The organism is Geminicoccus roseus DSM 18922 (assembly GCF_000427665.1).
GTDB classification, from domain to species: Bacteria; Pseudomonadota; Alphaproteobacteria; order Geminicoccales; family Geminicoccaceae; genus Geminicoccus; species Geminicoccus roseus.
Window position 1 is genome coordinate 614,397 of record NZ_KE386572.1, and the last position, 912,911, is coordinate 1,527,307.

At 68.3% G+C, this 912,911-nt stretch carries 779 protein-coding genes, 4 tRNA genes, 3 rRNA genes, 18 pseudogenes and 1 riboswitch (2 of these 805 cut by a window edge); of the genes and pseudogenes, 373 read left to right on the forward strand and 431 right to left on the reverse strand.

All coding sequences use genetic code 11. The annotated features are described in order from the left end of the window. The 5 genes in view from GEMRO_RS0104280 to GEMRO_RS27510 are tightly spaced (at most 58 nt apart) and all read left to right on the forward strand, a layout consistent with a single transcriptional unit that may run on beyond the window. A protein-coding gene (locus GEMRO_RS0104280) for a tripartite tricarboxylate transporter TctB family protein (RefSeq protein WP_027133029.1) crosses the window boundary here: on the forward strand, positions 1 to 421 show its 3' portion. The gene continues 53 nt to the left of window position 1, outside the view; the window shows 421 of its 474 coding nt (coding positions 54-474); the start codon falls outside the window, past its left edge; the stop codon is at positions 419 to 421. 9 nt (positions 422 to 430) lie between these two features. Then, positions 431 to 1,948, forward strand: a complete 1,518-nt coding sequence (locus tag GEMRO_RS27500; RefSeq protein ID WP_035484730.1) for a tripartite tricarboxylate transporter permease — start codon at positions 431 to 433, stop codon at positions 1,946 to 1,948. 22 nt (positions 1,949 to 1,970) lie between these two features. Beyond that, on the forward strand, positions 1,971 to 3,449 hold the full coding sequence (locus GEMRO_RS0104290; protein WP_035484732.1) for a sulfatase-like hydrolase/transferase: 1,479 nt from the start codon (positions 1,971 to 1,973) through the stop codon (positions 3,447 to 3,449). A gap of 17 nt (positions 3,450 to 3,466) precedes the next feature. Further along, positions 3,467 to 4,600: a mandelate racemase/muconate lactonizing enzyme family protein gene (locus GEMRO_RS27505; protein WP_051328678.1), complete on the forward strand. Its 1,134-nt coding sequence runs from the start codon at positions 3,467 to 3,469 to the stop codon at positions 4,598 to 4,600. A 58-nt stretch (positions 4,601 to 4,658) separates the two neighbouring features. Further along, on the forward strand, positions 4,659 to 5,147 hold the full coding sequence (locus GEMRO_RS27510; protein WP_276202817.1) for an SDR family NAD(P)-dependent oxidoreductase: 489 nt from the start codon (positions 4,659 to 4,661) through the stop codon (positions 5,145 to 5,147). A gap of 15 nt (positions 5,148 to 5,162) precedes the next feature. Here GEMRO_RS27510 and GEMRO_RS0104305 read toward each other — a convergent pair whose 3' ends face one another. From GEMRO_RS0104305 to GEMRO_RS0104315, 3 genes are read right to left on the reverse strand one after another with little or no spacing between them, the layout of a single operon-like run. Then, on the reverse strand, positions 5,163 to 5,876 hold the full coding sequence (locus tag GEMRO_RS0104305; RefSeq protein WP_407645351.1) for an SDR family oxidoreductase: 714 nt from the start codon (positions 5,874 to 5,876) through the stop codon (positions 5,163 to 5,165). A gap of 6 nt (positions 5,877 to 5,882) precedes the next feature. After that, positions 5,883 to 6,179, reverse strand: coding sequence for a putative quinol monooxygenase (locus tag GEMRO_RS0104310; protein WP_027133032.1), 297 nt, complete (start codon positions 6,177 to 6,179; stop codon positions 5,883 to 5,885). Continuing rightward, a complete protein-coding gene (locus tag GEMRO_RS0104315; protein ID WP_027133033.1) occupies positions 6,179 to 7,192 on the reverse strand; it encodes a zinc-binding alcohol dehydrogenase family protein in 1,014 nt (337 codons plus the stop codon). Before GEMRO_RS0104315 ends, GEMRO_RS0104310 begins: the two co-directional genes overlap by 1 nt. Before the next feature lie 103 nt (positions 7,193 to 7,295). Here GEMRO_RS0104315 and GEMRO_RS0104320 point away from each other — a divergent pair, with 103 nt between their 5' ends. Further along, entirely contained in the window at positions 7,296 to 7,670 is a 375-nt protein-coding gene (locus tag GEMRO_RS0104320; protein ID WP_027133034.1) for a winged helix-turn-helix transcriptional regulator, read from the forward strand. Between the two features lie 3 nt (positions 7,671 to 7,673). On the opposite strand, the gene GEMRO_RS0104325 is transcribed toward GEMRO_RS0104320, so the two are convergent. Continuing rightward, the gene (locus tag GEMRO_RS0104325) at positions 7,674 to 8,165 is read right to left on the reverse strand and encodes an Lrp/AsnC family transcriptional regulator (protein ID WP_027133035.1); all 492 of its coding nucleotides are present in this window, start codon (positions 8,163 to 8,165) and stop codon (positions 7,674 to 7,676) included. 126 nt (positions 8,166 to 8,291) lie between these two features. Between GEMRO_RS0104325 and GEMRO_RS0104330 the strand changes: the two genes are divergently transcribed. Both GEMRO_RS0104330 and GEMRO_RS0104335 read left to right on the forward strand, forming a co-directional pair. Further along, a complete protein-coding gene (locus GEMRO_RS0104330; RefSeq protein ID WP_205624896.1) occupies positions 8,292 to 9,218 on the forward strand; it encodes a DMT family transporter in 927 nt (308 codons plus the stop codon). Positions 9,219 to 9,368: 150 nt separating this feature from the next. Next, positions 9,369 to 11,735 carry a hypothetical protein gene (locus GEMRO_RS0104335; protein WP_027133037.1) on the forward strand — a complete coding sequence of 789 codons (2,367 nt, stop codon included), beginning with the start codon at positions 9,369 to 9,371 and terminating at the stop codon, positions 11,733 to 11,735. Positions 11,736 to 11,838: 103 nt separating this feature from the next. On the opposite strand, the pseudogene GEMRO_RS27515 reads toward GEMRO_RS0104335, so the two are convergent. Further along, positions 11,839 to 12,931 (reverse strand): annotated as a pseudogene (locus GEMRO_RS27515) (IS630 family transposase). A gap of 441 nt (positions 12,932 to 13,372) precedes the next feature. On the opposite strand from GEMRO_RS27515, the gene GEMRO_RS34010 reads away from it, so the two are divergent. Further along, positions 13,373 to 13,519 (forward strand): hypothetical protein, encoded by a 147-nt coding sequence (locus GEMRO_RS34010; protein ID WP_157505451.1) that lies wholly within the window; start codon positions 13,373 to 13,375, stop codon positions 13,517 to 13,519. Between the two features lie 274 nt (positions 13,520 to 13,793). On the opposite strand, the gene GEMRO_RS0104350 is transcribed toward GEMRO_RS34010, so the two are convergent. The 5 genes from GEMRO_RS0104350 to GEMRO_RS0104370 all read right to left on the reverse strand — a co-directional run bounded on the left by GEMRO_RS0104350 (position 13,794) and on the right by GEMRO_RS0104370 (position 19,159). Then, positions 13,794 to 13,870 (reverse strand) — tRNA-Met (locus GEMRO_RS0104350). 46 nt (positions 13,871 to 13,916) lie between these two features. Further along, positions 13,917 to 14,031, reverse strand: a 5S ribosomal RNA gene (gene rrf, locus GEMRO_RS0104355). A gap of 187 nt (positions 14,032 to 14,218) precedes the next feature. Then, positions 14,219 to 16,982: ribosomal RNA gene (locus GEMRO_RS0104360) — 23S ribosomal RNA — on the reverse strand. A 463-nt stretch (positions 16,983 to 17,445) separates the two neighbouring features. Further along, positions 17,446 to 17,522: transfer RNA gene (locus GEMRO_RS0104365), tRNA-Ile, on the reverse strand. Positions 17,523 to 17,674: 152 nt separating this feature from the next. Next, a 16S ribosomal RNA gene (locus GEMRO_RS0104370) occupies positions 17,675 to 19,159 on the reverse strand. Together the 16S, 23S and 5S rRNA genes with 2 tRNA genes alongside form the textbook arrangement of a ribosomal RNA operon. A gap of 721 nt (positions 19,160 to 19,880) precedes the next feature. Between GEMRO_RS0104370 and GEMRO_RS27525 the strand changes: the two genes are divergently transcribed. After that, positions 19,881 to 21,368, forward strand: a complete 1,488-nt coding sequence (locus GEMRO_RS27525; protein ID WP_051328680.1) for a M23 family metallopeptidase — start codon at positions 19,881 to 19,883, stop codon at positions 21,366 to 21,368. Between the two features lie 83 nt (positions 21,369 to 21,451). On the opposite strand, the gene clpB is transcribed toward GEMRO_RS27525, so the two are convergent. The 10 genes from clpB to GEMRO_RS0104425 form a co-directional block, all read right to left on the reverse strand. After that, positions 21,452 to 24,043: an ATP-dependent chaperone ClpB gene (clpB, locus tag GEMRO_RS0104380; protein WP_027133038.1), complete on the reverse strand. Its 2,592-nt coding sequence runs from the start codon at positions 24,041 to 24,043 to the stop codon at positions 21,452 to 21,454. Positions 24,044 to 24,219: 176 nt separating this feature from the next. Further along, positions 24,220 to 25,074 (reverse strand): peptide chain release factor N(5)-glutamine methyltransferase, encoded by an 855-nt coding sequence (prmC, locus tag GEMRO_RS0104385; protein WP_027133039.1) that lies wholly within the window; start codon positions 25,072 to 25,074, stop codon positions 24,220 to 24,222. Then, positions 25,071 to 26,126 carry a peptide chain release factor 1 gene (gene prfA / locus GEMRO_RS0104390; protein ID WP_027133040.1) on the reverse strand — a complete coding sequence of 352 codons (1,056 nt, stop codon included), beginning with the start codon at positions 26,124 to 26,126 and terminating at the stop codon, positions 25,071 to 25,073. The genes prmC and prfA overlap by 4 nt, the downstream gene beginning before the upstream one ends. 55 nt (positions 26,127 to 26,181) lie before the next feature. Next, complete coding sequence (locus GEMRO_RS27530; RefSeq protein ID WP_051328681.1) at positions 26,182 to 27,867, reverse strand: Na/Pi cotransporter family protein; 1,686 nt, start codon at positions 27,865 to 27,867, stop codon at positions 26,182 to 26,184. A 70-nt stretch (positions 27,868 to 27,937) separates the two neighbouring features. Continuing rightward, the gene (gene hisS / locus GEMRO_RS0104400; protein ID WP_027133041.1) at positions 27,938 to 29,182 is read right to left on the reverse strand and encodes a histidine--tRNA ligase; all 1,245 of its coding nucleotides are present in this window, start codon (positions 29,180 to 29,182) and stop codon (positions 27,938 to 27,940) included. Between the two features lie 34 nt (positions 29,183 to 29,216). Next, positions 29,217 to 30,455, reverse strand: a complete 1,239-nt coding sequence (gene ispG / locus GEMRO_RS0104405) for a flavodoxin-dependent (E)-4-hydroxy-3-methylbut-2-enyl-diphosphate synthase (protein WP_027133042.1) — start codon at positions 30,453 to 30,455, stop codon at positions 29,217 to 29,219. Positions 30,456 to 30,564: 109 nt separating this feature from the next. Beyond that, positions 30,565 to 31,593, reverse strand: a complete 1,029-nt coding sequence (locus GEMRO_RS0104410; RefSeq protein ID WP_027133043.1) for a helix-turn-helix domain-containing protein — start codon at positions 31,591 to 31,593, stop codon at positions 30,565 to 30,567. Between the two features lie 114 nt (positions 31,594 to 31,707). Beyond that, complete coding sequence (gene ptsP, locus GEMRO_RS0104415) at positions 31,708 to 34,041, reverse strand: phosphoenolpyruvate--protein phosphotransferase (protein ID WP_051328682.1); 2,334 nt, start codon at positions 34,039 to 34,041, stop codon at positions 31,708 to 31,710. A 5-nt stretch (positions 34,042 to 34,046) separates the two neighbouring features. Further along, positions 34,047 to 35,090: an NAD(P)H-dependent flavin oxidoreductase gene (locus tag GEMRO_RS0104420; RefSeq protein ID WP_035486424.1), complete on the reverse strand. Its 1,044-nt coding sequence runs from the start codon at positions 35,088 to 35,090 to the stop codon at positions 34,047 to 34,049. Between the two features lie 7 nt (positions 35,091 to 35,097). Then, a complete protein-coding gene (locus GEMRO_RS0104425; protein WP_027133046.1) occupies positions 35,098 to 36,321 on the reverse strand; it encodes an aspartate kinase in 1,224 nt (407 codons plus the stop codon). Positions 36,322 to 36,526: 205 nt separating this feature from the next. Here GEMRO_RS0104425 and ubiG point away from each other — a divergent pair, with 205 nt between their 5' ends. From ubiG to GEMRO_RS0104440, 3 genes are all read left to right on the forward strand, one after another. Next, positions 36,527 to 37,303 carry a bifunctional 2-polyprenyl-6-hydroxyphenol methylase/3-demethylubiquinol 3-O-methyltransferase UbiG gene (gene ubiG / locus GEMRO_RS0104430; RefSeq protein WP_051329548.1) on the forward strand — a complete coding sequence of 259 codons (777 nt, stop codon included), beginning with the start codon at positions 36,527 to 36,529 and terminating at the stop codon, positions 37,301 to 37,303. Positions 37,304 to 37,487: 184 nt separating this feature from the next. After that, complete coding sequence (locus tag GEMRO_RS0104435; protein WP_027133048.1) at positions 37,488 to 37,937, forward strand: hypothetical protein; 450 nt, start codon at positions 37,488 to 37,490, stop codon at positions 37,935 to 37,937. Positions 37,938 to 38,031: 94 nt separating this feature from the next. Further along, positions 38,032 to 38,535 carry a hypothetical protein gene (locus GEMRO_RS0104440; RefSeq protein ID WP_027133049.1) on the forward strand — a complete coding sequence of 168 codons (504 nt, stop codon included), beginning with the start codon at positions 38,032 to 38,034 and terminating at the stop codon, positions 38,533 to 38,535. A 137-nt stretch (positions 38,536 to 38,672) separates the two neighbouring features. On the opposite strand, the gene GEMRO_RS0104445 is transcribed toward GEMRO_RS0104440, so the two are convergent. The 3 genes from GEMRO_RS0104445 to GEMRO_RS27540 all read right to left on the reverse strand — a co-directional run bounded on the left by GEMRO_RS0104445 (position 38,673) and on the right by GEMRO_RS27540 (position 40,253). Next, positions 38,673 to 39,098 (reverse strand): DUF1178 family protein, encoded by a 426-nt coding sequence (locus GEMRO_RS0104445; protein ID WP_027133050.1) that lies wholly within the window; start codon positions 39,096 to 39,098, stop codon positions 38,673 to 38,675. A 33-nt stretch (positions 39,099 to 39,131) separates the two neighbouring features. Next, positions 39,132 to 39,416, reverse strand: coding sequence for a glutaredoxin 3 (grxC, locus tag GEMRO_RS27535; protein WP_035484735.1), 285 nt, complete (start codon positions 39,414 to 39,416; stop codon positions 39,132 to 39,134). 63 nt (positions 39,417 to 39,479) lie between these two features. Further along, on the reverse strand, positions 39,480 to 40,253 hold the full coding sequence (locus GEMRO_RS27540; protein ID WP_035484737.1) for a ComF family protein: 774 nt from the start codon (positions 40,251 to 40,253) through the stop codon (positions 39,480 to 39,482). 218 nt (positions 40,254 to 40,471) lie between these two features. Here GEMRO_RS27540 and pyk point away from each other — a divergent pair, with 218 nt between their 5' ends. Beyond that, on the forward strand, positions 40,472 to 41,887 hold the full coding sequence (gene pyk / locus GEMRO_RS0104460; protein WP_027133051.1) for a pyruvate kinase: 1,416 nt from the start codon (positions 40,472 to 40,474) through the stop codon (positions 41,885 to 41,887). On the opposite strand, the gene GEMRO_RS0104465 is transcribed toward pyk, so the two are convergent. The 14 genes from GEMRO_RS0104465 to GEMRO_RS34015 form a co-directional block, all read right to left on the reverse strand. Next, positions 41,880 to 42,320 carry a GFA family protein gene (locus GEMRO_RS0104465; RefSeq protein ID WP_027133052.1) on the reverse strand — a complete coding sequence of 147 codons (441 nt, stop codon included), beginning with the start codon at positions 42,318 to 42,320 and terminating at the stop codon, positions 41,880 to 41,882. The two genes, pyk and GEMRO_RS0104465, sit on opposite strands and share 8 nt — an antisense overlap. Then, positions 42,251 to 42,745 carry a DUF1284 domain-containing protein gene (locus GEMRO_RS27545; protein ID WP_205624897.1) on the reverse strand — a complete coding sequence of 165 codons (495 nt, stop codon included), beginning with the start codon at positions 42,743 to 42,745 and terminating at the stop codon, positions 42,251 to 42,253. Before GEMRO_RS27545 ends, GEMRO_RS0104465 begins: the two co-directional genes overlap by 70 nt. 32 nt (positions 42,746 to 42,777) lie before the next feature. Next, on the reverse strand, positions 42,778 to 43,374 hold the full coding sequence (locus GEMRO_RS0104475; protein ID WP_051328683.1) for a biotin transporter BioY: 597 nt from the start codon (positions 43,372 to 43,374) through the stop codon (positions 42,778 to 42,780). Between the two features lie 34 nt (positions 43,375 to 43,408). Next, the gene (locus GEMRO_RS0104480) at positions 43,409 to 44,596 is read right to left on the reverse strand and encodes a UbiH/UbiF/VisC/COQ6 family ubiquinone biosynthesis hydroxylase (RefSeq protein WP_027133054.1); all 1,188 of its coding nucleotides are present in this window, start codon (positions 44,594 to 44,596) and stop codon (positions 43,409 to 43,411) included. Positions 44,597 to 44,869: 273 nt separating this feature from the next. Then, positions 44,870 to 46,036: an ABC transporter permease gene (locus GEMRO_RS0104485; protein ID WP_027133055.1), complete on the reverse strand. Its 1,167-nt coding sequence runs from the start codon at positions 46,034 to 46,036 to the stop codon at positions 44,870 to 44,872. After that, a complete protein-coding gene (locus tag GEMRO_RS0104490) occupies positions 46,033 to 47,031 on the reverse strand; it encodes an ABC transporter permease (protein ID WP_027133056.1) in 999 nt (332 codons plus the stop codon). Before GEMRO_RS0104490 ends, GEMRO_RS0104485 begins: the two co-directional genes overlap by 4 nt. A gap of 104 nt (positions 47,032 to 47,135) precedes the next feature. Continuing rightward, entirely contained in the window at positions 47,136 to 48,167 is a 1,032-nt protein-coding gene (gene holA / locus GEMRO_RS27550; RefSeq protein ID WP_051328684.1) for a DNA polymerase III subunit delta, read from the reverse strand. Next, positions 48,164 to 48,703: an LPS assembly lipoprotein LptE gene (lptE, locus tag GEMRO_RS32325; RefSeq protein ID WP_051328685.1), complete on the reverse strand. Its 540-nt coding sequence runs from the start codon at positions 48,701 to 48,703 to the stop codon at positions 48,164 to 48,166. The genes holA and lptE overlap by 4 nt, the downstream gene beginning before the upstream one ends. Then, the gene (gene leuS, locus GEMRO_RS0104505) at positions 48,703 to 51,264 is read right to left on the reverse strand and encodes a leucine--tRNA ligase (protein WP_027133057.1); all 2,562 of its coding nucleotides are present in this window, start codon (positions 51,262 to 51,264) and stop codon (positions 48,703 to 48,705) included. The genes lptE and leuS overlap by 1 nt, the downstream gene beginning before the upstream one ends. 53 nt (positions 51,265 to 51,317) lie before the next feature. Continuing rightward, complete coding sequence (locus tag GEMRO_RS0104510; protein WP_240476594.1) at positions 51,318 to 51,833, reverse strand: DUF3576 domain-containing protein; 516 nt, start codon at positions 51,831 to 51,833, stop codon at positions 51,318 to 51,320. Between the two features lie 153 nt (positions 51,834 to 51,986). Next, positions 51,987 to 52,559: a hypothetical protein gene (locus tag GEMRO_RS0104515; protein WP_027133059.1), complete on the reverse strand. Its 573-nt coding sequence runs from the start codon at positions 52,557 to 52,559 to the stop codon at positions 51,987 to 51,989. Positions 52,560 to 52,726: 167 nt separating this feature from the next. Continuing rightward, complete coding sequence (locus tag GEMRO_RS0104520; RefSeq protein WP_027133060.1) at positions 52,727 to 53,782, reverse strand: porin; 1,056 nt, start codon at positions 53,780 to 53,782, stop codon at positions 52,727 to 52,729. 218 nt (positions 53,783 to 54,000) lie between these two features. Further along, positions 54,001 to 55,053 (reverse strand): porin, encoded by a 1,053-nt coding sequence (locus GEMRO_RS0104525; RefSeq protein ID WP_084506535.1) that lies wholly within the window; start codon positions 55,051 to 55,053, stop codon positions 54,001 to 54,003. Continuing rightward, on the reverse strand, positions 55,050 to 55,265 hold the full coding sequence (locus GEMRO_RS34015) for a hypothetical protein (protein ID WP_157505453.1): 216 nt from the start codon (positions 55,263 to 55,265) through the stop codon (positions 55,050 to 55,052). The genes GEMRO_RS0104525 and GEMRO_RS34015 overlap by 4 nt, the downstream gene beginning before the upstream one ends. 42 nt (positions 55,266 to 55,307) lie before the next feature. Between GEMRO_RS34015 and GEMRO_RS0104530 the strand changes: the two genes are divergently transcribed. Beyond that, positions 55,308 to 56,012, forward strand: coding sequence for a YggS family pyridoxal phosphate-dependent enzyme (locus tag GEMRO_RS0104530; protein ID WP_035484742.1), 705 nt, complete (start codon positions 55,308 to 55,310; stop codon positions 56,010 to 56,012). A gap of 70 nt (positions 56,013 to 56,082) precedes the next feature. Here GEMRO_RS0104530 and GEMRO_RS0104535 read toward each other — a convergent pair whose 3' ends face one another. Next, on the reverse strand, positions 56,083 to 56,352 hold the full coding sequence (locus GEMRO_RS0104535) for an RNA-binding S4 domain-containing protein (protein ID WP_027133063.1): 270 nt from the start codon (positions 56,350 to 56,352) through the stop codon (positions 56,083 to 56,085). A gap of 42 nt (positions 56,353 to 56,394) precedes the next feature. Then, positions 56,395 to 58,923 (reverse strand): helicase-related protein, encoded by a 2,529-nt coding sequence (locus tag GEMRO_RS0104540; protein ID WP_035484744.1) that lies wholly within the window; start codon positions 58,921 to 58,923, stop codon positions 56,395 to 56,397. A gap of 77 nt (positions 58,924 to 59,000) precedes the next feature. Between GEMRO_RS0104540 and GEMRO_RS27560 the strand changes: the two genes are divergently transcribed. The 8 genes from GEMRO_RS27560 to GEMRO_RS0104585 all read left to right on the forward strand — a co-directional run bounded on the left by GEMRO_RS27560 (position 59,001) and on the right by GEMRO_RS0104585 (position 69,397). Then, the gene (locus tag GEMRO_RS27560; RefSeq protein WP_035484746.1) at positions 59,001 to 60,806 is read left to right on the forward strand and encodes an adenylate/guanylate cyclase domain-containing protein; all 1,806 of its coding nucleotides are present in this window, start codon (positions 59,001 to 59,003) and stop codon (positions 60,804 to 60,806) included. A gap of 162 nt (positions 60,807 to 60,968) precedes the next feature. Continuing rightward, positions 60,969 to 62,882: a molecular chaperone HtpG gene (gene htpG, locus GEMRO_RS0104555; RefSeq protein ID WP_027133065.1), complete on the forward strand. Its 1,914-nt coding sequence runs from the start codon at positions 60,969 to 60,971 to the stop codon at positions 62,880 to 62,882. 146 nt (positions 62,883 to 63,028) lie between these two features. Then, on the forward strand, positions 63,029 to 63,421 hold the full coding sequence (locus GEMRO_RS0104560) for a Rap1a/Tai family immunity protein (RefSeq protein ID WP_157505454.1): 393 nt from the start codon (positions 63,029 to 63,031) through the stop codon (positions 63,419 to 63,421). Continuing rightward, positions 63,418 to 63,654: a hypothetical protein gene (locus GEMRO_RS0104565; protein ID WP_051328687.1), complete on the forward strand. Its 237-nt coding sequence runs from the start codon at positions 63,418 to 63,420 to the stop codon at positions 63,652 to 63,654. Before GEMRO_RS0104560 ends, GEMRO_RS0104565 begins: the two co-directional genes overlap by 4 nt. Before the next feature lie 151 nt (positions 63,655 to 63,805). After that, the gene (locus GEMRO_RS0104570) at positions 63,806 to 65,296 is read left to right on the forward strand and encodes an NAD-dependent succinate-semialdehyde dehydrogenase (protein ID WP_027133068.1); all 1,491 of its coding nucleotides are present in this window, start codon (positions 63,806 to 63,808) and stop codon (positions 65,294 to 65,296) included. 36 nt (positions 65,297 to 65,332) lie between these two features. Beyond that, positions 65,333 to 66,727, forward strand: coding sequence for a glutathione-disulfide reductase (gene gorA, locus GEMRO_RS0104575; protein WP_027133069.1), 1,395 nt, complete (start codon positions 65,333 to 65,335; stop codon positions 66,725 to 66,727). Positions 66,728 to 66,757: 30 nt separating this feature from the next. Further along, entirely contained in the window at positions 66,758 to 68,128 is a 1,371-nt protein-coding gene (locus GEMRO_RS0104580) for a class II 3-deoxy-7-phosphoheptulonate synthase (protein ID WP_027133070.1), read from the forward strand. Between the two features lie 54 nt (positions 68,129 to 68,182). Beyond that, on the forward strand, positions 68,183 to 69,397 hold the full coding sequence (locus tag GEMRO_RS0104585; protein ID WP_027133071.1) for a nicotinate phosphoribosyltransferase: 1,215 nt from the start codon (positions 68,183 to 68,185) through the stop codon (positions 69,395 to 69,397). An 18-nt stretch (positions 69,398 to 69,415) separates the two neighbouring features. Here the strand turns inward: GEMRO_RS0104585 and GEMRO_RS27565 are convergent, their stop codons facing one another. From GEMRO_RS27565 to GEMRO_RS0104600, 3 genes are all read right to left on the reverse strand, one after another. After that, positions 69,416 to 70,996 (reverse strand): MFS transporter, encoded by a 1,581-nt coding sequence (locus GEMRO_RS27565; RefSeq protein ID WP_084506537.1) that lies wholly within the window; start codon positions 70,994 to 70,996, stop codon positions 69,416 to 69,418. Continuing rightward, on the reverse strand, positions 70,989 to 71,459 hold the full coding sequence (locus GEMRO_RS0104595) for an SRPBCC family protein (protein ID WP_035484748.1): 471 nt from the start codon (positions 71,457 to 71,459) through the stop codon (positions 70,989 to 70,991). Before GEMRO_RS0104595 ends, GEMRO_RS27565 begins: the two co-directional genes overlap by 8 nt. Before the next feature lie 113 nt (positions 71,460 to 71,572). Next, complete coding sequence (locus GEMRO_RS0104600) at positions 71,573 to 72,508, reverse strand: SMP-30/gluconolactonase/LRE family protein (RefSeq protein WP_027133073.1); 936 nt, start codon at positions 72,506 to 72,508, stop codon at positions 71,573 to 71,575. A gap of 173 nt (positions 72,509 to 72,681) precedes the next feature. On the opposite strand from GEMRO_RS0104600, the gene GEMRO_RS0104605 reads away from it, so the two are divergent. Further along, complete coding sequence (locus GEMRO_RS0104605; RefSeq protein ID WP_027133074.1) at positions 72,682 to 73,824, forward strand: sensor histidine kinase; 1,143 nt, start codon at positions 72,682 to 72,684, stop codon at positions 73,822 to 73,824. 10 nt (positions 73,825 to 73,834) lie between these two features. Here GEMRO_RS0104605 and serA read toward each other — a convergent pair whose 3' ends face one another. Both serA and GEMRO_RS0104615 read right to left on the reverse strand, forming a co-directional pair. Further along, entirely contained in the window at positions 73,835 to 75,412 is a 1,578-nt protein-coding gene (serA, locus tag GEMRO_RS0104610) for a phosphoglycerate dehydrogenase (RefSeq protein ID WP_027133075.1), read from the reverse strand. 54 nt (positions 75,413 to 75,466) lie between these two features. Further along, entirely contained in the window at positions 75,467 to 76,633 is a 1,167-nt protein-coding gene (locus tag GEMRO_RS0104615) for a phosphoserine transaminase (protein WP_027133076.1), read from the reverse strand. 257 nt (positions 76,634 to 76,890) lie between these two features. On the opposite strand from GEMRO_RS0104615, the gene GEMRO_RS0104620 reads away from it, so the two are divergent. The 6 genes from GEMRO_RS0104620 (at position 76,891) to GEMRO_RS0104645 (ending at position 83,648) form a co-directional block, all read left to right on the forward strand. Then, positions 76,891 to 77,844 carry a Bug family tripartite tricarboxylate transporter substrate binding protein gene (locus tag GEMRO_RS0104620; RefSeq protein ID WP_407645419.1) on the forward strand — a complete coding sequence of 318 codons (954 nt, stop codon included), beginning with the start codon at positions 76,891 to 76,893 and terminating at the stop codon, positions 77,842 to 77,844. Between the two features lie 17 nt (positions 77,845 to 77,861). Then, a complete protein-coding gene (locus GEMRO_RS27570) occupies positions 77,862 to 78,338 on the forward strand; it encodes a tripartite tricarboxylate transporter TctB family protein (RefSeq protein ID WP_051328688.1) in 477 nt (158 codons plus the stop codon). A gap of 16 nt (positions 78,339 to 78,354) precedes the next feature. Continuing rightward, positions 78,355 to 79,842 (forward strand): tripartite tricarboxylate transporter permease, encoded by a 1,488-nt coding sequence (locus GEMRO_RS0104630; protein WP_027133078.1) that lies wholly within the window; start codon positions 78,355 to 78,357, stop codon positions 79,840 to 79,842. Between the two features lie 587 nt (positions 79,843 to 80,429). Further along, positions 80,430 to 81,812, forward strand: coding sequence for an ABC transporter substrate-binding protein (locus GEMRO_RS0104635; RefSeq protein WP_035484751.1), 1,383 nt, complete (start codon positions 80,430 to 80,432; stop codon positions 81,810 to 81,812). Between the two features lie 145 nt (positions 81,813 to 81,957). Next, on the forward strand, positions 81,958 to 82,794 hold the full coding sequence (locus GEMRO_RS0104640; RefSeq protein WP_322100052.1) for a carbohydrate ABC transporter permease: 837 nt from the start codon (positions 81,958 to 81,960) through the stop codon (positions 82,792 to 82,794). After that, positions 82,791 to 83,648, forward strand: coding sequence for a carbohydrate ABC transporter permease (locus tag GEMRO_RS0104645; protein ID WP_035484753.1), 858 nt, complete (start codon positions 82,791 to 82,793; stop codon positions 83,646 to 83,648). Before GEMRO_RS0104640 ends, GEMRO_RS0104645 begins: the two co-directional genes overlap by 4 nt. A gap of 185 nt (positions 83,649 to 83,833) precedes the next feature. Here the strand turns inward: GEMRO_RS0104645 and hmpA are convergent, their stop codons facing one another. Beyond that, on the reverse strand, positions 83,834 to 85,045 hold the full coding sequence (gene hmpA, locus GEMRO_RS0104650; RefSeq protein ID WP_027133082.1) for an NO-inducible flavohemoprotein: 1,212 nt from the start codon (positions 85,043 to 85,045) through the stop codon (positions 83,834 to 83,836). 152 nt (positions 85,046 to 85,197) lie between these two features. On the opposite strand from hmpA, the gene GEMRO_RS27575 reads away from it, so the two are divergent. After that, positions 85,198 to 85,698: an Rrf2 family transcriptional regulator gene (locus tag GEMRO_RS27575; RefSeq protein WP_051328689.1), complete on the forward strand. Its 501-nt coding sequence runs from the start codon at positions 85,198 to 85,200 to the stop codon at positions 85,696 to 85,698. Here the strand turns inward: GEMRO_RS27575 and GEMRO_RS35795 are convergent. After that, a pseudogene (locus tag GEMRO_RS35795) lies at positions 85,658 to 86,122 on the reverse strand (Lrp/AsnC family transcriptional regulator). The gene GEMRO_RS27575 and the pseudogene GEMRO_RS35795 sit on opposite strands and share 41 nt — an antisense overlap. 183 nt (positions 86,123 to 86,305) lie before the next feature. Here GEMRO_RS35795 and GEMRO_RS0104665 point away from each other — a divergent pair. Next, positions 86,306 to 87,598 carry a cystathionine gamma-synthase family protein gene (locus tag GEMRO_RS0104665; RefSeq protein ID WP_240476597.1) on the forward strand — a complete coding sequence of 431 codons (1,293 nt, stop codon included), beginning with the start codon at positions 86,306 to 86,308 and terminating at the stop codon, positions 87,596 to 87,598. A gap of 260 nt (positions 87,599 to 87,858) precedes the next feature. Further along, positions 87,859 to 89,163 (forward strand): adenylosuccinate synthase, encoded by a 1,305-nt coding sequence (locus GEMRO_RS0104670; protein ID WP_027133084.1) that lies wholly within the window; start codon positions 87,859 to 87,861, stop codon positions 89,161 to 89,163. A 44-nt stretch (positions 89,164 to 89,207) separates the two neighbouring features. Here GEMRO_RS0104670 and GEMRO_RS27585 read toward each other — a convergent pair whose 3' ends face one another. The 14 genes from GEMRO_RS27585 to GEMRO_RS0104740 form a co-directional block, all read right to left on the reverse strand. Beyond that, a complete protein-coding gene (locus tag GEMRO_RS27585) occupies positions 89,208 to 90,425 on the reverse strand; it encodes an MFS transporter (protein ID WP_035486447.1) in 1,218 nt (405 codons plus the stop codon). Positions 90,426 to 90,429: 4 nt separating this feature from the next. After that, on the reverse strand, positions 90,430 to 91,698 hold the full coding sequence (locus GEMRO_RS0104680; protein ID WP_027133085.1) for a M16 family metallopeptidase: 1,269 nt from the start codon (positions 91,696 to 91,698) through the stop codon (positions 90,430 to 90,432). After that, complete coding sequence (gene thrC, locus GEMRO_RS0104685) at positions 91,695 to 93,086, reverse strand: threonine synthase (protein ID WP_035484755.1); 1,392 nt, start codon at positions 93,084 to 93,086, stop codon at positions 91,695 to 91,697. Before thrC ends, GEMRO_RS0104680 begins: the two co-directional genes overlap by 4 nt. Before the next feature lie 23 nt (positions 93,087 to 93,109). Then, a complete protein-coding gene (locus GEMRO_RS0104690) occupies positions 93,110 to 94,597 on the reverse strand; it encodes a carboxypeptidase M32 (RefSeq protein ID WP_035484757.1) in 1,488 nt (495 codons plus the stop codon). Further along, a complete protein-coding gene (locus tag GEMRO_RS0104695) occupies positions 94,578 to 95,543 on the reverse strand; it encodes a COX15/CtaA family protein (RefSeq protein ID WP_027133088.1) in 966 nt (321 codons plus the stop codon). The genes GEMRO_RS0104690 and GEMRO_RS0104695 overlap by 20 nt, the downstream gene beginning before the upstream one ends. Next, positions 95,540 to 96,244 (reverse strand): SURF1 family protein, encoded by a 705-nt coding sequence (locus tag GEMRO_RS0104700; RefSeq protein ID WP_027133089.1) that lies wholly within the window; start codon positions 96,242 to 96,244, stop codon positions 95,540 to 95,542. The genes GEMRO_RS0104695 and GEMRO_RS0104700 overlap by 4 nt, the downstream gene beginning before the upstream one ends. A gap of 12 nt (positions 96,245 to 96,256) precedes the next feature. After that, positions 96,257 to 96,595, reverse strand: coding sequence for a DUF983 domain-containing protein (locus GEMRO_RS0104705; protein ID WP_240476598.1), 339 nt, complete (start codon positions 96,593 to 96,595; stop codon positions 96,257 to 96,259). Positions 96,596 to 96,618: 23 nt separating this feature from the next. After that, on the reverse strand, positions 96,619 to 97,479 hold the full coding sequence (locus GEMRO_RS0104710) for a cytochrome c oxidase subunit 3 (protein ID WP_035484759.1): 861 nt from the start codon (positions 97,477 to 97,479) through the stop codon (positions 96,619 to 96,621). Positions 97,480 to 97,517: 38 nt separating this feature from the next. Continuing rightward, the gene (locus tag GEMRO_RS27590) at positions 97,518 to 98,111 is read right to left on the reverse strand and encodes a cytochrome c oxidase assembly protein (RefSeq protein WP_035484761.1); all 594 of its coding nucleotides are present in this window, start codon (positions 98,109 to 98,111) and stop codon (positions 97,518 to 97,520) included. Further along, positions 98,108 to 98,239: a hypothetical protein gene (locus GEMRO_RS35620; RefSeq protein WP_035484762.1), complete on the reverse strand. Its 132-nt coding sequence runs from the start codon at positions 98,237 to 98,239 to the stop codon at positions 98,108 to 98,110. The genes GEMRO_RS27590 and GEMRO_RS35620 overlap by 4 nt, the downstream gene beginning before the upstream one ends. A gap of 14 nt (positions 98,240 to 98,253) precedes the next feature. Beyond that, positions 98,254 to 99,171, reverse strand: a complete 918-nt coding sequence (locus GEMRO_RS0104725) for a heme o synthase (protein WP_035484763.1) — start codon at positions 99,169 to 99,171, stop codon at positions 98,254 to 98,256. 23 nt (positions 99,172 to 99,194) lie between these two features. After that, complete coding sequence (gene ctaD, locus GEMRO_RS0104730; RefSeq protein ID WP_027133093.1) at positions 99,195 to 100,787, reverse strand: cytochrome c oxidase subunit I; 1,593 nt, start codon at positions 100,785 to 100,787, stop codon at positions 99,195 to 99,197. Between the two features lie 19 nt (positions 100,788 to 100,806). Beyond that, positions 100,807 to 101,781: a cytochrome c oxidase subunit II gene (coxB, locus tag GEMRO_RS0104735; RefSeq protein ID WP_240476599.1), complete on the reverse strand. Its 975-nt coding sequence runs from the start codon at positions 101,779 to 101,781 to the stop codon at positions 100,807 to 100,809. 127 nt (positions 101,782 to 101,908) lie between these two features. Then, positions 101,909 to 102,619, reverse strand: coding sequence for an RsmE family RNA methyltransferase (locus GEMRO_RS0104740; RefSeq protein WP_027133095.1), 711 nt, complete (start codon positions 102,617 to 102,619; stop codon positions 101,909 to 101,911). Between the two features lie 96 nt (positions 102,620 to 102,715). On the opposite strand from GEMRO_RS0104740, the gene ubiA reads away from it, so the two are divergent. From ubiA to GEMRO_RS0104755, 3 genes are read left to right on the forward strand one after another with little or no spacing between them, the layout of a single operon-like run. Continuing rightward, positions 102,716 to 103,630 carry a 4-hydroxybenzoate octaprenyltransferase gene (gene ubiA / locus GEMRO_RS0104745; RefSeq protein WP_027133096.1) on the forward strand — a complete coding sequence of 305 codons (915 nt, stop codon included), beginning with the start codon at positions 102,716 to 102,718 and terminating at the stop codon, positions 103,628 to 103,630. After that, a complete protein-coding gene (locus GEMRO_RS27600; RefSeq protein WP_084506543.1) occupies positions 103,612 to 105,042 on the forward strand; it encodes a YcjX family GTP-binding protein in 1,431 nt (476 codons plus the stop codon). Before ubiA ends, GEMRO_RS27600 begins: the two co-directional genes overlap by 19 nt. Continuing rightward, positions 105,039 to 106,073 (forward strand): TIGR01620 family protein, encoded by a 1,035-nt coding sequence (locus tag GEMRO_RS0104755; protein ID WP_027133097.1) that lies wholly within the window; start codon positions 105,039 to 105,041, stop codon positions 106,071 to 106,073. The genes GEMRO_RS27600 and GEMRO_RS0104755 overlap by 4 nt, the downstream gene beginning before the upstream one ends. On the opposite strand, the gene GEMRO_RS0104760 is transcribed toward GEMRO_RS0104755, so the two are convergent. Beyond that, positions 106,055 to 106,354 (reverse strand): hypothetical protein, encoded by a 300-nt coding sequence (locus GEMRO_RS0104760; RefSeq protein WP_027133098.1) that lies wholly within the window; start codon positions 106,352 to 106,354, stop codon positions 106,055 to 106,057. The two genes, GEMRO_RS0104755 and GEMRO_RS0104760, sit on opposite strands and share 19 nt — an antisense overlap. Before the next feature lie 168 nt (positions 106,355 to 106,522). Between GEMRO_RS0104760 and GEMRO_RS0104765 the strand changes: the two genes are divergently transcribed. From GEMRO_RS0104765 to GEMRO_RS35625, 7 genes are all read left to right on the forward strand, one after another. Next, entirely contained in the window at positions 106,523 to 107,332 is an 810-nt protein-coding gene (locus GEMRO_RS0104765; protein ID WP_027133099.1) for an undecaprenyl-diphosphate phosphatase, read from the forward strand. 247 nt (positions 107,333 to 107,579) lie between these two features. Further along, the gene (locus tag GEMRO_RS0104770) at positions 107,580 to 108,908 is read left to right on the forward strand and encodes an ammonium transporter (RefSeq protein ID WP_027133100.1); all 1,329 of its coding nucleotides are present in this window, start codon (positions 107,580 to 107,582) and stop codon (positions 108,906 to 108,908) included. A 131-nt stretch (positions 108,909 to 109,039) separates the two neighbouring features. Further along, on the forward strand, positions 109,040 to 110,836 hold the full coding sequence (phaC, locus tag GEMRO_RS0104775) for a class I poly(R)-hydroxyalkanoic acid synthase (protein WP_051328692.1): 1,797 nt from the start codon (positions 109,040 to 109,042) through the stop codon (positions 110,834 to 110,836). A gap of 148 nt (positions 110,837 to 110,984) precedes the next feature. Continuing rightward, positions 110,985 to 112,169, forward strand: a complete 1,185-nt coding sequence (locus tag GEMRO_RS0104780; protein WP_027133102.1) for a MotA/TolQ/ExbB proton channel family protein — start codon at positions 110,985 to 110,987, stop codon at positions 112,167 to 112,169. A gap of 6 nt (positions 112,170 to 112,175) precedes the next feature. Then, positions 112,176 to 113,411, forward strand: coding sequence for a peptidoglycan -binding protein (locus GEMRO_RS0104785; RefSeq protein ID WP_027133103.1), 1,236 nt, complete (start codon positions 112,176 to 112,178; stop codon positions 113,409 to 113,411). Between the two features lie 118 nt (positions 113,412 to 113,529). Next, positions 113,530 to 113,895, forward strand: a complete 366-nt coding sequence (locus tag GEMRO_RS0104790) for a hypothetical protein (protein ID WP_157505455.1) — start codon at positions 113,530 to 113,532, stop codon at positions 113,893 to 113,895. A 38-nt stretch (positions 113,896 to 113,933) separates the two neighbouring features. Next, positions 113,934 to 117,143, forward strand: a complete 3,210-nt coding sequence (locus tag GEMRO_RS35625) for an OmpA family protein (protein ID WP_051328693.1) — start codon at positions 113,934 to 113,936, stop codon at positions 117,141 to 117,143. A gap of 54 nt (positions 117,144 to 117,197) precedes the next feature. On the opposite strand, the gene GEMRO_RS27610 is transcribed toward GEMRO_RS35625, so the two are convergent. Further along, the gene (locus GEMRO_RS27610; protein WP_051328694.1) at positions 117,198 to 119,009 is read right to left on the reverse strand and encodes an ABC transporter transmembrane domain-containing protein; all 1,812 of its coding nucleotides are present in this window, start codon (positions 119,007 to 119,009) and stop codon (positions 117,198 to 117,200) included. Positions 119,010 to 119,183: 174 nt separating this feature from the next. Between GEMRO_RS27610 and rpmE the strand changes: the two genes are divergently transcribed. Both rpmE and ykgO read left to right on the forward strand, forming a co-directional pair. Continuing rightward, positions 119,184 to 119,408, forward strand: coding sequence for a 50S ribosomal protein L31 (gene rpmE / locus GEMRO_RS0104805; protein WP_027133105.1), 225 nt, complete (start codon positions 119,184 to 119,186; stop codon positions 119,406 to 119,408). A gap of 28 nt (positions 119,409 to 119,436) precedes the next feature. Continuing rightward, positions 119,437 to 119,562, forward strand: coding sequence for a type B 50S ribosomal protein L36 (ykgO, locus tag GEMRO_RS0104810; RefSeq protein ID WP_027133106.1), 126 nt, complete (start codon positions 119,437 to 119,439; stop codon positions 119,560 to 119,562). 84 nt (positions 119,563 to 119,646) lie between these two features. Here the strand turns inward: ykgO and ade are convergent, their stop codons facing one another. From ade to GEMRO_RS0104850, 7 genes are all read right to left on the reverse strand, one after another. Beyond that, complete coding sequence (gene ade / locus GEMRO_RS0104815; protein ID WP_027133107.1) at positions 119,647 to 121,359, reverse strand: adenine deaminase; 1,713 nt, start codon at positions 121,357 to 121,359, stop codon at positions 119,647 to 119,649. 71 nt (positions 121,360 to 121,430) lie between these two features. Then, positions 121,431 to 123,695, reverse strand: a complete 2,265-nt coding sequence (locus GEMRO_RS0104820; RefSeq protein WP_027133108.1) for a xanthine dehydrogenase family protein molybdopterin-binding subunit — start codon at positions 123,693 to 123,695, stop codon at positions 121,431 to 121,433. Between the two features lie 11 nt (positions 123,696 to 123,706). Then, positions 123,707 to 124,723: an FAD binding domain-containing protein gene (locus GEMRO_RS0104825; protein WP_027133109.1), complete on the reverse strand. Its 1,017-nt coding sequence runs from the start codon at positions 124,721 to 124,723 to the stop codon at positions 123,707 to 123,709. Next, the gene (locus GEMRO_RS27615) at positions 124,720 to 125,262 is read right to left on the reverse strand and encodes a (2Fe-2S)-binding protein (RefSeq protein WP_051328695.1); all 543 of its coding nucleotides are present in this window, start codon (positions 125,260 to 125,262) and stop codon (positions 124,720 to 124,722) included. The genes GEMRO_RS0104825 and GEMRO_RS27615 overlap by 4 nt, the downstream gene beginning before the upstream one ends. A gap of 287 nt (positions 125,263 to 125,549) precedes the next feature. Beyond that, positions 125,550 to 125,942 carry a response regulator gene (locus GEMRO_RS0104835; protein ID WP_027133110.1) on the reverse strand — a complete coding sequence of 131 codons (393 nt, stop codon included), beginning with the start codon at positions 125,940 to 125,942 and terminating at the stop codon, positions 125,550 to 125,552. After that, positions 125,902 to 128,577 (reverse strand): ATP-binding response regulator, encoded by a 2,676-nt coding sequence (locus tag GEMRO_RS27620; protein ID WP_084506545.1) that lies wholly within the window; start codon positions 128,575 to 128,577, stop codon positions 125,902 to 125,904. Before GEMRO_RS27620 ends, GEMRO_RS0104835 begins: the two co-directional genes overlap by 41 nt. A 42-nt stretch (positions 128,578 to 128,619) precedes the next feature. Beyond that, entirely contained in the window at positions 128,620 to 129,066 is a 447-nt protein-coding gene (locus GEMRO_RS0104850) for a response regulator transcription factor (RefSeq protein WP_051328697.1), read from the reverse strand. A gap of 533 nt (positions 129,067 to 129,599) precedes the next feature. On the opposite strand from GEMRO_RS0104850, the gene GEMRO_RS32335 reads away from it, so the two are divergent. After that, positions 129,600 to 131,414 carry a WecB/TagA/CpsF family glycosyltransferase gene (locus GEMRO_RS32335; protein WP_051328698.1) on the forward strand — a complete coding sequence of 605 codons (1,815 nt, stop codon included), beginning with the start codon at positions 129,600 to 129,602 and terminating at the stop codon, positions 131,412 to 131,414. Positions 131,415 to 131,526: 112 nt separating this feature from the next. Further along, positions 131,527 to 132,909 (forward strand): exopolysaccharide biosynthesis polyprenyl glycosylphosphotransferase, encoded by a 1,383-nt coding sequence (locus GEMRO_RS0104860; protein WP_027133113.1) that lies wholly within the window; start codon positions 131,527 to 131,529, stop codon positions 132,907 to 132,909. Between the two features lie 2 nt (positions 132,910 to 132,911). Here GEMRO_RS0104860 and GEMRO_RS33250 read toward each other — a convergent pair whose 3' ends face one another. From GEMRO_RS33250 to GEMRO_RS0104890, 5 genes are all read right to left on the reverse strand, one after another. Further along, complete coding sequence (locus GEMRO_RS33250; RefSeq protein ID WP_084506550.1) at positions 132,912 to 135,191, reverse strand: GumC family protein; 2,280 nt, start codon at positions 135,189 to 135,191, stop codon at positions 132,912 to 132,914. Further along, positions 135,191 to 136,471 carry a lipopolysaccharide biosynthesis protein gene (locus tag GEMRO_RS0104875; RefSeq protein ID WP_027133115.1) on the reverse strand — a complete coding sequence of 427 codons (1,281 nt, stop codon included), beginning with the start codon at positions 136,469 to 136,471 and terminating at the stop codon, positions 135,191 to 135,193. Before GEMRO_RS0104875 ends, GEMRO_RS33250 begins: the two co-directional genes overlap by 1 nt. Next, on the reverse strand, positions 136,468 to 137,631 hold the full coding sequence (locus GEMRO_RS0104880) for a glycosyltransferase (RefSeq protein WP_169728313.1): 1,164 nt from the start codon (positions 137,629 to 137,631) through the stop codon (positions 136,468 to 136,470). Before GEMRO_RS0104880 ends, GEMRO_RS0104875 begins: the two co-directional genes overlap by 4 nt. 318 nt (positions 137,632 to 137,949) lie before the next feature. Beyond that, positions 137,950 to 139,311 carry an O-antigen ligase family protein gene (locus tag GEMRO_RS0104885; RefSeq protein ID WP_084506554.1) on the reverse strand — a complete coding sequence of 454 codons (1,362 nt, stop codon included), beginning with the start codon at positions 139,309 to 139,311 and terminating at the stop codon, positions 137,950 to 137,952. Continuing rightward, on the reverse strand, positions 139,268 to 140,191 hold the full coding sequence (locus GEMRO_RS0104890) for a glycosyltransferase family protein (protein WP_027133118.1): 924 nt from the start codon (positions 140,189 to 140,191) through the stop codon (positions 139,268 to 139,270). Before GEMRO_RS0104890 ends, GEMRO_RS0104885 begins: the two co-directional genes overlap by 44 nt. Before the next feature lie 1,048 nt (positions 140,192 to 141,239). Between GEMRO_RS0104890 and GEMRO_RS27630 the strand changes: the two genes are divergently transcribed. Both GEMRO_RS27630 and GEMRO_RS27635 read left to right on the forward strand, forming a co-directional pair. Beyond that, positions 141,240 to 142,226: an aldo/keto reductase gene (locus GEMRO_RS27630; RefSeq protein WP_084506556.1), complete on the forward strand. Its 987-nt coding sequence runs from the start codon at positions 141,240 to 141,242 to the stop codon at positions 142,224 to 142,226. Beyond that, positions 142,223 to 143,866, forward strand: coding sequence for an FAD-dependent oxidoreductase (locus GEMRO_RS27635; protein ID WP_051328700.1), 1,644 nt, complete (start codon positions 142,223 to 142,225; stop codon positions 143,864 to 143,866). The genes GEMRO_RS27630 and GEMRO_RS27635 overlap by 4 nt, the downstream gene beginning before the upstream one ends. Positions 143,867 to 144,412: 546 nt before the next feature. Here GEMRO_RS27635 and GEMRO_RS0104905 read toward each other — a convergent pair. The 4 genes from GEMRO_RS0104905 to GEMRO_RS0104920 all read right to left on the reverse strand — a co-directional run bounded on the left by GEMRO_RS0104905 (position 144,413) and on the right by GEMRO_RS0104920 (position 148,415). Next, positions 144,413 to 145,177 carry an SDR family NAD(P)-dependent oxidoreductase gene (locus GEMRO_RS0104905; protein WP_027133119.1) on the reverse strand — a complete coding sequence of 255 codons (765 nt, stop codon included), beginning with the start codon at positions 145,175 to 145,177 and terminating at the stop codon, positions 144,413 to 144,415. Then, positions 145,174 to 146,124 (reverse strand): 3-hydroxyacyl-CoA dehydrogenase family protein, encoded by a 951-nt coding sequence (locus tag GEMRO_RS0104910; protein ID WP_027133120.1) that lies wholly within the window; start codon positions 146,122 to 146,124, stop codon positions 145,174 to 145,176. Before GEMRO_RS0104910 ends, GEMRO_RS0104905 begins: the two co-directional genes overlap by 4 nt. Positions 146,125 to 146,474: 350 nt before the next feature. Continuing rightward, positions 146,475 to 147,077, reverse strand: coding sequence for a hypothetical protein (locus tag GEMRO_RS0104915; protein ID WP_027133121.1), 603 nt, complete (start codon positions 147,075 to 147,077; stop codon positions 146,475 to 146,477). Between the two features lie 492 nt (positions 147,078 to 147,569). Continuing rightward, positions 147,570 to 148,415 carry an alpha/beta fold hydrolase gene (locus GEMRO_RS0104920; protein ID WP_027133122.1) on the reverse strand — a complete coding sequence of 282 codons (846 nt, stop codon included), beginning with the start codon at positions 148,413 to 148,415 and terminating at the stop codon, positions 147,570 to 147,572. A gap of 195 nt (positions 148,416 to 148,610) precedes the next feature. Here GEMRO_RS0104920 and GEMRO_RS0104925 point away from each other — a divergent pair, with 195 nt between their 5' ends. Next, entirely contained in the window at positions 148,611 to 149,486 is an 876-nt protein-coding gene (locus GEMRO_RS0104925) for an NAD-dependent epimerase/dehydratase family protein (RefSeq protein WP_027133123.1), read from the forward strand. Between the two features lie 16 nt (positions 149,487 to 149,502). On the opposite strand, the gene GEMRO_RS0104930 is transcribed toward GEMRO_RS0104925, so the two are convergent. Together GEMRO_RS0104930 and GEMRO_RS0104935 are read right to left on the reverse strand one after the other, a co-directional pair. Beyond that, positions 149,503 to 150,411 (reverse strand): LysR family transcriptional regulator, encoded by a 909-nt coding sequence (locus GEMRO_RS0104930; protein ID WP_027133124.1) that lies wholly within the window; start codon positions 150,409 to 150,411, stop codon positions 149,503 to 149,505. Between the two features lie 70 nt (positions 150,412 to 150,481). Then, complete coding sequence (locus tag GEMRO_RS0104935; protein ID WP_035484766.1) at positions 150,482 to 150,919, reverse strand: DoxX family protein; 438 nt, start codon at positions 150,917 to 150,919, stop codon at positions 150,482 to 150,484. A 185-nt stretch (positions 150,920 to 151,104) separates the two neighbouring features. On the opposite strand from GEMRO_RS0104935, the gene GEMRO_RS0104940 reads away from it, so the two are divergent. The 3 genes from GEMRO_RS0104940 to GEMRO_RS32340 all read left to right on the forward strand — a co-directional run bounded on the left by GEMRO_RS0104940 (position 151,105) and on the right by GEMRO_RS32340 (position 155,207). Then, on the forward strand, positions 151,105 to 152,037 hold the full coding sequence (locus GEMRO_RS0104940; RefSeq protein ID WP_027133126.1) for a ring-cleaving dioxygenase: 933 nt from the start codon (positions 151,105 to 151,107) through the stop codon (positions 152,035 to 152,037). Between the two features lie 19 nt (positions 152,038 to 152,056). Further along, positions 152,057 to 152,668 (forward strand): alpha/beta hydrolase, encoded by a 612-nt coding sequence (locus GEMRO_RS0104945; protein ID WP_027133127.1) that lies wholly within the window; start codon positions 152,057 to 152,059, stop codon positions 152,666 to 152,668. Between the two features lie 418 nt (positions 152,669 to 153,086). Next, complete coding sequence (locus tag GEMRO_RS32340) at positions 153,087 to 155,207, forward strand: Ig-like domain-containing protein (protein WP_051328701.1); 2,121 nt, start codon at positions 153,087 to 153,089, stop codon at positions 155,205 to 155,207. Positions 155,208 to 155,339: 132 nt separating this feature from the next. Here the strand turns inward: GEMRO_RS32340 and gloA are convergent, their stop codons facing one another. Genes gloA through GEMRO_RS27650 form a run of 3 tightly spaced genes read right to left on the reverse strand, consistent with a single transcriptional unit; the run spans position 155,340 to position 157,552 of the window. Continuing rightward, on the reverse strand, positions 155,340 to 155,747 hold the full coding sequence (gene gloA, locus GEMRO_RS0104955; protein ID WP_027133128.1) for a lactoylglutathione lyase: 408 nt from the start codon (positions 155,745 to 155,747) through the stop codon (positions 155,340 to 155,342). Then, the gene (locus GEMRO_RS27645; RefSeq protein WP_051328702.1) at positions 155,740 to 156,510 is read right to left on the reverse strand and encodes a metal-sulfur cluster assembly factor; all 771 of its coding nucleotides are present in this window, start codon (positions 156,508 to 156,510) and stop codon (positions 155,740 to 155,742) included. The genes gloA and GEMRO_RS27645 overlap by 8 nt, the downstream gene beginning before the upstream one ends. Next, positions 156,497 to 157,552 carry an amidohydrolase family protein gene (locus GEMRO_RS27650; RefSeq protein ID WP_051328703.1) on the reverse strand — a complete coding sequence of 352 codons (1,056 nt, stop codon included), beginning with the start codon at positions 157,550 to 157,552 and terminating at the stop codon, positions 156,497 to 156,499. Before GEMRO_RS27650 ends, GEMRO_RS27645 begins: the two co-directional genes overlap by 14 nt. A 162-nt stretch (positions 157,553 to 157,714) precedes the next feature. Here GEMRO_RS27650 and GEMRO_RS0104970 point away from each other — a divergent pair, with 162 nt between their 5' ends. The 3 genes from GEMRO_RS0104970 (at position 157,715) to GEMRO_RS0104980 (ending at position 160,697) form a co-directional block, all read left to right on the forward strand. After that, a complete protein-coding gene (locus GEMRO_RS0104970; RefSeq protein ID WP_035484767.1) occupies positions 157,715 to 159,130 on the forward strand; it encodes an FAD-binding oxidoreductase in 1,416 nt (471 codons plus the stop codon). A gap of 25 nt (positions 159,131 to 159,155) precedes the next feature. Next, positions 159,156 to 159,875: a FadR/GntR family transcriptional regulator gene (locus tag GEMRO_RS0104975; RefSeq protein ID WP_027133130.1), complete on the forward strand. Its 720-nt coding sequence runs from the start codon at positions 159,156 to 159,158 to the stop codon at positions 159,873 to 159,875. 120 nt (positions 159,876 to 159,995) lie between these two features. Further along, positions 159,996 to 160,697, forward strand: coding sequence for an SDR family NAD(P)-dependent oxidoreductase (locus tag GEMRO_RS0104980; RefSeq protein ID WP_027133131.1), 702 nt, complete (start codon positions 159,996 to 159,998; stop codon positions 160,695 to 160,697). 79 nt (positions 160,698 to 160,776) lie between these two features. Here GEMRO_RS0104980 and GEMRO_RS27655 read toward each other — a convergent pair whose 3' ends face one another. Then, on the reverse strand, positions 160,777 to 161,565 hold the full coding sequence (locus GEMRO_RS27655; protein WP_084506564.1) for a winged helix-turn-helix transcriptional regulator: 789 nt from the start codon (positions 161,563 to 161,565) through the stop codon (positions 160,777 to 160,779). Between the two features lie 148 nt (positions 161,566 to 161,713). On the opposite strand from GEMRO_RS27655, the gene GEMRO_RS0104990 reads away from it, so the two are divergent. Next, positions 161,714 to 161,929 (forward strand): tautomerase family protein, encoded by a 216-nt coding sequence (locus GEMRO_RS0104990; protein WP_027133132.1) that lies wholly within the window; start codon positions 161,714 to 161,716, stop codon positions 161,927 to 161,929. A gap of 99 nt (positions 161,930 to 162,028) precedes the next feature. On the opposite strand, the gene hemN is transcribed toward GEMRO_RS0104990, so the two are convergent. Genes hemN through GEMRO_RS0105010 form a run of 4 tightly spaced genes read right to left on the reverse strand, consistent with a single transcriptional unit; the run spans position 162,029 to position 166,257 of the window. After that, positions 162,029 to 163,369 (reverse strand): oxygen-independent coproporphyrinogen III oxidase, encoded by a 1,341-nt coding sequence (hemN, locus tag GEMRO_RS0104995; protein WP_027133133.1) that lies wholly within the window; start codon positions 163,367 to 163,369, stop codon positions 162,029 to 162,031. Beyond that, on the reverse strand, positions 163,366 to 163,485 hold the full coding sequence (cydX, locus tag GEMRO_RS33255) for a cytochrome bd-I oxidase subunit CydX (RefSeq protein WP_084506566.1): 120 nt from the start codon (positions 163,483 to 163,485) through the stop codon (positions 163,366 to 163,368). The genes hemN and cydX overlap by 4 nt, the downstream gene beginning before the upstream one ends. 14 nt (positions 163,486 to 163,499) lie before the next feature. Continuing rightward, entirely contained in the window at positions 163,500 to 164,639 is a 1,140-nt protein-coding gene (gene cydB / locus GEMRO_RS0105005; RefSeq protein WP_027133134.1) for a cytochrome d ubiquinol oxidase subunit II, read from the reverse strand. 28 nt (positions 164,640 to 164,667) lie between these two features. Next, positions 164,668 to 166,257, reverse strand: coding sequence for a cytochrome ubiquinol oxidase subunit I (locus GEMRO_RS0105010; protein ID WP_027133135.1), 1,590 nt, complete (start codon positions 166,255 to 166,257; stop codon positions 164,668 to 164,670). 154 nt (positions 166,258 to 166,411) lie between these two features. On the opposite strand from GEMRO_RS0105010, the gene cydD reads away from it, so the two are divergent. Together cydD and cydC are read left to right on the forward strand one after the other, a co-directional pair. Then, positions 166,412 to 168,193 (forward strand): thiol reductant ABC exporter subunit CydD, encoded by a 1,782-nt coding sequence (gene cydD / locus GEMRO_RS27660; RefSeq protein ID WP_205624900.1) that lies wholly within the window; start codon positions 166,412 to 166,414, stop codon positions 168,191 to 168,193. After that, complete coding sequence (gene cydC / locus GEMRO_RS0105020; protein WP_027133136.1) at positions 168,193 to 169,848, forward strand: thiol reductant ABC exporter subunit CydC; 1,656 nt, start codon at positions 168,193 to 168,195, stop codon at positions 169,846 to 169,848. The genes cydD and cydC overlap by 1 nt, the downstream gene beginning before the upstream one ends. A gap of 7 nt (positions 169,849 to 169,855) precedes the next feature. Here the strand turns inward: cydC and GEMRO_RS27665 are convergent, their stop codons facing one another. Continuing rightward, complete coding sequence (locus tag GEMRO_RS27665; RefSeq protein ID WP_035484772.1) at positions 169,856 to 170,524, reverse strand: helix-turn-helix domain-containing protein; 669 nt, start codon at positions 170,522 to 170,524, stop codon at positions 169,856 to 169,858. Between the two features lie 291 nt (positions 170,525 to 170,815). Between GEMRO_RS27665 and GEMRO_RS0105030 the strand changes: the two genes are divergently transcribed. Together GEMRO_RS0105030 and GEMRO_RS27670 are read left to right on the forward strand one after the other, a co-directional pair. Then, positions 170,816 to 171,088, forward strand: a complete 273-nt coding sequence (locus tag GEMRO_RS0105030; protein WP_027133137.1) for a helix-turn-helix domain-containing protein — start codon at positions 170,816 to 170,818, stop codon at positions 171,086 to 171,088. Positions 171,089 to 171,155: 67 nt separating this feature from the next. Continuing rightward, entirely contained in the window at positions 171,156 to 172,889 is a 1,734-nt protein-coding gene (locus tag GEMRO_RS27670; protein WP_051329550.1) for a SulP family inorganic anion transporter, read from the forward strand. 6 nt (positions 172,890 to 172,895) lie between these two features. On the opposite strand, the gene GEMRO_RS0105040 is transcribed toward GEMRO_RS27670, so the two are convergent. The 9 genes from GEMRO_RS0105040 to GEMRO_RS0105080 all read right to left on the reverse strand — a co-directional run bounded on the left by GEMRO_RS0105040 (position 172,896) and on the right by GEMRO_RS0105080 (position 185,969). Then, on the reverse strand, positions 172,896 to 174,707 hold the full coding sequence (locus GEMRO_RS0105040; RefSeq protein ID WP_027133138.1) for a glycoside hydrolase family 15 protein: 1,812 nt from the start codon (positions 174,705 to 174,707) through the stop codon (positions 172,896 to 172,898). Positions 174,708 to 174,898: 191 nt separating this feature from the next. Continuing rightward, positions 174,899 to 177,460 carry a response regulator gene (locus GEMRO_RS32345; protein ID WP_051328705.1) on the reverse strand — a complete coding sequence of 854 codons (2,562 nt, stop codon included), beginning with the start codon at positions 177,458 to 177,460 and terminating at the stop codon, positions 174,899 to 174,901. Further along, positions 177,457 to 178,578, reverse strand: coding sequence for a chemotaxis-specific protein-glutamate methyltransferase CheB (cheB, locus tag GEMRO_RS0105050; RefSeq protein WP_035484774.1), 1,122 nt, complete (start codon positions 178,576 to 178,578; stop codon positions 177,457 to 177,459). The genes GEMRO_RS32345 and cheB overlap by 4 nt, the downstream gene beginning before the upstream one ends. A gap of 10 nt (positions 178,579 to 178,588) precedes the next feature. After that, on the reverse strand, positions 178,589 to 180,835 hold the full coding sequence (locus GEMRO_RS0105055; RefSeq protein ID WP_051328706.1) for a hybrid sensor histidine kinase/response regulator: 2,247 nt from the start codon (positions 180,833 to 180,835) through the stop codon (positions 178,589 to 178,591). Between the two features lie 20 nt (positions 180,836 to 180,855). Then, on the reverse strand, positions 180,856 to 182,532 hold the full coding sequence (locus tag GEMRO_RS0105060; protein WP_027133141.1) for a methyl-accepting chemotaxis protein: 1,677 nt from the start codon (positions 182,530 to 182,532) through the stop codon (positions 180,856 to 180,858). Further along, positions 182,522 to 183,106, reverse strand: coding sequence for a chemotaxis protein CheW (locus GEMRO_RS32350; protein ID WP_051328707.1), 585 nt, complete (start codon positions 183,104 to 183,106; stop codon positions 182,522 to 182,524). The genes GEMRO_RS0105060 and GEMRO_RS32350 overlap by 11 nt, the downstream gene beginning before the upstream one ends. Positions 183,107 to 183,120: 14 nt before the next feature. Next, positions 183,121 to 184,494 (reverse strand): CheR family methyltransferase, encoded by a 1,374-nt coding sequence (locus GEMRO_RS27685; protein ID WP_051328708.1) that lies wholly within the window; start codon positions 184,492 to 184,494, stop codon positions 183,121 to 183,123. After that, positions 184,491 to 184,964, reverse strand: coding sequence for a chemotaxis protein CheW (locus tag GEMRO_RS27690; protein WP_051328709.1), 474 nt, complete (start codon positions 184,962 to 184,964; stop codon positions 184,491 to 184,493). The genes GEMRO_RS27685 and GEMRO_RS27690 overlap by 4 nt, the downstream gene beginning before the upstream one ends. Before the next feature lie 243 nt (positions 184,965 to 185,207). After that, positions 185,208 to 185,969 carry an FCD domain-containing protein gene (locus tag GEMRO_RS0105080; protein WP_084506568.1) on the reverse strand — a complete coding sequence of 254 codons (762 nt, stop codon included), beginning with the start codon at positions 185,967 to 185,969 and terminating at the stop codon, positions 185,208 to 185,210. 687 nt (positions 185,970 to 186,656) lie between these two features. On the opposite strand from GEMRO_RS0105080, the gene GEMRO_RS0105085 reads away from it, so the two are divergent. Continuing rightward, positions 186,657 to 187,745 (forward strand): mandelate racemase/muconate lactonizing enzyme family protein, encoded by a 1,089-nt coding sequence (locus tag GEMRO_RS0105085; protein WP_027133143.1) that lies wholly within the window; start codon positions 186,657 to 186,659, stop codon positions 187,743 to 187,745. A 189-nt stretch (positions 187,746 to 187,934) separates the two neighbouring features. On the opposite strand, the gene GEMRO_RS32355 is transcribed toward GEMRO_RS0105085, so the two are convergent. The 10 genes from GEMRO_RS32355 to GEMRO_RS33260 all read right to left on the reverse strand — a co-directional run bounded on the left by GEMRO_RS32355 (position 187,935) and on the right by GEMRO_RS33260 (position 196,666). Beyond that, on the reverse strand, positions 187,935 to 188,723 hold the full coding sequence (locus GEMRO_RS32355) for a tetratricopeptide repeat protein (protein WP_157505457.1): 789 nt from the start codon (positions 188,721 to 188,723) through the stop codon (positions 187,935 to 187,937). An 8-nt stretch (positions 188,724 to 188,731) separates the two neighbouring features. Further along, a complete protein-coding gene (locus GEMRO_RS27700; RefSeq protein ID WP_051328711.1) occupies positions 188,732 to 189,664 on the reverse strand; it encodes a type II secretion system F family protein in 933 nt (310 codons plus the stop codon). Between the two features lie 2 nt (positions 189,665 to 189,666). Then, a complete protein-coding gene (locus tag GEMRO_RS0105105) occupies positions 189,667 to 190,635 on the reverse strand; it encodes a type II secretion system F family protein (protein WP_027133145.1) in 969 nt (322 codons plus the stop codon). Next, positions 190,628 to 191,971, reverse strand: a complete 1,344-nt coding sequence (locus GEMRO_RS0105110) for a CpaF family protein (protein ID WP_027133146.1) — start codon at positions 191,969 to 191,971, stop codon at positions 190,628 to 190,630. Before GEMRO_RS0105110 ends, GEMRO_RS0105105 begins: the two co-directional genes overlap by 8 nt. After that, positions 191,968 to 193,209: an AAA family ATPase gene (locus tag GEMRO_RS32360; protein ID WP_169728314.1), complete on the reverse strand. Its 1,242-nt coding sequence runs from the start codon at positions 193,207 to 193,209 to the stop codon at positions 191,968 to 191,970. The genes GEMRO_RS0105110 and GEMRO_RS32360 overlap by 4 nt, the downstream gene beginning before the upstream one ends. Before the next feature lie 10 nt (positions 193,210 to 193,219). Further along, positions 193,220 to 193,483: a hypothetical protein gene (locus GEMRO_RS0105120; RefSeq protein ID WP_027133147.1), complete on the reverse strand. Its 264-nt coding sequence runs from the start codon at positions 193,481 to 193,483 to the stop codon at positions 193,220 to 193,222. Positions 193,484 to 193,490: 7 nt separating this feature from the next. Continuing rightward, complete coding sequence (locus tag GEMRO_RS27710) at positions 193,491 to 195,044, reverse strand: type II and III secretion system protein family protein (protein WP_051328713.1); 1,554 nt, start codon at positions 195,042 to 195,044, stop codon at positions 193,491 to 193,493. Continuing rightward, positions 195,041 to 195,889 (reverse strand): Flp pilus assembly protein CpaB, encoded by an 849-nt coding sequence (gene cpaB / locus GEMRO_RS27715; protein ID WP_051328714.1) that lies wholly within the window; start codon positions 195,887 to 195,889, stop codon positions 195,041 to 195,043. The genes GEMRO_RS27710 and cpaB (GEMRO_RS27715) overlap by 4 nt, the downstream gene beginning before the upstream one ends. Before the next feature lie 18 nt (positions 195,890 to 195,907). Beyond that, a complete protein-coding gene (locus tag GEMRO_RS0105135; RefSeq protein WP_051328715.1) occupies positions 195,908 to 196,414 on the reverse strand; it encodes an A24 family peptidase in 507 nt (168 codons plus the stop codon). 78 nt (positions 196,415 to 196,492) lie between these two features. Next, a complete protein-coding gene (locus GEMRO_RS33260; RefSeq protein ID WP_084506574.1) occupies positions 196,493 to 196,666 on the reverse strand; it encodes a Flp family type IVb pilin in 174 nt (57 codons plus the stop codon). Positions 196,667 to 197,080: 414 nt separating this feature from the next. Between GEMRO_RS33260 and GEMRO_RS0105145 the strand changes: the two genes are divergently transcribed. The 5 genes from GEMRO_RS0105145 to GEMRO_RS27735 all read left to right on the forward strand — a co-directional run bounded on the left by GEMRO_RS0105145 (position 197,081) and on the right by GEMRO_RS27735 (position 200,886). Beyond that, a complete protein-coding gene (locus GEMRO_RS0105145) occupies positions 197,081 to 198,466 on the forward strand; it encodes a pilus assembly protein TadG-related protein (protein WP_027133149.1) in 1,386 nt (461 codons plus the stop codon). A 3-nt stretch (positions 198,467 to 198,469) separates the two neighbouring features. Continuing rightward, a complete protein-coding gene (locus GEMRO_RS32365; RefSeq protein WP_051328716.1) occupies positions 198,470 to 198,907 on the forward strand; it encodes a TadE/TadG family type IV pilus assembly protein in 438 nt (145 codons plus the stop codon). Between the two features lie 15 nt (positions 198,908 to 198,922). Further along, complete coding sequence (locus tag GEMRO_RS27725) at positions 198,923 to 199,303, forward strand: TadE/TadG family type IV pilus assembly protein (RefSeq protein ID WP_035484778.1); 381 nt, start codon at positions 198,923 to 198,925, stop codon at positions 199,301 to 199,303. 85 nt (positions 199,304 to 199,388) lie between these two features. Then, on the forward strand, positions 199,389 to 200,489 hold the full coding sequence (locus GEMRO_RS27730) for a sensor histidine kinase (protein WP_051328717.1): 1,101 nt from the start codon (positions 199,389 to 199,391) through the stop codon (positions 200,487 to 200,489). Between the two features lie 37 nt (positions 200,490 to 200,526). Further along, positions 200,527 to 200,886 carry a response regulator gene (locus GEMRO_RS27735; protein ID WP_035484781.1) on the forward strand — a complete coding sequence of 120 codons (360 nt, stop codon included), beginning with the start codon at positions 200,527 to 200,529 and terminating at the stop codon, positions 200,884 to 200,886. Between the two features lie 37 nt (positions 200,887 to 200,923). Here GEMRO_RS27735 and GEMRO_RS0105170 read toward each other — a convergent pair whose 3' ends face one another. After that, complete coding sequence (locus tag GEMRO_RS0105170; RefSeq protein WP_027133150.1) at positions 200,924 to 203,794, reverse strand: M16 family metallopeptidase; 2,871 nt, start codon at positions 203,792 to 203,794, stop codon at positions 200,924 to 200,926. Positions 203,795 to 204,040: 246 nt separating this feature from the next. On the opposite strand from GEMRO_RS0105170, the gene GEMRO_RS0105175 reads away from it, so the two are divergent. Together GEMRO_RS0105175 and GEMRO_RS0105180 are read left to right on the forward strand one after the other, a co-directional pair. Then, complete coding sequence (locus tag GEMRO_RS0105175) at positions 204,041 to 204,994, forward strand: MDR/zinc-dependent alcohol dehydrogenase-like family protein (protein WP_027133151.1); 954 nt, start codon at positions 204,041 to 204,043, stop codon at positions 204,992 to 204,994. Continuing rightward, positions 204,979 to 206,007 carry a Gfo/Idh/MocA family protein gene (locus GEMRO_RS0105180; RefSeq protein ID WP_240476602.1) on the forward strand — a complete coding sequence of 343 codons (1,029 nt, stop codon included), beginning with the start codon at positions 204,979 to 204,981 and terminating at the stop codon, positions 206,005 to 206,007. The genes GEMRO_RS0105175 and GEMRO_RS0105180 overlap by 16 nt, the downstream gene beginning before the upstream one ends. 13 nt (positions 206,008 to 206,020) lie before the next feature. Here the strand turns inward: GEMRO_RS0105180 and GEMRO_RS0105185 are convergent, their stop codons facing one another. Next, positions 206,021 to 206,641, reverse strand: coding sequence for a DNA-3-methyladenine glycosylase (locus GEMRO_RS0105185; protein WP_205624902.1), 621 nt, complete (start codon positions 206,639 to 206,641; stop codon positions 206,021 to 206,023). Positions 206,642 to 206,825: 184 nt separating this feature from the next. Here GEMRO_RS0105185 and GEMRO_RS0105190 point away from each other — a divergent pair, with 184 nt between their 5' ends. Genes GEMRO_RS0105190 through GEMRO_RS0105200 form a run of 3 tightly spaced genes read left to right on the forward strand, consistent with a single transcriptional unit; the run spans position 206,826 to position 208,891 of the window. Next, positions 206,826 to 207,953, forward strand: coding sequence for a hypothetical protein (locus GEMRO_RS0105190; RefSeq protein WP_157505458.1), 1,128 nt, complete (start codon positions 206,826 to 206,828; stop codon positions 207,951 to 207,953). Positions 207,954 to 207,986: 33 nt separating this feature from the next. Next, complete coding sequence (locus GEMRO_RS0105195) at positions 207,987 to 208,406, forward strand: DUF4399 domain-containing protein (protein ID WP_027133155.1); 420 nt, start codon at positions 207,987 to 207,989, stop codon at positions 208,404 to 208,406. 56 nt (positions 208,407 to 208,462) lie between these two features. Continuing rightward, the gene (locus GEMRO_RS0105200) at positions 208,463 to 208,891 is read left to right on the forward strand and encodes a DUF4399 domain-containing protein (protein WP_027133156.1); all 429 of its coding nucleotides are present in this window, start codon (positions 208,463 to 208,465) and stop codon (positions 208,889 to 208,891) included. Positions 208,892 to 208,895: 4 nt separating this feature from the next. On the opposite strand, the gene GEMRO_RS32370 is transcribed toward GEMRO_RS0105200, so the two are convergent. Next, entirely contained in the window at positions 208,896 to 211,682 is a 2,787-nt protein-coding gene (locus GEMRO_RS32370; RefSeq protein ID WP_051328718.1) for an SUMF1/EgtB/PvdO family nonheme iron enzyme, read from the reverse strand. 64 nt (positions 211,683 to 211,746) lie between these two features. After that, positions 211,747 to 213,534: an adenylate/guanylate cyclase domain-containing protein gene (locus GEMRO_RS0105210; protein ID WP_027133157.1), complete on the reverse strand. Its 1,788-nt coding sequence runs from the start codon at positions 213,532 to 213,534 to the stop codon at positions 211,747 to 211,749. Between the two features lie 611 nt (positions 213,535 to 214,145). On the opposite strand from GEMRO_RS0105210, the gene GEMRO_RS0105215 reads away from it, so the two are divergent. The 6 genes from GEMRO_RS0105215 (at position 214,146) to GEMRO_RS0105240 (ending at position 220,194) form a co-directional block, all read left to right on the forward strand. Beyond that, positions 214,146 to 215,402 (forward strand): SAM-dependent methyltransferase, encoded by a 1,257-nt coding sequence (locus GEMRO_RS0105215; protein WP_027133158.1) that lies wholly within the window; start codon positions 214,146 to 214,148, stop codon positions 215,400 to 215,402. 194 nt (positions 215,403 to 215,596) lie between these two features. Then, complete coding sequence (locus GEMRO_RS0105220) at positions 215,597 to 216,838, forward strand: urea ABC transporter substrate-binding protein (RefSeq protein WP_027133159.1); 1,242 nt, start codon at positions 215,597 to 215,599, stop codon at positions 216,836 to 216,838. Between the two features lie 67 nt (positions 216,839 to 216,905). Further along, on the forward strand, positions 216,906 to 217,772 hold the full coding sequence (locus GEMRO_RS0105225) for a branched-chain amino acid ABC transporter permease (protein ID WP_027133160.1): 867 nt from the start codon (positions 216,906 to 216,908) through the stop codon (positions 217,770 to 217,772). Next, on the forward strand, positions 217,769 to 218,758 hold the full coding sequence (locus tag GEMRO_RS27745; RefSeq protein ID WP_051328719.1) for a branched-chain amino acid ABC transporter permease: 990 nt from the start codon (positions 217,769 to 217,771) through the stop codon (positions 218,756 to 218,758). The genes GEMRO_RS0105225 and GEMRO_RS27745 overlap by 4 nt, the downstream gene beginning before the upstream one ends. Next, positions 218,759 to 219,502, forward strand: coding sequence for an ABC transporter ATP-binding protein (locus GEMRO_RS27750; RefSeq protein WP_051328720.1), 744 nt, complete (start codon positions 218,759 to 218,761; stop codon positions 219,500 to 219,502). Continuing rightward, positions 219,499 to 220,194: an ABC transporter ATP-binding protein gene (locus tag GEMRO_RS0105240; RefSeq protein WP_027133161.1), complete on the forward strand. Its 696-nt coding sequence runs from the start codon at positions 219,499 to 219,501 to the stop codon at positions 220,192 to 220,194. The genes GEMRO_RS27750 and GEMRO_RS0105240 overlap by 4 nt, the downstream gene beginning before the upstream one ends. A 13-nt stretch (positions 220,195 to 220,207) precedes the next feature. On the opposite strand, the gene GEMRO_RS0105245 is transcribed toward GEMRO_RS0105240, so the two are convergent. Together GEMRO_RS0105245 and GEMRO_RS0105250 are read right to left on the reverse strand one after the other, a co-directional pair. Further along, a complete protein-coding gene (locus GEMRO_RS0105245) occupies positions 220,208 to 220,504 on the reverse strand; it encodes an AzlD family protein (RefSeq protein WP_027133162.1) in 297 nt (98 codons plus the stop codon). Then, positions 220,501 to 221,157 carry an AzlC family ABC transporter permease gene (locus tag GEMRO_RS0105250; protein ID WP_205624903.1) on the reverse strand — a complete coding sequence of 219 codons (657 nt, stop codon included), beginning with the start codon at positions 221,155 to 221,157 and terminating at the stop codon, positions 220,501 to 220,503. Before GEMRO_RS0105250 ends, GEMRO_RS0105245 begins: the two co-directional genes overlap by 4 nt. 177 nt (positions 221,158 to 221,334) lie before the next feature. Here GEMRO_RS0105250 and GEMRO_RS0105255 point away from each other — a divergent pair, with 177 nt between their 5' ends. The 4 genes from GEMRO_RS0105255 to GEMRO_RS27760 all read left to right on the forward strand — a co-directional run bounded on the left by GEMRO_RS0105255 (position 221,335) and on the right by GEMRO_RS27760 (position 224,443). Continuing rightward, positions 221,335 to 222,867, forward strand: a complete 1,533-nt coding sequence (locus tag GEMRO_RS0105255; RefSeq protein WP_027133164.1) for an amidase — start codon at positions 221,335 to 221,337, stop codon at positions 222,865 to 222,867. After that, positions 222,864 to 223,157, forward strand: coding sequence for a putative quinol monooxygenase (locus tag GEMRO_RS27755; RefSeq protein ID WP_051328721.1), 294 nt, complete (start codon positions 222,864 to 222,866; stop codon positions 223,155 to 223,157). The genes GEMRO_RS0105255 and GEMRO_RS27755 overlap by 4 nt, the downstream gene beginning before the upstream one ends. 78 nt (positions 223,158 to 223,235) lie before the next feature. Further along, positions 223,236 to 223,598, forward strand: a complete 363-nt coding sequence (locus GEMRO_RS0105265; RefSeq protein ID WP_027133165.1) for a nuclear transport factor 2 family protein — start codon at positions 223,236 to 223,238, stop codon at positions 223,596 to 223,598. Next, positions 223,598 to 224,443 (forward strand): alpha/beta fold hydrolase, encoded by an 846-nt coding sequence (locus GEMRO_RS27760; protein WP_051328722.1) that lies wholly within the window; start codon positions 223,598 to 223,600, stop codon positions 224,441 to 224,443. Before GEMRO_RS0105265 ends, GEMRO_RS27760 begins: the two co-directional genes overlap by 1 nt. Here the strand turns inward: GEMRO_RS27760 and GEMRO_RS0105275 are convergent. The 5 genes from GEMRO_RS0105275 to GEMRO_RS27765 all read right to left on the reverse strand — a co-directional run bounded on the left by GEMRO_RS0105275 (position 224,412) and on the right by GEMRO_RS27765 (position 230,470). Then, positions 224,412 to 225,320: a carbohydrate ABC transporter permease gene (locus GEMRO_RS0105275; RefSeq protein WP_027133166.1), complete on the reverse strand. Its 909-nt coding sequence runs from the start codon at positions 225,318 to 225,320 to the stop codon at positions 224,412 to 224,414. The two genes, GEMRO_RS27760 and GEMRO_RS0105275, sit on opposite strands and share 32 nt — an antisense overlap. Positions 225,321 to 225,383: 63 nt before the next feature. Further along, complete coding sequence (locus tag GEMRO_RS0105280; RefSeq protein ID WP_051328723.1) at positions 225,384 to 226,484, reverse strand: carbohydrate ABC transporter permease; 1,101 nt, start codon at positions 226,482 to 226,484, stop codon at positions 225,384 to 225,386. Positions 226,485 to 226,595: 111 nt separating this feature from the next. Beyond that, the gene (locus GEMRO_RS0105285) at positions 226,596 to 228,260 is read right to left on the reverse strand and encodes a type 2 periplasmic-binding domain-containing protein (RefSeq protein ID WP_035484785.1); all 1,665 of its coding nucleotides are present in this window, start codon (positions 228,258 to 228,260) and stop codon (positions 226,596 to 226,598) included. A 177-nt stretch (positions 228,261 to 228,437) separates the two neighbouring features. Further along, entirely contained in the window at positions 228,438 to 229,652 is a 1,215-nt protein-coding gene (locus GEMRO_RS0105290; RefSeq protein WP_027133169.1) for a hypothetical protein, read from the reverse strand. Between the two features lie 194 nt (positions 229,653 to 229,846). Then, positions 229,847 to 230,470 (reverse strand): HD domain-containing protein, encoded by a 624-nt coding sequence (locus GEMRO_RS27765; protein ID WP_035484787.1) that lies wholly within the window; start codon positions 230,468 to 230,470, stop codon positions 229,847 to 229,849. A gap of 41 nt (positions 230,471 to 230,511) precedes the next feature. Between GEMRO_RS27765 and GEMRO_RS0105300 the strand changes: the two genes are divergently transcribed. Then, positions 230,512 to 231,291 carry an alpha/beta fold hydrolase gene (locus GEMRO_RS0105300; protein ID WP_027133170.1) on the forward strand — a complete coding sequence of 260 codons (780 nt, stop codon included), beginning with the start codon at positions 230,512 to 230,514 and terminating at the stop codon, positions 231,289 to 231,291. A gap of 45 nt (positions 231,292 to 231,336) precedes the next feature. On the opposite strand, the gene GEMRO_RS0105305 is transcribed toward GEMRO_RS0105300, so the two are convergent. The 7 genes from GEMRO_RS0105305 to GEMRO_RS27785 all read right to left on the reverse strand — a co-directional run bounded on the left by GEMRO_RS0105305 (position 231,337) and on the right by GEMRO_RS27785 (position 239,759). Further along, positions 231,337 to 232,341 (reverse strand): HupE/UreJ family protein, encoded by a 1,005-nt coding sequence (locus tag GEMRO_RS0105305; RefSeq protein WP_027133171.1) that lies wholly within the window; start codon positions 232,339 to 232,341, stop codon positions 231,337 to 231,339. Beyond that, a complete protein-coding gene (locus GEMRO_RS0105310; RefSeq protein ID WP_027133172.1) occupies positions 232,334 to 233,371 on the reverse strand; it encodes a peptidyl-prolyl cis-trans isomerase in 1,038 nt (345 codons plus the stop codon). Before GEMRO_RS0105310 ends, GEMRO_RS0105305 begins: the two co-directional genes overlap by 8 nt. Beyond that, entirely contained in the window at positions 233,368 to 235,437 is a 2,070-nt protein-coding gene (locus tag GEMRO_RS27770) for a DUF3604 domain-containing protein (protein ID WP_035486515.1), read from the reverse strand. Before GEMRO_RS27770 ends, GEMRO_RS0105310 begins: the two co-directional genes overlap by 4 nt. A gap of 179 nt (positions 235,438 to 235,616) precedes the next feature. After that, positions 235,617 to 236,408, reverse strand: coding sequence for an MlaA family lipoprotein (locus GEMRO_RS0105320; protein WP_035484789.1), 792 nt, complete (start codon positions 236,406 to 236,408; stop codon positions 235,617 to 235,619). Further along, on the reverse strand, positions 236,405 to 237,778 hold the full coding sequence (locus GEMRO_RS27775; protein ID WP_157505460.1) for an alpha/beta hydrolase: 1,374 nt from the start codon (positions 237,776 to 237,778) through the stop codon (positions 236,405 to 236,407). Before GEMRO_RS27775 ends, GEMRO_RS0105320 begins: the two co-directional genes overlap by 4 nt. Before the next feature lie 191 nt (positions 237,779 to 237,969). Next, entirely contained in the window at positions 237,970 to 238,548 is a 579-nt protein-coding gene (gene copM / locus GEMRO_RS32375) for a CopM family metallochaperone (protein WP_169728315.1), read from the reverse strand. A 491-nt stretch (positions 238,549 to 239,039) separates the two neighbouring features. Next, a complete protein-coding gene (locus GEMRO_RS27785) occupies positions 239,040 to 239,759 on the reverse strand; it encodes a FadR/GntR family transcriptional regulator (protein ID WP_205624906.1) in 720 nt (239 codons plus the stop codon). 270 nt (positions 239,760 to 240,029) lie between these two features. Here GEMRO_RS27785 and GEMRO_RS0105345 point away from each other — a divergent pair, with 270 nt between their 5' ends. The 5 genes from GEMRO_RS0105345 (at position 240,030) to GEMRO_RS0105365 (ending at position 245,929) form a co-directional block, all read left to right on the forward strand. Beyond that, on the forward strand, positions 240,030 to 241,016 hold the full coding sequence (locus GEMRO_RS0105345; RefSeq protein ID WP_027133175.1) for an arabinose ABC transporter substrate-binding protein: 987 nt from the start codon (positions 240,030 to 240,032) through the stop codon (positions 241,014 to 241,016). 68 nt (positions 241,017 to 241,084) lie between these two features. Continuing rightward, entirely contained in the window at positions 241,085 to 242,602 is a 1,518-nt protein-coding gene (gene araG, locus GEMRO_RS0105350; protein WP_027133176.1) for an L-arabinose ABC transporter ATP-binding protein AraG, read from the forward strand. Next, positions 242,602 to 243,555, forward strand: a complete 954-nt coding sequence (araH, locus tag GEMRO_RS0105355; RefSeq protein ID WP_027133177.1) for an L-arabinose ABC transporter permease AraH — start codon at positions 242,602 to 242,604, stop codon at positions 243,553 to 243,555. The genes araG and araH overlap by 1 nt, the downstream gene beginning before the upstream one ends. Beyond that, on the forward strand, positions 243,555 to 244,322 hold the full coding sequence (locus GEMRO_RS0105360; protein ID WP_027133178.1) for an SDR family oxidoreductase: 768 nt from the start codon (positions 243,555 to 243,557) through the stop codon (positions 244,320 to 244,322). Before araH ends, GEMRO_RS0105360 begins: the two co-directional genes overlap by 1 nt. A 281-nt stretch (positions 244,323 to 244,603) precedes the next feature. After that, a complete protein-coding gene (locus tag GEMRO_RS0105365; protein ID WP_157505461.1) occupies positions 244,604 to 245,929 on the forward strand; it encodes a hypothetical protein in 1,326 nt (441 codons plus the stop codon). A 48-nt stretch (positions 245,930 to 245,977) separates the two neighbouring features. Here GEMRO_RS0105365 and GEMRO_RS0105370 read toward each other — a convergent pair whose 3' ends face one another. The 4 genes from GEMRO_RS0105370 to GEMRO_RS0105385 form a co-directional block, all read right to left on the reverse strand. Continuing rightward, positions 245,978 to 246,871 (reverse strand): aldose 1-epimerase, encoded by an 894-nt coding sequence (locus tag GEMRO_RS0105370; protein ID WP_205624907.1) that lies wholly within the window; start codon positions 246,869 to 246,871, stop codon positions 245,978 to 245,980. A 10-nt stretch (positions 246,872 to 246,881) separates the two neighbouring features. Then, entirely contained in the window at positions 246,882 to 248,030 is a 1,149-nt protein-coding gene (gene dgoD, locus GEMRO_RS0105375; RefSeq protein ID WP_027133181.1) for a galactonate dehydratase, read from the reverse strand. Positions 248,031 to 248,125: 95 nt separating this feature from the next. Further along, positions 248,126 to 249,961 carry a heavy metal translocating P-type ATPase gene (locus tag GEMRO_RS0105380; RefSeq protein WP_240476603.1) on the reverse strand — a complete coding sequence of 612 codons (1,836 nt, stop codon included), beginning with the start codon at positions 249,959 to 249,961 and terminating at the stop codon, positions 248,126 to 248,128. A gap of 83 nt (positions 249,962 to 250,044) precedes the next feature. Next, entirely contained in the window at positions 250,045 to 250,395 is a 351-nt protein-coding gene (locus tag GEMRO_RS0105385; RefSeq protein WP_027133183.1) for a DUF3140 domain-containing protein, read from the reverse strand. Positions 250,396 to 250,494: 99 nt separating this feature from the next. Here GEMRO_RS0105385 and GEMRO_RS0105390 point away from each other — a divergent pair, with 99 nt between their 5' ends. Then, positions 250,495 to 250,704 (forward strand): hypervirulence associated TUDOR domain-containing protein, encoded by a 210-nt coding sequence (locus tag GEMRO_RS0105390; protein ID WP_027133184.1) that lies wholly within the window; start codon positions 250,495 to 250,497, stop codon positions 250,702 to 250,704. Between the two features lie 13 nt (positions 250,705 to 250,717). Here the strand turns inward: GEMRO_RS0105390 and GEMRO_RS0105395 are convergent, their stop codons facing one another. Then, positions 250,718 to 251,566, reverse strand: coding sequence for an SH3 domain-containing protein (locus GEMRO_RS0105395; protein ID WP_027133185.1), 849 nt, complete (start codon positions 251,564 to 251,566; stop codon positions 250,718 to 250,720). Positions 251,567 to 251,827: 261 nt separating this feature from the next. Then, positions 251,828 to 252,310, reverse strand: a complete 483-nt coding sequence (gene mntR / locus GEMRO_RS0105400; protein WP_240476604.1) for a manganese-binding transcriptional regulator MntR — start codon at positions 252,308 to 252,310, stop codon at positions 251,828 to 251,830. 212 nt (positions 252,311 to 252,522) lie between these two features. On the opposite strand from mntR, the gene GEMRO_RS0105405 reads away from it, so the two are divergent. From GEMRO_RS0105405 to GEMRO_RS0105425, 5 genes are all read left to right on the forward strand, one after another. Next, complete coding sequence (locus tag GEMRO_RS0105405; RefSeq protein WP_051329553.1) at positions 252,523 to 253,395, forward strand: metal ABC transporter substrate-binding protein; 873 nt, start codon at positions 252,523 to 252,525, stop codon at positions 253,393 to 253,395. Next, the gene (locus GEMRO_RS0105410) at positions 253,392 to 254,330 is read left to right on the forward strand and encodes a manganese/iron ABC transporter ATP-binding protein (RefSeq protein WP_084506583.1); all 939 of its coding nucleotides are present in this window, start codon (positions 253,392 to 253,394) and stop codon (positions 254,328 to 254,330) included. Before GEMRO_RS0105405 ends, GEMRO_RS0105410 begins: the two co-directional genes overlap by 4 nt. Before the next feature lie 32 nt (positions 254,331 to 254,362). After that, the gene (locus GEMRO_RS0105415) at positions 254,363 to 255,184 is read left to right on the forward strand and encodes a metal ABC transporter permease (protein ID WP_051329555.1); all 822 of its coding nucleotides are present in this window, start codon (positions 254,363 to 254,365) and stop codon (positions 255,182 to 255,184) included. After that, entirely contained in the window at positions 255,181 to 256,047 is an 867-nt protein-coding gene (locus GEMRO_RS0105420; protein WP_027133190.1) for a metal ABC transporter permease, read from the forward strand. The genes GEMRO_RS0105415 and GEMRO_RS0105420 overlap by 4 nt, the downstream gene beginning before the upstream one ends. A 175-nt stretch (positions 256,048 to 256,222) precedes the next feature. Then, a complete protein-coding gene (locus tag GEMRO_RS0105425; RefSeq protein WP_322100053.1) occupies positions 256,223 to 257,812 on the forward strand; it encodes an alpha-amylase family protein in 1,590 nt (529 codons plus the stop codon). 2 nt (positions 257,813 to 257,814) lie between these two features. Here the strand turns inward: GEMRO_RS0105425 and GEMRO_RS0105430 are convergent, their stop codons facing one another. Beyond that, on the reverse strand, positions 257,815 to 258,231 hold the full coding sequence (locus GEMRO_RS0105430; protein WP_027133192.1) for a response regulator: 417 nt from the start codon (positions 258,229 to 258,231) through the stop codon (positions 257,815 to 257,817). Continuing rightward, positions 258,212 to 261,730: pseudogene (locus tag GEMRO_RS35905) on the reverse strand (CheR family methyltransferase). Before GEMRO_RS35905 ends, GEMRO_RS0105430 begins: the two are co-directional and overlap by 20 nt. A 128-nt stretch (positions 261,731 to 261,858) precedes the next feature. Here GEMRO_RS35905 and GEMRO_RS0105440 point away from each other — a divergent pair. After that, positions 261,859 to 262,104 carry a hypothetical protein gene (locus GEMRO_RS0105440; RefSeq protein WP_027133193.1) on the forward strand — a complete coding sequence of 82 codons (246 nt, stop codon included), beginning with the start codon at positions 261,859 to 261,861 and terminating at the stop codon, positions 262,102 to 262,104. A 10-nt stretch (positions 262,105 to 262,114) separates the two neighbouring features. Here the strand turns inward: GEMRO_RS0105440 and GEMRO_RS0105445 are convergent, their stop codons facing one another. Next, entirely contained in the window at positions 262,115 to 263,119 is a 1,005-nt protein-coding gene (locus tag GEMRO_RS0105445) for a chemotaxis protein CheB (protein WP_027133194.1), read from the reverse strand. A gap of 167 nt (positions 263,120 to 263,286) precedes the next feature. Here GEMRO_RS0105445 and GEMRO_RS0105450 point away from each other — a divergent pair, with 167 nt between their 5' ends. The 6 genes from GEMRO_RS0105450 (at position 263,287) to GEMRO_RS0105475 (ending at position 271,353) form a co-directional block, all read left to right on the forward strand. Next, positions 263,287 to 264,882 (forward strand): catalase, encoded by a 1,596-nt coding sequence (locus tag GEMRO_RS0105450; protein WP_027133195.1) that lies wholly within the window; start codon positions 263,287 to 263,289, stop codon positions 264,880 to 264,882. A gap of 613 nt (positions 264,883 to 265,495) precedes the next feature. Further along, entirely contained in the window at positions 265,496 to 266,332 is an 837-nt protein-coding gene (locus GEMRO_RS27800; protein WP_051328731.1) for a glycosyltransferase family 2 protein, read from the forward strand. 10 nt (positions 266,333 to 266,342) lie between these two features. Continuing rightward, on the forward strand, positions 266,343 to 267,560 hold the full coding sequence (locus GEMRO_RS0105460) for a glycosyltransferase family 4 protein (protein WP_027133196.1): 1,218 nt from the start codon (positions 266,343 to 266,345) through the stop codon (positions 267,558 to 267,560). Positions 267,561 to 267,632: 72 nt separating this feature from the next. Next, complete coding sequence (locus tag GEMRO_RS34580; RefSeq protein WP_169728316.1) at positions 267,633 to 269,087, forward strand: hypothetical protein; 1,455 nt, start codon at positions 267,633 to 267,635, stop codon at positions 269,085 to 269,087. 14 nt (positions 269,088 to 269,101) lie between these two features. Then, on the forward strand, positions 269,102 to 270,181 hold the full coding sequence (locus tag GEMRO_RS34585; protein ID WP_027133198.1) for an alginate lyase family protein: 1,080 nt from the start codon (positions 269,102 to 269,104) through the stop codon (positions 270,179 to 270,181). Beyond that, entirely contained in the window at positions 270,178 to 271,353 is a 1,176-nt protein-coding gene (locus GEMRO_RS0105475; protein WP_027133199.1) for a glycosyltransferase, read from the forward strand. The genes GEMRO_RS34585 and GEMRO_RS0105475 overlap by 4 nt, the downstream gene beginning before the upstream one ends. 8 nt (positions 271,354 to 271,361) lie before the next feature. Here the strand turns inward: GEMRO_RS0105475 and GEMRO_RS27805 are convergent, their stop codons facing one another. Genes GEMRO_RS27805 through GEMRO_RS32385 form a run of 3 tightly spaced genes read right to left on the reverse strand, consistent with a single transcriptional unit; the run spans position 271,362 to position 274,848 of the window. Next, complete coding sequence (locus GEMRO_RS27805) at positions 271,362 to 272,243, reverse strand: glycosyltransferase (protein WP_051328732.1); 882 nt, start codon at positions 272,241 to 272,243, stop codon at positions 271,362 to 271,364. After that, a complete protein-coding gene (locus GEMRO_RS27810; RefSeq protein WP_051328733.1) occupies positions 272,240 to 273,697 on the reverse strand; it encodes a lipopolysaccharide biosynthesis protein in 1,458 nt (485 codons plus the stop codon). Before GEMRO_RS27810 ends, GEMRO_RS27805 begins: the two co-directional genes overlap by 4 nt. 47 nt (positions 273,698 to 273,744) lie before the next feature. Then, positions 273,745 to 274,848, reverse strand: coding sequence for a hypothetical protein (locus GEMRO_RS32385; RefSeq protein ID WP_027133200.1), 1,104 nt, complete (start codon positions 274,846 to 274,848; stop codon positions 273,745 to 273,747). Positions 274,849 to 275,092: 244 nt separating this feature from the next. On the opposite strand from GEMRO_RS32385, the gene GEMRO_RS0105495 reads away from it, so the two are divergent. The 11 genes from GEMRO_RS0105495 to GEMRO_RS0105545 all read left to right on the forward strand — a co-directional run bounded on the left by GEMRO_RS0105495 (position 275,093) and on the right by GEMRO_RS0105545 (position 288,319). Further along, positions 275,093 to 275,911 (forward strand): DeoR/GlpR family DNA-binding transcription regulator, encoded by an 819-nt coding sequence (locus GEMRO_RS0105495; protein WP_027133201.1) that lies wholly within the window; start codon positions 275,093 to 275,095, stop codon positions 275,909 to 275,911. Positions 275,912 to 276,086: 175 nt separating this feature from the next. Then, positions 276,087 to 277,601 carry a glycerol-3-phosphate dehydrogenase gene (gene glpD, locus GEMRO_RS27820; protein WP_035484791.1) on the forward strand — a complete coding sequence of 505 codons (1,515 nt, stop codon included), beginning with the start codon at positions 276,087 to 276,089 and terminating at the stop codon, positions 277,599 to 277,601. Beyond that, positions 277,598 to 278,683, forward strand: coding sequence for an ABC transporter ATP-binding protein (locus GEMRO_RS0105505; RefSeq protein ID WP_027133202.1), 1,086 nt, complete (start codon positions 277,598 to 277,600; stop codon positions 278,681 to 278,683). The genes glpD and GEMRO_RS0105505 overlap by 4 nt, the downstream gene beginning before the upstream one ends. Positions 278,684 to 278,687: 4 nt before the next feature. Beyond that, positions 278,688 to 279,773: an ABC transporter ATP-binding protein gene (locus GEMRO_RS0105510; RefSeq protein ID WP_027133203.1), complete on the forward strand. Its 1,086-nt coding sequence runs from the start codon at positions 278,688 to 278,690 to the stop codon at positions 279,771 to 279,773. A gap of 16 nt (positions 279,774 to 279,789) precedes the next feature. Further along, entirely contained in the window at positions 279,790 to 280,662 is an 873-nt protein-coding gene (locus tag GEMRO_RS0105515; protein WP_027133204.1) for a carbohydrate ABC transporter permease, read from the forward strand. Beyond that, positions 280,659 to 281,456 carry a carbohydrate ABC transporter permease gene (locus tag GEMRO_RS0105520; RefSeq protein ID WP_027133205.1) on the forward strand — a complete coding sequence of 266 codons (798 nt, stop codon included), beginning with the start codon at positions 280,659 to 280,661 and terminating at the stop codon, positions 281,454 to 281,456. Before GEMRO_RS0105515 ends, GEMRO_RS0105520 begins: the two co-directional genes overlap by 4 nt. Positions 281,457 to 281,466: 10 nt before the next feature. Further along, entirely contained in the window at positions 281,467 to 281,760 is a 294-nt protein-coding gene (locus tag GEMRO_RS0105525; protein ID WP_240476605.1) for a DUF2160 domain-containing protein, read from the forward strand. A gap of 89 nt (positions 281,761 to 281,849) precedes the next feature. Next, entirely contained in the window at positions 281,850 to 283,625 is a 1,776-nt protein-coding gene (locus tag GEMRO_RS0105530) for a carbohydrate ABC transporter substrate-binding protein (RefSeq protein ID WP_051328734.1), read from the forward strand. Between the two features lie 162 nt (positions 283,626 to 283,787). Further along, entirely contained in the window at positions 283,788 to 287,105 is a 3,318-nt protein-coding gene (locus tag GEMRO_RS32390) for an EAL domain-containing protein (protein WP_157505464.1), read from the forward strand. An 84-nt stretch (positions 287,106 to 287,189) separates the two neighbouring features. Beyond that, on the forward strand, positions 287,190 to 287,846 hold the full coding sequence (locus GEMRO_RS0105540; RefSeq protein WP_027133208.1) for an ROK family protein: 657 nt from the start codon (positions 287,190 to 287,192) through the stop codon (positions 287,844 to 287,846). Further along, a complete protein-coding gene (locus tag GEMRO_RS0105545) occupies positions 287,843 to 288,319 on the forward strand; it encodes a hypothetical protein (protein WP_027133209.1) in 477 nt (158 codons plus the stop codon). Before GEMRO_RS0105540 ends, GEMRO_RS0105545 begins: the two co-directional genes overlap by 4 nt. A 22-nt stretch (positions 288,320 to 288,341) precedes the next feature. On the opposite strand, the gene GEMRO_RS0105550 is transcribed toward GEMRO_RS0105545, so the two are convergent. Continuing rightward, positions 288,342 to 288,647: a hypothetical protein gene (locus tag GEMRO_RS0105550; RefSeq protein ID WP_027133210.1), complete on the reverse strand. Its 306-nt coding sequence runs from the start codon at positions 288,645 to 288,647 to the stop codon at positions 288,342 to 288,344. Between the two features lie 38 nt (positions 288,648 to 288,685). Next, a riboswitch (cobalamin riboswitch) is annotated at positions 288,686 to 288,876 on the reverse strand. A 75-nt stretch (positions 288,877 to 288,951) separates the two neighbouring features. Between GEMRO_RS0105550 and GEMRO_RS27830 the strand changes: the two genes are divergently transcribed. The 3 genes from GEMRO_RS27830 to GEMRO_RS34840 all read left to right on the forward strand — a co-directional run bounded on the left by GEMRO_RS27830 (position 288,952) and on the right by GEMRO_RS34840 (position 293,172). Next, entirely contained in the window at positions 288,952 to 289,920 is a 969-nt protein-coding gene (locus GEMRO_RS27830; RefSeq protein ID WP_051328736.1) for an SPFH domain-containing protein, read from the forward strand. A gap of 17 nt (positions 289,921 to 289,937) precedes the next feature. Then, positions 289,938 to 290,363 carry an NfeD family protein gene (locus GEMRO_RS0105560; protein ID WP_051328737.1) on the forward strand — a complete coding sequence of 142 codons (426 nt, stop codon included), beginning with the start codon at positions 289,938 to 289,940 and terminating at the stop codon, positions 290,361 to 290,363. 244 nt (positions 290,364 to 290,607) lie between these two features. Further along, positions 290,608 to 293,172, forward strand: a complete 2,565-nt coding sequence (locus GEMRO_RS34840) for an ATP-binding protein (RefSeq protein WP_027133211.1) — start codon at positions 290,608 to 290,610, stop codon at positions 293,170 to 293,172. 13 nt (positions 293,173 to 293,185) lie between these two features. Here the strand turns inward: GEMRO_RS34840 and GEMRO_RS0105570 are convergent, their stop codons facing one another. After that, positions 293,186 to 294,445, reverse strand: coding sequence for a cation:proton antiporter (locus GEMRO_RS0105570; RefSeq protein ID WP_027133212.1), 1,260 nt, complete (start codon positions 294,443 to 294,445; stop codon positions 293,186 to 293,188). Positions 294,446 to 294,603: 158 nt separating this feature from the next. Between GEMRO_RS0105570 and GEMRO_RS0105575 the strand changes: the two genes are divergently transcribed. The 16 genes from GEMRO_RS0105575 to cml all read left to right on the forward strand — a co-directional run bounded on the left by GEMRO_RS0105575 (position 294,604) and on the right by cml (position 308,873). Beyond that, positions 294,604 to 295,272 carry a cytochrome c3 family protein gene (locus tag GEMRO_RS0105575; RefSeq protein ID WP_027133213.1) on the forward strand — a complete coding sequence of 223 codons (669 nt, stop codon included), beginning with the start codon at positions 294,604 to 294,606 and terminating at the stop codon, positions 295,270 to 295,272. Continuing rightward, complete coding sequence (locus GEMRO_RS0105580) at positions 295,269 to 298,247, forward strand: TAT-variant-translocated molybdopterin oxidoreductase (protein ID WP_205624909.1); 2,979 nt, start codon at positions 295,269 to 295,271, stop codon at positions 298,245 to 298,247. The genes GEMRO_RS0105575 and GEMRO_RS0105580 overlap by 4 nt, the downstream gene beginning before the upstream one ends. Beyond that, complete coding sequence (gene nrfD / locus GEMRO_RS0105585; protein ID WP_240476606.1) at positions 298,244 to 299,593, forward strand: NrfD/PsrC family molybdoenzyme membrane anchor subunit; 1,350 nt, start codon at positions 298,244 to 298,246, stop codon at positions 299,591 to 299,593. The genes GEMRO_RS0105580 and nrfD overlap by 4 nt, the downstream gene beginning before the upstream one ends. After that, positions 299,586 to 300,146, forward strand: coding sequence for a DUF3341 domain-containing protein (locus GEMRO_RS0105590; RefSeq protein WP_027133216.1), 561 nt, complete (start codon positions 299,586 to 299,588; stop codon positions 300,144 to 300,146). Before nrfD ends, GEMRO_RS0105590 begins: the two co-directional genes overlap by 8 nt. Then, on the forward strand, positions 300,143 to 300,685 hold the full coding sequence (locus GEMRO_RS0105595) for a c-type cytochrome (RefSeq protein ID WP_027133217.1): 543 nt from the start codon (positions 300,143 to 300,145) through the stop codon (positions 300,683 to 300,685). The genes GEMRO_RS0105590 and GEMRO_RS0105595 overlap by 4 nt, the downstream gene beginning before the upstream one ends. Further along, the gene (locus GEMRO_RS0105600; protein WP_027133218.1) at positions 300,675 to 301,748 is read left to right on the forward strand and encodes a hypothetical protein; all 1,074 of its coding nucleotides are present in this window, start codon (positions 300,675 to 300,677) and stop codon (positions 301,746 to 301,748) included. The genes GEMRO_RS0105595 and GEMRO_RS0105600 overlap by 11 nt, the downstream gene beginning before the upstream one ends. Next, entirely contained in the window at positions 301,745 to 302,152 is a 408-nt protein-coding gene (locus GEMRO_RS0105605; RefSeq protein WP_027133219.1) for a hypothetical protein, read from the forward strand. Before GEMRO_RS0105600 ends, GEMRO_RS0105605 begins: the two co-directional genes overlap by 4 nt. Continuing rightward, on the forward strand, positions 302,149 to 302,949 hold the full coding sequence (locus GEMRO_RS0105610; RefSeq protein WP_027133220.1) for an SCO family protein: 801 nt from the start codon (positions 302,149 to 302,151) through the stop codon (positions 302,947 to 302,949). Before GEMRO_RS0105605 ends, GEMRO_RS0105610 begins: the two co-directional genes overlap by 4 nt. Further along, on the forward strand, positions 302,946 to 303,896 hold the full coding sequence (coxB, locus tag GEMRO_RS0105615) for a cytochrome c oxidase subunit II (protein WP_027133221.1): 951 nt from the start codon (positions 302,946 to 302,948) through the stop codon (positions 303,894 to 303,896). The genes GEMRO_RS0105610 and coxB (GEMRO_RS0105615) overlap by 4 nt, the downstream gene beginning before the upstream one ends. Then, on the forward strand, positions 303,893 to 305,569 hold the full coding sequence (locus GEMRO_RS27835) for a cytochrome c oxidase subunit I (RefSeq protein WP_084506593.1): 1,677 nt from the start codon (positions 303,893 to 303,895) through the stop codon (positions 305,567 to 305,569). Before coxB (GEMRO_RS0105615) ends, GEMRO_RS27835 begins: the two co-directional genes overlap by 4 nt. After that, a complete protein-coding gene (locus tag GEMRO_RS0105625) occupies positions 305,566 to 306,201 on the forward strand; it encodes a cytochrome c oxidase subunit 3 (protein WP_027133222.1) in 636 nt (211 codons plus the stop codon). The genes GEMRO_RS27835 and GEMRO_RS0105625 overlap by 4 nt, the downstream gene beginning before the upstream one ends. 5 nt (positions 306,202 to 306,206) lie before the next feature. Beyond that, positions 306,207 to 306,479: a cytochrome C oxidase subunit IV family protein gene (locus GEMRO_RS0105630; protein ID WP_035484794.1), complete on the forward strand. Its 273-nt coding sequence runs from the start codon at positions 306,207 to 306,209 to the stop codon at positions 306,477 to 306,479. A 108-nt stretch (positions 306,480 to 306,587) separates the two neighbouring features. After that, a tRNA-Leu gene (locus GEMRO_RS0105635) sits at positions 306,588 to 306,672 on the forward strand. Between the two features lie 66 nt (positions 306,673 to 306,738). Then, a complete protein-coding gene (locus GEMRO_RS35805) occupies positions 306,739 to 307,053 on the forward strand; it encodes a type II toxin-antitoxin system RelE/ParE family toxin (protein ID WP_322100054.1) in 315 nt (104 codons plus the stop codon). Positions 307,054 to 307,055: 2 nt separating this feature from the next. Then, entirely contained in the window at positions 307,056 to 307,337 is a 282-nt protein-coding gene (locus GEMRO_RS0105640) for a helix-turn-helix domain-containing protein (RefSeq protein WP_027133224.1), read from the forward strand. A 324-nt stretch (positions 307,338 to 307,661) separates the two neighbouring features. Further along, on the forward strand, positions 307,662 to 308,873 hold the full coding sequence (cml, locus tag GEMRO_RS0105645) for a CmlA/FloR family chloramphenicol efflux MFS transporter (protein ID WP_027133225.1): 1,212 nt from the start codon (positions 307,662 to 307,664) through the stop codon (positions 308,871 to 308,873). A 51-nt stretch (positions 308,874 to 308,924) separates the two neighbouring features. Here cml and GEMRO_RS0105650 read toward each other — a convergent pair whose 3' ends face one another. Further along, complete coding sequence (locus GEMRO_RS0105650) at positions 308,925 to 309,830, reverse strand: LysR family transcriptional regulator (RefSeq protein ID WP_027133226.1); 906 nt, start codon at positions 309,828 to 309,830, stop codon at positions 308,925 to 308,927. A 103-nt stretch (positions 309,831 to 309,933) separates the two neighbouring features. Between GEMRO_RS0105650 and GEMRO_RS27840 the strand changes: the two genes are divergently transcribed. Both GEMRO_RS27840 and GEMRO_RS0105660 read left to right on the forward strand, forming a co-directional pair. Next, positions 309,934 to 311,124 (forward strand): MFS transporter, encoded by a 1,191-nt coding sequence (locus tag GEMRO_RS27840; protein WP_051328740.1) that lies wholly within the window; start codon positions 309,934 to 309,936, stop codon positions 311,122 to 311,124. A 54-nt stretch (positions 311,125 to 311,178) separates the two neighbouring features. Beyond that, positions 311,179 to 312,216: an aldo/keto reductase gene (locus GEMRO_RS0105660; RefSeq protein WP_027133227.1), complete on the forward strand. Its 1,038-nt coding sequence runs from the start codon at positions 311,179 to 311,181 to the stop codon at positions 312,214 to 312,216. Positions 312,217 to 312,272: 56 nt separating this feature from the next. Here the strand turns inward: GEMRO_RS0105660 and GEMRO_RS27845 are convergent, their stop codons facing one another. The 3 genes from GEMRO_RS27845 to GEMRO_RS0105675 form a co-directional block, all read right to left on the reverse strand. Further along, a complete protein-coding gene (locus GEMRO_RS27845) occupies positions 312,273 to 315,650 on the reverse strand; it encodes a PAS domain S-box protein (protein ID WP_084506595.1) in 3,378 nt (1,125 codons plus the stop codon). A gap of 167 nt (positions 315,651 to 315,817) precedes the next feature. Then, positions 315,818 to 317,044 (reverse strand): UxaA family hydrolase, encoded by a 1,227-nt coding sequence (locus GEMRO_RS0105670; protein ID WP_035484796.1) that lies wholly within the window; start codon positions 317,042 to 317,044, stop codon positions 315,818 to 315,820. After that, a complete protein-coding gene (locus GEMRO_RS0105675; protein ID WP_027133229.1) occupies positions 317,044 to 317,358 on the reverse strand; it encodes a UxaA family hydrolase in 315 nt (104 codons plus the stop codon). The genes GEMRO_RS0105670 and GEMRO_RS0105675 overlap by 1 nt, the downstream gene beginning before the upstream one ends. Before the next feature lie 195 nt (positions 317,359 to 317,553). Between GEMRO_RS0105675 and GEMRO_RS0105680 the strand changes: the two genes are divergently transcribed. The 6 genes from GEMRO_RS0105680 to GEMRO_RS0105705 all read left to right on the forward strand — a co-directional run bounded on the left by GEMRO_RS0105680 (position 317,554) and on the right by GEMRO_RS0105705 (position 322,957). Next, positions 317,554 to 318,231: a GntR family transcriptional regulator gene (locus GEMRO_RS0105680; RefSeq protein WP_027133230.1), complete on the forward strand. Its 678-nt coding sequence runs from the start codon at positions 317,554 to 317,556 to the stop codon at positions 318,229 to 318,231. A gap of 73 nt (positions 318,232 to 318,304) precedes the next feature. Further along, the gene (locus GEMRO_RS0105685; RefSeq protein WP_027133231.1) at positions 318,305 to 319,324 is read left to right on the forward strand and encodes a zinc-binding alcohol dehydrogenase family protein; all 1,020 of its coding nucleotides are present in this window, start codon (positions 318,305 to 318,307) and stop codon (positions 319,322 to 319,324) included. After that, on the forward strand, positions 319,321 to 320,094 hold the full coding sequence (locus GEMRO_RS0105690) for an SDR family NAD(P)-dependent oxidoreductase (protein ID WP_027133232.1): 774 nt from the start codon (positions 319,321 to 319,323) through the stop codon (positions 320,092 to 320,094). The genes GEMRO_RS0105685 and GEMRO_RS0105690 overlap by 4 nt, the downstream gene beginning before the upstream one ends. Before the next feature lie 107 nt (positions 320,095 to 320,201). After that, the gene (locus GEMRO_RS0105695; protein WP_157505770.1) at positions 320,202 to 321,140 is read left to right on the forward strand and encodes a C4-dicarboxylate TRAP transporter substrate-binding protein; all 939 of its coding nucleotides are present in this window, start codon (positions 320,202 to 320,204) and stop codon (positions 321,138 to 321,140) included. A gap of 75 nt (positions 321,141 to 321,215) precedes the next feature. Further along, positions 321,216 to 321,686 carry a TRAP transporter small permease gene (locus GEMRO_RS27850; RefSeq protein WP_035484798.1) on the forward strand — a complete coding sequence of 157 codons (471 nt, stop codon included), beginning with the start codon at positions 321,216 to 321,218 and terminating at the stop codon, positions 321,684 to 321,686. After that, positions 321,683 to 322,957, forward strand: a complete 1,275-nt coding sequence (locus tag GEMRO_RS0105705) for a TRAP transporter large permease (RefSeq protein WP_027133234.1) — start codon at positions 321,683 to 321,685, stop codon at positions 322,955 to 322,957. The genes GEMRO_RS27850 and GEMRO_RS0105705 overlap by 4 nt, the downstream gene beginning before the upstream one ends. A 59-nt stretch (positions 322,958 to 323,016) precedes the next feature. On the opposite strand, the gene GEMRO_RS36055 is transcribed toward GEMRO_RS0105705, so the two are convergent. Further along, positions 323,017 to 323,136: a small membrane protein YohP gene (locus tag GEMRO_RS36055; RefSeq protein WP_456071360.1), complete on the reverse strand. Its 120-nt coding sequence runs from the start codon at positions 323,134 to 323,136 to the stop codon at positions 323,017 to 323,019. 247 nt (positions 323,137 to 323,383) lie between these two features. Between GEMRO_RS36055 and GEMRO_RS27855 the strand changes: the two genes are divergently transcribed. The 7 genes from GEMRO_RS27855 (at position 323,384) to GEMRO_RS0105745 (ending at position 329,456) form a co-directional block, all read left to right on the forward strand. Next, the gene (locus GEMRO_RS27855; RefSeq protein ID WP_035484799.1) at positions 323,384 to 323,587 is read left to right on the forward strand and encodes a YdcH family protein; all 204 of its coding nucleotides are present in this window, start codon (positions 323,384 to 323,386) and stop codon (positions 323,585 to 323,587) included. Positions 323,588 to 324,045: 458 nt separating this feature from the next. Then, on the forward strand, positions 324,046 to 325,176 hold the full coding sequence (locus tag GEMRO_RS0105720; RefSeq protein WP_027133235.1) for a sugar ABC transporter substrate-binding protein: 1,131 nt from the start codon (positions 324,046 to 324,048) through the stop codon (positions 325,174 to 325,176). Between the two features lie 79 nt (positions 325,177 to 325,255). Next, positions 325,256 to 326,812, forward strand: a complete 1,557-nt coding sequence (locus GEMRO_RS0105725) for a sugar ABC transporter ATP-binding protein (protein WP_027133236.1) — start codon at positions 325,256 to 325,258, stop codon at positions 326,810 to 326,812. Next, on the forward strand, positions 326,809 to 327,849 hold the full coding sequence (locus tag GEMRO_RS0105730; protein ID WP_027133237.1) for an ABC transporter permease: 1,041 nt from the start codon (positions 326,809 to 326,811) through the stop codon (positions 327,847 to 327,849). The genes GEMRO_RS0105725 and GEMRO_RS0105730 overlap by 4 nt, the downstream gene beginning before the upstream one ends. Positions 327,850 to 327,855: 6 nt before the next feature. Continuing rightward, positions 327,856 to 328,836, forward strand: coding sequence for an ABC transporter permease (locus tag GEMRO_RS0105735; RefSeq protein WP_027133238.1), 981 nt, complete (start codon positions 327,856 to 327,858; stop codon positions 328,834 to 328,836). Between the two features lie 87 nt (positions 328,837 to 328,923). Beyond that, entirely contained in the window at positions 328,924 to 329,166 is a 243-nt protein-coding gene (locus GEMRO_RS0105740) for a type II toxin-antitoxin system ParD family antitoxin (RefSeq protein WP_027133239.1), read from the forward strand. After that, entirely contained in the window at positions 329,163 to 329,456 is a 294-nt protein-coding gene (locus GEMRO_RS0105745) for a type II toxin-antitoxin system RelE/ParE family toxin (RefSeq protein WP_027133240.1), read from the forward strand. Before GEMRO_RS0105740 ends, GEMRO_RS0105745 begins: the two co-directional genes overlap by 4 nt. Before the next feature lie 35 nt (positions 329,457 to 329,491). On the opposite strand, the gene GEMRO_RS0105750 is transcribed toward GEMRO_RS0105745, so the two are convergent. Further along, positions 329,492 to 330,406, reverse strand: coding sequence for a LysR family transcriptional regulator (locus tag GEMRO_RS0105750; RefSeq protein ID WP_051328742.1), 915 nt, complete (start codon positions 330,404 to 330,406; stop codon positions 329,492 to 329,494). A gap of 71 nt (positions 330,407 to 330,477) precedes the next feature. Here GEMRO_RS0105750 and GEMRO_RS0105755 point away from each other — a divergent pair, with 71 nt between their 5' ends. Next, positions 330,478 to 331,287, forward strand: coding sequence for an alpha/beta fold hydrolase (locus GEMRO_RS0105755; protein ID WP_027133242.1), 810 nt, complete (start codon positions 330,478 to 330,480; stop codon positions 331,285 to 331,287). A gap of 70 nt (positions 331,288 to 331,357) precedes the next feature. Here the strand turns inward: GEMRO_RS0105755 and GEMRO_RS0105760 are convergent, their stop codons facing one another. The 4 genes from GEMRO_RS0105760 to GEMRO_RS27860 are packed head-to-tail and all read right to left on the reverse strand — an operon-like array spanning position 331,358 to position 335,030. Continuing rightward, positions 331,358 to 332,110: an SDR family NAD(P)-dependent oxidoreductase gene (locus GEMRO_RS0105760; protein ID WP_027133243.1), complete on the reverse strand. Its 753-nt coding sequence runs from the start codon at positions 332,108 to 332,110 to the stop codon at positions 331,358 to 331,360. 15 nt (positions 332,111 to 332,125) lie between these two features. Next, positions 332,126 to 333,175, reverse strand: a complete 1,050-nt coding sequence (locus GEMRO_RS0105765; RefSeq protein ID WP_051328743.1) for a hydroxyacid dehydrogenase — start codon at positions 333,173 to 333,175, stop codon at positions 332,126 to 332,128. 26 nt (positions 333,176 to 333,201) lie between these two features. Beyond that, positions 333,202 to 333,936 carry an SDR family oxidoreductase gene (locus GEMRO_RS0105770; RefSeq protein ID WP_027133245.1) on the reverse strand — a complete coding sequence of 245 codons (735 nt, stop codon included), beginning with the start codon at positions 333,934 to 333,936 and terminating at the stop codon, positions 333,202 to 333,204. After that, positions 333,933 to 335,030 carry a LacI family DNA-binding transcriptional regulator gene (locus GEMRO_RS27860; protein WP_157505465.1) on the reverse strand — a complete coding sequence of 366 codons (1,098 nt, stop codon included), beginning with the start codon at positions 335,028 to 335,030 and terminating at the stop codon, positions 333,933 to 333,935. Before GEMRO_RS27860 ends, GEMRO_RS0105770 begins: the two co-directional genes overlap by 4 nt. Positions 335,031 to 335,288: 258 nt before the next feature. On the opposite strand from GEMRO_RS27860, the gene GEMRO_RS0105780 reads away from it, so the two are divergent. The 4 genes from GEMRO_RS0105780 to GEMRO_RS27865 are packed head-to-tail and all read left to right on the forward strand — an operon-like array spanning position 335,289 to position 339,348. Further along, on the forward strand, positions 335,289 to 336,581 hold the full coding sequence (locus GEMRO_RS0105780; protein WP_027133246.1) for an ABC transporter substrate-binding protein: 1,293 nt from the start codon (positions 335,289 to 335,291) through the stop codon (positions 336,579 to 336,581). Between the two features lie 41 nt (positions 336,582 to 336,622). Beyond that, positions 336,623 to 337,576: a carbohydrate ABC transporter permease gene (locus tag GEMRO_RS0105785; protein ID WP_027133247.1), complete on the forward strand. Its 954-nt coding sequence runs from the start codon at positions 336,623 to 336,625 to the stop codon at positions 337,574 to 337,576. A gap of 24 nt (positions 337,577 to 337,600) precedes the next feature. Then, positions 337,601 to 338,473, forward strand: a complete 873-nt coding sequence (locus GEMRO_RS0105790; RefSeq protein ID WP_051328745.1) for a carbohydrate ABC transporter permease — start codon at positions 337,601 to 337,603, stop codon at positions 338,471 to 338,473. A 53-nt stretch (positions 338,474 to 338,526) separates the two neighbouring features. Then, complete coding sequence (locus tag GEMRO_RS27865; protein WP_051328746.1) at positions 338,527 to 339,348, forward strand: sugar phosphate isomerase/epimerase family protein; 822 nt, start codon at positions 338,527 to 338,529, stop codon at positions 339,346 to 339,348. Between the two features lie 15 nt (positions 339,349 to 339,363). Here GEMRO_RS27865 and GEMRO_RS0105800 read toward each other — a convergent pair whose 3' ends face one another. The 3 genes from GEMRO_RS0105800 to GEMRO_RS0105810 all read right to left on the reverse strand — a co-directional run bounded on the left by GEMRO_RS0105800 (position 339,364) and on the right by GEMRO_RS0105810 (position 342,299). After that, complete coding sequence (locus GEMRO_RS0105800; protein WP_027133249.1) at positions 339,364 to 340,008, reverse strand: sulfotransferase family protein; 645 nt, start codon at positions 340,006 to 340,008, stop codon at positions 339,364 to 339,366. 842 nt (positions 340,009 to 340,850) lie between these two features. Beyond that, positions 340,851 to 341,894, reverse strand: a complete 1,044-nt coding sequence (locus GEMRO_RS27870) for a hypothetical protein (protein ID WP_051328747.1) — start codon at positions 341,892 to 341,894, stop codon at positions 340,851 to 340,853. Positions 341,895 to 341,918: 24 nt separating this feature from the next. Beyond that, complete coding sequence (locus tag GEMRO_RS0105810; protein WP_035484803.1) at positions 341,919 to 342,299, reverse strand: helix-turn-helix domain-containing protein; 381 nt, start codon at positions 342,297 to 342,299, stop codon at positions 341,919 to 341,921. A gap of 153 nt (positions 342,300 to 342,452) precedes the next feature. Here GEMRO_RS0105810 and GEMRO_RS0105815 point away from each other — a divergent pair, with 153 nt between their 5' ends. From GEMRO_RS0105815 to GEMRO_RS32395, 3 genes are all read left to right on the forward strand, one after another. Next, positions 342,453 to 342,761 carry a hypothetical protein gene (locus GEMRO_RS0105815; RefSeq protein WP_157505466.1) on the forward strand — a complete coding sequence of 103 codons (309 nt, stop codon included), beginning with the start codon at positions 342,453 to 342,455 and terminating at the stop codon, positions 342,759 to 342,761. A 158-nt stretch (positions 342,762 to 342,919) separates the two neighbouring features. Further along, a complete protein-coding gene (locus tag GEMRO_RS0105820; RefSeq protein ID WP_027133252.1) occupies positions 342,920 to 343,591 on the forward strand; it encodes a hypothetical protein in 672 nt (223 codons plus the stop codon). A gap of 186 nt (positions 343,592 to 343,777) precedes the next feature. Then, the gene (locus GEMRO_RS32395; RefSeq protein ID WP_169728317.1) at positions 343,778 to 345,484 is read left to right on the forward strand and encodes a glycoside hydrolase family 88/105 protein; all 1,707 of its coding nucleotides are present in this window, start codon (positions 343,778 to 343,780) and stop codon (positions 345,482 to 345,484) included. An 8-nt stretch (positions 345,485 to 345,492) separates the two neighbouring features. Here the strand turns inward: GEMRO_RS32395 and GEMRO_RS0105830 are convergent, their stop codons facing one another. Next, complete coding sequence (locus GEMRO_RS0105830; protein WP_027133253.1) at positions 345,493 to 346,263, reverse strand: SDR family NAD(P)-dependent oxidoreductase; 771 nt, start codon at positions 346,261 to 346,263, stop codon at positions 345,493 to 345,495. 50 nt (positions 346,264 to 346,313) lie between these two features. On the opposite strand from GEMRO_RS0105830, the gene GEMRO_RS27880 reads away from it, so the two are divergent. Genes GEMRO_RS27880 through GEMRO_RS0105845 form a run of 3 tightly spaced genes read left to right on the forward strand, consistent with a single transcriptional unit; the run spans position 346,314 to position 348,397 of the window. Further along, positions 346,314 to 347,234, forward strand: a complete 921-nt coding sequence (locus tag GEMRO_RS27880) for a DMT family transporter (protein ID WP_084506599.1) — start codon at positions 346,314 to 346,316, stop codon at positions 347,232 to 347,234. A 19-nt stretch (positions 347,235 to 347,253) separates the two neighbouring features. Next, positions 347,254 to 347,880: a LysE/ArgO family amino acid transporter gene (locus tag GEMRO_RS0105840; protein WP_027133254.1), complete on the forward strand. Its 627-nt coding sequence runs from the start codon at positions 347,254 to 347,256 to the stop codon at positions 347,878 to 347,880. A gap of 10 nt (positions 347,881 to 347,890) precedes the next feature. Continuing rightward, a complete protein-coding gene (locus GEMRO_RS0105845; RefSeq protein WP_027133255.1) occupies positions 347,891 to 348,397 on the forward strand; it encodes a GNAT family N-acetyltransferase in 507 nt (168 codons plus the stop codon). A 12-nt stretch (positions 348,398 to 348,409) separates the two neighbouring features. On the opposite strand, the gene GEMRO_RS0105850 is transcribed toward GEMRO_RS0105845, so the two are convergent. Continuing rightward, positions 348,410 to 349,171: a triose-phosphate isomerase gene (locus GEMRO_RS0105850; RefSeq protein WP_027133256.1), complete on the reverse strand. Its 762-nt coding sequence runs from the start codon at positions 349,169 to 349,171 to the stop codon at positions 348,410 to 348,412. 121 nt (positions 349,172 to 349,292) lie between these two features. Between GEMRO_RS0105850 and GEMRO_RS27885 the strand changes: the two genes are divergently transcribed. The 10 genes from GEMRO_RS27885 (at position 349,293) to GEMRO_RS0105900 (ending at position 361,249) form a co-directional block, all read left to right on the forward strand. Then, positions 349,293 to 350,276 (forward strand): sugar-binding transcriptional regulator, encoded by a 984-nt coding sequence (locus GEMRO_RS27885; RefSeq protein ID WP_051328749.1) that lies wholly within the window; start codon positions 349,293 to 349,295, stop codon positions 350,274 to 350,276. 42 nt (positions 350,277 to 350,318) lie between these two features. Next, positions 350,319 to 351,761, forward strand: a complete 1,443-nt coding sequence (locus GEMRO_RS0105860) for an extracellular solute-binding protein (RefSeq protein ID WP_027133257.1) — start codon at positions 350,319 to 350,321, stop codon at positions 351,759 to 351,761. Positions 351,762 to 351,838: 77 nt separating this feature from the next. Continuing rightward, positions 351,839 to 352,768, forward strand: coding sequence for a carbohydrate ABC transporter permease (locus GEMRO_RS0105865; RefSeq protein WP_027133258.1), 930 nt, complete (start codon positions 351,839 to 351,841; stop codon positions 352,766 to 352,768). A gap of 1 nt (position 352,769) precedes the next feature. Further along, positions 352,770 to 353,627: a carbohydrate ABC transporter permease gene (locus GEMRO_RS0105870; protein WP_027133259.1), complete on the forward strand. Its 858-nt coding sequence runs from the start codon at positions 352,770 to 352,772 to the stop codon at positions 353,625 to 353,627. Positions 353,628 to 353,633: 6 nt separating this feature from the next. After that, positions 353,634 to 354,731, forward strand: a complete 1,098-nt coding sequence (locus GEMRO_RS27890) for an ABC transporter ATP-binding protein (protein ID WP_035484808.1) — start codon at positions 353,634 to 353,636, stop codon at positions 354,729 to 354,731. Positions 354,732 to 354,738: 7 nt separating this feature from the next. Next, entirely contained in the window at positions 354,739 to 355,836 is a 1,098-nt protein-coding gene (locus tag GEMRO_RS0105880; protein ID WP_027133260.1) for an ABC transporter ATP-binding protein, read from the forward strand. Further along, positions 355,833 to 357,386, forward strand: a complete 1,554-nt coding sequence (locus GEMRO_RS0105885) for an FGGY-family carbohydrate kinase (RefSeq protein ID WP_027133261.1) — start codon at positions 355,833 to 355,835, stop codon at positions 357,384 to 357,386. Before GEMRO_RS0105880 ends, GEMRO_RS0105885 begins: the two co-directional genes overlap by 4 nt. After that, positions 357,383 to 358,438: a 2-hydroxyacid dehydrogenase gene (locus GEMRO_RS0105890; RefSeq protein ID WP_027133262.1), complete on the forward strand. Its 1,056-nt coding sequence runs from the start codon at positions 357,383 to 357,385 to the stop codon at positions 358,436 to 358,438. The genes GEMRO_RS0105885 and GEMRO_RS0105890 overlap by 4 nt, the downstream gene beginning before the upstream one ends. Before the next feature lie 7 nt (positions 358,439 to 358,445). Next, positions 358,446 to 360,008: a glycerol-3-phosphate dehydrogenase gene (locus tag GEMRO_RS0105895; RefSeq protein ID WP_035484811.1), complete on the forward strand. Its 1,563-nt coding sequence runs from the start codon at positions 358,446 to 358,448 to the stop codon at positions 360,006 to 360,008. Further along, the gene (locus tag GEMRO_RS0105900) at positions 360,005 to 361,249 is read left to right on the forward strand and encodes an FGGY-family carbohydrate kinase (protein ID WP_027133264.1); all 1,245 of its coding nucleotides are present in this window, start codon (positions 360,005 to 360,007) and stop codon (positions 361,247 to 361,249) included. The genes GEMRO_RS0105895 and GEMRO_RS0105900 overlap by 4 nt, the downstream gene beginning before the upstream one ends. Positions 361,250 to 361,259: 10 nt before the next feature. On the opposite strand, the gene GEMRO_RS0105905 is transcribed toward GEMRO_RS0105900, so the two are convergent. From GEMRO_RS0105905 to rpe, 3 genes are all read right to left on the reverse strand, one after another. Beyond that, the gene (locus GEMRO_RS0105905; protein WP_027133265.1) at positions 361,260 to 362,453 is read right to left on the reverse strand and encodes an acetate/propionate family kinase; all 1,194 of its coding nucleotides are present in this window, start codon (positions 362,451 to 362,453) and stop codon (positions 361,260 to 361,262) included. 1 nt (position 362,454) lies between these two features. Further along, a complete protein-coding gene (locus tag GEMRO_RS27895; protein ID WP_084506601.1) occupies positions 362,455 to 364,722 on the reverse strand; it encodes a DUF3141 domain-containing protein in 2,268 nt (755 codons plus the stop codon). Positions 364,723 to 364,810: 88 nt separating this feature from the next. After that, the gene (gene rpe / locus GEMRO_RS0105915) at positions 364,811 to 365,464 is read right to left on the reverse strand and encodes a ribulose-phosphate 3-epimerase (RefSeq protein ID WP_027133266.1); all 654 of its coding nucleotides are present in this window, start codon (positions 365,462 to 365,464) and stop codon (positions 364,811 to 364,813) included. Between the two features lie 425 nt (positions 365,465 to 365,889). Between rpe and zwf the strand changes: the two genes are divergently transcribed. From zwf to GEMRO_RS27905, 10 genes are all read left to right on the forward strand, one after another. Continuing rightward, positions 365,890 to 367,365 carry a glucose-6-phosphate dehydrogenase gene (gene zwf, locus GEMRO_RS0105920; protein WP_027133267.1) on the forward strand — a complete coding sequence of 492 codons (1,476 nt, stop codon included), beginning with the start codon at positions 365,890 to 365,892 and terminating at the stop codon, positions 367,363 to 367,365. Then, complete coding sequence (gene pgl, locus GEMRO_RS0105925; RefSeq protein ID WP_027133268.1) at positions 367,362 to 368,060, forward strand: 6-phosphogluconolactonase; 699 nt, start codon at positions 367,362 to 367,364, stop codon at positions 368,058 to 368,060. Before zwf ends, pgl begins: the two co-directional genes overlap by 4 nt. Before the next feature lie 17 nt (positions 368,061 to 368,077). Then, positions 368,078 to 369,922 carry a phosphogluconate dehydratase gene (gene edd, locus GEMRO_RS0105930; protein ID WP_027133269.1) on the forward strand — a complete coding sequence of 615 codons (1,845 nt, stop codon included), beginning with the start codon at positions 368,078 to 368,080 and terminating at the stop codon, positions 369,920 to 369,922. Continuing rightward, positions 369,919 to 370,872, forward strand: a complete 954-nt coding sequence (glk, locus tag GEMRO_RS0105935; RefSeq protein ID WP_027133270.1) for a glucokinase — start codon at positions 369,919 to 369,921, stop codon at positions 370,870 to 370,872. The genes edd and glk overlap by 4 nt, the downstream gene beginning before the upstream one ends. A 6-nt stretch (positions 370,873 to 370,878) precedes the next feature. Then, positions 370,879 to 371,520, forward strand: a complete 642-nt coding sequence (gene eda / locus GEMRO_RS0105940) for a bifunctional 4-hydroxy-2-oxoglutarate aldolase/2-dehydro-3-deoxy-phosphogluconate aldolase (protein WP_027133271.1) — start codon at positions 370,879 to 370,881, stop codon at positions 371,518 to 371,520. A 138-nt stretch (positions 371,521 to 371,658) separates the two neighbouring features. Further along, the gene (locus GEMRO_RS0105945) at positions 371,659 to 372,993 is read left to right on the forward strand and encodes an extracellular solute-binding protein (protein ID WP_027133272.1); all 1,335 of its coding nucleotides are present in this window, start codon (positions 371,659 to 371,661) and stop codon (positions 372,991 to 372,993) included. A 540-nt stretch (positions 372,994 to 373,533) separates the two neighbouring features. Further along, positions 373,534 to 374,418 carry an ABC transporter permease subunit gene (locus GEMRO_RS0105950; protein ID WP_027133273.1) on the forward strand — a complete coding sequence of 295 codons (885 nt, stop codon included), beginning with the start codon at positions 373,534 to 373,536 and terminating at the stop codon, positions 374,416 to 374,418. Positions 374,419 to 374,427: 9 nt separating this feature from the next. After that, positions 374,428 to 375,345 (forward strand): ABC transporter permease subunit, encoded by a 918-nt coding sequence (locus tag GEMRO_RS0105955; RefSeq protein ID WP_027133274.1) that lies wholly within the window; start codon positions 374,428 to 374,430, stop codon positions 375,343 to 375,345. Positions 375,346 to 375,371: 26 nt separating this feature from the next. After that, positions 375,372 to 376,502 (forward strand): ABC transporter ATP-binding protein, encoded by a 1,131-nt coding sequence (locus GEMRO_RS27900; protein WP_084507720.1) that lies wholly within the window; start codon positions 375,372 to 375,374, stop codon positions 376,500 to 376,502. A 57-nt stretch (positions 376,503 to 376,559) separates the two neighbouring features. Further along, positions 376,560 to 378,032, forward strand: a complete 1,473-nt coding sequence (locus GEMRO_RS27905) for a calcium-binding protein (protein ID WP_051328750.1) — start codon at positions 376,560 to 376,562, stop codon at positions 378,030 to 378,032. 19 nt (positions 378,033 to 378,051) lie between these two features. On the opposite strand, the gene GEMRO_RS0105970 is transcribed toward GEMRO_RS27905, so the two are convergent. From GEMRO_RS0105970 to GEMRO_RS0105980, 3 genes are all read right to left on the reverse strand, one after another. Further along, a complete protein-coding gene (locus GEMRO_RS0105970; RefSeq protein WP_027133275.1) occupies positions 378,052 to 378,864 on the reverse strand; it encodes a glycerophosphoryl diester phosphodiesterase membrane domain-containing protein in 813 nt (270 codons plus the stop codon). 99 nt (positions 378,865 to 378,963) lie between these two features. Next, positions 378,964 to 379,725 carry an SDR family NAD(P)-dependent oxidoreductase gene (locus tag GEMRO_RS0105975; protein WP_027133276.1) on the reverse strand — a complete coding sequence of 254 codons (762 nt, stop codon included), beginning with the start codon at positions 379,723 to 379,725 and terminating at the stop codon, positions 378,964 to 378,966. Between the two features lie 215 nt (positions 379,726 to 379,940). Further along, a complete protein-coding gene (locus GEMRO_RS0105980; protein ID WP_027133277.1) occupies positions 379,941 to 380,582 on the reverse strand; it encodes a TetR family transcriptional regulator C-terminal domain-containing protein in 642 nt (213 codons plus the stop codon). A 126-nt stretch (positions 380,583 to 380,708) separates the two neighbouring features. Here GEMRO_RS0105980 and GEMRO_RS0105985 point away from each other — a divergent pair, with 126 nt between their 5' ends. The 3 genes and pseudogenes from GEMRO_RS0105985 to GEMRO_RS27910 all read left to right on the forward strand — a co-directional run bounded on the left by GEMRO_RS0105985 (position 380,709) and on the right by GEMRO_RS27910 (position 384,653). After that, entirely contained in the window at positions 380,709 to 382,067 is a 1,359-nt protein-coding gene (locus GEMRO_RS0105985) for an NAD(P)-dependent oxidoreductase (protein ID WP_027133278.1), read from the forward strand. A gap of 26 nt (positions 382,068 to 382,093) precedes the next feature. After that, positions 382,094 to 383,368 carry an NAD-dependent dihydropyrimidine dehydrogenase subunit PreA gene (gene preA / locus GEMRO_RS0105990; RefSeq protein ID WP_027133279.1) on the forward strand — a complete coding sequence of 425 codons (1,275 nt, stop codon included), beginning with the start codon at positions 382,094 to 382,096 and terminating at the stop codon, positions 383,366 to 383,368. Between the two features lie 237 nt (positions 383,369 to 383,605). Next, positions 383,606 to 384,653: pseudogene (locus GEMRO_RS27910) on the forward strand (IS110 family RNA-guided transposase). Positions 384,654 to 385,079: 426 nt separating this feature from the next. Here GEMRO_RS27910 and GEMRO_RS35910 read toward each other — a convergent pair. Further along, positions 385,080 to 385,257 (reverse strand): annotated as a pseudogene (locus GEMRO_RS35910) (IS701 family transposase); the annotation flags it as partial. Between the two features lie 547 nt (positions 385,258 to 385,804). Here GEMRO_RS35910 and GEMRO_RS34040 point away from each other — a divergent pair. The 7 genes from GEMRO_RS34040 to GEMRO_RS34060 all read left to right on the forward strand — a co-directional run bounded on the left by GEMRO_RS34040 (position 385,805) and on the right by GEMRO_RS34060 (position 389,689). Continuing rightward, the gene (locus tag GEMRO_RS34040) at positions 385,805 to 385,990 is read left to right on the forward strand and encodes a hypothetical protein (protein ID WP_157505467.1); all 186 of its coding nucleotides are present in this window, start codon (positions 385,805 to 385,807) and stop codon (positions 385,988 to 385,990) included. Beyond that, positions 385,987 to 386,301, forward strand: a complete 315-nt coding sequence (locus GEMRO_RS35915) for a transposase (RefSeq protein ID WP_407645355.1) — start codon at positions 385,987 to 385,989, stop codon at positions 386,299 to 386,301. The genes GEMRO_RS34040 and GEMRO_RS35915 overlap by 4 nt, the downstream gene beginning before the upstream one ends. A 130-nt stretch (positions 386,302 to 386,431) precedes the next feature. After that, positions 386,432 to 386,695 carry a hypothetical protein gene (locus GEMRO_RS0106000; RefSeq protein ID WP_027133280.1) on the forward strand — a complete coding sequence of 88 codons (264 nt, stop codon included), beginning with the start codon at positions 386,432 to 386,434 and terminating at the stop codon, positions 386,693 to 386,695. A gap of 268 nt (positions 386,696 to 386,963) precedes the next feature. Beyond that, positions 386,964 to 387,557: a hypothetical protein gene (locus tag GEMRO_RS34050; protein WP_157505468.1), complete on the forward strand. Its 594-nt coding sequence runs from the start codon at positions 386,964 to 386,966 to the stop codon at positions 387,555 to 387,557. Next, positions 387,554 to 389,053 (forward strand): NUDIX hydrolase, encoded by a 1,500-nt coding sequence (locus GEMRO_RS34055; RefSeq protein ID WP_205624913.1) that lies wholly within the window; start codon positions 387,554 to 387,556, stop codon positions 389,051 to 389,053. The genes GEMRO_RS34050 and GEMRO_RS34055 overlap by 4 nt, the downstream gene beginning before the upstream one ends. Before the next feature lie 131 nt (positions 389,054 to 389,184). After that, positions 389,185 to 389,541 carry a hypothetical protein gene (locus tag GEMRO_RS27920; protein WP_205624914.1) on the forward strand — a complete coding sequence of 119 codons (357 nt, stop codon included), beginning with the start codon at positions 389,185 to 389,187 and terminating at the stop codon, positions 389,539 to 389,541. After that, complete coding sequence (locus tag GEMRO_RS34060) at positions 389,525 to 389,689, forward strand: hypothetical protein (RefSeq protein WP_157505469.1); 165 nt, start codon at positions 389,525 to 389,527, stop codon at positions 389,687 to 389,689. Before GEMRO_RS27920 ends, GEMRO_RS34060 begins: the two co-directional genes overlap by 17 nt. A gap of 461 nt (positions 389,690 to 390,150) precedes the next feature. On the opposite strand, the gene GEMRO_RS0106030 is transcribed toward GEMRO_RS34060, so the two are convergent. The 7 genes from GEMRO_RS0106030 to GEMRO_RS0106060 form a co-directional block, all read right to left on the reverse strand. Continuing rightward, positions 390,151 to 390,393, reverse strand: a complete 243-nt coding sequence (locus GEMRO_RS0106030; protein ID WP_205624915.1) for an FAD-dependent oxidoreductase — start codon at positions 390,391 to 390,393, stop codon at positions 390,151 to 390,153. Between the two features lie 152 nt (positions 390,394 to 390,545). Further along, positions 390,546 to 391,487, reverse strand: coding sequence for a hypothetical protein (locus GEMRO_RS0106035; protein ID WP_157505470.1), 942 nt, complete (start codon positions 391,485 to 391,487; stop codon positions 390,546 to 390,548). A 73-nt stretch (positions 391,488 to 391,560) separates the two neighbouring features. Next, positions 391,561 to 393,321, reverse strand: coding sequence for a multicopper oxidase family protein (locus GEMRO_RS0106040; RefSeq protein WP_157505471.1), 1,761 nt, complete (start codon positions 393,319 to 393,321; stop codon positions 391,561 to 391,563). 34 nt (positions 393,322 to 393,355) lie between these two features. After that, positions 393,356 to 393,955: an SCO family protein gene (locus GEMRO_RS27925; RefSeq protein ID WP_084506607.1), complete on the reverse strand. Its 600-nt coding sequence runs from the start codon at positions 393,953 to 393,955 to the stop codon at positions 393,356 to 393,358. Between the two features lie 335 nt (positions 393,956 to 394,290). Beyond that, positions 394,291 to 395,499: a S8 family peptidase gene (locus tag GEMRO_RS0106050; protein WP_027133285.1), complete on the reverse strand. Its 1,209-nt coding sequence runs from the start codon at positions 395,497 to 395,499 to the stop codon at positions 394,291 to 394,293. 182 nt (positions 395,500 to 395,681) lie between these two features. After that, on the reverse strand, positions 395,682 to 396,539 hold the full coding sequence (locus GEMRO_RS0106055) for a DUF4114 domain-containing protein (RefSeq protein ID WP_027133286.1): 858 nt from the start codon (positions 396,537 to 396,539) through the stop codon (positions 395,682 to 395,684). Then, positions 396,536 to 397,732 carry a S8/S53 family peptidase gene (locus tag GEMRO_RS0106060; protein WP_205624916.1) on the reverse strand — a complete coding sequence of 399 codons (1,197 nt, stop codon included), beginning with the start codon at positions 397,730 to 397,732 and terminating at the stop codon, positions 396,536 to 396,538. Before GEMRO_RS0106060 ends, GEMRO_RS0106055 begins: the two co-directional genes overlap by 4 nt. A gap of 215 nt (positions 397,733 to 397,947) precedes the next feature. On the opposite strand from GEMRO_RS0106060, the gene GEMRO_RS0106065 reads away from it, so the two are divergent. Continuing rightward, complete coding sequence (locus tag GEMRO_RS0106065; RefSeq protein WP_027133288.1) at positions 397,948 to 398,373, forward strand: hypothetical protein; 426 nt, start codon at positions 397,948 to 397,950, stop codon at positions 398,371 to 398,373. A gap of 74 nt (positions 398,374 to 398,447) precedes the next feature. Here the strand turns inward: GEMRO_RS0106065 and GEMRO_RS0106070 are convergent, their stop codons facing one another. From GEMRO_RS0106070 to GEMRO_RS0106095, 6 genes are all read right to left on the reverse strand, one after another. Next, positions 398,448 to 399,905, reverse strand: a complete 1,458-nt coding sequence (locus GEMRO_RS0106070) for a flavin monoamine oxidase family protein (RefSeq protein WP_027133289.1) — start codon at positions 399,903 to 399,905, stop codon at positions 398,448 to 398,450. Positions 399,906 to 400,252: 347 nt separating this feature from the next. Next, the gene (locus GEMRO_RS0106075) at positions 400,253 to 401,416 is read right to left on the reverse strand and encodes a mandelate racemase/muconate lactonizing enzyme family protein (RefSeq protein WP_027133290.1); all 1,164 of its coding nucleotides are present in this window, start codon (positions 401,414 to 401,416) and stop codon (positions 400,253 to 400,255) included. Positions 401,417 to 401,430: 14 nt separating this feature from the next. After that, entirely contained in the window at positions 401,431 to 402,501 is a 1,071-nt protein-coding gene (locus GEMRO_RS0106080) for a tartrate dehydrogenase (protein WP_027133291.1), read from the reverse strand. Positions 402,502 to 402,510: 9 nt separating this feature from the next. Further along, positions 402,511 to 403,587, reverse strand: coding sequence for a tartrate dehydrogenase (locus GEMRO_RS0106085; RefSeq protein ID WP_027133292.1), 1,077 nt, complete (start codon positions 403,585 to 403,587; stop codon positions 402,511 to 402,513). A 14-nt stretch (positions 403,588 to 403,601) separates the two neighbouring features. Next, on the reverse strand, positions 403,602 to 405,647 hold the full coding sequence (locus GEMRO_RS0106090) for a tripartite tricarboxylate transporter permease (protein ID WP_027133293.1): 2,046 nt from the start codon (positions 405,645 to 405,647) through the stop codon (positions 403,602 to 403,604). Positions 405,648 to 405,658: 11 nt separating this feature from the next. Next, positions 405,659 to 406,621 (reverse strand): tripartite tricarboxylate transporter substrate binding protein, encoded by a 963-nt coding sequence (locus tag GEMRO_RS0106095; RefSeq protein WP_157505472.1) that lies wholly within the window; start codon positions 406,619 to 406,621, stop codon positions 405,659 to 405,661. A 232-nt stretch (positions 406,622 to 406,853) separates the two neighbouring features. On the opposite strand from GEMRO_RS0106095, the gene GEMRO_RS0106100 reads away from it, so the two are divergent. Both GEMRO_RS0106100 and GEMRO_RS0106105 read left to right on the forward strand, forming a co-directional pair. Further along, positions 406,854 to 407,774 carry a LysR family transcriptional regulator gene (locus GEMRO_RS0106100; protein WP_027133295.1) on the forward strand — a complete coding sequence of 307 codons (921 nt, stop codon included), beginning with the start codon at positions 406,854 to 406,856 and terminating at the stop codon, positions 407,772 to 407,774. Positions 407,775 to 407,893: 119 nt separating this feature from the next. Beyond that, entirely contained in the window at positions 407,894 to 408,520 is a 627-nt protein-coding gene (locus tag GEMRO_RS0106105) for a glutathione S-transferase family protein (RefSeq protein ID WP_027133296.1), read from the forward strand. A 19-nt stretch (positions 408,521 to 408,539) separates the two neighbouring features. Here GEMRO_RS0106105 and GEMRO_RS0106110 read toward each other — a convergent pair whose 3' ends face one another. From GEMRO_RS0106110 to mepA, 4 genes are all read right to left on the reverse strand, one after another. Beyond that, complete coding sequence (locus GEMRO_RS0106110; protein ID WP_051328753.1) at positions 408,540 to 409,433, reverse strand: crotonase/enoyl-CoA hydratase family protein; 894 nt, start codon at positions 409,431 to 409,433, stop codon at positions 408,540 to 408,542. A gap of 247 nt (positions 409,434 to 409,680) precedes the next feature. Next, on the reverse strand, positions 409,681 to 410,325 hold the full coding sequence (locus GEMRO_RS0106115) for a hypothetical protein (protein ID WP_157505473.1): 645 nt from the start codon (positions 410,323 to 410,325) through the stop codon (positions 409,681 to 409,683). Between the two features lie 575 nt (positions 410,326 to 410,900). Further along, positions 410,901 to 411,293, reverse strand: a complete 393-nt coding sequence (locus GEMRO_RS0106120; protein ID WP_027133299.1) for a surface-adhesin E family protein — start codon at positions 411,291 to 411,293, stop codon at positions 410,901 to 410,903. Between the two features lie 70 nt (positions 411,294 to 411,363). Next, a complete protein-coding gene (gene mepA / locus GEMRO_RS27930) occupies positions 411,364 to 412,209 on the reverse strand; it encodes a penicillin-insensitive murein endopeptidase (protein WP_035484816.1) in 846 nt (281 codons plus the stop codon). An 84-nt stretch (positions 412,210 to 412,293) separates the two neighbouring features. Here mepA and GEMRO_RS0106130 point away from each other — a divergent pair, with 84 nt between their 5' ends. From GEMRO_RS0106130 to GEMRO_RS0106150, 5 genes are all read left to right on the forward strand, one after another. Then, positions 412,294 to 412,986 (forward strand): metal-dependent hydrolase, encoded by a 693-nt coding sequence (locus tag GEMRO_RS0106130; RefSeq protein ID WP_035484819.1) that lies wholly within the window; start codon positions 412,294 to 412,296, stop codon positions 412,984 to 412,986. Between the two features lie 130 nt (positions 412,987 to 413,116). Beyond that, entirely contained in the window at positions 413,117 to 414,292 is a 1,176-nt protein-coding gene (locus tag GEMRO_RS0106135; protein ID WP_027133301.1) for an iron-containing alcohol dehydrogenase, read from the forward strand. Positions 414,293 to 414,328: 36 nt separating this feature from the next. Next, positions 414,329 to 415,375, forward strand: a complete 1,047-nt coding sequence (locus GEMRO_RS27935; RefSeq protein ID WP_035484822.1) for an alpha/beta hydrolase family protein — start codon at positions 414,329 to 414,331, stop codon at positions 415,373 to 415,375. Positions 415,376 to 415,556: 181 nt separating this feature from the next. Then, positions 415,557 to 415,847, forward strand: coding sequence for a Dabb family protein (locus GEMRO_RS0106145; protein WP_027133302.1), 291 nt, complete (start codon positions 415,557 to 415,559; stop codon positions 415,845 to 415,847). Between the two features lie 6 nt (positions 415,848 to 415,853). Beyond that, on the forward strand, positions 415,854 to 416,600 hold the full coding sequence (locus GEMRO_RS0106150; RefSeq protein WP_027133303.1) for a class I SAM-dependent methyltransferase: 747 nt from the start codon (positions 415,854 to 415,856) through the stop codon (positions 416,598 to 416,600). Between the two features lie 21 nt (positions 416,601 to 416,621). On the opposite strand, the gene GEMRO_RS0106155 is transcribed toward GEMRO_RS0106150, so the two are convergent. The 9 genes from GEMRO_RS0106155 to GEMRO_RS27945 form a co-directional block, all read right to left on the reverse strand. Beyond that, entirely contained in the window at positions 416,622 to 417,371 is a 750-nt protein-coding gene (locus tag GEMRO_RS0106155; protein WP_027133304.1) for a DUF899 domain-containing protein, read from the reverse strand. A 105-nt stretch (positions 417,372 to 417,476) separates the two neighbouring features. Continuing rightward, the gene (locus GEMRO_RS32400) at positions 417,477 to 417,911 is read right to left on the reverse strand and encodes an SRPBCC family protein (protein ID WP_027133305.1); all 435 of its coding nucleotides are present in this window, start codon (positions 417,909 to 417,911) and stop codon (positions 417,477 to 417,479) included. After that, the gene (locus GEMRO_RS27940) at positions 417,872 to 418,258 is read right to left on the reverse strand and encodes an ArsR/SmtB family transcription factor (RefSeq protein WP_051328754.1); all 387 of its coding nucleotides are present in this window, start codon (positions 418,256 to 418,258) and stop codon (positions 417,872 to 417,874) included. The genes GEMRO_RS32400 and GEMRO_RS27940 overlap by 40 nt, the downstream gene beginning before the upstream one ends. Positions 418,259 to 418,350: 92 nt before the next feature. Continuing rightward, a complete protein-coding gene (locus GEMRO_RS0106170) occupies positions 418,351 to 419,742 on the reverse strand; it encodes a nucleoside hydrolase-like domain-containing protein (RefSeq protein WP_169728318.1) in 1,392 nt (463 codons plus the stop codon). Positions 419,743 to 420,404: 662 nt separating this feature from the next. After that, positions 420,405 to 421,373 carry a cyclase family protein gene (locus tag GEMRO_RS0106175; protein ID WP_027133307.1) on the reverse strand — a complete coding sequence of 323 codons (969 nt, stop codon included), beginning with the start codon at positions 421,371 to 421,373 and terminating at the stop codon, positions 420,405 to 420,407. Positions 421,374 to 421,444: 71 nt separating this feature from the next. Then, positions 421,445 to 422,137, reverse strand: coding sequence for an ABC transporter permease (locus GEMRO_RS0106180; protein WP_027133308.1), 693 nt, complete (start codon positions 422,135 to 422,137; stop codon positions 421,445 to 421,447). A gap of 15 nt (positions 422,138 to 422,152) precedes the next feature. Further along, positions 422,153 to 422,863, reverse strand: a complete 711-nt coding sequence (locus GEMRO_RS0106185; protein ID WP_027133309.1) for an ABC transporter permease — start codon at positions 422,861 to 422,863, stop codon at positions 422,153 to 422,155. 69 nt (positions 422,864 to 422,932) lie between these two features. Beyond that, on the reverse strand, positions 422,933 to 423,724 hold the full coding sequence (locus GEMRO_RS0106190; protein WP_035484825.1) for an ABC transporter substrate-binding protein: 792 nt from the start codon (positions 423,722 to 423,724) through the stop codon (positions 422,933 to 422,935). A 67-nt stretch (positions 423,725 to 423,791) separates the two neighbouring features. After that, positions 423,792 to 424,421, reverse strand: coding sequence for a TetR/AcrR family transcriptional regulator (locus GEMRO_RS27945; protein ID WP_051328755.1), 630 nt, complete (start codon positions 424,419 to 424,421; stop codon positions 423,792 to 423,794). Between the two features lie 233 nt (positions 424,422 to 424,654). On the opposite strand from GEMRO_RS27945, the gene GEMRO_RS27950 reads away from it, so the two are divergent. Together GEMRO_RS27950 and GEMRO_RS0106205 are read left to right on the forward strand one after the other, a co-directional pair. After that, entirely contained in the window at positions 424,655 to 425,773 is a 1,119-nt protein-coding gene (locus GEMRO_RS27950; protein WP_051328756.1) for an HlyD family secretion protein, read from the forward strand. 3 nt (positions 425,774 to 425,776) lie between these two features. Then, entirely contained in the window at positions 425,777 to 427,372 is a 1,596-nt protein-coding gene (locus GEMRO_RS0106205) for a DHA2 family efflux MFS transporter permease subunit (protein WP_027133311.1), read from the forward strand. Positions 427,373 to 427,482: 110 nt separating this feature from the next. Here GEMRO_RS0106205 and GEMRO_RS33290 read toward each other — a convergent pair whose 3' ends face one another. The 4 genes from GEMRO_RS33290 to GEMRO_RS0106220 all read right to left on the reverse strand — a co-directional run bounded on the left by GEMRO_RS33290 (position 427,483) and on the right by GEMRO_RS0106220 (position 432,777). Then, entirely contained in the window at positions 427,483 to 428,610 is a 1,128-nt protein-coding gene (locus GEMRO_RS33290; protein WP_084506609.1) for a DUF3800 domain-containing protein, read from the reverse strand. 686 nt (positions 428,611 to 429,296) lie between these two features. Continuing rightward, a complete protein-coding gene (locus GEMRO_RS0106210) occupies positions 429,297 to 430,082 on the reverse strand; it encodes a transporter substrate-binding domain-containing protein (protein ID WP_035484826.1) in 786 nt (261 codons plus the stop codon). Positions 430,083 to 430,137: 55 nt separating this feature from the next. Beyond that, positions 430,138 to 430,917 carry an ABC transporter ATP-binding protein gene (locus GEMRO_RS0106215; RefSeq protein ID WP_027133313.1) on the reverse strand — a complete coding sequence of 260 codons (780 nt, stop codon included), beginning with the start codon at positions 430,915 to 430,917 and terminating at the stop codon, positions 430,138 to 430,140. A 186-nt stretch (positions 430,918 to 431,103) separates the two neighbouring features. Further along, complete coding sequence (locus tag GEMRO_RS0106220; RefSeq protein ID WP_027133314.1) at positions 431,104 to 432,777, reverse strand: adenylate/guanylate cyclase domain-containing protein; 1,674 nt, start codon at positions 432,775 to 432,777, stop codon at positions 431,104 to 431,106. A gap of 75 nt (positions 432,778 to 432,852) precedes the next feature. Between GEMRO_RS0106220 and hutI the strand changes: the two genes are divergently transcribed. Next, the gene (gene hutI / locus GEMRO_RS0106225; RefSeq protein WP_027133315.1) at positions 432,853 to 434,091 is read left to right on the forward strand and encodes an imidazolonepropionase; all 1,239 of its coding nucleotides are present in this window, start codon (positions 432,853 to 432,855) and stop codon (positions 434,089 to 434,091) included. Here hutI and GEMRO_RS0106230 read toward each other — a convergent pair. Both GEMRO_RS0106230 and GEMRO_RS34590 read right to left on the reverse strand, forming a co-directional pair. Then, complete coding sequence (locus GEMRO_RS0106230; protein ID WP_027133316.1) at positions 434,062 to 434,661, reverse strand: glutathione peroxidase; 600 nt, start codon at positions 434,659 to 434,661, stop codon at positions 434,062 to 434,064. The two genes, hutI and GEMRO_RS0106230, sit on opposite strands and share 30 nt — an antisense overlap. A gap of 26 nt (positions 434,662 to 434,687) precedes the next feature. Beyond that, positions 434,688 to 434,858 (reverse strand): hypothetical protein, encoded by a 171-nt coding sequence (locus GEMRO_RS34590; protein WP_169728319.1) that lies wholly within the window; start codon positions 434,856 to 434,858, stop codon positions 434,688 to 434,690. Between the two features lie 79 nt (positions 434,859 to 434,937). On the opposite strand from GEMRO_RS34590, the gene GEMRO_RS0106240 reads away from it, so the two are divergent. The 4 genes from GEMRO_RS0106240 to GEMRO_RS0106255 all read left to right on the forward strand — a co-directional run bounded on the left by GEMRO_RS0106240 (position 434,938) and on the right by GEMRO_RS0106255 (position 440,486). After that, complete coding sequence (locus tag GEMRO_RS0106240) at positions 434,938 to 436,041, forward strand: glycosyltransferase family 4 protein (RefSeq protein WP_027133317.1); 1,104 nt, start codon at positions 434,938 to 434,940, stop codon at positions 436,039 to 436,041. A 125-nt stretch (positions 436,042 to 436,166) separates the two neighbouring features. After that, positions 436,167 to 437,642: an undecaprenyl-phosphate galactose phosphotransferase WbaP gene (gene wbaP, locus GEMRO_RS0106245; protein ID WP_169728320.1), complete on the forward strand. Its 1,476-nt coding sequence runs from the start codon at positions 436,167 to 436,169 to the stop codon at positions 437,640 to 437,642. Positions 437,643 to 437,729: 87 nt separating this feature from the next. Continuing rightward, positions 437,730 to 438,962 (forward strand): endonuclease/exonuclease/phosphatase family protein, encoded by a 1,233-nt coding sequence (locus GEMRO_RS0106250; RefSeq protein ID WP_027133319.1) that lies wholly within the window; start codon positions 437,730 to 437,732, stop codon positions 438,960 to 438,962. A 291-nt stretch (positions 438,963 to 439,253) separates the two neighbouring features. Next, positions 439,254 to 440,486 (forward strand): endonuclease/exonuclease/phosphatase family protein, encoded by a 1,233-nt coding sequence (locus GEMRO_RS0106255; protein ID WP_035484828.1) that lies wholly within the window; start codon positions 439,254 to 439,256, stop codon positions 440,484 to 440,486. Between the two features lie 27 nt (positions 440,487 to 440,513). On the opposite strand, the gene GEMRO_RS0106260 is transcribed toward GEMRO_RS0106255, so the two are convergent. The 10 genes from GEMRO_RS0106260 to petA all read right to left on the reverse strand — a co-directional run bounded on the left by GEMRO_RS0106260 (position 440,514) and on the right by petA (position 449,697). Next, positions 440,514 to 440,903 (reverse strand): MAPEG family protein, encoded by a 390-nt coding sequence (locus tag GEMRO_RS0106260; protein WP_027133321.1) that lies wholly within the window; start codon positions 440,901 to 440,903, stop codon positions 440,514 to 440,516. 4 nt (positions 440,904 to 440,907) lie between these two features. Further along, entirely contained in the window at positions 440,908 to 441,549 is a 642-nt protein-coding gene (locus GEMRO_RS27955; RefSeq protein ID WP_051328758.1) for an MT-A70 family methyltransferase, read from the reverse strand. Continuing rightward, complete coding sequence (locus tag GEMRO_RS0106270) at positions 441,546 to 442,688, reverse strand: Gfo/Idh/MocA family protein (RefSeq protein ID WP_027133322.1); 1,143 nt, start codon at positions 442,686 to 442,688, stop codon at positions 441,546 to 441,548. Before GEMRO_RS0106270 ends, GEMRO_RS27955 begins: the two co-directional genes overlap by 4 nt. Beyond that, positions 442,685 to 443,638: a hydroxyacid dehydrogenase gene (locus tag GEMRO_RS0106275; protein ID WP_027133323.1), complete on the reverse strand. Its 954-nt coding sequence runs from the start codon at positions 443,636 to 443,638 to the stop codon at positions 442,685 to 442,687. The genes GEMRO_RS0106270 and GEMRO_RS0106275 overlap by 4 nt, the downstream gene beginning before the upstream one ends. After that, complete coding sequence (locus tag GEMRO_RS0106280; protein ID WP_027133324.1) at positions 443,638 to 444,429, reverse strand: HpcH/HpaI aldolase family protein; 792 nt, start codon at positions 444,427 to 444,429, stop codon at positions 443,638 to 443,640. Before GEMRO_RS0106280 ends, GEMRO_RS0106275 begins: the two co-directional genes overlap by 1 nt. A gap of 2 nt (positions 444,430 to 444,431) precedes the next feature. Further along, positions 444,432 to 445,433 (reverse strand): inositol 2-dehydrogenase, encoded by a 1,002-nt coding sequence (gene iolG / locus GEMRO_RS0106285; RefSeq protein WP_027133325.1) that lies wholly within the window; start codon positions 445,431 to 445,433, stop codon positions 444,432 to 444,434. 53 nt (positions 445,434 to 445,486) lie between these two features. Continuing rightward, on the reverse strand, positions 445,487 to 446,908 hold the full coding sequence (locus GEMRO_RS0106290) for an amidase (RefSeq protein WP_035484830.1): 1,422 nt from the start codon (positions 446,906 to 446,908) through the stop codon (positions 445,487 to 445,489). Positions 446,909 to 447,012: 104 nt separating this feature from the next. Next, positions 447,013 to 447,774 carry a cytochrome c1 gene (locus GEMRO_RS0106295; RefSeq protein WP_027133327.1) on the reverse strand — a complete coding sequence of 254 codons (762 nt, stop codon included), beginning with the start codon at positions 447,772 to 447,774 and terminating at the stop codon, positions 447,013 to 447,015. A 3-nt stretch (positions 447,775 to 447,777) separates the two neighbouring features. Then, the gene (locus tag GEMRO_RS0106300) at positions 447,778 to 449,073 is read right to left on the reverse strand and encodes a cytochrome b (RefSeq protein WP_027133328.1); all 1,296 of its coding nucleotides are present in this window, start codon (positions 449,071 to 449,073) and stop codon (positions 447,778 to 447,780) included. A 69-nt stretch (positions 449,074 to 449,142) separates the two neighbouring features. Next, the gene (gene petA, locus GEMRO_RS0106305; RefSeq protein WP_027133329.1) at positions 449,143 to 449,697 is read right to left on the reverse strand and encodes a ubiquinol-cytochrome c reductase iron-sulfur subunit; all 555 of its coding nucleotides are present in this window, start codon (positions 449,695 to 449,697) and stop codon (positions 449,143 to 449,145) included. A 94-nt stretch (positions 449,698 to 449,791) separates the two neighbouring features. Between petA and GEMRO_RS27960 the strand changes: the two genes are divergently transcribed. From GEMRO_RS27960 to GEMRO_RS0106325, 4 genes are all read left to right on the forward strand, one after another. Next, positions 449,792 to 450,370 (forward strand): tRNA (cytidine(34)-2'-O)-methyltransferase, encoded by a 579-nt coding sequence (locus tag GEMRO_RS27960; protein WP_240476612.1) that lies wholly within the window; start codon positions 449,792 to 449,794, stop codon positions 450,368 to 450,370. Beyond that, positions 450,367 to 451,203: an oxygen-dependent coproporphyrinogen oxidase gene (gene hemF, locus GEMRO_RS0106315; RefSeq protein ID WP_027133330.1), complete on the forward strand. Its 837-nt coding sequence runs from the start codon at positions 450,367 to 450,369 to the stop codon at positions 451,201 to 451,203. The genes GEMRO_RS27960 and hemF overlap by 4 nt, the downstream gene beginning before the upstream one ends. A 37-nt stretch (positions 451,204 to 451,240) precedes the next feature. After that, a complete protein-coding gene (gene ppa / locus GEMRO_RS0106320) occupies positions 451,241 to 451,780 on the forward strand; it encodes an inorganic diphosphatase (protein WP_027133331.1) in 540 nt (179 codons plus the stop codon). Between the two features lie 136 nt (positions 451,781 to 451,916). Beyond that, positions 451,917 to 452,405: a CBS domain-containing protein gene (locus tag GEMRO_RS0106325; RefSeq protein ID WP_240476614.1), complete on the forward strand. Its 489-nt coding sequence runs from the start codon at positions 451,917 to 451,919 to the stop codon at positions 452,403 to 452,405. Between the two features lie 21 nt (positions 452,406 to 452,426). Here GEMRO_RS0106325 and GEMRO_RS0106330 read toward each other — a convergent pair whose 3' ends face one another. The 8 genes from GEMRO_RS0106330 to GEMRO_RS0106365 form a co-directional block, all read right to left on the reverse strand. Next, on the reverse strand, positions 452,427 to 453,869 hold the full coding sequence (locus GEMRO_RS0106330; protein WP_407645420.1) for an ABC transporter substrate-binding protein: 1,443 nt from the start codon (positions 453,867 to 453,869) through the stop codon (positions 452,427 to 452,429). 101 nt (positions 453,870 to 453,970) lie between these two features. Continuing rightward, positions 453,971 to 454,930 (reverse strand): ABC transporter ATP-binding protein, encoded by a 960-nt coding sequence (locus GEMRO_RS0106335; protein ID WP_027133334.1) that lies wholly within the window; start codon positions 454,928 to 454,930, stop codon positions 453,971 to 453,973. Next, positions 454,927 to 455,910: an ABC transporter ATP-binding protein gene (locus GEMRO_RS0106340; RefSeq protein ID WP_027133335.1), complete on the reverse strand. Its 984-nt coding sequence runs from the start codon at positions 455,908 to 455,910 to the stop codon at positions 454,927 to 454,929. Before GEMRO_RS0106340 ends, GEMRO_RS0106335 begins: the two co-directional genes overlap by 4 nt. Continuing rightward, entirely contained in the window at positions 455,907 to 456,704 is a 798-nt protein-coding gene (locus tag GEMRO_RS0106345) for an ABC transporter permease (RefSeq protein ID WP_407645421.1), read from the reverse strand. Before GEMRO_RS0106345 ends, GEMRO_RS0106340 begins: the two co-directional genes overlap by 4 nt. A 41-nt stretch (positions 456,705 to 456,745) precedes the next feature. Next, on the reverse strand, positions 456,746 to 457,684 hold the full coding sequence (locus tag GEMRO_RS0106350) for an ABC transporter permease (protein WP_027133337.1): 939 nt from the start codon (positions 457,682 to 457,684) through the stop codon (positions 456,746 to 456,748). 6 nt (positions 457,685 to 457,690) lie between these two features. Next, on the reverse strand, positions 457,691 to 458,617 hold the full coding sequence (locus tag GEMRO_RS0106355) for a proline iminopeptidase-family hydrolase (RefSeq protein WP_051328759.1): 927 nt from the start codon (positions 458,615 to 458,617) through the stop codon (positions 457,691 to 457,693). After that, entirely contained in the window at positions 458,617 to 459,510 is an 894-nt protein-coding gene (locus GEMRO_RS0106360; protein WP_027133339.1) for a proline iminopeptidase-family hydrolase, read from the reverse strand. The genes GEMRO_RS0106355 and GEMRO_RS0106360 overlap by 1 nt, the downstream gene beginning before the upstream one ends. Before the next feature lie 14 nt (positions 459,511 to 459,524). Then, positions 459,525 to 460,445 (reverse strand): proline iminopeptidase-family hydrolase, encoded by a 921-nt coding sequence (locus GEMRO_RS0106365; RefSeq protein WP_240476616.1) that lies wholly within the window; start codon positions 460,443 to 460,445, stop codon positions 459,525 to 459,527. A 148-nt stretch (positions 460,446 to 460,593) separates the two neighbouring features. Between GEMRO_RS0106365 and GEMRO_RS0106370 the strand changes: the two genes are divergently transcribed. After that, positions 460,594 to 461,100 carry a DUF1993 domain-containing protein gene (locus tag GEMRO_RS0106370; RefSeq protein WP_027133341.1) on the forward strand — a complete coding sequence of 169 codons (507 nt, stop codon included), beginning with the start codon at positions 460,594 to 460,596 and terminating at the stop codon, positions 461,098 to 461,100. Positions 461,101 to 461,159: 59 nt separating this feature from the next. Here the strand turns inward: GEMRO_RS0106370 and GEMRO_RS0106375 are convergent, their stop codons facing one another. From GEMRO_RS0106375 to GEMRO_RS27965, 3 genes are read right to left on the reverse strand one after another with little or no spacing between them, the layout of a single operon-like run. Next, on the reverse strand, positions 461,160 to 462,269 hold the full coding sequence (locus GEMRO_RS0106375) for an ABC transporter substrate-binding protein (protein WP_027133342.1): 1,110 nt from the start codon (positions 462,267 to 462,269) through the stop codon (positions 461,160 to 461,162). Positions 462,270 to 462,298: 29 nt separating this feature from the next. Next, a complete protein-coding gene (locus GEMRO_RS0106380) occupies positions 462,299 to 463,159 on the reverse strand; it encodes an ABC transporter permease (protein WP_035484837.1) in 861 nt (286 codons plus the stop codon). Positions 463,160 to 463,179: 20 nt separating this feature from the next. Further along, entirely contained in the window at positions 463,180 to 463,971 is a 792-nt protein-coding gene (locus GEMRO_RS27965) for an ABC transporter ATP-binding protein (protein ID WP_035484839.1), read from the reverse strand. 306 nt (positions 463,972 to 464,277) lie between these two features. Here GEMRO_RS27965 and GEMRO_RS0106390 point away from each other — a divergent pair, with 306 nt between their 5' ends. The 3 genes from GEMRO_RS0106390 (at position 464,278) to GEMRO_RS0106400 (ending at position 466,465) form a co-directional block, all read left to right on the forward strand. Next, positions 464,278 to 464,733, forward strand: coding sequence for a DUF305 domain-containing protein (locus GEMRO_RS0106390; RefSeq protein WP_027133344.1), 456 nt, complete (start codon positions 464,278 to 464,280; stop codon positions 464,731 to 464,733). Continuing rightward, positions 464,733 to 465,281, forward strand: a complete 549-nt coding sequence (locus GEMRO_RS0106395) for a DUF6692 family protein (RefSeq protein WP_027133345.1) — start codon at positions 464,733 to 464,735, stop codon at positions 465,279 to 465,281. The genes GEMRO_RS0106390 and GEMRO_RS0106395 overlap by 1 nt, the downstream gene beginning before the upstream one ends. Positions 465,282 to 465,373: 92 nt before the next feature. Next, positions 465,374 to 466,465 carry a Gfo/Idh/MocA family protein gene (locus GEMRO_RS0106400; RefSeq protein ID WP_027133346.1) on the forward strand — a complete coding sequence of 364 codons (1,092 nt, stop codon included), beginning with the start codon at positions 465,374 to 465,376 and terminating at the stop codon, positions 466,463 to 466,465. Positions 466,466 to 466,498: 33 nt separating this feature from the next. Here the strand turns inward: GEMRO_RS0106400 and GEMRO_RS27970 are convergent, their stop codons facing one another. The 10 genes from GEMRO_RS27970 to GEMRO_RS0106455 all read right to left on the reverse strand — a co-directional run bounded on the left by GEMRO_RS27970 (position 466,499) and on the right by GEMRO_RS0106455 (position 527,996). Next, positions 466,499 to 476,659 (reverse strand): non-ribosomal peptide synthetase, encoded by a 10,161-nt coding sequence (locus GEMRO_RS27970; protein ID WP_035484842.1) that lies wholly within the window; start codon positions 476,657 to 476,659, stop codon positions 466,499 to 466,501. Continuing rightward, positions 476,649 to 482,642 (reverse strand): beta-ketoacyl synthase N-terminal-like domain-containing protein, encoded by a 5,994-nt coding sequence (locus GEMRO_RS32405; RefSeq protein WP_456071361.1) that lies wholly within the window; start codon positions 482,640 to 482,642, stop codon positions 476,649 to 476,651. Before GEMRO_RS32405 ends, GEMRO_RS27970 begins: the two co-directional genes overlap by 11 nt. 49 nt (positions 482,643 to 482,691) lie before the next feature. After that, positions 482,692 to 491,958, reverse strand: a complete 9,267-nt coding sequence (locus GEMRO_RS0106420; RefSeq protein WP_027133348.1) for an SDR family NAD(P)-dependent oxidoreductase — start codon at positions 491,956 to 491,958, stop codon at positions 482,692 to 482,694. Next, positions 491,955 to 497,453 carry a beta-ketoacyl synthase N-terminal-like domain-containing protein gene (locus GEMRO_RS32410; RefSeq protein ID WP_051328760.1) on the reverse strand — a complete coding sequence of 1,833 codons (5,499 nt, stop codon included), beginning with the start codon at positions 497,451 to 497,453 and terminating at the stop codon, positions 491,955 to 491,957. The genes GEMRO_RS0106420 and GEMRO_RS32410 overlap by 4 nt, the downstream gene beginning before the upstream one ends. Next, entirely contained in the window at positions 497,450 to 501,358 is a 3,909-nt protein-coding gene (locus GEMRO_RS27985) for a non-ribosomal peptide synthetase (RefSeq protein WP_051328761.1), read from the reverse strand. The genes GEMRO_RS32410 and GEMRO_RS27985 overlap by 4 nt, the downstream gene beginning before the upstream one ends. Beyond that, the gene (locus GEMRO_RS32415) at positions 501,355 to 505,209 is read right to left on the reverse strand and encodes a type I polyketide synthase (protein ID WP_051328762.1); all 3,855 of its coding nucleotides are present in this window, start codon (positions 505,207 to 505,209) and stop codon (positions 501,355 to 501,357) included. Before GEMRO_RS32415 ends, GEMRO_RS27985 begins: the two co-directional genes overlap by 4 nt. Beyond that, positions 505,206 to 511,340: a type I polyketide synthase gene (locus GEMRO_RS32420; protein ID WP_051328763.1), complete on the reverse strand. Its 6,135-nt coding sequence runs from the start codon at positions 511,338 to 511,340 to the stop codon at positions 505,206 to 505,208. The genes GEMRO_RS32415 and GEMRO_RS32420 overlap by 4 nt, the downstream gene beginning before the upstream one ends. A gap of 41 nt (positions 511,341 to 511,381) precedes the next feature. Continuing rightward, positions 511,382 to 517,093: an SDR family NAD(P)-dependent oxidoreductase gene (locus GEMRO_RS32425; RefSeq protein ID WP_051328764.1), complete on the reverse strand. Its 5,712-nt coding sequence runs from the start codon at positions 517,091 to 517,093 to the stop codon at positions 511,382 to 511,384. Further along, positions 517,090 to 527,241, reverse strand: a complete 10,152-nt coding sequence (locus GEMRO_RS0106450) for a type I polyketide synthase (RefSeq protein ID WP_027133349.1) — start codon at positions 527,239 to 527,241, stop codon at positions 517,090 to 517,092. Before GEMRO_RS0106450 ends, GEMRO_RS32425 begins: the two co-directional genes overlap by 4 nt. Further along, on the reverse strand, positions 527,238 to 527,996 hold the full coding sequence (locus tag GEMRO_RS0106455) for a thioesterase II family protein (protein WP_027133350.1): 759 nt from the start codon (positions 527,994 to 527,996) through the stop codon (positions 527,238 to 527,240). The genes GEMRO_RS0106450 and GEMRO_RS0106455 overlap by 4 nt, the downstream gene beginning before the upstream one ends. Before the next feature lie 173 nt (positions 527,997 to 528,169). Here GEMRO_RS0106455 and GEMRO_RS0106460 point away from each other — a divergent pair, with 173 nt between their 5' ends. After that, entirely contained in the window at positions 528,170 to 530,026 is a 1,857-nt protein-coding gene (locus GEMRO_RS0106460; protein WP_027133351.1) for an ABC1 kinase family protein, read from the forward strand. Further along, positions 530,023 to 531,153 carry a hypothetical protein gene (locus GEMRO_RS0106465; protein ID WP_027133352.1) on the forward strand — a complete coding sequence of 377 codons (1,131 nt, stop codon included), beginning with the start codon at positions 530,023 to 530,025 and terminating at the stop codon, positions 531,151 to 531,153. The genes GEMRO_RS0106460 and GEMRO_RS0106465 overlap by 4 nt, the downstream gene beginning before the upstream one ends. Here GEMRO_RS0106465 and GEMRO_RS28005 read toward each other — a convergent pair. From GEMRO_RS28005 to GEMRO_RS34600, 4 genes are all read right to left on the reverse strand, one after another. Beyond that, a complete protein-coding gene (locus GEMRO_RS28005) occupies positions 531,145 to 534,225 on the reverse strand; it encodes an efflux RND transporter permease subunit (protein WP_035484845.1) in 3,081 nt (1,026 codons plus the stop codon). The genes GEMRO_RS0106465 and GEMRO_RS28005 overlap by 9 nt on opposite strands. After that, positions 534,222 to 535,334 (reverse strand): efflux RND transporter periplasmic adaptor subunit, encoded by a 1,113-nt coding sequence (locus GEMRO_RS0106475; RefSeq protein ID WP_027133353.1) that lies wholly within the window; start codon positions 535,332 to 535,334, stop codon positions 534,222 to 534,224. The genes GEMRO_RS28005 and GEMRO_RS0106475 overlap by 4 nt, the downstream gene beginning before the upstream one ends. 84 nt (positions 535,335 to 535,418) lie before the next feature. After that, a complete protein-coding gene (locus tag GEMRO_RS34595) occupies positions 535,419 to 535,715 on the reverse strand; it encodes a DUF6200 domain-containing protein (RefSeq protein ID WP_027133354.1) in 297 nt (98 codons plus the stop codon). 46 nt (positions 535,716 to 535,761) lie between these two features. Next, entirely contained in the window at positions 535,762 to 536,166 is a 405-nt protein-coding gene (locus tag GEMRO_RS34600) for a DUF6312 domain-containing protein (RefSeq protein WP_027133355.1), read from the reverse strand. A 57-nt stretch (positions 536,167 to 536,223) separates the two neighbouring features. On the opposite strand from GEMRO_RS34600, the gene GEMRO_RS34605 reads away from it, so the two are divergent. Further along, positions 536,224 to 536,997 carry a 4'-phosphopantetheinyl transferase family protein gene (locus tag GEMRO_RS34605; RefSeq protein WP_407645356.1) on the forward strand — a complete coding sequence of 258 codons (774 nt, stop codon included), beginning with the start codon at positions 536,224 to 536,226 and terminating at the stop codon, positions 536,995 to 536,997. Here the strand turns inward: GEMRO_RS34605 and GEMRO_RS0106495 are convergent. Then, positions 536,954 to 537,790: a metallophosphoesterase family protein gene (locus tag GEMRO_RS0106495; RefSeq protein ID WP_027133356.1), complete on the reverse strand. Its 837-nt coding sequence runs from the start codon at positions 537,788 to 537,790 to the stop codon at positions 536,954 to 536,956. The two genes, GEMRO_RS34605 and GEMRO_RS0106495, sit on opposite strands and share 44 nt — an antisense overlap. Positions 537,791 to 537,839: 49 nt before the next feature. On the opposite strand from GEMRO_RS0106495, the gene GEMRO_RS0106500 reads away from it, so the two are divergent. From GEMRO_RS0106500 to GEMRO_RS0106515, 4 genes are all read left to right on the forward strand, one after another. Continuing rightward, positions 537,840 to 539,054, forward strand: coding sequence for a cytochrome P450 (locus GEMRO_RS0106500; protein ID WP_035484848.1), 1,215 nt, complete (start codon positions 537,840 to 537,842; stop codon positions 539,052 to 539,054). An 80-nt stretch (positions 539,055 to 539,134) separates the two neighbouring features. Next, positions 539,135 to 540,535 carry a TolC family outer membrane protein gene (locus GEMRO_RS0106505; RefSeq protein ID WP_084506613.1) on the forward strand — a complete coding sequence of 467 codons (1,401 nt, stop codon included), beginning with the start codon at positions 539,135 to 539,137 and terminating at the stop codon, positions 540,533 to 540,535. A 346-nt stretch (positions 540,536 to 540,881) separates the two neighbouring features. Beyond that, positions 540,882 to 542,072 carry a Tm-1-like ATP-binding domain-containing protein gene (locus tag GEMRO_RS0106510; RefSeq protein WP_027133359.1) on the forward strand — a complete coding sequence of 397 codons (1,191 nt, stop codon included), beginning with the start codon at positions 540,882 to 540,884 and terminating at the stop codon, positions 542,070 to 542,072. Positions 542,073 to 542,084: 12 nt separating this feature from the next. Continuing rightward, entirely contained in the window at positions 542,085 to 542,921 is an 837-nt protein-coding gene (locus GEMRO_RS0106515; protein ID WP_027133360.1) for a phosphoenolpyruvate hydrolase family protein, read from the forward strand. Positions 542,922 to 542,997: 76 nt separating this feature from the next. Here GEMRO_RS0106515 and GEMRO_RS0106520 read toward each other — a convergent pair whose 3' ends face one another. The 9 genes from GEMRO_RS0106520 to GEMRO_RS0106560 all read right to left on the reverse strand — a co-directional run bounded on the left by GEMRO_RS0106520 (position 542,998) and on the right by GEMRO_RS0106560 (position 549,978). Then, the gene (locus GEMRO_RS0106520) at positions 542,998 to 543,522 is read right to left on the reverse strand and encodes a hypothetical protein (protein ID WP_027133361.1); all 525 of its coding nucleotides are present in this window, start codon (positions 543,520 to 543,522) and stop codon (positions 542,998 to 543,000) included. Beyond that, a complete protein-coding gene (gspM, locus tag GEMRO_RS0106525; protein ID WP_027133362.1) occupies positions 543,519 to 544,088 on the reverse strand; it encodes a type II secretion system protein GspM in 570 nt (189 codons plus the stop codon). Before gspM ends, GEMRO_RS0106520 begins: the two co-directional genes overlap by 4 nt. Beyond that, positions 544,085 to 545,329, reverse strand: coding sequence for a PilN domain-containing protein (locus GEMRO_RS0106530; RefSeq protein WP_027133363.1), 1,245 nt, complete (start codon positions 545,327 to 545,329; stop codon positions 544,085 to 544,087). The genes gspM and GEMRO_RS0106530 overlap by 4 nt, the downstream gene beginning before the upstream one ends. After that, positions 545,326 to 546,636, reverse strand: coding sequence for a type II secretion system protein GspK (locus GEMRO_RS0106535; protein WP_157505474.1), 1,311 nt, complete (start codon positions 546,634 to 546,636; stop codon positions 545,326 to 545,328). Before GEMRO_RS0106535 ends, GEMRO_RS0106530 begins: the two co-directional genes overlap by 4 nt. Before the next feature lie 23 nt (positions 546,637 to 546,659). Continuing rightward, on the reverse strand, positions 546,660 to 547,334 hold the full coding sequence (locus tag GEMRO_RS34850; protein ID WP_027133365.1) for a prepilin-type N-terminal cleavage/methylation domain-containing protein: 675 nt from the start codon (positions 547,332 to 547,334) through the stop codon (positions 546,660 to 546,662). Then, positions 547,321 to 547,908, reverse strand: coding sequence for a type II secretion system protein (locus GEMRO_RS0106545; protein WP_169728323.1), 588 nt, complete (start codon positions 547,906 to 547,908; stop codon positions 547,321 to 547,323). Before GEMRO_RS0106545 ends, GEMRO_RS34850 begins: the two co-directional genes overlap by 14 nt. Then, the gene (locus GEMRO_RS32435; RefSeq protein WP_157505476.1) at positions 547,898 to 548,368 is read right to left on the reverse strand and encodes a prepilin-type N-terminal cleavage/methylation domain-containing protein; all 471 of its coding nucleotides are present in this window, start codon (positions 548,366 to 548,368) and stop codon (positions 547,898 to 547,900) included. The genes GEMRO_RS0106545 and GEMRO_RS32435 overlap by 11 nt, the downstream gene beginning before the upstream one ends. Next, positions 548,337 to 548,777: a type II secretion system major pseudopilin GspG gene (gene gspG / locus GEMRO_RS0106555; protein ID WP_027133368.1), complete on the reverse strand. Its 441-nt coding sequence runs from the start codon at positions 548,775 to 548,777 to the stop codon at positions 548,337 to 548,339. Before gspG ends, GEMRO_RS32435 begins: the two co-directional genes overlap by 32 nt. 88 nt (positions 548,778 to 548,865) lie before the next feature. Beyond that, positions 548,866 to 549,978, reverse strand: a complete 1,113-nt coding sequence (locus GEMRO_RS0106560; protein WP_035484852.1) for an N-acetylglucosamine-6-phosphate deacetylase — start codon at positions 549,976 to 549,978, stop codon at positions 548,866 to 548,868. A gap of 170 nt (positions 549,979 to 550,148) precedes the next feature. On the opposite strand from GEMRO_RS0106560, the gene GEMRO_RS0106565 reads away from it, so the two are divergent. The 3 genes from GEMRO_RS0106565 (at position 550,149) to GEMRO_RS0106575 (ending at position 556,367) form a co-directional block, all read left to right on the forward strand. Continuing rightward, the gene (locus GEMRO_RS0106565; protein ID WP_027133370.1) at positions 550,149 to 553,487 is read left to right on the forward strand and encodes a DEAD/DEAH box helicase; all 3,339 of its coding nucleotides are present in this window, start codon (positions 550,149 to 550,151) and stop codon (positions 553,485 to 553,487) included. Positions 553,488 to 553,673: 186 nt separating this feature from the next. Beyond that, complete coding sequence (locus tag GEMRO_RS35630; RefSeq protein WP_027133371.1) at positions 553,674 to 555,842, forward strand: calcium-binding protein; 2,169 nt, start codon at positions 553,674 to 553,676, stop codon at positions 555,840 to 555,842. A gap of 102 nt (positions 555,843 to 555,944) precedes the next feature. Further along, positions 555,945 to 556,367: an organic hydroperoxide resistance protein gene (locus GEMRO_RS0106575; RefSeq protein ID WP_027133372.1), complete on the forward strand. Its 423-nt coding sequence runs from the start codon at positions 555,945 to 555,947 to the stop codon at positions 556,365 to 556,367. 45 nt (positions 556,368 to 556,412) lie between these two features. Here the strand turns inward: GEMRO_RS0106575 and GEMRO_RS0106580 are convergent, their stop codons facing one another. Next, entirely contained in the window at positions 556,413 to 556,868 is a 456-nt protein-coding gene (locus tag GEMRO_RS0106580) for a YaiI/YqxD family protein (protein WP_027133373.1), read from the reverse strand. Between the two features lie 154 nt (positions 556,869 to 557,022). On the opposite strand from GEMRO_RS0106580, the gene GEMRO_RS0106585 reads away from it, so the two are divergent. The 6 genes from GEMRO_RS0106585 to GEMRO_RS0106610 all read left to right on the forward strand — a co-directional run bounded on the left by GEMRO_RS0106585 (position 557,023) and on the right by GEMRO_RS0106610 (position 562,504). After that, positions 557,023 to 557,958 (forward strand): acetamidase/formamidase family protein, encoded by a 936-nt coding sequence (locus tag GEMRO_RS0106585; protein WP_027133374.1) that lies wholly within the window; start codon positions 557,023 to 557,025, stop codon positions 557,956 to 557,958. 155 nt (positions 557,959 to 558,113) lie between these two features. Continuing rightward, positions 558,114 to 558,584 carry a VOC family protein gene (locus GEMRO_RS0106590; RefSeq protein WP_027133375.1) on the forward strand — a complete coding sequence of 157 codons (471 nt, stop codon included), beginning with the start codon at positions 558,114 to 558,116 and terminating at the stop codon, positions 558,582 to 558,584. Positions 558,585 to 558,643: 59 nt separating this feature from the next. Continuing rightward, on the forward strand, positions 558,644 to 560,284 hold the full coding sequence (locus GEMRO_RS0106595; protein WP_051329559.1) for an FAD-dependent monooxygenase: 1,641 nt from the start codon (positions 558,644 to 558,646) through the stop codon (positions 560,282 to 560,284). 84 nt (positions 560,285 to 560,368) lie between these two features. Further along, complete coding sequence (locus GEMRO_RS28020; protein ID WP_035484855.1) at positions 560,369 to 560,950, forward strand: HPF/RaiA family ribosome-associated protein; 582 nt, start codon at positions 560,369 to 560,371, stop codon at positions 560,948 to 560,950. A gap of 215 nt (positions 560,951 to 561,165) precedes the next feature. Then, positions 561,166 to 561,627 (forward strand): Rrf2 family transcriptional regulator, encoded by a 462-nt coding sequence (locus GEMRO_RS0106605; RefSeq protein ID WP_027133377.1) that lies wholly within the window; start codon positions 561,166 to 561,168, stop codon positions 561,625 to 561,627. Further along, a complete protein-coding gene (locus GEMRO_RS0106610) occupies positions 561,617 to 562,504 on the forward strand; it encodes an NAD(P)/FAD-dependent oxidoreductase (RefSeq protein ID WP_027133378.1) in 888 nt (295 codons plus the stop codon). Before GEMRO_RS0106605 ends, GEMRO_RS0106610 begins: the two co-directional genes overlap by 11 nt. Before the next feature lie 48 nt (positions 562,505 to 562,552). On the opposite strand, the gene GEMRO_RS34610 is transcribed toward GEMRO_RS0106610, so the two are convergent. Beyond that, complete coding sequence (locus GEMRO_RS34610; protein ID WP_169728324.1) at positions 562,553 to 562,927, reverse strand: MliC family protein; 375 nt, start codon at positions 562,925 to 562,927, stop codon at positions 562,553 to 562,555. Positions 562,928 to 563,392: 465 nt separating this feature from the next. On the opposite strand from GEMRO_RS34610, the gene GEMRO_RS0106620 reads away from it, so the two are divergent. From GEMRO_RS0106620 to modC, 5 genes are read left to right on the forward strand one after another with little or no spacing between them, the layout of a single operon-like run. Continuing rightward, positions 563,393 to 563,620, forward strand: coding sequence for a hypothetical protein (locus GEMRO_RS0106620; RefSeq protein ID WP_027133379.1), 228 nt, complete (start codon positions 563,393 to 563,395; stop codon positions 563,618 to 563,620). 36 nt (positions 563,621 to 563,656) lie between these two features. Continuing rightward, complete coding sequence (locus GEMRO_RS0106625) at positions 563,657 to 564,976, forward strand: O-acetylhomoserine aminocarboxypropyltransferase/cysteine synthase family protein (RefSeq protein WP_027133380.1); 1,320 nt, start codon at positions 563,657 to 563,659, stop codon at positions 564,974 to 564,976. Positions 564,977 to 565,034: 58 nt separating this feature from the next. Continuing rightward, positions 565,035 to 565,823: a molybdate ABC transporter substrate-binding protein gene (modA, locus tag GEMRO_RS0106630; RefSeq protein WP_027133381.1), complete on the forward strand. Its 789-nt coding sequence runs from the start codon at positions 565,035 to 565,037 to the stop codon at positions 565,821 to 565,823. 28 nt (positions 565,824 to 565,851) lie between these two features. Next, complete coding sequence (gene modB / locus GEMRO_RS0106635) at positions 565,852 to 566,544, forward strand: molybdate ABC transporter permease subunit (RefSeq protein ID WP_027133382.1); 693 nt, start codon at positions 565,852 to 565,854, stop codon at positions 566,542 to 566,544. Then, positions 566,541 to 567,707, forward strand: coding sequence for a molybdenum ABC transporter ATP-binding protein (gene modC / locus GEMRO_RS28030; protein ID WP_084506616.1), 1,167 nt, complete (start codon positions 566,541 to 566,543; stop codon positions 567,705 to 567,707). Before modB ends, modC begins: the two co-directional genes overlap by 4 nt. Here the strand turns inward: modC and GEMRO_RS0106645 are convergent. Further along, entirely contained in the window at positions 567,671 to 568,537 is an 867-nt protein-coding gene (locus tag GEMRO_RS0106645) for a formate/nitrite transporter family protein (RefSeq protein WP_084506618.1), read from the reverse strand. The genes modC and GEMRO_RS0106645 overlap by 37 nt on opposite strands. A 260-nt stretch (positions 568,538 to 568,797) precedes the next feature. Here GEMRO_RS0106645 and GEMRO_RS0106650 point away from each other — a divergent pair, with 260 nt between their 5' ends. From GEMRO_RS0106650 to GEMRO_RS0106720, 14 genes are all read left to right on the forward strand, one after another. After that, positions 568,798 to 569,856: a S1C family serine protease gene (locus tag GEMRO_RS0106650; protein ID WP_027133384.1), complete on the forward strand. Its 1,059-nt coding sequence runs from the start codon at positions 568,798 to 568,800 to the stop codon at positions 569,854 to 569,856. 902 nt (positions 569,857 to 570,758) lie between these two features. Further along, positions 570,759 to 570,959 carry a Flp family type IVb pilin gene (locus GEMRO_RS34070; RefSeq protein ID WP_051328768.1) on the forward strand — a complete coding sequence of 67 codons (201 nt, stop codon included), beginning with the start codon at positions 570,759 to 570,761 and terminating at the stop codon, positions 570,957 to 570,959. 111 nt (positions 570,960 to 571,070) lie between these two features. Then, positions 571,071 to 571,538 carry an A24 family peptidase gene (locus GEMRO_RS28035; RefSeq protein ID WP_051328769.1) on the forward strand — a complete coding sequence of 156 codons (468 nt, stop codon included), beginning with the start codon at positions 571,071 to 571,073 and terminating at the stop codon, positions 571,536 to 571,538. Between the two features lies 1 nt (position 571,539). Beyond that, positions 571,540 to 572,430: a Flp pilus assembly protein CpaB gene (gene cpaB / locus GEMRO_RS28040; protein ID WP_051328770.1), complete on the forward strand. Its 891-nt coding sequence runs from the start codon at positions 571,540 to 571,542 to the stop codon at positions 572,428 to 572,430. Between the two features lie 13 nt (positions 572,431 to 572,443). After that, the gene (locus GEMRO_RS0106670; protein WP_169728325.1) at positions 572,444 to 573,841 is read left to right on the forward strand and encodes a type II and III secretion system protein family protein; all 1,398 of its coding nucleotides are present in this window, start codon (positions 572,444 to 572,446) and stop codon (positions 573,839 to 573,841) included. Positions 573,842 to 573,862: 21 nt separating this feature from the next. Beyond that, positions 573,863 to 574,267 (forward strand): CpaD family pilus assembly lipoprotein, encoded by a 405-nt coding sequence (locus GEMRO_RS34075; RefSeq protein ID WP_051328772.1) that lies wholly within the window; start codon positions 573,863 to 573,865, stop codon positions 574,265 to 574,267. 5 nt (positions 574,268 to 574,272) lie between these two features. Continuing rightward, positions 574,273 to 575,484: an AAA family ATPase gene (locus tag GEMRO_RS0106685; RefSeq protein WP_027133387.1), complete on the forward strand. Its 1,212-nt coding sequence runs from the start codon at positions 574,273 to 574,275 to the stop codon at positions 575,482 to 575,484. 3 nt (positions 575,485 to 575,487) lie between these two features. After that, the gene (locus GEMRO_RS0106690; protein WP_027133388.1) at positions 575,488 to 576,855 is read left to right on the forward strand and encodes a CpaF family protein; all 1,368 of its coding nucleotides are present in this window, start codon (positions 575,488 to 575,490) and stop codon (positions 576,853 to 576,855) included. Between the two features lie 5 nt (positions 576,856 to 576,860). Continuing rightward, positions 576,861 to 577,817 carry a type II secretion system F family protein gene (locus GEMRO_RS28050; RefSeq protein WP_051328773.1) on the forward strand — a complete coding sequence of 319 codons (957 nt, stop codon included), beginning with the start codon at positions 576,861 to 576,863 and terminating at the stop codon, positions 577,815 to 577,817. Next, positions 577,814 to 578,770, forward strand: coding sequence for a type II secretion system F family protein (locus GEMRO_RS0106700; protein ID WP_027133389.1), 957 nt, complete (start codon positions 577,814 to 577,816; stop codon positions 578,768 to 578,770). Before GEMRO_RS28050 ends, GEMRO_RS0106700 begins: the two co-directional genes overlap by 4 nt. Before the next feature lie 21 nt (positions 578,771 to 578,791). Then, positions 578,792 to 579,586 carry a tetratricopeptide repeat protein gene (locus GEMRO_RS32445; protein WP_051328774.1) on the forward strand — a complete coding sequence of 265 codons (795 nt, stop codon included), beginning with the start codon at positions 578,792 to 578,794 and terminating at the stop codon, positions 579,584 to 579,586. Positions 579,587 to 579,588: 2 nt separating this feature from the next. Further along, positions 579,589 to 580,233, forward strand: coding sequence for a TadE/TadG family type IV pilus assembly protein (locus GEMRO_RS32450; RefSeq protein WP_084506628.1), 645 nt, complete (start codon positions 579,589 to 579,591; stop codon positions 580,231 to 580,233). A gap of 74 nt (positions 580,234 to 580,307) precedes the next feature. Further along, positions 580,308 to 580,835 (forward strand): TadE/TadG family type IV pilus assembly protein, encoded by a 528-nt coding sequence (locus tag GEMRO_RS0106715; RefSeq protein WP_027133390.1) that lies wholly within the window; start codon positions 580,308 to 580,310, stop codon positions 580,833 to 580,835. Between the two features lie 76 nt (positions 580,836 to 580,911). After that, positions 580,912 to 582,321 (forward strand): vWA domain-containing protein, encoded by a 1,410-nt coding sequence (locus tag GEMRO_RS0106720; protein WP_169728326.1) that lies wholly within the window; start codon positions 580,912 to 580,914, stop codon positions 582,319 to 582,321. Positions 582,322 to 582,824: 503 nt separating this feature from the next. On the opposite strand, the pseudogene GEMRO_RS35920 reads toward GEMRO_RS0106720, so the two are convergent. Then, positions 582,825 to 582,995: pseudogene (locus GEMRO_RS35920) on the reverse strand (transposase); the annotation flags it as partial. A gap of 63 nt (positions 582,996 to 583,058) precedes the next feature. On the opposite strand from GEMRO_RS35920, the pseudogene GEMRO_RS28065 reads away from it, so the two are divergent. From GEMRO_RS28065 to GEMRO_RS34615, 3 genes and pseudogenes are all read left to right on the forward strand, one after another. Beyond that, positions 583,059 to 584,133: pseudogene (locus GEMRO_RS28065) on the forward strand (IS3 family transposase); the annotation flags it as partial. A gap of 103 nt (positions 584,134 to 584,236) precedes the next feature. Next, positions 584,237 to 585,439 carry an IS256 family transposase gene (locus GEMRO_RS0106735; RefSeq protein ID WP_027132535.1) on the forward strand — a complete coding sequence of 401 codons (1,203 nt, stop codon included), beginning with the start codon at positions 584,237 to 584,239 and terminating at the stop codon, positions 585,437 to 585,439. A gap of 35 nt (positions 585,440 to 585,474) precedes the next feature. Next, entirely contained in the window at positions 585,475 to 585,609 is a 135-nt protein-coding gene (locus tag GEMRO_RS34615) for an IS3 family transposase (protein WP_169728293.1), read from the forward strand. Between the two features lie 24 nt (positions 585,610 to 585,633). Here GEMRO_RS34615 and GEMRO_RS33315 read toward each other — a convergent pair. The 4 genes and pseudogenes from GEMRO_RS33315 to GEMRO_RS28075 form a co-directional block, all read right to left on the reverse strand. Next, positions 585,634 to 586,229: pseudogene (locus GEMRO_RS33315) on the reverse strand (IS5 family transposase); the annotation flags it as partial. Between the two features lie 81 nt (positions 586,230 to 586,310). Next, positions 586,311 to 587,404 (reverse strand): annotated as a pseudogene (locus GEMRO_RS28070) (IS630 family transposase). A gap of 160 nt (positions 587,405 to 587,564) precedes the next feature. Continuing rightward, complete coding sequence (locus tag GEMRO_RS0106750; RefSeq protein ID WP_027133393.1) at positions 587,565 to 588,788, reverse strand: winged helix-turn-helix domain-containing protein; 1,224 nt, start codon at positions 588,786 to 588,788, stop codon at positions 587,565 to 587,567. 475 nt (positions 588,789 to 589,263) lie between these two features. Then, on the reverse strand, positions 589,264 to 590,796 hold the full coding sequence (locus tag GEMRO_RS28075; RefSeq protein ID WP_169728327.1) for an FGGY-family carbohydrate kinase: 1,533 nt from the start codon (positions 590,794 to 590,796) through the stop codon (positions 589,264 to 589,266). A 183-nt stretch (positions 590,797 to 590,979) separates the two neighbouring features. Between GEMRO_RS28075 and GEMRO_RS0106760 the strand changes: the two genes are divergently transcribed. Continuing rightward, positions 590,980 to 591,423, forward strand: coding sequence for an SRPBCC family protein (locus GEMRO_RS0106760; protein WP_027133394.1), 444 nt, complete (start codon positions 590,980 to 590,982; stop codon positions 591,421 to 591,423). A 7-nt stretch (positions 591,424 to 591,430) separates the two neighbouring features. Here the strand turns inward: GEMRO_RS0106760 and GEMRO_RS0106765 are convergent, their stop codons facing one another. Together GEMRO_RS0106765 and GEMRO_RS0106770 are read right to left on the reverse strand one after the other, a co-directional pair. Then, complete coding sequence (locus GEMRO_RS0106765) at positions 591,431 to 591,856, reverse strand: hypothetical protein (protein ID WP_027133395.1); 426 nt, start codon at positions 591,854 to 591,856, stop codon at positions 591,431 to 591,433. Between the two features lie 61 nt (positions 591,857 to 591,917). Then, the gene (locus tag GEMRO_RS0106770; RefSeq protein WP_035484860.1) at positions 591,918 to 592,886 is read right to left on the reverse strand and encodes an ABC transporter ATP-binding protein; all 969 of its coding nucleotides are present in this window, start codon (positions 592,884 to 592,886) and stop codon (positions 591,918 to 591,920) included. 149 nt (positions 592,887 to 593,035) lie between these two features. Here GEMRO_RS0106770 and GEMRO_RS28080 point away from each other — a divergent pair, with 149 nt between their 5' ends. The 8 genes from GEMRO_RS28080 to GEMRO_RS0106815 all read left to right on the forward strand — a co-directional run bounded on the left by GEMRO_RS28080 (position 593,036) and on the right by GEMRO_RS0106815 (position 601,226). Next, positions 593,036 to 593,263, forward strand: a complete 228-nt coding sequence (locus tag GEMRO_RS28080; RefSeq protein ID WP_035484862.1) for a zinc-finger domain-containing protein — start codon at positions 593,036 to 593,038, stop codon at positions 593,261 to 593,263. A 207-nt stretch (positions 593,264 to 593,470) separates the two neighbouring features. After that, on the forward strand, positions 593,471 to 594,349 hold the full coding sequence (locus GEMRO_RS0106785; RefSeq protein WP_157505482.1) for a hypothetical protein: 879 nt from the start codon (positions 593,471 to 593,473) through the stop codon (positions 594,347 to 594,349). A 39-nt stretch (positions 594,350 to 594,388) separates the two neighbouring features. Further along, positions 594,389 to 595,372: a phenylacetate--CoA ligase family protein gene (locus GEMRO_RS28085; protein ID WP_051328777.1), complete on the forward strand. Its 984-nt coding sequence runs from the start codon at positions 594,389 to 594,391 to the stop codon at positions 595,370 to 595,372. Positions 595,373 to 595,386: 14 nt separating this feature from the next. Beyond that, the gene (ccmA, locus tag GEMRO_RS28090; protein WP_276202847.1) at positions 595,387 to 595,971 is read left to right on the forward strand and encodes a heme ABC exporter ATP-binding protein CcmA; all 585 of its coding nucleotides are present in this window, start codon (positions 595,387 to 595,389) and stop codon (positions 595,969 to 595,971) included. Continuing rightward, complete coding sequence (gene ccmB / locus GEMRO_RS0106800) at positions 595,968 to 596,645, forward strand: heme exporter protein CcmB (protein WP_240476617.1); 678 nt, start codon at positions 595,968 to 595,970, stop codon at positions 596,643 to 596,645. Before ccmA ends, ccmB begins: the two co-directional genes overlap by 4 nt. Positions 596,646 to 596,732: 87 nt before the next feature. Next, positions 596,733 to 597,449: a heme ABC transporter permease gene (locus GEMRO_RS0106805; RefSeq protein ID WP_027133399.1), complete on the forward strand. Its 717-nt coding sequence runs from the start codon at positions 596,733 to 596,735 to the stop codon at positions 597,447 to 597,449. A 144-nt stretch (positions 597,450 to 597,593) separates the two neighbouring features. Next, positions 597,594 to 600,305 carry an aconitate hydratase AcnA gene (gene acnA, locus GEMRO_RS0106810; RefSeq protein ID WP_027133400.1) on the forward strand — a complete coding sequence of 904 codons (2,712 nt, stop codon included), beginning with the start codon at positions 597,594 to 597,596 and terminating at the stop codon, positions 600,303 to 600,305. Between the two features lie 156 nt (positions 600,306 to 600,461). Beyond that, on the forward strand, positions 600,462 to 601,226 hold the full coding sequence (locus GEMRO_RS0106815; protein WP_084506636.1) for a class I SAM-dependent methyltransferase: 765 nt from the start codon (positions 600,462 to 600,464) through the stop codon (positions 601,224 to 601,226). 31 nt (positions 601,227 to 601,257) lie between these two features. On the opposite strand, the gene GEMRO_RS0106820 is transcribed toward GEMRO_RS0106815, so the two are convergent. The 8 genes from GEMRO_RS0106820 to GEMRO_RS0106855 form a co-directional block, all read right to left on the reverse strand. Further along, positions 601,258 to 602,811 (reverse strand): MFS transporter, encoded by a 1,554-nt coding sequence (locus GEMRO_RS0106820; protein ID WP_027133402.1) that lies wholly within the window; start codon positions 602,809 to 602,811, stop codon positions 601,258 to 601,260. 168 nt (positions 602,812 to 602,979) lie between these two features. Then, positions 602,980 to 603,951: a DctP family TRAP transporter solute-binding subunit gene (locus GEMRO_RS0106825; RefSeq protein WP_205624918.1), complete on the reverse strand. Its 972-nt coding sequence runs from the start codon at positions 603,949 to 603,951 to the stop codon at positions 602,980 to 602,982. A gap of 136 nt (positions 603,952 to 604,087) precedes the next feature. After that, positions 604,088 to 605,545 carry a D-glycero-beta-D-manno-heptose 1-phosphate adenylyltransferase gene (gene rfaE2 / locus GEMRO_RS0106830; RefSeq protein ID WP_027133404.1) on the reverse strand — a complete coding sequence of 486 codons (1,458 nt, stop codon included), beginning with the start codon at positions 605,543 to 605,545 and terminating at the stop codon, positions 604,088 to 604,090. Between the two features lie 5 nt (positions 605,546 to 605,550). Next, complete coding sequence (gene rfaD / locus GEMRO_RS0106835) at positions 605,551 to 606,531, reverse strand: ADP-glyceromanno-heptose 6-epimerase (RefSeq protein WP_027133405.1); 981 nt, start codon at positions 606,529 to 606,531, stop codon at positions 605,551 to 605,553. Continuing rightward, positions 606,528 to 607,148 carry a PqiC family protein gene (locus GEMRO_RS28095; RefSeq protein WP_051328780.1) on the reverse strand — a complete coding sequence of 207 codons (621 nt, stop codon included), beginning with the start codon at positions 607,146 to 607,148 and terminating at the stop codon, positions 606,528 to 606,530. Before GEMRO_RS28095 ends, rfaD begins: the two co-directional genes overlap by 4 nt. After that, positions 607,145 to 608,806 (reverse strand): PqiB family protein, encoded by a 1,662-nt coding sequence (locus tag GEMRO_RS28100; protein ID WP_035484870.1) that lies wholly within the window; start codon positions 608,804 to 608,806, stop codon positions 607,145 to 607,147. The genes GEMRO_RS28095 and GEMRO_RS28100 overlap by 4 nt, the downstream gene beginning before the upstream one ends. Then, on the reverse strand, positions 608,803 to 610,044 hold the full coding sequence (locus GEMRO_RS0106850) for a paraquat-inducible protein A (RefSeq protein WP_084506638.1): 1,242 nt from the start codon (positions 610,042 to 610,044) through the stop codon (positions 608,803 to 608,805). The genes GEMRO_RS28100 and GEMRO_RS0106850 overlap by 4 nt, the downstream gene beginning before the upstream one ends. A 91-nt stretch (positions 610,045 to 610,135) precedes the next feature. Continuing rightward, entirely contained in the window at positions 610,136 to 611,038 is a 903-nt protein-coding gene (locus GEMRO_RS0106855; protein ID WP_027133407.1) for a LysR family transcriptional regulator, read from the reverse strand. 202 nt (positions 611,039 to 611,240) lie between these two features. Here GEMRO_RS0106855 and GEMRO_RS0106860 point away from each other — a divergent pair, with 202 nt between their 5' ends. The 4 genes from GEMRO_RS0106860 to GEMRO_RS34620 all read left to right on the forward strand — a co-directional run bounded on the left by GEMRO_RS0106860 (position 611,241) and on the right by GEMRO_RS34620 (position 613,521). Next, positions 611,241 to 611,813 (forward strand): YceI family protein, encoded by a 573-nt coding sequence (locus GEMRO_RS0106860; RefSeq protein WP_035484873.1) that lies wholly within the window; start codon positions 611,241 to 611,243, stop codon positions 611,811 to 611,813. A gap of 37 nt (positions 611,814 to 611,850) precedes the next feature. Beyond that, the gene (locus tag GEMRO_RS0106865) at positions 611,851 to 612,408 is read left to right on the forward strand and encodes a YceI family protein (RefSeq protein WP_027133409.1); all 558 of its coding nucleotides are present in this window, start codon (positions 611,851 to 611,853) and stop codon (positions 612,406 to 612,408) included. 13 nt (positions 612,409 to 612,421) lie between these two features. Beyond that, entirely contained in the window at positions 612,422 to 612,979 is a 558-nt protein-coding gene (locus tag GEMRO_RS0106870) for a cytochrome b (RefSeq protein WP_035484874.1), read from the forward strand. 77 nt (positions 612,980 to 613,056) lie between these two features. Further along, a complete protein-coding gene (locus tag GEMRO_RS34620) occupies positions 613,057 to 613,521 on the forward strand; it encodes a YceI family protein (protein WP_027133411.1) in 465 nt (154 codons plus the stop codon). Here GEMRO_RS34620 and GEMRO_RS34085 read toward each other — a convergent pair. Then, positions 613,494 to 614,246: an RluA family pseudouridine synthase gene (locus tag GEMRO_RS34085; protein WP_240476619.1), complete on the reverse strand. Its 753-nt coding sequence runs from the start codon at positions 614,244 to 614,246 to the stop codon at positions 613,494 to 613,496. The two genes, GEMRO_RS34620 and GEMRO_RS34085, sit on opposite strands and share 28 nt — an antisense overlap. Positions 614,247 to 614,298: 52 nt before the next feature. On the opposite strand from GEMRO_RS34085, the gene GEMRO_RS0106885 reads away from it, so the two are divergent. The 3 genes from GEMRO_RS0106885 (at position 614,299) to GEMRO_RS34095 (ending at position 616,246) form a co-directional block, all read left to right on the forward strand. After that, positions 614,299 to 614,388: transfer RNA gene (locus GEMRO_RS0106885), tRNA-Ser, on the forward strand. Positions 614,389 to 614,664: 276 nt separating this feature from the next. Continuing rightward, positions 614,665 to 615,477, forward strand: a complete 813-nt coding sequence (locus GEMRO_RS34090) for a hypothetical protein (protein ID WP_157505485.1) — start codon at positions 614,665 to 614,667, stop codon at positions 615,475 to 615,477. Further along, positions 615,470 to 616,246, forward strand: coding sequence for a hypothetical protein (locus GEMRO_RS34095; RefSeq protein WP_157505486.1), 777 nt, complete (start codon positions 615,470 to 615,472; stop codon positions 616,244 to 616,246). Before GEMRO_RS34090 ends, GEMRO_RS34095 begins: the two co-directional genes overlap by 8 nt. 548 nt (positions 616,247 to 616,794) lie before the next feature. Here the strand turns inward: GEMRO_RS34095 and GEMRO_RS32455 are convergent. The 4 genes from GEMRO_RS32455 to GEMRO_RS0106910 form a co-directional block, all read right to left on the reverse strand. Then, positions 616,795 to 617,751 carry a DUF1376 domain-containing protein gene (locus GEMRO_RS32455; protein ID WP_169728329.1) on the reverse strand — a complete coding sequence of 319 codons (957 nt, stop codon included), beginning with the start codon at positions 617,749 to 617,751 and terminating at the stop codon, positions 616,795 to 616,797. Between the two features lie 113 nt (positions 617,752 to 617,864). After that, complete coding sequence (locus tag GEMRO_RS0106900; protein ID WP_027133414.1) at positions 617,865 to 618,116, reverse strand: hypothetical protein; 252 nt, start codon at positions 618,114 to 618,116, stop codon at positions 617,865 to 617,867. Beyond that, a complete protein-coding gene (locus GEMRO_RS0106905) occupies positions 618,113 to 618,385 on the reverse strand; it encodes a hypothetical protein (RefSeq protein WP_027133415.1) in 273 nt (90 codons plus the stop codon). The genes GEMRO_RS0106900 and GEMRO_RS0106905 overlap by 4 nt, the downstream gene beginning before the upstream one ends. Continuing rightward, on the reverse strand, positions 618,382 to 618,615 hold the full coding sequence (locus GEMRO_RS0106910) for a hypothetical protein (protein WP_157505487.1): 234 nt from the start codon (positions 618,613 to 618,615) through the stop codon (positions 618,382 to 618,384). The genes GEMRO_RS0106905 and GEMRO_RS0106910 overlap by 4 nt, the downstream gene beginning before the upstream one ends. Before the next feature lie 270 nt (positions 618,616 to 618,885). Between GEMRO_RS0106910 and GEMRO_RS35925 the strand changes: the two genes are divergently transcribed. The 4 genes from GEMRO_RS35925 (at position 618,886) to GEMRO_RS34105 (ending at position 620,137) form a co-directional block, all read left to right on the forward strand. Beyond that, positions 618,886 to 619,095 (forward strand): ribbon-helix-helix protein, CopG family, encoded by a 210-nt coding sequence (locus GEMRO_RS35925; protein WP_169728330.1) that lies wholly within the window; start codon positions 618,886 to 618,888, stop codon positions 619,093 to 619,095. Further along, a complete protein-coding gene (locus GEMRO_RS34855; protein WP_205624919.1) occupies positions 619,092 to 619,472 on the forward strand; it encodes a helix-turn-helix domain-containing protein in 381 nt (126 codons plus the stop codon). The genes GEMRO_RS35925 and GEMRO_RS34855 overlap by 4 nt, the downstream gene beginning before the upstream one ends. 111 nt (positions 619,473 to 619,583) lie before the next feature. Beyond that, on the forward strand, positions 619,584 to 619,853 hold the full coding sequence (locus tag GEMRO_RS0106920) for a hypothetical protein (RefSeq protein ID WP_027133417.1): 270 nt from the start codon (positions 619,584 to 619,586) through the stop codon (positions 619,851 to 619,853). Continuing rightward, entirely contained in the window at positions 619,850 to 620,137 is a 288-nt protein-coding gene (locus GEMRO_RS34105; protein ID WP_157505489.1) for a hypothetical protein, read from the forward strand. Before GEMRO_RS0106920 ends, GEMRO_RS34105 begins: the two co-directional genes overlap by 4 nt. A 222-nt stretch (positions 620,138 to 620,359) precedes the next feature. Here the strand turns inward: GEMRO_RS34105 and GEMRO_RS34110 are convergent, their stop codons facing one another. Continuing rightward, the gene (locus GEMRO_RS34110) at positions 620,360 to 621,214 is read right to left on the reverse strand and encodes a hypothetical protein (protein ID WP_157505490.1); all 855 of its coding nucleotides are present in this window, start codon (positions 621,212 to 621,214) and stop codon (positions 620,360 to 620,362) included. A gap of 31 nt (positions 621,215 to 621,245) precedes the next feature. Further along, complete coding sequence (locus GEMRO_RS0106925; protein WP_027133418.1) at positions 621,246 to 621,449, reverse strand: hypothetical protein; 204 nt, start codon at positions 621,447 to 621,449, stop codon at positions 621,246 to 621,248. Positions 621,450 to 621,621: 172 nt separating this feature from the next. Here GEMRO_RS0106925 and GEMRO_RS35185 point away from each other — a divergent pair, with 172 nt between their 5' ends. Then, positions 621,622 to 623,550, forward strand: coding sequence for a calcium-binding protein (locus GEMRO_RS35185; RefSeq protein ID WP_407645422.1), 1,929 nt, complete (start codon positions 621,622 to 621,624; stop codon positions 623,548 to 623,550). On the opposite strand, the gene GEMRO_RS28130 is transcribed toward GEMRO_RS35185, so the two are convergent. From GEMRO_RS28130 to GEMRO_RS0107025, 16 genes are all read right to left on the reverse strand, one after another. Beyond that, the gene (locus tag GEMRO_RS28130) at positions 623,547 to 626,984 is read right to left on the reverse strand and encodes a LamG-like jellyroll fold domain-containing protein (protein WP_035484880.1); all 3,438 of its coding nucleotides are present in this window, start codon (positions 626,982 to 626,984) and stop codon (positions 623,547 to 623,549) included. The two genes, GEMRO_RS35185 and GEMRO_RS28130, sit on opposite strands and share 4 nt — an antisense overlap. Beyond that, positions 626,981 to 627,181 (reverse strand): hypothetical protein, encoded by a 201-nt coding sequence (locus GEMRO_RS34115; RefSeq protein ID WP_027133421.1) that lies wholly within the window; start codon positions 627,179 to 627,181, stop codon positions 626,981 to 626,983. The genes GEMRO_RS28130 and GEMRO_RS34115 overlap by 4 nt, the downstream gene beginning before the upstream one ends. A 73-nt stretch (positions 627,182 to 627,254) precedes the next feature. After that, positions 627,255 to 627,686, reverse strand: coding sequence for a hypothetical protein (locus tag GEMRO_RS0106955; RefSeq protein WP_027133422.1), 432 nt, complete (start codon positions 627,684 to 627,686; stop codon positions 627,255 to 627,257). Between the two features lie 14 nt (positions 627,687 to 627,700). Beyond that, on the reverse strand, positions 627,701 to 628,027 hold the full coding sequence (locus tag GEMRO_RS0106960; RefSeq protein WP_157505491.1) for a hypothetical protein: 327 nt from the start codon (positions 628,025 to 628,027) through the stop codon (positions 627,701 to 627,703). Between the two features lie 119 nt (positions 628,028 to 628,146). Then, positions 628,147 to 628,596, reverse strand: a complete 450-nt coding sequence (locus GEMRO_RS34625) for a hypothetical protein (RefSeq protein WP_035484883.1) — start codon at positions 628,594 to 628,596, stop codon at positions 628,147 to 628,149. 70 nt (positions 628,597 to 628,666) lie between these two features. Next, positions 628,667 to 629,128 carry a DUF1441 family protein gene (locus GEMRO_RS0106970; protein WP_157505493.1) on the reverse strand — a complete coding sequence of 154 codons (462 nt, stop codon included), beginning with the start codon at positions 629,126 to 629,128 and terminating at the stop codon, positions 628,667 to 628,669. A gap of 162 nt (positions 629,129 to 629,290) precedes the next feature. Further along, on the reverse strand, positions 629,291 to 629,638 hold the full coding sequence (locus GEMRO_RS0106975) for a hypothetical protein (protein WP_027133425.1): 348 nt from the start codon (positions 629,636 to 629,638) through the stop codon (positions 629,291 to 629,293). A gap of 2 nt (positions 629,639 to 629,640) precedes the next feature. Then, positions 629,641 to 630,318 (reverse strand): hypothetical protein, encoded by a 678-nt coding sequence (locus tag GEMRO_RS0106980; RefSeq protein ID WP_027133426.1) that lies wholly within the window; start codon positions 630,316 to 630,318, stop codon positions 629,641 to 629,643. Next, positions 630,315 to 630,548 (reverse strand): hypothetical protein, encoded by a 234-nt coding sequence (locus tag GEMRO_RS0106985; protein WP_027133427.1) that lies wholly within the window; start codon positions 630,546 to 630,548, stop codon positions 630,315 to 630,317. Before GEMRO_RS0106985 ends, GEMRO_RS0106980 begins: the two co-directional genes overlap by 4 nt. Beyond that, positions 630,545 to 630,772, reverse strand: coding sequence for a hypothetical protein (locus GEMRO_RS0106990; protein ID WP_157505494.1), 228 nt, complete (start codon positions 630,770 to 630,772; stop codon positions 630,545 to 630,547). Before GEMRO_RS0106990 ends, GEMRO_RS0106985 begins: the two co-directional genes overlap by 4 nt. A gap of 196 nt (positions 630,773 to 630,968) precedes the next feature. Beyond that, entirely contained in the window at positions 630,969 to 631,352 is a 384-nt protein-coding gene (locus GEMRO_RS0106995; protein WP_027133429.1) for a TubC N-terminal docking domain-related protein, read from the reverse strand. Then, positions 631,352 to 633,985 (reverse strand): hypothetical protein, encoded by a 2,634-nt coding sequence (locus GEMRO_RS0107000; protein WP_027133430.1) that lies wholly within the window; start codon positions 633,983 to 633,985, stop codon positions 631,352 to 631,354. The genes GEMRO_RS0106995 and GEMRO_RS0107000 overlap by 1 nt, the downstream gene beginning before the upstream one ends. Beyond that, positions 633,985 to 634,266 carry a hypothetical protein gene (locus tag GEMRO_RS0107005; protein WP_027133431.1) on the reverse strand — a complete coding sequence of 94 codons (282 nt, stop codon included), beginning with the start codon at positions 634,264 to 634,266 and terminating at the stop codon, positions 633,985 to 633,987. The genes GEMRO_RS0107000 and GEMRO_RS0107005 overlap by 1 nt, the downstream gene beginning before the upstream one ends. 2 nt (positions 634,267 to 634,268) lie before the next feature. Continuing rightward, on the reverse strand, positions 634,269 to 634,511 hold the full coding sequence (locus tag GEMRO_RS0107010) for a hypothetical protein (protein ID WP_051328782.1): 243 nt from the start codon (positions 634,509 to 634,511) through the stop codon (positions 634,269 to 634,271). Positions 634,512 to 634,609: 98 nt separating this feature from the next. Continuing rightward, entirely contained in the window at positions 634,610 to 635,221 is a 612-nt protein-coding gene (locus GEMRO_RS34125) for a hypothetical protein (RefSeq protein WP_157505495.1), read from the reverse strand. Continuing rightward, positions 635,218 to 636,501, reverse strand: a complete 1,284-nt coding sequence (locus GEMRO_RS0107025; protein ID WP_035484886.1) for a tyrosine-type recombinase/integrase — start codon at positions 636,499 to 636,501, stop codon at positions 635,218 to 635,220. The genes GEMRO_RS34125 and GEMRO_RS0107025 overlap by 4 nt, the downstream gene beginning before the upstream one ends. A 343-nt stretch (positions 636,502 to 636,844) precedes the next feature. On the opposite strand from GEMRO_RS0107025, the pseudogene GEMRO_RS35190 reads away from it, so the two are divergent. Then, positions 636,845 to 637,826: pseudogene (locus tag GEMRO_RS35190) on the forward strand (DDE-type integrase/transposase/recombinase). Between the two features lie 164 nt (positions 637,827 to 637,990). On the opposite strand, the gene GEMRO_RS28145 reads toward GEMRO_RS35190, so the two are convergent. Continuing rightward, on the reverse strand, positions 637,991 to 639,010 hold the full coding sequence (locus GEMRO_RS28145; RefSeq protein WP_084506644.1) for an AraC family transcriptional regulator: 1,020 nt from the start codon (positions 639,008 to 639,010) through the stop codon (positions 637,991 to 637,993). 84 nt (positions 639,011 to 639,094) lie between these two features. Between GEMRO_RS28145 and GEMRO_RS0107045 the strand changes: the two genes are divergently transcribed. The 4 genes and pseudogenes from GEMRO_RS0107045 to GEMRO_RS0107060 all read left to right on the forward strand — a co-directional run bounded on the left by GEMRO_RS0107045 (position 639,095) and on the right by GEMRO_RS0107060 (position 642,348). Then, positions 639,095 to 640,066, forward strand: a complete 972-nt coding sequence (locus GEMRO_RS0107045; protein ID WP_035484889.1) for an oxidoreductase — start codon at positions 639,095 to 639,097, stop codon at positions 640,064 to 640,066. 175 nt (positions 640,067 to 640,241) lie between these two features. Continuing rightward, a pseudogene (locus tag GEMRO_RS28150) lies at positions 640,242 to 641,077 on the forward strand (alpha/beta fold hydrolase). A gap of 65 nt (positions 641,078 to 641,142) precedes the next feature. Then, positions 641,143 to 641,898: an SDR family oxidoreductase gene (locus GEMRO_RS0107055; RefSeq protein WP_027133435.1), complete on the forward strand. Its 756-nt coding sequence runs from the start codon at positions 641,143 to 641,145 to the stop codon at positions 641,896 to 641,898. Between the two features lie 21 nt (positions 641,899 to 641,919). Beyond that, positions 641,920 to 642,348 (forward strand): cupin domain-containing protein, encoded by a 429-nt coding sequence (locus GEMRO_RS0107060; RefSeq protein WP_027133436.1) that lies wholly within the window; start codon positions 641,920 to 641,922, stop codon positions 642,346 to 642,348. Positions 642,349 to 642,627: 279 nt separating this feature from the next. Here GEMRO_RS0107060 and GEMRO_RS0107065 read toward each other — a convergent pair whose 3' ends face one another. Continuing rightward, positions 642,628 to 643,083 carry a carboxymuconolactone decarboxylase family protein gene (locus tag GEMRO_RS0107065; RefSeq protein WP_027133437.1) on the reverse strand — a complete coding sequence of 152 codons (456 nt, stop codon included), beginning with the start codon at positions 643,081 to 643,083 and terminating at the stop codon, positions 642,628 to 642,630. Between the two features lie 156 nt (positions 643,084 to 643,239). Between GEMRO_RS0107065 and GEMRO_RS0107070 the strand changes: the two genes are divergently transcribed. After that, entirely contained in the window at positions 643,240 to 644,106 is an 867-nt protein-coding gene (locus tag GEMRO_RS0107070) for a sigma-70 family RNA polymerase sigma factor (RefSeq protein WP_027133438.1), read from the forward strand. A 1,450-nt stretch (positions 644,107 to 645,556) separates the two neighbouring features. Here GEMRO_RS0107070 and GEMRO_RS34875 read toward each other — a convergent pair. Then, positions 645,557 to 645,697 carry a hypothetical protein gene (locus tag GEMRO_RS34875; RefSeq protein ID WP_205624922.1) on the reverse strand — a complete coding sequence of 47 codons (141 nt, stop codon included), beginning with the start codon at positions 645,695 to 645,697 and terminating at the stop codon, positions 645,557 to 645,559. 69 nt (positions 645,698 to 645,766) lie between these two features. Between GEMRO_RS34875 and GEMRO_RS35635 the strand changes: the two genes are divergently transcribed. Beyond that, a complete protein-coding gene (locus tag GEMRO_RS35635; RefSeq protein ID WP_276202819.1) occupies positions 645,767 to 645,889 on the forward strand; it encodes a hypothetical protein in 123 nt (40 codons plus the stop codon). Between the two features lie 113 nt (positions 645,890 to 646,002). On the opposite strand, the gene GEMRO_RS28155 is transcribed toward GEMRO_RS35635, so the two are convergent. The 3 genes and pseudogenes from GEMRO_RS28155 to GEMRO_RS0107100 all read right to left on the reverse strand — a co-directional run bounded on the left by GEMRO_RS28155 (position 646,003) and on the right by GEMRO_RS0107100 (position 649,489). Further along, the gene (locus GEMRO_RS28155) at positions 646,003 to 647,313 is read right to left on the reverse strand and encodes an adenylate/guanylate cyclase domain-containing protein (RefSeq protein WP_157505496.1); all 1,311 of its coding nucleotides are present in this window, start codon (positions 647,311 to 647,313) and stop codon (positions 646,003 to 646,005) included. Positions 647,314 to 647,455: 142 nt separating this feature from the next. Beyond that, a pseudogene (locus tag GEMRO_RS34885) lies at positions 647,456 to 648,207 on the reverse strand (SDR family NAD(P)-dependent oxidoreductase). A gap of 70 nt (positions 648,208 to 648,277) precedes the next feature. Continuing rightward, entirely contained in the window at positions 648,278 to 649,489 is a 1,212-nt protein-coding gene (locus GEMRO_RS0107100) for an NAD(P)/FAD-dependent oxidoreductase (protein ID WP_027133439.1), read from the reverse strand. Between the two features lie 527 nt (positions 649,490 to 650,016). On the opposite strand from GEMRO_RS0107100, the gene GEMRO_RS0107110 reads away from it, so the two are divergent. From GEMRO_RS0107110 to GEMRO_RS0107135, 6 genes are all read left to right on the forward strand, one after another. Continuing rightward, positions 650,017 to 650,934 carry an MBL fold metallo-hydrolase gene (locus GEMRO_RS0107110; protein WP_027133440.1) on the forward strand — a complete coding sequence of 306 codons (918 nt, stop codon included), beginning with the start codon at positions 650,017 to 650,019 and terminating at the stop codon, positions 650,932 to 650,934. 77 nt (positions 650,935 to 651,011) lie between these two features. Then, entirely contained in the window at positions 651,012 to 651,677 is a 666-nt protein-coding gene (locus GEMRO_RS0107115) for a nitroreductase (RefSeq protein WP_027133441.1), read from the forward strand. A gap of 481 nt (positions 651,678 to 652,158) precedes the next feature. Further along, complete coding sequence (locus GEMRO_RS32470) at positions 652,159 to 656,397, forward strand: PAS domain-containing protein (protein WP_051328784.1); 4,239 nt, start codon at positions 652,159 to 652,161, stop codon at positions 656,395 to 656,397. Continuing rightward, on the forward strand, positions 656,397 to 657,041 hold the full coding sequence (locus tag GEMRO_RS0107125; protein ID WP_027133442.1) for a response regulator transcription factor: 645 nt from the start codon (positions 656,397 to 656,399) through the stop codon (positions 657,039 to 657,041). The genes GEMRO_RS32470 and GEMRO_RS0107125 overlap by 1 nt, the downstream gene beginning before the upstream one ends. Continuing rightward, the gene (locus tag GEMRO_RS0107130; protein ID WP_027133443.1) at positions 657,038 to 657,403 is read left to right on the forward strand and encodes a response regulator; all 366 of its coding nucleotides are present in this window, start codon (positions 657,038 to 657,040) and stop codon (positions 657,401 to 657,403) included. The genes GEMRO_RS0107125 and GEMRO_RS0107130 overlap by 4 nt, the downstream gene beginning before the upstream one ends. 17 nt (positions 657,404 to 657,420) lie before the next feature. Further along, positions 657,421 to 658,092, forward strand: a complete 672-nt coding sequence (locus GEMRO_RS0107135; protein WP_051329562.1) for a response regulator transcription factor — start codon at positions 657,421 to 657,423, stop codon at positions 658,090 to 658,092. A gap of 220 nt (positions 658,093 to 658,312) precedes the next feature. Here the strand turns inward: GEMRO_RS0107135 and GEMRO_RS0107140 are convergent, their stop codons facing one another. The 4 genes and pseudogenes from GEMRO_RS0107140 to GEMRO_RS28170 all read right to left on the reverse strand — a co-directional run bounded on the left by GEMRO_RS0107140 (position 658,313) and on the right by GEMRO_RS28170 (position 662,499). Further along, the gene (locus GEMRO_RS0107140) at positions 658,313 to 658,714 is read right to left on the reverse strand and encodes a cupin domain-containing protein (RefSeq protein WP_027133445.1); all 402 of its coding nucleotides are present in this window, start codon (positions 658,712 to 658,714) and stop codon (positions 658,313 to 658,315) included. Between the two features lie 192 nt (positions 658,715 to 658,906). Continuing rightward, positions 658,907 to 659,953 (reverse strand): alpha/beta fold hydrolase, encoded by a 1,047-nt coding sequence (locus GEMRO_RS0107145; RefSeq protein WP_027133446.1) that lies wholly within the window; start codon positions 659,951 to 659,953, stop codon positions 658,907 to 658,909. Between the two features lie 53 nt (positions 659,954 to 660,006). After that, positions 660,007 to 661,746, reverse strand: a complete 1,740-nt coding sequence (locus GEMRO_RS0107150; protein WP_027133447.1) for a cytochrome c biogenesis protein DipZ — start codon at positions 661,744 to 661,746, stop codon at positions 660,007 to 660,009. Between the two features lie 409 nt (positions 661,747 to 662,155). Next, positions 662,156 to 662,499, reverse strand: a pseudogene (locus GEMRO_RS28170) (OsmC family protein). A 137-nt stretch (positions 662,500 to 662,636) separates the two neighbouring features. On the opposite strand from GEMRO_RS28170, the gene GEMRO_RS0107160 reads away from it, so the two are divergent. Continuing rightward, on the forward strand, positions 662,637 to 663,101 hold the full coding sequence (locus GEMRO_RS0107160) for a MarR family winged helix-turn-helix transcriptional regulator (protein ID WP_027133448.1): 465 nt from the start codon (positions 662,637 to 662,639) through the stop codon (positions 663,099 to 663,101). A 448-nt stretch (positions 663,102 to 663,549) separates the two neighbouring features. Here GEMRO_RS0107160 and GEMRO_RS0107170 read toward each other — a convergent pair whose 3' ends face one another. Continuing rightward, on the reverse strand, positions 663,550 to 665,421 hold the full coding sequence (locus GEMRO_RS0107170; RefSeq protein WP_027133450.1) for a hypothetical protein: 1,872 nt from the start codon (positions 665,419 to 665,421) through the stop codon (positions 663,550 to 663,552). A gap of 869 nt (positions 665,422 to 666,290) precedes the next feature. Then, positions 666,291 to 666,522, reverse strand: a pseudogene (locus GEMRO_RS34130) (IS256 family transposase); the annotation flags it as partial. A 689-nt stretch (positions 666,523 to 667,211) separates the two neighbouring features. Between GEMRO_RS34130 and GEMRO_RS0107185 the strand changes: the two are divergent. Then, positions 667,212 to 668,654 carry a hypothetical protein gene (locus GEMRO_RS0107185; RefSeq protein ID WP_157505497.1) on the forward strand — a complete coding sequence of 481 codons (1,443 nt, stop codon included), beginning with the start codon at positions 667,212 to 667,214 and terminating at the stop codon, positions 668,652 to 668,654. Positions 668,655 to 668,802: 148 nt separating this feature from the next. Here GEMRO_RS0107185 and GEMRO_RS33335 read toward each other — a convergent pair whose 3' ends face one another. Genes GEMRO_RS33335 through GEMRO_RS35930 form a run of 3 tightly spaced genes read right to left on the reverse strand, consistent with a single transcriptional unit; the run spans position 668,803 to position 669,569 of the window. Further along, positions 668,803 to 668,988 (reverse strand): transposase, encoded by a 186-nt coding sequence (locus tag GEMRO_RS33335; protein WP_240476624.1) that lies wholly within the window; start codon positions 668,986 to 668,988, stop codon positions 668,803 to 668,805. After that, positions 668,973 to 669,464, reverse strand: a complete 492-nt coding sequence (locus GEMRO_RS32475; protein WP_051328785.1) for a transposase — start codon at positions 669,462 to 669,464, stop codon at positions 668,973 to 668,975. Before GEMRO_RS32475 ends, GEMRO_RS33335 begins: the two co-directional genes overlap by 16 nt. Positions 669,465 to 669,470: 6 nt before the next feature. Beyond that, on the reverse strand, positions 669,471 to 669,569 hold the full coding sequence (locus GEMRO_RS35930) for a transposase (RefSeq protein ID WP_084506647.1): 99 nt from the start codon (positions 669,567 to 669,569) through the stop codon (positions 669,471 to 669,473). 394 nt (positions 669,570 to 669,963) lie between these two features. On the opposite strand from GEMRO_RS35930, the gene GEMRO_RS35935 reads away from it, so the two are divergent. Beyond that, on the forward strand, positions 669,964 to 670,218 hold the full coding sequence (locus tag GEMRO_RS35935; protein ID WP_169728333.1) for a TPR end-of-group domain-containing protein: 255 nt from the start codon (positions 669,964 to 669,966) through the stop codon (positions 670,216 to 670,218). 506 nt (positions 670,219 to 670,724) lie between these two features. Here GEMRO_RS35935 and GEMRO_RS0107200 read toward each other — a convergent pair. From GEMRO_RS0107200 to GEMRO_RS0107215, 4 genes and pseudogenes are all read right to left on the reverse strand, one after another. Further along, positions 670,725 to 671,714, reverse strand: a complete 990-nt coding sequence (locus tag GEMRO_RS0107200) for a HupE/UreJ family protein (protein ID WP_027133454.1) — start codon at positions 671,712 to 671,714, stop codon at positions 670,725 to 670,727. Further along, positions 671,711 to 672,580: a peptidyl-prolyl cis-trans isomerase gene (locus GEMRO_RS0107205; RefSeq protein ID WP_027133455.1), complete on the reverse strand. Its 870-nt coding sequence runs from the start codon at positions 672,578 to 672,580 to the stop codon at positions 671,711 to 671,713. The genes GEMRO_RS0107200 and GEMRO_RS0107205 overlap by 4 nt, the downstream gene beginning before the upstream one ends. 8 nt (positions 672,581 to 672,588) lie before the next feature. Continuing rightward, a pseudogene (locus tag GEMRO_RS28180) lies at positions 672,589 to 674,262 on the reverse strand (DUF3604 domain-containing protein); the annotation flags it as partial. 659 nt (positions 674,263 to 674,921) lie between these two features. After that, a complete protein-coding gene (locus tag GEMRO_RS0107215) occupies positions 674,922 to 675,749 on the reverse strand; it encodes an IS5 family transposase (protein WP_027133456.1) in 828 nt (275 codons plus the stop codon). Positions 675,750 to 675,952: 203 nt separating this feature from the next. On the opposite strand from GEMRO_RS0107215, the gene GEMRO_RS0107220 reads away from it, so the two are divergent. Further along, the gene (locus GEMRO_RS0107220) at positions 675,953 to 676,324 is read left to right on the forward strand and encodes a sugar-binding domain-containing protein (RefSeq protein WP_169728334.1); all 372 of its coding nucleotides are present in this window, start codon (positions 675,953 to 675,955) and stop codon (positions 676,322 to 676,324) included. Positions 676,325 to 676,328: 4 nt separating this feature from the next. Here the strand turns inward: GEMRO_RS0107220 and GEMRO_RS28185 are convergent, their stop codons facing one another. The 7 genes from GEMRO_RS28185 to GEMRO_RS0107255 form a co-directional block, all read right to left on the reverse strand. Beyond that, positions 676,329 to 677,216 (reverse strand): HpcH/HpaI aldolase/citrate lyase family protein, encoded by an 888-nt coding sequence (locus GEMRO_RS28185; RefSeq protein ID WP_051328787.1) that lies wholly within the window; start codon positions 677,214 to 677,216, stop codon positions 676,329 to 676,331. A gap of 4 nt (positions 677,217 to 677,220) precedes the next feature. Beyond that, entirely contained in the window at positions 677,221 to 677,979 is a 759-nt protein-coding gene (locus tag GEMRO_RS0107230) for a GntR family transcriptional regulator (protein WP_027133458.1), read from the reverse strand. 30 nt (positions 677,980 to 678,009) lie between these two features. Next, on the reverse strand, positions 678,010 to 679,245 hold the full coding sequence (locus GEMRO_RS0107235; RefSeq protein ID WP_051328788.1) for a CaiB/BaiF CoA transferase family protein: 1,236 nt from the start codon (positions 679,243 to 679,245) through the stop codon (positions 678,010 to 678,012). Positions 679,246 to 679,263: 18 nt separating this feature from the next. Continuing rightward, complete coding sequence (locus GEMRO_RS0107240; RefSeq protein WP_027133460.1) at positions 679,264 to 680,559, reverse strand: TRAP transporter large permease; 1,296 nt, start codon at positions 680,557 to 680,559, stop codon at positions 679,264 to 679,266. Next, positions 680,549 to 681,058: a TRAP transporter small permease subunit gene (locus tag GEMRO_RS28190; RefSeq protein WP_051328789.1), complete on the reverse strand. Its 510-nt coding sequence runs from the start codon at positions 681,056 to 681,058 to the stop codon at positions 680,549 to 680,551. Before GEMRO_RS28190 ends, GEMRO_RS0107240 begins: the two co-directional genes overlap by 11 nt. An 81-nt stretch (positions 681,059 to 681,139) precedes the next feature. After that, positions 681,140 to 682,153, reverse strand: a complete 1,014-nt coding sequence (locus tag GEMRO_RS0107250; RefSeq protein ID WP_027133461.1) for a TRAP transporter substrate-binding protein — start codon at positions 682,151 to 682,153, stop codon at positions 681,140 to 681,142. 54 nt (positions 682,154 to 682,207) lie between these two features. After that, positions 682,208 to 683,086, reverse strand: coding sequence for a BKACE family enzyme (locus GEMRO_RS0107255; protein ID WP_027133462.1), 879 nt, complete (start codon positions 683,084 to 683,086; stop codon positions 682,208 to 682,210). A gap of 189 nt (positions 683,087 to 683,275) precedes the next feature. On the opposite strand from GEMRO_RS0107255, the pseudogene GEMRO_RS33345 reads away from it, so the two are divergent. Then, a pseudogene (locus GEMRO_RS33345) lies at positions 683,276 to 683,885 on the forward strand (IS110 family transposase); the annotation flags it as partial. 19 nt (positions 683,886 to 683,904) lie between these two features. Here GEMRO_RS33345 and GEMRO_RS28200 read toward each other — a convergent pair. The 14 genes and pseudogenes from GEMRO_RS28200 to GEMRO_RS0107345 form a co-directional block, all read right to left on the reverse strand. Then, a pseudogene (locus tag GEMRO_RS28200) lies at positions 683,905 to 685,077 on the reverse strand (IS3 family transposase). A 468-nt stretch (positions 685,078 to 685,545) separates the two neighbouring features. After that, entirely contained in the window at positions 685,546 to 686,013 is a 468-nt protein-coding gene (locus tag GEMRO_RS28205; RefSeq protein ID WP_157505498.1) for a hypothetical protein, read from the reverse strand. Between the two features lie 605 nt (positions 686,014 to 686,618). After that, positions 686,619 to 687,158, reverse strand: coding sequence for a helix-turn-helix domain-containing protein (locus GEMRO_RS32485; RefSeq protein ID WP_157505499.1), 540 nt, complete (start codon positions 687,156 to 687,158; stop codon positions 686,619 to 686,621). A 259-nt stretch (positions 687,159 to 687,417) separates the two neighbouring features. Beyond that, the gene (locus GEMRO_RS0107290) at positions 687,418 to 687,792 is read right to left on the reverse strand and encodes a hypothetical protein (protein ID WP_157505500.1); all 375 of its coding nucleotides are present in this window, start codon (positions 687,790 to 687,792) and stop codon (positions 687,418 to 687,420) included. Positions 687,793 to 688,145: 353 nt separating this feature from the next. Further along, entirely contained in the window at positions 688,146 to 688,925 is a 780-nt protein-coding gene (fabI, locus tag GEMRO_RS0107300) for an enoyl-ACP reductase FabI (RefSeq protein ID WP_027133467.1), read from the reverse strand. Further along, complete coding sequence (locus GEMRO_RS0107305) at positions 688,925 to 690,121, reverse strand: acetate/propionate family kinase (RefSeq protein WP_027133468.1); 1,197 nt, start codon at positions 690,119 to 690,121, stop codon at positions 688,925 to 688,927. The genes fabI and GEMRO_RS0107305 overlap by 1 nt, the downstream gene beginning before the upstream one ends. Continuing rightward, positions 690,118 to 691,077: a phosphate acetyltransferase gene (locus GEMRO_RS0107310; protein WP_027133469.1), complete on the reverse strand. Its 960-nt coding sequence runs from the start codon at positions 691,075 to 691,077 to the stop codon at positions 690,118 to 690,120. Before GEMRO_RS0107310 ends, GEMRO_RS0107305 begins: the two co-directional genes overlap by 4 nt. A gap of 17 nt (positions 691,078 to 691,094) precedes the next feature. Further along, entirely contained in the window at positions 691,095 to 691,526 is a 432-nt protein-coding gene (locus GEMRO_RS0107315) for a hypothetical protein (protein ID WP_027133470.1), read from the reverse strand. A gap of 33 nt (positions 691,527 to 691,559) precedes the next feature. Continuing rightward, entirely contained in the window at positions 691,560 to 693,839 is a 2,280-nt protein-coding gene (locus tag GEMRO_RS28215; RefSeq protein ID WP_051328794.1) for a DUF3141 domain-containing protein, read from the reverse strand. A 473-nt stretch (positions 693,840 to 694,312) separates the two neighbouring features. Beyond that, positions 694,313 to 695,131, reverse strand: coding sequence for a polyphosphate kinase 2 (gene ppk2 / locus GEMRO_RS0107325; protein WP_051328795.1), 819 nt, complete (start codon positions 695,129 to 695,131; stop codon positions 694,313 to 694,315). A gap of 192 nt (positions 695,132 to 695,323) precedes the next feature. Next, positions 695,324 to 696,427, reverse strand: a complete 1,104-nt coding sequence (locus GEMRO_RS28220) for an FUSC family protein (protein WP_205624925.1) — start codon at positions 696,425 to 696,427, stop codon at positions 695,324 to 695,326. Between the two features lie 67 nt (positions 696,428 to 696,494). After that, positions 696,495 to 697,631, reverse strand: coding sequence for an HlyD family secretion protein (locus GEMRO_RS0107335; RefSeq protein ID WP_322100057.1), 1,137 nt, complete (start codon positions 697,629 to 697,631; stop codon positions 696,495 to 696,497). Positions 697,632 to 697,768: 137 nt separating this feature from the next. After that, entirely contained in the window at positions 697,769 to 698,209 is a 441-nt protein-coding gene (locus tag GEMRO_RS0107340) for a potassium channel family protein (protein WP_027133473.1), read from the reverse strand. Then, positions 698,206 to 699,315 carry an AI-2E family transporter gene (locus GEMRO_RS0107345; protein ID WP_035484896.1) on the reverse strand — a complete coding sequence of 370 codons (1,110 nt, stop codon included), beginning with the start codon at positions 699,313 to 699,315 and terminating at the stop codon, positions 698,206 to 698,208. Before GEMRO_RS0107345 ends, GEMRO_RS0107340 begins: the two co-directional genes overlap by 4 nt. Positions 699,316 to 699,471: 156 nt before the next feature. Here GEMRO_RS0107345 and GEMRO_RS35195 point away from each other — a divergent pair. Both GEMRO_RS35195 and GEMRO_RS0107355 read left to right on the forward strand, forming a co-directional pair. Beyond that, a pseudogene (locus GEMRO_RS35195) lies at positions 699,472 to 699,680 on the forward strand (IS481 family transposase); the annotation flags it as partial. A 164-nt stretch (positions 699,681 to 699,844) separates the two neighbouring features. Further along, complete coding sequence (locus tag GEMRO_RS0107355; protein WP_027133476.1) at positions 699,845 to 701,968, forward strand: two-partner secretion domain-containing protein; 2,124 nt, start codon at positions 699,845 to 699,847, stop codon at positions 701,966 to 701,968. Between the two features lie 741 nt (positions 701,969 to 702,709). Here GEMRO_RS0107355 and cysG read toward each other — a convergent pair. The 15 genes from cysG to GEMRO_RS28230 form a co-directional block, all read right to left on the reverse strand. Further along, entirely contained in the window at positions 702,710 to 704,188 is a 1,479-nt protein-coding gene (cysG, locus tag GEMRO_RS0107360) for a siroheme synthase CysG (protein WP_027133477.1), read from the reverse strand. Further along, the gene (locus GEMRO_RS0107365) at positions 704,160 to 706,817 is read right to left on the reverse strand and encodes a nitrate reductase (protein ID WP_027133478.1); all 2,658 of its coding nucleotides are present in this window, start codon (positions 706,815 to 706,817) and stop codon (positions 704,160 to 704,162) included. The genes cysG and GEMRO_RS0107365 overlap by 29 nt, the downstream gene beginning before the upstream one ends. 1 nt (position 706,818) lies before the next feature. Then, positions 706,819 to 707,151 carry a nitrite reductase small subunit NirD gene (gene nirD / locus GEMRO_RS0107370; protein WP_084507735.1) on the reverse strand — a complete coding sequence of 111 codons (333 nt, stop codon included), beginning with the start codon at positions 707,149 to 707,151 and terminating at the stop codon, positions 706,819 to 706,821. A gap of 5 nt (positions 707,152 to 707,156) precedes the next feature. Next, positions 707,157 to 709,607, reverse strand: a complete 2,451-nt coding sequence (nirB, locus tag GEMRO_RS0107375) for a nitrite reductase large subunit NirB (RefSeq protein ID WP_027133480.1) — start codon at positions 709,605 to 709,607, stop codon at positions 707,157 to 707,159. Positions 709,608 to 709,625: 18 nt separating this feature from the next. Next, entirely contained in the window at positions 709,626 to 710,900 is a 1,275-nt protein-coding gene (locus tag GEMRO_RS0107380) for an MFS transporter (protein WP_027133481.1), read from the reverse strand. Positions 710,901 to 711,212: 312 nt separating this feature from the next. Continuing rightward, positions 711,213 to 712,481, reverse strand: a complete 1,269-nt coding sequence (locus tag GEMRO_RS0107385; protein WP_027133482.1) for a CmpA/NrtA family ABC transporter substrate-binding protein — start codon at positions 712,479 to 712,481, stop codon at positions 711,213 to 711,215. Continuing rightward, positions 712,478 to 713,080 carry an ANTAR domain-containing response regulator gene (locus GEMRO_RS0107390; RefSeq protein WP_027133483.1) on the reverse strand — a complete coding sequence of 201 codons (603 nt, stop codon included), beginning with the start codon at positions 713,078 to 713,080 and terminating at the stop codon, positions 712,478 to 712,480. The genes GEMRO_RS0107385 and GEMRO_RS0107390 overlap by 4 nt, the downstream gene beginning before the upstream one ends. Before the next feature lie 87 nt (positions 713,081 to 713,167). Continuing rightward, positions 713,168 to 714,184: a Gfo/Idh/MocA family protein gene (locus GEMRO_RS0107395; RefSeq protein WP_027133484.1), complete on the reverse strand. Its 1,017-nt coding sequence runs from the start codon at positions 714,182 to 714,184 to the stop codon at positions 713,168 to 713,170. Continuing rightward, positions 714,181 to 715,017, reverse strand: a complete 837-nt coding sequence (locus tag GEMRO_RS0107400; protein WP_051328796.1) for a shikimate dehydrogenase family protein — start codon at positions 715,015 to 715,017, stop codon at positions 714,181 to 714,183. Before GEMRO_RS0107400 ends, GEMRO_RS0107395 begins: the two co-directional genes overlap by 4 nt. After that, entirely contained in the window at positions 715,014 to 715,448 is a 435-nt protein-coding gene (locus tag GEMRO_RS0107405; protein ID WP_035484899.1) for a MaoC family dehydratase, read from the reverse strand. The genes GEMRO_RS0107400 and GEMRO_RS0107405 overlap by 4 nt, the downstream gene beginning before the upstream one ends. Further along, positions 715,445 to 716,209: an enoyl-CoA hydratase/isomerase family protein gene (locus GEMRO_RS0107410; protein WP_027133487.1), complete on the reverse strand. Its 765-nt coding sequence runs from the start codon at positions 716,207 to 716,209 to the stop codon at positions 715,445 to 715,447. The genes GEMRO_RS0107405 and GEMRO_RS0107410 overlap by 4 nt, the downstream gene beginning before the upstream one ends. Continuing rightward, positions 716,206 to 717,732, reverse strand: a complete 1,527-nt coding sequence (locus GEMRO_RS0107415) for an acyl CoA:acetate/3-ketoacid CoA transferase (protein WP_027133488.1) — start codon at positions 717,730 to 717,732, stop codon at positions 716,206 to 716,208. The genes GEMRO_RS0107410 and GEMRO_RS0107415 overlap by 4 nt, the downstream gene beginning before the upstream one ends. Positions 717,733 to 717,736: 4 nt before the next feature. Continuing rightward, complete coding sequence (locus GEMRO_RS0107420; protein ID WP_027133489.1) at positions 717,737 to 719,011, reverse strand: TRAP transporter large permease; 1,275 nt, start codon at positions 719,009 to 719,011, stop codon at positions 717,737 to 717,739. A 4-nt stretch (positions 719,012 to 719,015) separates the two neighbouring features. Continuing rightward, complete coding sequence (locus GEMRO_RS32490) at positions 719,016 to 719,543, reverse strand: TRAP transporter small permease (RefSeq protein WP_027133490.1); 528 nt, start codon at positions 719,541 to 719,543, stop codon at positions 719,016 to 719,018. Between the two features lie 108 nt (positions 719,544 to 719,651). After that, the gene (locus GEMRO_RS28230; protein ID WP_169728335.1) at positions 719,652 to 720,626 is read right to left on the reverse strand and encodes a TRAP transporter substrate-binding protein; all 975 of its coding nucleotides are present in this window, start codon (positions 720,624 to 720,626) and stop codon (positions 719,652 to 719,654) included. 138 nt (positions 720,627 to 720,764) lie between these two features. On the opposite strand from GEMRO_RS28230, the gene GEMRO_RS0107435 reads away from it, so the two are divergent. The 4 genes from GEMRO_RS0107435 to GEMRO_RS28240 are packed head-to-tail and all read left to right on the forward strand — an operon-like array spanning position 720,765 to position 724,335. Continuing rightward, positions 720,765 to 721,922, forward strand: a complete 1,158-nt coding sequence (locus GEMRO_RS0107435; protein ID WP_035484902.1) for an acyl-CoA dehydrogenase family protein — start codon at positions 720,765 to 720,767, stop codon at positions 721,920 to 721,922. Then, a complete protein-coding gene (locus GEMRO_RS0107440; protein ID WP_027133492.1) occupies positions 721,919 to 722,704 on the forward strand; it encodes a 3-ketoacyl-ACP reductase in 786 nt (261 codons plus the stop codon). Before GEMRO_RS0107435 ends, GEMRO_RS0107440 begins: the two co-directional genes overlap by 4 nt. Beyond that, on the forward strand, positions 722,704 to 723,204 hold the full coding sequence (locus GEMRO_RS28235) for a MaoC family dehydratase (protein ID WP_051328798.1): 501 nt from the start codon (positions 722,704 to 722,706) through the stop codon (positions 723,202 to 723,204). The genes GEMRO_RS0107440 and GEMRO_RS28235 overlap by 1 nt, the downstream gene beginning before the upstream one ends. Before the next feature lie 9 nt (positions 723,205 to 723,213). After that, positions 723,214 to 724,335 (forward strand): LacI family DNA-binding transcriptional regulator, encoded by a 1,122-nt coding sequence (locus tag GEMRO_RS28240; RefSeq protein ID WP_051328799.1) that lies wholly within the window; start codon positions 723,214 to 723,216, stop codon positions 724,333 to 724,335. 16 nt (positions 724,336 to 724,351) lie between these two features. Here the strand turns inward: GEMRO_RS28240 and GEMRO_RS0107455 are convergent, their stop codons facing one another. The 3 genes from GEMRO_RS0107455 to GEMRO_RS0107465 form a co-directional block, all read right to left on the reverse strand. Then, complete coding sequence (locus GEMRO_RS0107455; protein ID WP_027133493.1) at positions 724,352 to 724,894, reverse strand: hypothetical protein; 543 nt, start codon at positions 724,892 to 724,894, stop codon at positions 724,352 to 724,354. Beyond that, a complete protein-coding gene (locus GEMRO_RS28245; RefSeq protein WP_051328800.1) occupies positions 724,891 to 725,580 on the reverse strand; it encodes a peptidoglycan-binding protein in 690 nt (229 codons plus the stop codon). The genes GEMRO_RS0107455 and GEMRO_RS28245 overlap by 4 nt, the downstream gene beginning before the upstream one ends. A gap of 196 nt (positions 725,581 to 725,776) precedes the next feature. Beyond that, the gene (locus GEMRO_RS0107465) at positions 725,777 to 727,267 is read right to left on the reverse strand and encodes an aldo/keto reductase (RefSeq protein WP_027133494.1); all 1,491 of its coding nucleotides are present in this window, start codon (positions 727,265 to 727,267) and stop codon (positions 725,777 to 725,779) included. Positions 727,268 to 727,390: 123 nt separating this feature from the next. Between GEMRO_RS0107465 and GEMRO_RS0107470 the strand changes: the two genes are divergently transcribed. Beyond that, entirely contained in the window at positions 727,391 to 728,023 is a 633-nt protein-coding gene (locus GEMRO_RS0107470; protein WP_051328801.1) for an NUDIX domain-containing protein, read from the forward strand. Positions 728,024 to 728,032: 9 nt separating this feature from the next. Continuing rightward, positions 728,033 to 728,914: a LysR family transcriptional regulator gene (locus tag GEMRO_RS0107475; RefSeq protein WP_027133496.1), complete on the forward strand. Its 882-nt coding sequence runs from the start codon at positions 728,033 to 728,035 to the stop codon at positions 728,912 to 728,914. Here GEMRO_RS0107475 and GEMRO_RS0107480 read toward each other — a convergent pair. The 9 genes from GEMRO_RS0107480 to GEMRO_RS0107520 form a co-directional block, all read right to left on the reverse strand. Next, positions 728,892 to 730,163 carry an ABC transporter substrate-binding protein gene (locus GEMRO_RS0107480; RefSeq protein ID WP_027133497.1) on the reverse strand — a complete coding sequence of 424 codons (1,272 nt, stop codon included), beginning with the start codon at positions 730,161 to 730,163 and terminating at the stop codon, positions 728,892 to 728,894. The genes GEMRO_RS0107475 and GEMRO_RS0107480 overlap by 23 nt on opposite strands. A gap of 96 nt (positions 730,164 to 730,259) precedes the next feature. Further along, positions 730,260 to 730,715, reverse strand: a complete 456-nt coding sequence (locus tag GEMRO_RS0107485; RefSeq protein WP_027133498.1) for a VOC family protein — start codon at positions 730,713 to 730,715, stop codon at positions 730,260 to 730,262. Between the two features lie 102 nt (positions 730,716 to 730,817). After that, entirely contained in the window at positions 730,818 to 731,225 is a 408-nt protein-coding gene (locus GEMRO_RS28250) for a DUF4440 domain-containing protein (protein WP_051328803.1), read from the reverse strand. After that, positions 731,222 to 732,262 carry an aldo/keto reductase gene (locus GEMRO_RS0107495; protein WP_027133499.1) on the reverse strand — a complete coding sequence of 347 codons (1,041 nt, stop codon included), beginning with the start codon at positions 732,260 to 732,262 and terminating at the stop codon, positions 731,222 to 731,224. Before GEMRO_RS0107495 ends, GEMRO_RS28250 begins: the two co-directional genes overlap by 4 nt. Next, positions 732,259 to 732,606: a TIGR04076 family protein gene (locus GEMRO_RS0107500; protein WP_027133500.1), complete on the reverse strand. Its 348-nt coding sequence runs from the start codon at positions 732,604 to 732,606 to the stop codon at positions 732,259 to 732,261. Before GEMRO_RS0107500 ends, GEMRO_RS0107495 begins: the two co-directional genes overlap by 4 nt. 17 nt (positions 732,607 to 732,623) lie before the next feature. Continuing rightward, positions 732,624 to 733,472, reverse strand: coding sequence for a class I SAM-dependent methyltransferase (locus GEMRO_RS0107505; RefSeq protein WP_035484908.1), 849 nt, complete (start codon positions 733,470 to 733,472; stop codon positions 732,624 to 732,626). Positions 733,473 to 733,554: 82 nt separating this feature from the next. Then, positions 733,555 to 734,361 carry a methyltransferase domain-containing protein gene (locus GEMRO_RS32495; protein WP_051328804.1) on the reverse strand — a complete coding sequence of 269 codons (807 nt, stop codon included), beginning with the start codon at positions 734,359 to 734,361 and terminating at the stop codon, positions 733,555 to 733,557. Between the two features lie 31 nt (positions 734,362 to 734,392). After that, positions 734,393 to 734,722 carry an L-rhamnose mutarotase gene (locus GEMRO_RS0107515; protein ID WP_027133502.1) on the reverse strand — a complete coding sequence of 110 codons (330 nt, stop codon included), beginning with the start codon at positions 734,720 to 734,722 and terminating at the stop codon, positions 734,393 to 734,395. A 12-nt stretch (positions 734,723 to 734,734) separates the two neighbouring features. After that, positions 734,735 to 735,472, reverse strand: a complete 738-nt coding sequence (locus GEMRO_RS0107520) for a GntR family transcriptional regulator (RefSeq protein ID WP_027133503.1) — start codon at positions 735,470 to 735,472, stop codon at positions 734,735 to 734,737. 114 nt (positions 735,473 to 735,586) lie between these two features. Here GEMRO_RS0107520 and GEMRO_RS0107525 point away from each other — a divergent pair, with 114 nt between their 5' ends. The 8 genes from GEMRO_RS0107525 to GEMRO_RS0107560 all read left to right on the forward strand — a co-directional run bounded on the left by GEMRO_RS0107525 (position 735,587) and on the right by GEMRO_RS0107560 (position 743,069). Beyond that, a complete protein-coding gene (locus GEMRO_RS0107525; RefSeq protein ID WP_205624928.1) occupies positions 735,587 to 736,621 on the forward strand; it encodes a sugar ABC transporter substrate-binding protein in 1,035 nt (344 codons plus the stop codon). A gap of 80 nt (positions 736,622 to 736,701) precedes the next feature. After that, positions 736,702 to 737,736 (forward strand): ABC transporter permease, encoded by a 1,035-nt coding sequence (locus tag GEMRO_RS0107530; RefSeq protein ID WP_084506659.1) that lies wholly within the window; start codon positions 736,702 to 736,704, stop codon positions 737,734 to 737,736. Continuing rightward, positions 737,736 to 738,710, forward strand: coding sequence for an ABC transporter permease (locus GEMRO_RS0107535; RefSeq protein ID WP_027133506.1), 975 nt, complete (start codon positions 737,736 to 737,738; stop codon positions 738,708 to 738,710). The genes GEMRO_RS0107530 and GEMRO_RS0107535 overlap by 1 nt, the downstream gene beginning before the upstream one ends. Beyond that, positions 738,707 to 740,233, forward strand: a complete 1,527-nt coding sequence (locus tag GEMRO_RS0107540; RefSeq protein WP_027133507.1) for a sugar ABC transporter ATP-binding protein — start codon at positions 738,707 to 738,709, stop codon at positions 740,231 to 740,233. Before GEMRO_RS0107535 ends, GEMRO_RS0107540 begins: the two co-directional genes overlap by 4 nt. An 89-nt stretch (positions 740,234 to 740,322) precedes the next feature. Continuing rightward, entirely contained in the window at positions 740,323 to 740,538 is a 216-nt protein-coding gene (locus tag GEMRO_RS0107545) for a dodecin (protein ID WP_027133508.1), read from the forward strand. A gap of 158 nt (positions 740,539 to 740,696) precedes the next feature. After that, positions 740,697 to 741,749, forward strand: a complete 1,053-nt coding sequence (locus GEMRO_RS0107550) for an acyl-CoA dehydrogenase family protein (RefSeq protein ID WP_407645423.1) — start codon at positions 740,697 to 740,699, stop codon at positions 741,747 to 741,749. Beyond that, on the forward strand, positions 741,739 to 742,482 hold the full coding sequence (locus GEMRO_RS0107555) for a PIG-L deacetylase family protein (RefSeq protein ID WP_027133510.1): 744 nt from the start codon (positions 741,739 to 741,741) through the stop codon (positions 742,480 to 742,482). The genes GEMRO_RS0107550 and GEMRO_RS0107555 overlap by 11 nt, the downstream gene beginning before the upstream one ends. After that, positions 742,479 to 743,069 carry a class I SAM-dependent DNA methyltransferase gene (locus GEMRO_RS0107560; RefSeq protein WP_027133511.1) on the forward strand — a complete coding sequence of 197 codons (591 nt, stop codon included), beginning with the start codon at positions 742,479 to 742,481 and terminating at the stop codon, positions 743,067 to 743,069. Before GEMRO_RS0107555 ends, GEMRO_RS0107560 begins: the two co-directional genes overlap by 4 nt. On the opposite strand, the gene GEMRO_RS28260 is transcribed toward GEMRO_RS0107560, so the two are convergent. The 4 genes from GEMRO_RS28260 to GEMRO_RS28275 are packed head-to-tail and all read right to left on the reverse strand — an operon-like array spanning position 743,002 to position 748,671. Further along, on the reverse strand, positions 743,002 to 744,204 hold the full coding sequence (locus GEMRO_RS28260) for a glycosyltransferase (protein ID WP_169728336.1): 1,203 nt from the start codon (positions 744,202 to 744,204) through the stop codon (positions 743,002 to 743,004). The two genes, GEMRO_RS0107560 and GEMRO_RS28260, sit on opposite strands and share 68 nt — an antisense overlap. Positions 744,205 to 744,257: 53 nt before the next feature. Next, positions 744,258 to 745,358 carry a DNA topoisomerase IB gene (locus GEMRO_RS28265; RefSeq protein WP_051328808.1) on the reverse strand — a complete coding sequence of 367 codons (1,101 nt, stop codon included), beginning with the start codon at positions 745,356 to 745,358 and terminating at the stop codon, positions 744,258 to 744,260. 12 nt (positions 745,359 to 745,370) lie between these two features. Then, a complete protein-coding gene (locus tag GEMRO_RS28270) occupies positions 745,371 to 747,542 on the reverse strand; it encodes an amylo-alpha-1,6-glucosidase (RefSeq protein ID WP_051328809.1) in 2,172 nt (723 codons plus the stop codon). A gap of 10 nt (positions 747,543 to 747,552) precedes the next feature. Next, positions 747,553 to 748,671: a glycosyltransferase family 4 protein gene (locus GEMRO_RS28275; protein WP_051328810.1), complete on the reverse strand. Its 1,119-nt coding sequence runs from the start codon at positions 748,669 to 748,671 to the stop codon at positions 747,553 to 747,555. A gap of 273 nt (positions 748,672 to 748,944) precedes the next feature. On the opposite strand from GEMRO_RS28275, the gene GEMRO_RS28280 reads away from it, so the two are divergent. Further along, on the forward strand, positions 748,945 to 749,862 hold the full coding sequence (locus tag GEMRO_RS28280; protein WP_051328811.1) for a PfkB family carbohydrate kinase: 918 nt from the start codon (positions 748,945 to 748,947) through the stop codon (positions 749,860 to 749,862). A 79-nt stretch (positions 749,863 to 749,941) separates the two neighbouring features. On the opposite strand, the gene GEMRO_RS0107590 is transcribed toward GEMRO_RS28280, so the two are convergent. After that, positions 749,942 to 750,970: a hypothetical protein gene (locus GEMRO_RS0107590; RefSeq protein ID WP_035484912.1), complete on the reverse strand. Its 1,029-nt coding sequence runs from the start codon at positions 750,968 to 750,970 to the stop codon at positions 749,942 to 749,944. A gap of 323 nt (positions 750,971 to 751,293) precedes the next feature. On the opposite strand from GEMRO_RS0107590, the gene GEMRO_RS28285 reads away from it, so the two are divergent. Then, positions 751,294 to 752,010, forward strand: coding sequence for a GntR family transcriptional regulator (locus tag GEMRO_RS28285; RefSeq protein WP_084506663.1), 717 nt, complete (start codon positions 751,294 to 751,296; stop codon positions 752,008 to 752,010). Between the two features lie 12 nt (positions 752,011 to 752,022). Here the strand turns inward: GEMRO_RS28285 and GEMRO_RS0107605 are convergent, their stop codons facing one another. The 4 genes from GEMRO_RS0107605 to GEMRO_RS35200 are packed head-to-tail and all read right to left on the reverse strand — an operon-like array spanning position 752,023 to position 754,775. Next, entirely contained in the window at positions 752,023 to 752,919 is an 897-nt protein-coding gene (locus GEMRO_RS0107605; protein WP_027133513.1) for a DMT family transporter, read from the reverse strand. A gap of 53 nt (positions 752,920 to 752,972) precedes the next feature. Further along, complete coding sequence (locus GEMRO_RS28290; protein ID WP_051328813.1) at positions 752,973 to 753,488, reverse strand: hypothetical protein; 516 nt, start codon at positions 753,486 to 753,488, stop codon at positions 752,973 to 752,975. Next, entirely contained in the window at positions 753,485 to 754,099 is a 615-nt protein-coding gene (locus tag GEMRO_RS0107615) for a hypothetical protein (RefSeq protein WP_027133514.1), read from the reverse strand. The genes GEMRO_RS28290 and GEMRO_RS0107615 overlap by 4 nt, the downstream gene beginning before the upstream one ends. Further along, the gene (locus tag GEMRO_RS35200; protein ID WP_027133515.1) at positions 754,086 to 754,775 is read right to left on the reverse strand and encodes a MotA/TolQ/ExbB proton channel family protein; all 690 of its coding nucleotides are present in this window, start codon (positions 754,773 to 754,775) and stop codon (positions 754,086 to 754,088) included. The genes GEMRO_RS0107615 and GEMRO_RS35200 overlap by 14 nt, the downstream gene beginning before the upstream one ends. A gap of 703 nt (positions 754,776 to 755,478) precedes the next feature. Here GEMRO_RS35200 and GEMRO_RS28295 point away from each other — a divergent pair. The 4 genes from GEMRO_RS28295 to GEMRO_RS0107640 all read left to right on the forward strand — a co-directional run bounded on the left by GEMRO_RS28295 (position 755,479) and on the right by GEMRO_RS0107640 (position 760,608). Then, positions 755,479 to 758,349, forward strand: coding sequence for a molybdopterin oxidoreductase family protein (locus tag GEMRO_RS28295; RefSeq protein WP_051328814.1), 2,871 nt, complete (start codon positions 755,479 to 755,481; stop codon positions 758,347 to 758,349). Continuing rightward, on the forward strand, positions 758,346 to 759,077 hold the full coding sequence (locus tag GEMRO_RS0107630) for a 4Fe-4S dicluster domain-containing protein (RefSeq protein ID WP_027133516.1): 732 nt from the start codon (positions 758,346 to 758,348) through the stop codon (positions 759,075 to 759,077). The genes GEMRO_RS28295 and GEMRO_RS0107630 overlap by 4 nt, the downstream gene beginning before the upstream one ends. Positions 759,078 to 759,102: 25 nt before the next feature. After that, a complete protein-coding gene (locus GEMRO_RS0107635; protein WP_027133517.1) occupies positions 759,103 to 760,047 on the forward strand; it encodes a dimethyl sulfoxide reductase anchor subunit family protein in 945 nt (314 codons plus the stop codon). Positions 760,048 to 760,128: 81 nt separating this feature from the next. Next, positions 760,129 to 760,608 carry an AraC family transcriptional regulator gene (locus tag GEMRO_RS0107640; RefSeq protein WP_027133518.1) on the forward strand — a complete coding sequence of 160 codons (480 nt, stop codon included), beginning with the start codon at positions 760,129 to 760,131 and terminating at the stop codon, positions 760,606 to 760,608. A gap of 33 nt (positions 760,609 to 760,641) precedes the next feature. Here GEMRO_RS0107640 and GEMRO_RS28300 read toward each other — a convergent pair whose 3' ends face one another. From GEMRO_RS28300 to GEMRO_RS0107655, 3 genes are all read right to left on the reverse strand, one after another. Continuing rightward, positions 760,642 to 761,943: a calcium-binding protein gene (locus GEMRO_RS28300; RefSeq protein WP_084506665.1), complete on the reverse strand. Its 1,302-nt coding sequence runs from the start codon at positions 761,941 to 761,943 to the stop codon at positions 760,642 to 760,644. Positions 761,944 to 762,269: 326 nt separating this feature from the next. Beyond that, positions 762,270 to 762,917, reverse strand: a complete 648-nt coding sequence (locus tag GEMRO_RS0107650; RefSeq protein ID WP_051328816.1) for a MarC family protein — start codon at positions 762,915 to 762,917, stop codon at positions 762,270 to 762,272. Between the two features lie 27 nt (positions 762,918 to 762,944). Then, complete coding sequence (locus tag GEMRO_RS0107655; protein WP_027133520.1) at positions 762,945 to 763,697, reverse strand: SDR family NAD(P)-dependent oxidoreductase; 753 nt, start codon at positions 763,695 to 763,697, stop codon at positions 762,945 to 762,947. Positions 763,698 to 763,862: 165 nt separating this feature from the next. Here GEMRO_RS0107655 and GEMRO_RS0107660 point away from each other — a divergent pair, with 165 nt between their 5' ends. After that, on the forward strand, positions 763,863 to 764,249 hold the full coding sequence (locus tag GEMRO_RS0107660) for a hypothetical protein (RefSeq protein WP_027133521.1): 387 nt from the start codon (positions 763,863 to 763,865) through the stop codon (positions 764,247 to 764,249). Positions 764,250 to 764,341: 92 nt separating this feature from the next. Then, on the forward strand, positions 764,342 to 765,190 hold the full coding sequence (locus tag GEMRO_RS28305) for a lysophospholipid acyltransferase family protein (protein WP_169728337.1): 849 nt from the start codon (positions 764,342 to 764,344) through the stop codon (positions 765,188 to 765,190). A gap of 7 nt (positions 765,191 to 765,197) precedes the next feature. Here the strand turns inward: GEMRO_RS28305 and GEMRO_RS28310 are convergent, their stop codons facing one another. Together GEMRO_RS28310 and GEMRO_RS0107675 are read right to left on the reverse strand one after the other, a co-directional pair. Further along, a complete protein-coding gene (locus tag GEMRO_RS28310) occupies positions 765,198 to 765,857 on the reverse strand; it encodes a thermonuclease family protein (RefSeq protein WP_051328818.1) in 660 nt (219 codons plus the stop codon). A 97-nt stretch (positions 765,858 to 765,954) separates the two neighbouring features. Then, positions 765,955 to 766,569 carry a pyridoxamine 5'-phosphate oxidase family protein gene (locus tag GEMRO_RS0107675; protein ID WP_027133522.1) on the reverse strand — a complete coding sequence of 205 codons (615 nt, stop codon included), beginning with the start codon at positions 766,567 to 766,569 and terminating at the stop codon, positions 765,955 to 765,957. Between the two features lie 164 nt (positions 766,570 to 766,733). On the opposite strand from GEMRO_RS0107675, the gene GEMRO_RS0107680 reads away from it, so the two are divergent. Further along, on the forward strand, positions 766,734 to 767,111 hold the full coding sequence (locus tag GEMRO_RS0107680; RefSeq protein ID WP_027133523.1) for a PH domain-containing protein: 378 nt from the start codon (positions 766,734 to 766,736) through the stop codon (positions 767,109 to 767,111). 23 nt (positions 767,112 to 767,134) lie between these two features. On the opposite strand, the gene GEMRO_RS0107685 is transcribed toward GEMRO_RS0107680, so the two are convergent. From GEMRO_RS0107685 to GEMRO_RS0107735, 11 genes are all read right to left on the reverse strand, one after another. Beyond that, positions 767,135 to 767,611 (reverse strand): glutathione peroxidase, encoded by a 477-nt coding sequence (locus tag GEMRO_RS0107685; protein WP_027133524.1) that lies wholly within the window; start codon positions 767,609 to 767,611, stop codon positions 767,135 to 767,137. Beyond that, positions 767,608 to 768,954 (reverse strand): aldehyde dehydrogenase family protein, encoded by a 1,347-nt coding sequence (locus GEMRO_RS0107690; protein ID WP_027133525.1) that lies wholly within the window; start codon positions 768,952 to 768,954, stop codon positions 767,608 to 767,610. Before GEMRO_RS0107690 ends, GEMRO_RS0107685 begins: the two co-directional genes overlap by 4 nt. Further along, complete coding sequence (gene ispH, locus GEMRO_RS0107695) at positions 768,935 to 769,897, reverse strand: 4-hydroxy-3-methylbut-2-enyl diphosphate reductase (protein ID WP_035484921.1); 963 nt, start codon at positions 769,895 to 769,897, stop codon at positions 768,935 to 768,937. Before ispH ends, GEMRO_RS0107690 begins: the two co-directional genes overlap by 20 nt. Continuing rightward, a complete protein-coding gene (locus tag GEMRO_RS0107700) occupies positions 769,894 to 771,171 on the reverse strand; it encodes a hydroxysqualene dehydroxylase (protein WP_027133527.1) in 1,278 nt (425 codons plus the stop codon). The genes ispH and GEMRO_RS0107700 overlap by 4 nt, the downstream gene beginning before the upstream one ends. Continuing rightward, entirely contained in the window at positions 771,168 to 772,820 is a 1,653-nt protein-coding gene (locus GEMRO_RS32500; RefSeq protein ID WP_051328819.1) for a squalene/phytoene synthase family protein, read from the reverse strand. Before GEMRO_RS32500 ends, GEMRO_RS0107700 begins: the two co-directional genes overlap by 4 nt. Next, the gene (locus GEMRO_RS0107710) at positions 772,817 to 773,950 is read right to left on the reverse strand and encodes a glycosyltransferase (RefSeq protein WP_027133528.1); all 1,134 of its coding nucleotides are present in this window, start codon (positions 773,948 to 773,950) and stop codon (positions 772,817 to 772,819) included. Before GEMRO_RS0107710 ends, GEMRO_RS32500 begins: the two co-directional genes overlap by 4 nt. Beyond that, positions 773,947 to 774,744 (reverse strand): lysophospholipid acyltransferase family protein, encoded by a 798-nt coding sequence (locus tag GEMRO_RS0107715; protein ID WP_035484924.1) that lies wholly within the window; start codon positions 774,742 to 774,744, stop codon positions 773,947 to 773,949. The genes GEMRO_RS0107710 and GEMRO_RS0107715 overlap by 4 nt, the downstream gene beginning before the upstream one ends. Beyond that, positions 774,741 to 776,258 (reverse strand): phytoene desaturase family protein, encoded by a 1,518-nt coding sequence (locus GEMRO_RS0107720; RefSeq protein WP_027133530.1) that lies wholly within the window; start codon positions 776,256 to 776,258, stop codon positions 774,741 to 774,743. Before GEMRO_RS0107720 ends, GEMRO_RS0107715 begins: the two co-directional genes overlap by 4 nt. A gap of 16 nt (positions 776,259 to 776,274) precedes the next feature. Next, complete coding sequence (locus GEMRO_RS28320) at positions 776,275 to 776,691, reverse strand: DUF2141 domain-containing protein (protein ID WP_035484926.1); 417 nt, start codon at positions 776,689 to 776,691, stop codon at positions 776,275 to 776,277. Further along, positions 776,688 to 778,250 (reverse strand): phytoene desaturase family protein, encoded by a 1,563-nt coding sequence (crtI, locus tag GEMRO_RS0107730; protein ID WP_027133531.1) that lies wholly within the window; start codon positions 778,248 to 778,250, stop codon positions 776,688 to 776,690. Before crtI ends, GEMRO_RS28320 begins: the two co-directional genes overlap by 4 nt. A 227-nt stretch (positions 778,251 to 778,477) precedes the next feature. Beyond that, positions 778,478 to 779,623, reverse strand: coding sequence for a sulfotransferase family protein (locus GEMRO_RS0107735; protein WP_051328820.1), 1,146 nt, complete (start codon positions 779,621 to 779,623; stop codon positions 778,478 to 778,480). Positions 779,624 to 779,826: 203 nt separating this feature from the next. On the opposite strand from GEMRO_RS0107735, the gene GEMRO_RS0107740 reads away from it, so the two are divergent. After that, the gene (locus tag GEMRO_RS0107740; protein WP_027133533.1) at positions 779,827 to 780,264 is read left to right on the forward strand and encodes a CBS domain-containing protein; all 438 of its coding nucleotides are present in this window, start codon (positions 779,827 to 779,829) and stop codon (positions 780,262 to 780,264) included. A gap of 54 nt (positions 780,265 to 780,318) precedes the next feature. On the opposite strand, the gene GEMRO_RS0107745 is transcribed toward GEMRO_RS0107740, so the two are convergent. Then, positions 780,319 to 780,984 (reverse strand): OmpA family protein, encoded by a 666-nt coding sequence (locus tag GEMRO_RS0107745; protein WP_027133534.1) that lies wholly within the window; start codon positions 780,982 to 780,984, stop codon positions 780,319 to 780,321. A gap of 209 nt (positions 780,985 to 781,193) precedes the next feature. Here GEMRO_RS0107745 and GEMRO_RS33355 point away from each other — a divergent pair, with 209 nt between their 5' ends. Continuing rightward, a complete protein-coding gene (locus tag GEMRO_RS33355; protein WP_084506672.1) occupies positions 781,194 to 781,715 on the forward strand; it encodes a cupin domain-containing protein in 522 nt (173 codons plus the stop codon). 64 nt (positions 781,716 to 781,779) lie between these two features. Here GEMRO_RS33355 and GEMRO_RS34140 read toward each other — a convergent pair whose 3' ends face one another. Next, positions 781,780 to 781,932, reverse strand: a complete 153-nt coding sequence (locus tag GEMRO_RS34140; protein WP_157505502.1) for a hypothetical protein — start codon at positions 781,930 to 781,932, stop codon at positions 781,780 to 781,782. A gap of 49 nt (positions 781,933 to 781,981) precedes the next feature. Here GEMRO_RS34140 and GEMRO_RS33360 point away from each other — a divergent pair, with 49 nt between their 5' ends. Then, positions 781,982 to 782,863, forward strand: coding sequence for a GNAT family N-acetyltransferase (locus GEMRO_RS33360; RefSeq protein WP_084506674.1), 882 nt, complete (start codon positions 781,982 to 781,984; stop codon positions 782,861 to 782,863). 92 nt (positions 782,864 to 782,955) lie between these two features. Here the strand turns inward: GEMRO_RS33360 and groL are convergent, their stop codons facing one another. Both groL and groES read right to left on the reverse strand, forming a co-directional pair. Next, the gene (gene groL, locus GEMRO_RS0107765; RefSeq protein ID WP_027133536.1) at positions 782,956 to 784,596 is read right to left on the reverse strand and encodes a chaperonin GroEL; all 1,641 of its coding nucleotides are present in this window, start codon (positions 784,594 to 784,596) and stop codon (positions 782,956 to 782,958) included. Positions 784,597 to 784,642: 46 nt separating this feature from the next. Continuing rightward, on the reverse strand, positions 784,643 to 784,957 hold the full coding sequence (gene groES / locus GEMRO_RS0107770; RefSeq protein WP_027133537.1) for a co-chaperone GroES: 315 nt from the start codon (positions 784,955 to 784,957) through the stop codon (positions 784,643 to 784,645). A 262-nt stretch (positions 784,958 to 785,219) separates the two neighbouring features. Between groES and GEMRO_RS0107775 the strand changes: the two genes are divergently transcribed. The 5 genes from GEMRO_RS0107775 (at position 785,220) to GEMRO_RS0107795 (ending at position 790,506) form a co-directional block, all read left to right on the forward strand. Next, entirely contained in the window at positions 785,220 to 785,495 is a 276-nt protein-coding gene (locus tag GEMRO_RS0107775) for an usg protein (RefSeq protein WP_027133538.1), read from the forward strand. A gap of 205 nt (positions 785,496 to 785,700) precedes the next feature. Beyond that, the gene (locus tag GEMRO_RS0107780) at positions 785,701 to 786,714 is read left to right on the forward strand and encodes an endonuclease/exonuclease/phosphatase family protein (protein WP_027133539.1); all 1,014 of its coding nucleotides are present in this window, start codon (positions 785,701 to 785,703) and stop codon (positions 786,712 to 786,714) included. A 294-nt stretch (positions 786,715 to 787,008) separates the two neighbouring features. Further along, positions 787,009 to 788,241, forward strand: coding sequence for a calcium-binding protein (locus GEMRO_RS28330; RefSeq protein ID WP_084506676.1), 1,233 nt, complete (start codon positions 787,009 to 787,011; stop codon positions 788,239 to 788,241). Between the two features lie 276 nt (positions 788,242 to 788,517). Continuing rightward, entirely contained in the window at positions 788,518 to 789,465 is a 948-nt protein-coding gene (locus tag GEMRO_RS0107790) for a DMT family transporter (protein WP_027133540.1), read from the forward strand. A gap of 171 nt (positions 789,466 to 789,636) precedes the next feature. After that, positions 789,637 to 790,506: an HpcH/HpaI aldolase/citrate lyase family protein gene (locus GEMRO_RS0107795; protein WP_027133541.1), complete on the forward strand. Its 870-nt coding sequence runs from the start codon at positions 789,637 to 789,639 to the stop codon at positions 790,504 to 790,506. A 27-nt stretch (positions 790,507 to 790,533) separates the two neighbouring features. On the opposite strand, the gene GEMRO_RS0107800 is transcribed toward GEMRO_RS0107795, so the two are convergent. Together GEMRO_RS0107800 and GEMRO_RS28335 are read right to left on the reverse strand one after the other, a co-directional pair. Next, a complete protein-coding gene (locus tag GEMRO_RS0107800; RefSeq protein ID WP_027133542.1) occupies positions 790,534 to 791,478 on the reverse strand; it encodes a homocysteine S-methyltransferase family protein in 945 nt (314 codons plus the stop codon). A 110-nt stretch (positions 791,479 to 791,588) separates the two neighbouring features. Beyond that, the gene (locus GEMRO_RS28335) at positions 791,589 to 792,707 is read right to left on the reverse strand and encodes a CobW family GTP-binding protein (protein ID WP_035484932.1); all 1,119 of its coding nucleotides are present in this window, start codon (positions 792,705 to 792,707) and stop codon (positions 791,589 to 791,591) included. 342 nt (positions 792,708 to 793,049) lie between these two features. On the opposite strand from GEMRO_RS28335, the gene sdhC reads away from it, so the two are divergent. The 4 genes from sdhC to GEMRO_RS0107825 all read left to right on the forward strand — a co-directional run bounded on the left by sdhC (position 793,050) and on the right by GEMRO_RS0107825 (position 796,527). Next, positions 793,050 to 793,433 (forward strand): succinate dehydrogenase, cytochrome b556 subunit, encoded by a 384-nt coding sequence (gene sdhC, locus GEMRO_RS0107810; RefSeq protein WP_322100037.1) that lies wholly within the window; start codon positions 793,050 to 793,052, stop codon positions 793,431 to 793,433. Positions 793,434 to 793,445: 12 nt separating this feature from the next. Next, entirely contained in the window at positions 793,446 to 793,832 is a 387-nt protein-coding gene (gene sdhD / locus GEMRO_RS0107815) for a succinate dehydrogenase, hydrophobic membrane anchor protein (RefSeq protein WP_027133544.1), read from the forward strand. Between the two features lie 4 nt (positions 793,833 to 793,836). Then, on the forward strand, positions 793,837 to 795,624 hold the full coding sequence (gene sdhA, locus GEMRO_RS0107820) for a succinate dehydrogenase flavoprotein subunit (protein ID WP_027133545.1): 1,788 nt from the start codon (positions 793,837 to 793,839) through the stop codon (positions 795,622 to 795,624). A gap of 123 nt (positions 795,625 to 795,747) precedes the next feature. Further along, positions 795,748 to 796,527, forward strand: coding sequence for a succinate dehydrogenase iron-sulfur subunit (locus tag GEMRO_RS0107825; protein WP_027133546.1), 780 nt, complete (start codon positions 795,748 to 795,750; stop codon positions 796,525 to 796,527). 104 nt (positions 796,528 to 796,631) lie between these two features. On the opposite strand, the gene GEMRO_RS0107830 is transcribed toward GEMRO_RS0107825, so the two are convergent. Beyond that, complete coding sequence (locus GEMRO_RS0107830; protein ID WP_027133547.1) at positions 796,632 to 797,780, reverse strand: glycosyltransferase family 2 protein; 1,149 nt, start codon at positions 797,778 to 797,780, stop codon at positions 796,632 to 796,634. A 286-nt stretch (positions 797,781 to 798,066) separates the two neighbouring features. On the opposite strand from GEMRO_RS0107830, the gene GEMRO_RS0107835 reads away from it, so the two are divergent. From GEMRO_RS0107835 to GEMRO_RS0107845, 3 genes are all read left to right on the forward strand, one after another. After that, positions 798,067 to 799,644 (forward strand): GMC family oxidoreductase, encoded by a 1,578-nt coding sequence (locus tag GEMRO_RS0107835; protein ID WP_276202849.1) that lies wholly within the window; start codon positions 798,067 to 798,069, stop codon positions 799,642 to 799,644. Between the two features lie 96 nt (positions 799,645 to 799,740). After that, positions 799,741 to 801,087, forward strand: a complete 1,347-nt coding sequence (locus tag GEMRO_RS0107840; RefSeq protein ID WP_027133549.1) for a hypothetical protein — start codon at positions 799,741 to 799,743, stop codon at positions 801,085 to 801,087. Then, complete coding sequence (locus GEMRO_RS0107845) at positions 801,059 to 801,799, forward strand: hypothetical protein (protein WP_027133550.1); 741 nt, start codon at positions 801,059 to 801,061, stop codon at positions 801,797 to 801,799. Before GEMRO_RS0107840 ends, GEMRO_RS0107845 begins: the two co-directional genes overlap by 29 nt. Before the next feature lie 6 nt (positions 801,800 to 801,805). On the opposite strand, the gene GEMRO_RS0107850 is transcribed toward GEMRO_RS0107845, so the two are convergent. Next, positions 801,806 to 803,428, reverse strand: coding sequence for a hypothetical protein (locus tag GEMRO_RS0107850; RefSeq protein WP_027133551.1), 1,623 nt, complete (start codon positions 803,426 to 803,428; stop codon positions 801,806 to 801,808). Further along, positions 803,425 to 804,069 carry a CDP-alcohol phosphatidyltransferase family protein gene (locus tag GEMRO_RS0107855; protein WP_157505503.1) on the reverse strand — a complete coding sequence of 215 codons (645 nt, stop codon included), beginning with the start codon at positions 804,067 to 804,069 and terminating at the stop codon, positions 803,425 to 803,427. The genes GEMRO_RS0107850 and GEMRO_RS0107855 overlap by 4 nt, the downstream gene beginning before the upstream one ends. Positions 804,070 to 804,314: 245 nt before the next feature. Here GEMRO_RS0107855 and ribA point away from each other — a divergent pair, with 245 nt between their 5' ends. The 3 genes from ribA to GEMRO_RS28345 are packed head-to-tail and all read left to right on the forward strand — an operon-like array spanning position 804,315 to position 806,934. Further along, positions 804,315 to 805,436 carry a GTP cyclohydrolase II gene (ribA, locus tag GEMRO_RS35640; protein WP_051328824.1) on the forward strand — a complete coding sequence of 374 codons (1,122 nt, stop codon included), beginning with the start codon at positions 804,315 to 804,317 and terminating at the stop codon, positions 805,434 to 805,436. Next, the gene (locus GEMRO_RS0107865) at positions 805,433 to 806,080 is read left to right on the forward strand and encodes a YceI family protein (protein WP_084506680.1); all 648 of its coding nucleotides are present in this window, start codon (positions 805,433 to 805,435) and stop codon (positions 806,078 to 806,080) included. Before ribA ends, GEMRO_RS0107865 begins: the two co-directional genes overlap by 4 nt. 26 nt (positions 806,081 to 806,106) lie before the next feature. Continuing rightward, positions 806,107 to 806,934 (forward strand): RibD family protein, encoded by an 828-nt coding sequence (locus GEMRO_RS28345; protein WP_051328826.1) that lies wholly within the window; start codon positions 806,107 to 806,109, stop codon positions 806,932 to 806,934. Here GEMRO_RS28345 and GEMRO_RS0107875 read toward each other — a convergent pair. The 12 genes from GEMRO_RS0107875 to GEMRO_RS0107930 all read right to left on the reverse strand — a co-directional run bounded on the left by GEMRO_RS0107875 (position 806,854) and on the right by GEMRO_RS0107930 (position 817,646). Next, a complete protein-coding gene (locus GEMRO_RS0107875) occupies positions 806,854 to 807,615 on the reverse strand; it encodes a class I SAM-dependent methyltransferase (protein ID WP_027133554.1) in 762 nt (253 codons plus the stop codon). The two genes, GEMRO_RS28345 and GEMRO_RS0107875, sit on opposite strands and share 81 nt — an antisense overlap. After that, positions 807,612 to 808,664, reverse strand: coding sequence for a glycosyltransferase family 4 protein (locus GEMRO_RS0107880; protein ID WP_027133555.1), 1,053 nt, complete (start codon positions 808,662 to 808,664; stop codon positions 807,612 to 807,614). Before GEMRO_RS0107880 ends, GEMRO_RS0107875 begins: the two co-directional genes overlap by 4 nt. Further along, positions 808,657 to 809,067, reverse strand: a complete 411-nt coding sequence (locus tag GEMRO_RS0107885) for a 6-pyruvoyl trahydropterin synthase family protein (RefSeq protein WP_027133556.1) — start codon at positions 809,065 to 809,067, stop codon at positions 808,657 to 808,659. Before GEMRO_RS0107885 ends, GEMRO_RS0107880 begins: the two co-directional genes overlap by 8 nt. Beyond that, positions 809,034 to 810,050: a zinc-dependent alcohol dehydrogenase gene (locus tag GEMRO_RS28350; protein ID WP_084506682.1), complete on the reverse strand. Its 1,017-nt coding sequence runs from the start codon at positions 810,048 to 810,050 to the stop codon at positions 809,034 to 809,036. Before GEMRO_RS28350 ends, GEMRO_RS0107885 begins: the two co-directional genes overlap by 34 nt. A gap of 69 nt (positions 810,051 to 810,119) precedes the next feature. Further along, a complete protein-coding gene (locus tag GEMRO_RS0107895; RefSeq protein ID WP_027133557.1) occupies positions 810,120 to 810,893 on the reverse strand; it encodes a glutamine amidotransferase in 774 nt (257 codons plus the stop codon). Positions 810,894 to 810,917: 24 nt separating this feature from the next. Continuing rightward, positions 810,918 to 811,976 (reverse strand): phosphotriesterase family protein, encoded by a 1,059-nt coding sequence (locus GEMRO_RS0107900; RefSeq protein ID WP_027133558.1) that lies wholly within the window; start codon positions 811,974 to 811,976, stop codon positions 810,918 to 810,920. After that, the gene (locus tag GEMRO_RS28355) at positions 811,973 to 812,968 is read right to left on the reverse strand and encodes an ABC transporter permease (protein ID WP_051328828.1); all 996 of its coding nucleotides are present in this window, start codon (positions 812,966 to 812,968) and stop codon (positions 811,973 to 811,975) included. The genes GEMRO_RS0107900 and GEMRO_RS28355 overlap by 4 nt, the downstream gene beginning before the upstream one ends. Then, positions 812,965 to 813,765, reverse strand: a complete 801-nt coding sequence (locus GEMRO_RS0107910) for an ATP-binding cassette domain-containing protein (RefSeq protein ID WP_051328829.1) — start codon at positions 813,763 to 813,765, stop codon at positions 812,965 to 812,967. The genes GEMRO_RS28355 and GEMRO_RS0107910 overlap by 4 nt, the downstream gene beginning before the upstream one ends. Further along, positions 813,762 to 814,709 carry an ABC transporter substrate-binding protein gene (locus GEMRO_RS0107915; RefSeq protein WP_027133560.1) on the reverse strand — a complete coding sequence of 316 codons (948 nt, stop codon included), beginning with the start codon at positions 814,707 to 814,709 and terminating at the stop codon, positions 813,762 to 813,764. The genes GEMRO_RS0107910 and GEMRO_RS0107915 overlap by 4 nt, the downstream gene beginning before the upstream one ends. A gap of 77 nt (positions 814,710 to 814,786) precedes the next feature. Next, a complete protein-coding gene (locus tag GEMRO_RS0107920) occupies positions 814,787 to 815,950 on the reverse strand; it encodes a carbohydrate kinase family protein (RefSeq protein WP_027133561.1) in 1,164 nt (387 codons plus the stop codon). Next, on the reverse strand, positions 815,947 to 816,804 hold the full coding sequence (locus tag GEMRO_RS0107925; RefSeq protein WP_027133562.1) for a PfkB family carbohydrate kinase: 858 nt from the start codon (positions 816,802 to 816,804) through the stop codon (positions 815,947 to 815,949). Before GEMRO_RS0107925 ends, GEMRO_RS0107920 begins: the two co-directional genes overlap by 4 nt. Next, on the reverse strand, positions 816,801 to 817,646 hold the full coding sequence (locus tag GEMRO_RS0107930) for a BtpA/SgcQ family protein (RefSeq protein ID WP_027133563.1): 846 nt from the start codon (positions 817,644 to 817,646) through the stop codon (positions 816,801 to 816,803). The genes GEMRO_RS0107925 and GEMRO_RS0107930 overlap by 4 nt, the downstream gene beginning before the upstream one ends. Positions 817,647 to 817,779: 133 nt before the next feature. Between GEMRO_RS0107930 and GEMRO_RS0107935 the strand changes: the two genes are divergently transcribed. Further along, on the forward strand, positions 817,780 to 819,906 hold the full coding sequence (locus GEMRO_RS0107935; RefSeq protein WP_084506684.1) for a two-partner secretion domain-containing protein: 2,127 nt from the start codon (positions 817,780 to 817,782) through the stop codon (positions 819,904 to 819,906). On the opposite strand, the gene GEMRO_RS0107940 is transcribed toward GEMRO_RS0107935, so the two are convergent. After that, positions 819,903 to 820,508 (reverse strand): DUF928 domain-containing protein, encoded by a 606-nt coding sequence (locus GEMRO_RS0107940; protein ID WP_027133565.1) that lies wholly within the window; start codon positions 820,506 to 820,508, stop codon positions 819,903 to 819,905. The two genes, GEMRO_RS0107935 and GEMRO_RS0107940, sit on opposite strands and share 4 nt — an antisense overlap. 3 nt (positions 820,509 to 820,511) lie before the next feature. Beyond that, positions 820,512 to 822,518 carry a CHASE2 domain-containing protein gene (locus GEMRO_RS34145; RefSeq protein ID WP_027133566.1) on the reverse strand — a complete coding sequence of 669 codons (2,007 nt, stop codon included), beginning with the start codon at positions 822,516 to 822,518 and terminating at the stop codon, positions 820,512 to 820,514. Between the two features lie 255 nt (positions 822,519 to 822,773). Here GEMRO_RS34145 and GEMRO_RS0107950 point away from each other — a divergent pair, with 255 nt between their 5' ends. The 3 genes from GEMRO_RS0107950 to GEMRO_RS0107960 are packed head-to-tail and all read left to right on the forward strand — an operon-like array spanning position 822,774 to position 827,241. Beyond that, entirely contained in the window at positions 822,774 to 824,354 is a 1,581-nt protein-coding gene (locus tag GEMRO_RS0107950; RefSeq protein WP_169728339.1) for a ShlB/FhaC/HecB family hemolysin secretion/activation protein, read from the forward strand. Then, positions 824,354 to 826,462, forward strand: a complete 2,109-nt coding sequence (locus GEMRO_RS0107955; RefSeq protein ID WP_027133568.1) for a CHAT domain-containing protein — start codon at positions 824,354 to 824,356, stop codon at positions 826,460 to 826,462. Before GEMRO_RS0107950 ends, GEMRO_RS0107955 begins: the two co-directional genes overlap by 1 nt. A 44-nt stretch (positions 826,463 to 826,506) precedes the next feature. Further along, positions 826,507 to 827,241 carry a carbonic anhydrase gene (locus GEMRO_RS0107960; protein WP_051328830.1) on the forward strand — a complete coding sequence of 245 codons (735 nt, stop codon included), beginning with the start codon at positions 826,507 to 826,509 and terminating at the stop codon, positions 827,239 to 827,241. Positions 827,242 to 827,339: 98 nt separating this feature from the next. On the opposite strand, the gene GEMRO_RS28360 is transcribed toward GEMRO_RS0107960, so the two are convergent. Together GEMRO_RS28360 and GEMRO_RS0107970 are read right to left on the reverse strand one after the other, a co-directional pair. Continuing rightward, on the reverse strand, positions 827,340 to 827,732 hold the full coding sequence (locus GEMRO_RS28360) for a hypothetical protein (RefSeq protein ID WP_084506691.1): 393 nt from the start codon (positions 827,730 to 827,732) through the stop codon (positions 827,340 to 827,342). Positions 827,733 to 827,805: 73 nt separating this feature from the next. After that, a complete protein-coding gene (locus GEMRO_RS0107970; RefSeq protein ID WP_027133570.1) occupies positions 827,806 to 828,873 on the reverse strand; it encodes an SDR family oxidoreductase in 1,068 nt (355 codons plus the stop codon). 103 nt (positions 828,874 to 828,976) lie between these two features. On the opposite strand from GEMRO_RS0107970, the gene GEMRO_RS28365 reads away from it, so the two are divergent. From GEMRO_RS28365 to GEMRO_RS0107995, 5 genes are all read left to right on the forward strand, one after another. Further along, positions 828,977 to 829,408 (forward strand): winged helix-turn-helix transcriptional regulator, encoded by a 432-nt coding sequence (locus GEMRO_RS28365; protein WP_051328831.1) that lies wholly within the window; start codon positions 828,977 to 828,979, stop codon positions 829,406 to 829,408. A 63-nt stretch (positions 829,409 to 829,471) separates the two neighbouring features. After that, a complete protein-coding gene (locus tag GEMRO_RS0107980; protein ID WP_027133571.1) occupies positions 829,472 to 830,230 on the forward strand; it encodes an acylneuraminate cytidylyltransferase family protein in 759 nt (252 codons plus the stop codon). Positions 830,231 to 830,271: 41 nt separating this feature from the next. Further along, positions 830,272 to 832,164 carry a 1-deoxy-D-xylulose-5-phosphate synthase N-terminal domain-containing protein gene (locus GEMRO_RS0107985; protein ID WP_027133572.1) on the forward strand — a complete coding sequence of 631 codons (1,893 nt, stop codon included), beginning with the start codon at positions 830,272 to 830,274 and terminating at the stop codon, positions 832,162 to 832,164. After that, the gene (locus GEMRO_RS28370) at positions 832,157 to 833,332 is read left to right on the forward strand and encodes a glycosyltransferase (RefSeq protein ID WP_035484938.1); all 1,176 of its coding nucleotides are present in this window, start codon (positions 832,157 to 832,159) and stop codon (positions 833,330 to 833,332) included. Before GEMRO_RS0107985 ends, GEMRO_RS28370 begins: the two co-directional genes overlap by 8 nt. Before the next feature lie 197 nt (positions 833,333 to 833,529). Next, positions 833,530 to 834,393 (forward strand): universal stress protein, encoded by an 864-nt coding sequence (locus GEMRO_RS0107995; RefSeq protein ID WP_169728340.1) that lies wholly within the window; start codon positions 833,530 to 833,532, stop codon positions 834,391 to 834,393. Between the two features lie 74 nt (positions 834,394 to 834,467). On the opposite strand, the gene GEMRO_RS28375 is transcribed toward GEMRO_RS0107995, so the two are convergent. From GEMRO_RS28375 to GEMRO_RS0108010, 3 genes are all read right to left on the reverse strand, one after another. After that, entirely contained in the window at positions 834,468 to 835,529 is a 1,062-nt protein-coding gene (locus tag GEMRO_RS28375) for a 2OG-Fe(II) oxygenase family protein (RefSeq protein ID WP_035486753.1), read from the reverse strand. Between the two features lie 148 nt (positions 835,530 to 835,677). Then, entirely contained in the window at positions 835,678 to 836,391 is a 714-nt protein-coding gene (locus GEMRO_RS28380) for a DUF599 domain-containing protein (RefSeq protein WP_051328832.1), read from the reverse strand. 59 nt (positions 836,392 to 836,450) lie between these two features. Then, positions 836,451 to 836,861 carry a GFA family protein gene (locus GEMRO_RS0108010; protein ID WP_027133574.1) on the reverse strand — a complete coding sequence of 137 codons (411 nt, stop codon included), beginning with the start codon at positions 836,859 to 836,861 and terminating at the stop codon, positions 836,451 to 836,453. A gap of 72 nt (positions 836,862 to 836,933) precedes the next feature. Between GEMRO_RS0108010 and pucL the strand changes: the two genes are divergently transcribed. Together pucL and GEMRO_RS0108020 are read left to right on the forward strand one after the other, a co-directional pair. Continuing rightward, positions 836,934 to 837,788: a factor-independent urate hydroxylase gene (gene pucL / locus GEMRO_RS0108015; protein WP_027133575.1), complete on the forward strand. Its 855-nt coding sequence runs from the start codon at positions 836,934 to 836,936 to the stop codon at positions 837,786 to 837,788. A gap of 90 nt (positions 837,789 to 837,878) precedes the next feature. After that, on the forward strand, positions 837,879 to 838,352 hold the full coding sequence (locus GEMRO_RS0108020) for a GNAT family N-acetyltransferase (protein WP_035484941.1): 474 nt from the start codon (positions 837,879 to 837,881) through the stop codon (positions 838,350 to 838,352). Positions 838,353 to 838,368: 16 nt separating this feature from the next. Here GEMRO_RS0108020 and GEMRO_RS28385 read toward each other — a convergent pair whose 3' ends face one another. Next, positions 838,369 to 838,638 carry a hypothetical protein gene (locus tag GEMRO_RS28385; RefSeq protein WP_051328833.1) on the reverse strand — a complete coding sequence of 90 codons (270 nt, stop codon included), beginning with the start codon at positions 838,636 to 838,638 and terminating at the stop codon, positions 838,369 to 838,371. 164 nt (positions 838,639 to 838,802) lie between these two features. On the opposite strand from GEMRO_RS28385, the gene GEMRO_RS0108030 reads away from it, so the two are divergent. Further along, the gene (locus tag GEMRO_RS0108030; RefSeq protein ID WP_027133577.1) at positions 838,803 to 839,099 is read left to right on the forward strand and encodes a GYD domain-containing protein; all 297 of its coding nucleotides are present in this window, start codon (positions 838,803 to 838,805) and stop codon (positions 839,097 to 839,099) included. Positions 839,100 to 839,134: 35 nt separating this feature from the next. Here GEMRO_RS0108030 and GEMRO_RS0108035 read toward each other — a convergent pair whose 3' ends face one another. From GEMRO_RS0108035 to GEMRO_RS28400, 8 genes are all read right to left on the reverse strand, one after another. Continuing rightward, positions 839,135 to 839,464, reverse strand: a complete 330-nt coding sequence (locus GEMRO_RS0108035; RefSeq protein WP_027133578.1) for an AbrB/MazE/SpoVT family DNA-binding domain-containing protein — start codon at positions 839,462 to 839,464, stop codon at positions 839,135 to 839,137. Positions 839,465 to 839,818: 354 nt separating this feature from the next. Continuing rightward, positions 839,819 to 840,571 carry a DUF427 domain-containing protein gene (locus tag GEMRO_RS0108040; protein ID WP_027133579.1) on the reverse strand — a complete coding sequence of 251 codons (753 nt, stop codon included), beginning with the start codon at positions 840,569 to 840,571 and terminating at the stop codon, positions 839,819 to 839,821. Between the two features lie 11 nt (positions 840,572 to 840,582). Beyond that, entirely contained in the window at positions 840,583 to 841,941 is a 1,359-nt protein-coding gene (locus tag GEMRO_RS0108045) for an LLM class flavin-dependent oxidoreductase (protein WP_205624931.1), read from the reverse strand. A gap of 109 nt (positions 841,942 to 842,050) precedes the next feature. Continuing rightward, positions 842,051 to 842,494 (reverse strand): GNAT family N-acetyltransferase, encoded by a 444-nt coding sequence (locus GEMRO_RS0108050; RefSeq protein ID WP_027133581.1) that lies wholly within the window; start codon positions 842,492 to 842,494, stop codon positions 842,051 to 842,053. After that, the gene (locus GEMRO_RS0108055; protein ID WP_027133582.1) at positions 842,491 to 843,288 is read right to left on the reverse strand and encodes an HAD-IIB family hydrolase; all 798 of its coding nucleotides are present in this window, start codon (positions 843,286 to 843,288) and stop codon (positions 842,491 to 842,493) included. The genes GEMRO_RS0108050 and GEMRO_RS0108055 overlap by 4 nt, the downstream gene beginning before the upstream one ends. An 8-nt stretch (positions 843,289 to 843,296) precedes the next feature. After that, positions 843,297 to 845,165, reverse strand: coding sequence for an NAD-dependent epimerase/dehydratase family protein (locus GEMRO_RS33375; protein ID WP_084506694.1), 1,869 nt, complete (start codon positions 845,163 to 845,165; stop codon positions 843,297 to 843,299). A gap of 3 nt (positions 845,166 to 845,168) precedes the next feature. Next, positions 845,169 to 846,020 (reverse strand): class I SAM-dependent methyltransferase, encoded by an 852-nt coding sequence (locus tag GEMRO_RS28395; RefSeq protein WP_205624932.1) that lies wholly within the window; start codon positions 846,018 to 846,020, stop codon positions 845,169 to 845,171. After that, the gene (locus tag GEMRO_RS28400) at positions 846,017 to 846,685 is read right to left on the reverse strand and encodes an acyltransferase (RefSeq protein WP_051328834.1); all 669 of its coding nucleotides are present in this window, start codon (positions 846,683 to 846,685) and stop codon (positions 846,017 to 846,019) included. The genes GEMRO_RS28395 and GEMRO_RS28400 overlap by 4 nt, the downstream gene beginning before the upstream one ends. 132 nt (positions 846,686 to 846,817) lie before the next feature. Between GEMRO_RS28400 and GEMRO_RS28405 the strand changes: the two genes are divergently transcribed. After that, the gene (locus GEMRO_RS28405; protein ID WP_051328835.1) at positions 846,818 to 847,711 is read left to right on the forward strand and encodes a glycosyltransferase family 2 protein; all 894 of its coding nucleotides are present in this window, start codon (positions 846,818 to 846,820) and stop codon (positions 847,709 to 847,711) included. Continuing rightward, positions 847,708 to 848,979: a glycosyltransferase gene (locus GEMRO_RS32505; RefSeq protein ID WP_051328836.1), complete on the forward strand. Its 1,272-nt coding sequence runs from the start codon at positions 847,708 to 847,710 to the stop codon at positions 848,977 to 848,979. The genes GEMRO_RS28405 and GEMRO_RS32505 overlap by 4 nt, the downstream gene beginning before the upstream one ends. Here GEMRO_RS32505 and GEMRO_RS28415 read toward each other — a convergent pair. Further along, a complete protein-coding gene (locus tag GEMRO_RS28415) occupies positions 848,965 to 850,677 on the reverse strand; it encodes a hypothetical protein (protein WP_035486775.1) in 1,713 nt (570 codons plus the stop codon). The two genes, GEMRO_RS32505 and GEMRO_RS28415, sit on opposite strands and share 15 nt — an antisense overlap. Positions 850,678 to 850,898: 221 nt before the next feature. Here GEMRO_RS28415 and GEMRO_RS0108095 point away from each other — a divergent pair, with 221 nt between their 5' ends. The 9 genes from GEMRO_RS0108095 to GEMRO_RS28435 all read left to right on the forward strand — a co-directional run bounded on the left by GEMRO_RS0108095 (position 850,899) and on the right by GEMRO_RS28435 (position 862,283). After that, positions 850,899 to 851,741, forward strand: a complete 843-nt coding sequence (locus GEMRO_RS0108095; RefSeq protein ID WP_027133583.1) for an ABC transporter permease — start codon at positions 850,899 to 850,901, stop codon at positions 851,739 to 851,741. Next, positions 851,741 to 854,995 carry an ATP-binding cassette domain-containing protein gene (locus GEMRO_RS32510; protein ID WP_051328837.1) on the forward strand — a complete coding sequence of 1,085 codons (3,255 nt, stop codon included), beginning with the start codon at positions 851,741 to 851,743 and terminating at the stop codon, positions 854,993 to 854,995. Before GEMRO_RS0108095 ends, GEMRO_RS32510 begins: the two co-directional genes overlap by 1 nt. A 47-nt stretch (positions 854,996 to 855,042) precedes the next feature. Then, positions 855,043 to 855,798, forward strand: coding sequence for an FkbM family methyltransferase (locus tag GEMRO_RS28425; protein ID WP_051328838.1), 756 nt, complete (start codon positions 855,043 to 855,045; stop codon positions 855,796 to 855,798). A gap of 221 nt (positions 855,799 to 856,019) precedes the next feature. Then, complete coding sequence (locus GEMRO_RS0108110; protein WP_027133584.1) at positions 856,020 to 857,075, forward strand: N-acetylneuraminate synthase family protein; 1,056 nt, start codon at positions 856,020 to 856,022, stop codon at positions 857,073 to 857,075. Then, on the forward strand, positions 857,068 to 857,886 hold the full coding sequence (locus GEMRO_RS0108115; protein ID WP_027133585.1) for an SDR family oxidoreductase: 819 nt from the start codon (positions 857,068 to 857,070) through the stop codon (positions 857,884 to 857,886). Before GEMRO_RS0108110 ends, GEMRO_RS0108115 begins: the two co-directional genes overlap by 8 nt. Positions 857,887 to 857,927: 41 nt before the next feature. Then, on the forward strand, positions 857,928 to 858,179 hold the full coding sequence (locus GEMRO_RS28430) for a FitA-like ribbon-helix-helix domain-containing protein (RefSeq protein WP_205624933.1): 252 nt from the start codon (positions 857,928 to 857,930) through the stop codon (positions 858,177 to 858,179). Continuing rightward, positions 858,176 to 858,610, forward strand: coding sequence for a type II toxin-antitoxin system VapC family toxin (locus tag GEMRO_RS0108125; protein WP_027133586.1), 435 nt, complete (start codon positions 858,176 to 858,178; stop codon positions 858,608 to 858,610). The genes GEMRO_RS28430 and GEMRO_RS0108125 overlap by 4 nt, the downstream gene beginning before the upstream one ends. Next, positions 858,607 to 860,070, forward strand: coding sequence for an aldehyde dehydrogenase family protein (locus tag GEMRO_RS0108130; protein WP_027133587.1), 1,464 nt, complete (start codon positions 858,607 to 858,609; stop codon positions 860,068 to 860,070). The genes GEMRO_RS0108125 and GEMRO_RS0108130 overlap by 4 nt, the downstream gene beginning before the upstream one ends. 248 nt (positions 860,071 to 860,318) lie before the next feature. After that, complete coding sequence (locus GEMRO_RS28435) at positions 860,319 to 862,283, forward strand: putative bifunctional diguanylate cyclase/phosphodiesterase (RefSeq protein WP_051328839.1); 1,965 nt, start codon at positions 860,319 to 860,321, stop codon at positions 862,281 to 862,283. Between the two features lie 3 nt (positions 862,284 to 862,286). Here GEMRO_RS28435 and GEMRO_RS0108140 read toward each other — a convergent pair whose 3' ends face one another. Together GEMRO_RS0108140 and GEMRO_RS0108145 are read right to left on the reverse strand one after the other, a co-directional pair. Then, entirely contained in the window at positions 862,287 to 863,663 is a 1,377-nt protein-coding gene (locus tag GEMRO_RS0108140) for an ABC1 kinase family protein (protein WP_027133588.1), read from the reverse strand. Continuing rightward, a complete protein-coding gene (locus GEMRO_RS0108145; RefSeq protein WP_051328840.1) occupies positions 863,647 to 865,485 on the reverse strand; it encodes a M3 family oligoendopeptidase in 1,839 nt (612 codons plus the stop codon). The genes GEMRO_RS0108140 and GEMRO_RS0108145 overlap by 17 nt, the downstream gene beginning before the upstream one ends. Before the next feature lie 115 nt (positions 865,486 to 865,600). Between GEMRO_RS0108145 and GEMRO_RS0108150 the strand changes: the two genes are divergently transcribed. Next, complete coding sequence (locus tag GEMRO_RS0108150; protein ID WP_027133590.1) at positions 865,601 to 867,376, forward strand: AMP-dependent synthetase/ligase; 1,776 nt, start codon at positions 865,601 to 865,603, stop codon at positions 867,374 to 867,376. On the opposite strand, the gene GEMRO_RS28440 is transcribed toward GEMRO_RS0108150, so the two are convergent. Then, positions 867,370 to 867,801, reverse strand: coding sequence for a hypothetical protein (locus tag GEMRO_RS28440; RefSeq protein WP_051328841.1), 432 nt, complete (start codon positions 867,799 to 867,801; stop codon positions 867,370 to 867,372). The genes GEMRO_RS0108150 and GEMRO_RS28440 overlap by 7 nt on opposite strands. Positions 867,802 to 867,915: 114 nt before the next feature. Between GEMRO_RS28440 and GEMRO_RS0108160 the strand changes: the two genes are divergently transcribed. Further along, positions 867,916 to 868,719, forward strand: coding sequence for a helix-turn-helix transcriptional regulator (locus GEMRO_RS0108160; protein WP_205625121.1), 804 nt, complete (start codon positions 867,916 to 867,918; stop codon positions 868,717 to 868,719). On the opposite strand, the gene GEMRO_RS0108165 is transcribed toward GEMRO_RS0108160, so the two are convergent. From GEMRO_RS0108165 to mnmG, 4 genes are read right to left on the reverse strand one after another with little or no spacing between them, the layout of a single operon-like run. Beyond that, positions 868,716 to 869,624, reverse strand: coding sequence for a ParB/RepB/Spo0J family partition protein (locus tag GEMRO_RS0108165; RefSeq protein ID WP_027133592.1), 909 nt, complete (start codon positions 869,622 to 869,624; stop codon positions 868,716 to 868,718). The two genes, GEMRO_RS0108160 and GEMRO_RS0108165, sit on opposite strands and share 4 nt — an antisense overlap. Beyond that, on the reverse strand, positions 869,621 to 870,439 hold the full coding sequence (locus GEMRO_RS0108170) for a ParA family protein (protein ID WP_035484948.1): 819 nt from the start codon (positions 870,437 to 870,439) through the stop codon (positions 869,621 to 869,623). Before GEMRO_RS0108170 ends, GEMRO_RS0108165 begins: the two co-directional genes overlap by 4 nt. Next, positions 870,405 to 871,052: a 16S rRNA (guanine(527)-N(7))-methyltransferase RsmG gene (gene rsmG, locus GEMRO_RS0108175; RefSeq protein WP_240476629.1), complete on the reverse strand. Its 648-nt coding sequence runs from the start codon at positions 871,050 to 871,052 to the stop codon at positions 870,405 to 870,407. Before rsmG ends, GEMRO_RS0108170 begins: the two co-directional genes overlap by 35 nt. After that, positions 871,049 to 872,920, reverse strand: a complete 1,872-nt coding sequence (gene mnmG / locus GEMRO_RS0108180; protein WP_027133595.1) for a tRNA uridine-5-carboxymethylaminomethyl(34) synthesis enzyme MnmG — start codon at positions 872,918 to 872,920, stop codon at positions 871,049 to 871,051. Before mnmG ends, rsmG begins: the two co-directional genes overlap by 4 nt. Positions 872,921 to 873,024: 104 nt before the next feature. Between mnmG and GEMRO_RS28445 the strand changes: the two genes are divergently transcribed. Beyond that, complete coding sequence (locus tag GEMRO_RS28445) at positions 873,025 to 875,532, forward strand: cation:proton antiporter (RefSeq protein WP_051328842.1); 2,508 nt, start codon at positions 873,025 to 873,027, stop codon at positions 875,530 to 875,532. 21 nt (positions 875,533 to 875,553) lie between these two features. Here GEMRO_RS28445 and mnmE read toward each other — a convergent pair whose 3' ends face one another. Continuing rightward, positions 875,554 to 876,876: a tRNA uridine-5-carboxymethylaminomethyl(34) synthesis GTPase MnmE gene (gene mnmE / locus GEMRO_RS0108190; RefSeq protein ID WP_027133596.1), complete on the reverse strand. Its 1,323-nt coding sequence runs from the start codon at positions 876,874 to 876,876 to the stop codon at positions 875,554 to 875,556. Beyond that, on the reverse strand, positions 876,873 to 877,142 hold the full coding sequence (locus tag GEMRO_RS0108195) for a DUF6489 family protein (protein WP_027133597.1): 270 nt from the start codon (positions 877,140 to 877,142) through the stop codon (positions 876,873 to 876,875). The genes mnmE and GEMRO_RS0108195 overlap by 4 nt, the downstream gene beginning before the upstream one ends. Before the next feature lie 102 nt (positions 877,143 to 877,244). On the opposite strand from GEMRO_RS0108195, the gene GEMRO_RS28450 reads away from it, so the two are divergent. Continuing rightward, a complete protein-coding gene (locus tag GEMRO_RS28450) occupies positions 877,245 to 879,284 on the forward strand; it encodes a thioredoxin domain-containing protein (protein ID WP_035484950.1) in 2,040 nt (679 codons plus the stop codon). Positions 879,285 to 879,319: 35 nt separating this feature from the next. Further along, the gene (locus tag GEMRO_RS0108205) at positions 879,320 to 880,294 is read left to right on the forward strand and encodes a quinone oxidoreductase family protein (protein WP_027133598.1); all 975 of its coding nucleotides are present in this window, start codon (positions 879,320 to 879,322) and stop codon (positions 880,292 to 880,294) included. A 40-nt stretch (positions 880,295 to 880,334) separates the two neighbouring features. On the opposite strand, the gene GEMRO_RS0108210 is transcribed toward GEMRO_RS0108205, so the two are convergent. Continuing rightward, positions 880,335 to 881,084: a sulfite exporter TauE/SafE family protein gene (locus tag GEMRO_RS0108210; protein WP_084506704.1), complete on the reverse strand. Its 750-nt coding sequence runs from the start codon at positions 881,082 to 881,084 to the stop codon at positions 880,335 to 880,337. Positions 881,085 to 881,092: 8 nt separating this feature from the next. Beyond that, the gene (locus tag GEMRO_RS0108215; RefSeq protein WP_027133600.1) at positions 881,093 to 881,698 is read right to left on the reverse strand and encodes a hypothetical protein; all 606 of its coding nucleotides are present in this window, start codon (positions 881,696 to 881,698) and stop codon (positions 881,093 to 881,095) included. A 102-nt stretch (positions 881,699 to 881,800) separates the two neighbouring features. Between GEMRO_RS0108215 and GEMRO_RS28455 the strand changes: the two genes are divergently transcribed. Next, positions 881,801 to 882,967, forward strand: a complete 1,167-nt coding sequence (locus tag GEMRO_RS28455; protein ID WP_051328843.1) for an FAD-dependent monooxygenase — start codon at positions 881,801 to 881,803, stop codon at positions 882,965 to 882,967. A gap of 3 nt (positions 882,968 to 882,970) precedes the next feature. Here GEMRO_RS28455 and GEMRO_RS0108225 read toward each other — a convergent pair whose 3' ends face one another. The 5 genes from GEMRO_RS0108225 to hemE form a co-directional block, all read right to left on the reverse strand. Further along, on the reverse strand, positions 882,971 to 886,060 hold the full coding sequence (locus GEMRO_RS0108225) for an efflux RND transporter permease subunit (RefSeq protein ID WP_027133601.1): 3,090 nt from the start codon (positions 886,058 to 886,060) through the stop codon (positions 882,971 to 882,973). Between the two features lie 10 nt (positions 886,061 to 886,070). After that, positions 886,071 to 887,228 carry an efflux RND transporter periplasmic adaptor subunit gene (locus GEMRO_RS0108230; RefSeq protein ID WP_240476632.1) on the reverse strand — a complete coding sequence of 386 codons (1,158 nt, stop codon included), beginning with the start codon at positions 887,226 to 887,228 and terminating at the stop codon, positions 886,071 to 886,073. 100 nt (positions 887,229 to 887,328) lie between these two features. Next, complete coding sequence (gene rho, locus GEMRO_RS0108235; RefSeq protein WP_027133603.1) at positions 887,329 to 888,576, reverse strand: transcription termination factor Rho; 1,248 nt, start codon at positions 888,574 to 888,576, stop codon at positions 887,329 to 887,331. An 812-nt stretch (positions 888,577 to 889,388) separates the two neighbouring features. Beyond that, entirely contained in the window at positions 889,389 to 889,820 is a 432-nt protein-coding gene (hemJ, locus tag GEMRO_RS0108240) for a protoporphyrinogen oxidase HemJ (protein ID WP_027133604.1), read from the reverse strand. Between the two features lie 159 nt (positions 889,821 to 889,979). Continuing rightward, complete coding sequence (hemE, locus tag GEMRO_RS0108245) at positions 889,980 to 891,041, reverse strand: uroporphyrinogen decarboxylase (protein ID WP_027133605.1); 1,062 nt, start codon at positions 891,039 to 891,041, stop codon at positions 889,980 to 889,982. Between the two features lie 409 nt (positions 891,042 to 891,450). Here hemE and GEMRO_RS28460 point away from each other — a divergent pair, with 409 nt between their 5' ends. Together GEMRO_RS28460 and GEMRO_RS32515 are read left to right on the forward strand one after the other, a co-directional pair. Continuing rightward, positions 891,451 to 892,338, forward strand: coding sequence for a pyruvate, water dikinase regulatory protein (locus tag GEMRO_RS28460; protein ID WP_051328844.1), 888 nt, complete (start codon positions 891,451 to 891,453; stop codon positions 892,336 to 892,338). A gap of 18 nt (positions 892,339 to 892,356) precedes the next feature. After that, positions 892,357 to 893,085 (forward strand): hypothetical protein, encoded by a 729-nt coding sequence (locus tag GEMRO_RS32515; RefSeq protein WP_051328845.1) that lies wholly within the window; start codon positions 892,357 to 892,359, stop codon positions 893,083 to 893,085. Here GEMRO_RS32515 and dinB read toward each other — a convergent pair. Then, positions 893,076 to 894,167, reverse strand: a complete 1,092-nt coding sequence (gene dinB / locus GEMRO_RS0108260; protein ID WP_240476633.1) for a DNA polymerase IV — start codon at positions 894,165 to 894,167, stop codon at positions 893,076 to 893,078. The genes GEMRO_RS32515 and dinB overlap by 10 nt on opposite strands. Before the next feature lie 183 nt (positions 894,168 to 894,350). Here dinB and GEMRO_RS0108265 point away from each other — a divergent pair, with 183 nt between their 5' ends. The 5 genes from GEMRO_RS0108265 (at position 894,351) to GEMRO_RS28465 (ending at position 900,672) form a co-directional block, all read left to right on the forward strand. After that, on the forward strand, positions 894,351 to 895,703 hold the full coding sequence (locus GEMRO_RS0108265) for a TolC family outer membrane protein (RefSeq protein ID WP_035484954.1): 1,353 nt from the start codon (positions 894,351 to 894,353) through the stop codon (positions 895,701 to 895,703). Positions 895,704 to 895,819: 116 nt separating this feature from the next. Continuing rightward, complete coding sequence (locus GEMRO_RS0108270) at positions 895,820 to 896,755, forward strand: acetamidase/formamidase family protein (protein WP_027133608.1); 936 nt, start codon at positions 895,820 to 895,822, stop codon at positions 896,753 to 896,755. A 155-nt stretch (positions 896,756 to 896,910) separates the two neighbouring features. Beyond that, a complete protein-coding gene (locus GEMRO_RS0108275; protein ID WP_051328846.1) occupies positions 896,911 to 899,172 on the forward strand; it encodes a TonB-dependent receptor in 2,262 nt (753 codons plus the stop codon). Between the two features lie 94 nt (positions 899,173 to 899,266). Continuing rightward, positions 899,267 to 899,953, forward strand: coding sequence for a Fe2+-dependent dioxygenase (locus GEMRO_RS0108280; RefSeq protein ID WP_027133610.1), 687 nt, complete (start codon positions 899,267 to 899,269; stop codon positions 899,951 to 899,953). After that, complete coding sequence (locus GEMRO_RS28465; protein ID WP_051328847.1) at positions 899,950 to 900,672, forward strand: tetratricopeptide repeat protein; 723 nt, start codon at positions 899,950 to 899,952, stop codon at positions 900,670 to 900,672. The genes GEMRO_RS0108280 and GEMRO_RS28465 overlap by 4 nt, the downstream gene beginning before the upstream one ends. Here the strand turns inward: GEMRO_RS28465 and GEMRO_RS28470 are convergent. Genes GEMRO_RS28470 through GEMRO_RS28475 form a run of 3 tightly spaced genes read right to left on the reverse strand, consistent with a single transcriptional unit; the run spans position 900,594 to position 905,129 of the window. Beyond that, on the reverse strand, positions 900,594 to 902,006 hold the full coding sequence (locus GEMRO_RS28470) for an efflux transporter outer membrane subunit (protein ID WP_157505506.1): 1,413 nt from the start codon (positions 902,004 to 902,006) through the stop codon (positions 900,594 to 900,596). The two genes, GEMRO_RS28465 and GEMRO_RS28470, sit on opposite strands and share 79 nt — an antisense overlap. Before the next feature lie 4 nt (positions 902,007 to 902,010). Further along, positions 902,011 to 903,996, reverse strand: a complete 1,986-nt coding sequence (locus tag GEMRO_RS0108295; protein WP_035484956.1) for a MacB family efflux pump subunit — start codon at positions 903,994 to 903,996, stop codon at positions 902,011 to 902,013. Beyond that, positions 903,993 to 905,129, reverse strand: a complete 1,137-nt coding sequence (locus tag GEMRO_RS28475) for an efflux RND transporter periplasmic adaptor subunit (protein WP_051328849.1) — start codon at positions 905,127 to 905,129, stop codon at positions 903,993 to 903,995. The genes GEMRO_RS0108295 and GEMRO_RS28475 overlap by 4 nt, the downstream gene beginning before the upstream one ends. 525 nt (positions 905,130 to 905,654) lie before the next feature. Here GEMRO_RS28475 and GEMRO_RS0108305 point away from each other — a divergent pair. From GEMRO_RS0108305 to GEMRO_RS0108315, 3 genes are all read left to right on the forward strand, one after another. After that, the gene (locus GEMRO_RS0108305) at positions 905,655 to 906,128 is read left to right on the forward strand and encodes a phasin family protein (protein ID WP_027133612.1); all 474 of its coding nucleotides are present in this window, start codon (positions 905,655 to 905,657) and stop codon (positions 906,126 to 906,128) included. 16 nt (positions 906,129 to 906,144) lie between these two features. Beyond that, positions 906,145 to 906,966: a class I SAM-dependent methyltransferase gene (locus GEMRO_RS0108310; protein WP_035484958.1), complete on the forward strand. Its 822-nt coding sequence runs from the start codon at positions 906,145 to 906,147 to the stop codon at positions 906,964 to 906,966. Between the two features lie 106 nt (positions 906,967 to 907,072). After that, entirely contained in the window at positions 907,073 to 907,492 is a 420-nt protein-coding gene (locus GEMRO_RS0108315) for a cupin domain-containing protein (RefSeq protein WP_027133614.1), read from the forward strand. 36 nt (positions 907,493 to 907,528) lie between these two features. Here the strand turns inward: GEMRO_RS0108315 and GEMRO_RS0108320 are convergent, their stop codons facing one another. Further along, positions 907,529 to 908,647 carry a linear amide C-N hydrolase gene (locus GEMRO_RS0108320; protein WP_051328850.1) on the reverse strand — a complete coding sequence of 373 codons (1,119 nt, stop codon included), beginning with the start codon at positions 908,645 to 908,647 and terminating at the stop codon, positions 907,529 to 907,531. On the opposite strand from GEMRO_RS0108320, the gene GEMRO_RS34150 reads away from it, so the two are divergent. The 4 genes from GEMRO_RS34150 to GEMRO_RS0108335 all read left to right on the forward strand — a co-directional run. After that, on the forward strand, positions 908,646 to 908,861 hold the full coding sequence (locus GEMRO_RS34150; protein ID WP_157505507.1) for a hypothetical protein: 216 nt from the start codon (positions 908,646 to 908,648) through the stop codon (positions 908,859 to 908,861). The genes GEMRO_RS0108320 and GEMRO_RS34150 overlap by 2 nt on opposite strands. Before the next feature lie 234 nt (positions 908,862 to 909,095). Further along, positions 909,096 to 910,781, forward strand: coding sequence for a formate--tetrahydrofolate ligase (locus tag GEMRO_RS0108325; protein WP_027133616.1), 1,686 nt, complete (start codon positions 909,096 to 909,098; stop codon positions 910,779 to 910,781). Between the two features lie 380 nt (positions 910,782 to 911,161). Next, positions 911,162 to 911,377, forward strand: coding sequence for a hypothetical protein (locus tag GEMRO_RS0108330; protein WP_027133617.1), 216 nt, complete (start codon positions 911,162 to 911,164; stop codon positions 911,375 to 911,377). Positions 911,378 to 911,443: 66 nt separating this feature from the next. Further along, positions 911,444 to 912,911, forward strand: the 5' portion of a protein-coding gene (locus GEMRO_RS0108335) for a M10 family metallopeptidase (protein WP_084506708.1). The gene runs 299 nt beyond the window's last position; only the first 1,468 of its 1,767 coding nucleotides appear in the window; the start codon lies at positions 911,444 to 911,446; its stop codon lies beyond the right edge, outside the window.

Consider the following 912,911-nt stretch of genomic DNA (forward strand, 5'->3'; position numbering starts at 1 on the left):
TGTGACGCTCGTGATCGGCGGTCTGTTCATCGCGGAGGCGCGGGGTCTTCCCCCGCCCTTCTTCGAGCCGATCGGTTCGGCGGCGGTACCGCGGGCCACGGCATGGATCGTCGTGGCCCTTTCCATCGCCATGATGGCGAAAGCCGTCCTGATCGGGACCAGCCGGAAGATCCATTTCGAAACCCGTGCAGACGTCTGGCGGACGATCGCGTTCGCCGCGCTCGTGATCGCCTATGTGGTCGGACTGGCCCTAACCCGGATCGGCTTCGCTTCGCTCACCATCGCCTTTCTGACCATCGCGATCCCGCTGCTGGGCGGTTTCTCGCGGCGGATGTTCCTGCAGGCGCTGGCCCTTGGCGTCGTGCTGGGATTTGCCCTCCAGTATCTCTTCACCCGCGTCCTGGTCACCGACCTGCCCTGAGGGCCCTTCATGACCGAGCTTTTCGGCGCCATCGCGCATGTGCTCACGCCCTGGCCGTTGTTTCTGACCGTGTTCGGAACCGGGCTCGGGATCGTGGTCGGCGCCATCCCAGGGCTGACCGGCTCGATGCTGATCGCGCTGTCCCTGCCGATCACGTTCCACATGCAGCCCACCGATGCCATGGTGCTGCTGATCTCGATGTACACTGGATCCATCAGCGGCGGCCTGGTCTCGGCCACCCTGCTGCGCATGCCGGGCACGCCGGCCAGCGTGATGACGACGTTCGACGGCTTTCCCATGGCCAAGCGCGGCGAGGGCGGCCGCGCCTTGGGCCTCGGCGTCGGATCTTCCGTGATCGGGGGACTGGTCGCCTGGATCGCGCTGATCACGGTGACGCGGCCCCTCTCCGACCTGGCGACCCGCTTCTCGCCGTTCGACTATTTTGCTCTGGTCGTGATGGCGCTCGTCCTGATCTCCGCGGTCAGCGAGGGATCCCTGCTCAAGGGGCTGCTCAGCGGTGCGCTGGGTGCGCTGTTCGCCTTTCCCGGCAGCGACGAGAACACCGGGACGATGCGGTTCACCTTCGACTACTGGCAGCTCCAGGGCGGTCTCGACGCGCTGCCGGTCCTGGTCGGGGTGTTCGCGGTCGGCACGATCCTGGCGGATATCGCTGGCCTGGGGCGCAAAGGAGAGGAAGCGAGGTTCACCTCCAAGGGCATCCTTTCCAGCTTCCGGGAGGTGCTGGGCGACTGGGTGAACGTTCTGCGCTCCTCGGTGATCGGCACCTGGATCGGCATCCTGCCCGGCATCGGCGCCAATATCGGCTCCCTGGTCGCCTATACGGTGGCCAAGAACACCTCGCGGCGGCCTGAACTGTTCGGCAAGGGTTCACCGGAGGGCATCGTCGCCTCGGAATCGGCCAACAACGCCACGGTCGGAGGGGCGCTGATCCCGCTGATCGCCATGGGCATTCCCGGCAGCGTCATCGACGTGTTCCTGATGAGCGCGCTGCTCATCCACGGCATCCAGCCGGGGCCGCTGCTGTTCGTCAACAACGCCGACCTGGTCTACATCATCCTGGCCGCCTGCCTGCTCTCGACCCTGGCGATGGGCGCGCTGATGGTCGGCATGGTCGGCCAGCTGCGCCGGCTGATGGAGGTGCCCAAGGCCATCGTGCTGCCGGTTGTGCTGGTGTTCTGCGTGATCGGGGTGTTCGCTTCCAACAGCCGGATGTTCGAGGTCGTGGTGATGCTGTGCTTCGGCGCGCTCGGCTTCGTCCTGGAGCGGGCCCGCATTCCGCTGGGGCCGTTCGTGATCGGCTTCATCCTGGCCCCGCTCGCCGAAGCGAAGCTGCGCTCTGGCCTGATGATGACCGCGGGCGACATCACCCCGCTGTTCACCCGGCCGCTGTCGGCCTTCTTCCTCCTCTGCGCCGTGGCTCTTCTGGCCTGGCCTGCCATTGCCGAGCGCCGGCGTCGGGCCAAGCGGCTGGGACAGGCCCGGCTGGACGAGCCCGGCAAGCCATGATCCTGACCGAGGCGATCCCATCATGAGCGGCAGGCCCAACATCCTCTTCGTCACCGTGGACCAGTGGCCGGGGCACCTGCTCGGGATCGAGGGACATCCGGTGGTCGAGACGCCCACGCTCGACCAGCTGGCGCGCAACGGCACCCGGTTTACCCGCGCCTACGCGGAATGCCCGATCTGCATTCCGGCCAGGCGCTCGATCATGACCGGCACCGACCCGCGCACCCATGGCGACCGGGTGTTCCAGCCGGACCTGCCGATGCCGGACCTGCCGACCCTGGCCGGGAGCTTCCGGAACGCCGGCTATCAGGCGACGGCGGTGGGCAAGCTCCACGTCTACCCGCCACGCGACCGCATCGGCTTCGACGAGGTGATCCTGTCCGAGGAGGGTCGCCCCCATCTCGGCACGGTCGACGACTATGACCAGTTCCTTGCCGACAAGGGCTATCCCGGCCAGCAGTACCTGCACGGCATGAGCAACAACGGCTATGTCTGGCGCAGCTGGCACCTGCCGGAGGACTGCCACGTCACCAACTGGGCGACGATGGCGATGTGCCGGACGATCAAGCGGCGCGATCCCACCCGTCCGGCGCTTTGGCATCTCTCCTATACTCACCCGCACCCGCCGCTGGTGCCGCTCGCGTCCTATGTGGAGCGCTATGCCAGGCGCGCCATGGACGAGCCGGTGATGGGAGACTGGGCCACCGAGGAAGCCGACCTGCCGGTGGCGCTGCAGATCGTGCGCGGGTTCTGGCCGAACCTCTCTCCGGATGCGCTGGCCGATGTGAAGCGCGCCTTCTATGCGCTGTGCACCCATATCGACCACCAGCTTCGGATCGTGATCGGGACCCTGCGCGAGGAGGGCATCCTCGACGACACGATCATCCTGTTCACCAGCGACCATGGCGACCTGCTGGGCGATCACGGCCTCTATGCCAAGCGCTACCTCTACGAAGGTTCGGCGCGGGTGCCGATGATCCTGATCGACCGGGCGAAACAGCCGCGGCTGGGCCAGGGCATGGTGGACGACCGGCTGGTCGGCCTTCAGGACGTGATGCCGACCCTTCTTGATCTGGCAGGCATCGACATCCCGGCCAGTTGCACCGGCCGCTCGATGCTGGATCCCATCCCTCGCCGCCACCTCTATGCCGAGGCCCTGGAGGGGCAGAAGGCTACCCGGATGGTCACCGATGGCCGCCACAAGCTGATCTGGTACCCGGCCGGCAACCACCTGCAATTGTTCGACCTGGAGTTGGACCCACGCGAACTCCAGGACCGGAAGGACGATCCCGGTTACGCCGCGGTCCGGGACCAGCTGGAACAGGCGTTGGTCGGCGCGCTGCATGGCGGCGACGAGGCCTGGGTGCGGGATGGACGACTAGAGGGCTTTCCCGCGGCCCCCATCGCCGCCGTGACCGATCGCGGTCTGTCGGGGCAGCGCGGCCTGCATTACCCGCAGCCACCCATGACCGATCCCGGGCTGGTGGTCGGAACGCCCTGAGCCGAGGAGAGCCATCCATGACCACCCCACCTCGGATCCGGGACGTCCGGATCCATCTGGTTCGCGCGCCCCTGGATGAGCCCATCATCGCGCCCTTCGGCCGGGTCGAGATGCGCCACAACCTGCTGGTCGCGGTCCATCTGGACGATGGCGCGGTGGGCCTGGGCGAAACGTGGGCGAACTTCCCGCCCTGGGGATGCGAGGAACGGGTGGCGATCCTGCGCCACGTGGTCCGTCCTGCCCTGCTGGGCGAGAGCCTGGACGACCCGGTCCGCCTCTACGACCGCCTGCTGGCCCGGATGCGTCCCCTGGCGAACCAAATGGGTGCGCCGGGCCCCTTCCATCAGGCTCTGGCTGGCGCCGACCTGGCGGTCTGGGACGCCCTTGCCCGCTCGCGCGGCCTGCCGCTGGCGGACCTGATCCGCGGCGGATCATCCCCGCGCCATGCGGAGGTCTATGCCACCAACCTGCCGATCCATCGGCCGGAGATGATCGAGCAGATGGCCAGGCTGGGCCATACCCGCTTCAAGGTGAAGCTGCCCCAGGACATGGAAGTGGCGAAGACAGGCTTCCCCGCCTGCCGGACCGTGGCAGGAAAGCGGGCGCTGATGACCGACGCCAGCCAGGGCTACGATGTCGAGCGTCTGACGGAACTACTTCCGGTGCTCCAGGCTGCGGAGCTGACCTGGCTGGAGGAGCCTTTTCCGGTGGATGACACGGCCGCCTACCGGGCCTGGCGGAATTGCTCCGGCCGGCCGCCGCTGGCGATGGGCGAGAACAGCATCGGCCTCTCGGGCTTCCGGACGCTGATGGCGGAGATCTCTCCGGAGGTCGTGCAGCCCGACATCACCAAGACCGGCGGGATCAGTGGCGGCCGCACGATCTGCGCGGAGGTAGCGGGTCCTGGCCAGATGGTCTGCCTGCACATGTATGGGGGGCCGGTGGGCCTGTATGCGAGCGCCCATCTGGCGGCGGCAATCGGCACGGTCGCGTGGGTGGAGATGGATTCGAAGCGCAACCCGCTGTTCGAGCAGCTGCTGCCCTCGCCCCCGCAGGTGGTCGAGGGGCGCCTTCATCTCGGCGAGGTTGCGGGGCTCGGGTTCGATGTGCCGGAACGTGTCCTGCTCGATTCCGATGTAACCGAGTCCTGAGCAGTCGAACTGCTCTCGGTCGAACGCAGCAAGGCCATGCCGTTTTCCGTCGCGGCCTGTGATTCATTCTCGATCCGCGGGACCGCTCGCACAGTCGGATGTGGATGACATGGAGCGGATGATCGCCGGCAGCGTCACGGCAGTGATAGGCTTGTCCTACGTCGCCGCGCCGGCCTTCGCCGCGCGCGGACGCGGCACGATCATCAACATCGCCTCCATCGCCGCGATCGCGCCGGAGCTTCTGAACGGCGCCTGCGGCGGGACCAAGACCCTCGCGTTGGCTTTCAGTCGGTCGCTGAAGAAGGACCTGGACGGCAACGGCGTCGACGTTCAGGCGGGCCCGCCGCCTTCGAACTTCTTGGCAGATCGGATGATGACGCCCGAGGTGCTGGCCGATCTGGAGGCGGGCAGGTTCGCGTCGATCCCTTCGCTGCAGGACGAAAGCCAGTGGAAGGCTGCATGCAAGGAGATCCTGCCAACCTGTCGTCACGTACGGCGAGGCCCCGCTGCGCGATGGCTTAGAGTCGAGGGCATGGGCGGCGCATGATGCGCCGCCCTCCAATCATGCGATGACACCGCCGCCATCGACCCGGACCACCGATCCGGTCGCGAAACCGGTGGTCATCAGATAGATCGCGGCATTGGCGATGTCGTCGGGCAATCCAACCCGCCCCACCGGAAGGTGCGACCCCACGCGGGCGAACATCTCAAGCCGGGCGTCATCTTCCATTCTGGACCACAACGGTGTGTCGATGAGCCCCGGCGAAATCGTGTTCACCCGAACCGGGGCCAGTTCCAGCGCAAGACCTCGTGCCAACGCTTCCAGGGCAGCGTTGATGGCGCCTTGAAGCACCGATCTGGACGAGGGGCGCTCGGCAAGGAAGCCCGAGACGAAGGTGAGACTGCCGCGCTCGGCAATCCTCGCCAATCGCGCGACCGTGTAGGCACCCCAGAACTTGCTGTCCATCGCCGCTCGGGCGTCCTCGGGCGCCAGCTTGCGAACCGGCCCCGTGGGTGTCTGCGCGGCCGAGATCAGGACATGATCGAACTCCACCTCAGCCTGGAAAATGCTGGCCACCCTGTCAGCATCGGCAGTGTCGACCTGGACTGCACGCACGTTGCCCAGGATGCCTGCGGCCTTTTCCAGCCGCTCAGCGCTGCGACCTGCGATGGTGACCTGTGCCCCCTCGGCCAACGCCGCGGCCGCCACGGCCTGCCCGATGCCCGAGCTTCCGCCCACCACCAGAACACGTTTGCCCGCCAGTTTGATCATCACTACCCCTTAGGCCAGATGTTCCAGCCGCCGCAGATCGGGCGGCGAAGCCAGCAGATCATCGAAGCGCGCGGCAAGCGCGGTGAAAGGCGCGGCGCGGCCATGCGCCTCCAGCGCCGCCGCATCGCTCCACGCTTCCAGCATCACGAAGCGTGCGGGGTCCTCTCGGTCGCGGTGAAGGTCATAGCGCAGGCAGCCGGGCTCGGCGCGGACGTCGCTCAAGATGCCGGTCAGCGCGGCCTCCAAGGCTGTTTCCTGTCCCAGTTTCGCGACCAGCGTCGCGACTAGATGGATGGTGCCCGACATCAGAACCCCTCCAGCACGATCTTGCCTTTGGCGGTATTCGTTTCGATCAGGGCATGAGCCTTTTTCAGGGTTTCCGCGTTGATCGGCGACAGTGTCTCGGTCAGCGTCGTGCGAATGCGCCCGGCCTCGATCAGCGCGGCCACTTCATTCAGAAGTTTGCCCTGTTCGGCGATGTCGGGCGTGCCGAAGATCGCGCGCGTGAACATCAGCTCCCAGTGGATCGAAGCCGCCTTGCGCTTGAAACCGAGCACGTCCAGCGTTTCGGGGTCGTCGATCAACCCGAAGCGACCCTGCGGCGCGATCAGGGCCTGAATGCCCTTTACATGCCGGTCGCTCTGGTTGGTGGAAAAGACGAAACCGGGCGCGCCGATAGCGAGCGCCTCGACCTGAGCGGCCAGATCGCCGTGGTGGTCGATGACGTGATGGGCGCCAAGTTCGCGCACCCAATCCTGCGTTTCCGGGCGCGAGGCGGTCGCGATCACGGTCAGGTCGGTCAGAGCGCGGACAAGCTGGATGGCGATCGACCCGACGCCGCCCGCGCCGCCGATAATGAGAATGGCGTTGGCAGCTCCCGGAACGGCATGGCGGATGTTGAGCCGGTCGAACAGCATTTCCCATGCGGTGATGGCAGTCAGCGGTAGGGCTGCCGCTTCGGCGTTCGACAGTGTCTTTGGCTTGCGACCGACGATCCGGGCATCGACCAGGTGGAACTGGCTGTTGGCACCGGGCCGGGTGATCGAGCCTGCATAGTAGACCTCGTCCCCAGCGGAGTAACCCTTTGCCTCCGGGCCGACTTCGACGACTCGGCCCACGGCGTCCCAGCCGAGCACCTTCCAGTCGCCTTCAGACGGTGAGGCGCTGCGTCGGACCTTGGTGTCGACCGGGTTGACCGAGATCGCCGCGACCTCGACCAGCAAATCATGTCCGGTGGCTGCGGGGCGCGGCAAGTCGATATCCTGCAGCGAGTCCGCGCGATCGATGGGGCCGGGGCTCTTGTAGCCGATGGCTTTCATGGGCTTCCTCCGTTGTTCGATTGCGTCGGAGCGAACCTGGGCCTATGCTCAAATGTCAGCAATACGCACAACGAATGCATATAGTATCTGAAAGGATACTGTGATGGCCAAGGCCCGTCACTCCCGGTTCGACTGTACGCCGGGCTGTTCGGTAGAGGCAGCGATCGGCCTGATCGACGGCAAGTGGAAATCAATCATTCTCTGGCATCTGCTGTCGGGCACGCTGCGCTTCAACCAGATCCGCCAGCATGTCGAAAATTGTACTCCGCGCATGCTGACCAACCAGTTGCGCGAGATGGAGGCAGACGGCCTGATCACGCGCAAGGTCTACGCCCAGGTGCCGCCCAAGGTGGAATATTCACTCTCGGATCTAGGCCGAACGATGGAGCCGATCCTGCGGGCCCTGAAGGAATGGGGAGATGCGAACATTGGGCTTTACGGCAAGCCCAATGGTCACGATCCGAGGGACGCAATCTGATCGTCAGCGTTTGTCCAGGTGTCCGGTCGGCAGGGCCGTCGTGTATTTGACCTGATCCAGCGCAAAGCTGGACCGGATGTTGGCGACGCCCGGAATCTGGGTCAGGACGTTCATGACAAGCTCCTGATATCGCAGAAGGTCTTCGACCACGACGCGCAGCATGAAGTCTTCAGATCCTGTCATCAGATAGCACTCCATGACCTCCGGCCGGTCTTTGATGGCGTCGGTGAACGTACCGAGCGATGCCTTGTCCTGCTTCTCCAGCGTGACATGCACGAAGACGTTGACCAGCAGGCCCAGCATGACCGGATCGACCAATGCGACCGAGCCGCGGATCACGCCGCGGTCGCGCATGTCGGCGACGCGGCGCCAGCAGGGCGACGCCGACAGGTTTACCCGCTCGGCAAGTTCGGCGTTGCTCAGTTCCGCATCCTGTTGGAGCGCATCAAGGATGCGCAGGCTGGCCGTATCCAGGATCGGACGATCTCTGATCATTCATTTCTCCCTTAGCGCATTTACCGGCATGTCTATCCTCCTGCGTCCAATTTGGAGGATAAGAAAGGTCAGCTTCTGCGCTGAATAGGTGTCAGGATCATTGCGTCATACAAGCCGGAAATGACCATGTCCTGCATCACGCATGCTGCCAGTTTCGGAGCCCATCGGACGGCAAACAGCTGGATATGGCTTTCTGTGATGGTGCTGCTTTGGGGGTTGAGCTGGCCTGCGACCCAGATGGCCCTGACGGAGGTGACACCCTTGTGGCTCGCCGCCTTCCGCTTCGGGTCGGCCGCTCTTTGCCTCTTCGCGTTCCTCGTCCTGCGCGGCGAACTGGGCCGGCCGAGCCGTCACGACCTGCCGATTGTCCTCAGCATCGGTCTGCTGCAGATGATGACCTTCACCGGCCTCGGCATGATCGCGATGACCCGGACGGACACCAGTCATTCCGTTCTGATCGCCTACACCACACCCCTTTGGACCGTGGCGCTTTCATGGATCGCGTTCCGCACGCGGCCGAGCCGGGTCCAGATCCTGGCGCTGGTCACCGGGTTGGCCGGCGTCGCGCTGATCGGCTCGCCCCTTGAAACGGACTGGAGCGCCCCAGGGGCCTTCATGGGGGCAGGCTTTCTGGTGGTTGCGGCGATCGCTTGGTCGGCGGTTATCCTCCATGTTCGGCGGCACCGCTGGGTATCCTCCCCATTGGCGCTTGCTCCCTGGCAAATGCTGCTCGCAACGATCCCGCTTGCCATCCTGGCAGCAACGTTCGAGGGACTGCCGCATGATATCGACTGGAACATCCGGCTTGCCGAAATGATGTTCTTCATTGGTCCGATTGCGACTTCGGCGTGCTTTGTCATTTCGGCGGAACATGGACGACGCATCTCGACTTTCGCGATGTCGAACTTCACGCTCGGTGTGCCGCTGATCGGAATTGCCGGCTCTGTCGTGTTTCTGTCGAACCAGTTGTCGGTCGTCTTCCTGATCGGCCTCGCCCTTGTTTTCGCAGGAATGATCTTGGCCACGGCAGCGCAGGACCGCGGGAAGGCGTGACAAGTCGGTGTCTGTATATCCCCGTCGTTCGGCATGGCCCTGATCTGGAGAACTGCACAGGTGATCATCTGGCTGTCCGGTTCACGGCCCTGACGCGCATAGGCAATCAAGGCCAGGTCATCTGTCGACCGCGGTCCGAGGGAGGAAAAAATGCCCGATCACATCCGACATCTGAAAACAGTGGAGCAGCGGCTGCTGTGGCTGTCCCACTGGATGATCCACAACGCGAACCACCTGCGCCCCAAGGTCGACGGCATCAAGATCGGCGGGCATCAGGCATCCTCCGCCTCGATGGTGTCGATCATGACCGCGCTCTATTTCTCGGCGCTGAGACCCGAGGACAGGGTTGCCGTCAAACCTCACGCTTCGCCCGTCTTTCATGCGATGCAATATCTGGTGGGCAACCAGACGCGCGGGAAGATGGAGAATTTCCGCGGCTACGGCGGCGTCCAAAGCTACCCGAGCCGGACCAAGGACACTGACGACGTGGACTTTTCCACCGGGTCTGTCGGTCTTGGGGTGGGGATGACTGCGCTGGCATCCATCGTGCAGGATTTCATCACGGCCAAGGCCTGGGGGCAGGATGTGACCCCGGGCCGGATGGTGGCCTTGGTCGGCGATGCCGAGCTTGATGAGGGCAACATCTACGAGGTGCTGCAGGAGGGCTGGAAAAACGACCTGCGCAATACCTGGTGGATCATCGACTACAACCGGCAGAGCCTCGACGGGATTGTGCGCGAGGGGTTGTTTGGCCGGGTCGAGAAGATCTTCGAGGCCTTTGGCTGGGATGTGGTGCGGGTGAAGTATGGCGCGCTGCAACGGGCGGCCTTTGCTGAGCCGGGCGGGGCCGCGCTGCGCGACTGGATCGATGCCTGTCCCAACGCGGAATATTCCGCGCTTACCTATATGGGCGGAGCCAATTGGCGCAAACGGCTGATGGAGGAACTGGGCGATCAAGGGGAGGTTTCGGCGCTGATCGACCGCCGCAGCGATGCGGAACTAGCGGCGCTGATGGAGAATCTCGGCGGCAACTGCGTTGAGACGATGGCTGAAACCTTTGCCGCCATCGATCACGATCGCCCGACCTGCTTCCTTGCCTACACGATCAAGGGCTGGGGCACGCCGATTGCGGGCCACAAGGACAACCACGGCGGGTTGATGACCAAGGCGCAGATGGCCGAGTGGCAGGTCTCCATGGGCGTCCCTGAGGGGCAGGAGTGGGAGCCCATGGCGACGGTTTCCGACACGGCAGGCTTTCGGTCCTTTCTCGACAAGGTGCCGTTCTTCGCCGGGGGGTCGCGGCGCTACACAGACGCACGGCTCGACGTGCCCGCGGTGGCGGCCGAAACCAGTCGCGAGATTTCGACCCAGATGGCGTTTGGCAAGTTCCTCGACAATCTGGCACGCGCCGACAGCGATCTGGCCTCTCGCATCCTGACCACGTCTCCAGATGTGACCGGCACCACCGGCCTCGGGCCGTGGGTCAACCGGCGCAGGCTTTTTTCGCGCACCGCGCAAAAGGATGCCTTCATCGAGCACCGCATCCCGTCCACCGCGAAGTGGAACTTCGACCCGGAGGGCCAGCATCTGGAACTGGGCATCGCCGAGATGAACCTGTTTCTGCTGCTCGGCGCGGCGGGACTGGCGCACAGCCTCTGGGGCAGGCGGCTGATCCCGATCGGCACGGTCTACGACCCCTTCGTTCACCGTGGCCTCGATGCGCTGAACTACGCGTGCTATCAGGACGCGCGGTTCATGATCGTCGGCACGCCCTCCGGCGTGACGCTGGCACCCGAAGGCGGTGCACATCAGTCCGTCGGTACGCCCTTGACGGGCATGGCGCAGGATGGGCTGGCCTCATTCGAGCCCGCCTTTGCCGATGAACTCGCCGTCATCATGGAATGGGCGTTCGACTACATGCAGCGAGATGGCGGGAAGGACCCGGATGAGCGGACGTGGCTGCGCGATCAGACCGGTGGCTCGGTTTATCTGCGGTTGACCACGAAGCCGCTCGATCAGCCGGGACAGCGCGTCGACGATGCCTTCCGTCAGGGAGCCATCGATGGCGCCTATTGGATGCGACGGCCCGGACCGAACTGCTCGATCGTGATCGCCTATCAGGGCGCGGTTGCGGACGAGGCGATCGCGGCGGCGGGTCTCGTGGGGGAGCACCGCCGCGACGTGGCGGTGCTTTCGGTGACTTCGGCGGATCGTCTGAACGCAGGCTGGACTGCAGCGCAGCGGGAACGCGCCAGAGGCAACTCTAAAGCCCGCGCCCATGTGGAACGGTTGCTGGACGATCTCCCCGTCCATTGCACCCTGATCACCGTGATCGACGGCCACCCCGCAACGCTGTCCTGGCTGGGCTCCGTTGCCGGGCATCGGGTGGTGTCACATGGGGTCGAACATTTCGGCCAGACTGGTAGCATCGGTGAATTGTACCGCCACTTCGGAATTGATCGACATGCGCTTGTCGCGTCCGTCTTGAAGCTCACCGCCGGTTCGCCAGCGTGTTGAAAGCCTCTCCGCACGCTTTGCCGCGCTCTCAGGTTTCACGGGCTAGGTTAGCAGGTCCCCGGAGCTTCGACGCCAGGCTCATCTCCCGGCATATAATTTCAAGCTAGTGGTGTGAGTTAGACGTCCGTTGGCAGAAGCGAGCGATGCTGGCGAGAATGGTATCCGCGCTCTTGGTCCAGACGAATGGTTTGGGGTCGGCGTTGTTGGCAGCGATGTAGGCTCGGATGGCCTCCTCCAACGCCTGCGTGCTGGTGAACACGCCGTGCTCAAGCCGGCGCCGGGCCAGCAGGGCAAACCAACACTCGACCAGGTTGAGCCAGGAAGCACTGGTCGGGGTGAAGTGCAGGTGGAAGCGGGGCCGCTTGACCAGCCAGTCCTGGACGATCCGGGTCTTGTGGGTGGCGGCATTGTCCAGCAAGACGTGAACGTCGGCATCTGCTGGTACGCCTGCCTCGATGGTGTCGAGGAAGGCGCGGAACTCGATGCTGCGATGCCGGCGCTGGCAGCGGCCGATGACGGTGCCGGCCTTGATGTCCAGGGCTGCAAACAGATCGGTCGTGCCGCAGCGCCGGTAGCCGTGCGTATGGCGCTCGAGTTGTCCCGGCCGCATCGGCAGGACCGGCGCGGTCGGCCGCAACGCCTGGATCTGCGGCTTCTCGTCGACGCACAGCACCAGGGCCCGGTCCGGCGGGTTCAAGTACAGGCCGACCACATCATCCACCTTGTCCACGAAGGCCGGATCGGTGGAGAGCTTGAACGTCTCTACCCGATGGGGCCGCAGACCGAACGCACGCCAGATCCGCCTCACCGCCGTTTGGCTCATCCCAGCCCGCATGGCGATCGACCGGGTGCTCCAGTGGGTGGCGTTGGCCGGCATCTCTTCCAGGGTCAACGCGATCAGACGCTCGACCGCTTGGTCATCGATCTGCCTGGAGGCTCCCGCACGCGGCGCATCGACCAGACCCTCCAGCCGATGCAGGGCAAAACGCCGGCGCCACAGGGCCACCGTCGGCCGGCTCACGCCCAGCGCCCTGGCCACCCCGAGATTGGTGGCCTCCGGCTCGGCGCAGGCAAGCACCACCCGGGCACGCTTAAGCCAGCGCCTGTCCCACCTTGTGTCGACGGACCAGGTTCTCCAGCGCCACCCGTTCCGCCGATGTCAGCTCAAGAACAATCGCCTTTGGTCCACGAGCCATGGCAGCCTCCTCCAAACAAAGATGCTACCATCGCCCAACTTGCTCCAACTGCAAGCTGATCTTTAACTCAGACCACTAGATCTATTCTGGCACCCTAGGAGGATGGCCCACGAGCTCGGCTTCCACTCTGGTTTACCCCTATTTTCTATCCGTACCGGTATTTAAAGAAACGCATCCGAGCCTGTTTCTCGGCAAGGAACCGGCCTGCATCGGCTGGAAGTAAGATCGCTACCCAAGAGGCGGTCCCGGGACTTTGGACAGACGGATAAGCTTGGTTCGCCCTGAAATGGACGGATCCGATGACGGGAAAACGGACGGAGTGTTCTGCGGAGAAGGCGAAGGTGGCGCTGGAGGCGCCGCTTGGGGAACGAAACGACCGCGCAGCGGGCGGCCAGGCACCGCATTCATTAGACGATGGTGGGCGAGTGGAAGCACCGGGCCATGGAGGGCATGGCCGGGGCATTTTCGGGTAAGTCGGCAGGCCGGGAGAGCGCCAAGGCGAGCGAGGCGGAGGCGGAGAAGCTGCACGCGAAGATCGGGCAGTTGCTGGTGGAGCCGGATCGTCTGGCCAAAGCGTCCGGACGATAAGACTGGAGCGGCAACGACAGATGATCGCGCCCGATCACCCGCAGCTCCCGGTTATGCGCCCGTGCGTGTTGGTCTCGATCAGCCTGAGACGGGACCACCTCTTGGGTGCTGCTTCGGCCATGGTCGCCCCTCCCAATCCGCAGCCTGGATCAGTTCAGGCCGTAGGACAGGGAGGTTGAGCATTAAATTGGCTGCGCTCCAACGGCGAATGGCCCCCGGAGCCTGTGCTGGCTGGGGGCATCTGTCAGCGCTGGTGATATGTGGTTTGTGGATTTGGATGCGGGGAGAGGATTTGAACCTCTGACCTTCAGGTTATGAGCCTGACGAGCTACCGGGCTGCTCCACCCCGCGTCGAGGGAAGTCTCGCTGGTGTTGTGTTGTTGGCGGCGTCACGCTGACCCGGCGGCGACCGACTTTCCCGTGCCTTAAGACACAGTATCATGGGCGCTGAGGGGTTTCACGGCCGAGTTCGGGATGGGATCGGGTGTGGCACCCTCGCTGTGACCACCGGGTCGGCGTGACGTCGCGATCTTGCCTGGTGGCGCGCCGTTGGCGCGCCGGCTTCCCTGTCTATCGGCCGTTCGGCCTACTTGAGCCAGGGAAGCTTTTCTTGCGGCAAGTACGGTGACTGTGTGATTGGGACGTTTTGGGATGCTGGATCGTCCGGTGTCTTGCACGGGTCGATCGCTGGTGTGGGGGGAGATGAGGCCGATCGGGCGATTAGTATCGGTAAGCTGCATGCATTGCTGCACTTCCACTTCCGACCTATCGACGTGGTGGTCTGCCACGGCCCTGATAGGGAGACGTTGTTTCAAGGTGGGTTTCCCGCTTAGATGCTTTCAGCGGTTATCCCGTCCAGACTTAGCTACCCGGCTGCGCGGCTGGCGCCACGACCGGCCCACCAGAGGTCTGTCCATCCCGGTCCTCTCGTACTAAGGACGGATCCTTTCACGTCTCCAACACCCACGGCAGATAGGGACCGAACTGTCTCACGACGTTCTAAACCCAGCTCACGTACCACTTTAATCGGCGAACAGCCGAACCCTTGGGACCTGCTTCAGCCCCAGGATGTGATGAGCCGACATCGAGGTGCCAAACCACTCCGTCGATGGGGACTCTTGGGAGTGATTAGCCTGTTATCCCCGGCGTACCTTTTATCCGTTGAGCGATGGCCCTTCCACGCGGGACCACCGGATCACTAGGGCCGACTTTCGTCTCTGCTCGAGCCGTCGCTCTCGCAGTCAAGCAGGCTTGTGCCCTTGCACGCAACGGCTGGTTTCCGACCAGCCTGAGCCTACCTTCGCGCGCCTCCGTTACACTTTGGGAGGCGACCGCCCCAGTCAAACTGCCCACCATGCGGTGTCCCCGATCCGGATCACGGACCTGGGTTAGACATCAAGCGAACCAAGGGTGGTATTTCAAGGACGCCTCCATCCCGGCTGGCGCCGGAACTTCAAAGGCTCCCACCTATCCTACACATGTTTCGCCTAATGCCAGCGCAAAGCTGCAGTAAAGGTGCACGGGGTCTTTCCGTCTGACCGCGGGTACCCCGCATCTTCACGGGGAATTCAATTTCGCTGAGCCGGTATCGGAGACAGTGGGGAAGTCGTTACGCCATTCGTGCAGGTCGGAACTTACCCGACAAGGAATTTCGCTACCTTAGGACCGTTATAGTTACGGCCGCCGTTTACCGGGGCTTCGATTCGGAGCTCTCACCCCTCCTCTTAACCTTCCGGCACCGGGCAGGCGTCAGACCCTATACGTCCTCTTTCGAGTTCGCAGAGCCCTGTGTTTTTAGTAAACAGTCGCCACCCCCTGGCTTGTGCCCCCCGCCAACAGTTGCCTGCCAACGGGGCCCTCTTCTCCCGAAGTTACGAGGGCAATTTGCCGAGTTCCTTCGATACCGTTCTCTCAAACGCCTCGGTATGCTCAACCAGTCCACCTGTGTCGGTTTCGGGTACGGTCTATACGTGGGAGCTGTTTCCTGGACGTCCTTCGCGGCACCTCCAATCCGTTAAGGAGGTACAACTTACGGCCGCCGTCACTACCCACAGGCCGGGGAATGTTCACCCCGTTCCCATCGACTACGCCTTTCGGCCTCGCCTTAGGGGCCGGCTCACCCTGCGCGGATTAGCCTTGCGCAGGAACCCTTGGACTTTCGGCGGGAGTGTCTCTCACACTCCTTGTCGCTACTCATGTCAGCATTCGCACTTCCCATACCTCCAGCCGACCTCACGATCGACCTTCACAGGCCTAGGGAACGCTCCGCTACCGCTCGTACAAGTACGAGCCCGCGGCTTCGGTGCGTGGCTTGAGCCCCGTTACATTTTCGGCGCAGGACGGCTATTAGACCAGTGAGCTGTTACGCTTTCTTTAAAGGATGGCTGCTTCTAAGCCAACCTCCTGGTTGTTGTGGCCTTCCCACATCCTTTTCCACTTAGCCACGACTTGGGGACCTTAGCCGGCGATCTGGGCTGTTTCCCTCTTGGCGACGGACCTTAGCACCCGCCGCCTGTCTGCCACGCTGGACACTTCGGTATTCGGAGTTTGGTTAGGTTTGGTAAGGATTGCTCCCCCCTAGCCCATCCAGTGCTCTACCCCCGAAGGCAATCACGTGACGCGCTACCTCAATAGCTTTCGCGGAGAACCAGCTATCTCCGGGTTTGATTGGCCTTTCACCCCTAACCACAGGTCATCTCCGTCTTTTTCAACAGACGTGAGTTCGGTCCTCCAACAGGTGTCACCCTGTCTTCAACCTGCCCATGGCTAGATCACCCCGGTTTCGGGTCTACCGCCGCCAACTAAAGCGCCCTGTTCAGACTCGCTTTCGCTGCGCCTTCGCCTATCGGCTTAAGCTTGCTGGCGACGATAACTCGCTGACCCATTATACAAAAGGTACGCCGTCACCCACCCCATGTCCCGAAGAACATGGTCAGGCTCCGACTGCTTGTAGGCATCCGGTTTCAGGTTCTGTTTCACCCCCCTTGTCGGGGTGCTTTTCACCTTTCCCTCACGGTACTGGTTCACTATCGGTCGTCGAGGAGTACTTAGGCTTGGAGGGTGGTCCCCCCATGTTCGGACAGGGTTTCACGTGCCCCGCCCTACTCGAGGACCTGTTGGAAGCTCTACCCGTACGGGGCTGTCACCCGCTATGGCGCGCCATTCCATGCGCTTCCGGTTCGTTCCAACAGGCCACTGGCCTGATCCGCGTTCGCTCGCCACTACTAACGGAGTCTCGGTTGATGTCCTTTCCTCCGGGTACTTAGATGTTTCAGTTCCCCGGGTTCGCTTCCGCCACCTATGGATTCAGTGACGGATACCGCACACGTGCGGTGGGTTTCCCCATTCGGAGATTCTGGGATCAACGGTTGCTCGCACCTTCCCCAGACTTATCGCAGCGTGCCACGTCCTTCATCGCCTCTCGACGCCAAGGCATCCACCAGATGCCCTTGATTACCTCTTCTCCACCCCACAACAGCGACCGACCCGTGTTGTCTTCTTGCTGGGCTATCGGCCTTCGGCCTGCTTGAGCCCGGTTTGCACCGGATCCAACCAACAGCTTCAGATCCTCGAGCCTGACAAGATCACGTGCCCTTCGCTGCGGCAGAGCCCCACCGGTCGTGAGAGACGACCGGCAAGTTCTTCCACACCCCCCGATCGCTTGCGATCGGGAGTTTGATTGAGCATCCCGTGCGTCCCAAACTCGAACCACCGGAACAGGCTATTCCACCTGCACCGACCGTCCGAGCGGTCACACAGTCATCAAACACAACACCATACGATGATAAACAGAACGTCCGCCGGGCCAACGCCCGGGAACGACCATCAGGACCAGGCCCCAAGGGGCCATGATCCGGTCATGGAGCACTTCATCCGTCGCGCATGAAGACATCCTGTCCATCCACCGCCAGTCGCCTGGCGGGGAATGGTGGGCCCGGGCCGATTCGAACGGCCGACCTCACCCTTATCAGGGGTGCGCTCTAACCGACTGAGCTACGGGCCCGAACTCAGGATTGTCTTCATCTGGAGGGATGTGCGGACGGCGCCCCGCAGAAGCGAACTTCCGCATGGGACTTTGCTTTGCCGACTTGCGCCGGCTGTATCGACCTCAGCGACCCCGGGCAGTCCGTGAGATGCCCGACATCGAGGGTCCAGAAAGGAGGTGATCCAGCCGCAGGTTCCCCTACGGCTACCTTGTTACGACTTCACCCCAGTCGCTGACCCGACCGTGGTCGGCTGCCCCCTCTTGCGAGGTTAGCTCACCGGCTTAAGGTCGAACCAACTCCCATGGTGTGACGGGCGGTGTGTACAAGGCCCGGGAACGTATTCACCGCGGCGTGCTGATCCGCGATTACTAGCGATTCCACCTTCATGCACTCGAGTTGCAGAGTGCAATCCGAACTGAGATGGCTTTTAGGGATTTGCTCGGCCTCGCGACCTGGCTGCCCTCTGTCACCACCATTGTAGCACGTGTGTAGCCCAACTCGTAAGGGCCATGAGGACTTGACGTCATCCCCACCTTCCTCCGGCTTGTCACCGGCAGTCCCCGTAGAGTGCCCAGCCCAACCTGATGGCAACTACGGACAAGGGTTGCGCTCGTTGCGGGACTTAACCCAACATCTCACGACACGAGCTGACGACAGCCATGCAGCACCTGTAACCGCCCCCTTGCGGGACACTGCCTCTCAGCAGCTTTAACGGCCATGTCAAGAGTTGGTAAGGTTCTGCGCGTTGCGTCGAATTAAACCACATGCTCCACCGCTTGTGCGGGCCCCCGTCAATTCCTTTGAGTTTTAACCTTGCGGCCGTACTCCCCAGGCGGTGTGCTTAAAACGTTAACTCCGACACCGAGAGACAAGTCCCCCGACATCTAGCACACATCGTTTAGGGCGTGGACTACCAGGGTATCTAATCCTGTTTGCTCCCCACGCTTTCGCGCCTCAGCGTCAGATCCGAGCCAGTGAGCCGCCTTCGCCACCGGTGTTCCACCCAATATCTACGAATTTCACCTCTACACTGGGTATTCCACCCACCTCTCTCGGTCTCAAGCCCGCCAGTATCGAATGCAGTTCCGGGGTTGAGCCCCGGGATTTCACACCCGACTAAACGAGCCGCCTACGCGCCCTTTACGCCCAGTAATTCCGAACAACGCTAGCACCCTCTGTCTTACCGCGGCTGCTGGCACAGAGTTAGCCGGTGCTTCTTCTCCGGGTACCGTCATCATCTTCCCCGGCAAAAGGGCTTTACGACCCGAAGGCCTTCATCACCCACGCGGCGTCGCTGGATCAGGGTTGCCCCCATTGTCCAAGATTCCCCACTGCTGCCTCCCGTAGGAGTCTGGGCCGTGTCTCAGTCCCAGTGTGACCGATCATCCTCTCAGACCGGTTACGGATCGCAGGCTTGGTAGGCCGTTACCCCACCAACTACCTAATCCGACGCGGGCCCATCCCAGGGCGTGAACTTTCCACTCCCGTGCGTATCCGGTGTTACCTGCAGTTTCCCGCAGCTATCCCAGACCCCAGGGCAGGTTCCCACGTGTTACTCACCCGTCCGCCACTCACTCTTGCGAGTGCGTCCGACTTGCATGTGTTAGGCGCGCCGCCAGCGTTCGTTCTGAGCCAGGATCAAACTCTCAGCTTGATCGCTGACCATCTAGGCATACGCAAGGTACCCATCAGAACCTCCGAAGAAGTTTCCAATGAACACCAAGATGTACCAGACGATCATCCCCACCCAGCCAGCCAACCAAAGTCAGCCAGACCAGAGGACGCCGCCCGCACATCCCTCCAAAACGCTTTTTCTAAAAAGCGCTCCACCAACCAACGATGTCAAACAACAACCCGCCGACCACCGCCCAGCCTCAACCAGACGACCATCGGGCAGCCCTTCCAGGCCGCCACCCAATCCCAACAGACCAGGCCGAAATCTTCACCAAAACCCGGCTAAACCACCAGGCAGCAGGCCATCCCCGCCGCCCAGCACCCCGCCGCGCTTCGTGAGCCGGGTTCTAGGACCAACCAGTGAATGCGTCAACAAGGTTTTTGTGAGAAAGTTCCGACGGAAGTCATTCTACCTTCGGCAACTCCGTCGGAGCCTGTCTGGTTCCCTTGGAGGGGCCGGTGTCGGGCCCATGCCGGGGGCGGCGGATCCTGTTCGGGATCCCGATGATCCGGCACGTCCATGAGCCCGGCTTCGATCGGTTGACAGGGCCCCCTGCCCTCCGCATGGTCCCACTATCATCTTGATACGATGAGGGGTGCAGGTGGCCGGATCGAAGGAGCCGGCCCCGCACGGCTCCAGCCGGTAGCGGACCGGCTTGATCCAACAAAGGGGGATGCCCCGCTATGGGAGGGAAATAGCGTTGCGTTCACCCAAGGCCTCCCGTCCGCGCACCCGCTGGGCGCCCCTCGCCGCCGCGGCCGGTTTGGCCTTCACTGCCGGGTTCGGGGTCGCCGGCGTCACCTTCCATCTGATGGGCAGGAGCGGCGACGACGCCGTCACCCAGATCGTCCCGCCGCCGACACCACCCGCCGTCGTCACGCCGCCCGAGCTGGCCGCCGCTGTCCTGTTCGCCGAGCCGGCCCGAAGCGGCAGCCCGCCCGCCGCCACCCCGGTGGCCGCAGTAGCCCGGCAGGACAGGGAGTGGCCGAGGGACTGGGCTCTCGACCAGATTGACCCGGATGCCGGCGATGCCGCCACGGCGGCCCCAGAGCAGCTTCTGCCGCCGGAAGTCGGCGTGCTGGAGGTCGACGTCGAGAAAGGCGACACCCTGATCGACATCCTGATGCGGGCCGGTGCGGTCGGCGCCGATGCGCATGCCGCCATTGCCGCCCTGAAGGACATGTACGATCCGCGCCAGCTTAGGGTCGGGGACAGGGTGTCTGTCGAGATCGACAGCGACGACGAGACGATGCCCCTGAAAGGGCTGACCATCCCGGTGGCCTTCGCCGAGGAACTCAAGGTCCAGCGCAGCGACGAAGGCAGCTTCGTGGCCGAAACGGTCCAGCTCACCCTGGATCGCGAAGACATTCTCGCCGCCGGCGACATCCGGGGCAGCCTCTACGACAGCGCCCGTGCCGCCGGGATGACGGCAGAAACCATCATGCGCTTCGTGCGCCTCCTGTCCTGGGACGTCGACTTCCAGCGGGACCTGCAGGACGGCGACCGTTTCGAGGTGATCTACGACCGGCTCAGCACCTCCGATGGCCGCGCCAGCCGCTATGACGGGATCAGCTTTGCCCGTCTGGTCACCGGTGGGCGCGACCTCATCCTCTACCGCTTCAAGGGCAAGGACGGAACGGTCGCCTGGTACGACGCCGACGGCAAGTCGGTGCGCAAGTCGCTCCTGCGCACGCCGATCGACGGGGCGCGGCTGAGTTCCGGCTTCGGCATGCGCCGCCACCCGGTGCTGGGCTATTCGCGGATGCACAAGGGGACCGACTTCGCGGCACGACCCGGCACGCCGATCTTCGCTGCCGGTGACGGCGTCATCGAGGTGCGCGGCCGCAATCGCGGCTATGGCAACTACATCCGGATCCAGCACAACGGCGAGTATGCTACCGCCTACGCCCATATGAGCCGCTTCGCCAAGCAGCTGAAGGTCGGCAGCCGGGTCCGGCAGGGCGAGGTGATCGGCTATGTCGGTTCCACCGGCCTCTCCACCGGCCCGCACCTGCACTACGAGGTCCTGAAGAACGGCAAGCAGATCAACCCGATGGAGGTGAAGCAGAACGTGGCCGAGGAACTGGGCGGGGCCGAACTGGCTCGTTTCCAGGCAGAGCGGCAGCGGCTCGACCGCCTGCGCCGGGACCTGGCCGAACCGGCCATGGTGGCCCAGAAGCAGGGATAGGGCGACCTCCCGATCCGAGCACAAAAAAAGGGCCGCCCGGCCTGACCGGGCGGCCCTTTGGCTGTCTGGACGCTCCGCCTTGGTCAGGCGGCCATGGCAAGCCCTTCCGGCGTGATCGACAGGGCGCCCTCGCCCGCGCCGATCCGGACGCGCTCGCCATCCTGGATCCGTCCTTCGAGGACGGCTGTCGCCAGCGGATCCTGCAGGTGGCGCTGGATCGCCCGCTTGAGCGGCCTAGCCCCATAGACCGGATCGTAGCCCGCCTCGGCAAGCCAGGCGATCGCCGCCTCGTCGATGTCCAGCATGATCCGCCGGTCGGCCAAGAGCTTCTCCAGGCGCTGCAGCTGGATCCGGACGATCCCGCCCATCTGGGCGCGGCCCAGCCGGTTGAACAGGATGATCTCGTCCAGGCGGTTCAGGAACTCCGGCCGGAAGCTCGCCTGGACCACCGCCATCACCTGCGCGCGGGCATCCTCGGCCGGCGCGCCGTCCGGCAGTGCCGCCAGGAACTCCGAGCCCAGGTTGCTGGTGAGCACGATGATGGTGTTGCGGAAGTCGACCGTGCGCCCCTGGCCATCGGTCAGCCTGCCGTCGTCCAGGACCTGCAGCAGCACGTTGAACACATCCGGATGCGCCTTCTCGACCTCGTCGAACAGGATCACCTGGTAGGGCCGCCGCCGTACCGCCTCGGTGAGCGCCCCGCCCTCGTCATAGCCGACATAGCCGGGCGGTGCGCCGATCAGCCGGCTGACGCTGTGCTTCTCCATGTATTCGGACATGTCGATCCGGATCATCGCCTGCTCGTCGTCGAACAGGAAAGATGCCAGCGCCTTGCACAGCTCGGTCTTGCCCACCCCGGTCGGCCCGAGGAACAGGAAGCTGCCGATCGGCCGGCTCGGGTCCTGCAGGCCGGCGCGGGCGCGGCGCACCGCCTTGGCGACCGCCTCGACCGCCGGATGCTGGCCCACCACCCGGGTCTCCAGCTTGTCCTCCATCTGCAGCAGCTTTTCCCGCTCGCCCTCCAGCATCTTGTCGACGGGGATGCCGGTCCAACGGGACACCACATGGGCGATGTCGCTCTCCGTCACCTCCTCGGCCACCAGGGGGCGGCTTTCCGCGGCCTGCGCCTCGGCCAGCTTCTTCTCGGCCGCCGGGATGTCGCCATAGGCGAGCTTGCCGGCGCGCTCGAAGTCGCCCTTGCGCTGGGCGATCGCCAGCTCGTTGCGCAGCTGCTCCAGCTGTTCCTTGAGCTTGGTGGCCGAGGCCAGCTTCTCCTTCTCCGACTGCCAGCGCGCGGTGATGTCGGCCGAGGTCTTCTTCAGCCCATCCAGCTCCTTGTCGAGCTTGGCCAGCCGGTCCTTGGACGCCTGATCGCTCTCCTTCTGCAGCGCGGCCTTCTCGATCTCCAACTGCAGGATGCGCCGGTCCAGCTCGTCCAGTTCCTCGGGCTTGCTGTCGATCGCCATGCGCTTGCGCGCCGCCGCCTCGTCGATCAGGTCGATCGCCTTGTCCGGCAGGAAGCGATCGGTGATGTAGCGGTTCGACATGGTCGCGGCCGCCACGATGGCGCCATCGGTAATGCGCACGCCGTGATGGAGCTCGTACTTCTCCTTCAGCCCGCGCAGGATCGATACCGCGTCGGCCACGTCCGGCTCGGCGACCATCACCGGCTGGAAGCGCCTGGCCAGCGCCGCGTCCTTCTCGATGTGCTTGCGGTACTCGTCGAGCGTGGTGGCGCCCACGCAGTGCAGTTCACCGCGCGCCAGGGCCGGCTTCAGCATGTTGGAAGCGTCCATCGACCCTTCCGCCTTGCCGGCACCCACCAGGGTGTGCAGCTCGTCGATGAACAGGATCGCGTCGCCCTCGCCATGGGCCAGCTCGCTGAGCAGGCCCTTCAGCCGCTCCTCGAACTCGCCCCGGTACTTGGCCCCGGCGACCATGGCGCCGAGGTCCAGCGACAGGAGCTTGCGGTCCTTCAGGCTTTCCGGCACGTCGCCGTTCACGATCCGGGTGGCAAGGCCTTCGGCAATGGCGGTCTTGCCCACACCGGGCTCGCCGATCAGCACCGGATTGTTCTTGGTCCGCCGCGAGAGCACCTGCACGACCCGGCGGATCTCCTCGTCCCGCCCGATCACCGGATCCAGCTTGCCCTCGCGGGCGGCCGCGGTCAGATCGCGGGTGTACTTCTCCAGCGCCTGATACTGGTTCTCGGCGGAGGCGCTGTCGGCCTTGCGGCCCATGCGGATCTGCTCGATCGCGCCGTTGAGCGCCTGCGGCGTGACGCCCGCACCCTTCAGGATCTTCGATGCTTCCGGATCGGAAATCGCCAGCGCCAGGAGCAGCCGCTCGGCCGTGACATAGCCGTCGCCCGCCTTCTTCGCGAGAGTCTGGGCCTGGTCGAACAGCTTGGCCAGCTCAGGGGAAAGACCGACCTGTCCCGCGCCGGGCCCCTCCACCTTGGGCAGTCGGCCAAGCGACAGCTCGGTATCGCGCAGGGCGACCTTCGGGTCGCCGCCGGCAGCCCGGATCAGGTTGGCGGCCAGGCCTTCCTCGTCGTCCAGCAGCACCTTGAGCAGGTGAATCGGCAAAAGGCGCTGGTGCCCCTCGCGCAAGGCCAGCGACTGGGAGGACTGCACGAAGCCCTTGGCGCGGTCAGTGTATTTTTCAAAGTCCATCGGACACCTCCATCAAAGGCTCCCCGTATCCCGGGCAAGCCATCGGTCGCGGGCCTTACCTCAGAAGCACCCGCACCGTATTGATGATCGAGGTGGGACGTCGTTGATCCAGCGCAAGATCTTGAAAACGGAGAGAAGCTACCGTTCCAGCTCGACCAGCCTCGCCACGATGCAGGTCAGGACGCGGTTGATGGGCGTGTCAGCACGAGACAGCGGCCAATTCCTGCCAGATCCGGCCGCACCACGACATCGAGATCATGCTGGCCGAACCAGTCGGACAATGGGACGTCCTGGCCCTGGCCGATTTCCAGCAGGACCACCCCGCCAGGTGCCAGCAGGCGCAAGAGGTCAGGGGTCATCGCCCGATAGGACGCTGTCCCATCCGCTCCGGGCGACAATGCCTCTCCCGGTTCCCAGGCCAGTTCCGGCTCCAGCAAGGCGAGGTCGCCGGCATCGACATAGGGCGGGTTGGAAACGATCAGGTCGAAGGCTCCATGGATCGCCCCTCCCCAGTCGCTCTCGAACAGATCAAGCCTTTCTTCGGCTCGCAGGGCTGCGGCGTTCTTCCGGGTATATTCGAGCGCTGTCCTGCTCCGGTCGACGCCGACGCCGCTGGCGGACGGGAACTCCGCCAGGAGGGTGAGGAGAATGCAGCCGGAGCCCACGCCGATATCGAGGATCCGCAGGTGTGCCTCCGGGTCGGGGAACACTTCCCGCGCGGTGTCGATCAGGATCTCGGTCTCCGGGCGCGGCACCAGCACGCCCGGCCCGACCTGGAAGGGACGGCCATAGAACTCCCGCAGACCGGCCAGGTAGGCGAACGGCTCGCGCGCCGTGCGCCGCTCGACCAAGCGGGAAAGCCGGTCCGCCTGGGTCGGGGTCAGGGGAGCCTGCTTGTTCACCAGCTGCTGGGTCCGGCTCCACCCGGTGGCGAGTTCCACCAGCAGCATCGCCTCCCGCCTGGGCGCCTCGATGCCGGCGGCGGCCAGCTGCCCCGCTGCGGCCCGCAGCGCCTGGGCGAGCGTGGTCACTCCAGCTGCGCCAGCTTGCGGGCCTGATCCTCGGCCACCAGCGCCTCGACGAACCGGCCGAGACCGGGGCCGGCGATCACCTCGTCCAGCGCATAGAGGGTCAGGTCGATCCGGTGATCGGTGACCCGGTTCTGGGGGAAATTATAGGTGCGGATCCGTTCAGAGCGGTCGCCGGACCCGATCTGCTCCCTGCGATCGGCCGAGCGCTCCTGGTCGGCCCGGGCGCGTTCCTGGTCGAACAGGCGGGCGCGCAGGATCTTCATCGCCCGGGCCTTGTTGCGGTGCTGCGAGCGTTCGTCCTGCTGGAACACGACGATCCCGCTCGGCAGATGCGTGATCCGCACCGCGCTCTCGGTCCGGTTGACATGCTGCCCGCCGGCGCCGGAGGCACGCAGCACGTCGATGCGCAGGTCCTTGTCGTCGATCTTGACGTCGACCTCCTCCGCTTCCGGCAGAACTGCCACGGTAGCGGCCGAGGTATGGATGCGGCCTCCCCCCTCGGTCACCGGCACCCGCTGAACCCGGTGCACCCCCGATTCGAACTTCAGCCTGGCGAAGACACCCTGGCCCTCCACCGCCACGGAGACTTCCTTCAGTCCGCCAAGATCGGTCTCGCTCTCGCTCAGGACCTCGAACTTCCAGCCCTGCAGCGCCGCGTAGCGCTGGTACATCTTGAACAGGTCGCCGCCGAACAGGGCGGCCTCCTCGCCGCCGGTCCCGGCGCGGATCTCCAGGATCGCGCTGCGGTCGTCCGCGGCATCCTTGGGCAGGAGCGCCAGACGCAGGGCCCGTTCCGTGGCGTCCAGCCGCAAGCGCGCCTCGGGCAGGTCAGCCCAGGCGAGTTCGCGCATCTCCGCATCGTCCAGCATCACCTCCAGGCTCTCGACCTCGGCCTCGGCATGGCGGAAGGCGTCGATCGCCTCCGTCACCGGGCGCAGATCGGACAGTTCCCGGGCAAGCTGGACGATGTCGCTGCGGCCGGGTTCGGCCAGCAGCGCTTCCAGCTCTTGCCGGCGGGCGAGGATCGGGTCGAGGTCGAGCTTGGCTGCCATGTCGATCGCGGGCTGGAGTGACGGGACCCTCCTGTCGACGAGCCAGCCCGGCGGGTCAAGTCGGCAGACGCTCCTGGTCGGGCACCTCGTCGACATCCCGCGCGCGCAGCCGGCTCGCGGCGAGTTCTCCCTGCCGCTCCAGGATAGGATACGCCACGGCGACGACATGGGCATGGATACGCTTGAGGTCGCGCATGACATCCAAATGAAGGCTGGAACTGTCCCGGGTGTCGAGTCGGCCGGTCATCAGCCTGGCCAAGTGACTCTCGGTGTAGCGCCGTTCCAGGTCACGTATTCTCGACTTCGCGGCAAACAACCGGCGCGCGTCACCGATTTCGGAGGTAAGGAACACAGCGAAGGCCAGTTCCATGTCGCGCAGGATCTCGCCGTGGAACGCCTCGATCTCCTTCATGCCGTCCACGGAAAACTGCGTGCGGTTGCGGATTTTCTTGGCCGCAAGGTCCATCAGGTTCTTGTCGATGATGTCGCCGACATGTTCAAGATTGGTGACGAAGGTCAGGATCTCGATGTGCCGCGCCCCTTCCTTGCGATCCAGCTCACGCTGGCCAAGCTCGGTGAGGTAGTTCTTGATCGCCTCATGCAGCCGGTCGACCACATCGTCCTGATCGCGGATCTGCTGGACCAGCCGCGGGTCATCGGTGCGGAGGACCTCCGTGACCCCACGCAGCATCGTCTGGATCACCTCGCCGACGCGCAGCGTCTCGCGCACGGCCGAGGCAAGCGCCACGGAAGGCGTATCCAGCGCGTCGTGCTCAAGGAAGCGCGCGGCGCCAGGATCGGCAGCATTGGGCTGCTCGGGCATCAGCCGGGACATCAGCCGGGCCAGGGGTCCGGTCAGCGGCAGGAACACCAGGGCCAGCAGAAGATTGAAGCCGATATGAGCGGCGATCGTCACCATGCCCGGCGCACCGATGCTTCCGGCGATCGGGGGGATCTGCTCCACGAAGGGCAGCAGCAGGAGCGCCATGCCGGCCCGGCTCGCCAGGTTGCCGATCGGGGCCCGGCGGCCCGCCGGCGGCGCCCGCGAGGTGAGCATGACGGCCACCAGCCCACCCCCTGCATTGGCGCCCAGCACCAGGGCCATGGCCAGGGCCAGCGGCACGACCTCGCTGCTTGCTAGGGAGGCCACCAGCAGCACGACGGCCAGGCTGGAATGCAGCAACCAGGTCAAGAGGGCGGCAAGCAGGAAGCCGACAAGGGGAGTATCCGCCAGGGCTGCCATCACCTCGCCCATGACGGGCGAAGCCGCCAACGGGCCAGCAGCCAGCACGATCTCCTTGAGCGCCAGAAGGATGAGACCCAGCCCGATGCCGACCCTGGCAATGTTGCGCGCACGGACATGCTCGCTGCCGAGAAAGACGGCGACGCCGAGGAACAGGAAAAGATAGGCCAGCCAGGAGATCCGGAACGACAGCAGCAGGCTGATCAGGGCCGTGCCGACATCGGCGCCCAGCATCACCGCCAGGGCCGGGCCGGTCTCCATGATGCCGCGCGCGGCGAACGAGGAGGCCAGCACCGAGGTCGCGGTGGACGACTGCAGCAGCATGGTGACGCCCAGGCCAGCCGCGAATCCGGCGAACCGGTTCTGGACCGATGCGCCCAGGAAGTGGCGCAAGCCTGCCCCGAAGGCCCGCGTCATTCCGGTCCGGACCACGCGCACGCCCCAGAGCAGGAGCGCCACGCCACCCAGCAGGTGCAGAAGTGTTTCGGTGCCGTTCAACGCATTGGTGGCCCTTGTCGGAGGACCACCTACGTCAGCGAAGCGTCAGGGCAATGTCAAACCTCGCGTGTCACGCCGAGTGGTTGAGTTCGCCCAGTAGCAACTCGCGCGACACACTGCGCTCCTGGCCGGTCGTCAGGTCGCGCAGCTTCACCACGCCAGCGGCCAACTCGTCCTCGCCCAGGAACAGGGCCAGCCGCGCCTGCAGGCGGTCGGCGCGCTTCATGCGCTGGGCGGGCTTGCCCTTGTAGGCGAGTTCCACGGAGTGCCCGGCCCGCCGGAGATCCGCAGCAAGCTGCCAGGCAGCTTTCTCCGCCGCCGGCCCGATCGGCACGATCGCCAGGGGCCGGATCTCCGCCGGCGGCGCCTCGATCAGGGCCGCCAGCCGCTCGACACCGGCTGCCCAACCGATGCCGGGCATCTCCGGACCACCCATGCTGCGGATCAGTCCGTCATAGCGGCCGCCACCCAGGACGGTACCCTGCGCTCCCAGGTGGGAGGTGACGAACTCGAACGCCGTGTGGCTGTAGTAGTCCAGGCCACGGACCAGCCGCGGGTCGAGCTGGTAGCCGATCCCAAGAGCCTCCAGGCCGTCCGTCACGGCCTGGAAGAAGTCCCGGGAGGCCTGGTTCAGGCTGTCCGCCATCAGCGGCGCGTTTGCGACGACCGCCCGGTCGCCCTCGTCTTTGCTGTCCAGGATCCGCAGCGGATTCTTATGCAGGCGGGTCCGGCTGTCCTCGGACAGGGTCGCTTCATGGTCGCGCAGATAGGCGACCAGCCGCTCACGGTAGGCCAGCCGGCTCTCCGGGTCGCCCAGGCTGTTCAGGTGCAGCACGGTCTTCGACAGCACGCCCAGCTCGTCCAGCACATGGGCGCCCAGAGCGATCGCCTCGACATCCGCCATCGCCTCGGCGGCACCCAGGATCTCAACGCCGATCTGGTGAAACTGGCGCATGCGTCCCTTCTGGGGCCGCTCGTAGCGGAACATCGGGCCATGATAGAACAGTTTCACCGGCAGGGACTGCTGCAGCCCGTTGGTGATGAACGCCCGGGCTACGCCCGCGGTGTTCTCCGGCCGGAGGGTCAGCTGGTCGCCGCCCCGATCGGTGAAGGTGTACATCTCCTTGGTCACGACGTCGGAGGTATCGCCGAGCGTGCGGGCAAAGATGTCGGTGAACTCGAAGATCGGCGTCTCGATCTCGGAGAACCCGTATCGGGCCGACAGGCTGCGCGCCGTCTCATGGACGTGACGATGGCGCAGCATGTCCTCGCCCAGGAGATCGTGGGTGCCGCGGACGGGGCGCAGGTCGCTCATCGCTGTTCAGAACTCTCGGAAAGACGGGAAGAAATCAGGCGGCGTCGCGCCGCCCGTAGCGGCGCTCGACATAGGCCTGCACGATCGCCTGGAACTCTTCGGCGATCGTCGGGCCGCGCAAGGTATGGCGCTTCTCGCCGTCGATGAACACAGGTGCTGATGGGTTTTCGCCCGAGCCCGGCAGCGAGATGCCGATATCGGCATGCTTGCTTTCGCCGGGGCCGTTCACGATGCAGCCCATCACCGCGACCTTCATGGTCTCGACGCCCGGATGGCTGGCCTTCCAGACGGGCATCTGCTCATCCAGCCAGGTCTGGATCGACAGCGCCAACTCCTGGAACAGCGTCGAGGTCGTCCGGCCGCAGCCAGGACAGGCGGTCACCGCGGGCGCGAACTGGCGCAGGTCGAGCGCCTGCAGCACTTCCTTGCAGGCCTCGACCTCGCGCGCCCGGCTCTCGCCGGGGCGCGGGGTGAGCGAGGCGCGAATCGTGTCCCCGATCCCCTCGGTCAGCAGCAAGGACAGGGCGGAAGCCGAGGCGACGATGCCCTTGGTGCCCATGCCGGCCTCGGTGAGGCCCAGGTGCAGCGCGTAGTTCGAGCGCCGTGCCAGGTCCTTGTAGACCGCCACCAGATCGTGGACGCGGCTGAGCTTGGTGGAAATGATGATGCGATCGGAGGGCAGGCCCAGCGCTTCGGCGCGCTCGGCCGACTGGAGCGCCGAGATCACCATGGCCTCGCGCATCACGTCGTCTGCCGGACGCGGGTCGGACCGGCGGGCATTGGCGTCCATCAGGCCGGTCGCCAGCTCCTGGTCGAGCGAACCCCAGTTGACCCCGATGCGCACCGGCTTCCCATAGCGCAGCGCCGCCTCGATCATCTGCTCGAACTGGATGTCGCGCTTCTTGCCGAACCCGACATTGCCCGGGTTGATCCGGTACTTTGCCAGGGCCATGGCCATCTCGGGATGGTCGGCCAGAAGCTTGTGACCGTTGAAATGGAAGTCGCCCACGATCGGGGTGTCCCATCCCAGGAGCCGCAACCGCTCCACGATCGCTGGCACTGCCTTGGCGGCGGCGTCATCGTTGACGGTGATCCGCACGATCTCCGAGCCGGCCTTCGCCAGTTCGATGATCTGCCGGGTGGTGGAGTCGGCGTCGCCGGTGTCGGTGTTGGTCATCGACTGCACGACGATTGGTGCGCCGCCGCCCACGGCGATTCCGCCCACGTCCACGGCATGAGTGCGATGACGAACGATCTGGCCCAAAGCCACCATGAGCGGAACCGGTCCCGGCTTGCGTTACGTGCGGCGGGGATAGCCCAGACGACCGGCCCGTGTCACGATCCAACGGCTCTCCGGCCGCTGTCGCCCTGTCCTGCCACCATCATCGTGGAACGGAGCGGGCCTTCAGCGCTGCCGGATCGAGGGGAATGTTCTTCAGAACAGCCCCCCGCGCCCCAAGCGGAGCTAGCTCGATCCCGTCCACCATGACCTGCAGCCCGCCGGCATTCCCGGTCCAAAGGGCCAGGTCGGTGCGCTCCGGCAGCAAGAACCGCTCGCCCGCCTCCATCAGCCGGCTGCGGGAGAACTGCCGGTCGGCCGAGCGGATCTGGATCCAGGCTGGTTCGGTCGCGACCAGAACGACCCTGGCCTCGCTGGCGATCGCGGCCCCCACGCCCATGGCCGGGCGTTCGTCCGCCACCGGAGGCGCAGGCGCCTGGGCGACAGCGGCAGGCTGTGCGGGCGATATACCGATCGCGACCTCCGTCGCTCCCCCCGCCTGGAAGGCGCCTCCCTCCACGACGGCCACGGCATCCGCAGGTGGGGACGGTGCATCAACGGCAGCCAGACTGGTTTCGGGCTGCGCGGACGGTTCCGGTGCGACCGGAGCCGGCACGATTGCGAGCTCGGTCGGCTGCGGCGTGGTCACCACGACGGGCGGCGGGGACGGCGGCTCCTCGTCGACGATGTCGACCGGCGTCGAGATCTGGCTGCTCAGGTAGGACCAGCCGCCATAGCCCGAGCCAGCCAGCACCAGAGCCGCCAGCACGGCGACCAGCAACGGACGCCGTTCCTCCCTGGGGACCGGCATCGGGCGCATCCCGGTCGTTCCCTCCATGGAAGCCGGTCGACCCGCCTTCAGCCGCCGGACCAGCCGCTGGCCATCCAGCCCCAGATGATCCGCGTAGCTGCGCAGGAAGCCCGAGAGGTAGGGCAGGCCCGGCATCGTGCCATGGTCCCCCTCCTCGAGCGCGAACAGGTAGGACGGCTTGATCCGCAGGAGCTCGGCGACGTCGTAGAGATCCTCCCCGCGCCGCTGCCTGGCAGCCCGCAGTTCCCGGCCGATCAGTGTGGCGGCATCCTCGCCACCGGGGCCGTTGATCTTGTCGATGGAAACGGATCCTGGAGACATGGGTCGGGATCGACCTCGGTCACGCTGGAGGGGCGGTTCGGAAGAAGAAATAGCAGAAATCGGCAACCAAACCAAAGAAACAGACCAGCCGGAAACCCCGAGGAGACTCACACTTCAGGGGCGATAGACACCCGGCGGCAACACTACCTGGTGATCCTGGGCGTAAGCCTGCAGTCGTCGACGCAGCGAGTGGTCGGAAACTTCCAGCAAACTCGTAAGATAAGTGTGTAATGGCCCGATCTCGACCGATCTGAGCATCGCCTTGACTGGCGCCAGGTCCGCGGTGGTGACCGAAAGGTGCCGCACACCCAGCCCGATCAGCGCCAGCGCCTCCAGCGGCCGGCTCGCCATCTCGCCACACACCGACAGCCGCACGCCGCTCGCCCGGCAGCGCTGCACGAGATCATGCACGAAGTTCAAGAGGCCCGGCGAGAGGACGTCATAGCGGTCGGTGAGCTGCGGGTTGCCCCGGTCGCAGGCGAACATGAACTGGAACAGGTCATTGCTGCCGAGCGAGACGAAGTCGACCCGTCGCAGGATCGCCGGAAGCTGCCAGAACAGGGCGGGCACCTCCAGCATGACCCCGACATCCAGCTTCACGGGCCGCGGCCGTCCCTCCGCATCCAGGCGAGCGAGTTCCCGATCAAGGAGCGCGCGAGCCGCATCGAACTCGGCCACCTCGGTGATCATTGGGAACATGACGCAGAGGGGACGGCCGTCCGCGGCGCGCAGCATGGCGCGGAGCTGCTCGCGCAAGACGACCGGCCGATCCAGCATCATCCGGATCGCCCGCCAGCCCATGGCCGGGTTGTCCTCCGCAGGCGTGCGCCAGTAGGGAAGCTGCTTGTCGCTGCCGACATCGAGGGTGCGGAACAGGATGGGCAGGTCGCCCACCTTTTCCATCACGCTCCGGTAATACTCGGTCTGCGCCTCCAGGTCCGGGTAGCGAGCCCGGTTCATGAAGGTCAGCTCGGTGCGGAACAGGCCGATTCCCTCCGCCCCGCTCTCGTCCAGATGGGCCAGATCGATCAGGAAGGCGGCGTTCAGCGACAGGCCGATCCGGATACCGTCCAGGCTCACCGAGGGAAGGTTGCGCTGCGCCTCCAGGATCCGCCGCCGCTCGACCCGGATCAGGATCGAGTTGGCGAAGGACTGCTCGACGTCTTCTGACGGGCGCAGGAAGACGTGGCCATGGTCCCCGTCGACCGCGATCAGGTCGCCCGGATCGGTCGCCGCCATGACCCCTTCAACGCGACCGAGCATCGGGATGTCCAGGGCCCGCGCCACGATGGTGACGTGCGCGGTCCGGGAGCCCTCCTCCAGCACGATCCCTTTGATCTTCGTGCGGTCGTACTCGATCAGGTCGGCGGCCGAGAGGCTGCGGGCGATCAGGATCGTTTCCGCCGGCAGATCGGAGGGGTCGTGGTGCAGCGTCTGCCCAGTGAGCTGACGGAGCAGCCGGTTGGCCAGATCGTCCAGGTCCTGCAGCCGCTCGCGCAGATAGGGGTCCGCGACATGGCCCAGCTTGAGCCGGGTCTCCTCCTGGACCCGGCGCACCGCCGCCTCGGCGGACAGGCCCGTCTCGATCGTCTCGCGGATCCGGCGGACCCAGCCGGGATCATGCGCGAACATGCGCAGGGCCTCGAACACGTCGCGATGTTCGCCGGTACCAAGGTCCGGGCTCTCGACCAGCGCGTCCATCGAGGCGCGGAACTTGGCCACCGCCACGTCCAGCCGCGCCAGCTCCGAGGCGCTGTTCTCGGCGATCAGCTTGCTGATGACGATCTTGGGCTCGTGCAGCCAGGCCCGGCCGATCGCCACGCCTTCGACCAGCCGCACGCCGTCTAGCCGTGCCGACTCACGGCGCAGCCCAGCGATGTAGCCATAGACCTTGAGGTCGACCAGGCCGCCCGAGGCGAACATCTCGGCCAGGATCGTGCCGATGACCTCGAGCGCCTCGACTTCGTCGTCGGAATAGTTCCGGGGCGCCCGGTTCTGCACCGTGAGCACGCCCGCCACCCGCCCGGAGCGCAGCAGCGGCACGCCCAGGAAGGAGTGGTAGATTTCTTCCCCCGTCTCCGGGAAATACCGGAAGTTCGGGTGCGACTGGGCGTCGGACGTGTTGACCACCTTGCCGGTGGCCGCGATGGAGCCGACCAGCCCCTCCCCGACCCGCATGCGGACCCGGTGCACCGAGTTGGGTGCAAGGCCCTCGGTGGCGAACAGTTCCAGCAGGTCCCCGGAGCGCTGTGCGTAGACCGAGCAGACCTCGGCCACCATGTCGGTCGCGATCATCCGCACGACCCGGTCGAGCCGCTGCTGCGGCTCCAGGGGGATCGCGGCGACCTCGATCAGGCGGCGCAGGAGCCGTCGGGATGCGGCGGACTGATCGTAGCTGCGCGGCTTGTCGCCCGCGGACGGGTCGACCGCCCCGTGCCGCGGGGCCACCGCCGCTACTCCGCTGCTGCGGGCACAGGGCCCGCCTGGAGGCCACGCGCCAGCGCGGCCTCGGTCTGCCCGACCAGTTCGGCCAGAATGTCGGCGACCGGCTCGACCGCCTTGACGAAGCCGACGCTCTGTCCAGCCATCACCGACCCCTGCTCGACATTGCCCTCGACCACGGCCCGACGCAGGGCGCCGGCCCAGAACCGCTCGATCAGCAGGGAGGCTTCCTCGAAGCTGGTCTCGCCCCGGCGGTGGCAGGCGATCACCTCGACCTGGGTCTCGGCGAAGCGCTGCGTCCCCGCATTGGCCAGCCCCCGCACCGGGATGACCTTGAACTGCGGATCGATCTGCACCGAGGTCACCGCATCCCGGGCGCTGGCACGCACGAAGGCCTGCTTGAACGCCGGGTGGGCGATCGATTCGGTGGCGGCGGCGAAGCGGGTTCCCATCTGGACCCCGGCAGCGCCCATGCGCAGGTAGCCGGCGATCATCTCGCCGTGGCCGATTCCCCCTGCCACGAACACCGGCACGTCGGTGACGAAGGGCAGGATCTCCTGGGCCAGCACGGAGGTCGAGACTGGTCCCACATGGCCGCCCGCCTCGCTGCCCTCGATCACCAGCGCATCGGCGCCCGAACGCACCAGCTTCTTGGCAAGCGCCAGGGTCGGCGCGAAGCAGACCAGCTTGGCGCCGCCCTTCTTGATCGCCGTGATCGTGTCCTTCTGCGGCAGCCCGCCGGCCAGCACGATATGGGTGACCCTGCGGTCCAGGCAGACCTGGACCAGCTTCGCCAGGTCCGGATGCATGACGATGAGGTTGACGCCGAACGGCGCCGAGGAGAGCGCCTGGGTCGCCTGGATCTCTTCGTCCAGCCGCTCCGGCGTCATCGCCCCGCAGGCCAGCACCCCGAACGCCCCAGCCTGGCCCAGCGCGGTGACCAGGTTGCGCTCGCTGACCCAGGTCATCGCGCCGGCCATGAACGCCAGTTCGCAGCCCAGGAAGCGACGACCGCTGGCGGAGGCGGCGGCGAGCAGCGGATGGGAGGGCAGCATCGTCACGTTACGTAGCGTCCAGACCATAGGCAGAATGCAGCGAGCGAATGGCAAGTTCCATGTAGTCCGCCGCGATCAGCACGCTGACCTTGATTTCCGAGGTCGAAATGGCCTGGATGTTGATGCCGCGGGCCGCGAGGGTCTGGAACATGGTGTGCGCGACGCCGGCATGGCTGCGCATGCCCACGCCCACCACCGAGATTTTCACGACATTGCCGTCGGCATCGACGCGCTCGATCCCGACCGTGCTCTTCAGCCCGTCCAGCACCGACTTGGCCCGGACCAGGTCCGTCTTGCCCACGGTGAAGGTCATCGAGGTGGTGGCCCCGTCCGAGGACACCGACTGGACGATCATGTCGACATTGATGTTGGCTTCCGAGAGGGGCCCGAAGATCGCCGCGGCGACCCCAGGCTGATCCTTGACCCCGGCGAGCGTGATCTTCGCCTCGTCCTTGCTGTGCGCAATCCCGGTGACGATGTTGCTTTCCATGATCTCGTCCTCGCCGGCCACCAGCGTGCCGGGCTTGTCTTCGAAACTGGAGAGGACCTGGACCCTCACCTGATACTGCATCGCCAGCGCGACCGACCGGGTCTGCAGGACCTTGGCGCCCAGCGAGGCCAGTTCCAGCATCTCCTCATAGGTGATCCGGTCGATCTTGCGGGCCTTGTCGCTGATCCGGGGGTCGGTCGTGTAGACTCCATCGACGTCGGTATAGATGTCGCAGCGCTCCGCGCCGATCGCGGCCGCGATCGCCACGGCGGACGTGTCCGAGCCGCCCCGCCCCAGCGTCGCGATGCGCCCCTCGGGCGAGACCCCCTGGAAGCCGGAGACCACCGCGACATGCCCGAGTTGCAGGGTCCTTTTCAGGCTGTCCGCCGGGATCTCGCCGATTCGGGCCTTGCCATGGCCCCCTTCGGTCACCAACGGGATCTGCCAGCCTTGGAACGAGCGGGCCGGCACGCCAAGCTTGTTGAGCGCGATCGCCACCAGGCCACTGGTGATCTGCTCGCCGGCGGCCACCACGGTATCGTACTCGGCGGGATCGAAATGCCCGTCATCCAGCTCGTCGACCCATTTCACCAGCTGATTGGTGGTGCCTGCCATGGCCGAGACGACCACAGCGACCTGATGGCCCGCGTCGACTGCCCGTTTGACGAGGCGCGCCACGTTCCGGATGCGATCTGGATCGGCGACGGACGTGCCGCCATACTTCTGAACCAGCAGAGCCAAGGATCGACGCTCTCGAGTGGGGTGGGAGCGGCCGACGTCGCATGCGAGCCACGTCATCCCACGATTTGATGGACGCGGTTCTCTTACTGATGCGGCCGGCCTACCACAAGCCCACCCGCCGTCGCTCCACTGGTCGGGAGAACCCGGAACAAACAACTGGTAGAAGCCGGAAGCGGCGGATCTGCTCTTGAAGGAAAGCCAAGACGTGAAGCGCAGGGCAGGACACGAGAACAAGGGCGACACGGAGCGGACCCAACCCGGGATCGACCGGCTCGAGGTCCGCAAGTTCGCGGCGCTGGCGGACGAGTGGTGGGATACCTCCGGCCCCATGGCGCCCCTTCATGCGATCAATCCCTGGCGGATCGGCGCCATCCGCGCTGCGGCCTGCCGGCATTTCGGCGTGGATCCGGAGGCGCGGGCGCCGCTGGAAGGCCGCAGCCTGCTTGATGTCGGCTGCGGCGCCGGGCTCCTCTGCGAGCCGATGGCGCGTCTCGGCGCCAGCGTGACCGGCATCGATCCGGCCAGGGAGGTGATCGAGGTCGCCAGGTTGCATGCGGCGGGGCAGGAACTGCCGATCACCTACCGGGCGGGCACGGTCGAGGAGGTGGTCCGGTCCGGGCAGCGTTTCGACCTGGTCACTGCCCTGGAGGTCGTGGAGCATAGCGAGGACCAGGCGGAGTTCGTCCGTGCCGCGGCCGCCTGCGTCGCGGACGGCGGCCTCCTGGTCCTGTCGACCCTGGCTCGGACCAACCGGGCCTGGCTGGAAGCGATTGTGGCCGCAGAATATCTGCTGCGCTGGCTTCCAGCCGGGACGCACGACTGGAGGCGCTTCGTCAAAGCGTCGGAACTGGCCCGGATGGTGCGGGCAGCGGGGCTGACCGTGCAGGAGGTGCGATCGGTTCGCTATGAAGCAGGCACCGGCCGCTTCGTCGATGCGCCCCGACCGGACGTCAACTACCTGATGGTGGCGGCACGCTGCTGACAGTCAGCCAACACAGGGCTGCCACGACATTTCCAGGAAATTGCACACTAGCACCAGAAAAAATCTGAAACTCTGAATAAGACCCGCCCGTAAATCTTATTTTCGTCTTGCCAAGTATCAGGCAGCGGCAGAATGAGTGGGAAAACAGCGCACCCCGGCGCTGGTGCAGGGTGGAGGATGTCGCATGTCGGGTGGATCGGTATGGGGGCGGCGGCTGCTGGTCGCGCTTGCGGTGGTCGTCGGTGCAGGCCAGGCCGGCTCGGCGCTGGCAGCCTGCGCGCAAGCGGATGTCGCCGGGACGTGGCAGGCCTACAGCCTCATCTCCCCACTGGCTTCCTCACCCCTGGCGCCTGCCAAATCGCTGCCCTACTGGTACCGTTGCACGTTCTCCATCAAGCCCAACGGCCAGATCAACAACCAGAACTCGATTTGTACCGACCAGGCTGGCGCCAACACGCGCGCGTCCGGCACGATCGGCATGATCGGCACGGGCTGCATCCTTCACGGATACTACCAGGTCGGCAACGTGCGCATCGCGGTCAGCCGCGGGGCCATGAACCGCGCGAAGGATCATATCGACGGGGTAGGATCCGCGCCTACGGGGATCGTCATCTTCAATGCGACCAAGCTCTGATCCGTCGGCTCCGGGTCATGCCATCGCAGGCACCTGACCGGGCCTCTCAGAACGCAGCCACGCATGAAGTGACCGCACACGCGGAGAATAGTCTATGTTGCATGTGAACCGCTCCATCCGGCGCCTGGCCGCGATTGGCCTGTCCCTCGGCAGTCTGGCACCAGCCGCTCCGGCCATGGCCGCTTGCAGCCAGAGCGATCTCGTCGGCACCTGGCAGGTCTTCTTCTCCAGCCACTACGGATACTATTCTTCGAGTTCCACGGGTTCTTCGGGGATGGATTTCACCTTCAACTCCTCCAGCAACGAGGGGTTGCTTTCCTGGAACTGCACCATCCAGATCAAGCCCAACGGAGCGTTCACGGCAGACCGCTCCACCTGCCAGGGCGGCCTCCCCATCAAGGTCTTCGGTCTTGTCCGACCGACCAGCGGGCCGAGTTGTACCTATCAGGGCTATCTACAGACCGCTGGCACCGTTAGCGCTCGCATGGACTTGACCCATGGCACGCTCAGCCGGTCCAAGGACCACATCAACGGGGTCGGCGCCTTCAACCTCGGCCTCATCAAAGGCGCCGTGATGTACAGCGCGGTCAAACTCTGACCCGCATCCTGGCGCCCGTGCCGCGGGAGTTGTGATGGCCCACGAACAAGGACCGGCTTCGGCATTGCTGCCGCCGGTCCTGACTTGGTCGCTCGCCCGGCGAAGACATCGAGGTCCTTCCGGGCACCGCTTTCGGGCTACGCATCCGCCTTGGGCAGCGGCGGCAGGAAGCCGAAGCTCACGCCTTCGTCGTGCAGTTCCTTGGCTTCCTGAAGCGTAGTCTGCCCGAAGATATCGCGCTGCTCCTTGTCGCCATAGTGGATCGCGCGGGCCTCCTCGGCAAATCGTTCGCCGACATTCTCGAAGTTCTTCTCGACATGCTCATGGGCGGCCCGAAGCTGCTTCATGACCGCCGCCATCCGCGCGTTCTTCTCGGCCTGGGCTGCCGCGGCATTCTCCGATGTGCGCACAGCCGGCGCCATGATCGACTTGGTGACCCGGCCATCGCCGCAGACAGGGCAGGAAAGCACACCCTTGCCAGCCTGCTCCTCGAACGCGGCGTTATCGCGAAACCATCCCTCGAACTCGTGCTCGGCCTCGCAGCGCAAGGTGAACTTGATCACGTCCCGGCTCCTGGCAGCATCACGGACCGGCGCCTAGGCACGACCGGCGGGTTCGTCCGCACCGGGCTGCAGCAGGCCGTCCAGCCTGCCGGCCGCGTCCAGGGCATGCAGGTCGTCGCTGCCGCCGATGCCGCGGCCGTCGATGAAGATCTGCGGCACGGTGGTCCGGCCATCCGCGCGGCCGAGCATCTCGGTCCGCCGGCCGGGATCGGTCCACAGGTCGATCTCCTCATAGGCCACGCCCTTGCGGTCCAGCAGCCGCTTGGCGCGGATGCAGTAGGGGCAAATGGGCGTGGTGTAGATCTCGACCTTGGGCATCGCTGAACCAGTACTCCGAAGATCACGTTGCCGGATCGAGGGAAGCACCCGGCCCGACAGCGGCTAGTCTATGGACGATATGGTCATCGGATCGCCTCGCACCACCCTTGCCAGGACCAGGACATCCACGTTTGTGGCTCCGGCACGACGCAGAGCCTCGGCACAGGCGGACAGGGTGCTCCCGGTGGTAAGGACGTCGTCCACCAGGACCAACTTCCGTCCCTGCACGAGGCTCCGCCGCCGCTCCGGGACATCGAACACGCCGCGTCCCATGTTGCGCGCCCGCTCCACTCCGCCCAGGCCCTGCTGGCTGGGCGTCGCCCGTACCCGGACCAGTACTTGGTCCAGCACCGGCAGCCCGATCGTCCTGCCGACCATGCGCGCGAGAAGGCATGACTGGTTGAAGCCTCGGTGCAGCATCCTCCACCGGTGCAGAGGCACCGGCACGAGGCCGTCGGCGGACCGGTAATCGGCTGCGGCCCGGGTCATCCAGGCGCCGAACGCCTGGACCGCCTGCAGCTTTGCCCGATGCTTCATCGCCAGGATCATCGGGGCGGACGCAGAATCGTAGCGCAGGGCGGCCCGGGCACGGTCGTAGGCCGGCGGGCTGATGACACAGGCCGGGCACACCACTATACCCGGCGGAGCCTGCAGGATGGGGACAGCGCAGCGCTCGCAGGCAGGCTCCGCGATGAACCGCAGCTTCGCCCAGCAGGCCGGACACAAAGTGCCTTGTTCCCCGACCGTCTCGCCGCAGGACGGGCAGCGGGGCGGCAGGATGGCATCCAGGAGCGAGCGGCCAAGCAAGCTGACGATGCCAAGTTTCAGGAGGGTCATCGGGCACCGCCCATTTCCGGCAGAGAAATCAATCAGGGGTTGCAATCGCGCTAGCAGGATCACCCCTGGGAGACAATACTTGCCGCGGGTGGCGAGCCCGGTCCTCAGCCGTCGGGCGGCGATGGATGCAGGCTTGAACCACAATAGGTTCAGGCGTGTCATGACATCGCAGTCCGGCGAAGCTATAGGGGCCAGACTTTACGGCATGAGGAAGCACCATGCGTCGCGAACGCTGCGCCAAGATCGTGGCCACGCTGGGTCCGTCCAGCAGTACCGAGCAGCGCATCCGCGAGCTGGCCAAGGCCGGCGTGGACGTGTTCCGGTTCAATTTCAGCCATGGCAGCCATGACGACCATGCCGAGCGGTTCCGCATCGTGCGGGCTGTCGAGAAGGACCGCGGCCGGCCGATCAGCTGCCTGATCGACCTGCAGGGCCCGAAGCTTCGGATCGGCACCTTTGCCGAAGGCAAGGTCAACCTGACCGCCGGGCAGCCCTTCCGCCTGGACCTGAACCGCGGCCCGGGTGACGAGCAGGGCGTCCAGCTCCCCCACCCGGAGATCTTCAAGGCGCTCAAGGCCGGCACCGACCTTCTGCTCGACGACGGCAAGATCCGCCTGCGGGTCGAGAAGGTCGGCAGCGACTATGCGGAAACCGTCGCGGTCACCGGCGGCCCCTTGTCCAACCGCAAGGGCGTCAACGTTCCGAACGCGGTGCTGCCGATCTCGGCGCTGACGCCCAAGGACCTGAACGACCTGGCGTTCGGCATGGACATGGGCTTCGACTGGGTGGCGCTGAGCTTCGTGCAGCGCCCCGAGGACGTGGCCGAGGCGCGCAAGCTGGTGGTCGGCCGGGCCGCGATCATGGCCAAGATCGAGAAGCCCCAGGCGATCGACCGGCTCGACGAGATCCTGGAACTGGTCGACGGCATCATGGTCGCCCGTGGCGACCTGGGCGTCGAAATGCCGCCCGAGCTGGTGCCCGGCCTGCAGAAGAAGATCATCCGGGCCTCGCGCGAGCAGGGCAAGCCGGTGATCGTCGCGACCCAGATGCTGGAGAGCATGATCAAGGCGCCGGCACCGACCCGTGCGGAAGCTTCCGACGTCGCCACCGCCGTTTATGACGGCGCCGACGCCATGATGCTGTCCGCCGAAAGCGCGTCCGGCGACTATCCGATCGAGGCGGTCCAGATCATGGACCGGATCATCAAGACCACAGAGCGCGACCCGCTCTACCGGACCTATCTCGACGCGTTCCACGCCGAGGCGCAGCGCACCACCGCCGATGCGATCACCCTGGCGGCGGGCCAGGTCGCCCACACCATGCAGGCGGTGGCGATCGTCACCTATTCCACCAGCGGCGCCACCACCCTGCGGGCAGCGCGCGAGCGGCCCGACCGGCCGATCATCGGCCTGATCACCCGGATGGGAACGGCGCGCAAGCTGGCGCTGGCCTGGGGTGTCCACCCGATCTTCACCGGCGATGCCCATTCGCTCGACGAGATGGTCGACAAGGCGCGCCGCTATGCGGTGGAGGAAGGCTTCGCCCAGGCCGGCAACTGCATCGTGATCACGGCCGGGCTGCCGTTCGGGACGCCCGGCGCCACCAACCTGCTGCGGATCGCCTGGGTCACTTGAGCGAAGGAGCGGGCGGCTCGCCGTCGAAGCAGGCCGCCCGCTCCGGCAGGATCACCCCCGGCAGCTTCTCGGCCGTCCAGATGTGGCTGGCGGTGGTGAGGTCGACCGGCTCGTCCAGCGAGCCGCCCTTCACGCTGAACGTCCCGTCGCGGGCGGAGCGATGCCAAAGCCGGCTGCCGCAGGTCGGGCAGAAGGCGCATTCCAGGGTATCGCCGGTCGAAGTCGGCCTGCTCCAGCTGGCGGGAATCCCCTGGAGCAGGCGCACCCCATCGGCCGGAAGGATCACCGAAATCCCGAACGCGGAAGCCGATTGCCGGCGGCACTGCCGGCAGTGACAGACATAGAGGTCGACGACCGGCGCGGTCAGGGCATATCGGATCTGCCCGCACTGGCAGCCTCCGGTCCGGAGCCCGGTGTGCTTGTCCTGGTCCATGCGTCTTTTCCACCTGTCCCGTGGGCCGGCTCCATCCTGCCGGCGTGAAGGCGGCTTCCCGTGAAACCGCTCTGTGCCACCTCCGTGCAGAGGTCTGACCATTCGCAGTTCTGGCAGGCTGCGCGGATGCTGCCACCGCGAAAGGCGGTCCGCATCCGCTCCAGCCCTGCCGCATCCAGGATCAGGCGCTCTCCAGGCGCGATCGGCCGGCCCAGCAGGTCGGCGACCGCCTGGGCGGCCCGTCGGTCGCGCTCGCCCACGCCGGGACGATGGCAATGACTCTGCTGGTCAGCCAGGAGCGGGGCACAGACGTCGTCCGGGCCGCTGACCAGCAGGATCTCCTCGCCGTTGCCAAGCCGCGCCGCCAGCTCGTTGAACCGCGCCACGAAAGCCGGGCTGTAGCCCTTGCCGACATAGGTCAGCATGCAGAGGAGGTGATGGGCGCGAAGCCGGACAGTCACTGTTCGCTGGACGTCCGGCCCAGCCGCCGCGATGCCTCGACGACGCCCACCGTCAGCCCGGACTTCAGCGCGGCGCCGATCAGGAACGGCATCACGCCCAGGGCAACCGCCTGCTCCCCGCCGATCAGGACCGCCAGCCACGACGCGCCCAGCGCTAGGATCAGGGCATTGCCCAGGAGCATCACGGCGAACGAGCGCACGACGTTGCCGACGGTCCAGCCACGCTCCGCCAGGAAGCCCACCAGCATCGCAGCGATCGGGAAGGCGGCGAGGTAGCCGGCGGTCGGGCCGGCAAAGTGTGCCGGACCAGCAGCGCCACCGGACAGAACCGGCAGGCCGATCATGGCTTCGCCCAGCCAGGCCAGCACGGTGATCGCGCCCAGGCGCCAGCCGTAGAGGGCGCCGACCAGCGTCACCGCGAAGGTCTGCATGTTCATCGGCACCGGCACCATCGGCACCTCGATCCAGGAGGCCGATGCCAGGAACAGCGTGCCGAACAATACGGCCAAGGCCTTGAGGGCGAAGGTGCGGTCGGAGAGCCGCAGGGGCACGAAGGTGTCGGGCAGGACCGCAGCCCCGCTCACGTTGCGCATGGAAGAACTCCTCTGGAAGGTCGATGGCGCCGGCTCACTCCCTGGGCATGCCGAGCGTGCCCATGGCGTGACGCATGAACAGGCGCTTGAGCGGTGGCAGCCGCTCAACCACAGCCAATCCGGTCTCGCGCGCCAGCTTGAGGGGAAACAGGTCGTTGCCGAACAGCCGGTTGATCCCGTCGGTGATCGCCACCATCGAGATGCCGTCGAACCGGCGCCGGGAGGCATAGGCCTCGAGCAGGGCTGCGTCACCCGGATCGAGGCCGGCATGCAGGCGCCCTTCCACCAGTTCCACGATCGCCTCGACATCGCGCAGCGCCAGGTTCCAGCCCTGCCCGGCGATCGGATGGATGCCGCGCAGCGCATCGCCCACCAGCGCCACCCGCTGGTCGGTCGACCGCTCGGCCATCACCATGCGCAGCGGATGGGCAAAACGAGGCCCGATCAGTTCCAGCTGGCCCAGGGCATCGCCGAACCGCTCCGCGACCTCGGCCAGGAACATCGCGTCGTCCAGCCGGCCGACCTCCTCGGCCAGGCGCTCATCCAGCGCCCAGACGATCGAGGAGCGGTCGCCGGTCATCGGCAGCATCGCGAAGGGGCCGTCGGGGAAGAAGCGCTCGACGGCGCGGCCCAGATGCGGCTTCTCGTGACCGAGGGTGCAGACGAAGGCCCGCTGGTGATAGTCCCACTCCTCGACCTCGATCCCGAGCAGGGTGCGGGTCCGGCTGAAACGCCCCTCGGTCACCAGCAGCAGCTTGGCGGTGACGGTGCGCCCGGCGCCGAGCGTCACGGTCACTCGCTCGGGCGTCCGCTCCATGTCGACGAACCGGGTGGATCCCAGCACCTGCACGTCCGGGAGTTCGTCCAGCCGTGCCAGCAGCGCCTGCCGGATCGCGCGATTCTCCACGATCCAGCCGAACGGCTCAACGCCGACATCCTGGTGGCGGTAGTGCACCGTGGCCGGCGAGCCTTTCTCGCCAACCTCGATCTCCAGGATCGGCTCGGCCTGGCCGGCCATGCCCTCCCAGGCGCCATAGCGCGCCAGCTGCCGCTTGGAGCCCAGGGCGATCGCGGTGACCCGGCCGTCGAAGGAAGGCTCCGTCAGCCGGTCGATCCGCTCCTGCTCGACCACCAGGACGCGGCCGCCCGCCTGTCCGAGCCCGGCAGCCACGGCCAGGCCGGTCAAGCCGCCACCCACGATCACCACGTCGAAGTCCGTCACCGATGCTCCTCTTCCGCCGCCACGCGCAGCACCATCCGGCTGCCGCCAGGATAGGCATCTGGCCAACCCTTCACCACGGCCAAGCCGTGCAGAATTGGAAGGCCTGCCCGCAGCCTGGTTTGGCACGCCTCTTGCTGGTGATGTAGCGTGACCATCTTCCTTTTGGCCCGAGCGTCACGAACGGTTTCCCTGGTGCTGCCGTGTCGTGACCATTCCAGCCCGGAGGCTCGCCTCCGGGCCTTTTTTTGCCCATGTCCGGGCAGCCCGGAACCCTCAGTGATATGGGTCGGCCGCGTCGCGCAGACCATCGCCCATGAAGTTGAACGCCAGCACCACCAGGATCACCGGCACCACCGGGAGCAGCAGCCAGGGATAGAGCGCCACCACGTTGACATTCTGGGCATCGTTCAGGAGCACGCCCCAGGAAACGATCGGCGCGCGCACGCCCAGGCCCAGGAACGACAGCGCGGTCTCGCCCAGGATCATGCTCGGGATCGACAAGGTGGCCGAGGCGATCAGGTGGCTGGTGAAGGAGGGGATCAGGTGGCGGCCGATCACCCGTGACGGCCGGGCCCCCATGAAGGTCGCCGCCTGGGCGAAGTCCTCCTCCCGCAGCGACAGGATCTTGGAGCGCACCGCCCGGGCAAGCCCGGTCCAGTCGATCAGGCCGAGGATCAGGGTGATGCCGAAGAATACCCAGATCGGGTCCCAATCCACCGGCATCGCCGCCGAGAGCGCCAGCCAGAGCGGGATGGTCGGAAAACACCGGATGACCTCGATGACCCGTTGCACCGCCGAATCGACCCAGCCCCCGTACCAGCCAGCCATGCCGCCCAGGGAGATCCCGAGCACGAAGCTGACCGCGATGCCGATCAGGCCGATGGTGAGCGAGATCCGGGCGCCATAGAGGATCCGGGAGAACATGTCCCGGCCGAGCCGGTCGGTGCCGAGCAGGTAGAAGCTGCCCCCTTCCGGGGGACACACCAGATGCAGGTCGCCCGGAATGATCCCCCAGAACTGATAGGGATCGCCCGAGCAGAAGAACCGCAGCTTCTGGACCTTGCTGGTGTCGGGAACATAGATCCGCTTGAGCGTCTCCATGTCCAGGGTCTGCTTCCAGCCATAGACGAACGGCCCGACCAGTTCGCCTTCGTGGAACAGGTGCACCATCTGAGGCGGGCTGTTGATGGCGAAGGCGTTGCGTGCATCGCGGCCGTGCGGCGCCAGGAACTCGGTGACGAAGATCGTGGCGTACATGAACGCCAGGAACCACATCGAAACCACGGCCAGCTTGTGGCGCTTGAAGCGCCACCAGAGCAACTGCCACTGCGAGGCCTTTGCCCAGCGTTCCCGCTCGGGATCGACCGGATCCTCCTGGTAGGGGTCGAACGGCGCCCGATCGACCCAGCGCTCGGACAGGGGATGGCGGCGCTCGCTCATCGTTCGGCCCCGGCGCCCAGTCGGATCCTGGGGTCGAGGAAGCCCAGCAGGATGTCGGAGACCAGCGTGCCGATCACGACCAGGGTCGCTTCCAGCATGAGAAAGGAGCCCGCCAGGTACATGTCCTGGGTCTGCAGGGCCCTGACCAGCATCGGGCCGGTGGTCGGCAGGGAAAGCACCACCGACACCAGGGCAGCGCCACTGATGAACTCGGGGAGAAGATTGCCGATATCGGCCACGAACGGGATCAGCGACACCCGCAGGGGGTATTTGATGAGCACCCTTCGGGACGGCAGCCCCTTGGCGTGCGCGGTGGTGACGTAGGGCTTCTTGAGTTCGTCCAGAAGATTGGCGCGCAGCCGACGGATCATGGCTGCCGTGCCGGACGTGCCGATGATCAGCACCGGGATCCACAGATGCTCCAGCACCGAGAGGAACTTGCCCCAGGACATCGGCTGGTCGAGGTAGCGCGGGTCGACCAGGCCCCCGATCGAGGTGCCGAACCAGACGTTGGCGAAATAGAGCATCAGGAGGGCCAGCAGGAAATTCGGCGTCGCCAGGCCCAGGAAGCCCAGCAGGGTCAGGCTGTGGTCGCCCCAGGAATATTTATGGGTCGCCGAGTAAATCCCGATCGGAAAGGCGATGATCCAGGTGAAGATGATCGTCGCGAAACTGACCAGGAAGGTCAGGAGCACACGGTCGCCGATCACGTCTGCGACCGGCAGGTTGTACTCGAACGACCAACCGAGATCGCCTTGCAGGAGGCCTACCACCCAGTACAGGTACTGCTCCCAGAGCGGTCGGTCCAAGCCGTACTGGGCCCGCAGATATTCCAGCTGCGCCTGGGGCATGTTCTCGCCCTGCGACTGCATCTCGGCCATCTGGCTGGTGAGATAGTCGCCCGGCGGCAGCTGAATGATGACGAACACGACGACGCTGATCGCGATCAATGTCGGGATCATCGTGAAAAACCGACGGATCACGTAGCTGAGCAACGAGCGTTCCCCCGACCGGACGTTGCCGATGCTAATGCCTTTTCATGACCATAGAAATCGCCCCTGGATCGGGAAAGACCAGTCAGGGCGATTCGCGCGGCTTCTCACGGACCGGAAACGCCGCGCAGCCTCGGGTCGCACAGCACGAACAGGACCCGCTCCACCAGTTCGCGCCGGGGCGGGCCTCCCTCGCTCTTCAGGCGCAGGTCGAGCTCCAGCAATTCCCGCATGCCGCGCTGGGCCGCGCGGGCCGGCCAGCGGCCGAGGGCGCGCTTCCAGGGGTCGCGGATCTTCCAGAACAGGCTGGCCACTACCTGGTCGGCGGGAGTCCCGGCATCCAGCTGCGCGCGCATCCGGATCAGACGCCCGAATGCCGCGATCAGCCGGTTCACGATCTGGATCTCGTTGCCGCCCTCGGCCAGGAGCCGCTCCAGGCCGCCCGAAAGCGAGGCGGCGTCACCCGTCAGCACATCCAGGATCAGGTCGTCCAGGGTCAGCGTTCCGGAATCGGCGATCACCGCGCGGACGTCCTGGACCGTCACCTTGCCGCCGGAAGCGCCGCCGACATAGAGGGCCAGCTTCTCGATCTCGGCCATGGTGACGGCGCGATCGGCGCCGAGCGACGCAGCCAGGGCCTGCATCGCATCCCGGTCGGCCTGCAGGCCGTGCCGGTGCAGTTCCTGGCGCAGCACGTCGTCCAGGCCCTTTCCCTCGTCGCGATAGCACGGCAGGGCGGCGGCGCCCGGCGCCTTCTCGATCGCCTTGCGCAGGTCCGACGAGCCCGGCAGGTCGCCACCTTCCAGAAGGATGAAGCTTTCCTGGGACGGCAGCTTGAGAAGGTCGCGCAGGGCGACCTTGAGCCGGTCGTCGGCATCCCGCACCCGCACGGCGCGCCGGCCGCCCAGGAGCGACATGCTCTGCGCCTCCTCGACAAGAAGGCGGGGATCGGCCGCGATCTGCTCGGCCGCCAGGTCGCCGACCTTGAACGGGTCCTTCGGATCGCCGACCAGCCGCTCCAGCAGCGCCTCGATCCGCTGCACGACCACGCCGCGGTCGGGGCCATAGACGAGGAAGGTCGAGATCCCCGCATCGGGCTTGGCCAGGAACGCGTCAATGCGCTTGGCCTGGACGATCACGAAACCGTCTCGGCCGGACCCACCTTCTGCTCGCGGAAGAAGACCGCGATCAGGGTCGCGATCTGGCGTGAGGCCTCGACCGCGGCACGCCGCTCGGCATCCTCCTCGGCGACCTGGGTCGAGTAGGGCTCCTGGCTCACATTGTAGCTGGCGATGCGGCGGACCCGGTTGCGATAGACGGGGGCGCCGTCGCTGCGCCGGTTCAGGCTGAACACCGCATCAAGGATCAGGTCATAGCGGGTGATGGTGGTGTCGAGCTGGATCGCCAGCGCCTTGGTGGTCCGGCCGAGCGAGATCAGCAGGTCGTACTCGGTCGGCACCGACAGCATGGAAGGATTGAGGTCGTCGGCCAGCGCCGCCTTGAGCCACTGGCCAAGCCGGCCGTGCGGCACGGTCACCTCCACCGCCGCCGTGTCCGCCAGGACGTCCTCCCCTCCCGCGGCATCACCATAGAGCGGCTGGAACCCGCATCCCGCCAAGGCCAGGACGGGGGGCAAGGCCAGCAGGACGCGCCGCCGGAGGATCGGACCCGCCATCACACCACCACGTTCACGATCTTGTCGGGCACCACCACGATCTTCTTCAAGGGCCGGCCCTCCATGGCCCGGATCGTGCCGGGCTCGGCCAGCGCCGCCGCTTCGACCACGGCACGATCGGCGCCCTTGGCCACGCGAATCTCGCCGCGCCGCCTGCCGTTGACCTGGATCGGCAAGGTGATCTCGTCGCTGCCGGCCAGCGACATGTCCGGCGCCGGCCAGGGCGTCTCCGCCAGGAGCGTGGCATGGCCCAGCGCTTCCCAGGCCTCCTCGGTCACGTGCGGGATCATCGGATTGAGCAGGCGCACCAGGGTCTCGATCGCCTCACGCAGCACCGCCGGGGCGGGATCGCCGCGCTTGATGTGGCTTTCGATCGTGTTGTGCAGCTCGCGCAGCAGGGCGACCGCCTTGTTAAAGTGGAAACGCTCGATCGACTGGGTGACCCCGTCGATCGTCGCGTGCACGGCCCGGCGCAGCTCCAGGTCCGCGCCGGCGGCGGCGGACGGATCCGCTCCGGCCTCGCCCAGCCGCTCCCGGGTCTCCTCGACCAGCCGCCACAGGCGGTTCAGGTAGCGCCACGCCCCGTCGATGCCGCCGTCGGTCCATTCCAGGTCGCGGTCCGGCGGGCTGTCGGACAGCATGAACAGCCGGGCGGTGTCGGCGCCATAGGCCTGGATGATGTCGGTGGGGTCGATGGTGTTGAGCTTGGACTTGCTCATCTTCTCGACCCGGCCGGCCTTGACCGGCCGCTCGCCATCGACCGTCACCCAGTCCCCGGCCTCGTTCTTCCGGACCTTGCCCGGCTCCAGCCAGGCGCCGTTCTCGTCCTGGAAGGTCTGGTGGTTGATCATGCCCTGGGTGAACAGGCCCTGGAACGGCTCCTCCACCGAGAGATAGCCGACCTTCTTCATCGCGCGGGCATAGAAGCGCGAATAGAGCAGGTGCAGCACGGCATGCTCGACGCCGCCGATATACTGGTCGACCGGCAGCCAGTAATCGACCTCCTCCTTGCGGCAGGGGCCGTCGTCGTAGTGGGGCGAGCAGTAGCGTGCGAAATACCAGGACGATTCGACGAAGGTGTCCATCGTGTCGGTTTCGCGGGTGGCAGGCCGGCCGTCCGGCAGGGCCGTGTGCTTCCAGGTCGGGTGCAGGTCGAGCGGATTGCCGGGCCTGGAGAAGTCGACGTCCTCGGGCAGGGTCACCGGCAGCTGATCGCGCGGCACCGGCACCACCGTGCCGTCCTCGGCATAGAGCACCGGGATCGGGCAGCCCCAGTAGCGCTGCCGGGACAGGCCCCAGTCGCGCAGGCGGAACTGGACCTGGCGCTCGCCGACTTCCATCTCCTCCAGCCGGTCGATCACCGTCTTCTTGGCAGTCGGCACGTCCAGGCCGTCCAGGAATCCGGAATGGAACAGCCGTCCGTCGTCGGTGTAGGCCTCGTCGCCGATGGTGAAGCTGGCAGGGTCGGCCCCCTCGGGCAGAACCACCGGCAGGACCGGCCGGCCGTACTTGCGGGCGAACTCCAGGTCGCGCTGGTCATGGGCCGGGCAGCCGAAGATCGCCCCGGTGCCGTAGTCCATCAGCACGAAGTTCGCGACATAGACCGGCAGCAGCACGTCCGGCAGGAACGGGTGCCGGGCCTTCAGGCCGGTGTCGAAGCCCTTCTTCTCGGCCTTCTCCAGCGCCTCTTCGGACGTCCCGAGCAGCTTGCACTCCTCGGCGAACGCCTTCAGGCTCGGGTTCGTTTGTGCAATTTCCTCGGTCAGCGGGTGATCCGGGGCGATCGCCAGGAACGAGGCGCCGAACAGGGTGTCGGGCCTGGTGGTGTAGACCACCAGAGGCTCGTCCCGCCCCTCGATGCTGAAGCGGACCCTGGCGCCCTCGGAGCGGCCGATCCAGTTCTGCTGCATCAGCCGGACCTTGTCCGGCCAGCGGTCCAGCTTCTCCAGGCTGTCCAGCAGGTCCTGGGCGTAGTCGGTGATCTTGAAGAACCACTGGTTCAGCTTGCGCCGCTCGACCGGGGCGCCGGAGCGCCAGCCTTTGCCATCGATGACCTGCTCGTTGGCGAGCACGGTGTGGTCGACCGGGTCCCAGTTGACCCAGCTCTCCTTGCGGTAGACCAGGCCGGCCTCGAGGAAGTCGAGGAACATCGCCTGCTCGTGCTTGTAGTAGTCCGGCGAGCAGGTGGCGATCTCGCGCGACCAGTCGAGCGACAGGCCCATGGTCTTCAGCTGGGCGCGCATCTCGGCGATGTTGTCGTAGGTCCACTTGGCCGGATGGATGCCGCGCTTGATCGCCGCCCCTTCCGCCGGCAGGCCGAACGCGTCCCAACCCATGGGATGCAGGACGTTGAACCCCTGCGCGCGCTTGTAGCGCGCCACCAGGTCGCCCAGCGTGTAGTTGCGGACATGGCCCATATGGATGCGCCCCGAGGGATAGGGAAACATCTCCATGGCGAAGAACTTGGGCTTGGTCTTGTCGACGCGCGCCTCGAACAGGCGGCGGTCTTCCCAGACCTGCTGCCATTTCTGTTCGGCGGCACGCAACGAGTATCGCGACATGGCGGAAGCTTATCCGGTCGAAGGAAGCGGGAGAAACGAGAGGTCCGGCGCGACTACTCGCTGTTGGCGGCGATCCGGAGCTGACGGGCACGGGTAAGGATGCGGTCCTCGAGGGCGGTCGCCGTCTGGGGGTCCACGGCCGCATCGAGCCATTCGCCACCCTCGGAGCGGGCCTGGCGCCAGACCGAGACCTTCACGCCGTCGGCGCGGAGGGTCTTGTCGCGGATCAGCACCTGCAGCTTGAACCGCTCGCTGGGCGCCTCGGCCGGCTGGTACCAGTCGGTGGTGATCAGGCCGCCGAACGGATCGGCGCTGGCGACGGGCATGAAGTCGATCGTGTCGAGCGAGGCGCGCCACAGATAGTTGTTCACCCCGATGCCGCCGGCATCCTCCTGGCGCGCCTTCGCTTCGCGGGAACGGGAGCCGTACAGGGTCAGGCCGTCGCCGCCGAAGATCGTGCCGGTGTCCTCGCGCCGACGCGCCTCATCGGGCTCCCACGGGCCGGCCTCGGATGGCGGCTTGGCCGGAGTCGCATCGGTGCATCCGGCCAGCACAGCCAGGAGAAGCAAGGTCGTCGATGATTTGCGCACGTTGCGAGCCCGAGTCCGCGATGATCCGAGGGGCGCTCTGAGGTCCCCTCTCCCCGGGGCGACCATAGCACGGTGCCGGGGAATCGCCAGTACAGGCAATGTTCCGGGCGCGATCTGCCAGCGCCCGCCGGCTCAGAAGCTCAGGCGGATGCCCAGCCGGCCAGCGGCGTCGCCCTGGGGCTGGCTGTCGGAGCCGCCGGTGAGCGCCAGATCGCCTTCCAGCGTCAGCCAGGACCACGCGGCCAGGTCGGTGCTCAGCAGCATCGTGGACCGGGTATCGCCGACCGGAGTCTCGGTCTCGGCAAGCGCCAGGCGCGCGGTAACCGCACCGTAGCCGATGCCTGCTCCCACCATCTCGGTGTGGAAGCCGCCATCGTTCAGGCGGAGCACGCTGCTGTTGAAGGTCCAGTCGTTCCAGACCAGCGCGCCGCCCAGCACGAAATCTTCCGACATGGCCCTGGAAGGGGCCGCGCCCGTGCGCGGCTGCACGGCAACCTCCAGAGGAGCTGCCGAGAGATCGAAGCGGAGCCGATCGGTGGAACTGCCGCGCGGGGTGAAACCGAAGCTCATCGTGGCCGGACGATCGCCCTCCACGCCCGCATCACCGGCACCGCCCACATAGCCGCCGGGCACCAGGTCCGCCGCAGAAGCAAGCTGCGTCGTCCCGATCAGCACAACCATGCCGGCAACCAGCAGCCGCCACATTCCAGACACTCCGATGACCCAGCCACCCTGGCTGGCCATGATAAGATTTCGCCGTCTCGGTCACTTTGCCAGGGGGCTGGCCACAGTGCGAGGAAGAAACAAAAAAACTGCGGCGGGGTGGTACCCCGCCGCAGCATTCCCAGATGACCGGCCCCGAAGGGCCTGGATCAGAACTGGATGTCGATCGCCACCAGGCCGGCGAAGTTCTCGTCGGCGCCCGGCAGGTCGGTGTCGTACAGGCCGATGTCGGCCAGCAGCGAGACGCCCGGCATGATGCCCATGGTCGCGGAAGCGACGATGGCGGTCGGGTCGGTGTCGTTGGTGACGCCACCCACGGTCGCGTCGCCGCTGGCGGTCGAGTACTCGAGGCTCAGCTGCGCCGGACCGAAGGCGCCACCGACGCCGACGTTCCAGAAGTCGACATCCGGGGTGTCGCCACCGCGGTAGCCGTACGAACCAGCGACGTTGAAGCCGCCGAAGCCGACCGACACACCACCGGCCAGACCGTTGGTGTCCTCGTTGTCCGGACCGACCTTGGCGGTCGCACCGGTGACCGAGGCCAGGATGTCGACGCCGGAGAAGGCACCCTTATAGGTGACCGCACCTTCGACGTGCTGACGACCACCGCCGTCGGAGTCGTCGTTCTGGCTGATCAGGCCGCCGGCATCATCGTCCGGAGCGAACGACACGCCAGCCTGGAAGCCGGCGATCTCGGGGGTGTAGTACACCACCTTGGTCGCCGCGCCGCTCAGCGGAACGACATAGGTGTAGATCGGGTTGTCGAAGGCGGGGTTGAAGTCGCCGTCGACACCGCCGGTACCGGCAGCGATCGTGCTGGAGATGACCTTCGAGTTATCGGCCGGGCCGACCTCGTTACCCACACGGACTTCACCCCAGCCGCCGCGGATGAACAGCCAGCCGCGGTCGACGAACTGGCTACGGCCGTTGTCGAGACGCAGACGGAAGCGTCCGCCGTACTCCATCAGGCTGCCGTCGTCCTTGCCGCGGACGTCCACGAACAGACGGTTGTTCGAGTACATCCCGTAGCCGGGATCGTTGCCGCTGAGGGAGTCGTTCTCGCCGAACACCACGCCAGACCGGAACTGACCCGACAGGGTGATGTCGAGCGCGCCACCCGGCATCACCTCGGCCGCGTTGGCGGCACCCGAAGCCGCGACAACGCCTGAGGCCACGCCGGCCAACAGGAGGGTCTTGATCCTCATATCTATCCTTCCTTCTCGAACTAGCGCGACCTTTTGAACCGGACCGGAGGTCCCGACCAAGGTCCTATCCGATTAACCGGACGACCTGCACGGCCCAGTCGCCGAGGGAGTAGTTGCCCACCGCGACTGCACGCCTCAACTCGTTTCGGAGCCTCGTCCCGGGGTAGCGTCGACCGTGCGACATTAGTGCAACATGCCTGTCCCGCGCCCAGACCCGCCTAGAAGTCGATCCGCATTTGCAAAAGGCCAGCAATGTAGTCGCCTGATGTATCGGGATCTGCGTATTCAACATCATTCCGAAAAGACACACCGGGCATCAGCTTAATTGTTGTGGAGAATATCACAATGTCCGGATCGACATTGCCTTCGGATGATGCTCCATATTCCGTGCTTAGCGAAAGAGGACCATGCTTCCAGCCAATCCCGACGTTCCAGTAGTCTAGATTTTCTCCATCTTCATCACCAGTACCGTACGAGCCAGCCATTCCCCAGTCCGAGTATTCCAGCAGGAAACCGGCGGATATGCCATTCACGTCGTTTCCGCTCGTTTCGTTCTTTCCAGCGGTGGCGACCACCGCCACGCCGAAGCCGAGCGGACCGGTGGTTCCGTCATAGCGCACGCCACCTTCGAGCATGTTCTTGGTGTCGCCGTCCGAATCGTCGATCGACGATATCAGGCCGTTCGCGCCGGTATCGGGGGTGAACGACAGGCCGGCCTGCAGCCCGCCGAAGGTCGGCGTCAGGTAGTTGATCTTGGTGGCCTGTCCGGAAGGGGCGAGTTCGTAGCGGACGATCTGGCCGGGCTGGTCTCCGTCCATGCCGCCGGTGCCGGCGGCGATGCTGAACGAGCCGATCACGAAGGGAAGATCGTCGTCGGTGACACCCTTCTGGTTGCCGAACTGTACCTCGCCATAGCTGCCGCGCAGGTAGAGGTAGCTGCGGTCGACCAGGTTGGTCCGGCCATTGTCGAGACGCAGGCGGAAGCGCCCGCCATATTCGGTCTGGCTGGCGTCGTCCTTGCCGCTGACCAGGATCTCGAAGCGGTGGTCGGTGCTGAAGCCGTAGCCCGGATCCGACCCGGACAGGACCTCGTCACCGCCGAACACGAAGCCGGAACGCAGCGATCCCTTGAGCTTAATGTCGAGGTCACCGCCCGGGCTGATCTCCGCTGCGCTGGCAGATCCCGCCGCGGAAGCAAGGGCTAGGGGGGCCACGCAGAAGATCCACTGGATACGCATTGCAAGTCCTATGCTGTGCATCGGGCTGGTCATCGCCGCTCGGTCGAGATGAGGTTGCCCGGCAGGGATTGGCAGAGCGTGCCGTCGCCCAGCCCGCAAGGGGTGGCCAGATCCAGCACATCAGCGGACGCCAGCCTTGCCGGAGACCGCGAGCCGCCGATGACGTTCCTGTGCGCAATGGTAGAAACCATCACGACGACTGCGGCGGGATTGCGTTTTTTGCCGTGGCACGACATGTCGGCCACCTGGAGGAACCGAGTGCCGCCCGCCTCCGGCCGAGGAGACCCATGAACAACGATCTGTCCGCCACCTCCGCCGTCGAGGCTGCCCTGGCCGACGTCCGCAGCCGCATCGCGGAGGCGGCGACCACGGCCGGCCGCGATCCCGAGGAGGTCACCCTGGTCGCGGTCAGCAAGGTCCAGCCGGCCGAGCGGATCGAGGCGGCGCTGCAGGCGGGGCAGCGGGTGTTCGGCGAGAACTACGTGCAGGAGGCCAAGGGCCGCTGGCCGGCCCTGCGCGAGCGGTTCGGGGGCATCGAGCTGCACCTGATCGGGCCGTTGCAGACCAACAAGGCCGGCGAGGCCGTGGCGCTGTTCGACGTGATCCAGACGCTCGACCGGGACAAGCTGGCCCGCGCCCTGGTCAAGGAACGGGAGAAGCAGGGCAGCCTGCCGCGCCTCTACGTCCAGGTGAACACCGGCGAGGAGCCGCAGAAGGCAGGCATCCTGCCAGGAGATCTCGACCGGTTCCTCGCCCTGTGCCGCGACGAGCTCGGCCTGTCGATCGAGGGACTGATGGCGATCCCGCCGGAGGGAGACGACATCGCCCCGCATGCCGCCCTCCTGGCCAAGTTCGCCAAGCGACACGGCGTCGGCAAGCTCTCGATCGGGATGAGCGCCGACTACGAGACGGCGATCCGCTTTGGCGCCACCCATGTCCGGGTCGGCTCCGCCATCTTCGGCGCCCGTCCTCCCAAGGCGCCGGCCGGATGATCGGGCAGGCTGGTCGCTTCCCGGTTGCGGCTCCGGCCCGACCGGCTGACCGGCCGGGCCGGGCGGCCGATCAGCCGGTCGGAAGTTCCTGGTAGTGTTCGCGCGCCTCGGTGAAGGGCCCGCGGCGCTTGGGCATCGCCAGGACCCGGACCACCTTGATGTCCCGGCCCTGCGGCAGGGTCAGCACCATCCCGGTGCGCACTTGAAGGTGGGACTTGGTGACCACGCGTTCATCGACGCGGACCCGGCCCTTCTGCACCAGCTTCTGGGCGTCGGAGCGGCTCTTGCAGAACCGCGTATGCCAGAGCCACATGTCCAGTCTCAGCGCTTCGTCGTGCAAGTTGCCTCCTCTTCACCGGTCTCCCACCGGTTCTCCTGATCCTCAACTGCTTCCCGCGACCAGAGTTCGCAGCACCGCGAACGGCGAATCGCTGCGTCCCGCCCGGGCGGCGCGCTTGCGTTCGACCGGATCCGGCCGCCGCCGCTTGCGCATGCGCACCAACCTGCGCGCATCTCCCTCCATCACGCAGGCGAAACCCAGCCCCGCGGCCACCGCGACCAGTTCGTCGAGCTTCAGGCCAGCTTCCGCGGCGAGATCGCCCGGCAGGTCGAACAGCCGGCTCTGCCGGGCTCGGCCGCGCAGCTGCGCCGCCAGCCGCTCGGCCACGTCCAGCCGGACCGCCACCTCGCCGAACCGGGCAAAGCCCAGGGCCGCCAGCGTGTCCTGGGAAAGGTCCGGCACGTCGCGCCAGGTGGTGGCCCCCTCCGGCGGCAAGGGGCATGGCCGCCCCGTCCAGACCCTGGCCAGCACGGCGATCACCGCCCGCGCGCGCGGGCGCATCAGGTCCGGCAGGAACAGCCATTCGACGCCCATCCGGACGCCCAGCCGGGCCAGGGCCTTGCGGTCCGCGTCGCTGAGCGGGGCGGAGACGCTCTCGACCCGGTCGATCCGGATCGCTCCCATCCCTTCCACCAGCGCATAGGCGACCCCGCGCACCGCGCCGCTCAGCGCGGGATCGTCGCTGGCGGTCCTCAGACGCTCGATCCTGCCGACGCCGCGGGCGAGCCAGCGGCTCAGCCGGTGGCCGAGTTCCCCTGCCACCCGGTCGCGCAGGTCGCCCCGCAGCTCCGGGCTGAGCTTGGGCCGCACCGACGGGCGCAAGGGCGCCCCGCCCGGCACCAGCGTGCCCACCAGGGCACCCTGCCAGCGCACCGACCCGTCCGCCTCGAAGCGGATGTCCGGCTCCGGCGCCTCGATCATCTGGCCGACGCGCTTCTCCAGGGCCGGCCGCAGCGCCCGGCGCGCGGCGGCGCCCAACGCCTTGCGCGCCAGATCCGCCTCGCCCGGCAGCGGCGTGAAGTCGAGGCCCTCGATGGTCCCGACCGGATGGCCGTCCACCGCCAGGGCGCCGTCCGGATCCACCGTCGCCGGCAGGTCGTCATGCTCGCGCAGGGAGCGCAGCAGGGCGGTGGTGCGCTTGTCGACGAAGCGCTGCATCAGCCGCTCGTGCAGCGCGTCGGACAGGCGGTCCTCCACGGCGCGCGCCCGCTCCTGCCAGTGGGCCGCGTCGCGGAACCATTCCTGGCGATGCGACAGGTAGGTCCAGGTGCGGATGTGCGACAGCCGGCCCATCAGGGTCTCGATGTCGCCGTCCATCCGGTCGATATGGTCGATGGTCCGCGCCACCCAGTCCGCCGGGATGACCCCTTCGGGCCCGGTCAGGTGGCGGTAGATCGTGCTGAGCAGATGGAGATGGCTCTCGGCCAGGATCTTGGAGAAGTCCGGGGTCTGACAGACGCTCCACAGGAGCCTCACCCGATCCGGCCGGTCGGCGATGTGGCGGATCTCGTCGCGCGCCGACAGCATGTGCAGGGAGCGGTCGTCCAGCGCGTCGCGCACCTTCCACAAGGCGCCCCGCATCGCGGGATCGGGCGGTTCGGCGTCCAGGGAACGCAGCAGGCCCTGCAGGGAGCGGAAGTCGAGCGCGGAATTGCGCCAGCGCAGCGCCTTGAGCGGCGGGAAGCTGTGGGTCTCCACCGCCTCGACGATCCGCTCGTCCAGTTCGCCCACGCCGTTGGTGGTGCCGAACGTGCCGTCGGCCATGTGGCGCCCTGCCCGCCCGGCGATCTGCCCGACCTCGGTGGCGGCGAGCTTGCGGCGCTCGCGCCCGTCGAACTTGTGCAGGGCCGCGAAGCCGACATGGGTGAGGTCCATGTTCAGCCCCATACCGATCGCGTCGGTGGCGACCAGGTAGTCGACCTCCCCCGCCTGGTACATCGCGACCTGGGCGTTGCGGGTGCGCGGGCTGAGCGAGCCCATCACGATCGCTGCCCCGCCGCGCTGGCGGCGGATCACCTCGCCCAGCGCGTAGACGTCGGCCGCCGTGAAGGCGACGATCGCCGAGCGGCGCGGCAGCCGGTGCAGCTTGGTCTCGCCGGCATGGATCAGGGTCGACATGCGCGGCCGGGCGATCAGCACCGCGTCGGGGATCAGGCGCTTGATCAGCGGCTTGATCGTGTCGGAACCCAGGAAGATCGTTTCGTCCAGGCCGCGGGCATTGAGCAGGCGGTCGGTGAAGACATGGCCGCGCTCCCAGTCGGCGCAGAGCTGGATCTCGTCCACGGCAAGGCAGCCGACCGGGCGGTCCAGCGGCATGGCCTCGACCGTCGCGACCACGTACGGCGCTTTGTCGCTGCCGATCTTCTCCTCGCCGGTCACCAGCTGTACTGCATCTGGACCGCGCTGTTTCACGATACGGTCGTAAATCTCACGGGCCAGCAGCCGGAGAGGGAGACCGATCATGCCGGAACGGTGCGCGAGAAGACGCTCGATCGCGAAGTGCGTCTTTCCGGTATTGGTCGGCCCGAGGACCGCCAGGATGCGCGAGGATGATTGGCGCATCGAGCTCATGACCAGGAAGATTCCTCTCTCCGCGGCCGATTGCAAGAGGACGCGACAGCAAATGCGCATCGGGGAATGACCGCCGGATGACGATCGCCCACCCTTTCGCTTTCCGCTTCGACGGCCCCCGGGCCAAGGTATGGACGGCGCTGGCCGATACGGCACGCTTCAACGAGGCGTCCGGCCTGCCCGCCCACCCGGTGGTCGACGCCACCGCCGCGGACGGGAGCCGCATCTTTAGGGCCAAGGCCCGGCTCGGGCCTCTGAACCTGTCCTGGACCGACCTGCCCGCCAACTGGGTGAAGGAGCGCTGGTTCGAGCATGACCGGCTGATCGACAACGGCCCGCTCGCCCGGTTCCGGGTCACCCTGACCCTGGAAGAGGACGGCGACGGCTGCTGGGCGCGCTATCTCTACGAGGCGGAGCCGCGCGGCATGGCCGGCCGGATGCTGCTCGCCACCGGCTTCCTGGAGCGCCTGGGACGCCATGCCCTCAAGATGTGCGCGCGGGTCGCCCGGTTCGTGCGCGACGAGGCAGCCGATCCGTTCGACCTGCCTTCGCCCACGCTCGAGCCGCGCGCCCTGGACCAGATCGAGCGCCGCCGGCTGGACCTGCTGGCCGCAGGCCATCCCGCCGAGGTAGTCGACGCCCTGGCGGCCCTGGTCCGGGAGGGAGGCGAGAACGACGTGCGGCGGATCCGTCCCCTGGCCCTCGCCCGCAAGCAGGGCCTGGAGCCGCGCGCCACGGTCACCGCCTGCCTGGACGGCGCCAGGCGCGGCCTGCTCGACCTGTCCTGGGACCTGCTCTGCCCCCGCTGCCGCGCCGCCAAGCTCCAGGCGACCTCGCTCGACCAGTTGGCGGCCGAGGCGCACTGCGACACCTGCGCGATCCGCTACGACCGCGATTTCAGCCGCAACGTGGAGGTGACCTTCCGCCCGGCCGCCGGCCTGCGCACGCTCGTGGGCGGAGAGTTCTGCCTGCTGGGCCCGATGAGCACGCCCCACATCATGGCGCACATCACTCTCCAGCCCGGGCAGGACCGCAGGATCGAGGTCGAGCTGCCGCCGGGCACCTACCGGGCCCGCACGCTGGAACCCGGCCCGGAGATCCTGTTCGACCATGAGGGCGGGCCGCTGCCGGCCATCGAGCTTGCCGAGGGCGCCGTGGCGCTGGGTCCCGCCTCCCCGGATGGCCAGCTCGCCTTGTCCAACCGGGCGGCACGCCCACTGCTGGCGGTGATCGAGCAGCGCGACTGGGTGCGCGACGCGCTCACCGCCGACCGGGTCGCCGCCACCCAGGCGTTCCGGGACCTGTTCTCCGACCAAGTCCTGCGTCCGGGCGACGAGGTCGGCATCGCGCGGGTCGCCGTCCTGTTCAGCGACCTGGCCGGATCGACCGCGCTCTACCAGAAGATCGGCGAGGCGGCGGCGTTCCGCCGGGTCCGGGAGCACTTCGCCTGGCTGCAGCAGATCGTGCGCGAGCATGACGGGGCGATCGTCAAGACGATCGGCGACGCGATCATGGCCGCCTTCGCCGATCCGCTGAACGCGGTACGCGCCGCGGTGGCGATCCAGGCGAGCACCTTGGAGCTGAACCCCGACGGGGTCCCCCCACTGGCGCTGAAGATCGGCGTCCATGCCGGCCCCTCGATCGCGGTCACGCTCAACGAGCGCCTGGACTATTTCGGCTCGACCGCCAATCTTGCCGCGCGCCTGCAGTCGATCGCGGGGCCGGGAGAGGTGGTGGTCTCGGCAGCCCTGGCGGACGATCCCACCATCAGCGAGCTGGTGGCGCCGATCACCATCGAATTCGCCACGGTGCGTTTGCGCGGCTTTGTCGAGCCGGTTCCCTGCCTGCGCCTGATGCCCGTCCCGCTTGCCGGCTCCGGCTGAGACCTCCGGGCGAGGCCCTGGCGGGGGAAGGCCGGCCCTGGCGCTGCGCCCGATCTGCAACCTCCACCCGGCCCGATCGCGCCCCAACCTTGCACAACAGGGGGCGACGCCCCAGATGGCTCGGCAGCCGGGCCCACCCTAACCGACTGAAACAGCAAGGCGATGAGCGACACGATGCAGCCGTTCGAGGCCGATGTCGGCCGTGTTCTCGATCTGGTGATCAACTCCCTCTACAAGGACCGCGAGATCTTCCTGCGGGAACTGATCTCCAACGCCTCGGATGCCTGCGACAAGCTCCGGTACGAAAGCCTGAGCCGGCCGGAGCTGCTCGGCACCGATCCCGATCTCGAGATCACCATCCTGGCCGACGCGAAGAACGGCCTGCTTACCATCGCCGACAACGGCATCGGCATGTCCCGCGAGGAGCTGGCCGAGAACCTGGGCACCATTGCCCGCTCAGGGACCGCCCGGTTCGCGGAGCTGCTCACCGGCGACGCCAAGAAGGACGTCGACCTGATCGGCCGGTTCGGCGTCGGCTTCTACTCGGTGTTCATGGTCGCCGACAAAGCGGTGGTGACCTCCAGGCGGGCTGGCGAGAGCTCCGCCTGGGTCTGGGCCTCCGACGGCCGCAGTGGCTTCGCCATCGAGGAGTCGCCGACCGAGGCGCTCAAGCGGGGCACCGCGATCACCCTGCACCTGAAGGACGACGCCAAGGAGTTCCTGGAGGAATGGACGCTGCGCCGGATCGTGCGCACCCATTCCGACCATGTGGCGATGCCGATCCGCCTGCGGCTGATCAAGGCCGACCAGGAAGGCGACGAGCCCTCGGCCCCTGAGCAGATCAACGAGGGCTCGGCCCTGTGGACCCGGCCGAAGTCGGAAATCACCGACGAGCAGTACAAGGAATTCTACCACCACGTCTCGCACGCCTTCGACGAGCCGTTCGCGCGGGTGCATTTCACCGCCGAGGGCCTGCTCGAGTACACCGGCCTGCTGTTCGTGCCTTCCACCCGGCCGTTCGACCTCTACGACCCGCGCCGCGCCCATGGCGTGAAGCTCTACGTCAAGCGGGTGTTCATCACGAGCAGCATGGAGAACCTGCTGCCGCGCTACCTGCGCTTCGTGTCCGGCGTCATCGACAGCCAGGACCTGCCGCTCAACGTCAGCCGCGAGACCCTGCAGCAGGGCAGCGTGGTACCCAAGATCCGCAAGGCGATCGTCCGCCGGATCCTCGACGAGCTGAAGAACAAGGCCAAGGCCGAGGACAAGGAGGCCCAGGACAGCTACCTGGCGTTCTGGGGCAATTTCGGCGCTGTCCTGAAGGAAGGCCTCTACGAGGACCAGGAGAACCGCGAGCGGCTCCTGGAGCTGGCCCGGTTCCGCTCGACCCATTCCACCGACGGCTGGGTCTCGCTCGACGAGTACGTGGCGCGGATGAAGCCCGGCCAGGAAGCGATCTACGTGATCGCCGGCGAGAGCCAGGCGGCCCTGCGCAACAGCCCGCAGCTGGAGGAGGCCCGCGCCAAGGGCGTCGAGGTCCTGCTCCTGGACGACCAGGTCGACCCGTTCTGGCTGGAGCAGGTCACCAGCCATGGCGGCAAGCCGGTCAAGTCGCTGGCCAAGGGCGACGTGGACCTTTCCGCCGTGGAGAAAGACACGAACGAACCCGAGAAGGCCGAGGAACAGGCCGCGGACCAGGGCGACCTGGGCCGGCTGATCGCCAAGCTGAAGGTCGCCCTGGGCGATCAGGTCTCCGACGTGCGGGAAAGCAAGCGGCTGCGCCAGAGCGCCGTCTGCTTGGTTGCCGGCGACGACGCGATGGACATGCGGCTGGAGCGGTTCCTCAAGAGCCACAACCAGCTGGACAGCCTGACCAAGCGGGTCCTGGAGCTGAACCCCCGCCACGACCTGGTCCGTCGCCTGGCGACCCTGGCCAAGGACGACAATCCCGACTTCAACGACCTGGCGGAGCTGCTGCTCGACCAGGCGCGGATCGTGGAAGGCGAGACCCTGCCCGACCCGGCGGCGTTCGGCCGCCGCATGTCGACCTTCGTGGCGCGCGGTCTGGCCGGCTGATGGTAGTCCCGGCGCCCGGGCACCGGCCTCTGGCCTTCGGGTCGGCCGGGCGGTCCGGGATGGCCGGCTGCCCGGCCACGGCCTATATGCTTGGACGCCGGGCAGCGGGCGAAGACGCCTTTCAGGGCGGAAGGGAGCGACCGGGAATGCGCAGACTATGGGCGGCAGGCATGATCCTGGCGGCAGCTTCCGGCACAGCCGGGGCCGCTCCAGTCGACACCGAAGCCTACCGGATGCGGAGCTTCCAGGACCTGGTGGCGGTGTGCGGCGCCGAGGAAGTCGAGGCCGCGCAGTTCTGCCGGGGCTGGCTGGTCGGCAACGGCAGCCTCTATGCCTCGCTGGTGGAGGCCCAGGCGATCAAGCCCTGGGCCTGCGCCCAGCCGGTGCCCAGCCTCGACGAGATCCGCCGGGCGATCGTCGCCTATGGCCGGAGCAACCCGCAGACGGGCAGCCAGACGGCCGTGGACGGCTTCTGGCGTGCCGCGGCCTCGATCTGGCCGTGTGACCCCCGTCCCCTTCACGAAGGAACAGGACCATGACCAGGCTTCACCGGATCGGCGCGGTCGCGATGCTGCTGGCGGGGCTGGGTGTCGCCGGCTGCGCGGTCGACCAGACCACCGGCAAGCGGACCGCCACCGGTGCTGCTACCGGCGCTGCCGCCGGCGCGGTGGTCGGCCTGTTCGGCGGGAACTGGCTGGGCTCGGTGGGCATCGGCGCCCTTTCCGGCGCCACGTCCGGCTTCGTCTACGACCAGATCCAGAAGGCTGACTGAGCCAGACGCCCCGCGCCGCCTTTACCGGGCGGACAGGCTCCCTATATCCTGAGGACCGCGTCGCTCTCGGGCGACGCATCGCATTTCTGCGCTCCGACGGGCCGGACGCTCGAAGGAAGACGCCAAAGCGGGTTCGGGAGCTCGAGAGACGATGGCAACTGCCCTGAAAGACATCCGCAACCTGTTGCGCGACCCGTCGCTCTTCAAGGAGCAGGCCTATGTCGGCGGCCAGTGGATCGGCGCCGACAGCGGCAAGACGATCGACGTGTCCGATCCCGCCACCGGCGAGCGCCTCGGCAGCATTCCCGACATGGGCGAGGCGGAGACCCGCCGGGCGGTCGAGGCCGCCGATGAGGCCTTCAAGAGCTGGAAGCAGAAGACCGGCAAGGAGCGCAGCCAGATCCTGCGCAAGTGGTACGACCTCCTGATCGAGAACCAGGAGGACCTCGCCATCATCATGACCCGCGAGCAGGGCAAGTCGCTCACCGAGAGCCGCGGCGAGATCGTGTACGGCGCCTCCTTCCTGGAATGGTTCGCCGAGGAGGCCAAGCGCATCTACGGCGACCTCGTCCCGCAGACCATAGCGTCGCGCCGCATCATGGTGATGAAGCAGCCGGTCGGCGTGTGCGGCATGATCACGCCCTGGAACTTCCCGAACGCGATGATCACCCGCAAGTCGGCGCCAGGCCTGGCGGTCGGCTGCACCGTGGTCGTCAAGCCCGCGACCTATACCCCCTTCTCCGCCCTGGCGCTGGCCGAGCTGGCCGAGCGCGCCGGCTTCCCGCCGGGCGTGTTCAACGTGGTGACGGGCTCGGCGCGCAAGATCGCGGGCGAGCTGACCGAGAACAAGAAGGTCCGCAAGATCTCGTTCACCGGCTCCACCGAGGTCGGCAAGATCCTGCTCAAGCAGTGCGCCGATACGGTGAAGAAGGTCAGCATGGAGCTGGGCGGCCACGCGCCGTTCATCGTGTTCGACGACGCGGACATCGACGCCGCGGTGCAGGGCGCGCTCGCCTGCAAGTTCCGCAATGCCGGGCAGACCTGCGTGTGCACCAACCGGATCTACGTCCAGGCCGGCGTGTATGACGAGTTCGCCAAGAAGTTCGCCGAGGCCGCGGGCGCGCTGAAGGTCGGAAACGGCATGGAGAGCGGCACCCAGATGGGCCCGCTGATCGAGCCCGCCGCCCTCGACAAGGCCGAGGAGCACGTCAAGGACGCGGTCGCCAAGGGTGCCGCGGTGCTCACCGGCGGCGAGCGCCACCAGCTGGGTGGGCTGTTCTTCCAGCCGACCGTTCTGTCCGCCTGCAACATGGACATGCAGATCGCGCGCGAGGAGACCTTCGGGCCTGTGGCACCGCTGTTCCGCTTCGAGACGGAAGAGGAGGTGATCGCGCTTGCGAACGACAGCGACTACGGGCTCGCCGGCTACTTCTATGCCCGTGACCTCGGCCGGGTGTTCCGGGTTGCCGAGGCGCTGGAGGTCGGCCTGCTCGGCGTGAACGACGGCGTGATCGCCACCGAGGTCGCTCCGTTCGGCGGGGTGAAGCAGTCCGGGCTTGGCCGGGAAGGCAGCAAGTACGGCGTCGACGACTATCTGGAACTGAAGTACGTCAGCCTCGGTGGGATCGGCGTCACCCCGTAAGCCCACCCAAGATCCCCCAAGCGCGAGGTAGAGGCATTGAGCCAGCTCGACCTGTTCGTGATCGGTGGTGGGTCGGGCGGCGTCGCCTGTGCACGCCGCGCCGCTTCCCATGGCGCCAAGGTCGCGCTGGCCGAGGACTCGCGCCTGGGGGGTACCTGCGTCATCCGCGGCTGCGTGCCCAAGAAGCTGATGCATTACGGGGCGGGCGTGCCGCACGAGCTGGCGATGGCCCGGGACATGGGCTGGTCGTTCGGCGAGGTCCGCCATGATTTTCGCGGCTTCCTGGAGGCGCGCAACCGCGAGATCGCCCGGCTCGAGGCGATCTACCGGGGCATGCTCGACGGCGCCGGGGTCCAGGTGGTCAAGGCGCGCGCCAGGATCGCCTCCCGCCAGGCCGACGGCTTCATCGTCGATGCCGGCGGCGAGATGTTCAATACCCGCCGGGTGCTGGTCGCGACCGGCGCCACCCCGTTCTTCCCGGATGTGCCCGGGATCGAGCACGTGGTCAGTTCCGACCAGGTCCTGGAGAACGTCTACGACCTGCCCGGGCGGGTGGCGGTGATCGGGGCCGGCTATATCGGCGTGGAGCTGGCCTGCATCTTCAACGGGTTCGGCGCGCAGACCAGCCTGATCCTGCGCGGCGACGAGCCTCTGCGCGGCTTCGACGAGGATCTGCGCCGCCATCTCACCGACCAGATGCGCGCCTCCGGCCTGGAGATCCGCTCGCGCAGCGTGGTGGAGCGAATCGAGCGCGCCGGCGACGGCCTGCGCCTGCACGGCATCGAGCCGGCGCTCACCGTGGACATGGTGGTCTACGCCACCGGCCGCCGTCCGCAGCCCAAGACCCGCGGCATCGGCCTGGAAGAGCTCGACGTCCGGATGGACCACGAGGGCGCCATCTGCGTGGACGAGGCCTACCAGAGCAGCGTGCCGGGCGTGCTGGCGGTGGGTGACTGCTCCGACCATGGCGGCAACGGCATCGACAGCGGCCAGCACGACCTGACCCCGGTCGCGATCGCCGAAGGACGGGCGATCGCCGAGCGGCTCTACAACGACCGCATCCAGACCGTCCGCTACGACACCATCCCGACCGCGATCTTCTCGGCCCCCGAGGCATCCTCCTGCGGGATTTCGGAGGTGCGCGCCCATGCCGAGGGCTACGACGTCGAGATCTTCAAGGCCAACTTCAAGCCGATGCGCACCACGCTCGGCCAGCATGCCCACCGGGTGTTCATGAAGCTGGTGGTCGACCGGAAGACCGACCGGGTGCTCGGCTGCCACATGGTCGGGCCGGATGCCGCCGAGATCATCCAGGGCTTCGCCACCGCGATGACGGCCGGTGCGACCAAGGCCGACTTCGACGATACGGTTGCAGTCCATCCGTCCGCGGCAGAAGAATTCGTCACGATGTACCAGCCCTTCAGAGGCTGACTTGTCATTCGAGGGCTAGGAGTAACGAACATGGCCGCGACCTGGACCCCGTCGAGCTGGCGCTCGAAGACCGCCCAGCAGATGCCGACCTTTCCGGACGAGGCCGTCCTTTCCGAGGTCGAGGGCCAGCTTGCGGGCTATCCTCCGCTTGTCTTTGCCGGCGAGGCGCGCGAGCTGACCCAGAAGCTCGGCGACGTCGCCGAGGGCCGGGCCTTCCTGCTGCAGGGCGGCGATTGCGCCGAGGCGTTCGCCGATTTCACCGCCGACAAGATCCGCGACACGCTGCGCGTCATCCTGCAGATGGCGGTGGTGCTGACCTTCGGCTCCGGCCTGCCGGTGGTGAAGCTCGGCCGGATCGCCGGCCAGTTCGCCAAGCCTCGCTCCGCCCCGGACGAGACCATCGATGGCGAGACGCTGCCTGCCTATCGTGGCGACATCGTCAACGGGCTGGCCTTCCAGAAGGACCAGCGGACGCCTGATCCGAGGCGCCAGCTGCAGGCCTATTCCCAGGCCGCCGCCACCCTCAACCTGCTGCGCGCCTTCACCCAGGGCGGCTATGCCTCGCTCGACCGGGTCCAGGCATGGAACCTGGGCTTTGTCGGCAACAGCCCGGAAGGTGCTCGCTACCAGGACATGGCCGATCGGATCACCGAATCGCTGGCGTTCATGCGCGCCTGCGGGATCACCGACGCCAACAATCCCGAGATCCTGCGCACCAGCTTCTACACCAGCCACGAAGCGCTGCTGCTGGGCTACGAGCAGGCGATGACCCGGGTCGATAGCACCAGCGGCCGCTGGTACGACACCTCGGCGCATCTGGTCTGGATCGGCGACCGCACCCGCCAGCTCGACGGCGCCCATGTCGAGTTCTGCCGGGGCATCTCCAACCCGCTCGGCCTTAAATGCGGCCCCACAACCTCGGTCGACGACCTGCTCCGCCTGTGCGACACCCTCAATCCGGACAACAAGCCCGGACGCCTGACCCTGATCGCCCGGATGGGCCACGAGAAGGTCGACCAGCACCTGCCGCCGCTGATCCGGGCGGTCCAGCGCGAGGGCCGCAAGGTGGTCTGGGCGTGCGATCCCATGCACGGCAACACGATCAAGGCCGGCAGCGGCTACAAGACCCGGCCGTTCGACCGGATCCTGAGCGAGGTGCGCAGCTTCTTCGCAATCCACAAGAGCGAGGGCAGCCATGCCGGCGGCGTGCATCTGGAGATGACCGGACAGGACGTCACCGAATGCCTGGGCGGCGCCCAGGCGATCACCGAGGCCGGCCTGTCCGACCGCTACCACACCTATTGCGACCCCCGGCTGAACGCGCAGCAGTCGCTGGAGCTGGCGTTCCTGATGGCGCGGGCCCTGAAGGAAGAGCGCGAGCTGATGCGGGTCGCGAGCTGACCGGCGTCATGCCCTTTCCCGCCTGCCTCGGCCCCGCCGGCTAGGAGACCTGCGATGGCCCCCGACGAACCGGCGCCTCTGGGCGCCGCTCCTTCCACCGACCGCGAGCCAGCGAACGCCATGTCCGGACCAACGAACGGCGACATCGCCCGGTTCACCGACAAGTATTTCCTCCGTACCAAGGCGGTGGTGGACCATTTCGGGGACGTCCCCGTCACCTATGCGGTGTTCATGCGCCGTCCCGTCCTGTTCGCGCCCCGCCTGGCGCTGGACTGGCTGACCCGGGTGCTGGCCGATCGCGGGGTCGAGATCGAGATCGACCAGCGCTTCAAGGAAGGCGACTGGGTCGGGGCGGGCGAGCCGATGATGTACCTGTCCGGCTCCCTGGCAGGCCTGGTGGACCTGGAGACGATCCTCCTGCAGCGCCTGGGGCCCTGCTGCGTGGCAGCGTTCAACGCCTACAACATGTGCACCGACCTGCCGAAGGTCGGCTTCCTCGCCATGGACGCCCGCCACTGCGCCGGCGCCGAGATGGCCGAGATGATGGCGTACGCCGCTTCGGTCGGGTCGGCCGAGGCCAAGCGGCGGGCCGGGGCGGTGGGCTTCATCGGCAACGCGGTGGACGCCACCGCCCATTATTTCGGGCAGCCCCAGGGTACGGGCACCATGCCGCACGCCCTGATCGGCTATGCGGGCAGCACGCTGCGCGCTGCCGAGATGTTCCACGAGACCTTCCCCGACCTGCCGCTCACCGTGCTGGTCGACTATTTCGGCCAGGAGATCACCGACACGCTGGCGGTCTGCGCGCGCTTCCCCGATCTCGCTGCATCCGGCAACCTCGCCGTGCGGCTGGACACCCATGGCGGCCGCTTCATCGAAGGCCTGGACACCGCCGAATCCTATGCGGTCCTGGACCGCCATGTGCCCGAGGCGATTCGAACCTACCGCAATCATGACGAGCTGCGCTGGCTGACCGGCACCGGCGTCAGCGCCGCGGCGATCTGGTACATGCGCGAGCAACTGGACCAGGCCGGCTATCCCCGGGTGCGGATCATCGCCTCGTCCGGGTTCAGCCCGCAGAAATGCAAGCTGATGGCCTCGGTGCGCGCCCCGATCGACGTGGTCGGCACCGGCTCCTACCTGCCCGACCAGTGGACCGACACCTACGCCACCGCCGACGTGATCGCCTATGACGGGGTCAATCGGGTGAAGGTCGGGCGCGAGTTCCTGTTCCCGTCGCAGGGACGGAGCGGCGGCCGGCCCGGCTGAAGCAGCCGCCGCTCGTTCTCAGCCGGGCTCGACCGCCAGCGCCTCGGCCGCAACCTCGCCGGGGTGGCCGGACCCGGGTGGCCGAACCCGGCGGCGGAGCAGGATCGCAGCCAGGACCGCCGCGGCCAGCGCCATCGCCGCGCACAGGATCGAGGTCACGTCGATCGCCTGGGTGAAGGCGATGCGTGCGCTTGCCGCCAGATCGGCGCCCAGGGCCAGGGGCAGTTCCTCGGCCACCACCAGGGCGGCCGCCAGCGTGTCGCGTGCCGCCAGCGCCGCCTCGGGCGGGACGCCGGCCGGCACCGCATCGGCCATCCACCCGCGATAGGCCGCAGCGGCAATGCTGCCGAGCACCGCGATCCCCAGCGCCCCGCCCAGCTCGAAGCTGGTTTCCGAGATGGCCGAGGCGGCCCCTGCCCGCTCCGGGGGAACGGAGCCGATGATCAGATCGGTGGTGAGCGTCCCGACCGGGGCCAGGCCCAGGCAGAACAGCAGGAGGCCGGTCATCAGCACGGCCAGGGCATACGGGCCGCCGATCTGGGTCAGCACGGCGAAGCCCAGGGCGGAGACGAGCAGGCCGCCGCTGATCACCTGGCTCGGCCGGAACCAGCGCACCAGCTGCGGCGCCAGCATCGAACCCGCCACGAAGGCGATACCGGCCGGCGCCGACCATAGCCCTGCCTCCAGCGGGGACATGTCCAGGACCAGTTGCAGGTACTGCGCGGTGAACAGGAAGAAGCCGAACGCCGTGAACAGGGCCAGGAGGTTGATGCCGAGAGCTGCGCTGAAGGCGGCGGTACGGAACAGCGACATGTCGATCAGCGGGTCGGCGAGACGGCGCTGCCGGCGCACGAACAGGAGCCCCATGCCGAGTCCGACCGCCATGACCAGCACCGGCAGCCAGCCGAAGCCTTCTTCGGCAATGCGCTTCACGCCGAAGATCACCGCCAGCACGGCGAGCAGCGACATGCCCGCGCTGGTGATGTCCATCCTGCCGGCATGTTCGTCGCGATACTCGGGCAGCAGCACCGGCCCGACCAGGAGCAGCAGCACCATCACCGGCACCGCGACCAGGAAGACCGACCCCCACCAGAAGAACTCCAGCAGCACCCCGCCCACCACCGGACCGATGGCGCCGCCCGCCGAGAAGCTGGCGATCCACACCCCGATCGCGAAGGTCCGCTCGCGCTCGTCCAGGAACATGTTGCGGAGGAGCGAGAGCGTCGAGGGCGCCAGCGTGGCTCCCGCCAGGCCAAGCACCGCCCGGGCGAAGATCAGCATCTCGGCGCTGCTGGCGAAGGCGGCGAGCACGGAGGCCGCCCCGAACGCGGCCGCGCCGATCAGCAGCACCCGGCGGCGGCCGACCCGGTCGCCGAGCGTGCCCATGGTGATGAGCGAGCCCGCGACCAGGAACCCGTAGATGTCGACGATCCACAGGAGCTGGGCGGCGCTCGGCTGGAGGTCGGCGGTAAGCTTGGGCACCGCCAGGTTCAGGACGGTCAGGTCCATGGAATAGAGCAGGCAGGGCAGCGCCAGGACGGCCAGCCCGATCCATTCCCGCCGCGTTGCCTTGGGCCCGGGGACAGCGATCTCAGCCATGGCGGCAATGGTCCTCCAGCCGGTCGAAGGATTCGGCCCAGCCGTCGCGCTGCGCGTCGCGAAGCTGGATGCTCTCAAACGGTGCCTGGCGGAAGGTCATCCTCGTCCCTTCCTGCCGGTCGTCCAGATCGATCTCGACCAGCGTTTCCGGTCCCGCCTGGCTGTTCTCGATCCAGGACAAGGTGAAGGACAGCCGTCCAGGCGCTGTGATCTCGCAGAAGCGCCCGCGCATCCAGTGGTCGACCCCTTCGGGCGAGCGCAGGCAGGCACGCCAGGTTCCCTGCGGCCGGGGATCCATGCTGCAGACCGTGGCAATGTAGCCGTTCGGCCCCCACCAGCGCATCGCCAGCACCGGCCGCGTCCAGGCTTCAAAGATCCGGGCACGCGCGAAAGGGAAATGCCGGATCAGGCGCAGCCCGCATTCCGGCCGGCCAATGTCCCGGAGGCTTGCTTGCGCCGCCATCTCCCCGCTCCGTCTCCAGTGGTACAGCCCAAGCTCAAAACTAAACTGTCGAGTTTAGTTTTGAGCTTGTCTGGTACCTCTGACCGCCGGGGTTGGCAAGCGGGGACGGTGCCTCAGTTGTAGGCGAGCTTCAGGCCCGGCTCCGCCCAGGCCATGCGGACGAGCTTGCCGGTACCCGACAGGGTGACATGGGCGGTGCGCATGTCCGGGCCGCTGAAACAGATGTTGGTGACCCAGGGGTCGGGGAACTTGATCCGGTCCAGGATCCTTCCGTCCGGCGCGATCGTGGTGATCTCGCCGGTCACCAGCGTCGCCACGCAGATGTTGCCGGCAGCCGTGACCGCCAGGCTGTCGAACCGGGCGTAGCCAGGCATGGTGCAGAGCAGTCGGCCGCCATGCGGGCTCGGCCATTTCTCCTTGCGCAGCAGGCCCGGTCCCTCGATGTCCCAGGCCCACAGGCGCGCGGTCTCGGTCTCCGCGACATAGAGGGTACGCCCGTCGGGGGAGAGCCCGATGCCGTTGGCCCCTCCCGCCACCGGGTGGGCCGCCTCGATGATCCGGCTGCCATCGGCCGCCGCCCAGTAGACCCCGCCATGGTCGCGGTCGCGCGCGCGGCTCTTGCCGAGGTCGCTGAACCAGAAGCCCTGCTCCCAGCCACAGCCGGGCATGTCGAACACGATGTCGTTCGGGCCGCACAGGCGGTGCTCGCCGCAGCGGTCGTAAAGCGTCCGGATGGCGCCGGTCGCGGGGTCGACGGTCTCGATCCGCCCGCCTGCGTAATCAGGTGCCTGGCCGGCCGTGTGCAGGAAGCCGTCGTCTTCCTTCCAGGCGAACCCGCCATTGTTGCAGAGGTAGAGAAGGCCGCCCGGCCCCATCGCCAGCCCGTTCGGCCCGCCGCAGTCCGCCACCAGCACCGACTTGCCGCCATCCGGAGCCACCTTGGTGATCTGGCTGGAGGCGATCTCGACCAGCACGACCGAGCCGTCGGACAGCACCACCGGCCCTTCCGGAAAGCGCAGCCCGTCCGCCAGGATTTGTTGTTCGGTCATGCGTCGATGCTCCCTGCTTGTGGGGACCGCTCTAGCCCGGGGGCGTGGCCCCCGTGAAGGGTGTACACAAAGGAGACCTGCGGGAGCCTCCGTTCCTGCCATGCAACCCGACCCCTGGGGCCGGTGTTGCAAGCCTGGGTCCGGCGGCCTGCCGGCACAGGAGGAGGCGGCGCATGTCCAAGGAAGACGAGGTCCGAAAGCTGCGCCGCCACCAGCAGGTCCTTCTGGAACTCGCCAACCTCGCGACCGGCAAGGTCGGCGCGGGCAGTTTTTTCGACGTGGCGGTCAAGCTCGTCGCACGGGCCGTGGAGATCAACCACGTCAAGCTCATGCGCTACCGGGCGGTGAACGGCGATCTGCTGGTAGAGGCCGGGGTCGGGTGGCGACCGGGGGTAGTCGGCCATGCGACGTTCGATACCGACCTCGCCTCGCCGCCTGGGCGGACCTTCCAGACCGGCCAGCCGGTGGTCATCACCGACCTCGGACAGGACACGGAGTTCCGGATCTCGAATGTCCTGAGGGAACACGGGATCGTCTCGCTCCTGAACGTGCCCGTCCAGATCGATGGCGCCACCTGGGGCGTCGTCGAGGTCGACAGCACGAAGATCCGGGAGTTCAGCCCGGATACCGAGAACTTCCTCCTGGCTGTCGCCTCGATCATCGCGGCGGCGGTACGGCGCGAGAAGGTGGACCAGCAGCATGAGCAGGCTGTCGCGCAGGTTGCGCTCGAGGTGCGCCGTCACGAGGTGCTGCTGCACGAGATGCAGCACCGCATGAAGAACAACTTCCAGACCATCCTGTCGATGGTCGCGTTGCAGATGGCGCGCATGGAAGCAGGAAAGGATGTGCTGGCCAAGATCGCGGACAGCATCCGGGCGATGTCGCTGGCCCATGACCAGCTGGCGCCGACCCAGGGCGGCGAGCTGGTTCACCTGCCCACCTATCTGCGGGCGCTCACGAGGAACATCCAGAAGCCGCTGGATACGGTCACCATCGAGGTGAAGGTCGACGAGCTGAACCTGCCGATCGAGTATGCGGTGCCGGTCGGCCTGATCATCAACGAGCTCGTCACCAACAGCGTCAAGCACGCGTTCGACGAGAACGGCGGCACGGTTCAGGTCGAGCTGTGCGGCTTCGGTCAGGGCATGATCCGGCTGAAGGTCGCCGACAATGGCCGCGGAATCGACCCGAGCCGCCCGGGCGGCTCGGGCCTGAGGCTGATCGACGGGCTGGCCCGGCAGGTCCGCGGCCAGGTCGAGCGCGAGAGCGGCGGGAAGGGTACGACCACCTGCGTGAGCTTCACCCTTCCCCAATGACGCTTCCGGTTCAGAAGCTCAGCTGCTTGGCCTGGATGACGTGCGGGAGCGCGCAGATCTGCTGGAGGACCTCGGCCGGCACCGGCTGGTCGATGGCGACCAGGGCGATGGCGTCGCCGCCGGCACTCTCCCGACCCAGGTGGAAGGTCGCGATGTTGAGCCCGGCATCGCCCAGGAGCTTGCCGAGCGCGCCGATGAAGCCCGGCTTGTCGTGGTTGCGCACATAGAGCACGCAGCCCGCCAGCTCGGCGTCGATCGGAATGCCGCGGATCTCGACCAGGCGCGGCTTCACCCCCTGGAACAGCGTCCCGGAGACCGTGCGCGGCCCCTTCTCGGTCACGACCTCCAGGGTGATCAGCGTCTGGTAGCCGTCGACATGCTCATGGGTGACGGTGGTCAGCTGGATGCCGCGCGACTTCGCCAGCGCCGGGGCGTTCACCATGTTCACCGAATCGGCGAACGGCGTGAGTAGGCCCTTGAGGATCAGCTGGGTGAGCGGCTTGCTGTTGAGCGTCGCCGCATGGCCGGCGAAGGTGACCGTCGCGCCCTTCAGCCCGGTCTCGGTGAGCTGGCCGGCGAAGCTGCCGAGCTGTTCGGCCAGCGTCATGTAGGGCCGCAGGCGGGGGGCGTCCTCGGCCGAGACGCTTGGCATGTTCAGGGCGTTGATGATGGCGCCGTCCAGGAGGTAGTCGGCGATCTGCTCGGCCACCTGCAGCGCCACGTTCTCCTGCGCCTCGGTGGTGCTGGCCCCCAGGTGCGGGGTGACCACCACCTTCTCCAGGCCGAACAGCGGGCTTTCCTTGGCCGGTTCCACCGCGAACACGTCCAGCGCCGCCCCGGCGATGTGACCTTCCACGATCAGGTCGTGCAGCGCCTGCTCGTCGACCAGCCCGCCGCGGGCGCAGTTGACGATCCGGACACCCTTCCGGCACGACGCCAGCCGCTCGCGGGAGAACAGGTTCCTGGTCTGCTCGGTGAGCGGCGTGTGCATGGTGATGACGTCGGCGCGACGGCACAGCTCGTCCAGGTCGACCTTCTCGATACCCAGTTCCTCGGCCCGGGCATCCGACAGGAACGGGTCGAAGCCCACCACCTTCATCTTCAGGCCGCGGGCCCGGTCCGCCACGATCGAGCCGATATTGCCGCAGCCGACCACGCCCAGCGTCTTGCCGGTGAGCTCGACGCCCATGAAGCGGGACTTCTCCCACTTGCCGGCGCGGGTCGAGCGGTCGGCGGCCGGGATGTCGCGGGCCAGCGCCATCATCATCGAGATGGCGTGTTCGGCGGTGGTGGTGGCGTTGCCGAACGGGGTGTTCATCACCACCACGCCCGCGGCGGTCGCCGCGTCCACGTCGACATTGTCGACGCCGATGCCGGCCCGGCCGACCACCTTCAGGTTCGGAGCGGCCTTCAGGACCTCCGCGGTGACCTTGGTGGCGGACCGGATCGCCAGGCCGTCATACTCGCCGATGATCTCGAGGAGCTGGTCCTTGGTGAGGCCGACCTTCACATCGGCTTCCAGGCCGCGGCGATGGAAGATCTCGACGGCGGCGGGGCTGAGTTTGTCGGCGATCAGAACTTTGGGCATGCCGAAGTCTTTCCCGGGACGAGAGGAATCAGGAGTTCGGGATCGGGCGGCGGCTCAGGCCGCCTGGGCGCCCAGGCGGGAGCGGACCTCGGCGAAGGCCCAGTCCAGCCAGGGCAGCAGCGCCTTGGTGTCCTCGGCGTCCACCGTGGCGCCGCCCCAGATCCGCAGGCCGGGAGGGGCATCGCGGTAACCGGCAATGTCGTAGGCGACCTTCTCCTTGGCGAGCAGGCCCGTCAGTTCCTTCACCACCTTGCCCTGCTGCTCCGCCGACAGGGAGGCCACGGCCGGATCGACGATCTTCAGGCAGATCGAGGTGCAGGAGCGGGTCGCGGGGCCTGCGGCCAGGAAGTCGACCCAGGGCGTTTCCGCCACCCAGGCGCTGATCGCGGCGAGATTGGCTTCCGAGCGCCGGATCAGGCCGTGGAGCCCCCCCACCTGCTCCGCCCAGGCCAGGCCATCCAGGGCGTCCTCGACCGCCAGCATGGACGGCGTGTTGATCGTCTCGCCCTTGAAGATGCCCTCGATCAGCTTACCGCCCTTGGTCAGACGGAAGATCTTCGGCAGCGGCCAGGCCGGCTTGTAGGTCTCCAGCCGCTCGACCGCCCGGGGCGACAGCGCCAGCATGCCGTGCTGCGCCTCGCCGCCCAGCACCTTCTGCCAGGACCAGGTCGTCACATCGAGCTTGGACCAGGGCAGGTCCATGGCGAAGGCGGCCGAGGTCGCATCGCAGAAGGTGAGGCCCTGGCGGTCGTCCGCGATCCACCGGCCGTCCGGCACCCGCACGCCCGAGGTCGTGCCGTTCCAGGTGAACACCGCGTCGCGTGCGCCGTCGACCTCCGCCAGGTCGGGCAGCTGGCCATAGTCCGCCGAAAGCGTGCGCACGTCGGCAAGCTTGAGCTGCTTGACCGCGTCGGTCACCCAGCCCTCGCCGAAGCTCTCCCAGGAAAGCAGGTCGACGCCGCGCGCGCCCAGCATGGTCCACATCGCCGCCTCGAAGGCGCCGGTGTCGGAGGCGGGAAGGATGCCCAGCCGGTAGTCGTCCGGCAGGCCCAGCAGCTTGCGCGAGCGCTCGATCACCTCGTTGATCCGCGCCTTGGCAGCCGAATCACGATGAGATCGTCCGAGCATCGCACCTTCCAGGCCGGCCAGGGACCAGCCGGGTCTCTTGGCGGTCGGGCCGGAGCCGAAAAAGGGGCGATTCGGGCGATCGATCGGCTTCATAAGAGAAGCGTCCTCTTCCGTCGGTGGATTCGGCGCGGAACCTAGGCGTCCCATTCCCGCGCCGCAACATATGGCTGGCGGCGTCATGTCCGGCTGCGACAAGAATTTCTTCAAGCTCGCCATCGGTTCTCCTGAGGCCACCGGGAGAGAACGAGCTTGCAGCCCCGACCCAGGGCGAACATGCTCGACTGGCATCACGACAAAGAACAATGCCGAGGAGGCTAGCCATGTTGGTGCGCATGTCGCGTCGGATGACGTTGGCGACGATGTTCCTGGCCGCCACCAGCCTGGGAGCCGGTGGGGCTATCGCCCAGGCGCAAGAGTTCGAGAGCATCACGCTGCTGGCGCCGGCCGGCCCGGGCGGCGGCTGGGACCAGACCGCGCGTGCGCTGCAGGCGGCGATGACGGACACCGGCATGGTCCGGTCGCTCACGGTCGAGAACATTCCGGGCGCCGGCGGCACGATCGGCCTCGCCCAGTTCGTCGAGCGGGAGAAGGGACAGGGCGACGCGATGATCATCGGCGGCCTGGTCATGGTGGGCGCGATCCTGACCAACGATGCGCCGGTCAAGCTCGACCAGGTCACCCCGATCGCCCGGCTAACCGGCGAGTACGAGGTGGTGGTGGTGCCGGCCTCGTCGGAACTCCAGACCATGGACGATCTGGTGGCGGCCCTGAAGGCCGATCCGGGCGCGGTCGCCTGGGGCGGCGGCTCGGCCGGCGGCACCGACCATATCCTGGCGGGACTGATCGCGCAGAAGGTCGGCGTCGATCCCTCCAAGATCAACTACGTGCCGTTCTCCGGCGGCGGCGAGGCGCTGGCCGCGGTGATGGGAGGCCATGTCGCGGCCGGCATCTCCGGCATCAGCGAATGGATCGGGCAGATCCAGGCCGGGACGCTGCGCGCGGTCGCGGTCTCCTCGCCCGAGCCGGTCGAAGGCCTGGATGCACCGACCCTCCGCGAGACCGGCATCGACCTGGAGCTCACCAACTGGCGCGGGATCCTTGCACCCCCGGGCCTCAGCGACGATCAGCGCGAGGGCCTGATCGAGCTGGTCGACGCGGCGGTCCAGAGCGAGTCGTGGCAGGAAACCCTGCAGACCAAGGGATGGGAGAACGCCTACCTGCCGGGCGACGAGTTCGCGGCGTTTCTCGACCAGGAGAATGAACGGGTCACCGAGGTCCTGAAGTCGATCGGCCTGGTCAAGTAGGACGGCAGGCGACCACGATGGATCACGAACACCAGGGTAGCGGCCGCGAGCTGATGGCGCTGGGCCTGGCTACCCTGGCGGGCGGCCTGGCCCTGGCGATCGGCACCGCCAGCCTGCCCGCGCCGGCTTCCTATGCCGGGGTGGGCGCCCGCCTGTTCCCGGGCCTGGCATCGGCCGGCCTGATCCTGGTCGGGCTGTGGCTGGCGGCGCAGGGCTGGCGCGCTCGCCATGTCCAGGGCGACGGCGAGCCGGTGGACCCGATGGCCGCCGCCGCGATCATCGCCGGGCTGGTCGCCCACATGATGCTGATCGAGACCGCCGGCTTCGTGGTGGCGTCGACCGTCCTGTTCTTCGCGGTCACCCTCGCCTTCCGCGACCGCCGCTGGTGGTTCAACCTTGCTGTGGCCGCGGCGCTGGCGATCCTGACCCGCATTGCGCTCGGCTACGGCCTGGGCCTGAACCTGCCGACCCTGCTGCCGGGCGGCCTGATCTGATGGGTGGACTGATCTGATGGGCGGGCTCGACCAGCTCATGGGCGGCTTCGCCCAGGCCTTGACCCTGGCCAATATCGGCTGGTGCTTTGTCGGCACGGTGCTGGGCACCGCGGTCGGCATCCTGCCAGGCATCGGCCCGGCCCTGACCATCGCCCTGCTCCTCCCGGTCACCGCCTACCTGGACGCCACCGGCGCGTTCATCATGTTCGCCGGGCTGTACTACGGGGCGATGTACGGCTCCTCGACCACCTCGATCCTGCTCAACACGCCCGGCGAAAGCGGCTCGATCGTCACCGCCGTCGAGGGCCACAAGATGGCCAAGGCCGGCCGGGGTGCCGCAGCCCTGGCCACCGCCGCGATCGGCAGCTTCGTGGCAGGCACCATGGGCACGGTGCTGCTCACCTTCCTGGCCCCGGTCATCGCCAACATGGCGATCGCGTTCGGTCCTTCCGAATATTTCGCCATCGCGATCTTCGCGTTCGCCGCGGTCTCCTCGATGCTCGGCACCTCGCCGTCGCGCGGGCTGTTCTCGCTGTTCATCGGCATCGCCGCCGGCGTGGTCGGCATCGACAGCCTGACCGGGCAGGCCCGCTTCACCATGGGCTTCCCCACGCTGCTCGACGGCATCTCGATCGTGGTGGTCGCGGTGGGCCTGTTCGCGGTGGGCGAGGCCTTATGGATCGCTTCCCACCCCTCCCTGCGCGTCCTGGAGATCGAGGCCGTGCGGGGCTCGCTCTGGATGACCCGCGACGAGTGGCGCCGTTCCTGGAAGCCCTGGCTGCGCGGCACCTTCATCGGCTTTCCGTTCGGGGCGCTGCCGGCCGGCGGCACCGAGATCCCGACCTTCGTGTCCTACACGCTGGAAAAGAAGCTGAGCAAACGGCCCGAGGAGTTCGGCCAGGGCGCCATCGAGGGCGTGGCCGGGCCGGAGGCCGCCAACAACGCCGCGGTGGCCGGCGTGCTGGTGCCACTGCTCACCCTGGGCCTGCCGACCTCCGCCACCGCCGCGATCCTCCTGGCGGCCTTCCAGGAATACGGCCTGCAGCCGGGCCCGCTCCTGTTCCTGACCAGCGGCGACCTGGTCTGGGGGCTGATCGCCAGCCTCTATGTCGGCAACCTGGCCCTTCTGATCCTCAACCTGCCGCTGGTGGGCCTGTGGGTCCGCCTGCTCACCATCCCCCAGCACCTGCTCTATGCCGGGATCCTCGTGTTCAGCACGCTGGGCGTCTACAGCCTGAACCGCTCGGTGACCGACCTGGTCCTGCTCCTGCTGTTCGGTCTGGTCGGCTGGGTGATGCGCCGGATCGACATCCCGGTGGCCCCCTGCATCATCGGCCTGATCCTGGGACCGATGGCCGAGCAGCAGCTCCGGCGGGCGCTCTCGATCGCGCAGGGCGACCTGCTGGCCGTGCTGACCCGGCCGCTGACCCTGACCATCCTCGTCATGGCAGCGCTCGTCGTGGTGATTCCCGCCGTCCTCGCGCGCCGGAAATCCGCAGCTTAAGCCTCCGCTACAGGCGGCGACAGAACGCTGGCGCCATGATCGGCCATTTGCAGTTAAGCCGCGCAGGCTGAGCCGGCGCTTCGTGGCCCTTGGGCGACTCTCACGGCCACCTCCAACATGACCCTAGCGATCAACGCCCGGGTCGAGAGCACCGCCACCGGTGGCGGCAACGACCTGACGCCCGATCTCCCAGGCGAGCGCCATCGGCAACAACTTCGCGGTCAGGGTCGAGGGTCTGAACACGCTACCTCAGCCCTGAGGATCGAGGTGGGCTGCGCGCGGCCCACCCTTTTTTTCCCTCCCTCCGCACGGGCATCGGCCATGGCCGATGCCCGGCTTCTTTTGTGCTTCCCTCCTCCCGGCGGTCTCCCCGCCTTGTCTTCTCCAGACCATGGATCGATCCACGCTATTGACCATCTGCGATGCACTGATGATTTTGACCGTCGGTCGGACGGGAAGAACGCAGGTTCCGGCGGCCGCGTTGGTGGATGGCGTCGAGGCGGCGCTTGTGCGGCAACGACTGATATATTAGGGCAAGGCAGGGCAGGAATACCTGGTACCCGCTTGCCCCAGGGAGGCATCAGAATATGAGACGAACCGTGCTGAAGCGCGCGCTTCTGCTGGGCGCCACCGCCATCTTCGCCGCATCGAGCATGCCGGCCTGGTCGGCGGAGACGCTCACGGTCTGGTGGGTGAAGGGCTTCTATCGCTCGGAAGACGAGGCCCTCTACAAGGCGATCAAGGCCTTCGAGGAGAAGACCGGCGTCACCATCGAGCTGTCGCAGTACGCCATCCAGGACATGATCCCGAAGACGGTGGCGGCCCTGGACAGCGGCACCCCGCCGGACATCGCCTACGCCGACAGCTACGACTTCCAGGTCGGCGCCAAGTGGGCGTTCGAGAACCGTCTGGAAGACCTGACGGACGTGCTCGAGCCGATGAAGGACCGGTTCGACGAGAACACGCTCTCGACCACCTATCTCTACAACGATACCACCAAGGAGCGCGCCTACTACTCCTTCCCGCTCAAGCGGCAGACCATGCATATCGAGATCTGGTCCGATATGCTGAAGGAGGCGGGCTTCGAGGAATCCGACATCCCGCAGGACTGGGAAGGCTTCTGGAACTTCTGGTGCTCGGATGCCCAGGACGGCTATCGCGGGGCAACCGGCCAGCGCGCCTACGGCATCGGCCAGCCGATGGGCGTCGATTCGACCGATAGCTTCTTCTCCTTCCTGACCTTCGCCGACGCCTACAACGTCAAGATGGTCGACGACGAGGGCAAGCTGCTGGTCGACGATCCGAGCGTGCGCGACGGCCTGATCGGCGCGCTGACCGACTACACGGCGCCCTACACGGAAGGCTGCGTGCCGCCGTCGGCGACGTCCTGGAAGGACCCGGACAACAACGTCGCCTTCCACAACAAGACGACCTTGATGACCCACAACGCCACGATCTCGATCGCCGGCAAGTGGTTCGACGACATGACCAACCCGGCGCTCACCGAAGAGGAGCGCGACACGGCGAAGACCAACTACTACGAGCTGATCCGCACCCGCGGCTTCCCGAACAAGCCGGACGGCTCGCCGATGGTCTACCGCTCCGCGGTCAAGACCGGCGTGATCTTCGAGCAGTCGAAGAACAAGGAACGCGCCAAGGAGTTCCTGGCGTTCCTGCTGCAGCCCGAGAACCTGCAGCCCTATGTCGAGGGCTCGCTCGGCCGGTGGTTCCCGGTGACCAAGGACGGCATGGAGAGCCCGTTCTGGCAGGAGGATCCGCACCGCAAGTCGGTCTATGACCAGTTCAAGGCCGGCACGGTGACCTTCGAGTTCACCAAGAACTGGAAGTTCACCATCCTCAACAACGAGAACGTCTGGGCCAAGGCGATGAATCGCGTGGTCAACGAGAACGTCTCGGTCGAAGACGCGGTCGACGAGATGATCGCGCGCATCAAGACCGTCGCCGGCTGATCCGGTGAGCCGCCGTCATGGCCGCAGACCGGCCATGACGGCGACGCCGCGCAGGCGTAGCATTCCTGGCTAGTTCAAGAGTCCCTCTCAAGATCGGAGGCGAACCATGTCGGCCGCAGCCGTCCACACGGACAGCGCTTCCTCGATGAGCAAGGTCCGACGCCCCTGGACCGCCACCGAAACCTGGGGGATGATCATGCTCGTCCCCTATGTGCTGGTGTTCCTCGCCTTCGTTCTCTACCCGGTGCTCTATGGCTTCTGGCTCGCCCGAGCGCCCAGCAACTACGTGGAACTGTACCACGACCCGATCTTCCTGCGGGCCGTCGCCAACACGCTGATCTTCCTGGTCGTCGCGATCAACGTGAAGATGCTGCTGGCACTGTTCCTGTCCGGCTTCTTTCTGAACGAGCGCTGGTGGGTCCGCTGGCTGTCGGTACTGTTCATCCTGCCCTGGGCGGTGCCGGCGATCCCGACCATCCTGTCGGTCCGCTTCATGCTCAATCCGGAGTGGGGCCTGGTCAACGCGGTCTGGTTCCGCCTCACCTTCGAGGATGGCCCGAACTGGCTGAACGAGCCCTGGCTGGGGCTGACCATGGCCATGCTCGTGCACATCTGGAAGTCCCTGCCGTTCTGGACGCTGATGATGCTGACCGGCCGGCTCGCCATCTCCAAGGACCTCTACGAGGCCGCCTCGGTGGACGGCGCCAATGGCTGGCAGAAGTTCCGCTTCGTCACCTGGCCGTCGATGCAGACGCTGTACTTCACCCTGACCATCCTCTCGATGATCTGGACGCTCGGTGACTTCAACAGCGTGTACCTGCTGACCGGCGGCGGGCCCGCCGACCTCACCCACGTCCTGGCCACGCTGGGCATCCGCTATCTGCGCCTCGACCAGATCGAGCTCTCGCTCGCCACGGTGGTCTGCGCGATGCCGCTGGTGCTGCCGCTGGTCTACATCATGATGAAGCGGTTCTCCAAATGAGCGCGCGCCGTGGCTTCCTGAGCGGCGTGGCGACCGACGCCAAGCTGCTCCTGATCGGCATCCCGGTCTTCCTGTGGACCATCCTGCCGATCTACCACCTGTTCCTGTTCGCGATCTCGCCCAAGGACACGGCGATGTCCGGCAAGCTCTGGCCGGACAACCCGACCCTCAACAACTTCGTGATCGTGTTCAAGGAACAGCACCACTACCTAAACAATTTCTGGCTGCAGTTCTGGAACTCGTTCTTCATCGCGGCGATGGTCGGGATCCTGACCCTCCTGGTCGCGACGTTTGCCGCCTTCTCGATCAGCCGGCTGAAGACCCGGTTCGGCGGCACGGTGATGAACCTGGCGCTGTTCACCTACTTCGTGCCCGCGGCCTTCCTGGCGGTGCCGATGTACCGGACCATGGGCATCTACAACCTGCTCAACACCCAGTGGGCGATGATCCTGGCGATGATGACCCTGGCCTCGCCCTACGCGATCTGGGTGCTCAAGCAGGCGTCGGACAAGCTGCCGCGCGAGCTCGACGAGGCAGCGGTGGTGGACGGCGCCACGCCCATCCAGCTGTTCCGGCTGGTCTACCTGCCCCTGATGGCGCCCTCGCTGGTGGCGGTCGGCATCTATGCCCTCCTGCTCGCCTGGAACGAGTACCTCTACGCGTTCCTGCTGCTCTCCCGCGACAGCAACCAGACGCTTGCGGTGGCGCTGGGCAGCTTCCTGTCCGCCGACGACTCGCCGTGGGAACTGCTGATGACCACCGGCCTGATCTACGCCCTGCCGCCGGCGGTAATCTACTATGTGTTCAAGCGCTACATGGTGGCCGGCCTGACCTCCGGCGCGGTCAAGAGCTGACGCCGGCCGCGCCGGCGGCCCCGCACCGTCCCCTCGCCCGGGATTGGCAGTGGAGGCAGGCACGGTCGTCGGCCCGTCCGGCGTGATGCGGATCGTGGCCGGCCTGCTTCACCTTGCTTCCCAAACCATCTGGCGCGGCCGGCTCAGCGGGCCGGCCGCCGCCTTCCTCCAGAGCCCCTGCTGGTTCAGGCCGCCAGCAGTTCGTCGGCCGGGCCGAAGAACTCGTAGTGGATGCGGGTGCCCGGCACGCCCGCCTGGGTCAGCCCGGTAACGAAGTCGCGCAGGAACGGCCGCGGGCCGCACAGGAAGTAATGCGCCTGGTCGAGCGGCGTGTTCGCCCGCAGCCAGGCGACGTCGATCCGCCCGGCCCGGTCGTAGTCGCGCCCGGCGACATCCTCGGGCCGCGGCTGCTCATAGAAGGTGGTCACCGTGATCCCGGGCCGGCTGGCGGCCAGTTCGCGGACCTGGGCGCCCATGGCATGGGTCGAGCCATCCAGGGTGCCGTGGACATAGTGCACCGGGACGTCCGGATGGCCACCCGCGGCGGCCGCCAGCATGCTCGCCATGGGCGTCAACCCGACCCCGCCGCTCAGGAGCACCACCGGCCGGTCCGGATGCTCGGGCAGGAAGAACTCGCCGGCGGGCGGCGACACCTTCAACAGCGTGCCGGGCCCGGCATGGTCGTGCAGCCAGTTGGAGGCGACTCCCAGGGGCTCGCGCTTGACCGAGATCCGGTAGGCCGCGCCGTCCGGAGCCGAAGAGATGCTGTAGTTGCGCTTGAGCGGCGGCTGGCTGGGGATCTCCAGCCAGAAGGTCAGGTACTGGCCGGGCCGGTGGCGGATCACCGCCCCGCCGTCGGCGGGCTTCAGCACGAACGAGGTGATGATGGCGCTCTCCACGCGGCGCTCGGCCACGGTGAAGTCGCGCCAGCCGCGCCAGCCGCCCTCGGCCGCGGCCAGCTTGTTGTAGAGCATCCCTTCCCGCGCGATCAGGAGATCGGCCAGGAACCAGTAGCCCTCCCCCCAGGCCGCCAGGATCTCGTCGGTGGCGGCGTCGCCCAGAACCTCCTTGATGGCGCCGAGCAGGGCATTCGCCACGTAGGGGTAGTGCTCGGGCAGGATCTGCAGGCCGACATGCTTTTGCGCGATCCGCTCCACCGCCGCCGCCATCGGCACCAGGTCGTCGATGTTGCGGGCATAGGCCAGGATCGCGTTTGCCAGCGCCCTGGGCTGCGAGCCGGCATCGCCGTGATGCGACTGGTTGAACAGGTCGCGGATCGTCTCGTTCTGGAACATCCGCGCATACATGGCGCGGGTAATGGCCAGGCCATGCGCCTCCAAGGCCGGCAGGCTGGCCTTGATGAGAGTCCGGGTCTGCGCGCTGAGTTCAGTCGCCATCGGCGTGTCCAGGATAGCGGGCGACCAGTCCGGCCGCCTCGGTGGTCAATCATGCACTTCCAATGCATGTATGCCCTGGTGATGAAATCATGCAAGCCAGGTACATATTTGATCCTGCGCTGCTGCGACGGTTTGACCAGGGGAAACGGGGAATGCGCCTGACGCGCTACACGGATTTCGCGATGCGCGTGCTGCTCTACCTGGGCGCGCGGCCCGACCGGCTGTGCTCGATCTCGGAGATCGCCCGCGCTTACGGCATCTCCCAGAACCACCTGATGAAGGTGGTCCACGACCTGGGCAAGGCGGGCTACGTGGCGAGCGTGCGCGGCCGCACCGGTGGCATCCGCCTGGCCCGGCCGGCCGAGGCGATCGTGGTCGGCAGCGTGGTGCGCCATACCGAGGAAGGCTTCGACCTGGCCGACTGCGCCAGCTGCGTGATCGCCCCAGCCTGCGGCCTGACCGGCGTGCTGGCCGAGGCGCTCGCCGCCTTCATGGCCGTCCTCGACCGCTACACCCTGGCCGACCTCCTGGCCCGCCGGATTGACATGCTGACCCTGTTTGGCCAGCCCGCGGGCACCGGGGCGCCACCGGCCGCCCCCGGCCCGGCCGCTCCTACGGACCCGGCGCCGCGGGAAAGAGCGTCGACTGCTTGACGTGGCCATAGGCGAAGCTCGTGTCGATCGTGGCGATGCCCTCCACCGCGTGGAGCCGGGTGAGCACGAAGCGTTCGTAGGCGTTCAGGCTCCCCACCAGGACGCGCAGCCGATAGTCGGCGTTGCCGGTGACGACATAGCAGTCCAGCACCGCGTCGAGCCGCCTGATCGCCGTCTCGAACGCTGCGACCGTGGCGGTGTCGTGCCGCTAAAGGCACACGCGGATGAAGGCGGTCACCGGCAGCCCGAAGGCGCGCTCATCCACCAGCGCGGCATATCCCCGGATCACCTGCGCCTCCTCGAGCTGTCGCAGCCGGCGCAGAAAGGGCGAGGGCGACAGGCTGCCCCGCTCCGACAGCTCCTGGTTGCTCATGCGGCCGTTCGCCGGCAGCGCCGCGATGATCCGGCGGTCCCTGCTGTCCATCTCCCCACGCATCCATGGCAGATCCTGCCAGCCAGCCTGTATCTGGAGCCAGAATTAGGCGGGAAAAGGCTGGGACACCCTGGCATGATCGTGGGCGCCCGCTTATCCGGGCTGGCCCGTGGCGCCCCCGGCCTGGAGGCCGGCGCGCAGCCAGGCATGGGCCCGAGCACCAGGAGCAACGTCATGTCCCCGACCATGTCCAAGCACGCCAAGCGGACCCATATCGGCGACCACCCGCTCCACCCCGAAACCCAGATGATGAACTACGGCTTCGACCCAGCTCTGTCCGAGGGCGCGGTCAAGCCGCCGGTCTTCCTGACCTCGACCTTCGTGTTCCGCACGGCCGAGGAGGGCCGCGACTTCTTCGACGTGGTGTCCGGCCGCCGGGAGTTGCCGGCCGGGGAAAGCGCCGGCCTGGTTTATTCGCGCTTCAACCATCCCAACAGCGAGATCGTCGAGGACCGCCTGGCGGTGTTCGAGGGCACGGAAAGCTGCGCGCTGTTCTCCTCGGGCATGTCGGCCATCTCGACCGCCCTGCTCGCCTTCGCGCGCCCGGGCGACGCCATCCTCCATTCCCAGCCCCTGTACGGCGGCACCGAGACGCTGCTCACCCGGACGCTCCTGCCGTTCGGCATCACCGCAGTCGGGATCGAGGACGGCACCGACGAGGCGGTGGTCCGCGCCGCGGCCAAACGGGCCATGGGCAAGGGCCGCGTCGCGATGATCCTGGTGGAGACCCCCGCCAACCCGACCAACGGCGTCGTCGACATCGCCATGGTCCGCCGCGTCGCCGACGAGATCGGCCGCCGGCAGGGGCACACCCCGGTGTTCGCCTGCGACAACACCATGCTGGGCCCGGTGTTCCAGCGCCCCATCCAGCACGGCGCCGACCTGTCGCTCTACAGCCTGACCAAGTATGTGGGCGGCCATTCCGACCTGATCGCCGGCGCCGCCCTCGGCGCCAGCAGCGTCATGAAGCCGGTCAAGGCGCTGCGCGGCGCCATCGGCACGCAGCTGGACCCGCATTCCTGCTGGATGCTCGGGCGCTCGCTGGAAACGCTCAGCATCCGCATGGAGCGCGCCGACCGCAACGCGCGCGCGGTGGCGGAGTTCCTGCGCGACCACCCCAAGGTCGCCAAGGTCCACTACCTCCCGTTCAGTTCGCCGGATTCGGCGGCCGCGCGCATCGCCGCCGCGCAGTCCACCGGGGCAGGCTCTACCTTCTCCTTCGACATTGAAGGCGGCCAGGCCGCGGCGTTCCGCTTCCTCAACGCGCTGCAGGTCTTCAAGCTCGCCGTGAGCCTGGGCGGCACCGAGTCCCTGGCGAGCCTGCCGGCGAGCATGACCCACTCGGGCGTGCCGGTGGAAGTGCGCGAACGGATGGGCGTCCTGGATTCCACCATCCGCCTGTCCATCGGCATCGAGCATCCGGACGACCTGGTCGCGGACCTGGCTCAGGCGCTCGCGGCGGCCTGAGGCGCCGGGCCTCCGCTTCACCAGAAAGGGCCGCATGTGCTATGGGTAGCCGGTTCGGCTGGCGGATGCCGGCGACAGTCGCATGATCGCCCCGCAAGTGCGCTTTTGCGAAACGAACCCGGGAAGCCGGCCAGAATCAACGACTTGAAAAGATTCGACGCTCGGGTTCCCGCCGGCGCGGCCGGTGCCGTGCTCTCCAGGCTGGCACCCGGGCCGCACCTGCGCTACCAGCCTGCCGTCAAGAACGTCGGGATACGCAAATGGCCAACGTCGCCGTGATCGGCGCCCAGTGGGGCGACGAAGGCAAGGGCAAGATCGTCGACTGGCTCTCGGAGCGGGCCGACGTGGTGGTGCGCTTCCAGGGCGGCCACAATGCCGGTCACACCCTGGTGGTGGACGGCCAGACCTACAAGCTGTCGCTGCTGCCCTCGGGCGTGGTGCGGCAGAAGCTGTCGATCATCGGCAACGGCGTGGTGGTCGATCCGTGGGCGCTGCTGGCCGAGATCGACCGGCTGCGCGCGCAGGGGATCAACATCCGCCCGGAGACCCTGCGCCTGGCCGAGAACGCGTCGCTGATCCTGCCGCTCCATGCGGAGCTGGACCAAGCCCGCGAGCAGGCCCGCTCCGCCTCGAACATCGGGGCCGGCAAGATCGGCACCACCGGACGCGGCATCGGCCCGGCCTACGAGGACAAGGTCGCCCGTCGCGCGATCCGGGTCTGCGACCTGACCGACCAGACCCTGCTGGAAGGCAAGATCCACGACCTGCTCCTGCACCACAACGCGCTCCGGCGCGGCTTCGGCATTCCGGAGGTCCAGCCGGCCGAGCTGCTGGCGACGCTGGTGAGCCTGGCGCCCAAGCTCCTGCCCTTCTCCGAGCCGATCTGGCTGCGCCTGGCCGAGCTGAAGCGCAACGGCCGCCGCATCCTGTTCGAGGGCGCCCAGGGCGCCATGCTGGACGTCGACCACGGCACCTATCCGTTCGTCACCTCGTCCAACACCATGGCCGGCATGGCCGCCACCGGCTCGGGCCTCGGCCCGGACGCGGTCGGCTATGTGCTGGGCATCTGCAAGGCCTACACGACCCGGGTCGGCTCCGGCCCCTTCCCCACCGAGCTGTTCGACGAGACCGGCAAGCGCTTGGGCGAGCGCGGCCACGAGTTCGGCACGGTGACCGGCCGGCCGCGCCGCTGCGGCTGGTTCGACGCGGTGATGGTGCGCCAGGCGATCAAGGTCGGCGGCATCCACGGCCTGGCGCTCACCAAGCTCGACGTGCTGGACGGGCTGAAGACCCTGAAGGTCTGCACCGCCTACAGCCTGAACGGCCAGATCCTGCACCACCTGCCGGCCAATCCGGCCGCCCAGGCCGCCATCCAGCCGATCTTCGAGGAAATGGAGGGCTGGGAGGAAAGCACGGCGGGTGCGCGCCGCTTCGCGGACCTGCCGGCTGCCGCGATCAAGTACGTCAAGCGCCTGGAAGAGCTGGTGGAGGCGCCGGCGGCGCTGATCTCGACCAGCCCGGACCGCAACGACACCATCCTGGTGACCGACCCGTTCGCCGACTGAGCGGGCACCGACCGGGCAGACGCCGGACGGACGGGCCGTCGCCTCTAGGAACGCGCCAGGATCCGCACCAGGCGGAAGGCCAGGCCGGTGCCGACCAGGAGCACGATCCCCGACATGGCCATCGAGGTGGTCACGGCGGTCAGGTGGGCGATCTCGCCCCATAGCCAGCTGCCAGCGGCCATCGAGCCGAAGGTGATGGTCTGGTAGAGGGCGAGCTGGCGCGCTTCCAGGCCGCTGGCGGAGGCCTGCTGCACGGCGATGTTGAACGAGGAGAACGACCCGAGCCAGCCGACTCCGGACAGGGCCAGCGCCACCGCCAGCACCACGAGGTCCGAGGAGAAGGCGATCACCAGGGTGCTGCACGCCAGCTGCAGGCCGAGCCAGGTGACGACCGGCCCGGTGCCGAACCGGCGCCGGGCCGGATGGACCAGGAACGCCCCGCCCATCGCGCCGATGCCGAAAGCGCCCAGCAGCAGCCCGAAGGTCACCGCGTCGCCATCCAGACGGTCGCGCGCCACCAGCGGCAGGAGGCCCTGGATGCTCGACGCGCACAGGCTGAACACCGCGCAATAGGCCAGCACCGCCCGGATCTTCACGTTGTCCTTGGCAAAGCGCAGGCCGTCGCCGAGCGCCCGCACCATCTTGCCACGCAGCGCCACCCGCGCTGTCGGCCGCTTCCAGAAGGCCAGCACCAGGAGGAGCGGGAGGTAACACAGGGCGTTGGTCAGGAACGCCGCTTCGGCGCCGACCGAGGCAACCAGGATGCCGCCCAGCGCAGGCCCGACGGAGCGCGCCAGGTTGAAGCTGATGGCGTTCAGCGTCACCGCGGCGGCGATGGCCGGCAGCGGCACCACCTCGCGCACGATCGTCTGGAACGGCGTGTTGGCGAACGCGCTGCCAGCGCCCAGCACGAAGGTGAACGCCAGGAGCAGGATCGGCCCGGTCATATCGAGCCAGGTGCAGATCCCGAGCAGGGCCGCGGCGACGAACATGGTGCCCTGGCCGACCATGCAGACCACCCGCCGGTCGCCCACGTCGGCGAGGACCCCGGCCGGCAGGGCGAACAGCAGCATCGGCAAGAGCAGCGCCGACTGCACCAGCGCCACCCAGTCGGCCGTGCCGACCAGCTCGGTCATCAGCCATGCCGCCGCCACCGACTGGATCAGCCAGCCGAGATTGCTGACGGTGTTGCCGGCCCACAGGCGCCGGAACAGGGGCACGCCCAGCGGTGCCCCCAGTCCTTCGCCCGTGTCCTTGATCATCCGATCAGTGCCGCAGCCGGGCGGCCAGCAGGTCGTGCTCCGGCAGCTTGCGGCAGGGGCCCAGCGCGGTCACGGCGGGCTTCGGGGCCTGGAACATCCGGCGGGCAACCCTGCGGATGTCGTCGTGGGTCACCGCGTCGATCCGGGAAAGGATCTCGTCGCGCGGGATCCGCCGCCCATAGGTGAGCAGATGGCGCGCTGCGTCCTCGCAGACCCCGGCACAGTGCTCCAGACCCATCAGGAGGCCAGCCTTGGCCTGCGCCTTGGCGCGTACCAGTTCGACCTCGCTGATCCGGTCGGCCGAGCCGGCAAGCTCGTCGGTCAGAACCCGCGCCAGTTCGTCCAGGTCGCCCTCGCCGGTCCCGGCATAGACCCCGAACGTGCCGGTGTCCGGGAAGGCGTTGACGAAGCTGAACACCGAATAGGCCAGCCCGCGCTTCTCGCGCACTTCCTGGAACAGGCGGGAGGACATGCCGCCGCCCATGATCGAGGAATAGAGGTTCAGCGCGTAGATGTCCGGATCGTGGCAGGTCAGCGCCTCGACCCCGAGCACCAGATGGACCTGCTCCAGCTCCCGGTCCTCGCGCAGGTCGCCGCCCCGGTACTCGGCCTTGGCGAACGGCTCGGCCGGCGAGCGGGGCAGGTCGCCGAACCAGCGCTGGCCGAGTTCGACCAGCCGGTCGTGCTCAACCTGCCCGGTCGCCACCAGGATCATCTGCTCCGGCGCATAGTTGCGCTGCATGTGCTCGGCCAGCACCTGGCGCGGCATCGCCTCGACGATCTCGGGCGGTCCCAGGATCGAGCGACCGAGCGGCTGGTCCGGGTAGGCGGTCTCCTGCCAGAGGTCGAACACGAGGTCGTCGGGCGTGTCCTCGACCTGGCCGATCTCCTCCAGCACCACCTTGCGCTCGCGCTCCAGTTCCTCCTGGTCGAGCGTCGAGTGCTCGACGATGTCGGCCAGGATCTCGGTCGCCAGCGGCAGGTCGCCGCCCATGATCCGGGCGTGGTAGGCGGTATGCTCGCGCGACGTGTAGGCGTTGAGCGAGCCGCCCACGTCCTCGATCGACTCGGCGATCTGCTTGGCCGAGCGGGTCTCGGTACCCTTGAACGCCATGTGCTCCAGGAGATGGGAGACGCCGTTGACGCTCTCGTGCTCGTGGCGGGTGCCGACATCCACCCATACGCCCACGGCACTGGTGAGGAGGTGCGGCATCGGCTCGCTCGCGATGCGCATCCCGTTCGCGAGCGTGGTGAGGCGGAAAGTTTCGGTCATGCCGTCCTGCGGATATGGTCCTGGATGCTGCGCAGATCGGCTGGCAGCACGGTGAAGCGCTCGTCGCGCCCATAGAGATCGGCCATCCAACCCGGCAGTTCCGGACGGCGGCCGATCGCCGCCTCCACCGCGTCGGGAAACTTGGCCGGATGGGCGGTCGCCAGGGTGACCCGGGTGGCGTCGCCGTCGGGGATCACCGCGCGGGCTGCAGCGACGCCCACGGCGGTATGCGGGTCGATCACCTCGCCGGTCGTGGCGAACACCTCCCTCATGGTCGCCGCCACCGCCGCCTCGTCGACGGCATGGCCAGCCAGGAGCCGCCGGATGCGCTGCACGCGGTCGGCCTCGACCTCCAGGCGGCCTTCCTTAGCGAACCGCTCCATCTGCGCCCGCAGGCGCTCCGGATCACGATCCTCCAGCTCGAACAGCAGGCGCTCGAAATTGCTGGCGACCTGGATGTCCATGGACGGGCTGGTCGTGGGCATCACGTTGCCCTTGGCGTAGCTGCCCGTCTCCAGGAAGCGCGCCACGATGTCGTTGCTGTTGGTGGCCGCCACCAGCCGATGGACCGGCAGGCCCATCGCCCGGGCGATCGTGCCAGCATAGACATCGCCGAAGTTGCCGGTCGGCACGGAAAAGGCCAGCGGGCGCTCCAGCCCGCCCAGCCGCACTGCCGCGTAGGCGTAGTAGACGGCCTGCGCCGCCAGGCGGAACCAGTTGATCGAGTTGATCGCCGCCAGGCGGTGCTCGTCCCGGAAGCCCTTATCGTTGAACATCTGCTTCACGAGCGCCTGGCAGTCGTCGAACGTGCCCTGCACCGCGATGTTGACGACGTTGTCGGCCATGACCGTGGTCATCTGCCGGCGCTGCACCTCGGAGACGCGCCCCTCGGGATGCAGGATGACGATCCGCATGTTGGCGCGGCCGGCACAGGCCGCCAGGGCCGCCGAGCCGGTGTCGCCCGAGGTGGCGCCGACGATGGTAATGGTCTCGCCGCGCCTATCCAGGACATGCTCGAACACCCGCGCCAGCAGCTGCAGCGCGAAGTCCTTGAACGCCAGGGTGGGCCCATGGAACAGCTCGAGCAGCCAGTCGTCCGGACCGATCTGGGTCAGCGGCGCCGTCGCGGCATGGGTGAAGGTCGCATAGGTCTGCGCCACCATCGTCCGGAAGACCCCATGCTCGATGGTGCCCTCCAGGAACGGCCAGAGAACGATCTCGGCGGTTTCGGCGTAGGAACGGCCCTTGAGGGACTGCCAGACGTCCGGCGTCAGCTTCGGCGTCGCGATCGGCAGGAACAGGCCGCCATCCTCGGCGAGGCCGGCCAGCAGCACGTCCTCGAACTGGCGCACGCCGGCGCCACCGCGCGTGCTGATATAGGCGACCATGCTGCTTCGACCCCGTCTGCTTCTCAGTGACCGCTCAAGTAGCGCGCGCGCAGGTGATCCAGGAAGGCGTCCGGCCCCAGCGTCTCCCCGGTGATGCGCGCCAGGAGCTGGTCGTAGGTGAACCGGCAGCCCTGCTCGTGCACGTTGGACCGCAGCCAGGGCAGGATCGCCCGGAACGAGCCTTCCGCCAGCTGCTCGTGGGCATCCGGGATGTCCTTCAGCATCGCCCGGAACAGCTGGGCGGCCATCAGCGCACCCAGCGTGTAGCACGGGAAATAGCCGAACGCACCGACCGGCCAGTGGATGTCCTGCAGGCAGCCGCGCCGGTCGTCCGGCGGGACGATGCCGAGTAGTTCCTCCATGCCCTCGTTCCACGCCCCCGGCAGGTCCGCGACCGCCAGATCGCCGGCGATCATCGCCTTCTCCAGGCGCCAGCGCAGGACGATGTGCAGGGGATAGGTGGTCTCGTCCGCGTCGACCCGGATGAAGCCCTTCTCCACCCGGTTCACCAGCGCGCTCAGATTGCCGGCCGTCAGCGCCGGATCATCCTTGCGCCCGAATACCGCCCGCGCCCGTTCGGCCAGATGGGCGGTGAACGGGCGGGAACGGCTGGCCTGCATCTCCATGAACAGGGACTGGCTCTCGTGCACGATCATACCGCGGGCATCGCCCACCGGCTGGTGGCGCCACGCCTTCGGCTGTCCGGCGGTGTAGAGCGCATGCCCCAGCTCGTGCAGCACGCCCATCATCGCCTGGAGGAAATCATCTTCCTCGTAGCGGGTGGTGATCCGCACGTCGCCGGGAATCCCGCCGGAGAACGGATGCGCGCTCTCGTCGAGCCGGCCCTGGTCGAAGTCGAAGCCGATCGCGCCCATCAGTTCGGTGGCCAGCGCCTTCTGGCGCTCCACAGGGAATGGCCCGCTCAGCCCGATCGCCGCCGGTTGCCGGTCCAGCGCCGATTGCGAGATCGCCGGAAGCTCGTCGCCCAGCCGGGCGAAGATCGGGTCGATCGTCGCGCTGCGCAGTCCCGCCTCGTAGAGATCCAGCAGCGCGTCATAGGGTGTCAGCCCCTGCCGGTCCGCCAGGGCCTGCGCCTGCTCCCGGGTGAGCCGGACCACCTCCTCCAGCGACGGCTGTAGGTCGGCGAACCGGCTGTTCGCCCGCGCCTCCCGCCAGGTCATCTCGCACGCGGTGGTCGCCCGGGCGATCGCTTCCACCAGGGCTGGCGGCGTGGCGGTCGCCTGGACATGCCGCCGGGTCATCTCGGCGAGGTTGGCAGCCTGCCAGTCGTCCAGCTGCTCGTCCGCGGCGCGCCGCAGAAGGTCGACCATCTCGGGAGCGGTCACCAGGTCATGGGCGAACCGCTTGAGCACCGCGGTCTGCTCGCCGCGTCCCTCGGCACCGCCCTTCGGCATGATCACCGCGGCATCCCAGGACAGGACGGCCAGGGCACCCTCGACGTTGGCGATGCGGGCGAAGCGATCCTGCAGCTCAGCGTAGGCTTGCGGCACCGAGGCCTCCGGACAAGTGGTACGAGGCGGCCGCGGCCGTGCTTCGCGCACGCCAGAACAGGTCGGCGACCAGGGCGAAGGTGAGCACGCCGGTCGCCTGATGCAACACCGCTTTCCAGATTGGGACCTCCAGCACGATCACCAGCGCGCCGAACATGATCTGAATGCAGACCAGGATGGCGGTGATCATGCTCTGGCGGCGCACCTCCTGCGGAACCCGGCCATCGCGCAGGCAGCCCACCAAGAGGACCACCAGCGAGACGGCGAAGGCTGCCGCGAGGTAGCGGTGGATCATGTGGATCACCTCGCCGCCATCGCTCCAGTCCGGAACCAGCCCGCCATTGCAGCTGGGCCAGGTGTAGCAGGCGAGCGAAGCGCCGGACTTGGCGGTGATCGCCGCCGACATCATCGCCAGCAGCGCCGTCACCATGGCGGCCAGCGCGGTGGGACGGATCCAGCCCGGTGCCGCGGCCGCGGTCGGGGCCCGCGTCCGGGCAGCGTCATGGATGCCCACGGCGATCACCAGCAGGATCAGCGCGTTGCCCAGATGGATCGCCACCGACCACGGGCTGTTGCGGTCAAGCACGGTCAGGCCGCCGAGCAGCCCCTGCACCAGCAGCAGAAGGACCATCAGGACCACTGACACAGCGAGGCGGGGATGGGCCGCACGGTGCCGCCAGCCCAGGAAGGCCACCACCAGCACCAGCGGACCCAGGACGACGCCGCCGATCAGGCGGTGCACCCATTCCAGCATCACCTGGTAGTACTCGTAGCCCATGTTGGGAACCTGCTCGAGGAGCGAAGGCAGCGGCAGCCAGTAGCCGTAGCAGGTCGGCCAGTCCGGGCAGGACAGGCCGCTATTGGTGGTGCGAACCACGCCGCCCAGCACGATCATCCCGAAGATGAGGATCGCGGTGAGGCCAGCGGTGCGACGCAGCGCGTTCATGATCTTGGATCCGTCCGTTCCGACGAAAAAACGAGGTAGACCAGGAGAAGGGCGAGAGCGAGCCCGTACCAGGTGATCGCATAGCCCAGGTGGTTGTTGGGCAGGTCGAGGCGAGGTGGCTTGGCCTGCACGGTGGCACCCGGCGATCCCGGCAGCAGTTGCAGCGCGACAGGCTCCAGCGGCCGGCCGAAGATCCGGCCAAGCTCCGCAAGGTCGATCCAGAACCAGTGGCCGGTCGCCGGGTCGTTGTCCGGCAGGAACCAGGTCTGCTGGTCTTCGCTGCGGTCACGCAGGATGGCATCGAGTTCCACCTGGCCTCCCGGCGGCGCCGGAGGCACGGAGGCTTCCGGGGTGAAGCCGCGGTCCACCAGCAGGGTCCGGCCGTCCGCGGTCTCGACAGCGCCGAGCAGGCGGCTGCCCAGCTGGCCGCCATGGCTCTCCACCCCGTACAGTTCCGGCGGACCGGGAGACGCCAGGAACCGGCCGACCACCCGGACCCGCCGCCAGGCAACGGCGGCGGGATCGTCCAGCCGGACCTCGTCCAGCAGGACCGGCTCCGCCGTGGTCCGTTCCTCCATCCTCTGCAGCAGGTCGTTCTTCCACTGCAGGCGCTGCACCTGCCAGGTGCCGAGGCTCGCCAGGATCAGAAGAACGACCAGGGTGATGACGGTGGGAAGCGGCCGGGGCCGGAAGCGACGCATCGGATCTGTGTCTCAGGAGCCGCGGTCGAAGTCGTCGCGGCGGTGCCGGTACTGGAGCGCGATCAGCATGGCCTTGGCCGGCCGCATGATCGCCAGCACCAATACGACGGTGAGCGGCAGCCAGACCAGCATGTGCAGCCAGATCGGCCATTCCCAGGCCAGTTCGGCGAACAGGGCGCCGAAGACCACGATGCAGCCGACGATGAGGACGATGAAGGCGACGGGGCCGTCGCCGCTGTCCTGGCCGGACAGATCGGCGCCGCAGACATCGCAGCGGCGCCGGACCGTCAGGAACCCCTCGAACAGCCTGCCCTCGCCGCAGGCCGGACAGCGGCCATACAGGCCAGCCACAAGCGGCGAGGGAGGCTCCCGGCTCACCAACTGGTGGTCGTAGCCCAGGAGATGCTGCCGCCCCACCAGTAGACGCAAACGAACAGGAGGAGCCAGACGACGTCGACGAAGTGCCAGTACCAGGCAGCCGCCTCCAGACCGACATGCTTCTCGGGCAGGAACTGCAGGGTCGTCGCCCGGATGGCGCAGACCAGCAGGAACGACGTGCCGACGAAGACGTGGAAGCCGTGGAAGCCGGTCGCCATATAGAAGCTCGACCCGAAAATGCCGGACTTGATCGTCAGGCCCTCGTGGACGGCGTGGACATATTCGTAGACCTGGAAGCAGGTGAAGATCGCGCCCAGCAGCACGGTCAGCCAGAGAGCCTTGGCCGCGGTCCGGTTGTCACCCTCGCGGATGCAATGATGCGCCCAGGTCACCGTGGTGCCCGACAGCAGCAGGATCAGCGTGTTGAGGAAGGGGATGTCGAACGCCGGGATCGGCTCGATCCCAGCCGGCGGCCAGGTCTGCGGAACCAGCATCGGCGGGTAGATCGCGCCCCAGAAGAACGCCCAGAAAAAGGCGAAGAAGAACAGCACCTCGGAGGTGATGAACAGGGCCATGCCCAGGCGCAGGCCGAAGTTCACCGGCGCCGTGTGGTCGCCGCGCCGCGACTCCTTGATGACGTCGCGCCACCAGCCGAACATCGTGTAGAGCAGCGCCACGACGCCCAGGCCCAGGATCACCGGCCAGCCGGTGACATCGTGCATCCAGGTGGTCAGGCCCACCACGAACAGCAGGCCCGAGAACGCACCCACGAACGGCCACGGGCTCGGATCGACCAGATGATAGGGATGATTGGGTTTCTCGTGGTCGTGATGCGCCACGTCCGTGCTGGCCGCCATGCTCGCCTTCCTCTCAGAACCTACGACCGATCCAGAACTCAGCCCGCCGGTGTCACCGGTGAATTGCCCGTTGCCGGATCGGAAGCCTTGACCGACAGCTTACGTGTCTCTTCAGCGTCCTTGAAGAACGTGTAGGACAAAGTGATCTCGCGAATATCCTGGGCCTCGACGTCGTCCAGGATCGACGGATCGACGTAGAACGACACCGGCATGTCCACCTTCTCGCCCGGCTGCAGAACCTGCTCGGTGAAGCAGAAGCACTCGATCTTCAAGAAATGGGGACCCGCCGCGAACGGCGTCACGTTGAACGTGGCCGTCCCGGCGATCGGCTCCCGGGTGAGGTTCTCGGCCGTGTAGAAGACCAGCTTCTCCTCGCCCAGGCGCATCTTGACCGACCGCTGCGCCGGCTTGAACTCCCAGGGCATGTCCGCCGCCAGGTCGGCGTTGAAGAACACCGTCACCTCGGTGTCGGACACCTCGCGGGGTGCTGCCTCGGCGCGCTGGGTGGTGCCGCCATAGCCGGTCACCTGGCAGAACAGGTTGTAGAGCGGGACGGAGGCGGCCGTCAGCCCGACCATGCCGGCGATGACCGAGGCACACACCAGGCCGACCCGGACGTTCGAGACCGTCATGACGGGACGTTCGCCGACATGCGGACCATCGTCAGGAAGTAGAACAGGACCACGAACGCGAGCAGAAGCCCGCCGATCACGTAGTTCTTGGTCCGCCGCCGACGTTCCTGCTCAGGGGTGAGTTTCATGGCGATTGTTCCGTTCACGGCAGCACCAGCGGCAGGATGCGGTCGACGACCATCGCCAGGAACACGGCGAACAGGTAGATGATCGAGAACCGGAACAGCCGCATGGCCACGACATCGCTGCGGCTGCGCCGCAATTGCACGGCCCGGCGGAGGAACTCCCCGGACAGGGCGAGGGCGAGCACGCCGTAGACCAAACCGAGCTGGCCGGTCAGCGTGGGCAGGAGCGTCACCACGCCCAGCGCCACCGTGTACCAGAGGATCTGGTCCCGGGTGTGCTCCGCACCGGCCACGACCGGCAGCATCGGCACGCCGACCTTGGCGTAGTCGCCGCTCCGATAAAGGGCCAGAGCCCAGAAATGCGGCGGGGTCCAAAGAAACACGATCAGGAACATCAGCACGGGGAGCAGGTCCACCGTGCCGGTGACAGCGGCCCATGCCACCACGGGCGGCAGGGCGCCTGCGGCGCCGCCGATCACGATGTTCTGCGGGGTCCGCCGCTTGAGCCACATCGTGTACACGAAGACGTAGAAGCCGATCGTGAAGGCGAGCAGGCCGGCGGCCAGCCAGTTGGTGGCCAGCCCCAGCACCATCACCGACAGGATCGCCATGACGACGCCGAAGCCAAGAGCGTCCTCGGCGGCGATCCGGCCGGCAGCGGTGGGACGGTTGCGGGTCCGCGCCATCCGCGTGTCGATGTCGACATCGTACCAGTTGTTGATCGCGGCCGAGGCGCCGGCGCCCACAAGGATCGCCAGCAGGGTGACCGCCATCAGCAACGGATGCAGGGTGCCGGGCGCCAGAAACAAGCCGACCGCGCCCGTGAACACCACGAGCTGCATCACGTTCGGCTTCATCAGCGTGATAAAGTCGCGCGCGGAGGAGGCGGGTGCCTCCTCCAGCGTCGTCCCGGTTGCCCGCAGGCTCACCGCCATCGATTACGCTCCTAAAGCGTTGCTCACTTGACCTGGGGCAGGTCGTGGAAGGTGTGGAACGGCGGAGGCGAGCTCAGCGTCCATTCCAGGGTGGTCGCACCCTCGCCCCAGGGATTGTCCGCCACCTTCTCGCCGCTGGTGAAGGTCTTGTAGAGGACGAACAGGAAGTACAGGGCGCTGGCCGCCGAGATGAACGCGCCGACCGACGAGACCATGTTCCAGCCGGAGAACGCATCCGGGTAGTCCGGGATACGGCGCGGCATGCCGGCCAGACCCAGGAAGTGCATCGGGAAGAAGGCCAGGTTCACGCCGACGAAGGTCAGCCAGAAGTGGATCTTGCCCATGTGCTCCGGATACTGGCGGCCCGACATCTTGCCGATCCAGTAGTAGAAGCCGGCGAAGATACCGAACACGGCGCCCAGGCTCAGCACGTAGTGGAAATGGGCCACCACGTAATAGGTGTCGTGCATCGCCACGTCGATGCCGGCATTGGCCAGCACGACGCCGGTCACGCCGCCCACGGTGAACAGGAAGATGAACCCAATCGCCCAGAGCATCGGCGTGGTGAAGCGGATCGAGCCGCCCCACATGGTCGCGATCCAGGAGAAGATCTTGATGCCGGTCGGCACCGCGATGATCATCGTGGCAGCCGTGAAGTAAGCCTTCACGTTCACGCCCAGGCCCACGGTGAACATGTGGTGCGCCCACACCACGAAGCCGATCGCGCCGATCGCGACCATCGCGTAGGCCATGCCCAGATAGCCGAAGATCGGCTTCCTGGAGAAGGTCGACACGATGTGGCTGATGATGCCGAAGGCCGGCAGGATCATGATGTAGACTTCGGGATGCCCGAAGAACCAGAACAAGTGCTGGTACAGGACCGGATCGCCGCCGCCGGCCGGATCGAAGAAGGTCGTGCCGAAGTTGCGGTCGGTCAGCAGCATGGTGATGGCGCCGGCCAAAACCGGGACCGCCAGCAGCAGCAGGAAGGCCGTCACCAGGATCGCCCAGGCGAACAGCGGCATCTTGTGCAGGGTCATGCCCGGCGCGCGCATGTTGAACACGGTGGTGATGAAGTTCACCGCGCCCAGCAGCGACGACACGCCGGCCAGGTGGAGCGAGAAGATGGCGAGGTCGACCGCCATCCCCGGATGCCCGATCATCGACGAGAGCGGCGGGTAGACGGTCCAGCCGGTTCCGGCACCCCCGACGAACATGGTCGACATCAGCAGGAGGAAGGCCGGCACCAGCAGCCAGAAGCTGATGTTGTTCATCCGCGGGAACGCCATGTCCGGCGCCCCGATCATCAGCGGCATCATCCAGTTGCCGAAGCCGCCGATCAACGCCGGCATCACGAAGAAGAACACCATGATGAGGCCGTGGGCCGTCACCATCATGTTGTACATGTGGTGGTTGCCGCCCAGGATCTGGTCACCGGGGGCCATCAGCTCGGCGCGGATGACCATCGAGGCCAGCATGCCGATGATCCCGGCCGCCCCGGCGAACCACAGGTACATCGTGCCGATGTCCTTGTGGTTGGTGGAATAGACCCAGCGCCGCCAGCCTACCGGATGGCTCTCGGGGTGGACATGGGCATGGGTGGCTTCGTGCGCCATCACCTATCTCCGTTGCCGGTCAGCGCGGCGAAGCGAGGGCCGCGGCGGCATCCGCCACCACCACCCCGCCGCCAGCCAGCGCGAATTGCTCCTTGGCCGCCTCGGTCCAGGCGACGAAGTCCTCCTTCGTCACAGCCTTGATCGTGATCGGCATGAAGGCATGCAGGTCGCCACAGAGTTCCCTGCACTGCCCATAATACATCCCAGGCGCGTCGATCCGCAGCCAGCGCTCGTTCAGCCGGCCGGGCACCGCGTCGGTGGTCCAGCCCATGGAGGGCACGCCCCAGCTGTGGAGAACGTCGGCGGCGGTGATCTGCACGCGGATGTTGGTGCCAACCGGCAGCACCACAGCGTTGTCGGTGGTCAGCAGCCGCAGGTCCCCGGGCTTCAGATCCGAATCCTGCACCATGTTGGCATCGAAGCTGATGTTGCCGTGGTCAGGATACTCATAGGACCAGTACCACTGGTGACCCACGACCTTCAGCGTCATCTCCGTCTCCGGGACGACGTCGACATAGTACAGAAGCCGGAACGAGGGGATCGCGATGATCACCAGGATCAGCACGGGAACGGCCGTCCACACGATCTCCAGGATCGTGTGGTGCGAGCGCCGCGAGGGAACCGTGTTCCGCTTCTCGCTGAACCGCCAGCAGGTATAGACGAGCAGGACCAGCACGAAGAGCGAGATCGCGGTGATCACGACCAGCAGCAGGTTGTGGAACGCATGCATGCGGTCGTCGATCGGCGACGCCGCCGGCTGCAGATTCATCTGCCACGGCTCGGGTTGAGCCGCATAGGCGGCGAAAACTCCCCCGGCCAGCAAGATGGCCAGGGCCATCAGCAACACCGGTAGCGCGCGCACTCGCATCGACACCGCTTCCTTCTTTTTCCTCGTTCGTCGCCCCACCCGGACATCTCCGGAGGGGAGACCCGCAACATAGGCGAACGACGTCCTACCCGGGAAGTGCGCAACCTCCCGGCTCGCAGCGACCATATGGAGGAGGCACCACCGGCCGCGAGTGACAGATTGCCGCAAGTTTTTGCATCTCCGCGATTTATCGCGGGTTCTGCATCGATTCGACAGTGCGGGCGGGTCCCTTGGAAGCGTCGCCTTCGCCTCTTCAATGCAGCATCGCGAGCGCAGCAAGTCCGGCCAGCGCCGCGGTCTCGGCACGAAGGATCGTGGGAGCGATCCGGCCCCTCACCACCTGAGGCATCTGGGCCAGTTCCACCTCGTCCTCCGCTGCCAGCCCGCCTTCCGGTCCGACCAGGATATCGAGGTCGCCGCAATGGAGGGCGGCGAGATCCGCCACCCGCGCCTCCGCGGTCGGGTCGAGCACGAGCAGGGATCGGCCGGACCGGCGCAGCGATCCGATATCCGCCAGGATCGTCTCGCCGGCGATCTCCGGCACATCCAGGCGTCCCGACTGCTCGGCCGCTTCCATCGCGATGGTCGCCAGCCGCTCGACCCTCCCGAGCGGAGCGGCAACGCGCCGGGTCCGCACCGGCACGATCGTGCCCACATCCAGTTCGGTGGCCTTTTCCACCAGCCATTCCAGGCGCGGTCGCTTGATCACGGCCTGGAACAGGACCGGCGCGGTATTGCGCTCAGGCAGGTCGCGCAGCTTTGCGATCAGGTCGATGGAGACCCGCCGCCTGGCGATCTCGGCGATGCGACCGGCAAACCCGCCGCTCCTCCCGTCGAACAGCTCGACCGGATCACCTTCGCTGCGGCGCATCACCCGGCCGAGATAATGGGCGCGCGCCTCGTCGAGCTCGATGCTCGTGCCGGCAACGAGAGGCCCCGGCACAAAGAGCCGGATCGTGCTCAATCCCCAACCTCCATCGGCGCGGCCCTTACCTTGCCAGGCGGGCGGTCCTTGCGTGAGCGGCTTCGCGAAGAGGCTCTCTGCCGCTAAAAGGCCGGCATGTCGAACACGCCGTCCCTGTCCGTTGCCGATCGCCAGGTCAACTGGACCGATCGCCTGCCCCCGCGCCTGCGCCCCTACGCGATGCTGGCGCGCTGGGACCGGCCGATCGGGACCTGGCTCCTGCTGCTCCCGTGCTGGGCCGGGCTGGCCCTGGCGCCGGGCCTGCCCGACCCGGTCCTGCTGGTCGCCTTCGCGATCGGCGCGGTGGCGATGCGCGGGGCCGGGTGCACCGTCAACGACATGGCCGACCGCGACTTCGACCGCCGGGTCGAGCGGACCCGGGCGCGGCCGCTGGCCTCAGGCGCGCTCACCCTGACCCAAGCCGGCCTGTTCACCCTTGCCCAGGCGGCCGTAGGCGGGCTGGTTCTCCTGGTCCTGCCATGGCCCGCCGTGCTGATCACCCTCCTGGCCCTGCCGCTGGTCGTGATCTACCCGTTCATGAAGCGGATCACCTGGTGGCCGCAGGCCTTCCTGGGCCTGACCTTCAACTGGGGGATCCTGGTGGGCGGCGTGGCGGCGGGTGCGCCATGGCCGGCCATTCTCCTGCTCTATGCCGGGTCCATCGCCTGGACCATCGGCTACGACACGATCTACGCCCATCAGGACAAGGCCGACGACGCCCTGATCGGGGTGCGCTCCACCGCCCGGCTGTTCGGCGAACGGACCCATGGCTGGCTTTTGCTGCTCTACGCCACCACCATATCAGGCTGGGCAGCGGCGGGCTGGCTGGCGGGCAAGGGGCCTGTCTTCCTGGCCATCCTCCTGCTCATCGCGCTCTACCTGTTCCGCGAGGCCAGAACCGTGCCGATCGACGATCCGGCAGCTTGTCTGAATGCGTTCCGCCGCCACCGGTGGGTGGGGCTGGCCCTGGTTGCCGGGCTGGCGCTGGATGGATGGATGATCGGAACTTGAGGCTGGGCGGCTCCCTGTTCACCGCGATCGGTGACGAGATCGACGGCCTGCGGCGTGGCCTGACCGATCTGGCGACCGGGATGGTGCGCGACCGTACCAGGCTCGCGATCACCGGCCTGCGCCGCAGCGGCAAGACCGTGCTGACCACCTGCCTGGCCCACCACCTGCTGGAGCCGTCCGGCCTGCCGTTCTTGTCGGTGGTGGCAGAGAACCGGCTGGACGCTACCCGGCTGGTGCCGTTGCGCGACCTGCCGCCCTTTCCGGCCGAGGCCGCCATCGCCGGCCTGTCTGCCGCCGAGCCGGTCTGGCCCAAGCCCACCGATCGTCTGAGCGGCCTGAGCATCGAGATCCTCTACCGCACCGGCAACCGGATCGGCCGGCTGATCGATCCGACCCGCCGGCATTTCATCGAGATCGTCGACTATCCGGGCGAGTGGCTGCTGGACCTGCCGCTCCTGGAGCACGATTTCCGGACCTTCTCCGCTCAGGCGATGACGCTGGCCGACCGACCGATCCGCCAGCCCGCCGCTGCCGGCTGGCGCGCTCTTCTTGCGGGCCTGGATCCGACCGCTCCTGGCGACGCCGCGCTGGAGCGCAGGCTGGCCGACGCCTACAGCACCTATCTCCACACCTGCCAGGAGGAGATGGGTCTCTCCTTCATCCAGCCGGGCCGCTTCGTCGACCGCACCCGGGTCCTCGATGAGGAACTGGTGACCTTCTGTCCGCTTCCGCTGGCTTCGGGACCGTTTCCTCCAGGCTCGATCGGCGCCCGCTTCGAAGCGCGGTTCGAACGCTACCGCGACGAGATCGTGAAGGAGTTCTACCGCAGCAACTTCTCGCGCTTCGACCGGCAGATTGTCCTGGTCGATCTGCTCACAGCGCTGAACCGCGGGCCCGACCACTTCATCGACGTGCAGGAATCGATCGCGACGGTGGTTCGCTCGTTCCGCTACGGCAGCGGCAGCATCCTGACCAACTGGCTGACGCCGCGGATCGACCGGCTGGTGTTCGCCGCGACCAAGGCCGATCATATCGCGCCCTCGCAGCATGCGGCGATGAAGCAGCTCCTGGAGATCATGGTGGCTCCCTCCTCCCGCCACACCCGTTTTTCCGGCGCCCCCCACGAGGTCCTGGCCGTCGCGGCACTGCGCTCGACCGATGTGGTTCGCACGGAGCTGCACGGGCAGGTCCTGTCCTGCCTGAAGGGCCGCCTGGTCGAGACCGGCCAGGAGACCGTGCTGTTCCCTGGCGAGTTGCCGCCGGATCTGCCCGAGCCCGACGACTGGAACTCCGGGCGGTTCCGGTTCCGCGACTTTGCTCCAAGGCGCCTGCCGCGCGGCCGCAACGGCGCCTCCAGCCACATCCGGCTCGACCAGCTCCTGGAAGCAGCGATCGGGGATCGCCTGGCATGAAGCAGCAAGGTCCGATCCGGCCGTTCGAGCTGACCCCGGACGATCCGAGGGTGGGCACCGTCGAGGTGCCGCCGGAGCAGGAGCTCGATGAGGAGACTGCGGAGCTGATCCCGGAGCCGCCGGTCGGCCCGTCGCGTCGCGGCGCAGCCTTCTGGTTCAAGGTCTCGCTGGCCCTGCTGCTCGTCACCGTCCTGCTCGGCCAGTTCGTCCTGTGGGTGCGCGATCTGACGGCGGCCTCACCCTGGCTGGCCACGCCCCTGGGCGCTCTTGCGGTGGTGGCGGCGGTGACGGGGACGGCCCTGGCATGGCGGGGGCTGCTCCGCTGGCGGGCCCTGGACGAGCGTGCCGAGATCCGAGGCAGGATCGAGCGCCTTTCCGGCTCGGAACTGCACGGCGAGGCGCCGGAGCGTCTCCAGGAGGTCTCGCAGCTGATCCGGCCGGTACCGGGCATGCCTCAGGCGCTCACCCGGTACGAGCATCAGGCTTCCGACGCCCTGGCGGACGGCGAGCGCATCCAGCTCTACGAACGGGTGGTGCTGTCCGAGCTGGACGAGCGGGCAGTGCGGATCGTCGGCATGGGTGCGCGGGACATCGCGGTTCTCACCGCGGTCACGCCGACCGGCCTGCTGGACGCGCTGGTGGTGCTGACCCGGACCTTCTCGATGCTGCAGCGCCTGGCGGGCCTTTATGGGGTGCCGCCCGACCGGGTGACGGTGCTGCGCCTGATGCGGCTGAGCTTCCGCAACGCCGCGCTGGCCGGGGCCGCCGATGTCCTCACCCATGCCACCACCGAGCATCTGGGCGCCTCGTTCATGAGCATTCTGTCGGCCAAGGCCGGCCAGGGCGCCGGAAATGCGCTGCTCGCCGGCCGGCTTGGCCTGCAGGCCATCCGCCTGCTGCGTCCCCTGCCGTTCGTGACCCGCCGGCCTCCCCGCCTGGTCGACCTGCGCGGCCTGCTGGGCTTCGATCCGGCAGCGCCCTTCGACGCGCCGATGCGGCCTGCGCGGGAGCGTCAGGCAGAGAGGCGCTGAGTGACCCGGCGGGTCAGCCGCCCCAGCGCCATGCCGACCCGCTCGGCGAAGGACGGTTTGGGAGCCTCCGGCTTCGGCTGGATCACCATGCCGGTATCGCCGTCGATCACGGGGTGACCGTTGGCTGTCCCGCCATGGACTTCGCCCGGCGACGGCGTCCGCTCGCCATCGAAGCTGAACCGTTCGCTCAGCCCCTTGAGCATGCCACCCATGCGGATGAAGCGGGGCAGGAACAGCAGCAGCACCACTCCCGCGATCAGAATGACCTTCCAGGCGCTCAAACCCAAGACGCTCTCCTCACCCGATCGTCATGTCGCAGCGACCATAAGCGACCTGCCCTGCTGATAGACAGGGCTTTGCGCCAACTCTAGAGGAAGTTGCCTATCCGGGCGCCGCTGGCACGCCCGACGGCTCCGCCACGCGAGCAAATCCTACGGAACAGGTTGGTGATGGAAAGCGATCTCTCGCTCTTTCAGGCTGCGCTCTTGGGCATCGTCGAAGGCCTGACCGAGTTCCTCCCGGTCTCTTCCACGGGACACTTGCTGCTTTCCGGCTGGCTCCTCGGCGTCGACGAGCGGTTCGTCGACCTGTTCGTGGTGCCGATCCAGTTCGGAGCGATCCTGGCGGTCCTCAGCCTCTACGTGACCCGGCTCTGGGCGGTCGCGCGCAACCTCCCCCATTCCGCCGAAGCCCGGCGCTTCACCCTGGCGATCATCCTGGCCTTCCTGCCGGCCGCGGTGATCGGGCTGGCGCTGCACGGCCTGATCAAGAGCCTGTTCAGCCATGTGATCATCGTGCCGATCATGCTGATCCTTGGCGGAATCCTCATCCTGCTGATCGAGCGGTTCCATCCGCCGAGCGAGATCCATCGCGCCGAGGCGATGACGCCCCTGCGCGCGCTTCTGATCGGCTTCTGCCAGGCCCTGGCGATGGTCCCCGGCGTCTCGCGCTCGGGCGCCACCATCATGGGCGCCCTGGTGATGGGGGTGGATCGGCGCGCCGCTGCGGAGTTCAGCTTCTTCCTGGCGATGCCGACCATGCTGGCGGCAGCTTCCTATGACCTCTGGAAGCAGCGCGACGTCATCACCTTCGACGATGCCGGCATGATCGCGGTGGGGTTCGTCTGCGCCTTCGTGAGCGCGGCCCTGGTGGTCAAAGCGCTGCTGGCCTTCCTGGCACGCAACACGTTCCGCGTGTTCGGCTGGTACCGGATCGTGGTGGGGCTGATCATGCTGGCGGCAATCACCCTGGCCGCATGAACCATTGACTATTTTACAGGCAGCAGGGTCACATACCCCCTGCCTTCCCGACTAAAAATTAGGCAACAAGCGGAAACGCCGCTTCCGGAAGCGACGTCGGCAACTTCGGCACGGTTCTTGAAAGTCCAGTGGTGGCTCGGGTGTCGGTACGGCGATGCGTTCCCGTATCCAGGCCTGAAACACAGAAAAGTGGACGCGCCGCTTGGCCCCTACCCTGGCGACGCGGCGTCGCGATAGAGGATCATCGATGAGCCGCCGATCTGCCTTCCTCACATCCCTGCCGGCCATGTTCCTGGCGAGCCTGCCGGCGCTCGCCCAGGAGACAGCGCCGGCGGCCGACGCCATCACGGAAGCCGCCGAGACGGTCGCCGCGATCGACAGTGGCGATACGGCATGGATGCTGATCTCCACCGCCCTCGTGCTGCTGATGGTCATCCCCGGCCTGGCCCTGTTCTATGGCGGCATGGTCCGCAAGATGAACGTGCTGGCCACGGTGATGCAGACTTTCGCCGCCACCTGCCTGCTCGGCCTCATCTGGATGATCGTGGGCTATTCGATCGCCTTTGGCGAAGGCAATGCCTTCTTTGGTGACTTCTCCCGCGCCTTCCTGGCGGGCGTGGACCTGGAGACCATGTCCGGGACCATCCCGGAATCGGTGTTCGTCGCCTTCCAGATGACCTTCTTCATCATCACGCCGGCCCTGATTGCGGGCGCCTTTGCCGACCGCATGAAGTTCTCGGCCATGCTGTGGTTCTTCGGTCTCTGGTCGGTGATCGTCTACGCGCCGGTCTGCCACATGGTGTGGGCCGCCAACGGCTACATGTTCGGCGATGGGGTGCTGGACTTCGCCGGCGGCACGGTCGTGCACATCAACGCCGGCATCGCCGGGCTGGTGGCGGCGATCGTGCTGGGCAAGCGCATGGGCTATCCGACCACGCCGCTGCCGCCGCACAACCTGGTGCTCAGCGTCATCGGCGCGGGCCTGCTCTGGGTGGGCTGGTTCGGCTTCAACGCCGGCTCGGCGCTGGCCGCCAACGGCCGGGCCGGCATGGCGATGCTGGTCACGCTGATCGCGCCTGCCGCCGCAGGACTGGCGTGGATGTTCGCGGAGTGGGCAGTGAAGGACAAGCCGTCGGTCCTGGGCCTGATCTCCGGCGTCGTCGGCGGCCTGGTCGCCATCACCCCCGCCGCCGGCTTTGTTGGCCCGGCAGGCGCCCTGGTGATCGGCCTGATCTCCGGCCTGGTCTGCTTCTGGGCCTCCACCAGCCTCAAGCATATGCTGGGCTATGACGACAGCCTGGACTGCTTCGGCGTCCATGGCGTCGGCGGCATCGTCGGCGCGATGCTCACGGGCGTGTTCGCCCTGGAAGCCATCGGCGGCACCCCCGGCCTGCTCGAGGGCAACCCGGCACAGCTCTGGATCCAGATCAAGAGCGTGCTGATCACCGTCGTCTACTGCGGGATCCTCTCCTTTGTGATCCTGAAGGTGATCGACCTGGTGATCGGCCTGCGGGTCGACAAGGATGTCGAGCGCGAGGGCCTCGATCTGGCGCTGCACGGCGAAGCGGTGCACTGAGCCCTTCCCCGTTCGCGTCTCGCGAAGAGGCCGCCGGATCTTCCGGCGGCCTCTTTCACGTCCAGCTGCGGCTGGCGATCGGCCGTTGCGGCGCCATCTCTCTTGTATCGTGACCTCGAAGGAGGACCGGGTTGGACCTTGCAGCCGATCGACCTAACGACGTCATCCTGGATCGCCGCGCCCAGCGCGCCACTCTGCTGTCCGAACGGGCAGCCCGGGTCCTCAAGTCGATGCTCGAACGCGACCCCACCGACCGGTTCACGATCCCCGATCCGGAGGTGATGAGCCAGGCATTCGGCGAGCTCGGCAAGGCCCTTCTCAAGGACCCGGAGCGGCTGGCGCAGGCGCAGATGCGGCTGTGGCTGGACCACGGGCGGTTGTGGAACGCCCAGTTCATGAAGCTGTTCGGCGGGCCGACCATCGCCGTGGCCGAGCCCGAACCGCACGATCGCCGCTTCAAGGACGAGGCCTGGACGCAGTCACCTGCCTATGACTGGCTCAAGCAGTCCTATCTCGTGAACGCGCGATGGCTAAAGGAGGTCGTGGCGGACGTCACCGATCTGGATCCGAAGACCCGCGCCAAGGTGGAATTCTATACCCGGCAGATGATCGACGCCTGCGCGCCCACCAATTTCGCGTTGACCAACCCGGTAGCCCTGGCCCTGGCCGCGGAGACGGGTGGGGAAAGCCTGCTCGACGGCCTGGAGCACCTGCTGGACGACATGGAGCGCGGGCGTGGCGAGTTCATGCCGGCCATGACCCCGCACCAGGCCTTCCGGCTGGGCGAGGACATCGCCACCACCCCAGGCTCGGTGGTCTTCCGCAACGACCTGATCGAGCTGATCCAGTACGCGCCTTCGACACCAGAGGTCGCCAGGACGCCGCTCCTGATCGTGCCGCCGTGGATCAACAAGTTCTACATCCTCGACCTGAAGCCCAGGAACAGCTTCATCCGCTGGGCGGTGGAGCAGGGCCAGACCGTGTTCCTGATCTCCTGGGTCAACCCCGACGCCAGCCTGGCGGGTAAGTCCTTCGAGGACTATCTGCGCGAAGGCCCGCTTGCCGCCATGGACGCGATCCGGGAGCAGACCGGCGAGCCTGCGGTCAACATCATCGGCTACTGCCTGGGCGGGACCCTGACCGCCTGCCTGCTCGCCCATCTGGCGGCGGCCGGCCAGACTGAGCGCATCCGCGCCGCCACCCTGTTCACCTGCCTGACCGACTTTGCGGATCCCGGCGAGGTCGGCGTCTTCATCGACGACGATCAGGTCGAGCGCCTCGAGCGGCACATGGAGCGCAAGGGCTACCTGGAAGCCAGCTACATGGCCCGGGTGTTCGCCATGCTGCGGGCGAACGACCTGATCTGGGGGTTCGCGGTCAACAACTACCTGATGGGGCGCGAGCCGGCCGCCTTCGACCTCCTGCACTGGAACGCCGACGGCACGAGGATGCCGATGATGATGCATGCGTTCTACCTGCGCGAGATGTACCTGAAGAACCGTCTGGTCGAGCCTGGCGCACTCACCCTGCTGGGCACGCCGCTCGATCTCGGCAGGATCGAGTTGCCGGTCTTCTTCCTGAGTACCCGCGACGACCATATCGCGCCCTGGAAGAGCACCTATGCCGGCAGCCGCCGCTTCGGCGGGCCGGTCCACTTCGTCCTGGGCGGTTCCGGGCATATCGCCGGGGTGGTCAATCCTGCCGGCTCGGCCAAATACGGCTTCCATACCGGCGAGACCGACACCGACGATCCCGAGGCATGGCTTGCCGCCGCGTCCGGCCATTCCGGCTCCTGGTGGCCGCACTGGCGCGAATGGCTGCGGCCGTTCGAGGATGGCCAGGTCGCCGCGCGCGACCCGGCGGCTGGTCCGCTGGCCGTGCTGGACGCCGCGCCCGGCCGCAATGTCCTGGTTCGTGCGGATTCCTGACGGCACGACCGACGCGTGCCCAATCGTCCACAACCCGTACGCGAAGCTGTATGGTAGGTCGCTCGCCCGGCGATTTCGACGTGTCGCCCGTGCCGCACTCCGCTAGGGTCGTGGCGGTACCGAACGTCGCACGAGCCAGATCCCGCCGATGTCCACCCCGCAGCGCTACCTGACCCGGACGATCCTGTTCCTGATCGTCGTCCTGATCGTTGTCGGCGTGCTGTACCGGGTCGTTCTCGATGCGTTCAGCCACAATCTCGCGATCAACGGCCTGATCCTGCTCGTGGTGCTGACCGGCATCGCCTACACGTTCCGCCGGATCCTGCAGCTCCGCCCCGAGATAGAGTGGCTGGAGGCCTATCGGACCGCCTCGCCCGGCTTCTCGGTCCAGGACCCGCCGACCCTGCTGTCGCCCCTGGCGACGGTGCTGGCCCAGAGCAGCAAGAAGAACCGCTCGTCGCTCTCGGCCGTGTCGATGCGCTATCTCCTGGACAGCATCGACAACCGGCTGGAGGAAAGCCGCGAGATTTCGCGCTATCTTTCCGGCCTGCCGATCTTTTTGGGCCTGCTCGGCACCTTCTGGGGCCTGATCCTGACGATGGGCTCGATCGGCGAGGTCATCAACGGCCTCTCGATCGGCGGCGGCGAGCTCGTCCAGATCTTCGAGGACCTGAAGGCGGGCCTGACCGCCCCCCTGGCCGGCATGGGCACCGCCTTCTCCGCCTCGCTGTTCGGCCTGGCCGGCTCGCTGGTCCTGCGCTTCATCGACCTGCAGGCGACCCGGGCGCAGAACGTCTTCTACAACGAGCTGGAGGAGTGGCTCTCCAGCCAGGCCCAGCTGTTCGGCGCAGATACCGTCCCCGCCCCGGTGAGCGGGTCCTCCCGCCTGTCGGAGCTGGCCACCTCCGCGCCGCTGCCGGCCTATGTCCAGGCGCTGCTCCAGCAGACCGCCGAGAACCTGGAGCAGATGCAGCGGGTTCTCACCCATGGCGAGGAAGACCGCAGCAAGCTGGCGCGCGGGATCAACGACCTGGGCGAGCAGCTGGGCGTGCTGAACGACCATCTGTCCGGCCAGCAGCGCATGCTGGTGAAGCTGTTCGAGGCGCAGGACAGCCTGGTGCAAACCTTCGCACGGGCGAGCGACCCGACCCGCTCGCCGCTCGACGAGCAGACCCGCAGCCATGTCCGCAACCTCGACCTGCAGCTCGCCCGGCTGATCGACGAGCTGCGCCGGGGCCGCGAGGACACCACGCGCGAGCTGCGCAACGAGATCAAGATGGTGAGCCGGGTGATCGCGGTGGCGGCCGGCGAGCCGGACATGGCCAGGGACTGAGCGACCGTGGCACGTTCACGCCGCGAGCGCGGCGAACAGGACGACATCTGGCCGGGCTTCGTGGACGCGCTGTCCACTCTGCTCATGGGCATCACCTTCCTCCTGGTGGTGTTCGTGCTGGGCCAGTTCTTCATGAGCCGCCTCCTGGCCGGCCGGACCGAGCAGATGGACCGGCTGCAGGTCCAGGTCGCGGACATGGCGAGCCAGCTCGAGCTCTCCCAGGACGAGGCCGACGAGCTCCGGCGCAACCTGCGCCGCCTCGATGCCGACCTGCGCGGGCTCACCACCGAGCGCGACGACCTGCAGGCGCAGCTGCAGAGCAGCGAGGAGAGCCGCACCTCCCTCTCGGACCGGCTGGCCAGCGTGCTGGCGCAGACTGCGACCCTCTCCCGCAATCTCGAGGACACCCGCGGCTCCCTGGAGCAGGAGAACCGGACCCGCGCCGAGCTGGAAGAGGCTCTTGCTTTGGCGCGCGAGCAGATCCGTGCCGATCGCGCCACCGTGGAACTGCAGGTGGGGCAGCTTGCCGAGCTGCAGCAGCAGATCGCCGCGCTCGAAGCGACCCGGGACCGGCTGCAGGACGAGAAGGGCGCGGTTTCCACCTCGCGGGACGAGGCGCTGGCACAGGTGGCCCTGCTCAACCAGCAGATCAGCGAGCTTGGCGGCCAGCTCGCCCTGCTCGGCGAGGCCCTGGAGGTCAAGCAGCAGGAGATCGATGACCAGGCCGAGTCGATCGCGGATCTGGGCCGCAAGCTGAACCTGGCGCTGGCCGACAAGGTGCTGGAGCTGTCACAGTTCCGCTCCGACTTCTTCGGCCGGTTGCGCGGGATCCTTGGTGAGCGCCAGGGCGTGCAGATCGTCGGCGACCGGTTCGTCTTCCAGTCGGAAGTGCTGTTCGACAGCGGCAGCGCCACCCTCAAGCCGGAGGGCGAGGATCAGCTGGCCGCCTTCGCCGAGACCCTGGAGGGCATCATCGACGAGATCCCCGAGGACCTGCCCTGGATCCTCCGGGTGGATGGCCACACCGACAAGCGCCCGATCAGCACCCCGACCTTCCCGTCGAACTGGGAGCTTTCCACGGCGCGCGCCATCAACGTCGCCCGCTTCCTCGTGGCGAACGGCCTGCCGGCCGATCGCGTCGCCGCCGCCGGATTCGCCGAGTTCCGTCCGATCGACCCGGGCGAGAGCGAGGAAGCCTACCGCCGCAACCGCCGCATCGAACTCCAGCTTACCAATTTCTGAGCAGGCGTCCGGTCGCAGCTTGCGCGGAGCGTGCGACGCCGCAGAATGGGCGTGCTACTCGTGCCCTGTCCCCGGTTGCTCGAACACCGGGGCGGGCACCCGGGGGGAAATCGGCTGGATGGCAGCTTCTTCGCGAACGGCCTCGAAGGTGGAGCGTGAGCCGGATTTCGTCGGCATGGTCGAGCGCCACCGCGAATCACAAGGCTTTTGGGCCAAATGCGCCTTGGTGCTGGCGCTGCTCGGGCTGCTGGTCGCCGGCTACGGCCTGACCGCTGCGGTCGGCTGGCGCTCGGGCACCTTCTGGCTCGGCCTGTTCATCGCCGCCACGGCCGTCTTCCCGATCAGGGAAATGCTGGATCGCCGCGATCGTGCCGCCGAGCTCGAGAACCTGCGCGGCGTGTGGAGGTCGATGATCAAGGCCCCCGATACCACGCCCGCCGACATCGACCGCCTCTCCGGCATCATTCGCAAGACCCACGGCTGACCGGCGGTCGCCGCGCCAGACAACGAGACCAAGAGCAGATGACCCAGGAACGCCGCCTTGCCGATCTCGAGCGCAATTTCGGAGCGTGGGAGCGCAAGAAGCTCCTGCGCACCTCCGCCCTGGTCGCCGTGCCGGTCCTGGTTGCCCTGGGGTATTGGGGATATGGGCGCGTGGAGGTCGAATCGGCGCGCGAATCCGTTGTCTCGCTCACCCAGGCCCTGAACGCGGAGCAGCAGGCGAAGAGCGGCCTGGAAGCGCAGCTCGCCAAGGCAGGCGTGCGCCTGGCCGAGCTCCAGCAATCCGTCGACCAGGTCGGCACCGAACGGGACGAGGCGCGGGCCGCCATCGAGGCCGCCAACGCATCGGCGGCCGGCAAGCTGGCCGAACTCGCCGCCAAGCTGGATGCGGCCAGCGAGCAGGTCCGCCAGCTGACTGCGGAGCGGGACGAACTCGCGGGCCAGCTGGAGCAGGCGACCGCAGCTGCGGCGGCGACCGAGCAGCGGGTCGCCGGGCTGGACCAGCAGATCGCGGAGCTGACCGCCGAGGGCGAGCGGGCCCGGGAAGAGAACAGCCGCGCCATGGCCTCGGTGGCCGACCTGACCCAGGCGCGGGACCAGGCGATCCGGGAGCGTGACGAAGCGCGCGCCGCCGCGGCCAATGCCGCGGAGCTCAGCCAGCGCCTGAGCCAGACCGAGGAGCGCCTCGCCGCCGCTGCCACCGAAATCGCGGCGCTGCAGAAGATCCGCTCGGACATGCAGGCCAGGCTCGATGAGGCCGACGACAGGAGCTTCGCGCTGGAAGACGCCGCCGAGCGTTCGGCGGCGGAGCGGGAGCAGGCGCTGGCCGACGCGCGTGCCCAGATCGCCACGCTCCAGGGGCAGTCGGCGGATCTGCAGGCGCGGCTGGAGGCCGGCACCGCCCGGGTGCAGGAGCTGGAGACCACGGCAGCCAGGCTCGCCGAGGCCAATGCGGCGCTGGAGGAAGCCAATGCAGAGGCCGATGCCCTTCGGGCGCAGGCGGCCGATCTGCGCGAGCAGGCCGCTGCCAGCGCCCGGCGCCTGAGCGAAACGGAAGCCTCTCTCGCCGCCGCCGAGGACGCCCAGGCAGAGCTTGAACAGGCACGCACCCAGGCCCAGTCCCTGGAGGCGCAGGGCAGGGAGCTCCAGGAGCAGCTGGAGCAGGCCAATGCCCGGCTCGCCGAGCTGGAACCGGCGGCCCAGCCGCCCGCCGTCACCGATTCGCAGGCCCTGGAGGAGGCCCAGGCCAACGCGGCTTCCCTGCAGGAACGCCTCCAGGCGCTGCAGGCGCAGGCCGCCGACGATGCCGCGCGGATCGCCCAGCTGGAGCGGACGGCCGAGCAGGGCGAAGCCGCTTCGACCGCCCTGAAGGAGGCGCAGGACCGGGCGGCGTCGCTGCAGGATCAGCTCAGCTCGGTGCAGGCCAGGGCCGATGCCGATGCTGCGCGCATCAGCGAACTGCAGGAGGCCGCCCGCGTGGCGGAGGAAGCCGACGCCGCGCTGAAGGAAGCGCGGAACGACGTCGTCGCCATGCGCGAGCAGATCGACGGGCTGCAGGCCGAGGCAGCCGATCGCCAGGCCCGGCTCGACGAGCTCGAGCGGGCGGCCCAGGAGGCGCGGCAGACCGAGGCTGCACTGGCCGAAGCGCGCTCCCAGGCCGGCTCGCTCCAGGAGCAGGTTGCCTCGCTGGAAGACCAGGTCGCGAGCGGGCGTACCCGGATCGGCGAACTGGAGCAGGCGGCGGCCCGCCTGACCGAGGCCGAAGCGGCTCTGACGGATGTTCGTGCTCAGGCGACAGCACTCGAAGAGCGCGCCACCGAGACGCAGGAGCGGCTCGATGCCGCCAACCGCCGGGTGGCCGAACTGGAGCAGGGTGCGGTGCAGGCCGCCGAGACGGCGGCAGCCCTGGAGGAGGCCCGGGCCCAGGCGCGCACCCTGCAGCAGCAGAACGCGCAGCTGCAGGACCAGCTCCAGGCGCAGGCCAGTCAGGTGACGGCGCTGGAGCAGGCGTCCCGGGAGTCCACCGAGGCGAAGGCGGCACTCGCAGGCGCGCAGGACGAGGTTGCTGCCCTGCAGAAGATCCGTGCCGACATGCAGCGGCAGCTCGACGAGACGACCGACCAGGTGATGAGGCTGGAGGCAGAGGCTGCCGAGGCCGCGACGGCGTCGGGCCAGCTCGAAACCGAGCTGAGGAGCGCCCAGCAGAAGGCCCAGGAGCTGCAGGCCGGCCTGCAGCAGGCCCAGGAAGCAGGCGCCCAGCTCGACGATGCGCGGGCCGAGCTGGAACAGCTGCGGCAGGCGCGCGACCAGATGCAGACCCGGCTGGATGCGGCCGATGCCCAGGTGGCCAGCCTGGGAGAGGCCGCCACCCGAGTCGCATCGCTGGAAGCGGAGCTGGCCGAGACCCGCACCGAGATCCAGGCCCTGGAAGCCGCCCAGTCGTCGCTGCAGGCGGAGCTGGAACAGCGTACCGCCCGGATCGACGAGCTGGAGAAGCAGGTCCAGGCCGGTGACCGGCGCGATCAGGAGCTGCGCGGCGCCGTCCGCAAGGAGGCGGCCGCGCGCGCCGATCTGGAGGCCGAGCGCGAACGGCTGCAGCAGGAGCGGGATCGGCTGCAGGCCAGGATCGAGGAGCTGTCCACGCAGGTCGAGGCCCTGGGCAACGAAGCGCGCGGCTCGCAGGCGATCGCCCTGGTCCAGGCCCAGCTGGCCGACAGCCTGACCAAAGCGGTTCCCACGCCCAAGGAGCTGGAGGAGGGCATCCGGCAACGCACCGCCGAGGACAACGCCAGCCGTGGCATCGTCCTGTCCAGCATCGACGGGACCGAGAACCAGACCCTGCTCGATGGCGGCCGGATCCGCCTGCCGGCCGGCGTCCTGTTCGATTCCGGCAGTGCCGAACTTACCGACGCCGGCAAGGACGCGCTGACGAGCTTCGCCACCCGGATGGCGCGCGTGATCGACGAGATGCCGCCGATGGCCTCGTGGATGCTGCGGGTCGACGGCCATACCGACGCCATGCCGATGCGGCCCGGCAGCGCCTGGCGCGACAACCTGCAGCTTTCCACGGCCCGCGCCGCGGCGGTGGCAAGGTTCCTGATCGATGCCGGGTTGCCGGCCGAACGGATCGTCCCGGCCGGCTTTGGCGCCTCGCGACCCGCGGTTCAGGGCACCGATGCGGAGGCGAACGCCCAGAACCGCCGGATCGAGATCACCTTGTCGTCCCGCTGACCGATCACGCGCCCGGCGGTCGCCCGGAGCATCCCGGGAAGCCGCCGGCCGGGTTCAGGCGACCGGGAGGGAACTGGCGCCGTCGGTGAACTGCAGGGCGGCCAGGCGGCCGTACAGGCCGCCCTTGCGCAGCAATTCCTCATGCCGCCCCACCTCGACGACGCGGCCGTGGTCCATGACCACGATCCGGTCGGCGGCCAGCACGGTCGCCAGACGATGGGCGATCACCAGCGTGGTGCGCCCTTCCATCAGCCTTTCCAGCGCGGTCTGCACTAGGCGCTCGTTCTCGGCGTCCAGGGCGGACGTGGCCTCGTCCAGCAGCAGGATACGCGGGTCGGCGAGCAGGGCGCGCGCGATGGCGATGCGCTGGCGCTGGCCACCGGACAGCCGGACCCCCTTCTCGCCGAGATAGGTGTCGAAGCCCTGGGGCAGGGCCTCGATGAAGCCCAGCGCCGCTGCCGCCTCGGCTGCCGCACGCACCTCCTCCTCGCTCGCATCCGGCCGGCCATAGCGGATATTGGCCAAGGCCGTGCCGGAGAAGATCATGGGCTCCTGCGGCACCCAGGCCAGCCGGGTGCGATGCGCCACCGGGTCGAGTTCGTAGAGCGGGATCCCGTCGATCAGGATCCGTCCGCTCGTCGGGTCATAGAAGCGCAAGAGGAGTTGCAGCACGCTGGTCTTGCCGGCCCCGGACGGCCCGACCAGCGCCACCCGTTCGCCCGGCGCCACCTCCAGGTCGAAGGCGTTCAGGACGGGCCGGTCGGGGATGGCGGGATAGGCGAAGCCGACATGCTCGAAGCGGACGGCCCCGCGGGTCGTCCCGATCGGGCGCGGCTGCGCTGGCGCCACCACGACCGGACGGGTGTCCAGCAGTTCGAACAGGCGCTGGGTGGCGCCGGCGGCACGCTGCAGATCGCCCATCACATCGGCCAGGCCGCCGACGGCGCTTGCGACAATGGCGGCATAGAACACGAAGGCCGACAGCTCGCCGCCGGAGATCCTGCCCTGCAGCACGTCATAGCCGCCGATCCAGAGCACCACGCCGATCGCGCCGAACACCAGGGCGATCACCACGGCGCTCAGCACCGAGCGGGCCTTGGCATAGCGGACGGCGGTCCGATAGGTGGCCTCGGCATCCTCGGCGAAGCGCTCCGCCTCACGGGCCTCCTGGCCGAAGCCTTGCACCGTCCGGACGCCGTTCAGGGTCTCCTCGACGCGCACGCCCAAATCGGCGACCCGGTCCTGCAGGCTCCGCGACAGGACGCGCACCTTGCGCCCGATCAAGACGATCGGGACGATCACGAGCGGGACGACCAGGAGCACGAACCCGGTCAGCCGCGGGCTGGTGATAAGCAGGATGGTCAGGCCGCCCGCCAGCAGCAGGATGTTGCGCAGCGCCTGGGTCACCGAGGCGCCGATCACCGTCTGGATCACGGCGGTGTCGGTGGTGATCCGCGAGATCACCTCGCCGGTACGGGTCTGCTCGAAGAACCCGGGAGAGAGGCGCACGACATGGCCGAACACGTCCTTGCGCAGATCGGCCACCACCCGCTCGCCCAGCCGGGTGACGAGGTAGGAGCGAAAAAACGTCGCAAGCGCCAGGACGACGACAACGATCGCCACCGCCTCCAGCGCGTGATCCAGGGCATCGGCCTCGCCGGCCACGAAGCCGCCATCGACGATGTGGCGCAGCCCTTCGCCGATCGACAGCACCGCGAGCGCGGCAATGGTCAGGGCCGCAATGGTTCCCGCCACCAGGCCACGATAGGGGCGGAGATACGTCGCCAGTCGGCGGAGCTGTTTCAGGTTGCGCGAGCCGTCGCGCCGTCCCCCCGCGCGCTCCAGCGCACGCTGCGCGCCTTCCATGAATCGTCCTCAACCAATCGCGATGTCGGGCACGCTATGGAGCATGAATCTCGGCCCGAAATCACGAATCATCGCAGGACGTAGCCAAGTGCACGCACGAAAGCATCCCGTGGCCCCTTGAGTCCCCGGACGCCGACGGATATATAGCGGCCGCCCGCATCTGAGGAAAGCGTCGTGAAGAAGGACATCCACCCCGACTATCATCCCATCACCGTAGTGATGACGGATGGGTCGACCTTCGAGACCTCCTCGACCTGGGGCAAGGCTGGCGACAGCATGCAGCTCGACGTCGATCCCAAGTCGCATCCGGCCTGGACGGGCGGCAATGTCCGCGTGATCGAGCGTGGCCAGGTCGAGAAGTTCAACAAGCGTTTCCAGGGCTTCCGCCGCAAGGCCTGAGCCCAGACCACTTGCAGAGATCGGTGTCATGAAGGTCATCAATTCGCTCAAGACGGCCAAGAGCCGCCACAAGGACTGCCGGATCATCCGGCGCAAGGGTCGGGTCTACGTGATCAACAAGACCAACCCGCGTTTCAAGGCCCGTCAGGGCTGACACGATACCACCCGGCTTGTCCGGGCGGCGGGCACGACGCGAGCCGCGGGATGACTTCCGCGGCTTTGTCGCGTTGACCCCGGCTCACTCCAGCAGTCTCAGGCCGTCCGGTCCTGCGGTGACGTAGCCCAGGTCGGTCAGCTTGAGGTGCGGGATGACCGAGAGCGGCAGGAATGCCAGCGGCTGCAGAGGCTCCGGCATCGGGCATCCCAGCGACTGGGCGGCCGTCCGCAGGCTGCCGAACTGCTCGGCCACCTCCTCAAAAGGTCGGTCGGACATCAGGCCCGCCACCGGCAGGGCCAGATCCGCGACCACCTGTCCGTCCCGCACCACCGCGGCCCCACCCTGCATCTCGATGATCCGGTTTACCGCCACCGCCATGTCGGCCGCGCTGGAGCCGACCACGGTCACGTTGTGGCTGTCATGCCCGATCGAGGTGGCGATGGCACCGACCATCGGGCCGAAGCCATGGACGAGGCCCCGCCCGATATTGCCGTTGCGCCCGTGCCGTTCCAGCACGGCGACCAGATGGAGCGACTGCTCCGGATCCGCCGCGACCAGGCCGTCCTCGACCGGCGGCACCATGCGGCGATGCTCGGTGATCACGGAGAGCGGTACCACCCCGATCACGTCCATCTCCCCGTTGGGCGCCGGGATGGCGAAGCTGCCGGCGTCGACCCGGCCCAGCCGCACCGAGCCGTAGCCCACCGGCGCCGGATGGCTGCGTTCCTCGAACAGGTCCGCCTCGACCACCCTGCCCGCGGCCACCACGCCGCTCACCGTGACGCTCGGCAGATCGTCCAGCAGGACGATGTCGGCGCGCCGGCCGGGCGCGATCAGCCCGCGGTCGTGGAGGCGGAATGCCGTGGCGGCCGCGAGACTGGCCGACCGGTAGACCGGCAGCACGGGAGCGCCGGCTTCGATCGCGGCCCGCATCGCATGGTCGATATGGCCTTCTGCGAGGATGTCGACCGGCTTGCGGTCATCCGTGCAGAACGCAATCCGTGGCCAGGTCATCTCGGTCAGGAGGGGCGCCAGGGCCGCTACGTTGCGGGTGACAGATCCCTCCCGCATCAGCACGACCATGCCCTTTTCCAGCTTCTCCCTCGCCTCCTCCAGCAGCGTGCACTCGTGGTCGGTCCGCGGCCCGCCGCACAGATAGGCATCCAGACCCTCGCCCCGCAGCAGGGGCGCATGGCCGTCGACATGACGGTCGGCGAACGCTGCGAGCTTCTTCAGCAGGTCGAGGTCGCCGTCGATCACGCCGGGGAAGTTCATCATCTCGGCCAGGCCGAGGGCGCTTGGATGATCGGCAAGCGGCCAGAGATCGTCGATCTCCAGCACGGCTCCGGAAGTCTCGAGCCTGCTTGCCGGCACACAGGACGGCAGGTTGACCTTCAGGGTCATCACCAAGCTTTGCGCGGCGTCCAGGAACCACTCGATCCCCGGCACCCCGATCACGTTGGCGATCTCGTGAGGGTCGCAGATCGCGGTCGTGGTGCCGCGGGGCAGAACCAGCCGCTCGAACTCCGCCGGCGTGACCAGCGAACTTTCCACATGGAGATGGGTGTCGATGAAGCCCGGCGCCAGGAAGCGTCCGCGTGCCTCGACCACCCTCTTGGCGGGCCGCGGCTCGCCTACCGCGACAACCGTGTCGCCGACGATCCCCACCGAGGCCGGGCGAACGGTGCCGGTGGCGACGTCGACCAGTTCGCCCCCCTCGATCGAAAGGTCGCACGGCTCCAGTCCGCGCGCCGCCAGGATCCGCCTCGCCAGAACCGCCACCCCGACACTCATCTCGTCCCGCTCCTGCTGCCCGACATGGGGAGTCTATGCCCGCGGCGCCGGGCAGGCCAGGGACGCTGCGGCTAGGCGATGAGCTTGTCGATGGTGATCGGCAGGTCGCGCACCCGCTTGCCGGTCGCGTGATAGATGGCGTTGGCGATCGCAGCGGCCGTGCCGACCACGCCGATCTCGCCCAGCCCCTTTACTCCGATCGGGCTGATCTTGTCGTCGTGCTCCTCCACGAAGATCACTTCGAGATCATGGATGTCCGCGTTCACCGGGATATGGTACTCGGCAAAGTTGTGGTTCATGAACCGCCCGAACCGGTGGTCCATCTCGCTCTGTTCCTCGAGCGCCATGCCGTGGCCGAACACCATGCCGCCAATGATCTGGCTGCGCGCGGTCTTCGGATTGAGAATCTTTCCGCCTGCCACGGCATTGACGATGCGGGTCACCCGCATCACGCCCAGTTCCTCGTCCACCCGCACTTCGGCGAAGATCGCCGAGTGCGTGTAGCCCGAGTACTTCTCCTGCGCTTCCTTGTCGGGCGAAGCCGTTTCCTCGGCGGCAAGCTTCTCCAGCCCAAGCGTCTGCATCACCTCGGTGAGCGCCACGCCGCGGCCCGGATCCGCGGCAACCTGGAGGCGACCGGCCGTGAACTCGATCCGGTCCAGGCTCTCGTTGGCAAGCGGTGAGCCCTCCATCGCCCGGGCATGGCGGAACAACTGCTCGCGCAGGCGGTGGCAGGCCGCCTGCACGGCGGAGCCCGCCGAGGCGGCGGTCCACGAGCCGCCTTCCAGCGGCGAGGTCGGCAGGGACGAATCGCCGATCTTCACCTCGACCTGCTCGATCGGCACCCCCAGGGCGTCGGCGCCGATCTGAGCCAGGATCGTGTAGGTGCCGGTCCCTATGTCGGAGGTAGCCGTGGCGACTTCCAGCCGCCCATCCCCGGACAGGATCACCCTGGCGCTGGTCTTCATCATCATGGCTTCCCAGACACCGGTCGCCATGCCCCAGCCCACCAGCTCGCGCCCGTCCCGCATCGAGCGCGGCGCCGCGCTCCGCTTCGACCAGCCGAACCGTTCCGCGCCCTGCTGGTAGCAGGCACGCAGTTCCTTGCTGGAGAAGGGCTTGCCCTCGTTCTCGTCCTGCTCCGCATAGTTGCGCAGGCGCAATTCGAGCGGGTCGATCCCGGCCGCATAGGAGAGTTCATCCATGGCCGCTTCGAGCGCATAGACGCCAAGCGTCGCCCCAGGCGCCCTCATGTCGGCTGGCGTATAGGTGTTCAGCTTGGCCAGGCGGTAGTCGAACGAGGCGTTCGGGCAGCGATAGGCCAGCCCCGACCAGTTGACCACGACCTCCTGGTGATCCTCGAAGGTGGAGGTTCCGGCGATGGCCTCGTGCCGGACCGCCTGGAGCCGGCCCTCCCGGTCTGCACCCAGCGTGACCTTCTGGATCGTCTCAGGCCGGTAGCTGAAGGTGAACATCTGATCGCGGCTGAGGGTGACCCGGACCGCGCGCTTCAGGTCGAGGGCCGCCATCACGGCCAGGAACAGCTGGTACTGCGGCCGCAGCCCGGAGCCGAACGCGCCGCCCACGAACGGGGAGAGGACCCGCACATCCTCGGGCGGAAGGCCGAAGATCTCCGACACATAGGCCTGGGACATCTGTACGCCCTGGGTCTTGTCGTAGACCGTCAGCTTGCCGTCGTTCCACACCACCGTGCTGGCATGCGGTTCCATCGGGTGATGGTGCTCGGCGGCGACATGGTAGGTCGCCTCGATCTTGACCGGCGCCTCGGCCAGTGCCCGGGAGAAATCACCCCGCTCCGGCGGAGGCGGCGCGATGCCCGAGCGCTTCTCGGGCGGCACGTAGGCGTGATCCTGCTCCTGGAACAGGTCGGTCCGGTGGGGCTCGCTCTTGTAGGTCACGTCCAGCAGCGACGCCGCATAGGCGGCGACCTCCAGGCTTTCGGCGACCACCAGCGCGATCGGCTGGCCGCTATAGACGACCCGCCGGTCCTTCAGCGGCCGGAACGGGATCCCGGGCGGGCCGACCTGATCCTGGTAGCGCGATTCGAACCATGGCTGCTGCGGGCGGGTCTCGTGGGTAAAGACCCGGACCACGCCGGGAACGGCTTGTGCGGCGGCCGCATCGATCTGCTGGATCTCGCCATGGGCGATCGCGGCCGAGACGACATGGCCATAGAGAAGACCATCCACCGCGTATTCCGCGGCATAACGGGCGGCACCCGTCACCTTGTATTCGCCATCGACCCGACGCTGGGCAGAGCCGACATAGCGCCCCGGATCAGCGGACCGTCCGGCGGAAGCAGGAACATGCGACATGGCAGGGGCCTTCACTGGATACGCTTGTCGGTCTGGGACTGCGGCCGGCCGGCCGCCGCTTGGCTCAAGGCCCGCACGATCGCCCGGCGGGCGAGGTCGATCTTGAAGTCGTTCTCGCCAAAGCCGCGCGCGCTGTTCAGGAACCGGTCGGCGGCCTGCCCGAACGTAGCGGCATCGGGCTGACGCCCCTTCAGGAAGGCCTCCACCTCCAGGTCGCGCCAGGGCTTGTGCGCGACGCCACCCATGGCAAGACGGGCTTCCGCGATGCTGCCGCCGTCCAGCCGGAGCGCTGCCGCGACCGAGACCAGGGCAAATGCATAGGAAAGGCGGTCCCGCAGCTTCAGGTAGCTGGTGTTGCCCGTGAAGGTCTCGGCCGGGAGATCCACCGACAGGATCAGTTCGTCGGCGGCAAGGTTGTTGTCCCGCTCCGGCGCGTCTCCCGGCAGGCGGTGGAACTCCTCGAACGGGATCGTCCGCTCACCGCCTGTGCCGGCGACGCGAACCGTGGCGCCGAGCGCTGCCAGCGCCACGCACATGTCGGAGGGATGGGTTGCGATGCAGTGCTCGCTGGTGCCCAGGATGGCATGCTGCCGGTTCAACCCCTGCAGGGCAGAACAGCCGGAGCCGGGCTCGCGTTTGTTGCAGGGCGTCGAGGTGTCGTAGAAATAGTGGCACCGCGTGCGCTGCAGGAGATTGCCGCCGGTCGACGCCATGTTGCGCAGCTGCGGCGAGGCACCCGCGAGGATGGCGCTGGCGAGCAGGGGATAGCGCTGCTCGATCTGCGGGTCGTAGGCCAGGTCGCTGTTCGGCACGAGCGCGCCGATCCGAAGGCCGCCATCCGGCGCCGCTTCGATGCCGCGCAGCGGAAGCCGGGTAATGTCGATCAGGCGGGTGGGCGCCTCGACATGATACTTCATCAGGTCGAGAAGATTGGTGCCGCCGGCGATGAACATCGCGGTCGGATCGCTCGCGCGCTCGCGAACCGCCGTGGCCACCTCGTCGGCCCGGACGTAGGAGAACCGCTTCATCGGCCGGCCTCCCCCTGCTTGTCCGCACCGTAGTTCAGGACCTGCTCAACCGCCGCCACAATGTTCACGTACGCGCCGCACCGGCACAGATTGCCACTCATCAGCTCGCGGATCTCGGCGGGCGTGCGAGCCTTGCCTTCCTTCAGCAGCCCGATTCCGGAGCAGATCTGCCCGGAGGTGCAGTAGCCGCACTGGAAGGCATCATGTTCGATGAAAGCATCCTGCAGCGGATCAAGCTGCCCGTCGCTGGCCAGCCCCTCGATGGTCGTGACGTTCGCGCCGTCCTTCATGACCGCCAGGGTCAGGCAGGCGTTCACCCGCCGGTCGTCGACCAGCACGGTGCAGGCGCCGCACTGCCCATGGTCACAGCCCTTCTTGGAGCCGGTGAGGTGCAGCCGCTCGCGGAGCAGGTCCAGCAGGCTGGTCCACGGCTCGACCTCCAGCCGGTGCTGCTTGCCGTTGATCGTGATCGTGACAGGAATGGTGCCGGCGTGGCCTGCTCCTTCGCCCGACCTGTTGCTCGTCTGCGTGGCGTCCATGGCCGCTCCGGTCTGATGGGCCGCTCGCCGCGCATGGCGCAGTGAAGAGCGGCGTCGTCCTGCTCGCTGGCCACTCAACGACCGCAGGTTGGAGGGGTTCCAAAACGGGAAGCGACACAGGAGGTCCGAAGGGAGCTTGAGAATGTCAGGTGGATGAATGGACGGGACGGGCGACAGCTGGTCCAGGGGGGTGATCGAAAGGGATTTCGCCTTGCTGCGGGCTCCGGATCGAGCCGGTCACCGTGGAGGAAGAGGCACGAGCGTGCCCCGGGCCGGAGGCCCTGGCTTCAGGAGGGGACCTTGCCCCAGGCAGAGCGGATCGAATCCGGCAGGGCCATCGGATCGAACGGCTTGGCGATCACTTCCACGGCGCCCAGGGCCAGGAAGCGCTCGATCTCGGTCTGCTGCACCTTCGCGGTCATGAAGATCGCGGGCGTGCCGGCCGTTTCGGGGCGCTGGCGGAATTCCGCCAGCACGGTCGGCCCGTCCATCTCCGGCATCATCACGTCCAGGAGCAGCAGCTGCGGTGAAAAACCTGCAGCGCGCTCCAACGCTTCCTTCCCCGAGGCGCAGGCGGCCACCTCGAAACCGCCGATAACCTCTAGGGCGAAGACCGCCACCGTACGGATATCATCATCGTCATCGACGTACAGAATCCTGGTCAGCGGCTCTGCCGCCATGCTCTTTCTCCGTCGGCATTCGTCTACGCGCTTCGGCCAGAAGCTGGCTTATCGTATTGGCGAGTTGCGCGTTGTCCATCCGTGCCTTGGTGAGCGTCGCCTGGATCATGGCATGCCCCCCCGCCGATACGTCCTCGGCGGACAGGATCAGCAGCGCCGCCTGATGGTTCGTCGTGCGCAGAAGCGGCACCAGGTCGAGGCCATTGCCGTCCGGCAGCCGGACGTCCAGGACGACCAGATCGAAGCGACGCTGCTCCAGCATCTCCCGGGCGGTGGCGATGGTGGAAGCCACCTCGATTTCGGCGGTATCCCCAATGATCTCGCTCAGGATGACGATCAGGTCGGCATCGTCCTCGACGTGCAGGATCCGCAGGCTGGAAAAACGGTTCACCGCGTCGGTAAGGGTACGGCGCAGGTCGATCTCGTCGGTGGGTTTCTTCATCCAGTTCACCACCCGCGCCCGCTCCACGCCCAGACCCGGATCTTCATCCTCGGCAGTGCAGGAGATCACGATGATCGGCATGGTCCGGTGGCGGGGGTCGGCATCCACCGCCTTGATCAGCTCAAGGCCGCTCATCGCGGGCAGCCCCAGATCGACGGTCATCGCGGCAAAGCGTTGGGCCCGGAGCGCTTCCAGGGCGGCTTCGGCCGAGGCGACGATGGTGGCACGCCAGCCGCCTCGGCTGATGGCCGTCTGGAGCAGGCGAGCGGTGACATAATCATCTTCGCAAATGAGCACGGCAGGGCGGTGATCGACAACCACCGGGGGGGCCGCCTCGACAGGCGGTTCCTCGATCAGCCGCGGCAGGGTGAACCAGAACCGGGTGCCGCCATCCGGCAACGGGCTCTCGAAGTCGATCGTGCCGTGATGCCGCTCGACAATCGCCTTGACGATGCTGAGGCCGAGCCCCGTCCCGCTGCTGCGCCGGGCGTCGCCGGAATCAGCCTGGGCGAAACGACGGAACATCTGCGGCCGGAAGTCATCAGGTATCCCTGGCCCGAAGTCCCGCACGGCGACGGTGACCTCTCGCTCCGTGCTGTGCAGCGCCACCTGCACCGGGCGGCCTGCCGGCGAGAATTTGATCGCATTGGAGATGAGGTTGGCCAGGACCTGCTGCAGGCGTCCCGGGTGAGCCATGACCCTGCAGTCGGGATCCAGACGATCCTCGACCGTCAGATCCACCGAGAACTGCCGGGCAAAGCCCTGGTTTGCCTCCACGGTCGCGGCCACCAGCCTGCTGACGTCGGTCCGCTCGAGCTGCATCTCGATGTGACGGGTCTCGATCTTCTCGATATCCAGGAGATCGTTGACCAGCTCGATCAGGCGGATGCTGTTCTTGTGCGCAATGTCCAGGAGGGCCTTGGCCTTGGGAGGAAGCTCGCCTGCGGCATTGCTGACGATTAGGCCAAGCGACCCGCGAATCGAGGTGAGCGGGGTACGCAGCTCGTGGCTGACGGTCGAGACGAAGTCATCCTTGATCCGCTCCAGGCGCTGCCGCTCGGTGATGTCGCGCATGATGCAGACAAAGGCCGCTCCCCGGTCGAGCTGGCACGCCCCGATGGTGACCTCGGCCGGGAACTTGCTGCCATCATGGCGGCGGGCTTCATTGGTCCAGCTGGCGCCGTCCTGGAGTTCCAGGCCGGGAAGGAATGGGAAGACCTTGAGCCCGGCCAGCTGGTCCTGCGGCAGGCCCAGATCCCTGGCGCAGGCGTGGTTGGCCAGGATGACGTCGCCATCGGTCGACACCAGCAGGATACTGTCCTGCCCGTTCTCCAGCACCGCATGGAGGCGGCGCTCGCTGACCTGGGCGACCTCGTTCTGGCGGCGGATCTGCCGGTTCGCCTCGGTCAGATCGACGACCTGCCGGCTGAGCCGGCGCCCGCGTTTCACCAAGACCAGCAGGGTGGCGGACCAGAGCAGGAGGAACAGCCCGGCGGCGGCGATAAGGCCGACCGTCTGCCAGGAAGCCGCTCCGGCATCCCCGGCGCTGGCAGCGTATCGTTCCGCTTCCCGGTGGGCGAAGCTGTCCAGAGCCCGCCTGAGCGGAAGTTCCGCCTCCACAAGCGACCGGACCTCCGCGCCGCCTGCCTGGCCGGCATCGTCAAGGAAGCCGGACAGGGCCTGCTGGTAAGGCCCAAGACCCGCCTCGATGTCGTCCAGTTGTCGGAGCTTCGCTGGGTCGGCCTCGTCTTCCACGAGACGGCGCAACCTGGCTGCCGTGTCCAGTAGCCCTCCTGCTTGCGCGCGGATCGCCTGAGGATCGAGCGAGGCTCCGTCGACCTGGTAGGCCGCATCGAAAGTGGTCCGCAGGAGATTGAGACGCAACTCCTCCAGGAGATCCAGAACCAGACGGGGCTGGGAGGGAATTCCACGCCCCCACTCTGTCAGGCTGGCGCTCCGAAGGCTCAGCAGCGTGGCCACCAGGAGCAAGCCCAGGACGGCGAGCGCTGCAATTGGGACGATCCATCGAGGTCCCGGGAGGAGATGGCTTGAATCCCGGGGCAAAGTCGGTCGGGAAAAGGAAAACAGGCTCACGAATCCGGGTCCTTTGAAAATCCGAGGAAGCCGCCCGAAAAATGACGGGCCATCGCACGGGTCAGGATCCGTATCCGGGTCCCATCGGCACCATCGCACGCCGAGAATTTTGTCCGACCAGATGTCTGCCGGCCAGAGGGATCAACGACCGCCCAGCAGTTTACGCACGCTCACCATGAGTTGTTCGATGGCAATCGGCTTGGTCAGATACTCCTGGGCGCCAAATCGGTATCCGGAGATCATGTCGACCTGATGGGAACGCATCGTCAGCATGATCACCGGAATCTTGTCGGTGTTCTTGCTGGTACGCAGCTTCTTCAAGGCATCGAGGCCGTCCATGACAGGCATGTTCCCGTCGAGGATGATCAGATCAGGAACCTTCTCCTGCGCCATGCGAAGGGCATCCGCACCGGTCCCCCCCACGCGGACCGCATAGCCGTTCTGCTCCAACGAGAAGCGGACCAGTTCGCGCAGATGCGGATCGTCGTCGACGACCAGGATATCGCGCTGGTTGGACCTTGCCACCGGAGCCGGCTCTCGGACCGGTTCCGTCTTGGTGCGGGAGAAGATCCTGGAAAGAAACGACACGCAGCATCCCCCAATGGCTCGCCCTTCGACAGACATGGCCAGGTTTCTGCTCAACCCCCCGCCTGCCGATGATGAGACCGGTTAAGAAGATAAGGCCACGGCTGGGATAGGGTGCACCCTAACTTCCACCACCTGCCCATCTCGGCGAAACATCGCCACTCACCAAGCCACACCAATTTTTCTTTGATCTTAACGGAAACGCAACAGCGCAAATCGAAACACTGGAATAGTTTATGACGAGACTGAAAAATATACATACACTTCCGCGAATAATCGATATCGAAACACGTATCGTTTTGGCCGCACCGAAAGCCGCTTTGCAATGCACCATTTTCCGGTAAATGTCGATGCGACCCGCTGAAAGGTGTGGGCCTTTTCGGAAAATGGCTCACCGCATGCGAGAAATGCACCTGATGCAGACAACCTTGATGTGAATGGGCCGACGCCGCGGCCTTCGGGATGAGGACTTGATGACAGCCGGTGAGTTGACCGCCTCCACGGGCCATGGCCGGGATCCATCGCGGGCACGTCCCTTGAAGCAGAAGTTCTGCGAGATGCCGTTCACCGGCGTCGGGATCCGCGACGTCCTGCGCTATCTCGAGATCCGTACGGTCAACGACCCCTTCACCTACATCGTGACGCCGAATGTCGATCATGTCGTGCGCAACTGGCGTGACAAGGGCGATCTGGTCGAAATCTACGAGGATGCGGAACTTTCGCTCTGCGACAGCCGCATCGTCAGCCTGATCGGCCGCTTCAGCGGCGTTCCGCTGCCGGTCGTCACCGGCTCGGACCTGACTGCCATCCTATTGGAATACACGATCGATCCGCAGGAGCGGATCACGATCATCGGTGGCTCGGAGGAGGTCGTGGCCAAGCTCGCGCGGCGCTACGGTCTCCAGGACATCCGCCACCACAATCCGCCCATGGGGTTCATCCGCGATCCCGCCGCAGTGCTCGAAGCGTGCCAGTTCGTCGAGCGCAATCCCAGCCGCTTCGTGTTCCTGGCGGTCGGTTCGCCGCAGCAGGAGATCCTGGCCCGCTCGATCAAGGAGCGCGGCCGGGCCGTCGGTATCGGCATGTGCGTGGGCGCATCCCTCCTGTTCCTGACGGGCGACCTCCAGCGCGCGCCCGTCTGGATGCAGCGGTCCAAGCTCGAGTGGCTGCACCGGTTGGCCCAGGAGCCCAAGCGGATGTGGCGCCGCTATCTCTACGACGCCCCCAAGATCCTGCGGATCGCGGCGGAGTTCAAACGCGAGCAGCGCGTGCTGGTCAGCGTCATCGTCGCTACCGCCCGGCACGAGGAACTCCTGCCGCGGCTGATCGAGCGCTGCGGCGCCCAGGCCGGGTTCAACGCCGGGGCCATCGAGGTGATCGTGGTCGACCGCTCGGCCGAAGCCTCGGCGCGCGCCATTGTCGAGCGTAGCGTCGATCGCACCCGTGCGATCATCCAGTATATTCATGCGAGCGGCAGCAGCATCGCGAGTGCCCGGGATCTGGGCGTTGCGAAGGCGCAGGGCGAGTTCGTGGCCTTTATCGACCACCAGGCCTGCCCGGTGGAGACATGGCTGGAGGCCATGCTCAAGATCCACCGGATCTATGATGCGGATGTGGTGCTGGGCCCGGTGCAGGCCGTCTTCGATGCACCGCCGGCCCGCCATGCCGAACTGTTCCAGGAAACCTTCAGCTATTCCAACGATGCCGCCACCGGAACGTCCTTCGAGAAGCGGCGGCCGATGCAGTTCACCGGCGGAGGCTCGTTCGTGCCCTTCCGGGTCGAGAACGCGATGATGCTGAAGGCCAACTACGTTCCGAGCCAGGCCCGGGCGGCGGAAGCGGGCAGCGGAGAAGACCGCTGGTTCTTCCAGCGGATGCTGCACGACGGCAAGAGGCTGGTGTGGTGCGCCGAGGCCCCGGTCGAGAAGCAGATCCCGCCGGGGATGCTGCGCAAGCGCAGCCTCCTCTACCGAACCTTCCGCCGCAGCCAGTCCACCGCGGCAACGGCGCTTGGGCCGCCCGCCGTCATCGGCGACCTCCTGGCGTGGCTCGTCATCGGCATGTTGCAGGTGCTGGCCGGAAGCCTCAACGCCTTGTTCTGGCCGATCGCGCGCGATCGCGGCCTGCGGGGGTTGCGCATGGTCGCCTCCGGCCTTGGCAAGTTTGCTTTCTTCGGCGGGCGCGACCGCGCAACCGACCAGCAGGCCGGGCCGGAGATGATGCCGGCCGAGCCGCCGCCGCCGCCGGAGCCCGCTCCGCCGAGACACCAGGCTTCCATCATCCTGGAACCGATCGAGCGCCAGCGGCATCGCCGATGGTGGCGGCGCAGCCGGCCCAGCAAGGCGGCATAGACTCCATCACGGCACGTGCCGGACGTGGAACACGGGCAACCCAGGGGACGCTTTGGTGGCCACCAACATACTTCTCGATGATGGCAAGACGAGCGGACGCTCGAGCCGTCCCATGGCCGTCTCCGAGCGCAGTGCCGGGCTCGGGCTGGTCGTCATCGATCTGAGCCTGATCCTGCTCGTCTTCTGCGTCGCCCTGGCAGCTTCGGGCTGGCGAGGTTTCGGTGCCCAGTTCCTGACCCTGCTGCAGCTCTCGACCTTCATCGGCTGGAAACTGCTGTTCGGCCTCTATCCCGGCCATGGGCTCGCCCGTGCCCAGCGCATGCAAAAGGTGGTCCTTGCCACCGCCGCGGCGGTCGTCACCAGCCTCGGCATCGTCGAGATCGTCCGCTGGATCCTCGATGATCCTGATCTGCGCCTGGTGTTCTGGCCGGTCCTGCTGGCCGGCGTCGTGCTGGGGATCGGAGAGCCCGTCGCTCGCCGGCTGATGATGCGCCTGGGCCGCTGGCAGCAGCCGGTCTTCATCTTCGGCGGCGGCGACGCTGCGGCCAGCGTCGTCCGCCAGCTTGCCTTCTACCCGCATCTGGGGCTGCGGGCCGTCTGCATCGTCGATGAAGGCTCGATCTACATCACCGACGACTACCAGGGCATTCCGGTCATCAGGTTCCGCGAGCTCGGTGAGCACGCGGCGCTCCTGAACATCACCACCACTGCCATCATCGTCGAGCAGTCGGTGGAGCGAAGCTTCATCCTCCGCCTCTACACTACCGGGATCTTCGAGAAGGTCCTGCTGGTGCCCAACTGCCATGACCTGATCAGCCTCGGCTCCATCGTGCGGCCGGTGGGTGGCATGCTGGCGATCCAGGCCGGCAGCGAACGGCCCTCCCCGCTGTCCGCCTGGGTCAAGCGGAGCGTCGACAAGATCGGCAGCGGCGCAGCGCTGGTCATCCTGTCGCCGCTGTTCGCCCTGATCTTGGCCATGGTCCGCGCCGACAGTCCCGGGCCGGCGATCTTCTCGCAGCCGCGCTGGGCCGGGGCCGACCAGCAGTTCACGGCCATGAAGTTCCGGACCATGTACACCGACGGCGAGCGCCGCCTGCGTCGACACTTCCTGAACGATCCGGAGGCCGAGCAGGAATATGCCCGGTTCCGCAAGCTCGACAATGATCCGCGGGTGACCAAGATCGGCCGCTTCCTGCGGGCGACCAGCCTGGACGAGCTGCCACAGCTCATCAATGTCTGGCGCGGAGAGATGAGCCTGGTCGGCCCCCGGCCCTACACGATGGACGAGGTCGGCAAGCTTGGTCCCGCCACCGACATGCTGAGCATCGTGCGCCCGGGCATCACCGGGTTCTGGCAGGTTTCCGGACGCAACCAGCGGACGTTCCGCGAGCGGATCGAGATGGACTGCTACTATGTCCGCAACCACTCGATCTGGTTCGACCTGTGGATCCTTTACCGCACGGTCATCGCGGTGATCGCCCGCGAAGGCAAGTAGCGTCAGCGACGACTGCCGTAGGGATAGGTGCCGTCGCGCGGCGCGAGTTCCCCATAGCTTGGGGCATAGACCTCGTAGGCTGCGCGGTCGATCATGTTGACGACCAGGCCTGCGAGCGGTCCCGGGAACTGGGCCGCCAGCCGCTCGGATGCCTCGCGGACCGCCGATACCTCGGTCACCAGCCATCGGCAGACCATCACGGTCGCATCGGCGTAGCGGGCCAGGAACGGGGCATCGCTGGTGGGCAGCACCGGCGGCGTGTCCAGCAGAATGTAGTCGTAGCGCAGGCGCAGCGCCTTGATCGTGGCCGACAGCTGCCGGCTCTCCAGAAGGGCGAGAACCTCGTCGCCCGCGGCTCTGGCCGGCAGGACCGTGAACGGCCGGGTGAGCATCGCGGCCATCTCCTGCTCCCACTCCTCCACCGAGGCCGTCAGCAGCTCGTTGACCGGTAGGAGCTGGTGGTCCTTCGCGAACAGGCGGAACAGGCGGGGCCGCCGCAGGTCCAGATCGATCACCGCCACCCGCTTGCCCGAGCGCCGCAGCAGCCCGGCCAGGCCCGAGACGGTGGAGGACTTCCCTTCGCCCGGCGCGGTGCTGGTGACCAGCACCACCAGGGAGCCCGGATCGGACCGCACCGCTTCCAGGTCATGGTAGAGATGGCGCAGGCTCTCGGCATAGACGCCATTCGGGTTCGCGTCGACCAGCTGTTCCGGGCGCAGCTTGCGAAACTTGCGTTCTTTGGGAAGCCTGGCCATGACCCGCTGCCCGGTCTGCCGCTCGACCTGCCGGGCGGAGCGCACCCGGGGATCGGCGCGGTCCCGGATCAGGGCCAGGAGCATGCCGAGCGCGCTTGAGCCGACGAGGCCCACCAGGGGAAAGAACAGGAAGGGTGGCGAGGAGGGCTCGATATCGGCCGATGCCTCGGCGATGATCTCGACGTCGGGCTGGACCATGGACTGCTGCTCGGCCAGCAATTTGCGCTGGGTCAGCATCTCCTCGTAGAGCTGGCGGTTGACCTGGGCGTCGCGCTTCAGGTTGGCGATCTGCACCATGGCGCTTTGGTCCTGGCCGATTCTGGCTTCGGTGGCCTCGATCTCCCGCTCGATTTCCTGTGCCTTCACCTTGAGCAGGTCGAGGCTGCGCTGCACCTCGGCAAGGCTGCGCTCGGCCTCCTGCCGGATGGTGCGTCGCAGGGCCGCCTCATCGGCGCGCAGCGCCTGCACCGAGGGGTGCCCTTCGCCATAGGTCAGCAACAGTTCGGCCCGCCGGCGGGCGAGGCTGGCCGCCTCCAGGCTCAGGGTCTCGGCGGTCTGGCTGTCCAGGGCCCGGGCCAGGACGCTCGGGTCGGAGCTTGCCTGCTGCGCCTGGAGGGTTCTCATGCGAGCCTCGGTGACAGCGATCTCGCTGCGAACCTCGATCAGCTCCAAGTTGAGGTCGCTTGCTCTCCGGGAGAGCGCCTCCTGAGTACCATCAACCGGAAGAGAGTTCTTTGCGCGATAGGACTCGAGCTCGCTGTCGGCACTTTCCACTTCCGTGCGCAGTTGCTCCAGGCGCGCCTCCAGATATTCCGCCGCACCTTCCGACGTTCCCAGCTTGCTGGAGATCTGATGTCGAATGTAGCTGCGTGCTGTCTCGTTGACGACCGAGGCTGCCAGAACCGGATCAGTGGCGCGATAGGACAGGGTGATGGCAAAGCTTTGGCCGACCTGCTCGACATTCAGATTATCAGCCAGCCTAGCGATGAGCTCACTACCCGTGGCCTCATCGGCCTCGACGCTGTCCATAGGGACTGGAACCAGCCGCTCCCTGAGATCCGCGAGCAGATTTTCGAGGAACTCGAACTCTGATTGAAATAATTGTGTGATGCGCGACCGGACACTTGGCGGCGACATGAATGCGGGATTTTCGGCGAGGTCCAGCCGCTCGATCACATCCGCCAGCACGATGGGCGAGAGTACGACCTGAAGCTGGGTTTCCAGGGCAGGCATATCCCGTCCAAGTTGCCCCGGCAGCACTCCAAAATTGCGGAGCGGCGCCTCCTTGGGATCGAGCGCCATCATCGCGTGGGCGTCGTAGCGCTTGGGCGCAAGGGCGCCATACCCGGACGCCAGCAAGGTGATTGGAAGAACCACACCAATCATCAACAGCTTGTGCCGCTTGAGGACTCGCAGGATTTCCTTCGGTCCCGGAAACTCGTCGAACGCCCCAGCATAGAACGGCTTGGCAAATGCCGCAGGTCCTGTCTTCCGGATCGACGCGGCTCGCAAATCGGTCGGCGCCATCAACTGCAATTCCAATTGGAAGGAGACGCAGGCTGCTTCAATCGCGCCAGATGCCGCCGGATGATCAAGATCAGCGCGACCGTTGCCGCGCCTTCACCTGCCGCTACGACCAGCACGGTGGAAGCCGCCGATCCGGCGAGCACTGCAACGATCAATCCCAGAAAGATCGTTACCATTGCTATCATGCTGGCAAAGAAGGACTCCCGGAAAAGCGGAACACACTGGGCCTGGAGGCTGTAGACGGTGCGAAGCAGGCCCACGATGATTGCGATACCCCACAGAGGGATCACTTCGCCAAGACCTTTGTAGTCATCTGGAAGGACATGAGCCGACAGCAATGGCCATGCCAGCCATAGAACCAGGAGATAGGCAGCCGTGGCGCCCAGAAAGCCCAAGGCACTCCGGTTTGCGTAGCGGGCCGCCGCCTGGGGCCGGGCGTTGGCGAAATGCTTGGCCATGACCGGCCTCGCCACCTTGCCCCATGCGGCACCGAGCACCCCGACCGGACGAAGCAAGGTGAGCGCCGCCTGGATGATGCCCAGATCGGCAACGCTGAAAAAGAAGCTGACGGCCAGCACATGCCCACGGGTCTGCATTTCGGACGCAGCTGCGCCCATCAGCGCCCAACGTGCATGCTCGTGCCACAGACGTTTCATGCGCCGCCGGACGCGCCGATCATAGCGCATCACGAAGTCGCTCGCCCGACGCAGCAGGGTTGGTGACGTGGCGATCACCGTGGCGAGACAGAGTGTGGCGATGACAACTTCGAGGCTGATATCCAGTTTCGCCTGCGTAGCTATCACCAGAGCAATCAGGACAGCCAGGGCGTAAAGAGCATCATTGATGAGAACCCAACCCGCTTCGAACCGTGCGAAGTGATAGGTGCGAACGTGTTCCCGGCAGACATGAAGGCCGACAAACAGGCCGGCCAAGAATGGAACCGACCTGCTGTGGGCATCGCTGAACCAAATGAAAACCGTGACCGTCAAGATCGCGACGATCAGTGCGATCCCCAAAGCGATGGCCCAGGTCGTAGCCAGGACAAGGTTCGTTTCATCGGGATTACCTGCGCGGATGAGCATCAGGGCCAATTGTGATCCGGCCAGCGCCTGATGAGCCGCCAAGCCGGTCATAGAGACACTCACGAGGATGGCGAACACGCCGAACTCCGCAGGTGTCCACTGATTGATCAACCAGAAGGTCAGCAGCAGGCTGGTCGCACTGACCAGGACTTGGTCCATCAGCGCCAGCGACAGCGGTCCCTTGAGCCACTTGATCAAGTGACCAATCCAAGATCACGATTGTAGCGCTCGATGTACTGGTTGGCGTCGAACCGGGCCGCGATGTCGGCATGTTGCTTAATCAAGGCAGTGTGCATCTGCCCATGGTTGACGTGAATCTCCTCAAGTCCTCGTGCAATATCCGGGATCGACAGCGGATCCACCCCGACAGCTCCTTGAATTCCATCAAGAAAGCCATCGATTCCCGACTGGCGCGAATAGAGAATAGGGACACCGCTCAAGAGCGCTTCCACATAGGCCATTCCGAATGTTTCGTTGTGGCTGGGCAAGCACATGCCACCATACTTCGGAAGTTCTTCAAGAAGCTCGGCATGCGCCATGCCGCCGCGCAAATGCACCTTTCCCTGAAGCCCATGGCGCTCGATCATCTTCTTGACGCGGCAGATACTCTTCTCCGTTCCGGGCCCGACAAGATCAAGGGAGACCTGCGGATGACCCGCCGCGAACTGTGCGAACGCCGGAAGAAGCCTGTCCAAACCCTTCTTCTTGAAGATATCCAGCCGGAGTATGCAGACAAAGCGATCCGGATCGGGCGTCACCGAAAGCGGCGGCAGGGTGCCAGGACAGAAATTCGGCAGCAACGACGCCCGATCCGCAGCCTCCGGGAACAGCCCTTCCATCCGTGGACGGAAGAACGCGGATACGTAATAGAGCCGCTTGCTTCGACGAACGATTTTTCGGAAAAGCGGCCTGTAATGAGGAAGAAACCGAAGAACCTTCGACTCCGCTTCTGCCCGGATCGAGCAGACGAGCGGGACATCAATCCATCTCGAAAGAAGAAACCCGACAATGCCTTCAAAGCAGAATTTGTGCGCGTGGATCAGGTCGACTTCGATGTTCTCGACTTCAAGCAGCCGACGTATGCGCAAAGCAATGATTGCCATGGAAGGAAACAGCAGCACACCGAGCGGAAATCCCCAATAGCGCATTGAGTACACTGAGCGATCGCCAGCGCCGTCACCTGGCACAACCTCCGCACGCCGTGGATCGGCGGTACGAGTGAGCGCGATCACCGTATGGTCAACCCAGGGGTTGGCCTTCACGAAGTTCCGCACCGCGACGGTTCTGGGCATGTGAGCATTGGGATAATCCGCCGCGAGATGGAGGATCCTGCGCTTACCTGCCGGATGAACGCTCATGAGAAGCCCATGATGCGTCGATCGGGGCAGCGAGCTGCCAGCAGCCACAACGGATGCAGTATCATCTAACCTCGATGCATGCCGGAAAGCCACACAGTCTCGATCTGGATGCATTAGATCGCTGTGTCGTTGCTGGATGACACGTAAAGTATCACAGGCGCCGGCTACTCATCTACCATCGCTGGGTTCACCATTCCGCGTCCGCGGATGGAGGAGCGCCCGGAACACATTCCATTTTCACTAATACAAATGTGTAAATCGATGCTATACCGGGAACGCCTATGGCGCAATCAGCAGATCGTCGCTGCTGTCTTGATTTTACCGGTGCCTAGCCTCATGCGCAGCCCTTGCGGCCAGCACCAGAGAAATCAACAAGAAAAGCCAGGCTGGATGATATCCCCGCAACAACGTGCTTTCCATGCTGTTGTGAAGCAGGGCGAAAATTATCAGGAGCCAACATGCGCTGTGAACTAGCGGCTCGGTCGATCGCGCTCGTGAGGCCGTGGCGAAGCCCTGAACCAGTGCGGCAACGGTCAGCACCGAACCGACTAGGCCAAGAGATATGACGACATCGATATACCCGTTATGCGCCTGATTCAGAAGCCGGACGAAGTTGAAGGGAGCCTTCAAGTTCGGGGCATCGGCGCCGATGTTCCAGTAGCTCTGGTATCCATAGCCGAGCATCCAGTGGTCGGTGAGCGTTCCCAGCACGAACTCCCAGATTGTCGTGCGTCCAGTGAACGTCACATCCGAACTGACCAGCCCGACAATGTCGGCCGAACGAATACCGGCGCCCCACACTACAAACAAACTCATGCTCAAAGCGAGCACCAACGCGATAATCAGATAGATCCCAATGCCGATTCTCGTAGATTTTGCTATGAGATCAAAACTGACGTAGATCGCAGGCACTATGATCGCCAGACCCAGAGATGTCTTGGATCCCGAGATCATCACGATGAAAAGCCATCCCATCAAATAGACCGTATTTATATTTTGATGAATTCGCCCTTCTATTCCGCCACGGATTGCAATCCCGAGCAAAATCCCGATGACGCAAATGCTCCCTAGACCGTTCTTGTCGGTATACAGTCCCCGAAAATCGCCTCGCCAGTCATAACTGGCCGGCGACAAAATGGCAGCGCCATGAACAATCAGAGATATCCACATTGCGATATAAAGAGCAGAGATGCAGTGCTTGGTCGAGCGCGCACCGTTGATCCCGACCACGATACAGAATACGAGCATCAATTGCAGCACGGAGCGCCTGAATGATATTCCAGGATCAAGCGCCCATAGGGCACTGAGTATCATCACGAGGATCAACATGAGGAGACTTGGATTTGTCTGAACGAGGGAATGAAAGCGGACGCGCCGGTTGTTCAGCCAGATCAACCCGCCAAACGCAGCACAGCCCACCCAGAACATCTGATTGAAACGGTTGCTCTCGGAAGTCACAGTGATTTGAGCAGCCAGTTCTAGATCAATGAAATCCTCGACTACAAATTCAGGCGCCAGCACCTGTAGTGCGTAAAGCACGATCAGGACCAGCAGGAACTCGGCCGCATGGCCGTTCGCCAAGAAGCTTTTCAGCGGGCTATACGAAGTACTCGCCGCATCCATTTGGATGGGATCGTCAGGCAGACGACGCTGCACGGGATCCGCGTTGCGCAAGGACATTCCGATACTGCTCCAGCGTTGAGGAGGAGATCAGATCAGGATCGAACCTGTCGAGCGGGGCGCGGTCGTTCTCCCCGTCTGACAGCCGGCCTCCATGCATGAAGCTGCGTATGGCATGCTCATCCAGATCACCCTCGAATGTCTGAATCCACGCCGGCCCGATCTCGGCGGCCAGATCACCTACGGACCCCTGCAGCCGCACGAGTACTGGCAGATCGAATGACAGCGCCAGAAGGAGACTGCCCGAATTGAGGATCACGTGGTGATTCAGGACAAAGCCATTTGCGGCAGAAAGAACCTGCGCGACGTCCTCGTTTGAAAGATGTCGGGGCATCAACCGGATTCTCGAATCATCCCCACGCAGGCTCTCCAGTTCGCGGAGAAAGGATGCCTCGCATCCGCCACAAAGCAGCAGGATGTCGTGCTCGGTCGCTCCGAGACGGAAAGCCGAGATGATTTCTCCCAGTCCCTTGTTGCGCCGCATCTCTCCGATGGAGCAGAGGACCTTGGCCTCTGCCGGAAGTCCCAGTGCTTTGCGGGCACTCTCTTTCGTTGAAGCGGGTGGATAGGCGGTGCGGTAGTGCGGGTGCGGGATGATGACATGCGGCCGATCCAGCATTTCCGGATAGGCTGCGCCCATCGCCGCCTGAGCGGAAGCCGTCAGGCTGATGGTAAGATCAACACGGGCGCGAAACGCCTTGAAGAACTGGTCCCATACCTTGGCGATGCGTGCGGTCATCGGGCGGTTGGGGTGCAGGTTATGGACTGTCCACACCAAGATGCCGCCATGCCGCTTCACTTGGTCGATCTTGCGAAGCGTGAGCCAAGCACAGGCCAAAGCTGACAAGGAGCCGGCGCCTGCCAGCCGCCCCCAGAGCATGCTCTCCGGCCAATGGACATGGAGGACATCGCAGTCTGGCGCGCGCCAAGCCCATCGCTTGTACTCGGATACATGGGCGCCATGGTTGTTCATTGGCCCATGGACCAGCCATGTATAGGGGTTGGTGGCGCGATCCTCTAATCCTGGCCATGCACAAACTTGCAACTCCCACTCCCCCCGCATTCGCTGCATCCCGCCGCGTCGCCCGCCGTCCCCCCTCCTCGCACAGATCCGGCAGCAGGCCGCAATGGGTTAGAAGTCGCACGGAAGCGCATTTTTTTCCGGCTCGGTACGACCCGCGCCCCCCTCCTCCGCCTCCCTCAACCAATGGTACAGATGTGACTCTGGAGGCCCTGTCTCGCCTACGGGCTCGATCGCTCCAGGCAGGCGGCGAGCCGTCATGGCTTGAGCAATGTGGGCGGGGTCCAGAACAACCTGCACCACCGCCAGTCTTTGCCCAACACTGCCGGGTGACACCGGCTGGTAGGATACGCCGACCACCATAGGGTTGAGGTACGCCGCCAGGCCAGTGGTGCGCGGCAACTACAGCCTGGCCCCCATGTGCGTGATGTCCTCAAGGACCGGGGTGAAGCTCATGAGAATTCCGGTCCTTTCGGGAGAAATCGCACAAGTTCATGATTCTCGACGGCGCCTGCGGCACGGAGCAGTTTGGTCCTTCGGGGCCGATGTCGTTGGCAAGGACGAGAGAAGGGCAGCTCTTCCTGGATACGAAGTGGCCGGTTCTCCCTGGATCCCGCCGCGTTCGCCGTCTTGATCTGTTTTCCGGAAGATCGCTACCAATTCGTTCGATGGAACCTTCCCCTGAACATAACATGTCGCAGGCGGAGAAGTCGCCGCGTGGGACCAGGCTCTGGAAACCGAGGCGTTTCTGCAATAGCCTCGGACCACGATGAGTTTTAAACATAAGCGGCGTAGCCTGCACGCGCGGCGCTCTCATGCCCTGCCCCAGCCCCGCCGATCTGCAGTTCCAGCCACATCTTGTTCCCGGCTGGCTGTCTCGTGGTGCTCCTGAAAGGACCGATAGCACATGATCCGGCATGTCGCGCTTCCCGGCCTTCAGGGCAGTTACTCGACCATCGGATTTGGATGTGCCTCGCTCGGATCCAGGATCGCACCGAAAGCCGGTCTGAGGGCCCTGTCGGCAGCCTACGACGCTGGCGTGTCATGGTATGATGTCGCCCCTGCGTATGGAGCAGGAGAGGCAGAGGAAATTCTTGGCCATTTCCTGAAGGGCCGGCGCACGTCGGTCGGGCTGTGCTCGAAGGTCGGGTTGAGCCCTCCGGCCAGCAATGCGCTGATGAAGACAGTCTATCGCGTCGCGCGGCCATTCGTCAGCAGGGCCGGCAGCCTGCGGAAGTACTTTCGCAAGATGCCGTCGACCCGCAACCGCAAGGATGTGCTCGAAGCCGGAATGATCAAGGCATCGATAGAACGTAGCCTGCAGCGTTTGCAAACCGACTATCTCGATGTGTTCGCCTTGCACGGCGGAACAGCCGACGACTTGGCACGTGATGACATCCTGCGCGCACTTCAGGATATCGTTCAGACAGGCAAGGCTCGGGCTATCAGTATTGCCGGCGACATGCCTGCGGCGATCACCTGCGTCACGACCTGCCCGACATTCCAGGTCGTGCAACTGGCAGATGACCGCCTTCAAGCCGATCCGGTCTCGGAACTTCGCGCCGTCGCAACCCATCCGGTAGGTTTCATAACTCACTCCATTCTGGGAGTTGCCGGAGCGAAGGAAGAGCTTGCCGCCTGCATCCAGTCAGAGCCCGCTGCCCGCAAGCAACTGGAGGAAGCGGGCTATACAGGCACCGTGGAAGTGATGGTTGCCTCGCTGCTGCTCGATCGAGCACTTGCGGTGAACTCTGAGGGGATTGTGCTGTGCTCGATGTTCTCGTCCCGGCACCAGCAAGCAAACATCGAACGCGCCAGCCGTAAGGTCGATATGTCCACCATCGACCTGGTCCGCAGCCTGTCCATGCGCAATTCTGCACGTCCACGTTCATGATCAGCGACGGACTGGATGGCCTCGACGAGATCCGCCACGACGTATGCATCGTCGGATCGGGACCGGTCGGGCTGTCGCTGGCCATGGAGCTGGCCCGCAAGGGCAAGAGGGTTCTGCTGCTCGAGTCGGGCCACAGGAAGCCTGACGAGGACATCCAGGCCTTGTCGGACGCGACGATCGTTGATCCGGCAGTTCATGACGACGTTCTGATCACCGTGGCGCGCCGTCTCGGGGGTACGTCGAACCTTTGGGGAGCCCGGTGCCAGCCTTATGACCCGATCGATTTCGTACCTCGTCCGCAGGCAGGCGAGGTGGACTGGCCGATCCGGCGCGAAGATCTGCTCTCCTTCTACGATCGAGCCTGCCACTATGCCAATTGCGGGAGTCCGGTTTTTTCTCGATCCCTGGAAGGGATCACCTGCCGCGACAATAGAGTCGATATTCGCCGGGTAGAGCGGTTCAGCAACAAGCCAATCTTCCAGCTGGCCCATGCTGCTGAACTGGATGGGAATGCCCAGATCGACATTCGGCTGAACGCGACGGTAGTCGATATTGCTTTCGAAGGCGAGGAAGCGACCAAGGTCACCGTTTGCCGGCCTGATGGTGCTCGCCAAGCTGTTCCGGTCCGGACTGTTGTCCTCGCCATGGGCGGGCTCGAGTCGACGAGGCTGATGCTCTCGGTGCAGCGCCGGGAAGGGCACCGCTTCGGTGGCTTGGACGGGCCGCTCGGGCGGAACTACATGGGACATCTGATTGGCGAAGTGGCTGACGTCACATTCGCCAATGACGAGATCGATCGGGCTTTCGACTTTCACGTGGATGAACACGGGTCGTACAGCCGGCACCGCATGATCCCCAGTGATGAATGTCAGTTGAACCAGGGACTGCTGAACGTGTCGTTCTGGCCGGTCGTGCCGCCTGTGGACGATCCCACGCACCAAAGTGGGATATTGTCACTGGCGGCGCTCGCCATGTCGATCAAGCCGATCGGCCGCCTTCTGGTGGCAGAAGCGATCCGGCGATATCATGCGCCGGAAAATATGAAGCGGTCGCCACATGTGGTCAATGTGACGAAGGGTCTGCCGTCTGTCCTGAGCTACATCCCGCAATTCTTCTACAAGCGCTATTTCGCTGAGATGCGCCTTCCAGGCTTCTTCCTTCGCAACCCGGGGCGCCGGTACGGCCTCTCCTATCATGCAGAGCAAAGCCCTCACCCCGACAGCAGGGTCACGCTTGGCGACGAAGTCGATCGCCTGGGCCTGCCTAGGCTCGTGGTCGATCTGAGATTTCGACGGGAGGACGGTGAAGCACTGTTCCGTGCGCATCAAGTCATCAGGGACTGGCTGCAAAAGACCGGTCTTGGCTCGCTCGTGTATCGGCAGCCTGAGAACGAGACGGTTGATGCGATCATGTCGATTGCCTCGCACGGAACCCACCAGATCGGCCTCGCGCGTATGGGTTCCGACCCTCGGAAGGCAATCGTCGACGCAGATCTTCGATGCTTTGGAACCTCCAATGTCTACGTCGCCGGCAGCGCTGTGCTACCGACGTCCGGCCAGGCCAATCCGACCCTCACCGCGATCGCCCTGGCCGTCCGCCTTGCGGACCACCTGAGCCAGGCAGACCGCCAGCGCGCCTAGGTTCGCCGGGCGCACCGGACCCTTGGGGGCATCGTTTCCGTCTGAATAGCCTCAGCGTCTGCGAAGGGCTGGATCGCCGGACGTGTTCGCCGGATCCTCCACGGCCTGCCGGCCGCTTTCTCGGCGTAGGACCGCTCGACATCATGAATCGGTCGCCTGCGGTGCCGGGGACCGAAGGTGACCGGCAACCCCTGGCAATGCTTGCCACGCAAGGGAGCGTCCGGCAGCCGCGAGGATCCAGGACAAGAACAAACCGCCAGCACCTGCCCTTGAACCTACCCGGCCTTCATCACCATCCCGGACGCGGAGCCGTGATGGTGATCGCCCCCCGGGATCCGCGCTGCATTGCGCCCTTCCGGTCTGGGCTCAGCTTCCGCCGAGGGCGCCAGGGTTCAGCATGCTGAGCGGGCGGGTGGTACCCGCTCTGCAACAGCAGCCGCCCGCCTGCCAGGTGATCTGCGAGCCTGCGTTCATCCAGGAACCTCATGGGCCCTGCGGCCCATGAGCGTTCTCACTGCGGTTGTCGATCCCGGCTGGTTCCAAAGATCAGGACAGCAGCAGGCCCGCATCGACCGGCACGGTGTGGCCGGTGACCATCTTCGTGCCGAACGCCAGGAACACGATCACGTCCGCCAGGTCGGAGGGCTGGTTGCGGCGCTTGAGCAGGGACTGGTCGATCGAGTTGCGACGCTGCTCGTCGGTCCACTCGACCATCCACGGGCTGTCCACCGCACCCGGGGCGATCGCGTTGACCCTCGCCTCCGGCGCCAGCGCGCGGGCGAGATCCTTGGTCAGGTTGATCAGCGCCGCCTTGCCGGCACTGTAGGCGATCGAGCTGCCGACCTTGCCCAGGCCCGCGATCGAGGCGGTGTTCACCACCGAGCCACCGCGTTCCTTCAGGGAAGAGGCGGCCGCCTTGGTGCAGCGGAAGACGCTGACCAGGTTGACGTTCCAGATCGTCGACCAGATCTCCTCGCTGACCTCGTCCAGGTTGGCCGGCGGGATCAGCTTCTTGGTGGCCGGGGTGCCGGCATTGTTCACCAGGAGGTCCAGCCCGCCCATCTCGCGGATGGCCGTCTCGACCATCGCCTCGGCGGCACCGGCGGTTCCGACATCGCCCGGGGCGGCGATGATCCTGCTGCCCGCCTCCCGCAGACGGGTCATCTCCTGCTCGCCCCGCGGATCGCCCGGCAGGTAGTTCATGGCGACGGTAGCGCCGGAGCGCAGCAGGATCTCGACGGTGGCGAGCCCGATCCCGGACGCGCCTCCGGTGACGAGTGCTGTCTTGCCCTGGAGGTCGTAGCTGATCATTTCGGCACCATCGGCTTGATGTGGCGCAGCGCCTTCTTCAGCGCCAGCAATCGGTTGTCACGATCCTGGAAGAGTTCGCCCGGGGTGCGGTCGCTCCAGTCGTAGAAGCCCTTGCCGGCGCGGACCCCGCCATGGCCGGCGTCTACCACCTGGTCGAGCGTGGCGGAGCGCCCGGTCACCGCCGGCGGCCGGTAGGTGGCATTGGCCATGTTCTGGCGGATCAGTTCCAGCCCGGTGAAATCGGCCTTGCCCATCACGCCCAGGATCGGCATGCGCAGCGCCAGCCCGTGGATCACCGACAGGTCGATTTCTTCCGCCGTCACCACGCCTTCGTCCATCAGGCGGAACGTTTCCAGCGCGATCGCTTCCTGGATTCGGTTGGCGACATAGCCGGTGACGAACTTGCGGAACACGACCGGCACCTTGCCCATCGCCTCCAGCATCGCCTTCACCTCGGCGGTCACCGCCGGATCGGTCTCCGGGGTCGGCACCAGGTCGACCAGGTCGACCAGATAGGGCGGGGTGTACCAGTGCGCGATCAGCGCGCGCTTCCAGCGATGCTTCGGGATCAGCGGGAACACGTCGAGATTGCTGGTGTTGCTGGCGAACACGGCCTCGGCCGGGGCCAGCTCGTCGAGCTGGCGGAACAGGGTCTCCTTGACCTCGGCGATCTCGGCCACGGCCTCGATGACAAGGTCGGCGTCGTGGACGGTGTCGGCCAGCTTCTCGTGGCGGCTGATCACGCCGGCCAGCCGCTCCGGGGTCCAGGAGGGATCCGCCTCGCCGGCGGCGATCAGGGTCGCGGCGGCCTTCTCGATCAACGCCATCGACCCGTCCAGGGTCGCCTGGTTGCTGTCGGTCAGCCGGACACGATGCCCGCCCAGGGCGAAGACCAGGGCCAGCGCATGGCCCATCAGCCCGGCGCCGACGACTGCGATCTGCTTCATGATCGAGGAACTCCGGACTGAAGGTTCGAGGCCTGCGGATCCGCCCGCCCGTCCGGGGCGCACTGCATCCGGGCTGCCGCCGTGCGCGCGCCCGCCCGAAGCAATCCTGTCCAGCCTCCGCCACCGGCTCTTTCGGCCGCCATGGCAGGAGTATTTTTCACGGTCCTTGCCGTCAAGCCACAGCCTTGCGGCCACACGACATGAAACCGGGCCGGAACGAGGTTCCGGCCCGGAGAAAGCGTCGACCGACGCTCCGAAAATCATTCCTGAGCATGCGCGCGTGGCGAAGAATGGCCACCGCGACCGAGACCTGGCAAGCCGGCGCGATCGGTAATCACACCGGCATCAACTCAATACTTCGGCGGCTGCGGAGGCTTCGGCGGCCGCGGGGGCTTGGGCGGGCCGTAGTCCAGCGTGTCCTGGAACACGTCGCAGTCCTTGTCCGCGTACTTCAGCCGGATCAGCGTGACCGGGATGCCGGCCTTGAAGTTGTCGGCCTTCAGCGTGCAGGACCAGGTGTTGGGCGTCGGGCTGGCCTCGGCCGAGGTGCATTCCCAGAACATCGGGTTCTGCTGGCCGTTCGACGGCCCGATCCCGGTGCCGCCGCGCACGAAATAGGAGGTGCCGCCGAGATGGGCGCCCTTGGGCTGGCCGTAGCCATACTTGCCGCCGGCCGAGGTCACGACCGAGCCGTCGAACACCGCCATGACGTTCTTGTAGTTCTCGACATAGGCGTGCTTGCCGTCGGCATCCCAGACCTCCTGCTTACCCGTGTAGCGGGTCGTGGGGAGCTTGGAATGATAGGAAACGTTCAGCACGAGCCGGGTCGGTTCGTATTCCTTGGTCTTGTAGCAGACCGGATAGTCCCTGGCGGCTGCCTGTTCGATGGGAATGGCGGCCAGGGCGACCAGGCCCAGCGCCGCGACACTGCTGCGAAGACTGACTGCATGCACGAGCGTATCCTCCAAAAGAGGCGTTTTCTTGGGCGCAGAGGCGGGTTCTCCCAAGCGCCCTCGGGAGTTACTGAAGAAATTTACGAAGCATAAAGTCGCGTGAATATTTCCGGAGATGGTTCAGGCTTTTTCTGGAATGATTAACCTGTCGTCACAAGATGTTCTTTAACATGAACTCCCCGGGCACTACTTTCTGGATTCATGCGTATCACGGAATCGTTACTGTTTCAGGATATTGGCCGTAAAGTAATATGCAATACAGGTAACAATTAGGATTAAATTCTTGTTCATGCCGCCAATCATGGTTGCGCCGCGCATGCCAGGGACTTCCGTCCGCAACTCATGCGATCAGGTTCCCGGAAGGATCATGGCTGGGCCTGAACCCGCGTTAACACCTCCTCCCTTTCGGGTGCACGAGGGAAGGAAGCCTGGAGCACTGCCGGAGGCGACGTTGGCCGGCAGTGCTGCCGCGCGATGGGCGAGGCTTTGCGCTCAGCCCTGGCTGGCCAGGAACGCGTCGACCTCCCGGTTGAAGCGTTCCGCCGCCTCGTAGAACATGAAGTGTGCGCCACCCTGTCCGGCATCGAAGATCACCGCCCGCGCATCCGGGTTGCAGGACGCGATCCATTCCTGGGAGGCCGGTGAGAAGAAGCTTGCCCGGCCGCCGATCACCAGCGTCGGCAGCCGGATCGTCCGGATCAGGTCGCGCCAGTCGTTCAGGCAGTGGTCGAACAGCAGGTCGGCAGCCGCCCCGCGCGGCATCTTCAGGTTCTGCTCGACGATCCAGTCGAGTTCCTCGTCCGGAAGATCCGCGGTGAACATGCCGCGCAGGATCTCCTTGGTGTCGGACCGGTCCGCGGCACGGACGCGGGCGCACAATGCGCCGAGACTGGCGAGATCGGGCGGGAATGCCCCGTAGCGCTGGCGCTCCTCCTCGCCCCAGCCAGGCAGAGTCGTCGCCATCGGCGCCTGGTCGACCAGGACCAGGCGACGCAGCCGGGACGGCCCGAACAGGTCGAGATAGCTCCAGATCACCGAAGCGCCCATCGAATGGCCCAGCAGGTCGACCCCGCTTTCCAGGCCGAGCCGGTCCAGGACCTGCTCCAGGTCCGCCGCCAGGCGCGCGATCCGGTAGCCGCCTTCCGGCTTGTCGCTCTCGCCATGGCCGCGCATGTCGAGCGCCAGCACCCGCCGCCCCTTGGCCAGCGCCGGGATGTTGCGCCCGAACTCGGCCGCGGTCTGCGACCAGCCCGGGATCATCACCAGCGGCCGCCCCTGGCCTTCATCGATGGCATGCAGCGCGAGATTTGGGGCAATCGCGATACGACGGCTCACCATGCCAAGATCCTCCCAGATCGTTGTCTCCTTCCTATCGGCCCCAGGGGCCCGCCATCCATCCCAAACCGTTCGAGGGTCCATCGTCCTTTCTACGCGGCCACATCCCCTAAGGGAGCCCATGCGCTTGACGCAGGTCCCGCCGCCCCGCAGGTGGCTTCAGGCGCCCGCCACCTTCCAAGGCGCCCGGAGCCAAGCATGACCCAGCCCCTCACCGTCGCGATCACCGGCGGCAACGGCAATCTCGGCCGCAAGCTGATCGCGGCGTTCGCGCCCCAGGACTGGTGCGGCGCGGTCCTGGCGATCGACCGGCAGTTCGAGGGCGATCTCGGCAGCGCCAAGGCCCAGCCGGTCCGGGCGGACCTGACCGATCGCGACGACCGTGCCTGGCAGGATGCGATCGGCAGCGCCGATGCCGTGGTGCACCTGGCCGCCCAGAACCCCTATCCCGACGCGAGTTGGACCGACTCGACCCGGTCGTTCGACATGACGATCAACGTGGTCGCCGCGGCCAGCGCCAGCGGGCGGCCCTGCCGGATGGTGTTCGCCACCTCCAACCACGTGATGGGCCGCTACAAGGACCGGCCGGAGGCGACCATCTCGGCATCGCTGCGTCCGGACACCCAGCCCGGCGTCGGCACGCAGTGGGACAGCGACGGCAAGCTCCTGGACGCCACGCCCTATGCCACCGCCAAGCTGATGGGCGAGCGCCTGTGCGTGATGCAGGCGGAGCATGGCGCGATGACGGCGGTGGCCTTGCGGATCGGCTGGTGCCAGCCGGGCGCCAACCATCCGGGCACAATCAGCGCCTCGGGCACGCCCAAGGAAGGCCGGGCCGCGTTGGACGAGGCGGGACAGCGGGACCTGACCTGGTTTCGCAACATGTGGCTGTCCAACCGCGACTTCACCGGGCTGGTCCAGGCAGCGATCCTGGCCGATGCGTCGGCCTGGCCCGCACCCGGGATCGTGGTGAACGCCATGTCCTCGAACACCGGCGCGCCCTGGGACCTGGAGCCGACCGAGCGCCTCCTGGGCTATCGGCCGGTGGACGATGTCTGGCAGGTTCTGGGCTGAGCGGTCCAGGCCTCGCTCACAGGGCTTCGATCAGGCGGCGGCGCTTGCCGATCTCGGCGGCCATGAAGTCGGAAAACACCCGGATGCGCGGGACCTGGCGCAAATCGGGATGGGTCAACAGCCACAGGTCGGCGGCCAGCGCCGGCTCGGGCGGGGCCAGGCGCACCAGCCCCGGCATGGGGTCGGCAATGAAGCAGGGCAGGTGGCCGATGCCGATCCCGGCCTGCACCGCCTCGGCCAATCCGAGGACGGTGTTGACCTTGTAGGCGATCCGTTCGGCGGGCACCCGCTCACGGACCTGGCGGACCACCTGCAGGGCGGCAAGGTCGTCGCCGAGCGAGACCCAGTGGCGCCGGTACAGCTCGTCCACCCCGCCCTCGGGTGTGGCCAGGAAGTCCTCGCTCCGCCCATAGAGCGCCCAGGCGATCCTGGCCAGCCGGCGGCCGACCAGGTTCTCGGGCGGATGGTCGGTGGCGCGGATCGCCACGTCCGCGTCGCGCTTGGACAGGTTGAGGGCCTGGTTGGTCAGCACGACATCGAGCCGCACGTCCGGACAGGCCTCTCGGAAGCGGGCGAACAGCGCGGTCAGCAGATAAACCAGCAGGCTGTCGTTGGTGGTGACGCGCAACTCTCCAGCCGGGGCGGAACCCCGGCCGGCCAGCCGGCGGGTGACCGTGGTGATCTCCTCGTCCAGCCGGCCGGCCAGCGCCACGATCTCCTCGCCGGCGGAGGTCGGCACGTAGCCGGTCCGGTGCCGCTCGAACAGCGCGATGCCGAGTAACTCCTCGATCTGGCGCAGCCGCCGGAACACGGTCGAGTGATTGACGCCGATCTTGGCCGCGGCAGCCGGCAGGCCCCTGGCTTCCGCCACGGCCTGGATCAGGCGCAGGTCGTCCCATGCCAGTCGGTCAAAGGCCTCGGCCATCCTGTCCCCGCAAGACGCGGCACAGCCGGCGCATGAGGCGCCGGCTGTGCCATGCAACGATCTGGCGCCATTAGGCCGCGGCGATCGCCGACCTGCCAGTGTTGATCACGGAGGCAGGCGTGCTCCTGAGTGCAAAGGCGCCATCGCCGATCAGGGCATGGGCCAGCGCGCCCACCGCCAGGAAGGCCGGAAATTCCCAGCCGCCGTTCGGCGCGCTGAACACCCACCCGTTCGGGAAGTGGACAGCGAGCGCGCCCAGCAGGATCGGCAACAGGGCCAGGGAGAACAGGCGGCTGTGGTAGCCGACCAGGATGGCGATGCCGCCGATGAGCTCGGCCAGGATGATCGGCCAGGCCAGCAGGACCGGCAGGCCGAGCGAGCCCAGATAGCCCTCGAAGCCGGCCACCGTGAAGATCGCGTACTTCAGGTAGGCATGGGCGACGAACATGATGCCCAGGGCAGCACGCAGGGCAAAGACACCGTAGGGAGCAAGACGCTGATCAATCATCACAGGGTTCCTCGGAGGGACAACTCTCGCAGCGAGCATCCTCGTTTCCCTCTGGCAACGCAAAATGCCGATATGCATGAATGACATTGCATCAGCGCAATCAAAGCTCCCTTAGCGACTGCTCCGGGACGGCCTATCTGCTGTGCCAAGCGAAGGCGGTTCGCCGCCAAGGCAAGGAGTCGATCATGAACACCCACGGCATCCATCACGTCACGGCCATTGCCGGCCCCGCCCGGCGCAGCCGCGACTTCTACGTGGGCACGCTCGGGCTGCGCATGGTGAAGCGCACCGTGAACTTCGACGATCCCACCACCTATCACTTCTACTACGGCGACGAGGCGGGCAGCCCCGGCACGATCATCACCCATTTTCCCTGGGAGCATGTCGCTGCCGGACGGCTCGGCACCGGGGAGACCGAGGAGACTGTCCTGCGCGTGCCGGAGGCGTCGATCGGCTACTGGACCCAGCGCCTCCTGGAGAAGGGGGTCCGCCACGAGACGCCCGCCAGGCGCTTCGGCCAGACCGTGCTCTCCTTCAAGGATCCGGACGGGATGCGGCTGGCGCTGGCGGCGGTGCGCGGGATCGAGAACGAGCCCGGCTGGAGCGGCGGCGAGGTTCCCGCCGAACATGCGATCCGCGGCATCCATGGCGTCAGCCTCCTACTGGACGACGACGCGGCCACGGGTGCCGTGCTGACCGACGTGCTGGGATTCGAGCCGGTGGGCCGCGAGGGATCGCTGGTGCGGTTCCAGGTGCCTGGCAACCCGATCGGCGGGATCGTCGACATCCACGTGGCGCCGGGCTTCCTGCCGGCACGCATGGGCGGCGGGTCGGTGCACCACGTGGCGTTCCGGGCGGTCGATGACCAGGCGCAGGCCGAGATGGTCCGCAAGCTGGCGCAGACCCACCGGATCCAGACGACCGAGCAGAAGAACCGCGACTATTTCCGCTCGGTCTATTTCCGTGCGCCGGGCCACACGATCTTCGAGATCGCGACCGACATACCCGGTTTCGCCACCGACGAGCCGGCCGAGGCGCTCGGGAGCTCGCTGCAGCTTCCCTCCTTCATCCGCTCCCGCCGGGCGGAGATCGAGGCGGCGCTGCCGAGCATCGACTGACGGCAAGGAGCAGGATCCTATGACCGAATTGTCCTTCATCCATCGCTTCGTGCCGGGCACCCTGCCCGGCCGGCCGCCGGTCCTGCTCCTGCATGGCACCGGCGGCGACGAGACCGACCTCCTGCCGCTGGGCCAGGCCCTGGCGCCCGGCTCGGCGCTGCTCTCCCCGCGCGGCAAGGTGCTGGAGCACGGCATGCCGCGCTTCTTCCGCCGGCTGGCGGAAGGCGTCTTCGATGAAGCGGACCTCCGGTTCCGGGCAGGCGAACTGGCCGAGTTCGTCACCGAGGCGCGCGACGCCTATGGACTGGAGGCGCCGATCGCGCTGGGCTTCTCCAACGGTGCCAACATCGCGGCGGCCACCCTCCTGCTGCGGCCGGACGCGCTGGCGGGCGCGGTGCTGATCCGGGCCATGGTGCCGTTGGCCGAGCCACCCGCCGCCGACCTCGGCGGCAAGCCGGTCCTGCTGCTTTCCGGGGCCGCCGACCCGATCGTGCCGCAGGAGAATGCGGCGCGGCTGGCCGCCCAGCTCAGCAGCGCCGGCGCCATGGTCGAGCACCGGATCCTGCCGGTCGGCCATGGCATGTCTCAGGCCGACCTGAACATCGCCAGGGAGTGGTTGCAGCATCGGTGACGCTGGGGCTGGAGGAGCCATGCCTTCTCCAGCCCGGGACCGGCGCAGCCGCAGAGGGCGCGCGGATGCAGCCGGATGGGAGGCGGCGGGTCTGTGGATGCGCCGCCTCCTCCCGCCTTTCATCGACCGGGCACAACGTATTATAGTAGTTCTTCCGGCGATCTCGGGTGCAAGCAATGTTGCTCCGGCCTCACCCGGGCGGTATATCGAAATCTCCAAGCATTTCTTACTAATTTCCTAATAATTATCTCGATACCGCCGCAGTCAGATCCGCGGCTGCTTCACCTCGCTCATGGTTAAACCACCGCTTGGCGAGGATGGCGGCTCGATGTTCACGACATGGCCGGCCCTGCGGGATCAACGTCCATTTCATTCAATCTCATTGTCATGATGGCTCTTTCGTACCGGAGCAACATAGATGACTTCGACGGAACCGGCGAACACGCTCGATCAGGCAGGCAATTCCCTGCCGATCGCGCAGGATGACGCCATCACGACGAACCAGAATGCCATCGGCCGCGGCAATGTCATCACGGAGCTGGGCATCGACACTGATCCTGACGGCGACAAGATCAAGGTGGTCGGGGTGGGAACTGCCTCGGGTCAGGTAGGCGCTGCGGTGGCCGGCTCGGACGGAGGCTTGTTCACGATCCAGGCCAATGGCGCCTTGCGGTTCGACCCGGACGGCGCCTTCGACGGGCTGGGCAAGGGCGAAACTGCCCTCACGACCGTCAGCTACACGATCTCGGACGGCAAGGGAGGCACCGCCACCGCCACGGTCACCGCGACCGTCGTCGGCCGGAACGATCCGCCGGAGGCAGCGGCCGCGGCCGAGGCGACGCAGGGCATCGAGGACACCGCCGTGGCTGGCCAGCTCCTGGCCGGCTCCGACCCGGATGGAGACCGGCTCACCTACCACCTGGTGGATGGGTCGGCCACCCATGGCTCCGTGGTGGTGAACGAGGATGGCTCCTACCGCTTCGTGCCCGAGCGGGACTTCAACGGCACGGCGATGTTCCAGTACGTCGTGAGCGACGGCAGGACCTTCAGTGCCGCCAAGACCGTCAGCATCGAGTTCGCTGCCGCCAACGACGCCCCCATGGCGATGGACGATCGCGGCTACCAGGCGACCGTGGACACCCGGATCGTCATCGAGGCGGCGTCTCTTCTGGCCAACGACAATGATCCCGATGCGGGCGACGTGCTGACCCTGGTCTCTGTCTCCGGCCGATCCGCCAAGGGTGCAACGGTGAGCCTGGATCCGGTCACCGGCCAGATCGTCTATGCCGCCGACAGCAGTGCGTTCGATGGCCTTGGCAGCGATGGGAGGACGACCGACACCTTTACCTACACCGTCAAGGACAGCGCCGGCTCGCAGAGCACCGCGACCGTGACGATCGACATCCTGGGCGCCGGCCCCCCCGGCTCGATCCTTGGGACATCGCGCTCGGAGACCATGTTCGGCACCGGCCGCGACGACGCGATCCTCGGCCTGGGCGGCGACGATCATCTGTTCGGCCATGCCGGCAACGATCTCCTTCTGGGCGGCACCGGCAACGACACCCTGCGTGGCGAGGACGGCAACGACACCCTGAGCGGCGGTGACGGCAACGACACGCTGTTCGGCGCGGGCGGGAGCGACCTGCTGTTCGGCGGCAGTGGCAACGACCAGCTTTATGGCGAGGATGGCAACGACACCCTGAGCGGGGGAGACGGCAACGATCTCCTGGTAGGGGCCGGCGGCAACGATCAGCTTGTCGGTGATGCGGGCGACGACACGTTGCGCGGCGAGGATGGCGCCGACATGCTCGACGGCGGTGACGGACACGATACGCTGAGCGGTGGCGGCGGCGACGATCAGATCTTCGGCGGCCTTGGCCGCGACAGCCTGCGCGGCGAGGACGGCAACGACACGCTGATGGGCGAAGAGGGTGCCGACCTCCTGTACGGCGCCGGCGGCGACGACGTCCTGTTCGGCGGCACGGGCGCCGATTCGCTGCATGGCGAGGATGGCAACGACAGGCTGAATGGCGAAGGCGGCAACGACCTGCTCTACGGCGCTGCCGGCAACGACACCATGTCCGGCGGCGCCGGCAGCGACACGCTTCTTGGCAGCGACGGCAGCGACCATCTCTCTGGCGACCAGGGCGACGACATTCTGGATGGGGGCACCGGCAATGATGTCCTGGTCGGCGGGCGTGGCCGGGATGTCATGAACGGCGGGCACAACGACGATCTGTTCAAGTTCGGCAGGGGCGACAGCGGCCTGGGCGACGAGGCCGATGTCATCCAGGGCTTTGAAGGTATCGGAACCAGCAATGGCGACCGGATCGACTTGAGCGACCTCTTCGACGGCCTGCTCACCTTCAAGGGCAGCCAGGCCTTCGACGGCCTCAACCAGGTCCGGGTGACCGACCGCGGCAGCGATACGGTGATCCAGGTCAACTATGCCGGCACGATCGATCCGGACTTCGAGGTCGTCGTGCAGGACGGCCATGTGACGGCGGCTGCCTGGCGGGCGGCGGATTTCGTGTTCTGAAACCCGCTGCTCGCGCCGAGCCATCTCCTGCAGAGGCAGGGACTCGTTCCCTCCTCTGCCCATCCCTAGGATGACGGCGCCGAGGGCCGCCCCTGGAAAGTTGGCCGGGCCCAGCGGGGCCCGGCCGGCGCGTCAGCCGCGCGTGTCGAGGTCGATCAGCTCGATCTTGTAGCCGTCCGGATCCTCGACGAAGGCGATGTGCGTGGTGCCGTGCTTCATCGGGCCTGGCGGCCGCGGGATCTTCGCGCCCGCCTTCTCCAGCTCCTTGCAGATGCCGTGGATGTCGCGGACGCCCAGGGCGATATGGCCGTAGCCGTTGCCCAGGTCATAGGGTTCCTTCTGGTCCCAATTGTAGGTCAGCTCGACCACCGCATGGGTTTCCTCGGGACCGTAGCCGACGAAGGCGAGCGTGAACTTGCCCTCGGGGAAGTCCATCTTGCGCAGGAGCTGCATGCCGAGCAGGCGGGTGTAGAAGTCCAGCGACTTGTCGAGGTCCTTCACCCGGACCATCGTATGCATCATCTGAAACTTGTCAGACATGAGCGTGTCTCTTCCCTTCGAGAATCGTGCCGGTGCCAGGGCGGGCATCGGCATAGCGCGCTTCCAGGTAGATGCGGCACATCTCGGCATTGGCCTCGGCGGCACCACGTACCCGGCGTATCTCGCGCAGGTGCTGCGTGTACCGTTCCATCGTCACCGCGTCACCGGCCAAGGTGGTGAAGGCCGGCGCATCCGGGGCGATCGAGCCGCCGTCGACCAGCCGCGCCGTGAGATAGCGCAGCGCCAACGGGCGGATCTCGCCCTCGCCATGCGCCAGCTCGCGCAGCCCGCCCACGTTGAGCGACAGCGCCTCCTCGACGCCGCGCAGGACGACCCAGGCCCGCAGCATCCGCTCCTGACGCCCCAGGAACGCCTTTTCGCGGAACAGCCGGCGGATCTCGGACAGGTCGGTCCTGGCCTCGCCGGCGAACACCTCGGCGAACCCGGCATTACGCGCGACGCCCTCGTTGATTTTCCGCGCGGCGAAGTGATCAACCAGGCTCACCCGGACCTCGTCGACCCAGGCCAGCGGCTCGACCGCCGCCTTCATGTCGACCGCCATCAGGAAGGCGAAGTTGGCGGAGCACCAGAAGGTCGGCAGGCGGAAGGTGATCGCGACCACGCCACCCTCGATCTCCACGCTCTCGATGAATCCCATCGAGGTGACCGACTGATCTAGCTCCGGATCCAGCACCTCGTCGAGCCGGGCCCTTACCTCGGCCTGCCTGGCCGCATCGACGACCTGCTGTTCATGCCGTGACATCGATGCCTCCGGCCGCCACCGGATGGGTGAGCTCCCCCTCATCCTCGGGGGCCTGGATCTGGAAGATCGGGTCGACCTCCAGCCCATACAGTTCCGCAGCGTTCAGCCCCAGGATCTTGCGCTTCACGTCCAGGGTGAGCTGGGTCCCGGCCTCCTGGGCCAGTTCGTCGTCGAACTGGAACGCCATCAGCTTCTCGACGATCCATTTCGGGCTGGTGATGCCGTAGTCGGAGCCGAAGATCAGCCGGTCCGGCCCCAGGAAGAACAGGAGATCCGCCATCATCTGGGCGAAGTACTTCGGCCGGGCGTGGATGAAGGACGGGATCAGCGCCAGGCCGCCATAGACGTTCGGCTCCTGGCCGGCGATCCAGCAGAAATCGTCGATCCTCGGCATCCCGCAATGATCGACGATGAAGTTCAGGTCGGGAAACGCGGTCGCCACATGGTCGACGTCACGAACGTCGAACGCATCCAGGTTGAGCGGATGGATCGTCGGGCCCTTGTGGATGTGGATGTTCCTGATGCCGAGCTGGCGGCATTTCTCCATGTAGGGCGCCACGAACTCGTCGCGCAGCGTGTAGCCTTTGGAAACGCCGTTCCACTCGGCGGTATAAAGCTTCACGCCCTTGAACCGCCACTTTTCGTGCTCGGCCTCCATCCGGTCGAGGCCGCGCTGCCCGTCGCGCGGATCGAAGCGCCCGTTCAGGATCACCTTGTCCGGGTAGGCGTTCTTGAAGCCCGCGCACTGGTCGATCGTATTGAAGCCGTCGACATAGAAGTCGTGCAGGTTGGTCGGCAGCATGATCGCATGGTCGACATAGCCGTCGTCGAACAGGTCCTTGGCCGCGCCCTCGACGCCGTACCAGAGGAACCGGTCGAACTCCCAGCGCTGCTCCTTCGGCGTCATGCCGACATGGGAGCCCCAGAAGCTTTCGATGAAGGTCAGGCCGTAGCGGTTGCGGCGGTTCTCCGGGCGTGCGTCCCAAAGATGAATATGTCCGTCGATGACGAGGACCTTGTCCCCTTCGGGCGTCACGAACATCCGCCTCCCCTTTCCGCGGCTCGTTGTCCGGCCGCCTTGGCGATTCGTTCCTGTCGGCCCAGAAGTAGCATAATCCTATTGTCCTACAATCCCTGGGTTGATCATATTGGACCGGTGATCGAGGGGTGGTTGGTGGTCGCCGAACCGGAGGGTGGAGCAGGCATGGAATCCGCGCGGGCCGACCAGAGAGACGAGCTGGAAGCGGCCCTGGCGCCGTTCGGCCGGGTCGACGATTTACACGAACGAACCCGATACGAGCGGGACTGGTCCGGCGACCATGTCGGCCAAGCCCGGATGGTGCTGCGGCCGCGCTCCACCGGGGAAGTGCAGGAGATCATCCGGCGTTGCGCCGCCGCCGGCGTGCCGGTGGTGCCGCAGGGCGGCCATACCGGGCTGGTCGGTGGCGCCACCCCTGCGGGAAGCGGCCGGGAAGTGGTGGTGAGCCTGGAGCGGATGAATCGCATCCGCCGGATCGACCCCGCCGGGTTCGCCATGGTGGCCGAGGCGGGCTGCATCCTCGAGACGGTCCAGAACGCCGCCCGGGAGGCCGACCTTTATTTCCCCTTGTCGCTGAGCGCCGAGGGCAGCTGCCAGATCGGCGGCAACATCGCCACCAATGCCGGCGGCATCAACGTACTGCGCTACGGGATGACCCGTGAGCTGGTCCTGGGGCTGGAGGCCGTGCTTCCGGACGGGCGGCTGTTCGACGGGCTCGGCGGGCTGCGCAAGGACAATACCGGCTACGACCTGAAGCAGCTCTTCATTGGCTCGGAAGGCACGCTTGGGATCGTCACCGCGGCGACGCTGAAGCTCTATCCGCGGCCGACCCAGGTCGAGACGGCGCTCCTGGGCCTGTCCTCGGTGGCGCAGGCGGTAGCCCTGTTCGCCCAGGCGCGCCGGGACATGGGCGACCTGATGTCGGCGTTCGAGCTGATGCCGCGCGCCTGCGTGGAACTGGCCCTGGACGTGACGCCGGACCTGCGCGACCCGTTCGACCCGGCGCCGGTCTACATCCTCCTGGAGGCCTCGGCCGGTGAACTGATCGAGTTGCGCGCGATCCTGGAGCGCTTCCTGGAGCGGGCGGTCGAGCAGGAACTGGTCGCGGATGGCGCGATTGCGGCAAGCACCAGCCAGGCCCGGGATTTCTGGCGGATCCGCGAGGGCCTGATCGAAGGCCAGGTGCGGCGCGGCCGTCACCTGCGCACCGACGTGTCGATCCCGATCTCCTCGATCGCCTCGTTCATCGAGCGCACCGAAACTGCCCTGCGCCGCTTCGAGCCGGATTGCCTGCCCCTCTCCTACGGCCATGTCGGCGACGGCAACATCCACCTGAATGTCCTGCCGCCGTCCGGCATGGACCAAAGCCGGATCGTGCCGTTCCTGAAGCACTGCGAGGAGATCGTGTTCGCCGAACTCGACCGGCTCGGCGGGTCGATCAGCGCCGAGCACGGGATCGGCCGCAAGAAGCGCGCAGCGTTCCTGGCGCGCAAGTCCCCGGTGCAGTTGGACCTGATGAAGCGCGTCAAGGCGGCGATCGATCCGGCATCGTTGCTGAGCCCGGGCCGCATCCTGGACTGAGCCGGCCGTTCGTCGAAGGAACCCCATGAAGATCGACATGCTCGGCCGTGGCCCGCACCTCCCCTCCCGTATCGCGGCGGAGATCCTGCAGCAGATCGTCGAGGAGCGGCTGAAGCCGGGCGACCGGCTGCCGACCGAACAGGCCCTGGCCGACAGTTTCGGGGTCAGCCGCAACGTGGTGCGCGAGGCGATCTCGCGGCTGCGCTCGGACGGGATCGTGCAGTCCCGCCAGGGCGTCGGCGCGTTCGTGGTGCGTTCGGCCGCCAATCCGACCCTGCGCTTCGACGCCGAGGCCCTGAGCGACCGCTCCGCCTTTCTGGCCCTGTTCGAGCTGCGTGCCATCCTGGAGATCCAGGCAGCCAGCCTGGCCGCCCGGCGGCGCACCGACGAGCAGCTGGCCAAGCTCGAGCAGGCGCTCGACCGGATGCGCGGCGCCGAGAAATGGGCATCGGGCGGCGTTGACGCCGACCTGGAGTTCCACAAGGCCGTCGCCGAGGCAACCGGCAACGCCTATGTCCGGATGGCGGTCAGCTTCCTGTCCGAGCAGGTGCGCGTCACCATCATGGATGCCCGCGCGCGGGGTGCGGTAGCTGACATCGTGGAGATTACCATCGCCGAGCATGCCGCCATTTTCGACGCCATCGCTGCGCGCGACCCGGCTGCGGCCCATGACGCGATGGCGCTTCACATCCGCAACGCCGCCGGACGACTCGGCTATCGGCTGGACCTTCCAGGGCATCCCTGAGTTCCCAGGGCTACGGTCCTTCGCATCGGGCGGAGCGCCGCCACGGTTGCCCGTCCATGAACGATGGCATGGAGGCAGGGACGCGCTATGACCGTGCCCCGATCCATCCGGAGAGCGACCATGGCCGAGACTCCCTACCGCACTGCCCTGATCGTGGGTGCAGGCTCCGGAATCAGCGCATCGCTGGCCCGCGCCTTGGCGGCAGCCGGTCTCAAGGTCGGTCTGGTGGCGCGCGATGTCGGCAAGCTGGCGGCGCTGGCGAACGAGACCGGGGCGATGACGTTCGCTGCGGATGCGTCCGATCCGGTGGCCGTGGCCACGCTGTTCGAGCAGGTGGACGCCAGCCTGGGGGAGCCAGACCTGGTGATCTACAACGCCAGCGCCCGCGTGCGCGGCCCGCTCGCCGAGATCGACCCGGAGGCGGTCCGCCAGGCGGTCGCGGTGACCGCGTTCGGCGGCTTCCTGGTGGCGCAGCAGGCGGCAAGGCGGATGGTGCCGCACGGCCGGGGCGCCATTCTCTTCACGGGAGCGACGGCGGGCATCAAGGGCTTCCCCGCGTCCGCCGCCTTCGCCATGGGCAAGTTCGCCCTGCGCGGCCTGGCACAAAGTGCGGCGCGCGAACTGGGGCCACAGGGTATCCACGTCGTGCATTTCGTGATCGACGGTGCGGTACGCAGCGGGACGCGCCCCGATCCGGAGGACCGTCCCGACAGCACTTTGTCGCCGGACGGGATAGCCCAGGCCTATCTGGCCGCGCTGCAACAGCCAAGGAACGCCTGGTCCTCCGAGATCGAGCTGCGCCCGTGGCTGGAGACATTCTGACGACCGACAGGCTGATGGCCTAGACAAGCTCCTAGCCGGGCAGTCGAGCCTTTCGGCGCCCATTTCCTCGACATGCCATCTAGCCGACGGGCGCCTGCTTGCGGACAGAGCGGAGACCTGGGTCGGGAACTTCCGGCAGCATGTCGGGAGGAACGGCTGCAAGCCTCGGCCCGCTGCATGCCGGCGCTTTCACCCCTGCATAGCTGCTGCGGACGAGCCATCTCGTCAGGCTGCGCGCCATGGCGTCGTTGCCGATCAGGACGATGTTGCCGGCGCCGATCTCATGGTCGAACGTCGAGTGACCCATCCAGGCCGAGGTCAGCGCGCGCAGGTCGGCGACGATGAACAGGTCGACGTTGAAGGCCGGGTCAACATAGCAGAGATCGGGATCGACGCCTGGCCTGAAGATCAGCCAGTAGTTCCGGCTTTCGCGGGGCGGGTCGTTCAACGTGAACTGGATCGTGCACCGGTGGCGGGGCAGTTCCAGCCGATTGATCTTGCGCCGGATGTTCCACATGAGGACGCGTGCGTCGAGGGACTGGAGACTGACCTCGCAGTCGACGTTGCGGTGCGCCCATTCCCCAAGCTGCCGCACGATCGGCTCCAGCTCGTCCGCCAGCGGGGTCGTGAGATATTCGGAGTGGCCGTTCGTCTCGCCCTCGCAGCGCCGGACAAGTCCCTTCTTCTCCATGTCCTTCAGCCGCTTGGACAGGAGCGCTGGCGACATGGCCGGTACGCCGCGCTGGATCTCGTTGAAGCGCGTGGCACCGGCCCACATCTCGCTCAGGACCAGGAGCGTCCAGCGCGGCTCGATCATCTCGGCCGCCATGGCGACCGGACAGAAGCTCGGATAAGCGTTCTCCGGCATGTCGGCACCTCCTGGCAGCGTGCTCCCATGCACGCCCTGCCCCGGTCCAGTTCAGAAACTGTAGCGCCTTTCCTTCACAAACACGACTGGAGCCACGGCGCGGCTCCCGGCCATCCTCGGTCCAGGCCCAAACAGATGGAGAGCCGACATGCCGCTTGTGGACATCGAAGTGATCGAGGGCGTCTTCGACGCCGAGCAGAAGGCGCAAATGATCCAGAAGGTGACCGACGCGATGGTGGAGGTCGAGGGAGAAGCCATGCGTGGCGTCACCTGGGTGCGGGTGAAGGAGGTGCGCAGCCGGCACTGGGGAATTGGAGGCAGCACGCCGAGCGCCGAAGACATCAAGGCCATGGCCAAGCGCTGACAAAGGAGGGTGCGCGAGGCACGCCGGGATGAATGAACCTGCGTGCCTCGCGATCATGCATGCCGCGCCGGACGCGCTGATCGGATTGATCGCGGAAGACTAGATGGCCGGGCTGAAGCGCTTTTCTTCCTGCGTCCGGTACCGGTCGAACACCGCAGCCACGACCCGGACGATCGAGCGTCCCGTGCGCGTCATCCGGATGGTCCCGCCTTTCAGCTCCAGCATCCCATCGGCAGCGAGCGGACGCAGCAGCGCCAGCTCGTCAGCATAATCGTGCTGCGGATCGACCGCGCCAAGATCGACCCGGAAGTTGCACATCAGCTCCTCGATGATCTGCGCCCTCGCCCGGTCGGCCTCGTCGAAGCGCCAGCCGCGCATGGTCGCCAGGGTGTGGGACGCGACTTTGCGGCAATAGCTCGGATTGTCCGCCACGTTCTGCACGAAGCCGTCCGGGAGGCGCGACACCGCGGATGCGCCGAAACCGATCAAGATCGGCCGGTCGTCGTCGGTATAGCCCTGGAAATTGCGATGCAGCCGCCCCTCCCGCGCAGCCAGCGCGAGGCCGTCATCGGGAGCGGCGAAATGGTCGATGCCGATCGGTATGAAGCCCCTGTCCTCGAAGAACTCGGCAATCGCCCTGGCCTGGTCAAAGCGTTGCACGGCATCGGGCAGCGCCGATGCGTCGATCCGCTTCTGGTTGGCCCGCCGTCCGGGCAGATGCGCATAGCCGAAGAACGCGATCCGCTGCGGGTTCATCTGGGCGACTGCGGCGCAGGTGGCGCGGATCGTCTCGACCGTCTGGTGGGGAAGCCCATAGATCAGGTCGAAGTTGATCCGGTTGATGCCTGCGACCCGCAGCAGATCGACCGCATGCTCGACGATGCTGGCCGGCTGGATCCGGCCGATCGCCTCCTGCACCCTCGGGTCCAGGTCTTGCACGCCCAGGCTGACCCGGTTGATGCCCTGGTCTGCCAGGAACCGGGTCAGCTCAAGGTCGACATTCCGCGGATCGAGCTCGATGGAGTGTTCGGATCCCGGCTTCAGCTCGACATGGCGCTCAAGGACGCGCAGCGCCGAAGCAAGCCCAACGCGCCCCAGGATGCTGGGCGTCCCGCCACCCCAGGCGACCCGCGCCGTCGGAATCCGGGCAGGCAGCATCTCGCCGACCAGCGCGATCTCCTCCTCCAGCGCACGGCCATAGGCCCGGATCACCTCGTCGCGCACCGCCAGCTTGGTATGGCAGCCGCAATAGTGGCAGAGCGCGCGACAGTAGGGGACGTGCAGGTAGATCGAGACGCTCTCGCGCGGGTCCAGGCGCCGCAGCCACAGGCTATGTTCCGCAGGCCCGACGGCCGGCGTGAACTCCATCGCCGTCGGGTAGGACGTGTAGCGGGGCACCGGCATGGCAGCATACCGGCGTACCACATCCTCGGAAGTCACGGGCCGTCTCGATAGGGAAGTTGTCGCCGGTCCTCGCGCATCTCGAACCACATCGCGTTCAGGATGGCGAAGGTGCAGGCAAGGCCGACACCCAGGATCCAGGAGAAGTACCACATTGCCGGTTGCCTCCTCAGTAGGCGTTCGGATTGCGATCGATCGAGGCCGCGTTCACGGGCCCGCTCATCACCCGGTAGACCCAGGTCGTGTAGGCGATGATCAGTGGCATGAAGACCAGGGTCCCCAGGAGCATCGTCCAGAGCGTGAGCTGGCTGGATGAGGCATCCCAGACCGTCAGGCTCGCTTCCGGGTTGATCGAGGACGGCAGCAGGAACGGGAACAGGGACAGGCCAGCGGTGGCGATGATCCCGATGATGGCGAGGCTGGAACCCAGCAGCGCAGTCTTCCGGTGCCACTGGCGCAGACCGTGCCAGGCCAGTGCCGCGCCCGCAAAGCCAGCCAGCGGAGCCAGGACCATCCAGGGATGAACGGCATAGTTGGCAAGCCAGCCGCCGCTTCGCACCTCCACCGTCTTGCCGAGCGGGTTGGATGCGCCCAGCCCGTCCTGGATGCTGGTGACGACATAGCCGTCGGCAAAGATCATCCAGAGGCCACCCAGCGCGAACAGTCCAGCGGTGGCGATGGCGGCCATCTGCCCGATCTCGCGGGCGCGGGCGGCGACGACGCCTTCGGTGCGCGCGGCGATCACCGCCGCACCATGCACGATCATCATGGAAAGGCTGACCAGGCCCGCCACCAGCGGGAACGGCATCAGCAGGCCGAAGAAGCCACCGGCGTAGCTTGGGCGCAGCGTGTCATCCAGGGTGAAGGGCACCCCCGACAGCACGTTGCCGACCGCCACGCCGAAGATCAGGGCCGGTACCGCGCCACCCACGAACAAGGCCCAGTCCCAGCTGGCGCGCCATCTGCGATCCTGGATCTTGCCGCGGAACTTGAAGCCCACGGGCCGCAGGATGAGCGCCAGCAGGATCACGATCATCGCAAGGTAGAAGCCGGAGAAGGATACGGCGTAGAGGGCCGGCCAGGCCGCGAAGACCGCGCCGCCGCCCAGGATCAGCCATACTTGGTTGCCCTCCCAGACCGGCCCCACGATGTTGATGAGGATGCGCCGTTCCGCGTCGCTCTTTGCAACGAAGGGCAGGAGCGCCCCTATCCCCAGGTCGAAGCCATCCATCAGGGCGAAACCGATCAGAAGGACGCCCAGGAGCGCCCACCAGATCAGCCTGAGCGTTTCATAGTCGAGGGGGATCATGACGTGATGTCCTTGCGAGCCGGTCGGTTCAGCGGTCGGGAGTGGCGGTCGCCGCCTCGGGGATATGGCGGGAGCCACCCAGGCCCTCGATCAGCGCATAAGCGGCCGCCGGGCCCTTGCGGATCGTCTTGACCATCAGGATCACCATGATGACCGCGAGGATCGTGTAGAGCGTCAGGAAGAAGCTCAGGCTGATCACCAGGTCGGTGATGGTCAGGCCGGAAGCGGCATAGAAGGTCGGCAGCACGCCTTCGATCGCCCAGGGCTGCCGCCCATACTCGGCCACCAGCCAGCCGGCCTCGATCGCGACCCAGGGCAGCGGCAGGCTCGCCACCGCCAGCCACAGGAAGGGCCGGCTGTTGCCGAGCTGGTGGCGCGACGACATCACGAAGGCCAGGCCGAAGAACAGGATGAAGTAGATGCCTAGCCCCACCATCAGGCGGAAGCTCCAGAACAGGACGCCTACATCCGGGACGGTATCCCAGGCAGCCTTCTGAACCAGTTCGTCCGAGGCATCTGCGACGTCATCCGTGTAGCGCTTGAGCAGGAGGGCATAGCCCAGGTCCGGCCAGGACTGCTCGAACTCGGCACGGGCGGCCTGGTCGTTCTTGTCGGCGCGCACCCGCTGAAGGGCATCGTAGGACGCCATGCCGTTGCGGATCCGGACCTCGGCCCGATCAACCAGATCGAGGATGCCCGGCACTTCCGTCGAGAGCGACCGCGTCGAGATCACGCCCAGCGCGTAGGGGATGTGCACCGCGTAGTGGTTCTGGCGGGCTTCCTGATCCGGGATCCCGAACAGGGTCAGGCCGGCCGGGGCAGGTTCGGTCTCCCACATGCCTTCCATGGCCGCGAGCTTCATCTTCTGGTGCTCGGTGGTCACGTAGCCGCTCTCGTCGCCCAGCACGACGACCGACAGGGCGGAGGCCAGCCCGAAGCTGGCGGCCACTGCCATGGAGCGTTTGGCCAGGTCCTGATGCCGACGGCCGAGCAGGAAGATGGCGCTCACCGCCATGACGAACATCGAGCCGGTAACATAGCCGGCGCTGACGGTGTGGACGAACTTGGCCTGGGCCACGGGGTTGAAGAGCACCGCCATGAAGTCGACGATCTCCATCCGCATCGTGTCGGGATTGAAGGTCGCGCCGACCGGGTTCTGCATCCAGCCATTGGCGATCAGGATCCAGAGCGCCGAGAAGTTGGCGCCCAGCGCCACCAGCCAGGTGACGCAAAGATGGGCCAGCTTGCTCAGGCGGTCCCACCCGAAGAAGAACATCCCGATGAAGGTGGCTTCCAGGAAGAAGGCCATCAGCCCTTCCATGGCCAGCGGCGCACCGAACACGTCGCCGACATAGTGGCTGTAATAGCTCCAGTTCATGCCGAACTGGAACTCCATCACGATGCCGGTCGCGACGCCCATGGCAAAGTTGATGCCGAACAGCGTGCCCCAGAACAACGTCATGCGCCGCCAGATCTCGCGGCCGGTCATGACGTAGACGCTCTCCATGATCGCCATCAGGAACGACAGGCCGAGCGTCAGCGGCACGAACAGGAAATGGTACATCGCCGTCGCCGCGAACTGCAGGCGCGACAGGTCGACCACGGTGAAATCGATCATGGTCCTTATCGCCTCGTCGAGACCGGTCACCCACCGGCATGAGCCGGCTCTACGCCTGGACGCGGCACGGACGCCTTGATCGAAATCAATGCTCCTGGGCCCCTTCCTCATCTAGCTGCGGCCTGTCGCCGACGCTCACCAGACGATGGCCGCGATGAAGCACTCGATGCCTTTGGACCGCGCCAAGGAACAGGCGCGGTGGATGATGGGCCTGCGCCGGCAGGCCGGCCCGGCCCTGGCCATCGCCGCCGGGCTCCCGCTCCTGTCCGGCTCGCTGCTGGTGGTTCAGGCCTGGCTCCTGGCCGACATCCTGCACCAGGCGATCGTGGATGGGGCATCGCAGATCGACCTTCTTGGACCGGTCCTGGTCCTCGCCGGCCTGCTCGCGCTGCGCATTCTCCTGGGTGCGGCGGCGGAGCGTGCCGGGCTCGCTGCGGCCGAGCGGATCAAGACGACCCTGCGCAGCGTGCTGTTCCGCCGGATGATGGGGGAGAGGCCAGCCTGGACCGCTTCGCGGCCTTCCGGCGCCCTCAGCGCCGTTCTTGTCGATCAAGTGGAGGCACTGGACGGCTTCTTCGCCCGCTTCCTTCCGGCGATGGTTCAGGCCGCCGTGCTGCCGGTGGCCTTCGCCGCCCTGGTGTTGCCCGTCGATGTCGTGGTCGGTCTCCTGTTCCTGGTGACCGCTCCGTTGATCCCCCTGTTCATGGCGCTGGTCGGCTGGGGTGCCGAGGCGGCGGCCAGCAGCCATGCCCAGGCTTTTGCACGCCTGTCCGGGCTGTTCGCCGACCGCCTGCGCGGCATGCTGACCCTCAAGCTGTTCGGTCAGGCTGAGGCCGAAACTCGGGCAGTCGGTGCCGCCAGCGAGGAACTGCGCAGGCGCACATTGGGCATTCTGCGTGTCGCGTTCCTGTCCTCGGCGGTGCTGGAGTTCTTCGCAGCCCTGGGTGTCGCCGGCGTGGCGCTCTATGTCGGCCTGACCCATCTCGGCATGATCGACCTGCGCTTCCAGCCGCTCACCCTGCAGGCTGGCTTGTTCTGCCTGCTGATGGCGCCTGAAATCTATCAGCCCCTGCGCCTCCTGGCGGCGCATCACCACGACCGCGCGGCAGCCAAAGCGGCGGTGGCCGAGATCGCCCTGCAGTTCGAGGCGCTCCCGGAGATGGCAGCGCCAGCGCCTGCCGTCATCCGGGACAGCATTCCGCCTCAGGAGCTGCATCGGGACGGCCCGCTGGACCTGGTCGTGGAGGATCTGACCCTGAACACGCCGGACCGCAGTCGCGCAATCCTGGAACATGCGTCCTTTGCCGTGGCGGCTGGCAGCCATGTTGCTCTGCTGGGGGAGAGTGGCATCGGCAAGTCCACGCTGCTGGAAACCCTGGCACGGCTGCGCGACGCGGAGGGCATGATCCGGCTGGGTGGGATTGATCTGCACGACATGTCGGAGGCGGAACTGCGCGGCAGAGTGGCGATCCTCGGTCAGCGGCCACGCCTGTTCCACGGCAGCATCGCCGACAACATCCGCCTCGGCCGCCCGGATGCCGGCCCCGCGGCGGTGCGCCGGGCAGCCGGGTTGGCGCTGGTCGCCGAGTTCGCGCCGGACCTGGGGGCGCTGCTGGGCGAGAACGGCCTGGGCCTGTCGGGAGGGGAAGCGCACCGGGTGGCACTTGCCCGGATCTTCCTGCGCGCCCCCGACCTCCTGCTGCTGGACGAACCGACCGCACATCTCGATCCGAGCACCGAGCAGCGGCTCTTGGACCATCTGATGCAGTTCGCCGAAGGCCGCACCATGATCGTCGCCACCCATGCCCCAGCGGTTGCTGCCCGCATGGACCGGATCTGGCGGATTGCCGGGCGCCAGCTCCTGCCCTGCCCACACCGGCGCGAGCGGCACCAGACTCCGCCCAGAGACGCGCAGGGGGCGGAGAGCGTGGCATGATGGGACTCTGGTATTTCCGCCCCCTGTTCCTGGCCGAGCGCGGCCGCCTGCTCGCAACCCTCTTCCTGTCGATCTTGACGCTGCTCGCGGGCGTCATGCTGCTGGGGACGTCCGGCTGGTTCCTGACGGCAGCCGCAACCACCACGGCAGCCGCCACCTTCAACCTGTTCGTGCCATCTTCCCTGGTGCGCGGCCTGTCGCTGGTTCGGATCCTGTCCCGATATGGCGAGAAGCTGACCGGGCATGACACGACCCTGCGCCTGCTCACCCGCATTCGCACCTGGCTATTCGCCCAGCTGTTCCCACGCCTGCCGTTCGACGACCGTGGTATTCGCCACGGCGACCTGGTCAGCCGGCTGACGGCGGATGTGGAGAGCCTCGACAGCGCGTTCCTGGTCGCGCTGGGACCGCTGCTCACTGCCTTGATCATGGGCCTGGCGATGACGGCACTCCTGCTCGTGCTGTTGCCGGCGGCAGGGCTGGTCTACGCGGCCGCCTACCTCCTCGCCCTGGTGGCCGTGCCCGCCGGCCTGCTCCTGGCCGGAAGGCGGTGCGGCCAAGAGGTTGTCGAAGAGGCTGCGGAACTGCGCATCCAGGCCCTGGATGGGATCGACGGCCATGCCGAGTTGATCGCCTTTGGAACCGTCCCATCCCAGGATGAACGCTTCTCGCGACAGGCACGCCGACTGAGCCGCGCCCGGCTCCGTCAGGCACAGCTTGGCACCCTGGGCACGGCCACGATCCAGGCCTTGGCCGGTTCGGTACTGCTGGGCGTCTTGTGGCTGGGCCTTGATGCCCTGCAAAAGGACACTCTTTCCGGTCCGATGCTGGTCGGGCTGCTCCTGGCCTGTCTCGGCAGCTTCGAGGCGCTGGCAGGGGTGGTGCGGGGCGTCGCCAAGTTCGGCAGCGCCGCTGCGGCAGCCGACCGGCTGGTGGCCACGGCCACCGCGGCTCCCGCCGTGGCGGACCCCGGCATGCCCGTGACACTGAACCCCGGCTCGCTCAGCTTCGAGGCAGTCTACTACGGGTATGATCCGGCCCGCCCTGTTCTGAAAGGGCTGGACCTCCGGCTGGAGGAAGGCCAGCGGGTGGCGATCGTCGGAGCCAGCGGCACCGGCAAATCGACCCTTGCGGACCTGGCACTCCGGCTGCGCGATCCGCAACGGGGAACGGTGCGGATCGGGGGCGTCGACCTTCGGGCGATGCGGCAGGCCGACCTGCACCGTCACGTGGCGCTGCTGAGCCAGACCGCTCCGGTGTTTCTCGGCACGATCCGGGACAACCTGGCGATCGGCCGGAGCGGCGCCTCGGATGCCGAACTCTGGCAGGCGCTGGACGAGGCGCGGTTGGGCGACTTCGTCCGGGGTCTACCGGAGGCGCTCGATACCCATCTGGGCGAGGCCGGCCGCACCCTGTCCGTTGGTCAGGCGCGCCGGCTCTGCCTCGCCCGTACCCTGCTGTCCCCGGCCAGCATCCTGATATTCGACGAGCCGACCATGGGCCTGGATCCGGAGACGGAACAGGGATTCCTGACGGATCTGTCTCATGCCACCCGTGGGCGGAGCGTCCTGCTGATCACGCATGCCAGACTGCCGGCCGGTGCCGTCGACGCGGTTTGGCGCCTTGTCGACGGGCGGCTGACGGAGGTTCGATGAGCGCTCTTTAGCGCGGCTCGATGCCTGCCACGGCCGTGAGCGCGCGACGGTCGACGATCTCGACCTGATGCGCGTCCGGCAGCCGGATCAGACCCTGGACCCGCAGCTTGGTGAAGCTGCGGCTGACCGTTTCGATGGTGAGCCCGAGATAGTCGGCAATGTCCATGCGGGTCATCGCCAGATGGACGGGATTGCCCGGCTGCCCGTGCTCGACCGCCCGGGCGGACAGGACCAGGAGAAAGCTTGCGATTTTCTCCACCGGCGCCAGCCGGCCGAGGATCATCTGGCTGTCGCGCGCCTGGCGCAGCGCGATCCGGGTCATCTGGTAAAGCCTGGCGTGCAGCCGCGGGTGAAGTTCCATCAGCCGTTCCATCTCGGCCACCGGAAAGCCGCACAGCTTCGATTCGATCACGGCCTCGGCGGTCTCGTCATAGGTCTCCTCGTCACCCAGGCCAAGATAGTCACCTGGCAGCAGGAACGCGGTGATCTGGCGGCGGCCGTCGGGCAGCATGGTGTAGAGGCGCAGCATGCCGGAAGTGAGGGTGAATACCTTGCGGCGCGGCTCCCCTTCCTCCACCAGCGTCTGGTGTGGCGCCAGCGAGCTGGCGATCATGATCGACTGGAGTTCGTCCAGTTCGTGATCTTCCAGCGCTGCGCAGATCGCCTGCTTGCGCACGTCGCACGCGACGCAGACGCCACAAGGATCACGGTACTTCCGCTCCGGCGACCCGGTCGGTGCACGGCTCTTTTCCACAGCTCACCTGCGGCTGAATACGACGCATGCCCTTATACGTGAGCAGCCCAGTCGTGCGAACCCAAAGCGGGGCCGCCGCTGTACATACCAGGCCATCGGGCTGGGTCGCTGAAGAAGGCCCCAAAATCCTGCTGCGGTACAACACATCCTTATTGATGTCTGAACCATTATATATGATGCTCCAAACAGAAGAGATGTCCCACCGGAGGGGTAATGATCACCGCCGCGCAGATGCGGGCCGCCCGAGCTTTGCTTGGCATCGACCAGCGCCAGCTGGCGGAGATGTCCGGCGTGTCCCTGCCTACCATCCAGCGGATGGAAGCCAGTGAGGGCAACGTGCGCGGTGTGGTGGATACGCTGACCAAGGTGGTCGAGGCGTTCGACGCCGCCGGGGTCGAGTTGATCGGGGACCATGCGGCGAGCGTGGGCCAGGGCCGCGGCGTGCGATTCAAGCAGCCCCGGACCTCGGGCGACCGCGGTTCCTGACGGCGACGGCCGGTAATGGCGTTTCTCGATCGTTCCCGCCTGATGGGACAAGTGTAGGTGGATGGAGATGACCACCAGGACCCGTGATCCGAGCTTGATCGAGCTTTTCACCCCGAAGCTCGTTTCGGTCCTGCGCGAGGGCTATGGATCGGCCGAGCTCAGGGCTGACCTCGTGGCCGGCCTCACCGTCGCGATCGTGGCGCTTCCTTTGTCGATGGCGATCGCGATCGCCTCCGGCGTCACTCCCGACCGGGGCCTCTACGCAGCCATCATTGGTGGCTTCATCGTTTCCGCCCTGGGCGGCAGCCGGTTCCAGATCGGTGGGCCGGCTGGCGCCTTCATCGTGCTGGTCGCGGCGACGGTCGAGATTCACGGCGTGGATGGCCTGCTGCTGGCGACCATGCTGTCTGGCATGATCATGCTGGTGATCGGCTTCCTGCGGCTGGGCACCTTCATCAAGTACATCCCCTACCCGGTCACGGTCGGATTCACCTCCGGCATCGCGGTCATCATCTTCGCCAGCCAGATCAGGGAACTCTTTGGCCTGACCCTGACCAGCGAGCCGGGGCCTCTGCTTCCAAAGTTGTTGGCGCTGGCCGAAGCACTGCCGACCGCCAACCCGATGTCAGCGGCAATCGCGGCTGCCTCGGTGGGCATCATTGTCCTGATGCGCCGCTACCGGCCGCACTGGCCGGCCTTCCTGATCGCGGTCGCCTGTGCCGCCATGTTGACCTGGATCCTGGGGCTCCCGGTGGAGACGATCGGGACACGGTTTGGCGGGATCCCCAGTTCCCTGCCTATGCCGCACCTGCCTCCTCTGTCGATCGACAAGGTTCTGGCTGTCCTGCCCTCGGCTCTTTCCTTCGCACTCCTGGGCAGCATCGAAAGCCTGCTGTCGGCGGTGGTCGCGGACAGCATGACCGGGCGCAGACACCGCTCCAACTGCGAATTGGTAGCCCAGGGCGTGGCCAATGTGGCCGCCCCGTTGTTCGGTGGCATCTGCGTCACCGGCACCATCGCCCGAACCGCCACCAACGTGCGCTCCGGTGCACATGGGCCGGTGGCCGGCATGCTCCATGCCCTGTTCTTGCTGCTGTTCATGCTCGTGGCGGCGCCGCTGGCCAGCTACATTCCGCTGGCGGCGCTTGCCGGTGTACTGGCTGTGGTCGCCTGGAACATGGCGGAGAAGCACGAGTTCGTCGTCCTGCTGCGTGCTTCGCGTGGCGACGCCCTGGTCGTGGGCACGACGTTCCTCCTGGTGGTCTTTCGCGATCTGACCGAGGGCATCCTGGTCGGCTTTGGTCTGGGAGCGCTTCTGTTCCTGCACCGCATGTCAGAGACGATCGAGGTCGAGAGCAGCGCGTCGATGGCCAACCGCGACGTGGCGGACCGGACGAACGGCGATCGGCCGCCCTATGATCCCGCGCTGGCGACAGATTCGGAGGTGATCGTCTACCGGATCTCGGGCGCGTTCTTCTTTGGTGCGGCCGCCACTGTCGCCATGGCACTCGACCGGATCGGCGAGCATCCAAAAGCCTACGTGATCGACTTCTCGGCGGTTCCGGTGCTGGATTCGACAGCAGCCGCCACCATCGGCGGCGTCGTGCGCCGCGCACGCGGACAGGATGCCCGCGTCTATATCGCCGGCGCCCGCCCGGCAATTCGCCGCATGCTCCTGACCCACGGAGTGCGCCCGCCCCTGGTCCGCTTCAAGCCTACCGTGGATGAGGCGGTAGCCTCCGCCCATCGTGGATTTGCGGCCACGCCCGGAGAACTTGCGGCTGGCGCGGGGAACGGCTGAGCTGGCTCAGCGAAGCAGCCGCCCGATCGAGCGGTTGGTGGCCTTCCAGGCTCCCCCCGAGATCCTGGCCAGAACATGGGCGCTGTTGATGAGTGCCAGGTGCGAGAACGCCTGCGGATAGTTGCCGAGCTGGCGCTTCGCCTTCGGATCGTACTCCTCGGCAAACAGCGCCAGATCGTTGCCCAGCGCCAGGAGGCGATCGAACAGGGCGTGCGCCTCGTCGAAACGGCCCATCTCGGCGTAGACGTCGCACAGCCAGAAGCTGCAGGCGAGGAATGCGCCCTCCTGGGGCGGCAGGCCGTCGATCGCTTCCTCGGTCAGGTAGCGAAGCACCAGCCCGTCCCGGAGCAGTTCCCGTTCAATCCGGTCGATCGTGCCGACGATGCGCGGATCATCGATCGGCAGGAACCCGACCAGCGGCATCAGCAGGAGAGCGGCGTCGACGCCCTCCCCCCCATAATACTGGACAAAGCTGTTCCGCCGCTCGTTGAAGCCGCGCTTGCAGATGTCGGCGTGGATCTCGTCGCGGGTCGCCCGCCACTGGTCCACCGGCCCTTCCAGCCCGAACTCCTCCACGCTCAGGACCATGGCATGGAAGGCGAGCCAGCACATCAGCTTGGAATGGACGAAATGCCGTTCCTCCCCGCGCATCTCCCAAAGCCCGGAATCCTTCTCCTTCCAGAGCCCGGAGAGCTTCTCGATGATCGTGCACTCGAGCGGCCAGACCTCGTCGGTTTCGTTGAGCCCCGCACGCCTGGCGACGTAGAACGCGGCGATCACCGAGCCATAGACGTCGAGCTGGCGCTGCTTGTAGGCGGCGTTGCCGATCCGCACGGGGCGGCTGTCCTCGAAGCCCGGCAGCCAGCTGAGTTCGGCTTCCGTCAGGCGCCGCTCGCCGTGGAGCCCGTACATGATCTGCAGTTCGTCGGGCGAGCCGGCCAGGGCCCGCATCAGCCAACGCCTCCAGTCCTCCGCCTCCTCGCGGTAGCCCGAGGCCAGCAGCGCATAGATCGTGAGCACGGCGTCGCGGATCCAGCAGAACCGGTAGTCCCAATTGCGTATGCCGCCCGGCCATTCAGGCAGCGAGGTGGTCGGCGCGGCGACAATGCCGCCGGTTGGGCTGTAGGTCAGCGCCTTCAAGGTGAGCAGCGAGCGCTCGACCACGTCCTTGTAAGGCCCCTGGTAGGTCGACTTGCCAGCCCACGCCCGCATCACCTCGCTCGCATGGGCGAGCAGTTCATCCGGATTCTCGACCGGCGGCGGCGCCTGATGATGCGATGGATACCATTCCAGGGCGAAGGCCACCTGCTCGCCGGCCTCGACTTTGAACTCGGCGCTGCTGGTGAAGTTCGAGTTGTCCAAGGGGATGTTGCTGGTCATCCGGACGGCATCTGGTCCCGCAACGGCGAAGATGCTGTCGCCCTGATGCTGCACCCAGGGTGTATAGGCGCCGTACCCGAACCGGAAGCGGATCTCGGTGCGGATCGGCAGGCTCCCCTTCTCCCCGCGCACCAGCCGGATCAGCCGGTGCCGGTTTTCACCATCGGGCATCGCAATGAAGTCGATCACGGTTGCCCGGCCGGACCCTGTCTCGATGGTGGTTTCCAGGATGAAGGTGCCCGGGCGGTAGCACCGCGACATGGTGGCGCCTTCCTCGGCGGCTCCGATCTTCCAGCAGCCGTGACGCTCATCTCCCAGCAGGCTCGCGAACATGGCTTCCGAATCGAACCGCGGCAGCGCCAGCCAGGCAATGGTGCCGTCACGATGAACCAGGGCGGCACCGGTGGTCGATCCGATCAGGGCATAGTCTTCGATCATGCGGTGAAGCTCATCAAATTCGTTGCAGGGAGTTATTCTCGCCACCGCGAAGGCGGCGTCAGGCCGGACGACAACCAGCCACCTCTCTCCAGTTCATGTCTCCCGCCACCACTGCCCTGCATGGCGGTACGTGTCGAGCGTCGGCACGACCAGGCAGCATGGCCGAGACCATCTGCGGGACCGGTGGTTGATCAGCCTGCGACCGACGCCTCGAGCGCATCCGCGACGGCGTGGCGCGTCTCTTCCAGGACCGAACCGAGAAGGGCGATCAGTTCGGCGACAACCTCACCCTGGCGCCCGCGCGCCGGGTCGCTGCTGGCATCCTCGACCAGGCCTGCCAGGACCGACAGGCGGGTCAGGCCAAAGGTTCCGGCAGTGCCACGCAGTCGATGCGCTTCCTTCGACAATACCTCGGCATCGCCCGCGCCATCCCGAAGCTTCGCGATGCTGTCGGCAGCGCCGCTCAGGCCGCGGCCGAGCATCTGCCGCACCATCTCCGGCGACATCTTCTGTGACATGCCCTGGACACGGGCCCGATCCAGGAGCGGCTGCTCCAGCAGATCAACAGTGCCTCCGGCCCGCTCCCGTTGATCTTCCGCGATCTCCGGCGGAGCCACCCCTGCAGCGATGGCGGCCAGCGCGGCAAACAGATCGGTCCAGACGATCGGCTTGACCAGGCAACGATTCATGCCTGCGGCAAGACAACGATCACGCTCGCTCGCCATGACGTTCGCGGTCAGCGCCAGGATCGGCACCGCTGCCGCCGACCTGGGCAGCTGACGGATCCGCCGCGACGCCTCGATGCCATCCATGACCGGCATCTGCACGTCCATCAGGACAACATCGTAGCTCCCGTGACTGACCATCTCGACAGCGTCCCGGCCGTTCTCCGCACACTCCACCACATGGCCATGCCGCGTGAGCATGGTGCCCACCAACTCGCGATTGACAGCCACGTCATCGGCCACCAGCACGCGCAGCGGGCGGATCTCCGTCACCGCCCCCTCGATGTTGGCCAGCCGCTCGCTGCTCCCACGCGACATCGGAAGTTCGAACCAGAACAGGCTGCCTTCACCCTCCGAACTCTCGACGCCGATCGTCCCCGACATCGCTTCGACGAGCTGCCTGCAGATCGCCAGCCCCAGGCCACTTCCACCATAGTGCCGGCTGGTCGACCGGTCGGCCTGCACGAATGCGGAGAACAGCTTTGCCTGCTGTTCTGCCGGAATGCCGATGCCGGTGTCCCGCACCGAGAAGCGCAGGCGAACCTGGTCATCGTTCACCGCGCATTCCCGCATGGCGATCACGACCTCGCCTTCGGACGTGAACTTCAGGGCGTTCCCGACAAGGTTGACGAGCACCTGGCGCACGCGGGTCGGATCGCCCTGCACGATCAGCCCGGGCGAGGCTTCGACCTCCTGCCGCAGTACCAGCCCACGCTCCGTGACCTGGGGCTGCAACAGGCTGACCACATGGTCCAGCGCGGTCTCCGGCGCGAAATCGATATGCTCGAGGTCTAGCTTGCCCGCCTCGATCCTGGAGAAGTCCAGGATGTCGTTGATGATGCTCAGCAGGTGGCTGCCCGACCGCCGGATGGTCTCCACATAGTGGCGCTGGGTGTCCGTGAGCTTCTCGGCGGCCAGGAGGTCCGCCATGCCGAGCACGCCGGTCATTGGCGTACGGATCTCGTGGCTCATCGTGGCCAGGAATTCGGCTTTGGTCTGCGCCGCGCGCTCGGCATTGTCCCGCGCGGCGGTCAGCTCCGCCTGGATCTCGCGCAGTCGGGCATTCGCGGCGGCGAGCTCTGCGTTGGACTCCTCCAGGGCGTCGGTGAGGGCGGCGCGGGACTCCGCGGTCCGGACGAGCTGGCGGGCCTGCTCCAGTTCCTGACGCCGCGCACGTTCCTCGGTGGCGATCCGTGCACTCTCCTCCTGCAGCAGCTTGCGCCGCAGATAGGCGCCGATCCGCGCGCTCAGGATCTGCAGCCCTCCGCGGGCATCGACGAAATCGTCGGCGCCGGACTGCAGCACCTCCATGACCTGATGGATGCCGGAACTCCCGTCGAGCGCGATGATGTGGAATGGCTGATCCTGCCTGCGCCGCACCAGGTCGAGGCGGGAGCAGAATGCCAGGCTCTCCTCCATCTTGTCGGACATCACGACGATCACGCAGTCGAACGGCTCCGCCGCCACTGCCGTGAGAACCGCCTCCTGCGACGCGAGCACGGTGACGTCGTGATGATCGTGCTTGAGGTGCATGGCGAGCCGATCGGCGACCGCGGCCTGCCCCTCTCCCACCGTCAGCACATCCACTGCGACCAGGGTGCGGCCGCGCCGGAATGCGGACATGCCCGAGCCGGCGGGCATCAGCTCGGAACGGCCACGCAACAGGTTGCCGATCCGCAGCAGCAGCACGTCGCTGGGCGAGGACTTGGGCACGTAATCGTCCGCGCCACTTTCGAAACCACGCCGCTGCGCCTCGACACTCTCCGAATCGGTCAGCATCAGGACCGGCAGGTTGCGCGTGCGCATGTTCATCCGCACGCGACGCGTGAGTTCGTCACCACTGATACCGGGCAGGTGCAGGTCGACCACCATCAGGTCGGGCAGTTCGTCGTTCAGCCGTTCCAGCGCCTCCTCCGCCGAGGCGGACCATGCCGTCGCCCAGCCCTGCTGCTCTAGGGTGATCTGGAGCCGGAGCGCCTGGGTCGGAGAATCCTCGACAACGAGAATCGTGATCGCGGTTTCGCTCATGACGGCCGACTGTTCTTGGTGGTCTGCAGGATATGGAGGCCAATCGCGTCCAGCGGCAGCTGCAACCGGGCCGCACCCAGCCGCACCGCGACCGCCGGCATGCCATAGACCACGGCCGTGCACTCGTCCTCTGCGATGGTGTGCCCTCCCACGCGGTGGATTTCCAGCAAGCCCGCCGCACCGTCGTCACCCATGCCAGTCAGCAGCACCCCGATCGCACGATCGGCATAGGCATTGGCCATGGACTGGAACAGGATCGTGCCCGATGGCCGCTGACCGCCCAGCGGCGGAGCCCTGTCCAGCATCAGCATGCCACCGGCGATGACAAGATGCGCACCGCCAGGGGCGACATAGACCTGCCCGGGGGCAGGTGTCTCTCCATTGCGGGCCAGCCGGACCGGCATCGGCACCTGGCTGTCCAGCCATGCCGCAAAGCCTTCGGTGAATTCCGCCCCGATATGCTGAACGACCACGACCGGAAGCGGGTATTCCTTCGGCAGGGCGCCCAGCACCTTCGCGAGCGCCTGGGGGCCACCGGTCGAAGCGACCAGACCCAGCATCCGAAAGTGATGTCGGGCGGCGTGGACGCCGGCCGGTCGCGTCTGCCCCGGGACCGTTTCCGACAGCGGTCGGGCCGATCCGGACGAAGGAACGGGTGCGGGCGTCCGGTCCGTCGCCGGCCGCTGCCGCTGCAGCACGACCTTGACCTGGCTCATGATCATGAGCTGGTTGCACAGCCGTTTGCTCAGGCGCGGAAACTCTTCCCGCCGGGTGGTGAGCGGCTTGTCGATCACCGACAGCGCCCCGGCCTGAAGCGCGTCCATGGTGGCGTTGACACTCGAGCCGTTCAGACTGGCGGACGTCACCACGATTGGCGTCGGCTTGATCCGCATGATCCGGCGCGTCGTCTCCACCCCGTCGATCCCGGGCAGGTGGACATCCATCAGCACCACGTCCGGCGAAAGGCGCGGGATCATGCCGAGCGCCTCCTCGCCTGATGAGGCGATCCCCAGAAAGTCGAAACGCCCGTCTTCCCGGATGACATGCTCCAGCAGCATGGCCGCGATCTTCGAATCCTCGACCACGAGGACCCGGACCTTTCTGCCGGTTATGGTCATGGCATCCTTGTCACGGCTCGACAAACTGGGCCACGGTTTCGAGCAGGGCCTGCTGCTCGAAACCCTGTTTGACGATATAGGCGTCGGCCCCCAGTTCCATGCCGCGCTGCACTTCCTCCGGCGAATCGCGGGACGTCACCATGATGACCGGGATCGAAGCCAGGGCGGGATCGCTTTTGAGCGCCTGGAGCAGTCCGAATCCGTCCAGGCGCGGCATCTGAACGTCGCTGATCACCAGGTCGGCCGGTTCACGGCGCAGGCTGTCCAACGCATCGATACCATCCACGGCAAGACGTACGCGAAAGCCCTCGGCTTCCAGGATGCTCTTCTCCAGCGTACGCGTCGTGATCGAATCGTCGACCACCAGGATCCGGCGCGGGCCCCGGGGCGCCTGCGCATCCGCGAAGATCGGGCCGGTGGCGATCGAGCGACCGTCGGCGAGAACGGCTGGGCTGAGCACGATGATCGGACGTCCCTCCAGGAGCAGCGTCCCGGCCACCACCGGATCACAGCCAGCGGGCGCCTCCTGGATCGCAGCCTGGCGCATCTCCACGAGCGCATCCACCAGGACCGCCAGACGACGGCGACCGACATGCAGGACCACGACAGGGCAAAAGCCGCCGCCGTCGGTGCGCACCGCGTCCTTCAGTCCGAGCAGCATGCCAAGCGACACCAGCGAAGCGACGCGGTCGGCCGTCCGCAGGACCGCCCGGCCCTCCAGGGTTGATATGTCGTCGGTGCGGATCCTCAGGACGCGCTCGATCGCATGGGACGGGATGGCAAAGACCTGCTCCTGGCACCTCACCAGAAGCAGGTCGCTCCGTACCACCGAGACGGGAAGGCTGACCTCGAGACGTGTTCCATAAGGCTGGTTCGGCTCGATCTCGACGCTGCCATGCAGCCGCGTCACGGTCTCCTGCAGGACGGACAGGCCGATGCCGCGACCGGAAAGCTCGTCGACGGTGGGGCTGGTGGAGAAGCCACTGCGCAGGAGCAGGCGAGCCAGTTCCGCCTCCGGCACCTCGTCGGCCGTTCCGGCATCCAGCAGGCCGGCAGCGACAGCCGTTGTCCGGATCCGCTGAAAGTCGATCCCACGGCCGTCGTCGGCGACCACCAGCCGCAGCCTCGTCCCGTCCAGCGACAACTGGAACGTGATCGTCGTCGATGGGGGCTTGCCGGCCTGAGCGCGCTCCTCCGGCAGCTCGGCGCCGTGGGCGACCGCGTTGCGCAGCACGTGCATCACGGGGTCCTTCAGCGCCTGGAGGATCATCCGGTCCGCCTCGATCTCCAGGCCGGTGACCCGCGGCTCGATCTGCTTGCCGGATTGCCGGGCCAGGTCCCGCACCATCCGGCCGAAGCCCGAGAAGATCTCCTCGGCCGGGACCAGGCGGACCTGACGAACATCTTCCTGGAGCTGATCGACCAGGCGGCGCATCTTCCATGTGCTGGCACTCTGGCTGCGGACCGCCTGGCCCAGCCTCCGTCCGATCGAGCTGATCGCCTTGTCGAGCGCCTCGACCTGGGGAGTGTTGCGCTCCGCGCCCGGGACAGCACCCTGTCGCCGCAGCTCGAGGCGGTTCCGCTCCCAGCTCCGGCGAAGTTGGACGACATCCTCCTGCAATGCCCGAAGCTGCCGGCCCAGGTCGGCCTGCTCCCCGACCTGGGCGAGGAGCCGCCCCCCGGTCACCATCAGCTCGTCAAGATGCACCGCCCGCACGCGCAGGCTCTCGGTTCCGCCGGTGGCCGGACGAGCCAGTTTCGGAGCAGGCGCTGGCCTGGATGGCGGCAAGTCTGGCGGGGGTGCGGGAGCGCTAGCGGGGGCTGCCGGGCAGGGTTCCGGCAGTGCCCCAGACTGGAGCCTTGGGGGCGGGCTGGGGGCCGGTTCCTCTTGCGGTGTCTCGGCAGCGTTTGCGGCGCTCGCTCCCTCGATCAGCTGGTCGAGGCTGTTCAGGACGGCATGGCCCTGCAGGGACGCTCCGGGATCGTCGGCGACATCCTCGATGGTGTCGAGAGCGGCCTGGATGACCCGCACGGCGTCCGCATCGGGTGGCACGAGCCTTCGCTGCATCAGCTCGAGCAGGGATTCCAGCCGGTGGGCCACCGCTTCGATCGCACCATGATCGACCGCCCGGGCAGCTCCCTTCAGGCTATGGGCCCGACGAAAGATCTCCACGATCTCGGCAGAGCCGGCAGCCGGCGTCGACAACCGGCGCATCGCGGCCACATGCTCGCGATACTCCATGTCGAACGCGATCATGAGCCGCTCTCGGATATCCATCAGACGCCGTATCGCCCGATGGACTGGGAGAGCTGGGTCGACAGCGCACTGAGATGGGCCGCCGCGCCATCGAGCTGCCGGGTGCTGTCGGCGGTCTGGGTGCTGGCTTGGCGAATGTTGCGCAGCGCGATCATCACCTGTTCCAGCCCGATATGCTGCTGGTTGATGGCTGCGACGATCTGCTGGAACGTGTCGGTGCTTTCCTGGATCGAGTCGGTCAGGTCGTTGATCGCCCGCTGCGAAAGATCGGTCTGCTGCTTGCCTGACGCCACCCGCTTGACCGCCTCCTCGGTGAGCATCACCGACGTGTTGATACCCCGCTGAATGTCGCCCAGGACCGCACGGACCTGCACGGTCGCTTCCTTGGACTGATCCGCCAGGTTCTTGATCTCGGCGGCGACCACCGCGAAGCTGCGGCCATGCTCACCGGCTGCAGCCGCCTCGATGGCAGCGTTGAGCGCCAGGATGTGCGAGCGCTCGGAGATGTCGTTGACCGTGGCGATGATGTCGCCCACGGCCTGGGTCTTCTCGCTCAGCATGACGATGTTCTCGGCCACCGATTCCGCCTGCTCCCGGATCGCCTCGACCAGCAGGACCGTGCTCTCGACTGCCTGCAGCCCGTTGTCGCTCGCTCGCAGAGTATGTTCGGCGCCCTCGGATAGCTCCTGGGCTCGCCTGGAAATCTGCGCTCCGGACTGGGTGATCTCGTCGAGGGTTGCCGAGGTCTCCTGGATGGACGCCAGTTGCTCCTCCACGCTCGCCGCCTGCTGCTGGGTCGAGGCGTGGATCTCCACCGTGGCGGTGTTCAGGCTGTCGGCGACGCCGCGGCTCTGGCTGGCCAGTTCCCGCAGTCCGACCACCATCTCGTTCAGATGCCGGCCGAGCGAGGTGATCTCGTCGCGTCCGGCAAGCGCGATCTCCTGGGTGAGATCGCCAGATCCGACCTTCTCGACGAAGCGGGCGAACTGCTGGAGCGGCCGGCTGATGGAGCGCTGCAGCAGCCAGGTCGCCAGCGATCCGACCAGCACGATCCCCGCGACCGCCGCGATCAGCGCTACGGTCGCCTTGCTGTAGGCGCTCTCGATGGAGCTGTTACCTTCGGCCACGAACTGGACGACGATGTCCTGCACGCTCGCCAGCTTGTCGGTCAGCTGGTCGCGCAACGCCATGGCTTCGAGATGGCGATCCTCGGCTTCGGCAAAGTCGTTTGTGTCGAGGGCCGAGAACTGGAGCCTCATGATCGGCTCTATCTGCTGGGACAGGTGGACAGCCCCCGCCAGCTCGTAAACCAGCTGGCGCACCCGCAGATCCAGGTCCGCCGAGCTGTTCGCGTCCAGGGCATTCTGCAGACGGGTGCGGAGCCCATTGATTACCCGTCCGAACTCGGCCGAGGTCTCCTCCCAGTCGCGCAGGACCGAGGCCCTGTCGGCGGACGGGTTGCCCAACGCGGCAAGAAGGCTCAGATCGCGCAGCCTGTCTGCCGCCGACTGGGCTTTCTGCTGGAGTACCGTGAGCTGGTTGACCTCGTTCAGGATGGCGAGGTCGTCGGCGACGATCCGCTCGTTGAGGTCGTGGACCGAACGCAGCATTTCCAGCTGATAGAGCCCCAGGCCCACGACCAGCAGAACGATCACCCCGAAGGTGGCGAGGATCTTCTGTCGAATGCTAAACCACATGCTGCGATGTCCCATCGACACGGCTCAAGATCGCCGCAGGATCGAGAAGGTTGAGGCCGCCCCGGGTGTGACGACCGAGCATGCCGGGAACGCCGTCGCCGCTCGGCGCGAGATCGGCGGCGGGAAGCTCGGCTATCGTCGTGGCTCGATCGACCCGCAGGCCGACCCGCCCGCCACCGGCCCGCAGAACGACCAGATGTCCGGAACCGGACCTGGATGGACCCGTGGTGAGGCCACATAGCGCCAGCAGGTCATAGACCCGGCACAGGACGCCACGCCGATCCACCATGCCCAGCAGAGCCGGGACGGCGCGCGGCACGGCTGTCGGCAGACCCATCCCGGCAACTTCCATGGCATCGGCGACCTTGAGGGCGAAGGTCTCGCTCCCGGCCTCCAGGGTCAGGACGGAAACCCTGACGACCTGGCTGGAATTGCCGCGGCCGGCAAGCTGCCGGCTGCGCTCCTGAAGGATCCGGCGCACCCGCTCGTCCTCGCGCCCCTCCTGGCGCTCGGAGCAGGGCTCTCTTGTCCCGACCGGATCGATCGCATCCCCGTCCAAGGCTGCTGCCTTCATCGCCCTGCGCCTTGTCAGTAACCGGATCGCATCGAGCGGATCTGCCCGAGCAACACGGCACGCAGTTCGGCGGCGCTCAGATCCGCCGGCATCACCGGCGCATCCTGGTCCAGATCAGCGACGCTGCGCATGGCGTTGCCAAAGGCCTTCAGGGCCCCCTCGATGTCGCCCTGCCGGCGGAGAAGGGTGCCCAGCTGGAAATGAGCCATGGCGAATTGCCGGTCGAGATAGAGCGCACGCCGCAGCGCCTGCTCGGCCGCTTGCGGCGCATCGCCCTGGTCCAAAGCAAGAGCTAGGAGATAATGACCCACCGGGTCGGTTGGACTGGCGGCGACCTGCGCACGGTAGCGCGCCTCGGCCTCCCCCTGCCGGTGGAGTCCAGCCTGGTCGGCAGCCGCTACCGTCTTGTGCAGCGGCTGCGGCGCCATCACTGCCTGCGAGCGGTCCGTCAAAGGACGGCGTCTGGTCCGTTCCTCACGGCTCGGCTGGGCTCTTGCAGGGCGAACCGCCACGTCCGGCGCAGCCATGATGCTTCGCCGACGATAGAGCGTCGCGCCCGGCACGAACACCGGCTCGAAGGACGAGTGGAACACCTCGCCGGCTTCGGCATGACCAACCAGCAGCCAGCCACGCTCCACCAGCCGCGAGGCAAGCCTGGGCACCAGCGTCTTCAGCGTCGGCTGGTCGAAATAGATCATCACGTTGCGGCACAGAATGATGTCGAAGTCCATGAGCCGGTCGGCGGGCGACGGCTCCGGCTCGAGATCCATCAGGTTGTGATGCTGGAACTCGACCATCGCGCGCAGAGCGGGACGCACCCGCCAGCCGCCAGCAGCCGGCTCCAGAGCGGCAGCGCGATCGGCGGGCGTTACGTCGCGCAGCGCCCATGCCCCATAGGTTGCCGCGCGTGCCTGGGCCAGGAAGGCACGGTTGATGTCGGTACCGATGATGGAAACCTGCCAATCCGGCAGGCGATCGCCCAGCGCCTGGGCCACCAGCGCAGCCACGGAATAGGCCTCCGCCCCCGTCGAGCTTCCGGCCGACCAGATGCGCAGCCGCCGGTGCGCCGCGTTGCGAGCGATCATCTCGGGAAGCAGCCGCTCCCGCAGGGACTGGAACTGCTGGGCGTAGCGGAAGAAGAATGTCTCGCCGATCGTGAGTTGCTCGACCAGCGCATCCATTTCTGGGCCGCGATAGTTCTCGGCTTCCAGGAGCAGTCCATAGGCATGGCAGCCGGAAGCCCTGCGCGCCACCAGACGACGCTGTAGCCGCTCGATGAATGCCTCGTCCTTGTCCAGGAAATAGCTGAGCCCGGTAATACCGAGGATCCGCCGCTTCAGGCGCGGATAGTCGGGGTCGCTGATGAAAGGGTGAGGTTGCCGGCTCACGCAGGCACCAATCTGGCCAGCCGCTCATCGGCCCGGGCGCCGAATTCGGCAAGTGCGAGTTGCTCCTCGAGGAGCAGGATCCGGGCCGGGTCCAGCACATGCCAGGTCCGCCCGCCCCCCTCGATCTCGCCGACCACGACCTGATTGAAGCTGCGGTGCCTGGCCGCTTCCCGCATCTCCCCCAGCGGGAGGACGTCGCAGACCCGGTCGACGATCAGGCAGACCGGCGGCGCCGCGGCCTTGAGCCGGACGAGCGGGGAATAAAGTCCAGGGGGCGATTCTGCCAGGCCGAGGAGGCGGTCCAGCCGAAGCGCGACAGCGTTGTTCCCGTCCAGGCGAAACAGACCCGCGACCGAATCAGCCAGTCCGGGCATTCTCTGCAGCAGCGGGCAAGGCAGAACCTCTTCCACCTCGGAAGCGAGGAACGCAAGGTCCACCGACGAGACCTGAAAAAGCACATAGTAGGCCATCGGCTCGATATCTCACCTGACGTCTCCAGAAGAACTGGAAATCCTTGCAGAAGAGAATTCCTATGCCGCGGCTCAACCTTGCGGCTAGCACCCTCTGTCGATCACTCTGTGAGTGCCGGGTTCATCCACAGCCGACAAGAACCATATCGATCTGGCCGAGGACTGTCGCCCACTATCAATAGGCAAACAACTCGACACAGCCGATGAACCCGGCCGTTGTTGCCCGATGGCGGAAGACGCCTCCTATTGGTCGCGAATGGATGCGCGAACGAATTCCCACGCCGCAGCAAGATGGCTTCGCAGCATCCGCTCGGCACCCTCGGGGTCGCGGTCCAGGATGGAATCCACGATGGCCTTGTGCGCCTGATAGTTCATCCGGTCGATTTCGACGCTGCGCGGCATCTGCGCCCAATGTTCGGACAGCCATTCAACAAATGCGCGGTGCAGGGCCGGATAGATCGGGTTGCCCGGGATCTGATACAGCACCCCGTGGAAGCCCACGTCGGTCGCATAGAAGCGGTCGGTGTCGCCGATCGCCGCCCGGTTCTCGGCCAGGGCAGCCTGCAGCGCGGCGATATCCCCAGGCCGCGCATGCGAGGCGGCATGGCGAACCAGCGCTGCCTCGATGAAGATGCGGGCTTCGAACAGATTCCAGACGCCGGCTTCATCGCTCACCAGGTGGCGGACCAGTCCGCCCAACGTGTCGATGGCCACTCTGAGATCGGCGGCCTGGACCCTCGGTCGATGGCCCGGCCGGGTGCGCAGCACACCCTGGTTCGCGAGAAGGGCGATCGCCTCGCGTACCGCCGCGCGGCTCACTCCAAACCGCCGCATCAGATCCCGCTCGGCGGGGAGATAGCTCCCGGGCGCGATCTCGCCGGTCTTCACCAGCGCAAGGATCGCATCCGCAAGGACGTCAGCAAGTCTCCTTCCAGGCTCGCCCCCCAGCGCATGCCGGACATCTGCCGCCGTCCTGTCCGCCTGAGCACGGTCGTCCGCCCTCATTCCCATCCGTCCCGCTGCCATCTCATCATTTTTGGTCGGACCAAAATGGAAAGGCAAGGGACTTCCGGCGGCACTGGGGGCTATGTCCCTACAGAAAAAACTCTTTGGCCTTTGTATCTGTTGGTTGACACCTGCCGATCTCAAAGAATAGCGTCCCTACATAATGGTCTGACCAAAAGACTCCGCAGCGTGCGCAGCGCACTTTGCGGCACGAGATGAATGGGCAGGCGGGCCGCAGGGAAGACCGGAAACATGTTGGGACGTTCCGCCCAAGACGCACGACTGGCACCGTGATGATCGTCCCGGACAGCGGTTCCACTGATGTCGAGTAGCCGTCCAAGCTGGAGAAGAGGGACAGCGGCCGGCGGTTCGCCTCGAACAGGAAGCCTGTTCCGCCACAAAGAACGCTGCTGTCCCAGGGACACGGCCCGGCCCCCGAGGCAGGCCAAGGCTCATCATCGCACGGACCGGCTGCCACTGCCCTTAGCCGGGGCCTTCTCGCCGCCTGCCGCCAGAGGAGAAGGCCTGCCCGCGCAGGAGAACCAGGCCTTGCCTTCATCGGTCTGCCGCCGGGCAGTCGGTCCTCCTCGCCTGCCCCCGCGGATCGGCTCGACCGGGCAGGCAAGATCGGCAGGACAGGTCGAGACCAACTGAAAATCCTCACGACCAACAAGAAGGGACATTGCGATGCCCGCGATCAAATCGCTTCTGCCAGGCTACTACCGCGTGCCGCTGCCGACCGTGCTCACCGACAGCACCCACGGCGTCATGCGTGATTTTGAGCTGATCACCGCTCGGGTCGTCGATTCCGATGGCGCCGAGGGCGTCGGCTACAGCTACACCGTCGGCCGCAACGGTGGCGCCGTCCACGACGTGCTTGCCCGGGACATCGCCGAGCTGGTGGCCGGCCAGGACGCCGATTGCATCGAGCATCTGTGGAACAAGCTTTGGTGGGACCTCCACTATGGCGGCCGCGGCGGCCCGACCGTGCTGGCGATGTCGGCGTTCGACATGGCGCTCTGGGACCTCAAGGCCAAGCGCGCGGGCCTGCCCTTATGGAAGCTGCTTGGCGGCAACGATCCTCGCGTGCCGTGCTATGCCGGCGGCATCGACTTGATGCTGTCGCTCGACGACCTGCTCAAGCAGACCGACGGCAATCTTGAGCGCGGCTTCCGGGCCATCAAGATGAAGGTCGGTCGCAAGCTCCTGTCCGAGGACGTCGAGCGGGTCGCGGCGATGCGCAAGCATCTGGGCGACGGCTTTCCCCTGATGGTCGATGCCAACATGAAGTGGAGCGCCGACGAGGCGATCCGCGCGGCGCGCGCCTTCCAGCCCTACGACCTGACCTGGCTCGAGGAGCCGATCTCGCCCGACGACGTGGCCGGCCATGCCCGGATCGTGCGCGAGGGGGGCGTGCCGATCGCCACCGGCGAGAACCTGCGCACGCTCTGGGACTTCCGCCACCTGATCGCCTCGGGCGGCGTCACCTATCCTGAGCCGGACGTCACCAATTGCGGCGGCATCACCTCGTTCATGAAGATCGCGCACCTGGCCGAGGCGTTCAATCTTCCGGTCACTTCGCACGGCGCCCACGATGTCACCGTCCACCTGCTGGCTGCGGCTCCGAACCGCTCTTTCCTGGAAGCGCACGGGTTCGGCCTGGACCAGTACATCGCCAAGCCTCTGGTGATCGAAGACGGCTTCGCCCTGGCGCCGGACGATCTCGGCCACGGCATTGAGTTCGACTGGAAGGGCCTGGATGCAGTCCGGGCCTGACCCTCGCATCACAGGAGTTTCCGTTGCTCCCGGATGAGATGCGGGGACTCCTCAGCCTGATCGAACCAGCACCGGCCGCGCCTTCTCGTGGCCAGGGCCCGGGGCACCTGTTCATGCAGGCGGCCCCGGCCCGGATCGGTGCGGCAGGATCGAGAGCAATGAAGCATCCCGGCAATCTTCCGCTGGGTCCTAGGGCTCCAATGACGGCGACGAGTAGGCCTGAGACGATGGCATGCGCGTCTGCTCCTGCTGCAGGAGTTGGCCATAGCGCTCGATCCGGCGCGCTCCCGCCGGGTCCTGCACTACGGTGCGCGCGGTGGCGGCGTGGCCGGCCGCCGCATAGGCCAGTGCCAGGTTGTTGGCCACGCGTGCCGGCGCATCCGGGCGCTGCGCCAGCGGCGCCAGGATCGAGATGGCTTCCTCGGGATGGCCGGCCAGCAGCATGGACAGGGCATGGTTGTTGGCGATGGGCAGGTCGTCCGGGGCGGCCGTCGCCGCCGCCGCATGCCATCGCAGCGCCTCCGCATGGCGGCCTGCCAGATCCAGGGCCATAGCCTTGCCGCTGAGCGCGTCCGCGTCGTCCGGATCTGCCGCCAAAGCACGCTCAAACAGATCAAGCGCCTCCGGGTCGCCGGCGAGCAGACGAATCTGTCCGGACTGGACCAGCAGCGCCGGGGCGCCCGGCATCCGGCCCAGCGCCTGGTTCAGCACTTCATCGGCCTGCGCCACCCCGCCCGCGCGCCTCAAAGCCGCGGCATAGCGCGCCTGCGCCTGCGGATCGTCCGGGCGGTTGCCAGCCTCAATTCCGTAGAGCGACAACGCCACCCCCGGCTGGCCGTTCGCTTCCGCAACCGAGGCCACCCGCATCCGCGATGAATCGTCAGGCTCTCGCAGCGCCGCCTGTTCCGAAGAGGCGCAGGCAGACATCGCCAGGGAAATCAGAACGGCGACAACGCGCCGACGGGCCGGCAACACCATGGGCGGACTCACAGATTGTTCATCAGTTGCAGGATGGAGGGGCCGATCAGGACGATGAACAGGCTCGGCATGATGAACAGGATCAGCGGCAGCACCAGCAGGGCCGGCAGCCGGGCCGCTTTCTCCTCCATCGCCACCATCCTCTCCTGGCGCATCTCGGCCGCCAGCACGCGCAGCGCATGGGTCAAGGGCGTCCCATAGCGCAGGGCCTGGGCCAGGGTAGACCCGAGCCGGCGATAGCCCTCCAGGTCGGTCCGCTCCCCCATCCGCATCAACGCCTCCCGGCGATCGGGAAGCATGCGCAGTTCCTGGCTGAGGACTGCAAATTCCCGTGCCACCGACGCGTTCGATTGCGCCATCTCCCGCGCCACCCGGTTCACCGCCGACTCCAGGCCAAGCCCCGCCTCGCCGCAGACCACCATCAGGTCGAGCGCATCCGGCAGCCCCTTGCGCAGCGACTTCAGATAGGGGCGGCGCAACAGGCGCAGCGCGAAGCCCGGGACGAACACGCCCAGGATCAGGGCCACGGCGACGACCATCAGATGCGCCAGCGCGGTTCTGGTGATCAGGAGCCCGAGCAGGTAGCCCGCGACTGGGCAACCCAGCAGCACCACCATCTTCACCCCGATGAACGCCGAGGCCGCGCGCCTGGGATCGAAGCCTGCCGCCGCGATGGCACGCTCGAGCTGCGCCAGGTCCTGGGGAGAAACCAGGCGCGTGCCGCGCAGGGCCTCGCCCAGATGGGCGAACATGCTGGCGACGCTGACGGCCAGCGATGCCGCTGCCGGCGGCTGCCCCTTGGCGGGGGGATGCATGACGGTGCGGATGCGCCGGATCAGGTCGCCTTCCTCGGCCAGATGCGCCAGCACGACCGCCACCACCACGGATAGGCTGAGCGCCGCGAGGGAGGCCGCGGCGGCCCCGATCAGGGCAGGCGACACGGCTAGTCCTCCGTCGCACGGCGGATCAGCCAGCGAATGCTCATCGCGCCGAACGCCATCAGCGTCAGGCCGGTCACCATCATCTTGAAACCGGTCGGATCGCTCCAGAACGCGTCGAGATAGCCCGGGCGGATCACCGACATGGCGAAGGCGCAGATGAACGGCAGGGCGATCAGGATCAGCGCGGACGCGGTCGATTCCGAGGCCAGCGCCCGGGCGCGTGCGGCCAGGGCAACCCGCTTGCGCACGATCTCCGCCAGGTTCTCCAGGGTCTCGCCGAGGCTGCCGCCGGTCTGCGCCTGCAGGCCCAGGGTGACGGCGAGAAAGCCGTATTCGGTAACGTGGGTGCGCTCGTAGAGCCGCAGGAAGGCGGAATCGACGCTGTTGCCGATCGAGGTCTCCCCCACGATCCGAGCGAACTGGGGACCGGTCGGTGCCGGCATGTCGCGCGCCACGCTGCGCAGCGCCTCGCCCATCGGCAGGCCGGAGCGCACGGCGCGCAGGATCAGGCCCAGCGCGTCCGGCACCTGCTTGAACAGGGCGTCGCAGTAGCGGCGGTGCTGCCATCGAAAGATCATCCGGGCGCCCATCACCCCGCTCAGGAGAGCCAACGGCAGGGCGGCGATCTGGCCGAGATAGAAGCCGGCGACCCACCAGCCGAGCAGGCCGATGCCGGTTGCAAGCAGGACCACCACCGGCCATGCCAGCACCTGCTCCTCCGGAAGGTCCGGATTGAAGCTGAACAGCCGCGCCAGCCGTTGCCGGATCGGCCGGTCGCTGCTCGCAGCCACCCGGATGCTGGGCAGCGCATCGACCGGCGCCGGTGCAGGGTGCGCTTTCGCGGCGACGTCCCGCACGCGTGCCCGCAGCTTGCGCCCGCGCTCGCGCAGCATCAGCCAGATGGCGAGCCCGAGCAGGCACAGTGCCAGGAAGGCCGCCGCACCGGCGAGGAGGGCGTCCCGGTCAACCATCGACCAGCGCCCGCATCCAGGCATCGCCCAGCCCGAAATATTCCAGGCGGTCGAAGAAGCCCGGCCGCATGCCGGGCGTCACCCAACGCCCGGTGATCCGGCCGGAGCGGTCCTCGCCGCTGAACTCGAAGCTGAACACGTCGTTCATGGTGATGACGTCGCCCTCCAGGCCGGCGACCTCCGAGACCTGGATGACCCGCCGGCCACCATCGCGCATCCGCTGGATCTGCACGATGATGTCGACCGCACTGGCGATCTGCGTCCGGATCGCACGCACCGGCAGGCTGGCCATGCCCATCTGCACCATGTTCTCGATGCGGGTCAGGGCGTCGCGGGTCGTGTTCGCGTGCACCGTGCAGATCGAGCCGTCGTGGCCGGTGTTCATCGCCTGCAGCATGTCGAAGGCTTCCGCACCACGCACCTCGCCGACGATGATCCGGTCGGGCCGCATCCGCAGCGCATTCTTGATCAGCTCGCGCTGGTGGATTTCGCCGCGGCCCTCCAGGTTGGCGGGGCGGGTCTCCAGCCGGACGACATGGGGCTGCTGCAGCTGCAGTTCCGCCGCATCCTCAATGGTGACGACACGCTCATCATGGTCGATCAGCCGGCTCAGCGCGTTCAGCATGGTGGTCTTGCCAGAACCGGTGCCGCCCGAGATCACGATGTTGAGCCGGGCGCGCGCCGCAATCTCCAGAACTCGGGCCAGGGGCGGCGACAGGCTGCCAAAGCCGACCATCGCCTCGAAGTCGATCTTCTTCTTGGAGAACTTGCGGATCGAGATGCAGGCGCCGTCCAGGGCCAGCGGCGGGAACACCACGTTGACGCGGCTGCCATCCGGCAGCCGGCAGTCCACCAGCGGGCTCGACTCGTCGACCCGCCTACCGGCGCCCGCGGCCATCTTCTGGGCGATGGACGCAACCTGGGCGGCGTCGCGGAACCGGATGTTGGCACGCAGCATCTTGCCGCGCACCTCGACGAACACGTGGTCCGGGCCATTGACCATGATGTCGCTGATGCTGTCGTCGCGCAGCAGCGGCTCCAGTGGCCCGAAGCCGACCATGTCGTAGGCCAGTTCCTCGGCGATTCTGGCCTGTTCGTGTGCCGCCAGCTCCAGCCGTTCACGGTTGGCCAGGTCGTGCACCAGGCTTTCCAGCTGGACCTGCAGCTCGGCTGCCGGCAGCACCGAGGCGGCAACTGGGTCGACCCGCTCCATCACCTGCCGGCGCAGGCGGCTCAGCGGGCTTTCCCCCTCGGGCCGCGCCGCCGATGGCATGGATGGCGATGCCTGGGGCGGGGCTGCCGGAGCGACTTCGTTGCGGCGTCCAAACGTCTTCATCGTGCCAACAGCCAGCGCAGGAGCGACGAGCGGCCGCCCGCCTCGGCGCGCACGCCGAAGATCTCCTGGGTGATGGGGGCCAGCGCCTTGCGGAGAGGGGCGCTGCCGGCCCCGGCGGACTGGCCGAGATTGGCCGCCCGGGGCAGGTGGCGCGGCAGGTCGGGGATGACCACGTCCGGCCGCCGCCCCAGGCCTTCGATGATCAGCGGCAGCTTCAGCCCGCCTGGCATGCTCGCGCGGTTGAGCACCAGGATCGGCTGGCTGCTGGAGGACATCGAGGTCATCATCCGGCGAGTGGCCTCGGCGTCGCGGATGCCGGCCAGGTCGGGTCCAAACACCACGATCGAGTGGCGCGCTTCCGCCAGCACCTGCCGCTCCCACGACGATGGCGGCATCGGCAGGTCGACCACGATCTGGCTGAAGCGCTGGCGCAGGAGCTCCAGGAGCTGCGATACCGCCTCGGGCGAGGGATCGATCTGGGCCTCGAACGGCTCTTCCGCGGCGATCAGGCGGAGCCGTCCCTGGATGGTCACCGCCATCCGGTCGAGAAACAGAGCATCGGCCCGGTCCGGCTCCTCCAGCGCCACCCGCAGGCCGTTGCTGACCCTGGCGCCCAGCATCATCGCCGCGGTCCCGCCGCGCAGGTGCAGGTCCAAGAGCGCGATATGACCCTTGGTCGCCTCCAGCTGCAGCGCGAGATTGACCGCGATCGTGGTCGCCCCGACCCCGCCGCGGGCGCCGCACACCGCGATGACCTGACCACCCCGCTGCACCGGCTTGGCGCCGGAGGGAATCACCAGCGGTCCGAACAGGGAGGCGACGTTGCCGCGCGTCAGCGGCTTGAAGATATACTCGGCGACGCCCAGCTCGCGGGTGAGCTCGCGATAGAAGCTCACCTCCGACCGCTCGCCCACCACCAGCACCCGCACATCCGGGGTGCAGACCGCCGCCAGCTCGTTGAGCGCATGGATCGGGTCGTCGATCCCGGAGATGTCCACCAGCAGGATGCGCGGGGTCGGCTCGCTTACCAGGGAACGGGTGGCCGTGCGCACGTTGCCGCGCCGGATCTGGGCGCCCGCCATCATGTCGGCCAAGCCCGCCTGGACCGCGGCCTCGCTCTCGTCATCGGCCAAGAACGCCAGCAGCGCCGCCCGCTCGGCATCGCCCGGGGCAGTGCTGCTGGCGCGGGCCGGCACCGGAGCGGCGGCAGAACCAGGGGGGGCAACATGGCTGGTCATGGGCCCAGCCTCACTCGCCGGAAAGCTTGGTGAAGGACTCGGCCAGCGGATAACGCTCGCCTGCCAGCAGGCGATCCACGGCATCGGCCGCGGCAGGACCGGATGAGTCGCCAGCGCCTATTCCCATCCGCGCATGGTCCGGCTCGACCAGCATCGCCAGCAGGTTGGCCTGGTTGACCCCGGTGGCGCGCAGCGTGCCCGGCCGGGCGAACGGATCGGTGTCGCAGGCGGTCAGGCCCAGCGGCAGAGCGAGGATCAGGATCGTGCGGCGCATGGATCGATCACTCCACGATGAAGCCGGCGTCGAACGGTTCCGGACCGACCGGATCCGGGACCTGCCCGCGCGCGGCCTGCCGGTGCAGCAGGATCCTTTCCAGATCGGTGGCGGGCCGGAAGTCGTCGAGCGGCGTCGCCAGATCCTTCGGATCCGACACCGGCTGGACGAGGTAGGGCGTCACGATGATCACAAGCTCGGTCTCGTTGCGCCGGAACGCCTCCGACTTGAACAGCGCGCCCAGCACCGGCAGCTCGGAGAGGCCCAGCACCCCGTTGGTGAGCTGCGCGGTGGAGCGCTGCAGCAGCCCGGCGATGGCGAAACTCTGCCCGCTGCCAAGTTCGACCGTGGTCTCGGCGCGCCTTACCGAAAGAGCCGGGATCCGCAGGCTGCCGCCCCCGATCGGCACGTCGATGGCGCCGTTGTCGGACAGTTCGCTGACCTCCGGCCGCACCCGAAGGTTCAGCCGGTCGGGGGAGAGCACGGTTGGGACAAAGGCGAGGCTGACGCCGAACGGCTTGAACTCGATGGTGATCTTGTCGTCGTCGGCCGCGACCGGGATCGGGAATTCGCCGCCGGCCAGGAAGCTCGCAGTCTCGCCCGATTGAGCCGTCAGGTTGGGCTCGGCCAGCACGGTGATCAGCTGGTCCGCTGCCAAGGCGTCGATGATCGCGTTCAGGTCGAAATTGGCCGAGCGGTAGCCGATGCCGATCCGGTTGGGCAGGCCGCCGTTCAGGTTGGCGGTGCGGCCGTTCAGCGAGGAAAGGATCTGCCCGCCGATCGTGGCTCCCGCATAGAACGGCCCGGCCCCTCCGGTCACGAAGCCCAGCGCGAAGCTGCCGCTGCTGAACAGGGCCTGCCAGTTGAAGCCCAGTTCGCGGGTGACCTCGCGGGAAACCTCGATCGCGCGAACCCGCACGTTGACCTGAATGCCCGACAGCACGGTGAGCCGGTTGGCGACCGTCTGCCCCTTCCCGAGAAAGCCGCGTACCACCGCCAGAACCGCCTGCGCGTCCGCACCGGTCGCGACCGAGCCGGAGAGGACCGCGGTGTTGTCCGACGCCTCCACCCGAACCTGGTCGGCACCGGTCACGGTCCGGTGGATGGCCGCCTCGATCGCCGCCGCGTCCAGCGGCGCCACCCCATCCTGCGTCGCCTCCAGGCCAAGGTCCGGAGCGAACTCCGGCTCATCGGCCGGACTCGCCACGACCATGACGTCGTACTCGGCGATCGGCACGCCGTCGTCGGCGGTCGCAATCACGGTGGTGCGCCCGCTCGCCACCCCCATCAGGAACAGCGTGGTCGCCGAAGCAGGCTGGACCCGGGCGATCCGGGGATCGGCGGCGAGCACGGTGGTTGCTGGGCCGGGCAGTTGCACCAGCCGACCGGTGCCGACCTCCAGTTCCACCGGCTGAATGGCGGGAGCCGGCGCAGGAGTCGCCAGGGGTGGCGTTAGGACAGTCGGATCGGGCGGCTGGTCCTGGGAGAAAGCCTTTTCGCAGGGACCGACCAGGATCAGCGCGGCGAGCCAGAGGCGCCAGCCGCCCTTCATGGCCTTCATGGAAAGACCACGTCCTGCTGATCGCCTCCCTGAACGACCCGGACGCGGGTCGCCACGGCCGGCGGCGGCGTCAGCAGGGCAGCCGACACGTCGGCCCCATAAACGGGCCCGCTGCTCCCGGCGGGCAGGTCGGGCGGCCCGTCCACAGCGCGGACCGAGAGGGCGATGTTGCCCAGCCGCGCGGCGACCGCGACCCGTTCCGCCTGCTGGGGCGTCACTTCGAGCGTGACGGTGCGGGCGGCCTGGCGCTCCTCCTCGGCATCGCCGCGTGCCTGAGCGATCTGCTGGTCGACGGCGATGATCCGGATATCGGTGAGCACGGTCTCGCCCGACACGCGCCGGCCCTGGGCAGTGCCCTCGTCGTCGATCTCCTGGGTGAGGATCAGGTCCACCTGATCGCCCGGCCATACCAGGCCGGCCGCGCCGGTCACCGCATCGACCCCAATCGAGATGGCACGGGTTCCCGGCCGCAGCACGGCTGCCAGGAAACCCCGGTCGCGCAGGCGCAGGACGTCGCCGCGCAGCACCGGGGCGCCTGCATCCACGTAGCGCCGCAACATGGCACCCCGCACCCCGGCGCGCACCTCCTCAGAATCGATCAGGGCGTCCGGCGGCACCGCCTCGGGCTGCAACTCCCGGACGACGAGGTCGCTGTCCTTGAGCAGGGTGGCCACCGGAAGCGACTGCGCAGCGGTGAGCACGCGGACGGGAGCGGGCGGCGGCGGACCCTGGACCAGGACCGCCTCGGCGACGTCCCGCGAAGGAAATAGAGCGAGCCAGGCAATGTAGCCGAGCCCGACGGCTGCCGCGATCAGCGAAAACACCAGGAGGAGGCGGAGCATCATGTCGTTTCAGTCGGATGTTCACGCCCACAGGAGGCGACGCAGCAGGATGCAGCCACCGCCTGCCGCGATGGCCACGCCGTAGGGCAGCGAGGCCCTCCGGCGGATACGTTTCATCTCGACATCGCGCACCCTCGCGATCAGCGAGATGCGCCGCATACGATCAGGCGCCGGCAAGCGACGCGCCGCCCACAGATAGAGAAGCGACAGCACCCCGCCAGCCAGCACCGTGACGACCACGAAGTGATAGCTGTCGAAGGGGGCAAGTCCTACCGCCACCGCGGCTGCAAGCTTCACGTCTCCACCGCCCATCAGGCCAAGCGCATGCAGCACGACCAGCAGACCGAACAGCGCGAGCGCCGCTGCCAGCGAGACAAGGAGTGCCTCGGGCCCGAAGGACGCACGTACGACCAAGCCAATTCCCGCAAGACACAGGCTGATCTCATCGGGAATGACCCGCACCGCGATGTCGCGCCATGCCGCCAAAATGAGAAGGCCAATGCTGCAAAGGGCTGCGACGGCGAGCATGGACGACATCTTCGGAGGCGCCTCAATGAAGTGACCGTCGGCGCCATACGGCGCCGACGGTCCTCCAGTGGGTCAGTTTTAGAGGCCGTCCCCAACTGCAGTGAACATGGTGGTCAATTGCGGGCCAAGTGCTGCGACCGCCGTAACGACGACCAGCACGATGCCGGCGGCGATGACGCCATACTCCAGAGCAGTGACGCCCTTGCGGCAAGAAAGCGCGGCCACGACGCGCGAAGTGACGAAGTCAACCATCGATTAGTCCCCCATCTGCGCTGCGCACAGATTACCCGATCATTACGGCACGGATGTGCGATGGCACGAGACCTTCATCCCATTTTATCTAGGAAGATGGTCCGAGCCGTCATCATTGCGATAGCGCCTCCATGCAGACGGATCAAGCAGATGAATCGGCGCGTTTAATAAAATTTTCCGGGAACCATCCAAATAGATACAAGTTCGTTCAAACATTTCACCAAAAAGACGGCTATCTGCTATCGATGTCCACTGATAGGTGAATAGACTTGTACAGCTCATTTTTAGGACTATCCGGATGAGATGTGCTGGACCATGATGGGTACCACGTCCCTCACGTGTCGGTAGGAACAAGGGGCCCGGCGGCGCTCGATCCAGAAGATGCCTGCCAACCCGGCTTATACGCGTGGTCCCATGGATCCCTCGCCCACCCCCGATCTGGCCTGTTCAACCAGTTTCCTGGCGCCGTCAGGACGCCGTCTGCTCCGGACCGGCTGGGGATGGCTGCAGCAGCGCTGGCCGGCCGACCGCCGGGGCGCCACCTCCCTGATCTTCGCGGTCGCGGCCACGGCCTTCTTCGGGATGGTCGCCCTGGCGACAGAGGCAGGCAGCTGGTACCTCGTCCGCCGCAATGCCCAGAATGCCGCGGATGCCTCGGCCAGGGCCGGCGCCATCGCGCTGGCCCTGGCCAGTCCCGCCAATCGGACCGCCCAGATCAATGCCGCCAGCATCGATCTTGCCGGCCAGAACGGCTTTACCAGCAACGCCGCCACCACGATCAGCGTCGCTCACCCGCCATCCGCGGGTCCGCGGGCAGGCGACCAGGCCTCGGTGGAGGTGGTCATCCGCCAGGTCCAGCCGCTGATGCTGGCGGAACTCTTCATGGAAAGCCCGCCCACGGTGGCGACCCGCGCCGTGGCCTCGCTGGCGGGAACCGCGAGTGCCTGCATTCTGGCGCTCGACGGCGGCCTTCTCATGGGCGGCAACAGCTTCACCAGCGGCCGCGACTGCGTGCTCGCCTCCAATGCTTCTATGTCTAGATCGATTGAGGTCACCGGCTCCGCCAGCGTGAGCGCCTATTCTCTCCATGCCGCTGGCGGGTGCTCCGGGTGCAACAGTGCATCGGTGCGATTGACCCGACCCTATGCGGAGTATCAACTCCCGGTATCCAATCCCTATGCGGCGTTGGACACCAAGGTACTGTCGCCCACCTGCCTCGGCAGCCCCCCCAGCACCGGCCAGATCACCCCCACCGGCCTGACACGCGCCTACTGCTCATCAGTGTCGTTGAACGGCAATAAGACGCTCGATTTCGCGCCGGGGACCTATGTCTTCCGCAATGCCTCCCTGGATTTTGGTGGAGGGACCATCACGTGTAGCGCCTGCACCGGCGATTCCGGGGTCACGATCATCTTCACCGGCGACCCTGCCCTGATCGGCGGCATCCACATCAACGCCCAGGCCGCGGTGACGCTGCGGGCGCCCCGGGTCAACCCGGATGATCGGGACTTCAATGGCGTCCTGTTCTTCCGGGATCCCCGGGCGACCAGCAACAACAGCGGCAACCCATCGATCCGCATCAATGGCGGCGCCGACAGCAGGCTGGAGGGCGCGATGTACTTTCCGAAGTCCTACGTGAAGTTCAACGGCAACTCGAGCGTCGCCGGATCCACCTGCACGGCGCTCATCGGCGGCACCCTGGACTTCACGGGAACCGCCGACACCTATGTCGAGGTGTCCGGTTGCGCAGCCTTGGGCGCCGGCATCCCCCGCGCCCAGGTGGTCCGGCTGGTGGAGTAGCCGATGCCCGACCTGATCCGGCCCTTTCTGCGTCTTGCCCGCGACCGGCGCGGGATCGCCGCCCTGGAGTTCGCGGTGATCCTGCCGGTGCTGGCGCTGACCCTGATGGGGGTGATCGATCTGGGCGGCGCCATCCAGCAGAGCCTCCGCCTGGAGGCGGCCGCCCGGGCCGGAGCCCAGTACGCGATGTCCGCGCCAACCGATTCGGCCGGGATCACCGCCGCTGTTCGCCAGGCCCTGCCCGGGTGGAACGACATCGTCGTGCAGCCGACCGCGATGACCTGCGTCTGCCCCGGTTCCGGCGCGACCAGTTGCACCTCGACCAGTTGCGCCACCGCCCTGCAGCGCTTCGTCTCGATCACCGTCACCCGGGGCTTCAGCCCCATCCTGCTGCCCAACTTCACCAGCGTGCAGGGCAGCATGACCCTGCGCATCCGCTAGAAGCCGAGCCCGGACATGCGCTGCCGCAGGGGCACGACCTCCATCGAGTTCGCGATCGTCGGCGCGATGTTCTTCACCATGATGATCGGCACGATCGAGATCGCCAGGCTGTACTTCACCCAGGCGTCGCTGCGCGAGGTCAGCGCCGCGGCGGCCAGACGGGCCATGATCGATCCGGCGCTGGAGGGGTGCTCTGCTCCGGCGGCGGCGGTTGCCCGGACGACGCCGTTCCTGCGCACCGGCAATCTTCGCCTCTGCGTGAGCCGCGAGGTCGCCTCGGGTCAGGTCACCCTCACCATCGATGCCGCCTATCCGTTCAGCACGGTCATGCCCCTGTTCCGCCTGGAGGGCGACCAGCTGACCGAGCGGACGACGGTGAGCTTCGGGGTGGACTGAGCCGCCGGTCGTTCTGGCGATGGTGCGGCCGCCCCGCCCCTGCTAACCGGTGGAGGACGTCGTTGACCATCGGACCGTGACGCGGATGGACAATCCTGCCCTGGAACCGAGCAAAGAGGCCCAAGCTTCGAACGAGCGCTGCTACCGCATCCTGGCCGACCATGCCCCGGTGCTGATCTGGCGGTGCGGGATGGACAAGGCGTGCGCCTGGACCAACAAGGCGTGGCTCGACTTCACCGGCACGTCGTTAGGGCCGGAGTTTCGATGGGCAGACGTCATCCATCCCGACGACTACCAGCGCTGCCTCGAGGTGTTCACCTCGGCCTTCGACACCGGCGAGCGCTTCACCATGGATTACCGCCTGCGGCGGCATGATGGCGTCTATCGCTGGATCCGGGACAACGGTGCCCCCTTCACCGACGAGAACGGCGGCATGGCCGGCTATTTCGGCAGCGGGATCGACGTCACGGATCATGTCGAGAACGAGATCGCGCTGCGCCGCGCCCTCGCCCAGGCCGACAGCTACGACCAGAAGCAGAAGCAGGCGCAGTGGCGGCAGGACCTGCTGATCGGTGAGCTCAACCACCGGGTCAAGAACACCCTGGCCACCGTCCAGTCGATCGCCGCGCAGAGCTTCAGGGGCAGCACCGACGTCCGCACCGGTCTTGCGACCTTCGAGGGCCGTCTGATCGCCCTGTCCCGCGCCCATGACGTCCTGACCAAGGAGAACTGGCTGGGCGCCCCGCTGCGCGAGGTGATGGACGCGGGCATCGAGCCGTTCTGCGCCGGCGGCCGTTCTCGCTTCTCGGTCGCCGGGCCGCCGATCAACGTCACGCCGAAGATGGCGCTGGCGTTGACCATGGGCATCCACGAACTCTGCACCAATGCGGTCAAGTACGGGGCGCTCTCGAACGCTGCCGGCCGGGTGCTCATCGAGTGGTGGCTGCACGACGTGGCGGATGGCCTCGTCCTCGAACTGCGCTGGCAGGAGGTGGATGGACCGCCGGTGAACCCGCCCGTCCAACGGGGGTTCGGAACCCGCCTGATCGAGAAGGGACTTGCCCGGGAGTTCGGCGGGACCGCGGAGATGGCTTTCGAACCGGCTGGGCTGGTGTGCACGATCCGGGCGCCGATCCCAGCCCATGAACTGAACCTCGTGGGGGGGCTGGTCGCTCCCCATCGGTGAGGCCAGTTCACTGCTTGGTCAGCGACTTGGAAAGAGAATGCGCCGCGTTCTTCTTGTCGAGGACGAAACCCTCGTCGCCCTGCTGCTGGAGGACATGCTCGACGACCTGGGCTTCGAGGTGGTCGAGGTGGCTTCGCAGCTGGAAACGGCCCTGGACCTGGTCGAGCGGGTGGCGTTCGACGTGGCGGTGCTGGACGTCAATCTGGGCGGCTACATCCGCAGTTTCCCCGTGGCCGACCGTCTGCGGTTGCGGGGCATTCCGTTCATCTTCGCGACCGGGCATGAGCGGTCCGGGCTGGCGATCGCCTACCCCGGCACCCCGGTCGTCCAGAAGCCGTTCCGCCGCGACGAGCTGAGCGAGGCGCTCCAGCGGGCGCTGGCCAAGAACCGATCCTGAACCAGACCAGGGTGCCGCGCTGCAGGGCCGGCTGGCCTCAGCCAGCCGGGTCGGGCAGCACCAGGACCCGCAGCGCGCGGTCCGCGGCCAAATAGCCCCTGGCCAGGGCCTGGATGCTCTCGGTGGTGTGCGCCTGCAGGTCGGCCCTGGCGCTGCGCGCAGCGTCCAGGCGGTCCGGGAACTGGTGCATGGCGAGCAGCACGGCGAACGCCCACCAGCGATTGGACTGTCGATTGGCTTCCACCTGCGCCAGCCTGGGCTCCAGGGCACGTCTCAGGTCGTCCTCCTCGATGCCCTCCTGCAGGGATGCGGCGATGGCCACGGTCATCTTGTTCAGCCGCAGGGCGTCCTCGGCGCGCAGGTCCAGGATCGCAGCGAGATAGCCATAGCCCGGCAGGGTGAGCGACGACTGGTTGAACGCTTCCGGACCATAGCTGGCGCCCTCGCCGTCGCGGACCGCATGGAGCAGCCGGTCGGCAAGGATGTCGGCCAGAATGTCCAGGCCCGCCTCGCGCTGCCGGTCGCTGCTGTCGGCGGTCGGCCAGAACACCAGCGACATGGCCTGGTCGGCAGCCCCCTGGTGCAGGAAGCGGACCGGCTCGTCCCGCTGCGGCAGGCGGATGACGGGCGGCGTCACGGCCTCGCCCTCCCCGCGATCGGGCAGGGACCCGAAGGTCTGCGCGACCAGGTCGGTGGCAGCCGCCAGGTCGACATCGCCGACCAGCACCACCTGCAGCGGCCCTGTCCGCATGCCGGGCTCCATCCATGCCCGCAGCTCGTCCAGGGTCCGCCTGGCCATTTCCTCCTGCGGAGGCAGGCCGAAACGGGGATCGCCGTCATGGATCAGGAGCGCCACCGGCCCCTCCATGGCCCCGCCCGGCGACGCCGCCAGGGACCGGTAGAGGTCCGGAACCTGCCGCCGGAACCGCGCCAGCGCATCGGGCCGGAAACCCGGATCGGTCAGATAGGCCGCCATCAGCCGGAGCTGGTCGGGCAGGTCCTCGGGCGTGGTCGTACCGGTCAGCACGAACGATGTCTCGGCCGCGACCAGATCGACCCCGACCTGCTTGTCCGCAAAGATCCGGTTGAGCTGGTCCGCATCGTGCTGGCCAAGCCCGCCCGCGACGAAGCCCATGCTCGCCAGCAGGTTCAGCCCCGGCTGGTCCTTGGGCATGGCAAGCTTGCCGGCTCCAAACCGCACCGCCACCTCGATCGTATCCGCCTCCAGCTCGGTGGGCTTGACGTCGAGCTGGACCCCGTTGCCGAACCGGCTGGAGACGATGCCCAGGTCCTCGATCCGCTCCTGGGCCACCACCTCCGAGGCGGTGCCGAAATCCTGGTAGGCGAACGGCACCACCGCTCGCTCCTCGCGGGGCTCCACCTCCACCGCACGGCTCTCGTGGTAGGCATCCAGGATCTGCTGCTTCGCATCCTCAAGGGGAAAGGAGCCCGACAGCATCACCCGGACCTCGCCGGTGCCCCAGGCGTCCCGGAGCGACGCCGCCAGCTTGTCGGTCGTCAGCGCCGCTGCGGTCCGCTCGAACAGGTCGAGGTCGGCCGCGATGTCGGTGAAGACCTCGTCCTCCTGCACCGTCGAGACCAGCGCTTCGGCCTTCTCGGCGGACGACATCGTCGCCGCGGCGGCCGCGCGCGCCTGGAACTCGCTGCGCAGGATGGCGATGGCCTCCTCCATTTCCTGGGTGGAGAATCCATGCTCCAGGGCCCGGCGAAGCTCCTGCTCCCCCGCGGCCAGCGCCTCCTTCCAGCGCTCCGAGGTAGTGCGCAGCCTCAACGTGCTGATCTCGGCCACCGGCGGCACCCGCGTGGTCCAGGCGCCGGCCTGGGAGAACGCCGAGTCCTCCGCAAGCGACAGGCTCTGCAGGCGGCGGCTCAGCATGAGCTGCGCGATCGCCTGGACCAGGCGCTGGTCGACCCGATCGAGGCTGTCGGCCGGAGGTCCGGCCGGGCGCGAATGCATCAGGGCGATGCCGGTCGGCAGGCCCGCATCCTGGAAGTAGAGGGCGTCCGCCTCCGTCGCCGCGACGGCGCCCAGTTCCGGTCCGCTGGCAGGCTCGGCTGGCTGCTTCAGGTCTTCGAAATGCTTCTCGACGATCGGCTCGACCATATCGGGATCGATATCGCCCACCACCACGACCACGCTCCGCTCCGGTGTGTAGAAGTCGCGATAGAACCGCTCGAACTCCTCCCGCCCGGCGGTCTTGATGACCTGCTCCGTGCCGATCGGGATCCGCTCCGGGTAGAGCGTGCCGTCCAGCATGAATTCCAGCATGGCGTCGGTGCTGCGCGCCGAAGGAGTGTTGCGCAGCCTCTTTTCCGAGAGGATGACGCCGCGCTCGGCTTCGATTTCGGCCGGCAGCAGCGACAGCCGGCCAGCGACCTCGCTCAGCATCAACAGACCGTCGTCAACCAGCTTGGGCGTGTTGCCGGGCAGTTCGAGCACGTAGACCGTGCTGTCGAACCCGGTGCGGGCATTGGTGTCGGCGCCAAAGCTCATCCCCTGCCGCTGCAGGTAGCGGACGAACTCGCCCGGCGGCACGTTCTCCGAACCTTTGAACGCCATGTGCTCCAGAAAATGAGCGAGGCCGCGCTGGTCGTCGTCCTCCATCAGGGAGCCCGCCTCGATCAGGAGGCGCAGGCTCACCCGGCCGGGCGGAGTCCGGTTGGGCATGATCGCGTAGCGCATGCCGTTGTCGAGCCTGCCCCAGGTCACGGTCGGATCGGGCACCAGCGGGGCCTGTGCCTCGCGCGGCCAGGGCTCCGGATCGCTCTGTGCATGACCGGCGGGAGCCAGCGCGGCCAGCCCAGCCAGCAGGATTGCGCCAATCCAGCCGGACCCGAACCGAGGCAGCCGCCAGCTGGATATCCGGGAGAAGGTGGAGCTCGTCATCGGCGGCCTTGCTTCTGGAGGATCGGAGCAAGCGAGCCATCCCAGGTCTCATCACGCGGGGCAAGCCGTCTTCACCATCGGGATGCTCCCACCGTTTACCCCTGCGAATGCAGGGAACGCGGTGCGAGCCGATGCGTTGGGTCGGTAGAAGATGCTCATCCCGGCACGCCTTCGACATGCCGAAGCGGAGCCCCCCTGCCAGCGAGGAAGAGATTGATGAGTGCAGCACCGGCTGCAGAGCGAACCATGCGAGCGGCGATCGTGACCGGTCCCGGCGAGATCCGGATCGACCGGGTCGCCATCCCGCAGCCGGGCCCGGGCCAGGTCCGGATCCGGCTGGAAGGCTGTGGCGTGTGCGCCTCCAACCTCACCCCCTGGGCCGGGCCGGAATGGATGCAGTTCCCCACCGAGCCGGGCGGGCTCGGCCATGAGGGATGGGGCATCGTGGATGCTGTCGGCGAAGGCGTGAACGGCCTTGAGGGCGGCGAACGGGTGGCAGCACTCTCCTTCCATGCCTATGCCGAGTACGACCTGGCCCAGGCGGACGCGGTGGTCGGCCTCCCCGAGGCCCTGGCCGGGCAGCCCTTTCCCGGCGAACCGCTCGGCTGCGCGATGAACATCTTCCAGCGCTGCAATATCCAGCCAGGCCAGACCGTCGCCATCGTCGGGATCGGCTTCCTCGGGGCGATCCTGACCAGACTCGCCGCGGAAGCGGGCGCCAGGGTGATCGCCATCGCGCGCCGCCCCTTCGCCCTCGACCTGGCGCGGCGCATGGGCGCTGCCGAGACCATCCCGATGGACGACCATTATGCGATCATCGAGCGGGTGAAGAACCTTACCGGCGGGAACTTCTGCGACCGGGTGGTCGAGGCGGTGGGCAAGCAGTGGCCGCTCGACCTGGCCGCCGAACTGACCCGCGAGCGCGGCCGGCTGGTCGTGGCGGGCTATCACCAGGACGGCCCGCGCCAGGTCAACATGCAGCTCTGGAACTGGCGGGGCCTCGACGTCGTCAACGCGCACGAGCGCGATCCAGCCATCTATGTCGACGGCATCCGCGCCGCCGTGGACGCGGTCGCCAATGGCCGGCTCGACCCCGCACCCCTTCTGACGCACCATTTCCCGCTCGACCGTCTGGACGAGGCGCTGGATGCCACCCGCGACCGGCCGGACGGGTTCCTCAAGGCATGGGTGACCTTCTGATGGCCGCGATCCTGCCGAGCACCTCCCTCACCCGTCCGCGCCTGGGGTTCCTGGGCGTCGGCTGGATCGGCCGCCATCGCATGGAGGCGATGCTGGCAACCAGCAAGGTCGACGCGGCCGCGATCGCGGATCCGTCGCCCGAGATGGCGGCCGAAGCCCTCAAGCTGGCGCCCGACGCCCGGCAGGCCGCCACCCTTGATGACCTGCTCGACCTGGAGCTGGACGGCGTGGTGATCGCCACCCCAAGCGCCATGCATGCCGAGCAGTCGATCCGGGCGCTGAAGCGGGGCGTGGCGGTGTTCTGCCAGAAGCCGCTGGGGCGCACGGCGGCGGAGGCGCAGGCGGTGGTGGACGCCGCCCGCCAGGCTGACCGCCTCCTGGGCGTGGACCTGTCCTACCGCTTCACCGAGGGCATGCGGCAGATCCGCGAGTTGCTTCGCTCGGGCGGGATCGGCGAGGTCTTCGCGGTCGACCTCGTGTTCCACAATGCCTACGGGCCGGACAAGGCCTGGTTCTACGATCCGCAGCAGGCCGGCGGCGGCTGCGTGATGGACCTGGGGGTCCATCTGGTCGATCTCGCCCTGTGGACGCTGGACTTTCCCCAGGTGACCGACGTCTCCAGCCGGCTGTTCGCAGGCGGCCAGCCTCTTTCGCCCCATCCCGACCGGGTCGAGGACTATGCCGTGGCGTCCATCGGGCTGGCATCCGGCGCGGCCGTCCGGCTCGCCTGCTCCTGGCGCCTGCAGGCCGGCTGCGACGCCGTCATCTCCGCGGCGTTCTACGGCACCGAGGGTGGGGCGGCGCTGCGCAACGTGAACGGCTCGTTCTACGACTTCGTCGCCGAGCGCTATCGCGGCACGTCCCGGGAAGACCTGGCACTGCCGCCGGATGCCTGGGGCGGCCGTGCGGCGGCCGACTGGGCGATGCGGCTGGCCGAAGGCGAGGGCTACGCCGCCGATGCGGAGCGCATGGTGGATGTGTCCTCGGTCCTGGACCGGATCTACGGCCGCTGAGGGGCAGCCTTGATCAGCGGCCGAGCCGTTTCGGCCCGCTGACGAACCGGCTGCCCCGCTCGAAGAAGCGCAGCACCCGCTCGGTCTCCCGGGACAGCCCGATCCGCACGCTCTCGCCGATCACCTCGACCGGTCGGTCCTCCGCGCAGAGACGGAGCGGTCCCCCGCCGAAAAGATCCATGCCATCCAGCGTGCGGTCGATCGCCATGGCCGTCGCCAGCCGGCCGGGGCCGCGCGCCAGGTCGTGCAGGATCGTGGAACCACGCCGCCGCTCCATCAGCGGAATGCCATGGATCGGCTCGATGGCGCGGATCAGCACCCCCGCCCCGATCCCGGCCGGCTCGGCGCTGACATTCAGCGCGAACCAGCTCCCATAGATGAAATAGACATAGGCGTGGCCCGGCCCCAGGAACATAGAGCGGTTGCGCTGCGTCTCGCCGCGATGGGCGTGGCTGCTCGTGTCGCCGAGCACGTACGCCTCGGTCTCCACGATCCGTCCGCTGGTCAGGCCCTCGGGATGCGCGTGGACCAGATGCTTGCCGAGCAGCCAGCGCGCCATGGCGACCGTATCCACCGGCAGCTCGCTGCGCGGGAGGGGGACGGGCAGCGCTGCAAGGGGTGGAGCGACGCTCAATGGAAATATTCCCTGTTGATCCCGTGGCCCCATCCCATACCGGCTGGGAGCCACGGCGTTCCACCTCCTCCTGACCAAGAGCTTCCTGTGTCCCCCGGCCGGAGGACCAAGGCACGGTGCCTGCGGCTCCCTCGACAACCTGCGCTGCATGGACCATTATCCTGGCGAACGAGGTGGGCAGGCCATGCCACGTCTCCGCAAGCTCTTGGCAGCGCTGACCGCGCTCGGTGCTATGAACGCCGCGGATGCCTTGCCGGGGGAACACCCGATTGCGCTGGTCCTGGCCTCGACTGCGCCGGGCCATGCCGCCGGACAGGTGCTGGATCAGGGACCGATCGATATCCCGGACGGCGCCAGCGTGACCTTCCTGGTCGCTACCGGCCGCACCGTGACGGTCGATGGCCCGTTCAGCGGGCCATTGCCGCCACCTTCCGCCAGTGCCGACAGGGCGGTCGGCCTGTTTGCCGGCAGTCGTGACCATAGCGAGATGGGCGGGACCCGCTCAGCAGCCGGGAACGGCGAGCCGCTGCCGGCGATCGACCCGGCAGCCGGCGGGATCTGGTGCGTCATGGCCGGCCAGCCGCCTGCCCTGGCGCGCCCCGCCGATCCGGCGTTCCACGTCATGCTGCTCCAGGACCCGCCGCAACCGGAGCTGCGCCTGGCCTGGAGTGAGCAGGACAAGGAACTTGCCTGGCCGGCCGGGCTGCCGGTCCGTGACGGGCGGCTGACGGTGACGAGCCTCGCCACCGGCGAGCAGCGGTCCCTGGAACTGCGGCTTTTGCCGGTGGCGCGGAACGAACCAGCCCGGGCGGTGGCCCTGGCAGAGGCCGGCTGCGCCCGCCAGGCCGCTTCCCTGATCGAGCGCCTTCGTCCGTCCATGGCGCCCCTCTCCGTCTTCCTGACCTCCGACCGCGGCCGCTACCCCTCCTACCACGCTACCGAGCCAATCCGGTTCGAGCTGCGGATCAGCCATGACGCCTATGTCCACTGCCTGCTCCGCGACACAGATGGCGAGGTCCGCCCCGTGTTCCGCGCGGATCTGGCCGTGCGCGCCGCTGATCCTGCCCAGCCGCTGCCGCAGGACGGCGCCAGCGCAGCCGCGTCCTTCCGCGCGCTTCCGGAACTGGATGGCGCCGAACTCCGCTGCATCGCCACGGAACGCGACCTTGGCGCCGAGTTGCCGGAACTGGGCGTCGGTGCCGGACCCGCACCGCTCCGGGCGGCCACGCTCGCGGCCCTGGAGGACCTGCTTGCCGATCCCGGCTGGGGGCGCTGGGCAAGCAGCCAGATCATTCTGCGTGTCATGCCTTAGGAAACGACAACTGGGCAGGGAGGCCGGAACCGCATGCTGAAACGGCTCGCCATGGGATGTCTTGCTGCGGTCCTGCTGGGAGGAGCAGCGTCCGCCGCTGAGCCTGCGCCGCCTGGCGCCCGGCTCTACATCATCTGGCCCTACGACAACCAGACCATCGAAGGCGGCAAGTTCTGGCTGCGGATGGGACTGAACAATGTGGGCATCGCCCCCGCCGGCGTGCGCAAGGAAGGCACCGGCCATCACCACCTGCTGATCGACACCGATCTGCCGCCGCTGGACGAGCCGATCCCCAGCGACCAGAAGCATCTGCATTTCGGTGGCGGCCAGACCGAGGCCAGGATCGAACTGCCGCCGGGCGAACACACGCTGCAGCTCATCCTGGGCGATGCCGACCACATCCCGCACGACCCGCCCATCGTGTCGGAGAAGATCACGGTCATTGTTCCATGACGTCCCAGCCCATGAGCTCCCGGTCCTTGCCGGGACAGGCCAAGCGGAGGCCGCTGATGCCGACCACCTTCCGGATCCTGGCGATTGCGGCACTGGTGCTGGCGCCAGGTGCCGCCCTGGCCCAGGGCACGCTGACCCCGGCTCCTCCGGACGCGTACATCTATATCGGCTGGCCGAACGACGGCGAGGTGGTCAAGAGCCCGTTCAAGGTGTGGTTCGGCCTGCGCAACATGGGCGTAGCGCCGGCCGGGGTCGCGCACGAAGGCACCGGCCATCACCATCTCCTGATCGACACCGACCTGCCGCCGCTCGACGAGCCGATCCCCAGCGACCAGAACCATATTCATTTCGGTGCCGGGCAGACCGAGACCGTGGTGACCCTGCCTTCCGGCCGGCATACGCTGCAGCTCATCATGGGCGACGCCGATCATATCCCGCACGACCCGCCGGTCGTCTCGAAGCAGATTGCCGTGACGGTGCGCTGACGGGTCACTCCAGGTCGCGGGCGACCCGGAAGCCGTTGGTCAGGTAGCGGACGTCGGCGTCGTAGAAATTGCGGCTGCTCACCTCGAGATTGGCCGCCTCGTCCCGCCATGAGCCGCCCCGCAGGACGCGCCGACGGCAATTGGGAGCGTCACGGACGCTGCCATCGGTGGGGGCGTTCACATAGCTGTCGAACCAGCAGTCCGCGACCCATTCGGCAACGCCTCCGCTCACCCCGACCAGGCCGAAGGGATTGGCCGGCTGGGCATCGACCATGGGCGGACGCAGGCGCTGGAAGCCGCTGCCCTCGCAGGCCCGGCAGATCACCTTGCCGGCCTCGATCCGGTCGCCCCACCAGTAGCGTGAGGCCGTGCCTCCCCTGGCAGCGAACTCCCATTCGGCCTCGCTCGGCAGCCGGTACGTCTTCCCGGTGCTCCGGCTGAGCCAGCCGAGATAAGCCATCGCGTCTTCCCAGTGGATGTTGTGGATCGGCATGCCTTCGGCCGGCTCGGTCATCCGGGGAAGGGTGCAGGCGCCTGCCTGGACGCAGACGCTCCACTCGGCCACCGTCACCTCGAACCTGCCGAGCGCGAACGGCTTCTCGATGGTCACCTGCCGGGTGGGCTTGCGGCTGGCGTCGCTCCCGGAACTGCCCATCGTGAAGCTGCCAGGGTCGATGCGCACCAGGGGCGGGCAGTAGGCGCAGTCCCGGACACCCTCATGGTTGCGCACCGCAATCGGAGCCTGGGCCGCCGCGTCGGCCATGACCTGCGGTGCGTCGTCTGTCGGGGCGGCCGGCGGCTCCGGCGCTTTCTCAGGCGCAGCTTCCGCCACGGCCAGGGCCGGTGGCGGCTCGGGAAGCTCGGCCACTCCTCCGCCAAAGATGAAGGCCGGCTCGCCATCCTGCGGCTCGACATACACCCAGGTGCTGCCGGCCACGCGGCCAATCGCCTTCAGCGGCGTGCCCTTCGCGATGCGACCGACCCGCGGTGAGCTTGCGTCGGGTCGCTGCCGGAGATTGGCGTCGACGGCGGCCTCGAAACGCCCGGGCATCGGCTCCAGCACGGTGCCATCCGGGGCCATCGCCACCGGCGGCTCGCTGCCCGCACCGGCATCTCCCGCAACCGCGCCGGCCGGATCGGAAACGGGCGGCTCAACCTCGGCCGGTTCGACCTCGGCCACCGCCACCTCGGGCTCCACGACCTCGGCTGGAAGCCCGGCCGGCTGGGCTTCCTTTGCTTCCGCCTCGTCCGGCACGACCTCCGGGGCCTCGACAACCGCCGGCGCCGGCTCGGCGGACGCGACCGGCACTGGCGGCGGGGCGGGAGGCGGTGCGGCGTCCATCGGCGGCAGCGCAGCGCCGCTGCCATCGACCACCGCGATCAGCACGGTCGTCTGCGCCGAACTGCCCCGCTCGTCCTCGGTCACCAGGACCAGTTCCTGGCTGCTGCCGACCGGGGCGTTCTCGGAGTCATAGGTGAGGCGGGCAAGCGCGTTCGGATCGATGCGGTCGCCGGGCGCCAGGATCCGCTCGCCCAGCCGGACCTTGCCGCTCTCCGGCACCTCGCGGACCCGCACGGTGATCCGGTCGCCGTCCGGGTCGGTCGGCGGATCGACCGGCAGGCGGTTGACCATGGCCTGGAACGACAAAACCGGCGGCACCACCGGCGGTTGGTTGGAGAGGCTGACCGCCACCGCGACGGCGCCGTCGATCCGCCCGCCCTGCCGGTCGTCCACCACGAACTGGAACAGGCCGGCGTCGCCGATCACCGAGCCGTCGGGATCGTACATGGCGGAGCGAAGCTGCTCCGGCGTCAGGTACTCGCCGATCAGCACCGGCCGCCCGCTGACCATCACGTTGCCGCCGCGCGGCAGCCGGACGATCTGCACCACCATGCTGTCCCCATCCGGATCCGACGGCATCTCGATGCCGAGATGGGTCGGCCCCGCATCGTCCAGCACTTCCAAGGGATCGGTGGCCGCCAGGGTCGGCGCCTGGTTCGGCGGCTTCGGATTGAAGTAGAACGGCGCAGCACCCAGCGATCCGAAGGTGTAGGGCTCCTGGCGGCCTTCGGTCGCCTGCAGCACCCGGTCCCGCACCCGGCGAAAGAACAGCCCCAGCTCCAGGCCCGGCGTCTTCATTTCCTCGATGATCGCCTGGGCGAACGGGCTGTGCTGGCCCCGGCCGTCCTCGGCCACCGCGTTGGCCCGGGTCGACATGGCGACGAAGGTGTCGGTGGGCGTATCGTCGACCCGGCCGAGGCCCTGGCCGATCTGGTTGCTGCGCGAAGTCCCCATGCTTTCCGCCAGCCGGTCGACGAACGGATTGTCCCGGCAAGCGTCGAGAATCATGATGCCGAGCTTGTTGGCGCCTGCCAGCTCGCCCAGGAACAATTGCAGCGGCATCGCCTCGTAGAGCAGGTCGCGGACCCGCTTGAGCTCGGTGTCGGCCGGCAGGAGGTAGTTGTTGCCGTCCACCTGCACGCCGTGCCCGGCATAGTAGATGACCGCGACATCGGCATCGCTGGCGCGGATCCCGAACTCGCGCAGCGCGCTGCCCAGTTCGCGGGCGTCCAGGTTGACCTGCAGGTCGACATCGAACTTCAGCGCCCGCAACTGGACAGCGATCACCTGCGCGTCGTTCACCGGGGTCATCAGGGCGGGGGCATACTGGTAGTTGGCGATGCCGATCACCAGCGCCAGCCGCTTCTCAGCCTCGGCCGCCCCCGCCGCGATTGCGGCGACGGTCCAGATGCATAGCCCGACAACAAGGCTCGCCCAGGATCTCGGCACGCTGACGTTCCCAATTCCTGACCGGCGATCCTACCCCTTGTCGCAATGGATCGCAAAGCTCGTTTCAGGCTGAACTCGGAATGCTGGCCCGGGCATCTGCTCCGATGCCCTCGCTCAGCAATTGGTGCACCGTCACGGGACGTGACTTCCCCTTGAGGGCAAGCTCGCCCAGCGGTCGCAGCACGAAATTGTCCCCCAGGCACCGTGCCGTGGCGTCGCTCAGCAGGATGGTGCCGCAGCCGTTCTTTTCGACGTTCTTGCCGAATTCTTCCAGCCGCGCCGCCGTGTTGACCGTGTCGCCCAGCAGCGAATACTCCATCTGCCCGGGCGTCCCCAGGCTGCCGGCGACCAGCGGCCCGGTGTGGATGCCGATCCGGATATGGATCGGCGGGAGTCCTTCGGCCGCGAACCGGTCGCTCAGGACCCGGACGACGTCCAGCATTTGAAGGGCCGTGCGTGCCGCGGCCACGGCATCAGTCTTGATCTCCTCCTCGCTGCGCCGCGCCACCGGCACGCCATAAGCCACCAGCAACGCGTCGCCGATGAACCGGAGCACCAGTCCGGACGAGCCGGCGACGATCTGGACCATGCGCTCGAAATAACGCTCCAGCCAGCCGATCAGGGCCTCCGGCTCCAGCTTCTCCGCCACCGGCGTGAACTCCTCGATGTCGGAGAACAGCACGGTGGCAGTCAGCGTCTGCGGACGCGGCCTGCCCCCATCCATGAAGGCGTCCCGGTCCCGCCAGATCGCATCGGCCACCGGAGCCGGAACATGGCGCGAGAACAGCCCCATGAGGACCTTCCGCTCCCCGCGCTCGCGCCACAGGCTGCGCCCGGCCATGGTGGCCATGCCGCCCAGCCAGGCGATGCTGCCGGCGACGAGCGGCAGGAGCGGCCCGCCCCTAGTCATCAGGAACATGCCCGCGGCGCCGTAGCCGGCGACCCCGGCTGCCGCCGCCAGCACCAGCACGGAGACAGGAAGGCGGCTGGCGCCCAGCAGGCCGCCCAGGGCAGCAGCGCCAAGCGCCACGACGATCTCCAGGTGGAGGCCGAGCCGGGGATGGCGCTGCTGACCCAGGATCTGGGCCAGGACATGCGCCTGGATCTCCACGCCCGGGGTGGGGCGGCCCAGCGCCGACAACGGGGTCCGGTGCCGGTCGATGTCGGCCAGCATCACGCCCACCAGGACGATCTTGCCGGCGAGCCAGCGATCGGGCAGCGCCGTCACCAGTTCGGCGGGATAAACGGCGAAGGGGCCGGTGCCCGGTTCGGGGTCCGGGCGCCAGACGATCTCGAAAGGCTCCTCGCCGACAGGTGCTCCGACCAGTTCCGCGATGCGCCGGGGAAAGCTCGGCCCGTCCCGCTCCGACCAGGGCTCGTGCCAACGCACCACGCCGTCCAGCCGGTCCTTGGCAAGATTGCCGTAGCCATGAGCCAGCCCATCGAGAAACCTCGCCAGGTAGCGGCGCTGTCCGTCGCTCAAGGGCGTTTCCGTCCGCGCGCCGATCAGCACCAGCGGCACCCGCGCCTGGAGCAGCCGCTCGCGCAAACGCTGGTCGACCTCGGGAAGCGTGGGCGCGTCGATCAGGATATCCAGGGCGATGGCCCGGGCTCCCTTGGCCTCGATCTGCTGCACCAGTCCGGCGAGGAAAGTCCGGTCGAGTGGGGAGCGGCAGGCAAGTTCCGCAAGCGTGCCCTCGCCCAGCGCCAGGATGACGATCTGCTCGTCCTGTGGGACGGCCGGGACCAGGCGAGTGGTCAAAAGGTCGTCGAGCAGCCGGCTGGCCGAGGCCAAGGGCGGCAGGCGCACCAGGACGATCGCAGCCAGGGCGACTGCCGCCAGGACGGCCATGGCGGGCAGAGGTGCGACGCCATGAAGCCGTTCGCGCCAACGCCGGACCCTTGGCCCTGCCGCCACGCTGCCTCCCAGTCCGGCATGTGCTGGACAGGGATGGTAGTACAGGCGACGCCGGTCGTCACAGTCCTTCGATCGACCTTGCTCCCCCGCGCTCGCGGGCTCGCATCGTCTGGATGCCGGTGGCGAGCAGCAAGATGAACGGCCAGGAACAGCCACGCCTTTCGACAGCGATGACTTTGTAGATCAAATAAATGTCACAATGCGTGATGTGACCGGGCAGAGCCGTCGAGATGCAGGCCCGCCGGGATGAACAAAAGCAGCTGGCTGCGACTGGCGGCTGCCTGAGGGACAATAGGCAGCAGGCTGGGAGGCAGAGCGCCCAGTCAGCTGTCAGTACACGACAGCTTTGCCGGAACCTTCCGACGGTGGTGCGCCCCGCCGTCCCAGGACCGACTTGGGCGCGGAGCGTACACCGGGCATCTATTCCATCGAAGAACAGTAACAGCAGGCCGGTTTTTTGTTGCAGGCGCTGTTACAAGGCATAGGGTTCTGCAAAGACGGAAAGCCCACAAAAGGGCAATCAACTTCAAGTTGGAGAATGCGCGATGCTTCTCAACGGGATGTTGCAGCGCTTCGTGAAGGTCGGCAGCCTGACGATCATCGATCACGAGGGGCGCGAGCGGACCTGGCAGGGGGGACAGGAAGGTCCGGTCAGCAAGATCCGCTTCACGGATGCCCGGGTCGAGCGCGACCTGATGAAGAATCCGGAGCTGGCGGTCTGCGAGGCCTACATGGACGCGCGGATCGAGATCGTCGGCGGCACGCTCTACGACTTCATGGAACTCTGCGTGGTCAACGCCGACATCCAGTGGGAGAGCCAGCGCGGCAGCCTGATCGAGAAGGTCCGTCTGGCTCTGCGCAAGCTTCAGCAGCACAATCCCGTAGGTCGAGCCAAGAACAACGTCGCCCATCATTACGATCTGACCGACGATTTCTACCGCCTCTTTCTCGACAGCGATCAGCAATACTCCTGCTCCTACTTCCCGTCTCCCGATGTCACCCTGGAAGAGAGCCAGGTGCTGAAGAAGCGCCACATCGCCGCGAAGCTCCTGCTGGAGCCGGGCCAGAAGGTCCTGGACATCGGCTCGGGCTGGGGCGGGCTCGGGCTCACCATCGCCGATCTGGCTGCGGTGGACGTCACCGGCGTCACCCTTTCCGAGCGCCAGCATGCCGTCAGCAACAACCGTGCACGCGACAGCGGCGTGACCGACCGCGTGCATTTCCTGCTGCAGGACTACCGCCACCTGCGCGAGCAGTTCGACCGGATCGTGTCGGTCGGCATGTTCGAGCATGTGGGCGTCCATCACTACGACGAGTTCTTCCAGAAGGTCCGCGACCTGATGGCACCCGACGGGGTGATGCTGCTGCACTCGATCGGCCGGATGGAAGGGCCGAGTTGGACCTCGTCGTTCATCCGCAAGTACATCTTCCCGGGCGGCTACATCCCGGCCCTCTCCGAGGTCCTGCCGGCGATCGAGCGGGCCGGCCTGTGGGTCACCGATGTCGAGATCCTGCGCCTGCACTATGCGGAGACCCTCAAGCACTGGCACGAGCGCTTCATGGCCCGCCGGGAGGAAGCGAAGGCCCTTTATGACGAGCGCTTCTGCCGGATGTGGGAGATCTACCTGATCGGCTCGGAGCTGTTCTTCCGCCGCCAGGGGGGCATGGTGTTCCAGATCCAGATCACCAGGGACCGTCACGCCACCCCGCTCACCCGCGACTACATGGTCGACACCGAGCGCGCCTGGCGCTGCAGCGACCAGCGCGGCCTGCGCACCGTCGGCGGACGGGACGCCGCCTGACCCTTCCGCTGCCGCCGATCCGGGCAAGCTGCACGGTTCGGCGGCAGGACGGTGCTCCGCAACCTTCGAGGACCCCTCGTTTCCCAAAATTCCCGCATTGGCATGCTCGTTGCTGCACTGCGGCAGCGCGATGATCGCGCGTTATGGACCGATGCCGGCTCAAAGCGAGGCGGCATCCGAGGGGGACGAGCAGCATGCACTTCAATCGGCGCAGCCTGCTGCGCAGTTCGGCAGTCGCCATGGGCGCGGTGGCCGCTCCTGCCATCCTGCACCGCGATGCCTGGGCACAGGAAGAGGTGATCAAGGTCGTGGGCATCCACGACGCCTCGGGCGGCCTGGACATCTACGGCCAGCCGATGATCGCCACCCTCGACTTCGCGGTGAAGGAGCTGAATGACGCCGGGGGCCTGCTCGGCAAGCAGATCGAGCTGATCAACTACGACCCGCAGTCGAACATCCAGCTCTACACCCAGTTCGCCACCCAGGCGGCCACCCGCGACAAGGCCGCGGTGGTCCATGGCGGAATCACCTCGGCCTCGCGCGAGGCGATCCGGCCGATCCTGAAGCGCTTCCAGACGCTGTACTTCTACAACACCCAGTACGAAGGCGGCGTGTGCGACCGGAACATCTTCTGCATGGGCTCCGGGCCCGCGCAGAACGTAACCAAGCTGGTCCCCTACGTGATGAACAAGTGGGGCAAGAAGATCTACGTGCTCGCGGCCGACTACAATTACGGCCAGATCACCTCGAAATGGGTGCAGAAGTACACCCAGGATAATGGCGGCGAGATCATCGCCACCGACTTCTTCCCGCTCGACGTCACCGATTTCGGCCCGACCATCCGCAAGATCCAGGCCGCCAAGCCCGACATCGTCATGTCGGTCCTGGTCGGCGGCGCCCATGTCTCCTTCTACCGCCAGTGGGCGGCCGCCGGGATGAACAAGGAAATCCCGATGGCGTCGACCACGTTCGGCGGCGGCAACGAGAACAAGCTGCTCTCCAAGGAAGAGGGTGACGGGATCGTCGCGGCGTTCGCCTATTTCCAGGAAGTCGATTCGCCAGCCAACAAGGCGTTTCTGGAGAAGTTCCACAGCTCGCTCGACGGCAACGCCCCCTATCTTGGCGCGGAACTCGCCATGATGACCTATCACGGCGTCAACATCTGGGCCGAGGGCGTGAAGAAGGCCGGCACGGTCGATCGCATGGCGGTCATCGAGGCGCTGGAATCCGGGATCTCCTACCAGGGCCCGGCCGGCACCACCGTGGTCGATCCGAAAACCCACCACGCGACCCTGGACGTGCACATCGCGGAAGTGAAGGACCAGGCGTTCGAGGTGCTGGAGAGCTATCCGCAGCAGCCGCCGGCGGACACCCAGGCGGTCTGCGATCTCGCGGCCAACCCGAACGAGAACAAGCAGTACGTCATCGACATTTGACCGCTCCCCTCCCGCCGGCCGACGCAGGGCCGGCGGGAGCCTGCCCCATCAGCTCCCGGGAACGGTCATGGATCTCGCTTTCATCGTCCTCATCCAGATCGTGACCAGCGTCGCGATGCTGGCCCTGATCAGCCTCGGCCTCGCCGTCATCTTCGGCATGATGCGCGTCATCAACCTCGCCCATGGCGAGTTTTTGATGCTGGGCGCCTATGCCGCCATCCTCGCCACCGGCCACGGCGTCAACCTGTGGATCTCCATGCTGCTGGTGGCGCCGGTGTCGGTGGCGATCGTGGGCGTCATCGTGGAACGCCTGATCATCCGCCGCCTCTACGGCCGCATGATCGACACCATGCTCGCGACCTGGGGGCTCTCGCTGGCCCTGATCGGCCTGGTCACCATGGTCTTCGGCAACACCAACACCGGCTTTTCCGCCCCGCTTGGCAGCATCGCCATCGGCGACTTCCGGATGTCGGCCTATGAACTGTTCCTGGTGGTGTTCACCGCTCTGCTGATGGCGGCGGTGTTTGCGGTGTTCCGCTTCACCCGCCTGGGCCTGATCGCGCGCGGTACCATGCAGAACCCGGACATGGCCGCCGCCCTGGGGATCGCGCCCTCCACCGTCTATGCGATCACCTTCGCGGTCGGCGCCGCCCTGTCCGGCCTAGCCGGCGCCCTGATCGCACCGCTTGCCGGCGTTGTGCCGACCATGGGGACCGCCTACATCGCCAAGGCCTTCATCACCGTCATCACCGGCGGGGCAGCGATCCTGGCCGGCACCCTGAGCGCCTCAGGCCTGCTCGGCACGGTCAACACGCTCGGCAGCTTCCTGACCACCCCGGTCCTGGGCGAGGTCGGCCTGCTCGCCGCCGCCATCGTGCTCCTGCGCCTCCTGCCCCGCGGCATCACCGGCCGCTTCCTCAAGGGCTCCCTATGAACGCCGCGCTGAAATCCACCTGGGGCCCGATCGCCCTGGCCGCGATCGCCGCCCTGGTCGCCTGCTGGTACCTGCCCGCTTCCATGGAACTGTTCGCGCTGATCAACGCCACCGTTTTCGTCAGCATGGCGATCCTGGCGCTCAGCCTGGCCCTGGTCTGGGGCTATGGCGGCATCCTGTGCTTCGGCCAGGCCGCCTTCTTCGGCCTGGGCGGCTACACCTATGCGGTCGCCGCAATCAATCTGGGCGACACCACCGGCGCCGTGCCGCTGGCGATCCTGGTCCCGGCCGGCTTCGCGGCGCTGCTGGGCTACTTCCTGTTCTACGGCCGGATCAGCGACGTCTACCTGGGCGTCATCACCCTGACCGTCACCCTGATCCTGTTCAAGTTCATCAACTCCACCGCCGGCGACATGTGGACGATCGGCCAGGCCCCGCTCGGCGGCTTCAACGGCATCCCAATGACCCCGCCGCTCAACTTCCCGGGCGACATGAGCGCCATGCTGATGCCCGACCAGATCTTCGTCCTGGCGGTGCTCGGCCTCCTGCTCTGCTACGTGATCGCCAAGCTGATCCTGGCCAGCCATTTTGGCCGGGTGGTGGTGGCGGTGAAGGAAAACGAGCTGCGCGCGGAGCTCCTGGGCTACGACGTCCGGCTCTACAAGCTGGTTATCTTCATCATCGGCGGTGCCATGGCCGGTCTGGCCGGGATGTTCTTCGCCAACTGCGTGTTCGTCAGTCCGACCATGTTCTCGCTGGGTTATTCCGGCCAGATCATCATCTGGGTGATCGTGGGGGGCCTGGGCACCCTGGTCGGCCCGGTGATCGGCTGCATCCTCCTGCAGATGCTGACCAACTGGGCCGGCACCCTGGAAGGCATCGACCCGAACCTGGTGCTGGGTGCCATCCTGGTGGCCGCGGTCCTCCTGCTGCCCAAGGGCCTGCTGCCGACCATCACCGGCCTGCTACGCCGGGGAGACCGCTGAATGAGCGCCATGCTGGAGACCAGCGGCCTGACCATGCGCTTTGGCGGCGTGGTGGCGGTCGACCATGTCGACTTCAGGATCAACGAGGGCGAGCTGCGCTGCCTGATCGGCCCGAACGGGGCCGGCAAGAGCACCTTCTTCAAGTGCCTGACCGGCCAGTACAAGCCGACCTCCGGCACGATCCGCCTGCGCGAGCACGACGTGACCGGCTGGGACAGCTTCGCGATCGCCAGGCTGGGCGTCGGCATCAAGACCCAGGTGCCTTCGGTGTTCGACGGGATCAGCGTGCGCGACAGCGTGACGATCTCAGCCCGCCGCCGCTACGGTGCCATTCTGGCGCGCAAGCGCACCGCCGACGTGCTCGGCCGGATCGGAATCGAGGACATCGCCGACAGGCCGATCGGCCTGCTCTCGCACGGCTCCCGCCAGCTGGTCGAGCTGGCCACCGTGGTCGCGTCCGAGCCCGACCTGATCATCCTGGACGAGCCCACCGCCGGCATGACCGCGGAGGAGACCGCCCGCACCGCCGCCCTGATCCGCCAGCTCAACGAACGTCACGCCATCGTGGTGGTGGAGCACGACATGCAGTTCATCCGCTCGATCGCCAAGACCGTCACGGTGTTCCACCAGGGCCGGGTGCTGATCGAGGACAGGGTCGACACGGTGATGAGCGACCCGGTCGTCCGCGACGTCTATCTGGGCAAGGATCCAATCCGCCCGGCCACCGCGAGGGTCCTGGCATGATCCGGATCGAAGGCCTCGCGTCCGGCTATGGCCGCATCCAGGTGCTGAACGGCGTCGACCTGCAGGTCCGCCGCGGCTGCTTCACCGGCATCCTCGGCCATAACGGCATGGGCAAGTCGACCCTGCTGAAGACGATCGTCGGCCATTTGCCGGCGATGTCGGGGCGGATCGAACTGGCCGGCGAGGACGTCACCCGCCTGCCGGTGCATGTCCGCGCCCGCAAGGGCATCGGCTACGTGCCCCAGGGCCGTCAGATCTTCCCGGCCTTGAGCGTGCTCGACAACCTGCGCATGGGCTGCGCCGCCAAGGGCCTGTCCGACGACGGCATCGACGCGATCATCGACGACTTCCCGCAGCTCCGCCGCCTGCTGGATCGCCCGGGCGGGGCGCTGTCCGGCGGGGAGCAGCAGCTCCTGGCGCTGGCCCGCTGCCTGTGCGGCAACCCGAGCGTGATCCTGCTGGACGAACCGACCGAGGGCATCCAGCCCTCGATCCTGCAGGAGATCGTCGAGCGCCTGCACGCGATCCGGGCCAAGCGCGAGCTGACCCTGCTCCTGGTGGAACAGAACCTGGAGTTCATCCGCGGCCTGTCGGAACGGATCTTCACCATCCAGAAGGGCAAGATCGCCCGCGAGCTGGATCCGGCGCAGCTGGACGACCACGAGCTGATCGGGGAGTTCGCCGGTGTGTGACCGGGCCGGCCCTTCAGACGGGCAGGTTGCGCAGGGCGATCAGGACGGCGGCGCCGGCGGCGAAGGTCACGAGCGCGCCGCCGCGCAGCGCCACCAGCCCCGTCACCAGGAGCGCCGCCAGCTCCGGCAGGCCGCCATCCAGCGCGGCCGGGGCCACCAGCGTGGTCAGCACCGCGGCCGGCACCGCGTTCAGGCCTGCCTGCACCCGCGGCGGCACATAGGCGAAGCGCGACAGGACCAGGTGGCCCAGCACGCGCGCGAGATAGGTCACGGCCGCCGCCGCGAGGATGATCCACAGCGTCGTGCTCATCCCCGCGACGGCTCCACGTATCGCGGCAGCGGCATGGCCGCCGCCAGCAGGATGCCGGCCAGCGCGCCGACCGAGACATGCCAGGGGGAGCCCACGGTCACGTAGGCCAGCATCGAGACGACCGCGCTGGCCGCCACCACCGGCAGCCAGTTCGCCCGCCGCCGGAAGCCCATGACAAGGCTGAGGAAGTAGATTGGCACCAGAAAGTCGAGGCCCAGCGCATGCGGATCGGTGACCAGCCTGCCGAAGGCGGCGCCCAAGGCCGCTTCCGCGATCCAGGTCAGGTAGATCGGCAGGGCCAGGCCCAGATACCATCCGAGTGTCAGCCTGCGGCCCTGCTCGGCCTCCCGCTCGGTCTCGGCATATTGCAGGTCGACCAGCAGGAAGAACGCCAGCGCCTTCTGCGCGCCCGGCCAGTGGGCGATCAGCCGGCCGGCCGCTGCCGAGTAGAGGATCGAGCGGGTGTTCACGATGAAGATCGAGAGCACGATCATCCAGGGTGCTGCCTGCTGGCCGAACAGCTCCACCCCGACGATCTGGCTGGCGCCGCCATAGACCAGCGCGCTCATCAGCGTCGCCTCCGCGATGCTGAAGCCGTTGTCGGCCGCCAGCGCCCCGAACAGCAGCCCGAACGGCGCGATCGCGATGATCATCGGCGGCGTTGCGCGAGCTCCACGCCAGAACTCCGCGCTGCCTGATCCGGCCGACATGCCCACTCCCCGATCATCCACTTCCGCCAGCGCCCGCGACGCCGCCCATGCCCCGGCCGGCAGGGCGTGCTGGCCGACTTCTTCCCGCGCAACCAACGATCACGACAGGAGAACGCTTCGATGACGCTGAACACGGTCAAGGCACCCACGCCGGAGCAGCTTCGGGAGGTCGCGGCCGAGCTCGGCATGACCTTCACCGACGAGGACCTGGCCCATCATCTGGCTTCGTTCACCGCGGGCCTAGCCGCCTATGATATCGTCGACAAGATGACCGACGAGCTGCCGCCGGTGAAATATCCGCGCCTGCCCGGCTACCGGCCGTCCGGCGAGGAGAACAAGTACGGTGCCTGGTACGTCAAGACGACCGTCGAGGGCGCGCCCGAAGGCAAGCTCAAGGGCAAGAAGGTCGCCCTGAAGGACAACGTGCTGCTGGCCGGCGTGCCGATGATGAACGGTGCGGCGACGCTCGAGGGCTACGTGCCCGACGTGGACGCCACCATCGTCACCCGGATGCTGGATGCCGGCGCCACCATCGTCGGCAAGGCGGTGTGCGAGTTCTTCTGCTTCTCCGGCGGCAGCCACACCTCCGCGTCCGGCCCGGTCCACAACCCGCACCGCATGGGCTACTCGGCCGGCGGCTCCTCGTCCGGCTCGGCAGCGCTGGTGGCGGCCGGCGAGGTGCCGATGGCGATCGGCGGCGACCAGGGCGGCTCGATCCGGATGCCGGCCTCCTATTGCGGCATCTACGGCATGAAGCCGACCCATGGCCTGGTGCCCTATACCGGGATCATGCCGATCGAGCTGACCATCGACCATACCGGGCCGATGACCGCCACGGTCGAGGACAACGCGCTGCTCCTGGAAGTGCTGGCCGGCCCGGACGGGCTGGACCCGCGCCAGTACGGCCCCACGGAGGTCCCCGCCTATACCGAGGCGCTCGGCAAGGACATCAAGGGCCTGAAGATCGCGGTGGTGCGCGAGGGCTTCGGCTGGGACCAGTCCCAGGTCGAATCGGACAAGGTGGTGAAGGAGGCGGTCGCCCGGCTGAAGGCGCTGGGCGCGGTGGTCGAGGAGGTCTCGATCCCGATGCACCGGGCCGGCATCGCCATCTGGCAACCGATCGGCGCCGAGGGCGCCACCATGCAGATGATGCACGGCAACGGATTCGGCTTCAACTGGCAGGGGCTCTACGTCAACAGCCTGATCGACTTCCACGCCAACTGGCGCTACCGGGCCGACGAGATCTCCGACACGCTCAAGAACACCATGCTGCTCGGCCAGTACATGCTGAACAAGCATCGCGGCCGCTACTATGCCAAGGCGCAAAATCTGGTGCGGCGCCTGCGCGCGGCGTATGATTCGGTGCTGGCCGACTACGACCTGATCGCCATGCCGACCTTGCCGCTCACCGCCACCAGGCTGCCGGCCGCGGACGCGCCGATCCCTGAGATCCTGGCGCGCGCCTTCGAGATGCTGCCGAACACCGCCCCGTTCGACTGCACCCACCACCCGGCGATGAGCGTTCCCTGCGGCATGGTCGACGGCCTGCCGGTGGGCCTGCAGCTGGTCGGCAAGATGTACGACGAGAGCACCATCTATACGGCAGCCCACGCCTTCGAGCAGAAGGTCGACTGGAAGTCCATCAGCGCATGATCACCATCACCGCGATCATCAAGGCGAAGCCCGGCCACGAGGAGGAGGTCCACCAGGCCCTGCTCCAGTCAGGCACGGAGGGCTCCATCCACGAGCCGGACACGATCGGCTACCATATCGGCCGCGCCGCGGACGATCCGCTGACCTTCACCACCTTCGAGCGCTTCGCCGACAAGGCCGCGATGGACCTGCACAACGCGACCACCGGCAAGAAGTTCTTCGACACGGTCGGCCACCTCCTGGACGGCGCCCCGGCCTTCGCGATCTGCGAGGAGATCTGGGTGAAGTGATTACCTGGGGCGTAATCGACGCGCTCCCATGATGAACGGCATGGTCTCCTCGCACGCAACATCCGAGGAGACCATGCCATGTTCGAGCCTCACGCCATCGCCGCCGCCTACCTTGCGGCCTGGAATGCACGGGACCCGGCGGAGCGCCGGCTGGCCGTGGCCCAGGCCTGGAGCAACGACGGCAGCTATCTCGACCCGATGATGGAAGCCGAGGGGCACGCCGGGCTGGACGCGATGATCGCGGCGGCACAGGCGCAGTTCCCGGGCCTGAGCTTCACCCTGCACGGCCGCCCCGAGCTTCATCACAACCGGATCCGCTTTTCCTGGGCGCTGGCGCCCGAGAACAGCGCGCCAGTGGCCTTCGGCACCGACTTCGGCATCGTCGCCGAGGATGGCCGGCTGCAGGCGGTCACCGGCTTTCTCGACCAGGGAGCCGCGTGATGCCGATGCTGCGCACCGAGGACGGGGTCGGCCTGTTCTATCGCGACTGGGGCCAGGGCAAGCCGGTCGTGTTCGTGGCGAGTTGGTCGCTCACCTCCGATTCCTGGGGCTACCAGATGGCGCCCATGGTCCAGGAGGGCCTGCGCTGCGTGGCCTTTGACCGACGGGGCCATGGCCGCTCGGACGATCCCGGCCGCGGCTACGACTACGACACGCTGGCCGACGACCTGGCGGCCGTGCTGGAGCGGCTGGACCTGTGGGACGTCACCCTGGTCGGCCACTCGATGGGACCGGGCGAGATCGTCCGCTACCTGACCCGCCACGGCAGCGCCCGGGTTGCCCGGATCGTCCTGCTCGGCACCATCACCCCGATGATCCAGCAGGCCGACGACAACCCGGAGGGCATCCCCCGTCCGGTGTTCGAGGCGTTCCGCACGGGCGAGCTGATGCAGGACTTCCCGCAATGGATCGAGGCCAATGTCCGCCCGTTCCTCGCGGCCGACGCCTCCCCGCCGATGTTCGACTGGATCCGCCAGATGTGCCTGCAGAGTTCGTTGCAGGCGCTGCACGACTGCCACCTCACCATCACCGGCGCGGACTTCCGTGCGGAACTGCGCAAGGTCGACGTCCCGGCCCTGCTCCTGCACGGCGACCGGGACGTCACGAGCCCCCTAGCCCTGACCGCCGAGCCCACCGCCGAGCTTCTGCCAAACGCCCGGCTGAAGGTCTACGAGGGCGCTCCGCACGGCCTGTTCCTGACCCATGCGGCGCAGGTCAACGCCGATCTCCTGGCGTTCGTGCAGGAAGACGCCGCTACTTCACCGCCCCGGCCGACAGGCCCTTGATGATGTAGCGCTCCAAGAGCACGCCCACGATCGCGAGCGGCAGGATCGCCGAGGTGGCGAGCGCCGCCATCGACCACCAGTTGACGCCCTGCGAGCCGGTCTGGCTGGCGACCATGACCGGCAGGGTCTTGGCGTCGGTGCTGGTGAGCAAGGCCGCGAAGAAATACTCGTTCCAGCACAGCACCAGGGACAGGATGAACGCCGCCACCATGCCCGGCAGGGCTATCGGCAGGATGATCCGCAGGAACGCGCCCCAGACCGAGGCGCCGTCGATGAAGGCGGCCTCCTCCAGCTCGATCGGGATGGTCATGAACTGGTCGCGCATGATCCAGATCACGATCGGCAGCACGGTGAGCGTGTAGAGCAGGATCAGGCCGATCCGCGTGTCGAGCAGCGCCAGTTCCTTGTAGAGGACCAGGAACGGCATCGCGAGGACCACCGGCGGCAGGATCAGTTGCGAGAGGAAGAAGAACGCGATGTCCTTGTTGCCGAGCTTGCCGAACTTGTACTGGAACCGGGTCAACCCGTAGGCGGCGAGCGAGCCCAGCACCACCGCAAGGAGCGAGGCGCCCACCGAGACGATGATGCTGTTCTCGAAGCGCTTGAGGAACTCGTCGCGCACGGTCGAGGTCCGCTCGAACGTGTCCGGCGACAGGCCCAGCGAGCGCCAGCCGCGCCAGTCCGGCTGGAAGTCGATCCAGGGGATCAGGTGGCCCTGGGTGACGTCGGCCGCGACCTTGAACGACGTCGTGATCGTCCAGTAGATCGGGAACAGCGAGACGAACGTCCAGAAGATCAGCAGCGCATAGACGATCACCCGGCCGGCCGTGGGGCCCCTGCGCCGGGCGCGGCCGGCAGGTGTCGCCTGCGCGCGCAGGCTCGCATTACTCGCCACGCGGGCCACTCCTTCGATCTTTCCGGGTCGTGCGATCGGTCCTGGTCATGTCGCGCGCCTCATCCAGCGGCTGACCAGGGCCAGCACCACGGTCAGGAAGATCACGATCATGATGAAGTAGAACTCGGCCATCATCGTGCCGTAGCCGACGTTCGACCGGTCGCGATACTCGCGGTAGATGAAGCTGGTGATCGAATCGGTCGCCCCTCCCGGACCGCCGGCGGTGGTGTTGATGACGATATCGGCGAGCTTGAGCTGGAAGATCGTGCGCAGCACGATCGCCGTGATGCTGACCGGCAGCATCAGGGGGAAGGTGATCTTCCAGAACGCCTGCCAGCCATTGGCGCCGTCGATCCTGGCGGCTTCCTGGATCTCCTTGGGCAGGGCCTGCAGGCCGGCCAGGAGCAGGATCATGATGAACGGGATAGAGACCCAGGAATCCAGCGCCATGATGCTGAACTTGGCGATCCAGGGCGTGGCGAAGAAGGCGGGGCTGTCCCAGCCCAGGAAGCGGGCGAGCTGGGCTGCCGGACCGAACCGGTATTCCATGATCGACTTGCCGATCATCCAGCTCACCGCCACCGGGCTCAGCATGAACGGCAGCAGGAAGGCGACCCGGAAGAACTTGCGCGCCCGGATCTCCGCGTTGAGCAGGAGTGCCAGACCGAAGGCGATGGCATACTGCACGAAGACGAACGCCACGTAGAACACCATGTTGCCCATGGCGTTCCAGTAATAGGGGTCGTTCATCATCGCGTAGAAGTTGTCGAGGCCGTTGAACCTGCGCCCGCCGAACGAGCTCAGGTTCCATTCGCTGAACGCGATGAACAGGCCGAAGAAGGTCGGGAAGATCACCACCGCCACGGTGAACAGCACCGCGGGCAGCACGAACAGTGCCTGGTGGCCGCGATCCCCCCGGATCAGGACGAGGCCGCCGCACAAGGCGGCCGACCAGAGCAGGTAGGCATAGAGGACCGGCCGCCAGTTGGCGAAGCCGAAGCCGATGACCTCCGCCCGGTAGAGGCCCTGGACGAGAGCCAGGACCAGGAGCAGCGCCGTGGCGGCCCAGATCAATCCACGTCCGACGCGCGCGCGCCGGACCTTCACTTCTTCTCGCCGGCGCTCGATGCCCGGCTCTCTCGTCATGGGCGACGAGTGCTGCATCGATGTTTCCTACCTGGACGGTCGGTCGTCGTTTCTTATGGAGTGCCGAGGGCACCGGCCGGCCCCGGGAGCGGGGCCGGCCGGTTTTGCGGGCTAGAGGCCCAGCGAAGCCTTGTACAGCTCGATCTGCTGCTCGCGCCCGATCGAATCGGTGATCTTCTCCCAGGCCGCGGCGATGTTGTCGGCGCCGGACTGGACGTCGACCTGGCCCGCATAGATCTTGGCCAGCTCGTCCTCGGCGACGCTGTAATACTGGAAGATGCCGGGGATGCGCGGCTCGATCGCGGCGTTCGGGTGGTTGTAGGAGTTGGACTGCGAGGCAAGGTACGCGCTGATGAATGCCTCGTCGTAGCCGGCGGCGGTCCATTCCGAGATGTTGAAGTGGCTCTTGCGGTAGGGCTGGAAGCCGGACGGATAGGCCGCCGTCCACAGGGACAAGTCCTTGCCGCCCAGATGGGCCGCAGCGCTCCACGCCGCCTTGTGCTTCTTCTCGTCGCCGTCCACCCGGGCCATCACGTAGATGCCCCAGCCGATATAGGCCATGTTCGGCGCGAAGTTCGGCCCGTCCGAGGGGGTTTCCCACTCGCCGGTCTTGCTGTTGTAGACGTCGTCCGAGCCCGGAAGGATGTCGAACCCGATCGTGTCGCCGATCACCGAGGAATCACTGGTGCGCGCGTTCGAGCCGATGTCGCCCCACCAGGCGAGCATCGAGCCGGTGCCGAACAGGAACTGCTGGAAGCCGGTGGTGTTCGGGTCGGCGTTGAGCTGGTCGGCCGGCTGCGAGGGCAGCAGGTCCATGACGTCCTGGATCGCGCGCACCCAGGCCGGGTTGTTGATGCGCGGCTTCATCGTGTCGACGTCGAACAGCCAGGCCGGGTCGTCCGGGTGCTTGGCGTAGGCGGTGGCGCGGCTGGCCAGGAAGTAGAAGCCGAACCCGCCCCAGGGCTTGAGCGGGTCGAGATAGCCATAGGCTTCCTGCCCGGCGACTTCCCTGCCCTTCAGGAACTTGCTGGTCGCCTGGACCTGCTGCCAGGTCCGCGGCACCGCCCATTCGCCCTCGCCACCCTCGGCCTTCCAGGCCTCGGCCAGCTCCGGATCGGAGAAATAGTCGGTGCGGTAGTTGAAGTTGTGGCAGTCGCCGTCGATCGAGATCCGGTAGGTCTTGCCGTCCCAGGTGCCGACCGGGGCCTTCAGGTAGTCGACATAGTCGTCCATGTCGATCTGGGCCTTGACCCAGTCCGGCATCTCCGAGGCCAGTCCCTTGCCGCAGACATCGCCCTCGAAGGGCGCCCCCATCTCCAGGATGTCGAAGTCGACCGTGCCGGTGGCGATCGCCTGCTGCAGGCGCGGGTTGTAGTCGGCCTGGGCCAGGTCGATCCAGGTGATCCGGGCGCCGGTATAGGTTTCCCATGGCTTCAGGAAGCCGCGGAACAAGAGGTTGTGCAGGTTCTGGTTGTTGAGCCCCATGAAGGTCAGCTCGACCCCCTCGAACTCACCCTCCTGGACGTTCTGCTTGGTGGCTTCCAGGCAGAGCTCGCCGACCTGCTGCCAGTCGGCGTCGGTGGGCGAGCCCATGCCGACGCCGGGGATCTGAAGGAGCTGGGCGCGCAGGCTGTCCTGGGCCCCGGCCGGCCGCGCGAAGCCGCCGAGCGCGGTCGACGAGCCGAGCGCGGCGACGCCGACGCCGGCCATGCTCTTGAGCATCGTCCGGCGGTTCGCCATCAGGGCGTTGGTCAAATGGGCGGGCCATCGTGCCATGCTGCTTCTCCCTCAATCGTTATGTCGATTTCGTTGCCGGGCTCATCCGCAGACCGCGCCGACGAGATGGATCCGTTGAGCGCGGACAATTCCCCGGATGGCTCCGATTGTCGAGATCCGACAGAACGATCGCGCGCGGCCGGGACCGTCCGGCAGGCGGCGGCGGGACCGGGCGACCTACTCGAGGAACAGGCCGAAATTCCGCATGGCGATCACATAGTCCATCTTCCATGGACCCGCGCCCGGCAGGTTGCCCCCCTGCTGGACCGACATGAAGATGCCGTTGATCTTCCTGCCGGCATCGGTGCGGGGCAGGAGCGGGTAGTTCTCCGGGCGGCCGTCCCGGTTGGCGTCGAAGGCGAAGTTGTCCTGCCGGCCATAGGATCGCATCAGCGCCTCGTCGCTCTTGCGGTAGAGCCAGACCTTGCTGGAGGCGCCGGAAGCCAGGTTGTTGACGGTCTCGAACCGGCTGTTCATCACCAGCTCGTGCTCCAGCCGGTACCAGACGCCGCGCTGGATCACCTCGGTCCAGCCGCCCGGGTCGACCGCCCGCATCTGGGTCAGATACTCGTTGTTGGTCTTGCTGCCGTCCGCCGTGCAGTCATAGGCGAACATGTCGTTCCTGAACTGGTTGAGCACCCGGACCGCGGCCCGCGTCGGCGAGCCGCCGGCGTCGGTGAAGCCCAGCCGGGTCGAGAACACGCTGCCGTCGTTCACCAGCCTCGTGCGCCCGGCGCAGAGCTGGTCGGACGGGGCAGCGACCTTGGCCGGGGCGTTGGTCAGGCCCGGCAGCTTGCCGTCGAGGCCCCTGAAGTCGAAATTGCTGGAGAACATCACGTCGTAAACGATGCAGGCGCGGGTGCCGACGCTGCCTTCCAGGCCGGCGGGGTCGAGCACTGCCCAGGTGCCGTGGTGGCCGAGCGACGACACGTTGATCTTGCCGCTGGGGATGCCCAGGCAGATCGCGGTGTCGGTGCCGTCCACCACGCATTCGGACAGGTTCTTGCGGCCGGCCTTGGTGGCGAGGCCCCAGCTGGAGGCAGCCCCCTTCGGGTAGGCGCCCCGCAGCCTGGTGCCGTAGCCGGTCGACGTGCTCTTGCCGAAGATATGGGTCCAGTGCCGGTCGAACTCGGCCTGCTGGAGCAGGTTGCCCTTGGAATCGCGGGCATAGTTCAGAGACAGGATGTTGCCGGAAGTCCTGGACCGGTTGGCTGGGAGGCGGCCGAGCACCATGGCGAGGTCGGGAGAGTTGGCTTCCCAGTATTTGTCGTTGATGCTGTAGGCGCCGCCACAATAACTGGAAGGCTCGCCCGCGGCGGCATCAGCTTTAGGGTGGAAGAGCATGGCTGCGGCAACAGCCAGCAGCGCGACGACCATGCGGCAGGACACCATGCATCGATCTCCTCGTCCGGCAGACGGGAGACCGGCGGCTTCATGTGAGCACGCGTCTCCTACGGGCAGCCTTTGCCGCTATTAATGAAGATTTCCATGAACGACACCTTAAACAAAGTACATTGTGTAGATTTTCCTGCGACTCATGAATACTGGCGGAATGATTTCCGGGTGAAGCCATGTATTGCTTCGCCTCAATCGTCCGCAGACGGCGGCCACATCCCGCCATCGTCGGCCTTGGCGTAGAGGATCTCGATCACCTCGGCGATCGCCGGGTCGACCGCCCGGGGATAGTCGGTGCGGATCGAGGTCCTCGCCCGATCGATCTTGTTCTCCTTCCAGACCACCCCCTTCGCGGCGACGTTCTGCATGAACCCCTGCAGCCGGTCGCAGGCCTTGGCCAGCTTCGCCTCCGGCGTGATCCCGGCCTCGAACTCCCGCCACATGGTGTCGAGATCCTCGCTTAAGTCCGCCGGCAGCATCCCGAAGAGCTTGGCCGCCGCCGCCTCTTCCCGCGCCGCCTGCTCCGCCACGCCGGCGGTGTCGTAGGCATAGGTGTCGCCGGCCTCGATCTCGACCACGTCGTGGACCAGGATCAGAGAAAGCGTCCGTCCGAGATCCACGGTGAAGCCGATCTCCCGCTCCAGCAGCAGGGCGGCGAGCGCCATGTGCCAGCAATGCTCGGCCACCGTCTCGCGTCGGTTCACCCCCGGCACCATACCCTTGCGCTCGACCGTCTTCAGCCGGTCGGCGAACAGCAGGAATTCGGTGATCGCCGCGAGACGGTCCCGATCGACCGCGCTACCTTCCGTCCGCATCCGCTCTCTCCTTGCAACTTTGGCCCACGGCATAGGTGCAGATGGAACTCGCGATCAATGACCTGCCGGGCGAAGGCCGCCCGCTGGTCGTCCTGCATGGCCTGCTCGGCAGCGGCCGCAACTGGCTGGGGCCGGCGCGCAAGCTGAACGCATCCGGCCGCCGGGTGGTGATGGCCGACATGCGCAATCACGGCCAGAGCCCCTGGGGCCGGCCGATGACCTATCCGGCCATGGCCGACGACGTCGCCGAGCTGATTGGCCGCCTGGACGCAGGCCCGGTCGACCTGCTCGGGCACAGCATGGGCGGCAAGGCGGCGATGAACCTGGCCCTGCGCCGCCCCGACCTGGTGGCCCGGCTGGTCGTGGTGGACATCGCCCCGGTCGCTTACAGCCACCGCTCGTTCGCCGATTTCTTCGACGCGATGCGCGCCCTCGACCTCGGCAGCCTGCGCCGGCGCGGCGATGCCGACACCGCCATGGCCAGGGACGTGGAGGATGTCGCGATGCGCGGCTTCCTCCTGCAGAACCTGGAAAGCGACGGCGCCGGCGGGTTCCGCTGGCGGGTCGATCTCGACCTGTTGACCGAATCGCTGCCGAACCTGGTTGGCTGGGAGGACCCGGCGGACGTGTCGCCCTTCCAAGGCCCGACCCTGGCCCTGCGCGGCGCGCTCTCGCCCTACGTCACCGGAGCCGGCGAGGAAGCGCTGCGCCGCCTGTTCCCCGCAGTCCGGATCGAGCCGATCCCGCAGGCCGGCCACTGGCCGCATGTGGAGGCGCCCGTTCCCTTCCTGACGGCGCTTGGCGCGTTCCTGGACGGGTGAGCACGGCCGGAACGTCCTGGAAAGGCGGCCTTGCCCGGTCGCCTTCTACCAGATCGCCGTCACCCGCTGGATGAGCCAGAACATCGCCATCGAGCCGATCCCATAGGCGGCAGCGGTCCTGCCCCAGGCCGGATCGGCGAAGCGCAGCAGCCTGCGGGCGCCCAGATAGGCCACCAGGAGAACCCCGCAGAACAGGAGCTGCCCGGCCTCGATGCCCAGGTTGAACGCGAACAGCGCCAGCGGGACCTCCTCCGGCGGAAGGCCGATCTCCGCCAGCGCGCCGGCGAATCCCAGCCCGTGCAGCAGGCCGAACAGGAAGGCCAGGGCCCAGGGGAACCGGTGCATCAGGGTGGCCGGCTGGCTCCGGTCACGGCTGAGCTCGACGGCCAGGAAGACGATGCTGAGGGCGATCAGGGCCTCGATCGGTGCTGGCTGGAACCCGATCACCCCCAGCACCGCCAGCGACAGGGTCACCGAGTGGCCGAGCGTGAAGGCGGTGACCGTCGCGACGAGCTGGCGTCCGCTTCGGGCCATCAGCATCAGGCCCAGCACGAACAGCAGATGGTCGAGCCCGCCCAGGATATGGTCGAAGCCGAACAGCAGGTAGCTCGCCGCCACGGCGAGCGCCGTCGCCTGCGCCGGCACGACATAGGCCGGCCGGTCGGGGGTCAGGACGGTGCCGAGGACCTGCCCATCGGCCAGGGCGACCCTCAGCACCACGCTGGCCTTGCTGGCCCCGATCCCGGTGACCTCCACCAGGCTGCCTTCCAGAGGCTCGCGGCAGGCGATCTCGGCGCGCTGGAGGATGGCGCCGCCATCCACCTGCAGCCCGAAATCCTGGGCGACCGCGCAATGCCCGGGCAGCACCGGACGCAGTTCCTCGCCCGGCACCCTGGTGAGCGGGGTCTTCCAGCGCATCTCGGCCTGTCCCGGCGACAGCTCGACGATCTCCAGCAGGGAGGGACCCATCGGATGGGCGCCGGCGGGCCCGGACCAGGCCAGCACGAGCCAGGCAAGCAGCACCAGGGCGAGCCGGCCAAGATCAGCCACGTCCCTCCTCCCCGGTCGGGCCGGCATCCTGGCTGACCCAGGGCGCCTCGACCCGGATGGCGTAGCGGGCGCGCATCTCCTTCATCGTCTCCTCGACGCGGCGCTCGCGGCGCTGCGCCAGGGCGGCCGCCAGCACCTCCTCGCGGATCTCGGCCAAAGGCGGCAGTCTGGCCGGCCGGACCTCCTCCACCCAGACCAGGTGCCAGCCATAGGGCGACGGCACCGGCTCCGACCACTGCCCGGCCTCCAGCGCCGCCAAGGCGTCGGCGAAGGGCGCGCCGAACATCTGCCGCAGCTCGTCGCCGGTCTTCCCGTAGAAGCGGTCGCCCAGCAGGAACGGATCGCCGATCGTCGATGCCTGCTCCGGCGTCAGGCCGCCCGCCCGCAGCTCGGCCAGGACTTGGCGCGCGTCCTCTCCCACCACATCGCCCCGCTCGTCCCCGCTCAGGAAGAGATGGTTGAAGCGTACCCGCCAGGGTGTGGCGAACGCCTCGGCGTGCTGGTCCAGATAAGCGCGCAGCTCGTCCTCGCCGGGCGGCGCCTCGTCGGCCAGCGGGACGTTCTCGGCCACCAGCCGCATGGATGACGCGAGCAGGCGGCGCACGACCAGGTCGCTGCGGTCAAGCCCCAGCCGCAGCGCGCTCTGGTAGAGCGCCTCCTCGTCCTGGTCCGGATCCTCGCTCACGAAGCCGGCGATCTGCACCAGCCGCTGGCGGACGCTGGCATTGCCGCGATCCAGTCCGATCGCCAGTGCCTGCCGGTAGAGGACCTCATCGTCGATGGCCTCCTCCACGGCGGCCCGCAGGTTCTCCCGGCTCGGCGGGAAGCCGTTCTGCACCGTCAGGTCGGCGCGGAGCTGCTCCACCTGACGTGCCGTGAACACCAGCGGCTCGGCCGCCGCCTGGACATCCTGGTCCACCGGCGCCGTCGGCCAGGACGCATGCGCCAGGTACAACAGGCCGCCGATGACCATGAAATGCAGCGGCGGCGCCCGGAGCAGCCGCGCAAGGCCGGACCGGACCGATCTCATCGGGAGGTGGCCGCAGCCGGCGTGTACCAGATCGGCGAGGTCCAGGCCCGCTCCTGGATGGTCCGCTCGATGAACGGGTCGTTGCCCTCGGTCAGGCAGCAATTGTCGAACGGCGTGTCGCCGGATTCGATCTCGCCCTTGGCGACGGCCTTGGCGTTGGCGGCCTTGGCCTGGCGCTGGCAGGTTCCGGCGCTGGAGAACGGATCGACGCCTGCCGCCTTGCACTGCATCGTGCTCCAGCGGCAGGTCGGGTTCTCCAGGACCCGGGCATAGTAGAAGGCCGGCTGCTTGGGATCGAAGCTCTTGTCCTCCCAGATGGTGCACAGGCCGTTGAATCCGCCCGGCAACGGCTTGCAGGTCCGGGTATCCACCCCGGACGGACGGCTGGTCAGGCTCCCGGCGACGCCCACCACCTTCTCGTGGGTCTCCCCCTCGGCATCCACCCAGCCCTTGATGATCTGGATGCGCTGCAGGGATGCGCTTTCCGGATCGCGCATCGCCGACACCAGGAAACGCGGGTTCTTCGACCGGGTGCGCGGCGGCAGGTCGCTGCCCATCGGCACGCCCTTGGCATAGGCGACCTTCACCTGGTCGCGCTGCCGGCACAGCCGGCGGCCTTCCACCTCATAGTCCCAGCCGCCGAAGAAGCGGACCACCGGGCGGGTGCCGCTGGTGCCGTACGCCTCCTTGCGGCGCATCGCGGCGAAAATGGAATCGCGTGAGTTTTCTTCCGCCCAGACCACCGCCAGGCCGCCGGGGCCAGTGCGGACATGGTCGATCAACGGCGCTACCGGCGCGTCCTCGGTGCCGCCATGGCCCTGGAAGGTCGTCTCGACCGTGTTGCCCGGGTCGCCGTTATGGCTGTCGGTGCTGCCGATCAGGCCGTACTTGAACGGGTTGGTCCCCTCGTAGCTGGGCGCCAGCGCCAGCCCGTCCTTGAGGACGTTGCGCACGAAGTTGCGGGTGGGGAACTCGTCGATCGGCACCGCCGGCGCGCTGGTGTTGAGCGTGTCGTTCAGCAATTGCTCGAAGGTGCAGAGTTCGTCGGTGGTCTGCACCCCGGCGCCGGCAAGGCGGTCCCAGCGGCATTCCGAGGCGCCCTTGTGCTGGATGATCTCGGTGAGCGGCTCGAAGAAGGCGCGCTCCTTCGCCTCCTTGGTGTCGGCAGGATCGGGGAACATCATCCCGCCGGAGACATTGGCGTTGTGCGGGATCGTCAGCACGTCGCAGCCGGGCATCCCTTCCAGGCAGTTCTGCCGAAGCTTCTCCCAAAGCACATTCGGGTACGGACCACCGGTGGTGACGTTGCTGATCGGCGAGGCGATGACCTTCTCGTTCCGGAAGATCACGTTGCGGTGCATGTTCGCGTATTGCGGCTGCGCCGTGTACTCGTAGGCGACGAAGGTGGTGAACGTGCAGTCGGCGCTGCGATCGTAATGTTCCTCTGCGGCATCCTGGATCGTCTGCCAGACCGAGACCGCCGATTCCTCGCAATCGACACCCGGGCGGGAGCAGAGCGGCTGGAGCGGCCCGCTGCCATTCGGCCGCAGGACCGGGTTGGCGCCCCATGCCACCACGACGGCATCGGGGTTCTCCTTGCCGGGCACGACCTCGCCTGTGCGCATCTGCCGGCACTCGAACCCGCTCCGGCCGGGCGTCCCCGCAGGAGAGCGGGTGCAGACCTGCATTTCGCCGAACAGTTCCGAATGGTCGGTCACGGCGGCGAAATCGAGCGGCCGGCTCAACTGGGCGGTGCGGGTCTGCGGCTTGCCGCCCATCGCCGAGGCCGCCGGCAGCCGGACCGGCGCGCCCTTGGCAAACGCGTAGGCGGCATACGGGTCGTTGCGAACCGAGAACACATAGGCGTCGAAGGAAAAGCTGGTGTGGAGATGGGTCTCGCCGAACAGGGGCTGGCGGAGCGGCTGGTAGGAGCGGCAGGCTTCGCGCTGCTCGGTCCGCTCAAAAGGTGGCGGCTTGTGGCTGGCCTGAGCCATGCCCGGCACGGCCAGGCAGAGCAGCAGGGCCGCTGCCACATGGACGCGGTTGCCGACAGACGTCGTTCCCATGGCGGACATTCCCTGTATCGACCAGCACCGCATCCGTTTCTACTTACAGATTGCTTGCCGAAATCCGGCAAATTGAATGTCACCATTGCCCGCCAGGTCAACGTAAATTTTTGATCCTGTTTCCCGCGCCTTTCTCTACCGGATAGTGGCCCCGCCGGCTCCTGCCACCGGCCAGGCGATCATTTCGCGATCTCCGCCCGCCGTTTCTGGGTCACCACGAAACGGACCAGGTCGTATTCGAACGGAGAACCGGTCGAATAATATCGGAAATCCTGCTGGTAGCGGGCATTGATCGGCCACAGGCCATACCACGTCGCATAGTAGAGCGGGTTGTCCCTGATCTCGCTCGGCAGCGTGCTGAGCAGCGCGTACTCGAAGGCGAAGTCGATCCCTGTCCCGATCGAATCGCGCAGGTTGGAGGGCCCCAGGAACGGCAGCACCACGTAGGGGCCGTCGCCTGCCCCCCATGCACCGAGGGTCTGGCCGAAATCCTCCTGCTGGCGCTTCAGGCCGAGCCCGCTGGCCGGGTCGAACAGGCCGAACACGCCGACCGTCGAGTTCAGCACGAACCGGAAGAAGGTCGGCGCCGCCTTGTCGACCTTGGCCTGCAGGATCGAGTTGGCGAAGGTCTTCACCTCGCTCAGATTGCGGAAGAAGTTGCCGATGCCGGTACGCACCGGCGCCGGCGTCACGAACCGGTAGGCATCCACGACCGGCAGGTAGACGTACTGATCGAACTGCGCGTTGAACTTGTAGATCGCGCGGTTGGCCTGCTCGAACGGGTCGTAGACCAGGATCGGGTCCTCGACCTGCTTTGGCACGTCGGGACCGGTCAATTCGGCGATCTGCCGGCGCGGCGGCGTGAACCCGCTGTCGGCAGGCGCGCTGCTGCATCCGCCCAGCAGCGCAAGCGCCAGCAAAACGGCGCAGCGCAGGGGCGGGCAGCTGGTCAGGGAGGTGCCCGCCGTCATCGGGCAAAGAACCGCGCGACCGCAGCCGCGAAGGCGCGGTGCTGCATGTTGCCCATGTGCCCGCCGGTGGGAAAGACGGTGGCCCGGCCCTGGAAGAGCTGCTCCAGCTTTTCCAGGTCGCCCTCCGCCAGGATCACGTCGTCGGCGTTGGTGACCACGGCCGCATCGGGGTTGGCGGACAGCCAGCCGCCGATGCTCTCCAGGCTGCTCTGGGCGATCAGCGCCTCCCGGTCCGGCCACTCATCCGTCCGGGCCATGTAGTATTCGGAGAAGATGTCCCCGAAATAGTCGAGAAAGCTCGTGCGCAGCGCGACCCCCACATAGAGCTCCGTCTCCGTGTCTGACTCGAACGTGCGGTCGGCCGGGAAGATGTAGCCGGCATGGCTCATCACGTCCGAGGTGAAGATCATGTTCATCGTCGAGAGGCGGAACGACAGGCCGATCGCGGTGGCGAGGCTGGCATCCGACGGTTTCAGCGCGCGGTAGGTCTCGAGGGCGAGGTCCTGGCTGGTGAAGTCCAGCGCGTCGGTGCTGGTGTAGGCCTGGGTGAGACGGCTGATCGCCTTGTCCAGGAAGGCGCGGATGCTGTCGGCGCCGTCGGGCAGCGCCTTCAGCAGCATCGCGTCGATCTCCCCGATCGAGCGGTACAGGCTCACCGGCGGGTTGACGAGCAGCACCCGGTCGAAGCCGAACCCGTCCGGCTGGCGCGAATCCATCTCGGCGGTGAACGCCGCGTGCCAGGCTCCCAGGCTGTAGCCGGTGATGCCGTAGCCGGTGATCGCGATGGTGTCGGCGAGCTGGTCCTTCACCCCGTGCATGACCCGCAGCAGGTCGGTGGCGTCCTGCTGGCCCAGTCCGGGCAGGAAGTTCTCGCTGGCGGTCACGATGAAGTTCGCGTGGGTGGGCGATGGCAGCAGGACGACGTGCATGCCCTGGGCATGGAGGATGTGGCCCAGCGCCGTGGTCAGCCTGGAGCGGTCGCTGGCGCCGGTGCCGGCGATCACGAACACCAGTGGCGCCGGTCCCGGCTGCAGCAGCACCGAATAGTTCAGGGCCTCATAGTACCAGAAGCCCTCCGGGATCGCCCGGCCCGGAAACACCGCCAGCTGGCGGCGCACCGGCCTCGGTTCGTCGGGAAACACGATCTTCTGGTCGGCGGGCGTACCCACCACCGTCGCCACCCAGGGGTTGGCGAAGGGGTAGTCGTAGACCGGCGGCGGGGCGGTCGCCGGCAAGGGCGTGACCGCGCTGGTGGTGCAGGCGGACAGCAGCAGCGACAGCACCAGCGGCAGGATGCCGAGGCCAGGCACCAATCTCGGTGCAGGCGGATAGGGACGGGCGTTCATCGGCACCTGCGCGGGGACGTGCATGGCTCCCGGCGGTGCGGGCGGACAGGCGCGAAAGATGCATTTCCAGCGAGCAGCGGCAAGCGGTTCCCGCCAATCGGCCGGCATGGCTCGCGCTCTTACAATTGCGCGGCCCGCCGCGCCTCCGGGCGCAACGGCCGCATGCCCCGTCCTTCCGGCCGGGACATGCGGGCTCCAGGCCAGGTGCCGGACGCCTAGCGGCCCTGTTGCTCCAGCCACTTCTCCATGAAGGCGACCTCCGCCTCCTGCGTGGCGATCACCGTCTCGGCGAGCTTGCGGATCTCCGGGTCCTCGCCGAACGCTAGCACCACCCGCGCCATGTCGACCGCTGCCTCATGATGCGCGATCATCGAGGTAGCGAATGCCTCGTCCGGGCTCAGCCCCGCCGCAACCGTCATGTCGCGGTGCATCCGCCGGTTGATCGCGTCGAACGCACCTTCGACCGGGTCGAGCGGACCCGCCGCCGCCTCGCCATGCCCGCTGTCGGACCCGCCCATCATCCCGGGCATCATCGGCATGTCCGAATGCTCGCCCTTTGCCATCATCTCCATGCAACGGTGCATCGCCCCCATGGACGGCCCGCCGTCCATGCCGTGAGGCATCTTTCCCTGCATCATCGGGCCATCGCCCATCATGCCGCCGCCCTGCCTGGGCATCGAGCTGCTTTCCGGCGAGGTTGCGCCGGCATGGCCGCCATGGCCCGCGTCCTGCGCCGTCGCGGTGCCGATGCCCGCCGCAAGCAGCGCGGCCAGCATGATCGTCCTGGAACGCATGATCTCTCTCCCTTGTCTGTTCATCATCAAGGCCTGAAAGGCCGGTCAGAGGAGCGGACAGGGCGGCGGGCGAGGCGGAAGGGCCAGTATGATCCCGACCAACCTGGGCGGTGCGGCTGGCGACCAGGCTGGCCGCGGCAGCGGCGCAGGGATCGTGGCCGCCACCGGCAGGATGCAGCAGGCATGGCCGTTCGCCATCATGCCGCAGGGCTCGCAGGCCAGCTGGGAAGCTTCACCGGGGCAGGTGCCGTCGCCGCCTGGCGCCGCCATGGCTGCCACCATCGCCTCCGAAGGATCACCGGCCTGGGCGTGTCCGGTTCCGGCCATGCCCAGCAGGATCGACACGAGGATCGCGACAAGCGACAGCAACCGGCATGCCGATCTCGCGGCGCCACCCCTTGGGCGAAGGCTTTTCCAGCGGGTGATCACGGCCTGCCGATCCGAAGGACCCGCCTCCACCATGGAGACAAGCCCAGTATGGAGATGAGTGGTCAGCCGCGCGGATCAAGCCCGGCCTTGGCTATGCGGGCCTGCTGGCGCGCCGCGCGCAGGTCGCGCTCCGCACCTGCCAGGACCCCGTCGATCGCCCGGCGCGCCGCCTTCTTGTCGCGCAGCCGCAGCGCCTCGATCACCGCATGGTGCAGGCTGAGCGCCTCCTCGTGCGAGGTTGCGGCGGCGCTCTCCGTCTCGAACAGCTTCTTCATTGCCCAGTGGATCACCCCGGAGAGCTGGGTGAACACCGGGTTCCGGCTTGCCCGGAACAGGGTCGTGTGGAAGGCGACATCGGCCTCGGCGAACGCCGGCAGGTCGTCGGGCAGTGCCGCCACCATCCGCTGCCAGTGCAGGTCGAGGTCGGCGACGTCCTGGGCGGTCGAGCGTTCCGCCGCCAGCTCCGCCACCACTGGCTCGATCGCCTTGCGCGCCTCCAGCAGCGATTCCAGGAACTCGAAATCGACCACGTCCGCCCCGATCCAGCCGACCAGGTCCGGGTCCAGGATGTGCCATTCGCTGCGGTCGCGCACGAAGGTGCCGACCCGCGGCCGCCCGCGCACCAGGCCCTTGGACTCCAGGACCTTCAGCGCCTCGCGGATCACCGTCCGGCTGACCCCGAACTCGCCGCACAGATCGCTCTCCCGCGGCAGGGTGCTCAGCGGCGCGAAGCGGCCGGACGCGATCTCCCGGGCGAGCGCTGCCACGATCTGCTTTTGCACGCGCGGTTTCGGGCGCCGGGCCGGCGTCCCGTTCCCGCCACCGGTCGGCCGCGGCGTCGGCCCGCTCGCGGATGCCATCTCGATGAATGCCTCCCCTGGCGCGCCCCCAGGGAGCTCGATGCCTCCCGCCGGGCGCCGGGACGGATGCTACCAGCAGTCGCGGAAAGATCATACAAGCTTCGTTGACTGGTATGATCAATCAACTTATCCCATGCGGCGATGCTGACGAGTTCCTTGCTGCGGGATCGTCGGCGAGCAGGGAGGTGAAGCATGCGTATCTGGAAGAACGCTCTGTTGGCCGGCGCGCTGGCGCTGATGAGCACGGGCCTGGCCTATGCCGAGGACGTCAAGATCGGCTTCGTGGTCAAGCAGCCCGAGGAGCCCTGGTTCCAGGACGAGTGGAAGTTCGCGGAGATGGCCGCCCAGGAGAAGGGCTTCGAGCTGGTCCAGATCGGCGCCCAGGACGGCGAGCAGGTCCAGTCGGCCATCGACAATCTGGGCGCCCAAGGCGCCCAGGGCTTCATCATCTGCACGCCCGACGTGAAGCTCGGCCCCGGCATCGTCGCCAAGGCCGCCGCCAATGACCTCAAGCTGATGACCGTCGACGACCGGCTGGTCGACAACGAGGGCAACCCGATCGAGAGCGTGCCCCACATGGGCATCTCCGCCACCAAGATCGGCGAGGCGGTCGGCCAGGCGATCGTCGACGAGATCAAGAACCGCGGCTGGGAGATGGCCGAGGTCGGTGCGCTGCGCCTGTCCTACGACCAGCTGCCGACGGCGGTGGACCGGGTCGAGGGCGCCATCTCGGTGCTGGAGGCCAACGGCTTCCCCAAGGACCAGATCTTCGACGCGCCGCAGGCCAAGACTGACACCGAGGCCGCGCTGAACGCCGCCACCACCGTGCTCAACCGGGAGGCCGGCCTGAAGAAGTGGGTCGCCTTCGGCCTGAACGACGAGGCGGTGCTGGGTGCGGTGCGCGCCACCGAGAGCGTCGGCATCCCGTCGGAGAACGTGATCGGCGTCGGCATCGGCGGCGCGGATTCGGCGATCAACGAGTTCAAGAAGGCGGAGCCCACCGGCTTCTACGGCACGGTGATCATCTCGCCCAAGCGCCATGGCTACGAGACCGCCGTGAACATGTACGAGTGGATCGTCGACGGCACCGAGCCGGAAGGGCTGATCCTGACCTCGGGTCAGCTGGCCCTGCGTGACGACTACCAGCAGGTCCGCCAGGACCTGGGCATCAGCGAGTAACCGCACCGGTCGACGTGGCGGCGCCTCTCCGGCGTCGCCATCCGCACTTTCGAAAGCTGCCCGCCGCCATGGCCGAGTTCCTCGAGTTCAGTGATCTGTCGAAGAGCTACCCGGGCGTGCGGGCGCTGTCGGGGGTGTCGTTCTCGGTCGGCAAGGGCCGCGTGCACGGCCTGCTCGGGGAGAACGGCGCCGGCAAGTCGACCCTGATCAAGATCCTGAGCGGCGACGTCACCGCCGACGAGGGCGAGATCCGGATCGAGGGCGCGGTGCAGCGCTACGGCTCGACCCGCGACGCGTTCGCGGCAGGCGTGGTCGTGGTGCACCAGGAACTCCAGCTGGTGCCCGGCCTGACGGTCGCGGAGAACCTGCGCCTGGGCCGCTTTCCGGCATCCGGCGGCGTGGTCCGCTTCCGCGACCTGTTCGCCGAGGTGGGGGCAAAGCTGCGCGAGATCGGTATCGACGTCGATCCGCGCACCAAGGTCGCCGACCTGTCGATCGGCGAGCGGCAGATGATCGAGATCGCCAAGGCGGTCATGCTGGATGCCCGGGTGATCGCCCTGGACGAGCCGACCTCCTCGCTCTCCTCGCGCGAGAGCGAGGTGCTGTTCCGGCTGATCGAGCGGCTGCGCTTGGACGGCAAGGTGATCCTCTACATCTCGCACCGCCTGGACGAGATCTTCCGGCTCTGCGACGGCTGCACCGTGCTGCGCGACGGCAGGCTCGCCGCCCACCACACCCGGATGGACGAGCTGAGTCGCCACCAGCTGGTCAACGAGATGGTCGGCCGCGAGATCAGCGACATCTGGGGCTGGCGCCCGCGCGAACTGGGCGGGGTGCGCCTCGAGGTGGAAGGCCTATCCGGCTCGCGCCTGCCAATCCCCGCCAGCTTCTCGGTCCGGGCCGGCGAGATCCTGGGCTTTTTCGGCCTAGTCGGTGCCGGGCGCAGCGAGCTGATGCGGCTGGTCTATGGCGCCGACCATCCCCATGGCGGCACGGTCGCGGTCGATGGCCGGCCGATGACGCCGGGCGAGCCCCGCCAGTCGATCCGCGACGGGATCGTGCTTTGCCCGGAAGACCGCAAGTTCGACGGGATCGTGCAGGGCCGCTCGGTGGCCGAGAACATCACGATCTCCTCGCGCCGCCACTATTCGCGCTTCGGCCTGCTCCGGCCCAGGCAGGAAACCACGGTCGCCAACGCCTTCATCGAGCGCCTGCGGGTGCGCACGCCGTCGCACCGGCAGGACATCGTCAACCTGTCCGGCGGCAACCAGCAGAAGGTGATCCTGGCCCGCTGGCTGTCCGAGACCGGGGTGAAGGTCCTGATCGTGGACGAGCCGACCCGCGGCATCGATGTCGGTGCCAAGTCCGAGATCTACGACGTCCTCTACGGCCTGGCCGAACAGGGCGTGGCGATCGTGGTGGTTTCCAGCGAGCTGCCCGAGGTCATGGGCATCTCCGACCGGGTCGCGGTGATGTGCGAGGGGCGGATCGCCGCCGAGTTCGCCCGCGCCGATTTCAGCGACCAAGACATCCTGGCCGCGGCCCTGCCCGACCAGTCCCCAAGCCTTGCCACACGGGCGTCCTGATGAGCACCTCGTTGAAGCGGATCCTCCTGGGCGAACAGGGGCTCCTGGTGATCTTCGTGATCGCGTTCGCGATCGTGTCGGCCACGGTGCCGAACTTCCTGACCGAGCGGAACATCCTGGGCCTGCTCCAGTCGGTGGTCACCATCGGGATCGTCGCCTGCACCATGATGCTGTGCCTGGCCTCGCGCGACTTCGACCTCTCGGTCGGCTCGATCGTGGCGTTCACCGGCATGATCGCGGTGATGGCGTCCAACGCCACCGGCTCGATCCTTCTGGGCCTGCTGACGGCCCTGGCCTGCGGCAGCCTGGTCGGCGCGTTCAACGGCGTGGTGATCGCCAAGCTGCGGATCAACGCGCTGATCACGACGCTGGCGACCATGCAGATCGTGCGCGGCCTGGCGCTGATCTCCTCGGACGGCCGGGCGGTCGGCATCAACGATGCCGGGTTCTACGACCTGGCGCTCAGCCGCTTCTTCGGCATCCCCACCCCGGTCTGGGCCATGGGCGCCCTGTTCCTGGTGTTCGGCTTCGTCCTCAACCGCACCGTGTTCGGCCGCAACGTGCTGGCGATCGGCGGCAATCCGGAAGCCTCGCGGCTGGCCGGCGTCAATGTCGACGCCATGCGGATCTGGATCTTCGCCCTCCAGGGGCTGGTCTGCGCCATCGCCGGCATCCTGCTGGCGTCGCGCATCACCAGCGGCCAGCCCAACGCCGCCACCGGGCTGGAACTGTCGGTGATCTCCGCCTGCGTGCTGGGCGGTGTGTCGCTGGCCGGCGGCCGGGCGGCGATGAGCGGGGTGATCGTGGGCGTGCTGATCATGGGCATCGCCGAGAACGTCATGAACCTGCTGAACATCCAGGCTTTCTACCAGTATGTCGTGCGCGGGGTGATCCTGCTGATCGCGGTGCTGCTCGACAATCTGCGCTCCCGCGCGCTCGGCAGGCGCGCCTGATGCCGGGGCGGCTGCAGGGCAAGGTGGCGCTCGTCACCGGCGCGGCGCGCGGAATCGGCGCTGCGATTGCCCGGAAGTTCACGGCCGAAGGCGCGCAGCTGGCGCTGCTCGACCTGGACCTGCAAGCCCTGGAGGCGCTCGCCGCCGGGCTGGAAGGCACGTCCCTGACGGCTGTCTGCGACATTGCGGAGAAGACGGCGGTGGAGGAGGCCGTCCAGGCGGTCCTGGCCCGGTTCGGCCGCATCGACGTGCTGGTCAACAATGCCGGCATCAACGTGTTTGCCGACCCGTTGCATACCACGGACGAGGAATGGCGTCGCTGCATGGCGGTGAACCTGGAGGGTGCCTGGCACCTGACCCGGGCGGTCCTGCCGGACATGCTCGGCCGGGGTGCCGGCTCGATCGTGAACATCGCCTCGACCCATGCCTTCTCGATCATCCCGGGCTGCTTCCCCTACCCGGTCGCCAAGCATGGCCTGCTGGGCCTGACCCGCTCGCTGGCGATCGAGTATGCGCCCAAGGGGGTCCGCATCAACGCGATCGCGCCCGGCTACATCGAGACCGAGAAGGTCACCGACTGGCTGGAGACCCATGCGGATCCCGCCGCCGCCCGCGCCCGGGTCGAAAGCCTGATCCCGGTCCGGCGGATCGGCCGGCCCGAGGAGGTGGCGTTCGCTGCCGTCTACCTCGCCAGCGACGAGGCCGGCTTCTGCACCGGCTCGGTGCTGACCATGGATGGCGGCCGCTCGGTAGTTTATCACGACTGAAGCTGTCGAACGGAACCCAACCATTACTCGCTGGTTTCCGGTAGCATCGCCCTCCTTCTGAAAACGAGGGACTCCGGAGATTAATTTCCGGAAATGAGTCACTATGGACTCGTGTCGTTTCCGGATTATGCATTATATCCGCATCTAGTTCGGCACTCCTCCTGCATCAGGGCAGAAACAACCCCGTCGTCGCCGTGTAATCGCGACGATGAACTTCTGCTGAGATCGCACGTCGTCTTGTCCGGTGCCGACGGCTTCCCCGACCTGTTATCGAGGTGCTCATGGTGCGTCTTCGAGGCGCGGCAGTTGCTGCCGCGGCAATGCTGGCCTGCGCCCTGCTCGCGGCCGCCCCGGCTCCCGCCCACGCGGCCGTAGACCTGGGCAACGTGGTGATCCAGCCGTCCGGCTGGCGCTACAATCTGGTAATCATGCGCGCCGCCGGCCAGACCAATACTTACAAGGCCGAGCAATATCTTTCCTATCTGACGAAGTACAACCTCACCGACGAGTGGGTGGTCGCCTATGCCGCCGCCGTCGCTGCCCAGTACGGCACCGCGCCGGCCTCCGGCCCCACGCCGAGCCCCCTGCCCAGCGACCCCAGCATCGACCCGATCCTCGGCAACACCGAGATCCTGAAGTCCGGCTGGCGCTACCAGCTCACGGTCCTCAAGGAGCAGGGCAAGTACAGCGCGGCCAAGCAGGCCGAGTACGAGTACTACCGCGACCGCAACAACGTCACCGACGCCTATGTCGACGCCTATGCCAAGGCGGTAGCGGCGAAGTTTCCTGAGGATGCGGTGACGGCGCCGCCTCCGGAGAAGAAGGCCGCCTTCAAGATCTTCCGCGGCTTCCGCTATACCGGCATGCCCTCGTCCTTCGCCTATTGCGGCATGAGCGAGTACATGCGGATCCTCTACGACACCGAGCTGTTCCCTGGAAACTCCAAGGAAATGCCCGACGTCGCCCATCTGCAGAACAAGATCGTCCCCACCCTGCTCAAGGAAAACAAGCAGTATGTCGTGATCGACATCGAGCACTGGGACCCGATCCTGGAGATGGACAAGCTGATCACCGTGGTGCGGACCCTGAAGCAGGGCGTGCGCGCGGCCGGCAACACAAGGATGAAGTTCGGCTTCTACATGCTGCTGCCGATCCGCGACTTCCTGGCGCCGACCAAGAAGGCCTCGCAGCCGGAGCGCTGGGAGCGCTGGATGGCGCAGAACGAGCAGATGCGCCGCTTGGCCGCCGAGGTCGACGTGGTGTTCCCCTCGCTCTACACGGTCAGCGAGAACCGTGCCGACTGGGTCACCTTCGCCAACGCCAACATCGCCGAGGCCCGCAAGTACGGCAAGCCGGTGATCCCGTTCATCTGGCCGCAATACCACGACACCATGCTGGGCCTGGGCACCACTTACATGCCGGTGAACTACTGGGAGCTTCAGCTCAACACGATCTACCCCTTGAGCGATGGGATCGCCATTTGGGGCTCGGTCAAGAAGGGCGGCGGCTGGGACGCCTGGGACGGCAGCCGCGACTGGTGGGCCTTCGCCAAGAACTTCTCCAGCCGCTACAGCAGCGTCGCGGTCACCAGCGCCTGCAAGGCGTGATCTGGTCCGCCCCCGCCCGACCGGCGGGGGCGGGCAGACTGCCAGCCGCTACCCAGTCCGCCAGGTGAGCCGCATGCTGCCCGACAGCGCCTCGCCCGGCTCCAGCGAGCGCAGTCCGCCGCCTCCCGCCATGGTGTGCGCGGCCACGCTGTGGCTCATCGGCTCGAAGCAGAAATGCTCTTGCCGGTAGCTGGGCTCGAACGACGGGTCGGACAGGAACAGCACGAAGCGGTCGAACAGGCGGTCGGCCTGGATCCGCAGACACAGGTCCCGCTCCGGCCAGGCGATCTCCGCCACACCGTCCCAGCCCTCGAAGCAGCTGTTGACCCAGCGCCCAGGCAGCGGCGCGCCGGCTGCGAAATCCAGGTCGCCCTGCACCGGGACCCGCACCGTCGGCAGGAACGCTGCATCCTCCTCCCAGCGCGCCCGCGCCCGGACGGTCAGCCTGGCAGCCGGCGTGCGCGTGAAATAGGGATGCCAGCCCAGCCCGAACGGCATCGCCACGGCGCCGGCATTGCTCACCGCCAGCGTCATCGTCAGCCCGGCCGGATCGAGCCGGAACTCTTGCTCGGCCCGGTAGGCATAGACGTCGCTTCGATGCTCCATGCGGAGCACCACCCGGTCCGCCGCCCGGGCGGCGACCGTCCAGTCCGCCAGCCAGCCGTCGCCGTGCAGGTAGAGCGGGTCGCCCGGACGGTTGGCCGGCAGATGGTAGTCCCGCCCCTGGTGGCGGAAGCGGTTGCCGCGCAGCCGGTTGCCGAACGGCACCAGGGGAAAGCAGGCCGATTCGAGTGCGCCGCCTGCGGATCCTGGCGGCGGCTCGCGCAGCAGCGGCACGTCCCGGCCGCCGATGCGCAGGCGAAAGTGCCGGACCACCCCGCCCTGCGGGCTCACCACCAGGCTCAGGCCGCCCTGCTCCAGGACGACGTCGCCTGCGCTCACCGGCCCCGCCTCACCACTCGGCAAAGCTGCCGTCGGCATGGCGCCAGACGGGGTTGCGCCAGCGATGCCCGATCGCGGCCTGCCGGCGCACCGCCTCCTCGTCGATCTCGATGCCCAGCCCCGGCCCGTCCGGGATCTGCACGAAGCCGTCCCGGTAGGCGAACACCGAGCGATCGGTGATGTAGTCGAGCAGGTCGCTGCCCTGGTTGTAGTGGATGCCCAGGCTCTGCTCCTGGATGAACGCGTTGTAGCAGACCGCGTCCAGCTGCAGGCAGACCGCCAGCGCGATCGGTCCCAGCGGGCAGTGCAGGGCCAGCGCCACGTCGTAGGCCTCGGCCATCGAGGCGATCTTGCGCGTCTCGGTGATCCCGCCGGCATGGCAGGGGTCCGGCTGCACGATGTCCACATAGCCGCCCTGGAGGATCCGCTTGAAGTCCCAGCGCGAATAGAGCCGCTCGCCGAGCGCGATCGGGGTCGCCGTGTGGTTGGCGATCTCCTTCAAGGCCTCGTCGTGCTCGCTCAGCACCGGCTCCTCGATGAACATCAGCTTGAACGGATCCAGCTCCTTGGCCAGCACCTTGGCCATCGGCCGGTGCACCCGGCCGTGGAAGTCGACGCCGATGCCGAACTCCGGCCCCATCGCCTCGCGCACCGCGGCGACCCTTGCCACCACCGCGTCGATGCCGCGATGGCTGTCGACATATTGCAGCTCCTCGGTGCCGTTCATCTTCACCGCCGAGAAGCCCCGCTCGGCCACCGCCCTGGCGCCTGCCACCGCGTCGTCCGGCCGGTCGCCGCCGACCCAGGAATAGACCCGGATCCGCTCGCGCAGCCGGCCGCCCAGGAGCTGGTGGACCGGCACGCCCAGCGCGCGCCCCTTGATGTCCCACAAGGCCTGGTCGATCCCGGCGATGGCGCTCAGGTGCACCGCCCCGCCGCGGTAGAACCCGCCGCGATACATCACCGTCCAGTGGTCCTCGATCAGGAACGGGTCCTTGCCGACCAGATAGTCGGCCAGCTCGGCCACCGCCGCCGCGACCGTGGCGGCACGCCCCTCGACCACCGGTTCGCCCCAGCCGGCGATGCCCTCGTCGGTCTCGATCTTCAGAAAGCACCAGCGTGGCGGGACGAGGAAGGTTTCGAGCCGGGTGATCTTCATGAAATGCCTGCCGGTCCTCTGAACGATGCTGCGCCGGCGTCATACCGCACCGCGACCGCGCAGGCGACGTCCGGCCGGGGGGATTCGGCCGCGGATCAGCCGCGCAGGGCGCGCAGCGCGTTGAGGATCACCGCCACGTCGATCACCTCCTGGAGGAGGGCCCCCTGCACCGGCGGCAGATGGCCCAGCGCCGCCACCAGCATCGCGGCGACCGACAGGCCGAGCCCGGCGATCACGCTCTGCAGGGCGATCCGGCGGGTGCGCTGCGCGACCTCGACCGCGTCCGCCAGCCGGTCGAGCCGGTCGACCAGGAGCACGATCCCGGCCGATTCCGAGGATGCCGCAGCTCCCCTGGCGCCCATCGCCACGCCGATATCCGCCGCCGCCAGGGCCGGCGCGTCGTTGACCCCGTCGCCGACCATCATCACCGGCTGGGTTCTGCGCTCCTCCAGCACGATGTCGACCTTGGCCGAGGGCGACAGGTCGGCGGCCACCGCGTCCAGCCCCAGCGCCTTCGCCACCTGAGCCGCGACCTCGGCGCGGTCGCCGGTGGCCAGCACGATCCGGCCGAGCCCTACCTGGCGCAGCCGGCGCACCACCGACGCCGCGTCGTCACGGACCCGGTCCTCCAGCACGAGAATGCCCGCCAGCTGGCCGTCCACCGCGACGTCGACCCGCGCCGCGCCATCGGCCGCGCCGGGATCCGCGTCCGGCGGCGGCGCCGCGATCCGGGCGCGCACGTAGCCATGGCCGCCCAGCGCCACCTCGTGCCCGTCGACCCGGCCGGCCAGCCCGGCGCCGCTCTGCTCCACCACGCCGCCGGGATCCGCCAGGCTCAGGCCACGCTCGTGCGCGGCGTCGATCAGGGCGGCGGCGACCACATGGGCGGAGGCCTGGTCGAGCGAGGCCGCCAGCCACAGGACCTCGTCCGGGCAGAAGCCCGGCTGCGCCTCGACCCGCGCCAGCAGCGCCCGGCCCTGGGTGAGGGTCCCGGTCTTGTCGACCACCACGGTGCGCGCCCGGCCCAGCGCCTCCAGCGCCTGGCCGCCCTTGACCAGCACCCCCAGCCCGGCCGCGCGCGACATGCCGGAGATGATCGCCACCGGCACCGCCAGGATCAGCGGGCAGGGCGTGGCCACCACCAGCACGGCCAGCGCCCGCACCGGGTCGTCGCTGCCGATCCAGGCCGCACCGGCGACCAGCACGGTGAACAGGAGGAACCAGATGGCGAAGCGGTCGGCCAGCCGGACGGCGGGCGCCTTGGACCGCTGCGCCGCCTCGACCAGCCGGACGATCCCGGCATAGGCGCTTTCCCGGGCCGGCCGGGACACGATCAGGTCGAAGGGCACCCCCACTGAGGTGGTCCCGCTCGACACCTCCGCGCCCGGGGGCCTGGCCACGGGCACCGATTCGCCGGTCAGCGCCGAGGCGTCGATCAGGGCGCCCTCGCCCGCCACCCGGCCGTCGACCGGCAGGACCTCGCCGTGCCGGATCAGGATCCGGTCCCGCGGCACGAGGTCCTCGATGGCGACCTCCTCCAGGCCGCCATCGGCATGGCGCATCGCCGTGCGGGCCACCCGGCCGAGCAGGGCGGTCATCTCCCGTCGCGCGCGCTGCTGGGCGAACTGTTCTAGCAGCTGGCCGCCGGCATACATGAGCGCCACCACGTTGCCGGCCAGGGTCTCCCCGAACGCCAGCGCCGCGCTCATCGACAGGGCCGCCACGATGTCCAGGCCGAGCTGGCCGCGGCGCAGCGAGGTGACGATCTCGACCAGCAGCGCCAGCAGCACCGGCACCGTCGCCAGGAACCAGGCCAGCGCGGCATCGTCGTTTCGCCCGGCCAGCAGCAGCGCGAGGCCGGCCGCGAGCCCGCCAAGGGCAACCGCCACCAGCGCCGCATCGATCCACCAGCCGGGTATCCGCGACCCCACCAGACCCTCCCCTGCCGCCTGTCCGATCGCCAGGGTTAGGGGATTCCCCGGATCAGCTCCACGTCAAGACGTGGGCAGGATCGTCAAGCCTTGGCCGGGTCGTGGCCCCAGTTCATCAGCGAATAGCGCCAGGCCGAATGCTCCATGTCCTCGGCGGGGCCGCCCTGGGCCAGATGCCGGTGCACATAGCCCACGACCTTGCGCATGTGGGCGAAGTCCTCGTCGCTCAGCTCGGACTTCCTGCTCCGCTTGATCGCGACGATCCGCCGCCCGGACTGGTGGCCGACGGATTCGTCCTCCCCATCCTTGGTCCAGCCGACCGAGCGGCTTTCCTCGGTTTCGAGGAACGCCTCGAGTTCCGCCGGCGCCATGTTCACCGCCTCGTTGAACGCCTTCCAGGTCTCCTCCCGGTCGTCCTGGTCACCGCTGGCCATGCTCTGCCTCCTCCGGGTTCCGTTGTCCCTGGAACGAGCGGCCGGACCGGCCGTTCCCGGGACCGGACCACTTGGGTAGGCAGGCCGGAGGAGCCGGAGATGACCAAGGAATTCCACAAGGGCGACCGGGTGAGCTGGAACTCGGCCGGCGGCCGCAGCACCGGCAAGGTCGTGAAGGAGCAGACCAGCCCCACCCACATCAAGGGCCACAAGGTGGCGGCGTCGCCGGACAATCCCGAGTTCATCGTGAAGAGCGAGAAGTCCGGCAAGACCGCGGCCCACAAGCCTGAGGCGCTCAAGAAGCTCTAGCCGTCCGCCCCCCTCAGTCGGCGACGTCCAGCCACGTCCGGTAGACATAGCCGACGCTGTCGCCGCCGCGCACGACCTCGAACCAGCCGAGCTCCTGCTCGCCGACCTGGATCTGCTCGCCCTCGTGCAGCACGCCGACCCTGGGATAGTCGTTGCCGGGGCCCTTGCGCAGGTTCACGTCGGCCACCACCCGGTACATCGGCGGACCGGCGCCCGGCTCCGCCATCGCCGCCGGCCTGGACGGCTGTGCCGCGGCGGGCGAGGCCGCTGCCGGCGCCGACGTGGCGGGCGGGGTTGCGGGCGCGGCTGGGGTCGGCTCGGCAAGCAGCGGCACCGGGGCGGCCGGTGGCGCCGCCTGCAAACGGGCCTCCAGCGAGGCGCAGGCCTCGGGCAATGGCTGGCCGGCAGCGCCGCCCGGCTGGTCCAGGTCGGCGAGACATATGGCGCGCTGGCGTTCCGCCGTATCGGCATGGACGACCACGAGGTCGCCGATCGCATAGAGCTGGCATTCCGGCTGGCTGCCGGGATTGCGGTAACGCTCGCATTCGGACAGCGCCTGCTGGATGGCGTCCTCGACCGTAGCGGCGTCGTCGCTCCAGCCGGTCGCGTAGTTGGCGCTGTTGTCGAGCGTGCCCCCGGTGACCGCAAAGGCGCGCGGCTGCGGCTGGGTGCGGTAGTTCGCGAAATCTTGGACGGGGCCGGGCGCTGCCGGACCCGTCGTCGAGGCGCACGCCGCCAGGCCCAGGAGGAGCAGGGTCGCCAGGCCCGCCGTCGCTAGCCGGGCATCGGCGTCGGCAAGTCTGCAGAGATATCGGCCGGAAATCGCCACCGGGACCAGCGGCCAGCTACGTCGCACCATCATGCTACTCCAATTCAAAATCATCGGTGACCAGAATATCGTAAGAAATAAGTTATAATATTCGCGGTCATGGCGAAGTTTTTCTGCTGGTCTTTCCGGAGACCAGCTTCCGCTTCTCCCTGATGAAGACAGACAGCCTAGTTCTAGGCTCAACCGCCGAGCGTGGGTACCGGGCCAAAGGGAAAATTCTCGGAACAGGGGCCAGATAATCGGCCGGACGTTGCAGCCCTGCCCTCCCGGACCGGGCTGGAAGGCCGCCGGGGTTCAGCCGCGCCCGAGGAAGCGGCGGAACGCCGCCAGGGTCTCCTCGCCGACATGGTGCTCGATGCCCTCGGCATCGGCGTCGGCAGCGCGCGGATCGACGCCCAGCGCGACCAGGAAGTCGCGCACCAGCTGGTGGCGCTCCCGCGAGCGGGCGGCCAGGGCCTCGCCGCGCTCGGTCAGGAAGATCGCCCGATAGGGGGCGCTGGTGACCAGCCCGTCCCGGATCAGCCGCTGGACGGTGCGCACCACCGTGGGCGGCGCCACCCCGAACCGCTCGGCGAGATCGGCGGCGCGGGCCTCGCCGTGCAGGGCGATCAGCTCGGCGATCATCTCCACATAGTCCTCGGCGATCTCCGACTGGTGGGCCTGCCGCACCCGGGCGAAATGCGCCGCCTGCCGGCCGATCGGGTCCTGGCCCCCCGCCTCCTCGTACGGCTCCTCCCGTTCGGGAACCACACCGTGGGCCATTGTCTTCGTCGTCAAGATCGATCCCATATCCGTCGGGGCTCCCCCTGGGATGAGCATACAGCACGCAAGGTGTCCGCAGGCAATCCGGGTCTGCCTGATGACGGTGATACGAAACAAATTAGCTATCGACAATTTTTTGGCTGCAATGCAAACCTCTGGATAGGGATGACGGAATGGGGAAGCCTTCGATGGTGCTCGGAGACTGGATGACGCGGATCGGCCGGGTGATGTTGCCGGCGGCCCTGCTGGCGGCCGGCATTGGCACGGCCAAGGCCGAGGAACCATTCAAGGTAGTCACGACCTTCACGGTGATCGCCGACATGGTCCAGAACGTCGCCGGCGACGCGGCCGTGGTCGAATCGATCACCAAGCCCGGCGCGGAGATCCACAACTACCAGCCGACCCCGCGCGACATCATCAAGGCGCAGGACGCCGACCTGATCGTCTGGAACGGGCTGAACCTGGAATTGTGGTTCGAGCAGTTCTTCCAGCGTCTGGACGGCGTGCCCTCGGTGGTGGTCTCCGCCGGCGTCGAGCCGATGTCGATCGGCGAAGGCCCCTATACCGGCAAGCCCAACCCGCACGCCTGGATGTCGCCCAGCTCCGCGCTGATCTATGTCGAGAACATCAAGAACGCCCTGGTCGAGCACGACCCGGACAATGCCGAGACCTACGAGCGCAACGCGAAGGCCTATGCCGGTCAGATCCAGGCCCTGGACCAGCCGCTCCGCGAGCGCTTCGCGAACGTGCCGGAACAGCAGCGCTGGCTGGTCACCAGCGAGGGCGCCTTCAGCTATCTCGCCCGCGACTATGATCTGAAGGAACTCTATCTCTGGCCGATCAACGCCGACGCCCAGGGCACCCCGCAGCAGGTCCGCAAGGTCATCGACACCGTCGAGGAATACGGAATCCCGGTCGTGTTCAGCGAGAGCACGGTCTCCGACAAGCCGGCCCGGCAGGTCGCGCGGGAAACCGGTGCCGCCTATGGCGGGGTCCTGTATGTTGATTCGCTGAGCGAGGCCGACGGACCGGTGCCCACCTATCTGGACCTGCTGCGCGTCACCAGCGAAACCATCGCCAACGGACTAACCTCGCAATGAGACAGGCCGCCGCCATTGATGCTCCCGCCGGCAGGTATGCCGGCGGCTTCAGGCCGGATCCGGGCCAACCGGGGATCGTCGTCGACAACGTCACCGTCACCTACCGCAACGGCTTCACGGCGCTGCGCAACGCCAGCTTCTCCGTGCCCGCCGCCTCGATCTGCGCGCTGGTGGGCGTCAACGGCAGCGGCAAGTCGACGCTTTTCAAATCGATTATGGGCTTTGTCCCGCTGGCCCGCGGTTCGGTGAGCCTGTTCGGCGAGCCGGCCGGCCGGGCGCTGAAGGCCAATACGGTGGCCTATGTCCCGCAGAGCGAGGAAGTCGACTGGAATTTCCCGGTGCTGGTCGAGGACGTCGTGATGATGGGCCGCTACGGCCACATGAACTTCCTGCGCATCGCCTCGCGCGAGGACCGCCGCAAGGTCGACGAGGCCCTGGAGCGGGTCGGCATGGCCGGCTTTCGCCATCGGCAGATCGGCGAATTGTCCGGCGGGCAGAAGAAGCGGGTGTTCCTCGCCCGCGCCCTGGCCCAGGAGGGCCGGGTCATCCTGCTGGACGAGCCGTTCACCGGGGTCGACCTGAACACCGAGCAGGCGATCATCGTTCTTCTGCGCGAGCTGGCCGCCGAAGGCCGGGTGATGCTGGTCTCCACCCATAATCTCGGCAGCGTGCCTGAGTTCTGCGACCACGTGGCGATCGTCCGGCACACTGTTCTGGCCTCGGGCCCGATCGGGCAGGTGTTCACCCGCGCGAACCTGGAACAGGCGTTCGGCGGCCAGCTGCGCCACCTGACCCTGGGCGGTCCGGCGCTGCACGACGACGCCGATCCGCGCAGCGTGACCGTGCTCACCGACGACGAGCGCCCGGTGGTGCTCTACGGCACCGACAGCCGCGACGAGCATGCCTGCCTCGCCAACGAGCGTGCCCAGCCGTGAGCGTGCTGCTGGAGCCGTTCGGCTACACCTACATGGTCAACGCCATGTGGGTCAGCGCCCTGGTCGGCGCGGTCTGCGCGTTCCTGTCGGCCTATCTGATGCTCAAGGGCTGGTCCCTGGTCGGCGACGCCCTTTCCCACGCGATCGTCCCTGGGGTGGCCGGCGCCTACATGCTGGGCCTGCCCTACTCGGTCGGCGCCTTCCTGTCCGGTGGCCTCGCCGCCATGGCGATGCTGTTCGTGCGCGAGCGGACCCGGCTGAAGGAGGACGCGGTGATCGGGCTGACCTTCACCTCCTTTTTCGGCCTTGGCCTGTTCATGGTCTCCCTGTCGCCGACCTCGGTGGACGTGCAGACCATCGTGCTGGGCAATATTCTGGGCATCGCGCCCTTCGACATCCTGCAACTCGCCCTGATCGGCGGGGTGTCGCTGGCCATCCTTCTCCTGAAATGGCGCGACCTGATGGTGGTGTTCTTCGACGAGAACCACGCCCGCTCGATCGGCCTGCATCCCGGACGCCTGAAGGTCCTGTTCTTCACCCTGCTCTCGGCCTCGACCGTGGCCGCCCTGCAGACCGTGGGGGCGTTCCTGGTGATCGCCATGGTCGTCACCCCGGGCGCCACCGCCTACCTGCTCACCGACCGGTTCGGCCGGCTGATCGCGCTCAGCGTCCTGATCGGGGCCGGCAGCAGCTTCGTCGGCGCCTATGCCAGCTATTTCCTGAATGCCGCCACCGGGGGGATCATCATCGTGCTGCAGACCCTGGTCTTCCTGGCAGCCTTCCTGTTCGCGCCCAAGCACGGCCGGCTGGCCGCGCGCCGCCAAGCCCGGGCCGCCCTGGCGGACCAGCCATGAGCGATCTGGTCGCCTTCTTCACTGAGCCGTTCGCCTTCGACTTCATGCGCCAGGCCCTGATCATCGGGGTGATGGTCGGCATCACCAGCGCGGTGCTGTCCTGCTTCCTGGTGCTCAAGGGCTGGTCCCTGATGGGCGACGCGATCAGCCACGCCGTGCTGCCCGGCATCGTGCTGGCCTATATCGCCGGCCTGCCCCTGGGGGTCGGCGCGTTCGCCGCCGGGATGGGCTGCGCCGTCGCCACCGGCTATCTGAAGGAGAACAGCCGGCTGAAGGAGGACACGGTGATGGGCATCGTGTTCTCCGGCATGTTCGGCTTCGGCCTGGTGCTGTTCACCAAGGTCGAGACCGACCTCCACCTGGACCACATCCTGTTCGGCAACATGCTGGGCGTGAACTGGGGCGACATCGCGCTGTCCGGCGCGATCACAGCATTGACCCTGGCGGTGATCGGCGCCAAGCGCCGCGACCTCTTGCTGTTCAGCTTCGATCCCACCCATGCGCGCGCGATCGGCCTGCCGGTGCGGCTCCTCCATTACGGCCTGCTGGCCCTGCTCTCCCTCGCCATCGTCGGCGCGCTCAAGGCAGTGGGCATCATCCTGGCGATCGCGATGCTGATCGCGCCCGGCGCCATCGCCTTTTTGCTGACCGACCGGTTCGACCGGATGCTGCTGCTGAGCATGCTGATCGCGGTGGCGGCCTCGGTCCTGGGCATCCTGGTCAGCTTCCGCCTGGACAGCGCGCCGGCGCCCACCATCGTCCTGGCGCTCACCGTGATGTTCGCGGTCGCGTTCGTGTTCGCGCCCAAGCGCGGCGTGCTGGCGCTGCGCCGCCGGGGAGAGGCGCCGGCCGAAGGCGGCTGAACGCGGCCGGTGTGGAACCCTGGGAGGCCCGGCAGGTCTATCCTCCATGCGTGCCGCGGCCGCCGCGGTGGTGATACGTTGGCTGGAAACGGCCGGTCCTCCCCCATGGAGAAGCGACTTGCTCGACCTCTGGTACAAGAACGCCATCATCTACTGCGTCGACGTTGATGCCTTCATGGACGGCAATGGCGACGGCGTCGGCGATTTCCAGGGGCTGACCGACCGGCTGGACCATCTGGAGGCCCTGGGCGTCACCTGCGTGTGGCTGATGCCGTTCTACCCCAGCCCCAACCGCGACAACGGCTACGACATCACCGACTTCTACAGCGTCGACCCGCGCCTGGGCTCGCTTGGCGACTTCGTGCAGTTCGCCCGCGCCGCCCGCCATCGCGGCCTGCGGGTGATCATCGACCTGGTGGTCAACCACACCTCGATCGACCACCCCTGGTTCCAGGCGGCGCGCAGCGACCCGGAATCTCCCTATCGCGATTGGTATGTCTGGTCCGAGGAGAAGCCGGACGACGCCGAGGAAGGCATCATCTTCCCAGGGGTGCAGGAGACCACCTGGACCTGGGACGAGCAGGCCCAGGCCTATTACTTCCACCGCTTCTACGCCCATCAGGCCGACCTCAACATCGCCAACCCGGCGGTCCGCGAGGAGATCGAGAAGATCATGGGCTTTTGGCTGGAGCTGGGCGTGTCCGGCTTCAGGATCGACGCCGTGCCGTTCCTGATCGAGTACAAGGGGCTGAAGGTCCAGCCGGACACCGATCCCCACGAGTATCTGACCGAGATCCGCGACTTCCTGTCCTGGCGCAAGGCCGAGGCGGTGATGCTGGCCGAGGCCAACATCGCGATGGACCAGGCCGACGAATATTTCGGCGACGGCGACCGGATGACGATGGTCTTCCACTTCATGCTGAACCAGCGCCTGTTCCTGGCACTCGCCCGCGGCGACGGCCGCCCGGTGGTGGACATGCTGCGCGCCACCCCGAAGATCCCCAAGACCGGCCAGTGGGCGCATTTCCTGCGCAACCACGACGAGCTGGACCTGGGCCGGCTGAGCGAGTCCGAGCGCCAGGAGGTGTTCGCCGCGTTCGGCCCCGAGCCCGGGATGCAGATCTATGGACGGGGGATCCGCCGGCGCCTGGCCCCGATGCTGAACGGCGAGTGGCGCCACATCGCCGTGGCGTTCAGCCTGATGTTCGCCCTGCCGGGCACGCCGGTGCTCTGGTTCGGCGACGAGATCGGCATGGGCGAGGACCTGTCCCTGGAGGAGCGCAACGCGGTCCGCACGCCGATGCAGTGGAACGAGGGCCCGAACGGCGGCTTCTCCCCGGCGGATCCCGCGGACCTGGTCCGGCCGATGGTCAGCGGGGGCAGGTTCGGCTTCGAGACGCTCAACGTCGCCCGCCAGCGCGACGACCCGCACGCGCTCCTGGAGCAGGTCCGGCGGATGATCCGCGAGCGCCGCGCCCATCCGGAGATCGGCTGGGGACCGTGCGAGATCGTGGAGACTGGCGAGCCGGCAGTGATCGGGCTGCGCCAGACCTGGCAGGGCAACAGCGTGCTCACCCTGCACAACCTGGCTGACCGCCCCGTGGAGATCATGCCCGTCCTGGCGGAGGGAACGCCCACCCGGGTGAAGACCCTGCTCTGCGACCATGAAGGCCAGATGGTCGAGCGGATCGACCAGCCGGTCCGCCTGCAGCCCTACGGCTATTGCTGGCTGAAGTTGCTGGGCGACGACGCGGCCTTGCCCTGAGGCTAGGGGGCGACCTCGCGCTCGTCCGCGTTCCCGCCCGGGCCCGGGGAAGTGAGTTCGGACAGCAGTGCCGCAAGCCTGATGGTGGAGATCGGCTTTTCCAGGCGCGGCACGTGGCGGAGATCCGGCGGGATCCCCTGCTCGTCGTAGCCGGTCGTGAACAGGAACGGCACCCCGCGCTGGATCAGGCTGCCGGCCAGCGGGAAGCACAATTCTCCGTTCAGGTTGACGTCCAGCACCGCCGCGTCCAGCCGGCCGCAGCTTTCCATGAGCGCCATCGCCTTCGTGAGGCTGCCGACCGGCCCGACCACCCGTGCGCCATGGCCTTCGAGCGTCGCCGCCAGATCGTCGGCGATGAAGAACTCGTCCTCGACCACCAGGATGATACGGCCGCGCAGGTCATGTGGCGTTCCGCTCATCATGGTCGTCCTCTGAGGAATGATGAAGAGGCAAGGCGATCCGGCAGCGCAACCGCCCATCCTCCAGCTCGAGCTGGGTGGCTGCACCCAGTTGATAAGGCAATGCGCGCTCGATGAGTTCCCTTCCATATCCCGACCGGGGCGGGACGTCCTCCTCCTGCGGCGGGATTTCTTTTTCCCGCCAATCCAGCACGAGGGTCGGAGCAGCCCCATCCGTCTGCTCGAGCGTCCAGGTCACGAGCAGGCTGCCTTCGGGCGCCGCCAGCGCGCCGTGCTTGCGCGCGTTGGTGGCCAGCTCGTGGATCGCCAGCGACATGGTCTGCACCGTCAGGAACGGCAGCCCGATCGGCGGGCCTCCCAGCTGCACCCGCCGCTCCTCGCCCTCGACGCCCACCGCGCTGAGCTCCAGCCGGATCAGGTCGCGCAGGTCGACCGCCGGGGCTTCCGCGCGCGACAGCAGGCCCTGGACCCGGGAGAGCGCGCCCAGCCGCTCGTCCAGGCGGGCGTGGAACTCGTCTGCGGAGGGGCTGGTCTCCAGGATCCGCCGGGCCATGGAGCGCACCAGGCCCAGCAGGTTGCGCGTCCGGTGCTGCAGTTCAGCGACCAGCACCGCGTTGCGCTCGCTGCCGGCCCTGACCTGCTCCACCGCCTCGTGCTCGGCCGTGACCTCCACCACGATGGCGGTGGCGCCCGCCAGCTTGCCGGAACCGTCATAGAGCGGGTTGGCGTTGCTCCGGAGCCAGACGGTCGCGCCGTCGGGCCGGCGGCAGCGCGTCTCGATCCTGGTCGTCCGGGTGCAACAGGTCCTGCAGGCGCAGCTTCCCCAGGAGCTCGTCGCGCTCCCGGCCGATGATCTCGCAGTAGCGGTCGTTCACGTAGGTGAACGTGTCCTGGACGTCGGTACGGGCAATGCCCACCGCCGCCTGGGTGACGATCGAGCGGAACCGCTCCTCGCTGTCGCGCAAGGCTTCCTCGGCGCGCACGATCGGGGTGATGTCCAAAAAGGTGATCACCGCGCCCGCGATGAAATTGTCGGTGCTGCGGTAGGGCAGGACGCGCGCGATGTAGCGCTGCCCGGTCTCGGGATCCATCACCTCGCGCTCGACGCTGCGCAGGCTGCGCAGGACGGCATGGATCTCGTCATAGTTCACGCGCGACTTGATGTGCGTGATCGGCCGGCCGAGATCGCTCTCCACGAAGTGGAAGATTTCCGCGATCGCGGGCGTGTAGTTCATCACCTTGAGCTCGTTGTCGAGGAACACGGTGGCGATCTGCGTGTTCTCCAGGAGGTTCTTCATGTCGCTGTTGGCGCGGCCGAGTTCCTGGACACGGTGGGCAAGCTCGCCGTTGACCGTGGTCAGCTCCTCGTTGATCGACTGCAGCTCCTCCTTGGAGGTCTCCAGCTCCTCGTTGGCCGACTGAAGTTCCTCGTTGAGCGACTGGTACTCCTCGTTGGACGACTTCAGCTCCTCGTTGGTGCTCTCCAGCTCCTCGATGGTCGCCTGCAGCCGCTCGCGGTTGATCCGCAGCTCCGCTTCCAGCCGCTGGACATGCTCGTCGCGCAGATGAGCGAACGCGGTCGCGTCCGGGACGGCATTTCCCTCGACCGCCTCGTCGCCATCCTTGAACAGGACCACGATGTGCCGCGAACGGTCGTTGCGGTCCTGCAGCGGCTCGATGATCAGGTCGATGCCCGCTGCTCGCCCTCCCGCCTGATGCGCAGCCGCTCGACCCGCACCGTCTCGTTCCGCTCCAGCGCCTTGGTCAGGGCCGCCCGCAGGTCGAGGCGGAGGTCGCGATGGACCAGGTTGATCAGGTTCAGGCTGGCAACGCCGCTCGACGGGTCGAGGAATCGCCCGGTGCCGCCCGAGAAATGCAGGACATCGTACTGCTCGTCGGTGATCACGTAGGCGGGCGCATACCGCTCGGCGATCCGCTGCGCCCGTCTGGCCAGGCCGCCGTCATGCGGGCGAGGGCGCACGAACGGCATGGGTGCCGCCGGGTGGCGCGAGCTGCCGGTGACCGGGAAGTCCGGCAGGATCCTGGTGGGCGTGTCCAGGCGGCGGAAGATCCGGTAGCGCCGGTCGATCGGCACGAACAGCTTCTGGTGGCGGCTGACGTTCTCGGAATTGCCCAGGAACAGGTAGCCGCCCGGCTGCAGCGCGAAGTGGAACAGCGGGATCACCCGGTTCTGCAGCTCCGGCTCCAGGTAGATCAGCAGGTTGCGGCACGAGACCAGGTTGATCCGCGAGAACGGGGCGTCCTTGATCACGTTGTGCTGGGAGAAGATGCACATCTCGCGCAGCTCCTTGGCCACGCAATAGGTGTCGCCCTCCCGGACGAACCAGCGCGCCAGCCGCTCCTCGCTCACGTCGCGCTCGATCTCGCGCGAGAAGCGCCCGACCCGGGCCGAGGTCAGCGCCCGGCCGTCGATGTCGGTGGCGAAGATCTGCACGTGCGGGACCACGTCGAGCCTGGCCATGCTCTCGCGCAGGAGGATCGCCAGGGAATAGGCCTCCTCGCCGGTGGCGCAGCCCAGCACCCACAGCCGCACCTGGTCGTCGCGGCCCCTGCCTTCCAGGAGCCTGGGGATGACCTCCTGCTCCAGGAGCGCGAACTCCTTGCTGTCGCGGAAGAACTGGGTGACGCCGATCAGGAGGTCGTTGAACAGATGCTGCGGCTCGTCGCGATCGGCCTGCAGCGCCTGGGCGTAGTCGTCCACCGATTCCGACCCGATCACCTGCATCCGGCGCTGCACGCGGCGCAGGAAGGTGTTCTTCTTGTAGCCGTGAAAGTCGTGCCCGGTCTTGTTGAGCAGGATCGACGCGATCCTGTCCAACGAGGCGGCCAGCTCGGCCTTGTGCTCGGACAGTTCCTTGTCGAGCGCGAGCCGGTTGAGGTGCTGGCCGAACAGTTCGATTCGACGGGGGATCTGGTCCGGCTCGAGGACGAAGTCGGCAAGGTCCGCCGCGCCATGGCTGCTCGTCGGCAGATCGAGCCCTGGATCGGCCTGCTCGGCGATGGTCAGCCCGCCGGCCTCGCGGATCGTGGTCACCCCGAGCGCGCCGTCGCCGCCCACCCCGCCCAGGACCACGCCGACCGCCCGCTCCTGCTGGTCGCCGTCCAGCGAGACGAAGAAGCTGTCGATGGTGCCGCGCTCCCCCGCCGGCTCCTCGGCGTTGCGGGTGACGAAGCAGCCGTCCTCCAGGGTCACGATCACGTTCGCCAGGGGCAGGTAGACCCGGCCTGGCTCGATCGCCGCGCCGCCTTGGATCGGACCGAGGCTCAGCCCCGATTCGTTCACCGAGGCTTCCAGGCGTGCTTCGTCCAGCGCCTCGCGGTGCTGCAGCACGACCACCACGGCCAGCCGGCTGCTGGACCCGAGCTTGGGCAGGAGTGCCTCGAGCGATTGGATGCTGCCACCCGACGCGCCGATCGCCACCACGAGGTCGGGGCCGGCGGGAACCGTCGCTTCTGGCCCGGCCTGTTCGGAGTTGATGCTCTGGCTCAAATGGCTGCTCCGGAACGCGTCCTGGTCAAGGCCCTCCAGGAATGCCGGTCACAGGGACGGAACATGAGCTTCTGGCATACGGGTGACGTCGGCGGGCAGTCAGGATATGGTGCAGCATGAACGAGCTTTCCATCGAAGAACGCCATCTCGAGGAAGCGGACGCCCATATCCGCAGGGCCGTGCAGTCCATTGCCGAACAGGAGCAGATCTTCTTGGCGGTTGCGGAAAACAGCCGTGACCGGACTGAGGCGCATCGTCTGCTCGCCGTCATGCGGCAGACGCTGGAGCAGTTCCATGCGCACCAGCGCCTGATCGCCGAGCGCATCCATGCCTTGACCAGGGACCATCGGGCGCCTCCGTGAGTTGTTTCGGCTAGCCCTGGTCCGGGGCCGGTTCCGCCATGCTCTTCAGAACGGCACGCCGCAGGACCTCGACGTTGTGACGGTACTCCTCCGCCCGATCGGCGTATATTTCCGCGACCGCATGCCGGCCGCCGCTCCTGGCCTCCTTGGCCATCCGTGTCACCAGTTCGGCGCGCTCCTCGATGATCCGCAGCGCCACCCGCAGCGCCTCGTCGACTGCATCCTCCTGCTCCTTGGCGGCCACCTCGGCGGTGAAGCCATGGCCGACCTGACAGCGAAAGCGCAGGGGCCTGCTCTCGCGCACCATCGACAGGACGTCCTGGCAGTTCGGGCAGGTCAGCGGCAGCGGGTTGCCCAGGCGCTGGATCACCTGGCTGTCGACCCGCTCGCCCGCCGCGATGTCGACCTCCAGCCGGATGTCCGGCGCCACCGGCAGCGGGATGCCGGCCGGTTCGCGGGCGAGGTCGGCGAGCGCGTCGCTAAGGCGCGCACCCGGCACGCAAAGGTCGACCGCGGTCGCCAGCAGGGCGTTTTGCGGCATCTCCTGGGCCACCGCGTCAGCGGGATCCTGGACCACCGCCATGCCGCCGCAGCGCTTGATCGCGACGAGCCCCGACGCGCCATCGTTCAGGAATCCGCTCAGGATCACCCCGATCACCCGTGGCCCGTAGGCGGCGGCCGCCGAGCGGAACAGGGGATCGATCGAGGGCCGCATCATGTTCTCGCGCGGGCCGCGTCCCAGGCGCACCACGCCGCCGGCCAGGATCAAATGATGGTCGGGTGCCGCCAGGTAGATCTGGCCCGGCTTGATCGCCATGCCGTGCTGCGCCTGCCGGACCGGCAGGCTGCCCGAGGCGGACAGCACGGTCGACAGGATGCCGATGCTGCGGGCGGGGATGTGCAGCACGATGAACACCGCGGCCGGCAGGTCGGCGGGCAGGCTGCGGATCAGGGCCTTCAACGGCGCCGTCGCCCCTGCCGAGCCGCCGATCACGATGATGTCGTGATTGCCCATGGACCCTCAGGAAATCCGGGCGGTCCTTTCGCAACGCCCTCGCGCGAACTAAGTTCCGACCACAAGGAACCGTCCTGCGGGCCTGCGGTGTTCTGCGCCCAGCCCTCGCGGCACGGTCGCATGCCGGCCGACGCGGCATGCCCTTCCCGCCCGTTTCGGAGATCCTGATGGACGACGACCGCAAGACGCTTACGACCCGCCAGGGTCACCCGGTCCGCGACAACCAGAGCATGCGCACTGTTGGGGAGCGCGGCCCGGCGACGCTCGAGAACTACCAGTTCATCGAGAAGATCACCCATTTCGACCGGGAGCGGATCCCGGAGCGGGTGGTGCACGCCCGCGGTGCGGCCGCCCATGGCTGGTTCGAGGCCTATGGCAAGATCGGCGACGAGCCGGCCTCCAAGTACACCCGCGCCCGCGTTCTGAACGAGACCGGGGTGAAGACCCCGATGTTCGTGCGCTTCTCCACCGTGATCGGCTCCAAGGACAGCCCGGAGACCGCCCGCGACCCGCGCGGCTTCGCGGTGAAGTTCAAGACCGTCGAGGGCAACTGGGACCTGGTCGGCAACAATCTCAAGATTTTCTTCATTCGGGATGCCATCAAGTTTCCCGACATGATCCATGCCTTCAAGCCGGACCCGGTCACCAACCGGCAGGAGGCCTGGCGCTTCTTCGACTTCGTGTCGCAGACGCCGGAAGCGCTGCACATGGTGACCTGGGTGAAGAGCCCCTGGGGCATCCCGGCGAACTACCGGGAGATGGAAGGCTCGGGCGTCAACACCTACAAGCTGGTCAACGACCAGGGCGTGGCGCATCTGGTCAAGTTCCACTGGGTGCCCAAGCAGGGCGTGCGCAACCTGACCACCGAGCAGGCCGAGGAGATCCAGGCCCGGGAGGTCGGCCACGCGACCAAGGACCTGTATGACGCGATCGACCGCGGCGACTACCCGGAATGGGAGTTCTGCGTCCAGATCATGAGCGACGGCCCGCATGACGAGCTGGACTTCGACCCGCTAGACGACACCAAGCGCTGGCCGGAGGACCAGTTCCCGCTCCTGCCGGTCGGCCGGATGGTGCTGGACCGCAAGCCCGACAACTTCTTCGCGGAAGCCGAGCAGTCGGCCTTCGGCACCGGCGTGCTGGTCGACGGCATCGACTTCTCCGACGACAAGATGCTGCAGGGCCGCACGCTGTCCTACTCGGACACCCAGCGCTACCGGGTGGGGCCGAACTATCTGCAGCTGCCGGTGAACGCGCCGCAGGAGAAGGCGCGCGCCCACACCAACCAGCGGGACGGGCAGATGGCCTACCATGTGGACGGCGGCGGCGCGAACCCGCACGTCAACTACGAGCCCAGCACCCAGGGCGGTCTGCGCGAGGCGCCCAAGCCCGCGCGCGACTACCACCAGCATGTCGAGGGCTATCTGGGCCGCTACCAGATCACCCGCACCACCGACGACTACAAGCAGGCCGGTGAGCGCTACCGGAGCTTCGAGGACTGGGAGCGCGACGACCTGGTCGCCAACCTGGTGGCCGACATGAAGGCCTGCCCGAAGGACATCGCCCTGCGGATGGTCTGGCACTTCTGGCACTGCGACGAGGATTATGGCCGCCGGGTCGCCGAGGGCGCCGGCATCGACCTGCAGGAAGCGTTGAAGCTGCCGCTGCTGCCGCACCATCCGGGCCCGAACAAGGCGCGGCCGGCCAGCACGTTCACCGACGGCACCACGGTGGACCAGGCAGCGCGCCAGGCCGCCGAGTAAGGCTGCCGGCCGAACCGGTTCGCGAGGAGGGCCGCTCCGCCATGGAGCGGCCCTTTTTCGTGGCGCCTGGAGCGCCGCGCCGCCCCCCACCGGACGATCCTCCTGCCATCCGCGCCGCCCGCATGGACCGGATGACGAATGTCCTCCTAGCCACTGCAGCCGAAAAACCACAGCTTTCCCAGGAGCCGAGCTTGAGTTTTTGGCTCTCGATGGATAAAATAGAAGCGTTATTGTGCGATTTGTAAATAATTCCGACTCTGTGTTGTATTCGATAGTATATACTTGATGCTTTTCGGCACTCTCCCAAATGCCACGGATGGATCCCGGATCGACAACTCTCACCTCCTTGAGAGTTGACTTAAAAGCTCAATTGCCGGACCTAAACGCCTCGTTCGACACGCTCAACACGAGGTGCGCCCGACGATGTCTCCCGCAGCCTGCCGCGGTCACGTTCCCCCAAAGGACCGGATCACCCGCGACCGGTTCGCGCGCATGCCGGCTGCCTCCCCCTGTCGGGACGGCTGCTCGCGGCAGCCATCATCACCCTGCCGCCGCATCCTAGGCATGAGAACCCATGCCGGCCCCGGGACCCCATCGCGCCGCCGGACCCGCCATGCAGCCCTCTCCTAGCGGCCGCCTGTCCACGGCCACGGCGCCGCTGGTCACCATCGTTGTCCCGACCTGCAACAGCGCCGGGTTCGTCGGCGACGCGCTGGCCTCGGTGTTCGCCCAGACCTTCCAGGACTTCGAGATCGTCGTGGTCGACGACGCCTCGACCGACGCCACCGTGGCCCTGGTCCGGGCCCTGCGCGACCCGCGGATCGCCCTGATCGAGCTGCCGAGCAATGTCGGCCCGGCCGCCAGCCGCAACGCCGGGATCCGCGTCGCGCGCGGCCGCTACCTGGCGTTTCTCGACAGCGACGACCTCTGGCACCCGCGCAAGCTGGAGATCCAGGTCGCGGCGATGCGCTCGAGCGGCCGGCCGTTCACCTACACCCCCTACGACATCATCGACGAGCAGGGCCGGCCGTTCGCGGCGAGCGGCCGGCTGCCGGCCACCGCGACCTATGCCGGGCTCCTGCCGCACTGCTTCATCCGGACGTCCAGCATCGTCTACGATACCGCCGCCACCGGCGGGAAGGTCTACTGCCCGGACATCCGCAAGCGGCAGGACTTCGGCCTGTTCCTCTCGCTGCTCAAGCGGGTCGGCCAGGCGCATCTGGTCGACGCCCCGCTCTGCTCCTACCGCATCCGGGCGAACAGCGTTTCCAGCAACAAGCTCCACAATATCGGCTACCAGTGGCGGGTCCTGTTCGAGATCGAGCGGCTGGGGCTGGGGCCGAGCTCCTGGTACATGGGCTGCTGGCTGGTCCGCTCCGGCGGGGTGATCGCGTACCGCCGCTGGCGCCGCCTCCTCTCGGCGATGTCCCGCCGCCACGCCTGGAGCTGAGAAACGTTTCATGACGTCGAGCCTCCGCCCCGCGTCGTGCCTCCCGCTCCTCGCGTTCGTGGTGGTCGGCGACGAGACCTACGGCGTCCAGCGCTTCGTCGCGTCCTTCATCCAGGCCCTGGCCGAGCAGGGCGCCCGCACCGCCGTGATCGCGCTGCAGGACGGGCCGATGTACCGGGCCTGCCAAGCCGCCGGGGCGGTTGGTCATCTCTGCCCGGCCGGGGCCGCCCCGGACTTTGGGACCTTCGCCGACGCGCTTCGGGTCGGCCGCCACACCCTGCGCTCGGTGCGGCTGCTGGCCGGCCTCTTGCGGGAGATCCGGCCGGACGCGGTGATCGCGCGTACCGCCTACCTGGTGCCGCTCACCGCCCTGGCTGCGCGCCGGGCCGGGCTGCCCAGCTACTGGCTGCTCCCCAACCTGGTCAGCAGCCGCTATCCGCTGGCGGCCAACAAGCTCGCCTACGACCTTCTGATGCGGGCCTGCGGCATGGTGCCGATCGCCAACAGCCAATTCACCCGGACCAGCCTGCTCAACTTCCTGGCCGACGCCCGGGTGGCGCATCTGGGCATCAACCCGGAAGAATTCGACCCGTCGGCCGTCCAGCCCCTGGACAGGAGCCGCTTCGGGCTGACCGATGCGGATGCCGTGTTCGGGATCTTCGCCCGTCTGATCCCCTACAAGGGCCAACAACGGTTCATCGAGGCGGTGGCGTCGCGCGCGTCCGTTCATCCGGACCTCCGGGTCCTCATCTGCGGCGGCCCCACCGACGGGAGCTATTTTGAGGCACTGCGACGGACGATTGCCGAGCATGATCTCCAGGAACGCATCATTTTCACCGGCCCGGTCCAGGACGTGCAGGCCCATTACGCGCTGTGCGACGTCATCGCCAATGTCCGGCTCGACCCGGAGCCGTTCGGGCTTTCGGTCATCGAGGGCATGCTGATGGGCAAGCCCGCCCTGGTCCACGCGCTGGGCGGCCCGGCCGAGACGGTGCCGGACGGGACCGCCGGCTGGCATGTCGCCGCCCCCACCGTGGAGGCCTTCGCCGAAGGTCTGGACCGGGCCTATCGGGATCGCGCCCGCTGGCCTTCCATGGGCGACGCCGCCAGGCGCCACGCCCTGGCCCATTTCACCCATCGCGAAGCGGCCAGGCGGATCCTCGCGATCGTCGCCGGTGCGCTCCCCGCGGTCAGCGCCGTTCCGGCCGGCGGAAGCCACGCCCGATGACGCATGGTCGCCGCCACCAGGCGCCCCGCCCGGGCGTCGATCGCCATCCTGCATCCGACGGGTCCTGGTCCGATGTATCTGCAGGATAACATGCTGGCGCCGCACCCGCCGGCCCGCGTGCGGCTCTTGTGGATGCGCCGCCGGGGCAAGGTCGGCAACCGGCTGCTGATCACCACCTTCCTGGTCCTGGCCCTGGCCTCGCTGCATGTCGGCCTCTCGCTGCGGATCGGCTCGCGGGAACTGTTCCCCTATGTCGGGACCTTCCTGTCGGGCGTCATGCTGATCACCCTGTGCCGCGCGACCATCAAGCTGAAGAGCGTCGCCTGGCTCGGCCTGTTCTTCCTGATCGCCAGCCTGACCAGCTTTGGCAGCTTCGCAATCCATGCAGCACCCGGTGAGACCTTCGGCGCCCAGGCCCGCGGCCTCCTGGCCCTGGGCGCCGCCCTGACCTCGGGCTACGGCACCTTCCTGGGCCTGCGCGCGCTCGGCCGGATCCGGGCGGCCAAGCTGTTCTGGTATCTTTGGCTGTTCATCGTCGTGTTCTCGTTCCTGGAGGTCTATGGCGGGCTGCGGCCGCTCAGCGACATGGTGCGCGAGGGCCTGCGCCCGGACCGCTGGCTGTACGAGCTCGACCTGCGCGACGTGGACCGCTACGGCGCGCTGCGCCCCAAGGTGTTCGCCCCGGAACCGTCCATCGTCGGCTACACCGCGGGCTTGTGCCTCAGCGCCTGGTTCATCCTGGGCCTGCGCCGCCGGCAATGGCACCGGCTGGTCGAGTTCGTGCTGATGGCCGGGATCACCTGGTTCTTCGTCCGCTCGCCGGCCATGGTGGCCTGCCTGGCCGCCGGCGTGCTGGCCATTCCGTTCCACGTGTTCGGCCGCGGCCACTTCATCACCTTCCGCAAGCTGCGCGGCCAGGCCCACCCGATCCTGGCCTTCCTGACCCTGCTGGGCGTGGTCGGGATCGCGATCGCCTCGGTGTCGGCCAGCACCTACTGGGGCGAGGAGATCGGCTTCTTCGGCACCGGCAGCTTCTTCATCCGCCAGGTGGCGCCGATGCTCACCGAGGTCGAGGTGCTCAAGCAGCACCTCCTGCTCGGCACCGGCGTGAACGGCGACCACCTGCTCTTCCCGATCGTCGAGCAGGTCTATGTCGAGAACAGCGCCTTCATCCGCTTCCCCCATCTGTTCGACATGCCGGTCGACATCCTGATCACCAACGCGTTCTTCAGCTACTGGCACGCCCTGGGCCTCCTGGGCGGCGGGCTCGGCATGCTGGCCCTTTATTATTTCAGCATGTCGACCCGGGCCCTGCCGATGTTCGTGCTGGCCGGGACGGCGGTGGCCATCCATGCGGTCGGCGGGATGAACAATCCCCGGACCTGGATGATCTTCTTCGTGCTGACCGCAGCCAGCTCGCTGGCCGCCCCCCGCTTCATCACCCTGGTGCCGACCGAGCTGCCGCCCGAACCGCCGCCCGGACCGTCGGTGGAACCGGCCAGGCGGCGCCATCTGAGCCCGGTCTAGCGGCGGCAGGCCCGATGCAGCGGCGTCTCCTTGTCCCCGTCCTGGCGTGGCTGGCCCTCCTGGCAGGTCCCGCCGGGGCCGGCCAGCTGGCCTCGCCGCTGGATCCGGCCCGCTGGCCGGCGGGCGCCGCGGCCGGCAGCCCTCCCCCCTGTCCGGAGGCGCCGGCACCGGTGCGCGACCTGGCGGCGGTCATGTACTATGCCGACGCGGCGGGATCGGCGGTCGACCAGGACCGCCGCGACGAGAACCGGGCGATCGTCAAGCCGCTCGACGAGTTCACCCGGCTCCTGCTGGTGCAGTCCAACCGGTTCATGCGCACCGGCGACGCCAGGCGCGCCGCCTGCGGGTTCGGGATGCTGCACGGCTGGGCCGAGGCGGGCGCCTTGACCGGCGAACTCTCCCTGCAGGGCCAGTTCCACCGCAACTGGGCGACCAACGCGTTCGCCACCGCCTACCTGATCCTTTCCGGCGCGGTTGATGCCGAGCCGGCCCGGGACCAGGCGGTGCAGGACTGGCTGGCGGAGCTTTGCCGGCTCGACCAGCAGCTGGCCGAGCGGGTCAGCAACAACCACCTGGCCTGGAGCGCCGCGTCCTGCGCCAGCGTCGCGGTCGCCACTGACCAGCGGGCGCTGCTGGACTGGTCGGTCGGCGTGGCCGAGCAGGTTTTGGACGAGGTCGACGCGCTGGGCGTGCTGCCGCGGGAGATCGGGCGGGGGGAGCGCGCCCTCGCCTACCACAACTTTGCGCTGGAAGCCCTGACCGTGGTGGCCGAGATGGCTTGGCCGAACGGCGCCGACCTCTACGCCTACCGGGACGGCGCCCTGCCCCGCCTGGCGGACTTCGTGATCCGCAACGCCGAGGATCCTGCCGAGGCAGGCGAGCTGGCCGGCACGCCGCAATCCTGGAGCGGCGCCACCAGCGGGCGGTTCGTCTGGGCCGAGCCCTACCAGCGCCGCTTCGACGACCCGCGCCTGGCCCTCCTGCTCGGGCGGCTCCGCCCGATGCGCCACGCCTATTTCGGGGGCGACGCCACCTTGATGTATGCCGACGCCACGCTGCTCCCGCGCGCCCCGGCGGGCGACCATCCGGAATGAGATATCTCTGGCTGACCAGGGCCACCCCCTACCCGCCGCACAAGTCCGGCGACATCGCCTATGCCAGGGGCCTGATCGAGAACCTGGCGCCGCTGGCCCCCGTCCAGGTGCTCAGCCTGCGCACCGCCGAAGTGCGCAAGCCGGCGATCCCGGGGGTCGCCTGGAATGAGGTTGACCATGTCCTGCCCTCGCGCCAGGCTAGCATCGCCTCGCGCTTCCCCCAGGTGGCGTCGCAGAATGTTTCCCGTCCCTATCTCCGGCAGGTCCGGGAAGCCGCCGCCGAAGCCGACGCGATCGTGGTCGACAACCTGGCGATGGCCTGGTGCATCGCGCCGCTGCTCCGCCATCTCGGCCCGAAGCGGCCGCCGGTCGTGCTGGTCAACCACAACTTCGAGACCGCCCTGCGCCCGGGCCTGCGCGCCGGGGCCAGCTCGCCGGTGCTCAAGGCGGTGCTGGCCTGGGACGGCTGGAAGGCCGCCCGGCTGGAGCGCGCCGCCAACCGCGCGGTCGACGGCTTCACCGCGATCACCGAGGCCGACCTGGCCGCCCTGCGGGACCTGGCGCCCGGCAAGCCTGCCCATCTGCTGATGCCGGGCTATGGCGGCATCCGCCAGACAGGGCGCACCATCTCGGCAGCGACGCCCCGGCGGGTCGCGATCATCGGCGGGCGCGGCACCTTCTACAAGAAGATGATCCTTTCCAACCTGCTGCGCGCCCTGCAGGCGGCCGGGCTGCAGGAGCGGATGACCATCGACGTGGTCGGCGGCGGGCTGGACGGCGAGATGGAGCAGCTGCGCCGGGAATTTCCGGGCTTCCACTTCATCGGCTATGTCGACGACCTGGCGGAATATCTCGGCACCGCGCGCCTGGGCATCGTCGCCGACACGATCGGCGGCGGCTTCAAGATCCGCGCCCTGGACCATGTGTTCCTGCGCCTGCCGATGCTGGCCCTGGAGGCGGCCTTGAGCGGCATGCGCCTGCGCCCGGGCCTGGACTTCGTCGCCGCCCGCGACCTGGACGAGCTGATCGCCCAGCTGCCCGGCCTGATCGACGACCCGGCCAGGCTGGATGCGGTGCAGAACGCCGCGTTCGCCCGCTACGCGCCGATGTTCGACTGGGCGGAGCGGATGCGGGGGTTCCACGACTTCGTGGGCGGGCTGCGCCGGCCTTAGCTGAGCCCTCAGGCCCGGCGCGGCTCCAGGCCGCTGGCGATCCGCAAAATCTCCAGGCTCGACATCAGCCAGAGCAGGGTGATCAGCAGGCTGAGCCGCAGCCGGTCGGCATGAGAATAGTGCCGGGCCCGCCAGGCGCGCTTGATCTGCGCGCCGGAGATCAGGAAATAGGTCCAAAGCCAGCCGATCGGCCGCCGGCGGCTGCGCTCCGCTGCGATCCGGCCGCCCACCACCCGGCGCCGCTTGCGCACCAGCGCGTCCACCCGGGTGCGCGCCGGATGTCCCACCAGCATGGCGGGCACGTAGGCGATCCGGCCGCCCTGCGCGCGGATCCGCCGGGCGCAGTCGGCATCGCCGCCCGACTTCAGCTGGCCGTCGAAGCCGCCGACCCGGTCCATCACCGCCCTGGGGCTGACCCAGTTCGCGGTGACGCACATGCCCGAGGCGACGTTGGCCTGCTGGTCGAAGGCGAACAGCCGCTCGTAGTTCTCGCAGACCGTGCTGCCGTCGCCGGCGGGGCGGAACAGCTCGACCCGCCCGGCCAGGATCGCCGCCTCCGGGTCCCGCGCGGCGGCGGCCGCCGCCGCGCGGAGCCAGCCCCGGTCGGGCACGCAGTCGGAATCGGTGAACGCGACCAGGGCGCCGCGCGCGGCCGCCAGCCCCCGGTTGCGGGCATGGTAGGAGCCCGGCTGGGGTTCAACGAGCAGCGTCGCGAACGGGAAGTTCTTCACCACCGAGGCGGTGGCGTCGGTCGAGCCGTTGTCGACCACGATCACCTCGAACCGGTCCGCCGGATAGTCCTGGCCGGCCAAGGCCTCCAGGCAGAGGCCGATCAGCTCCTGGTCGTTCCAGACCGGCACGATCACGCTGACGAACGGCAGCCCGCTCATGCCGCTTCGCCCGCCACGGTGCGGCCGCGCACCAGCTGCATCAGCCGCCGGGTCTCCCGCCTGGCCGACGGCGGCAGCAGCAGGACCGCCGCCAGATAGGGCGCTACCGCCGCCACCGCCGCCGGCATCTGCAGCCAGGGCGAGGCCACCAGCTCGGTGGCGGCCAGGGCGATCGCCGCCACCGGCAGCGCCACCACCAGCACGATGGTGGCGCCGTTGCGCAGCAGGCTGCCGGTGTCGATCGCCGCGACGCGGCCCGCCCAGTGCATCTGCGCCAGCCAGAACAGGGCATAGGCCGCCGAGTAGCCGATGGCGACGCCGAGCCCGCCCCAGGGCAGCCCCGCCAGCATGGCGGCCACGATCACCGGCTGGGTCGCCAGGTAGAAGCGGAACTGCTGGCCGGTCAGCCCCTTGGCGACGAAGATCCAGTAGCCGCCCTGGCCCAGCGCCCGGAACACCGCGCCCACCGACAGCGCCTGGACGATCGGCACCATGCCGAGCCAGGGCTCGCCCAGCGCCACCCGCACGAACGGGTCGGCCAGCCCGAAGATCAGCCCGTAGGCGGTGCAGGTGAAGAAGGCCGCAGCCGCCTGGCCGGCGCGCAGGTAGCGCAGGAACGCCGCCGGATCGTCGGCCAGCCGGGTCAGCACCGGTATCGCCACCCGGCTCAAGGGTGCCGTGAACTGGCCGAGCGGCATCATCACCAGCTGGTAGGCGCGCCCGTAGATCCCCAGCACCGCCGGGCCCCAGACATAGCCGATCGCCACGTTGTCGGCGTTCTTCGCCAAGTAGGAGACGGACTGGGTGCCGGCGAGGCCGGCGCCAAAGCGCAGGAGCGGCATCACCACAGCCTGCCGGTCCGGCCGGCCCGGCCACCAGCGCGCCGCCAGCACCACGAAGGCCAGGCCGCAGGCGGCCACGGCGAGCTGCTGGGCGATCAGGGCCGCATAGCTGCCGGTTTGCAGCGCCACCAGGATTCCCGCCGCCAGACCCAGGGCCTGCGGCACCAGTTCCGACAGGCTGAGCACGGTAAAGCGCATCCGCCGGTTCAGTTCGGCGCGGAACTGGGTGGCCAGGCCGTTCAGGAGGAAGGTCAGCGAGATCCAGCGCGTGATCTCGACCAGGGCCGGCTCGCCGTACAGCCAGGCGATCGGGTGGGCCAGGGAGTACACCGCCAGGGTCAGGAGCAGGCCGATCCCGCTGTTGATCCAGAACAGGTTGGATTTCTGCCCGGGCGAAAGGGACTTCGCCTGCACCGCGGCCATCGACAGGCCGAAATCGCGCAGCAGCTCGCCAAAGCCGGTGAGCGCCACCACCATCGCCAGCAGGCCGACATCGTGCGGCGCCACCAGCCGGGACAGGATCACCACCGAGCCCAGCTGGACGAGGACCCGGTTGGACTGCCAGAACATGGTGCTGAGCGCGCCGCGCGCCGCCTTGGTGCCGAGCCCCATCAGCTGGCCCCGGCCAACGGCGGGCGCGGCATTGGCCGGCCGGCCACTCAGGCGGCCAGGCGCGCGGCGACCAGCCTGCGCAGGTCCCGGCCGACCTCGCCGATCCGCTCGAGCACCTTGAGGCGCGCAGCCGCGACCTCGGCGGCCCGGGCATGGGCGGCGTGCAGGTGGCGGGCGATCTCCCCGGCCGCCTGCCCCGACACGTCGATGCTGGCGCCGGGATAGCCGGCCGCATCGAAATGCCGGCCGACCTTGTGCTCGGCGCGGTCCAGCATGCAGAGCGGCACCGAGCCCTCGGTGAAGCCCACGATCAGCACGTGCAGCCGGTCGCTGATGGTGAGCGCCGAGCGGGCGTAGATGTCGCGCAGGCGCAGCTCCTGGGCGACGTGGGTCTGGTCGTTCCAGTCCACCAGGTAGGAGCCCAGCTCGTGGGCCAGCACCCGGCTGCGCTCGCCGTCCCGGCGCACCTGGGTCACCACCACCGGGCTCAGGCCGCTCTCCTGGCAGAATGCCTTGACCCCATCCAGCCACGGCCGGCCCGGGATCGGCCGGTCGCCGCGCATGGAGATCGCCACCAGGTCGCGCGGCCCGGTCGCCTCCAGGGGCGCCGCCGGGCGCTTCGGGCCCAGGTCGCCGAAGCCCCAGTCCGGCATCACCGCGCCGAAGCCGAAATGGGCCTGGGACTGCGGGTCGCGCCACAGCACCTGCTGGTGGTAGCGGAACGCCAGGCGGAACAGCGACATCCAGCTGCGCGGCTGGCTGCGCGCGCCGATGCCGAGCTGCAGGACCAGGCCGCCGTTGCGCACCACCCGCCGGTGCATCAGGAGCCGGCGCAGCGCCCGGCGAAGGGCGATCCGGTCGATCTGCAGTTCGCCGGGCTTGCCGATGCTGAGCACCGGCCCGCGCCTGGCCGCCTCGTTCAGGGTAGCCTTCCAGCGCTCATGGTCCTCGTAGACCACGTCGTCGATCGCCAGGGACAAGGCCTGCACGAACTCGACCGAGGCGTCCGCCAGGAAGATGTGCAGCGTCCCGAACGGCCGGAGCTCGTCGAGCAGGCGGCGGCGCAGCACGACGTCGCCGATATTGTCGTCCTGGCCGGTACACCAGACGAAGACGGGTAGCTTGTGGCCCGGATGCTCGACCGGCTGCATCGCTCATCCATGCTGTGCGATCTCGGGGAATGGGCAGACCTGTCCGGCCCGACCGGCGGCGGGATCGTCCGGCCTTGGGGCCGGCGCCGCGATCCCGTGGATAGTGCGCGGGCGGGCTGCTGTTCAACGCGGCCTGCCCGCGCGCCATGCAGTCGGTCCGGGCAGTGTTGCTTTCCGGAACCGGCCGCGCCGTGCCTTCTGGACGAAGGCCAGGCTGGCAGGACGCCGCGGCCGGGCATATGGGATCGGGCAGGATCACCCGCCCTTGGAAGTTGCAGCCCCCGTGTCCACCCGCGACCGTCGTGAGCAGATCCTCGAGCGCGCCAGGCGCACCGGCTATGTCTCGGTCGACCAGCTGGCCGGTGACCTGCGCGTGACCCCGCAGACGATCCGCCGCGACCTGTCGGAACTGTGCGAGCAGAACCTGCTGCAGCGCTACCATGGCGGCGCCGGCCTGACCTCGTCGGTGGAGAACGTCGCCTATGCCGACCGGCAGGTCCTCAACGTCGAGGCAAAGCGGCGGATCGGCCAGCTGGTGGCGACCGCGATCCCCAACCACGCCTCCCTGTTCATCAACATCGGCACCACCACCGAGGAGGTCGCCCGCGCCCTGCTCGACCATACCGAGCTGAAGGTGATCACCAACAACCTGAACGTGGCGAGCCTGCTCTCGCAGAACCCCAGCTTCGAGGTGATCATCGCCGGCGGCCTGGTGCGCTCGCGCGACCGCGGCATCGTCGGCGAGGCCGCGATCGACCTGATCCGCCAGTTCAAGGTCGATTACGGCGTGATCGGCATCAGCGGCATCGATCCGGACGGCTCCCTGCTCGACTACGACTATCGCGAGGTCCGGGTCGCCCAGGCGATCGTCGCCAACAGCCGCCGGGTCCTGCTCGCCTGCGACGCCAGCAAGTTCGGGCGCAGCGCGCTGGTGCGGATGGGCCATCTGGACCAGGTCCACGACCTGTTCACCGACCAGGAGCCGCCGCCCGACTGGACTGCCGGACTGGCGGCGGCGGGGGTGCGGGTCCATGTCGCAGAAGGATTGGACACAACCGGTTGAGGGTTTCGTTTCCGCAGATCGTGTGTTCGTTTTCTCCGGCATTATTTTCGATTGTGAACCCGAACGAACCGGGTTACGCCTCTTGTCATCAGGGTGGCATGAAGCCGTAACGACCCGTCCCTTCTCGTTCGGCGGCACTTGGGTGGCGCCCCGAGGACCATGGAGACGCGCGGGAATGACGGAACAGTTCGACCTGCTGGTCGTGGGTGGCGGCATCAACGGGGCCGGGATCGCGCGCGATGCGTCGGGCAGGGGCCTGTCGGTCCTGCTCTGCGAGAAGGACGACCTGGCGGCGCACACCTCGTCCTGGTCGTCCAAGCTGATCCATGGCGGCCTGCGCTATCTCGAATATTACGAGTTCCGTCTGGTCCGCGAGGCGCTGATCGAGCGCGAGGTGCTCTTGCGCGCAGCCCCCATGATGGTGCGGCCGCTGCGCTTCGTCCTGCCGCACAGCCCCGAGCAGCGCCCGGCCTGGCTGGTACGCCTGGGCCTGTTCCTCTACGACCATCTGGGCGGCCGCAAGATCCTGCCGGCGTCCGGCAAGGCGCCCCTGGGCGACACCCCGGAGGGGCGGCCGCTCCAGGACTGGGTGAGCCAGGCCTTCTATTATTCCGACGCCCAGGTCGACGACAGCCGGCTGGTGGTGCTGAACGCCCTGGCCGCGCGCGAGCAGGGCGCCCGGATCCTGACCCGGACCCGCTGCCGGAAGGCGCGACGCGAGGGCGGCCTGTGGGTCGCCGAGCTGGAGGACACCCGCAGCGGCGAGGTGCGCACCGTGAAGGCCCGCGCCCTGGTGAACGCCGCCGGCCCCTGGGTGTCGCATTTCCTCCAGGACGATCTGGCGCTCGACACCAAGAGCCGCGTCCGCCTGGTCAAGGGCTCGCACATCGTCACCCGGCGCCTGCACGACGGCGACCACGCCTACATCCTGCAGAACCACGACAACCGGATCGTGTTCGTGATCCCGTGGCTGGGCGAGTTCAGCCTGATCGGCACCACCGACATCCCCTACGAGGGCGCGCCCCAGGACGTGCGGATCTCGCCGGAGGAGACCCGCTACCTGCTGGACGTGGTGAACCGCTACTTCAAGAAGCCGGTCGCCGAGAGCGACATCGTCTGGTCCTATGCCGGCGTCCGCCCGCTCTACGACGACGCCTCGGCCAACCCGTCGGCAGTGACCCGCGACTACACCTTCGACCTGAACGTCCCGGATCGCCAGGCGCCGCTTTTGTCGATCTTCGGCGGCAAGATCACCACCTACCGCAAGCTCGCCGAGCACGCCGTGCAGAAGCTGGCGCCGCATCTGGGCGTTACGAAAGGCGACTGGACCGCAGGCGTGCCCCTGCCGGGCGGCGGCTTCGACGATCCCGCTCGTTACGCCGAAACGCTTCGCCACAAGCGCCCCTGGCTGCCCGAAAGGCTCGCCCGCCGGCTGGTCGCCGCCTACGGCACCCGCGCCGAAGCCCTGCTCGACGGCGCAAACGGCCTGGACGATCTCGGCCCCTGCTACGGCGCGGATCTCTACGAGGCCGAGGTCCGCTTCCTGATCGATGAGGAATGGGCGACCAGCGCCCAGGACATCCTGTGGCGGCGCTCCAAGCTGGGGCTGGTCGTGGGCGAGGATTGCGTGCAGCGTCTGGAGGAGAGGATCGGCCGCAAGGCGCCGGAACGGGAGGTGGACGCCGCATGAGCCTGACGCTCGCCGGGATCGAGAAGACGGTGGGCGGCGACGTCCACCTGCACCGCACCGATGCCGAACTCGCTCCCGGCCTGCATGTGCTCCTGGGTCCCACCGGCAGCGGCAAGACCTCGCTGATGCGGCTGATGGCCGGGCTGGACCCGGTCAGCCGCGGCAGGATCCTCCAGAACGGCCGCGACATGACCGGGGTGCCGGTGCGCCGGCGCAGCATCGCCTTCGTCTACCAGCAATTCATCAACTACCCCTCGCTCACGATCTACGAGAACATTGCCTCGCCCCTGCGCCTGTCCGGCCGGGACAAGGCGGCGGTCGACCGCAAGGTCCGCGAGACCGCCGGGCTTCTGCACATCGACCACCTGCTCGACCGGCTGCCGGCGGAACTGTCCGGCGGCCAGCAGCAGCGCACCGCGATCGCCCGCGCCCTGGTCAAGGACGCCGACCTGCTGCTGCTCGACGAGCCGCTGGTCAACCTGGACTACAAGCTGCGCGAGGAGCTGCGCGCCGAATTGCGCGCGCTGTTCGAGCGCCGCGACGCGGTGGTGGTGTATTCCACCACCGAGCCGGTCGAGGCGCTGACCATGGGCGGCTCGGTTTTGGTGATGCATGAGGGCCGCGTGCTGCAGTCCGGCCCGACCAGCGAGGTCTACCACCACCCAGGCTCGGAGGCGGTCGCCAGCGTGTTCAGCGACCCGCCGATGAACATGGTGAGCGTCCAGGTGCGCCGGAAGGTGGCGCACTTCCCGCAGGGTCTGGAGCTGCCCCTGGCCGGCCATCTGGAAGCGCTGCCCGACGGCGCCTACCGGTTCGGGATCCGCGCGCTGCATCTGGGCCTGCGCGGCCAGCCCGGCCAGCCCTCCTTCCAGGCGACCGTGGAGCTGGCCGACATCTCCGGCTCGGAGACCTTCCTGCATGTCCATGCCATGGACCAGGACTGGGTGCTGCAGGAGGAGGGCGTCCATGTGCACCGGCTGGGCGAGACGGTGACGGTTTTCCTGGATCCGGCCCGGATCCATGCGTTCGGCCCCGACGGGATGGTGCGCGCCGCCCCGGTGCGCAGCCGGGTGGGAGGCTGAGGCGATGGCCAGGATCACGCTCGCCGGGCTCGGCCACGCTTATCGCCCGGACCCCAAGGACGACGCGGACTACGCGCTGCAGCCGATGGACTTCGCCTTCGAGGACGGCGGCGCCTATGCGCTGCTGGGTCCCTCGGGCTGCGGCAAGACAACCCTGCTCAACATCATCAGCGGCCTCCTGCGGCCCTCCCACGGCCAGGTCCTGTTCAACAACAGCGACGTCACCACGAAGTCGCCGGGCGAGCGCAACATCGCCCAGGTGTTCCAGTTCCCGGTCGTCTACGACACGATGAGCGTCTACGACAATCTGGCCTTCCCGCTGCGCAACCGCGGCGTCGACGAGGCCGCGGTGAAGGACAAGGTCGACGAGGTCGCCGAGATGCTGGAGCTGGGGCCGGAGCTGCGCCGGCCCGCCCGGGGCCTTGGCGCCGACGCCAAGCAGAAGATCTCGCTGGGCCGCGGCCTGGTCCGCCCGGACGTGGCGGCGATCCTGTTCGACGAGCCGCTGACCGTGATCGACCCGCACCTGAAATGGCTCCTGCGCCGCAAGCTCAAGCAGGTCCACGAACGCTACCGCCGCACCCTGGTCTACGTGACCCACGACCAGAACGAGGCGCTGACCTTTGCCGAGAAGATCGTGGTGATGCATGCCGGCCGGGTGATGCAGGTCGGCACGCCGCAGGAACTGTTCGAGCGCCCGGCGCACCGCTTCGTCGGCTGGTTCATCGGCTCGCCCGGCATGAACTTCATCCCGCTGGAGCGCACCGGCACGGGTCTCCGGATCCGCTCGCTGGAGGTGGAACTGAGCGGCGACTGGATTGGCCCGGCCGCGGCCGGCGGCGGCGCGGTGGAGATCGGCATCCGGCCCGAGCACCTGCAGATCGGCGCGAGCCCGGGCGCGGACCGGCTGCCGGTCGAGGTCGAGCGGGTCGAGGACCTGGGCAACTACGCCCTGGTGACCGCCCGGCTGGGCGACAACCGGGTGATGGCCAAGGTCGCCGAGGACGCGCCGGTGGCGACCGGGCCGGCCTACGCCCTGTTCCCGCCGGAATGGAGCAGGATCTACGTGGACGGCCGGCTGGTGCACTGACGGGACGGGGGTCGTGATGGGCAAGATCGAGAACAACAGAGCCTGGCTTCTGGTCCTGCCGGTGTTCATGATCGTCGCCATCTCGGCGATCATTCCGCTGATGACCGTGGTCAACTACGCCTTCCAGGACATCTTCAGTCCCCAGGACCGCTACTGGGTCGGCACCGAGTGGTTCGAGCGGGTGCTGGGCGACGAGGACCTGCACGGCGCGCTCCTGCGCCAGTTCGTGTTCAGCTTCGTGATCCTGCTGATCGAGATCCCGCTGGGCATCGGCCTGGCGCTGCTGATGCCGGCCCGCGGCTGGAAGGCGTCCCTGGCGCTGGTGCTGATGGCGCTGCCGCTGCTGATCCCGTGGAACGTGGTCGGCACGATCTGGCAGGTGTTCGCCCGCGGCGACATCGGCCTGGCCGGCTGGGCGATCAACAGCGTCGGGATCCCCTACAACTACACTTCCGACCCGCTGGCCGCGTGGCTGACCATCGTGGTGATGGATGTCTGGCACTGGACGCCGCTGGTCGTGCTGCTCTGCTATGCCGGCCTGCGCGCCATCCCCGACGCCTACTACCAGGCAGCCGCCATCGACGGTGCCTCAGCCTGGAAGGTGTTCCGCTACATCGAGCTGCCCAAGATGCGCGGCGTCCTGCTGATCGCGGTGCTGCTGCGCTTCATGGACAGCTTCATGATCTACACCGAGCCGTTCGTCGTCACCGGCGGCGGGCCTGGCAACGCCACCACCTTCTTGTCGATCCACCTGACCAAGATCGCGATCGGCCAGATGGACCTCGGTCCGGCGGCGGCGATCTCGATCATCTACTTCCTGATCATCCTCACGCTCAGCTTCGTGTTCTACAACGTGATGGTCCGCATGGGCGCTGGAGACCGGTCATGAGGGGCAAGGGCATCTGGCTGGTCGTCTACTTCCTGTTCCTGCTGGTGCCGATCTACTGGCTGGTCAACATGTCGCTGAAGACCAACAGCGAGATCCTGGGCAGCCTGACCCTCTATCCGCACGCGCCGACGCTGGACAATTACCGGACGATCTTTACCGACCCGTCCTGGTACATGGGCTACGTCAACTCGCTGATCTACGTGGCGATGAACACTGCGATCAGTCTGGCGGTGGCCCTGCCCGCCGCCTACGCCTTCTCGCGCTTCCGCTTCATCGGCGACAAGCACGTGTTCTTCTGGCTGCTGACCAACCGGATGGCGCCGCCGGCGGTGTTCCTGCTGCCGTTCTTCCAGCTCTACCAGGCGATGGGCCTGTTCGACACGCACATCGCCGTGGCGCTGGCGCACTGCCTGTTCAACGTGCCGCTGGCGGTGTGGATCCTGGAAGGGTTCATGTCCGGGGTACCGAAGGAAATCGACGAGACCGCCTATATCGACGGCTACTCGTTCCCGCGCTTCTTCCTCCGCATCTTCCTGCCGCTGATCAAGTCCGGGATCGGCGTCACTGCGTTCTTCTGCTTCATGTTCTCCTGGGTGGAGCTGCTGCTGGCGCGCACGCTGACCGCGACCAACGCCAAGCCGATCGCATCCACCATGACCCGCACCGTGTCGGCGGCGGGCATGGACTGGGGGCTGCTCGCCGCGGCGGGCGTGCTGACCATCGTGCCGGGCGCGCTGGTGATCTGGTTCGTGCGCAACTACATGGCCAAGGGCTTCGCCCTGGGCCGGGTGTGAGGAGGCCCAGATGGAGGCGCTGTCCACCCTGTTCCGCTCGATGGCCTGGACGATGCCGGTCGCCATCTTCTTCGCCGCGATCGCGGCGATGCTCCTGGTGATGACGCTGTGGCAGTTCGCCCGGCCCACCGTGGAGCGCAAGGGCTTCCTGCCGATGACCACCACCCGCGGCGACCGGCTGTTCATCGGCCTGCTCGGCGGGGCCTGGATCCATCTGGCCTGGCTGGCGCTGGTCGCCCTGCCCTTGTGGTGGGCGTCGATCGTGGCAGTCTTGTGGTTCGCGCTCGTGCTGCGCTTCGGCTGACAGCGCGAAAACTCCGCCGGGACCAGTTCCCGGACCGGCGGGCATCGCTTCGATGACGGGAACGTCGACAAGAGACGGGGAGGTCTCGAATGACGAAATGGCATCTGGGCCGGCGGCGGTTCCTGAGCGGCACGGCGATGGCCGGCGCGGCGCTCGCCATGCCCGGCATCATCCGGGCGAACGCGGCCGACGCGACGATCAACAAGTGGATCGACGAGTTCCAGCCCTCGACGCTGACCCGCGACCAGCAGATCGAGGAGCTGACCTGGTTCCAGAAGGCCGCCGAGCCGTTCAAGGGCCAGTCCTTCAAGATCGTCTCCGAGACCATTGATACCCACGTCTACGAATCGCAGACGATGGCGAAGGCGTTTTCCGAGATCACGGGCATGAACATGACCCATGACCTCATCCAGGAAGGCGACGTGATCGAGAAGCTGCAGACCCAGATGCAGTCCGATCAGAACATCTACGACGCCTACATCAACGACTCCGACCTGATCGGCACCCATTTCCGCTACCAGAAGGTGGTGCCGCTCACCGACTGGATGGAGGGCGAGGGCAAGGACGTCACGTTGCCCACCCTCGACGTCGACGACTTCATGGGCAAGTCGTTCACCACCGCCCCGGACGGCAAGCTCTACCAGCTGCCCGACCAGCAGTTCGCGAACCTGTACTGGTTCCGCTACGACTGGTTCAACGACCCGCAGATGAAGGAGGAGTTCCAGAAGGTCAAAGGCTACGAGCTGGGCGTGCCGGTCAACTGGTCGGCCTACGAGGACATCGCGGACTTCTTCACCAATCATGTGAAGGAAGTCGACGGCCAGCGCATCTTCGGCCACATGGACTATGGCAAGAAGGACCCGTCGCTGGGCTGGCGGTTCACCGATGCCTGGCTGTCCATGGCCGGCATGTCGGATGTCGGCATCCCGAACGGCCTGCCGGTCGACGAGTGGGGCATCCGCATGGAAGGCTGCCGCCCGGTGGGCTCCTCGGTGTCCCGCGGCGGCGGCACCAACGGCCCGGCCGCGGTCTACGCCACCCAGAAATACATCGACTGGCTGAAGGCCTACGCCCCGCCGGAAGCGCAGGGCATGACCTTCTCCGAGGCCGGCCCGGTGCCGGGCCAGGGTGCGATCGCCCAGCAGATCTTCTGGTACACCGCGTTCACCGCCGCCTCCACCAAGGAAGGCCTGCCGGTGATGAACCCGGACGGCACGCCCAAGTGGCGCATGGCGCCCTCGCCGCACGGTGCCTACTGGAAGGAGGGCATGAAGCTCGGCTACCAGGACGTCGGCAGCTGGACGCTGATGACCTCGACCCCGGTCGACCGGCGCAAGGCCGCCTGGCTCTACGCGCAGTTCTGCGTGGCCAAGTGCACCTCGCTCAAGAAGACCCATGTCGGCCTGACCCCGATCCGCGACAGCGACATCCGCCACGAGAGCTTCACCGAGCGGGCGCCCAAGCTGGCCGGCCTGGTCGAGTTCTACCGCAGCCCGGCGCGCGTCGCCTGGTCGCCCACCGGCAACAACGTGCCGGACTACCCCAAGCTCGCCCAGCTCTGGTGGGCCAACGTCGCCGAGGCGGTCGGCGGCGAGAAGACCGCCCAGGAGGCGATGGACAACCTGGCCAAGCAGCAGGACGACGTGCTGCGCCGCCTGGAGCGCGCCGGGATCGGCGGCGATTGCGCGCCCAAGCTGAACCCGGAGGTCGATCCGGAGGAGTGGTACGCCAAGGCCGACGCCACCGGCGGCGAGCCCAAGCGCAAGCTAGAGAACGAGAACCCGCAGGGCTCCACCGTCAACTACGACCTGCTCCTGCAGGCCTGGGAGGACGGCAAGGTCATGCCGGACAACATCAAGGGCTGACCTTTCCCCGGTGTACGGGACGCGGACCGGAAGCCATCCAGCTTCCGGTCCCTTCGTCCGTCGATCTCCGGAATGGAGAAACCTGTCTTCATGTAATCTTTAAGTTGACAATGATGGCGGCAGATCGGCCATCTAGGGCATAGTTCGGCTACCAGAATGATGATGGCCACGATCGCTGCGACGGGCATCGAATCGACCGCGGCTCCCTGGGATGAGAAATCCTCCCCCGGCGATGCCGCCCGCCTGCTGGTGGTCATCGAACCGGCCGGGGGATCGATTGCCCGGCTGGGCGACCTGCTGGACCATCTTCCGGCCCAGAGCGGGATAGCCTGGCTGCTGCTGGTGCCGCCCTGGCTGGAGATCCGCCCGGAGCAGACCCTTTCCTGGCGCTCCGCCCTGCACGCCCTACGCGACCAGGAGATCATCCGGCCGGACGTCCTGTCGAGCTTCGCCGACCCGGAGGAAATCGCGATCGAAGCCGGCTGCTGGCTGCGACACAGCCGCAGGACCCGGCGCAACGACCGGCCGGACTTCCTGGCGACGATGCCGGCCGGGATGCGGATCGCCCATCTGCTGGTCGGGTCCGCCGCGGCGCGGGATGGCAGCCGGCTGGCCCGCGCGGTGCGCGAGGCCGGCGGCCTGTCCGGCTGGGAGGATGGCGGGATGCTGCGCGTCGCCGGCGAGCATGGCGTGGTCGCCAGCCTGCCGCTCACGGCGGTGGGCGACTGGCTGGCCCGGGAATGGGGTGCCGGCGAAGAAGCGATGTTCCGCCCCGGCCTCTACGAGGGGGCCGGCACGCCCTGGCAGGCCACGGTCGATCCGGCGACGGTCAGTCAGACGACCCTGGAGCGGCTGGCCGGGCGGCAGGGCATGTCGGCCTGCCTGATCGATTCGGACGACCGGCTGCAGCGCGTGTTCGGCGACCATCTGTTTCTCGGCTCGAACCAGGGGGGCAGGCCGATCTCCTCCCTGCCGGAATCCATGCACGCCCCGGTGGCCGAGGTCCTGGAGGCGACCCGCCGCAGCGGGGCGGTGCAGCGCCTGCTGCAGCTGCCGTTCGATGATCCGAACGCCACCATCCGCTTCGTCGACATGGTGTTCGCGCCGCTGGAATCGCCCGAGGCCAGCCGTCCGCATGTCCTGGTCCTGGCAGTCCCCTCGCACCGCGTCACGCCCCCGCCCGACGGCCTGCCCGGCCTGCTCTCGCCGGTCGGCGCCGAGGAGGCCCGCAGCGCCGAGCTTGCCGGCCAGCTCAGCGCCTCGCGCCTCTACCTCAAGGCCGCGGTGGAGCGGCTGGAGCTGGGCAACGCCCGGCTGCAGACCGCGTTCGACGACCTCAAGGAGGCCCATGCCGAGCTGGAGGCCTATGCGGCCGACCTGCAGGCGCTCACCGAGGAGCTGGTGCGGGTCGACCGCGCCCACCGCCAGAAGATCACCGAGCTGGAGCAGCTCACCGGCGACATCACCGGCCTGCTCGACGCGATCGATGTCGGCGTGGTGTTCGTCGACATGGACCTGAGGGTGCGGCGCTGCGCGCCGATCGCGGCCCGGATGCTGCGCCTGGACGACCCGGCGGAAGGCCGGCTCCTGTCCGAGGTCATGGCCGGGCTGGGCGGGGTCGACCTGGTCCCGATGATCTCGCAGACGCTGCGCGAAGGCAGCCCGGCCGAGGTCGAGATCAGCGCCTGGGGCGGCAGCCGCTGCCTGGTCAGGGTCCTCGCCCATCAGGGCGGCCAGGGCGGAATCACCGGCGCGGTGGTCACGCTGATCGACGTCACCGCGTATCGCGAGGCGGAGGCCGGCCGGGCCGCCTCCGAGGAGCGCTGGCGGCGGCTGGTCGACACCGCGCCCGACGCGATCCTCATGCACGAGGCCGGGGTGATCGGCCTGGCCAACCGCTCGGCCCTGCGGATCCTGGCCACCAGCTCCGCGGACGACCTGATCGGGCGCCGGCTGATGGAGCTGATCGCCCCGGAGGGCCGGACCGCGGTGGAGCGGCAGCTTGCCCAGGCGGCTGCCGAGGGCATCGTCGCCGAGCCGGCCTCCACCGCGATCATGACCCTGACCGGCCGGCGCATCGAGGTGGAGATCACCACCTCGGCGCTCAGCGACGACAGCCGGCAGGCCTTCCAGACCGTGCTGCGCGACGTCACCGACCGGCGCCGGGCGGAGGCCGAGATCAAGCGCCTGGTCCACCATGACGGGCTGACCGGCCTGCCCAACCGCACCCTGCTGCTCGACCGGCTGGAGACCGCGATGGCGCGCGCCACTCGCGACGGCCGCCACGGCGCGCTCATGCTGCTCGACCTCGACCAGTTCAAGGACGTCAACGACACGCTGGGCCATCCCGCCGGCGACCGGCTCCTGCAGATCGTGGCCCGCCGCCTGCGCTCCACCCTGCGCAGCACCGACACGCTGGCCAGGCTCGGCGGCGACGAGTTCGCGATCGTGCAGACCGACCTTGCCGCCAATGGCGGGGCGAGCGGCGCGGCGATCCTGGCGCAGAAGGCGCTGGATGCGATCGCCGAGCCGATCACCATCGACGACCACGACCTGTTCATCACCTCGTCCCTGGGCGTGACCCTGTTCCCGGTGGACGCCAACGGCGCCGACCAGCTCATCAAGAACGCCGACCTGGCGCTCTACCGGGCCAAGGCCGAGGGCGGCCACCGCTTCCAGTTCTTCCTGGAGCAGATGAACGCCGAGGTGCTGCAGAAGAAGTCGCTGGAACGCGAGTTGCGGCGCGCCATTGAGCGCGGCGAGCTGTCGCTCGTGTACCAGCCGCAATACCCGGCCGAGGGCGGCCGGCCGCTCGGCGCCGAGGCGCTGGTGCGCTGGACCCATCCCGAGCGCGGCCCGATCCCGCCCAAGACCTTCATCCCGGTCGCCGAATCCACCGGCCTGATCCGCGCGCTCGGCCGCTGGGTGCTGGAGGAAGCCTGCCGGGCGATCCGGCGCAGCGTCGATGCCGGCCAGGAGATCGGGATCGGGGTGAACCTGTCGGCGGCGCAGCTCCGCCACGGCGACTTCGTGGCCCATCTGCACAAGCTGCTGCTGGACACCGGGGTGCGCCCGGACCTTCTGGAGATCGAGATCACCGAAAGCCTGCTGTTCGAGCCCTCCAACGATTCCATCGCCGAGATGCTGCGCCGGATCGCGCATCTGGGCGTGCGGCTCGCGGTGGACGATTTCGGCACCGGCTACAGCTCGCTCGCCTACCTGAAGCGCTTCCCGGTCCACAAGATCAAGATCGACCAGTCCTTTGTCCGCGACATCGGCCGGGACAGCGACGACGACATGATCGTGGCGGCGATGGTCAACCTCGCCCACAGCCTGGGCAAGCGGGTGATCGCCGAGGGCGTGGAGACCGAGCGCCAGCTCCAGTTCCTGCGCGGGCTCGGCTGCGACGAGGTGCAGGGCTACGTGCTGGCCCGGCCGATGCCCGAGGCCGACCTCGCCCGGCTGCTGGCCGCCGGTTGAGCGGATGGGGGATGCTCCGCCCTTTACGCTTCCGGTTCCAGCCCCTACGCAGCAGCGAGCGATCCGGCAGCTCGGGGATGCAGGATGACGACGCTCGTGATCGATGTCGGCGGCAACAACGTCAAGTTGCGTCGCGAGGGAGACCAAGAACGTCGCAAGACGCCCAGCGGCGCGGATTACCGGCCGGAGCAGCTGATCGAGGACGTGGCCCGGCTGACCCAGGACTGGACGTTCACCCGGATCTCGATGGGCTGTCCGGGGCCCGTCGCCGACAACAGGATCGTCCGGCCCCTGGTCAATCTCGGCCCCGGCTGGACCGAGTTCGACTTTTCGGCGGCCTTCGGCAAGCCGGTGCGGATGGTCAACGACGCGGTGATGCAGGCGATCGGGTCCTACAACGGCGGCAAGATGCTGTTCCTGGGCCTGGGCACCGGGCTCGGCAACACGCTGATCGTCGACGGCACGGTGATCGGCATGGAGCTGGGCCACCTGCCCTACCGCAAGGACCGAACCTACGAGGACTATGTCGGCAATCGCGGCCTGGAGCAGCGCGGCCGGCCGCGCTGGGAGGGCCATGTGCACCGGGTCGTCCAGCTGTTCCGCGAAGCCTTCGTGGTCGACGACGTGGTTTTGGGCGGCGGCAACGCGCGCAAGCTCAAGAAGCTGCCCGAGGGCTGCCGGTTCGGCGACAACGACAACGCCTTCATCGGCGGTTTCCGGCTGTGGGACGACCAGGCGTGAGGGGGGCGGGCCCGGCGGCGCTGGCAGCGGCCTGCCTGTTCCTGGCGGCCTGCGCGGCCGGAGATCCGGCCGCGTCCCCGCAGACGGGGCAGCCGGGCCTCCTGAAGGAGAGCGCTCGCCAGCCGGCCGAACGGGCGGCCCGCACCCTGGAGGCGATGAAAAACGATCCGGAAGCGCTGCTGCGGCTCTGCCTCGAGAGCTACCAGGCCGCGCAGGCCTCCGGCCCGGAATGGCATCTGGTGAAGCCCGCAAAGGTCGGGATGACCAGCCTCTCCAGCGCCGCCACCGACCCGGCCCTGCGCCGGGACAACCCGGACGGCTGGGTCGACCGGGGCGAATTGCGCAGCGAGATCATGGACGCCGACGACGATCCCGCCACCGCCCGCTGCCTGCTCTGCCGCTTCGACTTCGAGGATAACCGCAGCGACCCGCTGACCCTGTTCGGCGTGGACACCACCGGCCGCTGCAGCTGACCCGGAAGCGCGGCCCGGCGCGTCAGGCCGGGCACCAGCCCGGCCGGCGCCGGCGCGGCCTTGCATAGGCTTCCAGCCGCTCGCTCGGCCAGCGGGCGATCTCGGCCAGTTCGCCCGGCAGCGTGCCCGGCAGGCGCTCGCCCTGCGGCAGCATCGCCCTGGCCGCGCTGGCCGGGTCGACGCCCGGGGCCAGCGACATCAGCCAGGCCAGCAGCACCTCGCGGGCGGAAAAGCCCTGCTCCTGGACGAGCGCGCTGCGCAAAAGCCCGGTCGGGTCGGCCTGCTCCGCCGACAGGAGGGCAATCGAATCCGGCGATGATCTCGGCATGGTCCACCTCCAGCCGGGGCACCCCGCCCGGCGAACTACGGCATCACGGTCGGATGGCAGGTATCCCGGCTCGCGGGTCGACACCGTCCACTCCGCCTTCCCAGGACCAGGTCCCAGTGGCACGGGTTGAGTGGCGGCTCGCCGCTTACGGTTGCGGGGGCAGCGCCGGCATCGCACCGGCTTCCCTTGGACCCGGGTCGCCCCGGGTACCATCCGGCACCGATGGTGGGCCTTCCCCGCTGCCCTGTCAAAGCCGACCTGCTAGAAGCCGGACAGGGCAGCCGCGCCGGCGCAGGAGACGGGCATGGAATTTGGCGGTTCGATCGTGGTGCTGGTGATCCTGGCGGTCGTGATCGTCCTGATCCTGATGGGGGTGCGCTCGGTCAGCCAGGGCGAGGAATGGACCGTGGAGCGCTTCGGCCGCTACACCCGCACCCTCTCGCCCGGCCTGAACCTGATCCTGCCCCTGATCGACCGGATCGGCGCCAGGCTCAGCGTGATGGAGCAGGTCCTGGACGTGCCCTCCCAGGAGGTGATCACCCGCGACAACGCGATGGTCACCGCCGACGGCGTGGTGTTCTACCAGGTGCTGGACGTGGCGCGCGCCGCCTACGAGGTCGCCGACCTGCGCAACGCCATCCTCAACCTGACCATGACCAACATCCGCACGGTGATGGGCTCGCTCGACCTGGACGAGGTCTTGAGCAAGCGCGACGTGATCAACACCCGCCTGCTCTCGATCGTCGACGAGGCGACCCAGCCCTGGGGGGTCAAGGTCACCCGGATCGAGATCAAGGACATCCGCCCGCCGGCCGACCTGGTCAACAGCATGGCAAGGCAGATGAAGGCCGAGCGGGAGAAGCGCGCCGCGATCCTGGAGGCGGAAGGGCTGCGCGCCGCGGCGATCCTGCGCGCCGAGGGCATGAAGCAGGCGGCGGTGCTGGAGGCCGAGGGCCGGCGCGACGCGGCGATGCGCGACGCCGAGGCGCGCGAGCGGCTGGGCCAGGCCGAGGCCGAGGCGACCCGGCTGCTGTCGGCGGCGATCGGCGAGGGCGGCGTGCAGGCGGCCAACTACTACGTCGCCCAGAAATACATCGAGGCGTTCGCCAAGTTCGCCAGCTCGCCCAACCAGAAGACCCTGATCCTGCCGATGGAGGCGACCGCGGCGATGGGCTCGCTCGCCGGCATCGCCGAGCTGGCAAGGGATGCCCTGGCGACGGACCGGCCCGCCCCCGCCGCGCCCTGGGGACCGCGCCCGGCCGAGGGCGGCTGACAAGGGAGCGCTTGGCGATGCAGGCATGGCAATGGCTGGTGCTGGGCGGGGTCCTGCTCCTGCTGGAGCTGGCGACGCCGGCGTTCTTCTTCGCCTGGCTGGCGCTCGGCGCCTTGGTCACCGCCGCCCTGGCCTGGCTGGTCCCGCAGCTGATCTGGCAGGTCCAGGCCCTGGTGTTCGCCCTGGCCGCGGGCGTCGCCGTGCTTGCCTGGTTCCGCTTCCGGCCAAGGCCGGCGCCCACCGCGGAGCCCGGGCTCAACCGCCGTGCCGCCGCCCTGATCGGCACCAGCCTCACCCTGGACCGCCCGATCGAGCATGGCCATGGCCGGGCCAGGGTCGGCGATTCCACCTGGCCCGTGCAGGGTCCGGATCTGCCCGCCGGCAGCCGGGTGGTGGTCCTGGCCGTGGACGGCAACCGGCTGCTGGTGGCGCCACCGAGCTGACAGCCGCCCCCGGCCGTCAGGCAAAAACCGCGCTGTTCCGGGAACGCCGGATAAGCTCACCGGCTTCTGACGGGGTGAAAGATACGGCAGGTCCCGGCCCCGTGCCCGCGTTGGCCTCGACCGGGATTGCTTGGTCCAAGGCTCGGGGCTCGGCGGGCGCCGAACGTGACGGCCATCACCCCGGAGCGGCCAGGAACATGGTGCGTTCCGTCCGGCCAGGGCCCGTGTTCAGGGATCGTCGAAGATGAAGTCTTCTCGGCCATCGTCGTTCAGCTTCCTGGCGGGCGGCGGGATCATGGCCGATCTCATCCGGCAGAAGGACTGGAGCGCCACCCCGCTCGGGCCGATCGAGACGTGGCCGTCGGCGCTGCGCACCTCGCTGGGCGTCAGCCTGCACTCCCGCTTCCCGGTCTGCATCTACTGGGGCCAGGAGATGCGGCTGCTGTACAACGACGCCTGGAGCTCGATCCCCGGCGACAAGCATCCCTGGGCGCTGGGCCGCCCGGCGCACGAGGCATGGCCGGACATCTGGGACGTGATCGGCCCGATGTTCAACCGGATCATGGACACCGGCGTCGCCGTCCACACCGAGGACGGCCTCCTGGCGATGCGCCGCCACGGCTACACCGAGGAATGCTACTTCAACTACAATGTCAGCCCGATCTATGGCGACGAGGGCGTGATCGGCCTGTTCAACGCGGTGATCGAGACGACCTATCAGGTTCTGGCCGAGCGTCGCTCCAGGCTGCTGCGCCAGCTGAGCGACAACACCCAGCAGGCCCGCAGCCTGCGCGAGGTCTGCACCCGCGCGGCCGAGGCCATCCGGACAGATCCGGCCGACCTGCCGTTCTGCCTGTTCTACCTCCTGGACGGGGACGGCCAGGCGCGGCTGGCCGCCTCGGCGGGCGTGGCCGCCGGCAGCGCCCTGGCTCCGGGGTCCCTGGATCCTTCCGGCCCCGACGGCTTCTGGTCGCTGGCCGCCGCCCGGGCGCAGCCGGACGGGGTGCTCGACCGGTTCGCGGAGCGGCGCGGCCAGCCTCTGGTGCTGGAGCCCTGGCCGGAGCCGGTGGAGCAGGCGCTGGTCCTGTCCATCCCCAACAGCGCCCGCAGCGACGAGCAGATCGGCTTCCTGGTCGCTGGCATCAGCCCCCGCCGCGCCCTGGACGATCCGTACCGGGCCTTCATCCACCACATCGCCGATCATGTCGCCGCCCGTCAGGCCGCGATGGAGGTGCTGGAGCAGGAGCGTCGCCAGAGCGAGCTTCTGGAGCGCCGGGTGGAGGAACGCACCCGCGAGCGCGACCGGATCTGGCGGGTCTCCCGCGACCTGCTGCTGGTGGCCGACGCGCAGGGGCGTTTCGTCGCGACCAACCCGGCCTGGCAGCTCCTGCTGGGCTGGAGCGAGGAGGAACTGCTCGGCAGGGATTCGGCATGGCTGAACCATCCGGACGACGTGGAGCCGACCCGCGCCGAGATCGCCCGGCTGGCCGCCGGCCACACCGCCTTCAACTTCGAGAACCGGTTCCGCCACAAGGACGGCCATTACCGCAGCTTCGCCTGGACGGCGGCGCTGGACGAGGGGCTGATCTATGCGGTCGCCCGCGACATCACCGACGAGAAGGCCGCGGCCGAGGCCCTGCAGGAAGTCCAGGACCAGCTGCGCCAGTCGCAGAAGATGGAGGCGATCGGCCAGCTCACCGGCGGGATCGCCCATGACTTCAACAACCTGCTGCAGGGCATCACCGGATCGCTCGACCTGGTGCAGCGCCGGATCGCCCAGGGCCGGACCGACGATGTCGGGCGCTTTCTGACCGGGGCGATGACCTCGGCCAACCGTGCCGCCGCGCTGACCCACCGGCTGCTGGCCTTCTCCCGCCGCCAGCCGCTCGACCCGCGCCCGCTGCAGGTGAACCCGCTGCTGGCCTCCATGGAGAACCTGATCCGGCGGACCATCGGCGAAGCGATCGAGCTGGAGCTGGTTCTGGCCGGCGGGCTGTGGCCCACGGTGTGCGACGCCAACCAGCTGGAGGCGGCGATCCTGAACCTGGTGATCAACGCCCGCGACGCGATGCCAAAGGGCGGCCGGCTGACCATCGAGACCTGCAATGTCGAGCTGGACGGCCGGTTCGCCGCCCATGGCCGCGGGGTCACGCCCGGCGACTATGTGGCGATCGCGGTCACCGACACCGGCTGCGGCATGGCGCCCGAGGTGGTGGAGCGCGCCTTCGATCCGTTCTTCACCACCAAGCCGATGGGCCAGGGCACCGGGCTCGGCCTCTCGATGATCTACGGCTTCGCCCGGCAGTCCGAGGGCTATGCCCGGATCTACAGCGAGATCGGGCGTGGCACCACGGTCAAGCTGTTCCTGCCGCGGCGCCAGGACGCCCAGGAGCCGCCCGAGGAGTCGCCCCACGAGCCCGCCCCGCCGGCCGACGTCGACCGCGGCGTCGTCCTGGTGGTGGAGGACGAGGCGATCGTGCGCGCCCTGGTGGTCGAGCTGCTGGGCGACATGGGCTTCCGGGTCCGCGAGTTCGCCGAGGCGCAGGGGGCGCTGGATCTCCTGCAGGGCGGCGAGCGGGTCGACCTGCTGGTCACCGATATCGGCCTGCCCGGCATGAACGGCCGCCAGCTGGCCGATGCGGCGCGGATGGCGCGGCCCGAGCTGAAGATCCTGTTCATGACCGGCTATGCCGAGAACGCCATGATCTCGTCCGGCTTCCTCACCGCCGGCATGGCGATGATCACCAAGCCGTTCGCCATGGAGGTCATGGCCAACCGCGTGCGCGAGATCATGAACGGCCAGCGCTGACGGGCCTGCCAGGTCAGCTGGCCGTCGGCACCGTCCGCCGCACCACCGCGCCCAGGCTCAGCCCCTGGACCACCACCGAGAACAGGACCACGCCGTAGGTCGCGTCCAGGATCAGGGCGCGGGCCGGCTCTTCGGTCGGCAGCGACAGGGCCAGCGCCACCGAGATGCCGCCGCGCACCGCTCCCCAGGTCAGCACCGGGATGGTGCCCGGGGTGAAGGTCTGCCAGCGCCGCAAGGCCAGGATCGGCACGCTCACCGAGACGAAGCGCGCCGCCACCACCAGCGGGATCGAGAGCAGCGCCAGCCAGCCGAAGGACGGGGTGAACTGCACCACCAGCACCTCCAGCCCGATCAGCAGGAACAGGACCGCGTTCAGGATGTCGTCGATCAGCGTCCAGAAGCCGAACACGTACTGCTTGGTGGTGTCGCTCATCGCCCGCTCCGCACCCCGGTTGCCGATCAGCACCCCCGCCACCACCACCGCGATCGGGCCGCTCATGTGCAGGGCGGTCGCCAGCGCGTAGGTGCCGGTGACCAGGGCCACCGAGATCATCACCTCGATCGAGTAGTCGTCGATTCCGCGCAGGCCACGGTAGGCGATGAAGCCGGCGACCAGGCCCAGCACCGCGCCGCCGCCGGCCTCCACCAGCACCAGTTCGGCCAGGTGGGCGGCCTCGAACGAGTCGTCGCCGCTGCCAAGCGCCGCCTGCAGCGCGATGGTGAACAGGACCACGCCGATGCCGTCGTTGAACAGGGATTCGCCGGCCATGTCGGTTTCCAGCGCATGGGGCACGTTGACCGCCTTGAGCGTGGAAAGCACCGCCACCGGGTCGGTCGGCGCGATCAGCGCGCCGAACACCAGCGCCCAGGCAAATCCCAGCTCCAGGCCGAGCAGGCCCGCCGCCAGCCACAGCCCGGTGGCCACCAGGAACATCGACATCACCACCCCGATCGTGGCGAGCAGGCCGACGCCCAACGCCCGGTTGCGCAGCCGCCCCAGGTCGACATGCAGCGCGCCGGCGAACAGGAGAAAGGCCAGCATCCCGTTCATGACCGTGTCGTAGAAGTCGATCTGCCGGATCGTCCCGGCCAGCGCCGCGTAGAGCTGGGTGCGCGGGAACAGCAGGTCGATGCCGATCAGCAGCAGCGACGCGCCCAGCCCCATCACCAGGAGCCCGATGCTCGCCGGCAGCCGCAGCACCCGGTGGTTGATGTAGGCGAACACCGCGGTCACCGTCAGCAAGGCCGCGATCAGTTGGAACAGCGAAAGCACCGGCGATTTTCCTGCTGGACGATGGAGGCGGATGGCCGACCGCCCCGTCCCGAACCGGCTGCCCCGAAGGCAGCTCTCGAAAACGGGAGCGTTCGGGATGAAACTTCTGTGGCAGCAGCAGGTTCACCAACGACGGGCTTGGATATCGTCATGGTGTAATGCCGCAGATCTTCACCGCCACGGCCGACACCCGTCTGCGTGCCGCCCTCCTGGTCGCGGGTCTCGCCGTGGCGGGAGCCGGGCTGTTCGCCGGCGGCTACATGGATTCGAGCTATGCCACCATGGTGGGCTGGGTGCAGGACCAGCCGGTCCCGTTCAGCCACCAGCATCACGTGGGGGGACTGGGCATCGACTGCCGCTATTGCCACACCGGGGTGGAGACCAGCCCGCAGGCCGGGCTGCCGCCCACCCATGTCTGCATGACCTGCCATTCCCAGGTCTGGACCGGCGCGCCGGTGCTGGCGCCGGTGCGCGAAAGCCTGGCGTCAGGCCAGCCGATCCCGTGGCGCCGGGTCGCCCGGGTTCCCGACTATGTCTACTTCAACCACGCGATCCACATCGATCGCGGCGTGCCCTGCGTCACCTGCCATGGCCGGGTCGACCAGATGCCGCTCCTGTCCCGGGCGCAGCCGTTCCAGATGGGCTGGTGCCTGGAATGTCACCGCGATCCCGCCCCGCACCTGCGTCCCCCGGACCAGGTCACCCGGATGGACTGGTCGGACTGGGACCGGCACCCGGAGGAACACGCGTTCTACGGGCTCGACTACGTCAAGGCGCACGGCATCGAGCCGGCCAGGCTCGACGATTGCGGGATCTGCCACCGGTGAGCGGGTCCAGGCGCATCTTGGCAGAGCATCCCGCCGCCGCCCCGATCCGCGACCGGCTGCGCGGCCGCACCGGCCGCTCGTTCTGGCGCAGCCTGGACGAGCTCTCGGGCAGCCAGGATTTCCGGGACTACCTGGCCGCCGAGTTCCCTTCCCTGGCGCCGGCGGCAGGACAGGTCGACCGGCGCTCGGTCCTCAAGGTCATGGCGGCGTCCCTGGCGCTGGGCGGGCTTGCCGGCTGCGACGGCGAGCCCGACGAGAAGGCGCTGCCTTACGTGGAAGCGCCGGAGTTCGTCACGCCCGGCAACCCGAAATGGTACGCCACCGCCGTCACCAGCCAGGGCTATGCCCAGCCGGTGCTGGGCAAGACCCATGTCGGCCGGCCGGTGAAGCTGGAGGGCAACGACGTCCACCCGGTTGCCAGGGGCGCCATCGATGCGTTCACCCAGGCGGCCCTGCTGGGACTCTACGACCCGGACCGCTCCGCGGCACCCCGCCATCTGGGCCGCACCGCCACCTGGGACGCGCTGGATCGCGCCCTCGTGGAGCAGGCCGGCCGGCTGGACGCGAGCGGCGGCCGGGGCCTGCGCCTCCTGACCGGCACGGTCACCTCGCCCACCCTGTCCCGCCAGATCGACGCGCTCCTGCAGCGCTGGCCCCTGGCGCGCTGGCATGTGGACGAGCCCGTGAACGCCGACCGCCGCCACGAGGCGGCCCGGATCGTGTTCGGCAGGCCGCTCGACCTGCATCTGCGCCTGGACCTGGCCGAGGTGGTGGTCGCCCTGGACGACGACCTGCTGGGGCCCGGCCCCCGCCAGGTCCTGCACAACCGGCTCTGGGCCGAGCGGCGCGCGGCGTTCCAGCGTCGCGACGGCGGCTCCCGGCTGTTCATGGCGGAACCCACCCCCTCGATCACCGGCGCCGTGGCCGAGGACCGGCTGGTCGCTGGGCCGGCGCGCATCCCCGCCCTCGTCCGCGCCCTGGCCGAGGCGCTGGGCATCGAGGCGGGCCCGCCGCACACGCTCGCCGAACCGGAGCGCACCTGGGTGGATAAGGCGGCCGCCGCCCTGGTTGAGCGGCCCGGCCGGGCACTGGTGAGCGTCGGCCCGCACCTTCCCGCCGAGTGGCAGGCTTTGGCCCTCCTGATCAACGAGCGGCTGGACGCACTCGGCGCCACCCTGGCCTGCACCGAGCCGGTGGCGGCACGGCTGGCCGGATCCGGCCATTCGCTGGAGGCGCTCATCGACGAGATGGCGGCCGGGCGGGTGGAAGCCCTGGTGGTGCTCGGCTGCAACCCGGCCTATGCCAGCGCCGCTGAGCTGGATGTCGCCTCCCGGATGGAGAAAGTGCCGTTCCGCCTGCATGGGGGGCTGCACTACGACGAGACCGCTGCGCGCTGCCACTGGCACGCGCCTTTGCAGCACGAGCTGGAGAGCTGGAGCGATGCCCGGGCGGTCGACGGCACGGTCAGCATCATCCAGCCGCTGGTCCGCCCGTTCCACGCGGTCCGCTCGCCGCACGAGCTGGTCGACCGCCTGGGCGGGCAGCAGCGCGCCGGGCATGCGATCGTTCAGGAGACCTGGCGGGCGCGCTGGGGCCAGGCGTTCGAGGGCCGCTGGCGCAGCGCCCTGTATCGCGGCTTCGTCGAGGACAGCGCCGCTCCCCTGCTCCACCCGGCCGTCACCGGCCGTCCGTCGCTGCCGGCAGAGGACGACGTGCCGGCCGGCGATCTGGTCCTGGCGCTGCGGCCGGATCCCACCGTCTGGGACGGGCGCCATGCCGACAATGCCTGGCTGCAGGAGCTGCCCAAGCCGCTCACCAAGATGACCTGGGGCAACCCCGTCCTGGTCAGCCCGAGGCTCGCCGCCGAGCGTGGCCTCCGGACCGGCGACGAGGTGCAGGTCGGCCATGGCGGGCGCGCGATCATCGGGCCGGTCTGGGTGATGCCCGGCCAGGACGAGCGCACGGTGACCCTGACCTTCGGCTACGGGCGCAGCCGCTCCGGGCGGGTCGGCCAGGGCCTGGGCTACGATGCCTACCGGCTGCGCGGGATCGCCGATCCCTGGCACCTGGACGGCGCCACCCTGGTCGCCACCGGCCATCACCAGGAGATCGCCACCACCCAGCTCCACCAGGCGATGGACGGATTCGACTTCGTGCGCACCGTCGATCCGGCGGAGCTGCCGGAGGTACTGCCTTCCGGCAGCGCCGCCACCATCGCCCGGGACGAGGCCCCCAATCCCACCCTTTATCCGGAGCGCCATTGGGACAGCCCGTCCTGGGGCATGTCGATCGACGTCGACTTATGCACCGGCTGCAATGCCTGCGTGGTCGCCTGCGTCGCCGAGAACAACATCCCGATGGTCGGCAAGGAACTGGTGGCGGCGGGCCGCGAGATGCACTGGCTGCGGGTCGACCACTACCACGAGGGCGACCCGGACGCGCCCCGCTCCTATTTCCAGCCGGTCCCCTGCATGCATTGCGAGGACGCGCCCTGCGAGATGGGCTGCCCGGTGAATGCCACCGTGCACAGTCCCGAGGGGCTGAACCTGCAGGTCTACAACCGCTGCATCGGCACGCGCACCTGCTCGTCCTTCTGTCCCTACAAGGTCCGCCGCTTCAACTGGTTCGACTATACCGGCGACGACCCGGAATCGCTTCAGGCGATGCGCAACCCGGACGTGACGGTGCGCGACCGGGGCGTGATGGAGAAGTGCACCTACTGCATCCAGCGGATCAGTGCTGCCCGGATCGCGGCCAAGATCGAGGGGCGGCCGATCCAGGACGGCGAGGTGGTGACCGCCTGCCAGCAGGCCTGCCTGACCCGCGCCATCGTGTTCGGCGACGTGGTCGACCCGGACACGAAGGTCAGCCGCCGCAAGGCGCAAGCGCGCGACTACAGCCTGCTGGAGGAAGCCAACACCCGGCCGCGCACCACCTATCTGGCGAAGATCGAGAAGGCGGAGGGATCGTCGTGAGCGACGACGCCATCGCCGCGCCCGCCGGGCGCTATGCCGAGATCACCGAGGAAATCACCCGGATCCCCCTGAACTACCCGGATCCCCGGGCCTGGTGGATCAGCTTCGGCCTGGCTTCAAGCCTTCTCCTGCTGTTCTTCGTCTCGGTGGGCGTCTTGTTCTGGAACGGGGTGGGGGTGTGGGGCAACAACATCCCGGTCAACTGGGGCCTCGCGATCTCCAACTATGTCTGGTTCCTGGGGATCGGCCATGCGGGCACGCTGATCTCGGCGCTGCTGCTGCTCCTGAGCGCGCACTGGCGCAACTCGCTCAACCGCTTCGCCGAGGCGATGACCCTGGTCGCGGTGCTCTGCGCCGGCCTCTACCCGATCCTGCATCTGGGCCGGCCCTGGCTGTTCTACTGGATGGCCCCTTATCCCAACACCATGACGATCTGGCCGCAGTTCCGCAGCCCGCTCACCTGGGACTTCTTTGCGGTCCTGACCTACCTGATCGTCTCGCTGCTGTTCTGGTACATCGGGATCGTCCCCGACCTGGCCGCCACCCGCGACCGGGCGAAGAAGCGCCGCGCCCAGGTCTTCTACGGCCTGTTCTCGCTGGGCTGGCGCGGCTCCGCCCGCCACTGGCATCGCTGGCGGCAGAGCTACCGGCTCACCGCCGCCATCGCCGTGCCGCTGGTGGTCTCGGTGCATTCGGAGATCTCGCTCCTGTTCGCCGCCGGGCCGATCCCCGGCTGGAACTCCACCGTGTTCCCGCCCTATTTCGTGCTGGGCGCGGCGTTCTCCGGCTTCGCGGTGGTGGCGATGATCGCCGTCGCCCTGCGCCATGCGCTGCGCCTCTACGATCTGGTCACGCCCCGCCATTTCGACCTGCTCGGCAAGCTGCTGCTCACCACCGGCCTGATGACCGCCTACGGCTACTGGGCGGAAGTGTTCGACGTGCTCTATGCCGGCGGGAAGCAGGAGATGGCCACGCTGATCGACCGCCTCTGGGGCGACTATGCCTGGAGCTATTGGGGCGCCGTCCTCGCCAACTTCCTGCCCCTGCAGCTCCTGTGGTTCTCCTTTGCCCGGCGCAGCCCGCTGCTCCTGTTCCTGATCGGCCTCTCCGTCACGGTCGGCATGTGGTTCGAGCGCTACATGCTGCTGGTGACCAGCCTGTACCGCGACTACCTGGTCTCGTCGTTTGGCGGGTACCACGCGAGCTTCTGGGAATGGGCGCTGTTCGCCGGGATGCTCGGCGTCTTCATGGTGCCGTTCCTCCTGTTCGTGCGCTTCCTGCCGGTGATCTCCGCCGCGGAGATCAAGGAGGCGCTGTTCGAGGACCAGGGGCGCGCGGATGCGTGAGCCCGGCGCCCATACCGAGGCTTTCGGCCTGCTCGCCGAGTTCGACCGGGCCGAGCGCCTGATCGAGAGCGTGAAGCGCGCGCGCGCCGCAGGCTTCCGGCGGATCGACGCCTATGCGCCGTTCATGGTCGACGGCCTGTCCGAGGCGCTGGACTTCCGCGACAACCGCGTCCCCTGGCTGACCCTGGCGGGCGGCGTGCTCGGCGCGGCCGTGGGCTACGGGATGCAGGTCTACACCAACCTGGACTATCCGCTCGACATCGGCGGCCGGCCCTTGCTGGCGCCGCAGGCCTTCCTGCTGATCACCTTCGAGCTCATGGTCCTGTTCGCGGTGCTGTTCTCGATCGGCGGGATGCTGGTCCTCAACCACCTGCCGCGCCTGCACCATCCCCTGTTCAGCGTGGACGCCTTCCACCTGGCGAGCTCGGACAAGTTCTTCCTGGTCGTGTTCAGCACCGACCCGAAATTCCACCAGGAGCGGACCCGCGCCTTTCTGGAGGAACTGGACCCGGTGCGGGTCGACCTGGTCGAGCATACCGAGGAGCCGGAATGAGCGCCCGCCTCCTGGCCGCCCTCCTGCTGGCCCTGGCCCTGCCCGGCTGCGACGAGATGGACCAGCAGCCCCGCTACGACAGCTACGAGGAAAGCGCGCTGTTTTCCGACGGCAAGTCGCTGCAGTCGCCGCCCGAAGGCACGCTCGCCCGGGACGACCCGGCCTGGATGGCCGCTTTGGCCGAGCGCCCGCCCATGAGCCAGGCGCTGCTGGCGCGCGGCCGGGAGCGCTTCGGCATCTACTGTGCCGTCTGCCACGACGCCGCCGGCTACGGGCGCGGCACCGTGCCCGCCCGCGGCTTCCCCCAGCCGCCGAGCTTCCACATCCAGCGGCTGCGCCAGGCGCCCTCCGCCTATTTCGTGGACGTCATCACCCATGGCCACGGCGTGATGTACTCCTATGCCGACCGCGTGCGCCCGGCCGACCGCTGGGCGATCGCCGCCTATATCCGCGCCCTCCAGCAAAGCCAGGATACCGACGTCGCCAGGCTGGGCGAGGCGGAGCGGGCCCGGCTGGCGGAGGCCGCCCATGGTGAGTGAGCGCCGCTTCCCCGTCCTGCTCCCGCTGCTCCTGGCCGGGCTTGCCGCCTGCGCGCTGGCCCTGCTCGGCGCGCTCTGGGCGCCGGAGGCGGCCTTGAGCGGCTGGCTCGCGGCCTATGTCTTCTGGAGCGCCGTGCCGGTCGGGGCGCTGGGCCTGCTGATGATGATGCGGCTGATCCCCGGCGCCTGGGCGGACGAACTGTCCCTGCCTGCCGAGGCCTGCATGCTCCTCGCACCCTTGGCGGTGGCCGCCGTCCTGCCGGTGCTGCTCGGCATGGACATGCTCTATCCCTGGACTGCCGGGGTCGAGGCCAAGGGCATGCGCCCGCTCTACCTGACCTCCTGGTTCTTCATCCTGCGCACCGCCTCGTTCTGGGCCGTTGTCGGCCTGCTCCTTGCGCTGCTGCTCCTGCGCCGGGCCTGGTCGACCCCGGTCGCGTCCGGGGGACTGATCCTGTTCGTCCTGTTCGGCACCACCATGGCGGTGGACTGGCTGATGTCGCTGGAGCCGGACTTCCACTCCTCCGGCTTCGGCCTCTACGTCCTGTCGATCCAGCTGACCCTGGCCCTGGCCGTGCTGATCCCCGTCCGCCTGCTGCGCTCAGCCCCGCCTGGGCGCCCGGCGGTGCTGGGCGGGCTCCTGCTCACCGCCATCCTGCTCTGGGTCTATTTCGCCTTCATGCAGTATTTCATCATCTGGTCCGGCAACCTGCCGCCAGGCGTGCAGTGGTACGCGACCCGCGCCACCCCGGTCTGGAACGGGGCGGCGCAGGCCTCGGCCGCGCTGCAGCTGCTGCCGGCCCTGCTCCTCCTGTTCCCGCTGGTCCGCCAGTCGCGGGTCTGGCTCCTGGTGCTGTGCGCGCTAGTCCTGGCCGGCAAGGCGCTGGAGATCCTCTGGCTGGTCCTGCCCGCCACCGATTCCGGCGGCATGATGGCTCCCTTTGCCTTCCTGCTGGCCTGGCTGGGCCTGGGTGCCCTGTCCCTGGCCGGCCTGGTGCTGGCGCTGCCGCTGGCGCGCCGGCTGCGCCAGGTGGCCGGTCAGGCCCTGGAGGCGGCCCCGTGAGCGTCGCCGGCCACGACAGCGCCCGCGCGCCCGCTCCGCCCCCGCCTGGCCGGCGCCACGAGCAGAGCGACGTCGCCCCGCGCAACGTGCTGGTCGTGACCGGCCTGCTGCTCGCCGGCATCCTCGCCGCCATCCTGCTGGTGGGCGGGCTGTTCGTGCTGCTCCAGGCGGTCAAGCGCCCGCCCGCCCACACCGCCCTGGAGGCGGTCGACCTCGTCCCGCCAGCGCCGCGCCTGGAAGTGTCGCCGGCCGGCGACCGGCAGGCGATCGAGGCGGCGGCAGGGCGCCTGCTGGAGGGCTATGCCTGGACCGACCGCGCCCAGGGCCGGGTGCGCATCCCGATCGAGCGGGCCATGGAGATGGTGGCGCGCCAGGGCTGGCCGGACCTGGAGGCGCGCCCATGACCCGCCTGCTCGCCCTGGCCTTCCTGCTGCTGGCCAGCCTACCGGCCGGGGCCTTCGACCCGTTCGCCGCCACCGGCATCGACCAGATCGCGGATGCCGCCGTCCCGCTCGACCGCCCGTTCCTGGACCAGTCCGGGCGCACGGTGACGCTGCGGGAGCTGGCGGGCGGCAAGCCGCTCCTGCTGGCGCCTGTCCTGCACGACTGCCCCAACATCTGCGGCGTGACCCTGGCCGGTCTGGCCCAGGCGGTGCGCGCGCAGCCCTACCGGCCGGGCGAGGACTTCGCGATCGTGGCGTTCGGCATCGACCCAAAGGAAGGCCCGGCCCTGGCGCGCCGGCAGCTGGACAGACTCGCCCGGGCCTTTCCCGCGGTGGCCGGCCAGGGCAGCTTCGCGCTCACCGGGACGCAGGCCGACATCCAGGCGGTCACTCAAGCGATCGGCTACCGCTACGCCTGGGACGAGCGGATCGGCCAGTACGCCCATGTCGCGGCAGTGGCCCTGCTCACCCCCGACGGCCGTCTCGCCCGCTGGCTCTACGGCCTCTCGCCCGACCCCACCGACCTGCGCCTGGCCCTGACCGAGGCCGGCCAGGGCCGGATCGGCGACTGGGCCGAGCAGGTCCTGCTGCTCTGCTACCATTACGACCCGCAGACCGGCCGCTACGGCCCGCTGGTCTGGACGATCCTGCGCGTCGGCGGCACCGCCACCGCGCTGGTCGGCGCCGGGCTGATCGGCTGGTCGCTGCTGCGCGAGCGGCGCGCCCGCCGCCGGGCAATCGGCGGCAGGGCGCCATGAGCGACTTCCTCGCCTTGTGGCCCGGCCGCGCGTCCGCCTACGGCACCCAGATCGACATGCTGCTGGGCAGCTTCACCGTGCTGGTCGTGCTGCTCTCGGCCCCGGTGTTCGTGCTGATGGTGGTGTTCGCGGTCCGCTACCGGCGCGGCCGGCCCGCCGACCGCAAACATCCGGTCAACCAGAAGGTCGGCCTGGAGATTTCCTGGGCGCTGGTCCCGTTCGTGCTGATCCTGGGCTTCTATGTCTGGGCCACCGACCTGTTCTTCGAGCTGCACCACCCGCCCGCCGACGCGCTGGAGATCGACGTGGTCGCCAAGCAGTGGATGTGGAAGTTCCAGCACCCGGGCGGCCAGGGCGAGATCGACGAGCTGCACGTGCCGGCCGGCCAGCCGGTCCGGCTGACCATGACCTCGCAGGACGCGATCCACAGCCTGTTCATCCCGGCCCTGCGCATCAAGCAGGACGTGCTGCCCGGCCGCTACACGAGCTTGTGGTTCGAGGCCGACCAGCCGGGCGCCTACCGGATGGTCTGCGCCGAGTTCTGCGGCACCGACCATTCGGTGATGGGCGGACGGTTCGTGGTGCTGAGCCCGTCCGACTATGCCGCCTGGCTGGAGCAGGGCGACGTCGACCTGAGCCTGGCCGCAAAAGGCGAGATCCTGTTCCGCACTCGCGGCTGCAGCGGCTGCCACGGCCCGGCCGCCACCGTGCACGCCCCGCCCCTGGAGGATCTCTACGGCCAGCCGGTCCCGCTCGCGGACGGCACGGTGGTCATCGCCGACGAGCAGTACATCCGCGACAGCATCCTCCTGCCGCAAAAGCAGATCGCCGCCGGCTATCCCAGGATCATGCCGACCTTCGAGAACGTCCTGGGCGAGGACGAGGTTTTGCAGCTCGTGGCCTACATCAAGTCGCGGGGTGCGACCCGCTGGAGCGACCGGCCATGACCGACGCCGCCACCGCCGCCGACGAGCGCCCGGACGAGGCCAACCTCGACGACCGCGGCCTGTCGGAAACCGGCACCGAGCAGGCCAGCTACCTGCGCGCCGGCCACACCCTGCGCTCCTGGCTGCTCACCACCGACCACAAGCGGATCGCGATCCTCTATCTGGTCTCGGTCACCCTGTTCTTCTTCGTGGGCGGGCTCGCCGCCGCCCTGGTGCGCATCGACCTGCTCACCCCGCAGGCCGACCTGATGACCAACGAGGGCTACAACCGCGCCTTCACCCTGCACGGGGTGATCATGGTCTGGTTCTTCCTGATCCCCTCGATCCCCAACACCTTCGGCAACTTCCTGATCCCGCTGATGATCGGCGCCCGCGACCTGGCCTTCCCGCGCCTCAACCTGGTCAGCTGGTACATCTTCATGATCGGCGGGCTGTTCACCATCTACGTCCTGGTCTCCGGCGGGGTCGACACCGGCTGGACCTTCTACACCCCGCTCTCGACCATGTTCGCCAACGGCAACGTGGTGCTGGCCGCCACCGCCGTGTTCGTGGTGGGCTTCTCCTCGATCCTGACCGGCCTGAACTTCATCGTGACGGTGCATAAATTGCGCTGCCCCGGCATGACCTGGGGCCGCCTGCCGCTGTTCGTCTGGTCGCACTACGCGACCTCGATCATCCTGGTCCTGGCCACGCCGGTGCTCACCATCACCCTGGCCCTGATCGCGGCCGAGCGCCTGTTCGGCCTGGGCATCTTCGACCCGGCGCTGGGCGGCGACCCGCTGCTCTACCAGCACCTGTTCTGGTTCTACAGCCACCCGGCCGTCTACATCATGGTCCTGCCGGCCTTAGGGGTGGTCAGCGAGCTGGTCGCGGCCGCCGCGCGCAAGCCGGTGTTCGGCTACCGATTCGTGGCCGGCTCCTCGATCGCCATCGCGGTGATCGGCTTTCTGGTCTGGGGCCACCACATGTTCGTGTCCGGCCAGTCCATGTATGCCAGCGCGGTGTTCTCATTCCTGAGCCTGGCGGTGGCGGTGCCGTCCGGGATCAAGGTCTACAACTGGACCGCCACTCTCTACAAAGGCCACATCTCGCTCGACCCGCCCTTCCTGTTCGCCATGGGCTTCATCGGCCTGTTCGTGGTCGGCGGCCTGACCGGGCTGGTGCTGGCGATGCTGGCCCTCGACGTGCATGTCCACGACACCTACTTCGTGGTCGCCCATTTCCACTACATCATGGTCGGCGGCACCGTGTCGGCGTTCTTCGGGGCGCTGCACTACTGGTGGCCGAAGCTCATCGGGCGGACCTATCCCCTGGTCTGGGGCCGGCTCTCGGCGATCTTCATCTTCCTCGGCTTCAACATGACCTTCTTCCCCCAGTTCCTCTTAGGGTATCTGGGGATGCCGCGCCGCTACCACGTCTATCCGGCCGAGTTCCAGGTGCTGCACGTGATGTCCTCTGTGGGGGCCAGCATCCTGGGTCTCGCCTACCTCCTGCCGTTCGCCTACCTGTTCTGGTCGACCCGCTACGGCGAGCCGGCCGGCCCGAACCCCTGGGACGTGACCGGGCTGGAATGGACGGTCCCTTCGCCGCCGCCCAAGCACAACTTCGCCGAGGTCCCGGTGGTGGACGGGCCGCCCTACGACTACCACGTCGAGCGGGAACCGGGCGCATGAGCGAGCGCGTCCAGGTCCATGAGCCCTTCGAGGCGGCCCCGCAGCAGCGCGAGGCCGACCTGATGGGCATGTATGTGTTCCTGGCCACCGAGATCATGCTGTTCGGCGGGCTGTGCGCGGTCATCCTGATCTATCGCGGCCTCCATCCCGAGGAGGTGGTCGCGGCCTCGAAGAAGCTGCATCTGTGGATCGGCGCCCTCAACACCGTGATGCTGCTGACCTCGAGCCTCGCCGTGGCCGCCGCGGTCCAGGCCGCCCGGGCCGCCCGTTCCGGCCTGGCCGCGCGCTGCCTGGCCGGCGCCGCCCTGCTGGGCCTGCTGTTCCTGGGCCTGAAGGCCGTCGAGTACCACGCCGAATACCAGGAAGGCCTGCTGCCGATCCTGAGCCAGCCGCCGACCTTCTCCAGCCCGGCCCAGCAGCTGTTCATGAACCTCTATCTGTTCGCCACCTTCCTGCACGCGCTCCACCTGACCATCGGCGTGGCCCTCGTCGCCGGCCTCGCCTGGCGCCTGCACCGCCAGAGCCTCCCCCTGCCGCAGCGCCTGATGACCGTCCAGGTCGCCGGCCTCTACTGGCACCTGGTCGATATCGTCTGGGTGTTCCTCTACCCGATCCTTTATCTGGCCAGGTGAGCGCCATGACCGGCCTGCGCCCGCTGCTCCTGGTCTGGCTGGCCCTGCTGGCCCTCCTGGCCGCGACCGTCGCCGCCAGCTTCGTCCTGACCGGCCCGCTCGCCATGTCGACAGCCATCGCGATCGCCCTGGCCAAGGCCGGGCTGATCTTCTGGTTCTTCATGCACCTGCACGAAGCCAGCGGCCTGATCCGCCTGGTCGCGGTCGGCGCCCTGGTCTGGCTCCTGATCCTGTTCACCCTGACCTCGGCCGACTACGCCACCCGCTTCCTGTTCTGAGCCTTTGGCGCGACGACGGTTCTGCTGGACGTCCGCCCCCCTCCGTGGCAGGTAATCGCGCACGAATCGTACTGCCTTCCCTTCGCGGAACGGCTTGGGCGGCTCGATGCGGGCGTGGTGGAACTGGTAGACGCGCCGGACTCAAAATCCGGTTCCGAAAGGAGTGTCGGTTCGATTCCGACCGCCCGCACCACCTGCAGCATGAGCCCGGACGATGCCAGGCCTCCCCCTGACCATCGCGCCCCTCGACATCGGCATGATGCAGCTTGGCCCCCAAGGGGGCTCGGTGCTGCCGTACGCTTCGCCGCCGCCTCGATCCGTAACGATCACCACCGTTGCCCCGGTACCGGCGCAAGGGAGGGCGGTCGTTCCCGATGGTGCTCGGGCATCTGGCACCGGGCGAGCCGCAACAGATTGGCTTCCACATCGCTCTTGCGCACCGGCATGGTCTGGCGGGAACGGCGGCACTTGCCCATTGCTGTTCGTCCTGCACGCCTTCGAGAAAAAGACCCGGCAGACCAGTCGGCGCGATATTGATCTGGCGCGCGCCAGGCTCCGTGCCATCGGAGGATGACCATGACCAGGACCGCCTTCGAGCACCTGTTCAGCCCCGAGGAAGCCGAGGACCTGGAGAACCGCACTGTCCTGCTGGAGGGTATCCAGGCATGGCTCAAGGCGCATGCTCACCTGAGCCAGGAGGAAGCCGCCGCGCAGCTCGGTGTCACCCAGGCACACGTCTCCGAGCTCAAGAACGGCAAGATTTCCAGGTTTTCCATCGACAAGCTGATGGCGATCGCCAGCCGTGCCGGGCTGCGCCCGAAGGTGCTGATCCAGGCGCAGGCCCAACTACCGGCATGAGCATGCCCCGGCGCAAGCACCCGGCGCGTTTGGACAGACCCGCACCAGGGGTTCGGTCCACCACGTCATGTGGGCTGGATCCGGCTCCATGAGGAGGGTAGGCTCGACCCTGACCGCCTGCACCAGTGTTGCGTCGGGAAGAACGGTCGATCAGCACTTTCGAGCACGGACCCGGCGATGAGCGATCCTCAGTCAGCAGACAGGTAAGCCGCAACAACTCGAGATTTCGTTGTTGCGGCCTTCTGCCTTCCCGCCGTCCTTGCCGGTCTTTTGCCAGAGCAGATCGCCGCCAGATGCCACCTGCATTTGTGCGGAACCATTGCCATGTCCCGTCGAAGCCTGCGTGCTTGGACCTTTTCGCTGCCGGCAGCGCTGCTGCTGATGGCGCCCTTCGACCTCCTGGCCTCCCTGGCCATGGACGTCTACCTGCCGGTCGTCCCGTCGATGCCGGCGATCCTTGCGACCTCGCCCACGGTCGTGCAGCTGACGCTGACCCTCTATCTGGTCGTGCTCGGCATCGGCCAGGTCCTGTTCGGGCCGCTCTCCGACCGGGTCGGCCGCCGACCGGTCCTGCTGGGTGGTGCGCTGCTCTTCGCGCTGGCCTCCTTCCTGATCGCGTCCACCTCCTCGGCGCCCGCCTTCCTCGCCCTGCGCGTGGCGCAGGGCCTGGGGGCCGCGGCGATGCTGGTGGCGACCTTCGCTACGGTGCGCGACGTCTATGCCGATCGCCCGGAAGGGGTGGTGATCTACGGCCTGTTCGGCTCGATGCTGGCCTTCGTGCCTGCGCTGGGACCGATCGCGGGCGCGCTCCTAGACCGATCGCTCGGCTGGCGCTCGATCTTCGTCATGCTCGGGATCATGGCGGCGGCCGCGGCGCTGCACGCCCTGGTGCGCTGGCCCGAGACCAGGCCCGCCCACCGTTCAGCTTCGAGCATCCCCTTGCGCGAGATCCTCGCCGACCAGGGCTTCTGGACCTACACGACCGGGTTCAGCACTGCGATGGGCGCGTTCTTCGTGTTCTTCTCGACCGCCCCGCGCGTCCTGGTCGAGCATGCCGGCCTCACTGAACTCGCCTTCAGCGGCCTGTTCGCCACGGTGGCCCTGGTGATGATCGCGACGGCGCGCTTCGCGAGGACGTTCGTCGCAGGCTGGGGCATCGACGGCAGCCTGGTCCGCGGCATGGTTCTGCTCGCGGTCGGCGCCGTGCTGCTGGCGGCGGGCCAGGGGATCGCCGGCACCTCCCCTTGGACGCTGGTCCCGCCCATGTGGCTGGTCGCCGCCGGCATCGTATTCGCGGTCTCGGTGACCGCCAACGGCGCGCTGCAGCGCTTCGGCCATGCCGCCGGCGCCGCGACCGCCCTCTACTACTGCATCCAGAGCCTGGTCGTGGGTGCGCTGGGAACGCTGTGCGTGGTCCTGCTGCCGGGCGACACCGCCTGGCCGCTCGCGGCCTGGTGCCTCTCCATGGCCTCACTCACCCTCGCCCTGGTGGCGACAATGCCGCGGCGAACCCGAACGGAAGCCGTCTCGCCCTGACCGCAGCGCCGGCGCGGGACGCTCGGGTCGCCAGGCCGCCCGCGCCGCTCCTCAGTCCACCGTCCCCCGCTCGGCCAGGAAGTCCAGCAGGGCGCGGACCCGCGACGGCAGCGGCCCGCCCTGGCCGACATGGATGGCGTGGAAGGCTTCCCGGTCGCCCGGGTTGAGATGTTCCAGCACCGGAACGAGGCGGCCGGCGGCGATGTCGGCGCGCACGGCGAAGCCGGCCAGGCGCGCCAGCCCGACCCCGTCCAGCGCCAGCCGGCGCAGCGCCTCGCCGTCGCTGGCCTGGACGGGCCCCGCCGTCGGCACCACGACCGTCCGGCCGCTGGTCGCCAGCGGCCAGCCGTCGACCGTGCGGACATAGCCGAAGCCCAGGCGGCGGTGGCTGTCCAGGTCCTCCACCGTCCTGGGCGCGCCGAAGCGGGCCAGATAGGAAGGCGCGCCCACCACCATCATCGCCGTGTCGCCGAGCTTGCGCGCCACCAGGCTGGAACTCTTCAGCGGCCCCGCCCGGACCGCCACGTCGGTCCGCTCCGCCAGCAGGTCCACCACCAGGTCGGTCTGCACCAGGTCGAGGCTGATGCCCGGATAGCGGTCCAGGAACTCCGGCAGGATCCCCGCCAGGACATGGGTGATGTAGGACGCGCTGGTGTTCAGGCGGATGCGCCCCACCGGCTGCTCGCCCGCCCCGGCGCCCCGCTCGGCATCCTCGATGTCGGCCAGGATGCGCGTGGCGCGCTCGTAGAAGGCGCATCCTTCCGGGGTGAGCTGGAAGGCGCGGGTCGAGCGGTTGACCAGCCGGGCGCGCAGCCGGGCCTCCAGCCGGGCGACCAGCTTGCTCACCGCCGAGGGCGTCATCCGGCAGGCGCGGGCTGCCGCGGAAAAGCCGCCCTGCTCCACGACACGGACGAACACCTCCATCTCGCCGGAACGGTTGATCTCGGCACGCGCCATTGGTCGTTCATTTCACAGATCATGTTCCAGTAGGCACACTATGTCACTGCAGGCCCGGCGTCTATGTTCTGCTCCGGACTTCCTCCTTCCTGCAGGACAGACGATGCCGCTGGCTCTCTATGCCCTGACCGCCGGAGCCTTCGGCATCGGCGTCACCGAGTTCGTCATCATGGGGCTGCTGCTGGAGGTCGGCGCCGATCTCGGCGTGTCGATCGCCAGCGCAGGCCTGCTGATCTCCGGCTACGCGCTGGGCGTGGTGGTCGGCGCGCCGGTGCTGACGGTGCTGACCGCGCGCTGGCCGCGCAAGACCGTGCTGCTCGCTTTGATGGCGATCTTCATCGCCGGCAACGCCGCCTGCGCGCTGGCGCCGGGCTACGGCTTCCTGATGGCGGCGCGGGTCGCAACCGCCCTGGCGCACGGCACCTTCTTCGGCGTCGGCTCGGTGGTGGCGACCGGCCTCGTTCCAAGCGACCGCAAGGCGTCGGCCATCGCGGTGATGTTCACCGGGCTGACCGTCGCCAACATCCTGGGCGTGCCGCTCGGCACCTGGATCGGCCAGCATCTGGGCTGGCGGGCGACCTTCGCCGCCGTTACCCTGGTCGGGCTCGCGGCCTTCACGGTCATCGCCGCGCTCGTCCCCAGGGACCGCGCGGCGCCCGAGGCGGGCGACTGGCGGACGGACCTCGCTGCCATCCTGCAGGCCCCCGTCCTGCTCGGCCTTGCCACCACCGTGCTCGGCTATGCCGGCGTGTTCGCGGTCTTCACCTACATCGCGCCGCTGCTGACCCGGATCAGCGGGTTCCAGCCGGCCGCGGTGTCGCCGGTGCTGCTGGTGTTCGGCGTGGGCCTGATCGCCGGCAACCTGGTCGGTGGACGGTTCGCGGACCGCAACCTCCTCGCCACCGTGTTCGGCACCCTGGCGGCGCTGGCCCTCGTGCTGGCGGCGATGACCTGGGGATTCCAGGCGCCGGTCGCCGCGGTGCTCCTGACCGGGCTGCTCGGCGCGGCCGGCTTCGCCACGGTGGCGCCGCTCCAGGTCTGGGTATTGTCCAGGGCCGCGGGCGCCAGCCAGAGCCTGGCGTCCTCCTTCAACATCGCCGCCTTCAACCTCGGCAACGCGCTGGGCGCTTGGGCGGGCGGCGCGGTGATCGAACACGGCCCCGGGCTCGGCTTCGTGCCGCTCGTGGCGGCCTTGTTCCCGGCGACGGCGATCGCCGTCGCTGCCCTGGCCGCGCGCCCGTCACGGCCGTTCGTCGCCGGCCGGGGCGCCGGCTCCACCCCGCATGCCGGCTGAGGCGACTCCGTCCCCCATCCGCTCCACCCGCCCGACCCCGCAAAGGATCAAGCCATGGATCATCGTCCTCTCGGTCGCTCCGGCCTCAAGGTGCCGGTTCTGAGCTTCGGCGCCGGCACGTTCGGCGGCACCGGGCCGCTGTTCGGCGCCTGGGGCAACACCGACGTCGCGGAGGCCCGCCGGCTGGTCGACATCTGCCTGGACGCCGGCGTCAGCCTGTTCGACACCGCCGACGTTTATTCCGGCGGCGCGTCCGAGCAGGTGCTGGGCGCGGCGCTCAAGGGGCGGCGCGACCGCGCGCTGATCTCGACCAAGACCAGCCTGCCGATGGGCGATGGCCCGAACGATGCCGGCTCGTCGCGCTTCCGCCTGGTCCGCGCCGTCGAGGACGCGCTCAAGCGGCTGGGCACCGACCATATCGACCTGCTGCAGCTGCACGCCCTCGACGCCGCGACGCCCGTGGAGGAAGTGCTGTCCACGCTGGATGCGCTCGTGCGCGACGGCAAGGTCCGCTATGTCGGCGTCTCCAATTTTCCGGGCTGGCAGGTCATGAAGGCGCTGGCGGCAGCCGACCGCCATGGCTGGCCGCGCTATGTCGCCCATCAGGTCTACTACTCGCTGATCGGCCGCGACTACGAATGGGACCTGATGCCGCTCGGCGCCGATCAGGGGCTGGGCGCGCTGGTCTGGAGCCCGCTCGGCTGGGGGCGGCTCACCGGCAGGATCCGGCGCGGCGCGCCGTGGCCGCAGGGCAGCCGCCTGCACGACACCGCCAGCTTCGCGCCGCCGGTCGAGGACGATCATCTGTTCCGGGTCGTCGACGCGCTGGAAGCCGTCGCGGCGGAGACCGGCAAGACCGTGCCGCAGGTCGCGCTGAACTGGCTGACCCGGCGGCCGACCGTGGCGTCGGTGATCATCGGCGCGCGCAACGAGGAGCAGCTCCGGCAGAATCTCGGCGCGGTCGGCTGGACGCTGACCGACGGGCAGGCCGCCAGGCTGGAGGAGGCCAGCGCCGTCACCGCGCCCTACCCGCATTTCCCCTACCGGCGCCAGGAGGGCTTCGCCCGCCTCGATCCGCCGATCGCGGGATAGATCCTGGAGGATGGCGCGCCGGCGCCGCCATCCCCGCCGACTTGGCCCCTCCCCGCCTAGCCCTGCTCGTCCAGCAGCTCGCGCACCCGCGCCGCCAGATCGGCGAAGGCGAACGGCTTGGTGATCAGCTCGACGCCCGGGTCCAGGCGGCCGTGGTGGACGATGGCGTTGCGGGCATAGCCGGTGGTGAACAGCACCTTCACGCCCGGGCGCAGCGCCCGCACCTGCTCGGCCAGCACCGCCCCGGTCATCCCGCCCGGCAGCACCACGTCGGTGAACAGGAGGTCGACCCGGCCGGCCATCCGCTCCAGGAGGCGCAGCGCGGATGGCCCGTCCGGCGCGTCCAGCACCCGGTAGCCCAGCTCGCGCAGCGCCTCGACCGAGTAGGCGCGGACATCGTCGTCGTCCTCGCAGACCAGGATCGTTTCCAGGCAGGCCGCGTCCGGCACGGTCGCCGGGGCCGGCTCCTCGGCGTCCGGGCCGGCCTCGGTCAGGCGCGGCAGGTAGATCCGGACCGTGGTGCCCTCCCCTGGCTCCGAATAGATCTTCAGATGGCCGCCCGACTGCTTGACGAAGCCATAGACCATCGACAGGCCGAGCCCGGTGCCCTTGCCGACCTCCTTGGTGGTGAAGAACGGCTCGAACGCCCGGGACGCCGTCTCCGCGTCCATGCCGGTGCCGGTGTCGGACACGCAGATCATCACGTACTGGCCGGGCACCACCTCGGCGTTCTGCACGACATAGGCGCGGTCCAGGTCGGCATTGGCGGTCTCGATGGTCAGCTTGCCGCCCTGCGCCATGGCGTCCCGGCCGTTCACCGCCAGGTTCAGGAGCGCGATCTCCAGCTGGTTGGGATCGGCCTCGACCCGCCACAGGCTGGAGGACAGCACGGTCTCGATCTCGATGGTCTCGCCCAGCGTGCGGTGCAGGAGCTCGGACATGCCCTGCACCAGCCGGTTCACCTCGATCGGCTTGGGCGCCAGCGGCTGGCGGCGCGAGAAGGCCAGGAGGCGCTGGGTCAGCACGGCCGCCCGCTGCGCGCCGGTCATCGCGTTCTCGGCGGAGCGGCGCAGGCGCGGCGGCTCGGCCGGCAGGTGGCGCAGCAGGATGTCGAGGTTGCCGGTCACGATCTGCAAGAGGTTGTTGAAGTCGTGGGCGACCCCGCCGGTGAGCTGGCCGACCGTCTCCATCTTCTGCGCCTGGCGCAGCTGCTCTTCGGCCGCCGCCAGCGCCACGGCCCGCTCCTTCTGCTCGGTGATGTCCCGGCCGACGCCGTGCATCAGGATGCCGCCCGGTTCCGGCACCAGCGTCCAGCCGATCCAGCGCCAGCTCCCGTCGGCGGCGCGCAGCCGGTTCTCGAAGCTCACCGGCCGCCCGCTGGCCCGCATCTCGTCCAGCCGCTCGCGCACCAAAGCCAGGTCGTCCGGGTGGATCAGCTCCGTGTAGGGCCACTCCAGGAGCCTCGCCTCGTCATGGCCAAGGCGGCGCGAGCAGGACGGGCTGACCCGCAGCACCCTGCCCTCGTGATCCGCGGTGACCAGCAGGTCCTCGGACAGCTTCCACAGCCGGTCGCGCTCGGCGGTGCGCTGCTCGACCTGGGCCTCCAGGGTCTGGTTGAGGCGCTGGGCTGCCTGGAACAGCCGGGCATTGTCGATCCCGATCGCGGCCTGTCCGGCCAGGCCCGACATCAGCCGCTGGGATCGGTCGGTGAACACCCCGACCTCCTCGTGGCCGAAGAACAGCCCGCCGATCACCTCGCCGGAGCGCGAGGTCACCGGCACCGCCAGATAGCTGCGCACCGGCAAATGCCCGGGCGGCATGCCCTGGTAGGGCGCGTTCCTGCCGTAGCGGGGGTCGGCCAGGATGTCGGGAGAGCGCACCACCCCCTCGCCCTTGAAGGTCGGGGCGAACACCTCGGTGGCGCGCGGCATCGGATAGCCGGCAAAAGCCTCGGGCTCGACGCCGGACAAGGCGTAGAGCATGTAGCTGCCGCCCTTGTCGTCCAGCACGTTGTAGAAGAATGCGCCGAACCGGGCGCCGGTGAGTTCGACCCCGGCATCGACCACGGTCTGTACCAGCCGGCCCAGATCCAGCTCGGCGGCGATCTGCGCGCCGGTCCGGTTCAGGATCTCCAGGGCATGGCTCTCCTCGCGCAGCGCCGCCTCGGAGGCTGCCAGCGCCGCCAGGTCGCGCTTGCGCTGGGAAATGTCGAGGACGGTGCCGACGAAGCGGACCGCCTGGCCATCCTCGAACAGGCCGCGCCCGGTGGCGACCACCCAGCGCTCGATCCCGTCCTCCAGGCCGATCGTGCGGTACTCGATGTTGTAGTCGCTGGCTCCGCCCGGGCGCAGCGCCTCCTGCACCGCCTGGCAGGCGCGCTCCCGGTCGTCCGGATGGAGGCCGGCGACGAAGCTGCCCTCGTAGCTGACCGGCGCGTCGGGGGAGAGACCGAACAGCTCCCGGCAGCGCGTGTCCCAGCGCAGCTCGCCGCTGAGCGGGTCGTAGTCCCAGGTGCCGATCGCGGCGGCCTCGGTGGCCAGGCGCAGCCGCTCGTCGCTCTCGCGCAGGGCCGCCTCGGCCATCTTCAGGTCGTGGATGTCGGTGCAGGTGCCGTACCAGCGCAGGATCCGGCCATGGGCGTCGCTGACCGGCTGCGCCCGGCCGATCACCCAGCGGTACTGGCCGGAGCGGTGCCGCAGCCGGTACTCGATATGGTAGGGCGTGCCGGTGGTCAGGCTGTGCCGCCAGACCTGCCAGGCCCGCTCCTGGTCGTCGGGATGGAACATGTCGTTCCAGCCCTCGCCGTCGGTGGAGCCCGCTGGCACCCCGGTATAGTCGTACCAGCGCTGGTTGTAGTAGTCGTGCAGCCCGTCCGGGGTGGTCGCCCAGATCATCTGGTCGATCGAGTTCACGATCGCCTGGAACTTGGCCTCGCTCTCCTGCAGCGCCGCCTGGGCGCGGTGCAGCTCGGTGCCGTCCCGCACGATCCGCACGAAGCCCTCGTGCAGGCCGGCGGGATCGCGCATCGGCATCAGCTCGCCGGTCGCGAAGAAGCGGGAGCCGTCGCCGCGCCGGTACCAGCGGTCGCAGGAAGCCCGGCCGTCGCGCAGCGCCTGGGCGCGCTGCCGCGCCGGCACGTCCGCCTCCAGGTCCTCCGCCAGGAACAGCAGGTCGACGTCAGCGCCCAGGACCTCTTCCTCCGGCCGGCCGAACAGGACCGCCGCGCCCGCGTTCCAGGCGGTGATCCGCCCGCTGGGGTCGGTGGTGACGATGGCGTAGTCGATGGCGCTGTCCAGGAGCCGCCGCAGCCGGCCCTCGTCGGCGCGCTGCGCCAGCGCCGCCCGAAGCCGCGCGTTCTCCGCTTCCAGCTCGGCTAGACGATCGCCGCTCCCCCCGCCCTGTCCCACGCCACCCGTTCCCGCGCCACCGCGCATGTCTGTCCTGCCGGACCGCGCCCCTGGGCGCCGCCCGCCACGCGCCGCGCATTGCGGTGCCTGTCGGCTTTCGGGCGGCGCAGGCAGGCCGTCAAGCCAGTCGCGTCATCAAGGGGCACTCCAGGGCGACCAGGGAGCGCCGCCGCTGTCACCGGCCAGTCCGCCGGTCAGGCCGCCGAGGGCAGGCAGGCCGGTCCAAGCGGCTCGAAGCTCTTGTAGCCCAGGATGAATTCCTGGTGGCCCAGGTCCTCCGAGCGGGTCTTCTCGCCCCGTCCCGCCGCCACGATCACGTCGAAGATCTCCTGGCCGACCTGGTCCAGGGTCGCCTCGCCATTCAGGATCCGCCCGGCATCGACGTCCATGTCGTCGGACATCCGCTTGAAGGTCTCCGGGTTGGCGCAGATCTTGACCACCGGCGAGACCGCCGAGCCCACCACGGAGCCGCGCCCGGTCACGAACAGCACGACATGGCTGCCGCACGCGATCAGCTCGGCGATCTCGGCATTGTCGTTGATGTTGGGAAAGCCGAAGCGCACCTCGCCGTCCGGCACCACGTCCAGCAGGTAGAGCCCGCCCTTCGGCGGCACGTCGCCAGGCTTGATCAGGCCGGAGATCGGCGAGCGCCCGGACTTGGCGTAGGCGCCCATCGACTTTTCCTCGATGGTCGACAGGCCGCCATCGGCGTTGCCCGGCGCGAACGAGCCGTAGCCCAGGGTCGCGTAGTAGCGCGCCGCCTTGGCGACGCTCTCCTCCAGCACCCGGCCCAGCTCCGGGTTGACCGCGCGGGCGCTCATGATGTGCTCGCAGCCGATCAGCTCGCCGGTCTCCTCGAAGATGCAGGTGGCGCCGGCCTCGACCAGCCGGTCGAAGGCCCGGCCGGCCGCCGGGTTGCCGGTGATGCCGCTGGTGCCGTCCGAGCCGCCGCACACCGTGCCGACCACCAGCTCGTCGACCCGCATCGGCACGGTGGGCGCCGCCGCCAGGGCCCGGGCCTGCTCGGCCACCCAGGCGCGCCCTTCCTGGATCGAGGCGCGGGTGCCGCCGGTCGCCTGGATGGTCAGCGTCTTCACCGGCCGCCCGGAATCGCGGACGACCTGCTCCAGCCTGTACTTGTTGAAGCTCTCGCATCCCAGCGAGACCAGCAGCACTGCGCCCACGTTCGGATGGGTCGCCAGCGCCTCCATCATCCGCTGCGCGTAGGCGTTCGGGAAGCAGCCGGGAAAACCGATCACGTGGACCCCGTCCTCGCGCATCGGCCAGGCGATCTCCTTGCACACATGGTGCGCGCATTCGACCAGGTAGGCGACCGCCACCGTGTTGCGGATGCCCTTGCGCCCGTCCTGGCGCAGCCAGCCCCGCATCGGGGCCGCTTGGTCATGAAGCATGGTTTCCATCAGGCAGCTCCGGTGCGCGGCTTGGCGTCGTCCAGCGTGTGGGTCGCGGTGTAGTTGCTGGCCAGGTTGTGGACGTGGACATGCTGGCCAAGCCCGATCGGCCGGCTGACCGAGCCGATCGACACCCCGTATTTGTGGACCTGCGCGCCCGGCTGCAGCGCCCGGCGCGCGATCTTGTGGCCAAGGCCGATATCGGCGTCGGCCAGGACCTGCTGTCCCTCGACGGTGATCGTCTCGCCGCGCCGGATCCGCGCGATCGCGACCAGGATGTCGTCCTGGTCGTCCAGCAGCAGGAGCCGTGGATCGTTGGTCATTGCCGGTGGAGCCTCCCGAGTTCGGCCGGCGCCGCCACGGCATGGATCGGCCGGCCGCGGCGCGTGCGGACGCATCATCTGCGGCCGAAGCGGCGGCGCCGTCAATGTTTAGAATATAAAATTTTTTATTTGACCGTTCCAGCCCCGTCATGATGTGTGACCCTCGCGTCCTGACGGGAGGCGACAGGGGGGCGAATGACGATCGCGCGGCCGACACTGGCCCAGCAGGCCTATGCCGAGATCCAGAACAAGATCCTTTCCGGCGAGCTCGCGGCCGGGCAGCGCCTGTTGCCGGACGCGCTGGCGGCCGCCCTGGCAGTCAGCCAGACCCCGGTCAAGGAAGCCCTGGCGCTCCTGGAGCGCGACGGCCTGGTCACCGGCAGCGAGCGGCGCGCCTCCTCGGTGCGGCGCTTCACCCCGCAGGACATCCTGGAGATCTACGAGGCGCGCATCCTCCTGGAAGTGAACGCCATCACCACCGCCTTCGACCAGGGCCGCGCCGATGCCGGCCTGCTCGCCCGCCTGGAGGCGATCGTGGAGGCCCAGCTCACCTTGTTCCCACCCGCCAGCCGCGAGGTGCTGGTGGAGATCATCGCCCTGGACCGCAGGCTGCACGAGACCATCATGGAAGCCGGCGGCAACCGCCTGCTGACCGAGTGGCACCGCTCGATCCAGCTGCAGATCCAGACCGTGCGCACCTATTCTTTGGAAAACTACGACCTGGAGCGCTCGCGCCGCGAGCACAACCAGATCCTGGACGCGCTGCGCTCGGGCGGGCGCGAGGGCATCGTCGCAGCGCTCAGCCACCACCTGGCCTCCAGCCGCGACGACCTGATCCGCCGCCACCCGGACGAGCTGCCGCTGCGCCAGTAGCCAGCCCCCGTTCCCCCTTTAGGCGATTCCCCTCAACTCGAGCGGCCGACGGCCCTCCAGCACTGGCAGATGGATGAAAGCGCTCCTCATCGAGGCCAACGGCAAGACCGGCCTGCACGACGTTCCCGACCAGGAGCCAGGTGATGGCGAGGTCCTGATCGGCATCCGCCATGTCGGCCTGTGCGGCAGCGACCTGAACACGTTCCGCGGCCTGAACCCGCTGGTGGAGCTGCCGCGCATCCCCGGCCACGAGATCGGCGGCGAGATCCTGGCAACCGGCGCCGGCGTGCCGGCCGGCCTGCGCCCGGGCATGGCGGTGACCGTGCTGCCCTACACCAGCTGCGGGCGCTGCGCGTCCTGCCGCAAGGGCCGCACCAATGCCTGCCGCTACAACCGCACGCTGGGCGTCCAGCAGGATGGCGCGCTGAAGGAGCGCCTGGTGGTCCCGCACGACAAGGTCGTGCCGGTCGACACGATCGCACCCCGCCACCTGGCGCTGATCGAGCCGCTCTCGGTGGGCTTCCACGCGGTGGAGCGCGGAAGGATCCAGCCGGGCGACAAGGTGCTGGTGCTGGGCTGCGGCATGATCGGGGTGGGCGCCCTCCTGGGCGCCGTGCGCCGGGGTGCCGAGGTCACCGTGCAGGACATCGCCGCGGACAAGCTGGCCCTGGCGCGCGAGCTGGGTGCTGCCCACACCATCGACCCCAACGCCGAGGACCCGGCCGCCGCGGTGGCGCGCCTGACCGGCGACGACGGCTTCGACCTGGTGATCGAGGCGGTGGGCGTGCCGGAGACCTTCGTCCAGGCGGTGGATGCCGCGGGCTTCGCCGGCCGGGTCGTCTATATCGGCTACTGCAAGGCGGAGGTCGGCTACCGCACCCAGCTCTTCAACCTGAAGGAGCTGGACATCATGGGATCGCGCAACGCGACCCTGGACGACTTTGCGGCGGTGATCGGCTGCCTGGAGGAGATGGGCGACCGCGCCGACCGTCTGGTCTCCACCACCTTCCCGTTCGCCGAGGCCGACCAGGCCCTGCCGTTCTGGGAAGCCAACCGCGCCACGGAGCTGAAGATCATGGTGGAGATGTCATGAGCGCGACCTCGTTTCAGCAGGCGTTCGGCCTGGCCGGCAAGACCGCCCTGGTCACCGGCGGCGGCTCCGGCCTGGGCCTGGCCATCGCCCGCTGCATGGCCGCCGCCGGGGCGAAGGTGATCGTCGCCGGCCGCCGCGCCGACCTCCTGGAGAGCGCCGTCGCCGGGATCGAGGGCGACGTCCATGCCCGCACCGTCGACCTGAGCGCGCCCGAGACCCTGGCCGGCTTCGTCGAGGAGGTGACCGGCGCGTTCGGCACCATCGACATCCTGGTCAACAATGCCGGCAACACGATCAAGAAGCCGTTCGAGGAATCGACCCTGGACGATTTCGACGCGGTGTTCGACGTCCATGTCCGCGGCGCCCTGGAACTGACCCGCCACGTGCTGAAAGGCCAGGTCGAGCAGGGCTCGGGCGTGGTGCTGTTCACCGCCTCGATGACCTCGTTCATCGGCCAGCCCCTGGTGCTGGGATACACCACCGCCAAGACCGCGATCACCGGCATGGTGCGCGGCCTGTCCGCCGAGTTCGCCGGCCGCGGCATCCGCATCAACGCCGTGGCGCCCGGCTGGATCGACACCCCCCTCTATCAGAAGGCGACGTCCGGCGACCCGGCCCGCCGCCAGAAGATCCTGGGCCGCATCCAGATGGACCGGCTGGGAGCGCCCGAGGACATCGGCTGGGCCGCCGTCTACCTGGCCTCGCCCGCCGCGGGCTACGTCACCGGCCAGACCCTGGTGGTCGATGGCGGCGGCGTGATCGGCTTCTGAGCCCGTCCCGATCCAAGAACGCATTTCTCGAAGAACCAACGGAGATGAGCATGTCCCCCTTGAAGATGCTGCGCCGCACGGCGCTCCTCGCCTCCGCGGCGGCCGTGATGCTGGGCGGCGTCGCCACCGCCGCCTTCGCCGACCCGGTGGCGATCAAGGTCGCCTACGAGAACAATCCGGGCGAACCGGTCGACAAGGTGATGCACTACTGGAAGGACCTGCTCGCTGAGAAGAGCGGCGGGGAGATCACGCTGGAGCTCTATCCGAGTTCGCAGCTGGGCTCGAAGAAGGACGTGACCGAGCAGGCCATGATGGGCCTGAACGTCATCACCATCACCGATGTGGGCTTCCTGGCCGACTACGACCCGGATCTCGGCATCCTGTTCGGGCCCTACCTGAGCGACAACCCGGAAAAGCTGTTCAAGATCTATGACGGCGAGTGGTTCAAGCAGAAGGCCGAGGAGCTGCGCTCCAAGGGCATCCGCATCGTGATGTCGAACTATCTTTACGGCGTGCGCCAGCTGATCGCGACCAAGCCGGTCCACACCCCGGCCGACCTCGCCGGCATGAAGGTCCGCGTGCCGAACAACGTCATGCAGATCAAGGCGTTCGAGGCGATGGGCGCCACCCCCACCCCGATGCCGCTGGGCGAGGTGTTCACCGCGCTCTCGCAGGGCGTGATCGACGGCGTGGAGAACCCGCTCTCGGTGCTCTACGGCCAGAAGTTCCACGAGGAGGCCAAGTATCTGAGCATGATCGGGTACCTGACCAACACGGCCCTGTTCGTCGGCGGCGAGGCGTTCTTCGCGAGCCTGCCCGAGGAGCAGATGAAGATCATCGACGAGACCGCGCATGAGGCCGGCCTCTACAGCCAGAAGATCGCCATGGAGGAGGACGCCGCCACCATCCAGAAGATGAAGGATGCCGGCGTCGAGGTGATCGAGGTCGACCAGGAGCCCTTCAAGGAGCTGACCCGCAAGGTCTACGAGGAGTTCCCGGAGTGGACCCCGGGCCTCTACGAGCAGATCCAGGCGGAACTGCAGTAAGCGCATTCCGCGTCCATCGCAAAGCGGCCGGCCCGGAAGGGCCGGCCGCTTTGCCGTGATGAAGAGCCCCGCCCCATGAAACGCTTCTCCGCTCCGATCATCTGGCTGGCCGGGATCCTGCTGGTCGCCCTGATCGTGCTGTTCAACGCGGCGGTCCTGATGCGCTACGCGTTCGGCCAGCCCATCCACTTCACCGAGGAGGTCTCCGGCATCCTGCTGATCTGGATCGTGATGATCGGCGCCATCGACGCCGAGCGCCTGAACCAGCATCTGGCCATCAACGTTGTCACCGACCTGCTCCGCGAAAAGCCGCGCCTGGTGCTGGACTTCCTGACCGACGTCGCCTCGGTGATCGTGCTGCTGTTCGTCGCCTGGCTCGGCTGGAAGCTCGCCAACACCGTCCAGTTCAAGCTCACCGGGATCCTGCGGATCTCCTGGTTCTGGATCGACCTGGCCATTCCTGTGGGCTTTGTCGGCGTGACGCTGGTCATGGCGTCCCGCGCGGTCCGCTCCTTCCAACGCCTGCGGCTGCGAGATCGCGCATGAGCCTGGTCATCATCTCCCTGATCATGCTGGCCGCGTTCGCGCTGGGCATCCGGCTCTATATCGGCATCCTGATCGCGGTCCTCTCCTATTTCCTGTTTTTCGGCTCGGTGCCGCTGGTGATCGCGATCCAGCGCGTGGTCGGCCCCACCGAGAACACCTCGCTGCTCGCGATCCCGTTCTTCATCATGCTCGGCACGCTGATGTCGCACACCGGCATCGCCGAGCGGATGCTGAAGCTGGCCGACCTGCTGGTGGGCCGGATCCGCGGCGGCATGGGCCTCGCCAACATCCTGCTCTCGACCCTGATGGGCGGGATCAGCGCGTCCAACCTGGCCGACGCCGCGATGCTGACCCGGATGATGGTCCCGGAGATGGAGCGCCAGGGCTATGACCGCGCCTTTGCCGGCGCCGTCACCGCGGCCGGCTCGCTGGTCACCCCGATCATCCCGCCCGGCATCGCGCTGATCATCTATGCGCTGCTGGCCGACGTGTCGGTCGGGCAGATGTTCATGGCCGGCATCCTGCCGGGCATCATGTGCGCGCTCCTGCTGATGCTGGCGACCTGGGTCACCGCGGTGAAGCGCGGCTACAAGCCGGCCCGGGAAGCTTGGCCCACCCCGCGCGAGGTCGGCACCACCCTGGTCGGCACCTGGCCGGCCGCCCTCTTGATCATCGCGATCATCGGCGGCATCCGCGCCAACGTGTTCACGCCCACCGAAGCCGGTGCCGTCGCGATCGTGCTCGTGCTGATCATCGGCTTCGTGATCTACAAGGAGATGCGCCTCTCCCACGTGGGCGAGGCCCTGGCCGAGACCGCCCGCTCGACCGCTTCGGTGTTCCTGGTGATCATGGCCAGTTCCGCCCTGGCCTGGATCTTCTCCCTGGAACAGGCCGGCGCTGCCCTGTCGCAGCTCATCACCAGCATGGACGCCGACCAGGTGACCTTCCTCCTGGTGGTGAACGCCGTGCTGCTGGTGGCTGGAATGTTCATGGAAGGCACCGCGCTGATGATCGTGCTGGTGCCGCTGCTGCTGCCGACGGTGAAGGCGCTGGGCATCGATCCGGTCCATTTCGGGATCGTGATCATCTTCAACCTGTCGATCGGCACGCTCACCCCGCCGGTCGGCACGGTGATGCTCCTGGTCTGCAACATCGCCAGGATCAGCGTGGCGGCGTTCACCCGCCAGGCGATCCTGCTCTACGCGGCGCTGGGCGCCACCCTCTTGCTGCTGACCTACGTGCCGGAGATCTCGCTGCTCCTGGCCCGCTGACGGGCCTCCTTCCGGCTGGCTTGGGTCGGGTGGCCGGGCTCATGCCCCGGCCACCCGCCTCAGAAGATCAGGGCAAGCAGGCCGATCACCACGAGCAGGCCGATCAGGAAGATGATTCCGACGGTTCCACCAATGAACTTCAACATGGTCTCGTGCCCTTCGTGCTCGGTCCGTGGCAATCCCACAGTGCTCCGCTGCTATAACCGGCGCCGGCCCGACCGGGTTCCGGACCGGTGGGCCGGCGTCGCAGGGGCGGGCGTCCACAAAGCAAGTCCGCTCAATCCCTTCGCCCGCTCAAGGGTGCGACGTCCCGGCGGATGCCGTGCGACGGAAAGATGACGAATCCGCGGCGGGCCAGTGGCGCGGCCCCGGTCGGCAAGCTATATCCCGAATGTGGAGACCACCCGGAATGGAAGGAGCTCGAGCATGTCGCTGCTGGAGCACGTCGGTAGTCTGCGTGTTAAGAAGTCCCAGATCGAAGATATGATCGACCAGGAACAGCACCGTCCCCTCCCAGACCAGACTATTCTTACCCGCCTCAAGCGGGAAAAGCTGAAGATCAAAGAACAGATCAACAAGATCGACGTTCGTACCAGCTCCATGAACGGTAGTTCTCAAACCCTGCAGTAATTTCCCGCCCGCTGAAACTGGGCAGGACGTCCCGCCTTTTCGGTTGCGGGACTTTGCCGAGACGGCGGACAGGCCGCAGGCGCGCGCGGGGGACCCCATCCATCCGATGGTCATCGGCCCTCTCCCGCCTGTCGCCGGAAGTCGCTTCCCGACGGCGTCATGTCTCCCGCGCCGACGACAAGCCTCCCTTCCGGCCAGACCGGTCCGCTGTTTCGAGCCCGCTCGGCATCGCCGCTCCAAGCCGCGATGCCCGCGGCGGCTTCCCCGCCGCCCGATGCTCCCGGTGCCCGGCCGCCTCCCCGCCCGGCATCGCCGCCGCCTCGCGACGCGCTTGCGCATCTCGATAAAATAGGATCAATCTCGCGGCCGGAGACGTGATTTCCGCGGGCCCGTCCGCTGGTCGGCCGTGCCCAGCTACATGCCGCAAAGGCAGATCAGGGGAGGCAGAAATGACGAGCATGGTGCGTCGTGCGGCGTTGGCCGCGGCAGCGTCGATGGCATTGCTGGCAGGATCCGGGGCGGCCATGGCGGCCGGGCCCGAGGTGGTGGAAGGCCCGGGCTACCTGCCCGAGTGCTTCGCGCCCTGGGACGCCGACACCAAATATCTCCAGTGGGAGAAGAAGGAAGGTCCCTACCGGATCGCCCTGGTGAACGGCTTCGTCGGCAACACCTGGCGGATCCAGATGATCCAGACCGCCAAGGTCTTCGCCGAGAGCCCCGGCATCGCCGAGAAGATCGAGGAGTTCAAGGTCGTCTCGACCGGCACCGACGCCGCGGCGCAGTTGGGCGCGATCGAGGACTTCATCAACCAGGGCTACGACGCCATCGTCACCATCGCGGTCAGCCCGGAAGGCTTCGACCGCGTCATCCGCCTGGCCGACCGCAACGGCGTGGTGATGGTGCCGTTCGACAACACGCTCGACACCGACAAGGTCATGCAGGTCAACGAAGACCAGTATGAGATGGGCAAGATGTCGGGCGAGTTCCTGATCAAGGAAATGGGCAAGACCTCCGGAAAGATCCTGGAAGTCCGCGGCGTGCCCGGCAACTCGGTCGACCGCGACCGCCACCAGGGCCTGCGCGACGCGCTGGAGGCCGGCGGCGACTTCGAGGTGGTCGAGATCGTCGGCAACTGGGACACCGGCACCTCGCAGAAAGCCACCGCTGATGCGCTGGCGGTGCACGGCCAGTTCGACGGCATCTTCACCCAGGGCGGCTCGGACGGCACCGTGCGCGCGCTGATGGATGCCGGCCACCCGTTCGTGCCGATGGCCGGCGAGGGCGAGAACGGCTTCCGCAAGCAGATCGCGCAATATGCCGACAAGGGCCTCAAGGGCCTGTCCTATGGCCAGTCGCCGGGCTTGGTCGCCATCGCGACCAAGGCGGCAATCGCGGCGCTCGAGGGCAACACCATGCCCCAGATGATCTCGGTGCCGATCCCGGTCGCCGATTACGAGACCCTGGAAGACGGCGTGAACTACTGGTCGGATCTGTCCGACAAGTTCTTCACCCCCAACGAGTTCGCGCCCTGCGACGTGAACATCAAGGCCGTCGATATCATGGCCAAGAGCGCCGACAACGTGGAGTGAGCCGTCGGGGCCGCGGTTTTTCCGCCGCGGCCCCGCCCGCTTGTCCCGCTCTCTCCGACACGATCACCGGGCCGCGCCGATGACGCCAGACAACTCGCCGTTCCTGGAACTCGCCGGCGTGAGCAAGCGCTATGGCGGCGTGCGCGCCCTGGAGGGCGTCGACTTCGCCTGCCGGCAGGGCTCGATCCATGCCGTGCTGGGCGAGAACGGCGCCGGCAAGTCGACCCTGATCAAGATCATCGCCGGCGTGGTCCAGCCCGACGAGGGCACCATGCGCCTGGCCGGCCAGCCGGTGCGCTTCCGCGACCCGCTGGCCGCCAATGCCGCCGGGATCGTCTGCATCTTCCAGGAACTGTCGCTGATGCCCGACCTCACGGTCGCGGACAATATCGGCATCTCCAACCCGCCGCGCACCCGGCTGGGCCTGATCGACGGCCGCGCCCAGCGCCTCCGGGCCGAGGAACTGCTGGCCAAGGTCGGCTGCGAGGACGTCAACCCGCTGGAGCAGGTCAAGAACCTGCCCTTGTCGCGCCGGCAGATGGTCGAGATCGCCAAGGCGCTCGGCCGCGAGCCGCGCCTGCTGATCCTGGACGAGGCGACCTCGGCGCTCACCAGTTCCGACGTGCTCAAGGTCTACGACATCCTCAAAAGGCTGCGCGAGGAAGGCCTGTGCCTCCTCTACATCAGCCACCGGATGCACGAGATCGAGGAGCTGGCCGACACCTGCTCGGTGTTCCGCAACGGCCGCCACATCGAGACCTTCACCGCCGGCACCCGCAGCGCCGACGACATCGTGCAGCTGATGATCGGCCGCGAGATGGCGCACGTGTACCCGCCCAAGCCGCTACCTTCCGCCACCGCCGCCACGCCCGTCCTGGAGGTCCAGGACCTGCGCTGGACCGACCGGCTGAACGGCATTTCGCTGAAAGTCGGCAAGGGCGAGATCGTGGGCCTGGGCGGCCTGGACGGCCAGGGCCAGCGCGAATTGCAGCTGGCTTTGTTCGCGGTGCTGCGCGGCGTGTCCGGCAAGATCCTGGTCGACGGCAAGCCGATCCATCTCTCCAGCCCGGGCCAGGCCAAGGACAAGGCGATCGGCATGGCGCTGATCCCCGAGGACCGCAAGACCGAGGGCCTGATGCTGCCCATGTCGGTCGCCGACAATCTCGGCATGGCCGCCATGAACACGCTCACCTCCGGGATCTTCGTCGACAAGGCCAAGGAGCGCGCCGCGATCCAGCGCATGGTCGACAAGCTCAAGATCAAGGTCGGCGATGTCGGCAACCCGGTCGCCACCCTGTCCGGCGGCAACCAGCAGAAGGTGGTGATCGCCAAGTGGCTGATGACCGAGCCGCGCATCATCCTGCTCAACGACCCCACCCGCGGCATCGATGTCGGCACCAAGCAGGAGCTCTACCAGCTCCTGCGCGACCTGGCCGACGCCGGCGCCTCGATCCTGTTCTACACCACCGACTATGACGAGCTGATCGGCTGCTGCGACCGGGTGCTGATCCTCTATGACGGCCGGGTCGTGCGCGAGCTGGCCGGCGACGACATCAACGAGAAGGCGATCGTCGCCGCCTCGCTCAACCTGGACACCGAAGCCGGTGCGCCCCTTTCCGCCGAGGCAGCCCCGTGACCGACCTCCGCCTCCGTTTGGGCCAGAACCTGGGCCTCCTGCTCGCGATCGGCCTCTTCCTGCTGTTCTGGCTGGTCTATAACGGCCTGCACCCTAAGGGCTTCTCCACGGCGGTGCTGATTCAGAACGCCAACGAGAGCTTCGTGATCGGTGCGGTCGCCATGGCGCAGACCGTCCCGGTCCTGGCCGGCGGCCTGGACCTGTCGGTGGGCGCGGTGATGACCCTGGTGAACTGCCTGGCCAGCATCCTGGTCAACGGCTCTCCCCTGCAGATGCTCCTTGGCATCGTCGCCTGCCTGGCCGCCGGCACGCTGGCCGGCTGGGTCAACGGCGTGGTGGTGGTGTATGGCCGGATCCAGCCGATCATCGCGACGCTCGCCACCGGGGCAGTCTATATCGGCATCGCCCTGTTCATCCGCCCGACCCCTGGCGGCAATGTCGACGGCGATCTGTCCTGGGCGCTGACCAACGACATCTACGAGTTCTGCGCCACCTACGGCCTGTTCGACGACGGCGAGGCGGCCTGGCTGCAGCCGGTCGCCTGGATCCCGATGCCGATGGCGATCATGCTGGCGGTGATCTTCCTGGTCTGGATCCCGTTCCGCGATTCGGTGACCGGCCGGGGCGTCTACGCGATCGGCTCGTCCGAGGGCGCTGCCTACATGTCCGGGGTGCGCATCGAGCGCTGCAAGATCGCGGCCTTCACCCTGGCCGGCTTCTTCGCAGGCCTGGGCGGCCTCTATCTCGCCCTGCAGACCAGTTCCGGCAACGCCGACGTGCCTCAGGCCGGAGCCTACACGCTGAACTCGATCGCCGCGGTGGTGATCGGCGGCACCTCGCTGATGGGCGGCTCCGGCGGGGCGATCTGTTCCTTGATCGGCGCCATGGTGATCCGGGCGATCTCGTTCAACTTCCGGATCTTCGACATCGCCCCGCTCCTGCAGCCGCTGTTCGAGGGGATCGTGCTGCTGGGCGCCGTCTCGATCGGCGCCGCCCGGGTGTTCCGCATCAAGAACCGCCTCGACCTGCTGGGCTGAACGACCATGGCCACCGGCTCCCTCCCCTCCGCCCAGTCCTCCTGGTCCCTGTCCCCGGAAGACAAGCCGATCCTGATCGCCGGCGGGTTCATCCTGGTGATCCTGGCGATCGGCACCGCCTACACCCTGGCGACGCAAGGCACCGCCAGCTTCCTGAGCCCGGTCTACCTGCTCCAGCAACTCCAGGTCGGCGCTTTCCTGGGCATCGTCGCCGCCGGCATGATGCTGGTCATTCTGCTGGGCCATATCGACCTGTCGGTGCCCTGGACGCTGGCCGCCGGCGCCATGCTCGGCACCGCGGTGGGCGGCCCCTACGCCATCCCGGTGGGTCTCGGCGTCGGCATGGCGGTGGGCCTGGTCAACGGTTTGGGCGTGGCCTATCTGCGCGTCCCGTCCATGATCTTCACCCTCGGCGTCAACGCGGTGATGCGCGGCTTCATGGTGATGCTGACCGGCGGCTTCGCCCCGCAGAGCATCGCCACCCCGCTGATGAGCTTCCTCGCCACCGGCCACGTGCTGGGCATCCCCATGCCGCTGATCGTCTGGGCGGTGCTCTCGGTGCTGATCGTCCTGCTCCTGCAGCGCACCTCGCTCGGCCGCTACATCTACGCGATCGGCAACCGCGAGCGGGCGGCCTATCTGTCCGGCATCAACACCCGCTGGGTGATCATCTTCGCCTTCGTGATGTCCGGCGGCTGCTCGGCCCTGGCCGGCGTCCTGCTCGCCGGCTACTCCACCAACGCCTACCAGGGCATGGGCGACGCCTACCTGCTCCCGTCGATCGCCGCCGTGGTGATCGGCGGCACCCACATCCTGGGCGGCCGCGGCCGCTACCTCGGCACCGTGGTCGGCACCATCCTGATCGTGCTCCTGACCTCGGTCCTCTCGGTCATGCAGATGCCCGAAGCCGGCCGCCAGATCATCTACGGCTCGGTGATCATCCTGATGCTGCTCGTCTACGGCCGCCAGCGCGGCGCCACGGGCTGAAGGAGGGGCCGGCCCCGCCCAACCCCGCTCGCGCACCGCTTACCATGTACCAGATTTTGGTACATATTGGCATCGCAGGAGGTGCCCATGGCGCGCAACACGTCCATCTCGCTCGGCGACCACTTCGCGACCTTCATCGACGCCCAGGTCCAGAGCGGCCGCTACGGCTCGGCCAGTGACGTGGTACGCGCCGGCCTGCGGCTCCTGGAAGAGCACGAAGCCAAAGTCCAGGCGCTGCAGGCAGCCCTGATCGCCGGAGAACAATCCGGCCCGCCCGAGCCCTTCGACGTCGACGCGTTCATCGCCAGAAAGCAAAGCATCGGGTCCTGATGAGCGGCGTTCTCCTCTCCCCGGCTGCCCAGGCCGACCTGGACGGGATCTGGGACTACACGGTCGAGCGCTGGGGCCAGGAGCAGGCTGTCACCTACATCCGCAGCATCCGCGACGCTTGCCAGGAACTGGCGACAGGCCAACGCGCCAGCCGTCCGGTAGGCATCCGGCATGGCTACCGCAAGGCACCCGTCGGTTCGCACATGCTGTTCTTCAGGACCACCGATACTGGCGAGATCGCCATCATCCGCATCCTGCATCGGCGCATGGATGTAGACCGGCACCTGTGACGGGGCGTTGGTCGAGGCCCTTCGCCCGTCGTGGGTCAGCGGCCAGGAAAGCGCGCGCGGAGATGCCGCCACAGCCGTTCCGCCACCGGCCCGTGGGGAAGATCGCTGCGCCGGGACGCCGCCAGGATCTCCACCCCGCCCGGAAGATGCCGCCCGCGGATCCGCACCAGCCGCCCGGCCTCCAGGTCGCCGGCCACCATGAAGTCCGGCAGGTGCCCCCAGCCCATGCCGTGCAGGATGAGCTCCCTCTTCATCGCATGGTCGGGGACCGAGCAGGGGTGCGCGCCCGGGACCAGGAAATGGTCCTCGTTCCCGCCGCGGGCGCTGTCGCGGATCACGCACTGGGTGAAGGGACGAAGCTGGTCCGGCCGCAGATCAGGCCCGAGATGCGGCGGCAGGAAGCCCGGTGCGGCCACCGGCACGAGCCGGATCTCGGCCAGGTCGATCCGCTCGACCGGCACCGCCATGGCCTCGGCGCGATGGAAGATCAGGTCGGCCGTGCCGTGGCGCAGCCGCCCGGCGGGACCGCCCACGGCCTCGTAGTCGAGATGCAGCCGGGTTGCCGCCACGCCGGCGAAGAACTCCGAGAGCAGAGGGAGCACCACCGGCAGCGGGCAGAGATCGCCCAGCACGACGCGCAGCACTGGTTCCTCGCCGCCGGCCAGCAGGCGGGCATGGGCGGAGAGGCGGGCGATCTCGGCCAGGGAGGCCCCGACGTGGGCATGGAACGAGCGGCCGGCCTCGGTCGGGAGGACCCGGTAGCCGCTGCGATCCAGCAGAACCAGGCGCAGCCGCGCCTCCAGCCGGCCGACCGCCGCGAACACCGAGGGGTGCGTCCGGTGCAGCGCCGCGGCGGCGGCCTGAAAGCTGCCGGTCCGCACCACTGCATCGAAGCAGCGCAGGTCGTGCAGCTTGAGCCCGTCATCCTGGTAGGATTCGTCGACACTCATAGTCCGCTCTTGGTAATTTTTTTGGACATCATGGGCCGACAGGATCCGGGAGAACAAGCCGGAGCCAGGTCATGACGCAAACAGCTGCGATCCGCGCGGGCGACGGGTGCCCGATCGCCTACCGCTGGGATGGCGAGGTCGGCCGTCCCGTCCTGCTGCTGTCCAACTCGATCGCCACCGACCATCGCATGTGGGACGGGGCGGTCGGAGCCTTGTCCCGCAGCCACCGGATCCTGCGCTACGACACGCGCGGGCATGGGGGGGCGGGCGCGCCCGCCGGGGCCTATTCGCTCGATCGGCTGGGGCGCGACGTCCTCGAACTGCTCGATGCCCTGGAGGTCGCCCAGGTGGATTTCTGCGGCCTCTCGCTCGGCGGAATGGTCGGGCAGTGGCTGGGTATCCATGCGCCGGAGCGGATCGACCGCCTGATCCTGGCGAACACCTCGCCCTTTCTCGAGCCCGCCGCGCCATGGGACGCCCTGATCGCCGGCCTGGCGACCAAGCCGAACATGGCGGCGATGGCGGACATGTTCATCGGCAACTGGTTCCCGCCAGACTTCGTCGCCGCGCAGCCGCGCGTGGTGGCACAATTTCGGGAGATGATCCTGGCCACCCCGCCGCACGGCCTGGCCGGCTGCTTTGCGGCCGTGCGCGACATGGATCTGCGCCGCACCAACGCCCTGATCCCCAGGCCCACCCTGGTCCTGGGCGGCACCCGGGACAGGGTGACCCTGCCCGCCCACAGCGAGCAGATCGCGCAGGCCATCCCCGGCGCCAGGCTGGCGCTCCTGCCAGGCGTCCATCTGCTCAACGTGGAACTGCCGGACGCCTTTCTCGACGCCGTGACGGGCTTCCTGTCGGGCGGCGCCCAGCACCCCTGAACGCCCGCCAGAACAAAAAAAAGCCGGCGGCGCCACGAACGGCGCCGCCGGCTCGCTCCAACGCCGCGCCTCAGAAGCCTGCGCCGCCGTTCACCTGCAGGATCTCCCCCGCCAGATACGACGCCTGCTCCGACGCCAGGTACAGCACCGCCTGCGCCACGTCGTCCGGCACGCCTTCGCGGCGCAGCGGGATGCGCTCCACCGCGGCGGCGCGGCCCTGCGGGGTGTTGAACACGTCGTGGAAGCGCGTGCCGATCAGGCCGGGCGCGACGCCGTTGACCCGGATCCCGAGCGGCCCGACTTCCTTCGCCAGCGCCCGGGTCAGGGTGGCGACCGCCGCCTTGCTCGCGCCATAGATCGAGGCGCCGTTGCCGCCGCCGTCAAACGCCGCCAGGGACGACATGGTGACGATCGCACCCTTGCCGCGCGGCTCCATCGAGCGCAGGGCGGCGCGGCAGGCCAGGAACGTGCTGGTCACGTTCAGGTCCATCACGTGGCGCCAAAGGTCGAGGGTCGCCTCGACGCAGCGCGCCCGCTTCACCAGCCCGCCGGAATTGGCGAACAGGACGTCGACCGGTCCGAACTCCTGCTCGGTCTTCGCAAAGAACGCGTCGACCGCCTCCTCGGAGGTGGCGTCCACCTGGGAGCCGCGCACGGTCATGCCGCCGCCCGCGAACTCCTTCTCCAGCGCCCGCGCCTCGGCCTCACTGGTGGCATAGGTGAATGCTACCTTGGCGCCGGCCTGGGCGAACGCCCGGGTCGCAGCGCCGCCGATGCCCGACGCGCCGCCGGTGACGACGACGACCTTGTCCTGGAAATTCATGCTCTGCGCCTCGTGCTATGCCATGGTGCTCAGCATCGCCCGGGTCACCTCGTGACGCAGGGCGCTGCCGGAAAGGAACCGGCCGGTTTCCTCGACCGCCACGTCGCCCTGGCGGCGGTAGGTGTCGGAGGTGTGGCCGGCGGAATGGGGGGAAAGGATCGCGTTCGGCACCGAGCGGAACGGGCTGTCGCCCGGCAGGGGCTCGGTGTCGAACACGTCGAGGGCCGCGGTGAACCGGCCGGTGCGCAGCGCGGCCAGCAGCGCCTCCTGGTCGACCAGCGGCGAGCGGGCGGTGTTGATGAACAGGGCGCCGTCCCGCAGCAGGTCCAGCTGCGCAGCGCCGATCATGTGGCGGGTCTCCGGCAGGACCGGCGCATGCAGCGACACGACATCGCTCTGGCGCATCAGCTCGTCCAGGGACGCGATCTCCACCCCCAGCTCCTTTGCGCGCTGCTCGGAAAGGAACGGGTCGGCCACCAGGACGCGCGCCCGGAACGCCCGGAACAGCCCGATCACCAGCCGGCCGACATAGCCCGCCCCCACGATCCCGACCGTGAGGTTGCCCAAGAGCCGGCCGAGCATGGTCTTGCGGATCGTGAACCACTCCTGCCCGGCCTTCATCGCCTCGTCCTGGAGATGCGGCCGGCGCAGATGCATGAAGGTCTGCGCCAGCACGAACTCGGCCACCGCCTCGGCAATGCAGATTGCGGCATGGCTGACCCGCAGGCGGCCGCGCTCGATGGCGTCGGCCGGCACCAGCTGGCGGATGCTCCCCGCCGAGTGGGCCACGAGCTGCAAATCCGGATGGGCTGCCAGAAGCTCCTCGGTGATCGGCGGGGTCTTCCAGCCGGTCAGCGCCACCTGCGCGCCCTGGAGCAGCGCGGGCATCGTCTCCGGCGTGAGCTGGCCGCCCTCCGGCTCCACCACCCGGGCGAACGAGCGCAGGCGCTCCTCCGCCTCAGGGGAGAGCATCATGGCGCGGACCTCGGGCGTCAGCAGCAGGGCGACGGTGGGTTCGGCCACGCGGCGTTGGTCGTCGGCGCGTGCGGCATCGACGGTCTGCATGATTTTCGGCCTCCTGGGCGATCGGTTCAGTTCTTGCGCGGCTGCATCAGGATCTCCGCCACGTGCGCCCGGGCCGGCAGGCCCATGACGAACAGGCAGGCGGCCGCGATGTCCTCGGGCTGCAGGGCGGCGGCGCGCGCCTCCGCCGGGATGGGGGTCGGACGGCGGTCGAGCAGCGGCGTGTCGGTCATCCCGGGCATGATCGCGGTCATCCGGATGCCGTTCTCGCGCTCCTCCTCCATGACCGCATGGGTGAGCGCCACCACGCCGGCCTTGGCCGCCTGGTAGGCAGCGCCGGAGCGGTCCGCCTTGCGGGCGGCGGTGGAGGCGATGTGGATCACCAGCCCGTCCCGGCGCTCGCGCATCGCCGGCAGCACCGCCTGGGTCAGGTTGAAGGCGGCATCGAGGTTGCTGGCCAGCATCCCTGCCCAGCTTTGGGGGGTGAGCTGGTCGAAGGCGCGCTCGACGATGTTGCAGCCGACCGAGTTGACCAGGGTGTCGACCCGCCGCAGCGCCTGGGCATGGCGCTCCAGCGCCTGGGCGAGGCCGGCGGCATCGGCCGCGTCGGCCACGATCATGGTCACGTCCGCGGACGGGGCAGCGGCGCGCACGGCCTGGACAGCCTCGGCGAGCGCGGCTTCCCGCCGCGCCAGCAGCACCAGGCCAGCACCCGCGCGCGCCGCGGCGGTCCCGATCGCCAGGCCCATGCCGCTGCTGGCGCCGGCCACCAGGACCGTGCGGCCGGAAAGGTCAGAAGTCACCTGGTCATCCTCGCTGGTTCGTCGCGTTGGTCGAAGCGGCGCTGCGCCGTGGGTGCCGGAGCGGTCGAGGCGCGCACGATCAGCTCCGCCTTGATCTCGAGATGCGCCTCGGCCCCCTCCTCGGCCGCCTCGCCCTCCACGCCGCGGATCAGGCGGGCGACGATGGCCTCGGCCATGGTGGCGATCGGCTGGCGGATCGTGGTGAGCGCCGGCTGCACGATCTCCGAGAGCACGATGTCGTCGAAGCCCACAATCGAGAGGTCGTCGGGGATCCGGAAGCCCAGGTCGCGGGCGCCCGCATAGGCGCCGAACGCGTACATGTCGTTGACGGTGATGGCGGCGGTCGGGCGGTCGTCGCGGCTGAGCAGCTCGCGGATGGCGACCCGGCCGAGCTGCGAGCCCTCGGTGTCGCCAAAGCCGCTGATCCCCCGGCCCTGCCAGACCAGGCTCGGGTCGAACGGGATCCCGGCTCTGGCCAGCGCGGTCTTGATCCCGGCCAGCCGGCCGATCCGGCTGCTGGTGGCGATCGGCCCGGAGATGAAGGCGATCCGCCGGTGGCCCAGGCCGATCAGGTGCTGGGTCGCAAGCGCGCCGGCCAGCTCCTGGTCCATGGTGACGCTGCAGGCGACCACGCTCTCCGCGCCGGCGCTGCGCCGGTCGAAGGCGGCGACCACCATGCCGCGCTCGGCCAGGCCCTGGAAATGCTCGAACGACATGGGCGCCGAGCCCAGGATGACGCCACGCACGCCCGAGGCCAGCAGGGTCTCGGCATAGCGGACCTCGGCGGCCGGCTCCCTTTCGGCGTTGCAGATCAGCACCTTGTAGCCCAGCGCCAGCGCGGCGCGCTCGACCTGGTGGGCGACCGCACCCCAGAACGGGTTGGAGGTGGACGGGACGATCAGGCCGATGGCGCTGCTGTGCCCGGACTTCAGCTGCTGGGCCGAGACGTTCGGCAGGTAGCTCAAGGACTTGATCGCTGCCAGGACGCGCGCCTTGGTTTCCGGGCGCATCCGGTGGTCGCGGCCGTTGAGCACGTTGGACACCGTGCTCGCCGACACGCCCGCCGCCCGTGCGACGTCATGGATTCCCGCCAACAGCACCTCCCGTTTCCATCCGCCTCCCCGGCGGCCTGCACGCCCTCGTTCTACCCGGCGGCCTTGGCCACGTCCGCTGTCCCGTCTTGGTGTAACGATCGACTAAAATTGCGTCAACAGCGTTGGCGCCTGAACGTCGAAATGATCTAAAACACTGAAATAAAAGGAAATTTTTTAGGTAGCCGGCCGGTAAATTCTTGTGTTACGTTCTTCCAATCACGAGTTGCGAGCCAGAACGCACGGAACAGGGAGGCAAGAATGGCCAAGGCGATCAGCAGGCGTGGACTGGGACGGGCGGCGGTGCTGCTCGCGGGCGGCGCGATGATGTCGCGCTGGATCCCCTCGGCATCCGCCCAGGACCAGGCGCGGATCCGCTTTGGCGGCTTCGTCGAATCGCAGGAGCAGCTGAAGCAGACCATCGCGGTCCTGGAGGCCTACATGGCCCAGAACCCGGGCGTGGAGATCGTGCCGGAGTTCACCAGCTTCAGCGCGTTCACCGACAAGCTCGCCACCGAGGCCGCCGGCGGCAACGCGCCCGACATGTTCAGCGTCAATGTCGACCTGCTCGCCGAGTATGCGCAGCGCGGCGTGGTCACCTCGCTGGACGAGTACGTGCCGGACCCGATCAACCTGGCCGACTATGCCGATGGCGGCATCAAGGCCTCGACCTTCGACGGCCAGCTCTACGCCATCCCCAACGACGCGATCGCCCCGGCGATCATCACCAACCTGGCCTCGTTCCAGGAGGCCGGGATCGAGCTGCCCCCGCCGATGTTCACCTGGGAGGCCCTGGCCGACGTCGCGGTCCAGCTGACCGAGGCGCTGGGCCCGCGCTTCTGGGGCCTGGAGGATGCCGGCGGCAACTACATCCCCTGCGACATCTTCCTGCGCAGCATGGGCAAGTCGATGTTCACGCCCGACCACCAGTTCGGCTTCGAGCCGGAGGATCTGGCGCGCTGGTACGCCTACTGGCAGGACCTGCGCGATCGGGGCGGCGTGCCCCCGGGCGACGTCCAGGCCCTGGCCTCCAGCGACGATCCCAGCACCAGCGGGCTGGTGAACGGCCGCGCGGCGATGAACATCACGCTCACCGACAGCTTCGCGGGCTTCCAGGCGCTGGTTTCGGACGAGCTGGTCCTGCACCTGCTGCCCAATGGCTTCGAGGGCGGCGACATGAAGCAGCACCACTACAGCTATGCCGGCAACTCCACCGCCGTCTGGTCCCAGTCGCCCCACAAGGACCGGATCATCGACATCATCCGCTTCATGCATTTCGACCCCAAGGGGATCGAGCTCTACTACCGCCAGAGCGGCATGGTGCCGGCCTCCAGCGCCGGCCGCGAGGCGCTGGCGAAGGAAGGCAGCGAGGCCGACCGCAAGATCGTCGACTACCTCGAGGTGCTCCAGAAGGACCCGGCCCCGCCGCGCTATCCGGGCGTCACCGGCATGAGCGGGATGCTGCGCCGGGCCAACGAGGGCGTGGCGTTCGGCCAGCTCACCCCGATGCAGGCCGCCGAGCAGTTCATCTCGGAAGCGAAGCCGCGCCTCTGAGGCCGGCGGATCGCAGCGGCGACAGATAGGGGGTCAGGGTCTTGGCTAGCGTCAAAGCAAATCCGGTATTCGCGCCGCCGCTCGGGCGCGGCAGGAAACGGAGCGGCGTCTCGACCAGGCAGAACGGCGTCGCCTTTCTGTTCCTGGCGCCGTGGGTCTGCGGGATCCTGGTCCTGACGCTGGGCCCGATCCTGGCCTCCCTTTATCTGTCGCTCACCAATTACGACCTGTTCACCGCCCCGGTCTGGGCCGGGCTGGCGAACTACCAGCGCCTGTTCTTCGAGGACGCGCGCTACTACCAGGCCCTGAAGGTGACCTTCACCTACGTGGCCCTGTCGGTGCCGCTGAAGCTGGCCTTCGCCCTGGGCGTGGCGCTGGTGCTGAACCGCGGCCTGTCGGGCCTGGGCTTCTACCGCTCGGTCTACTACCTGCCCTCCCTGCTGGGCGGCAGCGTCGCCATCGCCATCATGTGGCGGCAGCTGTTCGCCTATGACGGCATCGTCAACGAGTTCCTCCTGCAGTTCGGCATCGACGGGCCCAGCTGGATCTCCAACCCGGTCTACGCGCTCTACACGCTGGTCACCCTGTCGATCTGGCAGTTCGGCTCGCCCATGGTGATCTTCCTGGCCGGGCTGAAGCAGATCCCGCAGGAGCTCTACGACGCCGCCGCCGTGGACGGGGCTGGGCCGTGGCGCAAGTTCCTGAACGTCACCCTGCCGCTGCTCACCCCGATCATCTTCTTCAACTTCGTGATGCAGCTGATCAACTCGTTCCAGGCGTTCACGCCGTCCTTCATCATCAGCAACGGCACCGGCGGCCCCGCCGACTCCACGCTGTTCTACACCCTCTATCTCTACGAGCAGGGCTTCACGAACTTCCAGATGGGCTACGCCTCGGCGATGGCCTGGGTGCTGGTGGCCATCATCGGCACCACCACCGGCCTGGCGTTCATGTCGGCCCGCTACTGGGTGCATTACGGCGACGAATCGCGCTGAACCGGACCGAAGGGGATCTCCGCCATGACCGCTACGCTCCCGGCCGGCAGCCCCGGCCGCCGGATCATCCTCCGGCCGCGCCGCATCCTGATGCACCTGGCGCTGTGCGCCGGCGCGTTCCTGATGATCTATCCGCTGCTCTGGCTGTTCAGCAGCTCGCTGAAGCCCTCCAACCTGATCTTCGCCGATCCGGGCCTGTGGCCGTCCAAGCTGCGGCTGGAGAACTACCCGGACGGCTGGCGCGGTGCCGCCCTGCCGTTCAGCGTGTTCTTCACCAATTCCTTCATCGTCTCGACCCTGGCGGTGATCGGCAACGCCTTGTCCTGCTCCATGGTCGCCTATGCGTTCGCCAGGCTGGACTTCGCGTTCAAGCGCACCCTGTTCGCGCTGATGCTGATGACCATCATGCTGCCGCTGCACGCGACGCTGATCCCGCAATACATCCTGTTCCAGAAGATCGGCTGGGTGAACACCTTCCTGCCGATCGTGGTGCCGAAGTTCCTGGCGGTGGATGCGTTCTTCATCTTCCTGATGGTGCAGTTCATCCGCAGCATCCCGCGCGACCTGGACGAGGCCGCCCGGATCGACGGCGCCGGCCCGATCCGGATCTACTGGTCGATCATCCTGCCGCTCCTGACCCCGGCCCTGGTGACCACCGCGGTGTTCTCGTTTCTTTGGACCTACGAGGACTTCCTCACCCCGCTGGTCTATCTCAGCTCCATGGACCTCTACACCGTGCCCCAGGGGCTGCGGCTGTTCATGGCCTCGACCGGCGTCTCCGCCTGGGGCCCGATGCTGGCGATGTCGGTCCTCTCCCTGGTCCCGCTCTTCATCGTGTTCTTCGTGTTCCAGCGCCGCCTGATCGACGGCATCGCGAGCAGCGGCCTGAAAGGCTGACCGCTTCGCCCCGGACGCGCAACATCCTCCCTCCCACCAAGAAGGCCCCCGCCATGCCCGGCACGCCCCTGACCGTCTTCACCAAGCCCTGGACCGAGCCTTTGCCGGCGCTCGCGGACAAGCTCGCTTCCCTCGGCCTGGACGGGGTCGAGCTGGCGGTCCGCCCGGGCTACCAGGTCGAGCCGCAGGATGTCGGGCGCGGCCTGCCCGAGGCCGCCCGGATCCTGGGCGAGCGCGGCCTCAAGATCGTGAGCATCGCCGGCGAGACCGACGAGCGCACCATCGAGGCCTGCGGCGAGGCAGGAGTGCGGATCATCCGGATCTGCGCGCCGATCGATCTCTCGGTGGGATACCTGGCCTCGGTCGACGCCTATCGCCGCAAGTTCGACGCCCTGCTCCCGGCGCTGGAGCGCTGCGGCGTCGCGATCGGCGTGCAGAACCATTACGGCGTCCATGTCGGCAGCGCCGTGGGCCTCCTGCACATGATCGGGAAATACGACCCCGGGCAGGTCTGCGCGGTGCTCGACATGGCGCATTGCGCGGTGGACGGCGAGCCGGTCGCCATGGCGGTCGACATCGTGAAGGACCGGCTCAACGGCCTGGTCAACTTCAAGAGCGCCTTCCACCACCGGGTGAACGGGCCCGAGGACGAGGCGGTCTACAAGGTCCATTGGACCACCCACCAGCATGCCGGCTATTCCTGGCGGGAGCTGGTCGCCGCTTTGAAGAACATCTCCTATGCCGGCGCCTTCTGCCTGCCGGCCGAGTACAGCAGCCCCGCCGGCAAGGGGCAGCGCATGGGCGACGACGTCCTGCCCTACCTGCGCGCCGACATCGCGTTCCTGCGCGGGCTGATGCAGGACAGCGGCTTCTGAGGATCCGGGCCGGTCTCAGCCGGCCAGGGCCGGCTCGCCGCCATAGGGCGCCCAGAACTCGGCGCGCGCATGGCTGCGCGGAAACGGCGTGCCGGGCGGCGGGACCTGGAGAAAGCGGCAGAGCGGGTCCCAGCCATCGCCCGGGCTGAGCACCAGCAGGCGGTCGGCGCGGACCAGGTCGCGGACCCGCTGGTTGTTGCGCTGGTAGGCGGTGATCGCGCGCTCGCGATCGAGCGGGTCGCCGCCGAACAAAGGCTCGACGATCCACTGCTCCAGCATCGCCATGACCCGGCGCCCGTGCTGGCTCATCGGGATCGTGGGATGGACAGCCAGCAGCTTGCCGGTGGTGGCGCGGAAACTGTTCCACCATTCCTCCGCCGGCCGCTCGGTGTGGATCACCTTGGCCCGCGGAAACGCCATGGACAGCTCATACCAAGCCGCCGCCCCCGGCCAGTCGATCTGCGCGGTGTAGCCGTCGAACACCTGGTCCCAGTCGGCATCCTCGCCCGCCGCCAGGGCCTGCCAGCACCTGAGCTGCTTCGGATCGCCGAGAAGTTCCGTCATGTGGTGGCAGGGGCCAAAGCCCAGCTGCTCCAGCGCCATCTTGACTTGCAATGTTCCGGTTCTGCTGAATCCTGAACCGATGATTTTAAGAGACATGACATCGTTCCAGCATTTATTCTTGGGCCATTTCTACATTATCACTTGTTCTCGCATGAATTTCGTCCGGAGCCTGATGAACATCTCCTCCCTGCCGGGATGGGGATGGTCGGAACTGCCGGAAAAAGCCTGTACAAAGGGACAGTTGTGCATACCGGGCTGTCGATTGGCAAGAATTCCCTGGCGTCCGTCCAGACACGGCTCGGCGAGCGGCCGGCTGAAGGTCAGGGTCAGGGACTACGGCGGCCGGCCGTTTTCAGATGCATCGCGCGCCGCCAGGCCCCGCCAGCCGCCCTGCCAGGACCGCGATCCGCCCATCCCGGGGCAGGCGATAGGTCCACGTTCCGCCGATCCCGCATCCCGCCGCCCGGGCCCGCTCAGGCCACGCCCGTCCGGGCTATGTCCCGACGGGCGTGGATACCGGCGCGGGCGGAATGGCTTGGCTGGCGTCACCGCGTCGGAGGGTGCCTCCGGGCAAGGATGCCCGACAGGCCATCCAGGAAGGCCTGATCCTGCCACCGACCCCGGCCCTTCCCTCGGGTGACGACATGGGAAGCTGACCAGGGCAGGCACATGCCGATCAGGCAGAGCGGCCCGAGCGGCGTCTGGACAGTGCCGAGGACAAAGGGCCGGGCGGCAGCCCCTTGTCGCCCAGGCGGTCGGGGCCGATCGATCGCTGCCTGCTCCAGAGCAGCGCCCCCTTCAGCGGATAGCCATGGTCGGCCCTCGCTTGGATCCTGGGCCTTGCCCGGATCCGATGCACGATCCGGGCAGCCGGCGCGCCCTGCTTCGGTTCCGGCGCCAGGGTGGCCGCCTCCGGCCGGCACGCGGGGCCGGCCGGCTCAGCCATCCCAGGAACTGGCCGTGCGCACCGGCCGCGGGCCGTCGGCGCCCGGGCCGAGCTTCACGGGCACACCGGTCGCGACGTCCTGCGAGCCCGGCAGGCAGGCCCCCGTCTTCTCCTTGAACAGCTTGGCCAGCGACTTGACCCGCTTCAGCGGCACACCGCCCGGCAGCGCCGCCTGGTCCCGGCCGTAATGCGCGAACCAGGGCAGCCCGGCCCGGGCGTAGTCCTGGGCGGAGGGCGGATGGTTGGGCGCCGCCTCCCCGGTGACCGGCTTCCAGTCCTTGGCGTGCAGGAGGGTGACGAACACCCGCTCCGCCTGGGCGAGGTCCCAGTCGTCCAGCTTGAACGGGTCTGGATGGATCACCTGCCGCATCCTGCCGCCCGCGGCCATGGCCATTTCCATGGCGATGCATGCCGAGGGCAGCGAGCTGTCCGGACAGCGCAGGTAGAGCCTGTCCTCTTCCTCCTCCCACTCCCGCCGTCTTTCCTGCCAGACCTCTGCCTTGAGCGGGGCCACCACGATCTGCAGGCCGCCCCATTCCGCCCGGCCGGTCAGCTGCTCTTCGGCCGAATAGCCCTCGCCGAGTTCCATGGCGACGAACTGCCGGACGACGCCCGGCTCGATGGCGAACCCGTCCAGCCAGGGCTGCTCGGGCGAGACCATGTAGTCCTGCGGTTCGCGGTGCAGCCCGGGCCGCCAGGCCTCGCCGGTCACCGCATTGATCTTGCCGGCCGCGACCTTGACCGCCACCGGGAAGGCGGGGCCGAAGGCCGGGCCCCGGTTGGTGAAGTCCAGCCACATCGCCTCGGCCTGCCAGATCGGCAGGATCACCCCGCCGCGCGCGCCGACCTGTTCTGGCAGCCTGCCGGCATGGTCGTCCGCATGGCGCAGTGGAAACGGGCCCAGCCCGGGCGGGAGGTCATAGGTCCGCTCGGTGTCCGGAATCCGCAGCGTGCGCTGGAAGCCGATGGAGAAGCTCGCCTCCGGCTCGGTCTGCGGGAAGCGGAAGACGAGTTGGTCATGCTCGAGCGTGGGCATCGCATATCCTCATCGTATGGGGGATCACCAATCGCCGTCGCGCACCTCCCGCACGATGCGCAGCACCGCATGGTCGGGCATGGTCTTGATCGCCCGGATCAGCTCCGCGAACAAAAGCGGCCGGGCCAGGATCGCCGCGCGCAGGTCGGCCGAGATCTTACCGGCCGCCGCCAGCATCACGTCGGGATCCTCGCCCAGATCCTGCGCGAGCCGGAGCAGGGCCTCCTCCCCGGGCGGCGCCACCTCGTCCCGCTCGACCCGCGACAGATAGGCCGGCGTGATCTGGCAGCGCCCCGCCACCTGGCGAAGCGAAAATCCCGCCCCCTCCGCCGCCCGCTCTTCCCGCAGGCGACGGACATAGGAGCCGAAGCTGCCCGTCCGGGCTGTTGGTTCTCCATGTTGCATGTTGCCTATATATGCAACACATCATCGTTCATCAAGCTCCGCGAGCGCCTTGCCCCCTACGCTGGTACATGTCGGCCTCAAGAACCGCCCTGCCCAAGCAGGGCCCGCACCTCCCGATCGGCCGCAGCCACATCATGGGGCGCCATGCCTACGATGACGGTGGAACCGGCGCAAATCGCACCCAAGGACCCCCGTGAGCCCGGTCATCTCGATGTCGAGTTTGCGGGACGGACCGTCGAGCAGTTGCAGCACTGGCTGGGCGAGAACATCCCGGCCGATGCGCGGCTCGTGGCGCACGGCAGGTCCGCGTCGCTGCGGGTCGATGTCCCCAGGCTCGTCGACCATCGGCCGCTCGAGAAGCAGGTCCTGGAGGCGAGGGTGGTGTTCGCCCAGGTGCTTCGCCTGCTGGCGTTCGCCGCTGGCCTGGCCGCCATCCGGGCCAGCCGCCACGCCGCCCGATGACTGGAGCGGCATCGCGCAGAAAGGTTCTTGGCACGCCATCCACTAGGCCTATCCATTGCAGCACTGGCAAGGCAGGCCCCGTCTTATGCCTATTTTCCTAGGTCCAACGACCTAACCCTTTTATCCTCCGGCGACCTGCCCGCCCGAGGAGCCCGACCATGCCCCGCACCGCCGCCCAGGCCGAAGCCTCCCGCCGCAACGGCGCCCGCTCGCGCGGGCCGCGCACCCCGGAAGGCCGCCGCCGCTCGGCGCAGAACGCCCGCACCCACGGCCTGCGCGCCAGGAGCTTCCAGCTGGCGCCGGACGATGCCGAGCGCTTCGCCCGGCTGGAAGCCGGGATCGGCCAGCGCTTTCGGCCGCGCGAACCTGCCGAGCACGACGCCTGCCGCCGCCTGGCCATCGCGTTCTGGCAAAGCCAGCAGCTCGACCGGCTGGAGGCGCGGATCTGGCCCAGGGTCCAGGCGGGCGATCACCGGCCGCTCGCCACCCTGCTCCGCTACCGCCCTGGCGTGGAGCGCGCCCTCCGGCGCGCGCTGGCGGAGCTCCAGGCCAGCCGGCCGGCCGCTCCATCCACGGTCTGCACGAACGAACCCGAGCCCTTGAAGCCCGACCGCCCGAACGAACCCGGGAACAACGGTAATTCCGGCACGAACGAACCCGGAAGCAGGCCGCGTGCCCGTGCGGTGGAACCCGACCCGATCCTCTTTCCCGTGCGCTCTGCGGCGGGTCGGCCGCATTGCCCGAACGAACCCGAGCGGCCGCCCCCCTTGCCCAATCGCCGGCAGCGCCGACGATGGGCGGCGATCAGGCGCGGATGCCGCGTGGCATGACTGACCGAACGAACCCGGCAGGCTTCGCCATGCCGTTGCCCACGAAAGTTACGAGCGCCCCGGGAGAAGCCGCATCATCCGCTCCGAATTTTCGCAATCTTTATGATGGAACGCCGCCGGTCGGGGTAGGATGGCGGATTGCCCATCAACATGCTCCGGCGGCGGAGCCAGGAGGTCGAAGTGTCCATGCCCTTGTCGTTGGTCCGGCTGCTCGGCTTGGCAGTGGGGCTGGCAATAGGCATGGTCGGGGCCGGCGCCGCCCAGGCGGCGCCGGTCGACTGGAGCCTGGAGGTCGCCAGGGCCGCCCTGACCAACGAGCAGGGCAAGCCGTTCTCCGGCGCCAGCCGGGCTTGGCACTACACCCAGGGTTTCTATCTCCACGGCATCGGGCTGGTTTACGAACGAACCCGGGACCCGCGCCTGCTCACCCACCTGAAGCAGTGGGGTGCCCGGCATGTCGAGCCGGACGGGCGGATCGTGCAGGCCCCCGGAGGTGCTTCCGTGGATTTGAGCACCCTGGACAACCTGATGCCCGGCCGGGTGCTCCTGCAGCTCTGGCGGCTGACCGGCGAGCAGCGCTACCGGCTGGCGGCAGAGACGATCCGCCAGCGGCTGAAGGACTGGCCGCGCACCATGGACGGGGCGTTCTGGCATCGCGACGATCCGAACAGCCGGTTCGCCTCGAACGTGATCTGGGCGGACGGCACCTTCATGTTCGCGCCCTTCCTGGTGGAGTACGGCCGGCTGTTCCCCGCCGACGGGACCACCGGCCGCGACGAGGCTGCCCGCCAAATGGAGATCTATGGCCGCCATCTGCAGGACCCGGAGACCGGGCTGATCTGGCACGCCTACGACCAGGACCGCGACTTTGCCTGGGCGAGACTACCGGCCCCCCGCCACTCGCCTGTCCTCTGGTGTCGGGCCGCCGGCTGGTACGGGCTGAGCCTGGTCGCAGTCCTGGAAGCGCTGCCGCAAGGTCACCCGCACCGCACCGCCCTGCTCAACCGCCTCGTGTCCCTGATGAAGGGATACCGGGCTCACCAGTCCGCGACCGAATATGGCTGGCGGCAGGTCATGGATGGACCGGACGTGATCCAGACGGCGGGCGGGCCGCTCGCAAACTTCGTCGAGACCTCCTGTTCGGCCATGCACAGCTACGTCATCGGGCGAGCGGTCGCAGCATTCGGACTTCGATTGCCGGATTTCCACCTGGCCGCGATGGGCCTCCAGGCCGTGACCGAGCAGGTCAGTCTCAACTTTGTTCCGGAAACGGGAATATTTCGGGCAACGCTTGCCGGTGCAGTCCGCGGCACCGGCATCGGTGCCGGTCCGGCCGATTACCTGAACTCGGCCTCCATCGTCGACGACGCTCTCCAAGGCCTGGGCGCCTTCCTGGCGATGTACGAGTCCAGCCTGCGCCAGCCGCCCCCAGGATCGGTGCGGATCCACGTCCAGGCCGAGGCTGGCAAGGTCACCGCTCCCTTGCACATGGTAGCTTTCCCGAACCAAGCAGGCGTCACGCTGGTCGCGGCGCCGGCCGGGACCAACAGCTTGGCATCAGTCGCCGCGGCTGGCCGGGACCTGATCCATATCCAGCTGGCCAAGGCCGGCAAGTACCGGCTCTGGGGCCGCTTCCTCGCGCCGTCCCTGGCAAGGAACTCGTTATGGGTCCGGGTCGACGCGGGAAGCTGGCAGCTATGGGATGCGCGGCCCCATGGCGAAACGCTGTTCTGGGAGCCGCTGCGGACGGGCATCGGATATGCCCGCCTGGTTGTTCTGGCCCTCGCCGCCGGCCCGCACACGATCGAGCTCGCCAACCGGGAAGGAGGCACCGGCATCGACCGTGTCCTGCTCACTTCCGCCCCAACCTATGTGCCGGACAGGAGCGACTAAGCCATGGTTCAGCGCCCGCCACGGGTCGGACCCCACATCACCCCGCCATCGGCGACCAGGGTCTGCCCGGTGACGTAGGATGCCTCGTCGGACAGCAGGAACGCCGCCACCGAAGCCATCTCCTCGGGCCTGGCCGCCCGCCCGAGCGGCACCGCGGCCTCGAACTCGGCCAGCACCGCCGAGCCCTCGGTCCAGGTCGGGTTCATCGGGGTCAGCACGCCCCCCGGCGCCAGGTTGTTGACCCGCACGCCATGGCGCGCCTGGGCCAGCGCCAGAGTGCGCGTCACCCCGGCCAGGCCGGCCTTGGACGCGGCATAGCCGATATCCTCTTCCAGCGGCGTGATCTCGTGGACCGAGGACACGAACAGGATGGCGCCGGCCTGCCCGGTCCGCTGGCGCAGGTAGGCCCGGGCGGTGAGATAGGCGCCGCGCAGGTTGACTGCGTGAACCTCGTCCCAGGCGGCCGCCGGATAGTCGGACGGGTCGTTGATCCGCTTGGTCGCGGCGTTCGCCACCGCCAGCTCCAGCCCGCCGAACGCCTGGCGGATCTGGGCGAAGGCATTCTCCAGCGCGGCCTCGCTGGCGACATCGGCGTCGATCGCCAGATGCGCGCCGCTTGCCGGCGCCAGCTCGCTCACCACCTGGCCGGCCAGCTCGGCCTGGCCGTGATGGAGCACCGCCACCTGCACGCCTTCCGCCGCCAGCCGGACCGCGATGGCCCGCCCGATCCCGGTCGCCGCCCCGGTGACCACCGCCCGTTTCCCGTTCAGCCCGCGCATGGCCTCGCCTCCCGCCTTCGGATTGCCTACACCCGCCCCCACCGGAGCAGATGGCGGGTGGAACGGTGACGGATCGCGACGGAGTGGTCGAGCGGGCAGCGCCGTTCGTGTTCCTGTTCCTGTGGAGCGGTGGCTATGTCGCCGCACGCATCGGCATCGTCGACAGCACGCCGATCACCCTGGTGGCGATCCGCTTCGTGCTGGCCGCCGGGCTGTTCGTGCTGATCGCGTTCCTGATGCGCGCCACCTGGCCCAGGGGCCGCCAGCTCGCCTGGGTGGCGCTGGTCGGCCTGCTCAGCCAGGGCGTCTATTTCGTTTGCGGCTACCTGGCGTTCGACCAGGGGATCGGGGCCGGCACCGCCGCCCTGATCAATGCGCTGCAGCCGGTGATCACCGCCTGCGTGGCCCTGCCGCTTCTGGGCGAGCGGGTGCGGCCCGCCCAGTGGCTGGGCCTGGTGCTGGGCTTTTCCGGCGTCACCCTGGTGATCTGGAACAAGCTGTCCCTGGGCCTGGGCACCGCCGCCGGGGCCGGCTTTTGCGCCGGCGCCGTCCTGGCGGCGACCGTGGGCACCCTGGTCCAGAAGCGGTTCTGCCCGGTCTTCGACCTTTGGAGCGGCGGCGCCGTGCAGTACTTGGCCGCCGCCACCTTCAGCGTCTCCATGGCGCTGCTGGTGGAGACCCCGATGGTGAACCTCACCCCCAGCTTTGCCGGGGTGATGGCCTATCTGGTGATCGGCAACTCGCTGATCGCGGTCAGCCTGATGAATTTGATGATCCGCAAGGGCGAGGCGGCCAGGGTCACCAGCCTGCTGTTCCTGGTCCCGGGCGGGGCTGCCGCCCTGGCCTGGCCGGTCCTGGGCGAGACCTTCACGCCGCTGTCGATGGCGGGCATGCTCTCGGCGGCCATCGGCGTCTGGCTGGCGATGGGTGGCGCCATCCGCCGCCGCCCGCTCCGCATCGTCGCCCGCTGAAATCATCCGACAGGTGGTCATGTCTTTTCCACTGCTGGCCCCGGCCCTGCAGGGCCTGGCCCTGGGCCTCGGCCTGATCGTCGCGATCGGCGCCCAGAACGCCTTTGTCCTGCGCTGCGGCCTGGCCCGCCGCTTCGTGCTGCCGGTGGTGCTGCTCTGCGCGGTCTCCGACGCCTTGTTGATCGCCGCCGGCTGCCTGGGGCTTGGCACCCTGATCGCCGGCCAGCCCGGCCTCTTGCGGCTGGTCGCGGCCGGCGGGGCCGCCTTCCTGGCCTGGTACGGCCTGGCCGCCCTGCGCCGCGCCCTGCACCCCCAGGCTCTGGCCGCCGAGAACGGCCTGCCCGCCACGCTTGGGCGCGCGCTCGCCACCGCCGCCGCCTTCACCTGGCTGAACCCGCATGTCTACCTGGACACCGTGGTCCTGCTGGGCGGGATCTCCGCGCAGTTCCCCGGCATCGAGCGGCTGGCGTTCGGCGCCGGCGCGGCCGCCGCCTCGTTCGCCTGGTTCCTGGCGCTGGGCTTCGGCGCCCGCGCCCTGACGCCGTTGTTCGCCCGCCCGGCCGCCTGGCGGGTCCTGGACCTCCTGATCGCCCTGGTGATGTTCGCCATCGCCGCCCCCCTCGCCCTGTCGGCCTGGCGGGGCTAGGTCGTTGGCCATGACGATCACCATCCGCGACCTGTGCGCCGCCGACCACGAGCTGATGGTCCGCTGGACGCTGGACTTCTTCGCCGATCTCAAGGCCACCGGCGACCCCTACTTCCAGGACGCCCAGATGCGCCGGGAGGTGGTCGAGCGCGAGATGACCCTGCCGCTGCCCTCCGACCATCTGGGCGTGATCGCCCTGCGCGATTCCCGCCCGGCCGGCTACCTCACCGGGCGGCTGGAGCGGCCGTTCGTGCGGGAATCGCCGATCTGGCATGTGGGCCATGTCGGCCATGTCTACGTGGCCCCGGACCACCGCCGCCACGGCGTCGCCCAGGCACTCCTGGCCCATGCCGAAAGCTGGTTCCGCGCGCGCCGGGTCGGCTGGATGCAGCTCTCCTGGCAGCCCGGCAACCAGCTCGCCGATGCCGCCTGGCGCGCCTCGGGCTTCGAGCCCTACCGGGTCCATGGCCGCAGGCGCATCGACGCTGTCGGCGGCCAGGAGGAGCCGCAGGGCTGAAGGGTTGAGGGCTCAGCCCCGCTTGCGCGCCTGGGCCGCCAGGGTCGCGATCTGCAGGAGCCCTTGGGCCGTCCAGGCCGAGCGCCCGACGAACAGGCCGTCCACCTCCGGCACCACCGCCAGCGCTTCAGCATTCTGCGGGTTGACGCTGCCGCCATAGAGCACCGGCGGCTCGACGCCGACCAGGTCCAGCACCGCCCGCTTGATCGCGGCATGGACCGGCTTGGCATCCTCCGGCGTCGCCGGGATGCCGCCCTCGCCGATCGCCCAGACCGGCTCGTAGGCCAGCCAGACCTTGGCCGCCTCGGCATGGCTCAGGCCGGCCATCGCCATCCGCGCCTGCCGCGCATTGGTCTCGATGGCGGCGCCCAGCCGCTTGTCGTCACCGGTCTCGCCCACGCAGACCAGCGGGATCAGGCCATGGTCGATCGCGGCGCGGACCTTGCGGTTCACGTCCAGGTCGGTCTCGCCGAAATGGGCGCGCCGCTCCGAGTGGCCGAGCTCGATCAGGGTCGCCCCGGCATCGGCGACCATGGTCATCGAGATCTCGCCGGTCCAGGCGCCCTTCTCCGCCCAGTGGGCGTTCTGCGCGCCGACCCGCACCCCGCTGCCCTCCAGCAGGCGCACCACCTCGGTGAGCGCCGTGGCCGGCGGCAGCACGAACAGGTCGATGCCCTCCGGGCGCTCGGCCGCCGCCAGGGCCTGGGCATAGTCCCGCGCCATCGCCAGCGTGTGGTTCATCTTCCAGCCGGTGCCGACCCTGAACTTCCCGATCACGACATCCTCCTCGAGCCCGCTCTGCCTGGCTCCGTTGCCCGGGCACGCCCTGCGACCGTCTTGACATGGATTCGGACCGGGCGCACCCTCGCGTAACTAACGTACGGATGTCGAACGAATGTTCAGCGGGGAGGCTGGGCGGACGTCGAGCGGGGAGAACAGCCTCGCCACCCGGGCCGCCTGGTTGTCGTTCATCGGTGGATTGACCCAGGACGAGATCGCCTCGCGCCTGTCGATGAGCCGCGTGAAGGTCAACCGGCTGATCGCGCAGGCCCATCGCGAGGGCCTGGTCCGGGTGTTCATCGAGGGCACCCCGCACGAATGCGTGACCCTGGAAGACCGGCTGTGCCGGATGTTCGGCCTGACCGGCTGCTTCGTCGCCCCGATGCTGGAGGAAAGCGCCTCGCCCTTGCCGGTGGACACGCTGGCGGTCGCGGGTGCCCGGGTCCTGCACTATGCGCTGGAGACCGGCCAGGCCCGGATCATCGGGGTCGGCCACGGCCGCACCCTGGCGGCGATGGCGGACCGGCTGCCCCGCCAGCAGCGCGAGGACGTCCGCTTCGTCTCGCTGCTGGGCTCGCTCACCCGCAACGCCGCCGCCAACCCGTTCGACGTGATCCACCGCCTGTGCGAGCGGACCGGCGCGGAGTCCTATTTCCTGCCGGTGCCGTTCTTCGCCGACACCAGCGAGGACAAGGCGGTGCTGATGGCCCAGCGCAGCGTCCGCCATGCGCTGGACCTGGCAAGGCAGGCCGACCTGGTGATCGCCGGGATCGGCGAGGTCACCGCCGGCTCGTTCCTCACCACCAGCGGCATGATCACCAGCGAGGAGCTCGACCAGCTCCGTCGCCTGGGCGCCGTGGGCGAGATCCTCGGCAGGTTCTTCGACGCGAAGGGCCGGCCGGTGGGTGCCGAGATCGACGCGCGCGCGATCGCGATCGACCTCGAGGACCTGAAGGGCAAGGAGGTCGTCATCCTTGCCGGCGGCAAGAGCAAGCCGCAGGCGATCCGCGCGATCCTCGCGACCGGCCTGGTCACCCGCCTCGTCACCGACGAGGCCACGGCACTCCGGATCAGCGAGGCCGGCGCGACCGAAGGTTAGCGTTCCTTTTCGTTCGAGCCATCACAAAGGGAGGTTCCAAGGATGTCGACGAAGCAGAAAGACACCATCGACCGGTTTCTCAAGGGCGGGATGAGCCGGCGCGAGATGGGCCTGCGCCTTGGCCGGCTGGGCCTGGGCGGCGCCGCGGCCGCCTACATGCTCAACAAGGGCATGAGCGAGGCCCAGGCCGCCGACTTCGACTGGAAGAAGCACAGCGGCAAGACCATCAACCTGCTCCTGAACAAGCACCCCTACGCCGACGCGATGATCGCGAACATCGAGAACTTCAAGTCCATGACCGGCATGGACGTGAAGTACGACGTGTTCCCCGAGGACGTCTATTTCGACAAGGTCGCCGCGGCCCTGTCCTCCAAGAGCACCCAGTACGACGCCTTCATGACCGGCGCCTACCAGACCTGGCAGTACGGGCCGGCCGGCTGGATCGAGGACCTCAACGAGTATATCTCCGATCCCGAGCAGACCAATCCCAACTACAACTGGGACGACATGCTGCCCGGCATTCGCGCCTCGACCGCCTGGTCGGGCGTGCCGGGTGCAGAACTGGGCGGCGAGGGCGCCAAGCAGTGGGCGCTGCCCTGGGGCTTTGAGCTGAACTCGATCAGCTACAACCGCCGCATCTTCGACCAGCTCAAGATCGAGCCGGCAAAGGACCTGCCGGGGCTGGTCGAGCAGGCCAAGATGATCACGGATTCCGACGCCGGCGTGTACGGCATCGGCGTGCGTGGCAGCCGCTCCTGGGCGACCATCCATCCGGGCTACCTCTCGGCCTTCGCCAACTACGGCGCCAAGGACCTCGAGGTCCAGGACGACGGGATGCTCAAGGCGGCGATGAACTCCGACGCCGGCAAGGAGATGACCAATCTCTGGGTGAAGATGATCCAGGAGAGCGGCCCGAAGAACTGGGCGACCTACACCTGGTACCAGGTCGGCACCGACCTGGGTGCGGGTGCCTCGGCGATGATCTACGACGCCGACATCCTGGGCTACTTCATGAACGGCGGCGACAACAAGGAGGCCGGCAACCTCGCCTATTCCGCCTTCGCGCCGAAGCCGGGCGCCGAAGCGCCCACGCCCAACGTCTGGATCTGGTCGCTGGCGATGAGCACGTTCGGCAACCAGAAGGACGCGACCTGGTACTTCATGCAGTGGGCGTCCGGCACCGACCACGCCCTGTTCGGCGCGCGCCAGATGGACTTCGTCAACCCGGTCCGCTCCAGCGTCTGGAAGGACGAGGAGTTCCGCGCCCGGATCGCCAAGTCCTATCCGGGCTATATCGAGCAGTTCGAGGCCTCCAGCCCCGGCTCGAAGATCTACTTCACCCCGCAGCCCCTGTTCCAGACCGTGACCACGGACTGGGCCGCTGCCCTGCAGAAGATGGTGGCCAACGAAGTCCCGGTCGACGAGGGCCTGGATGAGCTCGCCGCCAACATCGACAAGCAGCTGAAGTCCGCCGGCCTCGGCTGATCCAGCCTTCTCCTTGATTGATCCCGCGCCTTTCCGGAGGTGCGGGATCGCCTGCATGTTCTTGATGGACGAACGGTATGGCCGCCACGACCGCCACCCAGCCCCCAGCCAGCCCGAGGAAGAGCCGTCTCGGCACGGCCGCGCTGCCCTATCTCCTCTCGCTGCCGGCCCTGCTGGTCTGCATCGGCATCATCGTGCCGTTCCTCACCGCCGTCTGGTACAGCCTGCAGCGCTACAACCTGAACCTGCCCTACCTGCGCGGGTTCGTATGGTTCCAGCAGTATATCGACCTCTTCACCGACACGACCTTCTGGCACACCGTGCAGGTCTCACTGGTCTACACCTTTGCGACCGTCGTCCTGGAACTGCTGCTGGGCCTGGGGATCGCCCTGTTGTTGCGACGGCCCTCCAAGCTCCACAACATCATGAGCATCGCCCTGCTCCTGCCGCTGATGGTGGCTCCGGCCATCGCGGCCTTGATGTGGAAGCTGATGACCCATCCGGACTTCGGCATCCTGAGCTGGCTCATCCAGCAGGTCGGGATCACCAATTTCCGCTGGGCGGCCGCGCCCTCCTCCGCCCTGTTCACCGTGCTGCTGGTCGACATCTGGGTCTACACGCCGTTCATGATGATCCTGCTGCTGGCGGGCCTGCGCGGCCTGCCCAAGCAACCGTTCGAGGCGGCGGAGCTGGACGGGGTGCCGGCAAGCTTCGTGTTCTTCCGCATCACCCTGCCAATGCTGACTCCCTACATCATCACGGCGGCCCTGTTCCGGATGCTCGACAGCATCCAGCAGTTCGACATCATCTACGCGATGACCCAGGGCGGGCCGGGCGACACGCTACTGGTGTTCCAGGTCATGGCCTACCTGGACTTCTTCCAGAACTTCAATGTGGGCCGCTCGGCCGCGGTCCTGATGGTCCTGTGGGCGATCGCCTACATCCTCTCCAACATCTTCATCAAACACTGGCTGCGCCTGCGTGAGCGCGCCCGTGGGGCGGCGTGAGATGGAACGCGACAACCCGGTCATCAAGGTCCTGCGCGGCGCAGCCCTGCTCGTCGTCGGCCTGTTCTTCCTGTTCCCGTTGTTCTGGGTGGCATTGATGTCGTTCCAGACCAACGAGCAGATCCTGCGGATCCCGCCCTCGATCGTGTTCGAGCCGACGCTGTCCAACTACTGGGCGCTGATCTCCGGCCGCCTGGTCAGCAATGCCGGCATCCTAGAGATCAAGTTCATGGGCAACCTGTGGAACAGCGTGCTGCTGTCCTCGACCTCGGTGGCCCTTGCCCTCGTGCTCGGCGTCCCGGCCGCCTATGCCTTCGCGCGGTTCCGCTTCCGCATGAGCGAGGACATCGCGTTCACGCTCCTGTCCTTCCGCTTCGCACCCCCGCTGCTCGTCCTCCTGCCGCTCAGCCTGTACTTCCAGGACATCGGCCTGACCGACACCTATGTGGGGCTGATCTGGGTCTACCAGCTGATCGCCTTGCCGCTGATCCTGTGGATCGTGCGCGGCTACTTCGAGGACATCAGCCCGGACATCGAGCACGCCTACCGCATCGACGGCCATTCCTGGCTGAAGACCTTCACCAAGATCGCGCTGCCGCTGGCCAGGCCCGGCATCGCGGCGGCAGCGCTGCTGTCGTTCATCTTCTGCTGGAACAACTTCATCTTCGCGCTGATCCTGGCGTCCGCCGACAAGCAGCCCGTCACCGTGGGCGCCCTCGCCTTCGTCACCGCGTCGGGCATCCAGTACGGCCAGATCGCCGCCGCGGTGCTGCTCTCGATCACGCCCACCCTCCTCCTGGCACTCTACGCGCAGCGCTACCTCGTCGAGGGTCTGTCGCTCGGCGCGGTGAAGGGCTGATCCGACATGGCATTCCTCGACCTCGACCGCATCTCGGTCGCCTTCAAGAAGGAGCGGGTGCTCAAAGAGGCATCGCTCCAGGTCGAACGCGGCGAGACGGTCGTCGTGTTCGGCCCGTCGGGCGGCGGCAAGACCGTGCTGCTCCGGCTGGTCTCGGGCGTGATGCAGCCGGACAGCGGCGACGTGCGCCTGGGCGGCAAGTCGCTGCTGGGCGCCGGCCCGGAAGAGCGCGACGTCGGCATGGCGTTCCAGAACTTCGCGCTCTACCCGCACATGCCGGCCTACGAGAACATCGCGAGCCCCCTGCGCGCCCGGGGGCTGGCCGAGAGCGAGATCGAGCGGCGGGTCCACGAGACCGCGCGCCTGCTCAAGATCGACCATGTCCTCAAGCATTTCCCCAAGGAGCTCAGCAACGGCCAGAAGCAGCGCACCGCGCTCGGCCGCGCCCTGATCCGCGGGCCGGAAGTGCTGCTGCTCGACGATCCGCTTCGCAACGTGGATGCCAAGCTGCGCTACGAGATGCGCATCGAGCTGCCGCGCCTGCTCAAGAGCTTCGGCGGCGCTGTGCTCTACGTCACCCAGGACTACAAGGAGGCCATGGCGCTGGGCGACCGCGTGGCGGTGCTGCTGGACGGCAAGTTCCTGCAGATCGACCATCCGGCCGAGGTCTACAAGCGCCCGGCCGACGTGCGGATCGCCAAGCTGTTCGGCGATCCGACCATCAACCTCTATCCGGTCCGCCCCAGGGCCGGCCGGACCGGCACCGAGATCGACATCTTCGGCGGCACGGTCGTCCTGCCCGGCACGCACGACCACCTGCGCGACCGGGAGTGCCTGATGGCGCTGCGGCCCGAGCATGTTCATGTCCACACCGAGACGATCGAGGATGGCGTGCCGATGGAGTTGGAGGCGGTGACGCCCTTGAACGTCCGCACCGTCCTGTTCCTGAAGACCCAGGACGACCGCGAGCTGCTCGCGACCTGTTCCGAGCACGAGCAGGGCCGGTTCGGCCGCGGCCACCGCGCGGTCCATGCGCAGATCGACTTCGACCGCGCCCTGTTCTTCGACGCCGCGTCCGGCGTCCTTCTCCCGGCTGCGGCGTGAGGCTCCCATGGCAGAACTGAACCTCGTCGCCGTCGACAAGATCTACCAGAGCCGCGGCAAGCCGCCGGTCCACGCCGTCCAGGGCGTCGACATGAGCATCGCCGACGGCGAGATCATCGGCCTGCTGGGCTCGTCCGGCTGCGGCAAGACCTCGACCCTGCGCATGATCGCCGGGTTCGAGGACGTGAGCCGCGGCGAGATCCGCCTGGGCTCCCGCCTCCTGAACGATCTCAGGCCTGCCGAGCGCGGCGTCGCCATGGCCTTCGAGGGCTATGCGCTCTACCCGCCGCTGACCGTGCGCGACAATGTCGGCTTCGCGCTGCTGCGCGCGAAGACGCCCAAGGCCGAGATCGAGCGGCGGGTCGCCGAGATCGCGCATCTCCTCGAGATCGAGGAGATCCTGGACCGCTACCCGCCGACCATCTCGGCCGGCCAGCAGCAGCGCACCTCGCTCGCCCGCGCCCTGATCCGCCGGGCCGACCTGTCCTTGCTCGACGAACCGATGTCGCAGCTGGAGCCGCAGCTCCGCGCGATCCTGCGGGCGCGCATCAAGGACTTCATCATCGAGCACAAGATGACGACCGTGTTCGTCACCCACGACCAGACCGAGGCCCTGGCGCTGGCCGACCGCATCGCCGTGATGGAAGGCGGCGTGCTCCAGCAGTTCGCCACCCCAGCCGATCTGAAGGAGCGGCCGGCCAACCTGTTCGTCGCCTCGTTCATCGGCGAGCCGCCCATGAACATCATGGACGGCGAGGTGGTCGGGCCGGAGATCGTCATCCGTTCGGCGCGCGGCGACCGGGCCTTCGCCCTGCAGGCAGGTCCGCACGACCGGCCGGGCAAGATCGGCGTCGGGATCCGGCCGCACCGCGTCCAGGTCGGCGAAGGTCCCCTGCAGGGCCAGGTGGTGAGCAACCAGTGGCTGGGCGACCAGACCCATCTGGGGATCGAGGTCGAGGGCGTACTGCTGGTCGCGGTTACCGACGGCGCCCTGGAGGCGAGGGTCGGCGAGACCGTCCCGCTGCTCCTGCCGGACGACGCCCTGCACCTGTTCGACTCGACGAGCGGCCAGGCGCTGCGGCATGGCGCGAGCAGCGCCCGATGACGGCCGACCTGATCCTCGGCATCGATGCCGGCACCTCGGTGACCAAGGTGGTGGCGTTCGACCTGGACGGACGCCAGGTCGCCAGCGCCGCCAAACCCAACCAATACGTCAACCTGCCGGGCGGCGGCTGCGAGCAGGACGTGCGGCGCACCTGGGAGGACTGCGCCCAGGTGCTGCGTGAGCTGGGCGCCAGCCTGCCCGGGCTGGCCGACCGCGTGCTCGCCGTCGGGGTCACCGCCCAGGGCGACGGCACCTGGCTGATCGATGCCGAGGGCGAACCGGTCACGCCGGCCTGGCTCTGGCTGGACAGCCGTGCCGCGGCGATCGTGGAGCAGGCCGACCAAGACGGCACCACCGCCAGGACCTACCCCATCACCGGCTGCGGGATGAACGCCTGCCAGCAATCGGCGCATCTGATGTGGATGAAGCGCCATGCGCCGCAGATGCTGGAACGTGCTGCTACCGGCATGCACTGCAAGGACTGGCTGTACTTCAAGCTGACCGGCGTGCGCGCCACGGACGTGTCCGAGGGGGTGTTCACCTTCGGCGACTTCCGGCGGCGGGCCTACTCCCCCGACGTGCTCGATGCCTATGGGCTGGCCGATCTGGCCCATCTCCTGCCGCCGATCGTCAACGGCATCGAGACGACTCACCCCTTGAGCGCGGAAGCGGCCCGCCAGGTCGGGCTGAAGGCCGGAACGCCGGTCTCGCTCGGGTTCGTCGACGTGGTCTGCACTGCCTTAGGGGCGGGCCTCTACGAGCGCGGCCGCAGGCTCGGCGTGTCGATCATCGGCTCGACCGGCATGCATATCCGCCTGGCCAGCTCGGCCGACGAGGTCGTGCTGGGCGAGGCCCCGTCGGGCTACACCATGTGCCTGCCGGTGGCGGGGACCTATGCCCAGGCTCAGTCCAACATGGCGGCGACCCTCAACATCGACTGGGCGGTCGACCTGGCCTGCCAAGCCGCAGGGGCGCTGGGGCACGAGATCGGTCGCCGGGAAGCGCTGCCGCTGCTCGACGCGCAGGTCCTGGAGGCCCGGCCGGGCGCCGCGATCTGGCATCCCTACATCCACACCGCTGGCGAGCGGGGCCCGTTCGTGGATGCCAACGCGCGGGCGATGATGTCCGGGCTGGACCAGAACGTCCGCTTCCTCGACCTGCTGCGCTCGGTCTACGAGGGCCTGAGCTTCGCCGCACGCGACTGCTACGCCGCGGCCGGCCACGTGCCCGAAGAGATCCGGCTGGCCGGCGGGGCAGCGCGCTCCAGGACCCTGCGGACGATCCTCGCCTCGGTGCTGGGCGCCCCGGTGCGGGCCGGCACCCGCGGCGAGGAAGGCTCGGTCGGCACCGCGATGATGGCGGCCTGCGCGGTCGGCGTGTTCCCCTCCCTGGACGAGGCCGTGGCCGCCTGGGTGACGCCGTCCTTAGGCGAGCTCACCCATCCCGACCCGGAACTGGTGAAGGCCTATGCCGACCTGTTCCCGATCTATCAATCGATCCACCGTCGGATGCGCGACGTCTGGCGGGATCTCGCAAAGGTACGTTCATGACCAGAACCATCGAGGCCGCGATCATCGGCGACAATTTCATGCGTGCTTCGGTGTTCGAGGCCAGCCTGCGCAAGATCTCCGGGGTGAAGTGGAACATCCGCAGCCTGGAGCTGCCCTGGCCGGACGAGCCGTTCTTCCACGGCGCCAAGGGCACCGAGCTGGAAGGACTGAAGGAGCTGCAGGGCGATCCGGCCGAGCTGGCAGCGTTCATCAAGGGCGCCCAGCTCCTGGTCTGCCACCTGCCGCCGGTCACCCGGTCGATGCTGGAGGTGATCGCCCCGCCGCTTGAACTGATCGGGGTGAGCCGCGGCGGCCCGGTCAACATCGACATGAAGGCGGCCAAGGAAGCAGGCGTCACCGTGGTCAACGCGCCCGGCCGCAACGCCTCGGCGGTGGCCGAGTTTACCATCGGCGCGATCCTGGCCGAGACGCGGCTGATCACCAAGGGGCACACCTCGCTCAGCCAGGGGATCTGGCGCGGCGACCTGTACCGTGCCGACCTGACCGGGCCTGAGCTAAGCGAGCTGACCGTCGGCCTGATCGGCTATGGCCATATCGGCACGCGGGTGACCCGGCTGCTCAAGCCGTTCGGCTGCAAGATCCTGGTCGACGACCCCTACGTGAAGGTGAGCGACGCCGATCTGGCCGACGGGGTCGAGCAGGTCGAGCTTTCGGAACTGCTGCGCCGCTCCGATGTCGTCTCCCTGCACGCCCGGGTCACCCCGGAGACCACCGGCTTCATGAACGCGCAGGCCTTCGCCCAGATGAAGAAGGGCGCCTGGTTCATCAACACCGCTCGCGGGCCGATGGTGAACTATGCCGACCTCTACGAGGCGCTGCAGTCGGGCCATCTGCGCGGCGCCATGCTGGAGACCCACGAGGTCGAGCCCTGCCCGCCCGACCTGCCGCTGCTCCGGCATCCGAACGTCACGCTCACCCCGCACATTGCCGGGGCCTCCACCACCACGGTGAAGATCGCCGCGGAGAAGATCGCCGTCGAGGTCCAGCACTGGATCAACGGCGAACCCCTCGAGAACGTCGCCACCAAGTGAACCGATCATGAGCCTCGCGGACCTCGACAAGCTGCCGGACCCCGTCGACCTCGTGGTCGTCGGGGGCGGCGTGAACGGTGCCGGCATCGCCCGCGACGCGGCGGGCCGCGGTCTTTCCGTCGTCATGTGCGAGAAGGACGACCTCGCCCAGGGAACCAGCTCGCGCTCGGGCAAGCTGATCCATGGCGGCCTGCGCTACCTGGAATATTACGAGTTCCGCCTGGTCCGCGAGGCGTTGATCGAGCGGGAGGTGGTGCTCAACGCCGCCCCGCACATCGTCTGGCCGATGCGCTTCGTCCTGCCGCACAGCCCCGACCAGCGGCCGCGCTGGCTGATCCGGCTGGGCCTGTTCCTCTATGATCACCTGGGCGGCCGCGCCAAGCTGCCGCCGACCCGCTCGCTCGACCTGCGCAAGGATCCCGAGGGCGAGCCGGTGGTGGACGAGTTCTCCCGCGGATTCGAGTACTCGGACTGCTGGGTGGACGATGCCCGCCTCGTGCTCCTGAACGCGCTGGACGCCAAGGAGCGCGGTGCCGTCATCCTTACCCGCACCCCGGCCACCTCGGCGCGCCGCGACGGCAAGCTCTGGCAGGTCGAGTTCACCGACAGCGTCACCGGCGAGACCCGCAGCGTCCGCGCCCGCGCGATCATCAACGCCGCCGGGCCCTGGATCGAGAAGGTGCTGGGTCAGGTCGCCGGGGTGAACAGCGCCCGCAAGGTGCGGCTGGTCAAGGGCAGCCACCTGATCATCAGGAAATGGTGGAAGGGCCCGCAGGCCTATCTCCTGCAGAACGACGACAAGCGGGTGATCTTCGTCAATCCCTACGAGGGCGACCTGACCCTGATCGGCACCACCGACATCCCGGTGGAGGGCCGCCCGGAGGACGTGCGGGTCGAGGAGCGGGAACGCAGCTACCTGCTCCGCGTGCTCAACCGCTACTTCAGGCACAAGCTGACCGAGGACGACATCGTCGCCGAGTTCAGCGGGGTGCGGCCCCTCTATGACGACGACAGCGCCAAGAACGCCTCGGCGGTCACCCGCGACTATGTGTTCGACGTCGACCCGCCGCAGCCCTCGGAAGAGCACGCAGCCATGCTCTCGATCTTCGGCGGCAAGATCACGACCTACCGCAAGCTCGCCGAGCATGCCCTGGACAAGCTGCAGCCCTATCTCGGCACCAGGTTCGGCACCTGGACGGCACGGGCGCCGCTGCCGGGCGGCGACATGCCGGACGCCGACTTCGACCGCTGGCTGGAGCGCTTTTCCGCCGAGCGGCCCTGGCTGCCCACCGACCTCGCCCGCCACTATGCCCGCCTCTACGGCACCAGGGCGGTGCGGCTGCTGGAAGGAGCCACGGGCAAGGCCGATCTCGGCCGCCATTTCGGCGGCAACCTCTACGAGCGCGAGGTCGACTATCTGGTCGCGCATGAATGGGCGCGCTCGGCCGACGACATCCTCACCCGGCGCACCAAGCACTACCTGCACCTGACCGAAGACGAGAGCCGCGCCTTCCGGGCATGGTTCGAGAGCCGGCCAGGCGCCCTTGCAGACGAACGGGAAGCAGCATGACCCGGCTGGCGCTCGGCATCGACATCGGCAGTTCCGGTGTCCGGGCCATCGCGATCGAGGCGGATGGCAAGGTCGTCGCGGAGGCAAAGGCGGCGCTCCCGAAGCCGGACCGGACCGACGGCATGATCCGCACCGCTGCGCCCGACTGGTGGCAGGCGGTCGAGACCTGCCTGGCCGCGATGCCGCGCGACCGGATCGGCGCCATCGCCGTCGACGGCACGTCGGGTACGCTGCTCCTGTGCGGCCAGGACGGCACCCCGCTGGGCGCCGCGCGCCGCTACGACGATGCCGGCAGCGCCGCCCATGCCGGGCAGATCCGCGCCCTGGCGCCGGCGGAGAGCGCCGCGCATGGCGCCTCCTCGCCGGCGGCGCGCCTGTTGGACCTGCAGAAGCAGCATCCCGACGCGGCGCTGGCGCTGCACCAGGCCGACTGGGTGGTCGGCCGGCTCACCGGACGCTTCGGCGTCTCCGACGACAACAATGCCCTGAAGTCCGGCTGGGACCCGGTGGCGCGGACCTGGCCCGCTTGGCTGGATGGGTTCGGCATCGAGCGCCGGCTCCTGCCGGAGGTGCTGGAGCCGGGGACGGTGGTCGGCGAGGCGCGGCGGGAGCTGGGCTTCGCCAAGGGCGCGGTGGTCGTGGCCGGAACCACCGATGGCTGCGCTTCCTTTCTCGCCACCGGCGCCGACCAGCCGGGCGACGGCGTCACGGCGCTCGGCACCACGCTGACCCTGAAGCTGCTCTCCGACCGGCCGGTGTTCGACCCGGGGGCCGGGGTGTACAGCCACCGGCTGCTCGGCATGTGGCTGGCCGGCGGCGCTTCCAATACCGGCGGCGCCGCTTTGCTGCGCTTCTTCACGGCGGAGCGGATGCGCGAGCTGGAAGCCGGCCTGGAGCCGGCGAAGCCGACCGGGCTGGACTACTGGCCGCTGGCTGCGCGCGGCGAGCGCTTCCCTGTGGCCGACGCCGCGATGGAGTCCCGGCATGAGCCGCGCCCGCCGGAAGACGGCCGGTTCTTCCAGGGTCTCCTGGAAGGCATCGCGAAGGTCGAGCGCCAGGCCTATGGCCGCCTGTCCAAACTGGGCGCACCCGCCCTGCGCTCGGTGCGCACGGTAGGCGGCGGCGCCGCCAATGCCGCCTGGACGGCGATCCGGGCGCAGATGCTGGGCGTGCCGATGCTGGAGCCGGCCAGCGAGCAGGCGGCCTACGGCACCGCGCTCCTGGCGCGCCGCGCGCTCTGAGCCAGGCGGTTTAGGCGACGGCGCGCTGCGGCAGGTCCAGGGCGGCCAGGGTGTCCCGGGCGATCATCGCCTCCTCGTCGGTCGGGATGACATGGACGGCGATCCGGCTATCCGGCGCGGAGACTAGGGCCGCGTCCGCCTGATTGGCGTCGGGATCGAGCTTCATGCCGAGCCAGGCGAGACGGCGAGCGACATTGGCCCGCACCGAGGCAGAGCGCTCGCCGATCCCGGCGGTGAACACGAAGCCGTCGATCCCGCCCATGGTGGTCGCCAGCATGGCGGTTTCCTGGGCGATCCGGTGGGCGAAATAGTCCAGCGCGAACTGACCGCGCGGGTCGGCGCTCTTCTTCAGGTCGCGCACGTCGTTGGAGATGCCGGACAGGCCGAGCAGGCCGCATTCGTGGTAGAGCATCTGTTCCAGGCGCCCGGCGTCCCAGCCCTGCTGCATCAGGTAGAGGGGCACGCCCGGGTCGAGCCGGCCAGGCCGGGTCCCCATCGGCAACCCGTCAAGGGCGGTGAAGCCCATGGTCGTCTCGATCGAGCGGCCTCCCTGCAACGCGCACAAGGAGGCGCCGCTGCCCAGGTGGGCGACCACCACCCGCTTGCCGGCCAGGTCCGGGGCGACCGCGCGCAGGCGCTCGGCGATGAAGGCGTAGGACAGGCCGTGGAAGCCGTAGCGGCGGATACCCTGCTCATCGAGCTCGGCCGGGATGGCGAACCGGTCCACCAGCTCGTCATGGCCGTGGTGGAACACGGTGTCGAAGGAAGCGACCTGCGGCAGGCCCGGCCGCCGCTTCATGATGGTGCGGATCGGCGCGATGCTGTTGGGCTGGTGCAGCGGGGCGAGCGGCACCAGGGCCTCGATGCCGGCAAGCGTCTCCTTGTCGATCCGGGCAGGCCCGGTGAAGTGCTGGCCGCCATGAACGATCCGGTGCCCGACTGCCGCCAGCCCGCCGTCCGCCAGTTCGTCCTCCAGGACGTCCAGGACCTGCTCCACCGCAGCCCCGACATCGTCGACATGATCGCCCAGGTCCCGGTCGACCCGGACGGCGCCGGCGGCATCCTTCACCTGCAGGTGCGGATGGACGCGGATGCCGTCGAGCAGCCCCTTGAGCTGGCGCTCCAGCCGGTCGTCGTGCAGCCGGAAGACCTGGAACTTGATGCTCGACGAGCCGGTGTTCAGGACGAGCAGCGCGTCGCTCATGTCAGGCCGGTCCTTTCCTGGCGCGCGGCCGGCGCGTGCGGGGAGCGACACGACGCGGCAGCGCCGCCGACGGCTCCGCCGCTGGGGGTGCGGGAGGTGACGGGGGCGCGGCCGGGACAGGCTGTTGGCCCGAGCCGTCCAGAAGCTTCTCGATCCTTGCCAGCCGCTCGGCCGAGGCCGGGACAGGCGGGCCGGCCGCTTCCGCGAGGTGGCGCAGCATCGGGACGAAACCAGCTCGCGCCTCGTCCGGCAGCAGGGCGGGCAGCGCCTCGATGGCGGCGTCGTCGTCCTGGCGCAGGATCGCGGTCTGCTCGCGCACCCGCGCCTTGAAGGCAGCCAGGGTGGCGTCGTGGCAGTGCGGATGCTCCTCGCGCAGGATCTTCAGGGCGGCGAAGGTCCGCTCGTCGACCCTGCCGCCCGGGGTGATCACCCAGGCCAGGGCGCGGATCAGCGCATCGGCGGGCGTACCCTGCCCGATCCTGCCGCGCAGCGCCTCCTCCTGCGCCTGCACGAACGCGCGATGCTCGGGCGCATCGCCAGGCCTCGCCCGGGGCGGCTCGTCGCTGGCGCGCAGGCCCAGGAGCGCCTGCAGGAAGGGCTGGCCATAGATGCCGAGAAAGGCCTGCTCGACGGCGCCGTCGCGCGTCTCGCGCCAGTTCTCCAAAGCCGCCACCATCATGTCGGAGAACAGCTGCTGCGCCTGGAGGAACGGGTTGTCCGGCGGCGCCGGCCGCCGGTGCGCACGCACCAGCTTGGCCAGGTCCTGCAGCGCCTCGAAGGCATCGTTCTTCTGGCCGAACATCTCGTAGGGCAGCCGCGCCGGCTGCAGCCGTCGCATCGTTTGGGCCATCTCCGGCGTCACCGCCGCGCGGATCCAGGGCTGCAGAAAGGTGCGGTACAGGCCGAGATTGATGTCGGAAAGGCGGGACACCGCGGCGAAGCGGCGGTCGTCCTCCTCGTCGTTGCAGCCGAGCGCCCGGATGTCGTCGAGCGTGCGCGGCTCGAAATGGAGGACCCACTCGCCGGCGACCAGATGGGCGTTCGGGGTGTCCGGGCCGGCCCGGGTCAGCACCGCCTCGAACAGGCCGGGCGGCAGCACGTCGATCAGGTCGATGTTGGAGGTGAACTCGCGGTGCTCCTTCTTGGCGACCGCGCCGGACACGAAGATGCCGAGATGGCCGGTCTCGTCGTGCACGCTGTAGACGATGGTCTGGTCGTGGGCGCGGATATCGTCGACATCCCGGTACAGTTCCAGGATCCAGCCGAGCGCCTGCGGCGGCGGCGTGATGTCGTCGCCCTTCGAGCAGAACACCACGATCGGCCCCTTCACGTTGCGCAGGTCGATCCGGGTCCCGTCGTTGGCGCGGATCCCGCCCGAGACCAGGCGGTTGCCGACGAACAGCTCGTCGGCGATCCACTGCATCTCCTGGGCACCCAGGAGCGCATGGCCGCCCCACCAGCGCTCGAACTCGAGGTAGCGGGGCGCCTCGGTGTCGATCCGCGACCAGAGCCGGTACTGCTTGGTCCAGAAGGTGTTGGCCGGGTTCATGTTCTCGAAGTTGGACACCAGCCAGCCGCCGTCGAACGTGCCGGCACCCAGGTCGCCGGCCATCGCGGTGAGCCAGGTGCCCCCCGCCAGCCCGCCCGTATAGCGCATCGGCGCGTGGCCGTGGGTTCCCTGCCAGTAGGCCAAGGGCGCGCCTGCCAGGAGCAGCGGCCCGAACGCCGCCGGCCGGGCCGCGGCCGCCATCGCCACGGCCCAGCCGGCCTGGCAGTTGCCGATCACCAGGGGCGCGCCCTCGGCGTCCGGGTGTCGCCCGGCCACCTCGGCCACGAACGCCGCCAGCGCGTCGACCACGTCCAGGACGGTCTGCCCCTCCACGGGCTCGGTCAGGAAGCCGACGAAGTAGCAGGGATGGCCCGAGGCCAGCGCCACGCCGATCTCGCTGTCCGGCTTGAAGCCGCCAATGCCCGGCCCGTGCCCGGCCCGCGGGTCGATCACCACGATCGGCCGCTTCTGCGGGTCGGTGGGCGTGGCCGCGGCCGGCAGGATCCGGATCAGGCCGTAATTGACCGGGCGCTCCAGCCGGCGCCCGTCCCGGACCGGCTCGAACGGGAAATGGAGCACATGCGGCGCCTTCTTCGCCATGTGCTCCTGGTACTCCCTGCTGCGCTCGCGGAGCGTGTCGAAGAACAGGATCGTGCGCTGGGTGGCGTCGATCAGATAGTCGACCGCCGGGTTTCCGCTCGGTGGCAGGGCATTCGCCAAGGCTGAGGCTCCGGGCTGGTGAGGAGTCCGGACGTGCTAGACGTCCAAGGTGACGACGATGTTCGTGCCTGAAGGAAAGGCGCCCATGTCAGGCGGCCGGGCGAAGGGCGGCGATCGCCTTAGCATAGTCGGGCGCACGGAAGATCGACGAGCCGGCGACCAGGACGTCCGCGCCGGCGGCGATCGCCTTGGGCGCCGTCTGCGGATCGATGCCGCCATCCACCTCGATCCGGATCGGCCGCCCGCCGACCAGCGCCCGCACCTGGCGGATCTTGTCGGCGGCATAGGGGATGAACTTCTGCCCGCCGAAGCCCGGGTTGACGCTGAGGATCAGGACCAGGTCCAGATGGTCCAGGACATGCTCCAGCACGCCGACCGGGGTGGCCGGGTTCAGGGCCACGCCCGCTCCCTTGCCGAGCGCGGTGATCGCGCCGAGCGAGCGGTCCAGATGCGGCCCGGCCTCGGCATGGACCGTGATCCGGTCGGCACCCGCCTTGGCCACCGGCTCGATCCACTGGTCGACCGGGGCGCACATCAGATGGGCGTCGAACAGCAGCCGCGAATGCTTGCGCAGCGCCCCGATCACATCGGCGCCAAAGCTCAGGTTCGGCACGAAATGGCCGTCCATGACGTCCAGGTGCAGCCAGTCCGCACCCGCCCCCTCGACCGCCTTCACCTCCTCGCCCAGCCGCGCATAGTCCGCGGCCAGGATCGACGGCGCGATCAGAATCTCGTCCCTCATGCCGAACCCACCTCGCATCCTCCAGTCTCGATCGCGGCGATGCCTGCGCCGCGATCCTCGCCAGGCCTTCCGACCATCGTCCGTTCTCCACGGCCTGCGCCGGGCGGGCCGGACGGTCGCCGGGCCGCCGCGGCGCCGTGCCCACCATCTGGGCATCCCCGGGGGAAACTGGTCAAGTCGGGCGGCCCTGGCCAGGAACAGGCCGGCCAGGGCAGGGTTGCCGCGAGCGCGCCTGCGGTGTCCATGGCGCTGCCGGCGGCAGAGTGGTAACCGGGAGTGGGCCTGCCAGCCGCTGGCGTGCGAATTGCTGGAACCCTGCCCGGGTGGCGAACTCCTCCCCCAAGCGGTTCGGACGATATTGACGGACCGGTGGAGGTCCGCCACCTCGGGCGACTTGTCCGGTCCTGTACGGAAAGCGACGACACGTGACGGCTCAGATCATTCCGGTCCAGACCTTCGACCTCGTGGTGTTCGGGGGCACGGGCGACCTGGCGCTGCGCAAGCTGCTGCCCGGTCTCTACCAGCGCTGCCGCGACCGCCAGATGCCCTCCGAGGCGAGGGTCTGCGGTCTTTCCCGCCGCGAGATGAGCGACGACGAGTTCCGCGAGCTGGTGCGGGGCGCGCTGAACGACCACGTCAATGCCGACGATCTGGTCCCTGAGGACGTGGAACGCTTCCTCGGCCGCCTCAGCTACATCTCGCTCGACGCCACCGGCTCCAAGGGCTGGCCGGACCTGTGCTCCTTCCTGGCCTGCTGCGCCGACCGGATCCGGGTGTTCTACCTTGCCACCTCGCCCGAGCTGTTCGGCCCGGTCTGCGCCAAGCTCGGCGACCAGGGCCTAGTCACCCCGCAGACCCGGGTGGTGATCGAGAAGCCGATCGGCAAGGACCTGGCCTCGGCCAAGGCGGTCAACGAGGCGGTGGGCGCGGTGTTCGAGGAGCGGCAGATCTTCCGCATCGACCACTATCTGGGCAAGGAGACTGTCCAGAACCTGATGGCGCTGCGCTTCGCCAACGCGCTGTTCGAGCCGATCTGGAACCGCGCCGCCATCGACCATGTCCAGATCACCGTCGCGGAGACGGTGGGGGTCGGCAATCGCGCCGACTATTACGACCATAGCGGTGCTCTGCGCGACATGGTCCAGAACCACATGCTGCAGCTCTTGTGCCTGGTGGCGATGGAGCCGCCCTCGGCGATGGACGCCAATTCGCTGCGCGACGAGAAGCTGAAGGTGCTGAGCGCCCTGAAGCCGATCCGGCCCGGGCGCGTCGAGCAGGTCACCGTGCGCGGCCAGTACGCGCCGGGCGCCATCGACGGCAAGGCGGTGCCGGGATATCTCGACGAGCTCGGCCATCGCAGCGAGACCGAGACCTTCGTCGCGATCAAGGCCGAGGTGGAGACCTGGCGCTGGTCGGGCGTGCCGTTTTACCTGCGCACCGGCAAGCGCCTCGCGCAGCGCGCCTCCGAGATCGTCGTGCAGATGCGCCCGATCCCGCACTCGATCTTCGAGCGCGACGCCGGCGAGGTCCGCCCCAACCGGCTGGTGATCCGCCTGCAGCCCGACGAGGGCGTGCGGCTCTATTTGATGAGCAAGGACCCGGGCCCGGGCGGGATGCGGCTGAAGACCACGCCGCTCAACCTCTCGTTCAGCGAGACCTTCAAGGTGCGCTTCCCCGACGCCTATGAGCGGCTGCTGATGGACGTGGTGCGCGGCAACCAGACCCTGTTCATGCGCAAGGACGAGGTCGAGGCGGCCTGGACCTGGTGCGAACCGATCCTGGACGGCTGGAAGCAGTCCGACGAGGGGCCGGAGAACTATGGCGCCGGCTCCTGGGGGCCCTCCGGCGCGGTGGCGCTCATGGTCCATGACGGCCGCCGCTGGGTGGAGCCCGGCACATGACCGCCCAGCCGATCCGCCATGCCGACAGCAAGGCGCTGCACGAAGCCGTGGTGGCGCGGATCGGCGCCGCCCTGCGCGCCGGGGTCGCCGGGCGCGGCCAGGCGGTGCTGGCCGTTTCCGGCGGCAAGAGCCCCGTGCCGATCTTCGAGGCGCTGGCCGCCCTGGAGCTGCCCTGGGACCGGGTCACCGTCACCCTGGTCGACGAGCGGCTCCTGCCGACCGACCATGCCGACAGCAACGAAGCGCTGGTGCGCCGCCACCTCCTGCAGCGCGAGGCGGCCGCCGCGGCCTTCATCGGCCAGCGTGGCGACGCCGCCTCCCTGGACGCCGCCGCCGACGCGGCCGACCAGGCGCTTGCCACGCTGCCGCAACCTTTCGACGTCATCGTGCTGGGCATGGGCGAGGATGGGCATACCGCTTCCTGGTTTCCCGACGGCGACCGGCTGGGCGAGGCGCTCGACCTGGACGGCAAGCGGCTGGTCCTGCCGATGGTCGCGTCCAGCGCCGCCGCCGTGCCCGAGCGGCTGACCCTGACCCTGCCGGTGGTGGCCCGGGCCGGGCTGGTCCTCCTCCCCCTGGAAGGTGCCGGCAAGCTCCGCACGCTGGAGCGTGCGATGCAGCCGGGACCCCTCACCGAGATGCCGATCCGTGCCGCGCTCCGGCATGCCCATGCCGAGGTGCATATCGCAGGCTGAACCATGGAGTTTCGCGCATGACCGCTCCTCTCCACGTCACTGTCGAGGCGGTCACCCAGCGGATCCGCGAGCGCTCCGCGCCGGTCCGCACCCGCTACCTGGACCAGGTCCGGCGCCTGGGCGAGCGGGCGCCCCGCCGCCACAAGCTCGGCTGCGCCAACATCGCCCACGCCATCGCTGCATGCGGGCCGAACGACAAGGCCGGGCTGGAGGGCGAGGGCGCCCTCTCGATCGGGATCATCACCGCCTACAACGACATGCTGAGCGCGCATCAGCCCTATGAAACCTATCCGCAGCTGATCAAGCAGGCGGTGCGCGAGGCCGGCGGGGTGGCGCAGGTGGCCGGCGGGGTGCCGGCGATGTGCGACGGGGTCACCCAGGGCTATCCGGGCATGGAGCTGTCGCTGTTCTCGCGCGACACCATCGCGCTCGGCACCGCGATCGGCCTGTCCCACGACACGTTCGACGGCGCCCTGGCGCTGGGCATCTGCGACAAGATCGTGCCGGGCCTCCTGATGGGCGCCTTGGCGTTCGGCCACCTGCCGACCATCTTCGTGCCGGCAGGACCCATGACCACCGGCGCCTCCAACGAGGAGAAGTCCAAGGTCCGCCAGCTCTACGCCGAGGGCAAGGTCGGGCGGAAGGAGCTGCTGGCGTCCGAGATGGCCTCCTATCACGGCCCCGGCACCTGCACCTTCTACGGCACCGCCAACTCCAACCAGATGATGATGGAGGTGATGGGCCTGCACATGCCGGGCGCCGCCTTCGTCAACCCGGGCACGCCGTTGCGCGACGCGCTGACCCGGGCGGCGGCCCGGCGGATCACCGAGATCACCGCGCTCGGCAACGACTGGACGCCGATCGGCGAGGTGGTCGACGAGAAGGCGGTGGTCAATGGGGTGGTCGGCCTGCACGCCACCGGCGGCTCGACCAACCACACCATCCACCTGGTCGCGATCGCCCGGGCGGCCGGGATCGCGCTGACCTGGGAGGACATGGCCGAGCTGTCGGAGGTCACCCCGCTGCTGGCCCGCGTCTACCCGAACGGCCTGGCCGACGTGAACCAGTTCCATGCCGCGGGCGGCATGGGCGTGCTGGTCCAAGAACTGCTGGGCGCCGGGCTGCTCCATGCCGACGTGAAGACGGTGGCGGGCGAGGGCGGCCTTGGCCGCTATGCCGAGGAGCCGAAGCTGGAAGGGGACCGGCTGGTCTGGGGCCAGGGCCCCGGCCAGTCGCTGGACAGGGCGATCATCCGCACCGTGCAGGAACCGTTCGACAAGAAGGGCGGGCTGGTCCTGCTCACCGGCAATCTCGGCCGTTGCGTCAGCAAGGTCTCGGCGGTGAAGCCGGAGCGGCGGGTGGTCGAGGCGCCGGCCCGGGTGTTCCACGACCAGGCCGAGGTGCAGGCGGCGTTCAAGGCAGGCGAGCTCGACCGGGACGTGGTGTGCGTGGTGCGCTTCCAGGGCCCCAAGGCCAACGGCATGCCGGAACTGCACAAGTTGACCCCACCCCTGGGCATCCTGCAGGATCGCGGGTTCAAGGTGGCGTTGGTCACCGACGGACGGATGTCCGGGGCGTCGGGCAAGATTCCGGCAGGGATCCACCTGACCCCCGAAGCCGTTGACGGTGGGCCGATCGCGAAGATCAGGGATGGCGACATGATCCGCCTGGACACGGTGACGGGAACGCTGGAAGCGCTGGTCGACGCCGCCGAATGGGCGGCCCGGCCGAACGCCACCTGCGACCTGTCGCCCTACCAGACCGGGATCGGCCGCGACCTGTTCGCCCCCTTCCGAGCCGCCGTGGGTCCGGCGGATCATGGGGCGGCCGTGGTAGGGGGACCCTTCGGAATGGCTGCGTGAACGAACTGCTCCTTGTCGGCGATGTCGGCGGCACCAACGGGCGCTTTGCGCTGGTGGGCGCCGACGGCACCGCGCCCGGTACGCCGCGCGTCCTCAAGAACGATTCCTACCCGAGCCTGGCGGACGCCATCCTGGCGTTCCTGGCCGACGAGGGCGGGGTCAGGCCGGTGCGGGCCGCGATCGCCATCGCCGGGCCGGTGACCGGCGACCATGTGAAGCTGACCAATCGCGGCTGGGACTTCTCCACCGAGGAGGTCCGTCAGCGCCTGGGCCTGGCCGAGCTCCTGATCCTGAACGACTTCGAGGCGCTGGCGCTGGCCTGCCCGTTCCTGCCCGACAGCGCCAGCGAGGTGGTCGGCCCGCCCGGCCAGGCGATCGAGGGCGCGCCGATGGCGGTGCTGGGGCCGGGCACCGGCATGGGCGTCGCCGGGGCGGTGCGGGGGCGCGGCCGCTGGATCGCCGTGCCGGGCGAAGGCGGCCATGTCGAGATCGCCACCGCCGAGCCGCGCCTGCGCCGGGCGCTCGAGGTCGCCTATAGCCAGCGCGGCCGGGTCTCGGCGGAGCACTGGCTGTGCGGGCCCGGCATGCTGCGCATGGCCGGCGACATCGCGGCGGCCGAAGGGGTCAAGCTCCTGTGGAAGGAGCCGGGCGAGATCGTCACCGCGGCCCTGGCCGGCGACGGCTTCGCCACCGACGTGCTCCACCTGTTCCTCGACCAGCTGGCCGGCTTTGCCGGCGACGTGGCGCTGACCTTCGGGGCGCGCGGCGGGGTCTACCTGGGCGGCGGGGTGCTCGACCATCTCACCAAGTTCTTCGACCCGGACCGGTTCGCCGCCAAGTTCCGGGACAAGGGCCGCCTCTCCTCCTTCCTGGACGGCGTGCCGCTGCGTAGGATCACCGCGCCCACGCCGGCCCTGTTCGGCTGCACCGCGAAACTCCTGCACGGCTGATATCCCATGAATCCTGAAGCTCGCCGCGACGCCCTGCTCTCGATCCTGCGGATGGGGCCGGTGGTGCCGGTGCTGATCGTGGAGGACGTCGCCACCGCGGTGCCGCTGGCCAAGGCGATGGTGGCCGGCGGGGTGCGGGTGCTGGAGGTGACGCTGCGCACCCCGGCGGCCCTGGACGTGATCCGCGCGATCGCGGCGCAGGTGCCGGACGCGGTGGTGGGGGTCGGCACGGTGCGCACGCCCGAGCAGATGGAAGCCGCCGCCCTGGCCGGCGCCCGCTTCGCCGTGTCGCCGGGCGCCACCCGCGCGCTGGTGCAGGCGGCGCAGGCCTCGCCGGTGCCGTGGCTGCCGGGCATCGCCACCCCCTCGGAGGGCATGCAGCTGGCCGAGGAGGGCTTCTCGGTCCTCAAGCTGTTCCCGGCCGAGGCGGTCGGCGGCGCCAAGCTGATCGCGTCGCTGGCCTCGCCGCTGCCCGACCTGCAGTTCTGCCCGACCGGCGGGATCGACCCGGCCAAGGCCGAGGACTATCTCAAGCTGAAGAACGTGGTCTGCGTCGGCGGCAGCTGGATCGCCCCGGCCGACGTGGTGGCCGCGGGCGACTGGAAGCGCATCGAGGAACTGGCCCACAAGGCCTCGCTGCTGGGCTGACAGGCGCCGATCCACCGCCATCGCGATCTGTGACAGGCCCTGTCGCGGGGCGGTGACGAAGGCGTCACGCATCGCCACTACCCCTCCCCCGTCGCCGCGCCCCAGGGACGGCGTCGTCAAGACGGGGGTAGGAAACCGATGACCGTGATGCACAAGCTGCACGGGCTGGCGATGGCCGGCGTCGTGGCGCTTTCCGCTGGCGCCGCCCAGGCGGAGCCGGTGGAGTTCGAGTTCTGGTACGGGCTGACGGGCGACCTCAGCGAGCGCATCCAGGAGATGTGCCAGACCTTCAACGGCAGCCAGGACCAGTTCAAGGCGGTCTGCACCAGCCAGGGCACCTACGACGCCGCGGTCCAGAACGCGATCGCCGCGTTCCGCGCCAACAAGCAGCCGACCGTGCTGCAGGTGTTCGACGCCGGCACCGCCGACCTGATGCTGTCCGGGGCGTTCGTGCCGGCGCGCGAGCTGATGGAGAAGGCCGGCTACGACGTGAACTGGGACGACTATTTCCCGGGCATCGCCGACTACTACGCGACCTCCAAGGGCGAGCTGTACTCGTTCCCCTTCAACAGCTCGACCGCGGTGCTCTACTGGAACAAGGACGCGTTCCAGAAGGCCGGCCTGAGCGAGGCGCCCAAGACCTATGAGGAGGTCGAGACGGCCGCCCGGGCGCTGAAAGAAGCCGGCTATGCCTGCCCCTATGCCTACGACGTCGACCCCTGGCAGTTCATGGAGCAGTTCTCGGCGGTCCACGACCTGCCGATCGCGACCCAGAACAACGGCTATGACGGGCTGGATGCCGAGCTGGTGGTCAACCAGACCAGGTTCGTCGACCATGTCGCCTTCTTCAAGCGGATGACCGACGAGGGCCTGTTCCAGCTCAAAGAGATGGGCCAGGCGCGGCTGCAGTCCTTCATGAACAACGAATGCATGATGATGCAGTCGTCGATCGCCGACCACGGCACCGTCGGCAAGACCATGCCGGACGGCGTCGCGTGGGACGTGGCGATGGTGCCGGTCTGGGAAGGCACCGAGCGCAAGAACTCGCTGGTGGGCGGCGCTTCCTTGTGGGCGCTGGCCGGCAACAGCCCGGAGCAGTACGAGGGGGCGGCCGCCTTCTTCGCGTTCCTGGCCAAGCCCGAGCAGGCCGAGTGGTGGTCGACGGTGACCGGCTACATCCCGGTGACCAATTCCGGCTACGAGTACATGATGGACAAGGGCTTCTATGACGAGGCGCCCTACAAGGGCCGCGAGATCGCCATCGAGTCCCTGACCTACACCCCGCCGACCGCGAACAGCCGCGGCATCCGGCTGGGCGGCTTCATCCAGATCCGCAAGGAACTGCGCGACGCCCTGACCGGGATCATGGCCGGCACCACCGAGGTGCAGCCTGGCCTGGACCAGGCGGTCGAGCGGGGCAACGCGATCCTGCGCCGCTTCGAGAAAACCTACGCGGGCAAGCAGCTGCCCTGACCACCAAGGGAGCCGGGTTCGCACGAGCGGGCCCGGCGCTCGGGTTCGTTCGTGCAAAACACGATGGCGGCGGCAGGAGGCCCGGGTTCGTTTGGACGAATGCCCGGCCTCGCTGCCCCGGTCTCGGGTTCGTTCGTGCAAAGCACGGTGTCGGTGGACGGAGGCCCGGGTTCGTTTCGACGAGTGCCTGGCGTCGCTGTCCAGCTCTCGGGTTCGTTCGTGCAGAACGCGGCGGCGGCAGGCGGCTCGGGTTCGTTTGGACGAACGCCTGACCTCGCTGTCCAGCTCTCGGGTTCGTTCGTGCAAAACGCGGCGGCGGCAGGCGGCTCGGGTTCGTTTGGACGGACGCCTGGCGTCGCCGTCCAGCTCTCGGGTTCGTTTGGGCGAACGCCCGGCCGCGCGGCCCGGGCCTCGGGTTCGTTCGTGCAAAACGGCGGGGACGCGAGCGGACATCGAGCGGGTTTCCAGAACCGGCCGGCGACGACGTCCAGCATAGCATTGATAGGCACACTGTCCTAACTTCTCCGGAGTTCTCGGCCGATGGAAAAGCGGGCCTGGTTCAGCAACACGCCGCTGGCCCTGGCACTGGCGGCCCCGCAGGTCCTGCTGGTGCTGGTGTTCTTCTACTGGCCGTCGGGGGCGGCGCTGTACTGGGCGTTCACGCTGGAACAGCCCTGGGGCGGCGGCAACACGTTCGTCGGCCTGGACAATTTCCGGGCGATCTTCGCCGACGCGCATTACTGGAACTCGGTGTTCCTGTCGGTGGTGTTCGCGGTGGCCTCCACCGCGCTGGCAATGACGCTGGGCATGCTGCTGGCGCTGGCGGTCGACCGCCGGCTGAAAGGCCATGCCGGGTTCCGCTGGGCGCTGATCTGGCCCTATGCCATCGCCGCCCCGGCGGCAGGCCTGGCGTTCCGCTTCCTGCTCTCGCCCGAGGCCGGGATGATCGCCTACCTGAACCACAGCTTCCCGGGCCTGTGGAACCCGGTGGTGAACGGGACGCAGGCGATGATCCTGATCATCGTCGCCTATTCCTGGAAATACGTGGCCTACAACTTCCTGTTCATGCTGGCCGGGCTGCAGTCGATCCCGAAAAGCCTGGTGGAGGCCGGCGCCATGGACGGGGCTAGGCCGCTGCGGCGGGTGCGCGACATCCAATTGCCGCTGCTGACCCCCACGATCTTCTTCCTGGTGATCGTCAACCTGACCGACAGCTTCGTCGACAGCTTCGGCATTGTCGACCTGACCACCGAGGGCGGGCCGAACAAGTCGACCGAGCTGCTGGTCTACAAGATCTATTTCGACGGTTTTCGCGGCCTGGACTATTCCGGCGCCGCCGCACAAAGCATCATCCTGATGCTGCTGGTGATCGTCCTGACCTTCGTGCAGTTCCGCTTCGTGGAACGCAAGATCCACTATAGCTGAGGGCCGCCGATGATCGAACGCACCCCGATCCTCGACATCGTCACCCAGGCGATCCTCCTGATCGGCCTGGTGATCGCGCTGGTGCCGCTCTGGCTGGTGCTGGTGGCGGCCAGCCTGAACCTGCAGGAGGTCAACACCTCGCCGCTGCCGTTCCTGCCGGGCAGCCACCTGCTGGAGAACCTGGCGGCGGTCTGGCAGCGCGCCGATCTCGGGCCGAAGCTCGCCAACAGCCTGCTGATCTCGGCCCTGGTCGCCGCCGGCAAGGTGTTCCTGGCGGCCCTGACGGCGTTCTCGATCGTGTTCTTCCGCTGGCCGTTCCGGATGCTGGTGTTCTGGGGGATCTTCGTCACCCTGATGCTGCCGCTGGAGGTGCGGATCGTGCCGACCTACGCGGTGGCGGCCAACGCGCTCGGCCCCTTGCAGGCGATCCTCGACGTCACCGGCCTCGCCTGGCTCTGGCAGGCATTGACCGGGATCGAGGTCGCGCTCGAATGGAACCTGCTGAATTCGTACACCGGCCTGGTCCTGCCGCTGGTGGCGACCGCCACCGGGACGTTCCTCTACCGCCAGTACTTCCTGACCATTCCGGACGAGCTGGTGGAAGCGGCGCGGATGGACGGGGCGGGACCGCTGCGGTTCTTCCGGGACATCCTGCTGCCGCTCTCGCGCACCAACATGGCAGCGCTTGGCACCATCATGTTCCTGTATGCCTGGAACCAGTATCTGTGGCCGCTCCTGGTGACCACCGACCGCGCCCGCTACGGCACCGCGGTGATGGAGCTGCGCCAGCTGATCCCGTCCATGTTCAGCGAGCCGGAATGGAACATCGCCATGGCCGGCACCCTGATCGTCATGGCCCCGCCGCTGCTGGTCGTCATGCTGATGCAGCGCTGGTTCGTGCGCGGCCTGGTCGCGACCGAGAAATGAAGCCCGCCCCGATGGAAAGAGAGATCATGGCCGACATCGTGCTCCGCTCGGTCCGCAAGTCCTTTGGCGGCAACGAGGTGGTGAAGGGGGTCGACCTGACCGTGCCGGCCCGCACCTTCCTGGTGATCCTGGGGCCGTCGGGCTGCGGCAAGTCCACCCTGTTGCGGATGATCGCCGGGCTGGAGCAGATCAGCGCCGGCGAGCTGCACATCGCCGGGGAGCGGATGAACGACAAGGAGCCGCGCGAGCGCCACTGCGCCATGGTGTTCCAGAACTACGCGCTCTACCCGCACATGAGCGTGGCGCGCAACATCGGCTATCCCCTGGAGGTCGCGGGCGTGCCGCGCCAGGAGCGCGATAAGCGAATCCGCGCCACCGCGGCCTCGGTGGGCTTGTCGGACTATCTGGAGCGCAAGCCCGGCCAGCTTTCCGGCGGGCAGCGCCAGCGCGTCGCCATGGCAAGGGCGATGATCCGCGAGCCGCGCGTGTTCCTGTTCGACGAGCCGCTCTCCAACCTGGATGCGACCTTGCGCGTGCAGATGCGGCTGGAGCTGCGCCGGCTGCACCAGCGCCTGGGCGTCACCTCGGTGCTGGTCACCCACGACCAGACCGAGGCGATGACCATGGCCGACATGCTGGTGGTGATGAAGAACGGGCAGATCGAGCAGGTCGGCACGCCGCTGGAGGTGTACGGCCGCCCGGCCTCGCGCTTCGTGGCGAGCTTCATCGGCACGCCGCCCATGAACCTGGTCGACGCCCGGATCGACCAGGACGGCCGGGTGGTGCTGGCGGGCGGGCCGCTGCCGTTCCTGGCGGAGGGAGCCGATGCCGGCCCGGTGCAGCTCGGCATCCGGCCCGAGCATGTCGAGCTGGCGCAGTCTCCGGAGGAGGCGGACATGGAGGTCCCGCTGGAGATCGTCGAGGAACTGGGTGCGACCCGGGTGCTGCATGCAAGGCTGCACGAGCAGAACTTCGCGATCTCCACGACCCCGGGCCTGCCCTATCCAGACGGCGCCCGGATACTGGCCAGACTTCCCGAGGACGCACTTCACCTTTTCCGGGCCTCGGATGGCAGGCGCATGGCCGCCACGTTGAAGCGTCTCCACCCGGCGGCAGCGACGCCGGCCGCGGTTGCCGCCACGGCCCGGGTGGGCTAGCCGGTCGACCTGGCCACTGCGTTGCTGGAGTGGCCCAAGGACCGGCGGAGCAGGTGATTGGTCAAGCTTGGTAGCGGCGTTGCCGCGGACGACGTGCGCCTGACCGTGGCGGTGGGCCCGGGCGGGGCGGCGGACGACGCCTTCCTGGTGCATGACGGCAAGGGCCGGGTGGTGCGCAGCGAAGGGACGACGGTGCCCCGGATCCAGCTGGCCAACGGCGCCGAGGTGGCGACGCGCCAGGAGTTCTCCGGGCAGGAGCGGCTGGTGCTGACCGGCACCGCCGGCGACGACCGCCTGCTCGGCACGGCCGGGGCCGACCTGATCCAGGGCCTGGGCGGCAACGACTTCCTGGACGGCGGCCAGGGCGACGACGTGCTGATGGCCGGGAGCGGCAACGACGTACTGGTCGCCCGCGCCGGCACCGACGGCCTGGCCGGTGGCGACGGCGATGACCTCTACCGGATCGGCCGCCGAATCGCGGGTGCGGTGATCCTCGACACCGGCGGCGCCGACCGCCTGGTGCTGGAGGACGGCCTGTCCTTCGGCGACCTCGGCTTCGGCCGGGACGGCACGGCGCTGCGCATCGACTTCCAGGGTGCCGGCGGCGCCATGGTCTCGGTGCTGCTGGGCGAGCAGGTCGGCGGGAATGGCGTCGAGCAGCTGGTCGTGGGTGGTGCGGCCTATCGCTGGAACGGCGACGACTTCGTCGACGCCACCCCGCAGAGCGGCGCGCCCGGCGGCAGCTTCGTGGGCGGGCTCACCGATGGCGACGACCGCTTCCTGGGCTCAGGTGCACCCGACGCGATCTACGGCAAGAACGGAGACGACCTGATCCGCGGCGGCGGCGGCGACGACTTTCTGGCCGGCGGCGCCGGGGCGGACTGGATGAACGGCGATGCCGGCCGGGACCGGGTCGATGGCGGCGTGGGCGACGACATCCTGGACGGCGGCGACGGCACCGACCTGGTGCTGGGCGGCGACGGCAACGACCTCCTGGATGGCGGCGGCGGCGGCGACTACGTGTTCGGCAGCCTGGGCGACGACGTGATCCGGGGCGGCGACGGCGACGACTTGAAGCTGGCCGGCGGCCTGGGCGACGACCTGGTCCAGGGCGGCGACGGCAGGGACGCCCTGGATGGCGGCTCCGGCGACGACCGGCTGGAGGGCGATGCCGGCGACGACGAGCTGCGCGGCGGGGCCGGCAACGACGACCTGTTCGGCGGCAGCGGCGCCGACCGGCTGTTTGGCGCGTTCGGCGACGACCGGCTGGACGGCGGGGCCGGCGACGACCGGCTGCTGGGGGGGCCTGGCGACGACGTTTTGGCCGGGGGCGCCGGCAACGACCTCCTGGACGGCGGCCCGGGCCAGGACACCGCCCTGTTCACCGGCAGCGCCGCCGACCACCAGGTGACCCGGCTGGACGCGGCAACCTGGCAGATCGCCGGTCCTGGCGACGGTGTCGACACGCTGCGCGGAATCGAGCTGGTGCAGTTCGGCGACGGGCCGGCCGTGGCGATCGGCTCGCTCTGAGGGCGGCCGGGCCCACCGCTCAGCCCGGGCGGCCCTCGCCCGCATGGCTCGGCCCGGCGGCCCACGGGTCGCGGCCGCCGCCATGGGCCTCGGCCCAGATCTCGCGCAGGCGCCGCCAGGTCAACGCGGCGAAGGTCGAGCTCAGCACCGTCTGGACCACCACGCCCACCGATTCCAGGACCTGGCCGAAGCGGGTGTAGCCGCCGCTTTCGGTCTCGATCGCGTCCGCGCCGACGAACATCCCGACCGGCAGGCCGATCAGGAGCGCGATCGCCAGGCCCAGCCCCACGCCCACCACCACCGACAGGATCACCAGCACCAGGGCAGGCCAGCGGTTGCCGCGGGTGAGCTGGCTGCTGCGCCTGGCCGCCGAGAGCGGGCTCAGCTCCTCCACGATCGCGGCCGGCACGGCGACGATCCAGAGCGTGGCCAGCCACAGGCCCGGCACCACGAACAGCACCATCCCGATCAGCACCCCGATCGAGATCAAAAAGCTGGTGCCGAACACCCGGAACGCCGAGGGACCCAGCGCGTGGAACGCCTCGCCAAAGCCGATCTGGCCGCCATCGGCATGGGCCAGCACCGCGCGGGTCACCGCCACCATGCCCACCGCCGAGCCGGATGCCTGGATGATCACCCCCAGTACATGGCTGAGGTCGCCCGGCGGCAGGAGGGCCTGGACCAGCAGGTCGAGCGCGGTCGCGGCGAAGATCGCGATCACCGCCAGGCCGAACAGCAGGCCCGGCTCCTTCAGGATGACCTGGATCCCGTCCCTGATGATCTGGCCCGGATGAAGCCTGCCCTGAGGCCGCCCTGGTGCCGTTGCCGCCATGTTCCGACCTCCGCGTCCGCCCAGGCTCGATGCGCGGGGCTCAGAAAAGCCATGAGCTGCAGGGGGTCAAGCCATGGCGGCCAGGCGGCCGCATCCGGCCTAGAGCTGGACGCCCTTGGTGAGCGCGCCATCGATCACCAGGTTGGTGCCGGAGGTGAAGCTGGAGGCGGGGCTGGCCAGGAACACCACGCCCTTGGCGATCTCCTCCGGCGTGGCCATCCGCCCGGTCGGGTTGAGATCCAGCGCCTGCTTGAACAGCTCCGGGTTGTTCTCCTCGATCCAGTGCCAGACGCCGCCCTGGAAGTAGACATTGCCGGGCGAGACGCTGTTCACGCGGATCATCTTCGGCGCCAGCTTGTGGGCAAGGCCGTGGGCGTAGTGGATCAGCGCCGCCTTGAAGGCGCCATAGGCCGGGCCGGTGAAGTCGATCTCGCGGCCGGACACCGAGCTGATCAGCACGATCGACGGGTGCTTGGACTTCTCCAGATAGGGCATCGCCGCGTTCACCGCGTTGACGCTGTGCAGCATGTCGACCTCGAACTGGCGCCGCCACGCCTCCTCGTCGTCGGTGACCGCCAGGGCCGAGACATTGGCCACCAGGATGTCGATGCCGCCCATCGCCTTGGCCGAGGCGCCGATCCAGGCTTCCAGCGCCGCCTTGTCGGCGACGTCGATCGCCTGGCCGAACCCGTCCACCCCCTGCTTGCGGATCAGTTCGACCGTGGCGTCGACCTCCTGGCCGTTGCGCGCGCAGATCGCGACATGGGCGCCCTCCGCGGCGAACGCCTCGGCGCAGCGCCGGCCGATCCCCTTGCTGCCGCCGGTGACGACCGCCCGCAGGCCCTTCAGACCCAGATCCATGGAAAACCCCTCCTCTGACGCCATTCCCGGCCATGGTGGGCCCGGAAACCGCCGGCGATCAAGGCCGCGCTGCGGGCATGTCCCGCCGCGATCTTCACTCTTCCTCAAGCTTTGCCTGCCATGATCGGTTTCGTGGCCAGGATGCGGGAGCGGGAGGACGAGGCGGCATGGCGGATCGATCGGCGCCCGGGCGGGCAGTCCTGCCTGCACCGCACTCAGGCGGCCCGGACCGTCCGGCGCGCTTCCAGGCGGCTGGCGGGGATGCAGGCGCGCAGCACGAACTCGGCGACCGAGCGGGCGATCGCCGCCTGGCCGGCCGCATCGGGAGGGCCGCCCTCGACCGCCTCCACCTGCGGCGCGAAGTCGGCAAAAGTCTGGGTGGCCGCCCAGATGGTGAACAGGAGATGGTGCGGGTCGACCGGGCTCATCAGGCCCTTGGCGATCCAGCCGCGCATCACCAGGGCGCGCTCCTGGACCCAATCGCGCAGCTCGCTTTCCAGGTAGAGGCGCAGATGGCCGCCGCCGCTGAGCATCTCCCGGGCGAAGATCCTGGACGCGTGCGGGCGGGCGAAGCTCATCCGCACCTTCTCGACCACGTAGCTTTCCAGGGCGTCGATCGGATCGTCGTCCACCCCGAACCGGCCGAACGCATCCAGCCAGAGCCGCACGTTCTGCTCGAGGAGGCTGCGGTAGAGCTGCTCCTTGGTCCCGAAATAATAGAGGATGTTCGACTTGGGCAGGCCGGCCAGGTTCGCGATCGCCCGGGTGGTCGCACCCTCCAGCCCCTTCTCGGCGAAGACCTGCTCGGCGGCCTGGAGAATGAGCGCGCGATTCTTCCGACGGATCTGGCCAGCCAAGGCGAACCTCCCCTCTCGCGTCACGCTGGAATGATTCTTGACCATGCGGTCAGGTTCAATAACGTTGGCCTATAGAGGACGAGGCTGCACGGCACGAGAGTTTATCCGCCCGGGGGCGACACCATCATGAGCGACATCGCCGGCCACCGGCTGACGGCCGAGGAGTATGCGAGGGGCTTTGCCGACCTGGCGCCGCCCTTGTCGCGCAAGGCGGCGCTGGTCGAGGCGTCGCGCTGCCTGTTCTGCTACGATGCGCCCTGCGTGGAGGCCTGTCCCACCGGGATCGACATCCCGCGCTTCATCCGCGGCATCCAGACCGACAATGTCCGCGGCGCCGCGATGACCATCCTGGACGCCAACATCCTGGGCGGCACCTGCGCCCGGGTCTGCCCCACCGAGATCCTGTGCGAGGGCTCCTGCGTGCGGCTGGACCAGGACCACGAGCCGGTGATGATCGGCGCCCTGCAGCGCTATGCCACCGACCATCTGTTCGCCGCGGGCGAGCAGCCGTTCGAGCGGGCCCCGGCCACCGGGCGCCGGGTCGCGGTGGTGGGCGCCGGGCCGGCCGGGCTCGCCTGCGCCCATCACCTGGCCCGGCACGGCCACGACGTGGTGATCTTCGAGAAGCGGCCCAGGCCCGGCGGGCTGAACGAGTACGGGATCGCCGCCTACAAGATGACCGACGACTTCGCCCAGCGCGAGGTGGGCTTCCTCCTGCAACTGGGCGGGATCGAGATCCGCCACGGCATCGCCCTTGGGCTGGACGTGCATGTGGAAGACCTGGCCCGGGAGTTCGACGCGGTGTTCCTGGCGGTCGGCATGGCCGGCACCAACGCGCTCAGGATCGAGGGCGAGGAGCTGGAGGGGGTCGCCGATGCGGTGGCCTTCATCGCCGCGCTGCGCCAGGCCGCCGACAAGGGCGAGCTGCCGGTCGGCCGGGACGTGGTGGTGATCGGCGGCGGCAACACCGCGGTCGACATGGCGATCCAGGCCAGGCGCCTGGGGGCGCAGAACGTCACCATCGCGTACCGGCGCGGCACCGGCCAGATGGGCGCCACCGGCTTCGAGCAGGAGCTGGCCCAGACCAACGGCGTGACGATCCGGACCTGGACGGCCCCGGTGCGGATCCTGGGCGAGGCCGGCAAGGTCGCGGGCATCGAGCTGGAGCACACCAGGCTGCGCGAGGACGGGGTGCTGGAAGGCACCGGCGAGCGCTTCACGCTTGCCGCCGACCAGGTGTTCAAGGCGGTCGGCCAGAAGCTGGTGGCGGCTGACCTGAACGGCAGCGCCGCGCGCCTGGAGATGGAAGGCGCCAAGATCGCGGTGGACTCGCAGCGGCGCACCGCCCTGTCCAAGGTCTGGGCCGGCGGCGACGCGGTCGGCCTGGACCAGGACCTGACCGTGGTGGCGGTCGAGGACGGCAAGATCGCGGCCCGCTCGATCCACGAATTCCTGTCCGGCTCGACCGAGCTGCCCGGCAGCTGAGCCCAGCACTGAGAAGGAGCAGCGTCATGGCCGATCTGCGTTGCGACATTGCCGGGGTGAAGGCGCCCAACCCGTTCTGGCTGGCCTCGGCGCCGCCCACCGACAAGGAATACAACGTCGTCCGCGCCTTCAAGGCCGGCTGGGGCGGCGTGGTCTGGAAGACGCTCGGCGAGGACCCGCCGGTGGTCAACGTCTCGTCGCGCTACGGCGCCATCAAGTATCGCGGCCAGCGAATGGCCGGCTTCAACAACATCGAGCTGATCACCGACCGGCCGCTACAGGTCAACCTGCAGGAGATCAAGCGGGTCAAGAAGGACTGGCCGGACCGGGCGATCGTGGTGTCGCTGATGGTGCCCTGCACCGAGGAGGCCTGGAAGGGCATCCTGCCGCTGGTGGAGGAGACCGGGGCCGACGGGGTCGAACTGAATTTCGGCTGCCCGCACGGCATGTCCGAGCGCGGCATGGGCTCGGCGGTGGGCCAGGTGCCCGAGTACATCGAGATGGTGGCGCGCTGGTGCAAGCAGGCGACCCGGATGCCGGTGTTCGTCAAGCTCACCCCGAACGTGACCAACATCCTGGCGCCGGCGCGCGCCGCGGTGCGGGGCGGGGCGGATGCAGTCAGCCTGATCAACACGGTCAACTCGATCACCGCGGTGGACCTGGACCAGATGGCGCCGGAGCCGGTGGTGGGCGGCAAGGGCGCCCATGGCGGCTATTGCGGCCCGGCGGTGAAGCCGATCGCGCTCGGCATGGTCGCCGAGATCGACCGCGATCCGGAATGCGCCGAGATCCCGATCAGCGGGATCGGCGGGATCGAGACCTGGCGGGACGCGGCGGAGTTCATCGCCCTTGGCTGCGGCTCGGTGCAGGTCTGCACGGCGGCCATGCATTACGGCTTCAAGATCGTCGAGGACATGACATCGGGCCTGTCCAACTGGATGGACGAGAAGGGCTACCGGACCATCGGCGACTTCATGGGCCGCGCCACCCGCAACTACCGCAACTGGGGCGAGCTCGACCTCAACTACAAGATCGTGGCGAACATCAACCAGGACCTGTGCATCAAGTGCGGGCTCTGCCACATCGCCTGCGAGGACACCTCGCACCAGTCGATCTTCGCCCTGCGCGAGGACGGCAAGCGCAAGTACGTGGTCAACGAGCCGGAATGCGTCGGCTGCAACCTGTGCATGCATGTCTGCCCGGTCGAGGACTGCATCACCATGCAGGAGCGCGACACCGGCCGGCCCTACCTGAACTGGGGCATGCACCCGAACAACCCGCTGGCCAACGCGGCCGAGTGAGGCCCCGCCCCGATGGCCGGCCTCCCCGGGGTCTGGGGGCCGGCAACAGGCGCCGAAACGGGTAGGTGGAGGAGGTGCGCGCAGCGCCAGGCGATCCCGGGTCGCTGGGGCTGCGGCCATGTTTTAGATGCCGTAACGGGCCCACGCTGGCTCTGACTGGCGGGGCGGCTGTCCCTCAGAGTGATGGGGTGTGCGGGGTCCGCACGGGTCGGCCCCAGGCATCATCGAGGGACAGCCATGGAGCATGATGCCGGGATCGACGTGTCGCTGGAACGGAGCAGCGTGTGCGTGGTCGACCGCAGCGGCCGGATCATTCGCGAGGCCAAGGTAGCGAGCGAGCCGGAGGCGCTGGTCGGCTTCTTCGGCCAGCTCGGCCTGCCGCTGGTCCGGATCGGGCTGGAGGCGGGGCCGCTCTCGCAGTGGCTGCACGCCGGGCCGACGGCGGCCGGGTTCGAGGCGGTGCTGCTGGAGACCCGGCACGTAAAGGCGGCGCTCTCGGCCATGATCGTGAAGACCGATCGTAAGGACGCCCGCGGCATCGCCCAGCTCTTGCGCATGGGCTGGTTCAGGCCGGTGCACCGGAAGTCTCCCGATGCCCAGGAGGTCCGGGCGTTGCTGGTCGGCCGCAAGCTCCTGCAAGCCAAGCTGCGGCCTGCAAGCCAAGCTGCGGGATGTCGAGCTCAGCATCCGCGGCATCCTGCGCGGCTTCGGGCTCAAGCTGGGCGAGGTCGGCAAGGGCCGGTTCGCTGCCAGGATCAACGAGCTGGTCGCTGGCCACGAGATGCTGGAGACAGTTGCCGGCGCGATGCTGCAGGCGCGCGAAGGCTTGCAATCCGAGTTCATGCGCCTGCACCGGCGGATGCTGGCCATCGTACGTGGCGATGCGGTCTGCCGTCGGCTGATGACGGCACCCGGCGTGGGCGCCTTGGCGGCGGTCACGTTCAAGACCGCCGTCGATGATCCGGAACGGTTCCACACTGCCAAGGCGGTGGGGGCTCACTTCGGGCTCACGCCGAAGCGGTACCAGTCGGGCGTGACCGATGTGAGCGGCGGGATCAGCAATGTCGGGGAGGCGATGGTGCGCACTGCCCTCTACGAGGCGGCCAACGCGATGCTGACCCGGACTGTCCGCGTCTCGACCCTCAAGCGCTGGGCCCTTGAGGTTGCCAAGCGACGCGGCACGAAGCGGGCCAAGGTGGCCTTGGCCCGCAAGCGGGCCGGTGTTCTCCATCGCATGTGGGCGAACGGCACCGAGTTCCGCTGGGGCAAGGAGGCTGCCGCGTAGCAGCGCACCAAGAAGAGCAGGTTTGGGACGGGGCCGAGCAGTCCCGTTCCTTCGAGGTCCCGTGGCCGGGACGCAGGAACCGGTGAGGCCGGGGGTAGTGCTGTGGGCGCTCAGCCTGGGTGAACCACGCGCCTTAGATTGGCCCACCGGCTCCTTTCTGATCGCATGATGTGGCGGCCCTGATGCCGACCACGGACGGAAGCATGAGACCGGCGACAGGATGATCGCTCGGGGGACTTGACGCCCAACGGCCCATTACGGAAGCACTACCTAGGCACTCGGTTCGGTAGGGCAGGGCGGACTTCAGCACGACCGTGCGGGCAGCAGATCCACGTGCGGCGGAACAGCTCGACCAGCCGTCGGCGGATGGCCGGCAAGCTCGGCTGCGGTGGTGACCCGGCGGGTCCGGCTCCTTTCCTTTTCCCCCCTCCTGGAGGCGGAGGTGCTGGAGGAAGCAGAGCGCGATCATGGTCATCAGCGCGTGGCGGTGCAGGCCTGTCCAGGAGCGTCCCTTGACGTGGTCGAGGCCCAGTTCCTCCTTCATCTGCTGGTGGGCTTGCGCGCAGACCCATCTCGCCTTGATGGTAGCCGCCAATTCCTGGAGGCTCGCGTTGATCCTCCCCCGATTGCGCGGACACCTCTGATACGCTCCTTGGGGGCAAGGAAGATGATCTGATGGCGAAGACGAGACGTGCCGCCCCCACCGCAAGTCCCAGCACCACGGCCTGCGGCGCACGATCGAGTCGATCATCTGGCGCTGCCGGAACGTGGTCAGGTGGCGCAGCCTGCCAGCTGGATCCGGCCCGTTTGGATGGCAGCTCAGATTTTCATCCGCCCTTGGCAGCCTGCTGGCCGCCTCTCCGCTGGAGATCGGATCAGCCGTCTGCTGACGGCTGATGGGGCAGGCTCGGAGAAGGGGGAACCGCTACGGTCCATGGCGCAGGAGCACGGCGCGCCGTTCGGCCTGACCGTCCTGGACGGCAGCGACATCCATGCGCATCAGAAGGCGGCTGGTGCCGCCAAAGAGGGAGGTGCTGGAGGCCCGACTTCCTGCGGATGCGGCTCCTGGTCGATTTCGCGGTGGCTCCGGTCAGCTTGGCGAACATCTCTCCGAGGGATCGGGCGTTTGGCCCGGTGGAACGAGAGCCCGGGTGATTGCCGACGACCATGGTCGTGGCGTCCCCTTCAGCCTGGCATCAGGCCAGGCGCGTGAACTGCCCCAGGAGATCGGCTTGCTGGAGCGTCTGCCGGGCGTGCCGCGCTGGGTGGTGGGCGATGTGGCTCTACCAGCCATGCCTTCGAAGAGCACATCTGGAACCTGGGCAGCCGCCCGGTGATCCCGCCGCAGCGGCACGACGCACCGGTCGCCTGCCCCGCCGGGATCTACCATAACCGCCATCGCGTCGAGCGCCTCTGGGCCAGACCGAAGGAGTGGCGGGCGATGGCCACCCGCACCGAGAAGAGGGGCAGCTCCTTCATGGGCGGCCGCTGCCTTGCCGCCGCTCTCGAATGGCTCAGGAACCGATGGGCCCCAGCAGGGAACGGGACAACATCCAGCTTGGCCCGGACGGCGCGGCACGCCGAAACGACGCCGGCCGCGCCTTCTTCAAGGGTGTTGGTGGCAAAGATCGAAGGACCTGCGGGGTGACCACGCCGTCGAGCCGAGGAGGCTGCTCGATCCCGCGGCCAGTACCAGCACCGCCGAGGGCGTCCGCCGGTATGACGGCGGATGAAATCCAAGGCATCGGTTACCAAGATCCTGATACTCTCCAGCGCCCGTGAAGACGCTGGGCCGCAACAAGTTCGCGGACTGGAACAAGTTCGCGGACTGGAAGGACAAGGGTGCCGACAATCTCGTGCTGGATGAGGATGGCGGCGCCGGCGCTTCGGCGCACGATGCCAGCCCGATCAGGAACGCCAAACCTGCAGCCCCCCAAAGCGGTGGCGTTCAAGCAGGCCAGCGACGATGGCTTTGGGAAGCTCAGCGGCGCGACGACGAAAAGGCGTGCAAGGCGGATACCGGCGATGCCTGCGGGAAGTGAAGCGAGGAAAGGCGCACGGGCGACACGTCCTGCCCGGATGTCGCTGACGCCCAGCCAAGGGTGCAGGCGTTCGACAACGGGTCGGTCGGCCTTCCGAAAGGCACCATCCCGCAGCGTGGCAGCGGCGTGGGCGAAGAGACCCGCAATCCGATCATCGGCGCTGTGATCCGCGAGGGTTCTCAGAGGCGCAGCCAAGACAGGAAGGCTGCGCTCAGCGCGCATGCCAGGTCCGCGACGGCTGCACCGCGCACGAAACGCGAAGGGTATGATGGCAACGAACCTCTCCGATTTCGACTCCGGTGGCCGGCAGATCATCCTGCACCGGGATAGCCGGCACGGGACAACAAAGACCCAGAACGGTCATTCCCTTCCGATCAGTGATGCCTGTCCTCTCTCACAAGGGCTGCCAATGACCGACGAACACGGGGCCCTAGAGCGGCTGCACACCACCACATCGGGTCCGCGCCAGGACGGCAGGATATGGCTCAACACCTATCCGGTGGTGGACCGGATCGTGCGCGACTTCACGCTGGCGGTGCTCCAGCGCCTCGAGAACAGGGACAGATTCCAAGCCTGGCTGGAGTTCGAGTGCCGGCGGCAGAACAACCTGTTCCTGGGCATCACGCCGTCGGACAGGTACGAAACCGGCCCCTGGAACCAAGCCGGCCAGTGCGGCGAATACGTGCTGCATGCGCTTGCCATCAATGGCGAGACCAGGCTGGCGGTGCGGGACGCCTTCATGGTGTACGTCGTCAAGCTGCTGGATCTGGCGGCGCAGCCGGACGGCTTCGACCCGACGCCGCTCGAGGCCGAGATCGCCCGCCTGAGCAATGCCCTGCTGGGCAGGTCGGAGCAGCCATGAACCGGCCGACTCTTTTCCCGAAGGCCAACAAGGCTGAGCAGACATGCGGCCGGTTCGCCAACGCCCTCACGTTCAAGGCGCCCGCTGTGAAGCGGAAGACCCATCCCGCGCCGCAGCAGCTCAGCCTGTTCGACGGCCATGACCAAGCCCAGCCGGCGCCCAGAGTGTTCCATCCCAGGCCCAGAGAAAACGGGGAAAAGGTCCGCATCCATTCCCCGAGCGCGCCCACCGGCCAGGACAGCTGGACGGGCGCGGACGCTGTGGCGACCTTCACTCCCGGCAGCCCGGTGCCGGACTGCCTGCACGGCGTGCCGCTGGCGCCCTGGACCGATCATCCGCGCACCAGACAAGGCTGGAACCAGGTCGACGGCCAGATGGATGCCCTCGGCGAGCCGCCGCTCGACCTGCCCATGGGCAAGACCGCCGCCTCCGGCGCCATCATCGAGGAACCGGATGGGCGCATCTGGCTGGTGCACCCGACCAACGGCTTTGCCGGCTACGATGCAACCTTCCCGAAAGGTGGCGCCGAGCCCGGCCTGTCGCTGCAGGCCAACGCCATCAAGGAGTGCTTCGAGGAAGCCGGCCTCAAGGTCGAGATCACCGGCATGTTCGGTGACTTCGAGCGCAGCACCACGGTCGCGCGCTACTATCGCGGCAAGCGGGTGGGTGGCACGCCGGCGGACATGGGCTGGGAGAGCCAGGCAGTCTCGCTGGTGCCCAAGAACCGGCTGCACGAGCTTCTGAACGGCGCCGCCGACACGCCGATCGCCGCTGCCGCCGGCAAGCCGGCCGGCCACGATCAGGCCAGGTCGATCGAGGGCTGGAAGCAGGTCGGCAAGCAGCACGGCTCCAACCCGGGCGGCTTCTTCCAGGATCCGACCGGCCAGCGCTGGTACTGCAAGTTCCCGAAATCGGCCGACCACGCCAAGAACGAGATCCTGGCGTCCAAGCTCTACGAGGCGCTGGGCATCCGCACGCCGCACATGGAGCTGATCCGGCTCAATGGCAGGCTCGGCGTGGCCTCGCGCATGATCGCCGGCCTGAGGAGGGATGAGGCAGGCCTTCGCGGCGGCAAGGTCAAGGGCGCCGCCGAGGGCTTTGCCGCCGATGCCTGGCTGGCGAACTGGGACGCCGTCGGCCTGCTCTACGACAACATGCTGGTCGACGAGGCCGGCAACGCGGTGCGGATCGATCCGGGCGGCGCGCTGATCTACCGTGCCCAGGGAGCCCCGAAAGGCCAGGCGTTCGGCGACAAGGTGGCCGAGCTGGAGACGCTTCGCTTTGGCCAGAACGTAGAGGCAGCCGCCGTGTTCGGCCAGATCAGCAAGGCGCAGATCGCCCGGGGCGTGGCGCAGATCGCGGCGCTGCCGGATAAGCGCATCCGCGCGATCGTCCAGGAGCATGGGCCCGGAACTGCCGGGCAGCGGCAAGAACTTGCCGAGCGGCTCATCCGGCGCAAGGCGGATCTGATGCATTCTCTGGCAGAAGATCAATAAAACAACAAAGTTTTTGATATTGTTACCTGAGAGGAATTGAATGTCTGGAGACGCTGAGAAGAGAATTTTTTCTATAAGATTTCTGGACGACAGGCGGCACGTCGGGGCCTTTTGATACCTGGAGAACTATCATGTGGATCATGCTGAAGGATGCGTTCTTCTCGGTCGTCGACAAGGCCGTGAAGCCGGGCTGCCTGGTCGTGCGTGCCCGCCGGCCTGGCGACATCGAGCGGTACTTCCCCGGCGCCGAGGTGCGCCAGTCGACCAGCACCGACTACATGTTCCGGGCCGAAATCGAACGCGAGCACGTGGCGCAGGTGATCGGGCAGGCCGTGATGGATATCGACGCCCCGAACTTCAAGGCGAGCGTCAAGGACCGCCGGCTGCACGACGCCTATCTGCGCGTCTGGCATGCCATGGCGACCCTGCAGCCGACCGCTCCCCTTTCCGGCACCCGCGCACGCGATGATCATGGAAGCCATCGCTGACGTCGGCATCGGGCAGGACGGGGCTATCTTCGTCCTGGTGGCTGCCGGCATGATCGATGGCCCGACCGGCCTCTACCGACCGGCGCGCCGGCGCATCGAACAGGTCGCCGACCTGGCGTCCGGCGGCCTTGGGGAACGCCATCCGTGATTTCCTCGACGGCAACTGCGGCGGCGACCGCCTGCACCACACGCTGCAGGTGCTGGATCCCGCGCGGTGGTGGGACGGTCGAGCATCATGCGGCAGGAGAAGCGCCATGAGTCGGGCTCTCCAAGAGAGCGCCACCAGGAGGAGGCGGTCCGTCGCGCGATCCAGCTGCGTCAGGGGAACGGGCGAGCACTGGCCAGGCGCTACGATGTCCGTCCGACGACGGTCCAGGCTGGACCCATCACACCACATCCCCGGACCATCCAGCTGGGGAGGCTGGGAGCCGAACTTCCGGACGCATGCCTACATCATGAACCTGGCGATGATGGTCGCCGGCCTGCTCCTTGCAGCCGCCGCCTGCGCGGCTCGGGAGTGCCTCCGCCGGAAGGGGGAAGTGAAGGCGTCTCCAGTCGGTTGGAGGCAGAGCAGGCCGCGGGATGAGGCTGGCCCCTTCCCGGCCACGCTCAGCCCACCGGCGCGGCGTCGGGCTCGATCTGGCGGGCGCCGCGCAGGCCGGATTCGATGGCGCCCTCGACCCGGCCGGTCTTGAGGCTGGTGAAGTCGCCGGCGAAATGGAGATGGCGTTCGGGCAGACTCCATTCCCGCACCATCCAGCCGCCGCCCAAGGGCGGGCTTCCGAACGAGCCGCGGATCCAGTCCTGCCCGGTCCAGGCAAAGCCGTCGACGTCCAGGATCTCGTCGAACACGTACGGCATGTTCCGCCGGAAAGGGGCAGCTGGCGCTCCGATCACGGCCAGGGCCGCGGCTGCTCCCGCCGCGTCCGTCCGGGTACCGACAGCAGGCGGGCGCTGCTCCTGCCGTTCCCCCAGGGGGCAGGAGCAGCGCCGGGCGCAGCGGCCTATTCAGGCGTCACGGTCGCATGCTCGATGTCCGTGTCGCCCCGCCACTGAACCTTCACCCAGAGCGGGCATCCGGTCAGCCGGAGGTTGGTGGCTCGATAGCGGTACTCGCCATATTGCGGCACCAGAGGATCGATGGTGTATCGCGGCGCCGTCACCGGGGTGCTGTAGACACCGTTCGCGGTCTGGCTCCATGAGATCGTCGGGGCCGCCAGCGTGGGCGGGATGTTCGGGATTGGCCCGCCCTCTTGGAGCGATTTCAGGTGCACCGCCCCTTGAACCTGGAGTTCGTCCTTGCCGGTGCCGCTCCGCTTGCGGCACTGGGCCCGGGTCACGCTGATCTCGTCCTTCCAGACGATCGGGTTGCCCGTGTCGGCTTCCAGATCGTGATAATACAGCCGTCTCGGCCCCTGCTCTCTGGTGTAGTAGCCTTCGATCGAGATCAGGGAGCCCTTGTCCACCGAGTTCGGATCGATCTCGAAGCCGAAGATGTTCATGGCCGGCTTGGCAGGCATGACCGTGTCCCTCGGGATCGGATACACGGGCATGCCGTTGACTTCGAGGTCCTGGCCTTTTTCCGATGTCACTTCACCGACGATGACGTTCTCGCTGAGATCGGAGAACACTTCCGTGGCGGTGACGGCGCCGCTCTGGCTGCCTCCGGTGACGATGGCGGTACCCCCGACAAAACCGTGCTCCCGTCCCGGCAGCGGATCGTTGAGGCTCGCCAGCGGCACGCCCGATTTCGTCGCCGTGTTGGCCTTGCCGTCGGGGACGCTGATCGTGATGCCCATCACCGTGATCGAGTTGTCGTCGATGCTCTCGATCGGGCCTTCGATCACGAGTTCGCCGGGCGCCACCTGCGCGATCGCCGACGTGCCGGCGACCGTGCAGGTCATGAGAGCTAGGGATGAAGCGCCAAGAAGCACTCTGATAGACATCGCATTGCTCCGAGCGGCGGGATCGCGAAGCGACGCAGCCGCCAACCTTGTTCGGTGAAATTCCCAGGTTCAATCAGGGCACGATGGTCCAGGTCGCCATCATCGAATGATCCTCATGCAGCATGTTGTGGCAGTGCATGACGTATCTTCCGATGTCTCCCTTCGGACCGTTGTTGTAGAAAACCGGATCGGGAAAATCCCTGAACTTCATGTAGACTTGCAGTTTGTTGCCCGACATCCGGTGAACGTCGGAACGGTAGCGCTGACCCTCGGGAATCAGGGCGCCGTTGTTCCGGATGGCGATGCCTTCCTCGAAATGGATGTGCACCGGGTGCTCCCAGCCGCCCGAGGAACTCTCCAGCTGCCAGATCTCGGCGGTGTCCTTCCGCACCTGGACCAGCGGATTGTCGACATAGGCCGGATCATGATCGATCTCCGGATCCCAGATCTGGCCATTGATCCGCCAGGTCCCGTTCAGCCGCTCGAACTTCCAGACCCGGGTGCGCGCCACCGCGCCCATGTCGACCGGCGGCAGTTCGCGGAAACGGTCGGGAACCGTGCTGTCGTCCCTTTCCGCCCACGTGCCGACCCGGAACTCGACCAACTGGTTGGCCACGGCGTCGGGATTGGTGGTAGCCCCGATGTCGGTGCCCCGGCCGTCGTCCCGCATCACCAGCGAGTTGGACAGATAGACCTTCTGGCCGGCGAACCTGGAGAAATCGAACACGATGTCGGAACGCTCGGCGACCCAGACATCCGTGGTGGCGAGGTTCTTGCGGGCCTGCGGCAGGAAGTTGCCGCTGGCGGTGATCTGGGTGAAGGGCTGGTTCTTGCCGCCGTTGCGGAAATGGATCCGGTAGAAGCGCGACGGGCCGGCGTTGAGAAGCCGAAATCGATACTTGCGCGGCTTCACCTCGAAGAACGGCTGGATCTTGCCGTTGACCGTGAGCTTGTCGCCGAGGAAGCCGTCGACGGCCAGCTGGTTGAAGGTGCGCAGGCCGTTGCGTGGATCGAACTGCTGGTCGGCGAAGACCAGCGGGACGTCGTACTCACCGCAGGGCAGGTTCCAGCCCTTGCCTTCCCTGCCCGTGTCCTCCTCCTTGTCGAACAGCCGGAACATGCCGACGAGGCCGCGATAGCAGTTCGAGGAGGTGAATTCCGGCCGGTGATCGTGGAAAAACAGCGTGGTCAGGCTTTCCCGGGGATCGCCAAAGGTTTCCTGATAGCGCGGGTCGGTGAAGCCGGCGCGGCACAGGGTGTAGTGCTGGTCGCGGTGCCCGCCGGGCCTGGTCCAGTTCCAGGGGCCGCCGTCGCTCTCCACCGCCGTATGGAAATTGTGCAGGTGGGTCGAGATCTCCGGCTGGCCAAAGCCCTTGTGACCCGCATCCAGGTTGTTCTTCACCCTGATCATGATCGGATCGCCGTATTCGGCGTCGATCATCGTGCCGGCGAAGCCGTTGTTGCCATAGCTCCAGATCGTGCTGGCCGGCAGATCGCTGTGGAACTTGTGCTCCGATGCCTGAACCTCGAGCAGGTATTCCTTCTTGGGCTCGAAATAGCCCTTGCACCACTGATGGTTACCGGTCTCGTAGCCGGGCAGGCTGGTTTTTTCCGCGACTCTCGGAACCGGCATCGGCTCCTTCCACGGGGTGGTCTTGGGGCTGGTGACCGTGGCGGCCAGAGCCTTGCGCAACGAGAGCCCACGCACGCCGAAATAGGCGCTGCCCGCCAGCAGTCCGAGCTTGCTGAGCTCGCGCTTGGTGAAGCGTGTGGCATTCAGCTGGTCGCGCAGATCCAAAGCCTCGGCGGCGAGGCGCTCCTCTCGATTCATCATGTCTGGTGTCAGTCCAGAAGGAGAAGAACGTTGTTCAGCCCATGCTCGCCAGGTGGCCGACTGCCTGGGCGATCCATGCGGCCCGGGCGAGCCCGGGCACGCCGGCCCACCGGTCGAGGCGGTCGTTGCCGTACCTGACAATGCCGGTATGGTTGTCGAGGATAAGGTCGCTGACCGGATCGGCGCTCGCGAAGCCCAGTCCCTTGCGCAGATGCTCGATGTCCCTGGGCGCCCCGGTCAGGAACCGCCAGCCGGGCCTGACATCCCAAAGCCGCGCATATTCCTTCAGCATCGGCGGAGTGTCGAACTCTGGCTGCAGCGTGATGGTATACATGAAAATGTCGCGCCCGACCCGATCCCCCAGAAGATCCTGCACGAGACGCAAGTTCTGCGTGGTCAGCGGGCAGGTATCGCCACAGCTCTGAAAGAAAAAATTGATCATGATGACCTTGTCGCGTGCGAGGTCGTCATAGAACGAGAACCTTTGTCCGTCCTGATCGAACACTTCCGTGTTGGGAATCGGTGTATGCTCAGGATGAGCTTCCGCTGGCCGGGTATCCAGCGCCGACGCTGCCAGCGCTCCAGCCAACACGCCGGCTCCGCCAGCGAACAATGCTCTGCGCTGCACGCTCATCACTTTCACGCCCCCAAATAATCCAGGCAGGCGAGACCCGCCACTGACCGAAGCAGTTCACAGCAGTCGCTCGACTTGCAAACTACAGTGCCCAACGGCTAGGTTCCTGGCAGGGCCAATCTTATTATTTATTTTCAAAAAGACTCACAAAGAAATTTTCGAATATTTGGTATAAGAAGCCAAAATTTTAGTTATATTACTTCCAGCGTCGAAAGTTATATAACCGACGCACCCCGCCTGCGCCGGCTTCCAGGACGATCAGCGCCAGGCGGGGACATGCCGATGAAGAGCGAAACCGTGCAGTGGCGAACCTGGATGCACAGCGGAACAGGCCGCTACTGGGTGAGGCCGAGCGGGGCGGTGACGATGCCGAGGCCGGTGTCGGCCGGGTCGGTGCCGGTGGCGAAGCCGGCGGGGCGGGCGGTGGCCAGGAGCTTGGAAAGCACCGCCAGGCTGCTCGCGTTGACCGGGGCGGCGCGCAGGGCCTCCCACCACAAGGCAGCGACCCCGGCCACGTGCGGGGTCGCCATGCTGGTGCCGCTCAGCGCCCGCACCCCCCCGCCGGCCCGGGCGGACAGCACGCCCACGCCGGGGGCGCTGAGCTGGGGGAAGGTGTTGGAGAACGGCGCCACCCGCAGGCCGTCCGCGGCGGCGGCCAGCGCGCCGACCGAGACGATGCCCTGCGCCGCGGCCGGGATCGACACGGCGATCTCGTGGTCGGGGTTCTGGTCGCGCCGGCTCTCGTTGCCGGCGGCGGCGACCAGCACGGTGCCCTGGCCGAACGCGTTGCGCGCCTCGACCATCTCCATCAGGGCGTCGAACATCCGCAGATTGCCGCGATACGCCTCCAGCGCCACCGAGGTCGCCAGGTCGGCCGGCCAACCCCGGCTCACCAGGCGCTGGACCAGGCCTGGAAAGTCGAAGCCCAGCGACATCGAGATCACGTCGGCATTGTGCTGCAGCGCCCACTGGATGCCGCGGAAGATCATGTCGGAATCGCCGCTGCCGTCGTCGCCCAGCACCTTGCCGACCAAGAGGCTGGTGACGCCGCGGGCGACGCCGATCCGGGTGTTCTCGACATCGCGGCCGAGGATGGTGCCGGCGCAGTGGGTGCCGTGGCCCTGGCGGTCGCCGTCGCCCGTGCCGGAAAAATCCTGCTCGATGACGGCGATCCCGGCAAAGGCGGGATGGTCGCGGTCGATGCCGGTGTCGAGCACGGCGACCCTGGTGCCCGCCCCGGTGAACGGGCTCTCGTCCGCCTTGACCGCCGAGATCCCCCAGGCCGCGGTCGGGGCATCGGCGGCGGCGACCTCGAACGGCATCACCAGCCGGGTCGGCATGATCGGCGCCACGGCGGCGACCGAGGGATCGCGGGCGACCGCCCCCACGTCGTTGGGAGCGAGGTCGGCCACCTCGACCCGCGGCTCGGGCGGCGCCAGGACCATCGGCCGGACGGCAGCACTGCCGCGGGCCCGCAGGCCGAACGGATCGGCGGTGCTGACCTGGCCCATGTCGCGCAGGATCGCATAGGAACGCGTTGCCATGGATGCTCTCCCTAGGGGTGCGGCCCGGCCGGTCGCGACGGCGCGGTTGTCCGGCCCGGCCGGATGGCGGGACGGCCAGCGGGCAGCGCTAGCATGATACGGCCACCACGCCGGTGATGGCGGTCACAGCGGCGTGGCGAGCATCGCCCTGGCAGCGAACGGGGCCGGCCCCTGCTGCCGGGTCAGGCCACCAGGCCGGTGCAGGAAGCGCTGATGACGTCGATCTGGACGACCAGGTCGTTGAAATCGAGGTCGCCGCCGCCCTTCATGTCCTCCCAGCCCCAGGTGTCGGGGCCGTAGTTCCAGAGTTGGGTGACGGGCTTCCCCTCAACCTGCTCGTTGGCGTCGGCGAAGGCGAAGAACTGATCGGTTTCGGTGGACAGGCGCATGGCGACCAGGTCGCCGGCATCCACGTCCAGGATGCTGGCCTGGTCGACCTCGCCAAAGCCCGGCCCATCGATCCAGATGCCGCCGTCGCCGGTCCGGCAGGCGCGGGCGAGGCTCGCCGCGTCATAGCCCTCGTCACCGGGCGCCAGGCTGTCGATCGCCCCGGCAAGGTCGTCCACCTCGTAGAACAGGAGGTCGAGTTCCTGCTTGCCGTTCTGGCGAAGCCGGATGATCGCCTCCGGGTCGTCCGCACCTCCCGCGGTCTCCGCCACGGCCACCGGGCGGGCGACGTGCAGGGCGCTGCCTTTGGCCAGGACCAGTTCCACCGGCCGCGACTGGCCGTGCTCGTCGAACAGGCGCACGAGGCCGGCGTCGACATCCTCCTGCAGGACCTGCTGGACGAACCGGCTGGACCAGGCATGGGCCGAGCCGGCTGGGCTCTCCCAGCTGGAGGAAGCTTCCGAGGTGAGGACGCCCGGGCTGCCGCCGGCGGCCAGGATCGGCTGGAGGAGGAGGCTCTGGTTCGCGGTGCTGCCGCCCTCCCCGTCCGGGAGCCCGGGCGTGCCGCCATGGGAGCTGGCCGTGGGCGAGGGCGGTGAGCGCGCGGGCGAGCAGCAGGCCGTTGGGCGAGCCCAGGCCCGTGGCCAGGTCATGGCCCGGGCCGGCCTCGTAGCCGAAGCCGGTGGCGCGCCCATCGGCGAAACTGGAGGTATCGTTGCCGAGCTGGATGTCGTTGAACGAGCCGGGCGCGAGGGCGGCGGCCCCATAGAGCAGGTCGTTCATGCAGCCCAGCTGCGGCAGACCCTGGTCGGCGAACACCGCGTTGATCTGCGCCGTCAGGGATGCCCAGAGCGGCGTCGACGTCCCGGCCGGTCTCGGCCTGCGGATCGCTGGTGGTCGGGGTCAGGCCGAAGGCGGCCTGGTACCAGGGGATCGGCCGGGTGGGATCGACGCCGCCGGAGGTGGCGTCGATCGTGTAGTAGCTGTCCGGCATCTCCTCCCCCTTCTCCAGCGTGTGGCTGTTCCACACGGTTTGGATGAGGGCGGTGGTTTTGCCAGCGTTCTCCGGCAGCCGGTCCAGGCCGCTGGCGACCAGCATCTTCAGGGTGGCGAGGTCATGGTCGTTCGCCTGCTGCACGATCCCGTCCAGGGTCGGGTCGGCGGCTGCGGCCTTCGGCGTGCTGATCGAGGTCCCGCCCATGGTCACCGCGAAGGGACTGGTCAGGGTGGTATAGACATTGGTCGGGCCGTTTCCGACCTGGTTGCCCGACCCGCCGTCGCAGGCCATGAGGACGACCGACCGGCCGCGCAGCGCCGCATCGACGAACAGCTCGTCATCGGCGGCGAAGAATGGCGAATCGGCGGATGGGCTTGGACTATCCCCGAAGGAGGAGGCGATCACCGCCGGATCCTGTTCCTGGTGCCAGATCGCGCTCTGGTAGGCGGTGAAGACCTGGCCGCCGGTGGCGCCGACATCGAGGCCGATCGTGCTGTTGGGCGCCGCTCCCGCCACCACGCCCACGTCAAGCGAGCGCTCGCCGCCCATACCGGCATGCGGCAGCGCCGAGCCGAAGGTCGCCTTCCCAGAACACGATCTGAAAATTGAGCAGATCTGCTCCCGCCAGCATCGGCGGGCCGAACACGTCGGCAAAAGCGGCTCGACCGTGAAAGGATCCAGATCGTAGGCGTCGATGACGGAAGTGCTGTCGGAGGTGCGGCAGGAGGTCAGATCGAGAGAAGTCGAGTGATCAAGCTTGGCCATTCGCGGCGCTCTCCGATGAAAATAATGTCTTGAAGCACTGCCTCCGGCACATTCGAGTTTGTTTCCGGGACCATCAGTTCTCATGAATTCAACTGGATCGCGACTGACCTGGCCGCGCCTGGCGACACGCCATCGCCTGAGCCTCGCCCGAGCCTGGGAAATGCCGACGGCCGACCGACCCTGCCCGACGATGGACTTGCAGGGCCCGGCGCACGATCTGAGAGAAGGAGCGGACGCCCCGGCCGGTCCGGGGCTGGCCCGGCATCGTCGATCAGCATTGTCCTGAAGGGAGTCGAAGCATGAGCACGCCGTGGCGATACCAGCTTCGCATCGACCTTTCCGAGGAGCTTGCGGCGGTGGCCCGGCACAATCCGGACGACCCGAGCCTCCGGCCGCTGAAGGAGATCCTGCGCCAGCACGAGGCCAGGCTGACCTGCCAGTACGATGCGTTCGCGGCCTATGTCGCCGAGGCCGAGCGGCACGGCACGGCCGGCTATCCGCTCTACCGCTGGACCCGGGCGACCATCGAGGATCCGGCCAAGCGGGCGAAATACCTCAAATCGTTCACGGTCTACGTCGACGGGCAGGAGACCTATTCGTCCGACCAGGCGGACGCCCTGGAGGCGGAGCTGCGCCCCCTGGTCGGCCAGACGATCGCCCGGCTGGCCCGGCACGACACCAATCCGGAGAACAACCCGCAGCCACCGGCGCAGTACCGGAGCTGAGCGCAGGGGCAGGGCGCGGCGAGGCGTAAATCCGGCCCGGCCCCCTGTGCGCCGCCTACGATCGTTGCCCGCCCTCAGCCCACCGGCGCGGCGTCGGGGTCGATCTGGCGGGCGGCGCGCAGGCCGGATTCGATGGCGCCCTCGACCCAGCCGGTCTTGAGGCTGGTGAAGTCGCCGGCGAAGTGGAGATGGCCTTCGGGCAAGGTCCATTCCCGCACCATCCAGCCGCCGCCCAGCGGCGGGCTTCCGAACGAGCCGCGGATCCAGTCCTGCTCGGTCCAGGCGAAGCCGTCCACGTCCAGGACCTCGTCGAACAGGTCCGGCATGTCGCGCTGGAACTGGTCGACCACCGCCTGGGCGCGGGTTGCGCGGGGGGCTGCCAGGAAGGCGTCGGCATTGCGGCCGTTCAGGTAGAAGAAGCCATTGCCATAGCCGCCGGGCTCGTTCGCGGTGATGTCGATGAACCGTTCCCAGGGCCGGTCGCCGCCGGCCATCGGCCAGCCATGGACGCCCTTGGCCAGCCAGGAGGGCGTGCGCGTGCGCACGATCACCTTGACGGTCCTGTCCCACTCCATCTCCGCGAACATGCGCGCCTTGCCGGGCGACCAGGACGGCGTCACCGCGATGTCGCCCATCACGCTGAACGGAATGGTCGACACCACCACGTCGGCCTGGAAGATCCGCCCGTCGGCGGTGGCGACCCGCACCCGGGCGCCGGTCTGGTCGATCTCGGCCACGGGCGATCCCAGGACCACATGCTCCCGGCCGATCGCCTCGGCCATCGCCAGCGGCAGGCGGCTGTTGCCGTTCTGGATGCGGAACAGGTTCTGGTCGCCGAAATGGTAGGCCAGGTCCGGGATGATCGCGAGGGCCGGGGAACTGGCCGTGAAGGTGCCGCCATGGGCGCCCAGGAGCCGGCAGAAATCCTCCGAGGCGCCCACATCCCGGATCAGCTCGCCCAGGGTCACCCCGGACAGCCGGTCGAGCATGTCCAGCCGGGGCCAGTCGGCGGCCAGCACCGTCTCGGTGTCGAGACCGACGCGGTACAGATAGCGGTTCAGGTTGGACGACAGGGAGATGTTGCGCTCCTCGGCGGTCAGCCGGAACGGCCAGTCGGCCAGGTTGGCGGCCGAGACCGTCTTGCCGTCGACCATGTAGCGCGGCAGGCCGTCGTTCAGGCTCAGCAGCGGCAGCCGGAAGTGCCGGGCATAGGCCAGGACCAGCGGCATGTTGGAGCGGAAATGCCCGCCGCCCGCCTCGGTGACCACGCCCGGGGCCAGGGGGAGCGACAGGAGGCGCCCGCCGATCCGGTCCTGGCGTTCGATCACGGTGACCTGGTGGCCGCGGCTCTTCAGCGCCAAAGCGGCGGTCAGCCCGGCCATCCCCGCCCCCAGCACCAGCACCTCGCGCCGCCCGGGCACGGGGGCGGCCAACGCCGGGGCGGCCAGCCCGGCGGCTGCTCCCGCCGCCACCGCCTGCGCCAGGAGCCGCCGGCGGCTGAGCGAGCCAAGGGATGACCGCGACGCCTGCATGATGTCTGTTCCCGTTCCTGCCGATGAGCCGACCCGACCGACCGGAAGGATCGTGAACGAGCTGTCGGGGCGCCGGGCGTTTTGGATCGACGGCGTGGTTTCTCGCGACCACTCGTGCCCCCGCTGGCCCGACCCGGATCATCGCTCCCTTCCGGCGTCGGTGCGCGGTGATCGAGGCAGCGAACGCGGGTGTGGTCAATTCCGTCCGGGCTACCCCCATGGGGCGTCGAAGGCGAATTTCCCGGCCGTGAGGCGGCGGGACAACGCCGGCCCGCTGCCCCCCGGTCGGCTGGGCCCGGGAGGGGCGCCGCGCGGCGGGCGGGGGTGCCGAGCGGGGCCGGAGTCCTTTAGGCGAGTTCGCGCATCACCTTGTAGAGGGCGGCCTTGGCCTCGAAGCCGACGCCCGGGATGTCCGGCAGGCCGACCCGGCCATCCTGCACCTCGATCCCGTCGGCGAAGCCGCCGAAGGGCTGGAACACGTCGGGATAGCTCTCGTTGCCGCCCAGATGGAGGCCGGCCGCGATGTTGAGCGACATCTGGTGGCCGCCATGCGGCACGACCCGGCGGGACGACCAGCCGAGCTCGTCCATCACCTTCAGCGTGCGCAGATACTCGACCAGGCCATAGGACAGGGCGCAGTCGAACTGCAGCCAGTCGCGATCCGGGCGCATCCCGCCATAGCGCAGCAGGTTGCGGGCGTCCTGGTGCGAGAACAGGTTCTCGCCGGTCGCGATCGGGCGGTCGTAAGCCTGAGCGAGACGCGCCTGGATCTCGTAGTCGAGCGGGTCGCCGGCCTCCTCGTACCAGAACAGGTCGTAGGGCTTGAGCGCCTCGGCATAGGCGAGAGTCGTCTCGAGGTCGAAGCGGCCGTTGGCGTCGACGGCCAAGTTGCGGCCCTCGCCCACCACCTCCAGCACCGCCTCGATCCGGGCGATGTCGTCTTCCAGCGGCACCGCGCCGATCTTCATCTTCACGACGCGGTAGCCGCGGTCGAGATATCCGCGCATCTCGGCCTGGAGCTGGCTGTGGTCCTTGCCCGGGTAATAGTAGCCGCCGGCGGCATAGACCCAGACGCTGTCGTCATGGACGCCGCCGCGGTAGCGGTCGGCCAGGAGCTTGTAGAGCGGCACGCCCGCGATCTTGGCGACGGCGTCCCACACCGCCATGTCGATGGTGCCGACCGCCACCGAGCGCTCGCCATGGCCGCCGGGCTTCTCGTTCTTCATGAGCGCCGTCCAGATCGCGAACGGATCCAGGTTGTCGTTGGCCTCGTCGACCAGGCTCGCCGGATCGGCCTCCAGCACCCGGGCGAGGAAGCGGTCGCGCATCAGGGCACCCTGCCCGTAGCGGCCGTTGGAGTTGAAGCCGTAGCCGACCACCGGCTTGCCGTCGCGGATCACGTCGGTGACGACGGCCACGACCGAGCAGGTCATCTTGGAGAAGTCGATATAGGCGTTGGCGATGGGCGAGGCGATCGAGACGGTCTTCTCGCGGATGTCGGTGATCTTCATGGGTCCGTCTTTGTTCAGGAAAGCGCGTCGGCGATGGCCTGGCCGCAGGTCCGGGTGTCGGCCTGACCGCCGAGATCCCGGGTGCGCAGGGCCGGCTCGGCCAGCACCCGCTCGATCGCGGCGACGATCGAGGCGGCGGCCTCGGCATGGCCCAGATGCTCCAGCATCATGGCACCCGCCCAGATCTGGCCCACCGGGTTGGCGATCCCCTGCCCGGCGATGTCGGGCGCGGAGCCGTGCACCGGCTCGAACAGGGAAGGGAAGCGCCGCTCGGGATTGATGTTGCCCGACGGCGCGATGCCGATGGTGCCGGTGCAGGCGGGCCCCAGGTCGGACAGGATGTCGCCGAACAGGTTGGAGGCCACCACCACGTCGAACCAGTCCGGATGGAGCACGAACTGGGCGGTCAGGATGTCGATATGGTACTTGTCGACCTTCACCTCGGGATAGGCCTTGGCCATCTCGGCGACCCGGCCGTCCCAGTAGGGCATGGTGATCGAGATGCCGTTGGACTTGGTGGCCGAGGTCAAATGCCGGCCGCGGCTCATCGCGAGGTCGAAGGCGTAGCGCAGGATCCGGTCGACGCCGTGGCGGGTCATCACCGTTTCCTGGATCACCACCTCGCGCTCGGTGCCCGGGAACATGGTGCCGCCGATCGAGGAATATTCCCCTTCGGTGTTCTCGCGCACGATCATCATGTCGATGTCGCCGGGCTTGCGGCCGGCCAGCGGCGACGGCACGCCCGGCATGGCGCGGGCCGGGCGCAGGCTGACATACTGGTCGTACTCGCGGCGGAACTGGATCAGCGAGCCCCAGAGCGAGACATGGTCCGGCACGGTTTCCGGCCAGCCGACCGCGCCGAAGAAGATCGCGTCCGAGCCGTCCAGCCGCTCCTTCCAGTCCTCGGGCATCATCGCGCCGTGCTTCTGATAGTAGTCGGCCGAGGCGAAGTCGTGCTCGGTGAAGGCGAAGCCCAGGCCGTGCCGCCTGGCCACGGATTCCAGCACGCGCAGGCCCTCCGGCACGACCTCCTTGCCGATCCCGTCGCCGGCGATCACCGCGATCTTCATCTGGTTGGTGCTCATCGGGCTTTCTCAGTCGTTGCGGCCGCGGACGGCCTCGATTACCGCGCGGGTGACGTCCTCGGTCGGCGCGGTGCCGCCGAGGTCGGGGGTGTGCAGGGCCTTGTCGGCGGTGACCCGCTCGATCGCCTGCATCAGGATTCCGGCGGCGCGCGGCTCGCCCAGATGCTCCAGCATCATCGAGGCCGACCAGAACGTCGCGACCGGGTTGGCGACGCCCTTGCCGGTGATGTCGAAGGCCGAGCCATGGATCGGCTCGAACATCGACGGGGTCTTGCCGCTGGGGCTGATGTTGGCGGTGGGCGCGATGCCGATCGAGCCGGCCAGGGCTGCGGCCAGGTCCGACAGGATGTCGGCATGCAGGTTGGTGGCGACGATGGTGTCGAGCGATTTCGGGTTCAGCGTCATGCGCACGGTCATCGCGTCGACCAGCATCTTGTCCCAGGTCACGTCCGGGAAGTCGGCCGCCACCTCGCGGGCGATCTCGTCCCACAGCACCATGCCGTAGCGCTGGGCGTTGGACTTGGTGACCACAGTCAGGAGCTTGCGCGGCCGCGACTGCGCCAGCTGGAAGGCGTAGCGCATGATCCGCTCGACGCCGGCCCGGGTGAAGATCGACACCTCGGTCGCCACCTCGTGGGGCAGGCCGCGATGCGAGCGGCCGCCCTGGCCGGCATATTCGCCCTCGGAGTTCTCGCGCACGATCACCCAGTCGAGGTCGCCCTCGGCCACGCCGCGCAGCGGGCTGGTGATGCCGGGCAGGACCCGCGTCGGCCGGACATTGGCGAACTGGTCGAGCGGCTGGCAGATCGCCAGGCGCAGGCCCCACAGTGTCAGGTGGTCCGGCACGTCGGGGGCGCCCACCGCGCCGAAGAAGATCGCGTCGAACGCGCGCAGCCGCTCGGCGCCGTCCTCGGGCATCAGCGCGCCGGTGCGCTTGTAGCGCTCGCTGCCCCAGTCGAACCGCTCGACGTCGAGGGCGAAGCCGGCATCGCGCTCGGCGAGCGCTTCCAGCACCTGGAGCCCGGCCTCCACCACCTCGATCCCGATCCCGTCGCCCGGGATCGCGGCGATCCGGTAGGTCTTCATCATCTTCCCCATGGTCAGAACAGCAGGCCGTTCGGCATCCGCAGGAGCAGGACCACCGACATCAGCCACCAGAACGCGGCGACGATCGCCACCGAGACGATTGCGCGGATCACCCAGTCGCGGGCCGGCACCTCCTCGTGCTCGGCCACCACCGTCAGCGCCAGGAAGGCCGCAAGGCTGCTCGCGGCGAAGCCCAGCACCGGCATCAGCCAGACCCAGAGCCCGAACACCAGCACCAGCACGGCGCGACGCCGGTTCGAGACCGGGCCCGCCATCGTCTCGGCCTTGCTCGGCCGCCCGCGCCCGGCGACGCCCAGCCCGATCAGCACGAGCGCCAGGACAGCCAGCGTCGCCGAGATCGTGGTGGGGAAGATGGAGCCCATGGCCGACATGCCGCGGGTGCTCCAGATCGCCCCCACCGCGATCAGGAAGAAGGCCGCCGCCAGCGCCACCGCACCCCAGTCATGACCGGTCGCGGCGCGCGGCTCGGCCTCGGGCATCGGGTGCGGCGCATCCAGAGCGCCCGGCCGCTCGCTCGCGGCCTCGCCGACCTCGGTCAGCGGCGCCGCGGACCGGCGCCTAGCCCGCCATTCCGCCCAGAACGGGTAGAGCAGCGTCAGGAGCGCAGCAGCGATGATGCCCAGGCTGATCGGGCGGCCGAAGAACATGCCGGCGAGGTTCTGGGTCGAGTTGCCGATCAGGTAGGTCTGCACGAAGCCCTGCTCGGCGATCTGGCCCAGCACCAGGCCCAGCACGATCGGCGAGGGCGCGAACCCGTAGCGGTTGAGGATCCAGGCCAGCACGCCCAGGCCGAACATGACCTGGGTGTCCTGCGGGTTGGAGTGGATCGCGAACGAGCCGATCACGGTCAGGAACGCGACCGTGGGCACCAGCAGCGCCTTGGGGAACGCCACCACCGACTTGTAGGCGTAGCGGCCGATCAGCAGCCCGATCGGCAGCATCAGCACGGTCGCGATCAGGAGGCCATAGATGAAGGTGTAGACGATGTGGCCTTCCGACGCGAACAGCGTCGGGCCGATCTTGATGCCCTGGACCAGCAGCGCGCCCAGGATGATCGCGTCGGGCGGCGTGCCAGGGATGCCCAGCACCAGGGTCGGAATGAAGCCGCCGCCGACCGTGGCGTTGTTGGCGGCCTCGGTGGCGATCACGCCGTCGGGCTCGCCCTTGCCGAAATGGGCGGAGCGGGGCGAGGAGCGGCGGGCTTCGGAATAGCTGACCAGACCCGCGATCGAGCCGCCGGCGCCGGGGAGGATGCCGATCACCGTGCCGATCACCGAGGAGCGGACCACGTTGAACTTCTGCCGCCAGGCGATGCCCCAGGCTTCGCGGAAGCGGATGCCGTCGTCGCCGGCGGTGACCTTGAGATGCGGGTCGCGGGTCGCCACCAGGTCGATGATCACCGGCACGCAGTAGAGCCCGATCAGCGCCGAGGTGATGTCGATCCCGCCCAGGAAGGCCTGCATTCCGCCGGTGTAGCGCACGTCGCCGCCCACCACCGCCACGCCGATCATCGACAGGAGGAGGCCGACACAGGCGCCGATCAGGCCTTTCAGCGTGTTGCCGACCGAAAGCGCCGAGATCAGGGTCAGGCCGAAGATCGCCAGCCAGAAATATTCGGGCGGGCCGAACGCCAGCGCCACGCGCGCCAAAGGCGGCGCCAGCAGCAGCAGGCTGATGGCACCCACCACGCCGCCGACCACCGAGGCGATGGTGGCCAGCGTCACCGCCAGCCCGCCATCGCCCCGGCGCGCCATCGGGTAGCCGTCGAAGGTGGTCGCGATCGAGGACGGCGTGCCTGGCGTGTTGACCAGGATCGCCGCGAACGCCCCGCCATAGATGGCGCCGGTATAGATCGCGCCCAGCGCGATCAGGCCTGCGGCGGGGTCCATGGTGAAGGTGAAGGGAACCAGCACGGCCACCGCCATGGTGGCGGACAGTCCCGGCAGGGCACCCACCACCGTGCCCAGCACCACGCCGACCACGGCGAGGAGCAGGTTGAACGGACTGAGCGCGTCGAGCAGATAGCCGAGCAGTTCCATGGGAGGCGGCCTTACTGACCGATGCCGAGCGCCTTGGCGCCCTCGGCATATTCCGCCTTCATCTCGTCCAGGAACGCCGGCATCTTGTCATAGGTAATGTCGGTCAGGACGAAGCCGGCGTCCTCCATCTTCTTCTTGAACTCGGGGTTGTCGTTGATCTGCTGCACGATCTCGGAGATCCGCTGGCGCAGTTCCTCCGGGGTGGAATCCGGCACGGCCACGCCGCGATAGGCGCCGCCCACCAGGTCGTAGCCCAGCTCCTTGAAGGTCGGCACGTCCGGGAAGGCCGGCAGCCGCTCGTCGGCGGCCACTGCCAGCATCCGCAGCTCCTCACCCTGGCTGACGCCCGAGGTCGCGTAGTTGAAGCCGGCGAGCGTCTGGTTGCCCAGCACGGCGGTGATCGCCGGGCCGGTGCCGGAGAACGGCACGTAGGTCGTGGTGATCCCGGCCAGCTCGTCGAACTTCGCCTGGGCGAGGTTGTTCGAGGAGTTCGAGCCCGAGCCCGAGAAGGTCACCAGGCCCGGATTGTTCTTCGCGTACTCGACCAGCTGCTCCAGCGTCTCGAACTGGCTGTCCTTCGGCACGAAGATCGCGTCGGGCGTGTAGTGGAAATAATGGACCGGGGTCAGCTCGTCGGTCTTGTAGCCGGTCTCGCCTTCCATCGGCTGCAGCACGGTATGGGGCAGGTTGATCCCCATGATCGTGTAGCCGTCGCCCTCGATCTGGTTGAGCTGCGACCAGGCCTGCGCGCCGCCGGCACCCGGCTGGTACTGGATCACCACGTCCTGCCCGGTGACCTCGTTCCACGCGCTCTGCTGGAAGCGCGCCGAGATGTCGGATTCGCCACCTGCGTTGAAGGGGATGATGTAGGTCATCGGCTTGGTCGGGAAGTCCGATGCTTCCTGCGCCGCGAGCGGACCTGCCAGCGCGAGCGTGGCCACGGCTGCCGCCGCGAGAAATGTCCTGGATACCATCACTGGCGTCCTCCCTTTGGTGCCGGCCATTGGCGGCCAGACTGTTCGTTCTGGAGGAAGCGGAGGCTACCACGGGCGCGGCAGCCAGACCTCCCCCTGATCCAGGGCCCCGCCGCTCCACGCGCGGCTCTTCCCGCGATGGTCGCGAACCCGGGTCGGCGGACAACCTAGCTTGATGCGTCGCTGTTGATAATTTCCCATCTTTCACATCATTATTGCGCCGGAGGCAAAGATGTCCCTGGACAGCGACATGCAGTTCTTCGCCCTCCTGGCCCGGCAGAGCAGCTTCTCCGGCGCGGCCCTGCAGCTCGGGATCTCGCCCTCGGCGGTCAGCCGCCGCCTCGCCCGGATCGAGGACCGGCTGGGGGCCCGGCTGCTGAACCGAACCACGAGGCGGACCAGCCTGACCAGCGAGGGCGAGGCCTATCTCAAGGCGTCGCTCGCCATCCTGGCCCAGATCGAGATGGTCGAGCAGTCGCTGGCCCGCTCGCGCGAGCGGCCGCACGGCCTGCTCCGGATCAACGCCACCTTCCAGTTCGGCCGCGAGCACGTGGCGCCGGCGATCGGCGACTTTGTCGGCCGGCATCCCGAGGTCGAGGCCCAGCTGGTCGTGTCGGACGCGCCGCTCAATCTCGTGGAGGAAGGTTTCGACCTGGGCATCCGCTTCGGCCTGCCGCCGTCGTCGCGGCTGGTGGCCCGGCTCCTGCTGCGCAACCGTCGCCTGCTGGTCGCCTCTCCCGCCTATCTCGCCCGCCACGGTACGCCGCGGCGCCTCTCCGACCTGGCCGCGCACAACTGCATCGTGCTGCGCCAGGAGCACGACGCCTACGACGTCTGGCGCTTCGACGGGGGCGACAGCGCCAAGGTCAGCGGCACGCTGTCCACCAATGACGGCGAACTCGCGGTGAACTGGGTGCTTCAGGGGCTCGGCATCATGCTGCGCTCGGAATGGGACGTGAACCGGCACATCGCCGCCGGCCGGCTGCGCGTCGTGCTGCCGCGGCACCACAGCGAGGCCCATATCTACGCCGTCTATCCCGAGCGGCTGAACCTGTCGGCCAAGGTCCGCCACTTCGTCGATTTCCTGAGCCAGCGCCTCGAGCGGCTCCGCGTCTCCCGCGAGCTGGGCGGGACGGGGGAGCAGGGGGCGTGACCGGCCCGGGCGTCCAGGCCGCTCCCTGGCTGGTCCGGGTGGCGGCTGGTAACGTTCGGCGGGACGGACCGGGCGGCCCGGCCGGAGCGGGCGCCCCTTTTCGAGGGAGCAGGGCCGGGATGATCCTGATCGGGCAGTATGATTCGCCGTTCGTGCGCCGGGTGGCGATCGCGCTCCGGCTGTACGGGCTGGATTTCGAGCACCGGCCCTGGTCGGTGTTCGGCGACGCGGAGCGGATCCGCGCCTTCAACCCGCTGACCCGGGTGCCGACCCTGGTGCTGGACGGGGGCGAGGTCCTGATCGAGACCGGCGCTATCCTGGACCATCTGGACGAGCTGGCCGGGCCCGGCAGCGCGCTGATCGCCCGGCAGGGGCCGGAGCGCCGCCATGCCCTGAAGATCTGCGCACTCGGCAACGGCCTGGCCGAGAAGGCGGTCAGCCTGATCTACGAGCGGGCGCTCCACAAGGAGCCCTCGGCCGGATGGATCGCCCGCTGCGAGGGGCAGGTCCTGGGGGTGCTCGACCGGCTGGAAAGCGAGGCGGCCGGGCTTGGCACGCCGTTCTGGTTCGGGCAGGCGCCCGGCCATGCCGACATCGCGGTCGCCTGCGCCTGGCGCTTCCTGGCGGATGCCCATCCCGGGCTGTCGCCAGGTGGAGCCCTGCCCCGCCTGGCCGCCCATGCGGCCCGCTGCGAGCAGCTTGCGGTCTTCCAGGAGATCGCCCAGCCCTTCCTGCCGCCGGCCTGAGGCCGAAGCGGCAGCCGCTTCAGGCCGCGGCGCGCTTGCGTTCCTGAACGCGGGCCAGGCTGGCCATGCGGCGCAGGGAGTCCTCGTTCAGGCCGAGGGTCAGGTCGGTCCAGAGGCGCACGACGTCGAGCATCTCGTCGATGGCCAGCGCTTCGGCGCGGCGGCGGGCCTGGTGCAGGGCGATCTCGCCGCGGATGCGGGCGCGGTTGTAGTCGATGTAGCGGTGCAGCTCGGCCCTGGCGCCGCCGGGCTCGGCCACCAGCGACACGGCGCCGGCGGCCTGGGCCTCGTCGGCGCTCCAGCTCTGCCCGGACAGGATCATGCGCACCGCCTGGGCGCTGCCGAGCTTGCGGACCAGGATCGAGGAGGCGCCCATGCCGGGGAACATGTTGAACAGGATCTCGGGCAGGCCGAACTTGGCGCCGCGCTCGGCCACCACCAGGTCGTCGGTCAGGATCGCCTCGAACCCGCCGCCCAGGGCGTCACCCTCCACCAGGGCCGCGGTCATGATCGGCAGGTCGAGCGAGCGGTAGTTGTCGTAGAGGATCGCCACCGCCTGCTCGGCATAGGCCAGGAGGCCGGCATGGTCCTGGTCGCGGATGAAGCGGCAGAACGCGGACAGGTCGCCGCCCAGGCTCCAGGCCCTTGGCGCGTCGGAGGCCCAGACCAGCCACTGGAACGGCATGTCGCGCGGGTCGCGCAGGCCGCCGAACAGGTCCTTCAGGCGCAGCTGCACCGTGCGCATGTCGGCCATCAACTCCCGGGTGAAGCAGGCACGCTCGGGATGGCGCATCCGCAGCCACAGGATGCCGCGCGCCGGGTCATGGCCGACCTCCAGCTGCCGCAGATCCTCGCCGACCATCTCCAGCCAGGAGCGCGACCGGACGAGGCTGGTGACGGTGTTCAGCGACATCGGGCGTTCCTTCGAGCCGGCGGGGAGGAGGTGCGTTTACTTGATGGAAACCATATCCCGCCGTCGATGGGGGTGTGGGCAGCCGCGGCCGGATTCAGGGAAACGCGTGCATCATGGTGTTCCGTCGCTGGCCGCGGCCCGGCCCGGCGACGCAGAACGGCCCCGGATCGCTCCGGGGCCGCCCTGGGAGGAATGCTTCTCGGCCGCCTTCCGGGACGTCCAGGTCCCGGAAGGCCGGAGGCGGTGGCTATTCGATGTAGCCGCCGTTCGGATAGTATCTCTGGGTGTCCTGGAAGATGTCGCACTTCTGGTCGCGGTTATGCTTGACCTTCTTCAGATAGACGCCCCTCGTGTGGTCGTCGCTGACGATCGTGCAGGACCAAGTGTCGGGAACCGGCCGGTGTTCGGCGGAGGTGCATTCCCAGAAGATCGGGCGGGTATAGGGACCGCCGCCTGGTCCGTAGTGTTCGAGATTGTTGTCACGGACGAAGTAGGACGTGCCGCCCAGATGGGCGCCGTGCGGCTGCTTGCGGCCGCCCGAGGAGGTGACGATCGAGCCGTCGAACACTGCCATGACGTTGATCGCCTGGCCGTGCAGGTTCTGCCCGGACCGTCCTCGCCAGTAGGTATGCTTGCCGTCGGCGTCGTAGACGTTCTGGTTGCCGCCCCAGCCGGTCGTGCGCAGCTTGGAGTGGAACAGCACGTCGAGCACCAGCCGGTCGGGTGCGTAATAGCCTGGATGATAGGCAGCGTTCTCGTTGCGCTCGATCACCTTGTAGCACACGGGGTAGTCAGGGAAGCTCTGCGCGGCCAGAGGATGGCTTGTCAAAACAAAGGACATAGCCGTCGCGCCGAGGACGAGCAGCTTAGCCTTGCTGTTACCGATCCGCATGATTTTTCACTCCTGACAGAGATGTCTGCGCGAGACAATCACCGGAGCGCGCCCGATCCCCACCGAACCATCTCGAATAGTGAACCGGAAACGATCTTGCCCTGCCTGAGCCAGATCTCGTCCGCTCCGAATAGTAACACTGACTTTGCAGCAAGGGATCATATACTTTAATTGTCGCAAGAATGTGATTAAGATCACTAAGCTTTGAAGTAGGATTGAATAATAAATTGCCAATTTACTGAAGGTCATTCCGGAATTTTTCTATGTTTAATCTACCGGTCTACAGTTGAATCGCTCGCTGCCGAGGCCACCTTCTGCAGTCGGCCTGGACAAATGCGATTGGTGCGGGACCGGATTTCAGGGCGCACGCCAATAACCGGCCCGCGGCCTGACCAGGATCAGCAGCCGCGCCGGCGACCGGCCTGGACAGGCGGGCGGCACCGGGCCGCGTTTCTGGATCACCGCCAGTCGGGCGTCCCAGCCCCGCCTAGCCGTGCTCGTTCGGGCGGCGACCGCGGCGCTCCCGGCGACGGGAGCGCCGCCCAAAAAAACGGGTCAGGAACCGGCGGCGAGAGTCAGCGGCACACGGCCTGGCGGGCGATGTCGCCGCTGGAGCCGGGCGGCTCCTTCACGGTCATCGGCACCCGTTCGCGTTTTTGCGCGAGCGTGCGGGTGCTCTCCGGGTCAGTGTACAGGGTGATCTTGTCGGTGGTGACCATCCCGGACGGGCAGTCGAACCGGGCGTCGAACCTGGCCGAGGCGATCGTGCGGCCGTCCAGGTCCAAGGGCGGCGTGTACAGCACCCGATAGGAGATGGTGCGCACGTCGCCGGTCGCCTTCTTCATCTTGCTGGCGTCGATGAACACCTGGTTGCCCTTGGCGGTCAGGCCGACCGCTTCCCAGCGCGCCGCCAGGGCCGGCGGGGCGAGCGTGAGAAGGACGATTGCGAGCAACGCCAGCCAGCGCATGCGACAGCTCCCCAGTGTCCGCCGGCCGATCCTAGAGGCGTTCCGGCACCCAGCGCAAACCGCTATATCCTCACCTGCTCTCCACCAGCGGGGCGCAACTGGCGGGCAGGTCGGCCAGGCGCAGCGGCGGCGGCGGTGGCGCCGGCAGCGCCGGCCTGGCCCAGGGCTCGTCGCCGAGCCACCATTCCAGTTCCTCGCCGCAGCCGTCGCCCGGCGGCGGCGGCTCCTGCGGCTGGCAGTCGGCCTGGCCGGCGGGGCATGCCAGCCGGACATGGAAATGCGCGTCGTGGCCCCACCAGGGGCGGACCTTGCGCAGCCAGTCCCGCTCGGTCCCGGCCGCCTGGCAAAGGGCCTGCTTGATTCCCGGATGCACGAAGATCCGCGCCACCTCCGGCTCCAGGGCGGCGCGGCGGATCACCGCCACCTGCGGGCTGCCGAACACCGCCGGATCGACCCGGCGGGTGCCCGGCTCCAGCATCGACACCGCGCCCAGCGTCTCGCGCTCCCCGGCCGAAAGGTCGCGGTCGGGCATCGGGGTCAGCCACAGATCGACGTCCAGGCCGATCTGGTGGCTGGCATGGCCGGTGCGCATCGGCCCGCCGCGCGGCTGGGACATGTCGCCGACCAGCAGGCCGGGCCAGCCATCCTGCCGCGCCGCCACCGCCAGGCGCTCGATCAGCGCCACCAGGTCCGGATGTCCCCACATCCGATTGCGTGACAGGCGCATCGCCTGATAACCGTCACCGTTCGCTGGCAGGCTGGCCGCGCCGGCGAGGCAACCCTTGGCGTAGCTGCCAAAGACCCTCGGCACGCCGGCGCTCGGCACTGCCTGGCCGCCGAACAGTTCCTTCGCGGGCGGTTCGGCCGCCTGGGCAGCCAACGGAACGAGAAGCAGAGCCAGCAACATCGCCTTCATGCCGATGGTCTAGCGGCACCGCGTCTCCACGCCTAGCTTGTGTTGCACACAGAGAACGCAGATTTGAACGAGTGGAAACTACAGATGCTCAGAGTGACTTGGCTCGGCCACTCGGCGGTCCATTTGGGGATCGGCGAACGCTCGGTGCTGTTCGACCCGTTCCTCACCGGCAACCCCACCTATCCTGAGGGTGCGCTGGAAAAGCTCGGCAAGATCGACCTGATCTGCCTGACGCATGGCCATGAGGACCATATCGGCGACACCGTCGCCATCGCCAAGCGCACCGGAGCGCCGGTGGTTGCGAACTACGAGATCGCCCTCTACCTGGGCAGCCAGGGCGTGGAGAATCTCGAGCCGATGAACCCGGGCGGCACCATCGAGGCGGCCGGCCTGCAGGTCTCGATGACCCGCGCCAACCATTCCTCCAGCATCCACGAGAACGGCGCGGCCCGCTACCTGGGCAATCCGTGCGGGGTGGTGGTGCGCAATGCCGAGGAAAGCTTCTACCATGCGGGCGACACCGACCTGTTCTCGGACATGGCGCTGATCCGCCGGCTCTACAAGCCGCGGGTGGGCGCCCTGCCGATCGGCGACCGCTTCACCATGGGCCCGCGCGCCGCGGCGATCGCGCAGAACGAGTTCCTGCAGATGGACGCGGTGCTGCCGATCCACTGGGGCACCTTCCCGCCCCTGTCCGGCACGCCCGACGAGTTCCAGTCCGAGGTGAACCGCGGCCAGGTCCTGCGGCCGAAGCCCGGCGAGACCATCGAGATCTGAGGCCAGGCGGCACGAGCCGGGGCCGGCGGGCGGCGCCTGACCGGCCCCGGGCGGGGCGCCCACAAGCGCCCTTATCGAGGTCGCGCCCAGGCGCTACACCACACGGCGTCACTCGCCCCGGGACAGGCCCATGCTCGATTTCGCGACGCTCTCGACCACCTGGAACTATCCGACCCGCGTGCTGTTCGGCGCGGGGTCGGCCGGCAAGCTTGCCGAGGCCTGCAAAGCGGCGGGCATGACCCGGCCGCTGGTGGTCACCGACCCAGGCATCGCGAAGCTGCCGATCCTGGCCGACGTCACCGGCGCGCTGGAAGCTGGTGGGCTGGAGAGCGCGGTGTTCTCCGACGTGAAGCCGAACCCGGTCGCCAAGAACGTCTCCGACGGGCTGGAGGTGTTTCGCGCCGGCGGCCATGACGGCGTGGTCGCGTTCGGCGGCGGCTCCGGGCTGGATGCCGGCAAGGTGATCGCGTTCATGGCCGGGCAGACCCGGCCGATGTGGGACTTCGAGGACATCGGCGACTGGTGGACCCGCGCCAACCCGGACGGGATCGCGCCGATCGTGGCGATCCCGACCACCGCCGGCACCGGCTCCGAGGTCGGCCGCGCCGGGGTCATCACCGACGAGCGGACCCACACCAAGAAGATCATCTTCCACCCGAAGATGATGCCCTCCACCGCGATCCTGGACCCGAAGGTGACGGCGGGGCTGCCGAAGAACATGACCGCCTGGACCGGGTTCGACGCGCTGGCACACTGCCTGGAGGCCTATTGCGCGCCGGGCTTCCACCCGATGGCGGAAGGCATCGCCGTGGAAGGCATCCGGCTGGTCAAGGAGGCGCTGCCCAAGGCGGTGGCCGACGGCAACGACCTGGAGGCGCGCGGCAAGATGCTGGTGGCCTCGGCGATGGGGGCGACCGCGTTCCAAAAGGGCCTGGGCGCGATCCACTCCCTGAGCCATCCGGTGGGCGCCATCTACGACACCCATCACGGCCTCACCAATGCCGTGTTCATGCCCTATGTGCTGGCCTTCAACCGCGAGCAGATCGCCCAGCGGATGGAACGGCTCTCGGCCTGGCTGGGCCTCACCGGCACCTCCGGCTACGACGCGTTCCTGACCTGGGTGCTGCGCCTACGCGAGGATCTGGGCATCCCGCACACGCTGGACGGGCTGAAGGTCGGTGCGGAGCGGTTCGAGGAGATGGGCAAGATGGCCGAGGCCGATCCCACCGCCGGCTCCAACCCCAGGAAGCTGTCCGCCGCCGATGCGGTGGGGCTGTTCGAGAACGCGCTGGCCGGCAAGGTCTGACCAGCCGCGCCAGCCGGGCCACCGGGGAGAACAGCCATGAACGTGCGCATCATCCGGGCCATCCACGGCCTGGCCCTGGCGCTGGCCGCGGCGCTCGTCCCGGTGGCAGCGGCCGCGGACGGGGTCGGCATGCGCCGGCTGACCGTGGCAGCGCCCGAGCGCGGCACCATGCTGAACGTCACCTTGTGGTACCCGGCCGAGGACGGCGGCAGCGAGGTGGCGGTCGGCGAGAATGCCGTGTTCCAGGGCGCCCTGGCCCGCCAGGATGCCCCGATCGCCGCCGGCCCGTTCCCGCTCGTCCTGCTTTCCCATGGCGGCCTGCGCTCCAGCGCCGATTCCGGCAACTGGATCGCGGCACGGCTGGCGGCGGACGGCTTCATGGTGGCCGCACCGCAGCCGCCCAGGCTCTCGCCCGATCAGGCCCAGGACGCGCCCTACGAGCTGGCGCTGCGGCCGGCCGACCTCGCCGCGACCCTGACCGGGCTCGCCAGCGAGCCGTCGCTGAGCGCGCAGATCGATCCGCAGGCGGTGGGTGCCCTGGGTTTCCACCTGGGCGGCACCGCCGTGCTCCAGCTGGCGGGCGCCCGGATCGACCCGCAGCTGCATGCGCGCTCCTGCGACCAGCCGGGCGCCAACATGGACTGCGCCTGGTTCGCCCGCTCCGGAATAGACCTGCAGGCGGTGGACGGGGAGCGGATCGGCGCGTCGCGGCTGGATCCCAGGATCGGGGCGGTGGCCGCGGTCGACCCGGAACTCACTGGCCTGTTCACGCCGGAAAGCCTGCAGGCGATCGAGGTGCCGGTCCGCCTGGTCAATCTCGGCCCGGCCGGCGCCATGCTGCCGGGCATGGATGCCGCGCCGGCGGTCCTGGCAATCCCGGGCGCCGCCTATGAGCGGGTCGAGGACGCGTTCTTCTTCAGCGCGTTCGCGCCCTGCCAGCCCAAGGGCGCGGCGTTCCTGGAGGAAGAGGGCGAGGACCCGGCGATCTGCGGCCAGGACGGCCCGCCGCGGACCGAGATCCACGCCGCGCTGGCGGAGATGATCGGCGGGTTCTTTCAAGAGCGGCTGGCGGCCCGGCGCTGAACCGGAGCGAGGCCGGCGGCGGATCTCCTGGCCTGCTTGAGCGAGGGGAGCGGGAACCGGCCCGACGATCAAGGGCCTGCCCTGCCCCCCGGCGGCCGGGCCGCCCTGTCCAGTCTGAGTTCGACCCTGTAGCCTGAGACAGCGCGCCGGCCTGCCCGGCCTTGGGGATAGGGGGACCAACGTGATCCGGCACACCGTGGTGTTTCGTCTCAAGCATCCGCCGGGCTCGGCGGCCGAAGCGGCGTTCCTGGAGGCGGCCCGGGCGCTGGCCGCGATCCCGGGGGTGCAGGCGTTCGAGGCGCTGCGCCAGGTGAGCCCGAAGAACGACTACCAGTTCGGTCTGTCGATGGAGTTCGCCGACGAGGCAGCCTATCGCGGCTACGACCGCCACCCGGACCATGTCGCCTTCGTCCGCGACCGCTGGCTGCCGGAAGTCGCGGCCTTCATGGAAATCGACTACGAGCCGATGTGAGCGGCCATGACGTCCTTCAAGGACCATTTCTCCGCGACCGCCTCGGACTATGCGGCGCACCGGCCGACCTATCCCGCAAGCCTGGCCGACTTCCTGGCCGGGATCGCGCCCGGGCGGGGGCGGGCGCTGGATGGCGGCTGCGGCACCGGGCAGCTCTCGGTGCTCCTGGCCGAAAAGTTCCAGGAGGTGGTCGCCACCGACGCCAGCGCCGCGCAGATCGCCCAGGCGACGCCCCATCCCCGCGTGCGGTACCGGGTGGCCACGGCCGAGCGGAGCGGGCTGGAGGAGGCGAGCGTCGACCTGGTGACGGTGGCGCAGGCGGCGCACTGGCTGGACCTGCCGGCGTTCTACGACGAGGTGCGCCGGGTCGCCCGGCCGGGTGCGGCGCTGGCGCTGATCAGCTACGGGATCTTCGAGGTGGCGGGGCCGCCCGGCCCGGTGATGCGCCATTTCTACCAGGACGTGGTCGGCCCCTACTGGCCGCCCGAGCGCCGCCATGTCGAGGTGGGCTACCGTTCCCTGCCCTTCCCGTTCCCCGAGACCAGCCTGCCCGACATGGCGATCGAGGTCGCCTGGCGGCTGGACGACCTGCTGGGCTATGCCGGGACCTGGTCGGCGGTGGGTGCTGCCCGCCTAGCACTGGGCCAGGACCCGCTCGCCGAGCTTCGGCCGGCGCTGGCGGCGGCCTGGGGCGATCCCCAGGCGCGCCGCACGGTGCGCTGGCCGCTCTCCGGCCGGATCGGCCATGTGTGAGGCCGGCCCGGGGGCCCGGCTTCAGGCTGCCGCGGCCTGGGGGGCGCAGCCGCAGGCCGTGGCCGGCTCCGCCGCCGCATAGCGGTCGTGGTGGCGGACCCAGTCGCCGAGCCCGCCTTCCTCGTTGCGGCCGAACGGGGTCATGTCCAGGAAGCCGTAGACGGCCATAACTGGCTCCACGCCGCGGGCGAAGGTCGAGTAGGTGTGGAAGACCTGGCCGGCCTCGTCCTTCACGAACACGCTGAGGCCGGGCAGCTCCTCGGACTCAAAGGGCTGCGGCCGGTAGTTGTAGAAGACGTCGCCGCGCTCGCGGTCGTCCTCGGTGAACGACACGTCGAAGTCGAAGTTGAAGTCGCTGTGCAGCGAGGACAGCCAGGGGAACTTCCAGCCCATCCGGGTGCGGAACGCCTCGATCTTCGCGACCTCGGTGCGCGAGATCGCCGCGAAGGCGACGTCGTGATGGTCCAGGTGGCGGAACGGGCCCTCGACATGATCGGCCATGAACGAGCAGCCGACGCAGCCCTGCTCCCAGTCCGGCCCGAACATGAAGTGCTGGACCACCAGCTGGCGGTGGCGGCCGAACAGGTCGGCGAGGCTGCGCTTTCCGTCCGGGCCCTCGAAGACATAGGGCTTGTCGACCCGCACCCAGGGCAGCGCCCGGCGCTCCGCCGCGAGTGCGTCGCGCGCCCGGGTGAACTCCTTTTCCTTGTGCAGGTGCGCGATGCGCGCCTGCAGCCATTCCTCGCGGGAAACGATGTCGTGCGTCTGCATGGGTTCGCTGCTCCTCGTCGCTTGGGCGGAGGGCGTGCGCCGTCAGCCGGCCCGTCCGGATCCGCCGTGGGATGTCGATCGCAATGCTTGCCTTGAGGACCGGGCTCAGCCGGCCTCGATCCAGGCCTCGAGCTTGTCGAGCGCACCGGTCCAGCCGGTGCGGTGGCCGTCGCGGGCGGCCTCGTCGAAGAACTGCTCGTGGGTCAGGGTCAAAACGGTGACCTCGCCGTCCGGGTGCAGCGCCAGGGTCACCAGGGATTCCCGTTCCGGCGTGGTGCGCCAGGCCCAGGTGAACACCAGCCGCTCCAGGGGCGCCACCTCGCGGTAGACCCCGCGCACGTCGTGGCGCTCGCCGTCCAGGGTGTGGAAGGCGACATGGAAGCTGCCGCCGACCCGCACGTCCGCCGCCGCCTCGACCACCGGCCCGCCATCGGGTCCGAACCACTGGACGAGCTTGTCGGGCTCGGTCCAGGCGGACCAGACCCTGGCCGGCGGCGCCTTCAGTCGTCGCCGGATGGTGAGGCTCGGTTTGGCGGACATGAATCCTCCGGTTCGGGCTCGGCCTTTTCCAGGAACTCGGCCAGACGATCCAGACGCGCTGTCCAGAAACGCTGATAGTGATTCAGCCAATCCATCGCCTCCTCCATCGGAGCGGCGTTGAGACGACAGGAAACCACCCGGCCGGTCTTTTGCCGTTCGATCAGGCCGGCATCGGACAAAACGTCCAGATGCTTCATGATCGCCGGCAGCGACATCGGGAACGGCCTGGCCAGCTCGCTCACCGACAGGGTCTCTTCCGCACCCAGCCTAGCGAGCAGGGCCCGCCTGGTGGGATCCGCCAGGGCGGCGAAGGTGCGGTCGAGGTGGGGCTCGTGTTTATTAACCATTGAGTTAAGTATTACGGCATGAAAAAGCCGGCGTCAAGCCGGCTTCTCGGGTGCTCCGGGGACAGGGCCGGCGGGTCGCCGGCCCCTGCCGGTCAGCGGTTCACGTCGACCATGATGCGATGGTAGCGCGTCAGCGCCGGCGAGCCGGAATCCTTCACCTCGAGGATGACGTGGATCCGGTTCTCCAGCGGAACGTTCGGGGTCACCAGCGTCGCCTGGGGCGAGCGGTCGTTCACGATGCGGATGGTGCCGTTGTAGCCGGTCGGCTCCTCGTAGACCCACCAGCGATAGCTCAGGAAGTCGCCGTCCGGGTCCCGGGACCCGCGGGCGTCCAGGGCGATCGACTGGTTGGGCTTCGCGGTGATCAGGGTGGGACCGGCGACCTTCACTTCCGGCGGATGGTTCGCCTGGGCGAAGCCGACCTCGAGCCAGCGGGCGCGGGCCTGGAAGTCGGCCTGATAGGCGTCGCGCCAGCGCGCCACCGACAGCCGGCGCGAGCTGTTGCCGCCGACCGTGTCGAACTGGTACTTCGACGTGTAGAGGTTGGTGGAAATCCCGTAGTAGTCGCTTTCCTTGGTGTAGCGGCCGCCCCAGCCGCCGCCCTTGGGCAGCTCCGGATCGTTCAGCCCGATCGGCAGCACGTGGAGAAGCGACGGCGTATCGCCTTCCTTCAGCCCCTTCTCGGTGGTGTTGAGCGGGTACAGGGCGCCCAGATGGCCGCGGTTGAGGATGTTCGCCCGCAGCCAGTCGGCGTTCTGCATCGAGCGGTCGCCCTCCAGGTACATGCCCCGGAACGTGGCGCTGCGCGAGCCGTCATGCTCGATGCTGGCGATCCAGAACATGTCCTTGGCGTTGTCCAGGAGGTACTGGCCGGGCTCGGGCGAGTACTGGCTGAGGCTGATCGAATAGACCCGCAGCTTCTTCTGGAAGGCGATGAACTGGGCCTGGGACCGGGTGGTCTTCACCTTGTGGATCGCCTGGGCCAGCTCGCGCGTGCCGCCCCAGACCAGGACCCAGACCGGCCCGTCCGAGTTGTCCACCATGTAGATGATGTGCTTGGAAGCGGCGGAGTCGTAGCCGTTGCCGACCCTGTGGTTGATGTTCAGGCCGCTGCGGACGCGCCCCTTCAGCAGTTCGGCGGAAGGATAGCGGCTGTCGTGGCGGCGCAGGCTGGCCAGGTCCTTGCCGTAGGCGTCGATGGTCTTGAAGACGAGGTCCGGGCGCACCGGGCCGTTCGGGACATAGGTGGGCAGGATGCCCTTGATGCTGATGTCGTTGCTGTACAGGAGCGTCCGTATCAGCGACTGCTGATCATCCGGATCCTGGCCGATGTCGGTCAGGATGATGACCTGGGTGCGCGCATCGGCGGCGCTGGCCGGGCGGGCGGACCCGCCGACCATGGTTCCGACCACCAGCAGCGCCGCCAGGACGGATGCGAACCAACCGCGCCCTGCGGAGCCGAGGTTCTTCGTTAGCAGCTTCAACATTCCCTCCGTTCGTCTTCCAAGGCGTGATCGATGCGGCCGCGCGAAGGATCTTCTTCTTCTCCGGATCTCGGCGCGACCCGACCACTGAGCCTCAAGCCCAGTTACCTTGAAGTTTTCCGGAAGGCGTTACGGACAAGTGCTGATTTTGACTTCGAGGAACACCCGCGAGTTAATGAAGAAGCTATACAGAGTCGAAATACTGGCCTCGAGCGGGCGTGAGAAAGCAGCCGCAGAATTCACTCAGCGCCTGCAAATCCCCGGGTGATGCCGTCATCGTCTCGACGATTCCAGCCCCGCTATCAAATCAAGCCAGTCCACGAACCATTATCAGCATTCTCCGAACACGCCTTCGTGATCGAAGTGGATAGTGGACGTTTCCTGAAATTGCAAACTACGAAAGCCACGAACCGCAAGACAATACAGCACACCTCCTGCCAGGACATGGCAGGATCCGGGGAAACCAGAGCATAAATTCCGGGACTACAGGAGGGCGCACCTAGGCGTGGCGGGCTATTCGCGCGGCCTGGACAGGAAAGCGGTCCGCTGCCTGGACAGCGGACACAGTCGAGGAAAAACCGTGACGGGGTCCCGCCGCGGCGCGGTCGGGCAACGGATGGAGGGCGCCCGGCGCGGCGGCTCGCCGACCGCCGGGCGCAGCCTCAGGTCAGCTTCATCGCCACCGGGCGCATCGGCGTGCCGGTGGCGCCGCGCAGCTTGATGCAGGCGCCGAAGAACGCGAACTCATGGACCTTGTCGGCGATCAGCTCGTCCACGAACGCCATCTCCAGGATCGGCACGCCCGCCTCGGCCAGGAGGTAGGTGTGCACCGGGAAGAAGTTGAGCGGATGCGCGCCCGGGGTCTGCTCCAGGGTCAGGTTGTCGGCACCGATCATGATCGCACCGTTCTTGCACAGGAACTCGGCGCCCTCGCGGTTCAGCCCGGGCGTGGCCTGGGTGAAGCTCTGGTCCGGCCATTTCTTCATCTGCCCGGTATTGATCAGCACCACGTCGCCAAGCTTCAGCTCCAGGCCCTGGTGCTTGAGGCAGTCCTGCAGGTCTTTCTGACCGATGCCATAGCTGGGCGGCAGGGTGTCGACGCCGTGCATCGCCGCCACGTCCAGGAGGATGCCGCGCGCCAGGATCGGCGGATAATTCTCCGGCCCGCACTTGGTCCAGGCCCGGCTGCCCAGATACTGCTCGGCGCTGAAATTGTTGAAGATCTTTCCGTCATAGCCGAAGTGGTTGAACGTATCGATGTGGGTGCCGCAATGGGTGTACATCGAGATCGCGTCGCCGGAGTAGGCGACCAGCTGGTTCGCCTCCAGGCTGACACCCATGCTGTTGCCGGCGATCTCGCCCGCAGGGGTGTGGGTCATCCAGATCTGGTAGCCCTGGTCGCCGGCGCCGAACCAGCCGGGCATGCCCACGAAATGATCGACCGACAGGTCGTAGATCTTGCGGGCATCGGCGCGGCCCAGGATCGCCGCCCGCGATTCCGCATCGATCACGTTCAGCATCCCGATCTCGTCGTCGGGCCCGTAGGGGCTGCTGGTGACCCGGTGGAACTCGGCGTTGTAGGCGACGATCTTCTGTTTCTCGGCCTCGTTCACGTAGCAGACGACGCACATCGGAGGGCTCCTCGGGAGCGGGCGGGAAGGCGGCGTTCCGGGGTGCCCGCTCCCCGGAACGCCCCGCGCCCTCAGCCGGAGCGTGGGCGCAGATGGGCGAACCAGGAGAACTCCAGGCGGCGCATGGCCAGGGTGATCCCCCAGGTCAGCACCAGGTAGCAGGCCCCGGCGGCGATGAAGGCCTCGAACGGCGCATAGTAGCGCGCCTGCACCATGCGGGCAGCACCGGTCAGGTCCAGGATCGTGACCAGGCTCGCGACCGAGCTGCCGTGCAGCATGAACACGATCTCGTTGCCGTAAGCAGGCAATGCCCGGCGAAACGCGCTGGGCAGGACGATCCGGCGGAACATCAGCAACGGCGACATGCCGCAGGCGCGCGCCGCCTCGACCTCGCCCTTGGGCGTGGACTGGATGGCGCCGCGCAGGATCTCGGCGGTGTAGGCGGCGGTGTTGAGCACGAACGCCAGCAGCGCGCAGAACCAGGCCTCGCGCAGGAGGTACCAGAACGGGCTGGCGCGGACCGCCTCGAACTGGCCGAGACCGTAATAGATCAGGAACAGCTGGATCAGCAGCGGCGTGCCGGTGAAGCAGTAGGTGTAGAACCAGGCCGGGCCGTTGATCAGCCAGTTGCGGCTGGTGCGCATGATGCCCACCGGGATCGCCAGGAGCAGGCCGATCAGCAGCGACACCACCACCAGCCAGATCGTCGTCCACAGGCCGAACGCGTAGTACTGCCAGCTTTCCGCGATGACGCTGAAGTCCACCTGCGACGCCCCTTCTCAGTGGTAGGGTCGCTGGGCACGCGTTTCCAGCGTGCGCAGGACCAGAAGGGACAGGCTGGTGAACACCAGGAACAGGATCGCGACGAACAGGTAGAAGGTGAACGGCAGCTTGGTGGCGCCGACCGCGTACTGCGCCTTGCGCACCATGTCGTCCAGGCCGATCACCGAGAGCAGGGCCGTCGACTTCAGCAGCACCAGCCAGTTGTTGGTGATGCCCGGCAGCGCGTGGCGCACCGCCTGCGGCACCAGGATCCGGCGGAACACCTGGAACCCGGTCATGCCGAAGGCGCGCGCCGATTCCAGCTGGCCGTGCGGCACCGCCAGGATCGCGCCGCGGAAGGTCTCGGCCATGTAGGCGCCGTAGATCACGCCAAGCGTGATGACCCCGGCGATGAACGGGTTGATGTCGAGATAGCCGACCGGCTCGCCGCCCCTCGCCTCGATCCAGACATCCACCCGGGCGATCAGGTCGTTCACCATGATCTGCCCGCCATAGAAGATCAGCAGCATCAGGACGAGGTCGGGAATGCCGCGGATGACCGTGGTGTAGGCCAGGGCGGCGCCGTTGGCGAAGCGCCCCCCGGAGATCCGCATCATCGCGACGCCGATGCCGATCAGCACCGCCAGGAGCGCCGAGGTGACGGCGGCGGCGAGGGTCAGCCTCGCCCCCTCCAGGATCGTCGCTCCGTAGCCGTGCAGGTCGAACATCATGCTTCAGCGGCGCTTTCGCAAATGTCTGGCCGCAGCGCCAAGGACGCCGCGGCCAGGCGTCAAGGATCAGCCGCCGTAGACGTCGAAGCCGAAATGCTTGTCCTGGATCTTCTGGTAGGTGCCATTCTCCAGGATCGCCGCCAGCCCCTTGTTCAGGAGGGCCAGCAGATCCTCCTCGCCCTTGCGCACCCCGATCCCGGCGCCGGCGCCGAAATACTCGGAGCTCTCGATGACCGGGCCGACAAACTCGAACCCGGCACCCTCCGGGGTCTTCAGCAGCGCCTCGGACAGCACCACCGCATCCTCCAGGCGCAGGTCGACACGGCCGGCCACCAGGTCGAGATTGGCCTCGTCGCCGGTGCCGTAGCGCACGACCTCCGCGCCGGCGGGCTCGAAGAAGTCGGTGGCGTAGCGATCCTGCACGGTCTCGCGCTGCACGCCGATCTTCATCCCGGACAGATCCTCGGGGATGTTCTCGATCTCGAGGCCCTTCTTGCCGACCAGGCGCACCGGGGTGTCATAATACTTGTCGGTGAAGTCGATGCGCTTCTTGCGCTCCTCGGTGATCGACATCGAGGCCACGATCGCGTCGTACTTGTTGGCCATCAGCGCCGGGATCATCCCGTCCCACTCCTGCTGGACCAGCTCGCACTCGATCTTCAGCTCGTCGCAGATGGCGTTGGCGATGTCGACGTCGAAGCCGGCCAGCTCGCCTTCCGGGGTCACGTAGTTGAACGGCGCGTAGGCGCCTTCGGTCGCGATGCGGACCTTGTTCCACTCCTTCGCTTCCGCCGAACCCATGCCGAACAGGGCTGCGGCGAGCGCGACAGCGCCCAGGGCGATTCTTCTTGTGGCCATGGCTTACGTCTCCCGCTGCGGCAACGGCCGCTCATGGCGGAGACAGTCAACGAGCCGTCGAAAAGCGTCAAGCGAGCGCAGGCGCGTAGGCCTTCAGGAAGCGGCCCACCGCCACTTCCGCCAGTTCGTCCTTCTCGGCGGCACCCGGCAGGGTCGGCACCGCGAACAGGGCGCGCAGATGCAGGTCGGCCCGGACCAGGCTGATCAGGTCGATCGCGGCGCGCTCCAGGTCGTCCGCCTCGATCTGGCCGTCGCGCGCCGCCTGGGCCAGCACCGGCACCAGCGCGTTGCGCAGCCGGAGGGGGCCGTTCTCGTAGAAGGCGGTGCCGAGCTGCGGGGCGCGGACGGTCTCGGCGATGATGGTGCGGTAGATCGCGATCATCTCCGGCTGGAACAGGACATCCAGGAACATGCGGGAAAAGCGCACCAGCCGGGTGCGGAAGTCGCCCTCGCCCGTTTCCAGCGTCTCGGCCAGCATCGCCTGGCCGCGGCACTCGCGGTTCACCACCAGGGCGAACAGCTCCTCCTTGCTCTGGAAATGCTCGTACACGGTCGCCTTGCCGACCTTCGCCCGCCGGGCGATGTCGTCCATGCTGGCCGCACCATAGCCCCGCTCCAGGAACAGCGCCTTGGCAGCCGCCAGCACGGCCTCGGGCTTGCTGGCGCGGTCGGCTTCCGAAACGAGGGCGGGGGGCATGGCGGCCTCTCGGCTGTCTTGGAACTGAACCGTTCAGTTCTGGGGCAGATAAGGCCATGTACCGCGACACTTCAAGAGCGGCTCCATGCCTCCACCGCATGGCTGACGCGCATCATCATAAAACTGAACCGTTCAGTTCTGGCTTGATCCGGCGCCAACATGTGCTCATCTGCATGCACCGGGGCCGTCGCCGCAGGCGAAGCTACCCCGGATGGCGACGGCGGGGATGATCGATGGCAAGCGTGAAGAAAGTCCTGATGGGCGGCCTCGCGGCGGCGGCGATCGCGGCCGGCGGCTGGGCGGGCTGGCAGTACTGGCATCTGTGGCGGTTCGTGGAGACCACCGACAACGCCTATGTCGAGGCCGACACCGCCCCGATCGCCCCCAAGATCGCCGGCCTGGTCCAGGCGGTCGAGGTGGTCGACGACCAGCGCGTCCATGCCGGCGACGTCCTGTTCCGGATCGATCCCACCGACTTCGAGGCAACGGTCGCTGCGGCAAAGGCGGCGGTCGAGGCGCAGAACGCGCGGATCGCCACGATCGGCAGCCAGATCGCCCTGCAGCAGACCAACATCGACCGGGCCCGGGCCGGGGTGGAGGCGGCAAGGGCCGAGCTGCAGCTGGCCCGCTCCGAGTTCGCCCGTTCCGACAAGCTCGCCCGGCAGGAATGGACCAGCCGCGAGACGCTGGAGCGCGCCGACGCCGAGACCGCCAAGGCCGAGGCCGGCCTGCGCCAGGCCGAGGCCGACCTGGAAGCGGCCAGGGGCCAGCTGGAGGTCCAGCGCGCCCAGCAAAAGGAAGCCACCGCCGCCCTGCACGAGGCGCAGGCGCGGCTGGACGCCGCCCGTGCCGACCTGGATGCCACCACGGTGGTGGCCCCGGTCGACGGCGTGGTCGGCGGCAAGTCGGTCCAGGTCGGCCAGTACCTGCGCGCCGGCAGCCAGGCGATGCTGGTGGTGCCGCTGCCCGAGGTGCATGTCCTGGCGAACTTCAAGGAGACCCAGATCGGCCACATGCGGATCGGCCAGGTCGTGCGGCTGGCCGTCGACGCCTGGCCGGACCAAGAGATCGAGGGCGTCATCTCCAGCCTGGCGCCGGCCAGCGGCGCGGAGTTCAGCCTGCTGCCCGCCGAGAACGCCACCGGCAACTTCACCAAGATCGTGCAGCGGGTGCCGGTGCGGATCGAGGTCGCCGACGACAATCACCTGGCCGGGCTGCTGCGCCCGGGCCTGTCGGTCGAGGTCAGCGTGGACACGCGCGGCCAGGGCCAGGGCGGCGGCCTGCTGGAGGGCGTGTTCGGCGCGGCAGCGCCGGCCGGCGCCCGAAGCGTGCAGCTGGCGGACCGGCCCTAGACAATGAGCGCCGCCAGCACGGCCGCCGGGCGCCTGCCGGCCGGGTCATCGGATGCCGCCGCGGGCCCCTCGCGGGCGGCGACGTTCGGCTTCTTCGCCATGGTGTTCGGGATGTTCATGGCGATCCTGGACATCCAGATCGTCAGCTCGTCCTTGCGCGAGATCCAGGCCGGCCTTGCCGCCAGCTCGGACGAGATCGCCTGGGTGCAGACCAGCTACCTGATCGCGGAGGTCGTGATGATCCCGCTGTCCGGGATGCTGTCGCGGGTCCTCTCGACCCGGGTCCTGTTCACCGTCTCCTGCGCCGCCTTCACCCTGGCCTCCCTGCTCTGCTCCACCGCCGGCACGATCGGCGAGATGGTGACCTGGCGGGTCCTGCAGGGCTTCCTGGGCGGGGCGATGATCCCGACCGTGTTCGCCACCAGCTTCATCCTGTTCCCGCCAGCCAAGCGCGCCGGCGTCTCGGTGCTGATCGGGCTGGTCGCGACCATGGCGCCCACCATCGGCCCGACGCTCGGCGGCTGGCTGACCGAGACCTTTTCCTGGCACTGGCTGTTCCTGGCCAACGTGCCGCCCGGCATCATCGTCACCATCCTGGTCTGGCGCACCGTCGACATCGACAAGCCCGACCTGTCGCTGCTCAAGGGCTTCGACTGGCTGGGCCTGGTCGCCATGGCGGCGTTCCTGGGTGCTGCCGAATACGTGCTCGACGAGGGGCCGCGCTGGGACTGGCTGGAGGACGGGAGCGTCCGGATCGCCGCGGTGGTGGCGATGACGGCCGGCATCCTGTTCTTCTGGCGCGCGCTCAGCTACCGCCAGCCGATCGTGGAACTGCGCGCGTTCCAGGACCGCAACTTCGCGATCGGCTGCATGCTGAGCTTCGTGCTGGGCATCGGCCTGTACGGCTCGGTCTACCTGCTGCCGCTCTTTCTCGGCACGGTGCGCGGCTACAACGCCCTGCAGATCGGCCAGATCATGTTCGTCACCGGCATGTTCCAGTTCATGTCGGCGCCGCTGGCGGGCTTTCTCAGCAAGAAGATGGAGCCGCGCGCCATGCTGGCGCTGGGGCTGACCCTGTTCGGCGTGGGCGTCTATCTCAACCACGACGTGACCAACCAGAGTTCGCTTAGCGAACTGTTCCTGCCCCAGGCGGTGCGCGGCGTGTCGCTGATGCTGTGCTTCCTGCCGATTAATACGCTGGCGCTGGGCACCCTGCCGCCCGACAAGATCAAGAACGCATCCGGCCTCTACAACCTGATGCGCAACCTGGGCGGCGCGGTCGGGCTTGCCATGATCAACACGGTGATCGACCACCGGATGGCGCACCACATGCGCCACCTGCTGGACCAGCTCACCCCGGCCCGCAGCGTGGTGACCCAGACCCTGGACGCGATGAGCGGCCGGTTCGCCGACCTGCTCAGCACCGACCCGGACCAGGCGGCGCTGCGCGCGCTGATGAGCATGGTGCAGCGCGAGGCGAGCGTGCTCACCTACGCCGACGCGTTCCTGCTGATGTCGCTGGTGTTCTTCGCGGCCCTCGTGCTGATGCCGCTGGTGCACAAGCCCAAGGCCTCCCAGGCCCCAGCCGACGCGCATTAGAACACTAGACCAGGGCCTTTTAGCTCCTAGAGGTCGCGAAAAAATGACACAGTGCAAGTCTTCCTCTAACCAAAGAAGACAATCCTGACAGCGTCGGCAGACACAGCCTGTCAGATAGGTAGCGCTGCGACTTCCGCCTTTCGGCACTCTTCTGACTTGGTGAAATGCTCCTTCAGTTCGGCCGGTAGCGTCTTAGTTAGCTCAGGCAAATGGGCGAGATGACACCATCTCCTCTCTAACCCACTCAAAGAAACCTCGTCGGCCATGCCCCGCTTGGCCTGTGACCAGAAAAGCGCGCGCAGTTCCTGGGAGACGAGTTTCTCCTCCACAATCCGCTTGGCGATCCATAGGGTAACGTCGACGAGCTCGAGCCCTGCACTCGCATCACCAGGAACAAAAACTGGTGGAACTGCAGGTATAAGTGAGAAATCAAACGCTGGCATTCCCGGTCCCAAACTGAGTTTGTGTCCTCGCATTCGCCTATACCACTCCGCAAGTTCGTCTTGCGAGCGGTTGAACTCTGTCTGCCGGTCCACGACGATGCTGCGCACCCGCTTCCTACGGCTGCCTGACTGAGAGGCTATGAACTGCAGCACCGATTGGAAGCCCACAAGATTCGGTGAGATTTGCAAGGCTGTATCGTGGTTCCCTACGCCGTAACTAATCTCGTGGGGATGTGCAGCCGCCCACCTAAGCGCGCCAGACGCAATGTCCCGCGACCGAGCGTCTGGTAACCACTCGACACGCGCCAGCAAGTCCGTGCACAGGGCGGTTAGCATTTGGGCGCAACGTGCCGAGTTACGCTCTCTACGAGTTTGCCAAGCAAGCTTGGCAAGAGACTCATCAAATAGATAAGCAATTTTGAACAACAAAACATATCGCAGCGGCGTAAAATAATCCATCCACGTTACAGCTTTGTTCATGCCGGAGTCAAAGACTTGATCGAAAAAACAAATAATGGCGTGATCTGGTTTGATAACTTTTGCGAACGAGAATCTAAGATCATTTTTCTTGCTGAAGCGCGAAATTCTGTCTGCGACCATATTTAGCCGCCCTACACCAAGCTCATTGGCATGGATGCGCTCTACACCCAACTCCCGCCGCAGCTCTTTCAGAAGCGGCTGCGCAATGATATCGAGATTGGCCTGGGCCCCAAGCACACCATAATACAGCACTGGCTGATGAGGATCGAACAACTCAAGCCCAGTATTACCACTCTCATCAACGAAATAATACATTATTCCTCCCCACCTTTGTGGTCACTACTACGTGATCTTGAGATAATCTGCATTAAAATCAAAAATATTTCTTAGCGCACCCGTGCAAATTTTGTTGCTTGCGGAGCAAGCACGATCAACAAGAAGCGCACCATATCAAGCGCATCGCCGCCAAATAGTACGTGACTTGCGTTTGGCTGATACGTGCCATCGTTCGACATGTTCAGCTCCACTACACTCCGGGCAACGCCACCCGGAGAGCGCCGGGATCAGAGGCGAGCAGCCGCGGTCGATCACCCGCCGCCACAGCGTTGGCACCAATCCTACCAGCTATGATGCGAGAGGCTGGCTGTCATGCAGGCCTGTTAATGGTGGACAGCGCCATGCTTGAGGTGATGCTGGCAGCGACGCCAATTCCGATTGAGAACCGCGGCGCCTTCAACGCTCAACTGCAGCGACGCAACTTGGACTCTCCGCCTGAGGCCGTTCCAATCCCAACGGTCCGAATGCCTAATGCTCCAAGATGGGACCAGCCGATGGCTGGGGGAATGGCTTGGGCAATTGGCCCAGAGGTCCTGTCCAAGGCCCTGCTTGCGCTTGGATTGGCTAGCAGAGGGGCACATATGCGAAATAGCTTGCGACCTACGGCGCGCAGCCTGCTCCTGGACCGTAAGAGGAGGACTGGAGTCGGAAAGGACGGGGCGAGCTCAGTTCCCGTAGGGATCGTAGGAGAAGTATTTCTTGGCGATCTTCATGTAGGTGCCGTCGTCGCGCATGGAGGCGATGGCGTCGTCGATCTTGTTCTTCAGGGACGGGTCGTCGCTGGGCAGGATCACCCCGATCCCCTCGCCGAACCAGCGCCGGTCGTTGTAGGGCGGGCCGGTGAACTCCAGCTTCTTGCCGTTCTTGCCGTTGATGGCGCTCCGGTCCAGCGCCCAGGCATCGGCCAGGATGATGTCGACCTTCTTGTCCAGGAGCGCCTGCACCATCTCCGGCAGGGTCTTGTAGCGGACGATCTCGGAGACGGCGGCGAACTCGGAGGTGACGAACTGGTCGTGGGTGGTGGTGGCCTGCACGCCGATGGTCTTGCCGCGCAGCGACTTCCAGATGCCCTCGACGCTGTCGCCCTTGCGGCGCACGAACATCGCCGGGGTGTGATAGTAGCGCTCGCTGAACACGATCCCGCGCAGGCGCCGGCCGGTGGTGATCGAGGTGGAGGCCACCACGATGTCGGCCTTCTGCTTCTTCACCGCGTCCAGCATCTCGTCCCAGGTCAGCTGGACCTTCTTGCACGTCATGTCGATGCGCCGGCAGATCTCGTCGGCCATGTCGATGTCGAAGCCCACGAAGCGGCCCTTGCTGTCGACCGTGCTGTAGGGCGGATAGCTGCCGTCCACCGCCACGCGCAGCAGGGTCTGGGGCTGGGCGCCGGCGACGGCCGGGATGGCCAGGGCCAGCGCGAGCAGAAGTGCGGACAGGAGGTGTCGGCGCATGAGCAAACCCGTTAACGATTGAGTATCGCACCGATGGCCCGGGTGCCGCTCCTGGTCAACCCTTCAGGTTGCCCGACAGGAACTGCCGAACCCGCTCAGACCTTGGCGCGCTGAAGAATTGCCCGGGCGGCCCCTGCTCTTCGATCCGCCCCTGATGCAGAAAGATCACTTGATCGGCGACCTCCCGGGCGAACCCCATCTCGTGGGTGACCACGATCATGGTGCGGCCCTCCTCGGCCAGGTCGCGCATCACCTTGAGGACCTCGCCGACCAGTTCCGGGTCGAGCGCCGAGGTCGGCTCGTCGAACAGCAGCACCGCCGGCTCCATCGCCAGGGCGCGGGCGATCGCCGCGCGCTGCTGCTGGCCGCCGGACAGATGGGCCGGGTAGGCGTCGCGCTTTTCCCAGATCCCGACCTTGGCGAGCAGCGCCTCCGCCCTGGCCAGCGCCTCGGCGCGCGACAGCTTCAGGACATGGATCGGCGCCTCGATCACGTTGTCGAGGATGGTCATGTGCGACCAGAGATTGAACTGCTGGAACACCATGCCGAGCCGGGTGCGCAGCCGCTCGACCTGGCGGCGGTCGGCCGCCTGGCGGCCGCCGCGCCGGCCCGCGACCAGGCGCATCTCCTCGCCGCCGACCACGATCCGGCCGGAATCGGGCATCTCCAAAAGGTTCAAACAGCGCAGGAAGGTGCTCTTGCCCGAGCCGGACGCTCCCAGCATCGCGATCACGTCGCCCTTGTGCGCCGCGACCGACACGCCCTTGAGCACCTCCAGCTGGCCGAAGGTCTTGTGGATGTCCTCTGCGACCAGAGCATGTTCGGGAGCTGTCATCGACCGGATGCCGCCTTTCGCAATGCCGGGGGAAGCGTGGGCGGGCCGTCCATCGCCGTCAAGCCGACCGCCCGGAACCCATCGGCAAAGCGCCAACCCGGCCTTTGCCGATCCGGAACGCGCGCCGGGCGCAGCCTTGCAGCCGGCTCCCGACGCCGGCAGCCGAGCCGGGATCCTCGTGGCTCCTCAGCCCGGCAGGGCCTCCTCCCGGACCCTTGCCAGCAGGGGCAGCGCCACCACCGGCAGGGTCTCGCTGCGGCCGCGCACCTCGAACGGGATCGGCTCGCTGGGCGGGCTCAGGCCCGCCAGGCGAAAGACCTCGGCGGAGATCACCGCCTCCACGCCCAGTTCCTTGCAGGCGCTCTCCAGCCGGCTGGCGACGTTGACCACGTCGCCGATGGCGGTGAGGCCGGTGGTCCGGCCCCAGCCGAGCTCGCCCACGATCACGCTGCCGGCATGCATGCCCACGCCCAGGCGCAGGCTTTCCCGCAGTTCGCCGCGCATGTCGTGGGAGACCTTCTCCAGGCCGGCCGCGATCATCCGCGCGGCGACCATGGCGTTGCGCGCGCCCTGCTCCGGCCCGTCCTCCAGGCCGAACAGCGCCATCACCCCGTCGCCGATGAACTTGTCGACCCGGCCGCCAGACTGCTCGATCGCCTGGCCCGACAGGGCGAACCAGCGATTGAGCAGGAACACCACGTCATAGGGCAGGCGCTGCTCGGAAAGTTGGGTGAAGCCGCGCAGGTCCGCGAACATCACCACCAGCTCGCGCTCGATCCCGTGGCCCGGGAACATCGGCCGGCCCACCTCGTCGGCGGCATGGTCGAGCGCCACCAGCGGCGTGACCTGCAGCTTGTGGGTCGGCCGGATCTGGCAGGCCAGGCGCACGTCCGGCTTGGCCTGGATCCGCTTGAGCACCCGCGCCTCGGAGGGGCTGGGCGGCGGCAGCCGGTCGCCGCCATGGCCGACCCGCACCCGACAAGTCGAGCAGCGCCCGCGCCCGCCGCAGACCGAGGCGTGCGGCAGCCGGCCGAGCTCGGCCGCCTCCAGCACGGTGGTACCGCGCGGCGCCCGCACGACCTGGTGGCTGGGGAACTCGATGGCGATCGGCCCGGTCTTCGCGATCACCGCCCGCCGCACGATCTTGAACAGGTAGACCGACGCTATCAGCCCGTAGAAGACCAGGAGCAGGTAGTTCTCCAGGACGTAGATCCAGTCGCGCGCCGAGGCATCCGCCCAGTTCTGCGCGGTTGCGACCTGCTCCAGCCAGGCCGGGTCGGCCGCCGCCAGCTGGCGCGCGCCGCTGACCATGCCCACGAAGGCCAGGGTCGGCAGCAGCACCGCCACGGTCAGCAGGAGCGGCGCCGTGTCCCGGTACCAGCGCTCCAGCTTCAGCCGGTGGTGCATGCCGATGCAGCCATGCAGCCAGACCACCAGCATCAGCTCGGTCTGCCGCTGGATCCCGCCCGGCCAGAGCAGGTGCAGGAGATAGGTGTAGCTGTCGGTCAGGCCCTGGACGCGGTGGAGCACGCCCGTGCCCAGCACGTGGATCGTCAGGTAGTAGGGGATCGCCAGGCCCAGGCCGACCTGCAGCCAGTCCAGGACCGGCATCCGCAGGGTCCGCCGCTGCCAGATCTTGGCCAGGCCGGCCACCGGATGGACCGCCAGCGCTGCCAGCAGGGCGTATTCGAGCGGCGAGCGCCAGACGGCCAGGAACACGGCCCGGCCCGCCTCCATCGCCGCAAGCGAGACCAGCCCCAGGGCGTGGTTGAGCAAATGGGTGGTGGCGAACAGGAACAGGAGAACCCCGGACCAGAGGCGCAGCGTCCCGAGGTCGATGACAGCCTTCCTCGATGACATGGTCGCGCGTGCTTTGGCCAGAGGGGGGACTTCCTGCTACCAAGATGGCCGGGCAGCAACAGCCAGGACCGGCAGATGATTCGCTTCGACCGGATATGGGTGAACGTCCAGCTCGCGACCATGGTAACGGGTGCAACAGACCGTGGCGAGATCCGGGACGGTGCGCTGGGCGTGTGCGACGGCAAGATCGCCTGGATCGGGCCGCGCGCCGAATTGCCCGAATCGGTCGCGGCGGAAACCCGGGACGGCGCTGGCGGCTGGCTGCTGCCGGGCCTGATCGACTGCCACACCCATCTGGTGTTCGGCGGCGACCGCTGCGGCGAGTTCGAGGAACGGCTGGAAGGCGTGCCCTATGCCGAGATCGCGAGGCGCGGCGGGGGGATCCGGCGCAGCGTCGAGGGCACCAGGGCGGCCTCGCCGGAGCAGCTCCACCGCAGCGCCGAGCAGCGCCTGCGGCGGCTGATCGGCGAGGGCGTGACCACGGTCGAGATCAAGTCCGGCTACGGGCTGGAGACCGAGACCGAGTTGCGGATGCTGCGCGCCGCCAGGAAGCTCGGCGCCGAGGGCTTTGTCTCGGTGGTCACCAGCTTCCTGGGCGCCCACGCGTTTCCGGCCGGCATGGACCGCGACGCCTATGTCGACCTGGTGTGCGGGCCGATGCTGGACGCGGTGGCGGCCGAAGGGCTGGCGGATGCGGTGGACGCGTTCTGCGAGACGATCGCCTTCAGCCCGGCGGAGACCGAGCGCGTGTTCCAGGCGGCCAGGGCAAAGGGCCTGCCGGTCAAGCTGCATGCCGACCAGATCTCCGACAGCGGCGCCGCCGCCCTGGCCGCCCGCCACGGCGCGCTTTCCTGCGACCATGTGGAGTACACCGGCGAGGATGGGGTGCGGGCGATGGCGGAGGCCGGCAGCGTCGCGGTGCTGCTGCCGGGTGCCTTCTACATGCTCCGGGAAAAGCAGAAGCCGCCGGTCGAGCTGTTCCGCCGCCATGGCGTGCCGATGGCGGTGGCGACCGACGCCAACCCGGGCAGCTCGCCGCTGCTGTCGCCGCTGCTCGCCATGAACATGGCCTGCGTCCTGTTCGGCCTGACCCCCTACGAGGCGCTGCTCGGCATGACCGCCCATGCCGCCCGTGCCCTCGGCCTAGCGGCCGACCGCGGCACGCTGGAGGTCGGCAAACGCGCCGACCTCAGCCTGTGGCGGATCGGCCGGCCAGCCGAGCTCTGCTACTGGATGGGGTATGGCGGCGGGCTGCTGGTCGAGCGGGTGATCGGCGGCAAGCCGTCAACCCCCGCCCGGGTCGGCCTGGTCTGAGGCCGCCAGCGCCCGGTCCAGCGCCGCCCGGATCTCCGGGTCGCCGGGCTCGGTGCGGCTGGGCCAGGCCGCGACCGGCCGGCCGTCGGCGCCGATCAGGATCTTGTGGAAGTTCCAGCGCGGCTCCGCCGCCGGGCCCAGCTCCTGCGCCAGCCAGCGGTAGAGCGGGTGGGCGTCGGCGCCCCGTACATGCTCCTTTTCGGTCAGCGGGAAATCCAGGGCGAAGTTGGTTTCGCAGAACTGCTTGATCTGGCCGCTCTCGTCATATTCCTGGTTGCCGAAATCGCCCGACGGCACACCCAGCACGACCAGCCCCCGGTCCCGGTAGTCCTCCCAGACCTGCTGCAGGCCGTCATACTGGTAGGTGAAGCCGCACATCGAGGCGGTGTTGACCAGCAGCACCGGGCGCCCCTCGAAACCGCGCATCGGCAGGTCGCCGCCCTCGATCCGGGTGAAGGCGAACTCCCAGGCCGTGGCCGGCGCTGCCGACAAGGAAGTTGCCATGAGGGGCGCTGCCGCCAGGAGGCTGCCTGCCACCAGGACCGTGCGCCGGCCGAACCTTTCCGCCATGACGACCTCCCGCGCCCTGCGGCGCCTCATCCGACCACGAACGCGGCAAGCGCCGCCAGGATGCCCAGGGCGATCAGGCCCAGCGCGATCTTGCTGGTCATCTCGCGGGTCGCCGGGGACATCCGGAACACCGAGGGCGCCAGCCAGACGAGGATCGCCAGCGAGGCGATCAGGGGAAAGATCTGCTCCAGCCTCATCCGACCATTCCGTTCTCGCACCATCCCGCTCTTGACCTTGCCTTCTCCATGTCGCTCCCAAGGGGGCGGGGGACAAGGGATGCGGATTCTGCAGATCGTGGCGGATGGCCGGCCAGGCGGCGGGACCAGCGTGGTGCTGGACCTGTGCCGGGGCCTGCGCGAGCGGCATGGCATCGAGAGCGTGCTGGCCAGCGCGCCGAACAGCTATGCCCTGGCGGCCGCCGCCGAGGCAGGCTTCCCGGCCGGGCCGCTCGATCTCTGGCATTCCCGGCTGGACCTGGGCGTGCCCGCCCGGATGCGCCGGCTGATCGCCGATGTCCGGCCCGACCTGGTCCACGCCCATGGCGGGCGCGCCGGCCTGGCGATGGCGCGGGCGGCCTGCTCGCCACCCTTCCTCTACACGGTCCATGGCTACCATTTCCCGGGCAAGGGCTGGCCCGGGCGGCTGGGCGGGGCGCTGGCCGAGCGGTTCATCGGCAGCCGGGCCGCCGCGGTGATCTGGCCCTCGGCCGCCGACCGCGCCCTGGCCAAGCGCTGGCGCCTGGATCCCGGCCGCGCCTGGGACGAGGTGATCCGCAACGGCATCGACACGGCCGCCGTGCCGCCGCGGGGACCGGTCGATCCCGACCTGATCGCCGTTCTCGGCCGGCTCAGCCCGGAGAAGAACCCGGGCCTGGCGGTGGAGATGCTGGCCATGCCGGAGATGGCCGGGCGCCGGCTGGTGCTGATCGGCGGCGGCCCGCTCGAGGGCGCGCTGCGCGCCCGCATCGCCAAACTGGGCCTGGCCGAGCGGGTGCGGATCACCGGGGTGCTGCCGCGCGACCAGGCCCTGGCCGAGGCGGCGCGGGCGGCGGTGCTGGTGCTGCCGTCCTTCTGGGAGGCGATCCCGGTGGCGGTGGCCGAGGCCATGGCGATCGGGGTGCCGGTGGTCGCCTCGGCGGTGCGCGGCGTGCCGGAACTGGTCGAGGACGAGGTGTCCGGACTCCTGTGCGCCGACCCGGCCGACCGTGCCGGGTTCGCGCGGCACGTCCGGCGCATCCTGGAGGACCCCCGCCTCGCCCAGCGCCTGGTGGCGGGCGGCCATGAGGCGGTCGAGCGGGTGTACCGGCTGGACCACACCGTCGACGCCCATGCCCGGCACTACCGGCAAATATGCAACCATGCCACGAGATTCGGGTTGTAGCTCATGTAACGGGTCAGAATGCTGGCGCTGGCGGCGCGCGCCCGTTAACAGATGGCCGACCCGATTTGGACTACTGCACCTGGTGGCCGTCGCCGCGGCCCGGTGCGGCCGGATGAATGAACGGCATGGCGTCTACGCTCGAACGGTTCGAAGTCGCGGCACGTTCGCGCCGGTCCGCCCGGGAAGCCCTGTTCTTCCCGCTCCTGGACGCCACCCTGTTCGCGCTCGCCTTCTGGTGCACGCGCTGGGCGGTCGCCTACTACACCGTCGAGGAGTCGCTGCCCGCCGTGTTGCTCGGCAACATGGGCGCCGACGAGCGGCCATGGGTGTACGCGGCGCTCACCGTGGCGGCGGTCGGCACCTTCTGGCGGCTCGGCCACTATGCCAGGCGGCGGCCGTTCTGGCTGGAGGTCGGCGACATCATGTCGGTCCTGGCCGTGATGGCGCTGGTGGATGCCGCCAGCCTGTTCCTGTCGCGCACCGACATGTCCCGCCACTGGTTCCTGGCCAACTGGGGCTTCCTAGTCATCTCGATCCCCCTGGTGCGGATGGCGGCCAAGCACGCGCTGATGGCGATCGGCGCCTGGCGACGGCCGACCGTGATCGTCGGGATCGGCCCGAACGCGGTGGACGCCGCAGCGGCGCTGCAGTCCGAGCCGATGCTGGGCTTCGAGCCGATCGCCTTTTTGGTGCCGCCCGGCTCGGACGCGCCGCGCTACCTCAAGGTCGAGGACGACGAGCTGCCGGTCCTCAACACCCTGCCCTGGCCGAGCCTGCTGCCGCCGGAGCTGGGCCAGCCGCACGTGGTGATCGCCCTGGAGCTGGGCGAGGCCGACCGCCACACCAGCCTGGTCGAGCGAATCGCCCTGGCGTCCCGCTCGGTGGACGTGGTCTCGCCGATCCGCGGCCTGCCGGTGGCGACCGCCAGCGTCACCCATTTCTTCAGCCACGACGTGCTGGCCCTGCGCCTGCACAACAACCTGGCCAGCGCCTGGAACCGCGGCGTCAAGCGCGCCTTCGACCTGGTGACCGCGTCGGTGCTGCTGGTGCTGCTCTCGCCCCTGTTCCTATGGATCGCGCTCAAGGTGCGCGACACCGGGCGAGGCGTGGTGTTCGGCCACCGCCGGATCGGCCGGCGCGGCGAGCCGTTCACCTGCTACAAGTTCCGCACCATGGTGCCGGACGCCGAGGAGCGGCTGCGCGAGCTTTTGGAGCGCGATCCCGACCGGCGGCGCGAATGGGAGGAGCGGCAGAAGCTGGAGAGCGACCCGCGCATCACCCCGATCGGCCGGTTCCTGCGTGAGACCAGCCTGGACGAGCTGCCGCAGCTCTGGAACGTGCTGCGCGGCGACATGAGCCTGGTGGGGCCCCGGCCGGTCGTGTCGGAGGAGCTGGCCCGCTACGGCGACAACCTTCCCTACTACTTCGAATCGACCCCGGGCCTGACCGGGCTCTGGCAGATCAGCGGCCGCAACGATGTCGACTACCGGCGCCGGGTCCATCTGGACTGCTGGTACGTGAAGAACTGGTCGCTCTGGTACGACCTGGTGATCCTGCTCAAGACCATCCCGCTGGTGGTGATGCGCCGGGGCGCCTACTGAGCCGGATCGTTCCGCCCGCTTGATCGGGGGCGGGTGAAGGCACCATCTGCACCATCTGGCGGACCCCCCGCCCGGATGGAGGCAGGAATGATCAGGTCCATGCTGCTCGCCGCCCTGCTGGCGCTGGGCTCGGTGCCGCTCCTGGGCGCAACGCCGGCCAGGGCGGCGGACGACCCGCTCGCCCTGCAGCGGCGCTCGCCCGGCCAGGTCACCGTGATGACCCAGAACCAGTATATCGGGGCCGACCTGGCGCCGCTGCTGAACGCTTCCTCGCCGGTCGCGCTGAACGACGCGGTGCTGGAGATGCTGCGGCAGGCGGCCGCCAACCGGTTCGTGGACCGGGTCCAGCGGCAGGCCCGGCAGATCGTGCTGCGCCAGCCGGACCTGGTCGGGCTGCAGGAGGTCTTCTACCTGGGTTGCCGCGACCTGCCGCCGCGCCGGGGCGCCTGCGCCGATCCCTCGATCGCCCCGGCCTTCCTGGACCAGCTGGCCGCGACGATGACCGCCCTGCAGGCGGCCGGCGGCGACTACGAGGTGGCGGCCCGGGTGGTGAACTTCGACCTGCGCGAGATCCTCGCGGAGATCCCCGGGCTCGGCCAGCTGGGCGGCGTGCCCTTCACCATCGACGGCCGGCTCGGGCTGCTGACCGCCTACGACCAGGACGTGATCCTCAAGCGGCGCTTCGTGGCGACCCAGCCGGTGCGGTTTCCCGGCTGCCGCCGCTCGGCCCAGGGCTGCAACTACCGCGCGCAGGCCGGCATCCGCCTGCCGATCACCGGGCAGAACACCGGCCTTGGCGTCAAGCGCGGCTTCGTCGCCGTCGACGCTGCCCTGCTGGGCCGCACCTACCGCTTCGTCAACACCCATCTGGAGGTCCGCCCGGCGCTGCGCGGCAACGCCTCCGGGGCCGTGATCCAGGCCGCCCAGGCCCGCGAGCTGCTGGCGGCCCTGGGCAACGCGCCGATGGCGGCGAGCCGGGCGCTGATCGTGGTGGGCGACTTCAATTCCAGCCCGGCCGACACGGCGCCGGCGCCGGTTGTCACGCCCTATGCCCAGTTCGTGGCGGCCGGGTTCGTGGATGCCTGGCAGCGGGCCTTTCCCACCGGCCAGGGCTTCACCTGCTGCCAGGCCGCCGACCTGCGCAACGAGCGCTCGCTGCTCTACGAGCGCATCGACCCGATCTTCGCACGGCCACCGGTCCTGGTGCAGGCGGTCCGCCTCGACGGCCGGCGCGACGTGGCCAAGACCGGGTCCGCCGACGACGCGGATCGTCTCTGGCCCTCCGACCATGCCGGGGTGACGGCGCAGCTGAAGTACTGACAGGGCAGCGCGGCTCCTTCGGGAGGGGCAGATCGCCCGTCCTGCCGCCATCACCTCTCCCCGACCGCGCGGGCTCATGATAGAAATGCAGCTGTGATGCCGGGCTGCAGGCGGCCTGCCGCCATGCGACGACCTCAATGCTGTCCTGAATCATCGGCTGGAGTGATCAAGATCATAGTCCCCAGGAACGTCCCATGTGATCAATCGTGAACTCGCGTGCATCTCGTCCCGTGTCAGAAGCGTAAAGAAATATTGGCAAGACTCTCGACTGTGATTTCCATGGTTTTACCGATGGGCAACACGAATCCATGGCAGGCTGCCCGGCAAGTGGCGCAGGCCCCGGTCATGGTCCTCCTGCGGCCCCTGGCTGTGCTGCTGCTGGCGCTGCTGCTCGCCCTGCCGGCCGAGGCCGCTGCTGAGCGGCGGGTCGACCTGCGCCGCTTCCCGGGCGAGATCGACGTGATGACCCAGAACCAGTATCTGGGCGCCGACCTGACCCCGATTCTGGAAGCGCCGACCGCCCAGGCGCTGGACGAGGCGGTGCTGCAGGTCCTGGACCAGGCGGCGGACAACAGCTTCCCGCGCCGCGCCGAGCGCCAGGCGGCCGAGATCGTGCGCCAGCGACCGGACCTGGTCGCCCTGCAGGAGGTCGCCCGCTTCAACTGCCGCGATCTTCCGCCGGAGCCGGGCGCCTGCGCCGACCCCGCGATCGCCCGCGCCTTCGTCGACCAGCTGGAGGAGACCCTTTCGGCCCTGCGCGCACGGGGCGCCGACTACCGGGTCGCGGCGGCGGTGACGAGCTTCGACCTGGAGACGGTCGAGGCGAAGCTGCCGGACGTGGGAGCCGTGCGCGGGGTGCCGTTCACCCTTGGCGGCCGGCGCGGGCTGCTGACCATCCAGAACCGCGACGTGATCCTCCAGCGCGCCGACATCGAGGCGAAGCCGGTCCTGTTTGAAGGCTGCCAACGTGCCGGCGATGGCTGCACCTACCAGGCGGCCCGCACCGTGCCCCTGCCGGGCATCGGCAACGGCGCCGAACTGGAACTGCGGCGCGGCTTCGTCGGCATCGACGCCCAGGTCCGCGGCCACCGGTTCCGCCTGGTGACCACCCAGATGGAGGATGCCGGACTGGCTGGCGACATCCAGGCCGCCCAGGCCGACGAACTGCTGGCGGCGCTGGGGCCGCAGAGCCCGAACGGGGCACCGTTGATCCTGGCCGGCGATTTCGGCACGGCCGCCAGCGACGTTTCAGAAGCGATCACCGCCGCCGGCTTCGCCGATGCCTGGACAGTCCAACGGGGCCGGGCGGGCGGCGCCACCTGCTGCCAGCGGCCGGACCTGCGCAATGCCGCACCGGCCCTGTCGAAACGGCCGGACCTGATCCTGACGCGCGGCGCGGTGCGGCCGGGCGGGATCCGCCTGATCGGCGCGGAGCCGGCGGGAAGGACCTGGCCGGTCGAGGGCCAGCGGCTCTGGCCGTCCGACCATGCCGGGCTGGTGGTGCGGCTGCGCGCGGAGCCCTGAGCGCCGGCACCCGTGCCGGCACCGGCCTCAGAAGAACAGCTGGACCAGGATCACCAGGGTCGCCGCCACGCCGGCGAAGTACGCGACGCTCCGCGCCAGGGTGATGCCGGCGACGTAGCAGGCGGCATGCACCAGCCGGGCTGCCAGGAACACGCCGGCCGCGATCGCCGTGACCGTGTTGGAGACCCCGGCCGCATGGGCCGCCAGCACCACGATCGCATACGGCACCAGGTTCTCGATCAGGTTCTGGTGGGCGCGCAGGCCCCGGCCGGCCACCCCGTCGGGGGGCGGCAGGTTCTCGCGGTTGCCCAGCAGCGCCTTGCCGCCGACCTGGCGGGCGCGGGCCGGGCCATAGACGAACGGCAGCGCCAGGCACAAGAGGGCCAGGAGCGGCAGGGTGAGCAGTTCGAAAGTCATCGGATCAACCTTCCACCGGCCCCTCGTCCATCGGCGCCGCCGGGGCGGGGGGCTCCCGGGAAGGACGTCGCCGCGTCTCGACCCGGCCCTGGTCGAACAGGCCGGCCTGGTTGCCCCAGATGTCCCAGCCGGGCCGGCTGTCGCGGCCGAACATCTCCAGGTAGGGACCGTCGCAGAGCTGCTCGATGCGGTCGCGCACTTCCTCGGGCTTGCGGGAATGCTCCCGCCTGGGCGCCACCACCAGGCGCTTGACCGCGCCGGAGCGGCGCTTCGGCTTGCCCCGGGTCGCCAGCAGGCAGAGTTCCGGGTTGGCGCGGGTCCAAAACCCCATGCCGGTGAAGAAGCCGCTGCCCATCCGGTTCTGCTTGGTCCAGTGGAAGCCCACGGTCTTGTAGGTGAAGCCCCAGGCGCGGATCACCTCCAGGCCGCGCGGCAAAAGCGGGTCGGTGATCCACATCAGCAGCACCGCGTCCTTCGCCGCCCAGTCCGCCACCGGCAGGGCGGCGATGCCGTCGATGGTCAAGGTGTCGTAATGCGCCTCGGCGCTGCGCGCCTTGCCGCGCTCGGACCAGGTGCCGAAGGTCCAGGGCGGGTCAGCATAGATGGTGCGGTATCCCCCCGCCTGGGGCGGCGGGGGCGGGATCATCGGCCGGCCGCCTTGGCGACATCGTCGACCGATACCCAGTTGCCGTTCCTGCCGGACATCAGCATGGCGTCAACCACCGCCTGGATCTCGGCGGCCTCGCGGAAGTCCGGCATCCGCTTCAGGCCGTTGCCGGTCAGGCCGCGCACGATCTCGGCGGTCTCGATCGTCTTGATGTCGTTGAAGCCCAGCTGGTGCGCCGGGGCCGGGATAAAGCCGGCATAGTCCTTGTGCGCCGGGCCGGCCGGGATCTCGACCCAGCCGTCCAGCGTGGCCGGACGCCCGCTCACATAGAGCTTCAGCTCGTTCATCCGCTCCATGTTCAAACAGATCGAGCCCTTGGACCCGGTCAGCTCGAACGCCAGGTACATCTTGCGGCCGGTGGCGACCCAGGAGGCCTCGATGGTGCCCTTGGCGCCGCTGGCGAAGCGGACCAGCGCCCGGGCCTGATCGTCGACCTCGACCGCGCGGCGGCGGCCGTCCCTGGTCGGCCGCTCGCGCACGATCGTGTCGATGTCGGCCGACAGGCGCTCGATCGGGCCCACCACATAGCGGGCAAGGCTGATGATGTGGCTGCCCAGATCGGCCACCGCCCCTGCCCCGCCCTTGGGGTCGAGCCGCCAGGTCCAGGGGCTCTCCGGGTCGGTCATGTAGTCCTCGGCGTGGATGCCGCGGAAATTCCAGACCTCGCCGATCTCGCCGCTGGTCACGATGTCCCGGGCCAGCTCGGTCATCGGGTTGCGCAGATAGTTGAAGCCGACAAAGGTCGGCACCCCCGCCGCCTCGGCCTCGCGGGCCAGGGCGAAGGCGGTGGCCGCGTCGGGGGCCAGAGGCTTCTCGCAGTAGACCGGCTTGCGCGCCGCGATCGCCGCCCGGCACATCGGCGCGTGCAGGATGTTGGGCGTGGTGATGTCGACCAGGTCGACGTCGGGATCCTCCACCAGCATCGGCCAGTCGCCGGTCGAGCGGGAGAAGCCGAAGCCAAGTGCTGCCTTGCGCGCGGTGACCTCGTCGATGTCGGCCAGCAGTTCCAGATGCGGGGTCGTCCTCAGCGAGAAGGTCGCCGCGGTCGCCCGCCAGGCCAAGGCATGGCTGCGGCCCATGAAGCCGCTGCCGATCAGGCCGATGTTCAGCCGCTTCATGCCAGCACCTCGCGGTTGACGACCACGCCCGGGTCGAGCCGGCCGTCGATGCCCGCCAGCACGTTCTCGGCCGATTCGATCGCCATGCGCACCATCGCCTCCCCGGTCACGCCCGCGACATGCGGGGTCACCAGGAGATTGTCGACGCGCAGGAGCGGATGGTCGGCCGGCGGTGGCTCCTGGTCCAGCACGTCCAGGCCGGCGCCGCGGATCTGCCCGGCCCGGAGGGCATCGGCCAGCGCCGCCTCGTCGATGATCCCGCCGCGCGCGGTGTTGACCAGGATCGCGCTGGGCTTCATCCGGGCCAGCATCGCGGCGTCGAACAGGTTCACGGTGGCGGCGGTGCGCGGCAGGTGCAGGCTGACCACGTCGGCCTCCGGCAGGGCCGCCTCCAGCTCCGCCACCTGGCGGCAGCCGTCCGGTGCCGGCGCGAACGGATCGAACACGTCGACGCTCATGCCGAACGCCCGGGCGCGCGCCGCCAGCTCCCGGCCGATCCGGCCGCAGCCGACCAGCAGCAGGCGGCGGCCCTGCAGCTCGACCGCGTGGCTGCCCAGCCGCCAGTTCCAGTTGTCGGACCGCACCGCCTGCTCATGCTCGCGGCCGCGCTTGGCCAGCTCCAGCATCATCCAGAAGGCGTGCTCGGCGACCGAGACCGCGTTGGCGGTGGCGGCGATCGCCACCGGGATCTTCCGCTCGGTCAGGCAGCCGACATCGACGTTGTCGTAGCCGACCCCGTGGCGGGACACGACCTTGAGATCCGGCGCCGCATCCAGCAGGTCGCGCGGCAGCTTCATGGTGCGGACCAGGATGCCGTTGGTCTGCGGCAGGCGCGCGCGCAGCTCCTCCGGATCGCCCTCCGGGATCATCTCGAAGCTGACGTCCGCGCGCGCCTTCAGCACCGCCAGCCCTTCGTCGACGACGCGGCCGACCACCAGGACATGGGGCATCAGTAGGTCCCGGAGGAGTTGCCGGGCGCCGGGCGGTCCTTCATGGCGGCCGCGACGTTGGCGGCCTCCAGCGCCATGAAGCGGGCGTCGGAGCCCACCGTCACCAGATCGAATCCGGCGGCGATCATCTTCTTGGCATAGGCGGCGGTGCCGTTGTGGATGCCGGCTTTCAGGCCATGCGCCTTCACCCGGGCGATGATGTGCCGGATCGCGTCGACCACCGCCGGCTCCTCGGGATCGAAGCGCGGCGGGTAGCCCAGGGACGCGGCGAGGTCGGAGGGCCCGACATAGACGGCGTCCAGGCCCGGAACGCCCAGGATGTCGTCCAGGTTGTCCAGCGCCTCGCGGGTCTCGATCATCGCGAACGCCACGACCTGGTCGTTGGCCTCGGCAGGATAGGTGGGACCGTGGGCATAGAGCGCCCGGATCGGGCCGAAGCTGCGGGTGCCGCGCGGCGGGTAGCGCATCACCGAGACGAAGGCCTCCGCCTGGGCGCGGGTGTTCACCATCGGGCAGATCACGCCCATCACCCCGGCATCCAGGAGGCGCTGGACAATGCCCGGCTCGTTCCACGGCACCCGGCACAGCGGCGTGGTGGCGGTGGTGCCGATCGCCTGGAACATGGTGACGGCGGTCTGGTAGTCGGCGACGCCGTGCTGCAGGTCCACGGTCAGGGTATCGAAGCCCTGATGCGCCATGACCTCGGCGGAAAAGGAGGACGGCACCGCCAGCCAGCCGTTCAGCGCCGCCTTGTTCTCCGCCCAGAGCTGCCTGAGGCCGTTCGGCTTCATCACTATTCCCACTTCAGGTCGATGGTCGTGCCGGTCTTCAATGCCTGCAGCGCCGCGTCGGCGAGGATCAGGGCGCGGCGGCCGTCCTCGAAGCCGACCGGCACCGGCGTGCCCTTCTCGATCGCGTCGATGAAGGCATCGAGCTCGGCCGTGTAGGCCTCGGCATAGCGCTCGATGAAGAAGTCCAGGAGGGAATCGCGGGTGTCGGTGCCGTCCGCCGCGTAGCGCCGCACCGTGGTGGCGCGACGGTTGTCGACCTGCAGCATGCCGCGCTCGCCGAACGCCTCCAGGCGCTGGTCATAGCCGTACACGGCCCGGCGCGAGCAGTTGATGTGGACCAGGGCGCCCGAGGCGGCCTTCATGGTCACCATCGCGCTGTCGACGTCGCCCAGCCGGCCGATCTCCGGTTCCACCAGGACCGAGGCCATCGCGGACACCGCCACCGGGTCCTCGCCCAGCATGAAGCGGGCGAGGTCGAAGTCATGGATCATCATGTCGCGGAACAGGCCGCCCGAGACCTTGATGTAGGCTGCCGGCGGCGGGCCCGGGTCGCGCGAGGTGATCACCAGGAGCTCGAGCTTGCCGATCTCGCCCTGGGCGAGGCCGGCCTGGACCGCCTTGAAGGACGGGTCGAAGCGGCGGTTGAAGCCCAGCTGCAGGATCGGCTTGTGCGGGGCGATCTCGTCCCGGCAGGCATCGACCCTTGCGATGTCCAGGTCGATCGGCTTTTCGCACAGGATCGCCTTGCCGGCCTTGGCGGAGCGGGTGATCAGGTCGACATGGGTGTCGGTGGACGAGGCGATCAGCACCGCGTCGACCTCGCCGCTCTCCAGGAGCTGGTCGACCTCGGTGGCGGCCACGCAACCGTGCCGGCCGGCCACCGCCTCGGCCGCCGCCGGCACCACGTCATAGACCATGCGCAGCTCGGCGCGGGGATGCGCCGCGATGGTGTCGGCATGCATCCGCCCGATGCGCCCGCAGCCGAACAAGCCGAACCGGACCATGCTGCCTCCCCAAGCTTTCGTCAGGTCATCCCCTGGACGTTTAGCAGTGCTTGTCAGGAAGCGGGAGCCTTAGGATCGAGCGGGATCCGCCCGGCCAGCCCGAACAGGTCCTCGATCGCCGCCGCCCGCTGCAGCAATCCCGCCTCGCCACGCGGCCGGCCGACCAGCTGCAGGCCGACCGGCAGGCCGTCGCGGGTGAAGCCGCAGGGGATCGACAGCGCCGGGCAGGCGGTCAACGTGACCGCATAGGCGATGGTCACCCAGTCGATATAGGAGGGGAAGCGGTGGCCGTTCAGCTCCTCCAGGTAGCGGATGCCATGGGCGAACGGCGCCACCACCGAGGTCGGGGTGAGCAGGAGCTCGTGGTCGGCCAGGAAGGTGGCGGCCCGGCGCTGCAGCTCGCCCCGGGCGCGCAGGCCGGTGGCGATGCTGCCGGCATCCAGCGCCAGCCCCTTCTCGATGTTCCAGACCACCTCCGGCTTCAGCTTCTCGCGATGCTCGGCCAGGAGCGGCCCGGCATTGGTGGCGTACTGGGCCGCACGCAGGGTGGCGAAGGTCTCGATGGCCTCGCTGAAGTCCGGGGCGGCCTCGGCGACCTCGATGCCGGCCTGGCGCAGCTGCTCGACCGCGGCCCGGCACAGCTGCTCGACCTCCGGGTCGACGGGAGTGATCCCGCCCAGATCGGCGGAGAAGGCGACCTTCGCCGGCAGATGCGGCGCCGCGACCGCCTGGCGGTGCAGGCCGGCTTCCATCGGGTAGGAGATCGGGTCGCGCGGGTCGTGGCCGGCCATCACGTCCAGGAACAGGGCCAGGTCGCGCACGTTGCGCGCCATCGGCCCGTCCACCGACAGGGTCTGGAACGGGTCGAGCTGCGGGCCGGCGGGCACCCGGCCGGGCGAGGGACGCAGACCGACCACGCCGCAGAACGAGGCCGGGGTGCGCAGGGAGCCGCCGAGATCGGAGCCGGTGGCGAGCCAGGCCTCGCCGGTGGCCAGCGCCACCGCGGAGCCGCCGGAGCTGCCGCCGCAGGTGCGGCCGGTGTTCCAGGGGTTGGAGGTGACGCCGTGGACCTCGTTGAAGGTGACCGCGCCGGCGCCGAATTCCGGGGTGTTGGTCTTGCCGAGCACGATGCCGCCGGCCGCCTCGATCCGCTCGACCGTGTAGTCGGAGCGCGCAGGCACATGGTCGTGGAAGATGCGCGAGCCGTAGGTGGTGCGCACGCCCTCGACGTCCACCAGGTCCTTGATCAGGACCGGCAGGCCGGCCAGCGGGCCGCGCTCGGCGGCCGGCAGGCGTTCCAGGCGCCCGGCATGGGCCAGGGCGCGCTCCTGGCACAAGGTCGGCACCGCGTTGACCGCGGGTTCGACGGCCGCGATCCGCTCCAGCGATGCCTGGACCGCCTCGGTCGGCCGCAGCTGCCCCTCCTTCAGGGCCGCCACCGTCTCCGTCGCCGTCCGCCGCCACCAATCCTGCATGATGCTCGGTCCTCCCTGCGCCCCGGGGTGCCGCAGGGAACCGGAAAAAGCAACGGGGCCGCTGACGCGGCCCCGCAGGTTCGAACGCTTCCGGAAGGGACGGCTCAGTGCACGTCCGACCAGACCTTGCGCTTGTAGAGGTAGAGCAGCACCGAGAGGATGAACAGGAACAGCATGACCTTGATGCCGGTCTGCTTGCGCTCCTCCATCTTCGGCTCGGCCAGCCAGGTCAGGAACTGGGTGACGTCGGCGGACATCTGGTCGATCGTGGCCGAGGTGCCGTCGTCGTAGCTCACCTGGTCCGGGGTGAGCGGAGGCGGCATGCCGATCCGGTGCCCGGGGAAGTACAGGTTGTAGTACTGGCCGGGCGCGACGTCCTCGCCCGCCGGCGGGTCCTCATAGCCGGTCAGCAGCGAGAAGAGGTAGTTGTCGCCCTCGGCGCGCGCCTTGGTCATCAGGGACAGGTCGGGCGGATAGGCGCCGCCATTGGCGGCCCGGGCCGCGGCCGGATTGGGGAACGGCGCCGGCATGACATCGGACGGCCTGCCCGGCCGCTCGAACATCTCGCCGCTGTCGTCCGGACCGTCCAGCACGGTGTAGGACGCCGCGATCGCCTTGACCTCGTCCTCGTTGAAGCCGAGGTCGCCCAGCGAGCGGAAGGTCAGGTACTTGGCGGCGTGACAGCCGTGGCAGACCTCCTGGTAGACCTTGAAGCCGCGCTGCAGGGCAGCCCGGTCGAAGGTCCCGAGGAAGCCGGCATGCGGCCAGTCCACCGATTTCGGTTCCACGACCCCCTCGGCGGCCTGGGCGGCGCCGGTCCAGAGCAGGCCGGCGACCAGGAGGGTGGAGAGCTTGAACAGACGCATCGATTACTCCGCCGGCTGCGCGGATGCGCCGTGGGACAGGACCGGGCGGCCGAGGCTGTCCGGCAAGGGACGCGGGCGCTCGAGCCTGCCGAGCAGCGGCATGATCACGAGGAAGTGGACGAAGTAGTAGAGCGTCGCGAGCTGGCCGATCAGGACGACCGTCTCGGTCGGCACCTCGCCGCCGACCCAGGTGAGCACCACCGCGTCGATCACCAGCAGCCAGAACACCCACCGGTAGATCGGGCGATAGTTGGCGCTGCGCACGCGGCTGGTGTCCAGCCAGGGCAGCACCAGGAGCACCGCGATCGAGCCGAACATCGCGAGGACGCCCATCAGCTTCTCGGTGATGCCGAGGTAGCTGAAGACGATCAGCGGGGTGAAGATGCTGTCGTACACGGTGGAGCGCAGGATCGCGTAGAACGGCAGGAAATACCATTCCGGCACGATGTGCGCGGGCGTCACGAGCGGGTCGGCCTGGATGTAGTTGTCGGGGTGGCCAAGGATGTTCGGGCCGAAGAACACGAAGTAGGAGAAGAACAGCAGGAACACCGCCAGCCCGAACAGGTCCTTGACCGTGTAGTACGGGTGGAACGGGATCTTGTCCTTCTTGGTCAGGTCGATGCCGACCGGGTTGTTCGAGCCGTGGGTGTGCAGGGCGATCAGGTGCAGGAACACCACGCCCACGATCACGAACGGCAGGAGGTAGTGCAGGGAGAAGAACCGGTTCAGGGTCGGGTTGTCGACCGCGAAGCCGCCCCACAGCCAGGTGACGATCGGGTCGCCGACCAGCGGGAAGGCCGAGAACAGCGAGGTGATGACCTGCGCGCCCCAGAAGCTCATCTGCCCCCAGGGGAGCACGTAGCCCATGAAGGCGGTCGCCATCATCAGGAGCAGGATGACCACGCCCAGCATCCACAGAAGCTCGCGCGGCGCCTTGTAGGAGCCGTAGTAGAGCCCGCGGAAGATGTGGATGTAGACCACAATGAAGAACATCGACGCGCCGTTGGCGTGGGCGTAGCGCAGCAGCCAACCATAGTTCACGTCGCGCATGATCCGCTCGATGCTATCGAACGCCATCTCGGTGTGCGGCGTGTACTGCATCACCAGGACGATGCCGGTGATGATCTGCAGCACCAGCATGATCCCGGCGAGGGCGCCGAAATTCCAGAAATAGTTCAGGTTGCGCGGAGCCGGATAGGCCACGAGATGCTGATAGCCGAAGCCCAGGATCGGCAGGCGATCCTCGATCCAGCGCGCCGTCTTGTTCTTGAAAACAACCTGTTCGGAGCCCGTGGCCATGTCAGTCCTTCCGCCCCAAGCTGGACGCCGTTCCCGGAGTGCCGTTCATCTCATTACGTCGCATTGGGCTCATCCGATCCGTGCCACGGTGTCGGAGATGAACTCATACTCCGGCACCGGCAGGTTCAGCGGCGCGGGGCCCTTCCGGATCCGGCCGGACGTGTCGTAGTGCGAGCCGTGGCAGGGGCAGAACCAGCCGCCGAACTCGCCCCGGTCGTCCGTCACCTTGTTGCCCAGCGGCACGCAGCCCAGATGGGTGCAGTTGCCGCCGGTGATCAGGTAGGCGTCCTTGCCTTCCTTGACCCGCTCCTCGTCGGTCTGCGGATCCTTCAGCGCCGACAGGGGCACGGCGCGCGCCTCCTCGATCTCGGCGGGCGTGCGGTGGCGCACAAAGGTCGGGCGGCCCCGCCACATCACCGTGATGCCCGCTCCTTCCGGAACCTGGGACACGTCCACCTCGGTGGTCGACAACGCCAGGACGTCGGCCGAAGGGTTCATGCTGCTGATGAGCGGCCACACCATCGTACCAGCGCCGATGGCGACCGCCGACCACGTGACCACGTCGAGCACGTCGCGCCGGGTGGCGCCGCCGCTCTCGTCGTGTCGAACCGTCGTATCGGCCATGTGAATGCGCCTCTCCGTGGGGCATGTCAGGAAAGCGGGCGGAAGATACGGAGCGACCGCCGCTCCGACAAGCGACGATCGGTCGCACAAGTCCATGATGCCGCTCGCAAATTTCGGGAAACAGGAATTGCTCCAGGAAAGCGGCGCCATGGTCTTGGACGACAGGCCTGTCGAAATCGCCATGTTCCGGCCGGATCAGGCGGGCAATGTCGGGGCTGCGGCCCGGCTGGCGGCCTGTCTTGGCATCGGCCTGCACATCATCGAACCGTGCGGGTTTCCGCTCGACGATCGTCGGATGCGCCGCGCCGGCATGGATTACCTCGATCACGCGGCAATATGCCGTCATCATGACTGGCCGGCATTCCGGGCGAGCTTGCAGATCCCTGTGGCCGGATTGCCGCGGCGGTTGGTCCTGTTGAGCACCCGGGCCGAATGTCGCTACGACCGCTTCGCGTTCCGGCGGGGCGACGTGCTGCTGCTCGGCAGCGAAAGCGCCGGCGTTCCGCCGGAAATCTACGCGCAGGCCGACGCGCGGGTGCGAATTCCGATCCGTTCGCAGGCTCGTTCCTTGAACCTGGTCGTGGCCGCAGCCATGGTCGCCGCGCACGCGGCGGCCGCAACCGGCCTCTACGACGAGATCGAGCGGAATCGGCAACGGGACCTGGCGACGTGAGAGAAGACGACGAGCGGTGCAACCGGGCGCGCGCCTGGTTCGAGGCGCTGCGCGACCGCATCTGCGCGGCGTTCGAAGCGATCGAGGACGAGTACGACCCGCAGGCGCCGCCTGCCCGCTTCCAGCGCAAGGCCTGGGAACGCACCGGCGGCGGCGGCGGGGTGATGTCCCTGATGTATGGCCGGGTGTTCGAGAAGGTCGGCGTCAACGTCTCGACGGTCCATGGCAGCTTCGCGCCCGAGTTCGCCAAGGCGATCCCGGGTGCTGCCGAGAACCCGCAGTTCTGGGCCTCCGGCATCTCCCTGGTCGCGCACATGACCAACCCGCACGTGCCGCCGGCGCACATGAACACCCGGCACATCGTGACGACCAAGCGCTGGTTCGGCGGCGGCGCCGACCTGAACTCGATCATCCCGGTCGCCGAGGACACCGCGGCCTTCCACGGGGCGCTGCAAGATGCGTGCGACCCGTTCGATCCGCAGCGCTATGACCGCTACAAGGCCTGGGCGGACGAGTATTTCTTCATCCCGCACCGGGGCGAGCCGCGCGGCGAGGGCGGCATCTTCTACGACTACCTGGAAGAGGATTTCGAGCGCGACTTCGCCTTCACCAAGTCGGTGGGCGAGGCCTTCCTCGACGTCTACCCGCGGATCGTGCGCCGGCGGATGCACACGCCCTGGACCGAGGAAGACCGGCGGATCCAGCAGATCAAGCGCGGCCGATACGTCGAGTTCAATCTCGTCTACGATCGCGGCACCCAGTTCGGGCTGAAGACCGGGGGCAATCCCGAGGCGGTGCTGATGTCGCTGCCCCCCTCCGCCGCCTGGCCCTGATCCGTTTCACCTCAAGCCTAAGAACCGAGACAGTCCGATGGATATCGAGCGCATTCCCCCCGGCAAGAACCCGCCGCACGAGATCAACGTCCTGATCGAGGTGCCGCTGCGCTCCGACCCGATCAAGTACGAGTACGACAAGGAAACCGGCGCGATCTTCGTCGACCGCTACCTGTACACGACGATGTTCTACCCGTGCAATTACGGCTTCGTGCCCAACACGCTGTCCGACGACGGCGATCCCCTCGACGTCATGGTGGTCGGCCGGATGCCGGTCATGCCCGGCGCCATCCTGCCGGCCCGCCCGATCGGCGTGCTGAAGATGGAAGACGAGGCCGGGATGGACGAGAAGATCCTGGCGGTCCCGAACAACAAGATCACCCCGATCAACAGCAAGGTGCACAACTACCTGGACATTCCGGAGATCGACCTTCTCCGGATCCAGCACTTCTTCGAGCACTACAAGGATCTCGAGCCCAACAAGTGGGTGAAGGTGATCGGATGGGGTGACGTCGACGAAGCCAAGCAGTTCATCCAGGACTCGATTGAGCGAGCTGGCAAGTTAAAGAAGGCATGAACAAAGTTTTGCCTCGCGTTCACCAACTCTGAACTGCAGTCGATCCGGGCCTTGACCGCGAGGTCCGAATCGATGACATTGGTTCTGCTCAAGACAAGTTGCACCGGCCCCCGCGGTTCGGCGAAGGCCCCGGCTGGTGACGACGGCTCCCTTCGCCCGGGAGAACCAGGTGCAGCGACGGATCGTCCCCGATGTCGTCACCGGTGAGCAGAGCCTCACCTTCCTGCATCGCGCCGCCAGCGTCCGCGATGCCGCCCTTGCCATGCACGAGCGCCAGATCGGCGCGATCATGGTCGCCGAGGAAGGCCGGCTGATCGGCATCTTCACCGAGCGCGACCTCACCCGGTGCATCGCCACCAACCTGGACCTGGCGGCCACGCCGCTTGGCCTGGTCATGACCCGCGACCCGCAGACCATCGATCCCAAGGAAACGCCGATGCAGGCCCTGCAGCGCATGCAGGACGGCCATTTCCGCCACCTGCCGGTGGTGGAAGGCGGACAGGTGCTGGGGATGGTGTCGGTGCGCGACCTGTTCGCCGCGGTGCGCCGCGAGCTGGAGGAAGACCTGCGCTCCTGCGAGGCCTTCGTCCAGGGCGAGAGCTACGGGATCGCCGCTTCCGCATGACGGAAGCGGCGTCCGGCCGGCTCAGTTCTTGACGGTGTCTTCCAGGAAGAACCGGCCGAGCGGGTTCTGGTAGAAGCCCTCGATGTTGCTGCGCGAAACATTGACATACGGGCTGTAGTACAGGTCGATCCAGTGGGCATCGTCCTTGGCGATGACCTGGATCTCCTCGTAGAGCGCCTCGCGCTTGGCCGGGTCCATCTCGGTCCGGGCCTGCTCGACCAGTTCCTTGACCTGCTCGTTCTGGTAGCGGGTCATGTAGTTCATGTTGGTGTCGTGCCCCAGGACGAAGGTCGTCTTCTGGTCCGGGTCGATGACGTCGTTGGTCCAGTAGTTCTTCGAGATGTCGTACTCGCCGGCCACCAGCATGTCCCAGCTGGTGCTGGGGTCGACCTTGCGGATGTTGGCGGTGATCCCGGCCTGGGCGAGCTGCTGCTGGACCAGGACCGCGACCTGCTCGTCCACCGCCGAGCCGGCCTCGACCACATAGTCCAGGGTCAGGTCGGACGCGCCGGCCTCGGCCAGGAGCTGCTTGGCCTTCTCGGGATCATAGGGGCGCAGCAGGTTGTCCTCGTTGTAGTACAGCGCGCCCCTGGGCACGTACGAGTTCGCGACCTCGCCCACGCCGAACGTCACCGTGTCCACGATCGCCTGCTTGTCGATCGCGAAGTCCAGCGCCTGGCGGACCTCCTTGGTGCCGAGCGGGCCGTGCTCGTGGTTGATCAGGAGATGGTCCTCGCGGGTCGACTTGTCCTTGTGAACGGTCAGGTCCGGGTTCTTCTCCAGCTCGGCCACGTTGGAGAACGGCACGAAAATCGCCGCATCCAGTTCGCCGGCCTGCACCTTGAGCATCCGGGTATTGTCGTCGGGCACCGAGACCCACTCGACGCCGTCCAGCTTGACCCGGTCGGCTTCCCAGAACTCCGGGTTGCGCTCGAGCACGACCTTGTCGCCGCGGATCCAGTCCTTGACCTTGAAGGCGCCGGAGGCGACCGGCATCACGCCGAAGCCCTCCTCGTCGGCCTCGATCGCGGCCTTGGACAGCACCGAGACGCCCGGCATGGCGAGCGACGCCAGGAACGGGGCGGACGGCGTCTTCAGCTTCACCACCAGGGTCTTGTCGTCGGTCGCCTCGGCGGTATCGACCACCGTGTAGCTGTCGCTCCACAGCGATTCCTCGCTGTCGCGGATGCGCAGGATCGAGAAGGCGGCGTCCTCGGCGGTGATCGGGCTGCCGTCGGAGAACTTCGCGTCGCGCATCTTGAAGGTGTAGGTCAGCCCGTCCTCCGACATTTCCCAGCTCTCGGCCAGGCCCGGCACCAGCTCGGTGCCGGTCTTGTCGACCCGGACCAGCACGTCGTGGACGTTCATGAACACCCAGAAGTCGACGTTCTGGGCGGTCTTGATCGGGTCGAACGTGGTGCCGTCCTCGCGCCGCCCGATGGTGAGCACGCCGCCCTCGGCCATGGCCACGGCGGAGCCCAGCGTGGTGGTCGCGAGCAGGACGGCGAGGCCGAGAGCGTGGAGACTGCGTCGATGCATGGATTTACTCCTTATGGACGACCGGTTCAGGCGGCTTCCCTGGCCGGACTGTGCAACAGGCAGGCGACGGCGCGCTGCCCCAGCGGAAAAAGTTCGGGATGGCGGCCGCCCGTGCAGGCGGCGAACGCCTTGGGGCAGCGCGGATGCAAGGCGCAGCCGGAGGGGAGGCGCAAGGGGCTGGGCGGGTCGCCCTCCAGGCTCGGCACCGGCAGGGGCCGGTCCGGGTCGATCTCCGGGATCGCCCGGATCAACGCCTCGCTGTAGGGGTGCAGCGGCTGACCGAACACCTGCTCAACCGGGCCCTCCTCGACGATCCGGCCCAGATACATCACCGCCACCCGGTCGCACAGGCGGCGGACCAGGGCCAGGTCGTGGGCAATGAAGATCAGCGCCAGACCCATCTTCTGCTTCAGCTCGATCAGCAGGTTGATGATCTGCGCCTGGATCGACACGTCCAGCGCCGCCACGCATTCGTCGGCGATCACCAGCCTCGGCTCGATCGCCAGGGCCCGGGCGATGCCGACCCGCTGGCACTGCCCGCCGGACAGGGTGCCGGGCTTGCGGTCGGCGAATTCCGGGCGCAGGCCGACCAGGGTCAGCAGTTCCTCGACCCGCGGCCGGACCGCGGCCCCGGACGCCTTGCCATGGACGCGCAGCACCTCGGCCAGGATGTCGCCGACCCGGGCGCGCGGGTTGAGCGAGTTCAGCGGGTCCTGGAAGATCATCGCGGTCTGCCGGCGCAGCGCCGCCCAGCCGGCCCGGTCGACGACCTCCCGGCCGTCGAAGCGGATCTGGCCGCCGGTCGGCGGGATCAGGCCCATCATGGTCCGGCCGAGCGTGCTCTTGCCGCAGCCGCTCTCGCCGACCAGGCCCAGGGTCTCGCCCGGGCGCACCGCGAGCGACACCTGGTTGACCGCCTGCACGGTGCCGGCGCCGGTGCGGAAATGGACGACGAGGTCGCTGGCCTCGATCAGGGACGCGGTCACGACACTTCCTCCAGGACGGGAGCGTGGACCGGGAACAGGCAGGCCGCCTCGCCGCCGTCCGCCTGCCGCTCCAGCGCGGGCTGGCGCTCCCGGCAGACCGCGTGCATCCGCTCGCAGCGCGGGTGGAAGCGGCATCCGGGCGGCATGGCGCCGGCCAGCGGCGGCTGGCCGGGAATGCTGGGCAGGAGACCGACCCCGCCGCCGCTGGCCGGCTGGCAGCGGATCAGCGCCCGCGTGTAGGGATGATGCGGGCTGGCCAGGACCTGGCGCTTGTCGCCCTTCTCGGCGATCCGCCCGGCATACATCACCGCGATCCGGTCGCAGGTCTGCGCCACCACGCCCAGGTCGTGGGTGACCAGCAGGATCGAGACGCCGCGCTGGTCGCGCAGGTTGAGCAGGAGGCGCAGGATCTGCGCCTGCACGGTGACGTCCAGGGCGGTGGTCGGCTCGTCGGCGATCACCAGCTTCGGGTCGCAGGCGAGGGCGGTCGCGATCATGGCGCGCTGGCGCATCCCGCCGGACAGCTCATGCGGGTAGCTGTCGATCCGGGCGGCGGGGTCGGGGATGCCGACCTGGCGGAGCAGCTCGATCCCGCGGGCGCGCGCCTCCTTGCGCGAGAGGCCCAGATGGTGGCGCACCGCCAGGCCGATCTGGTCGCCGATCCGCATCACCGGGTCCAGGTGGCTGGACGGGTTCTGGAAGATCATCCCGACCTGCCGGCCGCGCACCTTGCCCAGCGCCAGCGGATCGAGCCCGGCGATGTCGCGACCTTCCAGGCGCACGGAGCCCGCGGTGACGGAGAGCGAGCCCGCCGGCAGCAGGCCGATCAGCGAGCGGCAGGTCACGGTCTTGCCGGAGCCGCTCTCGCCGACCAGGCCCAGCACCTCGCCGGGCTCGATGGCGAAGGTGACGTCCTCGACCACGCTGCCGCGGGCCGAGGCGATGGTCAGGCCCTGGACGTCCAGGAGGGGGGCGGTCATTCGCGCACTCCCAGAAGCTCGCCCAGGCCATCGGCCAGGAGCGAGAAGCCGAACGCCAGGATCACGATGGCGAACCCCGGAAAAGCGGTGATCCACCAGGCGGTGGTGATGAAGCCCTGCCCTTCGGCGATCATGATGCCCCATTCGGCGGTGGGCGGCTGCACGCCCAGGCCCAGATAGGAGATCGCCGAGCCGGACAGGATCACCAGGACCACGTCCGACATGGCGAACACGATCGAGCCGGTGATGGCGTTGGGCAGGATGTGGCGGAACAGGATGCGGGCATGGCCGAAATCCAGGCTCTTCGCGGCCAGCACGAAGTCGGCGTGCTTGAGCACCAGGACCTGGGCGCGGATCAGCCGGGCGTAGGAGACCCAGCCGACCAGGGCCATGGCGATGTAGAAGCTGGCCAGGCCCGGGCCCAGGATCGCGATGATCGCGATCATCAGCACCAGGAACGGGAAGGCCAGCACCACGTCGATCACCCGCATGAACACCGTGTCGACGATCCCGCCGGCATAGCCGGCGACAGCCCCGATGCTGGTGCCGATCATGAACGGGAACACCACGCCGATCAGCCCGATCTGCAGGTCGACCCTGGCCCCCCAGATCACCCGGGACAGGATGTCCCGCCCGAAATTGTCGGTGCCGAGCCAATGCGCGGCCGAGGGCGGCTGCAGGGTGGCGGACAGGTCCTGGGCGATCGGGTCGTAGGGAGCGATCCACGGCGCGCCCAGCGCCAGCACCACCCAGCAGCCGATCACCAGGGCACCCAGGACCAGCGGGGCCGGCAGCCTGGGCAGGCTCCTCGCCGGCCGGGCGACAGCGACCGCGCTCACAGCCGCACCCGCGGGTCGATGGCCACGGTCAGGATATCGGCCAGGAAGTTGATCAGCACGGTCGCCACCGCGAACGCCATCGCCACCGCCTGCACCACCATGTAGTCGCGGGAGAAGATGCCGCGCACCAGGAGCTGGCCCATGCCCGGCAGGGAGAACACGCTCTCCACCACCACCGAGCCGCCGATCAGCCAGCCGATGTTCACCGCCAGCAGGTTGATGGTCGGCACCAGCGAGTTCGGCAGGACATGGCGGCGGAAGATCACGTTCTCGGGCAGGCCGCGCGCGCGGGCGGCGGTGGCCTGGTCCGAGCCCATCTCCGCGATCATCGCCGCGCGCAGGTTGCGGGTCAGCACCGCCGAGAGCGCCAGCGCCACGGTCAGGCAGGGCAGCACCATGTGGTGCAGCCGGTCGAGCAGGCCGTCGCCGAAGCCCGCCACCGGGAACAGGCCGAGCTTCACGCTGAACAGGATGATCAGCATGATGCCGAGCCAGAAGGCGGGCAGGCCCAGGCCGGCGGTGGAGATGATCCGGATCGCGTGGTCGGCGGTCCGGCCGCGATTCTTGGCGGCGATGGAGGCCAGCGGCATCGCGATCAGCAGCGCCAGCACGACGCTGCCCAGCACCAGCAGGAGGGTCGGCAGGATCCGGTTCGCCATCAGGTCGAGCACGCCGATCTTGTAGACGATCGAGCGGCCCATCTCGCCGTGGAACAGGTTGTTCAGGAAATAGAGATACTGGGTCCAGAGCGGCTCATCGAGCCCATACTGCTCGCGGATCCGGGCCAAAGCGGTGGGCGTGGCGCGGGTACCGAGCAGGAGGCGCGCCGGATCGCCCGGGATCATCCGGATCAGGACGAAGGTGATGACGCTGATCCCGAACAGCACCGGCAGGAGCTGCAGGGGGCGCCAGAGCACGAAGCGAAAGCGATGCATCGGGGCTCAGGCCCTCTGGCGGTCGAGGAAGTCGAGCACGGCCCGGCGATAGGCCTGCGGCTCCTCATAGAACGGCGAATGCGAGCTGTTCTGGAAGATCCGGATCTCGCCGCGCGGCAAGGCGTGCACCATCCGCATCCCGCAGGCCGGGGTGAGGACGTCGTGCTGGCCGTTGATCACCAGGGTCGGCCAGGTGAAGCGGTGCAGCTGGTCGATCCGGTTCCAGGTCGTGATCGAGCCGACATAATGGTACTCGTTGGGGCCCTGCACGGCCATGTAGATCGGCATGTTGAAGCCGGCCTTGCTGTCGGCGGCGGGCTTGGGCCGCTCGGGCAGGCGGCGGATGTGCCGGTAGTCGAGCAGGTCGATCGCTGCCTTGTAGGCCGGGTGCTCGTAGTTCCCCAGCGCCTCGAAGCGCTGGAGCATCGCGACCGTCTCGGCACCCAGGGCCATGCGCAGGCGCTCGATCTCGCCCATCAGATGCGGGATGTCGGCCGCGGTGTTGGACAGGATCATCGAGGCGATCCGGCCGGGATATTTCAGCGCGTACTCGATCCCGCACCAGCCGCCCCAGCTGTGGCCCAGGAAGTGGACGCGCTTCAGGCCCAGCGCGTCCAGGACCGCCTCGACCTCCTCGACATAGCGCTCCAGCGTCCACAGCGACCGGTCGTCCGGGTGGTCGGAGGCGCCGGTGCCGAGCTGATCGTGCACCACGACCCGGTAGCCATGGCCGGCAAGCGGGACCAAGGGCGCCCGCAGATAGTTGCAGGGCAGGCCAGGCCCGCCGTTCAGGAGAAAGACGACCTCGTCGCCCTCGCCATAGGAATAGGCCTTCACCTTGTGGCCGCCGCCGACCGCGACCTCGACGGTCACGTCGGCCGGACGGTCGTCCCAGACGACGAAGCCGTCGGACAGCACCGAACGCTCGGACATCAGCGGGCCTTGTGCTTGTCGAGGAAGGCCAGGAGCGCCGGGTAATAGGCGTGCGGTTCCTCGTAGAACGGCATGTGGCTGCTGTTGGGGAAGCAGTGCAGCTCGGCGTCCGGCAGGGCCAGCTTCATCTTCAGCGCGCAGGCGGGGGTGAGCTCGTCGTGCTGGCCCACCGTGATCAGGGTCGGAACGGTGATCCGGTGCATGTCCGGGATCCGGTTCCAGTCCTTCAGGTTGCCGGTGTAGAGGAACTCGTTGGGTCCCTGCATGGTCCCGTAGGGGCCCATGTTCCAGCTGTCGAGCGAGCGCTTGACCGGCGCCGGCCACTCGTCGAGGCGGCAGACATGGCGGTAGTTCAGGATGGTCACCGCCGCCTGGTATTCCGGATGGTCGAGGGTGCCCTCGGCCTCGTGGCGCTGCATCATCGCCACCGTCTCCGGACCCAGCGCCGCGCGCAGCCGCTCCAGCTCGGAGATCAGGTGCGGCATGTCGCCGACCGTGTCCTCCAGGATCAGGGTCTTCAGTGCGTCCGGATAGGTGAGCGCAAACTCGATCCCGAGCCAGCCGCCCCAGCTGTGGCCGAGCAGGTGGACCTTGCCCAGATCCAGCGCCTTGCGGACCTGCTCGGTCTCCTCGACATAGCGGGTGATCGTCCAGAGCGCGGTGTCGGTCGGCTGGTCGGCCTTGCCGGTGCCCAGCTGGTCGAAGGCGACCACCCGGTAGCCCTGGTCGACCAGGCAGGAATGGGCGTCGCGCAGGTAGTCGCAGGCGAGGCCCGGGCCGCCGTTCAGGCAGAATACGGTCTCGTCGCCGGACCCGAACTCGTAGGCGACCACCTTGAAGCCGCCGTCGATCCGGACCTCGTGGGTCCGGTCCGGCTCGATCTCACGCCACATCGACAACATCCCCCTCAATCCCGGCCGTCGTTCTCGTCCAGGAACGCGGCGACCAGCTGCATGCAAGAATCGCGCTCTTCCACGTGCGGCATGTGGCTGGACTGCTCGAAGATCGTCCAGCGCACGTCCTTGATGTGGTCGGCGAACGGCTGGACCACCTTGGGCGTGGCCTCGTCGTAGCGGCCCGAGACCAGCAGGACCGGCACGTCGATCCGGTGCAGCCGGTCGATCACCGACCAGGACTTCAGCGTGCCGATCACATGGAACTCGGACGGGCCGTTCATGGTGAAGTAGACGGTCGGATCGTCCTCGATCGCCTTGAAGGTGCGGGCGACCTCGTCCGGCATCGGCACGATCCGGCAGACATGGCGCTCGTAGAAGCCCTTCATGGCCTCGGCGTATTCGGGATCGAGCGTGGTGCCGGCTGCCTCATGCTTCAGCAGCACTGCCTGGATTTCCGGCGGCAGTTCCTCGCGCAGCCGGTTGGCCTCCTCGACCCAGAGCGCCATCGAGGGCGGCGAGTTGGCGATCACGATCGAGCGCAGGCCGCCCGGCCGGCGGATCGCGTGCTCGGAGCCGAGCATGCCGCCCCAGGACTGGCCGAACACATGGTAGGCGCCGGCGATGCCCAGATGGTCCAGCAGGTTGTCGAGCTCGTCCAGGAACAGCTGGACGGTCCAGAAATCGGCGCCCTTGTCCGGCAGGTGGGTGGAGCGGCCGTTGCCGAGCTGGTCGTAATGGATGACGGCGCGCCCGGTGGCGGCGATGTCTTTCAGCGAATCCACATAGTCATGGGTGCAGCCGGGGCCGCCATGGAGGACCACCATGGGCGGGCGGCCGTTCCCGAGGTCGCCGGTGACGCGGTACCATGTCCGCCACTCGCCAAACGGCGCCTCGCCCTCGCGCACCTGCATCATCATCCCCCCCACTGCCATGACTTCCAGGTGCCATGGCGTTCCGTTGGCGGCAGGCTTAGCCGCAGGAGCATGGCAAGCGCCACCGAGAACACGCGGCCTCCCCCTCTTCGATCGGGCCGCCCGCTCCCCACATCAGGAAACCCGCTCCATCGCCTGACGAGGTTCCATGCCGCTCTCGATGTACCAGGCTTCCATGCCGGTGTTCCTGCGCCAGCTGCGCAGCCTGTCGGCGATCCTCGCCAAGGCCGAGCGGCATGCCGCGGACCGAGGCGAGGCGCCGTCGCTGCTGATCGAGGCGCGGCTGGCGCCGGACATGTTCCCGCTCGCCCGCCAGGTGCAGAGCGCCAGCGATGCGGCCAAGGGAGCCGCGGCGAGGCTGGCCGGCGTCGAGCTGCCGAGCTTCCCCGACACCGAGGCCAGCTTTCCCGAACTCCAGGAGCGGGTCGCCAAGACCATCGCCTTTTTGGAGAGCGTGCCGGCCGAGAAGTTCGACGGCAGCGAGGTCCGCGAGATCGTGCTACGCCCACGCGGCATGGAGTTGCGCTTCGACGGCCAGGGATACCTGCTGACCTTCGCCCTGCCGAACTTCTTCTTCCATGTCACCACCGCCTACGCGATCCTGCGCGAGCAGGGCGTGCCCCTGGGCAAGCTGGACTTTCTCGGGCCGTTCTAAGGGTCGAACCGCCAGTTCCTGCGGGGACGGCCACGGCTGTCCCCGCAGGAAGGCTGGCTTCAGAGGCGCGCCTCGATCGCCGCCACGTCGACCGCCTGGTAGTCCTCCGACAGCTCGAAATCGTTCGAGGCGGTGGTCACCGCCTCCTGGTCGAACTGGTTGGCAGCCGCGATGTAGTCGTTCTTGCAGACGTCCTCGGCCTTCACCGGGCTGGTGATCTGGCCGATCTCGTGGATGACGTCGAAATAGCCCTGCCACTGGCCCATGTCGTGCCAGCCCCAGCCCTGGCGCTGCTCCCAGGGGCCGCGGAAGATCTTGGCCAGCTGCATCATCGACTCGGTGGCGATCTCGGGGGTCAGCGTGCTGGCCAGGGCCGGGAACTGCTCCAGCACGATCTGGGTGGTGGCGCGCGGGTTCTGGTGGCCGAACTCCAGGCCCATCGCCCAGGCCTTGAAGTAGTTCTCGTAGAGCGACTTCTTGGCCTCGTCCTCGAAGTCCGAGGTGCGGATCACGAAGGTGTTGGCCGGGAACTTGGAGAAGTCGTAGGGCAGGATGTAGTCGTAATCGAGCCCCTGCCCGAACCACTGCGCGCGCAGGCCTTCCCAGCAGAGCGCGGTGTCGCCCTGGCCCTGCTGCAGGGCGGGGCCCCAGAGCTGGCCGGCTTCCAGATACTCGACCGAGGCCGGGTCGACCCCGACCTGGGCCAGCATCGGGTCGATGATCGCCTTCCAGCCGATCGAGCCGACCAGCACCTTCATGCCGGCGAGCTTCTTGATGTCGTCCGGCTTCTCCCCCTTGCGGAACGCGAAGCTGAACGTGTCGTAAGCACCCATGTGGAACACCGACTTCAGCGGCATCCCCTGCTCCAGGCCCAGAGAGAACACGCCCGGGCTCGGAAAGCCGATATCGGCCTGGTCCTGGTCGACCAGCTTGATGGTGGCGGTCGCCTCCATGGGACCCGGCTCCAGCGTGGTCTGGATGTCGCCGAACCAGCCGAACTTCTTGGAAACCCAGTAGGGATAGTCGTCCAGCACCTCGATGGTGCCGCGCGGGCTGACCCAGCGGACCGTGTTGTTGGATTCCTGCGCCATCAGGAACCGGGGGGCCGCCAGCGTGCCGGCGGCGGCGAGGCCGAGGCCCACGAAGTTGCGCCTGTCCAGACCGAACATCGATTGCTCCCTCTTCTAGGATGCGCCGATCAGGACTCCCAGCCGGCGTACTTCTTTCCCAGCCAATAGAAGAACACGTAGATCGAGATGCCGATCACCGCCAACAGCACGATGCAGGCGAAGAACTGCGGCATCTGGATCAGCGACGAATAATAGGTCAGCCGGTTGCCCAGCCCGAAGCTGCCGCCCACCATCTCGGCGCCCACCGCAGTGAGCAGGCCGAAGATCGAGCCCACCATCAGCCCCACGATCACCATCGGCATCGCCATGGGGATGCGGATCTTGAGGAAGATCTGCAGGGTGGAGGCGCCGAAGCTGCGCGCCAGCGCGATCTTGGCGAGGTCGGTCCGCCGAAAGCCGGTGGCCGAGTTGATCATCACCATCGGCCCGGACGCCAGGGCCACCGCGATGATGCGCGGGCTGTAGCCGAAGCCCAGCTTGAGGATCAGCAGCGGCACCAGCGCCAGCATCGGGGTGGTGACCAGCAGGAGGATGTAGGGCGCGATGATCCGTTCCAGCAGCGGGAACTGGGTCACCAGCGCGGCCAGCACGAAGCCGACCGTGGCGCCGATCGCGAAGCCGGACAGAAGCTCGATCAGCGTGTCCAGGACATGGGGGGCGATCAGCGGGAAGTCGTTCACCAGCGCCGCGCCGATCAGGCTCGGCGTCGGCATGATGTAGGTCGGCACCTCGTTGAAGCGCAGCAGGAACTCCAGCCCGCCGATCAGCGCCACCGCCACGAAGGCGATCAGCGCCCACTCCTTGCCGGACTTGATCAGGCCGAGCTGGCCGGACACGCCCGACCAGTTGGACACGCCGACGGTCTCGCCGCCCGTGTGCTTCTCGAAGGTCGGGATCTTCTCAGCGAGATCGCGGTCGACGGATGCCATGCTGGTCTTTCCCGGTGCGGTCAGGCGGCGGCGCGCGCGGGCGCCTTGTGCTCGATCGAGGCCTTGATCTCGGCGACCAGCTCGACGAAGTGGCCGGCGCTCTGCACTTCCAGGGGCCGGGGCCTGGGGATGTCGATGTCGAACACCCGGGAAAGCCGGCCGGGCCTGGCCGACATCACATAGACGCGGTCGGCCAGGAACACGGCCTCGGGGATCGAGTGGGTGATGAAGACGACGGTCTTCTGCGTTTCCAGCCAGATCTCCTCGATCAGCAGGTTCATCTCGTCGCGGGTGAACGCATCGAGCGCGCCGAACGGCTCGTCCATCAGGAGCAGCGAGGGATCGACCGAGAGCGCGCGCACGATCGAGGCGCGCTGCTGCATGCCCCCCGACAGCTCGCGGGGGTACTTGTCCTCGAAGCCGGCCAGGCCGACCCGCTCCAGGAGCTGCCGGATGCGGTCGCCGGCCGGGGCCTGGCGGCGGATCTCGAAGGGCAGTTCCAGGTTCTTCTGGAGCGAGCGCCAGGGCAGCAGGTTGGCCTCCTGGAACACCATGGCGATCTGCGGCGAAGGGCTGAGGACCTGCTGGCCGTCCAGCATGATCTTGCCGGAGGACAAGGGGTGCAGGCCGGCCATCGACCAGAGCAGGGTGGACTTGCCGCATCCCGAGGGGCCGACGACGCAGACGAACTCGCCGTCCCGGACCTCCATCGAGAAATGCTCGAGCGCGTGGGTGCGGCCGGTGGGCGTATCGTAGAACTTGCCGGCTTCCTCCACCGACAGTTTCGGACGACCTGACGATCCCGCAGTCATCACTTCCCCTTCTTGCGGCGCTGCCGGTCCCCCGGGGCACTCGTCGTGCCAGCGCGCCGCCCGGGCCAAGCTTGCCGCTGAGCCCTCCCCCTCATCAAATGTGAAGGTCGCAACAGTTTCGACCAGCCGTCAAGACGCAGCGGACGAATAGGACCTGCCTGCCGGGAGCCGGCGGATGACGGGCAGGGTGGCCATCGGCCGGGGAACCGCCTCCGGGCAGGGCCCGTTGCCTTCCCATCCCCCGGGGATGGAACGGTGCTGCCGGCGGCGACGGCCGGGGTCACCGGCAGCGGAGGACGGAGCCCCATGGGCATGAGCTACTGGCGCTTCGCCGCCATGATCGCGACCTCCACGGTCGTCATGTACGGGCTGATGTACCTGAACACCTATGCGTTCGAGCATGTGTTCTGGAGCGAGACCCGGGCCTGGATGGCGCTGGTGATGGGCTCGACCATGTCGGTCATCATGCTGGGCTTCATGCTCGGCATGTACCGGAAGCAGAGGGTGAACCTTGCGATCTTCGGCGGCTCGGTGCTCGCGTTCGCCCTCTCGCTCTGGCTGGTGCGCAGCCAGGCGACCGTGGACGAGGTCGACTACATGCGGGCCATGATCCCGCACCACTCGATCGCCATCCTCACCAGCGAGCGCGCGCAGATCTCCGACCCGCGGGTGCGCAAGCTGGCCGACGAGATCATCGAGGCGCAGGAGCGCGAGATCTCGGAGATGAAGCACCTCATTGGCGACCTGGAGGCGCGGGACTGATGGAACGGTCGCTCCTCCGGCCCGCCGGATGGCTTCTCCTGCCGGCCATGGCGGCCGGGCTGCTCGCGGGGTGCGGCCAGGACGAAGCCGACGACGACCAGATCCAGCCGGTGCGGGCGGAGGAGGTCGCGCCGATCCTGCCGGCCCTGGAAGCGATCACCGGGGCCGACGTCTCCACCCTCGACCCGGCCACGATGAACGACGCGGAGATCACCAAGGCGCTCGGGGCGGGGCTGCGCTGCCTGTTCCGCTACACAGGATTCGGGGAGCCGGTGCTGGCGGTGAACCGGCAGCCGGCGGGGACGATCGGCGACGGCGTCGTCAAGGTGAACGGGAACCTGATCGTCCTGGCCGGGGCGATGGCCGAGGACGGGGCCGGGCTGGGGATGGTCCTGGCCCGCGACCCGATCCGCATCGCGGTGTCGCCCGACCGCGACGGCGAAGCCTGGGCCCAGGACGACATGCTGCGCCAGGAGGCGGTCATGGTCTTCCAGATCGGGCAGAGCCTCGAGGTCGGGTATCGCGGCTATCTGGACTGCGCGACCTGAGGCCGGCCCATTTCCGGGGCCAAGCTGGCGCCGGGAGTTGCGGTGGCGCGCGCATCGCCTACCATCCGCGCAAAGCGGAGGGAGGAGCGGACATGGCGCCGGTGAAAGTACTCGTGGTGGGCGTGGGCAACATGGGGGTGAGCCATGCCAAGGCCTACCAGAAGCTGGACGGGTTCGAGCTGGTCGGGCTGATGAGCCGGACCATCGAGGCGAAGAAGGACAAGCTGCCGGAAGAACTGCGGGGGGTGCCGCTCTTCCAGGACTTCGACCAGGCGCTGAAGGCCACCCAGCCGGACGCGGTGTCGATCAACACCTATCCCAACAGCCATGCCGACTACGCGATCCGCGCCATGGACGCGGGCGCGCACGTGTTCATGGAGAAGCCGATCGCGACCACGCTTGCCGACGCGCAGCGGGTGGTGGCGAAGGCCAAGGAAACCAGGCGCAAGCTGGTGCTGGGCTACATCCTGCGGGTGCACCCGGCCTGGGCGAAGTTCGTCGAGATCGGCCAGACCCTGGGCAAGCCCCTGGTCATGCGCATGAACCTGAACCAGCAGTCCTCGGGCGAGGCCTGGCCCTGGCACAAGGCGCTGATGGAGAGCCTGACGCCGATCGTCGACTGCGGCGTGCACTATGTCGACGTGATGTGCCAGCTCACCCGGGCGAAGCCGGTGCGCGTCCACGGCATCGGCGCCAAGCTGTCGAACGAGACCAAGGTGCAGAACTACGGGCACCTGCACGTGCAGTTCGACGACGGCTCGGTCGGCTGGTACGAGGCCGGCTGGGGGCCGATGATGTCCGAGGTCGCCTATTTCGTGAAGGACATCGTGGGACCCAAGGGCTCGGCCAGCATCGCCTACAAGCCGCAGGACGGCCAGAACGAGGCGAAGGCGGACAAGCTGTCCGATTCGGCCGACATCGACCAGCACACCAAGACCAACGCGATCAAGCTGCACCACGCGGAGCTGGATGCGGACAACCGCTTCAAGCGGCCGGACGAGTGGATCTCCACCGAGGACGAGCCGAACCACCAGGAACTGTGCGACCGCGAGCAGGCCTGGTTCCTGAAGACGATCGTGGAGGACATCGACCTTACCGAATCGATGGACGATGCGGTCAACAGCCTGAAGATCGTGCTGGCCGCCCAGCAGTCGATCGACGAGAAGCGCGCGGTCGATCTTTGACCTGTTTCCGGGAGCGCCTGAGCGCTCCCGAACTCACCTCGCTTCCACCGCCATCGCCGCCTCGATCCGGCGCTTCAGCCGGGCGGCGAGGTTCGGCAGATGGGCGGCGTCCAGCAGGCTGAGATGGTCGCCCGGCAGGTCCTCGATCTCCAGCCGGCCGTCCAGGAAGCCCGACCAGCCAAGCGCCGGATCGTCCAGGGCCTTGCCGCTCTCGTACTCGTAATACTCCTCCGGGAAGCCGCCCTCGGTGCGGTAGAGGGTGAACGGCCCGTCGTAGCGGCCGGGCGTGTAGGCGACCATCGCGCGGAAGTTCGCCTTGAACACCTCCAGCACGCCGTCCACGGCGACGCTCAGGTCGACCAGCCCGCCCTGTCCCAGCGCCTGCATGGTCCGCGCCAGCTGTTCGTCCGGCGGCAGGGCGCGGACCTCCTCCAGCGGCACCGGCAGGCGGTCGCCGTAGAGGGCGTAGAGGGCGCGCACGATCGAGCCCTGGGCGACCTGGTCGTTCTGGAAGTCGTCCAGGCTGCTCTCGGTGACGACGGTGTCGAGGACGCCCAGAAACCCGATCTCCTCGCCCTGGAAGCGGAGCTGGCGGGCCGCCTCGAAGGCGACGGTGCCGCCATAGGAATGGCCCAGCAGCAGATAGGGCCCGCGCGGCTGCTGGGCGCGCATGGCGGCCACCAGATGGGCGGCCTGCGCCTCGATCCGGTCCAGCGGCGCCTCCCCGCCGAAGAAGCCCGGCAGCTGCAGGCCCGCCAGCGTCGCCACCGGCTCCAGTTCCCGGGCCAGCTCGCGCAGGTAGTAGGGCAGCGCCACCACGCCCGGCACGGTGAACAGGATCGGCCGGCCGGACGGTTTGTTGAACATCACCAGCTTGCGAGCGGGCTCGGCCTCCGCCGGCAGATCCAGCGCCGCCGCGATGCCGCGCACGGTGGGATCGGCGAACAGGGCGGTCATGTCGAGCGAGCGGCCGGTGGTCTCGCGCAGCCGGCGCTGGACCATCACCAGCTTCAGGGAATCGGCGCCGAGGTCAAAGAAGGACCGGCCGGGCGGCGGTGGGGCGCAGTCCAGCACCTCGCCGATCAGGGTGGCGATCCGCTGCTCCGCCGGGGAGGCCGGCTGCTCGTCCGGGCTGGCCGTTCCCTCCTCGTGCACGGCCACCGTGCCGAGCGCGCTGCGGTCGACCTTGCCGTTCGCGGTGAGCGGCAGCCGCGCCAGCCGGTGGACGAAGCGCGGCACCATGTAGTCCGGCAGGCGCTCGGCCAGGAAGCGGCGCAGCTCAGGCCCGAACTCGTCCACCGGGCCGGCCGAAGCGGGACCGTCGAGTGCCGGGAGCGACGCCAGGATCACGTCCAGCCCCAGCTGGTCGCCCAGGCTGCCGGGCGCGGCCGGGATCTCGACCCGGCCGAAGCCCGCCTCGGCGAGGACGTCCCGCCATGCTTCCCGGCCCAGCAGCGGATGCCGCACACGGTAGCGGTCGGAGAAGGAATCGAAGCCGGACTGCAGCCCCATGCTCATGTCGTACCAGGGCTGGAACCGGGTCTCCTCCAGGATCACCAGGATCCCGCCCGGCCGCAGCCGCTGGCGGATCGAGGCCAGCGCCGTCTCCACGTCCGGGACGGCATGCAGCACGCTGCTGGCGATCACCACGTCGTGCAGTTCCGCCGCTGCCTCGACCGGGGCCATCAGGTCCAGGCGGGAGAGCCGCAGCCATGGCGGCGTGCCCAGCCGGCGCTCGGCCATGTGGATGAAGTGCGGGCTGACGTCGGTGAAGTGGTAGGTGATCCGGTCCAGCGGCAGATGCGGCTGCAGGCCGACCAGGGTGGTGCCGAGCCCGGCCCCGACCTCGAGCACGTTGACGCGCCGCAGTTCCGCCAGCCGGCGGATCGTCCGGCCCAGGACCTGGTAGGGCGCCTGGAACAGCTTGGCGTAGACGTCGAGCGTGCCGGCATCGAGATAGATGTCGCCGGCGTGCTTCTTGCCGCACAGGATGTCCGGCAGCTCGCTCGTCAGGCGGCGCAGGAGATCCAGGTCCTGAGCGCCGAAGCCGAACCGGTCGAAGGCAGCGAAGTCGCGCAACGGATCGTCGGCGGCGGCATCGCGGCCGAAACGGCGGATCAGCTCCAGGGTGCGGGCGAGCCAGCGCCGGTAGCCGGGTACGATCCCGCAGCGCGCCATCAGCGCGTCGATGTCGGGCAGGCCGTCCGCATCCACGGGCAGGCCGCCCGAAAACCCGCCCAGGCGCTCCAGAGCGGCGGCGGCAGCACCTGCGGTGAAGCGGGCCAGGCGATCGGCCGCGGCCTGGAACAGGTCCGGCTCGATCGGGGCGGCGGTGGCGGCGACCGCCTCGCCGGCGACCTGGACAGCGTCCGGCCAGAGATCGGCATCCGCCACGCCATCCTTCGCCACCACGAAGGCATGGAGTGTCTTCTGGCGGGGCTGGCCGGGGACGGGCAAGGCGGCGGCGACCGCCTGGCGCACCGCCGGGTGCTGCACCAGGTGCGCCTCGATTTCGCCAAGCTCGATCCGGTGGCCGCCCACCTTCACCTGGAAGTCCTCGCGGCCCAAAAACTCGATCAGGTGGTCCGGCCGGAACCGGCCGAGGTCGCCGGTGCGGTAGCGGCGCTCGCCGGTGAGGGGGTCGCGGCGGAAGCGCTCGGCGGTCCGCGCCGGATCGCCCCAGTAGCCGCGCGCCAGCCCGATCCCGCCGATCTCGATCTCGCCCACCACCCAGTCCGGGCAGGGCCGGCCATGGGCGTCCACCACGTGCATGGTCTGGTTGGACAAGGGCTGGCCGTAGGGCACCGAGGCCCAGGCGGGGTCCGGCTCGCCGATGGGGTGGAAGATCGACCAGATCGCCGCCTCGGTAGCACCCCCCAGCGACACCAGCTCGGCGTCCGGCGCCAGGGCGCGCAGCTTCGGCACCAGCTCCAGCGGGATCCAGTCGCCGGAGAGCAGGAACAGGCGCAGGTGGTGGTCGTGATCCAGGCCGTGCTCGGCCAGCATCGCCGCCAAAGCCGGCACGGTGTTCCAGATGGTCACGCGGTGGCGGCGGACCAGCTCCGCCCAGGCCGCCGGATCGCGGCGCTGATCTTCGCCCGGCAGCACCAGCGCACCGCCGGCTGCCGGCACCCCAAACAGGTCGTAGACCGACAGGTCGAAGTTCAGCGCCGAGAGGCCCAGCACCCGGTCGGCGGGACCGACCCGCCAGCGCCGGTTCAGGTCCAGCACCGTGTTGAGCGCCGCGCCATGCTCGACCATCACGCCCTTGGGCTTGCCGGTGGAGCCCGAGGTGAAGATCACGTAGGCGAGGCTGGCGGGATCCACCGCCGGCAGGGCGGCAGGCTCGCCCTGCCCGTCCAGCAGATCCGGCCAGTCCGGCACGATGGCGGCCGTGTCGGCGATCAGCTCGGCGCGGCGGGCGGGCGGCAGGGCCGGGTCCAGCGGCAGGTAGGCGGCGCCGGATCGGAGCACTGCCAGCGCGGCCAGCGCCTGCTGGCGGGACTTCGGCAGGTCGACCGCCACCACCTTTTCCGGCCCGGCGCCCAGGGCCAGCAGCCGGCCGGCAGCCAAGGCGGACAGCCGGGCCAGCTCGGCAAAGCTGGTCTGGCCGCTCGCGTCGATCAGCGCCGGCCGGTCGGGCATCTGCTCGGGCTGGCGGAGCAGGCCGGCGAACAGGGGCTCGGGCGTGAACGCGACCTGCGGCGCCGGACGCGGCGGGAGATCCACCGAGGCGCCCACCGCGCCCGACCAGCCCTCGCCGGAAGCCAGGCTGTCCAAGAGACGGCGGTAGGCGGCGAACATCCGGTCCACCACGCCGGGGGGGAACAGGTCTTCCACCACGTCCCAGGTGAGCAGGAGCCCGCCCTCGTGTTCGGAGGCCTGGTGGTCGATCCAGACCTGCGGGGTCTGGGCGACGCTGTGGACCATGTCGCTGATCCGGTCCCAGCTCGATTTCGCCCCGTCAGGTGCCCGGAAGCCCAACGCGCTGGTGAACACCACCGGGATCGACGCGGCGGCAACACCGCGGGTGCGGGCCAGTTCGCGCAGGACATGGACGCCACCGACCTCGGCATGGTCGAGGTCCTGGGCCAGCCGCTTCTGCAGGGCGACGGCGCGCTCGGCGAAGGCGGCCGGGGTGGCGTCGACTTCCAGGAGGATGGTCGAGGTGAAGTCGCCGATCAGGGCCGGCATGTCCGGGTGGAGCGGCGGGCGGTTGAACGAGGTGAGGTTCAGGCAGAACCGGGCGCTGCGGCTCCAGCTTGCCAGGATGTCGGCATAGGCGGCGGCCAGCAGGGCCGAGGGGGTCAGGCCCTGCGCCTGGCCGGCTGACTGCAGCCTGGACCAGAGTTCGGCCGGCAGCGTCGCCATCCGGCGCACGAAGCGCGGACGGTCGATCTGTCCGGGCTGGCGGGCGAGTGGCAGGTCGGGGCCGCCCGGCAGGGTCGGCAGGCGCTCCTGCCAGTAGCGGGCACTCTCCTGCCAGGCGGGGCTCTGCCGCCAGGCCAGGCCTTCCAGCACGAAGTCGCGGAAGCTCAGCCCGATCGGCGGCAGCGCGGTCGCCGGGTCCTCGTAGAGCCGGCCCCATTCCTCGCGCAGCTGGAAGATGCTGGCGGCGTCCAGGACCAGCAGGTCCAGGCCGATATGCAGGCGCCGCCCGCCCGCATGGCGGGTGACCCGGATGTCGAACAGCGGCCAGACGGCGGGGTCGGGCAGGCGGTGGGACAGGCGCTCGCGGATCGCCAGGAGCTGGACGGCCTCGTCCTGGCCGTCCAGGCCGTGCTCCTCGATCCGGTAGTCGGGCACTTCGGCCAGGATCTGCTGGCGGCCGTCGGCAAGCACGATGGCGCGGAGCATGTCGTGGCGCCGGACCAGCATGTTCCAGGCCCGCTCCAGCCGCGGCAGGTCGACGTCGCGCAGCTCCACCTCGGTGTAGAGGTAGCAGCCGACATTGCCGAGCTCGAGCGTGTCGCCGCGGCCGATCCAGTAGGCCTGCTGGATCTCGGTGAGCGGGAACGGCTCGTGGCGCGCGGCCAGGTCCGGCTCGATCCGGCGCATCGGCGCCGCGTCGGCCGGATCGCCGGCCCGGGCGGCGATGGTGCGGATGTCGATGCCTTCCAGGAGCTCGCGCACGCCGAGCTCGATGCCGAGCTCGCGCTGCACCCGGTTGCGGATCTCCACCGCCATCAGGGAGTCCAGGCCGAAATCGGGCAGCGGCGTGTCCGGATCCGCCGGATGCGGCAGGCCGACCACGTCGGCCACGATCCGGGACAGGCGCTCGGCCGGGCCGGCTTCGTCCTGCGGCTGGCGGGCCGGGACATCGCCCGCTGCTGCGCGGCTGCTGGTCAGCCCCTGCAGCAGGTCCGGCGTCTCGTCCGCCGGGAACTGGCCGAGGAAGCGCTGCCAGTCGACGCCCGGCAGCACCGCCAGCTGGGCGGGCACGCCGTCGGCCAGGGCGGCAGCGAAGGCGGCCCGGCCTTGCGCCGGGCTGATGCTGCCCAGGCCCAGCTTCTCGGCGCGCTCGACCACGCCCAAGCGGGCGGCGGCGCCGATCTCGCGCCAGATGCCCCAGTCGATCGAGACGGTCGGCAGGCCGGCGGCTGCCCGCTCCCGGGCCAAGGCGTCCAGGAAGCTGCTGGCGGCGGCGTGGTTGGCCTGCTCGGCCGAGCCCAGCACGCCGGCCGCCGAGGCGAACAGGACAAGGCGGACGTCCGGGCGGCTGCGGGTCAGGCGGTCCAGCACCAGGGCGGCCTCGACCTTGCCCCGCATCACCGCGGCAAAACGGGCGCGGTTCTGCCCACCGACCGGCGCGTCGTCGAGCAGGCCGGCGGCATGCACGATGCCGCCAAGGTCCGGCAGGCCCGCCACGATCGCGGCCATCGCCGCCTCGTCGGCGGCGTCGGCGGCATAGAGATCCACCCGCACCGCCACGTCCGGCATGGGCGCCGGGCGGGTGCGGGAGACCAGAACGATCCGGCTGGCGCCGTGGCCGGCCAGCCGGGCGGCGGCGACCCGGCCGACATCGCCGGAGCCGCCGGTGACGATCCAGCTGCCGGAGACATGGCCAGCCGGTTCGGGCAGGCGGGCAGGACGCAGGCGCGGCGCCTGGCGGCGGCCGTCCCGCCAGAGCACGTGGCTCTCGCCGTCCGGGGCCGCCAGCTCGTCCAGCAGCGCCCGTTCGGTCGGCGGCGCCTCCAGGAGCCGGACGCGCAGCTTCGGCTGCTCCAGGCGCAGGGTGCGCAGGAACCCTGCCAGGCCGGCATGGCCGAGCGAGCCGTCGGACAGGATGGTCAGGCTGGGCGGCGTGGGCTCTGCAATCAGCCGGCGGATGGTGGCAAGCAGCTCGTCGAACAGGTCGAGCTGGCCGGCCATGGTCGCTGCGGCGGCCGGGGCCACGTAGAGCGCCTGGGCGGCGCCGACGCTGTCGGCCAGCGCCACGCCCGAACGGTCGCCCAGGACCCGGACGCGCGGCGCGGCCGTCTCGGCCAGGGGCTTTCGCGCCAGGATGATCTCGCCGGCCGGCAAAGCGTCGGCGACGAAGCCTGCCTGCGCCAGCACCTCCAGCCAGCGCTCGCGGCCGAGCAGCGGGTGCTCGGGACGCAGCTCGCGGTCGGCGAAGCGCCACCAGCCCTCGGTCAGGCCGAACACGATGTCGACCCAGGGGCGCGGCTCGGTGGTCTCCACCAGGACCAGCAGGCCGCCAGGGGCCAGCAGGCCGTGGATATGGGCCAAGCTCTCGCGCAGGTCGCGGGTGGCGTGGATGACGTTGGCGGCGACGACCAGGTCCTGGCTGGCTTCGCCGAAGCCCTGGGGCTGCGGGTCCTGCTCGATGTCGAGCCGGGCGAACGCCAGGTCGGCGCGGTGGAAGCGGGCCTTCGCCGCGTCCAGGAACACCGGGGACAGGTCGGTGAAGGCGTAGCGGGCGATGCCTTCCGGCAGGGCCTCCAGCAGCGCGCCGGTGGCGCCGCCGGTGCCGGCACCGATCTCCAGGATGCGCAGGAGGCGGCCTTGCGGCAGGCGGTCGCGCAGGCCCGTGATCGCCTCGCCCAGGAGGGTGTTGACCGTCCGGGCATAGGCCGAGCTGCCGTAGAGATCGGCGGCACCGCCGCCCTCGCTCGGGAACAGCAGGGTGAGCGGGTCGACCCGCTCGGCCAGCACGTCGGCCAGGCGCGGGCCGGCGCGGCGGACCAGGCCGAGTTCGGCGGCGGCACCCGGATGGGCGGCGATCAGGGCGTCCAGTTCCGGCACGGGATCAGCGGCGGGCGATCCTGGCAGGATCCGGAAGGCGGGGCCCATCGGCTCCAGCATCCCGGCACCGGCCAGGATCGCCAGCAGGCGGCGGAACAGGCGGCGGTGGCGGTCGGCGACCTCCAGCTCGGCGGCCAGCGCGTTGGGCGTGAGCAGCCGGCCGGGCTGCCATTCCAGGCCCAGGTCGAGCAGGGCGCGCTGCACGAAGGCGGCGGTGATCCGGTCCAGCGCCGGCGCGGTCTCGGCGTAGACGCCGATGCCCAGGCGCTCGCCGGTGGCGGCCGACACCGGCGCCAGCTCGCGGCACAGATCGGCGGGCTCTGGCAGGAAGTCGGGAGGCGACAGGCCGTCGACGAGCGGGCAGGGCTCGGGTTCGATCGTGTAAAAGGCGTCCGCTGCGATGGCGTTGCCGGCATCGGCCAGCATCGCCGCGGTGATCGGCCGGAACTCCAGCCCGGCGCAGAAGGCGACCAAGCCGGTCGCGTCGTCGACCCGGAGGTCGGCCAGGACATGGGCGCCGTTCCGCCGGGCGCTCGCCTGGACGCGCAGGGCGGATTTCGGGCGGCGCAGCAGGCGGGCGCGGGTGAAGCGGGCCGGCACCAGCGTCCCGCTGGCGTCGTCGGCGGGAAGTGCTCCGGCCACGGCCTGCAGTGCTGCATCGAGCAGGGCCGGGTGCAGGGTGAAGGCACCGGCCGACCCTGCCTCCTCGGGCAGGGCGACGCTGGCCGCGACCTGGCCCTCGCCGGTCCGGTGCAGCTCGCGCAGGCCGCGGAAGGCCGGGCCATAGCCGATGCCGCGCCGCTCCATCTCGGCGAAGAACCCGGCGAGCGGCAGGGAGGCGCCCGCCTCCCCTTCCGGCAGGGCCGGCGGCTCGCCGGGGGCGACGAGGCGGGCCCGGGCATGCAGGCGCGGCGGGGCGGACGGGTCCAGCGCGTTCCACGACACGATCCGGCAGGTGCCGTCGGCGGCCAGGATGGTGTGCAGGTGCAGGCCCGGCTGCTCGGGCAGCTGCACCGGCAGCAGCAGGTCGAGATCCTGGATCTCCTGGCCCGGGGCCGCGGCGTGCAGCAGTTCCAGGAGGGCCGCGGCCGGCAGGACGGCCTGGCCATGGACGCGGTGCTCGGCCAGCCAGGGGAGGCCCGGGTCGGCGGCATGAAGGGCCGTCTCGAAGCGGCGCTCGTCGCTGAACGGCAGGTGCACCGGGCGGCCGAGCAGCGGGTGGGCGCCTTCGGGCAGCGTCGTCGCCGCCACGGCGGCGGGGGCCGGGCTCGTGTCGATCCAGTAGCGCTGCCGCTCGAACGGATAGGCTGGAAGCTTCACCCGGCGGCCGGGCTGCGGGCCGATCTCGGGGTGGCGGCCGTGCTGGGGCTCGGCGCTGGCCAGGTCCTGCGGCCGCTCGACACAGACCCACCAGGGCAGCCGGGCGCGGCCGGTGGCGGCGCTGTGGCAGACATCCGGGAAGCTGGCGGGATCGGCCGCCAGGAGCTCGCAGTAGCTGGCGACCAGCTCGGCCAGGGCGGCGGGGGTGCGGGCGGAGATCAGCAGGCGGGGGACGTGGCCGGCGGGGCGCTCGGGTTCGTTCGTGCAAATCGGTGGCGGCGGGGTCACCACGATATGGGCGTTGGTGCCGCTGAAGCCGAAGCTGCTCACCCCGACCGCGCGAGGAGGAGTGGGCTGTGCCCGGACCGGCACGCGGATGTCGGCGCCCTGGACGTCGATATGCGGGTTCAGCGTGTCGAAATGCAACGACGGGGCGATCTGGCCGCGCTCGGCCATCAGCACCGCCTTGATCAGCCCGCCGACGCCGGCGGCGGCCTCGGCATGGCCCATGTTGCTCTTGATCGAGCCGACCCAGAGCGGCCGGTCGCGCTCCCGAAATACCGCAGCAAGCGCGTGCATCTCGATGGGGTCGCCAAGCCCGGTGCCGGTGCCGTGCGCCTCGATGGCGTCGACCTCCGCCGGGGTCAGTCCGGCATTGGCGATGGCAGCCCGGATCACCGCCTCCTGGGCGGGGCCGGAGGGGGCGGTCAGGCCGGCGGAGCGGCCGTCCTGGTTGATGGCGCTGCCGGCGATCAGCGCGCGGACATGGTCGGCGCCGGCATCGGCCAGGCGCTTGAGCACCACCACGCCGCAGCCCTCGGCGCGGGCATAGCCGTCGGCGCCGGCGTCGAAGGTCTTGCAGCGGCCGTCCGGGGACAGCATCCGCGCCTGGCAGAAATTGACGGTGATGTCGGGGGCCAGCATCAGGTTGACGCCTGCCACCACCGCGATCTCGCACTCGCCGGCGCGCAGGGCCTGGACCGCCAGGTGGGTCGCGACCAGCGAGGAGGAGCAGGCGGTGTCGATCGCGACGCAGGGGCCCTGGAAGTCGAAGGTGTAGCTGATCCGCCCCGAGGCCACCGAGGCGGCGTTGCCGGCCCCGGCGCCGGCATTGCTGGACGAGCCGAACGCGGTCTTGCTGAGCAGGTTGGAATAGTCGTTGGTGCTGATGCCCAAAAACACGCCGACCTTGCGGCCCTGCAGGCTGGGCGGCGGCAGGCCGGCATCCTCCAGCGCGTGCCAGACGGTCTGCAGGAGCAGGCGCTGCTGCGGGTCGATGCCGATGGCGTCGCGGGGGGCAATCCGGAAGAACTGGGCGTCGAACTCGTCGACCCGGTCGATGAAGCCGCCGCGCCTGGTGTACATCTTGCCGGGCACGCCCGGGCGCGGGTCGTAATGGGCATCGACGTCCCAGCGCTCGTCGGGAATCTCGGACGTGGCGTCGACGCCGTTCACCAGATTGCGCCAAAGATGCTCGCCGTCCACCGCCCCGCCGGGATAGCGGCAGGCCAGCCCGACCACCGCGACGGGTGCCCGCGCCGCCTGCTCCAGCGTGTCGACCCGGGCGCGCATCCGGCGCAGCGCCAGAGCGGCCTGCTGCAGGGGGGTGAGGGTCTTATCGGCCATAATCTGCCCCCGTCAGCGCGAATTCCCGCTCGATCAGGGCGGTCATCTCCGCCTCGCTCATGGCCTGCACGGCGACCAGATCCTCGTCGACGATGATTTCAGGGGGCGGGGTTGCCGCGTCGCTGTCCAGACCAAGGGTCGTCGCCAGATGGTCGGTCAGCGCGTCGATGGTCGGGTAGCTGAACAGGAGGGTGGCGGGCAGCTCCAGGCCCAGCCCCTGGCCCAGCGCCTTGCGCAGTTCCAGCGCCATCAGGGAGTCCAGGCCCAGCTCGTTGAGCGGCTGGTCCTCCGGGATCGCCTCGCCCGCGGCGGCACCCATGACCGCCTCGGCGCTCGCGGTGACGAAGCGGCGCAGCGAGGCCTGGTCGGTGGGCCGGGCCTGGCTGGCGGGAGCGGCGGCGGGTGCTGCCTTGCGGCGGGCGCGCGGGATCACCCGCTCGAAGAAGGGCGGGATGCTGGCGGCGTCGTAGCGGCGCAGGAAGGACGGCCAGTCGATCGCGGCGGCGGCGACCTGGGTCTCGCCTGAGGCGAGGGCGCGGCCCATCAGGTCGAACGCGGCCGCCGGGTCCATCAGGCCCACGCCCTCCACCGCGAAGCGGGACGCCACCCCTTCCCGCGCGATGGCGCCGGCACCGGCCCAGGCTCCCCAGTCCACCGACAAAGCCGGCAGGCCGCGTGCGCGCCGCGACCAGGCCAGGGCGTCGAGAAAGGCGTTGGCGCCGGCATGATTGGCCTGGCCGGGATTGCCGAGCACGCCGGCGGTGCTGGCGAACAGCACGAAGGCGTCGAGCTGACGGCCGGTTGTCAGCTCGTCCAGGAGCCGGGCGCCCTCGATCTTGGCGCGGTAGACCCGCTCCAGCCGCTCCCGGTCCAGGCGCAGGAAAGCGCCGTCGTCCAGGCTGCCGGCCAGGTGGAAGACGCCACGCAGGGCCGGGCCGGCGCTCGCCAGGGCGGCGCTCAGGCCGGCGCGGTCGGCGACATCGGCCTGGACCAGCTCGACGCCGGGAGGAAGGTCCTCCCCAGCACCACGGCGGGCCAGCAGGAGGACGCGCTCGGCGCCATGCTCCCGCAGCCAGCCTGCCAGGCCCAGGCCCAGGCCGCCCAGGCCGCCGGTCACGAGGTGGGTCCCGGAGGTGCGGAAGACGACGTCGGCCGGCAGGGCCAGGGGCAGCAGGCGGCGGGCGAAGCGCTGGCCGTGCCGCCAGGCGATCTCCGGCTCGTCGCCGTGGGCCAGCTCCGCCTCGGGCAGGTCGGCGTCGGCGTCCAGGATCCGGCAGTCCAGCTCGGGGTGCTCCAGGGTCAGCACCCGGGCAAGCCCGGCGACGCTGGCGAGATCAGGGGATGGCGGTCCCTCCAGGGCAGCCAGCCCGCGCGGCAGGACGATGCGCAAGGCGGGAGGACGCGGTTCGGCCAGGGCCTCCTTGGCGGCGTCGAGCACGGCCATGGAGGCTTCCAGCGCGCCGGAGGCCGGGTCCGGGCGAAGGACGCGGACCGGCCGGCCCTGGCCCTTGCGGGCGATCGCGACGACCTGGTCGCCGCCGCCGGGCGATGGGACCAGATCGGCGCTGGCGAACCGGCCGGCCAGGAGGTCCCGCCAGGAGGCGGCGTCCAGGAGCGGATGGTCCGGGCGAAGGCCAGTGTCCTCGAAGCGCCACCAGCCATCGGTCAGGCCGAACACCAGGTCGCTCCAGGCGCTGCGCCGGGCAGCTTCCAGGACCACCAGGATGCCGCCAGGGGCCAAGAGGCTCGCCGCGTGGTCGAGGCTGGCGGCGAGGTCGCGGGTGGCGTGCAGGACATTGCCGGCGACCACCAGGTCGTAGCTGCCGGGCGCGAAGTCCTGGCCGGCCGGATCCTGCTCGATGTCGAGGGTCGCGTAGCGGGCGGCCTCGGCGCCGAAGCGCTCGGCGGCCTGGGCCAGGAAGGCCGGGGAGATGTCGGTGAAGTCGTAGCGCCAGCGTCCGGCCGGGGCGCGCTCGCGCAGGGCCTGGAACAGGGCGCCGGTGCCGGCCCCGATCTCCAGGATCCGGGCGGGCCGCTCGGGATGGGCCGCCTGGACCACCGGCAGGATGGCGGCCAGCACCATGGCGTTCAGGGACTGGGCGAACGCGGCGCCGCCATAAAGGAAGCCCGCCTGCCCGTCCCCGAACAGGACCGCCAGCGGATCGGCCTCGCCGCGCAGCACGGCCGGCAGGGCCTGGCCGCAGCGGGCGGCGATGGCGATCTCGGGGGCCTCGCCGAAGCGCTGCTCCAGGTCGGCGCGCAGTTGTTCCGGGTCGGCATCGCTGGTGCCGGCCATCTTCGGCAGGTGCACGAACAGGCGGCGGCGCCTGGGATCGATCTCGGACGCGGCCACCGACGAGGCCGCCTGCCGGGCGTAGGCCGCGGCGAGCGCCTCCAGGCCTTGCCCGAGTTCGGCCGGGGCCGCGGTGCTGCCGGCGGCGGCCAGGGCGCGCACCCCATCGGCAAGAACGGCGGGCTCCGGGCTGGCGGCGGCGGCCGGCAGCGGCCGGGGCTGCCAGTCGATCCGGTAGCTCCACTGCTCGCCGCTGGCGGCCGGGGCGTCGCGCAGGCGGGCGATGGAGAGGCCGTCGATCCGGGCGAACGGGTGGCCGGCCTCGTCGAACAGGCGGAGGTCGCCCTGGGCGGCATCCAGCGTGCCGCTGCCGGGGCGGGCCCGGACATGGACGGAGAAGCGGGCGGGGCAGCGCCTGGCAAAGCTCACCCGCTCGATGGCAAACGGCAGGAAGGCGCCGGACGCGCCGCCGCCGCTGAAGGTGGCGCCGAGCGTCTGGAAGCAGGCGTCCAGGGCGGCGGGATGGATCGGCAGGTCCCGGCAGTCGGCGGCGAGGCCATCGGCGAGCGCGATCTCGGCCACCGCCTCGCCCTCGCCGCGCCAGAGCCGGCGGATGCCCCTAAAGGCCGGGCCCAGATGGATGCCGCGCTCGTCCAGCATGGCGTAGAGCGGATCGGGGCCGGCCTCGTCCGGCGTGCAGCGGGCGAGGATGGCGGGCAGGTCGGGGCCGTTAGCGCCTGTCCCGGACGCGGCGGCGCTGGCGCGGACATGCAGGGTCCAGCCGGGGGAAGCGGCGCGGGCGAACAGCGACAGGGTCTCGCCGTCGCGGAGGACCTGCACCTCGCTGCCGGCCGACTCCAGCGTCATCGGGGCGACGAAGGCGATGTCGGTCAGGACAGCGGGCGCCGCACCCATGGCCCCCAGCAGCATGGCGACGTGCGAGGCGCCGGGCACGACAATCGCCTCGCCCACCACGTGCTCGCCCAGGAAGGCCGGGCAGTCCGGCGCCAGGCGGCTGGTCCAGGCGGTGCCGCCGGTGGCGATCTCGACCGGCGCGCCCAGCATGCCGGCGGAGGCGGGCTGGGCCTCGGCCGGGGCGGCCGCCGGGCGGGCCGGGATCCAATAGCTCTGCCGCTCGAAGGGATAGGCGGGGGTGTCGGTGCGCGGCAGGTGGAAGGGCTGGTCCAGGGTGGGCCAGTCGGGGTCGCAGCCCTGGCGGTGCAGCTCGGCCAGGGTCGCCAGCAGCACCGACCACGGCTCCTTGCCGCGCGCCAGGGTCGGCAGCGCCGGCAGCACGCCCCGGGCAAAGCCGGCCAGCACCGGCTGCGGCCCAAGCTCGACCAACAGGTCGCAGCCCAGGTCCTTCAGCGCAGCCAGCCCCTGCTCGAACCGCACCGGCGAGCGCGCATGCGCCCGCCAGTAGGCGCCGTCCCAGCGCGGCGGCACGCTGCCGCCCAGGTTGCCGACCACCGGCACCTGCGGCGCCCCGTGCGGCAGGCCGGCGGCCGCTTGCGCCAGCTCGTCCAGCATCGGCTCCAAAAGGCGCGAGTGGAAGGCGTGGCTCACCGGCAGCACGTGCACCGCGAGGCCCGCCCGCTCCGCCTGCGGGTCGGCCGCCAGACGCTCCACCGCCCCTGAGGGCCCGGCCACGGTGATCGCCGCCGGGGCGTTGTAGGCGGCGATCTCCAGCTCCGGATGGTTGCGCAGCAGGGCCTGCGCCGCCTCGCGCGGGCCCAGCAGCGCCGCCATCCCGCCGCCTGNCGGCAGNGCCTGCATCAGCCGGGCGCGCGTCGCGATCAGCCTCGCCCCGTCCTCCAGGCTCAGCACCCCGGCCAGCACCACCGCCGCATACTCGCCGACGCTGTGGCCGAGGAGAGCGGCAGGCTCGATCCCGTAGGCCTGCAGCTGCCGGCCCAGCCCCACCGCCAGGGCGAACAAGGCCGGCTGGGCGTAGCCGGTCTGCCCAAGGGCCGCGCCGTCGGCGAACAGGTCCTCCAGCCTGCGGTCCAGCCCCATCACCGCATCGCAACGCTCCAGCACCTGGCGCAGCACCGGCGCCCCCGGCAAAAGGCCCAGCGCCATCCCGGCATAGGCGGAACCCTGCCCGGTCACCAGGAAGCCCAGCTTCGGCCGGCCGCTGCTCCTGGTGGGCACCGCCGCCTGCAGGGCCTGAGCCGCGCCTGCGGCATCACTGGCGGTGATGGCCAGCCGCCAGGGCAGCCGGGCCTGGCGCAGCGCGGCGCTGTGCGCCAGGGCCGGCCAGTCGGATCCCTCCCGCAGCCGCTCGAGATAGCCCTGGCGCAGGGTCTCCAGCTGGCTCTCGCTGCGCGCCGCCAGCGGCAGCACCGCCACCGGCCGGGACGGCGCGGCGGAGGCAACCGCCGGGGCCGGGGCCTTGGTCACCAGCACATGGGCGTTGGTGCCGCTGAAGCCGAAGCTGCTCACCCCCACCGCGTGCAGGTCCTGGCGCTCAAGGCGGGTCGGCACCCGCAGGTCGGCGCCGTCCAGCTCGATGTGCGGGTTCAGCCGGGTGAAGTGCAGCGACGGCGGCACCGCGTCCTGCTCCACCATCAAGACCGCCTTGATCAGCCCGGCCACCCCGGCCGCCGCCTCGGCATGGCCGATATTGCCCTTGACCGAGCCGACCCAGAGCGGCCGATCCCGCCGGCCGTATACCGACGCCAGCGCCTGCATCTCGATCGGATCGCCCAACGACGTGCCGGTGCCGTGCGCCTCGATCGCGTCGACCTGATCCGCCGACAACCCGGCATCGGCCAGGGCTGCCCGCAGCACCGCCTCCTGCGCCGGGCCGGACGGCGCGGTCAGCCCGGCCGAGCGGCCGTCCTGGTTCACTGCACTGCCCGCGATCAGCGCCCGCGCCCGCACCCCCTCGCCCGCACGACGCAGCACCACCACACCACAGCCCTCGGCGCGGACATAGCCGTCGGCGCCGGCCGAGAACGGCTTGCAGCGGCCATCGGCGGCCAGCATGTGCGCCTTGGAGAAGTTGATGGTGAGTTCCGGGGACAGGGTCAGGTTGACCCCGGCCGCCAGGGCTACCTCGCACTCGCCGGCGTGCAGGGACTGGATCGCCAGGTGCAAGGCAACCAGCGAGGACGAGCAGGCGGTGTCGACCACCAGGGTCGGGCCGTGGGTGCCCAGGCTGTAGGCGAGGCGGCCGGCCGCGGCGCTCGGCGCGTTGCCGATGCTGGCATAGGCGTCGATCCACTCGGCCCCCCGGCCCGCCCCCAGGAGGGTGCCGTAGTCGTTGGTGCTCAGGCCCACGAAGATGCCGACCTTCTGGTCGAACAGGCGGTCCGGGGCGATGCCGGCATCCTCCAGGGCCAGCCAGGCGGTTTCCAGGAGCAGGCGGTGCTGGGGGTCGAGGGCCTCGGCCTCGCGGCGGGTGATCCCGAAATGGGCGGCGTCGAACCGGTCGGCATCCTTCAGGAAGCCACCCCAGCGTGACGACATCTTGCCCGGCCGGTCCGGGTCCGGGTCGTACCAGGCATCGACGTCCCAGCGCTCCGGCGGGACCTCGGTGACGGCGTCCTGGCCCTCGGCGAGCTGGCGCCAGTAGGCGGCTGGGTCGTCGGCGCCGGGGAAGCGGCAGGCCAGGCCAGCCACCGCGATGGGGGTGCGGGCGCTGCTTTCGGCGGCGACGAGCTTGGCCTGCAGGTCGCGGATCATCGCCAGCGCCCGGCGCGCCGCCGCCACCCCGGCCGAGTTCAGGTCGCGTTCAGTAGCCGGCACGCGCGAGCTCCCGTTCCAGTTCGTCGATGATCGAGGCGTCGTCGTCGGTTTCGGCCGCGGGAGGTGCGGCCGGAGGTGGCGGTGGCGAGGGATCGGCCGGCGCGTAGAGCGTGGAGAGATGCGCGGTCAGCAGCTCGACCGAGGGATAGTTCAGGACGACCGGCGGCGGCAGCGGCCGTCCCAGCGCCTGCACCAGGGCGTTGCGCAGTTCCACCGCCATCAGCGAGTCCAGGCCGATCTCGGTGAGCGGCCGGGCCGGGTCGAGCGGCAGGTCGCCGAGATCCAGGATCTGCCGGGCAAGGCTTGCGACCAGCTCGCCCAGGCGGGCGCGCCGCTCGCTGGCCGGCAAAGGCTGCAGGTCCGGCAGGGCTTCGGCGGCGGGTGCGCCGGCAGTGGCGGCCTCGCCGGCCGGTAGCACCGCGGCATGGGTGGTGCTGTCGCACAGCAGTTCGCCCAGCGCCGCCAGGGCGGCGGACGGGGCGATCGCGGCGCCAGCCCGCCTGGCCGCCATGCCGGAGCCGGCCCAGGCGGCCCAATCCACCAGCAGGGCCGGCAGGCCCTGGGCGCGGCGGCGGCGGGCGAGGCCGGCCAGCGCGGCGTTGGCGGCGGCGTAGTTGGCCTGGCCGGGCGAGCCGGTCAGGCCGGCCAGCGAACCGAACAAAACGAAATGGTCCAGGGCGTGGCCGCGGGTCGCCCGGTCAAGGCTTTCGGCGCCGCCGAGCTTCGGGGCGAGCGTCCGGGCCAGGCGATCGGCGTCCTGGGCGGCGAGCACGCCGTCGTCCAGCGCGCCGGCCAGGTGGAACACGCCCTTCAGGGGGTGGGCCAGGCCGGCCAGGGTCGCGGCGACCGCCTGCTCGTCGGCAAGATCGACCGCGACCACGCTCACCTCGGCGTCCGGGACCGCCAGGCGCTGCGGGCGGCGGGCCAGGACCAGCAGGTGGCGGGCGCCCTGGGCGGCCAGCCAGGCCAGCAGGGCCTGGCCCAGGGCGCCGGTGCCGCCGGTGACCAGATAGGTGGCGTCGGGGCGCAGGCGCGGGCGACGGAGGACCAGCTTGCCGACATGGCGGGCGGCCTCCAGTTCGCGGACCGCCTCGGGCAGGCGGGCGAACGGCAGCGGGCGGACCGGGACCGGCGGGAGGCTGCCGTTCGCGAGCCTGGCCAGGAGGTCGTCCAGCATCGCGCCGACCCTGGCCGGGTCCTCCTGGATCAGGCGGTCCAGGGCCAGGATCTCGAAGGCGACGTCCGGGCGCCGTGCCTTGGCCTGCGCCTCGGTCCAGATCCCGGCGCGGCCGAGTTCCACGAAGCGGCCGCCCGGGGCCAGCAGGTCCAAAGAGGCCGGGATTGCGTCGCCGGTCAGGCAGTTGACCAGCCGGTCGACCGGGGCGGTGGCGGCAAAGGCGAGGCTGCGGGAATCGTGGACCTCGATGTCGCCGAAGTCCTGCAGATAGGCGCGCTTGGCCGGGCTGCCCGCCGTGGCGACCAGGCTGGCCCCGGCGGCGCGGGCAAGGGTCAGCACGGCATGGCCGACGCCGCCGGCCCCAGCATGGACCAGGACGCGCTCGCCCGGGCGCAGGCCGTCGAGGGCCAGCATGGCAGTGAGATGGGCGACCGGCTGGCCGGCCACCACCGTCCAGTCCAGGCCGGGCGGGCCGGGCGGGACGGGGCGGGCCAGGCGGGCGTCGACCCGCACCCGGTCGGCAAAGCAGCCGGCGGCGATGGCGACCACCGCCATGCCCGGGGCGAGGTCCGCCACGCCCGGACCGGCCTCGACCACCACGCCCGCGCATTCCACGCCGGGCGCGCCGGCATCGCCCGGGTAGAGGCCCAGCAGGTTCATCACGTCGCGGAAATTGATGCCGGCGGCGGCGATCTCGATCACCACCTCGCCAGGCCCGGCCGCGGGATGGGCACGCGATTCCCACGCCAGCGAGCGGCTGGTGGCGGCCGGGTCGCGGCGCAAAACGAAGCCGCCTTCGGGCGTCGGCATCTCGGCGGGCGGGCGAGCGGCGAGGTCCTGGCGGGCCAGCTTGCCGTCCTGGAGGCAGAGCAGGCGGGCGGACGGGTCCTGCGGCAGAACCGGCACCTGGTCGCCCGGCAGGTCGAGCAGGCGCGGGTCGAGTTCCGGCAGCTCCTGGGCGATGGTGCCGACGAGGCCGGTCATGGCCGCCTGGGCCGGATCGCCGCCGGAGAGCGCCCGGTCGGTCAGGAGCAGGAGCGGCTGGGGGGACGCGGCGGCGGATTCTTCGGCAGCTGCTTCGAGGACGTCGCCGAACATGTCGGCAAGGTCGACCCGGCCGCGCAGATCGATGCAGCGGCGCTGGCGCTGGTCGGAGGGCGCGTCCGGGGGCAGCGGATGCAGCGCCAAGTCATGGATCGCGGCCTGACCGCCGGCCCGGGCGATCCGGGCCATGCCGACGCCCTCGCACCTAGCGACGATTCCTCCGTCCGCATCGAGCAGGGTGACCTGATAGCGCTTCTCGTCCTCCTGGCGGACCAGGACGCGCTGGGGGATGCCGCCGAACCAGGCGAGGCGGTCGACCCGGGCCAAGAGCCAGGTGCCGCCGGTGTCTTCCGGCAGGAGGGCGGCCAGGCCCTGCCAGGCGGCGTCCAGGAGGCGCGGGTCCAGGCGGAAAACCGGGTCGGCCGGATGGGCCAGCTCGGCGGTGGCGCTGTCTTCCTGGCGGCGCAGGCCGGCCAGACCCCGGAAGGCCGGGCCGTAGGCCAGGCCGCTGCGGGCGAACGCGGCGTACAGCGCGTCGACGTCGCGGGGCTCGCCGCCATCCGGCAGGGCCATGGGCGGGAAGGGACGGGCCACGGCGAAGCGGGCGGTGGCCAGCGGCTGGAAGGGCTCGCTCTCCTCGTCGGGGACGCGGAGGATCGCCACGGTGCGGGCGTCCGGGTCGACCACCGTGTGCAGGAGCGGTTCCGGCCCCAGGTCGAGCGGCGCATGGAACACCAGCTCGGCCAGCTCGATCGGATCGGGGCCGTCCACGGCGGCGAGCATCATCTCGACCATCGCCGCGGCCGGCAGGATCACCCTTCCCTCGACCCGGTGGTCGGCCAGCCAGGCCGGGGCATCGGGAGCCAGGACCTGCTCGAACTGGCGCTGCGCCACGCTGGAGCGCAGGCGGCGGCCGAGCAGCGGGTGGATGCTGGCCGGCAGGGTGCGGCGCTCCTTGCGGGGCTCGACCCAGTAGCGGCGGCGCTGGAACCGGGGGAGCGGCAGGCTCGGCCGCCCGGCCGCCATGGCCGGTGGGGCGGCCAGGACCACGTGCGCGTTGGTGCCGCTGAAGCCGAACGAGCTGACCCCGGCATGGCGGAACTGGCCTTCCACCGCCCGGTCCGGGAAGCGCAGGTCGGCGCCGCGCAGGTCGATATGCGGGTTCAGGCGCTCAAAATGCAGGTTGCCCGGCAGGCGGCCGTGGCGCAGTGCCAGGGCGGCCTTGATCAGGCCGGCGATCCCGGCGGCGGCCTCGGTGTGGCCGAGATTGGTCTTCACGGCACCCACCCAGAGCGGCCGCTCGCACCCCGCGAACACCTCGCGCAGGGCATGGACCTCGATGGGATCTCCCAGCGCGGTGCCGGTGCCGTGCGCCTCGACCAGGTCGATCTCGCCAGGCGCAACGCCGGCATCGGCCAGGGCCGTCCGGATCACCGCTTCCTGGGCGGCGCCGCTGGGCGCGGTCAGCCCGGCGCTGCGGCCGTCCTGGTTCAGCGCCGAGCCCAGGATCAGCGCGTGGATCGGGTCGCCGTCGGCCAGGGCGTCGGACAGGCGCTTGAGGACCACCAGGCCGCAGCCCTCCCCGCGCACGAAGCCGTTGGCGCGGTCGTCGAACGCCTTGCAGCGGGAATCCGGGGCCATCATCTGCAGCTGGCCGAGCGCGGCGGTGGTGCCCTGCCCCATGATCAGGTTGACGCCGCCGGCCAGCGCCATGGCGCATTCGCCGCCGCGCAGGCTGCGGACCGCCAGGTGAACGGTGACCAGCGAGGACGAGCAGGCGGTGTCGGTGACCAGGGCCGGACCGTTCAGGCCCAGCGTGTAGGACAGCCGCCCGGCTGCGATCGAGGCGGCGGAGCCCGTGCCGGCATAGCCGTCGACCTGCTCGCCGGCCGCGGCGATGGCGGCATAGTCGTAGTTGCACATGCCGACGAACACGCCGGTGCGGCTGCCGGCGATCGTGGCGGGATCGATCCCGGCATCGGCCAGCGCCTCGGCAGCGACCTCCAGCAGCAGGCGGTGCTGCGGGTCGATATAGGGCGCCTCGCGGGGCGAGATGCCGAAATAGGGGGCGTCGAAGCCGGCGATGTCCGGCAGGAAGGCGGCCTGCAGCGTGTCGGCGCCGTGGTTGGGCAGCTGGCGGCGCTGGGCGGGCAGCGGCCCGATTGCGTCGGTGCCGGCCAGGAGGGCCTGCCAGAAGGCGGCGGGATCGGCTCCGTCGCCCGGGAAGCGGCAGCCGATGCCGACAATGGCGATCGGCTCCCGGGCGTCGCCGGAGGAAGTGCGGGCGGGTGCCGGCGCGGGCCTGGCGGCGCCGGACAGATGCGCGGCCAGGGCGTCCAGGGTGGGAAAGTCGAACAGGAGGGTGGCACTGGCGGCCGGCTCGCCGAACCGCTCGAACAGGCGGTTGCGGAGCTGGACCGCCATCAGCGAATCCAGGCCCTGCTCGAACAGGCTGACTCCGGTCGGCAGGCGGCGCGGGTCGGGATGGCCCAGCACGCGGGCGGCTTCCGCAGCGACGGTCTCGGCGACGGAGCCGGCGGGCTTCTCTGGAGCCGGCCCGGGGGTGGCCGGAGCCTCGACCTTGGGAGCGGCCTGCCATCCGGCCAGGACGTCGGGCAGCCGGCCGGTTCCGAAGCTCGCGAGGAAGGGCTGGCGGTCGATCGGCAGGGCCAGGAAGGCCGCGGCATCGACCGAGCGGGCGGCATCCAGGATGGCGCGGCCCTGCTCGGGCGGGATGGTGCGCAGGCCCTGGGCGTTCAGGCGGTCGTGCAGGTCGTGGCGCGTTGCGGCGGCGCCGATCCGGTCCCACGCACCCCAGGCGATGCTGGTGGCGAAATGGCCGCGGGCTTGGCGGCGTTCCGCGATGGCGTCCAGCGCCGTGCTGGCCGCGACATGGGCCGCCTGGCCGGCGGAGCCGAACAGGCCGACGGCGGAGGAGAACAGGACGAACGGGTCGGCATCGGGCAGGCGGCGGTCGAGCAGGTCGGCGGCGTCGACCTTGGCGCGCAGGACCCGGTCAAGCGTGGCGCGGTCCAGGCGGTCGAAGGTGGCGTCGGCAAGTGAGCCTGCGGCGTGGACGACCCCCCGGATCGGCCCCAGCCGGTCGAGCAGGCCGCCGAGCGCGCTTATGTCGCCCACGTCGCAGGCTTCCAGGCGAAGCTCCAGGCTGCGGGCCCGCAGGCCGTCCAGCCAGCCGGCCTCGGAAGGAAGGTTGCGGCCGACCAGGACCAGGCGGCGGGCGCCGGCATCGGCCAGATGCCCGGCGATGACCGGACCCAGGCCGCCGAAGGCGCCGGTCACGAGGTACCAAGCGGCCGGATCGAGCGGCGGGATGGCGCCGGTGGCATGGGCCGGCTGCAGGCGCGGAACCAGGCGGCGGTCGCCGTCGCGGATGATCTCGGCCTCGCCGGCGAAGCGCTCCTCCTCCAGCACGGCCCCGGCCGGAGTGCCGGCCAGGTCCAGGCAGCGCACGTCCAGTTCCGGCCGCTCGCGGCGCAGGGTGCGCGCCATGCCCCACAAGGCCGCGGCACCGGGCTCGGTGCGGGCGCCGGATGTCTGAACGACCAGGCGGCGGGTGTCCGGGGGCAGGCCGCGCACGGCGTCGACCAGGGCCATGCAGCGCTCGGACAGGCTGCCGATGCCGGGATCCTGGACGACCCGGACCGGCTGGCGGGGCGTCGCGAGCAGGACCGCCTGGCCGGGCAGCGTGCCATGGGCGCCCGGCAGGGGCAGGACATCGAAGCCTTCCTCGACCAGGAGCGCGGACCAGCCGGCTTCGGTCAGGAGGGGATAGTTTGGGCGCAGGTCGCGGTCGGCAAAGCGCCACCAGCCCTCGGTCAGGCCGAACACCAGGTCGATCCAGCCGCCCTGGGTGGTGCTCTCCAACAGGACCAGCGAGCCGCCCGGACGGAGCGCGCTTGCGGCGTGGCGGACGGCCTGGCGCAGGTCGGCGGTGGCGTGCAGGACGTTGGCGGCCAGGACCAGGTCGAAGCCGGCTTCGGGGACGGCCTGGCCCTCCAGGGGACGCTCGATGTCGAGGCGGTGCGCGCGGATGCCCGGGAAGCGGGTGCGAGCCCCGTCGAGGAAGCTCTCGGAGACGTCGGTAAACCAGTACTCGGTGCGCCCGGGGCCGAGCGCCTCCAGGACCGCGGCTGTGGTGCCGCCGGTGCCGGCCCCGATCTCCAGGACGCGCAGGCGGCCGGCCGGGTGCGCGGCGAAGCGGGCGGCCAGCGCCACCAGCTGGTTGCCGGCGCGATAGGCGGGGGCCTCGCGGTAGATGGCGGCGGGACCGCCGTCGGCGAACAGGACGGCCAGCGGGTCCTGCTCGCCGCGCAGGATCGCCGGCAGGGCCAGGCCGCAGCGGTGCAGGAGGTCCTGCTCGGGCCCTTCGGCCGGGGCGGCGCTGTCGGCGGCATCGGCGGCGAGGCGCACGAGCTGGCGGTAGAGCGGCAGGTGGCGGGGCGCCACCGCCTCTTCCGGGACCTGGCCCACGGCGCTCTTCGCGTAGCGGGCGGCCAGGCGGTCCAGGCGGCGGCCATGCTCGGCGCTGTCGGCGAGGGGCGCGGTGATCCGGGCGGCGTCGGCAAGGCTCGGGCCTTCCTGCCAGCGGACGGCGTGCAGCCAGTCCCGCCAGCCCGCGGCGGCCTGGCCGGGCGCGCGCAGCTCCAGCCGCTCGATCCGGGCGACGAAGCCGCCGGCCTCGTCCAGCAGGTCGAGGTCGGCCAGCGTCGTCTCGCCCTGCCCGCCGATCCGGGCGCGGACCCAGCTTGCGTCGCCGAGCGGAGCGAAGACGTGGAAGGCGCCGATCCGGGCGGGGATGCGGGCATGGCCGTCCTGGCCCAGATGCAGCGCCCCCACGGCGCGCAGGGCGGCGTCGAGCAGGATCTCGGGCAGGGGCGATTCCAGGCGGGCCAGCACCCTGTTCTCGCCCAGGTGGATCTCGCGCAGGGCGTCGTAGCTCGGACCGAACACGAGGCCGGTGGCGGCGAGCCAGGCCTGGAAGTCCGCAGGATCGACCTGCTCCGGGCAGAGCCGGCGCTCGGCCGCCAGGTCGAGGGAGGCGGAAGGCTCCGCCAGGTCGCCGCTGCCCGCCTGCGCGCACAGGCGCCAGCCATCGTCGTCCAGGTAGAAGCCGATCCGCTCGGCCACGACGGTCTGGATCCGGGTCGGGTGGCGGATCTCGACGGGGGCCAGCAGGTCGATCTCGACCAGGCTGCCGGTGCGGCCCGCGGCGCGGGCGGCACGGTCCAGGCGCAGGAGGATGGCAGCGGCCGGCAGGAGCGGGCGGCCGTGGACGACATGCTCGGCGATGAGCGGGGAGCCCGGCCAGAGCTGGGCCTCCAGCACCAGATCGCCGCCCGGGTTGCGGGCCGGGCGAAGCGCCTCGCCGGCCGTGTCCAGCCAGAAGCGCTGCCGCTCGAACGGATAGAGCGGCAGGGGCACGCGCGGACCGGGGCCGGCATCGACCGAGGGCGGCGGGGCGTCTCTGGGTACGGCGGCGGCGAGTTCGGCGGCCCGGTCGACGCGGACCCACCAGCGCAGGCGGGCGCGGTGGCGGGCGGCGTTGCGGGCCAGGTCCGCGAACCGTGAGGGGTCCCGGTCGAGGATCTGGCGGTACTGGCCAACCAGCATGCGCAAGGCGGTGGGCGTGTGGGCGGAGATCAGAAGGCTCGGGCCGGGCTCGTCCGTCGGCAGCGGGGCCGGCGGGGCGGCTGGTGGCGGCGCCACCACCAGATGGGCATTGGTGCCGCTGAAGCCGAAGCTGCTGACGCCCACGGCACGCACGCTGCCGGGCTGGAGGCTGGTGGGCACGCGCAGATCGGCGCCGGCCAGGTCGACATGCGGGTTCAGGCGCTCGAAATGGATCGAGGGCGGGATGGCGCCGCGCTCGACCATCAGGGCGGCCTTGATCAGCCCGGCAATGCCGGCGGCGGCCTCGGCATGGCCGATATTGCTCTTCACCGAGCCCACCCAGAGCGGCCGGTCGCGCTCCCGGAAGATGCCGGCCAGGGCGTGCATCTCGATGGGGTCGCCCAGTGCTGTGCCGGTGCCGTGCGCCTCGATGGCGTCGACATCGGCCGGGGCCAGGCCGGCATTGGCCAGGGCGGCGCGAATCACTGCCTCCTGGGCAGGCCGCGATGGCGCGGTCAGGCCGGCGGAGCGGCCGTCCTGGCCGAGCGCGCTGCCACGGATCAGCGCGTGGACATGGTCGCCGTCGCGGGTGGCGTCGGCCAGGCGCTTGAGGACCAGCACGCCGCAGCCCTCGGCGCGCACGAACCCGTCGGCGCGGGCATCGAACGCCTTGCAGCGGCCGTCCGGGGACAGCATCTGCATGCGGCCCAGCGTCTCGGCGCCGAACGGGGCCAGGGTGAGGTTGACGCCGCCGGCCAGCGCCAAGTCGCATTCGCCGGTGCGCAGGGCCTGGATCGCCAGATGGGTGGCGACCAGCGAGGAGGAGCAGGCGGTGTCGGTGACCAGCGCCGGGCCGTTCAGCCCGAGTGCGTAGGCGAGCCTGCCGGCGGCGACGCCCGGTGCTCCGCCGGTCGCTGCATAGCCGTCCTCGCTGCGGGCGGCGGCATCCCCTAAGCGGCCGTAATCGGCGGTGCAGATGCCGAGATAAACGCCGGTGCGGCTGCCCTCCAGCCGGTCGGCGCGGATGCCGGCATCTTCCAGCGCATGCCAGGCGACCTCCAGCACCAGGCGCTGCTGCGGGTCCATGGACGCGGCTTCGCGCGGGCTGATGCCGAAGAACTCGGCGTCGAACCGGTCGATCCCGTCCAGGAAGCCGCCGAAGCGGGCGGACGAGGCCGGGTCGGCCAGCTTCCAGCGTTCGGGCAGCACCTCGCGCACGAGATCGCGGCCTTCCGTGAGCGCTTCCCAGAACTGGTCGGGCGTGTCGGCGCCCGGCAGGCGCAGGGCCATGCCGACGATGGCGACCGGCTCGCGCAGGCGGGCCTCGGCGGCGTCGACCCTCGCCTGCATCTTCGAGAGGAGCCGGAGGGTCTGCTCCTTGAGGCTGCGGTCCTGGCTCACGCGTCGTCCTCGGCCAGCATGCGCTCGAAGCGGGCGAGTTCCGCATCGAGGTCGCCCTCGTCCATGTCCCCGGGATCCTGGCCGGCGACGGAAACCTCAGGGGGCGCCGCCGCCTGGTCCTGGACGGCCAGGCCCAGATGGCCAGCCAGATGGGCGACCAGGGCCTCCACGCTGGGAAAGTCGAACAGCACGGTCGCGGACAGGCGGGCGCCGGCGAGCTGGCTCAGGCGATTGCGCAGCTCCAGGGCGCCCAGGCTGTCCAGCCCCTGATCGCTCAGCGCCCGGCGCAGGTCGACCGGCTGGCCGGGCGGCAGCAGCCGGGCGCAGGTCTCCGCCACCTGGCGGCGCAGGCTGTCCAGGTCCGTGATGTCCGGCCGGGGTGGTGTTGCGGCTGGTGTGGCGGGTTCGGCCGGCCCGGCGGATGGCGGGAGGACCAGCTCGGCCAGGACGGGCGGAGCGGACGCCGCCTGGAAGGCGGACCAGTCGATCGGCAGCACGACCAGGCGGTCCATGCCCGGCTGCAGGGAACGGTCGAGCGCCCTGAACGCGGTGGCCTGGTCGATGCTGCCGACGCCGATCGCGGCCAGGCGCTCGTCGGCGCCGCTTGCCACGGCAGCACCCTTGCCGGCCCAGGCGGCCCAGTCGATCGTTCGGCCACGGCTGGCCATGAAGGCGTCGAGCGCGGCGGCGGCGGCGGTATGGCTGGCCTGGCCCGGCGAGCCCAGCACGCCGCCCGCCGAGGAAAAGGCCAGGAACAGGTCGAGGTCCGGCCAGTGCGCGGCGATGGCGCGCGCCCCGGCGAGCTTGGCGGCCAGCGGGGCCTCGATGTCGGCGCTCGTCAGGCCGGCGATGGCGCGGTCGGCCAGGACGCCGGCGGCATGGATCACGCCTTGGAGCGGCGGCAGGCCATGCGCGGCGATGTACCGGTCGACGCCTGCCAGGCTGGCCGGGTCGGCGACGTCGCCGACCAGGGCGTGCGGATCGCTGGCCGGGGTGCGGCCGAGGGTGAGGACGGCGCCGGCCCCTTGCCTGCGCAGCCATGCCGCCACGTCCGGGCCGATGCCGCCACGGCCGCCGGTGACGAGGTAGCTGGCGTCCGCGCGGATCGCGGCCGGCCAGTCGGGGAGTAGGACCAGCTTGCCCAGGTGCTCGGCGCGCCGAAGGGTCGCCAGGGCCGCTTCCGCATCGGCAAGCGCCATGGTGGTGACGGTCGGCAGGAGGGACGGGTCGGCGGCGACGGCGGCCACCAGTTCGCGCAGGAGGCGGCCGAAGGTTCGGGCGTCCACCCGGTCCAGCTCGACCAGGTCGTAGACGATGTCCGGGCGGATCGCGCCCGGGTCCAGCAGGTCAACGCGGCCGAGCTCGACAAAGCGTCCGCCCGGGCGGAGCAGGTCGAGGCTGGCCTGGCGCTGCTCGCCGGTGACGGCACCAATCACGAGGTCCACGGGTGCGGCGGCGGCAAAGGCGGTGTCGCGGGAGGAATAGACCTCCTGGATGCCCTGGGCATGCAGCCAGGCGCGGCGCTCCTCGCTGCCGGCGGTGGCGATGACCGTGGCGCCGGCAGCGAGCGCCAGACGCAGGGCGACCTGGCCGACGCCGCCGGTGGCGCTGTGGACCAGCACGCGCTGGCCGGGGCGAAGACCGCGGGTGGCGTGCCAGGCGGTGACGCCGGCAACCGGCAGGGCCGCGGCGGCGGAAAGCGGCAGGCCCGGCGGCAGCGGCACCACCAGGTCCGGGTTGGTCACCAGATAATGGGCGAAGGCCCCGCCGCCGACCGCGATCACCTTCTGGCCAGGCTCCAGCCCGGTCACTTCGGTACCGACCGCGGCGACCTCGCCGGCGCACTCGCCGCCCAGCTGGGCGGCCGGGACCAGGCCGCCCGCGATCAGGACGTCCTTGAAGTTCACCCCGGCGGCCAGGACCCGCACCACCACCTCGTTTGGGCCCGGGACCGGCTCGGGCAGCGGCTCGCGGGTCAGGTCCTGGCGCAGGCGCCAGGTGGCGGGGCCGGGCGGGGGCAGGCGCTCCAGCCGGGCGAAAGAGCGCTGGCCGGCGCGCCAGGCGGTGTGGTCCTCCGGCTCGGCCAGGGCGATCTCGGCGGCCAGGGCGGCGGGATCGAGCTCCGCCAGGTCCACCGAGCGGGGCCGCAGCTCCGGATGCTCCAGGGCCAGGGTGCGGACGAACCCGTTCAGGGCCGCGGCATCGGCGCTGCAGCGATCATCGGGCCGGACCCGGGCGGCCGAGCGGGTGGCAACCAGCAGGCGGGGCGGATCGGCACGCTCGGCCAGGCGGCGGGCGAGGCCGGCCAGCTCGACGAGCGCCGTGGCGGCCGGCGTCGCCGCCAGGCCAGCCAGGAAGACCACGCCGGCCACCGGACCCTCGGGCAGGACGGGCGCCCATTCCAGGCCGAGCGTCCGGGCGATCGCCGCATCCCCGCCGGTGGCGAGCCAGCGTGCGGCGGGCGGGCGGGTCGCGACCAGGACCGCCTGGGTTCCGGCATGGAAGGCGGTGGTCGGCGCTGCCAGCCCGGCTTCGCGGAACAGGTCGTGCCAGCGCTCGGCCGGCAGGAGCGGGTGGTCCTGGCGAAGGTCGTCGGCGAATGCCCACCAGCCTTCAGTCGCGCCGAACACGAGGTCCAGCCGGGCCAGGGCCGCGGTGCCCTCGACCAGGAGGAGCCGGCCGCCCGGAGCCAGCAGGCTGGCGGCATGGGCGACCGCCCGGCGCAGGTCCGGAACGACGTGCAGGACGTTGGCGGCGACCACCAAATCGAAGCTGCGGGGCGCCAGCCCCTGTTCCGCAGGATCCCGGCCGATGTCGAGCAGGCCGGTGCGAAAGCCCGGATGGTCGCCGAAGCGGGCCTGGGCGGCGTGGAGGAACGGGCTGCCCACGTCGGTGAACAGGTATGCCACGTCGGACTGAAGGGCCGGCAGCAGAACCGCGGTGGTGGCGCCGGTGCCGGCGCCGATCTCCAGGACCCGGCGGGGGGCAGCAGCCCTGGCGACGGCGGCGACCTTGGCGTTGACCGTCTGCGCCAGCACCGAGCCGGCATAGGAGCCGACCGGCCCAGCCTCGCCGAACAGCACGTCCAGCATGTCGCGGCGCCCGGCCAGGATCTCAGGGAGGGCCTGGCCGGCGCGGGCGACCAGGTCGATCTCGGCGGCGTGCCGGGGGTGGCGGGCGGCCAGGTCGCGGGCGGCATCGGCAGGCGCGGTCGCCCGGTCGGGGTGGCCGGCATGGCGAGCCAGCAGGGCGGCATAGCGGTGGTGGCGGGGGGCGACCTCGGCCGCGTGGTGCACCTGGTCCGCGAAGCCGGCGGCGATCCGCTCCAGCGCCGCATGGACCGGCGCCACCTCGTCCGGCAACTCGGGGCGCCAGGCCAGGCGGTAGAACGGGTCCACCGGGGCGGCGGTCCTGCGGCAGACCACGTTGCGGGCGTGGCCGACCGTTTGGCCATCCCGGTCGGTCCACCAGATCGAGGCGGAGACGCTGTCCTCGCCGGGCGGGTCCAGCTGGGCGGTCACGGCGGTGGCGGTGCGGATCGCTGCAGTGAGATCCAGGCGGCCGAACGCGCTGGGCAGCCAGTCGCCCTCGCCGGCAAACGCGGCGCCGATCGCCTGCAGCCCGGCATCGACGATGGCGACCAGGCTGCAGCCCGGGCGGAGGCGGGCATGGGCGGCGCGCTGGCCGATCCGGACCTCCGCCAGGCTCTGGAAGGCCTGGCCGAAGCGCAGCCCGCCGGCGGCCAGCCGCTCCATCCAGGCTGTGGCATCCAGCTGCTCGGTGGCGGCCACGACCGGCGGGAGCGGCAGGTCTCCGGCGGCCGGCGGCAAAGCCGCCTCGGCGACCGGCTGCCAGCGGTCACCGGCCTGGACGAACCAGCGGGCGCGGCGCTCCGGCTCCAGCACCAGGCGGAACGGGACCACGCCCTCGCGCGGGATCTCGACCGGGGCGGCGATGGCCAGGCCCTCGGCGGCGGTGATGCCCTGCTCGGCCAGGGTCGCGGCATAGGCGGCGCCCGGCAGGAGGATGCGGCCCTGGACCTGGTGGTCGGCCAGCCAGGGACAGGCTGCCAGGGACAGGTCGGCGTCGTGCAGGCTGGCGCCGAAGCCACTGGCGAGCGGGTCGGCCAGGAGGCGGTCCGGGCGCCTGGGCGGCAGGTACCAGTAGCGCGAGCCATGCCGCGGCGCTGGCCGGGGGCGCGGGCCGGCCGGCGCCGGCGCCGCCTCCAGGACGACATGGGCGTTGCTGCCGCCGATCCCGAACGAGCTCACCCCGGCGCGGCGCGGGCCCTGCCAGGGCTCGGCGGCCTGGATCAGGCGGAAGGGCGTGCGCTCGATGCCCAGGCGCGGGTTCGGCCGGGCGGCATGGAGGGTCGGGGCCAGGCGGCCCTCCTCCAGCATCAGCACGGCCTTGATCAGGCCGGCGATGCCGGCGGCGGTCTCGGTATGGCCGATGTTGGACTTGACCGTGCCCAGCGCCACCGAGCCGGCCGGGCGCCCGGCGAAGATGGCGGCCAGGGCCGCGACCTCGATCGGGTCGCCGAGCGGCGTGCCGGTGCCGTGGCCCTCGATGCAGCCGACCTGGTCGGGGGTGACGCCGGCCACCGCCATCGCCTCGGCGATCACCGCAGCCTGGCGCTCCTGGCTGGGGGCGGAGAAGCCGATCTTGCGGGCGCCGTCATTGTTGATGGCGCTGCCCAGGATCACCGCGCGGATCCGGTCGCCCTCGGCCAGGGCGTCGTCCAGGCGCTTGAGCACCGCCACGCCGCAACCGCTGCCGAACAGGGTGCCGTCGGCCTCGGCGCCATAGGAGCGGCAGCGGCCGGTGGGCGACAGCATGCCCTCGGACTGGTGCAGGTAGCCGATCCGGTGCGGCACGCGCACGCTGACCCCGCCGGCCAGCGCCGCATCGCACTCGCCCGACAAAAGGCTCTGGCAGGCCAGATGGACGGCCACCAGCGAGGTCGAGCAGGCGGTCTGCACGCTGAGCGTCGGGCCGCGCAGGTCCAGGCGGTAGGCCAGCTGGGCCGCCGCATAGTCCTTGTCGTTGCCGGTGATCGCCAGGAGCTGGGCGGCGGAGCTGGGGCCGGAGAGAACGTGCGGCGCCAGGCGGGTCAGCAGATAGGTGCTGATGGCGGCCCCGGCGAAGGCGCCGATGGTGAGGTCGCTGTGCCGCGGATCGATCCCGGCATCGTCCAGCGCGTCGGCGGCCGCCTGCAGGAGGACGCGCTGCTGGGGGTCCATCAGCACCGCCTCGTGCGGCGGGATCGCGAAGCGGGCGGCGTCGAACCGGTCGATCCCCGCCAGCACCGAGGCCGCCGGGACGTAGCCCGGGTCGCGCAGCAGGTCGTCGGGCACACCCTCGGCGGCCAGCTCGTCGGGGTGCAGGGTGGAAACGGCATCGCGGCCGGCGAACAGGAGGTCGCGGAAGGCTTCCAGGTCGGGGGCGCCCGGATAGCGGGCGGCCAGGCCGACGATGGCGATCGAGCCGCTCATCGCTGGCGCCGGTCGGCGAGCTGGCGGCGCGCCTCCAGGCGGCGCTGGGCGCGCGCGGTGCCGCTGTCGGCAGCGGTGCTGGCCGGAGCCTCGGCCAGATGGCGGGCGATGTCGGCCACGGTCGGCAGGCGGAACAGGTCGACCACGGCCGGGGCCCGCTCGCCGTGCTGCTCGGCGAGGCGGCGCTGCAGGCGGACCAGGTGCAGGGAGGTGGCGCCCAGGTCGAACAGGTTGGCGTGGTCGCCCACCGCCTCCGTGCCCAGGATCTCCGCGACCAGGGTGCGGATCGCGGCGGTCTCGGCGGCGCTGCCGGAAGGCGCCTGCTCGGCCGGAGGCTGCAGCGCCTGGCGGTCGACCTTGCCGTTGGCGGTGAGCGGCAGGCGCTCGACCAGGGTGATCCGGCGCGGGACCATGTAGTCGGGCAGGCGCTCGGCCAGGTGGCGGTGCAGGCGCTGGGCCAGGCTTTCGGGGCGGGCAGCGGCGCCGGGGACGCCGCCCGCCAGCGCGTGGACCAGGGCATGGTCGTCGGTCAGCGCCAGCGCGTCGCGGAACCCATCGACCTCCAGGCCGCCCACCGGGAGAAGGCCCAGGGCCGTTTCGTCCAGGTCGGTCATCAGGAGCTGGCCCTGGTAGCCGGCTTCCAGCAGGCAGAAGTCGCGGGCAGCCCCGCCATAGGTCGGGCGCAGCACGGCCAGGTCGGCCACCAGGAGCAGCACGAACGCGGCCTGCTCCACCGCCTTCGCGGTGGGCGGATGGGCCACGGCGACCGGCGGGAGATGGGAGCCAAGGCGCACCAGCGCGTGCTCGACCGGGTCGTGGTAGTAGACGCCGCCTTCCACGCCCTCGACCCTGCCGGGCCGCACCAGGAGATGGGCCTGGACGGCGTAGAGCGAGCCGGCGGACGGGTAGCGGTGGCGGACCAGGCCGCCCTCCTCGCCGGCCAGGCGGCCCAGCATCTCGTCGAAGGCGGTCCGGGCGACCGCGGTCTCGGCGAAGTCGCGGACCGAGCGGCGGCGGGCGAAGTCGGACGCGGCGCTGCGCTGGCCGAGCGGCAGGCGCTCCTGGCTGTCCAGGCGGCGGCGGCCGGGGCGCTCCAGGACCTGGATGGCCTTGTCCTGGCCACCGGGCTCCTCCGCCGCCACCACGAAGGCATGCAGGGTCTTCTGGCGGGGCTGGCCGGGGACGGGCAAGGCGGCGGCGACCGCCTGGCGCACCGCCGGGTGCTGCACCAGGTGCGCCTCGATCTCGCCAAGCTCGATCCGGTGGCCGCCCACCTTCACCTGGAAGTCCTCGCGGCCCAAAAACTCGATCAGGTTGTTTGGCCGGAACCGGCCGAGGTCGCCGGTGCGGTAGCGGCGCTCGCCGGTGAGGGGGTCAGTGCGGAAGCGCTCTTCGCTGCGCGCCGGGTCGCCCCAGTAGCCGCGCGCCAGCCCGATCCCGCCGATCTCGATCTCGCCCACCACCCAGTCCGGGCACGGCCGGCCATGGGCATCCACCACGTGCATGGTCTGGTTGGACAAGGGCTGGCCGTAGGGCACCGAGGCCCAGGCGGGGTCCGGCGCGCCGATGGGGTGGAAGATCGACCAGATCGCCGCCTCGGTAGCACCCCCCAGCGACACCAGCTCGGCGTCCGGCGCCAGGGCGCGCAGCTTCGGCACCAGCTCCAGCGGGATCCAGTCGCCGGAGAGCAGGAACAGGCGCAGGGGGTGGTCGGGATCCAGGCCGTGCTCGGCCAGCATCGCCGCCAAAGCCGGCACGGTGTTCCAGATGGTCACGCGGTGGCGGCGGACCAGCTCCGCCCAGGCGGCCGGATCGCGGCGCTGCTCCTCGCCCGGCAGCACCAGCGCACCGCCGGCCGCGGGCACGCCGAACAGGTCGTAGACCGACAGGTCGAAGTTCAGCGCCGAGAGGCCCAGCACCCGGTCGGCGGGACCCACCCGCCAGCGCCGGTTCAGGTCCAGCACCGTGTTCAGCGCCGCGCCATGCTCGACCATCACGCCCTTGGGCTTGCCGGTGGAGCCCGAGGTGAAGATCACGTAGGCGAGGCTGGCGGGATCCACCGCCGGCAGGGCGGCAGGCTCGCCCTGCCCGTCCAGCAGGGCCGGCCAGTCCGGCACGATCGCGGAGGTATCGGCGATCAGCTCGGCGCGGCGGGCCGGCGGCAGCGCCGGGTCTAGCGGCAGGTAGGCGGCCCCGGCGCGCAGCACCGCCAGCGCGGCCAGGGCCTGCTGGCGGGACTTCGGCAGGTCGACCGCCACCACCTTCTCCGGCCCGGCGCCCAGGGCCAGCAGCCGGCCGGCGGCCAGGGCGGACAGCCGCACCAGCTCGGCAAAGCTGGTCTGGCCGCTCGCGTCGATCAGCGCCGGGCGGTCGGGCATCTGCTCGGCCTGGCGCAGCAGGCCGGCGAACAGGGGCTCGGGGGTGAACGCGACCTGCGGCGCCGGACGCGGCGGGAGATCCACCGAGGCGCCTACCGCGCCCGACCAGCCATCGCCGGAAGCCAGGCTGTCCAGCAGGCGGCGGTAGGCGGCGAACATCAAGTCCACCACGCCCGGCGGAAACAGGTCCTCCACCACGTCCCAGGAGGCGACGAGGTCGCCCTGTTCCTCCAGGACGTGATGGTCGATGGCAACCTGCGGGGTCTGGGTGATGGCGTGGACGGTGCGGCCGAGCCAGGCGAGCGGCGGCTCGCCGGCCAGGACGTCGTGGCCGAGCGTGCTGGTGAACACCGCCGTGGCGGGCAGCACGTCCGGGCGGTGGCGGCGCAGCTCGCGCATCACCCGCACACCGCTCATCCCGGCATGGTCCAGGTCCTGGGCCAGCCGCTTCTGCAGGGCGGTGGCGCGCCCGGCGAAGGTCGCCGGCGTGGCGTCGGATTCCAGAAGGATGGTGGAGGTGAAGTCGCCGACCACCCCGGCCATGGCGGGCGGGGCGGCGAAGGTGGTGAGCACCACCAGGAAGCGGGGCGTGCGGCTCCAGGCGGCCAGGATGTCGGCATAGGCCGTGGCCAGCAGGGCTGAGGGCGTCAGGCCGCGCGCGCGGGCGGCTTCCTTCAAGCCGGACCAGGCCGGGGCCGCCAGGCGATGGCTGTGCCGGGTGAAGCGCGGCGGGGCGGCGAGCGGCTGGCGCGGCAGGTCCGGGCCACCCGGCAGGTCCGTAAGGCGCGCGTTCCAATAGGCTTCAGCGGCCGAGGGGGTGCTGCGGGCCAGGGCCCGGCAGTGCTGGGCGAAGCTGGCGGAAGGGGCCGGCAGCACGGCGCCGGGATCGCGGCAGAGCAGGCCCCATTCGCGGAACAGCTGCACCATGCTGACCGCATCGGCGACCAGCAGGTCCAGGCCGACATGCAGGCGGACGCGATCATCCAGGAGGGTCGCGCGGATGTCGAACAAGGGCCAGGCGGCCGGATCGAACACATGGTGGGAGCGCTCGGCGCGCAGGGCGGCCAGGCGCGCCTCGGCATCCGGGTCGCCGCGCAGGTCCAGGGTGGCGATCCGGTAGGGCGGGACCTCGGGCAGGACCTGCTGCAGGTCGCCCCGCACCACCGCGCGCAGCATCGGATGGCGCCGGACCAGCCGGTTCCAGGCGTCCTCCAGGCGCTCCAGGTCGTAGGAGGGCGCCTCGAATTCGCGATAGGCGTGGCAGCCGACCCGGCCCAGCTCCATCTCGGCGGCCCGGCCGACCAGGTAGGCCTGCTGGATGTCGGTGAGCGGGAACGGTGCGCCAGGCTCGGCTTCGGCATCGTCGCCCTTCAGCCAGGCCAGGATCTCGTGCTTGCGGGCGCGCAGCGCGTCGCGGTCCCGGTCGGCCAGCACGCCCTTGGGGGCTCGCATGGTGAGCGCGTCGCCGTCGACCGCCAGGTGCACGCCGCGGCGTTCCAGGTCGCGGACCAGATCGGCGACGCTCATAGGGTCATGACCTCCACCTCGTCGGCCGCGGCGGCGCCGATCCGCGCATCCAGGCCGTCCAGGTCGATGCCGGACAGGAGGTCGGCCAGCTGCAGGCTGGTGCCGAAGCTGCGGTTCAGCCGGTTGCGCAGGTCGACCGCCATCAGCGAATCCAGGCCATAGGCGGTGAGCGGCTGGTCGCGCTCGACCTTGCGGCCGAGCACCCGGGCCACGATGGCGGCGACGTCGTCCTCGTGGCCCGGCTGCGCCGCCTCCGGGGGAAGCTCGGCGAGATAGCGCTCCAGCAGCGGGGCTGGCCCGGCCGCGGCCAGCAGGGCGCGGTCGAAGGCGGCGACCACCAGCCGCGCCTCCGGCCTGGCGAGCGCAGCGTCCAGCGCCGCCAGCGCCCGGGCGGCCGGCATCGGCCGGATGCCGCGGGCGTCGATGCGTGCCTGCTGGGCCGGGCTGAGATCGGCCACCATCCCCTCGCCTTCCCAGCGGCCCCAGTCGATCACCTGGGCGGGCAGGCCCTCCCTGCGCCGGAAGGCGGCGAACCCGTCCAGCGCAGCGTTGGCGGCGGCGTAGGCAGCTTGGCCGGCGGCACCGATGAAGCTCGCGATCGAGCCGAACAGCAGGAAGTGGCGGACCGGGTGGCGACGGGTCAGCGCGTGCAAGGTCCAGGCGCCGGCGAGCTTGGGCGCCAGCACCGCGTCCAGTTGTTCGGCCGACAGGTCACCCAGCAGGGCATCGCCGCGGATCCCGGCCGCATGGATGATGGCATGGAGCGGCGGCAGGCCCGAAAGTGCGGCAGCCATGGCGGCCTCCGCGCCCTCGCCCGCGATGTCCAGCGCCAGGGGCACCACCGGAACCGGCAGGGCCGGCAGCTCGCCCGGTTGGCGGCCGACCAGGACCAGCGCCTCGGCCCCGCGCTCGACTGCCCACCCGGCCAGCGCCCGGCCGATCCCGCCGAACCCGCCGGTGATCAGCACGGTGCCGGACAGGCGGGCGGGCGCGGGCGCCAGGGCCGGCAGGGAGACCAGGCGCGGGCGCTCCAGGCCATGGGAGGTCAGCCGGACCCAGGGCTCGCCGTCGCCGCGGCCCGTCTCGGCGGCGATGGCGTCGGGGCTCACCTCGCCCTCGACCTCGATGCAGCGCAGGTCCAGCCCGGGATGCTCGGCCCGCACGGCGCTGGCGAGGCCGGCCATGGCGCCGCCCACGGGCTCCTGGCCAAGGGAGCGGACCAGCAGGCGCACGGGCGGGGGTGCGGGCTGATCGGCCAGCCGGCGCAGTTCCTCCAGGAGCTCGGCCAGGTCCAGGCCGCCGGCCCCGGCTTCCAGGATGGTGGCCGGCCGGGCCGATGCCGACGCCGCGACAGGTGCGGGCTCCCAGCCGATGGTCGCCAGCCAGTCGTCGCCTGCGGCAAGGGTGGTGGCGCGCACGCGCAGGCCCTCGACCAGGGCGACCGGGCGGCCGCCGGCTTCCAGCACCACGTCGATCGCGGTCTGGTCCGGATCTGGCCGCAGGGACGCCCGTGCCTGCAGGGGACCCTCGACCGGTCCGGCCAGGGTCACCCGGTCGATGCCTTCCGGCAGCAGGGTGGCGTCGCCCTCCAGGGTGCCGCCGGCGACCTGCAGTGCCGCGTCGAGCAGGGCCGGATGGAGCGGCACCCCGTCGTCGCGCAGCTCGTCGGGCGGCTCCAGGCTGGCGACGGCATGGCCGCCGGCATGGTCCATCACGCGGATCGCCTGGAAGGCCGGGCCGATCGCGATGCCGCGCCGGGCCAGGGTCGCGCGCCAGGCATCCCTTCCGGTGGTGGCGGCATTGGCGGGCGGGGTGGTGGAGGGCCTAGCAGGGGTGGCGCTGGCGGTGGCCTCGGCGTGGACGGTCCAGCCGGCGCCGGCGCGGCTGGCGACGCTGATCCGGCCGGAAGGCTGCGCGATGGTGACCAGGCGGAGCGGCCCCGTCAGGACGATCGCCTCCAAAAAGCGGATGTCGGCCAGATGCGGCCGGCCCGGGGGTGCCGCGGCCGCCATCAGGGTCAGGAGCACCGCACCCGGCACCACCACCCGGCCGCCCACCTGGTGGCCGGCCAGCCAGGGCAGCCGGTCGAGGTCCAGCACCGTTTCGAGCTGGCGGTCGGCCGAGGGTGTGTCGAGGAACCTGCCGGGCAGGGGCGCAAGGGCAGGTGCAGCCTTGCTGCGGCGCGCCGGGAAGCGGCGGCGGTCGAGCGGCGTCGGCGGCAGGGGCACCCGGCGGCCGGGCTGCGGGCCGATCTCCGGAGGGCGGCCGTGCTGCGGCTCAGGCCTGGCCAGCTCTTCGGGTCGCTCGACGCAGACCCACCAGGGCAGCCGGGCGCGGCCGGTGGCGGCGCTGTGGCAGACGTCCGGGAAGCTGGCGGGATCGGCCGCCAGGAGGTCGCGGTAGCTGGCGACCAGCTCGGCCAGGGCGGCCGGGGTGCGGGCGGAGATCAGCAGGCGGGGGACATGGCCGGCCGGGCGCTCGGGTTCGTTTGTGGAAATCGCAGGCGCGGGGGTGACCACCAGATGGGCGTTGGTGCCGCTGAAGCCGAAGCTGCTGACGCCGATGGCGCGCAGATCCGCCGGGGCGGGCTGGACCGGGACGCGCAGGTCGGCACCGCCAAGCTCGATATGCGGGTTGAGGCGGCCAAAATGGAGCGAGCGCGGGACCGTGGCGCGCTCGGCCATCAGCACCGCCTTGATCAGGCCGGCCACCCCGGCGCCGGCGGCCAGATGGCCGATATTGCCCTTCAGGGAGCCGACCCAGAGCGGTCGGTCGCGCTCCCGGAACACCGCCGCCAGCGCGTGCATCTCGATGGGGTCGCCAAGGCCGGTGCCGGTGCCGTGCGCCTCGACGGCGTCGATGTCGGAGGGCACCAAAGCGGCGTTGGCGAGGGCAGCGCGGATCACCGCCTCCTGGGCGCGGCCGGATGGTGCGGTCAGGCCGGCCGAACGGCCGTCCTGGTTCAAAGCGCTGCCGCGGATGACCGCCCGGACCCGGTCTCCTCCCGCCTGGGCGTCGGCCAGGCGCTTGAGCACCACCACGCCGCAGCCCTCCCCCTGGCCGAAACCGTCGGCGTCGACGGAGAACGGCTTGCAGCGGCCGTCCGGGGCCAGCATGCGGGCGCGGCTGAGCGCCACGGGAACGTGCGGCTCCAGGAGCAGGTGGACGCCGCCGACCACGGCCAGGTCGCACTCGCCGCGGCGCAGGCTTTCCACCGCCAGATGGGCGGCGACCAGGGAGGAGGAGCAGGCGGTCTCCACCACCAGGGCCGGGCCGGTCAGCCCCAGCACGAAGGCGAGGCGCCCGGCGGCGACGCTGGCGACCGCGCCGGAGAGCATGTGGGGGTCGACCATGTCCGGATCGCTGAGCGCGCTCAGGAGATGGTCGGTGCTGTTCAGGCCAAGGAACACGCCGACCGGGCGGCGCTGCAGCCGGTCGGGGGCCTCGCCGGCATCTTCCAGCGCATGCCAGGCGACCTCCAGCAGGAGGCGCTGCTGCGGGTCCATGCTGGCGGCCTCGGCGGGCGAGATGCCGAACAGGTCGGCGTCGAACCCGTCGACATCGTCCAGGAACGCCGCTTCCCGGAAGCCTATCCGGCCCTTTGCGTCCGGATCCGGATCGTGCCAGGCGTCGCCGTCCCAGCGGTCCGCCGGAACCGGCCGGACCGCATCGCGGCCGGCCAGGAGGTTCTGCCAGAAGGCGTCGATGTCGTCGGCGCCGGGCAGCCGGCAGGCCATGCCGGTCACCGCGACCGGCGTATTCCGCTCCGATTCCAGCCGGGCGACCTTGGCGCGGAGCGCCCCGATCGCCCGGATCGAGTCGCGCAGGCGGTCGTTGAGGGCGTCGGTCATCCCACCGTCTCGCCCAGGTCCCGGCCGGCGGCGGCCAGTTCCTGCTCGAGAAGGGCAGCCAGCTCGTCGGTGTCGAGATCCTCGAACCCGTCACCAGGCCCGGCTGCCGCGGGCGGCGCCACGATCCCGGCGAGCGGGCCGCCTGCCAGGAAAACGGCCAGGTCCCGGCAGGTCGGGTGGTCGAACACCAGCGTCGCCGGAAGCTTGGCGGCAGCCAGGGTCGCCAGGGCGTTGCGCAGTTCCACGGTCATCAGTGAGTCGAGGCCCAGGTCGCGCAGCGGCGCCTCCGCCGGCACCGCGTCCGGCCCAGGAAGGCCCAGGATGCTGGCGGACGCGGTGCGGACCCGCTGCACCAGCGCGTCGAAGCGGGCATCCGCGGGCAGGTCGCGAAGGTCGGCGGGCACACCTGCCGGCTTCGGTGCGGCGGGGGTAGCGGCGGCTTCCGGGCGAGCTGTACGGCTGGGGGCGACCGCGTCGAAGAACGGCGGCAGGGCGTCGCCGAACCGGGCGCAGAACACCGGCCAGTCGACGTCCATGATGCCGAGCGTCGCGGCCGGCTGGCCCATGGCGCGGCGCAGCGCCCGGGATGCGGCGGCAGGCGGCATCGGGCGCAGGCCGCGGCGGGCGACCTCCTCGCCGACTTTGGCCGCGGCGCCGACCTCGCCCCAGGCGCCCCACGCGACGCTCAGGCCCGGCAGGCCCTCGGCGCGGCGCCGCTCCGCCAGCGAATCCAGGAACGCGTTGGCGGCGGCGTGGTTGGCCTGCGCGGCCGATCCCAGAAGTGCGGCGGAAGAGGAGAACAGGACGAAATGGTCGAGCGGCAGATGGCGGCTCAGGCGGTCGAGCAGGTCGGCGCCGGTGACCTTGGGGGCGAGCACCCTTGCCAGCCGCTCGCCGTGCTGGCCGGCCAGCACCGCATCGTCCAGGGTGCCGGCCACGTGGAAGATGCCGCGCACCGGCGGGTCGCAGATGGCTGCCCGCTGCATCAGCGCCCCGATGTCGTCCGGGCTGGAGGCATCGCAGCGGACCACCGTGACGGCGCAGCCCTCGATCTCGACCGTGCGCGGGGTGGGGCCGGCCAGGACCAGATGGCGGGCGCCGGCAGCCGCGAGGTCGGCCGCGACCTGCCGGCCGACGCCGCCCAGGCCGCCCACGACCAGGTAGGTGGCATCCGGCCGCATCGCCGCCGGCTCGGCGGGCATCGGCTGCGGGAGCAGGCGCAGGGCGTGGAGCTGGCCGCGGCGCACCGCCAGCCGGGTTTCGGCGCTGCCGTGCTCGACGACCTGCCGGGCCTGGGCGGGATCGTCGGTGTCCAGAACGGTGACGCGCAGCTCCGGATGTTCCAGGGCCAGGGTGTTGGCCACCCCCAGCAGGGCCGCCTGGGCCGGGATGGTCCGCTCGTCCGGCAGGACGCTGCGGGCGCGCTCGGTGACCAGCCAGAGCCTGGGCGGCGCCGGCATGGCGACGGCGGCGCGGGCGAGATCCAGGACCGCCTCGACCATCGCCTGGACCTCGCCGGCCTCGCGGATGCCGATGGCGCGGGTGTCGAGGATGTCGGTGGCGCCCTCCAGCGCGTCCGGCCCGTGGATGGCGCGGCCGTTCTGGCGGCGGGCCAGATAGACGACCAGGCCCGAGGCGGCGGCGGTGGCCTCGGTGCCGGTGTCGAAGGCCTCGGTCTCGAAGCCGGCCTGGGCCAGCAGGTCCCGCCAGGAGGGCTCCGGCAGGAGGGCGTAGTTCGGGCGCAGCCCCCGGTCGGCGAAGCGCCACATGCCTTCGGTCAGCCCGAAGGTCAGGTCGCCCCAGAGCATCGGGCGGGCGTTCTCGACCAGGAGCAGGGCGCCACCCGGACGGAGTAGCTCGCGGACCCGGGCAAGCGTGGCGGCGAGATCGGCGGTGGCGTGCAGGACGTTGGCGGCGACCACGATGTCGAAGCCGGCGGGCTCGACGCCCTGGTCCGCCAGCGGGCGCTCCAGGTCAAGGACGCGGCCGTCCAGGCCGAAGCGGCGGGTCCCGGCGGAGACGAAGGCCGGCGAGACATCGGTGAACAGATAGTGGTCGCCCGGGCGCAGCCGGCCCAGCAGGGCCTGGGTGGTGCCGCCGGTGCCGCCCCCCACCTCGATGACCCGGGCCGGGCCGAAGCCTGCCAGGAGCTCGGCGAAGGCCTCGGCGGCCACGGCGTTGGCCGCACCGGTGAACGGCGAGTCCTTGTAGAGGGCGGTGGAGGCAGACAGGTCGCCGCCCGGGAACAGCAGGTCCAGCGGATCCTGGCGCCCCTCGATCACCGCGCGCAGATGCGGGCCGCAGCGCATCAGGAGGTCCGCCTCGGGCAGGTCCGGTGCTGCGGGCAGGTCCTCGGCGGGAGCGCCGGCGCTCTTCAGGAGGTGGGCGTAGAGGTCCTGGTAGGCAGGGGCCGGCTGGGCGGTGGGCAGATCGGCCACCGCGACGTAATGGCGGGCCAGCCGGTCCAGGGCCTGGGCGGCCGGGGCATGGCGGTCGAGTTCGGCGCGGCGGTCCTGCGCGACCTGCCCGATCCGGCGGGGCTGCCAGACGGCGCGGTAGAACCAGGAGGCTTCCGGGCTGAGGGTCGTCGCGGTGCGGGTGGCGGGTGCGCGCAGGATCGCCTCGTTGGCGGCGCGCAGCAGGTCCGGGCGGGCGGCAGGCTCGTGATGGGCCGCCAGGATCAGGTAGCGCATCAGGCCGCGGCGGAGGGCCTGCATGATGTTGTGGTTGGAGAGCAGGTGGCGGCGGGTCAGCTCGGAAAAGCCGTAGCGGGCGACCAGCCGGTCGACCTCCTCGGCGAAGCCCGGGTCGTCCAGGAAGTTGGCGACCTCGGTGCTGGTGTCGACGCAGGCGGTGATCCGCAGGCGCTGATGGGCGAACAGCTCCGCCCAATCTGCAGGCGTGGGCGTATAGGAGGCGGTGTCGAGGGCGGCGATCCGGTCGCCGTCGGCGACAAAATCGGCCATCACCATGGCACCGCCCGGGTTCAGGTGGCTGCCGATATTGGCGAACAGGGCGGCCTTGTCGGCGATCAGGCCGGCGACCTCGAAGCCGAAGATCAGGTCGAACCGGCCGGGGAACGGGTCCTTCGCGCTGTCGCCGTGATGGATGTGGACGCGGGACGAGAGGCCCCGAGCGGCGGCGCGGGCCTGGCCCACGGCGACCTGGCGGGCGGAGATGGTGAAGCCATGCAGATCCAGATGCGGGGCGCGCTCGGCGAGCGTGATCAGATCGGCGCCGTGGCCGCAGCCGAAATCCATGACCCGGCGGATGGCACCTAGGTCGAGGCTGTCGAACGCCAGCTCCTTGATGGCACGCTGCGAGCGGGTCAGCAGCGCGTGCTGCGGGCCGGCGGCCGAACCCTCGAACAGGACGCGGATCCAGGAAAAACCCGGCTCCGGCGCGTCCAGAAGGCCGAAGGTCAGGTGGCCGTCGACATGGCCGTCTGGCTGTTCCTCGTAGGTGCGGGCGATCTCGGCCAGCTGGTCGTAGAAGCCCCAGACCTTCTCCTCGCCGACCGCCTCGGCCGGGCGGGGCGGCGGGGCGGACGAGCTGCCGCGCACCAGGGTCGGGTCGTCCAGCCAGTAGCTCTGCCGCTCGAAGGGATAGGCGGGGGTGTGGGTGAGCGGCAGGTGGAAGGGCTGGTCGAGGGTGGGCCAGTCCGGGTCGCAGCCCTGGCGGTGCAGCTCGGCCAGGCTCGCCAGCAGCACCGACCACGGCTCCCTGCCGCGCGCCAGGGTCGGCAGCGCCGGCAGGATCCCCCGGGCAAAGCCAGCCAGCACCGGCTGCGGCCCAAGCTCGACCAACAGGTCGCAGCCCAGGTCCTTCAGCGCAGCCAGCCCCTGCTCGAACCGCACCGGCGAGCGCGCATGCGCCCGCCAGTAGGCGCCGTCCCAGCGCGGCGGCACGCTGCCGCCCAGGTTGCCGACCACCGGCACCTGCGGCGCCCCGTGCGGCAGGCCGGCGGCCGCTTGCGCCAGCTCGTCCAGCATCGGCTCCAAAAGGCGCGAGTGGAAGGCGTGGCTCACCGGCAGCACGTGCACCGCGAGGCCCGCCCGCTCCGCCTGCGGGTCGGCCGCCAGACGCTCCACCGCCCCTGAGGGCCCGGCCACGGTGATCGCCGCCGGGGCGTTGTAGGCGGCGATCTCCAGCTCCGGATGGTTGCGCAGCAGGGCCTGCGCCGCCGCGCGCGGCCCCAGCAGCGCCGCCATCCCGCCGCCTGGCGGCAGGGCCTGCATCAGCCGGGCGCGCTTGGCGATCAGCTTCGCCCCGTCCTCCAGGCTCAGCACCCCGGCCAGCACCACCGCGGCATACTCGCCGACGCTGTGGCCGAGGAGAGCGGCGGGCTCGATCCCGTAGGCCTGCAGCTGCCGGCCCAGCCCTACCGCCAGGGCGAACAAGGCCGGCTGGGCGTAGCCGGTCTGCCCAAGGGCCGCGCCGTCGGCGAACAGGTCCTCCAGCCTGCGGTCCAGCCCCATCACCGCATCGCAGCGCTCCAGCACCTGGCGCAGCACCGGCGCCCCTGGCAAAAGGCCCAGCGCCATCCCGGCATAGGCGGAGCCCTGCCCGGTCACCAGGAAGCCCAGCTTCGGCCGGCCATTCGGCCTGGCTGGCTGCGCCGCCTGCAGGGCCTGGGCGGCGCCGGCGCCATCACTGGCCGTGACCGCCAGGCGCCAGGGCAGCCTGGCCTGGCGCAGCGCAGCGCTGTGCGCCAGGGCCGGCCAGTCGGCGCCGTCGTGCAGCCGCGCAAGATAGCCCTGGCGCAGGGTCTCCAGCTGGCTCTCGCTGCGCGCCGCCAGCGGCAGCACCGCCACCGGCCGGGCCGGGACGTCCGGCGCGGCCGCCGGGGCTGGAGCCTTGGTCACCAGCACATGGGCGTTGGTGCCGCTGAAGCCGAAGCTGCTCACCCCCACCGCCTGTAAGGGCTGGCGCTCGAGCCGGGTCGGCACCCGCAGGTCCGCGCCGTCCAGCTCGATGTGCGGGTTGAGCCGGGTGAAGTGCAGCGACGGCGGCACGGCACCCTGCTCCACCATCAACACCGCCTTGATCAGCCCGGCCACCCCGGCCGCCGCCTCGGCATGGCCGATATTGCCCTTGACCGAGCCGACCCATAAGGGCCGCTGCCGCCGGCCGTACACCGACGCCAGCGCCTGCATCTCGATCGGATCGCCCAACGACGTGCCGGTGCCGTGCGCCTCGATCGCGTCGACCTGCTCCGCCGACAGCCCGGCATCGGCCAAGGCTGCCCGCAGCACCGCCTCCTGCGCCGGGCCCGACGGCGCGGTCAGCCCGGCCGAGCGGCCGTCCTGGTTCACCGCACTGCCCGCGATCAGCGCCCGCGCCCGGACACCTTCCCCCGCACGCCGCAGCACCACCACACCGCAGCCCTCGGCATGGCCGAAGCCATCGGCCGAGGCGTCGAACGGCCGGCAGCGCGAGGAGGGCGAGGTGGCGCCCAGCTTGCTGCTGGCGACCAGGCCCTGGGGCGAGAGCAGGAGGTGGACGCCCGCGGCGATCGCCATGTCGCACTCGCCGGCGCGCAGGGACTGCATCGCCAGGTGGACGGCGACCAGCGAGGACGAGCAGGCGGTGTCGACCGAGATGGCCGGCCCGGTGAAGTCGAAGGTGAAGGCGACCCGGCCGGCAGCGATGCTGGTATGGGTGCCGCTGGCCGACCAGCCGCCGATCAGGGAGGGATCGGGGGAGCCGCGGCCGGTCAGGCCGTAATTGTTGTTGTAGAGGCCGACGAACACGCCGACCCGGCCGCCATGGGTGGGATGGCCGAGTTCGCCCGCGTCCTCCAGGGCCTGCCAGACCGTTTCCAGCAGGATCCGCTGCTGCGGGTCCATGGCCTCGGCCTCGCGCGGGCTGATCCCGAACTGCGCGGCGTCGAACCGGTCGATGGCGCCGATCAGGCCGGCCTCGCGCTGGCGGGTCTTGCCGGGTGCCGCCGGGTCGGGATCGTACCAGAGATCATGGTCCCAGCGCTCGGGCGGGATCGGGCCCACCGCATCGGTGGCGGTGGACAGGAGGTTCCAGAACCGCTCGGGCCCCTCGGCCTGCCCGGGCAGGCGGCAGCCCAGCCCGACGACGGCGATGGGCGCCGGGCGCGTGGTCGCGGCAGCGTCCATCTTGTTCGTCCCCTCCCAGGATCTCGCGCGGCCGATCAATGTCAGTATACCGGCGAGGAGCGTCGGTGTGGATTCTCCACTCGTTCCGTAGATCGAAACCTTGCTTCCGGCAATGTCACAGTCCCGGTTTCACCACGCGGCAGTATCGCCACGTGCGACGGCGCGACCTGCAAGCAATCATGCAGCGCCGCCAGGGCGAGCGAGGCCGGATGGACCGGCAGATGGCCATCCCGCCAAGCCGCCCCCGCCTCGGCCATCCCCACGCCCTGCCAGGCGCCCCAGTCGATGGCGATGCCGGGCAGCCCCGCCTCCTGCCTCTCCCTGGCGATCGGCGGCAGCATGGCGTTGGCCGCGGCATAGGCGCCCGCACCGGCCAGGCCGATGATCGCGGTGAGCGAGCCGAACAGCACGAAATGGTCGAGCGCCACGCCCCGGGTGGCCTGGTCGAGCAGGCGGGCGCCATCGACCTTGGCGGCGAAGGCCGGCGCCATCGCGGCCACGTCCTGGGTGGCCAGCAGGCCGTCGGCGGTGACGCCGGCCAGATGGAACACCCCGCGCAGCGGCAGGGGTCCGTCGGCCAGCTCCCTGACCAGCCGCTCCACGGCGGCCGCGTCGGCGAGGTCGCAGGCGCGGACACCAAGGCGTGGGTCGGCCAGGCAGGAATCGGACAGGATTGGGTCGTCCGGCAGGATGCCGCGCCGGCTCGCCAGCACCACCCGCCCGGCGCCCCGGTCCAGGAGGTCGCGCGCCAGGAGCCGGCCGATCCCGCCGGTGCCGCCGGTGACCAGGTAGGCGCCATCCGCCCGGATCGGCCGGGACGGCCGGGGCGCGGCCGGCTGGAAGCGGCGGACGCGGCGGCCGTCCCGGTGCCGCAGCACCAGGGGCTCCAGCGGCTCCTGGCCGAGCTCGGCAAGGATGGCGGCGGCCGGGTCGGCCAGGTCCGGCGCCAGGACGATCCGCTGCAGGCGCAGGTCCGGATATTCCACCCGCGCGGTGGCGATCAGCCCGTCCAGCAGCGGGGCGAGCGGATCGTCCTCGCGGCAGGCCCAGGCCAGGCGCGCCGGTCGGCCCAGGCTGGCGCGCAGCAGCTGCGCGAAGCGCTCCAGGAGGATACGCCGGGCCTGCGGCCCATCCCGCGCCGGCTCGTCCAGGAGGCGCAGATCCACCAGTTCGTCGCCCGGGGAAAGCGCCTGGCGCAGGCGGGTGGCAAGCGGCCCCTCCCCCAGCACCTGCCAGCCGTCCGCCCAGGCCGGGTCGTCCTCGGCCGGGACCCAGGCCGGCGCCATCACGGCCAGGGCTCCCGCACTGGCTTCGGCCGGCGCTGCCTTTGCTGCGGGCGCCGGCCTGGGGCTGGCCAGGGCTGTGGCGGCGGCGCGCAGGTTGGGGTGGCTGTAGACGAAGGTGCGGGGGACCGGGCGGCCCAGGGCGCGGCCGATCGCCTGGGCGAACTCCACCGCCATCAGGGAGTCGATCCCCAGGCTCAGCAGGGGCGTGTCGGGGTCCAGGCTGTCCGGCCGGGCCGCGCCCACGATCGGTGCCAGGATCGCCTGGAGGCCGGCAAGGTCCAGGCTGGCGGGGGCGGGTTCAGGGCGAGGCTCGCCGTCCTGGCCGTAGACGTCCCAGTCGATGTCCAGCACGGCGCGCTGCGGCCAGGGTGTCGCCAGCAGTTCCGGCAGGGCCGCCACCAGGGCGTCCGGGTCGAGGCGGCCGATGCCGTGGCGCTGCCAGACCTGGTGGGCGCGCTCGCCCATCCGGTCGCCGATCCCGGCCGCGACCGGGCCGAGATTGAGGCTGAGGCCGGCCAGGCCCAGGGCCCGGCGCCGGTGCGCCAGGCTGTCCAGCACCGCGTTGGCGGCGGCATAGGCGCCCTGGCTGGCCGAGGGCAGCAGGCTGACGACCGAGGACAGGAGCACGAAATGGTCCAGGCGGCGGGGCCGGGCGCGGCGGTCCAGGGTCAGGCGGTGGAGGATCTCCGCGCCGGTGACCTTGGCGTCGAGAATGGCGGCGATCCTTTCGGGACCAAGCGCCTCCAGCGGCCCCTCGTCGGCGAGGGCGGCCGCGTGGAAGATGCCGCGCAAAAGCGGTCCGTCCCGCTCGGTCCGGTCGAGCAGCGAGCGCATCGCCGCCTCGTCGGCGATGTCCTGCACGACCATGGTGCCACGCGGGACCGGCTCGGCCTGGACCCGGTCCAGCATCAGGATCCGGGCGGCGCCCTGGTCCGACAGCCAGCGGGAGATCCGGTGGCCGAGCGCCCCGGCCGCCCCGGTGACCAGGTAGGCGCCGTCCGGGTCGATGCGGACGCGGGGCGGCTCGCGCAGCAGCACGACGGTCCGGCCGATGCCTTCTCCCACCGCGGCCAGCGCCGGGGCGAGGCCTGTCCGGTCCACCGCTCGGACCGGCAGAGGCGGCAGCCGGTCGAGGCCGTCCAGGGCGGCGGCGCGCTGCGCGGCCGGGAGCGCGTCCAGGTCGAACCCGGCCTCCCCCTGCCCGGTGAGGTCGACGACATGGCCGGCGTCGAGCGTCGAAGCCAGCTCGGGCCCGAACGCCCCGATAGCCAGGGCGGCGGGTCCCAGCGCCGGCCAGGCGGCGGGCGTGCGGCTGTCGGCGATGGCGGTGATGCCCAGGGCGGCGAGAAAAGCCTGCTTGGCCGGACTGGCGGTGGCGAGCACCTCGCGGCAGGCGGCCCGGGCCAGTTCGACCGCGGCCAAACCGGTGGCGCCGGCCGCCTGGTGCACCAGGACCGGCCCCTCCGCCGCCTCCCGCCCGAGCGCCGCCCGTGCGGTGGCATAGGCCAGCGGCATGGTCGCGGCGGCGACCGGATCGGCCAGGGGTGCCTGGCGGACCAGACCGGCCGGGACCACGACCAGGTCGGCCAGGGCCGGCTGGGCCAGGGCCACCACCAGGTCGCCTGGGCGAAAGTCGGCCACGCCTGCGCCCAGGCCGCGCACGATGCCGGCAAGGTCCGCCCCCAGCGGCAGGTCGGCCGGGCGCAGGCCCAGCGCCACCAGCCGGTCGCGGAAGTTCAGGCCGGCGGCGACCACCTCGATGGCGACATGTCCCGCCGGGATCGGGCCGGCCGGCGGCAGCGCCTCCCATGCGATCTCCGGGGGGCTGCCGCCCTGGCGCAGCACGGCGCGGGCGGGCGGGCCGGCCGGGGCGGCCAGGGCGCGGCGGAGGCTGCGCGCCAGGCGCTGGCCGTTGCGCCAGGCGGTTTCCCGGGGTTCGGCTGCCGCGCATTCCAGGGCCAGGACGTCCGCCTGGGCTGAGAGGGGCCGGCCGGGGTCCAGGTCGACCAGCCGACAGCGGCGCCCTGGCTGCTCGCCAACCAGGGCCTGCGTCATCCCCCAGATTGCGGCACCCCCGGGCGAGGCCGGCCATTCGACGCCATGGCCGGTCGCGACCGCGCCGCGCGTGGCGAGTACGAGGCGGCAGGGCGTTGTCCCAAGCGCACGGACGAGGCTGGCCAGCCAGGTGGCGGCCGCCAGTGGCTCCGCTTGCTCGGCCACCACCAGCAGGAGGGGATCGGCCAGGCTGCGCAGGCGTTCCACCGCCTGGTCGATCGTCGATGCCGTGGCCCAGGGCAGGCCGGAGCCGCCCAGTACCAGGCTGGGCGCAACGCCGGTGGCGGGGGCCGGGATCCGGTCCCAGACGAGGTCGTGGCCGAAGCGCTGCAGGAAGCTCGGGCGGCGGGCGAAGCGCGCCTGGCCGACCTCGGCCAGTGGCGTGCCGTCCGCGGCCAGCACGCCGAAATCGGCGGTGACGGGACCGCCCGGGATCTGCTCGCGCAGGCGCAGCCATACCCTGCTCGCAGGCGCGGCCGGATCGGCGCAGGCCAGGGAGGCGCAGCTGCCGAGCATGGGCGGGCGCTGGCCGGCATCCGCGACCAGGGCGTAGAGCAGCTGGGCTCCCGCCTCGACCACCCCGGGATCGGCCAGGGTCAGGCCCGGCGCCAGCGTGCCGAGGGCGAGATCGTCCTGCAGCTGGATGGAGACGAGGCAGCGCGCCTGGGCGCCATAGGCGAAGCCGGCGGCCTCGATGACCGCATAGAGGTCATCGGCCGGGACCGGCGTCGCCAGGCGATCCGGCAGCCGGGGGGGCTGGAGCGCTGCCGGCGGGGCTGGCCGGGCGGACAGGTGGGTGGTCCAGGCGGCGGCGCCGAGTGCCCGGCTTTCCAGATGGGTGGCGCCGTCGGCCGGGCGCAGGCGGATCTCGCGGGGCTGGTCGACCTGCAGCGCCTGCTCGAAGCGGATGGCCGCGAACTGCCGGGCCGGCTGGAGCAGGTGCAGCAGCACGCCCAGATGGGCGAGCCCGCCGGTGCCGGCCAGGAGCGGGTCGCTTGGGGCAAGCGTGCGGGTGGCGGGGGCGCTGCCGGGCAGCGGGAAGCGCTGGCGCCGGAATACCGGCGGCGGCAGCTTCGGCCGGGCCGTGCCCATGGCCGGCGGGGCGCGCTCCAGGACCAGATGGGCGTTGCTGCCGCTGAAGCCGAATGAGCTGACTCCGACCCGGGTGATGCCCGGCCGGGGCTCGGTCGGCACCACCAGATCCAGGCTGCCCGGGCGGATCTCCGGGTTGAGGCGGCGAAAGTGCAGGTTGGGCGGCGCGGTGTCGTTCCGGAGCGCCAGCACCGCCTTGATCAGCCCGGCGATGCCGGCGGCCGCCTCGGCATGACCGATCGTGCTCTTCACCGTGCCGACCAGGAGTGGGCGGGTGCGGCCGGCGAACACGGTCGCCAGGGCCTGGGCCTCGATCACGTCGCCCAGCGGCGTGCCGCTGCCATGCGCCTCGACGAAGTCGATGGCGTCCGGGGCGAGGTCGGCATCGGCCAGGGCCGCCTGGATCACCGCGACCTGGGCGGGGCCGTTCGGCGCGGTCAGCCCGGCGCTGCGGCCGTCCTGGTTGACGGCCGAGCCGCGGATCACCGCGTGGATCCGGTCCTGCTGCGCCTCGGCGTCGGCCAGGCGGCGCAGCACCACCACGCCCACGCCCTCGGCGCGGCCATAGCCGTTCGCGGCGGCGTCGAAGCTCTTGCAGCGGCCGTCCGGGGCCAGCATCCCGGCTTCGGCAAAGCTCTGGCTGAGCTCGCCGGACAGCATCAGGCTGACCCCGCCCACCAGCGCCAGGTCGCACTCGCTGGCCCGCAGCGCCCGCACCGCCAGATGGGCGGCCGTGAGCGAGGACGAGCAGGCGGTGTCCAGGGTGAGGCAGGGTCCCTTCAGGTCCAGGGCATAGGCGATCCGCCCGGCGGCCACGGCCGGGCTGGTGCCGCTGCCGTAGAAGCGGTCGACGCCGGAGGAGAGGCTGCGCCTGGCGAAGTCGTTGGTGGCGAGGCCGACAAACACGCCGGTGCGGCTGCCGGACAGGCTGCGCGGCTCGATCGCGGCATCGGCCAGGGCCTGCCAGACCGTCTCCAGCAGGAGGCGGTGCTGCGGGTCCATCGCCTGGGCCTCGCGCGGGGTGATCTCGAAGCAGGCGGCGTCGAAACTTTCCACATCATCTAGGAAGCCACCCAGAGGCGGCCCCCCGTCGGCGGCACGGCCGGGCGGAAGCGGCCCCACCGCATCCCGGCCCTCGACCAGCAGGCGCCAGAACGCGGCCGGGTCATCGGCGCCGCCCGGGAACCGGCAGGCCATCCCGGTCACCGCCACCGGGGGGCGGATCTCCTGCTGCAGCGTGGCGAGCCGGCCTTTCAGGCTGCGGATCTCCAGCAGGGCGCGCTTGAGCAGTTCGCGCGTGTCGGCGGCGGCCTCGCTCACGCGGAATCTTCCAGTTCGGAAGCCAGCAGGCGGGCTAGGTCGTCCTCCTCCAGCTCGTCGAACCCATCGGATTTCGGGAACAGGAGGCCGTCCAGGTGCACGGTGAGAGCGTCCAGGGTCGGGTGGTCGAAGGCCAGGCTCGCGGGCAGGTCCAGGGCCAGGCCTCGGGCCAGCTCGTTGCGGAAGCTCACCGCGAGCAGCGAATCCAGGCCCAGGTCGCGCAGGACGCGGGTGCGGTCGAGGCGGGTATCCTCCGGGAAGCCCAGGAGCCGGCGGGCTGCTGCCGCGATCTCCCCGCCCAGCAGGTCCTGGCGGACATCGGACGGCGCCTTCTCCAGCCGGTCGCGCAGGCTGGCCGTGGCAGGGGGCGCCGCGGTGGCGGCGGCCGCCACGCGGTCCATGACGAAGCGGGTGGCCAGCCCGCTCCGGATCACCGCGCCCGCGGCGGCGGCGGCGGCGGCCGGGGCCATCGCCCGGTAGCCCTGCTGCAGGAGCCGGTCGCGATGGACCGGGGCCAGGGCCTGGAACATGCCGGCCTGCCAGGGGCCGAACGCCACCACGGTGGCGGGCAGGCCGGCGCGGCGGCGGGCGGCGGCCAGTCCCTCCAGCCAGGCATTGGCCGAGGCATAGGCGGCCTGGCCGGCCGCTCCGGTATGGGCCACGGTCGAGGACACCAGCACGAAGGCGGCGAGCTTGCGCTCGCGGGTGAGTTCGTCCAGGTGGCGGGCGCCCTCCAGCTTGGCGTGGAAGCTGGCGGCGATGGCGTCGTCGCCGAGCCTGGCCAGCGTCGTGTCCTGGACGATCCCGGCGGCATGGACGATGCCGACCAGGTCGGGCAGCCGCTCCAGCAGCCGGGCCACGGCGTCGCGGTCGCCGATGTCGAGGGCGACGGTCTCGAAGCTGGCATCGGCAGGCGCCCGGCGGCCCGCCAGGACGATGCGGCCGCCGCCCTGCTCCGCCAGCCAGCGGGCGATCGCCCCGCCCACCGCACCGCTGCCGCCGGTGACCAGCCAGGTCCCGGAGGCGAGCCGATCCTCCGGCCAGAGCAGGACGGTCTTGCCGACGGTACGCCCCTGGGCCAGGGCGGCGAACGCCTCGCCGGCCGCTTCCGCGCCATGGTCGGTGCGGGGCAGCGGACGGAGCGTGCCGGCAACCACCAGTTCCAGGATGCTGGCCATGCCCGCGCGGAACCAGCCGGGATCGGCGGCGAGCGGCTGCTCCAGGTCGTAGCGCAGGTGGCGGGCCTGCGGCGGCAGGGGTGGCATGGCGGCGTTGCCCAGCTCGATGAAGCAGCCGTTCGGCGCAAGCAGCGACGCCGACGCCTCCGCGATCTCCTGGCCCAGGGCATGGACCACCAGATCGACGCCCTGCCCGCCGCTCCATGCGCGTACCGCGGACGCGAACCCGGTGTCGCGGGAAGACGCGGTGGCCTCCGCACCTGAGCGGCGCGCCCAGTCCTGCTTGCCGGGGCTGGCGGTGGCGAAGACATGGGCGCCCCGCCAGACCGCCAGCTGGATCGCGGCCATGCCGACGCCGCCGGCACCGGCATGGACCAGGACGCGCTGGCCGGGCTGCACCGCGGCCAGCTCGACCAGGCCGTGCCAGGCGGTCAGGAACGCGATCGGCAGGCTGGCGGCGCAGGCGGGCGACAGGGGGGCCGGGTAGCGGGCGCAGCGATGGGCGGGCAGGGTCAGGTGGGTCCGGTGCGCGCCCGGCGCGAACAGGACCACCGCGTCGCCCTCGGCAAGGTCGGCGACGCCCGGGCCGACGGCGGTGACCCGTCCCGCCGCTTCCAGGCCGAGCTCGCCGCCGGGCACGCGGCCAAGGGCTGCCAGCGTGTCCTTGAAGTTCAGGCCGCTCGCCTGGATGCGGACCTGGACCTCGCCCGAGCCTGGAGGGCGCGCCGCCATCGGGGCGAGCTTCAGATCGTCCAGGCTGGTGCCGCCGGTAAGACAGACGGTGCCGGCGGGGAGCGGCAGGACCCGGGCCAGTTCCGGCACCAGGGCCGTGCCGCCGCGGAGCGCCAGGCGCTGATGACCCGACAGGAGGCCCTCGGGCAGCGTGCCATCGGCGGGATCCAGGTCGATCCAGGCGCAGCGCAGTTCCGGATGCTCGGCGTCGATGCTGGGCACGAGTCCGGCCAGGATCGCCGCTGCCGGCGGCTCGGTCGCGAGGCCGGGCGGGGCGCTGGCGGCGCCCCGGCTGACCAGGAGCAGGCGCGGCGGGCGGGGCCGGCTGGCCAGGAGGCGCACCAGCCCTGCCGTCTGCGACAGGCAGCTGGCCGGGTCGGGGGCATCGAGCGGGCGCAGGTCGACCACGCCCTGGGCGTCGGCCGGAACGTCGGTGGCGGCACCCCGCAGGACATGCCAGCCGGGGCCGGGGGCGGTACGCTCCGCCTGGACCGGACGCCAGCGGATCTCGTGGATCCAGCGGTCGAACCCGCCGCCGACCCGGCGGAAGCGGATGCCCGAGAAATGGGCGACGGTGCCGCCATCCGGCCCGAGCAAACAGGCATCGCCGACCGCTTCGTCGCCCTCGACGCGGTGGAGGCGTGCCCGGCACCGGGTGGCCTGCCCGCCGATCCAGGCGAACTGGCCGATCCTGGCCGGCAGCCAGGTCTCGCCCGGCGGCAGCAGGGAGGTCAGCGTCTGCAGGGCGTGGTCCAGCGATGCCGGGTCCGGCTCGAGATCGGTCGGCAGGGTCGGCAGGGCCAGCTCGGCCTCGGCCAGGGTCGTGGTCCGGTGCAGGGTGCGGATGCGGTGGAAGGCCTGGCCGAACCCGAAGCCACGAGCGGCAAGCTCGGCCTGGTGCTGGACCGCATCGATCGTGACGGCTGAGGACGGCGCTGCCGGAAGCGGCACGACATCGGCGGCCGACGCGGCCAGGGCAGTGCCGGTGCGGCGCCAGTCTTCGCCGTCCTCCGCGAACAGCTCGACCTTGCCGTCCGGGTGGCGGACCAGCTGGATCGGGCGCCCCTGCTCCGGGACGTCCAGCCGTTCCAAAAGCTCGACCTGGGTCAGGGCCGCAGCGCCGGCGGCCACGCACAGGGCCAGAAAGCCGGTGGCCGGCAGGATCGTGGTTCCTTCGACCCGATGGTCCCGGATCCAGGCGCTGTCCTGCCCGAGCCGGCCGTTCAGGATCACCAGGCCGGTGCCGGCGATCCGCTGCGGCGGCTGCAGCCACGCCTTGTCCCTCGCCGGTGCCGGCGGCGCGATCCAGTAGCGCTCGCGGGCGAACGGGTAGGTCGGCAGGGCGATCCGGCGACCAGCGGTCGCGGGAAGCTCGGGGATCGGGCCCTGGCGGGGCTCCAGTCGGTCGAGTTCGGCGGCGTCATGGGCGATCGCCCACCAGGGCAGCCGCGCCCGCCCCTGGGCCATGCTGTAGGCCACGTCGGCGAGGGAGACGGTGCCGGCGGCAAGGACGGCGTGCAGGCGGCGACCCAGCGTGCGCACCGCTTCGGGCGTGGCGCCGGTCACCAGGATCGGGGCATCCGCGCCGGCGGGCGCCGGCCGGTCGGTTGGTGGCGGGGCCTCCAGGACGACATGGGCGTTGGTGCCGCTGGCGCCGAACGCGCTCACGCCGGCGCGGGGCGGGTCGACCGGCCAGGGCTCGGCCGCGACCGGGACCCGGATCGGGGTGGCGGTGGCGGCGACGTGCGGGTTGAGCCGGTCGAAATGCAGATGCGGCGGGACCGTGCCGGACTTGAGCGCCAGCGTCGCCTTGATGACCCCGGCAATGCCGGCGGCGGCTTCGGTGTGGCCGAAATTGGTCTTCACCGAGCCCACCAGGAGCGGCGACGCGCGGCCGGCAAACACCTGGCCCAGCGCGTCCAGCTCGATCGGGTCGCCCAGCCTTGTGCCGGTGCCATGGGCCTCGATCATGCCGATGGCGGCGGGCTCCAGTCCGGCCTCGGCCAGGGCGGCGCGGATCACCGCTTCCTGGGCCAGGCCGTTGGGGGCGGTGAAGCCGGAGCTGCGGCCGTCATGATTGACCGCCGAGCCGCGCACCACCGCCAGGATCGGGTCGCCATCGGCCTGCGCCCGGGCCAGCGGCTTCAGCACCACCACGCCGCAGCCCTCCGCACGGACATAGCCGTCGGCTTTGGCATCGAAGGTCTTGCAGCGCCCGTCCGGGGCCAGCAGGCCCGCCTGGGACAGGATCACCGAGTTCTCGGGCGCCAGCACCAGGTTGACCCCGGCGGCCAGGGCCAGGGTGGCCTCGCCCGAGCGCAGCGCGCGGATCGCCAGATGGAAGGCCACCAGCGAGGAGGAGCAGGCGGTATCCAGCACCATGGCCGGCCCCTCGGTGCCGAGCAGATGGGCGACGCGGCCGGCCAGGGTGTTGCTGGGCTGGCCGGTCAGGCTGTGGCCGTCCAGGGTCTCCACCCCGGCCTGGCGGGCAAGGGTCGCGTAGTCGCTGCCGGTGGCGCCAACGAAGATCGCGGTGGCGGTGCCGGCCAGCCGGTCCGGCGCGATGGCGGCGTGCTCCAGCGCCTCCCAGCTCGTTTCCAGCAGCAGGCGCTGCTGCGGGTCCATCTGGATCGCCTCGCGCGGGCTGATGCCGAAGAAGCCGGGGTCGAACAGGTCGACGCCGTCCAGGAAGCCGCCGAAGCGGCTGGCGATCCGGCCGGGTCGGGTGGGGTCGGGATCGTACCAGCGATCGTTCGGCCAGCGCTCCGGCGGGACCAGGCGGATCAGGTCGGTGCCGTGCCAGAGGGCCTCGGCGAAGGCGTCCGGCCCGTGGATGCCGGGAAAGCGGCAGCCGATCCCGACGATCGCGATGGTGTCGGCCGCCACCGGCCCTGGCTGGACCGCCCGGGCGCCGGTGCGGCCCGCCAGCCATTGCTCCAGGGCGGCGATGGAAGGGTGGGAGAACAGCACCGAGGCCGGCACCGGGGAGCCGGTGGCGTCCTCCAGCCGGCGGCGCAGCGACAGGGCCATGAGCGAATCCAGGCCCTGCTCGAACAGGCCGCGCTGCGGGTCGAGGAGGGCCGGATCGGCATGGCCCAGGATGTCGGCCACCAGCCGGCGCAGCTCCGGCACCCTCGCCTGCGGACGGGCCGGGGCGGACGGCAGCCGCTCCGCCGCCGCAGCAGCAGCCGGGGCCTTCGGGCGCAGGCGGTCGAACAAAGGATGGCGGCGGCGGCTCTCGATCGTGTCCAGGAAGCGCGGCCAGTCGGCGCGGGCCATCACGACCGACGGCAGGCCGGCCGCGGCGGCATCCAGGGCGGCCCGGCACACCGCCGCCAGGGGCAGAGGGGCAAGCCCGGCAGCGTCCAGGGCGGCCTCGTCCTTTGGGCTCAGGAGACCGCGCTCGGCCAGGCGTCCCAGCGCCAGGCTGGTGGCGGGGATGCCCCGGCGCCTTGCGTCGGCGGCCCAGGCATCCAGGCCGGCGCTGGCGGCGGCGTAGCCCGGATTGTCGCGCACGCCCCAGACGCCGGCTGCCGAGGAGGCCAGGACCAGGAAGTCCGGCCGGTGGTCCGAAGCGACTGCCGCGAGGGTCCGGGCGATCGCGAGCTTGTCGGCGACCAGGCGGGCCGGATCGCCGGAAGCGCTGCCGGCGGCATGGACCAGGCCCGCAAGGGGACGGTCGATCAGCCGGGCCAGGGCCGGGACGGCGTCGTTTGTGGCAAGGTCCAGCTGCACGACACGGATCTTTGCGCCGGCAAGCCGCCAGGGCTCGACCGCGTCATCAGCGCGCTGGCTGCGCCCGACCAGGAGGAGGTGGCGGGCCCCCTGCTCCACCAGCCATCCGGCGAACGCCCGGCCGAGCATGCCCAGCCCCCCGGCCACGACATAGAGGCCGTCCGGCCGCACCGGCATGGTCTCGACAAACGGCTCGGCACGCGGTTGCAGGCGAGCGACCAAGCGGCGGCCCTGGTCGATGCGGAGCCGGTCCTCGCCGCCGCCGGCATCCAGTTCGGCCAGGAGCAGGGCGATGCTGGACGGCTCGGCGTCCGCCATCTCGATGGCGCTGGCCGCCGTTTCCGGTTGGTCCAGGGCCAGGGCGGCGAAGGCGCCGCGCAGCGCAGCCTGGGTCTCACCGGCCTGGTGGACCAGCCAGCGGCGCCGGGCAGGGTCGGCCGGGGCCAGGAGGGCAAGCTGGCCCGCGATGTCCTGGTCGTCGGCCACCAGGACCAAATCGGTGGGGGAGCCGGAGGCGGGCAGGTCCCGGGCCAGGCGCTCGGCAAGGGGGCCCTGGCCCAGGATGCCGAAGCTGCGCCCGGACGGCCGTCGGGCGACGATCAGGCCATGGGCATCGCCGTCCTCCCGGATCGACACCGGCTCCAGGCCGACCTCCTCCAGCACCGAGCGCCAGGCGGCAGCGTCCAGAAGGGCATGGTCCGGCCGGCGCGGATCGCCGGAAAAGCGCCACCAGCCTTCGGTGGTGCCGAACACCAGGTCGATCCAGCGGGGTGCCTGCACCAGCTCGACCAGGGCCAGATGGCCGCCCGGGGCCAGCTGCGCCAGGGCGGCCCGCAGGCTGGCGCGGATGTCGGCGGTGGCATGGACGGCGTTGGCGGCGACCACCAGGTCGAACCCACCGGCTGGCGCGGCGGCCTCCAGGTCGAACAGTCCGGTGCGGAAGCCCGGCCAGTCGCCGAACTGTTGCCGCCCCCAGGAAAGGAAAGCCGGCGACAGGTCGGTATAGAGATAATCCAGATCGACGCTGTCCAGCGCGTCCAGCAGATGGCGGGTCAGCCCGCCAGTGCCGGCACCGATCTCCAGGATCCGGCAGGAGCCGCCCCGGGCTTTCGCGAAGCGGCGGGCGGCCTTGCCCAGCGCCCGGGCAGGGCCGGCGAACAAGGGCGCCTCGGCATAAAGGCGCTGCGCCTCGGCGAAGTCGCCGCCGGGGAACAGGACATCGAGCGGCTCGACCTCGCCCCGCAGGATCTCGGGCAGGCGGGCGGCCAGGCGCTGCAGCAGGCGCAGGTCCGGGCCGTCGCCAAGCTCGGCGGGCGGCGGCTCCGGTTCGGGCCAGCCGGCTAGAAGTGCTGTCAGCCTGGCATGGCGGGGCGAGCGGCCCGCTGGCGGCACGGCCGCCAGGGCATCGCGGGCAGCGCGGGTCGCCAGGGCGTCGAGCGCCCGGGTTCGTTCGGGATCCTCGGCCGCGAGCGGCAGGTCCGGCCAGCCGGGCGGCGGCTGGGGCTCGAAGGCGAGGTCGAGCAGCCAGGCCGGGTCGACCAGGTGGCGGGCGCGGGCGGGCAGCCAGTGGCGGCGGCGCTGGAACGGGTAGGTGGGCGCAGCACAGACCCGCCAGGGCTCGCCCTGGTCAAAGGCATCGCCGTCGATCTCGTCGCCGGCGACGAATGCCTGGGCGGCACGGTCCAGGAAACCGGCCAGGTCCTCGCCGGGGCGTGGGGCAGGGTCGAACGTGGCGGGTGCCCGATCGGGCGGCACGTGGCCGGTCCGCACCTCGCGCGCCAGGAGCCTGGCGCGCGCCTCCTGGCCATCGGCAGCATGCAGCGTCAGACGCCAGGGGAACCGTTCCCGCCCGACCAGGGCCGTGTGGCAGAGATCGGCGAAGTCCTGCGGCAGGCGCCCGGCCCAGCGATCGGCCAGCTGCCACAAGGCAGCCTCGCTGCGCGCCGACAGCACCAGCAGATGGCGGGAGCGCCCGCCGGCCCGCCGGCTCCCCAGGCGCCCGGCCAGCGCGTCGATGGCGGCGATCTCGTCCTCGCCGCGCCGGGTGAGCGGCAGGCTGTCGGCCTGGGGGAGGGTCTGGCGGATCGCGGCGGCGAGCAGGCTGTGCGGGCCGATCTCGACGAAGCGGCGATGGCCGGCCTCTCCCAGCGTGGTGATCGCCTCGTGGAAGGCCACTGGCTGGCGCAGGTTGCGACCCCAGTAGGCGGCATCCAGCGCGGCGCCCGGCAGGAGGTCGCCGGTGACGGTGGAGAAGAACGGGATGGCGGCATCGCGGGGGCGGAGGTCCTGCAGCGCCGCTTCCAGCCGGGGGCGCAGGGGCTCCATCTGCGGGCCGTGATAGGCCACCGGCACCCGCACCGGCAGCGCCGTCATGCCCGCGGCCTCGAGCCGGGCCAGGCAGGCGTCCAGGGCCTCAGGCGCGCCGGAGAGGAGGGTGGCGCGCGGGGCGTTGCGGCCGGCAACCGCGATGTCCGGTCCCAGCAGGGGCAGGACCGCCTGCGACTCGGCCATGGCCAGCGCCATGGTCCCACGGCCGGCCGTCTCGGCCTGGAGCCGGCTGCGCTCCACGACGATCCGCAGCCCGTCCGCCTCGTCCAGGATTCCGGCGACCACGGAGGCGGCGATCTCGCCGACACTGTGGCCGACAACGGCGGCCGGAACGATCCCGTGGACGCGCAGCAGCACGGCCACGCCCAGCTGCCAGGCATAAAGGGCCGGCTGGGCGAAGGCCGGCTCCTCGATGCGCGGGGCCAGCCGGCCATCGCTCAAGAGGTCGCGCAGGCGCCACTCGCACCCAAGGCCGGCCAGATGGCGGTCCAGGCGGTCGACCAGCTCCGCGAACTCAGGCGCATGGGCCAGCAGATCGCGGCCCATGCCGGGCCACACCCCGCCATTGCCGGCGAACACCCATACCGGATCGGCGGCGGCCCGGACCGGCTCCGGGCCGGCCCGGAGCACGACATGGGCGTTAGTGCCGCCAAATCCGAACGAGCTGACCCCGGCGGTGGGCGGATGGCCGCGCTCTGGCCAGGGCTCGCCCCTGGCCTGGACCTGCAGGTTCAGTTTCTCGAAGTCGATATGCGGGCTGGGCGCGTGGAAATGCAGGCTGGCGGGGAGGTGGCGGGCCTGGAGGGCCAGCACGGTCTTGATCAGGCCGGCAGCCCCGGCGGCGGCTTCCAGATGGCCGATATTGGTCTTGACCGAGCCGATCCGCAGGCGCTCGGACGGGGCACGGCCCCGGCCAAGCACCGCACCCAGCGCCCCCGCCTCGATCGGATCGCCGAGAGCCGTACCGGTGCCGTGCGCCTCGACATAGTCGATCTCGGCCGGCGCCAACCTGGCGGCGGCGAGCGCGTCGTCCAGCATGGCGCGCTGGGCGTCGGGATTGGGGGCGGTCAGGCCGTTGCTCGGGCCGTCATTGTTGACGGCACTGCCGAGGATCACGGCGTAGATCCGGTCGCCATCGGCCTGGGCGCGCGCCAGGGGCTTCAGGGCCACCAGGCCGCCGCCCTCGCCGCGGACATAGCCGTTGGCGCTCGCATCGAACGCCTTGCAGCGGCCGTCCGGGGCCATCGCGCCGAACTTGGTCATGGCGATGGTGCTGTCCGGCGAGAGCACCAGATGAACGCCGCCGGCCAGGGCCAGCTCGGATTCGCCGCTGCGCAGGCTCTGGCAGGCCAGGTGCACGGCGACCAGGGCGGAGGAGCAGGCGGTGTTGACGGTCAGGCTCGGCCCGTCCAGGCCCAGCACGTAGGAGATCCTGGCGCTGACAATGCTGGTGTCCTGGCCGGTCGCGGTGTGCTGGGCGATGCCCTCCGCGTCGGCGAGCAGCCGGGCATAGTCGCTCCACATCGCCCCCAGGAACACGCCGGCCCGCTTGCCGGCCAGCCGGGAGGTGCGCCAGGCGGCGTCCTCGCAGGCTTCCCAGGCCAGTTCCAGCGCCAGGCGCTGCTGCGGGTCGATCTGCGCGGCCTCGCGCGGGCTGATCTGAAAGAACTCGGCGTCGAACCGGTCGACCTGGTCCAGGAAGCCGCCGAAGCGGGTGCTCATCCGGCCGGGAAGCTGCGGGTCGGGGTCGTAGAGGCGGTCGATCGGCCAGCGATCGGGCGGCACCTCGCGGATCGCGTCGGTGCCCTCCAGCAGAAGCTGCCAGAACGCCGCCGGGTCCGCGGCCCCGGGCAGGCGGCAGGACAGGCCGACAATGGCGATCGGCGCGTCGGGCGCCAGCGGCGTGACCGGCGGGCGCCCGCCCTGAACCGTGGCACCTTCCAGGTGGCGGGCAAGGCGCTCCAGGGTCGGATGGTCCCAGACCACCGTCGCGGCCAGCGGCCGGCCGAGTTCCTGGCCGAGCTTCCGGATCAGGCTGCGGGCCCCGGCCGAGTCCAGGCCGTAGCGATGGAAGCGCTCGCGCTCGTCGATGGCGCCGGGCTCGATGCCCAGCTGCCGCGCCAGCACCTCGCGCAGGATCGCGCGCAGATCCCTGGCCGGGGGTGTCCCGGTCATCCGGCCTGGAACGCGTCGACGAGCAGGTCCTCGCCGATCGCGCGCGCGACCGCCGGCCGCTGCTCGGTCAGGTAGAAATGACCGCCCGGGAAGATCCGCCGGCTGGCGCCGCCCGAGGCCAGCGCCGACCAGCCGTTGCTGGCCTCGGGCGCCGACTGGGGATCCTCCGAGCCGCCATAGAAGGCCAGCCGGCAGGGCAGCGGCGGCTCCTCGGCCAAACGGTGGGTCTCGAACACGGCAAAATCCGCCTTCAGCGTCGGCAGGAACAGCGCCAGCAGTTCGGGCTCCTCCAGGATCACCTGGGGAATGCCGCCGTAGCGCGCCTGGATCTCGGCGATGAACGCCTGGTCGGGCAGGCCGTGCAGCGGACGGTTCTCCACCAGGCGATCGGGCGCACGCCGACCGGACACGATCAGCAGGTCCGGCAGGCGGCGGCCGCGCCGGCGCAACTCCCGGGCGAGCTCGAACGCGACCAGGGCCCCCATGCTGTGGCCGAACAGGGCGTAGCGCGGCGGCGGCGTCGGGCCGATCGCATCGGCCAGCGCCGCCACCAGGGGCTCCATCCGGTCATGGGGCGGCTCGCGGAAACGGGATTCCCTGCCCGGCAACAGGAACGCCTGCAGCTGGATCCGCTCGGGCAGCAACGTCGCGAACGGGACGAACATCGAAGCGCCGCCGCCGGCATGCGGCAGGCAAAAGAGCTGATAGTCCGCAGCCGGACGACGGACCGGCACTGAGCTCCAAGACCCGTTCAACGCTTCGTTTCCCGCCCCAGAGGCAACGGCTTTTCTTTCGCGCCGCCGTATATCTTTATCCTTAGCAGAACATGACCTAAAGGCTAGGCGCAACGCTTCCCGCGCGACGCTTTGGTCCTTTCCGGAACCGGGGCGGCTCGATCGGCTTCGCCAGCAGGGGATGATCCTTCGCCATGCCGCACCAGGCCGTTGCCCTCCGCCTTGTCTCGGCCGATCCGCCCTCCCTGGAGGACCAGGAAAGCGACTTCCGGCGGTTCAGCATCAACGAGGATTATGTCCCCACGCCGCTCCGCCCCCTCAAGGACCGGCGCAAGGTCGAGATCCAGCCGAGATCGAGCAAGGACAGTCTGCGCGGCCTGCGGGTCCTGGTGACGATCATCGGCTACTTCCTGCGGGCACGGCTCAACCGTTGGTTCAGGAAGGACTTCGAGGAGGCCAACGCCAAGGCGCTGCGGGCGATCTTCGAACATTTCGGCGGCCTGTGGGTGAAGCTCGGCCAGCTCCTGTCGCTGCGCACCGACATGTTCTCGGCGGCGATGTGCCGTGAACTGTCCCGCCTGCAGTTCGAGGCGGTCGGGTTTCCGGTGAAGGACGCGGTGGCTTCCATCGAGGCCGAGCTCGGCGGCCCCTTGATGCGGTTCTTCAGCCGGTTCGACATGGAGCCGTTCGCCGCGGCCTCGATCGCCCAGGTGCACCGCGCCGTGCTGCGGGAGACCCATGAGGTCGTGATCGTGAAGGTCCGGCGACCGGGGATCAAGCAGGCGTTCGAGGGCGACCTGAAGGCGCTGCAGCGGATGGTGCGCATCATCGGCTGGCTGCGCCTGGGCCCGCACATGCGCTGGGGCGATGCGGTGTGGGAACTCGAGCAGATGATGCGCGAGGAGCTCGACTATCGCTACGAGGCCGCCAACCTCGACCGGATGCGCAAGAGCCTGAAGGCGCACGGCGTCCACGTGCCGCGTCCCTACTTCCACCTCTCGACCGACGCCGTGATCGTGATGGAGTACGTGCCGGGCGTCCTGATGTCGGAATATATCGAGGTCGCCAGCCACGATCCCGAGCGGGCCGAGGCCTGGTGCGCGGCCAACGGGATCCGGCCGAAGAAGGTGGCGCAGCGGCTGTTCATCTCGGCGCTGCGCCAGCTGCTCGAGGACAACCTGTTCCACGCCGACCTGCACCCCGGCAACATCATGCTGCTGCGGAACAACCGGGTGGCCCTGATCGACATGGGCACGATCGGCACGATGGAGCGCGAGTTCCTCGAGCTTTACCTGATGAGCCTGCGGTCCCTGGCGCAGAAGGACTTCTCCCGCGCCGCGGACTACCTGCTGCGGCTCTGCCCGGACCTGCCGACCCTCAAGCTGACCTCGCTGCGCCGCGACCTGATCCGCTCCTACCGCAACTGGGAGGCGCGCACCCACCTGCGCAACGTCCCCTACCACGAGAAGGCGCTGAGCAGCGCCGGCTCGGATTCCGGCAAGATCCTCTACAAGTACAAGGTGCAGCCGACCTGGACCTTCATGCGGGTCAGCCGCACCTGGGCGACGCTGGACGCCTCCATGCAGTTCCTGATCCCCAACGCGAACTACATGAAGCTGTTCGACCGCTACTTCCAGAATGCCCGCTACCGCGCCCTGCGCGGCCAGGGACTGCGCCGGTCCCTGGAGAAGAGCGTCAGCCGGATGGTCGAGGCCGTGCACGAATACGACCTCCTGCTGCGCCCCCTCCTGCGCAACGAGACGCTGTCGCTGACCGGCTCGGTCAGCAAGCTCGCCAGCATGGGGGCGGTGATCCTGCGCGGCCTGGTCTATGCGTTCGGGTTCGGCCTGATCTTCGCGATGTTTGCCCACTTCAAGAACCAGCACGACATCTCGCTGGACGGGCTGAGCCGGGAATCCAACGAGATCCTCGATTTCATGGAAGGCATCACCTACGGGGAGTCGATCGTCTATGTCTGCGCCATCATCTGGATCCTCATCATCTGCAGGAAGCTGCTGAAACTGGCCGAGCAGCCGGACTATCGTTCTTGAGCCGCCGGCTCGGGCCCGAGGAGACCAAGTACTGGCTGCTCGGGCAGGCGCAGCCGTTCAACATCGTGCTGGCCGCGGGCATCGCGGGTTGGCGGCCGCCCGTGGCGCTGGCGCTGCCCGGGATCGAACTGGCCAGAGGGCTGCCGCGCTGGACGGCGGCCTCGCCGGAGGGGCGGATCGAGACGGCCACGGGGCCCTGGCCAGCCGTGGCGCAGGACCTGCTGCGCGCGCCCCTGCCGGCAGCGGGCGGAGGGGCCTGGCGCCTTGCCCTGGTGGATGACGGCATGGAAACCGTGCTGCTGCTGGCCCTGCCCCACGCCTTGGTTGATGCCCGGGGCGGCCTGGTCCTCCTGGAGCGGATCCTGGCCGGCGCGGCGATCCCGGCGCAGCCGCCGTCCTTCGAGGAACTGCTGGACGAGGCGGCCTATCCCGACCCGGCGCATCAGGACGAGGTGCTGGGCTGGTGGAGCCGGCGGGTCACCGAGCGGGTCCGGGCGCTCGACCTGGCGGCGATCGCCCGGCTGCTGCCGGCCACCGCACCGGCGCGCCTGACGCTTGCCACGCTGGACGGGCCGGCCTTCGGGCGCCTGCAGGAGCGCTGCCGGAACGAGGAAACCACCCTGCATGGCGCCGTCGTCGCCGCGCTGGTGCCGGAGGCCGGGGCCGGCCGGCTGGGCCATGCGGTCGACATGCGCCGGTTCCTGCCGGAGCCCCTGGCCGGCGAGACGTGGTTCGCCCTGTCCAGCCTCGTGACCCCTACCCCGGATGCCGCCGGTTACTGGGAGCGTGCGCGCCAGGCGCGCGCCCTGGTCTCGGCCGGCTTGGCCGCCGGGGAAGCCGGTGCTGCGCTGGCCGAGCTTCCGCGCACCCTTGCCGCCGAAACCCGGCGGTCGATGGCGCGGCCGCCTTTGACCGTCAGCAACGGCGGCCGGGCCACGTTGCCGTCGGGTCCGCACGGACAAGCCACCTGGTACATGGCGCTGGCAGGCGCCAATGCCGGGGGGCCGGTGCTTTCGGTGAGCGGGGCCGGGGAGCGGCTGATGCTGGCGAGCGTGGTGCCGGACGACCAGGCGGACCTGCCGGTCCAGGCGATCGCCCGGCGGCTGCACGAGGCCGCCTCAGCCTAGCCCCATCTTCTCCAGCCGCTCATGCGCCCCTTCGCTGATGTCGGCATGGGGACGGCGCACCTTGCGGGTCAGGAGGGTGTAGACCACCGGCACCACGAACAGCGACAGAAGGGTGCCGATCAGCAGGCCGCCGACCAGAACCAGGCCGATATTCATCCGGCTGGCGGCGCCGGCGCCTTGCGCGAACAGGAGCGGCACGCTGCCCAGCACCATCGCGAGCGTGGTCATCAGGATCGGCCGCAGGCGCAAGGCGGCCGATTCCATCACCGCCTCGCGCAACTCGATGCCGCGGTCGCGCAGCTGGTTGGCGAACTCGGTGATCAGGATGCCGTGCTTGGCGATCAGGCCGACCAGGGTGATGAAGCCGATGCCGCTGTAGACGTTGAGCGAGCCGCCGAACAGGGCCAGAGCCACGATGGCGCCGGCCACCGACAAAGGCACCACCAGCAGCACGATGCAGGGATCGCGGAAGCTCTCGAACTGGGCGGTCAGCGTCAGGAAGATGAACACGATCCCCAGCAGGAACACCGCCCCGTCCGCGGCATTGGCCTGCTTCAGCTGGCGGGACGCGCCGTTGTAGTCGATCTGCATGCCCGGCTCGAGCTCCGCCCGGGCCAGCTGGGTCAGCCGGTCCAGGGCCGAGCCGGTGCTGAAGCCGGGGCCGGCATCGGCGGAGATCTGCGCGGAGGCCAGCTGGTTGAAGCGCGGCAGGAAGCTGGCGCCGGCGCTGGTGGCGACGGTGACGAAGGTGTCGAGCGGCACCAGGCTGCCGTCGCTGGCGCGCACGCCGACCAGGCCGATGCTGTCCGGCCGCTCGGCATAGGCGCGGGCCAGCTCGAGCTGGATCTTGTAGAGCTGCCCGTTCCAGGAGAAGCGGTCGACGTCGTAGCCGCCGAACAGCATGCGCAGGGACCCGGCGATCGACTGGATGTCGGCGCCGCGATCGGCCGCCAGCGCCTCGTCGATGTCCAGGTCGATCTGCGGCAGGTCGAAGCGCAGGTCGACGCTGGCCGCGGCGATCGCCGGATCGTTCTCCGCCTTGGCCAGGATCCGGTCGGCGACCCTGGCCAGGGCCTGGTAGCCCATCGGCCCCTTGATCACGAGCTGGAGCGGCTGCGCCTGGGCGCCGCTCAGCGGGTCGGGCGGGATCAGCGTGGTCGCCAGGCCCGGGATCCTGGCGAGGTCGCCCCGGATCGAATCGCCGATCTCCTTGGCCGAGCGGGTCCGCTCCTCCCAGTCCTCCAGGAGCAGGAAGGCATAGCCCTGGTTGGTCGCGGGGATGCCCAGGATGATCAGCGAGCCGCTCTTTTCCGGCACGGTGTCGAACACCTTCTCCACCGCGGCGGCGTTCTGGACCAGATAGTCGGCGGTGGCGTTGGTGGGGGCATCGAGCTGGACCAGGAGATAGCCCTCGTCCTCGTTCGGCGCGAACTCGCCCTGCAGGCTCGCCGCGGCGAGCCCGCCCACGAGCAGCACGGTGATCGCCACGACCCCGATCGCCAGGCGCGAGCCGAGCAGGCCCCCCAGCAGGCTGCGGTAGTGGTGGACCAGCCGGTCGAACAGCCGGTCGACGGTGCGCGAATAGAGATTGCCGTGGGTGGGGCGCAGCAGGCGCGAGCACATCATCGGCGAGAGCGTGCGCGAGATCACCCCCGAGATCAGCACGGCGAAGGCCAGGGTCAGCCCGAACTCCCGGAACAGCGCGCCCAGCATGCCCGGCGCCAGGCCGATCGGCACGTAGAGCGCCGCCAGGGTGATGGTGGTGGCGACGATGGCGAACCCGATCTCGGCGCTGCCGACAAAGGCCGCGTCCACCGCCGACAGGCCCTCGTCGATGTGGCGCTGCACGTTCTCCACGTCGACGATCGCGTCGTCGACGACCAGGCCGATGGCCAGGATGAAGGCCAGGAGGGTGAAGGTGTTGAAGCTGAACCCGGCGAAATAGATGAACACCACCGTGGTCAGCAGCGAGAGCGGGATCGTGACCAGGGTGATCAGCGAGGAGCGCAGCGAGCCCAGGAAGGCGAACACCACCAGGATCACCAGGCCGATGGCGATCAGCAGCGTGTCGCGGACCTCGTCGAGCGAGGCGCTGATCGAGAGGGTGGTGTCGAACGCCACCCCCACATTGACCCCGCTGGGCAGCACGGCCTGGATCTGCGGGATGGTGTCGCGAACCGCCTGGGCGAGCACCAGGGAGTTGGCGGTCGACTGGCGCATGATCCCCAGCGCCACGGCCGACTTGCCGTCGATCCGCACCCGGGTGGCGCTGTTCTCGCCGGCGATCTGGACGTCGCCCACGTCGCGCAGCTGCACGACATGGCTGCCGCTGCGGCGGACCACGACATCGGCGACGCTCTCCACCGGATGGGTCTGACCGCCGATCTGAATGCTGGTGCGCCCGATCTCGCTGGTGATGTCGCCGGCCGGCACGTCGGCGTTGCGCTGCTGGATGGCGGCGGCGATGTCGCCGGCGGACACCTCCATGGCCTGGAGGTCGAGCGGGTCGACCGTCACCGCCATGACCGGGCGGCGGTCGCCGATCACCTGGATGCTGCCGACCCCCGGCACCGTGGAGAGCTGCGGCACCACCACCCGGGCGGCCAGGTCGCTGAGCTCGACGTCCGACATCCCTTCGCCGGACAGGGACAGATAGAGGACCGGGACGTTGTCCAGGCTCAGGCGCGAGATGATCGGCCGCTGCGCATCGGCGGGCAGCTGCCCCTGGATCTGGCTGATGCTGGACTGGATCAGGTTCGACGCCCGCACCGAATCGGTGCCGAACTGGAAGGTCACCTGGACCGAGCTCAGGCCGGCCTCGCTGCGCGAGATCACGGTGTCCACGTCGCCCACGGTGGCGACCGCCTGCTCGATCGGCACGGTGATGCGGCTGGCGATCTGGTCCGGCGCGCCGCCCGGCAGGGCCGTGACGATCTGGATCATCGGGATGTCGAAGCGCGGCAGGTCGCGGATCTCGATCCGGGTCAGCGCGAACAGGCCGAGGATCGCCGGGATCAGGCTCACGACGATGGTGAGGGCCGGCCGGCGGATCCAGACCGCCGAGAGGTTCATGAACCGGCCGCCGGCTGCGGCTGCACGGCATCGCCGTCGCGCAGTCGGAACTGCCCGGAGGTCACCACCTGGTCACCTGCCTCCAGTCCATGGGTGATCTCCACCCCGGCTGCCGCCGTGGTGCCGGTCTGGACCTGGACGAGATGCGCCTTGCCGTCGGCCACCCGGTACACCGAGGCACCGGTGAGCTGCTGCATCAGCGCCTCCTCCGGCACCACCAGGGTGCTGCGCCGGGCCCCGGTGGCGAGACGCAGGCTGCCGAACAGGCCGGGCCGGAGCTGCTTCTCCGGGTCCTTCAGGCTGGTGCGCACGGCGAAGGTGCGGGTCGAGGGGTCGATCACCGCGGAGATGAAGATCACGTCGCCGTCGAAGGTCTGGCCGGAGGCATTGCTCTGGAAGGTGACCGACGCCCCCTGTCTCACCTGCTCGAGCAGGCGCTCGGGCACCTGGATGTCGGCGGCCAGATCGTCGGGATCGACCAGGTCGACCATGGCCGTGCCGGGCGTCACGTACTGGCCGAGCGCCACCTGGTGGCGCTCCAGCCGCCCGGCGAACGGCGCCCGGATGGTCAGCAGATCGAGATTGAGCTGCTTGAGCTGCAGGTCGACTTCGGATTCGGCGAGATCGGCCTGGGTGGCGCCGAGCGACACCTGGGCCAGGAAGCCCTCGCTCTGCAGGGTGCTGTCGCGCTGCACCTTGGCGCGGTTGAGATCGACCCGCTCCTGCGCCAGGGCGAGCTCGGCCTGCGCGGTGCGGTCGTCCAGGCGGTAAAGGGGCTGGCCGGCGGTCACCTCGGCGCCCTCCAGCACCAGGATGTCGGTGATGTGGCCGCTGGTGTAGGGCGAGATCGTGATGCGGCGCAGCGCCGTCACGCTGGCGGCGAAGGTCAGCTGGTCCTGGATCTCGGCATGGTCCACCGCCGCAAGCGTCACCGCCACCGGCGGCGGGGCCGCCGCCACCGCGGCGACCTTCCTGCCGAACGGATCGAACCGGTAGAAGGCGGCGCCGGCAATCCCGGCGCAGGCCACGAGAACGATGAGCCATGCCACCCGCGACAGCCGCCGCGGGCGCTCGCCAGCGGCCCTGTCCATCGGCACATCGGCCATCATCTCTCGATCCGCACGTTCGAAAAACCAGAGCCGACGGGTCGGCCGGGCGCCGCCCCGGCCCCGGCATCAATCAGTCGCGGTCAATCAGTCGTCGTCGTCATCGTCATCGTCGTCATCGTCGCCGAACAGCCCGCCCAGGCTGGGCTCCTGCCGGACCACGATGATCACGCGCTGGGTCGCCGCCTCGATGACGCCCTGCTCCTCGAGATCGGCCAGGGTGTCCTCGACCTTCTCCATGAGGCGGCCCTCGCCGCGGCGCAGCTTCCTCACGCGCCGGCGGCTGTGCTCGCCCATGTCGATCACGACCATCTCGCTGCTGGTCGGCTCCGGGGGCGAGATGTCCTTCGCCTCGACCTTCTCGACGACGTTGCTGTCTGCCATCGAATCTTCTCCTGGTGCTGACTTGCCGCGGCGCGAGCGGCGGGGCTCAGTCACGGCCGCGGATGATGTAGCGGGGCTTGGACTTGCGGATCGATCGGCGCACGTTGTCCGACAGGTCCTTGATCCAGCCGTCGCGCTTCTTGCTGTTGGAGCGCTCGTGGCGGCCGAGATAGTCGTTGAGCAGGCGCGCCTCGAACTTGATCGCCCGCCGCAGCACCCGTTCGATCGGCTTGAGCATCGCCGACTGCTTCTTGCGCCGCCGCTCGCCCTCGCTCTCGTAGCGCTCGCGACCCACCAGACGACCATGCTGGTCGCGATGGAGCACGGTGACGCGAATGCCCTCGTCGTCGTCGTAGCGGGAATCCCGGTCGGCATCGTAGACCCGGCGCCGAGGGTGATCTCCTCCAAGCACCACTACGCGCCGAACATCCCTGTCGAGCTTGATCGCCATGGTCTCGTGGCACCCCCTGCGATTAAGGCTTCAGCACACCTCAGGCTAAGACGTATCATGGGCCACGGTTGCGTGAAACCTGTAATTTCCGCCAAGATCGTCGCGAATGTAGTGTTCTGCGATGTCGACTTGCTCGACAGGAACAGCGCCGACAGACTACCGATCTTCCTGGAAGCGGCCGAACAAAAGCGAAATGAACGCTTCTTGGTTGAAAAAGCGCGCCGCCTTCATGCCGCCGCTCATGTTCTCGCGCGTCTGGTGCTGGCCGACCATCTGCAACTGCCGCCAGAGCGCCTGCACTTCGCCCGCACGGCAACGGGCAAGCCGTTCCTGGCCGATCCGCCGGCGCCTGTAGCCGTCAGCCTCGCCCATAGCGGCAGCCTCGCCCTGTGCGCGTTCGCCCCGGTCGAGGCGCTGGGGATCGACGTGGAGCCGCTGGACCGGCGCGAGTTCACCCCGTCGCTGCTCCACGACCTGCTGGCGCCGGTGGAGCGCGCGCGGCTGGTGGGGCTCGAGGGCACGGTTCTGCAGGAGGCGCTGGTGGCGCTTTGGACCGGCAAGGAAGCGGTCGCCAAGGCCCATGGCGGCGGCCTGTCCCTGCCCCTGGAGCGCCTGATCGTGCCGCCGGGCGACGGCGCCGTCGACATGGGCGGAATCGAAGGGGCGGCGCCGGCGGTCTGGCGGCTGCACCGCCTGCGTCCCGACCCGCGCTACCGGGCTGCCCTGGCCCTGGCGCTGGCGCCCGAGGCGTTGCTGGAGATCCGCTGCACCGACGCCACCAATCGGCTCAAGGAGCTTCCGGCTCGGCCACCAGCGGCAGGATCTGCCTGACATAGGCGGCCATCCCGCGCTCGGGCTGCCACTGCCTCGGATAGCCCAGCGAGACCTCTTCGAAGCGGATTCCGTCCAGCCAGCGCCGGCCGCGGACATGGAGATGGCCATAGACGCAGGCGATTGCCCCGAAGCGCTCGGGCCAGTGCCGGGTCGCGGTGGTGCCGCACCAGGGCGCGAAGCGGGGCACGCGCGGGATGCGCACGAGATCCTCGCGCAGCGGCCAGTGGCTCACCAGGATGCTGGGCAGGCCCGGCTCCAGCGCCGCCAGCCGGGCCTCGGTCCGCGCCAGGCGGTCCCGGCACCAGGCGACGCGGTTGGGGTGCGGGTCCGGATGCAGCAGCACCTCGTCGACCGGGTGGATGTTGGTTTCGCCGGCCCAGGCGATCACCTCGGCGGGCGCCAGGCCGGGGGGAGCGAAGCTGTAATCGTAGAGCGTGAAGATCGGCACGATCCGCACCGGCCCCCCTTCCCCGTGCCAGATCGGCCACGGGTCCTCCGGGGTGAGCACGTCCTGGGCGCGGGCGAGGTCGACCAGGCCCTGGTAGCGCGCCTCGCCGCGCAGCTCGCCCTCGATCCCAGGCAGGGACCAGAGCTCGTGGTTGCCGGGCACCCAGATCACCTTGGCGAAGCGCCGGCGCAGGGCGGCCAGGCCGTCGCCGATGCGCTGGAAGCTCTCGGCGACGTCGCCGGCGACGATCAGCCAGTCCTCGGGATAGTCTCCGAGCTCAGCCAGGGCGTCGCGGTTGGTGGGGCTGCCCAGATGCAGGTCGCTGATCGCGAGCAGTCGCATGAGGATCCATCGGTTGCGGGAAGGGGCGGGTGCTGATTGACTGCCCGCCATGCCGGTCACGCTATTCCATCCGCTCGCCGCCGAGAACCGGGCGGATCCCTATCCGACCTATGCGCGACTGCGCGAGACCGCGCCGGTGGCCTGGTCCTCGGCGCCGGTGCCGGGCTTCTGGGGCTTCTGGTTCGTCAGCCGCCATGCCGACGTGTCGGCCGGACTGAAGGACAACCGGTTCGGCCGGGAGATCGCCAGGCTCCTGCCGCCGGAAGCCCTGCCGCCGGTGCCGGCCCATGAGCGGCCGCTGATGGCGATGATCTCGCACTGGATGCTGTTCAAGGACCCGCCCGACCATGGCCGGCTGCGCCGGCTGGCGGCACCGGTGTTCGCGCCGCGCGCGGTGGCCGGCCAGCGCCCGGCCATCGAGCGGCTGGCGGCGCGGATGGTCGATCAGCTGCCGGCCGGGACCGTGGTCGACATGGTGGGCGAGTTCGCCTACCCGCTGGCGATCGACGTGGTCAGCGACCTGCTGGGCGTCCCGGAAGGCGACCGGCCGCTGATCCGCGACTGGGTGCGGGCGATCACCGCCGCCCTGGACGTGATCCGTACCGAGGAAAGCATCCGCATTGGCGCGGAACGGGCGGTGGAGCTGTCCGCCTATTTCGCCGACCTGGTGGAGATGCACCGCCGCCAGCCGCGCGGCGACCTGCTCGACCTGCTGATCGAGGCCCGCGACCAGGACGGACGGCTGAGCGAGGAGGAACTGCTCTCGGCCTGCATCCTGTTCCTGTTCGCCGGGCACGAGGCCTCGGCGCAGCTGGTGGCGAACGGGCTGCTGGCGCTGTCGGAGGCGCCCGAGGCCCATGCCCGACTGCGGGCCGGCCAGGTGGAGATGCCGCTCGCGGTGGCCGAGCTGCTGCGCTTCACCAGCCCGCAGCAGATCGCGTTCCGCTATGCGCTGGAGGATGCCGAACTGGGCGGCACCATGATCCGCAAGGGCCAGACCGTGGGGTTCGGCCTGGGCGCCGCCAACCGCGACCCCCGGGTCTTCCCCGATCCGGACCGGCTCGATTTCGGCCGGGAAGCCGCGCGCCAGCTCGCCTTCGGCGCCGGCATCCACAGCTGCATCGGCGCGCCGCTGGCCCGGATCGAGGCGGAAGCCACGTTCGCCCTGCTGGCGCGCCGCCTGCCGCGGCTGGACGTGGCGGCGCTGGAGCGGCAGGACGGGGTGATCGTCCGCGGGCTGGCACGGCTCGATCTGCGGCTCTGATCGTCCCGTTTTCACTGGAACTGTGTCGCCCGGCTGGTCTCCACCTGGGAAATGACCGGCTTGGGAGCGGTGGAAGGATCATGAACAAGCGACGGGCGACCCCGCCTTTGCTTCTCCTTGGCCTTTTCCTCCTGCCGTCGACTATGGCGACAGCCGACACGCTCAGGGACGCGCTGGTCGAGGCCTATCTACATAATCCGGACTTGGCGGCGGAGCGGGCGGCGCTGCGGGCGACCGACACCCGGGTCGCCCAGGCCCGGGCCGGCTACTACCCCAACCTCACCGCGACCCTCCAGGGGCAGGTGACGCGCGGCAAGCAGAGCAGCGCCTTCGACTTCCCTTCCGCGCCCGGCTTCGACTTTTCCGAGTACGAGCGGATCCTGGAAACCCAGGACGCCGATTCGACCTTCGCCACCCTGGCGCTCAAGCAGAACCTCTATGCCGGCGGCGCCACCCAGGCGCGGCTGGAAGGAGCGGAGCGGCGGGTCCGGGCCGGTCAGGCCAACCTCGTCTCGGTCGAGCAGAACGTGCTGGCGAGCGCAGCCAGAGCCTATGTCGCCGTCTGGCGGGACCGGAGGCTGACCACCGAATCGGCCGCCAACCACGACCGGCTCACTCGCCAGCTCAAGGCCACGCAGCGCCGGTTCGAGCTGGGGGCGGTGGCGGAGACCGATGTCGTCCAGGCCAAGGCCCGGCTGGCGCGGGCCGGCGCCGATCAGGACCAGGCGCGGGCCGACCTTGCGGAATCGGAAGCGACCTACGAGCAGGTGGTCGGGCCGCTTCCGCAGACCTTCTCCGACCCGGAGCCGCTCACCGACCTGCCGGGCGACCTGGAACAGGCCTATGCGCTGGCGCAGAGCAATCCGGACATCCGCCGCGCCAGCCTGAACGTCGACGCCGCCAGGTCGGATGTCGACGTCGCGTTCGCCGGCCTGCTGCCGAGCGTCGACCTGGTCGGCCAGCTCAACTACGCGGACGACCCGAACCCGGCCTTCTACGACCAGCAGAGCGCGCAGGTCGGCGTGACCCTGACGGTGCCCTTGTTCCAGGGCGGCCTCGTCTCGGCGCAGGTCCGCGAATCCAACCAGACGGTCCGGCAGCTGCAGAGCCAGCAGGAGAGCGCCGCCTACCAGGTCCGCCGCGACGTGCGCACCTACTGGACCCTGATCGAGGCGGCGAAGTCTGCGGTACAGGCATTCGACCTGGAGGCCCAGTCCAGCGCGCTGGCGCTGCGCGGGGTCGAGCGGGAGGCGAACCTGGGCCTGCGCACCGTCCAGGACGTGCTGGATGCCCAGCACGACCTGTTCCAGGCACGCTCCAACCTGGTGCGGGCGCGGGCGAGCGCCGTCAACGCCAGCTACCAGCTCAAGGCCGCGATCGGCCAGTTGACCGTGGCCAGCCTGACCCTGCCGGTGCAGCCCTACAACCCGGAGATCAACTACGAGATGGAGCGGGTGCGCCTGTTCGGCCTGGCCGATTGAGCCGGATGCTCCGGACCCGCCGAAGGTAAGAATCTGCTGTAGAAAATATTGTACAAACGAACAGGCCGCCTCCTAACGGAAGCGGCCTGCCCGAGATACTGCGCCAGTACCCTGTTCCGGGAGTGGCTCAAGTGATGTCAGTTGCTCTTGAAGAACGTGACCGACATCGCCACAGCCGTAACGGATACCCGAACGCTCGACATCGGATCACCTCCTTTCCTTGTTGCCAACTGACCTCAGTCGATCATGACCCCATCGGCTTGTCAACTTCCAGAAGCGTGTTTGGCGCTTCCGCCTGTCGCTGCTCACGGCTATCTGATCGATCGGCAACAGGGAGGCAAACCGGGTGAAGAAAGCCTTTGTCGCAGGCACCCTCGACACGAAGGGTCCGGAACTGCGCTACATGCGCGACCTGATCGAGGCGGCCGGCGTGGCGACGGTCCTGGTGGACGTCGGCACGGCAGCGCCCGACCCGGGCGCCGACGTCGCCGCGCGGAAGGTCGCGGCCTGCCATCCGGACGGGCCGGATGCGGTCTTCACCGGCGACCGCGGCCGCTCCGTGGCGGCGATGGCCGAGGCATTCGCGGCGTTTGTCCAGGCCAGGGCGGACCTTGGCGGCCTGATCGGTGCCGGCGGCTCCGGCAACACCACGATCGTGACCGCAGCGATGCGCGCCCTGCCGGTGGGAACGCCCAAGCTCATGGTGAGCACGCTGGGCTCGGGCGACGTGCGTCCTTATGTCCTCGGCTCGGACATCTGCATGATGAGCGCCGTGACCGACGTGCAGGGGATCAACTCGATCAGCCGGACCGTGCTGGGCAACGCCGCCCATGCCCTGGCGGGCATGATACAGCATCCCATCCCGGTGGTCGCCGACAAGCCGGCGCTGGCGCTCTCCATGTTCGGGGTGACCACGCCCTGCGTGCAGGCGGTAACCAAGGCGCTGGAGAACGAGTTCGACTGCCTGGTGTTCCACGCCACCGGGTCCGGCGGCCAGGCGATGGAGAAGCTGGTCGACAGCCGGCTGGTGCGGGGCGTGATCGACGTCACCACCACCGAGATCGCCGACGAGCTGGTCGGCGGGGTGCTCAGCGCCGGGCCGGAACGGCTGGACGCGATCATCCGGACCCGCACGCCATGGGTCGGCTCGGTGGGCGCTCTGGACATGGTCAATTTCGGCCCGCGCGCGAGCGTGCCCGAGAAGTTCGAGGGCCGGCTGCTCTATGTCCACAACCCGACCGTGACGCTGATGCGCACGACTCCGGAGGAGAATGCCCGGATCGGGGCGTGGATCGTCGCCAAGATCAACCGCATGGAGGGGCCGGTGCGCTTCCTCCTGCCCACCGGCGGCGTTTCCATGATCGACGTGCCGGACATGCCGTTCCACGATCCGGCCGCGGACCTGGCCCTGTTCCAGGCGATCCGCGATGACTGGCAGGAGGCCCCGAACCGCCGCCTGATCGAGCTGCCGCACGCCCTGAACGATCCGGCCTTCGCCCAGGCCCTGGTCGACGCCTTCCACGACATCGCAGGATAGAGAACAGACCCCATGCCCCGTTTCGAACGTTCCGCGCTGCTCGAGCGCTTCGCCGACCTGATCGCCAGGAAGATCCCGATCGTGGGCGGCGGCGCCGGCACCGGCCTGTCCGCCAAGTGCGAGGAGGCCGGCGGCATCGACCTGATCGTGATCTACAATTCCGGCCGGTACCGCATGGCCGGCCGCGGCTCGCTCGCCGGGATGCTGTCCTACGGCAACGCCAACGACATCGTGGTCGAGATGGCGCGCGAGGTCCTGCCGGTGGTGAAGCACACCCCGGTCCTGGCCGGCGTGAACGGCACCGACCCGTTCATGATCCGCGACAAGTTCCTGCGCGACCTGAAGGACCTGGGCTTTTCCGGCATCCAGAACTTTCCCACGGTCGGCCTGTTCGACGGGCGGATCCGGGTGAACCTGGAGGAGACCGGCATGGGCTATGGCCTGGAGGTCGACCTGGTGAAGGCCGCCCACGAGCAGGACATGCTCACCACCCCCTATGTCTTCAACGAGGACGAGGCGGTGGCGATGACCAAGGCCGGCGCCGACATCATCGTCGTCCATTTCGGGCTGACCACCGGCGGCTCGATCGGCGCCGAGACCGCGGTGAAGCTGGAGGACACGCCCGGCCTGATCGACCAGTGGGCGGAGGCGGCGCGCCGGGTCCGCAAGGACGTGATCGTGCTCTGCCATGGCGGCCCGATCTCCGCGCCGGAGGACGCGCAATATGTCCTGTCGCGGACCCGGAACTGCAACGGCTTCTATGGCGCCTCGTCGATGGAGCGGCTCCCCACCGAGCTGGCGCTCACCGAGCAGACCCGCCGGTTCAAGGCGGTGAGCTTCGGCGGCTGACCGGCCGCTTGCCCGGCCGCGCCCGCCGGGCGTGCCTCAAGCCTGCCGGCCCGGGAGCGCCGGCAGGCATGCCGCGTCAGCGCAGGCCCTCCGGCACCAGCATCAGCTCGGTCGCCCGGTCGCCGTTCACCATCAGCACCCGCTGGCGGTTGATCGCGCTCACGGTCCAGTTCTCGACCCGGTCGCCGCGGCGCACCCGCACGAAGGTGCCGCTGCTGCCGGCCAGGAGCGCGAAGATCCGGCCGTCCTCCTCGACCGTGCCGATCAGCCGGTAGCGGTCGGCGATGTTGTCTTCCGGCGGAGGCGGCGGCAGGTCGACCTCCTCCTCCAGCACCGGGGGCGGCTCCTCGAACGCCGCCAGCGGATGCCGGGTAGCGGCGAACAGCGGGCGGTCGACCATCACCGAGAACGCCTCCATCGGCGGCAGCCGGAGGACCCTTGGCGCCGCCTCCTGGCCGGGTGCCGGCGCCACGGCCGTGCCGGGATCGCGCTGCACCGCGCCGACGGGCGCCTCTGCATCCTCCGATGTCCACCACAGCCAGGCCAGGACCGGCAGCGCCAGGAGGATCAGGCCGAGGGTGAGGGGGCTGATACCCTTCATGACCGCGGTCCCGCCGCACGCATCCAGCCCACGATCTCCGCCGCGACCTGGATGTCGCCGCGCCAGCCGGCCGCAGCGTCGTCCGGGCTCTGCTCGGCGGTGATGTCCAGCCGATCGACCACCAGGACCGGGGAAGAGGTCTCCACCCGGTAGAGGAACTCGCGCAGCATCACCGAATCCCCGGTGAAGGTGACCCGGATCGGCACCGCCACGAACCGGTCCTCCTCCCGGGTCGGCAGAAGCTCGGCCGAGCGCAGCTCGCCGCCGGACAGGAGCACGGCGTTGCCGGTCATCTCCTGGATGATGCCGCCGGCCAAGGACGGGCTCTGGGCCTCGATGGTGCCCTGGACGTCGGGCACGACCTGCATCTTCGCCACCCGCGTCCGGTTCGCCAGGTCGTTGTAGGACAGCTTCAGGCGCTCTTCGGACGCGGCCAGCTTGTCGTGCTGGCGGTCGATCAGCCAGAGCGGCACCGCCACCATCGCCACGGCCAGCACGATCACGCCGGCCAGGACGCCCAGCGCCAGGGCGCGCGCCACGGCGGGCTTCGCCAGGAGCGCGTTCATGGGGCGTCTCCTTCGGCCGGCGCGGCCGGATCCACCTCGACCACCGGCGCGCCCGACCCGGCCTCCTGGCCGTCGGGACCGAGCGGGCGGATCTCGGCATCGGGCGCCAGCAGGGCGGTCAGGGTGAAGCGGTCCACGGGCAGGCCGAACAGTTCCGGCGCCATGGACGGCCCGCGCGTGCTGGAATTGCCCAGCGCGGCGTTGCCGAAGCGCGCGTCGGCGCCGATCAGCGCCAGCACCCGCGGCGCCTCGCTGGCCTCGCCGGTGATGGTGATCCGGTTCCCCGCCAGCTCGAAGCGCGACAGCCAGGCATCGTCGGGCAGCTCGCGGGCGATGATCTCCAGCGCCACCAGCGAGGATGGCCGCTCGGCCTTGCGCGCGTTCAGGAAGTTGGCGTCGGCCAGCGCCTGCAGACGCTGCGACTGCGCCTGATCGGCCTCGTTCTTGCGCTCGATCAGGCGGAGTTCCTGCTGATGGCGTTCCTCGACCAGGGAGGATCGCTGCCAGACATCGTAGAACAGCACGGCGGAAAGCACCGGCAGCACCACCGCCACGCTCGCCAGCGCGATCATCCACCAGCGCGAGCGCGGCGCGCCTTTGCCCTGCAGCAGGTCGATCCGGGGCAACTCGTCGGTATGGGTGCCCGCCACGTCGACCGCCGCGGGCTGGATCTCGAACCCGGCCAGCGTGGCGGCCAGGCGCTCGATGGTCTCCCGCGGGGCGAAGGTCGCCTCGATCCGGATCCGCCCGGTCTCGCCCGACCGGCTGATCACGCGTGCGTCATAGGCGACCTGGTCCGAGGTCCAGGGCGTGAGCACGTCCACGCGGTGCGCAAGCACCTCCTGCAGGTGGCGCTCGGCGGCGGCGGGAAGCTCGTCCCGGGAAACCAGTCCCTCGGTGGCGGGCAGGCGCAGCACGACCGGAAGGCCGCTCTTGCGGATGCGCCGGGCCAGCTCGATCGACTGCTCGTCCGGCACCAGGCGCGGGTTGGCGATCCCGCGCTTCACGTCGATCCGGCTGGGCCTGGGCAGGTCCAGGCGGCCGAGATCGGCGGCACTGGCCGTGCCGCGCCGGACCATGGCCCTAAAGCCCATGCCGTCGAACAGGAGGATGACCGCCTTGCGCAGCACCGGGTCGCGGCGCCGATGCGGCAGGAGCGCGCCCAGCTCGTTGGTCCACCAGCGCCAGAACCGCCCAAGCCCCCCGGCCGGCTGCGGGTCGGCCAGCAGCACGCCGCTCATGGCGCGGCTCCCGCCGCAGGCGCCGCCGGTCCGGCGGCAAAGGCGGCCGATTCGGGCGCAGCGGGGAGCGGAGGCGCCGTATCCAGGGTCTGCCGGTCCAGGATTGTGAAGGGCAGCGGCGCCTGGCTCGCGGCCGCGTCCTCGTCGTCCTGGCCGAAGGCGTTCGCCGGTTCCTGCTCGCCTTCCAGCCCGGCTCCGCTGCCGCTGGCGCCGCCGGCCGGCTCGAACGCCACGACGAACTGGTCGGTCCGGCGCAGCACGCCGTCCACGACCGCTTCGACGGTGACCCGCATCACCGGACGGCCCGCCTCGCCGCCCCCGGTCTCGCCATCGGTCTCGCCATCGGTCTCGGTCGAGGGATCGGCGGCGATCTGGGCCAGCACCCGGTCGAGCGCGTCTGGCGACTCCTCCCGCGCCTTGGCGATCCGTTCCTTCTGCGAGCGGGAGAGAAACGGCATCACGTCGATCAGTTCCTGCGGAGCGAAGGCGAGATTGACGGCCGAAGCGCCGGTATGGGTGGTCACGTAGGGACGGACCTTCTCGGCGGTCGCCAGGTCCATGCCGGTGGCTGCCAGCCAGGCGTCGACGCTCACGAACGCCCGCGGCTCCGCGCCGATCACGGCACCGGCGCGGCCGGCCAGTTCCCTGCCCTTCTCGGTGGCCTCCATGGCGCGGGTGGCCACGGCCCGGTCGGCGACCTTCTCCAGCAGCGCGCGCAGCACGCGCGGGTCGCCACGATTCACGTCGATCCTTCCCATTTCCGGTTTGGCTTGCAGGTTCAATCTGACCTCGTCGGATGTCACCGTGTTCGTCATCAACTTGCCGGAGCGCATCACCGCCTCGATGCCGGTGGGTGCCACGGCGGCCGGATCGCCGGCCAGGCCGTCGCCGGATGCGAGGTCGCCGGACATGTCCCCCCCGGCGCCACCTTCCCCGAACCCGGCAGCCTCGGCCAGCCCGTCGTCCTGGTCCCCGGTCAGGGAGGACAGCGTCTGGCGGCCCTCGGACAGAGACGACAGTCCGTCCTCCTGGTCCAGGCCGTCTTCGGCGAGCAGGCCCTCGGCCTCGTCCGGCGAATCGCCAAAGCCGCTGCCGCCATCCTCCTCGTCGTCATCCTCCGCCACCCCGAGCTCCTCGCTGCTCTTGAGCTGCAGGTAGAGCATCTGGGCGAGTTCCCCATCGATCATGGCGGAGGCCCGCAGCCGCGCCTCGGCGGCGGTCACTTCCTGCGAGGCGTCCTGGACCCGGCCGGCGAATCCCAGCGCCATGACCGCCAGCACCCCGGTCATCCATATCACGACGAGCACCGCGGTTCCGCGCTGGTCCCGGATCACAGCGCGCTCCCCGACAGGAGGCGGCAATCGATGCGGTCCTCGCCGCAGATGGCGCTCCCCGGCACCGGGAAGGTCGCGATCATCTCCGGCGGCAGGGCGGGATCGTCGCTGCCCTCGATCCGCAGCGCGACGCCGCGGGGGATGTCGGGGGCGGTCTTGGGCCAGAAGTCGATCCAGGCCGGCGCGGCGTCGGCCTTGGCGACCCCGAAATAGCGCAGCCGGTAGCTTGCCCCCTCGTGCAGCACGGTGGCCGGCGCCTTGTCCAGCGCCGCCTGCGCCGCCTCGGCTTCCCCGACGATCGGCACCTTGCGCAGGACCAGCCGCTGGTCGCCGGCCGTGTCGTCGACGGCGATCTCGACCAGGGTGAACGCCGGGGGCGGGCGGCCTTCGGGCTGCACCGCGATGAAGCGCAGCCGCTCCGGCTCCGCCTCGAACACCGGCTGCAGCCGGCCGCGCCGGTCCGGGACGAACGGCCGGCCGCGCCCGATCTCGCGCACCAGGACCTGCTGCAGGTCGATGGCGGCGACCACCCCGTCCACCCGCTCGCCGCCGCGCTCGATCGCGAGGTTGGTCGATCCGAGCGCGCGGGTGACGATCGTGGCCAGCAGGGCCAGCAGGGTCAGGGCCACCAGCAGCTCGATCAGGGTGAAGCCGGCGTCAGGGCGTCGCATCGATCTCGCCCTCGTCAAACCCGCCGCCCGGCTCCGGCAGGGTGAAGTCCGACGGACCGGATTCCTCCGATCCGGAATCGGGCTCGCCGAAGCGCGGCCGGTCGGGCGCGCCGCTGGTCGTGGCGGTGCGCAGCCGCTTGGTCTCCACCGCGAGCTTGCGGCCCTCGGCGTCCTCGACCGTCACCACGTAGCGCACCAGCAGGAGTTCGCCCTCCTCGTCCTCGGCCGCGGCCTCGTCCCCCGCCCCCGGCGGGAATGGGCTTCTTGGCGCGTTCTGGACCGGGATGCGCTCCAGGCGCCAGCGCAGGTCGCCCTCGGCGCCGCTCTGGCTGGGCCGGTCGCCCGCCAGGTCCAGATCGATGCGCTGGAGAACCTGCTCGGCCTGCAGGACCAGCGCCAGGCGGCCCTCGTCATAGCGCGCGCGCCGCAGGCCGCTGGCGATGCCCTCGAACAGCACGGCCACCACCAGGCCCAGCACGGTCAGCGCGACCAGCACCTCCAGGATCGTGAACCCCTCGGTGCCGTCGCGGCGCACGGGCGGGCGGGCGGGCCCAGCTCCCGTCTCAGCTCGCATCATCCTCCAACACGTGCACCCGGCCGGTGACGGCCGAGACCTCGAGATGCATTGCCTGGTCGTCTTTCCCGATCAGGATCCGTGCGGGCGAAGCCTCCCCGCTGGGGTAGAACACGACCTCGCCGTTCTCGGTCCCGCCGGCCAGCTCCAGCCGCGACGGCGAGCCCTTCAGCCGGACCGAGCCGATCCGGCGTTCCACCCGATCGACCTTGCACAGCACGGGCATCCCGGCGATCCGCGCCTGGCCGCGGCAGTTGATCAGCGCCCGGCGCGCATCCGCGGTGGCGGTGCCAAGCCCGCCGCCCAGGAACACGCCGGCGCGCACCGCCACCCAGCCGGTCGCCAGCCCCACGATCACCAGCACCACCAGCAGCTCGATCAGGGTGAAGCCGGCCTGCCCTGCCGGAACCAGGCGGGTCCGGCGCTGGTCAGCGCGCGATGTTGCCGACGTCCGCCGCATCGCCCTGCCCACCCGGCGTGCCGTCCGAGCCGAGCGAGCCAAGATCGTAGGGCCCCTGCTGGCCCGGGGAACGATAAACGTAGTCACGACCCCAAGGGTCCTTCGGGAGCTCGGGCTTGGTCAGGTAGGGGCCGCGCCAGGAATTGGCACCCGAAGGTGCGGTCACCAGCGCCACCAGCCCCTGCGCCGTTGTGGGGTAGTTGCCGTTGTCGAGCTTGTAGAGCTCCAGGGCCTGGCCGAGGTTCTCGATTTGCAGCTTGGCTGTATCGGAGCGCGCACTCGACAGGTAACCGAGCACGCGTGGACCGGCGAGTGCTGCGAGCAGACCCAGGATGACCAGCACGACAAGCAGCTCGATCAGGGTGAAACCTGCTTCGGAACTGGGTGAACGACGGCGCTTGAGGGACATGGAGAGAGGATCTCCGGGGGGCTTGACGGACGAACGGGCGCATATGGCGGGTTCCGGCCCTGTTGGGCAAGGGGGGCTGGCCATCATGTCATTCGGCCGCGGGCTCGACCGGCACGCCGCCGCAGTAGATCTCCCGCAGCCTGCCGTTCCCGTCGACCACCAGCAGATCGGCGCGCAGACCCGGCGCGATCCGACCACGGTCGGCGAGCCCCAGATAGCGCGCGGCGATGGTGGACGTGCGCTGCGCTGCCTCGACCATCGGCATTCCCAGTGCGAGAAAGTTTGCGAATGCCCGATTCATCGTGAGGATGCTGCCTGCCAAGGTTCCATCCTGTAGACGGGCGGAGCTTCCATCGGAAATCACATCATGAGTACCCAGCCGGTACGCCCCCGCCGGGCAGCCCGCCGCGGCCATCGCATCGGTGACGGCATAGAGGCCGGGGATGGCGCGGCGCGCCATCATCAGCATGGCCGCATCGACGTGCAGCAGGTCCGGGATGATCTCGGCGTGGCTGCCGAAGGCCAGCGCGGCCGCGGCCACGCCCGGCCGGCGATGGTCGGCCCCGCTCATCGCGTTGAAGAGATGGGTGAAGCCCGCGACCCCCGCCGCCATCGCGTCCCGGCACTGCGCGCAGCTGGCCAGACTGTGCCCGATCTGCACCTTTGTGCCGCGATGGCACATATGCGAGATCAATCGGTGCCCCGGATCGTTTTCCGGTGCTATGGTCGCGACGATGACCGGTGCGCGATCGTACAGCCGGTCGAACAGTTCCAGATCGGGCGGGATGGCGAATGGCGGCTGCGCCCCGAGCTTGTCCGGATTGATGAAAGGCCCTTCCAGATGCACGCCGGGCAAGTCCGCGCGGATGGCCGAGCCGTCGCGCCGCGCCTCCGCGATTCCCGCGAAGGCGGCGAGCAGTTCCTCCTTGGGCGCGGTCACCGTGGTCGGCAGGAGCGTCGTCGTCCCGTGCCGGAGATGAAAGTCGGCGACCCGGGCGACTGCCGCGGCCCCGTCCATCACGTCGGCACCTCCACCGCCGTGACTGTGGGAATCCACAAATCCCGGAATGATGAATTGGTCGTCGCGGACCCTGGACTGCGGCTCAACCGCCTCGATCCTGTGTCCGAAACGCACCAGTGCTGGCCGGAACTGGTCTCCGACCAGCACGAGACCGTCGATCGGAGATGAAGTTGGTTTCATCTAGGCCCGTCGTTCGCTCGCTTGTGGGACATCGATATTCGCTTTCGCGCGGAATGCGTGGAACAGCCTATTCGCCCGTCCACAGTGTGTCCCGATCGACCCAATGAGCTGGGCTCCGGATGGTCCGGGGACCTTTAGCGTCAACCTGCGCTGACGACAAAAAAACAAACATGCTGCCCTTCTCTCGTGCCGACCTCGAGCGGCTCTATCATCCGGCAACCTGGAAGCGCGGGGAAACGCTCCAGGAGCAGGGTACGGTTGTCGAGCTCGACGTCGAGCGCGACGGCAAGACCATTTCCGGCAAGGTGAAGGAACCTGACCGGCGTGTCCCGTACCTGGTCCGGATCCAGGTGCAGAACGGGCGCGGCGGCCGGGTGAAGGTGTCCTCGACCTGCACCTGCATGATCCACACCCAGTGCGAGCATGCGGTCGCGCTGCTGCTGCACGCCCTGCACAAGACCGCCGCGCCGGAGCCCGAGGAGCAGACGGTCGCGATCGACAGCGAACTGGAGGCCTGGCTCGCGGCGATGACCGGCAGCGTGCGCGCCGGCGATTCCGACAACGACGTGGTGCTCTACCTCCTGGAGCCGGCGCAGCGCTCCTGGCGGGACATGGGGGTCGCCCAGCCGGTGAGCGTGCGCACGATCCGGGCGCGCCGGCTGCGCGACGGGATGTACGGGCGCGACAACCCGGTCTCGATCGCCCAGATCGCCAGCGACGACGCCCCGCGCTTCGTCACCATCGAGGACCAGGTGATCGCCCGGATGCTGTCGGGCGTGTCGGGCAACGTGCGCCGGCTGGCCGGGCAGACCGACGGCGAGATCCTGCGGATGATGCTCGCCACCGGCCGTTGCCACTGGCAGAGCACCACCAACCCGGCGCTCGCCTTTGGCGAGGACCAGCCGGGCAAGGTGGTCTGGCGCTTCAACGGCGAGGGCCAGCAGCGGGCCTTGTGCGAACTGCAGGAAGCCAACGACGACACGGTCATCCTGAACCTGGGGCAGCCCTGGTACGCCGACCTGAAGAACGGCGTGGTCGGCAAGGTCGAGACCGGCCTGGATGTCCGCCAGCTCCGCCACCTGCTCAACGCGCCGGCCGTGCCGGCCGTCACCGCCGGGCTGATCCGCCAGAAGCTGGTGGCCGCCGTGCCGGACATCCCGCTGCCGGAACCCTTGAAGAAGCGCGAGCGCATCGAGGTTGCGCCGACGCCGGTGCTGCATCTGCACTGCCCGCGCGTCCAGGTGCAGCGCGGGCTCGGCTGGAACAAGGAGATCGAGGACGTCGACCTGCCGCTCCTGCGGCTGTCCTTTGACTATGCCGGCGCGCAGATCGGCTGGCAGGACGGCAAGACCGAGATCAACCACGTCTCCGACAACCGCCTGCTGGTGATCGCCCGCGACGCCCTGCTCGAGGTTCCCTATGTCGAGCGCCTGAACGCGCTGGGCCTGCAGCCGCTCGGCCCCACCGGCCTTGGCAAGTTCGCCGATCCGACCTGCCGGCAGGACTTCACCTTCGAGGAAGGCGAGGAGGACGACGATCTCAGCTTCCGCTGGGTCCAGTTCAACCACCAGGAGCTGCCGCGCCTGGCCCGGGAAGGCTGGAAGGTCACCTTCTCGCCGGAATACCCGTACCGGGTCGCCAAGGTCACCAATGGCTGGCACCTGGACGTGGTGGAGAGCGGCATCGACTGGTTCGAGGCCAAGGTCGAGATCGACGTGGACGGCGAGCGCCTGCCGCTCCTGCCGGTGATCCTGGAACTGTTCGAGCGCGCCCCGGAAAGCATGTCGCCCTCCGCCCTGGAGGAGGCGGGCGAGGAGCCGATCTACGCCAACCTGCCGGACGGGCGGATCCTGCCGATCCCGGCCGAGCGGCTGGCGGCGATCCTGCGCTCGCTCTACGAGCTGCTGGCCGCCGGCAAGGTCGACGACACCGGCACGCTGCGGCTCACCAAGGCCGAGGCGACCCGGCTGATCCAGCTCGAGGACGAGCTGCCGCCCAACACGCTGGCCTGGAACGGCGGCGAGACGATCCGCAAGGTCGCCCGCCAGCTCTCCTCGACCGGCGAGATGCCCAAATGCCTGCCGCCGCGGCAGCTCAAGGCGGAGCTGCGCCCCTACCAGCAGCAGGGCCTCGACTGGCTGCAGTTCCTGCACCACTCGAACATTTCCGGCGTGCTGGCCGACGACATGGGCCTGGGCAAGACCCTGCAGACCCTGGCGCACATCGCCCTGCTCAAGGAGCAGGGCAAGCTCGGCAAGCCGGTGCTGATCGTCGGGCCGACCAGCCTGATCCCGACCTGGCGCTCCGAAGTGCGCAAGTTCGTGCCGAACATCCGGCTGCTGGTCTTGCACGGCCAGGACCGGCACGATCTGTTCGAGCACATCCAGGACTATGACGTGGTCCTGACCTCCTACGCGCTCCTCCTGCGCGATGCCGACGAGCTGCTCGCCCGCGAGTGGCGGCTGGTCGTGCTGGACGAGGCGCAGGCGATCAAGAACCCGACCACCAAGCTCGCCAGGACCGCCTACAAGATCAAGGCCGACCAGCGGCTGTGCCTGACCGGCACGCCGATCGAGAACCACCTGGGCGAGCTCTGGTCGATGTTCAACTTCCTGATGCCCGGCTACCTGGGCGATCGGGAGAACTTCAGGAAGGTGTTCCGCACCCAGATCGAGAAGGACGGCAACCAGGAGCGCCAGCAGCTCCTGGCGGCGCGCGTCCGCCCGTTCATGATCCGCCGCACCAAGGACCAGGTCGCCCAGGACCTGCCCGAGAAGAACGAGATCATGCGCGAGATCGACCTGACCGACACGCAGCGCGACCTCTACGAGACGGTGCGCCTGGCGATGCATGCCAGGGTCCGCCAGGAGATCGCCGAGCGCGGCATCTCGCAGTCCAACATCGCGATCCTGGAGGCGCTGCTCAAGCTCCGCCAGGTCTGCTGCGACCCGCGCCTCCTGAAGTCGGACAAGGTCGACGGCTTCGGCCTCTCCCAGTCGGCCAAGCTCGACCTGCTCTCGAGCATGCTGCCGGACATGATCGAGAACGGTCGCCGGATCATCATCTTCTCGCAGTTCGTCGAGATGCTCGACCTGATCGAGAAGATGCTGGGCGAGCTCGGGATCGACTTCGTCAAGCTGACTGGCCGCACCAAGGACCGCGAGACCCCGGTCAAGCGCTTCCAGGCCGGCGAGGTGCCGATCTTCCTGATCAGCCTGAAGGCCGGCGGCACCGGCCTGACCCTCACCCGGGCCGACACCGTGATCCACTACGATCCCTGGTGGAACCCCGCGGTCGAGGCCCAGGCCACCGACCGCGCCCACCGGATCGGCCAGGACAAGACGGTGTTCGTCTACAAGCTGATCTCGGCGGGCACCGTCGAGGAGAAGATGATCGAGCTGCAGCAGAAGAAGAAGCAGCTGGTGGACGGGATCCTCACCGGGACCGCCGGCAGCATGAGCTTCTCCGAGCAGGACATCGACCAGCTGTTCTCGCCGCTGCAGGCCTGACCGCGCGCCCTGCCCGGAAGGTCCGCCCATGGCGGCGGCCTTCCGGGAGAGCGGCCGTCGCTTATCCCCTTGTCCGAACAAGTCGAACTCGTGTCGAAAGCCAGCCTACGACCATTTTCGACAGGTCGGAGCCTGTCAGTGACACTAGATAAAGGTTAACGAAAATTTAGCAGTCGGATCTTCGCCATGCGTGTCACCGGCACCGACCAGAACGACGATCTCCTCGGAACCGCGCAGGACGACGTGCTCGCCGGCCGCGGCGGGCAGGACAGCCTGCTGGGGGAAGCCGGCGACGACATCCTGGCCGGGGGAGCGGGCGACGACGTCATCCGCGGCGGGCTCGGCAACGACGTGATCGGGGGCGACGGCTTTGCCGATCCGGACAGCGGCGGGATCCTGCTGGGCGAGGAATACGGCGACGACCGGCTGTCCGGCGACGCCGGCAACGACCGGATCGAGGACCGGCACGGCTACGACGTCATCGACGGCGGCGACGGCGACGACGTGCTGACCGACGGCGATGCCGGCGGCCTGCTCCGCGGCGGCGACGGGAGCGACCGGATCTTCCTGCAGAAGGTCGACGGCGCCATCGCCATGGGTGATAGCGGCGCCGACCGCTTCCATGCCGAGAACGCGTTCTCCGCCTATCTGGACGGCGGCAGCGGCGACGACGTGATGACCGTCGAGGCCCAGCTGGCACTGGCCCGCGGCGGCGACGGCGCCGACCGGATCGCGTTCGCCAACGAGGACTTCCTGGGGATCCCCTCGATCATCGCACGCGCCTGGGGCGGGGGCGGGGACGACCGGATCGACGGAACCGGGCGCTGGAACGAGCTTCGCGGCGAGGCCGGCAACGACCGGCTGTTCGGCGCCGGCTCGTTTGCGCGGATGGACGGCGGCGAGGGCAACGACACGCTGGTGGGGTTCGCCGAGCGGTCGCTGGCGACCGGCGGTACCGGCGCCGACCTGTTCCGCCCATCGGGCGGCGAGATGACCATTGCCGACTTCACCCGCGGCCAGGACCGGCTGGCGTTCGAGGGCCGGGGGTTCGCGGATCTGGACAGCAACCGGAACGGCGTTCTGGACCAGGGCGACCTGGGCGTGACCATCCGCTCCGCCAGCCTGGATGGCCAGATCTGCGGCTCGACCGTGATCCAGCTCGCTCCCGCCAACCCGGGTGCGGCCGCCGTGACCACCATCCTGTTCGGCGTCACCGGGCTGACCGCCCAGGATTTTCGAAGCGGGATCGATCCGGTCCCCGGCGCTGCCCCGGTGCAGACGGTGCCGCGCCCGTTCGGCGCCAACCGGGTGGGCGCCGCCAGCAACGACACGATCACCGGCACCGGCATCGACGACATGCTGGCCGGCGGCGGCGGCGCCGACGTGATCGAGGGCCTGGGCGGCGACGACCTGGTGACCGGAGGACGCCGGGACGACCTGCTGCGCGGCGGCGAGGGCGACGACGTCCTGATCGGCGATGGCGGCCAGGACCGGCTGGAGGGCGGGGCCGGCGACGACAGCCTGATCGGCGGGCTGGCCGACGACACGCTGGTCGGCGGTGCCGGGCGGGACGTGCTCACCGGCGGGCAGGGCCTGGACATCCTGGACGGCGGCGAGGGCGACGACGCGATCTTCGACGAGGACGGTGTCGGTTCGGTGCAGGCCGGGGATGGCGACGACTGGGTGCGGCTGGGCACCGGCAGCCAGCGCTTCGGCGACGCCGAGATCCGGCTGGGCGATGGCGCCGATCAGGCGGAGATCCTGGGCGGCGGCGTCCGGGTCTATGGCGAGGCGGGCGACGACCATCTTCGTGCCCTGCTTGGCGACAACCTGCTGCATGGCGGCAGCGGCAACGACTGGATCGGCGGCGGCCGGGAGGCCGACACCATCCTGGGCGATTCCGGCAACGACCAGCTGGGCGGCGGGGCGGGCGACGACCGGCTGAACGGCGGCAGCGGCGACGACCTCCTTGTGGGCGGCGCCGGCGCCGACATCCTGGCCGGCGGCAGCGGCGCCGACCTGTTCGTGTTCCGCGCCTACCGGGACGGGGGCTTCCTGGACGGCGACGAGCAGGACCTGGTGCTGGACTTCGTCCGCGGCGAGGACCGTCTGCTCCTGCGTGGCGGCGACGGGCTGGGCGCCGAGAACCGGGTGGTGACGCTCGCCATGCTCGATAGCAACGGCGACGGGGCGCTGGGGGCGGGCGATCGCGGCGTCACCGTGACGGCCGATGGTGCGGGCGGTGCGCCAATGCTGGTCCTGGACCTGGGCGCCGCGCTCGGCCTGGGCGCGGACACGGCCCACCGGCTGACCCTGCCCGGCATCGACCGGCTGTTCGGCCCGGACCTGGGATGAGCGCCCGGCCGCGGCCGGTGTAGTTTACGGTGTTCCCCCGGCGAAGAGCGGCTATATCGGAGGCGCGGGCGTCAGGGCGCCCATCCACCGAAAGGAACATCCATGCCCATCCTGTACACCACCAAGGCCTCCGCCACCGGCGGCCGGCAGGGCCATGCCCGGACGGAGGACGGCAAGGTCGACGTGCAGCTCGACACGCCCAAGGAGCTGGGCGGGGGCGGCGGCCCCGGCACCAACCCGGAGCAGTTGTTCGCCGCCGGCTACTCCGCCTGCTACCTGGGCGCCCTGAAGTTCACCGCCGGCCAGCAGAAGGTGAAGATCAGCGACGACGCCAAGGTGACCACCAGCGTCGGCATCGGCCCGCGCGAGGATGGCGGCGGGTTCGGGCTGGAGATCTCCATGGAGGTCAGCCTGCCGGGCGTCGACCGCGCCACCGGCGAGAAGCTGATCAAGGACGCCCACGTGGTCTGCCCCTATTCCCATGCGATCCGCGGCAACCACGAGGTGAAGACCACGCTGGTCTGATCGCGTTTGCCTGGAGCGCGCCCGGCCAACCGGGCGCGTCCTCCTTCAGCGGCCGGTCCGGCGGATCGCCTGCACCGCATTGTCCAGGGCCACCAGGAAGCGGGAGCGGTCGTCCTTGGAGAACGGCCGTCCGCCGCCACGGATCTCGCCGGTCTCCCGCAGCGAGGTCATCAGGTTGCGCATCGCCAGGTCGGAGCCGATCGAGGACGGCGTGAACGCCTTGCCGGCCGGCCCCAGCACCCTGGCACCGGTCTTCACGCAGCGATCGGCCAGCGGCACGTCGGCGGTGACCACCACGTCGCCCTCGGCGGCATGCTCCACGATCCAGTCGTCCGCCGCGTCCGGGCCCTCGGCGACGATCACCCGGCTGACCCGGGGATGATCCGGCACGCGCAGCCACATGTTCGCCACCACCACGACCTGCCACTGGTAGCGGTCGGCCACCCGATAGACCTCGTCCTTCACCGGACAGGCATCGGCATCGACGAAGATCCTGTTCAACGGTCCCCCACCCTGCTCACAGCAGGATCATGGCCTGCCCATCCGGCAAGCGCCATGCCTTCCTGATAAGCAAGCAAAATCATCGACTTGTCGGCTTGCCGAACCCGTCCGCCCCCATATGCTGGCGGCATCGCCGAAGGGGAGACCAGGCATCATGAGCCGCCATCACGTGATCGAGCCGACGCCGCAGACGATGGTCTACGGATTTTTCGACGCAAGCCTGCCCCCGATCCTGGAAGTGGATTCCGGCGACACGGTGACCCTGAGCAGCTGGCCGGCCGGCGGGCTGGACAGCCTGCCGCCCGACCGCTCCCGGGTGATGCAGGCGCATCTGGATTCCTACGAGGGCAGCCCCGGCGACGGGCCGCACTTCGTGACCGGGCCGATCTATGTGCGCGGCGCCGAGCCCGGCGACGTCCTGCAGATCGACATCCTCTCCCACGAGTTCCTTTACGACTGGGGCTTCGTCTCGATCCTGCCGCTCCTGGGCACGCTGCCCGACGAGTTCACCGAGTACGAGACGATCTTCCCGGACATCGACCGCAACAGGAACATGATGACCCTGCCCTGGGGCAAGGAACTGCCGCTCGACCCGTTCTTCGGGGTGATCGCGGTAGCCCCGCCCGCAGCCTGGGGCCGCCAGCCCACCCCGCCGCCCCGGATGTTCGGCGGCAACATGGACAACAAGGAGCTGAAGCCGGGCTCGACGCTCTACCTGCCGGTCTTCAACGACGGCGCCTTGTTCAGCGCCGGCGACGGCCATGGCGTGCAGGGCGATGGCGAGGTCTGCATCACCGCGCTGGAGACGGCGCTGACCGGCACCTTCCGCCTGACCGTGCGCAAGGACCTGGGCTACACCTATCCGTTCGCCGAGAACGCCACCCACCTGATCTCGATCGGCCTGCACGAAGACCTGGACGATGCCGCCGCCCAGGCGGTGCGCCAGATGGTCGAGCATGTCTGCCGGCGCACCAGCCTGACCCGCAACCAGGCCTACATGCTCTGCTCCCTGGCCGCCGACCTGCGGGTCACCCAGACGGTCGACGGCCAGAAGGGCTGTCACATGATGCTGGCCAAGGACAAGCTCTGAGGTTCGGCCGGGGCGGCGGGTCCCGCAACGGCCCGCCCCCGGCCGCGATCGATCCGGTGCGCTGCCCGGCCGGGTGGTTGAGCCGGCCTCCTTCCCGGCGCACAGTCGGCACCGGTCCGGACCTTTTGTCCGGTGCCCGAGGGAGGCAACGAACAATGATCGAAGGAAGCATCATCCAGGTCGCCTATGTCGTCCGCGACCTGGAAGCCGCCATGAAGCGCCACTGGGAAGTTTGTGGGATGGGACCCTGGGACGTCTACGAGTTCGACGCCTCCAAGGTCGACGACTTCATCTATCGCGGCAGGCCCGCCAACCACAAAGCCCTGCTGGCGCTTGCCTGGAGCGGCGGGATGCAGGTCGAGCTGCTGCAGCCGGTGAGCGGCTACTGCATCTATGACGAGCACCTGGAGACGAAGGGCGAGGGCCTGCACCACGTCAAGCTCTACCATGCCGATTGCGCCAAGGCGGTGGCCGAGTACGCGCGGCGCGGCTACCAGGTGACCCAGAGCGGGCGCTTCGACCAGGACGAGCATTACTATCTCGATACTGAGCGCGACTTCGGCTACGTCATCGAACTCGGCAATGCCGGCAGGATCCCGGGACCTGACCGGCGCTATCCAGGCTGACGGGCAGGACACCTCCGGGAACGTGGTCCGGCCTTGGACCATGATCGGTGGAGGTGGCCGTGAGCGAGATATTGGTGGTGGGGGCCGGCCCGGTCGGGCTGACCATGGCGGCGGAACTGGCGCGTCATGGCGCGCCCTGCCGGATCATCGACCGGCTTCCCGCTCCCAGCGGCTACTGCAAGGCCCTAGGCGTCACGCCGCGCACGCTCGAGGTCTGGGAGGAGATGGGCGTCTCCCGCCCGATGATCGACGCCGGGCTCTGGCTGCAGGGCCTCCGCCTGATCGTGAACGGCGAGATGGTCCGCGAGGTGCCGGCCGGCCTGCCGGGCCTGCCCTACGGCTTCACCCTGGGGCTGCCGCAGTACGAGACTGAACGCATCCTCGCCGCCCATCTCGAAAGCTTCGGGATCGCGGTCGAGCGGGGCGTCGAACTGGCCGGCCTGGACCAGGACGGCCAGGGCGTCGACGTCCGGCTGCGTCACGCGGACGGGCGCAGCGAGGAGGTCCGCTTCGCCCATGTGGTGGGCTGCGACGGCGCGCGCAGCACGGTGCGCAAGGCCCTGGGCATCGGGTTCGACGGCGACGCGTTCCCGGTCGAGTTCATGCTGGGCGACGTCGCCGTGGAGTGGACAGCGCCGCGCGGCACCGCCGTGCGGGCCGTGCAGATGACCGGTGGCGAGATGAGCGATTTCCTGGTGGCGGTGCCGCTGCCGGATCAGGACCGCTACCGCCTCACGACCTACGTGCCCGACGAGCTTGCCCAGCCGGTCGATCCGCACAGCCGGGAGAGCCACGGCATCCTGTCCGAGCGGGCAACGCCGACCCTGGCGCATCTGCAGGCGGTCATCGACCGGCTGGTGCCGGGCACGATCCTGTCCGACCTGCGCTGGTCGTCGATCTTCCGCATCAGCATGCGCCTGGCCGAAGCCTATCGGCGCGGCCGGGTCTTCATCGCCGGCGACGCCGCCCACATCCATCCGCCGACCGGCGGCCAGGGGATGAACACCGGCATCCAGGACGCCTACAATCTGGCCTGGAAGCTCGCTCTCCACGTGCGGGGAGCGGCGGCGGACGGCCTGCTCGACAGCTACGAGGCGGAGCGCCGGCCGGTTGGCCAGGAGGTGGTGGCGCGCACCCTGGCGCAGACCCAGGCCTTCCGGAGCGGCCAGCCCGGCGGGAAGGGCGGGGGCAACGCCCAGATGGAGGATTCCCAGCTCCTGGTGAACTATCGCGGCGGTTCCTGGGTGGGCGAGGACCTCGATCCCGATCTCGAGGCCGTGGGCCCGGCCGCGGGCGACCGGGCACCCGACGCCGACGGGCTGACGCGCGCGGGCCTGGGCTTCCCGCAGCGCCTGTTCGAGATCCTGCGCGGCCCGGACCATGTCCTGCTGGCGCGGATCGCCGACCCGCAGGCCGCGCGGGATGTCGCAGCCCTGGTCCGCGACCTGCGCCGGCGCTTTGGCGGCGGGATCCGCGGCTACGGCATCGTGGCACCCGGCAGGGAGATCCCGTCGCCTCCGGGCCTTCCGCTCCTGGTCGACCAAAGCCAAGCCTTTTCGCGAGCCTATGACGACCTCGACCGGGCGGGCTGGCTGGTGCGCCCCGACGGTCATGTCGGATACAGGACGACCGCCCTGGCCGCCCCTCGCCTGATCGCGCATCTCGAGCGAATCCTGACGCTCCGCCCATGCGCACCATAGGGCCTTGATCCGCAGGAACGAAGCGCCGACGTTCTCCGTTGAGGATCACGGAACAAGGTCCTTCACAACAAACGGGAGCTCCACATGGAACGGCCGCTGCAGATCGCATACAAGGCACTGGAGCCGTCCGAGTTTCTTGATGCGCTCATCCGGGAGCGCGCGGAGAAGCTGGACCGCTACCACCCCAACGTGATCGGTTGCCGGGTCGTCGTGGAAGTCCCGCATCGCAGTGCCGAGAGCGGCAAGACGCCGATCGGCATTGCGGTCGAGGTGGAGGTTGCCGGGCGCAACACCATCGTCGGCAAGAGCGAGACGGAACGGCGGGAAGCCAAGAACGACCATAACGCGGTCGTCACCCGTGCCTTCGAGGCAGTCCAGCGCCAGCTCGAGGATAGTGCCCGCACCAGGCGCGAACAGGCGCGCCATGGCGAGTTCGAGCTGCAGACCGGTCAGATCGTCCGGCTGTTCAAGGATTCCGGCTATGGCTTTGTCGAGGTGAAGGGCAGCCCCGACCTGCACTTCGTCCGCGAGGACGTCGCCAATGGCGGGTTCGATGCGCTGGAAGTGGGCATCATGGTCCAGGTGACCCCGTCCCCGGCGCTTGGCCCCATGGGTCCGCGGGCCAGCGAGATCCGCCTGTTCAACAAGGAGCGGACCGCTTCCTGATCTTCCAGGTTTCCGGAAGTCACGTCCGGCGCCGGGCGGACCGGCGGCTGCTGCCCATGAATGGCACCCGCCGTGGAAGCCCGGCGCCAAGCGGGCGCTCGCGGCGCCTCGCCTGAAAATACGAGCAGAACAATCCTGGCAGCGCGCATCTCTCCATGCGGGCCGGCAGCCCGCCACCCTTGACGGGCAGCCAATCATGTATCACCAAGAGTTACATGATCTGCGACAGCCGCCTCTCCGCCGTGCTTCATGCCCTGCTCCACATGGCCCAGCAGGACGAACCCATGACCTCCGAAGCCCTGGCCCGGTGCATGGGCACCCATGCGGTCGTGGTGCGCCGGACCATGGCGGGATTGCGGGAAATGGGGCTGGTGCGTTCCGAAAAGGGGCATGGGGGCGGCTGGCGGCTTGCCTGCGACCTGGAGGCCGTCACCCTGCGCGACATCTACGCTGCCCTCGGCGCTCCCAGGGTCTTCGCCATCGGCCACAAGACGGAACAGCCGGCCTGCCTGGTCGAGCAGGCGGTGAACGACGCCTTGGGCGATGCCTTGCGCAAGGCCGAAGAACTCCTCGTGCAGCGGCTGGGCGAGGTCACCCTGGCCACGCTCTCCGCCGACTTCCACCGCCGCCTCGCCGGCCGCTCGTGTCCGAACGGAGGGTCATCCCATGCAGCATGACGTCATCATCGTCGGGGGCAGCTACAGCGGGATGGCTGCGGCGCTCCAGCTCGCCCGGGGTCGGCGCGACATCCTGGTGGTCGATGCCGGCCTGCGGCGCAACCGCTTCGCCAAGGCCTCCCACGGCTTCCTTGGCCAGGACGGGCAGCCGCCCGGCGCCATCGCCGCCGAGGCCCGCGCCCAGCTCCTGGCCTATCCCAGCGTGGCCTGGATCGAGGACGAGGCAGTTGCCGCAAGTCCGGAGGGCAACGGCTTCCGCGTGACGCTCCAAACCGGCGAGATGCGCATGGCGCGCCGCCTGCTGCTCGCGACCGGGGTCGTCGACAGCCTGCCGGACATCCGTGGTCTCCAGGAGCGCTGGGGGCGCAGCGTCTTCATGTGCCCGTATTGCGACGGCTACGAACTGGATCGAGGATCCCTCGGCGTGCTCGCGACCAGCGACGCCTGGTTCCACCAGGCCATGATGATCCCCGAATGGGGGCCGACGACCCTGTTCACCAACGGGACCTGCCAGCCGGATGCAGAGCAGCGGCGGGCCCTGGCCGCGCGCGGGGTGGCGATCGAGGAGACGCCCGTCCTGCGGATCGGGGGCGAGCGGGCCACGGTACACCTGCAGGACGGGCACAGCATCGCGCTGCAGGGGCTGTTCCTGATGCCCCGCACCAGCTTTGCGAGCCCGCTCGTGGAACAACTCGGCTGCGCCCTGGAGGAGGGGCCGATGGGCCCATTCATCCGCACCGATGCCCGGAAGGAGACGAGCGTGCCCGGGGTGTTCGCCTGCGGCGATGCGGCCCGTGCCGCCGGGTCGGTGTCGCTGGCCGTGGGCGATGGCGCCATGGCCGGCGCCGCGACCCATCAATCCCTGGTCTTCCGCTAGGGCGACCCCGTCCTCGCCCGCCCGCAAGGCTGCAGCCGGGCCGGCCGGCTACATGCCCTGGTTGGTGGATGCCGGCTGGTCGTCGACCACATGGCATTCGGTGGGCGGGGCCTCGCCGTTGGTCCAGGTCGCCGCGTCGCCCTTGCCGCTGAGCTCGATGCCGTCCACCGCATAGCGGATGCCCGAGCCGGAGCGCTGCTGCTGCAGGATCACCGTCTCGCCGCCGTTGACGCTGACGATCGCGGTGTCGGGCTCGAACCACACGCCAAGCTTCGAGCCGTCGCCGCAAAGATAATGCACCGTCGAGACGTCCTGGATTTCCGGATCGTCCTTCGGCTGGGCCGCGCAGGCCCCCAGCAGCAGGCTGGTTGCTGCCGTAAGCGCAGCAACTTCCAGTCCAGGTCTCCGTCTCGTCGCACGCACGCCGCACCTCCAGCCGTCCTGCCTGCCCCCGCGGTCCTGGTCCGGCCGCCTGGGGGTCCCCTGGACCATCTGCAGGAACCCCGCGGGCCGCGACAAGACACGGCGCGCCAAGATTCGTCGCCACTTCCCAAAGGCTCCTGCCGGCGGCTGCTTCAAGCAGCGCTTAGTATTCCTGATTCGTCCGGCCCGCCGCGACGATTGAAGCGCCGCCGGACCAGGATATAACTCTCGGCCGTCGGGCCCAGGCCCGGCCGCGGTCATTTGACGGTCCAGCTTGCGCCGCGTCACCAAACGCTAAAGCGCCACGACATTGTCGTGGTTCACCTTCGGGAAGGGCGAGCCATTCATGAATATCCCTGCATTCTTCTCCCTCGGCGCCATGATGCGCCCCATCACCGGCTGAACTCCGCCTCTCCGCCGCGCGTGCCGTTCCCGCCCTCCTCCGGTTCTGGGGAAACGACGACCATGGATGCTGGTACCCTGCACGTGGTCGTCGACGACCGCCATGTCGGCCTGCTGCTCAAGACCGGTTCCGCCTTCCGCTTCGTCGCGGCCGATCCTGCCTATCGCCTGCTCGACGGCAGCCGCTTCGTCCGCCTGGAACAGGTCCAGCACGCCGCCCATGCCATGAAGCACGCGCTCGCGGAGAACCGCCTGCCAACCCGCAGGACCGGTCCCCGGCACGCCGGCTGATCCGGCCACATTCTGCGCTCCTTGGAGAAACGTTCCATGTCGGACCTCAAGTCCCAGCATCCGCAGACGCTCGCGCTTCACGCCGGCTGGCGGAGCGATCCGGCCACCGGCGCCGTCGCCGTGCCGATCTACCAGACCACGTCCTACCAGTTCCGCGACACCGACCACGCCCGCAAGCTGTTCGGCCTGGAAGAGCTCGGCAACATCTACACCCGGATCATGAACCCGACCCAGGACGCCCTGGAAAAGCGCCTGGCGGCCCTGGAGGGCGGCGTCGCGGGCCTGGCTCTGGCGTCGGGCCAGGCGGCCTCGGCGTTCTCGGTGCAGAACCTGGCGGAAGCAGGCGACAACATCGTCGCCTCCACCGACCTCTATGGCGGCACCTGGAACCTGTTCGCCAACACGCTGAAGCAGCAGGGCATCGAGGTCCGCTTCGTCGACCCGGCCGATCCGGAGAATTTCCGGCGCGCCACCGACGAGCGCACCCGCGCCTATTATGCCGAGACCCTGCCCAACCCGAAGCTGCAGGTCTTCCCGATCCGCGAGGTGGCCGAGATCGGCCGGCCGCTGGGCATTCCGCTGATCATCGACAACACCGCTGCACCGCTGCTCTGCCGGCCGCTCGACCATGGTGCTGCGATCGTGGTGCACTCGCTCACCAAGTATATCGGCGGTCACGGGTCCTCGATCGGCGGCATCATCATCGACGGCGGCAACTTCGACTGGGCGGCGGTTCCGGCGCGCCAGCCGCTGCTGAACCGGCCGGATCCCAGCTACCACGGCGCCGTCTGGGTCGAGGCGGTGAAGCCGCTGGGGCCGATCGCCTACATCATCAAGGCGCGCGTCACCCTGCTGCGCGACCTGGGCGCCGCGATCGCGCCGCTCAACGCCTTCCTGGCGATCCAGGGCGTGGAAAGCCTGCCGCTGCGGATCCGCGAGCACGTCAAGAACGCCTCGGCGGTGGCGGCCTGGCTGAAGGGCCGTCCGGAAGTGGCCAAGGTCATCCATCCGAGCGTGCAGGAAGGCGAAGCGCGCCGCCGCGCCGACACCTACCTGAAGGGCGGCTATGGTGGCCTGCTCGGCTTCGAGCTGAAGGGTGGCCTGGAAGCCGGCCGGCGCTTCATCGACGCCCTGCAGCTCTTCTACCATGTCGCCAATATCGGCGATTCGCGCTCCCTGGCGATCCATCCGGCCACGACCACCCACTCCCAGCTCTCGCCGGAGGAGCAACTGCAGACCGGCGTCACCGACGGCTATGTCCGCCTGAGCATCGGCATCGAGCATATCGACGACATCCTGGCCGATCTCGACCAGGCGCTGGTCGCCTCCAGCCGGATCGACCGCGCAGCCGCCTGAGCTTGGCGGATCTCCGGGGGCGATATATCCTGATGGAAATGTCGCTCCCGGAGGCCGCATGTTCAGCCGTCGCCCGCTCGTCGCCGCGCTCCTGGCGCTGGGCCTTCTTCTTCCGGCGGGCGCGCGTGCCGGCGAGACGATCACCGTGTTCGCCGCCGCCAGCCTGAAGAATGCGCTGGACGAGGCGATGGCCGCGTTCACCACCCGCACCGGCACGGACGTGGTGGCCTCCTACGCGGCGAGTTCCGCGCTGGCCAAGCAGATCGAGGCGGGCGCGCCGGCCGACCTGTTCATCTCCGCCGACCTGTCCTGGATGGATTATCTGGACGGCCAGGGCCTGATCGACCCTGCCAGCCGCATCGACCTGCTCGGCAACGCGCTGGTGCTGATCGCACCCGCAGGGGCGCCGCGCAGGGAACTGCAGATCGGGCCGGGCATGGATCTGGCGGCTGCGCTGGGCCAGGGCCGGCTGGCGGTGGGGCAGGTCGATTCGGTGCCGGCCGGCAGATACGCCAAGGCGGCCCTGCAGAGCCTTGAAGCATGGCCGGCCGCCCAGCCGAGGCTGGCCCAGGCCGACAATGTCCGCGCGGCCCTGGCCCTGGTTGCCCGGGGCGAGGCGCCCTTGGGCATCGTCTATGCCAGCGACGCGGCCAGCACCGACGAGGTCGAAATCGTCGGCACGTTCCCGCCAGCCAGCCATCCGCCGATCATCTATCCCGCCGCCCTGGTCGCTGCCGAGGACGCCCGTCCGGAGGCCGCCGCCTTCCTCGCTTTCCTTCAGGGAGCGGAAGCGGCGGCGGCCTTCCGCAAGGCCGGTTTCACCGTGCTGGTTCCTCCGGCATCCTGAGCGCCCCGATCTCCGGCGCCGGATCCCGATGACCGACTGGCTGAGCCCCGACGAGTGGACCGCCGTGCTCTTGAGCCTGCGCGTCTCGCTGGTGGCCATGCTGTGGAGCCTGCCGTTCGGTCTGGCGGTCGCCATGCTCCTGGCGCGCGGCCGGTTCTGGGGCCGCTCGGTCCTGGACACGATCGTTCACCTGCCCCTGGTGCTGCCCCCGGTGGTGACCGGCTATCTCCTGCTCCTCACCCTGGGCCGCCGGGCGCCGCTCGGTAGCTTTCTTGCGGAGTTCGGCATCGTCTTCTCGTTCCGCTGGACCGGTGCCGCACTGGCCTGCGCGATCATGGCGTTTCCCCTGATGGTCCGCGCCATCCGCCTGTCGATCGAGGCGGTCGACCGCCGCCTGGAGGATGCTGCCGGGACGCTCGGGGCCCGGCCGGCCTGGGTGTTCCTGACCGTCACCCTGCCGCTGATCCTGCCGGGCATCGTCGCCGGGATGATCCTGTCCTTCGCCAAAGCGCTGGGCGAGTTCGGCGCCACCATCACCTTCGTCTCGAACATCCCGGGCGAGACCCAGACGTTGCCGAGCGCCATCTACACGCTCACCCAGGTCCCCGACGGCGAGGCCGGCGCCCTGCGCCTGGTCCTGGTCTCGGTGGCGATCTCGATGGCCGCCCTGATCGGCTCGGAGTTGCTGGCGCGCCGCATCGCCCGCCGGATCGGCGCATGAGCCTGGAGGTCCGGATCCGTCACCGGCAGGGCGACTTCCGGCTGGACGTCGCCTTCACCGGCGCCGGCGGCCTGACCGCGCTGTTCGGGCGGTCCGGTTCCGGCAAGACCACGCTGGTCAACGCGATCGCCGGCCTGAACCGGCCGGCGGAAGGGCGGATCGTCCTGGACGGGGTGCCGCTCCTCGACACCGCGCAGGGCCTGTTCGTCCCGGTCCATCGCCGCCGGATCGGCTATGTCTTCCAGGATGCCCGGCTGTTCCCGCACCTGACCGTCCGGCAGAATTTGGCCTATGGCCGCTGGTTCACGCCGCGATCCGAAGCCGTGGCAAACCCGGAGGCGGTGGTCGCGATGCTCGGGATCGGCCACCTCCTGGAGCGCCGGCCGGCGGATCTGTCGGGGGGCGAGAAGCAGCGGGTCGCGATCGGCCGGGCGCTCATGGCGAGCCCGCGCCTGCTCCTGATGGACGAGCCGCTGGCGTCGCTGGATGAGAGCCGCAAGGCGGAGATCCTGCCGTTCATCGAGCGGCTGCGCGACCAGGCGCAGGTCCCGATCGTCTATGTCAGCCATGCCGTGGCCGAGATCGCAAGGCTGGCGACCGGCATCGTGGTTCTTTCCGAGGGCCGGGTCGCGGCCGCCGGCGAGGCGCGCGGCGTGATGGCCAGGCTCGACATGTTCCAGGGCAGCGAGCGGTCCGAGGCTGGCGCCTTGCTCGACACCCGCCTGATCGGCCACGAGCCGGAGTACGCGCTCAGCATCCTGGAGGCGCCGGCCGGCCGGCTGTTCGTCCCGGCCCTGGCGCGCCCGCCCGGCACGATGGTGCGGCTGCGCATCCGCGCCCGCGACGTCACCCTGGCGACCGCCCGCCCCGACCATCTGAGCGCCCAGAACATCCTGGCGGGACGCATCGCCGAGATCGGGAGGACGGATGGCCCGGTGGTCGATGTCCGGCTGGACTGCCATGGCGACGCCCTGGTCGCCCAGGTGACGAGGCGCGCCATCGCCATGCTGGGCCTGGAGGTCGGGCGGCCGGTGTTCGCCGTGGTCAAGAGCATCACCTTGGCGGACGGGCAGGCCGCCGAAGGACATGCCACCGAGCGCGCCGACCCCCCTCGGGGTGGCCAGGCTCAGCCGACCTCAAGTTCCTCGCGGACCTGGCCATAGGCGAGCAGGGCGAACAGCGCCGACCCGCCGATCACGTTGCCGCAAAGCATCGGCAGGATGTAGCCAGACAGCGCCTGCAGGAGCGCGAGTTCGCCCGCCAGGACCAGCATGAAGATCTCCATCGACCCGGCCACCACATGCGCCAGGTCGAACAGCGCGATCAGGTAGGTCATCAGCACGATGACGGCGCTGCGGGCGGTCTCAGCGGACGGCAGCATCCAGACCAGGGTCGCGATCATCCAGCCGGCGACGATCCCCCGCCAGAACGCCTCCCCTGGCGACAGCTCGGCCAGGTGCCGGCTGACGTCGAGCATGCCGGCAAGGATGTGCTCAGGAAGCAGGAGGCCGGTGAGGCACGCCGCGGCGAACATGGCCGTGCCTGCCATGTTCGCTAGGAACACCACGCTCCACAGCCTTGCCAGGGCGAGGAGCTTGCGCCGGCTGGGCCGGTAGATGATCGGGAGCACCGCCGTGAGGGTGATCTCGGTGAACAGCTGCTGGCGGGCCAGGATCACGATCAGGAAGCCTACGGCATAGCCGAAATTCTCCACGAGCGGGCGCCATGGCGCATCCGGGAGCGCCACATGGAGCGCCCCCTCGGCCACCACGGAGAAGCCGATCGAGAGCCCGGCGGCCAGCCCCGACCACCACAGGCCCGCGGTCGGCCGGGACAGTTCCTCGACCCCTTCGCGCCGGATGACCTCGTAGACGGCCAGGGGGCGCAGCTTGCGGTGCTCGTGGATGTCGTCCTGTTCGTCCTCAGTGAGCGCCTGTCCCTTGTGCTCGATTGCGGCCTCGACCGCCTCGTCGTCCGACACAGGGGGCTGCATGCTCGATCGTCTCCGGATGGATCGGGTGGATTGATTATCCCGTTCAACCCCGGCACAGGCCGAAAAGTTGCCTCGCCACCGGTCCGCTGCGTGATATTCCTTGGATCTTTTGGCGCCACGGCCAATCTCGGCAGGAGCCACGGAACCGGGCCGGGCGCTGGCGGGCTTCGCAGACGGCCGCGCCAGCGTAGCCAGCCTTGCAACAAACCTGGAAGTTCTACCCGGTGCCGGCCAAGGCCGGACGGAACGAGGAAGTCGAATTGCCTGTCCGGTTGCTCCGCTTCGGAATTCTCTGGTTCCTGTTCCTGGCGACCTTGTGGACCGCCGAGCCCTATCTGCGCGCCTGGCTGTTCGCCAGCGACAGCCCCAGGCCCGTCACCGCGCGGGCAGACCTGGCGGAGTTCGAGCGCAACGCCACCGAGGTGTTCGCGCTGCGGGCAGGCGCGGTGCCGCTGGTGGCGACCGGCGGAAGCGGCAGGGTCGGAACCGGCTCCGGCTTCGTCTGGGACCAGGCCGGGCATATCGTCACCAACCATCATGTGGTGGCCGGCTTTGGCGAGGTGATCGTGCGGTTCGGCATCGAGCGGCCGATCCCGGCCCAGGTCATCGGCGCGGCGCCGGACTACGACTTGGCCGTGCTGCGGCCCAAGGTTCCGCTGGACCTGGTGGAACCGATCCCGCTCGGCAGTTCCAGCGACCTCACGGTCGGCCAGACGGTCTATGCGATCGGCAACCCCTTCGGCCTCAGCCGCTCGATGTCGGCGGGCATCGTCAGCGCGCTCGATCGTCGCCTGCCGACCGGGTCCGGCCGCGAGATCCGCGGCGTGATCCAGACCGATGCCGCGATCAATCCCGGCAATTCCGGAGGGCCGCTGCTCGACGCCGCCGGCCGGCTGATCGGGGTCAACACCGCGATCTACTCGGAAACCGGCAGCTTCGCCGGTGTCGGCTTCGCGGTGCCGGTCGACGTGGTCAACGAGATCGTCCCGCAGCTGATCAGCCAGGGCCATGCCCCCCGGCCCGGGATCGGCATCACCACGCTGGACGAGACGGTCGCGGCCGGCCTGGAGGCGCCGGGGATCGTGATCGCGGAGATCCTGCCCGGATCCGCCGCCGAGCAGGCGGGGCTGCGGGGGATCAACCCCCAGGCCCAGGAGATCGGCGACGTGATCACCCATGTCGACGGGCAGCGCGTCCGCACGGTCGCCGAGCTTGCCGAGAAGCTGGCGGCAGCCGGCATCGGCAACGAGGTGGAGCTCACCGTCCAGCGGGCCGGGGCCGAGCGCACCGTGCAGGTCGAGGTGATCGACATCGGCTGAACGCCGGTCCTCCAGCAGGCAGGAACGCCAGCCGCGGGGTTGGGCGGCCCTGGCCAGCGCCACGACCACGCCCGGCGATGGTCAGGCTGTCGGATGCGGGGTCCGGCTCAGTCCCATCGGCCTTCTTCCGGGCCTGGATGATGGATCGCGGGGCCGGCCACGCCCCGTCCGCGTGCCTGCGGCCGTGGGAACGTCCGCGAGTTCAGGAGCTCGACGGGCGGCTCCGGCAAGTGCTCGCCGCCGGATGAACCCGACGCCGGCCCCTCGCAGGAGCAGCGGCGCGGCCAGCCTCGCTCAGATCGCCATAAGTACGTCTAGGACTTGGTTCTTGAACTGCGTACCGGCTCCTGCCGGATGCCCTCATGCCGAGCCCGCTCCGGTTTCAGGCGCATGCCCAGGACCAGGCAAGCCCGCTGGCGGACGCCCCTCGCGCGGCTGATCCGCGGTTCTCCGCCAAAGAGCTTCCTTCCCCAGCCGCCGAAAGGCCGCCGCACCCGCCCTGGCTTCCGGCTGGCGGCGTTCCCTGTCCTGGCCAGGCCGCGAGGACCCGGCTCCGCAGCAGGCTCGGTCGACGATCTCTATGGCGTACCAAGCTGCAGTGTGTGGGCGCGCACCATGATGGATCACGGGCACCGCCGGGCCATCCCCGCACCGGTGATGGCGGCTGTTTCGCTGGCGAGAACTGCCCGCTTCGCCCCACTGGACCAGATGCGGACCGGGTTCGGGGCCGGATCTGCCGGCATCCACACGCTCTCGGGAAGGCGCTGGTCGGAGGCAAGCAAAATGCTTGGCGCTCATACTTTGTTAAGTTGTTGGCGTCAGGATGTCCGCATGGCGCGGGCAACGGGAAACAACCCGGAAGATGTCGCCATGCCCCCCGAGGAATCATTTGGACACGGCACATGATCAAGTTGTTGATGGGCGTGAAGGCGCTGTGGTCGGACCGGCGTGGCGTCACCGCGATCGAGTATGCCGTGATGGCAGGCGCCGTTGCGGTCGCCCTGGTCGCCATCATGGGCGACTCCACCACGGGCGTGATGGGTGCGCTGTCCCAGAAGATGACCGCCATCATCAACGCCATCCCGAGCGGCACGTCTCCGTGAAGCAATCTTCTGCCCGCTCCGCCTCCCGGGTCGAGGCGGGCAGAGGAACTTCATCTTTCTGGATGCATGACGCCAGTCCAGCCGTCGCGGCTGGGACGCAGGAAATCCGAGATGGCGGATATCTGGACCTTGCTTCTGCTTCCGGTTCTTCTGGCAGCCTCGATTTCGGACATCAGCCGCCGGATCATTCCCAATGAGGTGTCCCTGGTGCTGGTGCTGGGTTTCGTCCTGCATGCCCTGGTCGAGCTCAGCATCTCCGAGGCGATGGGGAATGTTTTCCTGGGCGGCTTGGTCCTGATGTTCGCCACGCTGCTGTACTGGGGCCGCCTGCTGGGCGGCGGCGACGTCAAGCTGCTGGCTGCGTGCAGCCTATGGACGGGCTGGAACGGCTTGGCCGCCCTGCTCCTGGCCACGGCGCTCCTGGGAGGGGGCATCGCCCTCATCCTGGTGGCCTGGTCGAGGTGCAGGCGGTGGCTGTCCGGACCGGCGGCGGCTCCTGCCATGACCGTGCCCTACGGCGTCGCGATCGCCGCCTCGACCTTCTGGGTCGTGGCGACTGCCGGGCTTGGAGGGCCGTAGGATGACATCCACCCTGATCCGGCTGGCCGTGGCCGGCAGCTTCGCCGTGGTCGCGGCCATCTTCGGCCCGGCTCTGCTCGAAACGCCGGAGCCGGGTGCGGCCCTGGCGTCGAAGCCCCTGCCGGCCATACGGGTCGCCACGCGCACGTTCCAGGTCGGCACCTTCCTGGACGCGGGCAGCGCCACCTTCCAGGACTGGAGCGGCAAGGTCACGGACGACATGGTGACCCGCGACGTGCATCCGGGCCAGGACGTGGTGGGCTCGGTGGTGGTGGCGCCCATCGTGGCGGGCGAGCCGATCACCCGGAGCAAGCTCCTCATGCCTGGCCAGGAAGGCTTCCTGGCGGCCGTGCTGCGTCCCGGCATGCGGGCGATCTCGATCGCCGTCGATGCCGTCTCCGGGAATGCCGGCCATATCTTTCCGGGCGACCGGATCGACGTGATCCTCACCCAGGATCTCCATCGTTTCGATGTCGCCGCCACCGGCCAGCGCCTCGCCACCGAGACGATCCTGCAGGACGTGCGGGTCATCGCCGTCGACCAGAACCTGAATGAAGATTTGAAGCAGCGCGACACCGACAAGATCGCGCGGACGATCACGCTCGAGGTCGATCAGACGGATGCCCAGAAGGTCACGCTGGCTTCGGGACTGGGCAAGCTGTCCCTGAGCCTGAGGAGCCTGCTGCGCAACATCGAGAACCAGCCGGCCGGCACCGCGGACCCGGCTGCCAGCGCAGCGCTCGAGCAGGCCGCGCCGCCGGTCTGGGCCGAGGATGTCTCGTCCGCGCTCCGGGGCAACCTGCCCCGGGAGGCTGGCGGTCCTCCCGCCGCGGCGCCGGTTCATCCTGTCAGGGTGCTGCGTGGTGCGGCTTCGGCCGTCACGAGCGAGTAGAGGTGATCTAGCGATGTCGACTCGATGGGCCTTTGCTGGCCGCCTGTCCTGGATGGTGCTCGCGGCGACAGTATTCCTCGTCCGGCCGGAGCCGGCCCACGGGGAGACCGCTGCGCTCCCTCGTCTCGTGGTGGACATAGGCGAGGCGCAGGTCATCCATCTCCCGGCCCCGGCCCAGACCGTCTTCGTCGCCGACCCGACGCTGGCGGACGTGCAGGTCGGCGGGCCCAGGACGATCATCGTGTTCGGCGTCCGGTCGGGCCGCACGACGTTCTATGCGCTGGACCAGAACGGCCGGATGATCGTGGCCCGGGATGTGCGCATCAACCACAACCTGGACGTCCTGAACGACATCCTCAAGGAGCGCTTTCCCGGCCAGCGGATCCTGCTCACCTCGGCGCCGAACACCCTGATGGTCGAGGGCAGCGTCGGAACGCCCCAGGAAGCCCAGGCGGTTCTCGCCACGATCCGCGGGGTGGTCGGCGACAAGGAACAGGTGATCGACCGGCTGAAGGTCGACATCGCGACCCAGGTGAGTATCCGCGTGCGCATCGCGGAAGTCTCCAAGTCGATCGATCAGCGGCTCGGCATCAACTGGCAGGCCCTGTTCAGCGCCGGGGACATCACCTTCGGTTTTCTCAGCGGTCGCGACTTTCTCGTTTCCGGCGCCGCAGCTCCGGTCGTCGGGAGCACAGGCATCGGCCTGGCTCCGGGCCAGGCTGGATCCTATGTGGGAAGCTATCGGAGCAGCAATGTGAGCGTGGACACCCTGATCGACGCCCTCGATCAGGAGGGGCTGGCGCGCACCCTGGCCGAACCCAATCTGACGGCGATCTCGGGCCAGAAGGCAAGCTTCCTCGCCGGCGGGGAGTTTCCCATTCCCATCGCTCAGGGCGACGGCACGATCTCCGTGGACTTCAAGCAGTTCGGCGTGGCCCTCGATTTCGTCCCGACGGTGCTGTCGTCGAACCGGATGAGCCTCACCGTGCGGCCCGAGGTCAGCGAGCTATCGAACAATGGCTCGGTGCAGACCGGCGACCTGCGCATCCCGGCCCTGACCGTCCGCCGGGTGGAGACCACGGTGGAGCTGGGCTCCGGCCAGAGCCTGGTGATCGGCGGGCTTCTCCAGCAGAACGCCCGGGATCTGCTCACCAAGCTGCCTGGCCTGGGCGATCTGCCCGTCATCGGCGCGCTGTTCACGTCGTCGAGCTACCAGAAGAACGAGACCGAGCTCGTGGTCATCGTGACCCCCTACATCGTGAAACCGGCGTCGACGGAGGCGCTGGAAACGCCGCTGGGCCGCCTGTCTCCCGCCAGCCCGTTCGAGCGGCTGCTCCTGAAAGGGGCACGCGTCGCTCCGGCAGCCGGAGGCATGGGTCGCCTGACCGGCCGGGCGGGCTTCGTCTACTGACGCTGGGAGGTTCTTCCTGTCATGAACGATCAACTGCCCCTGCTGATGGCCCTCCTGGGCGCCCTGACCGCCTGTCAGCCGACGCCCTTTCCTACGCTCGGAGAGCCCGGATCCTCTCTCGGCACGTCCGCCGATGCATCAGCCGGACAGGCGGGGCCGGAATGCCCGGACTGGCGGAAGGCCCAGCTCGAGCATCCTCTCGATGCCCTTCTCGGCAACCCGGCGCCGGCTGGCCAATTTGCTCTCGGCTGTGCCCAGGCCGCGAACATCCGGCACATGATCGCCGATCCGGGCGATCTGCAGGGAGGCGGGTCGACGGGAGCCGCGACCGCCACCGGGGCGGCGAGCGCTGTCGAGCGCTATCATGCCAACAAGGTCACGCCTTTGCCGGATCCGGCGCTGCGCAGCCTGGGTGCGGGAGGATAAGGCACATGCTCTCCCTGCCCTTTGGTACAGCACCTAGGTCGACCTCCCAGGATCCGGTCGAGCTCGCAGCCTTCCTGTCCGATTCCGAAAGCTGCTCGGTGATCGAGCAGCTGGATCAGGAGCATCGCAACTTCCGTCATCATGTCCGGCAGGGTCGGGTCGCCGAGGCTGTCGAGTACCTGAAGACCGTGAAGACCCCGCCAAAGATACTGATCGTCGACATTTCGGGGCTGGAGTTGCCCCTGTCCGAGATCGACCGGCTGGCGGATGTCTGCGAGCCCAGCATTCGGGTGCTGGTCGTCGGCAACCGGCAGGATGTCGGCCTGTTCCGATCGCTTCTGAAGCTCGGCATCGCCGACTACATCCTGAAACCCTTGAGCCCGGCGCTCATCGAGCCTCATCTGGATGGCTCGCCTTTGCCGGTGCTGGGGGCGGCCAGCACGCGCAGCGGGAAGCTGGTGGTCGTCACGGGTACCTGTGGGGGCGTCGGCGCCACCACGATCGGCGTGAATCTCGGATGGCACTTGGCCATCCGCGACCATCGCCGCGTGGCCCTCGTCGACATGGACATGCATGGTCAGGCGATGGCTCTGCAACTCGACGTCCGATCCAGCGACGGACTGCTCCGCGCGATCGAGAACTCCAGCCAGATCGATTCTCAGTTCATCGACAATGCGATGACGAGCTACCACCCCCGCCTGGGGATCCTGACCGGAGAGCTTCTGTGGGACCAGTCGGCGGACATCAGGGCGGAGCAGCTCGATGACGTCATCAAGATACTCGAGCACCACCATCACTATGTCATCGTCGACCTGCCCAGGCGACCCGGCCCCGTCTACACCTATCTGCTGCGGCGCGCAGCACTTCGGGTGGTCGTCACCAACCGGTCGCTGACCGCCACGCGCGACTGCGGCCGCCTACTCGAACTCAGCGGTTCGTTCGACGGGCGCACGATCCTCGTGCTGAACGAAGACCGGCCCGCCACGGCAGGTATGCTGGCGGTCGATGCCATCGAGACGTCCCTTCAGCGCAAGTTCGATCTGCGTATTGCCCATGAACGCAGGGCCACCGCCCAGATCGACAGTGCCGCCCGGAGCCAGCCGCTGGCCGCCGCCAACCGCCCGTTCCGCCTGACGGTCGAAGCTCTGGCGGCCAGCATCAGCGGACGGTCGATCTCGCCCAGAAGCCGGTGGCACCGGTTCATGCGGAGGAGCTGAGCCATGTTCGGCCGCAGGGTCACCGAGGCGTCGGCGGCTGCCGAACCCGTCGCGCCCGCTTCCATCCTGGATGCGTCCACGGACGCGGCGCCGGGCCCGTCGTCATCGAGCGGGGAAAAGACGTTCGCGGCCAGCTTCAAGCGCATCCGCGACCGTCTGTTCGCACGCATCAACGTCTCGGCCGCCATCCTGCGCGGGCGGGAGCAGCTTGCCGACGAGTTGCGGGCGGCCATCGTGGAGATTGCTGCGGCGGAACGGACGATCATGACGGTCGCGGAGTACGACCGGATCGTGGCGCTCATCCTCGACGAGATGTTCGGCCTGGGGCCGGTCGAGCCCTTGCTGGCGGACGCATCGGTCACCGACATTCTGATCAACGGGCCGCAGCACATCTATGTCGAGCGGCGAGGACTGCTCGAACTCACCAACATCAGCTTCCGCGACAATGAGCACCTGACGAATGTCGCGCAGCGCATCGCGGCCTCGGTCGGCCGCAGGGTCGACGAGACCAGTCCGACGGTCGATGCGCGTCTTGCGGATGGCAGCCGGGTCAACATCGTCCTGCCTCCACTGGCGCTGGACGGAACCTGCATCTCGATCCGGAAATTCGCGAAGCACCGCATCGGCATCAGCACGATGGTCCAGCACGGCAACCTGTCCCCAGGCATGGGACGGCTGCTCGAGATCGCCGCCCGGTGCCGACTGAACATCATCGTGTCGGGCGGAACGGGGTCCGGCAAGACCACCTTGCTGAATGCACTCTCCCGGATGATCGATCCAGGCGAGCGCATCATCACGATTGAAGATGCCGCCGAACTGCGCCTGCAGCAGCCCCATGTCGTCCGCCTGGAGACCCGTCCGCCCAACATCGAGCGGAGCGGAGAGATCAACCAGCGCGACCTGGTCAAGAACGCCCTGCGCATGCGGCCCGACCGGATCATTCTCGGCGAAATCCGCGGGGCCGAGGCGTTCGACGTCCTCCAGGCGATGAACACCGGCCATGACGGATCGATGACGACCCTTCACGCCAATACGCCGCGGGATGCCCTGGTCCGGCTCGAGAACATGGTGATCAGCGCGAATGCCGGGCTCCCGATGCAGGCGATCCGCAGTCAGATCGTCAGCGCTGTCCATCTGATCATCCAGATATCGCGCATGCGTGACGGTGTCCGGAGAGTTCAGCAGATAAGCGAGGTGATCGGCATCGAGGGAGAGGTCATCATCCTGCAGGACCTGTTCAACTTCGCCTTCGAGGAAACGCATGACGGGCGGATCATCGGGAACTTCGTCTCGACCGGCCTGCGGCCGCGTTTCGTCGTTCAGGCCCGTTACTACGGTCTTGAAGAAGAACTCAAGCAGGCGATGAGTTGAACGCCATGCCCAGCCTCATGATGATGGCATTTGCTGGCGGGCTGGTCGGCTTCGGCGCTGCCATCCTAGCAACCTCCCGCTGCACCTGGTCACCGTCAAGACCGAGCGTCCGGCTGCGGGCCCTGGATCTTCATCGTGGAGCCAAGGCAGAGCCGAAACAGCAGCGGCATATCGAGATCTTCAGGTCGGAGCCGTCGACCTGGCTGGAGAGACTTCGCCAGCGGATCGGGCAGCATGCCGTAGGTATCGGTGGGTTGCCGATGATCTGGCTGGTCGCGGTGGTCGTGATCGCCACCTTCATTCTCAGCCTGCTGACCCTGAATTTTCTAGATGCCTCTGGCAGTGTCGTTGCGATATCGCTCACGATGCTCTGTCCCTTGCTGGCAGGCACCCTTCTTCACGGGCAGCTCAAGCGACGTTGGCAGCTTGCATTCCTTAATGGCTTCGCCGACGCGATCGAGCTTGTCATCCGCGCTTCCAGATCGGGGATCCCGATCTCCGAAGCGATCCGGGTCGCCGGCCAGGAGATCGCAGATCCCGTGCGGTCGGAGTTCCGGCTTATCTCCAATGCCCTGGATCTGGGCATAGATCTCAAGGATGCCTTGCGGACGGCGGCCAGCCGCGTCTGCCTTCCGGACTTCGACTTTCTGGTGACCGCCCTCATTCTGCAGCGGGAGACCGGCGGTCAACTTGCAGAGACGCTGGAGAACCTGGCCACGATCCTTCGGCGCCGCAAGGAACTGCGCCTGAAGATCAAGGCCATGACGGCTGAAGGTCGGATGTCCGCCGTTGTGGTTGGCGCGATACCGCTCGTCGCCGCCGCAGCGATGTATTTCCTTGATCCCGGCCATATCGAGAGGTTGCTCGTCCCGGGGGCCGGAAGGTCGATGCTCTATGTGGGCATCGGGCTTCTCGCAGCCGGCATTGCGATCATCCATTTCCTGACCAGGGTCCGGCCATGAGCGAGCCGGATGTGTTTCGCGGCCTGCTGCCTGCGGCATTCGCCGTGCTGGCCCTGCTGGCCGCGGCCCTGATCTTCGCGATTGAAGCCAGATGGAGCGCCGCCGCCCGTCTCTCCGAGCGTGCCTGCCGCCACGCCGGACGGCGAAAAAGCGAACGGGCGAAGCAGAAGCATGTGACGTCGATGCAGGTGGTCGGCGACGCGCTCCAGAAAGTCGCGAGCATCGTCCTGCCTATCCTCGCAGCCCGCGATCGCGTGAAGACGCGAGAGCTTTTGGAGGGTGCAGGGATACGCGATCCTCGCATGCTGATCCGGTTTGTCGGGATCAAGGTGGCCTTCTTTGCTGCGGGTGCGGCTGGTACCGCCGTCGTCGTCGCCCGGGAGGGTTCATGGGCGGACAACCCATGGCAGTGCCTGGCAGCGACCGCGGTGGGAGCCATTGCAGCCGGTCTCGTTCCCGAACTGGCCATCCGCTACCTGCGCCGCCGGAGGCGGGAGAGGATCCGCTCCGCGCTCGCGGACACGATCGACCTGATGATCATCACGTCCAACGCCGGCCAGAGCCTGGATGTCACGTTGACCCGGGTTGCTCGCGAGGTGGGGCGGCTCGCTCCCGAGCTGTCGGACGAACTCGTGGTCACGATCTCGGAGTTGCAGGCCCTGCCCGATCGGCGAGACGCGCTCGACAATCTGGCGAGACGTACCGGCCTGACCGAAGTCCGAAGCCTCACGGCGACGCTGATCCAGACGATTCGCTATGGAACGCCGCTGACTCAGGCTTTGAAGGCGCTGGCGCAGGAGCTTCGGCAGTTCCGCCTGCTGGCCCTCGAAGAGAAGGCGGGAAAGCTCCCGGCCCTCCTCTCCCTCCCACTGATGCTGCTCATCATGCCGGCCGTGTTCATCGTGACAGCCGGACCGGCTGTTCTCGGCTTGATCGATGCCTTCACGAAATGATCGCGCGGAGATGTTCCTGCCATGACCTCGTTCCACAGACCCTTGACCTCCTTCTGCATGCTTCTGAGCCTTTCGGCCTGCGCCATGGCTCCTTCGGACATGAGCGAAGGCAAAGCCTTCACCGCCTCCACGGAGGCAGATAGCGGGATCGGCGGCCTGCTGCGCCTGGCCGATGCCTCCCTGGCTGGCGGCGACGTGGATGGCGGGATCAAGCTCCTGCGCCAGGTCATGGCCCGCTATCCCGACTCGCTTGAAGGACAGCGCGCCCTTGCCGAAGCATTTTTCGTTGTCGGCGCTCTTCCGGAAGCTTCCATCGCCTTCGACCAGATGCGCATGCTCGAGGGCGGACAATTGGAGGGGCTGCTCGGGCTTGGCCGGGTGGCACTTGCCAAAGGCGATGCTGCGAACGCCATCGGATATTTTGCGGAGGCCCTGGAAAGCGATCCCGATGAGGGAAGGGCAAGCAACGGCTTGGCCGTCGCTTACGACTATTCATCCCGCCATGAAGAAGCCCAGGAGATCTACAACAAGATCCTTGCCAGGAATCCGGCCGATCACGCCGTGGCCAACAATCTGGCGCTCTCCCAGGCCTTGTCGGGCTCGATCGGACCCGCAATCGCCGGCCTGAGCGACCTGGCGAGCGGTCCAGCCTATCTGCCCGAAGCCCGTTTCAACCTGGCGCTCGCCTATGGGATGGGCGGCGACCTGGCCGCAGCCCGCGAGATCCTGGAGGACGAACTCGACAGCCAGGCAGTGGCTGACAATCTGGCCTTCTACCGGCAGATCTCTCCCGCGGCGGGCGGCGGGTCCTTCTGAGGATGAACAACCAGCCTGCAATCTCCTTGCGGCGCCTGGTTCGTGATCCTGCAGGAGGATCGGCCGTCGAATTCGCGATCCTGGCTCCCTGCGTCATGCTGACCTTGCTGGCGATCGTCGAGATCGGCTTCATTTCAGCAGGCGAAGTTCTTCTGGGCTCCGGCGCAAGAGCTGCGGCGCGCTTTGCCCGTACGGGGCAAGTGATCAATAACGAGACCCGGATCGAATCGATCCGCCGCATCGTGACCAGTTTCGTCTGCCCGAAGGCCGTGCTTGCTCCTCCCCACGACGCCTTCTGTCTCTGGGACCAGGGATCCGCGCGGCTGAGCGAGGACGGAGCCGTCAGCCCGCTGCAGATAAGGACGCGCGTCTACGCGGATGCCCGGAACATCAGCCTGGCCGAGCCCTACAGCGACACCAACCCGCTGAACGGGGCTTACGATCCCGGAGAAACCTTCACCGATATCAACGGCAACGGCCAATGGGATGATGACATGGCGAGAAGTGGCGCGGGAGGCGCCGGCGATTTTGTCCTCTACGAGTTCGAGATGGCCCAAAGTCTCGCCAGCCCGATCTTCCAGGTGCTGACCGGAGAATGGATGACCATCCATCGCGCCAGCATCTCCGTGCAGAACGAGAAGTTCTGACCATGCGCGGGCGAACAAGATGCCGGGCTGGATCCTTCGCCTGTTCGATTCTTTGGCGATGCCGGAGCGGCGCCGTGGCCATCGAATTCGCGATCTGGGTGCCGGCGCTCATCATGGCATCGGTGGTGCTGATCGACATGGTCCGGTTCGTCGAGACAAGCGCGCGGATGGACCGGGTCGCGGCATCGGTGGCAGATCTCGTAACAGGCAACATCGAAATACGGGATCACGTTGATTTCAATCATTTGCTGCAGAACAACGATCTCGCCATGTTCTTCCACTCCGCCAACGTTCTGGCACAACCTGACGACCTCATCGAGGATGGACGGATCATCCTGACCTCGATCGACACTTCGGTGTCGGGCCATGTCCTGAACTGGCAGCGATCGGGCCCCTACCACCTGGATGTGCGGAGCCGCCTCCCCGCCGATCTGAAGCTGCCCCCCGGAGGGACCTATATCGTCGCTGAAGCATTCCTGCAGTTCGAGCCGTCGATCGCAGCGACAAAACTTGCGATACCTGCAGAATACACGCTTATCTACCGGCGATTTATCTTCCGGTCGAGGCTGGCTTCCTTGTCGCAGCTGCTTCCGGCGAACTGACATGAAAATGAAGAGAGTATTTCTGGGTGATCAACTGCACTTTGCGCTGGCTAACTGCCGTCGGGGGTCGGTCTCCGTGACCCTGGCCCTGGCGACCTCTCTGCTCGGGATGGCGGGGTTGCTCGCGCTGGACGTGGCGCGCATCGACCTGGCGCAAGGAAGGCTGCAGGCGGCGGTCGACGCGGCTGCTCTGGCGGTCACCCGGGATGTGGCCTCGGTCACGCTGGAGGCGGATGCGCGGCTGATCTTCGAGGCGAACCTGCCGCGCGGATATCTTGGACTGGTGGTGGAGAAGTTCGAGCTCTCGACTTCTCCGGGCGCCGACGGTCTGCAATCCCTGTCGCTGGATGTGGAAGCCAGCATCCCTTCCGCCGTGCTCGCAGCCAGCCAGGCATTCGGCTTCACGAGCAAGCAACTTGCGGTGCATGCGAGCGTCGCGCGCGGGACCCGCACAACGGAACTGGTCATGGTCCTCGACAACACAGGGTCGATGTCCGGGCAGCCCATCCAGAATCTCCGCTCGGCCGCCAGGGAACTTTCCGACATCCTGTTCAAGGGTCAGCCCCATCTGCCGGGCCTGTATGTCGGCATCGTCCCCTATGTGGCGACGGTCAACATCGGAAAGCAGCATCTCGACTGGATCTTGCCCGTGCAGCCGGGAGGCCTGCTTCCGCCCCTTGGCATCAGCCTGATCGGGTCATGGCAGGCCTACGCCCCGACCAGCTGGAAGGGCTGCGTCATGGCCCAGTTACCGCCCTTCGACATGACCGACGATACCATCCTGACGGCGGGACGGTTCTATCCGTTCTACTGGGCTTCGGTTCTCGGAGGACTCAATGTCTGGCCCGTCCTGGGCAAGGTTCTGGAGGTCCCGCAGCGAAACGACGCCTATGGCCCCAACCTGGGGTGTGGACCTCCCATCACTCCCCTTACCTCGTCCCGCGCGATCATCGAGCAGGCCATTGACGGGCTCGACGCGTGGAACCGGGGTGGCACCATGGCGAATCTCGGCCTGGTGTGGGGGTGGCGCGCGCTGTCGCCCAAGTGGCGCGGATTCTGGCGCAATGCGGACGGCAGCCCGATCTCCTTCTCCCACCCGCTGGACTACGACGCCTCCCACAACACCAAGGTGATCGTCCTCATGACCGATGGTCAGAACGGGTGGTACAAGGACGACTATACCGCATATGGCTGGCCCGAGGCGAACCGCATGGGGACCAGCAAGGTGAATGCGACCGAGGCGATCAATACGCGCATGGCATCGGCCTGCACCTCGCTCAAGAACCTAGGAGTGGTTCTGTTCACGATCACGTTCGGCTCGGTCGATGAGCAGACCCGTACCCGATTTGGCGCCTGCTCCTCGTCTCCCACGCAAAACCCCCTTTTCCCGGGCCGGAAGTATTTTCATGCCCCAACGGGAGAGGAACTCCGCAGCGCGTTCAGCAACATTGCCGGCCAGCTCACTGAGCTACGCCTGGTCAAGTAGGATTGCGAGCGTGGGGGCTGAAGGCGGATCGATCGGTAGGGTTGGCCTGCCGAAATCGTCACCACAGACGCTGATGGAAAGCTGATGGAGCGGCACCGGATGATCACCTGCCGGGTCTGGGGCCATGGTCGCATGCGCACAAGGTCGTGCTCCAGCATTCGTTCTGGGGGCAGATGCGCTTCTTGGCGGGAGCATTGACGGCTCAGAGGTCCTTGTTGAACGGAAGCTTGGGGGATGGACTTGCAGATCCGCCCAGCTCCGGGCGACATCGGAGCGCTCGCCCATGCTGGCCGCCACCCCGAGGTCGTGAGTGCCCCGGCTGCCATCCCGTTGTCGACGTCCGTCGTCTCTGCCTACCGCCGGACAGGCCCGACCTGAACTCGATCGAAACGGGATTCGCCAGGCTCAAGGTCATGCCGCGCAAGGCAGCCGCGCGGACCCGTCGCCCAGCCATGGATCGCCTTCGACGGTCTCCTTCCCGCCGCAGCCGCTAGGTAGGGAACTCATTCAGCCCAGGCTGAGGTGATGGCGACGAGTGCGAGCGCGGCCAGGTAGTTCTGAGCGAGGCGGTCATAGCGGGTGGCGATGCGTCGCCAGTTCTTGAGCCAGCCGAACAGCCGCTCGATCAGGTTGCGGCGGGCGTAAGCCTTGCGGTCGAGCGGATAAGGGATGGTGTGATCCTCCCCCGATTGCGCGGACACCTCTGATACGCTCCTGCGGAGCGAGGAAGGTGTTTGATGGCGAAGACGCGACGGGAGTTCACGCCCGAGTTCAAGCGAGAGGCGGTAGCGCTGCTGGAGAGCAGCGGACGGCCGCAGATGCAGATTGCTGCGGAGCTTGGGATCCAGCCGTCGATGCTGAGGCAGTGGCGCGCAGCCCTGAACGGCGCCGCCCCTTGCTCACGGCAGGAGACTTCGGCGGCATCCTCGCCGACGCGCCCGGTTGCTTCCCCGTCCGACCAGGCGGCCGAGATCGCCCGGCTTCGTCGTGAGCTCGACCGAACGCGCATGGAGCGCGACGTCCTAAAAAAGCCATCGGCATCTTCGCGGAGGTGCCGAGATGAGGTTTGCCTTCATCGAGCAGCATGCGCGCACCTACCCGGTGCGCCTCATGTGCCGCGTGCTCGAGGTCTCCACGAGCGGCTACTACGGATGGCGGTCACGTCCCGAGAGTGCCCGGTCGGCTGCCAATCGTCATCTTTTGGAAAATGTTCGCCGGGTCCATGCCGGCCATCATGGTCGTTATGGATCGCCTCGCGTACATGCAGCTCTCCGGGCGGAGGGCCGATCGGCCAGCCGCGGGCGTGTGGAGCGTCTGATGCGCCGCTACGGGATCCGGGCTCTCGCGGGCCGGCGGTTCCGGCCGTGCACGACCGACAGCCGGCATGACCTGCCGATCGCCCCGAACCTCCTGAAGCAGGAGTTCTCGGTCTCGGTGCCCAACAGGGTCTGGCTGGCGGATATCACCTACCTGCCGACTGGAGAAGGATGGCTCTATCTTGCGGCCCTCCTCGATCTCGCGACCCGCAAGATCGTCGGCTGGTCCATGCGTGATCACATGCGGACCGAGCTGACGACAGCCGCTCTGATGATGGCCGCCCAGCATCAGAGACCCAGCCCCGGCCTGATCCACCACTCGGATCGCGGCAGCCAATACGCCGCCAAGGCCTACCGCAAGCAACTCGCCGGTATGAAGGCGGCCCCGTCGATGAGCCGCACGGCCTGCTGCTACGACAACGCCCCAATGGAGAGCTTCTTCCACACTTTGAAGATCGAACTCGTCCATCAGCGACGATGGGCGACCCGGGACGAGGGTAGCGTCCGCGCTCGTGGTGGAAATTTGCTGAGCTTCTGAGGTGGTCATCGGACCAGCCGGGTAGGGTGGAGTTGCGACGCTTCACCTGAACGGAGGACCGATGACCGAGGACAGACTGCCACTGGCCGAGCTGATGCAGAAGGCCGGCGATGGCGACTTCCTGCGCGCCGTGGCCGAGGCGGTGCTGCAGCTGTTGATGGAGGCGGACGTGGAAGGGCTGATCGGCGCCGGGCGGCACGAGCGCTCGCCGGAGCGGCTCAACTACCGCAACGGGTTTCGCGACCGCGCACTCGACACCCGGCTGGGCACGCTCCAGCTGCGCGTGCCCAAGCTCCGCCAGGGCAGCTACTTTCCGCCCTTCCTCGAGCCGCGCAAGGTCAGCGAGAAGGCACTGGTGGCGGTCATCCAGGAGGCCTGGATCGGAGGCGTGTCCACCCGGCGGGTCGACGAGCTGGCGCAGGCCATGGGCCTGAGCGGCATCTCGAAGAGCACGGTCTCCAAGCTGTGCAAGGACATCGACGAGCGGGTGAACGCCTTCCTCGAGCGACCGCTGGAGGGCGATTGGCCCTACTTGTGGCTCGATGCGACCTACCTGAAGGTCAGGGAGGGCGGCCGCATCGTCTCGGTCGCGGCGATAATCGCGGTGGCGGTGAACGCCGAGGGCCGCCGCGAGATCGTTGGCTTGGGCCTGGGCCCGTCCGAGGCAGAGACGTTTTGGTCGGGCTTTCTCAAAGGGCTGGTCAAGCGCGGCCTGCGTGGGGTCAAGCTGGTGGTCTCGGACGCGCACGAAGGGCTCAAGCACGCCATCGCCAAGGTCCTTGGTGCCACCTGGCAAAGGTGTCGCGTGCACTGGCTAAGGAATGCCTTGGCGCACGTGCCGAAGGGCCAGCAGACGATGGTTGCCGCCGCGCTGCGCCAAGCCTTCCTGCAGCCGGACCAGGAGGCGGCCCGGCAGGCCTGGCGCCAGCTCGCCGATCAGCTCCGCCCCCGCTGGCCCAAGCTCGCGGACCTGATGGACGCGAGCGAGCACGACGTCCTGGCCTACCTGGCATTCCCGGTCCAGCACCGGGCCAAGCTTCATTCCACGAACCCGCTGGAGCGCCTGAACAAGGAGGTCAAACGCCGGGCCGACGTGGTCGGCATCTTTCCCAACGAGACCTCGATCCTGCGGCTGATCGGAGCCGTGCTGCTGGAAGCCAACGACGAGTGGCAGCTCCAGCACCGCTACATGCAGCTCGAGGCGATGGCCGAGCTGCTCACACCCGAGCTTGGAACCTTGAAACTTCCACCCCTGGCCGCCTAGGCGATGACCACCTCAACGCCCACCGAATTTCCACCATGTTGACGGACGTGACCCGGGACGAGGCCCGCCGGGACCTGTTCGCCTACATCGAAGGCTACTACAACCGGCAGCGCATCCATTCCGCCCTCGGCTACCTCACGCCCGAGCAGGCCGAACAGAAAGCGAGCTAAACCCCCCGTCCGCCAAATCGGGGGAGGATCAGTGCGACTGGCGGTGGAGGGGATCACGGCCTGGATGTGCCGAGCCCAGAGCCAGCTACGGAGATCGTCGGCATCATAAGCCTTGTCGGCGATGACGCGCCGAGGTGGCGGAACTGCACGGAGCAGCGGGATGGCCATGCTGATGTCGGCGATGTTGCCCGGCGTCAGGGCAAAGGCAACCGGTCGGCCACGATCATCGGCCAGGCAATGGATCTTCGACGTACGGCCACCGCGCGAGCAGCCGATCGCCTGGCACCATTCGCCCCCTTGCCACCAGAAGCGGAGCGATGGGCTTTGACGTAGGTGCTGTCGAGAGCAAGCTCGGCCGGGATTGTTCCAGTGCTGGCAATTGGCTGGAACAGGCGCTGCCACAGACCACGCCGCGACCATCTGTTGTAACGGTTATAGATGGTCATGGCCGGGCCGTAGGCGGGCGGCACGTCCCGCCAACGGCAGCCAGTCTTGAGCACGTGCAGGATCCCGCTGATCACCCGCCGATCGTCCACCCTGGGCCGACCTGGCCAACCATTGGGCAGATGCGGCTCGATCCGCGCCCAGGCGCCGTCCGACAGCCAGTACAGGTGTGCCATCCGTCATACCCTCCTCAGCCGACGTCCCTGATCAGTCGATCGAAAGTCATGAAGCCGCAGAAGGTTGTTTGAGTTCCCTACCTAGTGGTGTGAGTTGGAGGTCCGTTGGCAGAAGCGAGCGACACTGGCGAGAATGGTATCCGCGCTCTTGGTCCAGACGAATGGTTTGGGATCTGCGTTGTTGGCAGCGATGTAGGCTCGGATGGCCTCCTCCAACTCCTGCGTGCTGGTGAACACGCCGTGCTCAAGCCGGCGCCGGGCCAGCAGGGCAAACCAACACTCGACCAGGTTGAGCCAGGAAGCACTGGTCGGGGTGAAGTGCAGGTGGACGCGGGGCCGCTTGACCAGCCAGTCCTGGACGATCCGGGTCTTGTGGGTGGCGGCATTGTCCAGCACGACGTGAACGTCGGCATCTGCTGGTACGCCTGCCTCGATGGTGTCGAGGAAGGCGCGGAACTCGATGCTGCGATGCCGGCGCTGGCAGCGGCCGATGACGGTGCCAGCCTTGATGTCCAAGGCCGCGAACAGATCGGTCGTGCCGCAGCGCCGGTAGTCGTGCGTATGGCGCTCGAGTTGTCCCGGCCGCATCGGCAGGACCGGCGCGGTCGGCCGCAACGCCTGGATCTGCGGCTTCTCGTCGACGCACAGCACCAGGGCCCGGTCCGGCGGGTTCAAGTACAGGCCGACCACATCACGCACCTTGTCCACGAAGGCCGGATCGGTGGAGAGCTTGAACGCCTCCACCCGGTGGGGCCGCAGACCGAACGCACGCCAGATCCGGCTCACCGCCGTTTTGGCTCATCCCAGCCCGCCTGGCGATCGACCGGGTGCTCCAGTGGGTGGCGTTGGCCGGCATCTCTTCCAGGGTCAACGCGATCAGACGCTCCACGGCTTGATCGTCGATCCGCCTTGGTGCGCCAGGACGCGGCGCATCGACCAGACCCTCCAGTCGATGCAGGGCAAAACGCCGGCGCCATAGGGCCGCCGTCGGCCGGCTCACGCCCAGCGCCCTGGCCACCCCGAGATTGATGGCCTCCGGCTCGGTGCAGGCAAGCACCACCCGGGCACGCTTAAGCCAGCGCCTGTCCCACCTTGTGTCGACGGATCAGGTTCTCCAGCGCCACCCGTTCCGCCGATGTCAGCTCAAGAGCAATCGCCTTTGGTCCACGAGCCATGGCAGCCTCCTCCAAACAAAGATGCTACCATCGCCCAACTTGATCCAACTGCAAGATGATCTTTAACTCAGACCACTAGGTGCGCCAGCTACCTCCTCCACTGCGGCTGTGGCGCCAGGGAGGATGAAAACGCCCTGGATCAGCTCGCCTCCGTCCTGGTTCACGCCCGGGCGCTTGCCCGGATTGATGCGGCCAGCCAGTCCTCCCGCTCGGCGACCACGTCCTCCAGTTCGAGCCAGCTTGCCATTGCCTGGAGCTCTTCGCCCAGGGCGCTGGCGGTGGCGCCGGGATCGCTGCCGGGCTCGAGATGGGCGGAGCGGACCAGCAGCCGCCGATTGGCGCGGTCCGCCTTCAGGTCGACCCGCGCCACCAGGCGGTCGCCCAAAAGGAAGGGCAGGACGTAGTAGCCGTGCACCCGCTTGGCGGCAGGCGTGTAGATCTCGATGCGGTAGCGGAACTGGAACAGGCGCTCGGTGCGGCTGCGCTCGAACACCAGCGGGTCGAACGGCACCAGGAGCGCCCGGGCCGAGACGCGGCGGGGCAGGACCGCGTCCTTGGCTAGAAAGGCGGGGGCGCGCCAGCCCTCGACGCTCACCGGAAGGAGCAGGCCGGCCTCCACCAGCCGCTCCAGGGCTGCGGCAGCCAGATCCACCGGCAGCCGCCAGTAGTCGCGGAGATCGCCCGCGGTGGCGATACCCAGGGCACGCGCCGCCTGGGCGGTGAGTTCCGCCGCGGCCGCGACCGGGTCCGGTGTCGGCGCGTTCAGGATCGCGTCGGGCAGGACCCGCTCGGGCAGGTCGTAGACGCGCTCGAAGCCTCTCCGGGCAGCCGCGGTGATCCGCCCGGTCCAGAACAGCCATTCGAGCGCGGTCTTGCTGTCCGACCAGCCCCACCAGCCCCCTTGGCCCCGCTCCTGCGCCGCCAGTCCCCCGGCCGAGAGGGGGCCGCGGTCGCGGATCTCGTCATGGATGCGCGCCACCAGGGCCGGCTTCGCTTCCGCCAGGTCATGGATTCCGCGCCAGATGCCCAGCCCGGCTTCGGCACGTTCCATCCGCCAGCGCAGCAGGGGCTGCACGGCGACCGGCAGCAGCGAGGCCTCGTGCCCCCAATACTCGAACAGCCTTCGCCGGACCGGCCGCAGCCTGGCGCCGTCATGCGCGGCCAGCCGGTCGAGGATCGCGCGGTCATAGGCGCCGAGCCGCGAGAACAGCGGCAGGTAGTGGGCGCGTACCAGCACGTTGACGGAATCGATCTGCAAGAGGCCCAGCCGCTCGATCAGGGCGCGGATCCGCGCCTCCCCCGGCAGGTCGGCCCGCTTGCGGGCAAAGCCCTGCGCGGCCAGGGCGATCCGCCGCGCTTGCGCGATGCTGAAGCTCGCGCTCATCACTGCCGGCCGCCAAGATGCGCCTGCCCGGACCGGATGGCCGGCGGGCATTTCCTGTCCTTGGGGTGCGCCCTGCGACCAGACCACGCCCAGGCGGGTCTTCCGCCGAAGCGGCAGCTTCGCCGCTCTGTCCATGGACAAACCCGCCCAGGCGCCGCACAACGCCGCACCCTGTCCAGCTCGCCCATGGCCCGGGAGCCGGTTTCGCCTTGGCAGCCAGTTCTCATCGTTCGCCCCTGCCCTCGCTGCTTCGTCGGGGCGACCGGTACCGCTGGTCCCGGACCCGCCGCAATCCGCGGCCGGCACCCGGCTGCCAGCACCGCGCACACGGATCCCCCGGACCGGAAGATCGGCTCCGGGCGAGGCCTGGAGGCGATCGTCGGCCATGGCGATCCGGATACCTTCCGGCTGCGCGGCGGGCCCGGCGGCTGAGCGGTGGCATGGGATCGTCGCGCCTGCGCAAGCAGCCCGGAGCTCATCCGGCGGCGCCCGGGCCGCCGATGATCGCGTCCCAGTGCGGCGAGAGTGATGCGGAGACTTCGCGCCAGATCCCGTAGCGCCCGGCCATCAGGGCGGCGAGCCCAGGGTCGGGGACGATCTCGCCGCCGGTCCGGGTCATTGCCGCCACGGCACCGGCGAGATCGGCATGCCGGCCGATCGCGACGCTGGCCAGGATCGCGGCGCCCAGGGCACCCAATTCCCGGCCGGTCGGAACCACCAGCGGCAGATCCAGCGCCGCCGCGAACATTTGCCGCCACGGCTGGCTGCGCGCCGCTCCACCGGCGAAGCGCACCGAAGGCGGGCGGCCGCGCAGGGCCACCAGCCGGTCGAAATGGCGGCGATGCTCGAACACGATCCCTTCCATCACCCCGCGCACCACGTGGGGGAGGCCATGCCAGTTGGACAGGCCGATCAGGCTGCCGCGCGCCGAGGACTGGTCGATGGCGCCGTTCAGATAAGGGAAGAACAGCACGGGCGGGGCGTGCGGGTCGAGCGCCGCCACTTCGCGGTTGAGCTCGGCGAACAGTTCCTCGTCGCCAATGCCCGGGCGCTGGCTGCGGATGAACCGCTCCACGAACCAGTCGAGCTGGCCGGCCGAGGTCGGGCTGCCCTCGATCGCCAGCCAGCTGCCGGGCTCCAGGCCATGGGTGAGGAACACGGCGGTCGGGTCGGCCGGCAGGGCATTGAGGAAGCACTGGTGCAGCCCCCAGGTCCCCGCCATCACCACCACCTCGGCCGGGGTGATCGCGGCGGTGCCCAGCATCACCGCCAGGTTGTCCGAGCAGCCGGCCGAGACAGGGGTCCCGGCACGCAATCCCGTCGCCGCCGCCGCGGCGGCCGTCACTTCGCCGGCGACCTCCAAAGGCTCCAGGAGCGGCGGCATCAGCCGGGCGAACTCTTCCAGGCCCACGCTGGCCAGCATCGCCGGGTCGTTGCTGCGCCGATCCAGGGGCGCATAGCCGCTGCTGGACTGGTCGCTGACCTCCGAGGCGACCCGCCCGGTCAGCCTGGCGCGCAGGAAATCCTTGCTGGAGACGGACGCCCAGGCCCGGTCCAGCCGGTCCGGATCGTGCCGCTTCAGCCAGGCCAGCAGCGGCATCGGCTTGCCTGGCCAGGCAGCGGTATGGGCGCGGTGACGGCGGGTCGTCTCGTCCTGCTCCTCCACCCGCCAGTCCCGGCAGATCGAGGCGGCGCGCAGGTCCGAGGTCAGCACGCCGTTGCCGACTGGCTCGCCCGCCTCGTCCACCAGCCACAACCCGTTGCCGTAGCCGGTGATGCCCACCCCCGCCACGTCCGCCCCGGCGATGCCGGCATCGGCCAGCACCGCCCGGATGTCCGCGCCCAGGCAATGCCAGACGCGGCCCGGATCCCGCTCCGCCTGGCCGGGCGCCGGGGTCAGGGTCGGATGGGTGGTGCCGCGAACCGCCCGCTCGGTCCCGTCGGGTGCTACCACCGCGACCTTGACCGCGGTGCCGCCACTGTCGATCCCCAGCATGAAATCCGGCACGTCCACCCCCTGACCTGTTCTGGTTCTTGTCGCCGGAGGGATTTCTCCGGCGGAAACGCCGGCCTGTCGAGGTGGCAGCACGGCGACGCGGCGACAGATGCGCCCGCGCGTGCCGGGTGCTAGGCACATGCGGCTGCGGCTGCACGAAGACGGCTGCGGCCGATCCGATCAGGGAGCGCAGTCATGCCGAAGGCCTATGCCAGCACTGTCATCGACCTGCCCGCCGAGCGGGTATGGGCGATCATCCGCGACTTCAACGCCCTGCCGAGCTGGGCCGGGCACATGGTCGCCCGCTCCGAAATCGAGGACGGCCTGGCCGCCGACCAGGTGGGCTGCGTGCGCAGCTTCCACACCCATGACGGCGCCCATATCCGCGAACGGCTGCTGGCGCTCTCCGACCTGGAGCGAAGCTATGTCTACAATTTCGAGAAGACGCCGTTCGACGTGCAGAACTACCAGGCGACCCTGCGCGTCACGCCCGTGACCGACAGCGACCGCTGCCTGGTCGAGTGGTGGACCACCTTCGACTGCTCGCCCGCCGACGCCGCCTCCTGGATCCGCACGTTCGCCGACGACGTGTTCGGCGGCGGCCTCGTCAACCTCAAGAAGCATCTCGGGTCCGCCTGAACCCTCTTCATGGCGGCCACTGGGCAGGTGGCCGCTCCAGGCCGGGTATCTCGGGGAACAGACGGCGCGGGCCCGGCGAAGAGGGCGGCAGACGGCCGTCCTTGGCCGGGCCGGACCGGCTGGTCTGCTCGACATGGATGCTGTTGTCCGACGCATCGAGCGAGAGGCCGGGGGGCAGGTCGTACCACAAACCGCCGTCACGCCAGTCGGGCCGGTCGCAGGCGCCGCGCAGCAGGCTGCAGTCCCAGCGCCAGCCATCCGGCGTGCCGGTGACCAGGCCGCCGCGGGCAAATCCGCACTGGCAGGCCCGCCCGGCCATGCACGCCAGCGCCCCGGCGATCTCGGGCGCGCAACGCACCGGCTCCGCGGCCCGTGCCGGCCGCGCCGGGCCCAGAAGCAGAATGGCCAGGAAGATTGCGAGGATGACCGGCATGACTGGGCCCGATGGCAAGGGTCGCAGGCCGGATCATGCCATCGAGAAATGAAGAAGAGCTTTACGCGGCGTCGCTCAGCGGCTCGGCATGATGCCCGGTCAGGCGCACGAACAGGTCCTCCAGGTCGGCCTCCTGGGTGGTCAGGTCGACGATCGTGACGCCGGCGGCGCGCACCCGGTCCAGGAGGCCCTCGATCTGCATGGTCGAGCGCCGGTAGCGCAGGACCAGCCGCCCCTCGCCGTCGATCTCGGCGCCGCCGTCGTCCAGGGCCGCCGGCACTTGGGTGAACGGCTGCGGTCCCCGCACGATCAGGCTCTTCTCGTCCAGGCGGTGGAGCAGCGCGGTCGTGGTATCGCAGGCGACCAGGCGGCCCTGGTCGACGATGGCGATCCGGTCGCACAGTTCCTGGGCTTCCTCCAGGTAGTGGGTGGTCAGGACGATGGTGACCCCCTGTTCGTTCAGGTCGCGCATGTAGCGCCAGAGCGAGCGGCGCAGCTCGACATCGACCCCGGCGGTCGGCTCGTCCAGCACCACGACCGGCGGGCGGTGCACCAGCGCCTTGGCGACCAGCAGCCGCCGGCGCATGCCGCCGGACAGGGTGCGGGCATAGGCATCGGCCTTGTCGGCCAGCCCGACCGCCTCCAGGAGCTCGTCGGTGATCCGGTCCTTGGCCGGGACACCGTACAGGCCGGCCTGCAGGTCGAGCGCTTCACGGGGCGTGAAGAACGCGTCCAGATTCAGCTCCTGCGGCACGATCCCGATGGCGCGCCGGGCCAGGCGCGGCCGCCGGTCCAGGTCGATCCCGAAGATCTCGACCTGCCCCTCGGTCTTGTTCACCAGGCCGGCCAGGATGTTGATCATGGTCGACTTGCCGGCGCCGTTCGGCCCGAGCAGGGCGAAGAACGAGCCGCGCGGCACGGTCAGGTCGACCTGATGCAGCGCCCGCTTGTCCGGCCGCTTGCCGCCGCCCCGGTAGATCTTGCCCAACCCCTTGATCGAGAGCGCGTGGTCGGGCGGTGCGATCGCCATCTGCAGTTGTCTCCGTCGTCTGGCACCGTCTATATCGCGCGCTGCCGGCCGTCGTGGCAAATTCCCGGTGCGTGGCCGAGCAGTTCGTGGCCGGGCGGCGCCGGCAGGGGCCGGCGCCGGAGCGAGCGGCAGATGAGGAGAATGGTCGGGTGACGGACCTGTTTTTGTATGTCGATGGCCGCGAGGTCGTGATCACCGACAGGCTCTATGTCCGCTGCGACGGTGGCGAAGGGTCGCTCGGCCATCCGGTGGAATACATGACGCTCGAGAAGGGTGGCGAGACCACCTGCAAGTATTGCGGCCGCCGCTATGTCCATACCAGCGCCTCCGCCGCCCGGGCGCTGCAGCCCGAGCCGCCGGTAGCGCCGGCCGCTTGACAGGCCTGCCCGGACGTGCGGCGCAGGCGACCTGCAGCATAATGGTCACTAAGCTGATGCAACGTCGGCACAATGCCGGGCGGCCCGCTTGACGGCGATCCTGGCGAGGGCCTTGCTCCGGGCGCATATGCCGGTGGTCGCCACCGCTCGCTGGAGCGGCGATCCGACGTTCCGGTGCTGGCTCCTCGAACGCGGGATCCGTACGTCGTGATGGACCGACGCGTCAGTTTTTCGCCGGACGGCACTGAGCTTGCGTCGGGCAAGCGCCCGCCGGGCCGCCGCTCCGGCCTGGCCCAGCGTGCCGCCCGCAGCCTCGCCGCGGCGCTGCGCAAGGAACGTCCGGCGATCGTTCTCGATGCCGAGGGGCGGGCGCCGCATCTCCACGACCTCCTGATCCCGACCGCGCGCCTGCCGGACGACCAGCGCGACATCCTTCCCGACCGCCCCCGCACCCCGGTCGACGATTCCCTGGCGCTGACCGCCAACTGCTTCCTGCCCTGGATCCGCAATCCGGCCGGGCTGGAGCTCGGCCAGCTCGGCGGGTTCCAGGGTCTGCGCTTCGCGGCGCGCTGCCCGACCGGCATCCGCGGAACCCCGCCGCAGACCGACCTCCTGCTGATCGGACCCAACCGCGTGACCGGCCTGGTCACCCGGGTGACCGAGCACCTGACGGCGCCCAAGACCAAGATCGCGGAGGGCTACGACCAGCCAATGCCGGAGCCGCATCTGGCGGCCTGGCATGAGCTGCTGCTCGAACTGCGCCAGACCCCGCAGATCTTCCGGCTTCTGGACGCGGTCGCCCTGGCCAAGCACGCCATCGGGCTGTCCCGCACCTTCCCGGGCCAGGCGACCGTGCTGGTGTACCTGTTCTGGGAGCCGTCCGACGCCCGCGCCCATCCGGTGTTCGCCGCCCATCGCGCCGAGGTCGAGCTGCTGCGCCGGCGGGTCGAGGCGTCGGGCGTGCCGATGCTGCCGATGAGCCTGCGCGACCTGTGGGACCGGTGGCGCTCCGATCAGGCCGGTCCGGCGCTCCGCGACCACGTGACCGCGCTGGAAGCACGCTACAACGTTGCCATAGGCGAGTGACTGACGGCACCATCTCCTGATGATGTCGAACGATGGGCGATGGACGCCATGATGCCCGACAGCAAGGCGTTGTTCTTCGATCGCCAGGAAGTCCGCTCCGCGGTGGAGCGCGAGGCGGCGATCTTCCATGCACTGCCGGGCCTGCTGCGCCATGCACTGGACAACGCGCCGGGCATGGCCGCGCATCTGGAGGGAGTCGAGCCGGACCAGGTTACCTCGCGCAGTGCCCTGAGCGCCTTGCCGGCGCTGGACCTGGACGCATTGCTCGTTCTTCAGGCGGCCGAACCGCCGTTCGGCGGGCTGGTGGCGACGCCCATCGGCCGGCTCGCCCGGGTCCTGGCCGGCAGCCGCGGCCAGCTCGTGCCCGAGGGGGCACGGGTCGACTACTGGCGGTTCGCCCGCGCCTTCTTCGCCGCCGGCGTCCGGCGGGCCGACCTGGTCTGGAACGCGCTGCCGCATCACCTGGGCGCCCTGGCCGCCATGGCTGAGACGGGGGCGCGCGCGCTGAGCTGCACGGTCGTCCCGGCAGGCCCGGGGATCGATCCCCCCCGGATGGACGCGATCCGGCAGATGCGGCCGAGCGTGTTCGTCGGGGATGTCCCGACGCTGGAGGCTCTCCTGGACGAGCTCGGCCAGGCCCAGCCCTTCCGATGCGCCCTGCTGGTCGGCGACGTTCCCGACCCGGCCTTCCTGGTCGCCGCCTCGGCGATCCATGCCGTGGAGACCTTCTACGTCTACGCCACGGAGGAGATCGGCCTGATCGCCTACGAGACCAATGCCCATGAAGGCCTGGTCGTGGACGAATCGGTGATCGTGGAGCTGATCGCGCCCGGGGGCGACGCGCCGGTCGCCGACGGCGACGAGGGACGGATCGTCGTCACCGCCTTCAACCCGGACTTCCCGCTGGTCCGGCTGCATACCGGCGACCGGGCGCGGGCGATCCTCGGGGAGAGCCCCTGCGGCCGCACCAACCTGCGGATCACGCCGCCCAGTGGCGCCGCCACGGCCGGGGGCAAGGGCTGAACGCGCCGGCGCTGATCGCCCGGGACCTCGTCTCCGCCCGGGCCGGACGGCCGGTGCACGCCCCGGTCGCCTTCGAGCTGGAACCGGGCGACGCGCTCCTGCTGCGCGGGGCCAATGGATCGGGCAAGTCGACCCTGCTGCGCACGCTTGCCGGCTTCCTGCGCCCGGCCGCCGGCACGGCCAGCTGGGCCGGCCAGCCGATCGCCGGACCCGAATGGCAGGCGGCGATCCACTGGGTCGGCCATGCCAACGCCCAGAAGGCCAACCTGACGGTGCGGGAGAACCTGCGGCAGGCGGCCCTGCTGGGGGGTGCTGCCGCCGATCCGGCCCAGGCGGCGTCGGCCTTCGGCCTGGCGCCGCTCCTGGACGTCGTGGTCGGCCGCCTGTCGCAGGGCCAGCGCCGCAGGGCGGCCCTGGCACGGCTGCTGACCGAAGCCCGCCCGGTCTGGCTCCTGGACGAGCCGGGGGTCGGCCTGGATGCCGCCAACGCCCGGCAGCTCGCCCGGCTGATCGGCCGGCATCGCGCCGATGGCGGCATGGTGGTGGTGGCCACCCATGGCGACGTGGTGGTCGAGGACCCGCTGGTGCTGGATCTGTGAGCGCCACGCTGCGCGCGGTGCTGGCGCTGGCCGGCCGCGACCTGACCAGCGCCCTGCGCCGCCCGGGCGACGCGCTGCTGCCGGTTTTGTTCCTGCTGACCGGAACCGCCCTGTTCCCCCTGGGCGTGGGACCGGGTGCGGAGACGCTGGCACGGATCGGCAACGGGGTGATCTGGGTGCTGGCCTTGTTCGCCGTCACCATCGGCACCGACCGGCTGTGGGCCGCCGACCTGGAGGACGGCAGCCTGGAGACGCTGGCCCTGGGCATCCTGCCCCTGGAGGTCGTGGCGCTGGTGCGCAGCGTCGTGCACTGGCTGGTGACGGGGTTGCCGCTGGTCCTGGTCTCGCCCTTCCTGGCCCTTTTGATGCAGCAGGAGCCGGCGGCGATGCTGGTCCTGCCGGCAGCCCTGCTTTTGGGCACCCCGGTGCTGGTGATGATCGGGGGGATCGGCGCGGCGCTGCTGGTCGGCAGCCGCCGCAGCCAGGCGCTCACCGCGCTGCTGGTGCTGCCCCTGCAGATCCCGATCCTGATCTTCGGCGTCGGCGCGGTCGAGACGGTGGTGGGCGGGATCGGCGGCACCGTGCCGTTCCTGATCCTGGGCGCCCTCCTGCTGGCGAGCTTGGCGCTAGCACCGTTCGCCATCGCCGCCGCCCTGCGGCTGGCCCTGGAGTGATGAGCGGGGCGGCCGGCGAGATCGGCCTCGCCGCAGGGGGTCGTCCGCTCTAGATTGCGATCAGCAGCCACCACGAGCCACCTGCCCGTGCACGCCTACGCCAATCCCTTGCGCTTCCAGAAGATCGCCGACGTGGTCCGGCCGTGGACCACGGTCCTCGCCCTGGCCCTGTTTCCGGTCGGGCTGGTCTGGGCGCTGGCGATCGCGCCTGCGGACTACCAGCAGTCCGACGCCTACCGGATCATCTACGTCCATGTCCCGTCGGCGTGGATGAGCATGTTCACCTATCTGATCGTGGCGGTGGGCAGCGCGGTCGCCTTGATCTGGCGCCATCCGCTGGCGGAGATCGCCGCCCGGGCCGCTGCCCCGATCGGCGCCTGCTTCACCGCGATCGCCTTGGTCACCGGCTCGATCTGGGGCCAGCCGATGTGGGGGACCTGGTGGGTCTGGGACGCCCGGCTGACCTCGGTGCTGATCCTGTTCTTCCTCTATCTCGGCTACATTGCGCTCTACGACGCCTTCGAGGACCCGACCCGCGGCGCCCGCGCCGCCTCGATCCTGGCCCTGGTGGGGGTGGTCAACATCCCGATCGTGAAGTTCTCGGTCGACTGGTGGAACACCCTGCACCAGCCCTCCACCGTGCTGCGCATGGACGGGCCGGCCATGGCGCCCTCGATGCTGTGGCCGCTCCTGTTCATGGCCGTCGTGTTCAAGCTGTACCTGGTCAGCGTGCTGCTGATCCGGATGCGCGCCGAGACCGCCGAACGCCGGATCATCGCGATGCGCCGGGCCGAATCGGCTTGACGCGATTGCGCCGCAGCACGACACCCGGCCACATGGGATCCGTTCCAGGGTCCGTGCTAAGCTTTCCAAAACGCGGCGCCCGTATTATCCGCCTGCCGGCATACGGACGCCAGACCGACCTGCCGCCACGAGGAGACCGTTGAAGTGCGAGTTACCGGCCACGACACGTTGAAGGTCCGTCGCTCGCTCGAGGTCGGCGAGCTCTCCTACGACTATTTCAGCATCCCCGAGGCCGCGAAGGAGCTGGGCGACCTGTCCCGCCTGCCGTTCTCGATGAAGGTGCTGCTGGAGAACCTGCTCCGCTTCGAGGACGACCGCACCGTCAAGGTCGCCGACCTGAAGGCGGTGGCGGAATGGCTGAAGGCGCGCTCCTCCAAGCACGAGATCGCGTATCGCCCGGCGCGCGTGCTGATGCAGGACTTCACCGGCGTCCCGGCCGTGGTGGACCTTGCCGCGATGCGCGACGCGATGGTCGCCCTGGGCGGCGACCCGGCCAAGATCAACCCGCTGGTCCCGGTCGACCTGGTGATCGACCATTCGGTCCAGGTCGACGCGTTCGGCACTCCGCGCTCCTTCGAGGAGAACATGGAGCGGGAGTACGAGCGCAACGGCGAGCGCTACCAGTTCCTGCGCTGGGGTGCGGAAGGTTTCGACAATTTCCGCGTGGTCCCGCCCGGCACCGGCATCTGCCACCAGGTCAACCTGGAGCACCTGGCCCAGGTGGTCTGGACCGCGAAGGACGGCAACAAGCAGGTCGCCTATCCCGACACGCTGGTCGGCACCGACAGCCACACCACCATGGTCAATGGCCTGGCCGTGCTCGGCTGGGGCGTGGGCGGCATCGAGGCCGAGGCGGCGATGCTGGGCCAGCCCGTGTCGATGCTGCTGCCCGAGGTGATCGGCTTCAAGCTGACCGGCAAGCTGCCGGAAGGTGCGACCGCCACCGACCTCGTGCTCACCGTCACCCAGATGCTGCGCAAGAAGGGGGTGGTGAACAAGTTCGTCGAGTTCTACGGGCCGGGCCTCGACCACCTGCCGCTCGCCGACCGCGCCACCATCGGCAACATGGCGCCGGAGTACGGCGCCACCTGCGGCTTCTTCCCGATCGACCAGGTCACCATCGACTATCTGAAGCTGACCGGCCGCAAGCCGGAGCGGGTGGCGCTGGTGGAGGCCTATGCCAAGGCCCAGGGCATGTGGCGCGACGCCGACATGCCCGACCCGGTCTTCACCGATTCGTTGGAACTCGACCTGGGCGATGTCGAGCCGTCCCTGGCCGGGCCGAAGCGCCCGCAGGACCGCGTGCCGCTGAAGGCCGCCAAGCAGGGCTTCGAATCGGTCCTGCCGGCCCTGGCGGGCAATGCCCCGCTGGACGCCCGCGCCAAGGTCGCCGGATCCGACCATGCCCTCGGCCATGGCGATGTGGTGATCGCGGCGATCACCTCCTGCACCAACACGTCCAATCCGGGGGTGATGATTGCGGCGGGCCTGGTCGCCAAGAAGGCGGCGGAGCTGGGCCTGACCCGCAAGTCTTGGGTGAAGACCTCGCTGGCGCCAGGCTCCAAGGTGGTCACCGACTATCTGGACGCCGCGGGCCTGACCGAGTCGCTGAACCAGGTCGGCTTCGACCTGGTGGGATATGGCTGCACCACCTGCATCGGCAATTCCGGCCCGCTGCCGGACGAGATCTCCGACGCGGTCACCGAGGGCAAGCTGGTGGTCTCCGCCGTGCTGTCCGGCAACCGCAATTTCGAGGGCCGCATCCACCCGCAGATCAAGGCCAACTACCTGGCCTCGCCGCCGCTGGTGGTGGCCTATGCCCTGGCCGGCTCGATGCTGAAGGACATCACCACCGAGCCGCTGGGCACCGGCAAGGACGGCAAGCCGGTCTATCTAAAAGACGTGTGGCCGACCCCGCAGGAGGTCGACGACGCGGTGCGCATGGCCGTCACCGCCGACATGTTCGCCAGCTCCTATGCGGACGTGTTCGCGGGCGACGAGCGCTGGAAGGCGATCGGCGCCGGCGAGGCCGGCATGACCTATGACTGGCAGGAGGACAGCACCTATGTGCGTCTGCCGCCCTACTTTGAAGGCATGAGCGCCGAGCCGGCGAAGAAGCTCGCCGACATCAAGGGCGCACGCGTGCTGGGCGTGTTCGGCGACAGCATCACCACCGACCATATCAGCCCGGCCGGCAACATCGCCAAGAACGGCCCGGCGGCGCGCTACCTGATGGAGCACGGCGTCGAGCAGCGCGAGTTCAACTCGTTCGGTGCCCGCCGCGGCAACCACGAGGTGATGATGCGCGGCACCTTCGCCAACATCCGCATCAAGAACGAGATGCTGGACGGCAAGGAAGGCGGCTACACCAAGCTGATGCCGGACGGCGCCGAGATGTCGATCTACGACGCCTCGATGGAGTACCAGAAGCGCGGCACGCCGCTGGTGATCTTTGCCGGGCAGGAATACGGCACCGGCTCGTCGCGCGACTGGGCGGCCAAGGGCACCAACCTGCTGGGCGTCAAGGCGGTGATCGCCGAGAGCTTCGAGCGCATCCATCGCTCCAATCTGGTCGGCATGGGCGTCCTGCCGCTGGTCATGTACCCGGGCACCGACCGCAAGACCCTGAAGCTGGACGGCAGCGAGGTGGTCGACGTGGTCGGGCTGGAGAATGGCCTGCGCCCGCTCATGGACGTCACCCTGCGCATCACCCGCACCGACGGCTCTACCGACGAGCATCAGGTGCTCTGCCGCGTGGATACGCTGGACGAGGTCGAGTACGTGATGCATGGCGGCATCCTGCACTACGTGCTGCGCCAGCTCCTGGCCCAGAGCAAGCCCGCCGGCAGCGCCTGAACCCGGAAAACGGGTGGAAGAGGCCTGCTAGGCCTCTTCCACCCTTCCGCAGCCCGACTGCCGATCAGGAAAAGGATCGGCGGATCGGGCGCTGATTCGTGAGGCTGGCTGCTGCCGGCGACTGGACTCATCCCGTCCGGCGTCGCACACAGCTTCATGAGCAACGCCCAAGGACCGGTCACCGGCTCGTCCGCAAAGGCGCCCATGTGCGCCGAGCATGTCGCTGCGGCCTTCGACGCGCTGGCCCCCAGCTGGGACATGGGTCACGGCCCCTGGTCCCCGCGCAGCCTGGGCTTCCGGCTGCGCGCCGGGCTGCTCCGCCGCATCATCCAGGACCGCCCGGCCCCATGCCGGGTCCTCGACATCGGCTGCGGCACCGGCCGCTACCTCCTGGCTGCTTCCGCCCATCTCGACCAGGGCGTCGGCATCGACATCTCCCATGCCATGATCGAGCGGGCGCGCCGTCATGCCGACGCCTGCGACCGGGCCGGCCGGCTGCACTTCGAGGTCCGGCCGGTGGAGCGGCTCGCCGGCTGGCGGCATGAGCCGTTCCACCTCGTGCTGTTCCTTGGCTCGCTCGAGCACATCGCCGAGCCCGCCCGTGCCATTGCCGACGCCGCCCGGCTCCTGCATCCCGGCGGCCTGCTCCTGGCGATCATCCTGCACCCCCGCCATCCCCTGGGCCGTCGTGCCGAGCGCTCCGTGCATCGCGGCACCATGCCGCCGCTCCGGCTGATCGCGCCCGAGCATCTGGAGGGCTGGGCGCACAGCGCCGGACTGGCGCCAGCACCGCTGACCGGCCCGGAGCCGGTCCGCCGGCTGTCCTGGTGGTCGGTCTACGCGGCGCTCAACATGCTGCTGGTCGGGCGCCGGATCCTGCTCTTCCAGCGTGCCCCGCAGATCGCCGGCGGGGCTGCCTGATCGCTTGGGCCAGATCCCGTCGCACCGACGTTCAGGCCAGCCCCGCAACCGGCTCGGGACGGCGCCGCAGCGGGATCGTCGCCAGGATGCCCAGGAGGGAGACGAACGCGCACAGCAGCATGCCCGCCTGCAGCGCCGCCACGAAGGCCTCCGACACGCTGGCGTCGACAAAGGCGATGAACGCCGGGTCGTCCGGATGGTGCTCCATGGAGGCAAGGTCCAGGATGGCCGTGCGCGCCTGCTCCGACCCGGACAGAAGGCTGGCGATGATCGTCCGCTCATCCGGGTCGAGCGCCATCTGGGGGCTCAGGGCCGCCAGCAGCCGGCTGCTCTCGACCACCTGGAACACTGCCCCGGTCACCGCGATCCCGAGCACCGAGCCCAGCTGGCGGGCCCCGTTCAGCACGCCCGCCGCCGCGCCCGATCCGGCATCCGGCGCCGCGTTCATGGCCATGGTGGTGGAAGCATTGTAGGCGAAGGCCTGCCCGATCCCGGCAACGGCCAGCGCCCCGATCACCCAGGCTAGCCCGCTGCTGGTTCCGGCCGGCTGGAACAGCAGGAAAGCCGCCACCATCAGCGCCATGCCCAGCATCATTGCCCGCCGTCCGCCCACCCGGTCGATCCAGCGGCCGGTGACCGGCAGCGTGAGGACAAAGCAGGCCGAGAATGCCAGCAGCGCCAGGCCGGCCGGAATCGGGCTCAGCTGGAGCACATGCTGCAGGTAGAGCGTCGCGAAGAACACGATCGCGCTGAACCCGAAATTGCCCAGGACCGCCACGATCTGCGCCTGCAGGAACGGCGGTTGTTGGAACAGGGCCAGGTCGACCAGCGGCTGGCGCTGGCGGCGCTCGACCGCCACGAAGGCCAGGATCAGGAGCGGCCCGAGCAGGAGGCCGGCCACCACCCAGGGCGAGGACCAGCCCCAGTCGTCGCCGAGCTGCAGCCCGAAGGTCAGGCCGGTCAGCCCCGCGGTGATGGTGGCGACCCCCAGGAGGTCCAGGCCGCCCTTCGCCGTCTCGTCGCGCGATTCCGGCACGACCAGCAGGATCAGGCCGGCGGTGAGGGCGCCGATCGGCAGGTTGACCAGGAACAGCCACCGCCAGCTGAGCAGTTCGGTCAGCGTCCCGCCGACCAGGGGCCCGATCGCCGAGCCGCAGGCGCCCACGGCCGAGCAGATCCCGAACGCCAGGCCGCGCTCGGCCGGCGAGAACACGCTGGCGACGATGGAGAGCGGCCCGGCCGAGAACAGCGCCACCGCGACGCCCTGCACGCAGCGCCCGACGATCAGCGTGGCGATCCCGGGCGCCAGGCCGCAGATGGCCGAGCCCAGCGCGAACAGGACGATCCCGGCCAGCATGGTCCGGCGCCGCCCGACCAGGTCGCCCAGACGCCCGAACGCGATGAGGGGGGCCGCCATCGACAGGTTGAAGGCGTTGACCGTCCATTGCAGGGCGGTCGTACCGGCCCCAAGCTCGCTCCCGATCGAGGGCAGCGCCACCGTGATGCCGTAGAAGTCGATGCTGAGCAGGAACAGCGGCAGGGCCATCGCAACGACGATCCACCAGCGTTGCGCCGAGCCGTTCATGTTCCTGAGTTCCGGTTCTGGGTGGGCCGGGTCACCCAGGTGTAGAACGCCCACGGAAAGGCGCCAAGTCACCGGTTTGGCCGCTGCCCTGCCGGCCTCATGCGTCAGGTGGAGCGGGAGACGCGCTTTACACGAACGAACCCGAGGGAAGCGCGGGCCCTTGCCCGCTCAACCGCCATCGTTCGCCCGCAGCGCCTCCTGGATCAGGTCCCGGCCGATCTCCTCCTCGAACTCGGTCCATACCGGCCGAAGCCGGTCGGACCAGGCCCGGCGCTCGGCCGGGGTGAGCGTGACCAGTCCGGTCTGGCCGCCCTGCCGGATCGCTGCCCTCGCCTCCTGGTTCATCCGGTCGGCGAGCCCTGCGACCTCCACCCGCACGTCCTCCATGGTGGAGTTGAACAGCAGGCGAAGTTCCTCCGGCAGCGCCTGCCAGAACTCGGTGGAGACAACCACCATGTCGTCCATGATCCCGTGGTCGCTGGCCGTGACGGCGGCCTGCACCTCGTGGATCCTGCGCAGGTAGAGGCTGGACCAGGTGCTCTCGGTACCGTCGACCAGGCCGGCTGCGAGCGCGGCCCGGGTCCTGGATGCCTCCATCGCCACTGGCTCCGCGCCCAGGATCTCGAACTGCCGCGCAATGACTGGCGAATCCTGGATGCGGAACTTCAATCCCCGCGCGTCGTCGGGATGCCGCAGCGGCTTGCCTGCCGAGAGCTGCTTGAACCCGTTGCGCCAGTAGGCCAGCCCCACGAAGCCGAGCCGCACCATCGATTCGCGCAGCGCCACGCCGGTCTCGCTCTGCTCGAACCGGTCGAGCGCGGCCAGGCTGTCGAACAGGTACGGGAGATCGAACACCTGCAGCCGCTTGGCGTAGCGGCTGAACTTGGACAAGGACGGCGCGATCATCTGCACGTCGCCAAGGGCCAGGGCTTCCATTTCCTCCCCGTCGCCGACGAGCTGCGCATCCGGGAATATCTCCACCTGGATGCGGCCCTCGCTGCGTTCCTCGATCCGCTGCTTGAACAGACGCGCTCCCAGCCCCTTGATCGAATCGTCGGGTGCCACGTGGCTGAAGCGGATCACCCTTGTCTGGGCACGCAGCAAAGCCGGCATGGCCAGCACGCCAGCGGCCGCGGCCATGCCGCCTTTCAGCAATCCCCGGCGGCGCATCGGCCCAGTCTTCTGGAAGTTCATCCTCGTCAACTGGCGCGCAGCCCCCTCGACGACCAGCATGGAATGGCTGGCCGGGCACAGGTGATGCAGCGCTGCATCGCCTTCACGCCTGGGGATCTCCCTGCCTCGTCCTGCCGCGTTCCAGCAGCGCCGTGGTGCTGACCCCCGGCTTGATCTCGGCCAGATAAAGCTCGCCGCCCCAGCTGGCCACCTCCTTCCAGCCCACCACCTGCTCCGGCAGGTAATCGGCGCCCTTGACCAGCAGGTCCGGCTTCAGCGCGTTGATCAGGTCCAGGGGAGTGTCCTGGGCGAACGGAACCACCAGGTCGACATCGGCCAGGGCCGCCAGCACCCGGGCCCGGTCGTCGAGAACGTTGGCCGGTCGCCCCGGCCCCTTCAGGCGGGTCACCGAGGCATCGTCGTTCAGGCCGACCACCAGAAGGTCGCAGCGGGCGCGTGCCGCATGCAGATAGGCGACGTGGCCGGCGTGCAGGAGGTCGAAGCAGCCATTGGTGAAGCCGATCCGCCGGTTCTTCCCCCGGGCGTTCATCACGATCGCTCGGGCCCGCTCCAGGTCCGCCACCTTGCCTTGCGCCGGTGCCAGGGCATCCAGCAGGTCGATCCGGCTGACCGGCGCCGTCCCGATCCGGGTCACCGCGATCGAGCCGGCGAGGTTGGCCAGCCTCGCCGCCTCGGCCTGGGTGGCGCCCGCCGCCATGGCAGCCGAAAGGGTGGCGATCACCGTGTCGCCCGCCCCGACCACGTCGAACACCTCGCGGCGGATGCCGGGGATGCGGGTCGTGCCGCCGGCTTCCGCCAGCAGCATGCCCTCGGAGCCAAGCGTGGCCAGCACCGCATCGACCCCGGAACTGGTGCGCAGGGCCTCGGCAGCCTGCGCCACCGAATCATCGTCGCTGGCCGGGATGCCGGTGGCCTCGACCAGTTCGCGCCGATTCGGCGTCAACAGGGTGGCGCCGCGGTAGCGGCCATGGTCGCGGCCCTTGGGGTCGACCAGGACGGGCCTGCCGGCGGCGCGCGCGCGCAGGATCACCTGCTCCACCAGCGAAGGCGACAGGGCGCCCTTGGCATAGTCGGACAGGACGATGGCGCGGGTCTCCCCGATCCGCTCGTCGAGCCAGTCCAGGATCGCGGCAACACCTTCCTCGGGCAGGGACGTGCGGCTCTCGCGGTCGACCCGCAGAAGCTGCTGGCCGCCGCCCCAGTATCGGGTCTTCACCGTGCTCGCGCGGTCCTCCTGGCGCCACAGGATGGCGCCGCCCGGCGTGAGTTCCGCCATGATCCGGGCGATCTCGTCGCCCTCCGCGTCGCCGCCGACCACGCCTGCCGCGGCGACCTTGACCCCCAGCGCATGCAGGTTCGCCACGACGTTGCCCGCGCCGCCGATCCGGGTTTCCTCGCGGCCCATCTCCAGGACGGGGATCGGGGCCTCGGGCGAGATCCGCCCGACCTTGCCGAACACCGCGCGATCCAGCATCAGATCGCCGATCACCACGACATGGGTTCCGGCCAGCCGGTCCAGAAGGTCTTCGCTCGTGAACATGGTGGTCATCGGTAGGGGTCTGTCTGGAGGAGGCTGTTTTGCACATAGCGCCGGACGCCCTCTTCCAGGGGCGTGGGCTGGAACGGGCAGCCGGCCGCACGCAGCCGGTCGAGCTTGGCCTCGGTGAAGTACTGGTAGTGCGCGCGCAGCCGCTCCGGCATCTCCACGAACTCGATCGCCGGCTCGAGGCCGATCGCGGCGAACACCGCCTTGGCGAGGTCCAGGAACGTGCGTGCCCGGCCGCTGCCAACGTTGAAGATCCCGGATGTCTCGGGATGGTCGTACAGCCAGGTCATCACCGCCACCACGTCGTCGACCCAGACGAAGTCGCGCTGCTGCGCACCGTCGGCGATCCCGTCGCGATGGCTCCTGAACAGGCGGCAGACCCCGGTCTCCCGGATCTGACTGAGGAATTGCGGCACGACCGACTGCTGACCGCCCTTGTGCCACTCGTTGGGACCATAGACGTTGAAGAACTTCAGGCCCGCCCATTGCGGCGGCAGCGGTGCGGCGCGCGCGGCGAGATCGACCATTCGCCGGTCGACCATCTGCTTCGACCAGCCATAGGCGTTGCGCGGCCGCAGATCGGCCAGACGCCCGGTGGCATCGTCGAAGCCTGCCTCGCCGTCGCCGTAGGTCGCCGCCGAGCTGGCATAGATCAGCCGCGTGCCGTGGCGGGTGCACCAGGCCACCAGGTCGAGGGTGGTGCGGATGTTCTCCTGGACGATCAGGTCGGCATCACGCTCGTCGGTCGAGGAGATCGCGCCCAGGTGGAACACGGTGTCGACCTGCCCGACATGGGCGTCCAGCCACTTGAACATCCGCTCGGGCCGGATGACGTCGGCCAGCCGGCGCTTGGCGATGTTGTTCCACTTGTCGCCGCTGCCCAGCCGGTCGCAGCAGACCAAGTCCGGCAGACCGCGCTCGTCCAGGGCCGCCAGCAGCACCGAGCCGATGAAGCCGGCGCCGCCGGTGACGAGGATCATGACGAGCGTCCCCTGCTGGCCGCCTGCTCGACCGCCGCCGGGATCGTCATCGCGATCCGGTCGACCAGGGCGCCGACCGCCCGGCTCATCCCGTCCACGATGCTGTCATAGTCGTCGGGTGTCGCCTGCTCGACGATGTCGGATCGTTCGGTCGTCAGCAGGTCGCCGCGCTCGTCGAGCAGCCGCCAGCGCGTGTCGAGGGTGATCTGTCCGGCAGCGTCCACGTCGAAGCGGAGCACGTTCAGGTCGAGTTCCATGGTCGGGTCGAAGGCGCGGTCGTCCGGCAGCACCATCACATGCTCCCCGCCCAGCTTGCGGCGGAAATTCTCGACCAGCACGTCGGCGAACATCCCACCCAGCGGCTCCGACCACTGGTCGAACTCGGCGACGCTTATCCGGGTGGCGTCCGCGCGCGTCACGATCTGCGGGCGGTCGAGATATTCGGGAAAGCGGATCGGCGCGATCGCCAGCAGCCGGGTCGGCGGTTCGGTGCCGTGGCTCGGCTCGGCGACCGGGATCATCTGGTAATAGCGGGTGGGCGCGGTGCTGGAGCAGGCCGAGACTACTGACGCCAGAAGGAGCGCCGCCGCGGCCAGCCTGATGGGACGGATGATCATCGGTATCCTCCGGTCTTGCCGCGCAGCAGCGCTTCGGGATGGCGCTCGAGATAATCGGCCAGGTTGCCGATCGATCGCGCCGCCGAGGTCAGTTCCTTCAACATGACGTTGATGTCCTGGCGGGTGCCGGAACGGGGGCCCATCAGCGTGTCGGCCGACCGCGCCGCGTCGCCCAGCGCCTTGGTGGTGCGCTCCAGCTCCGCCAGGGCCGGCACGGAAGCCTTGTTGAGGTTGTCCGCCAGGGTCGAGAGCCGCGTCAGGACCTCGTTCACGTTGACCAGCGATTCCTGCAGTTCGCCGGACCCGGCGATCTTGGCGATGGCGTCCGCCGTGACGGCGAGTTGCTCGGTCAGATCGTCGATGGGCAGCGTGGCGATCTTCTCCATGATGCCGGTCAGCGAGCGCTCCAGCGTATCCAGGCTGCTGGGCGCGGTCGGCATCCGGATCATGCCGCGCTCCTGGCCGATCTTCGCCGGTGGCGCGCCTGGCACGAAGTCCAGCGTGACCATCATCTGGCCCGTGATCAGGCTGCCCGTGGCGAGCTGGGCCCGCAGGCCACGCTGCACGAACGAGGCCAGCGCGCTCAGATCCTTCGCCAGGACGCCGTCGACGATCCGGATCCTTTCCGGCTCGATCTCGTAGATGACCGGGATCCGGATCTCCCTGTCGGCGACATCGTACTCGATGCCGATCTCGCGCACGGTGCCGATCGGCATGCCGCGCAGCTCGACCGGAGCGCCCGGGCTCAGGCCGCGCACGGAGCCGTCAAAATACGAAATGACCGGGATGCGTTCGGTGATCGTCCCTTCGGCAAGCTTGCCGGCGCTGTCGAAGAGGTTGAAGGCATGCTCCTCTTCCGCAGGCGCCCCTCCCTGGGGCGAATCGAACACCACGCCGCCACGCAGCAGGGTCGCCACGTTGCCGACCGAGAACTGGACGCCGTCGGCACCGAGCTCGAAGTCGAAGGCGCGTTCGCGCCAGAACCGGCTCGTGGTGCTCACCAGTTCCGCATAAGGCTGTCGGACGAACAGGTGGAGGATGAGGTCACCCCTCTCGGTCGGCGGATCGAAGTCGGTGATCTCCCCGACCGTGATCCCACGGAACATCACCGGGCTGCCGATCGAAAGACTGCCCAACGTAGGGGTACGAAGCACGAAGCTTCGGCCGGGCGTATCGGAGCGGACCCGCGGCGGGTTCTCCAGGCCGGTGAACTCCGTCTCGAGCTTGCCTCCCTCGCCTGGATCAACCTCGATATAGGCGCCGGAAATCAGCGTCTCCAGGCCGGAAACCTGCCCTCCGCCAATACGCGGGCGCACCACCCAGAACCGGCTCCCCTCGCGGATCAGGCCACTGGCTTCCGCCTGGACCTGGATGTCGACCTCGACGCTCTTCAGGTCGCCGCCGATCGTGGCCGCGGAGACCTGACCGATCTCGATGTCGCGATAGCGCAGCTTGGTCTTGCCCGCCTCGATCCCGGACGCGGTCTGGAAGGTCACGGTGATCTGCGGGCCTCGGCTGCTCCAGGTCGTCCAGGCAACCCAGAGGGCAAGACCGATCGCCACGACCGGCACCAGCCAGATGATCCCGAAGGTCTTGCGCGCGCGCGGGACCGGCCGCGCCGGCGGGACCTTTGGCTCCTGCGGCGGGGTCGGGGTCATGCACGCCGCCAGATGGAGCGCGGGTCGAAGGCGGAGGATGCGAGCATGGTCAGTACCACTACGGAGGCGAAAGCGAGGGCACCGGGGCCCGGGACGATCGTCGCCACGTTGCCGAGGTGGACGAGCGCCGTCAGGATTCCGATCATGAAGACGTCGACCATCGACCACCGCCCCACCAGTTCCACGATACGATAGACACGTATCTTGGTCAGCGCGACCGCACGGGGCCGGTTCTTCGCGGCGATCAGCCAGCCAAGCGCCAGGATTTTGAGGACCGGCACCAGGATGCTGGCCGTGAACACCAGCACCGCAACCGGGTACATCTCGGCATGCCAGAGCTCGATGACCCCGCTCAGGATCGTGTCGGGCTGGCCGGCGCCGAAATAGAACACCGTCATGACCGGTAGGACATTGGCCGGCACATAGAGGACCACCGCCGCGATCAGCAGCGCCAGGGACGTTTTCCAGGCATCCGGGTTTCCCTCATGAACCGAGGCGCCGCAGCGCGGGCAGCCCACATGCTGCGCCTCGGCATCGACCCGGACCAGCTGCCGGCAGGAGTGGCAGCTTAGGAGACGGCTTCCGGGTGTGCCTTGCAACATGGTCGGATCGGCCTGCGGCATCAGCCGGTGCCAGACCGCCATCGGCTCGGACTTCGCTTCCGCCGCGATCTCGAACAGGACGGTGGCGAGAAAGGCATAGACGGCGATGCCCAGCTCGATATGGGCCAGTTCCACCAGCTTCACATAGGCGACGATCATGCCCAGCAGGTACACCTCCATCATCGCCCAAGGGCGGACCCCGCCGACGATCCGGTAGATCCGGCCGGCGAGCGGCCAGCGGCGGCCGTGGCGGAGGGGGAGCAGCACGTAGAGAAGCCCGCAGATCTTGATGGCGGGCGCCACCGTCGCCACCAGGAAGACCAGGACGCCCAGCGGCCAGAGTTCGCTCTGCCACAGGGCGAAGCTGGCGGATAACAGCGTGCTGTCCTGGGCGATGCCTTCGATGTTCAGCGTCATGAACGGCATCGTGTTGGCGACGAGGAACGAGACGGCGGCTGCGATCAGCAGGGCGATGGGCGGATCGAGGTCGCACGAGAGCGTGCCGAGGCCCCCCCGGCAGCGGGTGCATTTGTAGTCGTGCAGGTTGTCGCCGACCGGCAGGCGGTGGAGCTTGCCGCAGTCATGGCAGGCGATCAGCCTGGTGGCCGTGCCGGCGGGTGCCGCAGCCATGGTCATGGGCACGTGCCGGCAGGCTGGGCGAGGCAAGGCCGGCTGGTCTTCGGAAACCAGGGCCGTTGCCGCGCATCGTTGGCGGGCCGGGTGATCTTCATGGCTCCCAGTAGGGCCTGCCACCGAAGCGGGTGACCAGGAAGTCCACGAAGCTGCGCACCTTGGGCGACAGATGGCGATTGGCAGGGAACACCGCGTAGATCGCCCGGTCCTGCGGCTTGTAGCGCGCCAGGATCTCGACCAAGCGGCCGTCGCGGAGCGCCTTGCCGGCGATGAAGGTCGGAAGCGCCACGATACCCTGGCCGTCGATTGCGGCCTGCATCAGGATCCCGCCATTGTTGCTGCTGATCGGCCCATGGACCCGGACCGTGCAGCTCCTTCCCTCGCTTTCGAACCGCCACTCGTCGCGTTCGGCGGCATAGGCGTAGAGCAGGCAATCATGGCCTACCAGGTCGTCCGGCCGCTCCGGGACCCCGCGGGCTTCCAGGTAGGCCGGCGAGGCGGCCAGGACGATATGGGCGGGTGCCAGGCGACGCGCCACCAGCGAGCTGTCCTTCAAACGCCCGATCCGGACCGCGATGTCGAACCCTTCCTCGATCAGGTCGATCACCCGGTCGTTGACCACCAGGTCCAGCTGCACGTCCGGATGGAGGCGGCGATAGTCGCCGATGCAGGAGGCCAGGTGCAGTTCGCTGAAGCTGACCGGGGCATTCACCCGCAGGAGGCCGCGCGGGTGCTGGCCGCTTTCGAGAAGGTGCCCGTTCGCCTCCTCGACGAGTTGCAGGATATCCTGGCAGCGCCGCAGATATTCCGTGCCGATCTCGGTGAGACCGACCTTGCGGGTGGTACGATGCAGCAGGCGCACGCCCAGCCGGTCCTCGATGGCCGCCAGATGCTTGCTCACCATGGTCTTGGACATGCCAAGCGCCTCGGCCGCCGGAGCGAAACCGTTCTTGTCCACGATCGCCGCGAAGACGCGCATGCCGGTGAGCTGGTCCATGAGCGGACCGATGGCACAGCCATCATCCCCTGTGAAGAAACAATCCGTGGAACAGCGGCTGCCTGTTTCCGAGGTCCCGATTGCGCCACCTTGGCTTTCCGGGAAGCTGGCAGACCACCCAGTGCCCTGACCTACGGGGCCTCGCTTCCGGAACGCCCGCACGTCCCGTCCTTCATGCCCCCTGCTCGGAAAGGAGATCGCCATGAAAAGGCTGCTCGCCATCGCCGTTCTGGCCATGCCGCTGGGAGCGGCGGCCCATGCGGCGGAACCGTGGACGATCGACGAGAGCCATACCGCGATCACCTTCACGGTCGACCATTTCGGCTACTCGACCGTTCATGGCTTCTTTCGCGAGTTCGACGGCGAGCTGACCCTCGATCCGGAAGCGCCGCAGGCCTCCGAGGTGGCGTTCACCATCCAGGCCGACAGCATCGACACGCTCCACGACAAGCGGGACGATCACCTGAAGAGCGCCGACTTCCTGGACGTGGGCCAGTACCCGACGATCACCTTCCAGAGCACCAACGTGGAGACAGTGGGCGACGATGCCGCCAAGGTGACCGGCGACCTCACCATCAAGGGGGTCACCAAGCCGGTGGTGCTCGACGTCCGGCTCAACAAGCTGGAGCCCAGCCCGATGACCCAGGCGCCAACCGCCGGCTTCACCGCCACCACCGTGATCAAGCGGTCCGACTTCGGCGTATCTACCTATGTGCCCGCGGTCGGCGACGAGCTGACGGTGCGGATCGACACTGAATCGAGTCCGGCGGACTGAGCGGATGAGCTTGCCCATCGTGCCGACGAGGCACGCCATGATGTCCCGGATCGGCGCGGCTGCCCTGGCTGCCCTTGCCTGGGCCTTGCCGGCGGCGGCCGCGGACTGGACGGTGGATCCGGCCCGGAGCACCCTGGCGGTGACGGTCCACCAGGGCCAGACGCCGATCCAGGCGCGCTTCGAGCGGTTCGATGCCGAGATATCGTTCGACCCGGCCGATCTCGAAGCTGCCCAGGTCGTCGTCGCCGTGGACCTGGCGTCCTTCACCTCCGGCGATGCGCAACGCGACCAGCAGGCAACCGGACCGGACTTCCTGGACGCAGCCGGCGCCGCCCAGGCGGAATACCGCACCACCTCGATCGAGGCGATGGGCGGGGACCAGTATGAGGTGGAAGCGGAGCTGACCCTGAGGGGCATCACCCGCCAGCTCCGCCACCGGGCGACCATCGTGGTGAATGGCGGCAGCGCCCACGCTACCGGCATGGTGCCGCTCATCCGCACCGAGTTCGGCGTCGGCAGCGGGCAGTTCGCCACCGGCAGCCTGGTCGGCCTGGAGGTCGAGGTGGCGTTCGACCTGTGGGCTGAGGCGCAATGAGGAGCCGGCAGGCATGACGCTGCGCAACGGCCCCAACCGGTTCGGCGTGATCGCGAAGTCCTTCCACTGGGGCATGGCACTGCTCGTCATCCCCCTCTGGGGCCTGGGCTTCTACATGGTCGGCCAGACCCAGGACCTGCTGGCGCAGTACGAACTGTACCAGCTCCACAAGTCGTTCGGCTTCGTGGTCTTCACCCTTGGGCTGCTGCGCCTGGCTTGGCGCCTTGTCGATCCCCCGCCGCCACTGCCGGCGGACATGGGCCGCCTGCACCGGCTGGGCGCCCATTTCTTCCATATCCTGTTCTATCTGCTGCTGATCGGCATGCCGGTGAGCGGCTTCCTGATGAGCGCAGCCTCGCCGCTGGGGATCCCCACGATCATTTTCGAGACGATCCCGCTGCCTCACCCGATCGGTCCGTCCGAGGCGGCCTATGGGTTTTTCCAGACCGCGCACTACTATATGGCTATGCTGCTGGCCGGCACGCTGGCCGTGCACGTGCTGGCGGCCCTGCATCATCACTTCATCGAGAAGGACGAGGTGCTGCGGCGCATGCTCCCTTTCGCGCGCTGACGCTGGCCCTTCTGGCGGTCGGTCTGGCTCCTGCGGCTGCCGCGCGGGACTACGAGGTCGATCCTGCCAGGACCCGGGTGGAGTTCACCGTGGACGCCACCGGGTTCGCCAGTGCGACCGGCACGATGCAGGTGGTGCGCGGGCAGCTCGACCTCGATCCCTCCCGACCGGAGCAGGCACGTCTCGACCTCACCCTGGACGCTGCCTCGATCGACACCGGCCTCGCCGCCCGGGACGAGGCGATCCGCGGCGCGCAGTTCCTGAACACCGCGAGCTTCCCGGAGATCCGCTTCACCACCAGCGCCGTCCATCCCGACCGCGCCGGCAAGGCGACGGTGCTGGGCGAGCTGGAGATGCTGGGCGTGCGCCGGACCCTCGCCATCGACACCGAGCTGGACCGGGCGCCGGAAGCGGAGGGGCCGGTCCGCTTCACCGGTGCTGCGCGCCTGGCGCGCAGCGACTGGGGGATGACCGCCTTCCTGCCCCTGGTCGGCGACGAGGTGCGGATCTCGTTTCAGCTGACTGCGGTGCCCAGCCCGTAGCGGCGCATCTGCGCCTGGAAGTCCGGCGGCAGCGGGGCCTGTGCCCGGATCGTCTCGCCGGCCATCCAGGGGATCTCGATGGCGCGCGCATGCAGCATCAGGCGCGAGGCCGTGTCGGCGCCGCCATAAATGCGATCACCTAGGAGCGGGGCCGCCAACGCCTTGAGATGCACCCGGATCTGGTGGGTGCGCCCGGTCCGGGGCCGGGCCTCCACCAGGGCCACCCCGTCCGCGCGGGCGATCACCCGGATGTCGGTCACCGCCGCCTGGCCCTCCCCGCTCGGCTCCATCCACCAGCCGCGGACCTCGCTGCGCTTGGCCAGGGGCAGGTCGATGCGGCCGTCCTCCAGGCCCGGCGCGTCGCCCACCAGGGCCAGATAGGTCTTGGTCACCGCCCCCTTGGCGAACAGCTCGCCCAGCCGCGCCAGGGCGGGCTTGGTTCGTCCCAGCACCAGGCAGCCGGACGTCTCCCGGTCGAGCCGGTGCGCAAGGCCTGGCGGCCGCCCCTTGCCGAACGCAAGCCAGGGCAGCAGCGCGTCCAGGGTAGCACCACCTTTCGGCCCGGCATGCACCGGCAGCCCGGCCGGCTTGTCGATCACCATGACCGCATCGTCCCGGTGCAGCACCCGCCTGGTCATCGCGACCGCCGCGTCCGGCATCTCCCCCGTGACCGGCTGCCACCGTCGCTTCCTGGCCGGCTCCCGCCGCAAATCGTTCCGAACCATGCACCCTATCCTTGCGGCCTCGTCCTGCGGACGCTACACCACCACGCGCCGCGGAGGGATGCCGGAGTGGTCGATCGGGGCGGTCTCGAAAACCGTTGTGCCAGCGATGGTACCCAGGGTTCGAATCCCTGTCCCTCCGCCAGCGTTTTGTTATAACCCATTGGTATTGCGACCCTTATAGCTGCTCTGCTTAAGGCAGACCCTACGTTGGCCCCTACCAGCTGATTGCATGCTATCACCATGCGGCTACCGTCACTGCCAGCACGCTGGGTGATAGGCTTGCTTTGGTCCGCGAGGGGTAGCCAGAATGGCCGTATCTGGTGATGACCGCAGACACTCGAAACGCCTGCGGCCGAAACCCACCTTGTAGGGTGCTTGTACACCAGATAGGGTTCATGGGCTGCTCCAGGGGGAAATAATGGCGTTTGTGCCGCTGAATGACGATCATGCAGTGGCATCGTGCGACTTTGCGTTGGCGCTTAGCCGACCGCTACCGCGAAGTGCAATAAGCGAGCTTCAGTCGCTGGCCGCTTCCCTTGCGGCAGAACTGCCAGCATCGGCAATGGTGCAGCCTAGCGACGTAGATGATGCCATTGTGCCCATCATATCGAATGGGGCACCGGGCATTGAGCTTGCCTACTTGCGGCCTGACGGAAGCCCGGTATGGGCCCTGAGGCTAATAAATAATGAAATATTTGTAAGCTGCACTCGTTATACCCGTTGGGAAAAAAGTTGGGATCAAGCTAGATCTTATCTTTGGCAAGCGTTAGCAAAGCTAGCCCTAATAAAGTTTGAAGCTGCTGTCGCAGTAATAGCCCTCCGCGTCGTTGACCGCTTTTCGTCCAACGAAGATACCGCAAAAATAGACGATTTGTTTCAGCGACATTCCTGGTTACCTGATCCAATATTTGCTGGCGGTCCACTATGGCACAATCACTCAGGTTGGTACTCAGACCATGATAGTGGTCCGACGCTCAACAACCTCAACTTAACCGCACAGCGAGTGCAAGATGGTCAGGGTCCCGCCAGGATAGTCATTGATATCGTGCATCGCCTTCAATTACGCCTCCGAAGTTCTGAAATCTTGTCACAAGATTCTATCCAAAGTATCCAGGCAGTCATTGATCAACACATGAATGATTTGCATCTAAACAACAAAGTCGTACTTCACGGCTTGCTACAGCCTGTAGTGTTGGATAGGATCGGGCTTAAGGTGACACCAAATGCCTGAGTTAGATTTTGCGATTAGTGGCCATCCATTTCTTGAAGTTCTTGATGATGAGCCGCAACATAGTGATCCTTGGGCTGCAATGGATCCAGAGATCTCGTGCAGAAGCGTGAGACGTCGCGGGTGGACTTCATCTAGGCGCCGCAGTGAGTTGCTTGGAATTGATGATCAACACGACTCATTAATACCCGCACCAGATCATGATGTCCGACAAAATTTTCGCCTGCGGACATCAAGCGCTGCTGTAGAAGAAATTCGACGCAATTTTAAGTTTCATACCCCCAGACATGTCTTTTTTAGTTATGTTCATAAAGAAGTGTTAGACGCTTATAGTAAGCATCTTTTGGATAGCATACATTCTGCGTTGGTTGATGTTACCCCAAAAAAGGCGGCTTCGCCTGTCCTGGAGCAATGGGAGCGCGCGCTTCTTGATTTACAGAGTCTCTCTGATGATTGGGCTGGCCCGGGTACCACGCCTCCTTCAGACCATGCAAAGGCTGATGTGGAAGCATTGAGGCTTCTACTGGCTCAAGCTCAGACAGCGCCAGAGTTTGAAGTCGATGAGAGTGATGGACAGATCACCCTCCGTTGGGTGGACGCTGCTATGGAGCGTTCATTTGCTCTGGTTGTGCCGGGCAACAAGACGGTTATTGCTGTTGGCTCAGCCGGCACTGGCTTGTCTCCAAGAGTGCAAACATTAGCCGTTGATGATGAGGCTGCACTACAGGCACTTCTAGAGCAGCCATCGGTTGCAGCTTTGATCAATCCCTAAGCTATTTTGACCGGCAGCATGCTGACTCATTCATCGCACCTCCCCGACGAGCGCATGCATGCCTTGTAGTAGTCCCTGCCCTCGTGAGTTGCATTGGTTCTCTCCGGACTCTCCGGGAGTTGTGCGCGACAGTGAAATTGTGTGCAGGGCCGCGTATGACCCAAATCACGTACGAAAGGGCGTGGTCAAGCCCTCGATAATAAAAAATACTGATCTTCTAAATGGAGAGCTCTCGGTTTGGCGGATGGAACAACTAGATCCGCCATCCTTTGAGGGTGCGGTTCACCATTGCTCAGATCAAGCTCAGGCAGACGCTACCCTTCATTCTCTTTCTGTGCCTACGGCAAGGGCTATTCGGCAAATTCGTGATATAAATGGATGTTCAGCATTCTGCGTTATTGACGATACCCGGACTGGCGCCACCACTAGTCATGTTGCCCACGCAGCTGTCGCCATCTGCCAGATGCTTAAACCTGAAGAAATGGACAATAATCACCCAAGATACGTGGAAATAAAAAATGAGCTTTTTTTGGTGCTAAAAAGATATCTTAGGTCAGTGTAGCGTACTTAGCGCTACTGCAGTTGCTGTTGTCTTGAGCAGACAAGAATTCTAGCTGTCGCTCCACCGCGAGAAACAGATCTCTCGTGTCTCGTCCTTGGCCTAGCCGCTCTACCAACCTTACCAGCCTCTCCGATCCCACCCGCTCCAACAGCGCGTCGTACCGGACACGACTCTGCGTCGCCAGCAGTGCTCCAGCAGCAAGCCGTACTAGCTCAATCGGCTCAGCAGGCGTTGCAGGAGCAGTCGCCGCCTCTGGCGCCCCATCCTGCCACCGCCGCTGATCCAGCCAGTTCGCCGGGTGCAGGATGTAGCGCTCCTGCGTCTTGTCTGCCTTCCAGCGCGCTGCAGCCGCCTTCACCGCTGCCACCAGCTCCTCGGCTCCCACCTCAGCCCGAGCCCGCTGATAGGCTTCCAGCGTCGCCCGCCTGCCGATCTGCCTCGGATAGGCCTGCCACCAGACCTCGAACTCCGCATCGAGCACACGCTCGTCCCCTGGCAGGGGGACTGTAGGGGGTGATTCTTTGGTTTTGGTCTTTGGTTTTGGATAGGGGCCAGCTTGCTGCCGGTTTGCTCCCTCATTCGCTGGAGCAGCCTCGTGCTCTGCCAAGGGCTTAGGCTCCCGACCTTGCCGAGCCGCCTTGGCGCGTTTCTCCGAGATCGCTCCCAGCCTTTCGCGCACAGATCGCTGCTTCTTCTGTGTCCAGACGCCATCCTCGATCCGCCAGAACGAGGCCAGCACCGGGCGCAGGCGCTTCTTCCAGCGGTCGAGCGTCACCTTGGCCACCCGGGCCAGGAAGGCGTCGTCGTCGCGCAGGCAGCAGCCAGGCGAGCGCCAGGCAGCGAACAGGAGCAGCATGTAGGCACCATGCTCCTCGGTGGTCAGATGGGTCGTGTCGGCGAGATAGGCGTCCGTGTAGAACGGCATCGCCGGGAAGTCGGCCATGGTGGATTCCCCATGCGCCATAGATCACCGGCGACAGCAGCCGCGGCGGGATCAACATGGCGTGGATGAAGGGAGGGCCGCCTCGGTGGTAGGCGAGGCGGCTTAGGTTCAGCTTAGGGCGATGTGACGTCCTTGACGAGTATCACGAGCTTTTGCTGGATCTCGCGTGCCTTGGACAGGCCGTCCTCGTAGCGTCCATAGACGTCGCTGATCATGTCGGCGATCGCTTCACCCTCGTGGGGCACCAGGCTGGCGGCGCCACGTCCGGCAAGCCACAGCGTGCGCACCTGGGCCTGCGCCTCGTCGAGCGCATGATCGAGTTCGCGGACGTGATCCACGATCCGGTCGAAGGGGATGTGGCTCATATCGCGACCTCCTCAGGCGTCGCACCGAGCGTGGTGCGAATGTCGGCCATGCAGTCGCGCATGTCGTCGGCCAGCTCGAATGCGGCTTCCAGTTCATGCGCGTGGGCTGCGTCCTGGTGGTGCCGTGCCTGCAGTGCCAGCGCCGACAGAACCAGATGCAGCTGTGTCGACTTGGTCCATGCGTGGTCCAGGGCATCGGTCAGTTCGACGGCGTTGACAGTGGAGAGATCTGGCACGCCGCCCGGGGTCCGCTTGGGCTTCGTGGTCATGCCACCTCTCCGGCCAACATGCGCTCGATGTCGGAGAAGAGCCCGTCCAGCCAGCCGCCCGCCTCCGGCGGGTCCTCCTGGCGGTAGAACGCGAGTTTAAGCCGGATGTCGTCGAGCGACGTGGCCGGCGTGGCGAAGAGTTGATCCTCCAGCGTGCTCCAGATCTGGTATCCGGCCTCGGCCGCCAGACTTTGCTCGGTGCCCTCGGACACAATGCGCCAGTCCGCCATGGCGTCCTGCCATTGGCGGTGGAGGGCCTGCACGAGAGAAGGCGGAGCAGAGGCACGCGCAGTGCTTGCTGTGACGCCGATCACTCCGGCTGCGCCAGCTTGAGCGAGCAGTGTGCGGCGGGTTGGTGTAAGGGCGTGGTTAGCCGATCGCATGGAAGCACTCTTCTGCGTGAGGTTAGGGCCGGGGATGAGTTCCCGCTCTCTCCGGCCCACTTTCATGTCGTACGCGAAAGCGTTGATCAATGTCAACTGCTGTAGTACATGAAAGGCATGAAGCGACCACGCCCTACTAAACTGCCTCACCTCGTGCAGCTTCGCCTGCCTGACGAGCTAGCAGCCGCCATTGATGGTTGGCGCCGCGATCAACAGGATATTCCTACTAGGTCAGAAGCTATCCGCCGCCTGATCGAGTCAGGCCTGAAGGCGGAGAGCGAAAAGCCGCTGCCGTCTGCTGAGAAGGTCACCGAGGTCATTCGGTGACTGAGCGGCTGGTGGTCGATGAGGTCGAAGCAGCCTTCATGCTCGGGGCTTCCACCTTCACGGAAGCGAAGCAGATCCTTCGAGACATTCCTGTGGTCAAGGATCGTCTGAGCGTAAGGTACAGCGTCGAGGATCTGAAGAAGGCCACCGGGATGGGCGATCTTAGGCAGGCGGACGATGTTGCCACGCCGCCTGATCCGAGGGCGCTGATGCTTCCACGTGAGGCGGCCCATTACCTCCGGATCTCGCCTGCCTCGCTTGTTGACTGGCGCTACAAGCGACGTGGCCCACCACACGTTAAGGTCGGTGGCCGCGTTTTCTACCGCATGTCAGACCTGGATGTCTGGCTCTCTGAGACTGCTGCGAAATCGAAGTAGGAATGGGGGCAAACACCATCGAGCGTGAGGCCGTCGCTGCTCGCGTCCGTGACATCGTGCCAGTTTGAGTGGGAGCGGAAGCCAACCTGAGCAGCAGGATAAGGAGCGGACATGATGGAAAAGCTGGCTGTCGGTGAGGTCGAGGCCGCCTACATGCTGGGCGCGTCCGACTTCGCCGAAGGACGCCGCCTGCTGCGCTCCATCCCGCCATTGTCCGGCACCACGAAAAAGTACAGCCTTGCCGAGATCCGCAAGCGTGCGGGGGAGGACCAGCGCACCTCCCAGGATCTGGCGAAGGTGGAAGATGCCCTCATCGCGCGTGCGAAAGCTCCGGCACGTGCCCCGGTACGTCGTCGCAATGCGGCCAAAGATGATAGATGACCCAGAGCATTCCTGAAGCAACGCTGCCGCAGCGCCTGACGGAGCGGGATGCCTTGATCATCTCGGCATACCCTTCCGTTAAGCACCTCAACGCCGCCATCCGTCGGGGCGACTTCCCGCCTCCCGACCAGCAGGACAGATCAGTTGGACCGCTCTGGTGGAACAGCACGATCAAAGCCTGGGCAGCCGCTCATGGTTGGAAAGACCCGCATCCGTCGGCGTCTCGACGCGAGATCGAGGTTGAAGCGACGCAACGAGTGCTGATGGATAGGTTCAGCCGGTAACTGGCAGCGCAGCCGGAAATTGGCACAGGCGCGGGACTGCCCGAGGTTCAGCGGCAGGCGGAATGTAGCGGTGGAACGGCAGGAGGGGGCGGGGCTGCCGTTGCCGGGGTACTGGCGGCCGAGGTGAGAGCGCCGCACGTAGGAGGCTGGCGGGTCATAGCGAGCGCACGAACGTGCCCCAGTTGTTTAGGTAAAACAGGAACCGAAACCGCAAGGGGTTTCCTAGTCACTCAACAACTTCAGCCATCGCTGCAGCACAGGCGTGGGCTCATCGTCCGTAGGTTCACGATATAACGCTGACCAGTTTTGGAACACCTCCTCGTTGGGGAGGAGGCCACTCCTCTCAGCCTTTCCAAAATTGGGCTCATTTATCCTTGGCGCAGAGTCCCCTAACTTTCGAGCCCGCCTCTTTCCAAGTTTTACAAGTTCCTTTTGAATAATTCTACCAAATCCAATTGTCGAATTCATTGAAGATTCTATTATCTCCAACAAGGATGGATGAGTTTCATCAACACGACCACGATCTGTCACCAATCCGAAATACTTACTGTACCCCTCTACGCCTTGATATTCTTTAGCCATCATGTCAGTGATGAAAGCATTGCGTCTGTTCACGGCTCCATTGAGAGCTGACATGCACCTAATCATAGATGCAGTCGCCCCCAACAGCCGTCCGTGCGACGGGATCTTTTCAAAGATAAGACTTTCAATCCTAGCGAGGGGAACAACAGGAGGATCAACGGCATCCAAAAGAAATTCGATGTGAAAATTCACTAATATTCCTTCTGGAATATCGTCCGTGTTCTCCGCAAACTCCTCATATCTCTTTAATTTCAAGGAAAAGTCTTCAAGCATGGGCCTTACCGCTTCCTGCTTAAAGACCAAAAGCGTATTTATCGCGTCAAAAATAAGAGCTATCGCCGCATTTATATTATTTATCTCCTGCTGCAATTCATCCCTAATCTTTTGCCGCTTAGCAATCAAGTGGCCACCATATGCTCCTCCAACTGCCGACAATGTGCCGACAAGAAGACCGCTAAAGAATTCGGAATTCAGGAAATGCCAAAGTTGGTTCATGGAGTGCATAGCGTGAGTGGCCGACGCTTGTTCAAAGCCAGCCGGCGGGGCACAGCGCAAGTTGATTCACACCCAACAGTTCACGCCGCTCCATCGCAGCCGCAGGCGTCAACGCGTCACCCTCGCGCAATCCATCCTCGCCGTGCTCCAGCCAGAACTCCCGGCGCAGCAAGATCAACTCGTCCAGACCCGACCGCAGCCGCCGCATGGCGACGTCCTTGTCCACCAGCGTCACGCCGCCTGATCGGACTGAGGCTGAAGGCTGCGGAAGGTACTTCAGACGACGGTAGCTGTTCCTCGCCCTGTGCCACTTTCGTACATACCGATTGCCGCAAGCCGACCGGCCTCATAGGGTCCAACCGCAGGCCCTCAGCCCTATAATGACAAACACGGGGCATATCATGGCAATGTTGACCGGAACGGTCGTAGCAGAGCGCATCGTCAGCTCACAGGAGAACGATATAGTTTCAGCCGGTCGCGGAAACGACATTGTTCTCGGTCAGGCTGGCCACGACCGTCTCTTCGGCGAACAGGGCGACGACTTCCTCTACGGTCAAGGAGGCGACGACCGGATCGAGGGTGGGATAGGTCGAGATACGCTGTTCGGCGGCGCCGGCAACGACACGATCTTCGGGAACGAGTCTCCGGACCAGCTCGTCGGCGGTGCCGGTGATGATCATCTTCTTGGCGGCCAAGGTGACGACGTCCTGCGTGGCAACATCGGCGACGACATCCTGCGCGGCAATGAGGGTGACGACATCCTTCACGGTGGCGCAGGGAACGACGCACTGTTCGGTTCCACAGGCGCCGACAGACTGGTAGGCGCCGAGGGGGATGACCGGTACTTTGTCGGTCGAGGTCAGGGCATCGAGACTATCGTCGATCATGCTGGCGCCATTGATATGATCGAGTTTGAGGCCGGCATTACGTTTGACGATCTGACGATCCGCACTAGCGGCAACGATGTCGTCATCAGCCACGAGTCAAAGCTGACGGTGGAGATCGTTAACCAGAAGACGTGGGGCGGTATCGAGCATTTGAGCTTTGCCGACAACACCAGCGTCTACACCTGGAACGGGACGATGTTCGAAGGAGGAAGCCTCCCGCCTTCACCTCCCGTATCACCGCCAATCTTGCCTCCACCGCCACCTCCACCGGTGACGCCACCTCTGTCACCGCCGCCTCCGTCTCCGCCCCCGCCGCCGCCGCTGCCTCCAGTGACACCACCTGAGCCGCCGGTTTCACCTCCTCCACCGCCACCTCCACCGGTGTCTCCTCCACCTCAGCCATCACCGCCTCCTCCACCGCCGGCAGGACCAACGGCTGGTGCCGATGAACTCACCGGCACGAACGGCAGCGATGTGATCGATGGGCAAGGCGGCAACGACAAGATCAATGGAGGTGACGGAATTGATGCCCTTTCTGGCGGACTCGGTGACGACATCCTTCATGGCCAAGGAGGCGACGATATCCTTCGAGGCCAAGCGGGGAACGACACCCTCGATGGCGGGGCTGGTAATGATCTTCTTTATGGCGGAGCGGGCATCGACACGTTCATCGGCGGCACCGAATCGGACACCGTCTCTTTCGTAGAAGAGATGCATGGGGTCTACGTGAGCCTGAATGCGGCCGACCAGTTCGCCGTCCGCACTGATGGAGGGCACCAGCCAAACTACGACTACCCGGTCGAGAGGATGTCCGGGATCGAGCGTGTCAGGGGCACTGAGCATGACGACGCACTGATCGGGGTGGACAATACCGAGACCGACATCACCACGACGCCTATCTCGCTGTTCGGCCTGGGCGGAGACGACTTCATCCGTGGTGGACAGATGGGAGACGACCTGCAAGGCAACGACGGCAACGACGAGATCCGGGGTTACTGGGGCAACGACGCCATCCAGGGCAACGCGGGCGATGACATCCTCTATGGCGAGGCCGGAGATGATAGCCTGCTCGGCGGGGCCGGTGCCGACCGGTTCATCTTCGCTCTGGAAGTCCATTTCGAGTTCGACACGAGAGGTGTCGACACCATCCGCGACTTCACCAAAGGCACGGACAAGCTCGACCTTGGCATCATGGTCTATGAGGACGATAACAGCACGCCCGGGTACTTCCTGGACGGTGCCGATCTGTTCAACCTGCTAGACAGCAACCAGGATGGACTGATCACCGGCGCCGATCAGTTCTCCAGCGGGCAGGCGGATCTGGTCATCGACCTGTCTGCCGCCGCAGAGGGGCGGGTCGATCCCTCGCACCAGTTCGCCAACGACCTGCAAGGCTTCCAAGTCCGGTTGCTCGGCGTCGACTCCCTGCGCCCGATCGATGTGATCTAGCGCCCACCCATCTTGAAGTTCGCCAGATACAGATCGTTTTCCTGCGTCGGGTGATTGTATGCCTCGGCAAGGTTGCCGCCGAAGAAATGATTCACACCGCAGCCCTGGATCTTCCAGTTCTCTGTGCCAACCACGTTCAGCCCTGTCATGTTGACGAACATGTTCCCATTCAGCCAGAGGCGCAGGATTCCGTTGTCGTCGGAAACCCCCTTCGTCACGGTGTTCAGCTTCAGATAGGCTTTGATGGTGTTCCAGGCGTCGCGGTTCATGGGAGGGGAGTAAGGCGTATCGCCTCCAAATTGGATGCTGGAGGGCTTGCCCTTGATGTAGAGGTACCCCTTGTAAGCCGTCTTGGTGCCTTTGCTGCCGCTCACATGATTGCACTGCGCTCGGATTGAGAAGTCGTTGATGTTGTCGGCGCTGGCGCCGCCGGATGCAGGGGACACATCGTCCACAGTCTGCCCGTTCCAGGGGCCACCCCAGAACAGCCAGAACAGCTTGAACACAGCCCCAAGCTTGTCGGGGTTCTTGCTCGCGCTGTCGACATAGTTGTTGAAGTCCTTTGGCACCCATAGGTCAAACTGGGTGAAAGCCTCATCCTTGCCGCCGTTGCCCTTGTACTTCACGCCGATCTGGCTGGCCCGCCAGTTTTTGGCATCGCTGTCCTTGCCGGTCGTGACCCGGTCGTGCAGGCGGTAGCATGGCGTCACTCCATCTGGAGCAAGCACGATGCTGGTCTGCTTGATCGTGTTCGATTGATGGCCATCGAAGACACCGGTCGATCCGGCGCCTGCCCAGTTCGCGCGGATGTAATCGACGATCGCAGGGTTGTTGTTGTACTTGCCGACATCGCTCGACAATGGAGTATGTTCCCACAGCACGGGCATCAGGTCGGGCGTGCTGTTGGCGCTGACGTTGATGGTGCCGGTGGAGGCAGCAGTCTCTTCGACCGTGATCATCCCGGTCTTGGTAAGTTCGCTCGATCCCGCTGAATTGGTCGCCGTCAGCTTGACGTGCTTCTTGCCCGGCTGCTGGTAAGTGAAGCTCGGATGCTGCAGCGTCGACGTATTGCCGCCACCGAAATCCCACAGCCAGGAAGTCGGTGCGTTCAGGGATTCGTCAGTGTACTGCACCTTCAACGGCGGTTTGCCGGAGAGGGGATTGGCCGAGAAAGCCGCCACGGGCGGCTGCACGGCCGCCAGCGGTGTGACCGTGATCGAGACGCTTGCCTGAACGCTGCCACCACTCTCGGACCTGGCGGTGACTACAAAGCTGTCGGTGCCGACATAGCCGGCATCGGGCGTGTAACGGACCGATCCACTCTCGATCCTGGTCGTGCCGTGATCAGGATCGCTGACTGCTGCGAGGATCAGTGCCTTACCGGCTGCGTCGGTCGCACCGCCCAACACGTTGAGCAGGGTATCGCTGTCCTGCACCACCTCGGCCGAGATGGGCGCGAGCGCGAGCGAACCGAGTTGTATGGTGACCGAGAGAGGCGTCGATGGGGCGAGCGGGTGCTTGCTGGCGACTTGTACCCGGAATTCGATCGTGCCCGCAGTTACCGTCGTCAAATCCAAGGAGATCCGGTGCTCGTCGGCGATCGCGGCTGCGAAGATGGGGTCGATCTCCAATGCGGTGATCTGCCAGCCCCAGTTCGATGGGTCTTTCACGCCCGGCGACAGGTCGATGGTCGCCACTGCTCCGGTCAGCGCCGTGGTGGTCACGGGCGTCACCACCGGCGCAAAGGTCTGGGCCAGCCATTGCTCGGCACGTTCCTTTTCAGCGGCGTTCAGGATCGCGGTGCTGGCTAGCATGCCGAGCATGCGGAGGTTGCCACCGGGTTGCACGACGCCGTCCAGGAGCCCGGCACCGGTGACGAGTGGCCCTTCTGTAGGATTGGCCGAACCGCTCCAAGCGGTGACGGCAGGCGGGCCACCATTGAGTGAGACGCGGATCTCTTGGGCGTCGCGGTCGAACTCAGCCGCGATCAGCTGCACGCGCGCGACCTGGCCGGTCAGGGCAGCCGAATAGGCAGTGTCGCCTGAGGACAGCCAGGCGCGGATGTCGATCGCTGCCGGTGCCGAAGGCGCCGCCGGCGGAATGCTGAGCAGCAGGCCCGCCCGCCCATCGCTGACGGAGAAGTTCGCGCGCGCCGTCTCGCTGGCGCCGGAGACGACGAGCTTACTGGCCGCGATCGTCGCGAGGTCGGTGGTGATCGAGGCGTCGGAGGTAGTCTCGTAGCCCTCCAGTACCGCGCCTTCCCAGACCAGCCCCACCGGCGCTCCGTCGCGGCCCTGCATGCTGCTCATGAACAGGCAGAGCGCACCCGGCTCGGTATCGACCTCGAGTTCGACGAAGTTGCCGTCACCCTCGCTCGCAAAGGGGGTGAATGTGTAGGCCGTGCCGTCGGCGGCGGTCGCCCAGAGCTGGATAGAGCCGGACCACAGATCCTTATCGCACTCGGCTCGCGGCACGCCGGTGTTGCTCGCCAGGTCGTCCATGTCGACGACCCACGCCGTGATGTTCGCCGCCTTCTCCGGCCCGTCGTAGATGTCCGGGTTGATCCGCGTCATCGCGGTGCCGGCGAACTTCACCGCGTCCAGCGCCGTGGCATCGGCAAAGGGCTGCAGCGACACCATGGCATAGAGTCGCCCGCCCGGGATGTCCGGGATCGTCTGGGCATCCCATTCCAGGAAGCTTTCGCGCGTGGCGGCGTAGCGCTTGCCGAGCAAGCCCGAGGTCCAGACCTTACTGACCGGTGTGCCACCGGCGGCAGGTGCCGGATCCGACACTGGCGGATCGAAGGTGCCGACGGCAGCACCGGTCACTGCCATCTTTAGGCCGGAGCCCATCAGCCCAGTCTCGGGATCATCCGTGCCGTTGATGACCCAGACCTCGACTAGGTCGGTGGAGAAGTCCTGCGGATGCGTGCCCTTGCTGAGCAGCGTGATCTCGCTGTCCGTCAGAACCCGCTTCCACACCGCCACATAGCCGATGTCGCCCAAAAACCCGCTAGTTGGCGTGCTATCCCGCAGCGCCCCGATGGCAGTCCTGTTGGGCGTCGCGGGCGTGCAGGCGGTGGCGTTCGTGCCGGCGTTGGTGAAGTCGCCGTTCAGCACGCACTTGCGGCTGGTCGACGAGGCGAACACTGCAGCGACATGCTGCGGCGCCTCGGCTGCGACGAGGTTGCCAGTGGGCGCCAGCGGCCAAGCCGACGGGGAGCGCGCCTCGGCCCGCACCTTGCCGGCTGACACAAGGCTGACCGCGAACCAGTCGCTCGCGCTGGATCGGTCGCCCAGGTAGAACAGCGTGCCGTTGCGCGCAGCATTGCTGGTGCGGAACCACACGCTCACGCTGAACGGCGGCGCCAGGACAACCGCCTGGTCGGATGACAGGAATGAGCCGTTGGCGGAGCCCGTGAAGCTGCGGCTCACGGGGCAGCCTTATCCTGAGTGGGCTCGGCCGCCGGTTCCGGTAGGGCCTGCACCACCAGGTAGACCACCTTCGCCGGAGCATCGCTCTGGACGAGGCAGCCACAGTCGGGACCGGTCCCGCAGCGCACCTGATCCGGGCGCAGCCCGGGGATTTCGGGCTTGGGTGGGGAGTGATCGGCAAGAACGGCATCGAACATGAATTGGGACTCCTGCTGACTTCAGCAGGTTTCACAGCGGCCATTTGCAATGCAAAGCGACGATTGCTGCAAACTATCCGGAGCGGATGATGGCCTGAATCTGGCGGATGCCATCAGGGAAGCTCGGGTAAATCTTGAACGCGATCCACAAATGCTCGTGCACGGTGCCGCGGATGCTGTCGGGACAGCTGATCTGGTTCTGGTGGTGCCGCCAGCTGCTGGCGCGGTAGCGGCGGGCGACGGTCAGGAGGGCCACGCCCTTGGCGCGCACGCTTCGTTCCTCAAGCTGTAAGGCCGCCTGACGGATGCAGTCGTCACGCCGCTGCCGGGCAGCAAGACGGAGCTGCTTGGCGACGGTCTTGCTGCGAAGGCCCAACACGAAATCGATGGTGGCGGCCACCAGCGGTGCGGAGGCTGGATCCAGCGTCGCTCCGACCCGGAGCTGGTCGCGTGCCTGGACGAGCGTCAGGAAGGTCTGGTCATCCGTGCCGCTGGGTCGAGGCATGGGCAGTTCCCGCTTCAGGCCTGAACGAGTACGAGCGCGGCGAACCGCTCGGCATAGACTTGCAGACGGGCACGGCAGAGCGGGTGGCGCAGGTCGGCGATGACGTGCTGCCGGATGTCCGTGATCAGCGCGGCGATGAGCCGGTCCACTGCCACGCTCGCCAGTTCCGGGCGGCGTGGCAGGGTGGGCAGAAGGTCCACGATCTTGGCGAGGCTGGCGCTGGCGGCCGGGCAGGCGGTGGCCTCGGCACGCAGCTGCCAGTCGGCAAGGAACTGTGCGGTGGCTAAGTGGATGGCTTCGCGTGCGACCAGCGCGGCGGCGAGGCTGGGCAATGGGAACATTGAGATCTCCAGGTTCAGGATGAGAGATGCCGTGGCGCCGGGCTCTTGGCGCATGCGGGATGGCAATGTGGTGGGGTGACGTGCGGAGTCAGGCGGGTATCTGACGTGATGGCACAGGCTCAGCCCGAGGAAGTCGTCTCTTCGTCGAGGTCGTCTTCATCACTAGCCACCTCCGTGTTCGCCAGCTCCTCCAGAGCTTCACGGATGCGGTCGCTCAAGATGATCCGGGTGGCCTCTACGTTCAGGCCGCTCAACTCATCAGCGAGGCTGGTCGGCATCGCCATCATCAGCGAACGGAAGCGGACGATGGCGGCTTCCCAGCCGGCAACAACGTCCTCAGCCGGCAGTAGCTCGCCGCGGCGTAGTGCGAGTTCCAGTTCAGCCTTGTCGGCTTGCGCCTTTGTAAGGCGGGTTCTCTCTGCATTTAGATCGGCGGCGGGCGCGCGGTCGTCCTCGATCTTCAGGATCGGTCGAACTGCATCGACCAGAAGGTAGACCGGCGCGCCATGCTCGTTCTTTCCAGCTGGCTCGACGCGTGCAAGCCGGCGGGCAACCGTGCGGTGGTTCATCGCGAGTTCCGACGCCAAAGCACTGACGGTCCATCGCTGGGCTACTACAGCCATCGCAGGTCCTTTCTCATCACCCAAGCACTGGGCGCTGCAGCTGCTGGCAGATGTCCGCGATCTCTCGGACCAGCTTCCGCTCGATGGCGTGCTGGTCGAGGCCCACCAGTTGTGCCGACATCCTTGCTGGCATCTGCGTGAGCGTGTCACGAGCGGTGCGGGCCAACTCGTAGACCTTTGCCCGGACATCACCGACCTCGACCAGATCTCTTCGGCGCTCGGCCAGTTCCAGTTCGCGCTGATCTGCCTGCACCCGGGCAAGACGAGCCCGTTCATGGTTCAGATCGGGACCAGTTTTGGCCTTGTCCTCCAGTCCCAGCAGGAACGGCAGCACGTCTGCCAACAAGTACACGGAGCCGCCGTGCTCACCCGATCCAATCGATGGAGCCTTCGCGAGACGTCTGGCAACTGTCCGGTGATTAAGTCGAAGTTCGACCGCCAGACCATTCACTGTCCAGCGCTGTGCAACCATTGCCATGGCAGCTGCCCCTTAAAGAAGAAGATCGGTTGGGAGCAAGACCACATTCCTCATGACTGTATACTCCTAGGAAGTTCTGTAGCTAGCGAAGGCACACGCCGCGTGGACCCGCATATACACTTTTGAAAGCCAGGACCCGCGCATTCCTAGCTAGGACCACGGTCAGTGCCGCAGGGGCGGCGGTGCCGGCTCGTGGAACGTGGCCAGCAGCCGGGCAACCATGTGGTCGCCAAGCCGGACGCGGTCCCGGATGCCGAGGCATTCCGAGCCTGCTGCCATCTCTGCAGCGGCTCGCGCCGCAACCAGGGCGGCCAGTTGCAGATCAGGGGCGCCGCCCACCGCACGAAGTGCCGCCGCCTCCAGCGCCATCAACCGGGTCAGGAGGTCAGCGTCGAGAGGGTCAGCAAGCCGCAGGGCGAGGGCAATCTCGCCAACAGCGTCGTCGGCTCTCGCCTGGCCCTCCTTGAGAAGTTCGGGCGGCAGGGTCGGTGCGGCAGGGCGGCGTCGCATGATCAGGCCTCGTGGTCAGCCGCGTGGGCGAGGCGATGCGCGATCGTGCCCGCGTGCTGGAACACGGTAGGCATCGGCGCATCCTTGACCGCGCCCCGCACACTCGCGGTACGCATCGGCTTGCCTGGCCCAAGGTCATCCAGGTGCAGATACTGGTGCACCTGCGTGTTGACGTGGCTGCCGTGGACAGCCGCCTCGGCCTGAGCGATCGGACCGAGTTCGTTCACAATGATCGCAGCGATCCGGTCGAACACGGCGGTGCCGGCTTCCTGCAGGGCGAGCCGTGCCTCGGCCTGGCCTGCCTGGATCGCCTGCAGGATCGCGGGCCGCTCGGCCAGTTCGCGGGACAGCCGCAGCTTCAGGCCGCGTTCGGCGCCTGCGGCGGCCTCCTTGTCGGCACGGGCGGCAGTGACGCGCTTGGTAAAGTTGGCGATCTGCTTCTCGATGCTGCCCGGATCCTGTTCCGGCTGTTCGCCCATCTGGATAGCGGCGAGGGCCAAGTCACGAGCGGCGGACAGGGTGTCCCGCTCGATCTCGGCCTGTGCCAGTTCCGAGCTGGCACGCTCTGCACGCTCGCTGGCGGTGGCCAGGGCCGACCGGGTGCGGGCGATGCGGGCTTCGAGTTCCTCGCCGGCCGTGACGGCGCTGGCGAGGCTGGAAGGAAGAGAGAGCTTGGTCATCGGTAGTCCATGACTTTCAGGTAGCTGCTCGGGGAGGTGGTGATGCGTCGACGGCGCCGGGGCGAGCCGCGGACAGGCGGCAAGGAGACTGGCCGCGCCAGTGCGGTTAGCATCCGGTGCGCCTGGCGCTGGTCGGTCCCGGCGGCGGTCAGGAACGCCATGCCGATCGAGAACGCCGCCAAGGCCAGGAAATGCAGCGGGGTTGGCTGGCTGGGTGGCTGACGGATCACCGCTCGCCCTCCCGCTGGCGGTAGTGCCTGGGGGTGTCGCCGAACGGATCCATCATCGGATCGAGCCGGGCTTCCAGCCGATCGAGCTGAGCCAAGGAGCGATGCAGCGAGCGGCGCAGATGCCAGACGGTCTCCAGCGCATCGTCGACATCACCAAGCGTCAACGAGAAGGCGAGCCGGCGGCCCATCAGCCGAGCGGCAACCAAACGTCGTTCTAGTCGCATGTGACGATCTCCAGGGTCCGGGGCTGCCCATCCGGCGACCGCTCCATGCGGAAGCGGCGCGGCTCTGGCACAGGCGTTGGTGCGGGCATTGGTGTTTGGGTGATCGCCGGTAGTGGGTGCCGAACTGATGGGCGGACTTCGACCTTCACTTCGAGCCAGCGGCGGTCGTGGGTGCGCACGGCAATGCGGCGGTGCCTCATCGGCTGAACTCCCGCTCGATTGCGTCCAGCTCGCCACGCACCACCACCTCGGCCGGATCAGCTGTGAGGGTGGAACTCAGGCCGCGCTTGGCGGCACGCTCGATCCGGTCGATATCAAAGTCAGTGCGACACTCGCCATGCAGCGAGGTGCCATCCGCAAGGGAGACGGCTGGGGTTCCGCGCCGTGCCATCGGCAAGCCACACCAACGGCAGGTGGAGCCATCGAGCAGTCTCAGCAGATCGGGCTTGAGCTGTCGGATAGACTCGACAGTCACAGCATCGAGAGCGCCGGCAGGTGCCTTGAAGGACAGTTCGGCACCGCGAGCACGCAGCTCGATGCCATTGGCCGTGAGCCTGCGGAGGAGATCGAGGGGGGCCATCAGATCACCCCCTCGACATACTCGGCCCGCGGGTTATGCGACTTTCGCGGGTTCCGTTCCGCCCATTCTATGTAATTGTCATGCGTGTCTGTACGTGTGTCATCTGACTGACACTTCGCGTAAGGGGACGGTGGCGAACTCGCGAAAGTCGCGAAACCCGCAAGTTCATCGGCGGTGACCACCCGCCAGAGGAGCCCGGTACGCCGCCCTTCCCCCTTTTCGAAGCGACGACCGTCCTCGATCCGCCCCTCGTGCCTGGCAACGAACCAACCGAGCTTGCGGAGGTTGATGCCGTCACGGTCTCCAGCAGCCACATGCATGGCGTCGCGCAGGGCGTCCGGTGCCTGCTTGATCGCCGCGGCAAGCGTCATCTCATCGGACCCGAAGGCGTCGTACCAAGCGCCAGTGAGCTGGCTGAGCTTTTCCCGGACTGGATCACGCGCCTCAGCTGCGGCTCGGGTGAGGCAGGGGTCTGCCATCCCGAGCCAGACGAGCGGGAAGCGGCACCATTGCTGCCATGCCTCGAAGCGCCCGAAGGTCGGCAGTTCCTGTTTCGGCGACCCAGCGGCCAGATAGGCGCGGATGATCGTCAGCGCCGCAACCGCCAGCTCTCCCCGTCGCGCCGGAACTTCCTGGTGAAGATCGACCTGGAATGTACGCTCCTCGGGTCGCTCGACCTGCGGATCGATACGGCAGATAAGAACACGGGTCGTGAGGTCACCGGCAATCGTGATGTTGTTCCCGGTCGCGGCCCAGGTGGTGCAGGTGGGCACCGTGATCGTCTTGGTCTGGCCAAGCAGGCGGTCGCGGAAGATCGGCTCCGTCAGCACCGAGCAGAGAGTATCCGATCCGAGCGGGCGTTCGACGTTGTCGATCAACGCAAGAGCATCGCCCTCCATCAGGATGGCGAGAACACGCTTCCGCTCGCTTTCCGTGTCATCGGCCTGGCTCATCATCGCCGGTGCGCGGCCGCTCGCGATGTAGCTGGCAACGGTCGCCAGCAGTGATTTGCCGCTCCCCATCTTCGGCGCGGTCAGGATCGACATGGGCGCCGCTCGCAAAGAGCGACGGACCAGGGCCGTCAGAATCATAGAGACCGCGACGGACCGATCCGCTTCGCTTGCGAACGGGAAGCCAGCTAGAATGCCCGTGAGGACCGCCAATGCCGCCTGTGCCTCATCCCTGCTCGGCTGCTGCGGTACCTCCGGGAACGCCGTATTGCCGACATCCAGGTAGAGCCCGGTGGCACGGTCGTAGCCCGGCTGATCCAGGACCGAACCATCTGGACGCAACGTCGGAGCCTCAATGATGCCGAGGAGTGGCGGGATCGACGGCCACGCTCCCACCGCAGCCAGCAGGGCTTCGGCAACCTCTTTCGGGCAGTCGGCCGGGTGCCACTCCTGCGAGCGCTTGTCGAACCGCTTGAACAGGATCCGATTATTAAGGAGCAGCCGCATAGTTGGGACGTCGTACGGCACGATGCCGAGCGAACCCTGCGAGCGGCGGATGCCGTCAGACGAAGGATCCAAGCGTCGAGCTACCCGGACCAGCTGAGAACCACGCTGGTGAACGTCACCATCCACGCCCGCGATGCGCTCACAACGCTCCACGGTCTTGTGCAGCCATCCGCCAGCCAGACGCTCCTCTGGACGCTCGTCGTCCCGCGCCTCACCCACAGGGGCCGATCGCAGGGCATCCATGATGCGCCCGATGCGCCGGGCGGCAGCATCCTGTCGGAGCTTTCCACTACCGATCTGGCCGTGCCGGTAAAGCCTGAGCGTGACGGCGATCTCGGGAAACGGCACCCCCTGCTGATATAGCCAGACGGCGAGCGAGAAGTCCTTTCCGCTGGCGCTCTCATCGCCCCCGGGTCCGAGCTTCACCCCTGTTTCCCAAGCCCGCGCGAACTCCGGCTCTGTCTTGAGCAGATCGGTCACACGTTGCGGTAGATCGGAGGCAAAAATCTCCGCCCTGTCCGAGAAGGCGCCCGCGGCCCTGGTCTTGCGCCCCTCCTTTCGGTTCGTGCGCTTCTTCGCCTCCATCGCGGCGACCAATTCATCGACCGGGGCCGTGACATCGCGCAGTTCTAGTGGCGTACCCGCCAAAGGCAGGCCGGTCAGCGCGAAGAAGCGTTTCGTACAATACAGGCCGATCTCAGGTGTCTCATGCCCGTGACCACCAGCGCCCTCCGGGATCGGTTCATCCGCGAGGGTAATCTCCTTACCACTGACCGGTGGCTTGCCCTGGTAGATGCCGTAGGCTTTGACGCCGGTGCCGGATGGGGACACTTCCGTGTAGGTTGCAAGCCGGTCCAGCCACTGCCTTGCCCAGGGCATGATCTCGCCCGTAGTCGGGGACCGGCACAGGTCGAAGTCACAGCCGATCAGGAACGTGCCGTTGTTCAGATCGCCGAGGAACACGGTAAGGCCGTCGAATCGGCCATGCCGAAGCCCAAGTTCGGCATTGGGGAGCGTATCCCACGTCGAGGGATCGTTTGATTTCGCCCGGCCATTCCGACCGAGGGGCATCCGCGGCACCTTGGTCTTGCGGCCGTCAATCGTTTCCGCACGCCAGACCCCGAAGCGGCTACCGTGGCGGCTGAAGAGATCGCGCAGGATCGCACGGCCATCCATTAGCACCGCTCCCTGATCGGCTGGTTTTCGTCGACCCACCGGAAGCGGTCGAGGTTGAGGCGCTGCTCCTCGACCACCGCAATCAGGCGCGGAAAGGGGAGCTTCGATGCGTGGGTAGAACGCAGCCGCAGTTCGATCGCCGCCTGACGCAGAAGTTCACGGGCTCGTCCGCGAGAGGTGTCTTTGTTCTTCGGCTTGGGCGCGCTATACTTTGCAGCGTCCTCGCTCGCCCGGTTGGCCTCGTCCCCACGTCGGCCGCCGGGCACCTCCTCGCTCCTCATCGTTAGGCGGCCAAGCCGGTCTTGCCGACAAAACGAGGCAGCGCCTGAATGAGGGTCTTGAGGCTGTCGTAATCGACCAGCGTTTTTGAGCCGGCCTTCACGAAGACCAGGTCACCGCGGGCGTTCGCCCGATAGAGCGACGTTCGGCTGTATCCGCTGATACGCTCCGCTTCCGGGATAGATACAGCGAGCGGCTTCAGAACGCTTTCGCTTGGCCCCGAGCCAACACGATGAAAGTGATGCATCTGTCCGGTCCTTTGCCGTGAGACGGCGAGGTGTTCCCGGGCGTAGCAGTAGCTTAGTTGCTTTCGTGGAACCGAGCCTTAGCCACGAAGAAAATGCATCAGAGACCGAGCTCGGTCAGCCAAGGGTAGATGGTGTCCTTGGAGACCCCAAATTTCTTGCCAAGATCAACTGCGATCCGGTTCCGCGAGTAGGTCGGGTGCCGCTGGCGTATTTCCTCGGCCTCAGCGCAGATTTCGGCCCTGAACTTGTGCTCACGTGCCACCGTTGCTTTTCGGCCATTGCTCACGCCATCTGCACGTTGCTTGGCGCCGCCCGCAGCATCCGAAGCGCTGATTAGCCAGAACCCTAGTCGACTGAAGGCAGCTCCAATCGCGATCGCTCGGCCGATGGCATTGTCCTCTTGCCCGGTTCGTCGCGACTCATCGAGATCATCGAGGCGCGCCTGCAGAGCTCGCAGATCACCTCGAAGATCGGGCCAATGTCCGGCTGGCCGGGGCACCTCTTCATAGGAAGCACATAGCTTCTCAATGGTGGACCTGATCACGCGGAGTGCGTTCTCACCCGCTTGGTCGGGATATTGGTTATGGTCCAGCATCGTGAGCGGCAGTCCGGATTCTGCGCGCTGGAGTGCGGATCGCTCAGTTTCGTCTAGGCAGCCCCACAACGTTTCAGCCTCGGCCCGTACTTTCGCCCTGCGCTCCTTGATCACTGTGCTCTCCCAGGGACCATTACCAAGGGATCTGACGGCTGAGGCCCAACATAGGTCACCCAAGCTTCCATTAGTGCCCGCCGTCGATCGAGTAGATCGCCCCGCGCATAGGCTGCCTCAGCCCTGTCCTTGATGGTGTGGGCGAGCGCCGCCTCGACCACCTCGCGCGGGAATTCGGTGGCGTCGCCGGCCCATGTCCTGAACGTCGCGCGGAACCCATGCGCAGTGATTGGTCGACCATCCTGGTCAGCCCAAACAGGCGGGTGCTCTCTTCCCTTGTCATTGGTCTTCGGCCCCTGCATGCGCCGCAGCAGCATCAAGAACGCCATCGACGAGAGCGGCGACTTCGGGCGCGGGCCGGGGAACACGTAATCGTCCGACTTCTTACGGAGCGGCGCCATCTGCTTCAGAATGGCGAGGGCAGCCGAAGAGAGTGCCACACGATGCTGCCTACCACTCTTCATGCGCTTGCCCGGGATCGTCCAGATGCCGTGCTCCTCGTCGATCTCATGCCACGTGGCACCCATCACCTCGTTGGTGCGTGCTGCCGTCAAGATCAGGAACTCCAGCGCCCGGGCGGCCGTGGCCGGACGCTTGCGGAGCTCGGCCATGAACGCCGGCAACTTGCGCCAGGGCAACGCCGGCTGGTTCTCGACGGGCTGTAGCTTGCGCACATTGGGCAAGGCATGGCGGAGATCGGCCAAGCGTGCCGGATTCGTCGCCTCGCGCAAGCCATCGGATGCGGCGAAGTCCAGTATCGTCTCGATCCGACCGCGCAGCCGGCTGGCGGTCTCCGGCGTCTTCGTCCAGATCGGCTCCAGGATCGCCAGCACGTCGGCGCGGTCGATCTGTGCAACGTCCTGCTTGCCGATCTGCGGATAGGCATAGGTGGCGAGCGTGTTCTTCCACTGCTGCCGGTGCTTGGGGTTGCGCCAGGTCGCCTCGTGCTTTGCGATGTAGCGCTCAGCTAGCACCTGGAACGATCGCTGCTCGGCGTCCTGAACCTGGCGAGCCAGAGCAGCGCGACCGACCTTGCGAGCCGTGATCGGATCCTCGCCCGAACGAAGCTTCTCCCGCGCCTCCGCAGCCGACTGACGAGCGGTGGCAAGAGAGACCTCTGGGTAACTCCCGAGCCCCATGTCGCGCTGCTTGGTGCCCAGCCGGTAGCGAAGCACCCAGCCTTTCCGCCCGTCGGGCCGGACAAGCAGGTAGAGGCCGTTGCCGTCGTTGTAGCGCCCCGGCTTGGTCTCTGATCTGGCTCGGACTGCCGACAGTTTCATGCCGAGAAATCTCCGCCAAACCCGATTGGTCCCTACGCTGGTCCCTATCTACCGGCTTGAACGGAGAGAAACAAGGTGACATGCCCAGACACGATGAAGCCGCTAACAGGCTGACGTGTTGAAGCTATCTCGGCTACCATCGAAAGGGGCTGGAACAGCCAGACACGGGGATAAGGAGGACTGTCCCTCCGCCAGCTACTTCATGCTAAGAAAATTTCTGTAATTTCAGTCTTAGGTGTGGGGTTTGTAGACCTCGTTGCACCTCGCCGGGCCCGTCCGGCTCCGCTATCGCCTGATCCCATCGCGTCACGGTGGAAGCCGCTTCTGGCGGCAAGGAGGCGGGATGGATACACGCACTCGGCTCGGTTGGATCCGGCTCTACAAGGAGATCGGCAATGCCGGCATCGTCTGTCGCCGCTGCGGCATCTCCCGCGGTAGCGTCCACGAACGTGGTGGCAGCGGTATCGGACAGAAGGTGCCGCAGGCCTGACGACCCGCAGCTCCCGACCGCACCGCTCACCGGGCCGCAAGGTTCCGGAAAGAAGAAGCCCTGATCCTGGACCTGCGCCGCGGCCGCCGGCTCGGGATCAAGCGCCTGCGCAACGAGTGCATCCGCGAGCAGGCGCTCAAGCTCGCGCTGGATACCATCCACAAGGTCGTGGTCCGACACAGCGAGCGTTACCTCAAGCGGCGGCCGCTGCGGCGCAAGAGCACCAGGCGCTACAGCCGGCCCGTCCCTGGTGACCGGGTGCAGGTCAACGTCTGCAAGATCACGCCGAAGCCCTACCAGTACACCGCGATCGACGACTGCTCGCGCTTCCAGGTCACCGGAACCTATCCCCGCCGCACCGCGGCCAACACCATCCACTTCCTGAAGCGCGTGCGCGAGGAGCTGCCGTTCGCCATTCAGCGCATTCAGACCGACCGCGGCCAGGAGTTCTTCGCCTACCAGGTCCAGGACCAGCTACGCGACTGGCACATCAAGTTCCGACCCATCCGGCCTCGCTCCCCGCACCTGAACGGCAAGGTCGAGCGTGCCCAGCGTACGGCCCTGGAGGAATTCTGGCCATCCGTGGACCTGAAAGACGCATCGCTGCCCGATCAGCTCGATGAGTGGCAGACCTTCTACATTTGAGCCGCAGAGCGGATCAAAGCAACGTCCTCACGGCGCTCACGGCGGCCGCACGCCGATCGACCGGGTCTGTGAGCTGATCGCCAAGATCCCGCTCGGCGAGGACGTCTGAGCTGCCTACGACCCGACCAAGGAACGTGTCCGCACCCAGGACTACCACTGGGACTCTACCTTCGCGCGCATGCAACGATGAACACAGACCCTACACGTGATGCTGGGTCTTGCGGTGCGGGCGGCACGCTTCGATCAACGACGCCAGTATCGCCCAATGCCCATCCGTCAGAACGCTCGCCATCACCTCTCCCATCCGCTGCACGTCCAACAGATAGGGAGGAAGCGATCAGGAGCTAACGGGCCCTAACTCGTGTGCGAGGATAGAAGCTGCCTACTTACTTCGCCAATTTGCAGGGCTGCTTCCTTCCGGAGCTCGCTCACGGCTTCCGGTACGGGTGAGTCAGTCTCAGTAAATTCGAGGCGGAAACGCATCGGGGAGACGCCCATGATCCGACGAAATGTAGAACTGAAAGCACTATCAGATGTATAGCCCAGCGAGGCGGCTATGGAGGATATGGGCTCTCGGCTGCGACGCAGTCTGGCAGCGGCAAGACGCATCCGCCATCGCGCCACGTAGTACATTGGCGGAACACCCACCCCGGTCTTGAAGTGGTCGGCGAAGGTCGACCTTGACTGGCCAGCGAGGCAAGCAAGCTCTGTCAGCGTCCAGCTTCGAGCCGGATCCGCATGGATCGCCTCGAAGGGCTTGCCGATGTGCGGGTCGGTGAGCCCGGCCAACCAGTTGCCGCTCTGTGGCGGCAGATCGGCGACGTAGTTGCGCAGCGCATGAATGAACATGAGGCGCAGCAGGTCGTTGCAGGCGAGGCGCGCGCCCGGCCGACAACTCCGCCACTCCCGGTCCAGCTGCTCCAGCAGCCAGTGGATGGCGATGGCAGCCTCGCCGGTGATCAGGATCGCCGCTGGCAGGACATCGGTGAGGATCATTCCGTTGACGGTGTCGAAGTGCACGCTGCCGCCGATCAGATGGGTATCCTCGCCATCGCCGCACTGGCCGCTCTGCCCGAAGCTTCCGAATACCTCCGCCGCAGGAACCGGTTGCACTTCCAGGGAGCTGGCGAGCGTGAAGTCGCCGCGGACAACAACGAAACAGTCGCCTTCCTCAAGCTTCTGCGGCGGGGCGCCGTCGCTCGTGGCGAGCCAGCATGTGCCCCGGCGCAGAACGCAGAACTTGATGTAGTCGGGAGCAGGCAGGCGGACGGCCCAGTTCCCTCCGGCGGTCAGCGTCACTGACGCTACCGCGTGTGCATCGACGAGCCGCAACACGTCAGAAAGGGCATCGTCCGGCGCACTCCGGACGATCACGACAGAACACCGGACGCAGGTGCATGGATCATCTTCGTTTCCGACTGATAGCCCTTCGCAGCGGCATGTTGGCTGAGGTCGAGAATGTTTTCACCAGTTCAGAAGCCGATCGGATCAGGGTTCGGCGCTGCCACGACGGCGGCCGAGGTGGCCCGAGGTGTCGATCTGACCGGGCAGGTGGCGGTCGTCACCGGCGGCTACTCCGGTATTGGCCTCGAGACGACACGTGTGCTCGCTGAAGCAGGTGCCGTGGTCATCGTTCCTGCCCGCAACCTGCAGAAGGCCGAAGCGGCGCTCGCCGGACTATCCTCCGTCGAACTGGAAGCACTTGACCTCACCGATCCGGCCTCGGTGCGGGCTTTCGCCGATCGCGTCCTCTCATCGAACCGGGCGGTCTCCATACTCGTCAACAGCGCCGGCATCATGGCGACACCCTTGTCGCGAGATGCCGCCGGCCATGAGGGGCAGTTCGCCACCAACCATCTCGGGCATTTTCGGCTCACCCTAGCACTCTGGCCGGCCCTCGCGGCAGCATGCGGAGCGCGCGTTGTCTCTGTTTCCTCGCGTGGTCACCAGATCGCTGGCGTCGACTTCGACGACATCGACTTCAACGCCCGCCCTTACGACAAGTGGGTCGCCTACGGCCAGTCGAAGACCGCCAACGCGCTGTTCGCGGTCGGCCTGGACAGGCGCGGCGAACAAGACGGCATTCGGGCCTATTCCTTGCACCCTGGCCAGATACTGACCGACCTTGCGCGTCATCTGAGTGCGGAGGAGCTTGCCGGTTTCGACGCCTTTGACAGCGAGGGGCGCCCGCGGATCGATCCAGCGCGCGGCATGAAGACGGTCCAGCAGGGCGCTGCCACCAGCGTGTGGTGTGCGACAAGCCCGCGATTGGCTGGCATCGGCGGCGTCTATTGCGAGGACTGCGACGTGGCGGTCGCCCACACCGGCGATGCAGGCCGGCGGGGTGTCAAGTCCTGGGCCGTGGATCCCGAGAGTGCCGAGCGCCTCTGGCAGGTGTCGGAGCAGATGACAGGGATGGCGCTGTCCTAGTGCACCCCGGAGATGACCATTGATGCGCACCGATTCGCATGAGTTGCCCGTTTCGGGCCGCCGTAATCTGCTTGCTTTCGGCCTTGGCGCCACCGCGCTGGCGATGCTGCCGAGCCTGCCAGCCGCCGCTCAGTCAACTGTAACCCAAAGTCCGACCTTCGAAGGGGTTCAGCCAATGTCGATGGTTACCACAAACGATGGCGTCGAGATCTTCTACAAGGACTGGGGGCCGAAGGATGCACAGCCCATCGTCTTCCACCACGGCTGGCCACTCAGCGCGGACGACTGGGACACCCAGATGCTGTTCTTCCTCCAGAACGGCTATCGCGTCGTTGTCCACGATCGCCGTGGCCATGGGCGCTCGGCGCAGGTCTCCGACGGGCATGACATGGACCATTACGCTGCCGACGCCGCGGCAGTGGCCGAGCAGCTCGATCTGCGCAACGCCGTCCATATCGGGCATTCCACCGGCGGCGGCGAGGCAACCCGCTATGTCGCCCGCCACGGTCAGCCGGCGGGGCGGGTCGCCAAGCTCATCATCATCGGCGCCGTGCCGCCGATCATGGTGAAGGCCCCGGCCAATCCGGGAGGCCTGCCGATCGAGGTGTTCGACGGCCTGCGCAACGCGCTGGGTGCCAACCGCTCGCAGTTCTACATCGATCTCCCCACTGGCCCGTTCTACGGCTTCGATCGGCCCGGTGCGACGCCCAATCACGCGGTCATCCAGAACTGGTGGCGCCAGGGTATGATGGGTGGTGCCAAGGCGCACTACGACGGCATCAAGGCCTTCTCGGAGACGGATTTCACCGAGGACCTGACGATCGTCGACGTGCCGACGCTCGTGATGCACGGCGACGACGACCAGATCGTGCCGATCGCGATTCAGCGCTCCTTTCGGCCAAGCTCCTGAAGAACAGCACCCTCAAGATCTACGAGAAGTTCCCGCACGGCATGTGCACCACTCATGCTGAAGTGGTGAACCCGGACTTGCTTGCTTTCGTGAGAGGCTGAGCCATCCGGCCGGGGCCATCGCGATATGGCCAGCCGGCCTGCTGGCAATTTTAGGAGACAGGCGTATGAAGATCGTTGTCATCGGCGGCAATGGGCTCGTCGGCTCTCGCACTGTCGCAAGCCTGCGTGAAGCAGGACACGAGGTCCTTGCCGCCTCGCCCAGCACCGGTGTCGATATCCTGACCGGCGAGGGGCTTCCACAAGCTCTCACCGGCGCCGACGTGGTGGTCGACGTCGTCAACTCCCCGTCGTTCGAGCCGCAGGCGGTGCTCGCCTTTTTCGAGACCGCTGGCCGGAACCTGGCCGCCGCTGAACGCGCCGCAGGGGTGCGCCATCATGTGGCGCTCTCCATCGTCGGCACCGACCGGATGCCGGACAACGCCTATTTCCAGGCCAAGGTCGCGCAGGAGAAGCTCGTCAGGGACTCGGCAACGCCGTTCACCATTGTCCGGTCCACCCAGTTCTTCGAGTTCCTGTCCAGCATCGCCGATGGCAGTACGTCGGGAGGTACCGTCCGGTTGCCGGGTGGGCTCTTCCAGCCGATTGCGGTGGATGACGTGGCAGCGCTTCTGGCGGATGCGGCGCTTGCCGCCCCTTGCAACGGGATCATCGAGATCGCCGGGCCCGAGCGCATGCCCTTCGACGAGGTGATGCGCCGCTATCTCCGCTATGCAGGCGATCCGCGCCTTGTCGAGCGTGTTCCCGATGCGCGCTACTTTGGCGGCAAGGTCGGCGAGTTCTCGCTCGTACCGCTCACCGAAGCAAGGCTCGGCCAGATCGACCTGGAGACATGGTTCCGCAGCAGCGCATCCATCGCATGACCGACCCGAACGGAATATCCAATGAAGAAGTTCCTCTGCTCCCTCGTCCTGGCCGCGCTCCCCCTGCAGGTCGCATCCGCGGATTCCCAACAGCACCCCCATGGAAGCGGCGGTGTGAAGGTGACGCTGGTGTACGAACACCAGCTGCCCGGCATGCCCAACAAGAGCATCAAGGGGGTGCTGGTCGAGTACGAACCTGGCGGCGTGAACCCGGCTCATACCCATGCACGGTCTGCGCTGATCTATGCGACCGTTCTGGAGGGCGCTGTTCTGAACCAGCTCAACGGCGGCCCGATCAGAACCTTCACCAAGGGGCAAAACTTCACGGAGCTGCCGGGCGACCGACATGACGTGAGCGCCAATGCCAGCGAAACCGAGCCTGCAAAACTGCTGGCTGTCTTTGTCGTCGATACCGACGACACGGTGCTGACGACGCCGATCGAGCGCTGATGCATTTAGAAATTGGTCATTTTTATGCTGGAGAGCAGATGAATTATTTGATGATATTATTTCTCCTTAGGTCTTACGACGTGCTTTTGCTCTACTCATTTGCTATATGTCCCTGTCTAGAATGTGCGTACCCATTCGGTGAGCACCATGGTGGTTAGGCCCAGCTATGGGGATCCATCAACCTCCAGGCGGGGTGGAAAGCGGATGTTAGCCTCTCGTGAACCACCCAGCTCATGGATTGGTAAGCGGCCCGTCGGGGACGAGCCGCCGGAGCATTGATCAGGGTCTAGCCTTCACCGGAAGTCTGAACGGCGCTCCCAACCGATTGAAGGCGTTCATCGCGGCGATGGTGATCGTAAGGTCGACCAGCTCCTTTGGATCGAACGCGGCTGCTGCGGCCGCATAGGCTTCGTCAGATGCGTGGGTCTGGCTGATGTTGGTGACTTCTTCGGCCCAGGCCAGCGCGGCACGATACCGCGCCGAGAACAGGTGAGGGACCTCGTGCCAGACGGGCACCAGGACGACCTTCTCGATGGGCATCGTCTTGAGCAGGTCCCGCGTATGGAGGTCGATGCAATGCGCGCATCCATTGATCTGCGAAACCCGAAGGAAGACGAGGTGGATTAGTTCCTCCGGAAGAATGGTGGCATGTGTCACGTAGTGATGCAGTCCAAACAGTGCCTTGGCTCCGTCCGGCGCAACGTCGTGCCAGGCCAAGCGGGTGACATTGGTCATTCAAAGTGCTCCGTCATCGTGACGCCGTTCATCGGCGATCACAGGTCTGACGAGGCGGCCGCCGCCGCTGTGACACTTGCAGGCCGACGATGGCGCGATGTCACACAGGTGCGCGCACGGTCGTCATGACGGCGAACTACCCGGCAGGAGCCCTTGATGTCCCGTGACCAACGGCCCACTGACTTCGAACCCGAACGGGGGCGCCTGAAGCGCCTTGCCTACCGCATGCTTGGCTCGCTCAGCGAGGCGGAGGATGTTGTTCAGGACGCGTGGATTCGTTGGGCGCGGGTGGACGAGAGCATCGATGTTCCAGCCGCCTATCTCACGCGGATCGTCACCCGCCTGTGCCTGGATCGCCTGAAATCGGCCCGGGCACGGAGGGAAACCTATATTGGCCCCTGGCTACCTGACCCTCTGCTGACCCCGGCCGACCCGCAGGAAATCATCGCCGACGATGTCACTGTCACTCTCATGCTCGCCATGGAGCGGCTCTCCCCGCTCGAGCGCGCCGCGTTTCTTCTGCACGATGTCTTCGACGTACCACTCACAGATGTGGCCGTGACCCTTGATCGCGAACCCGCCGCGGTTCGCCAGCTTGCGTCCCGAGCCCGGAAGAATGTTAGGTCCGAACGCGTTCGCTACGCACTTGATGCCTCCGAGGCGGACAGGATTGCGCGAGCCTTCTTCACCGCCGCCCGAGATGGCGATACGAAGGCGCTCGCCGACCTCCTTGCGGAAGATGTGGAAATACACTCCGACGGAGGTGGCAAGGTTTTGGCCTTCCGGAACATCGTGCGCGGTATCGATCGCGTCCTAAAATTGTTTGCCGGCGTTCGCCGGAAGGACCTCTCCCCACCGACGCTGTTGCGTACGGCCATTATTGATGGGTTGCCTGGATATATCAGCCGCAATCCCGATGGATCCGTGGGCACGACTGCGCTTCAACTTCACGACGGTCGAATTCGTGCAATCTACATCGTTCGGAATCCCGACAAGCTGGCGCACATCGCAGAGGCGCGCTGAGCCGCAGGCATCAAAGCGGATCTTCCGAACTGCACCACTGGAGACTGCCGCGAAACTCTGGTTCTGGCGCTGCTGGTGTGTTTCGATCCTGCCCATCAGAGCGGGGAGCGGCCGATAGTTTTGCAAGGTGGTGGACAGGTGAGCCTGGTGGAAGACCTGCTGCCGGCAGCAACCAATGGCTGGAACGGATCAAGGCGCAGGTCGGCTGATTGTGCGCCGTCCAGTTATACAACACTGCAAGATCATGAGGGCTTAAACTGTACGATAATCAGCCAGAGCTATAAGCTGCAGTAGTAGCATTATAAAATATCTGCCGGTCCTATGAGGGGATCATGCCGCCTGTCGCTGCAAAGGGCACTACCGTGACATGGCCGTCGCGGTCGATGCTCAGGCGGAATGCGTCCTGGATGGTCTGACCGACCACCAGACACATGATGGTGCGAAGCACCATCCCGTCACGGCCGATCGCCTGTGACCAGCCGAAGCCGCCCTTGCAGCCGATGGGTAATTCGGCCGGCTAGTTGGGCACCATGGACCGCTCGCTAGGGCAGCCTGAATTGGAGGGCACCGTCGGCAGGAGTGGCAGAGTATGTCGTTGGTCGGCCGTGCAAACGATCCAATGGCCGGGACAAGCGGCGGCCATTTGTTGAAAGTTGTGGCCCAGCGACAGCACTGTAAGATGGTCGAAGCGAGCCTGACGGTACCTGACTCTGGATGTATGACGAAAGCGGGCACGAATATACGGTAATAGCGCAGCCAGCCTAATGGAGCAGCCCAGACCGGCCGGGCCGGCGCAGCGCTGTGTATGGCCACGCCAGCAGCGCCAGCGTGTCCTCCACGTGGCCCAGCAGCGTGCTAGCCTCGGCAGTCGGTCAGCCCTGCCGCTGCCGCCACGCCACTCGCACCCGCTGCGCCGCCAGCCGCTCAGTGGTGGCACTGATATACTGTTCCAGTTGTGCCCGCTGCGCCCGCTGTTCCATCTGCCCGGTCATCCGTAGCCATCCAGCGGGAGAACCGGCGGCGGCCAGTGTGCCTCATAGGTTCTCACAGGGTAGTTCAGCCGGCACCGTCCCTTAACCCAGAGCTGGGCTGCCGCCGCCATTGCGCCTGCAGATACTGCATCGCCTGCAAGGTCGCGTCGCTGATGCTATCGGGGCCATCACTTCCCTCTCACGAACCGCAGGGTTATGAAACCGTGTGCCGAGGCCCGACGGTCACGCGCTCCATGCGCTGCTTCAGGCCAACCCGCACGGCAATGGAGGCCGCGGATAGAAGGTCTTCCGCCCGGACAGCTTGGGCAGGAAGCCAATAGTCCCTGCTTCATGCCACGCTCGGTCATGGATATATCCCGTGCTCGTCATGAGTACGACCGGGATCCTGATGGCCTCGTTGAGGAGACGCTGCTTAGAGCCGAGGCGGTTCTTCGCAAGAGCGTCAGCAGTTCCCGAGTTCATGGCCGTGTGGCCTTGAGTTCTTCCCGGCAGGCACGACTGAAGGCGCAGAGTGGGTCCAGCTCACCCGCCGGGGTGAAGTCCGCGAAGAGTCCAAGCTCCTTATCTGGCGCGAAGTAGGCGGCACCGATCTGCTTCATGACCTCCTCCGCCGCTGCGACAGTCTGCGGCTGGCCGAACAGGCGGATCGTGTTGACGATCGAGTAGAGTTGCAGGAGCTTGGCTGGATCATCGAGCTCGTGCTCGAACGCATCGACGAACAGCTTGGAAGCCTCACGATTGAATTCGCCATAGAGTGCCTCGCGACGGGCGCGATCCTGCGCCCGGAGTGACGCGCGCCTGTGAGCGCTGCGCCAGCCAGGTCGTCACCAACGATGTCAGCGCGCCGATGGCGGAGCCGGCTAGTGCCGCGATGGCTGAAACATAGCCTGCGTTCATTTTCTTCTCAGTCGGGCGAGACAGCCACCGTTCCGGTGGCCAGGGTCCATAGATCCAGCGACTCTTCACGGCCCCGCACGACGAGACGGGTATGCTGGCGCATGCCGCCCAATGCGCGTGGGCCTGCCTGCGCCAGCACACGATCAATTAGCGCCTGGCTTGCGGCCATGGACGTCCCGAGCTCACGGGTCAGCCCCTCCAGGCGGCTTGCGGTATTGACCGTGTCGCCCAGGACCGCGAATTCCACCCGACGCTCGTCGCCGATGTCACCCAACACCACTGGTCCGAAATGCAGGCCGATGCCTGCGCGTAGCGGCGGCTCCCCCTGCGCCACCCGCTCGGCATTCCACTCGTCCAGTGCCACGAGCATCGCCCGTCCACATGCAAGCGCGCTGACCGCATCATGCGGGCCAGGATGTGGCGTACCGAACGTCGCCATCACGCAGTCGCCGATGAACTTGTCGAGCGTGCCGCCGTGCGCGAACACGCAATCCGCCATGCGCAGATGGAAGCCGCGCAGCATGGCCATGACCGCATCCGGAGCCATGCGCTCACACAGACGGGTGAAGCCGACAATGTCGACGAACAGGACTGCCACGTCCTGGGTCCGGATCGGGCCGAACGGCTCATCCACCGCCGCCAGCTCCTCGACCAGGTTGGGCGACACGTGGCGAGCCAAGTTGGCGCGAGCATGCTCGAGCCTGGCCTGGGCGTAGACAAGCCGCTGCATGCGCCCGACTACGACTGCGAGGATGCCGGCGATCAAACAGGCGGTGAACAGGCTGCATGCCCAGGCCGCGGTGTCGACGAAGTGCGGGTCGAGGTAGCGCGTCAGCGAATCCGCCAGTCCGGCGCCCTCTGGTAGACCGAACCCGAGCAGGGTATCCGGCATGCGCAGGATGATGCCGACGCCCACGCTCCATGTCGCGATCACAACAAGTGCTGCGCCTATCACGAGCCATGGCGACAAGGTGAAGGTCGCCCACGCGATCAGCAGCAGGAAGAACAGGAACTTCGGCGGCCGCAGCGCCATCTGTATTGGTGTCAGGGACAGAACGAATGGATTGGGCACCAGCAGCGTCACGGTGAGCAGGGCGGCATTGGCCAGCACGAACCCCATGACCAGCCAGGAAGGCACGGGCCGTCTGGCGCGCCGACTCCAGACCAGGGCAAGGCCGATGAACGCGGCAGCGATACCCAAGTAATAGAGGGCAGCAGGCCAGGGATGGACCAGGGCGCACCACACCGCGACCGCGCAGAACGCCACCGTCAGGGCATGCGCGCCCAGACGTCCAGTGACCTGGCGCTCCCTGGTCAACGCCGCAGCAATCCGCCCGTCCAACGCGCTGGATCGGGCCGATGCATGCCAGGTCGCATGGCGACCCGGAGCGGCGGTTGATGCAGCTTGAACGACATCGGCTGGCACGGGATCGCATCCTTAGCAGATCAGCCGGGATGGCTCACGCGAGACCCAGCCCGCCGTCTACGGCGAGCACCTGGCCGGTCACCCAGTTGGAGGCCGGATCGGTCAAGCGCACGATCCAGGTGGCGACATCGTCCGGCTCGCCGCGCCGCCCGAGGGGGATCCGCTGGCGCTCCTGCTCCTTGACGGCCTCCGCCTGTGTCGCCGACAGGTTCATCATCCCCGTTAGCGCCTCCGACTCGGTCGGTCCCGGCGCCACCGCGTTCACCCGGATTCCCTTGGGCGCCAGTTCCAGCGCCCAGCAGCGGGTAAGCTGCTCCAGCGCGGCCTTGCTGGCGCATAGTGCGCGAGGCCGGCGGCCGGTCGATGGCCGTACGTGCTCGACAGGTTGACGATCGTGCCGCGCACCGCCGCCAGATGCGGCAGGGCCGCCGCCGCGAGCAGGCTGGGGCCCAGCACGTTCACTGCAAGGATCCGCTCGATCTGGGCGGCACTGGCCTCGGCCAAGGCGAGGATGGCTCCTGCCCCGGCATTGTTGACCAGCACATCAAGACGACCCCAGCGGTCGACCGCCTCGCGCACGGCTTGCTTTGCGTCGTCCGGATTTGCCGCGTCCGCCACCAGGCCGACGATGTTGGGATGGTCGGCCGCAGTCGCTTCGAGCGCGGCGGCGCGCCGGCCGGTGATGACGACCCTGGCGCCCAGCCCGGCGAAGCGCAGGGCGGCGGCCCGGCCGATGCCCTGCGCTTCGCCGGTGACGATGACGACCTTCTCGCTCAGTGCCGACATGACGTCGCCTCGCTGCATTCGATGAGCGTGGATGGAAGATGCGGGTTCTGTTGCGCTTCAGGCAGGGCGCCTAGAGAGCGGTGACGCGCTGCGGATCGGCGGAGGCCAGGGCGGCCTTGCGCTCCGCCTGCGGCGGGTAGATCCACACGGTGTTGATCTCGTGCTTCATCTTCTTCGCCTCTATGCCTAGCAGTTCCACCTTGCGGTCCCAGCCGCGGGTAAGGATCGCACCTGCCTCGCCAAGGTCGAGGCAGGTGACATAGGCCTCCTGGTGGTAGGCCTGGCCTGGGATGCCGAGCAGGTCAGCGGCGGCGTTGTTCCCGGCGAAGGCGCCCATGCGCGTGGCGTGCTGGCAGGACATCAGGGCGTGGTTGCCAAGGTCGTCACACGTCGCTTTCGCGGCATCACCCGTGGCGAAGACGCCCGCGACACCAGGCACGCGGAGCTCGCGATCGACGACCAGGCGGCCGAAATTGTCGCGCTCGGCCGGGATTTCCGCGGTGAGCGGCGCGGCGCGCATGCCGGCTGACCAAATCACCGTGGCGCTGTCGATGCGACGTCCGTCGCTCAGCACCACGCCGCCCTCGTCCAGCATGGCCACGCCGACACCGACCTGCGTCTCGACCTGCAGCTCATGCAGCGCCTGCTCTATATGCGGCCACGCAGCCGCGCCCATGTCCGGCGCAATGGCGGCACCACGCTCGACGATGACCACGCGCGCCGCGACCTCCCGGCCGAGCATCGCCCGCAGGCGTGCCGGCATCTCGGTCGCCACCTCGATCCCGGTGAAGCCGCCGCCCGCGACCACGACGGTATTGCGCGCCTTCGAAGCCGGCTGCCCGGCGAGACCCTGCAGATGCCGGTCGAGCGCCATCGCGTCGTCAAGGCTGTCGACACTGAAGCCGAACGCCGCGAGGCCCGGGATGTCCGGACGGAACAGCCGGCTGCCGGTGGCCAGGACGAGCCGGTCGTAGGCGAGGCGCTGCTCGGTACCGCCTGGGGCCTGGTATGTGATCTGCCGGGCGCTCGTATCGATCGCATCGGCAGTGCCCTGCACATAGGCGACGCCAATTGCGTCGAGCACCGGCCGGAGCGGCGCGGTCAGATGCTCCGGGCCTGGCTCGTAGAGCCGCGGGCGGACCACCAAGGTCGGCTCCGGCGCGATCAGGACAATCTCCAGTCGATCCGGGGACACGTCCTGTTCGTCACGCAGCCGGGCAGCGGAGAGCGCCGCATACATGCCGGCAAAGCCCCCGCCAATGATGACAAGTCGCTGCTGCATCATCTCTTCTCCGTCCAGTAGTCGCGGCCGCCGCTCGACCGAGCCGCTTGCCTTGGAACCAGGGATGCACGCATGCGCGCAGCACCGACATTGTGCGGAGGGAGAGAATGCCTGGATCGTTCGGCTAGAGCGGTACGACCTTGGTATGATGACCTGTGGTCAGGAGGGCGCGGCGATGCCCTCGCAGCCGACCTGCCGCCTATTCCGTCCCCATGCCATCGACGCCGAAGTCGGCATTGAAGACGCTTCGGATCTCGTCCTGCGGCCCTGCATCCCAGGCTGACCAGTCCATCGCCCGTGGCCGCAGCTGGGGGATCGGCGTCGGCGACCAGCATCGGCTTTGAGAAGCAAGCATGGTCCGTCCGTGCACAGGGTGGCCCTGTCCCTGCCGCGCGCCTTCCCGGCAATCTGGCCAAACGGACCTATACCGCAGTAGGGCCCGCCCACTTCCTCGGCACAATCGACCGTGAATACGTCCGAACCTAGCGTCATCGCTGTCGTGGCAACGTGTTCTCAAGGAGATAAACATGAGCCTGCACAACAGCTTCCACCCCGCTGGACCAGAACCCAAGGACTTGGTTCCGTCGCGCTACGCGCTGCAGATCGGCGACATCGACGTGCTGGTGGTCAGCGATGGCGTGCTGCCGCTACCGACCGCAATGCTGGCACACAACGCCGATCCGGCCGCCCGGGCGGCCTGGCTGGGCGAGATGTTCCTGCCGCCGGACGCATTCGACTGGCCGCTGAACGTGGTCATGGCGCGCAGCGGCGGCCAGACCATCCTCGTCGACGCCGGGCTGGGGCTCGACCCGGACCTGCACTTGCCGCGGGCCGGTCAGCTGATCCAGCGACTGGATTCCGCGGGCATCGATCTTACGTGCGTGACCGACGTGGTGCTTACCCACATGCACATGGACCATATTGGCGGGCTTCTCGTCGACGGGGTGAAGGAGCGGCTGCGTCCGGACCTGCGGATCCACGTGGCGGCCGCCGAGGTCCGCTTCTGGGAGGCGCCCGACTTCTCCCACACCTCCATGCCCCCAGGCTTTCCGGACGCGCTCCGGGCGGCTGCCAGGCGGTTCAGGCAAGAGTACCGCAACCATCTGCGGCCGTTCGACGAGGCGCACGAGGTGGCGCCGGGGGTGGTCGTCCAGCGCACCGGCGGCCATACGCCCGGGCACAGCGTGGTCCGCCTGGCGTCGGGCGGCGACCGGCTGACGTTCGCCGGCGACGCGGTGTTCGCGGTCGGATTCGACCAGCCCGACTGGCACAACGGTTTCGAACACGATCCCGAGGAGGCGGCGCGCGTCCGGGTCCGGCTCCTGCGGGAGCTGGCCGAGACCGGCGAGATGCTGGTGGCCACGCACCTGCCATTCCCATCCGTCGGCCGGGTGGCGGTCGACGGCGACGCCTTCCGTTGGGTGCCGGCCTTCTGGGACTACTGACCGCTTGCCGGGTTAAAGCCGAACTAACGGCCGCATCGTCTTGAACCAAACGGATGGTTGCGGGTAGCGAGGCAAACATGGACGTGTATGAGGCCGTTACAAGCCGGCGGGCAGTGCGCGGATTCAAAGACAAGCCTGTCTCGAGGGAGGTGCTGGAGCGCGTGCTGTCCGCCGCGGCTTGGTCGCCGTCCGGATCGAACATCCAGCCCTGGAACACCTACGTGCTGACCGGCGGACCGCTGGCTGAGCTCAAGACGCGCGCCGTCGAGCGCGTGGCCCACGGTGATCCGTGGGACGAGCGGCAGTACGAGATGTACCCGCGCGTGCTGAAGTCTCCGTACGGGGAGCGCCGATCCACCTTCGGCAAGGAACGCTACAGCGCGCTCGGCATTGCACGCGAGGACTGGGAGGCCCGCCAGCGGGCGGCCATTGCCAATTGGAACTGCTTTGGCGCTCCCGCAGCACTTTTCTGCTACATCGACCGCGACCTGGGTCGGCCCCAATGGGCTGACGTCGGCATGTATCTTCAGACCGTCATGCTGCTGCTCCGGGCTGAGGGGCTGCACAGTTGCCCGCAGATGGCGTGGTCGCAGGTTCGCACAACGGTCGCGGAGGTTCTGTCACCCTCGGATGGCCTCATCCTCTTCTGCGGCATGTCGATCGGGTACGAGGATCCCATGGTGAGCAATCCTCGTACGGGCCGTGCCCCGCTCGACGAGACGGTCACCTTCGTCGGCGGCTAGTCGCACGGCCAAGGTGACCTGGGCGGGATCGGCCGGATCCGCCTGCGTGCTGCGCAGCAACGTTCACCTGACCGACGCCCGGCTCTGACTGGGCTGCGGCGGCGGCAAGCCTCTGCAGTATGGGTCACCCGGCCGCCGGGAGATAACACGGACACCATCCATTGAGAGACGCGGCATGCACCAGAGCCCATCAGATCAGCTCGCACAGGCTGATCCGTTGTCCCAATCCACCACGTCCGAGCCACGGACGGCCGAAGGTCCGGCTCCGGGCAGGTGCGACACCGGATGCTGCGCCCGGATTTGCCAAGCCCGTGGGGCTCGATCCGGCACTGCCCCAGACAGCCTATCGGTTTCCATAGGGTGCCCGCGGCTCGCTGCGGCTCTACCCTGTCGTCCGATTAGGTGTCCAGGCCGGCATGGGTGCTAGTCTGGCGGAGGTCGCAGCCTTGGAGGGCGCGACCTCCACAGGAGGACGTGGCGCATGCTGTCCGCCGCAACCGACGCGATCAATGACCAGCCCGCGCGGGCGGCGAGGCTGGTGGAGGAGGTAGTCGGCAATGCCTGGGCGACGGACGCCGCCGGCCGGTTCCTCTACGCCACCCCGGGCGTGCTGGGCCTGCCGGTCACCGGGCTAGAGGCGCAGGATACGGATTCGGACGAACCGGCGCCCGACTGGACGTCGCTGCTGCATCCGGACGACTACGAGGCGGCGGCCAAGTCCTGGCAGCAGTGCCTGCAGACCGGGCATGCCTATGACGTAACCCATCGCCTGCGTGCCGCAGACGGAACCTATCGGTGGCGACGTTGCTCAGGCCGGCCGGTGCGTGACGCCAAGGCCCGCATCGTCGGGTGGTACGGGTCGTTTCTGGAACGCGAGGCGCTGCACGACCGCAAGCAGGAGCTTGCGCAACTGGTCGACATGGTCCCAAGCCATGTGTGGCGCCTTATGCCCGATGGCGAGCCGACGTTCTTCAACAGGCGCATGGCGGACTATCTGGGGCCTGACATCGCCTGTCAGTCGCCGGGCAAGTTGGAGGCCCTGATCGGATCGGTCCATCCCGACGACGCGCCCAAGTTCCGCACGACACTCGCACAAAGTTTGGCGACTGGTGCGCCGTTCTCGCTGCGCTACCGGCTGCGCCGTGTCGACGGCGCGTATCGGTGGATGTCGAGCCGGGCCGAGCCGCTGAGTGACGATACGGGCCGCATCCTGCAGTGGTACGGAGTCTGCCACGACATCGACGACCAGGTCCGGGCGGAGGTGGCGCTTCAGCTCCGCGAGCAGGAACTCGAACGGCTCATCGACGCCGTGCCCGCGATGATCTGGTGCGTCACGCCAGACGGCCGGCCCTCCTACATCAACAAGCGGCTGGCGGACACGGTGGGGATCGACCTGTGCGGTCTGGTCGATTCAGGCGGGTCGCGCTCGCTCGTCGACATCCATCCGGAGGACCGGGCAGCCGTCGCCAATGCGCTTGGCCACGCGTTGGCGACGGGCGAAACGTTCTGCATGACCTACCGGCAACGTCGTGCCGATGGCGGCTTCCGGTGGATCGAAGGTCGCGCCGAGCCGCTGCGCAGCGACACCGGTGCCATCATCCAGTGGTATGGTGTGTGCATCGATGTCCACGACCATGTCGTCGCGCAGGAGGCACTGCAGGAAAGCGAACGACAGCTCCGCCAACTCGTTGATACCGTTCCGAGCCTCACCTGGTGCCTCTCGCCCGATGGCCAGCCGTCCTACTACAGCGAGCAGCTGGTCCGCTGGCTGGGCAGGAACGTCCAGGATCTCGACGATCCCGGGACGAGCCGCATCACCCGTGCGGCAGCCTTGCTCGTGCATCCGGAAGACAGCCGGGAAGTTCACGCGGAGCTGGCGCGCTGCGTCCGCAGTGGCGACCCGTTCATGCGCAAGTATCGGGTCCGCCGCCACGATGGCGTATTCCGCTGGATGGAGGGCCGCGCCCAGGCCCTGCCCGATGCCAGGGGCAACATCGTTCAATGGTACGGCGTGCTCATCGACATCGAGGAGCTCATGCATGCCCAGGACGAGCTTCGCGGCCGAGAGCGGGAACTCTCGCAGCTCGTCGACATGGTTCCGAGCCAGATCTGGCGGCTGAGCCCGGATGGGGAGCCGATCTTCTTCAACAAGCGGATGGTCGACTTCCTCGACCAGCAGGCCATGGGCTTGGACCAGCCGGGCATGAGCCGGCTGCAGGCCGTGGTCCGGGCCATCCATCCCGACGATGCAGCGCGGTTCGAGGCCGCCCTGCACCACAGCCTCGCCACGGGCGACACCTTCGCCATGCAGTATCGGCTGCGCCATACCAGTGGCGACTACCGGTGGATGTCGGGCCGCGCCGAGCCGCTGCGGGACGAGCACGCACGCATCGTCCAGTGGTTCGGCCTCAGCCACGACATTGACGACCAGATGCGCCTCTACGCCGACATCGCGGAACGCGAAGCCAGGATCCGGCGACTGGTGGATTCGGACATTATCGGGATCGTCATCTGGGATCTGGACGGCAGGCTTATCGACGCCAACGACGCATTCCTCCGCATGATCCAGTACGACCTGGAGGACGTGAAAACCGGAATCCGCTGGTTCGACATCACGCCTCCGGAATGGCAGGAAGTACATTCCCGCGAGGAGGCCCAGGAGCTTGCGGCGACCGGCAAGATGCAGGCCCGCGAGAAGGAATATTTCAGGAAGGATGGCAGCCGGGTGCCGGTGCTGATCGGGGCTGCCTGCTTCGATGGCCAGTCCCGGCAAGGGGTCGCGTATATTCTCGATCTGACCGAACGCAAGCGTGCGGAAGCGGCAGTGCGCGACCGGGAACGCGAACTGTCGCAGCTCGTGGACATGGTCCCGAGCTATCTGTGGCGGATCACCGCTGACGGCATGCCGGTATTCTTCAACAAGCGGCTCGTCGACTTCCTGGGACTGGACGTCTCGGGGGCGGACAGGCCGGACAAAAGCCGGCTGGCTGCCCTCACCGAGGCCATCATCCATCCCAATGACCGTGCCGCCGTCGCGGACGCGTTCGATCGCTCCCTGGCCAGCGGCGAGCGCTTCTCGATGAAATGGCGGATGCGTCGGGCCGACGGCGTATACCGCTGGATGGCGGCCAGTGCTGAAGCACTGCGGGATCAGGACGGCCGCATCACGCAATGGTACGGCCTCTGCCATGACATCGACGATCAGGTGCTGGCCGAACAGACGCTGCGGCAAAGCAAGCAGCAACTGGAGCAGATGATCGATGCGGTGCCCGTCAACATCCTGAGCTTCGATCCTTTGCGCAGGCTGACCTACTCCAGCAGGCGATATCTCGACACGGTCGGGCCGCCGGGAAGCATCCAGGACTTTGAGGATCTGGCACGGGATGTCGCCCACCCGGACGACCTGCCGGTCATGCTCGGCCGGGCGCTGGATGGTTTCCGGACCGGCGAGCCGTTCGTGAACCGGTTTCGTCGCCGCTGCAGCGATGGCGTCTATCGGTGGATCGAAGCCCGCGCGCAGGCCCTGCGCGATGCGGATGGCCAGATCGTGCAATGGTACATCGCCTCGATCGACATCGAGGAGGAGATGCAGGCGCAGGAGGCCCTGCGTGAGCGGGAGCGGTTCCTCTGGCAACTCGTGGAGACCCTGCCGGCCATGATCGACTGCGCGGCACCGGATGGCGAACCGGTGTACCGGAGCCAGCAGCTCCGCGAGTTCCTGGGCTATGAGCTCGAGGAGCTGAACGAGGCGGATGGATCGCGCCTGATGCAGACGCTGGATACGGGCGTCCACCCCGACGACCTGGCTGCGGTGAAGAACGACTATGCAAGCTGCCTCCGGACCGGCGAGCCCTACGCGCGCCGCCACCGCCTGCGGCGCCATGACGGCATCTATCGCTGGGTCGAAACGCGCGCGGCGCCCATGCGCAACTCGGACGGAGCGATCGTCCAGTGGAACGTGATCTGCCTCGACATCGACGCCGAGATCCGCGTGCAGGAGGATCTCCGCCTGGCACAGGAGCGTCTGGCGCGCGCGGGCCAAGCGGCGAGCCTCGCCGAGCTTTCAGCCTCCATCGCCCATGAGGTGAACCAGCCCTTGGCGGCGGTGGTCTGGAACTCCCAGGCCTGCCAGCGCTGGCTGGCCGCCAGTCCACCAAACCTGGAACGGGCCCAGACCACCATGGAGCGGATCATCCGCGACGCGAACGCCGCCGCGGACGTTGTGAGCCGGATCCGAGCCCTGTTCAAACAGGCAAACGCCCCCCGGCATCGAGCTTCGATCGGAGACCTCGTCGCCGATGTCGGGCGGCTGCTCGCGGGCTGGACGTCACAGACGCGGGTCGGCGTCGAGACGGACGTCACCGCCGACCTGCCGGCCGTCCCATTCGACGTCGTCCAACTCCAGCAGGTGCTGGTCAATCTCATGCGCAACGCGATCGAGGCGATGGAAGGTCAAATACGGGAGCCAAGGCTCTGCATTCGTGCCGTGCGCGACGGCGAGGCGGTGCGGGTCGAGGTGAGCGACAACGGGCCTGGCGTCCTGCATCCGGAGAAGGTCTTCGACGCCTTCTTCACGACCAGGCAGACCGGCATGGGGATGGGCCTCGCGATCTCCCGGTCGATCATCGAGTCCCACGGCGGGCGGTTGTGGGTCGAGCGCAACGATGCGGGAGGTGCCACCTTTGCCTTCACCTTGCCGATCCAGACGCTCGATTCCTGATGACGACGGAGACGCCCATCGTGCTGATCGTGGATGACGACCCGAGCGTGCGCGAGGCCCTTAGCGAGTTGCTGGAGGCGCACGGCATACGCGTGGCGGCCTTCGCGTCGGCCGAGGATTACGCACGTGCCGAGAAACCTGAGGGATCGGCATGCCTGCTCCTCGACCTCGAGCTTCCAGGCATCAACGGGCTCGACCTGCAGGCGCAGCTCACGGACGCCTATCATCCGCCCATCGTGTTCATCACCGGCCATGGCGACATCCCGTCCTCGGTGCGCGCCATCAAGCATGGGGCGGTGGATTTCCTGACCAAACCTTGCAGTGACGAGACGCTCATGGCCGCCGTCGACGCCGCCTTCACCCAGGACCGGCGCATCCGTACCGAGCGCGCGAACCTGGAACGCCTTTGCGCGCGCTACGCCACGCTGACGCCTCGCGAGCGCGAGGTGCTGCCGCTCATCGTGAGCGGCTTGTTGAACAAGCAGGCTGCCGCCCTGCTGAAGCTCAGCGAAGTCACGCTCCAGGTACACAGGCGCAACGTGCTGCGAAAGATGGGCGCCGCCTCGCTCACTGACCTCGTGCGGATCGCTGAGCGGCTGAGGATCCCGGTCACCCATTCGCGTCGCAGAGAGAAGGAAGTGTGAGTAACTCCAAGCGCACCATCGGGGTCGTCGACGACGACAGCCGGCTGCTGGAATCGTTGGAAAACCTCCTGGAGTCCGCAGGCTATGCGGTCCGCACCTACTCGTCGCCCAAGGCCTTCCTGGCGGCAGGCATGTCCGGTCTCGACTGCCTGATCACGGATATCGGCATGGCTGAGATGGATGGCTTCCAGCTTCGCGACGCCGTCGTCGAGATGCGCCCCGACCTCCCCGTCTTCATGGTGACCGGTCGGCACGAGATCGCGGATCAGCCGGGCAGGGCCGCCTTGGCAACCGTGCTGTTCCGCAAGCCCATTGACGGCCAGCTGTTGCTGGCTGCCGTCGAAAGGGCCTTCGTCAAGTAAATCTGGGAGAGTTGACCATGTTGCAGCAGTTGTCATGGCAAGCCCTGCCATCGCCGGATCCCATCGGCATGGAGCAGCCCATCGTCCTGGTGGTGGATGACGACCTCGCGGTCCGCGAAGGCTTGAGCGAACTCATCCTGTCGATCGGGCTCAGCCCAATCTGCTTTGCCTCCACGCAGGAGTTGCTGGCATCGGGGAAGCTGGACCGGCTGGGTTGCCTCATCCTCGACGTGCGCATGCCCGGCACCAGCGGCCTCGACCTCCAGCGCCATCTGGCGCAGGGCAGACAGCGCAAGCCGATCATTTTCCTGACCGGGCACGGGGACATCCCGATGTCGGTGCAGGCCATGAAGGCAGGCGCTGTGGACTTCCTGACCAAGCCGGTTCGGGACCAGGTCCTGCTCGATGCCATCGCGCGCGCGATCGAGAGAGATCTGGCCGACCGTGCAGCGGCGCAGAGGGCACGTCAGTGCGCTGAGCGCTTTGAGACTCTTACGCTGCGCGAGCGACAGGTCTTTAGGGAGGTAGCTAAAGGGCAGCTGAACAAGCAGATCGCCTTCAACCTTGGCATCTCGGAAGTCACGGTGAAGATCCACCGAAGCAATCTGATGCGTAAGATGCAAGTCAGATCAATTGTAGACCTCATTCGTATATGGGAGCTATTAAATATAAATGGCCACGACGGCTAGGAATTACAGTTGTTAGCAACAAAATTGCCATGCCGGCTGATGAAGCCCAAAAAGCTGATTGTCACAGTTTTTCTGTGTCATGAAACGTGTGCAGGACGAAAAGCATGGCTGGCTGCATGACAGTTAAGGATTGATCATCTAGTGTCTGCGTGAGTCATGTCAATATCACGCTAATGCTCACTGCCACCTCAGCCTCCATTGGCTACGTCAGTAGGTAATTCTACTCTGCAAGAACGACGATTGGCTTGCCTTTCTCGACAATATAGGTAGCGAGTTCTGCACCATTGTCGCTGCCGACATTCTTTGTTGAGTGGACTGTTCCAGCCGGGATGAACAGGACGTCACCAGCATTGAGCGTTACCGGTGGCTTTCCTTCGATCTCGTACTCCAGCGAGCCTATCAGGACATAGATGATCTCTTCGCCAGGATGGGAGTGCTTGGGGAAGGCTACGCCCGGAGCAAGCTCGACATGGACCTGGATGGCTTCGCGCCCAGGGACACTGAGATCGTGCCGCTGGAGATCGGTGCGCCTGATGCCCGGCTGCTGCGCCAGTGCAATGTGCGGCGCCAAAGCACTTGTGACGATCAGCACCGAGGCTGCCAAGAACTGGCTGGCTGTCATGAAAGTTTCCTTTTGACCCGTCATGGTTGAGGGTTGGGTTGTAGACATGACCGATGCGACGGTCGCAGGCTGGCCTGCAGCCCCGGCAAGGCTTCTCTTGTCGAGGAGCGGCGATGAAGGTCTTCGTCGCGCTGATCCATGCAGCAGCAGCCGCGCCCCAGGCAACAGCCTGGGGGCAGAGCTCAACTTTACTCAAGCATGGTCCACGTCGACCACCGCTTGTGCGAACGCCTGGGGTGCCTCTTGCGGCAGGTTGTGCCCGATGCCGCCCGTGATCAACCGATGCTCATAGGCTCCAATAAACTTCTTTGCATAGACGGCCGGTTCCGGATGCGGTGCTCCGTTGGCGTCGCCCTCCATGGTTATAGTCGGTACGCCGATGGCTGGAAACGCTGCGAGCTTCCTCTCCAGAGGATCATAGTCGGGCTCGCCTTCTGCCAAGCCCAGCCGCCAGCGATAGTTGTGGATGGTGATGCTGACGTGATCCGGGTTGTCCAGGGCCGACGCAGAGCGCTCAAAGGTGGCGTTGTCGAAGCGCCATTGCGGTGACGCGAGCGTCCAGATGAGCCGCGCAAAGTCGTGGGTGTGCTGTTCATAGCCGGATCGGCCGCGTTCGGTCGCGAAGTAGTACTGATACCACCATTGCTGCTCGGCGGCTGGGGAGAGCGGCATCCTGTTGAGCTCCTGGCTCCCGATCAGGTAGCCGCTAACGGAAACCATCGCCTTGCAGCGCTCCGGCCAGAGGGCGGCCAGAACGTTGGCGGTCCGAGCACCCCAATCGCAGCCGGCAACGATCGCCTTCTCGATCTTCAGCGCGTCCAGCAGGGCAATTGCATCTGCGGCAAGAACCGCCTGCTGGGCGTTCCGAGGCGTGGCGTCCGACAAGAAACGCGTCGTGCCGTAGCCCCGCAGATAGGGCGTGACCACCCGGTAGCCTGCCGACGCCAGCAGCGGCGCAACGTCCGTGTAGCTGTGGATGTCGTAGGGCCAGCCGTGCAGCAGCAGGACGACCTGCCCTTCGCGCGGTCCGGCCTCATGATAGCCAACGTCTAGAACACCGGCATGAACCTGCCGGATCGGTCCCATGGCAGCTGCCTTACCTGTCGATCCGGCTACGGCCGGCGCCGGGACAGACCGTGCCTCGGCCATTCTACTCAGTCCGAGCCCGGTAGCTGCCAGTCCGCCGATGCCCAGAGTTCGCAGGAAGCTCCTGCGCCTTTTACTCATCAGACCCTTCATGACGTCTCCTGCTTAAGCTCATTGTTCATCGCCTCGAGAGGCCAAGCGCTGCCTTATCCGAACGTGAAGGCATAGGCGCGGACGCCGGGATCGAGGAACTCGATCTCGAAGACCCTGTCCTCGATTAATTCTTTCTGCCGGACGAGCTGGTACAGGCGTGCTTCCCGGACGTTGCCCCAACCTTCGGCGTCCACGTCGGTACCGTGATCGGCGCCGGGAGCAGCACCGTCGAGTTTGATACGAAATCGGATCGGCTGACCTTGCGAGGGGGGAGCCAGGACGAGGTGCAGGTCCCGTGCATGAAAGCGATAGGTGATGCTGCCGGAAACATCGTGCAGCGTGGCGAACTCGCTTCCGACCGACCACACGCCGCCCAGACTCCACCGGCCGAGGAGCGGCACTTCTACGGACTGATAGAGCGTAGGAACATCTTGCCGAATTCCACTTGGCGAAGTGAAATCATGGCCTTGGGCATAGCCGAGATAGGTTTCTGCCGAACGCAGGCTCGCTCCGTCGGCTGCGGCCTGTGAACCCTCGCCGGTGATGGTGGTGATGCTGTCGACCACAGGCGCGCCCGTGGCTTCGGACAGGAACTGCTGGATCAGCCGTTCCGACTGGTCGTAGGCCCCCTCCCCCAGGACGCGATGGCGCACCTGACCCTTTGCATCGATGACGTAGAGTGCGGGCCAGGCTTGGTTGCCGAACGCACGCCAGATGGCGAAGTCATTGTCGATGACGATGGGGTAGTGGACACCGAGCAAGGTCGCGGCCTTGCGCACGTTGTCAACGTTCTTCTCGAAGGCGAACTCCGGCGTGTGCACACCGATCACCACCAGACCCTGGTCCCGGTACTTCTCGGCCCAGGAACGGACATAGGGGAGCGCGCGCAGGCAGTTGATGCAGGAGTAGGTCCAGAAGTTGAGCAGGACGACCCTGCCCTTCACGTCTTCCTTCGTCAGAGGGGACGAGTTGATCCAGGGGGCCGTGCCAAACAGCGGTGCTGCCGGCGGCGCCCTTCCCATCCTGATTGATGTGAACGTACCGTCAGGCTCGCCCCCGACCACGGGCCGGAGAAACTCGATCAGCCGTTGCTCGGTGCCGTAGGTCCCGGCCCAGGAGATGCGCGTGAGGGCGCCAGTGTCGAGGCCGAGCGCAATCATGGTCACGCTCGCCAGGACAGCGGCGCCAAGAGCGCGGCGCAGCCTGTCGCCGAGATGCAGCTTGCGCTTGATCCCACCAATGAGGCGGTCACTGAGCAAGAGCGCTGCAGCCAAGGCCGTCGCCGCGCCGGACGCATAAGCCAGCAGGAGCAGTGACGTCTTGAGCGTGGGTCCGCCGAGCGCAGCACCCGCCAGGATCAGGCCGAGCACTGGTCCGGCACAGGGCGCCCAGAGTAGGCCCGTCGCCACACCGAGCAGAACCGATGTGCCCAAGGCCGCTTCGTTGGTATCGCTCCGCCGGCTGTTCACATGCGACAGCCTCTGTCCGAGCGATACGAGCGGCGTGGTCAGCCATGTCGACAAGGCGGGGAAGATCAGCGCCAGGCCGAAGAAGGCAATCAGCACCAGGGCTGTCATGCGAGCGTGGTGGTTTAGCTCAGTGGCCCAGCTGCCAGCCACAGCAGCCAGGCTGGCGACCGTCGCGAAGGTGATCGCCATGCCCACCAGCATCGGCAGGCCATTACGCCGGAACGGCTGGCCCGCCCGTGCCAGGACGAACGGCAGGACCGGCAGAATGCAAGGGCTGACGATCGTGAGGACGCCAGCGAGGTAGGCCAGGACGATAAGGGTCATGGAGCAGATCCGTCAGGGGATATGCAGCGATGCGTGGGGCTAGGTCCCGCAGCTACGGTACCCATCGCTAAGCTCGGCGGCAGTCAGGTCAGGTTCGCGATCTCATCGAGCGTAGACTGTCCCCTTGGGCCTTGGGCCAGCCAATGAACAGGTCGGCAGGGTGACGGCGACACTGGCGATAATGACGGCAGTGGCTGCCGAGGCGCCAGGAACCGACAGAGGTCCAGCTCGGCACCAGGATGGCGATCCGTCTCTGTCATGGCTGGGTCTGCCGGTGCAGCTGGCCCACGGGTGTGCGCGACATGCTTGCGTCTCCTCCATGTTCCAGTTCGACTACATTATCCGATATAATCGCATACGATATAGTATCGTATTTTCTTCCAAGGATCAGGTCGGGTGCCTAATGCATTCAGATCAGGTTGATCGTGACGCCGACGTTGCCGCGGATGGTCTGAGCAACGTCGCGCTCCACATCCGGCAGGCTCACGATAAAACGGACCTGCAAGAAGTAGCCGTCACCAGCCATGCCCAGGTCCATCTCGGCATCGACGGCGAAATCCGGCGGCAAGGCGATCCTCTTCTGGCTGGCCGTTAGGCTCATCGCGCCGATGAAGCAGGCCGACCATCTGGCAACGAACATCTGCTCTGGATGAGTGCCGCTGCCCTTGAAGCAGGCGACAACAGGGCGACGTCCAGACGGACAGCAGAGGTGGGCGTCTTGCCGGTGTACAGTACCTTCTTGCTTTGGGTCATGATGCGTTCTCTAGCGAAGGTCGCGTACGATCATATCGTATGCGTTGCATGACTTGCAGCTTGATGGGCAGAATGTCAAGCTTCCGATCTGATCGTATGCGATATATATTTTCAGCGAGTGCTGCCTGAGGACAACCATGAAGCCCATCGATCCGACCGACCCTGCGAGTCCGAAGCTCGCCGACTTCCTGTGCTTTGCGATCTACTCGGCCAACCTCGCCTATGGGCGTGCCTATAAGCCAATCCTGGAGAAGCTCGGTCTCACCTATACCCAGTACGTGACAATCGTGGCGCTCTGGGAGGAGGACGATCAGACGGTTGGCGGACTAGGCGAGAAGCTGTTCCTCGAGTCCAACACGCTCACCCCCATCCTCAAGAAGCTGGAGGCCATGGGCTACCTGACTCGTCGGCGCGTTCCCCAAGACGAGCGTCAGGTGCGGGTGAGCTTGACCGAGGCGGGCCGCCGACTTCGGGAAAAGGGATTGAACATGACCCTCGTCAAGCAGACCGGCCTGCCGCTCGAGGAGTTTGCCAAGCTGCAGAAGGCTGTCTCCAACCTGCGCGACAACCTCATCGAGGCTACAGGTCGCAATCAAACCTGAAGGATGTCTGCAGTGCCTTGCGCCAGTGCAGGCACTGGCGGGCTCGGCCAGCCCGCTTGATGTTTCTTGAAGTCGACGTTGTTGCGTGCGACGCGGATGGCACCAGATTGCTTTGGGATGCTGGTGCACGATCTGTGCGTCGTGCTGCGCTTGGTCGTAGACCGCGCGCGCTGTCAGCTGTGCTGGCATCCCCCTGTCAGATCGAGGTTCCGCATTGCTGGCGGGAAGGCGTTAGACATGGTGCGCCAGGCCACGCCCAGACGGACCAGCCAGCGCAGACCGTGGAACACTTGCCCTAGCGGGTGCTCGCGCTGCCCGGCGTCCTCCGGCAGCGAGATGACGCCGGGCCGCCACCAGCGCCCGTTCATCCGTCCGAACCATCCGGCGGATACGGTCGGCGAGGCGGCATCCAGCCCTGAAAATCACACCGGCAGGTCCGGGACACAATCTAGGTGACGTTGATGTACTGGTAGAGGTGGTCGTTGTTGACGCCCATCCAGTCGAGCCTGGAGTCGCCATTCAGGTCGCCGTAGGCGCCTGTCTGGTGGGAAGAGCCGAACGTGTAGTCCGGCGTGTGGGTCTCGCTGCTCGAGGGGCTGTTCCAGTCATAGCCATCCAAGATGATTGACGAGTCCCCATCCAGGTACTCGACGTCGGCCTGGGCATCGCCGTTCAGGTCGGCCGCATCGCCCATGGGGCCGCGCGGGGTATCCTCGATGTCGGTGTCGCTCTCGATCGTCCGGTCACTGCCGAAGTCGATCATGTGCGACGAACTGTCGGTCGCCACCGCCAGGAAGAAGTCGGCCTCTTCGCCCAGTCCTCCGATGGTGCGGCCACCATTGTCGTTGCGGAACAGGCTGCCGTGCATGCTGTCGACCGCCAGGACGTCCTGCGGCCCGGTATGGCCGGTGTCGACCAGGTTGTTGGTGAAGTCGTAGGTCGGCGTGCCGTCGGTCAGGTCGCTATCGCCGAAGACCACCTGGACATGGGCGTCCGCGACTAACGTCACCGAGCTGTGGTAGCCGAGGCCGACGTCGAGATAGCCGTCCTGGTTGAAGTCGGCCGCGGTGACGCGGGAGACGACGTTCTTGATGAAGCCGATCGCGTCCTCGCCGGCCACGCTGGCATAGGTCTCCTGCGCCGGGCTCGGGAAGCTGAAGCCGCCCTGCCCGTCGCCCAGCCCGATCGACAGGATGCCCGAGGAATAGGTGGTCGTGGTGGGAGGATCCTCGCCGTCGCCATTGTTCGACGTCTTGCTGTACTCCGTCATGCCGGAGATCAGCACGTCGATATGCCCGTCCCGGTTCACGTCGCCGAAGGCGAGGTCGTCCAGCGAGTAGGTCTGGCCGGAGTGATCGGACGACGTGTCGAGGCTCAGCGTGTGGGAGACGGGTGAGGAGAAGTAGGCATAGTCCGCGCTGGCCGCCTGTCCCATCATGACGTCGACCACGGGCTGGGTGGGATCGTTGGCGTTGCGCAAGGCGACGAGGTCGTCGTTGCCATCGCCGTTCAGATCCATGGCATAGACGTAGCGGTAGTAGGTCGACATATCGCCGCTGGCGTCGGTACCGGTGACGACCCGGTAGGCATCGCTCGCGAACTGGCCGGTGGAGCTGTCCCAGCCGAGCGAGTAGATGCCTTCCTGCGTCGAGAAGATCACGAAGTCCCGGTCGCCAGCCACGTTGTGAGCCGACACGTTCGAATAAACCGACTGGCCCGAATCCCACTCATACTTGTCCGAGCTCAGCGACGAGCTGACGGCCAGCATTTCCGACGGCCGCACCGTGACCACGACATCGTCGAAGTCGTCATCGCTGCGGCCGGTCCCGCGCGTCAGGTCTTCGAAGGCGACACGGTAGCGACCGTCGGCCAGGTTCTCGATGCGTGCCTGATCCTGGCCGCCCTCGTGCAGCGCAGCCGCATCGAAGCTCGAAGCCGGGTCGACCGACAGGAACACCGGCCCCTGAAGCGTCACCGAGGAGCCGCCCGCCGGCGTGAAGGTGAGATTGAGCGGGTGGTCGCCATGAAGCGATGCAGCTTCGCCCGTCACCGAGTCCACCAGGGCGAACTCGCCCTGCGCGTCGGCCAGCTGCTCGATCTGGCCGAAGCCGTCCGGCAGGAGGAAGAAGCCGTAGCGGTCCTCCGGACCGACACCATCCAGCGTCACCTCCGTGCCCAGCGGGGTCGTTGCGGTATCGGTGTTCGAAAAGAGCAACTGAACATCGACAAGCTCGTCGCTCTCGTCGATCAGGAAGAAACCGAGGCTGTTTTCATATGCAGCCTCGGCCTGGCGCAGCGCGACCGTGAGACCGTCCGTCACCTGGCGTCCCTCTTTATCCTGAGTGCCAAGAACCTACCGTGCGAGCAGGCCGCCGCAATGCAACACAAGCTCCAGGTCATGTCATGACAATTCGAGCAGAAGCCCAGATCAAGCGAGAGCTTTGATCGCGATATGATCGCATTGTCCCAATTTTCCACATGTATCGGTGCATGATGATTAAAAGTCTTCGAAACGGAATTTCTTCTTCAACTGGAAAGCTCCCAAAATCATGTCGTGTGGCAGCGCAAAGCTCGGTTAAGCTCTCCGACCAGCCGTCCCGCTTGGCAAGTGATCGGTGGCCTCATCGGTTTGGCGTTTGGCAGCCGGATCGGCATTATTTCCGGGAGTTACAGCGGGCTGCGGCCGACCAGCTCGGTGACCGGATCAGCGTGCAAATGGGCCCGCGCGGTGGCGACGGATCGCATCTGAGAATAGGGCCGGTCCGCTATGCGGTACGGCATTGGTCGGAAGCTCTTGCATGGTGCCTGGAGCCACATGGTCTCCGAGTTGCAGCCCGGTGACCGGTCGAAGATCTCGATGGCCTCGACCCTGTCCAACCCGAGCAGGGTCGACAGCCGATGCAGCGCAGAACGCCGACGCCATTGGGCCACCGTCGGTCGGCTCACCCCCAGCGCCCTGGCAACCCCGAGATTGGCGGCCTCCGACTTTCGCCATAGGCTAGCACCACACGAGCACGCTTAAGCCAGCGCCTGTCCCACCTTGCGGTGCCAAACCATATTCTCTAGCGCCACCCGTTCGGCCGCAGCCCCTTTAAGTGCCATCGCCTTCGGTCCATGAGCCATGGCAGCCTCCTCCAAGGACGCTACCATCTCCCGACTTGCCCAAGGTGCAAGCGGATCTCTAACTCGCACCACTAGGTCGATCTCGCCAAAGTCGGTGACGACCGTCTTGCGGCCGTAGCGCGTTGCGGGGGGTGTCCGCCTCCTTGGACGCCAGGTGATGATCCATCTCGATGTTCAGCGCCCGCTCGGCCAGAGCCTTCTTCAGCTCATCAAACAGCCCGTTCGGGTCGAAGGCGCTCTTCGGATCGGCCCCAGCTAGCAATTGGTCCGGGATCTTCGGCTCTTTGCTTCGTGGCATGTCGGGCCTCCTTCGCCGTCGTCAGGGCTCCATTAAGCACCGCCCTCACCTGTCCCGTTCCCAGCTCATCCAGGAGCAGGGCCACATCACGCTCGCCTGACGATCCATCCACCATGCCCCGTCCTGCTGCCTCGAACAGGCGCAGGGCATCCAACGGCGGCAACCGGTAGGGCATTCGCACCTCCTCTGGCGCTCAGGCTCACCGGCCCTGGCAGGCCGCCTGGGTCATGAGGATCTCCCAGCTCCCTGAGCGCGCCGTGGCCGCCCCGCAAACCTGACAATGCGAGCAGATCTACAAGCTCGCCTCCCGGCAGGCTTTCACGAGGGTGATGCTTGCACGCCCGCACCACGTCGCCTTTGGCAGCAGTGAGAATTTACAAGGAATTTTCCGGATATACAAAAACTAATCGTCTCATAGACTTATGCCGAGGCGTCACCCCGAAGATGCAATGAAATATCCACGCAAATTTATTAACATATTTTCATATTCGATATGGTGAACACCGCGGCTATTCCCGTGCGGCACTCGACAACATAGCTTTATTATCACGTATCCGGAAATAGGATCTCGTCTCGAGACGATCCGGGGGTTGTGAGCACACGCGACAAAATTACTGGGAGGCATGCAAGATCTAACGCCACCACCTCTTAAATACGTTGAATGGCGTGCGACGGCTCGGGAAAGAAAGATGAAGAAAGCCACCGTTCTTTCTGCGACTCTGCTGCTGGTAGTTTCCATTGCTTCTGTCACGACACAGAAGCGAGTACGCGCCGATGAGAATGGGTTGGACATGCGCCTGCTGGACCGTGTCCTTCTGCACCGGACCCCTCACCGCGGCATGGACTATGTTCCAGTCGCCCACGCCGGCTCGTCTGCGAGCGGCAAGTCTTCGCTCAAAGTGGATATAATCCGGAAGATCGAGCTGGATGGAAATGCACTCGACAACAACTACTCAAGCGTGCTGCCACTGGACTTTAATGGCAACGGCACCTCGGAATTCCTGCACTGGAACGGAAACCGCATCATGCGGCTCTATGGGAATCAGGGGAACAAGATCTGGCAGATCATCAACAGTTCTGGCCGCAGGATAACCACCGGAGCCTACACTCATCGCGACGCTGCCGTGATCATGGACCTGAACGGCGATAACAAGGACGATGTCCTGCACTGCTGGCAGTCCGGATCGACCAAGCTGGTGGTGCAGCGCAATGGAGCGACGGGCAAAGAAATCCGGCGGATCAGCCTGCCCGACCAAAGTGTCTCGTCTTCCAGTCATTGCCTGATCGCAGCCTATCGGAAGCAGTCGGATAAAAAACCAATCATCTTGGTGTCTCAACAGCAGCCGGGCGGCAGCGGGAAGTGCAACAACAAGAACTATATCGACAACTGGGTCCGGGTGGTTGCCTATGACACCAACCTCAAACAGCTCTGGCACGCCGATACCTGCCATGCAGGCCATCACACCGCAGGTGTGGACGCCAACAACGACGGCTACCAGGAGTACTTCTTTGCCGGCAAGTATGCCCTCGACTTCAATGGCAAGATCCGCTGCACCCTGAAGGGCTGGTCCGCTGGCGATCATGTCGATGCCATCCGGGTGGCCAAGCTCGATCCTGCATCGTCCCGGCTTGTGGCGGTGGCCATCGGTGCTAGCGGCGGCGGTGCGTTCGATGCCAGCAACTGCAACTGGCTCTGGGGCTTCTCCAAGACGATCCCGAACCCTCAGGAGCTGTCCATAGCCCAACTGGAGCCCGCACCTAAGCCGCTGTCCGTGACAGTAACTCAGCGAGGATCGAACACGACGGAAACGCATGTTCTCGATGCGAACGGCAAGCTCGTGCGCAAGATCCAGGCCCGGGTCGTCCCCATGCAGAACGCCGAGTTGGACGGCGACACGCGTACCGACGAGATCGTCTCCATGTTCGGCCAGGTGTTCAACGGCAACGGAGACAAGCTTCTTTCCACCGACTGGTACTGGAACCTCAAGGGATCCAAGGTCGAACACGTCGTCGGGCAAACCGAGTACGACCAGTGGGCCGCCTTTCCGCTGATGTTTGACGTGGACAACGACGGCAAAGACGAACTTGTCACCTGGGGACAGAGCCTGATCGTCGTGGGCCGGCCACGTTGAGATGGCCTCATAAGACTGCCGCGAAAGCCTCGCTTCGGCACGGATGAGTTGGGTATTAGGCGCGGCCGCAATGCCGGGCACGGCTGTCCGCCTGCACAGGTGGACCGGCGAGGCCAAGTTGGTCGCCATTGTGCGTTCTGACGCCCATTCAGCCGGTGAGCTGACCGGCTCTTGGTGGGTTCATGGCCATGCAGAGCAGCCACAGCTGGCAGCGGTTGCGGATCATCCCGCGGTAGCGGACCCGGCGGTAGAGGTAGCGTCGCTTCATGGTGCCGAAGACCTTCTCGATCTGGCCGCGCAGCGGCGTGATCGCGACGTTCATCCATTGGTGCAATTCGGCTGGCGCTTGCCTGCCTGCCGGCGGTGCATGATCCGGTCGACGATGCCGATGGCGGCCAAGGCCTCTCGCCGCGTCATCGATTCATCGGCCTTGTCGGCCAGCACCGCCGCCTCGTCGCCGCAGATAAGGGCATCGGCGGCAGTGCTCTCGCCGATGTTGGCGCTGGTCAGGATCGCCTTGCGGATCAGGTCGGTGCCTTGATCCACGGCCAGATGTGCCTTGTAGCCGAATAAGCTGCGTTGTCCTCGGCGGGTGAAGCCGGTGGCAGGGTCCCGCTCCGACACCTCACCCTCGCGCATGGGCGGTCGCTTCACGTCGGCTTCCACCAAGGTCGCATCGATCATGGTGCCCGCCTTGATGAAGAGGCCACCCTGTTCCAACCGCCGGTTCAAGGCGTCGAAGACCATCTCCGCCAAACCTGCCTCGGCCAATTCGATCCGAAAGCACGACAAGGTGGTTGCGTCCGGCATCGCATCCTACAGACCCAGGCCACAGAACCGCCGGAAGCTCAGCCGATCGACCAGGGCTTCTTCGAGATCACGATCCGAAAGAGGGTACCACTGTTGGAGGAGCAAGGCCTTGAGCTAAATCAGCGGTGGATAAGCGGGCCGCCCCGTCGGTGCTCTGCACGTCGATCCCAAAATCGCCTCGATCGGCTGCCAGTCGACCTGCTCCCTGATCCGCTTCAGACGTTGGTTGCTGCCAAAGGCTGCCGGCAAAAGCGCCTCACCAGGCTCACCTGACCCGCCGCCTTGTGCACCATCGGCCGCTCCGCGCTCTGATCACAGCAGCAGGGCCAATGCCAGGGTTTCGCGGCAGTCTCCTTGTGGCGGTAATCTGTCACAAGCTAGGACGCGATGATGAGGCGCGCGAAGCCTATCGTGCCAGCCTGGAACGGGCGCAGCGGGTCCTGGAACAGTACCGGATAACGCGACGGCGGCATACAGCGCAGCAACGTCCAGCGCCGCTTTGGGAGACGCCGAGCGCGCGCGGTATTGGGCGGCGCGTGCGCTCGCGATCGAGCCGGACGATTTGCACACGCAGTACAACGTCGCCTGCGTACATTCATTGCTTGGCAATGCCGATGAAGCGCTAGCACTGCTTGAGCAAGTCATTCCGCGTGCCAGCAACGATCGGAAGGCATGGATGGCACAGGATCCCGACCTCGATCCGCTACGTGACCATCCGAGGTTCAAGCTACTGCTGAGGTCGATGCAGAAATGAATTATTATGGCCTGCTCAACCAATACACGCCAACATATAAAAAAATTTGCTCTCCAGCCATACCTATCTTGGCAAGCCGGACTTTGATGATTCCGACCGGACGCTGGCGAGCATCGGCTACGAGTTCCAGCACCGGTTCAACGATCACTGGAACTTCCGCCAGAACGTTCGCTACCTCCTGTTGGACGGGGACTACCAGAGCCTCTACTTCAGTTTGCTGAACGCCTCCAACCCGTCGCTCGCCAATTGCGGCTCGTCCTGGAACAACGAGAACCTGAACACCTTCAATCTCGACAATCAGGTGGAGACTGCTTTTGTCACCGGGCCACTCTCATGCAGCCCCACCGGACCATCATGCATGTGCAGGCACAGCATCCGCCTGGCCCCGCCACCGCGGCATAGATCGTCCGGCCGCGGCTGGTCCCGCCGGTCTTGGCGATTTCGGGCTGCCCCACCTCAGGCGAGATTTACGTCATCATGGTGGGGAAGCCCGGCCTGGGCCGACCTCAGAAGAACATCCCGTTTAGCCGCTCGAACACCCAAAAGGCTGAGATGGTCCCGATGCCGTAGGCCGCTGCGGCGGGCGCGGACTTCGGCAAGGGAGTCAGCCGGCGCAAGGCGGCGAGGGTGATAAGGATTAGAGTGATGAAGGCGATCTGACCCAGTTCCACGCCGATGTTGAAGAACAGGAGCGCAAGCGGGATGTCGCGCTGCGGCAGGCCGATCTCGCTCAGCGCCCCGGCGAAGCCCAGCCCGTGCAGCAGGCCGAAGGCGAAGGCGACGACCCAGGGCCAGCGGGTGGCGAGGCTGGCGCGACCCCGGCGCAGGTGGATGGCCTCGGCGGCGACCAGCAGGATGCTGAGCGCGATCAGCGTCTCGACCGGGGGCGGCGGCAGGGTGACATAGCCGAGGGTAGCCAGGGCAAGCGTGATCGAGTGAGCGACGGTGAAGGCGGCCACGGTCTTGAGCAGCATCGGCCAGCCGCGCACGACCAGCATCAGCGCGGCGACAAAGGCCAGGTGATCGACGCCTTCGAGGATGTGCTGCATCCCCAGCCATGAATAGGTCCGGACCACGGCCCAGGCGGAGGGTGCCTCGGGAATCGTCACGGCGCTGTCGCGCGGCCGCAGCAGAAAACTGTGATGCGTGCCGTCCCGCAGCTCGACATTGACCAGCGTGTCGATCGTTGTTCGGTCGAGATTGTCGATGCGCAATGTGGTGCCGGGCAGCTCCGTGTCGCCCGCAAGGCTGTAACGGAAGATGACGAAGCCATCGACGATGGTCTCGCCTGGCCGCTGGGTCAGGGTGAAGCCCGGATCGAAGGCCGGACGGATGTCCTGCACCAGGCCGCCGCGGGTCGGCACCTTCCACAGCATCTCGTAGCGCTGCGACGCGACCTCGTCGATCTGCAGGAAGGCAGGGCGGATTTCATGTCCCGCCGCCAGGGCTGGCGTGAGCAAGCAGAAGGCAAGGGCAAGAATCAGGCGCAGGATCATCGCCCGACATACTCCTGTCGCACCGCCTCGGGTACCGCCCCGGCCTCGATCCGAACCTCGTAGCGGCCCAGCAATTCGCGGAACACGCGTTCCTGCGCGTCGAGCACGGTGTAATACTCGTACTGCCGGGCGACGACGTCGCGGATCTCCTCGAAGGGCACGAGCCGTTCCGGCTGGCGCTCGGTAACCTGCACAAGGTGCAGGCCGAGCCCCGAGCGGACTGGCCCCGACCAGCTTCCCACGGGCAGTTCGGAGAGCGACGCCGCGAAACCGCCGCCAAAGGCGTTTTCCACGTCTTGCGCCGGGATCAGGTCCCAGTCCAGCGGCACGGACAGCTTGTTCCGCCGGCCCTCGGGCACAGCGCCGCCCTCACGCAAAGATGCAAGCGTAGCCTCCAGCGCCGCGTCGTCGGCCTCGGCCGGCAGGTACAGCACCTGGCGGAAGGCGAAGGACTGCGGCAGGGTGAACAGGTCTGGTCGCGTGGCGTGGAAGGCTCGCAACTGGTCCGCCGTCGGCGGCTGCATCAATGTGCCGAGATCGCTGGCAACCGCTTCCATCTTCTGGGCAAGGCGCGTGCGGATGATCTGGTCGTCGTGGTCGAGTCCCATGCGCAGCGCCTCGCGGTAGAACACCTCCTGCCGCAGGTGGCGGTCGACGATCGCCGCCATGTCCTGCGGCGAGGGCTTGCGCTTCCACTGCGCCGTCCAGAGCGTTTCCAGGTAGTCGAGCTGCGCCTGGTCGAGGAGGATGACCTCGTCGCCCGGCCCCTCCGCCTGCTGCGGGGCCACCCACGACCACGCGGCAAACAGCAGCCCGCCCAGCGCCACGAAATGGACAAGCGGCTCCCTCGCGATCTGTCTCAGCATTGCGGGCCTCAGTTCACCTCGTGCCAGATCGGCGAGGCCCAGGCCCGTTCGACGATCTCGCGCTTCACGTCCTCGGCGTAACTGACCCCTTCGCGCAGTTCGTCGTATAGCGTCTAGCGCGCGGTCGGCAGCTGCAGCACGCGGGCGTAGTAGTAGGCCTCCTGCTGCGGATCCCAGTTGGGATCGGTCCAGACCGTCATCAGTTCCGGATCGCCCTTCTCGGTGTTGAACTCGCCCGTTGCCATGTCGATCGGCGCGTCGATCGACGTCACGCTGCCATCCGCCTGCAGCCGGTCGCCCGAAGCAGCGACGTTGTAAACCGTGTCCTTCATTTCGCCGTCTTCGTACCAGCCCTTGATGATCTGGATCCGGTCGAGGTTGGGGCCGATCGGGTCCTTCATCGCCCAGACGAGGAACTGCGGAGCCTCGACGCCGGCATAGTCGCCACCCATGGGCACGCCCTTTGCGTAGCCGTCGGTGACCATCGCGTCATAGCTGTCGTAGCTTTCGGCGAAGCCCTGCCCGGCGAAGACGCGCACCTTCATGCGCGGGCCGCTGGTGGCGAAGGTCTCCTTGGCCAGCATCGCGTCCCAGATGGCGCTGCGGGTGTTGGACTCCGCCCAGACGGCGGTCAGCGCGCCGGGGTTCGAATCCGAGATCAGCATCTCGCCCTCGAGCACCGATTGCGCGCGCACCTCTGCCGTCCGGTCGGCGAGCCCGTGGCTGCCCACCGTGTAGTTGTCCTCTTCAACATTGCTGGGGGTGCCATTATGGCTGTCGGTGCCGCCGACGAAGCCGTACTTGAACGGGTTCACGCCGATATCGGCGTTGTATTTGATGCCGCGCCCCAGTCCGTAGCGGACGAAGTTTTCCTTGATGAACCCCCGGCCGCTGAACCGCTGGATCGAAACCGCGTTCTCGAAATCGGCGAACTCATCATTGGGCCAAAAGTTCGGCACCACCTCGGAATTGCCCTTCACCTGCATCATCTCGACCAGCGGCTCCATGCTGGCGCTGACGGTGGCATAATCAACGCCTATCGGCACGCCCGAAAGCGTCGCCTCGGCAAAGTGCAGCCCCTTGGATTCGTTCGAGTTGTGCGGAATGGCGAAGACCCGCTTGCCGTCATCGCGCTGCGCCTGCATCCAGGCCCAGAGTTCCTCGGGATCGTCGCCCTCATTCGCCGAGAAGGGCAGATCGGGCACATTGGCATCACGGAAGAAGACGTTCCGGTGCTGGTTCGAGCCGCCGGGCGCGGAGGTCCATTCATAGGCATGGATCGTGGTGAAGGTGCCAGGTTGGTAATGCGTTTCAGTCGCCTCGAAGTTCTTCTGCCAGGTCGTCTTGATCGCCTCCGTACCCTGGAAGAATGCCGGGTGCGGGTCACCGCCGCCGGCCAGCGGGACCAGCACGTACTGGTTGTAGAGACGAAGCGCCGTCTCCAGGTCCGGCGCTTCGCGGAAGGCCACAGCGACCTCGTTGTCATAGCCCGGCGCGCCCTCGTTCATCAGGCTGTAGGCCTCGCCCATGAACTCCGCATGGTCGGTCACCGCAACCCAGTCGAGCGGACGCTTGATCTTGTGCAGGCTGCCGTTGACCATCATCTCCTCGCCCTTGGCGAAGCGGTAGGCATCGTCCGGGGTCAGGCGGTTGCCGGCGATGAACGCGTCCATCGACACGCCCGTATGGACGTGCTACTCGCCGAAATAGGCCTCTTTCAGCGGATGGACCGGCGCGTCGGCTTCCGAGGTCTGGGCCAAGGCACCGGGAGCTACCGCGGTCGCAGCAAGACTGATGCAGAGAATGCTGGGGGAAGTCAGTCGTTGCATGATCAAATGCCCTCGTTCGGCTCCGGAAGCTCATAGCGCCTGTTCTGCAGCATAGCACACTTCATTCTGGCCGGTAGAGTAGCCTCGCCCGAACGATATGGTAGAATTGTCAGTAGATAGTTAACTCGAAAAACATCGGCCTGCGGGCGTCTTACAAGCAGAAGCTCTGCAGTCGCGGATGGCTGCTTTGCCAACCTGAAACCTTCCAGTAGGCGATCCTAGACAACTGCCCGCCGATGGACCTGACGCTCCTGGAGCAGATCCGGCAGTGCATGATGCTAACTTCAAGGTCATGGTGCCCTGGGGAAGATCTAGCGGCAGTTCGGCCGGGAAGGCATCATAAGGGCCGGTGGAACGGTTGAACGCCGGATGCGGCAGTGGTGTCTACATGGCGTCGTCCGCAGCAACGGCGCGTTCTACTAGGGTGTACCTTAGCAAGACGATCAGCCGAGACACCCTCCTCTGTCTCACATGGGTGTTCCTGATCTTCCAAGATAGCCGACGCGAAAGGTCTAGAGCGTGTTATGGACCAAGTCGAACAGCGCGACTGTCTTGCTGAGCATGAGGGTGACGAAGGCGACGAAATGCAGTCCAGCCAGGGTCTGGGGCAGACGCTCGTAATCACGGGCAAGGCGGCGGAAGCGGGCGGCCCAGGCGAAGGAGCGTTCAACCACCCATCGTCGCGGCAGCAGCACGAAGCCGCGCTTGGCCTCGGGCAAGTGCACGATCTCCAGCACGATGCCGTGCTCTTGGGCAGCTTGGGCCGGCTCGGCGCCGGTGTAGCCCTGGTCGACGTAAACAAGTTCGACGTTCTGGCCGGCAGCCTCCTGCACCGCCTGGGCAAGGTGAGCCACTTGCGCCCGGTCCCCGTCCGTGGCGGAGGTGACGTGCAGCGCCAGGAGGTGCCCCAGCGTGTCCACCGCCACATGTACCTTGAAGCCCTTGCGCCGCTTGGCTCCATCATAGCCCGCCCGTGCCCCGCTCTCCGGAGTACTCTGAAGCGTGCGTGCGTCCAGAACCACCGCGCTCGGCTCGGGGGCACGCCCCTGCGCCAAGCGCAGCACGACGCGCAGATCGTGCACCATGACCTCGAACACGCCCGCCATCATCCAACGCCGGGCCTGGTCGTAGACCGCATGCCGGGGCGGAAAGTCGCCGGGCAGCATGCGCCAGGGAGCACCCGCTCGCATCAGCCAGCGCAGGGCGTCGAACACGGCCCGAAGGTCGTGCCGACGCTGCCCGGCCTCCTCCGGCAGAAGCGTGAGGTAGGGCGCAACGAACGCCCACTCCTCCTGACTGCAGTCAGTAGGGTACCGGCAGGCGCGAGGAGCATCCGTCATACCCCCAATCTGGTCATCTACTCAGTCCGGAACATCCTCTAGAGGCTATCGAGATAAGGCTTCTTCCCCTATGGCCAGCTACGGCTATGCCCAAGTCAGCACGCTGGACCAGGATCTGACCCTGCAACAGACCATACTGCGAGCGTCCGGCTGCAGAGTGATCTGCGCCGGCGCTGCGCGACCTCCTGGACGCACAAGCCTCGGTGGCAGAGATCCCCGCCCACGCGAAACGGACGCAGATGGTCCTGTTCAGCGTCGGCATGCTCGGCGCCGATGCGCCACCCCTGACACCCGGCCTTCTGACCGACGCGGAACAGGCTTCGCTCGGCGCCGCGGGTGCCGTCGGCGACCTCCTCGGCCATCTTATGAAGTCGGACGGTCGCCTGCTCGAACATCCGGTCAACCGCCGGGTGGTCGGCGTAGCACCGGACCGGCTGGCGGTGGCGCCCACCCGCATCCTGGCATTGCGCGGGCCGGAAAAGGGGGAGATCATGCGCGCCGTGCTGGCCGCCGGCTACGCCAACCTGCTGATCACCGACCAGCAGGCAGCACAGTCACTATGCGCCGCTCCCTGATCGATCAGCTCCCGTAGCGCTTGGTGCGGTCTATGATCGCCTTGGCGCGCTCCAGGATCGGATAGTCGATCAACTTGTTGTCGACCGTGAACGCGCCATGGCCCTGCTCCTCGGCCTGCCGCATCCCGTTCAGCACGCGCCGTGCCCAGTCCACTTCCTGCGGCTCCGGCGCGAACACGTCCTGGATGATGCCGACCTGGTCCGGATGGATCGCCAGCTTGCCTTGGTAGCCCATGGCCTTGACCCGCCGCGCATTGGCCAGGAGGCCGTCGCTGTCGCGGATGTCGGCGAACACGCTGTCGATCGGGCTGGGTAGCCCACCGGCACGCGAGGCAATCACCACGGCGCTGCGGGCATGCTGGCACTCCGCCTCGTCACTGGTCCACTCGACGCCGAGGTCACCCGTGAAGTCGCCGGCACCGAAGGCCAGGCAGAACGGCCGGGCGATCCGCGCCTGCACGATGTCGCCGAGGTTCAAGATGCCTTTGGCGGTCTCGACGATGCCGATCAGCTCCAACGTGCTGCACGGCAGGCCGCGGGCCCGCTCCCAGGCGCGCAGCAGCGCATCCAGCTCCAGCACGTCGGCGGCCGCCTCGATCTTGGGCAGGACGATGCCGCGCAGGCTGGGATGAACCACGCCCGCCAGGTCCTCTTCCCCGCAGGCGACGGTGAACGCGGTCGAGGCGCGCACCGGATTGATCCGCACGAACGCCCGGCCCGGATGTGCCCCGACGAACTCGGCGGCCTTTTCCCTGGCCATCGGCTTCTCGACGGGCGGCACCGCGTCCTCCAGGTCAAGGATCAGGGCATCGACGGCAAAGCCGACGGCCTTCTCGCGAAAGCGGTCGCGATGGGCAGGCACGAAAAGGAGCGCGCGCGGCGGTACATACATGGAATCACTCCGAAGGCGGGGCCGGAGCGCGCCCTCGCGGCGGCTCCGCGGATGAGATGACGGCATGCTCCGCTGTCGGCACGATGGCGTCGTCCGTGCGCTGTGCATCGCGGATCGAGGTGCGCAGGGTCTCGCCGGCGCTCAGGATGTGCTCGCGCATCAAATGCTCGGCCCGCACCGCCTGGCGGTCGATGATGCACTCCAGGATCTTCTTGTGCTCCTGGTTGTACTGGGCGAGTTCCTCTGCCGTGTAGGAGGCGAAGATTGGTGGGTAGACCGAGGGGATCTGCCGGACCATCTGCAGCATCGGTTGCAGGAAGCGGTTCTCGACCGAGTCGATGATGCTCTGGTGAAACACCTGGTTGTGCTGGCGCCAGCAATCGCGGGCATGGTCGTCGAGCGGGCCGGTCTTGCGCAGCAGCTTCTCGACTTGGTCGATCGCCTGACGGGCGGAGCGTTCCGCATCCAGTTTCATGCCGCGCTCGGCGGTCACCCGGCAGGCCATCCCCTCCAAGAGCGCTCGCATTTCGTAGGCTTCGATGATGTCGCGGACATGGAAGGGCCGGACGATGAAGCCGCGGTTCGGGTTGTACTCGAGAAGGCCGTCCTTCTCGTTGGCGGCCAGGGCCGCGCGCACCGGCGTGCGGGAGACGGCGAACTGCTCGGCCAGGGCCGCCTCACGCAGGTGCTGGCCGGAGACGAACTCTCCGCGCAGGATCATGTCGCGGATGCGGGCGGTCAGCTCTTGAGAGGTCAGTTTCATGCGGTCTCCGGATCGAGATGCGGGCGGTGCCTAAATAGCACCCTTGCCGCGCAACTCTTCTATGTGCGCCGCATCCAGGCCAAGCAGGCCACGCAGCACCTCGTCGGTATGTGCACCCAGAGCCGGGCCCAGCCAACGCACGGCACCGGGCGTGCCGCTCATGCGCGGGATGACGTTCGGGATCGCAACCTCCCCTGCCCTCGGATCGGTCACGCGCAGGATGTTGCCGCGCGCGGCATAGTGCGGATCGGTGAAGATCTCGTCGATCCCGTAGACCGGGCCGCACGGCACTTCGGCGCCTGAGCAGCAAGCCAGCACCTCGTCGCGCGGCATCGACCCGGTCCAGTCAGCAACCATGCCGTTGACCTCGCCGCGCCGCTCGATCCGCGCCTTGTTGGTGGCGTAGCGCGGGTCATCCTTGAGCTCCGGACGACCCATGACGTCGGCCAGCCGGCCGAAGATCTTGTCGTTGGTGCAGGCGATCGCCACCCAGCGGTCGTCCGAGGTCGGGTAGTGGCTGTGTGGGACTACGATCGGGGTCTCTGCACCCTCGCGCCGGCGCACGAAGCCGAACCGGTCGTAGGCCGGCGCCACCTCGTCCAGGATCCGGAAGATCGCCTCGTAGAGCGCCATGTCGATGACCTGGCCCTCGCCGGTACGGTGGCGCGCCTGCAGCGCCATCTGTACGGCAAGAGCACCGTAGAGCCCGGCCATGTAGTCGGCGAGCGTGGCCGAGCCAGGCTGCGCCGGGGGCCGGTCCGGCTCGCCGGACAGGAACGAGATGCCGCCGAACGCGTTGGCGATCCGGCCAAAGCACGGCCGGTTGGCATATGGTCCGGTCTGGCCGTAGCCGGACACGCGCAATAGAATCAGCTTCGGGTTGACGGCCGACAGGACGTCCCAGCCCAGGCCCCAGCGCTCCAGCGTCCCTGCCTGGAAGTTCTCGCACACCACGTCGCTGACCCGGACCAAGTCCTTGAACAGCTTGGCACCTTCCGGCGTGCGCAGGTCCAGGCAGACTGACTTCTTGTTCCTCGCCTCGCTCAGCCAGACGAGCGTATCGCCGCACTCGGTTTGGGTGCCCAGGCGCCGGGCATGGTCGCCGATCTTGGGCAGCTCGATCTTGAGCACCTCCGCACCGAACTCGGCCATGATCGTCGCGGCATAGGGAGCAGCAATGAAGGTGCCGATGTCGAGGACGCGCAGGCCCGCCAGCGCGCCTGTAGGGGCTGCTTCGACGGGTTGGGTTGTTTCAGCAGAGGTCATGATAGCGGTTCCGGCAGGTCAGTAGCTGGCCAGGATCGGGAAGGCCCAGACGAGTGCCAGCAGCAGGCACTGGAGGAAGGAGAAGGGCCAAAAAGCGTTGAAGATCGTCTCGAGCGTGATGTGCGGCGGAGTCACGCTCTTCATGTAGAAGGCGGCCGTGCCGAACGGCGGAGTCAGGTAGCCGATCTGGCAGGTGATCGCGAACAGGACGCCGAACCAGACCAGGTCATAGCCCAGGCCTGTCACGACCGGACCGAAGATCGGCACGGTGAGCAGGCAGATCGCGGTGCCCTCCATGAAGGCGCCGAGGAACACCCAGATCGCCAGCATCACGCCGATGATCGCCCAGGGCGGCAGGCTGGAGCCGAGGAACAGGTCCTTCACGAAGCTGGTGCCGCCCAGGAGATTGTAGACTCCGATCAATGCCACGGCACCGAACACCAGCCAGAGCACGATGCCGGAGGTGCGGATTGTCTGCATGGAGACATCGGCCAGCATCGACCAGGTGAGCTCGCGGCGCAGCGCCGCCACCAGGATCATCGCGGCCGCCCCCAACGCCGCGGCCTCGGTCACGGCGGCCACGCCCAGATAGATGCTGCCCAGCACCCCGGCACCGATCAGAAGCGGCATGACGATTCGGCGCAGCAGCGCCAGCTTCTCCCCTAGCGGCATGTTGCGGCGCTCGTCTGCAGGCGGCGGGCCCATGGCCGGGTTCAGGTGGCAGCGGACCAGGATGTAGGCGATGAAGCTGCCGGCCATCAGGAAGCCCGGCAGGAATGCGGCGGTGAACAGGTCGCCCACCGAGACGTTGGCGGTCAGGCCGTAGATGATCAGGTTGATGCTGGGCGGGATCATCGAGCCGAGCGCGCCGCCCGCGCCGATCGTGCCCAGCGCCAGCTTCTCGTCGTAGCCCATGCGCAGGAGCTGGGGCAGGGCGATCATGCCGAGCAGCATGATCTCGCCGCCGACCACGCCGGTCATCGCCGCCATGATGATCGCGACCACCGTGGTCATTGCCGCCAGGCCGCCCGGTCGCCTGCCCCCCCAGACGCTCATCGCGTCGAACAGGTCGCGGGCCACCCCGGTGCGCTCCATCATCCCCGCCATGAAGATGAAGAATGGCAGGGACACGAGCACATAGGTGTTGATGAAGCTGTAAATCCGGCCGGTGATCAGGATCAGGCTGCTCAGCCGGTCGAAGTCCAGGATGAAGAAGGTGGCGATGATGCCGGTCACCACGCCGAGCGGCACGCCCAGCACCATAAGCAGGATCATGCCGCCGAACATCAGGACCGTGATCAGCTCAATTTCCATGAGCGACCTCCAGCCGGCGCGCCGCCCGCATGAAGTTCACGACAGCCTGCAGCAGCAGGAGCACGCAAGCCAGGAACAGCACGCCGCGAACCAATGCGGGCAGCGGCACGTCCCAGGCCGAGCCCAGCGTCTCCGGGCGCCACCGCCCGCCGCGGAAGCGGAAGATCGACGCTGCGGCCTGGAGCCAGGCAGCATAGCTCAGCACCAGCGCCCACAGGATCAGGAGGGCAGCGGAGAACAGGTCGATCATGCGCCGGATCTGTGGACCGAACCGGTCATAGACGAAGGTGACGCGAATGAATTCCTGGCGTTGCAGCACATAGGGGCCCGCCAGCACGAAGGTCAGCGCGCACAGGCTGGTGGTCAGCGGATGCACCCAATTGGTTGGCTGGCTGAAGCCGTAGCGCGCGATCACCTCATAGGTGGAGATCGCGATCGCCGGGACGATCAGTGCTGCCGCGAGGGCGCCGGACGCCTTCGACAGGCGGTCGATCCACATGTCGCGAAATCCTGAGAGAGAGGCGAGAACGCATCCAGGCGAGGAAGGCGGGGCAGGGACCTGGGGCCCCTGCCCCTCCGGTCAGAGCAGGCCGATCTGCTGCATGAAGGCGATGTGCGCCTCGTAGGCCTTCTTCGCGAACTCGCTGCCTTCGGCATATTCCTTCACCGCCTCGGCGGCGATGCCGCGCAGCTTCTGGCGTTCCTCCGGGGACCAGTCGATCAGTTCGACTCCCTCGTCCGCGACCACGCTCTTGGCGGCCTTCTGGTCGTCGATCAGGGTCTGCGCGTTCATGTCCGCCGCGAACTGCCTGGTCGCGGTCTCGACGATCGCCTTCAAATCGTCCGGCAGTTCGTTCCAGCGGTCCAGATTCACCGAGATGTCGCAGGCCGGCATCGAGCTGATCCCGGGATAGAGCGAATATTTGGCGGTCTGGTACAGGCCCACCTGGGCGTTCTGGCCGAGCGTGCTGTAGTCGGTGGCGTCGATCACGCCGGTGCTGAGCGCCTGGAAGATCTCGCTGCCAGGCAGCGAGACGACGCTTGCGTCAAGCGCGGAGAACACTTGGCCTACCACGCCGCCGGGTGCGCGGATCTTCACGCCCTTGAAGTCTTCGGCGCTGCGGATCGGCTTGCGCGCCGGGATCGATTCGGCCTGCCAGAAGGACGGACCCACGAAATGGACGTTGTAGTCCTGATAGAGTTCGCGGGCGATCTCGGTGCCGCCGCCATATTCATAGAACATCTGGAACTGCAGCGGCGTGTCGTAGCCCGCCATGAACGAGCCCAGCACGCCGAACGCCGGATCCTCGCCCGCGAAGTAGCCGGGTGAGCCAAAATGCCCATCCAGGATGCCCTGGCCAATCGCTTCCAGGGTCTGGTCGGCGGCAACCACCGAATCGACCGGCATGACCTCGATCTTCAACCGGCCGCCCGACATTGCGTCGACATTCTTGGTGAAGTCCTCGAACACCTTGTTGGCGGTCGAGCCCGCCGGCATCAGGGACTGCATCTTCCAGTTGATGGTCTCGGCCTGCGCCGCCGAGACCGAGATGGCCAGTGACAAGGCACTGCCGAGAACTGCTCGCTTCCACATGTTAGCCTCCGTTGCTTTTGTTTGATCGATGTCGTCGGAAAGCCCTTGGCTCCCTCAGTCAGGGATGTTCAGCATCGCCCTGGCCTCGCTTGGCGTGGCGATTTCCCGTCCGCAGGCCTTCGCCAGATCGACGATCCGGCGCACGAGTTCGGCGTTGGTGGGGGCGCTCAGCTCCGTATAGGGATCGTCGCCGATCCCGATCGCCACATGCCCGCCGGCGTGGATCGCCTGGGCGGCGATCGGAAACAGGTTTCCGGGTTTGGCATTCACGGTCCACTGGACCGGCCGGCGCTTTGGCAGGAAGTCCAGAAAGGCGCGCAGCCCGGCGGCGGTGGGCGGATGGCCGCCCAGGATGCTGCGGTCGGTGTGGACCAGGAGCAGGTAGGCAGGATCGTCCAGCAGTCCCATTTCCTGGAACGCCTCGACATAGCGCAGGAACGGGATGGCCCAGCAGGCGAGCGCCGGCTTGACGCCGATCTCGCGAAAGGTCTTCGCGAAGAAGAGCAGCGTCTCGGTGCTGTTAACGTAGCTTTTGGACGTCGTGGTGAACCGCTTCGCCACCGGGTCGTAGACATCGATGTTGGTGCTGCCGATGTCCATCGACGCCAGTTCCGGGCGGAGCGCCGGATCCTGGACCAGGCGCCGGATGTGCGCGACGCGCGCCTCGTCCCCCTGCACGGTGATCTGGCCCAGCGTGGAATGGATCAACAGATCGCTGTTGTTCCGGATGGCGCGGATCGTATCGGCATAAATGTCATAGCCGTGCGCGGGCGAGCCGTCCGGCTGGCGGGCATGGAAATGCAGGATCGAAGCACCGGCCGTGCGGATGGCAGCCGCATCCCGGCCAATTTCTTGGGCCGTCCAAGGCACGTTGGGGTTGCCGTCGCGCATTGCATACTCGTTGACGCGAACTTCGATGATCAACTTCTCCACGCCGCGCTCCGTCGTCGCCCACACACCTGATCGCAATGTGGAGTACAGTTACTAGAAATTGCATGCAATAGCCCAGTTGCGTATCCGAACATGCAATGTTGTCTGCCGTGGTGGAGAGGCATGGCGGATCCGTAGTTGCCGTGTTGCCCGCCAGCTCCCGTGATCACGACAGCAGGCGGAGGCGGGCTAATGAGGGTGGTGGGTTCGGACATCCACCGCGTGTTCGCCGAGGCGGTGATGCTGGACGACGGCAAGATTTCCCGGCTCGGGCGCGTCGGCATGACACGCGAACATCTAGGAGCGTTCGCAAGGTAGCTTGCGCACGACGACCATGTGGTGGTGGAGGCGACCGGCAACGCCACGGCGGTTGCGGAGGTGATCGGCTCACATGTCGGCCGGGTGGCGATCGCCAATCCATCCATCGGCAGGAGCCGATGGATCCGCTTCCCGCAGGGACGCTGGCAAGGAGGCCAGCGAGGGCCAGGTGCGGCTGATCGCCGAGGCGCGCATCAAGACCGACGTGATCGACGCGACCATGCTGGCACGGCTGTACGCGAGCGGCTTCCTGCCGGAGGTCTGGGTGCCGGACCAGCGAACCCTGGCGCTGCGGCGGCAGGTCACCCGGCGCAACCAGATCGTGCGGCAGCGCGCCCGGCTGAAGACCATCATCCAGTTAATCCTGCATGCCCATCTGGTGCCGCCTTGCCCGCACGCCGACCTGCTCGGACCCAAGGGCCGTGCATGGTTGCTGGGGCAAGTGCTTCCGCCCGACGAGCAGGACGCGGTGGCCCGTGACCTTGCCCCCTGATTGGCCCCGTTCATAACCAGAGTCCGTTCTGGTCGTGGTCCTGTCTGGACCGGGTTGCGAACTCGTTCGGGGTGAGGCCGCCGAGGCTCGTGTGGGGCCGGTGGCCGTTGTAGTCGTCCCGCCAAGCATCGATGGTCCGTCGCGCCATGAGCAAGCCCCGGAACACGTGCTCATTGAGGCATTCGCCGCGGAAGCGGCCGTTCAGGCTCTCGACGAAGGCGTTCTGGATCGGCTTGCCCCTGCACCGGCTCCTGCCGGTGCTCCCTTCAGGATCGGATTGCCGGTCTGCTGACCGGCAATGGTGCGATGTAGTGCCAGGCGACGTCTCGCTCCTCCTGCCAGAGCAGGATCGCGTGCGACGTCAGCTCGGTGCCATTGTCGCTGACGATCTGCAGCGGGCGGCCGCGCAACTCGACGATCCGGTCGAGTTCGCACACGACCAGCCGGCCCGACAGAGACGTGTCGGCGACCAGTGCCAGGCACTCGCGGGTGAAGTCATCCACGACCACCAGCACGCGCAAGCGCCGGCCGTCCATCAGAATGTCGGACACGAAGTCGAGCGACCATCGCTGGTTCGGTCCCTGCGGCAGCGTCATCGGAGCGCGGGTGCCGGGAGCCTGCTTGCGACCGCCGCGACGCCTCACGGTCAGCCGTTCCTCGCGGTAGAGCCGGAACAGCTTCTTGTGATTGAGGGCGACGCCCTCGCGCCTGAGCAGGATGTGCAGCCGCCGATAGCCGAACCGCCGACGGTCCGCCACGAGCGCTCGAAGCCGGCTCCGCAGGCCAGCGTCATCCGGCCGGATCGACGCATAGCGGTACGTCTTCGGCTCCATCCCGATCAACCCGCAGGCACGCCGCTGCGAGTAGCCCTTCTCCTCGATCGCCCAGGTCACGACCGTTCTCCGCGCGCCGGGCGTCAGAAGTTTTTTCCCAGCGCCTCGCGCAGCGACGCTACGTCGAGCATCGCCTCGGCCAGGAGCTTCTTCAGCTTACGGTTCTCCTCGTCGAGCACCTTCAGCCGCCGGGCGTCCGACACCTCCATCCCGCCGTATCGCGACCGCCAGGTGTAGAACGTCGCATCGCTGATGCCGTGCTTCCGGCAGATCTCGGCAACCGGCAGTCCGGCCTGACCCTCCTTCAGGATCCCGATGATCTGCTCCTCGCTGAACCGGCTCTTCTTCATCGTCCGTCTCCTGATCGACGGACCCTAGCTTCAGACCGAGGGCATTTCAGGGGCAAGGTCACCAAGCATGCTCGCCGACACTCAGGACCTCTATCTGTCCCTGGCCTGGAAGCCGTCGACCAGCGAAGCCCGGAGTCTGTGCAACGAGGTCCTCTCTCAGGTCCAGCGCCATTGGCAGCGGAATGGGACGGGCAAGCAGCCGATACCGGGCGCCATAGGGACCCAGGCAGCCGTGGGAGGGTTCTGTGGAGACTTGATGGCTGCGCTGGCGGCTTACCCGCGCCGCCGCCTAGTTCGTCTCTGGAGTCCGAAGAGCTTCAACGCTGAAGCATCAACCGGCGTGCCGGGGACCGGTTATCGCGCCGCCGCCGCCGTGCGAGAAGCGCTCATGAAACTAAATGGATCATAGACTTAGATCATGCAGGCAGCAAGGTTCCTGTCCCTCCGCCAGTTCCAGAAGCTAAGCTATCAGCACAGCCCGCTGAAGCACGGCCACGTCTTCTTGACCCTGAGCTTCAATCTGAACTCGCAGGCGGTCGCGAGGACCGGCTTGTTCAGATCGACCTCCACGAATTGGCCTCTGATCTCCTTGCGCACCTCCATGCTGCGCCAGCCGGCCTGAGCGGACCAGTGGACGCCAAGCTGGTAGCCGACGGTTGCAGCCGCTTGCCAGCTCTCGTCCGAGCTGCCGCCAAAGCCGCCCAGATCCGCTGCAGCCGTCAGGAACCAAGCATCGGTGACCTCATAGCGTCCACACAGGCCAAGCAGCGGATCGGCCCAGTTATCGTCGAGATCGCAGCTTCGGCTTTGGGCTCGCCCGGGTTGGAGCGTCAGGCCGACGTCGAGCGAGAGGAACCTCGTGCCGACCATGAGATCGAGGGAGGCTTTCTCGGTGTCCACCGCGCGCCAGGCTGCATCGGTCGAGATCGCGGACATCTTCGTGTCCATCTCGGTGCCGGACCAGAGCGCGCCCAGGGCATCGCTGGCAGTGGCTCGGGGCGCAGCGAGGCGAGCCGACCTTCAGCAGCTTGCATGGCGCAGCCGGGGTTGGCGCGAAGGGATCGCGGCAGCAGGGCCCCGCTGCCTGATTATGGTGGTGCGTGCCGCACAGACCCTGCGGATGCCGCCAGCTCGCGCCCGGTAGGACGTGCCGCCAGCGCGCCAGCCCCAGCAGCAGCCGGGAACGCCGGGCGGGACGAAGACGAGCGAGCCTGCCGATATCAGTGGCAGAGCAGGGTGCGGGTAGTCTTCAGATCGCGGCGGCGGTTCGGCCGGAACGACATGGCCGGCCGTCTTGGCGCAGACGGCCATGTTGCGGCTGGTGGCGGGTGTCCGGTCGATCCAGAAGCCTTCCCCGCTTACCTAGTGCGCCGGGGCCTCCTCCGGACAGCGAACGTCCGGTCCCATGGGAAACATGCCATCGGCCAGCCAGACGATGCCGAATCGTCGAGGGTTTGAACGGCAGGGTCTGCCGCCATCGCTTGCATCGCCAGTCCTTCCGCCACGCTGGTCCAGCCGCGCCGGAGGCGTGCTCTGGGACGTCACCGTCTGCTTGATGAGGTGTACGGGAGCGGTCCGATCCGATCGGCTGCCAGTCCTATGCCTTGCCGGCCATCCATATCGACCATGTCGGCAGACGCTCGATTGCCATGTCGCGCCAAGCATATCCGGCGGCAGGTGCGCTGCGTCATACCCTCCCAACGATGCAAGGCGCGGACAAAGTGCGCAGTGTGCCGATAGATTAACGCCCGCGCCACCGAGCCCACCGGCTTGTCCGACCCGGCGAAACGGTGGCAGGCCTGCCTATGGCGCCATGCCTCGACCAGGGCCTCGAAGGACATGTCGAGCCCAGCGAGGCGCCGCTGCAGGCTGCATAGCGATAGGCTAAGGGTGCCAGCGGCATTGACCAGCGAGGAAGCTTCACAAAGCGCTGCGTGCTCGATCACCCACAAAAGCGCCGCCGTCAGCCTATCGTCGTCGCTCCGCACATGATCCTGTGCAAGCGGCTCCGCCGACAGGATTGGGTGCCCGAGCGCCCATAGTGGGTTCGGCCGATCGAGCCAGGCGCGGTCGAAGCTCATCTCAAGGCAAGCGCCGGACCCGAAGGGATACCTCTGCCCGGAACCGATCCCCACAAGTTCGGGCGGGGCTTGCGCTCGGTGCGGCAAGTACACGTGATGGCCGCCTTCCGCATCCCCGCCGACCGCGCGCAGCGCACGGATCAGGAACGCTGCAATCCCGTCGTTCAGCACCTGAAAGGGGGCAGAGGTGGTTGCTCGATCTCGAACAGGCGGATCAGCTTGGTCCGTTCTGCAAGACAAGCCGGTCGGATGACCGCGTTCAACACATGCTGCGAATCACCCAGTTTGGGCATTGGACATCCGGCAGGCATATCTCTCGAATCTTGAGAACACGCTGATCGATCTTGTCGATGTACTGGTCGATCGGCGTCTGCTCCGAGACGGTATCGTCGCCACCCAAGATCTCGACGACAGCGGGATCTGGCACGGCCGTGAGTGCACCACCCCCGCTTTCTTCAGTGACCCTCTTCTTCTCAGCCATGAGCTTTTCGATGTCTTCACCCGGTGTGGAGCAGTCGACCCGATCCTCGGACTGGGCTTTGGCTTGCTCCTCTTCTGTCGACATGGTGCAGCCGCCGGCGGAGCCGATGATCGATAAGATCAGCAAGCTGAACTTGAGATTTCTTGCATCCACGACCGTCTCCAGATCTACTGCATCATCGCTGGCTGTGCTGACTCATGAACGACTTCATCCGGATTATCGTGAACCCATGAGGCTTTTTGAAGTCGGTGTGGGGGTTTTCGGTAGCGTCCTCGTCCTCAGGCCGGCCTCTCTCAATGCAGCCAAGACGCAATGCAGCCAAGACGCACTGCGCCGCCCGGAGCAGTGCGCCAACTACGCCGAGCAGAATGGGCAGGAATGGCTTGGCCGGCCTGGCATCGCACTGCATGACTCTCAACACCAATTGGTCCTTTGGCTGCTTGCTTCAGCCCAGCTTGGTTGAGGTGGAAGATACCCCTCAGGAACAAGGCTAGAGCCAATCGGCTTCAGTCGATGATGTGGTAGCCGCCGTCGACATAAAGGGTCTCGCCGGTCATCAGCTTCGCCGCGTCTGTGGCGAGAAAGGCGGTGGTGCGGCCGACATCCTCCACGGAGACCAGCGACTGCATCGGCGCCTTGGCCTCGGCCTTCGCCAGGAGTTCGTCAAAGTCGGCGATGCCGGACGCAGCGCGTGTCTTGAGCGGTCCCGGCGAGATCGCATGCACGCGGATCCCTTTCGGGCCGAGTTCGGCTGCCAGATAGCGGGTCGCCGCCTCCAGGGCGGCCTTGACCGGACCCATCAGATTGTAGTTCTCGACCACCATCTGCGACCCGTAATACGTCATGCAGAACAGCGTGCCGCCGTTCTTCATCAGCGGCTCGGCGAGCTTGGCCATGCGAATGAACGACCAGCAGGACACCTCCATGGCGGCAAGGAAGCCGTCCCTCGAGCAGTCCACCACCCGGCCCTGCAGGTCGTCCTTCGGCGCGAAGGCAATCGAGTGCAGCACCACGTCGAGCTGTCCCCATTCGGACGCCACCCGCTCGAACACTGCCTCGACCTGGCCCTCGACGCGCAGGTCCAGCGGCATGACGATCGAAGCTTCGAGCTGCCTGGCGAGCGGCTCCACATGGGGCAGAGCCTTCTCGTTCAGGTAGGTGACGGCCACCTCCGCCCCCAGCCCGCGCAGGGCCTTGGCGCAGCCCCATGCGATCGAGCTCTCGTTGGCGATGCCGGTCACCAGCGCCTTGCGCCCTTCCAGCGACACGATGGGGATCGGGATCATCACGCTAGTCCTTTCGCCCTGCGGAGCACCGCCAGCGTGTGCCGGGCGATCATCTGCTCTTCGTCGGTCGGGATCACGAAAGCCGGGATCCGGCTGTCTGCCGCCGTGATCAACGGCCCGTGCGCGGCGTTGCGCTCCGGGTCCAGCCGCACGCCCAGCCAGGCGCAGCGGGCCGCGATGGCCGCACGCACCGGCACCGCGTGCTCTCCAATACCGGCGGTGAACACGATGCCATCGATTCCGCCCATGCTGGCGCCAAGGGAGGCGACCGCCTGGCTGATCCGGTAAACGAAATAGTCGAGCGCCAGCCGGGCCTGCGGCTCGTCGGAGGCCAGAAGGTCGCGGACGTCGTTGCTGCCTCCGGAAAGGCCCATGAGCCCGCAGTCATGGTAGAGGAGGTGCTGGATCGACGCAGCGTCCTGGCCCTGCTGCATCAGGTAGAGCACGACACCCGGATCGAGCTGGCCGGGCCTCGTCCCCATGGGCAGGCCATCCAGAGCGGTGAAGCCCATCGTGCTGTCGACGCTCCTGCGGTCCATGAGGGCGCAGGCCGAGCAGCCGGATCCGAGATGCAGCGCCACCACGCGTCCGCCCGCGACCGTCGGCGCGATCTCCGGCAATTGGACCGAGATATATTCATAGGACAGTCCGTGGAAGCCGTAGCGTCGCACGCCCTCCTGATAGAGGGCCTCCGGGATGGCGAAGCGATCGGCAACTTCCGGATGTCCACGATGAAAGGCAGTATCGAAACAGGCCACTTGCGGCAGATCCGGCCGCCGCGCCCTGATCGACCGGATCGGCGCCAGATTGTTCGGCTGGTGCAGGGGTGCCAGCGGCGAAAGCCTTGCGAGCCGCTCGATCAACCCGTCGTCCACCAGCATCGCCGTGGCGAAGTCCGGTCCGCCGTGCACCACTCGATGACCGACCGCCACCGGTAGCTCGCCCAGATGTCCGAGCAGCCAGTTCCCGAGCAGCTCCTGGGCATCTTCCAGACTGGCGACCCTGTTCCCAGGATAGGTTTCCTCGTGAACCGGCTGCCGGTCCGCGTCCGCCACGACCAGACGCGGATGCCGCCCGCCCACACCATCGATCTGCCCTTTGAGGCGGCGGATCAGAAGGTCGCCCGATCCCAGGGCGAACAGCTGGAACTTGAGGCTGGAACTGCCGGCATTGAGGACCAGGATCGTGGCGCTCATGCGTTCACCGACTGGCGCTGGGCAAGATGGTGCGCATAAAGCGGGGCCACCGCGCAGGAAGCCAGGCGCGTGCGCACATTGTCGGCCCGGCTGGTCAGGATGATCGGCACGCGCGCGCCCAGCACGATCCCGGCAGCATCCGCTCCAGCCAGGAAGGTCAGGTTCTTGGCCAGCATGTTGCCGGCTTCCAGGTCGGGAACCAGGAGGACCTGCGCGCGGCCGGCGACCTCGCCACCGATCCCCTTGATCCTGGCCGCCTCCGGGCTGATCGCGTTGTCCAGCGCCAGCGGCCCGTCCAGGTGGCCGCCCACGATCTGGCCCCGTTCGGCCATCTTGCACAGGGCCGCCGCCTCGATCGTGCTCGGGATCTTCGGGTTGATCGTCTCGACCGCGGAGAGGATCGCGACCCGCGGCGTGCCCAGCCCCAGGCCGAGATGAAGGTCGATGACATTGCGTGCGATATCGGCTTTGGTTTCCAGGTCCGGGAAAATGTTGATCGCGGCGTCGGTGATGAACAGCAGCTCTGGGTAGGTCGGCACGTCCATGATGAAGACGTGGCTGATCCGCCGCTCGGTGCGCAGGCCGCAATGCTTGTCGACCACCGCGTGCATCAGCTCGTCGGTATGCAGGCTGCCCTTCATCAAGAGCTGGGCCTGGCCCTCTCGTACCAGCTCTACCGCCTTGGCGGCCGCGGCGTGGCTGTGCGGGACGTCGACCATGCGGAAGTGGCCTATCGCGAGCCGCTCCACCTCCGCGACCGCTCGGATCTTCGCCTCCGGCCCAACCAGGGTCGGGACGACGATATCCTGCTCGGCTGCCTCGACCGCACCGGTGAGCGAGGCCGCGTCGCACGGATGCACCACCGCGCACGCGACGGGCGGGATCGAGCGGGTCGCCTCGATCAGGCGCTCGTATTTGTCGTGCCTGGTGGTTCGCGGGCGCGGCTGCTCGGCCATCGCCCCAGCCTCGATACTCACCAGCTCAGAAACAGGCCGATGTCGCCCGGCATGCCGCCAGGGAACGACAAGACCTCCACACGTGCCTTGTAGCCGAGCGGTTGCAGATGCTCCTTGTAGAACTCCATGGCGGTCTTGGCGCGGCCCTGAAGCGTGGCCTGCCAACCCTCCTCGAAGTTGTTGATCGCCCGGCCGCCGTCCGTGCAATAGCTGGATGGAAACTGCATCACCTTGATTTCGGTCATGCCCTGTTCGGCGGCATTCCGGACTGCACGCATCACAAGCTCCATCGCGTTGGGACGAACCTTGTCCCACTGCATGAAAGCGTCATGCATTTCGCGCTGTTGCTGCTCGGCCTTCTGCATGCGAGCGTGCAGTTCCTCCATCTTGCGCGTTTCTCCCTCATCGGTGATCCGATGCAGGTCGCCAGGGCGCAACACTTCAGTCATCCTACCGCCTCCTGAACCTCGTCTCTTGCCTGCTCACGAACTGCGGCGAAGTCGGGGCACCTCCACCTCGGTGGTCTCCGTCTCCGCCAGGGGGGTGACGTGCGCCTCGGCTGCGGCGGCCTTCTGCACCGCCACAGGCTGGTGGAGCTTCGCGAAGATCTGCTCGATGACCATCAGCCGCCGCTGCCCCTCCTCTTCGAGCGGGCCGGTCGCTTCAACCATCCGCCGGATATCGGCAATCACAGCCTCGGCCTCTTTGTCCGAGGCTTTCCCCAGCAGACGCGGCAACGTGGCCAGGGCCGACTCGGGCTCGATCAGGAGCATCAGGTACTGGTCGCGCAGAAGCGTCTTGAACTCTGTCAGGCTCATGTCGCCGCCGCGCTCCGCGCGCATCCGCCGGAGCAGGTTGAAGCCACGCTCGTCGGCGACCGCGCCCGGCAGGCGAATGTAGATCAACGAGCGGACCGCAGCCTCTACCACGCCGCCCTCGGCGATCCTGCCGCGAAGTTCGGCCAGCCGCTGCGCAACAAAGGCGCGATGATCCGAAGCCTCGGCCGGTCGCTGCCTGGGCGGCACATCTGAACTGGACAGCCCGACCAGCGCCTGCAGCAAGGGCGACCCGTAAAGGTTGAGGAAGGTCAGTTCGACCAGATGATCGCGAAGCCAGCCCATGGTCTTCAGCGTCGTTTCGATCTGCGCGCTCGCCGCCCGCTCTGCCTGCAGAAATGGATTGTCGGGCGAGACCTGATGACGATCCTGCCGGACCTGATCAGCGGCTTTCTCCAGCGGCCGGAGCCAGGGATTCCTGTCGGAAAACAACTCGAACTTCAGGCGCTCCGGATGCAGCCGGCGCATCCGCTCGGCCACGGATTCGTCGACCACGGACTGGACCCCGGGCTGCATGAAGGTGCGATAGAGATCGAGATTGATGCGGGAAACGCGATCGACGGCAGCGAAGCGCCGCTCGTCCGCCGGGTCTTCCGCCACGATCAGCCTGATGTCGTCCAGGCTGCGGGCCACGAACCGCAGCAGGTATTTGCCCTCGATCAGCCCGGACTGGTCGCCGTCGGCTTGGTCATGCGGGGTGAGGACCGCCTCGTAGAGGCCGGGCGGCAGCACGTCGATGAAGTCGATGTTGGAGGCGAACTCGTCGTGCTCCTTCTTCGCGACGCTGCCGGAGACGAAGATGCCGAGATGCCCGATGCTCTCGTGAACGGCATAGATGATCGTCTGGCCATGGGCGCGGATGTCGTCGACGTCCCGGTAGAGGTCGGTGATCCAGCCGAGTGCCTGCTGCGGCGGCGTGATGTCGTCGCCCTTCGAGCAGAACACGATGATAGGCGACCGGATCTTGCGCAGGTCGATCTGATCCCCATCGCTCGTCAACAGCTTGCCGGTGGAGAGCTTGTTGCCGACGAACAGGTTGTCGACGATGTACTGCATTTCCTCGGCGTTCAGCAGTACATGGCCGCCCCACCACTTCTCGAAGCCGAGATAGCGCGGCGCCTCGGTGTCGATCTTGGAATAGAGGTTGTACTGCTTGGTCCAGTAGGTGTTGGCCGGATTCAGGCTCTCGAAGTTCCGAACCAGCCAGGCGCCGTCGAAGATCCCGTTTCCAAGATCGCCGGTAAGCGCCGTTAGCCAGCTTCCGCCCAGGATCCCGCCGGTGTAGCGCATGGGGTTCCGGCCATGGACGCCCGCCCAGTAGGACAGCGGCGAGCCTGCAAGGATGATCGGACCGAACAATTCCGGCCGGGTGGCCGCGGCCATCATGATCTGCCATCCCGCCTGGCAGTTGCCGATCACCACCGGTTTGCCATCGGCTTCCGGATGGAGCTCGATCACCTTTGCGACGAAGGCCGCCTCGGCCTTCATCACGTCCTCGACGGTCTGGCCGGGCATCGGGTCTGGCAGGAAGCCCACGAAGTAGCAGGGGTGGCCCGCCTTGAGCGCCACGCCGATCTCGCTGTCCGCCTTGAACCCACCGATCCCCGGCCCGTGCCCCGCCCGCGGATCGACGACAACGAACGGACGCTTCTTCAGATCGATCTCGGTGCCGGAGGGCGGCTTGATCCGCACGAGGCCGTAATTGACCGGCCGCGGCAGGTTCCGTCCGTCAGCCACCAGTTCCGTCCCGAAGCTCAGCACGTGGGGCGCCTGCATGGCCATGTGCTCGTGGTACTGGTTGCCGCGCTGACGCAGCACGTCCGCGAACAACAGGCTACGCTCCCAGGCGTCGACCCAGTAGGAAGCAAGATCAGCCCAATTGGGCCGTGGCAACAGCTCGGCGTTGTTGGCTGAATCCATGCTCATGCTCATGCTCTCAGCAGCGTGCTTTTATAGTGATTGCAGGGTCTTGAAGAGACCAGCGAGTCAAAAGAACACTGTCAGCGCACCCTGCCAGCAGGGCATGGCTAATGATACAGGCAGCGTCATGCCACCATGTTTCTGTCATACATCAGCAATCCGAAACTTTCATTTCAGCCGCTGATACGCAACCACGGTAGCACATGTTCGCTTGCGTTCAATAGGAATATTCTATTCAACGTGAGGATTTGATCTTGTTCGAGAATCATGAAGGAATGCGACCGACGCACTTGGCGATCTTCCCACCAACCTTCAGCCAGCCTGGAGACCAGTTGCTCCAGAGACCATATTGGCGCGAACTCCGGTACCCGGCTTTTCAGAAGGCTCGATGGTGGATGCCCGCAGTGCCCTCGTCACCATCAAGGTGCCACGCTCCCTCAGGAGGCCGCCCATGAGGTCCCGTCCGATCGTGGAAAAGGTCAGTATTTGTGCGGCACGAAGCGCCAGGCATAGGCCGGCTCCACGTAACCCTTGGGCTTTTGCCGGTCCGGGAGGACCACCTTGTCCCGTGGGATCTCCTGGTAGGGGATCTGCGAGAGCAGGTGGCTGATGCAGTTCAGGCGGGCGCGGCGCTTGTCATTCGCTTGAACCACATGCCAGGGGCTTTCATCGGTGTCGGTCGCCTGGAACATGGCATCGCGCGCCCGGCTGTAGTCGTACCAGCGTTTGTGGGATTCCAAGTCCATCGGGCTGAGCTTCCAGACCTTGCGCGGATCGTCGATCCGCTGCTTGAACCGACGGGTCTGCTCCTCCTGGCTCACCTCGAACCAGTACTTGATGATCTGCAGTCCGCTGGCGATCAGGCTTGCTTCGAACTTCGGCACGCTGGTCAGGAAGCGTTCGTACTGCTCGTCGCTGCAGAACCCCATCACCCGCTCGACACCAGCCCGATTGTACCAGCTTCGGTCGAACAGGGCGATCTCGCCGCCAGCCGGGAAGCGCTCCACGTAGCGCTGGCCGAAGATCATGGTCTTTTCCCTGGCACTCGGCGCCGGCAGAGCCACCACGCGAAACACGCGTGGGCTCACCCGTTCGGTGATCCGCTTGATCACCCCGCCCTTGCCGGCCGCGTCGCGTCCTTCGAAGAGCACCACGATCTTAGCCTTGCTCTCGGCCAGCCAGAGCTGAAGCTTGACCAACTCGCCCTGCAGCCGCGCCAGTTCCTTCTCATACTGCTTGCGCGGCAGCTTTTCGTACAGCGGGACAACCTCAGTGACGTTCTTCTTGGGCTTGGCCATCAGTGTCCTCCCGAGGGAATCTACAGTTTTCTCTTTGCACATGGTGGGACTGCGCGCAAGCGGACGGTCCTCTGGCCCCTCGCCTCGCGGCGGTCAAAATCCCGACTTGCCGCAGCCTGCAAATGTTCCTAGAAAGAATGAACCTATCAAAATAAAGCATAGGACTAAGCCCTCTACACCAACGCAACTTTCTTAAGTTGATTGATCGGCCTGGACTGGTTGTTTTCTCGTCCGCTGCCGCCGGGATCGCGCCCAAGCCGCAGCACGGGCCATGTAGCCGCGCAGGACTCCTGCCCGTCGACCACGCCTCGGCGAAACCGGAGGCAGACTGGACGAGCCGACCGTCGTCTCTTGCCAGCGCCACAGCACCGCGATCATGCAGAACGTGTAAACGATCGCGAACAGGATGTAGCTGATACGGGTCATGAACGATTCAGGCGTGCTCGCAGGCAGTGGCGAAATGCCAAGGCCGAAGAGAATCAGAAAGATCGTGAGCGCTCCTCCGAAGATCTTCCCGGATCGGGGATCGGTCGCGGCCCGTCCACCGAACAGGATACCCACCAGAAGAACCGTGAGGAACAGAAGCCAAAGCGTCGGCTGTACTTCCACCAGCGCGAAGGCCGCGGAGGCTACGACACCGCCAAGCAGGTTGACGATCATCAGGCCGAGTGCCGTCCGCAAGCTCTCGGCCGGATCCAGTTGGCCGAGCAGCGACGCTACGGTGATGGGGATGACGATCGCGGTCGAAAGGCGGTCGCTGGACAGGCACAAGGCGACGATCGCGGTGAGGATGAACGTGCTCACCAGGGCCTGGCGAGTGGGCGATTGCTCGGCGGCAGGCGCCCTTGGCACGGGAGGTCCGGGCTGCTCAGGATCGGGGAACAGGGCATGCATGGCCCAGGACAGGATCACTCCCCCCGCAGCCGCGTAAGCCAGAACGAGCATGAAGGGCTCGCCAAGATCGCTCCTCAGGATCTCGAGGAGTGGCACGATGATGGCAATGATCTGCACGAGCACCGGCGCAGAACCCGCTTTCTTGCGGGCCAGGAGCAGGAAGCATCCGAGGTAGACCAGCCAGAGGACCGGCAGGAGCACAGCCGGGCGATCGCCGAGAAGAACAGTGAGGGTTTCCATCACTTGGCCGGCAACGACGATCAGCAGGAACATGCCGAGGCCCTGCACGGGGCTCAGCGGCCGCCGGTGGGAGACCAGGAACTGGACCGCGAACAAGGGTGCCAGGAAGGGCACCGGGCTGCCGGCTGCTACCGCGAGCGTCATGCCCGCCGAGGCTGCCACGGCGATACGCCATCCCTGCTGTCGAACGTGCCGACGCTGGCTCGATGGCTCGACCTCAATCGCCCGGTCAGCTGACATAGGTCAGGATGGAGATGAGCCGGATCCAGAAGGCCCCAAGGCTGTTCATGACCGGGTTGCTTCCCGTATAGATCACGACGTTGACTTGCGATCCGTAGCGCGGACCCAAGGGTCGCGGTCCGTCCAGAACCAGGCGGACCAGGAAGCGCTGGGGCTCACGGATCCAGCCCGATGCTTCGCGCACTGTAGGCAATCCGCGGGACGCCTTATCCGCATCTTCGGCCACGCCCCAGCCAATGCTCTCGACTCGTGCCGTGAACAACCGGCCGGGCAGGGTGTCGAACAGCACCTCCGCCGGATCGCCAGCCTGAATATGCTCCAGGCTGTTCTCTTTGAACGCCGCCGAAATCCAGACCGTTGCAGTATCGATGAACGTCAGCGCCGGCTGCCCAGGACTGACCACCTGCCCAACCGCAAGCTGGAGATTGGTGATCACGCCGTCCGACGGAGCGACGACCACGGTATGGGCCAGGTCCAGCCGGGCCTGCTCCAGTGCCGCGAGCGCCTGCCGGAGTTCCGGATTGTTGTTGCCCGCGGGGCCCAGCTGCTGCCTTGCTTCCTCCAGGTTGGCCTCGGCGCGGGTGGCTGCGGCCTCGGCAGTATCGAAGGCGGCCTTGGCCTGGTCATAACGTGCTTGCGCGTAGACGCCCCGCTCTACCAGCTGCATGACCCGCTGCGACTGTTCGCGAGCAAGATCCAGGCTCGCCCGGGCCTCGACCACCTGCGCCTGCGCTGCGTCGACCGCCGATGTATTGGCCCCGATCGACTGCCCGACCTGGTCAAGGCGAGCTTCTGCATCGGCAACAGCGATCTCATACGGTCGAGGATCGATGCGGAAGAGAACTTGCCCGATCTCGACGCGGGCGTTGTCGACGACGCTGACCTCGACGACCCTGCCACCCGCCTCCGGAGCCATGGGCACGACATAGGCCTGGACGACCGCCTGCGATGAGGATGGGGCGCTGCGCTCCATCATGACAGACACCGTGAACAGGACAGCAATTAGGAGAACGACAAGAAGCGCCATGCGTCGCAAGGGGTTTTGCTGACGGACCTCGGCCGGGCGGCTCGCGGGCGTGACGGCTTCAGTATCGTCGACGGAACGCTCAGTCATTTCAGGAACCATCTGATCCATGCGTCATCGGCGTCAGGGCAGCATCGAATCTTGTTCGGCGCCAGGCCAGCAAGCTCCAGCAACGGAAACGATCCGGCTCCGGCTTGAGGGGTATCGAGACGGCTGGATAGCCCGCTGGCCGGCACGACCTACTTGGCCTCGATGCGCGCATGCCGCTTCGCGACAGCCTGCTGGATCGCAGCGATGAACACGGCCGTGGTGATCCCGAACATCATCAGGCCATTGGCTGCCTGCAATGGCCCAAGCAACCGTGTAGGGCTGTCAAGCACCACGTCGCCATAACCAAGCGACGTGAATGTCACCCCCGAAAAATACACCGCGGCCTCGAAGTCGTCGAAAGAACCCAGGACGATGTAGAACAGGGCCCAGCACATGACCTGAAGGATATTGCCGAGCATCAGCAAAATCATCAGAGTGGAGAAATGAACAAATATCGCCCACCAGGGCTGCAGCCCGGGCGATTCATTGGCATTCCTTGCGAAATGGCGAACGGCTATGACGGATGAACACGCCTGGATCGCAAGGCAGATCGACATCGCCACCAAGCCGAACACCAGGTGCACGATCACGGCGCGGGACCATCGATCTGCGCTGCGCCATCGACAGGGTGCTGGCGCATCCATTCCATGAGCAGCACGTAGCCGACAGCCAGCAGTACGGGCCCGACGAACAGGCCGAGAAGACCGTCGACGAGCATGCCGCCGATCACACCGATCAGGATCACCGGCATGGGTACTTCCAGGCCGCGGCCGAGCATCAATGGCTTGAGAACATTGTCGCTCAGGCCGGCAACAAGGGTCCATACCGCAAAAATGATGGCCGGCGTCGTTGCTTCGGTCACGAACACGTATCCGATGACGGGAAGTGTCACCAGTGTCGCCGGCACCTGGATGATGCCCAGGAACAGTATGGCAAGCGTCAGCAGGCCGGCTGCCGGCAGGCCGATAATGAAGAAGGCGATCCCGACCAGGAGCGACTGGATGACGGCCACGCCGATGATGCCTAGCGCCACCCCGCGAATCGTGGCCGCCATCAGCGCAACCAGGCGGGTGCCGCGCGCTCCGCTGCCTGTGACATGTCCCATCAGGCGCTGGGCGAAGTCGGCGGCGCCCTTGCCGTAGGCGACGAGCACTGTGCCGATCACAAACGAAATGACGAATGACAGCTCGCTGGCGGCCAGCCCGCTTGCGAACGACACCAGCCACCTCGCGCTGTCCCTCAGCATCTGGCCGTGCTTGGCGAGCACGGCCGGGATGTCCGTCGCGACGAGCAGCCAGGCCTCCGTCAACTTGCCGCCGACGAGCGGAACGTCCGCGAGCCGCGGCGGGGGTGGCGGCACGGTCAGACTTTGGGTCTGCAGGCTCGTGATGAGCGAGTACAGGGAAGAACCAAGCGACGTCACCACGATGACCATCGGCACCAGCAGCACCGCCACCCCGAACATCCCGATCAGCAGCGCCGACCAGCCATTGCCGAGCCTGGCGGCCAGGCGGAGATGCAGAGGATACAGCATCACCGCCAGCATCACGGCCCAGAGCATCATGCTGGTGAATGGCAGGACGATCCGGCTGCAGGCATAGACAAGCAGGGCGAGCAGCCCGATCCGGAGGGAGACATCGATGAGGCCCGGCCGTGAAGACGCCGGTTCAGAACCGGGCGTGCTCAAGTTTATCATGTCATCCTCACTGTCTGCGGCAGCGACCCTGTGGACTTGTTCGGACTGGAGTTTTCCATGGCTTTATGCGGCCGGTGAAGGTTGTCGTCGATCCTTCGTGCCTCTCCGGTGATGCGGCCGGCCGGCAAGCCCATGGAGACGCAACAGTTTGTGAGCTCAAGGCAGCCTCAGGCGGCGGTGACGGTGCTGCACGATGATGTACTGCCGCTCCATGCGAAGCTCGGTCTGCCAGTCTCCGCGGTACTCATGACGATGGGCGGGAGTTCTATGGCACCGGGCGGCCTTCCTGCGAACGCTACCTGGCCCTGAACGAGGCTCCGCGCCGGACGACCAGGGTGCGCACGCCGCGCACCAACGGCATGATGCCGGAAGAATTATTCCTGCCGGCGACCGCGGGAAATTGTCGAGCAAGTCGTCAGACAATGAGGTTGGGAGGACAGATAAACGCTTCCGCGCAACTCCCGATTGGCTTGGAGAGGTCGCTTTCCGCCGTTAGCCTGTGGTCCGGCGCTGTCCTGGGGACATCCGGATGCGAACTCCCTTCACGATCGGCTTCCTGCTGTGCCTGGTCCTGCTGCCGCCGTCGCGGGACGCGGTGGCCGAGGTCGTGCTGGACGGGTCGGTCGGCAGCCGTGGCCGGCTGACGCTGAATGGCCAGGACATCCGGATCACGCCGGACATGGGCACGATCCGGGGCGGCAACCTGTTCCACAGCTTTGACAAGTTCGGCGTGGCCAGGGGCGGCGCGGTGACGTTCGAGGGGCCGCAGGGCATCGACAAGGTGGTCGGCCGCGTGACCGGCCCGGAACTCTCGCAGGTCCATGGCATCCTGCGCTCGACCGTGCCGGGCGCAGCCTTGTGGCTGCTCAACCCGAACGGCCTAGTGGTGGGCAGGCAAGCGACCATCGACGTGCCGGGCTCGCTGCATCTGTCGACCGCGGACGAACTGCGGTTCGAGGATGGCAGCACGTTCAGCGCGCGGGACCCCGCCGGCAGCACGCTGACCGCGGCCGAGCCTCGGGCCTTCGGCTTTCTCGGTGGGCCGATCGGCCAGCTGTCGCTCGAGGCACCGGAATTGGTGCGCGATTCCGAGTTCTCGTTCACCTCGCTGACCGGCGGCGCCGTGACGCTGGACGGCACGACCGTCGTCACGCAAGGGCCGATGCTCATCGCAGCCCAGGCCAGCGCCGGGGAGATCCCGGTGGCCAGCGCGGCGGCTGTCCCGCGCGACGGCACGGTCTCGATCCGCAACCGCTCCCAGGTCACGAGCTACCTGTTCCTTCCCGATGAGATGCTGCGGATCGAGGGCGGGCAGATCACCATCGATACTTCCGGCCTCACGGCCGTCTCGACCGGCAGCATCGGCCTGGAGGCTACGCCGACCCTCTGGCTTGCTGGCAGGAGCGTGCGTGTCGACGGCGGCGGCGACCTGGCCTTCGGACAGATCTTGACCATGGCCGACGGCTTCGACCGGGCGCCCTCGATCATCATCGGGGGCGCCAATATCCTCCTCACCCGGGCGGCCGCCTACAGCCTTGCGTCGGAGACGGGATCCTCGGGCGAGGTGATCCTCAAGGGTGATCGAATCACGATCGCCGACGGCAGCGTGGTCGGCAGCCCGAGCACAGGGGCCGACACGCCCGGAAAGGGTGGCCGGACCTTCATCGTGGCGGACGATGCGCTCGTACTGACCATGGGCGGGCAGATCCTCAGCTTCACGGAAGGATTGGCGGACGCAGGCGATGTGGTGCTGCGGGTGGGAGACCTGACGGTCAGCGACGGCAGCATCGCCACCAGCAGCAACGGCGGAACCGGACGCGCCGGGAAGATCGAGATCGTGGCAGGCGGTGGCGTGTCTGTTGGTGGCGAATCCACCCTGAGCGCCTTCACGATCACGGAGGCGCCGGGCGGCAGCATCCAGATCTCAGCGGATACGGTCGATGTCGCCGGACGCGGCAGGATCACGACGTCCACCGAAACCGGCGGCAATGCCGGCAGCATTTCCATTGAGGCGCGGAACGTGCGCCTGCAGGATGAGGCCCTGGTTGATTCGCTGTCCACGGGAGCGGGCATGGCAGGAGCCATCCGGATCGCCGCCTCCGGGGAGATGAAGCTGGACGGGGGCCAGGTCGCGACCACCGCCGCGCCCGGCTCCGGCGGAAGGATCATGCTCCTGGTCGGCGACCGCCTGATCCTGGAGAACGGTGCCGGAGTGGCAACCCGGATCGAAGGCGGAGCGAGCGGCGAGCGGGCCGGATCCGTGACGATCACCGGAATGGAGGGCGGCGAAGCCGGACCCGTCGTGCTCGGCACGACCGCATTCATCATCGCCGATGCGCCGAATGTCGGGGATGGCGGCACCATCCGGATCGCCACCAAGGGCCTGATCGCCGGGCCCGGCCAGATCGATGCCTCGGCGCGACAGGGCAATGCCGGCATGGTCGCCAGCACCGCGCCGCAGACCGACATCGTGTCGAGCTTCGCCGGCCTGGGCGCCCAGGTGGCGCCGGCCGACCGGCTGCTGGCCTCATCCTGCGACGCGCGGGAGGTTGCCTCCAGCCTGGTGGTCGGTGCCGTCCAGGGTGGGGAGCCAGCCTTCGATCCCGACCGGCCGCTGGGCAGTCCGCAGCACGATGGCGCGTGCAGCCGCTAGATCGGGCTGGAAAACAGGTTCGAGACGGAACAAGACGGCCCTGCACGTTCAGCAGATCCGCGGCCGCTGCTCGCCGCTCAGCATGTCGATCACCCGCATGCCCCTCAAGGGTCCGCGACAGAAGACCTCGCCGGCGGTCGGTTCTCGATCCGGCCGATGACCGTCGCGCTCGCCGGCACGCCGCGGGTGAGATCGCGCAGGCCGCTAGCTCTAGGCAGCCTGGCCCAGGGCGATGTTGTCGTTTGGGCGAAACGCGCAGGTGCCAGAAGGGTTCGCACCCTACGGCGCGCAGCACACCCGCAGCGACAGAGCCGGTACCGGCCGCCGTCCTGCTCGTCGGTCCATCCACGTGGCAGATTCTCGACCGGTTCGATGTCATCGTATGCGTCCGCCCGATCCCGCAGGATCGGATCGACAACTCGGAAGCCACGCCGACGGAGGACCGGCAGCAAGTCCCGCAATCCGTCGAGTGTCACGATCGCGGTGGATGCGCCATTTCGTCGACCTGCTCCCATGAGATCTCCCTTCTGATCAGCGACCGTTCCCTGCCGAGGGCGATCCGGCTTTTCCCTTCGACCTTGGCACGATTGCCGGCCAAAGCAGCAAGGAATGCGGCTCGACCCGCTCCCTTTGCCAGGCCAGAATAGGCCCAGGCTGTCCTGGAAAGCCATCAGCCGGACCTCCTGGGCAGCGATCGGCAAGAACCGCCATGCCTGCCAGCCGCTCCGGCAAAAGAGCGGCTCAGGCTTGGCGTTGGACCAGACCATCCGGTTGATGGAGACCGGCCGACCTTCTTGCGCCAAAAGCCGCCCCCACCCCGATGATCACCGGGCCGGTCCCCTTGACCTCCGCCATCGTGGCCGCGAGGCTGCCGAGGGTGCAGTGCCACAGGCGCTGGTTCGGGCGGCTCACCTCCGAAGCGATGGCAGCCGCTGTCCCGCCAGGCATTCCATGGGCGATGAGCCTGGCCACGAGTTCCCCGATGGTGCGGCCGGCCATGTAGAAGATCGTCGTGGTCGAGGGATCCGCCATCGCCTGCCAGTCCAGGTCGTCCGGCAGGCCGCCCGTGCTCGAATGACCGGTGACGAAGCGTACCGACCTTGCATGCGCCCGGTGCGTGAGCGAGATGCCCATGGTCGCGGCCAGCGCGATGCCCGCCGTGATGCCCGGCACCACCTCGACCGGGATGTCCTGGGCATCGAGCAGGGCGATCTCTTCCCCGGCACGGCCGAAGATCATCGGATCGCCGGACTTCAGCCGCACCACATGCTTTCCGGCCCTTGCCAGCTTCAGCATCAGCTCGTTGATGTCGTCCTGCCGGCAGCTCGGCCGGCCGCCGCGCTTGCCGACCAGGATGCGCTTGGCCTCGCGCCGCGCCAGTTCCAGGACCCCGTCCGAAACCAGGTCGTCGAACAGGATCACGTCGGCCGACTGCAGGGCGCGCACCGCCTTGAGCGTCAGGAGCTCGGCGTCGCCGGGACCGGCGCCCACCAGCGTCACCCGACCGGTGCGCGGAATGCCGGCGCTGCCGATCCGCTCGATGTCGCGGTTGAGCGCCGCCTCGTCCGTTGCGGTCGGGGGCGCACCGAAGGCGCGGTCGACGAAGCCTTCCCAGAAGGCGCGGCGCCCAGCACCCGGCTCGAGACGCTCGTTCAGCCGGCCGCGCAGCCGCTGCGCGAGGCCTGCCCAGGCCTGCAGCGCGTGGGGCAGCAGCGTCTCGATGCGCCGGCGGATCGCCTGGCCGAGGATCGGTGCGGCACCCTCGGTCGAGATGCCGACCACCACGGGTGAGCGGTTGACGATCGAGCCGAACATGAAGTCGCAGAACGCGGGCTGGTCGATCACGTTGACCGGCACGCCGGCAGCACGCGCGGCGCCGCGGATCGCTTCCGCTTCCGCCTCGCTTGCGGCATCCGCCACGACCACCGCGGCCGCGGTGAAGCCCCCCGCCTGCCAGGATGCATCGATGTGGACGAGCGCACCAGGCGGCACGCCGCCGCTAAGGATGCGCCGGAACTCGCCGCTCAACGTGTCTGCCGGGGCATGGACGTGGACGATGGCGCCGGCCGCCGCGAGCAGCTCGGCCTTCCAGGCCGCCGCGTCGCTGCCGCCCACCACCACGGCCCGCTTCCCGCGCAGGCCCAGGAACACCGGCAGGACGGACAGCGGCGCCATACGCGCCGGGGCGTGGTCACTCGGCTGCCTGGAGACGATTTGCATCGATGATCCCCTTGATCTCGGCACGGCAGGAGCCGCAGTTCGTTCCGGCCTGGAGCGCCTCGCCCACCGCCGCGACGGTGGCGCAGCCGGCGCGCACGGCGCCGGCGATCTGGTTGGCCCCGATGCCGAAGCATGAGCAGACGGTGGCGCCGCGGTCGGCGACGCCGCGGCCGGGCCGGCCCGCCACCACCGCAAGGCGCGCGGCGCCGCTGTCGAACGGGACGGCGAGCTGGTCGACCGCCCAGGCGCGCGACACCGCCACCGGCTCTTGAGCCAGGAACAGCGCACCCAGGAGGCGGCCCCCATCAAACCACGCGAAACGCTGCTGGCCTGCCTCGGCATCGTGGTAGGCGAGGAAGTCGGCGTCCTGCAGGCAGCCGAACAGCCGCTCGGCCAGCAGGCGGCCCTCCATCCTGGCATCGCCGTGGGCAAGCTCGACGCGCCAGCCGCCACTGCAGCGGGCAAGCGCCCAGTAATCCCAGTCGAGTGCAGCCGGTCGTTCGCGCAGGACGGCGAAGCCGTAGCGGGCGGCGGCGAAGCGCTCGATTGCCACCGCGACATGCTTGGAGGCCGGCTGGCCGGAGACCGGGTCTGTCAGGGCCGGCACCAGCGTGTCGATGCGTGCCCGCGCGGCGAACTGGTCGGTCCAGTGGATCGGCACGAACACCGAGCCCGGTGCCTGGCGGTCGGAGAGCAGGGCGCGCACCAGCACGAAGTCGTGGCCGGCCGACACCCGGACGATGTCGGCATCCGCGATGCCGTGGCGGGCCGCGTCCTGCGGGTGGATCTCCGCGAACGGTTCGGCCAGGTGCTGCGACAGGCGCTGGCTTTGGCCGGTGCGGGTCATGGTGTGCCACTGGTCGCGCACCCGGCCGGTGTTGAGGACCAGCGGGCACGCCTGGCTGGTGCGCCGCACCCCTGCGGGCGGGGTCGGCACCAGGCGAGCCCGGCGGTCGGGCGTGAAGAAGCCGCCGTTCGCGAAGAAGCGCGTTATCGCCGCGGCCTCGCCCGTGCGGCGCGGCCACTGGAACGGATCCATCCGGTCGAAGGCGGCCCGGTCGATGCCGGCGCAGGCGCCGATGTCGAAGGCGCGGCTGTTGTCGTTCTCGAACGCGGAAAGCCTGGCATGTTCCGCGAAGATCGCGGCGGGCGAGGCGTAGGCGAATGCGGCGCCAAAGCCCATGCGCGCCGCCACGTCGCAGACGATCCGCCAGTCCGGCCGCGCTTCGCCGGGCAGCGGCAGGAAGGCGCGCTGGCGCGAGATGCGGCGCTCGGAATTGGTGACGGTGCCGTCCTTCTCGCCCCAGGCGGCAGCCGGCAGGCGCACATCGGCATGGCGCAGCGTGTCGGTGCGCGCGGCCACGTCCGAGACCACCACGAATGGACATTCCCGGAGCGCCGCCTCGACCAAGCCCGCTTCCGGCAGCGAGTCTACCGGGTTGGTGGCCATGATCCAGAGCGCCCTGATGCGCCCGGCCGCGACCGCCTGGAACATGTCGACCGCCTTCAGCCCCGGCCGCGCCGCAATGGTGGGCGAGCCCCAGAAGCGCTGCACCCGCTCGCGGTGCGCCGGGTTCTCGATCTCCATGTGCGCCGCCAGCATGTTGGCGAGCCCGCCCACCTCGCGGCCGCCCATGGCGTTGGGCTGCCCGGTGACCGAGAACGGCCCCATGCCCGGCCGGCCGATCCGGCCGGTGGCGAGGTGGCAGTTGAGGATGGCGTTGACCTTGTCGGTGCCGAGAGAGGACTGGTTGACCCCCTGGCTGTAGACGGTGACGACCTTCCGGGTGTCGGCGAACAGCGCGTAGAACTGCCGGAGCAGGTCCGGGGCGAGGCCGGTCCAGGTTGCGACGTCGGCCAGGCTCGCGGTGCGCGCTGCCGCAAGCGCCGCGTCCAGCCCGGACGTGTGCGCTTCGACAAAAGCCTGGTCGAGGGCACCCTGGTCGGCGAGCCAGGCCAGGAGGCCCGTGAACAGCGCCACGTCGCCATCGGCGCGGATCGGCAAATGCAGGTCGGCGAGGTCGGCGGTCATCGTCCGGCGCGGGTCGACCAGCACGACCCGCAGTTCCGGCCGGACGGCCTTGGCCGCGGCGATGCGCTGGTAGAGCACCGGGTGGCACCAGGCGAGGTTGGAGCCGACCAGCACGACCAGGTCGGCTTCCTCCAGGTCGGCATAAGTGCCGGGCACGATGTCGGCGCCGAACGCGCGCTTGTGGCCGGCGACCGAGGACGCCATGCATAGGCGCGAGTTGGTGTCGATGTTGGCCGAGCCGATGAAACCCTTCATCAGCTTGTTGGCGACGTAGTAGTCCTCGGTCAGGAGCTGGCCCGAGACGTAGAACGCCACCGCATCCGGGCCGTGCGCCGCGATCGTCCGGGTGAAGGTTGTCGCCACCAGGTCGAGCGCCTCGTCCCAGCCGGCGCGCCTGTCGCCGATCTCGGGGTGGAGCAGGCGCCCGTCCAGGCCGGCCGTCTCGGCCAGCGCCGAGCCCTTGGAGCAGAGCCGGCCGAGATTGGCCGGGTGCGCCTCGTCGCCCTGGATGGCCAGGGCACCGTCGGCGGCGACCTTCGCCACCACCCCGCAGCCGACCCCGCAATAGGGGCAGGTCGTCCGGACCGCTTGCTCCATCTCAGGCCGCCCGGACCTGCTGGGCCTCGACCTGGATGAGCAGCCGGCCCGCCTCGACCCGCACCGGGATCGTCGGCACCCGGCCCTCGTCGGCGCCCATGGCCTCGCCGGTTTCCAGCGAGATGACCATGTTGTGCAACGGGCAGGTCACGGCCGCGCCGTGCACGATGCCCTGGCTCAAGGGGCCGCCCTTGTGCGGGCAGCGGTCCTCGGTGGCGAACACCCGGTCGTCGGCGGTGCGGAACACGGCGACCCGGCCGCTTGGCGTCATCACGCAGCGGGCGCCGCGGCGCGGGATGTCGCCGATCGACCCGATCTCGATCCATTGCAGCATGATGGTCACTCCGCCGCCTGCGCGTAGCCGATCGACGCCATCGGCTTGAACTCGTGCTTGTCCTTGCCGGAAACGCGCTCCGACCACGGGTCGACCTGGGCGAACTGCTGGGAGAACACGAAGCGGTCGTAGTAGGCCCGCCGCCGTTCCTGGTCGTCCAGCACCTGGCGCCTGATCTCGTCGACGCCGATGCGCCTGGCCCACTTGTAGATGCGCTCCAGGTAGCGGGCCTGCTCGCGATACATCTGCACCAGCGCCACGATCACCTCGAGCGCCTCGTCCTCGGTCTTCACCAGGCCCAGGACCTCGGTGCCCTTGATGTCGAGGCCGGCCGCACCCGCGAAGTGGATCTCGAAGCCAGAATCCACGCAGACCACGCCCACATCCTTGCAGGTCGCCTCCGCGCAGTTTCGCGGACAGCCGGAAACGGCCATCTTGACCTTGGCCGGCGTCCAGGAGCCCCACATGAACTTCTCGATGCGGATGCCGAGCCCGGTGGAGTCCTGGGTGCCGAACCGGCACCAGTCGGTTCCGACGCAGGTCTTCACCGTGCGCAGCCCCTTGGCATAGGCGTGGCCCGAGACGAAGCCGGCCTTGCCCAGGTCCGCCCAGACGGCCGGCAGGTCCTCCTTGCGGATGCCCAGCATGTCGATGCGCTGCCCGCCGGTGACCTTGACCGCCGGGATCGCGAACTTGTCGACCACGTCGGCGATGGCTCGCAGCTCGGTGGAGCTGGTCATGCCGCCCCACATGCGCGGCACGACCGAATAGGTGCCGTCCTTCTGGATGTTGGCGTGGACGCGCTCGTTGACGAAGCGCGACTGGTAGTCGTCGGCGTATTCGTCCGGCCAGTCGCAGACGAGGTAGTAGTTCAGCGCCGGGCGGCACTTGGCGCAACCGCACGACGTCCGCCATTCCAGCTCCTGCATGACCGCCGGAATGGTCTTCAGCCCCTTGGCCTTGATCAGGCGGCGAACATCGTCGTGGCCGAGCGCCGTGCATCCACACATCGGCTGCACGGCGGCCGGGTTGTAGCGCTCGCCGAGCGTCAGCTTCATCAGCTGCTCGACCAGGCCGGTGCAGGAGCCGCAGGAGGCGGACGCCTTGGTGTGCGCGCGCACATCATCAAGCGAGGCCAGGCCCTTGGACGCGATGGCGCCGGTGATCCTGCCCTTGCACACGCCGTTGCAGCCGCAGATCTCCGCATCATCCGGCAAGGCTGCAACGGCCGCCATAGGGTCCAGGGGGGTCCCTCCCTGGTAGGCCTGGCCGAAGATCAGCGTGTCGCGCATCTCGGAGATGTCGACTGCCTTCTTCTTCAGGTCGTTGAACCAGGCGCCGTCGCCGGTCTCGCCGAACAGGACCGTGCCGATGATGCGGTTGTCCTGGATGACCAGGCGCTTGTAGACGCCGGCCGCCGCGTCGCGGAGCACGATCTCCTGGCGGTCGTCGCCATCGGCGAAGTCGCCCAGCGAGAACAGGTCGATGCCGGTGACCTTGAGCTTGGTCGGCGTGTCGCTGTGCACGAACCCGCCGGCATCGCTGCCAGCGAGCGTGCCGGCGGCGATGCGCGCCATCTCGTAGAGCGGCGCCACCAGGCCATAGACATGGCCGCCGACCTCGGCGCACTCGCCGATTGCCAGCACGTCCGGATCCGAGCTGCGCATGTAGGGATCGACGACGATCCCCCGGGCGACCTCGATGCCTGCCTCCCTGGCCAGGCTCGTGTTCGGCCGGATCCCCACGGCCATGACCACCAGCGAAGCCGGGATGATCGCGCCGTCCGCCAGCTCGACCGCCTCGACGCGATCGGTGCCCAGGATCGCCTTGGTGTCAGCCTTGGTGCGGACCTTGATCCCCCGCTCTTCGACCGCCTTCTGCAGAAGGTAGCCAGCTGCCGGGTCGAGCTGCCGCTCCATCAGGGTCGGCATCAGGTGCAGGACGGTGACGTCCATGCCGCGCGCCTTCAGGCCCGCCGCCGCTTCCAGCCCAAGCAGCCCCCCGCCGATGACCACGGCCCTGCCCCGGGCCTGGGTCGCCAGCAGCATGGCGTTGACGTCGTCGAGGTCGCGGTAGCTGAGCACCCCGGCAAGGTCCCGGCCGGGTACCGGGGGGATGAACGGCACCGAGCCGGTGGCGATCACGAGCTTGTCGTAGGGCTCGATCACGCCATGGTCCGACGTGACGGTCTTCGCCGCGCGATCGATCAGGACGACCTTGTGGCCCTTGTAGAGGGTGATGCCGTTCCGGATGTACCAGCCGTCGCCATGGATGACGATCTGCTCGTAGTCCTTCTCGCCGGAAAGCACCGGCGACAGCATGATCCGGTCGTAATTGACGCGCGGCTCCGCGTTGAAGATCGTGACCTGGTAGCGGTCCGGCGCCTGCTCCAGCAGATGCTCCAGCATCCGGCCGGGTGCCATGCCGTTGCCGACGATGACGATTCTCTCGGTCATGGAGGGATCCTCTGTGCCTCAGGCGGCGAAGTCGTAGGACGGCGTGGGGGCCGCCGCCGGCTGGCGGTTCAGGCGGTTGATGGCGAGCTGCATCCAGGCAAGCGAGGCCAGGATGATGACCAGGAGCAGCAGGAAGCAGCTGGACCACAGGCCGGTCAGGTCCTTGAGCGCGCCGAACGCGATCGGCAGGACGAAGCCGCCCAGGCCGCCCACCATGCCGACCACGCCACCGACCGCACCGATGCTGTCCGGGTAATAGACGGGGATGTGCTTGTAGACCGCCGCCTTGCCCAGGCTCATGAAGAAGCCCAGCACGAAGACCAGAACCAGGAAGACGATCGGGCTGATCGCCAGCAGGCTTGCGCTGGCGCCGCTTGCGGGCAGGCACAGGAGCAGGGTGGCGGCAGCCGAGACCATGAGCGTCATGTACATGACCTTGCGCGCCCCGATCCGGTCGGAGAGCACGCCGCCATAGGCGCGGAAGATGCTGGCGGGGATCGAGTAGCCCGCGGCGATCAGGCCGGCGGTCTTGAGGTCGAAGCCGTAGACGCCCACCAGGTAGCGCGGCAGCCAGAGCGCCAGGGCGACGAAGCCGCCGAACGCGAAGAAGTAGTAGAGCGCGAACCGCCATACCTGGACGTTCTTCAGCGGCGCGAACTCGTCCCAGAATTTCTTCGGCGCGGTCTTCCCCGCCCTGCGCGCCCGGAAGGCCGGGTCGTCGGTGGTCGTGAACCAGAACACGACCGCCATGACGCCAAGCCCGAGCGCCCACAGCACGGCCACGGCCTGCCAGTCCCAGGCAAGAAGAACGAAGGGCGCCAGGAACTTGGTGACGGCGGCACCGACATTGCCGGCGCCGAACAGGCCCAGCGCCGTGCCCTGCTTCTCCGCCGGGAAGAAGGGAGAAACATAGGCGACGCCGACAGCGAACGAGCCGCCGGCTAGCCCCACCCCCAGCCCCGCCAGCAGCATCTGCGGAAAGGTCGTGGCGAACGCCAGGCCGAAGGTGGCGAGCATCGCCGCCAGCATGGTGGCGGTGTAGACGAGGCGTCCGCCATAGCGGTTGGTCCAGACGCCTAGCAGGATCCGGACGAGCGAGCCGGTCAGGATCGGCATGCCCAGAAGGATGCCGAACTCGGTCTCGCTCAGGCCGAGTTCGTCTTTGATGCGCACGCCGATGATTGAGAAGATCGTCCACACGGCGAAGCAGACGGTGAAGGCGATGGTCGACATCCAAAGAGCCCGGGCAGGCGCATCGGCCCGGATCGGATCCAGTTGCTGAAAATCGGCCATGGTGATTGCTCCCGGGCGCGAGGGGATCGCGCGGTGGCATGTCGTTGGAACGACGCAGGCTGCCTGTCGGACGACGCCGCTCCGGCGCTGGAGCGTGCCTGTTCCTGGCCAGCAGCTTTGCTTGGGGGAGGGGGACGCCCGCCGTTGGACGTCGAGAGCAGACCCATGAAGGGTCGGATCCAGCTATGCAAAAGCCGGGCCAAAGAGCGCGGCCGACGAATGGCCTTTTCTAACAGCTAGTTACGGAGTGGGCCCGACCGGGACCTACGGCGACGGTTGCTCAAAGTGCCGCCAACCGCCCCGGCAGGCTGCTCAACGAACAGGCGTGTCCCGTGCTTCGGGCGGTGCGCCCGCTTCATCGGCTTCCCGCTGGCTCTGGATGTAGGCTTCCACCTGATCAGGGTCGAACCGGGCACCGTCGAAGAAGCCGTCCGGCCCCAGCACGAGGCTGGCGCCGCTGGCGCCTACCGGCGTCGCGACCTCCAGCCCGCCCTCGACCTTGGCATTGGCGCCCGGCAGAGCCGCACCCATGGACCGCAGCACCCGCCGGTAGATGTCTGGCCGATAAGTGTCCGCCGCGGTCGCCACGTGGTGGGTCTCGTGCCGGATCTGCTGCCAGCGCACCATCTGGGTGTAGAACCACAAGGCGTGGCTCTTCCATGGGAAGGTGGCTGCCTTGGCGAAGGGAATGAAGAAGTCGGCGACCTGCCTCGTGGTGCCGGCATCCACGCGGATGGCACCCGACAGGGCGGGCTCCAGCCAGGCCGCCGGCACGCCCACATAGCCGGGCCCTGCCAGGATTGCCGCCAGCTCCGGCCGATGGGCCGGTTCGGCGCACCAGGCCGCAGCTTGGTAGACAGCCCGCACCAGACCCGACAACGCATCAGGATGCTGCTCCGCCCATTCCTCCTGGGCGCCCAGCACCTTGTCCGGGCTCGACTGCCAGATCGCAGCCTTGACCGTGGCGATCCGGGCATGGCCACCCGTCACCGCCACGGTGCTCCAGGGCTCGCCTACGCAGAAACCGTCGATCTCGCCCGCTTCCAGAGCCGATGCCATCATCGATGGGCGCACGATCACCGTGTCGATGTCGTGGTCCGGCTTCACCCCGCAGCCGGCAAGCCAGTAGCGCAGCTCGTAGTGGTGCGCCGAATGCGGATGCACCACGGCGAAACGCAGGCGCGCTGCCCTGGCCGCGCGCCGCGCCCGGACCGTCGCCGCCAGGGCGCTGCCGTTGGCGTGAGGATCGAGGTCGGCGCGGGCGCCATGACGGAGCATCTCCTCCCACAGCCGGTCCGCCACCGTCACCGCGTTCCCGCCGAGACCCAGCGCCATCGGCACGATCGTCCGCGACCCCAAAGGCGTCAGGCCGAGATTGCCGGCGATCGGCATCGGCGCCAGCATGTGCGCCACCTGGAAGTTTCCGGCCGCCAGCCGGTCCCGGATGTTCGCCCAGGAGGCTTCCCGCACCAGCGTGAGGTCGATGCCCTCGGCCCTGGCAAAACCCTTCTCCCTGGCGATCACCAGGAGGGCGCTGTCGAGCAGCGGCATGAAGCCGGCCGTGACGGCATGAAGGCTCATGGGCTGCCTCCCTTGTCCAGCAGGCTGGCCGCCGTCACCAGGCTCTGGGCGATCTCCACGATCTTGCGGTTCTGGTTCATGGCCGTCCTGCGCAGGAGCGCATAGGCCGCCTCTTCCGAGCAGCCGCGCGAGTTCATGAGGATCGCCTTGGCGCGCTCGATCAGCTTGCGGTTCTCCAGCTCGCTGCGGGCATCCTCCAGCTCGCGCACCAGCCGGGAATAGGCGTTGAAGCGGCTGACCGCCATGTCGAGGATCGGCTTGACCCGTTCCCGCTTCAGCCCGTCCACGACATAGGCCGAGACTCCCGCATCGACGGCCCTCTGGATCGAGCTGGCATCCGAGCGGTCCACGAACATGGCGATCGGCCGCTGGACCGCCCGCGAGAGCTGAAACATGTTCTCCAGCATGTCGCGGTCCGGGTTTCCCAGATCGATGATGATGACGTCCGGATTGATCTCCGCGATCCGGCGCGCGATCCCGACCATGTCGTGGACCAGCGTGACCTTGTCGTGCCCGGCCTCCCGCAGCCCCGCCTCGATGATCGAGGCGCGGATATGGTCTTCGTCGATGATGAGGACGGCCAGGCCATGCGCGGTCATGCCGGCATCTTGCGCAGCCGAAGCCCCGCTTTCAAATCCAGATTGGCCCGGGCGGCGCGCTGGCGATGCGCCGCCGCCAAGGAGTGGTCAGCCGGTGCTGCCGGGCGGATGCAGCATCGCGTCGATCAGCCGGCGGCTGGCGATGGCGTCGTCGATGTTCACCATCGGCCGGCGGTTCTGGTCAAGCGCGTCCAAAAAGTCCGCGATCAGGGCGCGGTGGGAATCGCGGGGAAAGGCCATGGGATCGGCGCCGCCGCCCAGGGTCTGCTCCTCGCCGAGCTTCTCGTGTCGGCCATCCTGGTGGAACAGGTCGAGGCTGCCGCCTTCCAGGCGCGCGGTGGCCTTGCTGAACACCAGGTCGATCCGCTCGGAGAAGCCCGGATAGCAGGCGGTGGTGGCGAGGATCATGCCGGGCGCCCGGGTGGCGCCGAAGCGCGCCAGGGCCGAGACATGGTCCTCGGTCTCCATGCGGTGCAAAGCGGTGGTGGCGACGGTGGACGCCTCGATGGCGATCTCGCCCACCAGGGAGCGCAGCAGGTCCAGGACATGGATGCCCTGGGTGAGCAGGACGCCGCCGCCGTCGCGGGCCAGCGTCCCGCGGCCTGGCTCGTCGTAATAGCTCTGCGGGCGCCACCAGGGGATCATGCAGTGCGCCGCGCAGAGTTCGCCCAGCTCGCCAGAGGCGATCAGGTCGAACAGGCGGCGCGAGGCCGGGCGGAAGCGGTGCTGCAGGACGACCCCGATCTGCAGGTTCCTGGCAGCGGCCAGGTCGCGCAGTTCCTCGGCGACGCTTGTGGTCAGCCCGACCGGCTTCTCGATCAGAAGATGCTTGCCGGCCTGCAGCACGGCCTTGCCGAGCGCATCGTGGCTGTCCGGGGGCGTGAGCAGGACGACCGCCTCGACCCGGGCATCGGCCAGGACCTGGTCGATGTCGGTGATGGTCGGGAAAGGGAACACTTCAGCGAACGCCGCGCAACGTTCCTGCGTCCGGGCAGCGGCCCACACCACCTCGGCCCGCTCGGACAGGTCCTGGAGGCACATGGCATGGGGGCGAACAGCCATGCCCAGGCCGATCACGGCGATGCCTCGGCGCTGACGGCTCATCGGGTCTCTCCTGCAGCGAAGAAGTCGCAGATCGCTTCGACCTGCCCTTCCAGCATCTGCATGCCGCGCTGGACCTGGCAACCCCTGGCGGCGGCGGCCTCGACCAGCGGCGAGGTGGCGGGCTTGAGGATCACGTCCACGACCAGGGACGAGGGAGCGATGCGGGAAGGCTCGATCGGGTAGGGATCGGATGGCCGCATGCCGAGCGGGGTGCAGTTGACCACCACGTCGAAGCCGTCCGGATCGGGCGCTCCGGTCTCGACCGCCAGGCCCGGATGGGCCTGCCCGACGCTGGCGGCGAGTTCCTCCAGGCGGCGCTGGTCGACATCGTAGAGGCGCAGGAGTGCAGGCTTCTCGTCGGCCATGGCATGCGCCACCGCACGCCCGGCACCGCCGGCGCCGGTGAGCAGCACGCGCCGGCCGGCCACGCTGCGGCCGTCATCGGCCAGCGCCCGGATGCAGCCCTTGCCGTCGAAATTGTCGCCGACCAGCCGGCCGTCGGCGGTGCGGCGGATCGCGTTGACCGCGCCGATCCGCCGGGCGCTCGGCAGGATTTCGTCCAGGAGATCCATGACGGCGATCTTGTGCGGGACCGTGACGACGATGCCGCCGAGGTTCTGGATCAGGCGCAGGCCGGCCATCGTTGCTTTCAGGTCGGCGGGCGCGACATGGGCGGGCGCAAGCACCGCCTTGGCGCCGCGCCGGCGGAAGGCCGGGTTGAACAGGCCGGGCGAGCCCACCTGGGCGATCGGGTCGCCGATGATCAGGAAGAGGCGGGTGTCGCCGCCGAGCGGCAGGGGCAGGCCCGGCAGGTCGGGGAGGTCCTGGGTCATCCTACCCATTTCATGATGTGCCGGCCGACGACGCAGAGTTCGCCGTCGTGGCGGGTGATGGTGCATTCGGCGGTGGAGCGGGACGTCGTCTCGTCCAGCTCGACGATCCGGTAGCGGGCGGTCAGCGTGTCGCCCAGGAAGACCGGCGCCAAAAAGCGCAGGCGGTCGTAGCCGAGCGTGACCGGGCGGCGCGGCGACCCGCCGTCGATCGCCCGGGCGCTGAGCGCCGCCTCGGGCGCGGACAACAGGCCCAGCACCGCCAGGCCATGGGCGATCCGCTTGCCGAACGGCGTCGTGGCGGCATAGTGCTCGTTCACGTGAAGCGGATCGAAGTCGCCGCTGATCGCGCAGAAGAAGCCGAGATCCGCCTCGGTGAAGGTCTTGGTGAAGCTGGTCTCGATGCCCGGCTTCACGTCGCCGAACATGCTCATGCCGGCTTGGACTTGCGGTTCAGGAACGCGCCGACCCGCTCCTTGCGCTCCGGCGTGTCCAGGATCAGCGACGCCAGCAGGCGCTCCAGCTTGAGCGACTGGCGGATCGGGTCTTCCGCCGCCTCGCGCAGGACCTCGCGGGCAAAACGGATCGCCGGCGGGCTGCGCTCGGCGATCTTCTTGCCAAGCTCGATGGCCTTTCCCAGCACCTGGTCGGCCGGGACGACCCTCGCGGCGATGCCATGGGCGCCGGCCTCGGCGCCGGTGAGGGCGCGGCCGGTCAGGATCAGGTCGGCGGCGATGGCGCGGCCGGCCAGATGCAGGATGCGCTGGGTGCCGCCCTGCCCCGCGATCACGCCGATGCCGGTCTCCGGCAGCGCCAGGTTGGCGTCCTCGGCGCACACCATCAGGTCGCAGGAGAGCGCCAGCTCGAAGCCGCCGCCAACCGCATGGCCGCGCACTGCGGCAATGGTGGGCTTGCGGGCATGGGCAAAGCGGTCGAATTCCTCCAGCCAGTCGGCCAGGACCGCCTCGATCGCGGTCTTGTGGTGCACCTCGGTGAGGTCGGCGCCCACCGAGAAGTGGGTCGGCGTGCCGGCCAGGACGACCGCATGGATGGAATCGTCCTGCTCGGCCTCGACCAGCGCGGCCACCAGGTCCTTGGCCATCCGGTCGGAGAGCGGATTGCCACGCCGGGGCTGGCCGGTCATGGTCAGGATGCGGACGGGACCGTCCGTGGTGATCGCGAGATGCTCGGTCATGACGGGAAATGCTCCGCGCTCATCAGCCTGGGATGACGCACGATCGGGGTGAAGCCCATCCGGGCCAGGATGTCCTGCTCGATGTCGATGCCGGCGGCGACTTCGATGAGTTCCACCCCTTCCGGGGTGAGCGTGAACACCGCGCGTTCGGTGACGTAGACGACGGTCTGGCCGCGCTCCAGCGCCTGGTGGCCGCTGAAGGTGACGCCGGCGACCTCGTGGACGAATTTCTGGATCTTGCCGGGCTCGATCACCCGGACGCCGCCGCCGCCGATGTCGAGCCTGGTGCCCTTGGTGTCGAAGCTGCCGCAGAACACCACCTTCTTGGCGTTCTGGGTGATGTCGATGAATCCGCCGGGGCCGATGAAATCCTGACCCAGATGGCTGACATTGACGTTGCCGTGCCGGTCGCACTCGGCCATGCCGAGAAAGGCGATGTCCAGGCCGCCGCCATGGTAGAAATCGAACTGGTCGCAGGCCGACACGATCGCCATCGGGTTCACCGCCATGCCGAACAGCGTGCCGGTGATCATGGCCCCGCCATGGATGCCCTGCTCGATCGTGGTCCAGTAGCGGTGGAACTCGTGGCGCTCGGCGATGATGGCGGCCACGCCGGAGGATGCGCCGAAGCCGAAATTGACGGTGGCTCCTTCCACCAGTTCGGCGGCGGCGCGCAGGGCCAGGACCCGCTTCATCCCGCCCGAGGCGTCCTCGGAGACCGGCAAGGCGGTGGTGCGCTTCAGGCCGGCCAGCGCCGGATCATAGGATCCCCGATAGGTCTGCTCCTGGGCGGGCGCCACCAGGATGTCGGTGACCAGCGCCCCCGGCACCTTGACGTCGCGCGGCGGCTGGCTGGCAGTCTCCACCTGGGCGCGCACCTGAACGACCACCCGGCCGCCATTGTTGTGCGCGGCCATCGCTGCGGCGAAGCTGTCCAGGTCGGCCGGCTCCTCCACCAGGCTGAGGTTGCCGGCCGCGTCAGCGTAGGAGCCCTTCAGGATCGCGACGTCGACCTTGAGCGGCCGGTAGCGCAGGTAGGTCTCGCCCTCGATCTCGATCAGCTCGACCAGATCCTCCTTCGCCGCCGCGTTGATCTTGCCGCCCTGGCGGCGCGGATCGGCGAACGTCTCCAGCCCGGTCTTGGTGATCAGGCCCGGCCGGCCGGCGCCGCTTTCCCGCAGGAGCAGGCTGATCACGCCGCCGGGTAGCGAATAGGCCTCGATCTTGTCCAGGCGGGCCAGCTCCTGCATCGGCCGGGACCAGGTCCAGTGCCCGCCGATGACCCGTTTGACCATACCCTCATGAGCGAAGCGATTGGCGCCGCGCCGGTCGCGGTCGCCAAAGCCCAGGGCATGGACCAGGGTGAGGCCTCGGGGATGGCCGGTCTCCAGGAAGCGCTTCTCGATCGCCTCGAACACCAGGTCGGGCTCGAGCAGGCCGCCGCCGGATGCCGCCACCGCGATGGTGGCGCCGTCCTCGATCGAGGCGGCAATCTGCGCGGCGCTGCGGAGCTTGCCGGTCATCGCCTTAGTTTCCGAACATCAGGGAGGGGAGGAAGGTCACGATCGACGGCACCAGGATCAACAGGCCGATGGCGAGCAGCAGGGTGAAGAAGAACGGCAGGCAGGCCCAGAACACCCGTTCGATCGGCAGCCGCGAGACCATCGCCACCCCGTAGAGGGCCACGCCCACGGGCGGGGTGATCAGGCCGATCACGCACATGATGCAGAACAGCACGCCGACATGGATCGGGTCGACCGCCGTGGAGGAGATCAGCGGCATGATCGCCGGGACCACCATCAGGATGATCGGGGTGGCATCCATGAACATGCCGAGCAGCAGCACCACGAGCAGGATCATGATGGTGATCAGGGTGGGATCGCTGGTCAGGGAGGTGACCTCGCCCGAAAGGAGGAGCGGAAGCTGCTCGCGGGCGAACACCCAGCCGTCCAGGCCGGAGATCGAGACCACCAGGAGAAGGGCGCCTACGGCGGTGCCGGCGGCGACGATCTCCTGGTAGAGGTCGGTGATGCGCAGGGTGCCGTAGAACAGGCCGAGCAGAATGACATAGGCCACCGCGATCACCCCGGCTTCGGTGGGGGTGAAGATGCCGGTGAAGATGCCGCCGATGATGAAGACCGGGGTCAGGATCACCAGGGCGGAGTTCCACAAGGCGGCACCGACCCGGCGCAACGAGAACGGCTCGCCCTTGGGATAGCCGCGCTTCCAGCTCAGGATGCCGACCATCGCCATCAGCAGGCCCACGATCATCAGGCCGGGCAGGACGCCGCCCACGAACAGCTTGCCGATCGACACGTTCGCGGTGGCGCCGAAGATGATCATGATGATCGAGGGCGGGATGATCGGGGCGAGCGTGGAGGCGCTCAGGGTGACGGCCGCGGCAAAGCTCGGGTCGTAGCCGCGCTCGCGCATCGCCTTCACGGTGATCGTGCCCACGCCCACCGCATCCGCCGCGGCCGAGCCGGACATGGCGGAGAAGATCATGCTGGCCAGCACCGCCACATAGCCGAGGCCGCCGCGGATATGGCCGACCAGGGCCTGGGCCAGGCCGAAGATGCGTTCGGTGGCGCCGCAGAAGTTCATCAGGCGCCCGGCCAGCAGGAACATCGGGACGGCGGCCAGGATGTTGTCGTTGACCGTGCCGATGATCCGCTGCGGCGCCAGGGCGAACGGAATGCCCTTGAGCTGCAGGTAGAGCAGGGCCGGAGCGCCCAGCGCCACAAAGATCGGGGCGCGCAGCGCGATCAGGACGAACACGCCGAGCAGGACGGTGGTGAGCATCGGGTCAGCTTCCCACCGGCTCGTGCATGCTGGCATCCCGCTGCTGCGGGGTCGGCACGCCGATGGGGTGGCGGCGCAGCAGCATCATGCAGGCATGGCAGAACATCATGGCGAAACCGATCGGCATCGCGATGGTCTGGGCGCTCGAGGTCACGCCCAGCGCCGGCATGACCTGCCGCGGCCCGAACAGAGAGTGGCGGAAACCGATCCAGGCGATCATCGCGATGAAGACGATCACCACCGCGTCGACCAGATAGCCCACCAGCGTGCGAAGCGTGCCCGGCAGGTTGTTGACCAGGACGTCCACGATGAAGTGCTCGGCCATGTAGAGCGCCCGCGCGCCACCGATGAACACCAGCCAGATCATGAAGATCCGGGTCAGTTCCTCGGTGAAGTCCAGGGGCGAGGCGAGCACGAAGCGGAAGAACACCTGCAGCAGCATGGCGATCACCAGGCCGGCGAAGGCCAGGAAGATCAGCAGCCCTTCGAGATGCACCAGCCAGCGCTCGGCGCGCGTCAGACGCTCGATCATGGCGACGTCATTCCTGGATGGAGGAAGGCCTGGGAAACGGGTGAACGGGCGGCCTCGCCCCGGGTCCGGATCGGGATCCGCGCCCGGGGGCGAGCCGCGCCTTTCCGATCACTGGGTGTCGCGGATCCGCTGGACCAGTTCTTCGCCGTACTGCTGGGTGAACTTGTCGGCGACCTCCTTGGTCGCGGCCTTGAAGGCTTCGCGATCAGGCTCGGTCACGGTGACGCCGTTCTCCTTCAGGAAGGCGATGTCCTCCTCGAAATTGGTGCGGAACAGCTCGCGCTGCATTTCGGTGACCTCAGCGAACGCCTCGTCGAACTCGGCGCGCTGCTCCGGCGTGAGGGCCGCCATCGCGTCGGCGTTCGCCACCACCACCTTGTACAGGAAGAAGTGCCCGGTCAGGGAGAAGTGCGGCGCCTGCTCGTAGAAGCGCATGTTGCGGTAGCCGGAATTGTCGTTCTCGGCGGCGTCCACCGTGCCGGTGGCGAGGGCGGTGTAGACCTCGCCATACGGCATGGGCGTCGCCTGGGCGCCTAGCGCGTTGAAGGTGTCGATGTAGACGGGGCTGCCAATCACCCGGATCTTCTGGCCCTTCAGGTCATCCGGGGTCTTCACGTCGACTTCGCGGGTGAAGACGTGGCGCAGGCCGGCCGACCACCAGCCGAGCACTTCCAGGCCGGACTCTTCCTTGATCTTCGCCTCGATCTCCTCTCCGATCGGACCGTCGACCACCGCCCAGGGGTGGCTGCTGGCATCGCGGAACAGGAACGGGATGTCGAACACGCCCACGCTCGGTGCGAACTGGGAAAGATGCGAGCCGGCCACCGTGGTCATGGTGATGGCGCCGATCTGCGCCTGCTCGATCGAGTCGGTCTCGCCGCCGACCTGCCCCTGCGGGAACACCTTCATGCTCAGGCCGGTCTTGGATTCCGCGAGCTTCTTCTCCAGCGCCGCGAACGCGGTGTTGGAGGGCTCGCCCGGCGGGTTGACGTGGGCGGCGGTCAGCTCGACCGCATGACCGAGCGTGGTCGAGGCGAGGAGAAATGCGGCGGCGAACATGCCGCTCAGGCGGATCTTGGACATCCAGCGAGCCTCCCTGGCTTTTTTGATGTAGGCCATATCGTGGCTACTAGTTCGTTCTACTAGATCGATGTAGTGTCGTGAAAACCGCCTGTCCACGCCTTTTTCGGCTGGAATTGGCGGGATCAGGGATGGGAGCGGATGGATCGGCGGCTACTGCAGCGCACCGACGAGCTGGACGAGCGGCATCGCCGGATGCACCGCACCGTGCAGGATTTCGTCGAGGCGGAGGTGCGCGACCGGGCGCAGGAACTAGACGAAAACGAGGCCTTTCCCCTCGACCTGTTCCAGGCGATGGCCGGGCTCGGCCTGTTCGGGATCGGCGTGCCGGCGGAGATGGGCGGAGCCGGATCGGACTGCGTCGGCTACACCGTGGTGATGGAGGAGCTTTCGCGCGGCTATGCCAGCATCGCCGACCAGTGCGGGCTGGTCGAGATGGTCGCCACCCTCCTGGCACGGCATGGCACGCCGGAGCAGCGTGCGCGCTATCTGTCGCCCCTGCTCCGCTACGAGCGGCGCTGTGCCTATGCCGTCACCGAGGCGGAAGCGGGCTCCGACGTCTCGATGATCCAGACCCGCGCCGAGCGGGTCGCCGGCGGGTGGAAGCTGGATGGCAGCAAGACCTGGATTCACAACGCGCCGGTCGCCGATTTCACCGTGGTGCTGGCCAAGACCGATCCGGAGGCCGGCACGCACGGCATGAGCGTGTTCCTGGTCGACGCGGACCGGCCCGGCTACGCCATCGGGCCGAAGGAACGCAAGATGGGCCAGCGCGCATCCCAGGTGGGCGCGCTGTCCTTCGACGGCATCCTGCTTCCGGACGAGGCGCTCCTGGGCGAACCCGGGCAGGGCTTCGCCATGATGATGAGCGTCCTGGACAAGGGAAGGATCGGGATCGCCTCCCTGTCGGTGGGCCTGCTTCAGGCGGCGCTCGAAGCCTCGATCGACTATGCGAAGACCCGGCGGCAGTTCGGCCGCACGATCGGCGAGTTCCAGGCGGTGCAGTGGATGCTGGCCGACATGGCCACGGACCTGCAGGCCGGCCGGCTGATGGCGCGCGACGCCGCGGCGCGGCTGGACCGGGGCGAGCGCGCCTCCGTTCCCTGCGCCATGGCCAAGCGGTTCGCCTCCGATGCCGCTGTCGCCCACATCTCCAACGCGGTGCAGATCCATGGCGGCATCGGCTTCATCCGCGGCGTCGAGGTCGAGCGGCTCTACCGGGATGCCAAGATCTGCCAGATCTACGAGGGCACCAACGAGATCCAGCGCATGATCATTGCACGCGAGTTGCTAAAATGAACGGCAAGGAACAGGCGCCAGCCCAGCGGGCCGCCCTGGTCACCGGCGGCGGTCGCGGCATCGGCCGCTCGATTGCCCGGGCCCTTGCGGCCGACGGCTTCGCGGTGGTGGTCAACGACCTGCCGGACTCCCCCGACCTTGCGGAAACCGTCGCGATGATCCGCGCCGATGGCGGCATCGCTCATCCGCTGCCGGCCGACATCGCCCTGGTCGAGGACCATGCCGCCCTGGTGGAACAGGCGTTCGCCCTTGCCGGCGGGATCGACTGCCTGGTCAACAATGCTGGGATCGCCGCTCTGCGCCGGGGCGACCTGTTTGAGGTCAGCCCGGCGCAGTTCGACCGGCTGATCACCGTCAACCTGCGCGCGCCGTTCTTCCTGTCGCAGGAGGTGGCCCGGCGGATGACGATGCAGCCGAGCGGGCGGTTCCGCTCGATCATCACCGTCTCCTCGATCAGCGCGGAGATCGCGTCGGTGGACCGGGCGGAATACTGCATCGCCAAGAGCGGCCTCGCCATGCTGACCCAGCTGTTCGCGCTGCGGCTGGCGCCGCATGGCATCCGCGTCTACGAGATCCGGCCGGGCGTCATCGCCACCCCGATGACCGCGCAGGTCAAGGACCGCTACGACCGGCGCTACGAGGAAGGATTCACCCCGATCAACCGCTGGGGGCAGCCGGACGAAGTCGGGCGGGCCGCCGCCATGCTGGCATCGGGCACCCTGCCCTTCTCGACCGGCGAGGCCGTCCGGGTGGATGGCGGCCTGCACATGAGGAGCTTCTGATGGGTGCTGATTCGACCACCCTGGCCGGCCGGGAGCTGACCAGCGGGATCTACGACTTCGACCAGATCGAGGTCGGCGACCATTTCCATACCTCGCGGATCACCGTCACCGAATCGCATGTCGTGGGCTTCGCGGGGCTGTCCGGCGACATGTTCGACGTGCACATGGATGATGGTTTCGCCAGGGCGCACGGCTTCGCGGGCCGGATCGCCCACGGGCTGCTGATCCTGTCGATGGCGGACGGGCTGAAGAACCGGGCGCCGGTGCGGATCAAGGGCATCGCCTCGCTCGGATGGAACGACTGGCGCTTCAAGAAGCCGGTGCTGATCAACGACACGATCCGGGTGACCGTCACCGTGGCCGCCAAGAAGCCGCACCGGGCACCCGACCGCGGCATCGCCACCCTGCGGTTCGTGGTGTTCAACCAGCACGACGAGGTGGTGCAGGAGGGCGAGACGCTGCTCTTCTGCGAGCGCGCGAGCGAAGCGCGCTCAGCCTGATCCACCACCATGACCTTCCTGCGACGCCCTCTCGATGTCGAGCCGGATAAGCCGGCGGCGAAGAGCCGGATCACGCTCAGCGACATCGCCCTGGCGGCCGGGGTGTCGCGCGCCACTGTCTCGCTGGTGCTGCGCAACAGCCCGACCATCCCTCGCCGCACGCACGAGCATGTCCTGCGGCATGCCGCTGACCTGGGCTATGTCTACAATCGTGCGGCCGCCGCCCTGCGCACCGGCGGCACCCACATCATCGGGCTGGCGATCCACGACATCACCAATCCCTATTTCACCGCGATCGCCGCGGCGGTGCAGCGCGAGCTGCGCGTGCTGGGCCGCATGGCGTTCCTGGGCGATTCCGGCGACACGCCGGATCTGCAGCGCGCCTTTGTCGAGGCGGTCCGCGAGTACAATGTCGACGGCATCATCATCTCGCCGTCGGCCGGCACCGATCCCGCCTGGATCGCGCGGCTGCGCGAATGGCGGCTGCCTTGCGTAATGGTCTCGCGCAGCCTGCCGGGCGTCGAGGTCGATTTCGTGGGCGGCGACAATTTCGGCGGGATGAGGCGGCAGACGGCCCATCTGCTGGAACTCGGCCATCGGCGGATCGCGATGATCGGGGTCAACGAAACCATCTCCACCGGCCGCGAGCGCCTGGCAGGCTACCGCGCGGCACTGGCCGAAGCGGGGATCCCGCCCGACCCGTCGATCGAGATCGCGTGCCCGGGCGTGCGCAAGGCCGGCCACGACGCGCTGATCCAGTTGCTCCGCGACGACGATCCGCCCACCGCCTTCGTCTGCTTCAACGACATCACGGCGTTCGGCGTGATGCTGGGCCTGCAGAGCCTGGGCCTGAAGGCCGGCCAGGACATCTCCGTCGTCGGCTTCGACGATGTCGAGGAATCGGTCCTCTGGCGGCCGGCGCTGAGCACCGAGCACGTGTCCTGCGATGCGATCGGCGTCGCCGCCGTGCGCCTGCTGATGCGGCGGATCGCCGATCCCGATGCGCCGGTGGAACGGGTCGTGATCGCGCCCGAGCAGCGGATCCGGCAGACGACCATGCCGCCTCCGTCCCGTCAGCGGCTGCGCGGCATGATCGGGGCCGCGAGACAGTGGACGGAGCCGGCGCGCTGACCCGGGCAGGCGTCGCTCAAGGAGCCGGCTCCCCCAGGCAGGTGGGCGGGCCATCCGCCAGCGCACGAGCGGCTTCGTTGCTGCTGGCGCGGCCCGCCAGGCAGGGTTGCGGCTGGTCCAGGCGCACCACGAACAGGACGGAATCGTTCCGGACCGGATCATCGGCCTTCGGCACCGCGGCCCGGAAGATCAGGGCCCGGGGCTCGCCTGCCTCGTCCAGGCGCCACTCCACCACGTCCGATCCGCCGATGTTCGCGAACGGGCCGGTGAGCTTCCGGTAGGCCGGATCGTCCGCCCCGCTCCAGCGGGCCCCGTCCCGGCGCAGTTCCAGCCAGGAACGCTCGTCGGTGTTCAGGAACAGCAGGCGCCATCCAGCCAGGCCGGGACATTCCTGGCCCTGGACCCCTTGTTCGGCCAGCGAGTGGGCAAGCGCGTCAGGCACCTCATGGCAATCCTCGGCGCGGACCGAACTGTAGCTGCTGTCCACCCCCTTGGCGGCGCCGGCCAGGGGCGGAAGGAACAGGAGGCCCAGCGCCATGCCGATCCGAAGCCTGGTCATCCGAGCCCCAGCCGCTCACTGGTACGGCTGCCGACCATGCCGTCCGGAACCAGGCCCGCCTGCGCCTGGAAGGCGACCACCACCGCCCGCGTCGCCGGGCCGAAATCGCCGTCCACGACCAAGCTGGCGCCAAGCTCGTTCAGCCGGCGCTGCAGGGCCACGACCTCGGGACCGCGGTCTCCCAGGTTCAGGACCATGGCCGGTGCCGCCCTGCCGACACCCAGCCGCCCCTCGCCATGCCAGCGCCGGATCAACTGGTCGCTGACCTCGAAATGCATGGCGTCCTCGGTGCGGAAGGCCGCGCCCCAGAACCAGCCATGGCGGTTGAAGATCGGGGCGATCCGGGCGAGCCCTTCCTGGACAGTGCCGTCGCCCCGCTGGTCGAGCACGCCGTCCAGGGTCAGGTCGATGGCGGTTCCCCAGGAATGGTTGCTGATGGACGAGGTGGAGCCGCGCACGAGGCGGGCGCACAGCATCCCGGCGGTGCCAAGCCCGGCATGGACATCGGGCACCTCGGCCCGGACGTCGATCAGGACCTGCTCCAGGCTCTCCACGGCGGGCGCGATGCCGCGCACGCGGAAGGGCCCGACATCCTGGAGGCGGATCTTGGCCCGCAGGCTGGGGTTGGTGATTTCGCGGCAGACCGTGTCATAGTCGTCGCGAGGGTTGCCCAGCAGCGAAAGCATGGTCGTCTGCCGGGCACAGCTCAAGCCATTATTGATGTTCTCAGGAATTCCGACAAGGTCAGTGATGGACATCACATCACCCCGCGCATATACGATTGGGTCTAGACTTGCGGTTGATCTGTCATTCTATAATTCTTCTACGGAGTGGTGACAACAGTGCAGTCCGGCAGGGACATGCGCGCGGGAGCGGGGCGGATCAGCCGACGATCGCCTCGGCCTCGATCTCGACATCGTAGTCGCCCACCAGGCCTCCGACCTCCAGCAGGGTATTGGCGGGGCGGATCTCGCCAAAATAATGGCCGTGGACCCGCGACACCGGCTCCCACTGCCCAGCGTCCCGCAGATAGATGCGGGTGCGGACCACGTCCGCCATGCTGCCGCCCAGCGAGCGGATCGAAGCGGCGATCTTGTCCAGGATGTAGACGGTCTGCGCGGCGGGATCGCCCTTGCCGATCATCTGGCCGGAGCCGTGGGTGGCGGTGGTGCCGGAGACCAGGATGCGCTCGCCGATCCTCACGGCGCGGGCATAGCCGCAGACCGGCTCCCAGACGCTGCCGCTGTCGATGCGCAGGCGGCCGGGCCGGCCGTCGATCGGAACCGCGTGGTAGACGGGAGGGATGCTGTCCAGGTGGTGGGACAGGTCGCCCGAGGCGGTCAGGAAGGGCGGCCGGCGATACTCGTCGCCGCAATCGCCCGGGATCCGGGTGCTCTTCGCCAGCGCCTCGTCGATGCGGGCGAGGTCGTCGCCGTCCAGGGTGAACCCGGACAGGCGGTGGTTGTCCGCCCGGTGCTCGCGCTCGCCCAGCCGGGCGCCGATGATCACCGCGCCCACAGCCTCCTGCTGCATGACCCAGCGGGTGGCGACGTTGGCGATGGACACCTGGTGCCTGGCCGCGATCGGGGCCAGGGCGTGGAGGATCGCCTGGAGCACGCCCCAGCCGCCGGCGGCCTCGATGAAGCGGTGGTACTTCATCTTGCTCCAGTCGCCGATCTTGGCCGGCTCCGGCGCATCCAGCCAGCGATCCGACAGGAAGCCGCCGGCCAGCGTGCCGTAGGCCAGCAGCCGGATGCCGTGGAGGCGGCAGAACGCGGTCATCTCCTCGGTCGCCCGCCGGTCCAGGAGCGAGACGCAGACCTGGTTGGTCACCACCGGGATCTTCTCCGCGACCAGCACGCGCAGATGATCGGTGTCGGTGTTGGTGACCCCCAGATGGCCGATCAGGCCCTCCTCCTTCAGCCGGGCCAGCTCGCGCATCGCGTCCAGCCAGCCCGGATGCTCGAACAGCCACCAGTGGAACTGCATCAGGTCGATGCGGTCGGTGCGCAGCCGCTCGCAGGCGCGCTCCACCGCAAGGCGCACCACTTCCGCGGTCATCGGCCCGGGCTCCGGGCACCATTTGGTGAAGGCGATCGGGCGCGCATCGGCAGGAGCCTGGATCGAGCCGTCGGCCAGGCGGTCGCGCAGCCGGCCGAGGATCAGTTCGGCGCTGCCGTAGTGGTCGGCCATGTCGAAGCTGTCGAACCCATCGGCCAGGTAGCCGGCGAGCGCCCGGGCGCCCTCGTCGGGGTCCATCAGGCCCGTGGTCCGCTCGATGTCGGCGACCTGCCACAGCCCGGTCACCACCCGCGCGATCTCGAGCCCCGGCGCGATCTCGGTGCGTTCGGCGGTCTTGGTACTGGCGGTCACGGCGGCGGTTCCTTCTCGGCTCTGGCGATCGAGGTAGCAGGTCGCGGCGTCCGCGTTGAGGGGATCAAACCTGCAGGGTCGGGCTGCGAAAGCTTCGGGCTCCACAGGTCGTGCCGCTGCGGCATGGTCCCGCCGGCCAACTGCGGGAGCCGCACCTTGCTCGAACCGGGAAACGAAGCCTTGCGCGTGGTCGACGTGACCACCTTGTCCGATGACTGGTACGTGCTGCGCAAGTACGCCATCGACTACCGCCGCCGGGACGGCGCCTGGCGCCGGATGAACCGCGAGGTCTACGACCGCGGCAACGGCGCCGTGATCCTGCTCTACGACCGCACCGCCCAGACCGTCGTGCTGGTGCGCCAGTTCCGGCTGCCGGCCTATGTGAACGCGCACCCGGACGGCTGGCTTTTGGAGGCCCCGGCCGGGCTCCTGGATGCGCGTGACCCGGTGCAGGCGATCCGCCGCGAGGTCGAGGAGGAGACGGGCTACCGCGTCGGCGAGGTGGCGACCCTGTTCACCGCCTACATGAGCCCCGGTTCGGTATCGGAGCGGCTGCATTTCTTCGCCGCCGAGATCGATCCCTCCATGCGGATTGGCCAGGGCGGCGGCTGCCCGGAGGAGAACGAGGACATCGAGGTGGTGGCGGTGCCCTATCAGGAAGCCCTGGCGATGATCGGCCGCGGCGAGATCGTGGACGCCAAGACCATCATGCTCCTCTACCATGCGCGCATCGGGGGCCTGTTCGACCATAGATGAGGGGCCTAGCTGGACTGGGATGATGTTCGGATCTTCCTGACGGTGGCACGCGCCGGCAGCCTGGCCGGTGCGGCCGCGACCCTGCGCACCAGCGAGGCCACGGTCGGCCGGCATCTGGCGAGGCTGGAGGAGGCGTTGGGCCTGCGCCTGTTCGACCGGCTCGCCAACCGGCTTCGGCTGACCCGGCAGGGCGAGCAGCTCCTGGAGCCGGCCAGGGCCATGGAGGAACGCGCCCTCGACCTCGCTCGCAAGGCGCAGGCGGCGGCAGCGGCGCCAGCCACACCGGTGCGGATCACCTCGACCGGCTCGGTGTCCCTGTTCCTGCTCCGGCATCTTTCGGGCCTGCAGCAGGCCGCGCAGCCGGCGCCGATCGAGCTGGTCGTGACCCGTGACCCGCTCGACCTGGCGCGGGGCGCAGCGGAGATCGCGCTCAGGATGCGGCAGCCACCGGCGCGGGGCCAGCTGGTGGTGCGACGGCTCGGACGCATCGCCTTCAGCCTGTATGGCCGCCCGGACCGTATGACCGGCCAGCCGGAACTTCTACCGCTGATCGGCCTGCGCGATGATCCGGCCTCGCGGCAAGGACGCTGGCTCCAGGCGCTGGCGCCGGAAGCCCGTCCTGCCCTGCGCTTAGGCGATGTCCGCCTGCGGCTGGACGCGGCGCTGGCCGGGCAGGGCGTGGCGCTGCTGCCCTGCTTTCTCGGCGATCCCGAGGCGGGACTGGCCCGGGCGCTGGCCCCGCCACCGGAACTCGACGAGGACGTCTTCCTCCTCGTCCACCAGGACCTGGCCCCGCTACCTCAGCTGCGCGCAGTGATGGACGAGCTGGTCCGACTGTTCCGGGCGCAGGCGGAAGCCCTCCTGGGAACTACTCGCCGGCCTGCTCCTTGAGTTCTCCGACCTCCGAGGCCGACATCTCGCCCACGGTGGTGACCTCGCCGTTCTGGATCCGCCACAGGCGGAACGGCCCGGTGATGTCGCCATACTGGTCGAACTGCACCGGGCCGATCACGCCCTCGTAGCGGATCGGCTTGCCGGCCTGGATCAGCTCCAGCGCCTTCTTGAAGCCGTCGGGACCGGCATGAACCGTCTCGCCCGCCGGATCGACCACCTTCGGGATGGCCTCCTTGATCTGCGCCTTGTCGGGGCTGCCGGCGATCGCCACGGCCAGCCCGACGATCGCTGCCGCGTCATAGGCGCGGTCGGCGGCCGGCGCCTGGCAGTCGAAGTCCTTGGCGAAGGCATTGTACGCTTCGCAGAAATACTCGGTGGACGGGGTCGCGGTGGTGCCGGACGAGGTGCCGAACGCATCGTCCAGATATTTCGGGCCGACATCCTGGATGAAGTCGGCGGCGTTCATGCCGTCGTTGAGCAGGAACTTGGCGGGGCCGCCCTGCGCGATCCAGGTGCGCGCCACCGTGGTGCCGTCGCCAGGATAGGCCACGAGATAGAGAGCCTCCGGCTCGCCATCCAGCGCGGCGGTGACTTCCGGCTGATAGGAGGCCTGGTTCGGGTTGTAGGGGGTGGTGGAGGTGATGGTGCCGCCGAGCCGGCCGTAGGCCTTTTCGAACTCGGCGACCATGTTGACGCCGAAATCGTTGTTCACGTGGATGATCGCGATCTTCTTCAAACCCTGGTCCAGCGCGTACTTGGCGGCGGCGGTTCCCTGCAGCGCATCCGAGGTGATGGTGCGGAAGAAGATCCCGCCGGTCTTGCCCTCCTTGGCGAGCGTGGTGAGAGTCGGCGAGGAGGAGGCCGGGGAGACCTGGACCACGCCGGCCGGGCCCGTCACCGAGGTGACGATCGGAATCGACACCGAGGAGATGATGCCGCCGATAATCGCCGGGACCTTCTGCAGGTCGACCAGCTGGCGCGCGGCATCCACCGCGACCGTCCCCTGGCTCTGCGCATCGCGCACGTCCGCCATGATCTTGCAGCCGACCACGCCGCCTGCCTCGTTGAGGTCGCTGAACGCCAGCTCGATCGACTTGGCCGCCGCTTGGCCGAACCGGCCGGCCGGGCCGGTGAGCGAGACCACCGAGCCGATGGTGACCGTGCATTCCTGGGCGGCCGCCGGCGCCGGCTGCAGGGCGGTGGTGGACAAGGCGGCAAGCGCCAGCGTGGCGAGACGGAGCTTCACGGAATCGATCCCCCTGGTCGGGCCGCCGCTCCCGGCCTCAGGCCAGGGCCTCGACGGCGCTGTCACGCGGAAGTGGAGGGCCAGCGTCCGCGGGCGTCAAGCGCCCCCCTCGGTCCGCTTCATCAAGCCGGTGAAGCGACGCTGCATCTCCGCCGGCTCGACCATCTCGATCCGGGTCGCGATGGACCAGCTATGCCCGAACGGATCGACGATCATGCCGCTGCGGTCGCCGTAAAACTGGTCCGCCACCGCCCGGGCCAGGGTGGCGCCGGCCTCCAGCGCGCGCGCCACCACCGCATCGGTGTCCTCCACATAGATGTGCAGACGGACCGGGGAGCCACCGACCGTCGGCGGCGCCAGCGCGCCAAAATCGGGAAACTCGTCTGCCAGCATGACGATGCTGGTGCCGATCCGGATCTCGGCATAGCCGATCTTGCCGTCCGGCGCGGTCAACCGGAACAGCTCCTTGGCGCCGAAGGCCCGGCGATAGAAGTCCAGCGCGGCCACTGCGTCCTTCACGAACAGATGCGCGGTCACCGTCTGCATCGTCATCGCACGCCTCCCATTTTGAATTGGAGCTACGATCCGGCACGCCTCGGCGAAAGGCAACGGGTACGGCATGCCGAAGGCCTGTCGTGGCCACCGACAGCGGCCTCAGGAAGCCCAGCCGAGCCAGGTCTCGTGCAGATGCAGCCAGACGACTCCGCAGGGAGCTGATGGCTCGAAACGGAACAGGGCGCTGGAACGGCGGGCGGTGGCCTTCCCGTCGTCCTCCTGGCGCTCGACATACGTCACCAGGACATGGCCCTGTCCGGCCTCGCGGGCCTCCGCCTCTGCGATCTCGATCCGGAAGGCCGGTCCGCGCCGGCCACGCATTGCTTCCAGAAAAGCCAGCACTGCGGCCCGCTCCACCAGGGCGCCGTCCGGCAACACCATCCGGAACTCAGGCGCCAGCGCTGCGGCAGCACGGGCAAGGTCGCCCTCGCCGGGGCCCAGCCAGCGCGTGAACAGGACGTGGAGGTCCGCGACCTCGTTCAGCGCCGCCTGCTCCAGCCCGGTCATGCCGGCGCGTCGCCCAGGTCGTACTTCATGATCCGGCCGTGCCGGCCATGGCGGTCGCGCTCCAGGTCAAAGCAGTCGCCCTCCAGCGGGCGGCGCTGCCTCAGGACCTCGTCGATTTGTGCATGATCGGCCGCGCTCAACGAGAAGCCGAACGTCGCTAGGTTGTCGGGCAGCCGGTCGGCATAGCGCGCGCCCACGATCACCCCCGCCACCTGCGGCCGCTCCAGGACCCAGCGGGTCGCCACGTTGCCGATGCCGACGCCGTGCCGGCCCGCGATCCGCTTCAGGCAGGCGAGCAGCGCCTGGAACAGCTCCCAGCCGCCGATGTCGTCGATGACCAGCTTGTACTTGACCAGCGACCGGTTCTCGAACCGCTCCGGCTCTTTGATCCCGAGCCAGCGCTCCGACAGGAAGCCGCCGGCGAGCGTCCCGTAGCAGAGCAGCTTCATTCCCTGCTCCGCGCCCAGCGGGACCACGGCTTTCTCCGGGCGGGCGTCGAGGAGCGAGTACTGGCTCTGCATCGAGACCAGCGGGAAGCCCTGCCCAATCAGCGCGCGGCTGTGGGCGGCATCGAAATTGGTGCCGCCCAGGAGATGGATCTTGCCGGCCTTCTGCAGGTCGACGAGATAACCGGCTGCCTCCTGCCAGCCCGGCACCGCATAGTCCCACCAGTGGAACTGCACGAGGTCCAGGCACTCGGCGTGCAGGCGGGCGAGCGAACGGTCGATCACGCGGGTGACATAGGCGCGGTCGATTTGGTGGAGCTGGCCCAGGTCCGGGACGAACTTGGTGTGGACCTTCAGGCGGGCACGCTGCGACGCGCTGGCCTGCCTGCGGAACCGGCCGATCAGTTCCTCCACGCCGGTATAGATGTCGGCGCAGTCGAACGTGGTAACCCCGGCGTCGACGAACGCGGCCATGTCGGCCACGGCGCGCGCCTCGTCCACAGGGCCGTGGCCGCCGGCCAGCTGCCATCCGCCGCGCAACATCCGCGAGATCCGGTAGCCGGGAGCGAGTTCGAAGGTCTCGACGGTCATGATGCGGGTTCGGCCTTGAGGGGGACGCGAGTGGTGTCGGCGTGGCGAAAGCTGGTCCGGCCGGTGCGCCGGATCAGGAAGCGCCCGCCGCAATGCGGGTCGGGACAGGCCACCACCGCGTCGGTGGTCATCCAGTCGTTCGGGTGGGTGTCGCGCTGCTTGGCGGGCAGCAGGGGCAGGAGGGCTGCCAGCGAATAGATCGGGAAGCTCTGGCCATCCGGCATCGACAGGTTCTCGCCGGACAGGAACAACCGGTCGCCCACCTGGTGATTGCACACCATCGGCTGCTCGGACGCGATCACCTCGACCTCGAGGTCGTAGAGCTCGAAGACATCGTCGGCCATGGTTTCGGTTCTCTTGTTCACGCCGGGCCGGGACGGGTCAGGTGCCAGACGATCACGCCCGGCAGGCCAACCCAGGCGGCCTCATTGGCATCGGGCAGCTTTTCCCGCGCGACCGTGACCGCGGATTCCAGTGTGAGCTGCGGTTCGTAGTACCCCGCGACCTGCAGGCCTGCCGCAAGCGCGGCGGCGGCATAGTCGGAAGGCAGGTGCGCGTTGAGGCGCATGAACCCTGCCCCGCCCGTGGCGGTGCGGAACTGCGCCTGCCAGCCGAGCCGGATCAGGAACGGATGGACGTCGCTGACCACCACCTGTCCGCCCGGCCGGACCACCCGGGCGAACTCGGCGAAGACCGGCCGCAGGTCCGGCACGTGGACCAGGGCCAGCGCGCATACGACCGCATCGACCGACTGGTCGGGAAGCGGCAGGCGGCCAAGCTCGCCCTGCTCGAACCGGCAGTCCGGCAGCTTCGCCCGCGCCTTCGCCAGCATCGCCGCCGAGGCGTCGACGCCCAGGACCTCATGCCCCCGCGCGGCCAGCCAGGCGGCATGGCGGCCGGTGCCGCAGGCGGCGTCGAGGACCTGTCCTTTGGGCAGGTCCTCCAGCAGGCGACGGACGGTCGGCTCCTCCACCGGGAACAGGCGCAGCGGCTGGTCGTAGGTCTCCGACCACAGGCCGTAGCCATCGGTCAGGTCATATTCGGGCGCGGCCAGGGGTGCTGCGAGCTCGGGCTCGTCCAGGCGGCCGACCAGATCGCGGATCTCGGCCACGCGCGCCGCGCGGCCCGCCTCGTCTGCGCTGAACGCCCGGCGCAGCAGCGCCAGTCCTTCGGTTCCCAGCAGCATCTGCCCGAGTGTCGGCAGCGTCATGACTTTCCTCCCTCGCCCGCCCGTTCCGCTATCCGGTCAGCACGACAGCGGCCAGTGCCTTCTCGACGCGGCGGCCACTCCGTCAGGCGAGAGGCTTCCTGCCCCAGGCCTGGACGACCCGCGCGATCGACATCAGGACGGCGGGATCGTCCGCCATGCGGGCAAGCTCCGCCACGATCCCGTCGATCCGGCCATGGTCGGCCAGCCCGGCCTGCAGCACCGCGTCGGCGATCGATTCCATGGTCAGGCGCGAGACCTGCTTCATCTCGCCCTGCAGGCCGGCCGGCTGTACCACCTGGACCTGCACGTCCGAGAAGCCGGCCGCCCGCAGCAGGGCTGGCAGGCGCGGCCCGAGGTCCGGATCGGCGCCCCGGGCTTGGGCCGCCCGCCGGTAGAGATCGACATAGGCATCGTGCGCGGCCGAGGGCGGATCGACGAGATGGGCCGAGATCTGGATGTCCTCCAGGACCAGGAGACCGCCGGGCAGGACCTGCGCGGGGAGCCTGGCCAGGGCAACTTCGGGAGAGCGCAAATGGCTGAGCACGAAACGTGAATAGACGAGGTCGGCCGGCGCCAGATCGGCAAGTCCGGTCTCGAGATCGGCCTGAACGAAGCTCAGGTTGCCGATGCCGGCGGCTTCCGCCCGGGCCAGCCCGATCTTGATGGGATCCACGTCCAGCCCGACGACGCTGCCAGTGGGAGCGACGATCCGCGCCAGCTCGATGCTGGCGTCGCCTCCCCCGCAGCCGACATCGATGCAGCGCATCCCGCCGTCGACCCCGGCGCGGGCGAACAGGTCCAGGCTGGCCGGCCGCATGACCCGCGCCAGCAGGCGCAGGCGCTCCCGTCCTTCCAGGCCGCCCCGGATGATGTAGCTGCCCGCCGCCATCCCGACCTCCCGCGTGGAGTTTCCCGCCGACTCAGTCCGTATGGAACACCTCGTCCATCGCCGCCCACCATTCGCCGTCCTTGCGGGTCTCGAACGGCTCCTGCATCGGGTCGGTGATCTTCCACCAGCGCTGCGTCTCGGGGTCAGCGGCCATCTTCGCGGCATCGGCGGCAAAATCGGTGCCGTGATACTCGAAATAGGCGAACAGGATGTTCTCGGGCCGCTTCAGGAAGATCGAATAGTTCCTGATGTTGCAAACGGCGATGGTCGCCAGCACCGAGGGCCACACCTCGGCATGGATGCGCTCGTATTCCGCGACCACCTCGGGGCGCAGCCGGATGCAGGTGCCGTAGCGTTTCATGTGCGGCTTCTCCTATTCGTCGAAATAATCGCGATAGCGCTGGCTGAGTTCGCCCAGCATCCCGATGATCACGTCCAGATGCGCGTTGAGCCGGCTTCGCGCCAGCGCCAGGTCGCCGGCCTCGAAGGCGTCCAGGATCGCCCGGTGCTCCAGGGCCACCGCCTTCATCCGGTCGTTCACCGGAAAGCCCAGCCGGTGCAGTCGGTCCAGATGGGCCTTGGCATGCTGGATCGGCCGCCAGACCCCCTCGACGCCTGCCGCACGGGCGAAGCACTGGTGGAACTTCTCGTCGACCCGGAAGAAGGCCTGCACGTCGCTCAGGTCGCACAGCGCCTCGTGCTCGGCCAGGACGGCATGGGCCTCCTGCGACGCCTCCGGCGTCCACATGGTCGCCGCCTTCTCCAGTATTGCGATCTCCAGCGCCTTGCGGATGAAATGGCCGTCCTTGACCTCGGCCAGCTTGATCGGCGCCACGTAGGTGCCCTGCTGCGGGAAGACGTCGAGTAGCCCTTCCTCGACCAGGCGCACGATCGCGTTGCGGACCGGGGTGCGCGACACGCCGGTCTGGCGGCAGATCATGTTCTCGCTGATCAGGGTGCGCGGCGGCAGGCGCAGTTCCAGGACGGCATCCCGCAATCCCTGGTAGATCTGGTCGGCGACGTTGCGCCGGCGGTCGACCGGCAGGTCGAGCCACGACGCGCCGATACCTGCGGCGGTCTCGCGCCGCCCGATGGTGAGGTTCGTAGCCATCCCTGTCCTGCCGGCGCGATCTTGCGCGCCGTGTGCTTGTATCCTAGCATCCATGCCATGCGCCGCAACCCGGACGGGTGCCGCGCGAGAATTCAGGATCAGGGAAGCAAAGCCGTGACGAATACCGTTCGCGCACTCCGCATGGTCGCCGTCGGCCTCCTGCTGGGTGCCGCCGCGACGGCCGCCCAGGCCGCCGACGACACCTATGTCGCCCTCGTCCCGGGCGGGCCGCACCCCTACTTCGCCGCGTGGGAGCAGGCTGGCCAGGACGCTGCCAAGGAGTTCGGGCTGGAAGGCGCGGACTATCGCGTTCCGCCGAAGTGGGAACTGTCCCAGCAGAACCAGCTGCTCGAGAGCCTGCTCACCCAGGGCTACAACGGGTTCCTGGTGTTTCCGGGTGATCCGGTCGGCGGCAACGGCGTGGTCAGCGAGCTGGTCGAGCAGGGCGCGCCGGTGATCGCCACCGCCGGCTGCCTGAAGCAGCCGACCGATGCCTCGTTCTGCCTGGGCACCGACACCGGCAACTCCGCCTATCTGGGCACCCAGGAGCTGATCAAGCGCATGGGCGGCAAGGGCAAGATCGCCCACTTCACCGGCTTCCTGGTCGATCCGAACACCCAGCTGCGGATCGACGCGGTCAACAAGGCGGCGGAAGAGGCCGGCGACGACGTGGAGGTGGTCCAGGTGATCGCCGACATCGACGCGCCGGAGCCCGCCGAGGAGAAGATCAACGCCTATCTCGCCGCCCATGGCGACGAGGTCGACGGCATTGTCACCACCGCCTGGATCCCGGCGGTGGTTTCCGCCAACGCCCTGCGCAAGATCGGCGACAAGCGGATCAAGATGGTCGGTATCGACCATGACGAGGTCGTGCTGCAGGCGATTAAGGACGGGTTCGTCGACGGCACCATGCTGCAGAACCCCTACGGCCAGGGCTATATCGGCACGTTCGCGATCGACAGGCTGCGCAGCGGCTGCACGGTCAAGGAGGATGCGCCGTTCGCGTCCACCGCGCTGACCGACCAGTTCATCGACAGCGGCACGGCCTTCGTAGATGCCTCGGGCGTCGACAACTATGTCGGTGCCATGCAGGCGGTCACCAAGGAGATCATGTCCGACTTCGAGGACAAGTACCTGACCTGCGAGTGATCGCCCGCCCCTGCCGGCATCGGTGGCCGGCAGGGGCGCCCTCGCCTTTTTGACCCGAACAACTTCCGGCCAGGATCTCGATGCAACCGGCAAGCTCGCTCCCCGTGGCCCCGGCACGCCCGGCCAGCACCGCATCCTTCGTGCGCGCGGGCTTTCTCGGCGGCAACGAGTTCGGCCTGATCGTGCTGATCGCGGCGTTCGCCATCCTGTTCACGCTGGCCACCAAGGGCTTCGCCTCGCCCTTCAACCTGTTCACCCTCGGCCGGACCATGGGGATCGACATCCTCATCGGCTTCTCGATGATGGTCGTGATCGTATCGGGCGGCCTGAACCTGGCGGTTGGCGCCATCGGCGTGTGCGCGGTCATGGCGGCCGGCTACACCATGGAGCGGCTGGGCTTCTCCTGGCCCCTGGGCCTGGCGGCCTGCCTGCTGGTCGGCGCAGCACTGGGTGCCGTCAATGGGGAGGCGATCACCCGCTCCGGCGTGCACAGCTTCATCATCACGCTTGCCACCATGAGCATCTTCTTCGGCGGCATGGTGTTCCTCAGCCGCGCGGAGGCGTTCCGCGAGCTGCCGCCGGCCATCACCGCGTTCGGCAAGATGCGGCTGTTCGGAGTCCTCTCGCCCCTGCTGCTGGTGGCGGTCGCGACCGCGCTGGTGCTGGGCTGGCTGTACCGGTTCACCGCGCTCGGGCGGCGCATGCTGGCAGCCGGCTCCAGCCCGAAGGCCGCCGAGGTCTCGGGCATCCGGGTGGACCGCACCATCGTCGCCTGCCACGTCCTGTCCGGGATCCTGGCCGCGCTGGCCGGTGCGATGCTGACCGCGCGCCACGGCGCCGCGATCCCCTCCATGGCCGGCCATCTCGGGCAGGACTGGCTGCTGCCGGCCTTCCTGGCCCCGGTGCTCGGCGGCACGCTGCTCACCGGCGGCAGGGTCTCGGTGCTCGGCACCTTCCTCGGCGCGGTGCTGGTGAGCATGCTTACCAATGGTCTGCTGCTCCTGCGGGTCGGCGAGTTCTGGGTCCAGGCCTTCCTGGGCCTCCTGCTGCTGGCCGCCGTGCTGCTCGATCTTGGCCGCCGCCGTCTCCTCGCCCGCCACCGGATCGCCGTCTGATGCAGAGCTTCCTTTCCAAGGCCACGGCGACCGACTGGTTCGGCCCGCTCGCGGTCGTGATCGTCGCCACAGTCGTGATCGGCGCGATCGAGCCGACCTTCCTGTCGCCCTTCAACATCGAGGTGCTGCTCTCGGCGATCGCGGTGAACCTGCTGATCGCGCTGGCGCAGATGATCATCATCGCGATCGGGCAGATGAACCTGTCGGTCGGCGCCATCGGCGGCCTGGTGGCGATCGCGTTCGCCGGCATGATGGAAGTCTGGGGGCTGCCGGCGCCGCTGGCGCTGGTTCTTGCGCTGGCGCTGGGCCTGGCCGGTGGGCTGATCAACGGCTTCATCGTGGCGAAGACCGGCATCAGCGCCTTCATCATCACGCTCGCCAGCCTGTCCTTCTTCAAGGGCATGAACCTCGGCATCACCGAGGCGCAGCCGTTCTACGGCATCCCGGATGCGGTGAAGGCGTTCGGCAACACCAACATGTTCGGACCGATCCCCTGGCTGGTGCTGCCGGCGGTGATTGCCGGACTGTCGATCTGGTACCTGCTCGCCCGGCTGCGCATCGGCCGGCAGATCCTGGCGGTGGGCGGCAATGCCCATGCGGCGGAGCTTTCCGGCATCTCGATCTTCCAGACCACCGTCTGGGCGCACGGCCTCTCGGGCCTACTGGCGGCGCTGGGCGGCGTCATGGTGGTGGCGCGCCTGCAGATCGGCCAGCCATCCATCGGCGACGACTGGCTGATCCTGTCCTTCGCAGCACCGGTGATCGGCGGTGCGGTCCTGGCCGGCGGCCACGTCTCGGTGGCGGGCACCGCGCTGGGCGTGGTGGTGGTGGCGATCATCACCCAATCCCTGGTGCTGTTCCACATCGACCCGTTCGTCGTGCAGGTCGTGCTCGGCGCCCTGATCCTGTGGGCGGTCGGGATCAACCGCTGGCGCGAGGTCCGGGTCGAGCGCCGCCTGAGGAGGGTCGGATGAGCGAGGTGCTGCTGCAGGCGCGCAAGATCGGCAAGTCGTTCCCGGGCGTGCGCGCCCTGGACCAAGTCGACCTGACGCTGAACAAAGGCTCGATCCACGCGCTGCTCGGCGAGAACGGGGCGGGCAAGTCGACCCTGATCAAGGCGCTCACCGGCGTCCACCAGCTGGACGAGGGCGAACTGCTGCTGGAGGGCAGGCCGGTCCGGTTCGAGGATCCTCATGCCGCGATCGCCGCCGGCATCGGGGTGGTCCACCAAGAGCGCAACCTGATCCCGCGCTTCTCGGTGGCCGAGAACATCATGCTGGAGCGGCTGGGCCCCTCCGTGCTGTCCCGGGTCGACCAGTCGGTGCTGGAGGCCGAGGCAAAGCGCTGGCTGGACCTGCTGGAGCTGGACGTCGATCCGGCCACGCCGGTCGGGCGGCTGTCGGCGGCCAAGATGCAGCTGGTGGAGATCGCCAAGGCCTTGTCGCTGCGCTCCCGCGTCCTGCTGATGGACGAGCCGACCGCCTCGCTGACCCCGCACGAGACCGAGCACCTGTTCGAACTCCTGCAGCGGCTGAAGAACGACGGGGTCACCATCGTCTTCGTCAGCCACAAGCTGGAGGAGGTCCTGCAGATCTGCGATTCGGTCACCGTGCTGCGCGACGGCCGCAACGCCTGCCAGAGCCAGTCGATGGCGGGCATGGGCCGCCAGGACCTGGTGCGGCTGATGATCGGGCGCAACGAGCAGATCCCGGCCTGGGAAGCGCGCGACAAGACCACCGAGCCGATGGCCCTGGAACTGAAAGGTGTCTCGACCTCGCTCGGCCACCGGGACATCGACCTGACGCTGCACAAGGGCGAGATCGTGGGCCTTTACGGGCTGGTGGGCGCCGGGCGCAGCGAGCTGGCGAAATGCCTGATCGGCCTGTTCCCGGTCACCGGCGGCAGCGTCGCCATCGAGGGCAGGGCCACCCAGATCGGCAGCGTCTCGGAAGCCCTGCACCGCCATGGGCTTGGCTATGTCAGCGAGGACCGCAAGCAGGAGGGGCTGGTGCTGGCCCATTCGGTGCTGGCGAATGCCGGCATCACCGTCTGGTCGAAGCTTGCCGGAATGATGGGATTCCTCAAGGACTCCACCATCCGCGGCCGGGTCTCGCCCGCGATCGAGCGCCTGGAGGTGAAGACGCCCTCCCTGTCGCAGCAGGTCGGCCTCCTGTCCGGCGGCAACCAGCAGAAGGTGTCGGTGGCCAAGTGGCTGGCGGCCGGCGTGAAGATCCTGATCGTCGACGAGCCCTCGGTCGGGATCGACATCAAGACCAAGGCCTACCTGCACGAGCTGATCCGCGCCCTGGCCGATGACGGCACGAGCATCCTGCTGATCACCTCGGACATGCCCGAGATGATCACGCTGGCCGACCGGATCGCGGTGATGGATGGCTACCGGCTGACCGGCACGCTGGTGAACGACCGCGACTACGGCCGGATGTCCGAAGGCATCATGCACCTGATCCACGGCGAGGCCCGGCAGCAGGCCGCCTGACCGACAGCGACGGGGGGCGGGCGCGGAACCGGACGATCCCGCTGAGCTTTCATGTTCGGTGCTGCTGCGCACCGATAAAGGAACAGCTCATGTCGGATCATACCTACCGTGTCATCGAGGTCGTGGGATCCTCGGCCAGCAGCATCGAGGATGCGATCAAGGGCGCCGTCGCCGAGGCGGCCAAGACCCTGCGCCATATCGGCTGGTTCCAGGTCGTGGAGACACGGGGCCATGTCGAGGACGGGCAGGTGAAGCATTTCCAGGTGACGGTGAAGATCGGCTTCACCCTCGAAGATCGCGCATGACGGTCAGGGAGGACGCTGTTCGGCATCCTCTCCCGACGGACCGGACCGCACTTCAGGATCGCCTGCCTATGTCGAGCATTGATTCGCGTATCGCCACCCTCGGCATGAGGCCGCCGGCGCTGGACGACCTTCTGGAGCGGGCCAGGGGGCTTGACCCCATGGGGGACGATCCGGCGCTGGACGAGGATCACGCCTTCCCCGCCGATCTGTTCGCCACCGCCAGGCAGATCGGCCTGCTGGAGGCGCCCCTGCCCACCGGGCATGGCGGGCATGGGCTGGCGAACGACCGGCAGCGGGCGGGCGACCTCTGCGACCTCCTGCGGATCGTCGGCGCAGCCAACCTGTCGCTGGGCCGGCTCTACGAGGGCCATGTCAACGCGCTGGCACTGATCGGCCGGTACGGGCGGCCCGAGCAGATCGCGAAGTTCGCCCAGGACGTGCGGGACGGCCATCTGTTCGGCGTGTGGAACACCGAGATCGGCGACGGGCTTCGCCTGGGCGAGGGACAACTGGCGGGCGGCAAGGTCTATGCCTCCGGTGCCGGCTGGGTGACCCGTCCGCTGGTGACGGCGCGGAATGAACAGGACCAGGTGCTGATGGTGATCCCGTCCGTTCCTGCGGGGGAGCGGGCCGATCTGTCCCGCTGGCAGGCTCATGGCATGCGCGCCTCCGCGAGCGGCGCCCTCGACTTCACGGGGATCGCGATCGGGCCGGAGGAGACCCTGGGAGAGCCCGGCGACTATCACCGGCAGCCCTTGTTCTCGGCCGGAGCCTGGCGGTTCGCGGCGGTCCAGCAAGGCGGGATCGAGCGGGTGTTCGACACCTGGCGCGAGCACATGCGCCAGACCGGCCGCGGCGGCGATCCGCACCAGCAGGCGCGCCTGGGCCAGGCGGCGATCCAGGTCGAGACGGCAAGGCTGTGGGTCGAGCGCGCGGCCGGGGCGGAGCACCTGCCGGACGCGGAGCAGGCTGTCGCCTATGTGAACCTTGCGCGCCTCGCCGTGGAACGGGCCGGGCTGGACGTGCTGGAACTGGCGCATCGCTCGGTGGGTTTGGCCGGCTTCATGCGCACCCACCCGCTGGAGCGCCTGTCGCGCGACCTGGCGACCTATCTGCGCCAGCCGGCGCCTGATCGGGCCCTGACCCAGGCGGCGGCCTACGTGCTGGACCGGGACGTGCCGAGTTTCGGGCTGTGGAACGATGCGCGCTGAGGACTTCCTGGATCAGGCGGAGCGCCTGCCGCTTGCCGGGCTGCAGGAGATCCTGGGCAGTCGCGGGGTTGTGGTCGTCGCCCCCCATCCCGACGACGAGTCTCTTGGCTGCGGTGGGTTGATCGCGCAGGCTTCGGCACAGGGAACAGCGGTCCGGATCGTGGTGGTGAGCGATGGCGTCGGCTCGCACCCGGGCTCGATCTGCTACCCACCCGTGCGGCTGAAGGTGGTGCGCGAGGCGGAGACGCTGAAAGCAGCGCTAAATCTCGGGCTGGAGAGCCGTGCGGTCACCTTTCTGGGACTGCCGGACCGTGAGGTTCCGGCCGAGGGCCCGCGTGCCCTGGCGGCAGCCGAGCAGATTGCCTCGATCGCCAAGGAAATCGATGCCGGAACGCTCCTGGTCACCTGGAAGCACGACCCCCACTGCGATCACCAGGCCGCCCATGCCCTGGCAAGGCATGCCCTGCGGCTTCTCGGGCCCGGCGTTGTGCTGCGCTCCTATCCGATCTGGGGCCGCAGCCTGCCGCCCGACCAGGACGTAGGCGCCCATGCTCCGAGCGGCGTGCGGCTGGACATCTCCGCCCAAGCGGCGGCGAAGCGCGCGGCCATCACCGCCCACGCCTCGCAGACCGGCCGTCTGATCCACGACGACCCGGGCGGCTTTCAACTGGACCCCAAGATGATCGAGCGCTTCGCCACGAGCCCCGAAATCTATCTGGACGAGCCCTCGTGATCGGCCGTCGCCAAGGAACGCTGCCGCCCGAATACTTCGCGAGCCTCTATGACGCGGCAGCCGACCCGTGGTCGTTCGAGACGAGCCCCTACGAGCAGGCGAAGTATCAGGCGACGATCGAGGCGCTGGAAGGTCGCCGCTACCAGGCGGGCTTCGAGGTCGGCTGCTCGATCGGGGTGCTCACCGAGCGGCTGGCGGGCCAGGTCCAGGACCTGCTGGCGGTGGATGTGAGCGACACGGCGCTGGCGAAGGCCAGGGCCCGTTGCCGTTCCCTGCCTCATGTCCGGCTGCGGAACATGCAGGTCCCGGGAAGCTGGCCGGCCGAGCGTTTCGACCTGATCCTGCTTTCCGAGGTGCTCTATTATCTCGACCGCTCTGACCTCGACGCCCTGATCGAGCGGGTCAGGCTGTCCCTGATCCCCGGCGGCGAGGCGGTGCTGGTCCATTGGACCGGCGAGACCGACTATCCGCTATCCGGCGACGAGGCGGCCGAGCGCTTCATTGCCGGCAGCGCCGCCTTCATGCAGGTGCGGCGGCAAGAGCGGGCGGCGAATTATCGTCTGGACGTGCTGCGCCGAGTTCCTTGAGCAGCACCTTGGTGCGCAGCGTCAGCAGCGCGGCATGGCCTGCCATGATCTGCTCGGCCAGTTCGGCCGGGTGCAGGGGACAGGGTGCCAGCAGCGGGCTGGTGTTCTCGATCTGCCGCCAGCAGGCGGCGAAGTTGGGCGCGCGCAGCGCATGAACGACCATGAAGGAGGGCACCGCCAGCGCGGCGACGACCTCTCCGACGGCCAGCCGCCCGGTGCCCTGGTAAGCCTGTCGCAGCCGGCCGCGCCATCTGGCGCGCAGAATGGCGGTGCCGAGCGGCTCCAGGCGAGGGTCGCAGCGCGCGGCGGGATCCTCGTTGCGCAGGCGGATCGTATCGGCGGCCCCGCCGGTCGCCCGGCCGAACAGCCGACCGGACGTCACCACGCGCACCTGCGGATCATGGCGCAGGCGCCAGCCGCTAGCGACGAGCGCCTGGGCCAGGGCCCGGTCCTCGCCGAGCGGGACCGGCGGCACCCCCCCGATCCCCTCGTAGGCATCCAGGGTCACCGCCAGGCTGGCGCCGGACGCGGTGTCATGGCGCGGCCAGGGATCGTGCGGGATCGGGTCCAGCAGGCTGTCGATCTCGATCAGGATGGCCTCGTAGGCTGCTTCGCGTAGGCCGCGCTCGCGCAGTTGCGGTGTCAGCGTAGCACTGTCATCGGGGTCGAGGGCGACAGCACCGGCCACCGCGTCGGCCCCCTGCGCCAGCGCCCGCTCCGTCGCGGCCATCCAGCCTGGCGCCACCCGCGTGTCCGCATCCGTGGTGAGGATCGCCTTGAAACCAACCCGTCCGGCACGCAGCCAGTCCGCCGCCACGTCCATGGCGAGCCGGCGCGCCGTGCCGGCATGACCGATCTCGCTGGGCAGGTCCGCCTGCAGCACCGCCAGCCGGTACGGCAGCATGTCCGCCATCGCGCGGGCACGCTCCGCGCTGTCGTCGCTCGAATTGTTGACCAGGAGGACCACGCCGAACCCGGACGGGTCGATCCCTTGCTGAGCGGCGAGAGCGTCCAGGCAGCGGCCGATCTCGTCCGCCTCGTCCTTGGCCGGGATGGCCACCACCGCTTGTGGCGGCTCGCCATTCAGATGCGGCCGGAGATCGACGAGCAACCGGCCCAGGATATGATCACGCAAGTCGTGGCCCTTGATGTCGTGAGAACCGGCCACTGGCCTGGATTCTCACAACATCAGGAGAGGCTCAGCGTTCCTTCATCTGCCTGCCGTACATTGTCGAGCGCATGCTGCAGGCGCTCGCCCAGATACTGCAGGACGGCAATCTCGTAAGGCTCAAGTTCTGTGCCAGGCTCCGAAGCCGCCATTTCTGTCTCGATCTTCAGAACCTGGAACAGTTCACCTGCCAGATAGTCATCGATGATCTGCGGGTGCACGTAGCTCTTGCGGCAGATCGTCGGCGTGTGGCCCAGGCGCCGGGCCACCTCCTCGATGGCCTGCTTCAGGTTGCGCTTGGCGGCGGCCTGGGTATCGAACTCCTCCAGCTTCGCCAGCGCGCAGGCGCACAAGACCGTGGCCGACCAGGTGCGGAAGTCCTTGGCGGTGAAATGGTCGCCGGCGATCTCGCGCAGATACTCGTTCACTTCCGCGGAATCGATCGCCTGACGGGCGCCTTCCTCGTCCAGATACTGGAAAAGCTGCTGTCCCGGCAGATCCTGCAGCCTTCCGACCAGCCGCGCCAGCCGCCGGTTCTTCAGGGTGATCTGGTGCTCCTTGCCACTCTTGCCCTTGAAGCGGAACCGCAGGGTCGCGCCGTTGATCGCCAGGTGGCGGTCCTTCAGCGTGGTCAGGCCATAGCTCTTGTTGGTCCTGGCATATTCCTCGTTGCCGACCCGGACATGGGTGACTTCCAGCAGGCGCACGACCACCGCGAGTACGCGACGCTTGTGCAGGCCGGGCTTGCGCAGGTCCGCCTCCACCGCGGCGCGGATCGTCGGGAGGCTGCGGCCGAATGCCAGCATGCGCTCGAACTTGGTCGCATCGCGGGCGGCGCGCCACTCGGGATGGTAGCGGTACTGCATGCGCCCGCGCTGGTCGCGCCCGACCGCGAGCAGGTGGGCATCCTGGAAGGGAGCGATCCATACCTCCGTCCAGGCGGGTGGGATCGCCAGGGACCGGATCCACTGGAGGACCGCCTTGTCCTTCAGCAGCTTCCCCTCGGGATCCCGGTAGCTGAAGCCCGTGCCGGACCGGCGGCGGGTGATGCCGGGGATGTCGTGGCTCACATAGCGCAGGGGCAGGCCGTCCAGGACGGTCGAACTTTCAGCAGGCGTCATGGCATCCCAAGGTCACAGCACGAGGATTGCATGGCCGGGACCATGGCGGCCGGTCACGGCAAAGGATACGTCGCGACCCTTGCCATGGATCTCGACGTCGAGGCGGGTGGTGCCCACGTCCAGGCCGCGGATCGTGATCCCCTGGAACCGGGTCGGCAGGTAGGGCTCGACGAAGCGGACCCGCTCCAGTTCGGTGTCGAAGGACATGCCGAGGCAGGCCTGCAGCAAGGCGAACGGCGCCGCCGCCGCCCAGGCCTGCGGCGCGCAGGCGACCGGATAGAGGGTCGGGCCGCGCTGGCCGCGGCGGCGAAAGCCGCAATAGAGTTCCGGCAGGCGCTGCAGGTCCATCCAGCAGGCAGCGTCGAACAGCGCGTCGACGATGCGCAGCAGTTCCGACTTCAGGCCGTAGCGCGCGAAGCCCAGCGCGATCAGGGCGTTGTCGTGCGGCCAGATCGAGCCATTGTGGTACGACATCGGGTTGAACCGCGCCTCGCCCTGAGCCAGCGTGCGCACGCCCCAGCCGGAGAAGGACTCCGGACCCAGCAGGACCTGCGCCACGGACAAGGCGCGCTCCGGCGAGGCGATGCCGCCGAGCAGGGCGTGGCCGGCATTGGAGCTGATCACCCGGCAGGGACGCTTGTCGCCGTCGAGCGCCAGGGCATAGGTGCCGAGATCCTCGCACCAGAACGCCTTCTCGAAGCGCTCCCGCAGCAGTTCCGCCTCCGTTTCCAGCCGAGCGGCGGTGTCGGCTTCGCCCAGCGCCAGGGCGACCTTCGCCAGCGCGCGCTTGGCGCCATAGACATAGGCCTGGACCTCCACCAGGGCGATCGGCCCCTCCGCCAGATCGCCGTCGGCATGGGAGATGGCGTCGTGGGAGTCCTTCCAGCCCTGGTTGGCGAGGCCACTTTCGGAGGCACGATGATATTCGACGAACCCGTCGCCATCGGCGTCTCCCGGGCCGTCGATCCAGGCGAGCGCTGCCCGCAGGGACGGCCAGAGCTGCCGCATGAGGCGCGCATCGCCGGTCCGCTCGAAGTAGAGGCCGGCAAGCAGCAGGAATAGCGGGGTCGAATCGACGCTGCCGTAATAGAGGCTGAACGGGATCTCACCCAGGGCCGCCATTTCGCCGCCCCGCATCTCGTGCAGGATCTTGCCGGGCTCGGCATCGGCATCGGGGTCGGGGGCGGTCGCCTGGAGCGCGGCCAGCCGGCAGAGGACGCCATGGGCGATGGCAGGATCGAGCCAGAGCGCCTCGATCGCCGTCAGGATCCCGTCGCGCCCAAAGGTCGTCGAGTACCAGGGAATGCCGGCGTAGGGATAAGGTCCCTGCGGGGTGTCGGTGCACAACATGTAGAGATCGGCCGACGAGCGTTCGATCACCTGGTCGATCCGGTCGTTCGCGATGGTGATGGCGGGCGCGCGCGCCCTGGCCTGCAGGGTGGCGCGCCGCGCCCGCTTGATGTTCGCCAGGAACGGCCAGTCGTCCTCGTCCGGCTGCTCGCCGCAGGCGACGCTCACGAAGTGCGAGCACCGCCCGCCCGGCGGCAGGCTGACCTCGAACCGTGCCAGATGCCCTTCCAGGGCGGCAGGCCGCGGCTGGAAGTGCAGCCGGGTGCAGCGCTCGGCGCTGTCCAGGCCGAGATAGGCCAGGGTGACGTCGCTGTCGTGGTGGACGGGCTCGCGCCGGCTGCCCCTGGCTTTCCGCTGCAGCCCGCGCACCTCGAACAGGTCGGCGAAGTCGGCATCGAACCGGTAGGTCAGCGTGAACCGGACCGGGTCGCGGCCGTGATTGTGGATGGAGCAGCGCTCGTGCAGCGTGCCGTCCCAGATGAAGAAGAACCGGCTGAGATAGACGGTGTCCTTGGCGAGGCGGAGCTTGCCGTCCCGCATCATGTCCGGGTTGGTCAGCTCGACCACCAGCCCGGTATTGTCCTCGGTGATCTCCGACCCGAGAACCAGCGGCTCGGCGTCGTCGATGTCCAGGGACAGCCGGGACAGGTGGCGGGTGCCGTCGTGGAAGATGCCGTCCGGACCGCCCGCCGAGACCCCGATCTCCCCATGCGAATCGATCACCATGAAGGTGTCACCCTGCTTGAGGTTGCGGCGCGGGCGCGAGCCAGGGCCGATCGCGGCGATGTAGAAGGAAGTCTGGTTCTGGGTGGCGGTCGGATCGACGGGCAGCATGACGGGATGCTCAGCTCATGTTGGCGGCGCGGGCCCCCAAAGGCAGGGCCGGCACGGCCGGTATGCTGGCACCATGCGGCCGGCGCGGCTTGACCCGGGGATCGGCCATGATGGCCGCACTGAACAGTTCAAGATAGTCGCGCGCCATCCGCTGCGCGGAGAAGCGCTGGACGAAGGTGCGCCGGACCTCCTGGCGGTCCAGGGCGAGGGCCGAGGGAAGCCTGGCCACCGCCTCCTCCACCGACCCGACCATCACGCCGTTCACGCCGGACTGGATGATCTCGGGCACCGAGCCGGCCCGGAACGCCAACACCGGGGTGCCGCAGGCCATCGCCTCGATGACGACCAGGCCGAACGGCTCCGGCCAGTCGATCGGAAACAACAGGGCCCGGGCATCGCCCAGGAAACGCGTCTTTTGCCGCTCGTCGATCTCGCCGATGAAGGTGACGTTCGGGCGATCCATCAGGGGTGCGACCACCTCGCGGAAATATGCCGCGTCCACGGCATCCACCTTCGCCGCGATCCGCAGCGGCATGTTCACGCGTGCCGCGATCTCGATCGCCCGCTCCACCCCCTTCTCCGGCGAGATCCGGCCGAGAAAGGCCAGGTAGTCGCCAGCCGGCTGCATGGTTGGCCGGTGCAGGGTCAGGGGCAGGCCGTGATGGATCGTGGCGACGAAGTTGGCATCGGGCAGCGGCAGGCGCTGGTGGTCGGAGATCGAGATCAGGGGGTATTCGGAGAACCGCCGGTAGAAGCCGCGCAGGGACGGCAGGTCCTGGCGGCCGTGCAGGGTGGTGAACACGCGCGACGAGCGGCCCCGGAACAAGGGGAAATGGAAGCCGTCGACATGGAAGTGCAGGATGTCGAATTCATGCGCCCGCGAGGCGACCTCGTCCATCATCGCGAGGTGGCGCAGGACAGGATCCTCGTGCGGCTCGCTCAAGCGGAGCGCGCGCTCGACGCAGGGAACCAGCTCGGCCTTGGTGAGGGAATCGCCGGAGGCGAACAGCGTCACCTCGTGGCCCATGTCGACGAGCTGGTCGGTCAGCCAGGACACCACCCGTTCGGTCCCCCCATAGAGGCGAGGGGGCACGCTTTCGATCAGGGGGGCGATTTGCGCGATCTTCATGTCCGCTCTCAGAACAGGTCCGGAACGCTGCGGGCTGAAGAACCTTCGGTTGCAGGCGAGGTTCCTTGGGCTGACGGGCGCCGGTCCTCCCACCGGCCATCCTATCAGGATCGTGAAGATCGCGGCCGCCGATCCTTGGATCTATGCCCGCCGGTGGCGCATCCGGGCGCGCTGGCCCATGCTGCCGGCGAACCACAAGAAGACCCTCGGGGAGGGGTTGATGCCTCGAATTCGCTTTTCCGGCCCGCGCTGCCCTGCCGTCGGGACGGCTCCATGAGCGCCACCACGCGCCCGGTCATCTGTCTTGGCGCCGCTGTCGTCGATCTGGTGTTTCAGCTGGACGCGATCCCGCGCGAGCCGACCAAGATCCTCGCCCGGAGCAAGACCCTGCGCAACGGAGGTCCTGCCGGCACGGGTGCGGTCGCCTGCAGCCGCCTGGGCATCCCCGCCGCCTTCTGGGGCAATGTCGGCGACGACGAGCACGGAGCGCAGACCCGGGAGGCGCTGCGTCGCCATGGCGTGGATGTCAGCGGGCTGAACACGCTCGACGATGCCGCGACGGTCCTGGCCATCGTGATGGTCGATCCGACGGGTGAGCGGCTGATCGTGGCGCATGGCGCCGACATCTTCGAGCGGCCGGCGGGCCGGCTGCCGCTGGAGAAGCTCGGCAGTGCCGGCGCGGTGCTGGCCGACACCGCCTGGGTGGACGGCACGCTGGCGATTCTCGAGGCCGCCAGGGAGGCGGGCGTGCCCAGCGTGTTCGACGGCGAGGACAACCGCGACACCGGGCTCCTGCTGCGCCTGGCCAGCCTCTCCCGCTATCCGGTGTTCTGCGAGGGAGCGTTCGCCCAGGTTACCGGGAGCGCCGTGCCCGACGCCGCCAGCCTGCAGGGCCTGGCCAGCCGGCTCGGCCGCGATATCGGGGTGACGCTCGGCGAGCGCGGCTCCTTGTGGTGGATCGGCGGGACGCTGCTGCACGTGCCGGCGCTGCAAGTGGACTGCAAGGACACGACCGGGGCCGGCGACGTGTTCCACGGGGCGTTTGCCGGAGGGATTGCCGAAGGCATGCCGGTCGAGCGCGCGATCCGCTTCGCCAGCGCGGCCGCCGCCCTCAAATGCGCGGCCGGCAACGGCTGGGACGGGATGCCGGACCGGGAGACGGTCGAGAGGGCGATGGTCCGGATCGGATGAGCGGGCAGCGCCGTCCATGAAAAAGGGCCGCCCGACCGGGCAGCCCTTTCCGTTCGTGCTAAGGATGGATCCGGCAGGATCACATCTTGAGGACGGCCTCGGTGATCTCCGAATCGGCCGAGAGGTCGCGCATCGGGCGGATGCCGGCCTTCTCCAGCTCGCCGTGATAGGCCTTCACCGCCTCGGCCGGGTTGGTCTCGCCGTCGATCACCGCCTTCATCAGCTTGACGATCGCCAGCGGATGCTCGGCCAGGTTGATCTTGCGGCCGAACAGCACCAGGCGCGCACCGTATTTCTGCGAGGCGGCCAGCAGCTCGAACGTGTCGCGGGTGGTGCCGGCACCGCCGCCCAGGATGCCCACGATCAGGCGCGGGTCGTACTCGGCCAGCTCGGTCAGCGCCTTCGGGCCGTTGAACGGCATCTTCAGGAACTGCGGCTGGGCGATCTTCGGCACGCCGGCGATGGCGTGCAGGATGCTGTCGTTGACGAAGTCGCCGATCTCCTCGATCGAGCTCTTGTCGAAGCCGACGTTCGGATTGAACACCTCCAGGAAGTGCTTGAAGCCCCACTCCTCGGCCTCGGCGCGGAAGTCGCGGTAGTGGTTGAGGGCTTCCCGGTCCTGCTCCGCGTCACCGACAAAGGTCACCGAGTAGAGGCCGAGATCGGTCAGGGTCGGCGGGGTGCCGGGCTCCACGTCCAGGCGGCCGTACATCGCGTGCGGGATCTCGGCCGTGCGGAACGGCAGGGAGGCGGTCGCGCGGTAGTTGCTGTTGCGCGGGCCCTTGATCTCGGTGGTGTCGTTGGCGCGGATCGCGGTGCCGACCTTACTGCCCTCGAACAGGCCCTCTTCCTTGAGGATCTCCAGCGTGGAGACCGAGACCAGCATCAGGTCGACGATGTCCTGGCGGACGATGTCGCGGATCTGCTGGAGATGCGCCTCGCGGGTCTTCCACTTGCCGGTCGGCTTGCCGTCGGCGCCGCGCACCGCACCCGGCATCGGGATGCCGCCGCCCATGTCGCCGTCCTTGGCGTCGCAGATGGCGAAGTCCTTCACGCTCGGATCCTTGCGGATCCGTTCGAGCTTCTCCTCCAGACGGTTGCTGGCCATGATCACATCTCCACTGCTTCGTTGAATTCCGTGCGGATCGGCAGACCCGCCGCCGCCGCGCCGAGACCGGAATCTCCGACGACCACGAGGTCCTTGCGACCGGTCGATCGTCGTCACGCATTTGCCTGCCTGCCCGAGGGCTTCCTGCCACAGGAACGGTGACAGCGCGAGTGCAAGATGGCGACTTCCAGCAACATCCGGCAAAAAGCCGCATGATCCATGCTGCTACCCCCCTGAAGCTGGACGAGGCGCCGGCTCGCAGGTGACGGCATGGTGAAAAAAAGCCAATGCTGCGCCCGACGGCGCGGTAAGGGTGAAATGGCGTGGCAAGGGAAGTGGGCAAGGAGTTGGGCCGGTCATTGCGGCGAAGCGGCGAACTGCTCCAGCGTGTCGACAGGCCACGCTCCCTGGTCGCGATCGTGCTCGACCAGATCCGCGACCTGATCGTCACCGACGGCCTGCACCTGGGTGAGCAGATTTCGGAGAACACGCTGGCCGAGCGGCTGGGCGTCAGCCGCACGCCCGTGCGCGAGGCCCTGCTCCGGCTGGCGTCCGAACGCCTGGTCGAAATCCAGCCGCAGCGCGGGACCTTCGTGTTCCAATGCGGCGCCGACGAGGTTCGCGACATCTGCCAGCTGCGTGAAATCTTGGAAGTGGGCGCGCTGGGCCTGGCGGTTGCCCGCGACCGGGAAGGCCTGCTGGCAGCCCTGGATCCCTCGCTCGAGGCCGCGGCCAAGGCGGACCTGCGCAGCTCGGCCGACTACCAGCCCTACGACCACGCCTTCCACGAGCTGCTGGTCGCCAGCTCGGGCAATGCCGAGCTGATCGAGGCCTATGGCAAGATCAGCGGCCGGATCCGGGCGATCCGCCACCGGATCATCCGCACCCTGGACCAGGTCGCCGAATCGCAGGCGGCCCACCGGACGGTGGTGGAGCATGTCCGGGCCGGCGACGACGCCCTGGCCGAGCAGGCCCTGCGCCATCACGTCTACAGCAGCTATCGAGGTGCCCGCGCCCTGGCGGGCGGCAGCGACGACTGAGCCGCCGGCCGCTCAGGCCTGCGAGGCGCGGGTGGACAGCCAGATCGCGGTGAAGATCATGGTCGCCGCGACCAGGTGCTGGAGCCCGATCGGCTCGCCCAGGAATATCCAGGCCAGGACGGCGGCGATCACCGGCGCCAGGTTCGCCAGCACCACGGCGACCGTGGCGCCGGCCGCGGCGACGCCGCGGTCCCAGCAGAGATAAGCAACGATCGACGGGAAGATGCCTACATAGACCAGGCTGGCCAGCACTGGCGGATCCAACACCATGACCGGCTGGAACAGCAGCCACTCCGCCAGGAAGGCCGGCAGGAGCAGCAGGACGCCGATGCCGATCTGCGCCAGCAGCAAGGGCGTCATCGGCACCGGCGGCCGGGCGCGGCGCAGCACCAGCGTGTAGGCGACCCACACCATGGTCGCCAGCATCATCACCAGGTCGCCTTGGGCGAACTGCAGGTGCAGGAGGCGGGACGGGTCGCCCTGGCTGCCGACCGCGACCACCCCGCCGATCGACAGGAGCGTCGCCAGCACCGCCATGCCGCCCGGGAACCGGCGGTCGATCACGGCCTGGACAACCAGCACGAAGCTGGGCGCGGTGGCGCCGATCAGGAGCACGTTGACCGGAGGCGAGGTCACCAGCGCCGTGTAGAGCAGCGAGTTGTAGAGACCGACCCCCAGCACCGCCAGGGCCAGGGTCGCCTTCCAGTGCTGGAGCAGCACGTCCTGGTGGCGACGCAGCGCCCGGGCCGCGAAGGGCAGGAGGATCAGGAACGCCAGGGTCCACCGGCCGAAGGTCAGGGCCAGGGGAGGGAAATGTCCTGCGAGCGCCCGGCCGACCACGGTGTTGATCGCCCAGAACAACGGAGGGAACAGGAGCAGCCATCCGTCGCGGGGAAAGGAGCGGTTCATGACCGCCGCCGGTAGCGCGTCGGCGTGCTACCGGCAACTGGCCATGAGCGAGGTCAGGCCTCCTCGCCGGGCGGCTCGACCCGCAGCGCCTGTTCGGACGGCGGCTCCTTGGACGGCAGCTGCGGTTGCGGCAGCGCGTAGAACTTGGGCTCGCGCATGTCCAAGGTCGGCTCGAAGGGAAGCTTCATGCGCACGCCGGTGCCGTTCTTCATAGCCTCTTCCCAGGCGGTCTGCAGTTGCTCGGCCAGCTTCTGATCCCAGGGCAGCACGTAGGCGCGCGGCTCGGGATCGGCGGAGAACTGCAGCCACAGGAACAGCCCCTCGCCTTCGCGCATCTGCTGACCGAGCACCGTCGCCTCATCGGCGTTGCGGTGCCACCACTCCAGGCCCACCGGCTTCGGGCGGCTGAGGAGGTCGGCATAGGCGGCATAGCCGATCGGCAGGAAGCAGAGCAGCCCGGCAAGGGCGGCCAGCTTCACGACCGTCGCATGGCGCGACCAGAGGACGGCGGAAGCGAGGGCTGCGGTCAGCAGCACGGAAATCACGAACAGCAGGGTGAGGGTGGTCATGACTTGGTTCCAGAACGTAGCGGACGGAACAGCGTGGTGACGCTGTCCTGGATCAGCCTTCCCTCCTCGTCGAGGCGGAAGCGGAAGACCGTCCTTTCCTCGCCCTCCCGGTTCATGGCGACGTCGCTCACCAGGATCTGCTTGGAGACCTTGTTCTGGCCCTTCTTCACGCTGGTGACGACCTTGACTCGGATCGCCTGCAGGGAGGAGCGGTTGCGGTAGAGGTGGAGATTGACCGTGTATTCTCCGGGCAGCAGGCCGCGGCTGTAGCTGACCTCGTAGTTCTGCTCGGACAGGTCCATCTGCTTGCCCAGGTCGTCGCGCAGCAGGTTGAACAGGCCGCCGCCCTTGTTGGAGTAGCCGACCGGCACATCGCCCGGCCCCTGCACCCAAAGGTCGACATCGGCGTCGAGATCGCCCTGCCAGTGCGCCTCGATCATCACGTTGCCGGGCATGCTCGCGGCGTCCTTGCTGGTGGCCGCCTGGGCTTCCGGCCGCACATGGGCCAGGACGATCATGACCACGGTCACGAACCCGGCCAGCGCCAGCATGATGGTGTCGCGGAAGACCGTGTCGGCGGCGTCGTCCTCGCGTTCGTCAAACACGTCCATTGGATTCTCCCCGCTCGACCAGGCGTGACAGGAGGTGGACGCTGCCGGCTTCCAGGAGCCGGTAGTTCAGTATCAGCCAGATGTTGAGGGCGGAGCCGACCAGGGTCGTGTAGAGCGCGGTCGACATCCCTTCGAGCAGGCGCGAGACCATGCCCGGGATCGCCGCCACGTCGCCCACCGTGTCGGGCTGCACGCCGGACAGGGCCTGGATGAAGCCCAGCACGGTGCCGATCAGGCCGAGAAGAACCAGGACGTTGGCGACATGGCGCACCGTGGCGATCCGCTGGGCGAGCTTGAGCTTCAGGGCACCCGCGAGATTGGCCCGCACCGCGGCGTCGCGGCCCTGGATCCGGGCCAGCCAGTCGCCGACCCGCGTCTGGGGGGTCGGGCGCGGCTGGTCGAGGGCGTTCAGCTCGCGCGCCAGCATGAAGGCGCGCTGGGCCGCCCAGACCAGGCCCACCACGAACACGGTCACGATCAGCTTGACCAGGTGGGTGGAATCGGTGGCGAAGATCGGGTCGAGCAGGCCTGCCATCCAGGCAGCGGCGACCAGGGCCAGGCCTACCAGGTTGATGAGCAGGAAGCGGAAGGCGATCATCCAGCGCCAGGTGGCGCGGTGCTCCGCGACCGGAACGGCGGCGGGACGATCCTGGGGAAGGATTGCGGCGTTGGACATGGCGGTTCGTCTCCGGGCGTGCCCAGCGGGGCCGGCAGGAGATCGCAGCGCTGCGATCTCCTGCCGCCGACCTGGGGAACAGGAACGACGTCAAGCCATGGCGACGACGATGGTCATACGATCACGAAGCCGCGAATGCTGCAATGCACAAAACTGCGCAGATGACATGCGCGTGACGGAGCCTGTCGTCGTTCGAACCATCTGCAACCGTCGTGGCACGGTTGGGTGTGTCACTTCCGAATGGCCAGAGCACCACCTTCAGTTCAGTGAATGGTTCTTTAGCTCCAGGCTACGCAAGCCTTGCCCTAAAATGATGTTGACAGGGAACGACTCGCAATCATCGAAAACGATATCATTGTGAATTTTCTTACTCAATCTCAAAGCTGACTCCAAGCTTGATCCCTCACAACGAAAAATCGCAATGCTAAGGCGCGTGGGTCTTAGGCATCAGACCCTTCCGAGTAGCAGTGGGAGCTCCCGCATGTCAGGTTCATGCGCGACAATTTGCTGCAATGCATCAAACCGCCGGTGACATGCGTGCGGCAGACGCGCTGGCGGGTTGATCCGCCTGCGGCCACCGGGCCACAGGCGCTTGAGAGCGCTGCGGCATCCTGGACTGGTTCCAGAACGGCCCTCGCCAGCGTCTAAACCGTCGCTTAACCTCGGCTTAATAGGCATCGGGCAGGATCGGTTCGGGATCGGGATGACAGACGGCGGTGGAGTGCGGGTCGGGCAGGGCGTTGCCGCGGACGAGGTGAAGACCACCACCTGCTACATGTGCGCCTGCCGCTGCGGCATCCGGGTGCATCTCCAGGGCGGCGAGCTGCGCTTCATCGACGGCAACCCCGATCATCCGGTGAACCGCGGCGTGCTGTGCGCCAAGGGATCGGCCGGGATCATGCAGCAGCATTCCCCGGCCAAGCTGCGCAAGCCGCTGATCCGCACCGGCCCGCGCGGCAGCGGCGAGTTCCGCGAGATCGAGTGGGACGAGGCGCTGCAGACCGCCACCGGCTGGCTGTCCCGTATCCGCCACGACGACCCGAAGAAGCTGGCCTTCTTCACCGGCCGCGACCAGTCGCAGGCGCTCACCGGCTTCTGGGCCAAGGACTTCGGCACACCCAACTTCGCGGCCCATGGCGGGTTCTGCTCGGTCAACATGGCGACCGCCGGGATGTACACCCATGGCGGCTCCTTTTGGGAATTCGGCGAGCCGGACTACGAGCGGACCCGCTACTTCCTGATGTTCGGCGTGGCCGAAGACCATGACAGCAACCCGATCAAGATCGGGCTGGCGCGGCTGAAGGAGCGGGGCGCGAAGTTCGTTTCGGTGAATCCCGTGCGCACCGGCTATTCCGCGATCGCCGACGAATGGCTGCCGGTGACGCCCGGGACCGACGGCCTGTTCGTGATGGCGCTGATCCACGAGCTGCTGCGCGCCGGCAAGGTCGACATCCCCTACCTGCAGCGCTTCACCAATGCCGGTTGGCTGGTGGTGGAGGCGCCGGGAGCCGCCACGGACGGGCTGTTCGCCCGCGACGGGGACGGCCGGCCGCTTTGCATGGACCTCGCGACCCGTTCCCTGCAGCCCGCCGAGGCGGCCGGGGTCGACCCGATGCTGGCGGGCTCGGTCGAGCTACCCGACGGCAGGCGGGCCCGGCCCGTGTTCGAGCTGCTGGCCCGGCGCTACGGTTCGGACGAGTATGCGCCGGAGAAGGTGGCGGCGCGCTGCGGGATCGATGCGGTGGTGATCCGGCGGATCGCCCTGGAGCTGGCGCAGGCGGCGTTCGACGAGGCGGCCGTGGTCGAGACCCCCTGGACCGATGTGTGGGGCCAGCGCCACGAGCGGTTCGTCGGCCGCCCGGTCGCCATGCACGCCATGCGCGGCATCAGCGCCCATGCCAACGGCTTCCACACCTGCCGCGCCATCCACGTGCTGCAGACGCTGCTGGGCGCCATCGACACCCCCGGCAGCCACCGGTTCGAGACGCCCTATCCCAAGACCATCCCGCCAGGCCCGAAGCCGGCCGGCAAGCCGGAGCACATCGTCCCCGGAAAGCCGCTGCCCGGCATGCCGCTCGGCTATACGCTGGGGCCGGAAGACCTGCTGGTCGACGATGACGGCGAGCCGGTGCGGATCGACAAGGGCTTCTCCTGGGAGGCGCCGCTTTCCGCCCACGGCCTGATGCATCTGGTGATCGGCAACGCCCGGCGCGGCGATCCCTACCGGATCGACACGCTGTTCATGTACATGGCGAACATGGCCTGGAACTCGGCCATGAACACCAGGGAGACGATCGACTGGCTGACCGAGATCGACCCGTCGACCGGCGACTATGTCATCCCGCGGATCATCTATTCCGACGCCTACCATTCCGAGACGGTCGCCTATGCCGACCTGATCCTGCCCGACACGACCTATCTGGAACGCCACGACAGCATCTCGCTCCTGGACCGGCCGATAGGCTCGGCCGACGCCATCCAGGACGCGATCCGCCAGCCGGTGATCCCGCCGGACCGGGACGTGCGGCCATTCCAGGATGTGCTGATCGAGGTCGGCTGGCGCCTGGGCCTGCCGGCCTTCACCGGTGAGGACGGCGAGGCGCGCTACGCCTCCTATGCCGACTACATGGTCCGCCACGAGCGCACGCCGGGCGTCGGGCCGCTGGCCGGATGGCGCGGGGCGGATGGCGGGTCGACCGGCAAGGGCGCACCCAATCCCGACCAGCTCCGGCGCTACATCGAGAACGGCTGCTTCTTCAAAGAAGAGCTGCCGGAATCCGCCCGGTTCATGAAGCACTTCAACAAGGACTATCAGGAGTACGCGGTCCGCACCGGGATGATGCCGGCGGTCGGCCCGCTGACCATCCAGATCTATTCCGAGCCCATGCAGAAGTTCCGCCTGGCCGGCCAGGGCCATGGGCATGTCCTGCCGCCGGAGCGCCACCGCGCCCGGGTCGCCACCTATTTCGACCCGCTGCCGTTCTGGTACCCGCCCTTCGACGCCGCCCACGACCGCGACCGCTTCCCCCTGCACGCGGTCACCCAGCGGCCGATGGCGATGTACCATGCCTGGCATTCGCAGAACGCCTGGCTTCGCCAGATCCATGGCGAGAACCGGCTCTATATTTCGGCGCCTTTGGCCCTGCGCCATGGCCTGGCCGACGACGACTGGGCGCGGCTGGAGAGCCGGCACGGCGCCATCGAGGTGCAGGTCCGGGTGATGGAAGGGGTCAACGCAGACACCGTCTGGACCTGGAACGCGATCGGCAAGCGGGCGGGGACCTGGGGGCTGAGCGCCGACGCCAACGAGTCCAGCCGCGGCTTCCTGCTCAACCACCTGATCGACGACCTGCTGCCCGACCGGGGCGAAGGGATGCGCTACGCCAATGCCGATCCGGTCACCGGGCAGGCTGCCTGGTACGACCTGACCGTGCGGATCGAGAAACTGCCCCGCCACGCCGGCGGGCGGACCCAGCCCGCCTTCGCTCCCCTCGCCCGCCTGCCCGGCCTGCCGCGCCCGCCCGAGGCAGTCGCCTATGGCGGCCGGTTCGGCGCCTGGAAGCCCCAGCCATGACCATGCTCCCCTCTCCCGCTTCGGCCAGGCGCCTGGGCCTGGTGATCGACCTCGACACCTGCGTCGGCTGCCAGGCCTGCGTGGTCGCCTGCAAGGAATGGAACACCGGCGGCTATGGCGCCCCGCTGGCCGACCAGCACGCCTACGGCAAGGACCCGAGCGGCGCCTGGCTGAACCGCGTCCACGGCTTCGAGGCCGGCGAGGGCGCCGAGGGCCGGATGGTCCACTTCCCGAAATCGTGCCTGCACTGCGAGAACGCCGCCTGCGTCACGGTCTGCCCGACCGGCGCCTCGTTCAAGCGGTCCTCCGACGGCATCGTGCTGGTCGACGAGGACAAGTGCATCGGCTGCGGCCTGTGCGCCTGGGCCTGCCCCTATGGCGCCCGCGAGATGGACCCGCAGGCGGGCGTGATGAAGAAATGCACGCTGTGCGTCGACCGGATCTATGCCGAGGACCTGCCGGAGGAGGAGCGCGAGCCGGCCTGCGTGCGCACCTGCCCGACCCATGCCCGCCATTTCGGCGACCTCGCCGACCCGGACAGTCCGGTCAGCCAGCTCGTCGCCGCGCGCGGCGGCTTCGACCTGATGGCCGAGCTCGGCTACCGCCCGACCAACAAGTACCTGCCGCCCCGGCCCGGCAAGCGCGGCTGCGGCAGTGGCCAGCCGGCGCTGGAGGATGCGTCGCCGAAAGGCGGCTTCCTCGGCTGGCTCGACAAGGTTTTGTCCTGATCCCATCCCGGCACCCGGCCCAGACATGCATCCAGCCCGCTCGATCCTCCTGTTCTCCACCCTGGCCGGGGCGGGCTACGGCCTCCTGTTCGTGCTGGCGCTGGCGCTGCTCCTGGGCCTGCTGCCGCCCGACCCGGCGCTGGGCCTGCTCGGCATGGGCAGCGCCCTGGCCCTGATCACGGCCGGCCTGGTCTGCTCGCTCGGCCATCTGCGTCGGCCGGAGCGGGCTTGGCGCGCGCTCAGCCAGTGGCGCTCCTCCTGGCTGTCCCGTGAAGGCGTCGCCGCCCTGCTGACCTACCTGCCGGCCGGCCTGCTCGCCCTGTTCTGGGTGCTGGACGCCGACACGCCCTGGCCGCTGGCCCTGCTCAGCGCCGCGGGCGCCGCCGCGACCGTCGCCTCCACCGGGATGATCTACCAGTCGATCATCCCGGTGCCGCGCTGGCACCACCCGCTCACCACCCCGATCTATCTCTGCCTAGCGCTTGCCAGCGGCGCCGTCCTGGCGGCCCTGCTGGCCGGCCCCTGGCTGCTCTCGTCCTTTCCCTGGCTGCACGTCCTGGCGCTCATCGCCTTGCCGCTCGCCTGGGCGGAAAAGTGGCGCTGGTGGCAGGCCACCGACCACGCCGCGCCCACCGCCACCATCGGCAGCGCTACCGGCCTTGCCCGGTTCGGCAAGGTAGGCCTGCTGGAGCCGCCGCACACCAGCTCCAACTACCTCCTGAACGAGATGGGCTACCGGGTCGCCCGCAAGCATGCCGCCAAGCTGCGCCGCATCGCCCTGGTCCTGGGCTTGGCCGTGCCCTGGCTGCTGGTCGCCGTGGCCACCCTGGCGCCCAGTCCCGCCTTCGCCATCCTCCTCACCTTCCTCGCCGCCGCCGCCACCCTGGCCGGCACGCTGGTCGAGCGCTGGCTGTTCTTCGCCGAAGCTAAGCACACGATGAACCTGTACTATGGCGAGCAGGCGGCCTGACGCGGAAGCTGACGCGCGGAGGAGTAGCCGCCTGCGCCAGGGCGGGCTTCCGACGGGGCCGCGAGCCAAAAAAGGTTAGCCATGCAGAACGCGCCCCGGCACCAGGTCCAGATCGTCACCTTCCCCGATACTCCGGTCGCGCTGATGCCCCACCTCGGCGACCCGTCCGGCATCGAGCGGACCGTGCAGCGCTTCGTCGCCTGGAGGCAGGCGGTAGGCCTGCCGCCAGGCAGGACGGCGACCTTCAACATCCTGCACGGCGACCCGGCGACCACGCCGCCGGACCAGTTCCGCCTGGACCTGTGCGTCGAGGCGCAGGCGGTGGCGCCGAACGATGCCGGGGTGGTGGCCGGGCTGATCCCGGGCGGCCGCTGCGCGCTCCTGCGCCAGGTCGGCAGCGAGGACGGCATGATCGAGGCGCTGCGCTGGCTGTCCGGCATCTGGCTGCCGGGCAGCGGCGAGCAGGCGCGTGGGACGCCGATGTTCTGCCAGCGCGTCCGCTTCTTCCCCGACGTACCCGAGCACGCCGCCGTCACCGACATCTACCTGCCGTTGCGCTGATCAGCAGGAAGCCACGCAAACCAGACCGGCCGCTCAGCCAATGTCCGCGGCGGTCATCCCGGTGACGCCGAACAGGGTGATGATGCCGCTCACCTCGAACACCGCGGTCAGCTGCGGCACCTTGGCGACGTCGATGATCGTCGACTGGCGCGTGCAGCCGTCCAGCGTGTGCGGTGCCACCGCCACGGCAGCGTCGCCATCGTCGAGGATGCTGTTCTGGTTGGTGTCGAGGTCGGCGAAGGTCAGGCGGTGGCGGCTGTCTCCGCCGCCGTCCGGGTTGCCCGGGTTGTAGGTGGCAAAGACGCTCAGCACGTCCTCCCCGCGCACGAAGTCGGCGATCACGTCGTTGGCCTCGTGGACGCGCAGCCAGGTCAACCCGTCGCCCTCGTTGAAGTTGTAGGAGAAACGGTCCCGGCCGGCCCCGCCGACCAGCAGGTCCCGCCCGTCCTCGCCCTGCAGCAGGTCGTCGCCGCTGCCGCCCAGGATGGTGTCGTCGCCAACGCCGCCCCGCAGGATGTCGTTGCCGCCGCCGCCCTCGAGCCGGTCGTCGCCCCAGTCGCCCGCGATCTGGTCGTGGCCATCGTCGCCGAACAGCCGATCGTCGCCCGCACCCGCATTGATCCGGTCGTCGCCCGCCCCGCCGCGCACGATGCTGCGCGTTTCGAACGGCGCGCCGGGCGCTTCCTGCTCGAAGTCGCCGGCCCAGTACAGGTCGTTGCCGGCACCACCGTAGAAGGTGACCAGCCCCGGCGTGGCCCAGGCCGAATCGTCGCCGTCGCCGCCGTACAGCACATCGCCGTCGCCGCCGTCGAGGACATCGTTCCCGGCCTCGCCGTGCAGCACGTCGCGGCCACTGTTCCCGTTCAGGGCGTCGTTGCCGCTGCCGCCCCAAAGCTGGTCGTTGCCGGCGCCGCCCAGCACCGTGTCCCGTCCGGCATCGCCCCACAGGCGGTCGTTGCCGTTGCCGCCCTGGATGTGGTCGTCGTGGTCGCCGCCGGAGACCCGGTCGTCGCCGTCCTGCCCCCAGATCCGGTCATTGCCGGCGTTGCCCAGGAGGAGGTCGGCGCCCTGGCCGCCGAACAGGTCGTCCCGGCCGATCCCGCCAACCAGGCTGTCATCGCCCTCGCCGCCCTCCAGCCGGTCGTCGCCGTCCTGGCCGTACAGCCGGTCGGCTCCGGCACCGCCAAGGAGGCGGTCATTGCCCAACTCGCCATACAAGGCGTCGGCGCCTGCTCCGCCGTTCAAGAGATCGGCGCCGCCCCGGCCATACATGGTGTCCTTGGAGGCGGTGCCGGTGATTGTGTCGTTCCTGGATGTCCCAATGAAAGTCGGCATGGAAACTCTCCCGTGACCTTGTGCAGATGTACGGGTGGCTTCTTATGGATACTGACAGCAGAAAATCCGAGCGATGCGTCTGCCACCCGTACTGTCTGGTTCTGCTGCAAAACATGATCGTCAACGACAAATGAAAATGACGAACGCAGACCATTTCCAGGAGGATCTCATCCTCCTGCGATCATCCCAAAGTTTCGAGAACGCATCGCAATTGTTCAATGCGCAGCAGAGTGCTGCGCACATTACAAAAAAGCAATCAATTCTTAACGAATTCGACATTGGTCGCCGCCGGCTGATGCAGCGGGGCCACAGCAGCTTCAGGCGGATCAGAGGCCGAAGGCGCGCTTGATGCCGTCGATGATGAACTGCACCGCCAGCGCGGCGAGCAGCAGGCCGAGCAGGCGCGAGAAAACATTGATCAGGGTGGCGCCCAGGTAGCGCTCCAGCCGGCTGGCCAGGAACAGGGCGATCGCGACCACCAGGATGCTGGTCAGCAGTGCCGAGAGCACCGCCAGCTGGCCTGGCCAGGAGCCGGCCTTGGCGCCCATGTGCAGGATCACCGTGGTGATGGCACCCGGCCCCGCCAGGAGCGGCACCGCCAGCGGGAACACCGAGATGTCGGGGACCTGCTCCTCGACGGCCCGCTCCTCCGCGACATGACCGGCGGTGTTCTCGCGGCGCTGGCTGCGCCGCTCGAACACCATCTCCAGCGCCACCAGCAGAAGGAGAATGCCCCCGGCGATGCGGAACGCGGGAATGCCGATCCCGATCGAGGTGAGCAGGTTCTCGCCCAGCAGGGCGAAGGCCACCAGCACGCCGGCCGCAATCAGCGTCGCCTTCAGCGCCATGCGCTGCCGCGCCACCTGGTCGGCTCCCCGGGTCAGCGCGATGAAGATCGGCACCAGACCCAGGGGATCGACGATCACCAGGAAGGCGACCAGGGCGGTGGCATAGGTCGCCAGCAGATCGGCCATCACCACCGCCTCGTCCGCCGGCCGGGATCAGTAGGTGGTGCGGCCACCGGACAGATCGAACGTCGCGGCCGTGGTGAAGCTGTTGTCCTCGGACACCAGCCAGGCGACCATCGCCGCGGCCTCGTTGACGTCGACGAAGCGGCCGCGCGGCACCTTGGAGAGCATGTACTTCACCTGGTCCTCGGTGATCTGGTCGAGGATCCGCGTCTTGGCCGGCGACGGCGTCACGCAGTTCACCGAGATGTTGTAGCCGGCCAGTTCCTTGCCCAGCGACTTGGTCAGCGCGATCACGCCCGCCTTGGCGGCGCTGTAGGGGGCCGCGTTCGGGTTGCCTTCCTTGCCGGCGACCGAGGCGACGCTGACGATCCGGCCGTAGTTCTGGGCGATCATCAGCGGCACCACGCAGCGGCAGCACCAGAAGACACCGGTCAGGTCCACGTCGATGACCTGGCGGAGCGCATCCACCGGGTATTCCCACAAGGGCGCGGCCGGACCCGCGATGCCGGCATTGTTGACCAGGATGTCGATGCCGCCGAGCGCTTCCACCGTCGCCTTGGTCGCCGCCTCGACCGTTTCCAGCGAGGTCTGGTCGACGCAGGCGCCATGCACCTTGCCGCGCTTGTGCAGGTCGTGGATCGTCAGCTGCAGGGCGTTGTCGTCGCGGTCCCAGATGGAGACCGACGCGCCGCTGTCGAGCAGGCGCTCGACCACCGCGCGGCCGATCCCCTGGGCGCCGCCGGTGACGACGGCGCGGCGGCCGGCGAGGTCGATTCGATTCATCGAGTACTACTCCCTGAGAACAAGCTTCGCCCCATCTTCCCAGGTCCGGCACGCTGCTCGCAAGGGACAAGCGCAAGGTGGCCGCCCCATCCTGCCGTCGCTTGTCGGGTCTCCCGCCCCTGCCTAGAAGGGAGCCCTGGCTGAACTCCCGAGGTGGATGCCCCCATGGTGGCTGCGGTCCCTTTGCTGATCCTCGTCGTCGGGGCCTATAATTTCATGGCGCTCACCGGTGCGGGGGTCGACTGGCAGTTGTTCAGCCTGGCCCTGCCCTCCGGCGCGCTGCTGCCCGTCCGGTTCGGCGACCTGCTGGTGACCGCCGGCATCATCCTCCTCTACCTGGAGATCTGGAAGAGCACCCGTACCGACCGCAGCTCGATCATCGACCACCTCCTGTCGATGGTCCTGTTCGTGGTGGTGCTGATCGAGTTCCTGCTGTTCGAGAGCTTCGGCACGACCGTGTACGCGATCATCCTCTGCCTGACCTTCGTCGACGTGATCGCCGGGTTCACCGTGTCGATTTCCAGCGCCAGGCGGGACGTGGAGTTCCGCTGACGGAAGGCATGGCAGCCGGCGCCGTCTGCTACCGGGTTGTCACGATCCGGGGGCATAAGGACCTTATCGCCCCGAAGGTCCGGACGGCCACGATGCCAAGCGTCGATCATTTCAGCTATGCCGACCGTCATCACCACTTGGTCCAGCGCCTGGCGATCCGTGGGATCGAGCGCATGACCGGGCAGCCGCGCCTCAAGCGCCTCTACGAGGAGCACCGCACCAGTCCGGCCCAGGGCGAGGACTTTTGGCATGGCGCCATCCGCCGCCTCGACCTGCGCGTCCGCTATGACGAGGCTGCCCTTGCCCGCGTTCCCGCCGAGGGGCCGCTGGTGGTGGTGGCCAACCACCCCTATGGCGTGCTGGACGGGCTGGTGATAGGCTGGCTGCTGGCCAAGCGGCGGCAGCGCTTCAAGATCCTGGTCCACAGCGTGCTCTATCGAGTCGAGGCGATCCGCGACCACCTGCTGCCGATCGATTTCAAGGAAACCGAAGAAGCCCTGCGCACCAACCTCGCCTCGCGGCTGGAAGCGCGCGCCATCCTGAAGGAGGGCGGCTGCGTGGCGATCTTCCCGGGCGGCACGGTCAGCACTTCGGAAAAGCCGTTCCTGTCGGCGGTGGATCCGCGCTGGAAGCCGTTCACCGGCCAGCTGGTCCAGTCGGCCCGGGCCACGGTGGTGCCGGTGTTCTTCGAGGGCCAGAACTCGCGGCTCTTCCAGCTTGCCAGCCAGATCTCGACCACGCTGCGCCTGTCCCTGCTGTTCAAGGAGGTCGCGGCGCGCATGGGCACCGAGCTCGGCGTGCGGATCGGCCAGCCCCTCGCCTTTGAGGACCTGCCGAACTTCCCTGACCGTCAGGCGTTCGCCGACTGGCTACGCGAGCAGACCTACCGCCTGGGCCCGCCCCAGTCCCAGGGTCGGCTGATGCTGCCGCTGCCCGACTGATCTGGGTTCAGCCGGTCGGGCGGCACAGCGCCTCGCAGGGGATGCCATCGCCGTCGCCGTCCATCCCGCCGACACCACAGCGGCTCACCACCTCCATGGCCGCGGCGCAGGAGGTCAACTGGCTGCAGCGTGGCGCCGGGCTGCAACCCGAACGTTCTGCGGTTGCTGATCGCGGCTGCTCGCCGGCGCGCCAGAGCCAGGGAGCCTTCGGGGCCGGAGCCGACCACAGCCCCAGGCCACGGCTGCGGGCATAGTTTTCCGCCTCGCGCAGGGCAGCACTCCGGTCGTAGCGAGTGAACTGCCAGGCATGTCCTGCCTGCACCAGTTGTTGGCCGACATCGCGCCCCTGCACTTCCAGCCGCGCCACCAGCCGGCCATAGCGGTCGCGCTCGGTCGGACGGACGTCGACCTCGCGGCCCTCGACCATGACGCGCAGCGCGACCCGAGCCGCGTGACCGCCCGGCTGGTCGCGCTCCGGCGCATCGATGCCGGCCAGCCGCACGGTGATGATCTGGCCGTCGCGAAGCACCCTGACCGTGTCCCCGTCGATCACCCGCTCGACATGGGCCGGCCAGCTCCAGGCCGGCATGGAGAACAGGCAGAGCAGCAGGGCAAGGAAGATACGCAGGTCGGCGGCCCCAGGATGGAGGTGTGGCTTGGCCTCCATCCATAGGCGAAACTTTCCAGCGCACCAGTAGGCTTTATCCTACTCGAGTACGCTTGGCTTGCCTGGACATGCGGGTTGTTCGAGGCACCCAGAGCGCTCAGTAGAGCTCCCGCCGATAATTGTCGTCGATGGCCTCATCGGCCTGCCCGGCATCCACCCCGGCGATCTGGTCGGCGATGATCCGGCCAAGCGAGGGAAACGACTTGCGGTCCTGGCGCGCATCCGGATCCCACAGCCGCGAACGGATGAAGGCCTTGGCGCAATGCATGAAGACCTCGTCCACGTTCACGACCAGCGCCGACAGGGCCGGCCTGCCCTGGACGGCGAGGTCCTCCAGCAGGGCCGGGTCGCGGCTGATCCTGGCCCGCCCGTTCACCCGCAGGGTGTCGTCGAAGCCCGGCACGATGAACAGCAGGCTGACATTGGGCTGGCTCGCCACGTTGGACAGCGAATCGATGCGGCGGTTGCCCGGACGGTCCGGCACCGCCAGCGTCCGGTCGTCCAGCACCCGCACGAAGCCCGGGGGATCGCCGCGCGGGCTGACGTCCTGCCGGCCGCTGGCGTCCGCGGTCCCAAGCACCAGGAAGGGCGAGCGCGCGATGAACGCCCGCGCATGCTGGTCCAGCCGCGCCATCACCTTGTCGCGGGCGAGCGTGGAGACCTCGCCATAGCTTTCCCGAACTTCCTCGACGGTCAACGCAGGTTCGGTCATCTCGTCCCTCTCCGCTGCAGCGGTCTCATTTCGCCACAGGCGAGCCGATCGGGGCAAGCCCGGCTACCAGCCGGAGGAAATCAGCCGGCAGGCCTGGGCGCGGGTCCCGATCGCGCCATGTCCTTCCATGACCTGTGCCAACCTGATGGAAAGTACCCGCCTCCGTGTCGATCCTGTCCGGCCTGCTGGGCCATGCCAGCGCCTTCGAGCCTGCCGAGGCGCAGGCGGAGTATGCCCGCCTGCTTGCCGATGGCGAAGTCGTGGAAGGCGCGTTCCGGCTGGTCCGGGACGTCATTCTGTTCACCGGCCGGCGGATGATCTTCATCGACAAGCAGGGGCTGACCGGCCGCAAGATCGAGTACATGTCGATCCCCTACCGCAGCATCGTGCGCTTCTCGATCGAGAGCGCCGGTCACTTCGACCTGGAGGCCGAGCTCAAGATCTGGGTGAGCGGCAGCGCCGAGCCGATCCAGCGGACCTTCAACCGCAAGCTCGACGTCTATGCGCTGCAGGCGGTCCTGGCCGGCTATGTCGGGCGCTGAACCGCGACCCGGCCCTCAAGCGTTCAGAGAAGCTTCTCGATGGCGCCCCGCAGCAGCATGGGCGGGGTAAACGGCGCGAAGCGGCGGACCGGCCGGCCCGTCCGGTCGATCAGGAACTTGGTGAAGTTCCAGCGGATCCTGGGCCCGGCCAGCCCCGGCAGCGCCGCGGTGAGGTCCTTGAACAGGGGATGCGCGCCGGCACCCTCGACCTCGACCTTGGCAAGCACCGGAAAGGTCGTCCGATAGCGCGCGGTGCAGAAGCCCTGGATCTCCCCGTCGTCGCGCGGCTCCTGCTGGCGGAACTGGTTGCAGGGAAAGGCCAGGACCGACAGCCCGCGCGGGCCATAGGTCTCGTGAAGCGACTGCAGGCCTGTGAACTGGGGCGCGAAGATGCATTGGCTGGCAGTGTTCACCACCAGGACGATCCGGCCGGCATGCTCGCTCATGGCATAGGCGCTTCCGTCAGCGCGCCGCGCCACGTGATCCAGCAGTCCGGTCATCCTGTCTCGTTCCGTTTCGCCTTGTCGGGAAGCAGCCTTGCCAGCAGCCGCGCGGTGGTGGTGCCATAAGGCGGCTGGCCGAGGGCCGCTAGGCTGAATCGCGGCGCGCGCACATGCGCCTTCAGGTTGGACAGGGCGTCGAACCCTGCCTGGCCGTGGTAGCGGCCCATCCCCGAGGCGCCGACGCCGCCGAACGGCAGATCGGCCATCGCGGCATGCAGGATGGTGCCGCCGACCACCAGGGCGCCGGCCGGGACCTCGTGCAGGAAACGGCCTTCGGCTGCCCGGTCGCGGGTGAACAGGTAGGTCGCCAGCGGTGCGTCCTGCTTCCTCAGGCGGTCGATCACCCGGTCGAGGTCGCCCAATTCATGCACCGGCAGGGTCGGGCCGAAGATCTCCTCCCGCACCAGGGGCGAATCGGCCGGAGGATCGACCACGATCGTCAGCGCCCCGTCCTGGAGATGCTGCGCCCGTCGATGCGGCACGACCCGGGTGCCCAGGCCCGCCGGGAAGTGGCGCCGGATCGCTGCCTCCAGGATCGGCACGAACCGCTCGGCCGGAACGCCCGCCAGCAGGACATGGTCTGGGGCGATGCAGGTCTGGCCGGCATTGAGGCCCTTGCCGGTGACGATGGCGCTGGCCGCGGCCTCCAGGTCGGCATCCGGCAGCACCACCGCCGGGCATTTGCCGCCGAGTTCCAAGGTAACCGGCACCAAGTTGGCGGCGGCGGCGACGGCGACCTCGCGGCCGCGGGCGGTGCTGCCGGTGAAGATCAGGTGGTCCATCTTCTGCTGGGCGAACGCACGGGCGGTCTCCGGCCCGCCCAGCACCGTCTGGACGATGGTGGGGCCAAGGCAATCCTCAAGAAGACGCTGGATCTCCAGCGCCGTCCGCGGCGTGTGCTCGGACGGCTTCAGCATCACCCGGTTGCCGGCGGCGAGCGCGCCGGCAACCGGCGCCAGGGACAGGAGGAACGGGTAGTTCCATGGCGCCATCACCCCCACCACCCCCAGGGGCTGCGGCACGATCCAGGCGCGCGCCGGCCAGAACGGCAGGCCGACCGGCACCCGGCGCGGCTTCGCCCAGCGCCCCAGGTTCTGGCGCGCGTGCCGCAGCATCGAGACCACGCCCAGCACTTCGCCGAACAGGGTCTCCTCGCGCGACCGACCCTGGAAATCGGCATTGGCGGCCTGGACGATGCGCTCCTTGTAGGCCAGCACCTCCCGTTCGAGCCGCGCAAGCAGGTCCTTGCGCTCGGGGATGCCCAGCGGACCCTGGCTGCGCTCGCTCAGGCGGAGGATAGCCAGCGCCCGGGCGCATGGATCAGGAAGCGGAGCGTTCATCGAGTTCCGCGAAGCTGACGGGATGGAGGCGTGGCGAGCGTTCCTTCTCTCCGACCTCGCGCACGGTCACGTCATAGGTCCGGGCGATCCGGGCGATCGTTTCCTGCACGATCGATTCCGGCACCGACGCGCCGGCCGTCAGGCCCACCGCCGCCTGCCCCTCGACGAAACTCATCGGCAGTTCCGTGGCGTCGCCGATCAGCAGCGCCTTGCAGCCCGCGGCGTCGGCCAGCTCGCGCAGGCGGTTGCTGTTGGAACTGCTGGTGTCGCCGCACACGATCACCCGATGCACGGTCCGGCTCAGCAGGGTGACCACGTTCTGGCGGTTCTGGGTGGCGTAGCAGATCGTGCGCGTATCCGGCCCGGTGATGTCCGGGAAGCGTGCCCGCAGCGCGTCGATGATCCGGCGAGCCTCGTCGACCGACAGGGTGGTCTGCACCACATAGGCGAGCCTACTGGTGTCCTCGACGACCAGGTCCTCGACCTCCGCCACGCTGTCGACCACCTGCACCTGACCCTGGCAGCGGCCGACGATGCCCTCGACCTCAACGTGGTTTCGATGGCCGATGACGATCAGGGTGCGGCCCTGCGCGACCTGCCGCTGCGCCTCGTGATGGACCCGGCGCACCAAGGGGCAGGTCGCATCGACCACCCGCAGGTTCCGGCGCTTCGCTTCCTCCTCGACCTTCGAGGAGACGCCATGGGCGCTGAACACGACGATGCTGCCCTCGGGCACCTCGGACAGTTCCTCGACGAAGCGGGCGCCCCGGCTGGCAAGACGACCGACCACCCGCTCGTTGTGCACGATGGCATGGCGGACATGGACGGGCTGGTTCGGCGGCGAGCGGTCGAGCGAACGCTCGACTGCCTCGATCGCACGCTCCACGCCGGCACAGAAGCCCCGCGTGCTCGCCAGCACGATCTCGATCTTCGGCTTGGTCATGCGGTGACCTCCCGCTCGACGGTCCGGAGAGTGCCAGACGACTGGATATGCCTGCCGACCGCCCCGACTGCCGCATGCGCGGCCTGCACCGCAGCTTCGATGGTCGCAGGCAGTCTGGTCGTCCAGTCGCCAGCCAGTGCCAGATTGGCCAGGGGTTGGCGTTCTGGTGGCCCGGCCAGCAGATAGGCCGGATCCTGTCGGGGCGTCGCCATCCGCTCCTTCACCACGCTCACCCGCTCTGCCCCAGCCCCGGTGATCTCGATCCCGCAGCGCCTCGCGGTGGCATCCACCTCCGGCCAGACCCGGGCAGCAAGGTTGGCGGCCGGCTCGTCCACGACGCCTCCGGCAGCCGAGATCGTGATGCTGATCATCCCGGGGCGGACCAGCATCCACTGGGCCAGGCCGCCGGTCAGGCCGATGAAGCGGACCGGCCCCCGGCCCTCATGGGGAAAGTGCAGGTTCACGATCGGCTCGAAGTTGGTGGGAACCTCAAGGTCCGGAAGCGCCAGCGACGCCGCCTGGGGCGGTATGGCCACGATCACCCGGTCTTCTTTCCCGAGCTCCAGCACGTTGCCGCCCACGAACGCCAATGCCGTGGCCCGACCATCGACCTGCCGGATGCCCTGGAGCCGTCGGCCAAAATGGATCTGGCCTTGGCGCAGGACAGCGTCCTGCAGCGGTTGGACCAGATCGGGACCGAGGCCGGTCCGGGCGACCATGAGGCGCGCGTTGCCGGGCCAGAGCAGTTGCTGGAACACCCGCGCCAGGAGCCGCGCCGAGCCATGGGCCGACGGCGTGTTGAGTACCGCCGCGGACATCAGCTCGAGGAGTTGCGTCAGCCCGGGCGAATCGCCGGCAGCGGACGCAACGGTTTCTTGCGGGCTCCTCCAGAGGCGCGGCGCCAGGCGGAGCAGATCGTTGACACGCACGCCCGCAGGCCGCCGCCGGCGGCCGAGCCACGACCAGGGCGACAACCCCACGATTTGCACAAGCGAACCCGGGAGGTCGACGATCGGCAGGCCGGCCGGCTCCGGCTCGATCCAGCGATCGCGCGCGCCGACGGCATCGAGCAGCTGCAGCGCGGCTCGATTGGCGCCAAGAAGGACATGGGTGCCATTGTCGTGGGAACGACCACCGCGCCGGATCGTCCGACAGCGGCCGCCGGCCTGCGGGCTCGCTTCGTGGACCGACACTCGCCAGCCTTGTCGGCCTGCCAGGAACGCCGAGGTCAGGCCAGCGATGCCGGCGCCGATCACGTGCAGCTGGCCGCTCATGCCGCCTCCTGGGTCGCAGCCAGCCAGGCCAGCCGTACCTTCTCGACCGGTCGCAGGCATGCCTTCGGGGCCTGGAGGTTCCAGCCGACGAGGCGCATCCGGGCCAGAAGCGGCCGGTAGCTCCACAGCATCAGGAGAGCCGGCTTGAGGACCCTGCGGTCGCAGTCCTCCAGCTGCCGTTCCGCCTCGACGAACGCCTGCTCGGCCTCCTCGGCCAGGGCACTCCAGGCCAGGGCAAAAGCCGGATCCGCGATGACCGCCGAGGCCTCTGCGTGCCCGATGCCCAGGGCAGACAGACGAGAGGCCGGGAAATAAACCCTGTCCCGCCTGGCATCCTCCGCGACATCGCGCAGGATGTTCACGAGCTGCAGGGCCCGCGCCAGAGACAGGGCGAAGCCGTCGGCCTGCCTGGTGCCGAAGATCCGCACCGACAGAAGGCCCACCGAGCCGGCGACCGCACGCCAGTAGAAGTCCAGTTCACCCTGGTCGGCCAGCCGCAGCCGCTCCACCGCGTCCATCGACAGGCCATCAAGCAGGAGACGCAGCTCGGCCACCGGCAGGTCGAACTGGTCGATAGCAAAGGCCAGCTCGCGGCCGATCGGCGTCCGCGGGCTGCCGCCAAGCCGTTCCAGCTCACGGCGCCAGCCATCCAGGAAGCGCAGGCGCTCCTCTGCCGGGGCGGCGCCGTCCGCCAGGTCGTCCGCGGCCCGGCAGAAGGCGTACACCGCATGAAGGCCGCGCCGGCGCTCTCCGGTGAGGCTACGGATCCCGAAGCGGAACGAGGTGCCGGACTGCCGCACGATTCGCCTGGTGATCTCCTCATCGGACGAAGACGGGCGAAGCAGCGCTGCGGGCAGGACACGCCCGATCTTGTCGACGGCGCTCAGGCGGACCGGCTGCTCGACCGGATCGTTGCGGCGCAGCCGTGCCGACAGGGCGTGGGCGCAGGCCAGGGTCAGCCTGGCCTGGACGCGCAGGCGGGGGCTGACAATCCGGCTTGGCAGGCAGGCGGCATCGTCCAGCATGCTCTCAACCTGATCGAGCGCCGCATCCAGCACCTCCCGCCGGGCCGTGCTGGGTGCCCTGTCGAAGAAGCGCTGTTCACCGCCCGCCCGCTGCAGCCAGGGCAGCGGCAGATACACCCGGTCCAGCAGACGACGATCCTCGCTTAGATCCTGCAGATGGTTGAGGATCTGCAGCGCCATGCACAGCGCATCCGCGGGAGCATCAGCAGGAGCGGCCTCGCCGTGGATGCGCAGCAGGAACCTGCCCACCGGCACCGCCGACAGTTGGCAATAGCGCAGGAGTTCGTCCCAGTCCTGGTAGCGCTTCTGGACAGCATCCTGCGCGAAGGCCTGGAGAAGGATTCTGGCTTCCGCCAGGCCGGTGCCGAAGCGGGCCTCGGTGTCGAGCAGCGCTGCCGCCAAGGGATCGGCAGTGCGCCGGTCGTCGAGCTGCGCTTCCATCATGCGCAGCCGCCGCAGCTTGGTCTCCGCAGGCAGGTCCGGTGCATCGGCGATGTCATCGGCGCGCCGAACGAAGCGGTAGAAGCTCATCACCGCACCGCGCACGGGAGCCGCCAGGGCCAGAGATGCCACCGGGAACTGTTCGGTGGCAGCGGTCTTGGGCGGCGTCATCGCAATGCTCACGGCGCAGCCTCGCTCGGGTAGCTGCGCCCTTTCCAGCCAACCGACCGACCGGTGCCCCCCCGGATCAGGGCATCCCACTGAATGGCCAGCGCCACCAGCACGCAGAGAGGGTGCAGCGGCACCGACAGGAACGGCTCGCGCGCGAACAGGGTGATCAGGAGACGGCTGCCCATCGAGGCCAGCACCGCGGCGAGCGGCAGAGAGATCGGACCGCCGGTCATCAGGGCTACGAGCAGGAGGACCCAGGGCAAGACATGGCCACCCAGGAGCAGGAAGGTCCAGACCGGCAGCGCCCGTGGCGTCGCCATGCCTTCCCGCGCGTTCTTGACGAAGCCCTCCCAAGAGGTACGCAGGCCGTCATACATCCGGCAGGTGGCGAGCCGGCTGCCCTCGATCAGGTCGGTCGGGTAGCCGTTCTCGCGCAGGAGCCTCGCCAGCTGCAGGCCGTCGTGGCGACTCCAGCGCACCGCGCCATGCCCGCCGACCTGCCGGTAGGCCCGGCGGTCGAACAGGAGCAGCTGCCCGCAGGCCGCCGCGAACGATGGATCCGGGCTGCGGCGCATCATCGGCACCGGCAGGTAGCCGTAGATCAGCAGGTTGATCATCGGCACGGTCAGGAGTTCGCCCAGGCTCGCCATGCGCTGCCGGGGCACCGCGCTGACCAGGGATGCCCCCCTGTCCTGGGCATGAGCGGCCATGGCCGCGATGGCATCGGGGGCCAGCCGCACATCGGCGTCCATGAACAGGAAATGGCTGCCCTCCGCCTGCTCGGACAATCGCTGGCAGACATGGGCCTTGCCGCCCCAGCCTGGCGGAAGTGGCGGAGCTTCGAGCAGGCGAACCCGCGGATCGGCGGCGGCATGGGAGCGGACGATGGCAGCAGTGTCGTCGGACGAGCCGTCGTCCATCACCAGGATGTCGATGTCGACACCCTGGCTGGCACGGACCGCATCCAGGGCGGGCCCGATATTGCTCTCCTCGTCGCGTGCCGGGATAAGAACGGAGACGCTTGGCAGGGGCAGGGTGCCGGCTGATCTGCGCCCGGCGGAGGCCAGGACCCATCGGTTCACGAGGCAGAGCATGACCGGCAGGGCGGCCAGGACCAGGGCCAGCCAGGCCAGCGCCGTCATGGCCGCTGCTCCAGATGGCCGGGCTGGAACCGCTCGCCATGGAGGCGGGCGCGCAGGCGGCGCCACAGGTCATAGATCCCGCCGATGCCCTGCCGGCCTTCGATCAGCGGCACGAAGCGGCTGGCATCGCGGCTGATCGCATCGCCGGCCAGGCGATCCATGGTGGCCGCAAGGGCCTCCTCCAGGGCCGTCAGCCGTGACGGCCGTGGCAGGTCGAGGAGATCCCGGGCGGCGACCGGCTGCCCGAATGCCACCAGCGCTTCGGCTCCCCGTTCGCTCCAGAAGCTGTAGTCGATCGCCAGGGGGACGAACCATGCATCCGGGGCATGCTCCGGCAGATGCGCCACGCCCGCCCGCAGAGCCACCGGGCGCCGGCGCACGTCCTGGAAGCTGCCCTGGGCGGTGATCCAGAGGGCATGCCGGGGAAGGCTGAGGATCGCGCGGGCCCGGCGCAGGAACTCGACCGCGCCGCGCCGGCTCTCCAGATCCAGACCAAACGCCCCCATCCGGCCGAAGAAGCGATATTTCGCCAGCATCGCCGCGTCGATCGGGGCAAACGAGACATGGGTGGGGGCGAGTTCCCGGGCGAGCAGGATGTACAGCACCGCATCCCACCAGGAAGGATGGTTGCTGTAGATCACCAGCGGCCGCTCGCTATCGGTCGAAAGCTGGCCCCAGCGCGCGATCCGCAGCGCGTTCATGTGCCGGCGGAAGAAGCGCTCGAACTGCCGTGCCATGAAGGCCCACAGCACAGCCGAGCGCGGCGGCAGGGCCTGGCTCGGCGGGGTGGTCATGAAGCTCGGTCCATCGGCCTGCTGCGGGCATCGGCATCGAGCGAGTCGGCTGCGATCCAGCCGGACATCATCACCATCGGCATGCCAGGCCCAGGGTGGGCGGAGCCGCCGGCGAGATAGAGGCCCTGGACCTGTCGGCTGCGGTTGCCGGGCTTGAAGGCCCCCAGGAACTTGCCATGGCTGGCCAGGCCATAGATCGCACCATTCAGCACCTTGTAGCGCTCGTGGATATCCTGCGGCGTCAGATGCCGCTCGAACACGATCCTCTCCTCCAGCCCCTTCATGCCGCCAGTCCGCTCCAGCTTGTCGATGATGGTGCGCCGGTAGGCGGGGAACATCTCCTGCCAGTTCTGGCCCGGCCGCAGGTAGGGCGTGTGCACCAGGACATAGAGCGCCTCGCCGCCGGGCGGCGCCACGGCCGGATCGGTGATCGCCGGGGCCGCGATGTAGCAGGTCGGGTCAGGAGCAGGCAGACCATGCTTGTAAATGTACTCGAACTCTTCATGCGGATCGCGTGAAAAGACGAAATCGTGATGCGCCAGGTGCTCGTAGCGCCGGTTCAGGCCAAGATAGAGCACCACGCCGGAGCAGGCCGGCTCGAAGCCCTTGCGGTCGTAATGCTGGCCCGCCGCGCCGCCGACCAGCTCGCGATAAGTACGGATCGCATCCATGTTGGAAACGACCGCATCGACCGTCTCCCGCCCGGTGGCGGAGCCGACCGCGCGCACGCGGCCGTTCTCGATCTCGATACCGGTGACATCCTCGCCCAGCCGGAACCGGCATCCGAGTTCGGTTGCCAGCTGCTGCAGCGCCTTGGCGACCGCTCGGGTGCCACCCCTTGGATACCAGACGCCATCGGCCGCCTGCATATGGCCGATCGCGCACAGCACCGCAGGCGATCCATAGGGCGAGGAGCCGACATACTGGGTGAAGTGATCGAGCATCTGGGCCAGGCGCTCGTCCTTGACCTTGCTCCGGATGGTGCCGGCGACCGAGCTGCCCATGCGCAGCGACAGCACGTCGCGCAGGGTGGCGGGATTGAAGTTCTTCTTGAAGTCCATGGTGTCGAACAGGTCTTCGACCGACTTCCAGAAGAAGAACCGCTCGGAGATGCCGTGCAGGTTCTCCGCGAGGTCCTGGAACGCCCGGTAGCCTGTTCCCGCCCCGCTCCCCGGCGCGAACGTGTCCATGGCGCCAGCCATCGTGTCGACGTCCTGCAGCAGGTCGATCTTGCTGCCGTCCTCGAAGAAGCAGCGCCATTGCGGGTCCAGCCGGACGAGGTCCAGATGGTCGGAGAGACGGCGGCCGGCCTCGGCGAAGATCCGTTCCAGGACCCGCGGCACGGTCAGGATCGTCGGCCCCATGTCGAAGCGGAAGCCCTGCTCCTCCAGGACCGCCGCCTTGCCGCCCGCCCAGTCGTTCTTGTCGAACAGCACGACCTCGTGGCCCCGCGCACCCAGCACGCAGGCAGCCGCCAGACCGCCAAGGCCACCACCGATCACCGCTACCTTCATTGCCCGCCGCCTTTGCCTAGCCGCCGCCGAACAGCGGCTTGACCGTCACCTCGACCGTCATGTCGCCGTTCAGGTCGAACAGCGCTTCGGAAAAGACGGGCGGGCTGAACCGGCCAATGTCGTTGCTGAAACCGTAAGGCTCGGTCGGCAGACCGAGCATGTTCTTGTTCAACGCGCCGTCTCCGTCCACGTCCTGGTAGACGGCGATCGCGTATCGTCCTGGGGACAGGTCAGGAAACAGGACGTCCAGCCCAGGCGGCATCGCAGCCCGGCTGGCACCGTGCGGACAGCCTTCAATATCGAAGCTGGCGTCGCAGACCGCGATCTGGATCTGGCCGGCGGCTTCTTTCACGCCCGACACCCTGACGGTCAGGCTGTCGGCCAGAGCCGGCTGCGCCGCGATCAGCAGGACAAAGGCCAGGACCGGCTTCATGCCGCAGCCTCCACCGGCTGTTCGGCGGCATCGGCCAGCGGCGAATCGTCCAGGATCGGCATGTCCCGATGGTCGATTCCCAGATCCTCAAGCACGAGACGCGCGCTGATCCGGGCACCCTCGAAGATCACCGGCAGGCCGCTGCCAGGATGGGTGCCGCCGCCCACGAGATAGGTACCGGGCGCAAAGCGGTTGTGTGGCCGGAACCACAGCATCTGGCGCAGATCGTGCGCAAGGTTGAAGGTCGCTCCCTGGCCGACGCTGTAGGTGGACTGCCAGTCCTCCGGGGTCACCACCCGCTCGAAACGGACCCGCCTTTCCAGATCGGGCAGGCCGATGGAGCGAAGGCGCTCGAACACCAGCCGGCGGTAAGCCGGCAGTTCCGCCTGCCAGTCGATACCGGACCGCAGGTTGGGGACCGGGACCAGGACATAGAGGCTGGCATGGCCTGGCGGCGCCATCCCGGCATCCGTGAAGCCCGCATGCTGCAGGTAGATCGACGGCCGGCGCGACAGGATGCCGGTCTCGATCTCCTTGATGTTCCGCTCGTAGTCCTCCGCCAGCAGGATCGTATGATGGTCGATCCCTTCGACCTCGCCCTCGATGCCCAGGTAGAACATCAGGGTGGAGCAGGACAGTCGGGCACGCCCGATCTTGCGGTCGCTCCACTTGCGGCGGTGGATTTCTGGAACGAGGTCGCGGATCGCCCCGGCGAAATCGGCGCCGATCACCACCCCATCGACCTCCTGCCTCCCCTGAGCCGTATGAACTGCCCGCGGCCGGTCGTTCGCGTACTCGATCCGCTCGATCGCGGTGTCCAGGGCAATCCGCACGCCCATGCGACGGGCCAGCTTCGCCATTGCCTCCGACACGGCGCCGCAGCCTCCCATCGGATGGAAGACGCCATGCTCATGCTCGAGAAAGCTCAGGATGGTGAACAGGCTCGGGCAACGGAAAGGCGACATGCCCAGATATTTGCTCTGGAACGAGAAGGCGAGGCGCACCCTAGGGTCGGCAAAGTGGCGGCGAAGATCGGCATCCACCGAAGTGAACGGTCGCAGCTTGCCAAGCGCACCGATCACCTCGGGATGCAGATAATCGGTCAGGCTGGTGAACGGCCGTTCCAGCACGGGACGGAATGCCTGGAGCTTGGCGCGATTATCCTCCAGGAAGCTCGGCAGCTTGGCGGCATCGTCCGGCGACAGCGTGGCGATGTCGCGGCGCAGCTGCTCATGGTCCGCGGAGGCCCGCAGGTCTCCGCCGCTTTCGAAGACCAGATGGTAGAGCGGATCGAGCCGGCGCATGTCGACCAGGGCGTCAAGATCGGCGCCGCAGGTTGCGAAGATCTCGCGCAGAACCCGGGGATAAAGAAAGAAGGTCGGTCCCAGGTCGAACCGGTAGCCCCCCGGAGCCCTGACGGTACGGGTCCGGCCGCCCACCGTGTCCGCCTTCTCGAACAGCGTGACCTTCAGCCCGGCTCGAGCGATCAGGAGCGCAGCCGCCAGCCCGCCCGGACCGGCACCGATCACTGCGATATGGAAATTCGCCCTGTTCACCATGCTTCAGGCCCGGAGCCTCCAGGATCGTGCACGAGGCCGGGATCATTCCGTCCACCGCTCTCAAACGCCGAACTAAGCCGGAGGTACGAAGAGGCAAGGACAGGCCGGGAAAAATTTTAGCTACTCAGGACTAGATCCTGCTCAAGCATCCACAGAATTCTACTTTTCGCCTACTTCCGCTTTAAGGCCAAAACACTCGCATACGTCGACAGTGCGACGCCGGATCATCATGTTGCCGCGATTTCGGGAATTTTATAGTTCCAGCGATCGATGAAGGGCTGCCATCGCGCCTGTACCTGGGCGATCTGACCAGAATCAAACCTGCGCGGTGCCTTCCGGTATGCGCGTACGCTGTCCAGGTAGGATGCGAAGCGAGGTTTTGCCGTCTCGTACCCGTCCAGGTGCAATGTAGCGAAGATGCGCTGCAACTCGTCCAGGGGCGCCCTCTCAAAATCCTCGAATCGCACGGAGCAGAAACTGCCCTCCTCCAGGCTCTCGGCTTCCTCCAGCAGTGCCGTCATCAGACGGGGATAGGTTGCGAGGACGAGGTCGTTGGCATCGATTGCATGGTCCTGGATGGCCAGTTCGCGGAACAGCGTCGCGAACATCCGGACCGCCGATGCATGCACGTCGAACGGGTTGCGGTGGACGTGGATGAACTTCGCATCAGGCCAGATCGAGCGCAGCAGGCCGATCCGTGCACCGTGCACCGGATTGCGGATCAGAAGCGGTCGCCTCCCCTGGTGCACGGTCATCTTCGCGACGTAGCGATGCAGCAGCCGCTTCCATTGCTCGATGTCATCGTGGCCGGCTCCGTCAAAGAACAGGCCACGCCCGATCCAGTCGGCCGCACGATCGGGGAAGTAGATTCCATGATAGAAGGACCAGGCCGACATGTTCGCGATCGCGAGCTCGTCTTCCTGCGGCAGTTCGGATCCGAGCGGCACATCATCGATCAGACGGGTCCGAGGATAGAACTGCTCGATGAATGGCCGCACCAGCCGGCCGAGGCCAAGGGCTTCGTGCGGCAGGCCAACGCAGATCGGCGGCAGGATTCCGAAGCCGTCGTGGCGGCTCAGCACGTTGCTCAGATGGGTCGTACCGCTGCGCCAGTACCCCACCACGAAGATCGGCGCCGGCAGGTCGTGCGATCTGAGGAACAACCTGCTCCCCGCCGCTTCCAGGAGGGTGAACGGCAGGCGCGTCAGGGCCGAGGCCAGCGCCAGCAGCGGAACGTGCAGGCGGCCCAGCGGAACGCCGCCGCTCCGGATCAGCACCGCGCACAAGGTCGCAAGGTCGGCCCCGCCCAGCGGATGGAATACCCGGTGGGCGCGTCCCGATCCTCGGCTCGCCGGCTGCGGCAGGTGCAGCATCGATGCTCCCAGAGAAAGTCAGCCCACGATCAAGGCTCAGCCTTGTACCCCTGGCCCACCATAAGGTTCCGGAGCGAAGCGACCTCCCTATCTCGGGAGCCGCGGGGTGCGGCACCGCCAACGATGCCAATTGTCTTGTCCATCAGGGCCTCCCACGATCAAACTGCGATCCAGCCGCAGAACAAGAACGGGGAGATCGTCCGATGAACGTCGAATCGATCCTGGCGGGCAAGGGCAGGGAAGTCTGCACCATCAGGCCCGACACCCTGATCGTGGAGGCGGTTCACCGCATGCGCGGCGAGCGGGTGGGCGCGCTGGTGGTTTCCCAGGATGGCGCCCGGATCGTCGGGATCATCTCGGATCGCGGAATCATCGAGGCGATGGCCGATCGCGGCACCGAGGTGATGGACGACCAGGTCGCCAGCGTGATGACCCGGGAGGTGGTGACCTGTTCCGCCCGGGACGAGGTCAGCGCGATCATGGCGACGATGACCAACCGGCGCATCCGCCATCTCCCGGTGGTGACCGAGGACGGCACGCTCTGCGGCATCATCAGCATCGGCGACGTGGTGAAGCACCGGATCGACGAGATCCAGTTCGAGGCGGAGGCGATGCGCGAATACATAGCCGGCGGGCGTTGATCAGCCCCGAGCCATGGCAGGCCCACAGGAGCGGCGCCCCTGTGGACCTGGACGTCAATTGCCCTGGACGAGAATCTCCACCCGGCGGTTCATCTGCCGGCCGGCTTCGGTTGTGTTGTCCCCGACCGGATCTGCCTTGCCACGTCCCTGGGCTGTAAGCCGCCCGGCGGGCACGCCATCGGTAACCAGGGCAGTACGGACCGCTTCGGCGCGCCGCTTGGACAGATCAAGATTGTAGCTCTCGGAGCCACGGCTGTCGGTGAAGCCGGTGATCGTCGCGCGGGACTCCGGATAGGCGTTCAGGACCTCGGCGATCTTCTGGAGCGTGGGCTCGTAGCCCGGTTGCAGCACGGCGCTGTCGAAGGGGAACATCACCTCGGACGGCATCACCAGCTTGAGCGCATCCTGCCGGACCCGCTGGATCTCCACCTGGCGGGACTGCGTCTCCTGGGCGAGTTCCTTGCGGAACTGCTGCTCCTGGCTGTCGAACATGTAGCCGATGCCGCCGCCCACGGCGGCGCCGATCGCAGCACCGATCGCCGTGCCCTCGCCCTTCACCCCTTTATGACCAAGGATGTTGCCGAGCACGCCGCCGATCACGGCGCCGGCGACCGCGCCGGTCGCCGTCTTGGTTCCGGGCTGCGCCGCGCCGTCCGGCCCCTGCGCGCACCCGCCAACCGCCAGTGCGAGCCCCAAAGTTCCGACCGCCAGGATCCTCACCCGTTCACTCCGTTGGTTCCGGTTCGCCGCCCGTCTGTCATGGAAACAGGCATGCTTCATTCCTCGGTTCGGACGCTATCTTTTCCGGTGCACAACGACCAGGGGGTCCTGGCGAGCAGGGTCCATGCAGCCTAGATCGCTCCTGCTGAGCAAGGCCTTGGCACACCTTGCGGCGCACCGCTGGAAGATACCACGAAGGGAGAACAGCCATGCACCCGACCACCGAGGGCTTCCATGTTCTTCTGTTCAAGGATGCCGGCGCCATCCCCAACAATCCCGGCCTTCCCTTGATCTGGTGGCAGGCGGCGCTGCCCCCTGCTCCAGGGCCAGAAGCTTTCGAGCAGCTGTTCGCCCGGAATGGATGGACCCAGTCCTGGCGCAACGGCATCTTCGATTATCCGCACTTCCACTCAACCAGCCATGAAGTCCTGGGGATTGCCCGAGGATCGGTGCGGGTGCGCCTGGGTGGCGCCACGGGCACTGAGGTCGAATTGCAAGCTGGCGATGCGGTGGCGATACCGGCAGGTGTCGGCCACCAGAACCTTCGCGCTTCGGCGGATCTGCTGGTGGTCGGCGCCTATCCCTCCGGAGCCGAGGTGGATCTTCTCCGAGATGCCGGAGCCGATACCCAGGCCCGCGACCGGATCGCAGCGGTTCCGGTTCCCCGGTCCGATCCGGTGGAAGGAGAGGATGGGCGCCTGCTGCGGCATTGGGCAGCCGCGAGAAACTGACGATCCTCAGCGTCTCTCTCAGCAGGGGCGGCAGCGCCGCGCACCACGGGCGCGGTACCGCAGGTCACCGCAGCCACGCCACGACCATGTCCAGCAGCACGCCGATGGCCAGCAGAGGTGTCCCGGCATAGAGCACGATCATCAGCGCCCCGTGGATAGTGAGGCGCGGGGACGGGATGCGGCGATCGATGCCAGGAGACAGCTTGTGCTTCCTCATGCCATGAGATTATCAACCAGAAGGTGAAATCATCAATGGCATATCTTACATGCTGGATGTCGCTGGCTGGGATCGGCTTGCTCGCGCCGGCGGGCGGGTGCCGCTGCAGCAATCAGCTGTGTACGGCCAGGCTCTAGCCGCAGGGGGACGTCGGGTTGCCCGACTGCCGATCGGAGAGGAACAGGGCGTCCAGGTCGTCGAGCGGAGCTGGGCCGGAATCCGGGTTGTCCTGGCAAGCCGCGGCCCGATCGGTGCGGGCACCCATCGGGCTGAGCATCCGGAGGAAATCTTCCGGGCGATCCGCGCGCATTTCGGCCGGTGCCTGCTCCTTTGGAGCCCCCAGCATCTCGGCCCGCAAATGGAAGCCTGTCGCCCGGTGGTCACCGGCTATGGCACCGTCTGGGTCAGGCTTCCTCCTGACCCTCAGGAGCTGCGCCTGGCGCTGGACGGCAAGTGGCGCAACCAGCTCCGTCGCGCCGAGAAGCAGCGCCTGGCGGTCCGGGAAGTGCATCGGGGACCGCCGGTCGAATGGCTGGCGGCACGTCATGAGGAGCATCGGCAGGCAAAAGGCTACAGGGCACTGCCGGTCACGTTCCTGCAACGGATGGCGGAGCTCTCGCCCGGCTGCCGCGAGCGGCTCGTCCTGATCGCGGAACTGGAAGGGCTGCCGGTCGCCGGAATCTGGCTGCAGGTCCACCACGGCTCCGCCACCTACCTGATCGGCTATGCCGACGAGGCAGGGAGGAGAAGCGATGCGATGCGCCTCCTGCTCTGGCGCGGCATGCTGGCGCTGCAGCGGCAGGGGATCGGCTGGCTGGACCTGGGAGGCATCGCGACCGACCGCGCGCCAGGCCTGTCGCGCTTCAAGCTGGGACTGGGAGGTGCCGTGACCATCGAGGCCGGCACCTATCTTCGCCCGCTGTTGCGATGAACGCGAAGAGGCCCGCGGAACACCGCGGGCCTCTCCACTCGGACCGGGCGACGCATGGCCGCCCAGTCCCTGAACTCGACCGGTAAAACCGATCAGAAGTCCATGTCGCCCATGCCGCCGCCCGGGCCGCCGGCCGGCATCGGGGCGTCCTTCTTGGGCTTCTCGGCGATCATCGCCTCGGTGGTGATGAGCAGGCCGGCGACCGAGGCCGCATCCTGCAGCGCATGACGCACCACCTTCACCGGGTCGATGATGCCCTTCTTCACGAGATCACCGTACTCGTGGGTCTGGGCGTCGAAACCAAAGCTGGTGTCGGTGCTCTCGAAGATCTTGCCGATCACGATCGAGCCGTCGACGCCGGCGTTCTCCGCGATCTGGCGAGCCGGCGCCTGCAGCGCCTTGCGCACGATCTCGACACCGACCTTCTGGTCGCTGTTGCCAGCCGCCAGGTTGTCCAGCGCCTTGAGCGCATACAGCAGCGCCGTACCGCCACCAGGAACCACACCCTCCTCGACGGCGGCGCGGGTCGCATTCATCGCATCGTCGACGCGATCCTTGCGCTCCTTCACCTCGACCTCGGTGGCACCGCCGACGCGGATGACGGCGACGCCGCCAGCCAGCTTCGCCAGACGCTCCTGGAGCTTCTCGCGGTCGTAGTCCGAGGTGGTCTCCTCGATCTGCGCCTTGATCTGCGAGATGCGGCCCTGGATCTCGGACTTGTCGCCCGAGCCGTCGACGATGGTGGTGTCTTCCTTGTTGATCACCACGCGCTTGGCCTTGCCGAGCATCTCGAGCGTGACGTTCTCGAGCTTGATGCCCAGGTCCTCGGACACGACCTGACCGGCGGTCAGGATGGCGATGTCCTCGAGCATGGCCTTGCGACGGTCACCGAAGCCCGGCGCCTTGACGGCGGCGATCTTCAAGCCACCACGCAGCTTGTTCACCACCAGGGTCGCGAGCGCCTCGCCCTCGACGTCCTCGGCGATGATCAGCAGCGGACGGCCGGACTGCACGACGGCCTCGAGGACCGGCAGCAGCGGCTGCAGGGTCGACAGCTTCTTCTCGTGGATGAGGATGTAGGGCTCCTCGAGGGTGGCCCGCATCTTCTCGCTGTCGGTGATAAAGTACGGCGACAGGTAGCCGCGGTCGAACTGCATGCCCTCGACGACGTCGAGCTCGGTGTCGAGGCTCTTGGCCTCCTCGACCGTGATCACGCCCTCGTTGCCGACCTTCTGCATGGCCTCGGCCAGCATCTTGCCGATCTCGGTGTCGCCATTGGCCGAGATGGTGCCGACCTGAGCGATCTCCTCGCTGGTGGTCACCTTCTTCGCCCGGGACTTCAGGTCGGCGACGACGGTCTCGACCGCCAGGTCGATGCCGCGCTTCAGGTCCATCGGGTTCATGCCCGCGGCCACCGACTTCGCACCCTCGCGCACGATGGCGGCGGCGAGCACGGTCGCGGTCGTGGTGCCGTCACCGGCCATGTCGTTGGTCTTCGAGGCCACTTCGCGCACCATCTGCGCGCCCATGTTCTCGAACTTGTCGGAGAGCTCGACCTCCTTCGCGACCGTCACACCGTCCTTGGTGATGCGCGGCGCGCCGAAGCTCTTCTCGATGACCACATTGCGGCCCTTCGGACCCAACGTGACCTTCACGGCGTTGGCGAGGATCTCGACACCGCGCAGCATCTTGTTGCGCGCATCGGTCGAGAACTTGACGTCTTTGGCAGCCATGGATGTTCTTACCCGTATAAGGTGATGGGGATCAGGAAGGAGAGGCTCAGGCGGCCTGCTTCATCGAGCCGGCATCGTCGAGGATGCCCAGGATGTCGCTTTCCTTCATGATCAGCAGGTCATCGCCGTCGATCTTGACCTCGGTGCCAGACCACTTGCCGAACAGCACCTTGTCGCCGACCTTGACGTCGAGCGCGTTCACCTTGCCGCTCTCGTCGCGCGCACCCGGGCCGACCGCCACGATCTCGCCCTGCTGGGGCTTCTCCTTGGCAGTGTCCGGGATGATGATCCCGCCCTTGCTCTTCTCTTCACCCTCGAGACGACGAACGACCACGCGGTCGTGCAGCGGACGGAAGCCCATGCCTACGATCTCCATGCTGAAGCGAATGCGGTTGTCAGCACTCTCGGGAGGAGAGTGCTAACGTCGCTGCGTCAGGTAGAGAAATTGCAGGAGGGATTCAAGGGGCTGTTTGCCAAACTGGCAGCACTTTTTGGTGTTGGCTGCTAACCATCTGAAACAGAACAGGAATTCGGCCTTCTCCTTGACGTCTGTCAAGGATCGGCCACAATCCGTTCGTGCCCCCTGCGGCGGTCGTAGGGGAACGAGCCAGGACAGATGTACCATGGCCGGTAAAGAACCCTCGCCCCTGGAGTTGCAGCTCAGGGGCTACCGCATCGCCACCGCTGAAATCCTGTACCGGATGCCTGACCACCCCAGCCTGATACAGAGCTTCATCTGGCAGCATTATGACATTGCGCCTCGCTATCCGGAGTTGTTCAAGTTCCTCGATTTCTGGGAAAAGAATATCGAGGGTCCTCTGGTGGGCGTGCGCGTCGGACGGAGCGAGCTGATCAAGCCTCAGGCCTGGCGACAGGGCCCGGAATTCCAGCTCCACTAGCCCAGCTGCAGGCCAGCTTCGCCTTCTCTAGGTGGGGAGGGTCGAGCGCAGGTCAACACCTGCGCTGCCGCGGCCCTGGTGTTCTGGTCGCAGCCACGAGGGCAACTCCGTCTACCGCGTCGGTGGCTGAGCGGCTGGCGCTGCACTTGCCGGTTGAAATATTGAACCGGTTGGGCTGTGTTGCGGGCTCGCCATCCCCGAAGGCATGATGACGGCGCCATCCAGCACCCTCGCCGCGGCGGTCCCGCATGGAACCGACCGGGTCGTCCGCTACTGTCTGTCTATCTGCCTGCTGGTGGCGGCCGCTCCGGTGATTGGCGCTGCCTGGCCCGGTGGACCGGCCGAGTTCGAGCTGGCCGCCCATTTTCTGGTCCAGTCCGCCCTTCTTTCCGCCTTGCTCCTGCTGGTCGGGGTGCTGACCGGCCGCCGCTACATCGTGCTCGTGGTCACGGCTCTGCTGACGGCGACCGCCCTGATCCTGACGCCGCACGTCTTTCCTGGATGGGCGCCTTTATACGCGGTGGCGAGGCAGGAACCGGCATCGGACCCGTTTCCACAGCTCCGTATCTATTTCCACAATGCCTGGGCCGGATCGGGCGATGCGGTCGCCACCGTGGACGCCGCCCTGTCCAGCGACGCCGATCTCGTGATGTTCGCCGAAACGGGCGCCTCGCGCTGGCGCAGCTTCGCCCGCCTCACCGGGAGCTATCCCCACCATATTTCCTGTATCGGACGCAGGGAATGCGATCTCACCCTGTTCTCGCGCCTGCCGGTCCACGACCAGGTGATCTACCACGACCGGCACAGCGGTGCCCGGGGTATCGCGGCCACCCTGGATGACGGCAGGAATGGCAGGCTGCGCGTGGTGGCGGTTCATCTGGCCCGGCCGATCCCACCGGACAGCCTCGAGGTGCAGATGCGCCAGGTGGAGGCGCTGCTTCGTTCCGACCTCTTCCGGCCGGACCTGCCCGTCCTGCTGATGGGTGACTTCAATGCAGTACCGTGGGGGCGGGTCGTCGGCACGTTCGCTCGTGGCCTGCAACTTCGCCCGGCCGGTGGGATCGAAGGGAGTTGGCCCTCGTTCCTGCCGCAGCCGCTGCGCATCCGGATCGACCAGGCCCTGGTGTCCCCGGACGTGAAGGTGCTGGATCAGACCCTCGGTGCCGGCAGCGGCTCCGACCATCGATCGCTGTCGATCACCATCGGTCCGGCTCGTTGAGGACCGACGGCTGCGGAAACGGCGGATGCCGCGGTACGCGGGAAGAACCGTGCAGGCAGCGATCGGCCGGTACCGGGAAAATTGCCACATGTCCTACCAGTGGATGCTCCGGCCCCTTTGCAGGCCAGGGGCTTCCTGATAGCAGATCTCGCAGTGCAAGCCTGTGCTGCGCGGGCCGAGCAACCTGCCTTTGCGAGGCGGGATCTGCCTTCCCGACATGAATGCCCGCCCAAGTCGTTTGGGGGCTTGTGACCCGGCAATAACGATCCGCGCCTCCGATCGGAAGAATAGTCGATGTCCAACAGCCCTAGCGGACCTCAGGATGTGGTGCCGCCCGGCAAGGTCGTGAACGGGACGACCGCCAACGACTACCTGCCAGGTGGCCGAGGTAGCGACTATATCCGCGGCTTCGCTGGCAACGACCTGTTGATCGGGGGCGATGGCGACGATCATCTGATCGGCGACGACGGCAACGACAACCTGATCGGCGGGGCTGGCGACGACCGCATCGAGGGCGGAGCCGGCGATGACCGGATCACCGGTTCGGCCGGCAACGACCTGCTCGATGGCGGTGCCGGGCTGGATTACCTGGATTACGAGCGCGAGAACGGCGCCGTCCAGGTCAACGCGGCGGCGGGTGTCGCAGTCGACGGCACGGGCGGCATCGACAAGATCAGTAGCTTCGAGGTGATCGTCGGCTCCCGCTTCGACGACTCGATCATCGGCTCGGCACAGGACGAAGTGATCGTCATCCGTCGCGGCGGCAACGATACCGCCGACGGCGGTGCGGGCTACGACACGCTGAACCTGTTCGTGCCTGACGATACCGCGGTCGATCTGGCTGCTGGCACCTGGAACTATGGTTCGTTCGCCGGCACCGCGCGCAACTTCGAGCACCTCATCACCGGCAGCGGCGACGATCAGGTCCAGGGCTCGAACGCGGACGAGTTCATCAACAGCAATGGCGGCGACGACTTCGTGGAAGCCGGAGCCGGCAATGACCGGGTCGATGGGGCCGCAGGCGACGATTATCTCTACGGCCAGACGGGCAACGATACCCTCGTGGGTGGTCCGGGCGAGGACACCTTGTTCGGCGAGGAAGGCAACGACACGCTGATCGGCCAGATCGGTCAGGACTGGCTCTATGGTGGAGTCGGCAATGATCGCCTGTTCGGCGGAGCCGACGACGACAGCCTGTTCGGTGACGACGGCAACGACCGGCTGGTCGGCGAGGCCGGCAACGACGTGCTCTATGGCGGCGACGGCGACGATGTGCTCACCGGCGGAGCCGGCGATGACGAGTTCGTGCGATACGAAAACGGCGGCAACGACCTCATCACAGATTTCGGCTTGGGCGACGACACCGTCCTGGTGTTCGGCGAGAGCGTATCCAGCTTCAATGAATTCAAGGCAGCGGCCAGCCAGAGTGGCGCCAATGTTGTGGTGAACTTCGGCGCCGGGCAGTCGATCATTTTCCAGAACATCGTGCTGGCTGACCTGACCTCCAGCAACGTCATCGTCAACTGATCGGGCAAGCGGGCGTCGCAGGCCCGCTCCTTCCCGCGCCGCCTGGGCAGCCATCCCCGATCCCCGGCTGGGCAGCCCCCTGCCCATCGACCGAGGACGTCCCGCTCGCGCGGAGGCCGGCTCGAGTTGACGATCCTCGCCATCCTCCAATTCCCCCAGCCACCGGCAGGGCGACACGCCCCTCGGACGTAGGGCGGGCAAATAGCCGAGCAAGAAGCGAAGTGCGGTGCCGCACCTTCGAAGCGATCCTGCCGGACCAGCCGGAGGAGCGTGGGAATGTCGAAGGTGACGAACAGGCCGACCGGAGGAATGACCGGGCGCGAATGGGCGATGCTGCTCGCCCTGGCAGCGGCGTGGGGTGGCTCGTTCTTCTTCAACGGCATCGCCGTCCGGGAACTGCCTTCCTTTACCCTGGTCTGGCTGCGCGTGGCGATCGCCGCCGCCGCCCTCCTGTCAATGGCATGGCTGCTCAGAATCCGGTTGCCCACCGCGGGCGGGACATGGGCGGCGCTGGGCCTGATGGGGCTGCTCAACAATGCGCTGCCGTTTGCCCTGATCGTCTGGGGCCAGCACCACATTGCGAGCGGACTAGCCTCGATCCTGAATGCCACGACGCCGGTCTTCACCATCCTGGCCGCCCACTGTCTCACCCAGGACGAGAAGCTGAACATCTTCAAGCTGGCTGGCGTCGTGGCAGGGCTGGTGGGCGCCACGGTGCTGATCGGGTTCGATGTGCTCCAGGAAGTGGGCGCCGAGGTCCTGGCCCAACTGGCCTGTCTGGCCGCCGCTCTTTCCTATGCGCTGGCTGGGATCTTTGGGCGCCGCTTCCGCCATATGGGCATCTCGCCACTGGCCACGGCTGCCGGCCAAGTGACCACCTCCACCCTGATCCTCCTGCCGGTCATGCTGCTGGTGGACCAGCCCTGGCGGCTGGCGATGCCGGAGGGGGCGACGATCGGCGCGGTCCTTGCGGTGGGGCTCCTGTCCACGGCGCTCGCCTACGTGCTCTATTTCCGGATCCTGGCGGTGGCCGGGGCCACCAATCTGCTGCTGGTCACCTTTCTCATCCCGGTCGTCGCCATCCTGCTGGGCGCGCTCTTCCTGGGAGAGACACTGCTACCTCGACACCTCCTGGGTATGAGCTTGATCGGCCTGGGCCTTGCGTGCATCGATCGAAGGCTGCCCCGTCTGCTGGGTGCTTCCGTACAGGCCAGGGAGCGCTGATATCTTTGTTCTTGCCGGCCCTGAGCGTGGCAGCCCCCGGGTCACCGCCAGCAGGCGCCGGCTCCTGACGCTCCCGGTGCCATCCCGTTGCCGCCGGGCCGCTTCACCCTTGAACCTGGAGCGCGGCACCGCCATCACCATCCGGTCGTCGAAGCCGAAGGAAGAAGCGCCATGGCCGCCGTTCGTCCACGTCGTTCCGTACTCTACATGCCCGGCAGCAATGCACGGGCGTTGGAGAAGGCGAAAACGCTTGCCGCGGATGCCCTGATCCTCGACCTGGAGGACAGCGTGGCGCCGGATGCAAAGGATGCCGCGCGTGCGCTGGTGGCCCAGAACGTCGCTGCCGGAGGCTACGGACACCGCGAGCTGATCGTTCGGGTCAACGGCCTGGACACGCCCTGGGGCCATGCCGACCTGCTCGATGCGGCAACCATGGGCGCCGACGGCATCCTGCTGCCGAAGGTTTCGGATGTGGAACTGGTTCGCCGCGCCGTTGACATCCTCGACGGCGCCGGCGCTGCACCGGACCTGCCGATCTGGTGCATGATGGAAACGGCACGGGCGATGTTCCGGGCCGACCAGATCGCGGATCATCCGCGGGTCGAGTGCCTGGTGATGGGCACCTCGGACCTTGCCAAGGAGCTGCACGCCGCCCACACGCCGCTGCGGCTGCCGATGATCACGTCGCTTGGCCTGTGCATGCTGGCGGCTCGCGCGGCAGGAATCTCGATCGTGGACGGCGTCAGCCTCGACCTGGAGGACGAGGAAGGTTTCCGGCAATCCTGCCTGCAGGGCGCGGAACTCGGGTTCGACGGCAAGACGCTGATCCACCCCAAGCAGCTGGAAGCGGCCAACGAGGCGTTCGCCCCGTCGCCGGAAGCCGTGGAGCGGGCCCACAAGATGATCGCGGCGTTCGAGGAAGCTCGGGCTGCCGGGAAGGGCGTGGTCGTGGTCGACGGCAAGCTGGTCGAGAATCTGCACGTCACCGAGGCCAAGCGGCTGGTGGCGCTGGCGGACGCCATCGCCGCGACTACGACCTGAGCCGGTCCCATCCGGCCTGAGCGGCGATCAGGCCGGAGCGACAGCCTCGCAGATGGCGCGGATGTGGCGGTGGTCGGTGCCGCAGCAGCCGCCGACGACGCATAAGCTTGGCAGCTTCGTCCGCATCGCGCGGTAGTCCTGCGCCAGGGCAGCCGGATCCCCACTGTCGAGCTCGGTCGCCGCGTCGAGTTCGGCATGGCTGCGTGTCGAGGCATTGGCGCGGATGCCGCGGATCCGGTCGAGCCAGGCGCCCCTGTCCTCCAGGACATGGGCAAAATGGCGGGGATGGGCGCAGTTGATCATGTAGTAGGCGGGATAGCCGCCGCTCGCCTCGTCGACCTGGGTGATGGCCGCCTGCAGGCTCTGCCCAGTCGGCAGGCACCCGTTTGTTTCCACCGTGAACGAGATGATGACCGGCATGCCGGCCGCCTTAGCCGCCTTGGCGATCCCGATGGCTTCCTCGACATAGTTCAGCGTCACCGCGCTGATCACATCGGCCGCGGTCTCGGCGAAGGTGTCGATCTGGGCGGCATGATAGGATTGTGCCTCGGTCTCCGACATCTGCGTGTCCGGCTGGTAGCCGTCGCCCCGCGGCCCCATCGCGCCGCTGATCACGATGGGGGCGACGTGGTCGGTTGCCTCGGCGCGAAGCTGTTCGGCGAACGCCACGGCGAGGCGATTGACCCGCTCCAGGTCGGCCGGGCCAAAGCCCAGCCGTGCCGCCCAGTCCGGATTGGCACGCCAAGTCGGCGTGTCGATGATGAAGCCGACACCGCGAGCGCGGGCAAGGTCCAGGTACGGCTGGAAATACCGGCGCAGAGCCGCCCGGCCCTCCTCCTGCTCGACCAGGGGGAAGGCCGCGAAGAGCGGAAGGTCCAGTCCCTCCGCATAGATCAGCGTCGTCTCCAGGCCGCCATCCGTCAGGAACAGATCCTGGCGCATCTGCGGCAGATCGTGGCGATAACGGGACATGGTTCGCATCCCCATAGGTCAGGTCGACCCATGTCCTAGTCCCCCGGAACGAACACGCTGTGCCGAATGTCACAACCCGGGAAGGAGTTCAGGCGCACGAGCTCCCGGGATCAGGACGTTCCGGCGAGATCCCCATGCGCTCGAGTCAGCGCGTCCAGGAAGTTCTGGACCTGCGCCTTGTCCAGGTCGCGGACGATGAAGACCAGCCGCGTGTCGCGGTCGTCGGACGGCCAGCGTTCCAGGGTGACCGGGGGGTGCATGACGTGCTGGACGGCGTGGAAGACCATCGGCCGGTCGGGCTCCTCGGCGATGTGCACGATGCCCTTCACCCGCAGGAGGTCGGCCCCGCGTTGCGCGGTGAGCAGGTCCAGGAACAGGGAGAACGCCTGAGCGGGTATCGGCTCCTTCTTGCGGATGGCGAAGGCCCGGATGTGCTCGTCGTGCCGGTTGACGTCGTGCGGGTCCTGACCCGGCCCATCGTGATCATGATGGTGGTGGTGGTGGTCATGTCCGTGATCGTGATGGTGGCCATCCGCATAGGCCTCCTCGGCGAGCCAGCGCTGGACGTCGACCGACTTGGTGGCTGGGTCGTAAAGGCCTGCCTCCAGCAGGCGGTCGGGCGCCACCTGCCCATGCTCCACCCGCATGATCGGCGCCGCCGGGTTCAGACGGCGCAGGCGGTCCTCCAGCCCGGCAACGACCGCCTCGGCGGCGAGATCCGCCTTCGTGATCAACAGGCGATCGGCCACCGCGGCCTGCTTCACCGCCTCCTCGTGCCGGTCGAGCGTGCCATCGCCGTTGACGGCATCGACCAGGGTCACCACCGACTCCAGCCGAAAGAAGTGATCGATCGCCGCATCCTGCATCAGCGTCTGCAGGATCGGAGCAGGATCGGCCAGGCCAGTCGTTTCGATCGCGACCCGACGAAATGGCCGGATGGTGCCCTCGCGCATCCGGCCGTACAGGTCGTGCATGGTCCGGACCAGATCGCCGCGCACCGTGCAGCACAGGCAGCCCGAGGACAGTTCGACCATGCTTTCTTCGCCGCCGGTCTCGACCAGGTCGTGATCCAGGCCGATCTCGCCGAACTCGTTGATGATCACTGCGGTGCCGGCCATGCCGGGGTCCTGGAGGAGGCGGGACAGCAGGGTCGTCTTTCCCGAGCCCAGAAACCCGGTCAGCAGGGTCACCGGGATCTTCTGCTCCTGGCCGGGTATCTCCACCTGCATCACGATCTGTCCTCCGGGCACACGGTTTCTGGCAAAGCCTGATATGGGTGCTTCCACCCGCCCATGGACCACGCTGCACGCCAGCAGCGTGCTCGCCGATCCAGCGGGCTGAACGAAGCGAAATCTGTCCCGATATGGGTGGCCGCCGGCTCGGCCGCAGCCCAGCCTCGCAGCATTCACAGGCTTTGTGTCGGAAACGCCCGGTCCGGCGACCGCCATCCCGCTGGTGGAAGCAGCGTGAACGTTGACACGTGCTTGCGGGAACCTAGGTTGCGCGCAGCAACAGACTGTCGATCTTTTCTGCTGCGATCATGAGCCTAGCAGACGTCGGAGGATGCGATCGTGCAGGCAAACCGGCCACTCTCGCCGCATCTCCAGATCTATCGCTGGTACCTGAGCATGGTCATGTCGATCATGAACCGGGTAACCGGCATCGCCCTCTCGGTCGGTCTTGTTCTGCTGGCCTGGTGGCTGGTGGCGCTGGCATCCGGCCCCGAGGCATTCGACACCGTGCACTCGCTCGCGGGGAGCTGGTTCGGACTCCTGGTCCTGTTCGGCTTCAGCGCCGCCTGGGCCTATCACCTGTTGAGCGGCATCCGGCATCTGGCCTGGGATGCCGGTTATGGATTTGACAAGCACGTCACGCACAAGGTCGGCATCGTCGTTCTGGGCGGCACCGCTGCCCTGACGATCCTGGTGTGGGTCGCCGTGCTGATCGCCGCTTGAGGAGGCCGGTCAATGGCAACGTCGTTTCGCTCTCCTCTCGCCCGGGCCCGTGGTCTCGGCTCCGCAAAGGAAGGCGTGCATCACTGGAAGCTGCAGCGCCTGACCTCGGTCTCCGAGTTCCTCCTGGAGATCTGGTTCGTCACCCAACTCGTACGTATGGTCGGGTCCGGCTACGTCGAATGGGTCGCGTGGTTCGGTTCGCCGATCAATGCGAGCTTGATGGCCTTGTGGATCATCTCGGTCTTTTATCACACCAAGCTCGGGCTGCAGGTCGTGATCGAGGACTATGTCCATGCTCGTGCCCTCAAGATCGGCGCCCTTGTGGCCCTCAACCTCGGTGTCACTGCCCTGGCCGTGGCGTCGCTGGTATCCATCGTGACCATTTCGCTGCGGGGCTGAGGCGATGAGCGCTGCCTATCCTATCACCGAGCACACCTATGATGCCCTGGTCGTCGGTGCCGGCGGTGCCGGATTGCGTGCCGCCGTGGGCATGGTCGAGGCGGGCCTGAAAGTCGCCTGCGTCACCAAAGTCTATCCGACCCGCTCGCACACCGTGGCCGCCCAGGGTGGCATCAATGCGGCGCTCGGCAACATGAACGAGGACGACTGGCGCTTCCACATGTACGACACCGTCAAGGGGTCGGACTGGCTGGGTGACCAGGACGCCATCGAGTACATGACCAAGAACGCGCCGGCCTCGGTGATCGAGCTTGAGCATTATGGCGTGCCGTTCTCGCGTACGGCGGAAGGCAAGATCTACCAGCGCGCCTTCGGCGGCCAGTCGGTGGGCTACGGCAAGTCGCAGGCCTATCGGACCTGTGCCGCGGCCGACCGTACCGGCCACGTGATCCTGCACACGCTCTACCAGCAGGCGCTGCGCAACAAGGTTCAGTTCTTCAGCGAGTATTTCGCGCTCGACCTGCTGATGGACGACGAGGGCGGCTGCCGCGGCATCATCGCGATGAACATCGCCGACGGGTCGATCCACCGCTTCCGCAGCCAGCTCACCTGCCTGGCCACCGGCGGCTACGGCCGGGTCTATTTTTCCGCCACCTCGGCGCATACCTGCACCGGCGACGGCAATGCGATGGTGTTGCGCGCCGGCCTTCCGCTCCAGGATCTGGAATTCGTCCAGTTCCATCCTTCAGGGATCTACGGGGCCGGTTGCCTGATCACCGAGGGTGCCCGCGGCGAAGGCGGCTACCTGACCAATGCCGAGGGCGAGCGCTTCATGGAGCGCTATGCGCCATCCGCCAAGGACTTGGCCTCGCGCGACGTGGTCAGCCGGGCGATGACGATCGAGATCAACGAAGGACGCGGGGTCGGTCCGAACAAGGACCATATCCACCTGCACCTCGAGCATCTGGATCCCAAGGTCCTGCACGAGCGACTGCCCGGGATTTCCGAGACCGCCAAGGTCTTCGCGGGGGTGGATGTCACCAAGGAGCCGATCCCGGTGGTGCCTACCTGCCACTACAACATGGGCGGCATCCCGACCAACTGGCAGACCGAAGTGGTGACCCGCAAGGGCGACAATGCGGACGCGCCGGTCCCGGGCCTGATGGCAGTGGGCGAGGCGGCCTGCACTTCGGTTCATGGCGCCAACCGCTTGGGCGGGAACTCCCTGATCGACCTGGTCGTGTTCGGGCGTGCCGCTGCGCATCGGGCTGCCGAGTTGATCACGCCGGGCGGCGCCCACAAGCCTCTGGCCAGGGACAATGCCGACAAGGCGCTCGACCGCCTGGACAAGCTGCGCAACGCCAAGGGCTCGCTGCGGGTCGGCGAGATCCGCCTGAACATGCAGCGCACCATGCAGCGTCATGCCTCGGTGTTCCGCGAGGGCCCGATCCTGGAGGAAGGCTGCACCAAGATCGCCGAGGTGGCCGACAGTCTGGCGGATGTGCGGATCGACGACCGTTCCAAGGTCTGGAACAGCGATCTGGTCGAGGCGCTGGAACTGCAGAACCTGATGCTGCAGGCGGTCGCGACCATGCAGTCGGCGACGTTCAGGACCGAGAGCCGCGGCGCCCATGCCAGGGAAGACTATCCCGAGCGGGACGACGAGAACTGGCTCAAGCACAGCATCGTCTGGATGGACGGTCACCAGGCAACCATGGGTGACCGGCCGGTCCATCTCAACACGCTGAGCAACGAGGTGGAGCCGGTGAAGCTTGCCAAGCGGGTCTATTGACCCGCTCCTGCCAGCCTCTTCGACCTTCACGCGGTGCGGAAGGCCCGGTGCAGTGCGCCGGGCACTCCATCGATCTCTCGGGTGCCGTACTGGACCTGCGGACGATCTGGGACAGGAACTCACATGGCTGAATTTGCCCTTCCGAAGAACTCCCGCCCGATCGAGGGCAAGACGTATCCGGCACCTGCTGGCGCCCAGAACGTCAAGGAGTTCCGGATCTATCGCTATGATCCGGAATCCGGCACCAATCCCAGCATCGATAGCTATCAGGTCGATCTTGGCCAGTGCGGTCCGATGGTTCTGGACGCCCTGATCAAGATCAAGGGCGAGATCGACGGCAGCCTGACCTTCCGGCGCTCCTGCCGCGAAGGCATCTGCGGCTCCTGCTCGATGAACATCGACGGCGAGAACACGCTGGCCTGCCTGAAGGCGATCGACGACTGCAAAGGCGCCGTGAAGATCTATCCGCTTCCCCACATGGAAGTGATCAAGGATCTGGTCGTCGACTTCACCCATTTCTGGGCCCAGTACGAATCGATCCAGCCCTGGCTCAAGACCGAGAGCCCGGAGCCGGCCCGCGAGCGTGTCCAGTCCGTGGAGGAACGCGAGAAGCTCGACGGCCTCTACGACTGCATCCTGTGTGCCTGCTGCACAAGCTCCTGTCCGTCCTACTGGTGGAACGGCGACAAGTATCTGGGCCCGGCTGTCCTTCTCCAGGCGCATCGCTGGATCGCGGACAGCCGCGACGAAGCGACCGGCGAGCGGCTCGACGATCTTGAGGATCCGTTCAAGCTCTATCGCTGCCACACGATCATGAACTGCGCCAATACCTGCCCGAAGGGCCTCAACCCGGCAAAGGCGATCGCCGAGATCAAGAAGCTGATGGTCGAGCGGACCCTGTGACAATCTGTCAACATTCCGCTTGTCCACGTCGAGAATTCCAATAAGATCGGATCATACGAAGAGGCACAAAGCCCACACACGCAGGTCCGAGTTCGAAGGGAGGTTCACGCCTCCCTTTCGTTTTTTCCAGCCCTGCCGTGCGCCACTGCTGGCGGGGTGCCTATGGATCGCGGCCAGCCCATCTTCAGGAGCGGCAGGGCCAGGCGCCAGTTCAGGTCCCCCAGACGGGAAAGGCACCAGTAGCCAAGCTGTTCCACCCTGCCCTCCAGGAGTTTAGGGTGGAAGGGCGGGGGACCACCCAGCAGAACCTCGCCGTCGCTGAGGCGGCGCTTGGCCTGCCACGCACGACGCTCCGCCATGATTGTCTGGCGCTCACGCCAGATCGTCCTTGCTGCTGCCTGCCAGTGCCGGTGCCAGCCCTTCTTCAAGCTCCCAGCGAACTGCAGCAGTTCGAACAGGGCGAAGGTGGGTGCCAGCAGGAAGATCGTGCGCAGTTGATAGCGCATCAGGATGATCCGCCAGCGGTTCGCGATCGTGCACAGCACCCGCCGCTCGGTGAAGGTGCCGGTAGCCCGGATCGACAGATCCGCGGTCCCCTTCCCATGACGGCACACGGCACTTGGTACCGACAGGATGCCAAGGCCGAGCTGGCGTGCGCGAAGGCCAAGGTCATGGTCCTCGTGGTAGATGAAGAAGCCTTCGCTCTGCAGCGGATGATCGCCCCAGCGCATCCGGTCGACCAGGAAGCATGCTCCAATGATCGAGCCGATCGGATGAACGACGCAGGAAGAGCAATCCCGCGGGACCTCCTGGTTCTCGATGGCCATGACCCCCAGGAAATGGGCTATGGCGCCGTCATACTGGATCCGCGCTGGGTCATGGGCATGAACGATCCTGGGCATGGCGAGAGCGGCTGCAGGATCGGCCGCCAGGGCCTCTGCCAGGCGGGCCAGGCAGCCCGGCTCCGGAGCCACGTCGTTGTCGATCATGCAGACATAGCGGCTGCCGGCTGCAGCGAAGCCTGCTTCGCGGGCGGGTCCTGGCCCCCGGTTCGCCGCCAGCCTGATGACCTCGACCTCGGCAAAGCGGTCGCGGACCATCTCCGCGCTTCCGTCCTCGGACGCGTTGTCGACCAGGATGATCCGGCTGGGGCTGGGTCGCTGCGCCCGGATCGCCTCAAGCGTCTCCGTGAGGACGGCACGGCCCTGATAGTTGATGACGCAGACCGCGACAGGAAGCCGGTGCGATGACACGGTGCATTTCCAGAACCACAGACCGTTACACCATCGTTCCCTGGTTTTCAGTGGGCAATCCCAAAATCTCCAATCTCGATGATGTAGCTACGGGGGAATCGAACCCGGCACATCACGCCATTCGGCGGCTGGCCGCGTCGGCCGATCTTGAATAGTCTCCATGCAGCGCTGAGGCGGGAGAGAGCGGGAACAACGATCATGCCAAGCGTCATCGCGGCAGGTCGGGCAACCTGCCGGTGAAACGTTCTTTGCAAAGTGGGGCAGGCTGTTGAGTTACGATTATATCGTGATCGGGGGAGGCAGCGCCGGTTGCGTGGCAGCCTGGCGATTGACGAGCGAGTTCGACGCCAAGGTGCTGCTGCTGGAGGCGGGGGGGCCGGACGACAACTGGCTCCTGAAGATCCCTGCCGGCTTTGTGAAGCTGCTCTCCAACAAGAAATACGTAAGCCATCACGATACCGTGCCCCAGCCGCAGCTCGACGGCCGGGTGCTGAACATCCCGCAGGGTCGGGTCCTGGGCGGAAGCAGCAGCATCAACGCGCAGGCCTACATGCGCGGGCGGGTGCAGGACTATGACGACTGGGCGGAGGCAACCGGCAGCGATCTGTGGAGCTGGCGGCGGATGCTGCCCCACTTTCGTACCCTGGAAGGCAACCGGCGGTTCAACAACGAGCATCACGGCGTCGACGGGCCTTTGAAGGTCGGCAGCGGAGGGTTCGTCTGCGAGATGACCGACCTGTTCGTGCGGACCGTGCAGGGCATGGGCCTGCCCTTCCGGCACGACTTCAACAACGGTGCCCCGGGCGGGGTCGGCTACCTGCAGATCACCGGCACGCCCGGGCGGCGTTGTAGCGCGGTCGATGCCTTCCTGCGCCCGGTGATGGAGAACCCGAACCTGCACCTGCGCACGCGCGCCCAGGTTTTACGCATCATGATGGAGAACGGGCGAGCTGTCGGGGTCGAGTATCGACACGATGGCAGGACCGAGACGGCGAGGGTCGACGGCGAGGTGCTGCTGGCCGCAGGCGCACTCGTATCTCCCAAGCTTCTGATGCTGTCCGGCATCGGGCCAAGCCAGCACCTCAAGGACCACGGCATCGCGGTGCAGGTCGACCTTCCTGCCGTAGGGCAGAACCTGCAGGACCACCCAGGCTCTCCGGTGGTGGCCTCGACCAACGGCAACTATGGCCATTACGGCCAGGATCGCGGCCTGAAGATGGTCCTGAACGGACTGGAGTACCTGATGTTCAGGCGTGGCCGGATCACCAGTACCGGGGTCGAATCCTGCTCCTTCCATGTGCCGGAGGATGGCGCCGGCGATCCGGTCATGCAGGTCTATTGCGTCCCCACCACCAGCTATGCCGGGGGAGTGCCGGACGTGGACGGGGTGACGCTGCACACCGTGCTGCTGCGGCCTCGCGCCCGCGGATGGGTCAAGCTGCGCTCCGCCGATCCAGGCGCCATGCCCCTGGTCCACCCGAACTACCTGGATCACCCGGACGACCTGCGCCACCACATCGCCGGGGTGCGGGTGGTCCGCGAGATCATGCGGGCCCGCCCCCTTGCCGACGTGATCAAGGAGGAGTTGCAGCCCGGACCGAATGCCACCAGCGATGAGGACATCGCCGCGCATCTGCGCCGGACCGCCCGCACCGACTTCCACCCGGTCGGGACCTGCCGGATGGGCCGGACCAATGCCGCCGACAGCGTGGTGGGGCCGGACCTGCGCGTCCAGGGTGTGGAGGGCCTGCGCGTGATCGACGCCTCGATCATGCCCAAGCTGGTCTCGGCCAACACCAATGCCCCGACCATGGCGATTGCCGACCGGGCAATCTCGATCATGCGGGGCGTCGAGCGAGGCTAAGTACCCTTGGGCACCCGAACAGTGCTGCGGGCGTTGCATATCAGGCTGCATCGGGCGATCTGATCCAACGACGCCCTTCCCGGCCTGGAGAAATGGATGTCCGATCATCGCCTGCAGCAGATCGCCAATGCGACCCTGGCAGGCTATCTGCGCTACAGTTCCGGGGACCGGCGGGCGGACGAGGCGACTGGCCGCAAGCATGGCATGGCTGGCGAGCCGAAGGCCGGTGATCGGGAATGTCTCTACTATATTGGCCTTCTGGGGCAGGCAAAGGCAGCGCTGGCCGCCTACGAGCGGGACCGGGCGGAGTTGGTCGTGACCAAGGAGCGGCAGGCTGAGGAGCTGAGCCGCGAGGGGGACGAGAACTACCAGAAGCGCAAGGCGGCGGTCCTGGAGGAGCGCGCCAGCGCCCTGGCCGAACTCGACAAGACAATCGGCCCGCGCAGTACCCAAATGCAGAACGCAGCCGATCAGCATGCGCAGGCGCGGGGACGGGCCGCGCAGATCGAAGCGGATCTCGGCCGGCCGCTGCGCACCAGCATGGTTCCGGTCTATCCTTTCGTGCTGCTGCTCATCGCGATCGCCGAGATCCCGATCAACCGGCTGGCTTTCGAGCTGTTCTTCCAGGAGGCGCCGGTCGTCTCCCTGTTCCTGTCCTTTGCTGTCGGTCTCCTGCTTGCCTTCTTCGCGCATCAGGCCGGCCTCTGGCTGCGCCAGGCCACCAGCCACAAGACCCTGGGCAGCCAGCTCGGCCATCTCGCCGGGGTTGCGCTGATCATCGCCATCGCGGTGCCGCTCATCTATTTCATCGCCGCGATGCGCCAGCACTACCTGGCCCTGATCGAAGCGGAGGCAGCCAGCGACTTCGGGACGCTCTTGCGGCAAGGCCTGGAAGGCGGCCTGTCCAGTGCCCGCGAGGTGCTTTCGGTCGAGCTGAGCGGACCGGGCTGGACCCTGCTGGTCCTGAACATGGCCCTGTTGATCGTCGGAGCCATTGTCAGCTTCGTGCGCCACGACCCGCATCCGGACTACGAGGCCGCCGTCACCCGGGCCACCCGGACAGAGCGCCGCCTGACCAAGATGCGTTCCGCCTACGAACGGCAGGAAGCGAAGCTGTCCCGCCGGTATGACGAGCGGATCTCGACGCTCGACCGGCAGCTGGTACGGGTCGATAACGAGCTGGCGGTCATTCGCCGTGCATTGGAGCAGGCAGCCGCTCACCGGCCGGCGATGATCCGGGCGGTGGCGACCACGCTGGTGGAGCGTTTCGGCGCCTATCGCCTGGGCAACCGGCTCGGGCGGCAGGACGATCAGAGCCCCGCCTGCCTCGACGACTTCAGTGAGCCTGCGATCGTGCAGGCCCTGCGACGGAGCCTGGAAGATGCGCCGATGGCTGGCGTCGATGATGCTGACAATGTGGTCGGCATGCGCCCTGCCGGCTGACGCCGGGGCTGCCGCTACCGATTATTGCGCGCAGAGCGACCGCTCGGTCCTGTTCCTGGTCGACCGCACGACCGCCTATGATGAGCGGGATCAGGACATCCTGGTCGATGGCCTGGAGCGGTTCTTCAGCGAGCTGGAGACGGGTGATCGCCTGCTGCTCTACACGATTGGCGCCACGGCCACCGACAGCCGGCGACTGTTCGATTCCTGCGTGCCCGGCTGTCCCGACAATGGGCTGCTGGACAGCCTGTTCAGCAGCTGCAGGGCGGTGGTCGCCCGGGCAGACCGGCAGGCCTTCACCCGCGACCTGCTGGAAACGCTGATCGACCTGCTGAACAAGCAGGTCGACCACGACGCGTCCGCGATCCTGGAGACGATCCGCACCGTCGCTGCCTCCAACTGGGCCACCGATCCCGCCCGACTGGTGATTTTCTCCGACATGCTGGAGAACACCGACCTGTTGACGTTCCGCCAGCTCGTCGACCAGGGGGCCGATGCAGCCCTGGAGCGGGTGGAGGACCAGCAAATGGTCCCCGACCTGACCGGCATCCAGGTGGATATCTTCGGGACCGGACGCAGCCATGCTCCGGGCAGGCCGCCTCTCTCGACGGGAACGACCCGGGTGCTGGAGACATTCTGGAAGGACCTGCTGCGCCAGGCTGGCGCTGCCCGGGTAACGATCGGTCCTGAGTATGCGCCAGGCGCGCGTTGAGGAGCCTCACCGTACCTGATGGATCGGGCTACTTAGGATCGATCCGACCAGTTCTCCCTGGGGAACCTCGGCAAAGCCGTCCAGCAGAAGCCGGCGCAGATCTTCCATTCCCAGCATCGGTGCAGCCGGATCCGGGATGGCTCCCGCAATGAACCCGGCCCGCTCGAAGGGCGCCACCAGCCAGGACGAAGTCGCCAGCACGTGGACCGGCACGTCATAGCCGGGATCCCGTCCCAGCACGCGCGCCGCCGGTTCATGATCGCCCATGATGATGGCGAGGCGTGGTCTTTTGGCCGGCAGCGCTGCCCAGGAGGCCACGACATCGATCGTGTCGGCAATCTGCCCGGCATAAGCCGAGCGAAGGGCCGGTGGATCGGACCAGAGCAGGGCAGGGCTGAGGCCAATGGGGATCTGGCCGGTGAAGACGCTCCCATCCCTGATGTCCTCCCAGGGCAGGATCGGCGGGACGGGGGGCGTGAACGGCGCATGGCTGCCGATCAACGCAACCTGTCCGTAACGGCCGATCATGGGATCATCGTCGCCCGCCTCCAGGATGCGCTCGACCCGTGCCAGGGTGAACTGGTCCGGCATCGTGACATAGCCTGGACGAGGACCTCGATATCCAAGTTCCTTGGCGAACAGCAGCTGGTCGAATCCAAGCCGCGCCGCCTCCGGAAATGGCCGGACGATCGCCGGCTGCATCATGAAGGTAGGGTGCCCGGCGCGGCGGAACAGATGGGCCAGATCCGCATCCGCTTCCTGCAGGTAGACGCGCCAGCCGCCCTGATCCGTCGTCCGGATCCCCGACGCGGCGGTGGCGTGGGCCAGCCAGGACTGCCCCCCGAGCGTCGGGGAGCGGACATAGCCGCTCACCAGGGTCTTGCCGCTGGCGGCTGCGGCAGCATCCAGCCGCGCCAGCGAGGCGCGCGCTACCGGCGCTACCTCGGGATGATCGAAGGCTGAACGGCCGTACGATTCCACGAACACCAGCAGCACATCGACCTCCCGCAGGGCCGGAAAGAGGCGGCCGGCAGCCACGCTTCGCCAGGGGTCCTGCGAGCGGGCCTGCTCGAAGCGCTCCTGGGCAGCGCGTGCATGGTTCAGCCGCTCGACCTGGCCGACGATCTGGTCCAGTCCGAACGCGGAGATCGGACCGCCCACGAACCACAAGGCAGCGACCAGGACCGGGGCGATGGCCGCCTTCTTGGGAAGCCGGGTCAGGGCGCAGAGACCACGTGTGACCGGCCAGGCCACCAGGAGCAGCATGGACGCCAGGAGCGCCCCCACGAGCGCCAGGGGCAGGTAGCGCCAGCCTGCCGTCGACACCTCCAGGAGAGGTGTGACCAGCTCCAGGTCGGTTGCAAGGACCAGTTCCCGCCCCATCCACAGCCAGATCAGCCGGTCGGCCACCCGGACGAGGATCGTCAGCGCCAACACCCCGCCCAGCACCCTCGGCAGCAACGGGTCGAGCCGCCTCCCGGCCAGGATCACCAAGGCTGCCGACAGCAGGAACTCCACCGGCAGGTACCAGAACCGGGGCATCGCCAGCTCGGCCAGGGAGTTCGGCAGGTTGAGGCCGAGCGTGGTCAGCACCAAGGCCGACAGGATGAGGAGCAGCCGGCCTGTCAAACCGCCGACCCGACCGTCGGACGATGCTGCCACTGATGCGCCAGATCAATCGAGAAGGAAGCGACCAGCAGGAGGGCCGCCAGCGTGCCGGCCGGAACGGCCAGGATCGTGCCGGCAAGAGGCCATGGCACCGCCAGGAGCAGGAAGATCGGCAGGGCGCAGAAGGCTTTGCGACGGAACGAGGGCGGCAGCGGCCGCTCCAACCAGGGAAGAACCATACTGGCAAGCACCCAGAGTGGACGCATCAACGGCGCCAGCAGGACGACGGGCCCGGCGTATCCCATTGCGGCAAGTGCGGCGGCCGCCAGCAGAACCGCATCGGTCTCCAGGTCGAACCGCGCTCCGAACCGGCTGGCGGATCCGGTCCTCCGGGCGATCCAGCCGTCGAACGCATCCGTGGTCAGCGCCAGCAGGAGCATGGTGGTCAACAATCCTGCCGGGGGATGGCCTGCCACCGTCATCGCACCGATCCCGATCGCCATGCCCAGGCGCAGGCCCGTGACCAGGTCGGCAGGTCCCGGCCCATCGACCCCAGGAGCCGTGGCTGCCGCATGGACCAGCAGGAGTGCGACCAGGGCACCCGCCAGGGCCACCAGCACCGCGCCGCCGCCTTCCAGGGCCGCGACGGCGGCGGCGACCAACAGCAACTCCACCAGCAGGACCGGCAGGATCCATGATCTTCGGGGATCGGTGGGGCTATCGGTGATCGAGTGGACTCCACAGTTCGTATGTGTCGATATCGACATGATGCTCAGGGAAGACCATTTTCAACGGGGATGCCGATCCTGGCACCTGATATTCCGGCAGGCGACGATAACGTCGTACGCAGAGCGGGTGTGATCAGATCTTGGGGACGGGAATGCTCGGGCGGAGCGAAAAAGCTGGAATGGGTCCCGCGATCGAAGCATCGATCCGGCGCCGGGTGCGACTGGCCGCGGCCGAGGCAGTGCTGCGGGAAGGCGGAGTTGTGCGAATCCATGGACCGGATCATCCGGCCGTGGATTTCATTGCCCTGGATGGAGCAGGCACCGCCGCTGCCCTGGCTTTCGCCCGCTCGTCCGGCCCCACCATCAGGATGGTCCTGACCGGCGCCCGCGCCCGCGCCTTGGGGCTGGATGCCGGAAGCGCGGTCTGCGTCGCCCTGGCGGTGCCGAGTTCCGGAGGCACCCAGCTCCTGGAAACCCTCGCGGGAATGCCGGCCAGCAGCCGCCGGCCCATCGGCCTGCCCACTCTGGTCGTGGAGCCGGCTACGCCGGCCGAAGCCGCGGCGATCGATATCGCCAAGCGGGCGTCGTTGCTGCCGGTGCTGATGGTGGTGCCCGGGAGCAGTCGCCAAGCCGACGCGGTGGTGGAGATCAGCAAGGACGACATCGATACGGACCCCATGGACGCCCCGCTGGTGCCGATCGTGCAGGCTGACCTGCCGATCAGCCTGACTGAGACGGCTCGGGTGGTGGCGTTCCGGGCGCCGGACGTTGCCTACGAGCATGTGGCCCTGGTGGTAGGCAAATTGGACGGCGTGTCAGCTCCGCTGGTCCGGCTCCACTCGGAATGCATGACCGGTGACGTGTTCGGCTCGCTGCGCTGCGACTGCGGTCCGCAGCTCCAGGCGGCCTTGTCCAGGATGGCGCAGGACGGTGCCGGGGTGCTGCTCTACCTGCGCCAGGAAGGGCGGGGAATTGGGCTGACCAACAAGCTGCGGGCATATCGGCTGCAGGAGATGGGCCTCGACACGCTCGATGCCAACACTCATCTCGGCTTCGAGCAGGACGAGCGTGATTTCCGTACCGCCGCACGCATGCTGCAGGCGCTGGGCCTGCACCAGGTCCGGTTGCTTACGAACAATCCGGAGAAGGTTCATACCCTGGGTCGCCATGGCGTCACCGTTACCGAGCGCGTCCCGCTGTCGATCGCTGCCAACCGCCACAATCTCCGCTACCTTCAGACCAAGAGGCAACGCGCCGGCCATCTTGGACTGCCGGCTGTGAATGACGAGGAAGCCGGATGACAGGTTTGGTCGGCGCGCACGGGTCGCGTGCGCAGGCGGGCCGCGTGCGCACGGTCCGGGCGCTGGCCGGACTGCTGCTGGCTGTAATCATGCTGGCATCGGCCGACGCAGCCGCCCAGACCCGCTGGCGGCTGGATCCCGACCACACCACCGTGATGTTTGAGGCACCTCATATCGGCTTCGCCCGCATCTTCGGGTTCTTCCAGACGGTGCGCGGCGAGTTCGATTTCGACGAGGCGACCCGGTCGCTCACCTATCTGCGGGTGAAGGTCGAAATGGACAGCGTCTTCACCAACAACAGCAGGCGCGACCGCCATCTGCGGTCGGCTGACTTCCTGGACGCCTACCAGCATCCAACGGCCGAATTCGTGATGACCGATGCCGATCCGGCCTCCGACACCACCGGCCAGATCATCGGAGACCTGACCTTCCGTGGCGTGACGCGCCAGGTCACCCTGGACGTCACCCTCAACCGCATCGGTCCCTATCCCTATGGGGAGAACTACGTCCTGGGTGCATCCGCGACGACGGTCATCAAGCGCTCCGACTTCGGGAGCACCTATGCGATCGAGCCGGGCTGGGTGCCCGACGACATCCCGGTGCGTATCGAGATCGAGGCAATCCGCCAGGATCCGGATCGGTGAGCCGGTCACCTCCCGATCCCCGGTGGATGGCGCTGATCAGGGCGCGGGTGTCTGGCGACGCTCTTCCTGCCGACATCGCGGGCTGGAGCGGGATCTGGCAGCTCTATCTCGAGCCGCGCCAGGCGACAGCCGATGGCCTCTACGTGATTGCTCATCTGGGGCAGAGCCTGGATGGAAAGATCGCGGCTGCCAACGGCCAGTCCTGCTTTGTCACCGGCGAGGACGATCTGCTCCACATGCACCGGCTGCGGGCCCTGGTCGACGCGGTAGTGGTTGGCGCGGGCACGGTCTTCCATGACGATCCGCGCTTGACCGTGCGCCTCTGCCATGGCCCCTCCCCGGTCCGCGTGGTGTTGGACCCCAGCCGGCGGCTCGGCACCGACTATCGAGTGTTCCGAGACGACGGCCCCCGGACCCTGCTGCTGACCCTGCCCGGGCGCGGAGGCAACGGCCGGCATGGCAGGGCGGAGGTGCTGGAGGTCGGTGCGGCTGACGATGGATGCTACTGTCCGCGTGCGGTCCTGGGGGTCCTGGCGGCCCAGGGTCTGCCCCGTCTGATGATCGAAGGAGGCGGTGCCACCGTGGCCCGGTTCTGGCAGGCCCGATGCCTGGACCGGCTCGACCTCTGCATTGCGCCGGTGATCATCGGCAAGGGACGCGATGCCCTGCCCCTGCCTTCCGTGCAGTCGATGGACGAGGCGGAACGCTTCCAGCCCGAGCGCCTGGCCTTGGGCCCGGACTCGCTGCATGTCCTGCGTCGCTCGCGGCCACCGCTAGGCCTCGGGAAGAAAGAGCAGGTCGCTGTGGCCCACCCGCATGCCGGTCGTCGTGGCATGTCGCTGCCCGCGCCATGAGGTGGAAGCGTGCGCAGCATCGGCGATCCCGTCGATCAGGGCGTGAATGATCGGTCCATCCTCGGCGCCGAGCAGCCAGGGCGAGCGCCCGCTGCATAGCCGGCCACGCCCCTGCAGGCGCGCCATCAGCGCCTCATGCGCGCCGCCACCCAGAGCCCGGCCGAACCCCTTGTCCCGGGTCATGTCCCGGTCGAAGGCCTGCCTGACCCGCGAGTCCTCCGGCAGCGAAGGTTCGAAGCTCAGATCACTGTCGTAGGTCAGTCCGATCCAGACGGCGCACCTGCAATCCAGAACCCGCTCGGCAAGCCCATCCAGCCAAGGGTCTGAAACCAGGTCGATCAGGGCCGATGCGGTCAGGAGATCGACATCCTCCGTCAGCACCTGGTCCAGTTCGCAACTCAGGTCGGCCTGCCGATAGCGCACCCTCCCGCCCGGGGGCATCAGGGCCTGACCGGTGGCAATCAAGACGGGATCATGTTCGACCAGGGTCCAGAGGGTATCGTCCGGCAGGTGCCGATCGAGCGCCCGAAAGGCGCTCCCCGTACCGGCGCCGAGGTCAACCGCGCGCAGCCCGCGTCGGCCCTGGGCCCACTCCGCCAGTCTGGCCAATAGTTCGGGATCGCGTGCACGGCTGTCGTAGGGCTCGCGCAGGTTCAGCCAGTCGGCCGCGAAGCCCGTCATGGATGCGCCTCGTGCAACAGCGCATCGGCGGTGCGAGCCGTTTCGGCCCAGCTCGGCAGGCGCTTCCGAGCCGCAAGAGCGGCCTCCCTCATCCGTGCCCGCCGCTCCGGGTCGCTTAAGGCGAGCCCCAGCGCCTTGCTCAGTCCATCCCGGTGATCTGGCGGTACGAGCATGGCAGCCTCTGAATCCATCCACTCGGCCACCGCCCCTCCCGCCACCGCCACCACCGGCAGGGCACGAGCCACGGCCTCGGCCAGCGCCATGCCGAACCCTTCATAGCGGGACGAGGACACGAACAAGTCGCTTTGGTGCAGGAGGGTGGCCAATTGCTCCGTATCGACCTCACCGGCCAGTTCGACTCGCTCGGCCAGCGAGCTTGCCTCGATGGCATGTCGAAGCCTGGCGGCTTCCTTGGGATCGGACAGCAGACTGCCTCCGATGGTGAGCGTCCAGGGCAGGTCACGCCAGGGACGCAGCGCCTCGATCAGAGCAGGAAAGTCCTTGCGGGGCAGGATCGAGCCCACGGCCAGCAATGCCGGGGCATCGCCGCCCGAGCCTTGCGCGAGAGGTGCCGGATCGGTGCCCGGCAGCGCAACGGCGATCGACGACGCTGGCACCGCGAACTGGTCGAGCAGAGCCGCACGGGTGGTGGTTGACGTGACCAGCACCCGCCGCGCATGCGCCAGTGCCGAACGTTCCGCGGCGATCATGGCCTGGGCGCGGTCTGGTTCCAGCCCGGTCTCGTAGCCCAGGGGATGATGCACCAGCGCCACCAGCGCCAGGCGGCCGGCATGCCTGACGGCGATGTCCGGCATGGCGCCGAAGGCCAGCCCGTCGACCATGACGAGCCGGCCGTCCGGAATGCCGGCGAGCAGCCGGTCGGTCTCCTCCAGCTCGGCGGGAGACGGAAAAGGGAACCCGTCCGGGAGGCGGAGCGGCGATACCGCCCAGCCCAGGGCCGCCAGCTCCAGGCTCAGGCGGCGGTCGTAGAGATAGCCCCCGGTCCGCCGCTCGGGATCGCCGGGGATGGCAAAGACGAGTTCAGGCACGCCCGGGTACCGCGGCCTTGTAGCCGGCCCGGGCCACGTGGCTCTCATGCAGCTCGACGCCCACGGCGGTGACCTTGTCCGAGCCGGGCCCAAGCTCGCCGGCCTCCAGCGCGTCGACGAACCGGCCCCAGATCCAGCGGGACAGGAACTCCGTGGTGGTGTTCTTGCCGGTGAACAGGTCGAGTTCGTCGAGATTCTTGTAGTTGATCTCTGCGCAGACCCCCTTCAGGCGGTCGATCGCCCTGCCGATGTCGACCACGATCCCATCCTCGTCGATCTCGGGCCGCTCGAAGGTGACATCCACCACGAAGGTGGCGCCGTGCAGCTTCTGGGCGGGGCCGAACACGTCGCCCTTGAAGCTGTGCGCGATCATGACGTGGTCGCGGACTGTGACGCTGAACATGGACTTGGCCTCCTCTGATCATCGGGCGGATCGTAGACGACGAGCGGTGCCCGGACATCGTCCCTGTCCAGGAGCCTGGACATCGCCTGGCTCGGAAGTTCGGAAAACCGTATCGGCGGGCCTATCAGCGCGTCCAGGGCGGGATCATCGAGAAGGTGGACAGCCCGGGCCTTGCGTTCGGCATAGTCCACGCGCGGACGCATCGATGGCGACACGGCCCCCACCTGGGAGGATACCAGGCGCAGGCGGCGACTGTGAAAGGCCTGGCCCAGCGGCACTGAGGCCGCCTGGTCTCCGTACCAGGAGAGGACCAGCAACGTCGCCTCGCTGCCGCAAAGCTGGAGCGCCGCATCCAGGGCCTGGGGCTGTCCGGTGGCCTCGACCACCAGGTCATGGTCTCCGGCCCCTCGTGTCGCGAACGGCACGTCCAGGGCACGGGCGAGGTCTTGGCGCCTCTCGTCGAGATCGACCAGGACCACCTCGACACCAGGAACACGTCGCGCCAACCGGGCGAACAGGCAACCAAGCACGCCGGCACCGATCACCGCGACCCGCATCCCAGGCATCAGCGGCGCGTCCCAGGCTGCGTTCAGGACCGTCTCGAGATTGGCCAGGAGGGTGGCCCGCTCGGGCGGGATGCTTTCGGGAATGGACGTCAGGACACCGGGATCCGTCACGGTGAAGCGATCCTGGTGCGGATGCAGCACGAAGACGGTCCGGCCCAGCCATTCGCCCGGCCCGGCCTCCACCGAGCCGACCACGCAATAGCCGTACTTCACCGGGAAAGGAAATCCGCCTTCCATGGCCGGGCAGGCCATGCGCCCCCATTCGCTCCGCGGCACCTGGCCGGTCGCCACCAGCCGTTCGGTGCCTCGGGACAAAGCGCCAAACCGGGCACGGATCAGGTAGGATCCCGTGCCCGGGTCCGCCGGGCGCAACTCTCCTTCGCCCGCACCAGCCCACCAGAATGCGCTTGCCGTCATGCCTCCCCCTCGGTGCCCGACAACATGGACCGGGGGGAGCGGCAAGACCAGTGGGCCGGCCTTGTCGTGTCAGCCCTTGGACGTGAGCCAGGCGAGCGCCTGTCGCCAGAGCTGCCCATAGCCTTCCCACTGCACGAAGTTCTCCGGCAGCCAGTGCGGGCCGATGTCGGAGGTCCAGGCCAGGGTGCGGCCCTCCCCGTACGAGCCGGTGACCAGCAGCGGGTGGCTGCCCTGATCGGCTGGGGTCCGCGCCAGGAGCTGCACGCCCGGCTCGTTCTTCACCACCACCTCGTTGATGCCGAGCAGGATCGGCCACTCGGAGGGCAGTCCGGCCAGGATCGGATGGTCGGGCTCGACGATCTCGGGCGCAAATCCCTCGGGGATCTCGATGCGGTCGTCGACCGGCAGGCAGGTGACCGGCAGCACCTCCTCCACCGGGGTCTTGTGGAAGCGGGCCGCGCCGTTGATGCCCTGGAAGGACAAATAGCCACCGATCATGAACAGGCCGCCGCCCAGCTCCACATACTCGCGCAGGAGCTTGAGGCGGTTCGGCACCGTCTTGCCGGACAGCCAGACGTCCGGGTGCAGCAGCAGCGTGTTGGCGCCGATGTCGGACAGGATCACCGCGTCGTAGCGCTGCAGCTCCTCCAGCGTCAGCGGAAAGCCGGTGGCGGCCTCATGGGCCGGCATGTAGCGCAGCGCGAACGGGCTGTCGGCCAAAGCCTTGACCAGCGGCTCGGCCCCCAGATGGAAGGTGGTCGAGTTGAACTGGTCGAAGCCCTTGGTGTGGACCGCGGAGGTGGCCCAGCTCTCGCCAGCCAGCAGCACGTTCTTCTTCGTCATCAAGATCTCCAGGAGGGCTTGTCGTCAGGCGGTGGCGTCGAAGGCGCTGCGGGGATTGTGGACGAGCATTCGCTGGATGGCATCCTCCGAAACGCCATGGCGGCGCAGGCGCGGCACGAAGTGGCGGAGCACGAAGGCATAGCCGTTGCCGCCATAGGCGCTCAGCATGTTCTTCAGGAACACGTCCTGGGAGAGCAGCAGCTTGTGGCCGAAGCCCCGGTCGATCAGGCGCCGGATCGCCGCAGCCGACTGCTCGTCCGAGGGGCACTGCACGCCCTGGTCGGCATAGAAGAAGTCCATGCCGATCATGTCGTACTCGATGAAGGCCCCTCGCTCGGCGCAGGCCTGCTGATAGGCGGGATCGTCGAACGAGGGGTTCATGTGGCAGAGGATGGTGTGGTCCAGGTCGCCGCCTTCCTCGGCAACGATGTCCAGGACCTCCAAACCGAGGCGGAACCATGCCGGGAGGTGGACCATCAGCGGGAGCCCGGTCCGTGCCTGCGCCCGCGCGGCACCCCGCAGCGATACGCGTTCCGCAGCCGTGAACTCCGCGCTCACCCCGATTTCACCGATCAGGCCGATCCTCACCCCGTCGATGCCGGTCAGCGCCTCCTCGACGATCTGGTCGGCGACATCATCCGCCGACATGGTGGCCAGTTCGGGCGGGTGCGAGCTGTGCAGGTAGTATCCCGAGCCCATCACGATGTTCAGGCCCGTGGCCTTCGCGATCCGGCGCAGTGCCTGCGGGTTGCGGCCGATGCCGCGGCAGGTCGGGTCGACCACCGTGGCGCCGCCCGCCTTCCTGAAGGCGGCCAGCTCCCGGACAGCCAGCGGCTCGTCGTCCAGGCCGCAATTGTGCAGGTTGACGAAGGGATCCTGCCGGAGCTCCGAGAGAATGCCGATATGGATTTTCTCGTCGGCCAGATAGGCCCGCTCGGGTTCCTTGGGCGGGTTCCACCAGCAGCGGCAGTCGTTCAGGATGTGCTCGTGCGGCAGGGTGATGCCCATGTCGGCCGACGCGATCGGGCCATCCACGGTCATGACCTTGCCCGAGCGGAGATGCGCTTCGGAGAGTTCGCTCATTGCCGGCGCCCGCCGCGAAAGACCTTGGTATTGAGCCAGATGGCCGCGAGGATGATCAGGCCGGTCACGATCTGGGTAAAGAAGGGCGAGATGTGCGCCAGGATCAGGCCGTTGCCGATCACGGCGATGGTCAGTCCACCCAGGCAGGTGCCGAGGATGCTGCCGCGCCCTCCCATCAGGGACGTCCCGCCCAGGACCACGGCGGCGATCACGTCCAGCTCGAAGCCGACCGCCGCGTTGGAGGATCCCGATCCCAGCCGGGCCGCAATGATGATCCCGGCCAGCGCCGCGGCGGTGCCGGTGAGCACATAGACCGCCATGGTGACCCGCTGCACGCCGATGCCCGCCCGGCGCGCCGCTTCGGCATTGGCCCCGATCGCGGTGACGTAGCGGCCGAAGCGGGTGGAAGCGAGCACGACCGCGCCCAGCACCATCACCAGGATCGCCACCATCGCCGGCAGCGGCATGCCCAGGATCCAGCCGCGGCCGAGCTGGACGAACCAGTTGGAGGAATCGATCGGGATCGAGAAGCCCTGCGTGAGCAGGAGGGCCACTCCGCGGAGGATCGACAGGCCCGCGAGGGTCACGATGAAGGCGGGGATGCCCTCGCGCGCGACGAACCAGCCCTGGATCAGCCCGACCAGCGCCCCCAGGAGCAGCATGGCCAGCACCGCGAGCGGCCAGGGGATGCCCGCCTGCAGGGCCAGCGCCACCAGCGCGTTGACCAATGCCACCGTGGAGCCGACCGAGAGGTCGATCCCGCCCGTGGTGATTACGAAGGTCATCGCGACCGCGACGATCAGGAGCGGGGCGGACTGGCGCAGAAGGTTGAGGAGGTTGATCTGGCTCAGGAAGGCGTCGGTACGGGTGCTGAACAGCAGCACCATCAGGGCGAAGAACGCCGCGATGCTGAGAACCTGGGCGTGGCGCGCCAGGAAGTCCTGGTGGCGCGGCCCGGTGGGGCGTCGCTCGTAGACGGGAGCGGTGCTCATGCGTGGCCCTTCAGTTTCTCCGCCTTGCCGCCGACGATCAGCCCGACCAGGTCCTGCAGGTCAGTCTCGCCGATCCGGCGCTCCGCCACCTTGGTTCCCTCGTACATCACCGCGATCCGGTCGCAGACCCGGAACAGGTCCTGCAGGCGATGGGTGATCAGGATGATCGAGGTGCCGCCGTCGGCGAGACGGCGGATCAGGCGCAGGACCGCCTCCACCTCGGCCACCGCGAGCGCGGAGGTGGGTTCGTCCATGATCAGCACGCGCGGCGAGAAGGCGGCGGCCCGGGCGATCGCGATCGACTGCCGCTGTCCGCCGGACAGCTTCTCGACATAGGCGTCGAGGCTCGGCACGTGGATGTCCAGCGCGTCCAAATTGCGACGCGCTTCCTCGCGCATCCGCTTCTTGTCGAGAAGCTTGAAGCCCAGCACCGACCTGCGCGGCTCGCGACCGAGGAACAGATTGCCGGCGACATCGACCGTGTCGCACAAAGATAGGTCCTGGTAGACCATCTCGATGCCGATGGCGCGGGCCTCGGCCGGGCTGTGGTAGGTCGCCTCGGCGCCATCCACCAGGATCCTGCCCTGGTCGGGCAGGTAGGCGCCGCTGATCACCTTGGTCAGCGTCGACTTGCCGGCGGCATTGTCCCCGACCAGTCCCAGCACCTCGCCGGGCATCAGGTCGAGATCGACCCCGCGCAATGCCTGGATCGAGCCGAACTGCTTGCGGATCGACTGCAGGCGCACGCGCGGGACGGCAGCCGCTTGCGCGGCTGCCGGATCGGCGGAGAGGCTCACTGGAAGATGGCGCGATAGGGCTCGACGTTTTCCTGAGTCACGATGGTGACCGGCACGTCGATCTGCTTTTCGACGCTCTCTCCCTTGGCCGCCTTCAGGGCTGCCTCGACGGCTGCAGCACCCATGCCCGCCGGATCCTGCTGGACCACGCCGACCACGTAGCCGTCGTCGATGCCCTTGATGACCGAGGCGGTCAGGTCCCAGCCGACGATCTTGATGTCGGCTTGGCGACCCTGGCTTTCGACAGCCGCCACGGCGCCGACAAGGGCGGGCTCGCCGGTCGCATAGATCGCGTTCAGGTCGGGATTGGCGGTGATCAGGTTCTCGGCCGCGGACATCGCGTTGTCCTGGATGTTCCTGCCATCGACCACGCCGGCCATGGTGATGCCGTCGGCCGTCGAAACGACGTCCTCGAAGCCCTTCTGGCGGACATTCTGGATATAGGAGTTCAGCGCGCCGACGATGCCGAGCTTGGCGCTGCCGCCCATGTCGTTCTCGACGACCTGGAGGAAGTGCTCGCCGATCATCTTGCCGGCCTCTTCGTTGTCGACGCCGACCTGCGCCACCTGCGGGCCCTCCGGCAGGATCGCATCGACCGCCACGACCGGGATGTCGGCGTCGGCGGCGGCCTGAACCGCCGGCATGATGCCGTTGACGTCGATCGCGACCACCACCAGCGCGTCGACGTCCTGGGCGATGTAGGTCTCGATGGCGTTGTTCTGGGCGGCCGGATCGTTGTTGGCGTTGAAGATCACCAGTTCGGCGCCGAGTTCCTCGGCCTTCTTCTGGGCGCCCTCGTTCATCTGAGTGAAGAACAGGGCCTGCTGGTTGATCTGCACCAGGCCGATGGTGGGCTTTTCCTGCGCACGCAGGCCGGTGCTGGCAAGACCGAGGCCGGCGGCGATCGCCGCGCTGGCAAGGAGGACGTGTCGACGAAATGTCATGTCCCAGGCTCCCCCACTCGACGGCGGCAGTGCCGACGAGATCTGCCCGCAAACGCTAAACCCGCTCATTGAAACGTTCAAATGACTTCTGCATCGGCAGTGTCCAATAATTCGGCAGCCTCGGGCCGGTATTCCTGCGCCCCTGGCGCCAGCACGGACCGCCGTGCCGCCTTCACCGCCAGCCGGCAGGCCTCGATCGCCGGCCGGCCGGACAGCCAGACGGCCAGGTAGGTGCCGGCAAAGCAATCCCCGGCACCGGTCCGGTCCACCGGCGTGACCGGTTCGGCCGGGATCAACCGGGGGCCGCTTCCCGGCTCGAACAGTGCCGCGCCCTCGGCTCCCCGGGTCAGCACCACGGTGGCGCGCCGGCGCGGCTCCAGCAGCCGGTGAAAGCCCGCGACCAGATCCGTGTTGGCCCCGGTGATGGTGCGAGCGGCCCTGCTGTCGAGAAAGACCAGGTCGAACAGGCTTACGATTAGGCGCAGGCCTTCGGGCGAGCAGAGCCTGGGCGGCAGGCCCGGCGCGTGGCAGGCGAGGGTCAGGCCCCTGGCCCGCGCGGCCGGCAGGGCATCCATGACGCCTTCCAGCTGGTCGCCCTGGATGTGGAGGCAATGCCGGCCCTGGGGTGCTGCCTGTCGTCCGAGCCAGCGCAGCAGGTCGTTGGGAGGCACCTGCAAAGGCTCGTTGATGATGGTGCGGCTGCCCACAGCGTCGACCAGGATGATGCAGCGGGACAGGTGGGCGCCCTGGCGCCTGGACCCTTCGGTCAGCGTCACCCCCCGGCTGCCGAGCAGCCCCGTCGCCCAGTCGCTCTCCGGGTCGGTGCCGAGCACGCTCATCAGCTCGGTCCATACCGTGAACGGCCCGCCGATCCCGGCGGCCACCGCCGCGACATTGGCGGCCGCACCACCCAGGGTCTTCTCGATCAGCCGGGCGGCCACCCGCTCGTCGCGGCCGGGCAGGACCGCGACGCGCGCGGTCAGGTCGGCGCAGAGATAGCCCAAGGTCGTGAGCCGCGGCATGCCCGGCGGGGGAGCCTGCGGGTGGCGCCGCCGCCGGCTGTTGAGCACCCTCCCGGCCTGGTCGGGCGCGTAGCCCAGTTCGTCGATCGCGGCCTCGATCGCCTGCCGGGTAGCGAGCGCGACCGGACGGGCGCCGGTCAGCACGTTGCTGACGGTACCGATCGAGACACCGGCCGCACGGGCAACGTCCCGGATGGTCGGTCGGGAACGGTCGCTCAAGGTCGCAGCTTCGCGAGTTTGGCCGCATCCGGAAAGGCGGCGAGGGTGCCGAAGCGCTGGACCTTGGTGCTGGCAGCGGCGACTCCCCAGGCCAGCGCCGCGTCCAGCTCCATGCCACCGGCCAGGCCCGCGGTGAGGACGCCCACCAGCACGTCGCCCGCTCCGGTGGTATCCCGCGCCTCGACGGGCGGAGCGGCGACCAGGTGTCTGCCGCTATCACGACGGATCTCGGCGCCTCGTCGACCGAGGGTCACGATCAGGGTCTCGGCGCCCCCGGCACCGCCGATCTGACGCTCCTCGACCTCGTTGACGACGACGAGGTCGAGGAGCGGCAGCATGGGCGACCAGTCGAACCATAGCGGTGCCGGGTTCGCCATCGTCCGGACACCTCGGCGCCGGGCGGCTTCGAGCGCCGCCACCGTGGCGTCGGCCCGCAGGTTGCCCTGCACCAGCAGGATATCGTCACGCTCCAGCCCTGCGCAGGCCGCCATGGCGAAATCCGGCCCGATGGAGCGGGCGGCGTCGCCGACGGTGACGATCATGTTGTCCCCCCCGGCACCCAGCAACACGATCGAGCGGTCGGTGGCGGCCGCGACCGGGATCAGGTCGGTGGCGGCAATACCGGAGGCAGCCAGGGCATGCCGGATCGCCGCGGCATCCCCATCCTCGCCCACCGCCGCCGCCAGCCGAACCGAAGCGCCGGCACGCCTCGCCATCACCGCCTGGTTCAGGCCCTTGCCCCCGACGTCCTGATGGTTGTGCGCCGCCAGGACCGTCTCGCCGTTCTCTGGCAGCCGCTCCATGCGCAGCGTCAGGTCGATCGCCGCGTTGCCCAGGACCAGGACAGTGCTCATCGATGCCGGGCCGCCTCGTCCATCAGGGCGCGCACCCGGTCTACCTCGACCTCGTTCCACCAGACCCCGTCCCGCTTGAGCGAGCTGGCTACGATGGCGCCGCTGGCATGTCTGAGGATGTTGCCGATGTTCGCGATGGTGGCCCCCGAACCGGTGAGGACCGGCAGGCTGGTGGCGGCGCGGATCTCGGCGATCTCGGTCTTGCTGGCGGCATCGCCGGTGCGCTGCCCGGTCGCGATCACCACGTCGGCACCCGACCACTCCACGTCGCGGGTCAGCTCCGCCACCGACCGGTCGCCCGTGATCGCATGGGCGCCGTGCTTCACGTGGCTGTCCGCGAAGATCCGAATCGAGGTCGCCGCCAGCGCCTTGCGGTAGCGCAGCGCCTGCGCGGCCGGCCCCTCGATGATCCCCTCGTTGGCGACATAGGCATTGGCCCACTGGTTGACCCGGACGAAGCCCGCCCCGGCGGCGGTGGCCACGGCCAGGGCGACCTCGGCGGCGTTGGCCAGCACGTTGATGCCGGTGGACAGGCCGCTGGCCCGGATCACCCGCTCGGTGGCGATCGCCATGCAGGCGGCGGTTTCCGGACCGATCCGGTCAGGCTTCAGGAACGGAATGTCGCCATGGTTCTCGACGATCAGTCCGTGCACGCCTCCCTGCGCGTAGGCTTCGGCGTCGCGCACCGCCCGCTCGTAGACCGCCTGCACCGGGCCGCCATCATGCTCTGGCGCCCCCGGGAGCGGAAGGAGATGCACCACGCCGATCACCACGCCGCTCGACCGGCCGAACAGCTTCTCCAGGGCATGGTCGCGAGGACGGACAACGGGCGTGCTGGACATCACAGAGATCCTGATTGAAACGGTTCATGCTGTTCCTGCCCATGTATCACCTCTGCCTGCCGTCGTCGTGAGGGTTGGACGGGAGGGATGATCGGCGTAGCGTCGCATCAACGACCGTTTGCGGGCGACCCCCATGTGGCTTCGTGCGATCCTCCCACTGGCTTGCGCCGTTTTCCTGCTCGTTCCGACTACACCCCCGGCAACGGCAGAGGTGGTCCTGGACGGATCGGTGGGCAGCCGCGGCCGGCTGACCCTGAACGGGCAGGACGTCCGCATCACGCCGGACATGGGGACGATCCGCGGCTCCAACCTGTTCCACAGCTTTGACAAGTTCGGCGTGCCTAAGGGCGATGCCGTGACGTTCGAAGGCCCCTCCGGGCTCGACAACGTGATCGGCCGGGTGACTGGCCCGGATGCTTCCCAGATCCACGGCACGCTGCGCTCCACCGTGCCGGAAGCCGGCCTTTGGCTGCTCAACCCGAACGGACTGGTGGTCGGGAAGGGTGCCCAGATCGACGTGCCGGCATCCCTGCATCTTTCCACCGCCGACGAGTTGCGCTTCGAGGACGGCAGCGTGTTCAGCGCCCGAGACCTGCCCGGCAGCACGCTGACCGCCGCCAGCCCGCGGGCGTTCGGCTTCCTGGGCGGGCCGATCGGCAAGCTTGCCGTCGAGGCGCCGGAGATCAACGTCGTGGGCGGGATCCTCTCCCTCACCGGCGGCGAGATCACCATCGACGGCAGCCAGATCGGGGTCCTGGGCGTGGTGCTGATCGGCGCCCAGGCCAGTGCCGGCGAGATTTCACTCATCGCCCCCGGTGCCGCGGCTCGCGACGGCGACGTATCGATCAGCAACGGCGCCCGGATCGCGGCCGTCCTGCCGCTTGCCGGAACGACCGTGCGCCTGGAGGCTGGCCAGTTGCTGCTGGATCGTGCCCAGATCGAGTCGATATCCTTCATGGACGCGAACGATCCCGCCGCCGAAGCGATCGGACTGGATCTGGCCGCGCAGACGGTGGTGCTCATCGGGGACAGCGGCCGTGCCGGCGGGATCGTCTCCACGACACTAGGGTCGGGCAAGGCTCCCTACCTGAAGATCGGGGCCACCGAGCTGACCGTGGATGGTGCATCCCTGGGGAGCAGCCCCGGCCTCGGCAATGGCACCGCTGGAGACGTGACGATCCAGGCGGACCGGATCCTCCTCACCAGGAATGCGCAGGTGGGAACCCCGGCCCTGCTTGCCAGCGGCTCGGGAGCCGGTGGCACCACCCGGATCACGGCCGGGGACAGCCTGACCATGACGGAGGGCGCTGCCATCAACAGCGTCACCGCCAGCAATGTCGACGCCGGCGACGTGGTGCTGGATGTCGGTACCCTCACGGTCACCGACGGGTCCATCGGCACGGCCAGCTTCGGCAGCGGCGGGGCCGCCGGCTCGGTCACGATCCGGGCGAAGGGCGAGGTCATCTTTTCGGGACAGGCCTCGATCCTGAGCCTGGTCCTGGGAGATGCGAGGGGCGGCGACATCCGGATCGACGCGGCCGGACTGACGCTGGACCAGGGCGCCATCATCGCGACCTCCAGTGCCGGCTCCGGCACCGCCGGATCGGTCGGGGTCCAGGCCGGCACGGTCAGCATCGGCAAAGGGGGGCGGATCAGCGCGGATGCCGGCGGCAGCGGCGATGCCGGCGAGATCGTGATCCGGGCAAACCGGGACCTTTCCCTGGACGGCGGCGTGATCTCGACGGGCTCGGCCGCTTCATCGGGAGGCACCGTCGCGATCGCGGCCGGCCAGCGCGTCGTGATCGAGAACGGCGGCGAGATCCTGACCACCATCCTGGGCGGGCAGGATGGCGAGCAGGCCGGGTCGATCGTGATTTCGGGACCGGGCGGCAGCCGGACCGGCACGGTGACCCTGGATGCCAGTTCCCGGATTGTCGCGAACGCCCCCAACGTCGGAGATGGCGGCACCATCCGGATCCTGGCCGACGGGCTGATCGCCCGGCCCGGCCAGATCGACGCTTCGGCCCGGCAGGGCAATGCCGGCACGGTCGCCAGCACCGCCCCCCAGACGAACATCGTGTCGAGCTTTGCCGGCCTGGATGCCCAGGTGGCGCCATCCGACCGCCTGCTCGCCACGTCCTGCGATGCCCGGGATGTCGCCTCCAGCCTGATCGTGGGTGCGGTCCAGACCGGCGGGTCCGGCTTCGACCCGGATCGTCCGCTGGGAAGCGAGGCTGCCGGGCCTGGCTGCGATCCCTAGCCGGCCGGCTGTCGCAGCCAGTTGGCTGCCGGGGAGAGGCCGACCTCGTCCAGCAGCAGGGCGCGCGTTGCGGGATCGGCCAGATCGAACGCGTCGATCCAGTAGCCTTCGGCCGCCGCTGCCCGGGCATCGTCGAACCCGGCATGGGGCTGGTAGCGCAAGGTCCCGCGGGCCGACAGGTCGGCTGTCCGCATGGTCGGATCGGGCACCAGGGTCGCGGCGAACACGTAATCGGTGGACGGATCCAGGCTGACGCCCTGCTCGGCCAGGGCCAGCCGGTGGACCCCGGCCCCGGCACCGCGCTTCATGACCTGCTGCAGGACGGGGGCAGCGGCGCCCACGGGCGTGAGGCTGAGATCGATGCGCAGGCCGGATGCGCGCGACAGGAACCAGTAGAGGTCAGGCTGCGCGGTCGCCGCGAGGGCTGTCTCCTCGCTCAGCAGAACCATGGGCGCCGGCTTGTCCGCGACCGACCGGGTGCCGCCCTGGATCCGGGTCTTGGGCGCACCGAAGCGCTTGAGCAGCCCGGCATCGGCGGCATGGGCAGCACCGCTGCCCAGCAACAGCAAGGCGGAAGCCAGGATCTGCCTGCGGCCGATCATCGTTCAAACCTCCAGCGGACCGGGCGAGGGGCCCAGGATCCGGAACACCGATACCGGCCGGGTCTTGCCCTTCAGGGGCAGGGTCCCAACGGGGGTGGCGGGCACATGCCCGTCCAGATGCCGCAGGGTAGATTCGGAGATCAGGATGCGACAGTGATCTTCGTCACCCGGAAATGTCGGCCCCGACCAGCTTTCCAGGCGAGCCGCCGTGTTCACGGTATCACCCAGGATCGTGTACTGCAGACGCGCCTTTCCACCGATCGCGCCCGCGACGAGAGGCCCGGTATGGATCCCGATCCGGATGGCGATGCCCGGCCGGCCGCTGCGGATCAGTTCGGCGGAAAGCAGCGGCAGGCGCCGGCGGACCGCGAGCGCGGCCGCGACAGCGGCGCGGGCGTCGGCGGCTTCCCCGGCCGGGTCGGTGCGGGGGATCGGCACGCCGAAGGCCGCCATCATGCCGTCGCCCATGAAATCGGCGACGATGCCGCCCTGCTCGGCGATGCAGTCGACCATCAGCGCGTGGAAAGCCTCCAGCCAGTCCAGCAGCTCGGCCGGGCTCATGGCCTCGGAGACCGTGGTGAAGCCCCGTATGTCGGAGAACAGCACGCTCGCCACCATTGATTGCGGGGCCGGCCGGCCGTCCCGCATCAGGCGGTCGCGGCTGGCCCACAGCGTGTCGGCGACCGAAGGGGGCAGATAGGTCCGGAACAGGCCCGCCATGCGGGCCCGCTGGCGTCGCTCCCGCGAGGCCACGAGCACGAAGGCTAGCACCGCCGACAGGATCCAACCTGACAGCGACGGAACCCAGGCAATCCACCAGCCGGCCGAGAAGGCAGCCAGCGCCGCGGCAGGCCACACCAGGCATCCCAGCATCAGGACCGGCAGGCTGACGAGGGGGCGGGCGATCAGGCCGCCGACGGCCGCTCCGCTGAAGGAGGCGAGGGCCAGCGCTGCGACCCACGACGCAGCCGGAGCCGGAGCCAGCGCCGGCACCTGGCCGCGGGCCTCCATCAGGAGCTGGGCGGCCAGCTGGGCATGGGCTTCGACCCCGAACACGGTGCGGCCGGGAAGCGCGGACTTGGAAGCCCGGCCCAGGATCGGCGAGGTGACCATGTCGCCTACGCTGCGGGCGGTAGCCCCGACCAGCACGATCCTGCCACGGACAAGATCCGGATCGACCCGGTCGTCGAGGAGGTCGGCCAGGCGCAGCATCGGCAGTTCCGCCACCGGCCAGCTTGCCAGGAACTCGTAGCCGCCGCCTGCCATGTCCGATCCGGCATAAGGCCCGGCCCCGACCGCCAACGGCGGCACCGCGCGCCGCCCGAGCGGCATCACGTCGTCCGCCACCGGCCCCTCCGGCACCAGCTCCTCGCCCGCGGTCGCGACACGCACGAGCGCCGCGGCGAGCGACCACAGGCCCAGGACCGGTTCGGCAACTTCCGGATCGGGAAAGACATCGCCCAGGATGCCGCGGCGCAGGACGTCGTCCTCGTCCGGCACCAGGGTGGGAGAGGCGACCCGGTCGATCTCGGGCGAGGCCAGCCGCGTCAGCCGTTCCGGCAGCTCGAAGCGGAATGTGTCGAGGATCAGCACGACATTCGGGGTGGCTTCAAGGCGCGCCACCAGCCGGTCGGTCTCGGCGGGATCCGCCACCGCTCCCAGCGGGCCTACCGGCCGGTCGCCACGAAAGAAATCCAGGCCGATCGCGGCGGGTTCGAGCCGGGCCAGCTTCTCCACCACCTCCATCACCACCTGGTCCGGCAGCGGCCAGTCGAACGCCACCTTGTCGCGGCTGTCGATGCCCAGCACCACCACCCCTGGATCGGGGCGGTCCGGGAGCTGCCTGGCAAGCGTGACGATCAGGTCGTAGCCGGCGAGTTCGACGGGCCGCAGCACGCCCACCTGCCGCAGCAGGATGGTCGCGCCGAGCGAGAGCAGCGCGATGAGCAGGAGAATGACGAACGGCCCGATCTCGAGACGTCGTTCACGGGACGCGGGCGCAGCCGGCATTCGCTCAGTCCGGGGTAGGAACTGATCTGGATCTAGCGCTACGTGGAGTTGACCGCGAGCAGGATCCGGCAAGACGAAGCGACAAGGGTACTGGCGCCGGCAGCTGGGTCGGCTATGCCATCCGGAGATCCTCTCGCGGGAATGGCGGGAATGGGGCGATTGGACCTTGATCGTGCCAGGCGCGCCTGGAGATGGTTGCTGCTGCTTCTGGCTTTCTCTGTCGGCACGGGTTCCGCACAGGCAAGCGCGGAACCCGTGATCCCGGTAGACCGGATCGAGCTGCATTACTCGCCGGCCATGGCGGACCCGCCGATCGGCCGGGCCGACCTGGCCGATCTTCTCAGCGCCTACGAGGGACGCAGCGTCACCACGGGCGAGCTGATCGAGCTGCGCGACGCCATCACTGCCCTTCATGTCGAGCGCGGCTATGTCAATTCCGGCGCGGTGATCGCCGCGCAGGACCTGCGCGACAGGGTGCTGGACATCGAGATCGTGCTGGGCACCCTGGGGGAGGTGGCGGTAACCGGCACCTTCGCGCTTGATCCCTCCTATGTGGAAGAGCGGATCAGGCTGGCGGCCGGCACGCCCTTCAACCTGAACGCGCTGCGCGAACGTTTGCAGATCATGCTGCGCGATCCTGCGATCGCCGCGATCGACGCCAATCTTCTGCCAGGCGACCGGCAGGGCGTGGCGCGGCTGGAGGTCGTGGTCGAGGAACAGCCGCCGCTGACGGTGGACGCCTCCCTGGCGAACGACCAGGCTCCCTCAGTGGGCTCGCTGCAGCTGGACACGACGGCGATCTGGTCGAGCCTGTCGGGTGCCGGAGATCCGCTCTGGCTGGAGGCGGACGCCTCGGCAGGATCCTACAGCGTGGAGCTGGGCTATGAGCGGCCGGTGACGGCGACCGATCTGCGCCTGCGGATCGTGGCCGACTATGCCGATGCCCGGGTCATCGAGGACCCGTTCGACGACCTGGACATCGAGAGCCGCTCGGCCGGGCTGGAGGTGGGAGCCTCCTATCCTGTTTATCGGTCGCCCCTGGATGACGTGCTGCTCGACCTGTCGCTGGAGCGACGCCGGGGCGAGAGCTTTCTTCTGGGCGACGGCTTCTCGTTTGCCCCCGGCACCAAGGACGGGGTCAGCGACGTGACCGCGCTGCGCTTTGCCCAGACCTGGCGCCGACAGGATCGCCAGTTCGCCATCGCCGCGCAGTCGATCTTCAGTTTCGGCCTGGAAGCGCTTGGCTCCTCCGATCGGTGCGAGGACGCCGCGGGCTTCCGCCAGCCCTGCAGCGACTTCTTCACCTGGCAGGCGCAGGTCGAGGCGGTGCTGCTGCCGTTCGTCAGCCATCCGGACTGGATCGTCGCCGACCACCAGATCGCCCTGCGTGCCGGAGGGCAGCTGGCTGCCGACCCGCTGCTGCCGTCCGAGCAGTTCACAGTTGGCGGGATCGACACCGTGCGCGGGTACCGGGAGAATGCGCTGGTGCGCGACAGCGGATGGTTCGCCTCCCTGGAATACCGGATCCCGGTTGGTCGGCTGCCGATCGGGGCCCTGCAGCGTGGCATCGATGACGGGCTGGTCGAGTTGATCCCGTTCATCGATGCCGGGGGCGGGCAGGACAAGCAGCTGAGCCAGCTCACCAACGACACGATCGCCAGTGCGGGCATCGGGGTCCGCTGGCGCCCTTCGACCGATCTCGACATGGCATTGTATGTCGCCCAGCCGTTCGAGGGTCGCCCCGACGACAGCAACGACCTGCAGGACCTGGGCATTCATTTCCGGATCAACTTCGGCATCTGGCCATGGCCGTTCGCACCGGCAGGAAGAGGCTGATGCGCTGGATCGCGATCCTGGTTTCGCTGCTGGCTCTGGTTCCGGCGGCACGGGCAGACGAGGCGGGTGACCTGATCGAGGCGCGGCAGTGCTTCCCTGCCACCCTGCTCCTGTCGCGCGAGGCGGCGGCCCCGGAAGATCCCGCGGCTCTCCTGCGCTTCTGCGGCCTGGTGACCGGCAGCTGCGACGGGGCCGACCGCCCGATGACCCTGCCCTCCGACCCCATGCAGGCGGGCGCCGCATGGCAGTCCTGCCTGCGCCGGATCGGCGAGCTGACCGAGCGGCTGGCGGTGCTGCCCCCGGCCGAGAGCTGCGAGGAGCGCGCCGATCTGGCGGCGGTCGCAAGCATGGCGGCCGCCAGGGCCCAGGATCTCTACCGCACGCAAGAAAGCCTCGCCGCGCGGCTGGAAACAGTCCGCAGCTGGCAGGAAGCACTGCCGCCCGTGCTGGAAGGCGATCCCTGCCCGCCGCCGGTGGAGGAGCCGGCCGCCAGCGCCGCTGCTGTCGACGCAACGCAAGGCTCGCTGCCCGAGCGGCTGGTGGCGGCGCTCCTGCTGACCGAGGAGCAGAAGGATCCGGCACCCCTGGCGACGGTCGAGCAGGCGGCCAAGCTGGAGAACGCCCCAGACATCGCCGCCATCGCGGCGGCGCGGCGGGCGGAATGGCTGGAGGCGAACGGACCTGCCGACCAGGCATTGGCGGCTGCCGATGCCGCGGTGCTGCAGGCGGCGCATGCCGGGGCGGCGGATGCCGAGGAACGGGCGCTGACGGCCCGGGCTCGTCTCTTGGACGCCCAGGGCAGCGATCCGGCCGCCACCGCCGCTGCCTATGCCGCCGCCATCCGAGCCCTCGACCGGCGACGCCCGGAACTCCTGGCCTTTGACTGGATCCGCCAGGGATCCCCTTATCGCCTGCGCGTCGAGCCGCTGGTCGAGCGTTACGTGGCCCTGCAGATCGACCGGGCGAACGCGCTGCCTCCGGACCAGCGGGTCCCGATCTATCGCGACATCCTGCATTTCGCCGAACGGGCGCGGGCGGCGGAGCTGTCGGATTATTTCCAGGACGACTGCGTGGCTGCGCTGCAGGCGCGTACCAGGACGCTGGCCGAGATCGACCCGGACGCCGCGGCCCTGGTCACGATCGTGCAGGGGCCTAGCGTCGAGCTGTTCATGCTGCTGCCCGGCGGGGACATCCGCCACCACCGCGCTGGACTCCCGCCCCGCGGCGAACTGGAGGCCTATCCGTTCCGGCTGACCGACCCCACCCAGCCGAATGCCTGGAAGGAGCAGTCGCGCCAGCTCTACGATCTCCTGATCCGGCCGTTCGCGAGCGAGCTTTCCCAAGTGGCCACCCTGGTGTTCGTCCCGGACGGGCCCCTGCGCCATGTCCTGCCCGCCACCCTCCTGGACGGCGACACGCTGCTGCTCGAGCGGCACGCCATCGCCCTCAACCCGGGCCTCGACTTCATCGACGACCGCTCGACCAGGGTACGCGGGGCCGACTGGCTGCTCGGTGCCGTCTCGCGGGCCTGCCCGCCCCGCTGGGACGCCCTGGCCGGCACCCGATCCGAGGTGATGGCCATCGAGGCACTGCATCCCCGGTCGGACACGATCGTGCTGATGGACGAGTCGTTCGCGCGCGCCAGCCTCTACCAGGATCTGGCCACCCGGCCTCTCTCGGTCCTGCATTTCGCGACCCATGCCGAGTTCGCCCCGCAGGCCTCCGACAGCAAAGTCCTGCTCGGCACCTGCGAGGAACTCGGCCTCGATGACCTGGAAAGCCTGATCAAGCAGGCGCGCTACCGCGACCGGCCAGTCGACCTGCTGGTGCTCAGCGCCTGCCAGAGCGCCCTTGGCGACGACCGCGCCGCCCTCGGGCTTGCGGGACTCGCCGTGAAATCAGGCGCGCGTTCCGCGCTTGGATCGATGTGGAAAGTTGACGATGCCGCGACCGCACGGCTAACAACACTGTTCCATGAGGAGTTCGCCCGGGGCGACGTCGGCAAGGCCGAGGCGCTGCGCCGGGCCCAACTGGTGGTCGCGGCGGAGCCCGGGACAGCCGCACCGATGTACTGGGCGGCATTCCAGCTGGTAGGAGACTGGCGCTAGGGGCGGCCTCCGGGCCTAAATCAGAAGACGGCCTGGAGAGACCAATGTGCGAAAGTTGCAGAGCCGGGATCTTGCGTCCCTCCCGCCGCGCCCTGCTCGGAATGACGATGGCTTTCACCGGCACCGCCGCGCTCTGGTCTCGCGCCGCGGGTGCGGTCGACCTGGCCGATTCCGAGCTGGCGCCGCCCAATGCCATCGCACCCGCTGAGGCGCTGCAGCGGCTGACCGACGGCAACGCCCGCTACGTGGCCAACCAAACGGAGATCCGTGACTTCGCCCTGCACCGTGCTGCCCGCGCGGCCGGGCAGTACCCGATCGCCGGCATCGTCTCCTGCGCGGACTCTCGCCTAGCTCCCGAACTCGCGTTCGACCAAGCGCCGGGTGACCTGTTCGTGGTCCGGGTGGCTGGCAATTTCGTCAACGATGACGGGCTGGCCAGCCTGGAATACGGGGTGGCGGTGCTGGGCATCCCGCTCCTGATGGTGCTGGGCCATTCCGGCTGCGGCGCCGTCGATGCCACGATCAAGGTCATCCAGGACGACATCACCCTGCCAGGCCACCTGCCGGCTCTGGTCGACATGCTCAAGCCGGGCGTGCAGAAGGCACTCGACGCCGAGCCCGCCGATCCGCTGGATGCCGCCATCGCGGAGAACGTGCGCTACAACGTCGAACGCCTGCGCTCCGCCACGCCGGTGGTGGCCGGAATGGTCGAGGCCGGGAAGGTCCAGGTCGTCGGCGCTGTCTACGACATCGCGACTGGCAAGGTGACCCAGGTGTAAGATAGGCTGCCGACCTCGCGGCGGAGCAGGCTCATCGGGCGCTTCCTCTGGGTCGCGCCTTGAGCAATCTCACCAAGTTGGTGGTCGAAGACCGCAGGTCACTCGCTCGTCGCGATCGCGGGCGAGTGACGCGCGATCATCGTATCCATCAGCGCTACGTCTTCGACCCCGCCCTGGCCGGGGACAAGATGAAGAGCCAGGGCGAAGACGGCCATGCTGACCACGAGGATACCCAGGGTGGTGGTCTGGCTGGGATATCTGCAGAGCATGAACCCCAGCATCACGACGGCGACGGCTGCTCCCAGGACCAGGGCTAGGGGAACGCCCGCCTCACTCGCAGGATGGATCTGATCCGAACCAATTGTGGCAAGGTGCGTCAGGACAAACAGCATCAGAGCCGAGGTGGCGATCATCGCGCCGAACTTGGCATATCCTGACATGGTGGGGCCCGTGTGCCGAAAGGTTCCAATCAGGATCTGAACCGCCGGCACTAGGGCAAGGTTCCCAGGCATGCAGAGCAAGATGGGCTGCGAGCCATTGCATGCCGCCCGACCGGGATAGCGTTTAGGGGATCAGGCGGTCCGCCCGCAGCTGCTGGAACAGGTCGAGAAACGAGTCTTCGGTCGGCTGGAAGCCGGCAAAGCCGAGCTTCCGGCTGTTCTTCATGTCGGTCATCACCTCGATCGGACGGCCAAGGTCCAGATCCGTGTGCCAGGGCGAGGCCAGGCGGTGCAGGTCGGGCTCGGCCAGCCCGTGCCGCTGGGCGATCTCGCGCCAGACTGGAGCGTCCTTGGCCATCTGCGCCTCCAGCGGATGAACGGTGCCGTCGAACCCGACCGCCTCCACGCCGAACCAGGCGGCCAGGCGCGGCCACAGCCACTTCCAGCGGAAGACGTCGCCGTTCACGATATTGAACGCCTGGTTGCGGGCCGCCTCGGTGGTTGCCGCCCAGATCAGCTGCCGGGCCAGGATCCGCGCTTCGGTCACGTCCGAGAGGCCCTCCCACTGCGCCTGCGATCCCGGCCACCGGAACGGCCGGCCGGTCGCCTTGCAGATCGAGGCATGGACCGCCAGCGTGGTGCCGAGGTTCATGGCGTTGCCGACCGCCTTGCCGATCACGGTGTGCGGACGATGGATGCTCCAGCCAAACCCGTCGCGCTCGGCTGCAGCGTACACCTCGTCTTCCTGGGCATAATAGAAGTTCTCGACCGGCAGCCTCGGCTGTTCCTCGCGCAGCGGCGTCTCGGGCAGGGTCCCGGCCTTCGCATAGGCTTCAAACGGGCCAAGATAATGTTTCAGCCCGGTCACCAGCCCCACGTGGCGCACCGACTTCCCAGGCGAGAGGGCGACCAGCACGTTGCGCACCATCGTGCCGTTGACCCGGATGTTCTCGGCCTCGGTGGCGTTGCGCATCCAGGTGGCCAGGAAGACATGGGTCGGCGCCAGATCGCTCAGGGCCGCGGCCAGGCTGTCCGGGTCGAGCAGGTCGGCGGCCACCGGCTGCAGGCCCGCCGGATCCGCTGGCGGTCGCCGCGCCAGGCCGTGGACCGTCCAGCCCTCTGCCAGCAGTTCGTGCGCCAGACGGTTGCCGATGATGCCGCTGGCACCGACGACCAAGGCTGTGCCGCTCATGCTCATGTCCTTTGCCAATCCATGGCACGGAACGTAGGCGCGGCCCCGGCAGCGGGCTAGAAGGCACCGCGAAGGGACATAGCCACCAGGAGGTGCCCGTCCGATGCCGCCGACCCTTCAGGGCAACGAGCTGATCTTCGAGGAGGACTGCGCGCCGCGCCGGGTGATGGAGCTGTTCACCGTCAAGTGGACCAGCATGGTGATCCACGCCTTGTTCCACTTGCCGCAACGCACGGCACGTACCGGCGTCCTGCAGCGAAGCCTGCCCGGGATCTCCAAGAAGATGCTCGTGCAGACCCTGCGGGACATGGAGCAGCGCGGGCTGGTGCGGCGCAAGGTCTACGAGGTGGTGCCGCCCAAGGTGGAGTACGCGCTCACCCCCTTGGGCGAGACCTTCGCCCAGCCGATCGAGATGCTCTACCGCTGGGGTGCGGAGAACGAGGCGGCGCTCGACGCGCTGCAGGCGGCCGGTTCCGGACGTTCTGGCCAAGGGGCCGACCTAGATAGACCGCCCGGCAACCGCGAGCATCCATAGCCGTTCCCAGCCACCGGCAAACCCACTAGAAACCCAGCCAGCAACGCGGCCCCCGGACATCCCATGCCCGTCGACAACGCTCCTTCGATCGTCGCCCTGATTCCCGCGCGCAGCGGGTCCAAGCGCGTGGCCGACAAGAACATCCGGCCGCTGATGGGCCACCCGGCGCTGGCCTACTCGATCGCGGCCGCGCGGGCGTCCGGCGTGTTCGACAAGGTCTGCGTGTCGACCGACAGCGGCGACTATGCGGAGATCGCCCGTTACTACGGGGCTGAGGTGGTGATGCGGCCGCCGGAGATCGCCGGCGACCGCTCGCCGGACATCGAGTGGGTCGAGCACGCGCTGGGGGCCATCGAGCCGCAAGACTGCTTCTCGATCCTGCGGCCGACCTCGCCGTTCCGGCAGGCGGCGACCATCCGGCGGGCCTGGCACCAGTTCCTGGCCGAGCGGGAACAGTTCGACAGCCTGCGCGCGGTGCAGAAATGCCGCGAGCACCCGGCCAAGATGTGGGTGATCCGAGGCAACCGGATGTCGCCGCTCCTGCCGTTCGGCCCGCCGGAGCAGCCCTGGCACAGCTCGCAGTACCCGACCCTGCCGGAAGTCTACGTGCAGAACGCCAGCCTGGAGATCGCCTGGAGCCGGGTGGTCCGGGACGGACGGACGATCGCCGGCAACAGCTTCATGCCGTTCCTGACCGAAGGCTTCGAGGGCGTCGACCTGAACGACCCCGAGGACTGGTTCTACGCCCTCTACATCATTGAGCACGAAGGCGCGAAGCTGCCGGAGATCGACCGATCGCCCGCCAGCCTCGGCAATGCCTGATTTGTCCGCCTCAACTCCATCTTCGGTGAAAGCAGCGTCTCATGGGTGAACTGACCGGCAACGCCGTCGAGGGCACGCTCTACTGGATCGCGCCGGACGAGTTCGCGCGGATCCGCGCCCTGGCGATGCCTGCGGTGGCGCGGGCAAGGCTGTTCGCCGACATGGCGCGGCTGAACACGCTCTACATGATCGCCCGGGCCGGCTCCGGCCATATCGGCAGTTCGTTCAGCTCGATGGACATCGTCTCCTGGCTGCACCTGGAGGAGATGCGCGAGGGCGACGTCTACTTCTCCTCCAAGGGCCACGATGCGCCCGGGCTCTATGCGGTGATGACCGCGCTCGGCCGCCTGCCGGCCGATCTGATGCACCGGTTCCGCAAGCTGGGCGGCCTGCCCGGTCATCCGGACGTCGGCACGCCCGGCATGGTCGCCAACACCGGCTCGCTCGGGATGGGCATCTCCAAGGCCAAGGGCATGGTCGCGGCCAACCGGCTGCAGGGCGGCAAGAGCCCGCGCATCTTCGTGATGCTGGGCGACGGCGAGCTGCAGGAGGGCCAGATCTGGGAGAGCCTGGGCGGGGCGGTCAACCGCGGCTTTGCCGAGATCACCGCGATCGTCGACCACAACAAGCTGCAGTCCGACACCTTCGTGGCGCAGGTTTCCGATCTGGGCGACCTGGAAGCGAAGTTCCGGGCGTTCGGCTGGCACGTGGTCCGCGTCGACGGCCACGACCTTCCGGGCATCGTCAAGGCGCTGGACGACATCCGGGGCGTGAAGAAGCCCAAGCTGGTCATCGCCGATACCGTGAAGGGCAAGGGCGTGTCCTTCATGGAGCACGTCGCCATGGAGAGCGACGCGGAAATCTACCGCTTCCATTCCGGCGCGCCGCAGGCCGCTGACTACACCCGCGGCGCCCAGGAGATCATGGACCGGATCAATCGGGTGCTGCGCGAGGCGCGCGCCACCGAACTGTCGCTGGAGACGGTCGAGCGTCCGGTGACGCCGCCGCCGGCCCAGGTGCCCGAGCGGCTGATCCCGGCCTATTCCGAAGCGTTGCTGGAACTGGCGGCCGAGAACCCGAAGCTGGTGGCGCTCGACGCCGACCTGATGCTCGATTGCGGGCTGATCCCGTTCAAGGACAAGCACCCCGAGCGCTTCATCGAGTGTGGCATCGCCGAGATGGACATGGTGAGCCAGGCGGGCGCCATGGCGCTCAAGGGCCTGGTCCCGGTCTGCCACAGCTTTGCCTGCTTCCTCGCGACGCGTGCCAACGAGCAGATCTACAACAACGCCTCCGAGCGCTCCAAGGTCGTCTACATGGCGGCGCTGGCCGGGCTGGTTCCGGGCGGTCCCGGTCATTCGCACCAGTCGGTGCGGGACATTGCGGCGCTTTCCGGCACGCCGGGCCTGACCCTGGTCCAGCCCTCCTGTGCCGCCGAGGTCGCCCCGCTGGTCCGCTGGGCGGTGCAGGCCAACCCCGGCAGCAGCTACCTGCGCTTCGTGTCGATCCCGGTGCCGGTCCCCTACGAACTCCCGGCCGGCTACGTGCCGAAGCCCGGCAATGGCTGGATCGCGAAGGACACCGGCAAGGACACGGTGCTGATCGCCTATGGCCCGACCATGGCGACCGAGGCCTGGCATGCGCTGGACCGCATGGGCGGCGGCAGGCTGGTGATCCTGCCCTGGCTGAACCAGGTCGACCGTGACTGGCTGGAGGAAGCGACCGCCGGGGCCAGGACGGTGGTCACCATCGACGATCATTATGTCGAGGGCGGCCAGGGCGTGATGCTGGGGGATGCCCTCCAGGCGATCCGCTTCCCTGGCCGGATCCTGCACCTGGGCGTCGACCGGATCCCGTCCTGCGGCGCCAACGACGAGGTGCTGGCCGATCACGGCCTGGACGCCGCCGGGATCGCGAAGGCGGCCAGTGCCTGAACCGCTGCGGCTCGGGCTGTTCGCGGCGTTCGATCCGAGCTGGGGGGGCGGGGAGAGCTTTCTCCTCAACCTCCTGGAGGCGATCGGTCGCCGGCCCGAGGTGACGGTGCTGCTGCTTCACGGCCAGGACGCCAGTGCGGCGCGGGTCGCCCGCTGGCGCGCACTGGGCGCGCAGCCGCACCCGCTCGGCCAGCTCACCCGCCGCCAGCCGGCCTGGGTCGGGCGCAAGCTCGGCGAGTATCTCGACCTGCCCTGGCTGGACGGCTTCGACCGTGCGCTACGCGGCCTGGTCGACGTCACCTTCCTGCGGCCCCTGCCCTGCCGGGCGCCCTCGGTGCCCAACATCCACTGGATCCCGGACTTCCAGGAACGCCACCTGCCCGGGATGTTCAGCCCGGCGGAACAACGCTCGCGGGAGCGGGAGCATGGCCGGTTCCTGGCCCGCTCGGCGCTGACCATCGTGCAGACCGAAGCGGCGGCCACCGAGCTGGCCGGCTGGTTCCCGATGCAGGCGGAACGCGCCCGTGTCCTGCCGTTCGCGGTGACCATCCCGCCGCGCACGCTGATCGCCGATCCTTTGGACGTGCTGGAGCCCTACGGGCTGCCGGAGCGCTTCGTGTACCTGCCGGGCCAGCTCTGGCGGCACAAGAACCACGCGCTGGCGGTCGAGGCGCTGGCGGCGGTGCCTGGCCTGACCGTGGTGTCATCGGGCCATCTGATCGACTACCGCGCGCCGCAGCACGGGGTGGCGCTGCGCGCCCGGATCGCCGAGCTGGGGCTGGCGGAGCGGTTCCGGCTGCTGGGCCCGGTGCCGCTGGACGTGGTGTTCGCGCTGCACCGCCGGGCGATGGCGCTGCTCAACCCGTCCCGCTTCGAGGGATGGAGCACCACGGTGGAGGAAGCCAAGGCGCTGGGCCGCCCGCTGCTCCTGTCCGACATACGGACCCATCGTGCTCAGGCCCGGGACGACCGGTCCCTCTGGTTCGGGGTCGATGACGTCGAGGCACTGGCGCAGGCGCTCACCACCATCCGCGACGCGGGCCGGCCGGGGCCGGACGTGATGGCCGAGGCCCATGCCCTGGACCGCTACGAGCAGGAGCGGGGCCGGTTCGGCCGCGGCTTCGTGCAGATCGTCGAGGCGGCAGCGGCAGGATGTCCGCCAGGCTGAGCACCAACCCGGCCCCCTGTCGCCTCCTGGCTCTTGGCCTGCTCAAGGCCCGCGCCTCCATCCGCTCCCTGGATCCTGTTTATCCTTGAGGCACGGCGGGAAATACACCTAGATCGATGCTGATCTGCGCAGCCGAGGCTGCCGGCTCCTGGGGTCGGCCTGATGGCCGTCTCACCGTCATGGGAGGAATCGTCGCAATGACGCTTGTTCTAGGCAGCGAGGCATTGGGATCCAACCGTATCGTCCATCCGACCGATCTCACCCTGCTGAGCGAGACGGCGTTCGCCCATGCCCTGGCGCTCACGCTTGCCTGCAAGGGGCATCTGGCGATCGTCCATGCGGCGGATCCGGATGCCGACCGGGACCCGGACTGGACGTCATTTCCGGGCGTGCGATCCATGCTGGGCAGGTGGGGCCTGATCGGGCCGGATGTGCCCCGCACCGCCATCGCGGAGCGGCTGGGCATCCGGGTCGCGAAGGAGCTGATCCCGGCTGCCAATCCGATCGAGGCGCTCGACCGACTTCTCGAGCAGAAGGGCTGCGACCTCCTGGTGCTGGCGACCCGTGCCCGAGGAGGATTGGCGCGGCTCCTGCACGGCTCCATCGCCGAGCAGCTGGCCCGCCGCACGGACGCGCCGGCCCTGTTCCTTCCGCCCGAGGGCAGCGGTTTCGTCGATGCCGACACGGGGGCTGCCCGGCTGCGGAACATCCTGATCCCGGTCGACGGCGCGACGCCACGGGACGACGCGGTTAGCCTCGCCTTGAGCCTCAGTGACGCGCTGGGATGTCAGGACGCGCTGGTGCACCTGCTTCATGTCGGGCCGGCCGACCAGGCGCCGACCGTGACGGTCGAGGCCAAGCACGAGGCGCGCCTGCGGCGGGCCAACGCCAACGGTGCTGTCGTACCTGGAATTGTCGAGGCGGCCGCACGGATCGACCCAGACCTGATCGTCATGGCGACCCATGGCCATGACGACGTGCTCGACGGATTGCGCGGCAGCACCACCGAGCAGGTGCTGCGTCAGGCAGGACGGGCGGTGCTGGCCGTGCCGGTCCTCTAGATCATGGCTGCGGAGCCGGCGAGCATGTGGTGACGTGAGTTCGGCGGAAGGGATCTTCCGCCGAACCCAAGCCGCTAGGCGGCGGTGTTCTGCTGGATGAAGCCGAGATTGGCCTCGCGGATCTTCTTGGCGGCCTCGTCATAGAGGAAGGGCAGGAAGGCATAGCGCCGGCCGCTGGTGACCGGCGTGGCCTCGTGCAGGAGCGAGCAGGAGAACACCACCGCACCGCCGGATGGCGCACGATAGGTGCGGCGGCCGAACTCCGGGAAGCGCAGGTCGCCGCCCTCGTACTCGTCAGCGTTCAGGTTGACCGAGACGGCGAAGCGGCGGTGCGCGGTGCCCTTGGTGGTGTTGTCGCGGTGCGCGCGGAAGTGACCACCTTCCTCGGCCGCGTAGCAGGCGACGATGTAGCGCTCCATCCGGGTGACCTCGAACTGGAACGACTTCTTGATCTCCGGCACGACCCGGCGGGTGAAGCGCGCCTGGATCGCGCGGGTGATCTGCTGGTCGCCGATGGTCCAGTCGCTGCGGACCTTGTGGCTCCGGTCCTTCACCTCGACGGTCTTGCCGTCGATCTCGCGCATGAAGCCGCTCTCCCTGCCGCCATGGGTTTCGTAGCCCTGGATCAGCATCCGGCAGAACTCCGGCTCGAACACCTGCGGGATCACCAGGACCGGCGCATGGGCCAGCATGGGCGGCAGGGAGTCCACCCGCGGCGCCGCCCCGAGGAAGTCGAGCACCGCCTGGGCATGCCTAGCCGGCTCCGGCTCGCGGATCTCGGCCATGATCTGCAGGCGTGGGCTGATCACGATGGTGGTGAGGTCGCCTGGCCGCGCCACGAACTGCCCGGCCACCGCATCCTCGTAGTCCCAGAAGGCGCGCACGCCCGGGATGCGCAGTGGCAGGCGCTGGGCTTCCTCGTCCTGGGCGTCGTTGGTGACCAGGAACAGGCTGGCATGGTTGTCGTCGAACAAGGACGAGCCTGCCAGGGCAGGGGCGAGGGCCGCGGCCCTGGGATCGGCCATGCCCGGGATGAAGGTGAGCACCAGCCAGCGGCCCGCGATCGTGTCGATCTTCAGCGCGGGCGAATTGGACGAACGTGCCACGAACACCGGGCAAGGATCGCCGACGGCCATCTCCGAACACTCCTTCGCATGGTCCAGCACTCAGGTAGATTACCACCCGTCCATGCCTGTCAATGACAAGGCGCGACAGGAGCGGCGGCGTCGCATCGACTGCATCCCCAAGAGCGCAGCTGCGCCGGCCGGATCTTCGCCAGGATCGTCAGCGCAGCGCCATCCGGGCGGCCTGCACATCCTCCAGCACCGCCGAGCGGGTCTGCCGGCGGACCAGGATCGCCATGATGAAGAGCAGGGCCGGCGGCACGATCAGCGGATCGATGAACCAGGCGAACCCGGCCAGGCCGAAATAATAGGCGCGCAGGCCATGGTTGAAGTCCTGGGCGGCGCGGCTGAAATGCTTGGCGTAGATCACCGACAGCTTGCCGATGAGCGCCTCGGGCAGGGGTGCCGGAGGAGCGGCGCCGAACATGGCGATCATGTAGTTGTACTGGCGGATCGCCCAGGTGAACTTGAAGAACCCGTAGACGAAGATCATCAGGATCACGACGGTCTTGAGCTGGGTGATCCAGACGGTCGGCGGGTGGTCGACCAGGAACTGCCCCACCGTGTCGACGATCGCCCCGGCATTCGCCAGCGCGCCGAACAGGGCGCCGATCACCAGGACCGTGGTGGAAGCGAAGAACGAGGCGCTGGAGATGACGTGGCCGACCAGCGCCGCATCGGTGATGCGGTTCTCGCGCCTGAGCATCGAGACCATCCAGGCGCAGCGGATCTCGACCATCGTGTCGTTCAGCGTGGCGCGCGAATGGCCCAGGACGGCCAGCAGGATCGGGTAGGACAGCCAGCCGCCGACCAGCATGCCGAACGCCACGACATCGGCCCAGCGGCTGAGGAAAAGGGTCGCGTCGGCGGGCATGGCGGCACTCGGATCGGGGCGGCGCGGGCGTCCGGTGGTAGCCTAGCCGCCGGCAGCCGTCACGGCCGGTCCGCCTGCGGCCAGTGGCCGGGCGCGTCCGGGTCGATGGTCTCGTAGTCGGCCCGATCGGCGACATAGATGTGCCGGTCGATCACGAGGCCGCTCGGCTGGTCGATCGAGCCCGCGCTGAACGAGATGTGGCGGCCATGGGCCGGCTTCCAGAACATCACCGAGCCGCACACCGAGCAGAAGCCGCGCTCGGCCTGGTCCGACGAGCGGTACCAGGTCAGCCGCTCCGCGCCGGTGATCGCGATGCTCTCGGTCGGCGCGTCGGTATAGGCGCCGAGATAGCCATGGGCGCGCCGGCACTGCCCGCAATGGCAGACCGAGATCGGCCCGACCTCGCCCGTCACCCGGTAGCGGACCGCGCCGCACAGACAGCCACCGGTGATCGCCGCATCCGTGCTCATTGCCTCGATGCCCTCGCCTGCCCAGACTGACGGCACGACCTTAGATCAGCCGCCTCCGGAGGGCCAAGCCGCATGACGCTCGTTCGCAAGACCTACGGCAAGGGCCGCGTCCGTGTCCTGCGCGTCCGGCGCGAGGTGCCGGGCCGGCCGGAAGGATGGCACGAGGTGCGCGAGACCAGCGTGGACGCCATGGTCACGGGCGACTTCGCCGAGACTTTCACCAAGGCCGACAACTCGAAGTCGATCTGCACCGACACCATCAAGAACATCGTCAACATCGTGGCGCGGGAGAATATCGCCTTCGGCAACGAGGCGTTCTGCGCCGCCATCGCGCGCCGGCTGCTCGACGAGTACCGGATGCTGGACGGCGCCGTCGTGACCGGGCACGAGACGGTATGGCGCCGGATCGTGTCGGAGGGCCAGGAGCAGCCGCACGGCTTCGTCCTGGATGGCAACGGCCGCCCGTTCGCCCGGGTCACGATGACCCACGCCAGCACAGTGACCGAATCCGGCATCGACGGCTTCACCTTCCTGAAGTCGACCGGCTCGGGCTGGGCCGGCTACGTCAAGGAGCCGTTCACGACGCTGAAGGAGACCGACGACCGGATCGCCTCGACCGCGATGAACGCGTCCTGGCGCTGGCACAGCGTGCCTTCCGACTACGACCAGGCCCGCCAGGCGATCCTGGACACGATGCTCCGGGTGTTCGCCGGCACCTACAGCCGCAGCATCCAGGACAGCCTGTACCGCATGGGCAAGGCGGCGCTGGAGGCGGTCCCGGAAGTCGAGGAGATCAGCCTCGCCTGCCCGAACAAGCACTACATCCCGATCAACCTGGAGCCGTTCGGCCTGGACAACGACAACCAGGTCTTCACCGCCACCGACGAGCCGCACGGCCAGATCGAGTGCACGGTCGGGCGGAGCTGAAGCCCGTCTGATGCCGCCCCGGCCGGGGCCGTGTCGCTGTTCCGCCCCGGGTCCTCGGGTTCGTTCGTGTAAATGGGGATCTGCCTGCCGATGACGATCCGCACCTATCGTCCTGCCGATGCGGCTTCGGTGACCGACATCTACCGGCGAGCGGTCGAACGGATCGGCAGCCGCTACTACGAGGCGCGACAGGTGCGGGCCTGGGCGGCGCTGGCGCCGTCGCCGGAGCGGCTGGACGCCCTGACCAGCGACGGGCGGGTTCGTCTGGTCGCGGTGGATGAAGCGGACCGGCCCCTGGCCTTCGCCGACCTGGAAGCCAGGGGCCGCATCCACTTCCTGTACTGCGCGCCGGAAGCAGCCGGGACCGGGGTCGCCTCGGCCCTGTATGAGGCGCTGGAACGGGCCGCTGGGGAGCGAGGCATCGACCGGCTGTGGGCGGAGGCCAGCGAGGCGGCGCGCCCCTTCTTCCTGGCCAAGGGCTTCGCCCTGGCTGGGCGGCGCGACTTCGAGGTGGCAGGAGTGCCGATCCACAACTACGCGATGGAGAAGTCGCTGGCCGGCTGAGCCGGCGGCGAGACCGTCAGCCGTCGCTGCGCAGCGGCAGGCTGCTGTCCGCGGCGACCGGCCCGCAGTTCTCTTCCAGGAAATGCCAGGAGGCGTTGTTGAGCACCATCTCGCAGCGCGCCAGCTGATGCCGGCCATCGCGGATCAGGCAGACGATCTCGCCCTGCTTCGCGGTGCCTCCGGCATGGCGGCACAGGCAGGGCCGGGTGGAGGAGGCGGCATGCAGCGCCGGCGGCCAGCCGCCCAGGACCAGACCCGCTACCCAGAGCAGCACCCCGACCCGCATGGGCTCTGTCCTCCAGCATTCGCGGTCGCATCGCCTCGACGCGACCCTCCAATGGAGCATGATCGCATGGATGGCCGGATGTGGTAAGGTCTGGCGACTTGGCGGCCGGCAGGTGCAGACAATGCTGGACTTGATGCCGTCTGGTCCGGTCAGGGAGAGCAAAGATGTCCCATTTCGTCGCGCTGGTCAGCTACACGGACAAGGGTATCGCCCACATCAAGGATTCGCCCAGCCGCCTGGACAAGGCACGCGACCTCCTGCGCGAGATGGGCGGCGACTTCAAGCAGGTCTTCCTGACCATGGGCGGCTACGACATGGTCGTGGTCTACGAGGCGCCCGACGACGCCACCGCGGCGCGCTTCAGCCTGCGCCTGGGCATGTCGGGCTTCGTCCGCACCACCACGCTCAAGGCGTTCCCGGAGGCCGCCTACCGCGAGATCATCGGGCGGATCGACGAGTGACCCGCCGCCGACCGATGATCCTGAAGGGATAGAGATCAGGCGGGAGCCGTGCTCCGGCGCCGGCCGCCGACCTTGATGCGCGGCGCCAGGTCCTGCTGGGGCAGCTTGCGCGGCCGGCCGCGTCCCCGGGCGGGTGGCGCGGCCTCGACAGCCGGCGTCGCGGCGGCGGGTGGCGCGGCTGGCGGTGCCGCCGGCAGATCCGGCGCCGTTCGGGCGGGACGTTCGGCCGGAGCTACCGGACGCAGGAGCAGGCCATCGCCAACCAGCTCGATTTCCAGCTGATCGCCATGGGCGACATCCAAGTGCCGGCGGGCATGAACCGGCAGCGTCAGCCAGCCGTCGTAGTACAGATGGACAGTAGGCATGCAGGTCTCTGTTTATTTGAGGGCGTTTCAATATAGCGAGATCAGCGATCTGATACCAGATGGATTTATTCGACTGATCAACTGATACGGCTCAGAGTAAGTTTCAGAATGAATTTGCTACCCTGATAGTAGCTTGGCACCTCAAGATCATTATCCACCAGATGGATTGAGCCGGCTGAAACAATCGATGTTCTGCCGAGCAAGTACCGGGAGGACATGCCGCTGTCCGCAGCGATCCCCGACACTTCCTGCAACGGAACCAAAAACATCAACCAGGACGTGTACTTTGGCCTGCCCACGTCCGGCATGGCCCGGGGCTGCCTGCCATCTCGGCCATGACTGCTGCTGGGCTGGTCAGCCCACCTTCTCGCCATCCCGCAGGATGGCGTCCACCGCTTCGGGATAGAACGCGATCAGGTCCTTGATCTTCGGGATCTCGGGGATCGGGTCGCGGTAGAACCAGGCGATGTTCTCGTAGGTCTTCCCGTCGATCTCGGCGGACCAGTAGGAGGCAATGCCCTTGTAGGGGCAGCGGGTGGTTCTCGGCGAGAAGGTCAGCAGGTCGAGGCGGACATCGTCGGCGGGCAGGTAGTAGCGGACCGGATGGTTGGTCTCGACCAGCATCAGCGACCGGCGGCTGTCGGCGATCACCGTGCCGGCCAGGATCACCTGGATGTGGGCCGAGCAGGCCAGGGTGTCGATGCGGACATGCGGGTCGCGGGCGTGCACGAAAACCTCCTCGTCTTCCTCGAACCAGGCATCCATCGCCGACCAGGCGAAGGCGATGTGATCCTTCAGCGCTGCCAGCGCCGGATCAGCCGGCTGTGGAAAGCTCCAGGCCGCGCCCTCGGCATGCCGGTCGCCCGCCGACAGCGCGAAATGCTCGGTGCGGCCGGCGCGGGCATGCTCGGTGATGTCGGGCGAGGAGCGAAGATGCTCGGGCTTCACGTCGGTGCGCGGGAAGTAATAGACCGGCAGCATGCCTTCGCCGCGCAGGATCCGGACCTTGCGGCTGTCGGCGATGACCTGCCCGGCAAAGACCACCCGGACACGCTTGGCGCAGGGCAGGACTTCCAGGTGAGCGGGGCGGTTCGGGGGGGTGCTCAACGTGGGACCCTTCAGGCTCGGGAGGAGCCGGGACGATCGGCGAAGCGGTTGGCCGGGCGCTTCAGGCCCAGCCGGTCGCGCAGCGTGCCCTGCCCATATTCCTGGTGGAAGACGCCGCGCCGCTGCAGTTCCGGCACGACCTCGGCGGCGAAGCGGTCGAGCCCTTCCGGCAGGAGCGGAAACATCAGGTTGAAGCCGTCGGCGACGCCCGCGCTGAACCATTCCTCCAGGCGGTCGGCGACGTCCCCGGCGGTTCCGGCGACGGTGGCAACCGAGCCGGTATTGGCCATCTTCCGGCCGAGCTCGCGGATCGAGAGGCCCTCGCGCCGGGCAGAGTCGCGGATCAGGCCGAGCTTGGTGTGGCCGGACGCGAAGCCTTCCTCGCCGGGAAGCTCCGGCAGCGGGCCGTCAATCGGGTAGGCCGACAGGTCGGTGCGGGTCCAGTAGGACAGGAGGTCGACGGCGACCCGGTCGAGCAGCAGGTCCTTCAGCGCCTCGGCCTTCTCGGCGGCCTCCGCCGCGCTGTCCGCCACGATCGGCTGCAGGCCCGGCAGGATCTTGAGGTCGCCGGGTGCCCGGCCGTTCCTGGCTAGGCGCTCGTTCATGTCGCTCCGGTAGCGCCGGCCTTCCTCCAGCGAACGGAAGATCGCGAAATGGATGTCGGCATGACGCGCCGCCAGGTCCTTGCCGTCGCCGGACGAGCCGGCCTGCACCAGCACCGGGTGGCCCTGCGGCGGGCGCGGCAGGTTGAGCGGGCCACGCACCTTGAAGAAGTCGCCCTGATGGTCGAGATGGTGGACCTTTTCCGGATCAGCGAAGAACCCGCTGTCCTTGTCGATCCGCAGCGCGCCGTCCTCCCAGCTGTCCCAGAGCGCCTTCACCACCTCCACGGATTCATGGGCCCGCTGGTAGCGCGTCGCATGCTCGAGCTGGTGGTCGCGGCCAAAGTTCAGCGCCTCCTCGTCCATCGCCGAGGTGACGATGTTCCAGGCCGAGCGGCCATGGCTGAGGAAGTCCAACGACGCGAACTTGCGGGCGATGTGGAACGGCTCGTTGTAGGTAGTCGACGCGGTGCCGATCAGCCCGATCTCGGAGCTGACTGCCGAGAGTGCCGCGAGCAGGGTGAACATCTCCAGGCGGACATTGGCGTAGTGCGCGATCCCGCTGGGCAGCTGGTCCCAGATCGCCACCTCGTCGGCCACGAACAGCACGTCGATCCTGGCCCGCTCGGCGGTCTCCACGAGGCGGCGGTAGTAAGCAAGGTCCAGCACCTCGGCCCCGGGCGCGTCCGGATGGCGCCAGGCGACCCGATGGTCACCCTGAGGATTGAAGAAGAAGGCGCTCAGAATCATCGAGCCACGCGAGGTCATCGGTACCCATCGTTCCTTGCCTGAACCGGCAGAGACAATGAAGTGTCACCGGCCGTTAGTCACGGGCAGGAAGATCGTTTCCGGTCTCACGTCTGCGCGCGGACCCCGCTCAAAGCGGCATGTCGTAGGTCACCCACCGGGTCTTGCTGCCGACCCGGTCGTAGACGCTGCGGCCGCGATAATTGTCCTCTGCGGTGATCCAGCGGATCACCGTCCAGCCGCGCTTCCTGCCTTCCTCGGCGATGGCGGCGAAGATCGCCTGGGCGGCCCCTGAGCCGCGGGCATCCGGGTCGACGAACAGGTCGTCGAAGAAGCCGCCGACCGAGGCGGCAAGCGGGCGGGAGAACGGGCGGAAATGGGCGAGGCCCACCGGCCGCCCGCTTTCGTCCAGCGCCAGGAAGCCGTTCACCTCATGGTCCGGGTCCTGCAGCCAGCCCCAGACCCGGGCACGCATCTCCGGGGTCTGCTCGACCTTGTAGAAGGCGGCATAGGCCGCGTAGAGCCGCTCCCAGTCGTCCCGATGCTCCGGGGTGATCGGGACGATCTTGGTCATGCGCGTGCCTCCAGGATGGCGTCGACGAGTTCCACGAACCCAGCGCCACCTTCCGACGGGGTCACGTAGGCTGGCAAGGCCGTCATGCGGTCCTGGAAGCGCAGCACGTTGGCCACGCCCACCGCGTTGGGGAACCAGCCGAACATCGGCGCATCGTTCGGGCTGTCGCCGGCATAGACATAGCGCTCCCGGCTGGCCTGCAGGTCGATGCCCAGGGCCTCGTCGGCGAAGATCCTCGACATGGTCAGCTTGTCGTGGTCGCCAAACCAGCCGTTCACATGGATCGAGGAGACCTTGGCCACCGCCCCGGCTTCCTCGAAGATCGCCACAATCCGGTCGACCGCCTCCGTGGGAAGCGGCGGGACGTCCTCGCAGAAATCGATGGCGAGGTCGGCCTCCCGGTAGAGCTGATCGGATGCGACCGCCGAGCCCGGCACCTCCGCCAGGACGCGCTCGCGCACCAGGGCCAGCCGCTCGCGATTGGCGGCGCGCTCCGCCTCGCTCTGGGCGAAGCGGCGGATCATGCGTTTCTGGCCATGGTCGTAGCGGAAGAAGAACGCCCCGTTCTCGCCGACCACGCCGTCCACCGGCCAGAACCGCGCGACCATGTCGCACCAGCCGGCCGGACGCCCGGTGATCGGCACCACGATGATCCCGGCCTCGTGCAGGCGGCCGAGCGCGGCGTAGGCGGCGGGGGTCAGCCGTCCCTCGGTGGTGACGGTGTCGTCGATGTCGGTGAACAGGCCGGTGCAGGCGCGCCGGATGTCGGCCGGCATCGAGGAGAGGGGCTTCATGGGAACTCTCAGGATTCCGGGCGCATCCGCTGGACCAGGTGGTAGGGCTTGGAGCGGGTGCGCAGGGGGTCCAGGGGGTGGATCCAGCGGGCGTTGAAGGCGTTGTGCCAGTCGCGCGGGATGAAGCCCAGGATCGGGTCCGGGGCATTGATGTTCAGGCGCGGCCGAAGCAGCGGCACCGCCCGCATCGCCTTCCAGACATAAAGCTTCATCTTCCAGCGCGAGATGTCGCCGCCCAGGTCCTTGTGCTTGGCGGCCAGCAGGGTGCGCGCGCGCTCGTGCTTCTCGGCCAGGCGCTTGGCCTCGGGGCTGTTCGGGTCCGAGGGCCAGCCGCGTCGGTGCAACACCGCGACCTCCTTGGTGAAGCAGACCTCCTTGCCGGCTTTGAGCACCCGCAGGGTCAGATCGGGGTCGATGCCATAGTCGCGCAGCTCCTCGTCGAAGCCGCCGAGCTTACGCAGCAGCTCGGTGGGCAGCACGCCCTGGTTGACGTTGAGCACGCCGGCCACGCCGATGCCGCCGATATAGGGCGCCTTGATGAACGGCCCGACCAGGTCCCGGACCTTGAGGCCGACCATGCCGATCCGGGGGTTGCCCTCCAGGATCTCGACGGCGCGGTCCAGGCCGCCCTCGGTGATCAGGTTGTCGTCGGAGACCCAGCAGACATAGGGGGTCGAGACGCTGGCGAACACCTCGTTCAGGGCGCGCGCCTGGCCGCGCCGCTCGCCCTCGCGCACCACCACCAGGTTGGCTTGGCGGCGCTTCTCCAGCATCTCGATGGTGCCGTCCGTGCTGCCGGCGTCGCTCACCACCACCAGATGCGGGGTGTGGGTGTGCAGCTCGATGCTGTCCAAAAGGTCGGACAGGTCGCCGCAGCGGTCGCAAGTGCCGACCACCACGGTGAGCTTGGCGGTGGAGTGGTCGGGCAGTTCCAGGCCCTTGCGGGCGCCAAGCTCGTTCAGCGCCCAGCGGGCATAGGCGGAAAGCCCGGCGCCGAGTTCGGTGGCCGGGGCAAAGTCCAGCTCCCGCGTCAGGCGGGTGGCATCGGCCACCAGGCTCTTGGGATTGCCGCGATGCTCCTCGCCGCCGAAGGCGACGTTCACGAACCGGCCGGTCCCGGTGGCCAGCCGCTCGGTGATGGCCCGGACCGTGGTGGCCTTGCCGGTCCCGCCATTGACCAGGAGGAAGGAGCCCAGCTCTGGGTCGGCCAGCCGCTCGATCAGCCGGGCAGCGTCGCGCCCATGCATGAAGTCGCGCTGTTCCTCGCCGGTCCCGAACATGGAGAGTTCCAGGCGGCCGTCGGCGAGCTTGCTGCAGGTGTCCCAGAGCAGCTGCTTGCGCAGCCCCTCGCCGTAGAGCGAGAAGAACCGGACGATCCGGGTCTTCAGGCCGAGGTCGCGGGCAGCCGAGCGGACCAGCTCCTCGCAGGCGACCTTGTGGCTGCCATAGACCGAGACCGGACGGAGCGGCTCGTCCTCGGCAAGCGCGGGCTTGTTGCTCTCGCCATAGACCGCGGCCGAGGAGGGGTAGACCAGGACGGCGTCGGGCGCGTCGTGGCGGACCGCCTCGATCACCTGGGCGGTCACCCCCACCGAGCGGTGGAACTCGGCGAACGGCTCGGCCTGGGCCCTGCCGACGCTGCCGGTGCCAGCGCAATGGACCACCAGCTGCGGCTTGCCGAACGCCGCGAACAGGGCGCGCAGGCTTTCCTGCGTGACCTCGTCCTCGACCGCCATGGCGAGCGGCAGCCCGCGCCGGCCATGGCCGATGCCGGCGACCCGCCAGCCCGACTTCACCAGCTGCTCGACGACCGTGCCGCCCAAGAAGCCGAAGCAGCCGGTGACGACTGCCAGGCGATCCACCCGCTTGCCCGCCATGGATCAGTGCTTGCGGATCGCGAAGCCCACGCCGTAGCCGGCGTCCGCGAAGGTCCAGGCGGAAAAGCGCGGGTCGCCGGCCACCTGGGTCCGCCAGACCTCGGCCAGCCCCGGATGGGCCGGATGGCAGACATCGTCGAACACGACCGCCCCGCCCACCGACAGGTGCGGCAGGACGTCGGCCAGGTCCTCGGCCGCCCCCGGGTCGGTATGGTCGCCGTCCACGGTGATCAGGTCGAAGTAGGTATCCGGGTGGTCGGCGAAGTACTTCTTCACCGTGACGTGGCTGTTACCGTCGATGAACTCGGCGGTGCCGGTGTGGCCGACCTTCTTCAGCTCGCTGCGGACGAAGTCCGGGCCGGGGTTCTCCATCCCGGCATAGTTCTTCATCCACATGTCGAACAGCACGACGTCGACGCTGGGGGTCTGGCTGGCGACGGTGCAGACCGAGCGGCCGCGGCGCACACCGATCTCCAGGTAGCGGGCGGGCTTCAGCGCCCGGGACATGGTCAAGAGGACCGTGACGATGTCGGCATAGATCCAGCCGTCGCCGAACCGGTTCAGCCCCTCGGCATAGAACTTGGTCAGGTAGCGCGTGTAGTCGTCGGGCTCGAGCTTGCCCATGACGTCCAGCGCATCCTGCAGGGTCTCAGGCGAGGCGCAGGCGAAGCTGAAGGTCTCCGCACCGGCCATGACCGGCGGGTACCATTCGGTCTCGCCGGCGGCGGCGCTGTAGCAGACCGCGTCACAGCGGGGCGCGGCCTTGCCATAGACGGGCTTGGCCCAGCCGGCGCGTTCCTCGGGGGTGGAAACAGGGGTCTGGGCAGGCGGGGAGCGGAACAGGCGCCGGATCATGCGGCAACGAACTCCTTGAGGTTGCGGACCGGCACGGCCGGGTTGCCGCTGGCGATGATGCCGGACGGAAGGTCGGAGGTGACGACCGAGCCGCCGGCCACCACGGTGTCGTCACCGATGGTCACCCCGCGGAACACGATCGCGTTCATGCCCAGCCAGCAGCGCCGGCCGATGGTGACCGGCGCATGGGCGATCCGATAGTCGGTGTTCTTCGACAAGCCCAGGATCTTGGCGAAGTGGCGCTCGCGCTCGTCCGCATCGACCGGGTGAGTGTTGTTGTCGAACACTTGTACACCATGGGCGAACAGGGTGCCGTCGCCGATCTGGATGTGGTTCATCGCCGAGATCAGCACGCCGTCGCCGAAATAGCAGCGCTCGCCGATGGTCAGGCGCCCGGCCGGCTCCAGGCGCAGCACGGCGCGGCTGACCGTGTGGCGGCCGATCGTGACGGCGTCCCGCTTGTTGCGGTTGACCAGCCGCGCGCCCAGGCCCAGCCGGACCTCCGGCCCGATCTGCCCCGCCGCGTGGAAAGAGCGCCACACCGCCTGCAGCCGGCGGGCGGCTGCCAGGGAGCGGGTCATCTTCAATGCGGCAAGGAAGCCGGACGGCTCCAGGAACACCGGCCCGTCGGCGAATGCATGGTCAAAGGGGCAGAGTGCCGGCATGCGGCGTGGTGACCATTCGCGAGGGGGTGGGTCTTCGTCGCGGCGCTAAAACGTCCGCGCGGATGGAATGTCAATGGATCTGGTTCTAAACCGGCCCGGCAACCGGTTCAAGAATGCGAGTTTCCCCTCCCCATGCGCCTGACCTGGCCGTTTCGCGCCGCGCAAGCCGCGCCCAGCCCGAAGCCGCACCGCCCTACGGTCCGCCCGACCGACCGGACGCGGCTCTCGGTGGTGCTGGGCTCGCTGGATCGCCTGCATCTCCTGCAGCCCGCCATCGAGAGCGTGCGTGCGCAGAAGGTGGCGGCCGAGGTCGAGATCGTGGTGATCGATGGCGGGTCGTCGGATGGCAGCCTGCCCTGGCTGACCGCGCAGAAGGACATCATCACGATCGTCCAGCACAACCGGGGCGAGTGGCAGGGGGCGGCGCTGCCCAAGCGGAGCTGGGGGTTCTTCATGAACCTGGCGTTCCGCGCCGCCAACAGCGAGATCATCTGCATGATCTCCGACGACTGCCTGCTGCTGCCGGGCACGCTGCAGGCCGGCCTGGACCGGCTGGCGGAGCTGGAAGGGCAGGGCGAGCGGGTCGGCGGGCTGGCCTTCCCGTTCCGCAACTGGCCGGACGACCAGCGCTTCTTCGTCGGCAAGACGCTGGGCGGACGGATGATGGTCAACCACGGCTTCCTCCTGCGCCCGGCCCTGGAGGATGTCGGCTGGATCGAGGTGGAAGCCTACCGGTTCTACAAGGCCGACAGCGACCTCTGCCTGAAGATGTGGGACCGGGGCTGGACGATCCGGGACGTGCCGGACGCCCATGTCGAGCACTACGTGGATCCGGGCGAGGCCCTCAGGATGCAGAACAACGCGACCATGGCGGAGGACCGCGAGGTCTATGGGCGGCGCTGGAAGGAACTGGCCCAGCAGGAACTGCCGTCGCGCCAGGAATATGACTGGCAGGACCCGGCGGGAACCGCCGACCGGGTGTTCGGCCCGATCCGCCAGCGCGCCGATCAGGCGGCAGGCTCATGAGGATCGGGCTCAGGGTCCTGAGCAACCCGCTCTGGACCGGCGGGATCCACTACGTGCTGGCCTGGGCCACCGCGCTGTCGCGGCTGCCGGAGGGCGAGCGGCCGGAGGTCGTGCTGCTGGTGGCCGACGAGCGCGGCCGGCCGATCGCCGAGGCCAACCGGCATCTGGCGACCGCGGTGGAGCCGTTCGAGCGGGCGGCCGAGCTCGACCTGGACCTGGTCTACCCGGCGACCCAGCTGTTCGAGGCGCCGGTGGGGGCACCCTGGGCCGGCTGGATCCCCGACTGGCAGTGCCGCTACCTGCCGGAACTGTTCGACAAGGCGGAGTATGCCCGGCGCGACCTGCATTTCCGCCTGCTGGCGACCCGCCCCCCGGCGCTCGCCGTGTCGTCCGCCATGGCCGAGCAGGACACGCGGCGGATCGTGGGCGAGGCGATGGTGCCGACCGTGCGGCTGCCGTTCCCGGCCCTGGTCGACCCCGCCGAGGTCGCAGCCCTGCCGCGGGCCAAGGAGGCGCCGGAGCGCTACCTGCTGATCTGCAACCAGTGGTGGCGGCACAAGAACCTGGAGCTGCCGGTCGAGGCGCTGGCGCGCTGCCGGGACCCGGGCATCGAGCTGGTGTTCACCGGCGAGACCAAGGACCCGCGCTGGCCGGACGACGAGGCGCGCATCCGTGGCCTGATCGCCCGGCACGGGCTGGAGAAGCGCTGCCATGTGCTGGGCCGGATCCCGCGCGAGACCCAGCTGGCGCTGCTGCGCGACTGCCAGGCGGTGATCCAGCCGTCCCGGTTCGAGGGCTGGAGCTCGGTGGTGGAGGAGGCGAAGGTGCTGGGCCGGCCCCTGCTCCTGTCCGAGTTCGCGGTGCATCGCGAGCAGGCGCCGGAGGCCCGGTTCTTCCGGACCGACGACCCGGACGGGCTGGCGGCGGCCATGGACGATGCCTGGGCCGGCCGGGTGCCGGCGATGCCGTTCGACGCGGACGCCAACGTGCTCGCCTGCGCGCGCAGGCTGCTGGAACTCGCCAGGATCACCAGGCAGCGCTACGACCCGAAGCTGCACGATCCGGGCGCGATCCTGCCGGACTTCGAGGCGCAACTGGCGGAGCTGGCACGTGATCCGGCCATGGCGGACCTGGTCCGGCGCCAGGAGGGCGCGGTGCATGCCCTCCGCAAGCGCCTTTCCGGGCACGAGGCCGCCGTGGCCATGCATACCGAGGAGACGCTCTCGCTGCTCGGCCGGGTGAAGAACTGGCTGTCAGGCCGCCGCTGACGCCGGCTCCTCGTCGTGCAGGCCCAGGATCTCGGCCGGGTAGATGAACGGGCTGCCGTTCAGGATCCCGTCGCAGATCACGTCCAGGCCCGGATGGTTGCCCGGCATCAGCTGTTCCAGGCTGTCGATGCCTAGGTCGTACATGGCCTTGGACTTGGACGGCACCAGGAACGGCAGGGGCAGCATCCGCCGGAAGAAGAAGTGGTAGGCATACATCCGCGCCCGGCGCACCGTCGCCTCGTCCAGGCGCTCCCCGAACGGCAGGCGGCCCAGGATCTCGCGGTAGTGCTCCACCGAGTGGGCGTCGGTGGTGACCCCCTTGTTGCGGATCCATGCCTCGCCGGCGACGATCACCGGGATGCCCAGCGAGGTCAGCTCCACGCCGGTCTTGGTGCCGTACACGATCGCCGAGTCGCAGAGCAGCATGGCCGCATAGGTGCTGACCTGCTCCTCCGGACCGATCACGTGGACGTTGGGCGGCAGCTCCGGGAAAGCCTTGGCGATCTCGTCGACCGCCTTCTGCCTTGCCGGCACGGTGCCGCGGATCTCGGCCGGGTGGACCCGGATCAGGAGCTGCAGCTCGGGATGCTCGCTGAACCAGCGCACCGTCTCGGTCAGCCAGGCCCCCATGTTCGGGAAGGCGTTGGCCGGGTAGTGCAGCTGGGCGTCCCAGAACACGTTGGTCAGGCAGCCGATGATCGGCTTGCTCCGGTCGATCTTGCGCTCGGCGATCAGCTTCTCGACGTCCTCGTCCGGCTTCTCGTGGAACCAGATCCAGTCGCGGGTGCCCGACCAGCGGCTCTTGAGGTAGTCGACGATCATCTGCTCCTGCCGCTCGTCGAACGGCAGGTCCTCCCAGGCCGACACCGGCTCGTCCATCAGCGTATGGTGGTAGGTGTCGTGGTGGCTGAAGATGAAGCAGTTCTTGCGGTAGGCGGCGACCCAGTTGGCGACGTGGACGTCGTTGGCCCGGCAGGCCTCGCCCACGATACCCTGCGGCACGTAGATGCCGTGGTGGAAGGCGGCGGCGTCGATCCGGTGCTTGGCGAACAGCGCCTTCATGGCGAAGGCCGTGATCAGCGCGGCCTCGAAATAGCGGCGCAGCACCGCCTCGCCCTGGGGTTCGTTCTCCAGCGTGCCCCGGGCAAAGAAGCGCAGGGCGCCGGCCTTGGCATGGTCGCCCACCGCCATGCCGTCCAGGACGTAGCTGGGGATCTGGTCGGCCGGGATGGTCTCGGCCAGGCGGCGCGCCTCCGCCTTGGCCTGCGCGTCGCACAGGGTGCCCAGCGTGTGGTGCTCGATCGGCAGCTGGTCGAAGACCATCTCCCCGGTCTTGCGGCAATGCCCGCACAGCCGCTCGGCCAGGCGCCGCTCGACCAAGTCCTCCGGGCCGGCAAGATTGGTCCACATCGCCTGCAGGCAGGCCGGCAGCGCCGCATCACACAGCAGATGATGGACTTTTGCTCCCCGCAGGGCCAAGGAGACGGCCAGCACGCTCTCCAGCAGCGTCACGAGGGCGTGACCGCCGGTGTTGGTGGCGATCAGGACCGACTTGCCCTTGGCCGACCTGCGGGTCGCCTTGTCCCAGAGCTGCCGGTCCTTCTCGATCAGGCTGGCCCAGTCGACGAGGGCGCCCTGGGCGGCCGCACGGATCGGGGCCGCCTCGGCCTTGAGGCGGCGGAACAGGCGCTGCAGCAAGGGTGAAAACTCCTGGCGCCGGGTCGGCATGGCGCGCGCGGGACATTGATGTCCGCCTAGGATCATGCGATAGGCGCGCTGTCAATCGCGACCGTCCACCCCGGCCGAAATGTCCGGCGGGTGTCGTACGACCAACGCGTGCGGCTCGAGTGCTGACCGAGAGTCCCCCATCCATGGCAGTCATCCCGTCGCCGCGTCACGAACCGACGCAGCCGACTCTCGTGATCGAACACAAGAGCGTGGCGGATCTCGCCACGATGTGGGCCGATCTCTGGGCCTACCGGCACCTGATCCGCTACCTGGCGGGCCGGGAGCTGAAGGGCCGCTACCGGGCGTTCACGCTGGGTCGCGCCTGGTTCCTGATCAAGCCGCTCTCCGAGATGCTGGTCTACGTCCTGATCTTCGGCGTGGTCCTCGATCTGCACCGGGGCAGCCTGCCCTACCCGGTCCATGTCTATACCGGCCTGATCGCCTGGCTGTTCTTCGCCGGCGCCACCACAAGGGTCTCCTCGAGCTTCAACACCTATCGCGGGATGATGACCAAGGTCTATTTCCCGCGCCTGGTGCCGCCCATCGTGGCGATCACCGTCGAGTTCACCGACATGGCCGCGGCGTTCTGCTTCGGCGTCCTGTTGATGCTCGCCTACAACCTGATCCCCGGCCTGATGGGGCCGGACGACAAGGCGATACCGGGCCTGGGTCTTCTCAGCCTGCCGCTCTGGCTGCTGCTCCTGGTGATCTGGACGGCCGGGATGGGGCTGTTCGCCGCGTCCAAGAGCGTGCGCCACCGCGACGTCGGCATGATCCTGTCCATCTTCATGCGGGTCTGGATGTACACCGCCCCGGTGATCTACCCGATCTCGTACATCCCCGAACGCTTTCTCTGGCTCTATCGCATGAACCCGATCGCCGTGATCATCGAGGGCTTCCGCGCCTCCCTCACCGGGCAGGCGCTGCCGCCGCTGGGTGCCATCCTTTGGACCGGAGGGGCGGGCATTTGCCTGCTGGTCTACGCGGTCTACCTCTACCGCCGCACCGAACGCGACATCGTCGACCACTTCTGATGACCCTGCCCGCCATCGAGGTGCAGAACCTCGGCAAGAGCTTCCTCCTCAACCGCGGCCGCGGCGAGGCGGAGAAGAAGACCGTCTGGGTGCTGAACGACATCTCGTTCAAGGCGGACCCGGGCGACGTGATCGGGATCATCGGCAAGAACGGTGCTGGCAAGAGCACGCTGCTCAAGATCCTGGCGCGGATCACCGAGCCGACCCGCGGCAAGGCGATCATCCGCGGCCGGGTCGCCAGCCTGCTGGAAGTCGGCACCGGCTTCCACGAGGAGCTGTCCGGGCGCGAGAACGTGTTCATGAACGGCACGCTGCTCGGCATGATGCCGTCCGAGGTGCGCAAGCGCTTCGACGAGATCGTCGCGTTTTCCGGGGTCGAGCGCTACATCGACCAGCCGGTCAAGCACTACAGCTCGGGCATGCGCGTGCGCCTGGCCTTCTCGGTGGCGGCGCATCTGGACCCGGAGGTCATGTTCATCGACGAGGTCCTCTCGGTCGGCGACATGGAGTTCCAGGACCGCTGTCTGAAGCGGATGAACCAGCTCACCACCGAGTTCGGCCGCACCGTCCTGTTCGTCAGCCACAACATGAACGCGGTGGCGTCGCTCTGCCCGCGGGCCCTGCTGCTCAACCAGGGCAATTGCGAGGCGCTGGGCCCGACCGGCGAGATCATCAAGAAGTACCATGCCCTGGTGCATGGCAAGAAGGAGAAGGCGGCGCTGGCCGAGCGGCAGGACCGTACCGGGGCCGGCGGCGTGCGCTTTCTCGAGGTCGAGATGCAGGACGCGGCCGGGCGCAAGATCGAGTTCGCCCGCTCCGGCACCCATCTGCGCCTGGCGCTGCGCTACCGGTTCGATCCGGATACCCGCATGGGCGAGCGGATCACCGTCAACGTCGCGTTCAACAACGCCCGCGGCCAGCGCCTGTTCGCAATCCCGTCCGACCTGATCGGGCGCACCGAAGGCAACGTGCCCCGCGAGGGCTGGTGCTACGCGGACATTCCCAGGCTGGCGCTGATGCCCGGCCGCTATGAGATCGACCTGGCCTACCAGGTCGACCGGCTGACCGTGGACAAGGTGACGGGCGCGGCCGTGGTGCCGGTGGTGGAAGGGCCGTTCTATCCTTCGGGGCGGCTGCCCAACAGCCTGTCCGGCGACCTGCTGGTCGACTACGACTGGTCGTTCGCCGAGCGGGCCCGCCCGGCGGCGGCGCCGGCCCTGGAAGAGGCTGCCCCGGAAGAGGCGGACAAGCCGGTCAAGTCTCAGCTGGTGGCCCTGGCCCAGACCGTGAACGGGCTGGAGGCAACCGCCAAGGCGTTCCTGAAGCAGCCCGCCCCGCTGGACCTGCAGGAGCACGAGCGGCTGGCCCAGGCGGCAGCCGGCCTGGCCGACCGCCTGGCGCGGCTGCAGCGCCAGATCGCCAGCGACGACGAGGTGGCCGTCCGGCTGGCGCCCCAGATCGAGGCGGCGCTGGACCGCACGCGGCACCATGTGGCCGATGCCGAGCTGTCGGCCCTTCTGGGCGTCGCCGTGCCGGAAAGGCTCGTGGAGCGCGGCATCGCCGTGGACGATCCGCGCCTGCCCGCCGGGAACACGGTGGTCGCCACCATCGCCGAGTATGGCCGGCCGGCCCATGGCCTGGGCGCGTTCGTCCAGCATGCCGTCCAGAACTGGCAGGGAAGCGCCCAGCAGCGCCAGGCGATGGAGCTGGTGGCCCAGCGGGCGCGCGGCTTCCTGGCCCGCTGCGACGCGTTGCTGGAACAGGTCCCGGGCGATCTTGCCGCCCTGGACGTGCACGAGCAGGTCACCGCGCGGCTGGACGAAGTCGCCCATCAGGCCGAGTTCGCAGCTGCCGCCGACGCCGATGCCGGCGCCGAGGACCTGCTGCGGGCCTGGCGCAGGCTCCGGGCGACCCAGGCCCTGCGCGCGCCCGACGAGGTGAAGGACCCGGTCGAAAAGCCGGTACGCACCCGGCTCTCCGCCCTGGCCCAGGCGATCAACGCGGTGGAGCGGGTCACCGAGGAACTGCCCCGGCAGCCGAACCCGGTCGAGCCCGAGCGCCACCGCCGGCTGAGCGCCTGGATCGACGGCTTCGCCACGCGGGTGGCAGGGCTGCGGGAGCTGGCGCCGGCCGATGACCAGGTCGCCGGGAAAGTGGCCGGTCAGCTGGAAGGAGCGCTGGAGCGGGCCCGCCGCAACCTTGGCGATGTCGAGATCGCGATGCTCCTGGGCATCCCGGTGCCGGAGGAAGCTCATGGCCGGGATTTCGCCGTGGACGATCCGCGCATCAACGCCCGCGACACGGTCGCCGCCAGCCTCGCGGAGTTCGGCCGGCCGGTTGCGGCCCTGGACGCCTATGTGGACCATGCGCGGCGGAGCTGGCGGGGCAGCGAGGCGCAGCGCCGGGCGATGGCGATCGTCGCCAGGCGTGCCGGCGGGTTCCTGCGGCGGTCGGACGAGCTGCTGGAACGCGCCCCGGCCGATCCCGAGGCGCTGGACGTCCACGGCCAGGTGACCCGCCGGCTGAAGGACCTGTCCGACTGGGCGGGCTACCTGGCCGAGGCGCCGGCCGATGCCGGCACCAGCGCAGAGGAGCTGTTCGCCGCCTGGCAGGCGGCCTCGGCGGTGCGCGAGCTGCATCTCTCCCAGATCTTCCCGGGCATCGAGGCGATCAGCGTCCCGATCGGTGCGATCAACCAGGAGAGCGCCCACGAGAACCAGGTCGACCTGCTCTATGTCTCGGCGATCGCCAAGGCGATCGGGGCCAGGCGCCTGTTCGAGATCGGCACCTACATGGGCCGCACCACCTGGCACCTGGCCCGGGTGGCGCCGGATGCCGAGGTCTGGACGCTGAACCTGCCGCCGGAGGCCGATCCGAGGATCGCCCCGGTGCTGGGCTCCTATTACCGGGGGACGCCCGAGGAAGCGCGCATCCACGAGCTTTGGACCGACAGCCGCACCTTCGACCCGGGCGAGCTGGCCGGCACCATGGACTTCGTGTTCGTCGACGCCGACCATTGCTACGAGGCGGTGGTCGCGGATACCGAGCGGGCGCTGCGGCTGGTGCGGCCGGGCGGGGTGGTGATCTGGCACGACTATGCGGCGAAATCCCCGGGCGTGGTCCGCTTCGCCCACGACTTCGCCCGGACACGGCCATTGTTCCGGATCAGGCATACCTGCCTGCTCTGCATGATCGAGGGCGTCGACGCCACCAGCTTCGAGCCGGCGGCGATGCGGCGGGGCCTGGGCGACTGACGCGCCCGGCTCAAATGTAAGGGGGGCGACAGGCTCACCGGAGGCTCATGGAATTCACGGTCCCCATCGGCGAGAAGGCCATCAAGTTCGAGTGCCCGACCGAGATCGCCCTCGGCCGAGCCAAGTGGCTGCTGCAGAAGGAGCCGGGGACCATCTCCTGGCTGGACGGCTTCACCCCGGGCTCGGTCCTGTGGGACATCGGCGCGAACCTTGGGGTCTATGCGCTCTACGCCGCCATCATCCGCGACTGCCAGGTGCTGGCGTTCGAGCCGACGGCCGCGAATTATTTTGGCCTCAACACCAACATCGTCCTCAACGCGATGGATGCGAAGGTGCAGGCTTACTGCCTTGCCGTGGACCGGACCGACCGGTTGGGCGCCATGCAGATGCGCGACCAGGTCATCGGCACGGCCCTGCACACCTTCGGCGAGGCCCGGGACTACAAGGGCGAAACCTTCACCCCCGCCTGGCGGCAGGGCGCGCTGGCGCTGTCGATCGACACGCTGGTGGAGCGCTTCGGCGCGCCGTTCCCCAACCATATCAAGATCGATGTCGACGGGCTGGAGACCGCGGTGGTGCAGGGTGCCGCCCGGGTGCTGCGCGACCCGCGCCTCCAGTCGGTGCTGGTCGAGGTCGACCTGAACGACGCGAGCGAGGTCCAGGCGGTGTCGTCGCTGCTGGAGAGCGGCGGACTGGTCCGAGACGACCATGTTGCCGGCAATCATGTCCGCCTGGCCGAAGGCGCCAGGATTTTCAATCTTGTCTACCGGCGCCCGGCCAGCCAAGGCGACGGACCCGGATGACCGGGCGCGTCCCCCATCCTGGGTGCCGCCGGCGCCCGCCGGATCGCCTCGCCTCCCGCATGGGCGTGACGCCTTCATGGGCCGCGTGCCTTGGACAGTTGTTCCAGAGCCTGGACGGCGCTACCAGATCGCATCCGCGCGGGGCGCACCCGTGACGCGCCAGTCCCCTTCTTCGCCAACCCGCGACGCGGTCGCGCCGTTCGACTTGTTTGGAGTGGTCGATGTCTCGTGAACTCATCATCGCCGGTCGGCGGATCGCCGATGATACCGATACGTACGTGATCGCCGAGGTGGGCCATAACCACCAGGGCAGCGTCGAGAAGTGCAAGGAAATGGTCGACGCGGCAGTCGCTTGCGGCTGCGATGCGGTGAAGCTGCAGAAGCGCGAGAACCGCAGCCTGTTCACCAAGTCGATGTACGAGAGCTCGTACAATTCCGAGAATGCCTTCGGTTCTACCTACGGTGAGCACCGAGAGGCGCTGGAGTTCAACGACAGGCAGTATGCCGAGCTGGCTGATTATTGCCGTAGCAAGGGCATCGGCTTCTTCTCGACCGCCTTCGACTTCGAGAGCGCCGATTTTCTCCATGCGCTCGACATGCCGGCCTTCAAGATCGCGTCGGGCGACCTGATCAACACGCCCCTGCTCAAGTACGTGGCGAAGCTCGGCAAGCCGATGATCGTCTCCACCGGCGGCGCCGAGATGGACGACGTGAAGCGTGCCTACGAGACGATCATGCCGATCAACCCGCAGCTCGCGATCATGCAGTGCACCGCGGGCTATCCGCCTGCCTGGGAAGAGCTGAACCTCAAGGTCATCGAGACCTTCCGCAAGGCGTTCCCGGACATCGTGATCGGCTTCTCCAGCCATGATTCCGGCATCGCCATGCCGATGCTGGGCTATGCGCTGGGCTCGCGGATGGTCGAGAAGCACTTCACCCTGGACCGCACGTCCAAGGGCACCGACCATGCCTTCTCGCTGGAGCCGGTCGGGATGCGCAAGCTGGTGCGCGACCTGAAGCGCGCCCGGATCGCCATGGGCGACGGGATCAAGCGGCAGTACCCGTCGGAAGTGAAGCCCCTGTTCAAGATGGCCAAGAAGCTGGTGGCCGCCCGAGACCTGCCGGTGGGCCACGTGCTTTCGCGCGAGGACATCGCGATCAAGTCGCCGAACGACGGCCTGCCGCCGCATCAGATCGACCTGGTGATCGGCCAGAAGCTGACCGCGGCGCTCGCCGCCGACGACAACATCTCGCTCGAGACCCTCGCCCGTGCATGATCCGCTGTTCGACCTGGCCGGGCGCGTCGTCGTGGTGACCGGGGCGCTCGGTCAGCTCGGCAGCTCCTATGCGCAGGTCCTGGTGGAGAGGGGGGCGAAGGTCGCCCTTCTCGACCGCCATGACGACATCTCGGGCCTGCCCTCCGTCCTGCGGGAAGCCTGCGCCGATGGCCGGGCCCTGGCGGTGGCGGCCGACGTGACGGACCGGGACGCGCTGGTCCGGGCGCTGTCGGCGATCGAGGCCAAGCTCGGCACCCCGTCCGGCCTGATCGCCAACGCCGCCCTGGACAGCCCGCCCAACGCGCCGGCGTCCGAGAACGGCGCCTTCGAGGACTATCCGGTCGAATCGTTCCGCAAGGTCCTGGACGTCAACGTGACCGGCGTCATGCTGTGCTGCCAGGTGTTCGGCGGCGCCATGGCCGGAGCCGGCCGCGGCTCGATCGTGCTGGTGGGGTCGATCTATGGCGTCGTCTCCCCGGACCAGTCGATCTACGAGTACCGGCGCAGCGAAACCGAGACCTTCTTCAAGCCGGTGGCCTACTCGGCCAGCAAGTCCGCCCTCTACAACCTGACCCGCTACCTCGCGACCTACTGGGCGGCGAAAGGCGTGCGGGTGAACAGCGTCACCCTGGCCGGGGTGTTCGCGAACCAGGACCCGCGCTTTTTGGAAGGCTATCTGAAGAAGATGCCGCTCGGCCGGATGGCGGAGCCGGACGACTATGCCGGCATCATGGTCTACCTGCTCTCCGACGCCGCGCGCTACGCGACCGGTGCCGAGTTCCGCGTGGATGGTGGCTGGACCGCCTGGTGATCCCGCGCTAGCTATGATGCTAGCAGCGACATGAGGTGCATGTGGCGACCATCCTGGTGCGCAACGTCGACGATGCGGTGGTGGAACGCCTGAAGGCGCAGGCCAGGCGGCATGGCCGCTCGATGGAGGCGGAGGTGCGGGCGGTCCTGTCCGAGGCGACCGGGCCGGGCCACCTGACCGGCGAGGCCTTGGTGGCGTTCTTGACCAGCGGCCCGAAGCCAGACGACGATGACTGGGATCTGACCGTGCCGGACGACCCTACGGTGCCGCCAGATCCCTTCAATGAAAAATGAGCATCCTGATCGACACCAATGTCGTTTCGGAACTCATGAAGAACCAGGGCGATCCGACGGTGCTTTCCTGGTTCGCGCGTTGTGCGCTGGACGATCTTCACATCGCCGTCACGACCCTGCAGGAACTCCGCTATGGCATCGCCCGCCTGTCTCCTGGCCGGCGGCGCTCTGGGCTCGAGGCTGGGCTTGACGACATCCGGCAACGTCGGTTCAGCGGGCGCATCATTGATATCGATCAGGCAGCCGCCCTCCGTTGCGGCGAGATCCGGGCGGCAGCGGATCGGGACGGCCGTCCTGCCGGCCTCGCCGATGCCGAGATCGCCGCCATCGCCCTCACCCGCTCCATGACCGTCGCCACCCGCGATCTGGCTGATTTCGCAGGCTTCGGCGTGGCCCTCGTCAATCCGTTCGATCCGAAAGCATCCCCATGACCATTCCCGGCATCCTGGACAACCATATCGGCGGCAGCGAGGTCGCGGCCGTGGGCGGCGAGCGGATCGAGAAGTTCGATCCGCATTCGGGCGCCCTGCAGTCCAGGATCGCACGCTCCGGCGCCGCCGACGTCGACGCCGCGGTGCAGGCGGCCCGGGCGGCGCAACCGGGCTGGGCGGCGGTGCCGGCGGTGCAGCGCGGCCAGATCCTGCACCGGATCGCCAACCTGATGGAGGCGAGGGCCGAGGAGCTTGGCGCGGTCGTGGCCGGCGAGACCGGCAAGTCCCGCAAGGAAGGGATGGGCGAGGTCGGCGCCGCCGTGCAGTGCGCGCGGTTCTTCGCGGGCGAGGGGCAGCGCCTGTTCGGCCGCACCATCCCCTCGGGCACGCCCGGCAAGCTGAACCTCACCGTGCGCACCCCGGCCGGGGTGGCGGGGCTGATCATCGCCGCCAACACGCCCATCGCGAACGTTGCCTGGAAGCTCTTCCCGGCGCTGATCTGCGGCAACGGCGTGGTGCTGAAGGCGGCGGAGGACACGCCCTTCACCGCCTCCTGGACAGCCCGTGCCGCCCTGGAAGCCGGGCTGCCGCCGGGCGTGTTCAACGTGGTGCATGGGCTGGGCGCCGAGGCCGGCGAGCCCCTGGTGACCCACGATCTGGTCGACGTGGTGAGCTTCACCGGCTCGACCCGGGTCGGCCGGCGGCTGGCCGAGCTGGCCGGCGCCCGCCTGAAGAAGATCAGCCTGGAGTTGGGCGGCAAGAACCCGCTGGTGGTCATGGACGATGCCGACCTCGACAAGGCGGTGCGCTGGGCAGTGCTGTCGGCGTTCAGCAATGCCGGCCAGCGCTGCGCCGCCGGCAGCCGGATCATCCTGCACGCGCCGATCTACGACGCGTTCGTCGAGAAGTTCGTGGCCGCCACGGCCGCCCTGAAGCTCGGCAACGGCGACGGCGACGACCTGGGGCCCGTCATCAATGCCCGGCAGCTCGGCAACATGCTGGCTGCGATCGATGCGGCGAAGGGGCGGGGCGCCCGCCTGCTGAGCGGCGGCAGCCGGCTGGCCGACCAGGACCATGCCGGCGGCTACTATCTCGCCCCGACGATCCTGGACCAGGTCGATCCTGCCGACGAGATCAGCCGGACCGAGCTGTTCGGGCCCGTCACCTGCCTCTACCGGGTCGAGGGCTTCGACCAGGCGGTGGAACTGGCCAATGCCGGGCCGTATGGCCTGACCGCCTGCATCCATACCCGCTCCGTCGACCGGGGCCTGCTGTTCTGCGAGCGGGTGAGGGCCGGGGTGACGGTGATCAATGCCGGGACCCATGGCTCCGAGGCGCACATGCCGTTCGGCGGGCGCGGTCTGTCCGGCAACGGATCGCGGGAGCCCGGCACCGAGGCGCTGGATGTCTACAGCGAGCTGAAGAACATCGCGCTCAACGCCGATCCCGCCCAGACCTGAGCGACGTGCAGGAAGCGACGATCGCCCGGAGGAGATAGGCGGATTGAAGGAATTGATCCGCTAGGCATCCCATAGTACGCCCGCATGCAGATCGTTCCCAATCAACCGCCTGGAAGATTCTATTCCACGCGGCCTGGGCGGGGCCGGAGCACCGGGGTCCGCCTCCAGGGGGAAGTTGGACCCGGCGACGGCGACGATCCGCCCCAAGGATCGAGCCAGGAAGTCGACGCCATGCAAGCATCATCGGCATGAGAGGCAGCCGTCCCGGCATCACCTGCATCGCGGGGATGGGCGCGATCCTGCTGCTCGCCCAGGTGATGTCCGGCTTCCTTGCGGTTCCGGCGCGCGACGTCCCCAGAGAGACCGCCATCGGGCGCGTTGCACAGCCTGAATCCGGGATGGAATGGTGGGTGCTGGGCGCCACGGGCGCTGGAGGGCTGCTCTCGTGGGGACGGCGGCGGCGCCTGCACAGCGCCATCGACCTTCCCCACCAACCGGTCAAAGCACCTCTGGACGCCGAGCGCCGGACAGCCGAATTGCTGGGCCGGCATATCCGCAACACGCCTCTGGCGGTGGTCGAGCTGGACTACAGCCGCGGCCCGGTGGGGGTCATCAGCACGTGGAGCGGACAGGCCCAGCGGATCTTCGGCTGGACGGAACAGGAGGTGCTGGGCCGGAGCCTAGACGAGATCGGGCTGGTTCACGAGGCCGACCAGGCCCGACGCCATGCCGCCTATCAGGCGATCCGCGACGATGGCTTGAGCTCGGTGGAGCTGACGGCGCGTACCTGGACCCGCGACCGGCGGCTGCTCCACTGCACCGCCCACATCTCGGTGGCGCGGCGGCCGGACGGTGCCATCGACACCATCCTGATGTTCATCGAGGACGTCACCGCCCGCATCGCGATCCAGGCCGAGATCACCCATCTCGCCCACCATGATGCGTTGACCGGCCTGGCCAACCGGACCCTGTTCCACGACCGGCTTCGCCAGGCGCTCAACCGCGCACGCCGCGACAGCGACAAGGTCGCGCTGATGCTGATCGACGTGGACAGCTTCAAGCAGGTCAACGACACGCACGGCCATGCCTGTGGCGACGCGCTGCTGCTCGACATCGCGCAGAAGCTCTCCTCCACCGTCCGCGAGACCGATTCACCGGCGCGCCTGGGGGGCGACGAGTTCGCGCTGGTCCAGGTGGGGATCAGCCATGATTCCGCCGCCCAGCTCCTGGCGAACCGCCTGATCGCCGTCCTGGCGCAGCCCTTCTACTGGGAAGGACTGCTAGTGGAGCGGTCCTGCAGCATCGGGGTCGCGATCTTTCCCGGCCATGGCGGCAGCGACGAGGCGCTGCTGCGGGCGGCGGACGTGGCTCTCTACCGGGCCAAGGCTGCCGGCCGGAACCGCTTCGTGGTCTACAGCAAGGAGCTGGACGAGGACCTCACCCGCAACCGCAGCCTGCAGGCGAAGCTGGCGGCCGCGCTGGAGCGTCGGGAACTCGAGCTGGTCTACCAGCCGATCCTGTCCCTGCCGCAAGGCGAGGTGCTGGCCATGGAGGCGCTGTGCCGCTGGCGCGGCGCCGACGGCAGCTGGATCCCGCCCTCGTCGTTCCTTCCCCTTGCGGAGAGCTGCGGCCTGATCAAGCACCTGGGCGAGTGGGTGCTGCGGACCGCCTGCGCCCAGGGAGTTGCCTGGGCAGCTGCCGGCCGGCCTCTCGTGGTGGCGGTGAACCTGTCCCTGCCTGAGCTGCTCCGTCCGGACCTGGTCCCCCTGGTCCGGGAAGCCTTGGACGAGAGCGGTCTGGCGCCCGGCCTGCTGCAGCTGGAGCTGACCGAGCGGGTCATCGGCAATCCGGCGCGTGCGGCGTTCGTGAACCGGCTCCACGACCTCTCCGCCCTGGGGGTCCGGATCGCCATCGACGATTTCGGCACCGGCCACTTCCCGCTGGCCGAGCTGGCGTCCTTCCCGTTCGACCTGCTCAAGATCGACGCGGCGATGGCGGACGAAGGCGATCGGGCCGGACGGCCGGGAGGCATTGCCCAGGGGATCGTCCGGCTGGCCGACAGCCTGGGCAAGCAGGTCGTGGCGGAGAAGGTCGAGACCGGCAAGCAACTCGACCGCCTCGCCGCCATCGGCTGCCACGCCGCCCAAGGCTTTTTCCTCCACCCGCCCCTGCCACCCGGGGACGTGCCATTTAGGCCGGTGGCGGCGGTCTGAGGCTCACACCGGGTCGGCGTTCAGTCCCTGGAGCCCGGCGATCGCCATCGCCTCGTCCTGCCGCTTGGCCAGCGCCGCCTCGTCGAAATCCTCGATCAGGTCGACGAACAGCCGGTACCAGTTGATGTTGGCCTTGAGGTGCATGAACACCGAGCCCAGCCCCACCGCGGCCCGGTCCATGAAAACGAACTCGCGCGGCGGGGTGACGCCGCCGGTGTCGCGCAGCTTCTGGTGGACCTTCTGGGCAACCTCCCGGCCGTACTGGCCGCTGTTGGTCTGCTGGATCAGGCGCGGCTCGTCCTTCATCAGCGGCGAGTACAGGAAGCCCGCCCATTCGTTCAGCACGTCGATGGTGGCGTTGGAGAGGCCACGGAAGCCCCAGCGTTCATAGGCCGACACCGCCAGATCCCGGTCGCCGCGCACCAGCGCCCAGTACAGGTCGATCACGCCCTTCACGAAGGTGGGCGGGAAGACCCGGACGCAGCCGAAATCGAGCAGGTTGACGCCGTGGTCCTCGCGGACCGTGTAGTTGCCGGGGTGCGGGTCGCCGTGGATGACCCCGGTCCGATAGAACGGAATGTACCAGGCCCGGAACATCGCCACCGCGATCTCGTTGCGCACCTCCTGGTCGGCGTCGCGGAACTCCATGAGCGGCCGGCCGGTCAGCCAGTTCATGGTGAGCAGACGGCGGGTCGACAGCTCCGGGATCACCTCGGGCACCGAGACCTTGGCCTGGTCCTTGAGGATATGGGCGTAGAGCTTGATGTGGCGGGCTTCCCGCTCGTAGTCGACCTCTTCGCGCAACCGGTCGGCGATCTCGTCGTAGATCCGGCTGGTGTCGATCGCCTTGTCCCAGCGCCGGTACACGGCGAACAGGATCTTGAGCTGGGCGAGGTCGGCGTCGACCGCCGATTCGATGCTCGGATATTGCAGCTTGCAGGCGAGGCTGCGGCCATCGTCCAGCGTCGCCCGGTGCACCTGGCCGAGCGAAGCGGCCGCCGCCGCATCCAGGTCGAACTCGGCAAAGCGGCTGCGCCAGTCGGGCCCGAGCTCGCTGGCCATCCGCCGGCGCACGAACGGCTTGCCCATCGGCGGCGCCGAGGCCTGCAGCTTGGCCAGTTCCTCCGCATATTCCGGGGGCAGGGCGTCGGGAATGGTCGCCAGCATCTGGGCGACCTTCATCAAGGGGCCCTTCAGCCCGCCCAGCGCGGCGCGCAGGTCGTTGGCGCCCGCCGTGCGATCCTGGCTGCGGCTCAGGAACCGGTTGCTGGCGATGCGGGCCGCCTGGCCCGCCACCGAGCTGCCGACCTGGGCGTAGCGGGCAACCCGCCCCCCCAGGCTGTTCTCCGAGCGCTGCTCGGGCTTAAGCTGCTTGCTCATCGGCGATACCCGCCTCTTTCAGTTCCGTCGCGAGTTCGTCGATGAACCGCTCGAGCACGCCCAGCCCCTTGGTCCAGAAGTCGGGGTCGGTGGCATCCAGGCCGAACGGTGCCAGAAGCTCCTGGTGGCGCAACGTCCCGCCAGCCGCGAGCAGTTCCAGATATTTCGGCTCGAAGCCATCCGGATTCTGCGCATAGACCGCGTAGAGGGAGTTCACCAGGCAATCGCCGAACGCATAGGCGTACACATAGAACGGCACATGGATGAAGTGAGGGATATAGGACCAGAAAGTCCGATAATCTTCACGGAACCGAAAGGCCGGCCCCAGGCTCTCGGTCTGCACGTCCATCCAGATCTTGCACAGCTCCGGCGGCGTCAGTTCAGCCTTGCGGCGCGCGTCGTGGACCCGGCGCTCGAACTCGACGAAGGCGATCTGCCGGACCACCGTGTTGAGCATGTCCTCGATCTTGCCGGCCAGCAGCACCCGGCGCTCGGCGGGATCCTTGGTGGCATCGAGGAGTGCCCGGAAGGTCAGCTGCTCGCCGAACACCGAGGCGGTCTCGGCCAGCGTCAGGGGCGTGCTCGCCATCAGGGGCCCGTGCTTCGCAGCCAGCACCTGATGGACCCCATGGCCTAGTTCATGCGCCAGGGTCATGACGTCGCGCGCCCGGCCCTGGTAGTTCATCAGGACGTAGGGATGCACCGAGCTGGTGGTCGGATGGCAGAAGGCGCCGCTGTCCTTGCCGGGCCGCAGCTGCGCGTCGATCCAGTTCTTCTCGAAGAACTGTTCCAGGATCTCCGCCAGCTTCGGCGAGAAGCGCCCATAGGCGTCGACCACCACCTCCCGGGCCTTGTTCCAGGGCAGCCGCGCCTCGGATTCCTCCGGCAGGGGCGCGTTGCGGTCCCAATGCTCCAGGTGATCCAGGCCGAGCCACCTGGCCTTGAGCGCGTAGTAGCGGTGCGAGAGCTTCGGATAGTTCGCCTGCACCGCCGAGATCAGCGCGTCGACGACCTCGTCCTCGACATGGTTGGCGAGGTTGCGCGAGCTGATCGGTCGCTCGAACTTGCGCCACTCGTCCTCGATCTGCTTGTCCTTGGCCAGCGTGTTGGTGATCCGGGCGAACAGCTTCAGGTTCTTGGCCAGCACGTTGCCGATCGCCGTCGCCGCCTTCTCGCGGACCGCCCGGTCCTTCGACGACATCTTGTCGAAGATCTCCTGGCTGGTCAGGTCCTGGCCGTCGTACGGAAAGCGCAGGCCGGCCATGGTCTCGTCGAACAGGCGGTTCCAGGCGGCCCGGCCGGTGACATGCTTCTCCAGCAGGACCTTCTCGACCGCATCGTCCAGCTGATGCTCGCGCCAGGCGCGGGTGTCGCGCAGCCAGGGGCGGAAGCGGGCCAGGCGGGCCGAGGCCTCGATCTTTCCCTGAAGATCGGCTTCCTCGATCCGGTTGACCTCCAGCGTCACGAACAGGGTGGTCGAGGAAACGGCGGTGATCTGCTCCTGGATGCCCTGGTAGAACCGGCCGATCTCGGCATCGTCCCGGTCGGCGGCGAACAGCAGCGAGGCGAACGCGCCAAGGCGCCCCAGCCGGTCGTCCAGCGCCTCGTAGGCTTCGAGCAGGTCGGCCAGCTCGTCGCCCGAGAGGCTGTTCACCCGGCCCCGCCAGGTCGTCGCGATCCGCTCGGCCTCCTTGTGGCACGCCGTCAGGTCTGCCTCGACCTGCGGGTCGGTCCGGCTGGGATAAAGGTCGCGGAGGTCCCAAGCCGGTCCCTGCTGCTCGGCCGGCAGGCCTGCCGCCGCCGCGGTTTCACTGTCCCTCAACCGATCCACATGAATAGACACCACACCGGTTCTCCCTTACGCGCGTCATGGAAATATGGGAGCGGCCCGGCGAGATTCATCGTCCGGAAGCACGTGACAACCGGGAGGCAGGCGCATGACGGAGCTCGGCAGAAGTCTCGTCGAGATGTTCCAGCGGACCGTGCAGCGCAAAGGCGACGCGCCGTTCCTCTGGTCCAAGCAGTCCGGCATCTACCAGCCGATCTCGTATCGCGAGGTCGCCATGGACGTGCAGCATCTGGCCCGGGCCCTGGCCCAGCTCGGCCTGGAACCGGGCGACCGGGTGGTCCTGGTCTCGGAGAACCGGCCGGAATGGTGCATCGCCGACCTTGCGATCATGAGTGCGGGCGGGATCACCGTCCCGGCCTACACCACCGCCACCGTGGACGACCACGCCTACCTGCTGGCGCATAGCGGCGCCAAGCTGGTGATCTGCTCCGGCCGGTCCTTGGCCAAGCGCCTGCTGCCGGCCATCGAGCAGACCGAGAAGGCCGCGAAGACCGTCCTGTTCATGGAGCCGCTGGACGAGGTGGGCGCCCTGCCGGTCTCGGCGTTCACGTGGAAGGACGCCCTGGCGCTGGGGATGCGCGCCGCGCCGCTGCCGGACCGTCCGCCCGCGGAGCCGGACGACATCGCCTGCCTGATCTACACCAGCGGGACCGGCGGGCGGCCCAAGGGGGTCATGCTGACCCACCGCAACATCATGGCCAATGTCGAGGGCGCCCGGGCGCTTCTTGCCACGATCGGCCTGGGCGACGAGGTGTTCCTGTCGTTCCTGCCGCTGTCCCACAGCTACGAGCACACGGCCGGCCAGTTCTTCCCGATCGCCCTGGGCGCCGAGATCTACTACGCGGAAGGAACCGAGACGATCCGCACCAACCTGCTGGAGGCGCGGCCGACCATCCTGACCTGCGTGCCCCGCCTCTACGAGGTGCTGCGCCAGCGGATCAGTTCGGAAGTGCAGCGCCAGGGCGGCGTGAAGGCGAAGCTGTTCGCGAAGACGCTGGAGCTTGGCCGGAAGAAGTACCAGGACGGCCGGCTCGGCATGGTCGACATGGTGCTGGACCGGATCCTCGACCGGCTGGTGCGCGACAAGGTCCGCGCCCGGTTCGGCGGCCGGCTGAAGGCGATGGTCAGTGGCGGGGCGCCGCTGAACCAGGATGTCGGGATGTTCTTCCATGCGCTGGGCCTGCCGATGCTGCAGGGCTACGGCCAGACCGAGGCCTCGCCGGTGATCGCGGTCAACCCGCCCGGCAAGGTGCGGCTCGACACGGTCGGCCCGCCGCTGGAGGGCGTTCGGATCGAGATCGCGCCGGACGGCGAGATCCTCGTTGCCGGCAACATGGTGATGAAGGGCTACTGGCAGGACGAGGCGGCGAGTCAGGCGGCCCTGCGCGACGGCTGGCTGCACACCGGCGATGTCGGGCAGCTCGACCCAGACGGCTATCTGAAGATCACCGACCGCAAGAAGGACATCATCGTGGTGTCGGGCGGCGACAATGTCAGTCCGCAGCGCGTCGAGGGCATTCTCGGCCTGCAGCCGGAGATCGGCCAGGTGGTCGTCTATGGCGATGGCCGGCCATACCTGGTGGCCCTGATCGTTCCCGAGCCCGAGTTCGTCAAGCGCTTCGCCAAGGAGCGCGGCAAGCCCGCCGAGCTGGCGGTGCTGGTGAAGGATGACGAGTTCCGCCAGGCGGTCGCCGAAGGCGTCGGCCGGGCCAACCGGGAATTGTCGGCCATCGAGCGGATCCGGCGCTGGCACCTGCTGCACGAGCCGTTCACCACCGAGAACAGCCTGATGACCCCCAGCCTCAAGCTGCGGCGCTCGCTGATCTACGCCAAGTTCGAATCACAAATCTCCGACCTCTACTGACCCTGCAGCGGGCTGCCCCAGGCTTGGCCCGCGATCCGTGGGGAACGGCGCAGCCCCATCTGCAGCAGTTCGCCGAAAGCCAGGGCGATCCATGCCTCGGCGCAGATCACCAGCGTGCCGAGCAGGTTGGGCAGCGACAAGCCCAGGGCCAGCAGCACGATGCTTGCGAACGCGAACAGCGCGTTGAAGCCGGTCAGCGCCCAGACCATGGAGCGGGGCAGGCAGGAGCGTCCGGACAGCCGGATGCACAGGGCGGAGATGCCCAGCAGGTAGACGCTGGCCGCTGCCAGCACGCCGGCCGGCAGGTCCAGGCGTTGCGAGAGGCCGGCACCGGCGAGCAAGGCCGCCAAACCCGCGACGCCGTTGCCCAGCGCCTGGACCTGCAGCGTCCGGCGCAGCAAGGTGGAGGGCCGGATCAGGATCATGGCGGGACTCCCTTGGAGAAACCGCGCCGAGCATTGCTCCGGACCTTGCGGGAATCGATTACCTCGGAGGTCATCGCCTGCCGGGGTCGCTGCCGCTAGAAGGGCGGCATGACCATGATCTCCATGCCCCGCCAGCCGGTGGGCGATCTCCTGCGCGGCTGGCGGCAGCGGCGCCGGCTGAGCCAGCTGGCGCTGGCGCTGGAAGCGGAAGTGTCGGCCCGGCATCTCTCCTTCCTGGAGACCGGCCGGGCGCAGCCCAGCCGCGACATGATCCTGCTGCTGGCGGAATGCCTGGAGGTGCCCCTGCGCGATCGCAACGTGCTGCTGGTGGCGGCCGGCTTCGCGCCGGCCTTTCCGGAGCGGCCGCTGGCCGACCCGGCGCTGGCCGAGGCGCGCCGGGTGATAGACACCATCCTGACCGGCCATGAGCCCCATCCGGCCCTGGCCCTGGACCGGCACTGGACGATCCAGGCTCACAACCGGGCGGTGGCACCGCTGCTGGAGGGCGTGTCGGAAGTGCTGCTTCGCCCGCCGGTCAACGCCCTGCGGCTATCGCTGCACCCGGACGGCCTGGCGCAACGAATCGTCAACCATGGCGAGTGGCGCGCCCATCTGCTGGCCCGCCTGCACCGCCAGGTCGAGCTCACCGCCGATCCGGTCCTGGCCACTCTGTTCGAGGAACTGGCCGCCTATCCCAGGCCGGAGCCTGGCGCGCGACGCGCCGCCGCCACTCCGGATGATCCGGGGATCGCGGTGCAGCTTCATCTGGCGACCCGGCACGGCCCGCTGGCCTTCGTCAGCACCACCACGGTGTTCGGCACGCCCATCGACGTGACCCTGTCGGAGCTGGCGCTGGAGACCTTCTTCCCGGCCGACGCCGCCACCATCGCGGTGATGCGCCGGCTGGTCGAGGCCTAGCCTTCCTCGCTGCCCACCAGGTTCAGGAACCGGTCGAGCTGGTCCAGGGTGCGCCAGCGCACCACCAGCTCGCCGCCATCCTTCTTCTGCCGGATCGCGATCGGCAGGCCGAACCGGCGCGACAGCCGCTCCTCGAACGCCTGGACGTCGGCATCCGGCGCCATCCGGCGCGTGGCCGCCTTGCCCGGAACATCCGCTGCCTGGCGCCGGACCAATTCCTCGGTCTGCCGGACGTTCAGCCCCTCGTCGACCACGGTCTGGGCGAGCTTGGCCGGGTCCTGGGCGCCGAGCAGCGCCCGGGCGTGGCCAGCGGTGAGCTTGTCGTCCTCGAGGAGCCGAGCAACCGCCGGGGGCAGGGCCAGCAGGCGGATGGTGTTGGCGACATGGCTGCGGCTGCGGCCGAGCACCGAGGCAATGTCCTCCTGGGTATGGCCGAACTCGTCGGTCAGCCGCCGGTAGGCATCGGCCTCTTCCAGTGGGGAGAGGTCCTTGCGCTGGACATTCTCGACCAGCGCGATCTCCAGGGTTTCTCGCTCGCCCAGTTCCCGGATGAGGACCGGCACCTCGTCCAGCCCGGCCCGCTGCGCCGCCCGCCAGCGCCGCTCGCCCGCCACGATCTCGTAGCCCTGATCGCCCTTGGGGCGGACCAGCAGAGGCTGGAGCAGGCCATGGCGGCGCATGGAATCGGCCAGCGATTCCAGCTCGTCCTCGTCGAAGCTGCGCCGGGGCTGGTGGGCAGAGGGCGTCAGCTGCTCGATCGGCACCACCCGGGAGCCCTTGGGCGTCGGCCGGGCCGCCTGCTCGTCGCCGTCGAAGATGGTGCCGGCATCCTCGCCCAGCAGGGCGGACAGCCCCATGCCGAGGCCGCGCCGGCGTACCGCCGGATGGTCAGGGTCGTGCTTCACCGCGCTGCTGCCATCATCCGTCGATCCCGTCGGAGTACCTCGCCGGCCAGATGCGCATAAGCCAGCGCCCCTGCCGAGCGGACATCATAGATCATGACCGGCTTGCCGTGCGAGGGGGCTTCGGAAATCCGCACGTTGCGCGGGATCACCGTCTCGTAGACCCGCTCGCCCATGAAGCTGCGCACGTCCTCGGCGACCTGCTCCGACAGATTGTTGCGCTTGTCGAACATGGTCAGCACGATCCCGTGCATCTGCAGGCGCGGGTTGAGGGTGCGCCGCACCCGCTCCACCGTCCGCAGCAGCATGCTCAGGCCTTCCAGGGCGAAGAACTCGCACTGCAGCGGCACGATCACCGCATGGGCCGCCACCAGGCCGTTCACCGTCAGCACGCCAAGGGAGGGAGGGCAGTCGATCAGCACATAGTCGAAGCGGTCCTCCAGGCGCAGCAGCGCGTCGCGCAGCCGGTAGCTGCGCTTGCCGTCATCGACCAGTTCCACCTCGGCGGCCGACAGGTCCACCGTGGAGGTGATGAGGGTGAGGCCCGGCACCGCCGTCTCGGTCAGCGCGTCGGCGATCGGGGCCTGTCCGGTGATCACTTCATACGCGGTCACCGTCCGCACCGAGCGATCCACGCCCAGGCCGGTCGAGGCATTGCCCTGCGGGTCGAAATCCACCACCAGCACGCGCTTGCCCGCCACCGCCAGCGCCGTGGCGAGGTTGATGGCCGTCGTGGTCTTGCCCACGCCGCCCTTCTGGTTGGCAACCGCGATGATCCGGGCCTTAGGCCCGCTCTTGAACTCGACGACCGTCGACACGTACGACCTCGCAGACGCGCAGGATATTGCCCCTCGGATCCGAAAGGCTCGGCAGGACGTCCTGCCTCATATGCCAGTGCCGCGCCGCGTCGGTCAATTCCGTAGGCAGGGCCTGACCCTTGGCGAACAGGGCGATTGTGTCGCCGTTCATGTGCGGTGCCGCCAGGTCGAGAAGCTTGCCCAGAGGCGCCAGCGCGCGGGCGGTCACCACGTCCAGCTTCGGCAGCCGCGCCTGCTCGATCCGCACTGCGTGGATCTCCACTTCGGTGCCGGTGATCCGCGCCGCCTCGCGCAGGAAGGCGACCTTGCGCTGGTCGCTCTCCACCAGATGCATCTGCCGCACGCCCATGATCGCCAGGATCATGCCCGGCACGCCGGGTCCGGTGCCGAGATCGGCCCATACCTCCGCCCCGTGCGCATGTCGGAGGATCTGCCCGCCGTCCAGGACATGGCGGCGCCACGGGTCCAGCAAGGTGCTGGCCGCCACCAGGTTGATCCGCTGCTGCCACAGCTCCAGCAGGTCCACCCACTGGCGGAGCCGGTCCAGCGTTTCACGTGAAACACCGAGCAGCGCGCCACACTCGTTCGGGCTCATCGGGCGCAGGGGCGTCATGCCGCCACTCCCTGGCCAGACCGCTCCGGCCGCTCGATGAACCGCAGGAGCCGCGCGGTGGCCGCCGGAGTGACGCCGGGGATCCGGGCGGCGGCCCCCAGGGAGCCGGGCCGGACCCGGGAGAGCACCGCCACCACTTCCGCGCTCAGCCCCGGGATCGCCGCGTAATCCAGTTCGGCCGGCAGGCTCAGCGCCTCCTGGGCACGGAAACGGCGCACCTCGGCATCCTGCCGCTCCAGATAGGTGGCGTAGCGCGCCTCGATCACCAGCTGCTCGACCACCGGGGCCGGCAGCTCTGCCAGCGCCGGCGCCAGTCCGTGAAGCTGCTCGATGGCGACCTCAGGCTGACGGAGCAGGTCGAAGCCGTTGCGGCGCCGGCCATCCGGGTTGACCCTGATCCCGTGGAGGACGGCCTGAGCCGGGCTGACCGCAATGCCACGCAACAGCGCCCGCCCCTGGTCGATGGCGCGCAGCTTCGCCCGATGGGCCGCGGCGCGGGCAAGGCCAACCACCCCCAGTTCCATTCCGGCCCCGGTCAAGCGCAGATCGGCGTTGTCGGCTCGCAGGCGCAGGCGGAACTCGCTACGGCTGGTGAACATCCGGTAGGGCTCGGTGACCCCGCGGGACACCAGGTCGTCGACCATCACCCCGATCATCGCCTGGCCCCGATCGAGCACGAAACCGGCGCCGCCGCCGGCTGTCAGACCTGCATTGATACCCGCCAGGATCCCCTGGCCGGCCGCTTCCTCATAGCCGGTGGTGCCGTTGATCTGCCCGGCCAGGAACAGGCCCGGCAGGCGCCGCACCGCCAGCCGCGGGTCCAGTTCGCGCGGGTCGACATGGTCATACTCGATCGCATAGCCAAACTGGGCGATCTCCGCCCGCTCCAGCCCATCGATCGAGCGGACCAGCGCGGTCTGCACCTCGCGCGGCAGCGCGGTCGAGATCCCGTTGGGATAAACCAGCGGATCATCGGCGCCTTCCGGCTCCAGGAAGATCTGGTGCCGGCTGCGGTCGACGAAGCGCACCACCTTGTCCTCGATCGACGGGCAGTAGCGCACGCCGCCGGCGGTGATCTGGCCGGAGAACACCGGGGAGCGGGCGAGATCCGCCTGGATCAGCGCATGGGTAGAGGGGTTGGTCCAGGTGATCCGGCAATCGACCTGCGGCCGGTCGATCGACCGGGTCAGGAACGACATCGGCGTCGGCGGCTGGTCGCCCGGCTGCTCCTGCAGCCTCGTCCAGTCGATGCTGTCGCGGCGCAGCCGGGGCGGCGTTCCGGTCTTGAGGCGGCCCATCGCCATCCCGGTCGCCGCCAGGCGCTCCGCCAGCCGGACCGCGGGGTTCTCGCCGAGCCTGCCGGCGGGACGGCGCTCGTCGCCCAGATGGATCTCGCCGCGCAGGAAGGTGCCGGTGGTCAGGACCACCGCTCCCGCCTTCAGCTCTTGGCCATCGGCCAGGACCACGCCGCCAACCTGCCCCGAGCGGACGATCAGGTCGACCACCTCCGCTTCCAGCACCTGCAATCCAGCCTGCTCGGCCAGAAGGTCCTGCACCGCCCGCTCGTAAGCCTTGCGGTCGGCCTGGACCCGGGGCGCGCGCACCGCGGCACCCTTGTCGGCCGCCAGCATCCGGAACTGGATCCCGGCCCGGTCGATCGCGCGGCCCATGATGCCGTCCAGCGCATCGACCTCCCGGACCAGCTGGCCGCGTCCCAGCCCGCCGATCGCCGGGTTGCAGGACATCCGGCCGACCGCACCCGCCTGCTGCGTCAGCAACGCGGTGCGCGCACCCAGCCGCGCGGCGGCAGCGGCGGCTTCCACCCCGGCATGACCACCGCCGATCACGATCACGTCGAACTGGTCCATGAAATACCGACAATATTAGGGGAGAATCAGGCGCTTGACCCGGCAGGGCGCTTCAAAGGCAGGCCTTGAGCGTGATAGGCGAAGTTGCACCGCAGGGAAACCACATGTCCTCGATCGTGCTCGCTGTCCTGGCCATCGCAGCGCTGCTGGGTCTGTCCGCCTTCGTCCCGGTCCTGGCCGAGCGCCTGCGCCTGCCGGCCACCACTGTGCTGGCGCTGGGCGGGATCGCCATCGGCTCGGTCCTGTACCTGGCCGGCGGCGAGGTGGCCGCCACCCTGCCGACCCAGGTCTCCCACCTTCTCGGTGACCTGGCCGATCTGTCGATCCCGCCGGATACGCTCCTGCTGATCTTCCTGCCGGTGCTGCTGTTCGAAAGCTCGATCAGCCTGGACGCGCGGGCGCTGCGCGACGATGCAGTCCCGGTGCTGGCCATGGCGGTGCTGGCGGTCCTGGTCACCACGATCGTGGTGGGCGCCTCGCTCGACCCGTTCACCGTGGTGCCGCTGGCCGGCTGCCTGCTGCTGGGTGCCGTGGTCGCCACCACCGACCCGATCGCGGTGATCGGGGTGTTCCGGGAAGTGGGGGCGCCGCGGCGGCTGTCCGACCTGGTGGAAGGCGAGAGCCTGCTGAACGACGCCGCCGCGATCGCCCTGTTCGGCGCGTTCATCGATGCCCTGCGCGCCGGTGGCGACGGCGACCCGGTCAGCATCCTGCTGACCTTCGTGCGCGACTTCATCGGCGGAGGCCTGTTCGGCGTGCTGCTCGGGCGGCTGGGCGCCACTGTCCTGAACAAGCTCGACTCGACGGGTCCTGCGGAGATCACCCTGTCGCTGGCGCTCGCCTACATCGCCTACATCGTCGGCGAGCACGTGCTGAACATCTCGGGCGTGGTGGCCACCGTCGCGGCCGGGGTGGTGTTTGGCTATCTCGGTCGTCGGCGGGTCAGCGGCGGGGCCTGGGCCTCGATGCAGAAGGTCTGGACGCAGCTGGGCTTCTGGGCGGCCTCGCTGGTGTTCGTGCTGGCGGCGATGCTGATCCCAAAGGTGCTGGCCGAGTTCCGGTTGACCGACCTGCTCCTGCTGGTGATCCTGATCCTCGCGACCTTCACTGCGCGGATCTTCGTGCTCTACGCGGTGATTCCGCTGCTGACCATGGTCAAGCTGGCCAAGCCGATCCGGAGCGCCTACCGCGCGGTCATGCTGTGGGGCGGCCTGCGTGGCGCAGTCACTCTGGCCCTGGCCCTGGCAGTGTCCGAGTTCGACGGGATCTCCGAGGAGGTGCAGCACCTGGTCGAGGTGGTGGCAGTCTCCTACGTCCTGTTCACCCTGTTCGTGCAGGGCACCACCCTGCGCCCGCTGATCCACTGGCTGAAGCTCAACCAGCTGGGACCGCTGGAGCGGATGGTGCGCAACCGGGCGCTGGAGCTCAGCCAGTCCAACATGCTGGACCAGCTGCGCCTGGAGGCGGTCCGCCTGGGCATCGACCCGGAGACCTCGCCGGAGATCGACCGGCTCTACAAGGCGCGCCTAGCGACGCCACGCCGGGTGGCGCCGCTTGGCGACGACATGCTGGCCCAGCAGCTCTCCGCCGCGCTGTTCACCCTGACTCGCCGCGAGGCCGAGCTCTACGTGGCGGAGATCGGCCGGGGTCTGGTGGGCCGGCGGACCGCCTCGCAGCTGCTGGGCAACACCGACCGGCTGCAGGACGCGCTGCAGACCGATGGCGCCCGGGGCTACCGCTCGGTAGCCAAGCGCCTGACCCGGTTCGACACGCCGATGCGGATGGCTGCCTGGAGCCAGCGCACCTTCCGCTGGTCGACGCCGCTCGCCATGCAGCTGGCCGACCGGTTCGAGGTCATGCTGGTGAGCCGGAGGGTGCTGGCCGAGCTCGGCGAGTTCGCCAAGGACCGCCTGCCGATGCTGTTCGAGCCGCGCATCGCCGAGACCGCCCTGCACGTGCTGGAGGATCGCCAGGAGCTGACCGAGCGCAGCTTCGACGCGCTGGAACTGCAGTATCCCGAATATGCCGAGGCGCTGCGGGCCCGCTACATGGACCGGGCAGCGCTGCGGATGGAGGAGGAAGCCTACCAGCAGATGCTGCAGGAGCGGCTGATCACCCCGCCGGTCTATCGCGACCTGATGGAGGCGACCCGGCAGCGGGCCAAGCGCCTGGAACGGGCGCCCCGGCTGGACCTGCGCATGGATGTCCGCAACCTCCTGCGCGACCTGCCGCTGTTCAAGGACCTGGAGCCGGAGCAGCTCACCGCGATGAGCCGGCTGCTGCGGCCGCGCATGGCCCTGCCGCGCGAGCGGATCGTGCGGGTCGGCTCGATCGGGGACCGGATGTACTTCATCGCCAGCGGTGCGGTGGAGGTGATGCTCGACGAACCGGTCCGGCTAGGTACTGGCGACTTCTTCGGGGAACTGGGCCTGCTGACCCGGGAGCCGCGCCGCGCCGATGTGGTGGCGATGGGCTACTGCCACCTGCTCGAGCTGCATGCCGACGTGTTCGAGCGCTTCCTGGCCGCGGACCCCCAGGCCGCCGCTGCGATCCGGCGGATCGCCTCGGAGCGGCTGGGTGTCTGGCGCGAGCCGGCCGACGAGGTCGAGTGACGTTTCACGTGAAACGGCGCGTCACTTGCCGATGCAGAACCGGGCGAAGATCCGCCCGAGCACCTCATCCGGATTGTCGCCCAGCCCGGTGATCCGCGCCAGGGCCTGGGCAGCGCGGCGCAGCTCGTCGGCCAGCAGGACCGGCTCCTGCAGCGGCACCGCCGCCAGCGCCGCCTCGATCGCCACCAGCGCCTCCTGCGCCGCCGCCCGCGCCCGTGCATCCGCCGGCACCGCCGCCAGCTCCTCCGCGGCCCCGATCCCGAACCGGCCCGTGATCTGCGCCAGCAGTTGGTCGATGCCCTGACCGGTCCGGCAGGAGATTGCCAGCAGGCCCGCCGGCGCCTCGGCCAGGTCCGCCTTGTTCGCCACCCGCAGGCGGCGTTCCTCGGGCTCTGGCGGTAGCAGGGGCGCGTTCTGGCTGGCATCGACCAGCTCCAGCACCAGATCGGCGCCCTCGGCCTTCTCGCGCGCCCGCCGGATGCCCTCCCGCTCCACCGGGTCGTCGGTGTCGCGTAGTCCGGCCGTATCGATCAGGGTGACCGGCAGCCCGTCCAGGTCCAGTTCCACCTCGATCGGATCGCGGGTGGTGCCCGGCCGCTCGGTGACGATCGCCACCTCGCGCCCGGCCAGGAAATTGACCAGGCTGGACTTGCCGACATTCGGCGCTCCGACCACCGTCACCACCAGCCCCTGGCGCAGGCGCTCCGCCGCGGGCGCGCGCCGCAGTGCATCCCGCAGGGTGTCGGCAAGCTCGTGGAGAACCGGCACGGCCCTCTGCACCGCACCGCCCGCCACGTCCGCCTGGTCGGCAGCGAAATCGAGCTCCGCCTCGATGCCGGCGCGCAGGTCCAGGATCTGCCCGCACCAGGCCTGGACCTGCCGGCTGAGCGTGCCTTCCAGGCGCAACAGCGCGCTGCGCGCTGCCCTCGCCGTGCTGGCGTCGATCAGATCGCCCAGCCCGACCACTTCGGCCAGATCGAGCTTCCCGTTCAGGAAGGCGCGCCGAGTGAACTCGCCCGGCTCCGCCGGCCGCAGCCCTCGTAGGCCGCCCAGGGCGGCAGCCAGCATCCGCCGTACCCCTACGCCGCCATGATGCTGGATCTCGACCAGGTCCTCGCCGGTGAAGCTTCCAGGCCCTGGAAAGCGCAGCAGCAGGACCTGGTCGATCGGTTGACCGTCGGCCGGATCGCGCAGCCGCGCCAGGCTGGCCCGGCGCGCGGCCGGCAGCCGGGCGACGCCCAGGGCCTGCAGGACCGCATCGGCGCCCGGGCCGGATATCCGCAGCACCGCGACCGCGGAGCGCCCGGGCGGGGTCGCCCAGGCCCAGATCGTGCCGCTGCTCAGCTCTTGTCGCCCTTGGACGGGCTTGGCGGCTTCATGCCGGCAGCGGTCGCCATCATCTGGCCCCAGATGGTCTGCCACTGCTCCAGGCCCTTGGAGAGCGGCAGCCAGGTCTCCATCAACTGCTTGGTGTCGGTGGCGTTGATCGCGTCCGACAGCCGGTTCTCCAGCGTGTCCATCAAGCTCTTCTGCATCGGCGCCACGTCCGGCAGCCCCAGGAAGTGCCGCGCCTCTTCCGGGGTGCAATCGATATCAATGCTGACTTTCATTTCCGCCTCGCCCTTAGCGTGGAGCCGCCCCACATCCTTAGGACCATGGCGGCCGGTCGAAAACCTCCGCTCGTCCCGACCCCCTTCTCGCGGAGATGGTCCTTGGCCAACCTGCTACGCGATGCCACCAGCCCCTATCTCCTTCAGCACGCCGACAACCCGGTGCACTGGCGGGAGTGGAACGAAGCGAGCCTCGCCCTTGCACGCGAGCGCGACGTCCCGATCCTCCTGTCGGTGGGCTACGCCGCCTGCCACTGGTGCCATGTGATGGCCCATGAGAGCTTCGAGAACGAGGCGATCGCGCGGCTGATGAACGAGCATTTCGTGCCGATCAAGGTCGACCGCGAGGAGCGCCCGGACCTCGACCAGATCTACATGCATGCCCTGCATCTCCTGGGCGAGCAGGGCGGCTGGCCGCTCACCATGTTCCTGACCCCGGCCGGCGAACCGTTCTGGGGCGGCACCTATTTCCCGCCCGAGCCGCGCTATGGGCGGCCGTCCTTCACCCAGGTCCTGGAGCAGCTGTCCCGGATCTGGCGCGAGGACCGCGACCGGCTGCTGGGCAACCGCGACCAGCTGGTCACCGCGCTGGCGGAACTCGGCCGGCCGGCCGAGGGCGAGGGCGTGGCGCTGTCCCTGGTGGCCCGGACCGCCAAGGCCCTGGCCCAGCGGTTCGACACCATCCATGGCGGCCTGCAGGGCGCCCCGAAATTCCCGCAGGGGCCGATCCTCGACCTGCTGCGCCGGGTGGCGCTGGCCACCGGCGACCAGACCATCGAGCGCCGGCTGCTGCACACCCTGGCCCGCATCTCCCAGGGCGGGATCTACGACCATCTGGGCGGCGGCTATGCCCGCTACTCGGTGGATGCCTTCTGGCTGGTGCCGCATTTCGAGAAGATGCTCTACGACAATGCCCAGCTCCTGGGCCTGCTGGCCGAACTGCACCTGATCGAGCCGGACCCGCTGTTCCACGTGCGCGCTGACGAGACCGTGGAGTGGCTGAGCCGCGAGATGATGACCGAGGGAGCCTTCGCCGCGGCCCTGGACGCCGACAGCGAGGGCGAGGAAGGGAAGTTCTACTGCTGGGATGCCGCCGAGGTCGCGCAGGTCCTGGGGCCGGATTTCGAACGTTTTGCGCTGGCCTATGGCGTCACCGAGGCTGGCAACTGGGAAGGGCGCAACGTCCTCAACCGCCTGCACCAGCCGGGCCTCCTGCCGCCCGACGAGGAGGAGGCGCTGGCCCCCCTGCGCGCCAAGCTGCTGGAAGCGCGGGAACTGCGCCCGCGCCCGGCCCGCGACGACAAGATGCTGGCCGACTGGAACGGGCTGATGATCCAGGGCCTGGCGCGGGCCGGCGTGGTGTTCGACGAGCCGGACTGGCTGGCGCTGGCGGCCAGCGCCTGGCAGGCCGCCATGGCCAGGCTCGGCACGCCGGCAGGGGGCGTGCGCCATGCGTGGCGCGCCGGCCGCCGCCTGGAACTGGGCCTGCTGGACGACCATGCGCAGATGGCGCGGGCCGCCCTGGCCTTGTACGAGGCAAGCGCCGAGCCGGTCTGGCTGGAGCGGGCGATCGCCATCCTGGAGGCCGCGGAGCAGGACTTCGCCGATCCGGCCGGCGGCTACCGGCTGACCGCGAGCGGCGCCACCGACCTGCTGGTCCGGCCGAAGACCGCCTATGACGGTCCGACCCCGGCGGCGCTGGCGACCTTCCTGGAATGCCTGGCGATCACCCATGTCCTGGATGGCCGCCCGCAATGGCGGGAACGGGCCGACCGCCTGGTGCGCTCGGTGGCGGGCGAGGTGAACCGGCAGCCGGCCGGCCATGCCGCCTTCCTGGCTGCGGTCATGGCGCTGGAGGCGCCGGTCCAGGTCGCGCTGGTGGGCAGTCCAACGACCAGCCTGGAGCCGCTGCGCCGGGTGGCCCTGACCACGGCCCTGCCGCACCGCACCGTCCAGCAGGTCGCCGACGGCGAGGGCCTGCCGCCGCATCATCCGGCCCATGGCAAGGGCATGGTCGACGGGCGGCCCACCGCCTATGTCTGCGTCGCCGCCACCTGCACCCCGCCGATCACCGAGGCGGCCGGACTGGCCGAGGCCCTGGCCGCAGCCGCCTTGCGCGTCGGCGCGATGGGCGGCAACTGAGAAACACACGAACGAACCCGAGAAGGACAGGGTGGATGGCGACCAGAATCCTGATGCGCGCGACCGGCGGGCCCGAGGTGCTCAAGACCGACAGCTACGAGCCAGGCCGGCCCGGCCCCGGCGAGGTGCTGGTCCGGCACAAGGCGGTCGGGCTGAACTTCATCGACTGCTACTTCCGCTCGGGCCTCTATCCCACGCCCCTGCCCTACACGCCGGGCTTCGAGGCATCCGGCCTGGTGGAAGCGGTCGGCGACGGCGTGACCGAGCTGAAGCCCGGCCAGCGGGTCGCCTACGGCACTGGCCCGGCCGGCGCCTATTGCGACCTGCGGGTGATGCCGGTCGCCACCCTGGTGCCGATCCCGGAGACCATCGACGACGATTCTGCCTGCGCCATGATGCTGAAAGGCATGACCGCGCAGTACCTGCTCCGGCAGACCTTCAAGGTGCAGGCCGGCCAGACCATCCTGATCCATGCCGCGGCCGGCGGCGTCGGCCTGCTGGTCTGTCAGTGGGCCAAGCATCTGGGCGCCACCGTGATCGGCACGGTCTCCTCGGAGGAGAAGGCGGCGCTTGCCAAGGCCCATGGCTGCGACCACCCGATCATCTACACCCGCGACGACTTCGTGGGCGCGGTCAAGGAGCTGACCGGCGGCAAGGGCGTCGACGTCGTCTACGACTCGGTCGGCAAGGACACGTTCCTGAAGTCCATGGACTGCCTGCGGAAGCTCGGGATGCTGGTCACCTTCGGCCAGTCCTCCGGCAAGATCGAGCCGTTCGACACCGCATTGCTGGCCCAGAAGGGCTCCCTGTTCCTGACCCGGCCGACCCTGTTCACCTATGTCGCCACCCGCGACGAGCTGCTGGCCTGCGCCAACGACCTGATCGAGGTTGTGGGAAGCGGTGCGGTGAAGGTCAAGGTCGACCAGAAATACCAGCTGGCCGATGCGGCCCAGGCCCATCGCGACCTGGAGAGCCGCAAGACCACCGGCTGCACCCTGCTGGTTCCCTGACGGGTCCGGCCGGCCGGGAGCGTCCTGGCCGGCCGGCGCCTCAGGTGACGCCGTCCCAGAGCAGCTTCAGGCCGGTCAGCAGCACAAAGCCCACGCACAGCGGATAGAACCAGCGGTCGCTGACCCGGTGGTGCAGCCAGACCCCGCCCACCATCGCCAGGGCCGCCACCGGCAGCATCCACAGGATCGTCTCGACGATCGTGGCGTCGAACAGGCCGATCGCGAAATAGGGCGGCAGCTTGGCAAGGTTGATGCCGGCGAACAGGATGGTCATCGTGCCGACGAACACGGTCTTGTTGAGCTTCAGCGGCACCAGATAGAGGTTGGCCGGCGGCCCGCCGGCATGGGCGATCGTGCTGGTGAAGCCGGCGGCAGTGCCCAGGATCGCTCCCGAGACGGTGCCGGGCTTCCTGCCGGTCCCGGTCCGGGCGGCCGGGCGCAGGAACCAGTCCAGGGCGAACAGCACCGAGATCGCGCCCAGGATGATCCGCACCGTGTCATCGGACAGCCAGCCGAACGCCAGGGTGCCGAGCACGATCCCGACCAGGGCGCCCGGCAGCAGCGCCAGCACCGCGCGCCCGCTCCAATGGTGGCGGTAGGCCCAGACCCCGATGGCATCCATCAGGACCAGGAGCGGGAGCATGATCGCCGCGGCATGGGCCGGCGCCATCACCAGGCTCATCAGCGGCACCGACACCATGCCGAGGCCGCCGCCGAACCCGCCCTTGCTGAGCGCGCTGATGGTCACGCCGGTCATCACCAGCGCCCAGTAGAGGATCGTGTGGTCCAAGGTCGGGCTCACATCCCCGACAGGTTCTTGAGCGCGTCGACCTTCCAGGCCTGCGTCATCTCCTCCAGGACCTGACTGTTCTCCAGGCCCTGCGCCTGGAGCTGCAGCATGATCCGGCCGCCCACGATCAAGGTCGCCTCGCCGCTGTCGCCGCCTTCCTCGAACTGCACCATGGCGTTGTCACGCCCGACCCGCACCCGCTTGGCCCCGGGCGTCGCCGCCATCATCGCCGGGTTGTTCAGCATGGCGGCCAGGCCCTGGATCATCGGGTTGTCGACCGAGATCGTCGCCTCGATCGTGCCGCTGCCGTTGTCCTCCTGATAGGTGCGCGCCACCGAGGTGCCGCCGCCGAACATCGCCATCGCGGCGCTGTTGTCCTCGGTGCTTTCCTCGAACGACCAGCCGGCCGGCGCCGGCGGAAAGCCTTCTCGGTACTTCTCGGCAAGCTGCGACCGGATGTCCTGGATCGCGAACTGAAGCTCGCTGATCGCTCCGGCGAGATCACCTTCTTCGTAGTACTGCTTGCCTAGGTCGAGCTGATCGGTGACCTGATCGGCGGACGCAGGCAGCGAGGCAGCGCACAACAAGGCGCCGGTGAGAGCGAAGACGCGCATGGTTTCTACCAGAATGACCCTGACCGGATCCGAGCTTAGACCGCTGTCCGGCGCCCCGTCGAGCGGCGGGCGTTTCCATGGTCCAGCCGCGGGAGCCGCCTCATGACCAGCTCGTGCGACATCATGGTGGTAGGCGGCGGCCATGCCGGCCTGCTCACCGCCATCGCCCTGCACGATTGCGGCCTCCAGGTGCAGGTGGTCGATCCGATGCCGGCGGCCGCCATTCGAGACGCCCCGGCGGATGGCCGCGCCCTGGCGCTGCTGGCCGGCAGCATCGCCCATCTGGAGAAGCTCGGCCTGTGGGACGAGCTGGCTCCTTATGGCGCGCCCATCCGCAAGGTCGAGGTGCTGGACGTCGGCAGCGCCGCCAAGGTCGGGTATCGCGAAGAGGATGCGCCGGCGCGCGGGCCGTTCGGCCAGGGGTTCGAGAACCGGGTCCTGCGCCGGATCCTGCTCGACCAGTTCCTGGAGCGCGCCGGCAAGGGCGGGCTGGTCACGGACCGGGTCCAGGCAATCTCCCGCGACGGCGACCGGATCAGCGTGCGCACCGAGACCGGCGAGAGCCTGGCGGCCCGGCTGCTGATCGGCGCGGATGGCCGCGGCTCCAAGGTGCGCAGCCTCGCCCGGATCGGGCTGCGTCGCTGGACCTACGGACATACGGCACTAGGCTTCATCGTCCGTCATACCACCGACAATGGCGGTGCCGTCCTGGAGCGGATGCGCCGGGGCGGACCGCTGGCGACCCTGCCCCTGCGTTCCGATCGCACCGGGATCACCTGGGTGGAGACCGACGAGCGCGCCCGGCAGCTCGCCGCCGGCCCCTCCGAAGCCCTGCTGGCCGAGCTGGCGGAGGCCCTGGACGATGCGCTGGGCAGGATGGAGCTCGACAGCCCGGTCGGCACCTGGCCCTTGTCCGGGCAGCATGCCGACCGCTACGTGGCGCCGCGCCTGGCGCTGGTCGGCGACGCCGCCCATGGGGTCCATCCGATCCACGCGCAGGGTTTCAACATGGGCGTGGCCGACGTGGCGTCGCTCGTGGGGCTGGTGCGCCGCCACAAGGGGGATCCGGGCTCGCCCGACGTCCTGCGCGCCTATGAGCGGGACCGGCGTGGCCCCAACACGCGCTCGATCTGGTTGACCGACGGGCTGGCCCGGCTGTTCTCCAACGAGCTGGTGCCAGTCGCGCAGGCCAGGGGTGCTGCCCTTACCCTGCTCGACCGCCTCACGCCCCTGCGCCGCCTCGCAATCCGGCGCGGGATGGGCGGCTGATCGTCACTCCGCCGGCTGCGGGTGGACGGCCTGCGGCTCGGCATGGCTCGGCCGGTGGCGGCGCGAGAGCAGCGTGTAGGCGACCGGCACCACGAACAGGGTGAAGAAGGTGCCGAGCGTCAGTCCGCCCACGATCACCCAGCCGATCGCCTGGCGGCTCTCCGCCCCAGCACCCTCCGCCAGGGCCAGCGGCACCGAGCCCAGCACCATGGCGCCGGTGGTCATCAGGATCGGGCGCAGGCGCAGCACCGACGCCTCCACCACCGCGTCCCGCAGCTCCCTGCCCCGCTCGCGCAGCTGGTTGGTGAACTCCACGATCAGGATGCCGTGCTTGGTGATCAGGCCCACCAGCGTCACCAGCCCGATCTGGCTGTAGACGTTGATCGAGCCGCCGGTGAGCTTGAGCGCCAGCAGCGCCCCGGTCATCGACAGGGGCACGGTGAGCATGATCACGAACGGGTCGATCCAGCTCTCGAACTGCGCCGCCAGCACCAGATAGATGAACGCCAGGGCGAGCAGGAAGGTCACGTACAGCCCGCCGGTCGCCTCGCGGAACTCGCGGGTCTCGCCGCTCAGGTCGTAGATCACCGTCTGCGGGATCCGCCCCTCGTCCTGCAGGCGCTCGAACGTGGCCTCCAGGAAGTCCAGCGCCTGCCCGGTGGTGAAGCCCGGCGCCAGGGTCGCGGTGATCGAGGCCGAGCGCAGCTTGTTGAAGTGGTTGAGCTCCTTGGGCGCCACCGTCTCCTGGCTGGTCACCAGGCTGGCCAGCGGGATCATCTGGCCGGAGCCGCCGCGCACGTAGATCTGCTCGAGGTCGCGCCGCGAGCTGCGGTCGGCGTCCTCGACCTGCACCACCACCTCGTACTGCTTGCCCTCGCGCTTGAACCGGGTGACCTGCCGGCCGCCCAGCATGGTTTCCACGGTGCGCCCGATCGTGTCGACGTCCAGGCCCATCAGGGCCGCCTTCTCGCGGTCGATCTCGAACTTGATCTGCGGCTTGTTGAGCTTAAGGTCGCTGTCGACGTTCACCAGGCGCGGCTCCTCCGCCTGGATCGCGCCGAGCATGGCCGTCACCGCCTCCTGCAGCACCTCATAGGGGCTGGAAGTCTGCAGCACGAACTCGATCGGCTTGTCGATCGGGCTCTGCCCAAGCGAGGGCGGGTTCACCGCGAACGCCAGCAGGGCCGGGATGCCGAACAGCTTCGGCCCCATGCCGGCCGCGATCTCCTGCTGGCTGACCGGCCGCTCCTCCCAGTCGACCAGGCCGACGAAACCCAGCCCCTGGGTCACCGCCGGGAACCCCACCACGGTGAAGAACCGGTCCATGTAGTCGGTACCGGAAAAGATCTTCTCCATCTCGCGCACGTAGCGGTCGGTGAAGTCGACCGTGCTGCCCTCGGGCGCGATGCCGATCGAGATGATGGTGCCGCGGTCCTCGCTGGGCGACAGCTCGGACGGCAGGGCGCGCAGGAGGAACCAGGCGGAGCCCGCCACCAGCAGGCCCGACAGGATCACCGCCGCCGGCACGGTCAGCACGAAGCGCAGGCTGCGCCGGTAGCCGTTGGTAAGCCCGACCAGCGCCCGCTCGATGACGCGGTACAGGACGTTGTGGCGCTCCTGGTGCTTGAGCAGCAGCGAGCACATCATCGGCGACAGGGTCAGGGCGATGAACCCGGACACCAGCACCGCGCAGGCCAGGCTCAGCGCGAACTCGATGAACAGCCGGCCGGTGCGCCCGGTCTGGAAGGCGATCGGCGCGTACACGGCCACCAGGGTGATCGTCATCGCGATGATCGCGAACTGGATCTCCTTGGCCCCCACCAGGGCCGCCTGGAACGGCTTCATGCCGTCCTCGACATGCCGGCTGATGTTCTCCAGCATCACGATGGCGTCGTCGACCACCAGGCCCACCGCCAGCACGAGGGCCAGGAGGGTCAGCGTGTTGATGGAGAAATCGAGCGCCCACATGAAGATGAAGGCGCCCACCAGCGAGACCGGGATCGTCACGATCGGCACCAGCGTCGCCCGGAAGCTGCGCAGGAACACGAAGATCACGATCACCACCAGGACGATCGCCTCGCCGATCGCCTCGAACACGTTGTCGATCGAGGTCGCGATGAAGATCGAGCTGTCGTAGGCGACATCGACCTTCATGCCGAGCGGCAGCGCCGTCTCGATCTGCGGCAGCGCCTTCTTGACCTCGGTGCTGACGTCGAGCGGGTTGGCGGTGGACTGCTTGATCACCCCGATCGCGACCGCCGGATTGCCGTTGAACCGGGCGATGATCCGCTCGTCGAGCGCGCCGATCTCGGCCCGGCCCACGTCCTTCAGCCGCACGAGATAGCCGCCGGTGTCGCGGATGATCAGGTCGTTGAACTGCTCAGGGGTGCGCAGGTCGGTCTCGGAGAGCACGGTGAACTCGCGGTCCAGCCCCTCGATCCGCCCGGCCGGCACCTCGACGTTCTGCTGGCGCAGGGCGGCTTCCACGTCCTGCGGGGTCAGGTTGAACGCGGCCAGGCGCAGCCGGTCCAGCCAGATCCGCATCGCCTGCTCGCGCTCGCCATAGATCTGGATCTCGGCCACGCCTGGCAGGTTCTGCAGCCGGTCCTTGACCACCCGGTCGGCGAAGTCGGTGACCTCCATGGCGTTGTGCCGGTCGGAGGCGAACGCCAGGTACATCACCGGCTGGCTGTCTGCCTCGACCTTGGCGATCACCGGCTCGTCGACCTCGTCGGGCAGGACGTCGCGCGCCCGGCCGACCCGGTCGCGCACGTCCGCGGCCGCGGCATCCGGGTCGCGGTTGATTCGGAAGCGGATGTTGACCTGGGATTCCTCGGGCCGGCTGATCGAGGTCATCACGTCGATGCCCTCGATCCCGGCCAGGCTCTCCTCCAGGGTGCGGGTGACCTGGCTCTCGATGATCTCCGAGGAGGCGCCCTTGTAGGTGGTCGATACCGAGACCACCGGCTCGTCGATCTTGGGGTACTCGCGCACGGTCAGGCGCGAATAGGCCATGAGGCCGATCAGCAGGATCACCAGGCTCATCACTGTGGCGAACACCGGCCGGCGGATCGAGATGTCGGACAGCGACATGACCGTCTCCTCAGCCCGCGGCGGCGGCGGGTTCCTGCTCGGCGCCCGCCTCGCCGGCGGGCGGCGAGGCCTGGCCCTCGCCCGGCGACGGCACCACTTGGACGGGCGAGCCGTCGCCGATCTTGAGCACGCCGGCGGTCACCACCCGGTCCCCGGCCTCCAGGCCCTCCACGACCTCCACCAGGCCCGGCTGGCGCAGCCCCAGCCGCACCGGCTGCGACTTCGCCGTGGTCTTGCCCTCGCCGTCCTCGACCAGCTTGAACACCGTGGCCTGGTCGCCCATCGGCACGATCGCCGCCTCGTCGATCCAGATGGCGTCCTCCCGGCTGGCCAGGGTGAGCGTCACCCGGGCGAACAGGCCGGGCCGCAGGCGGTCATCCTCGTTCTGGACCACCGCCCGGACCACCAGCGAACGGCCGGCCTCGTCGATCTGCGGGTCGATCGCCGCGACCTCGCCCTGGAACTCCTGGTTGGGGAACGCGTCGACCTGAACCTCGATGGCCTGGCCGATCTGCACCGTCGGCAGGAACCGTTCGGGCACCCGGAAGTCGAGCTTGAGCGGGTCGATGTCCTCCAGGTTCACCAGCGGCGTGCCTGTCTCGACGAAGGCCCCGGGGCTGACCCGGCGCAGGCCGGCCCGGGCGTCGAACGGGGCCAGGAGGGTGCGCTTGGCGAGCCTGGCCTCGGCCAGCGCGATCTCCGCCGTGGCGGTGGCCAGCCGCGCCTTGGCCTGGTCCAGGGCTGCCTGGGAGACGTTGTTCCGCTCACGCAGGGTCTGCTGGCGCTCGTACTCCGACTGGGCCAGCTCCAGTTCGGCGCGGGCCTGTTCCAGCTCGGCCTCCTCGATGCTGCGGTCGAGCTCGATCAGCACCGTGCCCTTCCGGACACGCTGGCCCTCGTCGAAATTGATGTTGACGATGCGCCCGCTCACCTCGGGCTTGAGCAGCACCGATTCGGTGGAGCGCAACGAACCCACCGCGTCGGTGGTGGTCGCGGCCGGGGCGATCTTCACCTCGGCGGCTTCCACCGGCATGGCGAAGCCGGCCGGCGGGCCGCCCCCGCCGCCCTGGGCCGCCATCTGCGGCCGCATGACGAACCACCAGTACGCACCACCTGCACCGGCGGCGATCAGCAGCACGACCAGGATGGCCACGATATTGCGCAACACGTTCCCATATCCCTGCGGCTCGGAGCCGAAAGGCCGACTTCTACGTCGATCGGCCTTGCCGGAACACCGAGCTCCAGGGACGCGCTGCGCTGTCCCGCGGTCAGTTCATGGTGTTCCAAAAATCGTCGTTGGTTTTCGCGTGTTTCATCTTGTCGATCAAGAACTCGATCGCGTCGACCGTGCCCATCGGGCTGAGGATGCGGCGCAGCACCCACATCCGCTGCAGCGTGGCCCGGTCGACCAGCAGTTCTTCCTTGCGGGTACCGGACTTCTGCACGTCCATGGTCGGGAACACCCGCTTGTCGGCGATCCGGCGGTCCAGCACGATCTCGGAATTGCCCGTGCCCTTGAACTCCTCGAAGATCACCTCGTCCATGCGCGAGCCGGTGTCGATCAGCGCGGTGGCGATGATGGTGAGCGAGCCGCCCGCCTCGATGTTGCGCGCCGCACCGAAGAAGCGCTTGGGCCGCTGCAGGGCGTTGGCGTCCACGCCGCCGGTCAGCACCTTGCCCGACGAGGGCACCACCGTGTTGTAGGCGCGCGCCAGGCGGGTGATCGAGTCCAGGAGGATCACCACGTCCTTGCCCATCTCGACCAGCCGCTTGGCCTTCTCGATCACCATCTCGGCGACCTGGACGTGGCGCGTGGCCGGCTCGTCGAAGGTCGAGGACACCACCTCGCCGCGCACGGTGCGCTGCATGTCGGTGACTTCCTCGGGCCGCTCGTCGATCAGCAGGACGATCAGGAACACCTCGGGATGGTTGGCCATGATCGCGTGCGCGATGTTCTGCATCAGCACGGTCTTGCCGACACGCGGCGGGGCAACGATCAGGCCGCGCTGCCCTTTGCCGAGCGGCGTGGTCATGTCGATGATCCGGGTGCTCATGTCCTTCTGCCCGACGATCTCGAGCTTCATCTTCTCGGTCGGGTAGTAGGGCGTGAGGTTCTCGAAGTGCACCCGGTGGCGCGCCTTCTCCGGCTCCTCGAAATTGATGGTGTTGGCGCGCAGCAGCGCGAAATAGCGCTCGCCCTCCTTGGGCGCCCGCACCAGGCCGTGCACCACGTCGCCGGTGCGCAGGCCGAAGCGGCGGATCTGCGACGGCGACACGTACACGTCGTCCGGGCCGGCCACGTAGTTCACGTCCGGCGAGCGCAGGAAGCCGAAGCCGTCCTGCAGGATCTCGATCACGCCCTCGCCGGTGATCGCCATGTCCGTTTCGGCCAGGCGCTTGAGCACGGCGAAGATCAGGTCGCCCTTCTTGAGCGCGCTCGGCTGGTCGATGCCGAGTTCCTCGGCATAGGTCAGCAGTTCGGCCGGGGAGCGGCGCTTCAGCTCGGTCAGGTTGATGGTCGGGCGGTTGACGTCGGCGGCGATCTCCGCCGCGGCCAGCTCCTCCTCCTCGCGTACCCGGGGCAGGCCGTCATGCCGGCCGCCGCCGCGGCGCTGCTCGAAATGGCGCTGGCGGCCGTCGTCGCGGTCGCGACGGAACTCGTTGCGGCCGCGATCGAACCCGCCTCGCCCGTCCTGGCGATCCCGGAACTCGCGCGGCTCCCGGTAGTCGCCGCGCGGCTCGTGGCGCTGCCGCTCCGGGCGCGGGCCGCGCTCCGGCCGGTCCTGCTGGCCCCGGTCCTGCTGGGGACGCTCGTTCTGGCGCTCGCGGCGCTCGCCCCGCTCCTCGCCGCGATCCGGCCGCTCGGCGCGGACCTGCGGCGGTGCCGCGTCGCCGGGCTCCTCGCCGGGCATCGGCGGGATGGTCACGTCCGGCTGAGGCGCCACCGACGGATCGCTCTGCTCCGCCCGGGCCGGGACCTCGGCGGACGCCTCGCTCGATGGGCCGGCCGGGGCCTCGGCGGCCTCGCGCGGCGCCTCGCCACGCGGGGTGCGGGCCCGGCGGGCCGGCCGCTCGCGCGGTGTCTCGTCGGCCGAGCTGTCGAGGCCCAGTGCCCGCTGCAGGCCGGCGGTGTCGGAACCGGAATCGTCATCGCCGCCGAGAGGCAGCTCCGCGGCTTCCGCGTCCTTGGCCCGTTCGCTGCGGGTGCGCGTACGCCTGCGCCTGGCACCGGTGGGCTTGGTCGGGCCGTCGGTGGTTTCGGGCGAGGGCGTGATGGGATCGATCGTATCGTCGGACAAGATGGCTCTCGCGGAATGAACTCGAGAAATCAGAAGGGCTTGAGGATCACGAGGAGAACAATGCCGACGAAGAGCAACGTCGGCACCTCGTTGATCACCCGGTAGAATCGGGCGGGCTTGGGTCGCTCGTCCCGGGCGAACTTCTTCACATGGGCCGCCAGCACACCGTGGCAGCCGGCCATGAAGAAGACCAAGAGCAGTTTCGCATGCAGCCAGCCATCACCCAGCTGGTTCTGCAGGTAGGCGAGCCACAGGCCGAAGACGATGGTCAAGATCATGGCAGGGGTGGCAATTCCCTTGAGGAGGCGCCGCTCCATGATCTTGAACGTCTCCGACGAATCGCCGCCGGCGACTTTGTCGGCATGATACACCATCAGGCGTGGCAGATACCACATCGCCGCCATCCATGCGGCGAATGCCATGATGTGTAGGGATTTCAGCCAGAGCGACCAGTCGCTCAACCGGACCTCGCGTGCGCTTCTGATCGTACGATCCTGTCGGGTCCTGGGCAGAACCGTCCGAGCGTCGATGTAGGCGGGAAGTTTTCAGGGGACGGTAGGAGTACCGCCCGCGATTGATGACCCATCCCGCCAGGGATTTCAAGGCTGGCAAGCAGGTTTTTACGCTGGCACCCGCCGCAGCTCGTCGCAGAGCCGCTGTACCTCGCCCGGATCGGTCTGCTGCAGCACCCCGTGGCCCAGGTTGAAGATCCAGGGACGTCCCCGGGTCGCCGCCCGCAGCCGCTCCAGCCGCTCCAGCATCGGCGCACCGCCGGCCACCAGGTCGACCGGGTCGAGATTGCCCTGCAGGCACAGGCTCGGCGGCAAGAGGCGCACCGCCTCGCCCATCGGCACCGCGGTATCCAGGCCGATGGCCCGGGCCTCCACCTGCCGGGCGACATGGCCCAGCGACAGGCCGACGCCCCGGGGGAAGTGGATCACCGGCACGGCGGGATGGCGGGCACGCAGCTCGGCGATGATCCGGCGGACCGGGCGGACGCACCACAGCTCCAGCTGGTCCTCCGGCAGGGCTCCCGCCCAGCTGTCGAACAGCTGCAGCACCTCGGCCCCGGCCTGCACCTGCCGGTCCAGGAAGGCCACCACCGCGTCCGCCAGCAGGTCGATCAGCCGGGCGAACAGCTCGGGCTCCCTCCGGGCCAGGGTCCGCGCCGCGGCGAAGTCCTTGGAGCCGCCCCCCTCCACCACATAGGCCGCCAGGGTCCAGGGCGCCCCGGCGAACCCGATCAGCGCGGTCTGTGCCGGTAACTCCGCCCTCAGCCGAGTCAGCGTCGCATAAACCGGACTCAGGTGATCGTGCAGGCGTTCCAGGCTCAGTTGATCCAGCGCCTGAGCGGTCCTGATCGGCTCCAGGACCGGTCCCTCGCCCTGCTGGAAGGCGACCTTCACCCCGATCGCGTCCGGCACCACCAGGATGTCCGAGAACAGGATCGCCGCATCCATCCCATAGCGCCGGATCGGCTGGAGGGTGACCTCGACCGCAAGGTCCGGATTATAGCACAAGGAGAGAAAGTCGGGGACTTCCTTCCTTATCGCGCGATATTCCGGAAGGTAACGGCCGGCCTGCCGCATGAGCCAGAACGGGGCACGCTCGACGCTGCGTCCCTGAAGGGCGCGAAGCAGGAGCTTGTCGTCCGTCGCGACCGCCGAGCGGGAATTCTCCACAGGCGTATCATTTCCTATGAATCTTATCTTTCGTGATTCGAACAGATAAGAACAGGTGGTGGTGGTGGTGATAGGGCCCCTGCGAAGCGGGGATGCATTCTTGTCCCGCAGGGATCCCCCCGGTCCTGCCCAGGCTACACGGCTTGGGCGGTTCCTGGGAATAGGTGCGTGGACATCTCCTGAAAAGCCAGGATCTTCCGTGACTTGGCGCGGGAGAACGAAGATGTGGAACTTGGGGACGATCCGGGGCTATCGTCGGGAGGCCGCGTGAAGGCCGTCGAAGCTTTCCCCATGGGTGTCGAAGGCCAGGAGATCGGTGGATGGACGACCTGAGACGGGATGAACGAATCGCCCTGGCGGCCGCCGGTGATTCTGTCCACTGTTCGTCCACAGGCGAAAAACCGGCTCGATGACCTTGCGGCTGCACCTGCACCTGATCTCCGACAGCACCGGCGAGACCGTCACCACCGTGGCGCGCGCCGCGGTTTCCCAGTTCGAGGACGTGGTCCCGGTCGAGCATGTCTGGTTCTTCGTGCGCACCCGCGCCCAGCTCGAGAAGGTGCTCTCGATCATCGGCATGATGCCGGGCATGGTGATCTTCACCCTGATCTCGCCGGACCTGCGCCAGCTCCTGCAGGAGCGCTGCGAGCAGATGAACGTGCCCTGCGTCCCGGTGCTGGACGCGGTGATGAACTCGCTCACCCAGATGGTCGGCTCGTCCGGCATGCCGAAGATCGGCAAGCAGCACGAGATGGACGCCGGCTACTTCTCGCGGATCGCGGCGATGGACTTCGCGATGCGCCACGACGACGGCCAGGCCCCCGAGCGGCTGGACGATGCCGACGTCGTCCTGGTGGGGGTTTCGCGCACCTCCAAGACCCCGACCTGCGTCTATCTCGCCAACCGGGGCATCAAGGCCGCCAATGTCCCGATCGTCCCGGACATGCCGCAGCTGCGCTACCTGGAGAAGCTGAAGCGGCCGCTCATCGTGGGGCTCACCATCAATGCCGAGCACCTGACCTCGATCCGCCGCAACCGGCAAAAGCACATGGGCGTGGGCGACGAGGGACAGTTCGGCGGCGACTATGCCGAGGCCGACCGGGTGCGCGAGGAACTGGTCACGGCGCGGCGGATGTTCTCGAAGTTCGGCTGGCCGGAGATCGACGTCACCCGCCGCTCGGTCGAGGAGACCGCTGCCGCGGTGCTCCAGCTCCTGCAGGACCGCCGCGAGCCCGGCCTGGTGAACGAGATCCGGGCGCCGATCGCCGCTGCGGACTGGCTGCAGGACGGTGACTGAGCGGTCGCGGGCCGCTCCATGCGGCTGAGCGCCGGGGCGCGCCAGCGCCGCCGCCGTTTCGTCGGCCGCTGGATCGTGGCCCCGCTCGCCCTGCTGGCGCTGCTGGGTGCCGCGTTCTGGTTCGGCCGCGAGGTCGGCGGGTTCGAGGCCGATGCCCGGATCGGCGCACTGGAAGCCCGGATCGGCGAGACCGAGGCGCGCGAGCGGGCGGCCGAGCGCCTGCGGGCCCAGGCGGAACAGGCGCTGGCCTCGGCCAGCGCCCAGGCGCAGGCCCGGATCGAGAGCTTGGCCGCGCGCGTGCCGCATGGCGAACTCGGCGCGCTCTTGGACCTGCTGCGCGCCAGGCTGGACCAGGGCGTTCCGCCCGAGCGGCTGCGCTTCGTGCTGTCGGAGGCGGCCCCGGTGCGTGCCTGCCGCCAGGGGGTTGCCCAGCGCCGGTTCGCGCCGCGCCTGCCGAGCGGGGTGGCGCCGCTGCAGACCGTGGCTTTCCTGGACAACCGGATCACGGTCAGCGCCACCGCCAGCCCGGCGGTGGCCGAGGACGGTTCACCCCGGCCGGGCTTCGACGCTGGCCGCAAGGTCGAGATCCGGGTCCTGCGCATCGGCGGCAACATCGAGCTGGTGGAGGGGGTCCTCCCGCTCGGCCATTCGGTGGTCGCCGACGGACGGGAATACCGGTTCGGGTTCGCCTCGGTAGCGAACGACACCCAGATCGAGGTGACGCTCCAGGATTGTGCCTATCCTTGAGGAAAATCCCGTCCGTTCGTGCCGAACAGGTCGAACTGGCGCGGATCCGCTTCTTCGGTTCCATCGTTCACGCCCAGGCCCAGAAGCCGCACCCGGCCTCGTGGCGGCTCCGGCCGATCCAGCAGGCCAAGAGCAATTTTCCACAGGCTTTCGACATCCTGGGGAAAAGGTTTGGGCGTGGTGGTGCGCGTCCTGGTGACGAAGTCGGCGGAGCGGATCTTCAGGATCACCGAGCGGCCGCGAAAGCCGGTCTCTTCTAACCTGCGGTTGAGATCGATCACCAGCTCCCGGAGGATCTCCGCAAGCGCGGCTCGCCCGGCCACGTCGCGGGCGAACGTCTGCTCCACCGACACCGAGCGGCGCGGCCGGTCCGGCTCGACCGGCCGGTCGTCCTGGCCGACCGCGATCCGGGCCAGCCAGGCGCCGCTGCGGCCGAACCGGCGCACCAGCCAGGCTTCCGAGGCCTGGGCCAGGTCGGCGCCGGTCAGGATCCCGACCGCCCGCAGCTTTTCCGCGGTGCGCGGGCCAACCCCGTGGAAATCCTCGATTGCCAGGCCGGCCAGCAGCGCCGCCGCGTCGTCCGGGCCGACCAGGGTGAGGCCGTCGGGCTTGTTCATGCCCGACGCGGTCTTCGCCAGGAACTTGTTGAACGACACGCCGGCCGAGGCGGTAAGCTGCGTCTCGGACAGGATCGCCGCCTTGATCCGGGCCGCCACCTCGGCCGGCGGTGCCGGTCCGGTGAGCGGCCGGGTGACGTCCAGATAGGCCTCGTCCAGCGAAACCGGCTCGACCAGCGGGGTGAAGCGCCGGAAGATCGCGCGGATCTGCCGGCTCACCTCCTTGTAGGCGTCGAAGCGCGGCCGCACGAACAGGAGGTCCGGGCAGCGGCGCAGCGCCTCGCCGGCCGGCATCGCCGAGCGCACCCCGAACGCGCGGGCTTCGTAGCTGGCCGCCGCCACCACGCCGCGCCCGTCCCGGCCGCCCACGGCCAGCGGCCGGCCGCGCAGGGCGGGATCGTCGCGCTGTTCCACCGAGGCGTAGAAAGCGTCCATGTCGACATGGATGATGCCGCGCAGGCTCACTGGACCGGGCTCCCGGAGTTCTGTGTCCTTCCCTACACAACGGCCTTCCGTCGGCCGAGGATGCCGGATGGGACATGGCGTCCATGCTTGCAGCGATCGGCCATGGCCGCCACTCTTGCACTGTTGTATTCGCGGGCTGGTCCCATGGGGCCGCTTGATGGCGCTCGCAGCCGGGAGATCGGAATGCGCTTGAAGAGTATCCTCGTCCTCACCTCGGCGATGGTCGCGCTCGCCGCAGGTCCGGCCGGGGCGCAAACCCTTCAGGAAGCCCTCGTCAGCGCCTACAGCACCAATCCCGACCTCGGCGCCGCCCGCGCCCAGCTGCGCGCCACCGACGAGCTGGTCTCGCAGGCCCTGTCCGGCTACCGGCCGCAGGTAGGCGCCTCGGCCAGCTACGACATCGTCGATCTCGACAGCAGCCAGGGCGATGGCACCCTGGATTCGTCGGCGATCGGCCTGAGCGTGACCCAGCCGCTCTACCGCGGCGGCGGGCTGGACGCCAACCTTCGCGCTTCGGAGAACACGGTCCGTGCCAACCGTGCCAACCTGATCGTCACCGAGCAGCAGATCCTCTACGACGCGGTGCGCGCCTATGCCGGGGTGTGGCGCGACCGCTCGGTGCTGGAACTCGCGATCAACAACGAGAAGCGGCTGCAGCGCCAGCTCCAGGCGACCCGCGATCGCTTCAACGTGGGCGAGGTCGCCCGCACCGACGTCGCCCAGGCCGAGGCGCGGCTCTCGGCGGCGGAAGCCTCGCGTGTCGAGGCCGAGGGCCTGCTCGCCAACTCGATCGCCATGTTCCGCCGGATCATCGCCCAGGAGCCGGAAAACGTCGACCAGCCGGTCAAGCCGGCCAGCCTGCCGGCCAACGAGGCCCAGGCCCAGGAGCTTGCGGTCGCCAATCCGAACATCGCGACGGCGCAGTACACGCTGGCTGCCGCCAAGGACGATGTCGACGTCGCCTTCTCTCGCCTCCTGCCGCAGGTAGACCTGCGCGCCAGCGCCTCCTATGCCGACGAGCCCTCGACCAACCTCTCCTGGCAGCGCGACGCGTCGATCGGCGTGCAGGTCACCGTGCCGCTCTACCAGGGCGGCGCGGAGTATTCGCAGGTCCGCCAGAACAAGCAGGTCGCCCGGCAGCGCGACGAGCAGCTCGTCTCCACCCAGCGCAGCGTGGCAGAGAACGTCACCGTCGCCTGGGAGGCGCTGCAGACCAGCACCACCAACATCCAGTCGCGCCAGGCGCAGGTGCGCGCCAACCGGATCGCCCTGGAAGGCGTGGAGCAGGAGGCCCAGGTCGGCTCGCGCACCGTGCTGGACGTCCTCGACGCCGAGCAGGAACTGTTCGGCTCGCAGGTCGAGCTGGTGCGCGCCCAGGCCAACGAGGCGATCGCCGCCTATGCGCTGCTGGCCTCGATCGGCCAGCTCACCGCCGAGCGGCTCGACCTGCCGGTCGAGACCTATGACGCCGAGGCCTACTACACCGAGAACCGCGCGCGCCTGTTCGGCCTGGGCGAGCCCCTGGACCTGAACTGACCGCCGGCGGGCCGGCCGCGATGCCGGCCCGCGCCCGCCATGGACGGGCTTTCCCCGGAGGCGATCCCGTTCCAGGATCGGCGCCAAGCCAACGCCGCCATCGGGGAGCCCGTGCCATGGCCAGCCATTATATCGAGCGCAAGCACCATCATTTCGGCTGGGACAACAGCCGCCCGCCCCTGCTGACCGTGAAGCCCGGCGACATCGTCGAGTTCGAGACGATCGACGCGTCGGGTGGACAGCTCTCGCCTTCCTCGACCGCCGCCGACGTGGGCAAGCTGGATTTCGGCCGGGTCAACCCGGCCACCGGCCCGGTCTTCGTGGAGGGAGCCGAGCCCGGCGATTCGCTGGTCGTGCATGTCCGGGAGATGAAGCCGTCGGGCTGGGGCTGGACCGCCAACATCCCGGGCTTCGGCCTGCTGGCGCACCGGTTCCAGGAGCCGGCGATCGCGCATTGGCACTATGACCGGGACCTGAAGACCCCGGCGCCGTTCGCGGGTGGCGCCTCGGTGCCGCTCAAGCCGTTCATCGGCGTGATCGGCCAGGCCCTGGCCGAGCCCGGCTCGCACAGCGTGGTCCCGCCGCGCCGGGTCGGCGGCAACATGGACACCGCCGATGTCTGCGTCGGCGCCACCGTGACCTTCCCGGTCGAGGTCGAGGGCTGCCTGTTCTCGCTGGGCGACACCCACGCTGCCCAGGGCGACGGCGAGGTCTGCGGCACCGCGATCGAGAGCGCCATGAACGTCGTGGTCCAGCTGGAACTGGTCAAGGGCCGAGCACCTAGGTTCCCGGTGATCGACAACCCGACCCCGCGCGGCCGGCACATCGACGGCAAGGGCTACCTGGTCACCACCGGGGTGGGCCCGGACCTGATGCAGAACGCCACCGACGCGCTCGACCAGATGGTCGACCTGATCGCCGAGCGCCTGAAGATCGAGCCGATCCAGGCCTACCTGCTTTGCTCGGCCTGCGCCGACCTGAAGATCACCGAGATCGTCGACCAGCCGAACTGGATCGTCGGCTGCCACTTCCCGAAGATCGTGCTGCCCTGAACAAAACCCCGCGGCGTGCATCTCCTTTGAATTGGAATTAGTCCAGAAAGACGAAGTGTACGTTTTGGTCGTCTTGGTGACTACTTTTCGACTTGGCTGCGTTGACTGCCAGCAATCGTGATCGATACAGCCCCCGCCAGGACCGCTGGTGGGGGATGACGATGGAACGGAACGACACGAACGGCTGGCTGGCGATGCAGGGGGTGTTCGCCACGGCAGGCTTCGCGGCACTGGCCTTCGGCACGCCGGGCGACGCCCTGGCCCAGGAAGCGGACGGCGCGCCCGCCGAGGATACTTCTGGCGCCGTGGCGCTGCCGCCGGTGGTGGTCGAGGCCGACCAGCCGGCCAATCCCCTGCGCAACGACACCGGCATCGGCCGGCTGCCCGGCACCATCCAGGATACGCCGCAGTCGGTGCAGGTGATCAACGAGGAGACCCTGCGCCAGCAGGGCGTCAACACCCTCGACCAGGCCCTGCGCAACGTGCCGGGCGTCACCGTGTCGGTCGGCGAGGGCAATGGCGGCCTGAACGGCGACCAGTTCCGCATCCGCGGCTTCGACGCCAAGGGCGACATCTACCTGGACGGGCTGCGCGACTTCGGCACCTATGTCCGCGACAGCTTCAACTACGAGCAGGTCGAGGTCTTCAAGGGCCCGTCCTCGGAAAGCTTCGGCTTCGGCTCCACCGGCGGCGTCATCAATTCCCAGAGCAAGACCGCGCATCTGGGCAATTCCTACTCGATCGACGGCTCGCTCGGCACCGGCCCGCTCTATCGCGTCGTCGGCGACGTCAACCAGCAGATCAACGACACGACCGCGGTCCGGGTGGTGGGCATGCTCCACGACCAGGACGTCGAGGACCGCGACCATGTGAAGTCCGACCGCTGGGGCCTGGCAGGCTCGGTGGCGTTCGGCCTGGGCACCGACCTGAACTGGTCCCTGAACTACCTGCACCAGCACGGCGACCGCACGCCGGACTACGGCGTGCCGGCGGTGACGCCGCCCGGCAGCGAGGTCAGCCGCCCGGTCACCGAGTACGGCGTGTCGCGCGACAGCTTCTATGGAAAGAAGCAGGACGAGGACAAGTCCGACGTCGACATGCTGACGTCCCGCGCGTCCTGGCGGGTCAATGACGGGATCACGCTGAACAACGACACCCGCATCGCCTACTACACCCGCGAGTTCGCCACGAGCGTGCCCGGCTGCAATGCCGACTGCTCGGAGGAGTTCTTCGCCGGCGGCAACCCGGCCATCTCCTATGGCGGCGGCAACCCGTCCTACAACCAGCAGTCCTGGGGCTTCCAGAACGTCACCTCGGGCGTGTTCGACTTCCAGGTCGCCGGCTTCCGCAACCAGGTGGTCGCAGGCCTCGACATCTTCTACCAGAACGACCGGCGCAACGGTCGCAGCACCGACGGCGACAAGACCACGCCGACCATCCGCAACCCGGGCGACTTCTTCGGCGTCGACAGCTACACGCTGCCGGTCAACCCGAACAACACCAAGAAGTCCTACGGTACCGACGTCGGCGTCTTCGTCAGCGACCGGCTCTGGCTCACCGAGCAGTTCTCGGTCCTGGGTGGCGTGCGCTGGGACGACTACAGCTCGACCTACAAGGTCTGGAACAATGACGGCTACAGCAAGTACGAGGCCGACAACGACTTCTGGAGCCCGAAGGGCAGCCTGATCTGGGAGCCGACCGAGGAGCAGACCTACTACTTCTCCTACGCGACATCCTCGACCGTGCCGGGCCAGTACGTCGCGCTGGCGCCGAACCCGATCAACGGCAACCAGCCGGACCTCGAGCCCGAGGAGAACGAGAGCTTCGAGCTCGGCGGCAAGATCAGCGTGCTCGACCAGCGCATCGGCATCAGCGCCTCGATCTTCCAGATCAACAAGGACAACGCGACCTACACCGACGCGGAAACCGGGCTCAGCATGGCGACCGGCGAGAAGCAGCGGGTACGCGGCTTCGAGATCGGCGTCGGCGGCTACATCACCGACGCCTGGTCGGCCTCGGCGGCCTATTCCTATCTCGACACCGAGATCCGTAGCTCGACCGCGACCGACCCGGCCGACTCGACGGTCGGCAACGAGGTGCCGAACGCGCCCAAGAACGCGTTCTCGCTGTGGACGACCTACAACGTCCTCTCGCACTTCCAGCAGGTGCCCGGCGCGCTGCTGCTGGGCGGCGGCGTGACCTACCAGGACGAGATCTACACCAACAGCGCCAACACCGCCGAGCTGCCCGAGAACTTCTCGCTCGATGCGGTGGTGTCCTATGCCTACGACAACTACCGGATCGCGCTCAACGGCTACAACCTGACCGACGAGCTCAACTACAGCGCCAACCAGAACGCCCGCGCCGTCCCGACCTCGGGCCGCACCTTCCTGCTGACGGTGGGCGCCACCTTCTGATCGAGCCGTCGCGACCTTTGACGTCGATCATCTTGGAGCGGAAAGCCTTCGCGGGCTTCCGCTCCCTTTTCCATTCCGCGGGGGAAGCCCGATCATGCTGGTTCAGATCAAGGACGTCCTCACCCAGGACGAAGTCGCCCACGTCCGCAGGGTCCTGGAAGAGGCCGCCTGGATCGACGGCAAGGCCACGGCCGGCGAACAGGCCGCCAAGAGCAAGTTCAACCTGCAGATCCCGGAGGGCTCGCCGGCCGCCCGTGAATGCGGCGAGATCATCCTGCGAGCACTCGCACGCAGCCCGATCTTCAACTCCGCCGCCATGCCGCTGCGCGTGCTGCCGCCCATGTTCAACCGCTACGACACCGGCATGAAGTTCGGCGCCCATGTGGACGGCGCCATCCGCGGGATCCCTGGCGCCGGCGGGATGCGGATGCGCGCCGACGTGTCCTCCACCCTCTTCCTCACCCCGCCCGAAGACTATAACGGTGGCGAGCTGATCATCCACGACACCTACGGCAGCAAGGCGGTGAAGCTGCCGGCCGGCAGCATGGTGGTCTACCCGGCCACCAGCCTGCATAGCGTCACCGAGGTCACCCGCGGCAGCCGCTGGTCCTCGTTCTTCTGGACCCAGTCCATGCTCAAGAACGACGGCGAGCGCGCCCTGCTCTACGATCTGGACATGGCGATCATCGAGACCCGCCGTCGGCTGCCCGACGACAGCCCGGCCGTGCTCGGCCTCACCAACGTCTATCACAACCTCCTGCGCCGCTGGGCGGAGCTGTGATCCCGGCGGACGAGGTCCGCCGGATCCGCACTGCCGCCACCTTCGGCTCGACCCGCGCCCAGGTCCTGCTGGGCCAGATCTGCATCGACGGCAACGGCGTGCCGCGCAGCCGGACGGAGGGCCGCCGCTGGTTCGAAAAAGCCGCGGCGGCCGGCAGCGTCGAAGGCATCAACATGCTGGGCCGCTGCCATGAGTTCGGCTGGGGCGGCCCGGTGGACCCGGTTAAGGCCGCCGAATGCTACCGGCATGCGGCGTTGCGCGGCTATGACTGGGCGCAGTTCAACCTGGCCGGTCTCCTCCACGAGGGCCAGGGCGTCCTTCGCGACCGCCGCCAGGCCTGCGCCTGGTACCTGCGCGCCGCCCGCCAGGGCCATGCCAAGGCCGCCAACATGCTGGGCCATTACCGGGAGGAAGGCTGGCTGCACCGGCCACGGCCCCGTTCCGCCTTCTTCTGGTATGCCCGCGCTGCCCGGGGCGGCGACTTCCGCGGCCAGTTCAACCTGGCCCGCCTGCTGTTCGCCGCCGGCAGCCGCGAGCCTGCGCTGATCTGGCTGGACCGGGCGATCGAGGGCGGCATCCCGGATTTCTGGGCCGACATCGCGCCGGTGCTCTCGGCCCATCCCGACCCGTCGCTGCGCCGCTACGGCAGGCGTGCCTCGATGCTGGCGGCCGCCGGCGGATCGGCGGGCGCCTCCCAGCCGCCGCCCAGCGCCCGGTAGAGGCTGACGCTCGCGGTGTAGCGGGCGAGGTCGGCCTGGGTCAGGCTGTCGGCCGCGCTGAAGCTCGCCTGCTGGGCCTGCAGCACCGAAAGGAAGTCGGTGGCGCCGCTGCGCCAGCGCAGCTCGGCGATCCGGTAGGCTTCCCGCGCGGCGACATAGGCGGCCCGGCGCAGCTCGAAGCTGCGCTTCGCGGTGTCCAGCGCGATCAGCGCGTCCTCGACATCCTGCAGGGCGGTCAGGATCGCCTGGGAATAATTCGCCGCCAGCTCCTGGAAGCGCGCCACCGCCTGGTCTTCGCCCGCTTCCAGGCGGCCGGCGTCGAACACCGGCGCCGCCACCGCACCCGCCAGCGACCAGACCGCCTGGTCCAGGGACAAAAGGCCGCCCAGGTCGCTGCTCTGGTAGCCCCCCGACGCGGTCAGCGCCACGACCGGGAAGCGCGCCGCCCGCGCGGCCTGCGCGTCGTAGCCGGACGCGGCCAGCTCGGCCTCGGCCCGGGCCAGGTCCGGCCGGCGCCGCAGCAGTTTGGACGGCAGCCCGGCGATCACCGGCGGGAGGTCCAGCCGGTCCAGGGTCGGGGCGCTGACCTGCAGCGTTTCCGGGCGTCGGCCGAGCAGGACCGCCAGCGCGTTGGCCTGGCGGCGCTCGTCGCCCATGAGACCGGCCATCGCCGCCTCCTGGCTGTTCACCGCCGAGAGCTGCTGCTGCACCTCCAGGTCGGAGGCCTGCCCGGCTCCCGCCTGCACCCGCACGATCCGCAGGACCCGCTGGGCTGCCTCCAGCGTGTCCTCCGCCAGCGCCAGCCGGTCGCGCAGCGCCAGCAGGGTGAAATAGGCGTTGGCGGTGTCGGCGGTGAGCGTAAGCGCCAGCGCCTCCTGGTCATAGACGCTGGCCAAAAAGCGCAGATCCCCGGCGGTGGCGCGGTCGCGCAGTTCGCCGGCCAGGTCCAGCTCGTAGGAGGCCGAGAGCGCGGCGCTGTAGCTGGTGCGGGTCTGGCCGCTGTTGCCGGAGCCGGTGCCGCGGCTGGCGCCGGCATTGGCGTCGAGGCTGGGGAACAGCGCCGCCCGGGTGATCCTTGTCTGCGCCTCCGCCTGCGCCACCCGCTGGGCCGCGGCCAGCAGGTCGCGGTTGTTGGTCTCGGCTTCGGCGACCAGCACGTCCAGCTCCGCGCTGCCAAAACCCCGCCACCAGCCGGGATCCGGCCAGCGCGGTGCGGCCTCGGCGGGCATGGCGGCGAACCGGTCGCCGGTCGCAGTCGGGGATATCGCCAGCCGGTCGCCGAGATCGCAGGCCGAGACGATCGCCGCGGCGGCGAGCACGAGCAGGACACGCATCACGTCATTCCGCCGAGAGGGCTGCGACCGGGTCGAGCCTTGAGGCCTTGCGCGCCGGCAGGTAGCCGAAGATCAGCCCGGTCGCGACCGAGCAGCCCAGCGCCAGCAGGATCGGGCCGCCGGTGATCAGCACGGGCCGCCCGGTGGCGGACAGGCCGAGGGCGATCCCCAGCCCCAGCAGCAGGCCGACCGCGCCGCCGACCAGGCAGACGGCCAGCGCCTCCGCGTTGAACTGCAGGAGGATGTCGCGCGGCCTGGCCCCGGTCGCCATCCGCACCCCGATCTCCCTGGTGCGCTCGGTGACGCTCACCAGCATGATGTTCATCACCCCGATCCCGCCCACCAGCAGCGAGATCAGCGCGATCGCTCCCAGCAGCACGGTCAGCGCGTTCTGCGACTGGGTCGCCATGTCCAGGATCGCCGCGGTGTTGCGGATCTGGAAGTCCAGGCTGCCGTGGCGGGCCTGCAGAAGCGCGCTGACCGCGGCCTCGGTCTCGTCGATCTGCCCGGTGTCGGCCACCTGCACCGTGATCGAGCGCACGAACGGCTTGCCGTGCAGCCGGAGCTGGCCGGTGGTCAGCGGCACGAACACCACGTCGTCCTGGTCGGAGCCGAACGGGGTGGCGCCCTTGGCCGCCATCACCCCGATCACCTGGAACGGTATGCTGTTCAGGAGCACGTACTGGCCGAGCGGGTCCTGGTCCGGGAACAAATTGGTCGCGACCGTCTCGCCCAAGACGGCGACCGCGGCATATTCCTTCAAGTCGGCCTCGGTGAAGAAGCTGCCTGATGCCACCGGCCAGGCGCGTACGTCCGGCAGGGACGGCACCGTGGAGTTGCTCTGGGTGGTGAGGTCGGCCCCGCCGGCGCGGGCTGTCACCGCGAAGATGTATTCGGAAATCGCGCCGCGCACGTTGTCGAGCCGCTCCAGCGCCAGCCGGTCGGCATCGACCAGGGTCGCGACCGTGCCGTCGCTGCTGCGCATGTTGCGCGCACCCGGGCGGACCAGCATCAGGTCCGGGCCCATCGCCGAGATCCGGTCCAGCACCTCCTTCTTGGCGCCGTTGCCGATCGCCAGCAGCGCCACCACTGACGCCACCCCGATCACCACCCCCAGCAGGGTCAGCGCGGTGCGGAACAGGTTGGCCGACAGCGCCCGTGCCGCGGTCTTCAGGATCTCGCCGGCGATCGGCAGGGCGGAGGCCGCCACCGGCTGGCGGGCCTCGCTCTGGGTGCGCGGCGCCGGCAGCACCGGGCCGCTGTCGGCGATGATCCGGCCGTCGCGCATCTCCACCAGCCGGTCGGCCTGCTGCGCCACGCCCCGGTCATGGGTGATCAGGATCACGGTGTGGCCGAGGCCATGCAGCTCGCGCAAAAGCCGCATCACCTCCTGGCCGCTCGTGCTGTCGAGCGCACCGGTCGGCTCGTCGGCCAGGATTACCTCGCCGCCGTTCATGAGCGCGCGGGCGATCGACACCCGCTGCTGCTGCCCGCCGGAAAGCTGCGCCGGCTTGTGGTCCAGCCGCTCGCCCAGCCCCAGCATGGTGAGCAGCTCGGCTGCCCGCTCGACCCGCGCCGCCTTGGGCATCCCGGCATAGACCGCCGGCACCCCGACATTCTCCAGGGCCGTCTCGGTGGCCAGCAGGTTGTATTGCTGGAACACGAAGCCGAACCGGTCGCGGCGCAGTGCTGCCCGCTCGGCGGGATCCAGGTCGCCGACCTCCTCCTCGTCGAAGCGGTAGCTGCCGCCGCTCGGGTGGTCGAGCAGGCCCAGAAGGTTCATGAGCGTGGTCTTGCCCGAGCCCGACTGGCCCATGATCGCCACGAACTCGCCGCGGCGGATGTCCAAGTCGACCCCGCGCAGCGCCAGGACCTGGGTCTCGCCACGCACGAAGGTGCGCGCGATGCCGCGCAGGCTGATCAACGGCGGCGGGGCCGGGGCCGGCCGCTGGTCGCCCCTGGGCGGCCTGGCCTGGACGTGCAGGCTCACAGCCTGGGCCCGAACGAGGGGCGGCGCTCCGTGCCGCCGGCCGCGGGCTGGCCCTTCAGAGCAACCCGCTCGCCGGGCTTCAGGCCAAAGACCACCTCGGCATGGACCCGGTCGCTCACCCCGATCTCGATCCGGCGGGTCTCGATCCCGCCAGCTTCATCCACCACCTGCACGGTCCGCGCGGCCGGGCCCCCGCCCGGCGCCGGGGAGAGCGCCGTCAGCGGCACCACCGGCACGTCCTTGGCCTCGGCCCGGATGAAGAAAGCCTGGACGCTCATCTGCGGCAGGAGCTGGCCCTCCGGATTGGCCACGTCGAACAGCGCGGTATAGAGCGTGACGTTGTTGACCACTTCGGGGGTCGGATAGATCTGCCGCAGGGTCGCCCGCAGATGCTGGTCGGGGCGGCCCAGCGTGTTGAAGCGCACCGGCATCCCGATCTCCAGCTTGGGCTGGTCCGCCTCGGACACCTGCACCTCGACCGTCATGGTGGCGAGGTCGGCGATCCGCAGCAGGATCGGCGCCGACTGGTTGGCGTTGAGGGTCTGGCCCTGCACGGCGGTGACCGAGATCACGGTCCCGGTCATCGGCGCGTCGATCCGGGTGAACGAGAGGTTGGTGCGGTCGGCGGCAATCGTCGCCTCCTGGCCGGCGATCTGCGCCCGGGTCTGCATGATCTGGGCATCCAGGACCCGCACCTGCGCCTCGGCGGTGTCGAGCTGGTCGCGGCTGGTGGCGTTGCCGCGGAACATGGTGCGCTGGCGCTCGGCCTGCGCCTCGGCGAGGTCGCGCTGCGCCTCCTGCTGCGCCAGCACGCCGTTCAGCCGGGCGAGTTCCGCCGTGTCGGTGGACAGCCTGGACTGCAGCACCCGGGAATCCAGCTCGGCCAGGAGCTGGCCCTCGGTCACCCGGTCGCCGATCGTGGCGTCCAGCCGGGTGAGCTGCCCGGAGACCTGGGCGCCGACATCGACATAGGAGGCCGGCTCCACCGTGCCGAGCGCGCTGACGAGGTCGGCGACGTCGCCGAGTTCCACCTCGACCGTGCGCGGCCCGGTCTGGCCAGACGGCTCCTGGCCCCGCCACCAGACGAAGCTCCCCGTACCCGCCGCGAGCAGGACGAGCAGCAGCACCGGCACCAGCCAGCCGGTCCGTCGCCCGGGTCGGGTTGCGCGCCTGTCACCGGTCCGGGACGTCCCGGTGACAGATGGAGAAAGTTCGCTCATCGCCCTCCGCATCGGACGGCGACGCGTCCAGGCCAGTCTCGTTTTCGACCAACCGATAGGCCGCGTTCGCTTCTGGATTATGTGCCGCTCTGTAACGTCAGGTTACAAGGCGCGGATCGCCCGAACCCGTGTTCTCAGCGAGCTTCGGCCGGCGGCAGTCCACCAAGCAAGCGAGGAGCCTGCCTCCTGATCTGGGAGACATGGAAAGTAAAACTCACATTCTTAGGGTTCGCATTGCGATACCAAACTTAAAATACAAGAAAAATACAAACATGAGTCTCATGAATACTGCAAAATTCTCCAATACACTGATGGGTAACATTCAAACTCATGTTGAACTAGCATTTGTTTGATTCGACCTGATATCCGCAATGCTGCATTGCAGCATACAACATGGAATGATATGGATCTGCCACCTCCCAGGCGGATGAACGCAGCATGACAGCCATCGATGCCCTCTTTTCGACGGCCGGCCGGAATTCCAGCCAGACCAGCGAACTCGCTTATGCCTCCACGGAAGTCGTGCTGCACCGCATGCGGCTGGGCGGTATCGCCGCGGTCGACCCGGCCAATGCCGATCACCGTGAATTCGCCAGGATGCTGCCGGAAAAGGTCCGCGCCTTCCAGGATGCCGGGTCGGTCCTGCTCGGCCACTCGACGCAGATGGGGCAGGAGATGGCCAAGCTGATGGTGGACGAGGCCAGGCATGCCGCAGCCTCGGCCACGGCGGTCCTGACCAGCGGCAGCCCGGCCGGGATGCTGGCAGCCCAGGCGAGCGCTGCTATGTCCTTCGCGGAGCGGCTGGTCGCGCAGGCCGGCGCGCTCTGGCAGATGAGCCTGGATGCCCAGGCAGCGGCGGTGGCGCCGATCCACCGTGCCGCGACCGACAATGTCGCGCGCCTGCGCGGCTGACGGAAGGGGGGCGGGCATGCCGGTGCCGAAGCTGTCCCCGGATCTGGACGGCGTCCCGGAAACCATGCTGTGGCCGCTCTACCACCGTGCCACCGAGGCGCGCCGTCCGGACGGCATCCTCCATGATCCGGACAGCATCCGGATCATGGACGCCCTCGACTACGACTTCCCCGGCCATTTCGGCATCCCGGGCGGTTCGCTGGCGATGCGGGCCGCCGAGATCGACCGGATCCTGGTGCAATGGCTGGAGGACCATCCGGACGGCCTGGTCGTGTCGCTGGGCGAGGGGCTGGAATCCCAGTCGCGCCGGGTCGACAATGGCAGGATGCGCTGGCTGTCGGTCGACCTTCCCCAGTCGATCGCGCTGCGCGAACGCTTCCTGCCGCCGACCGACCGCTTCCGCCACCTGGCCATGAGCGCGCTGGACCCGGCCTGGATCGATCAGGCCGACACCACCCGGCCGGTCCTCGTCGTGGCCCAGGGGCTGTTCATGTATCTGGAGCCGCAGGCGATCGAGCTTCTGCTGCGCGCCATGGCGACGCGGATGCCTGGCGCTGGCCTGGTGTTCGACACCGTGCCGGTCTGGCTGTCGCGCCTGACCCTGTTCGGCCTGTACTGGACTCCCGGCTACCGGCTGCCGCGGATGCCCTGGGGCATCGGCCGGTCCGCGATCGAGCCGACCCTGCGCCGCTGGTGTTCCGGCCTGGGCCGGATCCAGATCCACCCCTATGCGCCGCCCCGCGGCCGTCCGGCCGTCCTGCACCCGTTCGCGGCGGCCACCTTCCTGCTGCGCGATCAGCTGCCGACCCTGGTGACGACGCAATTCGGCGAGGCGTGAACCCCGCTCCTTCCGCGACATACCCAGAAGATCCGGCCTGCGGGTGTCACCTGGCCGCCAACCGGGTATGGGTTCTGCCATGGCGCATGGCAGGCGAGGAGCAGCGATGACGACGGAGCAGGCAGGAACCACCATCCATCTCGGGCCGGGGCAGGGCCGCACCTATCCGCTGGGTGGGATGACCGCGGTGTTCAAGGCGGATGGCGCCGAGACCGGCGATCGCTATTCGGTGTCGGAATGGTGGCTGGAGCCGCACAGCACCGGTCCGGGCGCCCATGCCCATGACCGGAACGACGAGGTCTTCTACGTGCTGGAAGGTGTGGCCAGCATCCTGGTCGGCGACATCTGGCACGAGGCGCCGCAGGGCTCGTTCCTGCGCATCCCGGCCACCGTCCGCCACGACTTCCAGAACCGGAGCGATGGCCGCATCGGGCTTCTGAACTTCTTCATCCCGGGCGGGTTCGAGCAGAACATGCCGGCGATCGCCGCCTGGTTTGCCGCCAACCCGCCGGACCCGCCGGCCTGACCTGCCCCCGGTGGCCGGGGACAGGGCGCTGCCGGCTCAAGGGAGCGGCAGGATCGCCGGATCGGCGCCGGACGGAAGCGGCGCGGTCACGATCCGGTCCGCGTCGAGATCGACGTCCGTTAGGTCGATGCTGCGCAGCACCTGGTCCTCATAGGTCTTCACGTAGTAGCGCCGGTTGGCGAGGTCGGCGATCGACGACCACTGCGTGTATTCCAGCGGCGCATCGGCCTGGTCCTTCTCCCGGACCCAGCCCTTGGGAATGTCGAAATTGTTCAGGATGTGCTCGGCCAGCCGGACGCTCTCGAGGCCGCCCGGCTGCTTCTCGACCGACATCGTGTAGCCGAGCGCCCGGATCAGGCGCGACGGCGGCGTCGGGTCGCCCGGGACCCCGAGCAGGCCGGAACCCTGGCCAAGCTGGGCGAACGACGTTCCTGCCAGTTCCAGCGGCGGCGCGTTGTCGGCGGACAGCTTGATGTAGTTGCGCAGGTTGGTCAGGTGCCAGTCGAAGCCCGGTGCGTTGGTCATGACGCCCAGCGGGTTGTCGTAGACCTTCAGTTCGCCGTCGACCGGCTCCACCACCAGCGACGCACCGGACGGGTCGTGCAGCGTGTAGTGGAACGGGGGCACGAACCCGACCCCCTCCGGCTTCACCCCGATCACCGACACGCTGGCCAGCGCCGCCTTCACCTCGGCCACGGTCGCAAAGCTGGTGAGCGCCCAGGTCAGGAAGTCCCAGGGCGCCAGCGCCGTGGCCGGGTCGGCCTTGGCCGGATCGGCATAGCCGGCGAAGTCGGGGAAATAGAGGATCCCGCCGGTCAGCCCCTTCTCGTTGATCCCGTCCACCACCGCCGGCAGGTCCAGGCCGTTCAGTCCGACCACGCCGTACTTGCCCGTCCAGCGCATGCCCGGCTGGCCGTCGGGGCCGGTCGCGGCCAGGGCGAGCTTTCGGGGGATCACGATCGCCTCGGACTTCAGGTCGAAGCCGAACTCCATGGTCCGGCCGTAGACGGTGCCGCCGTCCGCGGTGGGGATCGTGAAGCTCGTGCAGGCCTGCGCCACCTGCGGAACCGCCAGGGCCGCAACCGTTGCAAGCGCGGCGACGCGGCGGGTCGCCTGGCGCCAGCACTTCCTCGCGCGGACGGGGATCGGTCGCATGGGAGCCTCTTCGGAATCAGGATTGGTTGCAGAAGATCGTGCTGGTTGTGTTGGTATGATCAGGCACGACCAATGGGTTCCGCCCGACCATGACCAGGAAATGGCCGGCGCGATAGTGCGGTTGGTAGACTTATTTGTTTTATCCGGAAATTTCTTTGCAAAAGCAGCTTCAGATACTGATGTTGCTCGGGCGCAGCAGGATGCTCTGTCATGAGAGTGGTCGGCCTCGCCATTGCCAACAGGGAGGTCGTCCGGCTCGACTTTGCGCCGCCTCCTGGGGTGCGATATGTCCGTGGCCGACCGGAACCGCCCAGGCTGGCCGTTCCGGCCGCTGCCGGCAGGCTGGTGCAAGATCAGGTCGCTCCGAAGCTATCCTGTTCCGGCCAGTCTGTGCTCATTGCTGGCCAGAGAGCGGGCCGCCCGACCGGCCGATAAGGGAGTTCGAGACATGCCGAGCGACATCGAAATCGCCCGTGCGGCAAAGATGCAGCCGATCCAGCAGGTCGCCGAGAAGCTGGGCATCGCCGCCGACGAACTGCATCCCTATGGCCGCGCCGTCGCCAAGGTTGACCATGCCACCATCGACCGGCTGAAGGACCGCCCGGACGGCAAGCTGGTCCTGGTCACCGCGATCAACCCGACCCCGGCCGGCGAGGGCAAGACCACCACCACCGTGGGCCTGGGCGACGGGCTGAACCGGATCGGCAAGAAGGCGATGATCTGCCTGCGCGAGCCGTCGCTCGGCCCGTGCTTCGGCATGAAGGGCGGAGCCGCCGGCGGCGGCTATGCCCAGATCGTGCCGATGGAGCAGATCAACCTGCACTTCACCGGCGACTTCCACGCCATCGGCAGCGCCCACAACCTGCTGGCCGCGATGCTGGACAACCACATCTACTGGGGCAACGAGAGCAGCCTCGACCAGCGCCGGATCGCCTGGCGCCGGGTGGTCGACATGAACGACCGGGCGCTGCGCCAGATCACCAGCTCGCTGGGCGGCGTCTCCAACGGCTTCCCGCGCGAGGACGGCTTCGACATCACCGTGGCCTCCGAGGTGATGGCGGTGTTCTGCCTGTCCACCAGCATGGCCGACCTGGAGGAGCGCCTGGGCCGGATGATCGTGGGCTATACCCGCGACCGCAAGCCGGTGCTGGCCAAGGACATCAAGGCGCCCGGCGCCATGGCGGTCCTGCTCAAGGACGCGTTCATGCCGAACCTGGTCCAGACCCTGGAGAACAACCCGGCCTTCGTCCATGGCGGCCCGTTCGCCAACATCGCCCATGGCTGCAACTCGGCGATCGCCACCCGCACCGCGCTCAAGCTGGCCGACTACGTGGTCACCGAGGCGGGCTTCGGCGCCGATCTGGGTGCCGAGAAGTTCTTCGACATCAAGTGCCGCAAGGCCGGGCTCACCCCGGACTGCGCGGTGATCGTCGCGACCATCCGGGCGCTGAAGAGCAATGGCGGGGTCGCCAAGGACGATCTGGGCACGGAGAATCTCGACGCGCTGAAGAAGGGCATCGTCAACCTCGCCCGCCATGTCCGCAACGTCCGCAAGTTCGGCGTGCCCTCGGTGGTCGCGATCAACCATTTCGTCACCGACACGCCGGCCGAGCACGACTTCGTGCTGAAATACTGCCGGGAAGAGCTGGGCGTGGAGGCGTTCGTCTGCGCGCACTGGGCGGAAGGGTCGGCCGGGATCGAATCTTTGTCCCAGCACGTGGTCCGGCTGTGCGACGAGGGCCATCCGCTGGACGGCCGCGGCTTCACCCATCTCTATCCCGACGACATGCCGCTCTGGGACAAGGTCAAGACCATCGCCACCGAGATCTACGGGGCGGAGGACATCATCGCCGACAAGAAGATCCGCGACCAGTTCAAGGAGCTGCAGGCGGCCGGCTACGGCCATTTCCCGATCTGCGTCGCCAAGACCCAGTACAGCTTCTCCACCGACCCGAACCTGAAGGGAGCGCCGTCCCACCACATGGTCCCGATCCGCGAGGTGCGGGTGTCCGGCGGTGCGGAGTTCCTGGTGGTGATCTGCGGCGAGATCATGACCATGCCGGGCCTGCCCAGGCGGCCGGCGGCGGAAACGATCCGCATCGATTCCGAGGGGCGGATCGACGGCCTGTTCTAGGCCGCCGCCAACGCCTGGATACCCCCGGATGCGTTGAACCGGCCGCCCCGCCTGTTCCCCCGTCGATCGCGTAGGATTGCGGGGGCGCGGCGGGTCCGATCGCAGACCGGGCCGATGGCGGGCGGAACCGGCCGCTAGCCTCGGCTCGCTCGGCATCTCCGTGCCATTGTCGCCGAAGGTCCGCCTTTTCGACCTGGCGCCGGTTCGCCTGGCCGCCCATCTGCGCTGCCAGCATCCCCGCTTCAGCCAGCGCCCCGCCCGGCGATCTCCAAATCTCGGTCGATCTCGACTCGGCCGAGTTCGCCTCGCCGGCTCTTCTGCCGGGCCTGGACCGCGCCCTCTCCGCAAGCCGGCTGCCACCCCTGGTCCGGCGGATCGGCATGGATCGCAACGCGGGCGAGGAGGTCCGCGCCATCGCCTTGCTGGCCGGGAAAACCGCCCTGCGCGTCGCCGCCATGGAAGTGGAGACCAAGGGCCAAGGCCGCCTTCTGGATGGCGGCCGGCTGATCGTTCGCCGAAAGCTGTTCGCTTCACCCCGCCTGGATCCGCATGCCTGCCCTGCTCCGGCCCCCAGGCCGTGGATTTCCCCGCATTAACCTCGTCTTAAGGACCAATCGGTAACCTTCACCCCCGGAACAGTGGCTTCGGGGACGGGATGGTCCATGACGGCATCGACGTTGCGGCAGGCGGATGGCCAGGCCCCGTTCGTGGCGGGGCTTCCTGGGCCGGACCTGGCGGCCCCGCGGCCACTGGAAGTGGCGCCGGCCGGCGGCTCCAGCCATGTCGGCGCCAGCGCCACCGGCGATGCGGCCGTTGATTCGCTGATCGCCGGCACGCGCTGGCAGCCCGACGCCGACGGCGGGCTGACGATCGCCTACAGCTTCGCCTCGCTCGCCTCCTCCTGGCGGATCGGCTACGGCAACGACGAGCCGGGCTTCTGGGCCGGCGACTTCTCCGCCGCCGAGAAGGCGGTGATCCGCCAGGCCCTCGGCGCCTGGTCGGCGGTGGCCGACATCAGCTTCGTCGAGGTGGCCGACAGCGAGGCGGCAGTGGGCGACATCCGCTTCGGCCGCTCGATGCTGCCTTCCACCGCCTGGGCCTACCTCCCGGGTGGCGAGGCCGAGCACGGCGACATCTGGCTGGGCCAGCAGCGCTTCCCGACCATCGAGGAGCCGGACCTGGTCGACTGGATCTATGCGCCCGGCACCTGGCGCTACTTTACCCTGATGCACGAGATCGGCCATGCGCTGGGCCTCGTCCACCCCCATGACGGCGACGGCGTGGGTGCCGCACTGGATCCCGCCGCCGACTGGATCGGCGCCTCGATCATGAGCTACCGCTCCTGCCCGGGCCAGGCCGCGTTGCAGGGCTATGGCGTCGAGTTTTACCCGACCACGCCCATGGGCCTGGACGTGGCGGCGATGCAGTCGCTCTATGGCGCGGCCGAGGCCCAGGCCGGCAACACCGTCTGGCGCTGGAGCGAGGATGCGCGGGTGTACCAGACGATCTGGGACGCAGGCGGCATCGACACGATCGACTGGTCGAACCAGGTGAACGCCGCCACCATCCGGCTGGCCGAAGGGAGCTGGTCGGAGCTGGGCGATCCCTACCGCTGGAGCGTGGAAGGCGGCGGCAGCCTGCCCGGAACCCTGTTCATCGCAGCCGGCAGCGTGATCGAGAACGCGCTGGGCGGCGAGGGCGGCGACCGGATCGAGGGCAACGGGCAGGCCAACCGGCTGGAAGGCATGGGCGGCGACGACCTGCTGTTCGGCGACGGCGGAGCCGACGCCCTGTTCGGCGGCGCCGGCGACGACCGGATCGAGGGTGGCGACGGCGACGACCTGGTGTCCGGCCAGCATGGCGGCGACCTGATCCTGGGCGGCGAGGGCGACGACTGGCTCCATGGCTTTGCCGGCGCCGACCGGCTCTTTGGCGAGGGCGGGCGCGACGTCCTCTCGGGAGGCGACGGCAGCGACCGGCTCTATGGCGACCTTGGCGACGACCTCCTGGATGGCGGCAGCGGCGACGACTTCCTTTACGGCGGGGTCGGCGACAACCGCCTGTCCGGCGGCACCGGCGCCGATCTGGTTGCCGGGGGCGGCGGCAGCGACTGGCTGGTGGGCGGCGCCG

Excerpts from the sequence above, each read along its gene's own strand:
- GEMRO_RS0106920 (WP_027133417.1), top strand. The coding sequence starts at position 619,584 with ATGATGGAAAAGCTGGCTGTCGGTGAGGTCGAGGCCGCCTACATGCTG.
- GEMRO_RS0107735 (WP_051328820.1), bottom strand. The coding sequence starts at position 779,623 with ATGCTGCACCTGCCGCAGCCGGCGAGCCGAGGATCGGGACGCGCCCAC.
- GEMRO_RS0105390 (WP_027133184.1), top strand. The coding sequence starts at position 250,495 with ATGACCAAGGAATTCCACAAGGGCGACCGGGTGAGCTGGAACTCGGCC.
- GEMRO_RS0106855 (WP_027133407.1), bottom strand. The coding sequence starts at position 611,038 with ATGGACCAGCTCACCGGCATGCGCGTCTTCGCGGCGATCGTGGACAAG.
- GEMRO_RS0107215 (WP_027133456.1), bottom strand. The coding sequence starts at position 675,749 with ATGACGGATGCTCCTCGCGCCTGCCGGTACCCTACTGACTGCAGTCAG.
- pyk (WP_027133051.1), top strand. The coding sequence starts at position 40,472 with ATGCGTCGCGAACGCTGCGCCAAGATCGTGGCCACGCTGGGTCCGTCC.
- GEMRO_RS0106400 (WP_027133346.1), top strand. The coding sequence starts at position 465,374 with ATGGCGCCGGTGAAAGTACTCGTGGTGGGCGTGGGCAACATGGGGGTG.
- GEMRO_RS0107315 (WP_027133470.1), bottom strand. The coding sequence starts at position 691,526 with ATGACTGAAGTGTTGCGCCCTGGCGACCTGCATCGGATCACCGATGAG.
- GEMRO_RS0107795 (WP_027133541.1), top strand. The coding sequence starts at position 789,637 with ATGGCCGCCGTTCGTCCACGTCGTTCCGTACTCTACATGCCCGGCAGC.
- GEMRO_RS0107380 (WP_027133481.1), bottom strand. The coding sequence starts at position 710,900 with ATGGCCGATTTTCAGCAACTGGATCCGATCCGGGCCGATGCGCCTGCC.
- GEMRO_RS0108330 (WP_027133617.1), top strand. The coding sequence starts at position 911,162 with ATGGATCGCAACGCGGGCGAGGAGGTCCGCGCCATCGCCTTGCTGGCC.
- GEMRO_RS35185 (WP_407645422.1), top strand. The coding sequence starts at position 621,622 with ATGTTGACCGGAACGGTCGTAGCAGAGCGCATCGTCAGCTCACAGGAG.
- GEMRO_RS0106150 (WP_027133303.1), top strand. The coding sequence starts at position 415,854 with ATGACGTCCTTCAAGGACCATTTCTCCGCGACCGCCTCGGACTATGCG.
- GEMRO_RS0108125 (WP_027133586.1), top strand. The coding sequence starts at position 858,176 with ATGAGCATCCTGATCGACACCAATGTCGTTTCGGAACTCATGAAGAAC.
- GEMRO_RS0108140 (WP_027133588.1), bottom strand. The coding sequence starts at position 863,663 with ATGAGCAAGCAGCTTAAGCCCGAGCAGCGCTCGGAGAACAGCCTGGGG.
- GEMRO_RS28455 (WP_051328843.1), top strand. The coding sequence starts at position 881,801 with ATGACCAGCTCGTGCGACATCATGGTGGTAGGCGGCGGCCATGCCGGC.
- GEMRO_RS0107505 (WP_035484908.1), bottom strand. The coding sequence starts at position 733,472 with ATGACGCTGCCGACACTCGGGCAGATGCTGCTGGGAACCGAAGGACTG.
- GEMRO_RS28320 (WP_035484926.1), bottom strand. The coding sequence starts at position 776,691 with ATGAAGCCGGTCCTGGCCTTTGTCCTGCTGATCGCGGCGCAGCCGGCT.
- GEMRO_RS0108215 (WP_027133600.1), bottom strand. The coding sequence starts at position 881,698 with ATGCGCGTCTTCGCTCTCACCGGCGCCTTGTTGTGCGCTGCCTCGCTG.
- GEMRO_RS0105030 (WP_027133137.1), top strand. The coding sequence starts at position 170,816 with ATGATCACCGCCGCGCAGATGCGGGCCGCCCGAGCTTTGCTTGGCATC.
- GEMRO_RS0107345 (WP_035484896.1), bottom strand. The coding sequence starts at position 699,315 with ATGATAAACTTGAGCACGCCCGGTTCTGAACCGGCGTCTTCACGGCCG.
- GEMRO_RS0105520 (WP_027133205.1), top strand. The coding sequence starts at position 280,659 with ATGAGGGGCAAGGGCATCTGGCTGGTCGTCTACTTCCTGTTCCTGCTG.
- GEMRO_RS0105890 (WP_027133262.1), top strand. The coding sequence starts at position 357,383 with ATGACCAGAACCATCGAGGCCGCGATCATCGGCGACAATTTCATGCGT.
- thrC (WP_035484755.1), bottom strand. The coding sequence starts at position 93,086 with ATGGTCGCCTATATCAGCACGCGCGGTGGCGCCGGCGTGCGCCAGTTC.
- GEMRO_RS0106275 (WP_027133323.1), bottom strand. The coding sequence starts at position 443,638 with ATGCCCCATGTCCTGGTGGTCGGCCGCGTCGTCGACGAAGGGCTGGCG.
- GEMRO_RS0105600 (WP_027133218.1), top strand. The coding sequence starts at position 300,675 with ATGGTGAGTGAGCGCCGCTTCCCCGTCCTGCTCCCGCTGCTCCTGGCC.
- GEMRO_RS0107365 (WP_027133478.1), bottom strand. The coding sequence starts at position 706,817 with ATGGAGCAAGCGGTCCGGACGACCTGCCCCTATTGCGGGGTCGGCTGC.
- GEMRO_RS32455 (WP_169728329.1), bottom strand. The coding sequence starts at position 617,751 with ATGGCCGACTTCCCGGCGATGCCGTTCTACACGGACGCCTATCTCGCC.
- GEMRO_RS0104525 (WP_084506535.1), bottom strand. The coding sequence starts at position 55,053 with ATGACCAGCCCGATGCACAGCATAGGACTTGCAATGCGTATCCAGTGG.
- GEMRO_RS0105740 (WP_027133239.1), top strand. The coding sequence starts at position 328,924 with ATGGCGCGCAACACGTCCATCTCGCTCGGCGACCACTTCGCGACCTTC.
- GEMRO_RS0105135 (WP_051328715.1), bottom strand. The coding sequence starts at position 196,414 with ATGCTCGCCGTCGCAGCCCTTTGCAGCATTGGCCTTCTCATTTTGGCG.
- GEMRO_RS27960 (WP_240476612.1), top strand. The coding sequence starts at position 449,792 with ATGATGCCGCTCGCAAATTTCGGGAAACAGGAATTGCTCCAGGAAAGC.
- GEMRO_RS28300 (WP_084506665.1), bottom strand. The coding sequence starts at position 761,943 with ATGCCGACTTTCATTGGGACATCCAGGAACGACACAATCACCGGCACC.
- GEMRO_RS0107455 (WP_027133493.1), bottom strand. The coding sequence starts at position 724,894 with ATGACCAGGCTTCGGATCGGCATGGCGCTGGGCCTCCTGTTCCTTCCG.
- GEMRO_RS0104540 (WP_035484744.1), bottom strand. The coding sequence starts at position 58,923 with ATGAGCTCGATGCGCCAATCATCCTCGCGCATCCTGGCGGTCCTCGGG.
- GEMRO_RS0106980 (WP_027133426.1), bottom strand. The coding sequence starts at position 630,318 with ATGACCAAGCTCTCTCTTCCTTCCAGCCTCGCCAGCGCCGTCACGGCC.
- GEMRO_RS0106825 (WP_205624918.1), bottom strand. The coding sequence starts at position 603,951 with ATGGCCGCGGCCGCTGGCGTGCTGGCCATGCCGGCTTTGCTGCGTGCC.
- GEMRO_RS0104615 (WP_027133076.1), bottom strand. The coding sequence starts at position 76,633 with ATGAAGCCGATCGATCGCCCGAATCGCCCCTTTTTCGGCTCCGGCCCG.
- GEMRO_RS0107660 (WP_027133521.1), top strand. The coding sequence starts at position 763,863 with ATGGTGGCTGCGGTCCCTTTGCTGATCCTCGTCGTCGGGGCCTATAAT.
- GEMRO_RS32490 (WP_027133490.1), bottom strand. The coding sequence starts at position 719,543 with ATGATCGAGCGTCTGACGCGCGCCGAGCGCTGGCTGGTGCATCTCGAA.
- GEMRO_RS0106355 (WP_051328759.1), bottom strand. The coding sequence starts at position 458,617 with ATGTCCGAGCGTTCGGTGCTGTCCGACGGCTTCGTCGTCTGGGACGAC.
- GEMRO_RS0105085 (WP_027133143.1), top strand. The coding sequence starts at position 186,657 with ATGCCCGCGATCAAATCGCTTCTGCCAGGCTACTACCGCGTGCCGCTG.
- GEMRO_RS0106090 (WP_027133293.1), bottom strand. The coding sequence starts at position 405,647 with ATGGAACTGCTCGGCTATCTGCTCGACGCGCTCAGTCCGTTCAACCTG.
- GEMRO_RS0106370 (WP_027133341.1), top strand. The coding sequence starts at position 460,594 with ATGCCGCTCTCGATGTACCAGGCTTCCATGCCGGTGTTCCTGCGCCAG.
- GEMRO_RS0105265 (WP_027133165.1), top strand. The coding sequence starts at position 223,236 with ATGTTCGAGCCTCACGCCATCGCCGCCGCCTACCTTGCGGCCTGGAAT.
- gspG (WP_027133368.1), bottom strand. The coding sequence starts at position 548,777 with ATGTCCCTCAAGCGCCGTCGTTCACCCAGTTCCGAAGCAGGTTTCACC.
- GEMRO_RS0106220 (WP_027133314.1), bottom strand. The coding sequence starts at position 432,777 with ATGTCATCGAGGAAGGCTGTCATCGACCTCGGGACGCTGCGCCTCTGG.
- GEMRO_RS0107685 (WP_027133524.1), bottom strand. The coding sequence starts at position 767,611 with ATGACCGGACTGCTGGATCACGTGGCGCGGCGCGCTGACGGAAGCGCC.
- GEMRO_RS0105180 (WP_240476602.1), top strand. The coding sequence starts at position 204,979 with ATGGGTGACCTTCTGATGGCCGCGATCCTGCCGAGCACCTCCCTCACC.
- GEMRO_RS34055 (WP_205624913.1), top strand. The coding sequence starts at position 387,554 with ATGAACCGGCCGACTCTTTTCCCGAAGGCCAACAAGGCTGAGCAGACA.
- GEMRO_RS0106210 (WP_035484826.1), bottom strand. The coding sequence starts at position 430,082 with ATGCGCCGACACCTCCTGTCCGCACTTCTGCTCGCGCTGGCCCTGGCC.
- GEMRO_RS0105680 (WP_027133230.1), top strand. The coding sequence starts at position 317,554 with ATGACGATCGCGCGGCCGACACTGGCCCAGCAGGCCTATGCCGAGATC.
- GEMRO_RS0106820 (WP_027133402.1), bottom strand. The coding sequence starts at position 602,811 with ATGAACGGCTCGGCGCAACGCTGGTGGATCGTCGTTGCGATGGCCCTG.
- GEMRO_RS0104905 (WP_027133119.1), bottom strand. The coding sequence starts at position 145,177 with ATGATCAGCTACGACCTCCAGGGCAAGACAGCACTCGTCACCGGAGGC.
- GEMRO_RS0106055 (WP_027133286.1), bottom strand. The coding sequence starts at position 396,539 with ATGACCTGGCCACGGGCCTGGGCTCGCCCAACGGCCTGCTGCTCGCCC.
- GEMRO_RS0107515 (WP_027133502.1), bottom strand. The coding sequence starts at position 734,722 with ATGAAACGCTACGGCACCTGCATCCGGCTGCGCCCCGAGGTGGTCGCG.
- GEMRO_RS0105675 (WP_027133229.1), bottom strand. The coding sequence starts at position 317,358 with ATGACCAACGATCCACGGCTCCTGCTGCTGGACGACCAGGACGACATC.
- GEMRO_RS0105540 (WP_027133208.1), top strand. The coding sequence starts at position 287,190 with ATGACGACGCTCGTGATCGATGTCGGCGGCAACAACGTCAAGTTGCGT.
- GEMRO_RS0106500 (WP_035484848.1), top strand. The coding sequence starts at position 537,840 with ATGCCGGTCACGCTATTCCATCCGCTCGCCGCCGAGAACCGGGCGGAT.
- GEMRO_RS0104435 (WP_027133048.1), top strand. The coding sequence starts at position 37,488 with ATGTCGGGTGGATCGGTATGGGGGCGGCGGCTGCTGGTCGCGCTTGCG.
- GEMRO_RS0105860 (WP_027133257.1), top strand. The coding sequence starts at position 350,319 with ATGTCGACGAAGCAGAAAGACACCATCGACCGGTTTCTCAAGGGCGGG.
- GEMRO_RS0106620 (WP_027133379.1), top strand. The coding sequence starts at position 563,393 with ATGGATGCTGGTACCCTGCACGTGGTCGTCGACGACCGCCATGTCGGC.
- GEMRO_RS0108225 (WP_027133601.1), bottom strand. The coding sequence starts at position 886,060 with ATGTCGCTGTCCGACATCTCGATCCGCCGGCCGGTGTTCGCCACAGTG.
- GEMRO_RS27670 (WP_051329550.1), top strand. The coding sequence starts at position 171,156 with ATGACCACCAGGACCCGTGATCCGAGCTTGATCGAGCTTTTCACCCCG.
- GEMRO_RS28095 (WP_051328780.1), bottom strand. The coding sequence starts at position 607,148 with ATGATCATCCGTCCCATCAGGCTGGCCGCGGCGGCGCTCCTTCTGGCG.
- GEMRO_RS27810 (WP_051328733.1), bottom strand. The coding sequence starts at position 273,697 with ATGGGGCTCGGCACCAAGGCGGCGCGCGGCGCGCTCAGCACCATGTTC.
- GEMRO_RS0107385 (WP_027133482.1), bottom strand. The coding sequence starts at position 712,481 with ATGAGCCTTCATGCCGTCACGGCCGGCTTCATGCCGCTGCTCGACAGC.
- GEMRO_RS0106815 (WP_084506636.1), top strand. The coding sequence starts at position 600,462 with ATGAGCAACGCCCAAGGACCGGTCACCGGCTCGTCCGCAAAGGCGCCC.
- GEMRO_RS0106900 (WP_027133414.1), bottom strand. The coding sequence starts at position 618,116 with ATGAGCCACATCCCCTTCGACCGGATCGTGGATCACGTCCGCGAACTC.
- GEMRO_RS0105845 (WP_027133255.1), top strand. The coding sequence starts at position 347,891 with ATGACGATCACCATCCGCGACCTGTGCGCCGCCGACCACGAGCTGATG.
- GEMRO_RS0107070 (WP_027133438.1), top strand. The coding sequence starts at position 643,240 with ATGTCCCGTGACCAACGGCCCACTGACTTCGAACCCGAACGGGGGCGC.
- GEMRO_RS0106860 (WP_035484873.1), top strand. The coding sequence starts at position 611,241 with ATGAAAAGGCTGCTCGCCATCGCCGTTCTGGCCATGCCGCTGGGAGCG.
- GEMRO_RS0107540 (WP_027133507.1), top strand. The coding sequence starts at position 738,707 with ATGAGCGAGGTGCTGCTGCAGGCGCGCAAGATCGGCAAGTCGTTCCCG.
- GEMRO_RS28440 (WP_051328841.1), bottom strand. The coding sequence starts at position 867,801 with ATGATCCTGATCCGGCCCTCCACCTTGCTGCGCCGGACGCTGCAGGTC.
- GEMRO_RS0107775 (WP_027133538.1), top strand. The coding sequence starts at position 785,220 with ATGGCCGGTAAAGAACCCTCGCCCCTGGAGTTGCAGCTCAGGGGCTAC.
- GEMRO_RS0106565 (WP_027133370.1), top strand. The coding sequence starts at position 550,149 with ATGCTGCCCTTCTCTCGTGCCGACCTCGAGCGGCTCTATCATCCGGCA.
- GEMRO_RS0107845 (WP_027133550.1), top strand. The coding sequence starts at position 801,059 with ATGTGGTCGGCATGCGCCCTGCCGGCTGACGCCGGGGCTGCCGCTACC.
- GEMRO_RS0106700 (WP_027133389.1), top strand. The coding sequence starts at position 577,814 with ATGAGCGAGCCGGATGTGTTTCGCGGCCTGCTGCCTGCGGCATTCGCC.
- GEMRO_RS0107355 (WP_027133476.1), top strand. The coding sequence starts at position 699,845 with ATGCGAACTCCCTTCACGATCGGCTTCCTGCTGTGCCTGGTCCTGCTG.
- GEMRO_RS0104890 (WP_027133118.1), bottom strand. The coding sequence starts at position 140,191 with ATGCTCTGGGGGCGGCTGGCAGGCGCCGGCTCCTTGTCAGCTTTGGCC.
- GEMRO_RS0106380 (WP_035484837.1), bottom strand. The coding sequence starts at position 463,159 with ATGGCATCCGTCGACCGCGATCTCGCTGAGAAGATCCCGACCTTCGAG.
- GEMRO_RS0108315 (WP_027133614.1), top strand. The coding sequence starts at position 907,073 with ATGACGACGGAGCAGGCAGGAACCACCATCCATCTCGGGCCGGGGCAG.
- GEMRO_RS0107825 (WP_027133546.1), top strand. The coding sequence starts at position 795,748 with ATGGCTGAATTTGCCCTTCCGAAGAACTCCCGCCCGATCGAGGGCAAG.
- GEMRO_RS0105300 (WP_027133170.1), top strand. The coding sequence starts at position 230,512 with ATGGAACTCGCGATCAATGACCTGCCGGGCGAAGGCCGCCCGCTGGTC.
- GEMRO_RS0106605 (WP_027133377.1), top strand. The coding sequence starts at position 561,166 with ATGATCTGCGACAGCCGCCTCTCCGCCGTGCTTCATGCCCTGCTCCAC.
- GEMRO_RS0108030 (WP_027133577.1), top strand. The coding sequence starts at position 838,803 with ATGTCCCATTTCGTCGCGCTGGTCAGCTACACGGACAAGGGTATCGCC.
- GEMRO_RS0104770 (WP_027133100.1), top strand. The coding sequence starts at position 107,580 with ATGAGCCGCCGATCTGCCTTCCTCACATCCCTGCCGGCCATGTTCCTG.
- GEMRO_RS0106365 (WP_240476616.1), bottom strand. The coding sequence starts at position 460,445 with ATGGCAGTGGGGGGGATGATGATGCAGGTGCGCGAGGGCGAGGCGCCG.
- clpB (WP_027133038.1), bottom strand. The coding sequence starts at position 24,043 with ATGGACTTTGAAAAATACACTGACCGCGCCAAGGGCTTCGTGCAGTCC.
- GEMRO_RS0104485 (WP_027133055.1), bottom strand. The coding sequence starts at position 46,036 with ATGAGCGAGCGCCGCCATCCCCTGTCCGAGCGCTGGGTCGATCGGGCG.
- GEMRO_RS0107650 (WP_051328816.1), bottom strand. The coding sequence starts at position 762,917 with ATGGCCGATCTGCTGGCGACCTATGCCACCGCCCTGGTCGCCTTCCTG.
- GEMRO_RS0106395 (WP_027133345.1), top strand. The coding sequence starts at position 464,733 with ATGGAACGGTCGCTCCTCCGGCCCGCCGGATGGCTTCTCCTGCCGGCC.
- GEMRO_RS0107000 (WP_027133430.1), bottom strand. The coding sequence starts at position 633,985 with ATGGATGGCCGTGCGATCCTGCGCGATCTCTTCAGCCGCCACGGTAGC.
- hutI (WP_027133315.1), top strand. The coding sequence starts at position 432,853 with ATGATTCGCTTCGACCGGATATGGGTGAACGTCCAGCTCGCGACCATG.
- GEMRO_RS28405 (WP_051328835.1), top strand. The coding sequence starts at position 846,818 with ATGCGCCTGACCTGGCCGTTTCGCGCCGCGCAAGCCGCGCCCAGCCCG.
- GEMRO_RS32385 (WP_027133200.1), bottom strand. The coding sequence starts at position 274,848 with ATGCAGCCGGTCGAGCATCCGGGCCACAAGCTACCCGTCTTCGTCTGG.
- GEMRO_RS27845 (WP_084506595.1), bottom strand. The coding sequence starts at position 315,650 with ATGCGCGGTGGCGCGGGAACGGGTGGCGTGGGACAGGGCGGGGGGAGC.
- GEMRO_RS0105200 (WP_027133156.1), top strand. The coding sequence starts at position 208,463 with ATGCCGACCACCTTCCGGATCCTGGCGATTGCGGCACTGGTGCTGGCG.
- GEMRO_RS0106340 (WP_027133335.1), bottom strand. The coding sequence starts at position 455,910 with ATGACCGCCCCCCTCCTGGACGTCCAGGGCCTGACCATCGCCTCGGCC.
- GEMRO_RS27570 (WP_051328688.1), top strand. The coding sequence starts at position 77,862 with ATGGATCACGAACACCAGGGTAGCGGCCGCGAGCTGATGGCGCTGGGC.
- GEMRO_RS27500 (WP_035484730.1), top strand. The coding sequence starts at position 431 with ATGACCGAGCTTTTCGGCGCCATCGCGCATGTGCTCACGCCCTGGCCG.
- GEMRO_RS27865 (WP_051328746.1), top strand. The coding sequence starts at position 338,527 with ATGCCCGGCACGCCCCTGACCGTCTTCACCAAGCCCTGGACCGAGCCT.
- GEMRO_RS32485 (WP_157505499.1), bottom strand. The coding sequence starts at position 687,158 with ATGAGCTTCGACCGCGCCTGGCTCGATCGGCCGAACCCACTATGGGCG.
- GEMRO_RS0106545 (WP_169728323.1), bottom strand. The coding sequence starts at position 547,908 with ATGCGAGCTGAGACGGGAGCTGGGCCCGCCCGCCCGCCCGTGCGCCGC.
- GEMRO_RS34590 (WP_169728319.1), bottom strand. The coding sequence starts at position 434,858 with ATGAGGCTGGAGCAGATCTTTCCCCTGATCGCCTCGCTGGCGATCCTC.
- GEMRO_RS0106975 (WP_027133425.1), bottom strand. The coding sequence starts at position 629,638 with ATGCGACGCCGCCCTGCCGCACCGACCCTGCCGCCCGAACTTCTCAAG.
- cml (WP_027133225.1), top strand. The coding sequence starts at position 307,662 with ATGTCCCGTCGAAGCCTGCGTGCTTGGACCTTTTCGCTGCCGGCAGCG.
- GEMRO_RS0105425 (WP_322100053.1), top strand. The coding sequence starts at position 256,223 with ATGGACGGCAATGGCGACGGCGTCGGCGATTTCCAGGGGCTGACCGAC.
- GEMRO_RS0108035 (WP_027133578.1), bottom strand. The coding sequence starts at position 839,464 with ATGCCTACTGTCCATCTGTACTACGACGGCTGGCTGACGCTGCCGGTT.
- GEMRO_RS0107240 (WP_027133460.1), bottom strand. The coding sequence starts at position 680,559 with ATGGAAATTGAGCTGATCACGGTCCTGATGTTCGGCGGCATGATCCTG.
- GEMRO_RS0105410 (WP_084506583.1), top strand. The coding sequence starts at position 253,392 with ATGAGACAGGCCGCCGCCATTGATGCTCCCGCCGGCAGGTATGCCGGC.
- nirD (WP_084507735.1), bottom strand. The coding sequence starts at position 707,151 with ATGCTGCAATGGATCGAGATCGGGTCGATCGGCGACATCCCGCGCCGC.
- GEMRO_RS27755 (WP_051328721.1), top strand. The coding sequence starts at position 222,864 with ATGATCACCATCACCGCGATCATCAAGGCGAAGCCCGGCCACGAGGAG.
- GEMRO_RS0105395 (WP_027133185.1), bottom strand. The coding sequence starts at position 251,566 with ATGATGGTGCGACGTAGCTGGCCGCTGGTCCCGGTGGCGATTTCCGGC.
- GEMRO_RS0107865 (WP_084506680.1), top strand. The coding sequence starts at position 805,433 with ATGACAGGTTTGGTCGGCGCGCACGGGTCGCGTGCGCAGGCGGGCCGC.
- GEMRO_RS0107205 (WP_027133455.1), bottom strand. The coding sequence starts at position 672,580 with ATGCTGAGACAGATCGCGAGGGAGCCGCTTGTCCATTTCGTGGCGCTG.
- GEMRO_RS0106065 (WP_027133288.1), top strand. The coding sequence starts at position 397,948 with ATGAGCACGCCGTGGCGATACCAGCTTCGCATCGACCTTTCCGAGGAG.
- GEMRO_RS27970 (WP_035484842.1), bottom strand. The coding sequence starts at position 476,659 with ATGGCCGATAAGACCCTCACCCCCCTGCAGCAGGCCGCTCTGGCGCTG.
- GEMRO_RS34625 (WP_035484883.1), bottom strand. The coding sequence starts at position 628,596 with ATGAACCACCGCACGGTTGCCCGCCGGCTTGCACGCGTCGAGCCAGCT.
- GEMRO_RS0107405 (WP_035484899.1), bottom strand. The coding sequence starts at position 715,448 with ATGAGCATGTTCGGCGACGTGAAGCCGGGCATCGAGACCAGCTTCACC.
- GEMRO_RS0105865 (WP_027133258.1), top strand. The coding sequence starts at position 351,839 with ATGGCCGCCACGACCGCCACCCAGCCCCCAGCCAGCCCGAGGAAGAGC.
- GEMRO_RS0108055 (WP_027133582.1), bottom strand. The coding sequence starts at position 843,288 with ATGAAGCCCCTCTCCTCGATGCCGGCCGACATCCGGCGCGCCTGCACC.
- GEMRO_RS0105310 (WP_027133172.1), bottom strand. The coding sequence starts at position 233,371 with ATGAGATCGGTCCGGTCCGGCCTTGCGCGGCTGCTCCGGGCGCCGCCG.
- GEMRO_RS0104825 (WP_027133109.1), bottom strand. The coding sequence starts at position 124,723 with ATGAAGCGGTTCTCCTACGTCCGGGCCGACGAGGTGGCCACGGCGGTT.
- GEMRO_RS0104790 (WP_157505455.1), top strand. The coding sequence starts at position 113,530 with ATGGCAGCTTCTTCGCGAACGGCCTCGAAGGTGGAGCGTGAGCCGGAT.
- GEMRO_RS0104310 (WP_027133032.1), bottom strand. The coding sequence starts at position 6,179 with ATGTCGGGCACCATCCATCTAGTCGCGACGCTGGTCGCGAAACTGGGA.
- groL (WP_027133536.1), bottom strand. The coding sequence starts at position 784,596 with ATGGCTGCCAAAGACGTCAAGTTCTCGACCGATGCGCGCAACAAGATG.
- hisS (WP_027133041.1), bottom strand. The coding sequence starts at position 29,182 with ATGAGCGACCTGCGCCCCGTCCGCGGCACCCACGATCTCCTGGGCGAG.
- GEMRO_RS27965 (WP_035484839.1), bottom strand. The coding sequence starts at position 463,971 with ATGACTGCGGGATCGTCAGGTCGTCCGAAACTGTCGGTGGAGGAAGCC.
- GEMRO_RS0105880 (WP_027133260.1), top strand. The coding sequence starts at position 354,739 with ATGGCAGAACTGAACCTCGTCGCCGTCGACAAGATCTACCAGAGCCGC.
- GEMRO_RS0108150 (WP_027133590.1), top strand. The coding sequence starts at position 865,601 with ATGACGGAGCTCGGCAGAAGTCTCGTCGAGATGTTCCAGCGGACCGTG.
- GEMRO_RS0107875 (WP_027133554.1), bottom strand. The coding sequence starts at position 807,615 with ATGACGGGCTTCGCGGCCGACTGGCTGAACCTGCGCGAGCCCTACGAC.
- edd (WP_027133269.1), top strand. The coding sequence starts at position 368,078 with ATGACCGCTCCTCTCCACGTCACTGTCGAGGCGGTCACCCAGCGGATC.
- ppk2 (WP_051328795.1), bottom strand. The coding sequence starts at position 695,131 with ATGGCCAAGCCCAAGAAGAACGTCACTGAGGTTGTCCCGCTGTACGAA.
- GEMRO_RS0105290 (WP_027133169.1), bottom strand. The coding sequence starts at position 229,652 with ATGGTGTCCTGCCGCATGGTCGTCGCGCTGCTGGCTGTTGCCGCAGCC.
- GEMRO_RS0106295 (WP_027133327.1), bottom strand. The coding sequence starts at position 447,774 with ATGCGTCTGTTCAAGCTCTCCACCCTCCTGGTCGCCGGCCTGCTCTGG.
- GEMRO_RS27735 (WP_035484781.1), top strand. The coding sequence starts at position 200,527 with ATGCGCCGCGTTCTTCTTGTCGAGGACGAAACCCTCGTCGCCCTGCTG.
- GEMRO_RS34850 (WP_027133365.1), bottom strand. The coding sequence starts at position 547,334 with ATGCGACGCCCTGACGCCGGCTTCACCCTGATCGAGCTGCTGGTGGCC.
- GEMRO_RS0106105 (WP_027133296.1), top strand. The coding sequence starts at position 407,894 with ATGATCCTGATCGGGCAGTATGATTCGCCGTTCGTGCGCCGGGTGGCG.
- GEMRO_RS0105475 (WP_027133199.1), top strand. The coding sequence starts at position 270,178 with ATGAGATATCTCTGGCTGACCAGGGCCACCCCCTACCCGCCGCACAAG.
- GEMRO_RS0105630 (WP_035484794.1), top strand. The coding sequence starts at position 306,207 with ATGACCGGCCTGCGCCCGCTGCTCCTGGTCTGGCTGGCCCTGCTGGCC.
- GEMRO_RS27540 (WP_035484737.1), bottom strand. The coding sequence starts at position 40,253 with ATGACCCTCCTGAAACTTGGCATCGTCAGCTTGCTTGGCCGCTCGCTC.
- ispH (WP_035484921.1), bottom strand. The coding sequence starts at position 769,897 with ATGACCAAGCCGAAGATCGAGATCGTGCTGGCGAGCACGCGGGGCTTC.
- GEMRO_RS0105895 (WP_035484811.1), top strand. The coding sequence starts at position 358,446 with ATGAGCCTCGCGGACCTCGACAAGCTGCCGGACCCCGTCGACCTCGTG.
- GEMRO_RS0105840 (WP_027133254.1), top strand. The coding sequence starts at position 347,254 with ATGTCTTTTCCACTGCTGGCCCCGGCCCTGCAGGGCCTGGCCCTGGGC.
- GEMRO_RS0106970 (WP_157505493.1), bottom strand. The coding sequence starts at position 629,128 with ATGGCAATGGTTGCACAGCGCTGGACAGTGAATGGTCTGGCGGTCGAA.
- GEMRO_RS0106450 (WP_027133349.1), bottom strand. The coding sequence starts at position 527,241 with ATGACCGGGACACCCCCGGCCAGGGATCTGCGCGCGATCCTGCGCGAG.
- GEMRO_RS0105505 (WP_027133202.1), top strand. The coding sequence starts at position 277,598 with ATGAGCCTGACGCTCGCCGGGATCGAGAAGACGGTGGGCGGCGACGTC.
- GEMRO_RS27645 (WP_051328702.1), bottom strand. The coding sequence starts at position 156,510 with ATGTCACGGCATGAACAGCAGGTCGTCGATGCGGCCAGGCAGGCCGAG.
- GEMRO_RS0106280 (WP_027133324.1), bottom strand. The coding sequence starts at position 444,429 with ATGAAGCCGAACGGCCTCAGGCAGCTCTGGGCGGAGAACAAGGCGGCG.
- GEMRO_RS28050 (WP_051328773.1), top strand. The coding sequence starts at position 576,861 with ATGCCCAGCCTCATGATGATGGCATTTGCTGGCGGGCTGGTCGGCTTC.
- GEMRO_RS0104680 (WP_027133085.1), bottom strand. The coding sequence starts at position 91,698 with ATGACCGAAACTTTCCGCCTCACCACGCTCGCGAACGGGATGCGCATC.
- GEMRO_RS0108275 (WP_051328846.1), top strand. The coding sequence starts at position 896,911 with ATGACGATGGAACGGAACGACACGAACGGCTGGCTGGCGATGCAGGGG.
- GEMRO_RS0107390 (WP_027133483.1), bottom strand. The coding sequence starts at position 713,080 with ATGACCGCGCATGGCCTGGCCGTCCTCATCATCGACGAAGACCATATC.
- GEMRO_RS34115 (WP_027133421.1), bottom strand. The coding sequence starts at position 627,181 with ATGTTCGATGCCGTTCTTGCCGATCACTCCCCACCCAAGCCCGAAATC.
- eda (WP_027133271.1), top strand. The coding sequence starts at position 370,879 with ATGAATCCTGAAGCTCGCCGCGACGCCCTGCTCTCGATCCTGCGGATG.
- GEMRO_RS0107690 (WP_027133525.1), bottom strand. The coding sequence starts at position 768,954 with ATGAACGCTCCGCTTCCTGATCCATGCGCCCGGGCGCTGGCTATCCTC.
- GEMRO_RS0105955 (WP_027133274.1), top strand. The coding sequence starts at position 374,428 with ATGATCGAACGCACCCCGATCCTCGACATCGTCACCCAGGCGATCCTC.
- GEMRO_RS0107980 (WP_027133571.1), top strand. The coding sequence starts at position 829,472 with ATGCCCGTCGACAACGCTCCTTCGATCGTCGCCCTGATTCCCGCGCGC.
- GEMRO_RS0104565 (WP_051328687.1), top strand. The coding sequence starts at position 63,418 with ATGACCAGGCTTCACCGGATCGGCGCGGTCGCGATGCTGCTGGCGGGG.
- GEMRO_RS0106215 (WP_027133313.1), bottom strand. The coding sequence starts at position 430,917 with ATGACAGCTCCCGAACATGCTCTGGTCGCAGAGGACATCCACAAGACC.
- GEMRO_RS0105445 (WP_027133194.1), bottom strand. The coding sequence starts at position 263,119 with ATGGGCAATCACGACATCATCGTGATCGGCGGCTCGGCAGGGGCGACG.
- GEMRO_RS0106250 (WP_027133319.1), top strand. The coding sequence starts at position 437,730 with ATGATCAGGTCCATGCTGCTCGCCGCCCTGCTGGCGCTGGGCTCGGTG.
- GEMRO_RS27775 (WP_157505460.1), bottom strand. The coding sequence starts at position 237,778 with ATGCACGTCCCCGCGCAGGTGCCGATGAACGCCCGTCCCTATCCGCCT.
- GEMRO_RS0106625 (WP_027133380.1), top strand. The coding sequence starts at position 563,657 with ATGTCGGACCTCAAGTCCCAGCATCCGCAGACGCTCGCGCTTCACGCC.
- GEMRO_RS0107530 (WP_084506659.1), top strand. The coding sequence starts at position 736,702 with ATGCAACCGGCAAGCTCGCTCCCCGTGGCCCCGGCACGCCCGGCCAGC.
- grxC (WP_035484735.1), bottom strand. The coding sequence starts at position 39,416 with ATGCCCAAGGTCGAGATCTACACCACGCCCATTTGCCCCTACTGCATC.
- GEMRO_RS0105195 (WP_027133155.1), top strand. The coding sequence starts at position 207,987 with ATGCTGAAACGGCTCGCCATGGGATGTCTTGCTGCGGTCCTGCTGGGA.
- GEMRO_RS27940 (WP_051328754.1), bottom strand. The coding sequence starts at position 418,258 with ATGGTTAATAAACACGAGCCCCACCTCGACCGCACCTTCGCCGCCCTG.
- GEMRO_RS0107930 (WP_027133563.1), bottom strand. The coding sequence starts at position 817,646 with ATGTCCAGCACGCCCGTTGTCCGTCCTCGCGACCATGCCCTGGAGAAG.
- ribA (WP_051328824.1), top strand. The coding sequence starts at position 804,315 with ATGGGTCCCGCGATCGAAGCATCGATCCGGCGCCGGGTGCGACTGGCC.
- GEMRO_RS0104290 (WP_035484732.1), top strand. The coding sequence starts at position 1,971 with ATGAGCGGCAGGCCCAACATCCTCTTCGTCACCGTGGACCAGTGGCCG.
- GEMRO_RS28100 (WP_035484870.1), bottom strand. The coding sequence starts at position 608,806 with ATGACCCCGACCCCGCCGCAGGAGCCAAAGGTCCCGCCGGCGCGGCCG.
- GEMRO_RS0104320 (WP_027133034.1), top strand. The coding sequence starts at position 7,296 with ATGGCCAAGGCCCGTCACTCCCGGTTCGACTGTACGCCGGGCTGTTCG.
- GEMRO_RS27950 (WP_051328756.1), top strand. The coding sequence starts at position 424,655 with ATGGCAAGCGTGAAGAAAGTCCTGATGGGCGGCCTCGCGGCGGCGGCG.
- GEMRO_RS27745 (WP_051328719.1), top strand. The coding sequence starts at position 217,769 with ATGAACGCCGCGCTGAAATCCACCTGGGGCCCGATCGCCCTGGCCGCG.
- GEMRO_RS0106205 (WP_027133311.1), top strand. The coding sequence starts at position 425,777 with ATGAGCGCCGCCAGCACGGCCGCCGGGCGCCTGCCGGCCGGGTCATCG.
- araH (WP_027133177.1), top strand. The coding sequence starts at position 242,602 with ATGAGCACCTCGTTGAAGCGGATCCTCCTGGGCGAACAGGGGCTCCTG.
- GEMRO_RS27505 (WP_051328678.1), top strand. The coding sequence starts at position 3,467 with ATGACCACCCCACCTCGGATCCGGGACGTCCGGATCCATCTGGTTCGC.
- GEMRO_RS0107200 (WP_027133454.1), bottom strand. The coding sequence starts at position 671,714 with ATGATCCTGCGCCTGATTCTTGCCCTTGCCTTCTGCTTGCTCACGCCA.
- prfA (WP_027133040.1), bottom strand. The coding sequence starts at position 26,126 with ATGGCAGCCAAGCTCGACCTCGACCCGATCCTCGCCCGCCGGCAAGAG.
- GEMRO_RS0107925 (WP_027133562.1), bottom strand. The coding sequence starts at position 816,804 with ATGAGCACTGTCCTGGTCCTGGGCAACGCGGCGATCGACCTGACGCTG.
- GEMRO_RS0105240 (WP_027133161.1), top strand. The coding sequence starts at position 219,499 with ATGATCCGGATCGAAGGCCTCGCGTCCGGCTATGGCCGCATCCAGGTG.
- GEMRO_RS0107915 (WP_027133560.1), bottom strand. The coding sequence starts at position 814,709 with ATGACATTTCGTCGACACGTCCTCCTTGCCAGCGCGGCGATCGCCGCC.
- GEMRO_RS0107655 (WP_027133520.1), bottom strand. The coding sequence starts at position 763,697 with ATGAATCGAATCGACCTCGCCGGCCGCCGCGCCGTCGTCACCGGCGGC.
- GEMRO_RS27635 (WP_051328700.1), top strand. The coding sequence starts at position 142,223 with ATGATCAGCGACGGACTGGATGGCCTCGACGAGATCCGCCACGACGTA.
- GEMRO_RS32355 (WP_157505457.1), bottom strand. The coding sequence starts at position 188,723 with ATGGTGTTGCCGGCCCGTCGGCGCGTTGTCGCCGTTCTGATTTCCCTG.
- GEMRO_RS0104515 (WP_027133059.1), bottom strand. The coding sequence starts at position 52,559 with ATGTGGCGGCTGCTGGTTGCCGGCATGGTTGTGCTGATCGGGACGACG.
- modB (WP_027133382.1), top strand. The coding sequence starts at position 565,852 with ATGACCGACTGGCTGAGCCCCGACGAGTGGACCGCCGTGCTCTTGAGC.
- GEMRO_RS0106185 (WP_027133309.1), bottom strand. The coding sequence starts at position 422,863 with ATGTTCGACCTGCACGGCTACGGAGCGACGATCCTGGAGGGGGCGAGG.
- GEMRO_RS0106995 (WP_027133429.1), bottom strand. The coding sequence starts at position 631,352 with ATGGCCCCCCTCGATCTCCTCCGCAGGCTCACGGCCAATGGCATCGAG.
- GEMRO_RS32345 (WP_051328705.1), bottom strand. The coding sequence starts at position 177,460 with ATGAGCGAAACCGCGATCACGATTCTCGTTGTCGAGGATTCTCCGACC.
- GEMRO_RS0104605 (WP_027133074.1), top strand. The coding sequence starts at position 72,682 with ATGTCCAAGGAAGACGAGGTCCGAAAGCTGCGCCGCCACCAGCAGGTC.
- GEMRO_RS27765 (WP_035484787.1), bottom strand. The coding sequence starts at position 230,470 with ATGCGGACGGAAGGTAGCGCGGTCGATCGGGACCGTCTCGCGGCGATC.
- GEMRO_RS0104780 (WP_027133102.1), top strand. The coding sequence starts at position 110,985 with ATGTCCACCCCGCAGCGCTACCTGACCCGGACGATCCTGTTCCTGATC.
- GEMRO_RS0108270 (WP_027133608.1), top strand. The coding sequence starts at position 895,820 with ATGGCCAGCCATTATATCGAGCGCAAGCACCATCATTTCGGCTGGGAC.
- GEMRO_RS0105060 (WP_027133141.1), bottom strand. The coding sequence starts at position 182,532 with ATGTGGTTTAGCATTCGACAGAAGATCCTCGCCACCTTCGGGGTGATC.
- GEMRO_RS28185 (WP_051328787.1), bottom strand. The coding sequence starts at position 677,216 with ATGTATGTACCGCCGCGCGCGCTCCTTTTCGTGCCTGCCCATCGCGAC.
- GEMRO_RS28005 (WP_035484845.1), bottom strand. The coding sequence starts at position 534,225 with ATGAACCTCTCGGCGGTCTGGATCCGCCGGCCGGCCCTCACCATCGTC.
- GEMRO_RS0105590 (WP_027133216.1), top strand. The coding sequence starts at position 299,586 with ATGCGTGAGCCCGGCGCCCATACCGAGGCTTTCGGCCTGCTCGCCGAG.
- GEMRO_RS0105975 (WP_027133276.1), bottom strand. The coding sequence starts at position 379,725 with ATGGATCTGGGTCTGAAGGGCCTGCGGGCGGTCGTCACCGGCGGCAGC.
- GEMRO_RS0106040 (WP_157505471.1), bottom strand. The coding sequence starts at position 393,321 with ATGATGAATCGAGAGGAGCGCCTCGCCGCCGAGGCTTTGGATCTGCGC.
- GEMRO_RS0108320 (WP_051328850.1), bottom strand. The coding sequence starts at position 908,647 with ATGCGACCGATCCCCGTCCGCGCGAGGAAGTGCTGGCGCCAGGCGACC.
- GEMRO_RS27730 (WP_051328717.1), top strand. The coding sequence starts at position 199,389 with ATGGACAATCCTGCCCTGGAACCGAGCAAAGAGGCCCAAGCTTCGAAC.
- GEMRO_RS0105725 (WP_027133236.1), top strand. The coding sequence starts at position 325,256 with ATGACGCCAGACAACTCGCCGTTCCTGGAACTCGCCGGCGTGAGCAAG.
- GEMRO_RS0106865 (WP_027133409.1), top strand. The coding sequence starts at position 611,851 with ATGATGTCCCGGATCGGCGCGGCTGCCCTGGCTGCCCTTGCCTGGGCC.
- GEMRO_RS0105120 (WP_027133147.1), bottom strand. The coding sequence starts at position 193,483 with ATGCGCCGCACGATCCTGATCCTCGCTCTGCCGCTGGGCCTGACCGCC.
- GEMRO_RS27690 (WP_051328709.1), bottom strand. The coding sequence starts at position 184,964 with ATGGCCTACTATGTGCTTTTTCAGGTCTCGTCGGTGGACCTTGCGTTC.
- GEMRO_RS0107400 (WP_051328796.1), bottom strand. The coding sequence starts at position 715,017 with ATGACCCAGGACCTCCCCGACCTGCCGGGCCTGCCCCTGCCGCTCGGC.
- GEMRO_RS0106990 (WP_157505494.1), bottom strand. The coding sequence starts at position 630,772 with ATGCGACTAGAACGACGTTTGGTTGCCGCTCGGCTGATGGGCCGCCGG.
- GEMRO_RS0105510 (WP_027133203.1), top strand. The coding sequence starts at position 278,688 with ATGGCCAGGATCACGCTCGCCGGGCTCGGCCACGCTTATCGCCCGGAC.
- GEMRO_RS0108130 (WP_027133587.1), top strand. The coding sequence starts at position 858,607 with ATGACCATTCCCGGCATCCTGGACAACCATATCGGCGGCAGCGAGGTC.
- GEMRO_RS0104920 (WP_027133122.1), bottom strand. The coding sequence starts at position 148,415 with ATGGTGAGCCGTCGTATCGCGATTGCCCCAAATCTCGCGCTGCATGCC.
- GEMRO_RS0107605 (WP_027133513.1), bottom strand. The coding sequence starts at position 752,919 with ATGAACCGCTCCTTTCCCCGCGACGGATGGCTGCTCCTGTTCCCTCCG.
- ispG (WP_027133042.1), bottom strand. The coding sequence starts at position 30,455 with ATGGTGGCTTTGGGCCAGATCGTTCGTCATCGCACTCATGCCGTGGAC.
- GEMRO_RS0106495 (WP_027133356.1), bottom strand. The coding sequence starts at position 537,790 with ATGCGACTGCTCGCGATCAGCGACCTGCATCTGGGCAGCCCCACCAAC.
- GEMRO_RS0105345 (WP_027133175.1), top strand. The coding sequence starts at position 240,030 with ATGCGTATCTGGAAGAACGCTCTGTTGGCCGGCGCGCTGGCGCTGATG.
- GEMRO_RS32350 (WP_051328707.1), bottom strand. The coding sequence starts at position 183,106 with ATGAAGGCAGCAGCCTTGGACGGGGATGCGATCGATCCGGTCGGGACA.
- GEMRO_RS0105550 (WP_027133210.1), bottom strand. The coding sequence starts at position 288,647 with ATGCCGAGATCATCGCCGGATTCGATTGCCCTCCTGTCGGCGGAGCAG.
- serA (WP_027133075.1), bottom strand. The coding sequence starts at position 75,412 with ATGCCCAAAGTTCTGATCGCCGACAAACTCAGCCCCGCCGCCGTCGAG.
- GEMRO_RS0104980 (WP_027133131.1), top strand. The coding sequence starts at position 159,996 with ATGGCCGAGACTCCCTACCGCACTGCCCTGATCGTGGGTGCAGGCTCC.
- GEMRO_RS0105760 (WP_027133243.1), bottom strand. The coding sequence starts at position 332,110 with ATGAATTTCCAGGACAAGGTCGTCGTCGTCACCGGCGGCGCGTCGGGC.
- GEMRO_RS0107700 (WP_027133527.1), bottom strand. The coding sequence starts at position 771,171 with ATGAGCGGCCAGCTGCACGTGATCGGCGCCGGCATCGCTGGCCTGACC.
- GEMRO_RS0105280 (WP_051328723.1), bottom strand. The coding sequence starts at position 226,484 with ATGACGAGAGAGCCGGGCATCGAGCGCCGGCGAGAAGAAGTGAAGGTC.
- cydB (WP_027133134.1), bottom strand. The coding sequence starts at position 164,639 with ATGATCCCCCTCGACTATGAAACGCTCAGGCTGATCTGGTGGGCGCTC.
- GEMRO_RS0104560 (WP_157505454.1), top strand. The coding sequence starts at position 63,029 with ATGCGCAGACTATGGGCGGCAGGCATGATCCTGGCGGCAGCTTCCGGC.
- GEMRO_RS35630 (WP_027133371.1), top strand. The coding sequence starts at position 553,674 with ATGCGTGTCACCGGCACCGACCAGAACGACGATCTCCTCGGAACCGCG.
- GEMRO_RS28240 (WP_051328799.1), top strand. The coding sequence starts at position 723,214 with ATGACCTTCCTGCGACGCCCTCTCGATGTCGAGCCGGATAAGCCGGCG.
- GEMRO_RS34140 (WP_157505502.1), bottom strand. The coding sequence starts at position 781,932 with ATGAGGAAGCACAAGCTGTCTCCTGGCATCGATCGCCGCATCCCGTCC.
- GEMRO_RS0106645 (WP_084506618.1), bottom strand. The coding sequence starts at position 568,537 with ATGCAGCCCCCTGTGTCGGACGACGAGGCGGTCGAGGCCGCAATCGAG.
- GEMRO_RS0107840 (WP_027133549.1), top strand. The coding sequence starts at position 799,741 with ATGTCCGATCATCGCCTGCAGCAGATCGCCAATGCGACCCTGGCAGGC.
- GEMRO_RS0105430 (WP_027133192.1), bottom strand. The coding sequence starts at position 258,231 with ATGAGCGGAACGCCACATGACCTGCGCGGCCGTATCATCCTGGTGGTC.
- GEMRO_RS0105010 (WP_027133135.1), bottom strand. The coding sequence starts at position 166,257 with ATGATCGATTTCACCGTGGTCGACCTGTCGCGCCTGCAGTTCGCGGCG.
- mepA (WP_035484816.1), bottom strand. The coding sequence starts at position 412,209 with ATGAAGGCGATGTTGCTGGCTCTGCTTCTCGTTCCGTTGGCTGCCCAG.
- GEMRO_RS0105595 (WP_027133217.1), top strand. The coding sequence starts at position 300,143 with ATGAGCGCCCGCCTCCTGGCCGCCCTCCTGCTGGCCCTGGCCCTGCCC.
- GEMRO_RS0105360 (WP_027133178.1), top strand. The coding sequence starts at position 243,555 with ATGCCGGGGCGGCTGCAGGGCAAGGTGGCGCTCGTCACCGGCGCGGCG.
- GEMRO_RS0106735 (WP_027132535.1), top strand. The coding sequence starts at position 584,237 with ATGACCGAGGACAGACTGCCACTGGCCGAGCTGATGCAGAAGGCCGGC.
- GEMRO_RS28470 (WP_157505506.1), bottom strand. The coding sequence starts at position 902,006 with ATGCGTGTCCTGCTCGTGCTCGCCGCCGCGGCGATCGTCTCGGCCTGC.
- GEMRO_RS28235 (WP_051328798.1), top strand. The coding sequence starts at position 722,704 with ATGGGTGCTGATTCGACCACCCTGGCCGGCCGGGAGCTGACCAGCGGG.
- GEMRO_RS28345 (WP_051328826.1), top strand. The coding sequence starts at position 806,107 with ATGGCGCTGATCAGGGCGCGGGTGTCTGGCGACGCTCTTCCTGCCGAC.
- GEMRO_RS0104695 (WP_027133088.1), bottom strand. The coding sequence starts at position 95,543 with ATGAACGCGCTGCGTCGCACCGCTGGCCTCACCGCGATCCTCATCTTC.
- GEMRO_RS27885 (WP_051328749.1), top strand. The coding sequence starts at position 349,293 with ATGTTCAGCGGGGAGGCTGGGCGGACGTCGAGCGGGGAGAACAGCCTC.
- GEMRO_RS28330 (WP_084506676.1), top strand. The coding sequence starts at position 787,009 with ATGTCCAACAGCCCTAGCGGACCTCAGGATGTGGTGCCGCCCGGCAAG.
- GEMRO_RS0107110 (WP_027133440.1), top strand. The coding sequence starts at position 650,017 with ATGAGCCTGCACAACAGCTTCCACCCCGCTGGACCAGAACCCAAGGAC.
- GEMRO_RS0106850 (WP_084506638.1), bottom strand. The coding sequence starts at position 610,044 with ATGACCATGGCTGCGGCACCCGCCGGCACGGCCACCAGGCTGATCGCC.
- GEMRO_RS0107160 (WP_027133448.1), top strand. The coding sequence starts at position 662,637 with ATGAAGCCCATCGATCCGACCGACCCTGCGAGTCCGAAGCTCGCCGAC.
- GEMRO_RS27840 (WP_051328740.1), top strand. The coding sequence starts at position 309,934 with ATGCCGCTGGCTCTCTATGCCCTGACCGCCGGAGCCTTCGGCATCGGC.
- GEMRO_RS0105225 (WP_027133160.1), top strand. The coding sequence starts at position 216,906 with ATGGATCTCGCTTTCATCGTCCTCATCCAGATCGTGACCAGCGTCGCG.
- GEMRO_RS32400 (WP_027133305.1), bottom strand. The coding sequence starts at position 417,911 with ATGTCCGCCAAACCGAGCCTCACCATCCGGCGACGACTGAAGGCGCCG.
- GEMRO_RS0106270 (WP_027133322.1), bottom strand. The coding sequence starts at position 442,688 with ATGAAGCGGCTGAACATCGGCCTGATCGGCAGCGGCTTCATGGGCCGC.
- GEMRO_RS0106515 (WP_027133360.1), top strand. The coding sequence starts at position 542,085 with ATGCCCCGTTTCGAACGTTCCGCGCTGCTCGAGCGCTTCGCCGACCTG.
- GEMRO_RS27925 (WP_084506607.1), bottom strand. The coding sequence starts at position 393,955 with ATGAGCGTGCAGCGCAGAGCATTGTTCGCTGGCGGAGCCGGCGTGTTG.
- GEMRO_RS0105970 (WP_027133275.1), bottom strand. The coding sequence starts at position 378,864 with ATGGCGGCAACGGCACCAGGGCGGCCTCAGGGCAGGCTTCATCCGGGC.
- GEMRO_RS0106870 (WP_035484874.1), top strand. The coding sequence starts at position 612,422 with ATGACGCTGCGCAACGGCCCCAACCGGTTCGGCGTGATCGCGAAGTCC.
- GEMRO_RS0107310 (WP_027133469.1), bottom strand. The coding sequence starts at position 691,077 with ATGGCCGAGCAGCCGCGCCCGCGAACCACCAGGCACGACAAATACGAG.
- GEMRO_RS0107440 (WP_027133492.1), top strand. The coding sequence starts at position 721,919 with ATGAACGGCAAGGAACAGGCGCCAGCCCAGCGGGCCGCCCTGGTCACC.
- GEMRO_RS0107800 (WP_027133542.1), bottom strand. The coding sequence starts at position 791,478 with ATGTCCCGTTATCGCCACGATCTGCCGCAGATGCGCCAGGATCTGTTC.
- araG (WP_027133176.1), top strand. The coding sequence starts at position 241,085 with ATGGCCGAGTTCCTCGAGTTCAGTGATCTGTCGAAGAGCTACCCGGGC.
- GEMRO_RS0106115 (WP_157505473.1), bottom strand. The coding sequence starts at position 410,325 with ATGCGGATCGGTAACAGCAAGGCTAAGCTGCTCGTCCTCGGCGCGACG.
- GEMRO_RS28385 (WP_051328833.1), bottom strand. The coding sequence starts at position 838,638 with ATGCGGGTCGGGGTGCTGCTCTGGGTAGCGGGTCTGGTCCTGGGCGGC.
- GEMRO_RS28380 (WP_051328832.1), bottom strand. The coding sequence starts at position 836,391 with ATGCCCGCCGACGCGACCCTTTTCCTCAGCCGCTGGGCCGATGTCGTG.
- GEMRO_RS0104635 (WP_035484751.1), top strand. The coding sequence starts at position 80,430 with ATGAGACGAACCGTGCTGAAGCGCGCGCTTCTGCTGGGCGCCACCGCC.
- GEMRO_RS0106155 (WP_027133304.1), bottom strand. The coding sequence starts at position 417,371 with ATGCAGACGCACGACATCGTTTCCCGCGAGGAATGGCTGCAGGCGCGC.
- ade (WP_027133107.1), bottom strand. The coding sequence starts at position 121,359 with ATGAGTGTCGGGGTGGCGGTTCTGGCGAGGCGGATCCTGGCGGCGCGC.
- GEMRO_RS27770 (WP_035486515.1), bottom strand. The coding sequence starts at position 235,437 with ATGGGAACGACGTCTGTCGGCAACCGCGTCCATGTGGCAGCGGCCCTG.
- GEMRO_RS28445 (WP_051328842.1), top strand. The coding sequence starts at position 873,025 with ATGTCCTCGATCGTGCTCGCTGTCCTGGCCATCGCAGCGCTGCTGGGT.
- GEMRO_RS34595 (WP_027133354.1), bottom strand. The coding sequence starts at position 535,715 with ATGGCAGACAGCAACGTCGTCGAGAAGGTCGAGGCGAAGGACATCTCG.
- GEMRO_RS0108305 (WP_027133612.1), top strand. The coding sequence starts at position 905,655 with ATGACAGCCATCGATGCCCTCTTTTCGACGGCCGGCCGGAATTCCAGC.
- GEMRO_RS0105460 (WP_027133196.1), top strand. The coding sequence starts at position 266,343 with ATGACGTCGAGCCTCCGCCCCGCGTCGTGCCTCCCGCTCCTCGCGTTC.
- GEMRO_RS28290 (WP_051328813.1), bottom strand. The coding sequence starts at position 753,488 with ATGACCACCCTCACCCTGCTGTTCGTGATTTCCGTGCTGCTGACCGCA.
- GEMRO_RS0104335 (WP_027133037.1), top strand. The coding sequence starts at position 9,369 with ATGCCCGATCACATCCGACATCTGAAAACAGTGGAGCAGCGGCTGCTG.
- GEMRO_RS28230 (WP_169728335.1), bottom strand. The coding sequence starts at position 720,626 with ATGTCCAAGATCCGCCTGAGCGGCATGTTCGCCGCCGCATTTCTCCTC.
- GEMRO_RS0104990 (WP_027133132.1), top strand. The coding sequence starts at position 161,714 with ATGCCGCTTGTGGACATCGAAGTGATCGAGGGCGTCTTCGACGCCGAG.
- pucL (WP_027133575.1), top strand. The coding sequence starts at position 836,934 with ATGACGCTCGTTCGCAAGACCTACGGCAAGGGCCGCGTCCGTGTCCTG.
- GEMRO_RS34085 (WP_240476619.1), bottom strand. The coding sequence starts at position 614,246 with ATGGTTCGGAACGATTTGCGGCGGGAGCCGGCCAGGAAGCGACGGTGG.
- GEMRO_RS0107720 (WP_027133530.1), bottom strand. The coding sequence starts at position 776,258 with ATGAAGGTAGCGGTGATCGGTGGTGGCCTTGGCGGTCTGGCGGCTGCC.
- GEMRO_RS0104925 (WP_027133123.1), top strand. The coding sequence starts at position 148,611 with ATGACCCAGCCCCTCACCGTCGCGATCACCGGCGGCAACGGCAATCTC.
- GEMRO_RS0105905 (WP_027133265.1), bottom strand. The coding sequence starts at position 362,453 with ATGAGCGACGCGCTGCTCGTCCTGAACACCGGCTCGTCGAGCATCAAG.
- GEMRO_RS0105190 (WP_157505458.1), top strand. The coding sequence starts at position 206,826 with ATGCCACGTCTCCGCAAGCTCTTGGCAGCGCTGACCGCGCTCGGTGCT.
- GEMRO_RS0105790 (WP_051328745.1), top strand. The coding sequence starts at position 337,601 with ATGACCGCTACGCTCCCGGCCGGCAGCCCCGGCCGCCGGATCATCCTC.
- GEMRO_RS0104315 (WP_027133033.1), bottom strand. The coding sequence starts at position 7,192 with ATGAAAGCCATCGGCTACAAGAGCCCCGGCCCCATCGATCGCGCGGAC.
- GEMRO_RS0107010 (WP_051328782.1), bottom strand. The coding sequence starts at position 634,511 with ATGCATCACTTTCATCGTGTTGGCTCGGGGCCAAGCGAAAGCGTTCTG.
- GEMRO_RS0105575 (WP_027133213.1), top strand. The coding sequence starts at position 294,604 with ATGCCGCAGATCTTCACCGCCACGGCCGACACCCGTCTGCGTGCCGCC.
- glpD (WP_035484791.1), top strand. The coding sequence starts at position 276,087 with ATGACGGAACAGTTCGACCTGCTGGTCGTGGGTGGCGGCATCAACGGG.
- GEMRO_RS0106080 (WP_027133291.1), bottom strand. The coding sequence starts at position 402,501 with ATGAGCACCAACCAGATGAAGATCGCGGTGATCGCCGGCGACGGGATC.
- GEMRO_RS0105810 (WP_035484803.1), bottom strand. The coding sequence starts at position 342,299 with ATGCAACATGGAGAACCAACAGCCCGGACGGGCAGCTTCGGCTCCTAT.
- GEMRO_RS28310 (WP_051328818.1), bottom strand. The coding sequence starts at position 765,857 with ATGGAGGCCAAGCCACACCTCCATCCTGGGGCCGCCGACCTGCGTATC.
- GEMRO_RS32515 (WP_051328845.1), top strand. The coding sequence starts at position 892,357 with ATGCGGCTGAGCGCCGGGGCGCGCCAGCGCCGCCGCCGTTTCGTCGGC.
- GEMRO_RS0107335 (WP_322100057.1), bottom strand. The coding sequence starts at position 697,631 with ATGGTTCCTGAAATGACTGAGCGTTCCGTCGACGATACTGAAGCCGTC.
- GEMRO_RS0108195 (WP_027133597.1), bottom strand. The coding sequence starts at position 877,142 with ATGAAAGTCAGCATTGATATCGATTGCACCCCGGAAGAGGCGCGGCAC.
- GEMRO_RS0107520 (WP_027133503.1), bottom strand. The coding sequence starts at position 735,472 with ATGGCTACGAACCTCACCATCGGGCGGCGCGAGACCGCCGCAGGTATC.
- GEMRO_RS0106685 (WP_027133387.1), top strand. The coding sequence starts at position 574,273 with ATGCTCTCCCTGCCCTTTGGTACAGCACCTAGGTCGACCTCCCAGGAT.
- GEMRO_RS32470 (WP_051328784.1), top strand. The coding sequence starts at position 652,159 with ATGCTGTCCGCCGCAACCGACGCGATCAATGACCAGCCCGCGCGGGCG.
- GEMRO_RS0107305 (WP_027133468.1), bottom strand. The coding sequence starts at position 690,121 with ATGAGCGCCACGATCCTGGTCCTCAATGCCGGCAGTTCCAGCCTCAAG.
- GEMRO_RS33260 (WP_084506574.1), bottom strand. The coding sequence starts at position 196,666 with ATGGTTGACTTCGTCACTTCGCGCGTCGTGGCCGCGCTTTCTTGCCGC.
- GEMRO_RS0104700 (WP_027133089.1), bottom strand. The coding sequence starts at position 96,244 with ATGCGTCGCTTCCGGCCCCGGCCGCTTCCCACCGTCATCACCCTGGTC.
- GEMRO_RS34095 (WP_157505486.1), top strand. The coding sequence starts at position 615,470 with ATGCCTGAGTTAGATTTTGCGATTAGTGGCCATCCATTTCTTGAAGTT.
- GEMRO_RS0106255 (WP_035484828.1), top strand. The coding sequence starts at position 439,254 with ATGGGCAACACGAATCCATGGCAGGCTGCCCGGCAAGTGGCGCAGGCC.
- GEMRO_RS35805 (WP_322100054.1), top strand. The coding sequence starts at position 306,739 with ATGCAGCTTGGCCCCCAAGGGGGCTCGGTGCTGCCGTACGCTTCGCCG.
- GEMRO_RS0105660 (WP_027133227.1), top strand. The coding sequence starts at position 311,179 with ATGGATCATCGTCCTCTCGGTCGCTCCGGCCTCAAGGTGCCGGTTCTG.
- GEMRO_RS0105145 (WP_027133149.1), top strand. The coding sequence starts at position 197,081 with ATGGATCCCTCGCCCACCCCCGATCTGGCCTGTTCAACCAGTTTCCTG.
- GEMRO_RS34615 (WP_169728293.1), top strand. The coding sequence starts at position 585,475 with ATGTTGACGGACGTGACCCGGGACGAGGCCCGCCGGGACCTGTTCGCC.
- GEMRO_RS27560 (WP_035484746.1), top strand. The coding sequence starts at position 59,001 with ATGACGATCGCCCACCCTTTCGCTTTCCGCTTCGACGGCCCCCGGGCC.
- GEMRO_RS0107710 (WP_027133528.1), bottom strand. The coding sequence starts at position 773,950 with ATGACGGCGCTGGCCTGGCTGGCCCTGGTCCTGGCCGCCCTGCCGGTC.
- ykgO (WP_027133106.1), top strand. The coding sequence starts at position 119,437 with ATGAAGGTCATCAATTCGCTCAAGACGGCCAAGAGCCGCCACAAGGAC.
- GEMRO_RS0106520 (WP_027133361.1), bottom strand. The coding sequence starts at position 543,522 with ATGAAGGGTATCAGCCCCCTCACCCTCGGCCTGATCCTCCTGGCGCTG.
- GEMRO_RS0106760 (WP_027133394.1), top strand. The coding sequence starts at position 590,980 with ATGCCGAAGGCCTATGCCAGCACTGTCATCGACCTGCCCGCCGAGCGG.
- GEMRO_RS34150 (WP_157505507.1), top strand. The coding sequence starts at position 908,646 with ATGGGAGCCTCTTCGGAATCAGGATTGGTTGCAGAAGATCGTGCTGGT.
- GEMRO_RS0105250 (WP_205624903.1), bottom strand. The coding sequence starts at position 221,157 with ATGATCATCGCGATCGCGCCGTTCGGGCTGCTGTTCGGGGCGCTGGCG.
- GEMRO_RS28245 (WP_051328800.1), bottom strand. The coding sequence starts at position 725,580 with ATGCTTTCGCTGCTGGGCAACCCTCGCGACGACTATGACACGGTCTGC.
- GEMRO_RS0106050 (WP_027133285.1), bottom strand. The coding sequence starts at position 395,499 with ATGGCAACGCGTTCCTATGCGATCCTGCGCGACATGGGCCAGGTCAGC.
- GEMRO_RS0105625 (WP_027133222.1), top strand. The coding sequence starts at position 305,566 with ATGAGCGAGCGCGTCCAGGTCCATGAGCCCTTCGAGGCGGCCCCGCAG.
- GEMRO_RS0108205 (WP_027133598.1), top strand. The coding sequence starts at position 879,320 with ATGGCGACCAGAATCCTGATGCGCGCGACCGGCGGGCCCGAGGTGCTC.
- GEMRO_RS34145 (WP_027133566.1), bottom strand. The coding sequence starts at position 822,518 with ATGCCGGCTGCGCCCGCGTCCCGTGAACGACGTCTCGAGATCGGGCCG.
- GEMRO_RS32505 (WP_051328836.1), top strand. The coding sequence starts at position 847,708 with ATGAGGATCGGGCTCAGGGTCCTGAGCAACCCGCTCTGGACCGGCGGG.
- GEMRO_RS0107410 (WP_027133487.1), bottom strand. The coding sequence starts at position 716,209 with ATGACCGAGCATCTCGCGATCACCACGGACGGTCCCGTCCGCATCCTG.
- GEMRO_RS0105735 (WP_027133238.1), top strand. The coding sequence starts at position 327,856 with ATGGCCACCGGCTCCCTCCCCTCCGCCCAGTCCTCCTGGTCCCTGTCC.
- GEMRO_RS0105175 (WP_027133151.1), top strand. The coding sequence starts at position 204,041 with ATGCGAGCGGCGATCGTGACCGGTCCCGGCGAGATCCGGATCGACCGG.
- GEMRO_RS28035 (WP_051328769.1), top strand. The coding sequence starts at position 571,071 with ATGGCGGATATCTGGACCTTGCTTCTGCTTCCGGTTCTTCTGGCAGCC.
- GEMRO_RS0106770 (WP_035484860.1), bottom strand. The coding sequence starts at position 592,886 with ATGGCGATCGCACCGCCCGACCACGCGCTCTCGATCAAGGGGTTGGGC.
- cydC (WP_027133136.1), top strand. The coding sequence starts at position 168,193 with ATGGGACTCTGGTATTTCCGCCCCCTGTTCCTGGCCGAGCGCGGCCGC.
- GEMRO_RS32395 (WP_169728317.1), top strand. The coding sequence starts at position 343,778 with ATGCCCTTGTCGTTGGTCCGGCTGCTCGGCTTGGCAGTGGGGCTGGCA.
- GEMRO_RS35200 (WP_027133515.1), bottom strand. The coding sequence starts at position 754,775 with ATGTCCAACGCCGCAATCCTTCCCCAGGATCGTCCCGCCGCCGTTCCG.
- GEMRO_RS27855 (WP_035484799.1), top strand. The coding sequence starts at position 323,384 with ATGTCGCTGCTGGAGCACGTCGGTAGTCTGCGTGTTAAGAAGTCCCAG.
- GEMRO_RS34110 (WP_157505490.1), bottom strand. The coding sequence starts at position 621,214 with ATGAACCAACTTTGGCATTTCCTGAATTCCGAATTCTTTAGCGGTCTT.
- GEMRO_RS0105815 (WP_157505466.1), top strand. The coding sequence starts at position 342,453 with ATGACGGTGGAACCGGCGCAAATCGCACCCAAGGACCCCCGTGAGCCC.
- GEMRO_RS0104765 (WP_027133099.1), top strand. The coding sequence starts at position 106,523 with ATGGAAAGCGATCTCTCGCTCTTTCAGGCTGCGCTCTTGGGCATCGTC.
- GEMRO_RS0105610 (WP_027133220.1), top strand. The coding sequence starts at position 302,149 with ATGACCCGCCTGCTCGCCCTGGCCTTCCTGCTGCTGGCCAGCCTACCG.
- GEMRO_RS0108045 (WP_205624931.1), bottom strand. The coding sequence starts at position 841,941 with ATGACCTCGCGTGGCTCGATGATTCTGAGCGCCTTCTTCTTCAATCCT.
- GEMRO_RS34070 (WP_051328768.1), top strand. The coding sequence starts at position 570,759 with ATGATCAAGTTGTTGATGGGCGTGAAGGCGCTGTGGTCGGACCGGCGT.
- GEMRO_RS27545 (WP_205624897.1), bottom strand. The coding sequence starts at position 42,745 with ATGCTGACCTATGTCGGCAAGGGCTACAGCCCGGCTTTCGTGGCGCGG.
- GEMRO_RS0106330 (WP_407645420.1), bottom strand. The coding sequence starts at position 453,869 with ATGGCCGAGGGCGGCGTGCTCACCATCGGGCGGCGCGAGGACGGCACC.
- GEMRO_RS0108280 (WP_027133610.1), top strand. The coding sequence starts at position 899,267 with ATGCTGGTTCAGATCAAGGACGTCCTCACCCAGGACGAAGTCGCCCAC.
- GEMRO_RS0105750 (WP_051328742.1), bottom strand. The coding sequence starts at position 330,406 with ATGAGTGTCGACGAATCCTACCAGGATGACGGGCTCAAGCTGCACGAC.
- GEMRO_RS0107985 (WP_027133572.1), top strand. The coding sequence starts at position 830,272 with ATGGGTGAACTGACCGGCAACGCCGTCGAGGGCACGCTCTACTGGATC.
- GEMRO_RS0104880 (WP_169728313.1), bottom strand. The coding sequence starts at position 137,631 with ATGAGCGTTCATCCGGCAGGTAAGCGCAGGATCCTCCATCTCGCGGCG.
- wbaP (WP_169728320.1), top strand. The coding sequence starts at position 436,167 with ATGGCGTCTACGCTCGAACGGTTCGAAGTCGCGGCACGTTCGCGCCGG.
- GEMRO_RS0104945 (WP_027133127.1), top strand. The coding sequence starts at position 152,057 with ATGACCGAATTGTCCTTCATCCATCGCTTCGTGCCGGGCACCCTGCCC.
- GEMRO_RS0105800 (WP_027133249.1), bottom strand. The coding sequence starts at position 340,008 with ATGTCTCTTAAAATCATCGGTTCAGGATTCAGCAGAACCGGAACATTG.
- GEMRO_RS0107470 (WP_051328801.1), top strand. The coding sequence starts at position 727,391 with ATGGTCCCGCCGGCCAACTGCGGGAGCCGCACCTTGCTCGAACCGGGA.
- GEMRO_RS0106575 (WP_027133372.1), top strand. The coding sequence starts at position 555,945 with ATGCCCATCCTGTACACCACCAAGGCCTCCGCCACCGGCGGCCGGCAG.
- GEMRO_RS0107060 (WP_027133436.1), top strand. The coding sequence starts at position 641,920 with ATGAAGAAGTTCCTCTGCTCCCTCGTCCTGGCCGCGCTCCCCCTGCAG.
- GEMRO_RS28215 (WP_051328794.1), bottom strand. The coding sequence starts at position 693,839 with ATGAGCATGGATTCAGCCAACAACGCCGAGCTGTTGCCACGGCCCAAT.
- GEMRO_RS34580 (WP_169728316.1), top strand. The coding sequence starts at position 267,633 with ATGTATCTGCAGGATAACATGCTGGCGCCGCACCCGCCGGCCCGCGTG.
- GEMRO_RS0106560 (WP_035484852.1), bottom strand. The coding sequence starts at position 549,978 with ATGAAACCAACTTCATCTCCGATCGACGGTCTCGTGCTGGTCGGAGAC.
- GEMRO_RS32420 (WP_051328763.1), bottom strand. The coding sequence starts at position 511,340 with ATGGACGCTGCCGCGACCACGCGCCCGGCGCCCATCGCCGTCGTCGGG.
- GEMRO_RS0104930 (WP_027133124.1), bottom strand. The coding sequence starts at position 150,411 with ATGGCCGAGGCCTTTGACCGACTGGCATGGGACGACCTGCGCCTGATC.
- GEMRO_RS27760 (WP_051328722.1), top strand. The coding sequence starts at position 223,598 with ATGCCGATGCTGCGCACCGAGGACGGGGTCGGCCTGTTCTATCGCGAC.
- GEMRO_RS0104640 (WP_322100052.1), top strand. The coding sequence starts at position 81,958 with ATGAGCAAGGTCCGACGCCCCTGGACCGCCACCGAAACCTGGGGGATG.
- GEMRO_RS0105705 (WP_027133234.1), top strand. The coding sequence starts at position 321,683 with ATGAGCCTGGTCATCATCTCCCTGATCATGCTGGCCGCGTTCGCGCTG.
- GEMRO_RS0105440 (WP_027133193.1), top strand. The coding sequence starts at position 261,859 with ATGAACGAGCTTTCCATCGAAGAACGCCATCTCGAGGAAGCGGACGCC.
- GEMRO_RS27830 (WP_051328736.1), top strand. The coding sequence starts at position 288,952 with ATGGAATTTGGCGGTTCGATCGTGGTGCTGGTGATCCTGGCGGTCGTG.
- GEMRO_RS0107590 (WP_035484912.1), bottom strand. The coding sequence starts at position 750,970 with ATGGCCAGCAACCGTCTGGAGGAGAAGCTCGAACGGATCCGCAAGGAT.
- GEMRO_RS28190 (WP_051328789.1), bottom strand. The coding sequence starts at position 681,058 with ATGTGGATCGACCGCCTGTCGAAGGCGTCCGGCGCCCTCGCGGCAGCA.
- GEMRO_RS0106175 (WP_027133307.1), bottom strand. The coding sequence starts at position 421,373 with ATGTGCGTCGTCTGCTACGTGAACGAGGCCGAGAAACAGAAGATCGTC.
- GEMRO_RS0107235 (WP_051328788.1), bottom strand. The coding sequence starts at position 679,245 with ATGACCTCTGCTGAAACAACCCAACCCGTCGAAGCAGCCCCTACAGGC.
- rfaE2 (WP_027133404.1), bottom strand. The coding sequence starts at position 605,545 with ATGTTCACGAGCGAAGACCTTCTGGACCGGCTGGCCGGAACCCATGTC.
- GEMRO_RS0106905 (WP_027133415.1), bottom strand. The coding sequence starts at position 618,385 with ATGACCACGAAGCCCAAGCGGACCCCGGGCGGCGTGCCAGATCTCTCC.
- GEMRO_RS0104820 (WP_027133108.1), bottom strand. The coding sequence starts at position 123,695 with ATGTCGCATGTTCCTGCTTCCGCCGGACGGTCCGCTGATCCGGGGCGC.
- GEMRO_RS0104325 (WP_027133035.1), bottom strand. The coding sequence starts at position 8,165 with ATGATCAGAGATCGTCCGATCCTGGATACGGCCAGCCTGCGCATCCTT.
- GEMRO_RS0105690 (WP_027133232.1), top strand. The coding sequence starts at position 319,321 with ATGAGCGCGACCTCGTTTCAGCAGGCGTTCGGCCTGGCCGGCAAGACC.
- rpe (WP_027133266.1), bottom strand. The coding sequence starts at position 365,464 with ATGAGGGACGAGATTCTGATCGCGCCGTCGATCCTGGCCGCGGACTAT.
- GEMRO_RS32495 (WP_051328804.1), bottom strand. The coding sequence starts at position 734,361 with ATGGCGGCGGGCAGCTACATCATCCGGGGCGGCCTGGAAGGACGGGAG.
- GEMRO_RS27585 (WP_035486447.1), bottom strand. The coding sequence starts at position 90,425 with ATGATCAAGGACACGGGCGAAGGACTGGGGGCACCGCTGGGCGTGCCC.
- GEMRO_RS0104970 (WP_035484767.1), top strand. The coding sequence starts at position 157,715 with ATGGAATCCGCGCGGGCCGACCAGAGAGACGAGCTGGAAGCGGCCCTG.
- GEMRO_RS27945 (WP_051328755.1), bottom strand. The coding sequence starts at position 424,421 with ATGCCCCCCGCCCTCGTTTCGGAAGCCGACCGCGCCAGCAAGCCCGAG.
- GEMRO_RS28205 (WP_157505498.1), bottom strand. The coding sequence starts at position 686,013 with ATGTCCGCGATCTCGACCGATGCAGCCTGGCGCGCGGTGGACACCGAG.
- GEMRO_RS0104940 (WP_027133126.1), top strand. The coding sequence starts at position 151,105 with ATGAACACCCACGGCATCCATCACGTCACGGCCATTGCCGGCCCCGCC.
- GEMRO_RS0106085 (WP_027133292.1), bottom strand. The coding sequence starts at position 403,587 with ATGAAGACCTACCGGATCGCCGCGATCCCGGGCGACGGGATCGGGATC.
- GEMRO_RS0104975 (WP_027133130.1), top strand. The coding sequence starts at position 159,156 with ATGAAGATCGACATGCTCGGCCGTGGCCCGCACCTCCCCTCCCGTATC.
- GEMRO_RS0107545 (WP_027133508.1), top strand. The coding sequence starts at position 740,323 with ATGTCGGATCATACCTACCGTGTCATCGAGGTCGTGGGATCCTCGGCC.
- GEMRO_RS0105720 (WP_027133235.1), top strand. The coding sequence starts at position 324,046 with ATGGTGCGTCGTGCGGCGTTGGCCGCGGCAGCGTCGATGGCATTGCTG.
- GEMRO_RS0106590 (WP_027133375.1), top strand. The coding sequence starts at position 558,114 with ATGATCGAAGGAAGCATCATCCAGGTCGCCTATGTCGTCCGCGACCTG.
- GEMRO_RS28085 (WP_051328777.1), top strand. The coding sequence starts at position 594,389 with ATGGACGCCATGATGCCCGACAGCAAGGCGTTGTTCTTCGATCGCCAG.
- GEMRO_RS0105950 (WP_027133273.1), top strand. The coding sequence starts at position 373,534 with ATGGAAAAGCGGGCCTGGTTCAGCAACACGCCGCTGGCCCTGGCACTG.
- GEMRO_RS0105170 (WP_027133150.1), bottom strand. The coding sequence starts at position 203,794 with ATGACGAGCTCCACCTTCTCCCGGATATCCAGCTGGCGGCTGCCTCGG.
- GEMRO_RS0107150 (WP_027133447.1), bottom strand. The coding sequence starts at position 661,746 with ATGACCCTTATCGTCCTGGCCTACCTCGCTGGCGTCCTCACGATCGTC.
- GEMRO_RS34600 (WP_027133355.1), bottom strand. The coding sequence starts at position 536,166 with ATGGCGATCAAGCTCGACAGGGATGTTCGGCGCGTAGTGGTGCTTGGA.
- cydD (WP_205624900.1), top strand. The coding sequence starts at position 166,412 with ATGAAGCACTCGATGCCTTTGGACCGCGCCAAGGAACAGGCGCGGTGG.
- GEMRO_RS28275 (WP_051328810.1), bottom strand. The coding sequence starts at position 748,671 with ATGAAGATCGCGCAAATCGCCCCCCTGATCGAAAGCGTGCCCCCTCGC.
- GEMRO_RS27920 (WP_205624914.1), top strand. The coding sequence starts at position 389,185 with ATGTGGATCATGCTGAAGGATGCGTTCTTCTCGGTCGTCGACAAGGCC.
- GEMRO_RS0107055 (WP_027133435.1), top strand. The coding sequence starts at position 641,143 with ATGAAGATCGTTGTCATCGGCGGCAATGGGCTCGTCGGCTCTCGCACT.
- GEMRO_RS32415 (WP_051328762.1), bottom strand. The coding sequence starts at position 505,209 with ATGACCGACGCCCTCAACGACCGCCTGCGCGACTCGATCCGGGCGATC.
- GEMRO_RS0106260 (WP_027133321.1), bottom strand. The coding sequence starts at position 440,903 with ATGACTTTCGAACTGCTCACCCTGCCGCTCCTGGCCCTCTTGTGCCTG.
- GEMRO_RS0106390 (WP_027133344.1), top strand. The coding sequence starts at position 464,278 with ATGGGCATGAGCTACTGGCGCTTCGCCGCCATGATCGCGACCTCCACG.
- rsmG (WP_240476629.1), bottom strand. The coding sequence starts at position 871,052 with ATGACGCCCCTGCGCCCGATGAGCCCGAACGAGTGTGGCGCGCTGCTC.
- GEMRO_RS34050 (WP_157505468.1), top strand. The coding sequence starts at position 386,964 with ATGGCAACGAACCTCTCCGATTTCGACTCCGGTGGCCGGCAGATCATC.
- GEMRO_RS27575 (WP_051328689.1), top strand. The coding sequence starts at position 85,198 with ATGCGCCTGACGCGCTACACGGATTTCGCGATGCGCGTGCTGCTCTAC.
- GEMRO_RS0106910 (WP_157505487.1), bottom strand. The coding sequence starts at position 618,615 with ATGGCGGACTGGCGCATTGTGTCCGAGGGCACCGAGCAAAGTCTGGCG.
- GEMRO_RS0105820 (WP_027133252.1), top strand. The coding sequence starts at position 342,920 with ATGCCCCGCACCGCCGCCCAGGCCGAAGCCTCCCGCCGCAACGGCGCC.
- GEMRO_RS0106190 (WP_035484825.1), bottom strand. The coding sequence starts at position 423,724 with ATGGCCACAAGAAGAATCGCCCTGGGCGCTGTCGCGCTCGCCGCAGCC.
- GEMRO_RS32390 (WP_157505464.1), top strand. The coding sequence starts at position 283,788 with ATGGCCACGATCGCTGCGACGGGCATCGAATCGACCGCGGCTCCCTGG.
- htpG (WP_027133065.1), top strand. The coding sequence starts at position 60,969 with ATGAGCGACACGATGCAGCCGTTCGAGGCCGATGTCGGCCGTGTTCTC.
- GEMRO_RS32450 (WP_084506628.1), top strand. The coding sequence starts at position 579,589 with ATGAACAACCAGCCTGCAATCTCCTTGCGGCGCCTGGTTCGTGATCCT.
- GEMRO_RS0107500 (WP_027133500.1), bottom strand. The coding sequence starts at position 732,606 with ATGGCCGACGATGTCTTCGAGCTCTACGACCTCGAGGTCGAGGTGATC.
- ubiA (WP_027133096.1), top strand. The coding sequence starts at position 102,716 with ATGTCGAACACGCCGTCCCTGTCCGTTGCCGATCGCCAGGTCAACTGG.
- GEMRO_RS0104465 (WP_027133052.1), bottom strand. The coding sequence starts at position 42,320 with ATGGACCAGGACAAGCACACCGGGCTCCGGACCGGAGGCTGCCAGTGC.
- GEMRO_RS0105530 (WP_051328734.1), top strand. The coding sequence starts at position 281,850 with ATGACGAAATGGCATCTGGGCCGGCGGCGGTTCCTGAGCGGCACGGCG.
- GEMRO_RS0107615 (WP_027133514.1), bottom strand. The coding sequence starts at position 754,099 with ATGGACGTGTTTGACGAACGCGAGGACGACGCCGCCGACACGGTCTTC.
- GEMRO_RS0106135 (WP_027133301.1), top strand. The coding sequence starts at position 413,117 with ATGCTCGATTTCGCGACGCTCTCGACCACCTGGAACTATCCGACCCGC.
- GEMRO_RS0107115 (WP_027133441.1), top strand. The coding sequence starts at position 651,012 with ATGGACGTGTATGAGGCCGTTACAAGCCGGCGGGCAGTGCGCGGATTC.
- GEMRO_RS0107185 (WP_157505497.1), top strand. The coding sequence starts at position 667,212 with ATGAAGAAAGCCACCGTTCTTTCTGCGACTCTGCTGCTGGTAGTTTCC.
- GEMRO_RS0104935 (WP_035484766.1), bottom strand. The coding sequence starts at position 150,919 with ATGATTGATCAGCGTCTTGCTCCCTACGGTGTCTTTGCCCTGCGTGCT.
- GEMRO_RS0107250 (WP_027133461.1), bottom strand. The coding sequence starts at position 682,153 with ATGTGGAAGCGAGCAGTTCTCGGCAGTGCCTTGTCACTGGCCATCTCG.
- GEMRO_RS28335 (WP_035484932.1), bottom strand. The coding sequence starts at position 792,707 with ATGCAGGTGGAGATACCCGGCCAGGAGCAGAAGATCCCGGTGACCCTG.
- GEMRO_RS0104670 (WP_027133084.1), top strand. The coding sequence starts at position 87,859 with ATGGCCAACGTCGCCGTGATCGGCGCCCAGTGGGGCGACGAAGGCAAG.
- GEMRO_RS32365 (WP_051328716.1), top strand. The coding sequence starts at position 198,470 with ATGCCCGACCTGATCCGGCCCTTTCTGCGTCTTGCCCGCGACCGGCGC.
- GEMRO_RS0105985 (WP_027133278.1), top strand. The coding sequence starts at position 380,709 with ATGAGCGACATCGCCGGCCACCGGCTGACGGCCGAGGAGTATGCGAGG.
- GEMRO_RS33290 (WP_084506609.1), bottom strand. The coding sequence starts at position 428,610 with ATGTATTATTTCGTTGATGAGAGTGGTAATACTGGGCTTGAGTTGTTC.
- GEMRO_RS0106475 (WP_027133353.1), bottom strand. The coding sequence starts at position 535,334 with ATGATGGCCGATGTGCCGATGGACAGGGCCGCTGGCGAGCGCCCGCGG.
- GEMRO_RS0107550 (WP_407645423.1), top strand. The coding sequence starts at position 740,697 with ATGGGGGACGATCCGGCGCTGGACGAGGATCACGCCTTCCCCGCCGAT.
- GEMRO_RS27890 (WP_035484808.1), top strand. The coding sequence starts at position 353,634 with ATGGCATTCCTCGACCTCGACCGCATCTCGGTCGCCTTCAAGAAGGAG.
- petA (WP_027133329.1), bottom strand. The coding sequence starts at position 449,697 with ATGGCCGATACGACGGTTCGACACGACGAGAGCGGCGGCGCCACCCGG.
- GEMRO_RS0106505 (WP_084506613.1), top strand. The coding sequence starts at position 539,135 with ATGAACAAGCGACGGGCGACCCCGCCTTTGCTTCTCCTTGGCCTTTTC.
- GEMRO_RS0106750 (WP_027133393.1), bottom strand. The coding sequence starts at position 588,788 with ATGAGCGCGAGCTTCAGCATCGCGCAAGCGCGGCGGATCGCCCTGGCC.
- GEMRO_RS0106360 (WP_027133339.1), bottom strand. The coding sequence starts at position 459,510 with ATGTGGCGTGAGATCGAGCCGGACCGGACCCACGAGGTCCGGATCGAC.
- GEMRO_RS0104585 (WP_027133071.1), top strand. The coding sequence starts at position 68,183 with ATGGCCCCCGACGAACCGGCGCCTCTGGGCGCCGCTCCTTCCACCGAC.
- GEMRO_RS0105945 (WP_027133272.1), top strand. The coding sequence starts at position 371,659 with ATGACCGTGATGCACAAGCTGCACGGGCTGGCGATGGCCGGCGTCGTG.
- GEMRO_RS0107495 (WP_027133499.1), bottom strand. The coding sequence starts at position 732,262 with ATGACCGTCGAGACCTTCGAACTCGCTCCCGGCTACCGGATCTCGCGG.
- GEMRO_RS0107895 (WP_027133557.1), bottom strand. The coding sequence starts at position 810,893 with ATGACGAAGAAGAACGTGCTGCTGGCTGGCGAGAGCTGGGCCACCTCC.
- GEMRO_RS28395 (WP_205624932.1), bottom strand. The coding sequence starts at position 846,020 with ATGATCCGGCGCCTGTTCCGCTCCCCGCCTGCCCAGACCCCTGTTTCC.
- GEMRO_RS0107065 (WP_027133437.1), bottom strand. The coding sequence starts at position 643,083 with ATGACCAATGTCACCCGCTTGGCCTGGCACGACGTTGCGCCGGACGGA.
- GEMRO_RS0104885 (WP_084506554.1), bottom strand. The coding sequence starts at position 139,311 with ATGTCCTTGCGCAACGCGGATCCCGTGCAGCGTCGTCTGCCTGACGAT.
- GEMRO_RS0107415 (WP_027133488.1), bottom strand. The coding sequence starts at position 717,732 with ATGACCGGCAAGCTCCGCAGCGCCGCGCAGATTGCCGCCTCGATCGAG.
- GEMRO_RS28305 (WP_169728337.1), top strand. The coding sequence starts at position 764,342 with ATGCCAAGCGTCGATCATTTCAGCTATGCCGACCGTCATCACCACTTG.
- GEMRO_RS0105515 (WP_027133204.1), top strand. The coding sequence starts at position 279,790 with ATGGGCAAGATCGAGAACAACAGAGCCTGGCTTCTGGTCCTGCCGGTG.
- sdhD (WP_027133544.1), top strand. The coding sequence starts at position 793,446 with ATGGCAACGTCGTTTCGCTCTCCTCTCGCCCGGGCCCGTGGTCTCGGC.
- GEMRO_RS0105415 (WP_051329555.1), top strand. The coding sequence starts at position 254,363 with ATGGTCAACGCCATGTGGGTCAGCGCCCTGGTCGGCGCGGTCTGCGCG.
- ppa (WP_027133331.1), top strand. The coding sequence starts at position 451,241 with ATGGATATCGAGCGCATTCCCCCCGGCAAGAACCCGCCGCACGAGATC.
- GEMRO_RS0104645 (WP_035484753.1), top strand. The coding sequence starts at position 82,791 with ATGAGCGCGCGCCGTGGCTTCCTGAGCGGCGTGGCGACCGACGCCAAG.
- GEMRO_RS0106585 (WP_027133374.1), top strand. The coding sequence starts at position 557,023 with ATGAGCCGCCATCACGTGATCGAGCCGACGCCGCAGACGATGGTCTAC.
- GEMRO_RS0106530 (WP_027133363.1), bottom strand. The coding sequence starts at position 545,329 with ATGAGCGGCGTGCTGCTGGCCGACCCGCAGCCGGCCGGGGGGCTTGGG.
- GEMRO_RS0105405 (WP_051329553.1), top strand. The coding sequence starts at position 252,523 with ATGTTGCCGGCGGCCCTGCTGGCGGCCGGCATTGGCACGGCCAAGGCC.
- cheB (WP_035484774.1), bottom strand. The coding sequence starts at position 178,578 with ATGACCATAACCGGCAGAAAGGTCCGGGTCCTCGTGGTCGAGGATTCG.
- GEMRO_RS0104755 (WP_027133097.1), top strand. The coding sequence starts at position 105,039 with ATGAAGCAGCAAGGTCCGATCCGGCCGTTCGAGCTGACCCCGGACGAT.
- GEMRO_RS27710 (WP_051328713.1), bottom strand. The coding sequence starts at position 195,044 with ATGAAGGCCATGAAGGGCGGCTGGCGCCTCTGGCTCGCCGCGCTGATC.
- mnmG (WP_027133595.1), bottom strand. The coding sequence starts at position 872,920 with ATGGACCAGTTCGACGTGATCGTGATCGGCGGTGGTCATGCCGGGGTG.
- GEMRO_RS34090 (WP_157505485.1), top strand. The coding sequence starts at position 614,665 with ATGGCGTTTGTGCCGCTGAATGACGATCATGCAGTGGCATCGTGCGAC.
- GEMRO_RS0107630 (WP_027133516.1), top strand. The coding sequence starts at position 758,346 with ATGACCATGCTCCCCTCTCCCGCTTCGGCCAGGCGCCTGGGCCTGGTG.
- GEMRO_RS0108050 (WP_027133581.1), bottom strand. The coding sequence starts at position 842,494 with ATGACCAAGATCGTCCCGATCACCCCGGAGCATCGGGACGACTGGGAG.
- modC (WP_084506616.1), top strand. The coding sequence starts at position 566,541 with ATGAGCCTGGAGGTCCGGATCCGTCACCGGCAGGGCGACTTCCGGCTG.
- GEMRO_RS27800 (WP_051328731.1), top strand. The coding sequence starts at position 265,496 with ATGCAGCCCTCTCCTAGCGGCCGCCTGTCCACGGCCACGGCGCCGCTG.
- GEMRO_RS34075 (WP_051328772.1), top strand. The coding sequence starts at position 573,863 with ATGAACGATCAACTGCCCCTGCTGATGGCCCTCCTGGGCGCCCTGACC.
- GEMRO_RS0105640 (WP_027133224.1), top strand. The coding sequence starts at position 307,056 with ATGACCAGGACCGCCTTCGAGCACCTGTTCAGCCCCGAGGAAGCCGAG.
- GEMRO_RS0104600 (WP_027133073.1), bottom strand. The coding sequence starts at position 72,508 with ATGACCGAACAACAAATCCTGGCGGACGGGCTGCGCTTTCCGGAAGGG.
- GEMRO_RS32360 (WP_169728314.1), bottom strand. The coding sequence starts at position 193,209 with ATGACCAGCCATGTTGCCCCCCCTGGTTCTGCCGCCGCTCCGGTGCCG.
- GEMRO_RS0107675 (WP_027133522.1), bottom strand. The coding sequence starts at position 766,569 with ATGACCGAACCTGCGTTGACCGTCGAGGAAGTTCGGGAAAGCTATGGC.
- hmpA (WP_027133082.1), bottom strand. The coding sequence starts at position 85,045 with ATGGCGACTGAACTCAGCGCGCAGACCCGGACTCTCATCAAGGCCAGC.
- dgoD (WP_027133181.1), bottom strand. The coding sequence starts at position 248,030 with ATGAAGATCACCCGGCTCGAAACCTTCCTCGTCCCGCCACGCTGGTGC.
- modA (WP_027133381.1), top strand. The coding sequence starts at position 565,035 with ATGTTCAGCCGTCGCCCGCTCGTCGCCGCGCTCCTGGCGCTGGGCCTT.
- GEMRO_RS0106130 (WP_035484819.1), top strand. The coding sequence starts at position 412,294 with ATGCTCAGAGTGACTTGGCTCGGCCACTCGGCGGTCCATTTGGGGATC.
- GEMRO_RS27630 (WP_084506556.1), top strand. The coding sequence starts at position 141,240 with ATGATCCGGCATGTCGCGCTTCCCGGCCTTCAGGGCAGTTACTCGACC.
- GEMRO_RS0106690 (WP_027133388.1), top strand. The coding sequence starts at position 575,488 with ATGTTCGGCCGCAGGGTCACCGAGGCGTCGGCGGCTGCCGAACCCGTC.
- GEMRO_RS28020 (WP_035484855.1), top strand. The coding sequence starts at position 560,369 with ATGGAACGGCCGCTGCAGATCGCATACAAGGCACTGGAGCCGTCCGAG.
- GEMRO_RS34840 (WP_027133211.1), top strand. The coding sequence starts at position 290,608 with ATGAAGTCTTCTCGGCCATCGTCGTTCAGCTTCCTGGCGGGCGGCGGG.
- GEMRO_RS0108010 (WP_027133574.1), bottom strand. The coding sequence starts at position 836,861 with ATGAGCACGGATGCGGCGATCACCGGTGGCTGTCTGTGCGGCGCGGTC.
- GEMRO_RS27835 (WP_084506593.1), top strand. The coding sequence starts at position 303,893 with ATGACCGACGCCGCCACCGCCGCCGACGAGCGCCCGGACGAGGCCAAC.
- GEMRO_RS0107740 (WP_027133533.1), top strand. The coding sequence starts at position 779,827 with ATGAACGTCGAATCGATCCTGGCGGGCAAGGGCAGGGAAGTCTGCACC.
- cysG (WP_027133477.1), bottom strand. The coding sequence starts at position 704,188 with ATGCAAATCGTCTCCAGGCAGCCGAGTGACCACGCCCCGGCGCGTATG.
- GEMRO_RS0106035 (WP_157505470.1), bottom strand. The coding sequence starts at position 391,487 with ATGTCTATCAGAGTGCTTCTTGGCGCTTCATCCCTAGCTCTCATGACC.
- GEMRO_RS0105080 (WP_084506568.1), bottom strand. The coding sequence starts at position 185,969 with ATGAGGGCGGACGACCGTGCTCAGGCGGACAGGACGGCGGCAGATGTC.
- GEMRO_RS0108310 (WP_035484958.1), top strand. The coding sequence starts at position 906,145 with ATGCCGGTGCCGAAGCTGTCCCCGGATCTGGACGGCGTCCCGGAAACC.
- GEMRO_RS27850 (WP_035484798.1), top strand. The coding sequence starts at position 321,216 with ATGAAACGCTTCTCCGCTCCGATCATCTGGCTGGCCGGGATCCTGCTG.
- GEMRO_RS0105420 (WP_027133190.1), top strand. The coding sequence starts at position 255,181 with ATGAGCGATCTGGTCGCCTTCTTCACTGAGCCGTTCGCCTTCGACTTC.
- GEMRO_RS32445 (WP_051328774.1), top strand. The coding sequence starts at position 578,792 with ATGACCTCGTTCCACAGACCCTTGACCTCCTTCTGCATGCTTCTGAGC.
- GEMRO_RS0104630 (WP_027133078.1), top strand. The coding sequence starts at position 78,355 with ATGGGCGGGCTCGACCAGCTCATGGGCGGCTTCGCCCAGGCCTTGACC.
- GEMRO_RS33375 (WP_084506694.1), bottom strand. The coding sequence starts at position 845,165 with ATGGCGGGCAAGCGGGTGGATCGCCTGGCAGTCGTCACCGGCTGCTTC.
- GEMRO_RS0104710 (WP_035484759.1), bottom strand. The coding sequence starts at position 97,479 with ATGGCGGCCAGCACGGACGTGGCGCATCACGACCACGAGAAACCCAAT.
- fabI (WP_027133467.1), bottom strand. The coding sequence starts at position 688,925 with ATGATCCCGATCCCCATCGTGTCGCTGGAAGGGCGCAAGGCGCTGGTG.
- GEMRO_RS0107940 (WP_027133565.1), bottom strand. The coding sequence starts at position 820,508 with ATGATCGGCCGCAGGCAGATCCTGGCTTCCGCCTTGCTGTTGCTGGGC.
- GEMRO_RS0104910 (WP_027133120.1), bottom strand. The coding sequence starts at position 146,124 with ATGAAGCAGATCGCAGTCGTCGGCGCCGGGCTGATGGGCCATGCGCTG.
- GEMRO_RS0106075 (WP_027133290.1), bottom strand. The coding sequence starts at position 401,416 with ATGAAGATCACCGACATCCGCGAGAAGACCGTCTCGATCGCCTCGCCC.
- GEMRO_RS0107100 (WP_027133439.1), bottom strand. The coding sequence starts at position 649,489 with ATGCAGCAGCGACTTGTCATCATTGGCGGGGGCTTTGCCGGCATGTAT.
- GEMRO_RS0106060 (WP_205624916.1), bottom strand. The coding sequence starts at position 397,732 with ATGAGAACTGATGGTCCCGGAAACAAACTCGAATGTGCCGGAGGCAGT.
- GEMRO_RS35625 (WP_051328693.1), top strand. The coding sequence starts at position 113,934 with ATGACCCAGGAACGCCGCCTTGCCGATCTCGAGCGCAATTTCGGAGCG.
- GEMRO_RS0105685 (WP_027133231.1), top strand. The coding sequence starts at position 318,305 with ATGAAAGCGCTCCTCATCGAGGCCAACGGCAAGACCGGCCTGCACGAC.
- GEMRO_RS0105110 (WP_027133146.1), bottom strand. The coding sequence starts at position 191,971 with ATGAAGACGTTTGGACGCCGCAACGAAGTCGCTCCGGCAGCCCCGCCC.
- GEMRO_RS0107955 (WP_027133568.1), top strand. The coding sequence starts at position 824,354 with ATGCGCTGGATCGCGATCCTGGTTTCGCTGCTGGCTCTGGTTCCGGCG.
- GEMRO_RS0105215 (WP_027133158.1), top strand. The coding sequence starts at position 214,146 with ATGCTTCTCAACGGGATGTTGCAGCGCTTCGTGAAGGTCGGCAGCCTG.
- GEMRO_RS0105670 (WP_035484796.1), bottom strand. The coding sequence starts at position 317,044 with ATGGAAACCATGCTTCATGACCAAGCGGCCCCGATGCGGGGCTGGCTG.
- GEMRO_RS0107005 (WP_027133431.1), bottom strand. The coding sequence starts at position 634,266 with ATGAGGAGCGAGGAGGTGCCCGGCGGCCGACGTGGGGACGAGGCCAAC.
- GEMRO_RS0107780 (WP_027133539.1), top strand. The coding sequence starts at position 785,701 with ATGATGACGGCGCCATCCAGCACCCTCGCCGCGGCGGTCCCGCATGGA.
- GEMRO_RS34010 (WP_157505451.1), top strand. The coding sequence starts at position 13,373 with ATGGAGGGCATGGCCGGGGCATTTTCGGGTAAGTCGGCAGGCCGGGAG.
- GEMRO_RS0105055 (WP_051328706.1), bottom strand. The coding sequence starts at position 180,835 with ATGATCGCGTTCGACATGGAGTATCGCGAGCATGTGGCCGCGATGCGC.
- GEMRO_RS0104595 (WP_035484748.1), bottom strand. The coding sequence starts at position 71,459 with ATGGCGGCGCAAGCAAGCCTCCGGGACATTGGCCGGCCGGAATGCGGG.
- GEMRO_RS0105695 (WP_157505770.1), top strand. The coding sequence starts at position 320,202 with ATGCTGGGCGGCGTCGCCACCGCCGCCTTCGCCGACCCGGTGGCGATC.
- GEMRO_RS0104520 (WP_027133060.1), bottom strand. The coding sequence starts at position 53,782 with ATGAGGATCAAGACCCTCCTGTTGGCCGGCGTGGCCTCAGGCGTTGTC.
- coxB (WP_240476599.1), bottom strand. The coding sequence starts at position 101,781 with ATGGTCGCTGCGAGCCGGGAGGTTGCGCACTTCCCGGGTAGGACGTCG.
- GEMRO_RS0106610 (WP_027133378.1), top strand. The coding sequence starts at position 561,617 with ATGCAGCATGACGTCATCATCGTCGGGGGCAGCTACAGCGGGATGGCT.
- GEMRO_RS0108265 (WP_035484954.1), top strand. The coding sequence starts at position 894,351 with ATGCGCTTGAAGAGTATCCTCGTCCTCACCTCGGCGATGGTCGCGCTC.
- GEMRO_RS0105245 (WP_027133162.1), bottom strand. The coding sequence starts at position 220,504 with ATGAGCACGACGCTGTGGATCATCCTCGCGGCGGCGGCCGTGACCTAT.
- GEMRO_RS0104475 (WP_051328683.1), bottom strand. The coding sequence starts at position 43,374 with ATGCGCAACGTGAGCGGGGCTGCGGTCCTGCCCGACACCTTCGTGCCC.
- GEMRO_RS32475 (WP_051328785.1), bottom strand. The coding sequence starts at position 669,464 with ATGCCGGACGCAACCACCTTGTCGTGCTTTCGGATCGAATTGGCCGAG.
- GEMRO_RS28265 (WP_051328808.1), bottom strand. The coding sequence starts at position 745,358 with ATGACGCCTGCTGAAAGTTCGACCGTCCTGGACGGCCTGCCCCTGCGC.
- GEMRO_RS0107140 (WP_027133445.1), bottom strand. The coding sequence starts at position 658,714 with ATGACAGCCAGCCAGTTCTTGGCAGCCTCGGTGCTGATCGTCACAAGT.
- GEMRO_RS0107790 (WP_027133540.1), top strand. The coding sequence starts at position 788,518 with ATGTCGAAGGTGACGAACAGGCCGACCGGAGGAATGACCGGGCGCGAA.
- GEMRO_RS0107145 (WP_027133446.1), bottom strand. The coding sequence starts at position 659,953 with ATGAAGGGTCTGATGAGTAAAAGGCGCAGGAGCTTCCTGCGAACTCTG.
- lptE (WP_051328685.1), bottom strand. The coding sequence starts at position 48,703 with ATGGCGGGTCCGATCCTCCGGCGGCGCGTCCTGCTGGCCTTGCCCCCC.
- GEMRO_RS28270 (WP_051328809.1), bottom strand. The coding sequence starts at position 747,542 with ATGCTGCCCGTCGATCCGACCGCCACCCAGAACCAGACTTCCTTCTAC.
- GEMRO_RS0107230 (WP_027133458.1), bottom strand. The coding sequence starts at position 677,979 with ATGAAACTGACCTCTCAAGAGCTGACCGCCCGCATCCGCGACATGATC.
- GEMRO_RS0107125 (WP_027133442.1), top strand. The coding sequence starts at position 656,397 with ATGACGACGGAGACGCCCATCGTGCTGATCGTGGATGACGACCCGAGC.
- GEMRO_RS0106765 (WP_027133395.1), bottom strand. The coding sequence starts at position 591,856 with ATGCCGGTCATCCTCGCAATCTTCCTGGCCATTCTGCTTCTGGGCCCG.
- sdhA (WP_027133545.1), top strand. The coding sequence starts at position 793,837 with ATGAGCGCTGCCTATCCTATCACCGAGCACACCTATGATGCCCTGGTC.
- GEMRO_RS27955 (WP_051328758.1), bottom strand. The coding sequence starts at position 441,549 with ATGATCCCGCCCCCGCCGCCCCAGGCGGGGGGATACCGCACCATCTAT.
- GEMRO_RS32340 (WP_051328701.1), top strand. The coding sequence starts at position 153,087 with ATGACTTCGACGGAACCGGCGAACACGCTCGATCAGGCAGGCAATTCC.
- crtI (WP_027133531.1), bottom strand. The coding sequence starts at position 778,250 with ATGGTGAACAGGGCGAATTTCCATATCGCAGTGATCGGTGCCGGTCCG.
- cpaB (WP_051328770.1), top strand. The coding sequence starts at position 571,540 with ATGACATCCACCCTGATCCGGCTGGCCGTGGCCGGCAGCTTCGCCGTG.
- gspM (WP_027133362.1), bottom strand. The coding sequence starts at position 544,088 with ATGAACGCGCTCCTGGCGAAGCCCGCCGTGGCGCGCGCCCTGGCGCTG.
- GEMRO_RS0107435 (WP_035484902.1), top strand. The coding sequence starts at position 720,765 with ATGGATCGGCGGCTACTGCAGCGCACCGACGAGCTGGACGAGCGGCAT.
- GEMRO_RS0105255 (WP_027133164.1), top strand. The coding sequence starts at position 221,335 with ATGACGCTGAACACGGTCAAGGCACCCACGCCGGAGCAGCTTCGGGAG.
- GEMRO_RS0106350 (WP_027133337.1), bottom strand. The coding sequence starts at position 457,684 with ATGCATCGCTTTCGCTTCGTGCTCTGGCGCCCCCTGCAGCTCCTGCCG.
- GEMRO_RS33360 (WP_084506674.1), top strand. The coding sequence starts at position 781,982 with ATGCTGGATGTCGCTGGCTGGGATCGGCTTGCTCGCGCCGGCGGGCGG.
- GEMRO_RS0105765 (WP_051328743.1), bottom strand. The coding sequence starts at position 333,175 with ATGCAGACCGTCGATGCCGCACGCGCCGACGACCAACGCCGCGTGGCC.
- GEMRO_RS27565 (WP_084506537.1), bottom strand. The coding sequence starts at position 70,996 with ATGGCTGAGATCGCTGTCCCCGGGCCCAAGGCAACGCGGCGGGAATGG.
- GEMRO_RS27870 (WP_051328747.1), bottom strand. The coding sequence starts at position 341,894 with ATGCCCACGCTCGAGCATGACCAACTCGTCTTCCGCTTCCCGCAGACC.
- GEMRO_RS0107395 (WP_027133484.1), bottom strand. The coding sequence starts at position 714,184 with ATGAGCCGTCAGCGCCGAGGCATCGCCGTGATCGGCCTGGGCATGGCT.
- GEMRO_RS0107640 (WP_027133518.1), top strand. The coding sequence starts at position 760,129 with ATGCAGAACGCGCCCCGGCACCAGGTCCAGATCGTCACCTTCCCCGAT.
- GEMRO_RS28425 (WP_051328838.1), top strand. The coding sequence starts at position 855,043 with ATGGAATTCACGGTCCCCATCGGCGAGAAGGCCATCAAGTTCGAGTGC.
- GEMRO_RS0107635 (WP_027133517.1), top strand. The coding sequence starts at position 759,103 with ATGCATCCAGCCCGCTCGATCCTCCTGTTCTCCACCCTGGCCGGGGCG.
- GEMRO_RS0106960 (WP_157505491.1), bottom strand. The coding sequence starts at position 628,027 with ATGTTCCCATTGCCCAGCCTCGCCGCCGCGCTGGTCGCACGCGAAGCC.
- GEMRO_RS0106230 (WP_027133316.1), bottom strand. The coding sequence starts at position 434,661 with ATGGCGGAAAGGTTCGGCCGGCGCACGGTCCTGGTGGCAGGCAGCCTC.
- GEMRO_RS27650 (WP_051328703.1), bottom strand. The coding sequence starts at position 157,552 with ATGTTCGTGACGCCCGAAGGGGACAAGGTCCTCGTCATCGACGGACAT.
- GEMRO_RS0105210 (WP_027133157.1), bottom strand. The coding sequence starts at position 213,534 with ATGGCCGTCCTGGCGGCAGTCGCCCTGGCTGCGATCGTCCTGGTGCGC.
- GEMRO_RS0106100 (WP_027133295.1), top strand. The coding sequence starts at position 406,854 with ATGTCCCTGGACAGCGACATGCAGTTCTTCGCCCTCCTGGCCCGGCAG.
- GEMRO_RS0104420 (WP_035486424.1), bottom strand. The coding sequence starts at position 35,090 with ATGCTGCCCTCCCATCCGCTGCTCGCCGCCGCCTCCGCCAGCGGTCGT.
- GEMRO_RS0107885 (WP_027133556.1), bottom strand. The coding sequence starts at position 809,067 with ATGTTCAGCGTCACAGTCCGCGACCACGTCATGATCGCGCACAGCTTC.
- GEMRO_RS0106460 (WP_027133351.1), top strand. The coding sequence starts at position 528,170 with ATGCCGCACCAGGCCGTTGCCCTCCGCCTTGTCTCGGCCGATCCGCCC.
- GEMRO_RS28280 (WP_051328811.1), top strand. The coding sequence starts at position 748,945 with ATGAGCGCCACCACGCGCCCGGTCATCTGTCTTGGCGCCGCTGTCGTC.
- groES (WP_027133537.1), bottom strand. The coding sequence starts at position 784,957 with ATGGGCTTCCGTCCGCTGCACGACCGCGTGGTCGTTCGTCGTCTCGAG.
- GEMRO_RS0106095 (WP_157505472.1), bottom strand. The coding sequence starts at position 406,621 with ATGGTATCCAGGACATTTCTCGCGGCGGCAGCCGTGGCCACGCTCGCG.
- cydX (WP_084506566.1), bottom strand. The coding sequence starts at position 163,485 with ATGTGGTACTTCTCCTGGATCCTGGGTGTCGGCCTTGCCTGCACCTTC.
- GEMRO_RS0105780 (WP_027133246.1), top strand. The coding sequence starts at position 335,289 with ATGGCCAAGGCGATCAGCAGGCGTGGACTGGGACGGGCGGCGGTGCTG.
- GEMRO_RS0106670 (WP_169728325.1), top strand. The coding sequence starts at position 572,444 with ATGTCGACTCGATGGGCCTTTGCTGGCCGCCTGTCCTGGATGGTGCTC.
- GEMRO_RS0106070 (WP_027133289.1), bottom strand. The coding sequence starts at position 399,905 with ATGCAGGCGTCGCGGTCATCCCTTGGCTCGCTCAGCCGCCGGCGGCTC.
- iolG (WP_027133325.1), bottom strand. The coding sequence starts at position 445,433 with ATGGTCCGGTTCGGCTTGTTCGGCTGCGGGCGCATCGGGCGGATGCAT.
- GEMRO_RS0107025 (WP_035484886.1), bottom strand. The coding sequence starts at position 636,501 with ATGAAACTGTCGGCAGTCCGAGCCAGATCAGAGACCAAGCCGGGGCGC.
- ctaD (WP_027133093.1), bottom strand. The coding sequence starts at position 100,787 with ATGGCGCACGAAGCCACCCATGCCCATGTCCACCCCGAGAGCCATCCG.
- GEMRO_RS35620 (WP_035484762.1), bottom strand. The coding sequence starts at position 98,239 with ATGAAACTCACCCCTGAGCAGGAACGTCGGCGGCGGACCAAGAACTAC.
- GEMRO_RS0104580 (WP_027133070.1), top strand. The coding sequence starts at position 66,758 with ATGGCCGCGACCTGGACCCCGTCGAGCTGGCGCTCGAAGACCGCCCAG.
- cpaB (WP_051328714.1), bottom strand. The coding sequence starts at position 195,889 with ATGATGCTCCGCCTCCTCCTGGTGTTTTCGCTGATCGCGGCAGCCGTC.
- GEMRO_RS0107045 (WP_035484889.1), top strand. The coding sequence starts at position 639,095 with ATGTTTTCACCAGTTCAGAAGCCGATCGGATCAGGGTTCGGCGCTGCC.
- GEMRO_RS27900 (WP_084507720.1), top strand. The coding sequence starts at position 375,372 with ATGGCCGACATCGTGCTCCGCTCGGTCCGCAAGTCCTTTGGCGGCAAC.
- GEMRO_RS0108020 (WP_035484941.1), top strand. The coding sequence starts at position 837,879 with ATGACGATCCGCACCTATCGTCCTGCCGATGCGGCTTCGGTGACCGAC.
- GEMRO_RS28400 (WP_051328834.1), bottom strand. The coding sequence starts at position 846,685 with ATGCCGGCACTCTGCCCCTTTGACCATGCATTCGCCGACGGGCCGGTG.
- preA (WP_027133279.1), top strand. The coding sequence starts at position 382,094 with ATGGCCGATCTGCGTTGCGACATTGCCGGGGTGAAGGCGCCCAACCCG.
- coxB (WP_027133221.1), top strand. The coding sequence starts at position 302,946 with ATGAGCGACTTCCTCGCCTTGTGGCCCGGCCGCGCGTCCGCCTACGGC.
- GEMRO_RS0106110 (WP_051328753.1), bottom strand. The coding sequence starts at position 409,433 with ATGTCGCTGAACACCGTCACCAGCCTCGTCCGGTCGCGCTCCTGGCTG.
- GEMRO_RS28375 (WP_035486753.1), bottom strand. The coding sequence starts at position 835,529 with ATGGCCGTCGGCGATCCTTGCCCGGTGTTCGTGGCACGTTCGTCCAAT.
- GEMRO_RS0105450 (WP_027133195.1), top strand. The coding sequence starts at position 263,287 with ATGGACGACGACCGCAAGACGCTTACGACCCGCCAGGGTCACCCGGTC.
- GEMRO_RS0106955 (WP_027133422.1), bottom strand. The coding sequence starts at position 627,686 with ATGCCTCGACCCAGCGGCACGGATGACCAGACCTTCCTGACGCTCGTC.
- GEMRO_RS0107900 (WP_027133558.1), bottom strand. The coding sequence starts at position 811,976 with ATGAGCGAACTCTCCGAAGCGCATCTCCGCTCGGGCAAGGTCATGACC.
- GEMRO_RS27985 (WP_051328761.1), bottom strand. The coding sequence starts at position 501,358 with ATGAGCGTCGCCGATCTGGTCCGCGACCTGGAACGCCGCGGCGTGCAC.
- GEMRO_RS0107485 (WP_027133498.1), bottom strand. The coding sequence starts at position 730,715 with ATGACGATGCAGACGGTGACCGCGCATCTGTTCGTGAAGGACGCAGTG.
- leuS (WP_027133057.1), bottom strand. The coding sequence starts at position 51,264 with ATGTCGCGATACTCGTTGCGTGCCGCCGAACAGAAATGGCAGCAGGTC.
- GEMRO_RS27805 (WP_051328732.1), bottom strand. The coding sequence starts at position 272,243 with ATGAGCGGGCTGCCGTTCGTCAGCGTGATCGTGCCGGTCTGGAACGAC.
- GEMRO_RS27750 (WP_051328720.1), top strand. The coding sequence starts at position 218,759 with ATGAGCGCCATGCTGGAGACCAGCGGCCTGACCATGCGCTTTGGCGGC.
- GEMRO_RS28350 (WP_084506682.1), bottom strand. The coding sequence starts at position 810,050 with ATGACGGCAAGCGCATTCTGGTGGGCTGGTGCGGGCGAAGGAGAGTTG.
- GEMRO_RS0106120 (WP_027133299.1), bottom strand. The coding sequence starts at position 411,293 with ATGCGCTGGCTGGCGTTGCTCGCAATCGTCCTTCTCACGCTCGCCCCG.
- GEMRO_RS0105830 (WP_027133253.1), bottom strand. The coding sequence starts at position 346,263 with ATGCGCGGGCTGAACGGGAAACGGGCGGTGGTCACCGGGGCGGCGACC.
- GEMRO_RS33250 (WP_084506550.1), bottom strand. The coding sequence starts at position 135,191 with ATGGCGCCGACCGATTTGCGAGCCGCGTCGATCCGGAAGACAGGACCT.
- GEMRO_RS0108160 (WP_205625121.1), top strand. The coding sequence starts at position 867,916 with ATGATCTCCATGCCCCGCCAGCCGGTGGGCGATCTCCTGCGCGGCTGG.
- GEMRO_RS0107995 (WP_169728340.1), top strand. The coding sequence starts at position 833,530 with ATGACGCTTGTTCTAGGCAGCGAGGCATTGGGATCCAACCGTATCGTC.
- copM (WP_169728315.1), bottom strand. The coding sequence starts at position 238,548 with ATGCGTTCCAGGACGATCATGCTGGCCGCGCTGCTTGCGGCGGGCATC.
- GEMRO_RS0104725 (WP_035484763.1), bottom strand. The coding sequence starts at position 99,171 with ATGGCGGTGAGCCTGCGGGCAACCGGGACGACGCTGGAGGAGGCACCC.
- GEMRO_RS34105 (WP_157505489.1), top strand. The coding sequence starts at position 619,850 with ATGACCCAGAGCATTCCTGAAGCAACGCTGCCGCAGCGCCTGACGGAG.
- GEMRO_RS0107555 (WP_027133510.1), top strand. The coding sequence starts at position 741,739 with ATGCGCGCTGAGGACTTCCTGGATCAGGCGGAGCGCCTGCCGCTTGCC.
- GEMRO_RS0104665 (WP_240476597.1), top strand. The coding sequence starts at position 86,306 with ATGTCCCCGACCATGTCCAAGCACGCCAAGCGGACCCATATCGGCGAC.
- nirB (WP_027133480.1), bottom strand. The coding sequence starts at position 709,607 with ATGACCGAGAGAATCGTCATCGTCGGCAACGGCATGGCACCCGGCCGG.
- GEMRO_RS0106300 (WP_027133328.1), bottom strand. The coding sequence starts at position 449,073 with ATGGCCACGGGCTCCGAACAGGTTGTTTTCAAGAACAAGACGGCGCGC.
- GEMRO_RS0105385 (WP_027133183.1), bottom strand. The coding sequence starts at position 250,395 with ATGGCCAGCGGTGACCAGGACGACCGGGAGGAGACCTGGAAGGCGTTC.
- GEMRO_RS0104570 (WP_027133068.1), top strand. The coding sequence starts at position 63,806 with ATGGCAACTGCCCTGAAAGACATCCGCAACCTGTTGCGCGACCCGTCG.
- GEMRO_RS27725 (WP_035484778.1), top strand. The coding sequence starts at position 198,923 with ATGCGCTGCCGCAGGGGCACGACCTCCATCGAGTTCGCGATCGTCGGC.
- GEMRO_RS0107535 (WP_027133506.1), top strand. The coding sequence starts at position 737,736 with ATGCAGAGCTTCCTTTCCAAGGCCACGGCGACCGACTGGTTCGGCCCG.
- GEMRO_RS0105900 (WP_027133264.1), top strand. The coding sequence starts at position 360,005 with ATGACCCGGCTGGCGCTCGGCATCGACATCGGCAGTTCCGGTGTCCGG.
- GEMRO_RS28250 (WP_051328803.1), bottom strand. The coding sequence starts at position 731,225 with ATGACCGGGCTGGAGCAGGCGGCGCTGAACGAGGTCGCGGACCTCCAC.
- GEMRO_RS0107420 (WP_027133489.1), bottom strand. The coding sequence starts at position 719,011 with ATGCTCACCACCGTCCTGCTCGGCGTGTTCGTCCTGATCGCGCTGCGC.
- GEMRO_RS32435 (WP_157505476.1), bottom strand. The coding sequence starts at position 548,368 with ATGCGGCGGACGTCGGCAACATCGCGCGCTGACCAGCGCCGGACCCGC.
- GEMRO_RS33355 (WP_084506672.1), top strand. The coding sequence starts at position 781,194 with ATGCACCCGACCACCGAGGGCTTCCATGTTCTTCTGTTCAAGGATGCC.
- GEMRO_RS0106375 (WP_027133342.1), bottom strand. The coding sequence starts at position 462,269 with ATGTTCGGTCTGGACAGGCGCAACTTCGTGGGCCTCGGCCTCGCCGCC.
- GEMRO_RS35925 (WP_169728330.1), top strand. The coding sequence starts at position 618,886 with ATGAAGCGACCACGCCCTACTAAACTGCCTCACCTCGTGCAGCTTCGC.
- GEMRO_RS34875 (WP_205624922.1), bottom strand. The coding sequence starts at position 645,697 with ATGAAGCAGATCGGTGCCGCCTACTTCGCGCCAGATAAGGAGCTTGGA.
- GEMRO_RS0105320 (WP_035484789.1), bottom strand. The coding sequence starts at position 236,408 with ATGACGGCGGGCACCTCCCTGACCAGCTGCCCGCCCCTGCGCTGCGCC.
- GEMRO_RS28355 (WP_051328828.1), bottom strand. The coding sequence starts at position 812,968 with ATGAGCACCGCTCCCGTCTACGAGCGACGCCCCACCGGGCCGCGCCAC.
- GEMRO_RS28435 (WP_051328839.1), top strand. The coding sequence starts at position 860,319 with ATGAGAGGCAGCCGTCCCGGCATCACCTGCATCGCGGGGATGGGCGCG.
- GEMRO_RS27655 (WP_084506564.1), bottom strand. The coding sequence starts at position 161,565 with ATGCCGGAGAACGCTTATCCGAGCTTCTGTCCGGTCGCCATGGCGGCC.
- GEMRO_RS0107935 (WP_084506684.1), top strand. The coding sequence starts at position 817,780 with ATGTGGCTTCGTGCGATCCTCCCACTGGCTTGCGCCGTTTTCCTGCTC.
- GEMRO_RS0108325 (WP_027133616.1), top strand. The coding sequence starts at position 909,096 with ATGCCGAGCGACATCGAAATCGCCCGTGCGGCAAAGATGCAGCCGATC.
- rfaD (WP_027133405.1), bottom strand. The coding sequence starts at position 606,531 with ATGATCCTCGTCACCGGCGGCGCCGGCTTCATCGGCTCGGTGCTGCTG.
- GEMRO_RS0107970 (WP_027133570.1), bottom strand. The coding sequence starts at position 828,873 with ATGAGCGGCACAGCCTTGGTCGTCGGTGCCAGCGGCATCATCGGCAAC.
- GEMRO_RS0104860 (WP_027133113.1), top strand. The coding sequence starts at position 131,527 with ATGGCCGTCTCCGAGCGCAGTGCCGGGCTCGGGCTGGTCGTCATCGAT.
- GEMRO_RS27600 (WP_084506543.1), top strand. The coding sequence starts at position 103,612 with ATGGATGATCGGAACTTGAGGCTGGGCGGCTCCCTGTTCACCGCGATC.
- GEMRO_RS0105650 (WP_027133226.1), bottom strand. The coding sequence starts at position 309,830 with ATGGCGCGTGCCGAGATCAACCGTTCCGGCGAGATGGAGGTGTTCGTC.
- GEMRO_RS32410 (WP_051328760.1), bottom strand. The coding sequence starts at position 497,453 with ATGAGCGGCTCGATCGCCATCGTCGGCCTGGCCGCCCGCTATCCGGGC.
- GEMRO_RS27590 (WP_035484761.1), bottom strand. The coding sequence starts at position 98,111 with ATGACGGTCTCGAACGTCCGGGTCGGCCTGGTGTGTGCCTCGGTCATC.
- GEMRO_RS34605 (WP_407645356.1), top strand. The coding sequence starts at position 536,224 with ATGGGCCACGGTTGCGTGAAACCTGTAATTTCCGCCAAGATCGTCGCG.
- gloA (WP_027133128.1), bottom strand. The coding sequence starts at position 155,747 with ATGTCTGACAAGTTTCAGATGATGCATACGATGGTCCGGGTGAAGGAC.
- GEMRO_RS0107135 (WP_051329562.1), top strand. The coding sequence starts at position 657,421 with ATGTTGCAGCAGTTGTCATGGCAAGCCCTGCCATCGCCGGATCCCATC.
- GEMRO_RS0105560 (WP_051328737.1), top strand. The coding sequence starts at position 289,938 with ATGCAGGCATGGCAATGGCTGGTGCTGGGCGGGGTCCTGCTCCTGCTG.
- GEMRO_RS0105870 (WP_027133259.1), top strand. The coding sequence starts at position 352,770 with ATGGAACGCGACAACCCGGTCATCAAGGTCCTGCGCGGCGCAGCCCTG.
- GEMRO_RS0104330 (WP_205624896.1), top strand. The coding sequence starts at position 8,292 with ATGTCCTGCATCACGCATGCTGCCAGTTTCGGAGCCCATCGGACGGCA.
- GEMRO_RS0105365 (WP_157505461.1), top strand. The coding sequence starts at position 244,604 with ATGGTGCGTCTTCGAGGCGCGGCAGTTGCTGCCGCGGCAATGCTGGCC.
- pgl (WP_027133268.1), top strand. The coding sequence starts at position 367,362 with ATGACCGCCCAGCCGATCCGCCATGCCGACAGCAAGGCGCTGCACGAA.
- GEMRO_RS28365 (WP_051328831.1), top strand. The coding sequence starts at position 828,977 with ATGCCGCCGACCCTTCAGGGCAACGAGCTGATCTTCGAGGAGGACTGC.
- GEMRO_RS0104530 (WP_035484742.1), top strand. The coding sequence starts at position 55,308 with ATGAACAACGATCTGTCCGCCACCTCCGCCGTCGAGGCTGCCCTGGCC.
- GEMRO_RS32510 (WP_051328837.1), top strand. The coding sequence starts at position 851,741 with ATGACCCTGCCCGCCATCGAGGTGCAGAACCTCGGCAAGAGCTTCCTC.
- GEMRO_RS34585 (WP_027133198.1), top strand. The coding sequence starts at position 269,102 with ATGCAGCGGCGTCTCCTTGTCCCCGTCCTGGCGTGGCTGGCCCTCCTG.
- GEMRO_RS27880 (WP_084506599.1), top strand. The coding sequence starts at position 346,314 with ATGGCGGGTGGAACGGTGACGGATCGCGACGGAGTGGTCGAGCGGGCA.
- GEMRO_RS0104835 (WP_027133110.1), bottom strand. The coding sequence starts at position 125,942 with ATGGCGGCAGAGCCGCTGACCAGGATTCTGTACGTCGATGACGATGAT.
- GEMRO_RS27935 (WP_035484822.1), top strand. The coding sequence starts at position 414,329 with ATGAACGTGCGCATCATCCGGGCCATCCACGGCCTGGCCCTGGCGCTG.
- GEMRO_RS0106290 (WP_035484830.1), bottom strand. The coding sequence starts at position 446,908 with ATGCAGGATTGGTGGCGGCGGACGGCGACGGAGACGGTGGCGGCCCTG.
- GEMRO_RS0105885 (WP_027133261.1), top strand. The coding sequence starts at position 355,833 with ATGACGGCCGACCTGATCCTCGGCATCGATGCCGGCACCTCGGTGACC.
- GEMRO_RS0105525 (WP_240476605.1), top strand. The coding sequence starts at position 281,467 with ATGGAGGCGCTGTCCACCCTGTTCCGCTCGATGGCCTGGACGATGCCG.
- GEMRO_RS0105040 (WP_027133138.1), bottom strand. The coding sequence starts at position 174,707 with ATGATCGAAGACTATGCCCTGATCGGATCGACCACCGGTGCCGCCCTG.
- GEMRO_RS34060 (WP_157505469.1), top strand. The coding sequence starts at position 389,525 with ATGGAAGCCATCGCTGACGTCGGCATCGGGCAGGACGGGGCTATCTTC.
- GEMRO_RS0108110 (WP_027133584.1), top strand. The coding sequence starts at position 856,020 with ATGTCTCGTGAACTCATCATCGCCGGTCGGCGGATCGCCGATGATACC.
- GEMRO_RS0104410 (WP_027133043.1), bottom strand. The coding sequence starts at position 31,593 with ATGTCTCCAGGATCCGTTTCCATCGACAAGATCAACGGCCCCGGTGGC.
- GEMRO_RS28295 (WP_051328814.1), top strand. The coding sequence starts at position 755,479 with ATGACAGACGGCGGTGGAGTGCGGGTCGGGCAGGGCGTTGCCGCGGAC.
- GEMRO_RS28460 (WP_051328844.1), top strand. The coding sequence starts at position 891,451 with ATGACCTTGCGGCTGCACCTGCACCTGATCTCCGACAGCACCGGCGAG.
- GEMRO_RS0105285 (WP_035484785.1), bottom strand. The coding sequence starts at position 228,260 with ATGGCACGATGGCCCGCCCATTTGACCAACGCCCTGATGGCGAACCGC.
- GEMRO_RS0106240 (WP_027133317.1), top strand. The coding sequence starts at position 434,938 with ATGCGGATTCTGCAGATCGTGGCGGATGGCCGGCCAGGCGGCGGGACC.
- GEMRO_RS0105755 (WP_027133242.1), top strand. The coding sequence starts at position 330,478 with ATGACGCAAACAGCTGCGATCCGCGCGGGCGACGGGTGCCCGATCGCC.
- GEMRO_RS27610 (WP_051328694.1), bottom strand. The coding sequence starts at position 119,009 with ATGGAAGGCGCGCAGCGTGCGCTGGAGCGCGCGGGGGGACGGCGCGAC.
- GEMRO_RS0104440 (WP_027133049.1), top strand. The coding sequence starts at position 38,032 with ATGTTGCATGTGAACCGCTCCATCCGGCGCCTGGCCGCGATTGGCCTG.
- GEMRO_RS0107960 (WP_051328830.1), top strand. The coding sequence starts at position 826,507 with ATGTGCGAAAGTTGCAGAGCCGGGATCTTGCGTCCCTCCCGCCGCGCC.
- GEMRO_RS27615 (WP_051328695.1), bottom strand. The coding sequence starts at position 125,262 with ATGGACGCCACGCAGACGAGCAACAGGTCGGGCGAAGGAGCAGGCCAC.
- GEMRO_RS0105105 (WP_027133145.1), bottom strand. The coding sequence starts at position 190,635 with ATGGTTGACCGGGACGCCCTCCTCGCCGGTGCGGCGGCCTTCCTGGCA.
- GEMRO_RS0107715 (WP_035484924.1), bottom strand. The coding sequence starts at position 774,744 with ATGACCACCCCGCCGAGCCAGGCCCTGCCGCCGCGCTCGGCTGTGCTG.
- GEMRO_RS0105220 (WP_027133159.1), top strand. The coding sequence starts at position 215,597 with ATGCACTTCAATCGGCGCAGCCTGCTGCGCAGTTCGGCAGTCGCCATG.